We start from the raw sequence: 922,746 nt of genomic DNA on the forward strand, positions 1-922,746 counted from the left end.
ATAAAGAAATTACTTCTATAGTTGTGCCTGATTTACTTGCTATGATGAAAAGTGTTTTTTTTGGGTTTATTTTTTGTATAGTTTTGGTAAAAGTATGCGAAGAGGTATTATCTATAATGAAAAGTTTTTTTTCTTCTACTTGATCAAACAAAAGCTCCTTTAAAGCTTTAACCCCACAGCTTGATCCACCCATACCTACCAAAATAATGTTTTCTATATGAGCCTTAGTTGCGATAAATTCTTTGCTTTCTTTAATTAAATCAAAACTTGTATCAACTAAGTGATAATACCCTACATCACCACTTTCTAACTCATCATTCATTCTATTTGCATAAGCGGTAATTTTTTTAAAATCTTGGGTTTTAAAAAATAAAGTATTATTTAGCATTTTTACTTTTCTCATAAAAATAATTTGTCGCTTCAACAAAGCCTTCTACACTTCCACAATCAAATCTTTTTCCTTTAAATTTATAAGCTAAAACCATATTATTAGTTGCTTGTGAAAGTAATGCATCAGTGAGTTGAATTTCTCCATTTTTACCTGCTTTAGTATTTTCTAAAATACCAAAAATATCAGGCGTTAGAATGTATCTTCCTATGATAGCTAAATTACTTGGAGCATCTTTTGGATCAGGTTTTTCTATCATAGAATTCACCATGATTAAATCCTCTTCTACGGCATTTCCAGCTATAACCCCATAATTTGAAACTTGATTAGCTTCAACTTCCATCACAGCTATAACAGAGCAGCGGTATTTTTCATAAATTTTTACCATTTGAGCTAGGACATTTACTCCATCTTCATTTACACATAAATCATCGGCTAAAATTACCCCAAAAGCTTCATCTTGCACTAAAGGTTTTGCTCTTAAAACCGCATCTCCTAAGCCTCTCATTTCATTTTGTCTTGTAAAAGTAAAAGTACAACGATCTATAAGTGTTCTTATTTCACTTAAAAGATATTCTTTTTTAGTACCTGCGATTTGGTGTTCAAGTTCATAAGAAATATCAAAATAATCTTCCAAAGCTCTTTTTCCGCGTCCTGTAACAAAACCCATAGTTTCCATGCCAGCTTCTAAAGCCTCATCTACACCATAGTGAATTAAAGGTTTAGTTAGTATAGGTAGCATTTCTTTAGGTAGGGTTTTTGTAACAGGTAAAAATCTAGTACCATAACCTGCTGCAGGAAAAATACAAGTTTGAAGCATAGTTTATCCTTAAATTTCTATAAGTTGTATTGATTATAATTTCATTTAAATATTATAACTAATTTAAGGAAAAAATGAAAACCATTGACCAAGTTTATCAAGCAAAAATAGAAATCAAAAAATCAACTTTTTTGTCTTTTTTATGTCCTTTTGAGGATTTTCAAGAATTAATGCAAAAGCTAAGAAGTGAGCATTTAAAAGCTGTACATTTTGTATATGCTTATAGGTATTTAAATGAATTTGATCAAATTGTAGAAGATAAAAGTGATGATGGTGAGCCAAAAGGAACTTCTGCAATGCCTTGCTTAAATGTATTAAGGGGGGCTTTACTTGTTAATTGTGCAGTGATTGTGGTGCGTTATTTTGGAGGGATTAAACTTGGCACGGGTGGGCTTGTAAGAGCTTATAGTGAAGCAACAAATGAAGTTGTTTTAAATGCAACGCTTTTGGAGTTTGAAGCCAAAAATATTTTAAATTTAAACATTCCTTTTCATCTTTATGCAAGATTTGAGCATTTTTTAAATAAAAATAACATCTCTTATGAAAAAAAATTTCAAGAAAATGTTAAGTTGATTTTGAGTGTTAATGCAAAAGAAGAAGAGAAATTTAAAAAATTTGCAAAAGAGTTTGAATTTAGCGGACTTGTTTGGAAGTAAGCACTTGCTTACTTCATTTTTATAAAGAACTTAAAAGATCTTTTACCATATCTTTTTGTGGTTCTTGTTTTTCTTCTATATTAGCTTGCATAGGAGTTTCGTTTTGTCCTCTAAAACGATAATTATAAATATTTGACATATTTGAGCTAAAAATTCCTGTGCTAAATTGATCCTGACTCATAGCTTTTGAAAAAAGCTCATCAAGTTTTATGCTTTGCTCGTTTAAATTTTCGCTATTGTTTTGACTAAGTAAAGACATAAAGTCTTCATTAGCTCCTTGAGTACTTTTATAAGTACTACTTTGACCATATCCATACTCTTTAACCGATAAATTATCATGGTTAACTTGCATGTTTTCTCCTTTCAAAATATTACAAGGAAAAAACAAGCAAAAATCATTCCCTAATCACCATGAGTTGGGTGGTATTCAGCTTCTATTTCGTTGTTTTTGATAAACTCTTCTCTAGCTTTATTGCAACGCTCATCTCTTAATTTTCTATAAGCATTTCTACTTTCTAATTCTTGAGGCTTTAAAGGGCGATCTTCTAGAAATGAAATGTGAAAATAAGTATCATCTTCTTTGCTGAATTTTTCATAAAATTCCACATAGTCAAAATAATCTTTTTCACTTTGAAAATCAATACTTTCTTCTACATAAATAGTTGGACCAAAACCTCTGTGATTTTGAGTAAAATGTCCAAAACCAGCTGCGTATTTTATCTTAAACGAATTCATTCTAAACCTCCTAAAAATTCGTCATAACTTCCTTTGAAATCTGTTAATTTCCCATTTTCTAAAAACCATATACGATTGGCAAAAGCACTAATTAGCTCTCTATCGTGGCTTATGCATATCACACAACCTTTGAAATTATACAAAGCTTCACCTAATGCAATAATACTTTCAAGATCTAAATGATTATCTGGTTCATCTAAAAGCAAGAAATTTCCACGCTCTAACATTAACTTTGAAAGCATTAAGCGATGTTTTTCGCCTCCGCTTAAGCTAGAAGCCATTTTTTCTTGATCGCTTCCGCTAAAGAGCATTCTACCAAGACATTTGCGAATTTCATCTAAATCTTTGAATTTTTCACTCATTAGCCATTCATAAAGTTTCAAATCTTCATTAATTAAATTTGTCGTATCTTGTGAAAAATATCCCATTTCTATAGTAGCACCAAGATGAATGTGACCATTATCAGGTTCTAATTTTGATGCAATGATTTTGGCTAAAGTACTTTTCCCAACGCCATTTGCACCGATTAAGGCTATTTTATCACCTTTTTCTAATTTTAATTCTAAATTTTCAAATAAAGTTTTATCATAAGCCTTGCTAATACCTTTTAATTCTAAAACTTCATTTCCTATTTCTCTATTAGTTCTAAAAACTATACTAGGATCACGCCTGCTTGAAGTTTTAATCTCTTCAAGCTCAAGTTTTTCTAAAGCTTTAGCTCTACTTGTAGCTTGTTTAGCTTTTGAAGCATTAGCACTAAAACGGCGTATGAAATTTTCTAGTTCTTCTCTTTCTTTTAAGGTTTTATCGCGTTTGAGTTCAGCTTGTTTGGCAAGTAAGGTTGAAGCCATGTACCAATCATCATAGTTTCCAGCAAAATCGCGTATTTGTTTAAAATCCACATCTAAAATTCTTGTACAAACTTTATTTAAAAAATGTCTATCATGGCTAATTACTACTAAAGTTCCCTCATGTCTTAAAAGCTCATTTTCAAGCCAAGAAATAGCTTCTAAGTCAAGGTTGTTTGTAGGCTCATCTAAAAATAATACATCAGCACCTAAAAATAACACTTGAGCTAGTAAAACCTTAAATTTATCTGCACTTTGTAAAGTACTCATTAAAGCGTTAAAGTCTTTGATTTTCAAAGAGCTAAGAATTTTTTCACATCTAAGCTCGCAATCATAATTTGGATCTTCTTCTGCTGTTATGATTTCAAGCTCGCTTAATCTATCATTGATTTCATCGGTAAATTCTTCACTCATATAAAGTTTTTCTTTTTCTTTTAGTGCATCGTATAATCTTTTATTTGCACACATTACCGCATCTTTGATGGTGTAGTTTTCAAAAGCAAATTGATCTTGACCTAAAACAGCTATTTTTAAATTTGGATCTATGCAAATTTCTCCACTACTTGATTCTATTTCGCCTGAAAGAATTTTTAAAAAAGTTGATTTTCCTGCACCATTTGCACCTATAAGTCCATATCTTTCACCGCGATTTAATTTTAAATTTACATCTTCAAATAAAAGTTGGTTTGCAAAACGCATAGTGAGATTTTTAACTTCTACCATGAATATTCCTAAGTTTTTGCTTGAAATTGTATCAAATAATAGTATTATTTGAAATCTTTCATAGAAATTTCTTTTAAAAGTTTTTTATTGTCTTCAAGAAAATCATAAAATACATCTATTGCAAAACCTGTAATAACTGCAACATAAATTTCTGATTCTAGTTGTGTTATGCTATAAATTCCTTCTATTTTTACATATTCTAGCATATTAGCATCTATTGCTAGGGCTGAAAATAAAAAAGGTGAAGAAGCTTTAACACTACAAAATCTAATATTTGGAATATTACTGTCAATGATAAATTTAAAATTTTGAAAACCAAAGTCAAAATTTTTAATTTCATTAAAAGCTTCAATCTTATCTTTTTCAAAAATTGTAGCTGTTTCAAAATCATTTTGATTTAATTTTTCTTTTATAGCTATATTAAACATTTCATCATAGTGTGATATATAAAAATTCTTTAATTGCTGGTCTAAAAGAGTGATGATTTTTGGATCATCACATCTTGGTAAAGAATTTGCAAAAATAAAGGTGTGAAAAAGTAAAAATAAAAGAATTTTTTTCATAAAAAACCTTTAGATTATTTTTGAATCAATCTTCCATTTTTAAATTTTTGCTCATCTATTATAGCACCATTTCTATATGTTCTAAAAATACCATTTTTTAAATCATTTTTGTATTCTTCTTCTGAAATTAAGGCTCCATCTGGACTATACTCTTTAAAAATTCCATCTTTTTTACCGTCTTTGTTATAGTTTTGCTCTAAAATAATATTCCCATTAGAAGCATATGTTTTATAAGTACCGATGTATTTTCCATTTTTATAAGTTCCCTCAGCGTTTATTTTTCCATCATCATAATAATATTTAAAATGTCCATCATATTGATTATTTTTAGTTTGTGCTTCAAGTTGGAGTTGTCCATTTTCAAAATATTGTCTTACAAAACCTTCTTTTTTACCATCTTTGTATTCTTCTTCACTTTGTAATTGTCCATTACTAAAAAAAGTTCTTTTAATTCCATGAATTCTAGATTGAGAATTATAAGGAGTTTCTTCTTTAAGATTTCCATTTGTATATTGACTTTGGTTTACTTTAACCGTATCGCTTGGTTGTCCCGGAAATTTTTCTCCACCGCATGCTACAAATAAACTCGCTAACCCTGCTATAAAAGCAATTTTAATTTTTTTATTCATTTTTATCCTTTGATATTGTTTTTTCATTTTGTATAATTATTGTTTGCTGTGATTTGTTTATGAAAGACCATATTAAACAAACAATCCATACTATTAAAGTCCATCCTAGTAATAAATTTAAAGCAATAATTGCAAACCAATTGCTATGTTTTCTACAAAGTGCTATTACTGATGGAAGCATATATAATGTAAATATTATAATAGCTGTAGTATTGCCTATCTCTTCGGCACTCACATTCAATTCCTCCTTAATTTTTAACTTAGATTTTATTTTCAAAATTATAAAAAATAAATATAAAATAAATCTTAAAAAATATAATATTTATTTATTTTTTTAAAAAAAAGAATAAATATTATGCTGTTATCTTTTAAATAATTTTCAAGTATGCTCAAAAATATTAATTTTTGCAAAGAAGAATTTGAATATGACAAAACGAGATATAGCAGGCTTTTTAGGAGTTGATGTGCAAACTTTACGTAATTGGCAAAAAACACGTCCTAATCTTTATCGCGTTATTATGCAGGGTTTGGCTATTGAAGAAGCTGTAAAAGAGAGCAAAGAGCATTATGAAAAACTTTCATCTATTGCAAAGGATGCACAAAAATATGTAATGAAAAAATAATTCAAAATTGTTGTATAATTTTTAAAATTATTTTTAAGTTAAGGTTATTTGATTGAGTTTAGTTTTATTATCTTTTTTACCTTCTTTTAGTCTTGTTTTGGAGTTTTTAGCTTTATTTTTAGCTTATTTTTTTAAGCAAAATAAGATTTTTTTCTTACTTTTGTTGATTTTATGTGCTAGAGCTTTATCTTTAATAGCAAGTGAGTATCAAGCGCATTTGTTTATCTCGGTGTTTTTACCTTTTTCTTTTGTGCTTTTTGTGTTTTTACAAGATAGCAAGCTTGTTTTTGAAAGAACCAATCTCGTTAAATTTGTGTATTTAGTCTTTATGGGTTTTGTAGCATTAATACTTAGCACAAGTACTAATTTTAATGCAAGCATTACAAGTGAAATTTTTGGCCTTTCAACGCAATTTTTTAAGCCTATTAGTGAGTTAAGTTTTTTTGTGTTTTGGGTAGGATTTGTATTTTTATTATTTTCATATTTCAAAAATAATGATTTTCATTTTTTACTAGCTTATATAGGCTTGAGTGTGCAGTTTTTATTTTACAATAATGTTGATTTGGGTTATTACGAATTTGCTTCTTTAGTTTTAATAGGATTTTTAGTATATAAAGCTTATAAAATAGCCTTTTTTGATACTTTAACCAATTTGCCAAACTTAAAAGCCTTAAGAAGATATGCACAAGGTCTTGAAAATTTTCATTTGGTGTTAGTAGAAGTAAAAAATATCAATGAAATTGATCGTCAAAAAAGCTCAAAAATGGGCGAGTTTGTAATGCATGAATTTGCTAGGATTTTAAAAAAAGCCTTACATGCTAGGGTTTTTAAAGATGATAAGGATTATTTTATAGTTGTATTTGAAAATGAAAATATGGCCTTTGTGCAAAGTAAGCTTCAAATGCTTGAAAATTTTATGCAAAAATATAGTTTTGAATTTAAAGACCAAAATGCAAAATTAGAAATTAAACTTTGTTTATCAAGCAAAAATGAAAATATAGAAGAAAGTTTAAAACAAGCAAAATTAGAACTTAGAAGACAAAAGGATTAAAATGCTGGATTTGATTTTTAGAGAGTATGATATAAGAGGACTTTATCCAAGCGAGTTGAATGAAAAAAGTGTAAAAGCTATAGGTTATGCTTTGGGTTTAGAAATGAAATCAAGAGGTTGTAAGAAAGTAAGCGTAGGTTATGATGCAAGATATAGTGCAAATGAACTTTTCAACTATTTAATCAGCGGTTTAAATAAAGCTAATATGCAAGTTTTTAATATAGGTTTAGCACCAACTCCTACGGGATATTTTAGTTTGTTTTTTGATGATATTTTTGATGCAAACATCATGATAACAGGTTCGCATAATCCAAAAGAATATAATGGCTTTAAAATCACGATTAACAAAGAAAGTTTTTTTGGTGCTGATTTGAAAAAACTTTCTTTAAAAGTGCAAGAGTATTTAGAACTTGAAATCAATGATGATTTAAGATATGAAAATTATGATATCAAAAGCTTATATATAGATTTTTTAGTGAAGCATTTTTCACATCTTAAAGACTATAAAGAAAAAATCATTATTGATTGCGCAAATGGAGCTACTGGGGTGATTATAAAACCTTTAGTGGAAAAATTAAATCTTAATGCACAAATTTTATTTGAAAATCCTGATGGAAATTTTCCAAACCATGCGCCTGATCCAACAGAGCTTGAAAATTTACACGCATTGCAAGTTGCGTTAAAGGAAAATGAAAATGCAAAAATGGGCTTTGCTTTTGATGGAGATGGAGATCGTTTGGTGGTAGTAAGTAAAGATTATGTGTTTAAGGGTGATGAGCTTTGTTATTTATTTGCTAAAAATATAAAAAATCCTAGAGTTTTAGGTGAAGTAAAATGCTCTAAAAATCTTTTTGATGAGGTGGCAAAATTTGGTTTTATCATGATGGGTAAAACTGGACACTCTAACATTAAAAAAATGATGAAAGAGCAAAATATTGACATAGCAGCAGAGCTTAGTGGGCATATTTTCTTTAAAGATAGATATTTTGGCTATGATGATGGAGTTTATGCATTTTTAAGAACTTTAGAGCTTTTGGTAAATGGTTTTGATATAGAAAAATTAGTTAAAGAGTTGCCAAAACTTTATGCAAGTGAAGAGATTAAGCTTAAAGTTAGTGAAGAAAATAAATTTCAAATTATAGAAAAATTTAAAGAAAAAGTAAAAGCAAACGCTTTTGAAAATGTGCTTGATTGCAATGAAATCGATGGAGTTAGAATCACCTTTAAAGAGGGCTGGGCACTTTTGCGTGCTTCTAATACAAGCCCATATCTTATCATGCGTGCTGAAGCTACAAGTGCTGAATTTAAAGACTTTTTAGAAGCAAGAGTAAAAGAACTTTTTGAAGAAATCATAAAAGAGCTTGCATAAGCTCTTTTACATCAATATCTTTTGTGTATAAATATGCTCTTAAAAGTTTAGGAATTTTTGCTTTTCTATAAATTTCTTTAGATTCTTTTGGTATTTTTTCACAACTTACAAAAGGAAAAATCAAGACTTTTTCTTGTATATAAACAATGCCTATTTTATGTGAAATCACTCCATCGCCTTTTAATGTTTCTTGTCTTTGTTTAGCACTTAAAAGTACTCCAAGTTTTTTAAAACATTTTGCGATTAAGCTTTCGTCTTTGTGAGTAATGTAGATATTTTTAAATTCACAAATATTTTCTTCTTTTAAGTTTTTTTCTAAGTAAGCAAAGCTCTTTTTTACTCCATTTGGATAAAGCTTTAAAAACTCATTAGCAAAATTTTTTCGTATAAAATTTCTAAAATATTTTTCATTATCATTACTTTCATCATGAAAATAAGCGATATTATTTTCTTTTAAGTAGTTTGAAATTTCTTCTTTTGGAGTTTCAAGCAAGGGTCTTATGATAGTAAAATATTTTCTTTTTTCAATGTCTTTAAAACCAAGCAATTCTCTAAGTCCAGCACCTTTAGAAAATTGCATTAAAAACCACTCTAGTTTATCATTTAAATGATGAGCTAGTAAAAGATTATCATAAGAGTAATTTTTGCAAAGTTCTTCAAAAAATTCATAACGTAAAATTCTTGCGTGAGCTTCGAAATTTTTTGTTATTTTGGGTGCGGTTTTGATGTAAATTTTTTTGTGAAAACGCTTGGCTAATTCTTTAGCACTTTGCTCTTCTTTGTCGCTATTTTTGCGAGTTTTATAGTTTATAAAAGCAAGATCAAAATCTATATTTTTTTCTAAAAGTATGAAAAATAAAGCGCTAGAATCACTCCCATGAGAAAATGCTAAAAGATTTCTCCTTTGCTTTAAATGATTTAAATATTTGCTATCAATCATCAAGCTTTCTTAAAGCTTTTGCTATGAGTTTTTTATCTAAACTTTGTGTGATTTCACACTCATAAAGTTTACCCATTTCTAAATTGCCACAATCACATTCATTGATGAGAATTTCTCCATCAATATTTCTATCCCAACGCAAATCTTTTGCACCGATGAAAAATTCTCCTTCAGAGCTTTGGCCTTCGCAAAATGCTAAAGTCTTTTTGCCAACTTGCTGATTAAAGCTTTTTTCTATGCATTCATCGACGATTTTTTCTATGATTTTTAATCTTGCATTGATGATTTTACTAGGAATTTGTTCCATTTCAAAAGCCACAGTATCTTCTTCCTTAGAATAAGCAAAAATGCTAACTCTATCAAAACTAAATTCTTTTATAAAGGCACATAATTCTTCAAAGTCCTCATTACTCTCTCCAGGGTGTCCTACTATAAAACCTGTACGCAAAAATGAATTTGGAGCTTGTTTCATTAAATTTAAAAGCTCGATTAGTTTAGTTTTGTTAGCTCCACGTTTCATGATTTTAAGCATATTATCACTGATGTGCTGCAAAGGCATATCAAAATAATTTACAAAAATTTTTGACTGAATAATTTTTTCTATCACTTCTTTACTAATGCTTGTTGGATACAGATATAAAATTCTAGCAGCCTTTACACCTTGGATATTTTCTATAGCTTCAATAAGTTTTAAAAGCCCATCTTTTTGGCCTTGATCAAATAAATATGAACTTGTATCTTGAGCGATAAAAGAAAAGTCTTTATAACCTTTACTAACAAGTTCTTTTACTTCATTTATAATGCTTTCTAAGCTTCTTGATTTGAGCTTACCTTTAAAGCTTGGTATGGCACAAAATGAACATTTTTGATTACATCCTTCAGCTATTTTGATAAAAGCATGGTAGCTTGATCCTGTGATCACGCGATTGGTATTTTTATCTTGCAAGTAAGTAGAATTTGAGAAAAGATTGGTTTTTTTAAGTATCATTTCATCGATCTTTTCATAATCTCCCACACCGGTAAAAAGATCAACTTCAGGTAGTTCTTTCATTAATTCCTCGCGGTAACGTTGCATTAAACAACCTGTTACAACTAACAACGAATCTTTTTTTCTTTGCTCATGTAAATCTAAAATCGCATTTATGCTTTCTTTTTTGGCACTATCTATAAAGCCACAAGTATTTACAATCAAAACATCAGCTGTGCTTGGTTCATCACAAATTTCATAATCACTTAATCTTCCAAGCATTATTTCACTATCAACTAAATTTTTATTACAACCTAACGACATTAAAAAAAGTTTTGGCATATTTCTCACTTTTTAAATAATTTATTTTTTGCTAAAATTATAAGATTAAATTATATCAAAATTGGAAAGAAAATTTTTATGGATAATTACGAATACAGCGAACTTTTAAAAAAATTAAAAAACAAAGTTGGAAATATCGCTTCTATTATTAAACCCGAAGATATAAAAGCAAGATTAAAAGAAATAGAAAATTTAGAAAATTCTCCTTCTTTTTGGAGTGATGTAAAACAAGCTGGGATTATAGGTAAAGAAAAAACTAAAATTTCAAATTTACTTAAAAATTATGAAAATGCAAATAATGCATTAAATGATGCAAGCGAGCTTTTTGATCTTGCAAATAGTGAAAATGATTTAGATACCATAGAAGCTTTATTTGAAGATGCAAATAAGCTAGAAGATCTTATCGTAAATCTTGAAATTTCTATGCTTTTAAGTGGGGAAAATGATGGTAAAAATGCTATAGTTTCTATTCACCCAGGAGCGGGTGGAACAGAGAGTAATGACTGGGCTAGTATGCTTTATAGGATGTATTTGAGATTTTGTGAAAGAGAAGGTTTTAAAGTAGAAACACTTGACTTTCAAGAAGGTGAAGAAGCAGGGCTTAAAGATGTTAGTTTTTTAGTAAAAGGTGAAAATGCTTATGGGTATTTAAAGGCTGAAAATGGCATTCATCGTCTTGTAAGAACTTCTCCTTTTGATAGTGCAGGGCGTCGCCATACGAGTTTTTCTAGTGTGATGGTTTCACCTGAACTTGATGATGATATAGAAATAGAAATTGAAGAAAAAGATATAAGAATAGATTACTATAGAGCAAGTGGAGCAGGTGGACAGCATGTTAATAAAACCGAATCAGCAGTGCGTATAACTCATATGCCAAGTGGTATAGTAGTGCAGTGTCAAAATGATAGAAGCCAGCACAAAAACAAAGCAACAGCTTTTAAAATGCTAAAATCACGCCTTTATGAGCTTGAGCTTATGAAACAACAGGATGAAGCAAATTCAAGTGAAAAAAGTGAGATAGGTTGGGGGCATCAAATTCGATCTTATGTGCTTTTCCCTTATCAGCAAGTTAAAGATACACGCTCAAACGAAGCTTTTTCACAGGTTGATAATGTCTTAGATGGGGATATTAAAAAGATCATAGAAGGTGTTTTAATAGCACAAAAAGCACAAGATTAAAACTACAGAAAAAGGAAGTAAATGGAAAAAATTCTAGTTTGTGTGGATGTTTTGGAGCCTTGCAAGGATAGCTTGTATTATGGAGTGTATTTAGCTAAAAAACTAGATTTGCCTTTAATGTTTTTATACACTATAGAGCCAAATTTTACTAATGCAGAATTAGCTTGTAGTTTTGGTATAGGAGCTAGTGGGTGTGTGATTGAAGATTTGGTAGAAGAGCAAAGCCAAAAAAATGAAAATCTTTGTAAAAAAGGACAAAGAATTTTAGAAGAATTTTGTGCTTATGCAAAAGAGCAAGGTGTAAAAGAATGCTTTAGTGTCCAAAGAGATGGGGACTTAGAAGATGTTTTGAAAGAGTATGATAATCAAATAAGATTAGCAATAGCAGGTTTAAAAGGTGGGGGTAAGAAAAATAAAATAGGCATTCATACAGAAGAATTGGTAAGAGCTTTAAACGTGCCTATTTTGCTTGTAAATTCTGCATTTAAAGAGATTAAAAGTGTAATGATGGCTTATGATGGAAGTGATTTGGCTAAAAAGGCTATAGAACAAGCCATTAAAAAGCCTATTTTTAAAGAAGCTAAGCGTTATGTGGTAAATGTATCTAAAGATGAAAAAGCTTCTTATGAGTTATTAGCTCAAGTAAGTCAAATTTTTAAAGAAGTAAATTTAAATATACAAACTCAGCATTTAAATGGAGAGATTACTCAAGCTTTATTTGATTTTGGTGAACAAAATGATGTAGATTTATTGATTATGGGGGCTTATTCTCATCACTGGTTAAAAAGTATTTTATTTGGTAGTTTAACAAATGATATTTTAACCAAAGCTAAAAAACCTTTATTGTTAATTCGTTAATGTTGTATCATAAGCTTTTAAATCATTATATTAGCATTTATCATAAAAGCACCAAGCGATTTCTTTTTATTTGGACTTTACTTGCTATTACGCCTTTATTTTGTAGTTTTTTGTTTGATGAACTTGCTATTTATGCAACGGGTAAAATTACTTCTGGAATTTTATTTTTAATTTTAAATATTATTCCTATTATGGTAGCTGTAGCATTGATGATGTTTTTACTCATTAGTATTTGGGCTGTTTTTAGTAGCAAGATTAATATCAAGGAAAAATTTTTTATTATTTTGTATGCTTATGTCTTGATATGGTTTGCATATGGAAATTTGTATTATTTTTCTTGTGATGTAGATAATTATAATAGAATGTTAATTGCTACTCAAAAAAATGCAAATTTAGATATTGTAAATTTACAAGAAAAAGTCATAGAAGTTCAATTTCAAACACCTATAAGAGGAATTCATAATTTTTGGTCTTTAAACGATGAGTTAAAACCTCAAATTCAAAATAGAATTAAAGGTTTAATCGATTGTTATTATTTTAGTGGGGTTACAATGCTAACGATAGGTTTTGGTGATGTAACGCCAGTTAGTTCTTTACTAAGATTATTTAGCGTATTTCAAGGATTTTTAGGTCAAGTAATTGTTGTAATTGCTATGGGGCTTTGGATTAATCAGGCAGGTAAGCAAGAGTAGCTTACCTGTTAGTATTTCATACTATATTTGTTTTGAATTTCTTCATGTCCTAGCATTTTTTGTGTATTGCAGTTTTTATCAATATCTAATTTTTTTGTATCATGATGAAAATTAGTACAATTGTGCAGTAAGAATGCCATTGTTTTAGCATTGTGAACATCCCATCTTGATAAATCTTGGTCAAATTGTTTACAATTTTCAAACATATGTGCCATAGTAATAGTATTATGAACATCCCAATTTTCTACTTTATGGTTAAATTTAAGACAATTGCAAAACATATAATTTGTATCTTTGACACTTGACATATTCCAAGAAGATAAATCTTGATCAAATGCTTCACAATCAAAAAACATTCCTTCCATATTTTCAACATTTCTAACATTCCATTTAGAAATATCATTATTAAAATTTTTACAACAATAAAACATATAGGACATATCTTTAACATTTGATACATTCCATTGTTCTATACCAGAAAAATCAGCTCTAGTGGAATAATAAAATAAATAAGACATATCAGTAATTAAGCTTACATCTATTTCATTTAAAGCAATAAGCTCTTCTCTAACAAGAGCAACTAATTCACATTTTGTTTTAGGCGTAAACATGTTAGCTCCTTTATTTAATTTTTCGTTTTAATTATAATACTATTTAAATATAAAGTAGTAAAATATAAATAATAAATTAATAAAAAATACAAAATATTTATAATATGTTTCATAACGAAACATATTATAAATTTAATAGTAAAATTAAGCTAATTGATATAAAAATCAACCATATGAATAAGATCAATGCCATTAAAAATGGTTTAAACCCTGCATTTTTTAAAACATTTTTATGGATATTCACCCCCAAAGCTACCATAGCCATAGAAAGTAAAAGTGTATCTATAGTTTGTATACTCGGTTTTATATAGTTAAGTGCAAAATCGGTATTTAATATTTCAAGTGAGCTAATACCACAAGCAAATAAAAACCATAAGGCAAAATAAGGAATATTTGCTTTAATGGAGATTTTTTCATTATTTTTGCTTAGAAATTTCAATGAAAAAATACTTAAGAAAATTAAAAAAGGCACTAGCATTAAAACACGCATCATTTTTTCTATGACAGCACTATCTCCTGCTTGTATAGCTTCACCTGCTGCAACAGCATGTGCAACTTCATGCAAGCTTGCTCCCATGAAATACCCCATTTGCTTTAAACTAAAAAAATCAAACCAACCCAAATTCCAAGCCAAAGGATATAAAAACATCCCTAAAGTTCCAAAAACCACCACAGTACAAACTGCCACGCCAACTTTAGCAGAGCCACCTTTAACAATGCTCTCACTTGCCATCACAGCAGCTGCTCCACAAATACTTGAGCCACTACTTATAAGTATGCTTTCTTTAAGATCAAGTTTAAACAATTTTCCAAGTAAAAGTCCTATAAAAAAGGTAGAGAATACTACTAAAAATGCGAGTAAAATTCCATTTAAGCCAACTTTTTCTAAATCATTAAGGGTAATTCTAAAACCATAAAGTATAATTCCAAGTCTTAATATTTCTTTTGTCGCTATATTTAAAAGTCCTGATTTTTTGAGTAAATTTGCATTTTGATGTGCTAAATTTCCTATCAAAGCTCCTAAAGCTACAGCTATAATTAAGGCTGAAATTCCAAGATTTTTAAAAAAGCTAAGTTCAGAAATAGCAAAAGAACAAAAAGCAAGAGTAAAAAGCAATATAAATGCTTCTAATTTTCTGTTTTTATAAATATTTTTATGCATAATTTCCCTTTCTTGTTTTATTTTTTTTGTAATATTAATAGTTTTTTTGTGATAAGTAAAATTAATTTTATTTGATATAATGATTAAAAATATTTATCAAAAAGAGTATTTATGACTTTCAAACAAATAAAATATTTTCAAACTTTGTGTAGAAATTTAAATTTAAGAGCTTGTGCTAAAGAGTTAAATATAACTCAATCTGCCCTATCTTTGGCTATATTTGAGCTTGAAAAAAGTTTAAATACCAAATTATTCGACAGAAACGCTAAATTTTTAAGTTTAAATGAAAAAGGTAAGGTTTTTTTAAAGCAAATTGGTCCATTAGTTTTAGAATTTGAACGCATAGAAAAAATAATGCAAGATGATCAAAGCTATGAATTAAACATAAAAGTAAGTCAAAATGTAGGTACTTATTTATTGGTATCTTTTTTAGATCAAAAGGCAGAAAATATTAAGCTTAATTTATCTTTGGATAATACCAAAAATATCATTAAATCTGTTTTAGACAAAGAAATCGATATAGGTTTGATTGAAGGAGTTTGCAAAGACAAAGACTTAAAAAAGACTAAAATTTGTGATGATGAGCTTATTGTAGTGAGTAAAAACGATTTAAAAAGAGAATTTTTCATAGATGAATTAAAGAATTTTAAATGGTTAAGTCGTGAACAAGGATCAGGAGCAAAAGAAGTTTTTTTAAATGCTTTACCTAAGAATGTAAAGCTTAATTTGGTATATGAGTTAAATTCAACAGCCATGATAAAAGAATTAGTCAAAAATGGTAATTTTTTAGCAGTTTTGCCTAAATTTAGCGTCAAAGAAGAGCTTAGGAGTAAAAAATTATTCCAAGTGAGATTGAAAAATTTTAAAATTTCAAGAGAGCTTTGTTTGATTTATCATAAAAACAAGGAGCCAAGTAAAAAATTTAAAAATTTATGTGAATTCTTAAGTGTTTGTATTAAAAAGGACTTAAGTTAATTTATAAATACATTCTTTGAAAACATCACCTCTTTCTTCGTAGGATTTAAATTGATCCAAACTTGCACAAGCAGGGCTTAGCAAAGCTACTTCATCATTAGTTAGGTTTTGATTGATTTTTTCTACCGCTTTAGGTAAAAACTCACAATAATGTGCTTTTAAATTAGCATTTTTAGCATATTCAAGCATTTTATTAGTGCTTTTTCCTATGGCATAAAGTTCTATATTAAGCTCTTTCATAAAAGTAAATAAAGCACTTAAATCCACTCCCTTATCATCCCCACCTATGATAAGATGAATTTTTTTATCCTTATAGCGTTTAAGAGCAGCTAAACTAGCATCAAGATTAGTTGCTTTAGTATCATTTACCCAAAGTCTATTTTTATGATCAAATATTTCTTCAAGCTTGTTTTTTTCTATCTTAAACTCATTTAAAAGTTCATAAGAGCAACGATCTAGTATGATTTTTTCTATACTTAAAGCAATAAGTGCATCAAGTAAAAATGGGGTTTTAAAATGAATTTTTTCTAAATCAATTTGCATTTTTTTAGCTAAATCTTGCTCATCTTCATAGCTTACAACATAAGCATGAGTTGGATAAGCCTCATACTTTTTAGGTAAAATTACCACATCGTTTTCATTCATTCTTTCAAGCACGCTAAGCTTTGCTTGCTCATAATTTTCAAAACTTTTATGCCAAGAAAGATGATCAGGTGTGATAGGTAAAAGTGCATAAATTTCAGGTTTAGCTACTTTGGTGTAAAAAAGTGAAAAAGATGAGCTTTCTAAAATCCATAATTTAGCATTAGCGTCCATTTGTGCTAAAGGAGTTCCTATGTTTGCTCCCATTTGTGCGTTAATGTGTTTTAAAAGATGATGTGTCATTTGAGTGGTGGTGGTTTTGCCATTTGTTCCGCTTATCCAAACACTTTTTGGCATAGCATCATAAAAAAAATCGTATTCACTACTTAAATTTTTTGCTTGTTGCACAAGAAAATGATTATTCGGAAAACCAGGGCTTGGAATTTCTAAGTCACTTTTTAAAGGATCAAATTTACAAGGTGGTAAAAGTGTATTGCCAAATTCATCTTTACTTATACTTGTAAAATGATCATCATAAATATCGCAATTTCCAAAACGCTGCGCAAAAGCTTTGGTTGTTTTTCCGTATCCAAAAAGTGAAATTTTCATTATCTTAACTTTATACTAATTAATGCAATGATATTTGCAAGTAAGGCTATCATCCAAAAACGCACGATGATTTTATTTTCCACCCAGCCTATTTTTTCAAAATGATGATGAATAGGTGCCATTTTAAATACTCTTTTGTTAAAGATTTTAAAACTTCCTACTTGTAAAATCACTGAAATAGTTTCTAAAACAAATACAAAACCTATAAGCAAAAGTAAAATTTCATTTTTACTTACTATACCAAGATAGCCTAAAAATGCCCCTATGCTTAAACTCCCACTATCTCCCATAAATACTTGTGCGGGATAACAGTTATACCATAAAAATCCCATTAGTGCACCAACTAAAGCAGAGCTTAATACTACAAGTTCTCCTAGGCCTTGAATTTTAGGTAAAAATAAATAAGAACTATAAATAGCATTTCCGCTCAAATATAAAAAAGCACCAAGACTTAAAAGAGAAAATATAGAAGGCACAGTTGCAAGACCATCAAGTCCATCGGTTAAATTCACAGCGTTGGAACTTGAAATAATAACTAAAACCCATAAAAATAACATAAATATTCCACCATCAAAAACAGCATATTTATAAAAAGGCAAATAAAATTCAGTATTTATGTTAAAAAAATATAGCAATGTAATACATATAAAAGCAGCACTAAATTGTCCTAAAAGTTTCATTTTAGGACTAAGACCTGCATGATTGTCTTTTTTTAAAATTTTACCCAAATCATCAACTAAGCCTATGGTGCAAAATAACACTAAACATAGCAATCCAACTATAATAAAACTATTGTTTAAATCAGCACTTAAAACACTAGCTACAATAGTAGCAAAGATAAAAACAAGCCCGCCCATGGTAGGGGTGTGAGATTTGGCCTTGTGAGATTGTGGAGCATACTCATAAATAGGTTGGTTTGCTTTTTTGTTTTGAGCCCATTTGATAAATTTTGGCATTAAATATAAACTCAAAAACAAAGCGATAAAAAATGCAAAACCAGCACGCACGCTAATATAAGAAAAAAACATGTGATTTGTATATTCTGTAAGATAAAGCAAAATTTTAACCTTGTATTTGTTTTTTAAAAACATAATTTTAGTAAAATCATATAAATAAATTATAAAAAAAGAGTAAAAAATGAGTCAAAAATGTATTTTGGTAATCACAGATGGTATAGGTTATAATACAAATTCAAATTATAATGCTTTTTTTCATGCTAAAAAGCCAACTTATGACAAGCTTTTTAAAAATACTCCTAATGTTTTGATAAAAACAAGTGGCTTGGCAGTTGGCCTACCTGAAGGTCAAATGGGTAATAGCGAAGTAGGACATATGTGTATAGGTAGTGGACGCATAATTTATCAAAATTTAGTTAAGATAAATAAAGCCATAGAAAATGACACTTTAAAAGATAATAAGGCTTTAAAAGATTTATTACAAAAATGCAAAAGAGTGCATATTATAGGGCTTTATAGTGATGGCGGGGTGCATTCTATGCATACGCATTTTAATGCGCTTTTAAAAATTTGTAAGCAAGAAAATAAAGAAGTCTTTGCGCATGCAATTAGTGATGGTAGGGATTGTCCTCCAAATTCAGGTTTAGAATTTATAAAATTTTTACAAGAATTTTGCGAAAAAGAAGGGGTTGGTTTTGCTTCTTTATCGGGAAGATTTTATGCTATGGATAGAGATAAGCGTTATGACAGGGTTAAGTCTTATTATGATGCTTTATTTGCTAAGGCACCAAGGTGTGATGATTTTGTGCAATTTATACAAAAAAACTATGATGAAAATATTACAGATGAGTTTTTAACTCCAGTTATTAGTCAAAACTTTGATGGGATTAAGGCTGAAGATGGTGTGATTTTTATCAATTTTAGAAACGATAGAATGCGTCAATTAGTCGCTTCTTTAACCCAAGAAAGTTTTAATGAATTTCCAAAAGAAGTGCTTATAAAAAACGCCATTACTATGAGTTTGTATGATGAGAGTTTTAAACTGCCTGTGATGTTTGAAAAAGAAGAATTAAATAATACCTTAGCTTCTGTGATAGCTAATGCAAATTTAAGCCAACTTCACACAGCTGAAACAGAAAAATACGCTCATGTAACCTTTTTCTTTAATGGGGGGAAAGAAGAATTAGAGTGTAATGAAACAAGAGTTTTAATCCCAAGTCCTAAGGTAAAAACATACGATGAAAAGCCGCAAATGAGTGCTAAAGAAGTCGCAGATGAAGTGATTAAGGGTATAGAAAATGGTATGGATTTTATCGTAGTAAATTTTGCAAATGGTGATATGGTAGGACATACGGGTGATTTTGAAGCTGCAGTTAGTGCGGTTGAATGTGTGGATGAGTGCTTGGGTAGGGTTATTGCTAAAGCAAGAGAGCATGATTATGCTTTTATTATTACTTCAGATCATGGAAATTGTGAAGCAATGAGGGATGAAAATGAAAATATGCTCACTAATCACACAACCTTTGATGTTTTTGCTTTTGTAGAAGCTAAAGGAGTAGAAAAGCTTAAAGAAGGTATGGGACTTAGTAATATAGCACCGAGCGTGCTTAAAATTTTAAACTTACCTATTCCAAAAGAAATGGATGAGGCTTTATTTTAATTTAAAGGAGAACAATGAAATTTAGTGGAAAAAATGTTTTAATAACAGGTGCAAGTAAAGGTATAGGTGCAGCAATAGCTAAAGAATTAGCAAGTCATGGTTTAAAAGTTTGGATTAATTATAGAAGTAAACCTGAACTTGCTGATGCGTTAAAAGAAGAGATAGAAAAAAGTGGTGGCACTGCAGCTGTGATTAAATTTGATGCAAGCGTTGAAGAAGAATTTACAAGCGCTATTGCAACTATAGTAGAAAGTGATGGTGAACTTAGTTATTTGGTTAATAATGCAGGTATTACAAATGATAAATTAGCACTTAGAATGAGTATGGATGATTTTTCTTCAGTGATTAATGCTAATTTAAATTCAAGTTTCTTAGGTTGCAGGGAAGCGTTGAAAACAATGAGCAAAAAGCGTTTTGGTGCAGTTGTAAATATCGCTTCCATAGTTGGAGAAATGGGTAATGCAGGTCAAACTAATTATAGTGCTAGCAAAGGTGGTATGATAGCATTAACCAAATCTTTTGCTAAAGAAGGTGCAACAAGAAATATAAGATATAATTGTATTACTCCAGGTTTTATAAAAAGTGATATGACTGAAGTTTTAAGTGATGAAATTAAACAAAATTATATTAACAATATACCTTTAAAACGCTTTGCTGATGCAAGTGAGGTAGCTCAAGCTGTGGCGTTTTTATTAAGCGATCATTCTTCCTATATCACAGGAGAAATTTTAAAAGTTAATGGTGGGCTTTATATGTAAGCAAGGTTTAACCTTGCTTTGTTTCTATAGCCACTACTGCTATAGCAAAACCCCCATCATGCGCTATACTTACACTTACTGATTTAATTTTAAATTCTTGTATAACTTTTTGAGAAAAATTAATGTGTGGAGCATTTTTATCATCTTTAGAGATGATGATGTCAAAAAAAGAACATTCTTTAGAAATTCCAACTCCTAAAGCTTTAGAAGCAGCTTCTTTAATAGCCCAAAATCCTGCTAGGGTGTTGGTGTTTTTTATGTAGCTTTGCTCTTGCTTGGATAAAAATTTATCCAAGAAAAGTGCTTTGTGTCTTTTGTAAATTTTTTCTATGCGAGAGCATACGACTATGTCACAGCCTATCATTAAGATACTACAAAGTCAGTAAAATAAATATTTTTAATAAAACCATCGGTTAAAACCTCATTGATTTTACCGGTTAATTCATCTTTTAATCTTTCTTTGCCTTTTGTAGTGCTTACCTCTTCAAAGGTTTTTGAAGTTAAAGTCCTAATGATTATATCTCTAATAATAGCAACTTTTTTATCAAGCTCAGGGGTTAGAGTTTCAACATTTTGTTCAAGTTGTATAGTACATTTTACATATCTTGATCCACCATCACTTAATAAATTCAATGTAAAAGGTGCTAAAGGATACATAACGCCGATATTTGCATAATCACTTCCTCTAGCTGCTACTGCATTTGTTTTTTTAGGGGTTTGTGCAACTTGTGTATTTTCTTCAGTTTGTGGTGTTGGGTTTTCTTCTGAGTTTCCACTGAACATTAAATAGGCAATTGCTCCTACAATCACAAGTAAAAATACAAATAAAAATACAACGATAATAATTACTAAAGTATTGCCACCTTTTTTCTTTGATTCGGTCTGTTCATCCATCATATCTTCAGCCATATTTTTCCTTTTATAAAATTTTTTAAAGTATTATTGTATCAAAAATTATATTTTTTTAAAATTATGATTATTTAATCTTTTGTAAATGTCTATAAACACTAGGCTCAGAAATACTTAAAAGTTCAGCAACTTTAGGGATGACACCTTTTACATTAAATATACCTTTTTCATATAAACTAGCTATCATTTTTTGTTTTTCTTTTGGTTTTAGACTTTTATTTTTAAAATTTTCTATGCTCATACCTGAAATATCTTCAATAATTTCTTCCAAATTAAGTTTTATATATTCTTTACTTTCTTGTTCAGGATTTTCATAAGAATTATCATAAATATTTCCAAGATTTAAAATTTCATCAGAAATCTTTTTAAATGCCGAAGTATCATGATTGATGCAAAGTAAACCTTCAAGTTTTTCATCTTTTTTGATAAAAAAGGTAGAGCCTGACATTACTTGTAAGTTTTTAGTTGAAGTTTTATAATGTGTTATGTAATCACGCTCTAAATAGATTTTGTTTTGAATCATTTCTATGGCAAAACCAGTTAGAGGTGAATTTATAGTTCTTTTGCTAATATGATTATTAGCAATTTCTGCTATATTTGCTCCATCTTCACTGACATCATGTAAGACTATTTCATAATTTCTTCCTAAAGTATCTGCAAGAAATTTTACTAATTTAATATAATAAGTTCTTGTCTCCTTGTCCATAGGATATCCTTTTTATTGGTTTTGTAGTAAAAATATTCAAAATAAGAATGTTTATTCTTATTTTTTAACAATTTTAATACAAAACAAAAATAATTTTGCTTAAAAAAATATTATATTTAAAAAATAATAAAAATATAGTCATTTTTAAATAATGATAATTTTTATCGTTTAATTTTATTTTAACAATATATGGATATAATTTATCAAATAATAAAAATTATTATTTAAAAAAAGGAGATATAGTGAAAAAATTAACTAATGATTTTGGAAATATCGTAGCTGATAATCAAAATTCGCTAAGTATAGGTGCTAAAGGACCGCTTTTGATGCAAGATTATATTTTACTTGAAAAACTTGCTCATCAAAATAGAGAAAGAATTCCAGAAAGAGCAGTGCATGCAAAAGGAAGTGGCGCTTATGGAGAACTTAGGATAACCAAAGATATATCTAAGTATACCAAAGCAAAAGTTTTACAACTTGGAGAAAATACACCTTTATTTATAAGATTTTCAACTGTTGCAGGTGAAGCAGGTGCAGCTGATGCAGAAAGAGATGTTAGAGGTTTTGCAATTAAATTTTATACTAAAGAAGGAAATTGGGATTTAGTAGGTAATAATACTCCGACATTTTTTATAAGAGATGCATATAAATTTCCTGATTTTATCCATACTCAAAAAAGAGATCCAAGAAATCATTTAAGAAATAATAATGCTGCATGGGATTTTTGGACTTTATGCCCTGAAAGCCTACATCAAGTGACCATTTTAATGAGCGATAGAGGAATTCCTGCAAGTTATCGTCATATGCATGGCTTTGGAAGCCATACCTATAGTTTGATTAATGATAAAAATGAAAGATTTTGGGTAAAATTTCATTTTAAAACAAGACAAGGCATTAAAAATTTAACTAATGAAGAAGCAGCAAATTTAATAGCAAATGATAGAGAAAGTCATCAAAGAGATTTATATGAAGCTATTGAAAAAGGAGATTTTCCAAAATGGACTTTCCAAATTCAAGTTTTAAAAGAAGATGAAGTAGAAAAGCTAGGTTTTAATCCTTTTGATTTAACTAAAGTTTGGCCACATAGTATTGTACCTTTAATTGAAGTAGGTGAATTAGTGCTTAATAAAAATGTACAAAATTACTTTAATGAAGTGGAACAAGCTGCATTTAGCCCAAGCAATATTGTTCCTGGTATTGGTTTTAGTCCTGATAAAATGCTTCAAGCTAGAATTTTTTCTTATCCTGATGCACAAAGATATCGTATAGGAACAAATTATCATTTATTGCCAGTTAATCGTGCAAAAAGTGAAGTAAATACTTATAATGTAGCAGGAGCTATGAATTTTGATACCTATAAAAATGGTCCAGCTTATTATGAGCCAAATAGTTATGATGATAGTCCAAAAGAAGATAAAAGCTATCTTGAGCCTGACTTATCACTTGAAGGTAGTGTGCAAAGATATGCTCCACTTGATGATGATTTTTACACCCAACCAAGAGCTTTATTTAATATAATGAATCAAGATCAAAAAGAGCAGTTATTTAAAAATATCGCTGCTTCTATGAGTGGGGTTGATGAAAAAATTATTGCTAGAGCATTAAGTCATTTTGAAAAAATTTCAAGTGAATATGCAAATGGTATTAAAAAAGCTTTAAAAATGTAATTTTTACTTGCCACTTTTAAAAGTGGCAAACTAAAGATTATAAAGGAAAAATATGTTTAACAATGAAGAAGAAAAAAGAATTCAAGAGCTTTGCACTATGGCTTTTGACTTTGCAAGAAAAAATGATTTACAAAATTTGAAGATTATGATAGAAGCAGGTTTGAGTGTGAATTTAAAAAATCATAAAGGCGATAGTCTTTTAATGCTTGCAAGTTATCATAATGCTTATGAATGTGCTAAGTTTTTACTAGAAAATAATGCTAGGGTAGATGAGAAAAACGATAGAGGACAAACTCCATTAGCAGGGGTGTGTTTTAAAGGGTATTTACCTATGTGTAAGCTTTTAGTAGAATATGGAGCAAATATTGATGAAAATAATGGTCTTGGTATGACACCTTTTACTTTTGCACTAATGTTTGGACATAGAGATATAGTAGAGTTTTTAACAAAGCATTCTAAAAAAAGTTTTCTTAAAAAAATAGCTTTTGGTATATTAAAAATTTTTAAAAGAAATAAAAGTTAAACTCTTTGAAAAAATAAAAATTATAAAATTACCCTTTTATTTGTAAATAGAAGGATAAATATGTCACAAAAAGCAGAGAAATTATGGGGTGGACGTTTTGATTTACCTACAAATAAATTAGTTGAAGAATATACAGCATCATTGCCAGTTGAGCCAAGACTTGCTCCTTTTGATATACAAGGAAGTATAATTCATTGCACTATGCTTGCAAAACAAGGCATTATAAAAGAGGATGAGGCAAAAACTATCATCAAGGGTTTAGAACAAGTCAGAGAAGAAATTCAAAATGGAACTTTTGTTTTTGATATAGCTGATGAGGATATTCATATGGCTGTAGAAAAAAGAATGACACAAATTGTAGGCCCAGTAGGCGGAAAGCTTCACACCGCAAGAAGTAGAAATGACCAAACTACGCTTGATTCAAAAATGCATATGAGAGCAGTTATTAAAGAAATATTAACTCAAATTACTACTTTGCAAGAAGAAATTATCCATCAAGCTCAAAAAAATATTAAAGCTATTATGCCAGGTTATACACATTTACAAACTGGTCAACCCATACTTTTTTCTCATTGGATTATGGCGTATTTTTGGATGTTAAGCAGAGATTATTCTCGTTTTGAAGATTTATATAAAAGAATGAATGAGTGTCCTTTAGGAGCAGCTGCACTTGGTGGAACTACATTTAATATAGACAGACATTTTTGTGCCAAAGAACTAGGCTTTACTAAACCAACAGAAAATAGCATTGATAGTGTTAGTGATAGAGATCATATGGTTGAATTTACTTCCGTTGCTGCTATGTGCTTTATGCATCTTAGCCGTTTTTGTGAAGAGCTTATACTTTTTTCAAGTCAAGATTTTAAATTTATAGAATTAAGCGATGATTTTTGTACCGGCTCAAGCATAATGCCTCAAAAGAAAAATCCTGATGTAGCTGAAAAAATGCGTGGTAAGACAGGTAGAATGTATGGGAATGTTATGGCAATGCTAACTATTATGAAGGGTATTCCACTTGCTTATAATACTGATATGAGTGAAGATAAGGCTCAAGTTTATGATTCTATGGATACTTTAATGGCAAGTTTAAAAATCATAACTCCTATGATAGAAAAAATGCAAGTAAATGCTAATAATACAAGAGCAGCAGCTGCAAAAGGATTTTCAAATGCTACAGATATGGCTGATTATTTAGTGAGAAAAAATATACCATTTAGAGAAGCTCATAGTATAGTAGGTGCAGCTGTGAATTATTGTATTAAACATGGAAAAATGCTTGAAGAGCTTAGTATGGAAGAATTTCACCAATTTAATGAAAATATTCAAGAAGATATTTATGAAGCAATTGCTTTAAAAACTTGTGTAGATGCAAGACTTTCTTATGGTGGCACAGGAACTAAAGTAGTGTTAGAACAAATTAAACATGCAAAAGAGTTTTTGGACAAATATAAGGCACAAAATTAATGGATATTATTTTTATATTAGAACTTTTTATTATTTTTTCTATGATAGCCATTGGTGGTAGATATGGTGGTATAGGACTTGGTGTTGCGGGTGGGCTTGGTATGTGTATTTTAGTTTTAGTTTTTGGTATGCAGCCAGCTTCGCTTCCTGTGAGTGTTGTATTTATTATACTTGCTGTAATTACTTGCGTAAGTGTTTTGCAGAGCGCAGGCGGACTTGATTTACTAGTAAAAATAGCAGAAAAAATTTTAAAGAAAAAACCACAAGCTATTGTTTTTATGGGACCTTTGATTAGTTCCACTTTTACGATTTTTTGTGGTACTACTTATGTAGCTTTTTCTATTTATCCAGTGATTGCTGAAGTGGCCGCTCAAGCTAAAATTCGACCCGAAAGAGCACTTTCTGTTTCGGTGATTGCAGCAGGTATTGGTGTCATAGCTTCACCTATGAGTGCAGCCACTGCTGCTATGGTAGCTGTTTTAGCTTTTAGCGGTATAACAATAGTACAAATTCTAATGGTAAGTTTACCTGCTTTTTTTATAGGCGTATTTCTTGCATGTTTAAGCGTTTTTAAAAGAGGAAAAGAGCTTGAACAAGATGAGGAATTTCAAAGAAGAGTAAAAGCGGGGGAATATCATTTTTTAAGTGAAGACTTGCAAAACAAAGACAGTGAACATGATCCTATGGCAAAAAGATCTTTATATATTTTTGCTTTGGGGATTTTAACCATTATTTTCTTTGGAACTTTTACAAATTTATTACCTCATTATGAGCTTGCAAACGGTAAAATAGAAAGACTTTCTACTCCAAATTTAATCCAAATGATTATGCTTGCAACGGCTTGTCTAATTATGCTTTTTACCAAAATTCCTGCTAATAAGCTTGGTGAAGCTTCTGTATTTAGATCAGGGCTTATAGGAGTTGTAGGGGTTTTTGGTATAGCTTGGATGACAGGGACGTTTTTTGAAGCTTATAAACCTTTATTTAGTGATTCTTTATCGCATGTTGTAGAGGATTATCCGTATTTATTTGGGGTGGCTTTATTTGCCTTTTCTATGGTAATTTTTTCTCCTTCAGCAACAGTAGCTGCTTTAATGCCTTTGGGTGTGAGTTTGGGAATCCCTCCTCAAATTCTTATCGTGCTTTATCCTTGTGTGAGTGGAGATTTTATAGTGCCAGGAGCTAATCAAATAGCATGTGTGGCTTTTGATAGAACAGGAACAACAAAAATAGGTAAATTTGTGATCAATCACTCTTATTTAAGACCAGGTTTTGTTTTAATTATTAGTGCAACTATAACGGGTTATTTTATCTCTAAGCTTGTGTTTTAGCTTAGAGGTTGTTTTTGAGTTTTTGTAAATATCTATAAACACTAGGCTCTGATATATTGAGTGACTTAGCAACTATTGGTATACTTCCTTTTATATTAAAAATTCCTTTCGAGTGCAACTTTTTAATAATCTCATCTTTTTGTTCAGTGCTTAAGCTATATCCTGAGTTCAAATATTTTAAGTCTATATTTTCAGCTAGAATGTCTTCTATAGAATGACTAAGTGTTTCTATATTACTCATATTGTGTAATTTTACATTGTTTTGATTATGAACGTCTAATAAATCACTAAAATCATTAATTTTTTCAAGTTCTATGATTTTACTAATAGCATTTCTAAGCTCTGTGGTGTCGTGATTTATACATAAAATTCCTACAATTTTATTTTTATTTTTAATGAAAAAAGTTGATCCAGTAACAATCTTAGATTTTCCAACTTTTGCTTTATAGTCACATAAAAAATCTTTATTTAAATATTCTTTTTCTTGTACAAGCTCACTTGCAAAAGAGGTTAACGGAGAATTAATTGTTCTTCCGCTAATATGGTTGTTTGCGATCGCTGCTATATATGAACCTTCATCTGAAATCACATGAAAAACTATTTCGTATTGATCTCCAAGTACTTGCCCTAAAAACTGAGTAAGCTTGACAAATAATTCTTTTTGTTGCTCATCCATGATCTAGACCTTTTTTATTATTTTTGTTATTTTACAAAATATTTCATCAAAGTTGCTAATATTTATCATAATAAAAAAAATTATTATTATGATAAAAAAATATTGACAATTTATTATTATGATGATAATATTGTATTACTATTTTATTTAAACACAAGGAGCGTACATGGCAAATTATCCAAAGGCTATAGGACCATATTCAGCTTATAGAGAGGCAAATGGTTTGTTGTTTATTTCAGGACAACTTCCTATTAATCCAGAAAGTGGAAATATAGAAAGTGATGATGTAAAAGAACAAACAAGACAATCATTGCTAAATATTAAGGCTATATTAGAAGAAAATAATCTTTATTTTAATAATGTAGTTAAAACAACTTGTTTTTTAGCAAATATTGATGATTTTGTGGCATTTAATGAGGTTTATTCTGAATTTTTCGCAGCTCCATACCCTGCAAGAAGTGCTTTTGCGGTTAAAGATCTTCCTAAGGGTGCAAAAGTGGAGATAGAGGTTATTGCTCATAAAGGATAGAGCATGTTGGGTTTATTTTTTGCAGGATGTTCTGTAGTATTATTAGTTTTTATGCTTTATAAAAAAATCAACGCTCATATGGCGTTGCTTTTAAGTGGTTTATTCTTGTTATCTTTGGCAGGAATTTTTGGTCTTTCTCCTATCATTAGCGAAAAGCAATCTTTACATTTGGGAATTTTTGATATTTTCCAAGTTGTCAATACAAATATGTCTAGTACTTTAGCAGGACTTGGACTTACTTTAATGTGTATAGCAGGATTTTCTGCTTATATGGATCATGTTGGTGCAAGCTATGCTTTGTTTAAGGTTTTTGAAAAACCTTTAAAAGCGGTAAAGTCTCCGTATGTTTTACTGCTAGTTTCTTATTTTGTAGTTCAATTTTTGGTACTTTTTATTCCATCGCATGCAGGTTTAGCGCTTTTGCTTATGGTTACAATGTATCCTATTTTAGTGCGTTCAGGTGTTTCTAAGCTTTCAGCACTTTCAGTGATTGCTATATGTCAATATATTGATCATGGTCCAGGCAGTGGAAATGTTATTTTAGCTGCAAAAACAGCTGAGATTGATCCTGCGGTGTATTTTGTACATTATCAGCTTCCTACTACAGTACCTATTATCATAGCAGTAGGAGTTGCAATTTATTTTTGTGCTAGATATTTTGACAAAAAAGAAAATTTTGTATTTAATCGTGATGAGATAGAAAAAGAACTATCAGAAAATGATAGTAAAAAAGAAGAGATGAAAAAACCTCCTAAAATTTATGCAATATTACCTATTATACCTTTAGTGTTGATTTTAGGTTTTAGTAGTGTTTTAGATAGTATTATGGTTTTGATGGGACTTACTACTATGGAAGAGGTTAAAGCAGCTTCATCTACTGCTATTAAAATGAATGTTCCTGTTGCAATGATGATTTCTACTTTTATTGCAATTATTTTTGAGATTATCCGTTATAGAAGCTTAATCGATACTTTAAATTCTATTATGGTATTCTTCAAAGGTATGGGGCATTTGTTTGTGATAACAGTTTCTTTGATTGTTTGTGGTCAAGTTTTTGCAAACGGACTTTTATCAGTTGGTTTTGTGGACACTTTAATAGGTTTTGCAAAAGATGCAGGTTTTGGAGTACTTGCTATTATTATAGCAGTATCTATTTTGCTTGCTGTATGTGCATTTTTAATGGGTTCAGGAAATGCAGCGTTTTTCTCTTTTGCACCACTTATTCCAAATATAGCAAAATCTTTTGGAGTTGAAACCATAGCTATGATAGCACCTATTCAAATTATGACAGGTTTTGGTAGATGTGTTTCACCTATAGCCCCAGCTATTTTGGCAATTTCAGCTATGGCTAAAGTAAATCCATTACAAGTAGTAAAAAGAACAGCTATTCCTATGCTTGTTGCTGCTATTGTTAATGTGATAATGACTTATGTTTATTTATAAAAAGGAGTACAAAATGAACAACAAAACTAAATTAATCCATCTAGGAAGAGGTGATCAAAATGTTGAGGTAAGATCTGTTAATCCAACCTTAATGCGTGCATCAACCATACTTTTTAAAGATCATGCAACTTGGCAAAAATACCGTGAGTTAAGAAAAACTGATCGTGTTTTAAGTTATGGTGCTAGAGGAACAGCTACAAATTTTGAACTTGAAAAACTAATTTGCGAGCTTGAAGGTGGTCATAGAGCACAACTTTTCCCAACAGGACTTGCAGCTTTAGCTATGGTGCTTTTAAATTATGCTAGTAAAGATGCACATTTTTTAATCACTGATGCTATTTATGGTCCTGTTAGAACAATTTGCGATTTATTTTTAGCTAAAATGGGTGTAGAAATTGACTTTTTAAAAGCTGATGCATCTGATGTAGAAGAAAAAATTAAACCTAATACAAAATTAATTCTTTGCGAAAGTCCAGGTTCTATACTTTATGAAATCATAGATTTACCAAAACTTTGTGAAATTGCACATAAGCACAATATCCCAGTAGCAATTGATAATACTTATTCAAGTGGATATTTTTTAAATCCACTTGAGCTTGGAGTGGATATTTCAGTTATTGCTGCGACTAAATATTTAAGTGGTCATTCAGATGTAACTATGGGTATAGTAGTTATTAATGAAAAAGAATGGAAAAATTTTGACAAACTTCCTGAGGCTTTAGGATTTACTACAAGTCCAGATGATTGTTATTTGGTGCTTCGTGGTATGAGAACTTTGGATATAAGAATGAAAGCTCATGAAAAAAGTGCAGATGAAATAGTAGAGTTCTTACAAGGTAGAAAAGAAGTTAAAACTATTTTTTATCCGAAATTAAAAACTCACCCAAATCATGAAGTTTTTGTACGTGACCACAAGGGTGCTAATGGTATGGTAACTATTGAATTTGCAGATGGTGTTTCTAAAGAACAGGCTATTCAATTTGTGGATGATTTAAAATATTTTTCAATCGGCGCAAGTTGGGGTGGTTATGAGAGTTTAGCTACTGTTACTACTCCACCAAGAACAGCTACTGATTGGAGTGCTAGAGGTCCTTTTGTAAGATTTCATATAGGTCTTGAAGATAGTAAAGATTTAATTGAGGATTTAAAACAAGCATTTGAAAAAATAAATTTTAAAGGATAAAAAATGGGTGTGAGTGTATTTGATATGAGGTTGCTTCAAGATTCTTGGAGCACCCCTGCAATGAGAGCTATTTTTAGTGAAGAAAATAGAATTCAAAAATGGCTTGATGTAGAAGCTGCCCTAGCAAAAGCTCAAGCAAAGCTTGGCATTATCCCACAAGAAGCAGCTGATGAAATAGCTAAAAAAGCTCATTATAAATTTATGGATATGGATTTTATTTTTGCTGAGTTTAAAAAAACAAAACATCCTTTAGTTCCGACCGTGCGTGGTTTAGAAAAAGCTTGTGAAAATGGTTTAGGAGAGTATGTGCATTTTGGCGTAACTACTCAAGATATCATTGATACAGGTATAGTTTTACAATTTAAAGAAGCTATGGCTTTAATCAAACAAGATTTAAAAGATATAGCCAAAAATTTAGCAAAACTTGCAAAAGAACATAAAAATACTGCAATGATGGGAAGAACCTTAGCTTTACAAGCTTTACCTATAACTTTTGGACATAAAGTTGCGATTTGGCTTAGTGAGTTAAATCGCCATTATGAAAGAATTACTGAACTTGAAAAAAGACTATATGTAGGATTAATCGTGGGTGCAGTAGGAACTAAAGCTAGTTTAAGCGATAAGGCTAATGAAGTAGAAAAACTTACTTTAGAAAGCTTAGGTTTAGAAGTTCCTGATATCTCATGGCAACCAGCAAGAGATCGTTTTATAGAGCTTGGTTATGTTTTAGGTAATATCAATGCAACCTTTAACAAAATTGCACATCAGCTTTTAATCTTAGCTCATAATGAAATCGATGAAATTGCTGAACCTTTTGGAAAAGGTCAAGTAGGAAGCTCTACAATGCCACATAAAAGAAACCCAGCAGTAAGTGAAAATGCGGTAACGGTAAGCAATGCTCTAAGAGCAAATATTGCAATTTTAAGCGATATAGAAAGGCATGAGCATGAAAGAGATGGTCAAGTATGGAAAATGGAATGGAAGCTTTTACCAGAAGCTTTTTTAATGCTTTCAGTGGTATTAGCAAATATGAAATTTGTCTTTGATGATTTAGAGGTTAAAAAAGATAAAATGTTAAAAAATCTTAATACGCTTAATGGCTTTGTATTAGCAGAACGTGTGATGTTTGCCTTAAGTGATCATTATGGTAAGCAACACGCACATGAAATTGTATATGAAAATGCTATGAGAGGTATAGAAAACCATAAAACTTTCAAAGAAGTTTTACTTGAAGATGAACGTGTGAGTAAGGTTTTAAGTGAAAAAGATATTGATGTTTTGATGGATGCTACAACTTATGTAGGTTATGCACCAAAATTAGTAGATGAATTTTTGGAAAAAATTGTAAATTCTGAAATTTTAAAGTAGGAAAAAATGTATTTAAGTGAAAAACTAGCCGAATTTATCGTAAATTTAGATTATGAAGCTATTCCTAGTGAAGTAAAACAAAGAGCAAAAGAGCTTATGCTTGATGCATTAGGAACAGCTTTAGCTGCTAAAAATGAAGCTTGCGTTTTAAATGCAACTAAAGCTTTTGAAGTTTTAAGTGTAAATCCTAGTGAAAAAATTTGGAGTGAAGATAAAAAGCTTGATGTAATATATGCTGCGATGGTAAATGCTATTGCAGCACATGCCCTTGATTTTGATGATACACATACAGAAGCTATTTTGCACGCTAGTGCTATTTTAACTCCGCTTTGTTTAACTTATGGATTTAGCGTAAGTGAAGATGGAAAAAAAGTTTTGAAGGCTTTTATCGTTGGTTGGGAAATTGCTGCTAGAGTGGGTATAGCAAGCAAGGGAAGTTTCCATAAACGTGGGTTTCATACTACAGCTATAGCAGGAATTTTTGGTAGCGTGGCTGCAAGTTGTGTTTTGCTTGATTTAGATAAAGAGCAAATTATTAATGCTTTAGGTTTAGCAGGAAGTTTTGCAAGTGGTGTGAATGAGTTTTTATCTAATGGTTCTAATTCTAAAGTTTTACACATAGCTAATGCTTTGAAAAATGGAATTTTAGTAGCAAATTTCGCAAAAGCTAATATGAGTGGTCCTTTGAGTATATTTGAAGGAAGAGATAATATCTTTAGAACTTTTGGTTTAGAAGATGAATGTGATAAAAATGAACTATATAAAGGAGTAGGTGAAATTTGGCAAGTAATGCAAGTTTCATTAAAGCCTTATCCAAGTTGTCATTTTGCACATGGATTAATTGATTGTGCTATGAGTTTAAGAAGCGATGGTTTAAAAAACGAGGACATTAAAAGTATACATTGCTTTGTGGATGAGGTGCCAATTTCATTTATATGTGATCCAATTGAAGCAAAATATACACCACAAAGTGCTTATGCGGCAAAATTTTCTATGCCTTTTTTAATGGCTTTAGCATTTTTTGATGGTAAAATCACTTTAAAATCATATGAAGATTTAAATAGAGCCAATTTGATAGAATTTGCTAAAAAAATTAGCTATGAAAAGAAAAAATCTAGTGGTTTCCCTAAATACTTTCCAGGGCATTTAGAAGCTGTTTTAAATGACGGAAGAGTAATTAAAAAAGATGTACTGATTAATAAAGGAAATTTTGATAATCCTTTAAGTTTTGATGAATTAAAAGATAAATTTCTTTCTAATGCTAGCATAGCAGTTTCTTTAGAAAAGGCTCAAGATTTAGTTAAAAAGCTTCAAAATTTAGAAAATTTAAATCATTTTGATTTCTAGCAATCTCTTTTTTGAGATTGCTTATCATTTTAAGAAATAAATAATTTCATTTTTTATATAATATTACATCTTAGTTTTGTAAAGGAAAAACATGACCTTAGATGTTTTAAAAGATAACGAAGAAGCTATTATAGTAGGTTTTAATACAGATAAGCAACTTCAAGCAAGGCTTTTTAGTTTTGGTTTTGCTAAAAATAAAAAAGTAAAAAAAATTCGATCTTCCATGGCAAATTCCACTATTATGGTTGAACTTGATACAACTTGTGTGATTTTAAGATCAAGTGAAGCAAAAATAATACAAATTTCAAAAGAGTTTTAATGAAAGAAATCACTGTTGCTTTAGTAGGTCAACCAAATGTTGGTAAAAGTTTATTAATTAACGCACTTTGCAAAGCTAATATGAAAGTTGGAAATTTTAGTGGAGTTACTGTAGAAAGAGCCGAAGCTAGATTGATTTATAAAAATTATGAGTTTAAATTTATAGATTTGCCAGGAACTTATGCGTTAGATGGTTATAGCGAAGAAGAAAAAATTACAAAAGAATTTTTAAAAAATGGTAAATTTGATCTTGTGGTGAATGTTCTTGATTCTACAAATTTAGAACGTAATTTAATTTTGAGTGCATCTTTAATAGAAGCTAAAATTAAAATGGTTATGGCTTTAAATATGCAAGATGAGGCAAAAAGTGAAGGCTTTAACATAGATTTTAAAATTTTATCACAACTTTTAAATACACCTTGTCTTGGTGTATGTGCTAAAACCAAAGAAAACTTAAATACACTTTTAGATTTAATCATTTCAACACATCAGACTAAATTTGAGGCTAAAGAGCGAATTTATAGTGATATTATAGAAGAAGAGCTTACTAAAATAAGTGATTTTTTAAATCAAAATGAAATTACACACTTAAATTATTCTACTAAAGATTTAGCGCTTGCTTTACTTAAAAATGAAACTGATATGGTTATTTCAGAGTCTTTAAGAAAAATTCTAGATAATGCTTTGGAAAAAATTTATATGGCATATCATAGTAAAGATATAGAAAGTATTTTTAAAGAAGAGCTGATTGCTTTTGCAAATGGTATATGTGCTAAAGTTTTAAGTAAAGGTGTTAAATATAAAAATCATACCAAAGAAATAGATTCTATTTTAATTAATAAATTTTTAGGAATTCCTATATTTTTATTTTTTATGTGGGTTTTGTTTCAGCTAACCTTTACTTTGGGGCAAATCCCTATGGATTATATAGAAAATTTTTTTGCAACTTTAGGAGAAATGGTAAAGAATAACATAAACAATGAATTGTTTGCTTCAGCTTTAGCTGATGGTATTTTGGGCGGGGTTGGAGCGGTTGTAACCTTTTTGCCAAATATTGTAATTTTATTTTTTGGTATAGCTTTGCTTGAAACGACTGGATATATGGCTAGAGTTGCATTTTTACTAGATGGAATTTTATATAAATTTGGTTTACATGGTAAAAGTTTTATACCTTTAATTACAGGTTTTGGTTGCTCAGTACCTGCTTTTATGGCTACAAGAACTTTAAAAAATAAAAAAGATAGATTATTAACTCTTTTTATTATTAATTTTATGAGTTGTGGTGCAAGACTTCCTGTATATGTACTTTTTGTTGGAGTATTTTTTCCTGCTGAAGTTGCAGGAAATTATCTTTTTGGAATTTATATTTTAGGTGCATTGTTGGGTTTAATTGCAGCTAAAATTTTGAGAATGAGTGCCTTTAAAGGACAAAATGAACCTTTTGTAATGGAAATGCCAAAATATAGAATGCCAAATTGGAATTTAGTTTGGTTTATGGTATTTAATAAAGCAAAGATGTATCTTAAAAAGGCTGGAACTTTTATTTTGGTAGCTTCTTTGCTTATTTGGTTTGCAAGTAATTTTCCTATGCAAAAAAATAGTCAAGATATTTCAAATCAAGAAAATCAGATAGAATATAGCTATTTAGGGCAATTTGGTAAAGCTATAGAGCCTGTTTTTGCGCCACTTGGCTTTGATTGGAAACTTAGTGTTTCTTTGGTGAGTGGTTTAGCTGCTAAGGAGGTAATGATTTCTACTATGGGTGTACTTTATTCTTTAGGTGATGAGGTTGATGAGACAAGTTCAAATTTGCAAGAAGCTATAAAAGAAAATATTCCTTTTAGTACCGCAGTTGCTTTTATACTTTTTGTTATGATTTATAATCCTTGCTTTGCAGCAACTATAGTTTTTGCTAAAGAAGCAGGAAATAAAAAATATGCATGGTATCTTTTTATATTTACATCTTTATGTGCGTATTTAGTTGCTTTTATAGGTATTAATATAACCAAATTAATAGTTTAATCATTTCTATGATGATTAAACTTCCATTTTTTGCTCCAAAGAGTGTTGCCAAAAAGCTATTTCAAGTCTTATGGTGGTATAAAAAATTTCATTTAACTTTTTAAATTTCTCTTCACTAATACTATTTGTGTAAGAGTTAAAAAAGCTTTTAAATTCTTTGACTTCACCTTGAAATTCTTTACTTGCATAGGTTGAAATCCATTCTTTATAAGGGTGATTTTCCAAGCTTTGTTTATCAAGTCCTTTGTAAATTTCTTCACCTATACAAGCATAACCTATAGCACAAGCGCTCAAAGCACATAGCATGTCTAAATAATCTCCATTTTGCCCTACACTTAGTAGGTATCTTGTATAGGCAATATTAGTTAAACTTTCATCTTTATAGCCTAGTTTTTCCACATCAATACCTAGCTTTAAAATGCTTCTATGAAATTCTAATTCTCCTTCTAAGGTATAGTTTTGATTTTTAATGGCAAATTGAATTTCTTTAGCATTGTTTGCATTTAAAGCAAGCATGGCATAGCATTTTGCATAATTATTTAAAAAGATGTAATCTTGTTTTAGGTAAAACAAAAATACATCTTTTTTCAAAGTACCATTTTGAAGTTTTTTTACAAATTCATGATGGATGTATTGATCCCAAGTTTTTTTATTTTCTCTTACAAGTTTATCAAAAAGCATAAATTTCCTTTTTAGTAAAATAAGCTTTTATTTAAACACAGATAATTAAATTTTTTCGTAATAATCTTTAATTTTTAACTTTTTAAACAAGAAATTTAATTTTTTATTGTAAAATGTGGTTTAATTTTTTAAACTAGGAGACAAAAATGGCAATTTTTGATGATGTAAAAAAAGTAGTTGTTGAGCAACTTAGCGTAGATGAAGATGCGGTTAAAATGGAATCTAAAATTATTGAAGATTTGGGTGCTGATTCTTTAGATGTAGTTGAATTAGTTATGGCTTTAGAAGAAAAATTTGATGTAGAAATTCCAGACAGCGATGCTGAAAAATTAGTAAAAATTGAAGATGTTGTTAATTATATAGAAAATCTTCAAAAATAATTTTAATTTTTAAATTAAGGAGTGTGGTTTGAAACGCGTTGTAGTAACAGGTATAGGAATGATCAATGCCCTTGGTTTAGACAAAGATAGCTCATTTAAGGCTATTTGTGATGGTAAAAGTGGCGTTGATAAAATCACTCTTTTTGACACCACTGATTTTCCAGTGCAAATTGCTGCTGAAGTAAAAAATTTTGATCCTTTAAGTGTTTGTGATGCTAAAGAGGTTAAAAAGATAGATCGTTTTATACAACTTGGTATTAAAGCAGCAAGAGAGGCTATGGAGGATGCTAAATTTGATAAAACTTTAAATAAAGAAGAATTTGGTGTAGTTTCGGCAGCTGGTATAGGTGGTTTACCAAATATTGAGAAAAATTCTGTTACTTGTGCACAGCGTGGACCACGCAAAATCACTCCTTTTTTCATACCATCAGCTTTGGTTAATATGCTTGGCGGTATTATCTCAATCGAGCATGGTTTACAAGGACCAAATATCTCATGTGTAACTGCTTGTGCAGCAGGGACCCATGCTATAGGCGAAGCTTATAAAAGTATAGCTTTAGGCAATGCAGATAAAATGCTTGTAGTGGGAGCTGAAGCTGCAATTTGCGCTGTGGGTATAGGTGGCTTTGCTGCCATGAAAGCTCTTTCTACTAGAAATGATGATCCAACTAAAGCTTCAAGACCATTTGACAAAGAAAGAGATGGTTTTGTTATGGGTGAGGGTGCTGGTGCTTTGGTTTTTGAAGAATATGAAGCTGCTAAAAAGCGTGGAGCTAAAATTTATGCTGAATTGGTTGGTTTTGGTGAAAGTGCAGATGCACATCATATCACTTCACCAACCTTAGAAGGGCCATTACGTGCTATGAAAAAAGCTTTAAAAATGGCAGGAAATCTAAAAGTAGATTATATTAACGCACATGGAACTTCCACACCGGTAAATGATAAAAATGAAACAGCGGCTATTAAAGAGCTTTTTAAAGATCAAATTCCTTTAGTTAGTTCTACAAAAGGTCAAACGGGACATTGTTTAGGTGCTGCTGGTGCTATTGAAGCTGTTATATCTTTAATGGCTCTTGATCAAGGTGTATTACCACCAACTATTAATCAAATCGTAGCAGATGAAAATTGTGATCTTGACTATATACCAAATACTGCAAGAGAAAGCAAAGTTAATGTTGTAATGAGCAATTCTTTTGGATTTGGTGGAACAAATGGTTGTGTAATTTTTAAAAAAGTAGATTAATATGGCTTCTTATTTAGATTTTGAGAAAAATATTCAACAAATTGATGAGGATTTAGCAAATGCTAAAATTAAAGGCGATGATGAAGCAGTAAAAATTTTAGAGAAAAACCTTGAAAAAGAAACTCAAAAAGTATATAAAAATTTAAGTGATTATCAGCGTTTACAGCTTGCAAGACATCCTGATCGACCTTATGCACTTGATTACATTCAAGCTATACTAACCGATGCATATGAAATTCATGGTGATCGTACTTTTAGAGATGATCCTGCTATTGTATGTTACGCGGGTTATATAGGTGGAAAAAAAGTCATTGTTATAGGTGAGCAAAAAGGTAGAGGTACTAAAGATAAACTTCATAGAAATTTTGGTATGCCTCATCCTGAAGGTTACAGAAAAGCTTTAAGAGTAGCAAAAATGGCTGAAAAATTTGACATACCGATATTATTTTTGGTAGATACTCCAGGTGCTTACCCAGGAGTGGGTGCTGAAGAGCGTGGTCAAAGCGAAGCTATAGCTAGAAATTTATATGAGTTAAGTAGCTTAAAAACAATTACTATAGCAGTTGTTATAGGTGAAGGTGGAAGTGGTGGCGCTTTAGCCATAGGAGTAGCTGATAAACTTGCCATGATGAAAAATTCAGTTTTTTCTGTGATTTCACCTGAGGGTTGCGCTGCTATTTTATGGAATGATCCATCAAAATGTGAGGCTGCTACTAAAGCGATGAAGGTAACTGCAGATGATTTAAAAAATCAAGGCTTAATAGATGATGTTATTGAAGAGCCAATGAGTGGAGCACATAGAGATAAAGAAAATGCGATTAAAAATTTAAGTGATTATGTCTTAAAAGCTATAGAAGAATTAGAACAATACGATAAACGTGAATTAGCTGCACTAAGAATGCAAAAAATCTTTAAATTCGGGGCTTTTTCCGAATAATTTACATTTTTGTGTAAATTTCAATTTTTTTTAAAAAAACTATTGTATAATTACAACTTCAATTCAGTGGTTGGATAGCTCAGTCGGTAGAGCAGCAGACTGAAAATCTGCGTGTCGGCAGTTCGATTCTGCCTCTAACCACCATCTTTTTTATTATAAAAATCATCTAATTCTTTGAGTTCATTTTCTTTAAAACCAGCTTGAATTCTGGCTGTTTTATTATATACTTTTCCTAAAAGATTAAGTTCTCTATATTTAGTGCAAAGATCAAGGTAATTGTCATTTTCCTTTTTGGCATAATTCCACCAAAAATCTCCTTTATTTACATGTTTAATTTCATCATTTAATATAGTGGTAAAAATTTCATTAAATAAGCTTTTTATAGGATGATTGGTTGTGTTTAGTTTTTTCAAAACAAAAGGATTAGCATCAAGTCCTTTTGCCTCAAGTCCTCTATGTACTATACCCATTCTATGAGCAAGATTATCTTTAGTTAAAAATAAAGCTTTTTCAAGATTATCATGTGCATGAAAATCTCCATATTTAAAACCAAGTTCATTTAAAGTTTTTTCTAAAAGTAAAAAATGCTTTATTTCCTCATCAGCCACCTCAAGCCAATCTTGATAAAATTTCAATGGCAAGTTTTTAAATCTATAACTAGCATCTAAAGCCAAATTTATAGCACTATATTCTATATGAGCAACTGAATGTAAGATTTTAGCTAAAGATAAAATACTATTTGCTTCTTTGGGGCGTCTTATTTTCATAGGATGAAGAATTTTAACTTGTGAGTTTTCACAAATAATAGCTTCGTGAGAATGATCAAAATCATACAAATTAGATTTAAAATTTTCATAAAATTTATTAAATTGATTAATCTTTTCAAAAAGATCTTTATGGTATAAAATTTTTTCTAATTCTTCAAAGAAATTTCTTTTCATTTTTAAACCTTGTTAAATATTATATAAGATAAAAAAGTATAATATAAAAATTTTGAAAATTTGAAAAAGGTTTGTTAAAAGTATGTTTAATGTCATACATGCTCTTTTTTTTAGAGAGTTAAAGACAAGATTTGGTATTAATAAATATTTAGGTTATTTTTGGGTGATTGGAGAGCCTATGATAGTGGTTTTGGTAATTACTTCCATTGTGGCAGCTATTAGAGAATTTCATCATCAAATTATGCCCGAAGGTATTTCTATATTTTTATTTTTAGCAGTAGGAATTATACCTTTTTTTATGTTTAGAAGTATTATAACTCAACTTTTAAACGGCATAGGTGCAAATTTGGCTTTATATGCATATAAACCAGTAAGACCTATACATGTATTTGTTGCTAGAACTATGCTTGAATTTTGTATTTATTTTACTATTTTTATTTGCGTAATGTTTTTAGCGGGTTGGTTTTTGCATATGCAAGTTGTACCTATACATTTTCTAGAAGTGATGTTTTCGCTTTTTTTACTTGTGGTATTTGGTTTTGCTACGGGAATGTGTTTTGCTATAGCAGGACATTTTGCAGAACCTTTAAAAATGGCTTTAGGTTATTTAAATGCTATTTTATATTGGACTTCTTTGGTGGTGTTTCCTGTATGGATAGTTCCTAAGCCTATTTTGGATATTTTATATTACAATCCGATTTTGCATATTATGGAGCTTTTAAAATATAATTTTTTTCAAAATTATCCATTACTTGATGATTATAATTATTACTATCCTATTGCATGTTTGAGTGTGGTTTTGTTTTTGGGTTTGTTTTTTTATTATTTTACTAGAGAAAAGTTGATAGCGGTACGATGATAAAATTAATTAATTTAACTAAATCTTTTCCTTTGCGTAATGGTGGAAGGCATTATGTTTTTAAAAATTTAAGTTTTGAGTTTCCTGAAAATTGTAGTATTGGCTTGATGGGGTGCAATGGTGCAGGAAAATCTACTTTAATGAAACTTTTAAGTGGTTCATTGCTTCCTGATAGGGGTAAGATTATAACTAATAAAAAACTCTCTTGGCCTTTGGGTTTAGCAGGTGCGTTTCAACATAGACTTTCAGCAAGAGATAATGCACGTTTTGTAGCTAGGGTGTATGGTTATAAAGGAAAGGCTTTAGAGGAAAAGATTAAATTTGTTGAAAATTTTGCTGAACTTGGTAAATTTTTTGATGAACCTATGAATACTTACTCAGCAGGTATGAGTGCTAGAATATCTTTTGGTTTAAGTATGGCATTTGACTTTGATTATTATTTGATCGATGAAGCTGGAGCTGTAGGGGATCCTAAATTTAGAGAAAAAAGTTCTAAAATCTACAAAGAAAAACTAAGTAGGTCAAAAGTTATCATGGTTTCGCATAATGTAGCTGAAATTAAACAATGGTGTGATAAAATTATATTTATGCAAGATGGACAAGCTACTATATATGATGATGTAGATGAGGGTATAGCGGTGTATCAAGGAAAAATAAATGCAAAATGATTTATTAAAAAAACTTAAAAATTTAGAGATATTACATTCTTTTAAAATAGTATTAATTTTAATGGCATTTGTTGTGTTTTATTATGTTTTTATAGCAGCAAACCGCTATGTAAGCGAAAGCGTTTTAAGCGTGAAATCAACCACAGGAGATAGTGGTGCTATTACAGGTATTGCTGCATTTTTGACTAATAATTCTTTTTCAAGTGAGGATATAACTTTCTTAAAATCTTATATTCATTCTTTAGATATGTTAAGTATCTTAGAAGAAAAAATACAAATCCGTGAGTTATACCAAAAACAAAAACTTGATTTTTTTTATAGTATCTCTTCATCAGCTGACCAAGAGGATTTTTTAAAATATTATCAAAACCGTGTTAAGATCATTCAAGAAAACTCAGCTAATGGGCTTTTACGTGTAGAGGTAGAAGGTTTTGATCCGCAAAGTGCGCATTTGATAGCTTCAACTATAGTTAAAGAAAGTGAAAAATTTATCAATGAAATTTCACATAAAGCTGCAAGAGATCAAATGCAATTTGCCGAAGAAGAACTTTTGCAGTTTAAAAAAAGATATCAAAAAGCTAAAGATGAACTTTTAGCTTTTCAAAATAAATATGGAGTGTTTGATCCACTTAAACAAGCAGAAGGCGCTCTAAAGTTAATAGCTGAGCTTGAATCAAAAATAGCAGCCAAAGAAGCTGAGCTTTTGATGATGCAAAGTTATATAAATGATAATGCACCACAAATTGTCACTATAAAAAGTGAAATCACAGCCTTAAAAAAACAACTTCAAAAAGAAAAGTCTAAAGTTTCATCACCAAAGTCTTCTCAAAAACTTAATGATCTTGCGGCTAAATTTCAAGATCTAACCATTGAAGCGGGTTTTGCAGAAAGTGCTTATACAGCAGCTTTAAAAGCTTACGAAAGCGCAAGAATAGAAGCTTTAAGAAAAATAAAACAAGTAGTCATAGTTCAAAGTCCAAGCTTGCCACAAAGTGCTAAATACCCAGAGACTTTGTACAATATATTCACGGCTTTTATGATTTTGTCTTTGATTTATGGAATTGTTAAATTTATTAAAATGATTATAGAGGAGCATAGATACTAATGAAAAAGATATTTTTATTTTTACTTTTACCTTTGTTTTTATTTTCAGCGGTAGATGTTTCTCAAATTGCAAAAATTCAAAATCAACCATTAGCTCCATCTTTAGAGCCACAAATTATAAATTATGATAACAACCAAAGTGATTTTAATCAAACTCAAGCTCCGATAACTAAAGTTTTTGGTGCACATTTGTTTAATGGAAACTTTACTAAATTTACCCAACATGTTTACAATCCTGATTATAAATTAGCAGTGGGTGATAGGATTAATGTAAAAATTTGGGGTGCGGTAGAGTTTATACAAACTTTAACAGTAGATTCTCAAGGAAATATTTTTATACCAAAAGTAGGCGCGATTAATCTTTTGGGTGTGAAAAATAGTGCTTTGGTACAAGTTATTACAAAAGCTATTAATAAAATTTATAAAAGCAATGTCTATGTATATGCGGATATGGATATTTATCAAAATGTATCGGTATTTGTTACAGGAAATGTGAATCAACCAGGCCTTTATCAAGGACTAAGTTCAGATTCTATTATACAGTATTTAGATAAAGCAAGTGGAATTAATTTAGAATATGGTAGTTTTAGAGATATTCAAATTTTAAGAGATAATAAAGTTATTAAAAAAGTAGATTTATATGATTTTTTACTTAAAGGTCAGCTTGATCTTTTCCCTTTTAGAATGGGTGATGTGATTTTAGTAGGTAGTGTACAAAAGTATGTTTTTGTAGAAGGAGATGTGCAAAAGCCTTTTAGATTTGAGCTCAGTAATGATATTTTAAATTTAGAAGATATAGCAAGGGTTGCAGGAGCTAAACCTATAGTAACTAATGCTGTAGTTAAAAGCTATCGAGACGATCATAAGCTTCATGTGGACGCTTACAGTAAAAAGCAGTTTTTGGGAGTGAAATTATATAATGGTGATGAGATAGATTTTAGACCTGATTATACAGCACAAAATATTAGTATTAGTGTGGAAGGCGAGCATAGTGGTCTACATTCAATGGTGGTAAAAAAAGGCACAACTTTAGCCGAGCTTGCTAAAATGATTTCAGTAAATGAGCAATCTAATGTTGATGCTTTGCAGGTATTTAGAAAAAGTGTAGCGGCTACTCAAAAACAACTTATCGAAGCTCAGCTTAAAGAACTTGAAACACTAGCCCTAACAAGTTCTTCAGTAAATGCTGAGCAAGCTAGTATTAGGGCAACACAAGCGAAGACGATTTTGGAATTTATTGCACGTGCAAAACAAGCCCAACCAAAAGGGCAAATCGTTATAGATAATGTTAAAGCGTATAATTCTATAGTGCTAGAAGAAGGTGATGTGGTAAATGTACCTAGTAAAAATAATCTTGTTTTAGTTCAGGGTGAGGTTTCTATACCAGGTGCGTTTGTGTATATGGATAAAGAAAAATTAAGATATTATATTAATTTAGCAGGTGGTTTCAGTGATAGGGCTGATGTATCAAGAGTTCTAGTGATTAATGCCAATGGCAAAGCGACTAAATATAGTGGTAGAAGTTCAGCAGATATTAAAGCAGGAGATTCGATTTTGGTTTTACCAAAAGTAGATAGTCAAAATTTACAAATCTTTAGCATGTTAACGCAAATTTTATACCAAATAGCTATTGCAACTAATGTAGTGTTAAATATATAGGATTTTAATATGATTCGGATAGATGCGATTAAAATAGCCAAAGAAGTTTTTGAGATAGAATCAAAAACTATTTTGGATTTGTGTAATAGTCTTAATGAAAATTTTAGTAATGCGGTCGAGTTGATTTTATCCATTAAGGGTCGATGCGTGGTAAGTGGTATGGGTAAATCAGGTCACATAGGAGCTAAGATAGCTGCAACTCTAGCTAGTACAGGTACTCCGAGCTTTTTTATGCATCCAGGAGAGGCATTGCATGGGGATCTTGGCATGCTTACAAGTGAGGATGTGCTTTTAGCTATTTCAAATTCAGGGGAAACTGAAGAAGTTTTAAAGCTTATACCAGTTGTAAAAAAAAGAAAAATTCCTTTAATAGTTATAGCAGGAAATCAAAACTCTACTTTAGCAAAACAAGCCGATATTTTTATCAATATAGCAGTGAAAAAAGAAGCTTGTCCACTCCAACTTGCTCCAACTTCATCTACCACCGCTACATTAGCTACTGGTGATGCTATAGCAGTGGCTTTAATGAAGGCAAGGAAATTTAAACCTGATGATTTTGCATTATTTCATCCAGGAGGAAGTTTGGGTAAAAAGCTTTTAACTAGAGTAGGTGATTTGATGGTGTCAAGTAATTTACCTATAGTACATCCTGATAGTGAATTTAATGAATTGGTTGATGTGATGACTAGTGGCAAGTTAGGACTTTGTATAGTACTTGAAAACGAAAAACTAGTTGGGATCATCACAGATGGAGACTTAAGAAGGGCTTTAAGGGCAAACGATAAGCCAAGATTTGATTTTAAAGCTAAAGAAATCATGAGTGAAAACCCAAAAACCATAGAAGCAAGTGCCATGGCAAGTGAAGCAGAAGAGCTTATGCTAAAACACAAAATCAAAGAAATAGTTGTCACTCAAGATGAAAAAATAGTAGGTATTATACAACTTTATACGATAGGGAATGTCTAATGATTACAATTATTACATTTGGAACTTTTGATTTATTTCATTATGGTCATTTGAGAATTTTAGAAAGAGCTAGTGATTTAGGTGATAAACTTATAGTGGGTGTTTCTTCGGATATGCTGAATTTTGCAAAAAAGGGAAGAAGGCCTATCTGCAATGAACATGAGAGAATGAAGATTATTTCAGCTTTAAAATGTGTTAATGAGGTTTTTTTAGAAGAGTCTTTAGAGCTTAAAGAAGAATATATTAAAAAATATCGAGCAGATATTTTAGTCATGGGTGATGATTGGAAGGGAAAATTTGATTGTTTTAATAAAATTTGTGATATTGTGTATCTAGAAAGAACACCTAGTATTTCCACTACTGAAATTATAGAAATGATTAAGACATGACCTTTAAGAGTTGTTTGCAAAAAGCCTTAAGAGAGTCTAAAGGATTTTTTTTTACACAAAAAATTTTAGCACTTTGTGTGGTTTTGTTGATGCAAAAAAAAACAAATCACACAAGATTGTTAACTTTTTTTAAAATTTGTATTTTTATGCGACAAAAGATAACGTATTATTATCAAGCTGAATTTGATTTTTACCACCGTGAATATTCTAAAGCACTTGAATATATTGATTATTTTTTGAAATTTCATCCCAATCACATAGAAGCTAAATATCTTAAGGCTCAAATATTATTTTCACACGATAAAAAGCAAGAAGCTTGGGGTATTTTAATCGAGTGTTTAAATCAAACAAAAAGATTAAAAACTTGGTTGTTTTTAAGTAAGATGATTGAAAATCAAAACGATGCTAGTAAATTAGAGAATTTATATTTAAAACATAGTCAGAATTATTCTCAAAAAGAGCAAGTAGTGATAAATAAATATCTAATAACTGCTTTTAAAAAAATTCACGACTATATTCAAGCCAAAGAATATATAAAAAAAAATATACTACAATGTCCGCTAGAAGTCGTAAGTAAAAAAAGTAAAATGGTAAAACAGGATGCAATAAATGCTTTAAGAGATATAAAAATAATTTTTGATAATGCTAATATTGATTTCTTTCTAGTTAGTGGCACGTTTTTAGGATGTATTAGAGAAGGTGATTTTATAGGCCATGATTATGATATTGATATTGGAATTTGGAGTGAAGATTACAGTAACGAAATAAAAAATAAAATTTTAGAATATGGAGTTTTTATACAATATGATTTGAATTGGATTGGTGGTTTGAAGTTAAAACATGTTAATGGTATAAAAATAGATATATTTTTACATTTTCGGGAGTATGATAAAATATATCATCAAGGAGAAGTAGTAAAATGGTATAATACTACACTTCAGTTACAAAAATATAATTTTATCGGCGATGAATATTATGGATTTAAAGATTTTGACAAGTATTTAAGCGAGAATTATGGTGATTGGAAAGCAAAGAAAGCAGATTTTGATAATATTTTGGATACTCCAAATGCTGTTGTTATGAATAACAATGCCTTTATTGTTCATTTATATCAATTATTGATGAGTCAATATGTAAAAAATAATGAAAGTAAAATATTAGTCTATTTAGAGCAATTTGGAGAAAAAATATAAATAAGGATATGTTCCATGTTTTGGATTTATTATTTTTTTGGTATATGGTATTATCATAAAAAGAAAGATTATAAAAAAGCTCAAAGTTATTTTTTAAAAGCATTAGAAAGACAAGAGAATCATTCAAAATGTAATTTCAAGCTTGGTATGAGTTATTTTAAGTTGAAGCAATGGAAAGAAGCAAATGAGTTTATTTTTAAAGCTTTAGCTGTAAATCCATCTAAAAAATCATGGAAAATTCAATTAAGACAGACAGAAAATCATCTAAATGGTATGTTTTTTAGACCACAAAAATTGTGGTGGAAAGAAGTTGAGGATTTAAAAAAGCAAATCCAAAATAAAGAAAAAAATTTTTTTATATGTAGAGAACTTGCAATAGCTCTTGAGAATATGAAAAGATATTATGAAGCAGCAAATTATTACGAGCAAGTGATTAAACTTAATGATAAAAAAGATTCAGTGTTATATTATAAATTAGGTTATTGTTATGAAAACAAAGGGCATAGTAGTGAGTCAAATGTTGAGTTGGTACAAAAATACTATAATAATGCTATTAAATATGATGAAAAACTTGATGCGTTAAAATTTGGTATTGGAATTTTTCATGAGCAACACGGACTTTGGAAAGAGGCAAATAAAGCATATTTGGAGTATTATAAACAAATACAATCTTCAGAAAACGATGATTTGCTTTATAAAATAGCTTTTAGTTTTGAGAAGTTGTGTGATTGGGATTATGCTGAAGTTTATTACAAGAAAACATTGGATGTAAATTATCAAAGACCTTATACTCATTACAGATTGGCTCTTGTACTTGAAAGACAAAAAAAAATTGAAGAAGCGGTTAAATTTTACAAAGAAGCTCTTAGAAGAAGCAATACACATAAGTCTCATTGGTATTTTCATTTATGCAAGTGTTTAAATATTTTGAATAGATATGATGAATCAGCAAAATTTTTAAATGAATCTCAAATTATTCAAAATAAGCTATGTGGATTATCGGAAAATATTTTAAAAGATAAGAATTTAAGAAGAAGAGTGTTTTATACTGAATGCTATGAAAATTTGGAAATTATTGATAATGCAATTTTGTATGAAAGCTTCCATGGAAAATCAATGTCATGTAATCCTTATGCTATATTTTTATATCTTTTAGAGAAAGATGAATTTAAAGATTATACTCATGTATGGGTTGTAAATAATATTAATAATGTAAAATCAAAATTTAAAAAATTAAAAAACGTTATTATTGTTAAAAAAGATAGTGAATTGTATTTGAAATATATTACTAGTGTAAAATATTTGATTAACAATAGTACTTTCCCAGAATATTTTATCAGAAAAACAGATCAGATGTATTTAAATACTTGGCATGGTATCCCTTGGAAGGTATTAGGAAAGGATATTAAAGGCAGTTTTATGGAATATAAAAATGTCCAAAGAAATTTTTTACATGCTACTCATTTAATAGCTCCTAGCAAGTATACAATGGATATTATGATAAAACAACATGAAATTGAATTTCTTAACTCTTCTAAAAAGTATTTAAGTGGGTACCCAAGAGTTGATATTAGTTTAAATCAAACCAAAAGTGAAAAAGAAGAGTTAAAAAGTACTTTGGGAATTCCGTTGGAAAAAAAAGTTATTTTATATGCTCCTACTTTTAGAGGAAGTTTTTATGATTCAGAAGATGTACCAAATAAAAAAATAAATGAATTATATAATAAAATTAAAGATAATTTTGACGAATATTGTTTGATATACAGAGGACATTATAGCGTTAAGAATGAAAATATATTGCATAAAAATATCATCATCCCACCAGTGTATATTGACACCAACGAATTATTGGGAATTACTGATGTGTTAATCACTGATTACTCTTCTGTGATGTTTGATTTTATGAGTTTAAATCGCCCTATAATATTTTTTATATATGATTATGAAAACTATAAAAATAATAGAGGGCTGTATTTTGATATAAGTGAGATCTCTCAAGAATATTGTATAACTATTGATGATGTAATTAATTCCTTAAAAAATATAAATTATTCTAAAATTTCATGTTTTTATAACCAAATAAAAGATTATTATTTTATCAAGGAAAAAGGCCAAGCAACAAAAATGACAGCAGATTTCTTTTTTAAAGATATTATAAAAAATAACTTAAATATTGATTATACTAATACTAAAAAAAATCTTTTATTTTATCCTGGTGCATTAATGCCTAATGGTATTACAACTTCTTTTAAGAATTTTGTAAATACTTTTAATCAAAATGGGTATAATATTCATGTGTCTATTGATGCATCTTCTGTTGAGGGACATTTAGAGAGAATTGAATTTTTCAATGAGATCAAAAATAAATTTTTAACATTATCTTCTGTTGGAAATATGAATTATACCTTTGAAGAATATTTTATATATACTTACTTTTTAGAGCACAATAATTGGCAAAATCAATTAGCTAAAACATTTTTTGAGAAAATATTTAGAAGAGAATTTAGACGAATGTATGGTGATGCTAAGATAGATTCTTTGATTAATTTTGATGGATACACAAGATATTGGCATTTTTTATTTGCTATAAATAATATAAAACAAAAGATAGTTTTTTTGCACAATAATATGCAAGGAGAATTTGATAGAAAATATCCACAGCTTGAACAGAATTTTAGATGTTATGATTATTATGATAAAATTCTTTCCGTGTCAAAACAGACAAATGAAGAAAATAAAAAAAATCTAGCTAGTAAATATAATATTGATGAAACTAAATTTGATTTTTTGGAAAATACTATTAATTGTAGTGAGATAGTACAAAAATCAAATGAAAAGCTAGATAAAAAAATTGAGAATAAATATTTTAAAAAAGACTATAAAGTTTTTATAAACATAGCAAGATTATCTATAGAAAAAGATCATGCAAAACTTATAAGAGCTTTTAGTGTTATACATAAAGAAAATCCCAAAACAATATTGTTGATTTTAGGTGATGGAGTTTTAAAAAATGATCTAAATAATTTAATTTTTAAATTAAAACTTCAAAAATCTATTTTTTTACTTGGTAGAATCCCTAACCCTTTTCCATATTTAAAAAAATCAGATTGCTTTGTAATGAGTTCAAATCACGAGGGGCAGCCTATGACATTATTAGAGGCACTCGTTTTAAATAAGGCTATAGTTGCTACAGATATTCCAGGAAATATTAGTGTGTTGGATAATAGAGGTGGTTTGATTGTAAAAAATAGTGTAGAAGGTCTAATATATGGTATGAAAGAATTTATGGAAAATAAAATAAATATATGCGATTTTAATGCAAATAAATACAATGATTATATTATAAGAAAATTAGAAGCACTATTATCACAGTAAAAAAGGAATTAAAATGATATGGAAAAATGAAGATGTAGAGGATGTTGCAAAAAATAAATTTTCTATTCAGAGTTCCATAGGTAAATACTCTATACAAAATGCAAATATTAATTTGTTAAAAGAAGATTTTCCGGTGGGAGATCACGCTTTTCACACTGCAAAAGAAGATAATCCATGGTGTATTATTGATTTGGGACAAAATTATCCAATTGAACATATTAGAGTTTATAATATAAAAGATGAAAGATATAGAGAAAGAGCAAAGAGTTTATGCGTAGAAATTTCTCATAATGAAAGAGATTGGATAAGAGTTTCTTCAGAGTTATGTTATTGGGAAGATAATTACTTTGTTTTTAACGCTGTATTATCACAAGTGTATTCAGCTAGATATGTTAGATTATTTTTAAATGAGAGAAATTATTTTCATCTTTCTAAGGTGCAAGTGTTTACTAGAAAAATTCCAGGTTATATAATTTCTGCAAAACCAGATGGTTTTGGTGCTAGATTAGGTGCAATTATTTGTGGTTTGTATACAGCAAATAAGAGTAATATGAAATTTAAATTTACTTGGAATCCTAATCTAAATGATGAGTGCTTAGGGGTAAAAGAAAATGAAAGAAATGAGAGGTTAAACTATATTAGTATAACTATGGAATCAGCTGATAAAATTTTTTCTGATAACTTTATTAAAAAGTATTTGATCGAGTATAGCAAAATAGAGCCAAATTTTTATTCGGATATTCAAAAAAAAACATTTGGTAGATTAAGTGAATTTCCTATGAGAAGAAAATGGGGTTGGTACGTTAATCATGTTTTACCTTTCTTACCTGATAGAATTATAGACTGTGATAAAGAAGAATGTTTGCAAGAATTAAAAAAAATTTATGGCAATATTGAGTTCTCGCAAAATTTTCAAAATATAATTATAGATGTTGAAAATAAATTTAATAAATATAATAAAAATTTTATTGCTATTCATATTAGAGGTGGTGAAATTATACTAGGAAAACTTAAAGTTGCTCCAGAAATTTGGATGAATAATAGACATTTTCCATATGAAGTTGCTATTGATATTATTTTAAAAGAATTAAAAGAAGATAGTAATATAATTATTTTTGGTCAAGATCTTAATGCCAATGAAGAGTTAAAGAAATTTATAAATAAAAAAAGCAACAGAGAAATTTTAACCATAAATGACTTTATCAACCATGATTATAGTGATATTGAACAAGTTTTTTTTGAAATGAATTTTATGTCAAAGGCTTCAAAAATTTATTCTACAGGAAATTCTATTTTTCCACAATGTGCTGAAATGATTTCTGGTAAAAAAATGATAACTTCTTTTTATGATATTTATGATGATTATCAACTATACAGTGTTATAGAAAATAATAAAGATTGTTTAAAATTAAATAATTTACATAGAGCGTATTCATATTATAGATTATGTCATCTTTCAAAAAAATTAGCAATGCCTATAAATATTTCTTTGAAACATGCTGAAGATGCTTTAAAGGAAGATATGACAAATGGTGCTTATATGATTGCTATTGTAGATTTATTGTTTTTAGATAATAACCTAAAATTAGCCAATATTAGATTAGGTCAATACTTTAACAAAGGCTATATTGATAATTTTTTTGAGGCTTTAGTTGGTCCGCAGACCACTGCAGTTGATTGGAAAAGAGATTTTTACAAAAATATTTTACAGACATACTTATGTAATGCTAATCCAAAATATCCATATATTAGTTATGTTGCTGCAAGAATATGTGAATATGAAAATCGAAATAGCGAAGCATCGAAATATTATAAATATATAGGAGAAAATAGTATCAAAGAGGAGGGATTTTTAAGAATGATAAAAAAATATTTAGTATGGAAAATAAAATAAATATATGCGATTTTAATGCAAATAAATACAATGATTATATTATAAGAAAATTAGAAGCACTATTATCACAGTAAAAAAGGAATTAAAATGATATGGAAAAATGAAGATGTAGAGGATGTTGCAAAAAATAAATTTTCTATTCAGAGTTCCATAGGTAAATACTCTATACAAAATGCAAATATTAATTTGTTAAAAGAAGATTTTCCGGTGGGAGATCACGCTTTTCACACTGCAAAAGAAGATAATCCATGGTGTATTATTGATTTGGGACAAAATTATCCAATTGAACATATTAGAGTTTATAATATAAAAGATGAAAGATATAGAGAAAGAGCAAAGAGTTTATGCGTAGAAATTTCTCATAATGAAAGAGATTGGATAAGAGTTTCTTCAGAGTTATGTTATTGGGAAGATAATTACTTTGTTTTTAACGCTGTATTATCACAAGTGTATTCAGCTAGATATGTTAGATTATTTTTAAATGAGAGAAATTATTTTCATCTTTCTAAGGTGCAAGTGTTTACTAGAAAAATTCCAGGTTATATAATTTCTGCAAAACCAGATGGTTTTGGTATGAAGTTATATAGTATTTTAGCTGGAATGTTTTTAGCAAAGAAGACAGGATTGAAATTTTTATTTAGTTGGTATACCCCAGCAGATTTTGCCAATAAAACAGAAAAATGTTTAGGAATTAGTTTTGGGAGTGTTGATGAGGTATTTAGTTCAGAATTTATATCGCATTACTATATATCAAATTCTTTAGTTGAAAAAAATCATGGTTTTTTTATACATTCAAAAAAAAGAACTTTTGAAGAAATTTCCTATGGTCCTTATGAAAATAAATGGGGATGGTATGCTCCTGGAATAGAAGGAGGGTTATTGAATGAGTGGATTGAAAATATCAGTTTAAATGATTGTATTGTAGAGTTAAAAAAAAATTATGATAGTATTTTATTCAGTGAAAAATTTGAATATATCAGAAGGCAATCTACAAATGATGCACAGGAGTATGGAAAATTTGTTGCTTTGCATATTAGAGGAGCTGACATTGTTTATTCGGAACATTATAAAAGATTTGCTTTATATGGTTTTGTTGGTGATAAATTTTTCCCATATGAGATTGCCGTAGAGCTTGCTTTATATGAGATAAAAAAAGGTAATAAAATTATTGTTTTTGGTCAAGATATATCGATGAATACTAGTTTTGTACAGTATATTTCGAAAATTACTAACCAGAAAAATATTACAACTATTGATGATTTTTTGGAAAAATATAAGTTAAATGATTTTGAGAGATCATTTTACGAAATGAATTTTATGTCAAAGGCTCAGCTGATTTATACTCCAGGTATTTCGAAGCAAAAATCAGCTTTTTCCTACTGTTCTATGATTATTTCTGGTACAAATAATGCCATTTCATTTCATGATTTATATTCAAGAAAAGATCAGTTTAATATTATTCTAAGACGATCTCAAGAATTTGAAACAAATAATAAATATAAGTCTTTTTCTTATTTGAGATTATTTTTACTTTCAAGAGATTTAAAATACAAAGAAAAAGATAGCATTAAATATATACAAAAGGCTTATGAGTATGATCCCGAGAATGAATCATATGTGATTTTAATTGTAAAAATGCTTTTTTTGATGCAGCAATATGATAAAGCTGAAGAATATTTAAAAGAAACTATACTTAAAGACGAAGATAGATTTTTTAAAACATTGTTTATTCATTATTCTAGAGTATATAAGAACGAATTTCAGACTTATATTAAAAATGCAAATTTAAGATATCCTTATATTAGTTATATTGCGGCAAAAATATGTCAGCACGAAAATAAAAATTATGAAGCTTTTGAATATTGTAAATATTCGTTATCAATACCAAATGGTCTTAAAATGTTTGAAGTGCTAAAAATTGATATTAAAAAAAGTTAGCTATAATATTATTATAATTTTAAAATAATAATGTTTGAGGTAAGTAATGGCTATAGAATTTGATATACAAGAATCAAAAATTTTAAAAGGAGTATATATAATAACTCCTAATAAATTTAGAGATTTAAGAGGGGAGATATGGACAGCTTTTACAAGTGAGGCTATAGATAAGCTTTTGCTAGAAAATCTTCAATTTATGCATGATAAATTTATCCACTCTAAGCATAATGTCATAAGAGGTATACACGGAGACCATAAAACATATAAATTAGCAACTTGCGTTTATGGAGAAATACATCAAGTTGTGGTTGATTGCAGGAAAGACTCACCAACATATTTAAAACACGAAAAATTTATAATAAATCAAGACAATCAGCAAATTATTTTAGTTCCAGCGGGCTTTGGAAATGCACATTATGTAAGTAGTGAAAGTGCGGTGTATTATTACAAATGTGCATATAAAGGAGAATATGTTGATGCGAATGAACAATTCACCTATGCCTGGAACGATAAGAGAATAGGGATTGATTGGCCGACTAATTCGCCAATTCTTTCAGAAAGAGATATTTTAGCCACAAGTAAGGATGGTCTATGAAAAAAAATTCTAAAATTTATATAGTAGGGCACCGAGGATCTGCTGGAGGTGCCATAATGGAAAAATTGCAAAAACTAGGCTATAATAATTTAGTATATGCAACAAGAGAAGAGTTGAATTTACTTGATTTTAATGCTGTTAAAAAATTTTTTAATAACAAACAACCGGAATATGTTTTTTTTGCAGCAGCAAAAATGAGTGCTTTAGGTGTAAAGACTCCGGCTGATATTTTATACGAAAATTTGACAATTCAAAATAATATTTTTTATAATTCTTATCTTTCAAATGTAAAAAAATTAATTTTTTTTGGTAGTTCTTGGATGTATCCGCAACATGCAGATAATCCAATAAAAGAAGAAAGTTTACTCACTAGTGAATTAGAGTATAATGCAGAACCATACGCTTTAGCAAAAATTGCTGGAGTTAGAATGTGTGAATTTTTTAATTTACAATACAATACTAATTTTATTTCTGTTGCATTGACTAATTTATATGGAAAAACAGCTGATTATAATTTAAAAACAGCTAGGGTGTTACCAGCAATGCTTAGAAAATTTCATTTGGCAAAACTTCTCAATGGAAAGAGATATGATGAGATTTTATTAGATCTTAACTTGCAAAATAAAGATGATGCGATAAAACATCTTAATGCAAATGGAATTTACGAAGAACATATAGAACTTTGGGGGGCAGGTAAGACTAGGAGAGAATTTATACATTCAGATGATTTGGCAGATGTTTGTATATATATAATGAATAATATTGATTTTTCTGATTTATCTAAAAATAATACAAAAAACACACATATTAATGTGGGTACAGGTAGTGATTTATCTATTGCAGAATTGGCTCATTTGATAAAACAAATTACACAATACCAAGGTAAAATAAAATTTGATACAAGTAAGCCAGATAGCTCGATGAATAGATTACTTGATTGTTCTAAAATTCATTCTTTGGGTTGGAAACATAAAATAGAACTTGAAGAGGGAATAAAGATGATGTATGATCGGTATTTAAATGATCATGACAAGGATATGAAAAACTCACAGGGGGGGATATAGAAATATAATTTGCATTTATCCTTCTTATAATAATATTTATAAGGAGGTAGCATGACAAAAAATTCCAAAATTTATATAGCTGGACATAATGGTTTGACTGGTTCAGCTATTGTAAAAGAACTTAAATCCCAAGGTTATAATAATCTTATATTAAAATCTCATAAAGAATTAGATCTTATAAATCAACAAGACGTGCAATATTTTTTTGAAAAAGAAAAACCAGAATACGTCTTTTTGTGTGCTGCTAAGGTGGGAGGGATATTGGCTAATAATACTTATAGAGCTGATTTTATTTATCAAAATTTAATGATACAAAATAATGTTATACATGGTGCATATTTAAATGGTGTAAAAAAATTAATTTTCATTGCATCTACCGTGGTTTACCCTAAAAACGCTTCATTGCCTACTAAAGAATTGCAAATGCTAAATGGGGAATTGGAATTTACAAACATGCCGTATGCTGTAGCTAAAATAGCTGGTTTAATAATGTGCGAATCTTATAATTTACAATATAATACAAATTTTATAGGGGTAACTCCTATTAATTTATATGGAAATAATGATAAATTTGACTTAGAAAAATCTCATGTTTTACCTGCTTTGATTAGAAAATTCCATTTAGCTAAATTATTAAATGAAAAAAAATATGATCTTATTTTAAAAGATTTACATGTAGATGATATGAACGAAGCTAAGAGATATCTTAAAAAATTTGGCATCAATGAAAATGAAATTGAAATTTGGGGTAGTGGATTGCAAACTAGAGAATTTTTACATAGTAGTGATTTAGCTCAAGCTTGTGTTTTTATAATATAATAAAGAAATAAAAAATACTCACATTAATATAGGTGTAAATAAAAATATATCTATTAAAGATCTAGCTTATCTTATTAAAAAAATTATTGGTTTTAAAGGGCAACTTGTTTTTAATACAAATATGCCCGATGGATTTAAAGAAAAATTAACCGATTGTTCCAAAATTCATTCTTTGGGTTGGAAACATAAAATAGAACTTGAAGATGGAATAAAGATGATGTATGATTGGTATATAAAATAGCATAAATAAAAATTTTATTGTATAATACTTGTAAAAAAGGTTTTTTTATGAAGACAGCGTTAATTACAGGTTTTACAGGTCAAGTTGGCTCGCAAATGGCAGATTTTTTACTAAAAAATACAGATTATGATGTTATAGGTATGATGCGTTGGCAAGAACCTATGGATAACATTTATCATCTAAGCGATAGGATTAATAAAAAAGATAGAATTGGTATTTTTTATGCTGATCTAAATGATTACTCAAGTATCCAAAAACTTTTTGAGAGCAAAAGACCTGATGTGATATTTCATTTGGCGGCACAGTCTTACCCAAAAACTTCTTTTGATATACCTATAGAAACTTTGCAAACTAATATTATAGGTACGGCAAATATTTTAGAAAATATTAGATTATTAAAAGTTAAAGATGGTTATGATCCTGTGGTGCATGTGTGCTCCTCTAGTGAAGTTTATGGTAGGGCAAAAGTAGGTATTAAATTAAACGAAGATACAACTTTTCACGGTGCAAGTCCTTATAGTATAAGTAAAATTGGCACTGATTATTTAGGAAGGTTTTATGGCGAGGCTTATGGTATAAAAACTTATGTGACTAGAATGGGGACTCATAGTGGTCCAAGACGATCTGATGTATTTTTTGAAAGCACAGTTGCAAAGCAAATAGCTTTGATTGAAGCGGGTTATCAAGAACCTGTTATCAAAGTAGGAAACCTCTCAAGTGTAAGGACTTTTCAAGATTGTCGTGATGCTATAAGGGCTTATTATCTACTTTCGTTAGAAAGCGAAAAAGGAAAAATTCCTTGCGGTGAAGCTTTTAATATAGCAGGTGAAGAAGCTTTTAAACTCCCTGAGGTTATAGATATACTTTTAGGTTTTTCTATAAGAAAAGATATTAAAGTAGAACAAGATGAGCAAAGATTGCGTCCTATTGATGCAGATTATCAAATGTTTGATAATACAAAAATTAAAAGCTATATTAATTGGAAACCAGAAATTCCGGCTAGAAAAATGTTTGAGGATTTGCTAAATCATTGGAGAAAAGAAATTTCTATGGGTAGAATCCCACTTAATAGGTAGTAAGCCATGATAATTCGTTCTCAAACCCCACTGCGTTTAGGTTTAGCTGGTGGAGGCACTGATATTAATTTATATTGTGATCAATATACAGGTTATGTTTTAAATGTAACCATATCTTTATATGTGCATTGTACTTTGATAGAAAGAAATGATCAAAAAATCATCTTTGATTCATCAGATACTAATGTAAAAGTAGAGTATCAAAGTCAAGAATTTTTAGAAAATGATGGTAAATTAGATCTTTATAAAGCAATTTATAATCGTTTAATAAAAGATTATGTAAAAAAGCCTTTAAGTTTTTCTTTGCATACTTATTCTGATGTTCCTAGTGGAAGTGGTTTGGGTGGAAGTTCTACTTTAGTTGTAGGTATTATAAAAGCTTTTGTAGAATGGCTTAATTTACCACTTGGAGAATATGATATAGCAAAACTTGCCTATGAAATAGAGCGAGAAGATATGGCTATCGTAGGTGGAGCACAAGATCAATATGCTGCAACTTTTGGCGGGTTTAACTTTATGGAATTTTATGATCAAAAAAGAGTTATAGTTAATCCTTTGCGTATAAAAAATTGGATAGCAAGCGAGCTTGAAGCTAGAATTTTGCTTTATTTTACAAATATTACTAGAGATGCAAAAGACATAGAAGAGCATAAAAAAGGAAGATTGGGAGATGAAAATTCTCTTAATGCTATGCATGCTATAAAACAAGATGCATTGGATATGAAAGAAGCATTATTTAGAGCTGATTTTGAAAAAATAGCTCAAATTTTAGGTAAATCTTGGAAATCAAAAAAAATTATTTCTGATATAGTAAGCAATGATGAGCTTGAAAGAATTTATCACTTAGCTATGGAAAATGGCGCTTATAGTGGTAAGACAAGTGGAGCTGGTGCTGGAGGGTTTATGTTTTTTATAGTAGATCCCGTGAAAAAATATAAACTTAAGCAAATTTTAAACGAACAGCAAGGATATGTGCAAGAATTTTACTTCACTAAGGAAGGGGCAAAATCATGGAAAATTTAAATTTATATATAAAATCTCATTTTAGTGACTCAATTAATATTAAAGATAAAATATTAAATGATGATAATATGATTAATTTAATCAAAGAAGTGTCTTTAAGAGTAATCAATGCTTATAAAAATGGCAACAAAACTTTGTTGGCTGGTAATGGTGGAAGTGCAGCTGATGCACAACACATAGCAGGAGAATTTGTAAGTAGATTTTACTTTGATAGACCTGGTATTGCAAGTATTGCTTTAAGCACTGATACAAGTATTTTAACGGCTATTGGCAATGACTATGGTTATGAAAATTTATTTGCAAGACAAGTGCAAGCTCAAGGTAATAAAGGAGATGTATTTATAGGAATTTCTACAAGTGGAAATAGTAAAAATATCTTAAAAGCTTTAGAGGTTTGTAAGGAAAAAGGAATTTTAAGTATAGGTTTAACTGGAGCTAGTGGTGGGACTATGAGTGAGCTTTGTGATTATTGTATCAAAGTACCTTCATCTTGCACACCAAGAATTCAAGAAGCACATATTTTAATAGGTCATATAATCTGTGCTATAGTGGAAGAAGAACTTTTTGGCAAGGGGTTTGATTGCAAGCTATAGTTTTAGCTGGGGGTCTTGGTACAAGATTAAAAAGTGTGGTACAAGATCTTCCAAAACCTATGGCACCTATTAATGGGAAGCCATTTTTAGCTTTTGTTTTGGAGTATTTGAAAAAACAAGGTATTAGAGAAGTTGTTTTAAGTGTTTCGTATAAATACGAACTTATTCAAGAGTACTTTAAAGATAAATTTAAAGGTATAAAAATATGCTATAATATTGAAAAAGAACTTTTGGGTACAGGTGGAGCTATAAAAGATGCTTTGAAATTTATACAAAATCAAGCTTATGTTTTAAATGGTGATACTATATTCGATATTGATCTAAAAAAGCTTGCTTTAAATGATAGTAAAATTTGTATTGCACTAAAACAAATGCAAAATTTTGATAGATATGGCACTGTAAATATTGATAATCAAGGTTTTATAACATCTTTTGAAGAAAAGGTATTTAAAAAGCAAGGTTTAATTAATGGTGGTATATATTTGATAAAAAAAGATATTTTTGATGAATTTGACTTGGAGAAAAAATTTTCTTTTGAAGAATTTTTGCAAGAAAATCATAAGACACTAAAAATACAAACTCAAATTTTTGATGATTATTTTATTGATATCGGGATACCACAAGATTATTATTTATTTCAAAATTACATTGTTTTTTGATTGGATGGATTTTTTGAGAAATAAAAAATATAATATTGTATTAATAGGAGAAAGTCATTTCATTATGAAAAATGGCTTTCAAAGCGGATTGGAATCAGAAATTACCAATGTTTTTAATTTATCTTTAGGTGCCTCTCCTGCTATTCAAAGTCTCTATGAAATTATAAGAAATAGAAGTATTTTTATGGAGGCAGATTTAATTATTTTTGGTTCAAATACTGTTGATGTGATACAATATAATTCTCTTCAATTGCTGCCAATTAGTATTCAGGTAATTAATTGGGTTTATGAAGAATTGTTTTTTTTTAGAAAAAAAATTTTTGTTTTTATAGCTCCAAACTTCCAAAATTTAAATCAGGAATGTGTTAAACAAATAAATTACCACCATAGAAAATTATGTTTGTATTATGGTTATAATTTTATTGATATGCATGATTATTATATCGAAAATAAATTGCAAGCATTTCAAAAAATTAGAGATGGAGCTCATGATTTTAATTTTATTATGAGAGAGTTGGGAAAAAATATTATAAAAAATATAGATTTTTTTCATTTACCATTATCAAGTAGTATACATAATAGCAATCCTAATTTCCGTATTTTTACCTTCAATGATGAGATTAAAAATGAAATTAAAAAAAACTCATTGTATTGTGAGAAAATTTTTCCTTTAGAAAGTGTTTTCAAATTAGAAAAATACATACACTATACTCCAATTGGTATACATACTTGGAATTCTGAAAGAAACAATAATAGACAAATTAGTATTGTCAATGATGTTGACACGATTAAGGTATTTCCAAAGCATCCTTGGATGCAGTTTTTAGATTTTTATGATAGAAAATTTAAAATTACAAAAGATACAAAAATAGTTTTTACCCATAAAACGAATTTTATAGCTTTATTTCTAGCTGATTTAAATAATAAACCAAAAGTAGAAAAAATACCTGATATTTTTTTTGAAAATGAATTAAAAGAAAAATATAATTTTAATCATTTGATACCTCCAATAAAATGGTATAAAGAAATTATTGATGAATATTGCGGAATAGTGGATCCAAGAAAATTAGCTCCTTTGCAAAACCGAATCAATACATTATATTCTACAGTTTCTTTACTAGAACAAGATAATATTTTTTTAAAAAAAACTTTAAATTCTTTGTCTATAAAAAAACTAGAAATAAAAACAAACTCAGCTAAAACAAGAATTCAAAACCAACTCTCTTATAAACTAGGTCAAGCTATGATAGTAAATTCAAAATCTTTCTTAGGTTATATAAGAATGCCTTTTGTATTATCATATATATATGATAAACACAAACAAGAACAAAAAATCTATCAAGAAAAAATAAAAAAAGATCCTTCTTTAAAATTACCATCTTTAGAATCTTACCCTGATTACAAAGAAGCCTTAAAAGAAAAAGAATGTTTTACTTATAAACTAGGAAAAGCTCTTATACAAGCTAATAAAACTTGGTATGGGGGGGGGTATATAAAATTGCTATTTGAGATTAGGAAGTTGAAAAGAGTGATTGAGAGAAAATAAGAAAGCCAAGTAAGTATAGAAAATATAAAATTAAAAAAAATTATTTAGCAAAGCAAAAATTTCAAAGTAAAAACATTTTTTGATAGAGCTATAAAATGAGCTTTTTATATTTTAGAAAAGTATATTTTAATTCGAAAAATAAAAAATTATTTTACAAGTATTCTTAATACAGATAAATATTTTCTTGAAATTTCTTGTTTGTTTTTCTGCTTTTAAGTTATTATTTTGACATCTTGATTGTAAAATTGATTTTAATTTTATTGCTTCTAAAAAAGCATAGATTTAAAGCTCCTTTAATACTTAGTAGTATGCAATAGTTTTTAAATATACATTTTTTTAGCTTTTCTTTTTCTTATTAGTATTTTTAAAATACTAATAAGAAAACCTTTTGCACTATAAATTTGTTTTATAGGCATATCGGGTTAAAAACCATAAACATGGTTTAATGTGTTTTTAAATAAAGACAACAAATATCAAATTAAGATTTTGATCTTAACTTATTTAATCTTTTATTTTAAATTCATTTTAGTAAACCCTTATAGTTTTTTATGGTTTTTCATTACTATTTTTTACGTTATATATTTTGTGATTACTGAATATATTGTTTAAAACACTAAGTTTGATTGTGTCAATTATATAGTGTCCTTTATTTCCATTTTTTTCATCTTGAATGAGATTGGAATTTGTTTTTTGTTTGAAATTACAATACGAAGTAATTCCATAGGTAATACTACCACCTTTTAGTTGTTTAGTTAAATATTGCAGTGCAAGTTGTTCAGTCGGTGCAACATAAACACTAATTTGCATACCTATTTGGTTAAAATCATCTTTTTCTGTGTTTTTTACTTCCGAAATTTTTCTTATAATTACCCAATTATCTTCTATTTTGTTATTTTTTGCCATTTTTTTTCCTTTCTATTTAAAATATAAGCCAAATTTTTTCAGCCAAATCATCATTTATAGGTTTGTTATCTATAAGTAATTTTTGATTGCTTATAGTGATTTTGTGTGTGCTAAAATGTTTAAATAAACGCCTAAAAAAATTTGGTCTTTTGGTCAAATATCTATTTTGCTTTTCTTTGTATATATTAAAACTAAGTTCTATATCTAATGTATATTTCGGATAAAAAAACATTTTCAATGCTTGTTTTAACTTAATGTTGAAATATTGCTTTGCTAAAAAAGCTAACTTTTTATGGTTTCTTTTATAGAATTTTTGAAGTTCTTTTTCGCAAAACATTTTCTCATTTTGTAAAAGAAAAGCAAAATATTGCAAGGAGATAGATTTTTTCATTTGTTTTCCATCCATAAAGGCTTTGTTTTAAATCCTATATGATACACAATCCATTGCTGAACCACTTGATGCTCTCCAATGTTTAAAACATTAAAATTTTTTTCACAAGCTACAATACGTCCTTTTGGAAAATCATTTAAACATTTGTTGAGAAATTTTATATCTTGCTGTGCTTGTTCTTCTGTGTATATAGACTTTGTATCTTTTTGTCCCATAGTGATTCTTTTAATAAAACCTATTGAACTTAGATCTAAAATTTGAGCCATTACGCTACTCCTTAAATATTTAGTAAATGATTTTTATATACTACTAGTTGTCATTAGCAGTTTGTGTATTTTCTACTTGTTTAGCAACACCTCCTACTTTTGGTTGTATTGAATTTTGAATAATATCCAGTACTCTTGATAAACCTTCACTCATTCCGTCGTTTCTAGCGTTTAGTTCAACATGGTATTTTGCAGAGGTATCTGTCTTTCTAGTATTTTCTTTATGTGAGCTAATAGACCCTTTTACAGAAACCTTAGCTTTGAAACATCCAAATCCAAGCGATGCACTAGCATCCAAGGTTCCATTTTTGTCGCTTGATTCTTTTGATTCTTCTGTAGACTTAACTTCCATATCGAAGGTAATATCTAAAGTATCAATGGTTAAATTTGGAATTTTTACAATAGCAAGCAATGGAGCTTGAATGCTCATTTTTTGAGAACTTCCATCATCTTTTATTTGCTCATAAACAAAATCCGCTGTTCTAACTGTTTCTCCATCTTCTTTCATCCCTACTGTTTTGATAAAATTTGCTGTAGCATTTGCAAGTTGCAATTGTGCATCGCAAGCTGCCTGCAAAGGACCTCCGATTAAAGAAGCCATTGGTAATCCTGAAAATTGATTAGATATTTCTAGTGACATTTACTTTCCTTATTTTATAAATTTAGTGTTTTATTATTTTCATTATCTTGCTTTTCCTCCTTTTGTAAAATTAAATCTTCTTGATATCCTTGAGCATTATTAATAAGTTCATTTATCATTCTTGAAGTACCTTCTGGTAATTCATGCTTACTCATAGTTAGACAAATATGAGCAGATAGTCCTTTTTCTCTACCAAAAGCTGCCCCTATGACATCAATTTTTAAAGAAGGTAAATCTTTAAAATATTTCATTTCTTCGTTATTGCTTGTTTTGTTTTTAATTTTGTTTTCAAGTCCTATTAGACTTATGTCAAATTCTGCTTTAATACTTTCTATGTGTATAGGTGTTATGGGTAAAATATTAATATAGGGAACACTATAGTATTTTGTTTTAAAAAATTTTGAATTAGAATCAGGAATTCCTATTTTGAGTCTTTTTGGGAAAATTCCTGGTAATAATTCATTTGTAGTTTCTCCTTTTTTATTTTTTTTAAATTTTCTTTCGAAAAATGTAAAAAGGTGAGAAAGCTGAGATTCTTCTACATCGCTTTGTGCTTGTGCGACAGATTTTGCAATTGATATAATAATATCACTTAAAGATTTACTTGTATCGTTATTCATATTTTACCTCCTAATATTATTGAATAAAATCATACAATAATCACTAATTAGTGATTATTCAAATGTTTAAACATTTGAATAATCACTATGTTATTGTCAATACTTTTTCCATTTTTTATCTTAAATATATTTTTTTTAAATAAAAAATATAACAATTTAAGTAACTTTTAGAATTACTCATAAAAAGATTTAAAATTAATTTTGAGTTAAATTGCGGATAAAATAGTTTTTTAAATATTTAAATTTAAAAGATAGCTTTTGTTAATAAAATTATATAGTAGTTGGTAATTTTATTATGTTAAAATATACAAATGGATTTTTGTTGGAAAATAATATTAAGCATTAAAAATAAGAATATAAAAATTTTTAAAATAAAAGCTTTTAAATTATAATTTATTTTTTGATAATTAAAGAGATATTATGAAATTTTACACTACATCAAAAAAATTAAAAAAAAATATTGAGAATTTTTATAAAGTATTTCTATATAGGAGCTATAAAAATATAAATAAAGAAGATACTTTTGTAGGTTGGGGTAGAAAAAAGTCAGGTTTAGAAGCTATAAAACTAGCTAAAAAATATAGTGCAAAATTTTTGCTTTTAGAAGATGGCTTTTTGCGTTCTTTAAATCTAGGCATAGAAAATAGCCCAAGTTTTTCTATAATTAAAGATAATGTTGGTGTTTATTATGATGCAACTGCTCCATCTAAACTTGAAAATATTTTAAATACTCACGAATTTAGTTTTGAAGAGTTAGAACAAGCAAAAAAAGCTATAGAGCTTATAAAAAAGGAAAAGCTTAGTAAGTATAATAATAATCTCCATATACCAAAAGAGCTTTTTAGTACTAACGAAGAACGTGTCTTAATTATTACTCAAGTGGCAAATGATGCTTCGTTAAAATTTGGTTTAGCTGATAAATTTTCAACTCAAGAAATTATAAATGATGCTATCAAAGAAAATCCAAATGCTAAAATATACATTAAAATTCACCCTGATGTGCTAAGTAGTAAAAAACAAAGTGATTTTAATGCACAAGATTTGCCAAGTAGGTGTGTGATTTTAAAAGAAAATTACAATCCTATAGAACTGCTAAGTCATTTTAAAAAAGTTTATACCAAGACTTCCGGTATGGGTTTTGAAGCTTTGATGTTAGGACGAGAGTGTGTGTGTTATGGTGTACCATTTTATGCAGGTTGGGGTCTAACACTAGATAAACAAGCGTGTAAAAGAAGATGCAAAAAAAGAACTTTAGAAGAAGTTTTTTGTGCTGCTTATATTTTATATAGTGAGTATTTTAATCCTCGCTTAAATCAAAAAAGTGATATTTTTGATACTATTTATACTTTAACAAAGTATAAAAAGATAGAACAAGTTAATTCAGGTAGCTTGTATTTTTTAGGTTTTTCTAAATGGAAAAGAGAGTTTATAAAACCATTTTTTAAAGCCAAAAACAATAAAATCATTTTTTTAAACTCGCTTGATGAACTTTATAAAGTTAAGTTAAATTCTAAAGATAAAATTTTTATTTGGGGTAAAAAATACGACAAAGTTTTGCTAGCTAAAGATTTTAGTAATGAAATTTTCTTAGTAGAAGATGGCTTTTTACGCTCGGTATTTTTAGGTTCAGATCTTACACGCCCTTTTTCTTTGATAGTAGATAGTAAAGGTTTATATGTAGATCCAAACAATCCAAGTGATTTAGAAGATATTTTGCAAAATTATGAATTTGATGATAGTTTAAAACAAAGAGCTAAAAAGCTCATCGTTACCATCACGCAAAATAAATTTTCAAAATACAATGGTCTAAAACATAAAAATCTTGTTTTTAATACAAATAAAAAAATTATTCTCATTCCTGCTCAAGTAGAAGATGATGTATCTATGATCTTAGGTGGATCCGGTTTTGATACTTTAAAACTTTTACAAAGCGTAAGAGAGGCAAATGAAAATGCCTTTATAGTTTTTAAACCTCACCCTGATGTCTTAAGTGGTAACCGTAAGGGTTTAAAAGACAAAAGTATTATTTTAAAATATTGTGATGAAATTATTGAAAACATTAGCATAGATAGTGCTATAAATGCATGTGATGAAGTGCATACCATCACTTCTACTAGTGGTTTTGATGCGCTTTTGCGTAGTAAAAAAGTAGTAGTTTATGGTAAGCCTTTTTATGCAGGTTGGGGTCTAACTCATGATTTGCATGAAATTCCAAGGCGAACAAGAGTACTTAGTTTAGAAGAATTAGTTGCGGGTGTTTTGATTCTTTATCCAAGATATATTCATCCAAAAAGTAAAAATTTATGTGAAGTTGAGTTTGCATTGGATATAATGCTAAAAATGCAAAAAGATTATTTTTCTAAATTTTATTTGCGTTGGTTTATGGATATAAGAATTTATATATTAAGAAAAATAAGAAGATTAATAGAATTTATTTTAGATAGATGAATTTAAGTAAAAAATTAAAAAAATTTTCTGGTAAAAATGTTTTATTGCTCCAAGGACCCGTGGGAGGTTTTTTTTGTAAAATCGCTACGAAAATCCCAAAAGCAAAGGTTTATAAAGTAAATTTTAATGGCGGAGATTTTTTCTTTTATCCTTTTAAAAGCATTAATTATACTAAAAGTTTAGCTAAGCTTGAAAACTTTTATAAAAAGCTTTTTGAAGAAAAACAAATCCAAGTTATCTTGATGTATAATGACTGCAGAAAAGTACACGAAATAGCCATTAATGTAGCTAAGCAAATGGGTATTGAAGTATGGATTTTTGAAGAAGGATATATAAGACCAAATTTCATTACTTTTGAAAAAGATGGGGTTAATGCAAACTCGACTCTACCAAGAGAAAAAGAATTTTATCTGAGTCAGAAAAAATTTGATAAAGATTTTAAATTTAAAACCTTCTCAAGTACCTTTAGAAATATGGCTTTTGCCTCATTTTTGTATTGGCTTTTTGCTTTTTTATTTTCTTGGTATTTTAATAATTCTTTACACCACAGAAGTTTAAAATTATTTGACTTTTTACCTTGGTTTTGCTCGGTATATAGAAAAAACAAATACAAAGTTACAGAAAAAAGTTTAAATGAAAAAATTCTTTCTTTGAAACAAAAGTATTTTTTAGCTGTTTTGCAAGTACATAATGATACTCAGCTTTCTCATCATTATAAAAAAACTACGGAGAAATTTATAGAGGAGGTGATTATTTCTTTTGCCAATCACGCTAAGGCAAAGTCTTACTTGGTTTTTAAGCACCATCCTATGGATCGTGGTTATAAAGATTATACAAAGCTTATAGAAGATTTGAGTTTAAAATATAATGTTGAGGGTAGAATTTTATATGTACATGATTTGCATTTACCTACACTTTTAATCAATACAAGGGGTACTATAGTGATAAATAGCACAGTAGGACTTTCTGCTTTATATCATAATAGTCCTTTAAAAGTTATGGGAAAAGCGTTTTATGATATAGAAGGTTTAACTTATCAAAAAAGCTTGCATACTTTTTGGAAAGAATGCAGAGCATATAAACCTGATGTTGTTTTGCATGCTAAATTTAGAAACTATGTGATATATAAAACCCAAATCAATGGAAATTTTTTTTAAAATACTAGTTTAGACTAAAATTTCTTTTTATAATTTTTAGCAATCTTTCTAAGTTTAAATGGTAAACTTAAGTAGCCTATTTTAAAAGGGGTTCTTGAAGCTTGTAAAAGTGCATTGCCTAAAAGATAGGGTAAATGTGTTTTAGCTATTTGGGCATGTTTATAGTCTGCATAAGCTTTTAGCGGAGGTAGATTTTTTTGTTCTTTTTGATTTTTAAAATGCTCTTTTTTAACTTTTCTTAATTCAAAAGGTATTTTGAAGTAATCTAGATAACTTTTGCTATTTTTCATGATAGCTTCTCCGAGCTTATAACTTAACCTTTCTTTTATCCTTAAGCTAGCTCCATAAAGCTGGTTGTTTTGATGGATAAACATTTCATACTCATTTTTTAAATCCTTGTGATTTAAAAAACGTAAAAGATTATGATTTTGACTTTGTAAAAATGTTTGCGTATCAAGTTTAGTGAGTTCATAATATTCTAATGCTAGCTCTTTATAAAATACTATAGGTGGTATCAAAAGCTCATGAGTGTTTGTAAGATGAATTTTACATTCAAGTTTTTTATTGTTATCATTTTCTAAAAGTAAAATTCCTATTAAATCTACATAATCAAGTCTAGATGTTTTTTCATTTGTCATGCTTAAGCCAGAGCTATCTTCGCTTTGCTTGACAATTTGTGTATTAACATATAAAAAGGTTTGTTCGTCACAAATTGCCTTTTCATTTTGTATATCTTGAAAAGTATTGATAAGTCCAAAATTTTTTACCAGTTTAAAAGAAGAATTTTCAATACTTACGGATGACACGGTGTGAGTTGATAGATTAGTGTGATTCCAAGTATGTATACCTAAAATTTGATAGTTTTTTAGCTCTTTTGAAAAAATGATTTTTTCACTAGCTTTAATCCTTGTAACTTTTTCACAAAAAAATGAATTTTTGTGTTCTATTTTAGCTAAATTTGATGGTGCAAAGATATGATATTTTCTTTTTGAGCAAATGATATTTTCTTTGGATTTTTTAAAAACATGTAAATTTTTTATAATATTTTTACCAAGTTCTTGCATAGCAAGTGGCATAGGATGAAATTTATAGTTTTGGTCAAAATCATAAAGATTATTTTTTTGATAGTAAAAGTCTACATCAATTAGATTAAAACCATAATAAGTGCAATTTTTCCTATGAGCTTCGTTGATGGCTTTTGATTTATCATTGTAAGCTGGTATGGGGAGTATAAGTACTATGGTAGTTTTATGTGTTTTGTAAAGTTCTTCGTAAAAATAATCAATATTTCTAAGTATAATATTTAAACTCATAGGACTTAGATAATCATTGATATTTGATTCGCTGATGATATAATTACTCTTACTCACACTTTCTTTATGGCGTATTAACTCATAAAGATTTTGTAAAGAAGTACTAAGCCCTAAAGCATAATTGTGTAGTGTAATATTTTTATTTTCAAGACCTATTCTAAGACCATTTTTTACTACGCTATTGCTACCACCTAGTAAGATTATATCCATAAATTCTTTCTTGTTTTATAAATTTTTTATTTATTTTATAAAATATTTTTTAATGAATAATTTCAGAGGAAAAACACCTTATTTTGCCCTTAAATAAGCATTTGACAAAGATAACAACTTTAGCTATATTTTTAACTTCATTTTGAGTTTATTTGGGATTTTAAATGGATAAATTGTGTCAAAAAAGAGATGTTTTTTATATAGCTGGTTATGATCCTAGGGGTTATAGACATTATTATGCTATGTTTAAAAAAAATTTAGCTGAGCAAAATACACTTTTAAAATATGATTATACTTTATCAAAAGCTCAAGTTGATGTTTATCCTTTTTGGCAAATTCAAACCCCATATACAAGTACTACTTACACCTTTTTAAACTGGAATGATATAGTTAAAAAAAACTGGTCAGAGGATATAAAAGATGCTTTGAGTGATTGTTATAGTTTTTTTAGAATTTATACCATCACAGGACTTTTTTTGAAATTTGGTAAAGAATCTCCTCATCAACTAATCACAGGTTATTATCCGTTTTTTTATGTGCTTTTGAGTTTGATTTTTACTTTAGTTTGTGCTTTTGGAAGTTTATTTTGTCTGCAAAATTTTCATGTTATTTTGGGAATTTTAGCCTTTATTTTATCTTTAGTGTTTTTGCCAAAAATGCTTTATAAATTAGGTAAGAAATTGGCTGTTTTTTGGATAGCTAGAATTTGTTCTTTTTGTGCAAACTGGGAGAAAAATTCCCAAGGTGAGCTTGAATTAAGGATAGATGATTTTGCTAGGGTTATTTTTGAAAAACTAAAAGAAAATGCAAGTGATAAAAATTATGAGCTCATCTTAAGTGCACATAGCGTAGGAACAGTACTTTGTATAAATGTTTTAGCTAAAGTGCTTAGAAAATGTGAAAAAGAAAATATTTCTTTTGAAAATTTAAAGGTTTTAACTTTAGGTGAGTGTATACCTTTGGTAAGCTATCAAAAAAGATCTTTTGAGTTTAGGAAAGACTTAGAGTATTTAGGAAGTAAGAATTTAATATGGTATGATTTTACTTCTATTATTGATGGTGCATGTTTTGCACAAGTTGATTTTATACGTACAAGCGGAGTAAAAGCACAATTTAGCCCAAAGTACTTTTCGGCTAAATTTCATACCTTATATAAAAGTAAAGATTATAAAAAAATCAAAAAAGACAAATACAAAGCACATTTTTTATATTTATTTGCTACGCAAATTCAAGGGGTATATAATTTTTTTGAATTTATTGCAGGTAAAAACAAATTAGAAGAAAAAATCAGATAGGAGAAAATTATGGGTCAATGTCCTTTTCATCCAAAACCTTACAAAAACAAAGCTTCTACGCTGACCACTTTTTTATTAAAAAGAAGATCATGGCTTGATGGGCTTTATGAGCGAAGTTATAAAATGATGATGGGTAGAGTAAAAATGCCTGGGTTTGACCTTTATGTGGTTAATGATCCAAAAGAGGTAAGACGTATTATGGTAGATGAGGTTAGAGAATACCCAAAAAGCCAACTTTTACATGAGCTTTTGGAGCCACTTTTAGGTGTAAGTATTTTTACTACAAATGATAAAGTATGGGAAAAGCAAAGAGAACTTTTAAAACCTTCTTTTGAAATGACAAGAATTTCTAAAGTTTTTGATTTAATGAGTGAAGCTGCCTCTGATATGATGGGTAGATTTGCGAAGTATGAAAATAAAGCAGTTATAGAAGTAGATGAGGCTATGACTTTTGTAACTGCAGATGTGATTTTTAGAACTATCATGTCATCAAAACTTGATGAGCAAAAAGGCAAACTTGTTTTAGATGCTTTTGTAACAGTGCAAGAAGAAACTGTTAAAACAGCTATGCGAAGAATGTTCCGCTTTCCAACTTGGCTTTCAAATCTTTTAGGAGAGAAGAAAAGGCTTAAGGCAGGTGGAGTTATACGCAAGGTTTTATCAGATATTATAAAACCAAGATATGATAATGCCCTAAATGATCAAGGAAAATATGAGGATATTTTATCATCATTACTTATGGTGGTAGATGCAGATACTAATAAAAGATTTTCTTTCAATGAAATTTTAGATCAAGTTGCCATGCTTTTTTTAGCAGGCCATGAAACCACCGCAAGTTCACTAACTTGGACCCTATATATTTTAAGTATTTCACCAAATGAGCAACAAAAAGCTTATGAAGAAATTATACAAGTTGCAGGTAATGGAGAGTTTAAAATAGAACATATTAGAGCGATGAAATATGTTACTAATGTTTTCAAAGAAAGCTTAAGACTTTATCCGCCAGTTGGCTTTTTTGCCAGAGAGGCAAGAAATGAAAGCAAAATGAGAGATAAGCTTATTAAAAAAGGATCAGGGGTGGTTGTGGCTCCATGGCTTATTCATAGACATGATAATTTTTGGGAGAATCCACATGAGTTTGATCCAAGTCGTCATGAGGATAAAGGTAAGATTAAAAAAGATACCTATATGCCTTTTGGTATGGGAGAACGTATATGTATAGGACAGGGTTTTGCTATGCAAGAGGCTGTTTTGATTTTAGCAAATATTTTAAGGACTTATAAGTTAGAATTAGAGGAAAATTTTGTGCCTGATATTGTAGGAAGACTTACTATAAGATCGGCAAATGGTATGAATATAAGATTTATAAAAAGGCAAAAATGAAAGAAAAGTTAGCAGGAACCATACTGCTTTGTGCTATCGTTCCTTTAGCGGTAATTAGTTATCTTTTTATTGTTATAGTGGGTACTTTTGGTAATCCTGCTAGAGTAAGACAAGGTGTGAGAGCACTTGATCATTTTGTAAATGCTACTTTATTTAATGGTTATGCTTGGGAGTCTTTATCATCTCATGCATGGAGAGAACGTGATAAAAGATGGGCTAAAATAGTTATTAAAATTACAGATTTTTTTGACAAAAACCACTGCCAAAAGGCCAATAAAAGAGAACAAGAGATTGTAGATTTGGTTTTAAAGAAAAAGCTTACCGAACAAACTGTCGGTAAGCAATTTTAATTTTCCCCAAACAAGGCTTTAAGATTTTTAAGCGCTTCTTCTTGATTATTAGCTTTATTCTCATTATTTACTTCATTAAGCTCTATTTCATATCCAAGAAGCATACTGGCTAAGCGTATATTAATCCCACTTTTTCCTATAGCTTTACTTTTTTGCTCACTATTTAATGTTACAATAGCCTTTTTATTTTCAATATGAACTGAATTTATAATTGCTGGAGCTAAACTTCTAGTGATTAAAATTGCCATTTCGTTAGAATATTCAATACAATCAATATTTTCATTTTTTAATTCTTTGCTTACGGCATTAATTCTAACTCCTTTTACACCTACAGTTGCCCCTACTGCATCAACACTCGGGCCATTGGCTTGTAAAATGATTTTTGCTCTCTCGCCCGGAATTCTTGCACTTGCATAAATATTTATAAGACCATCTTTGATTTCAGGAACTTCAGCTTTTAATAAAGCTTCTAAAAATTTAGGACTAGTTCTACTAAGTTCCATTCTCATGCCTGATTTATCGATATATACATGTCTAATAACAGCTTTAATCACATCACCAACTTTAAATTTTTCACCTTTGATACGATTTTTTCTGGGTAAATATGCACGAAACTCATCAATTTCTACATAAGTATTTTCTTCACTATCTACTCTTACTACACTACCAAAAACCATGTGTCCTACCATTTTTTGGTATTTTTCATAGATTTTTTCTTCTAAGAGTTTTTGAATGTTATATTCTAATTCTTTATGTAAAATATTTACAGCAGTGCGACCTAAATTTTCTAAAGAACACTCATAAGTTAACTCATCACCAATTTCTACATCTTTAGCTTCAGCTCTTGCTTTACTTAAAGCGATAAAATATTCATTTTCATTTTCTAATTCTAATCTCTCATCATTATCAGCTACAACGATGATTTTTTGATAAAGTTGTAAATTTTTACTTGAATCAACAAAAAATTCATATTTATCTCCATAAATCTTTTTAGCGGTATTAATAAGTGCTTTTTTGACTCTTTCTCTTACATCTTCTATTTGTAAATTTTTTTCATTAGCAATTGATTCAATTATATCTGTGATTTTTTCCATAATAACAATACAACCTTAATTTTGGATTTTAAAAGTTTGAAGAGTAAAATTATATCTTTAATAAGTTTAATTAAAAGTAAAATTTGCTATAATTTCAGATTAAAAAAAACTTGAGGATGATGATATGGATTTAAAAATAGCAAGAACCTCTGTTGATGAAAAGCCAAAAAGTATAAGTTTAGAAAGTATTGAAAAGGCTGTGGACAAAGAAGGTCAGAAATTTTTCTATTTTGATAAAGATAACGCCCATAAGCAATTAATCGCTTTAGTAGAATATTTTGAAAAAAAAGGAAAATGTGTTTATCATAGAACAATCAAGTATGGTTTAGATGATACAGATTTTATGTATGAGGTACATATTCTTTGAGTAAAAAACTTTTTATACAAACCTTAGGTTGCGCTATGAATGTTAGAGATTCAGAGCACATGATAGCTGAACTTAAAGAAAAAGAAAATTATGAATTAACTCAAGATGCAAAAGAAGCAGATTTGATTTTAATCAATACTTGCTCAGTGCGCGAAAAACCTGTACATAAGCTTTTTTCGGAAGTTGGAAGCTTTGAAAAAATCAAAAAAAATGGGGCTAAAATAGGAGTTTGTGGTTGCACGGCTTCACATTTAGGAGACGAGATTTTTAAACGTGCTCCTAATGTGGATTTTGTTTTAGGTGCAAGAAATGTTTCTAAAATCACAAAGGCTGTAAATACGCCAAAATTTTTAGGTAATGATATAGATTTCGATGAGAGTAATTATGCTTTTGCAGATTTTAGAAATAGTCTTTATAAAACCTATATTAATATTTCTATAGGTTGTGATAAACATTGTACTTATTGCATAGTGCCTCACACAAGGGGAGATGAAATTTCCATACCCTTTGAGATTATTAAAAATGAAGCACTAAAAGCTGTTTCTAAAGGTGCTAAAGAGATTTTTTTATTAGGGCAAAATGTTAATAATTATGGTAAAAGATTTTCTAATGCACACGAAAGGATTAATTTTTCAGATCTTTTGGAAAAACTAAGTGAAATAGAAGGCTTAGAGCGTATTCGCTTTACAAGCCCACATCCATTGCATATGGATGATAGATTTTTAGAAGTTTTTTCTAAAAATCCTAAAGTATGCAAATCTATGCATATGCCTTTACAAAGTGGTTCAAGTGAAATTTTAAAAGCTATGAAGCGCGGTTATACTAAAGAGTGGTATTTAGATAGAGCATTAAAACTGCGTTCTATGTGTAAAGATGTGAGTATTTCTACTGATGTGATTGTAGCTTTTCCAGGTGAGAGTGATAAGGACTTTGAGGATACTATGGATGTGCTTGAAAAAGTACGTTTTGAGCAAATGTTTTCTTTTAAATATTCAAAAAGACCACTAACTAAAGCTGCAACTATGCCAAATCAAATTTCTGATGATATAGCTTCAAAACGTTTGAATATTTTGCAAGTTAAACATACAGAAATTTTAGATGAAATTGTTGCAAAACAAAAAGATAAAGAATTTGAAGTTTTATTTGAAGAATTAAGAAGTGAAGGTTTTGTAGCAGGTAGAAGTGATAATAACTTTTTGATTCAAGTTAAAGGTAGTGAAGAGTTATTAGGGAAAATGAAAAAAGTAAAAATCACCAATCCTAGGCGTATGGTGTTAAATGGCGAAATTCTTTAAGATTAATTTTTTGGCTTTTGGAATTTTTTTATTGCAATGGCTGATTTTTCTAACTTGCAGAAAAGTTTATTTGGGGCAAAAACTCCCAAAAAGATCATGTGTGATACTTTTTTGGCATGGGCGTCTTGCTCTAATGCCTTTTGCATACCACAAAATGGGTATTAAAGGAAAAAAAGCTTATGTAATGGTTTCGCATCATAAAGATGGAGAAATCATCGCTAGAAATATTGCTTTGTTTGGTTTAGATACTCTAAGAGGTAGTACAAGCAAAGGAGCTTTGGCTTTATTGAAACAATCTTTTAAAATTTTAGATCAAGGTGATGATGTGATTATCACACCAGATGGACCAAGAGGACCTTATCATAGCATTTCAGATGGTTCTGTGATGATAGCTTTGAAAAAAAATACCCCACTTTTTTTATTAAATTATGAAGCAAGCTCTTTTTGGGAATTTAAAAGTTGGGATAAAATGATCTTACCTAAACCATTTTCTAAGATTACTTATAGGCTTAGTGAAGAAATTAAAATACAAAATTTAAATTTAGAAGAAGCTAAAGTATTGATAAAAGAAAAATTTGATATGATAAGTCAAATAGACAAAGGATAAACATTATGTTATCTTTTTTTAGAAAGTATATTTTACAACTTTTAGTTTGTATTTGTTATGATGAAAAACAATACATTATAAGATGCCATACTTGGAAGAAATCTCAAGCTGTTGATACTTTTGAAAAGAGCTTTGAGGATAAAGAAAAAGCTATAGAATATGTGAAAAATTTAGCTAAAGATTTTCAAATTTATTATATATCTACTCTTTTTACCCCTATTGCTCAAGGTGTTATACCAAGCTCTAATTTTAAAGATCTTTCAAATTTTGGAGTAGATGTAAGTAGTGTTAAGTGCATTCCTTTTAATAACGGTTTGCTGTATGCTTCTAGCCATTCTTTAAATTTGTATGAGCAAGATTATGGAACTTTCGGTGGTCTAGATTTGCTCTATTCACCTTTTTCTTTACTTTATCATTGTATAACAAATAGAGGGTTTGAAGAGAAAGCTGGTCTTTATGTGTATAGATATCATGACTTTGTTGCAATGTTAATTTGTAAAAAAGAAACTATATTGTTTGGAAGTTATTTTAACATAGCTAGTCAAAATTACGATGAAGTTGATTTTTTTGATGACATTAAAGAAGAATTTGATTTAAATATTGATGATGAAAATCAAGAAGAAGAAAATGAGCAAAATTATGATCTAAAAAGCTTAGAGGAAATGAGTCAGGAACTTGATAAGCTTGAAGAGTTAGATGATGAAAAAGAAGAGCTTCCTGTGGAATCTTTAGAAAATTTTAGTTCAGATATGAAAATGATAGAATACATTATTTCAAGTGTAAAAGAATTTTACAATAATCCTTTATATGAGAATAGTTTTCTAGAGGAAATTATAATTTTTGACGAGGAAAGTTTTAGTGTGACTTCTTTAGATTATTTAGAGAATGAGCTTTTTATAAAACCAAAAGTAGAGCTTGTAGATACCCTAAATTTGATGAATGAACTTATGGTAAAGGATTTAAAACTATGAAATATAGTCTAATCAAGCCTAAGATAAAACCTGTTTTTAATCTTTTTACTAGAATTTGGATTTATTTTACTAGCATTAGTGTTATTTTGATTTTTGTAGTATTTGTTGTAATTGTTTTTAAAAATTATTATGCTTCTGTACAACTTGATAATAAAAAAGAAGAATTAGCTCAAATTATCGCACAAATTAACGCTAATAAACTTAAATACCAAGAATTGATAAGACAAAATAATAAAGCCGAATTAGTTTTGGGAAATTTAGAACAAGAACAAGAAAATGGTAAGAATAAAGTTTTATTAAAAAGTATTCAAAATCTTTTTACCTTAGTGCCTAAGAATATATCTTTAGATGAGGTTTTAATGGAAGATAGATCACTTATTTTAAGAGGTGTTACACCTACTAAAGAAATGTTTGCATTGTTATTGGAAGCTCCATTAAGAAGTATTTTTTCAAATTCTCAAACAAGTTACTATCAATTAGAAAATGGTTGGTATCGTTTTGTGAGTGTAAATATCACTATACCAGAGGGAATGTATGAGTAAAAACGACAAAAGCTTAGAAGAAGCTGATATATTAAAAATATTGATTTATTCTTTTTCTTTTGTGGCACTTTGTGCAATTTTGATCTTGTTTTTAATTATGCCCTTTTTAAAAGAGTATAAAATACAGTATTCAAGATTAGCCACACAACAAATTCAAAATACTAAGGCATTAAATGAATTGCAAACTTTGGAAAAAGTTATTGATGATTTTAAAAAAATTAATACACAAAAACTAGCCCAAATTAACGCGGAATTTTCACAAAAAGAATTATTAGAATTTATGAAAAATTATTTCGATGATATTAAAATCAATCTTACTCCTATTAAAAAAGAGCAAGAGTATTTAAAATATCAATTTGGAGTTAGTGTAAAGATGAAAAATCCTCAAGCTTTCTATTCTTTTTTAAATGATTTACAAAAATATAAAAATTTAATTGAAATTAGTACTCCTATTGAGTTTAAATCAGAAGAAAAACACATTAATCTTAAATTTAAGATCAAGGTGTTTTATGCACAAGCTATTCAAAAATAATTACTTCATTGTTTTGATATGGAGTGGTTTTTACTTCTTCATCATTTTGTTTTATATCTTGAACTTCTGAGTTTTCTCGTGTTTTTAGTTCTTCTTTGATTTCTTTTATGCTAGTTTTTAAACTAGATGCGATTTCTTTATAAAAAGCAACAAAAACTTTATCAATTTCTAAAGCACTTGCTGCAAGAGATTCATTAACTTGCGTTGGAACAGCACTATATACTTGTCTAAAACTTTCTATACTCGCTTGCCCCTTTATAGGATAATTTAGAGTAATAGGATCGTTTAATTTTGCTGAGCTTGTTGTACTTTGAAAAGTATCTTCTTGATGTAAATTATTCAAACGACTTTGAGCTTCTAAAATAATCATAAAAGAAGATTCTATACTATCGCCCCCAAGACTTGAATTTCTTGTAACTTTATCTTCGTATAAATTAGCGTTAATTACAATATTAAAAATATAATCAGGATTTTCATTGTCGATAATATATCCTTTGCTTTGAAGCAATGCTTTGCTATCTTCTAAAAGTTGTTTTTTGAGTAATTCTAAGCTTTTATTGATTCTTTGATTTAGAGTAGATTGCTCAAAATATGAACTATAAAAAGTACTTTTTATAATTTCTACATCATTGACTTTAACTTTAGGACTATTGGCATTTGTGTAATTGTGTTCTTCAAAAGTGCTTTTAAAATTTGGCATAGAAATATAATAAGTTTTTTGATTACCAGTGCAAGCACTTAAAAATAAAATTATACTGAAAAATAATAATATTTTTTTCATTTTGTCCCCTTATGTTTTTTATAATTATAACAATTTTTTGCTATATTATATGTTTTATAATAAAGGCTTTTTATGGATTTTTGGCAAAATATTTATGCAAATTTTGATGTGATAGCTTTTGATATTTTTGGTTTAAAAGTGCATTGGTATGGCATTATGTATGTATTAGCTTTACTTGTTGCTTTAATGGTTGCAAAATACTATGCTATTAAGGATAATATGGGAATTTCTAAAGCTATGCTTGATAGTTATTTTATATGGGTAGAAATTGGAGTAATTTTAGGAGCAAGAATAGGCTATATTTTAATTTATGATACACATACTTTATGGTATCTTATACATCCTTGGCAAATTTTTAATCCTTTTTATAATGGAGAATTTGTAGGAATTAGAGGTATGAGTTATCATGGAGCTGTTATAGGATTTTTGATTGCTACTTATGCTTTTTGTAAAAAAAATAGGCAAAATTTATGGAAATACCTTGATCTAGTAGCTATTAGTGTACCATGTGGTTATATTTTTGGTCGTATAGGAAATTTTTTAAATCAAGAATTATTTGGTAGAGTTACAGAAGTGTCTTGGGGTATTTATGTTGATGGAATATTGCGTCATCCTTCACAGCTTTATGAAGCGTTTTTAGAAGGCTTTGTTGTTTTTGTTATTTTGTTATTGATAAAAAAATTCAGAAGATATAATGGAGAATTGATTGCTTATTATACGATTTTATATGCCCTAGCACGCTTTGTGTGTGAATTTTTTAGAGAGCCTGATTTTGGTATAGGCTTTGTTGCTTTTGGTATGAGTATGGGTCAAATATTAAGTTTATTGATGTTTTTTTTAGGACTATTTTTATCTTTTTATTTAAGAAATATTAAAAAAAATTTATAAATTTTTATTTATTTTAAGAATAAAAGTTCTATAATTGCTCCGATATTAAAACTTATCAACTTTTAAAAGGAGTAAATATGAGCCAACTCATTGAAGGTTTTTTAGGCAAGAGTATTGATGGCAAAAAAAGTAAAATGCCAGCAAAACTTGACTATATTCAAAGTGCAACAGGCTTGATTTTAGGCTTGTTTATGTGGGCACATATGTTTTTCGTTTCTACCATTTTGGTTAGTGATGATTTTTTTGATTCAGTGGTTCACTTTTTAGAACTAAAATTTATCATTAATAGCCCTATGATGAGCTACATCACTTCTTTCTTAGCTGCCTGTGTTTTGGTTATTTTCTTTGTACATGCAGGTCTTGCAATGAGAAAATTTCCAATTAATTTTAGACAATATCAACTTTGTAGAACACACTTAAAATATATGAATCATGGTGATTCATCTTTATGGTGGGTTCAAGCTGCAACTGGTTTTGTAATGTTTTTCTTGGGTTCTGCACACTTAATTTTTGTTATTACTAATGCAGATAAAATTAGTGCTGATATGTCAGGTGATAGAGTAGTAAGTCATTTTATGTGGTTATTTTACATCGCCTTATTAATCTGTGTGGAGTTGCATGGAAGTATTGGTCTTTATAGATTATGTGTAAAATGGGGTTGGTTTGAAGGTGAAGATGCAAAAGAAAGTCGTAAAAAACTTAAAAAAGCAAAATGGTTTATTAGTATTTTCTTCTTAGTTTTAGGTGTATTAAGCTTAGCTGCATTTGCGAAAATAGGCTTTAATAATTACCAAAACAACTCTGTAGCACAAATAGTAAAAACTTATGATGGAGCTAAATATGAACATACAATATAGTGATGCTTTAGTTATCGGTGGTGGTCTTGCAGGTTTAAGAGCTGCTATTGAAGTTGCAAAAAGTGGTCAAAGTGTAACTTTATTAAGTATTTGTCCAGTTAAAAGATCTCACTCAGCTGCTGTACAAGGTGGTATGCAAGCTAGTTTAGGAAACAGTGTTAAAGGCGAGGGAGACAATGAAGATGTGCATTTTGCTGATACTGTAAAAGGATCAGATTGGGGTTGTGATCAAGAAGTTGCAAGAATGTTTGCACAAACTGCTCCAAAAGCTGTACGTGAACTTGCTGCTTGGGGTGTGCCTTGGACTAGGGTTACAAAAGGACCTAGAACTGTAGTTATCAATGCTCAAAAAACTACCATCGAAGAAAAAGAAGAAGCACATGGTTTAATTAATGCAAGAGACTTTGGTGGTACTAAAAAATGGAGAACATGTTACATCGCTGATGCAACAGGGCATTGTATGTTATATGGTGTTGCAAATGAAGCAATTAAACATCAAGTTAAAATCATCGACAGGATGGAAGCGGTAAGAATTATCCATGATGGTAAAAAATGTCTAGGGGCTATTGCTAGAGATTTAACTAATGGAGAATTAATTGCTTATGTTGCTAGAGGAACTATGATTGCAACAGGTGGTTATGGTAGAATTTATAAACAAACTACAAATGCTGTTATTTGTGAAGGTACAGGAGCTGCTATCGCACTTGAAACTGGACTTTGCAGACTTTCAAATATGGAAGCAGTACAATTTCACCCAACTCCAATTGTACCAAGTGGTATCTTACTAACTGAAGGTTGTAGGGGTGATGGTGGTATCTTAAGAGATGTTGATGGTTACCGCTTTATGCCTGATTATGAACCTGAGAAAAAAGAACTTGCAAGTAGAGACGTTGTAAGTCGTAGAATGATGGAGCATATTAGAAAAGGAAAAGGTGTAAAAAGCCCTTATGGAGATCACTTATGGCTTGATATTTCAATTCTTGGTCGTGCTCATGTTGAAAAAAATCTTCGTGATGTTCAAGATATCTGTAAAACATTTAATGGTATTGATCCTGCTGATGAGGGTCCAAAAGGTTGGGCACCAGTTTTACCTATGCAACATTATTCAATGGGTGGTATTAGAACTAAACCAACCGGTGAAAGTCAATGGTTAAATGGTCTTTTTGCATGCGGTGAAGCAGCTTGCTGGGATATGCATGGATTTAATCGTTTAGGTGGAAATTCATGTTCAGAAACTGTTGTTGCAGGTATGATTGTAGGGGATTATTTTGCACAATATTGTAAAGAAAATGGTAATGATATTGATACAAATATAGTTAAATCTTTCCTTTCTAAAGAGTATGATTATTTAAAATCTCTTGTAAGCAAAGAAGGAAAACATGATGTATTTGAAATCAAAAACAGAATGAAAGACATTATGTGGGAAAAAGTAGCTATTTTTAGAACAGGCCAAGGTCTTGAAGAGGCTGTTAAAGAATTAGAAGAGTTATATCAAAAATCACTTGATTTAAAAGTACACGATAAAGAATTAAAATGTGCGAATCCAGAACTTGAAGAAGCTTATAGGGTTCCAAGAATGCTAAAAATTGCTTTATGTGTTGCTTATGGAGCACTTTTAAGAACAGAAAGCCGTGGAGCTCATTATAGAGAAGATTATCCAAAAAGAGATGACTTAAACTGGATGAAAAGAACAAATACTTACTGGGTAGAAGGTGAAAGTATGCCTAGAGTTGAGTATGAAGATCTTGACATTATGAAAATGGAAATTCCACCTGCATTTAGAGGTTATGGTGCTAAAGGAAATATTATTGAAAACCCATTAAGCGAGAAACGCCAAGCTGAAGTTGATGCTATCCGTGAAAAAATGGAAGCAGAGGGCAAAGGAAGATATGAAATTCAACATGCTTTAATGCCTTATGAATTACAAGCTAAATTTAAAGCACCAAATCAAAGAATAGGAGTTGATTATGAGTAGAAAATTAACAATAAGAGCATTTAAATACAATCCATTAAGTAAAATTTCTAAGCCTCATTTTGTTACTTATGAGCTTGAAGAAACTCCATTTATGACCATTTTTGTGTGCTTAACTCAAATCAGAGAAAAAATGGATGCAGATTTGAGTTTTGACTTTGTATGTAGAGCAGGAATTTGTGGAAGTTGTGCTATGATGATCAATGGTAAACCAAAACTTGCTTGTAAAACATTGACAAAAGATTATCCAGATGGCGTTATAGAGCTTATGCCTTTACCAGCATTTAGACACATCAAAGATTTAAGTGTTAATACAGGTGAATGGTTTGATGGTATGTGTAAACGTGTTGAGAGTTGGGTACATAATGAAAAAGAAACAGACATTTCTAAACTTGAAGAGCGTATTGAGCCAGAAGTTGCTGATGAGACTTTCGAGCTTGATCGTTGTATAGAGTGTGGAATTTGTGTTGCTTCTTGTGCGACTAAGTTAATGAGACCTGACTTTATCGCAGCTACTGGACTTTTAAGAACAGCTAGATATTTACAAGATCCACATGATCATAGAACCATAGAAGATTTTTATGAATTAGTGGGTGATGATGATGGTGTGTTTGGATGTATGTCTTTACTTGCATGTGAAGATAATTGTCCAAAAGAACTACCTTTACAAAGCAAAATCGCTTATATGAGAAGACAGCTTGTCGCTCAAAGAAACAAATAATCCTAGCCCCCAAGAAAAGGGGGCTCTTAAAACCTTACTAAAACAAATTTGGCAAAATCATAATGTTTATCTTGACACAAATACACTTTTTGATGAAAGTTTAATTGATACTCAAAAAGCAGCAATTATTTTAAGTACTAATCTTGATAATTATGAAAGATTTGGTGCTTTAAATGAATTTAAAAGTTTAATGAAAAGTTTAAACTTACGCTTAGATCTTTATGGTATACAGTATGCACAGGTTTGTTTTATTAATGCTTTAAATTTGGGAATTTTAGATAAAAATGAGCTTTTAAAAGCCTTAGAAGAACTTCAAAAAATTACTAATAATTCTTTAATTTATACCTTTATATCTAGGCAAAAAGTTATTCAAAAAGATTACAAGCAAGAAGTTAAAAACTCACATCAAACACTAGATCTTATTAATCAAAACTTACAAGAGCTTTGTGAAGATGAAAAAGTTCAAAAACTCTTACAAGAAGCTTTGGTTAAATTTAGTAATATTGATTTTTCTATCGCAGTAACGGGTGTGGTAAATGCAGGTAAATCAAGTATGCTAAATGCACTTTTAAAAAAAGATTTTCTAGGTGTATCTAATGTACCTGAAACTGCAAATTTGAGTGTTTTAAAATATGGCAAAGAACAAAAAGCTAAGATATATTTTTGGAGTGAAGAAGAATGGCAAGATATTTTAAAAAGCTCTAAAGATAATCAAGACATGCAAGAGCTTATAAAACAACTTGAACAAAATTTTAATCTAAATGAGTATATTGAAAAAGAAAATAAAAATATAGAAATAAAAATTGAAGAATTAAAAAATTACACTAGTGCAAAAAATAAAATTTCAGCACTTATTAAAAAAATAGAGCTTTTTGCATCGCTTGATTTTTTAAAAGATAATGTTTGTATAGTTGATACTCCAGGACTTGATGATATGATCATCCAAAGAGAGCTTTTAACAAAAGCTTATATAAGCAAAGCTGACTTTTTAATCCACCTTATGAATGCTTCTCAAAGTCTTAGTCAAAAAGATTGTGATTTTATTATAGAATGTTTGCTAACTTCAAGAGTAAGTAAGCTTTTGATTGTACTTACTAAAGCTGATTTACTTAGTCAAAAAGACTTGCAAGAAGTGATTAGTTATACTAAAAATAAGCTCAAAGAAAATTTAGCACAAAAGCAGCTTAGCCAAGAATTATTAGATAATGTAGATTTTGTGTGTATTTCTTCAAAACTAGCTAATGATTTTTATCAAAAAAGAGGTGGAAATTTAGAACAAAGTAATATTTTAACACTAGAAGAACTTATAGCTAAAAGCTTATATGATAAAAACAAAATTGCTCTAAGTGCTTATAAAAAAGAATTATTATTACATTTAGAAAAAATAGAAGAAAAAATTAAATTTTCTAATAAAATGCTAAATTATGAAAGCTTTGAGCTTGATAAGCAAAATCAAACTATTATCAATGATTTTAAAACAAAAAAAGAAAAATTAACGCAAGTAAAAGCAGAGTTAAGTGCTATTTTTAACAAAAAAGATGAAAATACTCAAGAAATTCTAACGCTTTTGTATTTACTAGCTAAGAAATTAAAAGAAAAACTTATAGATGAGCTAAAATATAATCAAAATAATAAAATCAAAAATAACACTCAAAGATTAAATACTATCATCGATACGACTTTAAAAGATGGAATTTTTGATCTTTTAAGAGAGTTAAAACAGCAAAGTGAGTATAAGATCAATGAGCTTAAAACCACACTAAGCGTGAAATATGATTTTTTAAAAGCTATTTTAGAGCAAAATTGTGATGATTTTAAAAGTAAGGTTGAAGCAAAAATAGAAGGTATTTTCACTAATGATCTTTTTATGACACTAAAAGCAGAGCTTTTAAAAAATTTAGAGTCCACTCAAGATATTTATAAACTAGAAAGTTTTTTAGAAAATCAAATTTTAGAAAAATTACAAACATTTAATATAGAAAAAATTGCCCTAGATTTAAAAAATAATCAAGAATTTTTTGCTAATTTGGAGCTTAGTTTAAATTTATACGAAAAAGAGCAAGAAGATCAAATCAAAGACTTAAAAGACCTGATTTTACAAATAGAACAAAATGAACAAAATTCCAAAGAGCTCTTAGAAAAAAATAATATAAAATTACAAAGTTTAAAGACTATAAAAACGGAGCTTTTAAATGCAAAATGATTTGATTAATGATTTTTTAAAAGCTTATGAAAATGCTTATTGTAAAAGTTTTGATGATAGTTTTGAAGGAAAAATTCTAGCAATCAAAAATGCATTTTTAGAACCAAGTTTGCATTTAAATGATGTATTTTTAAAAGATCTTGAAATGATTATAGCCAGCTATAAAAGAGCCATTAATGTGGCTATTATAGGGCAATTTTCCAGTGGTAAATCCACGCTTTTAAATTTGATTTTACAAAAAGAATGCCTGCCAACAGGTGTGGTGCCAGTGACTTTTAAGCCTACTTTTTTACGCTATGCTAAGGAGTATTTTTTAAGAGTTGAATATGAAGATGGCAGTGATGAGATTGTTGATATAGATGAGCTTGTTAAATTTAGCGATCAAAGAAATGAGTTAAAAGAAACTAAAAGCTTACACCTTTTTGCACCTATTGAGCTTTTAAAAGATATCACGCTTATAGACACCCCGGGTCTAAACGCAAACACCACTGATACACTAACTACTTTTAAAGAGCTTTCTTTTATGCATAGTGCTATTTGGCTTAGTTTGATTGATAATGCAGGTAAAAAAAGCGAAGAAGATGCTATAAAAGCAAATACCAAGCTTTTAGAGCGTGGCGGTATTTGCGTGCTAAATCAAAAAGATAAGTTAAGTCAAGATGAGCTAGAAAATGTTTTAAATTATGCTCATTTAGTTTTTGATAAGTATTTTGAAAAAATCATCGCAATTTCATGTAAAGAAGCAAAATTTGATTTGCAAAAGTCAAATTTACCTTTACTTTATGAGTATTTAAAAGAGCTTGATTATGAGTGTATTAAAAAAGATTTTATTAAAGAAAAACTTAGTAATTTATGCGAGCTTTTGTCAAATCAATATGATTTGTTTCAAAATGCACTAGAGCAATTAGAGCTTAAATTTAATGCTATCTTACAAACCTTTGAAGCAAGCAAGCTAGAGCAGAAAATCAAAATTTTAAATCATAATTGTTTGGATAAATTAAAGCTTGTTGGAGAAAAAATTTCTCAAGAAATTTTAAAATTTATCAAAGAAAAAGATAGTAGCTATTATAAAGAAGCTAAGGGTTTATTTAAGAAAAATCTTTATGAAAAAGTCGCTTATAAAGCTCCGTATCTTTCAAGCGATGATGCATTTTTGGCTATGTTTTATAATTCTGAAGTAATGAATAAGGAATTTAAAAAATTAAAAAATGAAATCACTTTAGAATTTAGTCAAATCAAAGATGATTTTTCCTTATTTTTTACTATTTTAGAAGAGCAAATTTTGCTTTTTAAAGCTCAATTTTCAAATTTACAAAAAGAAAATGCCTTAGAAAGTGAAAAAGAATTTGCTAGTTTTAGAAGCTTTGCTAGTGCTAGCGAGGAGCTTTTTTTAAAAGATTTTAAGCAATTATTATTTAAAAGCCAACTTGAACTTGATTTATTTTTAGAAAAGCTTAATCTAAAAGCTTTAGCAAATTATGAAAGTGCTACTAAGCTTACTTTGGGATTTTTTAGTGCTAAAATGAATGCGAGTAAAGAATTTTACGAGCTTGATAGCACTGAGTTTAGCTTGTATCATCCAAAAGCAAGTGAAGTTCACCAAAGAGTATTAACCGAACTTAATGTATATGAATTTGAAGATTTGCTTTTAAATAAGCCTGTAGTTTTAAAAATTTATAAAAATTATATGCAAAGCTTTGTTGATTTTGCAGAAGCTAAAAGGCAGATTATTTTGAATTTAAAAAGTGAATTTGATGCTAAAAAATCAATGATTTCTAGCATCAAATCTCAAATTTCTAAGCTTTAAAAATTTTTTCTAAGTGCGTTTTGTAATTTGTGAAATATTCTTGCACTTGAGGATTTTTAATCACATCATTACAAATAAAAGTAGGTAGTGCTTTCATACCCAGAAATTGATTTGCCTTATGTAAATGTAAATATACTCCATCTACACCTACACCTTCAAAAAACTGCTCTTTATCAGTAAAAGCTTGTATTGGAGCATTCCAGGTAAGAGAAAGCATATATTTTTTATCTTGTAAAAGTCCACCGCTTCCATATTTTTTATTTACATCATTTCTACTTCTTCCATCACTTGTATAAAGTTTTCCATGACCTGCTGTGAAAACATCATCAATATATTTTTTCACTATCCAAGGCTCTCCCATCCACCAACCAGGCATTTGCCAAATCAAAACATCGGCATTTAGAATTTTTTCTACCTCATCTTCTATGATATAGCCTTGATCTATGTGTGTTTGTTGGGTTTGTAAGCCAAGTTCTTGTAAGGTTTTAAGTGCAACTTCATGCAAGCTTGTATTTAGTCTTCCTTTAGAGTGTCCAAAGTCTTTTGCACCATTTAATAACAATATTTTTTTCATACCCATCCTTTGTATTTTAGAAATTATAATTTTAACTATAATTTTATGTCAATACTGAGATTTATGTAAGATACTATATTATAGTAAAGTTTAAAAAGTAATTATGTTACTTTTTATAGTTTATTTTTTGAAAATCATACAAAAATTATATTATTTTTTTTATTTAAGATCAGATTAAAAAAGTAAGGAATAGAATGGATATAAGTTGATATTGTCAATAAAAAGGAGGAGAATATGCAAGATAATGTTATCGATCGTAGAAATTTTTTCAAATTAAGTCTTTTGAGTGGTGGTGTGGTCGCTGTTAGCACCATAAGTGGTGGAGCTATATTACATGCTACGGAATTAACTCATGTACATAAGAAAACACAAGAAAGTTCAAATAAAATAAGAGGAAAAATGTTTTTTCAAGTGCAGACTGATTTTGATAATCTAAGTGCAGCGTGTGAGAGAATTTATCCAAAAGATGAGCAAGGAGAGGGTGCTATAGGTTTAGGTGTGCCTTATTTTATTGATAATCAATTGGCTTCAGCTTATGGCTATAATGATAGAGAATACCTACAAGGACCATTCATAGAAGGAATTGCCGAGCAAGGTTATCAAACTCCAATGAGGCGTAATGAGATTTTTTTAGAGGGTGTTAAAGCTTTAGAAGCAATATCTCAAAAGCGTTACAAAAAAACTTTTTCATCTTTAAAAGGAGTTGAGCAAGATAAAATTTTGGTTGATTTGGAAAAAAACAAAATTGATTTCATAGGATTTAAATCTTCTGAATTTTTTACTTTTTTAAGGGATATGACAATAGCTGGAGTTTTGTCTGATCCAATTTATGGCGGCAATGATAATAAAAATGGATGGAGAATGATGCAATATCCTGGTGCTCAAATGAGTTATATTGACAAGATCACAAGTGATGAGTTTTTTGACATAGAGCCTATGAGCTTAGCTGATATGGAAGGATAGATTATGGCGGAAGTATTAAAAAAAGTAGATGTGGTAACAGTAGGGGCTGGTTGGACAGGTGGTATAGTTGCAGCAGAACTTACCAAGGCTGGCTTGAATGTACTGAGCTTAGAGCGTGGTATGATGCAAACTACGGAAAATTTTGCAATGATTCACGATGAGTGGAGATATGGTATTAACTATGGTTTAATGCAAGATTGCTCAAAAGATACAGTAACTTTTCGCCATAATGTTAATGGTTTAGCCTTACCATATAGAAAAATGGGATCTTTTTTACTTGGAAGTAATGTTGGCGGTGCAGGGGTTCATTGGAATGGTTGGACCTTTAGGTTTTTACCTTATGATTTTGAGATTAAAACAAAAAGTTTTGAAAGATATGGTAATAAATTAGGTAATGATTATACCTTACAAGATTGGGGTTTAACCTATAAAGACATGGAGTCTTATTATGACAAGTTTGAAAAAACCTGTGGAATTTGTGGAGAAGAAAACCCACTTGCTGAAAAAATGGGTTTGTTTAGATCAAGTCCTTATCCACAAGAACCTTTAGAAAATACTAAAATGCTTAAACGCTTCGAAAAAGCTGCAAAAGAAATGAAATTACATCCATTTAGATTACCTGCGGCTAATTCAAAAGGTGGTTATACTAATCCAGATGGTCAAGATCTAGCCCCATGTCAATATTGTGCTTATTGTGAGCGTTTTGGTTGTGAGTATGGTGCTAAGGCTAGTCCTATTAATACTGTCATACCTAAAGCCATGAGCACAGGAAAATATACTATAAGAACTCATAGTAATGTTATAGAAATATTAAAAAAAGATGGCAAAGCTACAGGAGTTAGGTTTGTAGATACTAGAACTATGAAAGAGTATATTCAGCCAGCAGATATTGTAGTGCTTACAAGTTATATGTTTAACAATGCTAAGCTTTTAATGGTAAGTGATATAGGTGAGCAATATGATCCAAATACAGGCAAAGGAACTTTAGGTAAAAACTATTGTTATCAAATCAATATGGGAACAACAGCGTTTTTTGATGAGCAATTTAATACATATATGGGTTCAGGTGCTTTGGGTACAACTTGTGATGATTATAATGGGGATAATTTTGACCACTCAAAAGAGAAGTTTTTGCATGGAGCTATGATTTATAGTGTGCAACTTGGAAATCGTCCTATTCAATCAGCTCCAGTGCCAAAAGGGACTCCAAATTGGGGAGCTAAATTTAAAAAAGCTTTAAATTATAATTTTACAAGAGCTATTACAGTAGGAGGACAAGGAGCATCTTTGCCACACAAAAGCAATTATTTGAGTTTAGATCCAACCTATAAAGATGCTTTTGGAATGCCACTAATAAGACTTACTTATAATTTTACAGAGCAAGATCGTGCTTTGCATAAATTTATAACAGATAAAACAGCTGAAGTAGCTAAAAAAATGCAAGGAGTGAGATCGATTAAAAAAGGAGCATACTTGAAAGATTATAGTGTAGTGCCTTATCAATCTACGCATAATACAGGCGGAACTACAATGGGTGCTGATCCTCAAACAAGTGTTGTTAATACTTACTTACAACATTGGGATATGGATAATCTTTTTGTTGTTGGTGCAGGAAATTTTCAGCACAATAGTGGATATAATCCTACTGATACAGTTGGAGCTTTGGCTTACCGTTGTGCAGAGGGTATTTTAAAATATCATAAAAATGATAGACAATTAGTATAGATATACTTGAAGCATTTTGCTTCAAGTATTATTTTTCGCTACTATCTTTTTCTTTTTTCTTTTTCCACAAATGAAGCGCAGCTCCACATGCACCACCAACAATAGCGGCAATGATAAGATTTGTGATAAAATCCATAATTTTCCTTTTTAAAAATTGTTTTTGTTTTGATAAAAAACGATTTTGGATTATAATATAAAAAGCATAATACTATATTAAAGGAAAGTATATGGAAGAAAAGTGTGATTTTACAGAATGCGGGTTTAATTATACATTATCTTTGATTTCGGGTAAGTATAAGATGAGTGTTTTGTATTGTTTATTTCGCTATGAAGTAGTAAGATATAATGAACTTAAAAGATATCTTGGCAATATTTCTTTTAAGACTTTAACGCACACTTTAAGAGAGCTTGAAAATGATGATTTAATCACACGTAAAGAATACCCACAAATCCCTCCAAAAGTAGAATACCGCCTTGCTAAAAAAGGTCAAAGTTTAATTCCTATTTTACAAGCAATGTGTGATTGGGGTGAGATAAATCAAAAGGAAGAAAAATGATAGAATTATTAGATGGTATAAATTTAGAAAAATACATGGGCACATGGTTAGAAATGGCTAGAAAACCTGCCTTTTTTCAAAAAACTTGCAAAAGCGCTAAGGCAGAATATGAGCTAGAGTATGAAGGCTCTACACCTATAATTAAAGTCAAAAATATATGCACTAAAGAAAATGGAGAAATCTCTCAAGCAAATGGCAAAGCAAGGGTAAAATCTCCAAGGACTTTGGCGGTTAAATTTAGTATTTTTATGAATGTTTTTAACAAACCAAATTATGAGATTGTTTACATTGATACAAATTATCAAGTTTCTATCGTAGGTAGTCCTGATAAAAAATATTTATGGATTTTATCAAGACAAATTTTAGCAAAAGAGCAAATAAACTCTTTGCTTGAAATAGCCAAGCAAAGAGGTTTTGATATAAGTGATGTGATTTTTGATGAGTATTAATCTTCTGTGCTCATATCGATTACATAGCGGAATTTGGCTTTTCCTGAAGTGAGATTTTCATAAGCTTTGTCAATCTCGCTTGGTTTGATGAGTTCAATTTCAGGATAAATTCCATGTTCTAAAGAAAAATCAAGCATTTCTTGAGTTTCTTTAATACCACCAATAAGCGAACCATATACTTTTTTACCTGCTTTAAATACAAAATGAATAATGTTAATGCTAGGACTTACTTCATGTGGAGGTAATCCTACTATAGCCATTTCACCACCAAATTTTAGTAAATCCATATAAGCTAGCGGATCATAAGGGGTTGGTATGGTGGAGATGATGAGGTCAAATCTTTCTTTTACTACACTTTTATCAGTACTAGTATAAAAATTACTTACACCCATAGCTAGAGCTTCTGCTTTTTTGTTTTCATTTCTTGCAAAAACACTTACTTTTGCACCCATTTTCACAGCATATTTTACTGCCATCATACCAAGCCCACCAAATCCTGCTATAGCTACGCTTGAGCCTTCTTTGATATTTGAAAATTTAAGCGGTGAATAGGTAGTAATGCCTGCACAAAGTAAAGGTGCTACTTTTTCAAGTGGAGCATTTTTTGGTACATTGATAGCAAATTTTTCACTTACTACGATGTTGTTTGAGTAGCCTCCATAGGTGTTTTCATTGTCATGAAATACATCTTTGCAGTTATAAGTAAATATGGTTTTGCCATTTTCGCAAAATTGTTCTTGAGATTTTTTGCATGCTTCACACTCTCCACATGAATTTACCATGCACCCAACTCCAGCTAAATCGCCTACTTTAAATTTACTCACATTTTCACCTACCGCGATAACTTCACCTGCTATCTCATGTCCGGGTACACAAGGATAGGTTGCTTCACCCCATTCGCTTCTTGCGGTGTGAATGTCACTATGGCAAATTCCTGCGTATTTGATAGCGATTAAGATATCATTTTTGCCTATTTTATGGCGTGTAAATTCAAAAGGTGTGAATTTAGAATCTTTGCTAAGCATAGCATAACCTTTGCTTTTAACACGACCATTTTCTAAAAAGATTTTTGAGTCCATTTTCTCTCCTTTGTGGTTTTTAAAATTATAAACTAATTAAGGTAAATTAAATTAGGGTTTTATGGATTTATCTATTTTGTTTCAATTTTTGCATATAAACTATAAATTTCTATTATATGTTAAGATCTTTATGTTAATTGGTAATTTTTTATACTTTATAACGTATTTTCGTACTTTATATATGTTTTTATCTACAAAAGGAAGTAAAAATTTACTTCCTAAAAGTTATTATACTGAGAAGAAAATTTAGCAAGTTTTGTATATAGAAAAGCTTAGAAAATTTTTTCTAAAATACTAAATTTATGTTAAAAATCATTTTAAGCTTGCTTTTTATTGAAAATCAGGTTGTTATTAATAAAAATTATAATTATTTTCCTACCCTTTCAGCTGCTTCACCCTTATAACGATCGCCTTTAATTTCTATCTTGTCTAGAATCATTTTTATAGTTTTTAACTCTTCTTTGTTAAAACTAATATTTAAAGCATTAGTATTTTCTTCTAATCTTTGTAAGTTAGTTGTACCAAAAATGGGTACAATGAAAGATTTTTGTGCTAAAACCCAAGCAAGTGCTATTTGTGCTAAAGTGGCATTTTTGGAATCTGCTAAATCTTTTAGTGTATTGAGTAAAATTAAATTTGTCTTTAAATTTTCACTCTCAAATCGTGGTACTTGAGATCTAAAGTCATCGTTTGCAAAAGTGGAATTTGCATCAAATTTTCCCGCTAAAAAGCCTTTTCCTAAAGGAGAAAATGGTACAAAGCCTATATTTAATTCTTCTAAAACACTTAAAAGTTCATTTTCTGGCTCTCTCCACCATAAAGAATACTCGCTTTGCACTGCACTTAGCGGGAAAATCGCATGAGCTTTTTTAATACTTTGAATACCTGCTTCACTCATGCCCCAAGCTTTGATTTTACCTTCTTTGTAAAGATCACTCATTAAATTTGCAACTTCTTCCACATTTATCTTTGTATCAACTCTGTGCTGATAGTAAAGATCAATACAATCAACATTAAGTCTTTTTAAACTTCCTTCAATGCTTTTTCTAATGATTTTTGGTGAACTGTCTAAGATTTGTTTGTTATTTTCTATGGTAATGCCAAATTTAGTCGCAATGATTACTTCATGTTTAAAAGATTTTAATGCTTTGCCAACTAATTCTTCATTGGTAAATGGTCCATAAACTTCAGCTGTATCAAAAAAATTTATCCCAATATCTTTTGCTTTATGGATAAGATTTATCATTTCTTTTTCGTCTTTAGCTTTACCATAGCCAAAACTCATACCCATACAACCAAGTCCTAGAGTGCTTACTTTTAAATTTCTTAGCTTTCTTTTTTGCATTGTTTTTCCTTTTTTTGAAATTGGTTAATAAATTATAAAAGCTAACACCTAGTGTAAGTCAAGACTAAAACTTTAAAAATTTGGAATTTTTTAAAGTTTTAGTCGTTTTTTACGTTTTTTATAATTTTTGCTTAGAGGATTTAGTTTATCTTCACCCTCTTTTGTCATTTTTTCATAATATTTCACTTTAAAATCAAGTTTTTTTAAAATAGCTTGAAACTTTTGGATATCTTTTAGTGTTTTTTCTTTTAAGCTTAAAATAATCTCTAGCCTCTCTTTAGCTGTGTTTTTTCCTTTAGCACAAAGGGCAATATAATCTTTTAAATCTTTAATGCTCATACCAATTTGTCTATAGCAATCTATCCAGAGTACCCATTGTAAGTCTTTTTCACTGAAATAACGTACCCCTTTTTCATCTTTTTCTATGTAAGGAAAAAGACCTTTATCCACCCAAAATCTAAGCGTTCTACTAGAAATACCTGTTTTTCTCTCTACTTCTATAATAGTGTAAGCCAAATTCACTCCTTTGTGATTTTTACATTGAAATCACCTTTTTGTGCTTTTAATATTTCTAAATCACCTTGTACTTTACCCAAAAACACCAAATCATCATTTGCCTTCTGTAATTCATAAAAAATACCAATATTTCCCCATGGTGCATAATAAAATAAATCCCCAACTTGTGGTTTATAGGTACTATTTCCTTTTGCGTTTAATGTTTGCGGTAAATGAGCAATTTTTTCTTTTTTTGCAAAATCACTAAATTTTAATTCCATAGGTAAGGTATTATAAAACTGCTTTGAAGTTTCATTCTCTTCTAAAATTATAAGCAACTCTTTATCGTCAAAAAGTAATTTTATCTGCATTTGTTCCCCTAGTAAAAAATTAAAACATATTAAACATGAAAACAATATTTTTATCATAATCAAGCCTTTAGAGTAAGGCTGTCAAGTACTACAATAGCGTTTAATGCCTTTGGATAGCCGATGTAAGGGATAAGCGCAGCTATGATATCTAGCAAATCTTCTCTACTTTGGCTCATATTAATATTCCCTTGCATATGAGCTTTTACTTGATTATCAGCTCCACCAAGTGAGATTAGATACACCAAGGTTAAAAGTTCTCTAGTTTTCAAATCAAGTCCATTTCTTGTGTAATAGTCTCCAAAGCAATTTGCACTTAAAAAATCATTTATAAAGCTTTTATCCTTAGGGGTAGATTCTATCATTTTAGTGATATTTACCTCGCCAAAAATCATATTTTGTATTTCTTTACCTTTTGTTTTACGATTAGATTTTGTAGTTGTACCTTGCGACTTTAAAGGCAGAGTAATATTTAACTCTTTAAATATATCATTACAAAGACTTAAAAAATCAAGTACCCTAGCAAAACCTATATAAGGTGTGGCTTGATAGATTATTTCTTTAATCTTAATAGGATCTACCTCATTTTTAATCGCCGCTTTGAGTAAAATTCCAAACTCTATTTTTCCACCCACTGCTAAAGTAGAAGCAAGTGTGATTAAAAAATATTTTTCTTTATCTAAATTTGCCTTTACAAAACTTTCGCCAAAAGTAAAATTAATGTGGTTGGTAAAATATTCTTTATCATTTTGTATAAGTGTCAAATTCTCTGTTTTTCCAAAAAATTTCTCAAAAATTTCTTTTGCTTTTTGTGTTAATTGCATGGTTTTTTCCTTAGTAGTTTTTAAAGTTTGCGAAAAAATCGTGTTAGATATTGTACTCAAAAATATAAAAGTTTTTATACTTAAATTTAAAAAGTTTCTACGTTTCATTTTTAAAATTTATCATATATTTGTAGAGATTTTATAAGCTTTACTCTTGCTTTCTTGCCTCTTTGAGTGCATTCTTATACTCTTCATCGCTAACTAATTCCAACCATTCTACATTTCTACCATCGATTTCACTTGTGAGTGCTATATGCACCCCTTTACTTGTATTCGTTGCTCCGTGGAAATGCTTTACTCCAATTGGACAGCTTATAACATCACCTTTTTTGGCTATTACAGCTTTTTGACCTGGTACTTTTGTAATAATTTCTCCTTCTGTTATAATTAAGGTTTGTCCTTTAGGGTGAGTGTGCCACGCACTTCTAGCATTTTTACTAAATTCTACTAAGCCACCACTAAAATCTCTCCATTCATTTGCCTTGAATATCATATGTATTTTAACATCACCACTAAAGATTTTAGAATCCCCTTTAAAGCTTCCATGCTTTCCGGCTTTTTCTATAATTTGCATGTTTTCTCCTTTATATACTTGATTGGCAAATGATAAAATGATACTTGTAAGTGTTAAAAATAGAATTTTTTGCATATCTTTCCTTAGTTTATAACTATAAATAAAATATAACAGAATTTAGTTAATTTAAAGCATCAAAACAATATCCACTAAATCATTTTCTTTTATATCATCATTTGCTATCATAAGAGCAGCTTTGTGGTTAAGGTTGTTGATGATGGCACTTGAGCCTTGTTTTTTGCCTTTTAAATTGGCATAAATTTTTCCATCTTTAAATTCTACATTGCAAGCCACAAATTCTAAATGTGAACTTTTTTTCTTATAGTCGGTACTTGCAAATGCTTTAAATACATAGTCCTTTTCTTGTAAAAACCAAGCATTTAAAAGCTCTCTTACATATAAGTTAAACATCACCATAGCCGAGTATGGAAAACCCGGTAGGGCAAAGATGAATTTATCTTCAAATTTGGCTATTTTGATGTGCTTGCCAGGCTTTACATCGACTTTGTCTAAGATGATTTCATGCTCTTTAACAGCTTGCTTTAAAAAGTCAAAATCCCCCATGGAAACTCCACCAGTGGTAACTAAAATATCACATGCATTAAGTGCTTGTTTTAAAACACTTGGTGTTTTTTGCATATCATCTTTTAAAAGTGGGAAAATTCTAGCTTCAGCGCCAAGTTTTTTCGCCATATTAGCTATGGCTATATGATTTGATGAGCGAATTTGTGCAGGGTGCTCTAAGCTTTCGCCCAAGTCTTTGATTTCACTTCCACTACTTAGCACACCTATGATAGGTTTAGCAAATACACTAATGTGAAAATATCCAAGCTCAGCTAAAAGTGCTATCTCACTATAGCCTAGTTTTGTACCTTTAGTGAGTAAAATTTCGCCCTCGGTGTAGCTCTCGCCCACCTTTCTTACAGCAAAGCCTTGTGAAACTTTTTCCTTTATATAAATTATGCCGTTTTTAACTTCAACTTTTTCAACAGGCACTAAGGTATCACAACCCTCACTCATCAAAGAGCCTGTAAAGGTTTTAACACATTCTTTATTTTGTATTTTAAAGCTTGGAAAAACTCCCGCAGGTACTTCGCCTATGATAGACAAAGCTTCATCTTGCTCACTAAATTTGATCGCATAACCATCCATAGAAGCAGTGGGAAATTGAGGGTTGTTAGTAGAAGCTTTGATGTCTGTGGCTAAAATTCTATCTAAGCACTGTGTTAAAGCGATGTTTTCTATTTTTTCATATGTTTGTATGTGTGAATGAAGTATGTCTAAACTTTGACTATAAGAAGTTAGCATTTTAGTCCTTAGTGCTTAAAATTCCTGCTCCTTGAAGTTTCAAAGAGCGTTCTTTGGCGTAAATTTTTTCGCCATTAATGATATCATATTTCCATATAGGCGCACTTGCTTTAAAATCTTCTACAAAATCATTAATTAGTTTTAATCCTAATTTTCTTTGCTTGCTTAAAACCCCAGCAAAATAAGAACTCTCATGCACCTTAACCTCACCGATAGAGTGAGCAAACATCAAGCTTGCATTTTCATTTGCGAGTTTTTGGCACCATTTTTCAAACCAAGTTTTTAATAAAGGCTCATATATATCAAAACTCAAAGCCTCAATCTCATCTTCAGCTCTAACTATACCGCAAAATGTGATCAAAGCTCCGTAGTTTTTATCTTTAGCATATTCATACCATCTAGCATAAATGCTAGGAATTTCTAAGGCTCCTTGATGTAATTCAAACATAACTCATCCTCCACAAACCGGTGGTAATAAGCATATTTTATCCCCATCTTTTAAGGTAGTTTCATCATCAAAAATCATTTCATCATTTAAAGCAACCGCACAAAGCTCAAGCCATTCTTTTAAGCTTTCATCTTGCCCTAAAATTACTTTTAATTCTTTAAGATTGCTTACGTTTAGTTCTAAGCTTTCTTTGTTAATTGGCCCTAGAAATTCAACTTTTACCATTTTTTTTTACCTTTATTCTTTTATTTCTAAAATTCCCATCATTCCAAGATCTTCATGCTCTAAAATATGGCAGTGAAACATTCTAATACCGGTAAATTTTTGACTCACTCTAAGTCTTAGTTCTTCACTAGGTCTTACATTAATCGTATCTTGCAATGCTCTGAATTTTGCTTTTGTTATTTTATCCTTAAATTTAGAAGAAATGAGTTCAAATTGTGTTCCATGTATATGGAAAGGATGATCCATATGTGATTTGTTTTTTACTACCCATTCTTCTACTTCATTTAATTTTGAGGTTAAATCCGTTCTATTCATATCAAATGTTTTACCATTGATTAAAAACATAGAAGCAAGGCTTTTTTTGATTTCTTCTTCACTTTTTTTACTTATACCATGCATTTGCATATGATCTTCGCTCATAATCACTTCTTTAAAGCTTGTAACTTCTTTTAAAGGTGAAAATTCGCGTAATTTTTCAGGTATGTTTTCTATAGTTTTTTCTATTTTAAGATCAGCTAGCATAAGAGTGTAAGGTTCTTCTTTAACAAGCATTTTATCGCGGTCATAATAAATGCTTTCAAGTTTAAAATTACCCTTACTTGCTTTGATTAACACTTCTACTCTTGAAGCAGGACTTAAAAATAACTCATCTAATTCAACACCTTTTTCTATAAGCCCTCCATCAGTTCCTACTAAAATAAATTTAGCACCTTTAATGCGTAAATTTAAATATCTTGCCGCACAAAGATTATAAATACGAATTCTTTGAGCTTCTCCAAGTGTTATTTTTGGTTTTAATTGTCCATTGATAAGAACTAAATTTCCTTCTCTACCATTTAGCCAATCAAATAAATTATTATCAGGAATTTGTGCATTTTCATCTAAACGCAAATCACTAATCACCCAATCTTGCTCTTTTAAATGCGACAATGCATCTTTTTTAGCTTTTACCACAAATACCCCTGCTAGGCCTTTATAAACTTGCTTTGCTGTGGTGTAGTGTGGGTGCGGATGATACCAGTAAGTTCCTGCTGAATTTTCTCCAAGTTTAAAGCGATAAATTCTTTCTCTACCAGGCATGATAGGATCATGTGGGTTGCCATCTTGTTCAGGTGGTATGTCAAGTCCATGCCAGTGGATAGTAGTTGGTTCTTTTAAACTATTTTTTACCAAAATTTCTACAGTATCACCTTCATAAACTTCTATTTTAGGTCCAGGTATAGAGCCATTGTAAGTAAAGCATTTTGTTTTTTTGCCTTTAACAAGTTCTATTTGACTTTCTTTGATTTCTATACTTGATCTGAAGAAATTTTTCTTTGTACTTGTATTTTTTAGAAGTTTTAATTTTGTTAATGTTTGTCCGCTAGGAAAGTTTTTTTCATCGAGTAGTTTAATGTTTGGATTTTCTAGTTTTATAAAAGAAGTATCGATTTCTTTTATATCTTTTTTTGCATGTTTTGAGTGCATATTGTGATGAGAATGATCTCCCATTGCATACACACTGCTAATGCTTGCTAAACCTAAAACATTAAATTTTAAAAATAACCTTCTGTCCATTAAATTTTTTTACTCCTAAATTAATTTTGATTTAGATTTTGATTATAACTATTATTTGATTAATGATTGTAAATTATAAAAACAAGATATAATTTTAATATGATTTGTTATACAAGCAGTTTAAATCAAAAAATTAAGGAAAAATAATGCTAATTAAAAATCATCTAGATAAAAATTTTCAAACTCCTGCTTATATTTTAGAAGAAGATAAACTAAGAAAAAATTGTGAGCTTTTGACTAAAGTAAGTGAGCAAAGTGGAGTAAAAGTTTTACTTGCCTTAAAAGGTTTTGCTTTTTCAGGTGCTATGGATATAGTGGGTGAGTATTTATCAGGTTGTACTTGTAGTGGGCTTTGGGAAGCTAAATTTGCAAAAGAATATATGGGTAAAGAAATTCATACTTTTTCACCCGCTTTTAAAGATGATGAAATAGATGAAATCATAGATCTTTCACATCATATAGTATTTAATTCTTTTAATCAATTTAAAAAATTTAAAGATAAAGCAAGTCACAAATCTCTTGGCCTGCGTTGTAATCCAGAGCTTTCAGTGGCTCCAAAAGAACTTTATAATCCTTGCGGTAGATTTTCAAGATTAGGAATTTGTGCGATTGATTTTGAAAATGAAGATTTAAGTGCTTTAAGCGGACTTCATTTTCATGCTTTATGTGAAGAAAGTGCGCATTCTTTAGAGCTTGTGTTAAATGCTTTTGAAACTAAATTTTCAAAATTTATTAAAAATATGAAATGGGTTAATTTTGGTGGGGGTCATCATATCACAAAAGAAGGTTATGACACGCAAAAACTAATTGATCTTTGTAAAAAATTTAGTGATAAATACGGAGTGCAAGTATATCTTGAGCCCGGTGAGGCTGTGGGTTGGCAGTGTGGGACTTTAGTCGCAAGTGTGATAGATATAATAGAAAATGAGAAAAAAATAGCTATTTTAGATACTTCAAGTGAAGCTCATATGCCAGATACTATCATCATGCCTTATACAAGTGAGGTTTTAAATGCTAGAATCTTATCAAGTCGTGATGGGGAAAAATATAGTGAGTTAAAAGAAGATGAATTTGCTTATTTACTTGGTGGTAATACTTGCTTAGCAGGGGATATCATGGGTGAGTATGCTTTTAATCAAGAGTTAAAAATAGGGCAAAAAATAGTATTTTTAGATCAAATTCATTATTCTATAGTTAAAAACACTACTTTTAATGGAGTAAGACTTCCAAATTTAATGTTCTTAGATAAGAATGAGAATTTATCTATGGTTAGAGAGTTTGGTTATGAAAATTATTCGAAAAGAAACTAAAAATTGAGTTTTTTTGTAGTTTTTTGCAAATTTATGTTTTTTAAATAAAACTTTTTTTAAAATAAAAATGGAAACTGAAAATTAACAAAACTACAACGCTAAGCTTTTTCTAGCGTGTAATGTTTAGGAGTAATTTATGCATAGAGTTATACTAGCTCTTTTAGCCTGTTTTAACTTTCTATTTGCTCAAGAAAATTTTGAAGTTAAAAATACTCAAATTTGGGATGTGCAAAGAGTGATGAATATAGAAAGTTATCAAAATTTTGGTGCTTTGTGGACTAAACTACAAGGTGAGTATATTGCAAGTGCTGTTTTAATTATACTTATAGTGGTGATTTCGGCTTTTGCTTTGCACTATATGGTTATAGGTCCAAAGAAATTTTCTCATGATGGTAAGAAAATTTATGCTTTTTCGGTATTTGAAAGATTGTTTCATTTTGTAGCAGCAATCTCTTGGATTATCCTTGTGCCAACTGGACTTATTATGATTTTTGGATCGTATTTTGGTGGTGGATTTTTTGTAAGAATGTGTAAAAACTTACATGGTATCGCTACTATTTTGTTTATCATTTCTATCATTCCTATGCTTTTGTGTTGGATTAAAAGAATGCTTCCTGCAAGTTATGATTTAAGATGGATGATGATAGTGGGTGGATATTTAAGTAAAGAGAAAAAACCTGTGCCTGCAGGTAAGTTTAATTTTGGTCAAAAATCTTGGTATTATATAGCTGTTTTTGGTGGCTTTTTGATGATAATTACTGGTGCGTTTATGTTTTTCCTTGACTTTAACTCCACTTCTTTGCAGTCTATTTTTGGAATTTCTCATATAGATATTTTAAGAGCTTCAGCTATCATCCATAATATTTTGGGTATTTTATGTGCGGTATTTTTTGCTATTCATATTTATATGGCTGTATTTGCTATTAAAGGAAGTATCCACTCTATGATTAGTGGTTATAAAGAAGAAGAGGAAGTTTATATTTTACATTCTTATTGGTATAAAGAATTAAGCGATAAAAAGCAAATCAATCCATCATTTACTTACGATTCTAAAACAAAATTTTAAAATCTCACTTGATTTTTTTAAATTTTCCTTGTTATAATCAAATAAAAATAACAAGGAAAATGAATGATACAAGATATTGATCTTTCGCGTAAATATTTTTATGAATTTTTTTCAAAAGCTTTTAATTTTATTGATGAAAATGAATTTAAAATTTGGCACGAGCAAGTTTTAGTTTTAGCTCAAAGCCCTTTAGATGATAGTTTAAGATCTGATTTTGAAAAACTTAGCTCATGTGATTTTGTAAGTTTTAAAGAAGAGCAAAATGCTGTATTTTTTGATTTTTCTTATGTGAATGTACCTATTAGCGCTTCTTTTTACGATGAGGGCAGAGATGATGGTAAAATGAAACTTCAAGCTTGCGAAATCATTAGAAAAACCAAATTTAGAAAAAAAGAAGATTGTAGACAAAGTGAAGATGAATTTGGCTTTTTATTTGCTTTTATAGCAAGTATTATTGAGCATGATTTAAAAGTTACACAGCAATTATTTCGTTTTGTGATAAATCCTGTAATAGATGAATTTATAGAAAAATTGCAAATTCATAAAAACTCAAATTTTTATATTTGCATTGCTAATATTATGAAAGTTTTTTTTACAAATGAAAGAGCTTATTTAGAAGTGCAAGCGCCTATAAAAAAAGAAGGTAAAAGTATAGCAGATGAGGCTTTACAAAGACTTCCTTATGAACCAAGACTTCCTACTAAATTTAGTAAAACAAATATAGAAGAACTTAGTAAATTATAAAAATTAATATGTATTTTGTTACCAAAATACATATTATCAAAATCATCTTTTTATGAAAATAGAAATTAAATAAAATCTTAAGTGAAAATATGCAAAATTTATTTCGTTAAGTGTGTAAATACTTTAACAATAAGGTATTTATAGTTATTCTTTACTTTTATTTCAAAGGAGAGAACATGGAGGCCAATCAAAGAAGGGATTTTTTAAAAAAATCTTTGAAAATTGGTGCTTTAGGGGTAGTAGCTGGAGCGAGTGTAAATGCTTTAGCTAAAGATGATTACCAAGAGCAAAATACTGTAGTTTTGGGAAAAAGTACTAAAAAAGAAGTACTTTATAAAAAGACTATGCATTGGGAAAAATACTACAAAATAGCTTATTAATTAAGAAAGGAAGAAGATGGCATTAGCAAGAAGAAATTTTCTTAAGCTTGCTGGTATTGCTAGTCTTGGAAGTGCGGCTTTTGGTAGTGAAAACAAAGCCATTAGAGTTGCAAGTGAGCAAGAAGTAGCAAATCCTTATCCAGATTCTAAGATTGTTAGAACAATCTGCAGTATCTGTAGTGCAGGCTGTGGAATTAAAGCAGAAGTGCAAGATGGAGTTTGGGTGCGTCAAGAAAACGCTATAGAACATCCTATTTCACAGGGATCACACTGCTGTAAAGGGATAGATCAAATCGATCTTACTAAATCAAAACAGCGTATTAAATATCCTATGAAAAAAGAAAACGGTAAATGGGTGCGTTTAACTTGGGAGCAAGCTATCAATGAAATTGGTGATAAAATGCTTGAAATCCGTAAAGAAAATGGACCTGATAGCGTTATGTTTTTAGGTTCGGCTAAATTTAATAACCAACAAGCTTATTATTTTAGAAAATTTGCAGCATTTTGGGGTACTAATAATATAGACCACGTTGCTAGAATTTGACACAGCGCAACAGTCGCCGGTGTGGCGAATACATGGGGTTATGGCGCTATGACAAATCATTTTGGTGATGTGACTAAACACTCAAAAATGATGATTATTTTTGGTGCAAATACTGCTGTGGCAAATCCTATTGGATTTAAACACTTATTACAAGCAAAAGATCGTAATAATGCTAAATTAGTAGTTGTAGATCCTGTATTTACAAAAACTGCAGTGCATGCTGATGAATATGTGAGAATTCGTCCAGGTACAGATATAGCTTTAGTTTATGGTATGCTTCATTTGATCTTCAAAAATGGTTGGGAAGATAAAGAATTAATCAAAACTAGAACTTATGGAGTTGAAGAAATAAAAGCAGAAGCTGCTAAATGGACTCCTGAAGTTGTAGAAGATGTAACAGGTGTTCCGGCTGCTCAACTTGAAAAAATCACAAGAATGTTAGCTACAATTAAACCTGCTACGCTATTTTGGGCTTTAGGTATTACTCAACACTCAGTAGGTAGCTCTAATACAAGAATTCTAGCTATCTTACAACTCGTTCTTGGTAATATAGGCAAACCAGGCGCAGGAACAAACATCATTAGAGGTCATGATAATGTTCAAGGTGCTACTGATATGGGTTGTTTGGCTGATACCTTACCAGCTTATTATGGACTTGATGATAATGCTTGGAACCATTTCTCCAATGTATGGAATGTCGAAAGAGAGTATTTAAATTCAAGATTTTATTCTAAAGAATGGATGCATGAAAAAGGCTTTTCACTAGCAAAATGGTGGCAAGGTGTTTTACATGAAGAAAAAACTTATTCAAACTCACCTATCCGCGTACTTTGGGTGCAAGGAACGGGTATTACTTCTATGGCACATACGGTAAAAATTCAAGAAGCACTTAAAAAGCTTGATATGATCGTAATTGCTGAACCTTTTGTAAATGAGGTAGCAGTTTTAGCAGATCGCCCAGATGGTATTTATATCATTCCTGCTTCAACTCAATTTGAAACAGAAGGCTATGTGACTGCAACTAACCGTGCTATGCAATGGCGTTCTCAAGTAGTAAAACCAATTTATGAAAGTAAAGAAGATCAAGAGATTATGTTTGCTTTTGCTAAAAAATTTGGTTTTTATAAAGAATATACTCGTGGCATGAAAATGGAATTAAAAGATCATAAACTTGTACAAACAAGAGATGATAGTGATGATAATTTCGTATGGCCTGATGATGCTACAAGAGAAATGAGTAATGGTCTTTTAAGTATAGGTTTAAGAGGTATTTCAGCTGAGCGTCTAAGAAAACACCAACAAAATTGGGAGCATTTTGATCCTGATACTCAAAGAGGTCTTGGTGGTGAAGTTAAAGGTGAATACTATGGCTTACCTTGGCCTTGTTGGGATAAACAACACCCAGGTACTTCTATCATGTGGAATACTGATATACCTTATGAAGAAGGTGGTATGGGCTTTAGAAATCGCTTTGGTTTAGAGCATGATGGACATTCTCAGTTAGCAGATGATAGTTTTACTCCAAAAGGATGTAAAGTTAAAGGCGGATACCCACAAATTACTAAAGAAAATATCGAAAAAGTGTTTAATATTAAACTAAGTGATAAAGAAAAAGAACTAATGGGTGCTAGCTGGAGCACAGATATTTCAGGTATTATCTTAGAAAAATGTAGGGAAAAAAGTGCTTGTTGTTTAGGTAATGCAAGAGCTAGAATGAAAGTTTGGGAATTTGCTGATCCTATTCCACTACATAGAGAGCCTATTCACTCGCCTCGTTGGGATTTGGTTAAAAAATATCCTACTTGGGGTGATCAAGAGAAAAACTTTAGGGTTGAGAGTAAATTTATTAGTGAGCAACAAAAAACAGATTGGAGCAAAGAGTTTCCAACTATTATTTCAAGTATGCGCTTAGTAAATTTAAGCGGTGCGGGTATGCTTGAAAGAACTAGTAAATATCTTGCAGCTATTACACCTGAGATGTTTGCTAATGTACACCCTGAACTTGCTTTAAAATATGGCATAAATGATGGTGATATGATGTGGATTCATTCACCACAAGGCACTAAGATTAAAGTAAAATGTGTGCATAATCATTCAGTTACACCAGATAGAATTTGCTTGCCTTATAACTTTGCAGGTATTATGCAAGGTGTGGATTTAAGTTATAATTATCCTGAAGGCACTAAACCTTATACTATAGGGGAAAGTTCTAACACGGTTACTAACTATGGTTTTGATATAAATACGCAAATTTCTGAGTTTAATGCAGGACTTTGCAGACTTGAAAAGGCTTAAGGGGTAAGTTATGGCTAGAATGAAATTTTATGTAGATAATAATCGCTGTATTTCTTGCTTTGCTTGTCAAGTAGCTTGTTCAAGTGCGCATGAAGTACCAGTGGGGATTAATAGAAGAAAAGTAATCACTCTAAATGAAGGTATAGAAGGCAAAGAGTTTTCAACAACTCTTGCTTGCCAACATTGTACAGATGCTCCATGTGAGCAAGTTTGTCCTGTAAAATGCTTTTATATTAGAGCTGATGGTATTGTTTTACATGATAAAAAAACTTGTATAGGTTGTGGATATTGTCTTTATGCTTGTCCTTTTGGTGCCCCACAATTTCCAAGAGATGGTGCTTTTGGCATTAAGGGTGAAATGGATAAATGTACTATGTGTGCAGGTGGTCCTGAGCCTACTAACTCTCATGAAGAAAGAGAGCTTTATGGACAAAATCGTATCGCAGAAGGTAAAGTGCCTATGTGTGCTGCGGTTTGTTCTACAAATGCACTTTTGGTTGGTGATGCAGCTGAAGTTAGTGCAATGTATAGGAAAAGAGTTTTGCTTAAGGGTCAAAATTTAGGACTTGATGCAAAATAATTCAAAGGGTGTTTACAAGCACCCTTTTTACTACTTATAATCCAAGGTTAATTCATGGAAGAGCTAATTTTACAAATTCAAAAAAATCTTGATGAAAATAATAAACTTACTTGTAAAAAAGCACTAGAACTTTTAAAACAATATTCTAAAGAAGATTTTCAAACTGCTATAAAAGAATTAGGTGTAAAAATTTCAGATTGTGAGCTAGGTCAATTTGGCAAGTTAAGCAAAAATATAGCAAAAAGTGAAATTTTAGAAAAATTAGAAACAAAATTAGATTCTAAGCGTCGTATATCATGTAAAGATGCTTTAGAATGTGCTAAAGACTTTAATATGGCTGATATTAGAGCCACACTTAAAACTTATAAAATTGATGTTAAACACTGTGAACTTGGTTGTTTTGAAGAAAAAAAAGGTAAAAAGTTTCATATAAAAAGTAAAATTTGGATAGAAAATTCTGATGGAGAATTACTTTTTGGTAAAGGTAAAACAGATATTTTAGAATTAGTAGGAGAATGTGGAAGTATTTCTCAAGTAGCTAAGCAATTAGGGATTAATTATAAAAAAGCATGGCTTTATATACAAGATTTAGAAAAAAACATGAAAGAAGAATTACTCATTGCTAAAAAAGGAAGAGGAAGTGAAGCTGGTAGTAAACTTACTCCAAGAGCATATGAGTTAATTCAAAATTTTAAAATTTTACAACAAGATGTAGAAGAATATACTAATAAACGCTTTAAAGAATTATTTTTTAAGAAAAATCAAGAAAAAGACAAAACTTAATTTGAATACAAGTTATAACAATATATCATTAAATAAAAAAGGCAAAAAATGAAAATTGATTGTAGAGACTTAGCTTGTCCGCGTCCTGTGATAGAAACAAAAAAAGCTTTAGAAGAGTTAAAAGAAAATGAAAATTTAGAGATTCTTTTAAATTCTCAAGCTTCTAAAGAAAATGTAATGAGATTTTTAAAATCTTTAAATTTGGAATTTAGTGTTAAAGATTTAGATGATGAAAGTATTATTAGCATCGTAAAAGATAGTAATATAGCTCAAACTCAAGAAAAAAATCTGCAAGAATATAATGTATTATTTCTAAAAAGTGATAAAGTAGGTGAAGGAGAGTTAGGTAAAAATTTAATGTTAGGTTTTTTAAAAACCCTAAAAGATTTACCTAATAAACCTGTAAAAATCCTTTGTGTCAATGATAGTGTTTTGATGAATGTTGATTGCTCTCATATGGCTTTTGAAGCTATGAAGGAGCTTGAAAATTTAGGAGTTGAAATTTACAGCTGTGGGGCATGTTTGGAGTTTTTTGGCAAAACTCAAGAGCTTAAAATAGGTAAAATAGGTAATGCCTATGAAATTTTAAATGAACTTTTTGGAAAGGCAAAGATTATTTCTTTATGATATATAAAGATCAAAAACTAACCCATTATGTAAAAGCTGCGGGTTGAGCTGCCAAATTAGACTCGGTGGGTCTTGACAAAATTCTTGGCATTTTAAAACCGCATAAAAACATTTTAAGTGGTGTTAATAATAACGAAGATGCAAGTGTTTATAAGCTAAATGAAGATTTAGCTTTAGTGCAAACTCTTGATTTTATTACACCTGTGGTTGATAGTGCATATCATTTTGGCACTATAGCTGCTGCAAATGCCTTAAGTGATGTATTTGCTATGGGTGCTGAGGTGATTAATGCTTTAAATATTGTAGGCTTTGATACTTGTCATTTTAACAATGAAATTTTACTTGAAGTGTTAGAGGGTGCTAGAGCTAAGGTTGAAGAAGCAGGAGCTGTGCTAGTAGGTGGGCATACTATAGAAAATGATGAATTTATTTTTGGACTTAGTGTAACAGGCGTAGTTCATCCTAAGAAATTTATAGCTAATAATAGTGCAAAAGATGGCGATGTGATTTTACTTACCAAGCCCATAGGCAGTGGTATTATCAGCACTGCTATAAAAGCTAGTTTGCTAGAAAAAGAAAAAATTTTAAAAGTAGTAGAGCAAATGAGTTTTTTAAATTTATATGCAAGTCGTATTTTGAGAGGATTTAAAAGTCTTAGTGCTTTAAGTGATGTAACAGGTTTTGGTCTTTTGGGACATTTAAAAGAAATGTTAAATAAAGAGATTATGATAGAAGTATATAAAAACGAAATTCCTTTAATAGATGATGTTTTATCTATGGCTAATATGGGAATTATTCCTGCAGGAGCTTATAAAAATAAAGATAGTTTAAAAACTTGGGTTGAAAATTTAAGCGAAAAAGATGCGGATATAGTTTTTTATGATCCTCAAACCTCAGGTGGACTTTTAGCTGCCTTGAATGAAAAAGAAGCAGATGAAGCCTTAAAAATTTTAAAAGAACATAACATAGAAGCAAAAATCATTGCTCAATGTGTAAAAAATACTCATAATTATTTATTATTACACTAATATTTTATTTACAATCAAAAATATATGTTTATATTTGTTACTTTTTGACATATAAAGGCAAATTATAATTAAATATATGTTGATTTTTGTTGCAATTTTTGTATCATAAATACATATTAACTATTAAAGTGGAGGAAAAAATGATACAAAAAGCTTTGCAATTAGCTGAAGAATTACAAAGAAAGATAGAAAGTAATATCTCTCAAAGCGAAAAAGAATTTCATGCCAAAATGCAAAAACTTTTAAACAATCCTAAAAATAAAGTGATGTTGATTGAGCTTTTAGACCGATCTTTTAGATGTAAAGATAAAGGTGCGAGTTTTGAACTTATAGAGCATACTTTAAACAAATATGGTATAGCAGACTTTTTTAGTGCTTTTGAAAAATTCTTGCTTTTTTCATTTTTAAATTTTGGAAAATTTGCACCAACTCTTAGTGTGCCATTTTTCATTAAGCATTTAAGAGAAGATACTAAAGCTATGGTTTTAGATGCAAATCCTAGTGTATTAGAGCCTCATATGCGTAAAAGAAAAGATGAGGATAAAATCACCTTAAATGTAAATTTAATTGGTGAAGAGGTCTTAGGTGAAGCTGAGAGTGCTTATAGGATGAAAAAATATGAAGAAGCGTTAAAAACTAGCTATATTACTTATATTTCTATTAAAATTACTACCATTTTTTCCCAAATCAATATTATTGATTTTGAATACTCTAAAGATGAAGTAGTAAAAAGATTAGATAAATTATATGCTCTTGCATTAGAGGAGGAAAAAAAGCAAGGTGTATCTAAATTTATCAATCTTGATATGGAAGAATTTAGAGATTTAGAATTAACTGTTGAGGCCTTTATGGAGAGTGTTGCAAAATACGATATTAAAGCAGGTATTGTTTTACAAGCTTATTTGCCTGATTCTTATGAGTATTTGAAAAAACTTTTTGCTTTTTCAAAGGAAAGAGTTTTAAAAGGTATGAAACCTATAAAAATTCGCTTTGTTAAAGGGGCGAATATGGAAAGTGAAGAAACTATAGCTTCACAAAGAGGTTGGGCACTACCTACTTTTTATAAAAAAATTGACACTGATAGTAACTATAAAAAAATGCTTGATTTTGTATTAGAAGGAGATAATCATAAGTATATTAATATAGGTATAGCAAGTCATAATTTATTTGAAATAGCTTATGCTTATACTAGAATTTCACAAGCAGGAGCTTTATCATCTTTTACTTTTGAAATGCTTGAAGGTATGAGTTTGCAATGCTCTTATGAACTTTCTAAAATGCATGATCTTATACTTTATGCACCAGTGTGTGATGAAGCACATTTTAATAATGCTATTGCATATTTAGTAAGAAGACTTGACGAAAATACTAGTGAAGATAATTTCATGAGATATTTTTTCAATCTTAAAATCAATGATAAAAATTGGCAAATGCAAAAAGAATTATTTGTAAAATCCTTAGAAGGTGTTGCTAGTTTGGATAATTCTACCCATAGAATTCAAGATAGAAATAATGAAGTAAAGACTATAAGTTCTTATGAGAGTAAAGAATTTAAAAACGAACCTGATACAGATTTTATCTTAAAAGCAAATAGAGAGTGGGCTAAGGGTATAAGAGCTAAGTATGAAAATTTAGAAAATTATGATGTGTATCCAGTTATAAAAGATGAAATTAAAAATGAAAATTTACAAGTAGTAGAAGTTAAAGATAAAATCAAAAATCGTACTATAGGTAAAGCATACTTGGCAGGTGAAACAGAGATTAAATATGCTTTAGATGTGGCTAAAAATTCAAATTTTAGCGAGTTAAGCCATGATGAAATTTATAAAATTTTAGCAAAAACTGCCCAACTTGTTAGAGAACGTAGAGGGGATTTAATAGGTATAGCAGCCTTAGAAGTAGGAAAAACTTTCTTGGAAATTGATCCTGAGGTTAGTGAGGCTATAGACTTTTTAGAATTTTACCCATATTCTTTAGAAAAATTAAAAGAGCAAAATCCAAATACAACTTTTAAAGCAAAGGGTATAGGTGTGGTAATTGCACCATGGAATTTCCCAGTAGGTATTTCAGTGGGAACCATAGCAGCACCTTTAGCTGCAGGTAATAAAGTGATATATAAACCTTCATCTTTATCGATGTTAACAGGTTATATGCTTTGTAAATGTTTTTGGGATGCAGGAATTCCAAAAGATGCTTTGATTTTCTTACCTGCTAAAGGTAGCGATATATCAAAATACTTGCTTGTTGATCAAAGTGTGAAATTTTCAGTATTAACTGGTGGAGAAGAAACTGCTTATGCAATGCTTAAAGCTAATCCAACCTTGCTTTTAAGTGCTGAGACAGGTGGTAAAAACGCAACTATTGTTTCTAAATTTGCTGATCGTGATAGTGCGATTAAAAATATCATTCATTCAGCATTTTCAAATTCGGGTCAAAAATGTTCAGCTACTTCTTTGCTTGTTTTAGAAGAAGAAGTTTATAATGATGAGGAATTTAAAAAGACTTTGGTAGATGCTGCAAATTCTATGGCTGTTGGAAATCCTTTTGTATTTAAAAATAAACTTGGTGCTTTAGCGGATAAACCAGATGTAAAATTACAAAAAGCTTTAGATGAGTTAGCTCCTTATGAAAGTTGGGCTTTAAAACCTAGATTTATAGATGACAACCCTTATCTTTTAACTCCAGGGATTAAATATGGCACTAAAAAGGGTGATTTTACACATATGAACGAACTTTTTGCACCAATTTTAACTGTAATGAAAGCAAAAGATTTAAAAGAAGCTATTGATATAGTAAATTCTACTGGCTATGGTTTGACAGCTGGATTTGAAAGCTTAGATGAGAGAGAATGGGAGTATTTTCACACTCACATAGAAGCAGGAAATATATACATTAATAAACCAACAACAGGTGCTATAGTTCTTAGACAACCTTTTGGTGGTATAAAAAAATCAGCAATTGGTTTTGGTAGAAAGGTAGGAATTTATAATTATATCACCCAATTTATGGATATAGAACAAAGTCAAGCTGATCAAAATGTTTTAGATAATGAAATGATTTCAAATTTAAATGCTTTGAGTCTTGATTTAAATGAAAAAGATAAAGCAGATTTTGAAGTTATTAAAGCTATGGCGAAAAGTTATGCTTATCATGCAAAGCATGAATTTGCGAGTGCGAAAGATTATGTTAATATTAGAGGTGAGGATAATCTTTTCTCTTATACAAAGGTAAAAAATATTGCTTATAGAGTACATAAAGATGATAGCTTAAAAGATATTTTAGGGGTTATTTTAGCAGCTAGTGTGCTAAATATTGATCTTATTTTGAGCTATGATGAGCATGAGAAAATGGATCTTGTGCAAAAGATTAATCAAAAAATTAGCTCAAAAACTTTATTTCTCAAAGAAAGTAAGGAAAATTTCATTAGCAAAATAGCTGATTATGAAAGAATTCGTTATTTTGCTCCATTAGATGTTAATGATGAAATTTTTATAAAAGCAGCAAGTTGTGCAAAAATCATTGCCAATGTTAAGCCTTTAATAAATGGTCGTTTTGAGCTGCTTTTATATCATAATGAAAAAGCTTTAAGTATATCTTTCCATCGTTATGGAAATTTAGGCATTCGTGCTTTAAAATGAAAAAAAGGAGAATAAATGGAGGTTGTACATATTAATACGCAAATTGCGATAATGTTTGTCGCATACTCAGCATTAATGCTTTTTATCGGATTTTATTTTTATAAACAAAATAAAAATTCAGAAGACTATTTTTTAGGTGGTCGTTCTATGGGGCCAGTAGTTTCTGCACTTAGTGCAGGAGCTTCTGATATGAGTGGTTGGCTTTTGATGGGTTTACCAGGAGCTTTATATGTAAGTGGTTTAGCTGAAAGTTATATTGCAATAGGACTTAGTATAGGAGCGTTTTTAAATTGGGCTTTTGTAGCAAAAAGACTTAGAATTTATACTAGTGTGATTGCAAATTCTATTACCATACCTGATTATTTTGAGACAAGGTTTGATGATGATAAGCATATATTAAGAGTGGTTTGTGCTATTGTTATTTTGATTTTTTTTACTTTTTATGTTTCTTCGGGGCTTGTAGGTGGAGCAAAGCTTTTTGAAGCAACTTTTGGAATTCAATATGATTATGCACTTACTACAGGAACTGTAATTATAGTTGCTTATACATTTTTGGGTGGATATAAGGCAGTTTGTTGGACAGATTTAATTCAAGGTCTTTTAATGATGGGTGCTTTGATTGTTGTTCCTATAGTGATGATTTATCATTTGGGTGGTTTTAGTGAGGCTATGAGTATAGTTAAAGAAATTAAACCAAACACTTTCTCTATGGGAGAAGGATTAAGCTTTTTAGGTATAGTTTCAGCGCTTTCATGGGGGCTTGGTTATTTTGGACAACCTCATATTTTAGTACGCTTTATGTCTATACGTTCTACTAAGGATATTCCTGTTGCTACTTTTGTAGGAATTTCTTGGATGGTTGTGTCTTTAATTGGTGCTTGTTTAATAGGTGTCTTAGGAATAGCTTATGTGAGTAAATTTGAGCTTAGTTTGCAAGATCCTGAAAAGATTTTTATCGTAATGTCGCAATTACTTTTTAATCCTTGGATAGCAGGAATTTTGCTTAGTGCTATTTTGGCAGCTATTATGAGTACAGCAAGTTCACAATTACTTGTTTCAAGCTCAACTATAGCAGAAGATTTTTATAAAAGAATTTTTAATAAAGAAGCATCTAATAAAATGGTAATGACCTTAGGTAGATTTGGTGTTTTGGCTGTTGCGGTAATAGCCTTTATCATTTCCACTGATAAAAACTCAAGCGTATTAAGTATAGTGGCTTATGCTTGGGCAGGATTTGGAGCAAGTTTTGGTTCTGTAATGCTCTTTTCATTATTTTGGTCAAGAATGACTAGATATGCAGCTATTGCAGGTATGATTACCGGTGCAGTTGTAGTTGTAGTATATAAAAACTTCTTGGCCGAGTGGTTTGATTTTCCTATTTATGAAATTATTCCAGGATTTTTAGCCGCTTCTATAGTTATAATTATAGTTAGCTGGATGACTAAAGTACGTCCAGGAACAAAAGCAGCTTATGAAACAATGTTAAAACACCTATAAAATCCCTAAATTTCCCTACTTTTTTGTAGGGATAATTGTGTATAATTTTTAAATTATATTTTTTTGGGTTTTTTTATGAATGATTTAATTACACAAAATGACAATACTACTATTGTTACAGAATACAAATTTACACCAAAAGAGCCAAAAGCTTATCAAAATGAAGAAGATTTAGAAAAATTTCTTATTAAAGAATTAGAGCTTCAAGGCTATGAAAAATTAGAGCTAAATAATATCTTAGAACTTGAAAATAATCTCAAATTACAACTTGAAAGATTAAATAATATCGTTTTCTCACAAGAAGAATGGCAAAAATTTTATAAAGAAAATATTGCAAATAAAAAACTAAATTTTGAAGACAAAACCAAGATGCTTCAAAATGATAGTTTTACTCTCACACTTGAAAAAGATGATGGAAGTAAGAAAAATATCATTCTTATAGATAGGATCAATCCTATTAATAATTATCTTCAAGTTGTGTCGCAATTAAAAAATGAAAGTGGTAAATTTAAAAATCGTTATGATGTTAGTATTTTGGTAAATGGTTTGCCTTTGGTACATATTGAGTTAAAAAGACGTGGTGTAAATTTAAAAGAAGCTTTTAATCAAATTAAGCGTTATCAAAAAGAAAGTTTTTTACAAGGAAATGCACTCTATGAATTTGTGCAAATTTTTATCATTTCAAATGGCACATTAACCAAATATTATAGCAATACAAATCAATATAAAACTAAAAAATCTTTAAATGATAACTATGCTTTTTGTATGAGTTTTTCAGATGCAAAAAATAACATCATTGAAGACTTAGAAGATTTTACAAAGACTTTTTTAGCTAAAAGAAATTTACTTAATATTCTTACAAAATATTGTGTTTTTAATGCTGATAATGAATTATTGATTATGCGTGCTTATCAAATCGCAGCAAGTGAGAGAATAATCAATAAAATTAAAATCGCTCATAAGTATAAATACTATGGAAATGTAGAGGCAGGAGGGTTTATTTGGCATAGTACAGGAAGCGGAAAAACTTTAACTTCGTTTAAAACAGCAATTTTAGCTACAAAACTTGACTTTATTAAAAAAGTACTTTTTATTGTGGATAGAAAAGATTTGGATTATCAAACCCAAAAAGAATACGATAAATTTGAAAAAGGTGCAGCAAATGCTACTAAAAACACCGATGAGTTAAAAAGAAGGATTGAAAGCACAAAAGAAGATGAGAAAATCATCATTACTACCATACAAAAACTTTCAAAATTTGTACAAAAATACGATAATTCTCGCATTTTTGATTCTGAAATTGTTTTTATCTTTGATGAATGTCATAGAAGTCAATTTGGAAAAATGCACGAACAAATCATTAAAAAATTTAAAAAATACTATATTTTTGGTTTTACAGGAACGCCTATTTTTGAAGAAAATGCGGGAAAAAATTATTTTGTAAATGATAATAAAAATTTAGAACTTAAAACTACTCAAAGCACTTTTGGCGATTGTTTGCATTCTTATACAATATTAAATGCGATAAAAGATAAAAATGTTTTACCTTTTAAAGTAAGTTATCATTCTACAATGAAACAAATTGAAAGTGATTTAGATAAGAAAATTTCCACTATCGATAGAGAATCAAGTCTTTTAAGTGATGAACGCATAGAAAAAATCACAAGTTATATTTTAGAAAATTTCAATCGCCACACCAAAAGACAAAGTGCTTATATGCTAAAAAATCAAAGAGTTCAAGGTTTTAATGCGATCTTTGCTACTGCTAGTGTAGATTTTGCTAAAAAATACTATGAAGAATTTAGTAAGCAGTTAAAGCAAAATAATAGTAATTTAAAAGTTGGTGTTATTTATTCTTATGAGCAAAATGAAGATTTAGATGAATTTATAAATGATACACAAAGCGCTAAAGAGTTTTTAAGCAAGGCGATAAAAGATTATAATAGTTATTTTAAAAGTGATTTTAGTTTAGAAAAATTTGATAATTATTACAAAGATGTATCACAAAAGCTTAAAGATAAAGAATTAGATTTACTAATCGTAGTAAATATGTTTTTAACAGGATTTGATTCTAAAACAATCAATACTCTTTATGTGGATAAAAATCTAAAATATCACGGACTTTTGCAAGCCTTTTCACGCACTAATAGAATTTTAAATGAGCAAAAAAATTGTGGTAATATTGTGTGTTTTAGAGATTTAGAAAATGCGACAAATAAAAGCTTACAGATGTTTGGCGATGAAAAAGCATCGAGTATTGTTTTGTTAGAAAATTTTGCTTTTTATTTTGAAAAGTATGTTGTGCTAATAGATGAGTTAAAACAAAAATTTGATCTTTTAAATTTCCCACTTTATAGTGAAAAAGAGCAAAAAGAATTTATTAAGATTTTTAATGAGATTTTAAAACTTGAGAATATTTTAAGTCTTTTTGATGAATTTAAAAATCCTTTAAATATAAGAGATAAACAAGATTATCAAAGTCATTATTTAGAGCTTTATGCTACACTTAAACAAAAAACAGAAAAAGAAAATATTAACGATGATTTGATTTTTGAAATTGAACTCATTAAGCAAAATGAAATTAATGTAGATTTTATACTATTTTTACTTGAAGAATATTATAAAACAAATCAAGACAAAATCAAAGAAAGTATTTTAAAAACTACTATTTCAAACCCAAGTTTAAGAGATAAAAAAGAGCTTATTGAAGAATTTTTAAATGAAATTGATAATAATAAAAACAGCGACTATAAAAGCCTTTTTGAAAATTTTATGCAAAGAAAAAAAGAGCAAGAATTAAACCAACTTATAAAAGAAGAAAATTTAAATGAAAAACTGACAAAAGAGTATTTAGATGATGCTTTTGAATTAAATTTTTTCCAAGATAAAGGCGAACGCATAGGTGGGCTTTTGCCTGCTATTAATCCTTTTGCGCCAAAAAGCGAAGGAAATGATGAAAAGCGAGAAAGTATCATTAACAAGCTTAAGGCATTTTTTGATAAATTTATGGTTTTTTTAAAGGTAGATGATGAATAAAATAGAAAAACTTTTAAAAGAACTTTGCCCTAATGGCGTAGAGTTTAAAAAGCTAGATGAGATCTTTGATATTAAAAATGGATATACTCCATCAAAAGCAAATAAAGATTTTTGGAATGACGGAACTATTCCTTGGTTTAGAATGGATGATATTCGTACTAATGGCAGAATTTTGAGTGATTCGTTGCAGCATATTACCAAACAGGCTTTAAAAGGTGGTAAAATTTTTCCTAAAAATTCTATTATTATCTCAACTACTGCAACCATTGGAGAACATGCTTTGGTAGTTGTTGATTCGATGGCAAATCAACAATTCACATATTTAAGTAAAAAGGCAAATTGCGATCTTTCTATTGATATGAAATTTATTTATTACTATTGTTTTATCTTGGGAGAATGGTGTAAGCAAAATACAAATATTTCTGGTTTTGCATCTGTAGATATGAAATCATTTAAAAAATTTCAAATTCCTATTCCGCCACTTGAAGTTCAAGAAGAAATTGTGAAAATTTTAGACACCTTTACTAAATTAGAAGCAGAGCTAGAAGCAGAGCTAGAAGCACGCCGTCGTCAGTATGAGTATTATCGTAATAAACTTTTATCTTTTGAGTATTTAGACAAAAATGGGGGGGGGTATGAGCTAAAAATGCTAGGTGAAGTGTGTGAGATTGCAAATGGCAGAGATTATAGACATTTGAATAACGGAAATATTCCAGTGTATGGCACAGGTGGTAAAATGCTTTGTGTGGATAATTTTTTATATGAAGGGGAAAGTGTTTGCATAGGCAGAAAGGGAACTATTGATAAACCTTTTTATCTTAATGAAAAATTTTGGGCTGTTGATACTTTATTTTTTACAAAAAATTTTAAAAACTACATAATTCCAAAATTTCTATTTTATATTTTTACTTATATTGATTGGAAACAGCACAATCAATCGTTAGATCGCCCTAGTTTAACAAAAGTAATACTTGAAAAAATCCAAATTCCTATCCCATCATTAAAAACACAAGAAAAAATAGTAAGTATTTTAGATAAATTCCACACACTCACCACAGATTTACAAAGTGGAATTCCTGCAGAGATAAAAGCAAGAAAAAAGCAGTATGAATACTATAGAAATAAATTATTAACTTTTTAAGGAAGCTATATGAAAAGCGTGATTGAAAGAGAAGAATTACACAAAACTATTTGGAAAATTGCAAATGAATTGCGTGGAAGTGTAGATGGTTGGGATTTTAAAAGTTATGTTTTGGGATTTTTGTTTTATTATTTTATCTGTGAAAATCTAAAGAGCTTTGTTTTGAAAGCTTATAAGCAAGATTATGAAAATTTAAGCGATGAAATGGCGGAAAATGGCAAAAAAGAGATTATTAATGCTAAAGGATTTTTTATAAAACCAAGTTATCTTTTTTCTAGTATTCTTAAAAATGTAAATTTGGAAAATCTAAATGAAAAACTTAGCGATATTTTTAAAGAGATTGAAAGTAGTGCCAATGGGAGTGAGAGTGAAAAAAGCTTCAAAGGACTTTTTGATGATTTAGATCTTTATTCTAATAAACTTGGGGCAAACAATCTAGAGCGTAATAAAAAGATTATAAAGATTATGGAGGCAATTTCTGAACTTAATTTGCATTATAATGAAAATGAGATTGATGCTTTTGGTGATGCTTATGAGTTTTTAATGACTATGTATGCAAGTAATGCAGGTAAAAGTGGAGGAGAATTTTTTACTCCACAAGAAGTAAGTAAACTTTTAGTAGAAATTACTTTACATAATAACAAAAAGCCAAATAAAGTTTATGATCCTGCATGTGGAAGTGGTTCGTTACTTTTGCAGTATAAAAAATCACTTAAAAGCGATCCAAAAAAGGGTTATTTTGGGCAAGAGATTAATATAACAACTTATAATCTTGCAAGAATGAATATGTTTTTGCACGATGTAAATTATACGCTTTTTGATATAGCACATGGCGATACTTTGATAAATCCTAACGAAGAACATAAAGACTTAGAGCCTTTTGATGCAATTGTTAGCAATCCACCTTATAGCACTAAATGGGAAGGTAAAAATAATGCACTTTTGATTAATGATGAAAGATTTAATAAAGCAGGGGTTTTAGCACCTACTTCTAAAGCAGATTTAGCTTTTGTGATGCATTCGCTTTCTTGGCTTAGCGAGAAAGGAAGTGCGGCGATTGTTTGTTTTCCGGGTGTAATGTATAGAGGTGGTGCAGAAAAAGAAATAAGAAAATATATGATAGAAGAAAATTTTGTAGATTGTGTGATTTCTTTAGCTCCAAATCTCTTTTTTGGGACAGGTATTGCAGTGTGTATTCTGGTGCTTAGAAAAAACAAAACTGATAAAAATGTGCATTTTATCAATGCAAACGAAGAATTTATCAAAGTAACTAATAAAAACATACTAAGTAAAGAAAATTTAGAAAATATTTTAAATCTTTATAAAGATAGGGTAGAAGTGCCATATCTTACTAAGTTAGTAAGTATAGAAGAAATAAAAAATAATGATTATAACTTAAGTGTGTCAAGTTATGTAGAAGCAAAAGATACGAGAGAAGCAATCGATATAAAAGCATTAAATTTAGAACTTGTTGAGATAGTAAAACGCCAAAGTATTTTAAGGGAACAAATTGATAATCTCGTTGTAGAACTTGAAGGTAATTGAAATTAATATGAGAATATTTGCTCAAATATTCTCTATTTTTTAAACTTAAAATTAAAACTTATCAAGATTTTTGAATTAAAAATCTAAGCGTTGGTCCATCTTGATTGATTTCTAGAACTTTAAAACCACGATTTTTAGCATCATGAGGTATAGAATTGATACTTTGTGGACAATCACATAAGATTTCTAAAATTTCACCCGATTTTAATTCTTTTAAAGCTTCAATAGTTGCTATAGCAGGGTATGGACAGGCTTCACCTTCTAAATTTAGACTATAAGTAATCTTCATTTTATATCCTTTTAAACTAGTTTTTTAAAAAAATATTTTTTGTAAATTAAAACAAAAATAAATAGCAAAACAAGGAGAGTTAAGTTTATATATAATCCACCTAAATTTCCAAAATAATTTAATAAGTTAATCTTTATACCATCTTTAAAAAAAGGAGGTAAAAAATCATAAGTTAAAGCTAAAATCATCGTTCCTATGATATTTGCAAATCCTACTATCATAAAATGTACTTGCCCTTCGCAAGCTCGATATGTCCAACCACACTCGCAACCGCCGGCAAATACTATACCAAAACCAAATAAGAATGCTCCTATAGCTACAGCAGGGCTTAATTCTATAAGTTTGCTAGTATGTCCTTGTAAAATGAAAGCAAAAGCAATGATTGAAGCTATCATCATAGCAAATAAAGTTGCTTTTATAGTGTTATCTCTACCAAATAAAAATAAATCTCTAAAACAAGAAGTAAAACAAATTTGACCACGAGCAATAATAAAGCCAAAAACAAATCCAAAAATAAGTGCCAATGCCAGAAGGCTTTGTTTGTTTTGTGTATCAATATTTCCATTTGTAAACCCAAGATAAAAAACCCAAGATAAAAAAAATATAAAAAATACCACACCTAGAAAAAAATGCCACCTTGCGCGTTTTTTATTGTGAATTAAAGGTTTATTTTCTTTATTTACACATTGAAGTTTTGCTTTTGGTTTAAAAAACGAAATATTGCAAATTTTTACGCCAAAATAAATTCCTAAAATCATGAAAAAAGTAAAAAACCAAGTGTGTAAAGAAAAATAAGGCAAGCCTGTGAAAAAATTTGCTAAATTGCATCCAAAAGCAAGTCTTGCACCATAACCTGAAAGAATTCCTCCTATTAAGGCTTGAAATATACGTATTTTACTTGCACTTAGACGAAATTTTACCTTATTTGCTAAAAGTGCAGCCACCAAACAACCTATAAACATACCTATAAGCATGATACCATCAGTTCTACTTAAAGGAGTGCCATCTAAATTTTGCTTTTGATAATAAGAATACGAGCTTAGATCTATACCAAAAATTTCTAAAAATTCGCCACCCCAACGTGTCATTTCACCAGTAACAGCCCAAACACCACCAAAAATTCCAAAATACACTGCACTTAAAATTCCAAGAGCAATGAAACTATGAGAATTGTCCCAAAAATTGATTAAATATTTTTGTTTGAAAGATTGCATATAAAATCCTATATTTGTTTTTGTCAAACCTTGACACTAGGAATAAATAAGTCCATTATATCTAAAAATTTTAAAAACTAATATTGATAAGGTATGCATTTAATTTTTGTTTTAATTAAAAAATGTTAAGGTATAATAATTCTTTTGGAAGGTTAGCTTATCTGGTGATGGCCACTGACTTCAAATCAGATGAAAGGGTAGTTGACTACTTTTTGGGGAGTTCGATTCTCTCACCTTCTCGCCAAATTTAAGTCAAAATGGAGTTATTATGAGTAAAGCAGATATTGTCGTTGGTATCCAATGGGGTGATGAAGGCAAGGGTAAGATAGTTGATAAACTATGTGAAAATTATGATTATGTTTGCAGGAGTGCGGGTGGACATAATGCGGGTCACACCATATGGGTTGATGGTATAAGGTATGCTTTACATTTAGTACCTTCAGGTGTTTTAAATAAGCAATGCATTAATGTTATAGGTAATGGTGTTGTAGTTAATCCTGATGTGTTAATTAGTGAAATGGCTCAATTTGAGAATTTAGAAGGAAGATTATTTATAAGTGATAGAGCACATTTAAATTTGAATTATCATGCTCTAATTGATCAAGCAAGAGAGAGACTTAAAGGCGATAAGGCTATAGGGACAACAGGTAGGGGTATAGGACCAAGTTATGAAGATAAAATAAGTCGTAACGGACACAGGGTAGGAGAACTTTTAGAGCCTGAAAAACTTTGTGAAAATTTAATGAAAGATTTCGAGCTTAAAAAAACTTATTTTGATGCTTTAGGTATTGTAATGCCTAGTTATGATGAAATTTTAAAAGATTTAAAACGCTTCAAGGAAGTATTGGCACCATATATCACAGATACTACGAGAATGCTATGGAAAGCTTTAGATGAGGATAAAAGAGTATTATTAGAAGGTGCACAAGGTTCTATGCTTGATATTGATCATGGAACCTATCCTTATGTTACTAGTTCAACAACTATTTCAGCTGGTGCTTTAAGTGGCTTAGGGTTAAATCCAAAAGAAATTGGAAAAGTTATAGGTATAGTAAAAGCTTACACAACAAGAGTAGGAAATGGAGCTTTTCCAAGTGAGGACTTAGGTGAAGATGGTGAAAAAATAGGGCTTATTGGAAAAGAAATTGGTGTGAGTACTGGTAGAAAAAGAAGATGTGGATGGTTTGATGCTGTAGCTGTAAAATACACTGCGAGATTAAATGGCTTAGATGCTTTATCATTAATGAAACTTGATGTTTTAGATGGTTTTGAGAGTGTTAAAATTTGTAAAGCTTATGAGTATAAAGGGCAAGAAATAGACTATGTGCCTTGTGATTTAGAAAATGTTAAGCCTATTTATGAAGTGATGGAGGGTTGGGATAAAGTTGCAGGAATTAGGGATTATGATTTATTGCCTGAAAATGCTAAAAAATACATTAAACGTTTAGAAGAATTAAGTGGGGTTAAAGTGGGTTATATCTCTACAAGCCCTGAAAGAGAAGATACTATCATTTTATGAAAAGCAAATATTCTTCTGTAATTAAGCTTAGAAAACAACAACTTGACAAAGCAGAAGCAAATTTAACTAGAACAAGACAAAAGCTTTTACAGTGTGAAGAAGAGCTTAAAGAAGCTTCTAAAACATGTGAAAGCTTAACTTTGGTTGATAAGGGTTCGATAGCTCTTTTACGTTCATCTTTAAAATTGCAAGAAATTGCAAGAGAAGGCAAGCAAAGAGTTAAACAAAAATTAGATTTAACAAAAAAAGAACTCGCACATCATCAGCATTTGTACAAAAAAGCACATTTAGAATTTGAAAAAATTAAAGTTTTAGAAAATGAAGAATTAAAAAAAATTCAAAAAGCTTTGCAAAAAGAAGAAGAAAAATTTATAGATGAACTTGCTATAACAAGACATTTTAACAAGGATAAATAGTGAAAAAAATAATATATTTATTAGCTTTTTTAAATTTTTTAAATGCACAACAAAATTGTGAGCAGTATTTTGAAGCAAGAAAAGAACAAATGCAAGAACAAATTAGAGAATACGATGAAGCTAGGCAAAGCTTAGAAGCTTATAGAGCTTCTTTTGAGGCTTTGCAAAAAGAAAAAATGCAAGCTTTAGAAAAAAAAGAGGCAGATATTAATGCGAGTTTAGAACAAATTAAAACTTTAAAAGAACAAAATGAACATATATTGGAAGCAACTAGAGAAAATCTACAAACAATTAATGATAAAACAATGGGGCGTATCACTGAAATTTATGCTAAAATGAAAGATGTAGCTGTTGCTGGTATATTAAGTGAGATGGAACCAGATGAAGCTTCAAAAATTTTACTTTCACTTGATCCTAGAAAAATTTCATCTATTATGGCCAAAATGGATCCTAAAAAAGCTTCGGATTTAACACTGCTTTTGAAAAATTTAGATCAAAATGCAAGTTCGCAGTAAGTTTTAAGCAGTTTTTACCTTTTTTTTAGTATTATTTCAATAAAAATAAAAAGGTGGATAAATGCGTATCAAACCAGCTCATATACCTTATATAGCAAATAAAATAATACTTGATTTAATGCATTCTTCTTTTGTAAAAATTAAAGATGATAGTCAAAAACTTTTAAAAATAGCAAAAGAAATTATAGAAATAGATGTTTTAAATGAGCGTAAACTTGATGAAAAAGCAAAAGAACTTTTAGAAAGTCAAGAAGATGAAATTGAGTTTATGCAAATAGATAGAAAAAATATGTTTTGGATGATCAAGAAAAAATTGGCTAGTGAGTTTAAATTTATGCTTGATAGTGAAGATAGATATAATAATCTTTCTCATAAAATTTTAGAAAATTTAGTAGAAGAGGACTTGATAAATTATAATGTATCAGAAAATCGAGTGAAAAATCTCATCTTTTCAAGTATTATATCTTATTTAAAAGAGTATGAAAATTTAGAAGATTTAGTTTATGAAAAAATTTCAAATTATAAAAGAAAACTTATTCCAGGTTCTGAAGAATATGAATTGATATTTGAGAAGCTTTATCAAGAAGAGCTTAGAAAAAAAGGACTTTTATGAAAGCGTATATTTATATAGAAAATGATATTTTTTTAAGTACAAAAGCTTTTGGAGAAGGTGGAACTTTTTTTGGAGAGCTTGTTTTTAATACTTCTTTGACGGGATATCAAGAAATCATATCAGATCCATCTTATGCAGGTCAATTTGTAATTTTTTCAATGCCAGAAATTGGTATAGTTGGTGTAAATGATGAAGATAATGAAAGTAAAGAAGTTTTTGCTAGTGGTATAATTATAAGAGAATTGAATGAAGATTATTCTAATTTTAGAGCTAATAATTCTTTAAGTACTTATCTGAAAAAGCATGGCAAAATAGGACTTTGTGAAATTGATACAAGGTTTTTGGTTAAAATGATTAGAGATTGTGGTAATTTAAGGGCTGTGATTTCTACAGAAATTAAAGATAAAGAAGAGCTTAAAAAAATGCTTCTTTCAAGTGCTAAAATTGATGAGGTGAATTATGTAGCACAAGTTAGCACAAAAAACTCTTATAAACATAGTAAAGGTGCTTGGGAACATAGTAAAAAAGCTTATGAAAATGTAAAGTCAATTGGTAAAAAAGTTGCTGTGATTGATTATGGTGTAAAAGAAAATATTTTAAATGAATTGGTAAGCGTGGGGCTTGAAGTAGAAGTTTTTCCTTACAACACCAAAGCAAAAGAATTGATTGATTTATACCAAAAAGGTAAAATTCATGGAGTATTTTTATCAAATGGTCCAGGTGAGCCAAAAATTTTAAAAGATGAAATAGTTGAGATTAAAAAATTAGCAGAAGCTAAAATTCCTATGCTTGGTATTTGCTTAGGACATCAACTTTTAAGCAATGCTTTTGGTTACGAAACTTATAAGATGAAATTTGGTCAACATGGAGCAAATCATCCTGTAATTAATCTTGCTAATAACACAGTGGAGATTACAGCACAAAATCACAACTATAATATTCCTGAAGAAATCGCAGAAGTTGCAATTATTACTCATAGAAATTTATTTGGCGATAATGTAGAAGGTGTAAGATATAAAAATTATCCTATTATTTCAGTGCAACATCATCCAGAAAGTTCCTCAGGACCCCATGAGAGTAAATATATTTTTAAAGAATTTTTAGAGCTTTTGTGAATTTAGATTTTATTGCTTTGGCGAGTATAGCTTTTCTTTCTAGTTTTGGACATTGTTATGGAATGTGTGGAGGTTTTGTTTTAGCTTATACTCAGCTTTCAAAGCAAATTAAACTCCCTTTTTTTCTTTTAGTTTTTTCTTATCATATTTCAAGAATTTTAGCTTATGTGTGTTTGGGTATATTTTTTGGTTTTTTTGGGAGCTTATTGTCTTTTACTGAATTTGCAAAAGGGATGATGTTTTTTATAATCGGAATTTTTATGATGACTTTGGCTTTTGCTTTGATATTTAAGGGAAAGCTTTTGGCTTTTTTTGAAGATTCTTTATTTTTTGATTGTATTATTAAAAAAAATATTTCTAAGTTAATTCAAAATAAGTCTTTAAAAAGCACTCTTTTTTTAGGGTTTTTAAATGGTTTTGTGCCTTGTGGATTAGTGTATTTTTATATAGCTTTTGGTATGAGTGTGCAAAATGTTTATTTATCAGCATTAATTATGCTTGTTTTTGGTCTTTCAACTTTACCAGCATTGGTATTTTTTGCTTTTTTTTCTAAAACATTAAATGAAAAATTCCAAAAAACAGCTAGTTTAATTTCTTATATTTTAATCTTTCTTTATGGGTTGTATTTTTCTTATACGGGTTTTATATTTACAAAGTAATTTATTAACAAATAATTAATAAATATGTTTTTTAAGCTAAAAAAGATATTAAATATCATATAATATAATGATTGCATAATTGCATAAAAAAACTTAAGGAGAGGAAATGCACCCAGGAAATGCATTAAACTATGACTATACGGTTGCTAAATACTTTATGTTTGCTACCTTATTGTTTGGTATTATTGGTATGGCTATTGGAACGCTTATTGCCTTTCAAATGGCTTATCCAGATTTAAACTATTTAGCTGGTGAATATGGTACTTTTTCAAGACTTAGACCATTGCACACTTCAGGTGTAATTTTTGGTTTTATGCTCTCAGGAATTTGGGCTACTTGGTATTATATTGGTCAGCGTGTATTAAAAGTTAGTATGGCAGAATCAAGCTTTTTAATGTTTGTAGGTAAATTGCATTTTTGGCTTTATATGATCACTATGATTATAGCTGTTATTACTTTATTTGCTGGTGTTAGCACTTCAAAAGAATATGCAGAGCTTGAATGGCCACTTGATATATTGGTAGTTTTAGTTTGGGTTTTATGGGGTGTAAGTATTTTTGGACTTATTGGAATTCGCCGTGAAAAAACTTTATATGTTTCACTTTGGTACTATATAGCTACTTTTTTAGGTATAGCAATGCTTTATTTGTTTAACAATATGGCTGTGCCTACATATTTTGTAAGTGGAATGGGTGATTGGTGGCATAGTGTTTCTATGTATGCAGGAACTAATGATGCGTTGGTACAATGGTGGTATGGACATAATGCAGTTGCATTTGTATTTACTGTTGGTATTATTGCACAAATTTATTATTTTCTACCAAAAGAAAGTGGCCAGCCAATTTTCTCTTATAAATTATCTTTATTTGCGTTTTGGGGATTAATGTTTGTTTATCTATGGGCAGGTGGACACCATTTGATTTATTCAACTGTGCCTGATTGGATGCAAACTATGGGTTCTGTTTTTTCAATTGTTCTTATTTTGCCTTCTTGGGGTTCAGCAATTAATATCTTACTTACCATGAAAGGTGAGTGGAGTCAATTAAGAGAAAGTCCATTAATTAAATTTATGATTTTAGCTTCAACTTTCTATATGTTTTCAACTTTAGAGGGTCCAATTCTTTCTATTAAATCAGTTAATGCATTAGCACACTTTACAGATTGGATTCCAGGTCACGTTCACGATGGTACTTTGGGTTGGGTTGGCTTTATGACTATGGCTGCACTTTATCACATGGTTCCTAGAATGTTCAAAAGAGAACTATATAGTAAATCATTAATGGAAGCTCAATTTTGGATTCAAACTACAGGTATAGTATTATATTTTAGCTCTATGTGGATAGCAGGTATAACTCAAGGTATGATGTGGAGAGCAACTGATGAGTACGGTAATTTACTTTATACTTTCATTGATACTGTTGAGGCCATTATTCCTTATTATTGGATTAGAGCTATAGGTGGCTTGTTATACTTAGTAGGATTTTTCATGTTTGTTTATAATATTTATAAATCAATTTCAGTGGGTAAAGTACTTGACAAAGAACCAAAAAGTGCTTCACCTATGGCAGCATAAGGAGGAAAAATATGTTTAGTTGGTTAGAAAAAAATCCATTCTTTTTTGCTGTAGCAGTATTTATTGTAATTGCGTATGCAGGTATCGTAGAGGTATTGCCTGATTTTGCTCAAAATGCAAGACCAATTGAAGGTAAAAAACCTTACACTGTTTTACAACTTGCAGGGCGTAATGCTTATATTAAAGAAAGTTGTAATGCATGTCATTCACAACTTATTCGTCCTTTTAAATCAGAAACAGATCGTTATGGTATGTACTCAGTTAGTGGTGAGTATGCTTATGATAGACCATTTTTATGGGGTTCAAAAAGAACAGGACCTGATTTATTACGTGTGGGAAATTTTAGAACTACTGATTGGCATGAAAATCACATGTGGGATCCAATATCTGTAGTACCTGGTTCTATTATGCCAGCTTATAAGCATATGTTTAGTAATAATGCAAATATAGAAACAGCTTACGCAGAAGCACTAACTGTAAAAAAAGTTTTCAATGTACCTTATGATACAGAAAATGGTACAAAACTTGGTACTTGGGAAGAAGCTCAAGCAGAAGTTAAAGCAGAAGCTCAAGCTATAGTAGATCAAATGAAAAATCAAGATGTTAAAGATGCGTTTGCTAGAGGCGAAATTAGAGAAATTGTAGCTTTAATAGCATATCTTAATAGCTTAAAATAGGAAAAACCCATGGATTTAGAACTAATAAGAGAGCTACAAGCTTATGGTTTTTTTGCTCTTGTAGTGTTTTTAGTGGTAGTTTTGTATTCTTATTGGTATCATTTATATAGATCTGAAAAAACAGGTAGAAGAAACTATGAAAAATACGCTGATTTAGCATTACATGATGATATCAGCGATCGTGTTTTAGAGCAAAATAAAAGGAGTGCTTAATGCAATGGTTGAACTTACAAGATAATGTTAATTTATTATCTTTTATTGGAGCAATTCTTATCATTTTAATTACACTTGTTGTGGTAGGAAAATTGTTTAAAAGTATGAAAGAAGAAAAAAGCCAAGGTGAGCTAAGTGAGCATAGTTGGGATGGTATAGGTGAGTTTAAAAATCCTATACCACTTGGTTGGGCTGTTGTATTTTTCTTAGCTATAATATGGTGTATATGGTATTTCCTTTGGGGGTATCCTTTAAATAGTTATTCTCAAATTGGTGAATACAATAAGGAAGTGCAAGCACATAATGAAAAATTCGCACAAAAATTTGCTAATTTAAGTGCACAAGATAAACAAGAAATGGGTAAAAATATTTTCTTAGTTCAATGTTCTTCTTGTCATGGAATTACTGGTGATGGTATCAATGGAAAGGCACAAAATCTTAATATTTGGGGCTCAGAAGAAGGACTTATAGAGGTAATTACTAAAGGTTCAAAAGGTATGAATTATCCTATGGGTGAAATGCTAAGTGCAGCAGATAATGGTATAGATGAAACTGATGTTCCAGCTATTGCAGCTTATGTTGCTTCTGAAATTTCAGCAATTAAAAAAACTGAAAATCCTCAACTTGTAGCAAAAGGAAAGGAGCTTTTTGTAACTTGTACAGTATGTCATGGTGAAGATGGAAAAGGAACTATTGATGGTCAATTAGTAGCTCCAGATTTAACAAAATATGGCACTGCTGAATTTGTGGTAGAAGTTTTAAATCGTGGTAAAGCAGGTAGTATAGGTGTAATGCCTCATTTTAATAATGGTTTATTAAACGAGCTTCAAAAAGAAGCAGTTGGCGAATATACAATTTCTCTTTCAAGGGGTGAATAATGGAAAATTCAAATAGATGTGTATTTTCACTTTCAGGTGTTAGTGGAATGTTAATAGCAACTGTTTTATTGTTATCAATTTTAGCTGGACTTACTGTTTGGGGTCTTAAGGCACAACAAGATGTTATGCAAAAACCTTATAAAATAGAAAATGCAGAGCAAATCAAAATGTTTGACTCTAAAAGAGAAGAGCATATCGTTATAAAGGAATGATTATGGTAAAAGTTCTTGAATACTTAATTATAGCTGGCTTAGTTGTGGCAGCAGGAATTACTGCTTGGTCGGTTTTAACTGTAAATCATCTTTTTATAGGATGAAAAATACATTAAAAGGCGGTTTTTTTTTAACCGCCATTTTTATTTGTTTTACTAATTTCTTGCATGCTGAAATATTATTAAATGATAACATTTTAAACACTGCAATAGAGCAAAATATCACTTCAAGTTCTAAACAAATTCGTGAATTAACTGGAGTAAATATAGCTTTAGCATTAAGCAATAAAAAAGACTTTGAAAGCTTAAAAAGCTATGAAGCTAATTTGAGCAAGCCATATATTTTACTTGTATTTTCTAAAGCTTCGCATAAGGTAGATATACTTGCAAGTGATGATGCTATGAAGTATTTTGATAAAGAAGGTGTCTTAAGTCCTTATCCTGAAAAAGGAACGATTTTACCTATACTTGCAAATCCTAAACAAAAAGACATTTATAACGCTGCTATTTTAAATGGTTATGCAGATATAGCCGATCAGGTAGCAAATCATTTTAATATAAAGCCTTTTTATGGAAATTCAAATCGTGATACTTTAAATATCATGAGAATTTTAATCTATGGCTTTTTATGTGTTGCAATTTTAATGTTGGTTCAAAGAAAAGTCAGAAGGAGAAAATAAAATGCAAAATCAAAAAACATTTTGGCCTTATGGTATTTTGATTTCTTTAGGACTTATCGTTGTAGCTTGTATTGTTACGATTTTTATCGCAAGCAAGGCTCCTGTATATGAAGATAATTTTTATTTTGATTCTTATCAAAATGTAGAATTAAATTACAATGAAATTCAAAATAGACAAAAGACCTTTGATGAAAATTTTAAACTAGATATCAAGGATAAAGAAAGTTTTGTACATAAGAAAAATCAAGTTTATTATATTAACGAAGGTCAAAATGAACTTAGGATTGCAATTGAAAATTTAAAAGATTACAACTTAAATAAACTTCAAATCCAAACTTTGCTTTCGCGTCCACATACAAACATAAGTGATGAGAATTTACAAGCAAGATTAGATGGAAGTGATTTGGTGTTTGATTTTAATATCAAAGAAAAAGGTGTTTGGCAGGTGCTTTTAAAAATCACTCAAGATGAAAATAGTGTAGGATTTTTTAAATTCTTTTTGCAAACTAGATAATGAAGCTTTTTGTATTTAGCTCACTAAGAGCTTTAAGGAAGTATTATGAGAAAAAATTACAGATTGATAGTTTAGTAGAACCGGCTATGAGTGTAGCCGAATTTATGCAAAAATTAGTTTTTTCTCCACATTTTCAAGCAACGCATTATGAATGTTTGCTTTTGATGAAAAAGGCTTGCGAACAAACTAAAAATTTAGAGCAAAGTTTAAAAATACCGAGTAATTTTTTTGCTTTCTTAAAAAACAATGCTTATTTATTTAGTTTCTTTAAAGAGCTTAGTTTAGAAAAAAAAGATATTAACTCGTTAAAATTTCATGATGCTTACACACAATACGATGAACACTTGCAAATTTTAGAAGAACTTTTTAAAAATTATCTTGCTTTATTAAAAGAACAAAATCTATACGATGATATTTCTTTGCCGCTAGATTATGAAATTAATAGTGATTTTTTGAAAAATTATGATGAGATTATTTTTGATTTTCAAGGTTTTTTAAATGCTTTTGAAGTGGAGCTTTTGTTAAAAGTTAAGGGAATACTTCCTCTTAAAATGCAGTTTAATTGTACTAAATTTAATAAAGATTTTTTAAACACTCTTAGCTTTTTACAAGGACTTTCTCTTAAGGAAAATCATACTTATTTGTTTGATTTAAATCAAAAAATAATTTTAAAAGAAGAGTGCTTTTTCAAAGAAAGCAAAATTAGCTATAAAAGTTTTCATCTAAGATCTTTACAAGCTGCTTTTGTTTTTGAAAAAATTAATTCTTTTTTAAAAGCCGGTATAAGTGCAAAAGATATTGTGGTAATTACTCCTGATGAGAATTTTGTAGATATTTTAAGACTTTATGATAAAAATAATGTTTTAAACTATGCAAGTGGAGAAAGTATCAAAAACACACTTTTTTATCATAGATTAAAGTCTTTGTATGAAAGTGCTAAAGATGATGAGTTTGAGTATGAAGAAAATGAAGAGTTTTATGAAAGGTGTAGTTTAAACAAACATTTGTGTAATTTACACTTTTTCCCTTCTAGTATTGATTTTGTAGAATTTAAAAAGTTTTTTGATGAAAATATTTCTTTTGAATTTTTTGAGAATTTTATTTTTAATTTACTAGAAGATAGCGATGAGGAATTAAAAAATTATATACATCAAGAGCTTATTTTTATCAAAGAGCTTGTAAAAACACACGAATTAAGCTTTGTGCAAATTTTAGAATTATTTTTTATGCAAATTGATGGTGTAAAATTAAGCAGTGTTGGTGGTGGTGAAGTTACTGTAATGGGACTTTTAGAAAGTAGGGGACTTAGATATGATGGGGTAATTATAGTTGATTTTAATGATGAATTTATCCCAAAAAGAGTTTCAAGCGAATTATTTTTAAACAATGAAATTCGCAAAAAAGCAGGACTTATCACTCATACTCAAAGAGAAAATTTACAAAGACATTATTATTGCACCTTAATAGCTAAGGCTAAATTAGTAGGAATTTCTTATGTGGAAAATGAAGAAAAAATCAAATCAAGATTTTTAAACGAACTTGAATTCCCACTTTATGAAGATAAGACTTATAGTAATAATGCTTATGTGAAATATTTCCAAACTTATCCATGCACTTTTAATCTTGAACCTATTGTAAGTATTAAAGCAAAACACGATTATTTTCAAAGCGATCTTTCTTTTTCAAGATTTCATCTTCTTGTGCATTATGGTTTGGATTATTATTATAAGTATGTTTTAAGATTAAAAGAGCCAAAGACTTTAGATGATACACTTAGAGCAAATGAGTTGGGGAGTTTTATCCATAAGGCTTTAGAGCTTTATTATACACAAAAATCTAAAAATCATTTTGATTATGAAATTTTTATGCAAGTGGTAAAAAGCATTAAGCAATACCGAGTTGATGCGCTAAATTTAGCTTTAATACAAACTATATTTAAAGAATTCCAAACACTTGAAAATGAGCATTTTAAGCAAGGTTATGTGGTAGAAAAATGCGAATTTAATCCACCAAGAAAAGAATTTATCACAGAAAATGGAGTGAAAATTCACGCCATAGGCTTTTTAGATAGAGTAGATAATAATGGCAATGAAAGATTGATTATAGATTATAAAAGTGGCAAGGCAGATGAAAAGTCTTATCAACTTGCTTTTTATAAGTTTTTATTAGAAAATCAAAATACCTTATTAAATACAAAAGCTTGTTTTTATGATCTAAAAAATATCAAAATCATACATGAAAATGCTAAAAGTAAGAGCGTACAAGAACTTAAAGATTTACTTAATGAGCTTGCTAAAGAACCTTTGGAAAAAGAATTTTTTAATCAAAAAAACGACAATACTTACAGCCCTTATACCATGCTTTATAAAAAGGAGTTTAAGCTTTGAGTTATCATTTTGAGCCTTTTTTAGCTTTAGAAGCTAGTGCAGGAAGTGGAAAAACTTTTGCATTAAGTGTGCGTTTTGTAGCTTTGGTTTTAATGGGAGCTAAGATTAATGAAATTTTAGCCCTTACTTTTACTAATAAAGCTACAAGCGAAATGAAAGAAAGAGTTTTTAAAACCTTTTTAGAATTTGATGTGCTTGAAAATGGAGAGAATAAAGCAGAGTGTAATGAGCTTATGAAAATGCTAGGTAAAAGCAAAGATGAGCTTATAGCTTTAAGAGAAAAATACAAAGATGAGTTTTTAAGATCTAAGTTCAATATCTACACTTTTGACAGCTTTTTTTCACAAATCATTCGTTCTTTTGCTTTAAATTTAGGTCTTATGAGTGATTTTGACATTATAGAAAGTCAAGATAGTTATAAAAATTTCATTTCTAAATTAGACGAAGAAGAATTAAGAGCTTTAGCTTATTACATTGTCCAAACAAAAAGTAAAAGTGATTTTTTGCAAAATCTTGAAAGTTTGTATGAAAGATCTTGTGAGATAAAATCTATACAAAATGCACATTTTCCAAATAAAACTTTTTTAGAAAAAAGCTTAAGTGAGTTTATAACTTATGCAAGAAATTTAAGCACAGATAAAAACTATCAAAAAAATTTCGAATTTGAAAACATAGAAGATTTTTTTACTAAACCTATCATCTGCGATTTAGATAAAAAATACTTTGAAAAAATCATTGATGGTGAATTTTTACAAAAAAGAGCAGAGTTTTTACAAAGTGTAAAAGAGTATTTTGCTCAAATGGAAAACTATCGTATTAGTATGCTTGCAAAGCTTTTGAAGCATTTTAAAGAAGCAAGAAATGAAAATAATACCAAGCAAAATGCATTGACTTTTTCAGATATAGCCTTAAAAACTTATGAGTTAATTAGTGATGAAACTAATAAAGATTTGATCTATTTTAGACTTGATGACTATATTTCGCATTTGTTGATTGATGAATTTCAAGATACTAATGTTTTGCAGTATCAAATTTTAAAACCTATCATTGCTGAGCTTGTATCAGGTGAGGGTGTGAAAAAAAACAGAAGCTTTTTTTATGTGGGCGATAAAAAGCAAAGCATATATGGTTTTAGAGGAGGTAAAAAAGAGCTTTTTGATAAGCTTTTAAAAGACTTTCCGCAAATTAAATTAGAGCATTTAGATACTAATTATCGCAGTAAAAAGATCATTGTTGATTATGTAAATGAAATCTTTAAAGATAAATTTTTTGATAGCTTTTTAAATCCTAGCTTTACTTTGCAAAAAAGCGTTAAAAATGGTGGATATGTGGAAGTTTTGCAAAATCATATCCTGCCAAAAAGTTCTTTATATGAAGCAAGTGGAAAAGAAGTTTTAAAGATCATTCAAAAGCTTTTAGAAAAAGGTATAAGGCTTAGTGAAATTTGCATTTTAGTGTGGATTAATAAAGACGCTATCTTAATGAAGGAATTTCTTGAAGAAAATGACATTAAAGCTTATACGCAAAGCAATGTAGCTTTGATAGATTGTATTAGCGTAAGAGTGCTTTTTGAGTATGCAAAGGCTTGTGTGCTTAAAGATGAGTTTAGTTTGTATTTTGCAAGTAGTATTTTAGAAAAAAAACTTGAATTTGTCACGCTTGATTTAAACCGAAGTGTAGGTGAAATTTTAAAATACTTAGTGCATGTTTTAAAACTTGATTTAAGCGATGTTAATCTCATTGCATATTTAGAGTACGCAAGTACTTTTGATAATTTCTTTGATTTTTTATTTGCTCCGTGTGAGTTAAAGTCTTTACAAGCTCAAGATGATGGAGTGAGTATTATGACTGTGCATAAGTCTAAGGGACTTGAATTTGAAAATTTAATCGTACTTGATAGGCTTAGCAGAAAAGCTCCGGATAATGATACTTTAATATTTGAGTATGATTTAGAGCAAGGTTGGGAAGTAAAATACCGACATAGTGCTAGAAAATATCTTGAAGATCAAAACTACAATGCATTTTTAGCTAAAAGAGAAAAACTTCAAGCGGAAGATGAGATAAATTGTCTATATGTAGCGCTTACTAGAGCTAAAAACTCTCTTTTTATCATAAAAAATGATGAGAGTTTTAAAACCTTTAAGAGTTATTTTCAAGACTATGAAGAAAAACAAATAGGCATTATAGAAGAACAGCTTGTCAAAACAAATGAGCCTTTAGAAAAATTAGAACAAATAGAAAGCTTTGAAGAATTTCAAAAGGTAAATTTACAAGAAGTTAAAATAAAAAGTCATCTTTCAAGCACGCAAATACATTTTGGATTGGCTTTGCATGAGTTTTTGCAATATTTTGACTTTAGCACTAAGGATAACTTTGAATTTTGTAAGCAAATGGTGTATAAAAAATATCGTTTTTACTTAGATGATGAAAGTTTTAATGAGCTTTTTAAAAGACTTACTATGCTTTTAAAAGATGAGAAATTCAATGCTCTTTTAGCAGGTAAAAAGTTACTAAAAGAGCAAATCATCACTTATAAAGGCGAACAAAAACAACTTGATATGCTTGCATTTGATGATAATGAAGCTATCATTATAGACTATAAAACAGGCTTAAATTTAAACGAGCATAAAAAGCAAGTTTTACTTTATAAAGAAGCCATAGAAAAAATCTTAGCTAAGATTTCTACTAAGGCTTTTTTGGTATATATTTTAAAAGATAAAGTGGATATGGTGGAGATTTAATAATATATTTCATCAAATATAGACTCTAATGCAAATTGCCTACTTTATCTATAAATCTACATTAAAAGTATTTTGCATTATAATTGCAATATTAAAGTATTTAAGAATAAGTTGCAAATAAAAAAGAATAAATTAACCTTTAAAAATTCTTAAATTAAGTATTAATTAAGATAAAATAATTATAATCATATTTTTAAAAAATTTTTGGCAAAGGTAAGATGATGACAAAGATAACAAAGCCAAACGAAGTAAAACGTGAATGGATCGTTTTAGACGCTGAAGGAAAGCGTTTCGGTCGTCTTTTAACAGAAGTAGCGACTATTTTAAGAGGTAAAAATAAACCTTGCTATACTCCAAATGTTGATTGTGGAGATTATGTAATTATTATCAATGCTTCTAAAGCAGTTTTCACAGGTGCAAATAAAGCAGAAGATAAATTATACCACAGACATTCAGGATATTTTGGAAGCGTAAAAAGTGAAAAATTTGGTGATTTATTAGAAAAAAATCCAGTTAAATTATATAAATTAGCAGTTCGTGGTATGCTACCTAAAACAAACTTAGGTAGAGCTATGCTTAAAAAATTAAAAATTTATGCAGGTAGCGAACACCCTCATACTGCTCAAATTGCTAATAAAGGAAAATAATCATGGCAACAACATACGCAACAGGTAAAAGAAAAACCGCTGTAGCTAAAGTTTGGGTAAAAGCTGGTAGTGGTAAAATCATCGTTAATGGTATGGATCTAAACACTTGGCTTGGTGGACATGAAGCTATAAAATTAAAAGTAGTTCAGCCTTTATTAGTAACTAAACAAGAAACTTCTATGGATATTAAAGCAACAACTTTAGGCGGTGGTTATAGTGCACAAGCTGAAGCTTTAAGACATGGTATTTCAAGAGCTTTGGCTGCTATGGATGCAGATTTTAGGGCATTATTAAAACCAAAAGGACTTCTTACTAGGGATAGTAGAACTGTTGAGCGTAAAAAATACGGTCGTAGAAAAGCAAGAAGAAGCCCACAATTCTCTAAACGTTAATCCATTTTGGATCCATTTTGGATCCATTTTCTCTCTCATTTTTTAAAATCACATTTTTTTATATATATTTTTATTTTGTTTAAAATTAAAGGATTTTTTGTTTAGAATAAACTTCTATAATTTTAAAGTCCGATCAGGGAAACCTCCTTTTTGTAGTAAATTTAAGCCTCTTTCCCAAAAGAGGCTTATTTTATTTTAATCTTCTTTTTATATAATATTCCAAATTTGTATTTATTCTCAAGGATGGTTTATGAAAAAAATTATAAGTTTGGTTAGTTTGGCTAGTATTTTATTTGCTTTTGATGCTAGTAAAATAGAAATCACTCCAACCTTTAGCTATACAACACCAGAAGGAAATTTAGATCTTAAAAATTACGGTGGAGTAGGTTTAAGATTTGGTTATCATTATGATGATTTATGGATAGATCAAACTGAACTTGGCTTAGAGTATTATGATAATGCAAAATATAATAATCCAAACAATAATGCACATACAGACACTAGTGTTTCAAGATTTTATGTAAATGCTATTAAAGGAATTGATTTAGCAAATCATGTATATTTATATGGCTTGTTAGGAACAGGTTATGAGTATTTAAGTCATGGAGCTTATGAAAATAAAAGTGGCATGTTTGCTCAATATGGTGCAGGTTTTAAATTTGCACTTGGCGAAGACTTAGCTTTAAGACTTGAAGCAAGAGATCAAATTAAATTCAATAACGGTGAGCATAATCTGATTTCTAGCGTTGGCTTGAGTTTTTATTTTGGTAATAAAGCTCTAAAAACTCCTCAAACAACAACTAGACAAATCGAAGAAAAACCACAAGTAAAACAAATTGATAAATCATGTCCGGAGCCAAGAAAAGGTGCTTTGCTTGATCATATAGGTTGCGAAAAAACAATTGCTCTTGAGGGGTATTTTGGTTTTGATCAAATCAGTATAAATCCTGAATTTGCACAAAAAATTCAAGAAGTAGGTAAGGTTTTAGAGGAAAATCCTCAATATTATACTATCTTAGAAGGTCACACAGATAGTACAGGCTCTAAAGCTTATAATCAAAAATTATCATTAGAACGTGCTAAGGCAGTTGCAAAAGAGCTTGAAAAAACAGGTGTTGTTAAGGAAAAAATCGTAACTAAAGGTTATGGTTTCGAAAAGCCAAAAGCAAGCAATGAAACCAAAGAAGGTCGTGCACAAAATAGACGCGTGGAAGCAAAATTTTTCATTAAAGAGTAAGCTTTGTTAAAAAAGACAATTTTATTTGACTTAGATGGCACTTTGATAGACTCTACAAGTGCCATTTTAGATGGATTTGATGCTGCTTTTAAAGCTTTTGGTGAGCCTTTAAGAGATCATGAAGCCATTAAAGCTTTAATAGGTTTTCCTTTAGATATAGCTTTTGAAAAACTTGGCGTGGCAAAAGAAAAAACAAGTGAGTATATTAATGCTTATAGAAGTGTATATCAAAAAATCTATATAGAGCAAACTTCTTTGCTTTCTTTGGCAAAAGAAAGTGTATATGAGGCTAGTTTGTTTGCTGATTTAGCTGTTGTAACAACTAAAAGTTCTAAATTTTCCAAACCTTTACTTGATCATTTAGGTATAGGAGAGTATTTTAAAGTTATCATAGGTAGAGATGATGTAACTTACCCAAAACCAAATGCTGAGCCTATTTTATTAGCTTTAGAAAAATTATCTAAAAGCAAAGAAAATGCATTTATGATAGGAGATACTCATTTAGATATCCAAGCAGCTTGTAATGCAGGTATTGCACCTATAGCAGTAAGTAGTGGTTATGAAAGTAAAGAAAATTTGACTAAATTTGAAATACCACTTTTTGAAAATACTTATGAAGCTGTAAAATATATAAAAAATATCCGATAATTTCACATTCAAACCCTATACATATAAATAATAAAAAATTTTTATCATTGTTTAAGACAATTAAAGATAAAGTAGCTATTGATTTTAAGTAATTATTTTAATTATAAGGATAATTAAATGAGTAAAATAATGAAAACAATGGATGGTAACGAAGCAGCAGCTTATGCTGCCTATGCATTTACAGAGGTTGCTGGAATTTATCCTATTACCCCAAGCTCTCCTATGGCTGATTATACTGATATATGGGCTTCTCAAGGTAAAAAAAATCTTTTTGGAGTACCGGTTAAAGTTGTGGAAATGCAAAGTGAAGCAGGAGCTGCTGGAACAGTCCATGGATCTTTGCAAGCAGGTGCTTTAACTACTACCTATACTGCTTCTCAAGGGCTTTTGTTAAAAATACCAAATATGTATAAAATTGCAGGTCAACTTTTACCTGGGGTAATTCATGTAGCAGCTAGAGCTTTAGCTTCTCAAGCACTTTCTATTTTTGGCGATCATCAAGATGTTTATGCAGCAAGACAAACAGGTTTTGCTATGCTTTGTTCACATTCTGTACAAGAAAGCATGGATTTAGCAGGTGTTGCACACTTAGCAGCTATCAAAGGTAGAGTACCTTTTATGCATTTCTTTGATGGTTTTAGAACTAGCCATGAAATTCAAAAAATTGAAGTAATGGATTATGCACATTTTGATCGTTTGCTTGATCGTGAAGCATTATTGGAATTTAGGAATTCCTGTCTAAATCCAGAAAATCCAAAAACAAGAGGTACAGCTCAAAATGATGATATATATTTTCAAACAAGAGAATTGGCAAATAAATACTATGAAGCTATTCCTGATATTGTTAATGAATATATGCAAGAAATTTCAAAAATTACAGGAAGAGAATATAAACCTTTTGTGTATTATGGAGATAAGAATGCAACACGCATTGTGGTTGCGATGGGTTCAGTAACCGAAGCTTTAAAAGAGGTTGTGGATTATCTAAATAGTAAAGGCGAAAAAGTAGGGGTTTTAAAAGTTCATTTATATAGACCATTTAGTTTAAAATATTTATTTAATGTAATGCCTCAAAGTGTTGAAAAAATAGCTGTTTTAGATAGGACTAAAGAACCAGGAAGTTTAGGTGAGCCACTTTATTTAGACTTAAAAAGTGCTTATTATGGAAAAGAAAAAGCACCTTTAATTGTTGGTGGTAGATATGGACTTTCTTCAAAAGATGTGGATCCTGCTCAGTTAATAGCAGTTTTTGAAAATCTAAATCAAGCAAATCCAAAAGATGGTTTTACCATAGGAATTAATGATGATGTTACCTTTACTTCATTGCCTGTGGGAGAAAAAATTTCTTTAGGTGATGAGAGTACTATAGAGTGTTTATTCTATGGACTTGGTGCTGATGGTACTGTAGGGGCGAATAAAAACTCTATTAAAATTATAGGGGATAAAACAGACTTTTATGCGCAAGCTTATTTTGCTTATGATTCTAAAAAATCAGGTGGTTATACAAGAAGTCATTTAAGATTTTCTAAAAAACCTATCACTTCAACTTATTTAGTTTCTACACCACATTTTGTAGCGTGTTCAGTGGCTGCGTATTTAGAAATTTATGATGTTTTAGCAGGTATTAGAAAAGGCGGAACTTTCCTTTTAAATAGTATTTGGAGTGCACAAGAAACTATTAAAAAAATTCCTAATGCAGTTAAGAGAGTTTTAGCGCAAAAAGAAATTAATTTTTATATCATTAATGCCACAAAACTTGCTAGAGAAATAGGACTAGGTAGTAGAACAAATACAATCATGCAATCAGCATTTTTCAAACTTGCTAATATCATTCCTTTCGAAGATGCACAAAAATACATGAAAGAATTAGCTTACAAATCATATAGTAAAAAAGGTGATGCTATAGTTGAGATGAATTATAAAGCTATTGATGTGGGTGCAGATGGGCTTGTAAAAGTTGATATTGATCCTTCTTGGGCAAATTTAGCTGATGAAGTAAAAGAAGAAACTATAGCTTATAAAGGTACTGAATTTGTGGAAAAAATTGCAAAACCTATGAATGCAGCTAAAGGCGATGATTTGCCAGTTTCAGCATTTTTGGGCTATGAAGATGGTAGTTTTGAGCATGGTACTACTGAATATGAAAAAAGAGGCGTCGGTGTTATGGTGCCAAGATGGATAGAAACTAATTGTATCCAATGTAATCAATGTGCTTCAGTATGTCCACATGCGGTTATTAGACCTTTTTTGATTGATGAAGAAGAATTAGATAAAGCTCCAGCTGGTGTGAAAGAACACAGCTTAAACGCAAAAGGGGTGAAAGATCAAAAATTAAACTTTAAAATTCAAGTTTCACCACTTGATTGTACAGGTTGTGAGCTTTGTGTGCATGAGTGTCCTACTAAAGAAAAATCTTTAGTAATGGTACCACTAGGTGAAGAGCTTGATCATGGTGAACAAGAAAATGCGGATTATTTATTCAAAAAAGTAAGCTACAAAGATAATATCTTAAATAGAGAAAATGCTAAGGGTATCCAATTTGCTCAGCCTTTATTTGAATTCCATGGAGCATGCCCAGGGTGCGGAGAAACTCCTTATATTACATTAATTACTAGATTATTCGGTGAAAGAATGATCATTGCTAATGCAACAGGTTGTAGTTCTATTTATGGTGGTTCAGCTCCTTCAACTCCATATAGAAAAAGCAATAAAAATGGTCATGGACCTGCTTGGGGTAATTCTTTATTTGAAGATAATGCCGAATTTGGTCTTGGTATGAAAATAGCAACTGAAACAACAAGACATAAAATAGAGCAAATTATGAATGAAAGTATGCAAGAAGTTCCTAATGCACTTTCAGCTTTATATAAAGAATGGATTGCAAATAAAGAAGATTCTAAAACTTCTTTAGAATTAAGAGATAAGTTAGTGCCATTGTTAGAAGAAAATAAACAAATTAAAGCTGTAAATGATATTTTAGAACTTAAAAGCTATTTGAGCAAAAAATCACATTGGATTTTTGGTGGTGATGGTTGGGCTTATGATATAGGTTATGGTGGGCTTGATCATGTTTTAGCAAGTGGTGAAAATGTAAATATTTTAGTTCTTGATACTGAAGTTTATTCAAATACTGGAGGTCAAAGTTCAAAATCTTCAAGAACAGGCTCAGTAGCTCAGTTTGCTGCAGCAGGTAAGCCAGTGCAGAAAAAAGATTTAGGCCAAATTGCTATGACTTATGGTTATATTTTTGTTGCTCAAGTAAATTCTAATGCAAACTATGCACAGCTATTAAAAGCGGTGATGGCAGCAGAAGCTTATGATGGGCCTTCTTTAATTATTGCTTATTCTCCTTGTATAGCTCATGGTATTAAAGGTGGACTTGGAAATTCAGGAAATCAAGCAGAACTTGCCACAAAATGCGGATATTGGCCAACTTATATTTATGATCCACGTTTAGAAGCTGAAGGTAAAAATCCTTTAACAATTTCCTCCAAAGAGCCTGACTGGGATTTATATGAAAGCTTTTTAATGAATGAGGTGCGTTATAGCTCACTTAAAAAATCAAATCCTGAACAAGCGAAAGAACTGTTTGAAAAAAACAAAGCAGAAGCGCAACGTCGCTATAGACAGCTTAAGCGTTTATCAAGTGCTGATTTTAGTAATGAAAATTAAAATTTGCTTCGACTTTTACTTGTAAGTTTATGGGTACTTAGTGTTTTTGGTGCTAAGTATCCATTTTTGAATCAAAGCTGTAATGATGATATTGATTTTGCTTTGATCCAGGATCCTTTTTTTCAAAAAACTACAAATATAAAATCTGATTTTTCTTTGCAAGCTATCATTTCTGATAAAGTTAAAATTAATGATAAATGGTATGCTTTAAATGATAATATTGAAGGTTTTAAAATTGTTGAGATTAAAAATTCTCAAGTTATATTGATAAAGGAAGAAAAAGTTATGGTTTTAAATTTGTATGAAAAAAATAATATTTTTATTCGTTAGTTTTTTAGCTTTTACAAATGTTTTTGCCTCGCAGTGCCATCAGCGCTTTTTTGATATAAGTGTAGAAAACAAAACTTCTTTGATTGAAATTTTAAATGAGCTTGGTAGAGAATGTGGTTTTAGTATAATTATAAAAGATGCTCTTGCTAGGGAAAAATTAAATCATACGCAAAATTATTTACATATAAGAAAAATGTCTTTAAGGGAAATTTTTAAACTTTTGTTAATGGAAAATAATCTTGCTTTTGAATATGATAAAAATATTTTAAAAATTTATGGAAGACAAGTTAAAACTTTTAAAATTCATTATATAAGCTCTATCAGGGAAGGACAAAGTATTACTAAAGCTTCGGTAGATTCAAGACCTAAACAAGGAGATTATGATAATACCAAAGAAGCAGATAATTTAGTTATTAGTACAGATAAATTTGACTTTTGGGAAAAAATTTCAGAAGAAATTCAAGCTTTACTTGATGAAAATACGACTAAACCTATTATCAATACCAATGCAGGAATTATTACTTTAAATGCTACTTTGTATGAGCTTACAAGAGTTGAAAAATATTTAAAAGATTTAAATAAAAGACTTAAAAAACAAGTTTTAATTGATGTAAGTATAGTTGCAGTGCATTTAAATAAAAGTCATTCAAGTGGGATTAATTGGCAAGAGCTTGCTTTGAAGCTTAATGGAGATGATAATGATTTTATAATCAATAAAGGCGGTGTTAGAAATATCAATCTGAAAGCTAATATTGAAACTAAGGCTATTTTAAATTTACTGCAAGAAAATGGCAAAACGACTGTACTTTCTAATCCAAAGCTAATGGCACTTAATAATCAACAAGCTATCATTTCTATAGGTGATACGATTAATTATCAAGTAAAAGAAAGCTCTAAAGGCACCGAAAATGGTACGACCATTAGTGAAACTTATAACAATTATTCTATTTTTGTAGGAATTTTGCTTAATATTTTACCAGAAATTTCAGATGATCATAAAATTATGCTTAGAATTAATCCGAGTTTGAGTGATTTTAAATATAGCGTTGATAATCATAGGCAAAATAAGCCAAGAAATATAGCACCTGATACCATACAAAAAAAGCTTTCTACTGTAGTTGAAGTTGATGATGGGCAGACTTTAATTTTAGGTGGATTGATTAGTAAAAATACGATTAGCAATCACAGCGAAGTAAGTGCTTTATCTAAAATACCACTTTTTGGTGCCTTGTTTCAAGGAAAGCAAAATTTAGAAGATATTAGTGAAATAGTTTTTATAATTAAACCAAGTTTAATAAGAGCTGATAAAAAAGTATTAAGTTTGAAAGAATTAGGTTTTAAACATGAAAATGATATGTTTTAATTTGCTAGTTTGTTTGTCTTTTTTAAATGCTATTGATATTCAAAACGATGGTTTTGAACAAAGTGTGTTTTATGAAAAATTTATTAATCAACCAAACTATGAAAATGCTTTAAATTTAGCCAAATATTTTTACCAAAATAAAGACTATCAAAAAGCAATTTTTTGGGCTGTTGAGGCAAATGAGTTTGAATTGTTGGAAAAAGAAGCATGGCTTATTTTTATCAATGCTAAGTTAAAACTTGGAAAACATGAAGAAGCTTCAAGGGCTAAAGAAGAATACGAAAAACTTTTAGGAATTTATTTTGAATGATATGAAAGAGATGAAAATTTTAGATGAGTTTTCTTTAAAAGAATTAGCTTCTCAGCATAAAATAGAAATTTTAGACTCCAATCAGACTCTTGATATAGAAAAATATCTCCATGTTTTACCTTTTTCTTTAGTGGATCAATATGATATTTTTTGCTTATATGAGGATGATGAAAATATCCATATAGCTTCTTCTGAATTTTTAAAAGAAGGTATTATAGAAAAAATACAAAATTTATATCGTTTAAAAACTGTCAAGATTTTTCTTTGTGATTTTATGCAATTTAAATTTTTATTAGAAAGAGTTAAATTTTTAATTAGATTTCAAGACTATCTTAATAGATTAGATCTTAGTTTAAAGAGCAATGAGAATAAAGATGAATTTTTATTAGAGCAATTTTTGAATTTAATTTTAACTTATGCTTGTTTTTTAAGAGCAAGTGATATACATTTGGAGCCTTTGGAGGATAAAGTTTTAATAAGATTTAGAATAGATGGAGATTTAAAATATATGCATAGTCTTGATATAAGTTCCTATCAAGCTTTATTAATGCATATAAAAATTATTACCCTACTCAATGTAGCCGAACAAAGACAAGCTCAAGATGGAAGTTTTTCTAAAATTATTTTAGAGCAAAAATATGATTTTAGAGTCTCCATTATACCTTTGTTATTTGGACAAAGCGTAGTGCTTAGGATTTTAAAGCAAGATGAGCATGTTTTAAAACTTGATAAGCTTTTTATCGCAGAAGAAAATCTTGCTCAATTAAAAACATATATGAATGCACCTTATGGTTTAATTTTATTTTGTGGACCAACAGGAAGTGGTAAAAGTACCTTTATGCATGCTATTTTAAACGAACTTGATCAAAATAAAAAAGTTATTACTTTAGAAGATCCTATAGAGTATAAGCTTAAGTATGCTCAGCAAATTCTTTTAAATCCTAAAGCTGATTTTAATTTTCATAAAGCATTAAGGGCAGTTTTAAGACAAGATCCTGATGTGATTATGGTAGGTGAGATTAGAGATGATGAGAGTTTGGATATAGTTTTAAAAGCCTCTTTGAGTGGACACTTGGTTTTAAGTACTTTACACACTAATAACACTATAGAAGCTATTTTTAGGATGAAACATATGGGTGCAAAAGAATATTTAATAGCCTATTCGCTTAATTTAATTATAGCACAACGCTTGGTAAGAAAGCTATGTGAATGCAAAGAGCCTAGTGAGGAAAAATTTCATTTTCAAGGTCAGGTTTTTGAAGGAAAATTTTATAAAGCAAAGGGATGTGTTAAATGCATGTATAGTGGATACAAGGGACGTTTAATGGTGGCTGAATTTTTATTTTTAGATCAAAATTTAAAAAGTATGATAGAAAATAATGCAAATTATGAAAATATTTTAACATATGCTTTAAAAAAAGGCTTTTTAACTTTAAGTATGGATGCTTTAGAAAAGGTAAAACTCGGTTTAATAAGTATAGATGAATTAAGAAAGGTTGGTTTTTGAAAAAATTTATAATTTTTTATATCTTAAATCAAGATCAAAAACAATGTATAGTTGAAGCTAGGAATTTGTATGAAGCTAGAAGTTTTGCGTTAAAATCATTTACTAATATTATTAGTATTGAAGAGTATTTTGAGCCAATAAGGCATAAAATTAAAGAAGAAGAACTTATTTTTATCCTTAAAGATTTAAGTATGATTTTAAAAGCAGGATTAAGTTTACAGGAGGCCATTTTAGAGTTTGCAAGATCAAGCCATGAAAAACAAAATATAAAAATTTTTAATACAATTTACAATAAACTTAACAATGGAAGTTCTTATAGTGAAGCTTTTAAAGATATTTTAAATTCTAGAGAATGTGCTATTTTAAAAATTTGTGATGGCAAAGAAGAGCTATATAGAGCTTTTGATATTATTATTAATCTAAAAGAAAAAAATCTTCATAGTATTAAACAATTTAAAAAAGCTATGGCTTATCCACTTTTTGTATTTACATGTATCATTTTGGCTTTTTTTGTATTAATGATTTTAGTTTTACCTGAATTTAAAACTTTATTTTTGCAACTCGAATTAGAATTACCAAAAATCACTCAAATTCTTTTTTCTATAGGAGATTTTTTTGGTCATTTTTATATGATTGTTCTATTAAGCATAGGATTTTTGTTAATACTTGTCTACTCTTTTAAGAGATCTTTGTTTTTTTATAAAGTTCTTTTTTACTCTCCTGTTTTTGGAAAAATAATATTTTATCAAGATAAATTTTGTTTTTTCTTGATTTTTTCGTATTTATTAAAAGCAGGAGTAGATATAAAAAGAGCTTTTGAATTAGCTTGCGAAGGTATAGAAAATCAATTTTTTAAAGATAAAATATATACTGTAAAAATTTCAATGGAGTCAGGTCTTAATCTAGCTCAAGCTTTTTTAAAAATAAGACTTTTTGAGCCTTTTGTAATAAGAATGTTAAATTTAGCTTTGAAAAGTTCTAAGTTAGATGAGTGTACTTACGAACTAGCTTTATTTTATGAGCATAAAAAAGAAAATTATACCCAAAAACTTTTTGCTATTCTAGAACCTTTAATGACAATTTTTATGGCAGGCTTGATTTTAATCTTAGCTTTGGGCGTATTTTTGCCTATGTGGCAAATTAGCCAAGGAATTTAAGTAAGATAGTCATAAGCAACCTTAGCTATAGTTAAAGCAACCATAGTCAAAAAGAGTTTTTTAATGAAGGTTCCTTGCGTTTTTAAAACTAGTTTTGAGCCTATAAAAGCTCCTAAAATTTGACCTATACCCATTAAAATACCAACTTTCCAAAGTACTTCATAAGAGTATAAAAATACTCCTAAAGCTACTATATTACTAGTAAAATTTAAAATTTTGGTATTAATACTAGCATTTTTCATGTTAAAACCAAGAAATATCACACAAGCAAAGATCCAAAATGATCCTGTACCAGGCCCTAAAAAACCATCATAAAAGCCAAGTAATAAACCAAAAATAATTTGAAAGCTTGTAGTGCTCATTTTAGCTTCACTATGCACATGTCCCAAGTTAGGTTTGAAAATAGTATATAGAAAGATTAAAACAAGACAAATTAATACAATGATTTTGACAGCGTTTTGATCTATAAGTAAAACCGAATAAGTTCCAATAGCTGCACCAATAGCGGTAAATAAAATTCCTAGTGCTATTTTTTCTATATGCATAGATTTCCTATAGGCTAAAACAGCAGTTAGTGAGCCAAATGTGCTTTGGAGTTTATTGGTAGCTAAAGCTAAATGAGGAGGAATTCCACAGGCAAATAAAGCGGGTATGGTGATAAGCCCACCACCACCCACAATCGCATCAACACAGCCTGCAAAAGCTGCAACAAAAAATAAAATCACATAATAAATTAATTCAAGCTCCATAAGCTTTCCTTGTTTTGTCCGATTCTATATAAAGCAAAATCATATTTTATAGGATCTTGTGGATCAAATTCTTTAAGACTTTGCGTAAGCTCTAAAACACTTTTAAAATCATAAATCTTACGCTTTAAAAGCTTAAGTTTTAATGAAACTTTGTGTGTATGAGTATCTAAAGGTATAAGTAAATCTTTTTTGTCGATATTTTTAAATATACCCAAATCAAGTTCATCTTTTCTTACCATCCACCTAAGATACATATTATATCTTTTTAGAGGACCTTTTGGAATTTTAAATTCTTTAGAAAAGAAAAACTCATAACCATAACTTTTATAAGGGTTTAGTTTATAGATTGTTTCTATAAAAGCTTTTATTGCTTGTGTGATATCTTGTTCTTTTTGATAAGCTTTAGTAAAAATATTTTCAATGCTATTTTCATTTTTTAAACGTTTTAGAGTAATAAAAATTTGAGTTATATCTTGGGAATTTTGGAAGCGGTATTTTATATTTTTACATTCTTTTTTAATACACTCATCGTTTTTTTCAAGTAAGGAAAAATCAAGTTTTTTTAAAAAATTTACGATATTTTTAGCATTCCCATAAGCAAATAAGGCACAAAGCAAAGCTATAGTTTCATCTTTATAAATACTTGCAATTTGCAAAGGATCAGGATGGGAAAAAAGCTCTTTTTGGGTATTTTTACTTAAAATAGCTTCATCTAAAAGAGCCTTAATTAGCATTATGATTTTAAACCAAGTAAAGTTTCTAGCATTTGATCAACAGTGGTTACGATTTTAGCCGCAGCACCATAACTTGCTTGATATTGTATGAGTGCTGCTAATTCTTCATTAGTGTTTACTCCACTTTTTGATTGATATTCTGCATAAGCTGTATTAAATACTGTCATGTTGGTTGCGTGTGCAAAACCATTACTTTCAGCATTTGAGGCGATTTGACCTGTAAATTTCCTATAATATCCATCTAAAGTCATAGTATCTACTGTACCATCTTTGTTGTAAAAATTTACTTTTTGAGTTTGAAGTTGTAGCATGGCATTAGCTACGTCGTTGTTTCCATCAACTCCATTTGAACTTGCTTTTAAACTATTTGGATCGTTTCTAATACTTGAATTTACATTGATATTGCTTGCATCTTGACCATTGAAAAACGAAGACACATTTAATGCACCTGGAAAATTTGTACCATTATCTTTAAAAGCTATTTTGTAACCCTTTTTTAGGCTATTAATTTGAAAATTTCCACTATCACTTTGTCCATCATAGTGATAAAAGGCTTGAAAATAATCATTCAAATCATTACCAGGTTTTCCATCTTTGTTATCATCAATATCTGCATTAATTTGCTTGATGACATCTTCTATAGTAGTATTAACATCTACCTTTATAGTTCTTGTGGCTACCGCATTACCTTCTTCATCATAAACTGTAATATCAAAACTTCCTGCTTGGATATTTTTATCATAACTCATTAAAGAAGTATCGGGTTTTAAGCCTTTTAAATCATCTGAATTTACTCTATCTGTAGCTGCTTGAGCATAAACATTGTTAGTTTGGGTGATAAGTGTTTTTGTAAAGGTATTTAGCATATCTTTGTATTCTTGTAGTATTCCATCGCTATAAGTATCATGATTGCCATCATAGTTTCTACCCCTAAGATCAAGTTGGGCTCCAAGCTGTCCGCCTGAAATTTTACTAGTTAAATCATAGCGATTTTCATCATTGACCTCATAATAAATTTGATAAAAACCATTAGGATTGTTATCATCTAGTTTTAAAGGGTGAAAACTAGAACCATTTACTATACTAAAACCTTGAATACTTAAGTCATAATATCTTCCAGAATCAGTCATAGTAGATTCTAAAGTGCTATCTTGTGTACTTTTACCTTTCCAAGCTACCGCATCTACTAATTTTGAAAGTCTAAGCTCAAGTTCATCTCTTTTATCTCTTAGCTGATTTGCATTATCAGTAGGTAAAACTTCTTCATTTTCAAGTTGTTTATTGATATTTGCAATTTCTTGACCAATATTATTAATCTCATCTACGGTTTGTCTAATTTGCTCATTGACAGTTTGTTGCATTTTATTAAGATCTTGTAGAGTTTTTTGTATATTTTGAGTTAGTGTATTTGCGCTTTCAACAAGATCTATTTTGCTTGCTCCATCGCTTGGATTAGATGCAAAGTTATTCCATGCATCATAGTAGTTTTTATAATCTTGCAAAATACCAGTTCCTTGCATATCAGGAAATCTTTGACTCGCTTCTTGTAAAATTTGCCCTAAATAATTTGTATAATTTTGTTGAGTAGTGGCATTTTTTAATTCATAGTAAGAATGCTCATCGTGTAATCTTTTGATAGTATCAATTTGCGTACCTGTTCCTAAATGCAAGCCTCCTCTATCAATAGACATTCCAGTTCCTTGCACCGCTCTTTGTCTAGTATAAAATACTGCATTTGCATTAGAGATATTATTACCTGTGGTGTTAATTTGAAGTTCGGCAGCTCTAATACCGCTAACTCCTGTATATAAACTATCAAAAATTCCCATGACTTAAACCTTTAAACATTGATTTTAAATAATGAATCTGGAATTGTTTTTTGATCTCCATAAGCATTATTTGTTCCATTTTGTTCAAACATTGTATTTAAAAGATTGTCGTAAAAATTTTTAATAATAAGAGCTAATTTGGCATATTCTTTATTTTTTTGATGTAGAGTATTTAATTTTTGCTTTAAAAGAGCAAGTTTTTCTTTGTCCTTATCATCTAAAAGCTCGTCTAAACCTTTATTGTTTCCTTGATTACTAAGTTCTACTAAAGCTTGATCAAGATTTTTTTTAGCAATTTGAAAATCACTTATGAGTTTTGTTTTTTCTTCAACACTTTTGCTTACATGTTTATGATTAGCAGCTTGGATTTGAGTTATATCTTCTAAAGTAAGATTGATGAGCTGTTCTAAAATAGAATTTGTTTCATCTAAATATTGTTTAACCATTTTTTTATCCTTTCTTAGGCTTTAACCCAAAAAAGGATAAAAATTATAATAAAGAATCTGCTATTGCTTTCGAAGTGGCTTGTAAATCTATTTTATACTCACCATTTTTTATTTGTGAAGCAATCAAAGATGCTTTACTTTCCTCTACTTTTTGAGTTTCTTTTGCCTTGTTGTTTTCTTTGTTTTCTGTTTTATTTAAATCACTAGTAGCAACTTGAGCTACATAACTTTGATGTATAGGATTTATCATTTTAAGCCTCCAGTTCTATTGAAAAACTCTAAGAACTATATCGACACTTAAAAAAATAACTTAACCCCTCTCTTTTAAATAATCAAATAATAATTTTGAAAAACCTAATCCTCCGCTTAATGCCTTACTCATGGTGTCATTATACATAGATGAATAAATTTCATCACTTGCATCTTTTCCAAATAAAGAATTTTCTTGTTTTAAAGAAATATCCAAAACACTTTTGATTAAAAAAGCTTCAAAGGCATCAGTTTGCTCTTTTAAAGCTTTGTCTTCATCATTTAATGCTTGTATATGAGTCAAATCATTTTTAAAAGCACTATCTGCATAGTTTTTAGCAGCCTTGTAGCTATTATTATGTTTGGTAATGTTTTCATAAAGCTCATTACTATAATTTTTACTTGCCAAATAATTATCCACTCTCATCATATTACCTCTAATTCAGCACTAATTGCACCAGCTCTTTTTAGATTTTGCATAATAGCTATAATATCATTTGGAGCTGCTCCAAGTTTATTTAGCATTCTAGCTATATTTGCTACTGTTGTTTTGCTGTTTGTAATTTTTAAAGTGTTAGACACAGGATCTAGAATACCACCATCTTTCATATCAATTTCATTTTGTCCTAAAGCCACGGTATTGTTTGGATCTATTTTTATGGTGATATCTTTATGGGTAATTAATATAGGTTCTACCTCTATATTTACTCCTGCAACTATAGTACCTGTTCTTTCATCAATAATTACTTTACTTTCTGGAGTATAAGCTATATCTTGCTCTAGTACTCTTGCCATAAATTCAACATGAGAAAATTCTTCCGGTTTTGTTAATTTTATAGTTCTAGAATCTAAAGCTTTTGCTATATCTGTATCAAAAATAGTATTTAAAACTCTTTCTATATTATTGGCTGTTTTAAAATCTGCTTCTTTTAGACTTAATATTAAATCTTCGCTTTGGCTAAAATTTTGAGGAATTTCTCTTTCAACTACTGCTCCATTGATAACATTTGCTGAGGTTGAGTGTGTTCCTGCAGCGCCTGGTCTTGGGCTAAGTCCGCCTATAGCCAAAGAACCTTGAGCTACTGCATAAATTTCACCATCAACTCCTTTTAAAGCTGTCATAAGCAAAGTTCCACCTTGTAAAGATTTAGCATCACCTAAAGAAGCCACGCTTACATCAAGTTTATCTCCGCTTCTTGCAAAAGCGGGAAGTTTTGCTGTTACCATTACTGCTGCCGTATTTTTTGATTTTATATCACCTGGGCTAATTTTTACATTCATACCTTGAAGCATATTTGAAATAGATTGTAGAGTAAATTCGCTACTTGTTCCATCTCCGCTTCCATTTAAACCAACAACCAAACCATATCCTATAAGTTGGTTATCTCTAACACCTACTACGTTGGTAAGTTCTTTGATGGTGGCTGCGAAAATACTTAGATTTAACGCTAAGCAAAATAATAATATTCTCATCGATTCTTCCTTTAATCCATGCTATTTCCATAAATTAAAGCAAAAAAAGTTCCAAGTTTATATAAAAGTGTAAAAACTTAGAGTGGTCGAGCCAAATTTTTTTTCTTTAATTTTTTTGTAACTTTGTATTTTAGCTGGAGTTTTAAAAGTACTGTGATGTTCTATGATAATGATTTTTACATTTGAATTTTGTATGTTTTCTACCAATTTTAAAGTTTTTTCATAAATATTAAAAAAACCTTCTCTAATATCAAATGGAGGATCAAGATATAAAATAATATCTTCTTTAGAATTTTGAATGATTTGAGGAGTTTTTATAAAAGTGTCATCGTTAAAACAAATGGTATTTTGATCAATACTAGAAGCATTTTTTAAAGCTATTTCATAAGCTTTTTTATCTTTTTCTATAGCATAGCTTTTTAAGCAACCATTACTTCTTGCTTCTAACGCCATCAAGGCACTTCCACCAAAAGCTTCTATAAAAACCTTATCTTGTAAAGAAAAACGTAAAACATTAAAAACGCATGATTTTACTATGCTTTTAGTGCTTCTTGTGGTGTCTAAGCTAGGAAGTAAAATTTTTTTACCTTTATAAACTCCGCTTTCTATTGTAGTATAAATTTTTTGACCCTGTTTTGTTGGTTTTATTTTCTTTACCTCTTTTTCTTTATGGTTTTTTAGAAATTCTTTAACACTTTGATATTCTTGTGTTTTATACATTATTATTTTCTTCTTTTATAAGGTTTTTTAACTCTGCTTTATAAAGATTAAATATTACATCAATTTTTTCATGACTTTCTTGGCGTAGTTGTTCTAAAATAGCTTCGCATTTTTGGTTCATGATCTTTTTCTCACGCATAGCAATTTTATAAGCAATATTTTGTAAACTTGCATTAAAATCACTTAAAGCACAAAGCAATTCCTCCATGCTAAAAGGAGGGGTTAAAAAATTTGATTTTTTATTGATAATAAATTGCGGTTTTTGCGTGTTAATTTTTTCATCGCAAACTAAAAAATCACAATCTTTTTTTAAAACCAAAAAGTCTTTTAAAGCAATCTCTAAAGTTTTTTCTAAAATTAAATCTTTGCATTCAAGAGCGATTTTCATTGATTAAACTCACTTTTAATTTATGTTTTTTTAAAGTGTATGGTACTATACCTAGTGCCAAATTTGCAAGTTCTGCAAAACTTAAAATATAAAAATCTTCAAAATTTCTATTTGAAATAGTTTGTAGTTCTTTAGAACATTTGTCAAACATATAAAAAGAATAAAAATTTTCAACTACCAAGAAATCACATCCACTATCATAAGCATCTAGTATGATAGCAGCTGCACTTTTATAGGCTAGTTCAGCGTTTAAATTTAAAAAATTATAACCACAACTTTTATATTTTCTTTCAAAATCTATTATATTTGCTTTTAATATTTTAGCAAGCTCTAAAGAACAGCTTGCATTGGAAAATCCTTGATAAACGCCTATATTAAATTGATCAAAAAAATATTGAATGTGTTGTTGTTTAAGATGGTCTAAAAAAACTTTTGGAGCATATTGGATATTTTCAACTTTACTCATAATTTCATAAGAGCTATATTCACATGCTGTGATATTATTTTCATTCATTATTCTTGAATATTCATTTAAGATTTCTTTTGGATCATAATCAATAATAAAATAATTTTTTCCTAAAGGCTTTTCACAAAGTATGCTTTCAATCCCGATTTTATCTAAAGCATTTTTGATAATATCAAAATAACAAAATAAATCATTATTGCTATTGGTATAAATTTTATACATTGTTTATTCCTTAAAAAATACTTCTTGCAAGGCCTGATTTTACAAGCATCATTTTTAATTCTTTAATGTAAGACTCATAATCAAGTTCATTAGATGAAATAAAATTTTTAAATTTAGTATGATAGTAAATTCCTTTTTCTTCATCAGCTACTAGTTTTAAAAATTGGGGGGTTTTTTCAGGATATTTAAGTAGCATTTTATAGGCAAATATAAAAAAACTATCTCCAAGATATTCAGGTAAAAATTCTCTAACTTCGCTTGTGTAATATAAAAAGTCATATTGTTTATAAAGTTCTATATCATGTATATCAATGAGTCCTTTAAAAAGCTCTAACTTCTCCAAAAAATCACTTTTGTCTATGATTAAATCTTTAGTTGCTCTTTTTGTATCAAGTGGCTCTATAGTAAGTTCTTTCCCAAATTTTGCAATGATGTTGTTTAAATCTCTTCTTTGTCTAAGAGCAACTTGATTAATTTTAACACAACTTTCTGGATTTTCTTCAAAATCAAAGTATATGTCATCTTTCTTTACTTGCGTTAAGATATCATAAATACTTTTAAAATTTTTACTATCATAAACATAAGGTTTATAGTAGGCTAAATAATCACTATTTTTATCAAAACGAAAGATTTTTAAAGTTATTTGCATAATCTAATCCTTGGTGTTATTTTTCATTATATACATTTTAAACTTATAAAAATTTGATTATTATATAAAATTAAAAGCTTTTTGTATAAAATACTCACATGGACAAAGAAAAATTTATTATCAATGCTTTTGCTAATTCTATCAATGGAGATGATGGAGCTATTGTTGATGGGTATTGTTATTCTAAAGATCTATTTTGCGAAGATGTACATTTTAAACGCTCTTGGATGAGTTTAGAACAAATTGGAGCAAAGGCTATGCTTATTAATATTTCTGATGCGATTGTTATGAACGCTACGCCAAAATACGCTCTTTTAGGACTTTCTTTACCAAAATGTTTAAATACAAAACAAGTCAGAGCTTTGCAAAAAGGCTTGCTAGATGGTGCAAGAGAATTTGGAGTGCAAATTATAGGTGGAGATACTATAGCGGATAATAAAATCAATATTAGTATAACTATTATTTCTAAAGTTAATAAAAAGGCTATTTTTAGAAAAGGTTTAAAAAAAGGAGATTTACTTGCTTTTAGTGGAAAATTAGGAGAGAGTTTAAAGGGTTTAAATATCTTGTTTCGTGGTGGAAAATTACATTCCAAGCATCGTTTTATAAAACCTAGTTTAAGACAAAAATTTTTTTATGATATAGCAAAAAAAGTTAGAGTGAGTATGGATATTTCAGATGGTTTAAATAAAGACTTATCAAGAATGCTGTTTCAAAACCAACTTAGTGTAAAATTTCTTAAAAAATTAGATAAATTTAGCTTAAATAGCGCAGAAGAATATGAAATTTTATTTGCTTTTGATAAGAAACATAAAGCATTTATACAAAATATAGCAAAAAAGCACAGAATTAAACTAAATATTTTTGCAAAAACAACAACAGGAAGGTATAAATTTTATGGAAGAGAACATCATTTTTAAACCCTTATACACTTTAAAGCATAGCCCAATAAATGTGTATTTTTCAAAAAATAGTAACGATTTTGTAGTGAGAGAAAAACCTTTATATGAATTTAGTGGCAAAGGTGAACATTTAATTTTACATATACAAAAAAAAGATCTTAGTACTAGCGAAGCTTTGAGAATTTTAAGTGAGCAAAGTGGTGTTAAAATGAAAGATTTTGGCTATAGTGGTTTAAAAGATAAACAAGGTCTAACTTTTCAATATATTTCTATGCCTAAAAAATTTGAAGAGAGTTTAAGAAATTTTAAACATGATAAGATGAAAATTTTAGGAAGTTTTTGTCATGATAATAAACTTAGAATAGGGCATTTAAAAGGAAATTCATTTTTTATAAGATTAAAAAAAGTTTCAAAAGTAGATGCTTTAAAAATAGAACAAGCTTTTAAAAATATCCAAGAACAAGGTTTTGCTAATTATTTTGGATACCAACGTTTTGGTAAATTTCAAGATAACTTTTCGCAAGGATTAGAAATTTTAAAAGGCAAAAAAATCAAAAATAAAAAAATGCAAGAATTTTTAATTTCTGCTTTTCAAAGTGAGCTTTTTAATAGATATTTGAGCAAAAGGGTGGAATTGTCACATTTTATTAATGATTTTAGTGAAAAAGAAATAAAGCAAATTTATGGTTTAGAAAAAGAAGAAATCAAAAGTTTAAAAAATCAAAAGCAGTTTTTTAAACTTTTAAAGGGTGAAGTTTTAGGACATTATCCTTTTGGTAAATGTTTTATATGTGAAGATTTATCAAGCGAAGTAGAAAGATTTAATCAAAAAGATATTAGTGCAATGGCTCTTTTAATAGGCTCTAAAGCTTATGAAGCAAACAAAGGTCTAGCTAAAAAATTAGAAGATGAGATTTTTTCTTTTGCATATGAGTTTAAAGATAAAATGCAAGGTTCAAGACGCTTTATGTGGTCTTATTTGCAAGATTGCAAAAGTCATTATGATGAAGAAAAAGCTCATTTTACTTTGGAATTTTTCTTGCAAAAAGGCTCGTATGCTACGGTAGTTTTAGAAGAAATTTTACATACAGATATCTTTGAGCAAACACATAATGTATAATTTATAAAATTGATATCGAGTATCAGTAAAAATTTATCTTTTATAAATTATAATAACAATTATCATTTTTATAAAAAGGAAAGCTCAATGTCAGTTTTGGTTATCGGTGCGGATGAAATTACTCCAATTAAGGCAGTTTTGACAAATTTAGGTGCAAAAAATATAGAGCATTGGGACGCTAGAAGTGAAAATAGGGTAAATAAAAAACCTATTCCTCAAAATACTGAATGTATAGTTATGCTTACTAGTTTTTTAAATCACAACACTATGAAAAAAATTAAAACAGAAGCAAAGAAACGTAACATCCCTTTAGTTTGTGCTAAACGCAGTGTGAGTTGTGTTTATTGTGAATATTGTAAGGTTTTTGGTCTTGATCAAACATATAAATGTACAAAAAAGGATTAATATGTTTGGTTTTAATAAAAAAGAAGATTTTGTACCTAAAATTTTTAAAAATTTAGAACAAAAAAACATTAATCACATTTTTTTAAATTTATACAATTGTTTAGTGGAAGATGAATTGAAAATACCCTATATCTATGCAAAACAAGCTAGTAATTTAAGAAATATTTTTGAGTTAAAAATTCAAAATATGAGCACAGAAAGATTTTTAAAATTTAGCAAAATAAAACAATTTTGTCCATATTCTCATAAAATTATCAAGGCATACAAAGAAGGAAAATTAAACAAAATGCAACTTGAAATCAAGACACCAAAATATGCTTTGGCTAAATTAATACAAAATACATTTTTATCTTCTAGCTTTACTTTGCCATTGCAAGTAGCTTTTGAGACTTTTGTGTATGATAAAATTTGTAAAAGCAATTCTAAAGCCAAAATAGATATTCAAAAAAATATCATTATCATAAATAAAAAAATGGCAGTTATGCCTTTATTTTACAAAGAAAATGAAAAAGACATAGAGCTAGCTTTACGCTTTATAAAAGAAAATACTTTTGAAAGATTTTATATTGTGTATCCAAGAAATGAAAATTTTACTCAACATAAAGAAATAAGATATTTTTTATATGAAAATAACAAAACTTTGCTAAAATTAGTTCCATATACTATTAATAATCAAATTTTAAGGAGATGTTAATGTCAATAGCAGTAATTTATGGTAGCTCTATGGGCAATACTGAAAGTGCAGCAAATATGATTGCTCAAAAATTAGGAATTTCAGATGTGCTAAATATCGCAGATATTGATGCAGAAAAAATCAACTCTTACGATAAATTAATTTGTGGTACTTCTACTTGGGGAAGTGGAGATTTTCAAGATGATTGGGATGGTTTTGATTTTTCTGCTTTAAATCTTAGTGGCAAAACTGTTGCTGTTTTTGGCATGGGAGATAGTGAAAGTTATTCAGATACTTATTGTAATGCCATGGGCAAACTTGCTCAAGGTTTAAAAGCAGCAGGTGCGAATTTGGTAGGTTCAGTTTCGACTGGTGGTTATACTTTTGAAGCAAGTGAGGCAGTTGAAGGTGATAAATTTGTAGGACTTGCGCTAGACAATGATAATTATGAAGACTTAACTGAAAGTAGAATTAACACTTGGCTAGAACAAATTAAACCTTCTTTTTCTTAATAATTATAGATGCCTTTTAGGCATCTATCTGTTTTTTAAAATTTTCTTTTTTTTGTTTCACTTAATATATTTTGTGCTAAAGAATCTACTTCATTAGCAATAGCGTTAGTTCGCATAGCTGTTTGAGAGTTTTGCTGCGTAAGTTTTTCTATAGTGGCAACTGATTCATTGATTTGACTAATATCACCTGCTTCTTCTTTGATAGAATCCCCCATATCGCTTATAGATTGAGCTAAGATATTAGTATTTGCTTCAATTTCACCTAAAGACTTTTGAGTTCTTTCTGCTAGATTTCTAACTTCATCAGCAACAACAGCAAAACCACGTCCATGTTCACCTGCACGTGCTGCTTCAATAGCAGCATTTAATGCAAGTAGATTTATTTGTTCGGCTATATCTGAAATTACTGTAGTTACGCTTTTGATATCATTACTTTGTTTTACTACATCTTGTGCTTTAATGGAGATTTCACTCATGGCCGAATTCATTTGTTCTAAGGCTCTTGCACTTTCTTGTAACGATGTGGTTTGATGAGTAGCATCATTTGTAAGTTCTTCCATACTTTGTTTAAGTGCTTCTGCCTTTTGATTGAGTAACTCACCTTGACTGAGTGATTGTAAGAGCATATTTTTAATTTCATCTCCAAGGGCGTTAATTGCTTTTTCAATATCACCTTTTGGATTATTGATTGAAACAGTAAAATCTAAATGTTTATAACTATCAAATACTGTTTGTATTTCATTTAGATTGCTACCTATTTTTCCTTGTAAAGTAATGAGCATTTTATTTAGAACATCTATAAGTTCTTGAATTTGAGGGTTATTGGCGTGTGAAGTAATGCGTAAATCAAGCTCCCCTGTTTCTATTTTTCTAGCAACATTTACAGATTCTTCAATAGCTTTTGTATCTTTACTCAGGGACTCTTTAATGATTTCGATATTTTCGTTAATTTCATCTGCCATTTTCCCAAATTCATCTTGAGTTTTAAGTTTAATAGGGTGAGAATGAGCATCTTTGTGGTTTAAATAGTTGAAAAAATTATGCAAACCTGATGAAATAATTGCAATAGGTTTGAGATTGTAAGAAATTATCATCCTAATAAAAATTAAAGTGATAAAAATAGCAATCAAAGAAATAATGATTTGCTCCATTAAGGTTTGTTTTGCTGTATTACTATAAAAATCATAATCAGCTATACTACAAATGGTGTATTTTGGATTAATACTTCCATTGCAAATTAATGCTTTAGTTCCTTCTTCTTTGGTTTGAACTTTAAAAATATCTTTAGAAAGATTTTTATTTACTCCTTCAGGTGTTTTAAAATAGCTTGAAATAATATCTTTACTAATGTCGGTTGATGTTAAAATTTTAGAAGAATCTGTGTGGAAAAGATAAGTTCCATCATGAGCTAAAACTGCTGCGTGTGAGTAAGAAGTTTTACCTATAGCTAGAACTTCTTCAGAGAATTTTTTCAAATCATAATCAGCAGCGACCACACCTATGACTTTTCCATTTTCTATAATAGGACTAGCATAAGAAATGGTGGGTTTTTTCATACTAGATGATATATAAGGTTCAGTAACAACTAATTCTTTTTTTTCTTTGGCTTCTTTATACCAACCCCTTGTCCTTGGATCATATCCACTTTCTGGGGTCTGATTGTTACCATTTGATCTAAACATAGCACCATCTTCAAAACCAACATAGGTTAGATCAAAACCTAAAGAATCTCCAATAGATTTTAACAAACTAGTATATTGTTCTGCGGATAATTTTTCTTTATTTTCTTTTATATATTTTGTTAAAGAATTAATGATATTACGCCTATCACTAGCATATAAATCAAATCTTTTGCTAACATCAAAAGCAACTTTTTGTTGAAATGAAACTAACAATGTATGACTATTGGATTTAGATTTAATATAATTAAAAACACCTAAAACGCATAGTAATACTACAACAAAAATACAAACTAGAAAGGCTATTTTATTGGAAAAATTACCTAGTAAGTATTTCTTCAGAGAAGAGAGCATATTTTCTCCTTAATAAAGTTAAATTTTGATTTTGTGTTTATAATAACTTATAAGATTTTATTAAAAAAATATTTAAAATATTATAAAAATATTTATATTAAATAAAAAAATATTATATTTTTGGTTAATTTTAAATAAAAAATTCTAATTTTTTAGAAAGCAAAATTTTATTGTCTGTATATTTTACCCATTGTATATTTAAAGCAAAAATACAAGCTTTTGCTAGTTTTGCATAAGGAAATTTTTCATAGTATATTTCTTCTTGTTCTTTGGTAGCTTTTTGAAAAAGAGCTTTGATTTGCACTCCTTTAATGAGATTAATAATGTCTGTATCTAATGCTATACTAACTGCAACTTTGGGAGATTTATAGGCAAGTTGAATATGCTTAGTGTGTTCTTCACTAGCAAAAATTAAAGCCAAATTCTCATCATCAAAAGCATAATAACAACTTGCACAATATGCTCCACCATCATTATCGAGTATGCTCAAACTAAGAAGTTTTTGTGAATGAATAAAATTTTTAATTCTTTTATCCATTGTTTTTAGTTTCTATGTTTAAAATTTTTTGATAACTTAAATGAGTTAAGAAAATCACATAAAATACTTGTAAGAATAAACCAAGTAAAGGAATGCATGATAAGATGAAAAAGAATAAAGTGGTAATTTTAAGATACAAAGGTGATGAATTTTTATAAAAATCATCAAAAGTATTTTTGTCTAAGACACTGCTTAATACGTCTAATAATAAAAGTTTATGAAATAAATAATAAAAAACTCCATAGTAAACTACAATGCTTACAAAAGGTATGATTAACAAAAATGTGGCTACTATAAACAATATACAAGAAATTAATATAGATTTAAATGTTTTAAGTAAAACTTCTAAAAATCCTACTCCTTTTTGTATAGAATAATTGTAGTATTTTTGGTTTATTTTTTTTACTATATAAGGGGTTAAAAAAGAAATTATCAGCATGGTAAAAAATACTGAAACAAATACCACTATGAAAAATCCACCTATGGCACTTAAAAATGCAAGTGAAAATTGTACTATGGAAAAACTAAAAAACCAAGCCATAAAAGAACCACTCACTACATCTTCAATATAAGAAAAGAATATATCATAACTATAATATACAAGTAGAGCAAAAAGAAATAAGCTAATCAAAAATGGTAAGAGAGAAAATTTTAAAAAAGGCTTACTAAAAAAATCTTGCAAGCTTAGATATAACACACTCATTTGATTTGATTGTAGGCTTCTTGAAGTTTTTTATAAATTTCTTTGTACTCTAGTGTTTCTTTTAAAATTTGATTTAAAATTTCATTATCTTCTATATTATTCCAAGTTTTTTGATAAGTACCCTCTTTGTAGCCATTTTCTTGTCTGAATTGATTTAAAATATTTTTACCAATATATGTTTTATAAAGCTCAAAGAAATTCAAACCGCATTTTCTAGCCAAGACAAAATACACACTTAAAAGCTCACCTAGATCATAATCAAATCCACTGCATTTATGGATAATAAGTTCAATATCGTTTAAAATTCCATAAATATCTGTTTCATTTGGATTAGAAGTTTCCTTGCAGAAATCATCAAAAAAAGTTACCGAAGAAACTTCTTCTGCGATAAAATTTTTATCCTCGATTTGTTTTTCTTTATACTCTTCCAAAATTAAACTCAAAATAAAATGCCATATATCTACTATTTCAATGCGAACATTATCCCAGTTTGCAGGGCTGTGTATGCTTTTCCAATGTTTCCAAGCAAAAGAATCAATAAGTTCAGCACACTCCATATAAATACATCTTCTAAAGCTTATTAATTTACCTTCTTTGGTATAACCATTTTCCCAACCTACACCATTAGTATCATCATTTAATTTTTGCTGGAGTTCTAGCATACTTTTTAGAATATCTTTTACTTCCATTTTATTTCCTTGTTTAAGCATAAAATCCAAATTCTTTATTATTTCTTTTTTTTTGATCTTGTTTATTGTATTGTTCCCAAATTTCTTCCAATAATTTAGCACTATCTTGAAAAATTTGCTTTTTAATATCTTCAAGATCTGTTTTTGCTATTTCTTTATTTAAACTTTTATCCATAGTGTTAAATAGTTCATGTAAAGTTGCTTTTTTATGCTCTTCGTCTTTTGGTTCAGGCAGGGCATTGCCAATTTTCATTGCAGTTGTGATAAGCTCTTTTGGTTTTAAAGTACCCACTCTTGAGTTTTTCATAAATTCATCAATTTGAGGTTGTATTTTAGCTACTGTCTCTTTTATCTCTTCAATTTCTTCTTGTGAAAGTTTGGTTCCAGTATATGAAAATGAAAAACCAAATTGATTTCTTAGGCTTAAAGAAGTAGAATTATCTTCCTTATTTAGTTTTGCTTCTTTTTTATCATACATGGAAAAAGAAAGATGATTTCCATTTTTTGTTTTAATATCCATAGAAAAATTTTGAGAATTATAACTAGAAATTTGCACAACATTCCTTTCAGGTTAAGTTAAAGATATATCGTCAAAATAACTAAATTTTAAACAAATTCACAAATTTATAGTTTTTGCGAATTTTCAACATTTTAGCATTAAGTCATTAAATGCTCTCTAAATCCCAAAACAATTTTAGTAATTTTTCATGGTTTGAGTGTATTAGAACTTGTTTTTTATTGTGTGTGTTCTTGCATGCTTTCAAAGCTTGTTTTAAGTGCTCTTTTAAAGAAAAGATTAAGCCAAAAGCAATAGCTTCTTTATCTAAACCACCTAAAATATAAATTAAAGGCATACGTAGTGATTTGGAAACATCAAGCTTTGCTTGTTCATTAATTGTGGTTTTAAAATCAAATTTGCTAGGATGTTTAAACTTATAAGTTAAAGCAAGATCTAAAAACTCATCTAAATGGTTTAATTTTTTTCCGCTAATAAATGGATAGATAAAATAAAATAAATCTAAGATATTATTGCTAATTTTGCTTTCATCATCATAATTTTCTTGTATAAAATCATAATATGTTTTAAATTGCTCTTGGTAATTTTGCACTAAAGTCATAGCCATTTTGGTTTTGGCAAAATTATTTAAGAAAACTTTAGGATTGACTTCAAAGCTAAAATCTAAAAAATTAGATTTTATTTCATTTTGATAAAAAATCCCGCTAATATCACTTTCTAAATCTAGTAAAATATTATCTGAATTAAGTTCGTTGATAGAGCTATTGTAAACGATTTTATCATCTAATATAATAGAAAAATCATTATAAGCAAATTCATTACTCATAGGTTTTTCATAAAAACCAAAATCATCCCAGAAATTCTCTTCACTACAAGCAATACAACCATGTCCTGCAGCTACTGGCCAAGAGGTTTTAGAATTAAATTTAACCTTAGGGCAATTATTATAAACATAAGGTCCTTTGCAACCCACTTTAAAAAGACAATAACCTTGTTTTATATTTTCATCATCAAAACTTTGTGCAAAATTACCTGCTTCAAATTTAGCTTTTCTTTCGCATAAATCATGTAAACATTTTCCATAAAAGGTTAAAGGTCTATTTTGTTCATCTAAAGCCATATCTTGTTCAAATAATACATAAAAACAAAGTGCTGCAATGATATTTACATCACTTGGAGGACAACCTGGTATATTGATTACTTTTTCTTCTAAAACTTTAGAAATTCCTATGCTTTTGGTGGGGTTTGGGTGTGCAGCTTGAATTCCTCCATAGCTTGAGCAAGTTCCCATAGCAAAGATTGTTTTGGCATTTTTGGCACATTTTTGTAAAATTTCATATCCATTTTCTCCGTGTGCTCCTATGGTTAGAAAAAATGGATCTATAGCACAAACTCCACCTTCAACAGCCAAAAGAAAGTCTTTTTTTTCCAAAACCTCTTCTAAATGTAATTCTGCTTGGTATCCACTAGCACTCATGAAGGTTTCATGGTATTCTAAAGAAATAAAATCAAAAATTAAATCCAAAAAGTCAGGTAATGAAGTTCTAAGCAAACTCTCACTGCATCCTGTGCATTCGCTTAAATGAAGCCATATAAGGCTAGGAGGGGTGTGGAGTTGAAAATATCTATGAGCTAAAGGGCTAAAATTATTAGGTAAGCCCAAAACTTTGATAATGGAATTTACTGCTTCTATAGAGATATTTTTTTCTTTTTTTTGTGAATTTTCTAATAAAGTAATTTTATGCTCTAGTATATTTTTTAGTTCTTCATTACTTAAAGGCATTTTTTATTCCTTAGCTATTTTTATCATATTTAAAAAATCATTCGCTTTTAGTGCTGCTGAACCTATTAACACTCCATCGCAATTTTTTAAGGCACAAATTTCTTTAATATTGCTTTGATTAACACTTCCACCATATAAAAGCTTAGACTTGGTAAATTCCCTTAAAAAATTAAGTATGGTGTTGATATCATCAAGATTAGCACTTACTCCTGTGCCTATAGAATAAATAGGCTCATAAGCTATGATAAGTTTTTTATAAGATAAGTCAATATTTTCAATTTGTTTTTTTAAAAAATCCAAGCTTTTGTTAGTATTTTTATTTTCTAAACTTTCGCCTATACAATAAATAATATTAAAATTAAGATTTTTTGCAAAATCAAATTTAGCTTTTAAAAAGCTTTCATCTTCATTTAAAGCTCTTCTTTCAGAATGACCGATTAAAACACTTTTTATATTAAACTCTTCTAAGTGAATTTTACCTATTTCTCCCGTATAAGCCCCATTTTCACAAGGATAGAAATTTTGAGCTCCTAGGTGGAAAGAAAAATTTTCTTTTAAAAAAGCTATACTAGGAGGGAAGATGAAAACTTCATCTTCATGATTAAGTTTTTGATTTAATTCTTGAGCATAAAGTTCAAAGCTTGATCTTGTGTGATTGCACTTTAAATTTGCTGCAAAAATCATTCATTATCCTTTATGGTTAAAGGTTTTACACCAGGAAGTTCTTTTCCTTCTATAAGCTCTAATGATGCTCCGCCACCGGTTGAAATAAAAGTCATCTCATCAGCATCACCTGCTCTTGCTACAACATCAGCAGTATCGCCACCACCTATCACTGTTGTTGCGTGAGATTCGCTAATATAATGACTCATTTTAATGCTACCTTTTGAGAATTTATCGATTTCAAAAACCCCCATAGGTCCATTCCACCAAATAGTTTGAGCATCAGAAAGTGCTTCTTTAAATAACCTTACACTAGCAGGACCTATATCAAGTCCCATCCAACCTGCAGGAATTTCTTGCACAGGGGTGTATTTCATCACTGCTTCTTGAGAGCAAGTTTGCGCTGCTGTAACATCCACAGGAAGATAAATTTTTACCCCTAGATTTTTACCTTTGAGTAAGATTTTATTTGCTTCTTCAATTAAATCCTCCTCCAAAAGAGAATTCCCTATATCATAACCTTGAGCTTTTAAGAAAGTAAATGCCATACCTCCACCTATGATTAATTTATCTACTTTTGGAAGCAAGTTAGTCAAAGCCTGTAATTTCCCACTTACTTTAGAACCACCTACTACCGCAACAAAAGGACGCGCAGGGTGCTTAATAAGATTGCTTGCAAATTCTATTTCTTTTTGGAGTAAAAAACCTGCGCCCTTGTTTGTATTATCAAAGTATTTAGTGATAGCTTCAACGCTAGCATGAGCTCTGTGACAAACTCCAAAAGCATCATTAATATAAACATCAGCCATAGAAGCAAGTTCTTTAGCTAAGTTTTCATCATTTTTAGTTTCACCTTTTTCAAAGCGTAAATTTTCTAAAAGTAAAATTTCACTTGACTTTAATTCACTAGCTTTTTTCTTTGCATCTTCACCTATAACATCTTTAGCCATGACGACTTCTTTGGTCATTAAACGTGCAAGTCTTTTTGCAACCGGTTCTAAAGAATATTTTGAAGCTATTTCTTTTGGACGCCCTAAATGTGAAGCCAAAATAACTGCACAACCATTATCTAAACAATATCTTATAGTAGGGATAGCCGAACGTATACGGCGATCATCGGTGATATTTAAAAACTCATCTTGAGGAACATTAAAATCACATCTAATAAATACTTTTTTCTTTGCAAGATCAATATCTTTAATTGATAAAATACTACTCATCTTAAGCCTTTGCTACGAATACTGCCATATCTACTAAACGAGAAGAATATCCCCATTCATTATCATACCAAGCAACCACTTTAACAAAATCATCACAAATTACTTGAGTTAAATCACTTGCTACAATTGCACCATAAGAGCAAGTTATAAAATCACTTGAAACTCTTTCTTCATCATCAACCAATAATATACCTTTTAAATTACTAGCAGCCGCTTTTCTAAAGGCTTCGTTGATTTCTTCTTTACTTACTTTTTTCTTTAAAGTTGCAGTTAAATCCACGGTTGATACATCAGCCACAGGCACACGCATACTTTGACCGTGTAGTTTTCCATCAAGCTCAGGCATAACAAGTTTCATAGCTTTTGCTGCACCAGTTGAAGTAGGGATGATGTTTTGAGCAGCAGCGCGTGATCTTCTTTTGTCTCTTGCTTTTGCATCAATAATACTTTGTCCATTTGTATATGCATGAATAGTAGTCATTAAACCTTTTTCTATGCCAAAATTATCTTGCAAAACTCTACAAATTGGACCTAAGCAGTTTGTAGTACAACTTGCATTTGAAATGATACTTTCACCTTTATATTCATGTGCATTTACTCCTAAAACATAAGTTGGAGTTTTATCTTTTGCAGGTGCACTCATAATAACTTTTTGCACTCCATGATCTAGAAATCCTTGGCATTTCTCCATAGTTAAGTGTGCACCAGTGCATTCTAAAACAATTTGTGCGCCATATTTTGCAAAGTCTAAATCTGCTACACTTCTACTTTTTAAAACTTTTATTTTTTTGTTATCAATTATTAAATCATCATTTTCATTTTCAACACTACCATCATATACTCCATGAACAGTGTCGTATTTAAAAAGATATTTTGTGAGTTCAATATCAGTGGTATCGTTAATTGCTACAAGTTCAATATCATCGCGTTTCATGATAATTCTTGCAACACATCTTCCAATGCGTCCAAAACCATTTATTGCAACTTTTACAGCCATTTTCATTTCCTTTTTATGATTAAGTAGGTAAAATTCTACTAAAAAAAGGTTAAATTTTAATGAAAATCGCACTTTTTGGTGGCAGTTTTGATCCACCTCATTTAGGGCATAATGCTATAGTCTTTAATGCGCTAGCAAATTTAGAGCTTGATAAACTCATTATTATGCCAACTTTTATTAGCCCTTTTAAGCAAGAATTTACTGCAAATGAGCAAAGACGCTTAAAATGGTGTGAGATGATTTGGGGAGGTTTAGAAAAAGTTGAAATTTGTGATTTTGAAATAAAAAAACAAAGACCTGTACCTAGTATAGAAAGTGTTGATTTTTTGTATAAACAATATGAAATTTCTAAATTTTATCTTATTTTGGGAGCTGATCATTTGCAAAGTCTTGAAAAATGGCATGAATTTGAAAGATTGCAAAATTTGGTAGAATTTGTTGTAGCTAAAAGAGATGATATTTTTATACCAAAACATTTTAAAACCTTAGATACTAAAGTAGATATTTCTTCTTCTTTTATAAGGCAAACATTGCAAACATCACAAGTTTGTGAGAAAATCAAAGAAGAAGTTAAGCTTTATTATTCTAAATTTAAAAATATTTAACAAAAGGAAAATAATGCAAGAAAGAATTAATAATATAGTGCAAATTTTAGATGATAAAAAAGCAGATTTAATAGAAACTTTTGACATGCAAGATAAAGATTATTTTGTTAAATTTGTGGTAATTGCTACTACTATGGGAGAAAGGCATGCGCTTTCTTTGATTGATGATTTAAAAACTAATCTTAAAAGCAAAGGCGAGAAGTTTTTGAATATAGAAAGTAGTGAAGAGTGGACTGTGCTTGATTTAGGAGACATTTTGATTCATCTAATGAGTGAAACTTATAGAGCAAAATATAATATAGAAGAATTTTTAAAAAGTTTAAACAAAGAAAATCAAAACTAGGAAAAAAGATTTGGATAATTTAATTACTGAGTTATCAGATTTAGCTAAAGAATATTTTGAAAATTCAGAATTTGAAAAATGCGATGAGATTTTAAGTGAGCTTATAGCTTTTTGCAAAGGTGAAATTACGCTTGCTCAAGATGGTAAAATGATTTTTATAGATGATGAGGATAAAGAGCGTTTGCTCTTAGAAGCTTATCATAATAGAGCATTTTGTAGATTTAATTGTTTGAAATTTCAAGAAGCGCTTGAAGATGCAACTATAGCTGTAGAGTTTGATTCTAGTAATGTATTTTTGTTTAATCTTTTGGGTTTGTGTAATTTTAAGTTAGATTTATTACAAGAAGCACTTTTAGCTTTTAATAAAACTATAGCACTAGATAATGCGTATTATTTAGCATATTTTAATAGAGCTAGAATTTATATACTTTTAGATGAACATGCAAAAGCTTTAAAAGATTTGCAAATTTGTATTGATTTAGCTCCAGAATATCATATTGCTTATTATACCAGAGCTATTGCCTTGCTTAGTGTTGATCCAAAACAAGCTTTGATTGATTTTAAAAAATCCCAAGATTTAGGCTTTGAATCCTCGCAGATTTTTTATTATCAAGGGGTAGCTTATGAGAATTTAGAAGATTATCAAAAAGCTATAGAATTTTTTACTAAGATGATTGAGCAAGATGAGAGTTTTGCTGATGCGTATTATAAAAGGGCTAATAATAAACGTAAAGTCGATGATTTAGAAGGAGCTTTGCAAGATTGCTTAAAATCTATTGAACTAGATAATGAAAATGCAATGGCATATTTGATTTTGGGACATATTTATAAAGACTTAGAAAAGATAGAATTATCAATAGATGCTTTTAAAAAATCAATCGAATTAGATGAAAATTTACAATATCCATGTTTTGCATTGGCTAGAGTTTTGTATGATTTAGAAGATTATGAGCAAGCTTTGAAGTATTACGATAAAACAATTGAGCTTTATGAAGAATATATCCAAGCTTATATTAATAGAGGTAATACTAAGATTAATCTAAAAATGATTGAAGATGCTATAGAAGATTTTGATTTAGCAGCTAAATATTATCAAGAAAGAGCAAAAAAGCATGATTTTACTCCATCAGAATTAGCAGAACTTGAACATGCAGTTCCTTATGGTTTTTATCATTTAGGTAATAGCTTATATGAGATAGACAAATATGATGAAGCTTTGATAAGTTATGAAAAAGCTTTGAAATATCAAAAAGAATATCCTGATGTGTTTTTTAATAGGGCTTATTTAAAATCTGATCTTGAAAAATATGAGGAGGCTTTAGAAGATAGCGAGCTAGCTGTTAAATATTATAAAAAACAAAATAATACTAAAGATTATGCTAATTCCCTTTCTCAAAGAGCTTGGATTAAAAGCAAGCTTGAAAGATTTCAAGAAGCTATAGATGAATATAATGAGCTTATAAAAACATATAAAGACTATATCGATTTAAAAGATGTATTATTTGAAAGAGCATATTGTGCAAAAGAGCTTGAGTCTTATGAAGAATTAATAGCTTATTGTAACGCAGCACATAAAGTGGATAAAAATAATTTTAAGCTTTATTTTTGGCGAGGAATTGCTAAATATAATTTAAGTTTAGAAGAAGAAGCTATAGAAGATTTAAATAAGGCTTTAAAAATTGATAAAAACCATAATGGTGCAAAGTATTATAAAGGACTTTGTTATGAAGATATTTATATGTTTGAAGAAGCTATAAAATGTTATGATAGTGTGATTTTAAGTAATGAAGAGGATGATGAATCGTATTTTCATAGAGCAAAATGTAAAAGAAATCTTGAAAGATACAACGAAGCTTTAAAAGATATCAATGAATGCTTAAAAATAATTGATGATATTGGTGAGTATTGGATAGAAAAAGCACAAATTTTAAGCTTTTTAGGAAAATATGATGAAAGTTTTGAAGCAGCAAAAAAAGCAAGTGAGCTTGAGCCAAAATCATATGAGTGTTACCATTTTATGGGTGCAGTTAAAGTGTATTCGCAAGATTTTAAAGAAGCTATAAAATATCTTAATATGGCTTTAAATTTAGATGAAAGTCAAAACTGGACACATTATTATAAAGCAGAGTGTTTAAGAAATTTAGGTGAATTTGATGATGCTATAAATTGTTATGAGGATTGTTTGAAAATTACTAGCGAAAATACTGATGCTCTTGTTGGGAAAATTCAATGTTTAGAACAATTGCAAGAATATGAAAAAGCATTAGAAACTACTAATGAACTTTTAAAATTAGATTCAGGACACGAAGAGGCATTAAAATATCAAAATATTTTAATGCAAAAAGTAAATGCAAAAACCAAAAAATGGTGGAAAATTTGGAATTAAATTAGAGATTGTCTATATATTCTTTAATCTCTTTTTTGATTTTATCTTTTTTATCTTTTAAAGCTTCTTTTTTGCTTTTATATTCTGCTTTACTCATATAATCTTTTTGTTTTTTTAATTCTTTTAATTCTTGTTCGATTTTTTCTACTTCTTGTTCTTTAAGTTTTTTAGCCTCTAATTTTTTATCATAAAAAAGAGGGTCTTTTGCACAATCTGCCTGAACTTCTTTTAAAGCTAGTTCTAAACTTAAGGCTTTTTCTTGATGATTGTAATTTTTAGCATAAGCTATTTCTTTTTGAATTTGCTCTATTTTAACCTCGCATTGTGTAGAAAATGCAAATGAACAAAGTGCAAGTAAAAACAACAACTGTTTCATAGTTTAAACCTTTCTTTTTTTGATATTTTAGTTTATTATATTAAATAATTTATTTGTTATTTTTAATAAAAATATGAGTTTTGAAAAAAGTTATTTGACCTTTTATATTGATATTAAATTCCAAAGGGATAAAAATCAAAGATGAGCCATTATTAAGTTTATAGTTTAATTGTGAATTTTTCTGATAATTTTTTAGGGTTTTATCAAAACTTTCAAGCTTTAAAAGTTCTTTTTCTTGAAGTAAAAAATATAAAGTATTATCATTAATTTTTATGGAATATTTAAAATCACTTGTATTGGCAATAAAATCAAATAATACTTCATCATAATTTTCTTTTAATTTGGTGTATTTTGGATGGAATTTTTTGGACATATTATGAAATTTTATTTTTTGTGGCTTTAAATGAGTTAGATTATAAGTTTTTAAAAAATCATCAAAACTATAGTTGTTATTGTAATTTTTATCAAGGTTATGTAGGGTATTTTTGATATTTTTGATTTGCTCATAGTATTGTTTGCTTTGAGTATAGTCAAGTTCTAAAGAATATATAAAGTTTTCTAATTTTTGTAGTTGGTATTTTTGCGAAGAAAAACTTATGTAATTTGCAAAAAATCCTAAAAATAGTGCCATAAACGCAAGTATATAAAAAGAAAATTTTAATGCTATTTTTTGTTTAAACACGCTTAGATAATTTGCGATTAAAAGCCATAAATTTAAAGTCAATACTGCTAAACGCTCAGGTGTAAAACCATATTGTAAAATTCTAATTGTAATAGCATAAAATACGAAAAGATTTAATGATAGCACTACAATAAAAAAGGCATAGAGCAGTGCTTTTTTGATTTTATAAAAAGATAAATTTATCCAAAGATTAATTAATAAAAAATTACCAAACCAAAGACATAAATGAACTATACTAAGATTTTTTAAAAGATTAAAAAACACTCCAAGACCATAAGCAAAAAGCATGATTATATATAAAATACTAAAAGTGTTTAGTATAAATATAAAAATTTTATTAAAATTATATGAAGTAAAATTACCAAGTAAAAATAAAGAAAAAATTCCAGCACTGAAAAGCCATAATGATAGAACATAAGAATCTAACATACTTGAAGAAATATCAAATAAAAAATCAAACGAACCATAAAATATAGCCAAAAATATACCAAAAATCAGCCAAAAGCTTATACTAAAAGAAAGGGCGGCTAAAAAATTATGAAAATAATTAAAATCATATAATTTTCTTGCACATAGTAAAGCTACAAGAGCTGTTGTTAAAGAAATATACAAGGTGCTGTTGGTAAGAAATATTAAATAATTTTCTTTATTGTCTTTAAAGATAAAATTTAAGAATATATAAAAAATTAGTCCAAAAAATCCAACCCATAAATTTTTCAGGCTTTTATAATTTTGAATTAAATTGCTTTTTGTGTTAGCAAATGTTTCGCAAAAAATTATAAATAAGGTTAAAAGTAAGAGAATGCTAGTTTGATATGAATCATAAAAAAATGCTATAAAAAGCCAAAAGCATAAGTAAAAAATTGCCCCAAGTGGATGATATAATAGAGCTAAATAGGTAGAATTAATAAATTTTTTAAACATGAGTATTTTTTATTTGCTCAAGTAAAATAGATATAAATCCTTTAAAATCAGGTAAATGTAAATTTTTGATCTCTCTTTGTTGTTTTCCCCACATACATTCTGGAAAAAACGCGTCTTCTTTAAATCTTGCCATAACATGAAAATGTACTCTTGGCACATAGTTTGCAAAGGAAGCTATGTTGATTTTTTCTGGCTTGTAATATTTTCTAAGACTTAATTCACAGGCTAAAACATACTGAAAAAGCATATTTTGTAAAAAAGCTGGACAATCGCTTAATTCTTTGTAGTTTTCTTTAGTAAAAATTTTTACCCAAGGAATTTGAGAATTTTCTTTTTCTATAAATAAAAAATCATTTTCATAAATCATATTAACTCTTAAAAAAGACTAGGATAATTTCCTAGTCTTTTGATTATTTTTTCGGTCCTATCATTTTTGTAGGATCTACAAATTTAGCAAAGTCTTCTTCACTTACTAAGCCAAGCTCCATAGCACTTTCTTTTAAAGAAATACCTTTTTTGTGAGCATTTTTTGCTACTTTAGCCGCATTCTCATAACCAATATGTGGATTTAATGCAGTTACTAACATTAAAGAATTATGCAAGTTGAAATCAATCTTTTCTTTATTTGGTTCTATACCTACAGCACAGTGGATATTAAATGAATGCATAGCATCAGCTAATAAATCAAGGCTTTGCAGGAAATTATAAATGATAACAGGTTTAAATACATTAAGTTCGAAATTTCCTTGACTTGCTGCAAAACCAATAGCCGCATCATTTCCCATAACTTGTACCGCAACCATGGTTAAAGCTTCACATTGAGTAGGGTTGACCTTGCCTGGCATAATAGAACTTCCAGGTTCATTTTCAGGTATATTTAACTCCCCAAGACCACATCTAGGACCGCTTGCTAGCCATCTAATATCATTTGCTATTTTCATTAAATTTGCAGCTAAGCCTTTCATAGCTCCATGAGTAAAATTAATCGCATCATGACTTGTTAATGCATGAAATTTATTTGGACTTGAAACAAATTTAGTACCTAAAAGTTTGCTTAATTCTTCACTCACTTTTTCACTAAGTTCTGGATGAGCGTTTAATCCTGTACCAACTGCGGTACCACCTATTGCAAGTTCTCTTAGTGTAGGTAAAGAAGCAATGATTTGTTCTTTTGAATGAAGCAACATAGAAAGATATCCACTAAATTCTTGAGCTAGTGTAAGCGGTGTTGCATCTTGAAGATGGGTTCTTCCTATTTTAATAATTCCATCAAATTCTTTTACTTTTTTTTCGAAAGTTGCAATAAGCTCATCTAAAGCAGGAATAAGTTTTTTTTCTACTTGCTCTACTGAAACTATACTCATGGCAGTTGGAAAAGTATCATTTGAACTTTGAGACATATTCACATGATCGTTTGGATGGACAAGTTTTTCTTTTCTAAAATCTCCACCCATAATTTCAGTAGCACGATTTGCTATAACTTCATTCATATTCATATTGCTTTGCGTGCCTGAACCTGTTTGCCATATTGCTAGTGGAAAGTTATCATCAAATTTTCCTGCTACAATTTCATCACAAGCTTGCACAATGGCATTTTTTTTAGCATCGTCTAGTTTTCCAAGTTTATTGTTTACTAAAGCCAAAGATTTTTTAAGATTTGCAAAAGCATAAATTAAAACTTTTGGCATTTTTTCACAACCAATTTTAAAATTTTCAAAACTTCTTTCAGTTTGCGCACCCCAATATTTATCATTAGGAACTTTAATCTCTCCCATAGTATCGTGTTCGATTCTATATTCCATGACTTTTCCTTGTAATAAAATAAGATATTGATATTTAAACCAAAAAAACCCTAAAGTTTGCTTATAATTTAAAAAATATTTATAAAATTTTTGAAGAAAAGTGTAGTTTTGAAAAACTACACAAGATATTATTCTACAGTAACACTTTTCGCTAGATTTCTTGGCATATCTACGTCATTGCCAAGTCTTATAGAAACTTCTAAAGCTAGAAGCTGTAAAATCACCATCATTTCAAAAAATTCACACATATAGTGTTCTTGTTTTGAAGTTTTTATAAAATCATCGCTTAAATCAAAATCAAGTGGAGAGATAGCAAGCAAGGTAGAATCTCTTGCAACAAGTTCTTCTACATTTGATTTTGTTTTTTCATAAAGGCAATTTTGAGGCATTAAAGCGACAGTAAAAAGTTCGCTATCTGCCAAAGCTATAGGTCCATGTTTCATTTCACCTGCTGGGTATCCTTCGGCATGTAAATATGAAATTTCTTTTAATTTTAAAGCCCCTTCTAAAGCTAGTGGATAAAACACATCTCTTCCTATAAAGAAAAAGCCATGACCGTGTAGATATCTTTTTGAAATTCTATGTACTTTTTCATGCAAGCTTTGCTCGACTTTAACTATACCTGGCAAGCTTCTTAGAGCCTTAATTTCTTTGCTCATATCTAAATTTGCTTTTTGTGCAAGATAAATTGCAAGCATCCATAAAGTCGCAACTTGAGTGGCAAAAGCTTTAGTTGATGCTACACCTTTTTCAATACCTGCCCTAGTAAGCAATGATATATCAGCTAAACGTACTATGTTAGAATTATCTACATTACATATTGCTAAAGTTTTAACACCTTGTGCTTTTGCTATTTTTAAAGCCTCTAATGTGTCAGCTGTTTCACCACTTTGAGAGATTACTACAAAAAGAGTGTTCTTGCTTACAATAGCTTCTCTATATCTAAATTCACTAGCTACTTCAACTTTAGTTTTAATTTTTGCAAGTCTTTCAAGTAAATAAGCTCCACTTAAAGCAGCATGATAGCTCGTACCACAAGCACAAAGTGTGATTTCATCTATATTTTTTAAAAGCGCTTCATCTATGTCTTCAAAAATGACTTGTTCACCTTGTAAGCGTCCCATTAGCACTTCACCTAAAACCCTGCTTTGTTCATAAATTTCTTTTTCCATAAAAAATCTATAACCATCTTTTTGGGCAAAACTTTTATCTTGACTTAGAGTTACAAAAGTAGGTTGAATGCATGCTTGATCATGGCAAATTTTACATTCGTTTAAATTAACATATCCATAATCTCCATCTTCAAGGTAAGCTACTTTATCCACTAAAGAAACTAATGGCGCTTCACTTGATGCAAAATAATATTCATTTTCATCGCCATTTTTTCCGATGATGAGTGGCACTGCATTTTTAGCAAAATAAATTGTATTCGGATCTTTTTTACTTACAAGCAAGATTGCAAAAGCACCTTTTAGTTCAGCTATAGTTTTTTTAAAAGCTTCAAATGGTTCTAAATTACTTGCATAGTATTCAAACAAATGTACAATAACTTCAGTGTCAGTTTGACTTAGAAAATTAATACCTTCTTGTGTGAGTTTTGTTTTTAATTCTTGGTAATTTTCTATGATTCCATTATGTATTACGCAAGAGTATTGTCCTAAATGTGGATGAGCGTTTATTTCAGTTGGTTTTCCATGAGTTGCCCAACGCGTGTGGCCTATAGCAAGCCCAAAGCCATCACTATTAAAATTAGCAGTTTTATTAGCTAAATTTTCTAATTTTCCAACCGCTTTAAAAAAGTCTAATTCCCCATCTTTCATTACTGCTATACCAGCACTATCATAACCTCTATACTCAAGCTCTTTTAAGCCTTCTAGTATGATTTTTTTCTTTTCTTTGGTTCCTATATATCCTACTATTCCACACATCTTCTACTCGCTTATTAGTGATTTAAGAATTTGATCTTTATGATCTTGCAAGCTTTCATTTTTATGCAAAATCAAAACATTTCGCGTTCTTTCTTTTATGGTTTGAATTTTTGCTGCACTTAAGATGATATCATATCTTACAAGCACATCCATCACATAAGCCATCAAACCTTTTTGATCTTTTGTGTTTAAGGTTATTTTGGCATAGCTTTTGGAGTAATTCATATCTAATTTTAATTCATCTTTTTTAATGTTTGGTTTTTTTGCCTTTTTTTGTACTTTTAAATGTAATTTAGAATTAAGTAAATTTTCTAAACTTTGTTTTTGATTATCGCTTACTATATCTGAATATTCAAATTTCAAATAAACTTTTTCATCAAATAATTCAAAGAAACTCATAAAGATTAAATTTAAAGAACTTAAAGTATTGAGTATATTTTCAAGATTGTTTTTTCTATTCATTATAAGCTCTAGGGTAAAATTATCTTGATTATCAAGCCAAAAAGTAAAATTTTCTTTTTGTGCAATTTGTGTTATTTTGATGATTTTTTCAAAACTATTTTTTATAAAAAAGAGATTGGATTTAATATGAGTGATATTATTTTGAGTTTGCTCATCAAGATCTAAAAAAGCCTTACTTCTTTTTAGGGTTTGTTCTTTTTTTACTCTTCTTTGACTCTCATCAATTAAATTCTCGTCCTCAAAGCCTTCTAACGCATTTTGAAACAATCTTTCTAAACTTTTATAATAAAAATGATTTTCTATACCCAAAGCTTTAGCATTGCAAAAAGATAAAAGATGTAAGGTTTTTAAGGTATTAATATCATTTAATTTGGAAATAAAATTTAAAACTATAGTGGAGTTATAAATATCTTCTTTTTCTATAATGTCTTTAAAAGCGTTAAAATTTTTATATAATCTTAAGCCAAAATCTAGAAGTTCATTATCAATTTGGAATTTTCCTACATAAGCTCTGTAAATATTTGCTAAAGAAATTTCATTTTCTTCATGAATAGCACTTAAAAGTATGGTGAGTTTTATTATTAAAAGTGTATTTTCATCAAAGTCATAATCTTTTTCTTCAAAGTATTTTAAGCAAAGTAATGCTCTATCTAATGCGCTATAAACACCTTCTTCTTCGAGTAAAAATTTACTTTGAGTAAGAGGTTTGCAAAAATCTTTTAAAATATTAGCATCAGCAAGAAGTTTTAAAAGAGCAAAAGAATGTCTTCTTTCTAAAATTTTCTTGAATAATTCTAAATTTTCATCTTTATTTTCTGCTCTTTTTAATGCAAAAATGAGTTTGATATCAAAATTATAATCTTTATCATCTAATTTTAAAAGTTGATTTAATATCAAGCTTAGGCTTTCACTTTTGCTAGAATAAGTAAAAAAGCTATCTTGTGTTTCATAAAGCTTACTATCTTTATAGTGTTTTTCTTGGATGCACCTTGCTAAAAATTGCGTATAAATTCCGCAAGTTTGCATGCATTGCATAGCTTTTTGAATAAGTATAGATTTAAGATCTAAATTTTTCTTTTCTTTTTTTTGCATCAAGTTAGCAAGTTCTTGTGAATTTTGTATTAAAAATAAATTGGTATTTTTGCCTTCTAAAAGATTCATTGCACATTTAAGTGAAAATAAAAAATCACTCGCAAGCTTAAATTCACTTAATTCTTTTTCATTGATAAAATTAAGCATATAATTTTTAGGAGAATCTTTAAATAATATACTTAAATTTTCTATATCAAGTTGCTCATCTAAGCCGCCAAAATTTTTATTAATATCAAATTCTTGCTTGATTAAAGGTTGATGATATGGGTTAAATTCTTGCAAGATTTTCAAAGCAAATTCTTCTTTTAACTCATCTTGAGCTTGAGAAATTTTTTCTTTGATTTGTTTGAATAAAATTTTAGAACCGCAAATATAACGATATTGTAAAATATTTTGTTTTAGCTCATTTTTGGCTATATTGTAAAGTCCATTTATTTCACAAATTTGATAATTGATATTTAAATTAATATCATTTAGTGAAGCAATAAATGCTTTCATTAAAGGCTTGATATTATAAGCTTTTATATCTTTATAAATGAGCAATAAATCAACATTTTCTTTTATACTTAAATTCATTTTAGCATATTGTTTAATAGCGATAATACAAAAAGGGAATTTATCATTATGTGGAAAATAATCATCAAAAAAATCATTTAAAACAAGCTCATAAACATCTTCTATAAAACGATCAATTTCTTTAGAGTGATAAAAACTAAACGAACCTTGTTTTAAAAAAAGTCTAGAACAATAAGCTTCGTAATCTTTTAAAGAATTTTTTAATTTTTGAATTTTTTGTATATCCATAACTTGATAATAATCCTTATTTAATTTTACTAGTATCATACCAAAAATACTTTGTATTAAATTTTAAGTAAGTTAAAATTATAATTGTAATTTAAATTTAAAAAATGGTAAGAATATGCAAACAATTATAGAAAAACTAGAAAATCAAGAAAGATTAAATGAAGAAGAAGCTAATAAGCTTTGGGATTTAGAGCTTTTTACTTTAGGTAAATATGCACAAAAAATTCGTACTAATTTACACGGTAAAAAGGTTTATTTTAATATCAATCGTCATATTAATCCTACAAATATATGCGCAGATACTTGTAAATTTTGTGCTTTTTCAGCACACAGGAAAAATCCCAATCCTTATACTATGTCCCACGAAGAGATAATGAAAATAGTCGATGAAACAGTTTTAAGAGATACCAAAGAAATTCATATCGTTTCAGCGCACAATAAAAACACTTCATGGCAGTGGTATTTGGAGATTTTTAAAATGATTAAAGAAAAATATCCATTTTTACATATTAAAGCCCTAACTGCTGCTGAGATTGATTTTTTAAGCAGGGCTTTTAATATGAGCTATGACGAAGTGATAGAAAAAATGCTTGAATATGGTGTTGATTCTATGCCAGGTGGTGGGGCTGAAATTTTTGATGAGGAAGTTAGAAAAAAAATTTGTCATGGTAAAGTAAGTAGTGAAAATTGGTTAAAAATTCATAAGCTTTGGCATGAAAAAGGTAGACAAAGTAACGCTACAATGCTTTTTGGGCATATAGAAAGCAGAGAAAATAGAATTAATCATATGATAAGATTGAGAAATCTTCAAGATCAAACCGGTGGGTTTAATGCTTTCATTCCTTTGGTTTGGCAACAAGATAATAGTTTTATTACAGGTAAAAAACCACTTGGTTCGGTAGAAATTTTAAAAACCTTGGCTATTGCAAGGATAGTGCTTGATAATATTAAAAATATCAAAGCTTATTGGGCAACCATGGGTATAAATTTAGCTATGGTAGCTCAAGATTTTGGTGCAAATGATTTAGATGGTACTATAGAAAAAGAAAGTATACAAAGTGCAGGTGGGGCAAAAAGTTCAAATGGCTTGAGTTTAAAAACTTTTGTAGAAATGATTCAAAGCTCAGGCTATATAGCGATAGAACGTGATAGTTTGTATAATGAATTAAAAACTTATTAAGGATAAAAATGGATTTTTTTAAACTTAAAGAACATAATACTGATGTAAAAACTGAAATTTATGCAGGTGTTGCTACTTTTTTAGCAATGATTTATATTATACCAGTTAATGCAAATATTATGAGCAATTCAGGTATGCCACTGGAAGCTTTAATTGTTGCAACAGCTTTGGTAACCATTATTGCCACTACTTTTAGTGCTTTTTTCTCTAATACTCCTGTGGCTATGAGTGTGGGTATGGGGCTAAATGCGTATTTTACCTTTAGTGTGTGTAATACCTATCAAATTCCTTGGCAAAGCGCTTTGGGAGCAGTATTCTTATCGGGTATTGTTTTTACTTTATTATCTTTTACTAATTTTAGAATTTGGGTTATCAAAAGCATACCAAATGATTTAAGAAAAGCTATATCTGCAGGTATTGGAACCTTTATAGCGTTTATGGGGTTTGTGCAAATGGGGATTATCACCAAAAGTGAGGCGACTTTGGTGGGTTTGGGTGATTTTTCAAGTACAAAGGTGCTTTTTGGCTTGTTTGGCTTGTTTTTAGTTTTTGTTTTTTGGGCTTGGAGAATTAAAGCAGCTTTTATTTTAGCTGTTTTTGTGAGTGCTTTGTGTGCTTGGATTTTTGGTGTTGATGGAGCTAGGTTTCCAGAGCAATTTTTATCTTTACCAGTTATCAGTGGAGAAAATGGTTTAAATGTCATATTTGGTAAGCTTGATATTAAAGGTGCATTAGAACTTAGTATGATTCCTATAGTACTTACTTTTTTTGTTACTCAGCTTTTTGATAGTGTAGGTACAATCACTGGAGTAGGATCAAGAGGAAAAATTTTTGATGATCCAAAGCAAGGTGAGAAAAAGTTAGGCAAAACTTTAGGTGCTGATGCTGCAAGTTCAGCTATGGGGGCTGTTATTGGAACTTCTACTGTAACTGCTTTTGTGGAAAGTTCAGCAGGAGTAGAAGCAGGGGGTAGAACAGGTCTTACAGCTTTGGTTACTGCTGTATGTTTTGTTTTTACCTTATTTTTACTGCCAGTATTTAAAGCCATACCTGCAAATTCTATTTATCCTATTTTGGTGCTTGTTGGAGTTTTAATGTTTATGGAAGTTGCAAATATTAATTTTAAAGATAAAGCTATAGCAGTGAGTGCATTTTTTATTATTATTATGATGCCACTAACTTATTCTATCACAACCGGATTTGCTTTTGGTTTTATTGCATATTTATTTATGCGTATTATGCAAAAAGAGTTTGATAAAATCAATCTTGGCATCATTGTTTTAAGTGCAATTTCATCGCTAGTATTTTTATTACAATTTTTATAGGAAGTGATTATGTATTATTATGCTTATGAAGAATTTCAAAAAGAAATCATCCCTTTTACGCGTAAAATCAAGGAGGAATTTAACCCTGATGTTTTACTTGCCATAGCAAGAGGTGGTATGACTTTAGGGCATTTTTTAGCAGAGGGTATGGGAAATCGAAATTTATTTTCTTTAAATTCTATTCATTATGAAGATACTCAAAAACTAGACACGATTAAAATTTTTAATATTCCAGATCTTAGTTTATATAAAAAAATTCTTTTGATAGATGATATTATAGATAGTGGCGAAACCATGATAGAAATAAAAAGAGTTTTAATGGAAAAATATCCTCATTTAGATCTTAAAGTAGCAAGCGTTTTTTATAAACCATCTGCTTTATTAATTCCTGAGTTTTATATAAAAGAAGCTAAAGAGTGGATTGACTTTTTTTGGAGTGTTAAAATTTAATTTAATATAAAAATGCTAGAATGAAATCGTATTTTTGTTAAAAGAAAGGATTTTAAATGAGTTTAACAAGAAGAAAATTTCTAAAAGGATTTGTTGCTACTTCAGCAATTGCTTCAGTTAATCCTTTAATAGCTGCAAGTGAAGGAACTAAATTTTATGATACTAAAAAAATTCCTCATGCAACCCACTTTGGAGCTATTTGGGCAGAAGTAAATTCAGAAGGTAAGCTTGTAAAAGTTATGCCGCAACAATCTGATAAACATCCTTCTATTATTACCGATGCTATTATCGATAGAACTTATTCAGATACTAGAGTAAAATATCCTTGTGTTAGAAAAAGTTTTCTAGAGGGTAAAAAAAGACCTAAGTTAAGAGGTAAAGAGCCTTTTGTAAGGGTAAGTTGGGAAAAAGCTTTAGAACTTGTATTACAGAAATTAAAGGAAACTCCTATTGAAAATTTATTTAATGCAAGTTATGGTGCTTGGGGACATGTAGGTTTATTGCATAATTGTAATTCTGTGGCTGGAAGATTTTTTAATACTGCCTTAGGTGGTCATATAGGTACTGATGGTGAATATAGCAATGGTGCTGCTGGCAAAGTAAATGCTAGCATTATGGGGGATTTGGAAGTTTATTCTTTGCAAACTTCACATGAAATTATTTTAGAAAATACTCAAGTTTATGTTTTATGGGGAGCTGATTTATATAAATGTAATCAAATTGATTTTAAAGTAGCAAACCGTGGTAATGATGAATACTATAAAAAATACAGCAAATCAAATATCAAATTTATTACCATAGATCCTCAATACACTCAAACAGCAGAGATTTTAAACGCACAATGGATTAAAATTCGTCCAAACACTGATGTAGCTTTAATGCTTGGTATGATGAATTATCTATATAAAAGTGGGAAGTATGATAAAAAATTTATTGAAAAATATACTGATGGTTTTGATAAATTTTTACCTTATTTGCTTGGAAAAACTGATGGTATTGATAAAACCCCAGCTTGGGCTGCAAATATCACAGGAGTTGAAGAAAAAGTTATTACAAGCTTAGCGGATACTTTTGTAAAAAATAGAACTTTCTTAGCAGGCAACTGGGCTATGCAAAGAGCACACCATGGTGAACAAGCTGATTGGACTTTGATGGTTTTAGCTTCTATGATAGGTCAAGTAGGTTTACCTGGTGGTGGTTTTGGTTTTTCAATGCATTATTCAGGTGGAGGACAAGCATTTTCAGGTGTAAGGTTACCAGTAGGTTTACCACAAGGTAAAAATAATCTTGATACGAACATTCCTGCAAGTAGAGTTTCAGAAGCTATTTTAAATCCAGGTAAAACAATTAAATTTAAAGGTAAGGAAATTACTTATCCAAAAATTAAACTCATGTATGTAGTGGGTGCTTCTATTTTAGGACACCATCCAAATACAAATGAACTTATCAAAGCTTTAAGAACGCTTGATACACTAATCGTACATGAGCCATGGTGGACTCCTATGGCAAAAATGGCAGATATTGTATTGCCTTCAACTACCACTTTAGAAAGAGATGATATTAGTTTTGGTGGCTCTTATTCTCAAGATTATGTTTATGCTATGAAAAAAGTAATTGAACCTTATTTTGAAAGTAGAAATGACTATGATATTTTTGAAGAATTAGCAAAAAGAATAGGTGAGAGAGAGCATAAAAAATTCACTGGTAATAAAACCAAACAACAATGGCTTGAAGGTTTTTATGGTAGAAGTGATTGTCCTTATTATATGGAATTTGCTGATTTTTGGAAACAAGGTTTTATCCACTTTGAGACTCCAAAAGAAGCTTATGGTTTCGTAAGACATTCTGAATTTAGAGCTGATCCTGTAGTAAATAAGCTTGCAACAGAAAGTGGAAAAATTCAAATTTACTCTCCAAAATTTGAAAAATACAATTTAGATGATTTTAAAGCACATCCAACTTGGTTTGAACCTGCAGAGTGGCTAGGTAATGAAAAATTAGTTAAAAAATATCCTTTCCATCTATTAAGTCCGCATCCAAGATATAGAGTGCATTCTCAACTTGATAATACTTGGGTAAGAGATTTATACAAAATTCAAGGTAGAGAGCCCGTGATGATTAATACAAATGATGCTAAAAAACTTGGTATTGCTCATGGAGAAGTTGTAGAAGTATATAATGATCGTGGTTCGCTTTTAGCGGGTGCTTTTGTAACAGACAATATCATGGAAGGAGTTATTAGTATTCAAGAAGGTGCTTGGTACGATCCAGAAGATATAAGTGATAATAAACCAAGATGTAACGCAGGTCATGTAAATGTTTTAACAAGTTCAAGACCAACTTCGACTATGGCTCAAGCAACAAGTGTAAACACTTGTCTTGTAGGTGTTAAAAAACTAAAAGAAGTTATAAAACCTTATAATTCAACTACACCACCAGAAATTATAGGAGCTTAATAATGAAGAAAATTATATTAGCATTAACTTTTTTGACTAATGTTTTGCTTGCCAAAGATATGTTTATTTTTAATGAAAAAGTAGATCTCTTAGATGTCACTGACAAAAAAGCAGTGGGAACAATTTATGAAGGCTCCAAAGTGGAGCTTATAAAAGAGGAAGGTGAATATTCTTTAGTTAAAGTTAAAGGTGAAGTAGTAGAATCAAATCCAAAAAGTCTTGCTTATACTAAAGATGGAATTTATCTTTTGCTTACTTTAAATACCAAAAATGCAAGTACTGAAATGGAGTTTTTAGTCAAAAGTAAAGATTTAACCGATCAAGAAATTCTTGCTTGGGATGAGATAGAATTAACCTATTATGATACTTGTACAAGTTGTCATGCGGCACATAAGCCAAAAGAACATTTGATGGAAGAATGGGATGCGTATTTATCTGCTATGCAAGGCTTTGCGAAAATTACTGATACAGAAAAAGATAGAATTTTAAGATTTTTACAATCTCATGCAAGCAATGGACCTGTAAAACTTGACTAAATAAAAATGAAAAGGTATTTATTAGCCGTTTTATTTTTTGATTTTTGTGCTTTATTGTACGGTATAAGCACTTTGTCTATAAGTTACAATGAAGCACAGATTTATTTTTATGATCATAGCTTAATAGCTATGATCGCTAGATTCGGTACCGCTCTTTTTGGTCAAAATGATTTTGGATTAAGACTTCCTTTTATTTTATTGCATTCTTTAAGTTGTATTTTATTGTATATTTTAGCTTTAAGATATACTAAAACTTCTTTTGATGCTTTTATTTCTGTTGTGCTTTTTATATTGCTTCCTGGTAGTGTAGCTAGTGCTTTACTTGTTAATGAATCTAGTGTAGTAATATTTTTTACGCTTTTAATTTTGGTATTGTTTGAATATAAGAAAATCTTTTTATTTTATATTTTATTAGTTTTAGTTATTTTTGTAGATGGAAATTTTGCAATTTTATATTTGTCTTTTTTCTTTTATGCTATTTATAAAAAGAATAAGTTACTTATCACGTGTTCTTTGATTTTATTTGCTATTGCAATGAGTGTTTATGGGTTTGATGCAAGTGGAAAACCTAAAGGGTATTTTTTAGATACTTTGGGTATTTTTGCAGCTTGTTTTTCACCTTTAATTTTTCTTTATTTTTTTTATGTTGTTTATAGAATTCTTTTACAAGATGATAAGCCACTTTTATGGTTTATTAGTGCAACTACATTTGTTTTTTGTTTAATTTTTTCTATAAGACAAAGACTTTTTCTAGAAGACTTTTTGCCTTTTTGTGTGGTTTGCACTCCCTTGCTAATTCGCTATTTAATGTCTTCTTATCGTTCAAGAATACCACAACTACGTTTAAAACATAAAATTTTTATAGAATGCTCTTTGGTATTTTTATTATTTTTTTATCTTGGTATTATTTTTAATCAAAGTTTTTATTATTTATTGAAAGATCCTAAAAAGCACTTTGCCTATGATTATCACATAGCTAAAGAATTAGCTCTGAATTTAAAACAACAAAATCTCACACATATTTTCATTCAAGATAAAGAACTAGCTTTAAGACTTGAATTTTATGGTATTTCTAAAGGCAAACTAGAGCTTCATTCTAGTAAAAAATCCAGTAAGATATATGTTAGCTTGGGTAAGCATAAAGTTTATTATTCTATAAAATGAAGCAAGCTTTTACTTTAATAGAACTAGTTTTTGTTTGTATTATATTATCTTTACTATTTTCTATGGGCTATGTTTATTATAAACCTGATTACTTGCGTTTGGGAGCTGAACAAGTTTTAAATGATATTAAATACACAAGACACTTGGCTTTAATGCAAAATGATTTTAGGGCAAAAGATTTTAACATTGCTAAACGAGAGTGGTTTAAGGCTAAATGGCAACTATATTTTATACGCTCTAAATCTGCTACCAATAATGAGCAAACTTATACTATTTTCTTGGATAAAAACGGTGATGGAAATGCAAATATAGGTAAAAATATGATTAATAAAGACAGAGAAATAGCCGTTGATCTTATCAACCCTGATATATTAATGAACTCAGGCCAAAGTGGAGTGATAAATCAAAATGATTTCAAAGCAAATTTAAAATATAATATAGAAAAAACCTATGGTATATCTAAGGTTTTATTTGAAGGCGTTTGCAAAGGAAGTACGCGTTTAGTTTTTGATGATTATGGTCGCTTATATACGCCTTTAAAAAATGCTACACGCATTTATGATAAACTTGCATCTTTTAACAATGATTGTATTATAAGATTATCTAATAACAAAGATCAACATATATGTATAGTTATAAATCCCATAAGTGGTTATGCTCATATTCCTAAATTTGATCAAAACAACAAGCAATCAATGATAATAAATAACAAAATCATAAACTGTGATAATATGTAATTTTAGTTTCCATACATTAACTATCAAAGAGCATAATTACATTTGTAAAAGCAAACATTCATAGATAACTCCTTAGTTTTTAAAGATCTAGTTTAAAACTAGATCTTTAAAGATATATCTACTTTCAATACACAATCTTTAATATATTTATATTGTTTTTGTTTACTTTAAGAATTCTTATATAAAACTATGCTATAATACAAGCCATAGTTTTAATTTTAATAAGGAGAATTCTCATGAAACTAGTTAAACTTAGTTTAGTAGCAGCATTGGCTGCAGGTGCTTTTTCAGCAGCTAATGCTGTTTCACTTGAAGAAGCTATAAAAGATGTTGATGTATCAGGAATGTTTAGATACAGATTTGAATCTGCTAGATTAGAACAAGGAAACACTGTTTCTAATGGTTATAATGGCGCTAAAGAAAACAGACATAGATTTAAATCACAAATCAATTTCAAAGCAGCTTTAGATGATAACTTTAAAGCTTTCGTTCAACTTCAATATGACAATACAGGTGAGTTAGGTTTTAATAGTCCAACTGCTAAAGCTGAAACAAACACAGCTCAAGGTTTTGATGTTGAACAAGTGTATTTAGAATACACTAATGAAGCTTATGCTACAAGTGTAATCTTTGGTAAAATGGAAGTTGGTTCTATTTGGACTGATGATGCTATCGGTACAGGAGCTAAAATCATCAATAACTCTATCGAAGGTTTAACTTTTGCTGGTTATTGGTTTGACAGCTTTAACGTTACAGACGATGGCGATTTCACTGCTTTAGGTATAGCTGATTCTTCACTATATGGTGCTGCTGTATTAGGTGATTTTGATCCATTTGCTTTCCAACTATGGGCTGCTTATTCAAACAACTGGGCATTTTTATATGCTGTAGATGCTAGCTATAAATTTAGCTTCAATGATGTAGCTAACTTCAAAATCCAAGGTCAATACTTAGGAAATAGCTTAGATAGTGACAAAGAAAAATTAGGTCTTGACAACGGTAATTTCTATGCTGCTCAATTACAAGGTCAAATTTCAGCATTTGATTTCAAAGCAGGTATTGTTGGTTATGGTGAAAAAGATAAAGCTACTATAGTTGTATTAGAAGATCTAGGTAAAATAATTAAAGCAGGTGAAAGAATTTATTATTCTCAAGGTAGTGATGTAAGAGGTGATACTGGTGAAAACTTCTTCTACTTTGCAGGCTTAGGTTATACTTTTGCTGAAACTGTAAGAGTAGGATTTGACTATGTAGGTGGTAAATCTGAACAAGTTGGTTATGATATAGATAAAAATGAATATATTGCAAGATTATCTTATAAATATAGTCCAAAACTTACATTTAGTGGCTTCTATTCTTACCTAACTGAAGATTTAAATCAACAAGGTGTTGATGATAAAGATAATCAACACATCAGACTTGAAGCTCTATACAAATTCTAATTATAAAAGCTAAGCCAAAAGGCTTAGCTTACTATATCCAAAACTATTTCTTCTTTTAATCCTTGAATTTTAATTTCTTTTATTTTTAGGTCATTAGGTAGATTTTCAAGCAAAGCTTCTTTATTATGTATATTTTTACTTGCTAACACTCTTAGTATTTTACCTCTGTATGCTTTTGCAAAATGACTTAAAGTTTTGGAATTTTTAAAAAAAGTGAGAGTTAAAAAAGGTTTTTTAATAGTATAAAATTTTTCATAAAATTTAGCTCTAAGATCAACTATTAAATCATTTTCTAAAAATTTATCAATTTCATCAGAAAAATTATCTTTATAAAATTTCTCTATATTAAAATCCTTTATTTTTTCACCTTGTTTTAATTTATAATAAGGTATTAAGTCTTTTGCTAAAATAGGTCCAAAAAGATTAGAAAATATCAAAACATTTTCATCTATATATTTTTTTGAATTTTTATCTAAATTATTATAATCTAAATATTCAAAGGCAACTCCGTTGTATCTTTGAATAGCTTTAGCTGTATCTTTTTTTAGTATATCTTGAGTGAAATCATATATTTCATTTTTGTCTTTTACGCCAAAAAAAACCGCAAGCTCATCTTCCTTGCACTGCTGTATAAAATTTTTATATTTATTAATTACTTCAAGTCTTTTATTGTATAGACCAATAAATGTAAAAGATTTGTTATTTATACAAGTATGTGTATCTGCTTTATTCTTACTTTCGCTAGGAGAAAATAGAATTTTCATGTACATCCTTTTTTTGATTTTTGATAATTATATAAAATTATATAAAATACTTGACATTATTTTAAAATTACATTATAATTCAACTTTATTTTTTGCTGGTTTAGCTCAGTTGGTAGAGCAGCTGCCTTGTAAGCAGCAGGTCGGGGGTTCAAGTCCCTTAACCAGCTCCATTGTTGATAGCAGTGTTTGACCAGAAATAAAAAGCATTTTTATTCATGGTGAGTTACTCAAGTGGCCAACGAGGGCAGACTGTAAATCTGCTGGCTTTCGCCTTCCGTGGTTCGAATCCACGACTCACCACCATTGCTTTGCGGGAGTAGCTCAGTTGGCTAGAGCATCAGCCTTCCAAGCTGAGGGTCGCGGGTTCGAGTCCCGTTTCCCGCTCCAACCTGATTTTGGTAGAGTGAAACTGGGAGCTGTTTTTAATTCAGAATTTCTAGCAGTTTCAAATTTCCAAAATTATATAATTTATGTTTTTAATTTTTCTGAGCGCTCGTATGGCTCAGAGGTAGAGCACTCCCTTGGTAAGGGAGAGGTCGCGGGTTCAAGTCCCGCTATGAGCTCCATTGATTTCAAAAGATTATAAAACATAAATTAGTATTTTGTTTGCAAATTTTATATGGAGGAAAAAGATGGCTAAAGAAAAATTTTCACGTAATAAGCCTCACGTAAATATTGGTACTATTGGTCACGTTGACCACGGTAAAACTACTTTGACAGCTGCTATTTCTGCTGTTCTTTCAAGAAGAGGTTTGGCTGAGCTTAAAGATTATGATAATATCGACAATGCTCCTGAAGAAAAAGAACGTGGTATTACTATTGCTACTTCTCACATCGAGTATGAAACTGAAAATCGTCACTATGCTCACGTAGACTGCCCAGGTCACGCTGACTATGTTAAAAATATGATTACTGGTGCTGCTCAAATGGATGGTGCTATTCTTGTTGTTTCTGCTGCAGATGGTCCGATGCCACAAACTAGAGAGCACATCTTACTTTCTCGTCAAGTAGGTGTACCATACATTGTTGTTTTTATGAATAAAGCTGATATGGTCGATGATGCTGAATTATTAGAATTAGTTGAAATGGAAATTAGAGAATTATTAAGTTCTTATGACTTCCCAGGAGATGATACTCCAATTATTTCAGGTTCTGCTTTACAAGCTCTTGAAGAAGCAAAAGCTGGACAAGATGGCGAATGGTCTAAAAAAATCTTGGATCTTATGGCTGCGGTTGATGAATATATTCCAACTCCAACTCGTGATACAGATAAAGATTTCTTAATGCCTATTGAAGACGTATTCTCAATTTCGGGTCGTGGTACAGTTGTTACTGGTAGAATTGAAAAAGGTGTTGTTAAAGTTGGTGACACCATTGAAATTGTTGGTATTAGAGAAACACAAAGCACTACAGTAACTGGTGTTGAAATGTTTAGAAAAGAAATGGATCAAGGTGAAGCAGGAGATAATGTTGGTGTTCTTCTACGTGGTACAAAGAAAGAAGATGTACTTCGTGGTATGGTTCTTGCTAAACCAAAATCAATTACTCCACATACTGACTTTGAAGCAGAGGTTTATATTTTAAATAAAGATGAAGGTGGTCGTCATACTCCATTCTTTAACAATTATAGACCACAGTTTTATGTAAGAACAACAGATGTTACTGGTTCTATTCAGCTTGCCGAAGGTGTAGAAATGGTTATGCCAGGTGAGAATGTTAGAATTACTGTAAGTCTTATTGCACCAGTTGCACTTGAAGAAGGTACTCGCTTTGCTATTCGTGAAGGTGGTCGTACTGTTGGTTCGGGTGTTGTGTCTAAAATTATTAAATAATCATAAGCGAGATTTTATCTCGCTTTTTAAGGAATAAAAATGAGAATTAAAGTTGGCTTAAAATGTGAAGAGTGCGGTGATATTAATTATAGTACTTTTAAAAATAGTAAAAATACAACTGAAAAATTAGAATTAAAAAAATATTGCCCAAGATTAAAAAAACATACAATTCATAAAGAAGTTAAATTAAAAAGTTAAGGCTTTTATATAAAAAGCCCTTAGGGCAATAGCTCCAACGGTAGAGCGCCGGATTCCAAATCCGATGGTTGGGGGTTCGAATCCCTCTTGCCCTGCCACAAAATAAGGTAAAATATGGAAAAACTAATAAGTTATTTTAAGTTATCAAAAGCTGAATTAGGAAAAGTGATTTGGCCTTTGAAGGAGCAAGTTAGAAATGCTTATATTACAGTTTTTGTAGTTGTTACTGTTGTTTCATTATTTTTGGCATTAGTTGACTTGATTATGTCATTTTCATTATCTAAGATTATAGGATAAAATGATGAATCATAAATGGTATGCAATTCAAACTTATGCAGGAAGTGAAATGGCTGTAAAAAGAGCCATAGAAAATTTAGTTAGAGATCATGGAATTCAAGAGCAGTTATTAGAAGTGATTGTTCCAACTGAAGATGTGATTGAATTTAAAAATGGTAAAGAAAAAATAAGCGAGAGAAGTTTATATTCGGGTTATGTATTTGCGAATATTGACTTATCAACAGAACTTTGGCATAAAATCCAGTCTTTGCCAAAAGTTGGTCGTTTTATAGGGGAAAGTAAAAAACCAACCCCATTAAGTGAAAAAGATATCAATCTTATTTTAGAAAAGGTGAAAAATAAAGCAGCACCTAAACCTAAAATTTCATTTGATAAAGAAGAAAGTGTAAGAATAACTGAAGGTCCTTTTGCAAACTTTGTTGGTATTGTAGAAGAATATGATATGGTTAGAGGAGTTTTAAAGCTAAATGTTTCAATATTTGGTAGATCAACTCCAGTAGAGATCTTATACTCTCAAGTTGAAAAAATAGTTTAATAATATAGCAAGTAAAGGAGAAAGGTTATGGCTAAAAAAGTCGTAGGGGAAATAAAATTGCAAATAGCTGCTACTAAGGCTAATCCATCACCTCCGGTTGGTCCTGCTTTGGGTCAACAAGGTGTTAATATTATGGAATTTTGTAAAGCATTTAATGAAAGAACGAAAGATATGGCTGGCTTTAATATCCCAGTTGTTATTACTGTTTATGCAGATAAAAGCTTTACATTTATCACAAAGCAACCACCAGCAACTGATTTAATTAAAAAAGCTGCAGGTATTTCTAAAGGTGCAGATAATCCTTTGAAAAACAAAGTAGGTAAATTAACTAAGGCACAAGTTTTAGAAATTGTTGACAAAAAAATAGCAGATATGAATACAAAAGATAGGGAGCAAGCTGCTAAGATTATTATGGGTTCTGCTCGTTCTATGGGTGTGGAAATCATAGATTAATGCTCTTTACCGCCAAGAGTTTAAAAAGGCGGTAGCACTTTACATAAAATGCGGAGAAAAATTAATGTCTAAAAATACTAAAAGATTTACAGAATTATTAAAAAAAATAGATTCAAATAAAAACTATTTAATGGATGAGGCAATAAGTACAGTTAAAACTCTTGCTTCTGCTAAATTTGATGAAACAGTTGAGATTGCTTTAAAGCTAAATGTTGATCCAAGACATGCAGATCAAATGGTAAGAGGTAGTGTGGTGTTACCTTGTGGTACAGGCAAAAAAGTTCGCGTTGCTGTTATTGCAAAAGATGCAAAAGCTGATGAAGCAAAAAATGCAGGTGCTGATATAGTTGGTAGCGATGATTTGGTAGAAGAAATTCAAAAAGGAAATATGGATTTTGATGTTTTGATTGCTACTCCAAATTTAATGGGTTTGGTCGGTAAAGTAGGTCGTATTTTGGGACCTAAAGGTTTAATGCCAAATCCTAAAACAGGTACTGTGACAATGGATGTTGCACAAGCTGTAAATAACGCTAAAAATGGTCAAGTTAACTTCCGTGTTGATAAACAAGGAAATATCCACGCAGGTTTAGGTAAAGTTAGTTTTACCCAAGAGCAATTAAAAGAAAATGTAATAGCTTTTGTAAAAGCTATTAACAAACATAAACCAGCCGCTGCAAAAGGAAGATATATTAAAAATGCTAGTCTTTCCTTGACTATGAGCCCTTCTCTTTCTCTTGATACTCAAGAATTGCTTGATACAAAATAAAATTAATGAGAGTTTTACTCTCATTAATAAAAATTAGATAAGATAATAATTTTTATTTTATCTAATTTTTATCTTAGATTGGAGATAGCCGAGGTCTTAAGACTTAATTAGATTTTCTACTCTGCTTGAAATCACCGGTCGGAAAGGAGTAAAGATGACTAAAAGCCAAAAAATTGAACTTGTTTCTAAACTTGAAGAAGGTTTTAAAGCTAGTGAAGCTGTTATAGTTTGTAATTATAAAGGTCTGAACACTAAAAAACTTGAAGAGTTAAGAAATAATGCAAGAGAAATGGATGTTAAAGTTCAAATTATAAAAAATACTTTAGCAAGTATTGCTCTTAAAAATGCCGGCAAAGATGGAATGGAACTTAAAGATACTAATATTTATCTTTGGGGTGAAGACCAATTAAATGTTTCAAAAGTTGCTGATAAATTTAGTGAAGCTAACCAAGCATTTGAGATCAAAACCGCATTTATCGAGGGCGAAGTTGCTTCAGTAGATAAAGTTAAAGCTTTAGCTAAAATGCCTTCTCGTAATGAATTACTTGCTATGCTTTTGCAGGTTTGGAATGCACCAATTACCAATTTTACAATTGGATTAAATGCATTAAAAGAAAAAAAAGAAGCTGAATAAAAATATATAAAAAGGATATAAAATGGCAATTACTAAAGAAGATGTATTAGAATTTATTTCTAACCTAAGTGTTCTTGAACTTTCAGAACTAGTAAAAGAGTTTGAAGAAAAATTTGGTGTTTCTGCTGCTCCAGTTATGGTTGCAGGTGCTGCAGTTGCAGGTGCTGCTGGCGGTGCTGCTGAAGAAAAAACTGAATTTGATATAGTATTACAAGATGGTGGTGATAAAAAAATCAATGTTATTAAAGTTGTTCGTGCTTTAACTGGTCTTGGATTAAAGGAAGCAAAAGATGCTGTTGAGCAAACCCCATCGGTTCTTAAAGAAGGTGTTAGTAAAGCTGAAGCTGAAGAAGCTAAAAAACAACTTGAGGAAGCTGGTGCTAAGGTTGAGCTTAAATAATTTTTTATTTTTAAAAGAAAGGATTTTATATCCTTTCTTGTTTTCCTTTAATAAATAAGGATTCTTTCTTTCAATACTTTTACCATGGGGTATAATAATATGTTAAATTCACAATCAGGAAATCGTTTAAGAATAGACTTCTCGAATGTTCCACAACAAATAGACATTCCAAATTTATTACAATTACAAAAAAAGAGTTTTGACTATTTTTTAAATTTAGATGCAAAAAATTCAGAAAGCGGAATTGAAAAAGTATTTAAATCTATTTTTCCAATCCATGATCCGCAAAATAGATTAAGTTTAGAATATGTAAGTAGTGAAGTAGGTAAGCCTAAATATACTATAAGAGAGTGTATGGAAAGAGGTTTAACTTATTCTGTAAATTTAAAAATGAAGATCCGTTTAACTTTACATGAAAAAGATGAAAAAACGGGTGAAAAAATCGGTATAAAAGATATTAAAGAACAAGAAATTTATATTAGAGAAATTCCTTTAATGACAGATAGAATTTCTTTTATAATCAATGGAGTAGAAAGAGTTGTAGTTAATCAACTTCATAGAAGTCCAGGTGTTATTTTTAAAGAAGAGGAAAGTTCTACTGTTGCAAATAAATTAGTATACACTGCTCAAATTATACCAGATCGCGGTTCTTGGCTTTATTTTGAATATGATGCTAAAGATGTGCTTTATGTACGTATTAATAAAAGAAGAAAAGTACCTATTACAATTTTATTTAGAGCACTTGGTTATAAAAAACAAGATATTATCAAACTATTTTACCCTATACAAACTATTCATGTTAAAAAAGATAAGTTTTTGACTGAATTTAATCCAAATGATTTTTTAGACAGAGTTGAGTATGACCTAAAAGATGAAAAAGGTAATGTTGTACATCAAGCTGGTAAAAGAATGACAAAGAAAAAAGCAGAGCAGCTTATAAAAGATGGTGTTAAATGGGTTGAATATCCAATTGAAATTTTAACAAATAGATATTTAGCCAATCCAATTATTAATAAAGAAACCGGTGAAATTTTATTTGATTCTTTAACGCTATTAGATGAAGGAAAATTAACCAAAATTAAAGAGGAGAAGCAATTTGATATTGCAAATGACTTAGCTAATGGAGTTGATGCTGCTATTATTAACTCGTTCATTCAAGATAATGAAACTTTAAAATTGTTAAAACAAACTGAAAATATTGATGATGAGAATGATTTGGCGGCTATTAGAATTTATAAGGTAATGAGACCAGGCGAGCCTGTGGTAAAGGATGCTGCAAAAGCTTTTGTAAATGATTTATTTTTTAATCCTGAAAGGTATGATTTAACTAAAGTTGGTCGTATGAAAATGAATCATAAATTGGGTTTGGATACACCTGAATATGTTACAGTTTTAACGAATGAGGATATAGTAAAAACTGCAAAATATCTTATAAAAGTAAAAAATGGCAGAGGTCACATTGATGACAGAGATCATTTGGGTAACCGTCGTATTAGATCAATTGGTGAGCTTTTAGCTAATGAGCTTCATGTTGGTCTTGCTAAAATGCAAAAATCAATTAGAGATAAATTTACAGCATTAAATACAGATATTGATAAAGTAATGCCATATGACTTGATTAATCCTAAAACAATCACGGTAACTATTATGGAGTTTTTTACTGGTGGACAATTGTCTCAATTTATGGATCAAACTAATCCATTAAGTGAAGTTACCCATAAACGTCGTTTATCTGCACTTGGTGAAGGTGGTTTGGTAAAAGAAAGAGCAGGTTTTGAAGTACGTGATGTTCACGCAACACATTATGGAAGAATTTGTCCTGTTGAGACTCCAGAAGGCCAGAATATTGGTTTGATTAATACACTTTCAACTTATGCAAAAGTAAATGATTTGGGTTTTGTTGAAGCACCTTATAAAAAAGTTGAGAATGGAAAAGTAAGCAATGAAATCATTTATTTAACTGCAACTCAAGAAGAAGGTTTGGTAATTGCAGCGGCTTCGACTAAAATTGATGAAAAAGGCAATATTGTTGAAGAGTTTGTAGAAGCACGACAAGATGGAGAAACTATCTTAGCAAGAAGAGAAGAAGTGCATTTAATAGATCTTTGTTCAGGTATGATAGTAGGGGTTGCAGCATCTTTAATTCCATTCTTAGAGCATGATGATGCAAATAGGGCCTTAATGGGATCAAACATGCAACGTCAAGCAGTACCTTTGTTAACCGCACAAGCTCCTATAGTGGGTACTGGTATGGAAAAAATCATTGCTCGCGATGCTTGGGAGGCTATTAAGGCTAAAAGATCAGGTATAGTAGAAAAAGTTGATAATAAAAATATTTTCATTTTAGGTGAAGATGAAAATGGACCATTTATTGATCATTATAAAATGGAAAAAAATCTAAGAACAAATCAAAATACAACTTTTATCCAACATCCGATTGTGAAAAAAGGTGAATTTGTTCAAGCAGGTCAAATCATTGCAGATGGTCCAAGTATGGATCAAGGTGAACTTGCTATTGGCAAAAATGCCTTAATTGCTTTTATGCCATGGCATGGATATAACTATGAAGATGCTATTGTAATTAGTGAGAAAATTTTACGTGAAGACACTTTCACTAGCGTTCATATATATGAAAAAGAAGTGGAGGCTAGAGAACTTAAAGATGGTGTAGAAGAAATTACAAAAGATATTCCAAATGTAAAGGAAGAAGATTTAGCACATCTTGATGAGAGTGGTATTGCTAAAATAGGAACTCATATTAAGCCTGGTATGATTTTGGTAGGTAAGGTTTCACCTAAGGGCGAAGTAAAACCTACACCTGAAGAAAGATTATTAAGAGCTATTTTTGGTGAAAAAGCAGGACATGTTGTAAATAAATCTTTATATGCAACCGCATCTTTAGAAGGTGTTGTTGTAGATGTGAAAATCTTTACTAAAAAAGGCTATGAAAAAGATGCTCGTGCTATAAAAGCTTATGATGATGAAAAATTAAATCTTGAAAAAGAACATCATGATAGACTTTTAATGATGGATAGAGAAGAAACATTAAGAGTGTATTCTTTGCTTTCTAAATCACCTTTAAATTCAGATGAAGAAATAAATGGTGTTAAATATAAAAAAGGCTCTAAAGTAGAAATAAGTGAACTAGAAAAAATCAATCGTTTTGCTTTAAATTCTTTAGTTAAAGCTTATTCTAAAGAGATACAAAAAGAATATGATGATTTAAAAAACCACTTCCAAAATGAGAAGAAAAAACTTAAAACAGAACATGATGAAAAATTAGAAATTTTAGAAAAAGATGATATTTTACCAAGTGGGGTGGTAAAACTTGTAAAAGTTTATATTGCAACTAAGAGAAAATTAAAAGTCGGAGACAAAATGGCAGGACGCCATGGAAATAAAGGTATTGTATCTAATATCGTTCCAGAAGTTGATATGCCATATTTACCTGATGGAAGACCTATTGATATAGCTTTAAATCCTCTAGGGGTTCCAAGCCGTATGAATATAGGACAGATTCTCGAAAGTCACCTAGGTATAGTTGGTATGAGACTAGGAGATCAAATTCAAGAAATTTTTGATAAAAAACAAAAAGACTTTGTAAAAGAATTACGTGAAAAAATTCTTGAAATCTGTAGTGTATCTAGACTTGAGTTAGAAAAGAAATTTGTACAAACTTTAAATGATGATCAACTTATTTCTTATGCTAGAGATTGGTCCAAGGGCGTTAAATTTGCAACTCCTGTGTTTGAGGGTGTAACTGTTGAAGAATTTGGTAAACTTTTTGAAATGGCTAAAATAGCTATGGATGGAAAAAGTGAACTTTACGATGGAAGAACTGGTGAAAAAATGGCAGAGCGTGTGCATGTTGGATGTATGTATATGCTTAAATTGCACCACTTAGTAGACGAAAAAGTTCACGCAAGAAGTACAGGACCTTATAGCCTAGTAACACAACAACCAGTCGGTGGTAAAGCATTATTTGGTGGGCAAAGATTTGGTGAGATGGAGGTTTGGGCTCTTGAAGCTTATGGAGCGGCTCATACTTTAAGAGAAATGCTAACTATAAAATCTGATGATGTTGAGGGTAGATTTAGTGCTTATAAAGCTTTAACAAAAGGTGAGAATGTTCCAGCAACAGGTATTCCAGAGACATTCTTTGTGCTTACAAACGAATTAAAATCTCTTGCTTTAGACGTTGAGATTTTTGATAAGGATGAGAATAATGAGTAAATTTAAACCTATCGAAATAAAAGAAGATGGTAGACCTAGAGACTTTGAAGCTTTTCAATTAAGACTTGCAAGTCCTGAAAAAATCAAATCATGGTCTTATGGGGAAGTAAAAAAACCAGAAACAATCAATTATAGAACTTTAAAGCCTGAAAGAGATGGGCTTTTTTGTGCTAAAATTTTCGGACCAGTAAGAGATTATGAATGTCTTTGTGGGAAGTATAAAAAAATGCGTTTCAAAGGCATTAAATGTGAAAAATGTGGCGTTGAAGTTACTAGTTCTAAAGTGCGTCGTTCAAGAATGGGTCATATTGAGCTAGTTACGCCGGTAGCTCATATTTGGTATGTGAATTCTTTGCCAAGCCGTATAGGTACTTTACTTGGCGTAAAAATGAAAGATTTGGAGCGTGTATTATATTATGAAGCATATATAGTAGAAAATCCAGGTGATGCATACTATGATAATGAAAATGCCAAAAAAGTTGAATTTTGTGATGTGTTAAATGAAGAGCAGTATTTAAATTTAATGCAGCGCTATGAAAGTAGTGGTTTTAAAGCTAGAATGGGTGGTGAAGTTGTTAGGGATTTGTTGGCAAATTTAGATCTTGTTGAGCTTTTAAATAAATTAAAAGAAGATATAGCAGCGACTAATTCTGAAGCAAAGAAAAAAACCATTATCAAACGCTTAAAAGTGGTGGAAAATTTCTTAAATAGCAATTTAAATAGTAATACTAATATTGACGAAGTAGTACCAAATCGCCCTGAGTGGATGATGATTACAAATCTGCCTGTATTACCACCTGATTTAAGACCTTTAGTGGCTTTAGATGGTGGAAAATTTGCAGTTTCTGATGTAAATGATTTGTATAGAAGGGTTATTAATAGAAATACACGTTTAAAAAGACTTATGGAACTTGATGCACCTGAAATTATTATTAGAAATGAAAAAAGAATGCTTCAAGAAGCTGTTGATGCTTTATTTGATAATGGTAGAAGAGCAAATGCAGTTAAAGGTGCAAATAAGCGTCCGTTGAAATCATTAAGTGAAATTATCAAAGGTAAACAAGGTCGTTTTAGACAAAATTTACTTGGTAAAAGGGTGGACTTTTCAGGCCGTAGTGTCATTGTTGTAGGCCCAAAACTTAGAATGGATCAATGTGGTTTACCTAAAAAAATGGCTTTAGAATTATTTAAACCACATTTGTTGGCTAAGCTTGAAGAAAAAGGTTATGCAACTACTGTAAAACAAGCTAAAAAAATGATAGAAAATAAAACTAATGAGGTTTGGGAGTGCTTAGAAGAGGTTGTTAAAGGTCATCCTGTAATGCTTAACCGTGCTCCAACCTTGCATAAACTTTCTATTCAAGCTTTCCATCCGGTGCTTGTAGAGGGTAAAGCAATTCAACTTCATCCATTAGTATGTGCAGCATTTAATGCTGACTTTGATGGGGACCAAATGGCTGTGCATGTGCCTTTATCGCAAGAAGCAATAGCTGAATGTAAAGTACTGATGCTTTCATCTATGAATATCTTGCTTCCAGCAAGTGGTCGTTCTGTGACTGTGCCTTCTCAAGATATGGTTTTAGGGATTTATTATTTATCTTTAGAAAAAGATGGTGCTAAAGGTGAGCATAAAATTTGTACAGGTATCGAAGAGGTTATGATTGCACTAGAAGCAAAATCTTTAGATATTCATGCAAGCATTAGAAGCGTAGTTGATGGTAGAAAAATCACTACAACTGCGGGTAGATTGATTATCAAGTCTATATTGCCTGATTTTGTTCCAGAAAATATGTGGAATAAAGTTATGAAGAAAAAAGATATTGCATCCTTGGTTGATTATGTTTATAAAGAGGGTGGACTTGAAGTAAGTGCTAGTTTTTTAGATAAATTAAAAGATCTTGGTTTTGAATATGCAACTAAAGCGGGTATTTCTATTTCTATTGCAGATATTATTGTGCCTAATCAAAAACAAAAAAGTATAGATGATGCTAAAAAACAAGTAAGAGAAATCCAAAATTCATATAATTTAGGTTTAATTACTTCAGGTGAAAGATATAATAAAATTATTGATATTTGGAAAAGCACTAATAATATCTTATCAAAAGACATGATGGAGTTGATTAAAAGGGATAAAGAAGGTTTTAACTCTATTTATATGATGGCAGATTCTGGTGCTAGGGGTTCAGCGGCTCAAATTTCACAGCTTGCAGCAATGAGAGGCCTTATGGCTAAACCTGATGGTTCAATTATTGAAACACCGATTATTTCAAACTTCCGTGAAGGACTTAATGTTCTTGAATATTTTATTTCAACCCACGGTGCTAGAAAGGGTCTTGCAGATACTGCACTAAAAACAGCAAATGCGGGTTATTTAACAAGAAAACTTATTGACGTAGCTCAAAATGTGAAAGTTACAATAGAAGATTGTGGTGCGCATGAGGGTGTTGAAATCAATGAAATTACTGCAGATGGTGTTGTAATTGAAACTTTAGAGGAAAGAATTTTAGGAAGAGTTCTAGCAGAAAATATTATTGATTCTATTACTAATGAGATTTTATTCTCAGAAGGAACTTTAATAGATGAGGAAAAAGCTAGAATTATTGTAGAAAGTGGTGTGAAGAGTGTAAGTATTAGAACTCCTATTACATGTAAAGCTAAAAAGGGTGTTTGTTCTAAATGCTATGGTATTAATCTAGGTGAAGGTAAATTAGTTAAACCAGGTGAAGCTGTGGGTATTATTTCTGCACAATCAATCGGTGAACCTGGAACACAGCTTACACTAAGAACTTTCCACAGTGGTGGTACTGCAAGTACAGATTTGCAAGATCGTCAAGTTGTAGCACATAAAGAAGGTTTTGTAAGATTTTACAATCTTAATACTTATGAAGATAGACAAGGTAAAACCATTGTAGCTAATCACCGCAATGCTGCCATTTTACTTGTTGAGCCAAAAATCAAAGCTCCATTTAAAGGGACTATTCATATTGAACATGCTTATGAAGATGTGGTGGTTAGTATTAAAGCAAAAAACAATGAAGCTAAATTCATACTAAGAAAATATGACTTAGCTAAAGCTAATGAGCTTGCAGGTGTAAGTGGTAATATTGAAGGTAAACTATATATTCCATATAGTGATGGAGATGAAGTAGCTGAAAATGAAAGTATTGTAGAAGTAATCAAGGAAGGTTGGAATATACCAAATCGTATTCCTTACGCAAGTGAATTGCTAGTAAAAGATGGAGATCCTATCACTCAAGATATTATAGCAGGTGCAAAAGGTACTTTGAAGTTTTATATACTTAAAGGCGATGGTTTAGATAGAATTAGAAATCTTAAAAAAGGTGATATAGTTAAAGAAAAAGGTGTTTTTGTTGTTATTGCAGATGAAAATGATAGAGAAGCAAAAAGACATTATATTCCAAGAGAATCTGTAATTGAATTTGATGATAGTTCTTTTGTAGATAATCCTAAAACTATCATTGCCAAATCAAGTAAAGAAGATAAAACTATCATTGCTGAATGGGATGCGTATAACAATACTGTAATTGCAGAAGTTGCAGGTACTATAAATTTTGAAGACATTGAATCAGGTTATAGTGCTGATGAGCAAATTGATGAAGCAACGGGTAAAAGATCGCTTGTTATTAATGAGTATCTACCAAGTGGTGTGCGTCCTGCATTGTTAATTATAGGTGAAAACGATAAAGTGGTACGCTACCAGCTTGAACCAAAAACTGTTATTTATGTAAATGATGGTGATAAAGTTAAGCAAGCAGATATCTTAGCTAAAACTCCAAAAGCAGCAGCTAAATCAAAAGATATTACCGGAGGTCTTCCAAGAGTATCTGAATTATTTGAAGCAAGAAAGCCAAAAAATACTGCTATTGTAGCAGAAATTGATGGTGTTGTAAGATTTGATAAACCTTTAAGATCAAAAGAAAGAATTATCATCCAAGCAGAAGATGGAAGTAGTGCAGAGTATTTAATAGATAAATCAAAACGTATTCAAGTAAGAGATGGTGAATTTATCCATGCAGGTGAAAAATTAACCGATGGAGTTATTTCAAGTCATGATGTGCTTAGAATTTTAGGTGAAAAAGCATTGCATTATTATCTTATCTCTGAAATTCAACAAGTTTATCGTGGTCAAGGTGTTGTGATTTCTGATAAGCATATTGAAATCATTGTATCGCAAATGCTAAGACAAGTAAAAATTGTTGATAGTGGTCATACAAACTTTATTGTAGGTGATTTGGTTTCAAGGAGAAAATTTAGAGAAGAAAATGAAAGAATTTTAAGATATGGTGGTGAGCCTGCTGTGGCTGAACCTGTATTACTTGGGGTTACAAGAGCTGCTATTGGAAGCGATAGTGTAATTTCAGCTGCTTCGTTCCAAGAAACAACAAAAGTTTTAACAGAAGCAAGTATCGCAGGCAAATTTGATTATCTTGAAGATCTAAAGGAAAATGTAATTTTAGGTCGTATGATTCCTGTTGGCACAGGTCTTTATGGAGATCAAAATTTAAAACTTAAACAACAAAATTAATTTTAATCCTAGCATTTTTGCTAGGATTTTTTCAAAGTATTTTATGCTTAAAATAATTGATTTAGAAAAATATAAAAGAAAGGACATTTTAAATTTTATACTTAAAATATTCCTTGCTCGTTTGAAATCACTGTTAAATTAGATATTAACTCTTTTTATCATTTTGTTAAAAAACAAAATTGTGAATTTTTTATCCTTGTTTTATCTACGCTACTAGTAAAAGTGTAAATGCTTTTGATAATTTTAAATTTAGTTTAGATCAAAACAAACGATTAGTATGTTATGATACTATCCATCCTTCTTACACTATTTTTCATAAGTACTCTAAAACTTTTTCTGTTCCTTGGACTTTCTATAAAAAAATTAAATAATTTTCTATTTTTATATGAAGAGGATAAACAATTAATAAAAAACAATAAAAGTGTGTTTTTAAAAAAATCTATAGATAATCTTTTTAATATTTCTGTTATTCTTTAGGATAGTTTTTGAGAATTTTTCTTTACACTTGCCAAAAAAGAGCAATATTTCTTTCTCATCACAACAAGTGGAAAGATTATAAATGAAAATAAATTTTTCATCTCTTTTTTGGTATCGATATTAATCATACCACTGATGTTGCTCATCGTATTCATTTGTTTTTAGAAAAACTCCAAGAAAAGCTTAATAGTTTATAATTTTATAAGTAAAATTTAGATATTATCCAAAGTTTATTATTTTTATTAATGAAAGGAATTACTGTGCCAACCATAAATCAATTGGTTAGAAAAGAGCGCAAAAAAGTTTTAGAAAAATCTAAATCACCAGCGCTTAAAAATTGCCCACAAAGAAGGGGAGTTTGTACTAGGGTTTATACAACAACTCCTAAAAAACCAAACTCAGCGTTAAGAAAAGTTGCCAAAGTAAGACTTACAAGTGGCTTTGAAGTTATTAGTTATATCGGTGGTGAAGGTCACAACCTACAAGAGCACAGCATTGTTTTAGTGCGTGGTGGTAGGGTAAAAGACTTACCAGGTGTTAAGTATCACATTGTTCGTGGTGCCTTAGATACTGCAGGTGTTGCAAAAAGAACCGTTTCTCGTTCTAAATATGGTGCAAAACGTCCTAAAGCAACAGCTAAGTAATAAAATTGCAGACAGATCCGTTAGATTTGATTTCGTTTGAGTAAAATTATAAATTTGAAGGAAAATTATGAGAAGAAGAAAAGCTCCGGTAAGAGAAGTCTTGCCAGATCCGATTTATGGAAATAAAGTAATTACAAAATTCATTAATTCTTTAATGTATGATGGTAAAAAAAGCACAGCTACTACTATTATGTATGGTGCTTTAGAAGCTATCGATAAAAAAGGTGGAGAGAAAAAAGGTATAGAAATTTTTAATGACGCTATTGAGAATATCAAGCCTTTATTAGAAGTTAAATCTCGTCGTGTTGGCGGCGCTACTTATCAAGTGCCAGTGGAAGTGCGCCCAGCTAGACAACAAGCTTTAGCTATAAGATGGATTATTTCTTTTGCTAGAAAAAGAAGTGAAAGAACTATGATTGAAAAATTAGCAGCTGAATTATTAGATGCAGCTAATAGTAAAGGTGCTTCATTCAAGAAGAAAGAAGATACTTATAAAATGGCAGAAGCTAATAAAGCATTTGCTCATTATCGCTGGTAAGAGGAGTAAAATATGTCAAGAAGTACTCCCTTAAAAAGAGTTAGAAATATAGGTATTGCAGCTCATATTGATGCAGGTAAAACGACTACTAGTGAGAGAATTCTTTTCTTTACAGGTATGAGTCATAAAATTGGTGAGGTGCATGATGGTGCAGCAACAATGGACTGGATGGAGCAAGAAAAAGAAAGAGGTATTACAATTACTTCTGCTGCTACAACTTGTTTTTGGAAAAATCATCAAATCAACCTTATAGACACTCCAGGCCACGTTGACTTTACAATTGAAGTTGAAAGATCAATGCGTGTTTTAGACGGTGCTGTTGCAGTATTTTGTTCAGTAGGTGGAGTTCAACCACAATCAGAAACTGTTTGGAGACAGGCGAATAAATACGGTGTTCCTAGAATTGTTTTTGTAAACAAAATGGACAGAATTGGTGCAAATTTCTTTAATGTAGAAGAACAAATTAAAAATCGTTTAAAAGGTAACCCAGTCCCACTTCAAATTCCAATTGGTGCCGAAGATAATTTCAAAGGTGTAATTGATCTTATCACTATGAAGGCTTTGGTATGGGAAGATGAAAATAAGCCAACTGATTATGTAGAAAAAGAAATTCCAGCTGAGCTTAAAGAAAAGGCTGAAGAATATCGTACAAAAATGATAGAAGCAGTTTCTGAAACAAGTGATGAGTTAATGGAAAAATACCTAGGTGGTGAAGAACTTACTCAAGAAGAAATCAAAGCAGGTATTAAAGCAGGATGTTTAAGTCTTTCTATGGTTCCTATGCTTTGCGGTACAGCTTTTAAAAACAAAGGTGTTCAACCATTGCTTGATGCTGTTGTTGCTTATTTACCAGCTCCTGATGAAGTTGCTAATATTAAGGGTGAATATGAAGATGGTACAGAAGTTTCTGTAAAATCAACTGACGATGGAGAATTTGCAGGTCTTGCATTTAAAATTATGACTGACCCTTTTGTTGGACAATTAACTTTCGTTCGTGTGTATAGAGGAAGTTTAGAAAGTGGCTCTTATGCATACAACTCAACAAAAGATAAAAAAGAAAGAATTGGTCGTCTTTTGAAAATGCATTCTAACAAAAGAGAAGAGATTAAAACTTTATATGCAGGAGAAATTGGAGCAGTTGTTGGTCTTAAGGATACATTAACTGGTGATACTTTAGCTAGTGAAAAAGATAAGGTTATTTTGGAGAGAATGGACTTTCCTGATCCTGTTATTTCTGTTGCAGTTGAACCTAAAACAAAGGCAGATCAAGAAAAAATGTCTATTGCTTTAAATAAATTAGCTCAAGAAGACCCAAGCTTTAGAGTTTCAACAGATGAAGAAAGCGGTCAAACCATCATCTCAGGTATGGGTGAACTTCACTTAGAAATTATCGTTGATAGAATGCTTCGTGAGTTTAAAGTTGAAGCTGAAGTAGGTCAACCTCAAGTTGCTTACCGTGAAACTATTAGAAAAACAGTTGAGCAAGAGTATAAATACGCCAAACAATCAGGTGGTCGTGGTCAGTATGGTCATGTATTCTTAAGACTTGAACCACTTGAGCCAGGTAGTGGATATGAATTTGTAAATGATATCAAAGGTGGGGTAATTCCAAAAGAGTATATTCCAGCAGTTGATAAAGGTGTTCAAGAAGCATTACAAAATGGTGTTTTAGCGGGATATCCTGTTGAAGATGTTAAAGTAATCGTTTATGATGGAAGTTACCACGAAGTGGATTCTTCTGAAATGGCATTTAAACTTGCGGCTTCTATGGGCTTTAAGGAGGGTGCTAGAAAAGCAGGTGCTGTAATCTTAGAACCTATGATGAAGGTTGAAGTTGAAACTCCAGAAGAATATATGGGTGATGTTATCGGTGATTTAAATAAACGTCGTGGTCAAGTAAATAGTATGGATGAGCGTGGTGGAAATAAAATTATTACAGCATTTTGTCCTTTGGCTGAGATGTTTGGATATTCAACTGATCTTAGAAGTCAAACTCAAGGTCGTGCCACTTATTCTATGGAATTTGATCATTATGATGAAGTTCCAAAAAATGTTTCTGAAGAAATTATCAAGAAAAGAAACGGATAATTTTGTCAAGATGAGCTATCACTCATCTTGATTTATAATTTCTTTAACACATTTTCTTATTCATTATAAGAATTTATTAATAATTAATTTAATAAATAATATCATTCTGTATTTAAAATTTTTATAATAGGATGGTAAATTATGAATTCAAGAAGAGATTTCCTAAAAAAACTTTTTTGTTAAGCTCTTTAACATATTGTGCACAGTTTGGTTTTGCTAGAACAGAAGACAAGAAAAGTGCAATTGTTTATTATAGTAGAACTTTAAATACACATATTTTGGCCAAATACTTACAAAGTATTACAAATTCAGATTTAATAAGTCTGCAAATTATAAATCCTTACCCTAATGATTTTGATGCAATGTCTAAAATTGCGAAAGAGGAAAGAGATAGAAATTTTAAACCTAAACTTGTGAGTATAGAGTTTAATCCTAATGATTATGATGTGATATTTTTAGGCACTCCTGTTTGGGCGGGTGGAATTTCTTCACCTATAAGAACTTTTTTGAGTATGTATGATTTTAATTCCAAGGTTATTGCTCCATTTTGTACTCAAGTAAAAGACAATATAGAAGGTTGTATTAAAGATATACAATTTTTAACACCTAATGCAAAAATTTTAAAAGGCATTGATATACAAGCAACTTTTGAAAAGGATGATAAATTTTTGAAAGATAAAAATAAAAATTATTTGGCTAACAATACAAATTATTTAACCTCTAAAGATAAGCAAGAAATAAATTTATGGCTTAATAAAATATAAAACAATCCTATTTAAAATAGGATTATTCTTGATTTTGTGAAATTTTTTTAACAACCTTAACACGTTCTATGCTATTACCATCCATCTTTTTAACTTCGTAGTAGCAAAATTCGTCTTCTATTCTATCTCCTACAACCGGTAAACGCCCTAAAAGATTGAAAACATACCCACCTATAGTGACTTGCTCTAGCTCTTCATTAAAGTGTATATCGAGCATTTCTTCTACTTCACTAATTTCATATCTTCCTTGAAATTCATAGATATTTTCTGCAAGCTTTTTAAAATGCGGACTAGAATCATCGTGTTCATCGTTAATATCACCAACGATTTCTTCCATAATATCTTCCATAGTTAAAAGACCAGCTGTACCACCATATTCGTCGACCACTAATGCAGTATGTACTTGCTCTTTATTCATCATAAAAAGTACTTTAGATATACTTATATTTTCTGGAACTAAGATCATTTTGATTAGAAAATCATCTAAATTTTTCTTATCTTTATTAAGTTCATTTTGCATAATATCTCTAATATGAACCATACCTAAAATAACATCTTTAGAACCATCTATATATGGAAAGCGTGTATGTTTATATTGGCAAACTATTTGCATATTTTCTTCATAGCTTTTTTGCTTATTAAGACAAATCATATCTTTTCTAGGTGTCATGATTTCTTTTGCAACTGTATCTGAAAAATCAACAGCATTACGTATGATTTCGGTTTCAAATTCATCCAATACTCCGCCTTTTTGACTTTCACTTGCAATGAATTTAATTTCTTCTTCAGAATGGCTTAGTTCATGTTCTTTTGCAGGTTTTATACCTATGGCTTTTAGAGAGATTGCTGCTAAAAAATCAAATGTTTTAATGAAGGGTAAAAAAAGCAACCAAAATAAATGCAACGGTCTTGCAACCCAAAGAACAGCTTTATCTGCAATAGCTATAGCAACACTTTTTGGAACTAATTCTCCTAATACAACATGTAATAAAGTGATAATAGCAAAGGCAATGACGAATGCTATGGTATGGATTAATGTTGGAGCTAGACCTAAATTTGCTAAAGGAACTTCAAGAATTTTAGCAATAGCAGGTTCTCCTATCCAACCAAGAGCAAGAGAACTTAATGTAATGCCAAGTTGACAAGCACTGAGATAAGTGTCAAGTTTAGAGGTAACTTCTAAAGCTTTTTTTGCATTGTGTTTTTTTTCTTTTACCATTTCTTCAAGTTTTGACCTACGTACTTTAACAATAGAAAATTCTGATAAAACAAAAAATCCATTTAAAACAACTAAAGCTAATGCGACAAGAATCATAAAAGTGGAATAGCCTACATCAATCGAGGCAACAGCGGGTAATGTTTGATTTAAGTCTAAAGATTGACTGGGGTCCAAAAAAACTCCTTTAATAAATTTTTTGAAAAATTATATCAAATCAAAACTATAAAATTAGCTTAAAATAAACGATATATTTTAAATTAATTTATGCTTTCTGTATTCAATATTTTTCTCAAATTCATCTAAACGTTTGTAAATGCTACGTAATTGTGTGATAGTTGTCCAATTAGTGATAAAAATGCTAAATGAAGATCTAACTTGATCAAAAGCATTACCAACTTGTATTATAATTCCAAGTTGTATAACCCCTAAAAACAAGCTTGGAGCCATAATTAAAAAAGGCACTATAACCATGATTTGCTCAAACAAATAAAGCCATATATTAAAATACCCATAGTGTAAAAATAATCTTTTATAATTAATTTTAAGTCCAGTAAATAAACTTAAAATATTTTCATCACTTGCGTAATTTTTTCTATCATCTTCAGCAAAAACAAGCTCTTTTCTAAAAGCAGCTTCGGCTTTTTGATTGTTATATTCAAGTCCAGGTAGTTTAATACCTACAAACCATGATATGACAAGACCTCCTAAAGAAACTAAAAACGCTATCCATACCAAAGAGCCATTAATATCTTTTAAGATAGGCAAGTTAACATGCGTGCTTAACATCCATAAAATTGGTACAAAAGCAATTAAAGTCATAATTGCCTTAACAAAAGCTAGTCCTAAACTTTCTATGATTTTTGAAAAATTATAAATATCTTCTTGAATTCTCTGTGAGCTACCTTCTATGTTATCATCTTTTTTTTGCCAAAATTTAATATAATCAAAAGTCATAGCCTCACGCCATTTAAAAGCATATATGCTTCCAAAATATTGCGTGATGGTAGCGATTAATACATAAGGTAGTGCTAAATATAAAAATTGCTTAATAAAATGGTAAAAATCATCTATGCTATGATTTTTCGCATCTTGTAAAACATCATAAAATTCTTTATACCACTCATTTATTGCAACATTAATAGAAGTTTGTGCTAATAAAGAAGCTAGCAAGAACAGTAAGCCTAAATAAGCCCATAACACCCACTTTCTTGAATAAAAAAATGACTTAAACATTTAAATTTCTTTTAACATTTTTTCATAGTGCTTTATTGTGTGTTTTTTTGCTTTAAATATTATACTAAAAATCACAATAAAACAACTCGCAATTAAAAACCCAGGAATGATCTCATAAATTGCTATAAAATTTGAACCAAAATGTTTATAAAATATAACAGTTAAAGCTCCACTAATCATTCCAGCTATTGCACCTTCTTTGCTCATGCTTTTATAAAATAAAGAAAATAAAATAACACTCCCAAAACTAGCTCCAAAACCAGCCCAAGCATAAGAAACTATGCTTAAAATTTGACTTTGAGTATCAAGTGAAAGTATAAAAGCTACACATGCTACGATTAAAACGCCTAAGCGTGATAGTAAAGTGATGTTTTTATCACTTGTTTTTCTTTTTAAAATTTGCGTATAAAAATCTTGTACCAAACTAGAAGCACATACTAGCAATTGAGAGCTTGCAGTACTCATAATAGCGGCTAAAATAGCACTAAGTAAAATTCCTGCTACCCAAGGATTAAAAAGTACTTGAGACATTACTATAAATATTCTTTCAGGATCATTTAAAGTAAGATTAAATTTAGCAATATAGGCAATACCTAAAAATCCTATCATAGCAGCACCAAATAAAGAAACCACCATCCAAGTTATACCTATGAAGGTTGCTGTGGGAATTTCTTTTATGTTTTTTATAGAAATAAAACGGATTAAAATATGAGGTTGACCAAAATATCCAAGCCCCCAAGCTAATGTAGATATTACAACTAGCCAACCACCGCCATCTAGACCAAATGCTTGAGGTTTTACATCATTTATTGTAGAAAAAGCCTCTCCAAAGCCACCAAGTTCGAAAATCATCACAAAAGGAATAATGATTAATGAACTCATCATTAAAAGTCCTTGTATCATATCAGTCCAACAAACAGCTTTGTACCCACCTAAAAAAGTATATAAAACAATAACCAAAAATCCAATACTTAAGGCAAAAACATAAGATAGATTAAATACGCTTTCAAAAAGCTTAGCACCACTTACCAATCCAGCACTAATATAAATAGTAAAAAATACCAAAATAACTACCGCACAAATGCTTCTTAAAATATGACTATCATCATGAAAGCGACTTTCAAAAAAATCAGATATTGTGATGCACTCTTTGGCTATCTGAGAAAAAATTTTTAATCTTTTAGCAACAAAAGTCCAATTTAAAAACATACCAAAGCTTAAACCTATGGCTATATAAATTTGTCCTAAACCAGCTGCATATAAAGCACCAGGAAAAGCCATTAAAAGCCAGCTACTCATATCAGAAGCACCTGCACTTAAGGCAGATATTACAGGACCCATGGAGGCATTGCCAACAAAATAATCTTTGCTATTTTGATTTTTTTTGTAAAAATAAAAACCTATAAAAAGCATTAAAAATGCATAGGTGATAAAAGTAATAACAATAGGATAAGAAAGTTCCACGCTTTGTAAATTCATAAGTATCCTTAAAAATTTAAAAAACTATCATTCTACTTGTTTTATTTTAAAAAAACATTATAAAAATTATTTTTTTGTTTTTATTTCAATGCTTTATAAAGTTTTTTTGTTACAATTTTCAAAAAAATAAGGATAATTAATGAAAAATCTTTTGATTATAGGTGCAGGTGGTGTAAGTCGCGTTGCAACTGTAAAATGTGCAATGAATAGTGATGTTTTTAGTAAAATAACTTTAGCAAGTAGAACTAAAAGTAAATGTGATGAAATAGCTACTTTTATTAAAGAGCGTTTGGGTGTTGAAATTCAAACTGAGCAAATAGATGCAGATGATACATCTGCTGTTGTAGAGCTTATTAAAAAGACAGAGGCTGAAATTTTACTAAATGTAGCTTTACCTTATCAAGATCTTACTTTAATGGATGCGTGTATTCAAACTAATATCCACTATGTAGATACTGCAAATTATGAGCATCCTGATTTAGCTAAATTTGAGTATAAAGAACAATGGGCAAGAAATGAACAATTTAAACAAGCAGGAATTTTAGGGCTTTTGGGAAGTGGTTTTGATCCAGGCGTGACAAATGTATTTTGTGCTTATGCACAGCAAAATTTATTTGATGAAATTCATTATATTGATATATTAGATTGTAATGCAGGTGATCATGGCTATGCTTTTGCAACTAATTTTAACCCTGAAATTAACTTAAGAGAAGTTTCTGCTAAAGGTCGTTATTGGGAAAACGGTAAATGGATAGAAACTGAACCTATGGAAATAAAAATGGAGTGGGATTATCCTGAAGTAGGGATAAAGGATAGTTATTTGCTTTATCATGAAGAGTTAGAAAGTTTAGTAAAAAATATCAAAGGCTTAAAAAGAATAAGATTTTTTATGACTTTTGGGCAAAGCTATTTAACCCATATGAAATGCCTTGAAAATGTCGGTATGTTAGGTATTAAACCCGTTATACATCAAGGCAAAGAAATAATACCAATAGAATTTTTAAAAACCTTACTTCCTGATCCTGCTAGTTTAGGTCCTCGCACTAAAGGCTATACTAACATAGGTTGTGTGATTCGTGGTATAAAAGATGGAAAAGATAGGCAAGTTTATATTTACAATGTTTGCAATCATGAAGAATGCTTTAAAGAAACTGGAGCACAAGCTGTGAGCTATACTACCGGAGTTCCTGCAATGATAGGAACAAAGCTAATCGCCAAAGGAATTTGGCAAGGAAAAGGTGTGTTTAATATGGAGGAATTTGATGCTAAACCTTTTATGGATGAGTTAAATACCCAAGGACTTCCTTGGAAAATTATAGAAATGGAGCCGAATTTAGGAATGTAATCTCAAGTCTTTTTTGACTTGAGAAAGTTTTAATAATGACGCAATTATTATTAAGTATAGATTGGACGCCTTTTTTAGTTTCCATAAAGCTTTCTATTATTACTTGTATAATTTTATTTTGTTTTTGCGTACCTCTTGCTTGGGTTTTTACTTTTAAACAATTTAGGGCAAAAAAAATTTTAGAAACTATAATAACATTACCTTTAGTTTTACCACCATCTGTTGTTGGTTTTTACTTGTTGATTTTATTTTCAAAATACTCTTTTTTTGGGAATTTTTTAGAAAAATACTTTAACATCACTTTAGCTTTTACCTTTGAAGGTTTGGTGATAGCAAGTTGTATTTATTCTTTACCTTTTATGTTTAATCCTTTATATAATGCAATGTCTATGATTTCTAAAAATATTATAGAAGCTAGTTTTTCTTTGGGAAAAAATTCTTTCACGACGCTTTTTAAAGTAATTTTGCCTAGTATTAAACCGGCTATACTCAGTGCTTTAGTGATAAGTTTTGCACATACTATGGGTGAGTTTGGTATAGTATTAATGATAGGTGGTTCTTTAAGTGGAGAAACAAAAGTAGCTAGTATTGCTATATATGAAAGTATGGAAAATTTAGATTTTACCACAGCTCATATTTATAGTCTTATACTTTTAATTTTTAGTTTTGTTGTTTTATTAAGTGTGAATTTATTAAAAAACAAATAGCAAAGACTTATTCTGTTGCGTAATAAAATATAGATAATTAAGAATATCAATCATTGAAACTAAATTATGTTAATAACTATAAGTGCCTATTTAAATTTTTTCTATTTCTTCTAAAATTTCGTTTTCAATGTTTAGTAAATCTTCATATGTTTTTTTATGATATTCTAAGAGACTATCATATTTAAAACCAAGCATTACTATATGGTATAAATTTGGTTTATATTTTCTCCAATTATACAAAGTGCTAACATCAATATCTAATTCATATACCATATCTCGCTTTGTTTTCTTCAAGCTTATATCCTTAATTACAAAAAATAAATTGTATAAAGTTTTTTCTTTATTAAAAACAATTGAAATATTAAATATATATTAAGTTATGTTGCGAAATGATTCAAAATCAAATTATGAAAATCAAAATAATAAATAAGGATTAAAATGGTTGGTTTAGATTTGTATTATTCAATAGAAAACAAACTTCCAAGAAAATATCATTGGTTTACAAATTGGTATATAAAATTTGAAAAACTAAACAATGTACAATTAAATGAAGTTGCGTTTAAATTATCAAATATAAAATTATAAATCCAACAAAGGTTTTTTGGATTTATAATTTTATATTTGGTACATTAGATATTGCTAGATTTGCTATAGGGCATTTTAAAATCGGTTTATTTAGACTCATATTTTACAATAATTGCTATCGTTTTTATTTTTCTTAAATATGAATCCTTATGATCCTTTAATAGGTTTTATTATATATATTCTTTTACTATGGAGGTCATGGACTGTGGATAGCTGATTTGTTTATGGTCGGAGTAAGTCTTAGAAATCAAAATCTAGAAAAAATTAATAATATTCTTGATGAAATTTTAGCAAAGGATAGTGTATGAATGCTGAAAACATAAAGCTTTATGGAAAGTGAAAAATATCCTTTTGAAATTATTTTTAAAAATGATTTATTTGAAGTAGCTGTTGGAAAAGTATCAACAAATAAAAATGAAATTTCAATAGGTATTAAAACATTAATCAAGAATTTTTCTTATAAGAAAAATTCTTGTTATTTTATTTTCCCATCTCATTTTGGAATTGAATTTTTAAAAATTTTTATTGGCGAAAGCAATAAATATAATTATAAAATTTTAAATACTATAGAACAAATAAGGAGTTTTAATGAAAATAATAAAAATATTAATTAGCATAATGTTTGTTTTTTTTCTTTAGTACTTGTTATGATACAACACCAAAATGTGATGATAAAGTAGCATTAAAACTTTTAGAAGAATTAACTAAGGAAGAATTTGAAAGTATCTATGTAGAAAGTTTAAATCTTACTAGAGTTGGAAATTTTGGTGTAAATACAAACGAATTAGCAAATAAATATAAAGAATATTTGAAAAATAGCAAAGTTGATTTTTTAAATTTCAGAACTCAAGAAGAAAATGTTAAATATAAATATAAACATTGCCAAGTAGACATTAGGGCAAATTTTCCAAATACACCTGATGAGATAAAAGCACCTTCTAATTTAGTAAAAAATTTATTAGGACGAGAACTAAAAGATAAATATAAAACTATTGTTAATGGAAACGGTATGGAAGAGTTAAGTTTATTTTATAGAGTGCAGTTTAGTGATGATAATAAACATGTTAATGCTGAATTGTTAGATTATTTTACATATATTTTAAGGATTGATAAGTTTTATTAATCCTTTTTAACACCTTAATTGTTGACTTTATATATTCTAAAACTTATAATGAATATATCTTATCTTAATTTACTCTTGTAAAAATTAAGCATATAAAATCAAAGGTTTGTCTAATATACTTAATAAAACTTTAAGCTTTTATTGCTATAATTTCATTTCCTTTTCAAATAAAAGGGAAATAAAAAGCTAAGATTTTTTGTCTTAATTTTTTAGTATTTGTTCTTTAAATTATTAATATTGTTAATCAAATCTTATAGTCAATCTTTGAAATCTAAATAAGTGATCGATTGAGCCAGAAAGATTTATTTTTAAATCTTAACAATCAACTTTTTCTTTGAAGAAAAAGATTAAACTTATCCAAATTATTTTTTATGGAGAGTTTGATCCTGGCTCAGAGTGAACGCTGGCGGCGTGCCTAATACATGCAAGTCGAACGATGAAGCAACTAGCTTGCTAGTTGTGGATTAGTGGCGCACGGGTGAGTAAGGTATAGTTAATCTGCCCTACACAAGAGGACAACAGTTGGAAACGACTGCTAATACTCTATACTCCTGCTTAACACAAGTTAAGTAGGGAAAGTTTTTCGGTGTAGGATGAGACTATATAGTATCAGCTAGTTGGTGAGGTAATGGCTCACCAAGGCTATGACGCTTAACTGGTCTGAGAGGATGATCAGTCACACTGGAACTGAGACACGGTCCAGACTCCTACGGGAGGCAGCAGTAGGGAATATTGCGCAATGGGGGAAACCCTGACGCAGCAACGCCGCGTGGAGGATGACACTTTTCGGAGCGTAAACTCCTTTTCTTAGGGAAGAATTCTGACGGTACCTAAGGAATAAGCACCGGCTAACTCCGTGCCAGCAGCCGCGGTAATACGGAGGGTGCAAGCGTTACTCGGAATCACTGGGCGTAAAGGGCGCGTAGGCGGATTATCAAGTCTCTTGTGAAATCCAACGGCTTAACCGTTGAACTGCTTGGGAAACTGGTAGTCTAGAGTGGGGGAGAGGCAGATGGAATTGGTGGTGTAGGGGTAAAATCCGTAGATATCACCAAGAATACCCATTGCGAAGGCGATCTGCTGGAACTTAACTGACGCTAAGGCGCGAAAGCGTGGGGAGCAAACAGGATTAGATACCCTGGTAGTCCACGCCCTAAACGATGTACACTAGTTGTTGGGGTGCTAGTCATCTCAGTAATGCAGCTAACGCATTAAGTGTACCGCCTGGGGAGTACGGTCGCAAGATTAAAACTCAAAGGAATAGACGGGGACCCGCACAAGCGGTGGAGCATGTGGTTTAATTCGAAGATACGCGAAGAACCTTACCTGGGCTTGATATCCTAAGAACCTTATAGAGATATGAGGGTGCTAGCTTGCTAGAACTTAGAGACAGGTGCTGCACGGCTGTCGTCAGCTCGTGTCGTGAGATGTTGGGTTAAGTCCCGCAACGAGCGCAACCCACGTATTTAGTTGCTAACGGTTCGGCCGAGCACTCTAAATAGACTGCCTTCGTAAGGAGGAGGAAGGTGTGGACGACGTCAAGTCATCATGGCCCTTATGCCCAGGGCGACACACGTGCTACAATGGCATATACAATGAGACGCAATACCGCGAGGTGGAGCAAATCTATAAAATATGTCCCAGTTCGGATTGTTCTCTGCAACTCGAGAGCATGAAGCCGGAATCGCTAGTAATCGTAGATCAGCCATGCTACGGTGAATACGTTCCCGGGTCTTGTACTCACCGCCCGTCACACCATGGGAGTTGATTTCACTCGAAGCCGGAATACTAAACTAGTTACCGTCCACAGTGGAATCAGCGACTGGGGTGAAGTCGTAACAAGGTAACCGTAGGAGAACCTGCGGTTGGATCACCTCCTTTCTAGAGTACAAACTGATAAGTCTCACAACTATCAGTTCATATATAGACTCAATCATCCTTGTTTAGATTTCAAAGATTGATGAAAAGCTAATTTTGGGGAATTAGCTCAGCTGGGAGAGCGCCTGCTTTGCACGCAGGAGGTCAGCGGTTCGATCCCGCTATTCTCCACCATTTATTAAGGGCCTATAGCTCAGCTGGTTAGAGTGCACCCCTGATAAGGGTGAGGTCACAAGTTCAAGTCTTGTTAGGCCCACCATAAAAAAGGTTTGTTTATCAATTCCAAATTAAAGTTTTAAAACTTAAAGTAAGTATATAAATAATAAAAATAATTAAAGTATTTTCTTTATTGATTTATTTTTAAATTATTTAAACTCTTTATATATACTTCCTTTAGGTTTTAAAGCCTAAGCTAAATAAATAATAGAATATATTTATATATTAGATTAGTTATTTAATGTTATTTGAATTATCATTGTTAAGAGTCACAAGCAAGTTTTAATAAAAACAATTTTACAGGACTTGTTAAAGGATAAAACCTAACTATCTTTTCTTTAGCTTTTAGTTAAAGACAAGTTTTAAACTCACAGCTTAGTTAGACTAATATTTTAGTTTTATTAAGTGTTTAAATGCTTTCCGTCTTAAGATAGTAAAGTCTTATCATAAAAACTTTAACAAGGAAGTGATGCGTTTTAGAATGAATTAAAAGGTAAGCTATTAAGAGCGAATGGTGGATGCCTTGGCTGGTAAAGGCGATGAAGGACGTACTAGACTGCGATAAGCTACGGGGAGCTGTCAAGAAGCTTTGATCCGTAGATTTCCGAATGGGGCAACCCAGTATATAGAAATATATACTACCATAATGGAGCGAACGTAGGGAATTGAAACATCTTAGTACCTACAGGAAAAGAAATCAATAGAGATTGCGTCAGTAGCGGCGAGCGAAAGCGCAAGAGGGCAAACCCAGTGCTTGCACTGGGGGTTGTAGGACTGCAATGTGCAATAGGTGAGGTTAGTAGAACACTCTGGAAAGTGTAGCCATAGAGGGTGATAGTCCCGTATACGAAAACCAAACCTTAGCTAGCAGTATCCTGAGTAGGGCGGGACACGAGGAATCCTGTCTGAAGCTGGGTCGACCACGATCCAACCCTAAATACTACTACCAGACCGATAGTGCACAAGTACCGTGAGGGAAAGGTGAAAAGAACTGAGGTGATCAGAGTGAAATAGAACCTGAAACCATTTGCTTACAATCATTCAGAGCACTATGTAGCAATACAGTGTGATGGACTGCCTTTTGCATAATGAGCCTGCGAGTTGTGGTGTCTGGCAAGGTTAAGCACACGCGAAGCCGTAGCGAAAGCGAGTCTGAATAGGGCGCTTAAGTCAGATGCTGCAGACCCGAAACGAAGTGATCTATCCATGAGCAAGTTGAAGCTAGTGTAAGAACTAGTGGAGGACTGAACCGATAGGCGTTGAAAAGCCCCCGGATGACTTGTGGATAGGGGTGAAAGGCCAATCAAACTTCGTGATAGCTGGTTCTCTCCGAAATATATTTAGGTATAGCGTTGTGTCGTAGTATAAGGGGGTAGAGCACTGAATGGGCTAGGGCATACACCAATGTACCAAACCCTATCAAACTCCGAATACCTTATATGTAATCACAGCAGTCAGGCGGCGAGTGATAAAATCCGTCGTCAAGAGGGAAACAACCCAGACTACCAGCTAAGGTCCCTAAATCTTACTTAAGTGGAAAACGATGTGAAGTTACTTAAACAACCAGGAGGTTGGCTTAGAAGCAGCCATCCTTTAAAGAAAGCGTAATAGCTCACTGGTCTAGTGATTTTGCGCGGAAAATATAACGGGGCTAAAGTAAGTACCGAAGCTGTAGACTTGATTTTATCAAGTGGTAGGAGAGCGTTCTATTTGCGTCGAAGGTATACCGGTAAGGAGTGCTGGAGCGAATAGAAGTGAGCATGCAGGCATGAGTAGCGATAATTAATGTGAGAATCATTAACGCCGTAAACCCAAGGTTTCCTACGCGATGCTCGTCATCGTAGGGTTAGTCGGGTCCTAAGTCGAGTCCGAAAGGGGTAGACGATGGCAAATTGGTTAATATTCCAATACCAACATTAGTGTGCGATGGAAGGACGCTTAGGGCTAAGCAAGCTAGCGGATGGAAGTGCTAGTCTAAGGTCGTAGGAGGTTATATAGGCAAATCCGTATAACAATACTCCGAGAACTGAAAGGCTCTTCAAAGTCTTCGGACAGCGAGGAGAATTGCTGATGCCGTCGAGCCAAGAAAAGTTTCTAAGTTTAGCTAATGTTGCCCGTACCGTAAACCGACACAGGTGGGTGGGATGAGTATTCTAAGGCGCGTGGAAGAACTCTCTTTAAGGAACTCTGCAAAATAGCACCGTATCTTCGGTATAAGGTGTGGTTCGCTTCGTATTAGGATTTACTCCGAAAGCGAAGAAACTTACAACAAAGAGTCCCTCCCGACTGTTTACCAAAAACACAGCACTCTGCTAACTCGTAAGAGGATGTATAGGGTGTGACGCCTGCCCGGTGCTCGAAGGTTAATTGATGGGGTTAGCATTAGCGAAGCTCTTGATCGAAGCCCGAGTAAACGGCGGCCGTAACTATAACGGTCCTAAGGTAGCGAAATTCCTTGTCGGTTAAATACCGACCTGCATGAATGGCGTAACGAGATGGGAGCTGTCTCAAAGAGGGATCCAGTGAAATTGTAGTGGAGGTGAAAATTCCTCCTACCCGCGGCAAGACGGAAAGACCCCGTGGACCTTTACTACAGCTTGACACTGCTATTTGGATAAGAATGTGCAGGATAGGTGGGAGGCTTTGAGTATATGACGCCAGTTGTATATGAGCCGTTGTTGAGATACCACTCTTTCTTATTTGGGTAGCTAACCAGCTTGAGTTATCCTCAAGTGGGACAATGTCTGGTGGGTAGTTTGACTGGGGCGGTCGCCTCCCAAATAATAACGGAGGCTTACAAAGGTTGGCTCAGAACGGTTGGAAATCGTTCGTAGAGTATAAAGGTATAAGCCAGCTTAACTGCAAGACATACAAGTCAAGCAGAGACGAAAGTCGGTCTTAGTGATCCGGTGGTTCTGTGTGGAAGGGCCATCGCTCAAAGGATAAAAGGTACCCCGGGGATAACAGGCTGATCTCCCCCAAGAGCTCACATCGACGGGGAGGTTTGGCACCTCGATGTCGGCTCATCGCATCCTGGGGCTGGAGCAGGTCCCAAGGGTATGGCTGTTCGCCATTTAAAGCGGTACGCGAGCTGGGTTCAGAACGTCGTGAGACAGTTCGGTCCCTATCTGCCGTGGGCGTAAGAAGATTGAAGAGATTTGACCCTAGTACGAGAGGACCGGGTTGAACAAACCACTGGTGTAGCTGTTGTTCTGCCAAGAGCATCGCAGCGTAGCTAAGTTTGGAACGGATAAACGCTGAAAGCATCTAAGCGTGAAGCCAACTCTAAGATGAATCTTCTCTAAGCTCTCTAGAAGACTACTAGTTTGATAGGCTGGGTGTGTAATGGATGAAAGTCCTTTAGCTGACCAGTACTAATAGAGCGTTTGGCTTATCTTATTTAAGCATCACTTCCTTGTTAAGGTTTTTACTTGAAGCTTTGGATGTGTAACAATAACCTAAGTTTGATAGAAACTTATAGGTAGAGTTTATATTAGAACTTGCTCTTAACATTGTTTTTTAAGTATTCTTAAATTTTATGTATTTTAAAAGAGTATTTAAATAACAATGTCCGTGATTATACAGATGTGGAGACGCCTTGCTCCATCCCGAACCAAGAAGCTAAGCACATCGTGGGTGATGATACTACGCCTTACTGGCAGGGGGAAAGTAGCTCATTGCGGACTTGTTAATTCTTATTATTCTTACTGCTTTTAATTATAATTCTTATATATTTTTATTTAAATTAATCTTTATTTTTATGTTTTTTAGTTTAATGTTTTATACTTTTTTGTTTTTAATTATCTTAGTTAATATTTTTTTAGTGATTTAGTTAGCTTTTTAAATTTATTCTTTAGTGGTTTTTAGTTTTTTAGATATTTTATTTCTTTAAGTTTTTATTTTATTATCTTGATTGGTATTTTTATCATTCTTTTTTAGTTGTGCTTTGTTTAATCTTTAATAATAACTAATTACTTAGTTTGTTTTTAGTTTTAGTTAAGCAATAGGTTTAATATGTATAATTTAGATAGTTTAGTTTTTCATTTATATTGGTTAGGTTGGTATAGTTATTGTTTTTAATTTTTGGTGATTATTTAAAGATTTTTTACTTTTAATGTTAGGTTTTTATAAAATTATAGATTAATTGAGATTGTATTATTTGTATTATAGTTAAGCAAAATTACTAGTGTTAGACTTTAAAATAAATATGCTCAGTAAAGATTAATGTGTAGTTGTTTTTTTGAGTTAATTTTTAAAAATTATTTAGAAGCAAGAATAAGATTTATATGATTAGAATTTATAATAGTGAAAAAGAATATATCGATTGTATATTTGGGTGTTTAAAAAAGTATACTATATGTTAAGAAAATAAAAAGAGAGATAAAATATAATACCAATATGGTATTAAATAAGTTAAGAGATTTTTTAAAAAATGATAATGTTTTTTTAAGTGGTGGTGCTGGAGTTGGTAAGTCGTTTTTAACCATAGAGCTTATAAGATCATATAGAATACAAGGAAAAATTGTCATAGCATTAGGTTCTACTGCTCTTAGTGCTTTTAATATAGGCGGGGTTACTCTACATAGCTTTTTTGCTTTTAAAAGATGTCAAAATTATGATGAGCTGTATTATGAGGATAGAAAGCAAAAAGATAAATTAGAAAAATTAAAACGAATTTTAAAACAATGTGATTTGTTGGTTATTGATGAAATTTCTATGGTAAGTACTTCTTTAATGGAGATGATTTATTATAGATTAACAAGAAGTGGTTTTAATGGTAAAATTTTATTAGTTGGGGATTTTTTTCAACTTCCCCCTGTGATCAATCACAAAGAAAATCAAATTCAAAATTCTTTGTTTCAAAATACTTTGTATGCTTTTTCTTCGCAAGCTTGGAGCGATTTAAAATTTATCAATTTAAAACTTAGCATTACCAAAAGAACTTTAGATAAACAATTTTATGAATATTTGTTTTATCCTCAATAAAGTGATTAAAGTACTATTAAATAACAAACAAGGACTAAATTATTTTTTATATCTCAAAAATGTTTTTGGTTTTATAAGATAGTTATGTTTTTATAAAAGTATTCTTAAGGCTTTGGAGGATAATTATGATGTAGGTAAATATTAAGTATTACTAAGAAACTTAAAAATTAAAATATACCAAAGCTAAGCAAAAAGAATTGATTTTATAAATAATTCAAGTAAAAAAGTAGAAATAAATTCAAAAATCAATAAGAAATTTGTTGATTTTTGGAAGATAAAATGACTATTTTTTTTATGTTAGCTTTATTTTCCATCAACATGCCAATAGGAGTTTTTCTAAATAAGTGTTTTTATCCCCTTTTAATGGCAATGTTTTTCCTTGTATTTTAATTTTTTCACTTTCTTTAGAACTTGCAAATAAAGCATTATGATTGTTAAGTCAGTAATTTTATAATCACAACTTCGTTCTAAATTATCAAAATTTAAAGCTTTAAACTCAAATTCTCCTAAAGCTAAAACCATTTAAACTCTTTTTTGGTTTTGCAAAGTTAAAATTATCTTAATCAGATAGAGTTGATGATCGCAATGTAGTAGTCGATAGGTGCTCATTAATATAGATGAGATCGGACCTGTATTGTAGGTGCAACTCCTACCACCTTATCTGATTTTAATTAACTCTTGTTGCTTTTTATTATCTTCTTTCACTTTCCCAAGCGTAATAATTGCATTGGTTTTTCCAAATTTCTTTATTTTTATGATTTTTTATATTTTTATTATATCAATAAAGTGGCGAAGAGTTAAAAATGAAAGCACCTAATGTTTGTGTTTTAAAAAAATGCTACCAATAAAAGTGATAAAGAAATGGATCAAACTATTTATATGATAGCCTAACGCTTACAAATAAACAAGAAAGCGACATAGAAGATTTAAATCTTAAATATTTTATGGCTTTGCAAAACGCTCTTAAAGATTTTTTGCAAGAAGCAGGAGTTATAGTTTAGAAGTTATAGCTCTTATAAGTCATAGTTTAAATTGGGGTTTAAATGAGGTATTAGATTTAGATTTGGAAGAATTTGAAAAAGCTTTAGAAATAGCAAAAGAGTTGTTAAAAACTAAAGCTTTTTAGAATTTAGAAGTTGTTTGTGGTTATTTTTGGCTCTAAAAAATTTTTTAAAAAGTTTAAAAATAAGTTTTGAAATAAAAAATAAAATTTCACAACTTATTATAAATAAAGCTTGAATAAGCTGTGATAAACCAAGAAAAAAACCAACAAGAAGAATAAACAAGGTCACAAAAAATGTTACAAAAATATTGGCAAAAAAAGAAATTTCATCACTATAGATAGTACAAAAAATGCCAATATAGCAAACAATTGCAAAGCCATATGAATAGAGATAATCTTTTTTTTGTTAAGGGCACTTTTTCATTCATGGTAAAGATTTTAAAATACAAACACTTAAAAAGGGTTGAACGTGGAAAATGCTGGAAGTATTGGAATCGGTGTTGTTTTAGGTTTAGTGACTAAAAATGCAAGTGCTGTTGGTAAAATAGTTAAAGATTTTAATAATTTAGAAAAAGTAGCAGCAAAAACCAAACTCGGCATTAGTGGCTTACAAAAACAACTAGATATCCTTAAATTAAATAGCAATCTAAGAGAAGAATTAAAAGCTCAAAGAAAAAGGGTTGCAAGATGAAATTTTTACCTTAGGAAATTTAATAAGCAGTGGGATTGTTGGTAAAAGCATAAAAGTTGGAATTGATTTTGATAGTGCAATGGTTGATTCTAGAAAGGTTGCGAATTTTGGTGAAGGTGATGATATAAATAATTTTTTTATTTATAATTTTTTATAATCAATTTTATATGCTCCAATAATTCTTCCTATAATTTTTAATTCTTTAGACTTTTTAATATCGATAATAGGATATTCTTTGTTATCACTAATTAAGCACAAAGGTCTTTTTTTTAATCTTTTAATTAAAATTTCTTTTTGATATTCAACAATATATATACCACCTTCTATGCTTGAATCATCTTTTTGAAATACAACCATTTCTCCTTCTTTTATTGTGGGTTCCATGCTGTTTCCTATCATAGTGATAATACCCATCTTTAAAAATTCTTGTAAATTAAACATGTTGTTTAATTCATTTTTATTAAAAGGTATGGTTTGTTTAATGATATTGTTGTCGTTAATAAAATCTGATGAAAGATAATAGTTTTTATAAAATGGAATCAATATTGTATCTTTATTGTTTATTTTCTCAGTTTGTTGTAAATTTTTATCAACTGAATTTATATAGTTATTTTGTTTATATTTTAGTTGATTAAACTTTAATATAGCATGTGATGATATCCTTTTTCGTTGCCTCCATCCTATTGCAGTAGATTTCTTAAGACCCAATTTCTCAGCCACCATTTCTAAACTAGTAACATTAAAATAAAGCTTCATTTCTTCTACTAATGTTTTAAAATTTTCCATTTACCGCTTTCTATATATAGTTATTTTATTTATAAATTATTGACATATAAATAAAATAACTATATAATGTATAAAAATTATTTCTAAATTGTATCTTAAAAAAATCAATTTGAAATAAAAATTACAAATTGAAAGGATAGGGGTTGTTAAAAAAATATTTTGAAGATAATAATATTAATCTTAAAAAGTTTGCTCAAAAATATGATTTGGACTACATGAGTCTTTTTCGAGTTGTTAATGGTTATTATTCTGAAAAATATACAGCCAAAGCAAATACCAAAGCTGTTTATCAAAAACTTTTAGAGCTCAATATTATTAATGAACTTCCTGATATTTTGAAATAAATAATGAGAATAAGTTAATTTTAAGTCAATTATATAATTGATTTACATTTAGCTTACTTTAAAAAGGAGGAGTTGATGAAAATTAGTGTTTTAGGTGTAGGCGGTACTATTTGTATGTTGAAAGATGAATCAGGAGGTGTTAGTCCTAAATTAAACGCAAAGGCATTGGTAGATAGTATTGGTTTAACAGAAAATATAAATATAGAAGCAAAAAGTATATTGGCAGTACCAAGTCCATCTTTAAAATTTGAAGATATTTTTGAAATCATAAAAGTAGCAAAGAATGAAATTAGAAATAATTCTAATGGTATAGTTATTACCCAGGGTACTGATACATTAGAAGAAAGCGCATTTTTATTAAGCTTATTGTGGGATGAAGAAGTACCTATGATTGTAACTGGGGCTATGAAAAATCCTAGTGAACTTGGGAGTGATGGGTCTAGTAATTTATATCAGTCAATTCTTGTTGCAAGCGATAAATCATCTCGAAAAAGAGGTGTTTTGGTTGTTTTTAATCACGTAATATATCAACCAAGATTTTTACATAAAAGCAATTCTTTTTCTCTTGATACTTTTGTGTCTATAAATGGTGGAAATATTGGATATATATATGAGAAACAAGTAAGATATATCAGTCCTATTTATAAAAATAAAATTTACAACATTCCAGATAAAATAGATAAAAAAGTTGCAATTATACCCGCTTGTTTATCTGGAGATGATTATTTTTTAGACAAATTACCTATTTTTGATGGTTTGATAATAAATGGATTTGGGGCAGGCCATGTTTCTTTTGATTTTATTGAAAAAATAAAGTCATTAAGCTTAAATATACCTTGTGTTGTTACATCTAGAACAGGGAGTGGACCAACTGCTTATAATACATATTCATATAAAGGTAGCGAAATAGACTTACAAAATAATGGTTTTATTATGGGAAATTTTTTTGATAGTTTAAAAGCTAGAATACTATTGACCGTATTACTATCAAATGGCTTTGGTAAAGATGATATTTTTAAAGAATTTAATTCTTATTATATGTATTTTTAAGCAAGGAAAAAAATATGAGCTATTTGGTTGTATCACAATTTTTTATGTGTTTTACGCTTTTTCTTATGGTAATTGGAAAAACTCCGTTGTATCTAACAGCAATTATTGGTACTACTATAAGTATTTTAATTGCTATGCTTGATTCAAATAATATTCTAATAAACACACTTTTGCTTTCAGGATTAAATCCTGTTATTTTAGATATGACAGGTATTTTGATGTTTATAGGGATAATGCAATCAAGCGGATTTATGGATGATATCATAAAAATTATTATAAAATTCGGTAGAAGAATTGGTGGCGGAGAGGGAATTGCTTCTGCTAGTGCGATATGTGCTGGTGTAATAGGAATGCTGACAGGATTTACTCAGCCATCTGTTACTGCGGTAATTACTGCTAAACCATCGATATTGTTGGGTATGAATCCAAATCATTCAGCGGCTATACATGGGCACGCTGGTCATCTTGGTAACTTTGGTGGATTTACTCATCCTACTCAAGTTGCAATTATTGGAACTACTAATATTGGTTTTGGGCTTATAAATATTTTTGCTATATTTATAGTTGTTTGTTTAATTTTATGTTCTGCTATAAGATCTAAAATATATAGAAAGAGACATTTTGTTGTGATTGATAAAGAAAAGATGGAACATATTATAAAAGAAATGGAAAATCAAAAAAGTCAATATAATTCCTATGTTATCTTTTTGCCTTTTATTGTTTTGTTTGGAGGGTTTATTTTTGGTTATCCTATTTTTTTATTAGGAGTATTTTCTAGCATCTTAACAATTGTACTTAGTGGGGTCAATATTTTTAATGCAGAAAAAAGTATGATAGATGGTGTTTGTAAAATAGCTATTCCTTTGGTCGCAACTATAACATTTTTATTTATGAGTGCTGTAATTAAAGAAATAGGACTAGCTAAAACTATTGCAAATATTTTTGAACCAATTTTAAATGTAGCTCCCGTTCAAGCAATGCTTATAGTTGCTGTTTTTGCTGGATTTATCACGCAAAGCTATGGAGCTAGTTCGGCTATTTTACTTCCATTTTTACAAGCTACTATGGAGGTTTGTACTTATAATTTTGCTTTAGCTTTTGTTGCGGCTGGTGGAGCTTCTATAGCACAATATTTTTTAACAGGTGGACCTATAGCTGCTTTATCAACAGTTATACCACTTGTTGAAGGATCAAATTTAAAAGATTCAAATAAGTTTCAAAGACCTTCGCAACTTTTTGCTTTATTTTTGATTTTTATCATTTCTTTTTTTATTAAGTTTTAGCATAAGCTATAAATCTATAAAATAATTAAATTTTATAGATTTATAGTAAAAAATATTGGAATATTTTTTGCTTGCTATAGTTTGTAAATTTATTTAGGAGCATAAAATGTTTCGTATTGAGGAAAATCGATTCTTTAATCACTCATATGATGTTTTTAGTTCAAAGCAAAAAAATGAGAAACAATCCGTGCAACCCCATCAAGAGCAAGCATTTTCACTTGAATTAAATTCAAATATCCAAGAAAAAAATAGCTTGTATGATAGACCTTTAAAGGAATTGTTTCAAGAAGCAAAAGAAGCTTCAGAGAATGCTTTGAAAGAATACAGAGAGGAAATGTATTATAATAAAGAGATTGGTAAATATGAGAAAAAATTTACAGAAAGTAATGAAAAGTACAAAGAAAAGATAAAAGAGAAAATAGAAGAACAGATTAAAGAAAATATACAAAATAGTTTGCAAGATAAAATTTCTCATATTAGTATTCAATTGAGTCCTAAACAGTTAATAGCACAAGCACAATTTGAAGAAAAGCAAAAAGCGACTCTTAAAACATCAGATGTTTTTATGTAATTATTTAAGATAAAGGAGAATTATGAAAAAAATTATTAGTGTTTTAGCATTATCAAGTATAGCTTTAATTGGTGGAGATAAATTATTAAATATTTACGAAAGTCCTACTTGCGGATGTTGTGATCTTTGGGCTGATTATATGAAAGATAAAGGTTATAAAGTGCAAATACACAAAAGCGAGGATTTTTTAAAAATAAAAGAAAAAATGAATATTCAACCTATGTATCAAAGTTGCCATACCGGTGTGATTGATGGTTATGCCATAGAAGGACATGTTCCTGAAGATGCAGTTGTTTGGCTTTTGGAAAATAAACCCGAAGATGTTATAGGTATTTCTGCTCCTGGTATGCCTCAGGGAAGTCCTGGAATGGAGCAGGGTTATGAAGAGGAGTATCCTGTAGTCTTAATGCTTAAGAATGGAGATTATAAAATTTATGGAATCTATAAAGGGCATAATTTAATCAAGACAAACTAAGCAGCTTTGCTTAGTTTAATCTATATACCAATGGTATTTTTATATGAAAAGTTTTTTCATACTGTGGAAAATTCTTAGATGCTATACGTATAGTTTTTAAGGCACTATCGTTTAGCAAGTTGTATTTTGATGGTTTTAATATTTTTAAGTTTAATAGATTTTTATCTTTAGTCCATGTGAATTCTACTAAAATTTCACCACTCATTCGCATTTTTTTAGCTTGTCTAGGATAGATTAAAGCTTCATCTATAGCTTGTTTGATTTCTTTTAAAAGTTCATTGTTGTTAGCTAAGGATATGCTTTCTTGAGAATTTACTAGGGTATTTTGCTCTTGATTTATGGCTGTTTGAAGCTTTGTTTCTTCTTTTAATTGATTTATTGTTTTGGTATTGCTTGAAATACTTGCTTTTTTAGGTTGAATAATAGTCTTCTCTTTTGCTTGTTCTGGTTTTTTTGCTTTTTCTTGTGTAGGTTGTTTATTTTTCACTTTAGGTGAATCTTGTAAAAATTGTTTTACAGCTATATTAAATTTTTCTTCTTTTGTAATGCTGTGTTGTATATATAAAAAATTCTTAGTATAAATAAAAACAAAAAATAAAGGTGAAAAAAGAAGTAAAGTGATAAAAAATGATTGATTTTTATGATTATTTATAAATGCCTTCATCTTTTTTGCTCTGTTAAAATTTGAAAATTTTCATGATTTTTATTTTTCAAAATATCAATAATTTTTACAAAACTTTCAAATTTTGCTTCTTTATCACTTTTTAATTCTACTAAGGTTTTAGAATCTATAGTGTCAAATTTTGCTTTTATTTCTTCTAAGGAAGTTGTTTTTCCTTCGATATAAAATTTATTTTCTTTATCGATTAAAATACTCACTTTGTCTTTATTTTCATTTATGGAATTTGAATTTTCACTTTGAGGTAGATTAATTTTAATTTCACCATGTGCAATAAAAGTTGATAAGCTTAGAACAATGGCTAGTAAAACTAGCATTATATCTATAAAAGGAATGATGTTTAAACCTTCATTTTTTGGTAATCTAATCATTTTTATCCTTAAAAATGCGATATGCATTGCTCAATGTCGATATTTTTCTAAGCAATCCATTATAAGCCATTAACGAAGGAATGGCAACTAAAATTCCCAAAGCAGTGGCTTTTAAAGCTAGTGATAAACCAATGACGATAGATTTTACATCAATGTTTCCACTTGCACCCATATCATAAAATGTAATCATAATTCCCACTACAGTTCCCAAAAGTCCTACATAAGGAGCATTGGTGTAAATGATATAAAGCATGGTGAGATTTTCGCTAATAGTATCATCAAATTTTTCTTGACATTGATAATCACTTAGCTTAATTTTTCTAAAAAATAAAATACGCTCTATAGTACACCATATGGCAATAAATGCCATTATCCCTAAAACAATAAATATAATTAAGTCAATATAAATTTTTAAAAATTCCATACAACCTCGCTTAAATATAATTTTTTGTGATTATATTACTAAAAATTAAACTTTTTATTAATAACAATTATCATAATTAATACAATAAATTTATTTTTTTAAATTAATAACATCTTAACTTTGAAAAAATAATTACAATATATTGATATTGGTTTTTTAATAAATTATAATAAATTAGGAATACTAAATAAGTTAGCCAATAAAATATATAACAAGTATAACTTTATAATATAAATACAAAAAAAGAAATTAACTTAATCATGAATTGACTATTGTTTATTATGATTTATTTTTATATTTAACAACTGAAATTTTGATAATGAAATTAAAAATATACATAAAAAATAAATATCAATAGAGATTTATTAATATGTCTTTTTAAGCTTCTATGGATGTATGTTGTGATATTGATAAATGTTATATTAATGGTGAATAAGAATCTTATAAAAGCAAAAGTGAAGATATTTAGATAAATACTTATAACCATATAGAAAAAAAGAATTTTATTTCAACCAATGGGATTTTTTAATTTTGTATTGTTGGGGAACCAAAGAGCTTGTTAAGAGCTTCTTTGGTTTCATCTTTAGGATCGTATTTTTTAGCATCTTTTTTAAAATTTTCAAAATGCTCATTTAAATTTTGAGTAGTTTTTACTTCCTGTTTTATAGGGTTTTTGAATATATCTTGTAGTTTTTGAGCATCTATAGTTTCTATTTTTTGAATTTTAATTTGTGTTTTTTCTCCAAAAAGTTCATGAAGTAATGTTTTGATTAATTTAAAACCGTTGTTTAAAACCACTCTATCATTATCTTTAGCGTGTGAGCTAATACTTAAAATATCATCTTCAAAAGAAATAAATTGAGTAGTTTTTTTAAAAACTTCAGCTAAATCATAATCTCTTTTATATATTGCTTTTAAGAGATTTTCATAAGGATTAAGCCTTTCTTCTTTAGGAGTTTGTTGAATGGAAAGAATTTCTTGTTGCTTTGGACTTGGTATATTATCTTGTTTTGGGCTTTTAATAGCCTCATCAATACTTTTTAGATAAGTTGCCTCTATAAGCATGAAAGCCATAACGCAAAGTACAAAGCTATCATCATCGCTAGAATTTAACATAGTCTTAGCGCGTGAAAGAATTCTAAAAAATCTTTCATAAATTAACATAGAAAAAAGATTGTTTTTTGCAAAAAATGCTTCTTTTAGAAAAAATATCATCTCATCAATAACATTGCCTGCCTCATAATCTTCAAATTCTTTTAAAAACTCAAGAACTTTATCTTTATCATTAGCTAAAATGGCTTGATAAAATTCTTCAATTTTAGCTGGATCTAAAAAGCCTAGCATAGTGGTGATTTTTTGTGTTTGTATATGATTTTGACAATACACTATGGCTTGATCTAGTAAAGTTAGAGTGTCTCTTAAAGAACCATTTCCACTTCTTGCAATGAGTTTTAAAGCTTCTTTTTCATAGTTGATATTTTCTTTTTCTAAAATCCACTCAAGATGATTTAAGATATCATGAGTAGAAATTTGCTTAAATCTAAAATGCTGCGTTCTTGAAAGAACCGTAGCAGGAAGTTTTAAAGGATCAGTTGTTGCTAGTATAAATTTTACATAGCTTGGTGGTTCTTCTAAAGTCTTAAGCAAGGCATTTGCAGCTTGTGGGGTAAGCATATGCACTTCATCAATGATAAAAATTTTAAATCTGGCTAAAGATGGAGCGTATTTGACTTGCTCGATAAGCTCTTGAATGTCCTCTAAGCTTCTATGGCTTGCAGCATCCATTTCTATAATGTCTATATTAGAGCCATTGAGTGAAGATAAACATTGAGAACATTCTCCACAAGGATTAGCATTGGGTCCTTTTTCACATACTAGAGCTCTTGAAAAAATTCTTGCGCTTGAGGTCTTCCCACTTCCGCGTAGCCCTGAGAATAAATAAGCATGTGCTAAACGATTGTTTTCAAGAGCATATTTTAAGCTTGTAGAAACAGTATTTTGTCCTACAAGTTCATTGAAATTTTTTGGTCTGTATTTAACAGCAAGAGCTTGAAGCATTGCTACTCATTCATGATAGATAATAACTCTTCATTGCTTTTGGTTTTTAGCATTTTAGAGTATAAGAATTTTAATGCCTCTATATCATCCATTTGTGAAATAGCTGATCTAATTGCCCAAATTTTTTGAAGTTTTTCAACACCTTGAAGCAATTCTTCTTTTCTAGTACCTGATTTTATGATATTAATTGCAGGATAAATTCTTCTATCTGAAATATTTCTATCAAGAACAATTTCACTATTTCCTGTTCCTTTAAATTCTTCAAAAATCACTTCATCCATTCTCGAGCCTGTTTCTATCAAAGCAGTTGCTATAATGGTTAATGAGCCACCATGCTCTATATTTCTAGCTGCACCAAAAAAGCGTTTTGGTTTATGCAAGGCATTTGCATCAACCCCACCACTTAAGACTTTACCACTGCTTGGTGTAGCAGTATTATAAGCTCTTGCTAATCTTGTAATAGAATCAAGCAATATAACCACATCCTTACCTGTTTCTACCATCCTTTTTGCTTTTTCTATAACAAGCTCAGCTACCCTAACATGATTGTAAGCAGGTAAGTCAAAGGTAGAACTAAAAACCTCACCTTTAACACATCTTTGCATATCTGTAACTTCTTCAGGGCGCTCATCTACTAAAAGCACAATCAAATGAGCCTCTGGGTGATTTTTAGCAATAGCAGTAGCTAATTCTTTCATTAGCTCAGTTTTACCAGTTCTTGGAGGTGCTACGATTAGGCTTCTTTGCCCTTTTCCTATAGGGGCAAATAAATCAAGCATTCTACCTGTTAGCTTTAAAGGATCATATTCTAATTTTATTTTTTCAGTTGGAAAAATTGGAGTAAGATTGTCAAATAAAGGTCTTTCTCTAGCTTCTTTTAATGGAAGGTAATTAATTGCTTCAATTTTTAATAAAGCATAGTATTTTTCTTGATCTTTTGGTTCTCTAACTTGGCCGGTAACTATATCTCCAACACGCAGAGCAAATTTGCGAATTTGTGAGTTTGATACATAAGCATCATTTACACTATCGCTTAAATTTGAATCCATTCCACGCAAAAAGCCATAACCTTCAGGTGAAATTTCTAAAATTCCTGTAAAGAGTATAAAGCCACCTTTTTTTGTTTGTGCTTTTAGAATTTCAAAAATAAGATCTTGCCTTCTAAATTCTCTTGGATTTTCTATTTCCGCTTCATTGGCGATTTTGACTAGGCTTTCTAGATCAAGCAACTTTAAATCTTCTATCTTATAACCTTCCACTGGAATGTGTGTTCTTTGGTGTTGTTTTTTTTCTTTTGTATTTTCCATATATCCTCTAAAATGTAGAAAATGTAGTATTTAATAATGAATAAGAGATTTTATTCAAAAAAATGCTTTTTTGTCAAATTTTTAAAATTATAATATAGCTTTGTAAATAATTTTTAAAATTGTAATTTTAAAAAAATGATAAAATATTGTAAAAAATTATAAAGAAAGTATAGGATGAAATGTAGGCATTGTCAATTAAGCTTTAAACAAGATCAAATGATAGAAAAAAATGGAAATTATTTTTGCTGTAAAGGCTGTGAGAGTGTTTATGAGATTTTACAAGAAAATAATTTAGAAGAATTTTATGAAAAACTCGGCAATCAAACTCTAACTCCTGCTATAATAGAGCATAATATTAAAGATTATGAAAAATACATACAAAAAACCAAAGAAGGCTTTGGTGAGATTTTTTTACTTATAGAAGAAATTCATTGTGCTGCTTGCGTTTGGCTTAATGAAAAAATTCTCGTTAAAAGTGAAGGCGTAATAGAAGTTGATATTAATTCTATTACTCATAAGGCTAGAATTGTTTTCGATGAAAAAAGCATAAATTTAGCAAAAATTATTCAAAGTATAGAGAGTATAGGCTATAAAGCTAGTGTGTATTTGCCTACAAAGAATGAACAAAGAGCAACTCAAACTAAAAGAGATTTTTATGCAAAATTAATAGTTGCTATAGCTTGTGTGATGAATATTATGTGGATATCTGTAGCTAAATATGCTGGATTTTTTAGTGGTATGGAAGCTGACACTAAGGATATTTTGCATTTTGCTGAATTTTTGCTTTGTACTCCTGTGCTTTTTTATACAGGTTCAATCTTTTATAAAAATGCCTATTATGCTTTGAAGTTTAAAAGTGTTAATATGGATACTTTGGTAATTAGCGGAGCAAGTTTAGCTTATATGTATTCAGTGTGGGCCATGTTTTCAAGAGCTTCACAGGTGTATTTTGACTCTGTGACAATGATTGTTTGTTTTGTTTTTGTAGGAAAGTACTTAGAGCTTTTAAGCAAGAAAAAAGCTCTTGATACACTTGATCATTTGCGATCATTTTTAAGTAATGAAGTAAGAGTATTAAAAAATGGTAAAATAGAAAATATCGATGTAGAAGATATTAACATAGGAGATATTATAGAGTTAAAAGAAGGTGATAGGGTATTAATAGATGGGGTGTGTATTAGCGGTAATATTAGCTTGGATATGTCTAGTTTAAGTGGAGAGAGCTTGCCGCTTGATGCACAAAAAGATGATATGATTTATTCTGCTTCTTTGGTTTTAAGTGGCAATGCTTTATATAAGGCAAATGTGCTTTATAAGGATTCTAAATTAGCTAGAATTATTAACTTACTTGAAAACTCAAGTGCTAAAAAAGCTAAGATAGAAAAAATGGTGCAACAAGTGAGTAGGTATTTTTCACCTATCATTCTAACTTGTGCTTTGCTTTGCTTTGCTTTTACTTTTTTTATTTTAAATTTAGGATTTGAAGAAGCCATGATACGTATGGTTTCTGTGTTAATCATAGCTTGTCCATGCGCTTTGGCTTTAGCTACTCCGGTGAGTTCTTTAGTAGCAATTAGTGCTGGTTTGAAAGAAAAAATTTTATTTAAAGAAGCTGGTGTTGTAGAGGATTTGAGTAAGTGTAATATTGCAGTATTTGATAAAACAGGGGTTTTGACAAAGGCTAGTTTAGAAGTTAAAAAAAGTTTTTTAGATAAAAAATTAGATAAAAATGAATTATTAAATTTCTTACATTTAACCAACCACCCAGTAGCAAAAAGCATTTTGATTTTTTTAGATGAAAAAATTAATAATAGAATAGAATTTGAAAAAGTTCAGAATTTTCAAGCAAGAGGTTACAAAGCCTTTTTTGGCAAGGATGAATTTTTGGGAGGAAATGAGAAATTTTTCAAAGAAAATCATATGCAAGTACAAGAATTTCAAACTACACATTTTATATTTGCTAAAAATAAAACCATATTGGCAGTTTTTGAATTAGAAGATAGTATAAGAGAAAGCTCTGAAGAGTTAATTAAATTTATGAAAGAATGTAAAATGCAAATTTATATGTTAAGTGGTGATAATTTACATGCTGTAAGCAAGGTGGCTGAAAAATTAAAAATAAACAATTTTAAAGCCTCATGTATGCCAGAAGATAAAATGCAAACAATAACTAATTTAAATCAAACAGGTAAGGTTTTAATGATAGGAGATGGAGTAAATGATGCTTTAGCACTTTCTTATGCAGGTGTTGGAGTTTCTTTAAAAGAAGGATCTGAGCTTGCTATGGAAAATAGTGATATTATATTGCTAAAAAATGACTTAAAAAGTTTACAAAAGGCCATACAAATAGCTAAAAAAACTTATCAAATTATTAAACAAAATTTAGCTTTTTCTTTATTTTACAATGCTTTGAGTATGCCTTTAGCTTTTTTTGGTTTGATTAACCCTTTAATTGCAGCTTTGTCAATGTCTTTTAGTAGTATAATAGTGATTTTAAATGCTTTAAGGATAAAAAAATGAATGGTGTCTTGATGATGATGATAGGTGTTTCTTTAATTGCATTGTTCTTAGCAATTAGTGCTTTACTTTGGGGGATCAAAAACAGACAATTTGATGATGATTATAAATTTACTACTTTAAATGATAGTGAAGATGCTTTAAATGATGCAATTATTTTGGAAAAAAGAAAAAAAGAAGCTTTGGAAAAGAACAAAAACAGCCATGAAGGCTGTTAAAATTATTTTTTTAAGCTTTCGATATATTCTTCAATTGCTTTAAAATCTTCTTCTGTTAAACCTTTAAGGTTGATTTTCATGATCGCACCTTGACCATATGCATTTCTTTTGCCTGCCGCATAATCTTTCATATATTGTAATCTTTCAGCTGCAGTTAAAGAATTTAAAGCAGGAACTTTATTAAGATAGACTTTATCTGCTTTAGTACCATGACATACTGCACATTTTTTATAAAGTGTAGCACCATCCGCAGCAAAAGCTGAAACGCCAAGACATGCTAAAGCTGATAAAATAATAAGCTTTTTCATTATATCACTCCTATATGAATTGAAAATAAAATGTTTTTAATTATAAGCTTTTTTTATTTAAAGTCGCTTAAAAAATATTTTTACTTGATAAATTATAAAATCTTAAAAAAAAAACATTATAATTTTTTACATGAAAACAAAGGCGTTATTTTTAGATAGAGATGGAGTTATCAATATAGATAAAAAATATGTTCATAAGATTGAAGATTTTGAATTTTGTGAAGGTATTTTTGAGCTTTGCGATTTTTTTCAAAAACAAAATTTTCTAATTTTTATAGCTACTAATCAATCTGGTATAGCAAGAGCTTATTATAGCGAAAAAGATTTTGAAATCTTAAGTTCATATATGCTAGATGAGTTTTTAAAAAAAGGCATTAAAATAGAAAAAATTTATTATTGTCCACATTTGGAAAATTGTGAATGTCGCAAGCCAAAACCTGGAATGTTTTTTAAGGCACAAAAGGAATTTAATATAGATTTTTCACTTTCTTTTTTTATAGGGGATAATTTAAGTGATATGCAAGCTGGAATTAATGCTGGTATAAAAAATCTATTTTTAATTAATGAAAACTATAAAGATGAGGAAAACTATAAAGTTTGTAAAAATTTAAAAGAACTTTTGCATTGTTTAAAGGATAAAAAATGAAAATTGTGATAACAGGAGGGGCAGGATTTATAGGTTCAGCTCTTGCTTTAGAGCTTCAAGATAAACACGAAATTTTAATTATAGATAAAATGTGTTCAAGTGCTACTTTTGAAAATGGAAATTTAGAAAGTTTTGGTCATTTTAAGAATATCTTAGATTTTGAGGGTGAGCTTTATGTGGGTGATATTAATGATGAAAAAACTTTAAATATTATAAAAGATTTTAAGCCTGATATAATCTTTCATAAAGCTGCAATTTCAGATACAACTGTTTATGATCAAAATAAAGTTTTAAGTACTAATTTAAATACTTTTAAAGATTTTATAAAAATTGCCCTAGATCTTAATGCTAAATTAATCTATGCAAGTTCGGCTTCGGTTTATGGAGATGCTCCTAGTCCACAAATTGTAAATTTTAGTGAAGCCCCTAAAAACCCTTATGCATTTTCAAAGCTAATGATGGATAAAATGGCAAAAAAATACTTTGATAAAATGCATATAGTCGGACTTAGATATTTTAATGTATATGGCAAAGGAGAATTTTTTAAAAATACTACAGCTTCTATGATCTTGCAGTTTGGACATCAAATTTTAGCAGGTAAAAATCCGCGCTTGTTTGAAGGAAGTGATCAAATTTATCGTGATTTTGTATATATAAAAGATGTTATAAGTGCAAATTTGCAAGCTTTAGAGGCAAAAAGTGGAATTTATAATGTAGCCACAGGCGAAGCAAGGAGTTTTCAAGATATAGTAGATATTTTGCAAAAAGAATTAAATACTAATTATCCATGTGAGTATATCCCTAATCCTTATAAAAATGCTTATCAATTTCATACTCAAGCAAAGTTGGATGAGAATTTTTCATATAAAGCTAAATTTAGTCTTGAAGAGGGTATAAAAGATTATATAAAAGAGATAAAAAGACTTTATGAAAAGGAAGTAAATGCTTGATTTTTTAAGCTCTAAAAAGCCTAAAATTTTAGTTGTCGGTGATTTTATGGTAGATCATTACATATGGTGTGATTGTACCAGAATTTCCCCAGAAGCTCCTGTAATGGTCATGAAATCGCAAAAAGAAGATAAGAGATTGGGTGGAGCTGGTAATGTATATGCAAATTTAAAAAGTCTTGGTGCTGAGGTTTTTGCTTTAGGACTTGTTGGTGATGATGAGAGTGGGAGATTTTTAAAAGAGAATTTAAATGCAAATTTATTAGTGGAAAAGGGTAGAAAAACTCCGCTTAAAAGTAGAGTTTTATCGCACTCACAGCAGGTTTTAAGACTTGATGATGAAAATGATTTTGATACAAAGTTAGAAGATGAAATTATCAAAGAATTTGAAAAAATAGCCAAAGATTATGATGCAATTGTTTTGAGTGATTATGCTAAAGGTATTTTAACTCCAAAAGTAACAAGGGCTTTAATAGCTTATGCGAATACTTTAAACTTACCTATTTTAATCGATCCTAAGGGAAATGATTTTAGCAAGTATCAAAACGCAACCTTGCTAACCCCAAATAAAAAAGAAGCCATTCAAGCTTTAGGCGTAGAAAAAATTGATAATTTAGAAAAAGCTTTAAAAAAATTAAAAGATGATTTGAATTTAGCTTATTCTATTATAACTTTATCTGAAGAAGGAATTGCACTTTTTGATAAAAAATTACACATTATTCCTGCAAAAGCTTTAGAGGTTTATGATGTAACAGGTGCTGGGGATAGTGTTATAGCTATGCTTGCTTATACTTTGGCTTTAAAAGTTGATATTGTTAAAGCATGTGAACTAGCAAATGATGCGGCAGCTGTTGTGGTTGCTAAAGTGGGAAGTGTGAGCGTAAGTTTAGAGGAAATAAAAAATCTAAAAAAAGCTTCTTTTGAAAATAAAATTAAAAATAAAGAAGAGCTTGTAAAGTTGATACAAAATCAAAAAGTAGTTTTTACAAATGGATGCTTTGATATTATGCATTATGGCCATATAAAATATCTTGAAAAAGCTAAAAAATTAGGAGATGTCTTGGTCATAGGTTTAAATTCAGATAAAAGTGTAAAAAGGCTAAAAGGAAACTCAAGACCTATAAATTTAGAATTTCAGCGTGCATGTATGCTTGCAAGTATGTATTTTGTAGATTATGTGGTGATTTTTGATGAGGATACTCCCTATGAATTAATAGAGTTTTTAAAACCTGATGTTTTGGTTAAAGGAGCTGATTATAAAGGTAAAGAAGTAGTGGGTTCAAATTTAGTAAAAAAAATAGAATTGATTGACTTTGAAGATGGATTTAGCACTACTAATATAATTAATAGGATTGTAAATGATAAACAAGATTGAAAAAGAATTTATTGAACACCAGAAAACTTTAGAACAAAGTTTAAATTTAAAAGAGCAAATTATTATAGTTGCTCAAGAGTTAAAGACATGTTTGAAAAATGGTGGGAAAATTTTAATTTGTGGAAATGGAGGTAGTGCTGCAGATAGTCAGCATTTTGCAGCTGAACTTAGTGGAAGATATAAAAAAGAAAGAAAAGCTTTGGCTGCTATTGCTTTGAGTACTGATACTTCGGCTTTAAGTGCTATAGGAAATGATTATGGTTTTGAATTTGTTTTTTCAAGACAGGTTGAAGCTCTAGCTAGTTGCAATGATGTTTTGATTGGTATTTCTACTAGCGGGAAAAGTTTGAATGTGATTAAGGCTTTTGAAAAAGCTAAAGAAATTGGTACTAAGTGTATAGGTTTTAGTGGAAAAGGTGGTGGATTAATGAATGTATTATGTGATCAAAATATAGTAATACCAAGTGATGATACTGCAAGAATTCAAGAAATGCATATTTTAATCATACATTGTTTATGTGATTTAATAGAAGAAGAATATTAAGTTTGGGTTATTTTCCCAAACTTAAATAATACTCAATTTGATCTTTTTGTAAAATTCTAATTAGATTAGTACTCCCTGCAACACCTACTGGAAAACCTGCAGTGAGTGTGTAAACTCCATCTTTTTTTATAAGACCTTTTTCAACTCCAAGTTTTATAGAGTTGCTTAGAAGTTTTGTTAAGTTTTCATGTTTTTCTATTAATATAGCAGGTTGTACCCCCCAAACTATGCTTAAAAAATTTAAAGTTTTTTTAGAATGAGTAATAGCTATAATGTCCATTTTAGCACGATATCTTGCAGTCTTAACCGCAGAAGCACCGCTACTTGTGATAGTAAAAATTGCATTTGCATTTAAATTTGTAGCTAGTTGAGTGCTTGATTTGGCAATAATGTCAGTTTCGTTAAAACATTTAAAATTTTCAAATTTTTCATAAGGGTAGTTTTTTTCTGTTTCTATAATAGTTTGGGTCATGATATCTACTGCATTTGCTGGATCAATTCCTACCGCACTTTCTTCGCTAAGCATAACCGCATCGGTACCATCAAGAACTGCATTGGCAACATCTGAAATTTCAGCTCTTGTTGCAGTTTTGGATTTGGCAAGTGAAAAAAGCATTTGAGTGGCAGTGATAACCGGTTTATTGGCTTCGTTAGCTTTTTTAATAATGAGTTTTTGTATGTTTGGTACTCTATAATAAGGAACTTCGATACCTAAATCTCCTCTTGCCACCATTATACCATCACTGCAATTTATAATTTCATCGATATTTTCTACAGCATCAAATTTTTCTATTTTAGCAAAAATAGCAATTTTAGCATTATTCTCATCAAGAATTTTTTTAACTTCATTAATGTCGTGTGCATTTTGTACAAAAGATATAGCTAAAAAATCAACATCATTTTTTATGCCCCAAGCTAAGTCGTTTTTGTCTTTTTGAGTGATAATATCAATATTAATCTTTGTGTTTGGAAAATTAATACCTTTATTTGAACTAAGTAGTCCATTATTTTCTACTTGAGTTTGAATAAAGTCTTTTTCAATTTGTACAACTTTTGTTTTAATAGAACCATCGCAAAGATAGATATATTCTCCAACCTTTAACATAGAAAGAATTTCAGGATGATTGATGCAAACTTTATAATGCTCATTAGAAAGTTTTTTTCCATCAAATGTATCTTTATAAAAGTCTAATCTATCACCATTTTTTAGCTCAAAAGCTTCTGGAATTTTTAAAGTTCTGATTTTTGGTCCGCTAATATCTTGTAAAATTCCAATTCTTGCATTGAGTTCAGCTGATACTTTTCTAATGGTAGCTAGATTTTGGCTGTGATACTCATGGCTTCCGTGCGAAAAATTTAAGCGAAAAACATTTACCCCATTAATAATCATTTGTCTTATTATGGCTTCATTTTCACTTGCTGGTCCAATTGTTGCTACTATTTTTGTTTTTTTTAACATTTTTATCCTTTTTATAGTAATTCGCTAGTAAATAAATCCTCGTTAAAATTTGCACTTAAATATTGGCAGATAAGTTTTGCATCTCTATAACCATTACCAAGACAGCTTGTAGCACCTGGACTTGGTGTCATGTTAAAAATAATACCTGGAATCTCAGTGATACTAGCTTCTCCAAGCATTAATTCTCCAGCTTTCTTATCGAGTATTTGGGGACGTAGTCCACCAAAATTTTTAGCATAATAAATATTATCTGTCTTTAAACTAGGAATTATTTTTTTTGCATCTTTTACAAAAAATCTTTTATTGATATAAGGAATTTCAAATAAATAATTGTAAAGAATGTAATTTCTAATGGTAGAGTCTTTAAAAAGATTGAAGCAAATTTTAACTACATTCATATCAAGATTAAGTGTTTTGAAAAATTCAGGTACAGATTTAAAACCATGGTATCTTTCTAACATAGGAATAACTAAAGCAGTAGGACCAAAACGCGTATTCATGTTGGCTAGTAAATCAGGATCTCCATGTAATGCAGCAAAAGGAAGTTTTGGATTTTGTACCATATAAACTTTACCATTTAAAATTTTTCTTTTTGCCATATAATAGCTTCCTGCAACAGGAAAACAAGATTTATCTAAACCTATACCCATTTTATGTGCTAAAAACAACGAGTGTGCACCTGCATTTACAATGATAGACTTGGCACTATATTCTTTAAAATCTCTTGTTTTGATATAAAAAGTATCATCTTTTTTTTCTATAAAAACAACTTCTTGATTGTAGGCTACATAAGTGTTTTTGCCTTGTTTGCAAGCTTGTTCTATGAGGTTTTGACTCATTAATCCAAAATCTACTGTAGTGTAAATTTTATCTGCCTCTACACCCATAGCTACTACATTGTCAGTTCTATCGTTAATACCATCTTCACCTAAGACAACATTGGGTTCTATTTGCTTTATTTCATTTTTTGTGTAAAATTTAATATAAGGATATAATTCTTTAAATTCTTCATACCTATTCTTCATGTATTCGCATTCTTTTTCACCGACAGCAAGTGCAAGCTTTTGATGTGAATACATGAATCTATTTTGTCCACCTTGTAAAAGCCCATATTTTACAATCATATCTGCTGTTTTTTTAACTTTTTTTGCTTTTTCTAGAGTGTAGTTTGTTTCTATATCACCACAGTGGATAGTTTGCGAGTTACTTGTGCTATGACTATTTAAAGTTGCAGCGCTACTATATTTTTCTAGTAGAGCAATATTTTGAATATTAGTGTATCTAGCTAGTTCATAAAATACTGCAGCACCAGAAATCCCACCGCCAATTACTACAGTATCAAAATGTTTTTGATTCATTATTGTTTATTCCTTTTGTATGTTTGGTTTTATTAATGATATCAAAATATAGTTATTTTGAATTTAAATAAAGCTTATAATTTAGCAGAGTAAGAGTGTAGAGATAAGCTAGAGTATAAAATTTTCACAAACAGCTTTTTTCATACCTCTAAAAATCAAAAATTTATCATAGATTGCATAATCAAAAAAATTTGCGAGAAATTGTCCATCTCCACCTGTAAAATATAATTTTTTATCATACGCACTATCTTTTATAAGTAAATATATACTTTTAAATACTCCATAACTCAAGGCATCAATAGTTCTTTGAGGAAATGCATCAAAATTAATTTGAGTATTTAATTCATATTTTAAACGCGAAGAGATACTAGTAAAAGATTTTTTATAACTTTCAATACCAGGTAGAATAAACCCTCCAAGATGAATAGAATTTGAAATAATATCTACCGTTATTGCAGAGCCTGCATCAACTACAACTCCATCTTCTATAGTATAACAAGCCGCTATTCTATCAACGCCTAAGTTGCTATAAATGGTATCAAAATTAAAATATGGAGCAAGATTAATAAATAAAGGATTTTGCTTTAGTCTTTGTTCTAAATTTGGATTAACATTAATATAAAATGTTTTTTGCGTTGGTTCATAATGTAAAAACTGCTCAATGCTCATAGAGTGAAATTTTTGCTCATTTAAAAAACTTGCAGTTGTATTGCCAATATCACATAAAAGCATAACTTTGAATTCCTTTAGCAGTTAGGTATTCTTTTGCTTTTGAGCAAATCGAAGCTTGATGAAATATAAAATAAATTTTGAAATTCAAGTTTAAAACTTGTCTTATATTTTGAAAAATACTTTCAAACTCTAGACTTTCTTTTGTAAGAATTTTACTTTTTGTAAAAGAAAATAAAATTAAGCAATATTGTTTGTTTATATTTTCTCCATAAATGCAAATTAATTTTTTCTTTTTGCTAAAAATACGAGCTTCTAAAGATTTTGTATTTTTTAAAATAATTCCATGTTTAATAAGAATATTACTAAGCTTTTGATTCATTTTAGTTTAATTGTAAAAATTTATTTTGGTAGAAAAATTTACCATTAGTCATAAAACTTTTTTTATCAACAGCTTCACTTAGTTTGTAGACTGCAAAATCTTTTAAATTTGTATTTAGCTTAATTAAATAACCTGTTTTTTCAAAAATATATAAAGAATTGTTATATAAGGTGCTTTTAGAAAATAAGGCAAATTGAAATTTTATTTCATCAATTTTTCTAAGATTATAGTCATTTTTAATAACCCTTCCATCTTTTGTTAGTATAAAAATTTCCTTGTCATTAACATTTATTTCTTTAATGTTTTCGTTTAGATATAAAGTTCTATTTGGAGTAACAACAATGATTTTTTGTGCTGTAGCAGCTACCATAGTATCATTTTTTACATGAAGATAAATAATATTGTTAAAAAATTCTTCACTACTTACTAAAATTTCTCTACTAACCTTCAATGTGTTTTTGTTAAGTATTGCTAGTTTTCCATTAAGCATAGGGTATATAATAATAGTGTTTAAAAAATAAGGATTTGCATAGCGACTATCTTGAGCATAAGCTGCACCAAGATTTTGTAGCATTCTTATGCCAAGATTTTTATTAGCATATACTAAAGTGTTGCTAGCTAAAACTAAAGCCATATCATCACCATCTATGCTTGCACTTACTACACTTTCATTGAATTTATGAGAAAATAACTCTTCACCATGTAGATTTAAAACCTTAAAATTTCCATTATCATCAGCTATGGCAATTTCTTCTTGTTGAGTATTTAAAATATGATAGTTTGTATCTAATTTAAAATTGATAATATTTCCCATGTTATCTATGAAAGTATTATTATTTAATTGCGCTATGTTGTTATTAAAATTAACGATTTTTCCATTAATACTTTTAGAATTGTAAGAAAGTTGCTCTATTTGAGTTGGTTGGTAATATTCCCTTTTTGTGCCACAAGCACTAAAAAATATTAAGGTGATAATAAATAAATAAAAATACTTCATTTTATTCCTTGATAATGTTTTAAGCTTGTAATAATTTGCCATAGAGGCGAATTTATAGGTATTTTATTAAATTCAATATCTGCATTTTTAAAATCATTTTGTTTTAAAAAGTCAAAACCTACTAATAAGGTGTTATAATCTTTTAAAAAATCTGATTTTTGGTTGTTTTGAGCTAGCACTATTTGTTTTAATAATGGGTCAATTTCAAGATTTAAAGTTTGATTAAGTTCTTGGTTTTTTTGACTCATAATAAAAATAGTATATAAATTTGCATTTTTTTGTTTTAATTCTTCGAGTAATTTTTGATCTGAAGGATTTTTCAATAGGTTATTAAAAATTATATTGCTTTTTTGAATATCACTTTCTTGTTTTAAATTATAAAAATAACTACCGCCAAAATAAATAATGAAAAGCACAATAAGCGTAATGAAATAGTATTTATATTTTTTAATAAAACGTTCAGATTTGATAAAATTTTCCATCATTTGTTCTTGAGAATTCAGTTCCTCTTTTACCGCTTTTAAGTTTTCTTTTAAAGCCATACTTCCCCTTTATTTTGTAGAATAAGTATTATTTTTTAATTTTAAAGTCTATAATTGTAACATATAAAAATGAAAAAATAAATGATTTTATGATATAATTTTCAATTTTAAAAAAAGAGCTTTCTTGGATAAAAAATTAAAGTTAGGGTATAAATAATGCAAATTGATGATAAATTATTAACTAAGCTAGAAAAGCTAAGTGCATTGAAAATAGCGGATGAGAAAAGGCAAGAATTAGAAGAACAGTTAAGTCAAATTGTTGATTTTGTCGAGAAACTTGATGGATTAAAACTTGATAATATAGAAGCTATGACAAGTACTACAAGTGGTGGAACACCATTTAGGTTGGATGAAAGTGTAAAATCTGTAGTATTTGATATGATTAGCAAACATGCTCCAAATTCTCAAGATGGTTTTTTTATTGTTCCTAAGATAATTGAATAATTTTTTGGAGTTTAGTATAAATGGAAAATTTTTCATGGTTTGATGTTTTTGTTTTGGGTTTAACTGTAATTTTGGGTCTGAAAGGCTTAGTAAGCGGTTTATTTAAAGAAATTTTTGGTTTACTAGGTATAGTTGGCGGGGTTTTGCTTGCTTCAAGATATGCTAAAGAGGTTGCAGAAATTATCAATAATAATTTTTATGCAATTCAAAATGAAAGTCTTGCAGTTTTTGCAGGTTTTTTAGTTTTGTTGATCATTATATGGGTAGCTTGTATGGTCTTAGGGAATATATTATCAAAAATGTTTAGCATGAGTGGTCTTGGTTTTATAGATCGTATAGGTGGATTTTTATTTGGTAGTGCTAAAATATTTTTAATTTTTGCTATTTTAGTAGCTTGTATTAATAATATTGAATTTTTAAATTCGAGTTTAGAAAAATATACAAAAAATAGTCAAACGTTGGATTTGCTCAGAAAAACGGGCAAATATATAATGAATACCGATTTTACTCAAAATGGTTTAGAAAAAATAGAAGAACGAATTAAAGATTCTAATATAAGTCTAAATTCGGAGGTAGATAATGCAAATTGAAAATATAGAATATGATGTTTTACTCGAGCGTTTTAAAAAAACACTTAAAGATAATGGTTTAAAATACACCAAACAAAGAGAAGTGCTTTTGAAAACTTTGTATAATAGTGATATGCATTATACTCCAGAAAGTTTATATGTGGAAATTAAGCAAAAAAACCCTGAGTTAAATGTTGGTATTGCGACAGTTTACAGAACTTTAAATTTGCTAGAAGAATCAGGTATGGCTACTTCCATATCTTTTGGAGCTTCGGGAAAAAAATTTGAACTTGCAAATAAGCCTCATCATGATCATTTAATTTGCAAAAGTTGCGGGGAAATTGTTGAATTTGAAAATTCTATCATTGAACAACAACAAATGTTAATAGCAAAAGAATATAATTTTAAATTAACAGGACATTTAATGCAGCTTTATGGTTTGTGTCCTCAGTGTAGTAAAAAATAAAGGTATGTTTAATGTTTGATAATATTTTAGAGCAGCAAAAAATTCAAAAAGCACAAGAATTAAAAGAATTAGGAATTAACCCATACCCGCATTTTTTAAAAAAAGAAATGAGTATAAGTGGATATAAAAATAAATTTGCCTATATTAAAGATATGGAAAATCAGCGTGATGAAAACGTACATGGAGTGTTAGCAGGAAGATTAAAACTCCTTAGAATAGCTGGAAAATCAGTATTTGCCAATATAGAAGATGAGCAAGATAATTTACAAATTTATTTTAATCAAAATATTTTGGGAGAGGAATATTTTGTTATTTTAAAGAAATATCTTGAAGTAGGGGATATTGTTTTAGTTAAAGGTTTTCCATTTATGACTAAAACAGGAGAATTTAGCCTCCATGTAGAACAAATTCAAATAGCCACAAAAGCTATAGTGCCTTTACCGGAAAAATATCACGGGTTAACTGATATTGAGCAAAGATATAGAAAAAGATATCTTGATATGATTATGAATAGTGAAGTAAGAAAAGACTTTATTTTACGTTCTAAAATTGTTTCTTACATTAGATCTTTTTTTGATAATAAAGGGTTTTTGGAGGTTGAAACTCCCATGATGCATCCTATTGCAGGAGGAGCAAATGCAAAGCCTTTTGTGACTTACCATAATGCTTTGGGTGTAGAGAAGTTTTTAAGAATTGCTCCAGAGTTATATCTAAAGCGTTTAATTGTAGGTGGTTTTGAAGCAGTCTATGAGATTAATAGATGTTTTAGAAATGAAGGAATGGATTTAACGCATAATCCTGAATTTACTACAATTGAATTTTATTGGGCTTATCATAATTACCATGATCTCATGGATTTAACAGAAGAACTTTTTGCTATGCTTTTGGATAAGTTAAATTTAGATAAAAAACTTGAATTTGATGAAAAAATAATTGATTTTTCTAAGCCATTTGAAAGAATTACTTATAAAGATGCATTAAAAAAATATGGTGGTTTGGGCGATGAGCTTATTAATAACAAAGAGTTGATTTTAGCAAAGCTAAAAAAAGATGGTTTTGAAGCCAATGAAAAATTAGAATTAGGTCATTTGCAAGCTGAGCTTTTCGATAATTATGTTGAAGATAAATTGATTAATCCTACTTTTGTGATAGATTTTCCTATTTCTATAAGCCCTTTATCTAGAAGAAGTGATAAAGATAAAGATATTGCTGAGAGATTTGAACTGTTTATTGCAGGTAGAGAAATTGCAAATGGATTTAATGAGCTAAATGATCCACTTGACCAATATGAGAGATTTTTAAAACAAATTGAAGCCAAAAATGCAGGTGATGAAGAAGCATGTGAGATGGATGAGGATTTTGTTAATGCATTAGGTTATGCTATGGCACCAACTGCAGGTCAAGGTATAGGAATAGATAGACTAGTTATGCTTTTAATTAATAAAAAGTCAATTCGCGATGTAGTACTTTTCCCAGCTATGAGACCGCTTAAAAACGAGATAAAAGGAGAGTAAATGTTGGAAAATTTTGATAAAGAAATTTTTGATTTAACCCAAAAAGAGTTAGCAAGACAATGTGATGGTCTTGAAATGATAGCAAGTGAAAATTTTACCATACCAGAAGTTATGGAAGTAATGGGAAGTATTTTAACAAACAAATATGCAGAAGGTTATCCTGGTAAAAGATATTATGGTGGATGTGAATTTGTAGATGAAATTGAAACAATTGCCATAGAAAGATGTAAAAAACTTTTTAATTGTAATTTTGCTAATGTGCAACCTAATTCAGGTTCGCAAGCAAACCAGGGTGTGTATATGGCATTGCTAAACCCTAGTGATAAAATTTTAGGTATGGATTTAAGCCATGGAGGACACTTAACTCATGGTTCTAAAGTGAGTTCTTCTGGCAAGGTCTATGAAAGCTTTTTTTATGGAGTTGAGCTTGATGGAAGAATTAATTATGATAAAGTTAGAAAGATAGCAAAAGAAGTTAAGCCAAAACTTATTGTTTGTGGTGCTAGTGCTTATCCTAGGGTGATTGATTTTGCTAAATTTAGAGAAATAGCAGATGAGGTTGGTGCGTACTTATTTGCTGATATTGCACATATTGCAGGTTTGGTTGTAGCAGGCGAACATCCTAGTCCTTTTCCTTACGCACATGTTGTAAGTTCAACTACACATAAAACCTTAAGAGGTCCAAGAGGTGGGATTATCATGTGTAATGATGAAGAAATTGCGAAAAAGATAAATTCTGCAATTTTTCCAGGTATTCAAGGTGGTCCATTAATGCACGTGATTGCTGCCAAGGCTGTTGGATTCAAATATAATTTAAGTGATGAGTGGAAAATTTATGCTAAGCAAATCATTAAAAATACAGCAACACTAGCTCAAGTTTTAATAGATAGAAAATATGACTTAGTAAGCGGTGGTACTGATAACCACTTAATTTTATTGAGTTTTTTAAATAAAGAATTTAGCGGTAAAGATGCAGATTTAGCATTAGAAAGAGCTGGAATTACAGCAAATAAAAATACTGTGCCAGGAGAAACTAGAAGTCCTTTTGTAACAAGTGGTTTAAGACTTGGAACAGCAGCTTTAACTGCAAGGGGATTTAAAGAAGAGCAAATAGCTATTGTTGCAAACTACATAGCTGATATTTTAGATGACATACAAAATACTAAACTACAAGAAGAAATTAAGGTTAAACTAAAGGATTTAGCAAGTAATTTTATTATTTATGAAAGGGCTTTATTTTGATTACAACAATGGATTTAGCTTTAATTAAAATGGTTACAAGCCATTATTATATTAAGCGTGATACTATCGTTAATAAGTACGAATACAAGGGAAGAATTTTCTTTGATAAATTTGAAAAAGTCAATGCGCCATTAACTGCTAGTGTTATACAAGAACACATGGAAAAAAAGATAATTGTAGCACATTCTTTGATTAATAGTTTTGATAAGGTTGAAAATATAGTATTTGATTATAATGGTTTTAATGCAGAGCGTTTTTGGCATAGAGCGCAGCTTGTTTTAAGAGAGGAAGGATTTATTAACTTTACTGCTTACAAGACAAGAACTAATAATCATTTACATCTATATATCCATAAAGGTCACACAACTTTTAATGAAGCTTGTTCTTTGGGTTCAAAACTATCCCTGCTTTTTTCCCAAAAAATGCCTGTAGAGTGGAAAGTTTTTCCTAGTATGGATATACCTAGAGAATTTAATATTTTAACTTTACCTTATGAAGTTTACCAAAAAGAGCGCGGAGCTTCTTGGTCTAAACATATGTAATTTTTGAAAGGATGAAAAATGGAAGAAAATAATAAAAATGAATTTGATGACATTATTTTACAAAAGAGTAATAAAAGTGAAAAACTTAAAAAAATTTTACTTAGATCGATTATTTTAATCATTGTGTTTTTGGTGGTAATGATAGTAATGAAACTAATTAACGATCCAGGTGAAGAAAAAACATTACAAACACCATCGGAACCACAAGAGCAAGTTTCTTATGAAAACAACTTCAATTCTTTGCCTATTACAGATAGCACTAAAGAAGAAGATGAATTTGAAGCTTTGGCTAGAAAATTAAAAGAAGAAAGTTCATTAATTGATACAAATACTACTATAGAAGAAAAACAAGAAATCTCAAGTAATAGTGTATTAGATCAAATTACAACAATAGAACCAAAGGAAGAGATTGCTAAAATAGAAGAAAAACAAAATGAAGTTAAACCTATTGAAAAGCCTGTAGAAAAACCAGTTCAAAAGCCATCTGAAAAACCAAAGGAGATGGTTGAAAAACCAAAAATTTCGGAGCAAAGCAACACAAATGAATTGTTTGAAAGTATAAGAACTCCAAGTGTACAAACACAACTTCCAATAGGTGCTTATATTCAAGTTTTTTCTTTGAATAGTTTAGATCCAAAATCCAAAGAATTGAGTATACTTAAAGAAAATGGATATGATTATAAAATTTATAAAACAACCGTTAATGGTAAAGAACTTACAAAAGTTTTAGTTGGACCTTATAAGGAAAGTGAATTAAAAGCTGAATTAGAAAAAGTACGCTCTAAAGTTGCAAAGGGTGCTTTTACTTTTAGAGTAAAATGAAAATTTTTGCAGTTATAGGCGATCCTATTATGCATTCTAAATCTCCAAGAATGCATAATAATGCCTTGCAAGTTCTTAAAAAAGATGCAGTGTATACAAGATATCACCTAAAAGATAAAACAAGATTAAGAGAAATTATTCGCAAAATTGATGGTGCTAATATTACCATACCTTTTAAAGAAGAAGCTTGTGATATTGCAGATTTTAAAGATGAAAGTGTTACACATATAGGTTCTGCTAATACTTTACTAAATATAAATAGTAAAATTTATGCTTATAATACAGACTATTTAGGATTTTTGAAGGCAATCGAAAATTTTTATCCTATTGAAAATGCTTTAGTTTTGGGTGCTGGAGGTACAGCTAAAGCTTTAGCGTACGCTCTAAAAACAAAAAATATTAAGGTTACGATAGCAAATCGCTCTAGTTTTAGATTTGAAAATTTAACTAACTATTCATGTTTTTTATATGAGCAACTTGATTTGAATGAAAAATTTGATTTGATTGTTAATACAACTAGTGCCGGTTTATATGATGAAAAATTACCTTGTGAAGAAAATATTTTAAAAAATATTTTTCAGAAAGCAAAATTTGCCTTTGATGTTATTTATGGCAAGAATACATCTTTTTTAAAATTAGCAAGAAAAAATAATTTAGAGGTGAAAGATGGTGTGCAAATGCTTTTATGGCAAGGGGTTTTTGCTTTTGAAATTTTTCTAGAGTGTCAAAAACCAAAGGAAATTTTTAAAGCCATGGAAATGGCTTTAAAACTCCCTTAATGGCTAAACCAAGATTTGATTTTATCAAATAAGCTTTCTTGCTCTATAAAAGCTTCTTCGTCTACTAAACCGAAGCTTTTTTCAAGTTGCAATAATAGACTTTTTTGTTCTTCGGTGAGAGTTTTTGGGAATTTTATTTCAATTTGTACAATATGCGAACCTAGTTTTCCATTATGAATATTTTTTACGCCTTCGTTGGCGAGTTCAAATTTTTGTTTGTCTTTTGCACCTATTGGAAGTTTAAGATCAGCTTCTCCTCTTATAGTAGAAATTTTAATAGTTTTTCCAAGAGCAGCTTGAGTAAAAAATACAGGTACTATAGTATAAATATCATCATCATGTCTAATGAATTTATCGTCATCTTCTACAATGATTTTTATATATAAATCACCTCTTTGAGAAGAATTTGGAAGCTCATTGGCTTTATTTTGCACTCTAAGATTCATACCACTATCTATACCTTCTGGTATATCAAGCTCTATATAATCTTCAACTTCTTCATAGCCATTTCCATGGCATATTTTACACTTATCTTTTATGATTTGACCACTACCTTTGCAATGATCACAAGTTTGAACAAAAGTCATAAAGCCTTGTCTAACACCAACTTGTCCTTTTCCATTACAATGAGAACAAGTATCTAGTTTTCCGTTTTCTGAGCCACTTCCTTTGCAAGATTTGCAAAAGGTCTTATAAGTGAAATCAACTTTTTTCTTACAACCAAATACAGCTTCTTTGAAGCTAATTTTTGTTGCTATTTTTAAATCATGAGAATATTTACTTTCTTTTTCTTTTTTACGCGTTGAACCTCCAAATCCAAACCCATCGCCAAAAAAACTCGAAAATATATCTCCTAAATCAACATCTCCAAATCCATTAAATCCACCTGCATGTCCTTTTAATCCTTCTTTTCCATATCTATCGTATATATTTCTTTTTTCATCATTGCTAAGTACTTCATAAGCTTCATTTACAAGTTTAAATTTTTCTTCAGCTTCTTTATCTCCTTGATTTCTATCAGGATGATATTTTAACGCCATCTTTCTATAGGCTTTTTTTATGGTTTCTTTATCTGATGTTTGAGAAATTTCTAGTATTTCATAATAATTTAACTCCACTTTTTTCCTCTCTTGAAAAATTAATATTGTAATTTTAGCAAAAAAATAAATAAATAGTTAAATTATGTGTTATAATGTTAAGTTCGTAGCATATTTTACTAAAGGGGTAGAGATGATTAATGTTTTAATGATTGAAGATGATCCAGATTTTGCGGAATTTTTAGCAGAATATTTAGCCCAATTTAATATAAAAGTTACTAATTATGAAGATCCATATCTAGGGATGAGTGCCGGTATAAAAAATTATGATTGTTTAATCCTTGATTTAACTTTACCTGGACTTGATGGTCTTGAAGTTTGTCGTGAGATAAGGGAAAAATATAGCATTCCTATTATTATTTCATCAGCTAGAAGTGATTTAAGTGATAAAATTGTAGGACTTCAAATAGGTGCAGATGATTATTTACCAAAACCATATGATCCAAAAGAGATGCATGCAAGAATTATGAGTTTAATTCGTCGTTCAAAACGTGTAAATGAAACTCCTGAAAAAATAATTAACTCAGCATTTAAAATTGATGAAAAAAGACATGAAATTAGCTATAATGAAGAAGTTTTGATTTTAACTCCTGCTGAATATGAGATTTTAAGTTACATGATAAGACAGCATGGTTTTTCAGTTAGTAGAGAACAACTCGTATATCATTGTAAAAGTTTAAAAGACAAGGATTCTAAAAGTTTAGATGTAATTATTGGTAGACTTAGAACTAAAATAGGCGATAGTTCAAAGGCGCCAAAACATATTTTTTCAGTTAGGGGAATAGGATATAAGTTAATAGGATGAAAGTAACTATCAATCTTAAGATCACAGTCCTTTTTGCAGCAGCTTTTTTATTTGTCTGTGCTTTGTTTGTGCTTTTGGGTAAGGTTCAGATTGATTCTTATTTAGCTAATGAGCAAAGCAGACAAAAAGAAATTGTAGAAAAAATAATATATAATTTAGAGAGAAAAGAAGATTTTTCAATACATGATTATCTTCTTTCTAAATCTTTCAAATTGGTTGAAAATGAACGTAATATAAAGCATATTGTTGCAAAAGGTGAAAAAGTACTTAGGGTTGATTCCTTATATGGGAGTTTTTCTTCTATTATCTACCATAATCAAATTTTTTTCTATGTAGAACAAGTTAATACAAAATATCTTTACGAATTAAATGCATCTGCACGTCTTGAATATTTATTTTTACTAAGTTTCTTTTTTAGTTTAGTTTTAATTATATTTTTATATTTTTCGGTTTTAAGATCTTTAATGCCCTTGAAAATTTTAAAAAAGAAAATTAAAAATATTAGTGTAGGCAAAATAGAACCATTATCTGAATATTCTCAGATTAATGATGAAATTTCAGAAATTTCTTTTGAGTTTGATCATGCTATTAACAAAATACAAGAATTAGTAAAATCAAGACAGTTTTTTTTAAGGATGATTATGCATGAACTTAAAACACCTATTGGTAAAGGTAGGATAGTTTGCGAAATGCTAGATAATCAAAAACAAAAAGATCGTTTGGTGGCAATTTTTGAAAGACTTGAATTGTTAATTGATGAGTTTGGAAAAATTGAAAAAGTTTTGTCGAGAAATTGTCAGCTTAATTTGCAAACTTATCATTTAAGTTTGATTTTAGAACAAGCTGAAGACTATTTAATGAGGGATGATTTTTATCAAAAAGTGAAGATTTTTTATAAAGAAGATGCCATGATAGTTGCTGATTTAGAACTTTTTTCTTTGATGCTTAAGAATTTAATCGATAATGCTATTAAATACTCTATTGATAAGGCTTGTGAGATTATATGTTCTGGAGATTATATAATTGTTAGAAACAAAGGAATTCAGCTTAAAAAAACTTTTGATTATTATTTAAAACCTTTTGTTAGGGAGCATAATACACAAGTTGAAGGAATGGGGTTAGGACTTTATATTATTAATAATATTTGTAATCTTCATGGTTATAACTTAACTTATAGTTATGAAGATGGTTATCATACTTTTAAAATTGTTTTTTCAAGGTTAAAATAACTTGAAAGACTTAGAGAAATTTAATGAATTGGTATCTACTTTTTCAGCTTTACCCACTATTGGTAAAAAATCTGCCTTAAGACTTGCTTATCATATAAGCATAAAGGATCCCTTGCTCGGTTCAAAACTTGCTTATCATATTGAAGAATCAATTAGGATGATAAAAAGATGTAAGCAGTGTGGATCTTTGAGTGAAAATGAATTATGTGAAGTATGTTCTAATGCGGAAAGAAATCATAATATTATTTGTATAGTGCAAGATTCTAAAGATGTTTTAGTTTTGGAGAATAGTGGAAGTTATGATGGGCTTTATTTTGTACTTGATGATACTAGTGAGGAAAATATTGTAAAATTAAGAGATATGATTGAACATAACAATACTACAGAAATATTTTTTGCTTTCACACAAGGCCTAAATTCTGATGCCATTGTTTTTTTTGTAGAAGAAAAATTAAAAGATTTAAATTTGAGTTTTTCACAAATAGCTCAAGGTATCCCAAGTGGTGTCAGTTTAGAGAATGTAGATTTTATTTCTTTACACAAAGCCATAAATCATAGGACTAAGCTTGATTAATATATTTTCTTAGTAGTGAAAGCCATTCATTTTTGTTGATATCGTTTAAAATCATATTAGCAAAATCGCAATTTTTAACTTTATCTTGAGAAAAAAGTAAAATAATACTTTGTAAATTTTTTATTTTATATTCATGTAGTATTTGGCTAATATATAATAGATCAAATTTTATAACTTCATAATCAACTAAAATCAGTTTAAAATTTAATTTTAAAGCTTTTTTAAAATCACTTAAGTTATCTACAGCTTGATTATTTGGGCAAAATTGATTGGTTATGTTTAAAATAAGATCATTTTCAAAACAAGAGGATTTAAAAATTAAAACATTATAAGAAAATCTTTTTTTGTAGGTTTCTTGTGCAAAGTTGTTGTCTAGAAAATTGACAATATCTTCAATACAGATCTCAGTAAAAGTAAAGTTTAAAACATCTTTAACTTCTTCTTTTGAAATAATAAAAGTAAAATCTTTTTTTTCTTTTTGATAATCATTAAGAATCTCACTACTAATACCCATATTAAATAAAATACATTGTAAGAGAAAATTTTCAATGGTATTGTTATTTATAATACCTACATGTATATTTTTGAAATAATTATTTGTGAGAATTTTATTATAATGGTATTTTTTTAAAACTGGTTTTAGTGAAGAAAAATTATCTACTTGTAAATAATTTAAACCTTGGAGAAGATATTGAAAGCTTTTTTGTACGAGTTGATTTTGTATTTTTTGATCTTGCATTTGCTTGCTAGTTAAATCAAGTGATAGTTTTAAATTTTCTTTTAATTCTTCTAAAGAGTTTGATTGTGGTAAAGAAAAATACTTTTCAATCTCCTGAGTTAAATTTTTATTTTTTTTGATTTTTTGATTTTTTATGATTATATAAATACAAGCAATGATAAAAATCAAAATACTTACAAAAGTATAAATGAAGAATAATTTTTGTTCAATGGAATACAAAAAATAATAATTTAAAAAACATAGGATTAAGGTCAAAAAACTAATAAATAGTATCATAGATTATCCTTAATTAATTTGGCTATTTTTGTATTAGAAAGTGATTTTAGTTCATCAAAACTTGCCTTATTAATCTTATCGAAGCTACCATAATAATCTAAAAATTTTTTAATATATCCTTGAGAAATTCCAAGTTGTATTAGTTTAGAGCTTTGTAAGTTTTGTTTTCTTTTTGTTTTTTGATGAAAACTAATTGCGAAGCGATGAGCCTCATCACGCAATTTTTGTAAAAATTGTAGCTTTTTATCATCAGCGGAAAGCTGAATTTTACCTTCTTGAGTATATATTTTATCTTTTGTATTCCCTTTGGCTCTGTGAGCTTTTGCATCTATTTTTTCTTTAGAAATTGCTAAAATATCTACATTTGCTCCTGAGCTTTTGATAATATCACTTGCTAACTTCAATAAAGCATTTCCACCATCAATTAACCACAAATCAGGAGGAGGGTTTTTGGCAAAAGACAAAGCCCTTTTGCTAAGCGTTTGAAGCATTTGATCGTAATCATTTTTATAAGATAAATGATAGTGTCTATAGGAACTTTTATCAAATTTTCCATCTTTATAACTTACCAAAGCACCCACATTTGCCTCACCTTGCATATGAGAATTATCAAAAATTTCTATGTGGTTGGGATGGTTTTGTAGCTTGAAAAAATCTTTTAATTCTTTTAAGAATAAATAATCTTCACTTTTTACATGTTTTTGTATGTTTATTTTTGCATTTTCTAGAGCAAGTTCACATAAAGCTTTTTTTTCTCCAAGTTTTGGAGATTTAAGATGGAATTTTTTTGAAAATCTCTCGCTAAGTAAATCTTGCAAAAGTTTCATATCTTCAAAATCATCATGTACATAGATGTGGGTTGAATTTACTGGGGTATCTTGGATGTAATTTTCTAATATATATTGTTTATATATTGCATTTAAATCAAAATCATTTTGATCATTTAGTGCTAGTATTTTATAGTTTGAACTAATTATTTTGCCATTTTTGATAACAAAGCGCACCATAGAGAGTATATTTGCTTCATGGTGTATAGAAAAAACATCAAAATCTTCTAATTTTGCAAGATCTATTTGTATTTTTATGCTTACATCCTCTATTGTTTTGATTTGATCTCTTATGAGAGCTGCTTCTTCATAGTTTTCGTTTTTTGCATGCTCAAACATTTTGTTTTCTAATTTTTTAGTCAAAGATAAGGGGTTTAAAAGAGCTTGTGTAGCTTTTTGGATAATTTTTTCATACTCTTGTTTGGAAATTTTTTGCTCACACGGTCCTTTACAACGCTTGATTTGATAAAAAAGACAAAGCTCTTTGCAAGATTTTTTTTGTCTTAACTCAAAAGATAAATATAGGGCATTTAAAAGCTCTTTTGCACCTTTAAAAAAAGGTCCAAAATATTTTATTTTATTTTTTTTAATGATTTTTCTTGTAATTTCAAATCTTGGAAAATCATCATTTAAATCTATATAAATATAAGGATAGGTCTTATCATCTCTTAGTAATATATTATATTTTGGGTGTAATTGTTTTATGAATGAATTTTCTAAGATTAAAGCATCAGCTTCGCTTTTTGTGGTAATAAATTCTAAATGATATGTTTGGTTAATCATTTTTTGAATTCTTAAACTATTGTTAGGATTAGGGCTAAGCTTTGGAGTAAAATTAAAATAACTTCTAACACGATTTTTTAAATTTTTAGCTTTACCTACATATAAAAGTTTACCTTGAACATCAAAATACTGATACACACCTGGTAAGTTAGGCAAAGTTTTAAGTTCATTTTCAAGCATGTTTTATAAGCTTTCGTAATTCTTCAAATTTATTATACAAAATAGGGTTTTTAAAGTGATTCTTAAAATCTCCATTAGAAAGTTCTAGATAATTTTTTTTATGTACGGTAAAGATGCTATTTTTCATTATAAAGTTTTTATCACTGAGTATTTTTATATTTTCTACTTTTGCAAAATTACTCATTGGGTTAGCTAAAGTATAGTTTTTTATGAGACTTTTAATCATTTTTTTGGTATTATCGTGATTAAGTTCCATATATGCAATATGATGCTTAACTAAAATGATTAAGGTGTTATTTTTAATAAAGAGTTTGGTGATCATTTGTTGATGATTGTGGTTAAATAGTTTTAAAAACTCTTTATAATGAAAAAATATTTTTAAAGGTTTGTAATGTTTAAAATCAGCAAGTTCGTTGATGATATAATAACTCGTTTTAATTTTCATTTAATTATTCTAACATTTTTTTTATTAATATTTCTAAACGCATGTGGTTATAAAGGTACTCCTTTTTATGAAATAAAAGATAATAATGGTAGTGTAAAAGAAATTAAAAAATTCCAATCTTTGGAGAGCGAAATATGAGTAGAGTGCTTTTTTTACTTTGTTTTGGTGCCGGTTTTTTATTCGCTAATCAAACTCATGAGTTAAATTTAGCTTTTAGTACTTTAGGTATAAGTGTTTTAATAATTTTTATATTAGGTTATTATTTTATAGCAGCAGAGGAAAAATATCATATAAACAAAACAAAACCCGCTTTATTCATAGGGACCTTTTCTTTTATTGTCATTGGTATATATATGGTAATGAATGATTTGGATACTCAAATACTCGAAGAAAGTGTTAATCATCTTATTTTAGAAATTGCACAAATTGTCTTTTTTTTAATAGCTGCTATGACCTTTATAGAAGCTTTAATAGAAAGATCAGTTTTTGAAACTTTAAAATATAAACTTGTGAGTAAAGGTTATACTTATAGAAAATTATTTTGGCTAACAGGAATTTTAGCCTTTTTTATTTCTCCAATTGCGGACAACCTTACAACAGCTTTGATTTTATCTACTGTGCTTTTAACTATAGATAAGCATAATAAAGAATTTTTAATTCCTGGTGCTATAAATATTGTCGTTGCAGCTAATGCGGGTGGAGCTTGGTCTCCTTTTGGTGATATCACTACTTTGATGGTTTGGACTGCAAAAAAAGCAACTTTTTTTGAATTTTTTGCTCTTTTTCCTGCTTCTTTTATCGGTTGGTTGCTTACTGCTTATTTGTTGTCGCGTTATGTACCTAATATTCAGCCAAATTTTCATGAAGATAACTTAGAAAAGATTGAGATTAAACCAGGTGGTAAAGTATTTATTGTATTAGGTTTTTTGACTATTGCTCTAGCGGTGTTTATACATAGTATTTGTGATTTACCTGCAATGTGGGGTATGATTTTTGGTCTCTCTTTGCTTAGTTTATATATATATATATTTAACAGAAAACAAGGAAAAAAAGACTTGAATATTTTTCATTATATGACGCGTATAGAGATGGATACTTTATTATTTTTCTTTGGTATTTTATCTGCTGTAGGTGCTCTGCATTTTATTGGTTGGCTTGCTTATGCATCTAATCTTTATACAAAATTTGGAGCTACTAGTATTAATATAGGTGTAGGATTTTTATCTGCTATTGTTGATAATGTTCCAGTTATGAGTGCGGTATTAAAAGCAAATCCAAGTATGGATGATACCCAATGGCTTTTGGTAACTCTTACAGCTGGAATTGGAGGCTCTTTGATTAGTTTTGGTTCAGCTGCTGGAGTAGGGGTGATGGGAAAAATGAAGGGAATTTATACTTTCAATGCTCATTTAAAATACGCATGGACAGTTTTAGTTGGTTATATAATATCTATTATAGTTTGGTATGTACAATTTCAATTGTTAAATTTATAAAGGAGTTAGATGAAAAAAGCAGATATTTTAGTTTTGGATTTTGGTTCACAATATACACAACTTATTGCTAGAAGATTAAGAGAGCAAGGTGTGTATGCAGAAATTCTACCTTTTAATGTAAGCTTAGATGAGGTTAAATCTAAAGAACCTAAGGGTATAATTTTAAGCGGTGGACCAGCTAGTGTATATGCAAATGATGCTTATTTTTGCGATAAAGGTATTTTTGGTTTAAATATACCTGTTTTAGGAATATGCTATGGTATGCAACTTATGGCACATCATTTTGGTGCAAGTGTTGCTCCAGCGGGTCATAAAGAATATGGTAAAGCAACAATAGATATTCAAAATGATAGCGACTTGTTCAAAAATTTGCCTAAGAAGCAAACAGTATGGATGAGCCATTCTGATAAAGTGGAGAATTTACCGCAAGGTTTTGAAGTTTTGGCAACTAGTGAAAATAGTCCTTTTTGTGTATTTGGAGATGAAAAGCGTAAATTCTTTGCCTTGCAATTTCACCCTGAAGTACAACATAGCGAATTTGGAAAAAGTATTTTGAAGAATTTCGCCAAATATGCATGCAATTGTGATAGTGTGTGGAACATGGGTTCTTTTGCAAAAACTCAAGCACAAAAAATCAAAGAAGAAGTTGGTGGTGATAAGGTCTTGTGTGCTGTTAGTGGCGGGGTTGATAGCAGTGTAGTGGCTGCATTATTAGCGAGTGCAATAAAAGATCAGGTAGTAGTAGTTTTTGTAGATAATGGTCTTTTAAGAAGTGGCGAAAAAGAACAAGTTGAGTATATGTTTAGACATACCTTGGGTATTGATTTGATTAGTATTGATGCTAGAGATATTTTTTTGAGTCGTCTAGCAGGTGTTAAAGATCCTGAGCAAAAGCGAAAAATTATAGGAAATACCTTTATAGAAGTTTTTGAAGAGGAAGCTAAAAAGCATAAGGATGTAAAATATCTAGCACAAGGAACTTTATATACTGATATTATTGAAAGCTCAGTTGTAGGAGCTAGTAAAACTATAAAATCTCATCATAATGTAGGTGGTTTGCCTGAAAAGATGAATTTAAAACTTATTGAACCTTTAAAAGAAATTTTTAAAGATGAGGTAAGAGCTTTAGGGATAGAGCTTGGCTTAAATAAAGATGTGGTTTATCGCCATCCTTTTCCAGGACCAGGACTTGCTATACGTATTATGGGTGAAGTAAATGAACCTAGTTTAGATCTTTTGAGGAAAGCAGATGTAATTTTAATTGAAGAGTTAAAAAGTAGCGGTTGGTATGATAAGACATGGCAGGCTTTTTGTGTGCTTTTAAACGTGCAAAGCGTTGGTGTAATGGGAGATAATAGAACCTATGACAATGCAGTTTGTGTACGTGTAGTCAATGCAAGTGATGGTATGACAGCCACTTTTTCTCATTTACCTTATGAGTTGTTAGAAAATATTTCACGCCGTATTATTAATGAGGTTGAAGGTATTAACCGTGTGGTATATGATATTTCTAGCAAGCCACCAGCAACTATTGAATGGGAGTGATTATTTAGTGCAAAAATAAACAAAAGCAGGGGGAAGATTTTGCCAAACGATAGGTGAAATTTCTACCTTGCTAAAAGTGGCAAAAAGTTTTTTCTTAAAAGATTTTCCTTTTGATGTGGGAAGTATATATGCAAATGTTGCAAAACAACCATTTTTTTCTAAGGCGTCATAAATAGACTTTAATAACAAATCTTGCTCTTTAGAATTTAATAAAGCCCAAGGAATTCCTGAGATAATTAAATCTACACTATTAATTGCTCTTTTTTCTAGCATATTAGGTAAAAATTCTGCCGAATTAACTTCTATGTCTATATTTTTTATATTTTGTTTTAACTTTTTTGCCATGTGTGGGTTGATTTCAACTGCAAAAAAGCTTGCATTATGGTTTTTTTGTTTAAGGATATATTTTGTAAAACTTCCAGTGCCAGGACCTATTTCGATGATGTTTTTTGCATGTTGAACATGAGATGTTATAAGTTTACTTAATTTTTTTGAGCTTGAGCAAAATGCTCCTGTTTGTTTTGGGTTTTTAAAATATTGATATAAAAACATAAAAAATACCTAAAGATGTTTATTTTGAGAAATTCTAAAATATTATTGTAAATTTATGAAAACAAAGTTAAAATAAGTAATTAATTTTTCTTTAAATCAAGGATTTGGATATGCATGGAAAAATAATGGTTTATGTGGATGCTACTGGAAGAGGAACAGTAATCAATCTTGCAAAAACTTTTTTCGAATTTAATAAGCATGCTTGGCATGATAAAAGAAGTATGCCAACAGTTGGTATGTTTGTTGAATTTAGATCTGATGGTAAGCATATTACAGATTTACGCCCTTCAAAATTTCAAGAATTTGGAGAAAATGATTTTATCAAGGAAAGAGACTTTTGGAAAACAGATAGTGATGATGAGTTAGAAGATCTAAGGTTAACAAGACGTGATGCTTATGTTCAAGAGCTTTATAGGGAAACTGACTATGATAGTCTTGATAAAATTGCACTAAATTTAACTATTCCACAAGCCATTCAAAGATATTTTTATAATGAAACTTTATCAATTAACGCAGTAAAAGATATTAATATAGATGAAGTACCTTATACTATAGATTTTTTTGCTATGAAGCGTTTTTTATATAAGGCTTTAGATACTTTATTGTTTTCGGATAATACTATTAATCAAGCTGATTTTTCTGCAATGAAAAATATTATAGTACATCTTGAAATGGCTTATAAAGATATGAAAGATAAGCAAAAACATATTAATATGGAGCGTTTGTACGATGAGGTGTTTTTATCCCATCAGTGTCACTATCAAGCACTTGTAGCTTCTATTGATAATAGAAAAAACAGAAAACTAGCACTTGATCGACAAATGAGTACTTTAATAACAGATATTAAATCAAAACAGGCGAGATTAGAAACTGAAAGTGGTAAAAAACGCCAAGAAATTGAAGAGTTAATACAAAACAAAAAACAAAAATTAATAGAAATAAAAAATGAAGTAGATTATTTTACTAAAAGTGTTGAAAGATTAGAAGCTATGAAAAAATTATTTTATGAAAAAAATCTTTCTATTTTTAATAATAGTTTTAATATGGCTAGGGAAAAGCTTTTTGAAAAAATTAAGCAAGGTTTAAATATTTGTGCAACAAAACTAGATATAGAAATTTGGAAAAAATCTTTAAAATCAACAAGTATAAAAAATTCGTATTTTAAAACAGCAAGTGAAATTTCTTTTTGTACTCTTTCTTTTGCTGAACTTTATTTAAATAGATTAAATAAACATGCATTAAACCCAAACGATCAACTATTATTTTCTTATGTGAAGAAAGTTCGAAAAGAATGTGAAAAAAATTTTTTGGTAGTTACTTCTAATCCTGATTTGTATGTTAGTATGAAAATTCAAATTTTTGCAATGAATCCTTATTATGTAGTTAAACATGCACCTAAAAAGGTAAATTATCAAGGTTTGATGAAAAACACTGAGTTTGATATAGTTTATGTAGATGAAAAAACTATATGGGCACCTGTTGCTGATGTTATTTTGGAAGGAAAATATTTTTTGAAAAAAGATTCTAAAACTAAATTTAAAATTTTATAAAAATCCTTTTAAACCCTATTTTTAAGTTTTCTTGGTTATAATTATACTGCCTAAATGGTTCGATATGGTATTAAAGAGGATCCAACACATTAATTATAGCTGTGATGTGTGATTTACCGTGTTCTGTGACTTCGCTTGAGCTTTGAAGAAAGCGAGAAGCTGCAGCCTTTAAAAATCACCTAATGGCATACTTTGACTTTTTAGGGTCAGACACTTATACTCCGGCCATTTGGGTTTTTGCAACACTTTTAAGGAAAATAATGAAAATTTTAATATTAGGAAGCGGTGCAAGAGAGTATTCTATCGCTTTGGCTCTTCAAAAAACAAATAATAATTTAGAATTTTATTTTGCCCCAGGAAATGGTGCAACTGCTAGAATGGGAACAAATCTTAATATGAAAGATCCTAAAGTTATTGTAGCTTATGCAAAGGCATCTGAGATTGATCTTTGTATAGTTGGAAGTGAAAATTTTTTAGCAGAGGGCATAGTAGATCTTTTTAAAGAAAATAATATTGCTATTTTTGGTCCTACTAAAGCTGCTGCTATGCTCGAAGCTTCGAAATCTTATATGAAGAGTTTTTTAAAGAAATATAAAATTAGAACAGCTAAATTTTTAAATACAACAGATTATGAAAAAGCCAAGAAATTTATTACATCCTTAACACCTCCTATTGTTGTAAAAGCAGATGGTTTATGTGCTGGTAAAGGGGTGATTATTGCGCAAAGCTATGAAGAAGCTCTAGAGGCTACTAAAAATATGCTTAGCGGTGAAAGTTTTGGCGAAGCTGGAAAAATTGTTGTTATTGAAGAATATCTTGATGGTTTTGAATTAAGTGTGTTTGCAGTTTGTGATGGAAATGATTTTATATTATTACCTGCTGCACAAGATCACAAAAGATTGTTAGATAACGATAAAGGTCCGAATACTGGTGGTATGGGAGCCTATGCTCCAAGTACTTTAGCAAGTAAGAATTTGCTAGAACAAGTTAAAAAAGATATTGTAGCACCAACTCTTAAAGGTATGAAAGAAGAGGGAGCTGAATTTGTTGGTGTATTGTTTATAGGTTTAATGGTTGTAAATAACAAGCCTTATGTTTTAGAATACAATGTGCGTTTTGGCGATCCTGAATGTGAGGTATTAATGCCTTTAATAGAAAATCCTTTGGATTTATTTTTAGCATGTGTAAATAAAAATCTTGCAGATACTCATATAAAAATTAAAAAAGAATTTGCTGTGGGTGTGGTATGTGCAAGTAAAAACTATCCTTATAAAGACTCACCAAAAGCTTTAATTGATATAGATAATATTCCGCAAAATTCTCATATTTCTTATGCTGGTGTAAGTTTGGAAGATGATAAGTTATATGCTAGTGGTGGTCGCGTATTGGTTTGTGTGGGAACCGGTAAAAGCATTGAGGAAGCCCAAAAAAACGCTTATTTGCTTTGTGAAAATGTCCATTTTAAAGGAAAACAATACAGAAAAGATATTGCCTTTCAGGTCCTTAAATGAACACCAATCAAGAATTATTTGATAAACTAGAAAAAGAAGAGTTAAAAATAGCAAGTTTTAAAAAAAGATTTTTAGCTTATATTGTTGATAGTTTTGTAATTTTGGCTATTGTAAGTGTTATTTTATTTGATAAAATTAATTCCATGCAAACTTATGATGAAATTCATAATATTTTAATGCGTTTTGCTGGTGGAATTTTGATTTTGCAGTTTGTATACCATAGTTTGTTTACTTATTTATATGGTGCAACTTTGGGAAAAATGCTTTTGAAGATTATGGTGATTGATCAAGAATTATTAGATAAGCCAAATTTAATCCAAAGCGTTTTAAGAGCAAGTGTAAGGCAAGTTAGTGATATGCTGTATGGTTTAGGATTTGCTTGGGCATTGAGTAATATTGTTTTGAAAACTTGGCATGATTATGTAGCTAAAACAGTGGTGATAGACCTTGCGTAAATTATTATTTTCTTTAACTTGTGTAGGAAGCTTATATGCTTCTAAGGTGGATATTTATGCTTTAGATGTTGTAAAAAAAAATGATATTATAGAAGCCAAAAACAATGTAGTTGTAGTGTCTGATTTATATTTGATTACTGCCAATGAAGCTAAATTTGATGAATCAACAAAAGACTTAGAGCTCTTTGGGGATGTCAATATTTTAAGAGGTCAAAAAGAAAGAACTAATTCTACCTATACTAAAATTAATCTTAAAGATAATACTACTGCTTTTAAAAATTTATTTTTCTCAAATAATGATTTAGAAGTTTGGTTGCAATGCCATCAAGCTAATTTTGATGATAAATTTGTTGTAACGGAAAAATCTGTTGTATCTAGTTGTAATGTGGAAAATCCTGATTGGGAAATTCGCTTTGATGAGGGTAAGTTAAACAAAGAAAATAATTTTTTGCATCTTTATAATGCAAGATTATATGTAAAAAACACTCCTGTGATGTATTTGCCTTATTTTGGCTTTAGTGTAGATACTAAAAGAAAAAGTGGTTTATTAATCCCCCAAGTAGTTTTTAAACAAAGCGAGGGTTTATATTATAATCAACCAATTTATTATGTTATTGGCGATAATGCAGATATACAATTTGAGCCTCAAATTAGAACTAAAAGAGGTTATGGGTTATATTCAACTTTAAGGTTTATTGACAGTCCTTATTCTCAAGGGGAGATTAGCGGTGGTATCTTTGGAGAAAAATCAAGCTATAAAAGAGAGGAAAATTTAAAAAATAAAGAACATTATGGTTTGGAAGTTAAATATTCAAGTGAAGCTTTGTTTAAAAGTCTTTTAAACGAAGAATTTCAAGAGGGTTTGTGGATTGATGCTACTTATTTGAATGATGTAGATTATATAAATTTAAGTTCTAATGCTAAAACGGAAGCTTCTTTAGTTACTTCAAAAATAAATTATTTTTTATCAGATGATGATAATTACTATGGAGCTTATGCAAAATATTATATCGACACTTCCAAAATTAGTAATAAAGATACTCTACAAGAATACCCATCCTTTCAATATCATAGATATTTAAATGGTTTTTTTGATAATTATATACAATATAGTCTAGATACTTCTTTTCATAGATATTATAGACATACAGGTATTTATGCTAAAACCTTAGACTTTGATTTGCCTTTGATTTATCACACGAGTTTTTTGGATGATTTTTTAAATTTTACTTTTACAGAGAGAATATATGCAAATTTTGTAGATTATTCAAACACAGATTCTAAAAACCACGAGCATTTGTTTCAAAATTCTCATACTTTTTCTTTGTATACAGATCTTTCAAAGCCATATGAAAATTTTTATCATACTCTATATTTAGGAGCTAATTATTTTATACCCGGGGCTAAGTCGGGTGAGATTACTGAGGATTTTATAGAATTAAAAGATGATCCTGAGCAGTTTAATTTTTCAATGTATCAGTATTTTTATAATACTTTAGGCAAAAAAAAGTTATACCATAGCTTAAAAACTAAATATTTTACTAAGCAAGAAAAATTTGGTGGTTTTGACAATGTTATAGAATATTTTTATAATGACTATATAAGTTTAAGAAATGAAGCAGAGTATTCAGGTGTAGATGAGCGGTTTGATAAAGTGTTTAGTGAAGCCTTGTTTGATTATGGTGAATGGAAAGTTAGCTTAAATCATGCTTATAGAATTTATGAAAATGAGAAATATAATTTTTTAGGAACTAAAGCTCAGTATAATATAAATACTAATTATCAAATATTTGGTGGCTTATGGTTTGACTTAAATAAAAATCCAGAAAAATGGGAGATAGGATATACTTACCAAAGAAAATGTTGGAATTATTCTTTGATGTATCGCAAAGATATTTCACCTAAACTTACTAGTGGTGGTATTAGCGCAAAAGATCAAAGTGGAGTATATTTTATGTTTAATTTTTATCCTTTGGGTGGAGTTTCTTATGATTTTTCTTTAGAAGAAAATGAAAGGTCCATATGATGCTTTTTGAAGATGAAAAAGATGCTCTTGGAAGATTGTATGATATATTGCCATTGAATAAATTAAAAGATTATATTATTATTACACCTTCTTTAAAGTCTATAGTTTTTGTTGATGCGCTAGCACAAAAATTAGAAATTCCGTATGATTTTTTATTTACAGAACAAATTAAAGCTCCTAATAATGATGAGTGTCAAATAGCTATGATTAGTGAGACAAAAGAACTCGTTTATAATGAAGCTTTGGTTAAAGCTTTTGATATAAGTTTAGATTATATTTATGGTGAAGCAAATAGAACCTATGAAGAAAAAATTTTAAAAAATGTATATCGTTATAGAAAGGGAAATCTTTTAAAAGGATTAAAAGGAAAAAATATTTTAATGTTGCACGAGGGTTGTGAAAGTGGGATCACTGCTTCTTCGTGTATTAAAAGCCTATTAAAAGAAGAAGTAAATAGTATTATCTATGCTACTGCTTTAATACCAAGTGATGTGTATGATTATATTAGTATTTTTGTGGATGAGGTTTATTGTGTGCAAAAGATTGATCATTTTATAGACATTGAATTTTATTTTAAAAATAAAACTACTTTGCAAGCTCATGAAATTTTAGATGTTTTGGAAGAAAGTAAATATTATCTTCCTTTAAAAAAATAAATTTATATCTAAGCAATAAGTTGCTTAGATATAAATTTATAGTAGACAAAATAAAAACAGGCTTTTTAAGTTTTAATTTTAAAATTTAAAAAGCTTATTTGGTTTTGTCTATGATAAAAAATAAAGGAAAAATCATGCGACATGAAGTAAATATTAACAATCATCTTGAAATATTTGATACCGATAAAGTAGCAAAGCAAGCAGCAGGTGCGGTTTTAATGCAAGAAAAAAATGCTATAGTTTTAGCAACTGTGGCTAGAGAAGAAAAAATAGTAGAGGAAGATTTTTTACCTCTTACAGTACAATATATAGAAAAAGCTTATGCAGCAGGTAAGATTCCAGGTGGTTATGTAAAAAGAGAAACTAAACCAGGAGATAATGAAACACTAAGTGCAAGAATCATAGATAGAAGTTTAAGACCTCTTTTTCCAAAAGGTTATGCTTATCCCACTCAAATTGTAGTTATGGTGCTTTCTGCTGACCCTGAAGTAGATTTACAAGTAATGAGCCTAAATGCTGCAAGTATTGCACTGTATTTAAGTGATATTCCTATTAAGGCGCCAGTTTGTGGTGTAAGGGTTGGTCGTATAAACAATGAATTTATTTTAAATCCAAGCAATAGTGAATTAAAAAATAGTACTTTAGATCTTTATGTAGCTGGTGTTAAAGATGAGCTTTTAATGATAGAAATGAGGGCTTTGGCAAATAAGCAAAACAATCAACACTATATGAACGAACTTAGCGAAGATGATACTTTAAAAGCTTTAGATTTTGCAAGCAATGCAATCTTGCGTGGTTCTAATGAGTATGAAAAAGTATTTGCTGCTTATAGAAAAAATTCCAAACTTGATTTCAAGGTAGAATTAGATCATACTCAAATTATTGATTATATTAAAAATACTTATATGGCAAAACTTAAAATCGCTATCAATCAAATGGCAAAAAGCGAAAGGGCGAGTGAAATTTTACAAATAGCAAAAGAGATTGAAAGTGAAACCGTAACTGTTGAAAATGAATGGAAATTTGAAGATATTGAAAAAGCTTTATTGGTATGCAAACGAGAACTTATCAGAAGTCAAATTATTAATGAAAATAAAAGAGCAGATGGTAGAGGCTTAAAAGATGTTAGAAGGATAGATATAGAAACAAATATCTTGCCAAGTGCTCATGGATCTTGTCTTTTCACTAGAGGTCAAACTCAAGCTTTGGTTGTTGCAACTTTAGGTAGTGATAGCGACGCACAGATGTCAGATTTTTTAACAGAAAAAAATCCAATTTGTGAAAAATTTATGGTTAATTATAACTTTCCGGGTTTTTCTGTAGGAGAGGCTAGTCCTATAAAAGCTCCAGGTAGAAGAGAACTTGGTCATGGAAATTTAGCAAAAAGAGCTTTATATCCTAGTATAGATGTAGATCATGCTCATACCATTCGCTTAGTTTCTGAAATTTTAGAAAGTAATGGATCTAGCTCTATGGCTACTGTTTGCGGTGGCTCTTTAGCTTTAAGGGCTGCAGGGGTAAAAAGTGAAAAGCTTGTTGCAGGTGTAGCAATGGGACTTGTTTTTGAAGATGAAAAATATGCCATCTTAACTGATATCATGGGGCTTGAGGATCATGATGGAGATATGGATTTTAAAGTTGCTGGAAGTTATGATGGAATTACTGCTTTGCAAATGGATATAAAATTAGGTGGTATAGAACAACAGGTTTTAAAAGAAGCTTTATATCAAGCAAAGGAAGCTAGGGAACATATTTTAAAGTTAATGGAAGAAGCTAATCAAAATATTGTTGTAAACGAAGCTATTTTGCCAAAGATTGAAATTTTTAATGTAGATCCAAATAAAATTCCTGATATCATTGGACAAGGTGGCAAAACTATAAAAGAAATTATAGAGAAATTTGAAGTAAATATTGATTTAGATAGAGAAAAAGGTGAGGTTAAAATAGCAGGGCTTAATCAAGAATTAATCTGTCAAAGTAAAGAATATATACTAAATCTGCTTCACTCAAAAATTTCTAGTAAAAAACGTGATAAGAAAGAAATGCCTAAATTTAATGTTGGAGAAGAATTTATAGGTAGGGTTCAAAAAGTTGTTGAATTTGGTGTTTTTGTGGAGCTTAAGGATGGAGTAGATGGTCTTTTGCATAATTCTAAAATCAAAGAAAAATTAGAAGTAGGTAGTGAGATTAAAGTTAAAGTCGCTGAAATAAAAAATGGAAAAGTAGCTTTAGATTTATTTTGAAATTAGGCATAACAAAAATGCCTAATTTTTAATTTTTAATCTTGACAAAAAAACATTCTTTTGGCATAATTTCATTTTTTGATTGTCTCGTTAGCTCAGCCGGTAGAGCATCTCCCTTTTAAGGAGGGGGCCGTTGGTTCGAATCCAACACGGGACACCACTAAAACTTTTTTGGTCGCTTAGCTCAGTTGGTAGAGCGCCACCCTTACAAGGTGGATGTCATAAGTTCGAGTCTTATAGCGACCACCATTCTTTTTAATGTGCGGCGGTAGTTCAGCTGGTTAGAATATCGGCCTGTCACGCCGGAGGTCGCGGGTTCGAGCCCCGTCCGCCGCGCCATTGTCTCGTTAGCTCAGCCGGTAGAGCATCTCCCTTTTAAGGAGGGGGCCGTTGGTTCGAATCCAACACGGGACACCACTAAAACTTTTTTGGTCGCTTAGCTCAGTTGGTAGAGCGCCACCCTTACAAGGTGGATGTCATAAGTTCGAGTCTTATAGCGACCACCATTCTTTTTAATGTGCGGCGGTAGTTCAGCTGGTTAGAATATCGGCCTGTCACGCCGGAGGTCGCGGGTTCGAGCCCCGTCCGCCGCGCCATTGTCTCGTTAGCTCAGCCGGTAGAGCATCTCCCTTTTAAGGAGGGGGCCGTTGGTTCGAATCCAACACGGGACACCACTAATTGACCCTTTCGTCTAGTGGCTCAGGACGTCACTCTCTCTGTGTGATAACAGAGGTTCAAATCCTCTAGGGGTCGCCATAGATTATTACCTTCGCAATCCTTATTAGTTTATTAAGTGTTATCTTTGTATTTTTTCAAACCCCCACCTTTCATAAATTCCTATTTCACCATATCCCCCCCCATATTTCTCATTATAAAACTATTTTACTCTTATTTATATTTCAGTTTAAATTTATGATTTTGTATTTATAATTTCTAACTTATTAATGAAATATCAGCTAGTTTTTTTATAAATTTACAGCTGTTAGTTAATTAAAGATATTAATATTAATCTTTGAAAGGATATTTTATGTCTAAAGTCACATTGCACCCTATGGGGGGGGGGATACGATAATTTTCGTTTTAACTTACACTCTTTAAGTTTAAATCTTTTTAAATCTTATAAACATTCTAAACTTTTAAAACTTTCTTTACTAACTATTTTATCACTAAGTTCTTTAAATGCAGCCACACAAGCTACTTATGATAATACTTTAAAAGCTTATGTTATTAAAAAACATGGTTTTAATGATGAAAGTGTATATGATAATACTAATGATACTTATAAGTTTTTAAATGGTAAAAACTTCTATGGTCAATTAGCTACTAATAAAAATCTTTCTAATATCACTTTAATCTATGATAATCCCAAATCAAAACATATGAACTTTAGTGATATGAGATTAAAACAAGAAATACTTACTCCAAATATAAAAGAAGATATCTTTGTAGTAAATGGCTTTCATGGAGCATATTCTGCTAATAATAGCATTAATCAAATAAGCTATATACCTTTTTTAGTTTCAGCTTATACCTTTAATGCTAAAGCTAATAATAATACCCTAACATTAAAAGCAGGAGAATTATCTTCTATATATTATTTAAAACCTACTAATAAAGAAGTAATGAATCCTAAAGCTACAGGTTTAGATAATAAATATAATTTTTTAATTACCCCAGCTATAGCAAGAAAGGGTGAAGCTAGTAATAATACTTTAAATTATTTAAAAGATGCTTATGTGAATATGGGTGTTGAAAACACTTATACCTTAGTTTTAAATGGTGCTCCTTATGTAGTAGGTGCTTTTGGAGTGGATGCTAATACTAATAATAATAGTGTTATATTAAACAAAGGAGTAAAGATAGACTTTCATACTACTCCTTATAGACAAGGTGCTTTAGGAGAGAGTATTTTTGATGAGAGAATGACTCATATTTTAGGTGCTATGAGCTACAATGCTAATGCTAATAAAAACAAACTCATTATAGATGGAGCTTCTTTAGTAGTTCATGGACCAAGTGGAGCTTATTCAACATCAGCTGCTACACATTTAGGTGGAGCCTTTGTTGATGTAAATAATAATCAAAACTACCAAGTTAGTGAAAACACCACCTTAATCAATGATTTAAAACTAGATTTAAGAGTAGATACTAAAAATACCCCATTAGCTTATAATGCTGTATTAAATGGAGAAATCTATGGAGGTAAGATCACTCAAGGTAATGCTCATAAAAATACTATAGAAGTTAAAGACTTACAAACCTTACTTGCTCTAAATACTAATATAGAAGTAAAAGCACTCTTAGACTTTTATGCAGGATTTGCAAGTAATGGCTATGCTAATGATAATAAGATTAATATAAATCTTAAAAAACCTTTTGAGATTAATGCTAATTTTACTGGAGAGAATGAATTTAATCTTTATGGAGCTTATGCTAGTAAGGGTGCTAGTAGAAATAGTGTGAATATAAAAGGGGATTTAACCCAAGAAAGTGTAGTAGAAAACTATCAAGATAAAATTTCAATCACAGCAGCTAAGGTATTAAGTGGAAAAGCAGATAATAATAAAATTAATCTAAGCTCATCTAATGTATCTATACCTTTATATATTTATGGAGTTAGTAAAACTACTTTAGATAATAAAGACTATTATGCACAAACAGCAAGTGATAATATTATTAATTTAAAAGAAGTAAAATCAGCTAGAAACCTAACCACTATTATAGAAGCAAATAATTTAGAAAAAAATACCATTAATTATGATTTAGTTCAATCTTTATCTAATGCTTCTAATATAGATAAGGGTTCTAAAATCATTTTAAGAGCTAATGAAAACGCTTTAGATAATACTTTAAACATTAAAGATTATTCAAGTGCTGCTTATGATAATGTATATGTTATTAGTGCTAAAGAAGAAAGTGCTAATAATAATATTAGCTTTACAAATTTAGCACTAGGTACAGCTTCTGATAAAAGAGAAGGTAGGGTATTAATTAGTGCAGGTATAGCTAAAAATACTCATGATAATTATATCCATATAGCTAATTTAAATATAGATGAGTATAAAAACAATGAAGCTATTATTATAAGTGCTTCTGGTGTATATAGTGAAAATGATAAAAGCTATAATAATACTTTATATTTAAGTGGTAATACTAATATATTTAATAATACTAAAATAGATATATTAGCAGGTAGCTTTTTACAAACCCAAACTGATAATGGTTTTACTCCAAAAGCCATAAAGCATAAAAACAATACTAATAATCATCTTTATTTAAATACTAATATCAGTGCAAAGCTAGTAAATAACTTTGATCATTATAGCTTTATCTTAAAAGATGATACAAAGAATTATTTAAGTGCTAATGAAGCTATTAATTTAAGTGAAAAAACTTCTATTAATGTTTATACCAACAATAATATAAAAAATAAAAGCTTTATTCTAATGCAAAGTGAAAAAGGCTTTATAAATGAGGATAATAAACAACTAGATCAAAAAGATTTACAAAGCTTATTAGACATTATCACTAAAAACAATCAAAGCTTACATAAAAACATTAAAGCAAAGGTTCAAAAGGCTAAATACACTCTAAGTGCAAGTAAAGATGCAAAAAGCATAGTAGTGAATTTAAATTAAAAACAAAAATAAAAACAATAAGGATATATCATGAAAGCACATCATAAACTCTCAAATCATATCATACTCTCAGGTATAACAGTATCAATGCTTTTTTCTCCACTAATGGCTTTACCTAGTGGAGGTAAATTTACTCATGGGACTAGTGGAACTATATCTGGTCCATACTTTGATAAAAATACTGGTAAAAACACTATTGATATCACAGGTAAAACACCAAATAAAAATAGCCATGTTATCCAATGGGGTGGTGGTTTTAGTATAAATAAGGGTGAAAGTGTAAATTTTAAAGGTCAAGGACAAAACTACCTAAACATTGCTCATGGAACAAGTAAATCTACCATAGAAGGTGTATTAAATGCAGGTGGTAATAATGTCTTTTTAATTAATCCTAATGGGGTTATTATAGAAAAAAGTGGATCTATCATCAATGCTAATCGCTTTGTGGCTTCTACTTCATCTATGAGTGATAATGATATGAAAGCATTTGCTAATTTAAAAAGCTTTGATGACGGTTTAAGCTTTTCCCCTATATTTAAACCAAAACCAAATGGTGGTAATGTAGTTAATATGGGTAATATCAATGCTAAAAACATTACTTTACAAGGTAATAAAGTAATGTTAAGTGCTGATACTAGTTATGATAATAAAAACAATAAGATAAAATTTAATCAAATTACAGCAGATGATATAACTTTAAAAGGTAATGAAGTTTATGTAGATATTTCTACTATAAATTCTAAAAACCTAACTACTGATGCAAAAAATAAAGGAATTGCTTATTTAAGTGCTACAGGATATTACTATAATCCTACAAAAAAATATAATGATATTGTATTTACTACTAAAGGTATAATGGATAAAACATATAATCAATACATTAGCATAGGTTCTGATGTAGACTGGTGGCACTTTGCTAAAGGGTGGAATGAAATAAAAGATTTTAGAGATAATGTAGTAGGAAATACTTTTAAACTTACTAATGATATAGACTTTAAAGCAAGTAGTGGCAAAAACTATGCTAATTATTGTATAGACGGACTTGGTTGTACTAATATGATAGTGGGGTATGGGGGAAAGATTAATGAAGATGGAGAAATAATTTATAATAATGCTTTCACTGCAGACTTTGACGGGCAAGGATATACGCTTAAAAATATATTTATAGACACAACTAAAATCCCAAATAGTCAAAACAGCGGAGTGGGAATTTTTGGAGCAACTAATGGAGCAAATTTTAAAAATATCAATATTGATTATATGGGTGGTGGGATAAAGGCAGCAAATCTTAATGTAGGTGGATTTGCTGGGTATTTTGATGGCTTTGCTGAAAATATCAGTTTGAAAAATATTGGTAGTATTAAAAATACATACGATTCTGAAAAAATTGTTAGAAATTCTTATATTAGTTTTCAAGGAGTAGGTGGATTTGCTGGAAGTGCTAATGGTCTTTTTAGAAATATTACCTTAGAAAATATAAAAAATTTTGATGTAAATTATATTTCAACTCCATTTGCCTCTGATGACTGGTCTTATCATCATTATGGTGTTGGTGGGTTTGCTGGAGCAAGTTTTGGTATGTTTGACAATATATCCTTAAAAAATATGGGAAATTTTAAAATTGATTTTGAAAAAAAAAGAATCCAAAATAAATATGCAGTAGGTGGTTTTGCTGGCTTTATTGCAAATGGATCTTATGATCATATAAAACTAGAAGGAATTTCTAATATAGAAAGCGACACTAAAGTATATAACAACTATTTTCCCTCCTCTTTTTTAGGCTTAGGCGGTTTTGCTGGGAATATTCAAAATGGGAATTTTGAAAATATAGTTTTAAATAATGTGAAAAAAATACATTTAAACACTAATCAATCTAATGGTTATTATGAAACAAATTTAGGTGGTTTTGCTGGGGAGATTGATAATGGTGTGTTTAATAAAATATCATTATACGATATAGGAGATATTAAAGTTGATATTGATGATGTTAAATACCATTCAAATTATAATTTAGGTGGTTTTGCTGGAAAGATAACTACAGGAAATTTTAACAATATATCTTTAAATAAAATCAAAGATATTGCAGTTTATATAGACTCTGAAGATGCGTCCAATGGTAGTGATTATGAATATAATTTAGGTGGTTTTGCTGGAAAGATAGGGGGTGAAACTTTAGGTATATTAGGAGTTCCTACTTTTAATAATATTTCTTTAAATGAAGTAGAAAATATCACTACAAATAGTATTAAAAAAGATACTAATCAAACATACGGTAAAGGTATTTATACAAATCTTGGTGGTTTTGCTGGAAAAATTCAAACTGGAAAGTTTGAAAATATAGTTTTAAAGGATGTAAAAAATATCAAAGCGGATATAGCTTCAAGAAATGGAGGAGTTATTAATATAGGTGGTTTCGTTGGAGAATTAGCGATTGCACAAAAAGGTACTTCATTTAAAAATATATTTTTAGATAATATTAAAAATATTCATGTAGAAATCGGCGATCCAGTGTTTAATAGAGGAGGAATTATTAATATGGGCGGTTTTGCCGGAATAATTGGTAGTGAATATGCATACCATGATGTTGATTTTGAAAATATAGTTTTGCAAGGTATTTCTAGTCTAAAAAACATAATTAATACAGGATGTCAAGAAGAATGGTGTGCAAGTCCGAGTGTAACTACGGGAGGGTTTATCGGAAAATTTGGTGCTTGGGGAACGGGAACTTTCAAAAATATTTATATGTTTTTTGATCCAGAATTTGATCTTATAGTAGAGAATAAACCAGGAGATGCTGATGTAAAATTAGGCAAATTTTATGGAGAAGAAGGCACTTATTCCTCCTTCTCTAATATCCATATATACCATCATAAAGATACACTAAAAAATGCCAATAATGATAGCAGTGATTATGGTGATGATAAAATCAAAATACACTCTTATAATGATTCTACTCAAGAAAGTTTTTATCAACAATTTAAAAACCAAGAAGAAGCTTTGATGAGACCTATAGTTGTTTTACCAGATGAGTTTTATCCTTATAATCCTTCTAAACCATCTGAAGATATAAATATCCCCAACATAGAAACCATCAAAAACGAACAAGCAACCCTAGATAAAGAAGATATCTTAGATGATAGTACTTTAAATACTATCTTAAATGATTTAAAAGATAAATTCTATGTAGTAGATATAAATACCCTAAATGAGTTATTAGTAGCTTATAGCAAGATTGATAAAAACAATCCTACATCTAAAGCAGAATTTTTAGCTGATTATCTTTTAAGTAAAGATAAATATCCAGAGGATGAAAGACTTGATATAGCTCATTCTATGATTCAAAGCTTAGACTTTTTGTTAGCTTATGCTAATAATAATACAGGTAATTCTAAACTAACAGAAGAGGCAAAAGATTTATATCTAGCTAATCAAAATACATCTAAAAATAAATATAATGAAGTTGATAGCAAAAACAAAGCATTGATGAATTTTGTAAAAAATGATTTATATGAAAAAACCAAAGATTCAAAAGATCTTTTAAACGAATTACTAGCTAAACAACAACAACTCAAACAAGTTATAAAAGCTTATAATGCTTATGTAGATTTAATCAATAAAGGTTTGGCAAGTAAAAATGATCAAGAATTTAAAACCTTAGAAAATAAATTAAATTCTTTAATGAGTGAAAGTCAAATTCTAGCTAATAGTATTTCTAATAATCAAATGCTATTAGAAAAATGGCAAGGAAAAACAAATACTGATTCTAATGGTCATTTTACTATCAAAGGTGCCTTTGCTAATGCTATATTAAATACAAATCCTGACTTAAAAGAAATAACTGGAGATGGTGGAAGTATAGATGATCCAAACAGACCAGAACTTCCCGCAACAGATCTAACCTTCGAACAAACTGCTTCACTTAATCTAATAGGTAATAATAGCTTAGAAGAAGAGGAAGAACAAGAAGAAATAGAAGAAGCTTCTATGAATCAAAAAGGTAAAACCTGCATAGTAAGTGATAATTATAAAACTATGAATCCTTGTGTGGTTGGAGGATTATAAACACTTTGCTAGGATATAACTATCCTAGCAATAATAATGAGTATGAATAAATACTTGCATTAAACAATATTGTGATTAATCTATACAAATATAAAAGCCAAATTAAGAAAAAAATAAATAAAAATAAAAAATTAAGGAAAAACCATTATGAAAAAACTCTTATTTACTACTATAGCAATTAGTTCTTTAGTCTATGCTAATAATAATGAAGGTTCTATTATCATAGCTAAAAATGATATAGAAAAGGTTATAGAATTATCCCCTGATAAAAACCTCCCTCAAAACAAAGCCATAAAAGAAAATCTAAAAACCAAAGATGATTATGAAAAAGCCCAAGAAGCTAAAAAGGTTTTAGAAGAAAAAAAAGAACAATTAAAAGAAAAACTAAGACAAGAAGAGGAAGCTAGTAATAATCAAACTAATTTAACTAATACTAGTTCTACTAATGATAATACTAATAAAAAAACTAATAACACTATTAACTCAAATAAAGAAGTTAATACTAGTGCAAAAGATAATACCGACAACACAACCGATAAAGAAAACAATACTAATATAAATACTACTACTAATGAAAAAACTAACAATACTAGTAAAGAAAATAATACCAACACAGCTAATAATACAACTAACACTAACTCAAACAATCAAACCACTAATACAAGCAATATAAATAATTCTACTAACTCCACTACAAAGCCTATGATTAAATATCACTTTGTTCTTACTAATAAAAACACTAGCTTTAAAAAGCTAGGTATTAAAGAAGAAGATTTACAAAGCTTAGTGAGTGAGTTTAATGCTAAAAGATTTAGCTTGCAAGATTTACAAGATATATCTAATATCATTGCTTATTATTTTCAAGTTAATGGCTATCCTGCAGCAACAGCTTATATTCCTCAACAAGAATTTGATGGAAAAAATATTCAAATTAATATTTCTTTAGGAGTATTAGGCAAATATATAATAAAAAATAAAACTACTATAAAAGATCACTTCATAGAAAGTAAGCTTAATGAAAAAATCAAAGGTAAAATCATCTCTACTAAATTAATAGAAGATAGTGTGTATAAAGTCAATGAAATGTATGGACTAAATACCCTAGCAGGTTTACAAGCAGGAGAGAATGTAGGAGAAACTGATATACTTATAGAAGTAGAACCTGATACTAAGGCTAATGTATTATTATATAGTGATAATTATGGTATTAAGAGTGCAGGAGAATATAGAGCTGGTATTAGTATGGGATTTAATTCTATATTAAATATGGGAGATTATTATAATTTTTACTTACAATCAAGTGATGAAAAACAAATCAACTATGGAGCTAGTTATACTTTCTTTTTAGGAAATTTAAAAATTACTCCAAGTATTTCTCAAGGATCTTATTCTTTAGGTGGAGATTATAAAGAAGTTGGCTTTAGTGGTACTTCTAGAAATTTTGGTATAGACTTTTCTTATCCTGTATGGATAAATACAAATTCATCTTTATACTTTACTTCTAGTATTTATCATAAGATATTAAAAGATGAACCTTTTTCAAATATATTTGATGATTATAGTATAGATAAACATTCTAATGTAGGTAGTATGGGTTTAGAAGGTTTATTTAGAGGCTTTGAAAATAATACCCTAAGTTATAGTGCTAAGATAAGTATAGGTAAAGTTAATGATGATGGCACTACTATATTTGGAGATACATCTAAAAGTGATGGTAATGGCTTTGGTTGGTTTAGAAAACTCAATGCTAGTTTGAATAATTATTATAGTATTAATGAATACATTACTCATACTTTAAATATAAACTATCAAAAGGTATTAGGGAATTTTGAACTAGATTCTTCTGAAAGTTCATCTTTAGGTGGAGCTTATGGAGTAAGAGCTTATGATAATGGAGAAGGTGATGGAGATAATACCATAGTAGCTAACTTTGGTATAAGAATAAATATACCAAATACGAATTTTTATTTTACACCTTTTTATGATATAGGTTATGCTTGGTATGAAAAAGACTCAGGAAGTAGATTAGCAGATGAGCATTTTTTAGATGCAGTGGGTTTACAAATACTTTATAATAAGAATAATGCATATTATATAAAACTTGATGCAGCAAGAGCATTACATCAGTATAAATACGATGATGATCATAGAATGAAATTATATTTAAGTGGTGGGGTGTATTTTTAACCCCTTGTTTTAATTACCACTTAGAAAGTACACTTTGGTGGATAAGGATTTAAACACCAAAGAAAATTTCAGGTTTTAATTTAAGCATTAAACAATATGCAGCTAAGCATGTTTGTTCTCTTGTATAGTTTCTTGCTCCTTGTATATGAATACATTCTTGCAAAAAGGTTCCATCTTTATACATAGCTCCTATGTAGATGGTACCTGCTTTGGTGTTTTTATCATCTGCCTCTCCAGCTACCCCACTAAGTGCTAAAGCAAAATCACAATTTGTGGTTTTAAAAGTTCCTTTTAGCATAAAGTAAATACAGCGATCAGAGTATTCTCCAACACTTTCTAAGGTGTCGTTGCTTTTTCAAAATATAATAAAACAAATAATTTTGCTTTATTGTGTCTTTTTATCTCTTTTTTATTTTTATTTACTCATAATCAACATTATTATATATTTTATTTCTACCTTTTAGCATATATTCACTGCATATTAATCCACTATTTTGTTGCTCTTCTTATTTAAGTCTTATTTTTTATCAAAAACTTAATCTATTTACACTTATGTAAATCTATTCAATCTTAGCTTACCCCCCCCCGCTTTTTTAAATCATTTTTATAATATTAAGATTAAATATGCTATTTATATTAATTACAATTATTTCTTTTCATACTTAATAAAACTTTAAGCTTTTATTGCTATAATTTCATTTCCTTTTCAAATAAAAGGGAAATAAAAAGCTAAGATTTTTTGTCTTAATTTTTTAGTATTTGTTCTTTAAATTATTAATATTGTTAATCAAATCTTATAGTCAATCTTTGAAATCTAAATAAGTGATCGATTGAGCCAGAAAGATTTATTTTTAAATCTTAACAATCAACTTTTTCTTTGAAGAAAAAGATTAAACTTATCCAAATTATTTTTTATGGAGAGTTTGATCCTGGCTCAGAGTGAACGCTGGCGGCGTGCCTAATACATGCAAGTCGAACGATGAAGCAACTAGCTTGCTAGTTGTGGATTAGTGGCGCACGGGTGAGTAAGGTATAGTTAATCTGCCCTACACAAGAGGACAACAGTTGGAAACGACTGCTAATACTCTATACTCCTGCTTAACACAAGTTAAGTAGGGAAAGTTTTTCGGTGTAGGATGAGACTATATAGTATCAGCTAGTTGGTGAGGTAATGGCTCACCAAGGCTATGACGCTTAACTGGTCTGAGAGGATGATCAGTCACACTGGAACTGAGACACGGTCCAGACTCCTACGGGAGGCAGCAGTAGGGAATATTGCGCAATGGGGGAAACCCTGACGCAGCAACGCCGCGTGGAGGATGACACTTTTCGGAGCGTAAACTCCTTTTCTTAGGGAAGAATTCTGACGGTACCTAAGGAATAAGCACCGGCTAACTCCGTGCCAGCAGCCGCGGTAATACGGAGGGTGCAAGCGTTACTCGGAATCACTGGGCGTAAAGGGCGCGTAGGCGGATTATCAAGTCTCTTGTGAAATCCAACGGCTTAACCGTTGAACTGCTTGGGAAACTGGTAGTCTAGAGTGGGGGAGAGGCAGATGGAATTGGTGGTGTAGGGGTAAAATCCGTAGATATCACCAAGAATACCCATTGCGAAGGCGATCTGCTGGAACTTAACTGACGCTAAGGCGCGAAAGCGTGGGGAGCAAACAGGATTAGATACCCTGGTAGTCCACGCCCTAAACGATGTACACTAGTTGTTGGGGTGCTAGTCATCTCAGTAATGCAGCTAACGCATTAAGTGTACCGCCTGGGGAGTACGGTCGCAAGATTAAAACTCAAAGGAATAGACGGGGACCCGCACAAGCGGTGGAGCATGTGGTTTAATTCGAAGATACGCGAAGAACCTTACCTGGGCTTGATATCCTAAGAACCTTATAGAGATATGAGGGTGCTAGCTTGCTAGAACTTAGAGACAGGTGCTGCACGGCTGTCGTCAGCTCGTGTCGTGAGATGTTGGGTTAAGTCCCGCAACGAGCGCAACCCACGTATTTAGTTGCTAACGGTTCGGCCGAGCACTCTAAATAGACTGCCTTCGTAAGGAGGAGGAAGGTGTGGACGACGTCAAGTCATCATGGCCCTTATGCCCAGGGCGACACACGTGCTACAATGGCATATACAATGAGACGCAATACCGCGAGGTGGAGCAAATCTATAAAATATGTCCCAGTTCGGATTGTTCTCTGCAACTCGAGAGCATGAAGCCGGAATCGCTAGTAATCGTAGATCAGCCATGCTACGGTGAATACGTTCCCGGGTCTTGTACTCACCGCCCGTCACACCATGGGAGTTGATTTCACTCGAAGCCGGAATACTAAACTAGTTACCGTCCACAGTGGAATCAGCGACTGGGGTGAAGTCGTAACAAGGTAACCGTAGGAGAACCTGCGGTTGGATCACCTCCTTTCTAGAGTACAAACTGATAAGTCTCACAACTATCAGTTCATATATAGACTCAATCATCCTTGTTTAGATTTCAAAGATTGATGAAAAGCTAATTTTGGGGAATTAGCTCAGCTGGGAGAGCGCCTGCTTTGCACGCAGGAGGTCAGCGGTTCGATCCCGCTATTCTCCACCATTTATTAAGGGCCTATAGCTCAGCTGGTTAGAGTGCACCCCTGATAAGGGTGAGGTCACAAGTTCAAGTCTTGTTAGGCCCACCATAAAAAAGGTTTGTTTATCAATTCCAAATTAAAGTTTTAAAACTTAAAGTAAGTATATAAATAATAAAAATAATTAAAGTATTTTCTTTATTGATTTATTTTTAAATTATTTAAACTCTTTATATATACTTCCTTTAGGTTTTAAAGCCTAAGCTAAATAAATAATAGAATATATTTATATATTAGATTAGTTATTTAATGTTATTTGAATTATCATTGTTAAGAGTCACAAGCAAGTTTTAATAAAAACAATTTTACAGGACTTGTTAAAGGATAAAACCTAACTATCTTTTCTTTAGCTTTTAGTTAAAGACAAGTTTTAAACTCACAGCTTAGTTAGACTAATATTTTAGTTTTATTAAGTGTTTAAATGCTTTCCGTCTTAAGATAGTAAAGTCTTATCATAAAAACTTTAACAAGGAAGTGATGCGTTTTAGAATGAATTAAAAGGTAAGCTATTAAGAGCGAATGGTGGATGCCTTGGCTGGTAAAGGCGATGAAGGACGTACTAGACTGCGATAAGCTACGGGGAGCTGTCAAGAAGCTTTGATCCGTAGATTTCCGAATGGGGCAACCCAGTATATAGAAATATATACTACCATAATGGAGCGAACGTAGGGAATTGAAACATCTTAGTACCTACAGGAAAAGAAATCAATAGAGATTGCGTCAGTAGCGGCGAGCGAAAGCGCAAGAGGGCAAACCCAGTGCTTGCACTGGGGGTTGTAGGACTGCAATGTGCAATAGGTGAGGTTAGTAGAACACTCTGGAAAGTGTAGCCATAGAGGGTGATAGTCCCGTATACGAAAACCAAACCTTAGCTAGCAGTATCCTGAGTAGGGCGGGACACGAGGAATCCTGTCTGAAGCTGGGTCGACCACGATCCAACCCTAAATACTACTACCAGACCGATAGTGCACAAGTACCGTGAGGGAAAGGTGAAAAGAACTGAGGTGATCAGAGTGAAATAGAACCTGAAACCATTTGCTTACAATCATTCAGAGCACTATGTAGCAATACAGTGTGATGGACTGCCTTTTGCATAATGAGCCTGCGAGTTGTGGTGTCTGGCAAGGTTAAGCACACGCGAAGCCGTAGCGAAAGCGAGTCTGAATAGGGCGCTTAAGTCAGATGCTGCAGACCCGAAACGAAGTGATCTATCCATGAGCAAGTTGAAGCTAGTGTAAGAACTAGTGGAGGACTGAACCGATAGGCGTTGAAAAGCCCCCGGATGACTTGTGGATAGGGGTGAAAGGCCAATCAAACTTCGTGATAGCTGGTTCTCTCCGAAATATATTTAGGTATAGCGTTGTGTCGTAGTATAAGGGGGTAGAGCACTGAATGGGCTAGGGCATACACCAATGTACCAAACCCTATCAAACTCCGAATACCTTATATGTAATCACAGCAGTCAGGCGGCGAGTGATAAAATCCGTCGTCAAGAGGGAAACAACCCAGACTACCAGCTAAGGTCCCTAAATCTTACTTAAGTGGAAAACGATGTGAAGTTACTTAAACAACCAGGAGGTTGGCTTAGAAGCAGCCATCCTTTAAAGAAAGCGTAATAGCTCACTGGTCTAGTGATTTTGCGCGGAAAATATAACGGGGCTAAAGTAAGTACCGAAGCTGTAGACTTGATTTTATCAAGTGGTAGGAGAGCGTTCTATTTGCGTCGAAGGTATACCGGTAAGGAGTGCTGGAGCGAATAGAAGTGAGCATGCAGGCATGAGTAGCGATAATTAATGTGAGAATCATTAACGCCGTAAACCCAAGGTTTCCTACGCGATGCTCGTCATCGTAGGGTTAGTCGGGTCCTAAGTCGAGTCCGAAAGGGGTAGACGATGGCAAATTGGTTAATATTCCAATACCAACATTAGTGTGCGATGGAAGGACGCTTAGGGCTAAGCAAGCTAGCGGATGGAAGTGCTAGTCTAAGGTCGTAGGAGGTTATATAGGCAAATCCGTATAACAATACTCCGAGAACTGAAAGGCTCTTCAAAGTCTTCGGACAGCGAGGAGAATTGCTGATGCCGTCGAGCCAAGAAAAGTTTCTAAGTTTAGCTAATGTTGCCCGTACCGTAAACCGACACAGGTGGGTGGGATGAGTATTCTAAGGCGCGTGGAAGAACTCTCTTTAAGGAACTCTGCAAAATAGCACCGTATCTTCGGTATAAGGTGTGGTTCGCTTCGTATTAGGATTTACTCCGAAAGCGAAGAAACTTACAACAAAGAGTCCCTCCCGACTGTTTACCAAAAACACAGCACTCTGCTAACTCGTAAGAGGATGTATAGGGTGTGACGCCTGCCCGGTGCTCGAAGGTTAATTGATGGGGTTAGCATTAGCGAAGCTCTTGATCGAAGCCCGAGTAAACGGCGGCCGTAACTATAACGGTCCTAAGGTAGCGAAATTCCTTGTCGGTTAAATACCGACCTGCATGAATGGCGTAACGAGATGGGAGCTGTCTCAAAGAGGGATCCAGTGAAATTGTAGTGGAGGTGAAAATTCCTCCTACCCGCGGCAAGACGGAAAGACCCCGTGGACCTTTACTACAGCTTGACACTGCTATTTGGATAAGAATGTGCAGGATAGGTGGGAGGCTTTGAGTATATGACGCCAGTTGTATATGAGCCGTTGTTGAGATACCACTCTTTCTTATTTGGGTAGCTAACCAGCTTGAGTTATCCTCAAGTGGGACAATGTCTGGTGGGTAGTTTGACTGGGGCGGTCGCCTCCCAAATAATAACGGAGGCTTACAAAGGTTGGCTCAGAACGGTTGGAAATCGTTCGTAGAGTATAAAGGTATAAGCCAGCTTAACTGCAAGACATACAAGTCAAGCAGAGACGAAAGTCGGTCTTAGTGATCCGGTGGTTCTGTGTGGAAGGGCCATCGCTCAAAGGATAAAAGGTACCCCGGGGATAACAGGCTGATCTCCCCCAAGAGCTCACATCGACGGGGAGGTTTGGCACCTCGATGTCGGCTCATCGCATCCTGGGGCTGGAGCAGGTCCCAAGGGTATGGCTGTTCGCCATTTAAAGCGGTACGCGAGCTGGGTTCAGAACGTCGTGAGACAGTTCGGTCCCTATCTGCCGTGGGCGTAAGAAGATTGAAGAGATTTGACCCTAGTACGAGAGGACCGGGTTGAACAAACCACTGGTGTAGCTGTTGTTCTGCCAAGAGCATCGCAGCGTAGCTAAGTTTGGAACGGATAAACGCTGAAAGCATCTAAGCGTGAAGCCAACTCTAAGATGAATCTTCTCTAAGCTCTCTAGAAGACTACTAGTTTGATAGGCTGGGTGTGTAATGGATGAAAGTCCTTTAGCTGACCAGTACTAATAGAGCGTTTGGCTTATCTTATTTAAGCATCACTTCCTTGTTAAGGTTTTTACTTGAAGCTTTGGATGTGTAACAATAACCTAAGTTTGATAGAAACTTATAGGTAGAGTTTATATTAGAACTTGCTCTTAACATTGTTTTTTAAGTATTCTTAAATTTTATGTATTTTAAAAGAGTATTTAAATAACAATGTCCGTGATTATACAGATGTGGAGACGCCTTGCTCCATCCCGAACCAAGAAGCTAAGCACATCGTGGGTGATGATACTACGCCTTACTGGCAGGGGGAAAGTAGCTCATTGCGGACTTGTTAATTCTTATTATTCTTACTGCTTTTAATTATAATTCTTATATATTTTTATTTAAATTAATCTTTATTTTTATGTTTTTTAGTTTAATGTTTTATACTTTTTTGTTTTTAATTATCTTAGTTAATATTTTTTTAGTGATTTAGTTAGCTTTTTAAATTTATTCTTTAGTGGTTTTTAGTTTTTTAGATATTTTATTTCTTTAAGTTTTTATTTTATTATCTTGATTGGTATTTTTATCATTCTTTTTTAGTTGTGCTTTGTTTAATCTTTAATAATAACTAATTACTTAGTTTGTTTTTAGTTTTAGTTAAGCAATAGGTTTAATATGTATAATTTAGATAGTTTAGTTTTTCATTTATATTGGTTAGGTTGGTATAGTTATTGTTTTTAATTTTTGGTGATTATTTAAAGATTTTTTACTTTTAATGTTAGGTTTTTATAAAATTATAGATTAATTGAGATTGTATTATTTGTATTATAGTTAAGCAAAATTACTAGTGTTAGACTTTAAAATAAATATGCTCAGTAAAGATTAATGTGTAGTTGTTTTTTTGAGTTAATTTTTAAAAATTATTTAGAAGCAAGAATAAGATTTATATGATTAGAATTTATAATAGTGAAAAAGAATATATCGATTGTATATTTGGGTGTTTAAAAAAGTATACTATATGTTAAGAAAATAAAAAGAGAGATAAAATATAATACCAATATGGTATTAAATAAGTTAAGAGATTTTTTAAAAAATGATAATGTTTTTTTAAGTGGTGGTGCTGGAGTTGGTAAGTCGTTTTTAACCATAGAGCTTATAAGATCATATAGAATACAAGGAAAAATTGTCATAGCATTAGGTTCTACTGCTCTTAGTGCTTTTAATATAGGCGGGGTTACTCTACATAGCTTTTTTGCTTTTAAAAGATGTCAAAATTATGATGAGCTGTATTATGAGGATAGAAAGCAAAAAGATAAATTAGAAAAATTAAAACGAATTTTAAAACAATGTGATTTGTTGGTTATTGATGAAATTTCTATGGTAAGTACTTCTTTAATGGAGATGATTTATTATAGATTAACAAGAAGTGGTTTTAATGGTAAAATTTTATTAGTTGGGGATTTTTTTCAACTTCCCCCTGTGATCAATCACAAAGAAAATCAAATTCAAAATTCTTTGTTTCAAAATACTTTGTATGCTTTTTCTTCGCAAGCTTGGAGCGATTTAAAATTTATCAATTTAAAACTTAGCATTACCAAAAGAACTTTAGATAAACAATTTTATGAATATTTGTTTTATCTAAGAATGGGTGAGGTGAATCAAGAAATATTGCAATTTTTTAAAAAAATGCTGATTAGTTCAAAAGATTTACTTGGATACATGGATGAATACACTTTATTATGTGCTACAAATAAAAAAACCAATTATATTAATGCTGAAAAACTAAATCTTTTACAAGGCGAGGAAAGGATATTTAAAGCAAAAACAGAAAAGTTAGACCATGTTTTAGATGATAAGATTTATAAGCAGTGGGTTAATGGATTAAATTCTATGGATGAATTGAAATTAAAAATAGGTGCTAAGATTATTTTTTGCGTTAATAATAAAGAGGAAAATTATTATAATGGAGAACAAGGAGTAATTTTAAATTTTGTAAAAGATAATGAGTGTGAATATATTTTAATAGAAAAAAATAATGGTGAAAAATTGCAATTAAAAGTATATGAATACACTCTAGAAGAATATGAATTAGATAAAAATGAAAAATTAGAAGTTAAGGTAAAAGCTAAATTTATCCAATTTCCTATAAAATTAGCCTATGCTATAACAATCCATAAATCTCAAGGCATGAGCATAGATAAGTTGATATGCGATATTGGTGGGATTTTTGAAAAAGGACAATTATATGTATGTTTATCTAGAGCTATTAATCCAAATAATTTAAAAATCGTATATAATTATAAAATACCTTTTGAAGATTATTTTTTGAGAATTTTAAAAGCTGATAAAGAAGTAAAAAAATTTTATTTACAAGAAAAATTTATAAATTTAGAAGAGAATAAAGGATAATTATGAGATGGATTATAATTTTGTTTTTTACTTTTTATAATGTTTATGCTAATTCTTTGAGTATAGAAGATTTTAGAACAGATTTATATTCAAAAGCTGGAAATAATACTTTAAAAAAGATTGAAATGACTTTGGAATTTGAGGGTGAAAATTTAGAAGAAAATAAGATTATAGATGCTTTGAATACTATTATATCTAGTTATTTTTATGAAGATTTATTTACAGAAGTAGGTAAAAACAACTTCAAGGAAACTTTGTTAAAATTCAGCAATAAAAAATATAAAACCCAAATAAAAAACATTTATATTTTAAGAATTAATTCGGTGGTTAAATTTGATCTAGAAGAACTTAAGCGCTTTGTTAAAGATTTGGAAAAAAAAGATAAAGATATAAAAGAAACTACCAAACAAGAAGAAAATCAAAATATTCTTAAAGCTATTAAAACTTCAGATCAAAATAATACCCAATCAAAAGATATGAATGTTACCCAAACAAACGATATTAAAGATAGTAATATAAGTTTTAATCAAGACGTTAATACAAGTAAAGAAGCTATGGATATAATCTTAAAAACTATGGAAAATACACAAATACAGATGTTAACACCAAGTAAAGAACAAGATTTATTTAAAGAGATACCATTTTGATTATTGTATTATATCAAAATAGCTTGGGATTTTTGGTATAAAAATATTTTCATTAATATTTTCATTAAATTTTTGATTATAAAAATAAATACTGACTAAATTTCCTAACTCATCTTTATAAGAAATACTATCAAGATTATTATTTTTTAGTTTAATAGTATATGTGATATTTTCATATTTTGCTTCATAGTTATCATGAGATGTTTCTTTTGCTTTTTTAAAAATTTCTCGAAGATTTGGCAAATTTTGTAGTTGTGTATAGATAACTTGTTCTAATTCAGGTTCTATGATAACTACTTCTTGATTGTTAATATAAATTTGTTTAGTATTTGGTTTAGTGTAATTCCAAAAAGCTTTATTTTGTGTAATGATAAAATTTCCTTTATAATCTAGAGAGGAATTGTTGCTTTGCACTTTTTGTTCAAAATCGCTACTAAAATTTTTAAAATTTATATCAAATGCAAAACTACTGTAAGCAAGTATCATTAAAAACATAAAATATCTCATATTTTTCCTTTAATTTTTTATTAATTATATAAAATTTGTACAAATAAAACTTTTTATATAGTTCTAATTAAAATCAAGATATAATCTAGCATATATTTTTGTAATTAAAGGTAAAAAAATGTTTTCTAGTGTATTTAAAGCAATATTTGGCACAAAAAATGACCGTGAAGTGAAGAAATATTTAAAAAGAGTTGCACAAATTAATGCTTTAGAATCAAAATACCAAAATCTTAGTGATGATGAGTTAAAACAAATATTTATAGATTTTAAAATACAAATTCAAAATAATGAAAAAACTTTAGATCAAATACTAAATGATATATTTGCAATAGTTAGAGAAGTAGGAAAAAGAACGCTTAATATGCGTCATTTTGATGTACAATTAATCGGTGGTATGGTTTTACATGAGGGTAAAATAGCTGAGATGAAAACAGGAGAAGGTAAAACTTTAGTAGCAACATTGCCTGTTGTGTTAAATGCTATGAGTGGCAAGGGCGTACATGTAGTTACCGTAAATGATTATTTAGCCAAAAGGGATGCAGAGCAAATGAGTGCTATTTATAATTTTTTAGGTTTTAGTGTGGGTGTGATACTTTCAGAGCAAAATAGTGATGAGGCACACAAAAAAGCTTATGAATGTGATATAACTTATGGAACAAATAATGAATTTGGCTTTGATTATTTACGTGATAATATGAAATTTTCAAAACTTGAAAAAGTGCAAAGAGAGCATAATTTTGTTATTGTTGATGAAGTAGATAGTATTTTAATAGATGAGGCAAGAACTCCACTTATTATTAGTGGACCTACAAATAGAACTTTAGATGGTTATATTAAAGCAAATGAAGTAGCAAAACAAATGCAAAAAGGTGAAGCGGTGCTTCCACCTCAAACTCCAAGTGGTGATTTTGTTGTTGATGAGAAAAATAGGACTATTATGATTACAGAGGCTGGAATTTCGAAAGCTGAAAAATTATTTGGTGTAGAGAATTTATATAGTTTAGATAATGCAATATTGGCTCATCAGCTTGATCAAGCTTTAAAAGCACATAATTTATTTGAAAAAGATGTGCATTATGTATTAAGAGATAAAGAAGTTGTGATTGTTGATGAATTCACAGGAAGGTTAAGTGAAGGAAGACGTTTTAGTGATGGTTTACACCAAGCACTAGAAGCAAAAGAAGGTGTGAAAATTCAAGAAGAAAGTCAAACTTTAGCAGATATTACTTTTCAAAATTATTTCAGAATGTATAAAAAATTAGCAGGTATGACAGGTACTGCACAAACTGAAGCGACAGAATTTTCTCAAATTTACAATTTAGATGTAGTTTCTATACCTACAAATATACCAATTGCGAGATTAGATAAAGATGATTTAATTTATAAAACTCAAGAGGAAAAATTTAAAGCAGTGATTGAGGAGATAAAAAAAGCTAATGCGAAAGGTCAACCGGTTTTAGTAGGAACTGCAAGTATTGAAAGAAGTGAAGTGTTTCATAATATGCTTGTAAAAGAACGTATTCCTCATCATGTGCTTAATGCTAAAAATCATGAACAAGAAGCTTTGATTATCCAAGATGCAGGTAAAAAAGGTGCAGTAACTATAGCCACTAATATGGCAGGTCGTGGAGTTGATATAAAAATAGATGATGAGATAAGGGCTTTAGGTGGGCTTTATATCATAGGAACTGAACGTCATGAGAGTAGAAGGATAGATAATCAACTTCGTGGTCGTGCAGGACGTCAAGGTGATCCTGGTGTAAGTAGATTTTATCTAAGTTTAGAGGATAATCTTTTGAGAATTTTTGGTGGCGATCGTATTAAAAATATTATGGAAAGATTAGGAATAGAAGAAGGTGAGCATATAGAAAGTCGTATTGTCACAAGAGCTGTTGAAAACGCACAAAAAAAAGTCGAAAGTTTACATTTTGAAAGTAGAAAACATTTGCTTGAATATGATGATGTGGCAAATGAACAAAGAAAAACTATTTACAATTATAGAAATGAATTGTTAGATGAAGAATTTGACTTGCAAGATAAAATTCTAAAAAATATTGCTGAGTATAGCAATCACTTAGTAAGCCAAATTTATCTAAATGCTGAACTTGAAGATAATGTAAAGCATTTTGACAGCCTAAAACAAAAAGTAAATTATGAATGCAATCTTGAACTCAATGAAGCTGATTTTAAAGATTTAGGTGTAGTTGAAGTAGAAAATAAATTAAGTGAAATTTTAGAGCAAACTTACAAAGATAAAATGAGCATTATTGAAGATAAGGAAGCTAGAAGAATTGAAAGAATTTTATATCTTCAAATTTTAGATAATTTATGGAGAGAGCATTTATATCAAATGGATATTCTAAAAACTGGTATAGGCCTAAGAAGTTATAATCAAAAAGATCCTTTAGTAGAATACAAAAAAGAAAGCTATAATCTTTTTATGGATCTTGTTGAACGCGTAAAATTTGATAGTTTGAAATTGCTGTTTAATGTGGTTTTTACTCAAAAAGAAGCTCAAAATTTTGAAGAAAAAAGTCATGAACAAAATGAGCAGTTTTTAGCTAACACCACAGAAAGTGGAGTTGATGAAAATGGTAAAGCTCAAATTACTAAAGTACCTAGAAATTCACCTTGTCCTTGTGGTAGTGGTAAAAAATATAAAGAATGTCATGGTAAAAGTGGTCCAAAAAAAGGTATTCTAGCTTAAGGTTTAAAATGAATTTAGTTATAGTTGAAGATGATATAAATATGAGAAAATCACTTGAAATTGCTTTGAGTGAGTATGAAGAATTTACTATAAAATCTTATAAATCAGCAACCGAAGCTTTAAAAAAGTTAAACGATGATATTGATTTGATTATCACGGATATTAATATGCCGGGTATGGATGGTATTGAATTTGTGCAAGCTTGTGAAAACAAATATGACTTTATTATTATCACAGGTAATGCAACACTAAATCGTGCTATAGAAGCAGTTAGACTTGGTGTGAAAGATTTTTTAGTAAAACCATTTGATATTAATACTTTAGTAACTGCAATAAAACGTGCTAAAGTGATTCAAGAAAAAACTTCTAAAAAAATAAGTAAAAAAATTGTTAAAAAAGAAGAAAATCAAGATTTTTATGGTACTTCTAAAGCCTTGGAAAATTGTTTAAATTTAGCCATAAAAACAGCTAAAACAGATGCTAGTGTAGTTCTTTTTGGAGAAAGTGGAGTAGGCAAAGAGGTTTTTGCAAATTTTGTACATAAAAATTCAAAAAGATCCCAAAAACCTTTTGTGGCTATTAATATGGCAGCAATTCCATCAAATTTGATAGAAAGTGAGCTTTTTGGTTTTGAAAAAGGTGCCTTTACTGATGCCAATACTACCAAAATAGGACTTTTTGAGCTTGCCAATGAAGGAACTTTATTTTTAGATGAAATAGGTGAAATGCCTTATGAAATTCAAGCAAAATTACTAAGAGCTTTACAAGAAAAAGAAATTACAAGATTAGGAAGTACTAAAAGTATAAAGATTGATGTGAGGATTATTAGTGCAACTAATGCTAATATAGAAAAAAAGATAGCAAATAGTGAATTTAGACAAGATTTATATTATAGACTTAATACTATCCCTATTAATATACCGCCATTAAGAGAACGTCAAGAAGAAATTTTGCAAATTGCACAAAAGGTATTACTTGATACATGTAAAGAATATGATTTTAATGAAAAAACTTTAAGTCAAGAAGCACAAGATGCTCTATTGGCTTATGATTTTCCTGGAAATATTAGAGAATTGATTTCTATTATACAAAGAGCTTGTATTTTAAGCGAAAATGATAAGATTAGTGTTCAAGATTTATTTTTAGAAAGTAGAAAAAGTAATAAAGATATTAAAAATCTTGAAAAAGAATTGATTTTAGAAGCTTTAAAAAATTCACAAGATATTACAGAGGCAGCTAGGCTTATAGGTATGAGTGAGAAAAATTTTAGTGAAAAAATGAAAAAATATAATATTACTTAAAAAAGGATGGAAGATGAAAAAAATAGCTATTGTAGGTGCAACAGGAGCTGTTGGAGAAGAACTTTTAAATGTCTTAGATGAGCTTGATTTTCCAGTTGAAAGTATTTTACCATTAGCAAGTGCAAAAAGCGTTGGTAGTGAAGTAGAATTTAGAGGTAAGGTCTATAAGGTTAAAGAACTAACTCCAACTGTTTTTAAAGAAAATCCTGTGGATATTGCATTTTTTAGTGCAGGTGGGAATATAAGCGCTGAGTATGCAAAGTATGCAGTAGAATGTGGTGCTGTAGTAATTGATAATACTAGTCATTTTAGAATGAATGAAAATATTCCTTTAGTGGTTCCTGAATGTAATAGTGAAGATATTAAAGACTGGGAAAAAACAGGAATTATTGCTAATCCAAATTGTTCTACTATACAAATGGTTCATGTTTTAAAACCACTTGATGATGTTTTTAATTTAAAAAGAGTAGATGTTAGCACTTATCAAGCAGCAAGTGGTGCGGGTAAAGAAGGTATGGAGGAGTTGGTTCAGGGTATGCAAAGTTTTTTTGCATTTAAACTAGACGAATTTGAAGCAAAAACTTTTCCTTATACCTTGGCTTTAAATTTGATTCCTCAAATTGATGTTTTTAGTGAAAACGGTTACACTAAAGAAGAATTGAAGATGGTAAATGAGACACAAAAAATATTACATAAAAAGCTTGAAATTTCAGCAACTTGCGTAAGAGTTCCTGTACTCAGAAGCCATAGTGAGGCTATTACTATGCATTTTGAAAAAGATGTCGATGTGGCTAAGGTTAGAGAGATACTTTCTAAGGCACCAAGCGTTGTTGTGATTGATGATATAGAAAATAAAAAATACCCAATGCCACTTTTTACAAGCGATACTAATGAAACTTATGTGGGAAGAATAAGACGCGATATTAATCATAAAAATATTTTACATTTGTGGTGTGTGGCTGATCAAATTCGTGTAGGAGCTGCTACGAATGCAGTTCGTATTGCACAAAAATGGTTAGAATTGGTTTAAAAAGGAGAGAAATGTTAGAAAGATTTTTTGAAAATTTACTAGTTAAGAGTCGTTTGGTCACTATTTTGCCTGTGATTTTTGGTTTAATAGGAGCTTTTGTTTTATTTTTTATTGCAAGTTATGATGTGATTAAGGTTTTAAAATATGTATTTGAGTATTTTATGTTGCCTAATTCTACAATAGATTTGCATGAAGATATTGTTGGTTTGATTATAGGTGCTGTAGATTTATACTTGATGGCTTTGGTTTTATTTATATTTTCTTTTGGAATTTATGAGCTTTTTATTAGTGAGATAGAAGAATTTAAGCAAACTAAACAATCAAAAGTTTTAGAGGTACATAGTTTAGATCAATTAAAAGATAAGCTTGCAAAAGTAATCATCATGGTTTTGGTGGTAAATTTCTTTCAAAGAATTTTGCAAATGCAACTTAGCACGGTTCTAGATATGACTTATCTTGCAGGTTCTATTTTGGCTCTTTGTATAGGGCTTTATTTCTTACACAAAAGTGATCATTAATAAGGAATAAAAATGATTTTTGTTGATGCATGTTTTAAAAAACCAACTACATATACTCCAGTTTGGATGATGCGCCAAGCCGGTAGATACTTACCTGAGTATATGGAAGTTAGAACAAGTGCTGGAGATTTTTTATCACTTTGTAAGGATTACAAGAAGGCGAGTGAAGTCACTTTGCAACCTGTGGATATTTTGGGTGTTGATGCGGCTATTATCTTTTCAGATATTTTAGTTGTACCCTTAGAAATGGGTATGGATTTAAAATTTGAAAAAGGTGAAGGACCGGTGTTTTCAAATCCTATTAAAATAAAAGAAGATTTAGAAAAATTAGATGTTGAAAAAAGTGTTAAAAATCTTTCTTATGTGTATGATGCATTAGCACTTACTAGAGAAAAACTTGCACACGATAAAGCTTTGATTGGCTTTTGTGGAAGTCCTTGGACTATTGCTACTTATATGATAGAGGGTGGTGGTAGTAAAAATTATGCAAAATGTAAAAAATTAGCTTATCAAAATCCTGAATTTCTACATCAAATTTTATCTAAACTAACTTTGGCTTTAAAGTATTATATTCAAGAGCAAATTAAGGCGGGTGCTAATGCTATACAGATATTTGATAGTTGGGCGAGTGCTTTAGAAAAAGAGATGTTTTTCGAATTTTCTTTTAATTATATGCTTGAAATTGCTAATTTTGTAAAAGAAAAATATCCACATATTCCTATAATTTTATTTCCTAAAGGCATAAGTGGTTTCTTGGATAGCATTAATGGAAATTTTGATGTTTTTGGTGTAGATTGGAGTACTCCTTTAGAGTTAGCTAAAGAAAAATTGGGTGCTAGGTATGCTTTACAGGGTAATATGGAGCCTTGTAGGTTATATGATAAAAAAGCTATTGAGCAAGGCGTAGACAAAATCTTAAACATCATGCAAAATAGTGCACATATTTTTAATTTGGGTCATGGAATTTTACCTGATATTCCTGTTGAAAATGCTAAATATTTTATTAAACTAGTTCAAGAGAAATCGCAAAAGTGAGTAAAATTACCTTTGGACCTATAAGCTCAAGAAGATTTGGACTTTCCTTGGGGATTGACTTAAGTCCAAATCAAAAACAATGCAATTTTGACTGTGTGTATTGTGAATTACAAGCTGCAAAACCTATACAAAAATTTTTAACTTATCCTAATATTAAAGATATTATCAATGAAGTGCAAATTGCATTAAAAAATGATGTGCAATTTGATTTTTTAACACTAACAGCAAACGGGGAACCTAGTTTATATCCTTATTTGAAAGAATTGGTTTATGAGTTAAATAAAATAAAGCAAGAAAAAAAACTTTTGATTTTAAGCAATGGTAGTGGAGTGTTAAATTCAAATACTTTTAGTGCTTTAATGGACGTTGATGTTGTTAAATTCAGCCTTGATAGTGCTATAGAAAAAACATTTTATAGGATTGACAGAGCTTTAAAGTATATTAAGCTTGAAGAAATGATTACCAAAATGATAGCTTTTAAAAAAAAGTTTTTAGGTGAATTAATTATGGAAGTTTTAATTGTAGAAGGTTTGAATGATAATAAAGAAGAAATGCTTGCTTTAAATGAAGTTTTTGATAAAATAAAACCATTGAGAGTAGATTTTAGTACCATAGATAGACCTCCAGCTTATCCTGTAAAAGGTATATCTTTGAAAAAATTGGAAGAATTAAGTATGCATATTACTAGTGTACCTATTGTACTTGCTAAACATTGCTATAAAGGTGAAAAAATTGATTTTACTATCGAAGAACTTTTAAAAATGTTGCAACTTAGAGCGCAAAGCGAATTTGATGTTGAGAATAAATTTAGTCAATATAGCAAAGATATATTGGAAAAATTAATTAAAGAACAAAAAGTTATTGTAAAGAATTTAGCTGGAGTGAAATTTTACAAAAAATTATAATTTTTTGTAAAAAACTATTGACAAAAGTATTTTTTTTATATATAATACCATTTCTTATTTATAATTTTCCGGATTAGCTCAGCGGTAGAGTAGTCGGCTGTTAACCGATTGGTCGTAGGTTCGAATCCTACATCCGGAGCCACTCTTTTAGGTTAATATTTCCGTTTTTAATGACAATCAAAAATATATTATATTTTTAAAATTTTTTATTAGTATTTTCTTCAAAATAAGAAAATACTAATTTTTAATATCAAAAGTAAAAAATTTGCTCTCAAAATTATTGCCTACTTTCTCATATTGAAAAAACGCAGGCTCTAAGTTTTGAACTTCATGATATAAAAGCCCTAGTGCAAGTCGTGCTTCTAATGTTTCTTCATTTTCCAATCTTGCGAGCTCTAATAAAGCTATGGCTGAATTTGGATTGTTTGAGCCTATTGCAGCAACTGCTGCTAAAAATAAAGTTTGAGCATCTTTGATCTTATAATCATCAATCAAGATATTATAAAGAGTATAAGCTTCTTGATACTCTTTTGCAAAAATATCCACATAAGCAAGAGCAAAGATTAAACCAATAGAATTTTTGCTACTAGTAGCTAGTCTTTTTTTGATATCATTTCTAACATGATTTAGTAAACCTGTAATTTGCATAAGTGTTACATAGCTATCTTTTACTATGCCAGCTCCACCAAATAAAGAATCATAATCAAGTTTGGTGGTTAAGAAATACATTTGTGCTTGTTTAGCATATTCTTTAATATCTAGATTCATGTTTTTAGAATTAAAATATAAGATATTGCTAATAATATCTTCGTTTAGTAGATCTTTTAATTCTATAATTTTTTGATTTCTTAACATATCAAGGTTATTACCATTAGCAGCTATGATAGTAAACATCAACTCTAAAGGCGTATCTACATTTGAAAGATTATCTAAATAAGGAATTATAGCAGCAAAATCGCTTTTAACTAAGTATAATAGATATTTATATATATTGTGGTTTTGATCGATAGTATTATCTGCTTGCAAATTTTCTAAAAACTCATTAGCAAGTTTAGTGTAGTCTTTTTTTGCTAAATCCATGCAATATATAGCAAAAATTCCTGCAATGTAATTTTTTGGATTTAAATGATAAGCGGTTGAAAAGTATTTATAAGCATTGTTATAATCTTGTAATTGTGCATAAGTAAGAGCAAGATTGTAGTGAATTACATCATGTGCATGATAAATTTCGCTTAAATTTTTTAATTCTTGATTAGCTTCTCTTAAATGATAGTTAAAAGCCAAATTAATGGCATGAGATAACTCTACATTAACACCCGATAAAGCCTTGCTTTTAACGAGTAGTTCGTTTTCATATTCATAGCCTTGTAGAAAATTTCCTAAGTCAGCTTTTGTGATGAGTTCCATACTTTGTTTAATATCAAATACACGATAAGGGGCAAAATAAAATAACAAATCATAAATTTGCTGTTTTCCTGTAATTAGTCTTTTAGCAAAATTTTGCTGAGCTATGTCTATATTTGAAAAATTTCTTTTTAATCTTGTTTTTATATTGTAATATTTTGATCCTATATCTTTGTCTTTTACATATAAAACTTTTAGAATTTGAGCGCCATTGGCAAATTGTCCAGTTTTTAGTTCTACCAAAGCTAAAGCAATTTTACTTCTCATTTCTTGACTTTCTATCTTCGAAGCTTTTTCAAGATATTCTTTGGCTTTTTGATAGTTTCCTGATTTTGCGTATAGTAAACCCAAAGGTAAACTAGCTTCATAATTTTCTTGTTTTTGTAAAAAATCAATAGCATTTTTTTCAGAATTTAATAATGCATAGATTTTTGCTCCAAGATAATAAGAATCATCTTGATAACTATTAATATCACTTGAGCGCATAAACATCTGTAAAGCTTCAGGATAAAACCCTTGATAATAGTTAATTAAGCCTAAATAGTAATTATATAAAGAAGATTTTGAATCTTGTGGTAAATATACTTTTGCTAAATCAAGATAGTAATTAAATTTTTCTCTATCTCCAAGGTTAAAATAACATACACCTATATTAATAGCTGCGGCTACTTTATGTTCTCCTAATTCTAAAGATTGTTTGAAATTCTCAATAGCACTAGTATAATCTTTTTGTTTCATTTGAGCCACACCAAGATTGTAGCTAGATAAAGATTGATTAAAAATATTAATATTATTATAAAGCTCTAAAGCACTTTCTATATCACCTTTTTCGTATAATAAATTTGCTTTTTGTACCACAAGATCTAGTGCTGATTGTTTTACTTTAGTGACACTCATACTAGCATTATCTTCAAATGTTTGATTGTTTGAGATACTTTTTTCCTCTTTTTTAAAAACAATAAGTAAAATCAGAACAATAAGTAAAATTAAAGCAAGACCTCCAAGTGCAGAAACTAAAATAATAAATTTTTTATCAAAAAACTTTTTATTCTCTTCAGGTTGTGTTGTTTGTGGTTCTTCTTCTACTCTTTGAAAAGTGCTTTCTTCCTCTTCTAATTCAGGTGGTATTGTACCAGGAGGGATGGTTTGTTCTTCCACTCCTGGATTTTCATCTATTTGCGAAAAAGGTGCTTCTTGATTATCTTGTTCTTTAAGTGTTATTTCTTCGGCCATGTTTTCTCTTAAAAGTATTTTCTTAGCACGTCAGGAATTCTTATATTTCCATCTTTTTCTTGATAATTTTCCATAATAGCAACCAATGTTCTACCAACAGCCAGTGAAGAGCCATTAAGCGTATGCACTAGCTCATTTTTGCCTTTATCGTTTTTAAAGCGAATTTTTGCACGTCTTGCTTGAAAATCTTTACAGTTAGAGACAGAGCTAATTTCGCGGTATTTATTTTGTGATGGAAGCCAAACTTCTAAATCTATTGTTTTAGCAGCGGAAAAACCTAAATCTCCAGTACAAAGCATCAAATGCCTATGGGCTAATCCCAAAGAGCTTAGTAAATCACTAGCACAAGTTAGCATTTCTTCGAACATCAACTCACTTTGATCGGGCTTACATATACTAACAAGTTCTACCTTTTCAAACTGGTGTTGTCTTATAATGCCTCTAGTATCTCTACCTGCACTTCCTGCTTCTTGTCTAAAACAAGCACTATAGCAAGTCATTTTTAAAGGTAGTTCTTCTTGGGTTAAAATTTCATTGGAATAAAGATTGGTTACAGGAATTTCAGAAGTAGAAATGAGATATAAATCATCATTTTCTACTTTATACATATCATCTTTAAATTTTGGAAGTTGTCCTGTGCCATACATAGTTGCACTATTGACTAAAAATGGCACATTAACTAGCTCAAAACCTCTACTTCTATTAAAATCTATCATATAATTTACTAAAGCTCTACTTAGTAAAGCTCCTTCATTTTTGAGTACGCAAAAACGACTTTGCGAAATTTTAACTCCTCTAGCAAAATCAAGCCAATTTAGTTTTTCCCCTAAATCATGATGTTCTTTAATTTCAAAATCAAAACTAGGAGGAGTTAGAACTTTTTTTAATTCTATATTTTCATTTTCATCTTCTCCAAAAGGTACACAATCATCAGGGATATTTGGTATCGCTAAGGCAATTTGCTCTAGTTTTTCTTCTAATTCATTAACAATTTTTGATTGAGTATTGATTTTTTCTTTATTTTGGCTTAGTTGTACTTTTAAGCTTTCTTTATCTTGTGCTGTTGCAAGCTCTTTGCTAAATTTGTTTTGAAAGGCTTGAAATTCTTCTAAAAGTACTTTTTCTTTTTTTAAATTTACAAATAAGTCACTCAGTTCTTTAAGTAAATTTTCATCTACTTTTTTAGCTTTTAATTTTTGTGTAATTTCATCAAAATTATTTTGCAAAAGTTTTAAATCTAACATTTTAACTCCTTTTATAGTCCTATTTTAGCATAAATTTTTCCCATTGTTTCTTGGGCTTGTTTTTTTGCTTTACTTGCTCCAAATTCTAAAATTTCTTCAATTTTAGAAGGATTAGCTAGTAATTTTTCATATTCTTCCTTAGCCGAGACAAAATACTCGCTTATAATTTCATTTAAATACATTTTAAAATGTCCATAGCCTTCGCCACCTTTTTCATAGCGACTTTTTAAAGCCTCTTGTTCTGTATTATCTAGAAACAATTTTGCGATTTTAAATACATTACAATTTTGCCAATCTTTTGGATCTTCTAAGGCTGTGCTATCTGTAACAATGGAAGAAATTTGTTTTTTAATGGCTTTTGGTGTATTGAAAATATCAATTGTGTTTTGGTAAGACTTACTCATTTTGGCTCCATCGGTACCAGGTACTACTGCAACTTCATCATTAACCTTAGCTTGAGGTAGGGTAAAAATTTCACCCCATTCATTATTTACTTTTAAAGCTATATCTCTTGCTATTTCAACGTGTTGGATTTGATCTTTACCTACAGGAACTATTTGAGCGTTAAAAAGTAAAATATCTGCAGCCATTAAAACAGGGTAAGAAAAAAGTCCATGGTTGGCATTTAAACCTTTGGCAATTTTATCTTTATAACTATGTGCTCTTTCTAAAAGCCCCATTGGGGTAAATTGAGAAAGAATCCAATAAAGCTCCATCACTTCTTTTACATCACTTTGCAACCAAAATACGCTTTTTTGTGGATCAATTCCTAGGCTTAAAAAAGCTGCTGCGGCTTTGAGTGAATTTTGTCTGAGTTTTTCTCCATCAAAACTTGAAGTCATAGCATGATAATTTGCTATAAACATATACATTTGATTTTCTTCTTGCATATTTAGCATTTGTTTTATGGATCCAAAGTAATTTCCTATATGCAAATCTCCACTCGGCTGTAGTCCTGTAATAACTCTCATTTTACCTCTTTTTTAATTTCTTTGATAATTTTTATAATGCTTTTATTTTCGATATTTATGATAACATTTGCTTTTTTTTCATATTTTTTTACTCTTTGATCAAATAGTATTTTAGCATTATTTATATTTGCTAGTAATGGTCTATTAGATAACTCTTCTTCGTTTAGTCTTTGTAAAAGATAATCAAAGCCTGCTTTTAAATAAACAATAATACCAATATTTTTTAATTTTTTTTGTTCTATAAAACCACCACCGCTTGCAATGGAGCAATTTTGCAAACAATGTAAAAATAAAGCTATTTTTTGCTCTTCTTTACGGAATTTTTTTTCTCCATATGTTTTAAAAATTTCATTAATTTCAAGATTATATTTTGTTTTGATTAAACTGTCTGTATCTAAAAAGATTTTATCATATTTTTTAGCATAAGCTCTTGCTATGGTTGTCTTACCACAACCCATAAAGCCTACAAAAAGGAGATTATCCTTCTTGCTCATCTTTACTACCTTTTTTTCTTGAAGCTAAAATCAAAGGCACACCTTCAAAGTTAAATTGTTTTCTAATTTGGTTTTGCAAATAGCGCTTATAGCTAAAATGCAGAGCTTTTGGTCTATTCATGATTAGAGCTATTTTTGGAGGTGCTAGGTCATATTGAACTGCATAATAAATTTTTACTAATTTCCCATAATCATGTGGTAGAGGATGTGCTCTTGTAGCTTCTTCTACTAAAGTATTTAATTTTGCTGTTGGAATTTTTTGCGTGAAATTTGCAAAAACTTCTAAAATTTTATCCAAAAGTACATGTACTCTTTTTCCACTTAAGGCTGATACGCTTATAATAGGTGCATAAGCTAGGAATTTAAAACGATCTAATCTTAGCTCTTTTAAAGTTTTATCAAAATCAAGCTCGCTTTTATCCCATTTATTTAAAACGATAATTACACCTAAACAATGTTTGGCAGCAAGTCCTGCAATACGTTCATCTAGCTCATTAAAACCTTCAGCTGCATCTAAAACCAAAAGTGCAATTTGAGCGTTGGCTAGAATATATTCGGTTCTATTTAGCGCATAGCGCTCTAAACCCTGTATTTTACCGCGTTTTCTAATTCCTGCAGTATCTACAAATTCTATGATTTTATCTTTATGCATAATGCTTTCATTAACAGGATCAATCGTCGTGCCCGCTATATTGCTTACTACACTACGCTCTTCTTTAACTAAAGCATTTAAAAGGCTTGATTTTCCGACATTTACTCTACCTATGATTCCAACTTTAATATGGTTTTCATTGACGGTTTTGAGCTTAAAATCTCCACTATTTTCATCAAAATTTTCCAAATAGCTTTCAAAATCTTCTTCTTCATCTGCATCTAAAAAATTTTCATTTAAAAACTTACCAGCCCACATACAAAGCTCATCAATACCTATATTGTGTGTAACAGAAATGTTAAAAATTTCTTTTACTCCAAAATTCGAAAATTCCCAAGATCTTTCTTCATCTTTTTTATTATCTATTTTGTTAATTACTAAAGCAATAGGCTTATTGAGTTTTTTCATTTCATAAAAAAATGCTTTATCTTCATCATCAGGTAAAAATTTTCCATCTACCATATAGAAAATAATATCACTACTTTTAGCGGTCTTGAGTGAATTTGCTTTGACATTTTTGAAAAGCTCATTGCTCTCATCGAGTCCGCCACTATCTATTAGTAAAGCCTTTTTACCATCAATTTGAACTTCAGTTTTATTAGTATCTCTTGTGGTTCCACTTATATCACTAGTTATAGCAATGCGTTTTTTTGCGAGCCTGTTAAAAAGACTTGATTTGCCAACATTGGGTTTACCTATCAAAATAATACTTTGCATCTATACTCATTTTTTTAAATTTTTATTTGTGATTATATAAGAATTGCCTTAAAATTAAGCAAAAAAGACTAAAATAACAATAATTTTTATATGGAAATTGTATGTTAAGAATAGTCAAGAAAAATTTAGGTATATATTTTATGATTATTGCTTCAATAGAATTTGCATTAGTTGGTGCATGTGCAAAAATTCTAAGTGAAGAAATTTCATCTATTGAGATCATGTTTTTTAGAAACATTATAGGTACTGCTTTTATGCTTTATGCGCTCTCAAAATTAAATTTTCATAAAAGTGGTGGACATTTGGGTCTACTTATTTTTAGGGGTGTTATAGGAACTATTGCTCTATATCTTTTCTTTTACAATGTTTCTAATATTTCTTTGGGGGGTGCTTTTGCTTTTCAAAAAACAGCACCTATTTTTATAGCTTTAATTGCTTTTTTGTTTTTTAAAGAAAGTTTAGGTTTGAAAGCTTGTTTTGGGATTTTAATTGCTTTTATAGGGGTATTGTTGATATGTCAACCTTTTGCAGATAGTACTACACATTCAGGCTTTGATTTAAAAAATAGTATTTTAGGAATTTTAAGTGGTTTTTGTGCGGCTTTAGCTTTAACAAGTGTAAGAGAGCTTAGAAAGTCATATCCTGCACCTTTTATAGCTTTATCTTTTGTGTTAATTGGTTCTCTTATGCCTTTAATATCTATGATAATAGGTTCTTTTTATGAAATACAAGAGCTTGATTTTTTAATTGCTCCTTTTGTCATGCCTAGTTTTAAAGCTTGGATTTTTATTGTCTTGATGGGAATTTTTGGTGCAATGTATCAAATTCATGTTACCAAAGCTTATGGGGTAGCAAAAAAAGCAGGAGTTGTTGCAGGGGTTAGTTATATAGATGTTGTTTTTACTCTATTTTTAGGGATATTATTGGGAGATGAATTTCCTAGTTTTATGGTTTTTGTAGGAATTTTTAGTATTATCTTAGGGGGAATTATTTTAGTTAGTAAGCAAACAAAAGGAAATAAAAATGGAAAATAAGACAGATTTGATTTATGGTTTAGAAGACAAGCCACCTTTTACTAAAGCATTTTTTGCTGCTTTGGTGCATTTGATGGCTATGTTTGTAGCTGTGATTACACCTGCTTTATTAATTTGTAAAGGTCTTGGTGTGGATGATAGTAATACAGCTAGAATTATATGTATGTCTTTGTTTGCTTCAGGCGTTGCCTCGCTTTTGCAGATTAAAACTTGGGGGCCTATAGGGAGTGGTCTTTTATCTATTCAAGGAACTAGCTTTAATTTTGTTACACCTATTATACTAGGTGGACTTGTTTTAAAAAATAATGGTTTATCTCAAGAAGCAATGCTTGGAGCTATTTTTGGCACATTAATGCTTTGTTCTACCACTGAAATGGTTATTTCTCAAATTTTACCTTTTATTAGAAGAGTAATTTCGCCTTTGGTTTCAGGTATAGTGGTGATGATTATAGGTCTTAGTTTGATTAATGTTGGTCTTGTAAGTGCTGGTGGTGGTTTTAGTGCTAAAGCAAGTGGTGAGTTTGGTTCTTTGCAAAATTTATTATTAGCCGGAGTTGTGATTTTAAGCATTATTATTCTAAATCGTTTTAACAATGCTTACATAAGAATTTCTTCTTTGTTTATAGCTATGATTATAGGACTTTTAGTAGCTATGACTTTTGAAAATTTTAGCTTTAATCTTAATGAAAAACTACCTTTAGTATTTTTACCTGATCCTTTGCATTATGGTTTGAGTATTGATTATAATTTAATTTTACCTTTGATTTTAGTTTTTATGGTAACTTCTTTAGAAACTATCGGCGATATTAGTGCTACTAGCGAAGTTTCAAATCAACCTGTTAAAGGTGAGCTTTATGCAAAAAGATTAAAAGGTGGAGTTTTGGCTAACGGTTTTAATTCTTTTGTTTCAGCTTTTTTTAATACTTTTCCAAATTCATGTTTTGGGCAAAATAATGGTGTTATAGCTCTAACAGGTGTTGCAAGTCGCTATGTGGGATTTATTGTGGCCTTTATGTTGATGATTTTAGGTTTATTTCCTATCGTGGCAGATGTTACTTTGCAAATTCCAGAGCCTATTTTAGGAGGAGCAACTTTAGTAATGTTTGGTACTATAGCAGCTACTGGAGTTAGGATTATCTCTAAAGAAAATCTAAATCGTCGCTCTATTATCATTATAGCTATGAGTTTGGGTATAGGACTTGGAGTTTCTAATAATCCTGATATTTTAGAATTTATGCCAATGTGGTTTAAGACTCTGTTTTCTTCAGGGATTGCAGCAGGCGGGATTACAGCTATTATTTTAAATTTTATTTTCCCTCTTGAAGAAAATAAAAAAAATAAAGTAAAATAACAAAAAATAAGGAAATTGTGATGAAAAAGATGATATTAATTGCAGGTCCTTGTGTGATAGAAAATGAAGAACTTGTTTTTAAGATTGCACAAGAGCTTGAGTGTTTTTTAAAAGATGATAGGATTGATTTTTATTTTAAATCAAGTTTTGATAAGGCAAACAGAACTAGCATTAGTAGCTTTAGAGGGCCAGGTCTTGAAAAAGGTTTGGAAATTTTGCAAAAAGTTAAAGATAAATTTGGCATGCAAATTCTTACTGATATCCATGAGAGTTCTCAAGCAAGTATTGCAGCTGAAGTTGTGGATGTTTTGCAAATTCCAGCATTTTTATGCAGACAAACTGATCTTTTAGTGGCTGCTGCTAAAACAAAAGCTAAGGTTAATGTAAAAAAAGGTCAGTTTTTAAATCCTGACGATATTAAATATAGTATAGCTAAAATTTTACAAACTAGAGGTATTGGTAAAGAAGGCTATGAAATAGCAAAAGAAAATGGAGTTTTTGTAGCTGAGAGAGGTTCTAGTTTTGGATATGGAAATTTGGTTGTAGATATGAGAAGCTTAGTTATCATGAGAAAATATGCTCCGGTTATTTTTGATGCTACTCATAGTGTGCAAATGCCAGGTGCAAACGGTGGAAGCAGTGGAGGCAAAAGTGAGTTTGTAGAACCTTTAGCAAGAGCTGCAGCTAGTGTAGGTGTAGATGGATTTTTCTTTGAAACACATATTGATCCTTGCAATGCTTTATGTGATGGGCCAAATATGCTTGATCTTTCAAGACTTAAAAACTGCGTAAATACGCTTTTAAAAATTCAAGAAGTTATTTAAAAAGGAAAATTATGAATATAATAGAAGGAAATTTAAGTTTAAAAGGTAATGAGAAAATCGCAATTATTAATGCAAGATTTAATCACATCATTACAGATCGTTTGGTAGAAGGTGCTAAAGATGCTTTTTTAAGACATGGTGGTAAGGAAGAGAACTTAAGCCTTATTTTGGTGCCAGGTGCTTTTGAAATTCCTTTTGCACTAAAGCAAGCTATAGAGAGTAAAAAATTTGATGGTATTTGTTGTGTTGGAGCAGTAGTTCGTGGCAGTACTCCGCATTTTGACTATGTAGCAGCTGAAACAACTAAAGGTATTGCAAGTGTAGGACTTAGTGCAAATATACCGGTAAGTTTTGGAGTTTTAACAACTGATACTTTAGAGCAAGCTATAGAAAGAGCAGGTAGTAAAGCGGGTAATAAAGGTTTTGAAGCCATGCTTACTGTAGTTGAAATGCTTAATTTAATTCAAAAAATTAAGGCTTAAAATGGCCACTAGACACCAAGTAAGACAAAGTATAGTTTCTTTGCTTTATGCAGCGCAGCTAAATCAAGAAAACAAAGATTTTATAAATGAATTTTTAGATGAGAAAAAAATTCGTAATGATCAAAGAAAATTTACATTAGATTTATACAATGGTATTAATGAACAGCTTTTTTTTATTGATGAAAAAATCAATGAGTGTTTAAAAGAGCATAAATTAGATGGAGTTGCTAGTATAGAAAAAGCTATTTTGCGTTTGGGTGCTTATGAAATTTTATTTACTCAAACCCAAAAAGCAATTATTATTAATGAAGCTATAGAGCTTGCAAAAGAAATGGCAGGAGATAATGCTCCTAAGTTTATCAATGGGGTGTTAGATAAAATCAACAAGGAAAAGCAATGAAGCTTTGTGTAGCTTTTGATGTGGCAAGTTATGATGAATGTATTGACTTAGCTAAAAAATTAAAAGGTTTAGATCTTTGGATTAAAATAGGGCTTAGATCGTATTTAAGAGATGGAGTAAAACTCTTAGAAGCAATCAAAAAAATAGATGATTTTAAAATATTTTTAGATTTAAAACTTTATGATATACCAAATACTATGGCAGATGCATGTGAAGAACTTGCTAAGCTTGATGTGGATATGTTTAATATCCATGCAAGTGCTGGAAAAAATGCTATGTGTATGATTATGGATCGCTTGAATGCTTTGAATAAAAGACCTTTGGTGCTTGCTGTATCAGCTTTAACTAGTTTTGATGAACAAGAATTTTTTAGTATATATAAGCAAGATATTAGGCAAGCTGTTAAGGAATTTTCTAAAATTAGTTATGAAAGTGGCCTTGATGGTATGGTTTGCTCGGTATATGAAAGTTTATTAATCAAAGAAAATACTAGTTCAAATTTTATTACGCTAACCCCAGGTATTCGTCCTTTTAAAGAAAATTCAGATGACCAAAAAAGAGTAGCTGATATCCAATGTGCTAAGGATAATTTTTCAGATTTTATTGTAGTAGGAAGACCTATTTATAAAGCGAAAGAACCTAGAAAGATTTGTGAGAATATATTAGAGTGTTTAAAATAAGCCTAAAGGCTTATTTTAAATATACTTTCATTTTTTTATTTTCCAAAATAATACTATCATCATCGCTAGTAATTTTAAACTCTCCGTTGAAATTTCTTAAGAAGTTATCTTCAAAATTCATAGATTCTTGTTCGCAAAGCATTTTTGTTGAAGCAAGATTATCTTCTATTTTGATATTGCTTCCTAGATCTTTGTAGCTTCCAAAAAATCTATTGCATCCTGCAATACCAAATAGCCTTTTATCTTTATTATCAAAGCTAATGCTTGCTTTAGAATTTTTAGGAAGTTCATAGTTTTTTCCATTTGCTTCATAAGAATTTATGGTAAATTCTTTATTTTGTAAATCATCTATACTTAAATTAGCTATGGAGCACCCACCAAAAATAGCTAAGCTTGCTATGCTCAATGTAGTTATTTTTTTCATTTTTTCTCCTTTAATTTATACATGAAAATGTTTTAATTCATCTTCTAAATTTTGACAAACTATATTTAACTCATGTGCAACATCAAGTAAAATTTTAGAAATTTCTTCGTTTTTGTCACTTAATTTGACTGTCTCTTGCATTTTGTCAAGTAAAGATTGTAAAGTTTTTTGAGTGCTTGAAATTTTTTGCATACAAGCATTCGCTAGATCTCTTGCATTTTCGTTACAAACTTTTACTTCATTAGTTCCTTCTACAAGATCTTTTGCATCTTGATTTAAAGAATTAATTTCTTTAGCATTATGTTTTAATTCTTTAGAAACCTCATTAATACTATCTACTAATTGTTTAGTTACTATGGCAATATTTTTTAAAAATTCTTCAGAATTTTGAGCAAGATTTCTTACATCTTCAGCAATAACTGAAAAACCACGACCAAATTCTCCAGCACGTGCTGCTTCAATACCTGCATTTAAAGATAAAAGGTTGGTTTTGTCAGCAATTTCCCCCATCATATCAGAAGCTTTTTTAATTTCCTCTGCTTGTTTTTCCATGACTTCTACTTTTTGAGATAATACATCTTCATTTTCGGCCACAACTTTTACTTTATCTACAACTTGATTTAGCGAATCAAGCATAGTATTTAAAACTTCAAAAGACTTTGTATTTGCTTTATTTGCATTGCTAGAAAGTTCAGCAAGATCTTGTAATTCTGTGTGAATTTGTTCACTTAAATGATAAGACTCATCGGTTTTAGTATGTCCTTCTTTTGTTCTATTGGCTAAATCGAGTGCATTGGTATTTAAAAGTTTAGATTGTTTGTCTACCATTTGAGAATTTTCATTGGTAGAAATTACTGTATTTTGAATTTTTTCGATAAATTGATTAATGTAAGTACAAGCTTTGCCTATCTCGTCAGTACTTTTTATGTTGATTCTTGCGCGCAAGTCTCCATCGCCACTAGCTAATTCTTTAGCATGTTTTAAAAGATCTAAGACAGGATTTCCTACAACTATTTTCAAAATATAAAGTACAGCAAAAACAGTAAAAAGTAAAGCAATGCTAAAAATTACAATATAGGTTTTAGCTGAACTTGCTAAATCATCATCAACATGTTTTAAATCATTATACATATCCATAACACCCAAAACATCGCCTTCTTTAGCATTTGCATGGCATGCAAGACAACCTTCATTGGCAATTAATGGGCGTATAAGTCTTAGATAATGCCCTTGTTCATTATTGATTTCAACAGCTTTGATTTCTGGTTTATTGAATTGTTCGTTAATGATACTTTCGTTGCTTTTTGCGTATTTTTGCATTTCAAATAATTCTATTGTACTTTTAGAAGGATAAATTTTAATATCTTTTATACCTTCTATTTCACCTGCTTCTTTTATAGCTTGTTCTATAATCGTAGGATCACCTAAATTCATTGCCATTCTTAATGTTTGGAAAACAGAAGTGCTTAAGGTATCTAAATTTGCACGACTGATTCTATCGGTCGTTTGCTGAGAGTCTTTTTGTAAAATAATTTGCATAACAATAAAACTAATTAGCAATGTAGAAATCATTGCTAAAGATATCTTTGCACCTATGCTTTTAAACATTTAAGCTCCTTATGTTAATGTAAAAAGTGTCTTACGCCACTAAAATATAATGCAATGCCATATTCATTAGCAGCTTGAACGATATCTTCATCTCTTATGCTTCCACCTGGTTCGATAATAGCTTTTACTCCTATTTTACTAGCCTCATCTATACTATCTCTAAATGGAAAGAAAGCCTCGCTTGCTAAAACACAACCATTTAAATCAAGTCCCATCTCCTTAGCTTTATTAATAGCTGCTTTGGCTGCATCAATACGACTTGTCATACCCATGCCAATAGCTACCATAGCTCCATTTTTTACATAAACTACATTGTTTGATTTGGTAAATGCAGCAATTTTCATAGCTATTTCAAGATCTTTTAATTCTTGCTCACTAGCCTTTCTTTCGCTTTTTAAAACCGCATTTTTTAGCTCATCATCTTTAACTTCGTCACTATCTTGATATACAAAACCACCATCAATATGTTTAAAATCATATTTATCATAAGCTCTAGTTAAAAATGGTGCTTTTTGTGTAAAGATTTTGATGCGCTTTTTATCTTTAAAGACTTCTAAAGCATCATCATTTACATTTGCTGCAATGATTACTTCTATATAAATTTCATTTATTTTTTGCGCTAATTCTTTATCTAAGGTTCCATTGATAGCTACAACCCCACCATAAGCACTTAAGGTATCACATTTAAGTGCATGGATGTAACTTTGGAGTAAATTTTCTTTTATAGCAAAACCGCAAGCATTTGCATGTTTTACAATTGCCACTGCAGGAGCTTTATCAAAAGCACTTGCTAAATTTAAAGCCGCGTTAATATCGGTTAAGTTGTTAAAACTTGCTTCGCCTTTTAAGGTTGTAAAATTGTGTGTGAAAAACTCATCAAATTCATATAATGCGCCTTTTTGATGAGGGTTTTCTCCATATCTTGTATCAAATACTTTTTGACCTACGATGAATTTGCTTGTGCCAAAACCACCATTAAAACGCTCATTCATGTAATTTGCTATATAAGCATCATAATTTGCTGTATGCTCATAAGCTTTAATCATCAAAGCTCTTCTAAAATCAAGATCTAAGGTATTATCTTTTAAGGCTTGTATGATTTTATCATAGTCTAAAATATCACAAACTACAATGACATTTTTAAAGTTCTTTGCACCACTACGTATCATAGCAGGACCACCGATATCGATGTTTTCTACAATTTCATCAAAATCTTGAGTTAAAATTGTAGTTTTTTTGAAAGGATATAAATTCACACAAAGTAAGTCTATGCTTTCTATATTATGTTCTTTAGCTTGCTTTTGGTGGCTTTCATCTTCTCTTTTGTATAAAATTCCACCATGAATTTTTGGATGCAAGGTTTTTACACGTCCTTCAAACATTTCAGGACTTTGAGTAAATTCACTAACTTCTTGTACTTGTAAATTATTTTCTTTTAAAAGCTTGTAAGTGCCTCCGGTAGATAAAAGTTCAAAACCTAATTTTGCAAGCTCGTTAGCAAATTCTATCACCCCTTCTTTATCGCTTACACTAATTAGTGCTTTCATTGATTTTTCCTTTCTATGTGTTGTTTTAAAAATTCATAAGATTCATTAACTTCTTGAAATTTTTTTACACCTTCTTTTATTTTTATCTCATCACTGTTGTTTGCATTTAAAATATCAGGATGATATTTTTTAGCAAGTTCTCTATAGCGTTTTTTAAGCTCTTGTAAGTTTACATTTTCACTTACACCTAAAATCTCGCATGCTTTTTGCAAATTCATACCTACTTTTTGAGTTTGCATAGAATTTAGAAATTTTTCAAGTATGTTTACATCAAGATTAAAGGCTTTGACAATGGTTTTTAATACATCTTTTTTAATGTTGCTAAGTTCGCCATCAATCAAAGCCATCGCAACTAAAACATTTAATATGTTAACTCTTTCTTGTTGCGGTAAAGGTACTTCTTTGATAAATTCTTTAGCCACTTCGTAGGTGTCGCTTATAGTGTTTTTATGTTCATTAAAGCATTGTTTTAAAAATTTTCTTTCTGTTGAATCTTTGGCATTATAATCAAGAATTTGTGAAATCATATTAGCTTCGTTTTCGCTAACTCTACCATCACTTTTTGCTATTTTTGCTAAAAGTGCTATAACATAATAATTTAGTCTTCTCTTGAAACCATCAATCCTTTCTTCATGATAGCCTTGCTTAAAGCCTTGAGAAAAACTTTTAGCTCCCTTTTTAAAAGAGTCTAAGAGATTATCTTTACCCCATGTTTTATAATACCAATAAAATGCCAAAATTGCCAATACAAGTAAAACAAAAAGCATTTTTATCCTAAATATTCATTAAATTTATCAAAATAAATTGTTTGTAGTTTTGCTAAAGATATCTTAATATCATCTAAAATGAAATCTTTTTCATTTAAATTTCCAATTTTTGTAAAATTAATTCCCATTTCATTTACAAATTTAATAAATTTTTCTTCATTTTTAACACCAAGTATAACTCTTGTTGGACTTTCTTCAAAAATAAAACTTTTGTCTTCAAAATTAGTTTTTACTTCAATACCCAAATTTGCTTTTGCACTCATTTTTGCTAAAGTTATTGCGAGTCCACCTATACCTATGCTATTAGCACAATCAAGCAAATTCATTTCATTTGCTTTTAGCAAGAAATCCCATAGTTTTAATTCTGCTTTAAAATCTATATCTTCAAGTTCTCCTGCTACTTTTTGATCTAGTACTTTAGCAATTAAAGATCCACCAAAATTACCTTTGCTGTCCCCGAGTAAATAAATAGCTCTAGTATCTTTGCTAAAATATGATTTTAAAATATTTTCTGCTTTCTCATTTACCCCAACACAAGCTATGGTTGGGCTTGGAAAAATACTTACTCCATCGGTTTCATTATATAAAGAAACATTGCCACTTACTACAGGAGTATTGAGTTCTTTACAAGCTAGTTTAATACCTTCACAACCTTGTGCAAATTGCCACATTACTTCAGAGTTTTGTGGGTTACCATAGTTTAAACAATCACTAATTGCTAAAGGTCTAGCTCCTGAGCATGCTATTTTTCTACCTGCGCTTGCAACAGCTGCTGCAGCACCTATTTTCGGATTGACATAGTTTAATCTTGAGTTGCATTCAATTGCCATAGAAAGCAAGCAACCATTTTCTTTGATTCTAATGCTATTTGCTCCTAAAGCTCCATCGCTTTTTAAAGTGTTAGTTTGTACACTTGAATCAAATTGCTCATAAATATAAGCTTTATTGCTAACATTTTCATTTGCAAGGAGTTTTTCAAATGCTTCTTGAGTGGGAATGTTAAGTTTAAATTGATAGTTTTTTATTTCATCTAAGTATTTTGGCTTAGCTATAGGTCTATCAAGCATAGGTGCTTTTTCACTTAGTGGTTCAATAGGGATTAAACCAACTAATTCACCATGCCAAAATAGCTCCATTTTACCAGTATCGGTAACTTCACCTATAATAGCTGCATCAAGCCCCCATTTATTAAAAATCTCAATAACTTTTTCTTCATAGCCTTTTTTAGCACAAATTAGCATTCTTTCTTGAGATTCACTTAGCATTAACTCATAAGGAGTCATACCTTCTTCTCTCATAGGAGTTTTATCAAGGTAAAGTTTCATCCCGCTGCCACTGCGTCCTGCCATTTCAAAGGAGCTTGAAGTAAGTCCTGCTGCACCCATGTCTTGAATACCTACTATATAATCAGTCTTAAAAAGTTCTAAACAAGCCTCCATTAATAATTTTTCAGCAAATGGATCGCCAATTTGTACAGTTGGTCTTAAGCTTTTGCTAGATTCATTAAAACTATCACTTGCCATTACAGCCCCGCCAAGTCCATCACGACCTGTTTTTGAACCTACATAAATTACAGGATTTCCTATACCTTCGGCTTTTGCATAAAAAATATCTTCGATTTTACAAGTTCCAAGTGCAAAAGCATTAACCAAGATATTTCCATTAAAACATTCATCAAAAGCACATTCTCCACCTATAGTGGGTACACCCATACAGTTACCATAGTGTGAAATTCCATTTACAACACCTTTGACTAAATATTTTTGATGTTTACCTATTTTTTTATCATGGATATTACCAAATTTTAAAGAATTCATACCCGCAACAACTCTAGCGCCCATAGTAAAAACATCGCGTAAAATTCCACCTACACCAGTAGCTGCTCCTGCAAAAGGCTCTATAAAACTTGGGTGGTTGTGACTTTCTACTTTGAATACTGCAGCCATTCCTTTGCCTATATCAATTACACCAGCATTTTCACCAGGACCTTGGATAACCCAAGGGGCTTTAGTTGGAAAGCCATTAAGATATTTCCTACTTGATTTGTACGAACAATGCTCGCTCCACATAGCAGAAATCACTCCAAGCTCTAGTAAATTAGGCTCTCTGCCTAGTATATTTAAAATTTCTTGATATTCTTCATCGCTAATTTTGTGCTGTTTTACAATTTCTTTATCCATTTTTTCTCCTTTTTACTTACCTAAACAAAAATTACTAAACATTGCATCTAAAATTTCATCTCTTTCAAAATCTTTTGTAAATTGGGCTATTTCTCCTATGGCTAAATTTAACTCAAAAGCAAAAAGCTCTAAAGAACTTTCCTGTAGTAAATCTTTTGCACGCAAAATTGCCTCACTAGCATTTTTACAAGCATTAAGTATTAAAGTATTACTAATTAACATTCCATCACTATCGAGAGTGTTAAGATATTCATTTAGACTTTCTTTAATAGCATGGGTATTTTTTTGAGCACAAATACGTATGCAAGAAGTGCTAATTTCGTGTTTAAAATTGCTAGTTAAATCACTCTTGTTTAAAACATAAATAATTTTTTTATCACAATCTTTTAAAGCTTGTAAAATATACTCATCTTCTTCTTCAAATTCCTTAGAACTATCAAATACTGCTATGATAATATCTGCCTCTTCAATGCTTTTGTAGCTTAGATTAACTCCTATTTTTTCTATCTCATCATCTGCATTTCTTATACCTGCTGTGTCGATAATTTTGATTAAATGTGAGCCTATTTTTAAACTTTCTTCAATACGATCTCTTGTGGTTCCTGCGATATTGGATACAATGGCTCTATTAAAAGATAAAAGTGAATTTAATAATGAACTTTTTCCTACATTTGGCTTGCCGATAATAGCAACTTTAAAACCTTCTATAAGTCCTTTTTTACTTAAAGAAATATCTACTATATCATGTAAAAGTTTTGAATTTTTTTCGCACATGGCAATGATTTTATCAAGTAAATCTTGTGGTAAATCATCATCTGCATAATCGATACTAGTTTCTACAAAAGCAAGAGTTTGAACAAGATCTATCCGAATAGTATTTAAAAATTTACTCAAATCGCCTTTAATGTTTTTAGCAATAATATTTGCTGCACTTGTTGATTTTGACATGATGGCATCTTGTATGCTTAAGGCTTTTAAAAGATCCATTTTGCCATTTAAACAAGCTCTTTTGCTAAATTCCCCAGGACTAGCAAGGCGTGCTCCTGCTAAAATAAGCTCATCGAGTAAAATTTCACTCAAAGAAAAACCACCATGAAGTTGAAATTCTACTATATCTTCTCCTGTAAAAGAAAAAGGTGCTTTAAAATAAATCACTAAAGCTTCATCTAAAAAGTCATTGTTGTTTTTATAAAGTTTACATAAATGCGCATAGCGAGGTGTTAGTTCTTTTTTGTGAGAAATTTTTAATGCAAGTTCTAAAGCCTTTTCTCCGCTTACTCTAATGATACTTATAGAGCCCACTCCGTGGGCTGTGGCAATAGCGGCTATAGTATCATTCATTCATTTTTCTTCAAAAAATCATTTACAACGATATATCTTTGATCGTCATTTTGTTTGATAGCTACATATTTATCAGGAAAGCGTTCTCTTAGTTTTTCTAAAGCAAGTTTTAACCAAATTCCATCTAGTGGTTTTGTTTGAACTCTTCCGGTATTTTCTACTTTTTCTATAAGAATTTTTAAATAATTTTCTATAGCTTGAGTTTGATTTTCTAAAAATTGTGCTATTTCTAGTCTTGGTTGAATTTTATATTTGGCACTAAGCCAATTGTAAAGCAAGTATGAAAAAGCTTTATATCTATGAGCTTCTTTTCCTATAAGTAAAGCTGCATCTTCTCCATCAAGTTTAATTAATATACAATTTTCATCCCAAATACTAACTTGTATAACTTTGATATCAAAATCAAAAGTTGCTAATAAATTCTCTAAAGAAATTTTTATCTCGTCTATATACAAAGCAATGTTTTTTTCTTCAGAGAATTCTTTATGGAAAGAATCAAAAATTGCATCATTTTTTACTTTATAATGTTCTTTGGGCTGAGTAACTTCTTCAGATAATTTTTGAGCTCCATCTTTGTATTCTTTTTTTGATTCATTCTTTTCAAAGTTTTTTTGTGCGTGTTTGCTAAATTTCTCATTTTGAAATTTTTTAGTTTTTTCATGATGAGGTTTTTGGTTTTTCTTATGTCCTTTGATGGAAATAATAGCATTTTTTTTAAACAAACCAAAAAATCCCGCTTTTGCATGTTGAATAACTTCATATTCTAGATCAATCACAGAGCACTCAAGTTGCTTTGAAGCTTCTATGAGTGCAGTTTGTAAGTCTTTAGCTTCTATGTTCATGTTTAGCTATTTCCTCTTTTTTGTGGTTTTTAAAAAGTTTATTAACAATCACTTGTTGAATAAGTGAACATATATTATTTACGCACCAATATAAAGTTAAACCTGCTGGGAAAGTTAAGAAGAAAAAAGTGAAAATCAAAGGTAAGAATTTCATAATCTTTTCTTGCATAGGATCTTGTATAGTCATCGGTGTGATAAGTTGTTGAATAAACATGGTTAGACCCATAAATATAGGTAAAATAAACCATGGATCCATTACTGATAAGTCTGTAATCCAAAAAGCCCAAGGTGCAGCTTTAAGCTCTATGGCATTAAGTAAAACTCTATAAATTGCAAAGAAAATAGGAATTTGTATGAGTATAGGTAAGCATCCACTCATCGGATTTGCACCATGCTTTTTATAAAGTTCCATCATATGCAAATTCATTTTCTGTGGATCACCCTTATATCGATCTCTGATTTCTTTCATTTTAGGTGCTAAATCTTTGAGTTTATTCATAGAAATCATTGATTTATAAGTAAGTGGGAAAAGAATAATACGCACGATTAGAGTCATCACTACAATAGCCCAGCCCCAATTGCCCATATAACCATGTAAGAAATTTAAAAATTCAAACATAGGCTTAGCTATAAAAGTAAACCAACCATACTCTACAACATCATCTAAATTCGCATGAATACTTCTTAAAATTTCATGCTCTTTTGAACCTACATAACCACTTGCTTTAAAGGTATTTATTGCACTTGCAAAAACGATGGAATTTTCATGATTATCCTTGGTAACTACAGCATTTAAAGGTTTCTCAAAATTATAAAAGAAAGCACTATAATAGCGATCCGAAGCAGCCATAAGGGTTACATTAGAAAAACTTTCATCATTTTCTACATCACCATCTTCTAGCATTGTGATTTTGTCATCTTTATCTAAGATTAAAACCCCATGTACTGTATAGCTATCAACTGCTATATTTGGACGATAACCTGGGGTAATAAAATAAGCCGCATCTTTGCTTAGATTAATTTCTAAATCATAGTTTCCATATTTATGAAAGGTAATTTTTTTAGTCACAACTAAATCTTTTAAATTTTGAGTAAGGATTAGGGTTGTGTTTTCATCACCTACATTGATGGTTTTTTGGCTAGTTGTATATACTGTATTGAATGCTTCTTGATTGATCTTTGCATCACTAAATCTTACTTCTAATGGTAAAGGTGATAAAGAAGTATCTACTAAATTGATACTTTTTCCATTTTCATCTTTATATTTTTCATCACTTAAGTAAAATTTAGCTATTCTACCTAAAGAGTCAATATGTGCTTCAAAATGTTCGCTTTTAACGATTGCTATTTCTTCTTTTTGGTTAATGCTAAGTTCTGTTTTTGGAGCTTGGGTATTTGTAGTGCTTCGTGGAGCTGAATTATTTTGTTCTATTTGGGTGTTATTTTGCTCAGCTTGTGGAGTTTTTGGGATAAAAAAATAATCATAAACTACAAAAAATAAAAATGATAATACAACAGCAATTAATATGCGTTTTTGTTGAGATAAATTTTCTGACACGGATTGTCCTTTGGAAATATAATCTTAATTAAAAAAAATTGATTATCACTGCAAGGGATGTAAAGATAGTTGAGTTGTTTTAAAGCGTTAAAACTAGGTTTAAAACATATACCTGAGTTTAGATTATTCTTGCGTATTTTAGGATAATCAATACCACCTCTGAAAAACGGATTGCATTTTAAAATTCTTAAAAAAACTGCACCAAATGCTTTAAAAATATTATTTTTTTTAAATTGCCATAAGGCGTATTCAGAACAACTTGGGTAATACCTACAGCATTGTGGTTTAAAAGGACTGATAAAGAGTTGATAAAATCTGATAAGTTTTAGACAAGCTATTTTATACATCCTATTTTTTTCAAACCCCATTTCAAGTTTTTTTCTAATTTTAAAAAAGGAATTTCGGTAATACTTGTTTTAGCTACAAGTATATATTTTCCGTTTTCAACTTGATTTTTAACCTGAAAAAAAGCTGATCTTAAGAGCCTTTTGGCTCTATTTCTCACGACAGCTTTTCCAACTTTTTTACTAGCAACAACAGCGAATTTTTTTTCATCACTTAAAACGTAAAAGATGATCATACCTTCGCAATGCCATTTTTTACCTTCTTTGTAAATTGTTGCAAACTCTCCTAAGTCATTAATACTTAGAAAATCTTTTATACCGCTAATCTTTTTCTACCTTTAGCACGTCTAGCATTGATCACCTTGCGACCATTTTTACTTTTCATACGCACGCGAAAACCATGAGTTCTTTTTTTAGGAGTTTTATGTGGTTGGTATGTTCTTTTCATAATTTTTTCCTTAACTTAAAATAAAAAACAAAATAATAAACAAGTATTCTATCAAAATCTTACTTAAATCTGCTTTTAATTAAGAGTTATTTTAAAACTTTTTGCTAAATTTTTGATTTTATTTCTATAAATAAGGAAGAATAATGACTTTTGAGATTTGCAAGAGTAAAAAAGAAGATTTGGAAAAAATTTTAGAATTACTTAAAGAACTTGCTATTCATGAAAATATGCTTGATGATGTTAAATGTACCACCAAAGAGCTTGAAGAATCGTTTTTTAAACATGAGTATGCTAAAGCTTTGAGTTTAAAAGTTAATGGTGAGATTGTAGGCTATGCAATGTATTATTTTACTTTTTCATCTTTTTGGGGATTGGGTGGTTTATATTTAGAGGATATTTACATACAACCACAATATAGAAAAAAAGGTTATGCTAAAGCTGTTTTTAAATACTTAGCACAAATTTGCAAAGAAAAAAATCTTAAGAGATTAGAGTGGGTATGTTTAAATGACAATGATTTGGGTATTGAATTTTATACTAAATTAAATGCAAGACATATGAATGAATGGAGAACTTATCGTTTAGAGGGTGAAAATTTAGAAGCATTGATGTAATGAATAAGCGCAGTTTGTATTATCTAAAAGCTTTTGGTTTTGAATATTTTAACGATCAAAGACAAATTAAACATTGTAATCTAAGCTTTAAAGAGTTAAATGAAAGAATAAGAGCTTGTAATCTTTGCTATTTTTCTAAATTAAGAAAACATAGTTTAATGGAAAAAGAAGCTAAAAACGCTAAAATTTTAATTTATCAAGCTTTTATTGACAAAGAAGAAAATGAAAGTGGAGAGTTTTTTGCTTCTAAAAACAAACAAGAGTTTTTAAGATTGTGCAAAGAGCTTTTAAATTTAAAAGAAGATGAAATATATTTTTCTTATATGTTTAAATGTTTTAGTAATTTCAAAGTAGATGATCAAGCGTTAAAGTTGTGCTTACCATATTTTTACAACGAGCTAGAATTTGTAAAAGCAAAGATTATTTTATGTCTTGGTCAAGAAGCTTTTGTAAGTTTGGGTTTTGAAAATTTTCAAAAGTATAAAGGACAATATATGCGTTATAATAATGCACTGCTTTTACCAAGCTATGATTTAGAATTTTTGAATAAAAATCCTAGTTTTTATGTTGATTTCATAGAGGATATTAAAAAAATAAAAGGTTATTTATGAAAAAAAAATTGATATATATAATGATGAGTTTTGTTTTAGCTTTAAGTGTCTTTGCCAAAGAGCAAAAGCCATCACCTATAGAACCTAGTGAGTCTTTTTATCCTAATTTAGAATTTCAAAATTGTGACAATGATTGTTTATTTACTTTACTAGAAACAGGACTTTATTTCAATTTTTTATCAAGATTTAATAATGATAATACAAATGAATTTTTGGTTAATATCTACACTAAACTTTTAAATTCCATTATAGACTTTGAAAAAAGAATTCAAAAAAATGCTAGTATAAAACTAGCTATCATTATACCTGAGCAAACTATTAAAAGTTATTCTAATACTATTATCAATTCAAGTATAGCATATCTTTTAAGGCAAAGGGCACAGATAAAAGTAAAAGTATTTTTAATAGGTACTGAAGAAGAGAATAAAATAGCCAAAGCTCTTAAGCAAGTGCAAAATGAGAAATTTAACTATATAATCGCAGGTTTTACAGAAAAAGGTGTGAAAAATTTATTAAAAGAAGATCTTGATTCCAATATAAAAGTTTTCATACCAACTGCACACAAAAGATATTTTGATACGCAAAATGAAAATGTATATTTTGGGAGTATAGATTATCAAAAACAAATCCAAAAACTTTTAGAGTATTCAAATGGTAAAAATATTATTTTTTCAGATGGCTCGGTTTTGACAAATCGTTTAGATGAGAATGTTTTAAATATGGGTAATGGCAATGAGAAAATTTATACTATTAACAGCTCTAAATTTGATTTTAGAAGTATTTTAAATCAAAATAGAAGTTTTCAAGATTCTAGTATTATCTTAAATACTTCTTTGATTAAAACAGCACTTGTAAGTTCACAAATAAGGACTTATGACATAGAGCCTTATGTATTGCTATCAACTCAGATAAATTATAATCCTATTTTACTAAGTTTAACACAGATCAATGATAGAAGAAAACTTTTACTAGCAAATTCTATTTCCAATGAAGATCAAACTTTAAGTTACCTTAATGAGCTTTTTTCACAAAATATCAACTATAATTGGATAGCATATGCAACTAGCGTAGGACTTGATTATTTTTATACGCAATATTTAGATGAAGACTCTCAAAGAATTTTTGATGAGGACTTAAATAATAATCAATTTGATTATAAAGTTAAGATTATTCGTTCGCAAGGTTTGGGTTTTGTTCCTTTGCAAGATCAGTGAAAATCTTAACTATAGCCTCATCTATAGGAGCTACTTTTTCATTTTTTAAAAAAGCTAGGGTAAATTCAGCTTCAAAAAGCTTAGTCTTTTCTTTATAAATTTCTTGTTTGATGTACACTGAAGCTTTTTTAAGTTTTATGATAAATGTTTTTATTTCAATGAGATCACCGAGTTTGGCTGGTTTTAAAAAATTACAATTTGCTTTTGTGAGTAAAAAATGTCCAGTGTTTTTATCAAAGATTGTTGCTTGTTTTTGAAAAAATATTTCACTTCTTGCTCTTTCACAAAATTTTAAATAATTACTATGATATACAACTCCACCTGCATCAGTATCTTCATAATATATACGTATTTTCACAAAGCCCCTCTCTCTTTTTTTATTATTTTTTGAGTAATAAGTATTTGTTTGTTTTCATAAAATTAACTAAAAAACTTTTATATAAAATCATATAGTAAATTTGTCATTAGTTTAAATTATTTATAGATTTTAATTGTTAAAAACCAAAAACAATACTATCTAGAGTATATATTTATAAATATCTAATAAACTCAAAAATTTTTTCAAGTATATATTGATTTTATATCTTATGTTAAAATTATATTTTAAATTATATCAAAAAAGGAAAATCATGCAAATAACACAAAAATTTTTTAAAATTATAGCTATTATAGCTTTTGTTTTTGGAGTAAGTGCAAATGCACTTAGTGAAGGTAGGGAATATATTGTTTTAAAAACGCCTATCCCAAATGCACAAAACTCTTTAATTAAAATTTTTTCTTATCGTTGTGGATATTGTTATAATCATCACCAATTTAATACTTTAGCTAAAGTAAAAGAAGCTCTTCCGAATTTAAGATATGATATTTTTTCAGTTAGTTCAATGCTTGAGTATGGTAGTGCACTAAATGAAATGTTTGCTTTAGCTTCTTTTAAAGAAAAAGCTTTGGGTATGGATGCTGGTAGCAATGATAGCTTGACTCATAAATTAGCAGATGTGTATTTTGTGAGCCATTTTGAAAAAAGAATAAATTTAAGCGATCTTGATTTATTTTATAAAATAGGTTTAAATGCTATTGGCGCTACCAAAGAAGAGTTGCAAAAATTTTTACAAACTAAAGAAGCCAAAGAGCTTTTGGCAGCCTATGATATAGCTAATGAAATTTCTAGAAATTATGGTACGCCAGCTTTTGTAGTAAATGGTAAGTATCAAATTAATCCTGAGTATATTACCTCTTTAGAAGAACTTATTTTGATTGTAAAAGAACTTTCTAATAAATAGTTTTTTAAAGCCTTAAAAAGGATTAATAGTGAAAACAAGTAAAATAGTAAAAGTGTTTTTAATAGCAAGTACTATGTTAATAATACCAAACTCTATTTTGGCTATTGGTGGAGCAAGTGGTGCTAGAGTTGATTATCAAGTGCAAGGAAAAATTGGCGCTATAAAATTAAATCCTTATGGTCTATCTCCACTTAGTGCTGTAATTATGAATGGTGGATATGAATTAAGCGATATAAAAGTGAGTATAGTGCCAAAGCCAAATGGTCAGGTAATATCATATAAAGTTAGTGATAAAAAAGCTAAAACATATGGTGGAATCCCTATTTTTGGACTTTATCCTTCGTATTTAAATACTATAAAAATAAGCTATACTAAAAAGTCTTTTGGTAAAAGCGAAAGAGTTGTTGATGAGGTTTATAAGGTCACTACGGGTGGTGTCAATATAGAAGCTAGTGGCAATCTTATGCAAAGAGGAATTCCATTTGAGAATGTTGAAGTTATAAAACTTGATAAAGAATTTAAAGATAGATTGTATTTAGTTAATAATACTTCTGGAAAATATAATGGTAAAAGTTCACAAGCTATTTGGAATAATCCAGTTGGTGGGGCTTTAGAATGGGATGAGAGTTCTAATGTTTTTATTATAGATACTAAAGGTCAAATTCGCTGGTATTTAGATAACAATAAATTAATGGATTGGAATAATATTTACAATCGTGGTATTATGATGGGATTTAGGCAAAATGTAGATGGAGCTTTGAGTTTTGGTTTTGGACAACGATATGTGAAATATGATTTAATGGGTAGAGAAATTTTTAATCGCCTTTTACCTTCTTCTTATATAGATTTTTCACATTCTATGGATAACATGCCAAATGGAAATTATCTTTTAAGAGTAGCTTCGGCTAATATAAAGCGTCCTGATGGTAAAAATGTACGTTCTGTAAGAGATGTTATTATAGAAGTAGATAAAAACGGTGATATTGTAGATGAGTGGAAACTCTTTGAGATTTTAGACCCATATAGGGCTAATGTGATTAAGGTTTTAGATCAAGGTGCGGTTTGTCTTAATATAGATGCAACAAAAGTAGGTAAGACTTTAAGCGATGAAGAATTGGCTAAGATGGATACAAGCGATGCTTTTGGCGATATTGCGGGTACTGGAATAGGGCGTAACTGGGCTCATGTAAATAGTGTTGATTATGATCTAAGTGATGATAGTATTATCATTTCAAGTCGTCATCAAAGTGCTATTATAAAAATAGGGCGTGATAAAAAAGTAAAATGGATATTAGGTGCACATAAAGGTTGGAGTGAAAAATATAAAAAAGCACTTTTGCAACCTATTGATAGCAATGGTCAAAAAATCTTTTGCGATGATGAATATAGCAAATGTCCTGGTTATAAAAATAAAGAAAACGGATTTGATTTTACTTGGACGCAACATACTGCTTTTAGGATAGATGAAAAATCTAACAAAAGATATGTTTATATTACAGCTTTTGACAATGGTGATGCAAGAGCTTTAACACAACCTCCTTTTTCCACTATGAAATATTCAAGAGCGGTTATTTATAAAATAGATCAAAAAAATAAAACTGTTGAACAAATTTGGGAGTATGGAAAACAAAGAGGCAATGAATGGTTTTCTCCTGTTACTTCTTTGGCTGAGTATCATAAAGATAAAAACTCTATAGTTGTGTATAGTGCTACAGCTGGAATGACTTTTGATTTAAATAAAGGTGTTGCTTTAGGTGAGCCTAGACCTGAAATAGATGAATTTAAATGGGGAGCTAGTGAACCTTCGGTAAAGATTCGTTTTTATGGTTCTGGAATAGGTTATCAAGCTATGCCTATTGATTTGGAAAAAGTTTTTAATTAAAAAGGGCTTAAAAAAAGCTCTTTTTTTAATTTAAAACTTATAGTTTTGTATTATTCTAAATTTAAAAGTAAAATATGAAAAATATGTAGTTGTTCTAAAATAACTTTAGTTAAATTTTTTAAATAGAAAATATTTATTTTATTCAAAAAATATTTTTATATAAGTAGAGATGTTGCGAAAAATTTATATCTAAAGTAATTGCATGAAAAAGATTATATGTTTTATAATACTATCTTTTTATTGATTAAGTTGTAAAAAACTTTGGCTAAAAATTTTTGTAATTTTTATATTTTGTAATTTTTTCTTTTAGTAAGTTTTTTAAACTAATTTAATATTGCTATTGTTTTTTATTAATAGAGAATTAATATATTAATTATTATTTGAGAAGTTACAATTAAAGAGCTTAATGCTCTTTAATTGTAGATTATAAATATCCTGCACTTAAAGCTAGAAAATACCCTGCTATACAAGATACGATAACACCAATTAAACCTGGTAAAATAAAGCTATGATTTATAACAAATTTACCTATTTTTGTTGTTCCTGATCTGTCAAATTGTATAGTTGCAAGATCGCTTGGATAAGTTGGTAAGATATAGTATCCATAGCAAGCTGCTGCAAAGGCTATGATAATACCTGGCTCAACACCAATTCCTAGTGCAAGTGGTACAAATGCAGCAATTGCTGCTGCTTGAGAATTAACAAATTTAGAGATGAGTAAAAGCATAACAGCGTAAGTCCAAGGATATTCAACAACTATATTCCCTAAAGACTCTTTCATCATAGGAGTATGTACTGCAAACATAGTATCTGCCATCCAAGAAATTCCAAAAACTGCTACTAAAGCTATCATACCTGATTTAAAAATTTCATTTTTTGCAATTTTACTTGCATCAAGTTTAGTAAAGATGATTAATGCTGCACCCGCTAAGAGCATAAACATTTGAATTGTTGCAACCATATTCATAGGTTTGGTAACACCTTTTGAGGTAAATTGTGGTCTAAGCTCTGGGAACGCACCTAAAAGCGCAACAATAGCAATAGCACCTAAGAAAATCCACATAGCTACCCATTGAATAGTTGGGAGTTTTTGGCCAAGGAGTGTTTTGCTATCTCCATAGATATATTCTCTTTGTTCTGGGTCTTTGATTCTTGCTTGAAAATCTTCATCTTTGTCAAGATCTTTTCCTCTAAACCAAGAAAAAATTCCTATAGCTAAAACACCTATTAAAGTAGAAGGTATAGTAATAGCAAGTAAATCTACATAACCATCAAACCCAGCTAAAGGATTTTTGTTTATTTCAGGATTTAAAAGTAAAGCTGTTAAGCTCACCACAGCAACAGAAACAGGACTTGCTATAATGCCGAGTTGAGATGATATGCTAGAAGCTGCCATCGGTCTTTCTGGGCGGATACCATTTTTAATAGCAATATCATAAATAATAGGCATCATGGTATAAACAACATGTCCAGTCCCACAAAGTATAGTCAAAAAGCAAGTTACGAAAGGAGCTAAAATGGTTAAGAATTTAGGATTTTTTCTTAAAACTCTTTCTGCAACTTGTAGCATAACATCTAAACCACCGCTAGCTTGTAAGGTTGCACTTGCTACAACAACAGCTAAAATAGTAAGCATTACATCAATTGAAGGTTTTCCAGGTGCTACAGCAAAACCAAAACTTAAAACCAATAAACCTATACCGCCTAATAAACCTAAAGCGATACCTCCTTTTTTTGCCCCATAAAAAAGACAAATGAGAACTACGGCTAGTTGGATACTAAATTGAGTGCCTTCACTAAGGCTAGTTAGCATTTCCATACTCTCTCCTTGTTTAAAAATATGCGAGAGTATAATGCAAGTTTTATTAATAGTAAATAAAATTTTTAATATTTTAAATAAATATTTACCAATATTTCGAATTTATTTATCAAAATATTGGATTTTTATAAAAATTATTGATGATTTTTTAAGATATCAAAAAGAATTTTACTAATTTTTTCAATAGAATTTATTTCACATTTCTCATCTGTTGAATGTGGGCTATAGATATTTGGACCTATAGAACAGCATTCTAAAGGTTGTTTTTCACTTATAATACCACATTCTAAACCAGCGTGTATGGTATAAAGTTTAGCTTTTGGATTTTCTTTTTTTAAATAACTTAGAATTTCTTCTCCAAAACTAGTATCTTTATTGTTCCATGGTGGATAAAAATTTGCACTTGAAACTTCACAATTTTGTATTTTAAAGTAAGTTAAAGTTTCAAATTCAATATTTTTAAGCTCTTGTAAATCATTAGATCTTGCAAAAAGTTCAAAATGAAATTTACCTTCTTTTTCATAAGCTAATGAAAGATTGATACTTGTTTGGACTAAACTTAGATGATGATTGAAAGTTCTAACACCTTGTGCAAAAGCATTGATAAGGTTTAAAATAATTTGAGAGTTTTTGTAGTATTTTCTTTTGATTTTACCTAGATACTTTACTTTGAAATGATTGTTTTCTTTTGGGGAATTTTTAAAAAATGCTATGATTTTAGCATGTTTTGGTATAGAGTTAATTCTCTCACCCGCATTAAACTCACAAAGCTCACCTTGATTTTGAGTGATGAAACAACTTGCTTCTTTAATAGATGATTTGATGTTTTTAATAATATCGATTCCTGAATGTCCGCCTTTAAAATTAATTGCTTCTAACTCATAGCACTCTTCTTCTTTTTCATCTATTTCTAAATTTAAACTAGCAAAAATATCTACTCCACCAGCACAACCTATAATAACCTCATTATCACTTTCATGATCTAAATTTAAAAGCTTGTTTGAAATTAAAGTATGAGTAAGATTATTTGCTCCGCAAAGTCCAACTTCTTCATCGTTAGTAAAAAGACATTCGATATTTTCAAAGTCTTTTAAAGCTTGCATCATTAAGGATATACCTATGCCATTATCTGCACCTAAACTCGAATTTTTGGCCTTTAAATATCCATTTTCTTCATATACTTGTATATTTGGAGCTTCTCCCATGCAAACCATATCATAATGACTTTGTAGGCAAATTTTTGGCTTACCTTTATATGCATGAATGTTGCCTGCTTTATCTACACTTACTTGACAATTTTGATCTTTAGCAAAATTAACAAGAAAATTTCTTAATTCTTCAGTATGAAAACTACAATGAGGTATTTGAGTAATTTGTTTAAAATTTTGTATAATTTCTCGCATAAATTCTCCTTTTTATTGTAATTATGGCATATTTTTATATAGATGAGGTTTAAATGAAAATTTCTAAAAAACAAATCATTTTTTTTATAACTTTATTAAAAGATCCAAAGAAAATTTTAATTATGTTTTTTTTAATTGTTTTTGCTTATATCTTAAACTATGATGGTGGATCTTATATTAATGCTAAAGTGAGCCGTGTGATAGATGGTGATACTATTGAAGCTAAATTTGAAAATGAAAAACTTAAAATTAGGCTTTTTGGTATAGATGCACCTGAGAGTGATCAGGCTTATGGGAAGATGGCTAAACAATTTTTAAATGCTATAGTATTAAATAAAGAGGTGGTTTTGAGTGTAAAAGATGAGGATAAATATGGTAGAATTTTAGCTATTGTATATTTAAATGATAAAGATATCAATCAAATTATGGTTAAAAACGGCTTTGCCTGGGCTTATGAGCATTATAGTGATTTGTATATAAATGAACAAAATTATGCCAAAGAAAATAAAAAAGGTTTATGGGAGGATGAAAATCCTATAGAGCCTTATAAATGGCGTAAGCAAATAAGATTAAAATAGGATAAAAGATGTTGAAAAAAGTATTTTTTCTTGGATTTTTGATGTTATTTTTTAGTGGTTGTTTTGTAAATGAAAGGGGAATTTCAAATCGTTTTTATGATGATTGCAAAGAGTATTACGATGCAAGCGGGGGTTATCACAAGGAATGTCCTAAAAATTGGGTGGATTTACCTTTAACCCCCGATTCCTTTTAATACTGCATTAAGCTCTTCTTGTGTAGTCTCTTGCTTAGGTGGTTCTTGCTGGTTTTGGTTGTTGCTTGTAGTGTTTTGACTTTGTTTGAGCTTAAATATATGATCTTCTGTTGTCACAACCTGAAAAGATGCATCAAAAATTTTAATCTCATTGACAAAACCTGAAACTTTCACCTCTCTTTTTCTTGAATCATCACTAAAAAGAGCATTTGCCTCAAGATTTAAAATATCTCCAACTTTTAAAGGAGCGTAAAAAAAACTTCTTGAGCCTATTAAGACACTAAATTCTTTATTGATTGCAGCTTGAGCTATATAATTAGCCGCGTTAAATACAAAGCCACTGTGTACTAATCCTAATTCATCTACTGCCATATCATGAGTTGTGATTAAAATGCCTTTAGCAAAATTTTTTTCTATATGAGAAATACTTCCCGCTAAAGTGTTGTTTATCCCAGGACAAGTGATCAGTTCTGATTTGATACGATTTAATTCTTCAGGATCTATTAATTCTTCTATGCTAACAGCACTTGCTGCTCTTGCCATTTTTATACCTTTAATTTAACATAAACTCTTTTTGGTGCTTCATAGCCTTCGCAAGTTAAATTTGAGTCATTTTTGTCTAAAAATTGATCTAAGGAATAAGAATCAATCCATTGTGTTTTTCTTTGTTCTTCATGATCGGTTTGTTTAGTCATTATAACTTCAAATTCACTAAATCCAGCTCTATAACACCAATTTCTTAAACCTAATATCGACGGAATGAAAAAAATATTTGGTATTTTTGAGTAAGTTTTTTGAGGAATGAGCGCAATTTCTCTTTCATCTTCTATATACATAGTATCTAAAAAGACTATGCCATCTTTATTTAAAGATTGTTTGAGTTGTTTTAGCATGGCTATGGGATCACTACGATGATAAATCACTCCAAGACAAAAAATCACATCAAATTTTATACTATAATTTGGAACATCAGCTACCCCTAAAAGTTCATATTGTATTTGAGTTTTAGCAATAGAATTTAAAAATAAAAATTGCAAATAGTACTTAATAGAAGGATCAAAACCTATGAGTTTTAAAGGGTTAAATTCAAGCATTTTAAACATGTAATAACCATTATTACAACCAATATCTGCAACTATTTTATTTTCAATACAAGGAAGATGTTTTTTCAAAATATTAAATTTAATAAAACTTTGCCATTCTGTATCTATAAACAAATCATTAATTTTAAAAGGTCCTTTGCGCCAAGGTTTTAATTCTAAGGCAATATCTTTAATTTCATTATCTAGTTTTTTATCACAAAAGATGTCAAAACTTTCATTTATGAGATAATTTGAATTTTGAATTTTGACACTAAGTTTTTGAATTTTTTCATACAAATGGTGTTTTAAAACTTGCTTGAATAAAGCATTATCCTGCATATTTTTCCTTAAAAACTCCCTTGTTTTGGGAGTTTTTGTTTATTGAAGTAAGCTTGCTAGTTTGGTTTGTAGCATTACATTTGAATGGGCGTTTGCAAATAAAAATGCATTTTCTTTTAGATAATTTGCGTTAAAATCATTGATATTTTGCACTAAATCATTATTTTGCAATTTACTTTCAGCTTCTTTGGTGTTAATGCTAGTTTGCAAAGATGAGTTGATATTAGAATGAATAGCATTAATCCCAGCACCAATATCTGCACGTAAAGAGCTTACTTGATCTTGAAAATCACGAATTCCATCTTGGTTTTCAAGACTTAAATTTGTTGTGCTTGGTTGATTTAAATTAATACTTTCAACTCCAGCTCCAACAACAAAATCCATGCTTTGAAAGACGTTTTTTCCGTTAAAGGTAGCATTTGAAAATGCATCATTGATTGAACTTATAAGCTTGTTTGCTTCAGTATTTAGCATACTTTTTTGCCTATCATTTAACGCAGCACTATTTGAGCGCACGGAAAGCTCATTGAGTCTATCTGTGGTAGCTGAGATATTGCTTAATGTAGAATCAGCAATTTGTAAAACACCTATGGAATCATAGGCATTTAAAATACCTTGATCTATGGTGCCATATTGATTTCTTAGAGAATCAGCAATGGCTAAATTTGCTCCATCAGTCCCATCTATGGCACGTATCGCGGCTATATTTTCTAAAGCTTTTTCTTGGCTTTTTTGAGCTTGGTTTAAGTAATGATTTTGTTGAGTTGTTCCTATATCGCCTATTTTCATCTTTGACTCCTTTTAAAGACTTATTTTATTATATCACTTTTTTGTTTTAAAATTTAAAAAAAATAAAATAACTTGTGATAACATGATAATTTTCATCACAACTTCACTTGCACCATGAATTTTTATAAATTCTTGAGTCTTAGTTGCTTCTTCTCCTAAACTTTGTGCTTCTAAAACATAAGCAGTGAAGTAAAATACAAAAAGCAAACTTAGTACCAAAATGATTAAAGAGAGCATAAATTTTGAAAAATTTATTTTAAAAGTTAAATTTTTATCCTTAAATGAGAAAATTTCCATAAGAATAGACAAAGCACTCACACCTAGTAAAACATAGCCAAATTGCACAAAAATGTGTGTCATTAAAAGCCCACTTTGAAAATGAGTTAAAACTCCTTCGCCTATGAATTTAGCAGGATAAAATATAGTTGGAGCTAAAAAAACACCTATGCTAATTTCAATCCCAATTAAACTTGCTAGTAAAAATAAATATATTGATTTCATATTTTCTCCTAATAAAAAGATAATTATAGTCTAATTTTTTAAATTCCACGCAACAAAGGCTCTATCAAATCCATTATAATCTTGATAAAAAGTGGCCTTAAAACCATTTTCTTTTAAGATTTTATTTAAAATTGCCTTTTGATCATAACCAAACTCGCATGCTAAGACTTTTGTGTTATGATTTTTAGCAAAAAGAATAATTTCATGTAAAATTTCCCAGCCTGTGTCTCCGCCAAATAAAGCATTATGCGGTTCATTTTGTACCCATTTATCCAATGGGTAATCGTTTTTAATATATGGGGGATTAGAAAAAATAAAATCGAAATTTCCTTGTATGTTTTTAAAATCACAAAGTTGAAAATCGATTAGATTTGAAACATTGTGAAAATTTGCATTTTTCTCGGCAAGTTCTAGTGCTTTTAGATTAATATCACAAGCTTTTATAAAAATTTGTCTTAACTTTGCTAGGCAAATGCTTAAAATTCCACTTCCAAAACCTATTTCAAGTATATTTTTAAAAGAATGATGATCTAAAATTTCTAAGCATTTTTCAAGTAATAATTCACTATCAAAGCGTGGTATCAAAACTCCTTTTTCTACGAAAAAATCTAAACCATAAAATTGTGTTTTTTTAAACAAATACTCAAAAGGCTCGCCGTTTAAAAATCTATCTACATATTCTAAAAAAACTTTTTCATCAATTTGAAATTCAGGATTTAAAAAAATCCAAGCTTTATCTTTTTGCAAAAGCTCACAAAGAATAAAAAGTATATATTCTTTATGAGTATGATCTTTTGCATAAGCTTGTTTTAAAGCTTTGTTGATTGAAATCATTGTAAAGCTTTGATTCTATCATAAATGCAAGGATGACTTAGATGAAAGAAAGTATAAATTTTACTTGTTTTAACAAAAGCTTTATTTTCTTTTGCTAAAGCTATGAGAGCATTTTTCATATCTTCTTTAGAGCTTAGTTTTGCTCCATGTAAGTCAGCATTAAATTCATTTTTTTGGCTCATTTTGTTAAGTAGTGGGGAGATAATAAAAGTAAAAATATTTCCAAAAATCAATAAAAGTGCAAAAACTCCAGCATTTACGCCATATAAATGACTTTCAATATAAAAAAAGCTTGGTAAATGAGCAAAGATAAAAAACAAAGCAAAAAGCATCAAAGCACTAACAAACAGCATTTTTAGTAAATCCTTATGCACAAAATGTCCTAGCTCATGACCCAAAACAGCGATGAGTTCTTTTTCTTTTAAAGCATTTAAAAGTGTGTCAAAAAGCACTACTCTTTTGCTTTTAAATAAACCACCAAAATAAGCATTTAATCTTTTATCTCTTTTACTTGCATCAATGACATAAACACCATTTGCACTAAAACCACATTTTTGCATTAAATTTGTGATTTTTTCAAGCAGATTTTCATCTTCAAGTTTTTTCATTTTATTAAACATTGGTGCAATGAGAGTAGGGTAGATGAGATTTATAATGAGCATGATTATAAAGCTTAAAGCAAAAGCTACGATCCACCAGTATGTGCTAAAAAACTCAAAGCAAAATACTAAAGCATAAATGATTAAAAAGCCAAAAATAAGCATTAGAGCTAAAGATTTAATACTATCTTTAACAAAAAGTGCTAAAGTCATATTAGAAAAGCCGTGTTTTTTGTCTTTTATAAAGCTTTCGTAATAACTAAGTGGTAAATTTAAAATACTAATTATCAACAAAAAAATAAGTAAAAATAAAGTATTTTCTAAAGTCGAATTTTCTTTTATGAAAACTTCTTTTAAGTATAAAAAACCAAAGCTAATCCAAGAAATGTTAATCATTAGGTTATAAAGATTAGAAAAGATTTTATATTTTTCATTTTCTATGGCAATGTCTGCAGCATTTTTATAATCATGCTCATCTAAAATAATTGCTTGTTTTTCTTTTTCTTTTTTTAAAAAAGAAATTTGTGTATAAGATATGAAGATCAAAAAGGTTGTATAAATACATAAAATAGTTATCAAAGTCATTGTTTTTCCATGTAATTTTTTTGAAAGTATGCAATAAGAAAGTAAATAAGCATAGGTAAAAATTTACCTATGCTATATAAGAAGAATTCTTTTTTATTAATTAGAATGAGTATTTAACACCAATATTACCAGTTATATAAGTTTCATCAGTGTTGTCATCTTTGTTACCTAGGATTTGTTTAGCACCTACACTTAGATCAATAGAGAATCTATCTGTAACACTAATGTTACTTCCGATAAGAATTTTACCAAAAGTTTTGTCTTTTTCAGCGCCAGCTACATTGTAACTAAAATCACTTCCTGTAAAACGAGCTTTAAAGTTATCTCCACTCATAGCAAAGAATTGTTCAATTTTTGGAGTAACATAGAAATAGCTACCACCATTAAAGAATTTTCTAAATTCTGCTCCAAGTTCTGCACTTGCTGCAAAGCTATCCATTGAATAAACTTTTTGAGCCCAAAGACCATTTTCTGTATAGTCAGGAGTGTGGCTATAGTAAAGATTTAATCCAATTAATGGTTTGATTGAGAAGTTGTCGCTAAAATCAAACACATAGCCATAACTACCACTTGCACCTAAATAAGTTTGTGTGAAATCAGATTTATTGCTAGTGCCATTTAAAAATCTTTCTTGATCTGCAAAGCTAAATTGTGCATATGTCTTAATATCAAATTCATGTTGGCCGTTTGTTATTCTTGAATACGCACCAAATTGCAAATTGTCTGCATCTTGACTGATAGAATTGTAGTTTAATTTAGAGTCAGCATAAGTTAAATATGCTCCAAATAATACTGAATCACTAAATTGTCTATCTATACCTAGTGTAATACCATATACAGAATCACTCTCGCTACCTATCATATTTGCTCCACCAAATGCATTAGACCAAACGCTGTTTTCACCTTGATTTCTATCTTGCATCATTCTAGTTGAAATAGCCATTTCATTAGCTAAGTTGATAACTTGGATAGCGCCTTGACGGTTAGAATTGTTAGCACTTTCTCTAGCTGAATTTACTACATTTTTGGCTTGTTGTGTATTACCTATCATAGCATCAGTTAGAGCGCTACCCGCTGCTTGTTGTCTGTTCGATGTTAAGATTGAACCTAATACAGCATCGATTTGACTGTTAAATACAGGTGATTTATCATTTACATCAATTGCATTCATTTTGCCTGTTAAATCTCTAATTATTTGTTGGTAGTCTGCTTTAGTGAAATCTTGTTTTGCGTCTGTTTTTGGTTGGATACCAGGTGCTTCGCTCATCAATCTTGTATATTCATCAATCATAGATTGTAAGGCTAATTTTTGAGCTTCTTTTAAAGATTTAGCAAGACCATTTGTTTTAATGTTGTTATTCCAAGCTTTTGTATCAACATTAGCACTGATATATAGAGAATTTCCTACTACTTTTATTTCATGATTTACATCTTTTATATTTACCTTTATTGAGTCAAAACTTTCGTTATATTTTTTAGCTTCTTCTGCACTTAGTCCAAGAGCGTCCGCTGTTGATATAATTGTATAAACACCTGCTGTATTTGAAGTTGTAAGATTTTTATTAAAACCACCATCAGCACTTAGTAAAAAGATACCGTTTTCACTTACTGGAGCATTGGTAGCGCTAAATGTTGAGTTTGTTATATTTGCTTTTCCAGTTATATGAAAACTGTGATTACCATAGAAATCAAGATTTGCATTTGTTGCAGAAAAATTACCTTTTACGAGTAAAGAACCATTTGCACTTTGGCTTCCTAAGGTACCATTGCTAATAAAAAGATCAGCGCCGTTGCGTAGTGCTAGATCTCCCTCTATAACCCCAGTATTACCTACATTTAAAGAAGTTTCTTGACCTAAAGTATTATTTGTACCATCAAAAATTATTTCTTTTGCTTTTATGTTAAAAGAGTAAAATTTATCTTTTTCTCCATCAAAATAATGACCAATTTCTGCATCTTGACCATTAGCACCAACATTAAATGTACTTTTAGCTGCATCTATATTTAAGTGATTAATAAATTTGTTTGTTTTGCCATCAAAGCTAGATCCAATGACAGAAGAGATATTGTAGATAGAACCTGTATCTTTATCTACTATGAAAGAATAATTTCCGTTTTTGTTTTCATCTTTTAGGTTAGAATCTGTAAACGATATCCCCCCCCCTATAACAGCATGGGCTGAACTAGCTACCATGGTAGCAACGCAAGTTGATAGAAAAATTTTTCTTGAATTTCTCATTTCCTAACTCCTTTACAAAATATTTAAAATTGAATTACGATTTTACCATTAAGATGATTTAAAAGTCAATAAAAATTAGCAAAAAATTCAAAAAAAAAAAAAAACGATTTTTTAATCTGAAAAAATAGCTGTTTAAAGCCTATAAAGTAATATTATATAGGTATTTTTAAATATTAAATATATTTTTGTTTTTAGTTGGAAAATTATTACATAAAAACCATAATTAATAAATTTTTATTAAGTTAAAATTAACTAATATCTTAAATATTTTTCTATTCTTCGATTTTTTCAAGAGTATTAAAATATTTCTCTTCTAAAATAGTCAATAAATCTTGTTTTTCTTTTAATTCTTCATAAAGCTTGTTAATTCCAAATTTTTGATAAAGCTCAGGATCTGATAAAGAAATTTTTAAATTTTTTATCTCTTCTTCTAGCTTGTGAATTTTATCAGGATAGGAAGTTAAAATTTCATTTTCTTTATAGCTTAGTTTCTTAGTCGATTTTTCTTTTGTTTTTACGCTTGTTGTGGTATTTATTTCTAAGCTTTTAGAAAATTCTTCAAAGTCCTTATATTCTTTTTCATTTTCTAAATACTCACTATAAGAAAGAACTTCTATATTAATATTTGCATTATCTTCAAAAGCATAAAGTTTAGTTGCTATTTTATCAACAAAATATCTATCATGTGATACAAGCAAAATCGCACCTTCAAAAGAAAGTAAATATTCTTCTAAGATATTAATTGTAGCTATGTCTAAATCATTTGTTGGTTCATCTAAGATTAACACATCATATTCTTTAGTAAAAAGCAAGGCTAGAGCAACTCTGTTTTTTTCACCCCCACTTAAAACACTCACACTTTGCTCTAAAAATTCTTTCGGAAATAAAAACTGTTTTAAATACCCATAAACATGCATATTTTTACCACGTACTTGAATATGATCACCACCATTTGGACAAAAAATTTCTAAAAGTTTTTTATCAGTATTGAGTAAGCTCCTGCTTTGATCAAAATAGCCTATTTTAACTTCGCCTCTTTTAATCTCCCCGCTATCAAGCGGAATTTGATCAAGTAAAATCTTTAAAAAAGTAGATTTCCCACAGCCATTTTTACCTACTATGGCTATGCGTTCACCTTGTAAAATTCGTACATTAAAGTCTTTAAAAAGTATCTTGTCTGCTATGGATTTTGAGATATTTTTAAGTTCAAAAAGCATTTTTTTGCGGTTTTGACTTTGAGTTTGATTGAAATTTTTGCTTGCTCTTTTGATTTCAAGTTGTAAGCGTTTGATAGCTCCTGGGTTTTTCTTAGCTTCTTCGCGCATTTTAAAAATGCGTTCTTTGCGTCCTTCGTTGCGTTTAAGTCTAGCTTTAACTCCTCTTCTTAGCCATTCTTCCTCGCTTTTTAGTTGCTTAAGTAAGGTTTCATGGCTTTTAGCTAAGGAAGCTAAAATAGCTGCTTTTTTTTCTAGATATTGTGTATATCCGCCCTCAAAAATGCTTAATTTTCCTGCTTCTATTTCTATGCATTTTTGTGCTATTGCATCGATAAAATACCTATCATGAGAGATGAAAATAACGCACATTTTAGTAGCTTTTAATCTTTCTTCTAAAAAGCTACTCATATATACATCCAAATGGTTGGTTGGCTCATCAAGCAATAATATATCAGGATTTTTAAGCAAAAGCGTGCAAAGTCCTACGCGTCTTATCTCGCCACCACTTAAAGAGCAAAGTGTTCTGTCTTTGTATTCTAGTAGTTTAAATTCTTCTAGTATTCTTTGTATTTTCTGGTCTAAATTCCACGCGTCTTTTGAATCTATAAATAAACTTAATTCATCTACTTTTTTTAAATATTCTTTGTTTTCTGGATCAAGAGCTAGTTTTTCATTGTAGTTTTCAAATTCTTTTAAGGCTTGATAAATTTCTTCAAGTTCTTTTTTTATGGCTTCGTTTACGCTTAAAGTGCTTTCAAAGCTTACTTGTTGGCTTAGCATACCTATACTAGTATTGTTTTGTCTAATGACTCTACCACTATCTAGTTTTAAAGTTCCCATAAGAGCTTTTAAAAAGCTTGATTTTCCTTCACCATTTTTACCTATAATGGCGATTTTTTCTCCTAAATTTGCACTAAAATTTGCATTTTCTAAAACTATTTTTGTATTAAATTTTTTGTTTGCATCAATTAAATCTATTAAAGCCAAATTTCTTTCCCAAAATGTTTTTTTGCGATTTTACTTTAAAAAGTATTAATTTTGCTTAAATAAAATTACACTATGAGAGTGTTTGTTTTTTTTACTTTACTAGTTTTATTTTTTGCTTTGGCAAATTGGTATATTTATAAAAGATTTCTAAGTAGAATTGTTTTTTTAAAACCTTATAAGAAGTTTGTATTAGTTTTTATTTTAATGGTTTTTGTATGCGAGTTGATTTTTTTTATAAATATGCGTGGAGATTTTTTACATGAAAAGCTTTATTATATTTTAGCTATTTTTCCTACTATTACCTGCTTTTTTTTGCTTTTTGGATTAGTGTTTGAAATTGGTTCTTGGGTTTTTTTTAATGAAAATAGAAAAGAACAAATTTTTAGTACTCAAAGAAGAAAATTTTTAAAATTAATTTTTGATTCTTGGCTTATTGTACTTAGTGTTAGTATGGTGTTTAAGGGTTTTGTAAATGCTATTAGTACGCCTAGGGTTAATGAAGTAGATATTAAAATCAAAAATTTAAAAGAAGATTTAAACATAGCCTTGCTTTCTGATATACATTTGGGTAAAAATCTAGGAGAAGATTTTTTAAAAACCTTAATTGATGAGGTGAATGCTTTAAATGTTGATATGGTTATTATAGCTGGAGATTTAATCGATGCAGATATTGCTAGTATGTCTTATATTAATTTATTAGAGAATTTTAAATCAAAATACGGCACTTATTATGTTTATGGAAATCATGAGTATTATAATGATATAAATACGATAGGTAAAAAGCTAAAAACGCTTAAAAATTTTAAAGTTTTAGAAGATGAAAGTGTGGATTTTGGAGATTTTACTTTAAGTGGGACTTTAGATTTAAGTGCAAAGCGTTTGGGTTTTAAAGAAAGTAGTATAGAAAAAATCAAAGCTCAAATCAACCAAAAAAAGGTCAATATTTTAATCACACATCAGCCAAAGTATGTAAAAACTTATGATGTAAGTGGGTTTGATTTGATTTTATCAGGACATACTCATGCAGGGCAAATTTTCCCTTTTTCTTTGTTGGTATATTTAGAGCAAGGTTTTGTGTATGGACTTTATAAATTAAACAAAGAAAGTTTACTTTATGTAAGTAGCGGAGCTGGGTTTTGGGGGCCTGCTGTGAGATTTTTAGCTCCTAGTGAGATAGCTTTGATTAGATTAAAAGGAGAATAAATGGGGTTTAGTAATAGTGCTTCAAAAATGTTTGGAATTATAGCAAAGTATAAATTTCCAAAAATCATACAAAAAAATATCAATAAAGCCTATGTTAATGCTTTTAATATCAATATGAGTGAATTTAAGCCTTTAGAAGAGTATGAGAGCTTAAATGCTTTATTTACAAGAAGTTTATTAAATGAGCGAGAATTAGAAGATGGATTTACAAGCCCAAGTGATGGTAAAATTTTAGAACTTGGAAGTAGTTTTCAAAATGACTTAAAAGAAAATTTAGCTTTTAGTATTAAAGGTTCAAGTTATAGTATAGAAGAGCTTTTAAAAAATTCAGCTAGCAAAGAAGAATTAGAAAATGGTATAGATTATGCAAACATTTATTTATCTCCAAAAGATTATCATCATTATCATGCACCTTGTAATATGCAAATTTTAAGCGCTACTTATATGAGTGGGGCTTTATTTAGTGTGAGTGAGGCAAAACTTGCAAAGATTATAAATCTTTATACTAAAAATGAAAGAGTAGTCTTAAAGTGCTTAGTAGATGGAAAATTTATACTTTGGATGGTATTTGTGGGTGCGCTAAATGTAGGCAAAATGCATTTTGTATTTGATACTAGCATACAAACTAATGCTGCAAATTTTGATTTTACTCATACTTATGAAGATCTTTTTGTAAAAAAAGGTCAAAGGCTTGGAAATTTTGAATTAGGTTCAACTATAGTTTTAATCACTCAAAAAGGATTTTTAAAATTTATTAAAAATGCTTATGAAAAAGTTGAATTTTCTAAGAAGATTGCGGACTTTGCTTAGCTTCATCCTCATTGGCAACTTTATATAAAAAGGCAAAAATTTCAGCTACCGCTTTATACATATTAGGTGGGATTTCATCGCCTAGATCAAGTTTGCTAAGCACTTCTACTAAGTCTTTATCTTCTTTTATGGGTATACCGTTCTCTTTAGCTAAAGAGATGATTTTAGTAGCGTTTTCACCTTTAGCATTAGCTAGGATTTTTGGTGCATTTTGATCTTCTTTGTTATAGCCTAGTGCAACGGCTTTTTTTGTTTTTTTAGCCATTTTTAAGCCCTTGTATCAAAACCCATGTTAAAGTCATTGTATTCTTCTTGATTTTGAAATTTACTTTTAACTATATCGCTAATGAAAAAATTAGAGCTCAAAAGTCCTACTTTTACCAAAGCCTTTTTTAGCTCATGCACTCTTTCGTAGAGTTTTTTTCTAAAATTAGCATTTTCTATCATCATATTTATATCGATGTATTTATCATTACTTAACGATAAAAATACATTGATTTTTCCTAGTTTTTCAAATTCAAGATTAATTTGTGCGTAAAATTTATCTTTCTTGCCACGTTTAAAAACTACATTGGATTTTTCCAAATCATCCCAAAAAAATGGTAGAAAAGTATGAATGCTATTATTAGCTAAAGATAAAAGTTGATTAAATTCAAGTTGAGCTATGAGACGATTTGTTTGATTTAATATGCTTTCATTGTCTAAATTTTTAGCTAGATTAGAAACTTGCAAAAGAGTTGATTTGATATCTTTTTGTAATTCTGAAGAGATTTCTGTGGTATCTTTTGGGGTAATTTTTCCAAGATCTTTTATAGAAAGCTCTAGTTTTTTTTCTATGTTTTTTACATCATCTAAAGAATTTTTTGCTTCATAGTTTTTAGGATCTAAAGCTTTTAAAACTTCATTGAGCTTTCTTCCTATTAGACCTAATTCTTTGTTAAGGTTATTTAAAATTTCTTCTTGTAAATTTTGGCTAAAGTTAAGATTTTTACTTACATTTTGTTTAAAAATATCTTCTAGTAAAATTTTGCCTGAAGTGCTTTTAAAAATATCTTCTAGTTTAGCGTTGTTTGTTTGTAAATTTTGGTTTTTATTTATCTCTTCAGTATTTTTTTGCGGTGCTTTTGATTCTTCTTTAGGATTTTCTTTGATATCTTTGTTTTGTGGTATTTTTTCTTCTTTTGCATTTTGAATTTCTTTATCTTTTGATAAATTTTCTTTAATTTCTTTGCTTTGAGGCAAATTTTCTTGCTTGTATTGAATTTCTTTTTCTTCTTTGGTGTTTTTTTGTGGTATTTTTGGATCTTTTGATTCTTCTTTAGGATTTTCTTTGATATCTTTGTTTTGGATTGTTTTATCTGAAAATTCCTGCTTTATTTCATTTTTGTTTTCAGGGGTTTTTATATCTTTTAAAAGTATTATAAGATTTTTTATATTTTGACTAAGCTCTTTAAGTGTATGTGTGTTTTGAATTTTTATATTTTCAGGTTTAGCTAGTTCTTTGTTGATGAGAGTTAAATTTTTGTTAAGGTTTTTGATGAAATTATTGGCAATATTTTGTAATTTTTCTTGACTAATGGAGCTTGGATTTTTATTGATATAGTTTTTGAAATTTTCAATTTTGTCAAATAATTTAAAAAGTGTTTTATAGTTTGTATTTTCTAAAGAAGCTTTATTGTTTTTTTTGTGGTTTTGTAAAACATAAATAAGTTCTTTTAAAGTATTTGTAGTATCAAGGTTTTTAAGATCTAAATTACTTATATCGCGTTTTAAATTTTCACTAGTAGCACCTTTTATAGTATTTAAAAGGTTAAAAAAGCTTTGTGGTAAATTTTGCTCTTTTAAAGAATAATTGAGTTTTGCTTCTAAAAATACACCTGAATTTTTTACTAAAGATGAAAGGTTTTTATTGTTAATGTCTTTGGCAGGTTTAACTAGATCTTCTAAATTTTTAAGCAGTTTTTCAAATTCAGGATTTTTAGAAAGCTCTGTTTGAAGTTTTTTAATTTCATTGGCAAAATTGGGTGCAAAATTTAAATCTTTGTGATTTTTTAATACTGCTAAATCAGGGTCTTTGTTGATTTTGATTTGATCTAGGAGTTTGTTTAATAATTCTTGTAGTTTTTGGTCGATTTTGCTAACATAGTCTTTGGGTAGTTTAACTTCAGGATTATTTTTAGAAAATAAAGGATTTTTTAAAGCTTCATTCAGTGAATTTTTTTTATCTGATTTTTCACTTTTGTTTTCTTTATTTGTTTCGTTTTTTGCAAATTGATTTTGGTTGTTAGAAATATTAGTTATCATCTAGCATTACCATATTACCTGGTTTTCTTTTGAATTTGGTTAGATTTTTAAATTTTGGTTTATCTATAGCAAAAAGGATTAGAATGGTTAATAAAACGATGTAAAAATACATAAATCCATTGCCTTCAAAATAATACATCAAAATTCCAAGTATAGCAGGTGCAAATAAAGCACCAAAAGAATAGGTAAAAAGAACAGCTCTACCAAGCTCAACTCTTTTGCTAGAATCATCAAGCATATCATTTGCTCTAGCTAGAGAAAGAGCATACAAACAACACATTCCCATACCTAGTAAAAAGCCAAAAAAGTATTTTAAATAAATATTATAGCTTAGCAATAAAATACAAAGCATAGCACTTAAGGCTGTAAAAGCACATAAAATAATAGCAAATTTGCGACTGATTTTATCAGAAAGAGTTCCGATAAAAAGTTGAGATATAAATCCTCCCAACATGGTACAAAAAATAAAAAACGAAGCTTCTTTTGCACCAAATCCTTGTATAATTATAAACAAAGAAGCCATAGAAAAAAAGCCATTTAAAAGCATGCCTGCTATAAAACTCGTAACTAAAGCTAAAGGCACTATATCAAAAACTTTAGGAATGGAAATTTTGGTTTTTTGTGGTAAAACTGGTTCTTTAATACGGATTAAAAATAAAGGAATAGAAGCAAACATAATAAAACTAGCGCTTAAAATAAACACTGTGTTGCTTGGGAAATCAAATGACATAAGTAAAATTCCAAAGCCTGATGATGAATAAAATACTACTTCATAAAAGGCTATTACTCTTGAGCGAATGGCATTTTTGGCTTTTTCGTTTAGCCATGATTCTATAACCATTAAAAGTGCATAATAACAAAAACCTAGTAAAAATCTCAAGATCATCCAAAAATAAAGATTAAAATTTATACTATGAAGCATAGTAGCAATACCAAAAATAATAGCAAAAATTCCAAAAGATCTTATATGTCCTACCTTAGAGACTATTCTATGGGCACTAATAGTGCTTACCATGGCTCCAAGAAAATAACAACTTCCTATTACTCCTATGTAGAAATTACTAACATCATTGTGTTTTAAAATAATAGCTATAGAATTCACCGTTAAAGCACTTCCTATAAAAACAAAAATCATACCAAAAAACAATGCAGTTAGTGATCTAATCGTTCTTTTTGAGCTTAACATTTTCTTATTAAAAAATTATATATTAATACCGCTATGGGTGTGACAAACATTGCACAAAACAAGGCAAAAATACTCATTATACCTTGAAACTCTAAAAATAAAAAACCTGCTACTAAAAACACATAAGCAAAAATTTTAAATAAAGAAAAAAATACCAATGCATTTTTAAAAATACTTTTAATTTTTGGTTTAAAATCGTCATTTATATAAATAAATTTTATAATTTTTGGCAAAGAATATTGTTTTTTGGCAAAAATCTGCAAAGGTCTTTGTGTAAAATCATAGTTTTTAGTTGCTTTAAAAATAAAATTTTTATAATTTATAAAAGAAATTAAAATGATTAAATTTTGAGCCAAAAAGCCAAATTCAAAACTTATAAAGTTTTTTAAATTTAACCCTTTATAGAAAAAAACTCCTGCTAGGAAAAACAAATTTAATCCTAGTAAGAGTTTTAATAAAATTTTAGGCTTTAGGATCATTTTTTAAATCTTTATAGCGATTTTCTTCTTTAAATTCTTCATAGCTTTTTACTTGAGCTTTGTAAGCTTTATAGACATTTAAAATCGCTGCAGCCACTCCTATGAATACTCCTATCCAAAAAAGCCAAGCTATGCCAGTTAAATTTTTTAAAAAATAGCCTATACCAACTCCAATTAAAACAGCTATAACCATAGATATACCAAGGCTTAATCCATCTGCAGCCTCTATACCCTTGCGGATAATTTTTTGTCTTTTATTCATAGGGCTTTGAAACTTTCTTGTGCTGCTTGTATGGTTTTATCAATGATTTTTTTATCCATACATTCACATATAAAACCTGTTTCAAATTGAGATGGTGCTAGATACACACCTTTACTTAGCATTTGTGCATGAAATTTGGCAAATAATTTAGTATCTGATTTTAGAGCATCTTGATAATTATTAACAGGGTTTTCGCAAAAGAAAAATCCAAACATAGAGCCAATACAATTAACTTGCAAAGGGATGTTACAATCATTTGCAGCTTCTTTAAAACCTTGAGTAAGTCTTTTGCCTAGTTTTTCTAATTTTTCATACAAGCCTTCATAATTTTTTGCTTTTTTTAAGCTCGCATAGCCTGCAGCCATGGCAAGAGGGTTGCCGCTTAGTGTTCCTGCTTGATATACTCCACCCAAAGGACTTAATAAATCCATAATTTCAGCTTTTGCTGCAAAAGCTGCCGCAGGTATGCCTCCGCCTATAACTTTACCAAAGGTTACTATATCAGCTTTTATATTATTGATTCCAAAAGAACCTAAATATGAAGCTCTAAAGCCGCTCATAACTTCATCAAAAATCAAAAGAATTTGATGTTCATCACATAATCTTCTTAGTTCTTGTAAAAATTCTATTTTAGCAGGTACTAAGCCCATATTTCCAGCAATTGGCTCTATGATAATACAAGCTATATTATCATTATTTGTAACTAAATTTTTTACACTGTCAATATCATTATAAATAGCCACTAAAGTATTTTTGGCTACATCTGTTAAAACCCCTAAAGAACTTGGGGTGTTAAAAGTAGCTGCACCACTTCCTGCACTGACCAACAAAGAATCAGAATGTCCATGATAACATCCTTCAAATTTAATGATTTTGTCTTTTTTACTAAACCCTCTTGCAAGGCGAATAGCACTCATAGTAGCTTCAGTGCCACTACTTACAAAACGTATTTTGTCTAAATGAGGCCAATCTTTTAGGATAAATTTAGCTAACTTAGTTTCAGCTAGGGTTGGTGCGCCAAAACTTGAACCATGCTCTAAAGCTTTCTTGCAAGCTTTTTCAATATCCTCATCACAATGTCCAAAAAGTAAAGGTCCCCAGCTTTGCACATAGTCTATATAAGTATTTTCTTCTATATCGCTAATATAAGCACCTTTCCCCTGTTTGATAAACAATGGATTGCTACCTACACTTGCAAAAGCACGCACAGGAGAATCTACTCCGCCTGCTATGTATCCACAAGCTTCTTCAAAGGCTTTTTTGTTGTTTTTCATTTTTTACTCCTTTTGCTATTAGTAATATAATCGTAAAGTGATTTCATCTCATCTTCTGTTAATGAGTAAGTTGGCATAATGCTTTTTGCCTCTTGGGGTTGGCTTAAAATTTCTCTAAAACGTGTATAGGAGGTGTTTTTAATACTTGGTACAATAAAAGGAAATTTTTCTCCATTTTTAGTATAGTATCCAAGTGTTTGTTGACTTCCATCGCCATGGCATTTAGCACAACTTATACCTCTTGGATTTTTGTAAAGGGATTCTTGGTATTCTTTAGGTGAGATAAAATCTTCAGCCCAAATACCATAAACTATAAAAAATAAAAATAAAATAATTTTCATCTACTGCCTTTAACAAAAAAAGAAGTTTTATTATGATACAATTTTTTAAGTTAAAGAAAGCTATAAATTTTTAAGGAAAGAAATGATACTTTTAGATGGTAAAAAGTTAAGTGATGAGATTAAAAATAATCTAAAACAAGAAGTATTAGAACTTAAAATCAAAAGTATAGAGCCTTGCTTGGCTGTGATTTTGGTTGGCGAAGATCCTGCTAGCACTACTTATGTGAGCTCTAAAGCAAAGGCTTGTGAGCAGTGTGGAATTAAGTCTTTAGTTTATAAACTTGATGTAAACACAACTCAAAATGAGCTTTTGGCTTTGATTAATACTTTAAATCATGATGATAGTGTAGATGGAATTTTAGTTCAGCTTCCATTGCCAATACATATCAATAAAGATATAATCTTAGAAAACATTAATTTTAATAAAGATGTAGATGGTTTCCATCCATTCAATGTTGGGAATTTGAATCTTAATTTAAAAGGTGGCTTTTTACCATGTACGCCTTTAGGGGTTATGAAAATTTTAGAGCATTATAATATAAAATTACAAGGTGCTGATGTAGTTGTAATAGGAGCTTCTAATATAGTAGGCCGTCCTATGGCCACGCTTTTACTAAATGCTAATGCTAGTGTAAGTGTTTGTCATATTTATACAAAAGATTTAAAAGCTTATACAAAAAATGCTGATATTATCATCGTAGCAGCAGGTTGTCCAAATCTTTTAAAAGAAGATATGGTTAAAGAAGGTGCGATAGTAGTTGATGTAGGGATTAATAGAGTTGATGGAAAAATAGTAGGTGATGTTGATTTTGAAAATGTTAGTAAAAAAGCTAGCTATATTACTCCGGTACCAGGTGGAGTAGGGCCTATGACTATAGCAATGCTTTTGGAAAATACTATCAAATCAGCTAAAAATAGGATTAAAAAATGAATTTTTTGAAAAAAATTTATAAATTCACGCAATCTTGGACAGGAACTTTAATAGTTGTTTTGTTGATTATATTTTTCTTTATACAAGCTTTTACTATACCAAGTGGTTCTATGAAAAATACTTTACTAGTAGGCGATTTTCTATTTGTAAAAAAATTTTCTTATGGTGTTCCAACACCACACATTCCTTGGGTTGAAATTCCTGTTTTACCTGATTTTAATAAAAATGGACATTTAATTAGTGGAGAAGGTCCAAAAAGAGGAGATATTGTAGTATTTAGATATCCACATGAACCAAAAATTCATTATGTAAAAAGATGTGTGGCTAAAGGTGGTGATGAAATAGTTTTTGCAAATAAAACTTTATATGTGCGTATGATTGAGGGCGATGAATATATGAAAGATTACTACCCTAATAAAACAAAAATTATAGGCGGAAGACTTTTTGTAAAAGAGCCTTTTATTGAAAAAGGAATACATTATGATTCTAGAGTGGATATAGAAAGTGTGTTTTTCCGCTATTTAAATTTGGGTCAATTTGCTATGAAACCTGCTTCTTTTGATGAATTGGGTGCTAATAATATTTATGGTTTTAATGCTTATTATTATAAAGTACCTGAAAATGAGTATTTTATGATGGGTGATAATCGTGATCATTCTAGTGATAGTAGATTTTGGGGAAGTGTGGATTATAAATATATAGTTGGACAGCCATGGTTTATTTATTTTTCATGGGATGAAAACAAAAAAGTCAGATGGGAAAGAGTAGGGCGTTTGGTTGAAACTATAGAAAAAGATGAGCGTTTTATTCATCATAATGAAAGCGATATAGAAGCTTTAGAATAATTACTCAAAGAAACAATATAAAATATTTTATGTGTAGAAAATGTATACTTTCTACACAAATTCATAAAAATATATATTCTTATTTTTATTCGTAGATTTTTTTAAGCTCCAAGTTGTAACAATTAATGTAAATAAAAACCAAAGTAAAATAAAGGATAAAAAATGCTAAGTCAAAGATCTCAAAATTTAGGAGAATCCTTAACTTTAGTAATGACTGATATAGCCAAAACTTTAAAAGCAAATGGTGAGAAAGTCATTGGTTTTTCAGCAGGTGAGCCTGATTTTGATACTCCAAAGGTGATTAAAGAAGCTGCGATTAGTGCTATTGAAAAAGGTTGTGGGGCTTATACTCCAGTTGTGGGTATAAAAGAAGTTATAGAGGCTATACAATATAAATTCGAAAAAGACAATAATCTTAATTATAAAACAAATGAGATTATTACCAATGTAGGTGCCAAACACTCTTTGTTTTTGGCGATTGAATGTTTGATTGAAGAAGATGATGAGGTTATTATACCAAGTCCATATTGGGTAAGCTATCCCGAAATGGTAAAATTTGCAGGTGGAACTCCAGTTTTTATAGAGGGTGAAGCAAAAAATGGTTTTAAAATAACTCCTGAGCAATTAAAGCAAGCTATCACTCCAAAAACAAAGGTTTTGATGTTTAATTCCCCATCAAATCCTACGGGTGCTATATATTCTAAAGAAGAAATTACTGCTTTAGCTAAGGTTTTAGAGGGAACTAAAATTGTAGTTTTAAGTGATGAAATTTATGAAAAATTAGTATACGATGGTGAATTTTGTGCTTTTGCACAAGTTAGTGAAGATGCTTTAAATAGAACTGTAAGTATTAATGGTCTTAGTAAATGTGGTGCTATGCCAGGATGGCGTTTTGGTTATATGGCAAGTAAAATGAGTGAGTTTAACAATGCTGTTAAAAAATTACAAGGCCAAAGCACTTCTAATATATGCTCTATCATTCAACATGCTGCCCTACCAGCTTTACTTGGAAAAGCAGATGGTGATATTGAAATGATGAGACAAGCGTTTTTAAAACGTAGAGATATAGCGTGTGAGATTTTATCTAAAAGTGAGAAATTAAAATTAGAGCAAATTCCTCAAGGAGCTTTTTATTTATTTATCTCTTGTAAAGAAATTGATAATGATTCTATGAGATTTTGCAAAAGATTATTAGAAGAGCAAAAAGTAGCTTTAGTACCGGGCATAGGTTTTGGCATGGAAGGGTATTTTAGACTTTCTTATGCAACTAATGAAAAAGACATCACTGAAGGTTGTGAAAAAATTGTTGAATTTGTAAAAAACTACTGATTTTTTAAGCCTGTTAAAACAGGCTTTCTTTCAAAAAAACTTATAAGCAAGTCTTTGGTATGATTATGCAAAAAATATAGGAAAATCAATGGAATTTGAAGTTCAATATAAAAGTGCAAATGCTAGAGCTTGTCGTATAAAAACTACACATAGTGAAATTTTAACTCCCATTTTTATGCCAGTTGGAACTTTGGCTGTGATTAAAAGCTTAGATGCTATTGATATGAGTGAGATTTTAAATGCAAAAATTATTTTAGCAAATACTTATCATTTGTATTTAAGACCAGGATCTAAGGTGATTAAACAAATGGGTGGCTTGCATGGTTTTAGTAAATTTAATGGGTCTTTTTTAACAGATAGTGGAGGCTTTCAAGCTTTTTCTTTAAGTAAAAATTCAAAACCTGATGAAAAAGGAATTCAATTTAAAAGTCATATTGATGGAAGTTTGCATTATTTTACTCCACAAAGTGTTTTAGATGCACAATATGATTTTAACTCAGATATTATGATGATTTTAGATGATTTAGTAGCCTTACCTGCAAGTAAAGAAAGGATAGAACTTTCTTTAAAACGCACTATAAAATGGGCAAAAGAAGCTATTGATTATCATAAATTAAAGCAAAGTCAAGGTGTGGGAATAGGGCAAAATATCTTTGGCATTATCCAAGGTGGTACTGATTTTGAAGCCAGAAAAATTTGTTCTCAAGCACTTTGTGAGATGGATTTTGATGGTCTTGCTATAGGTGGTTTGAGTGTAGGAGAGGAAAATGAGGTTATGTATGATACGGTTGAAGCTATGATGCCTTATGTAGATAACAATCGTCCTAGATATTTAATGGGAGTTGGCACACCTGAAGATTTAGTAGAAAATGTGGCAAGAGGTGTGGATATGTTTGATTGTGTGATGCCAACAAGAAACGCAAGAAATGGAACTTTGTTTACTAGTTTTGGTAAATTTAATATTAAAAAAGCAGAATTTATCACTGATCATGCCCCTATAGATAATAAATGTTCTTGTTATACATGTAAAAACTTTTCAAGAGCTTATTTGAATCATTTATTTAAAGCTAAAGAATTAACCTTTTTTAGACTTGCAAGTATTCATAATTTGCATTACTATCTAAATTTGGTAAAGCAAATGCGTGAAGCTATTATCAAAGATGAATTTGAAAATTTTAGAAAAGAATTTTATAGGCAACGAATATGCTAAATGATACTTTAAAGCAAATTATAAATAATATTAACATATCAAATGCTTATTATGAATTTGATGAATTTGACATTTTTATGTTGGATGTTGCCAAAAAGTCTAGAAATATTTTTGTCTTTAAAGATAGTCAAATTTTTGAATACAAAGATGAAAAATTAATTTTATTTTCTAATGCAGAATTTATAGCTATATTAAAAGAGATTTTGCAAAATGAAAAAGAAAAAAATAACACTATTAATCTTTCTATAGAAAAAAGAGAAGAGCTAATTTTAGAGCATAAAAAAGTAAAAAATTTCTTAACTAAGTATTTCGTATTAAAAGTTAAGCTTGGTAAAAGTTCTAAAATTGTTTCTTCTGTACTTGAGGCTTGTAGAATTTGTCATAGCAGGCAACATTTTATAAAGAAAAATTTAAAAACAGTTATTCTAAATTTAGCAATTTTAGAAAGAAATATTAAAGATAATATCGTAAGACTAGAAGGAATATATACTTATATTAATACTGCAAGAAGTGAGAAAATTAATAAAAATATTTATTTTTTAAGTATTATTTCTGCTATTTTTTTGCCTTTGAATTTAATTGTTGGTTTTTTTGGAATGAATACTAAAAATTTATTTTTATCTGAGAATGAATATGGAACTTATTATATTTTGACTACAATTTTAGTTATATTTTTTATTTTATTTTTATGGTATCAATTTAAAGATAAAAAAGAACTAGATTTAGATGAATTTTCTGCAAAAAAGAAATGAAGTAGTGGTACGCCCAAGAGGATTCGAACCTCTGACCTTTTGAACCGCAATCAAATGCTCTATCCAGCTGAGCTATGGGCGCACAAATAGAAGGGTAATTTTATCAAAAAAACCTTAAAATTAGCAAAAATAAATAATTTTATAGAATTTTTATATTTTTATGCTAATCTTCTTTTATATATTTTAGCTTAAGGCAAAGTGATGATACATAAGATTTTAATAGCCAATAGAGGTGAGATTGCAGTAAGGGTGATTCGTGCTTGTAGAGACTTACATATAAAAAGCGTTGCTGTTTATACTGAGCCTGATTATGAGTGTTTGCATGTGAAAGTTGCTGATGAAGCTTATAGGATAGGAACTGATGCTATAAGAGGATATTTAGATAGTAAAAGAATAGTTGAAATCGCTAAAGCTTGTGGAGCTGATGCTATACATCCTGGATATGGTTTTCTAAGTGAAAATTATGAATTTGCAAAAGAATGTGAAGAAGCAGGGATTATCTTCATAGGACCAAAATCAGATGTTATCCGTAAAATGGGTAATAAAAATATAGCAAGATATTTAATGAAAAAAAATGGAATTCCTGTAGTTCCTGGAACTGAAAAATTAAATCATTGTACTTTGGAAGAAATTAAACTTCAAGCTTTAAAAATAGGTTATCCTGTAATTTTAAAAGCTAGCGGTGGAGGTGGCGGTAGAGGTATACGCGTTGTGCATAAAGAAGAGGATTTAGAAAAATCTTTTGAAGCTTGTAAAAGAGAAGCACTTAGTTTTTTTAAAAATGATGAAGTTTTTATGGAAAAATATGTTATCAACCCAAGACATATTGAGTTTCAAATTTTAGCAGATAATTATGGTAATATTATTCATCTTTGCGAAAGAGATTGTTCAATCCAAAGAAGGCATCAAAAAATCATTGAAATAGCACCTTGTCCAAGTATTTCAGAAAAATTAAGAAAAACCATAGGTGTTACTGCGGTAGCTGCTGCAAAGGCTGTGGGCTATACTAATGTTGGGACTGTCGAGTTTTTACTTGATGATTATAATAGATTTTATTTCATGGAGATGAATACAAGAATTCAAGTAGAACATCCAATTACTGAAGAAATCACAGGAATTGATCTTATCACAAGGCAAATTCGTATAGCAAATGGAGAAATTTTAGATCTTGAGCAAAGCGATATTAAGCCAAGAGGTTTTGCTATAGAAGCAAGGATTACAGCTGAAAATGTGTGGAAAAATTTCATTCCAAGCCCAGGTAAAATTACTGAGTATTTCCCAGCTTTAGGGCCATCTGTAAGAGTAGATAGTCATTTATATAAAGACTATACGGTGCCACCTTATTATGATTCTTTGCTTGCAAAACTAATCGTTAAAGGCTCAAGCTATGATAGTGCAGTTAATAGACTTGAGAGAGCTTTAAAAGAATTTGTGATCGATGATATTAGAACAACTGTGCCATTTTTGATTGCAATTACTAAAATAAGAGAATTTAGAAGAGGATATTTTGATACGTCTTTCATAGAAACACACATGGAAGAGCTTTTGGAAAAAACAGAAGATAGACACCAAGAAAACAAAGAAGAAGTAATTGTTGCTATAGCTGCGGCCTTGCAAAAGATAAAAGAAAGTAGGCAATCATGAGTTTTTTAGATGAATTAAAAGATATAAAAAAAACACTTCAAAAAGAACAAGGTCAAACAAAAAAAGAAAAAGCTAAAGCGAGTAAAAGTGGAGTCAGTATGAAAAATGCTGACTTGGATACTATGCAAAAAGATTTGGTTAAACAAAATGTAGAAAAAAAACAAGAGCAAGAATTTGAAGATATGTTTTTAAAAGAAGAACGTTTGGCTAATGAATTTATGGAATTTGTAAAAAATAGTGATATTAAAAAAATCTAATGAATAATATTATCGGTTTTTGTACTTTAGAAGAAGAGTGTCCTTATCTTGAAAATAGATATTGTAGAAATGAGTATAATTATATATCTTTTATCAATAAAGCACAAAATCAAGAGTTAGTTTCAAGAGGTTGGCGTCGCTTTGGTTCGTATTTTTCAAGACCAATATGTAGTGATTGTAATGAGTGTCAAAATTTGCGTATTTTGGTAGAAAATTTTCATTTTAGTAAAAGTTATCGTAGGGTTTTAAAAAAAAATATCGCAACTAAAATAATTTTACAAAAACCTTCTTTAAGTGATGAGCATTTATTGCTTTATGAAAAATATCACTATTATCAAAAAGGTAAAAAAAATTGGAAAATTTATGATTTAAATTTTAGAAAATACTATAATCTTTATGTGGATAATGCAGGTACTTTTGGATATGAGCTTGATTTTTATATAGATAATAAACTAGTTTGCGTTGATTTGATTGATATTTTAGAAGATGGAATTTCTAGTATATACTGTTTTTACGATCCTGATTTTTCACATCTAAGTCTTGGTAAATATTCACTTTTAACTGAAATTAAACTTGCACAACTAAAAAAATTAAAATATATTTATTTGGGATATTTTGTAAAAGGGTGTCAATCTTTATCGTATAAAGCCGATTATAGTCCAAATGAAATTTTAAAACACACTAGTGCTTTAAATGAGCAAGCATTTTTGTGGAGTTAATTTTTTAGAGAGGATTTTATGCAAGTAGTACAAACTTTAGAATCTGTTAGTGTTAATACTGATGATTTTTTAATGTTTAAATATTTTCAAGATCTTATCCGTAAAAATTTTTCCAAAGTTATAGGAAATAAAAATAAAACCTTATCTTTTTTTGTGGAGAACGAAATTCCTCAAAGAAGATATTTTTTAAAACTTGTTAATCATAAATACAAAAAAAACACAGGTAATCAAATTGATAATCTTGCTTTTGCACATTATAAAACTTTTAAATTGAATCTTGCTCAAGCAAACACCTTAAAACCTGTTGTTTTTGCTAAAATAGGTTTTGCTCAAAAAAATATTTTAATTACTTTAAGTTCTAATGAAAAATTATTTGCTGTGTATTTAGAGCAGTATTTTAAAGATCACAAAAGTACATATGATGAAAAAAATTATATTTTTTCTGTTGAGTATAAAGATGATAATACTCTAAATCTTTTAGAGATTTTGGCTAGCGTAAATGAGCATTTGAAATATTGTGTGGATTTTACAATTAATGAAACTCAGCTTTTGGAATTTAGAAACAAAATGAAAAACAAGGCTAATACTAGTTGGAAATTTAATGCCTTGGCCAAATTATTTGAGAATTATTTTCAAACTCTAGGATGTAATTCTAGTGATGATTTTGATACTATAAGACAAAATTATCTTAATTTGGTTAAAATTTATCATCCTGATCGCCATCAAGGTAAAAGCAAGATTGAGCAAGCTTATTGTCGCGAAGAGTTTGAAAAAATTCAACTTGCCTATGAGAGTTTAAAGTCTTTATACAAAAATAATACTTAATATTAAAATAACATCATTTTAAGTTGCAATTTATTAAAATTAGCTTTTATAAAATTCTAGGGAATAATATTGATTGCTGATAGAAAGTTGTTTTTTTTAAGTTGTATTTTGATTACCATAGGAATACTCTTTTCATATTCTTTAAGTGCTTTTACTGTGCTCTATTTGGAGTATAATGAATTTCACTTTTTCATTAGGCAACTTTTTTTTGGACTTAGTGGTATAGCTATTATTTATTTTGTATCAAGGTTAAATCCTGATAGTAAAATGGCACACTATTTAATGATAAGTGTTTTACTTGTTTCTTTTTTATTTATCCTTATTTTACCTTTTTTACCTACTTTTTTAGCTACAGCAGCAGGTGGTGCTAAAAGATGGATCAGGCTTGGTCCTTTATCTATTTCTCCTGTTGAATTTTTTAAAATAGGTTTGATTTATTTTCTTGCTTGGTCTTATACAAGAAGAATTGATGATAGTAAAAAAGCAATCAAACATGAAATTTTAATTTTAATTCCTTATTTTATTTTAGCTGCTTTTGTTATTGGTTATATTTATATGACACAAAATGACTTAGGGCAAAGTGTAATCTCTTTTTTCTTGGTTTTTGCATTAGCTTTTTTTGCTGGGGCTAGTAAAAGACTTTTTGCTTTTGGAGTGGTTATCGTAGGTATGATTGGTGTTTTGGTGATTTTAAGCAATCAAAGAAGAATTCAACGTATTTCTGCTTGGTGGGGAAATATTCAAGATGCTTTTTTACCTTTTTTTCCTGATTGGTTGGCAAACACTTTAAGAGTTAGTCATAATTCAGAACCTTATCAAATTTCGCACAGCTTAAATGCTATAGCTCATGGTGGAATTTTTGGAGAGGGTTTGGGGCTTGGAACTTTTAAATTAGGATTTTTAAGTGAAGTGCATACTGACTTTGTTTTATCAGGAATAACCGAAGAAGTGGGTTTATTGGGATTGAGTGTTATATGTTTTATTTATTTAATGGTAATACTTAGAATTTTTAGAATCGCAGGACGTTGTGAAAATAAAGTACATTTTTTATTTTGTTCAGGTGTTGCTTTGCTTTTACTATTTTCATTTTTTATGAATGCTTTCGGGATTATTTCTTTAACGCCATTAAAAGGTGTTGCTGTACCACTTTTAAGTTATGGTGGTAGTTCTATGTGGTCAATTTGCTTTGGAATAGGTTATGTTTTAATGATTAGTAAAAAGGTAAAAATATAAAAATAGCTTTTTAAATTGTAATATTATATGTAAATTATTAGTTCTATTAATTTAATATAAAATTCGACAATAATTTTATTATACTTTTTTATATTCGAAAATATAGTATATTGTTCTACCATAGATATTATGAATATTTTATAAAATTTTTATAAATAAAATTATATTATATATGATATTTATTGCTAAAATCGATAAACAGGGAATGTAAAATGAGACATTTTTTAACATTAATGGATTTTACTAAAGATGATATTTTGACTATTATTGATCATGCTATTAAACTTAAGGCAAATCCGAAAAAACTATTGCATGATAAAACTTTAGCAATGATTTTCGAAAAAAATTCTACACGTACTAGAATGGCTTTTGAACTTGCAATTACAGAGCTTGGTGGAAAAGCTATATTTTTAAATAGCAACGATTTGCAACTTGGTAGAGGTGAGCCTATTAAAGATACAGCTAGGGTTATTGGCTCTATGGTTGATTTTGTAATGATGAGAGTAAAAAACCATGATAGTTTAATAGAATTTGCAAAATATTCTAAAGCACCTGTTATTAATGGTTTGAGTGAGCTTTATCATCCAACACAGATTTTAGGAGATTTGTTAACCATTAAAGAATGGGGTAAAGAAAAAGATAATAATGTAAAAATCGCTTTTGTAGGAGATAGTAATAATGTATGTAATTCTTGGTTAATAGCTTCTGCAATTTTAGGCTATGAAATTAGCATAGCCATACCAGAAAATTATAATATCAATACTCAAGTTTGGGATTTTGCTACAAAAAAATCAGAAATTTCAGGAGCGAAAATTTCTTTATTTCACAACAAATTTGATGCTTTAAAAAATAAAGATGTGGTTATAACTGATACCTGGATCTCTATGGGAGAAGAGAAGGAAAAAGAAAATAAAATAAAAGATTTTGCTGGTTTTATTATTGATGATGATGCAATGAAACTAGCAAATAGCAACGCTATTTTACTTCATTGTTTGCCTGCATATAGAGATTTTGAAGTTAGTGAAGCGGTCTTTGAAAAACACTCAAAAATAATTTTTGAAGAAGCTGTAAATCGTCTTTATGTGGTCAAAGCTTTACTTTGTTTTTTAAATAAGAATTTATAAAATAAATACTAGTTAAATTTGCTAGTTGTTATTATCTTTTGATATTGAATAAACTTGATGACTGAGAAGTAGCTCTGAGTAGTTTATATTTGATAATGTAATTTTATTCTATTTGTTTTCTAGCTAGTATGATAAAAAATTCACTTAATATCTTAGCAAAGATGGTAAAAATATTAAAACACAGATTATAATAAAGCCTTTACAAATAAATTTTTTTTGATATAATTTCAAGCAAATTTACTAAATCAAGGAGTATCAATGAAAAAATATAGGCGTTTAAACACATTGTAACTTTTTATTTAATTTAATCTTTAGGAGATAGTAATGAAAAAAAAATTATATGTTGTTTTAGCGTTATTTAGTTTATTAATTTTAGGTGCTTGTTCGAAACAAGCTAGTAGTCAAAATGAAGTTTTAAAAGTTGGAATAGAAGCAAGCTATCCTCCGTATGAATTTATGCAGGATGGAAAACTTAGTGGATTTGATGTAGATGTCATTGAAGAGCTTTCAAAAAGAGCCAATTTTAAAATAGAGTTTGTTAATATGAGTTATGATGCACTCATTCCAGCTTTGATGGGTAAAAAAATCGATCTTATTATATCTTCTATGGGAATTACTTCTCAAAGAGCGCAAAATGTGGATTTCAGTATTTCTTATTTTAAAGATAAAAATGTATATTTAAAGCATAAAGATAGTGGTTTTTTACAAAAAGATGATTTAAAATCAAAAAACATTTGTGTGTTACTGGGTTCTATTCAAGAAAACGCAGCAAAACAGATTTTAAATGCAAAAGTAGTAGCTAATGAGAGTATGTTAAATTGCTTTTTGAGTTTAGATGCTAAAAAAACTGATGCTGTAGTAACTGATAAAGCTAGTGCAATGAATTTTTTGAAACAATATCCCAATATAAATGCTTTTTATGAAGAAGATGATGGAAGTGAAGGTTTTGGTATAGCGTTTAGAAAAAATGAATTTAAAGATTTAATCTCTAAGGTTAATCAACATTTAGAAGAAATGAAAAAAGATGGTACTTTGGAAAAATTTTTAATTAAATATGACTTAAAGGATTAAAATGAAAAAAATATTATATATTGCTTTAGCATTATTTGGCTTATTAGCTTTAGGTGCTTGTTCAAGTGATAAAAATCAAGCTAGTGCTTCTTCTAGCGAAAAAGTTTACAAAGTGGGTATAGCTGCAAATTATCCTCCTTTTGATTTTGTTAAGGATGCAAAAATCACTGGTTTTGATGTGGATTTATTGGAAGAAATAGCCAAAAAAGAAAATTTGAAACTTGAATGGGTAAATATGAGTTTTGATGGTTTAATTCCTGCTTTAAAAGCTGGAAAAATTGATATGATAGCTTCTGCTATGAGTTCAACTCCTCAAAGATTAACAAGTATGGATTTTAGTAATACTTATTTTAATACTAAAAATTTATATTTGAAATTAAAAACAAATTCTGATATTAGTGATAAGAAAAGTTTAGAAGGCAAAAAAATTGGTGTTCAGCTTGGAACTATTCAAGAAAGTGCCGCTAAAGCTATTCCAAATGTTCAAGTAGTAGCTAGCGAGGAAATGTTAGCAGCGATTTTAGCTTTAAAGGCTGGTAAAGTAGATGCAGTTTTGACAGACAAGGATATTGGTAAAGGTTATTTAAAAACCAATGAAGAATTAGAAGCATTTTTAGAAGAAAATGATGGAAGTTCAGGATTTTGTATAGCTTTTGATAAAGGAAAACAAACTGAACTTGTTCAAAAAATTAATACAGGTTTGGAAAAAGTTAAAGCTGATGGTATCTATCAAAAAATTGTAGAAAAATATGATTTACAATAATTAACTTAAAGCCTTGATGCTTTCTTTCAAGGCTTTAAAAAAATACTCTATATCCTTTTTTGTATGTGTATAATGAAATCCTACCCTTAACCAACCTGGTTTAAATTTTAATTCTTGATTGTCTTTTAGATTAAGTAAATCATGCCCATAAGGTCCAGCACAAGCACAACCTGCTCTTGTTTCTATTTTGTAAGTTTTACTTAGTTTATAAGCTAGATCAAAAGGGGAAATTCCTTCTATGTTAAAAGCAAATATAGGTAATCTATTAGTGATATTTTTTGCATATAAGATCATTTTTGGAAAATTTACGCATTGTGCGAAAAAATATTCACAGAGTTCTTTTTCTCTTTTTTCTATAGTTTTTAAGCCTATTTCGTCGCGCACCTTAAAAGCCAAACTTGCTCTAATGAGTTGAATGATACCAGGTGTGCCACCTTCTTCTAAATTCTCAATTTTGCATAAGTATTGTTGAGAGGTTCTTGAAACATAACCTACAGTTCCACCTGCTGCAAAACTAGGAGTGCTTCCACATAGATTTTTTTTAATAACAAGCAAACCGCAAGACCCTACTCCCCCAAGTAATTTGTGAGAGCTAATAAATACTGCATCATAAAATTTAGGATCTAAATTTGCATAAGGAGCTAAAGTAGAAATATCAAAAGCTACTATACCGTTATATTGTTTTATTAAGGTGTAGATTTTTTTATAATCACTTAAAATTCCGGTGACATTAGAGGCAGCATTAAAACTTGCTATAATTTCTCTGTTTTTTGATTTTTTTAATAATTTTTCCAAAAAAACATAATCTAATTCACCATTTTTATCCAAAGGTATGCGTATGCATTCACACAAAGCTTCTCTATATGAAAGCTCATTAGAATGATGCTCATAAGGTCCTACGATAACTAAGGGTAGAGATTTTTTTTGAGTATTCTTAAAATATCTTTGTTTAATAAGCGGTGGTATATATAAACCTAGAAGTTCTTGAAATTTTTTAATAGCTGCCGAAGATCCACTCCCGCAAGCTATAAGTGCAAAACTATCATCTAGTTCAAGATATTTTTTTAAATTTGTTCTTGCATTTTCGTAGTGTTGTTGCGTGATAAAAGAATTTAAGGAGCTATCTGAATGTGTATTTGCATAAGTAGTAAGAATTTTTTTAATTTCCTTTTCTATACTTTTTAGAGCTAACGCACTAGCTGTAAAGTCAAAATAGTATATTCCTTTTTTTAAAATAATATCTTGTTTTAATGTTTCAATATTCAAAAAAATCCCCTAAAAATTTGTTAAAATTATAACATACAAAAGATTTAAAATAAGGATATAGTTATAAAATTTAGTGATTTTTCAAAACGCTGTGGAGTTTTGGAGCTTGAAAGTATTTTTGATTTTTATAGTGTTTTTGATGAATTTGAATTTGATGTGAAATTAAATTTGTATGATAATATATTAAATGTTTTTATTTTTAAAGCTTTTGATATTTTAACATGTTTAAATTTAGATGATAATACTCTAAAGGCCTTATGTGTTTTAAGTAAAAATGATAGAAAAAGATATTCTATTAATAAATCTATTCCACATTTTCAGGCTTTAGGGCTTATTAATAAGCTTTTAGAAAGAAATATTTTGATTTTAGAAAAAAGTCAAGAAAAACCTATCATAAAAAGTAAAAGACAAAAAGTCAAAAAAGAATTACGATCTTATAGTATTCAAGATAAGGTGGTTTTTAAAAATCAAGGATTGAGATTTTTCTTTTATTTTATATACCCTAAACTTAATTTAATTATAGCAAAAAAGTATGATGAGCTGCTGTGGTTTATTAGGGAAAATTTGGAAAATTATCAAAGTTTTACTTTTGAACTTTTGTGTAAAGAATTTTTAGCAAGAAAACTCAAAGTAGAGCAGGTTTTTAGCTTTTGGAATTATTATTGTGAGATAGATTTGTACTACTATAAAAATGGCTTTTGCGTTTTGGGTGAAGTTAAATTTAAAGAAAGGAAAATTTGCAAAAATGTTTTAAATATTTTAAAAAATAAAGCTAAGCAGTTGCAAATGCAACCTAATTTATATGTGCTTTTTTCAAAGAGAGGTTTTAGCAAGGAACTTGTTTTAAGTAAGGAGCATAATTTGCTTTTGTATACTTTAGATGATTTTGAATTTTTGATCAAGGATTGAATGTGGATGAGAATATTTTAAAAAGTTTAGATTCTAGTGAAAAAGAAAACTTGCAGCAAGGACTAAAAGCATTAATAGAACAAACCTATGTTATAGAGAATGAATACAAGCAACTTAACGAAAATTATACAGCTTTAAGACAAATGGTAAGCGAGATTATAGAAGTTTTACCAATGGCTTTGTGGATTTTAGATGCAAATAAAAATATTATTTTGCAAAATAACTTAGCTACACAAAAACCAAAACTTTTAGAAAATATTGATCTTAATAAGACTCATTATGAGCTAGAATTTGATCACAAATTTTATTTAATCAAAATCACATCTCATACTGATAAACTTATAGTTAATGCAACAGATATTAGCGATGAAAAACGAAATGAAAGGTTAGCTAGCATGGGAACGGTTGCTGCGCATTTAGCACATGAGATAAGAAATCCTATAGGTTCTATTTCTTTGTTAAGTTCAACTTTATTTGAGAGAAGTGAGTTGAAAAATAAACATATAGTTTTAGAAATTCAAAAAGCTATTTCAAGAGTTGAACGTATTGTAAATTCTACTTTACTTTTTACAAAAGGTGTGCATGTTAATTTAAGTGAATTTAATTTGCAAGAATTGCAAGATGAATGCGAACAAGCCATCGGGACTTATAATTATCTAGCCAATATTGATTTTGCATTTGAGTTTTTGAATCTAAAAATAAATGCGGATAAATCTTTACTTGCTTTAGTTTTGCAAAATTTACTTTATAATGCAATAGATGCTATTGAAGAAAGTGATAATGATGATGGTTGTATAAAGATTAAGTGCGAACAACAACAAGATAAAATTTTTATTAAAGTTTATGATAACGGAGTAGGTATTAAAGATAAAAAAATGGTTTTTGAGGCTTTTAAAACAACTAAATTAAAAGGAAATGGTTTAGGACTTTCTTTATCAAAACAGATTATTGACGCACATAATGGAGCTTTAGGTTTTGATGAAAATCCAAAATGTTTTTTTATAGAGTTAAAAATTTAAGCTCTATAAAATAAATTTTTTCTTAAAATAACGAAAATACTTGTCCTCATAGCTCAGCTGGATAGAGCGCAGAATTCCTAATTCTGAGGTCGCAAGTTCAAACCTTGCTGGGGACACCATTATTATTTAAATACATTTCTTACATTTCTTTAAACATCTATTTTTAGGTATTTGTAGTATTTTATTTATTTCTTTTATTTCATTTATTTGATATAATTTCAATACCCATTTTATACCCAGCGTTATTTTTTATAGGTATTGGGTATATTTTTGGTATTTTTTGGGTATAAAGGGCGAAAAATGGCACTCTCTCAAAGTGATATAGAAGCATTAGAAATAAAGGAAAAACAATACTTAGTTCCGCTCGGTGAGCCAAAAGAGCTTTATTTAAAAATTCATCCTACAGGTAGAAAAGTTTTTCAACTTAGAGAACAAAAATTAAAAAAATATATAACCATAGGAGAGTTTAGAAAAGGATTGTTAAGTCTTGCAGAAGCTAGAAAGGAAGCGATTAAGATTTTACAACAATTAAGAAGCGGGGATTTTATCGATAATAAGAATAAAAAATTTACATTAAATATGGCAAATGATCACTATATGGAAACTATAGGAAAAAAACTTTCATATTTTACTATAAAAAAGGAACAGGGGACTTTTGTAAAATACATACAGCCTATGCTAGGAGAAAAGCCTATTAATTTGCTAGAAAAGAAAGACTTTCTTCCTATTTATGATCATATGAATTCAAAAAATATTTATTCAACTTTAAATAAAAGTATTGCTTTTATTTGCAGGATTTTAGAACTCGCAAGACAAAGAGGAGAATTAAAAACTAATATTATTGTAGATTTAAAAGATTTACAAAAGTACTATAGATTAATCAATGATGATTGCAATGCGAAGCATTTTAAAGCTTTGGTAGAAGAAAAAGAAGTTAAGTTTATGCTTGAATGTATGAAAGAGTATAGGCAAAGAGCTAGGGTTAATGTGAATATTATAAATGCAATTTATTTTACGCTTTTGACAGCACAAAGAAGTAAAAATATACGATTTGCTAAATGGAGTGAGATAGATTTTGATAATAATCTTTGGGTTATACAAGCTGAAGATATGAAGGTAAAAAGCAATGGTGAAAATATTATCCCATTGAATGAATATGCATTAAAAATATTACAAATGCAAAAGATGTTTAATATAAACAAAGAATATGTGTTTTTTAATTTTGATAAATGCATTAGCGATAACTTTGCAAGCAAGTTTTTCAAAATGTATGATTTGAAACATACAATACATGGATTTAGAAGTACTTTTAGGAGTATATGTACAGAAAAAAGCAACGAGCTTATAAAACTTGGCATAGGCAAAGATATCGCTGAGATGATATTGCACCATGTAAATGGAAGTGAAGTTGAAAGAGCTTATAATAGAAGTAAGGCCATTGATTTAAGGAAACAGCTTATGAGTTGGTATGGCGAATACTTAAATTCCTTGTGTCCATTTGATTTTAAATGATAACTTTTTTAGATTTAAACCAATGATCTAGTTCTGTTTTTTTATACCTGATTGTTTTAACATCAATCTTGTAGTGTGGCATGCCATTGCTTCTTGCTCTAAATTGTTGTAAAGGGTTTAATCCATACATTTGCTCTACTTGCTTTGGTGTTAAAAATTCTATATTTGACATGGGGTTTCCTTTAAATATTGTATTTTATATTGATGATTTTAAACAAAATGTCTTTGTATGCACTCCATACTTGCGTATAATCTTCACGACCATCGTTTAACTCTTCATTTTTTACATTTTTCCACCATGATATGCTTTCTTGTTTGCAACCTATGGCTATATCTTGAGAATTAAAGGATATGGAAAATTTTTCTACTTGTAATGAGCATATGTTTTCCATATCTCCTATGGTATTTGAAATTAAAGTATTTTTAAAAAATGGATTTGTAATTCTTGTTTTTAAGAAATTGTTTTCTCTTAAATCAGCCCCGCTAAAATCACAATCTATAAATCTAGCAGAATTTGAAAAAATGTTTTCTAATGAGCAATTTTTAAAATTAGTTTCATTTGCAATTACATCTTGCATATAAGCGTTTTTTAAAACAGCATTTGTAAAAACAGCATTTGATATAATGCTTGATTGAAAATTGCAATATTGTAAAATGGCATTAGTGAAATCAGCCTCGATTAGATCTAAACTATTAAAATCTACGCCTGTTAAATTTTGCTCTTTAAAATTAGCATTTTTTAAAGATATTTTTTGCTTTCTACAAAAATCAAGTAATTCGCTTAAACTAATTTCAGTTTTTTCTATAATAATATTTCCATTTTTGTCATAAATTGTAGCCATTTTATTTCCTTTAGAATTGTTTTTTAAAGAATGGGTGTTTTGAATAAAATTTTTCTATATCATCGTAGTTTTTATAGTAGTATAATTTGTTTTCTAGCCTTTTTAAGATAGCTTCAAAAACTTCATTTTTTCCTATTTTTTCTGCAAATAGACTAAACTCCCACTCTTTCATACAAAGAATGTTATAATCACGAGCAAGTATTTTCCTAAGCTCTAAAAGTTCTTTTTCACTAAGTTTTCTTTTAAAGCTTAACTCGTTTTTATGTTCTAAATCATACTTTAAAGCTTTAATCTCATTTTCATATTTTAGCTTTTGCTGTTTAAGTTGAGATTTATAACCTAAGCTCTGTCTAAAAGCTAGTTTTTGCATTTGTTCAGCTTCTAGGTTTTTAAGTTTTTCTTTCATTTGATAAAAAGCAAAAACTAAAACTTTTTTAGCATTTCTAACACTTTCGCTATTTTTCATATAAGTTAAAAGTAGAGTTGCTTGTTGTTCGTTTAGATAGTAAATTTTTTTATTTGTTTTTGCCGTTTTTTGAAATGAAAAGTCTAATTTTCCAAAACATTCTAAATCTTGCTTATAAGTTCTTATAAGTCTTTGTATTGAACTTGTATCTACCTTAGATATTGTAGAAATTTTATTTTGGTCTGTAACTAAATCGGTATTTAAAATATAAACTAAATCATTCATGATATAATCCTTTTTCAATACTTTATTATTGAAATTATATTATATTAAAAATGATATATCAATATTATTTAATTATTTTTTTATTATAAAAATAATGAAGTCGTATTGATATTAAATTAACGCTCGGATTTTAAATCCGTTCGTTTTTAATATCATCAATAAAAAGATACATTATGTATTGATTTAAAGACACTCCTGCTTTTTCTGCTTTTTTTTCTAATTTGTCTTTTAATTCATTTGGAATTTTAATCTGTAGATTATAGCTTCCCTTACTTTCTTTCTCTTCTGCCATTTTCTTTTTATCCTTTTCTATATCTTTTTTTGTTGCATTTGGATTTGTAATCATAATATCATAATGATCTTCTTCAGCCTCTTTCAAAAGCCACTCATAAGCTGTATTTTTATTCATATCTAAATTATTTTTTTCACAATACTTGTAAAATCTTTTGTAATATTTTTCTTTATTTGGATTTAAAAATTTTGTTGGATATTCATCCATAAATTTTTTACTTATTTCAATAAAATCTTTTTCATCCATTAATTTTCCTTTGTATCTTTTGGTATAATGCTATGTAATGCTGTAATACGATAAAGCTTAACTAAACCATCTATTTTATGCACTGATAAATCTACTAAGTAGTAATTATCGAATGGATTTTTATTGATAAGCTCTTTTGCTTCTTTATCTACTATTTCCGTGCTTATTGCTTTATTTGGAACAATATCATCACATATAGCCTTATCTTTTACTATGCGTTCGCTATCTTTAACTTCTTTCATTCTTATTAAAACATTTTGGAAGTGTTTTTGTTCTTTATCTTCATAGTTTTTAATTTGTTTTGCTGTGGCTATACCTTGTTTGTAAGCGTCTTTATTTTCCTGATTAACAACAACACAATCTTTATAATCATTATAAGTAATACTAAGATTTAAATCTTTTTGCTCTGCTAAGGCTAAAATGCTTTCTAAGTTGTCAAGATTACTCTTAGTTAATGTTTTATCTTCTTTAATCTCTTCTATGCTTTTTTTACCTATATTTTTAATATTGTTAAAAAATTCAAAATAAGCATTTATATTTGGTAGTAATTCTCCAAACATAAGAGCACCACATACAACAAGATTAAAAACATCACTTCCTTTTTCTACTGATTTTAAAGTTGTTTTAATACCGCTAGTTCCTTGAGTTATATAGATATACTCATCTATAGAATTATTTAGTGCTAATAATGCGTTAGATAAAGTTTTAATATCTATTGGATTATCTTTTTGTATAGTAAATCTTATATTTACATTTTCAATTGTATCTCCCATAATGTCCCCTTTTTTACAATTCCTTAATCACCTGCTGAAGTTTCATCTTTAAATATTTCTTTTCTATATTTTTCTAAGTTTTCCATTGGTTTCCTTTTTTTATCTTTGATAATTTTATCAAAAAGTATTTTATAAACAACTTCTTAGTTTGTAGATTTGAATGTTTTAATATGTTTTAAAAACCTTCTCATCCTTTCAACAATTCTTTTGCTCTTATCAAGAATTTTTTCAAATCAGCTAAATTGTCTCTTAACTCATCTTCGTCGCACTCTTCCATATAATCAATCAACTCTAAGCATTCTTTGTTAATTAAAGCCAAAGCTCTTGCGTGTTCTATGGCTGTGTTAATTTTTTCTTTTAACATTTTTATTTGCTTTAAAATGGAAGCTCACCATCATCTTCTAAAGTGGCATCTAAAGTATGAATTTGTTGAGGTTTTTGATTAAAATTTTGTGCATATGGGTCAAATGAAATGCTTTGAACTTGAAACTCATTTTGCTCTTGTGGTAATTTTTTGTGTCTGGCTTTAAAGTTTTTATATACAACTGGCTCTTTTTGGTTTTTAAATTCATCAAGACTTTGTAGTTTTGAGTTAAAAATTCTACTAAGTACTATTTTATTTTCAACTTGATTGTTTTTATTTAAAAACTCTTCTGTGTCAAAACCCAAAAGCAAAGTTTTATTTGTTAGCTCATCAAGACTTGTAGCTTCTGTTTCTTTTCCGTAGATATTTGCTTTTGTTTTTTTGCTAAGATCAAGTTCTTCTATACCTAAAAATAGCATTATTGCGTTAAGTTGTCTAAAGCCTAAGTAGCTTTCCTTTTCGCCTTTTGAAGTTGTGTATGTAAAATCTCCATTCTTTGCAATAAATAAATTAAAATCAGCTAATTTATTGTGTTTTTGGCATACAAATTCACATTTTACAAAAGTATTTGTATGGCCTGTGTTGCCGATAGTATCATATAAGAATATTTTTCTAAAATAGCCACTATATAAACCACCTTCGTTTAAATATTCAAGTAGTGGCTGATAATTTGCCACTTCATAATTTGCTTTAAATGTTGGTATCATTTTTTAGTCCTTGTTTAAGTTCGAATATTTTATTTTTATCATCTAACAATTCTTTTATTTTCTCTCTTGTAAAGATATTGTTGTTTTTGATAAATGCATTTTGTTCTTCTTTATTTAAGCCCATATCCTCTAAGGTTTTTCTTAGTTCAAGCCCAAGTTTTTTTAGCTCATTTGCTTCATCTTTTATTAGTGTTGCTTTAGTATTGTTATAGTCTTTGATAGTATCTAATTCACTCTCATCTAACATTCCAAGACCGCAAATACTTAAAGTAACGCGCCTTTTAGCTTTAGTTATGGCTTTCATTAAAGCATTTGCTAGGTTATCTCCGCCCAAATTTTTAATATTTAAAGCTCCGCTGTCGCAATCTGTTCTACCATCTGGAGTGCTAGCATAAACCGTAACCATATAAATATCTCCAATTTGATTAGCTTCTGTTTTAGTGATAGATACTTTATGGATTTGTCTTAACTGATCTGTTGCCGTTTTTGTTGCATAAAGGGTTAATTTACCACCTAACATAATGTATTCAAAAGGCTTAGTTAACATATTGATGCCTAAACTATCGCAAATACTTTTTACATAAGAAGTTCTTTCTTCATCGCTTAACTTTGATAAGTCTCCTTTAACGAGTGCTAGTTCATATGGATTAAAGTTAAAATTATTTTCTATGTTTTTTTCAGTTAGTGCTAATTGGCTCATTTTATGCTCCTTTTTTGATTTTTAAACACATTGAAGTGCTTTGTTTTACATACTCTTTTGGGATTTCTAATTTAGTAAAATCTAAAAAGCCTTTATAATCAATTGTTGTTCTATTTTGCGGATAAACACTAATATCCAAGCATTTAACTTTCTCACCATTTGCTAGCTCTATAAATTCTTTTTTAAGAGCTTCTAGTTTTTCTTTTATAGGTTTCATTGTGCTTTCAAGTCTAATTATTTCTAAGGCCAATTCTTTTGCATGAGTATCATCAAGTTCTTTGTAGTCGCTTTTTTGATTAACGAGATAATCTTTTATAAACTCATCTATTTTTCTAAGCATAAAATCTTGATATTCCTTATCGCTTTTAACCACACAATAAGTCAAATCATCATTCTCATTTAAGACTGCAAAAACACATTTTTCAAAACCACCTACAAAAAGTTGAAATTGGACTTGAGCGTAGTATTTTGGGCTAGGTTTTTTAAATTTTAACACTTGCTCGTATTCTTCGTTGTTGCTTGAGTATTTAAACTCGTATATTGTTTTTTTATCATCTATACCATCTAAAGAAGCCATAAAAAGCTCATTTTCTAAGCTTTGAATAACAATAGGAGTTATATCTTTTCCTATTATAAATTCCATTTTTGCTCTGATTAATTCCTCATACTCTCTACCTTTTTGCATGGCTTTATTGGTATATGGTTCAAAAAGTCCTTGTATAAGTTCTTTTGCCTTTTCTTTGCTTAAAAAAGCACCTTTTTCACCAATGCAAGAGGCGACTATACTAGCTGTGATTTTTCCTTTTCTAAACTCAAGCCATTCTTTAGAGCCTTGTTTTAATTCTATGATTTTATATTTCATTTGTTTTCTCCTTTAGTGTTTTTATTTTTTTAATTGCTAATTCTTCAGCGTTATCCATAGCTATAAGCCCTAACTCATCAAGTATTTTTATTTTAAAAGAGTGAAGTTTTCTAAGCTCTTTTTCTTTTTCTTCTAAAGCTAATAAGCTTTGATTTATTGCTTTGTTTTTAAGCCTGATATGATGCTGGGCTTTGAAAAGCTTTATTTTTAAATCATCATCTTTTTTGAAAAATAACAACATCAAAGTTCCTTTGTTAATAAGCTTAATAGTTTAATGTTTTCAACTTCTATAGCCATTCTTAAGTTATTTTCACTTTTAAATAAGTCTTTAGCTTCTTTTAGTTTTTCTTCTAATAAAACTATTTTCTTTTTATATTCGCTGACTTCATTTGCATAATCATCAAAACGAACGTATGCCTTTTTGTTTATTACTTCTGCTCTCATTGATATTCCTTTCAAAATCTTTATACTCAAATGAGCGCAAAGCAAAAAGGAAAAAATATGTCTTATTGTTTATAATTAAGGAGTAATCGCAATGAAAAAAACTTAATGAATGTGATGTAAAATCAAAACAAAAATCTTTGCGCTCATTTGAGTATAAAAAGGGGTTTAAGAAAGCCGAAAGCCACGCTCTCTTTCGGTTATTGTGTTATAATTGTATTAAGCTTAGACTAAGCGTGGATATATATAATATGCTCTAAGGATTTTAGATGAGATAATTAACGAGCTTAATTATCTCTTTTATTAATTCTAAAATAAGAATTATAAAATCAATTATCTTGCTCACCAATAACCCCCTTTCTAAAAAACCGAAAGAGTAGCCATACTTAATACAATTGTTATTATACAAAAATTTTTCTTAAACCCTTAGTTTTCTGTCATTTTTAAAGTGCAAGAAAACATAAAATAGCACTATAAACATTTATATTAAGCCAAGTTTTTGGATAACTTGCTAACCCTTCTGCTATAAGAACTATCAACAAGGTAGTAAAGCTTAATTTCCAAGCAGTCAAAAGCTTAATCAAGTCTTTTTAGTAAAAGACTTTGTTAAACTTTAATAGTATTTAAAGTTTTTTGCGTTTCCTTTACTTTGGATATTAAATCCCAAATCTTAAAGTTAATATCTTCTTCTTTGTAAGTTCCTAAAGAAGTTGAAAACTCCCAATCTTCCATTTTGCACTCAAGATCTGTTATAAAATCTTCTATCAAATCTTTAAGATAAAAAAGATTTTTACCACTCATACTCTCATCATGCATAAGCTCTTTAGCTAGAGTATCAGCTTCTCTTTCTCTTTTTTCTAAATCAAGGTAGCAACTATCTAACATTTTAAATCCTTATATTTGTTATAATCCATTTCACTCTAGAAAGGCGAATTATGGAAGAATTACAAAGCTTAAAAGCTCAACTAAACAAACTTATTTTAAGAATTGATGAATTAGAAAGCAAAGTCACAATTCTTGAAAAAAGACTAAACGATAAAGACTTAGAAGAACTCACTGACACTCCTAATCTTTTAGAGAAATAACAAACCCTTTGTTCTCTAACGCTTCTTTGGTGATTAAGTTCTTAACTGAATGCTCTAAAAGAGTAGCCAAAAACTCTTCCAAAGAAGCGTAATGTTTTGAATAATTTCTTTCAAAAGCTACCTCTAGCATTTTTTCTAAATCTTCTCTTAGATCTAATCTAATCACTAACATTTTAAATCCTTTTTTTTGTTTCTTAGGTTTCATTTGTTTCGATGAAGAAAGAATATAATAAATATACTTAAAATTAAATTAAAAAGAATATATACTTTATACTTTTTAAAAATATGTTTATGATATAATTTTATGTATAAAATAGAGGCAAAATAAAGGGTTGTTGTTGAAAAAATTACTGATTTTATTTGTATGTATATATGCTTTTGGGTTTGATGTATGTGAGCAAAGAGAAAATGAAGCACTTGCGTATATAGAAAAACACGCCGTTGGTTATAAAAACAAAAATTTTAATCTTTCAGAAGAAAAACTATACAAAAAATCTTTTAGTGATTGCTATGATAAAAAGAATAAAGAAGCTTGTTTATATATTTATAATAATTTTGCTATAGATGGAAATTTTAAAGTTGAGAGTAATATATTTAATTTTATTGAAATAATGACTTTTGTTGGTTTAATTCTTAATGCGGATAAAGATAAAAAGTATAAAGAAATTAATCGCTTGATAGCTTTAGATAGTCGAAATAAAACATCAGAATTGATAGATTTTGTTTTGAGTGAAACTAGTGATGCAAAAGCTATAAAGACACTAAAGCTACTAAAAGAGATGAATGATTTTATCATTTATCAGGGTTATGCGTGTCCTTTGTATTATAATGATAAATTACAATCTGATATAATAGATATGCCTTGTGCTTGCAAAAGAAATACTGCACTTTTATTTAAACCAGATACTATGAGACAAGTTTTTTTAAATTTTAAACTTTTATGTGATAAATATAAAGATAGTGTAAGCTGTGGAGCTGTTGGTGAGCTTTATGAAAATGGAAAAGGTGTAAGGATAGATTTTAAACAAGCAAAAAAATATCATGGCTTAGCTTGTGATGGCGGTTATCAACTTGGTTGTGATGGATATAAAAGGTTGATGGGGTATTGAGGATAATTTGGTATCCATTTTTTTATTTGCTAATTGTTTTAGTATTTGGATTATATTTAAGCGTTATAATTTTACTTGAAGTTAGTGGGGGTAGTTCAAAATTACTCTTTTTTAATTTTTTTTCATATTTTTGTTTTATAGTAGATGCTTTTGGATTTCCAGTATGTACTATGGCTATATATCGTTTTTCAAAATCTTCATTAAGTAATTCATATATAGCTAGTATTTGCTCATAAGCTGTTTTTAAATCTCCACCTTTTAATTCTGTGTATATAATTATATCTTTTAAATCAGTTGTAGCAACAAGATAATCACATCTTGATTGTTTATTTTCTAATTTATTAATATCTTTTGTATCAATTAAAATTTTATAAAAATCTCTTCCATTGCATTCAAGTATTAATTTTACACTATCTTCACATACTAATGTGTTATTATAGCACTCGTCTTTATTTATAAACTTTTCTTCTAATATATTTTTTTTCATTTATCCAACTCTGCTATTTTATAATAATCATCCATTATTTTATCTGACACAGTGTCTATATATTCAGCATCAATTAGATTTGTTTCTTTGTCCATAATTGATTCAACTTTTCCATCTTCTATTTTATAGACTGCTAAGTCTTTATAATCTATAATATTTTTTTTATCAATTATTTTATAAATATCATCTTTTTTATTATTTTGCAGTTTTTGCTCAACCATTGAAGCATATAAAATATTATTTAATGATGTTAATATATATGGGCTATGAGTTGAAAACATAATATTCGGTTTATTTTTTGCATTCCTAAGGCTTGTGAGATAATAAGCCATATTCATTTGATTAATTGGAAATAAATTTGATTCCGGTTCTTCTATAAAAATTTCTAAAGTCGGTTTGTTTTTTTGAGAAAAAAGAAATTGAAGAAAATTAATTTGTTTTAATATTTCTTCTTCAATGCTCCGGTATTGTTCTTGTATTTTATTTTTATTTGTAATAAATTTATTTAATATGTTTTCAAGAATAATTTTTTTTACACTTTTTTGTTCGATATTATATTCATGGGCAAAATAATTACATATTATTTCCAATATGCTAGCGCTCTTCTCCCCAGAACTTGATTGCTCAAATGGTATTTTAATGTCATTATATTTTAAATAATACTTATTAAAATCTGCTTCTGTTTCAGAAATAAATGTTATATTTTTCATAGTATTTAGTTTGAAGTTCTTTAGCTCGTTGATACTTTCAATAAAATTTGCTATCATATCATCTGTATGATACGATAATTTGATTTTTCTTTGCTCCGGAAGCGTAAACAATTCTGGTAAAAAATTTCTAGTATCATTTATAAATACTATTTTTCCAATTGGATTTTTGTTTTTTATTAGATGTATAATTATTTCTTTATTTTTTATTTCTATTACTGGAGTTTTATCATCTATAAATGCAATTTCAGTTCTTTTGTCTATGTAAGTATCTAGCATGGATTCTTTTAGATATTCATTAAATTTTTCTTGACTTATAGAGTTAAGTAATTTTGGCTCATAAAATGATTTCATCCATTCATGTTTATATAGCCATTTTAGCATACTAATGGTTCTTAGAATTACACTTTTTCCACTACCGCTTTTTCCTATAAATACTACAAATGGTTTTAAGATCATCTCTGCTTCTTGTATGGGTCCTAAATTTTTAATTATTATTTTTTGCATTAAGTATTACCTTATTAAAATATTTACAATTATATCTTATTAAAAATAAAGAAAGGTATTTTTAAAATAAAATTTTACCACAATCAACCTTATAATTTTTTATATTCTCATTTTCCACTTCATAATTTGGAACTTTATAGCATTCTTTAAAATTATTACCTTTTATAATCTTGATATAAGAGTTTGGAATAGCAATTTGATTTTTTATTCTTTGAGGGTTGCTATCATAATTAACCAAATTTAAAACTTCAATTTCTCCAAGCTTTAAAGCTATTTGCCTTTCTCTTTTTTCAATCTTATTCTATACTTTTTGATTAATTTGTGGATTTTGCGGAGTAATATTACTCATTAAGAATGTACTTCTTTGAGCTTGAGTAGTTTTTCTCATAGAGGCATTAGAAAGGGTATGTCCTCTATCATAACCACTATTTTTATAATCACTCCAAGTGGTACGATATTTTTTAGGTATATTTGTATCATCTTCAAAGCGCGGGCGTTTTTTGATTTGTTCGCCTTTTAGATTATCTGCTTCTAATTTATAAGCTACTGCTTTAGTGCCTTTGTAGTTATAATCATAGCAATTAATATAATAAAATTTATCTAGAACCTGAGAGCAGTTTTGTTTAGTAAAATACTTTGCAAAATCTTCACTCAGTTCATATTGTGTGTAATCAGCTAAGGCTAGAGTTGCTAGCAGTGGTAAGATTATAAGTTTTTTCATGGAGTTTAATTAAAAAAAATTAATAATTTTTTTACATACTTTTTTGTATTCTTGAAAAATATTCTTTTTAGGTTTATTGTTTTCAGAAAACTTCTCCATTGTTCTATCAACTCCTATAGTTTTATATTCTAAATCTCTTATTTTAATAATATCATTTTTTATTTTTTCAATAGTATCATTTTGTTCTTTAGTAACATCTTGGCTTACTATTATAAAAAAATCCTTAATTATTACTTTATATAAATCCAAAGTACCGCGTCGTAGATGATTTTCTGCTCTTTTAATGTTATTTTCTGATGCTCCTGTTGATATAAAAACACAACATAAATGAGACATCGTGTTATGAAATTCATTTAACACCTGCAATGGAAAATACGTAATATCTCTTTCTTCATAAACTATTGTTTTAACATCTAATGCAAAAAAATTATAATATTGCAATCTATCTTTTAGTAATTTTTTTGCTATATTCTCTCTATTTTTTTTACCTATTTTTTTTCTAAATTTATTAAACATCCCTAGAGCTTCTAAAAAAAAATCAGAATATAAATTTAAATTATTTTTAATACATATTGTTTTTGTATCAAAATTAATTTCTCTAGGCGACATATTGCGCTCTAAAAACATTTCTGACATTTTATCTTTTATTTTATTAACAGTTTCCTCTTTATTTTCAATTAACGCCTTATAGTACAACATGAAAGCTAGTATAAGCTGATCATCTCTGCCATATAGTAAAGATTTTTTGTCTAATTCTAAAAACTGATAGTATAAGATATAATATTCTGATTTTAAGATAACTTTAGATTCCAATTTTTATTCCACATTTTCTTAAAAATTCATTTTTCTCTTTTTGGGTAAAACTTCTTTGTTTTTGTTTAACTTCCGAACCATGAACTACTCTTCCTTTTGAATGAGTATTTATTTTTTGAAAACTTAATTGCCCTTTAAAAAATTTCTCTTCTAATTCATCGAAAAATTCATTTGTTTCTGCATCAAATTTAATTCCATCAGGAATTATAGCTACACCTTTTGCTTTCATTGCTTCTTCTCTTTCTACACTTCTTAATATCTTTAAAAAATTTTGGAATTATAACAAATTAATAGTTAAAAATTATTTAAACCTTCCTTCATCTTACAAACTCTATAAAATTTTTAAAGGTTTCAACTGTCATTTTTGATACAACCACCCCTATGATTTCACACTGTGCAAAATCGCTAATTTTAACTTCTTTGTAGTCTTTGTTTTCAGATACTAAATAAATAAAATCGCAAAAAGCTTCTTTTTTAATTTTTTTACAATATAGATCTTCGCCTTGTCTAAAAATAACTATATCAGCACTCGATATAGTGCCAAGAGTATTTTTGCTTCTATCAATAACAACAAAATCTCCATGTGTTAAAAGTGGCTCCATGCTATCGCCATTTATTTTTATAATATCGTAGCTTTTTTTTATAGGAATGTCTAAAATCTCTTTTAGAAAACTTCCATCAACACAAATACTAGTATAATTTATATCTTGTGCTAAAACTCCATATCCAGCTGAAGCAGAAACATCAGGATAGTATTTAAATTCGATTTGATTGTAGTTTTTAAATATATCTTGCGTGATAATTTCATCAAATGGTATGTTAAGTTCATCACAGATCACTTTAATTACTCCCATAGGTGGCTCTGTTCTACCATTTTTCACAAACCACTTTTTTATTCCAGGCTCTGTATATTCTATGCCGTGTTTATATAAAATTTCTATTAAGTTTTGATATGTTATTTTTTTTTCTCTATTTCTTAAATAAAATTGAAATTTATCTTTATTAAACAAATAATCTATAGTTTTATCTTTTCTTGCCAAACTATCTCCTTTTTTTTGGTATAAAAATTATACACTTTTATCTATGCAATTATCGTTCCTTATATCTATTCTTTTTAATTTTCATATAAGAATATTTATTCTATACTTTAACTATGAAAAAAATTGATTTTATGAAATTTACTAATTTAATGAAACAACATTATTCATTGGTAAGTATTAAAAAAATTAGAACTAATAAAACACGCCCTTCTTTTAAAAAACAAATAGAGTTTAAAAGGTTATATGGAATTCCGCATGAGTTTTGGGTAGATGTGCGTTCTAATCTTACAAATATACCAAAAAGAGGAAGAAAACCAAAAAAGGAGTGTGAGTGAAAGAGCAAAACAAAAGAATTGAAGATATTTCTATGGATTTAAAAGAAATACTTTTAATCATGAGAAAGCATAACTTAGGTGACCAAGCTAAGATTTTAAAAATGTTGAATGCTTTTTATGAAAATAGCATTGAAGTTAAACCGATTGTGGTTGCTGGTGGCATTTAATTATCACATTTTATGGTTTCAAAAATGGTGTTGTATATGTTTGATAATTCTTTTGCCAAATCTTGTGGTTGTTTATTGGTACACCCATCATCTTGTGTAACATCAAGAGGGAGATACTCTAATAGTTTTTTAGTTAATTCTAAAACAATCTCATTTTTTGTCATGATTAGATCCTTTATAAAGTATTTCTTAGCTTGGCAAAAGAATTTTAACAAAATTAAGGATGTTTTATGAGTGTGATTAACTACTTGCTTTCGGGTCTTAGTATAGGATTTTTAATCGGAGTTTTTATTTATTCTTTGTCTCATTTTTTACATCAAAAGTTCGGAGGTAAAGGCAAGTGACTTTTGTTTTAGTACAAATGCCATCTTTTCTTAAAAAATCGCATTTTGGAGCTTGTTCTATTCCATCTTTATATACCAAAGTGATGGGTATTTTAACTCTTAAAATAGCGTTGCATGTGCTTTGGAATGTGGTTATTTGCGTTTTGTTTTGCGCTTTTGTAAAAAAACGCCCAAGTAAAAAACCTATGATAAGTCCATATATAAAAATGGCTTGTTTTTCACCTAGTATCTGCGCTAAAGAGTTAAGTAGATCCATTTTAGGCCTTTTTGCGTTTGATTTTATCATATTAAAAATGAGAAATAAATTAAGGAAAAATGATGAGTATACCGCATTTTAAAGCTAGTTTAGAGGTGGCTTTAGGAGCTAAAAAGCCACTTAGAGCTAGAAGAGGTTTTACAAAAGTAGCTAATACGATTTTTTATGGTGGCTTAAGTATGGATGCTTTGGCACTTTATTTACAGCTTAAGAGAATGAGTGAAAAAACTTTAGTAAGTGAAATTTACTTAAGAGAACTTATTTTAATCAAAAAAGATACAAGAATAAGCTTGCAAAGATTAAGACTTGCTAAAGATGAATTAATCAATTTTAATCTACTTCAAATTAAAAAAACAAATTATCATAGATTTAATTATGAGTGGATTTTAAAAGATGAAAACAATGAAATAATTAAGCATTTTAACAAAACTGAATATAAGCTTAAAAGTGCTGATAAAAAACCAAGCAAAATATTTAAAAATAATACTTCTTCCGTAGTCGGAAATTTGAATACGGAAAAAGAAAAAAATGAAAATTCCCTATATATAGAAACACGCACGCACGCGTATAAAGAAAATAATATAAATATAAATAATAATAAATTTATAAATTTAGAAAATTTAGAAAATAAAGAGAATACAAATAAAAATAATAACGCTACGCGAACTTTTTTTGTTGTTGATTTTGGAGCTTTAAAAACACAGGAGTTTGGTATGGGTAAATTTAAAAAACCTAGTGTAGATGATTTAATGGAGCAGATTAATACCTTTAATCAAAAACACGGAACTTATTTTGATGAGAGTTTGGCTGAAGATTTTATAGAGTATTGGGATGTTAGACAGTGGAAGAGAGGCGACAAAAAAATGGCTTCTGTTGCTGGTAGCTTGCATACTTGGCTTAAATATGCAAAGGAAAATGCATTAAGAAAAAATGCTTTTAAAGTTAGAAAAAAAGAGGCTGAAGCTTGTGTGGTGAGTTCTTTGATGGATTATTATAGATTTGAAGATAATCAAGAACAAAAATATATTGATGTAGTAAGTATTAGTTGAGGATAAAATGAAAGAAAAAGTTAAAATTTTAATGAATTTGTTAGAGCTTAATGAAGCTCAAGCGGTGGATATAGTGGGCAGATATTTAAAAGACGTCAAAGATATACATGTTTTTTTAGATTATTATTTTGAGACATGTATGAGTGAAAAAATCATCGGTTCTACTTATGAAAAACTTAGAATTGTTTGCAAGATAGCGCAACTTGAGTTTAAAGAGCGATTTGAAAATAAAGAAAGTTTTTTAAAATGGCTTTTTAGAAATTACAAGTCAAGAGCTTTTTTTAGATTATATAAAAATGATTTTACATATGAATATTTTGCTTATGATAGTTTTAAAAATGTAGTAAAACTTGAAAATAGTTCAAGTGATTGTTTGATATGTGTAAATGGCTTTAAAGAATTAACGTATCATGATGGGTCTTTGGTAGAAGATGGATATTTTAAAGAGGCACTTATAGACTTCATGTTTAAAAATCAGCATAGAGTTGGTAAAGATTTGAATTTTAGCATTCAAAAGATAGAATTAAAAACAGAACTTTGTCATCAAAAAACAAAAGAAGAAGAAAATGCATTGCACTTGCAAAATTTGGAAAAGTTTTCTCAAAAACTAAAAGAAAAAACCAACGCTAATTTTAATTATTTAAGTAAAAACAAAGAAAAGGTAATACGATGAGCTATTCTTTAAAATTAGAGCTTAAAAATAACCCTGTGCCTTATAAAAGAACAACTCAAAGAGCCAAATATACAAGCAAAGATTATAAAAAATATCAAGATTTCAAAGATTTGCTAAGGGTTGAGTTTTTAAAACAAAACAAGTTAGCTTATTTTAAGGCCTTTGATATCAAAAAGACATATGAGATTAATCTAAAAATAGGCTTTAAAAATAAACGCCATGGCGATGGGGATAATATATTAAAAGGTGTGCTAGATGCGTTGTTTGTTGATGATAAAAATGTATTAAGAGCTAATTATGAAATTGTTAGTTTTAAAAAAGCTTTTTTAGAAATTAATATTAAAGAATATGATTTTTTAGAAAGGACTGCTTCATGAGCAATAAAGTATTAACAAAAGATGAGTTAGAGCAAAAAGTTGATGAGTTTTTTGCTACAAATACACCACTTGCCCAAACAAAAGAAAAAACTATTTATGCTCCAAAGACAATAGAAAGTCTAGCTGTATTTTTAGGAGTTACGACAAAAACTCTTAGCATTTGGGAGAAAGATGCAGAATTTGGAGAAATTATTCAAATGGCTAAACAAAGATGTGCTAGCTCTATAATAGATCATTCTTTGATAGGCACTTACACTCCTAGCATAAGCATGTTTTTGCTTAAAAACAATCATGGTTATGTAGATAAACAAGAAGTGGTTAGTGATAGTGTTCAAAAAATAGAAATCATAAGAAGTGAAATTAAATGCAATTAAAACTTGATTTTTCTTACACTCTGGCACAACTTAAAGTTTTTGATGATAAAAATCCACGCTTCATAACTGTAGCAAAAGGGAGAAGATTGGGTTTTACAAGAGGAAGTGCAAAATATGTAATAGAAAATCTTTTAATGGGGTTAAATGTTCTTTGGGTTGACACGGTTCAAAGCAACTTACAAAATTATTTCGAGCTTTACTTTATGCCTGAGCTAAAAAAACTCCCAAAAGAATTTTATTCTTGGAGCGTTCAAGATAAAAAACTCATTTTAAATAATGCTGTGCTTCATATGAGAAGTGCTGAAAGACCTGAAAATATAGAAGGTTTTGGCTATGATTTGGTAATTTTAAACGAAGCAGGAATTATCTTAAAAGGCTCTAAAGGGGAGTATCTTTGGTACAACGCCATACGCCCTATGTTGCTTGATAATCCTAAATCAAGAGCGATTATAGGTGGAGTTCCTAAAGGAAAAAATCTTTTTTATGAGCTTTGTAAAAAAGAATTAAGTGATGAAAATTGGAAACATTTTCAGTTCTCAAGTTACGATAATCCTTTTTTGAGTAAAGAGCAAATCAAAGAGCTAATCGAAGAAGTAGGTGGAGAAGATAGTGAAGTAGTTAAACAAGAAATTTATGGAGACTTTATAGACAACTCTAGTGCAGAGCTTTTTGCTTTAAGTGATATTGAAAAAAGTATGAGTGCTATTAGTTTTGATATGCAAAAAATGCAAGGAGACAATATATGGGGACTTGATGTAGCAAGATATGGAGATGATAAGAGTGTTTTGGTCAAAAGAAAAGGTTTTGTTGTAGATGAAATTAAAAAATATAGTGGGCTTAGCATTAGTGCTTTAGCAAATGTTGTTTTAGCAGAATTTAATAAAGACAAGGAAAAGCCACGAGGTATTTTTATAGACACTTGTGGGCTTGGAGTTGGTGTATATGATATATTAAGCGATTATGGCTTGCCTGTATTTGAGGCAAATTCTGCAAATTCTGCAACTAGCAATGAATACTTAAACAAAAGAGCACAAATGTATTTTACTTTGGCTAAAAACATAAAACATATGCAAATTATTAAAGATGATGAGCTAAAAAAAGATTTACGCATGATTGAATATGAGTATTCTGATAAGGGGCTTTTAAAGATAAAGGCAAAAGAACAGATAAAAAAAGATTACGGAAAAAGCCCTGATACTAGTGATGCTTTAGCTTTAACTTTCTTTGAAAAATTGCACCCAAAAAACAATACTAGTGAAGATTGGAGTTATGATGGCTGGTGAGTTTTTAATGGTATATGAGAATATAGATCCGCTTAAAATTAAAGAGTTAGCTAAGAAAGAAGATGATGTTATAAAAATAATTTTGGCTAAGTGGATATTAGATCTTTTTGGGGGTTTTAGAAATATTTCTAAAAAGCAATACAAGAGAGAAATGGTGAAAATTTTAAAAGAAAAAGGTGTGAGTGATGATGATATTGCTAAGCTAACAAAGCTTAGTAAAGTTACCATATGGAGAATTAATAATGAAAAATAAAGAAGAAAAAATTACATATTTAGTAAAACTTATAAGTGAAAGTAAAAATGCTTATGAAAAATACAAGCCTTATTTTTCTGCCTTGCAAGATGCATATTTATTAAAAAATGAAAAAAAAGAAATTTATGAAAAAAGAAACAAATCTTGCATCTTTATACCAAAGATTAATGCAAAAATTAAATATTTAATAACTGCTTTAAATGATGTGTATTTTAACAGTGAGAGAATGGCAGATATTGAAAGTTATATTAATTCAGATGAGCAAATTATAGCTATGTGGCAAAGAGCTTTAGATTTTTATACAGGAGAAATTAATTTGTTTAAGCTCTTTCAGCCTTTATTTTTAGATGTTTTAACAACAGGAACATCAATAGCAAAAGTAACTTGGCACAAGGGTATGCCTCGTATTGAAAGAGTTGGTATAGATGAGGTTTATTTTGATCCAAATGCTTTAAATAATGATGATATTAGTTTTATCGTAAATGAGATTTATCTTTCACATGCACAAATTAAGCAAAGGCAAAAATTAGGATTTTATCAAAAGACAAATATAGATGTGCATTTTGACAAAAATGAAGAGTTTAAAAAGGTTAAGTTATATGATATTTATGTGAAAAAAGATGATGATAAATGGGTTGTTTCAACACTTTTAGAAGAGGAATTGCTACGCGATGATGTGGTTTTAGAAGATGGACAGCCTTTTGTTTGGGGGTCAATGCTTCCACAATTAAAAACAATAGACAATGAAGAATATGTGTGTGCTTATGGCGAACCTGTTATGTCAAGTGCATTGTCTTTGCAAAAGGAAATAAATATCACAAGAAATCTTTTAATAGATGCAATGAGAAGTGCATTAAACCCAAAAATAATACTTCAAAAATCTGCCGGAGTTTCAAGAGAAGACTTAGAGACTGTTGGCAAGCCAATATATCTTACAGAGCCTTCAAGTGTTGGTTTTTTGCCAACACCGAATATAAGTAGCTCGGGGGTTAATTTAGAACTCTTAGAGAGTGAAATCACAGAGGTTACTGGTGTTAGCCCACAAAATAACGGCGCGCAAACTGCACAAAATGAAACTGCTACTGAAATTAGCATAAAAGCACAAGAAGGTGGTCGAAGAAGTGCTGATTATATTAGATCATATAATGAGACTTTTGTAGAGCCTTTGTTTGATAGATTTGCAAAACTAGTATTTAAGTATGGAAATGATGAATTTTTTAATAACTTTACAAGAGAAGATATACCTAGTTTTAGGTTTAACATACAAACAGGTACTGGAGCTATGAATAAAGAAGTTAGAAGAGCAGGACTTCAAGCAAGTATGCAAGTATTTTCACAACTTTATCAAATGTATATGAGTATAGGTGATATGCAAAGTGCATATGGAATTGTTAAAGCTAATGAAGAGTTAGTTAAAGAACTTTTACCTATTTTGGGGATAAAAAATGTCAATTCTTTATTTGCTTTCAACAAGGGTATGCAATGAAGATTTTATTAGATTTAAATTTTGATATACAACAAACAAAAGGAGGTAAGAGGCTAGTTGATTTTATAGATAAAAAATACCAAGAATGTTTTGCAATGGCAAAAAACCAACAACAAACGCCAGAGTATAGGTTAAAAGCTTTAGAGCAAATGGCTTTTTTAGACACGATAATAAATTTACTAAAGGAAGAAGATGATGAATGAACAAATGAATGAAAATGATGCTTTAAATGAGCTTTTAAACTCACTTAATGACAATGAAGAAACCACTCAAAGTAAAGAGGAAAAACAAGAAGTAGAGCAAGTAGAACAAGATGAACAAAATAATCAAGATTTATCTAAACTTTTAAAAGAGCAAGCAAATGAAATTAAAACCTTAAAAGAAAGCTTAGCACTACTTAATAATAAAAATAAGCCAAGTAAAGAAGAAGAAGAAAGGAAAGAGTATTTAAAGCAATTAGGGCTTGATGGAATTGATGAAAGGCTTAAAAAACTAGATGAATTAGAAGCAAAAGCTAAGCAAAAAGATGAGGAAGAAAGCTTGCGTGCTAAATACATGGAGGTTGAAAGAACAATTAGAAAAGAGTATCCAAATGTTGACTTAAAAACTATGGGAGAATTAGCAAACAAACTTGGTGGATTAGCAAGTGGAGATTTGCAAAGCTGGAGAACACTTTTGGCTATGGTTTATAAAAAAGATATTGGTAAAAAGGCAGATGAGAGCTTACCTAGATCAAATTACGCAGGTGGCGAGAGTGATTTTAACTCAAAAATAAAAAAAGGTGATGATATTTCTAATATTGATTTAGGAAAAGAATTATTATCTTTAGCTTAAAGAGGGGCATTTAATGAATAAGGTTGATAGTTTTTCATTTACTGATTTTCTAAGTAAAGGTTTTGATAATTTTAGTAAATGGGGGAATAAAGAAATAGCAAAAAATGGAGCAAGAACTAATTTTGATAGGCTTATAGACCTTGGTGGGCTTGCCGGAGGACTTTGGGGTGGATATGAAGAGCAGAAAATGGCAAAAAAGAATTTTGAGCTTCAAAAAGATGCTTACAATTTTAACAAATACTTAGCACAAGAGGAGCTTAGAAGAAGACAAAATAGAGAAAATAACTTAAAAGAAGTTTGGGCTAGTTAAAGTTTATGGATTTAAGGGGTTACCTTAAATCCTTTATTTTAGATATTAAATAAAGGTAGAAAAATGGCATATTATAACCCACAGCAAGTAGTATTTAATCCAAGTCTTGGTGTAATCCAAAATGCAGGAAAAGTAGGTGGAGTTTTATACGATAGTATGAAACAATACAAAGAAGAAGAAAACAAAAGAAGACTTTTAGCACAGCAAGATGAAGAATTAAAAGCTCGACAAGAACAAAATGAGATTAATAATGCTTTTTTAAATAATAATTTATTGCAAAAGGAAAGAGCTTTTGAGTATGCTATGGAGCAAGATAGAATAAAGAATAGTTTAGCTTTGCAAGATTTGCTTTTTAAAAAAGAAAAAATAGACTTAGAACAAGCAAAAGAACAAAAACAAAACCAACTTTTAGCAAAACAAGCAATGTTTAATTTACCAAGCTATACAAAGTCAAATCCTGAGATGAAAGCAATAGAAGAAAGGTTTAATACTATAAAAAAAGGTGGTGGTGATTCTTATTATGATGGACAGGGTCTTTTGGGCGGAACTTGGCAAAATATAAAAGAACTTTTTGGTGCAAATAATATAAATAACGAGCAAGATAATTTATTTAAATTTATGAGTGATAGTATTTATAATGAAAAAGTTAGAAGAGATACAACCTATAATAGAACAAGGCATGATGAAATTTATAAAGAGCCTTCAGCTTGGAAACCACAAACTATAAATGCTAAAGAATTTGAAAGAATAACAAGAGATTATATAGCTGTTAATGAGGCTAAGATTAATGCTTACTATGATGAGCAAATGGCAAAGATTTCTAATTTAAAAAATCCTTACATTAACTATCTTTATGAAGAGCAAAGACAAAAAGATTTAAAAGATTTTAAAGAGGGTTTAGCAAAAAAACTTAGTGATTATTATATTAAAAATGAAACCACAAATAATCCCGGAAAAATAGTAGATATATCACAAGAACATAGCAATCAACCTATAATCACTCCATTAGTTGATGGAGCTTATTTAGTAGAAAAAGATGGAAAATTTTACGAAGCAAGCTATGCTGAATTAAAACAAATGGGAGTTTTTGAATGAGAGAGATAACACAAGAGCGAGCACAAGAATTAAAAAATCAATATGCAATAAATGCTTTAGCTGATTTAGAAGATAATAAAAAAGTAATGAATTATCTAAATAGACTAAAAGAAGAAAGCACTGATGATATAGAACGAATGGAGATTGATAACCATAAGGAAGAAGTTTATAAAAACACACCTTTTTTTATGGAAAATATCTACAAATATGGAAGTAAAAACATAAAATCAAACATTATGCAAACACTATCAGACACTAGTGGCTCTTTGGGAAATTATAATTTTGCTAAATCTTTACTTGGTGATGAGCAAGCACAAAGAGCAAGAGCTAAAGCTCAAGAAGAAGTATTAAAATCAATGAACCAAGAGCTAAAGAAAATGGGTGTGGGTTTTATAGGTAAAGATGAATATAATAGAAGATATTTTGTATCAAATACTGGAGAAACTAGGGAGCTTGATGATAATGTGTTTATGGACCTTTGGCGTGGAGTTAAAACTAATGCTTTTGAAGTAGGTGGTGCTCTTGCTGGTGGTTTAGTTGGTAGTAAATTTAAGCCTATTTTAAAAGCTTTTCCTGGTGCTAAAAAGTATGCCGATGAGATTGTAGGTGGAACTATTGGAGCTATGATAGGAAGTGATATAGACTATACTAAAAATGCTGCTTTATTTAACAAAGAGCCAAGTTTTAATGATAGATTGGCAAATAGTGCAACTGCAGGACTTTTAAATGTTGGTGGAGATTTGGCTGTTTTAGGTGGTGCTAAGGCTTTAAGTGGTGTTAAAAACTCATTTTTAGGAGTTAAAGATGGTATAAAAACAGGGTCAGCTGTTGGCAAAGATATGATAGATGGGATAGCCCTTAAGGGAAATAATCTAAAAGAAAACATAGGGGATAGGTTTAGAAAAATAAGCCCTAATATTATAAATGATTTAGCTTCACAAGGCAGTGAAACTTCAAAAGCTTACGCAAAAGAACTAATAGAAAGTGGAAATGGAAACTATGATGATATACTACAAAAATCAAGAACTATACCTTTAGAAGTTAATCAAGGCAATGCGTTTGCAGATTTTGCAGCCAAAAAAGCTCAAAGTATGGCCAATATGTCAAAAAATAATCTTGTAAAAAATATTTCTCAAAAGAGTGCAGATATTTTAACCGCAATAAGCAAAAATATAGGCTCAAAAGAAACAGCACTTAGCCACCAAGAACTTTTAAATATGTCTTTTATGGATAATGATTTAGCTAATGTATTAGCCCAAACTATAAAGGACAAACCGGAACTTGCAAATAAACTTTTAAATGCCTTATCATCTAGCGACAAGGCTCTTTTAGATGAGCTAGGCATAAGTGATGATATTGGTGCAAAAATTTTATACGATTTAAAAGAGAGTAGAGCTAAAAGAGCTTATGATGAATTTGGTGCAGGCTTAGATAAGCTTGAAAAATTAAACCCAAATGGAGTAGAAATTGATAAACAAATATTTAGAGAATTAGCTGATAATGCAGGGGTTTATAGTGAGGCAACTCCGACTATTGTTAGAAGTTTTTTAAAAAGATTAGATAGTGGAGAACTAGATGGAAAAAGTGTTAAGCAAATTTATGATGAAGTTAGTGCTATTAGTGACAAACTAAAAGGCGAGCAATCTTATAATTATAAAGAATTTTTAAATAGTGTTAAAAACGAGCTTTTAAACTCCTTAGTTGAAAACTCAAGCAATCCTAAACTTGCAAAAGAAATTTTAGAAAAAACAAGATCTGACTATGCTAAATTCAAAAAATATTATGATAGTGAAGTTGGTAAAAAGCTAGATGGTAGCGAAGAGGATATAAGTAAAAAATTAAACAAACTCATCAACAATACAAATGATAATAAAAATTATGAAGCTATAACTAAAGGCTTAAATCCGCAAGAAATAGCGGTAATTGATGAAGAATTTATAAAAAGAAACATTGCAAAATACACAAAAGAGTTTGATGGTAAAAAAGTTTTAGATTATGAAAGCTTTTTAGAAAGTACTAAGCATTTTAATCCAAAGAGTGAAACTGGGAAAATCAAAATGGAAACCTTAAAAGCTATGGGGCGACTTAGAAAAAATATGAAACCAATATACCAGTCTTTAGCTACAACAAAAATGGAAAAACAAGGCAAAAGCATAGCTACAACTATAGATGGCAGGGCTATGATGATGTTTATTAATCAATTTAGTGATTATATAGCTTTTTATTTTGGGGGAATATTTGGGCTTGGAAAACAAGCAGGAATGAGAATACAATATCGCCGTATGGTAAATAACATTAATAACTTTCAAGATTTTAAAACACAAACAAAAGAGTTTATCAATAGCATAAAGGATAAGTATATTAAGGAGCAGGCTCAAAAGTTAGATGCCGAATTTAAAGCTAAAGTTAAAGATTTAATCAAAGGCGATAACTTTTATATGGACAAGCCTGATCCTAAAAGTGCAAAAAGTGATTTAAATGTATCTCTTAATTTAAATGATGATGTAATAAAAAAATTAAATATAAATGTTAATGAATTAAAAGCAAATTTACACACTCTAAGAAAAAAACACCCTGAAATGTTTAAAACAAAAGGAAAAGTAGCAAGGGTTATAAAAGAGATTATAGATAATCCAAATAGATATTATAAAAATGATAGGTTAGATATATCACTCATAGCAAAAGACTTACAAGATGGAAAAATAGGTAAAATGGGTATAGTTAATCAAGGCGAAAATGTGGGTAGCGTAGCTCACCTAAATGTTTCTAGTGATAAAAACAAGGAAATAAGAAGGCTTGAAAATAGAAATAAAAAGAACTTAGGGGTGGGGTCGACTACTCCCACACTTCGCTCAACTGATAAACAGGGCGAAACGTCGAATGGTGCAAATGCACTTTCCCTAAGTAGTCTTAATTCTACCCAAGATAAGCCTAAAGAAAACTTAATTAACGGAAATGGTTTTTATATGGACAAGCCTGATCCTAAGGATAGTTCTTTAAAATTTATAGGCAAAAATGGTAAAGAATATATTATAGATAAAAATGCCAGAAGCGAATGGATGAAAACTTTTAATCTTAAAAGTATTGATGATGATTATATCCCTAATATGCCAAAAGAAGTAAAAATGGCTTTAAAAGATAGAGAAATAAAGCTTACTAAGGGGAGTTTATTAAAACTAGTTGAAAGAGATAGAATTAAATATATACCACATATAAAAGATACTTTAGAAAATCCACAAGTAGTCTTAAGAGATAAGGATGATTTTGTATTTATTAAAAACATAGATAACCAAACTTATTTTACAAGCATAGGTAAAGATTATGAAACGCATTTAACTATAATTAGCAATTCGCCTAAAAAGCAAAATAATATAAGAAATAAAATGAAAAATGCTAAAGTAGTGTATTATAATAATGCGAGAGCCTTACCGACATCTAGGGCATCTTCAGAGACAAAACAAGTGTCGTTCTCTAATGGAAATTCTACCCAAGATAAACCTAAAGAAAACTTAATTGAGAAATTAAAGGAGGATAGGAAAAACAAGAAAAGCGTTAAAGAAAAACTTGATGAAAAAATCAAAAATCAAAAAGAGAGCGATGAGGATAAATGGAAAAGATTTGATGATTTTTTAAAAGAGAATAAAGACTATAATCTTGATGTTATGGGTAATTTAGATGTTGTCACTAGAGAATTTATACTCAATGCTAAAAAAAAGACACATAAGGGTAAAAAAGCTGATATACCTGATCTAATGCGTTCTAAAATAGAAAATGAATTAAACATCAAACCTTTAAAAGAATTTGGAAAAAATTACGCAGAGTATTACCATGATGGAAAGGGTGCTTTGCAAAAATTACTCATTGAAAAACAAGGACAAGTAGCAGGTGCTTTTCATAGAAAAGACTTAGGGGATATTGACTTGGTCTGGGGAGAAGTAACAGATGAGATAAAACATAAAGGCTATGGTTTAGCTCATATTATCGATAAACACCCTGATCTAGATTTAAAGCTAATATCTGAAATTATTAAAAATGGCAAATTGATAAAAGATAATAAGGGTAGAATTAGAATACAATTTGATAATAAAGTTGTCGGTATAAAAGATAATTGGAAGGGAGATAAAACAAATGCATGGATAGTTACAAGCTATGAATTACAATAAGAGAAGTGAAAAGTTTATATACATCTTTCACAATTACAAAGGGCGAGATTCTGCCCTTAAACTCTTAATTAAAATTCTAACAAACAAAGCTAAAAACAAAATTAATTGTTTTGGAAAAATTATATCATAGGCTTAAGTAGTGAATATAAAGGAAATAAAAGAACTTTTATAATTACGGCTTTTGAAAGATATAAAGGATAAAAACAACACTTCCACCGATTGTTTTTTTGCGGTTAGCTCGGACAATTTGCTAACCAACCTTTAATTAATTATATCATAAATCCATATAATTTTATTAATATTATCGCCCCTAGCTCAGCCGATACGCACTGAAGCTAGGCTTAATACTGACACTTTAAGCGTGAGTAGTGCCAATGGCGATTATTAATTATATCATAAATCTATATAATATTTTTTAAAATTAAAAGATGTTGGAATTGTTGCTTCATTTACAATAGAAAATCACTAAGACAGCATACACTAGTGATTTTACAAAAGGGATGATTGTCTCCCTTTTAACTATTTAATTAATTATAGTATAAATCCATACAATATCCCCGCATTAAGCGGGGTAACTCTCTAACTAAAGATAAAGAGCCAAATCTCCTTTATAAAGAGAAGTCTAAAACCTAACTACATAATAAGTTTCACAATTCTTTTTACTTGTTTTAATTATATCACAATTATAATAAAAAGTATATTATATATGAAATATAATAAATATATGAAATAAAATGTAATTTTACATAAAACAACAAAAATATTATTTTTAATTATTTATGTTCAATATTTATCTTATAAAAGGTTTTATAGATTTTGAAATTTTATTTAAAGTGATTTAAATGTATCTCTTAATTTAAATGATGATGTAATAAAAAAATTAAATATAAATGTTAATGAATTAAAAGCAAATTTGCACACTCTAAGAAAAAAACACCCTGAAATGTTTAAAACAAAAGGAAAAGTAGCAAGGGTTATAAAAGAGATTATAGATAATCCAAATAGATATTATAAAAATGATAGGTTAGATATATCACTCATAGCAAAAGACTTACAAGATGGAAAAATAGGTAAAATGGGTATAGTTAATCAAGGTGAAAATATGGGTAAAGTTGGTCATCTTATCGTATCAAGTAATAAAAAAAAGGAAATTAATAAACTAAGTGATAAAAACAAAAAGAACTTAGGGGTGGGGTCGCCTACTCCCACACTCCACTCAACTGATAAACAGGGTGGACAGACGGCTGGTGCGAATGCACATTCCCTAAGTAGTCTTAATTCTACCCAAGATAAGCCTAAAGAAAACTTAATTGAGAAATTAAAGGAGGATAGGAAAAACAATAAAAGCGTTAAAGAAAAACTTGATGAAAAAATCAAAAATCAAAAAGGGCAATTAAATACATTTTTTAAAAATGAATATGAAGGAGAAAAGTTTGAAGAAGATGTTTTAGAAGATGATTTTTTCAACAAGCAATTAAAAAATATTTTTAGTTCTGATAAAGAAGAGCAAAGAAGAAATCTTATTATTAGTAAAAAAATGATGATAAACCGCTATAAAAGATTAGCAAAGGCTTCTCTTGAAGAAATGGAAGAATATAAAGGCACAGAAAAAGAAAAAACTAACTTTAAGCATTTAAAAAAAGAACAAAAGGTTATAGAAGAATACAGAGAAGAAATAGAACAAATAGCTAACATCAAGCCTTTAAAAGAATTTGGAAAAAATTACGCAGAGTATTACCATGATGGAAAGGGTGCTTTGCAAAAATTACTCATTGAAAAACAAGGACAAGTAGCAGGTGCTTTTCATAGAAAAGACTTAGGGGATATTGACTTGGTCTGGGGAGAAGTAACAGATGAGATAAAACATAAAGGCTATGGTTTAGCTCATATTATCGATAAACACCCTGATTTTTATGTAAAAATGATTGATGAGATTGTTGAGAAAGGGGAAGTAAAGAAAAGCCATAATGGATTTAATATTATATATAAAGACTATAGATTGGGGCTAAATGAAGGTTGGAACGAAAAAGGTCAAAAGATAGGTAATAACAAATGGGTTGTTACTGCTTTTGAAAAGATTTAAGAGAAAAAGCAAGAAGGTAGCAACTCTCTTGCTTTTATAAAGGGCGAGATTCTGCCCTTAAACTCTTAATTAAAATTCTAACAAACAAAGCTAAAAACAAAATTAATTATTTTGGAAGTAAAAATAAAAATCAAGTTGCATTACTATCTCAAATAAGGTCTTTTGATACAAAAAGAATAGTAAGTCACTATAATGGTAAAATCAAAAAAGAAGATTTAGAAAAGATAAAAGAAAAAATAACTAAAAATATAATATCCCCGCATTAAGCGGGGTAACTCTCTAACTAAAGATAAAGAGCCAAATCTCCTTTATAAAGAGAAGTCTAAAACCTAACTACATAATAAGTTTCACAATTCTTTTTACTTGTGTCAATTATATCACAATTATAATAAAAAGTATATTATATATGAAAACAACAAAAATGTGTAATAAAATGTAATTTTGCATAAAACAACAAAAATATGAATTTAATTATTTATGTTTAATATTTATCTTATAAAAGGTTTTATAGATTTTGAAATTTTATTTAAAGTGATTTAAATGTATCTCTTAATTTAAATGATGATGTAAGAAAAAAATTAAATATAAATGTTAATGAATTAAAAGCAAATTTGCACACTCTAAGAAAAAAACACCCTGAAATGTTTAAAAATGAAGCAGATGTATTTAGGGTGATTAAAGAGATAAAGGACAATCCTACGCATTTTTTTAAAAACTATGATGATGAAGTGGCATTAATAGCTAAACCTTTAAAAGATAATAAGGTTGGTAATATAGCCATAAAAAAAGATAGTGGCAAAATTATACACATTAATAAAACAAAAGATAAAGATTTGGAGAGATTAAATCGTAGAAATAAAGAAATGCTGACAGGTACGCCAACTCCTGCAACCACTAAAGGCAGTACTACCAATGTGGAAGGCGGTTTATTACAGCATTCTTTCAAACATTCTACCCAAGATAAACCTAAAGAAAACTTAATTAACGGAAATGGTTTTTATATGGACAAGCCTGATCCTAAATATGCTAAAAGTGATTTAAATATAAAAATGAGTGTCTCTCCAAATGTTAGAAATTTAGCAAAGCTTACGAATGATGAGATTGTAGCTGACTTAGAATATTTAGCTAGCAAACATAAAGAGATGTTTAAAAAGCCTAGCGATGTATTTAAACTTATAAAAGAAATTAAAGAAAATCCTACATTTTTTTATAAAAACAATAGAATGGATATAGCTTTAATAGCAAAAAGATTAAATGATAATAAACTAGGAAAGCTTGGTATAAACAAAGATACTGGAGAAGTTAGACATGTGACAAAAGTTAAAGAAAAAGATTTAACAAGACTTGAAAAAGTTAGTAAGAAAAATACTAAGGAAAATGTTGGCATTATCCAAACTTTCATCCAACCAGGTAGCAAAAATGATAATACATTGAATGGGCTACCAAATATTTTTAATTCTACCCAAGATAAGCCTAAAGAAAACTTAATTGAGAAATTAAAGGAGGATAGGAAAAACAATAAAAGCGTTAAAGAAAAACTTGATGAAAAAATCAAAAATCAAAAAGGGCAATTAAATACATTTTTTAAAAATGAATATGAAGGAGAAAAGTTTGAAGAAGATGTTTTAGAAGATGATTTTTTCAACAAGCAATTAAAAAATATTTTTAGTTCTGATAAAGAAGAGCAAAGAAGAAATCTTATTATTAGTAAAAAAATGATGATAAACCGCTATAAAAGATTAGCAAAGGCTTCTCTTGAAGAAATGGAAGAATATAAAGGCACAGAAAAAGAAAAAACTAACTTTAAGCATTTAAAAAAAGAACAAAAGGTTATAGAAGAATACAGAGAAGAAATAGAACAAATAGCTAACATCAAGCCTTTAAAAGAATTTGGAAAAAATTACGCAGAGTATTACCATGATGGAAAGGGTGCTTTGCAAAAATTACTCATTGAAAAACAAGGACAAGTAGCAGGTGCTTTTCATAGAAAAGACTTAGGGGATATTGACTTGGTCTGGGGAGATGGTAACTTTGGATTAAGTCATATTATTAACAAAAGAAGCAAACAATGGAATAGTGAAAAAGCTATTAAATTTATTTCACATCTTGATGAAAATATTAAAAACGGAAAGCTTGTAGAAGTTGAAAAAGGTAGAATAGCGATAAAAACTCAATTAACTACAATAATATTGGATAAGAAAGGAAATAATAAATTTGTAATAACTGCTTTTAGAGATAGAAATAATAAAGACTTATAAAGTTTAGCTGGGATAAGTCTTAAGTTGATTTAGTCTAAGGCTTTTATGAGAAAAGACAATGAAATTACGCTAGTTAATTCCTTTTCTTTTTTTCAACCCAGCTTTAGATAAAGAACAAGTATATCAATTGTTCTTTTTACTAAGGGGATTAATCCCCCCTTAAACTCTTAATTAAAATTCTAACAAACAAAGCTAAAAACAAAATTAAGTTAGCTTTGATTTGTCTTGTTTTTTAAATGTAAATTAATTTTTAGGTTTGCTTTTTATAGAGTCAAATACTTTAGGCAAAAGTGTCAACACTCCGAGTATAAAAGAAAAATAAGCACCATCATTATGTCCATTAAGTATAAGATACAATCCAACACTTATACTAGCAATAGTTATAAGCAGAAAAGATACCATTCCAAAGCCATTCCAAAGATGATAAGATTTTATATCTTCTCTTCTAATCTCTAAGTTTTTATTTTCTAAATCTAATATTTTATTGTCGTTATCTTTTTTATATTCTAAAGATTTTTCTAGCATTGTCATAGTTCTATCTGCTAAATCTGAAGGAAGTTTTGCTATAGCATTGAGCTCATTTTACATAAGAAAATTAAACTGAGTATTGAAAGTTTGAGGTGGAATTTCTTTATTTTGATTTTCTTGTTTAATGGTATTAGGTGTTTTTTGTTTTTGCGATTTTTTCAATTTGTTTCTCTCTAAATTCAATATTTTCTTTATATAACTTTGCTTGTTTTTCTCTTATAATAGCATTTAAATCCCATAGATTAAAGCATTCATTTTTTATAGGTTTGCCTATAAAACCATCTACAAAAGCTTGTGTTTTTGTCATTTTGTCATTCCTTTTTCACACACTTATTATATAATATCACAAAATAATTAATATTTTATTGTGTTTAAGAATAAAGCAAAAAACATTCCTATTTATATTCTATACCTACTTTATAAAAGGTTTTATAGATTTTGAAATTTCATCTAAAACTTTTGCTTTTTCATAATTAATAAGCCAACTATCAACCCATTTAGGTGTTTCGCCTTTTGTATTCCAATTAACAACACCATTATAAACAGCTCCGACCATATTTGCAAATTCTTTTTTTGTAAGGTTTAATTCATTTAATTTTTTTTCAAATGTTTCTATATCCATTTAATATCCTTGTTGGTTTTAGTTATTATAGCAAAAAATACATAAAAATTTAACTTTTAATAAAAAATAATTATAAAAAAATGTATTTTATGCTTGACATATATTATAAAAAAGTGTATAATCACTGCATAAAAGTTATAAAATAATTAACTTTTATAAATCAAAACAAAAAAGGGAAAAAATGGAAAAATTAGCTGTAATTAATGGCGTAGGTGTAGAGTTGGAGGTAGCCAACGACCAAGTAACGACTACCTCTTTAGACATCGCGGCAGTTTTTAATAAACGCCACGATAATATTATAGCAAAAATTGAAACTTTCCCAAAGGATAGTTTCACTGACCTTAATTTTAAGGCGAGTAAATATACTGATAGCACGGGTAGAGTTTTACCTTGTTATAAAATCACTCGAGATGGCTTTTCTTTACTTGTTATGGGGTTTACAGGAGAGAAAGCTTATAAATGGAAGTTAGCTTTTATTAATGCTTTCAATGAAATGGAGAAAAGATTGAAAAATATAAAAGCTGAACAAATGCAAAAACTAGCTTTTAGACAAAGCTTAGGTTATAAATCTCAACTAGCACAGCAAAAGCTAAAGTATGAAAATGAGATTAAAGCTTTAAAGTATGATTTAGAACATAAAAACGAGCTAAGCTTTAAAAGAAGACTTAGCAATGAGGAATTATTAGAGCTTAGGAAATTTCTAGCAAAAGATTATGAAATAGTTTGTTTTAAAAAATGGGAGTATATGTTGTTTGCTGAAAGCATTTCAAGAAAAAACTATAAACTAGACAAAGCAAATGGTTTTTGTGTTTATAAAAGTATAGAAGAAAAGTTTAATTCTAGGCTTGATTATTATAAACATTATGATGAATATGAAGAAAAGTGGGGTAACTTATTAAGAAGGTAAAATATTTTTTAATTTATTTCAAAATATACTAGTTTTGAAATAGCCATTTTTGTCAAAATCTCCAAAAAATATCAAAGGAGATTTTAAAATGGCTTTGTCATCTATGGACTTTACCCCACCAGCAACACAAAATGTTAAATTAAAACCTAGCGTATATGAAAAGATTATACAAATAGGTGCAAGCGAGACACCACTTTTAAACAAAATAGGCACATCAAGTGTTACAAGCCCACTGTTGCATTCTTGGCTTACAGATACATTAGCAGACCCAAAGAAGAATGCTAATTTGGAATTAAGTAAATTTAATGGCGAAACAAAAAACACAACTCAAAAAACATCTAATGCAACACAAATTTTTATTACAGAAGTTTCAGTTACCACGGCTTTAATGAAAGCTAAACAATATGGTGGCAATGAGATGGAATATCAAGTTGGTAAAAAGACAAAAGAGCATAAAAGAGATATAGAATTTGCTTTATTTGGCTTAGGTCGTGATAGTGATGTTAAGGTGTCAGTATTTAAAGAGCATGTTCAAGCACAAAATGGCGTAAGTGGAGAAATGGCAGGATTGTTTCACTACATAGCAAAAGGACAAACAAGCTTTAGTGGTGGAAAAAGAGGCAATGTATTAGCATTTGATGAAGCAAAAGATTGGAGTGGAACTCCTAGTTTGCTTACTGAAGATAAATTAAGTCAAATTTTACAAAGCATTTGGGATAGTGGTGCTACACCTAAAGATGTATTTTTAGGAGCTAGTTTAAAACCGGCTATTAATAAACTCGCTACTAGGATTTTTGGAAATGAGAAAAATCTAGTTGGAAATGTTATGAGCCTTGAGACAGATTTTGGAACTATTAATTTTCACTTACATAGACTATTAAGCCCTAAATATGGATTAGGCGATGTTTTAATAGCAGGTGATTTTGAGTTTATGAAACACGGGCTTTACATTCCTACTTTTATTGAAGATGTACCTACTGATGCAACAGCAAAAGCAAAAAGATTTTACACTCAAAGCACATTAGAAGTAAGAAATGCTGATGCATTTGCTATAGGTGTTGGGCTTAGTAGTGTCGAAGGTGGAGTTTTAAAGCTTAAAAAATGAAAAGTGTATTAGTTAGGGATATTATCTTAAAGAAAATGTCCAAAGAAAGAACTAGTGTTGATGATAAATTTATAAAAGCCTATATTATGGAGGCATATTATTATATTTGTGGTAAATGTGAGCCTAGTGTACTCACTAAAACCACAAGAGAAGATGATCAAGTGCTCTTAAGAAACACTAGAAACAATGCATTTTTGATAGTCCCTGATGAGCCAAATTTTGAAGATGAACAAGAACATTTAATGATAGATGAAAGCCTTTGCTACGCTGTTATTAATTATGTTTGTTTTTTGATGAGCAAAGGCGAAAATGTGATGTATTTAAAGCTTTGCAATGAAATTATCAATGATTATATTAGTAACGATGGAAAGGAGCTTGAAAATGCATACTTGTGATACATATAAAAAATTTATCAGAGCAAAGAGTTATGATGATTATGAAAAAAGTATTACAAACTTAGATTTTATAGCTTATTTGGATACTAAAAAATGGCTTGAAGCAATGGATGATTTGTTGTTATTTTGCCAAAGAAGAATAAAAGATAGCGATTTTTATACAGGGGAGTAAAATGGTAAGTTTGGCTGAATTGAAAACAGGTAAAGAAAAGCTAGAATTAATTAATCAAATTTTATTAAGAATTGATACTATAGCTAAAGCTTTAGACAATACAAGAGTTGATGAAATTGTCGGTTTAAAAGAGAGCGTAAATTCTTTACATGAACAAACACTAGAACTAAAACAAGAAGTTTTAACAATGTATACTAGTTTTAGCGAAAATAAAAAAGATTTTGATACTAAATTTTCTAGTGTTAATGAAAAATTTAGCATTATGCAAGAGCGTTTTAGTTTTATAGAGCAAGCTTATAATGATTTTTCAAGTTCTAAAGAAGAACTTGAGCTTATAAAAGGCTTTATAGAAGAAAATAAACCTGTATTTGAAAGCTTAAAAGATGATTTATCTAAATATGAAAGTATGAAGATAGATCTAGAAGCCATTATCACAGAAGCTACAAATAATACAAAATTATCAAAAGAATATTTTGAATTAAGCTCAAAAATAAAAGATGATATTTTAAGAGAATTAGAACATTGCAAAGATTTGGTGCAAGAGTTAAACTATAGTGCTGATGAGCTTAGGGGACTAAAGCCAGAGCTTTTGCAGATAAAAAAAGAAGTAAACGAGCTTTCATCAACTGCTAGTAAAGTAGTTTTAGATGCAAGCGAAATTATAAAAAATAAAATAAATACTATCTTTTTTGAAAATCAAAGATTAAATCAAGAAATGATAGATAGTGTCAAAAAATTGGAGGAAATAAAATATGATGTTGGCATAAAGTATAAAGAAATAATACAAGCTTATAATCTTTTACTAGAAACCAAAGAGAGTTTAGAAGAGTTAAAAGAAGTTATTGCTTTATACAAAGAATTTGAAAACGACATTAAATCATATTCAGAGCTTATAAAAAATTTCAAAGAACAAATTGCGAATTTAGAAAGTGATTTAGAAAATAAAGCACAAGGTTTACACGAAGCTTTAGAAGCAAAAGGTGAACAAGTAATCTCATCCATAGAAACAGCAAAAAATGAAGCTATTGTTAAATTTGATGAGCTTGTTGCAAAATGTGAAGGATATAAAATACATTTTGAGCAAAGTTATGATAGGTTCAATCAAAGAGCTTTAATGGCTAATGAAGATTTAGGAAGGCTAGCCGAAGTTGCTAAAAAAGAGCTAGGCAATGATAAGTTAATCTATGAGACAGAATTAAAAGCTTTGCGTGATGAAATATTACAAGAAATGAATGAAGTTAGTGATAAGGTAATAAATGATAGCACAGGAGTTATTGCCTCAATTGATGAAAAAGCTAATGAACTTAAAGATTTTATAGATATTTCAAGAGTAAATATAGATAATTTGATAAATGCATTCAATGCTAATTATAATCAAAAAATACAAGATTTACATCTTTAAACACAAACGCCTTAAGGAGTATAGAAGAAGCTAAAACTAGCTCTTTGTCTGATATCAATACTAGCAAAGATGAAAGTTTATCTTCTATAGAAACAAGCAAAGATAGCGCCTTAAGGAGTATAGAAGAAGCTAAAACACAAGGGATAGCTTCAATAGATGAAAAAATAACGCAAATAGATTTTAATGGGATAAAAGAAAGAGTTGAAAAAAACGAAAGTGATATTGCTGGTATTAATGAAAAACTAGAAAAAGCCGTAACAACAGATAAGGATAATTCATTTAGTGGAAATAATTCTTTTGAAAAACCTATAAGTATTCCAGAAGCTACCAAAGAAAACGAAGGAATTAATCTAGGTCAAGCTGATGGTAGATATGCTAAGCTTTTAACAGAAAAATTAGAATGGACTGTAGGTAGTGGTGGTAATTATTCTAAACTAAGTGAAGCTTTAATTGAAGCAAGTAAATACAATCCATTAAACTATAGGATTGCCATGACATTAAAAAGAGGATATAAGTTAAGCGAGGCTTTAACCGTATACAACTTATATAATGTCACTATAACTGCAGAAGATACCGAAGTATTAGTAGATGATAGTAATTTGGTTGATGAAAACTATATATTTACCTTAATCGATTCTCATGTTATTATAGATTTTTCTTCTAAATATTCAGGTTCTAAAAAGATTAATTTTTTAACTCCTATTAATTCTTATATATTTATTTCTCAGAATAAAGGAGTATCAGGATTTTATAGAGCTATAACTTCAGGAGCAGGTAGCTATGTAACTGCAGTAAAAACTTATGTAGAAAACTGTGGTTATTGGGGATATTATGCAAATAAAGGTAGTTTGAATATTAATGGTTCTACTTTAAAAAATATAAATAAAACTTGTCAATTTATTCTTTATGGTGGTTATGGAGCAACTATAGAAGCTAATGGATTGACATTTGAAAATATTAGTGCTGAAAATACTTGCCAATGCACAGGAGCAAAGATATTGTTAGGTAGACCTGTATTTAAAAATATATCTAATGTATCTACTATGTTTAAATGCTTAGGTAGTGGTGAGATTTATTATGAAGGATTAGAAAGAGTAGCTGGTATAACTAACTTAGCAAATATTCCGCTAAATACTTTAACACCTGATGGTATTTTTAATAGAAAAGAATAAGGAGTAAAAATGTTTGTATATAAAAATAATGGTAGTTCTTTAGGAGAAAATCTAAACTTAAACATAATAAACGATGCTACATCTAGTAATAGAATAATAGCACTAATTAATAGAAACTTACAGATAGCAGAAGATAGTTATGTAGACGACATCACACCTGAAGAAATACAAGCAGGAACACAAGCAGTAAAAGATTATTGCTTTGCAAATAAAAATGAGAATTTATATTTTGAGTACCTACTAGCAATTTCACAAGAAGATGAAAAACTAAATGTTTTAAAAGAAAAGAAAAAACATGAAATTCAAACTAAAAGAGATGAGGCTTTAGAAAGCGGACTTATTTATAATGAGCATACTTTCCAAACAAGAGAAAAAGACAAGCTTAATATCAATGGAGCTGTAACTAATTTAATGCTTGATATGCAAAGTGGAACTAACTCAATTTCTGAAATCATTTGGATTGATATCAATGATGAAAAAGTAACTTTTGCACCACAAGATTTTTTAAAATTTGCTTCAAGCGTAGCTTATCATACCCAAGAAATTACTTTTAAAGCAAATATTTTAAAAGAAAGAATAGAACAAGCTAAATCTGAGCAAGATTTAGAAGCTATTGTTTGGGAGGAATGATGAATTACACTCAACAAGGAATTGAATTAGCTCAGCTTAGCACTCCTGCTTTACTAGGTGTTATTGTTATAGTTTTGGCTTATATAGTAATAAATTTATATAAAAAAATAAACCATGAAAATCAAGAAAAAGTAAAAGAGCTAATTTTGTTATCAAAAGAAACAAATAAATTAATTAGCGAACAAATCAACACCTCAAAAGCTTCAAGTGAGATTTTAGTGAAATTTATAGAAAGTCATTGTCAAAAAACACATGAAAAATTGTTGGAAATTGAAGATGATATTAAGGATATTAATACAAAGCTAAGCCATATCTCACATATTAGAAATAACGAATTATCTAAGATTTATAAAGGGAATAATAATGCATAGAGTTGTAGTTAAGCCTTTTGGTAAAGATAGATTTGAAGTTGTAAAAGAATTTGAAGTTAGTTTGTGTGGTTTAAATTTTATCGTGCCAAAAGGCTTTATTAGTGATGGTGCTTCAGTGCCACGTATTTTTTGGAGTATTTATCCTCCATATAAAAGTGAGTATTTTAGTGCTAGCATCGCGCATGATTATTTATGCCAAAAAGCATATTCAAAAGATGATTATAAGCTAGCAGATAAAGTTTTAAAAGAAGCTATGAGTGAGCTTGGTTGTTCTAAAGTAAAGACTTTTATTTTTTATCATGCGTGTAATACATTCCATGTGGTTAAATGTTTTTTGAAAGGATTAAAATGAAATTAAAATTAACTAGAAAGTATTTAAGAAATACTTGTGTCATAGGAGAGTTTAAAGTCTTAGATGAAAAAGAAAATATTCTTTTTAAGTGTTTTTCTTTGGAAGAAGATAAAGAAGGGATTGAAATAGAAAAAGACTTAAGAGTTCCTGCGGGAGTTTATAATCTAAAAAGACATACGCTATCTAGTTTTAATGATAAAGGTAAAAGGGTATTAGCAGGAGTTAAGGTTTTAAACGATGATGATAGCGTTGTAAATATCTACAACGATGATGTACCTTTTGATAGACACATTTTAATACATTGGGGAAATACAGACAAAGATACAAAAGGCTGTATTTTACTAGGTTTAACTAAGAGTGATGAAAGTATAGCTCAAAGCAGACAAGCTTGTAAAAAATTATATGATTTGCTATATCAGCAAGATTTATCAAATATAAAATTAGAAATCACAAACGAATTTTAGAAAGGAGTAAGCTTAGAGTAGGTTACCACATAATCCCCTTAAAAAAGGGGACAAGGTTAATAAGCCTTGACTATAATCATACTTAGTAGTATAATTATAAAGATTATGTGGATTATATAGCTCAAATTTAATCACCTACTTTCTAGGGTTAGATTAAGCCATAGGGGGTCAGACCTACGGCTAACCCTTGAAAGTATTATACAAAAACCTACTTTAAACTACAAATAATATGTCATTTTTATTTAAAAACACAAAGCTTTATATTGCTTTAGCATTAATGCTTATGCTTAATGTGTTTTTATATCTTAAGCTAGATAGCACAAATGCAAAATTAGAAAAAAGTCAAAGTGATTTAAATTTAGCTTTGGGTGTAAATAATGAACTCACAAGGATTACTCAGGAGCTTAAAATAAGACACGAGCAAGAGCTAAAAGCGCTCTTTCATGTAAATACTCAAAAAAATCAAATCAAAACAAGGGTTGATGATGTTAAAAACTATATATCCAAAAGCAATGAAACTAACACTACTAAGCTTTTTAATGCTATGCTTGATAGGCTGTGGGAGCAAAACACAAGTATTAACCAAAATACAAATTCAAAAAGTGCAAATACCAAATGAGCTTTTAGAATTTGATAGAGCAAGCAAACCTATAGTGCAAGATGAAAAAGATATATTAAAAGCTTATAGTGAGCTTTTTTATCACTATAAGCAATGTGAGATCAATATAGATAAAATTAAGGAGTTGAATGATGAATTATGAGCAAAGATTAAATCAATTTAAAAAAATATATCCCGAAATTTTAGAGTTAAGCTTGGCGGAAAAATCCCCATTTGGAGAATTAAAAAAGATATTAGATGATAGCATAAAAAATGATGTTATTAAAAACGAAGAGCAGTTTAAAACTTTAGCGAATGCGCTATCTTTAGTAGGACAAAGTATAGTAGCACAAAGTCAAACGACAGCATTGGGTATGATTTTGCAAGGTGATGAAAACGAACTTAATAGCGAGAAAATAAAACTTATACAAGCACAAATAGAAACTGAAAAGAAAAAACCCGCACTCATAGATAGACAACGAGAACAAATAGATGATATGTTAAGAATAGAAGCGGCAAAAGTTGCACAAGGATATAGTTTTGGGCTAAGCGCAGGTGGGCTTGAAATACCAAAAGAGTTGGAATCTTGGGTAAAAGAAAAAATTGAAAATATAGATAAATGATTGATAAAAAATATAGAACTCCAAAATATTTTTTAAGAGCTAAATATCCACAGAATGCAAATGACATAGGATATGTAGAATGCTATCAAGCTTGGTTTTTATACGGAACTACCTTTGTACATAAATATGTAGAGCTTTTGCATAAACAATTAATAAGAAAAGGTAGGGCTGTAAAAACAAGAATTTATCATCCACTTTTTCTAAATTCCTATGGGATTGATTTTTATGATATTAAAAGTCCTTCTAGAGCTCCATATAATTACCATAATAGTGGGGATTTGGGGTTAAATCAGTTTTTTGTAGGTCAAAACCCTTATGAGTGGTATAGAGGAGACCCTGGAGATAAAAGTGGAATATATCATGATACTTGTCAAATTATAAGGAAAAGACAAAATTTAAGCTTGTTTAGTTTTGATTTTCATGGAAAAAATGTTGTTACAAACCCTAGCTATCTTTTAAAATACAAAGAAGAGTTAAAGAATTTTTATTATCTACATGATCTTACTTTTGAAAAAATACATGGCTTTTATGGTGCTATAGTCCCTGGATATGGTAAGCCAAAATATATTTTTGTAAAATCTAATATAGTTAATAATGAGCTTGTAAAACCTAATTTTATTTTACCGGATAAAGACAAATTTAAGCCAAGTTTAGTAGAGAGTGAAGATGGTAGATATTACAATTTAAGACCATATTATGATGAGTTCTTGAGATTAAATAAAAATGTATTTATTGTACCTGAAAAAATATCTAATATTGATTTTTTAAGTGCATTTAATAATAACATTAATGTTTCTAAACTCGGCGATATATTTCACCCTCTAGCTTTTCTTTCTAATTTAAATAATATAGCCTATCAAGAGCCTGTTGTTTTGAGAAGTCAGAATAATCTTTTTAACAAAAACATCTCATTAATGCCTTGTTATAACAATGAAAGCAATATGCCCTATGGAAGAAAAGATAGATGGTTTATTTTATGGGATAGTATGTATGATCTTTATGTGAAAGAAGATAAGGAATGGTGGGAGTTTATAATAGCTCCTGTTGTTTCTGCTGTGATTGTTTTTATTAGTTTTTATACAGGTGGAGTTATAGGTGGGGCTTTAGGCGGTATGATAGGCGGAGCTTCGGCCACAATTATAACAAATATAACAATCGCACTTAGTACGCTTGGAGGTGTTATAGACGCGTTAAGTTTTTTAGGCATAGTAGATAATGGAAGTTCTTTAGCTAAAATAAATAAAGTTTTAAAATTGGTTTTAGCTGTTGCGGGATTGGTAAGTGCTGGATATAAAATAGGAGTTGATATTAATACAGCAATATCTAATCAAACCCCTATAGTTGATGTTTTAATTAATAAAGATACTACATCTTTAGATATTATAGGTTATATTAGTGATATATTTTTAAGCTCTAATTTAAAAGAAGCTAGTTTGCCTTTAGATGAAAATAGTGATATTGATGAGCATGTTTTTTTTGGAGAGGCTTCAAAGGAAGATATTAAAATGGTAACTAAAAATCTACTAAATGAAAACTGGTATAGTTTTGACACCTTAGATATTTTAAATGAAAAAGATGTTGAGATATAATTTAGATAATTAAGTTTTGTCTAATATATTTTAAAGTATCTTTTTGGAAAATAAAAAAATATATGTTCTTAGCAAATTATACCCATTTTATACCTATTTGTGAATTTTTTGGTATAAAATATCTATAAATAAGCTATTTTATAGCATAGTTCAAACCTTGCTGGGGACACCATTTTAAGGAAAAAGATGTTTCATATAGTCTTAGTTGAGCCTCGTATACCGCAAAATACAGGAAGTATAGGTAGAATGTGTTTTAATGTAGGGTTTACTTTGCATATTATCAATCCACTTTTTAGCGTTGATGAAAAAGCAGTTAAAAGAGCAGGGCTTGATTATTGGAAAAAATTAAATCCTTTACTATGGAATAATTTAGAAGATTTTTTAAAAGAATATGAGAAATTTCAAGATAGATTTTTCTTTGCAACAACTAAGACTACTCAGGCTTATTTTGATATAAACTACCAAAAAGGCGATTTTTTGTTTTTTGGAAGTGAGAGTTTTGGCTTACCTATGGATTTAATGCAAAAAAAATGGGAAAATACCATTACTATACCGATGAAAGATTGTGGAAGAAGTTTGAATTTAGCCACAAGTGTGGGCATAGTGAGTTATGAAGCTTTGAGACAAAATTTTGCCTCTTTTGAAAAATATTAATGGTTTAAAACTTGATTCAAAAATTCTTTCAATCTTTCATTTGTTGGATTTTCAAAGGCTATTTTAGGACTTTCATCTACTGCTATAACGCCTTTATCCATAAAGAAAATTCGATTAGCTACATTTCTTGCAAATCCCATTTCATGTGTAACTACAAGCATGGTTAAACCTTCTTTGGCTACTTCTTTCATGATGTTTAAAACTTCACCTATCATTTCAGGGTCTAATGCTGAAGTTGGCTCATCAAATAAAATTACATCAGGATTCATCATTAATGATCTTGCTATAGCAATACGTTGTTTTTGTCCACCTGAAAGTTTGTGAGGGAAATAATTTTCTTTATCACTTAGACCAACTTTTTTGAGTAATTCTCGTGCTTTTTTTACTGCCTCATCTTTACTCATGATTTTAGTTTGCACCGGCGCTAGACATAAATTTTCTAAAACATTTTTATTATTAAAAAGATTAAAATGTTGAAATACCATGCTGACTTTTTGACGAATTTTATTTATATCTGTTTTTTTATCAAGTATATTAATACCATTGATATAAATATTACCACTATCAGGTGTTTCAAGTTTATTTAAACATCGTAAAAAAGTACTTTTTCCACCTCCACTAGGTCCTATAATAGCAACAATATCACCTTTGTGTATTTCAGTGCTAATATCTTTTAAAACTTCTAATTCCCCATATTTTTTAATCAAATTTTCTATTTTAATCATGTTTGTTTAATCTCGTTTCTATAAATCTTGCAATTAATGTTAGAATTTTAACACTTACATAATATACAAGTCCTGTAAAAATAATAGGCTTAGGATTATAATAAATTGCTTGCAAACTTTTACTTTGCATGGTAATATCCATAACGCTAATATAACCTACTATTGAAGTTTCTTTAAACAAAGAAATAAATTCATTCATCAAGGAAGGTAAAATATTTTTGATTGCTTGTGGAAAAATGATTAATCTCATAGAAGCAGAGTAGTTAAGTCCCATCGCTCTTGCTGCTTCCATTTGTCCTTTATCAACACTCTGAATTCCACTTCTTACAATTTCAGCTACATAAGCAGAGCTATTAAGCCCAAGTGCAATGATAGCTACATAGAAATTATCACTCCAAGTAGCAAAAATTACTACTGAAAAAATCAAAAGTTGTAAAAGTAGTGGGGTTCCACGTATAATATCTATATATTCATCAATGATGAAATTTAGACTTTGGATTTCTAAAAATCTTAAAAAAGCTATGAAAAAGCCAAGTGCTATTCCTATTAAAATTCCCCCCACTGTCAAACCAAGTGTTGTGAAATAACTATGAATATAAGCTTTTGCTTCTATAGTATAAGCGTATTCACCTGTGGCTAAACCATTTTGATCTTTAACTTGTAGAATTTCAATGGGAAATGAAAAATAAGCCCAAAAAACAATAATGGCAAAAAATACAAAAAGTTTTATCGTGTTTTGTTTCAACTTACACACCTTGTAAAATTTTAAAAATATAAGTGTATAAAAATTAAGTTTTTTTTTTACTTAAAGGTATTTTGTGTGATTTAATTACTAGTATTTTGAGTTAATTTTTCACATAGCTTTAAAAAATAAAATAAATTTAACCTAAAATTATATTTTTTTATGACAAATTCATTTTTTTATGATAAATTTATGTTTGAAAATTATAAAAAAAGGAGATAAGTATGGATTTAATATCCCAATTTGTTGCCTTTGTGAATAATCAGTATTATTCTATTTTGGTAATTTTACTTATTATTACGGGGTTTTATTATAGTTATTTGACGGGTTTTGTGCAATTTCGAATGCTTCCTTATGTGTTTGATATCTTAACAGAAAAGCAAGAAAAGCATGAAAAACACCATATTACTCCTTTTCAAGCTTTAATGATTTCAACAGCATCAAGAGTTGGTATAGGAAATATCGCAGGTATTGCAGTAGCAGTTGTTTTGGGTGGTCCTGGTGCTTTATTTTGGATGTGGGCTATGGCATTTTTTGGTGGTGCCTCAGCTTTTGCAGAAAGCACTTTAGCACAAGTTTATAAAAGTCGTGATGGAAAAAGTTTTAAAGGTGGTCCTGCTTATTATATTAGCAAAGCTTTAAATTTAAAATGGCTTGGAGCTATTTTTGCAGTGATTTTAATCATCACCTATGCTTATGGGTTCAATGGTCTTCAAAGTCAAACGATGACTTCAGCATTTGAGTTTTACTATAAGGGTATGGTTGATGCTAGCGAAGTAAGTTTTGCACAAAGTTGGTGGCCTATCGTAATAGGAGCTATTTTAGCCATTTTTGCAGCTTATATGTTTTTTGGTGATCATACTAAAATAGGTAAAGTAAGCTCAGTTATCGTTCCTATTATGGCGATGATTTATGTGGGTTTGTCTATTATAGCGATGTTTATGAATTTTGATAAAATTCCTGAAGTATTTTCTATGATTTTTAAAAGTGCTTTTGACTTTGAAGCTATTTTTGGCGGATTTGCGGGTTCTGCTTTGGTTATAGGTATAAAAAGAGGATTGTTTTCAAACGAGGCAGGTATGGGTTCAGCTCCAAATGCAGCAGCTTCAGCTCTAACAACTCATCCTGCAAAACAAGGAGTTATTCAAGCATTTTCTGTATTAATTGATGTGATTATTTGTACAAGTTCAGGATTTTTAGTATTATTTTCACTTGCCTATGCAAACAACATTGGAGTAGATGGTAAGCCTATTTTAACAGCTCTGCCTTTAGTGCAAGAATCTATGAAAGAATACTATGGAAATTTAGGAGTACATTTTACTACTGTTAGTATAGTTTTATTTGCTATTACTTCTTTAATTGGAAATTATTACTATGCTCAAGCAAATATTAAATATCTTACTCAAAATCCTATTATTATCAATATATTCAAAGCAAGTGCTGTGCTTATGATTTTTATCGGTGCAAATATGGATTTAAAATTTGCATGGGATTTAGCTGATACTACTATGGCATTTATGGCTACAATTAATATCGTTTCTATTTTATTACTTGGTAGTATAGTTAAAAAGGTATTAAAAGATTTTAGTGAGCAAAAAAGACAAGGTAGAGATCCTGTATTTAGTGCTTCAAAACTTGGTATTAAAAACGCAGAGTGTTGGGATTGATGTTAGATTATATTATTATTGCTTTGTTTATAGCTTTTATGATTTTTCTTGTATTTGGTTTTAACCGCCAAATGCAAGAAAAAGCCAAGCAAAGAGAAGAAAAACTAAAAACAAAGAAAGATTTTAAAAAAAATAGGTAAAATACACTAAAAATTTTTTAAAAAGAGTGTAAAATGAAATTATTAATAGAAATAGGCACAGAGGAACTTCCTGCTATTCCTTTATTACAAGAACTTCCAAATATTAGTAAAAAATGGGAAAAGATTTTACAAGAGTATCATTTAGAATCTGAATTTAAATTTTTCTATACTCCTAGAAGATTAGTTTTTATTCATGAAAATTTTAAAGAAAAACAAGATGATTCTTTTGTGGAATTTATAGGTGCTCCTAAGGCAATAGCCTATAAAGATGGAAAACTTACCCAAGCAGGACTTAGCTTTTTAAAAAAAAGTGGCTTAAACGAAGAAGAACTTGAATTTAAGGAAATTAAAGGCAAAGAGGTATTGTATTGTCAAAAACAAGTACAAGGCTTGCAAAGTAAAGCGGTTTTAGCACAAATGATTGAAGCTTTCTTAAAAAGTTTGAGTTTTGGTAAAACTATGAGATGGGGTGATGGTAGCTTTGAATTTATCAGAGCTATCCGCTCGCTTTGTTGTGTTTTAAATGATGAATTGATTGAGTTTGAGAGCTATGGTGTTAAAAGTGCAAAGAGTACTTTTGTGCATAGAAGTGTTAGTTATGATTTAATATCTTTTACAAACATTGATGAGTATTTTAAAACTTTAGAGCAAAATTATATTATTTTAGATCAAGAACAAAGAAAAAAACTTATCATTGAGCAGTTAAAAACACTTGAAAAAGAAAATGATATTACTATTGCAGAAGATGATGAGCTTTTAGCTGAAGTTGTGGCTATCACAGAATATCCAAAAGCATTATTAGGGCATTTTGAGAAAGAATATTTAGAAATTCCAAGCGAAGTGATAATCACTTCTATGAGAGAAAATCAACGCTATTTTGCTGTATTTAAAAACAATACTTTGAGCAATCATTTTATTGTAGTTTCTAATGCAGTTTGCGAGGATTATTCTAAAATCATCAATGGGAATGAAAGAGTCTTAAGAGCAAGATTAAGTGATGCAATGTTTTTTTGGAAGAATGACTTAGTACAGGGTTTAAATAATGACAAAATAAGCCAAATGATCTATCTTGAAGGGCTTGGAACCTTAAAAGATAAAATCATTAGAGAACAAAAAATTGCTACTAAGCTTTGTGAAGTTTTTGCTAATACTCAAAAAGATGAAATTTTAAAAACCATAGAATACTCAAAAGCCGATCTAAGTACTCAAATGGTGTATGAATTTACTGACCTTCAAGGCATTATGGGATCTTATTATGCTAAGGCTATGGGTATGAGCGATGAGATTGCTTTGGCAATTAAAGAACAATACCTTCCAAATGGTGATAATTCAGCTATGCCAAGTAATGAATTTAGCTCCATTGTGGCTTTAGCTTGTAAACTTGATACACTTATGGGACTTTTTTCAATGGGGAAAATTCCAAGTGGTACAAAAGATCCTTATGCTTTAAGAAGAGCAGCAAATGGTGTTTTAAAAATTATTCTAGTTTTAAATAAAAATTTTGATCTTAAGGCATTTTTAGAAGCAATATCTAGCGAATATAAAAGCTTTGATTTGAAAATTTTATTAGACTTTATCTTAGAGCGTTTATATACTCTTTATGAGGTTAATGCTTCTTTTGTTAAAGCTGTACTTAGTTCTAGAACTTATGATGTTATTTATATTGATTCTTGTATTAAAGCTTTAATTCAAAGTGCAAATAAGGCAGATTTTAGTCAAAATTTTGCTACTTTTAAGCGTCTGGCGAATATTGCAGTATTAAGTGAGGATCAAGTTAATGAAAATTTATTTAGTGCCCAAGAAGAAAGAGATTTGTATCAAGCTTTTATACAGTGTAAAACAAAAGAAAACAATACTCAAGAGCTTTTAGAAAGCCTTTTTGCACTAAAACCACAAATTGATGCTTTTTTCGATAAAGTGATGATTAATGATAAAAATGAGAATATTAAAAATAATCGTCAAGCTTTGGTATGTGCAATTTATCGTGAGTTTTTAAAAATAGCTGATATTAAAGAGCTTAGCATATGAGAAAAATTCTTTTTTTTCTATGTTTTTTGGTTTTTGTTTTAGAAGCTAGAGAGATTGAACTTGTAAAAGGGCAAGCGGTTTTTTTAGAATTTGATAAGGATAATTTTTTACAAATTAGCTCAAATTCTAAGAAACTTCCTTATTTTGAGTATAAAAATAAAGTTATTGTTAGTATAGCTATGCCTTATAAAAATCCTAAAGATAGAAAAATAATAGCAGAATTTAAAGATAATTCTAAAGAAGAAATTAACATAAAATTTAGCGAAGGTAATTACAAAAAAGAATTTTTAAAAGTTAGTGCTTCTAAGGTCAATCCACCTAAAGAAACGCTTGAACGTATTAGCAAAGAATATCAAGAAGCTATTAAAGTTTATAATGCTTATACTAATACAGCTTTATTTGAAGGCAGTTTTGTATACCCTTTAAAAAGCAAGATTACTAGTGCTTTTGGAAAAGCAAGACTGTTTAATGATACTCTTAAAAGCTATCATAGTGGAACTGATTTTAGAGCAGCTGTCGGAACAAAAATTTATGCTAGCAATGATGGTATTGTAAGGATTGCTTCAAATCGTTACTATGCAGGAAATTCTGTAGTGATTGATCATGGGTATGGGATTTATTCTCAGTATTATCATCTATCAAAACTTAATGTAAAAGCAGGACAAAATATAAAAAAAGGCGAGCTTGTAGGTTTAAGTGGAGCTAGCGGTAGGGTTACTGGACCGCATTTGCATTTTGGAATTTTAGTCAATGGTGTGCAAGTTGATCCGCTTGATTTTATAGCTAAATTTAATGCTTTATAATGATAGCTTTTAGTGAGTTTTTTCAAAATTGGATTGATAAATATTACTCTCAAGCTGTGAGTGTTGGCAAAAATGGAGATTTTTATACCGCAGCTAGTGTGGGAAATCTTTTTGGAGTACTCTTAGCTAATCATTTTTTAAAACTTATAGATGAGAAAAAGTTAACTTTGCCGGTTGAAGTTGTAGAAATAGGGGCGAATGAAGGGTATTTAATGCTTGATTTCATACAAGCTTTATACACGCTTAGAGCAGATGTTTTAGAACAAATTGAGTGTTTTATTATAGAACCACATGAAAAATTAAAAAATATCCAAAAGAAACTTTTTGATGAGTATGATTTAGATGTGAAAATTTATAATTCTTTAAAAGAATATCGTTTTAAAAATGCTTTTTTTTATGCTAATGAGTTATTTGATTGTTTTGCATGCGAGCTTATAAAAGATAAAACAATGGCGTATATTGATAATGATTTAAATATCGTTTTTAAACCTATGAATGAAAATCTTTTGAAAGAATGTGAAAAACATGCTATCACTAATAGTGAGCTTTGCATTGCTTATAAACCTTTTTTATCCAAACTAAAACAAGCTTGTGAAAAACTAACTTTTGCATGTTTTGATTATGCAAAAAAAGAAGAAAAAATTAGCATTAGAATGTATAAAAACCATCAGGTATATAATCTTTTTGAAGAAAATTTAAAAGATTTTTTTACTAAAAGCGATATTACATATAATGTAAATTTTAATCATTTTATACAAGTTTTAAAAGAAGAGGGTTTTGAGGTGTTAGAATATAAAAGCCAAAATCAAGCTCTGATTGATTTTGGTTTAGAAGAAATTATCGAGCAAGCCAAAAATACTAACCCTCAAATTTATAAAAACTTTATCAACCAAAGTAAAAATTTGATGTTTAACTTTGGTGATAAGTTTAAGTTTTTAGAATTTAAGCTTTAAAATCACTGCTTGTAATATCAAGCCCAAAGCCTTTTAAGCCTATAAATTCTTTATCAGTATTTTGACTTAGAAGTTTGATTTTTGAAATTTTTAAATACCTTAGAATTTGTGCTCCTATGCCGTAATTTTTAAATTGTGTGTTTTCTTGTTTTTCATTTTTCATGAAAACGATTACACCCCCTTTTTGACTTAAAAATTCAATCTGTTTTAATAATTCATTGAATTTATTAGAAGTTAGAAGTTCAAAGTCGCTTCCGCTAAGATAAAATTTAACATTCTCACATTCTTTCAAAGAGCCAAAACTAAAGACTATATGTTCATTTTCGTTATGATCTTTAAAAGTCATTTTTTTAGCTTTAAAACCTGCCAAAACACTCTCTTCTTCTTTAGTTAAAGAAATCAAACTTTCATTTTTTAAACGATACTCGATTAAATCTGAAATAGTAATCATATTAATATCATGTTTTTTGCAAAATTCAAGCAAATCACTTCTCCTAGCCATATCTCCATTATCTTTAACAATTTCACATATTACACATGCTTCTTTTAATCCTGCTAAACGGCATAAATCTACCGTTCCTTCAGTGTGACCTGTTCTTTCTAAAACCCCGCCTTTTTTTGCTATTAAAGGATTAATATGACCAGGGCGCACAAAATCACTTATCTTTGCGTTATCATCAGCAAAAATTTGAATCGTCATATTTCTTTCATAAGCACTTACCCCTGTTGTCGCATTTTTTGCATCAACAGTGATAGTAAAAGCTGTTTCGTGATTTGATGTGTTTTTAGATACCATTAAAGGTAATTCAAATTTTTTAGCTAAAGCTTCACTTAATGCTACGCATACCACGCCTCTTGCGTGAGTAATAGTAAAATTTACTTTTTCTTGTGAGCTAAATTGTGCAGGGAAAATCAAATCTCCTTCGTTTTCTCTATCTTCTGCATCTACCATTACCAACATCTTGCCATCTTGAAGATCTTTTATAGCTTGTTCTACACCAATATACCCCATGATTATTTTCCTTTTTTTGTTTTTTTAAGAATTATATAGTATTTTTCTTGACATTATGTTAAAAATAATATATAATGCCACTTTCAATTTTAAATTGTCTTCTTTATTGGGGTATCGCCAAGCGGTAAGGCAACAGGTTTTGGTCCTGTCATTCAGGGGTTCGAATCCCTTTACCCCATCCAATTCATATGATGCCGCGAAGTAGAGCAGTGGTTAGCTCGTCGGGCTCATAACCCGAAGGTCGGGAGTTCAAATCTCCCCTTCGCAACCAGTTTATTTTATAATATTTTAAAATGTTCGAAATTTCATTTCATAGAATATAAAGCTTATAAGTTTTGTTTGCGTAGTTTTTGCTAAGCTTTTGTAATTTTATTGTTTTTTCCGCTTAGAATATATTTTTATAAACATTGTAAAAATATTTCATATGAAAATGCTTATAGCTTTTTAAATAATTTTGATTCTTTAAGCAAGGTAGGGCTAATTAATATATTATAAAGTTTAACTTTATATAACCTTTCAGCTTTAATATAAAAATATACAATCAAAAAATGAATATGGTTTAAAGGGTTATGGTAAAAATGGTATCTTTTTGTCCAATATGACCATAAGGTTAAGGATAATGGTGGATTTAGCAGGACTCGAACCTGCGACCAACCGGTTATGAGCCGGTTGCTCTAACCAACTGAGCTATAAATCCGCCAGAAGTTAAAATAAAAATATTATTATATCTTTATTTCCTTAATTTAAATTTAGAATTTTATTTTTACTGCTTTTTCTATTGCTAAATATCTAAAAGTTATTAAATTTTGTAAAATTCCAAAGAAGATCATAAAAGTAGCAAAAGAACTTCCTCCATGACTAAAAAATGGCATAGGTATACCAACAACAGGAGCAAAGCCTATAGTCATTGAAATATTTACTGCTACATATATAAAAATAAATAAAGCAATGCAGTTTGTTACTACCCTTGTAAAATAATCATCTTTGAGTTTATAATTTAAACTCAATAAGTGAAAAATGAGTAAGGTATAAAGTAGTATAATTATAACCGCACCAATAAAACCAAATCTTTCAGACAAATATGCAAAGATAAAATCACTCGTAGAAATAGGCAAAAATTTAAAATGTGTTTGTGTGGCTTCATCTGCTTTTTTTCCACTCAAACCACCGCTTCCTATAGCAATGATAGATTGTTTTACATGGTAGCTTGGCTCTTCAGCTAAGAAATCATGAATTCTTTGCTTTTGATAAGGCTTTAAAAAATCACTATAAATAATAGGCGAAGCTATAGCTATGGCTAGAAAAATACCAAGCCAAATTTTATAATTTACCCCTATGATAAAAAGTGTTCCAAAGCCTACTATTAAAAGCACTAAAGCAGTTCCTAGATCAGGTTCTCCTGCTATGAGTAAAAATGGAAGCAAGATATAAAAACTAAGTTTTAAAAATTGCTTCAAACCATAGCCATTAGGTGATGGAGGATTTTGATAAATCAAATAAGCCAACATTAAAATGAAAGAGGGTTTAAAAATTTCAGAAGGTTGTATAGTAAAATGTGTAAAAGGTATTTCAAGCCATCTTCTAGCACCAAGTTTTTCAACGCCAAAAATATCCACACTTAAAAGCAAAGCTATATTGATCCAATATAGTACTGGTATAAGCCACATTAATCTTCTTAAAGGTAAAAAGAAAAAAAAAGTAAATCCAACAAATCCAACCAAAGTGTAAATAAACTGCTTTTCAGCTAAGCGTGTATTTGCTTCATAAATTAAAAGAAAAGATATAGCTATGATAGGTAACACTAGAAGAGGTTGAACAAAATCAAAATGTGTTAAAATTCTTCTATCAAGTTTTATCAAAGCTATCCTTTTTTTACAAAATATTGTGTAATTATATGCTAAAATTGCAAATTTTATCACAAGGAAATATAATATGCTGAAAATTTCATCACTTTGTGAAGAAAGAATGGATATTTTTTTATCAGATATACTTAAACAAAGTCGTTCGCAAGTTGCTAAACTAATCAAAGAAAATTGCATATATATTAATGAAAAAGTAGAAAATAAAAGTTCTAAAAAAATAAAACAAAAAGATGAAATAAGTATTTTTTTACCTCAAATAAAAGAAGCCAAAGAAAACTACATACCTGAGTTTGATATAGAAATTTTATATGAAGATGATGATGTTTTAGTCTTAAACAAAGCTCCTAATGTTGTTGTGCATGGTGCAAGTAGTGTTAAAGAAGCGACTTTGGTAGATTGGCTTTTGCATAAGGGCTATGCTTTATCAAATTTAAACGGAGAACATAGAGCAGGGCTTGTGCATAGACTTGATAAAGGCACAAGTGGAGCTATTATTATAGCTAAAAACAATCAAGCTCATCAATTTTTAGCAAATCAGCTTTTGGATAAAAGTATGGGAAGATTTTATCTTGCTTTGAGTGAATTGCCTTTGAAAAATGATAAAATGAGCAATGAAAAGGCTATTATGCGTTGTCCTAGTAATAGGCTTAAAAAAATTACTACAAACACCAAAAATCCTTTAGCAAAACCTGCAAAAACAGATTTTATAAATTTATTAAGCACTAAAAACTGCTCTTTAATAGCTGCTAAATTATATACAGGTAGAACACATCAAATCAGGGTGCATTTAGCAGATTTTAATCGTTATATTTTAGGAGATGAATTATACGGATATAAAGGAAAAATAAAGTATAATAGAGTAATGCTTCATGCGTATTTGATTTATTTTATTCATCCTAGGACTAAAGAATTAATGTTTATAAAAGCTCCTATGTTTGATGATTTTTATCAAATTTTAAAAGAAAATTTTACACAAGGAGAGATAGATGAAAAAACTTCACTGGATTATCTTAAGTTCTGCTTTGGCTTTTAGTGCTTGTAGTACAACTATGAGTTCACCACAAATTGCTCAAGTAAATGATACTTTACCAAAAATTTCAAGTATTAAAAGTATAAGTGATATTACAAGTATAGCTTTTGAATGGGAGCCTTTGTATGATCAAAATATAGCAGGTTATTATATTTATAGGGCAAATGCAGTAGGTGCACCTATGGAGCTTATAGCAAAAATCAAAAATAAATTTCAAACACACTATACTGATACGAATTTAGAGCCAAATACAAGATATTATTATTCTATGAAAACCTTTAACGAGCTTGGGCAAGTTTCTCAAGATGGTGTGAGTATAGAAGCTTTTACAAATAGAGTGATCGATCCAGTGCCTTTTGTGCAAGCTATTGTGGGATTGCCAAATCGTGTAAAAATAGTTTGGAGACCACATCCTGATGTAAGAGTAAATTCTTATATTATCGAGCGTGCAAATATGAAAGATATGAAATTTAAAGAACTAGCTAGGGTTAAAAATCGCTTAAGTGCTGAATATATAGATGATTCACTAAAACCTGACGAAAGTTTTCAATATAGAATTATAGCTTTAACTTATGATGGTATTAAAAGTACCCCAAGTAAAATAGTAGAATCAACCACCAAAGCCCTTCCTCCTATAGTAAGCAATTTGCAAGCAAGTAAAGACGCACCAAGAAAAATTATTTTAACTTGGGATAAAATTGATTATGCAGATTTTGCTTATTATAAAATTTATTCTAGCTCAACTACCTTTTTACCTTTTAGTGTGGTAGCTAAAACTTCTGAAAATACTTATGAAGATGTGGTTAAAGGTATAGCTGAAAAAAGATATTATAAAGTTAGCATGGTGGATAAAGATGGTTTAGAAAGTCCTATAGCAAATGAACCTGTGGAGGGTATTACCCTAGGGGCACCATTAGCACCAAGTATTGTTTTATGTGCTGTTGAAGATGATGGCATTAGAGTTGAATGGGTTGATAATGATGATAGAGCCAAAGAATATATAGTTAAAAGAAGTGGTGGTGGAAGCAATGCTGTGTTTAAAGAGATTAAATCTAAACAATTAAAAGATATTACCGCTGTTCCTGGAAAAGTATATAGTTATGAAGTTATAGCTATTGATGCTAATGGTATAGAATCAAAAGCTTCTGATAAATTCACAGCGGTGAAATAATGCCAAATTTTAAGTGTAAAATCTTAAAAGAAATTCAACTTCCTTTAAAAAAAGATGGGGTTGAATTTTTATGGCTTGCTAAAGGTGAAAATGTTGATTTGCTTTTTACGCGTATAAAGCAAGAAAACTTTTTTTTGCAAATAAAAAAAGATGTAAAAAAACAAGAATGGCTTATAAAGGGTGAAAAGCATACTAAGCCTTCGCAAATAGGGTATTTGCAAAAAGCCTTACTTGTGTTTAAAGAAAATTTCACTCAAGATGTAGTTTGTGAAGCTGTGGCGTTAAAACATACAAGGTTAATCCAAAAAACACCTTTAATTGCTAATGATTTAAAAGAGTTGTTGGAGCAAATAAAAAGCAAAAAGCAAATTTATATCGAAATAGGCTTTGGAAGTGGTAGGCATTTGCTTTATCAAGCAAGATTAAATCCTGATGTTTTGATTATAGGTATAGAAATTTACACCCCTGCATTAGAGCAAGTAGCTAAACTTGCCTTAAGTGAAAACTTAAATAATGTTTTATTAATAGAAACTGATGCAAGGTTATTGCTAAGTGTGCTTGAATCTAATTTGGTTGAAAAAATTTTTCTACATTTTCCTGTTCCTTGGGATAAAAAACCTCACCGCAGAGTAGTAGGATTAAATTTTGCAAATGAATGTGCTAGAGTTTTGAAAGAAAAAGGACAATTTGAACTTAGAACAGATAGTTTTTTGTATTTTGATTTTACCTTAGAAACTTTTTTAACTTTTTCACATTTAAAAGCTTTAATCAAAAAAAATGAAAATTTAGAAATTTCAAGCAAATATGAAGATCGCTGGAAAAGGCAAAATAAAGATATATATGATTTAATCATCAGTGGTTTTAGTAAGAGTGAAAGTTTAAGTAAGGATCAAAAATTTGCTATTGAAGATTTAAGATTAAGCACAGAAGAATTAGCTTATATAAAAAAGAATTTTAAAAATGAAGTTTTCAAAGGTGAGGATTTTTTCTTACATTTTGAAAAAATGTATATTAAAGATGAAGAGCTTGTTATTAAAATAGCTTTTGGTGCTTTTTATAAACCTGAACATGTTTATATAAGATTAAGCATGCAAAAGACAGAATTTATCTTTGAACAACCTTTTAAAACTAAAGAAAATTTAAAAGCTATAGGAAAATTAAGAGAAATATTGTATTCTTATATTAAACAATAAATGGTTAAATATTTATATAATAAAATAATGAGGAAAAAGCAGTGATGATAGAGGCTAAAAAGCTTTGTCTAGGTTATGATGAGCTTGTTATAGAAAATGCTAATTTTTCACTAAAAGATAATGATTTTGTTTTTATTACAGGAAAAAGTGGTAGTGGAAAGTCGACTTTGTTGAAATCTTTCTATGGAGACTTAGAGCCAATTAGTGGAAATTTGAGAGTTTGTAATAATGATTTAGTAAATATTTCTAATGTTGATCTTTTACAACTTAGGCAAAAAATAGGCATTATTTTTCAAGATTATCGACTAGTTCAAGAATTTAGTGTAGAAAAAAATGTAATGTTGCCTTTAATGATTAAAGGTTATAGCAAGAATGTATGTAAGGAACAGGCTACAAAGCTTTTAAAACATGTAAATTTAACTTTTAAAGCTGATAAAAAACCAGCTCAACTTTCAGGTGGAGAACAACAGCGCGTAGCTATGGCAAGAGCTTTGGCACATAATCCAAAACTGCTCTTATGTGATGAACCAACGGGTAATTTAGATGAGTATTCTTCGGATATCATATGGACTTTATTAAAATCAGCTAGAGAAATACTTGGAACTTGCGTGGTAGTTGTAACACATAGAATTCCTACCAATTTAAGACTTGATTATCGTCGTTTCAATATAGAAAATGGGAGAATGAATGAAATCGCTTAAAAACCATCTTTCTTTGATATTTGCTTTAATGGTAATGATGTTTGCATTTGAATTTTTAATCATTACAAATAAAACCATAGAACACTATGAAAAACTTTTGAATAAAGATTATAATATTATTTTGGTAGGAAAAACCCATTTAGATAAAAAAAGTATAGAAGATCAAGTGAGTTATTTTCAATCTTTAGAAATTTTAAATCCAAATGAAATGATAGATAGACTTAAAAATGATATATCAGCCAAAAATATAGAAGTCTTAAAAGCCACATTGCCAAAATTTTATACTTTAAAACTAAATAAACTTTTATCAGAAGATGAGCTAAGCACTTTAAAAGACAAGCTTTTAACAAATCCTAATATTACTAAAGTGGAAACTTTTGCTAAAACGCATACAAAAATTTATAAACTTTTGGTCTTAGTGAAATTTTTATTATGGTTTTTCCTATTTATTATAATATTGCTTAGTTTTGTGTTGTTACTTAAACAAATGAAAATTTGGCTTTTTGAGCATACTCAACGAGTGGAAATTATGTGCTTGCTTGGAGCACCATTTTGGTTTAGATCGTTTATGCTTTACAAGATTGTTTTTGTTGATTGTTTTATAGCGTTTTTATTGCTTGTATTATTTTTCACTCAAGGTTATGATCTAGAAGCTATTAAGTTGGCTTTACAAAGTGTAGATATTAGCCTACCTAAAATAAGTATATTTACGCATTTATTCTTGATTTTTTTAGCAATGCTTTGTGTTTGTTTTGCTTGTGTTAATTTTGTAATGTTTAAGGTTAGAAAATGAAAAAATGCTTTTGGCTTTTTTTATTTTCTTTTTCTATTTTGTTTTCAAATGAAATTACGCAAAAACAAAAAGATATTAAAGAAAACGAACGCATTGTAAAGCAATTGTCTAAAAAATTAGAGGATTTGGCAAGTGAAATTTTAGATAATGAAAAAAATCTAAAAAAAATCGCTTCAGAAATTAACACTTTAACCTCAAAAACTTCTAAGCTTGAAAGTTCGGTGAAAACTCAAATAAAAGCATTAGAGCAACTTAATTTGCAAAATAAAGACCTTTTGCAAAATAAAAATAAAATCGAAGGAAAAATAATTGATTTAATCGCTAAAGACTTTGCTTATGATTTAGCTATTCCTAAAAATTATATAGAAAGTGAAGATAGTATTATAGCTTTAGAATTAGTTGGAGTATTGGATAAAATTTTTAAAGAAGAATTTTATCAAATTTCAAAAGACTATGAAGATGTGAGCAAGAAAATAGAAGAAAAACAAAACCAAATCACTACAATTAATTCTAACTTAAAATCTTATAAAGATCAAATTGATGAACTTAAAAGTCTTAGAAAAAAACAAGAGCAAGAAATAACTAAACAAAAAACTGATAAAGAAATTTACACTAGAAAACTCTCTAGTTTACAGGCTCAGCAACAAGAGTTGAGAAAAACATTGAATAAATTAAAAATTATTAAAGAAAAAGAAGAAGAGAAATTAGCACAAAAAAAAGAAGATAAAAGAACAAACTCAAATGTAAAACAAGTAGGTTCAAGTTATCAAACAAGCAGTGTTAAGCGTTATAGTGGGCCTAAGACAATAGCTCCTTTAGAATCTTACACAGTAAAGCAAAAATTTGGAAACTATATTGATCCTATTTATAATATTAAAATTTATAATGAAAATGTAGTTTTAAAAAGTGATAGCACTAATGCTGCAGTAAGGAATGTGCTAGATGGTAAGGTGGTTTTTGCAAAAGCAACCCCAACTTTAAAGCAAGTTGTGATTGTCGAAAATAAAGATGGTATACATACTATTTATGCACATTTAGATAAAATTGCACCAGGGGTTAAAGTAGGTAGAAATATAAAAAAAGGTTATATTATAGGTAGAGTTGAGAGTGATTTAACTTTTGAAGTAACCCAAAAGAATTTTCATATCAATCCCTTGGAGATGATAAAATAAATTAGTTTTTTTTAATACGAATTTTGATATAGTTTCAAATCAAAGGAGAAAATTAATGAGCAATAAAAGAAAGAGAGTATTGGTTAAATTTTCTGGGGAAGCTTTGGCTGGAGAAAATGGATTTGGCATAGAAAATTCTATTTTAAAATATATAGCTTCTGAAATAAAAAGCTTGGTTAATGAAAATGTTGAAGTAGGTATTGTTATAGGTGGTGGAAATATCATTAGAGGGGTATCTGCTGCAAGAGATGGACTTATAAAAAGAACAAGTGGTGATCATATGGGTATGCTTGCTACTGTGATTAATTCTATAGCTATGCAAGAAGCATTGGAAAGTGCTGGACTTGATGTAAGAGTTCAAAGTGCTATTCAAATGGAAGCATTTTGTGAGACTTATATTATGAGAAGAGCACATAGACATTTAGAGAAAGGACGCATAGTTATTTTTGCTTGTGGTACAGGCAATCCTTATTTTACTACAGATACTGCTGCAACCTTAAGAGCTATAGAAATTCAAGCTGATATGATTATTAAAGCGACTAAAGTAGATGGAATTTATAATAAGGATCCTAAAAAATTTGATGATGCTATTATGCTTAATGAGTTAAGTTATGAGAGAGCTTTGCATGATAATATAAAAGTTATGGATGATACAGCAATAGCACTAGCTAAGGATAATGCTTTGCCTATTGTGGTGTGTAATATGTTTAAAGAGGGAAATTTATTAAAAATTATTCAAGGCGATATGAGTTTATGCTCTATTGTTAAAAACTAAAATTAAGGATGAAAATGAGAGTAGAACAAATAACTGCAAAAGCATTAAAAAAGCTAAAAGATGATAGGTATAAACTAGCACTTGTGGTAGCTAAAAGAGCTGAGGAATTAGCAAATGGTGCAGATCCTTTGGTGAATTTAGACAAAAATAAATATAAATATACTGATATTGCTTTATATGAAATAGCAGAAGATAAAATCGTTTTAGAGGGATTTATTGAAGCTAGTAAATGATGAGTTGTTATTAGATAAGCTTGTTGATGATGTAAAAAATTGCAAGGATTTACAAAGAGCAAAAGAAATTCTTTTTATGGTTTTTCCGCAATCTACTGTTTTAGAAAAAGCAGTGGAATTTTGTATTCAAAAACATAAAGGACAATTTAGAAAAAGCGGAGAACCATACGCTGTTCATCCTATATTGGTAGCTTCTTTTGTAGCTTTTTTAAGTCCTGTACAATCTATGATTATAGCTGCATTATTGCATGATGTATTAGAAGATACAGATTGTAGCGAAGAAGAATTAAATGTCAATTTTGGTGAGGAAGTAACAAAATTAGTTCAAGGTTTAACGAAAATAGTTAGTATTAGAGAAGATCATCTTACACGTTCTAATTCTAATGAAAAACTTGCAAAATCTGCTTTGACTTTTAGAAATATGCTTCTAGCTGGTGTTGAAGATGTAAGTGTGCTTGTGATAAAACTTTGTGATAGATTGCACAATATGCTTACTTTAAATTTTCTAAGAGAAGATAAACAAAAAAGAATTAGCGAAGAAACCTTAGTAGTGTATGCACCTATAGCACATAGACTTGGTATTTCAAGTATAAAAAATCTACTTGAAGATTTAAGTTTTAAATTTTTACTACCTGATGAATACACACAAATTGATAATTACATTAATGCAAAAGATCAACAAATTCAGCTTGGTTTTAATGAATTTATTTCTAAAATAGAAATGCTGTTTTTGGAAAATGGCTTTAGACAAGGTAGTTTTGTTATACATAAAAGAATCAAACATAATTATTCTATTTACTTAAAAATGCAAAGAAAAGGTGTTGGACTTGATGAGGTTTTAGATCTTTTAGGTGTAAGAATTTTAGTTGAAAAAGTTTATGATTGCTATTTGGCTTTAGGGATTTTACATACACATTTTAATCCTTTAATTTCAAGATTTAAAGACTATATAGCTTTACCAAAGCAAAATGGTTACCAAACTTTACATACAACATTATTTGATGCTAAAAATATTATAGAAGCACAAATTCGTACCTTTGATATGCATAAAACTGCTGAATTTGGTGTAGCGGCACATTGGAAATACAAAGAAGGGAATATAACGACACCAAATTTAGATTGGCTTGCTGATATTTCTATGCATGGCAAAGAAGAAGGAAATAACGTACAAGATTGTGATGCTATTGAGCTTTATGAATACGCAAAAGATAGTTTATATATTGAAGATATAGCAGTGTATTCTCCAAAAGGGGAAATTTTCACCTTACCGCGTGGAGCTACTGCTTTAGATTTTGCTTATGAAGTGCATACTAAAGTAGGACTTCATGCAAAAACAGCTTTTGTAAATCGCGTGAGAGTACCACTTTTAACTGTGCTTAAAAATGGCGATATAGTTAGTATTGAAACTTCTGAAGAAGAGTTTTTTAGATGTTCTTGGATAGATAGTGTTAAAACTGGTAAAGCTAGAGCTAGTATAAGAGATTTTTGTAAGCAAAAAAAGAAAGAATTAAATAATAAAATTGCTATAAATCTTTTATCTACTGTGTTTAATAAGGACTCTAAGCTTATAGAAGAATGGCTTGAAAAAGAAAAATTTACCAAAAAACTTAGACAAATTGCTATAGATTTTAACTATTTCAAAGAAGTTGTTATTTGTCTTAGAAAATATGTGGGGCAAAATCAAGCGTCTAGATTTGAACAAAATGAGCAAAAATTTGAAAGTATAGTGATTGGATCAAATTATAAAATCACTACGATAAATTTTGACTATTGTTGTAGACCTAAAAGAGGAGATGAGATCATTGCTTTTAGGCATTCAACTAGTGCTACCATACACCATAAGCTTTGTGAACAGGCAATGAAAATGATAGAAAATAACAAAGAAATGATTTTTGTTTCTTGGAGTGATAGTTCGATAAAAAGTTACAAAATTATTGTTTCTATAGAAAATAAAAAAGGTTCTTTAGCAGATTTTCTAACTACTTTAGCTAAAATGCAGATTAATGTTTTAAGTATTAATTCAGCTGATTCAGAACCTGTGGTAGCAAATTATTTTGAAGTGCAAGTTGAATTGCCTAACAACGTTGATGTTGAAAATGTAAAAGACAGACTAAAAGCTAGATATAAAATTTTAGATTTTACATCATTAAATGATGCATATAATAATCACTAAAGAAGGTTTTATAATGAATATTGATGAAATTATTAAAGAAATTAAAAGAGGAATTGCAGAAATTATTGATGAGGAAAGATTAGTTTCTTTGGTAAAAAACTACTATGAAAAAGGTGAAAATTTTTTTGTAAAAGCTGGGTTTGATCCTACAGCCGCTGATTTACATTTAGGACATACTGTGGTTTTAAGCAAGATGGCCTTGCTTCAAAAACATGGAGCTATAGTGCAGTTTTTAATAGGAGATTTTACTGCTCAAATAGGCGATCCTACAGGTAAAAGTGTTACAAGAAAAAAACTTGACAAGGAAGAAGTGCTTAAAAATGCTAAAACTTATGAAGAACAAGTTTTTAAAATTTTAGATCCAAGTAAAACTCAAATTCATTTTAATTCTAAATGGCTAAATGAGCTAGGCGCTAGTGGTATAGTAGAGCTTACTTCAACTTTTAGTGTTGCTAGAATGCTTGAAAGAGATGATTTTACCAAACGCTTTAAAGAGCAAAGTCCTATATCAATATGTGAATTTTTGTATCCACTTTTGCAAGGTTATGATAGTGTTGCATTAAAAAGTGATATAGAAATGGGTGGAACTGATCAAAAATTTAATCTTTTAATGGGACGACAACTTCAAAGGATATACAATTGCCAAAAAGAACAAGTGGTTATGATGATGCCATTGCTTGAGGGTCTTGATGGTGTAAATAAAATGAGTAAAAGCTTGGGAAATTATATTGGTGTAACAGAAGATGCCAAAGATATGTATGCCAAGGTTTTAAGTATAAGTGATGAATTAATGTTTAGATATTATGAGCTTTTAAGCGAGAAAAGTTCAAGTGAAATTTTGCAAATGAAAGATGATATTAAAAATGGTTCATTACATCCTAAAAAAGCTAAGGAAAATTTAGCTTTAGAAATTACTACGCGTTTTCATTCAAATGAATGTGCGTTAAAAGCTAAAGAGGAGTTTGACAAAGTTCATAGTGCAAAAGAACTTCCTAGTGATATGCCAAGTTTCACTTTAGAAGGTAGTATTTGGCTTGCGAAAGCTATAGTAGAGTGTAAAATGGAAATTTCTACTTCAGCCGCTAGAAGATTGATTAATTCAAATGCAGTGAGTATTAATGGGAAAAAAGTTCAAGATGAACAATTCCAACTAGAAAATGGTGAATATATTTTACAAGTTGGAAAAAGAAAATTTGCAAAATTAAAGGTAATATAATGAGTTTTAAAGCTTTAAAAATCGGAAAGCACGAGATAAAATATCCTATTTTTCAAGGTGGTATGGGACTTGGTATAAGTTGGGACAAGCTTGCTTCTGCGGTTTCTTTAAATGGTGGTTTAGGGATTATTTCTTCAGTAGGAACTGGATATTATGAAAATAGAACGCATATAGATAAAGAGTTCAATGCAAAACCTTATGGTAGTGATAATTTTTATTCAAAAGCAGGCTTAAAGGCTTTGATAGATAATGCTAGAAAGGTTTGCAAAGATGCACCTTTAGGTTGTAATATTTTATATGCAAGTAATAATTATTCGCAAATTGCACGTAATGCTTGTGAGGTTGGTTTTAATGTGATAGTTTCAGGAGCAGGACTTCCTACAAATTTACCTGAATTCACACAAGATTATCCTGATGTTGCTTTGGTGCCTATTGTATCATCTGCTAAAGCTTTAAAAATTATTTGTAAAAGATGGCAAAGTAGATATAATCGCTTACCTGATGCGGTTATAGTTGAAGGACCAAAAAGTGGAGGACATCAAGGTTTTACTTATGAGCAGTGTTTAATGGATGAATATCAATTAGAAAATGTGGTGCCACAGGTTGCGCAAGAAATTAAAAACTGGGGTGATATACCATTAATTGCTGCAGGCGGAATTTGGGATAAGCAAGATATAGAAAAAATGATGTCTTTGGGGGCAAGTGGCGTTCAAATGGGAACTCGTTTCATAGGAACTTTTGAATGCGATGCGAGTGATGATTTCAAACAAGTATTGCTAGATTGTAAAAAAGAAGATATTGAGCTTTTAAAATCTCCAGTTGGCTATCCTGCAAGAGGGGTAAGAACTAATCTTTTAAATTTAGTTGATAAAAGAATGGGGCCAAAAATTTCTTGTGTGAGCAATTGCGTTGCACCATGTGGTAGAGGTAAGGAAGCTACTAAAGTAGGTTATTGTATAGCAGATAGATTATATGATGCATGGAGTGGTAAAAAAGAAACAGGCTTATTTTTTACAGGTGCTAATGGATATAGACTAGATAAGCTTATCAGCGTAGAAGAGCTAATGAAAAAATTAGTTAATGGTGAAGATGCTTAGAATATTTTTTGTTTTTTTATTATCTTGTCTTAGTATTTTTGCTAATATGGAAGTTAAGAAATTTGATCAAATTTTTTTAACTTCTAATCCAGAAGAAAAACTACAATTACATCAGCAATTAAAATCTTTGTATATACAAAGTGTTATTAATGATAATAATGAAGAAAAAAATGAGATTTTAAAAAGATTAATTATAAGTTCAAATTCTTTAGGTTTTGATGATAAAGCTTATGTGCAAGAGCTTAAAGAAAGTGGAGTAAGTGAAGAAGAAATTTCGCGTTTAAAAAATGCCTTAAATGTTATACAAGATCAAAAAATCAAAAAAGAATCAGTAAAAAAAGAAGTTAATACTGCTATGTCTGATAAAAAAGAAGATAAAAAAGAAGATAAAAAAGAAGATAAAAAAGAAGATAAAAAAGAAGATAAAAAAGAAGATAAAAAAGAAGATAAAAAAGCTCCGGTGCAAAAAGAGCTTTTTGTGCTTGATGTTAAAAAATTAGATAATGGTATTTTACTTGACTTGAGTGAAAAAATCAGCCAAAAAGATATTAAAAATTTTACTCTCAAGGGTGATAATAATTTTCGTTATGTTGCAGATTTTGATGGAGTTTTAAAAGGACCTAAGAGAAATTTTGAATTTAAAGATTTTGATATTATCGTATCACAATTTAATCCTACAAGTATGCGTTTAGTTTTGAGTTCAAAAAAAGAGCTAAAAATAAAAATAGAGCTTAAAAATCAAAGTCTTTTTATGGGGCTTGAAAAAGTAGAAAAAAAAGAAGAGCCTAAATCTATAATTAAAAAGCAAAATGAGGCTAAAAAAACAACAACTAAAAAGGAAGTTATAAAAAATGAACCATTGTATATTTTAAAATCAAGTAAAGCTAAAAATGGTATTAATTTAAAATTAAATAATGATATTGATTTTGAAGATATTAAAATTAATTCTTTTAAAGATGGTAAAATATATCGTTCTATTGTAAGTTTTGAAGCTATTTTAGAAGGTGATAGAAAAAAAATCGATATTAATAAAAATCAATCTATTACAGTAGTACAGTTTAACAAAACAACAGTAAGGGTTGTTTTAAATTCCACTAGTGATTTTAAAACTAATCTTGATTTAGATGATGAGGAATTATTTATAGGTTTTGAAAAAAAGATCAAAAAAACACCGACAAAAACTGCCTCAAAAACAACAAAAACTGCTATTAAAAAATCAGGGAAAATCATAGTGATTGACCCAGGTCATGGAGGAAAAGATCCAGGTACTTTGGGTGATAAAGGTGTTAGAGAAAAAGATGTAGTTTTAAGTGTGGCTTTAAAACTTGGCAATGAGCTTAAAAAACGCGGGTATAGAATTTATTATACTAGAAGTACGGATAAATTTATAAATTTAAGAGATAGAACTTCTATGGCCAATGAAAAAATGGCAGATTTGTTTATTTCTATCCATGCAAATGCAGCTCCAAATAAACAAAGAGCTAAGACTCTTGAAGGTATTGAAACTTTCTTTTTGTCACCTGCAAGAAGTGAAAGAAGTAAAAAGGCTGCTGAGTTAGAGAATCAATCAGATTTTGAAGAGATGAATTATTTTTCTAAACAAACCTTTTTAAATTTTTTAAATCGTGAAAAAATAGTCGCTTCAAATAAACTTGCCATTGATGTACAAAAAAAGATTTTAAGTAATGTAAGAAAAAAATATAAAGTTGTTGATGGTGGGGTTAGAGAAGCTCCTTTTTGGGTTTTAGTGGGTGCACAAATGCCTGCTATATTGATCGAGACAGGTTATATCAGTCATCCTAGCGAAAGAAATAGACTAGTAAATAAAAATTTTCAAGAATTATTAGCTATTGGTATTGCTAATGGCATAGAGAGTTATTTTTACAAAAACCAATGAAAAAAGCAAATATCATCATCAAAGACAATGCACCTTTCTCTTTAGATTTTGATGATTATTATTTTAACTCTAGTGATGGTTTAAGCGAAAGTGAATTTATTTATACTAATGCTTTTGAGTTTCAAGCAAAACAAACTATTGCAGAGCTTGGTTTTGGTATAGGTTTAAATTTTTTCCTTACTCTAAAGCGTTTTATAAAAGAAAAAAAAGAAAACCAAAGACTTTTTTATCTTAGTTTTGAAAATTTTTATATAGAAAAAGATAAATTAAGAGAAATTTATAAAAATCTTGGTTTTTATGAGGAATTTAAAGAACTTCTGGAGCAGTTTTTAAAATTTTATCCCCCATGTAAAGATGGAGTTTATAGGTTTTATTTTCAAGATTGTTTTTTGGACTTGGTGTTTGGTGATGCTAATGAAAAATTGCAAAAATTAGATTTTAAAGCTGATGTTTGGTATTTAGATGGTTTTGCCCCTGCTAAAAATCAAGAGATGTTTGATGAAGATATTATAAATAAAGTTGCTAAAAACTCAAAAATAAATACCAAAGTCTTAACCTTTTCTTCTGCAAGTGTTTTAAAAAAAGCTTTAATAAATAATAATTTTCAAGTGCAAAAAGTAAAAGGTTTTAGAAAAAGAGAAATGATACAAGCTATTTTTAATGGCTTAGAGTCTGAAGACAAATTTGCCTATTTTAATACTCCATATTTAAAAAAAGATATCCAAAAAATAGCCATTATTGGAGCAGGTATAGCTGGAGCTAGTTTAGCTTATGAATTTTCATTAAGAAATGTTCAAGTGGATATTTTTGAGAAAGAAAATTCACTAGGTAAGGGTGCTTCTGGAAATATCAATGGAATTTTAAGTTCTTTGATTTTAAAACCTGATGTTTTATTGGGGGAATTTTCACAATATGCTTTTTTAGAAGCGAGTAGGTTTTATAGGCAAATTTTAAACTTAGATCCACAAGGCGTTTATGAATTTTCTCATAATGAGCTTATGCAAGAGCGTTTTAATAGTCAAAAAGATAATATTTTGTTTAAAATTACCAATAATCAAGCTTTTTTAAAAGATGGAATGTGCATAAAGCCTCAAAAAGTAGTTAAGACACTTTTGGAAAAAAGTAAAGCAAGTGTATTTTTTGAGTATGAATTTATAGATTATTCTTATGAAAATGAAAAGTTTTCTTTGCGATTTAACAATAAAAAGACTTTAAAAGATTATGATGTATTAATTTATGCTCAAGGTGCTGATGTTAAGAACTTTTTAGATTATAAATATATGAAATTAAGTAGTGTTAGAGGTCAATGTACCCATTTAAAACCATTTTTAAAAAATACTCATGCCTTATCATCAAAAGGTTATGTTTGTCCTATCAACGAGGAATTAAATTTGCAACTTATTGGTGCAAGTTACGATAGATTAAATTATACCAACATACTTTTAGAAAAAGATGATTTTCAAAATATTGAAAATATAAGAGAATTTTTAGAAAATGAAAAATTAGAGATTGTGGGTGGTAAAGTAGGATTTAGATCATATTCTAGCGATAGATTTGCTATAGTTGGTCAAGCATATGATGAAAATTTTTATTTACAAAATTATAAAGCACTTTTATGGCATAAAAATAAAGCTCAAGTAACTCCAAATGAATTTATTCCCTTATATTTTAGTATTGCTCATGGCTCTAGAGCTTTTGCTAGTGCTATTATATCTTCTAGAATTATTACTTCTTTGGTTTTTAATGAACCAAGAATAGAAAAAGAGTTTTTATATGCTTTGCATCCTGCAAGATTTTTAATCCGTCAGCTAAAAAAAGGAAAAAATTAGAATTTCATTTTCACTTCATTTTATTTATGTATTTTTACGTATTGCAAACAAGGAGAGTATATGCGAAAAATTCAACCTACATTAAATGAGAAATTTTTTAATGATGGGTAAATTATTGTCTCAAAAACCGACAAAACCGGAAGAATAGTTTATTGTAATAGAAATTTTATGATTTTATCAGGATATAAAGAATCAGAGCTTTTGGGTAAACCCCATAATATAATTCGTCATCCTGATATGCCTAAAGTTGTTTTTGAAATTCTTTGGGAAAGTATTAAAAATAAAAAAGAGGTTATTGCTTATGTAAAAAATTTATCTAAAGATGGCTCATTTTATTGGGTATTAGCTTTTGTAACTCCTTCTTTTGATTCTAATGGAGAGGTTATGGGGTATCATTCGATGCGCTTAAATCCTAAAAAGGAAGCTATTGAAAAAATAGAAAAAATATACAAAGAGCTTTTATTAGAAGAGCAAAAAGGCGGACAAAAAGCATCAAGAAAATTACTAAATAATATTTTAAATTCAAAAGGAATGAGCTATGAAGAATTGGTTTTATCGATATAATGTCAACCAAATTGTAAATTACTTTGCTTTGTTTTTATTTTGTTTAATGGCTTTTTTAGAAGTAATTGAAGGAAAAGTTTTTGGTTTTGTTTTTTGTGTTTTAGGAACTTTAATTGTGCTATTTAGTATTGCCAGTGCTTATTATAGAAATAAAGAAGTATTGAGAGCAGCTTCGGTTTTAAATGAGCTTGCAAAAGGAAATTTAGAAGCTAGGGTAACTCATATACCTGTTCCAAAATCTGGAGTAGGTAAGTTGGGCTGGGTTGTTAATGACTTAGCAGATCAGATTGAAGCTTTTAATAGAGAAATTCTTAACGCAATTTTAGCAGTCAAAGAGCAAAGATCTTATAGAAAAGCAAGACTTGAGGGTTTGGTGGGTGCTTTTGAATATAATGCCAAGGTTATTAATGAGGCAACCTTAGAAATTGAAAAAACTCAAAATTTATCTACAAGAAGTATTATTGTAGAAAATGTATCTAAGAGCATGTCAGATTCTTTGCAAAAAGAATTAGCATTGATTAATACAAAGCTTAATGATACTGCAGATATCATGCATGATGTATATGATCAGGCAAATGACATTTCTATTCATTCTTCAAAAAGTGCTAAAAACGCACAGGTAATCTCAGATGATTTGGCAAATTTAGGTGAAAATATAGGGCAAATTCATACTTTAATAGATACTTTTTCTCAGCAAATTAATAGTGTATCTTCTTTTATAGGTATTATTGAAGATATTACAGAGCAAACAAATCTTTTGGCATTAAATGCTGCGATTGAAGCAGCTCGTGCAGGTGAACATGGTAGAGGTTTTGCTGTGGTTGCTGATGAGGTTAGAGCTTTGGCTGAAAAAACTCAAGTTGCGGCTAAAGAAATTTCTGTGATGATTAAAACATTAATAGAACAAATGGGCAATATTAAAGATATTACAAACGAAGCTTATGGAGTTGCTAAAAATTCTAATTCAAGTTTAGAAGAGTTTCAAAAAGTTTTCACAGGTGTTGATGAAAAGGCTAAAATTTTATTAGATGAAATTTCTAAAACTAGTGCAGATACTAATAAAATTTTACTTTATTTAGAGTGTTGTTTAAAAACATACTTAGCTTGTTCTTGTGTGATTAATTCTAAAATAGAACACGTAGAAGATAATAATTTAGCTAAATTTGATACCCAAAATAATATTTTTGTTTTAAATCAAGATTTAAATTCTTATATTGAAAAATTGTTTAGTTGTATAAAAAATAATCAATTAATACAAGAAGAAAAAAATATTTATGTTTGGATTAAGCAAATTCAAGATATAAATGAAAGGATGATAAGCGAAATAGAATGCAAAAAGCACATATAAATGAGAGGTTGAGTGAAAAAATACATTTTTTTAAGTTGTATATGTATAAGTGTATTTGCTTTAAGTTTAGAAGAAAGTTTAAGCGAAGGTGAAGCAAATGCTACTAAAAAACAAAAGACAAATATGGTTTCTAAACAAGTATTTTTTCAAAAACCACAAGAATACCAAAATCAAAATATAGATTTTGGATCCTTTGCTAGCAAGTCTTTGGGTCAAGTTTTGAATTTAAGTTCTAAGGATAAAACGGAAGCTAATTTAGACTATAACGCTTTAAATGTAAATATAAAAAATATCAATTCGATATTAGATTATAATAATGCTGCTTTACTCTTGGAAAAACAAGCAAGAATAGGTCAAGTAGATCAGGCTTATTCTTTGGGACTTATCAATCGTTATACATTTAATGAGTTTAATTTCGGATTTAATTACTTTAATGATCAGTATAAAGAAGCTTATACCAAGAATAGTTTTGGAGCTGAGTTGCAATTTAGTCATTATTTTAAAGCATATGTTAATCATTATAAGATTAAAGAAAATAATAGCGATAATAGTACAGAGCTTGGTGTTGTATTTGATTTACCTTATTTAAATGTTTTAAATATTAATTCTAATATAAAGGAACTACAAAATCAGTATAATATCACTTATTCTCCAATTTCTATTTTGGATTTATCACTTAATTATCAAGATGAAAAAACTGGTATTAAAGATCAAACGGCAATGTGGATAAGATTTAGATTAAACTATGAACAAAGCTTAGGTAGGCAATTTTATAATAGTTTTTATCATAAAAACAATATAAGTGATTTTAATCGTTATGATTTCGCAACAAGAACTTATTAATTAGCTATAAAACGGGTAATATCATTATAAGTTACAAATACCATTAAACTTAAAAGTAAAGCCATGCCAAAATAGCTAAGGTATTCAAAGCATACTTTTGGAACTTCTTTTTTAAAAATTAGCTCATAAAGATTAAATAATATATGTCCTCCATCAAGTGCTGGGATAGGAAGTAGATTTAGTACTCCAAGATTGATAGAAATTAAAGCTGTGATTAAAAATAAAACTACGATGCTAGTATTTGCTGCTTTGGAGGTTATATCTACCATGGTAATAATTCCACCCATATTTTTAGCATCTAATTCCCCGCTTATAATTTTAGCAAGTCCTTTAAAAATAAGCAAAGAAGCTTCTATGCTTTCTTCATAGGCATATTTTAAACTACTAATTCCTGGATGATAAATTGTCACAAACTCACCCTTAGGTGCTATACCAATTAAAGGTTTTTGTACTTTTTGGTAAAACTCATTATAACCTTGATCAATTTGCGGAGTTAAAGTAATATCAATGAGTTTATTTTCACGTTCTATACTAAGTAAAGTTGGTTTTATATGAACGAGTTTGCCAATTTCTTCAAAGCTTTGAATTGTAATCCCATCTATGGCTAGTATTTTATCCCCAATTTGTAAATTTGCTTTTTGGGCGGCTGAATTTGGTGCTATATTTCCAATAACAGGTGCAAGTTTTTGTATGCCTAAAAAGCCTATAGCTATATAAAGTAAAAATGCTAGAAAAAAATTAAAAAATGGACCCGCGAAAAGTATGTAAATTCTAGCTAAAGGAGTTAAACTATTATAACTATTTGGCTCATAATTTTTTTCGCTAGGATTTAAATCATCTTGTCCTTTAAGTTTAACATAACCACCAAAAGGTAAAGCAGATAAGCGATATTCTGTGTTTTTATAAGTTTTTTTAAAAATAGCTTTTCCAAATCCTATGCTAAAAATTTCCACATCAACTCTCATGTGTTTTGCAGCTAAAAAATGACCTAGTTCGTGAAAAAAAATCAAAAAAGATATTACTAAAAGTGTTATTAAAAAGCTAAAAGAATAAAATTTAAACCCTATAGCTAAAATGATAAATAAAAATAAATATGATTTCAAGTTATACCTTTTTTAAATGTTTTATATAAGCTAATATATATTCAAAAGCCGAATAAAGTGTAAGTACTAAAGCAACAAACAACAATGTATTGGCAAAAGGCCATTGCATAATCAAAAATATAATGGCTATCATTTGAAAAGTTGTTTTTATTTTGCCTGCAAAGGAAGCACTTACATCAAATTTTTCACTTACCATAACCACTCTAAAACCAGTTATAAAAAATTCTCTTACTAAGATAATATAAATCATCCATGGGTCAGCTCTTTGAGTGAGTAATAATCCTAAAAAAGCAGCTAAAACAAGCATTTTATCTGCTAAAGGATCTATAATAGCCCCAAGTTTTGTAGTTTGATTCCAAGTTCTTGCAATATAACCATCAAAAAAATCAGTCAAAGCAGCTATACCAAAAACAACACAAGCAAAATAATTTACCCAACTAGGATGGATATTTTCAAAATCATTAATGAGTAAAAAAAATAAAAGTGGAGCTAATAATATCCTTATAAATGCTAAGATATTAGGTAAATTCATTGCTTATTGATCCTTGTGCTATAAAAAATACCCCTAAAATAGGTAATGAATCATTTAAAAGTTGTACCACCATCTACGATTAAAGTGTGTCCTGTGATCCAATTTGCTTTATCAGAGCATAAAAATAAACAAGCTCCAGCTAAATCTTGAGGTTCTCCAATACGATTTAGCGGGCTAAGGTTAATAGTTGCATTTTTAACTTCTTCGTAATTTGTAAATGCTTTAAGTGCATCAGTGTCAATTGGTCCACCGCTTACTATATTTACGCGGATGTTTTTAGAACCAAGTTCGGTTGCAGCATATCTTGCCATAGCTTCCACTGCTGCTTTTGCTGTACCGTGTCCTGCATAGTTTTCAATATGTACTAAATTTCCTGTTGAAGAAATAGATAATATACTACCTCCACCGACTTTTTCCATTCTTTTTGCCGCTTCTTGAGCTCCAACAACAAAAGCATTAACTGTTGCTGTAAAAATATTGTTAATACCTTTTGGCTTTAATTTCATAAATTTAGTGTATCCACCTACAACAGCACGACCTGAGATAATGGCATTAGAGATGAAAAAATCTATTCTATCAAAATCTTGATCGATTTTCTCAAACAATTCTTTATATGTTTCTGGTTCAAGTATATTAAACTCATAAGCTTTTGCTTTGATTTTATAATTTGATTCTAAATCTTTTACGATTTCTTGAGCTAAATCTGCATTAGAATTATAAGTAAAAGCTATATTAGCTCCTGCTTTTGCAAACTCATATACAATAGCTTTACCAATCCCTCTTGTTCCACCACTAATTACTAAAGTTTTGTTTTGAAAAAAAGTATCCATTAAAATCCTTTTATATTATAGTTTTTCATAATTGCTTCTATTTTTGCTAAATTACAATCACTAGGTTTACAAAGTGGCAAACGATACTCCAAGGTAGGAGTTAAACCTGCTATATACATCGCCGCTTTAATAGGTATAGGATTGCTTTCGCAAAATAAAATTTTATTGATATTATATAACTCATCATTGATTTTTTTAGCTTCAATATATTTTTCTTCTAAAGCTAAATGAGTTAATTTTGAAATCATATCAGGAAGTAAATTTGAAGTAACTGAAATCACACCTTTGCCACCATTTGAAAGTATAGGATAATTAATTGCATCTTCTCCACTTAAAAGTATCATTCTAGGCTCATGTGCTAATAAATCTACGCATTTATCAATGCTTCCGCTAGCTTCTTTTACTCCATAAATATTTTCACAATCTCTAAATAATCTTATAATAGTTTCTGTTTGAAGCTCGCATCCTGTTCTTCCTGGTACATTATATAAAAGCACAGGTATATCAATACTTTTTGCTATTTCTTTATAGTGAAGATATAAACCTTCTTGTGTGGGTTTGTTATAATACGGAGTAACGCTTAAAATTCCATCAGCTCCATGTTCTTGTGCAAATTTAGCCAAACTTACAGCCTCATGTGTAGCATTACTTCCTGCTCCTGCTAAAACCTTACAAGAACTTCCTTTGCACGCATCTAAAGCTATTTCTATACAAATTCTATGTTCTTCATGAGTTAAAGTTGCACTTTCTCCAGTTGTTCCAACAGGCACTACCACATCAATTCCATTTGCAATTTGTCTTTTAATGAGTTTATGATAAGTTTGCTCATCTAATTTTCCATTTTTAAATGGAGTTATTAAAGCTGTCATTGCTCCTATGATGATTTTATTGTCCATTTTCACCCCTTTTTTAAGATTATTGTAGTGGATTTGTTTTCATTAAAGTATTTTTTAGCACAATGAATTAAATCATCTTTACTTAGATTTTCTATATTTTTTTCATAATCAAGCAAAGGTTTTAAATCTCCTTTTGCAAGATAAGAACCATAAATATTTGCAACGCTACTTGCATTGCTTAGCGAAAAAATAAAATCACTTTTTACGGTATTTTTGATTTTTTCCATGATAGCATCATCAAATTTTGCATTTTTTATATCTTCAAGAATTTTCAAAAGTTCTTTCTCGACATCTTCTGCTTTTATGCCTTCATTGCAAACACAAATAAATATAAATAAATTCTCATCTATATTTTCACTTGCATAAGCATAAAATTCATTGATTAATTCTAATTTATCAATTAAAATTTCACTTATTAAAGAACTTTTTCCATTTCCTAAAAGCTCACTTAATGCACAAAGCTTTGGCATATCTTTGTGGTTAAATGTAGGAATTTTATACGCAAGTGCTAGCAATTGCACATCGCTTTCCTTGTGTAAGATCACACGTTTAGCACCATCTTGCTCAGGTTCTTTTTCATGAACTATGGGAATTTCTTTGGTATTTTTTATATCTTGAAAATGCTTTTTAGCTAAAGCAAAAACTTCATCTTCGTTAATATCGCCACTCACAAGTAAAATAGCATTTTTTGGTTGGTAAAAAGTTTGATGAAAATCTTGTATATCCTCTATTTTCCAATTTTGTATATCTTTAAAAAAGCCTATTGGTGTCCAATGATATGGATGGTGTAAAAAGGCATGATTGTATAATCTAAAATACAAATATCCCAAAGGATTATTATCAGTTCTCCAACGTCTTTCTTCTAAAACTACATTTCTTTCAGGTTGAAATTCATCATCTTTTAAATTTAAATTACGCATTAATTCTGCAAAAAGCCATAAAGATTTATCTAAATTTTCACTAGAGCATTTTATAAAATAATGTGTATAATCAAAGCCTGTACTTGCATTATCCACTCCACCAAAACCTTTGACTATCTCATCAAATTCACCTGCTTTTAAGTTTTTTGTACTTTTAAAATTTAAATGTTCAAGCATGTGAGCTATGCCACTTTTTCCCATTTTTTCATTTCTTGAGCCAACTTTATAAAAAATATCTACGCTTATAACTCCACTTTTTTTATTAACAGGTAGAGTATAAACTTCAAGTTTATTTTCAAGGGTGATTTTTTTATAATTAATCATTTAAAATTAACTCCTATAGCTTGACTAATGTGATCAAAACCATCTTGTTTTAAAAGTTCGATTAAGCCTTGATTGATATTTTTAACAATACTTGGTCCTTTAAAAATCATAGCTGTATAAATTTGAACCAAACTTGCTCCATTTTTAATACGTTCATAAGCAAGTTCAGCATTGTCTATGCCCCCGCTTGCTATTAAAATAGTATCTTTATAAATTTCTTTGGCTACTTCTTTAAAAAATGTCGCACTTTTTTGAGTGATTAATTTACCACTAATTCCACCAAAGGTTCTTGTGTTATCAATCAAAGAATAATCTATACTAGTATTTGCCATGATGATACCATCAGCTTTTGCACTAATAGCACTTTTGCAAAGCGAAATTGCACTATCTATACTCATATCCGGAGCGATTTTTAATATTACAGGTTTATTTGTAATTTCTTTTGCTTGGTTAAATAAGGTGCTTACAAATTCTTCGCTTTGTAAATCTCTTAAATTTTTGGTATTTGGAGAAGAGATGTTAATTACAAATAAATCACATAGGTCTTTAAACTCTTTTAATAAAATAACATAATCATTTATAGCTTCATCGTTTGAGGTGGTTTTGTTTTTGCCTATATTTGCTACCAAAGGTATACTAAAAGGATAGACTTTTTTAACTTCTTTTGCAACAGCGTCTTTACCTTTATTGTTAAACCCCATGGCATTTTGAATGCTTTCTTGTTCAACAAGCCTAAAAAGCCTAGGTTTTTCATTGCCACTTTGTGGTTTTGGGGTAAAAGTCCCATATTCTAAAAAGCCAAAACCTAAAGCACTTAGCGGTCTTATCATAGTTGCATTTTTATCAAAGCCACCTGCTAAGCCCACAGGATTATAAAAATTTAAATTAAAAATTTCTTGGTTTAAAATTTCATCATTTATTATACAATCTTTTGCGAAAAAACTAAGTCCTCCAGGAAATATACAATCTAGCGTTCGCATACTAAATTCAACCAAAGAATGAGCGTTTTCTGGATCTAATTTGTATATTAAAGGTTTTAAGCTTTCATAAGTCATATTTTTCCTTTTTTGCAAAATAGTATATTGTACTAAAAAAATGATAATTTTTAGTTTTCATTTTCTTTGACTTTATCAGTTTTTTGTGCTTTTTGTTTTAATTTTTGATAAATTTCACAATGTTTCATTAAATAAGTATCATTTCCTATGGAAACTATTTTTCCTTTATCAAGTACTGCTATTTTATCAGCATTTTCTATAGTACTAAGTCTATGAGCAATGATAAGTATCAAGCGATCTTTTTTTAAGCTTTCTATGGTTTTGACTATAGCTTTTTCACTTTCATTATCAAGTGCTGAAGTTGCTTCATCAAAAATTAAAATTTGAGGATTTTTATATAAAGCTCTTGCTATAGCAATACGTTGTTTTTGTCCACCTGAGAGATTTTTTCCATGTTCTTTTAACTCAGTATGTATACCGCCAAGTTCTTGAACAAAATCATAAGCATTAGCTTGTTTTAAAACCTCTATTACGCGTGTTTCATTATATTCTTTAGCATAAGCAATGTTTTGAGCTATGGTATCATTAAATATATAAATATTTTGAGTTACTAAAGAGATATTTTCCCTTAAACTAACAATATCAAAAGAATTAATATCTTTTTGATTGATCAAAATTTCACCACTATCTTTTTCAAAAAAATACATCAAAAGGTTGATGATAGAAGATTTTCCTCCACCACTTGAGCCAACTAAGGCTAGAATTTCTCCTTTATTAAAAGAAAAATTTACATTTTTTAATACCATTTTATCTTTTTGATAGCTTAAAGAAACATTTTTAAAATGAATATTTTGGATATTTTCTGTAAGTTTTTCATCACCACCTTTAATTTGTGGTTCTAAATCAGTTAGATAAAAAGTTCTCTCGCTAGCTGCTACTGCATTTTGTAATCTTGTATAAAGCGAAGAAAGTCTCTTGATAGGAGTATAAGCCATAAATAAAGCCGTGGTAAAGCTAAAAAAGGAACCTATACTTAAGCTTCCATCGATTACTTCTTTACCACCCACTATAATCACCACAGCAAAGCCAATTGAACCCATAGATTCCATTAAAGGACTACTTAAAGCTTCTATTCTAATACCTTTTAAAGAAAGTTTGCAAACCTCGCTATTTGTTTGGCTGAATTTTTGCATTTCATTTTTGCTTGCATTAGAAGCTTTAATAAGTTCTATATTAGAAAAAATTTCACTTAATCTTGAGGTAAGATCAGAGTTTTTTTCTTGGGTGTTGCGTCCTATTTTTTTGATTTTCTTAGCAAAAATAGCAAGAGGGTAAATTGCTAAAGGCAAAATTACCAAAGCAAAAAAAGCAAGTTTTGGACTTTGATAAATCACCACACTTAAAAGTCCAATTGCGGTTAAACTTTCCCTCAAAATTTCAGGTATTATAGTAGAAACTATATTTTGTAAAGCTCCAATATCAGAAGTGCACCGGCTGATTAATTCTCCACTTCTGTATTTATGAAAAAAGCTCATATCTAAGCGTAAAAGATTACCAAGAACTAATTCTCTTAATCTTCTTAAAATATCTGTTCCAACATAAGATATATAATAAACTTGCATATAAGCACCAAGATTTTTTAAAGCATAAATTAAAACAACAAGCAAGGGCATATAATAAAGTAAATCAACATTTTTTTCTATAAAAATTTTATTTAAAATAGGCTCTATGATGTATGCACTGGCAGCTGTGCCACCACTAGTTAAAAGCATACCAATAATAGCTAAAACAAAATAAAACCAATAATCTTTATAATAAGGTTTAAAGCGAATAAAAACCTCTTTAAGCTTCATTTCTTTGTAATTTTTATCCATTTTTCTCCCATACTACACCATTTGGTGTATCCATTAAAAGAATATTCTCTTTAGCTAAATCATCACGAATTTGATCTGCTAAGGCATAATTTTTCTCTTGTTTTGCCTTGTTGCGTAGAGCGATTTTTTCTTCTATTTCTTGACATTTTTCATTGCTAATGCCAAATTGAAAATATTTTATAGTATCTATAAAACCTATGCCAAAGATAAAAGCAAGTTCTTTTAATGTTTTTTCTAATTGTATTTTATAAGCTTTATCTTTTGGATTTTTATCTAAGCAAATATTACTTTCATTGATAAACTCATCAAGTAAAGCTAAAGCTTTAGAGGCATTTAAATCATCATTTAAAACTTCTAAAATATTTTTAGCAATTTCGCTTTCTATGATGGTTTTTTCATCTATAAAAGCGTTTAAATTTAAGCGTTTTTTTAAGCGGTAAAATTTATCAAACCTTTTTTTGGCAACTTGTAAGTCTTCTAAAGCATAATTAAAATGTGCTCTATAATGCACGCTTAAAAGATAAAATCTCAAAACCTCTCCACTAAAAAGTTTTAAAGAGTCTTTTAGAAAAAAGCTATTTCCTAAACTCTTGCTCATTTTTTCACCATTAATTTGCACAAAGCCATTATGTAGCCAAAAATTGGCCAATTCATGATTGTTTTTACAACGACACTGACAAGCTTCATTTTCATGATGAGGAAAAAGTAAATCTATACCTCCTGCATGAATATCAAGTTTGTCTTTAAAAATACTCTCTATCATCACAACGCATTCTGTGTGCCAACCTGGCCTTCCTTTGCCAAAATTTGCAGGATAAAATTTTTCATCAAATTTCCACAAGACAAAATCACTATCATTTTTTTTAGCTACACTTTCTTCTAAGCGTGATTGATTATTTTCCAAATTTCTTTTAGAAATATAAAAGTATTTATCATCTTTGCTAGTATCAAAATAAATTCCATCTTCAAGTTTATAAGCTAGGTTTAATTCTAAAAGTTTTTCTATATAAGCAATCATTTGCTCAATATAAGCTGTAGCTTTTGGTTTAAAATCAGGTTCTAAGATATTAAGTGCTTGCATATCCTCTTCATATCTTTCAATATAAAAATTTGTAATTTCTTCTAAACTTTTACCGCTCTCTTGCATTTTTTTTAAGATTTTATCATCAATATCAGTGTAATTTCTAGCAAAAATTACTTCATAATCGTTTGCTAGCAAAACTCTTCTTAAAAAATCAAAACACACGCTACTTCTTGCATGTCCTAAATGCGCATCATCATACACGGTAGGTCCACATAGATAAATATTTGCTTTTTTTGCCTCATGCGGGATAAATTCGCACTTTTTCTTTAAAACGCTATCAAAAAAAACCATTAAAACAAACCTTTAAAAAATGATAAATTTCAATTAAAAATTGTATTAAAATATCTTTAATTTCAAATAAGCCTAAAGCAAATAAACTTAAAAATACTATACTAATAAGCCAGAATTTAACTCTAAAAATGCCCCAAAGATTTTTAAAGCCAAATTCTTTAATATTAGCATACAATAAATAAAAAGCACTAATAGATGAAGCAAGTGCAATACCTAAGCTTTTATAAGCTTCTTCCTTGATAAGTAAAATAATCACTATACTAAAAAATGCTGATATAAAAAGTGTTTTAAAGGCGATTATAGCGGCTATTTTTTGTTTAAATTTAGCATAAAGCCATAAAGAAAAAAGCTTTTGTAAGCCAAAGGGTAAAAGTCCTAAAAGATAAGCTTGTAATAAAAATGCAGTGATTTTTGTATCTTCTTGATTAAAATTTCCTCTTTGAAATAAAAACTCCACAATTTCTTTAGCTAAGATAATCCCCACTATACTAGCTAAAATTAAAAGCATGCTTAAATATTCAAAAGCCTTTTGCATAAAAGCTAAAGCTTTTTGTTCTTCATTTGCTTTTAAATGTCTTAGTATTTTTGGAAAGCTTACTTGACTTAGAGCGATTGCAAAAAGAGCTAAAGGAAGCTGAAAAACTCTGTTAGAATAATACAAATACGAAATACTTCCAGCCATTAAAAAGCTAGCTATAGTAGTATCTAATAAAGAACTAATTTGATTTGCCGAAGAACCTAAAAGTCCATGAGTAAAAGTAGAGTGAAATTTATCTAAACTAGTCTTTGTTTTTTTAAGTTTTATGCTTAAATACATACTTTTTAAAATTCTAGTGTTTTTTAAAGCAAAAATATGCCATATAAGTTGAGCTAGACCACTTAAAACAGTCGCATATGAAAAATAATACAAAGCTTCTAAAGGTTTATCTTGAGTGACAAAAAATCCAGCAATCACAACAAAAAGATTGAAAAACGAAGCAGAAAAAGAAGTGATGAAAAAATTTTGTTTATAATTTAACAAAGAGCCTAAAAAAGTTACCAAAAAGATAAAAAATAAATACCAAAAATTAATAGAAACTAAAGGCGCAGCTAAAATAATCGTTTCTTTACTAAAACCAAAAGCAAAAATTTTTGTAAAAAATTCAGCAAAAAAACTTACTAAAACACAGGTTAAAAAAACAATAATGCTAAATTGCAATAAGACATTTAAGCAAAAAGCACCTTTTTTACTTGCTTTTAAAAAACTTGGTAAAAAAGCTTGTCCAAAAGCCCCTTCTGCGAAAATTCTTCTAAAAAAGGCAGGCATTTTTAATGCTACAAAGAAAATATCGCTATAAATTCCAGCCCCTAAATACAAAGCTAAAATAATATCTCTTAAAACTCCCATAATTCTAGAAAATAAGATTCCTAAGGCATTGATGATAAAATTTTTTAAAACAATATTTTTTCTCATTAATTTTCATTCTTTAAACATTAGTTTGAGTATATTAAAATTTTTTAATAGTAATAATTTTAACTAAATTTTGATTTTATTTTTGCTAAAATCAAAATTTTATATACAACAAGGAAGCTTAAGTTATGGAAGAAAAGAAAATTTTATATACTAAAGACCCTTATAAAGAGCTTTTGATATTTGCTTCTGAGAATAAATGTGAAGTTGAAGAGCTTGATTTTAGACTATTAAGTTTTAACACTTCTTACACTTACGATAATCAAGAATGGATAAAAGTTAATGAAAAGGAATTAAAAATTTTCGAAGAAGATGAAAAATTTTTAATTCACGATTTAAATATAAAACAAGAATATAAAATAGAAATTTATTTTAAAAAATTTACACATTCATCAGTTTTTGAGATTAATTTACATACTAATGAATTTTGTACTTTATTAAAAGCTAGTGTTAGACCTAGCGAAGCTATTGTTTTTCATGACAAACTAGCCCTAGAACTTTTGGAAGCTATTTATAAGGCAATGATAAAAGAAAACTATTTGCTTGGTTTTAGAATTTTTGATTTTAAAAAACAAATTATTGAATTTAATACTAAGGTTAAAGAAAAGCAAAAATTTGACTTTGAGGCTGAATTTGAAGTATGTAAAGGAGTTAATCCTCAAGAGCCTACCGATGAGGAAGTTAAATATCATTATTTGGAGAATTTAAAAAAACATAATGATGTAATGAATAGAAACTATGTAGCACCTATAGGAAAAGATGAGATAGCTATTGAGAGGATTAAACCAAAAGAGGGTAGTGATGGCAAGGATTTAAGATTTAAAATTTTAAAAGCCCTTCCACCAAAAACCAACAAAGAAAAAGTTATCTGCTCGGATAATTTTGAAGTTAAAGAAGATGATGAGAGTATAAAATATATTGCAAAAAAAGATGGTTTTATCATACAAAAAAAATCTATTTATGAGATAGAAAATTATTTGGAATTTAACAAGGTTGATTTTAAAAGTACAGGTTCTATTTGGGCAGGTTTTGATAAAAAAGTTATCATTGTGATTAAAAATACAAATACATTAGAAGATGCTATAGGTCCTAGGATTACTGTAGAGGCTCAAGAACTAGAAGTTGTGGGCAATATGGCTCAAGATTCTGTTTTAAGAGGTAAGAAGGTGGTTCTTAAAGGTAGTATGCATCATAAAAGTACTATTATAGGACAAAAGGTTGAAGTTAATATCTTAAGAGGGTATTGTGAAGCTGAGGAAATCTTTGCTGAGACTTTAGAAAATGGTTCTATTAAGGCTAAAAAAGTAAATATTAAAAAGGCCGTGGGTGGAGAGATTATTGCAGATGAAATTTATATACAAGAACTTGGTGGAAATTGTCTTTGTAATGCTAAGAGCCTTATACGTATTGAAAAGATTCAAGGTAGTGGAAATAAACTTATAATTCAAGATCTTAAAGCTTTTGATAAGGAAAAAAGTGGGGAAGAAATACTTGTACATATTGATGAATTAAAAAAAGAGCAGGAAAATTTAGCTAAAGAAATTGAAGATACTAAACATACTATTCACGTGAGTAAAGATTCTGTGCGAATTTTACAGCAAAAAGTAAAAGAACTCATGAATGCAAAAAGAGCTATACCTCAAGCTTATAAAATTACTATCAAAGATTTTAATCAAAAAATTGAAAATTTAAATATTTTAGCTAATAAAATAGAAACTTTGAAAGAGGAAGAAAAGATAAATATAGAAAAACTTAAAAAAATTCAAGATGAACTTTTAAAATCTAAAATTATTAATAAAAGTGGAAAATGGAATGATTTAAATGAAATTAAATTTATTTTATTAAGTCCTAGAAAAGAGTTGAGTTATCATCCACATAATGAAGAGAAAATTCAGTGTTTTGAACTTGAAAGAATTGATACTGAAGATGGATCGAATATTTATGAAATTCGCTCTATAAGCAATTATAAGGAAGAAACTAAATGATAGTGGCAATTGAAGGTATAGTGAGTAAAAAAGAACCTACTTTTGTTGTTTTAAAAACTTCAAGCGGTATAAGTTATGGTATTTTTGTATCACTTTTTTGTTCAAGTAATTTTGAAAAAGGTCAAAAGGTTGAGTTTTTAATCACACAAATTATTAAAGAAGATTCACATAAGTTATATGGATTTTTAGATATTAATGAGCAAAGGATGTTTGAATTGTTGATTAAAATTAGTGGTATAGGAGCGACTACCGCTATGACACTTTGTTCAAGTTTGGATACAAATACTTTTTATATGGCTTTGCAAAATAGCGATGAGAGTGTGTTTAAAAAGGTTCCTGGTATCGGTCCAAAGAGTGCTAAAAGAATTATAGCTGAATTAAGTGATGCAAAAATCAATATAGAAAATTCTAATCAAGATCAAGCACAAGCTTTAGCAGCCTTGCTTTCACTTGGTTTTAAACAAGATAATATTTTAAAGGTTTTAAAAACTTGTGAGAGTAAAAATACTAGCGATATTATTAAAGAAGCTTTAAAAAAATTGGCTTAATAAAAGGAAGAATATAATGATATATGGTGTAATTTTTGGTGCAAATTCTTATGAACATGAAATTAGTATTGTGAGTGCTGTGGTGTTAAAAAAAGTACTTAAGACACAAAAAAAATTCATTTTTTGTGATAAAAATAAGGAATTTTTTCTTATAGATGAAGAAAAAATGAATGCAAAAACTTTTAGTAGTGGTGATTATAAAAAAGAAAAGGCCTTAGCGTTAAAGCGGGGTGGTTTTTTTATAAAAACTATGTTAGGTGAGAAAAAACTTGACATTGATATAGCGATAAATATCGTGCATGGAAAAGATGGTGAAGATGGTAAAATAGCTGCTTTGCTTGATTTTTATGGCGTAAAATACATAGGTCCACGCATAGAAGCTAGTGTTTTATCTTTTAATAAGGTTTTAACTAAACTTTATGCGGAAAGTGTAGGAGTGAAAACACTTGATTATAAGGTTTTAAATTTACATAAAGAGCAAAATATTTCTTTAGACTTTCCTTGTATCTTAAAACCTGCAAGATTAGGTAGCAGTATAGGTATAAGTATAGTTAAAGACGAAAGTGAACTTAAATACGCTAAAGATGTTGCTTTTGAATTTGATGAGGATGTCGTGGTTGAAAAATTTGTAAGTAATATTAAAGAGTATAACTTAGCTGGTTGTATGATAGGTGAAAAAATGGAATTTTCCATTATTGAAGAGCCTAAAAAAAATGAAATTTTAGATTTTGAACAAAAATATTTAGGTTTTTCAGAAAGCTCTAAAGTAAGTGAAGCAAATATTAGTGAAGAATTAAAACAAAAACTAAGAGATAGTTTTACTAAAATTTATAATCATTTGTTTAAAGGAGCTTTGATCCGCTGTGATTTTTTTGTGATAGATGATGAGGTTTATTTAAATGAGATTAATCCAAATCCAGGATCACTAGCAAATTATTTATTTGAAGATTTTACCAACACAGTTGATAATTTAGCAAAAAATATAGAATTAGAAAAGCAAATTAAGATTGATTATACTTTTATTCATAGTATTAATGGACAAAAAGGTAAGCTATAATCATGGCCACCTTTAGCAAAGATGAAATTTATACTGCTACTGAAGTAGTAAGAAATTTCAGTACTATGCTTGAAAAAGCCAAAAAAAATGAAAATGGTAGAGTAGTAATTGTAAAAAATAATAAATTTGAAGCCGTGCTTTTAAGTTTTGAAGAATATGAGCGTTTAAGTGAAGCTGTAGTACTTTTGGAAAAGATTTATAAGGATAAAAAAGGTTAGAAATGGCAAAAACTAGAGTATATTCTAATGGATACTTTTATAATTTAAGTTATGAAATCATCAATCCAAAATGCGAAAAAACAATTCTTGTTTTACATGGTTGGGGTGCTAATAAAGAGCTTATGAAACAAGCTTTTGAAAAGCCTTTGAATGATTTTAAACAAATTTATTTAGATTTACCTGGTTTTGGAAATTCAAGTATAGATGCACCTATGGATTCTTATATTTATGCAAAGGTTGTGGAAGACTTTTTAATAACAATAGAGCAAAAAGCAGATTATTTAATGGGACATTCTTTTGGTGGAAAAGTTGCGACTATTATGTGTCAAAATACTAGTTTTCAGGGTTTGATTTTACTTTCTAGCGCGGGTGTAGTTTTGCCAAAAAGCTTTAAGGTGAGATCTAAAATAATCTTGTTTAAAATTTTAAAAAATCTTCCTTATGGAGATTTTTGGAGAAAATTTTTTATTAGCAAAGACGCTCAAGGTATGAGCGAAGTGATGTATGAAACCTTTAAAAAGGTTGTCAATGAAAATTTAGAAAATGAATTTCAAAAACTTAAAAATCCTATTTTAATTTTTTGGGGCAATGAAGATAAGGCTACACCTTTAAAAAGCGGAGCAATCATTCACTCTTTAGCACAAAAAGGGAAATTTTTTGCACTAGATGGGGATCACTTTTTCTTCTTAAAGCATGCTGGTTTTATAAGTGAAAAAATACACGAGGAATTTTTTAAAAATGATTAGTATAATAGCTTTTTTAAGTTTAAATTTTTTACTCGGATTTTATCTGATTTTAGCTTTGCAGTGGTATTCTTACAAATTTTCACGCATAGTTTTACATTTTGCTAAACCCTTGTGGCATTTGTATTTTTTAATAATTCCTTATTTTGCTTTTGTATTTTCTTTGTATAGTGGAAATTTTTATTTATATTTTATAATTTTTGTTTTATCTTTGTTATATGGTGGGTATTTATATAAAAATTTAGATAAAAAGTTAGTTTTTACTGCTAGAATTAAGCGTTATTTTTTATTTTTGTTGCTTTTTAGCTTGATATTTATACCATCTTTTTGGATAGGTTTAGAAGCTTTAGTGGCTACATTTTTATTAAGTTTTTTTGTAGAAAAAATAAACCAAAATCATTTTATCAAAAAAGCAAGAAAAAAGATTTATGATAATCAAAATTTAAAAATTATTCTAATTACTGCAAGTTTTGGAAAAACAAGTATTAAAAATTTTTTATATGAACTTTTGAAAGATGAGTTTAAGTGCTATAAAACTCCAAGGAGTGTTAATACTTTTATGGGTATAGTTAAAGATATCAATGAAAATTTAGAAAATAGTACTGAAATTTATATCGTAGAAGCTGGTGCAAGAGAGCAAAATGATATTTTAGAAATTACAGAGTTTTTAAATCCTCAAATTTGTATAGTAGGTGAAATTGGTTTGGCACATTTAGAGTATTTTAAAACTCAAGACAATATCCGCAAGACTAAGTTGCAAGCTTTAAAATCCAAGCGTTTGGAAAAATACTTTTTACACTCAAGTACCTTATATGAAAATGAATTTTATGATGATTGTTTAGGTGATGTTAGAGCAAGTTTGGAAGGATTGGATTTTAAAATAAGATTAGATGGAAATTTTTATGATTTTCATGCGAATTTATTGGGTGCTTTTAATGCTTATAATATTAGTGTGTGTATTCTACTTGCTCATTATTTAGGAATTAAAATAGAAAATATTACAAAAAGTATATCGAATTTAAAAGCAGTAGAACATCGCTTGCAAGTGATTTCTAAAGAACCTAAATTTATCATAGATGATGGCTTTAATGGAAATTTTAAAGGTATGAGTCAAAGCTATGAGCTTTGTAAAAGCTATCAAGGAAGAAAAGTTTTGGTAACTCCTGGTATAGTTGAAGTTAATGAAGAAGAAAATATAAAATTATGCAAGATAATCAATGAATGTTTTGATTTTGTAATTATTACTTCAGAGGTTAATAGTGTGATTTTGCAAAAATATATTACATTGGATTTTTATGTATTAAAAGAAAAATCCCAACTTGTGCAAGCTTTGTCAAAATTAACCCAAAATGGAGATTTGATTTTATTTTCTAATGATGCACCAAGTTTTATATAAAACCATTTAGCTTAAAAAGGCCAAATGGTTTCCATAAATTTTGTTCCCCAAGGCTTGCGTGTAGATTTATCTATATCACCTTCTGTTTTATAAAGAATTTTCGCATCAGCTATGTATTTACTATCTATCATATTATCTTGAGAAATATCATAAGGTCTTATAACCCCGCTTAATTGAATGATTTGCTTTTCTCCGTTGATTAAAAGCTCACGACTTCCTTCTATAAAATAATTTCCATTGGATAAAACTTTAATCACTCTAGCAGAAATGGTGGTCTGGAAATTTTCACTTCTAGTTTGGCTTCCTGTACCTTGATATTCTGAAGTACTTGCTGTGGTATAACCTATATTTGTATAATCATTAACAAAATCTCTAACTTTGCTAAGTCCAGCACCAGTAGTTATTTGTCCTCCACCTAAATTAACATTATTGTTTTTACTTGTAGCTTTGGAACCTTGTGAATTTTGTGTAGCATTTTCTCTAATAACTACAGTAACTAAATCATTTACATTCATTGCTTTCTTATCAGAAAATAAAGGATTATCTCCTTTGCCAAATAAAGATCCAGGATTGCTTTGGGTGTTATGATTTTGTTTTGGAGCTAATTCTTCTACATAAGTAGGTGGTTTCATATTAATATGCGGATCAACTGTGGCACTACAACCAAACATTACAAAAGGTAACAAGTAAAAATTAACATTTTTAAATTTCATAGCTTTATAACCTTATATTATTGTGATGAATTTTAAAATTATTATATTACAAAAAAACAATTATTTTGTTAAAAAAAGAGGAAAAAATGAAATCTATGTTTTTATTAAATTGTGTTGATGAGAAATTTTTAACACAAACTTTAGGGAGAATTCAAGGTAAAATAGCTTTTTATTTTCCTATTTTTTGTGAAAAAAATAAAGAAAAAATTGCCTTAATATGCTCAAAAACTAATTTCAAGCTAGATTTTTTTAGTAGTTTTGAAAAAAATGATTATCAAACCAAATTTACTCAAAATCCAAATAATTTTTTAAAAAAAATAATTCAAGATTATGAAAAAATAAAAAAAGAAAATGATTTTGTTATAGTGGTTGGGTTAGATGATTTTGGTTTAATGGGGGATTTGAATTTAAATATAGCTTTAGCTAAAGAGCTAAATGCTCCATTATACGCAAAAAGTCAAGATGAAAATCATATTATGTTAAATTTTTTACTAGGTCAAAAGCTTAGTGAGTTTGTTTTATTAAAAGAAAATGAAGATTTTACTCAAGATTTATTGCAAGAATATACTTATAAAACTCAAGCAAGATTTGCTTATGAGCTTTTTGAAAAAGCAAAAGCTGACAAAAAAATAGTAGTTTTACCTGAAAGTTTTGATGAAAGAGTGTTAAAAGCAAGTGAGTTTTTAATGCAAAATGAGATTGTTGATTTGATTTTACTAGGCGATAGCAATGAAATTTGTGCTAAAGCTAATAGTTTAAATATTAATATTGATGGTGTACGTATTATAAATCCTAAAAATTCTCAATATAATGAAGAATTTGAAGAGCTTTTATATGAAGCTAGGAAAAGTAAAGGTATGGATAAAGAAGAAGCTAAAAGGTTAGTGCAAGATAAAACGTATTTTGCAACTTTACTTGTACATACTCAAAAGGCTCATGCTATGGTAAGTGGTGCAAGTACAACTACTGCCGAAACTATTCGTCCTGCCTTGCAAATTATCAAAACAAAACCTGATGTGAGTTTGGTTTCTGGTATGTTTTTTATGTCTTTAGAGGATAAGGTTTTAGTTTTTGCTGATTGTGCTGTTATGCCAAATCCAACCCCTGAGCAACTTGCTGAGATTGCTTATGTGAGTGCAAATAGTGCTAAAGCTTTTGGACTTGATCCTAAAGTAGCTTTGCTTTCATATTCTAGTGGAGATAGTGGGAGCGGAGCTAGTGTAGATGCGATTAAAGAAGCTACTAAAATAGCTAAGGAAAAATATCCTCAACTTGAGTTGGAAGGCCCTATACAATTTGATGCTGCTTATGATATGTTAACAGCAAAAAGCAAAATGCCAAATTCTAAAGTAGCAGGAAGAGCAAATGTATATGTGTTTCCTGATTTAAATGCGGCAAATATTTGTTATAAAGCAGTGCAAAGAACAGCAAATTCTTTAGCCATTGGTCCAATTTTGCAAGGTCTTAAAAAGCCAATTAATGATTTAAGTAGAGGTTGTTTGGTAGAAGATATTGTTAATACTGTGATTTTAAGTGCTATTCAAGCACAAGAATAAGGAGAAAAATGAAAATTTTAGTTTTAAATTCAGGTTCATCTTCGATTAAATTTAAGCTTTTTGAAAAAGATGAAGCTCTAGCATCTGGTTTAGTAGAAAAAATAGGCGAGCAAAGCTCTAAAATAGAATTAAAAGATCTAAAAAGTGGCCAAAAATACCAAAAAGAATTAGCGATTAAAGATCATGAGCAAGGTATTGAATTGGTAAATGAATTGTTTGCTCAAAGTGGAATTTTACATGATTTAAATGAGCTTGATGGATGTGGACATAGGATAGTTCATGGAGGTCCAAATTTAACTAAACATTGTTTGGTAGATGATGAAATTTTAAAAGAAATTGATAGAGTTGCTCATATAGCACCTTTACATAATCCTGCACATTTAATAGGTATTAAAACTATGATAAAAGCTGCTCCAAAAGTTCCTAATGTGACAGTTTTTGACACAGCTTTTCATCAAAGTATGCCTGATTATGCTTATATGTATGCTTTGCCTTATGAGTTTTATGAAAAACATCAAGTTAGAAAATATGGTTTTCATGGTACTTCACATTCTTATGTAAGTAAACAAGCTGCACATATACTTGGTAAAGATATTAATGAATTTAATGCAATTAGTGCTCATCTTGGAAATGGTGCAAGTGTTTGTGCTGTAGAAAATGGAAAATGCGTAGATACCTCTATGGGTTTCACTCCACTAGAAGGTTTGGTTATGGGGACTAGATGTGGAGATATTGATCCTGCTGTGTTACCATTTTTAGCAAAAGAATTAAATTTAAATCCGTCTGATTTAGATACTATAATGAATAAAAAAAGTGGTGTTTATGGAATTTGTGGGTTTAATGACTTTAGAGATATTGAAGCACAAATTGAACAAAATAATGAAAAAGCAAGACTTGCTCTTGATATGTTTTGCTATCGTTTGAGTAAATATATCGGTTCTTATTTTGCTATTTTACCTAGGGTTGATGCATTGATTTTTACAGCTGGTATTGGGGAAAATGATAATATTGTTAGAGCAAAAGTATGTCAAAGATTAGCACATTTAGGATTTGATATAGATTTAGATAAAAATGCACAACTTAGAAATGGTGAGATTAGTCAAAAAGACTCTAAGATTAAAATTTTAATTGTTCCAACAGAAGAAGAATTAGAAATAGCTAAAATTACCACAGAACTTATTGTAAATAAATAAGCCTTGAGTTTTAAACTCAAGGCTTATTTTTAAAATGCAGGAACTACTGCACCTTGATATTTTTCATTGATAAAATCTTTTACTTTTTGACTCTGTAAAGCCTTTACTAAAGCTTTGATTTTAGGATTATCTTTATTATCTTGAGTGGTTACTAGGATATTTGCATAAGGACTTTCTTTGCTTTCTATTAAAATAGAATCTTTTACAGGATTTAAATTTGCCGATAAGGCATAGTTTGAATTAATCACTGCAAAATCAACATCATCTAAAGCTCTTGGAAGCTGTGCTGCTTTTAACTCTTTAAATTTAATATTTTTGGGATTATCTTTAATATCAAGCGGAGTTTTTAATGCGGTATTTTCAAAACTAACTAGCTTAGTACTAGCGATAATATCCAAAGCTCTACTTTCATTAGTTGGATCATTAGGTACAGCTATGGTAGCATTTTGTGGAAGATCTTGGATGTTTTTATATTTTTTAGAATAAACCGCCATTGGTTCAATATGAACTTTTGCAACACTAATTAATTTTGTGCCTTTATTAGCATTAAATTCATCTAAATAAGGTTGATGTTGGAAAAAATTTGCATCAAGCTCTTTACTGTCTGTACTAAGATTTGGTAAAACATAGTCATTAAATTCTTTAATTTCTAGTATGTAGCCTTCTTTTTTTAATAAATCTTTAGTTTGTTCTAAAATTTCAGCATGAGGAACAGGTGTTGCACCTACAGTGATAACTTCATTAGCAAATAAACTTGCACCTAAAATTGTGCTTGCAGCGAGCAATTTTAACAATTTCATTTAAACTCCTTTTTTATAGTTTTAAAATGCTTGATTATATTGTAAAAATATTAATAAGATAGGAAAAGTTTTATTTTTGTTTGTTTTTGTATTCTTTAGCAAAAAGTTTGAGTTCTTTTATAAAATCTACATAACCACCTTTGTGCCAATTTTTTTGAGCCTTAATGAGAGCTTGTCCGATTTTATAAGAATAAGTATTTTGATTTTTAATACCCTCGCTTTTATAATCATCATAGCTTGATAAAGGTGGAAGCTTAAGATAGGTTTTATTTTTATATCTTTTTGGTATTGTTTGGCAAGTTTATTATGTCTATAATAAATTTTTAATAAAGTGAAAGGTAATAAAGGAATTTTTTTCTTATTTTTAGCGCATTCTATGAAAGCGTAACCTAGTTTATATGATAAATGATATCTTATTCTTGCTTTTGCTTGAGTATTGATAGCTTTTATTCCATCTAAATATCTACTTCCTCCAAGTTGCAACCATTTTTCGTAGTATTCTTGCCATTTAGGCCATGTTTGATTGCATAAAGCATTATTCCAAAAACGATTATTACTACCTTCTGCATGTGTTATAGAGGCTTTTTGTGATAAATTGGTTCTATAATCAATATTTCCATTGTAAGTATCTTTTAAATCTTTTATTTTAAATTTATGTTCTAGTACTAGTAGTGTAAACAATCCTTGATCGTTTAAATTTTGAATATTCTCATTTAAATGCTTATAGATAAATTGATAGCATTTTAAAGGATTTGGAATAAGATCGGTAAAGACTAAAATCCCGGTTAAATACGTACGATTTTGATGGTGCTCTTTTTTTACAGGTAAGCTTTCAAGAAGTAAAGTTTTACCTAATCTTGCACCAAAGTGATATTTTCTAGCTCTTAATTTGCTAAGTTCATCTATACTTTTTAAAAGTAAAACATCAAAATCAAGATAAATAATACTTTCACATTCATCTAAAAACTTAAAAGCTTCAAATCTTGCAAAAGCCATATGCGTCCATCTTTTTAAGAAAAATAAATTATTTATATCGTTTTGGTTTTTACTAAGAGTAGCTAAAAAATCTTCTTGGGTAAATGGAATAAATTTAATTGTTTTATTTTTAACGATTTTTTTCATGATATTTTGATCATTTAAGCTAAAACCATCATGTAAAATATAAAATACATCTACCTCCTTACTCATAACATCCATAATATTAATGAGTAAGGTTCCTATGGTAAAGCTTGAATTTTTAGTTGCTGCTAGTAAAATACCGAGTTTATGCTTCATTATTTATCTTTTGGTGATTTTGTAAAGTATATTTCCTATAAATTGTATAATTTGCACTAAAATAATTAAAATCACAACAGTTTGAATCATAATATCAGTTCTAAAACGCTCATAGCCATAGCGAATAGCCACATCGCCCAAACCACCACCGCCAACAGTTCCTGCCATAGCAGAAAATCCAATAACAATGATTAAAATTAAAGTAATACCATTAATAATACTTGGTAGAGCCTCACTAAACATAACTTTAAAGATGATTTGTGTTTTGCTAGCTCCGTAAGATCTTGCTGCTTCTATAACACCAGGATCAATTTCTTTAAAAGCACTTTCAATCATTTTTGCTAGATAAGGTGCAATTCCTATGGTAAGTGGTACTATGGTAGCAGTTGTACCTATGCTAATGCCAATGAGATATTTTGTAAAAGGACTTAAAACTACAATGAGTACTAAAAACGGAAAAGATCTTAAGATATTGATAATAAAATCAAGTACACTATAAATGCTTTTATTTTCACACAAGCCACCTTTATCAGTAACAGTAAGTACAATCGCAGGGATAAGTGCGATTAAAAAGGCTAAAAAAGTGGCTGTAAAACTCATATAAAGAGTTTCTAATAATGCCGGATAAAGTATATTTTCAAAATTTCTTAAAATTGCTTCTAAATTCATTACACAAGCTCCCAAATAACGCCATTTTCTTGTAAATAATTTAAAACTTTTTCTTGATCTTTAGCTTCTATATTGATTACCAAATTTCCTAAAGCATTGTTGTTTAGTTTTTCTATCTTACCCCAAACTATATTAAAATCAATATTTAAACTTCTAGCCATATGAGTGATAATGCTTTGATTTGCTTTTTCTTTGCAAAAATATAAGCGCACATTGACTCCATTTTGTGGTAAAAAATCACTTTCTCCTAGGAATTCACGCATTTTTTCACTTGGCTTTAAGAATAAATCCTCGATTTTCCCTTGACCTATGATTTGTCCATGTTCTAATAATACAGCCTTTTGAGCTATTTGTTTTACTGCTTCCATTTCATGGGTTACTAATACAACGCTGATGTTAAACTCTTGATTGATTTTGGCAATAAGTTCTAAAATATTATTTGTTGTATTTGGATCAAGTGCAGAGGTAGCTTCATCGCTTAGTAAAATTTTAGGATTTAAAGCAAGGGCTCTAGCTATAGCCACTCTTTGTTTTTGCCCACCACTTAGTTCATTTGGATAAGCCTTGCTTTTGGCTAAAAGTCCTACAAGATCTAAAAGCTCATTAACTCTTTTTTGAATTGTGCTTTTGTCAAAATTATGAATTTCTAAAGGCATAGCTACATTTTCAAATACATTTTTTCTACTCATAAGTGCAAAATGTTGAAAAATCATTCCTATATCTTTTCTAAATATTCTTAACTCTTTTTCTTTTAAGGTAGCTATTTCTTTACCAAAAACTTGCACGCTACCGCTTTGATAATTTTCCAAACCATTAATACATCTTAGCAAAGTTGATTTTCCTGCCCCACTATGTCCAACAAGGGCATAAATTTCTCCTTCTTTAACTTCCAAAGAAACATCATTTATAACTAATTCTTTGCCATAATATTTTTTAAGATTTTGTATTTTTATCACTTATTAGCCTTCTAAATTAGAAATTTCATCATTAATTTTTTCAAGTTGAACTTTAATGCTTTCAAGTTGAGTTTTATTTTGCTCAACGACCGCAGCAGGTGCATTAGAGATAAATTTTTCATTTTTCATCATAGCATCTAGTTTGTTAAATTCTTTTTCAAGCTTTATTTTTTGACTATTAAGTCTATTTAAAACACCGCTTAAATCAAGATCTTGAGTTGGTATAAATACTTCTAAATTCTCGCTTACATCTCTAATGGATTTTTCTAAATTTGTGTTGGTAAATTCGATATTTTCGCATTTTGCAAGTGTTGAGATAAAATTAGTGTAATTTTTTAACTCAGCTATTAAACTCTCATCATTTAATTTTATACAAGCTTTTTGAATTTTTGCATTTGCAAGCTCTACTAGGGTTTTTGCACGACGTAAACTCACTATACTTTCTATAATGATATTAAATAATTTTTCGATTTTTTCATTTCTAGAATTAAATTTAGGATATTTTGAAATCATTATAGATTCATGAGTTTGGATAGAAGTTTTACTTAACTCATGGTATAAATACTCACTAATAAATGGCATAAAAGGATTTAAAAGTTTTAATGCTTCTTTAAAAATGCTTCCGAGTTCTTTTATGCTTGATTTTTCAGCCTTGCTAAGCTCGATCCCCCAGTCACAAAATTCATCCCAAAAAAATCTATACAAAGTGTTTGCCGCATCATTAAAGCGGTAATTGTCTAAATTTTCTCTTGTTTCTTTTACGCATACTTCAAAACGAGATAGTATGTATTTTGCTAGGTTAGTTTGAATTTTACTTTTATCTAAATCTTCAAATTTTTCTTCATTTAAAAGTAAAAATTTGCTTGCATTGTAAAGTTTGTTGGTAAAATTTCTAACTTGTATGAGTTTGTCATTACTTAATTTTATATCTCTACCTTGGATAGCTAAAAGAGCAAGAGTAAAACGCAAGATATCAGCGCTATATTCATCCACACTTTGCACAGGATCAATGACATTACCTAAAGACTTGCTCATTTTTCTACCTTGCTCATCTTTAACTAAAGCATGTAAATATATATCTTTAAAAGGAAGCTCACTTAAGGCATTAGTGCTTTGAAACATCATTCTAGCGACCCAGAAAAATAAAATATCAAAGCCGGTGATTAATAAAGAATTTGGATAAAAATCTTTTAAATCATCTTCATGCCAAAGTGTGTTTTTGCCCCAGTCTTTATTACCCCAACCTAAAGTACTCATAGCCCAAAGACCAGAAGAAAACCAAGTATCTAAAACATCAGGGTCTTGTTTGAAATTAGTGCTTTGGCATTTTGGGCATTGATTTGGAGTTTCTTCGCTTGCCCATTCATGGGAGCATTCACAGTAATACACAGGAATTTGATGACCCCACCAAAGTTGTCTTGAAATACACCAATCTTTTAAATCACTCATCCAAGCATTAAAACTATTAATCCAATGTGCAGGGTAGAATTTGCTTCCACCAAGATTAACTTTTTCTATACTTTCTTTTGCGATTTCATTTTTTACAAACCATTGTTTAGAAATATATGGCTCAACCACATTTTTACAACGATAGCAATATCCTACTTGATTCGCATAATCTTCTATTTTTTCAACAAAACCTTTTTCTTGCAATTCTTTTATAATAATATCTCTTGCTTCTAATCTTTCTAAGTCTTTAAAATGCAAACAATGTTCATTTAAAATACCTTTTTCATCAAAGATAGTAATAAATTCAAGTTTATGTCTTAAGCCTACTTCATAGTCATTGTGATCATGTGCAGGAGTTACTTTTACAAAACCTGTACCAAATTCCATATCAACATGTTCATCTGCAATAATAGGAATTTTTCTATCCATTAAAGGTAAAATTACATTTTTGCCTATTAAGTGTTTAAATCTTTTATCGTTTGGATTGACCATCACAGCGCTATCGCCAAAGTAAGTTTCTGGTCTTGTAGTGGCTACTACAACGTATTCTTGAGAATTTTCTAAGAAATATTTTAAATAATATAATTTTCCTTTATTTTCTTTGTGTTCTACTTCTATATCGCTTAATGCTCCATCATGGGTACACCAATTTACCATGTAATCTCCACGCACGATAAGCTTTTTATCATAAAGATCTACAAAGGCTTTTTTTACTGCATTTACTAGGCCCTCATCCATGGTAAAACGCAAACGACTCCAAGCTGGAGTGATGCCTAAAATTCTCATTTGTTTTACTATAGTACCACCGCTTTGTTCTTTCCATTCCCAAACTTTTTTTATAAATTCTTCTCTACCAAGTTCTTCTTTTTTAACACCTTGAGCCAAAAGTTGTTTTTCTACAACATTTTGTGTTGCGATACCTGCATGATCAAGCCCTGGTTGATAAAGGGTTTTATAGCCATCCATTCTTTTATAACGTGTTGTGATATCTTGCAAAGTACAAGTTAGAGCATGACCTATATGTAAAACACCTGTTACATTAGGTGGTGGCATCATGATACAAAAATTTTTATCTTTTTCTTGAATTTTTTCATTGCCATTAATTTCAAAATATCCACGTTCTTCACAAATTTTATAATATTCTTTTTCTAATGATTTATCATACATAATTGCTACCTTGAGAATGAAAATAAATTGTTATGTTAACTTAAAATTGTTAAAGAAGTTTTGAATTTTAGAAATTAGTTATAAAAAACTAATTTCTACTTTACGATTATTTTGTCTTTGAGAATCAGATTTATCTTTAATAGGATAAGTATCTTTTCCTAAAGATTCTATCTCTATAACTTCAGTAAAGCTAAAAAAATGTTTAGCTACATTCATTGCTCTGTTTAATCCTATCATGTAGTTTGCAAAAGTACTGCCTCTATCATCTGCATAACCTTGAATTTTGATTCTTTTGATTATATCTTCTCTTGCTAAATTTTGATTGATTTTTTCAAGTAAATTTTCATTGCTGTATTCGCTATATCCATTTCTTTCAAATAAAAATTTTAAATCAGAAATTTTAACATCTACATAATTGTATTTTTTCTTATTTTTAGCAAAAACAATATCTTTATTATATATACTTAATTTCATATTGTCATTTGAAAGCATATCGATAAAAATCGTTAAATTATAATCTTGAGAATTAGCTTTAACAGGATTAATCATTTCTTTTAGCATATCAACTCTATAATCACTTAAGCTTTTTCCATCTAATACATAAACTTTAACAAAATCATCACTTAATTTTGGCTCATATTTACTAGTTTTACCTTTTGTGATGTATTCTTGCATGGTATTTTTATATTTTGTTGTTTTTTCTTTTTTTACGTTTGTTTGTTTGTTATTTTCAACTGGAACTTTTTTTTCTTCTTGGGCCACTTTAGGTGTGATAGTTTCATTTTTAGAAACTTCAGCTATGTTTGTTTGGGTTGTTGGTGTAATTTCTTGTGCGTTTGTGCTTAGATTTTCATCTGTGATAGAATTGTTTTGCACTTGCACCTCTTCTTTTAAAGGCTCTTGGTCTATTTGTTGTGATTGATAAGTATTATCACTTATATTATTTTTTTCTTGGTTATACTGAGTACTTGATGGAGCGTAGTTTTGATAAGAATTATTTTTTTTATAATCATAAACATAAGTATTTGAATCATCATCAAAATACCATATATAAAAACCAATACTAGCACCTATTAACACCACGAAAGCTATACTAAAAGCAATAATACTTTTCATTTTTTTCCTTTATAAAGTCCTTAAAAGGACTTTGATTATTTATAATTTTTAATAGAATTTTCTAAAATTTCACTTGCTTTTTCAATGCCTGCAAATTCTTTTACTTTTACCCATTTGTTTGGTTCAAGTATTTTGTATGTTTCAAAGAAGTTTTTGATTTTATCTAAACTTGCTTTTGGCAAATCATCTAAAGTCTTAATATTATCATATTTTGGATCGATTTTGCTTGTTGGAACAGCTAGTAGTTTTTCATCCATACCGCTTTCATCTTCCATTAACAATACTCCTATTAAACGACAAGGAATCACAGCTCCTGCTTGAATAGGATATTCGTTTAATACTAAAACATCAATAGGATCGCCATCATCTGCAAGAGTATTTGGTATAAAACCATAATTTGCCGGATAAAACATAGCCGAATACATTACACGATCGACAACTACAGCTCCGCTTTCTTTATCAAGTTCGTATTTTATGTTTGAACCATAAGGAATTTCAATAACTGCATTAAGTTTATTTGGTATTTCCCCAACTTTGATTTTGCTAATATCCATTTTTTATCCTTTATTTTAATAAATCATTGATTAAATTTTTCATATCAGCTACAATAGCTTCAATACTTCTTTCACCATTGATTACATGGTGGATATTTTCTTTGGTATAAAAATTTGTTATTTCTTCCAAAGGTTCTAAATAAACTTTCATTCTATTATTAAAAACTTCTTCGTTATCGTCAGCACCTCTAGCACGTCCTAAAACTCTCTCTCTAGCAACATCTTCGCTAACTTTAACTTCTATAACACCTTTTAAATTTACTTCACTTTGATTTTTTAATACTTTATCAAACTCAAGCATTTGTTCAACACTTCTTGGATAACCATCTATTAATATAGTATTAGTTGGTGCATTTTTTAAAGCAGCGATGATGGTATTAACTACTACTTCCAAAGGAACTAAATTACCTTTGGAAATAAAACTATCAATTGTTTTTCCAAGCTCACTACCACTAGCAACCTCTGCTCTTAATAGATCACCTGTAGAGTAGTGAGTAATGTTTGCATCATCTGTAGCTATAATACTTGCATCGGTTGTTTTGCCGCTACCTGGTGCACCTATGATTAAAAATAATTGTTTCATTTAGTATTCTCCCTTAATCTTATACCTAATTCTCTCATTTGTTCATTGCTTACTTCACTTGGAGCTTGAGTCATAAGACATTGTGCTCTTTGGGTTTTAGGAAATGCTATAACTTCTCTAATGCTTGATGATTTTGTTAAAAGCATGATAAGTCTATCAAGACCTATTGCTATACCACCATGCGGTGGTGCTCCAAAACTCAATGCATCTAGTAAGAAGCCAAATTTTTTTCTTTGTTCTTCTTCATTAATATTTAAAAGTTTAAATACTTTTTGTTGGATAGGGCTTTTATGAATTCTTATACTACCACCACCTAATTCTACGCCATTTAACACCACATCATGGGCAATAGAATTAATCTCTTCTAAATCTTGCTCATCAATATTTTTTGGCATAGTAAATGGGTGATGCATTGCAGAATAACTTCCATCATCGTTTTGTTCAAACATAGGGAAATCAATAACCCATAAAAATTCTAATTTATTTTCGTCAATAATTCCCATTTCATCAGCAAGGAATAATCTAAATCTACCCATATAATCAAGTACGGTTTTCTTAGCTCCAGCTCCAAAAAATACTACATCTCCTACTTCTAATTCACATCTTTGAATCAAAACGCTCAAGTCTTCCTCGTTAAAGAATTTGCAAAGTGGACCCTTAGGACCATCTTCTTTCATTTGTATAAATGCAAGTCCTGCTGCTCCAAATTTACGCACAAATTCTTCAAATCTTTGCATTTGACGTTTTGAAAAAATCGTATCGCCTTTTGGAACTCTTAAAGCTTTAATGCGATTTTTCTTCGTATCTTTTGCAATATTTGCAAAAATTTCATTATTTGATTTTGCAAAAATATCAATCACATCAATAAATTTCATATCAAATCTTAAATCAGGTTTGTCAGAGCCATAATTTTCCATAGCTTCTTTATAGCTCATTTGTTTAAAAGGTATACTAATTTCTTTTCCGCAAGCTTTGAAAATATCTTTGAGTAAATTTTCTGCCATAGCTATGATATCTTTTTGTTCACAAAAGCTCATTTCTATATCTATTTGAGTAAATTCAGGTTGACGATCTGCTCTCAAATCCTCGTCTCTAAAACATTTTGCAATTTGAAAGTATCTATCAAATCCTGAACACATTAAAAGTTGTTTGAATAGCTGAGGGCTTTGAGGTAAGGCATAAAATTCACCTTGATGTACGCGTGATGGCACTAAATAATCCCTTGCGCCTTCTGGAGTAGCTTTAGTTAAAATAGGGGTTTCAACTTCTAAAAATCCCATTTTCGCTAAAGAATTTCTTGTTGCTATACAAGCGGTTGATCTTAATGCAAAATTATCATAAAGTTTTTTGCTTCTTAGATCTAAAAATCTATATTTTAATCTTAATTCTTCATTAACACTTTCATCACCTATAGCAAAAGGTACTACAGCACTTTCATTTTCAATAGTAAGTTTATTTATAACAACTTCTATTTCTCCTGTTTTTAGCTTTGGATTTATAAGTCCTTCGCCACGTGGACGAATTTTTCCTTGTGCTATTAAAACATATTCGTTTCTTACAGATGAAGCTATATTATGTGCTTCTTGATTATCTGTGGGATCACATACTAATTGTATAAGTCCGCTACGATCTCTAAGATCAATAAAAATCACGCCTCCATGATCGCGGTAAGAATTTACCCAACCACATAATGTTACTTCCTCGCCAACATTTTGTATGTTAAGCTCTGTATTATAATGAGTTCTCAAAATTTTTCCTTAGCTTAATTTTGTTTAATTTTGTTATTATAGTATTTTATTCTTTTGCTTAGCTAAGTTTTGTTATAATTTTTTTATGAAAAAATATATAAATACAGAAAAAATTCAAAAAATAGGTTTATTTTGTAGGTTAAATACAAATTTAAACAAGCAAATTGCTTTTTTAAAAATATTTTTTTTGCAAAGAAATATAGAACTAGTATTATTGGAGGAAAAAAAAATCAATCTTAAAGATTTGCAAAAATTAGATTTTTTGATTTCTCTCGGTGGTGATGGTACGCTTTTGTCTTTATGTAGGCAAGCTTATCAAGCAAAAAAGCCTATTTTGGGGATAAATGCAGGAAATTTAGGTTTTTTAACAGCTTTTTCTTTTAATGAAGTAGAAGATTTTTTTAAAGATTTTTTTGAAAGTAATTTCAAAATAGAAAAAGCAAAAATGCTTCAAATAACGCTTTGTAAAAAAAATAAAATTATTAAAAAATTTGCTTTTAATGATGCGGTTTTTTCTCGTGATAATGCATTAATGGCAAATGTGGAAGTTTTTTTTGAAAACAAACTCTTTAATGCATACTATGGAGATGGTTTGATTATTGCTAGTTCAAGTGGATCTACTGCTTATAATATTAGTGCTGGAGGACCTATAGTGCATCCTTGGAATGAAATTTTTGTTTTAACTCCAGTTTGCTCTCACTCTTTAACCCAAAGACCTATAGTTTTACCTTATGGCTTTGAACTTGAGTTAAAAGTTGAACATTGTTTGTTGTATTTAGATGGGCAAGAGGTGATTAACCCTAAAGAATATGATAAAATTCTTATAGGGCTTAGTAGGAAAGAAGTTAGTTTTATACATAAAAAAGATAGAGATTATTTTCAAGTTTTAAAAGAAAAGTTAAATTGGGGCAAGTGATGATAGAGAGTATTTTAATAAAAGAAAATTTGGGCTTTAAACAGGCAAAATTAGATTTAGAAGTTGGACTTACTGTTTTTACTGGGTTAAGTGGTGCTGGAAAATCAGTGCTTTTTAAAGCTATTTTAGCAGCTTTTGCTTTAAGTGAAAGTGAAGCTAAAATGGTGGAAATTTTATTAAACGATGAGCTTAAATTAGATGAATTTGGCATTGAAAATGAAGAATTAAATGTATTTAAACTTTTAAAAGATAAAAGCTCGCGTTATTTTGTTAATAATCAGCTTATTTCAAAAAAGAATTTAGCCTTACTTTCTAAGAAATTTGTAAAATATCTTTCAGCTAAAGAAAATAATGAATTTTCAAATGAAAGGTTTTTAAATTTGCTTGATTTTATGCAATCAAAAGAAGATAAGAAATTTCAAGAGTTTTTTAATGAATATAAAAATATTTACAAAGAGTATATAGAAGATAAAACTAAATTAGAAAAAATTCACGAAGAAGAGAAGAAAGTTGAAGAATTAAAAGAATTCACTAGTTTCGAAATACAAAAAATTCAAAGTATCAATCCAAAAGTAGGTGAATTTGAAGAATTGATGAATTTAAAGAAAAGACTTTCCAAAAAAGATAAAATTGATGCAGCTTGGGAGAGAGCGAGCAAAATTTTTGAATTAGAATCAGCAGTAGTCGAAGCTTTGCAAATTAGTGATGTTGATAGCTCGTTTTTTTCAGAATGTTTAAATGAGTTAAGAGTAGTGTGGGAAAATCAAAGTTTTGATGATTTTGATTTTGATATAGAAGAAGTACTTGATAGAATAGAAAAACTTTCTTTTTTGATTTCAAAATATGGAAGTATAGAAGAAGCTTTAGAGGCTTTGGAAAAGAAAAAAACAGAATTAGCTCATTATGAAAATTTAAGTTTTGAAAAAAGAGAATTAGAAAAAAAAGTACAAAATACTCAAAATATTTTAGAAGAAAAATGCAAAATACTTACCTCAATGCGTAGAAAAAATTTAAAAGAATTAGAAAAATTACTTAATTTTTATCTTGAGAAACTTTATATGAAAAATGTAAAATTAGAACTTAAAGAATGTGCTTTGAATATTTTAGGTAAAGATGAGATAAGTTTGAATATTAACGAAGCTAGTTTAAAAAATTTAAGTTCAGGTGAAATAAATCGCTTAAGACTTTCTTTTATTGCAACTGAATGTAATGTAACTAACAAAGCCAATGGTATAATATTTTTAGATGAAATTGACGCAAATTTAAGTGGCAAGGAAGCAATGAGTATAGCTGAAGTTTTAAAAGAACTTGCTAAGTTTTATCAAATTTTTGCAATTTCGCATCTACCACAGCTTTCATCAAAAGCAAGTAATCATTTTCTAGTAGAAAAAATAGGAAATGAAAGTAGTGTGAGAAAAATAGAAAAAGAAGAAAGAGTAAGAGAGCTTGCTAGAATGGTAAGTGGGGAAAATATCACCCAAGAAGCTTTAGAATTTACTAGAACTTTACTTTAAGAATAAAAAGTAAATTTTCTATATGGTATAATAATAATTTTAAATCATACAAGAGAGTTGGCTATGGAAGAAAAAATTTTAATTATTGATGATAATAAAATGCTTACGAAGCTTTTAGCAAAAAAAGTAGAAAACACTTTGGGTTTAAAAGTAGATGTTGCTTTTGATATGAATAGTGCCAAAGAATTAGTAAAAAATGATTATTTTATGGCTTTTGTAGATCTTTGTTTGCCAGATGCCCCTAATGGAGAAGTGGTAGATGTAATTTTAGAAAAAAATATCCCTGCTATAGTTCTTACAGGAAGTAGTGATGGGCAAACACGTAAAAAATTTATGGAAAAAGATATTATAGGTTACATTCAAAAAGATAGTGAAGGCTGTATTGATGAAATGTTAAGTTCTATTAGAATGCTTCAAAAAAATAATAAAACTAAGATAATTTTAGCAATTGCTAATGTGACCTTGCGTGCTGAAATGAAAAAAAATCTTAACAATCAACTTTTCAATGTCTTAGCAGCAGCACATGGAGAAGAAGCATTAAATTATTTAAGTGATAATCCTGATACAAAATTAGTAATTTGTGATGCAACTATGCCAGTAATTAATGGAGAAGATTTACTTGTAGAAATTCGTTCAAAATATTCTAAAATAGAACTTGGTGTAATTATGGTTGGGGATAAAGATGATGCATTAGAAGCAAGAGCTTTTAGAAAAGGTGTAAATGATTATGTTATTAGACCTTTTCAAAAAGAATCATTAAACTGTAGAGTGAATAATTGTTTAGATTATATGCAAAAATGTGTTTTACTTGATGAGTATAGTTTGGGTAAAGATTTGCTAACAGGACTTGATGATTATGCTAATTTCGAAAAAAGATTTTTAGATTATCTAGAAGATATGCAAGAAAATGAAGAGATGGCTTTAGCATTAATTGATATAGATAATCTTGCAACGATAAATTATGAATTAAGCTATGATTGCGGTGATGGCGTGATTAAACATACAGCTAAAAAAATCAAAGATCAAATTCGTGGTATGGATTTGGCAACTAAAATTGAAGATGGTAAATTTTATGTGGTTTTAAAAAATACAGGACATAAAGAAGCGCTAAAAGCTTTTTCGAATATAAGGGTAAATATTGCCAAAGAAAGTGTTTTGATAGCTTTAGATGAAGTTGATTATAGTATTTCTATAGGAGTAGCTTTCGGAGCTAAAGCAAGTCAAATGCAAGATTTGCTTAATAGTGCTCAAAAAGCACTAGATTTAGCTAAAGCTAATGGTAAAAATAGGATAGAGGTATGTTTCTAGATTGTGATTTTGCTGAAAAAATCATAGATACGCATTGCCATTTAGATAGTCAAGCTTATTTTGGATATTTAGATGAAATGCTAATACATGCTTTTGCAAATGGAGTTGATAAAATCATTATACCAGGTGCGGATATAAATGATTTACCAAGAGCAAGAGAAATTGCACATAATTACGAAAATGTGTATTTTTCTTGCGGAGTACATCCTTATGATATAGATGATTTTGATTTAGATATTTTGAAAGAATTTATAAATGATAAAAAATGCGTTGCAGTGGGTGAATGTGGACTTGATTATTATCGTTTAAAAGCAGGTGAAGACGAAAAAATAAAAGCAAAACAAAAAGATGTTTTTATAGCTCAAATTCAGCTAGCTATTGAATACAAAAAGCCTTTAATTGTGCATGTACGTGAAGCTAATGAGGATAGTTTTAATATTCTAAAAACATATGCAAAAGATTTGCAAGGTGGTGTTTTACATTGTTTTAATGCTAGTGAACTTTTGCTTCAGCTAGCAAATGATAATTTTTATTTTGGTATAGGAGGAGTTTTAACCTTTAAAAATGCTAAAAAGTTAGTAGAAATATTACCTAAAATTCCAAAAGAAAAACTTGTTTTAGAAACTGATGGACCTTATTTAACTCCAGAACCACATCGTGGTAAGGTAAATGATCCTATTTTGACCCATTTCATAGCACAAAAAATAGCTGAACTTTTAAATTTATCCAAAAATGAAGTGATAAAATTTACTAATTTTAACGCTAATCGTTTGTTTTTCCAAGGTTTATAATGAAAAAAAGCTTTTTATTTTTTATCTTAGTATTATTATATTTAAATGCTAAGGCCTTGCAATTTACCCCAGAACATTACACACAACAAGCACAAATTTTAAGAAATTTAGATATAGAAGCAAGTTATCTTAGCGATATGATTTTTTTAGAATTTAAAGAATCTTCTATGGATATGCATTCTAAAACTTTAGTTGATACCATGAGGGAATTTTATAAAATCACTCCAATTATTCGTAAAATTTTAGAAAAAGAAAATATTCCTCAGGAATTTTTGTATTTAGCTATTGTAGAATCTGGTTTAAAAATTCATAGTATTTCTAGAACTAAGGCAGTTGGTGTTTGGCAGTTTATGAAGCCAACAGCACAAACTTTAGGTTTAAGAATAGATCCTTATGTGGATGAGAGAAAAGATCTAGTTAAATCAACTTATGCTGCTATTGCTTATTTAAAGCAATTAAAAGAGCAATTTGGAAAATGGTATTTGGCTATTTTAGCTTATAATTGCGGTGATGGTAAATTGCGTCAAGCTATAAAAAAAGCAAAAAGCGATGATTTAAGAGTTTTACTTGATCCTGATAAAAAGTATCTACCATTAGAAACTAGAGTTTTTATTAGAAAAATTCTTACCATGGCATTTTTAGCAAATAATAATGATTTTTTAATTTCGCAAGATAGTGCTTTACTTAATTATGCTCTATCAAGTGAGGTTAAAAAAATTTCTGTTCCACCAAGCGTTTCTTTAAGAGAGCTTGCTAAGGTAGCTAAAATGTCCTATAATGAATTTAAACGTTATAATCCACATTTTAATTATGATTTTACTCCACCTGATAAAAAAGATTATTATATGTATATTCCTTTAAGTAAAAGTGTAGCAGTAGAAAATGCATTGCAAAATGTGAAATTAGCTAAAGTTGATACAACCATTCCGCATACAAAAATTTATATAGTAAAAGAGGGTGATAGTCTTTATACTATTGCAAAAAAGCATAAAATTAGTGTTGAAAGTATCAAAGAATATAATAAAATCAAAGGAAATCTGATTAATATTAATCAAAAACTTGTGTTAAAAATTAAGGAGAATAATAATGAAAAAATCAAGACTACTCAAAAATTATCAAAAAACTCTCATACAAAAGTCGTTAGTCGTTAGTTGTGTAGGGGTTTTATTTAGTGCTTGTAGCATGGTGCCTATTAGTACGCCTACTGTGTATTATCCAGAAAGAGATTTTAAAAGTATAAAACATAATAATACAAGTTTAAAAGGCACTATGAAGCCTTATACTATCAATGGTAAAACTTATTATCCAACTGTAGTAGAAGTAGGTGAAACTGCTGATGGTATAGCTAGTTGGTATGGACCAGGTTTTCATGGTAAAAAAACCTCTAATGGTGAAACTTATGATCAAAATAGCTATACCGCGGCTCATAAAACATTACCTATGAATACTATAGTAAAAGTAACTAACTTAAAAAATCATCGCCAAACTACAGTTAGGATTAATGACAGAGGACCTTTTGTAGCAGGTAGGATTATAGATTTATCCAATATGGCTGCAAGAGACATTGATATGATACAAGCAGGTACAGCTCCTGTAAGACTTGAAGTAATTGGCTTTGGAACAAGTGCTAATTCAGGTTCAGTGCATACTAATTCTAATTTGGGTAGTAGTGGAGAGATTGCTGATAGTGGACATATTTTTCAAGGTGGATCTTTTATGGTGCAAATTGGTGCATTTAGAAATAAAAGTGGTGCAGAGCTAATAGCAAGTAGATATAAAAATTATAATTCTTACACTTCAACAATACAAACAAGTGCTAAAGATGGCTTGCACAGGGTGTTTTTAAAAGGTTTTAGAAGCGAGCAAGAAGCAAGAGATTTTGTTGACAGCGGCTCTTTCCCAGGTGCGTTTATAGTAAGAGAGTAAACCATGATAGAACTTATTTTTTTAGATGTAGATGGTTGTTTAACAGATGGTAAAATCATCTACACGCAAAATTATGGCGAGATTAAAGAATTTAATGTAAAAGATGGTGCGGCGATTGAAGCTTGGCAAAAACTTGGTAAAAAAGTTGCTATCATTACAGGTAGAACTAGTGAGTGTGTGTATTTTAGGGCTAGAGATTTAAAAATTGATTTAGTATATCAAGGTATTAGTGATAAATTAGCTTGTGCTAAAGAAATTATAGAAAAATTAAATTTAGATTTTTCTCAATGTGCTGCTATTGGGGATTATTATAATGATATGAGCTTACTTGAAGCAGTTGGTTATAGTTTTAAACCAAAAGATGCACATAAGGCTTTAAAAACTGATAAAGTTTTAAACAGAAAAGGTGGTAGTGGAGCAGTGAGTGAAATGATAGAAATTTTAATTGAATATAATAATATGCAAGCTCAATGGGATAAACTTTGGCGATAAAAATTTTTGCTATATTAATGAGTTTATTTGCTTTTGTAATGGTGATTTTAAGCACTCAAGATCCTTATTTATTTGCCATAAAACCTCAAAAAGTAGATATAGCTAATATGCAAGCTTTTGATGTATTTGATTATGAATTAAATGCTAGTGTGGTAAAAGCTACATATCAAGCAAGTCGTTGGGTAAAGTATCAGGATAAAGATATTTTTGATGATTTTAAAGTGCAGGCACTTGATTATAATTTAAGTTCAAAATTATTGATAAGAAATGATGAAAAATCTATTTTAGAAGGCAATGTAAGCTATTTTGATCAAAATAAAACTTCTATTTTTACGCAAAAAGCAACTTATGATATGAAAAACAAAATTTTATTTTCCAATGATAATTTTAAAGCTCATATAGGTTTAAATGAGGTTTTTGGGGATAATTTTTTATATGATGTTAATCAAAAAGAGTTAAAAATTCAAGGAATAAAAGCATGGTTTTTAGAGCAATAATTTTTTTATGTTTATTAAATTTATTTGCATTTAGTGCACAAAAAATAGAAGTTTATGCTAAAGATTTTTATTTAGATGAGAAAAATGAAACAAGTGTATTAACTGGTGATGTGGAAGTAAAAAAAGGTAAGGATATTTTAAATTCACAAAAATTAGTTATTTATATGAAAAACAAACAGCCTATTAAATATATAGCTACTAAAGATGCTAAATTTAAAATTATGATGAAAGATAAAATTTATCATGGAAGCGGTGATGAATTTGTTTATAATGTAGTTAAAGATACATATGAGATTAATGGTAATGCAAAAATCACAGAAGTGCAAACAAAAAAAGAACTTATAGGAGATAAAATCATTGTCGATAGAAAAAATATGACTTATAGGGTGGTTAGTAAAGATAAAAAACCTGTGAAATTTGTATTTGAAGTAAAAGAATGATAGTAAATGCTAAATTTTTAATTTCTGCTTCTAAAATAGAGGAAGCACCACAACCTATATATACTGAAATTGCTTTTTTAGGGCGTTCTAATGTAGGAAAAAGCTCTTTAATTAATACACTTTGTAAAAATAAAAATTTAGCGAAAAGTTCTTCAACCCCAGGTAAAACTCAACTCATTAATTTTTTTGAAGTAGATTGCAAAAAAGATGAGGATAAATTTAAATTAATATTTATTGATTTGCCTGGTTTTGGTTATGCTAAAGTAAGTAAAAAAACAAAGGCTATTTGGAATAAAAATCTAGATGAGTTTTTAAAAGAGCGTAGTTCTATTAAACTTTTTATTCATTTGGTAGATTCAAGACATGAAAATTTGGATATTGATGAAAATTTGGATTTGTATTTAGATTCTTTTATTAGGGCTGATCAGAAAAAAATAACAGTTTTTACAAAAGCAGATAAGCTCAATCAAAGTCAAAAAGCAAAAATTTTTAATGCAAACAAAAATGCCATCATGGTTTCAAATTTGAAAAAAAGTGGTATTGATATATTGGAACAAAAAATTATTCTAGAGAGCTTAGGTTTTAATGAGGAGTAGAAATTTAGTAAAAAATAGATTTGATTTTTCTTATCTATTTTTCTATTTATCTTTGATTTTTTATCAAGTACTAAGCTCTGTGTATTATTGGTTACCTCCCTTATTTGGGGTATTGTTTTGTTATATGATAGTACTTTTAAAAGAAAAAGAAAGAACTCTAAATAAACTTGATTTTAGGTGGTATTTTTCTTTATTTTATCTTTTATTAATTGATATTATTCACGGATTTTATCTTTTTAGTTCATGGATAGCATTTTTCATTTTCTATCATTTTTTTGTCGATTGGTTTAAGGGTAAGTTAAAATTAGGACATTATTTGTTGGTTATATTTACATTTTGTGCTTATATTTTTATTTATCTTTTTGATGTATTTTTAGCATATTTAGATAATAATGAAATTTTAAAATTTGGTATTGAATATTTATGGTTTTTTATTGTTGAAGCTTTGATTTCTTTTGTTATTTTTAAAGGAAAAATCTAATATGCGTATGCGTTTAGTAATGGGTTTTATAGCTTGTTTTTTTATACTTTTGCTAGCTAGAGTATATTATATAAGTGTAAAATCTAATGTTTATTATGAAGAAATAGCTAAACAAAATGCTATTAAAACGCAGTTTTTAGCACCTGTAAGAGGACAAATTTTAGATATAAAAGGCAGGCCTTTAGCGGTAAATAAATTAGGTTTTTCAATTTCTATAAAACCATATTTATATATAAAAAAGAAAAACAGAGCCCTTTTAGAACAAGAATTACAGGCTATAGTAGGAGCTTTTCCTGATTTAAATGCCACCAAACTCAAAAAAGCTTATATAAAGGCAGATTCTTATTATAATCAAGATTATATTGAAGTAGTGTCATTTATAGAATATGATTCAATGATTAAACATTTTACAAAGCTTAATTTGCGTGAAAATATGCAAGTAAAATCCACTACTCAAAGATTTTATCCATACGATGCTTTAGCTAGTCATGTTATAGGTTATGTTGGGAAAGCAAATTTAAATGATATGAATGAGAATGAAATTGCAAGATTAACTAGTTATGTGGGACGTAGCGGAATAGAGCGTTCTTATAATGAAATTTTACAAGGTCAAAAAGGTGAAAAGGTTAGTAAAGTAAATGCATTAAATAAAGAAATAGAAGAGCTTTCTTATAAAAAACCCATCTCGAGTAATATCACATTAAGTATTGATCTTGATTTACAAGAATATTTAGCTAATATTTTTGAAAATTTAGCAGGTGCAGCAATAGTAATGGATATAAAAAGTGGAGCTATTTTGGCAGCAGGTAGTTTTCCTGAGTATAATTTAAATCCTTTTGTTACCGGTATTAGCCAAGAAGAGTGGGATAAGCTTTCTAATGATTTAAATCATCCTTTTACTAATAAACTTATAAACGGACTATATCCCCCAGGTTCAGTTGTAAAAATGGGTACAGCTTTAGCATTTTTAGATAGTGGTAGGGTAGGTGAAAATCACAAGTATTTGTGTGATTCTAATTTTGAGCTTGGTGGTAGAAAATTTAGATGTTGGAAAGCCATAGGTCATGGCTATATGGCTATGAATGATGCTATTAGAGAAAGTTGTGATGTGTATTTTTATAAAGGTGCTTTAGAGGTTGGCATTGATACTATTAGTTCTGTTTTTGAAAGGATAGGTTTTGGAGCAAAAACAGGAGTAGATTTACCTAATGAATTTATAGGAACAGTGCCTAGTAGGATTTGGAAAAAAGAAAAATATAATCAACCTTGGTATCAAGGGGAAACTTTAAATACTAGTATAGGTCAAGGAGATTTTCTCGCTACACCTATGCAAGTGGCTAAATTTACAGCTATGATTGCCACAGCTAAAAATATCACACCGCATTTTTTACATAGTATTGATGATAATGCCACTAAGATAAATTTTGACAATAATGAAAATGTTTTTACTACATTTGAGTTATCAAAACTCCCACTTTTAAGACGTGCAATGTATGAAGTGGCAAATGTTGATGGGGGAACTACGGCAAGATTTTTACGAAATTCACCTATAACCATAGCAGCCAAAACAGGAACGGCACAAGTGGTTGGAATTTCTCAAAGTGAAAAAAAGCGTATTAAAGAAGAGGATTTGGAGTATTTTTTAAGATCTCATGCTTGGATTACTTCTTATGCACCTTATGAAAAACCACAATATGTAGTAGTAGTTTTAATCGAACATGGAAAAAGTGGTAGTAGTACAGGAGGGCCTATACTTGCTAAAATTTATCAAAAACTTATAGATTTGGGTTATATTGATAAAAAATATATCAAGAAAAAGACTAAATAATTAGCATTCCATCGCCATATGAGTAAAAACGATAGTTATTTTCTATAGCTTTATGATAAAGCTCTAAGGTTTTTTCTCTACCCATAAATGCTGCTACAAGCATAATTAAAGTCGATTTTGGTAAGTGAAAATTAGTAAGCAAATAATCAAGTCTTTGCGGTGTATTTTGTGGGTGCAAAAACAAATCACAAAAACCTTCTTTTGTTTTTTTTCTATGATAGTATTCTATACAACGAGTAACAGTAGTGCCAACACCTAGTATTTTCTTAGAAGAATTAATCAAAGCACAAACTTCATCATCAATATGAAAAAATTCTGAATGCATTTTATGCTCACGTATATCTTCACATTCTACACCTTTAAAAGTTCCTGCACCAACATGCAGTGTAATGGTGTGGATATTGTGATTTATTTTAAGCCCATCAATCATCGCTTCATCAAAGTGCAAGCTGGCAGTGGGTGCTGCAACTGCACCTTGATTTTTAGCAAAAATACTTTGATAATTAATGTTATCTTGTGCTTCATCTGATCTTTTAATATATGGCGGTAAAGGCACATGACCTATTTTTTCTAAAATTTCAAAAACTTCATGATGATTAAGTTTTTTATCACCATTAAAAAATTCCACTTCTCTTGTACCATCATCGTGTAATTTTTTAATTTTAACTTTTAAAGAATTTTCAAAATATAAAATTTGTCCTTCTTTAACCTTACCACGAATTTGAACTAAAAAATCATTGTTTTTTAAAGGGTGATTAATAAAAAGTTCTATTTTACTACCACTTTCTTTGGTTCCATAAATTCTTGCTTTAATGACTTTGGTATCATTAAAGATGATTTCACAAGGTGGTAAAATTTTAGCTAAGTCCTTAAAATGTAAATGTGAAATTTGATCTTTACACCTTTCGTAAACTAAAAGCTTAGCATTTTCTTTAGGTAAGATGGGAAAATTTGCTACAAGCTCGCTTGGTAAGTCATAGTCATAACTAGAAAGCAAAAGATCTTTATTAATCATTTTCATCGTCTTCTTTTTGACTAGGATTGACTTTTTTTGCTATATAAATAGAAATTCCATAAAGTCCACACAAAGGTACAGCCATTAAAAATTGTGATATAACATCAGGTGGTGTCATCATAGCCGAGAAAACAAAAATCACTAAAACAGAAACCCTAAAATGTTTTTTCAAAAAAGTATCATCAATAAGTCCAAGTTTAGCAAAGAAAAAGGTTATTACAGGCATTTCAAAAGCCAAACCAAAAGCAATTACTAATTTAGTAAAAAAGCCTACATATAAACCTATACTAATTAAAGGCTTAAAATCTTGGGTTTGCACCCCAAAATCAATCAAAAATTTAAAAGCCAAAGGTATAACTATATAATAACAAAACAAAGCACCAAGTGCAAACATAATACTAGCAAAGCTTACAAAAGGTACTACTAGTCTTTTTTCGTTATCATAAAGTCCAGGTGCTACAAATTTCCAAAACTGCCAAAAAATAACCGGTAAAGAAATCAAAAAAGCTGTAAAAAATGAAACCTTCATCGCAGTAAATAAAGGCTCTTGTAGCTCAACGAAGGTCATTTGTCTTGAAATTTCAGGTAAGGCTGCTTCAACAGGTGCTTTTAGTATGTCTATAATATAGTTATTAAAACTAAAACATATAAAAAACATCACAACAACACAAGCAACACTTATAAATAATCTTTTTCTAAGTTCTACTAAATGTGGTTTTAATTCTTCAAACATTCTTAGTTTTCCATTTTCTGAGTATTTTTTTCATCTTTTTGAATTTTTTCTTCAAGATTAGAAAGTTCTTGTATATCTTTTTCTAAATCATTAATTTCATTTTTTAATTCTTTGGTATTATTTAAAATATCTTCTTTGAGTTGATCAAATTCTTCAAAACTTAGTTTTTTTCTGATATTTTCATTAGTTTGTGAAAATTCATCTTTGTATTTTTGTGCTTCATCTTTTAATTCTGCTATTTTTAGTTCTTTATTAATACTTGCTTTTGCTTCATCGATATTGCTTTTAATGGCTTTTAAAATTTTTGCAATTTCAACTATGGTTGAAGGTAATTTTTCAGGCCCAAGCACTAAAATAGCTACAACTAAAATAACTAAAATTTCACCAAAACTCATTATTTTGTCTTCTTTCGCTTGAATGTATGGTTTACATTTTACATAAAAATACTTAAAAATTCTATATACTTTTATTATATAAATACATAAAGATATATTGATATATTTATATATTTTTGATATACTATGTAAAATTAAAAAAAGGAGAGTATAAAATATGGAAAAGTTACTTTTTATTTTAAAAGATTTTCTTGTTTTATTTGCTGAGATTTCTATCTTATTTGTTTTAGTTAGTGTGGCAGTTGCCTATCTTAATGAGCGCTATGCTAAATTTTTTAATGAACATCTAAAGAAAGATTCTTTTGTGACATATATAAAAGCTGTAATTTTAGGTTGTTTAACTCCGTTTTGTTCATGTTCAAGTATACCACTTTTAAATGCTTTCTTAAAAGCTAAGGTTCCACTTGGAGTGTGTATAGCTTATTTAATCACCTCACCCTTAATTAATCCTATTATAGTGGTGATGTTTGTGGTAAGTTTTGGTTTAAAAATCTCTTTATTTTATGTAGGATTTTTATTTTGTGTGATTTTATTACTTTCTTTTTGTGTTTCTAAAATAAACACTCAAATATTTTTTAACGAAGATTTTTTAAAAAATGATTTAGAGCAGAAATCAAGCTGCTGTTCTAATGATAATTCTTCTAAAAAAACATGCGAAAAATCTAAATCCATGTTTGAAACTAATCTTAGAAAAAATAAGATAAAAGAATTGTTTTGGCAAAGCTTTAAAGAATATAAAAAAATATTACCTTATATTATTATAGGTATGGGTATAGGAGCATTGATCCAGGGTTTTTTCCCAGAGGATTTTTTCCAAAATTACATGAAAGATTATGGTGTTTTAGGTGTATTTATAGCAGCTTTTATAGGAGTTTTACTTTATATGAACTGCACAGCTATGATTCCTGTGGCATTAGCTTTAACTACCAGTGGAATTCCACTTGGTATAATGATGAGTTTTTTAATAGCAGGTGCAGGATGTTCTTTACCTGAACTTATTTTACTTAAAAGAATTTTTAAAGTAAGTTTTTTGGTTTTATTTGCTAGTATGATTGTTTTTATAGCAATTAGTTTTGGACTTTTAATGTTTTTTATATAAGGAATTGATTATGGATGATTTTTTAAAGACAACAGGTGCGATTAATGATGAAAGTAGGATTTTAATTCTAGCTTTTTTACAAAAACATGGAAAACTTTGCGTATGTGATTTGCAAAGTTCTTTAAATATGAGTCAATCGAGGATTTCAAGGCATTTAAAAATTTTAAAAGAAGCTAATTTTTTGGAAGTAGACAGACAAGGAGTTTGGGTGTATTATGGTATAAAAGAAGATTTAAGTATTTTTTGCAAAGATATGTTAAAAAATATCAATAATCTTTCTTTAAACCTTCCTGAGCTTAAAAGATTTTCTTGTGATTGCCCTAAGGAATAAAATGAAAATAGCTTTTATTTGCATTCATAATAGTTGCAGATCTCAAATAGCTGAAGCTTTGTGTAAAAAAATGTGCAAAGAGATTGGTTTGAATTTAGATGTTTATTCGGCAGGAAGTGATCTTTCTAAAGAAGTTAATTATAAAGCTATAAGGGTTTTAAAAGAAAAATATACACTTGATATAAGTTCTTATAAGGTAAAGGGTTTTGATAGCTTACCTAAGGATTTAGATATTGTTGTAGGAATGGGTTGTGGGGTAGTTTGTCCAAGTGTTAGCGCAAGATACCATTTTGACTTTGGTTTAGAAGATCCTAGTGGTTTTGAAGATAAGGATTTTATTAAAGTAGTGGAAAGCTTGGAATTAAAACTTAAAGAGCTTTTAGAAAAAATCACACAAGGAGAGCTTTAAATGCTTGGTTTTATAGATAGATTTTTAACCCTATGGATTTTTATAGCCATGGCTTTTGGATTATTTTTAGGATTTATCTTTCCTAATATTACAAATTTTTGGGAGAGTTTTAATTATAATAAAAATAATGTTTTACTTATGGTATGTTTGGTTTTAATGATGTATCCACCTTTGGCTAAGGTTGAGTATAAAAAGATATTTAAAATTTTTCATTCTTTTAAAGCTTTAATACTTTCTTTATTTTTAAACTGGATTTTTGGTCCTATTTTTGATGTTTATATTAGCTTGGGTGTTTTTAAAAAATGATCTTGATTATATGCAAGGCATTATCATCATAGGTTTAGCTCGTTGTGTAGCTATGGTGGTAGTTTGGAGTGATTTAGCTAAGGCTGATAAAGAGTACACTGCTGCTTTGGTAGGTATTAACACCATTTTTCAAATTTTGTGTTTTGCTTTTTATGTGTATTTGTTTTTAGAGTTTTTTCCTTCTCTTTTGGGCTTGAGTTTTCAAAATAACCTAGAAATAAGAATGGATGAAATTTTGAAAAATGTGGCAATTTATCTTGGTTTACCTTTTTTACTAGGGATCTTAAGTAGGGTAGTTTTTATTGGTTTAAAAGGTAAAGAATGGTTTGAGCAAAAATTCTTACCCAAAATTAATCCTATTACGCTTGTCACTTTGCTTTTTACTATCATTATTATGTGTTCTTATCGATCAAATGATATTTTTAGTTTACCTTTGGATGTATTTAAAATTTGCATTCCTTTGTTTTTATATTTTGTGATAATGTTTTATAGTTCTTGGTTTATAGGTAAAAAACTAGGTTTAAACTATGAAAAAAACACAGCTATTAGTTTTAGTGCTAGTGGTAATAATTTTGAACTTGCTATAGCTATATCTATTGCATCTTTTGGTATAAGTTCATTACAATCTTTTGCTGCTATTATAGGTCCATTGATTGAGGTGCCTGTTTTGATTTTACTTGTTAAATGGGCTTTGAAGTTTAAATATTAATAATACCACTAAAAATTAGTGGTGTTGTTTTTATGAGAGAATTTATGGGGATGTTTACCCTTAATATGAATAATTTTACTATCTTGTATATCATAAGCTTGCCCAAATCCTTTCACAAAGCGTCCATTGTGGAAGTCAAGTTTAATTAAATGAAAATCAAGCATTGTTCTGATCATCTTTACTGCTTTATCATCTTTTACTTGTTTTTCAAATTCGTCATATTTTTTATCAAAATCATTGTCTCTTTCGAGTATGGTTGCACTTGCTTTATAGCGCAATCTTTTTCTTAATGTTACCGAGCTTGCTTTGCATTCATCTTCTAAAAACATCACTTCAATATTTTTTGGATTTGCTTTGATATTGTTAAAATGCTCGCTGATTTGACTAATGTAAATATAATTTTCAGATTGAAATCTAAAAAATGGAGCATAAGAGCAAGTAGTCTCTCCATTTTCTGTTAGTGTTGCTAAAATGATGGAGTTATATTGTGCAATAAAATCATCAATTTCTTGACGTATGTTTTCTAAATCATCACTTTTTACGCCTAAGCAAAGCTCGATAATCATATCTTTAATAGTATTTTCATTTGCCTTTGTTGGAAAATTAACACGCAATGTTTGATCATCATTGTATATAATGTCTAATCCTTCAAAATCAACACTTTGAAGTGTAGTATTTTTGATTGTTTTGGAATTAGAAAATTTTTTACATAAATCTATAAGATTAGATTGATGATGTGAATTCATGTGTTCTATAATAGTGTTAAAATTCATTATATTACCTCTTTTTGGTTTAATATTAAATACTATATCTTAAAATTGATGATACTTTTATATTTTATGAAAAAATATTTTCATTATTAAAAAAATCTAAGTGCTAATGTACAAAGCCAGTTCATCGCTCAAAAGATAGTTTGAATTATAAAAAAATCCATCTTTATAAATTAATTTCTCTTTTTTGCTAAGAAAAATTGCCTTTTCTTTTTCTAAAGGTTCTAATCTTGCTTCATCTATCCCTATAAGACTTCTAAGTCCTAGAAAAATATGCTCTAAACGCAAATCTTCTGAATTTAAATTTTCTACTTCTCTAAAAGTAGGATTTGCTATATAATCTTTTAAACTTTTTTTTGTATAAAATCTTTGGTTTTTTAAAAATCCTACAGCACTTAAACCACATCCTATATAGTTTTTTCCTTGCCAGTATGCAAGATTGTGTTTACAAATTTGTCCAAAATTGCTAATTTCATATTGTTTATACCCAAGATTTTCAATTGCTTTAATAAAGTATTTTGCAAGGCGTGGAGCGTTTTTTTTATAATGAAAATTTTTAGCAAATTTTGTTTTTTCTTCTATGGTTAAATTATAAGCACTTACATGGTTAATATCAAGCAAGGCAAGTTTGGAAATTTCATAATCAAGCATTTTAACATCGTCAAGTTTTGTATCATAGATTAAATCTAGGTTGATATTATCAAATCCCGCCTTTTTTGCATTTTCTATACTAGTAAAAATACTTTTTTGATTATGTATACGCCCAAGAAATTGTAATTTTTTTTCATGAAAACTTTGCGCCCCAAAAGAAATACGATTAAAACCTAAATTTTTTATTTCTTTAAGCCATGTAAAATTGCTTGAGTTGGGGTTGGCTTCTATACTTAGTTCGCTATCTTTTTGTAAATAGCTTTGCAAAAAGATAAATATTTTTTCATAAAAACTAGCTTTCATTAAACTAGGAGTTCCTCCACCTATGAAAATAGTTTTTATGGAATTTTTATCAAGATTAAAAAAATCTAGTTGGTATTTTATATCTTGCATTAATGCATTCAAATAATCTTTTTCGAAATCTTTTTTTTTGAGTGATGTAAAAGAACAATAAAAACATTTACTCTCGCAAAATGGTATGTGTATATATAAATGCATAAAACTTCTTTAAAATGTGATTATAAATTCGTATTTTTTTGTTAGAATTATATTATTTAAAAGTCAAGGATAAGAAAATCATGGAAAACGAAAAAAAATATAGGCCAAATGTAGCTGCTATAGTATTGTCATCAGCTTATCCTTTTGAATGTAAAATTTTACTTGCTAAACGTAATGATATGGAAGATATATGGCAATTTCCTCAAGGTGGTATAGATGAGGGAGAAGATATCAAAAGTGCATTGTTTAGAGAATTAAAAGAAGAAATAGGTACAGATGAGATTGAAATTTTAGCCGAACATCCTGAGTGGATTAGTTATGATTTTCCAGCTAAGGTTGCACAAAAAATGTACCCTTATGATGGTCAAAATCAAAAATATTTTTTAGTAAGATTAAAAAACAAAGCTATCATTAACTTAAATACTAAAAATCCTGAATTTAATGCATATAAATTTGCTTCTTTGGAAGATGTTTATGATATGATTAACCATTTTAAAAAACCTATATATATTAAGGTTTTAAAATATTTTAAAGAAAGGGGGTATATTTAATGCTGATCGTACAAAAATATGGGGGAACAAGTGTAGGAACGCTTGAGCGTATTGATGAAGTTGCTAAAAGAGTAGCAAAAAGTAAAAAAACTTGCGATAAGTTAGTTGTTGTAGTTTCTGCAATGAGTGGAGTAACTAATGAACTTATCGATTTTGCACACCATTTTAGTAAAAATCCTTCAGGTCGTGAGATGGATATGCTTTTAAGTAGTGGTGAGCGTGTTACATCATCTTTGCTTGCTATTGCATTAAATGAAATGGGTTTAAAAGCTACTGCATTTTCTGGACGTAATGCAGGGATTATCACAGATGATGTTTATACCAAAGCAAGAATAGAACACATTGATACTACAAATATTAACAAAGCCTTAGATGAGGGGTATATTGTAGTGGTTGCTGGTTTTCAAGGTATTGATAAAATGGGTAATGTTACTACTTTGGGTCGTGGTGGAAGTGACTTAAGTGCAGTAGCACTAGCGGGAGCTTTAAATGCTGATTTATGTGAGATTTATACTGATGTAGACGGGGTATATACTACTGATCCTAGAATTGAGCCAAAGGCTAAAAAGTTAGATAAAATTTCTTATGAAGAGATGCTAGAGCTTGCAAGTTTAGGGGCTAAGGTTTTGCAAAATCGCTCCGTAGAGCTTGCTAAAAAATTAAATGTAAAATTAGTTACTAGAAGTAGCTTTAATGAAAATGAAGGTACGATTATTACTAAGGAGGAAAATATGGAACAAGCTTTGGTTAGTGGTATAGCACTAGATAAAAACCAAGCAAGGGTTACTTTAAGAAATATTGATGATAAACCAGGTATTGCTGCTGAAATTTTTGGGACTTTAGCAAACGAAAATATTAACGTGGATATGATTATCCAAAACGTAGGAGTAGATGGAGCTACAAATTTAGGTTTTACTGTGCCTGAAAATGAACTTGATTTAGCAACTAATGCTATGAAAAAAGTTTTAGGTGCTAATGCAAATATAGAAACAGATAGTGCTGTAGTAAAAGTTTCGGTTGTGGGTGTGGGTATGAAGTCTCATTCTGGAGTTGCTTCAGCAGCTTTTAAAGCATTAGCAAACGAAAACATCAACATACAAATGATTTCTACAAGCGAAATAAAAATTTCGGTTATCGTGCATGAAAAATATGGTGAATTAGCTGTAAGAGTATTGCACGAAGTTTATAAGCTAGATGTGTAGATGAGTAATAGTTTTTTAAAATTTACTCTAGAACAAATCCGAGAAAATGGCACTTACACAAGTTGGTTAGAAGAAAGGCGTCTTGAGTGGTCGCCTTTGATTGCTTCAAAGCTCTCTTTACTTTTGCAAGGTTATACTTTTATCATAATTACTGATGAGCAAAGAGTTTGGTTTGAAGAGTATTTTTTAAGCCAAATCAATGCTAGTAGTTCAAGACCTTTGGTACCTTTTGTATCTTTGAAAGGAATTTATAATAAAGCTTGTAATACGCAAGAAGATATAGATTTGCTTAATGATCTTTTAAGCATATCTTTTCCTAATGGTTATGCTTTTTTTTATATAGGAACTAATACAGGTTTTAAATTTAAAATTGCTAATTCTAAAGAAGAAAGTATGCTTTGGCTTTTTGATGAGCAGTTACAAAATAGCTTTTATCTTTCTTCGTGCGATAAAGAATTAGATTATAAACTTATTTCTTTATATAAAGTATTTGAGCAAAGCTTAGAAGCTGTGCTTTTTTCTAAGGTTGAAATTTGAATCTAAGAAACAAAATTATCATCCATAATGACTTTGAGCTTATGCAAGAAAAGCTCATAGAAGAATATGGACAAAAAAATCTTAAATTTTTCATACCTAAAAATCCTGACTTGGAATTAAGACTAAATGACTTAACTTATGATAAAAATGCTCAAGCAACCGCAAGAGCTATAATGAAAGAAAGCTATATGGCTGAAGCACAAGCTAAAATCATTGCTATATTAGCTAAGTCTTTTCGTGAAGAGGCACAAAATTTCTTACTAAAACTTTTTGAAGAGCCACCAAAAAATGTATATTTTATCATCGTAGCTCCTTCAAAAAATGTTTTTTTACCCACTATACTTTCAAGATTTATTATAGAAAAACATAAAATTCAAAAAGAGAAAATGTCTTTAAATTTAGATCTTAAAAAAATAGATCTAGCTCAAATTTTATTATTATTAAAACAATATGAAAATATAGACAAACATGAGTGTTTGGAGTTAATTAGTGCTTTGGGCTATGAGTGTTTTAAACAAGATATAAAATTAAATGATGAAGAGATTGAATTTTTTTATAAAGCTTATGAACTAGCCAAATTAAATGCAAAACCAACTATTTTACTAAGCACAATAGCTTTAATTTTATATGAGAGAAAAAATGAAAATCATTAAAATCAATCCTAATACAGACTTTGATCAAATTTCTAAATACATAAAGCCTCATAAAGCAGGCGAGAAAATCATGAGTGAAAAAACTCAAATTCATTTTTTTCTTATCAAAGAACTAAGAGCACCTGCTGCAAATATACTCAAGCAAGATGCACTAAGAGTTGGAGCTGAACTTGTAACCCATAAAGAAGTTATACTGGGTAAAGATCAAACTAATGCCTTGCTTATGGTAACACAAGATCAAGCTAAAAAGCTTATAGAAAAAGAAAAATTGCAAGATTTTAAGCTTAAAAATCTAGCATTATTTTTAAAGTCTAATTTCACTAAACCAAAATACGTAAAAATTATGGGTGTGATTAACATCAATGAAGATAGTTTTAATGCTCAAAGCAGGGCAAGAGAAAACGAAGTTTTAGAAAAAATCGAACTCATGATTTCTCAAGGGGCTGATTATATAGATATAGGTGCAGTTTCTTCAAGACCTGGTAGTGTGTATTGTGGGAAAGAAGAAGAATTTAAACGCTTAAAGAATACTCTAGATTTAATCTATAAAGAAAAGCTTTATGAAAAGTGTATTTTTAGTTTAGATAGTTTTGATGAGTATTGTTTAGAATATGCTTTAAATAAAGGTTTTAAGCTTATTAATGATATTACCGGCTTAAAAAATGAAAATTTAGCCAAATTAGCTTTAAAATACAAAGCTACTTACACACTCATGCATATACAAAACACCCCACAAAATATGCAGGATAACCCTCATTATGAAGATGTATTAGCCCAACTTGATAGTTTTTTTGTACAAAAATTAGAAAGACTAAGTGAGCTTGGTTTAGAAGATGTGGTTTTAGATGTTGGTATTGGCTTTGGTAAAAGTCCTTGGCACAATATGATGTTAATCAAACATTTAGAGCATTTTTTACGCTTTGAAAAGGAACTTTTAATCGGAGCTAGTAGGAAAAGTGTTATAAATGCCTATTTTAATTCATGTGTTGAACAAAGACTAGCTGGTACACTTTATTTGCATTTAGAGGCTTTTAAAAATGGAGCAAGTATTATAAGGGTGCATGATGTGTATGAGCATAAGCAAATGTTTGAACTTGCAAAAGCTATGGATGAACTTTCTTTGGAGCAATGATGAATTATCAAGAGTATTTAGAAAAGGTAAAATTAGCAAAAGAATGGATGAGAGCTTACTATGAAGATGATGAACCTTTAGCAAGTGATGAGGAGTATGATAAACTTATAAGAGAGTTAAAAGCATTTGAAACACTTCATCAAGAAAAGATTTCTAAAGATTCTCCCACGCAAAATATAGCTCCTACTATACAAAGTGAGTTTCATAAAATCTCACACAGCGTTAAAATGTGGTCCATGGAAGACGTTTTTGATGAAGTAGAACTTAGAGCATGGGCAAAAAGAGCAAAATGTGAGTTTGATTTTTTTATAGAGCCTAAATTTGATGGAGCAAGTTTAAATCTTACTTATGAAAATGGTATTTTAGTTAGCGGTGCTACAAGAGGTGATGGAGAAGTAGGCGAGGATATCACTTTAAATGTGAAAGAAATATCAAACATACCTCAAAAAATTCCTTATAAAGACAAGATAGAAATTCGCGGTGAAGTAGTGATTTTAAAAGAAGACTTTGAAAAAATTAATGAAAAAAGAGCTAAAGAGGGTTTAAGTTTGTTTGCAAATCCACGCAACGCAGCAAGTGGTTCGTTAAGACAGCTTGATACAAGCATTACTAAAGAAAGAAATTTAAAATTTTATCCTTGGGGAGTAGGGGAGAATTCTTTAGAATTTAGCAAGCATTCTGAGGTAATGGAATTTGTAAGAAGTCTTGGTTTTTTAAAAGATGACTTTGTTTTTTGTGTGAAAAATTTAGATGAGGTTTTAGAAAAATATCACGAACTTTTAGAAAAAAGGGATCAAAAGCCCATGATGATGGATGGTATGGTTGTAAGGATAGATGACTTAGCTCATTGTAAACTTTTGGGTTATACAGTGAAATTTCCAAAATTTATGAGTGCATTTAAATTTCCTGCTTTGGAAAAAACTACAACCTTGCTTGGAGTCAATTTGCAAGTTGGAAGAAGCGGAGTGATTACCCCTGTGGCGGTTTTAGAACCTGTAAATTTAGATGGGGTTGTAGTAAAGTCTGCAACCTTACATAATTTTGATGAGATAGCTAGACTTGGAGTGATGATAGGTGATAGTGTAAGTGTGATAAGAAGTGGTGATGTTATACCTAAAATCACCAAAGTCTTTACTCAAAGGCGTGATGGTTTAGAAAGTAAAATTACCAAGCCAACCCTTTGTCCTGAATGCTCTAGTGAGCTTTTAGATGAGGGTGCTTTTTTAAAATGCCAAAATTTAGATTGCAAAGCAAGACTTGTAAATTCTATCATACATTTTGTATCTAAAAAGTGTTTAAATATAGATGGTCTTGGGGAAAACATCGTCGAGCTTTTATTTAAAGAAGGAAAAATTACTAACATAGAAAGCATATTTTTCCTAACATATAGCGATTTTGAAGGCTTGGAAGGCTTTAAAGAGAAAAAAATCAACAATCTTTTAAGTGCTATTGAAAATGCAAAAAAATGTCCTTTATCAAGGTTTATCACTGCTTTGGGTGTAGAGCATATCGGTGAAGTAGCAGCTAAAAAGTTAGCTCAATCTTTTGGCTTTGAATGGTTTATGCAAAGCTATGAATCTTACGCAAATTTAGAAGGTTTTGGCGAGCAAATGGCTAAAAGTTTAGAGGAATTTACCCATGTTAATGCAAATCGCATTAAACATTTTTATGAAATTTTGCATTTGGAAGATGAGAAAAAAGAGCTTATTGCAAATGAAAATATTTCCAATAAAACCTTTGTTATCACAGGCACTTTAAGCAAATCACGTGATCATTTTAAAGAGTTAATCGAAAGCTTTGGTGCAAAAGTAAGCTCAAGTGTGTCTAAAAAAACTGACTTTGTATTATATGGAAGTGAAGCGGGTTCAAAGCTTGAAAAGGCTCAAAGCTTAGGGGTTAAATGCATTAATGAGACTGAATTTAATGACCTCTTAGGCGGTGATGATGAGGTTTGATGTCTTTGTGAGTGCAAAGTTAAACATTTCTCGCAATAAAGCTTGTGAGCTTATAGAAAACAAGCAAATTTTACTCAATGGCGAGTTTAAAAAAACTTCTTTTAAAATCACTTGTCAAAATCCTTTAGAAGATGAGAGCTTAAAACTCACACTTTTAGAAGAGCTTTTTGTAAGTAGGGCTGCTTTTAAACTCAAACATTTTTTACAAGAGTATACATTTACTATCAAAGATAAAATTTGCTTGGATATAGGCTCATCTACTGGAGGTTTTGTGCAAATTTTACATCAAAATAATGCTAAACATATTACAGCTTTAGATGTAGGTTCTAATCAACTTCATGAAAGCTTAAGAAATTTAGAAAATATCCAAATTTGTGAAAACACTGACTTACGCGAGTTTAAAAGTGAAATTTTATACGATGTTATCACTTGTGATGTGAGTTTTATATCTTTAATGCATTTAATTTTTCATATAGATAAACTTGCTAAAGATCTCATCATCTTGCTTTTTAAACCTCAATTTGAAGTAGGTAAAAATACTAAACGCGATAAAAATGGAGTGGTAAAAGATACAAAAGCTATTGAAAATGCTAAAGAAAGCTTTGAAAAAGCTTGTGCAAAGCTTGGCTGGATCTTACAAGTAAGTCAAGAGTCGCGTTTAAAAGGAAAAGAGGGTAATGTTGAGTTTTTCTACGCCTATAGAAAAAACTAAAATCACAAATTTAGCTATAGGGCGTTTTGATGGTATGCATTTAGGGCATTTTGAACTTTTTAAGCACTTAGATGGAAATGGAGCTTTGTTTGTCATCACTAAAGAAGAAAAAGAAGTTTTAACACCTAAAGATTTTAGAGCAAATGTGGTCAATTTTCCTTTAATCTTCTGCGATTTTGAAAAAATCAAAGACTACAAAGGTGAGGATTTTTTAAAATTTTTAAAGCAAGAAATTCCCAAACTAGAAAAGATCATCGTAGGTTATGATTTTAAATTTGGTAAAGAAAGAAAATGTAGCGCCAAAGACATACAAAGTCTTTGTGATATAAATACCATCATCGTAGATGAGTTTAAAATTCAAAACAAAAGTGTCCATACAAGTATGATTAAAACCTTGCTTAAAGAAGCTAAAGTTCAAGAAGCTAAAAACTTTCTAGGTAGGTTTTATAATATACAAGCAAATATCATCAAAGGACAAGGCATAGGCGCTAAAGAACTTTTTGCAACTTTAAATTTATATACAAAAGACTTCTTTTTGCCCAAAGATGGTGTATATGCGACTTTGATAAAGATTGAAAATAAAAGCTATCAAAGTGTAAGTTTTATAGGTATAAGATCTACTGACAAAAATTTTGCTTTAGAAACGCATATTTTAGATGAAAAATTTACAAACACAAATGCAAAATCAGTGGAGTTAAGTTTTATTGACTATATAAGAACTAATAAAAAATTTAACGACTTAGCTTTATTGAAAGCACAAATTAACAAAGATATTAGCAAAGCAAAAGAAATTTTAGGAAAATTAAATGAAAGATGAAATTTTTAAAAAACCTTTAGAAAAACAATTTGAATTTGATAAAAGCGTTGCAAGCGTTTTTGATGATATGGTTTCAAGATCTGTGCCATTTTATACACAGAATTTAAAACTCATAGTTGAACTCATCGATCATTTTGCAGTGCACAATGCAAAAATTTGTGACCTTGGTTGTTCTACAGCTAGTTTATTGCTTGCGCTTTATGAAAAAAGAAAAGATTTTCTTTTAAGTGGGGTTGATGAAGCAAATGCTATGTTAGAGATCGCTAAAAGTAAATGTCAAGCTTTTGGAGCTAGGGTAGAATTTTTTCAAAAAAATTTAGATGATTTTGATTTTTTTAAAAATGATATTTTCATAGCTACTTATACTTTGCAGTTTATCCGCCCACCTAAAAGACAAGAGTTAGTTGATAAAATCTACCAAAACTTAAATGAAAATGGTATGTTTATACTTAGTGAAAAAATTCTTTATGAAGATGTAAAAATAGCTAAAAAAATGATACAAATTTATGAGCATTATAAACTAGAGCAAGGTTATAGTAAGCTAGAAATTTCAAGTAAAAGAGAAGCTTTAGAAAATGTACTTATACCTTATACTCAAAATGAAAACATAGCTATGCTTAAAAAAGCAGGATTTTCTAAAGTAGAAAGTATTTTTAAATGGGTAAATTTTGAAACTTTTATAGCTTTTAAATAAAAATATAAACTATTTTTAAATATATTTATTATATATTCACGAGTTTGCAATTTTTAATTATATTATTAATTAAAGAGAGTTTTAATATCTTATTTATGGGATAACTTGGTATGATATTTGCTAAGAAATATCATAAATATCAGCTAAATATAAGGAAAAACAATGTTTAATCATATAGTTTATACTGGGGGGGGGGGATTGAAAAAACCCAAACCAAACTTACCTCTTTAAATTCATCTATTTCAAATGGCTATATTAATAGCAATAATCTTTCTTTTACTAAAAAGACTTTTCTTTCTTTAGCAACTATATCTTTTTTAGCTACATGTTCTAATGCTAGTATGGTTACTATAAGTGATAAAGTATCTGAAGGTTCTATACAAATTACTAAAACAAACAAACCAATATTAACAAAACAAGTAAAAAATTCAAGAAGTATAACAGGGGGTGGTTGTAGTGGAACCACTTGTAACATAGATAGTGAAACTACTAATTCAGTAACTATAAATGGCAGTGATGGCGGAACTTTATCTATAGGTAGCAGTGGTAGTATAAATACCACTAATAATGGTGTAAATATCAACAATGCTACCAATGTAAATATTAATAACCAAGGAACTATCGATGCTGCAAATGGTGTTCATGGTATTAAAATAGATGGAAGCTCTGTGGTAGAAAACATTACTAACTCAGGTAGTATAGCAGGCAAATGGAATGGTATATCAGTAGAAGATGGCACGGTTAAAAACATTATTAATACAGGTAGTATTAATGGGGCTAGTATCAATGGTAATGGTGGTATAGTTGTTAATAATAGCACTATAGAGAATTTAAATAATAGTGGATTTATTAATAAAGTGCAAATAAGTAACAAAGGAACCATAAGTGCTATTTATAATCAAGGAAGTATAAATAATATTACTGTAAATGATACTTTAGATAATCTTATCAATCAAGAAAATATAGGCTCTATAACAATTCAAAATTCTAATTCAAAGATAAATGTTATCGCAAATACAGGAAGCATTGGTAGTATCTTTGCTAATAATAATGGGACAATTAATACATTGGTTAATGAAAAAACCATATTAAATTCTAATGGTAATGGAATACAAATAGATGCTAATGGTAAAGTAAATACTATAATAAATTCAGGTTTAATACAAGGTAATATAAATGGTATAAGATCAGGAGGAAATGGAGCTAATATATCTACCATCATTAATAGTGGAACTATTAAAGGTAATACATATGGTATTACAGCTGATTGGGGTGGAAAGATAGAAAAAATTGTTAATACTGGTTTGATTTCTGGAGGACTTGAATCTAGAACAGGAGCGATACAAATAGGCTATAGCGGTAGCTCTGTTAAAACTATTGATAATAAAGGGACTATGATAGGAAGATTAGGGTTGGTTTATGGCTCTCTAGATGTATTTAGTAATGAAGGATTGTTGCAAAATAAAATAAATGCTATTCACATTGAAAGTAGCACTATAAAAAATATAAACAATCAAGGAAATATTGTAAGTGATGAACAAAATGGTATGATTCTTATATATAACTCTACTGTAAATACTATAGTTAATCAGGGTAATATTATAGGTAATAATGGTATAACTTATGAAGGTGATAATGCTACTATTAATACTATAATTAATCAAGGTAATATCATAGGTCGAAGTAATACAGGTATATCATTAAACAATAATATGAAAATCACTGATTATATAAAACTAGAAAATTCCAATGCCCTAATAGCAGGAGTAAATGCAGGCATACATAACAAAGGAACCATAGGTTCAAACAATACTAATAATGGTATAAATAAAGGCAATGTTATTGATTTACAAAATGGTGCAGTTATAGCTAGTGTAACAAAAAAAGATAATTCTTTTAGTCATAATGAAAATGGCACAGCTATACTTAATGAGGGAGTAATACAAGGTAATATATCTTTAGATAAATCTTTCATCTATGGAAGTATTTATAATAAAAACTCTATTACAGGTGGTATTAATCTAAATAATAAATCTTATATTAGTTCTATAAATAATGAAAAAACTATAGCTAATGCCATTAGTTTAAATAATCAATCCCAAATAGGAACTATAACCAATACAGGAACTACAAGTGCTATTAACCTAGATAAATCTATCATAGGAACCATCATCAATGGAGAAAAAGATAATACCACTAAAGGAACTATAACTAATGGTATTAGCTTAAACAGTGAAAGTAAAATAGATATCATTGAAAATCATTCTACTTTAAATGTAAATTTAAATAATAAAAGCATGATAAATCAAGTAATAAATCACAATGATACTACTATAGACTTAAAAAATAATTCTTATGTAAATGTTTTAAGAAACAAAAAAGGTAGTATAACAATAACAAAAGATAATACAAGTTATATAGGCGGAATTGAAAATAGTGGAACTATTGAAAATAAATTTGATAATGAAGATACTATGCAAGCTATTATCAATGAGGGTGTATTTGAAAAAGGTATAAACAATAGTGGTATTATCGAAAGTGGTATAGTCAATACTGGAACTATTAAAGAAAATATAAACAATAGTGGTAGCATACAAGCTATTGAAAATACTGGAGTATTAGAAGGAAATATCATCAATGGCTCTTCTTTGACTAAGGATAAAAATAGCTTTATTTCGCAAATCATCAATAAAGCTGATATGAAAACTATTGAAAATAAATCACAAAGCGTTATTGGTATTATTATGAATACAGGTAATATAGAAAAAATCGATAATACAGGTAGTATTAATCTTAATAATGATGGTTTTATTAACTCAATAGAAAATAAAATCAATGCTAATATAACACATATAAAAAATGAAAAGACTATAGAAAATATAACAAATAAAGGCACTATAGATTTATTAGAAAATGATAATGATGCTAAAATCAGTAGTATTGATAATCAAGGCAATATAAATATCAACAACTATGGAAATATTGACAATGGTATTACTAATAGCGGTACTTTAACCTTAACTAATGGCTATATTCATGGAACGATAAATAAATCTTCTTGGCATGGTGGTTTTATAGGTAAAAATAACAATGGCTACCATATAGAAAACAATAATAATGGTAAAGTTAGTATAGATGGTTGGTATTTTGATGAGTTAGAATATACTCAAAGTAATGAGCAAAGATTGGAAAATTCTATTATAATAGGTGGAAATAATATTGGTGGTATTGGTGCAGATAAAATTTATGTAAATACATCTAATTTAATACTAGATCAACACTATGATTCTAATACTTTCTTTGTTGATAAAGAAGGTAATGCTATAGGCAATGAAACCAACAATAATAATGGAATTGATGCAAGCAATATCCATAGTCTATCAGGTATTTATAAGTTTATTAATGCGCCTTCAGAAAAAGGCAAATACACAGTCAAGGTAAATAATGATGAATTAAGCGGTAAAACCCTAGCTAAGTCTATGATATATTCATCTAGATTGAGAAATATAAATATCTCTAATATATTAAGAGAGATAAATGGAAAGAATTTCCAAACAGAATTTTCTCAAGTATTAGATATGGAATTATCCAAAAAAGGAGAAGCTTATGGAAATGATGCTGATTTATTAGCTGAATTAGAAGATATATTTATACCAAATAAAAATCCACAAGCAACTCATCATTCTTTTTTACTTCCTTATTATAATTATTCTTCTATTAAGATAGGAAAGAGTATAGGTCAGCTTAGTTCTCATACTACAGGTTTAATGGGTGGATCTTTTAAAGAATTACCAAATGATTATGGCTCTATAGGTTTTTATGTAGGCTATGAAGATGCTTCCAAAGAGCAAGCTATCCAAGGACTTAAATTTGATGATAAGACTTATTATGGTGGTCTGACTTATTATGGAATAATAGTAAGAAGTGGTATAGATCAATACTATATTAGTGCTAGTACAAGATTTGATTACACTAAAACAGACATAGAAAAAGCTTATAAGAATATATCCCACACCGTAGATAGTGAGGCTAAAGTATATGGCTATGGAGCTGAAGTAAGATTAGGTGCAAATTATTATAACACTTTAGATATAGCTAGAATATCTCCTGAGATTGGTTTAAGCTATTATGGTATGAGTAATAAAAACTTTTCTTTAATACATCTTGGTGGAACAAATGAACATTACTTATCAGAACAATTTAACTTCTTTGATGCTGTAACTGCTTTAAAAATATACAAACCTTTAAGTGATAAACTAAGAACAAATATCACTATAGGTAGTGTAGTTAATCTATATAACGATGCTAAAGGAACTCTAAAATTAGATAAAAATATATTAGAATCTGATATAGACACTTCTAAGTATTATGGATTTGGACAGCTTGGTCTTTCTTATGCCATAGCAGATAATGCTGATTTGTCATTAAACTATGCAGGAGTATTTACATTTGACAATACTACTTCTCATACAATGTTTTTAAAACTAGGTGTATGGTGGTGATAAATATATAGATAAACATTAATTATTACACTAACTAGCAAAGCTTAGTTAGTGTAATAAAAAAATAAATACAAAAATAAGTAATAACTAGTAACAAACAATAAAACATAAAAAATAATTAATATATGGGAGAATAAAGCAAAACAATGAATTTTTTATAAAATCAATAATAGTGGTATTTGTAATATTAGTATTATTAATTTTATATATAAATACTAATTAATAGTATTTGTAAAATTAATTATTCTCTATAAAGGGACTAAATGAAAAAATAATTAAAATAAAACAAATAAAAGGATAGAAGATAATTAAAATAATCTAATAAAGCAAATGTAATATATAAAAGATATTTACTTATAAAGTAATAATGCAATATAAAAATATTTACTTGCCTAGAGTTTGCTTAAAACAAAAATTTTAATTAATAAAAAATGACTATAGATTTTAAATTAAAAGACAAATATAAAACTCCTTATTAAGCAAACTCGTTAATTAAGTTAAAGCAAACTCTAGGGAGGTGAAATTGAGAAATGGGGGAAATATGCTAGATAAAATAATGTATTATTATCATAATAATGATTATGTTAAATGTTTAGAATATAGTAAGATTTATTTGAATGAAGATCCTAAAAATGCCTTAGAATATGCCATGATGTCTTCTTTTAAAATGAATGATTATCATAGTGCTTTACTTTATGCAAAGCAAATTTTCGATTTATATCCTACAAGTTTTTATGGTTTGATGTTAGCTAAGAATCTTTTACTAAATGCAAAAACTGATGAAAGTATATCTTTACTTGAAGATCTTTTAAAAAGAAATGATTTTTTACAAGATGAACTCAGTTTAGAGCTTGCTTATGCTTATAAAATTATAGGGAGATTGGATGAATCAGAGAGTTTGTGTAAAATTGCTTTGTCAAAAGACCCTTATAATTTAGATTTATGGAAAGATTATATTGAAGTTTATTTTAAAACAGATTTTGCAAAAGCATTGCAAGCTCATGATGAACTTTGTATTTTTGCTCAAACAATGATAGAACAGCTTCAAAATCGAAAGTTAGTAGAAAAAAACATAATCACAAATAATTTACAAGATAGATTACAAGAAAAAACACGAGAAAATTTGACTATAGTTAAAGTATATGAGTATTTAAACACAAAGATTTTACCTCAAAAGGCGTATTTATTATTTAAACTTTTAAGATTGGAAGAATCTTTGAAATTATATGAAAGTTTATGTGAATATAACCAAAATAATGCACAATTTTGGCAAAATTATGCAAAAACATTAGAGCTTAGTTTGAATTATCAAGGAGCGTATGATGCATACCAAAAAGCTTTAAGTTTGCATCTTCATGCAACTTATCAATTTGATCTGGCATATTTGTTAATGCGTATGGGGGATGATAAAAATTTTGAAGAAGGTAAGAGAGTATATGAAAGTAGACTTTTTTATGCACATAATGAAACTTTTTCTCCATATCATTACAATAAAACTATACAGGCATTCAATAAAGAAGGTATAGCAGCTTTTAAAGATAAAAAAATTCTAGTTTTTTGTGAGCAAGGTTTTGGTGATACTATAATGTATGCTAGATGTTTAGAAAAACTTTGCCAAATAGCTTCTAAAGTTTTATTTGCTCCGCAAAGTGCTATGTGTGTAATGTTTAAAAATCAACTTAAAATCATAAACACACAAAGTGAAAAATTTAAGAATTTAAAAATATTAAAAGATTTTCCTAGTGATTTTGATTATGCTATGCCAATTTGTTCCATACCTTTGTTTTGCGATATTAAATTAAATGAAATTTCTATTTTGCAAACCCCTATTAATATTTTAGATAGACCAAAAAACAAAAAGAAAAAAATAGGAATTTTTTGGTTTACACCTAATGCGGTAAATTCAGATTTGCTACGAAATATTGACTTTGTATTTTTATTTGATATTTTAAGTAAATTAAATTGTGAAATTGTATCTTTTCAAGTAGATGGTATAGAAGGAATTATTTTACCTAAAGAAGTAGAAAATAGGGGAATAAAACTAAAAAATTGGAACGATACTTTAGAGAATTTAAAAGATATAGATTGTATGATAAGTATTGATAGTGCAATAGCACATTTAACTTTAGCTTTAGATATACCAACAATAGTTCTTTTAGCTCCTAGATTTGATTGGCGATGGGGTAAATTTGAAGATCCTAAAAGTTATTTTTGGCCAAAGGCAAATCTAATAGCTTTTGCAAATGAAGAAGATACTAGGAAAAAAATACAAGAATTGCTAAAAAACCAATTCAATGTTTGATTATTTCAAACATTGAATCTAAAATGCATCACATCGCCATCTTGTACGATATAATCTTTCCCTTCAAGGCGTAATTTTCCAGCTTCTTTGGCTCCATTTTCACCTTTGCATGCAATATAATCTTCATAAGAAATAACCTCAGCTTTAATAAAACCTTTTTCGAAGTCATTGTGAATCACACTTGCTGCTTTTGGTGCTTTCCAACCCCTTTGTATAGTCCATGATCTTACTTCTATTTGACCTGCTGTAAAATAACTTATTAAATTAAGCTTTGAAAAAGCTGTACGTATTACTACTTCAAGTCCGCTTTTTTCTATACCTAAAGATTTTAAAAATTCGTAATTTTCTTCATCACTTAAGGCTATCATTTCCTCTTCTATTTTAGAACAAAGTTTGATTACCTCATGACCTGATTTTGCTGCAAATTCTTTAAGATCTTTTACAAACTCATTGTCTTCTAAAAGTGAGTTTTCATCTACGTTTGCTCCATAAATTACTTCTTTAGCAGAAAGCAGTCTTAATTCTTTTATAAGAGCTTGATAAACTTCGTTTTTATTTGGAAAAGAGCTTGCACTATTGTTTTGATTTAAATGCTCTAAAAGCTCATTAGCTAAAGCCAAACTTTCTTTTGCACCTTTTTCATTAGCTTTTACACCTTTGGTGAGTTTTTCTATTTTTTTACTAAGTTGCTCTATGTCTGCTAATATAAGTTCTGTTTCTATGATCTGTACATCACGCACAGGATTAACACTACCTGCAACATGAGTGATATTTTCATCATCAAAGCAACGTACAATATGTAAAATCATTTCTGTTTCGCGTATATTAGATAAAAATTTATTACCCAAACCCTCGCCTTTGCTAGCTCCAGCCACCAATCCTGCTATATCAACAAATTCTATATTTGAGCGTATGATTTTTTGGGGATTAACAATCTTTGCTAGTTCCTTTAAGCGATAATCAGGTACGGGTACTACAGCTTTATTGGGTTCTATGGTGCAAAATGGATAATTTGCACTTTCGGCATTTTGTGCTCTTGTTAGTGCATTAAAAGTTGTAGATTTTCCGACATTTGGAAGTCCTACTATACCAACTGATAAACTCATTTTTTATTCCTTGAAAGATAAAGTAAATATGAAAGGCACATTCTAACACCAGCTCCGGTTGCACCAAAGCTATGATAACCCCAAGCTTTTTCTAAGTAAGCTGGTCCTGCGATGTCTAAATGCAACCATTTGTCTTTGTATTCTTCTCTAATGAAAGAATTTAAAAATAATCCTGCAGTAATAGCTCCACCATAGCGACTTGAAGAGGTATTGCTAACATCTGCTATATTTGATTTTATAAGCTCTTTTAAATGTGGGTTAAAATGTAAAATAGTAGTTAAATCTCCACTTTTTTTACTTATTTTATAAAATTCATCTTGCAAATCTTCGTTGTTTCCCATGATAGCACTTGTGTATTCTCCAAGTCCTACTACACAAGCTCCAGTTAAAGTTGCTAAATCAATTAGTAAATCAGGTTTTAGATCCTGGGCTAGTGAAAGGCAATCTGCTAAAACTAATCTTCCTTCAGCATCTGTATTTCTTACTTCTATGCTAACGCCTTCTCTTGAAATAAGCACATCATCAGGCTTATAAGCATTTCCACCTATCATATTTTCTGTAGCACCGATGATAGAGTGTACTTCTATATCGAGATTTAGCTCGCTTGCACCTTTAACAATAGCCATTGCAGCTGCACCACCACTTTTATCTGATTTCATTGTTAGCATATAATCAGCCGGTTTTAAACTAAGTCCACCGCTATCATAAGTTAAGCCTTTACCGACAAAAATCACTTTTATTTTTGCATTTTGTGGTTTATAAGAAAGGTGAATAAGTTTTGGAGGGTGTATTGAAGCACGATTTACCGCCAAGAATGCTTGCATTTTTTCTTTTTCCAAAAAATCTTTTTCATAAATTTGGCATGAAATTTTAGGATTATTTTTGCTTAAATTTATAGCATCTTCAGCCATTTTAGTTGGAGTATAAACTTGAGGAATTTCATTTACTATATTTTTAGCAAAATCACAAGCATTAGAAAAAATTTTTCCATAATTAATTCCTACATATGCTTCTTCAAGATTATAAGTTTTATTGTTAATTTCCTCCTGTGATATATAAATATTTTCTAATCTACTTGAAGTTTTTTCTTTTTTATATTTATCAAATTCATAAGCACCAAAAATAAACCCTTGAATCAAAGCATTAAAACTATTTACTACGCATTTTCCTATGACACTTTTTGTTTTAATACTTTGAATTTCAAGTTTTTTTAAAGCTTTATAAGCACTTGCAAAAGCAAACCTTATATCTTCATATTCTAAACTTTTAAGTTCACTATAAAGGATTTTATTCTGCATATCTATGCAAACTCCTTCACCTTTATAGTTTGAAAGCTTGAAAAGTTCTTGACTTTGAGTATATTTTTCTAATTTTTTATCTTGTATTAAAATGATCTCAAAATCAGCATTTATAGAATTAATTTTTTTTTCTTTAAAATTAAAAATCATTTATGAGTCCTTTTTCTAAGTATAGATTTTTCCATTTGTTTCATACCTAAAAATAAAGCAAGTAAAAAACAAGCTATAATAGGTACCGCAAAATACCAGTGATCTCCAGCCCATTCAACAGCTAGCCAAATTTCTTTCCCAAAAAACCAAGCAAGTAGTATAGTGATAGCAGCCCAAGCCCAAGCGCTAATAAGATTAATAAAAGCAAATTTTTTAGCACTATAACGCGTTAAACCTATACTCATAGGTATAATGGTTCTAAAACCATACATATATCTTTGTATGAAAATAATAGGCCAACCAAAGCGTTGTAAAAGTAAATGAGCTATAGCAAATTTACGCCTTTGGGTGCGAAGTTTTTTCTGAATGTATTTTTTATTATATCTTCCAATGTAAAAATATATCTGATCGCCTACAAAACCACCCAAACCTGCTACGAAAATAATTAAACCTAAATTTACATGACCTTCATGTGCAAAAATACCTGCTAAAATAAGTGCAAGTTCTCCTTCAAGTATGCACCATAAAAACACAATAATATAAGCCCAATTTTTATAATCATATAAAAGTTGTTTTAAAAATTCTTCCATTTTATACCTTTAAAATACTATAAACAGAAGTTAATTGAGCCAATTCTTTAGCTCCATCAAGATCTTTTAATTCTATTAAAAAACAAGCTTCAATACATTTTGCATTTAATTTTTCTATTAATTTAACAGCAGCAAGTGCAGTTCCACCTGTTGCGATGAGATCATCTATAAGTAAAACATTTGCTTTTTGGTTGTTAAAAGCATCAGTATGAATTTCTATAGTATCGCTACCATATTCTAGACTATAAGATTCTTGTAAGCATTTTGAAGGTAATTTGCCGGGTTTTCTAATAGGCACAAAAGGTAGTTTTAATCTAGCACTTAGTGCAGCACCAAAAATAAAACCTCTACTTTCTATACCAACAATATAATCAAGTTTTGTGTTTTGGTATTTTTCAACTAAATGATCCATTAAAAAAGTAAATGCTTCTTTATTGTTTAATAAAGTTGTGATATCTCTAAAAATAATACCTTCTTTTGGAAAATCTTTTATAGCTCTAATGCTATCTAATAAATATTTTTCATCTTGTTCTTTCATCATAATAATGCCTCGATTTTTGCTTCTAATTCTTTAATTCTTTGTCTTAATTTTTCGTTTTCAATACGATATTGTGAATTTCTAGTTCTAAGAGAAGTTAAGTCTGCTTTGCTTTTGTTTAACTCTTCGGTTAAAATATCTATATTTCCCAAACTTCTTTGAAGTTGCACTTGTAGTTTTCTAATGACAATTTCAGTGTCATCAAGATTATTTTTTATAAATTCTTTTGCTATCTTTTCTTTGTGAAGTAAAGTTTTATAATAAAGTAACATAATAGTCATATAAATACTAACGCAAATTAATACAGTTAATACAAGCCAACTTAAAATCATAATTTTGCCTCTATTTTGCTAATTCTCACACAATGTCTTCCACCACTAAAAGAAGTATTGATGAAATTTGAGATAATTTCAAAAGCCATATCCGCGCCAGTTAGTCTAGCTCCTAAAGCTAAAACATTTGCATCGTTGTGCTCTCTTGAAAGTTTAGCACTTAATGGTTCATTACATAAAGCACAGCGTATATTTTTATGGCGATTTGCTGCTATACTCATTCCAATCCCAGACCCACAAACTAAAATTCCAAAACTATTTTCATTGATTTTAGAGCTTAGCAAATGTGCATAATCAGGATAATCACAACGTTCGTTACAAAAAGGTCCAAGATCTTCTAAAATAATGTTTTTTTTATGTAGAAAATCGACAATTTCTTGCTTTAGAGTAAATCCTGCATGATCACTTGCAATATAAATTTTTTCTCTTAACATAAATTCACTTTTATTTTTTTATTTTTTAAAAGTATTTATTTTATCATATTTAGTTAAAATTATTCTTTCTTATTATATAATGTTTTAAATATTTATTTTGATATAATAAAACTATTGTTTTTAGGGTTAAAGATGAAACTTATACTTATTGGTTCTTCAACAGGTGGTCCAAGCCAATTAAAATTTTTACTTAATGATGTGGAATTACAAGATTGTGCAGTAGTTATAGCCCAGCATATGAATCCAGCTTTTATCCCTTCTTTTGTAAATCAATTTAACAAAGAAGCTCTAAGTGAAGTCATTATACCAAATGATAAAGAAATTTTAAAAAATAAAATTTATATTTGTCAAAGAAATATGATTTTTGGAAATGGGAATACTTTGGTTTTAAATGCTACAGAGCAAATTAGTAGTTTTAATCCAGGTATTGATGTTTTATTTTATTCTGCGGTAAATCTTTGCAAATATAATAAAATTTTAGCTTTGGTTATGACTGGGATGGGAGATGATGGTGCTAAATCTTTATTTGAGCTTTATAAGGCTGGGGTAAGGTGTTTGTGTGAAAATGAAGCTGATTCTATAGTTTATGGTATGCCTAAAAAAGCGAGAGAAACAAACCCAAATTTAAAGCCGATGAGTTTGATTGAGCTTAAAAAAGAGATAGATAATTTTATAAAGTCATAGGGATAGAAAATGATAAAAATTACAGAAAATGAAATGTTTGATTTTGTGAAAATAGTAGAACAAATAAGTGGAAATAACCTTAATACAAAAAAAGATATTTTGCTTATAAAGCTTCCTAAATTTTTACAAGAATTAGGTTTAAATAGCCTTAGTGAATTAAATGAAAAGGTGCAATTTCAAAAAAATTTAAAACAAGAAACAATGGACTTTATCACTGTTTGTGAAACTTATTTTTTTAGAGAATTAGAACAATTAAAAGATGTAATTTTTTATATAAAATCTCTTGATCGTCCTGTAAATGTTTTATGTGCGCCTTGCTCAAGTGGTGAGGAAGTGTATTCTTTGGCTATTTTGGCAAGTGAAAATTTTGTTAAAGGTATGAATATTATAGGTATAGATATTAATAAAAAAATGATAGATAAATGTAATGAAATGATTTATTCAGAGCGTTCAGTAGCTAGACTAAATACTATGCAAAAAACGCGTTATTTTGATATAAAAGATAAAATGTATCATCTAAAAAAAGAAACTTTAGCTTGCAGATGTCGTTTTGAACTTTGCAATGTTTTTGATGATTCTTTATTTAAACTTGGAAAATTTGATGTGATTTTTTCACGAAATATGATGATATATTTTGATCAAGATTTCAAAATAAGGCTTATGGAGCGTTTTTATAAGATCTTAAATAAAGAAGGAAGAATTTATCCTGGAAAATCAGATCTTGTTCCAGAAACTGCTTATTTTGATAAAAACTTTTCAGCGGGTGGAGTTTATTATTCTAAGGTGGATTAGTTATATTTTTTATTAAACCACCACCAATAAAATGCTGCAAATATAAAACATATTCCCAAACCAAAAGTAAAATGACTTAGTTTTATCTCATAAAATTCGAACAAATATCCCGTTGAAAAAGCAATAATCGCACTAAAAGTTAAATACACCATATCATTATAGGCTATTACTCTACCATAGTATCTTTTATTACAATCATTTTGCAAGAGTGTATAAGTATAGCTCCATAAAGATGAAGTGCAAAAACCTGCCATCACTAAGCCTATAAAGGCAAGATAAAAGTTAAATTGTAAACAAGCCCAAAACATTATACCTACACCTTGTGCTAAGTATAAATATACTAGGGTATTTTTATTGATATAAGGGCTAAGCACATAAGGACCTATAAGTAAAGATATGGCTCTTATGGCATTTGAAAGTCCTATGGCTAAAGGTATAGAAATAATTTTTGCGTATTCGTATTCGGCTAAAAGAGTGATGAGTACATCATATGCAGTTATACCTACAACCCCATGAAGTAAAATCAAATGAATGATTTTTTTATTGCTAAATACATAAGCTAAACCTTCTTTTATCAATATAAAAGGATTATTTTGTGTGGTGTTTTTCTCATCAGGTAAGATTAGAGTTTTAAGTATAAGCATAGCACAAAATAACATTAAAGTATCAGCTATAAAAGCTGGTTTTACTCCAAAAATGTCTATAAAAAGTCCTGCTGCACCCATACCTAAAGCATATGATACAGCCCATATAATACTATGAAGTTCATTACCTAGTTTTAGTTCTTGTGGAGTTAAAATTTTAGGTAAAACTGACATTTCTGTTTGAAAATACATACTTGCAACTGCCATACGTACAAAGGTTAAAAAATATAAAAACCAAAGCATAGCTAAAGAATTTACAAAAATTAGCATAAAAATGGAAATCATCTCGATACTAATCATTGTAAGTAATAAATTTTTGGGTTTAAATCTATCTACTATAATTCCATTTATAGGTGCAAGTATGATAGAAGGTAAGAAAACAAAAATAGCTGAAAATCCTATGATATTTGCAGGCGCTTGAAGTTCTTTGGTTAGAAGTGTAAAGACACCTACTTGGGAAAACCATGCACCAAAATAACTTATAAATTGCACTGTTGCTAAAAGGCGAAATGTTTTATTGTTTTTAAGTAAAGACCTATAAGTCATGAATATCCTATGAATTATGAAATTTAAAGGGTTTGATTATATCGTTTTTAAGATTATTTTACATTTAAATGCTATAATAATCCTTTTTATAAAAAGGTTTAATGATGAGTAGATTAGGTAAAAAAGAAGCGTTGTATTTGCTTCAAAATGCACCTTTGTATGAGTTAGGTGCAATGGCTTATGAGAAGAAATTGCAACTACATCCTGATAAAATAACTACTTTTGTAGTAGATAGAAATATAAATTATACAAATATTTGTTGCATTGATTGTGATTTTTGTGCTTTTTGTAGAAAAGAAAAAGATGAAGATTCATATATTTTAAAATACGAAGAAATAGGGCAAAAAATAGAAGAACTACAAGCCATAGGCGGAACACAAATTTTATTTCAAGGTGGGGTGCACCCAAAACTTAAAATAGAATGGTATGAAGACTTACTTTCTTATATAAAAACTAATTATCCTACTATTACCGTGCATGGTTTTTCAGCAGTTGAGATAGCTTATATTGCAAGAGTTTCTAAAATTTCTATTGAAGAGGTCTTAAAAAGATTACAAGCAAAAGGACTCTTTTCTATACCTGGAGCTGGCGCTGAAGTATTAAGTGATAGGGTAAGAGATATCATTGCACCACATAAATGTGACACAGCTACCTGGCTTAGAGTGCATGAGAGTGCACATAATATAGATATGAAAAGTACTGCTACTATGATGTTTGGTACGGTTGAAACTGATGAAGAAATCATTGAACATTTTGATTATTTAAGAAATTTACAAGATAAAACAGGTGGTTTTAGAGCTTTTATTTTATGGTCATTTCAAAGTGAAAACACTCCTTTGATTCAAAAACATCCTGAAATTATTAAGCAAAGTTCCAATAGGTATTTAAGATTGTTAGCTTTAGCAAGACTTTATTTGGATAATTTTAAAAATTTGCAAAGTTCATGGGTAACACAAGGCTCTTTAATAGGTCAGCTTGCCTTAAAGTTTGGTGCAAATGATCTAGGTTCAACTATGATGGAAGAAAATGTCGTAGCTGCAGCTGGTGCAAAATATAGAATGAATCAAGAACAAATGATAGAGCTTATAAAAGATATAGGGGAATTACCTGCTAAACGCGATACTGCTTATAATATCTTAGAAAGGTTTTAATGCTAAATTTAAACTTCAATGATGCTAAAATAAACATAATATATGAGTATGAAAATGAGCTTCCTGTAATATTTTTCAAACTTATTTTTAAAAATAGTGGGAAAATAGCAGAAAAGCACAATAGAGGTTGTGCAAGTATGCTTGCTAGACTTTTAAATGAAGGAAGCAATGATGAGTTTTTTAAAAGCTTAGAATACCGTGCTATAGAGCTTTATAGTAAGGCTAGTTTTGAGCATTTTCAAATTAATATCAAATGCTTAAAAGAGCATTTTGAGTTTGCTTTAGAAAAACTGCAAGAACTACTTTTAAATGTGCGTTTTGATGAAAAAATCTTACAAAGATTAAAAACTTTAGCCTTGGGTGAATTGGTGAGTTTAAATACTGATTATGATTATCAAGCAAAAAGACTTTTAAATAAAAATGTTTTTAAAGATGAAATTTTTACTAGTGGTCTTGATGGAACTAAGGAAAGTATAGAAAAAATTAGTTTAAAAGAATTACAAAATTTTATGAGTGAAAATTTAGTACTTGATAATGTTTTATTCGTTTTTGGTGGAGATATTAAAGAAGATGAAGTAAAAGCTAAAGCGGAAAAAATTTGTCAGATTTTAAAAAGAAATATTCCAAATCAAAATAAAAATTATAAACTCATTGATGAGAGTATGGAAATAAGTGAGCAAAAAAGCACAGAGCAAGCTTATATATACTTTTGTTCTCCATTTAATATGCAAATTAATGATGAGAAAATGTATTTAGCTAAACTCGCTTTATTTATCTTAGGTCAAGGTGGTTTTGGTTCGCGTTTGATGGAGGAAGTGCGTGTGAAAAGAGGTTTGGCGTATTCTGCTTATGCTATGCTTGATATAAATTTAAATTATAGTAGAGTTTTTGGGTATTTGCAAACTAAAAATGAAAGTTCTAATGAGGCTAAAACTTTAGTTAAAGAAGTTTTTGAAAATTTTGTTCAAAATGGAGTAAATGAAAAAGAATTTCAACTAGCTAAGCAATTTCTAGTAGGCTCTATGCCTTTAAGATATGAAAGCTTAGCTAAAAGATTAGATATAATGCTAAATGAATATTTACATGGTTTAAAACTTGGAAATTTAAAAGAAGAAATGCAAAAGATCAAAAACACTACCTTAGATGAACTAAATGACTTTATCAAAACACATAGTGAAATTACAAAAGTGAGTTTTGCAAGTATAGAAAATGAAAGTTGAAGAAAAGGATTTAAAACTACTTCATGCTTTAGGGGTTAAAAATTGTATCGATTTGGCTTTGATTTTGCCTAAAAAATTTGATGATTTTAGAATTTCAAAGTTTCCAAAAGATACATTTTGTACCCAAAATGTAAAAATTATTAGCACGCAAAATCACTACTCTCAGCTTTTTATGCTTTGTGAATGTTTAGAATGGGGCATAAAAGCAAATATAGTGATTTTTCATCCTAATAAATGGCATTTTAAAATTTTTAAACATAATGCTTTGGTTTGCATCTATGCAAAGATGAATTTTTTTAATGGAATTTGGCAGTTTATAAACCCAAAAATAGTAAAAAATATAGGTCAAATAGTCCCTAAGTATCAAATTAGCTCCATTAAAGATGAAAGTATAAAAAAACTTATATCAAAATATGTCAATGAAGCTAACTTAAAAGCATTAAATTTAGAACAAAAATACATTAACTTACTTTTAAATTTACATAATTATGATGATCTAGCTCTTTATGAAAATTTTAACGCTATAGTTAAAGATTTAAAATATATAGAAATTTTTAATCATCTAAGGCGTTTAAAGGGTAAAAAAATATCACAAAATGCTTATGAAATAAAACTTTTTGATATAAACTCTTGGCTTAAAGGTTTAGAATTTAGCCCTACAAATGATCAGCTTTTAGCGATAGAAGATATTAAAAAAGACTTACAAAGTAAAGTCGCTAAAAGACGCGTGGTAATGGGTGATGTGGGTTGTGGTAAGACTTTGGTTATACTTGCTGCAAGTTTGCTTGTGTATCCTAAAAAGGCTATTTTAATGGCACCAACTAGTATTTTAGCTGAACAAATTTATCATGAAGCAAAAAGACTTTTACCTGATTTTGTTAATGTTTTGCTTTTAAAAGGCGGTAAAAAAGATAAAGATTTAGCAAAATTAAAAGAGCAAGCTCATTTTATCATAGGTACACACGCGCTCATTCATCAAGAAGAATTTGAAGCAGTTTTGGTTATGATAGATGAGCAACACCGCTTTGGTTCTAATCAAAGACAAAAAATAAGCGAGCTTAGTAGAAAATCACAATTTTCCCCGCATATCGTGCAGTTTTCTGCCACACCTATACCAAGAACGCTTTCTATGATTCAAAGTGAGCTTGTAAACTTTAGTTTTATCAAACAAATGCCTTTTAAAAAAGACATTAAGACTTTTTGCATACAAGATAAAGATTTTAAATATTTGCTTAAAAAAATCGATGATGAACTAGCTAAAAATCATCAAGTAATCATCATTTATCCTTTGGTAAATGAAAGTGAAAATATAGATTATTTATCATTAGAACAAGCACAAGGGTATTGGATAAGCAAATACAAAAATGTTTATGTTACTCATGGAAAAGATAAAAATAAAGATCAAATTTTACAAGAATTTAGAGAAAAAGGCACGATTTTACTTTCTACAACGGTGGTTGAAGTGGGAATTTCTTTGCCAAAACTGAGTGTGATTGTGGTTGTTGGGGCTGAAAGACTTGGACTTGCTACCTTACATCAGCTTAGAGGTAGGGTAGGTAGAATAGGGCTTGAAAGCTTTTGTTATTTATATACTAAGCAAAAAGAAATTCCAACTCGTTTGCTTGAATTTGCTAAAACTTTAGATGGGTTTAAAATAGCCGAGCTTGATTTAAAAAACAGGCTAAGTGGGGATTTGTTAGATGGTAGGGTTCAACATGGTAATCATTTTAAATTTTTTGATTTTGCAGATGATGAAAAACTAGTTATAAAAGCAAAAGAAAGTATTCAAAATATGGAAAAAGAAAATGGATAAACATTTTGAAATTTTAATCTCAAAGGGTGAAAAAAAGCGTTTTAATAAAGGAAATATCTTATTTTTTCAAGGTGAAAAAGCATGTAAAATTTATATTTTATTAAGTGGAAAGGTGCGTATATATAAGGTCAATGCTAAAGGTTTTGAATTAACATTACACACTTTAGTTCCAGTAAATTTTATAGCCGAGATGCCTGTTTTTGAAGGTATTAATTATCCAGCTAATGCTATTTGTGAGCAAGATTGTGAAATTTGTGTTTTTGATTTTAATGAATTTAAAAAATTATGCTTAGAAAATGGAGAATTTAGCTTTTTACTTTTAACTTCTTTGATAGGAAAAATTAGAATTTTGGAAAATTTTATTAGACAAAAGTCTTTAGATTTGAAATCAAGATTGATTAGTTTTTTGTTAGAAAATGAAGAAAAATTACATAATCTAAAGCAAAAAGAAATAGCGGTAATTTTAAATTTACCACCAGAATCTTTATCACGTTTTTTAAAAGAATTAAAACAAAATGGGCTTATTTGCACAAATAAGGGTAAAATAGTAATTTTAAATAAAGAAAAAATACAAAATTTAATTAAGTCTTTTTAAGTCTTATTTGTTACAATGTTGTATTTAAACAATGGGAGGTTTTATGGATTTTGATTTTTTAATCAAGTTTAGCCCTATGTTTATACAAGCTTCTTGGCTTACTTTGAAACTTGCTATTTATGGAGTATTTTTTTCATTTTTAGTAGGTTTATTGTGCATAGGAGTGAGCTATTTTAAATTTTCTTTTTTAAATACAATTTGTAAAATTTATATAGAATTTTCAAGAAACACACCTTTGTTAATTCAACTTTTCTTTTTATACTATGCTTTGCCTGAGTTTGGAATTCATCTTAGTTCTTTTACTTGTGCTGTGATAGGACTTAGCTTTTTAGGTGGTTCTTATATGGCTGAGAGTTTAAGAGCGGGTATGGAAGCTGTTAAAAAACAACAATACGAATCAGGACTTTCTTTGGGTTTAAGCAAGTGGCAAAATTTTCGCTATGTTATTATGCCCCAAGCTTTAGGCATAGCTATGCCAAGTATTAGTGCAAATATCATTTTTCTACTTAAAGAAACTTCAGTGGTAAGTATCATTGCTTTAGCAGATTTAGTATATGTAGCTAAAGATCTTATAGGGCTTTATTATAAAAGTAATGAAGCTTTATTTGCTTTAGTACTTTGTTATTTGATTTTGATTTTACCTTTATCATTAGTGTTAAACCGTATAGAAAAAAGGTTAAACTATGTTTGAAATTTTAAATCAAGATACCTTTTTTAGACTAGCGCAAGGTTTAAAGGTTACTTTAGAGCTTTCATTTATCAGTGTTTTGATTTCATTGGTTGGGGGAGTTTTTTTTGGAATTTTAATGCATTCTAAAAACAAATTCCTTTATGCTTTTTGTCGTTTTATGCTTGAATTTGTACGTATTATGCCTTTGATTGTTTGGCTTTTTGTAGTACATTTTGGTTTGGCTAAATGGTTTGGGTGGCATTTGAGTGCTTTGGGTTCAAGTGTCATTGTTTTTAGTATTTGGGGTGTGTTTGAGATGATGGATTTAGTAAGATCTTCTTTAGCAAGCATACCAAAGCACCAGTATGAATCAGGACTTTCATTGGGATTTAATAAATTTGAAGTTTATCTTTTTATCATCATACCTTTATCTTTAAGAAGATTATTACCTATGAGTATTAATCTTTTTACAAGAATTATCAAAAGCACTTCAGTGATTTATCTAATAGGTGGTATAGAGCTTATTAAGGTAGGACAACAAGTAATTGAGTTAAATTTATTTCAAAATTCCTATACAGCTTTTGTGATTTATGGTTTGATTTTATTGATTTATTTTGTACTTTGTTATCCTTTATCGGTTTATTCAAAGTTTTTAGAGAAAAAATGGAGTTAATATGAGCATTTTAAAAATACAAAATTTACAAAAATATTATGATAAACATCATGTTTTGAAAGATATTAACTTAGAAGTAAATCAAAAAGAAGTAGTGGTTATACTAGGTCCAAGTGGTTGTGGTAAATCTACGCTTTTAAGATGTATTAATGGTTTAGAAGAAATGGCAGATGGAGTTATTTTTGTTGATGATGAAAAAATTGATAAAAACTATAAAAAATGGACGCAAATTCGTCAGAAAATAGGTATGGTTTTTCAATCTTACGAGCTTTTTGATCATTTAAATGTTGAACAAAACATACTTTTAGGCCCTTTAAAAGTGCAAAAAAGAAAAAAAGAAGAAGTTTTAAAAGAAGCAAAATACTGGCTTGAAAGAGTAGGACTTTTGCATAAATTAAAAGCTTACCCTAAGGAGTTAAGTGGTGGACAAAAGCAACGTATAGCGATAGTTAGAAGTCTTTGTATGAATCCTGAAATTATGCTTTTTGATGAAGTTACAGCAGCGCTTGATCCTGAAATTGTGCGTGAAGTTTTAGATGTGATTTTAAACTTAGCAAAAGATGGTATGACTATGCTTATAGTTACGCATGAAATGGGTTTTGCAAAAGCTGTTGCTGATAAAATAGTTTTTATGGATGATGGAAAAATAGTAGAAATTTCAACTCCTGATGAGTTCTTTGAAAATCCAAAGACAGATCGTGCGAAAAAATTTCTCAATTTATTTGATTTTCATCGTTAAATTTACTTTTTGAAATATTTGTTTAAAAAAATAATATAATGTTTAAAAATCAAAATTAAATCCACAAAGGACAAGGATATGAAAAAAATTTTTCTTTTATCGTTTTTGATGGCACTCCTTTTTAGTGCATGCTCAAATTCAAATTCTAATGAAAATTCTATAGAAAAAATCAAACAGCAAGGTGTAATTCGCATAGGTGTTTTTGGTGATAAACCTCCATTTGGTTACCTAGATGCACAAGGGAAAAATCAAGGCTATGATGTGTATTTTGCTAAACGCATAGCAAAAGAGCTTTTAAATGATGAATCTAAAGTACAATTTGTTTTAGTTGAGGCAGCTAACAGAGTAGAATTTCTAGAGTCAAATAAGGTTGATTTGATCTTAGCAAATTTTACGAAAACTCCAGAAAGAGAAGCTGTTGTAGATTTTGCTCTACCTTATATGAAAGTTGCTCTTGGTGTGATAGCTCCAAAAAATTCGGATATCAAAACCATAGATGATTTGAAAAATAAAACTTTAATCCTTAACAAAGGTACAACAGCAGATGCTTTTTTTACAAAAAATATGCCAGAAATTAAAACGATTAAATTTGATCAAAATACAGAAACATTCGCAGCTTTAATCGGAAAAAGAGGCGATGCATTAAGCCATGATAATGCATTGCTTTTTGCTTGGACTAAAGAAAATCCGAATTTCGAAGTGGTGATTAAAGAACTTGGTAATCATGATGTTATAGCCCCAGCTGTAAAAAAAGGTGATCAAGCAATGCTAAATTTTATTAATGATTTAATTTTAAAACTAGAAAATGAGCAGTTTTTCCATAAAGCATATGATGAAACTTTAAAACCATTTTTTAGTAATGATATAAAAGCTGATGATGTAGTAATTGAAGGTGGCAAAATTTAATAATGCAAAAAGCTTTTAAAAATACCATCTATGCTTCTTTGGGTGGTATTTTAGAATTTTATGATTTTGTTTTATTTATCTTTTTTGCAAATGTTTTTGCAAAAATCTTCTTTCCTCAAAATGATGATTTTTGGTCTTTGATTTATGCTTATGTAGCTTTTGGGGCAGGGTATTTAGCTAGACCTTTTGGAGCTATAGTATTTGCTCATTTTGCAGATATCAAGGGTAGAAAAAATGTTTTTTATATAAGTATGCTTTTAATGGTAGTGCCTAGTTTTGTTTTGGCTTTTTTACCAACTTATGAGAGTATAGGCTTAATGGCTACTATTATACTTTTTGCAATAAGAATTTCTCAAGGTCTTGCCATAGGTGCAGAAGTAAGTAGTGCTTGGATTTTTGTGAGTGAGTTTGTGAGTAAAAAAAGACTTGGTTTGGCACTAGGTTTTATTTCAGCAACTTTGACTTTAGGTTTATTGCTTGGAAATTTAGCTACTTTGGCTGTGTATGAGTATTTTAGTAAAGAAGAAGTAGAAAAATTCGCTTGGAGAATTCCTTTTTTTATAGGAGGTTTTTTTGGGATTTTGGCTTTATTCTTAAGAACGAAACTTAATGAAACTCCAGCTTTTAAAAACATAAAAAGCAAAGAAAAAATTTTGAATTTTCCACTTTTACAAGCTTTAAAAACACATAAAAAAAGTATGTTAATATGTGCTTTGCTTACTATAGTTTTAACAAGTGGTGTTGCGACTTTAATGATTTTACCGCAGTATTTTGAAGGTTTACTAGGAGTAAACAAAACTACAGCTTTGTTATACCAAAACCTAGCTATAATCATGATTATTTTGGGTAGTTTATTGCAAGGTTATTTAGCTGATATACTAGGTCATTTTAAAATTTGTGCGTTTTTTACATTGTTATTTGGAATTTTTGGAATATCGTTTAGTTTTTATAATGAGTGGTTTTTAATGTTTTATTTGTTAGCTTGTTTTTCTCAAGGTATTATTGCTTTTGCACCTATTTTTATGACTCAAATTTTTAAAACAGAACTACGATCAAGTGGATTGTCTTTTGCTTATAATATTTCTTATGCGATTTTAGGTTTTATAACCCCTTTTATTGTTAATTTTATGTATGAGAAATATTTTTATATTTACATTGCTTTTACATTTATTGCTAGTTTATTAAGTGTGTTTTTAGTAAAAAGATCTTTTAAAAATTTATAATATTATTTTTATTCAAACCCCCACCTTTCATAAATCCCTATTTCACCATATCCCCCTCCCATATTTCTCATTATAAAACTATTTTACTCTTATTTATATTTCAGTTTAAATTTATGATTTTGTATTTATAATTTCTAACTTATTAATGAAATATCAGCTAGTTTTTTTATAAATTTACAGCTGTTAGTTAATTAAAGATATTAATATTAATCTTTGAAAGGATATTTTAGTCTAAAGTCACATTGCACCCTATGGGGGGGGGGGAACGATAATTTTCGTTTTAACTTACACTCTTTAAGTTTAAATCTTTTTAAATCTTATAAACATTCTAAACTTTTAAAACTTTCTTTACTAACTATTTTATCACTAAGTTCTTTAAATGCAGCCACACAAGCTACTTATGATAATACTTTAAAAGCTTATGTTATTAAAAAACATGGTTTTAATGATGAAAGTGTATATGATAATACTAATGATACTTATAAGTTTTTAAATGGTAAAAACTTCTATGGTCAATTAGCTACTAATAAAAATCTTTCTAATATCACTTTAATCTATGATAATCCCAAATCAAAACATATGAACTTTAGTGATATGAGATTAAAACAAGAAATACTTACTCCAAATATAAAAGAAGATATCTTTGTAGTAAATGGCTTTCATGGAGCATATTCTGCTAATAATAGCATTAATCAAATAAGCTATATACCTTTTTTAGTTTCAGCTTATACCTTTAATGCTAAAGCTAATAATAATACCCTAACATTAAAAGCAGGAGAATTATCTTCTATATATTATTTAAAACCTACTAATAAAGAAGTAATGAATCCTAAAGCTACAGGTTTAGATAATAAATATAATTTTTTAATTACCCCAGCTATAGCAAGAAAGGGTGAAGCTAGTAATAATACTTTAAATTATTTAAAAGATGCTTATGTGAATATGGGTGTTGAAAACACTTATACCTTAGTTTTAAATGGTGCTCCTTATGTAGTAGGTGCTTTTGGAGTGGATGCTAATACTAATAATAATAGTGTTATATTAAACAAAGGAGTAAAGATAGACTTTCATACTACTCCTTATAGACAAGGTGCTTTAGGAGAGAGTATTTTTGATGAGAGAATGACTCATATTTTAGGTGCTATGAGCTACAATGCTAATGCTAATAAAAACAAACTCATTATAGATGGAGCTTCTTTAGTAGTTCATGGACCAAGTGGAGCTTATTCAACATCAGCTGCTACACATTTAGGTGGAGCCTTTGTTGATGTAAATAATAATCAAAACTACCAAGTTAGTGAAAACACCACCTTAATCAATGATTTAAAACTAGATTTAAGAGTAGATACTAAAAATACCCCATTAGCTTATAATGCTGTATTAAATGGAGAAATCTATGGAGGTAAGATCACTCAAGGTAATGCTCATAAAAATACTATAGAAGTTAAAGACTTACAAACCTTACTTGCTCTAAATACTAATATAGAAGTAAAAGCACTCTTAGACTTTTATGCAGGATTTGCAAGTAATGGCTATGCTAATGATAATAAGATTAATATAAATCTTAAAAAACCTTTTGAGATTAATGCTAATTTTACTGGAGAGAATGAATTTAATCTTTATGGAGCTTATGCTAGTAAGGGTGCTAGTAGAAATAGTGTGAATATAAAAGGGGATTTAACCCAAGAAAGTGTAGTAGAAAACTATCAAGATAAAATTTCAATCACAGCAGCTAAGGTATTAAGTGGAAAAGCAGATAATAATAAAATTAATCTAAGCTCATCTAATGTATCTATACCTTTATATATTTATGGAGTTAGTAAAACTACTTTAGATAATAAAGACTATTATGCACAAACAGCAAGTGATAATATTATTAATTTAAAAGAAGTAAAATCAGCTAGAAACCTAACCACTATTATAGAAGCAAATAATTTAGAAAAAAATACCATTAATTATGATTTAGTTCAATCTTTATCTAATGCTTCTAATATAGATAAGGGTTCTAAAATCATTTTAAGAGCTAATGAAAACGCTTTAGATAATACTTTAAACATTAAAGATTATTCAAGTGCTGCTTATGATAATGTATATGTTATTAGTGCTAAAGAAGAAAGTGCTAATAATAATATTAGCTTTACAAATTTAGCACTAGGTACAGCTTCTGATAAAAGAGAAGGTAGGGTATTAATTAGTGCAGGTATAGCTAAAAATACTCATGATAATTATATCCATATAGCTAATTTAAATATAGATGAGTATAAAAACAATGAAGCTATTATTATAAGTGCTTCTGGTGTATATAGTGAAAATGATAAAAGCTATAATAATACTTTATATTTAAGTGGTAATACTAATATATTTAATAATACTAAAATAGATATATTAGCAGGTAGCTTTTTACAAACCCAAACTGATAATGGTTTTACTCCAAAAGCCATAAAGCATAAAAACAATACTAATAATCATCTTTATTTAAATACTAATATCAGTGCAAAGCTAGTAAATAACTTTGATCATTATAGCTTTATCTTAAAAGATGATACAAAGAATTATTTAAGTGCTAATGAAGCTATTAATTTAAGTGAAAAAACTTCTATTAATGTTTATACCAACAATAATATAAAAAATAAAAGCTTTATTCTAATGCAAAGTGAAAAAGGCTTTATAAATGAGGATAATAAACAACTAGATCAAAAAGATTTACAAAGCTTATTAGACATTATCACTAAAAACAATCAAAGCTTACATAAAAACATTAAAGCAAAGGTTCAAAAGGCTAAATACACTCTAAGTGCAAGTAAAGATGCAAAAAGCATAGTAGTGAATTTAAATTAAAAACAAAAATAAAAACAATAAGGATATATCATGAAAGCACATCATAAACTCTCAAATCATATCATACTCTCAGGTATAACAGTATCAATGCTTTTTTCTCCACTAATGGCTTTACCTAGTGGAGGTAAATTTACTCATGGGACTAGTGGAACTATATCTGGTCCATACTTTGATAAAAATACTGGTAAAAACACTATTGATATCACAGGTAAAACACCAAATAAAAATAGCCATGTTATCCAATGGGGTGGTGGTTTTAGTATAAATAAGGGTGAAAGTGTAAATTTTAAAGGTCAAGGACAAAACTACCTAAACATTGCTCATGGAACAAGTAAATCTACTATAGATGGCTTATTAAATGCAAGTGGTAATAATGTCTTTTTAATCAACCCTAATGGAGTAATCATTACTAAAAATGGAATTATCAATGCTAATCGCTTTGTGGCTTCTACTTCGTCTTTAGAAGCAACACATTTCGAGAAATTTAAAGAGCAAGGTGCTTCTTTTTCTCCTGTATTTAAACCATCTAAGGGTGGTAATGTAGTGAATATGGGTAATATTAATGCTAATAATGTATTACTTATAGGGAATAAGGTAGATATACAAGGTGGTAGTACCAATGGTATGCATAATGCAAATACTAGTGGTGATGCTTTAAAAAGACCAAGTGGTAATACGGCTAATAAGGTTCATTTGGTAGGAAATGAAGTTTACATACTAGCAGATGGTATTAATTCAGATTCTATTATAGCTAGTGCTTATAGTAAAGGTGCCTTACAGCAATCTACTACATCTTATTATAATTATGGTAATAGTCTAGGTAAACTTAACTTTATTACTCAAGAATATGACAATATAGATAAAGCAAATTTAGGCGATAAAAAATTAGTAACTAAAGATAAATTTGAAAAACATGCAACTATAGCTTCTGATATAGATTGGTGGCATTTTGCTAAGGGATGGAATGAAAATAAAAATGAAATGAGAGATTTTTTTGATACCTATAAATTAACTAATGATGTTGATTTTGGTGGAAATCAAGGAAAAAACTATGCAAACTATTGTATAGATGGATTAGGGTGTACCAATATGATAGTAGGCTACAATGATGCTTTTACAAAAACTTTTGATGGACAAAGGTATACACTTAAGAATATCAATATAGATACAACAAACTTAGATAATAAGCCAAAGTATGTAGGTATATTTGGTAAAGTTGAAGGGGTTGCTTTTAAAAATATTAATGTTGATTATATGGATGGTGGGATTTTGGTAAAAAATAGTGATTATGTAGGCGGTTTTGTTGGTTTTGTAAATAATGGCAATTTTGAAAATATTTTTTTAAAAAATATAAAAAATATTAACAATAATGGTAACTACGCTCATTCTTTTAATGCAACAGGAGGGTTTGCTGGAGCAATAGATAATGGAATATTTTCGAATATTTCTTTAAACAATATTCGAAATATCAATAGCAATCATAGTGTTGATAATGGTAATATTGATAATTCAACAGGAGGGTTTGCTGGAGTTATAACGGGGAAAGGAAGTTATTCAAATATCTCTTTAAATAACATAGGAAATATTAGTGGTATTACTAAAAGCACTTATAAATATGCAGTTTCTGGTAGTCAAGTGGGTGGTTTTGTAGGAGAAGCAGAGGTGCTAGAAGAACAATTTTTATATTCAAATATCTCTTTAAATAATATAGGAAATATTAGTGGTAGTAGTTATAGTCGTGAAAGTTATACATCTATAGGTGGTTTTGTTGGTCAAACCTCTAGTATAATGGAGGTTATTTATTCAAATATTTCCTTAGATGGTATAAAAAATATTATTGGCAATAGTAATATCTATGATAGTGGTTATGGTTTTAATCATACAGGTGGTTTTATCGGATTTTTTAGCGGATATTATATTTTTTCAAATATCTCTTTAAATAATATAGGAAATATTAGTGGTAGTGGTAGTAATAGTTATAATCGTGAAAGTTATTCAGATGTAGGTGGTTTTGCTGGGTATATTAGTAAAGGTCAATCGCATTTTAAGAATGTCTATGTCAATATAAAATTTAATAATGGTAATGATAATTATGGAAAATTCTTTGGAGGTGCTAATAGGTTTAGTGATGTTGAATATACTTTTAACAACATCCACATCTACCACCATGAAAACGATTTAACCAACGCAACTGCCGATCAAGCTTACTGGAATGATTTTAATAAAAATGGTTATGTTTCAGATAAAATAAACATTCACACCTATAATGATAATACTCAAGAAAGTGTTTATAAAGACTTTTTATCTAAGGCAAATACTATAGAAAAACCTAATATAACACCACCATCTAATCCAACAGATCCTACTAATCCAAGTAATCCTGATGTTGTTTTAGGTAGTGATGATGTAATTAGCAAAGAAGATTTAAACCAATGGCTTGATGAAATATTTGCAGGAAATTACTGGGTAGATATAAAAGATCTTGATAAAATTCATGGCCTAAATGAAAGTATCATTCAAAGTATATCTTTCTTAGAAGCTTTATATGGTCAAGAAGGTATGAAAGATATATTGGAAAAATTCCATAATGATTATAAAACAGCTTATTCTAAGTATGAGGAATTTAAAAACAATAAAGCAGAACTTTTAGCTTTTATCAATGAAAAGTTAAAACCTTTAGTAGAACACTCTAATAATTCTCTAAAACAACTACTAACCAAACAAAAAGAACTTGATAGTGTTGTTAAAGCTTATAATGCTTATGTAGAATTAATCAATAAAGGTTTAGCAAGTAAAAATGATCAAGAATTTAAAACCTTAGAAAATAAATTAAATTCTTTAATGAGTGAAAGTCAAATTCTAGCTAATAGTATTTCTAATAATCAAATGCTATTAGAAAAATGGCAAGGAAAAACAAATACTGATTCTAATGGTCATTTTACTATCAAAGGTGCCTTTGCTAATGCTATATTAAATACAAATCCTGACTTAAAAGAAATAACTGGAGATGGTGGAAGTATAGATGATCCAAACAGACCAGAACTTCCCGCAACAGATCTAACCTTCGAACAAACTGCTTCACTTAATCTAATAGGTAATAATAGCTTAGAAGAAGAGGAAGAACAAGAAGAAATAGAAGAAGCTTCTATGAATCAAAAAGGTAAAACCTGCATAGTAAGTGATAATTATAAAACTATGAATCCTTGTGTGGTTGGAGGATTATAAACACTTTGCTAGGATATAACTATCCTAGCAATAATAATGAGTATGAATAAATACTTGCATTAAACAATATTGTGATTAATCTATACAAATATAAAAGCCAAATTAAGAAAAAAATAAATAAAAATAAAAAATTAAGGAAAAACCATTATGAAAAAACTCTTATTTACTACTATAGCAATTAGTTCTTTAGTCTATGCTAATAATAATGAAGGTTCTATTATCATAGCTAAAAATGATATAGAAAAGGTTATAGAATTATCCCCTGATAAAAACCTCCCTCAAAACAAAGCCATAAAAGAAAATCTAAAAACCAAAGATGATTATGAAAAAGCCCAAGAAGCTAAAAAGGTTTTAGAAGAAAAAAAAGAACAATTAAAAGAAAAACTAAGACAAGAAGAGGAAGCTAGTAATAATCAAACTAATTTAACTAATACTAGTTCTACTAATGATAATACTAATAAAAAAACTAATAACACTATTAACTCAAATAAAGAAGTTAATACTAGTGCAAAAGATAATACCGACAACACAACCGATAAAGAAAACAATACTAATATAAATACTACTACTAATGAAAAAACTAACAATACTAGTAAAGAAAATAATACCAACACAGCTAATAATACAACTAACACTAACTCAAACAATCAAACCACTAATACAAGCAATATAAATAATTCTACTAACTCCACTACAAAGCCTATGATTAAATATCACTTTGTTCTTACTAATAAAAACACTAGCTTTAAAAAGCTAGGTATTAAAGAAGAAGATTTACAAAGCTTAGTGAGTGAGTTTAATGCTAAAAGATTTAGCTTGCAAGATTTACAAGATATATCTAATATCATTGCTTATTATTTTCAAGTTAATGGCTATCCTGCAGCAACAGCTTATATTCCTCAACAAGAATTTGATGGAAAAAATATTCAAATTAATATTTCTTTAGGAGTATTAGGCAAATATATAATAAAAAATAAAACTACTATAAAAGATCACTTCATAGAAAGTAAGCTTAATGAAAAAATCAAAGGTAAAATCATCTCTACTAAATTAATAGAAGATAGTGTGTATAAAGTCAATGAAATGTATGGACTAAATACCCTAGCAGGTTTACAAGCAGGAGAGAATGTAGGAGAAACTGATATACTTATAGAAGTAGAACCTGATACTAAGGCTAATGTATTATTATATAGTGATAATTATGGTATTAAGAGTGCAGGAGAATATAGAGCTGGTATTAGTATGGGATTTAATTCTATATTAAATATGGGAGATTATTATAATTTTTACTTACAATCAAGTGATGAAAAACAAATCAACTATGGAGCTAGTTATACTTTCTTTTTAGGAAATTTAAAAATTACTCCAAGTATTTCTCAAGGATCTTATTCTTTAGGTGGAGATTATAAAGAAGTTGGCTTTAGTGGTACTTCTAGAAATTTTGGTATAGACTTTTCTTATCCTGTATGGATAAATACAAATTCATCTTTATACTTTACTTCTAGTATTTATCATAAGATATTAAAAGATGAACCTTTTTCAAATATATTTGATGATTATAGTATAGATAAACATTCTAATGTAGGTAGTATGGGTTTAGAAGGTTTATTTAGAGGCTTTGAAAATAATACCCTAAGTTATAGTGCTAAGATAAGTATAGGTAAAGTTAATGATGATGGCACTACTATATTTGGAGATACATCTAAAAGTGATGGTAATGGCTTTGGTTGGTTTAGAAAACTCAATGCTAGTTTGAATAATTATTATAGTATTAATGAATACATTACTCATACTTTAAATATAAACTATCAAAAGGTATTAGGGAATTTTGAACTAGATTCTTCTGAAAGTTCATCTTTAGGTGGAGCTTATGGAGTAAGAGCTTATGATAATGGAGAAGGTGATGGAGATAATACCATAGTAGCTAACTTTGGTATAAGAATAAATATACCAAATACGAATTTTTATTTTACACCTTTTTATGATATAGGTTATGCTTGGTATGAAAAAGACTCAGGAAGTAGATTAGCAGATGAGCATTTTTTAGATGCAGTGGGTTTACAAATACTTTATAATAAGAATAATGCATATTATATAAAACTTGATGCAGCAAGAGCATTACATCAGTATAAATACGATGATGATCATAGAATGAAATTATATTTAAGTGGTGGGGTGTATTTTTGAAATTTAAAACTTTAAAATATAAACTATAACTTTGCTATAATTATATTTTGTATTTTAGAGGTATAAATGAATAAAATTTTATTATTAGCTGATGGAGTTTATGCGAAAGATTTTTTAAAGAAAATTCATAACAATAAAACCTTCAAAGAATCTTTGAGTGTTGTTTATTATAATGATGAGAGCGTGGATTTAAGCTTAGCAAATGAACAAATCTCTTTTTATAAGTTTGATCCTACGAGTTTAGTTAAGTTAGAAAATTTGCTAAAGGAAAATTTCCATCAAGCTATTATTTATATGCAAGAAGAAAATGATATGTTAGCTTGCTATAAAAACTTAAGAAAATTACACCCAAGATTAAATATAGTTATTATGGATTTGTGGAATACGCAAATTGATGATAATTTTTGCGAAGTAATTAATATTTATGATACTTTAAACACAAGATTAGCAGGATGTTTGGATAATATGCCATCAACTGCTCAATTTATAGGGCTTGGGCAAGGTGAGATAATGGAGGTTAGAATTCCTGCAGGGTCAAGCTTTGCTTATAGACATATAAGCTCTATTAGCCAAAAACGCTTCAAAATTGTAATGGTTTATAGGAATAATGAATTTATTCTAGCAAGACCTGGGCTTATTTTAATGCCAAATGATAGTATTTTAATCGTAGGTGATCCTAAGGTTTTGCAAAGTGTTTTTACAAACATCAAAACAAGTCTTGGCCGTTTTCCATCACCTTTTGGAGATAACATACTTTGTATTATAGATATGAAGAAAATGAGTGAGTTTGCTATAGAAAAACTCATTTTTGCAAGTTTACTTTTACATATAAGAATCAATAGTAAAAAGCTTTATTTTAAAGTGATTAATCCCACCTTAACTCCTATGTATTACAAACTTAAAGCTTTGTATAAAAATAGTACTGAAGTAATATTTGACTATAAAAGTACTAATATAAGAAACATTAAGTCTTTCGTGGAAAATACCAGCATAGGTTTAATGGTGGTAGAAGATTATCTTTTTGAAAAAGAAAAAAATTTTCTTTTTACTTTAAAAATACCGGTATTAAAAGCTGGTAAAGGAGATTTTGCTGATTTAAAATCTTCAGTGGTTTTAAGTTCAAATTTTGAAGATGTAGAGGGTATTGCTTCTATTATGCTTGATCTTAATAAACAAATTCAACTAAGTCTTGCTTTGTATTACTATGCTTTAAAATTAAACAAGGCAGAAATTTTTGAATATCATCAATACTTTGAAAGTCTTTCAAAACTTCATGATGAAAAGTTACTCTTAATAGAAGAAAAAGAACATAATCCTATCAATAAATTTTCTTATAAGCAAAATATATTGCATTTTGTACCATTTAATGAGAAAATTCTAGGAAATAATTTCAATAAAATTTTAAAAACAGACTTAAATACGATATATTATAAGATGAATAAAAATTATCAGTTATTTATACCATCATTGTGAGAAAGTAATGAAAGTTAAGGTAAGTTTAGATAAAAATACAAGCTATAATGTTTATATAAATGAGTTAGAAAAGTTAAATTTTAATACCAAAGTGGTTATTTTAACCAATGAATTAGTTGCAAAATTACATTTAGATGTGCTTTTAAGAAAAATTCATGCCAAAGAGCTTTTTGTTGTAAAAATTAAAGATGGCGAAGAGTATAAAAATTTACAAACTATAGAATATATCTTAAATCAAATGTGTAGCTATAAACTTGATAGAAAAAGTTTGCTTATAAGCTTTGGTGGCGGTGTGATCTCTGATATGGGTGGTTTTGTAGCAAGTATATATCAAAGAGGGATAGAATTTATTAATATCCCTACGACTTTATTAGCTTGTGTAGATGCAAGTGTAGGTGGTAAAACCGGAGTAAATAATAAATTTGGGAAAAACTTAATAGGTACTTTTTATCAGCCAAAAGCAGTGTATTGTCAAAGTGAGTTTTTAAAAACACTAGCTTCAAGAGAGTTGGCTGCTGGTATGGCTGAATTTATCAAAATGGCTGTAGTTTTTGATGTAAAAATTTTGTCTTTTTTGGAAAATTTAGATGAGGATAAATTCTTAAATGCGAATTTAGATGATGCTACTTTGGCTCAAATCATTCAAAAAAGTATAGAGCTTAAAGCTAATATTGTATCGCAAGATGAAAAAGAAAATGGTTTGAGAATGCTTTTAAATTATGGTCACACTTTTGCTCATGTTATAGAAAATCAAACAGGATATAAAAAATACTTACATGGTGAGGCTGTGGCTATAGGTATGAATATGGCAAATACTTTAGCGCTAAATTTTGGTTTATTAAGTGAGCAAGAATGTAAAAGAGTGCAAAATTTACTTATAAAATTTAAACTACCTATATCTTATAAAATTCCAAATATTGAAGAATTTTATAATGCATTTTTTTTAGATAAAAAAACACATTATCAAAAAATAAATTTCATTTTAGCTTGCGGTTTAGGAAAAGCTTGTATAAAAAATGATATTTCCAAAGAAAATATTATGCAAGCTTTAAAGGTTTTTGTATGAAAAAAATATTTTTAATTTTATTTTTGTTTTTTTCTATATTATTAGCACAGGAAAATATACAACATTTAGATCAAAAATTAGATGAATTGCATAATAGTTTATCTTATAATACTTGGGTGGTTAAATATAATAATTTTAATATTTATAAAAAAACTCAAGATGAAATCTTATCTTTGGAGAAAGAAAGTTTAAAAGCTAATGAGCGTAATAAAAATATCATAGAGAGACAAATTTTAATTTTAAAAGAAAGATTAGGGCTTTTAAGTGAGTATAAAAGCACTAATTTTACTAAAATGGTTTTAGCTCCTGAAGAAGTAGAAAAAATGGAAAAAATTACCAATCCATTGGCTATTGTTTCTGCTTATTCACATATAAAAAAAATAAGACGTGATAAAGAAGAATATATAAATCTTCTAAATAGCTTTAAACAAACACTACAAGAACTTGAAAAAGAAAATATTTTAATTGCAGAAATCGCTAAACTAGATCCAACAAAAGAGCATAATGAACATTTGAAAAATTCCAATCAAATGGTTAAAGATTTTACACAAACTTTACGTTTTGGAGAAATTTCATATTCTGTATATGAGAAAAAAATTCAAGAAGAGATAGACAGAACTACCGCTTCGATAAAAATTCAAGGTGTAAGAGCTTTTAATATAGTTTTGGCTATTATTATTGTGATAGCTATGGCATTTTTGCTCAAATTTATAGCAAGAAAATATATAGGTGATAATGATCGTTTTTATACAGCAAATAAAATTATCAATTTTATCAATATTAATGTAATTGTTTTGATCTTGCTTTTTGGATATATAGAAAATATTAGTTATTTGGTTACTGTGCTTGGTTTTGCTTCTGCTGGTTTGGCTATTGCTATGAAAGATATGTTTATGTCTATGCTTGGTTGGTGTGTGATAGTTTTTGGTGGAAGTTTTAGAGTGGGTGATAGAGTGAAAGTTTTTCAAAATAACACACATTATATAGGTGATATTATTGATATTTCATTTTTAAGAATAACATTATATGAAGATATTTCATTATTAACCTATACTGATAATCGTAGAGCAGGTAGAATAATCTTTATACCAAATAATTTCATTTTTACTAATCTTATATCAAATTATACTCATCATGGTATGAAAACTATTTGGGATGGGCTTGATATCACTTTAACATTTGATTCTAATCATCAAAAAGCTTTAGAGATTGTAGAGGAGATAGTTGTAAAGGCTTCTAAAGGTTACACAAAAATTGCAAAAGAATCTATGAATAAATTAAGAAATGAATATAGCATTAGAAATCCTAAGGTTGAACCGAGACTTTTTACATTTTTAGAAGGTTATGGTATAAGAATTTCTGTTTGGTATATGACAAATTCTTATGCAGCTTTGGTTTTAAGAAGTAATATAAGTAAAGAAATTATTAACGAATTTAATAAATATGATGATATAAAAATAGCTTATCCATCGCAAAATCTATACATGGCAAAGCATAAATTTATAGAAGATAAGGAAGATATTTGAAAAAAAAAGTATATTTTAAAACTTTTGGTTGTAGAACAAATATTTATGATACACAGCTATTAAAAACATATATTAAAGATCATGAAATTGTCCAAAACGAACAAGAAGCTGATGTAATAGTAGTTAATTCTTGTACGGTAACAAATGGTGCTGATAGTGGGCTTAGGACTTATATTAATAGTGCAAGAAAAAATGGAACTAAAATTATACTTACAGGATGTGGGGCTGTGAGTAAGGGAAAAGATTTTTTTGATAAAAAGGAAATTTTTGGAGTTTTAGGGGCATCTAATAAAGATAAAATCAACGAACTCATTTCACAAGATAAGACATTTTATGAAATAGGTAATTTAAATTTTATTGATACAAAAATCGTGAGTAATTATGAAAATCACACTAAAGCTTTTGTAAAAATTCAAGAAGGATGTGATTTTGCTTGTAGTTATTGTATAATTCCAAGTGTTAGAGGTAAATCAAGAAGCGTACCAAGTAAAGAGATAATAAAGCAAGTCAAACTTTTAGCTCAAAATGGCTATAGTGAGATAGTTTTAACGGGTACGAATATAGGAAGTTATGGTTTAAAAGATAAGACTACACTTGGAAAATTATTACAAGAAATAGGCAAGGTTAATGGTATAAAAAGAGTAAGACTTGGAAGTTTAGAGCCTGCACAAATTGATGTAAGTTTTAAAGAAATTTTAGGTGAACCTTGGCTTGAAAAACATTTGCATATTGCATTGCAACACACTCATGAAAAAATGTTACGTATAATGCGTAGAAGATCACATACACAAAATGATTTAGCTTTGTTTAATGAGTTAAGTCAAAAAGGCTTTGCATTAGGAACTGATTTTATCGTAGCGCACCCTGGAGAAAGTGAATTAATATGGCAAGAAGCTTTGGATAATTTCAAGCATTTTAAACTCACACATATTCACGCTTTCATTTTTTCACCACGCGATGGAACACATTCTGCTTCTATGAGTGAGCGTATTAATGGTGAAATAGCTAAGGAAAGATTAAATATTTTAAAAGATATTGTTGTGCAGAATAATTATGAGTTTAGAAAAAAACAAAAATGTATTTTAGAAATTTTGGTTGAAAGTAAAAAAGATGGTTTTTATGAAGGTTATGATCAGTTTTTTAATAAAATCAAAATTACAAGCAAAGAAGATATTACTAAACAATGGATAAATGTTAAAAAGTATGAATGTAAAGAAGATTGCAACTATACAAGGTTAGAGTATGAAAAATAAAAAGATTATTTTAGCTTCATTTTTACTTCTTTGTGTTTTTGTAGTAGTTGCGTTTATAAAAAATCAACCTGATTATATTAGCAAAGCAGCTTACGAAGAGCTTTTAGAACAAAATTTAATCCAAAAAGCTATAGTAGAGAATAACGAAATATTGCTAAAAAGTAAAGATGGAAATTTTTTAATTGCCAAAGATGTAGTAGACTTAAATGCTTTATGGCAAAAAGTTCCTTTAGAATATGCTAAAGATTATAATTTAAGCGAATTTTTTTTAATATTCATTTTACTTGCTTTTCTTATAAGCTTTTTGCTTTTTCTTAATAAAAAAAATAAAGATAGGCAAAATTTGCTCTCTTTAGAAAAAAATATCCTAGAAAAAAATGAACAAAATAACACCATACAAGATGTTGTTAGTAATATTAAATTTAAAGATATAGCAGGAGTTGATGAGGCCAAGGTGGAGCTTTTGGAAATTGTTGATTTTTTAAAAAATCCTCAAAAATATAAAGATTTTGGTGTAAAAATGCCAAAAGGAGTTTTGTTAGTAGGCCCTCCCGGAGTAGGGAAAACTTTAATAGCAAAAGCAGTAGCAGGTGAGGCTGGGGTACCATTTTTTTATCAAAGTGGGGCTAGTTTTGTGGAAATTTATGTAGGTATGGGCGCAAAAAGGGTTAGAGAGCTTTTTTTAAAAGCTAAATCAAAAGCTCCAAGTATCATTTTTATAGATGAAATAGATGCAGTTGGTAAAAGTAGGGGAGATTTTTCTAACGTAGAAAGAGATAATACCCTAAATCAACTTTTAACTCAAATGGATGGATTTGAAGATAATAGTGGAGTTGTAGTAATGGCTGCTACAAATAAAATCGATCTTATGGATAATGCACTATTAAGATCAGGTCGCTTTGATAGGAGAATTTTTATATCATTACCTGATTTTAAAGATAGAATGTATATTTTGCAAAATTATATGAAAGAGAAAAAATTTAATGTAAATTTAGAGAAAATTGCAAAATCTAGCGTGGGTTTTAGCGGAGCAGCCTTGGAAACTTTAGTCAATGAAGCAGCGATTAATGCCATAAGAAGAAAATCAGATTTAATAGAAGAAAATGATTTTTTTGCAGTACTTAATAAAGTTTTGATAGGTAAAAAAAAGATTTTTTCGCTTAGTGATAAAGAAAGAAAAATTCAAGCCACATATCAAGCAGCTAAAGCCTTGTGTGCCTTTTATTTTGATGTTAAATTTGAAAAAATCACTCTAATAGAAGATAGATTTAAAGAGTATGAAAACACTATTAAGTCAAAATCAGAATTATTAAACAAAATAAAGGTGTTTTTATCAGGTTCTGTGGCTATGGAGCTTATTTTTAATGAAAGTTATACTAATGCACAAAGCGATCTTTTGAAGGTTAAAGAACTACTCACTTTTATGGAAACTTTTGCTATGGCAAATGAGGGTTTATTGCAAGAGCAAAGGCGAGAAGTAAAAGAATTTTTAGAATTAATGAAAGAGAAAGTGGTAAGATTAGCTAACATCCTTTTAGAAAATGAGAAAATAGAAATGCAAGATGTAGAAAAAATCATAATGGAGTAAAAATGATAAAAATAGGAATTTTAGTACTTTCAGATAGAGCAAGCAGTGGAGTTTATGAAGATAAATCTGGTGTTGAGATAGAAAAAATTTTAGATTCTTATATAAAAAATGAAAAAAGTTTTTATTATGAATTGATTCCTGATGAGTATGATTTAATTATAGAAAAATTATCTTACTTAGTAGATGAAGTAAAATGTGATTTGATTTTTACAACAGGAGGTACAGGACCTGCTTTACGCGATGTAACACCAGAGGCAACGCAAGCAGTATGCGATAAAATGCTTCCAGGTTTTGGGGAGTTAATGCGTGCTAAAAGTTTAGAATATGTACCAACAGCCATACTCTCAAGACAAAGTGCAGGCATAAAAGGAAAATCACTAATTATCAATTTACCGGGTAATCCAAAAGCTATAAGAGAGTGCATTGAGCCTATATTTCCTGCTATTCCTTATTGTATAGATTTAATAGGTGGGGCTTATATTGAAAACAATGAAGAGGTAATTTCTGTATTTAGACCAAAGAAAAAGTAAGTCTAATTAGACTTACTTTGTGGTTTTATAGCCTTGTGATAAAAGTGCATTCATACCACCTTTTAAATTAGTAACTTCTATACCATTTTGATCTAGCAAAGTAGAAGCTTTGGTGCTTCTTGAGCCACTTCTGCAAACTATAGCAAGAGGTTTTTTACTTGAAATTTTTTTAACTTCTTCGACGAAATTTTCATTCAAGCTACCATCTTCATTATAAAAGCTAATTTTTATAGCATTTTTTATTGTGCCAGTTTGGGCCCATTCACTAGGTTTTCTAACATCTATTATTTGGTAATTTTCTAAAATATCAGCATTGATATCAACATTTATCACTTCTGATAAAGCAAAGTTAGCACAAAGTGCTAAAGATAAAAATAATTTTTTCATAATTAGTTCTCCTTTTTTATAGTTTCATAACCTTGTGATAAAAGTGCTACCATGCCACCATCTAAATTAGTACATTCTATACCTAGTGCATCTTCCACCATCATAGCAGTATGTTTACTTCTTGAGCCTGTAGCACATACAAAAGCTATATTTTTATTTTGATAATCTACTTTTTCTTTAAACTCTTGAATAAAGTTTTCATTCATAAAGCCATTATCATCACAAAGTGCAATGAGTAAAGCTTCTTTTATAACCCCGTTTCTCCATTCGCTCGGGGTTCTTACATCTATAATGCAAAACTCGTGTAAAATATCTTTAGAAATAGCTATATTTTTCATTTTTCTAAAGCCTTGGAGACGATTTTACTTAAAGCGCTGTTAAACTCGTTAGGATTATCTATGCCCATTCCTTCGCTGAGTTTAGCCATATTTAAAAGAATATGTGCCATTTCATTAGCTAAAGTATCATTTTCTTTTAAGGCTTTTAAAATTTCATGATTAGGATTGATTTCAAGTATAGGTTTAACTTGTTGTTCTTGACCCATTTGTTTAAGAATTTGTTGCATAGCAAAATCAGGTTTGTTTTGATCATAAACAATACAACTTGGACTATTTGAAAGTCTTTGGCTAAGTTTTACCTCTTCAACTTCGTCTTTTAAAACTTCTTTTATTTTGATGAGTAAGCTTGCAAATTCAGCCTTTTGTTCTTCACTGGTTTCTTCGCTAGTTAGATGATTAATAGCACTAAATTTTAAGCCTTCAAATTCATTCATCATAGGCATAACTATGGTATCAATTTCCTCATCAAGCAATAAAATATTGATATTTTTTTGTTTATAACTTTCAAGAAGTGGAGAATTTCTTAAAAGTTTTTCATTTTTTCCACTAATATAAAAAATTTCATTTTGCCCTTCAGCTAGGTTTTGTTTGTATTCTTCAAGGTCGATTAATTCTTCTTTATTTGAGTTTTTAAAATATAAAAGCTTAGCAATAGTATCTTTGTTTTCACCAAAACCATACAAGCCTTCTTTTAAAACTTTCCCAAAATTTTCATGGAATTTAAGATAATTTTCTTTATCTTTTTCTTTGAATTTTTTAAGCTCAGCTAGGATTTTTTTAACACTTGCTTCTTGAACGCTTTTTAAAATTTTATTTTCTTGTAAAATTTCACGACTTACATTAAGTGGTAAATCTTCTACATCGATAATACCGCGCACAAATCTTAAATAAGTTGGTAATAATTCTTTATCGTCATCACTAATAAATACACGTTTTACATAAAGTTTCAAACCACTTTTATAATCTACTCTATATAGGTCAAATGGAGCTTGTGCAGGTATAAAAAATAAAGAATTATACTCTATAGAACCTTCAGCTTTTGTATGGATATAAAGCATAGGTTTATTTGAATCATGGAAATTTTGCTCATAAAATCTCTCATAATCTTGTTCTTTTAAACTTGCTTTATTTTGTCTCCACAAGGCACTTGCTGTATTAATTTGAGTATTTTTTAATTCTTTTTTAGGCTCTTTCTCACCTTCTTCTAATGGTAAATATTCTTCTTTTTCCATGAAAATAGGAAATTGTATGTGATTTGAGTATTTTTCTACTATACTTTCAATACGGTATGAATTTAAAAACTCTTCATCTTTTAAATGTAAAGTTATACAAGTGCCTTGCTCATCTTTGTTTGCATTTTCTATCTCATAACCACTTGCATCAGAAGTCCAAAGATACGCTTTATCATCTAAGGCCTTTTTACTTAAAACTTCTATTTTAGAAGCCACCATAAAAGCAGAGTAAAAGCCTACGCCAAATTGTCCTATAAGTTGAGAATCTTTTTTAGCATCTCCGCTTAAGTTTTCTAAAAAGCTTTTTGTGCCACTTTTGGCAATAGTTCCAAGATGATTGATTAAATCTTCTTTATTCATACCTATACCATTATCACTTATGGTCAAGGTTTTTGTTTCTTGGTTGAAATTGATTTGAATTTTTGGCTCAAATTTTAAATTTTTATAAGCATCATCACTTACGCTTAAATAGCTAAGTTTATCAAGAGCATCACTTGCATTAGAAATAAGCTCTCTTAAAAAAATTTCTTTGTTTGAATACAACGAATGAATCATAAGTTGTAAAAGTTGATTAACTTCAGTTTGAAATTGCATTTATATCTCCTTTATTTAAAAATTAAAAAACCAATCCATACTGCCAAAAGACAAAGGATAACATTCAAAATAATATTTAGAAAAAAGTGAAAATAATTACCACTTTGTAAAAATAGCAAATTTTCATAAGAAAAAGTTGAAAATGTTGTAAAAGCACCTAAAAAACCCGTGCTAATTAAACTTTTGGTTAAAATATGCACACCTTTGGAATTTGCGTAAGAGAAAAATAAACCCATTAAAAATGAGCCTATGATATTAACAAGTAAAGTACCATAGGGAAAATCATGCGGAATGATTTTATTGAAAAAACCACTTGTAAGCATTCTAGTTACTGCCCCTAAAAAACCTCCAAAACCTACAGCTAAAATCATGCTAATCAAGCTTGAGACCTTTCACTATCTAAGATTGCTTGCATTTTTTCTCTAGTTTGTTCAAGCCAATCATCTTTACTTGTATCAACAAGATCAAGAAACACCACTTTTAAAACACCACTATTTGCACTAAAGTTTTGTGTATCTAAAATTTTAGCTGAATCAACAATTACCACAGGTTGAACTTTTAAATTAAGTTTTTCACTTAAAATTTTAGCTCCGACTTTAAATTTTAAAAGTTTCTGAGTTTTAGATCTTGTACCTTCTGGAAAAATAGCCAATATTCTATCTTCTTTTAATCTTTCTTTAGCTTCTTTTAAAAGCTTTACTAAGCCTTTTGGACTTCTATCTATACATATAATTTTAGGTTTTTTAATCAAAGTTTTAAAAATAGGGAGTTCGCCTAATTCTTTTTTGGCTATCCAAGATATATTCTTTGGACATAAATCTTCTAAAACAACTATATCTAACAAGCTTTGATGATTGATTAAGAGCAAATTTGTTTGAGGGTGTATAGAACCTTGAGTTTGAATTTTATAATTTATTACATATTTTTGTAGCTTAGACCATGCTTTTCTGATTTTCCAAATTTTTTCTTGTGATTTTAATATTAAAAAAGCAATACATAAAAATATAATAGATAAAATAAATTCTATCCAAAACACCAAAGCTTTAAATTTTTGATAAATCTTCACCTTTTACCCAGCCTATTTTTCCATTATTAAATAAAATTTTTCTATATTCATCTCTTGAATCTAGCACTTCTACTTCTTGTTTGTATTTTCCAGAATAAAAATGAGTTGAGTTTAAAGTCGGTAAAATTTGCACCTTACTTTCAGCCTTTAACACTGCTTTGTATATACTATTTTGTGCTAAAAAGCTTGCTATTAGAGCTAAAATTGCTAAACCTAAGGCTACATAGCTTTTTTTAAATATAAACAACAAGGCAAAAATACCACATAAACTCCACAAAAATACTTGTTTATAAAAGTTAAAATCATTAGTTTTTGGATTTAAATCACTTTGTGTGCTTATACTATCTTCTTTAAGTTCTATTTTTAAAGAAAAGTTTTTTAACTCCTTAGAATTAGAGTTAAAATAAGAAAAATCAAAGTGTGTTTTACTTTTATCTAATATAGCATAATAAAATCCACTTTGTTTTTCAAAATCACCTTTAATAGCTTCTACACCTTGTTTTTGAATGTCTTTTATATTAAAACTTGCTAAGTTTGTATTTTCGCCTACAAGCTCTATAAATAAAATCATGTTATCATTATCAAAACGACTTGCTTTAATTTGTTTGACTTCTAAATTACTAGCGACTATGTGTGAATATTTATTAGATGGGGCATCGATTTTTTTAAGTTTGATTGGTTTTATGATTAGTGATGAACTTTGAAAAATACGATCATTTCTGCTTAGTGATACGATGATTTTATCTAAATTAGCATTTAAGCTTTTAGCTTCAAACCATAATTTTGTATGATACGAATTTGCTTTTTGTTCCCAAATAGGATTAGGATTAATCCAAAGCATATCATCATTTTTTTCAAAACTCACATTTAAATCAAAACTCACATTGGTTGTAGTGATAACTTCAAGATCTATAGTAAAAGCTTCATCTATATAAATCTCATCTGTGTATTCTTTTGTATTTAGTACCAAAGAACCTTGAGGAATAAAATTTTCATCATTGATTTTGCTTTCATAATTACCCTCATCACTTGGAGCAATGGTTTGATAAATTTGTTTTGCTTGATCATCTAATAAATTATAATTTTTTTCTAAAGTATTATAATCTTCAAAAACACTATTTTCTTGAGCATATAAGCTAAAAGTTAGTAAAAAAATACAAAAAACTTTGAAAGTTTTTAACAATTTAAAAATCCTTCAAACATTTTGAGTCCTATTTTTGAGCCAAGTATATTATCACACATTCTTTCAGGATGTGGCATAAGTCCAAAAATCTTTTTATTTTCATCACAAATTCCGGCTATGTCATTTAAAGAGCCATTTGGATTGTCGATATATCTTAATAAGATCATATCTTTATCTTCTAACATTTTAATACCATCTTCACTATTAAAATAATTTCCTTCTCCATGAGCAATAGGTAGTTCTATAACATCATTTTTTTGGAAATTTTTTAAAAAAACATTATTATTTGAAACTACTTTTAATGGCTGCATTTTGGAAATAAAACTTAAGCTATTATTGTGCTTCATAGCTCCTTTTAAAAGTCCAAGTTCTAATAAAATCTGAAAACCATTACATATACCCAGAACATATCCGCCTTTTTGCACATGTTCCTTGAGTGTTTTCATAGCAGGAGCAAGTTTTGCAATAGCTGCACATCTTAAATAATCTCCATAGGAAAACCCTCCTGGCAGAACAATTAAATCTGCATTAAAATCTTGTCTTTCATGCCAAATAATTTCAGCTTTTACGCCTAATTTTTCAAATGCATAAGCTGTGTCAAATTCACAATTAGTTCCAGGAAAACGAATAATAGCTACCTTCATAATATTATCTCATAATCTTCTATAACAATATTTGCAAGCAATTCTTTGCACATTAAATCAACTTGTTTTAAAGCCTCTTCTTTGTCTTTGCAAGCTATATCAAAACTAATTTGCTTTGAGGTTTTAACATTTGCTATGTTGTTAAAATCTAAAGAATGCAAAGCCTTTTCTATGGCTTTGCCCTGAGGATCTAAAACCCCATTTTTTAGTGTGATATTTACAGTTACTTTCATTATTTTTCCTAGCTTAAAATTCTTTTTAAAACTTCTTCATAGGCCATTTTTACATTACCTAGATCTTGTCTAAAACGATCTTTATCTAATTTTTCATTGGTTTTGCTATCCCAAAATCTACAACTATCAGGACTAATTTCATCAGCTAAGATCATGTTTCCTTCACTATCAATGCCAAATTCCAATTTAAAATCGATCAATCTTAAGCCTTTGGATTCAAAAAATTTAACTAAGATAGAATTAATATGTCTTGCAGTGTTTTTGATTAATTCTAAATCTTTTTCACTTTTTACTAGATTTAAAATCAAACAATGCTCATCATTAATAATAGGATCGCCCAATTCATCGTTTTTATAGCAAAACTCGACTATTGCAAAAGGTAAAATTGTGCCTTCTTTGATGCCTAATCTTTTTGTTAAAGAACCAGTAGCTACATTTCTAGTAATAACTTCAATAGGAATGATATTACACTTTTTAACAATCTGCTCTTTATCGTTAATAGTTTCTACTAAATGAGTTTTAATACCTTCTTTTTCTAAAAGATGAAAAATTTCAGTACTAATTTTACAATTTAGTGCACCTTTTCCTGCTTCATTACCTTTTTTTTCTGCATTAAAAGCAGTTAGATCATCTTTAAATTCTGTGATGAGTAAATTCTCATCATCAGTTTTAAACATTTTTTTGCCTTTTCCTTCGTATAAAAGATCTAATTTTGTTGCCATTTTACTCTCCTTTTGTAATGTTTAAAATTTTGATTGCATCTATCGCAGTTTTTAGCTGTATATCATTATCAATTTGTTCTTTAGTAATAATATTTTTATCTTCTTTATTATCTTTTTTATTTTCTTGATGTCCTATTTTATCTAGTTCAGCTTGTAAGTGTTTTTTTAAATCGCTTTCTTTGATTTCAAAACCATGATTTTCTTCTTTACTTACTTTTCCTGGGAATACTTCTATATCAGGACTAACACCAACAGCTTGTATGGTTCTACCACTTGGTAAATAATATTTTGCTATAGTAAGTCTTAAGCCTTCTTTGCCTTTTTCATCCATAGGTAGTATAAGTTGTACACTGCCCTTTCCAAAGGTTTTTTCTCCTATGATAATAGCACGTTTGAAATCTTGTAAAGCTCCACTTACAATCTCACTTGCACTAGCACTACCACCATTTACAAGTACTACTAAAGGTGCATTAGTAATTTTTTTGCTAGGATTTGCTTTAAATTCCACATTTTCACTTTCTATTTTTCCTTTTTGCGAAACGATTACGCCTTTATCTACAAAAAGATTTACTAATCCAACAGCTTGATTTAAAATACCACCAGGATTAGTTCTAAGGTCTAGTATAATTCCTTTTACATTAGAATGTTTTTTAATTGCTTTGCTAGCCTCATCTACAACATTTTTATCAAAATTTGTTACTCTTAAATAAAGTAAATTTTCATTTTCGATTAATTTTGTATAAACACTATCTACTTTTATAATATCTCTTTTTAAATTTACATCAAATGGCTTAGTATTACCTTTTCTATAAATAGTTAAAGTGACTTTTGTCTTTGGTTCTCCACGCATTTTAGAAACAGCTTCATTTAAAGTCATACCTAAGGTTGATTCATTATTAATTCTTAAAATAATATCATCAGTTTTAATACCTGCTTTATCTGCTGGACTTCCTTCTATTGGAGCTACTACACTAATTGCTCCATCTTTTTGCGTAATAGTAAAGCCAAGTCCACCAAATTCTCCATTAGTTTGTTCTTTAAGTTCTTTATAACCCTTCTCATCTAAAAAAGAAGAATGAGCATCTAAATTTGTTAGTAAACCTGCTATGGACTTATCAACTAAATCTGTATAATTAACATCATCAACATAGTATTGTTCTATGATAGACATGGTTCTTGTGAGTTTAGATAGAGCTTCTATTTTTTTTTCTGCTTCACTAGGGGCTGGATTTTTAGCTTGTAAATTAGTAAAAATAAAAGAAGCAGTTACTAAGCTACAAATGCTAGCTGCGATAATAAGATTTCTTTTTGTCTTCAAAGGAAAAACTCCAAAATAAATATGAATTCATAAAATAATTATCTAATTTTAGTTATTTTTGCTTAAAAAATCGTAAATAAAGTAAATATTTTATGGTATTAGTGTGTATATATAAGAAAATATTTATAAATATAACTAAATAAACTTGACAATAATAGACTAAAGTTATATAATATTATCAATATAAAATAAAAAGGAGATAAAAATGGCAAATATTCAAGATTTTTTAACAGATTCTATGCTTGTGAATATAGAAAGTGCAATTTCTTTAGCTATTCATTCTAAGAATAATGAAATAAAGCCTCTGCATTTATTATGGGCTTTAAGTGTTGATAGTTCAAGTTTGCTAAATCAAGTTTTTAATAAATTAAATGTTTCTAAAGAGGCATTTGAGCTAGAAGTTAAAAGTAAAATTTCATCTTTTCCTACTAGCTCAAATGTAAATAAAGACAATATCAAATTTTCAAATGAATTTATAAATTCTTTAGAAAAGGCAAGAGGTTTAGCTTTAGAAAATAAGGATAATTATTTAGCTGTAGATGTGTGGCTTATTTCAGAAAGTGCTAATGATCCCATAAAAGGTATTTTATCTAAATTTGTAGACTTAAACGAGTTTAAAAAAGAATTAGAATTCATTAGAGCTGGAGCTAAAATTGAAACCAAAACAAGCGATGAAACGCTTGATTCTTTGTCTAAATTTGGTATTGATTTGACTATGAAAGCTAAAAACAATGAACTTGATCCTGTCATAGGCAGGGAAGAAGAAATTCAAAGATTAATGCAAATTTTAATCAGAAAAACTAAAAATAATCCTATTTTATTAGGCGAGCCAGGGGTAGGAAAAACTGCTGTAGTAGAAGCCTTAGCACAAAGGATAGTAAAAAAAGATGTTCCCACTTCTTTACAAAATAAAAAAGTTATAGCTTTAGATATGAGTGCTTTAATAGCTGGAGCTAAATATAGAGGTGAATTTGAAGATAGATTGAAAGCTGTTGTTAATGAAGTAATAAAACATAAAAATATAATTTTATTTATCGATGAAATTCATACTATAGTAGGAGCAGGTGCAAACGAAGGAAGTATGGATGCGGCAAATATCTTAAAACCTGCTTTAGCTAGGGGTGAGCTTCATACAATAGGTGCTACAACTTTAAAAGAATATAGAAAATACTTTGAAAAAGATGCAGCTTTACAAAGAAGATTTCAACCTGTAAATGTAGCTGAACCTAGTGTAAATGAAGCTTTAGCAATGCTTAGAGGTATAAAAGAAAAATTAGAAATTCATCATAATGTAACTATTAACGATAGTGCATTGGTGGCAGCTGCAAAGCTATCTAAGCGTTATATAGCTAATAGATTTTTACCTGATAAAGCAATTGATTTAATTGATGAGGCTGCAGCAGAATTAAAAATGCAAATAGAAAGTGAGCCAAATTCTTTAAGAAAGGTTAGAAAACAAATTGAAAGCTTAGAAGTAGAAAATGAAGCTTTAAAAATGGAAGAAAATGAAACTAATGAAAAAAGATTAGAAGAGATTAAAAAAGAATTAGCAAATTTAAAAGAAGAGCAAATCAAACTTAATGCTAAATTTGAAAATGAAAAAGCAGTATTTAATGGCATAAGTGCAAAGAAAAAAGAAATCGATACTTTAAAAAATGAAGCCATTTTGGCTAAAAATAAAGGAGATTTTCAAAAAGCTGCTGAAATAGAATATGGTAAAATTTTAGAGTGTGAAAAAGAAGTTTCAAATTTAGAAGAAAAATGGAAACAAATGACACTAGAAGGAGTTTTGCTTAAAAACCAAGTAGATGAGGATTTGGTGGCTGGAATTTTAAGTAAATGGACGGGAATTAGTGTGCAAAAAATGCTCACTTCTGAAAAACAAAAATATTTACACATTCAAGAGCATTTACAAGAAAGTGTTATAGGACAAGATGAGGCTTTGAGTGCTTTAGCTAAAGCTATTAAGCGTAATAAAGCAGGGCTTAATCAAGCAGGTAAGCCTATAGGAAGCTTTTTGTTTTTAGGGCCAACTGGAGTAGGTAAAACAGAAAGTGCTAAAGCTTTGGCTAAATTTTTATTTGATGATGAAAAAGCTATGGTGCGTTTTGATATGAGCGAATTTATGGAAAAACACAGCGTGTCAAGGCTTTTAGGAGCACCTCCAGGATATATAGGACATGAAGAGGGTGGAGAGTTAACTGAAGCTGTTAGAAGAAAGCCTTATAGTGTGATTTTGTTTGATGAAGTAGAAAAAGCACATAAAGATGTATTTAATATACTTTTGGGAATTTTAGATGATGGTAGAGCTACAGATAGTAAAGGTGTAACGGTTGATTTTACTAACACTATTATTATTTTAACTTCTAACATTGGTGCAAACTTTATTATGGAATTAAGTGGTGAAGAAAGAGAAAAAGCTATTAAAGAAGCTCTTAGAAGCTTTTTTAAACCTGAATTTTTGAATCGTTTAGATGATATCATAACTTTTAATCCTTTAGGGGAGAGTGAAGCTGAAAAAATAGTTAAATTGCTTTTTAACACTTTGCAAAAAAGCCTTGAAAATAGAGGTATTAAAGCTATGTTAAGTGATAGTGCCGCTGGTTTAATTGCAAAAGTTGGTTTTGATGTAGATTTTGGTGCAAGACCATTAAAAAGGGCCTTGTATGACATGGTAGAAGATAAATTAAGCGATATGATATTATCAGATGAATTAAATGAAAATGATGAGATTGTTATAGATTCTAAAAATGATGAAATTGTCATTATTAAACAATAAGCAAGTTTTAATACTTGCTTATTTTAGAGTAAAATTCTCTTATTAACATTAAATTGTAAATACTTCGTATATTTGTTTAAAAATTTATTGTTTTTTATCTATTCTTAACAATAAATGTTTTAAAATCTTTAATGATATTTCTATATTTAAGGAACAACAAATGAGTGATTTAGATATTTTTAATCGCCGTTTAGACGCATTAGAAAAACTTCCTCTTTTGAAAAACGAGATTTCTATTTCTAAAGCCTTAGAGCAATCAGGTTTTTCAAGAAGAGATTTTATGAAATGGGCTAGTGCAATGACTGCATTTTTAGCATTGCCTGCTAGCTTTACTCCAGTAGTTGCAAGAGCTGCTGAATTGAGTGATAGGCTTCCGGTGATTTGGCTTCATATGGCTGAATGTACAGGATGTTCTGAGAGTTTATTAAGAACCGATGCTCCTACTATTGATAGTTTGATTTTTGATCATATTTCTTTGGAGTATCACGAAACTATAATGAATGCTGCGGGTTGGCAAGCTGAGCATAATCTTGAAGCTGCTATGGAAAAATACAAAGGTAGATATATTTTAATGGTAGAAGGTGGTATACCAACAGGTAATACAGAACACTTTTTAACCATAGGACCACATGGAAAAACAGGTAAGCAAATAGCACAGCAAGCTTGTGATAATGCTTTGGCTATTTTTGCTATAGGAACCTGTTCAGCTTTTGGTGGTATACAAGCTGCAAGACCTAATCCAAGTAATTCAGTAGGTTTAAGTAAAGTTACTAATAAAACAGTTATTAATGTACCAGGTTGTCCTCCGAGTGAAAAAAATATTATAGGTAATGTGATTCACTATATACTTTATCAAACACTACCAGCACTTGATGCTTATAATAGACCAAAATGGGCTTATGCGTTAAGAATTCATGATCTTTGCGAAAGAAGAGGACGTTTTGATGCAGGTGAGTTTGTACAACAATTTGGTGATGAGGGAGCAAAAAAAGGATATTGTCTTTATAAGGTAGGTTGTAAAGGACCTTATACTTTCAATAACTGCTCAAAAGAAAGATTTAATCAACATACTTCATGGCCAGTACAAGCTGGACATGGTTGTATAGGTTGTTCTGAGCCTGATTTTTGGGATACTATGGGACCTTTTGAAGAAGTTATGGCAGGGAGATTGTTTGATACGGTTTATGGTTTAGGTGCAGATAACATTTCGGATAAAATTGGTATAGGTGTGCTTTGTGTAACAGGTGTTGCTGTTGCTGCGCATGCTGTGATTGCTTCATTAGAAAAGAATAAGGATTAAGAATGTCAAAAAGAATTATTATAGATCCACTTACTAGAATAGAAGGGCACTTAAGAGTTGAAGTGGTGGTTGATGAAAATAATATAATCAAAGAAGCATATTCAGGATCAACTCTATGGAGAGGTTTAGAAACAATAGTTAAAGGACGTGATCCAAGGGATGCTGGTTTTTTAACTCAAAGAATCTGTGGTGTTTGTACTTTTTCACATTATAGAGCAGGAATTATTGCAGTAGAAAATGCCTTAGGTATTACTCCACCATTAAATGCGGTTTTAACTAGAACTTTAATGAATGCAGCTTTATATATGCATGATCATCCTGTGCATTTTTATCAACTTCATGGGCTTGATTTTGTTGATGTTGTAAGTGCTTTAAGTGCTGATGTTAAAAAAGCAAGTGATGAGGCATTTAAATATACTGATATACCATATGCAACAGGTGCTGATAAGCTTTTAGAAGTACAACAAAGACTTAAAACTTTTGTTGATAAAGGAAATCTTGGGCCATTTGCTAATGCATATTATGGACATGCAACTTATCGTTTCACTCCTGAGCAAAATCTAATCGCACTTTCGCATTATTTAGAGTGCTTAAGAATTCAAAGAACAATAGCTCAAGCTATGGCTATTTTTGGTGCGAAAAATCCTCACCCTCAAAGCTTAACTGTTGGTGGTGTAACTTGTGTTATGGATCTTTTAGACCCTTCAAGAATGGCTGAATATATGACTAAATTCCAAGAAGTAGCTGATTTTATTAATCGTGCTTATTATCCTGATTTAATCATGGCTGCAAAAGCTTATTCTAAAGAAGCGAGTGTTTTAAATGATGTAGGTGTAAATAATTTCTACACTGAAAGAGAGTTTCAAGTTTCAAGTGATGAGTGGTTGTTTGAAAGTGGTATCATTAGAAATGGTGATTTAAGTAAAGTTGAAGAAGTAGATGAAGCTAAAATCACTGAAGAAGCCACAAGGGCTTGGTATGCAGATAATGAAGCATTACATCCTTATGATGGCAAAACTAATCCAAACTATACAGGTTTAATTGATGGTGAAAGTATTGATGATAAAGGCAATATGGTTCATAGCAAAGTATTTGATACTAAAGGTAAATATAGTTGGATTAAAGCTCCAAGATACGAAAACCTACCAATGCAAGTTGGACCACTAGCAAATATCTTAGTTAATTATGCTAAGGGTAATAAAATCGTAGTAGAAGCGGTTGACTCATTCTTAAAAGCTACAAATTTACCAGTTAAAGCACTTATGAGTACTTTAGGAAGAACAGGTGCTAGAGCCATAGAAGCAAAAATTATTGCTGATCATGGATTAAAAGCTTTTAATTCTTTAGTTGAAAATTTAAAAACAGATGAAAGTACTTGTGCTACTTATGTGATTGATAAAAATAAAGAGTATAAAGGTAGATTTATAGGAAGTGCACCTCGTGGAGCATTAAGTCATTGGTGTAGAATTAAAAATGGTGTAATTGAAAATTGGCAAGCAGTAGTACCTTCTACTTGGAATGCAAGTCCAAAAGATGCAAATGGAGTAGGTGGTAGCTATGAGCAATGTCTTATCGGTATGAAACTAGCTGATGTTAAACAACCTTTAGAAGTAATAAGAGCGATTCATTCTTATGATCCTTGTATAGCTTGTGCTGTGCATGTAATGGATACTAAGGGTAATAATCTTAGCGAGTATAAAGTTAATGTAAATTTATAAGGAAAGGACTTTAGTATGGACTCTAAACATTCCTTAAAATCAAACAGAAAGGCTGAATACGAATTTAGTATTGGCCTTCGTTTTACACATTGGTTAAGAGCAGTTGCAATTGTGATTTTAGTAGGGACTGGGTATTACATATCTTATGTATTTCAAGCTCCTTCTATTTCATCGGAGCCAACTTTATTTATGCAGGCAAAATACCGCATGGTGCACCAAATCTTTGGTTTTATCATGATAGCTTGTGTGCTTTTTAAAACATATTTGTTCTTTTTTGATCCAAAAAGTGCTAATGAAAGAAGAAGCGTAAAAGATATTTTTAATGTAAAGTTATGGATAGAACAAATCAAATTTTACATTTTTTTAGGAAAACATCCTCATTTACAAGGTGTGTATAATCCTTTACAATTTGCAACTTACTTTTTCTTTTATCTTGTTATGTTTGGGCTTATCTTAACAGGTTTGATTCTTTATATGCATGTATATCATGAGGGTTTAGGTGGATTTTTATATAATATCTTAAGACCTATTGAAGTAATGCTAGGCGGATTGGCCGATGTTAGAACCTATCATAGAATTTTAATGTGGATTGTATTGATTTTTGTTCCAGTGCATATTTATATGGCTGTGTTTAACTCTGTTAAAGGTAAAGATGGTGCTTTAGATGCTATCTTTAGTGGCTATAAATTTGTAAGAGAAAATCATTGAAACTTTTAATCTTAGGTATTGGTAATATTATGTTTGCAGATGAGGGCTTAGGCGTTCATCTTTGCAAACTTTTAGAAAAAAATTATAAGTTTTATCATGAAAAAGACTCAGTGAATTTTGTAGATGGTGGAACTCTAGCTTTGCAACTTAGCTATATTATAGCTGAATATGATGAAATGGTTGTGATTGATTGTATAGCAGCAGATGACGGGCGAGTTGGAGATATATTTTTCTTTCCCTATGATGCAATGCCAAAAAAAGTTAATTGGAGTGGTAGTGCACATGAAGTTGAAATGCTTCAAACTTTACAATATATGGAGCTTATGGGAGATTTACCTAAAACTCAAATTTTAGCTTGTGTGCCAAAACGCATAGAACCATTGAGTTTTGAACTTTCAAAAGAAGTCTTGAATGCTTTGGAAAAAATGGAGAAAATTTTACTTGATTTTTTAGAGAAAAAAGGCTTTACTTATGAGAGAGTTGCTAATTATAATATACAAGAGCTTGCTCTAAATTCTTATAAAAGCTAAGCAAAAAGCTTAGCTTAATTTTTAATCATCAAATTTCTGTCCTAAAAAATTTCCATTTATATCAGTGTAAATTTCCATCATATTGTTAAGTTTAAATTTATAACCTTGGATTTCTTTTTCTACTTTAATTATACTTGCATTCGGGTGCATTTTTTTAATTGTTGCTAAAACATTTGGACTTAAAAAAGAAGTATCAATTGGTCTGTATTTTGCATCAATTTCTTTCCAATCTCCATTGATAAAAAACTCAAGTTCAGTTCCATTGTCTAAATAAACATCAAAACTATCAATATCTTGTTTAACTAAAGCAATGTTTGAACCTGTAAAGTGTTTTTGTATAAAATTTTTAGAATTTACTGGTAAAGCATTTACACCTACAACCATATCTTTTGCAAAAATACAACTTGCTACTGCCAATGCCATTAAAGCTATTTTTAATTTCATTTTTTATCCTTTGTGTTAAATTGTTTGTGAAATCATATTAGTATTAAGTGAATTTTGTGTGAACTTTATTTTTTTAAAAAAAAGCAAGTATTTAATTGTATAATGATAAAAAAGTTTTAAAGGATAAAAAAATGTATAGGTTTGCACCATCGCCTACTGGAGATATGCATATTGGAAATTTAAGAGCTGCTTTGTTTAATTATATCAAAGCAAAACAAGAAAATACAGATTTTATTTTGCGTATTGAAGATACAGATAATGCTAGGAATATAGCTGGAAAAGAAGAGGAAATAAAAACTATTTTAAAAGAATTTGGTATAACTTGGCAACATTATTATGTGCAAAGTGAGAATTTAAAATTTCATCGCCAAATGGCTTTAAAGCTAGTAGGTGAAAAAAAAGCTTTTGCTTGTTTTTGTACCGAGGATGAATTAGCTCTTAAAAAAGAACTAGCTAAGTCTAAAAATCAAGCCTATAGATATGATGGAACCTGTGAAAAACTCACAGATATTGATGTGCTAAATTGTGAAAAACCTTTCGTGATACGCCTTAAAAAACCTCATTCACAAATGAAATTCATTGATTATATTAAAGGAGAGATTAGCTTTAATCCTGAAGATATTGATAGTTTTGTGATTATGAGAGCTGATAAGACTCCAACTTATAATTTTGCTTGTGCAGTTGATGATATGTTAGAAGGTGTTACTTGCATTATAAGGGGTGAAGATCATGTTTCTAATACTCCCAAACAAGAGCATATTAGAACAAGTTTGGGTTATGATAAAAGTATGACTTATGCTCATTTGCCTATTATTTTAAATGAAGATGGTGTTAAAATGAGTAAAAGAGAGGCTCATTCTAGTGTTAAGTGGATGTTAGATAATGGCTATTTAGCAAGTGCTATAGCAAATTATTTAATACTTTTGGGCAATAAAACTCCAAAAGAAATTTTTACTTTAGAAGAAGCTATAGAATGGTTTGATTTGAAAAAAGTTTCAAAATCTCCTGCAAGATTTGACACTAAGCGTTTAATGCAAATTAATCGTGAGCATATTAAAATGCTTGATAACGATAAGTTAAATACTTTATTAAATTTAGATAAAGATGTAGCTGAACTTGCAAAATTTTATACCCAAGAAGCTAGCACATTAAATGAGATAAGAGAAAAAATACAAGCAATTTTTGCGGTTAAAAATTATAATGAATTTGACAATGAATGCAAATTGATTAAAGAAGTTTTAAAAGATTTAGATTTACCTCAAGAATACGATGAGTTTAAAAAGATTTTAATGGAAAAAACAAATTTAAAAGGTAAAAATTTCTTTATGCCTTTGCGCTTGGTGTTAACAGGGGTTACTCATGGACCTGAAATGAGTGAAATTTATACTTTAATCAAGTCTTTTATTAAAGAAATTATAAAGGAGTAAAATGGGAGTTGGAACAAGTTTGATTGTATCTTTGGTGCAAATTTTTTCTTTGGTTATTGAAATTTATGTTTGGATTATAATTATTGCTGCTTTGATTTCTTGGGTAAGACCTGATCCTTATAATCCTATAGTGCAAATTTTATACCGCTTAACTAATCCTGCTTATGCTTTTGTAAGAAGGTTTATTCCTACTACTATAGGGAGTATTGATTTAGCACCTTTGATTATTATTTTAGGGTTGAAATTTATTCAAATATTTTTGTCAAATTTAATTTTAGGAAGTTTATAAGTGTTGAAAAAAAGTATAGTATTGCTTTTAACTGGAGTGGTTTTTGCAAATAGTGCGATGTATTCTTATAAAGAATTAGAACAAAAACCAAATTCTCTGGCTAAGGATTATTATTTATATCGTTTGTTAGAAAAAAATGAATTTAAAAAAGAAGAAGTTGAAGGTTTAAAAGAACATATTTATCGTTATGCGGGACGTATTAAAAATGTTATTGAAGCGATCATTCCACCTTTGGGGTATAATAAAGAATATGAAGCTTGTTATAAATTTAACACACAAAATATCTTAGATGCTAATATAACTTGTCAGCTTATAAGATTAAACAGCTTAGCTTTTATACAAGATCTTAATACTTCAACGCGTAATGAGATGAAAAAAATTATCCCACAGGATAATCCAAATTTGATAAAACTTTTAGAAGCTTTTAATGCTAAAGATCCTTTAAGTTATGCAATTTTAAATTATGATAGTTTTAATTTTTATAAAATTTATGGCTTTTTAAAAGACAAAAAGGATTTTTTCTTGGAAAAAGATTTTGTAGATGGGTTAGCTAAAGAAGTAGAATTTACAAATTTTGTAAAAGAAATCATCATTAAGAAAAAAAGTCCATTAATAAGAAAATCTTTAGTTAATGTAGATGCAAATTTAACTTTTCAAGATAATGCTTTTTATTTGGGTGTAAATGCTATTTTAGAAAATGATGATAAAAAAGCATTAGAATTTTTCCAAGTAGCAAAAGATACTTTTAAAAGCAAGCCTTTGGTAGATAATGCAAATTTTTGGATATATTTAATAACGCAAGATAAAAAAATCCTTGATGAGCTTGCTCAGAGTAAGTCTCTAAATATTTATAGTCTTTATGCAAGAGAATTAAAAGGTTTACCTTTGCCTAAAATAGAAAATTTAAAACCAAAAAAGCAAAAAAATGATTTTGATATGAAAGATCCTTTTGCGTGGCAAAAACTTGCAAAAGAAATTGCAAAAAGCACTCCTAGTGAGCTAGAAAAACTTGCAAAAGATTTTTATACTAAAGAAAACATAGCCATCTATGCTTATATGAAAGAAAGAGCTGATGGTTTTAAAAAGCACTATTTCATTATGCCTTATTTTGAATATTTAAAAGATTATTCTACGCAAAGAAAAGCTATGATCTTAGCTTTAGCTAGACAAGAAAGTCGTTTTATACCAACAGCTATTTCAACCTCTTATGCTTTAGGTATTATGCAATTTATTCCATTTTTAGCTAATCACATAGGTAATAATGAACTACAAATTCCAAATTTTGATCAGGATATGCTTTTTGATCCAAAAATAGCTTATACTTTTGCAAATCATCACTTAGATTATTTAGAATCTAAACTTAATTCTCCAGTTTTTGTAGCATATGCTTACAATGGTGGTATAGGATTTACCACTAGAATGCTTAAAAGAGAAGATATGTTTAGAACGGGAAAATACGAACCATTTTTATCTATGGAGCTAGTTCCTTATGCAGAAAGTAGGGTGTATGCTAAAAAAGTTTTAGCTAATTATATTGTGTATTTGCATCTTCTGAACGATAATACACCGATTTCGAAATTTTTTGAAACTTTAACTCAAAACACTGATTTTCAAAACACAAATCAAGTCGCAAAATAGGTTTTTGCACTAATTCATCAAGAGTGATTTTATAATAACTTGCATAATCACTTTTGATGATATATTTAAATAACTCATCGGTTTGATTTAATGCCGTTAGAGTAGTTTTTTCTCCGTCTATGAGTATTGAAATTTGGTCTTGTTTGATATTGATATTTGGCAAAAAGCTAAGTATAAAAATTTCTTTTTGGCTTTTTTTATCTAATACTGGATTTAGATAGCTCAAAAGAGCTACCACTCTGTTATCTTTGTAATTAAAATTGATTTTTTGTGCATACATAAGAGTTTGGCTTTTTAAATTGATTTCACTTTGTTTTTGAGATTTATTAGAACACGCAGTAAAAATAAGTGTTAAAAAAACAATTATATAAAGTTTTTTCATATTTTATTCCTAATTTTTTCGTAATTATAAGCTTTTAACTTTTAAAAAGATATAATTTTGTTTATTTTTTGATTTAAGGAAATTATGAAAAGATTAGCAATGGCTTTTAGCGGACCTTCTAATTCAGGTAAAACTACTTTAATTACTCAAGTAGCAAAGTATTTTATGAAGCAAAATTATAAAGTATGTATTATAAAACATGATCCAAAAGATAAAGCAAGCTTTGATATAGCAAAAAAAGATAGTTTTAAATTTTTTCAAAGTGGGGCTGATGTAATGGTTTTAAGTCCTACAAGGACAACTTTATTTACACATTCTCCAAGCACTTTAGATGAAGCCATTTTTAAACTAGGGGAATTTGATTTTTTATTTATAGAGGGCTTAAAAACCTTAGATATGCCAAGGATTAGCGTTTTTTGTAAGGAAATAGATGAGAGTTATTTTGCTTATTCTAAGGCTATTGCAAGTTATGAAAAAATTAAAAATGAAAATTTAACTTGGTTTTGTTTAGATGATTTAGAAAGTATTTGTGATTTTATATTAAAAAATTCAAAAAAAGTATAGGGGTAAAATATGCAAGAATTAATTAACGATATACAAAAAGCAGTGATTGAAATTTCAAAAGAACTTAGATATTTAAAAGATTTTGATTATACTACTTCTCAAAACGCAACCGGAGATAATCAATTAAAACTTGATGTAAAAAGTGATGAGATCATTACTAGAATTTTAAAACAAAGCAAAGGTGTAAAAAGCTTGATTAGTGAAGAAAAGCAAGAACAATTATTAATCAATGAAAATGAAAAATATGTTGTTGCTTATGATCCATTAGATGGTTCTTCTTTGGTGGATGTTAATTTTGCTATAGGTTCTATTTTTGCTATTTATGAGCAAAAGGCTAGTGCAAAAAATTTAAAAGCAGCAGTTTATGCTATTTATGGTGTTCGTTTAGAGCTTATAGTATGTATAGACACTCCTAAGCTTTTTAGGTTAAATGAAAATGATGAATTTGCTTTTGTTAAGGATTTAAAATTAAACGAAAAAGGCAAATTAAATGCAAGTGGAGGTACGCAAAAAAATTGGTCAAATATCCATAGAGCTTTTATCAAAGCTTTATTTGATGAAGGATATCGCTTGAGGTATTCTGGTGCTATGGTGAGTGATTTGCACCAAATTTTACTCAAAGGCGGTGGGTTGTTTTCATACCCTGCAACCACTGATGCGCCAAATGGAAAATTAAGAGCTTATTTTGAGGTGTTTCCTTTTGCTTTTATTTTTGAAAAAGCAGGAGGGCTTTCTACTAATGGAAAAAATAATTCTTTACTTGATTTAGAATTTGAAAAAATTCATGCAAGCACACCATGTTTTTTGGGTTCCAAATATGAGATTGAAAAACTAAAACAAGCTTATAAAGGACTTTAATGTCTGAAGTTAAAGATGAATTTGAACTGGCTTTAGAAGTTAAAAAAAATGAACTTCAAGCTTGCCAAAACAAAAAAAACTTAAAATCTTGTTTACCTTGCTCTATGATTTTTGAGTGCACTTTGAGAAAAGAGTATATAGAAGCAGTTTATAAGAGTATGTCTAAAGGTAAAGAAGGTGGATTTGATTTTTAATTAAAGGTTGAAAGATGCGTTATATTACTACTCCGATATATTATGTAAATGATGTGGCACATATTGGTCATGCTTATACAACTATCATAGCAGATACCATAGCTAGATTTTATCGCTTGCAAGGAAAAAAAACATTTTTTTTAACAGGCACAGATGAACATGGTCAAAAAATAGAGCAAGCTGCTAGTGCTAGAAATTTTACCCCTAAAGAATATGCAGATGAAATTAGTTCTAAATTTAAAAAACTTTGGGATGAATTTGAAATTTCTTATGATTATTTTATTAGAACTACAGATGAAAATCACAAATTAAGTGTGCAAAAAGCATTTAAAAAAATGTTTGATAAGGGTGATATTTATAAAGGAACTTATGAAGGCTTTTATTGTGTTTCTTGTGAGAGTTATTTTACTCAAACTCAGCTTGTAAATGAGTGTAATTGTCCAGATTGTGGTAAAAAAACACAGCTTTTAAAAGAAGAAAGTTATTTTTTTAAACTTTCTAAATATCAAGATCAAATTCTTAAATGGTATAAAGAAAAAGAGCCGATTTTACCTAAAAATAAAGCTAATGAGTTAATTCACTTTGTAGAAGGTGGTTTAAAAGATCTTTCTATTACAAGAACAAGTTTTGAATGGGGTATAAAGCTTCCAAAAGAACTAAATGATGAAAAACATGTGGTGTATGTTTGGCTTGATGCTTTGATGAATTATGTTAGTGCTTTAGGCTATGGACTTGATGATAAAAATATGGATCTTTGGCCTGCTCATATTCATTTTGTAGGTAAAGATATCTTGCGTTTTCATGCAGTGTATTGGCCTGCGTTTTTGATGAGTTTAGAGCTCCCTTTGCCTAAATTTGTAGCAGCGCATGGTTGGTGGACTAAAGATGGTGAAAAAATGAGCAAATCTAAAGGCAATGTAGTAGCACCTAAAGAAGTAGCAGATACTTTTGGTTTAGAAGCTTTTAGATATTTTTTACTCAGAGAAGTTCCTTTTGGTAATGATGGGGATTTTTCACAAAAAGCATTAATCACTAGGATTAATGCAGAATTAAGCAATGAGCTTGGAAATTTATTAAATAGAATTATCGGTATGAGTGCTAAGTATTCTCAAAATATCATTGAATGTAAAGATGTGAATTTGTATTTTAATCAAGAATTAAATGAATGTAAAGAGTATTTGGATAACGCAATTAATGCTTTAGAAAACATCCAACCAAATCGTTATTTAGAAGAGCTTTTCAAGGCTTTATCTTTAGCAAATTTAAGTATTAGCAAATATGAGCCTTGGAATTTAATTAAAAATGATCAAATGCAAAAAGCTAATGCCTTAGTGGCTTTGTGTGCTAATATTTTAACAAAAGTTACTATTTTACTTTCAGTTGCTATGCCAAAAACAGCTTTAAAAATTGCCAAAGCTTTAAATTTTGAAATTTCAAATGAAAATTACCAAAAATTAATTTTAAATAATCAATTGTGCGATTTAAAATCAAGTGCATGTGAAGCTTTATTTCCAAAAGTTGAATTAACCCAAGAAAGCAAAAAAGAAGAAAAAGTAGAAGAAAAGACAAGTCTACCTCAAATTAAAATCGATGATTTTAAAAAAATCGAAATTAAAGTAGCATTAGTAAAAGATTGTCAAAATATAGAAGGAAGTGAAAAGCTTTTAAAATTTCAACTTGAACTAGAAAATGGCGAGCTAAGACAAGTGCTTTCAGGTATTGCTAAATTTTACAAAGCTAGCGAATTAATTGGCAAGCAAGTTTGTGTGATTACAAATCTAAAAAAAGCTAAAATTTTTGGCCATGAAAGTCAAGGTATGATTTTAAGTGCTGAAAAAGATGGAAAATTGGTTTTGATTAGCCCACAAAGCTTTATCGAAAATGGAGCTTTAATAGGCTAAATGAATATTTCTAATTTTATTGAGCTTATTAATGCTCAAGTTTTAAATTATGGAGCAACTTCTAGTGTTTATGATTTTGGTATTGATTTAAATAAAATCAAACAAGCTAGTGTTTTTTTTGCCAAAAATCAAGAGCAAGCTAACTATGCAGTGAAACTTGGTGTTTATGTTATAGTAAGCGAGGAAAAATTAAAACTTGAAGATAAGGAAGTGTTTTATCTTCAAGTTGATAACCTCGAGGAAGCTATTTTTAGGCTTTTTAGATTTTTTTGTGAAGAAAAATCTTATGAGTTTTTATATTGTAATAACATAGAGTTAAAATTTGCAAAGGCTTTTAATTTTAAAATTTTAAATTCTAATATTTTGTTAGATTTTGATCTTTTAAAAAATTCCAAAGAAAAGACTTTCTTTTGTTCTAGTGATGAGAATTTTATTTTAAAGTTGAAATCAAATTTTCACACCTTAAAGTCATGTGAATATGAAATTTTAGGTTATAAATCTTTATTTCAAACGAGCGTACTTTGTAAAAATTTATATTTTAAAGAATTAAAATTTGCATTCTTTTATGTTGATATTTTCACTAGTTTTATTGATTTTATCGAAGAACAAAAATTACCTTTTAGTTTTAACGATAAAAAATTAGAGCTTTTTAAAGCTTATTTTTTAAATTCTAAAAATGAAATTTGTGTTTTTGGTGGGAGTTCTAGGGTGATTTTACTTGTAGAAAATGAAGAAGATTTTGACTTTATAGTACAAAAACTTCAAAATACTAAAGACTTTAAGATTGCATTAAGAAATTCTTTGTTTTGCGATTTTTCTTACTCACATTTAAAAGAATTAAAAAAATTTACTGATTTCAAATATTGCCTTATTAAAGAAAATCAAGAAGATTTTGTAAGTTATTTTTTTCCTAAAAAAATCGAAAATAGTTTATTTGATTAAAAATATCCAAAAATAATTTTTATTAATAATAAAAAGCTATATTTATACCTTCAATTTTTATTTAAAGGGTATATATGAAAAAAATTTTATTTTTAAGTTTATTTACAGCAGTAGCATTAAATGCTGAAATTTTAGTTTATGGTCCAGGTGGTCCTGCTCCTGTTTTAAAAGAACTTGCAAAACAATTTGAAGAAAAACATGGAGAAAAAGTTATTGTTAATGCAGGACCAACACCTAAATGGATTAAACAGGCAAAAATAGATGCTGATATTATTTATTCAGGTAATACTTCTATGATGGATGGGTTTATCAAAGCTATGCCAAAACATATTAAAATTGATGATGTTCAAGTTTTAAATGCTAGAGGTTCTGGTGTGATAGTTAGAGCTAATAATCCTAAAAAGATTAAAAAATTTGAAGATCTTTTAAAAGATGGTGTTAATGTTATGGTCGTTGATGGAGCAGGGCAGGTTGGTTTATATGAAGATATGGCCTTAAAAACAGGAAAAGTTGAAAATCTAGAAAAATTAAGAAAAAATATCAAAGTGTATGCAAAAAATTCAAAAGCAGCGGTTGATGAATGGAAGAATAATACAAATATTGATGCTTTAATTATTTGGACGCACTGGATCAAAGCAGTTGGCGAGAAAGAAAATAAATTTATCAAAGCAGATAAGAGCTCAATTATTTATAGAGCAGCTGAAATAGTACCAACTCAAAAAGGAATAAAAAATCCAAAAGTAGCTGAATTTATTAAATTTATACAAAGCAAAGAAGTACAAAAAGTTTGGGAAAAAGAAGGTTGGCTAGCTAAGTAAAACAAAAAAGCATTTTATTTTTATAAAATGCTTTTTTTATAAATATTATTTTTCATTAATTTCTGCTTCTATATTGATTTGTACTTCATTGCTAAGTGTTAGACTAGAAGTATCGGGAGCAAATTTAAAATCACTTCTTTTGATTTGACCTTGTAAAGTAAATCCTGCCTTTTCTTTACCGCTATCTGTTTTGATAACTCCGCCAATTTCGGTATCTAAAACAATATCTTTGCTTACACCAGCAATATTTAATGAACCATACATTTTACCTTTTTCATTAGAAATTTTTTCATATTTACTCATGGTAAAAGTAATGTTTGGATAAGTTTTTGCTTTGAAAAAATCATCTTGTTGCAAGTGTGCATCTCTAGCTTTATTTTCAGTATTTATAGAGGCAATTTTTATATTTGCTTGAAGCTTGTTAAATTCAAATTTAGTACTATCAAAATCAATTACTGCATCATAGTCTTTAAAATTTCCATTTACATTGCTAATTTGTAAATGCTTAATTTTAAAACCAACATTTGTGTGAGCTTTGTCTAAGCTAAATTCTTTACTTAAAGCATTGCATGCTAAAATAGAAGTAACTAACAAAGAGCCAAGTAATATTTTTTTCATGTTTTTTCTCCTTTAATATTTAAAGATTATACTATATAAACAAATAAAAAATATTAATGAATATATTTTTTAGATATATTCTATAAAATCATTAATATTAGCTTCTTTAAAACCTTTAAGTCTTAATAAACAGCTATCGCATTTACCACAAGCCTTATCCTCTCTTTCATAACAAGACCAAGTGTGTTCTAAAGCTACTTTTTCTTTTAAAGATAGATTAACTATTTGTCCTTTACTTAGATGAATTAATGGGGTTTTAATTTTTACATTGTAAGTTTTTGTAGTACCTTCGTTAATAAATTCACTTGCTTTTTGTATAAATTTTTCACTACAATCAGGATAGCCACTGCTATCTTCTTGTACTACTCCTATAAAAATACTTTCACATTTTTCTTTTTCAGCTATAGCTCCTGCAATAGAGAGAAAAATACCATTTCTGAAAGGAACATAGGTGTTTGGTATTTCTTTTTCGTGGAGTTTTTCCTTTGGAATTTCTAAATTTAAATCTGTTAAAGAGTTGCCACCAATATTAGCTATAAAAGAAACATCTAAAATATATTTTGTTTTTATGCTGAGTTTTTCACAAATTTTATTAAAACATTCTCTTTCTTTAAGCATAGTACGTTGATTGTAATCAAAATGCAAAGCAATGATTTCATATCCTTCTTTTTTAGCCAAATATGCACATAAAGTACTATCCATACCACCGCTTATAATACAAAGAGCTTTTTTCATATTTTTCCTTAATTTTGATATAATTTGAAATTATAAAATCAAAAGGATAATAATGATTTTTTGTGAAGAAGAAATGGAAATTTCTTTTCTTGAAAAAATTGCTAAAAAGATGAGTGATAAAAATATAGAACTTGTTTTAGTGGATGAAAAAACTATGCATGAGATCAATTTTAATCAAAGAGGGATTGATAAAACTACTGATGTTTTATCTTTTCCTTTGGTTCAAAATTGTGAAAATTTGCTTGGTAGTATTGTGATTAATTTAGATGAAGTAAGTAAAAAAGCTATAGAGTATAAACATAGCAATGAAGAGGAAATATCATTGCTTTTTATACACGCTATGCTTCATTTACAAGGTTATGATCATGAGATAGACCAAGGACAAATGAGACAAAAAGAACAAGAATGGATTGAGTATTTTAAACTACCAAAAAGTTTAATTGTAAGAGTACAAGGAGAATAAATGTTTAAAAGAATTGCTTTTAGCTTAAGTTTGTGTATAAGTTTATATGCTTATAGTGAAAATACATTTACATTAAATGTTTTAACTGGAAAAGAATTTGATATTTATTTATATAGCTCAACAAAGAGTAATACTAGTTACGGGTTTGTCCAAACAAAACAAAAACAATACAGCTTTTGGGGTAGTGCTAAGAATAATGAGTATTATATAGATATAGTAGATTTTGGAACTTGTGTTTTAAGAGATACTCATAAAAAAAATTTCGAAGCCTTGTGTAAAATAGATGGTATAAAAAAAGAATTTAATTTTTTAGTGAATAAATCAAATGCAACTATTTATCAGTTGTCGCTAAAGAAGCAAAAGCAACTAGAAAACAAAAAGAGTATTGAATTTGATTTTAGTGAAGATATATTAAAACTATCAAGTCAAAATAAAAATTTAGAAAAAATAATTGACGATTTTAATGAAAATTTAGATAAAGATTCTTTAAAACAAAAAATAGAAAAAAACTTTGATAAATGGAATAAAGAAGATATCTCCAATAATGAATTTTTTTCTCAAGCTTATGTGTTTTATCAAGATGAGTATATTATTTCTTTAGGAAAAAATATTTATGAGTATAAAGGTGGTGCTCATGGTATGACTAACTTTTTGAGAAAAACTTATAGTATTGATGATATGAAACTTCTTAGGTTAAAAAATGAGTTAAAATTAGAAAATGAGGATTTTCAAAATATGATCAAACAAAAAATTTTAAGCTTATATAATGAAAATGAGTTGTTTGATATTAAAGAATTTAAAATAAGTGAAATTTTTGAAGTAAGAAAAAACGGTTTAAGTTTGATATGGGAGCCTTATGATATAGCTCCTTATTCTACTGGAGTAATTGAAATTTTTATAAGTTTTGATGAGTTAAAACCTTTTTGGAAAAATAATTCAAAATTAGCTTATTTGAGTAAAGTCAAATAAGTCTAATCATCAAATTTTTGCCTTAAAATAATTCCGTTATTATCAATATAAAGTTTCATTTGATTGTTGAGTTTGATTTTATAATAAGAAATTTTTCTTTCTATTTCTATGATTGCTGTATTAGGATAGGTATTTTTAATGGTATTTTGTATTGCTAGTGGTAAAATAGCATAATTTAGTGATCTAAAATTTTCAGCCTCTTTAAATTCCCCATTAAGTGAAAACTCAATTTCACTTCCATCACTTAAATAAATTTCATAAGAGTAGCCATCTTGCTCCACCAAGCCTATTTCTGCATTAAAATAGTTTTTGATAAATTGTTTGATATTTGCTGGTAAAGAATCAGGAGCTATAACTATGCCAGCATTAAGAGTGTTTAGAGTGATTAAAAAAGCTAAAGTTAGTTTTTTCATTTTTAACCTTATTTTGTTTTTTGACGATATTGTATCTTATTAGTGTGAATTTTGTGTGTAAGCTAGAATTTAAATAGCTTTTTGTTATAATTATTAAAAATGCAAAGTAGGGCAATGATAGCTTCTTTTTTAATCGCTTTAAATATTGTTATATTTGTTTTTGTGAATTATCTTTATTTTGGTTCTTCAAATTTAGATGTTATTTTAGGTTTAAATTTATTTCTCTTTCAAGGGTTTTATTGGCAAATTTTAAGCTCAATGTTTATGCATGGAAATTGGGCACATTTGATTTTAAATATGATAGTACTTTTTCAATTTGGCTCTATGCTTGAAAAATATTTAAAAAGTTTTAAATTTGCATTGCTTTATTTAATTGGCGGAATTCTTTGTTCTTTACTTAGTGCTTTTTATGTGTATTTAAGTTTTGATGGTAGTTTTGTAAATGTAGTGGGTGCAAGTGGTGCTATATGTGTTTTAATGGGATATTATGCATATTTAGATAAAACCGCCACCAAAGGGCTTATCGTAGCTATATTGTTAATGAGTTTTGTGCCTATTTTTATGGGTGTAAATGTAGCTTGGTATGCACATATTTTTGGCTTTTTATGTGGATATGTTTTAGGTAAATTTAAGGTTATAAGATGAAATATATCTATTTTATCCGTCATGCTAAGGCTCAAAAAGAAAATTACGATCAAGACTTACAACGAGAGCTTAGTTCTAGTGGAAAAGATGATCTAAAAACTATGATTTATAGGATTAAAGATTTAGATTTTACAGCTCAAAGTATTATTTCAAGTCCTGCTAGGCGTTGTATAAAAACAGCACAAAAACTCTGCAAAAGTTTTTCTTTAAAAGAAAAAGATATTAAGATAGAAAAAAGCTTTTATGATGGTAATTTAAAGGAAGTGTTAAATTTTATAAAAGAATTAAAAGAGAGTAGGGTAGTGTTAATTATGCATAATCCTTTATTGCAAGAACTTTGTGAATATTTAACTCATATAGATTTAGAAAGCTTTCCAACTTCTGCTATTTTATGTATGCAATTTGATATAAAAGAATTTAAAGATATAAAAGAACACAGCGGGGAAGTTGTGTTTTTTGATTATCCTAAAAGTCAAGAAAATAGCTAATCTACATTTTTAACTTCAATTTTATTTAAGTAAAAATATAAACTAAAATTTAGTTGAAATAAAAAATATACATCTTTGGTCTTTCATAGCTACATAAAATAACTTATAATATTTTTCAAAAAATTATACTTATTTTTTTATGGATAAGTTATTTTAATTCAAAAGTTAAAATGTTATAAAATACTATATTATAATGATTTTAAAAGATATTTTACTTATGAAAGTACAGATAAATATAAAAGTTTGAAAATTATAGTTTTCAATACAAAATATATATAATTTCAAGATTTTACTATTTATCATATAATTATACATATATATTAAGTTTATATTAAAATATTTTTATAGACTAAAAAGGTTAAAATTATAAATGAAAGAAAATTAACATAAAAGTTTAGATTATAAAGAGTTTTTAGGTTTATTTGGATTTTTGGATTAATCTTGAAAGTTGTCTTGCTAAAAGTTTAGCACTATTTTCATCTTTGCTAAGTTTTTTCATATTTTCTCTAAATTCATAAAGTCTTTTTTCTTGTGAAAAGTCATTATTTAAAGTATTATTTTGTTTTGAGGTATTGCTTTGATTTACTTGCTTTTGTATAGTTTTTTTCTTGAAAAACATATTATCACCTTATTTTGTTTTTATAATTATAGCTTGATATTTTTTAAGTAAGATTTTTTTATAATTTTTATATTAAATTTAAAAGGAAAAAAGTTTGAAAACTATAGGTTTAATAGGTGGAATGAGTTATGAAAGCACGCTTAGTTATTATGAAATAATCAATAAATTAACCAATGAAAAATTAGGAAAATTACACAGTGCTAAGATAGTTTTAACTAGCGTTGATTTTGAAGAGATAGAAGAGTGTCAACGCAAAAATAATTGGCAAAAAGCGAGTGAAATTTTAACTCAACATGCCCTACTTTTGCAAAAAAGCGGAGTTGATTTTATATTAATTTGTACCAATACTATGCATAAATGCTATGAAAGCGTACAAAAAAATATTCAAATTCCTATTTTGCACATAGCCAAGGCTATGCTTTTAGAGCTTCAAGAACAAAGCATTGATAAAGTATTGTTGCTAGGGACAAAATATACTATGTTAGAAGATTTTTATAAGCAACTTTTAACGACTTCAAATATTGAAGTTTTTATCCCTAGAAATGATGATATTTTAAAGCTTAATGATATTATTTTTAATGAGCTTTGTAAAGGTATTATAAAAGAAGAATCAAAAAGATATTTAAATGGTTTAATTACTCAATTTCCACAAGCTCAAGGGGTGATTTTGGGCTGTACTGAACTTGGTTTGATTATAAATGAGAGCTCTAAAAAGCTATTTGATAGTGCTTATATTCATGCGAAAATGGCTACTTTAAAAGCTTTGGAGAATGTGTGATGAAATATCCGCTAGATTGTGAAGAAAATTTTGAAAAATCATTTTTATTTTGGCTTTGTAGATATGTGAAATTTAAGCTTAATTCTTTATCAAATAAAGAATTAAAAGATCCACGGGCTTTAGCTATGGTAAATTTAGCCTTAAGCAAAGGTGTTAAAAATATACAAGAGCTTGATGCTTATGTAAAAAAAGCTAGAAATGCAGGGCTTGGTGGTGTAAATACGTATTTTAATCCTTTGAAAAAACTTTATGAGTATTTGTTGTTTTATAAACTTTATTCATTAAAGCAAATCGATGAAGAGCTTTTGGTAGAAATTTTAGCAAGCATTAGTGCTTCTTTATCTGATGCGAGTAAGAAAAATTACCGCATAGCCACAATTAATTTTTTTGCATTTTTAGATAAGCAAAATGAGGAAGATCAAAAGGCACATATTTTTGATATTAATCTTAAAAACTGGGCAGGTATAAGTGGTTCTAAGGGAGTTAAGCTACCTGAGTATATGAGTGAAGATGAAGTGAGTAAATTTTTAGATGCTATTGATAGTACAGACTTTAAAAGCAACACTATACGCAATCGCTTAATTATTAAAATCATCATTTTTACAGGAATTCGAGTTAGTGAAGCTATTAATATAAAATTAAAAGATATTAGCGAAGAAAATGATCTTTATATTATACGCATTAGAGCTAAAGGCAATAAATACCGCGTTGTAATGATTAAAAAAGAGCTTATAGAACATCTTTTAAAAGATGTAAAAGTAAATTATCTTTCTTGCGATGGACTTTTATTTGTTAATCGCAACGGCAAAGCCCTAACCCAAGCTTATATTTCTCGTATAGTAGAGCAAATTTTATTTAAAGCTGGGATCCGTAAGCAAAAAAATGGAGCTCATATGTTAAGACATACTTTTGCTACCCTACTTTATAAAAAGCAAAAAGATTTAGTCTTGGTTCAAGAAGCATTAGGACATGCAAGTTTAAATACTTCAAGAATTTATACTCATTTTGATAATGAAAAGCTAAAATTAGCTGCAGAAGTAGCCAAAAAACTTCATGATAGAACTTAATTTTTTATAAAAAAATCCGATATATCCTTAAAGAAAGGATATATCATGCAAATAAATGACTATGCTAGTAAAATCAATCCTTATGTTTTAAATATTCAAAAAGAAGAAAAAGAAAGTAAAGAGAGTAAGAATTTTATAGAATTTAAACTCACTCAAGGTGTAAAAGAGCTTGAAAAAAGCGTTAAAGAAAGTCAAAATGGAGAAAAATCAGAAGATGAGTTAAGTAAACTTTATAAAGAACTTTCTAAAATACAAGCTAAAATAGTAGAATTAAATGCTAAATTACAATCAAGCCAAGATCCTCAAAAAGCTCAAATGATTAATTCTCAAATTCAAAGTTTAAATTCACAGATGCAAAGTATTTACGCAAGGATAACTCAAATGTTATCTCAAGCAATGCAAGCCGTTAAATAAGTTTTTGTATCTATAATTTAAGGGGTATTTTTTACTTTTTATTGTATTATCAAAGTTTAAAAATTAAGGAGTTTAAATGAATTGTAGGTTGCTATCTTCATTGATTTTGGCTAATGTGTTATACGCAAATACTGGATGGCAAAATAATGGAGATACTTTAAGTTATTGCAGTGGACAAATAAATTGTACTGTTTTTGAAAATGTAAATAATGATAGTTTAATTTTTAATAATGGGGGGGGGGAAAATGGCTCTTTAGTAATACAATCAGACGATAATTCTGTTGTTAATATTTCCTCTAACTCTACTTTTATAAAAAATCAAGGTACTATAGATAAAATAAGCATAAATTCAGATTTTAATAATAATACTAAAGGGCATTATTATTTTATTAATAACGATAAAACAATTAATTCTATTATCGTCAAAAAAGATATAGTTTTCACAACTAGTCAAGGTATTATCCATAATCAAGGGTATATAGAAACTATAACAAATAATGGAACGATTAATAGCATTGGTGATTATATATTGTTTAATAATATTGGTAATGTAAAACATATTATCAATAATGGAACTATAAATACTAATTCAAATTTATATGTTGGTGGTTTGCAAGGTGCTAAGCTGAGTGAATTTAAAAATAGTGGAATTATAAAATATTACGGTACAAGTGGAAATCTTAGATCTTTAATCACAATGTTAGAAGGTGAATTAGATATATTTCATAATACAAAAACAGGGATTATTAAATCAAATCAAACAATTTTGGAAAACTGGGGTAAAGTTAAAATTGACACTTTTAATAATGAAGGCTTAATTGAAGTAGATTCAACTAAAGAAGATAATGATTATGCTATTGAATTTTCTCATTTAGAAGATAAGGATTATAATGAATATGGTATAAATAATTTCCACAATAGTGGTAAAATCATAGTAAAAAATAGCACAAAAGGTGGTGCTATTTATATTTCTAGAGTTAAAACATTTGCTAACACTGGCATTATATCTTCAGATAATGCTAGTGCAGTGATTTTAGGTACAGTAGATACTATCACTAACACAGGCACTATATCAGGTAAAATTGGTATAGGTTTATTTAGCGGTGATATACCTATTGATACTGCTTTTTCTAATACTGGTTCAATCAAATTTAAAGGAAAAAGTGGAGCTCATATTAATTTAGATAAAGATTATAATAATAAATTAAATATCGCAGATTATAATCTTTTTATAGCTCAAGATGCTAATGCTTTCTCATCTAATGATTTTGGTATAAAAGATAAAGATTTTGATAATTTTGATAGTTTAAGTAAACAATCCCACATCATAATTTCTTATGATAATGCACACAACAATGGCATAGATTCTTTAAAAAACATAAACTTTAAAAAAGGTAGTATAAGACTTAATGTAGATGATATGATAGGAAAAGGTTTTAAATTAAATACTTACTATAGTACTAATGATCTAATCTTAGTTAATGATGGTAGTGGTACTTTAACTTCAGCAGGAGATAAAGTAAATAATGGATATGGTTTAGGAAGCGTAGATTATCTAGCGTCTATGAGTAATAATATCTACGAAATAGCTTATAAAAACTCAAGTTCTAAGCAAGATTATAATGATACTTTTTCTATCAATGTTCAAAAACAAAATTCTAAATCTTATGTTGCCAATCAAGCTTCTAATGTGAGTAATATAAGAAGAATACATTTTATTAATGATGTTATTTCTGATGAGATAACTAAAATGAAAGAAGATAATTATTTTTACGCTAAGGCTTATTTTGTAAATGATAATTATGATTTAGCTCATAATAATGGTAAATTAGACGGCAATGGATATGGAGTTTTATTTGGTTTTAGTAAAAACTTATATGATGATTCTATCATAGGTGCTTATGTGGGTTTAGAAACTCAAGATTTAGATAATAATTTTAATCGTTTAAGCATAAAAGATCAAGTCTCGTTTGTTGGATTAAACTATTATAAAAAGATAAAAAAATTTAATAAGAGTGATTTATATATAAAAACCCAAGCTAGATCTTCTTATGTAGATTCTAAAATAGATAGAATTTTAGAATCTAAAGAAGAGGATAAATATGGAAGTTTTTCTTTAGGTGTTTCTGCGGGTTTAGGGTATGATTATTATTTTAATGATAATTTCACCATACAAGCTAGAACAAACATAGACTATGATAGACTTGAACATGGTGGTTTTACTTTAGGCAATGAAAACTATCATTTAAGTCATATTGATTTATACGCTCTTAGTCAAGAATTAAAGGGTATTTATATGATTAATGATAAATTTTATACTAATGCTTCTTTAGGAGCTAAAGTAAATATAAAAGATTATTACTATGCTGATTTTGAAATAAATGGAACTAATTATAAAGATAAATACTATCTTGATAGAATGTATTATTTTGCACAATTAGAATTTTCTTATATTATTACTCCAAAATCTAATATATCTTTATCTTATAATGGTTTATATTCAGATAGATTAACTTCTCATAGTGGTGTTTTAAGTTATAGATATTTATGGTAGTTTTAGCACAGAATTCTCTCACAACCCTCTAATCATAAAAAAATGATTAGGGTCGGTTTTTGTAATACATTATTTTTTAGCATTTAAAAAAACACTAAGAATAATTAGACTAAAAGCAAAAAGATCTATTGCACTATAAATAGTATCTAAAAATAAAAAACTCATAAAAGCAGCAGCCACAGGTTCTATGCAAGCTATCATACTAGCCTTAAAAGCTCCTATTAATTCAACTCCTTTTAAATATAAGCAAAAAGCTCCTATTGTACCTATAAATATAATCCCACTCATAGCCAAAAAGGAGTTTAAAGAAAAATCATGTTTTGGGATATTTCCTTGTAGTAATGTAAAAAGCAAAAAAGAAGCGAATAGACTAGCTAATCCCATGATTAAAAACAAGCCATATTTTGATATGATAACCCTAGCACTTAAAGAATAAAATGCTACCCCAATAGCTCCAAAAAATGCCCAAATAACACCTCTTATATCAAGTTTTAATGTTGTAATATCTCCATTTGTTATGAGTAAAAACAAAGCAAAGAGTATCAAAAACAAAGCAATCAATTCTATCTTTTTAGGAAAAATCTTATTTTTAAAACACATAAAAAGCATTATAATTAGCGGTGCGTTGTATTGTATCATCGTAGCAGTTCCTGCGTCGGTATAGTAAATAGCCTTAAAATAACCATATTGTGTTATTAATAAACCAAAAATAGAAAAAATTAAAAGAGAGCTGATTTCTTGTTTTTGTTTTAGTAATTTTAATTTGAAATTTTTTGCACCTAAAATTATTAAAATAATGCCTGTAAAAAACAAGCGATAAAAGCTTACATACTCAGCAGAGTAGTGATTTTTAAATAAATATTCAGCCAAAACTCCACTAATGGCCCAAAATATCCCACCAAGTATAACCAAAAAAACTCCCAAAAATATCCTTTAATCATATAATATTTAATTTTTATAATGTTTGTAGTAAAATAATATTATATCATTAATGTATGTATTTTAAGGGAAAATAATGACTTATTTAGAGATTGATGGTGTTGAAAAATTAAACGGAGAAGTGATAATAAGCGGTGCTAAAAATGCTGCACTTCCTTTGATAGCTTCAAGTATTTTAGCTAAAAATGAAGTACAAATTTCAAATTTACCAAATGTTGCAGATATTTGCACCCTACTTTCTTTGCTTGAAAATTTAGGAGCAGATTATACTTTTAAAGATAATTTTGCAAAGATAAATACTAATAACCTAAGCAAAACTATAGCAAAATATGACATAGTGCGTAAAATGCGTGCTTCCATACTTACTTTAGGGCCTTTGTTAACTAGGTTTGGAAATTGTGAAGTTTCTTTGCCTGGAGGATGTGCTATAGGGCAACGTCCTATTGATTTACACCTTTTGGCTTTGGAAAAAATGGGAGCTAATATTGAAATTAAACAAGGTTATGTGGTAGCTAGTGGAAAGCTTAAAGGTGTTGATGTGATGTTTGATAAAATTACCGTTACAGGTAGTGAAAATATCATCATGGCAGCGGCTCTAGCTCATGGTAAAACTAGACTTTTAAATGTTGCCAAAGAACCTGAAGTGGTTCAACTTTGCGAGGTTTTAGCTAGGGCTGGACTTGATATACAAGGCATAGGATCTTCTGAGCTTGAAATTTATGGTACAGATGGAGAGCTTTTAGAATTTAAACCTTTTGAAATTATACCTGATCGCATAGAAGCAGGAACTTACTTGTGTGCAGGAGCTATTACTAACTCAAAAATCACTCTAAAAAAAGTTAATGCAAGCCATCTTAGTGCGGTTTTAGCAAAACTAGAGCAAATGGGTTTTAGTTTTGATATTAATAAAGATAGTATTAGTATTAATCCTGCTAAAGAAATTAAACCAGTTGAAATTTTAACTAGTGAATACCCAGGTTTTCCAACGGATATGCAAGCACAATTTATGGCTTTAGCTTTAAAAGCAAATGGTACAAGTATCATTGATGAAAGATTATTTGAAAATCGCTTTATGCATGTAAGTGAGCTTTTAAGAATGGGAGCTGATATAAGATTAAATGGGCATATTGCTACTATAAATGGCACTAAAGAGCTTTTAGGGGCTGATGTTATGGCTACTGACTTGCGTGCATCTTCTGCTTTGATTTTAGCGGCTTTAGCGGCTAAGGGTACAAGTAAAATTCATAGAATTTATCATCTTGATAGAGGTTATGAAAATTTAGAAGAAAAATTTAAAAAGCTAGGTGCAAGTATTAGAAGGCTTGAAGAATGAGAGATATTTTTGCAACTTTAGAGTTTTTAAAAGAACAAATCAAAGCAAAAAATGAATTTCAAAAAGTAAATTTAACGCAAGCTTTGGGGTGTATTTTATATGAAGATGTTTTTGTGAAAAAAAATCTACCTGCTTTTGATAATTCTGCCCTAGATGGCTATGTGTTAAATTATGCACATAAGAATGAGTTGCTAGAAATAAAAGGAAGTATTTTAGCAGGTGATAAAAATGATTATATTTTAGCTGGAAACGAATGTTATAAGATTATGACAGGAGCTAAAATTCCTCAAAATGCAAATACTATTTTAATGTTTGAAGAAGCTTTACTTGAAGATGAAAAACTCAATGCTAAAAATGCTAAAAAAAACAATGCCATCCGTTTTAAAGGCGAGGAAGCAAAGCTTGGGGAGCTTTTGTTTAAAAAGGGGCAAAAAATCACTTCAAGTATGATAGCTATGCTTGCTGCTCAAGGGATTTATGAGTTAAATGTCGTTAAAAAAATGCATGTTGGAATTTTTTCAAGCGGAGATGAGCTTGTAGAGCCTTGGGAAAATGCTGATGAATATAGCATATATAATGCAAATGCATTTGGAATTTATGCTATTTTGAAAGATTATGCTGATGTTGAGTATTTAGGGCTTATAAAAGATGATTTAAGTGCATATAAAAAGCTTTTAGAAAACAAACAATTTGATATGCTTATAAGTAGTGGTGGAGCTAGCGTGGGAGAAGCTGATTTTATCAAACAAGCTTTGATTGAATGTGATTTTAGCCCTATTTTTGAAAAAGTCAATGCTAAACTTTGTAAGCATGTAAAACTTTTTAGCAAAAACGATATGCTTTTTCTAGCTCTACCAGGAAATCCTTTAGCTTCTTTGGTTTCAACACACATTTTTGCAACAAACATACTAAATTTACTTTATGGTAGAAGTCTTTTAGAATTTGATAAAGCAAGATTAACTAAAGACTTAAATTTCAAAGGTCAAAGAAATGATTTTGCTTTTGGAAAATTAGTTGATGGGTGTTTTGAACCAAGTGAAGTTAAATTTGGTTCGGGTATGCTAAAGCCTTTATGTGAAAACACGCATATTTTAATTACTCAAATTGATGATATAAGACTAGCAAAAGATCAAGAAGTGAAAGTTTTAAAAATTTAAAAGGGTATATATTACCCTGCTCTACTTTAAAGTGATTAACTTCTTGCTTTATCTAAAGTTTTAAAAAGATTATTTAAGATGTTTTCTTCATTTTTTTGGTATTTGCTTTGGCGTAATTTATCCCAAGCATATACACTATAATCTTTAGAAATTGAACCTATACTTAAATCTGTATTGCTAAAAGCATTGTTGATATCTTTTTTATACTCTTTTTCTTCTTTGTCTTTAAGTGCATTAAGTGTAGCTTGAAATTCATCTGAAGATGTGTTTTTTTCTTTGATTTTTGTCATATTGTTTAGAGCTAGCGGACTATTTTTGTCATTTACTTGCATGAGAACTCCTTTGAAATTTAATGAACACAAGCAAAAAACATTCCTTAATTTTAAAAACTTGACAATAAAATAAAGTTTTGATAAAATCACACTCTACTTTAAAAATGCGGGAATAGCTCAGGGGTAGAGCACAACCTTGCCAAGGTTGGGGTCGCGAGTTCGAATCTCGTTTCCCGCTCCACTTTTTACACCCTAGTTTGATTTAAAATATTATTTAATTTATCCATTACAGAATTTATATAAGAATTTATACTTTCATTGCTAGGAGAGTAGCCACTAGCTTTAGTTTGATTAAATTGATTATCAAACCAAGCTCCACCATAACCTATGCTTGAATTTTGCCAAGCAATATTATTTTCTTTGGCATAAATTTTAGAATCAAGCCAACCATCTTGAGCATATGCTTTTAAAATTTGTGCAAAATCGACTTTACCTGTCATAATATCATTTAAAGAGGCTAAAGAACCATCAAAACTTTCTTTTGCCATAGCTTCAATATGTGCTTTAGCTAATGGGTTTAATGTTGTATTACCACCTTCTAAAACCTCTCCACCACTAGATTTTAAAAAACTCATAAATAAAGCTTCTTTAGTATAGCTCCCATCTTCATTTTTTGGATAAACAGACATATCAGGATTAAAAGTATCTTTTGCTATATCGCTATCTAAATTTTGAGTTTCCATACTTTCAGGTGAAAAATCTAATTTTTTCAATCCTGTATTGATAGAATTTTGCATTCCTATGTTATCTATAGCATTGTATTGCTCTTGTGCATCATAAAAATTTGTTATAGTTTGACTATCTAAATTTTGAAACATAAACTTAAAATCTGTATTATAAACGCTATAACCTTTTGGTAAAGAATTTAAATCTTCTATGCTAAAACTAGTCTTATTAGAATTTTCAAAACTATGATTTATGATTTGATCAAATTTAGAATAATATTGTCTTATAGTATCAGCCATATCTATATTTGTATAGTAATTTGAAATGCCTAAATAGTTTGCAGTGTTTTCTTTAAAACTTGTATTAAATCTATATAACTCATCTAAAGTAGATTTATGTATCTTAAAATCTTCAGGTAATCCTGCAGCTTTATTAAAATCACTTCCCATATATCCTTTAGCATCTACACTATAACCATAAGCCATAGAAGCAATTAGCTTGTCTATATTTTAAAGCATAAATAGAATTTTAAAATCGCTTGATATATGATAATTATGAGAATCGCTTTTAATGCTATTTTGATTTAATGTTGCTTCATTGAGTGCTAATGTTTGAGTATTATTACTTTGAGTTTCAATTAATTTACTAGCATTTTGTTTAACAAAAGTATTTGCAAAATTTGTTTTTGAACTTGTTTTATTTTCTTTATTTGCTTTTGTTTGTGAAATGATAGAACCATAAGAGAAATTATCATTTATGCTAAATATACTCATTATGCAATTCCTTAGATTTAGATTTTGCCCTCAATCTTCAATCTTGCATTTTTACAAGCAAATTTTATTCCCTAGATTTTAAAATTTTTTCAAGTAAATACTTGAAAAAATTTTAAAATGAGTATTTATAACTTAACCAAAAACTCCTACCTTCTGTATAGTCTTGATAGCGATTAGCATAACCTGTTGGTAGGTCATTTGTTGTTCTTCCTGTTACACCTGGATCAAAAAAGTCAGTGTCTAAAAGATTTTGAATACTAAAGCTAATACTTTGTTGCTTATCAATTTTATATGTTGTTCCTAAATCTACTATGTAAAAATCTTTATATTTATCCCAAGGCATTGCAGAAACTTTACCTCCTTTGGACTTTGCTATAGTATCAAGTCTTGCACGAGCTTTTATGTAAGAATTAAATTTACCCTGCTCATAATTTAAACGAATCATAGCAATATGACGAGGTAAATTTTCTATTTTATCTCCCCCAAGAACATTTTTCTTTCCATCTTTATAGCGATTATCCATAAAAGTATAACTAGAGTTTAAACTAAAACCATTGTAAGAATCTGTATTAAAAGCTATCTCTAAACCTTTTGTTTGTGTTTTTCCAAGATTGATTATTTTTGAGCAAGTTATCCCATTGTCACAATCAATCCCATTTTGTATGCCTGAAAGTTCTTCTGAGCTTATTTGATTAGTAAAATTGGTTACAAATGCTGTAATGGAAGAATTTGCAAAATCAAATACTCTAAAATTAATACCTAATTCATAATTGGTGCTTTCTTCTGGTTTTAAATCTGGATTACCAAAAGATGCGTCTGAAGAATCATAATTGTAATATCCATTGGTAAGTTGTTTAGCTGCTGGAGTTTTATATCCCATTGCTATTCCACTTTTTAGTGCTATCTTGTCGTTGATATGATAGATTAAGTACAATCTTGGAGTTAATTTAGAGTTGAATAAATCGCTATAAATATAGCGCAATCCTGTTGTAAATATTAAATCATCTGTGATGAAATATTCTCCCTCTCCGTATAAAGCTAAAGTAGTTTGATCTAAATTTTTACCTTTTATTTGACTACCTGCACTAGAACTATCATTTTTTAACATTTCATAATCTATTCTAGTGCCAATACTTGTAACTAAATTACCATAATTTTTTAAATCCCATGGTAAAATAACTTTACTCTCTCCTACCCATATTTGACTATGCAAGTCCGGATCTTTTGTGCTACCATATTGTAAATAAGTATTAGTTGTTCCAAAATCATAACTCCCATCATGATTTAAGATAATATTATCTTTGAATAATTGTCTTTCGCTTTTTACTGCTTTACTACTTGTAGAATTAACAGATATTTCATTAATATAGCGTTCTATATCAAAATAAATATTATTATAATCATCAATAGTATAATTTAATCTACCACCAAAACCTAGGCTTGTGAAATACCCTGGACTATGTGAAGCTATTTGATAATTACTTGGTTTTTGATTTCCAGTATTATCATATACTGGAGTTGGCCATTTTAAATCACTTTCTTGTTTATCATAATATTTAAATCTAGCTGAAAAAGATAATTTGTCTTTTATAATAGGAGAGGCTATGTAAGCATTAAATCCTCCAGCGTTTCCATATTTTTTGGAATGTTGTTGTAATAAAGTATTAAATTCTATACTTGCTTCAGCCTTATCAGGATTTTTCTTAGTGATGATATTTATTACGCCACCTACTGCATCACTACCATATAAAGTTGATGCTGGACCTCTTATTACTTCTATTCTTTCTATCATTGAAGATGGAGGGAGGTATCCTGACTCACTTCCACTAAAACCATTTTCATAAAAACCATTAGCAACGCTTTGTCTTTTTCCATCTATTAAGACAAGAGTATATGCACTGCTAAATCCTCTGATACTAAAGTCATATGTTCCTGTTTTGTTCATAGTAATATCAACACCTGGAATATCTGCTATGGCTTCACCTATGTCTTTGATGGGTTGTGTTTGTAATTTTTCTTTTGTAATTACAGAAATAGAAGCTGGTGCATCGACTAAATCTTGTTCATAACCGCTTGCAGATATAACCGATTCATCAAGCAATACTTGCTCTGATGCTACCAAAGAACTTTGTGAAAATAATGCACATAGCATATATAATCTAATATTTTTAAATGTCATTTTTTATCCTTATTTATATCTTTAATTATTTCTTCTAACATAATTTTTATAGATATTAATCCACCGCCTGAGAGGTACCAATATTCAGGATTTATATAAAATATATGATTGTTTTTATATGCATTTGTTTTTTTGACTATAGGATTTTCAATGGTTTTTCTAGCATTTCCCTCACCACCTACTATTGCATCTCTATCTACGACAAAAATATAATCTGGATTAATTTTAAGAATATATTCAGATGATATGTTTTTTCCGTGAGTACTAACAGATATATTTTCATCTGCTACCTTAACATCTAATACATCGTGTATAATTCCAAAGCGAGATTTTGATCCAAATGCTGACATTTTATTAGCATTAGTAAGTATAATCAAACCTTTTTTAGTTGGATTAATTTGTGATTTAAAATGATTAATATCTTGCGATAAAACATTAAATTTTTCTTTTACCAGTTCTTTTTTATCAAATATGTCTCCTAAAATATTTAAATTATTCTCAAAAGAGTTTAAATAATCCTTTGTATCTACTGGTAAATAAAGAGTGGGAGCTATTTCTTCGAAACTTTTAAAATTTTTGGCTTGTCTTCCCGAAACAATGATAAGATCAGGTTTTAATTTATATATAGTCTCAAAATTTGGCTCTTGAACACCACCAACATTTTCAACATTTTTAAAACTATCTAAATATTTGGGTAAATTTTTTAATGGCACACCTATGACTTTGTCACTTAAATTTAATTCTTTTAAAGAATCTAAAATACCATAGTCAAACACAATAACTCTATTGGGATTTTTTATCACCTTAGTGTTGCCTAGCTCGTGTTTTATTTCTAATAATGTCACATTGGAGTCTTCTATATATTCTTGTTTAGAACAACCAAACATTAAAAACATAGCTAATATGCAAAAAATAGTTTTTTTCATTTTTATCCTTTTATTTGAATTTTATAAAATACGATTAATCTAATTAAATAGCTAGCCCTTTTTTGACTAGATATTATTCTCCAAAATACATACAAATTTTTTTATTATTTATAGAATGTATAGGAATATCCATATTGAAAATATTTTTTAAGACTTGCGTATTGATAATTTCATCAACATTACCATTTTTAATCACTTCTCCATTTTTCATAGCAATAATATAATCTGAATAAATAGAAGCAAAATTAATATCATGTAAAACAACTATTATGCCTTTGTTATACTCTTTTGCTAAATTTTTAATAATTTTCATAATTGAAACCGAATGCTTCATATCAAGATTATTTAATGGTTCGTCTAAAAATATATATTCTGTATCTTGTGCAATAATCATTGCGATAAAAGCCCTTTGTTTTTGTCCTCCGCTTAAAGTATCTAAAAATCTGTCTTTAATATCTTGTAAATTCATATATTCTATAGCTTCGTTGATTTTTTCTTTGTCTTTGATATTTAACTTTCCTTGAGAATAAGGAAATCTGCCAAAGGATACTAATTCCTCTACTGTTAGTTTGATATTTAAATTATTTTGTTGCTTTAATATAGAAAGTATTTGAGCTAAGTTATTTTCTTTATAAGAATGAATATTTTTTCCTTTGACAATAACCTCTCCGCTATCTGCTTTCATTAATCTACTTGCTAAAGCTAATATAGTACTTTTTCCAGCCCCATTGGAACCTATTATAGAGGTTAATTTTCCTTTTTCGAAACTAACGTTAATATTTTTTATAATAGTCTTGTTATTATATTTTTTTTCAATATTTTTTAGTTCTATCATATTCTATGTCCTTTTAGTATCAAATATATAAAATAAATTCCACCTAGAAAATTTATAACCACACTAATGGTTGTATTAAAATGAAATATTTTAGAGGTAATAAAAACTCCACTTATCAAGACAAAAACGCTAATAAGTATTGTAAGAGGGATTAAAATTGCGTGTTTGTATGTTTTAGCTATTTCATAAGTGATATTTACAACTAAAAGACCTAAAAAAGTAATAGGACCAACCAAAGCTGTGCTAATAGATATTAAAATAGCTACAAAAATAAGATTTTTTTTAACAAAATAATCATAGGAAATTCCCAAATTGATAGCATTATCTCTCCCTAGTGATAAGACATCTAAATATTTAAAATCTTTTAATAGTAAAAATAAGATAAAACACAACATTGCACAAGATAATAAAATAAGCTCAACTTGAATATTATTAAAACTAGCAAACATACGACCTTGTACTACCATAAACTCATTTGGATCAATCAAAACTTCAAAAAATAAAGATAAAGAAGAAAATAAAGTTCCAAAAATAAGTCCTAATAGCAATATAAAATAAATATTTGCGTTGCTTTTAAATAAAATTTTATAAAATATTAATGTAAAAATTATCATACAAGAAAGACTGATGAAAAAATTAATTTCTTGATTAATAACGCTAATATTACCAGAACTTAGAAAGAATACTAATAAAGTTTGTATTAATATATACAAAGAGTCTAATCCTATAATACTAGGAGTTAAAATTTTATTATTTGTAATTGTTTGAAAAATAATTGTTGAAACTGAAATGCAAATTGATACTAATATGATAGAAAATAACTCTAAAACCCTTTTTTTAAAAATATACATAGAAAAATCAAAATCAATCATTATGTATGCAAGAGATAAAATACATACCATGAAAATCAATAAATAAAATATTTTACGCATTTGTTTTCTTTCTTAGTAAAATCCAAACAAATAAAACACCTCCAATAATACCAACAGTTAAATTTATAGGGATTTCAAATGGATGGATAATAGTTCTTGATAAAATATCACATACCAGTAAAAACGCAGCCCCAAGTATTGCAGTATAAAAAAGGACGGCTTTTAAATTATCACCTTTATATATTGAAACTATATTTGGTATAACAAGACCTAAAAAAGGTATCACTCCTATTGTTAAAACTACAATAGAAACTACAATAGAAACTATGATTAACCCTATATATAAAATAGTATTATATGAAACACCTAAATTTAAAGAAACATCCTTACCCATACCAACAATAGTGATTTTATTAGCAAAAAAATAAGCAATGATAAAAATAGGAATACTTATAAATAATATTTCATAATTTCCTATCATAATAGATGAAAAATTACCTTGCAACCAGCCTTGAATATTTTGTATCATATTGTTTTCATAAGCAAAAAAAGTTGTAATAGAGTTAATGACACCCCCAAACATTAACCCAACTAAAGGAACAAAAACAATTTCTTTTAGCTTTATTTTTTGAAGTATTTGGATAAAAATAACACTACCAATAAGAGTAAAAATAAAAGCTATAAAAATTTGATAAATAAAATTAAATCCACTAAAAAACAACATACAAATTAAAATTCCAAATTTAGCACAATCCATTGTTCCAGCAGTTGTAGGAGATACAAATTTATTTTGAGTAAGTTGCTGCATAATCAAACCACATATACTCAAACTCATACCTGTAATGATAATAGAAATTAATCTTGGCAGTCTAACAATTGTCAAAATTTCCATTTCTTCTTGAGTTAGAGACATGATATTAAACATAGAAATGTCTTTAACACCTATAAAAAGACTAACTAAAGAAAGAAATATTAGCATAGGTATTAAAAGATTAAGTCTAAAAAAATATTTAATCATAATGTAAAACCAAATAATATTAATTATCAAAATTGAAATACTATTAAAAATATTCTTAATTTTATATAAATTATGATATTTAAAATCAAAATTATTAATATGTTTTTGGTGGAGATGTTTTATTATAAATAATTTCAAAAAATATTTTCTGTATGTTTTTGTATAATTCTTATTTTATTTTCACTATATTATAATAAAGCTAATTTTAAAATAGAGGTTTGAGTTGTTTTTTATAAAAATTATTTTAGTTTTACTTTTAAATTCTTTTATGTTTGCTTCAAATTTTGATGAAGTAAAACTAGCTTTGATTAGAGAATTTAAGACAAATTATCCGCAGTTAGAAATTATTTCTTTAGATCTTAACACTCAATCAAGTCTACCAGTAGATTTTAATCAATATATTTTTTTAAAATTAGGTAATCATAACTTTGACAAAGCTGATGGTTTTATCAAAGCTGAATTTAAAACTCCAGAACAACATAAAAAAAATATATTTTTTAAATATTTTTTAAAAGCAAAATTAGAAGTTTTACAAAGCACACGTCCTATTTCGCGTAATGAAAATTTAAGTCCTGCTAGTTTTAAAATTTTAAAAATTCCATTTGATAAAGCTCCACAAGGTGTGTTAAAAAAAGATGAAATTGTAAATTTAGTTGCAAAAAGTAATATTAGAGAAAATATGATTTTAAAATATAATATGTTTAAAACAAAAACTCTTATACAAAGAAATGATTCTGTTTATGGGGTTATTAAAGATGGTGATTTGAGTATGATTATAGAATTAAAAGCCTTGCAAAGTGGAAATTTAAATCAAAGAATTAGACTTAAAAATAAAGATGGAAAAGTTGTGCATGGAAAAGTTATTAGTAAAAATTACGTGGAGCTTAAATGAGAAAAATTTTAGTAGGAATTAGTGGAGCTAGTTCTTGTGAATTGGGTTTTATGTTGTTGGAAAATTTAAAAGAAAAAGCAGATATTTTTGCTATTGTAACTAAAAATGCTAGAATTAGCTTTACAAAAGAAAATTCACTTTTAGAAAATATAGATTTTATGGGTTTTATAAAAGAAAAATTTGATCTTTGTCATGTAAAATTTTTAGATAATGAAGATATTAGTCAAAATGTAGCAAGTGGTTCTTTTGGTATAGAAACAACTTTTATCACACCTTGTTCTATTAATACTTTAGCTAAAATTTCTTGTGGAATTAGTGATAATTTACTTACAAGAGCTGCAGGAGTGGCTTTGAAAGAGCGTAAAAAGCTTATACTTGGAGTAAGAGAAATGCCCTACTCTACTTTAAATTTAGAGCAAATGACTAAACTTTCTAGTTATGGTGTTATCATTGCTCCTCCTGTAATGGCAAGTTATGCTAAGGTTGATAATTTAAAAAAATTATATGAATTTATCATAGGAAAATGGCTTGATCTAGCAAATATTGAGCATAATTTATACCAAAGATGGCAAAATGGCTAGTTGTATATACCCAGGGACATTTGATCCTATCACTAATGGGCATTTAGATGTGATTATTAGAGCAAGTAAGATGTTTGAAGAAGTGGTGGTTGCCATAGCTAAGAGTGAGAACAAAAAGCCTATGTTTAACTTAGAACATAGAGAAAAAATGGTAAAAATTGCTACAAAAGACTTAAAAAATGTTAAAATTGTGACTTTTGATAACTTACTAGTAGATCTTGCTAAAAATTTGCAAATAAATATCATTATAAGAGGTTTAAGAGCAGTAAGTGATTTTGAGTATGAATTGCAACTTGGTTATGCAAACCATATGCTTTGGGAGGATTTTGAAACCATATATCTTATGCCAAATTTAAAAAATTCTTTTATTTCAAGTTCTATAGTAAGATCTATTTGTGTATATAATGGCGATGTGGGTAAACTTGTGCCAAAAGAAATCATACCTTTGTTAAAGGAGAGAAATTGTATATAGCTTTTGAAGGAGTTGATTGTGTGGGTAAAAGCACGCAAATAGAACTTTTAAAAAAACATTTTTCTGATGCATTTTTTACTAAAGAACCAGGTGGAAGTGAGCTTGGGGCACATTTGAGAAAAATTTTACTAGAAAGCAAAATACAATTTTCCAAAAAAGCTGAGCTTTTGCTTTTTTTAGCAGATAGAGCAAATTTGATCGATATGTATTTAACGCAAAATAAAAACAAACTTATCATTTCAGATCGTAGTTTTATCTCTAACATGGCTTATGCAAGATGTGATTTTGATCAAAATATTTTATTTGAGTTAAATTCTTTTGCTACAGGTGGGATTTTTCCACAAAAGGTTGTATTTTTATATGGCTCTAAAGAGCTTATTGCACAAAGACTTTCTAAAAAAGATCTAGATAGTATTGAAAAAAGAGGAATTGAGTATTTTTTAAATATACAAAATGCTTTAGAAGAAACTTTAGAGTTTTTAAAGACTAAAATAGATATAAAAATTTTAAAATTAGATGCATCTTTGAGTATTGAAAATTTACATGAAAAGATTAAGGGATTTATAGATGATTAATGCTTTAAAAGGAATGAAAGATTTACAAGATGATCAAGCTGCTCTTTATGAAAAAGTGGTAAAAACTTGTGAAGAAGTAGCTAAAAACTATGGGTTTACCTTCATTAATTGTCCACATTTAGAACTTACTAAGCTTTTTAAAAGAAGCGTTGGAGAAAGTTCTGATATAGTTGGCAAAGAAATGTATGAATTTGTTGATAAAGCAGGTAATGATGTGTGTTTAAGGCCTGAAGGAACAGCTGGAGTAGTAAGATCATATATAGAAGCTAAAATGGACAAGATTCAAAGTGTTAAAAGATGGTTTTATCATGGTTCTATGTTTCGCTATGAAAGACCGCAAAAAGGAAGACTACGCGAATTTCATCAATTTGGGGTAGAAAGCTTTGGTATAGCAAGTGTGTATGAGGATGCGAGCATTATTTTAATGCTAAATGAAATTTTTAGACGCTTAGAAATTCATACAAGCTTGAAAATTAATTCTTTAGGTTGTAAAGAATGTATGAGGAAATATAAAGAAAAACTTATAGCTTTTTTAAATTCCAAAGAAGGTTTTTGTGAGGATTGTTTAAGAAGAAAAGATTTAAACCCTATTAGAGTGCTTGATTGCAAAAATGACCATTGTCAAAGTTTAATTGAAAACGTGCCAAAACTAAGTGAAAATTTATGCGAGTATTGCAAGAAAGATTATGAAAAATTACAAAAGCTTTTAAAAGAAAATGATATTGAGTTTGAATGTGATGAGAAATTAGTGCGAGGGCTTGATTATTATTCCAAAAGTGCATTTGAGTTTGTTAGTGATGAAATCGGTGCAAAAGCTGCTGTAGCAGGTGGTGGAAGGTATGATAGATTGATTGAATATTTAGATGGTAAAAGTGGTTATGGCGTAGGTTTTGCTATGGGTATAGAAAGAATTATGGCTATTTTAGAGCAAAAACAAAGCATAAAATCAAGAGAAGGAATTTATCTTTGTGCCATGGATGAAGCTTTTGTGGATACTATTTTTAAACTAGCAAATACTTTAAGAAAAAATCACAAAGTATATTTAAGCTATGAAGCAAAAAAACTTGCAAAGCATTTAAACCAAGCAGATAATGCCAATGCTAAAATCTTTTTATGTATAGGCGAAGATGAAATGCAAAAAGAAGAAGTTTTTTATAAAAATTTAGAAAGTAAAGAAAATAAAAATATAAAATTAGCAAATTTGGAGTATGAGTTATGATTGATTATGGTATTAATATTTGGGGTGCTAATAATTTTATCATTGAAAATGGCAAGGTGTGTTTAAATCATGGTAAAAAACCTGCTATTATAGATATAGTAAATACTTTGCGTGATGATGGTTATAAGGGACCATTATTGCTTCGCTTTCCCTATTTAATCCATAAACAAATTGAACAAATTTATGATAAATTTGCCAAAGCAAAAAAAGAATTTAACTACAAAGGTTCTTTTAATGCTGTTTATCCTTTGAAAGTAAATCAATATCCTGGTTTTGTAAAAAATTTGGTTAATCTAGGTAAAGAATATAACTATGGTTTAGAGGCAGGAAGTAAGGCTGAGCTTTTGCTAGCTATGGCTTATAATAATGAAAGTGCCCCTATAACAGTTAATGGCTTTAAAGATAAAGAATTAATAAATATGGGTTTTATAGCGTGTGAAATGGGTCACAATATCACTTTGACAATGGAAGGGCTTAATGAGCTTGAAGCAATGATAGAAATTGCTAAAAATCGTTTTAAGCCAAAACCAAACATAGGTTTAAGAGTGCGTTTGCATTCAGCTGGAGTTGGGATTTGGGCAAAAAGTGGTGGTATAAATTCAAAATTTGGTTTAACTTCTACTGAGCTTATTGAAGCGGTTAATCTTTTAAAAGCTAATAAACTTTTAGATCAATTTACTATGATACATTTTCACTTAGGCTCACAAATTACCGAAATTCACCCTTTAAAAAAAGCTTTAAATGAAGCAGGTAATATCTACACTGAGCTTAGAAAAATGGGCGCAAAGAATTTAAAAGCTATTAATCTTGGTGGAGGTTTGGCAGTAGAATACTCTCAGTTTAAAAATGAAACAAGTAGAAATTATACTTTAAGTGAATATGCAAATGATGTAGTGTTTATTTTAAAAAGTATTGCAGAGCAAAAAAAAGATCTAGAGCCAGATATTTTTATAGAAAGCGGGCGTTTTGTAGCAGCTAACCATGCTGTTTTAGTAGCACCTGTTCTAGAGCTTTTTTCGCAAGAATACACAGAAAGCAAACTTTTATTAAAAGATAAAAATCCAAAACTCATAGATGAGTTATATGATTTATATAAAAATATTAAAGCTTCCAATGCACTTGAATATTTACATGATAGTATTGATCATATGGAGAGTATTTTAACCTTATTTGATTTGGGTTATGTGGATTTACAAGATCGTTCTAATAGTGAAATTTTAGTGCATTTAATTATGAGAAAAGCTATTTCTTTAGTGGGTAATCAAGCTGATTTATCAAGCTTGCAAAATGAAGTACAAGAAAAATACTTGGTAAATTTTTCAATGTTTCAGTCTTTACCTGATTTTTGGGGCTTGGAGCAAAATTTTCCTATTATGCCTCTTGATAGGCTTAATAAAAAGCCTACAAGAAGTGCAAGTATATGGGATATAACTTGCGATAGTGATGGAGAAATTTCATATTCTAAAGACAATCCTTTGTTTTTACATGATATTGATGTAGAAGCTGAAGATTATTTTCTAGGATTTTTTCTAGTAGGAGCTTATCAAGAAGTGCTTGGTATGAAACATAATCTTTTTACACATCCAACAGAAGCTTGTATAAGTATCAATGAAAAGGGTTTTGAAGTAGAAAGTATATTAGAAGCTCAGTCTATTTTAGATACTTTAGAAGATCTTGATTATGATGTTCATGCAATTATGGATAATATTAATGAAAAAATTTATGCTTCGAAACTTGTAAATGAAAATCAAAAAAAACATATTTTAGGTGAAATTTATTTGTTTTTAAATGATAATGGATATTTAAAAAGTATAGGTTCTAAATGAGTATTTTTAAACTAATCAAAGAAGATTTTTCTATGCCAAAACAAAAAGATCCTGCATATAGATCTTGTCTAGAATTAGTTTTTAATTATCCTGGTGTTTGGGCTGTGGTAAATTATCGTTTTGCACATTTTTTTTACCAAAAAGGTTTTAAAAAAATTTCAAGAATTATTAGCGGAATTTCACAATTTTTTACCGGAGTAGATTTACACCCTGGAGCGCATTTGGGTAGAAGGATATTTATAGATCATGCAATCGGAGTTGTGATTGGTGAGACTTCTGTTATAGGTGATGATGTTTTGATTTATCAAGGTGTTACTTTAGGTGGAACGAGTTTGGATAAAAATACCAAAAGACACCCTACCATAGAAGATGGTGTGATAATAGGCTCTGGCGCTAAAATTTTAGGTAATATCACCATAGGAAAAAATGCCAAAATAGGTTCAAATGCTGTAGTTTTAAAAGATGTTGGGCCAAATTTAACAGCTATTGGTATACCTGCTTATATTAAAGAATATGGCAGAATTGATTATGAAGAAAAAATAGCTAAACTAGAAACGAGACTTGCTATTTTAGAAGAAAAACTAAATAAAGAGGATAAATGATAGCAATTACAGGTGGAGGTACAGGAGGGCATTTAGCTATAGCTAGATGTTTATTACAAAGTGCAAAAAAGCAAGGCTTGGAGTGTATTTATATAGGAAGTGAAAATGGTCAAGATAGGCTTTGGTTTGAAAACGAAGATGGTTTTTATAAAAAATACTTTCTAAGTTCTCAAGGTGTTGTTAATAAAAAAGGCTTAGCTAAATTTCAGTCACTTTTTCACATTTTAAAACTTGCAAAAAAAACAAAACAAATTTTAAAAGAGCATAAAATTAAAGCAGTTTTTAGCGTAGGAGGATATAGTAGTGCTCCAGGTTCTTTTGGTGCTTTGATGACAAATATCCCACTTTTAATTCATGAACAAAATTCTAAAATAGGGAGTTTAAATTCACTTTTAAAGCCTTTTTCTAAAGCTTTTTTTACTGCTTTTGATGATCAAATTAATAAAACAAATACTTTCTTTTGTCCTTACCCTATTAGTGAAATTTTTTCTCAAAAAGCAAGAGTTAGAAAAGAATTAAAAAGTATTATTTTTCTAGGTGGTTCACAAGGAGCTAAATTTATCAACGATCTTGCCTTAGAAAATGCTTTGTATTTTAAAGAAAAAGACATAAATATCATTCATCAATGTGGTAAGAATGATTATAAAAGATGTAAAAAAGCTTATGAGGATTTAAATATCGATGTAGAGCTTTTTGATTTTGATAAAAACATTATAGATAAAATTTCTAAGGCAGATTTAGCTATATCAAGATCAGGTGCAAGTAGTCTTTTTGAACTTAGTGCAAATTTTCTTCCTTGTATTTTCGTTCCCTATCCATATGCAGCTAAAAATCATCAGTATTTTAATGCTTTATATTTAAAAGAGCGTAATTTATGTGAGATTTTAAATCAAGAAGAAAAACATAAATTTTTAAACTTAGTAGAAAATTTCTCACTAGAAGCAAAATCTTTGGCCTTGCAAGAGTTAAAAAGTGAAAATGGTGCAGACTTTATGATAGAAAAAGCAAAACAAATGGGGTTTATTTAAATAAAATACTCCCCAAACGTACCATATTTGAGCCACATTTTATAGCTAGTTCAAAGTCTCCACTCATACCCATAGAGCAAATTTTTGCCCCGTGTTTTTGTAAATTTTCATAGATTTTAAAAGTTTGCTCAAAACTTTCTTGAATTTTTTCCTCATCCATAGAGCCTATACACATAATGCCTACTAGATTTAAATTTTTGCACTCTTCTTGTATTTGTAAATACTCTTCTATGGCCTTATTTTGCTCTATCCCACTTTTAGAACTTTCATTAGCAGTGTTAATTTCTAATAAAGTATCTAGCTTGTATTCAAGCCTTTTATCTACTGCTTTGGCTATTTTTAAGCCATTGCAAGATTGCCAAAGTATAGGGTTTTGTTTGATTAAGAGATTAATTTTATTGCTTTGAAGATTACCTATAAAATGCCATTTAATTTCTTGTATATCTTGAAGCTTTTCTTTTTTTAAAGCTAATGCTTGAACTTGATTTTCTCCAAACTCTACAACACCTTGTCTAAAAAGCTCTCGAATTTGTTTATCTTGGACATATTTACTAGCCGCTACTAAGCGTACATTTTGCTTTATGGTTTTTTCAAAAATACTTTCTAAATTCATCTTTTCCTACATCAATTCATATAATTTTTTACGCTCACTTGAGCTTCCTATGCCAAGTTGCATACGGTATTTAGTGATAGTTCTACGCCCTAGTTGTATACTTGGGAATTCTTTTTGGGTTAGCTCAAGAATTTTTAAATCACTTAAAGGCTTTTTAGGGTTTTCTTTTTTGATTAAATTACCAAGAAAATCTTTAATGGTTGCATTAGAGGTTTCTCCATTATCAACAGCAGTAGTAAAGAAAGATTTTAAAGGTATTAAACCTCTATCACAGCTTAAGTATTTATTTGCAATTGCTCTTGAAATAGTAGATGCATTTCTTTCAAGATCTTGCGCTAAGTCTTTAAGTTGCATAGGTTTAATATCTCCACCCATAAAAAAATCATATTGATACTCTATAATCATTAATCCTAGCTTATAAAGAGTGGCTTTACGCATAGCTAGAGCATCGATTAAATTTTTGGCATCTTTTAAATAAGAGCTTAAAAACTCATGATCTAAACCATCTGCTTCAAAAGCAATTTCTGGGTAATAATCATCATTAATTTTGATTTTAATTTCCCCATTTTCTTGATAAATAAAAATATCTGGGATAATTTCCATACTCTCTTCAAAATACTCTAAAAAAGGTGGAATAGAAATTTTTTTAATTATTGCTATAGCTTTTTTATATAAAGGATCTTTAATAAAATCTTTTGCATTTTCTAAATTTAAAATAAGCATTTTACAAAATTCATAAAGCTCATCATCTAAGTCAAAATGCTCTAATGCAAAAATAAAAGCTTCTTGATTGTCTTTTGCTCCCACTCCAATAGGGTCAAGATATTTAAACCTTTGTCTGATTTTTTCTACTTCCAAAGGATCAAAATCACCTAAAATTTCCTCATCATATTCAAAATAACCCTCATGATTTAGACATTCTATGATTTTTTCAGCAATAGTTTGGGATTTTTTAGTAGGAAAAAATGGTGGTATGATTTGTTCACTTAAAAGTTCGTATACATTTTTAACTTCTAAGCTTTTTGCGTCAATCATCTGTGTAGTGGTATTTTTGCTAAAATATTCTTGATAATATTTATTTTGATTGTTTGTAATACTTGAGTTTTCTTTGATCTCTATAAAAGGATTTTCTTTGGCAAATTCATCTAAATTTTCTTTTAAATCTTCAATATTAGCTTGCAATATAGGAAGCCAAGATCTTAAGGTTTGTGATAGTTTTGCTTTTTGCGTTATAGAGGTTTTTTGTTTAAGCATTATTCAAGTCTAAACTCACTTCCAAGATAATATTTTTTAACATCTTCATTATGTGCTATTTCACTAGCATCGCCACTAGCTAGCAATCTTCCGCTTCTGATTACATATGCCCTATCGCAAATTGCTAAAGTTTCTCTTACATTATGATCGGTGATTAAAACACCTATATTCATAGCTTTTAAATCATTAATTAAGCTTTGAATTTCACTTACCGCTATAGGATCAACCCCAGCAAATGGCTCATCAAGGAGTAGAAATTTAGGATCACACATAAGCGATCTTGCGATTTCACAACGCCTTCTTTCGCCTCCGCTTAAGCTCATGCCTTTTCTATGTCTAATAGGTTCTATACTAAGTAATTCTAGCATTTGCTCTATTTTTTGTTCTAATAGATTTTTATCCTTGTATATTACCTGAGCAGCCAAAAGCAAATTTTCTTCTACGCTTAAGTCTTTAAACACACTACTTTCTTGAGGTAAATATCCAATGCCAAGTTTTGCTCTTTTATTAAGTGGTTCTTTTGTAATATCTTGCGAATCTAAAAACACTTGTCCATTTGTTGGTAAAATGAGCCCACATATCATATAAAAACTTGTAGTTTTTCCTGCTCCATTGGGTCCTAAAAGTCCTACAACTTCGCCACTTTGTACTTCTAGTGAAACATCATGAATGATTTTTGTTTTTTTAATGATTTTTTCTAAATTTCTAGCTTCTAGCTTACTCATGTATTATATACTTTCTTTTGTTTTTATAAGGAATAATTTGTAAAATTATATTAAAAATTTGATATTTATCTAAGTATTTTTTTAATTTTTCATCACCCCACTCTACCAAATGTAAACCATCTTCAAAAAAATTTTCAATTAAGCCGTTTTTTAAAAGCCCATCAAAACCTTCTTGATAAATATCATAATGGTATATTTTGCTTTGATGAAAATTGTATTCTTGCATGATAGAAAATGTAGGAGAATTGAGCGTTTTTTCTACTCCAAGAAATTTAGCATAATTTTGTACTAAAGTGGTTTTACCACTTGCTAAATCTCCTTGAAATAAAATAACTCCATTTTTAGGTAAAATTTCGCAAAGTTTGTAAAGCTCATTTTTATCTAAAATTAATTCTTTCATTGGATTTTTACCACATATTTTTCCTGCATAGCTTTTGGAATGCTTTTAGTTGTTGGTATATCTAAGACTTTGTAAGTATTGGTGTATTCTATAAATTTAATACTTATTTCATCCCCGATTTTCACTTCTTTACTAGCTTTTACTACCTGATTGTTTATACTTACCACTCCACTTTTACACATATCTTCTGAAATTGCACGACGTTTGGTAATATTAACTACATTTAAAAATTTATCTATTCTCATAAAAATATTTTATCAAAAAATACAAGAAATTGTTATAAAATGTTTAAATATTTTACATTATATTAAGCTAAATTCGTTAAATTTTACAATCATTTTTTACAAAAAGGAAAAACAATGAAAAAAGATATCAAAAAAGTGGTTTTGGCATATTCTGGTGGACTTGATACAAGTATAATTTTAAAATGGTTGCAAGATGAATATAAATGCGAAGTAATAACATTCACAGCAGATATCGGTCAAGGTGAAGAGCTTGAACCTGCTAGAAGAAAAGCACTTTCTTTGGGCGTAAAAGAAGAAAATGTTTTTATTCAAGATTTAAAAGATGAATTTGTAAAAAATTATGTATTTCCTATGTTTAGAGCAAATGCTATTTATGAAGGAGAATATTTACTGGGTACAAGCATAGCAAGACCTTTAATAGCAAAAACTTTAGTAGAAATTGCAAATAAAACAAGTGCAGATGCCATCAGCCATGGAGCAACTGGTAAGGGAAATGATCAAGTGCGTTTTGAACTAGGTGCACTAGCTTTAAATCCGAATTTAGCTATTATTGCACCATGGAGAGAGTGGGATTTAAATAGTCGTGAGAAACTTTTAGCTTATGCACAAAAACATGGCATTGATATAGCTAAAAAGCCAGGTAAATCACCTTATTCTATGGATGCAAATTTATTGCATATTTCTTATGAAGGTTTAGTACTTGAAGATCCTGCGGCTAAACCCGAAGCAGATATGTGGCGTTGGGTGAAAGATCCAAAAGAAGCTCCAAATGAAAGTGAAATTATAGAGCTTGAGTTTAGTAAAGGCGATTTGTGTGCTATAAATGGAGAAAAAATGTCTCCTGCGCAACTTCTAGCTAAACTTAACGATCTTGGTGTAAAACATGGTATAGGTCGTCTTGATATAGTGGAAAATCGCTATGTGGGTATGAAAAGTAGAGGTTGTTATGAAACTCCAGGAGGAACCATACTTTTAAAAGCACACCGTGCTATAGAGAGTATTACACTAGATAGAGAAGCAGCACATTTAAAAGATGAAATAATGCCAAAATATGCAAGTTTGATTTACAATGGCTACTGGTTTTCACCAGAAAGATTAATGCTTCAAGCTTTGATAGATGAGTCGCAAAAATATGTAAATGGCAAAGTTAAGCTTGAATTATATAAAGGCAATGTAATGGTGATAGGTAGAGAAAGTGCAAACGATAGTTTATTTAGTGAGGCTTATTGTACTTTTGAGGAAGATTCTGTGTATGATCAAAAAGATGCAGCAGGTTTTATAAGATTAAACGCTTTAAGATTTATCATCGCAGGTAAAAATGGAAGAAAATTTTAAAAAAGGAATACAATGAAAGTATTATTAGTAAAAGATGTAAAAAGCTTAGGAAAAGTAGGAGAAGTAAAAGAAGTTAAAGATGGATATGGACAAAATTTTTTAATTGCTAAAGGTTTTGCCAAAGCTGCTACACATGAAGTTTTAAAACAATATGAAGCAGAACAAAAGAAAAAGGCTGAAAATTTAAGATTTGAGCTTGCAAATTTGGAAAAATTAAAAGAGGAATTATCTAAAATTACTATTTGTATAGCTAAGTCTGTGGGCGCTAATGGGAGCTTGTTTGGTGGGGTTACTAAAGATGAAATCGCACATGCACTAAAAAATCAAAAAGGTATAGAGCTTGATAAAAAAAGTTTAGAATGTGATACTATAAAAGAACTTGGCGTGCATGAAATTTCAGCAAAATTAGGTCATGCAATCCATGCTGTATTTAAGCTAGAAGTTAAAGGAGAATAATGTTTCACGCAACTACAATTTTAGCTTATAAGGGTAAAAATAAGTCTGTAATTGGTGGAGATGGGCAAGTAAGTTTTGGAAATACTGTACTTAAAAATAATGCGGTTAAAATTAGAAAATTAAGCAATGGGAAAGTATTAGCAGGTTTTGCGGGAAGCACTGCTGATGCTTTCAATCTTTTTGATATGTTTGAAAAATTACTTTCTAGCTCTAAGGGTGATTTATTAAAAGCTGCAATAGATTTTTCAAAAGAATGGCGCAAGGATAAATACTTAAGAAAACTTGAAGCGATGATGCTTGTACTTGATAGAGATCATATATTTTTACTTTCAGGAACTGGAGATGTGGTTGAACCTGAAGATGGTGCTATAGCAGCTATTGGTAGCGGAGGTAACTATGCACTTTCTGCTGCAAGAGCTTTAGCTAAACACTCAAGTTTAGATGAAGAAGAATTAGTTAAAGAAAGCTTGCAAATAGCTGGTGAAATTTGCATTTATACTAATACAAATATTAAAACTTATGTAATTGAGGATGATAAATGAATTTAACTCCAAAAGAGATTGTAAAATTTTTAGATGATTATGTAATTGGACAAAAAAACGCCAAAAAAATCATAGCAATTGCTTTAAGAAATCGTTATAGAAGAATGCAGCTTAGCCCTGAACTTCAAGATGATATCATGCCAAAAAATATTTTAATGATAGGATCAACTGGGGTTGGTAAAACAGAGATTGCAAGACGCCTTGCTAAGATGATGGGACTTCCTTTTGTAAAAGTTGAAGCAAGTAAATATACTGAAGTTGGTTTTGTTGGGCGTGATGTAGAAAGCATGGTTAGAGATTTAGCTAATGCTGCTTTAAATTTAGTAAAAAATGAAGAAAAAGAAAAAAACAAAGAAAAGATTAATGAATTTATAGAAAATAAGATTTTGGAAAAACTTTTACCGCCTTTACCAAAGGGTGTTAGTGAAGAAAAACAAGAAGAGTATCAAAATTCTTTAGAAAAAATGCGCGTGAAATTAAAAGCTGGTGATTTAGATGATAGCACAATAGAAGTTGAAATTTCACAAAGTGTATTTGATACTAATCCAAATTTACCACCTGAAATGGGTGCTATGCAAGATATAGTAAAAGTTATTGGTGTGGGTAATAAAAAAGTTAAAAAAGAAATGAAGGTAAAAGATGCAAGAATAGCTCTAGCTCAAGAAGCAAGTGAGAAAATTCTTGATATGGAAAGTATTAAAGGCGAGGCTTTAAGAAGAGCTGAAAATGAAGGAATTATTTTTATCGATGAGATAGATAAAGTAGCAGTTTCAAGCTCAAATTCAAACCGCCAAGATCCAAGCAAAGAAGGGGTGCAAAGAGATTTGCTTCCTATAGTTGAAGGTAGCACTATACAAACTAAATTTGGTCCTTTAAAAACTGATCATATTTTATTTATTGCAGCAGGTGCTTTTCATCTAAGCAAACCAAGTGATTTAATCCCTGAACTTCAAGGGCGTTTTCCTTTAAGAGTTGAGCTTGATTCATTAGATGAGGATGCTTTATATGCTATTTTAACAAGACCTAAAAATTCATTGCTAACACAATACATTGAGCTTTTAAAAACTGAAAATGTAGAGCTTGTTTTTGAAGATGAGGCTATTAGAGAAATAGCAAAAATAGCAAGCAAGGCTAATGAAGAAATGCAAGATATTGGCGCAAGACGCTTGCATACAGTAGTGGAAAAACTTTTAGAAGATATTAGTTTTGAAGCAGATGAATACGCAGGTAAAGTATATAAAGTAGATGATTTTAAAGTGCAAGTTAAACTTGGAGATATCATAGAAAATAAAGATTTAGCTAGGTATATCTTGTGAAAAGTGGCTTTATAAGCATAGTGGGTAGAACTAATGCGGGAAAAAGTTCTATCCTAAATTCTTTATTAGAAGAAAAAGTGGCTATGGTTTCTCATAAGCAAAATGCCACAAGAAGAAAGATCAATGCGATTATAATGCATGAAAATCATCAGCTTATTTTTATAGATACACCAGGTTTGCATGCAAGCTCTAAGGCTATGAATCAGCTTATGATTGATTTAGCGATTAAAAGCATTGCTGATTGTGATGTGATTTTATTTGTAGCTAGTATTTATGATGATATTAAAGATTATGAAAATTTTTTAAGTTTAAATCCTAAAGTACCGCATATTGTGTTGATTAATAAGGTTGATTTAGTAAAAAAAGAAGTTTTGCTTAAAAAATTAAGTGAGTATTCTCAGTTTAGCTCACATTTTAGTGCTATTATCCCCTATTCTGCAAAGCAAAAATTTTATAAAAAAATTCTTTTAGATGAGATGATTAAGTATTTGCCTGAGCACCCGTATTATTTTGATCCTGAGTTTATTACTACAACAAATGAAAAGGACATTTATAGAGATTTTATCTTAGAAGCTATATATGAAAATTTAAGTGATGAAATTCCTTATAGCACTGAAGTAAAAATAGAAAAAATTAAAGAACTAGAGCAAATTTATTATATCAATGCTACTATCATTACAGATAGTAATTCTCACAAAGGAATGATACTAGGTAAAGATGCTACTACAATTAAGCGTATAGGTAAAGAAGCTAGAGTGAAAATAGAAAAATTGGCACAAAAAAAGGTAATGCTAAAATTATTCGTTCAACTTGAGAAAAATTGGCACAAAAACGAGCAAAACCTTAAGAAAATCCTTTATGATGAGTAAGAAAACAATTCTAAAAGATTTTATTGCTTATGAAAAGCTTTTATATATTAATTTTGCAAATCCTATTAGTGAAGATGAAATTTTAAAAAAGAGCTTTGAAGAGCTTGGTCTTAAAGATGATTTTTCTTATAAGCTAAAATATTTTCAAGATAAATCTTTTACTCAAGTATTTTTGTGCAAGTATGAAGATATTCTAGATATTGATTATATAATCCCAGAACCCCTACTTTTTGAAGTATATTTTAAAAATAATACAAATGGTGAAAATCTTGCATTATTATTTAAGAAAAAATACATAGTTTTAGTGGAGTATTTGGGGTGTGATTTTCAAAATTGTAAAGTTATACCATTAAATGTTTATGATAAAATATATGAAGAAAAATTAAAAAATACCTATAAGCACATTATAAGCATAGATGATACTCAAAATCTTAGCAGTTTTGATAAATTTAATAGTAATATTTTTTATCAAAAATTGTTAAAAAAATGCGATCAAGTCAAGATTAATTTTACCAACAAAGAAAAAATAAATCATTTGAAATCTTTTAGTTTTAAGATTTTATTGGCTTTTATTTGTGGAGTTTTACTAGCTTTAGCTTATCCCTTGTATTTATATACACAAAAATCATTTTATGAAAATGAGAAAACAAAATATGAAAATTTAATAAAAAAGCAAGATGATATTTTAGAGCAAGTAAAAATAAATCAAAAGCAAAATCAAGAGTTTAAAAAACTACAAGAAGAAAATGAGTTAAAGGTTGATTTATTGCAAAAATTTTATGCAAATACACTTTGTTATAAAGATTTTTATGATTTTTTAAAAGTTTTAAATTCTCATCAAGCTTATATAGAGGCTTTGCATGTTAAAAATAATGATTTTATTATAGAGCTTAAAAATGACTATGAATTTTATGAAGATTTTAAAAAACATCATTTTGTATTAAAAAATAAAGAAGTTAATAATGGAAAAATCACTCTTTTTTTTGAAAAATCTTTATAAAAATTTAGAAAATATCTTTGCTAAGTTATCTGATCGTGAATTTGCACTAGCTTTGATAGTTGCTTTTGTCTTTGGTTTTTTCATGGTTTATATGGGTGTTTTTGACTATTTTGAAAAACAAATGAAGTTATCAAAAGATGAACTATATAATTTACAAACAAAATACGAGCAAAAACAAGAAATGATTTCTGATTTAAAAGAAGATGAAAATATATCTTATAATGATCGCTCATTTTTAAGTATAAATAAAGACTATCAAAGTATTTTAAAGGATATAGAAAAGAATCTTAATGGGGTGCAATCTTTGCAAATTCAAAGCTATAAAAATCAAGATCGATATTTTACTTATTATGAATTAAGATTAAGTTTTATCAGTGATTTTTATTTTTTAATGCAGTTTTTACAAAAATTAGACCCTTATATAAAAGTTAAAAATTTAGAACTCGTAAAATACAAAAACGAACTAAAAATTACATTAAATCTTATTTTTACTCTAGTATAAAAATGATTTTTTTGATAAAATTTATTTGTAAACATGGTAAGCGGTCGCTTCTTTTGAAGAGGAAAGTCCGAGCTGCAATAAGACAAAGATTCCATCTAACGGATGGCTAGGGTAACCTAAGGGAAAGTGCAACAGAAAGAAAACTACCATATAGTATATGGAAAAGGTGAAACGGTAGGGTAAGAGCCTACCAGTGGTTTTGGTAACAAAACTAGCTATGTAAACCCAATCTGCAGTAAGAAGGGATGGTTTTGGTTCTTATAATATAACCCTTCGCTTGAACTTGTTTGCAAAAACAAGTCTAGATAAATGATCGCTCTTGACAGAACTCGGCTTATCGCCATGTTTTATTTTATATAAGCAGAAGCTTTTTGAAGCTTTTGCAAATTCATTGCAACTTCATCTTGCTTTTTTTTCATAAAAGCTATTGCTTCATTAGTAAGAGCTAAAGCTTCATTTGGACATTCTTTAAACTCAGGTTTTTCTATGAGTTTAACTATTTTCTCTATATCTTCAGTATAAACAGCTATTTTAAACTCATCTATCCATTTCTTTTTATTCATTTTTGATGTACTTCTCTCCAAGCTTCTAATAAACCTTTAACTACATTTATTACTTCATCAACTCTGGCTTCATTGTTTTCAATATTTGCCAAAGAAAGAAGTTGCAATTCTCTAGTGTATAAACCACTTAAATAATGAGCCACATCTCCGCCTTTTTCATAATCAAGGCAGTTGATAAGCTCAATAAAAATAGCACTAGCTCTTTTTACATAGTACACTCTTTCTTCTATATTTTCATTTTGTATGGCTATTTTTATCCTACTAGCAAAGCGTAGAATTCCTCCATATAGCATTTCTATAAGTTTTTCTTGAGATTCTACACCGGCTTGACTTTGCGAATATGCATTATAAACTGCACTATTTACCATTTATGATTTCCTTTCATTTGTTTAAGAGTTTTGATTATTTGCTGCATTAATCATATTTGCAATTACACTTGCTTGATTGTTTAATTTAGAAATAATACTATCATACGCTGCCCATGTTGACCACATTGTGTCATATTTTGTATCAATAGAATTTTTAGTATTTTCTATAGTCTCATTTAGATTTTTTGATTCTTTACTTAAAGAAGATTTATAGCCACCAAAAGATCCTTCAGAACTCATCATTTCTCTCATGGTATTTTTTAATACACCAAAAGTTCCTGTTTCTTCTTTCCAATTTGAATACATTGTTTTAGGGCTTAAACCAAATTGTTTTAAAAAATCTTCTTTACCTTGAATTTCTAAATCACTTCCCGATGTTCCCTTGATTTTAAATTGAATTTTTTGATCAGAACTTCCCTGATTAATGATCTCAAAGCTAGCTTCTAAACCCTCTATTCCAAAACTATTGATGTGATCTATAAGATTTTGAGCCATTTCCTCATCAGTATCTCCTGTTAATATAAAAGGATCTCCGTTTTTAGTTTTGGTTAAATCTATAGTTTCATCATTATATATAATTTTAAATTCAGAATCAGTAAAATCAATTCCATCTGGATTATCTTTTGCAAAACCTCCAACTTTTTCTCCACTTAAATTAATATCTTCAAAACCATTACTTCCTACAAAAAACCTTTCAGCCATTTCTGGGTCTTCACTAAATTTAGTATTAAATTTAGAAGAATCAAAAGTCATAGTTCCATTAGATATGGTTAAACCATAATCAGCTAAAGATAAACTAACTTTAGAAGATATTTTAGTTCCTTCTGAAGTATCACTATCGCCAACTGTGATAGTTCCATCTACAGTGATAGTTTTTAGTAATATATTGTTAATTTCTGATTTTATATTATAAATTGAACTTACACCTACAAAATTTCCTTTCGTTCCCGCATCAGGGTCGTATTTTGTAGCAGCGGTAATGTTTAGCATTAGGTCATTATAGGCAGTTGCTAAATTTTGTAAAGATTCTGAAATAGCAGCAGTATCTTGAGTAATATTAAAGCTAATTTCACCTTTTTGTTTTAATTCTAAAGTAGTATCAGGAGCTATATCTGTAATAGTATTTGTTGGTCTAGTCATTTTAACACCATCAACGCTAAAAATAGCATCCATACCTTTTTGTATATGGTTTTCATTACCTGCTTTTACGTTATAACCTTGTGGAGTACTAGTATCTAAAGTGATTCCAAATTTACTACTTAATAAATTTGTAGCCTTTTCATCTCTAGTGTAATTTGTTTGATCGATGTTACCATCTTCATCTACTGCATAACCACCATCAAAAATACCAAGTTCAGCACCATTAGTCGTTTTAAATGTTGCTGCACCATCTTTTAATTCAAGATTAACTTTACCATTAGTTTTTTTGCTAATTTGCTCGGCTAAACTTTCATAGGTAGTATTTTCATCAATATCTATGGTGTATTTATCATAATTATCACCATTTTTAACCACAAAAGTTAAAGAAGTTTTTTCTCCAGTGTTGAGAAGTTTATCAGAGGTTTGACCACTTATATTCCCACTAATTTGTGTTTTATCTAAATTTCCTTGTTCTCTAAAACCAAACAAACCACCAGCACTAATGCTATTTTTATCAAGTTCCCAACCTAAACCTTTTAAAAGATCTTCATTACCTGAAAAAGAAATATTATTTTGAGTTCCTGTATCTTTGCTTTGTACAACTAGCCGATATGGATTTTCTCTATCTCCAGTATTGACTATTTTAGCTTCTACCTTACCTCCTGTTGCAGAATTTATTTTTTCAGCAAGTTGAGCTACAGTTGTGCTTTGATCTATATCAATTTTATATTCTTTTCCATTTTGAGTTATAGTAAAAGAAGTGCTTCCTCCTTGCAATCCTAAACTTTGCATAACAGAAGAAGTTTTATCTTTAAAACCGTTACTTTGATAAACATCTTTTTGAGCAAGTTGATCAACAATAACTTTCATATTAGTTAAAGAAGATAAAGATCCTACGGTTAAACTAGCAGCAGCACTATCACCGCTTACACTAGGAGAAACTTTTTTTTGATTAAATTGCGTTGCATCACCAAGACTGTTTACAGCAGTTTGAAAAGCAAGAAGTTTGGCTTCAAGTTCTGCTAAGTCTTTTTGTCTTAAACCATTGGTCTCAAGTTGCGAATTATAAAATTTCAAATTCGCATTCATTTCTGCCTCTTTAAGCTTATTTAGCGTATCACTTGTTAAAACACCCGAACCTATCCCTAAGCTTCCTAAACTACCTACTGCCATGATTAACTCTCCTTATCAAAAATAGTACCTATAACACCTTTAAAATGCTCTATTAATTTCATAACTTCTTCACTAGGAATTTTACGTATAAGTTTACCTGTATCTTTTTCTGTCACATTTACATACATTTCGTTTAATTTTTCATTAAATGCAAAACGAACATTTGTTCCTAGCATTTCCATTTGATTGTTTAATTTTTCAGTTGCATTTTTTAATTTCTCATTTAAATTTTCATCTTGATTATTTAAATCAACCTGTTGCTTATTTTCAAGAGATGTCTTCTCAGTATTATTTTTTATACTGTTAAAATGAGCTAAACTGCCATTATCTCTTTGAATATTGTTTATGTCCATTTTAAACTCCTTTTTAAAAGACTTTAAAATACTTTATCGACATAATTTTAAAAAACTTAATGTTTAGATTAAAAATCTATATTTTTGTAAGCAAAAAGTGTTCTCAAAAAGTTTGAAATTAAAAAATTTCAAACTTTTTGAATAACTTTTCATCATTTTGAAGTAATTTTCGCTCAATAAGTCTACTTACAACTTCTTTAGAGCAATTTGTCATTAAAGGCCATTCTTTGTGATAATCTTCTAATGGTCCTTTACTTGTCGCGTCTATACAAACACAATTTTTTTCAATAAAAATATCTCTCTTTGCATCGATATTATTTACAACACGCCAAATTAACATATAAGAGTTTTCTAAAATAGCATCTGTATCTAAAAAAACTAAAATTCTAAAATATTTTTTATAAATTTGTAATTTTTCAAAAATTTGGAAAATTTTTTCTTTTTTATCAATTAAAACTACACAAATTGGTGCAAAAGTTTGAGTGTAAAATTGTTTTAAATTTAAAATACTTTGATCTTTTTCTTTAAAAAGTGAAAGTAAAGCTTCATCATTTAGAATTTCAAGTTCGATTTTTTTCTCATCACCACACGCATCAAGCCCTGCTTTACCACCATAACAATAAGTACTTGAAGCATGATCAAGTTGATCACAAATTCCTTCACTAATAAGTAGTTTTTCTTCATCAAAACGATTAAGTATATAAGGTATAAGTTTATCATAATCTTGCAAGCAAGGTGCTTTCTCATCGACAAAAATAGCATGCTTAACAAAACTCATTTGCCCTACTCCCCAAAAAGTATGCATCACTTGTTTTGCATGGGCTGGGTATTTTGCTTCTATTTTGGCTAAAATTAAATTGTGAAAAACCCCATTTTCTGGCATATTATAATCTATCAAATCAGGAGCATTAGTTTGAAGTAAAGGCAAAAAAACCCTTTCTGTACCAAGTCCCATGTATTTATCTTCTAAAGGCGGTTTTCCTACAACTGTGGCTTGATAAATTGCATTTTTTTTAGCAAATATTTTTTCTACTTTTAAAACAGGACAAGGTTCAACAGGGGTATAAAAACCCGTATGATCTCCAAAAGGACCTTCAGGTGCAAACACATTTGGATCTACAAAACCTTCAATTACAAAATCACTATCATAAGGCACATAAAGATGATTACTTTTACATTTTGCTAAAATAGCAGGTTTTTTTTTGATAAAACCATATAGCAAAAGCTCAAATATACCTTTTGGTAAAGGTGCTTGTCCACACCAAATATATAAAGGATCTCCCCCTATAGCTATACTTACTGGCATTTTTTGATTTGTTTTTTTATACTCATGAAAAAAATGACTCGCATCCTTGTGAATTTGCCAATGCATAAGCAAGGTTTTTTCATCAACTACTTGCAGACGATACATTCCAAGATTGTTTTGTTTCCCATCTAAACTTTGGGTGTAAACTTGCCCCATAGTAATAAAAGGCGCAGCGTCTTTTTCCCAAGTTTTTAAAATAGGCATATCATATAAGGAATTTAAGTTTTTATAAGTAAATTCTCCATCTTTTTTTATGCGTTTTGGTGGGATATTTTTTAAATCAAGTAAAGTTTTAAAAAAATTTAACTTTGCTCCAAAACTTTGTGGTATATGCATTTTAAGCAAAGAAGCAATTTCTTTGGCTACTTCTTCATAATCTCTTCCAAATGCTAAATTTAAAGCTTTTTCGTTGCAAAAAGTATTTAAAAGTACAGGATAATCATATTTCTTACCATTTTTAACTGCATTGGTAAAAAGTAAGGCTTTAGAGTCTTCTTTTTTAACTTCTATATAAGCTAAATGTGCCATTTCAAGATCAACATCAACGGGCTCATGAATGGTTTTTAATAAATTATTTTTTTCTAAAAGTTCTACGAATTTTTGCATTTATATCATACTCTCTGCTTCTTTTAAAATTTCTTTTGCACCTTTTGCTATCATTTCTTTAGCTAAAAGCTCACCCGCACTAGCATAATCTTGCTTATCAATCATTCTTTTTTCTTTTAAAATTTTACTTGCATCAGGTAAGCCTACTATGGCGCGAATTTCTATTTTTTCATCAATGATTTTTGCGTTAATACCTATAGGCACTTGACAACCGCCTTCTAAGGTTTTTATAAAATCTCTTTCTATATGAGTTTCTATAAAAGCATTTTCATCATTTATACATTTAAGATATTTTAAAATTTGCTTATCATCAATGCTTTCTATGCCTAAAGCTCCTTGAGAAGCTGCAGGTATCATCTCATCAAGCTCAAAAGCCTTAATATATTTTATTTCTTTATCTAAACCTAAACGTTTAATACCAGCTAATGCTAAAATAATGGCATCAAATTCTTTAGCTTTAAGTTTTTCTAGACGTGAGTTGATATTACCCCTTAGAGAAATGATATTTAAATCAGGTCTTAGCATTAAAAGTTGCATTCTTCTTCTAAGGCTTGTAGTGCCTACTTTTGCACCCTTTGGGAGTTCGTTTAAACATTCATAATACTCGCTTAAAAAAGCATCATTTACCACCTCTCTTTTTGAAATAGCAGCTAAAACTAAACCTTCAGGAAAAAAACTAGGTACATCTTTTAAACTATGTACAGCTAAATGCGAATCACCTCTTAGCATACTTTCTTCAAGTTCTTTTGTAAAAAGTCCTTTTCCACCTATTTTAGCCAAAGGCGAATCAAGCAAAACGTCACCTTTGGTTTTAAAACCTTCTAAAGAAATTTCTAATTCAGAATATGTTTGTGATAGTTTTTCTTTTATGTATTCACTTTGCCATAATGCAAGTTGACTTTTTCTTGTTGCGATGATTAATTGCATTTTTTATGCTCCTGTACGATTTCTACATCTATGATTTCTTCTTCATTATTTGTTTGATGATGATTTTTGCTTTTTTGGTTTGTAAAAAGTTTTAACACCATCATAAAAAATAAAAGCAAAATTCCCAAAAATGTACTCAAAATTCCTGGTATTAAAAGCAAAATTCCTACTATAGTTAGAGAAAATAATTTAATCATACTAAATAAATTAGTATTTGTATTATTTTGCATAGTGATAAGATTTGTCCAAGTTTTTGCTAAAAATATTGCCCCTAAAAACATACTAACAAAAACTATCATAAAAAAATTTAAAAAACCAAAAAAAGTTATAAATAAAATACTGACAATTAATTCTAAGATTAAAAAGGCACTTATATTTGTTCTTGCTATCATAAAATTTTCTCTAAGTATGAAATAACCTCTTGGGTTTTTAAAATTTGTTTTTCTAAAGTATTTCTATGGATAACTTCCACTTCATCTTTTTCTAAACCCTTACCAATAACTAAAGCATAAGGAAAACCCATTAATTCAAAGTCATTAATCTTTACACCAAAACGCTCATTTCTATCATCAAATAAGATTTCTTTATCTTTAAAATGAGTATAAATTTGCTCGGCAAACTCCATTGCTTTTGTATCTTTTATATTAGAAACGATAATATCTAAAATAAAAGGAGCTAGAGTTTTATTCCAAATGCAACCTTTTTCATCATGACTTGCTTCTATGGCAACAGCTACTAAACGACTTACTCCCATACCATAACAACCCATAGTGAAAAATTGAGCTTTACCATTTTCATCTAAATAGCTTGCATTCATTGCTTTTGAGTATTTATTTCCAAGTTTAAAAATATGCCCTACTTCAATACCTTTGCTTTGTTTAAGCTTGTGTTGGCATTTTGGACAAAGATCATGTTCTTTTACTACTGCAAGATCTTTAAAACGTTCTTTGTTTAAATTTACTACATTGATGCCAATTAAATGATAATCTTTTTTGTTTGCCCCAATAATCATATTTGTTTCATTTTCAAGTTCATGATCGATATAAAAATCAACTCCATTTAATCCTACAAAACCAATAAATCCTGGAACCAAACCTGCATTTTCTAATTCTTTTTCATTTACATCAGCTAACTCTAGTGCTTTTGCTGCATTTAAAGCTTTTATTTCTTGTAACTCATCATCACCACGTACGAAAAACACTACGATTTTTTCTTCGCTTTCATAAATAGCTTTTTTAGCAACAGCTTTGATAGTATAGTAAGGATTGATTTTGAAAAAATCAGCCAATTCTTCTATAGTTTTTATATTTGGAGTGTGAAATTGTGTAGCAAAATCAGCTTCTGGTCTTTCATCTTTGCAAGTTTTTTTAGTTCTTTTCGCTGCTTCAATATTTGCAGCATAATCACAATGTTCGCATAACAATATATCATCTTCGCCATTTTTAGCCAAAACCATAAATTCTTTCGAACCACTTCCACCAATAGCTCCACTATCAGCTTCAACAGCCCTAAATTCAAGTCCTAATCTTGTAAGAATCTTGCTATAAGTTTCATGCATAAGGTTAAATTCTCTATCTAAATCAGCTTCATTACTATGAAAACTATAGCCATCTTTCATTAAAAATTCTCTACATCTTAAAAGTCCAAATCTAGGTCTAGCCTCATCTCTAAATTTAAGTCCTATTTGATATAAATGCAAAGGAAGTTGTTTATAAGAATTTATTTTATTTCTCACTAAAGCTACCATAGCTTCTTCATGAGTTGGCCCTAAAACAAAATCATTTTCTTTTCTATCTTTAAAGCGTAAAAGCTCTTTACCAAAAACATTAAATCTCCCACTTTCTTTCCAAAGTTCAGCTGGAGTATTAAAACTTAGATTTACTTCTAAAGCGCCTGTTTTATCCATTTCTTCTTTGATGATATTTTTAATCTTATCTAAAACCCTTTTTCCTAAGGGTAAAAAATTATATAAACCACTTCCGATTTGTTCTACAAAGGCACCCTTAACTAAAAATACATGACTTGGTAAAGTGGCATCTTTTGGATTTTCTTTTGTACTTATGGCATAAAATTTACTAAATTTCATGGTTATTCTCCAAATTAAATTCGCATTTATAAAGGTTTAAACCTTCCATATTTTCATTTTTTAAATCAAAAACATAACGCATAGCATTTACTACTGAATCATTTTGCATAGTTCCACTTAGTTTTTTTAAATTTACACTTGGATGGTGTAAAAATGCATTCATTACTTGTCTTATAAGTTTTTTTGCTTCTTCATGATTTGAATGTTTTAGATAACCCTTATTGATAGCTTTTTGTAATTGCACTTTAGCAATTTCATCAGCTTGCAAACGCAGTTGTTTCACTAAAGGCAAGGTTGCTAATTTACTTAAGTGTTGAAAAAATTCATTTGTCATTGTACCTACTATAGAATAGGCAATTTGTGCTTGATGCTCTCTTAATGTTAGATTTTTTCTTACAACTTCTTCTAAATCATCTACAGCATAGACTATATTTTTCTCATTTGCTTTTACATCGATATCTCTAGGTACTGCTATATCAAAAAAATATCTTTTATAGTCTTTTTCTCCTAATAAATCATTAGTTATAATAGCATGAGGAGCATTGGTAGCGCTAAAAAATATCTCATATTGATTTAATGCTTCTTTTAAATTTGCAATACTTTCACAATTTACATTTTCACCTAAACTTTTACAAAGTTTTTGAGCATTTTGAATATCTCTATTTAAAATCAATACTCTAGCTTTTGCATTTAATAAGTGCTTACAGGCTAACTCACTCATTTCCCCTGCACCCACTACAACTATGGTTTTATTTTCTAAATCAACAAGTTCTTTAGCTTTTGCTACTGCCACCGAGGCAACTGAGATAGGATTTTTTGAAATTTCAGTTTGGTTTCTAACATTAGCTGCACATTTAAAAGCATAATGCACTGCTCTAGTTAAATGTACACCACACCTTTGCTCTTGTAAGGCAAATTTATAAGCATCTTTTAATTGTCCAGCAATTTGTGTTTCACCAATAACCAAACTATCAAGTGAACTTGCTACAGAAAACAGATGGTGGATTGCTCCGCTATTTTCATAAAAATCTGCCTTAGTACTCAAATTTTCTTTATCAACCCCACAAAGTAAACTAAGTGTTTTTAAAATATGTTCATTGATACTTTCAATCTCTCCAACAAAAAGAAAAATTTCAACCCTATTACAAGTGCTAAGTATTAAACTTTCTAAAATTTTATTATTAGTATGAATTAATTTTAATAGTTCTCTTTTTTTATCTTCATTAGAAAAGGAAAGTTTTTCCCTAGTGGCTATATCTGTATTTTTATGCGTAAAACTGATGCAATAATAATGCATTAAAATTCCCTTTCTATCATATTTTTAATAATGTCTTCTAAATCTTTTATATTGTATTTTTCTATAACTTTTAAGGCATTATTTGCATAAGTATTTAATTCTTGACTAACTTGATTAAAAATTTCGTATTCTTGCATTTTGTTTTTAATCCATGTGATTTTTTCTAAGCATAAATCTTTTTTATAATAAGATTTAAGTATTTTTTGATCTTGAGGATTTAATTTTTCATATAAATATATATAAGCAAGGGTGGTTTTACCTTCTTTGAAATCATTCATAGTAGGTTTTCCTAAGATTTGTTCATCACCTTTTATATCTAAAATATCATCTACAATTTGAAAAGCCAAACCTAAATTTTTACCATAATTTGCAAAATCATCTTCATTTAAACCAGCAAGTATTGCACCACATCTTGCACTAGCTTCAATCAAAACAGCTGTTTTGTTATATATCATTTGTAAATAAGCATTTTTATCAGTATTAAAAGTTTCGCTTAAATTTACATCCATTAATTCACCAACAGAAAGCATCACAACAGCATTTGATATAATTTTTGCTAATTTTAGATCTATCAAAGAAAGCTCATAAAAGGCTTTTGAGTATAAAATATCTCCGAGCATGATGGCATTTTTTGCTCCAAATTGTGCATTGATAGACTTTATACCTCTTCTTAATTTAGCTTCATCAATAACATCATCATGTAACAAGCTTGCAGTATGAATTAACTCTATAATAGCACAGATTTTGCAACTAATATCATTTTCACCAGCTATTTTTAAAAGTAGTTTTGAGCGTAGTTTTTTGCCACCTTGAAGTTTTGAACTCATTGTTATAATAGGTTCATAGTTTAATTCAGATAAAAATTCATGCATATATTGATCGATCTTTTGCACTATGTTTTCCTTGATCTTCTTGTAATTGTATTTTATTAAATTTTACTTTAGTTTTGGTTAAGAGTAGCTTTTCTAGGGTCTAAAAATTCTACTTCTAATCTTTTATCCCTATCTTCTATATAGATAGTAAAAATAGCCTCATTTTTTTTAAAATCACTAAATTCAAGTATTAATCTTGCTCTATCTATATGAGGGTTTTTATAATCAGGTACTAAAGTTTGATCCACCCAGTTTAAATTCCTTCTTAAAGACATGACAAATTGTCTAGGATATCTTTTATACCTTGAATGAACAATTATATTGGTTTGATCAAATAAAGTCCATGAAAAATCAAAATAATAAATCTCATCAGGATAGTCAATTTCTTTTATTTTTACACTTGCTTTTTCATCTTTACTTAAGGTGAATTTATAAGTATAATCAAAAAATACTTCAGCTTTTGAAAAACAAAATGTCAAAAATAAAAATAAAATAAAACGCAAAATCAACCTTCATGTCCTAAAATTTCAGCACTTAAGCCTATATAAAAATCATTTTTTCTCTCATCTATTAAGAGTGAATTTTCCATTTGAAATTGTGTTACATCAGTTTCATTTAAATTATTTTTTTCTAAAAGCTCTATCATAGCAATATGATCAGCTAATAATTTTTCCATTACGTTTTCTAAAGCACCTAAATTTGCATATTTTATTGTTTCGATAAATTTTTCCTTAGGACTTTTTGCAAACATCTCATCAAAAATATCCATTTTTAACCTTTTATATAAGTTTGAATTTTTTCTATTAAAGTAGTTTTATTGTTAGCTTCATCTAAATCTTTAATTTCTTTATGCCAAGAAATATGTATATAATCCATCTTGGCATTTTTAGCACAAAGTCTGTCTTTTAGGCTATCACCTATAAAAATACTCTTTTCATATTTTGCTTCATCTGCAATTAATCTTAGCATCATAGGATCAGGTTTAGCTTCTATACCATAACTAACACCTAAGATTTTATCAAAATAAGAAAGAATATTGTGTTTTTTTAAAATAGGTACTAAGCTTTCTTGTGGTGCGTTAGTAGCAACAGCTAAATAACAATCATTTTTCTTACAAAATTCCAAAACCTCAAGCACGCCATCAAAAAGTACTACGCTTTGATCATAATGCTTAATAAAATACTTCTCATATCCTTCTTTAAAGCTAGTGTGTGAGTAAGTATCAACTCCATAAAAAATCTTAGCATAGTTTTGTCCAGGAGTGTTGATAGTATCTAAAATAAACTCTCTTTTTAAAGGCTCTAAATTTAAATCTGCTCTTATTTCATTTACTGCACATACTATAGCATTAGCACTATCTATAAGTGTACCATCCATATCAAAAATTACATTTATCAATATTCATCCTTAAATTTAATTTTATATTTGTCTTTTTTATAGCTTTGATTATTTTTTAACTTATATAAAGCATTTGCTTTTGAAGATAATTCTTTTTGATTTAAATTTTCATCTAAGCAATCATTTACAAAAACCTCCAAAGCCTTAGTATAAGTAGAATCCAAAAAAACTGCTTGAACTTTTTCAAATATCTTAGCATTTTTTTGCATTCTTTCTCTAAAAAGAGTTAAATCAAAATCTTCTCTTTTCAAGGCACTTACAGCAGAGTTGGTAAATTTTTCTAAAGCTCTTACGTATTTAACCCTTAAAGATTTTTCATCATTTTTCATTCTGCTGCACTTGTATTGATTCTACATTGTAATGCTTCTTGTACCAAATTTCTAGCTATCGAAGCTTCAGCATCTACAATGTGTAAATGTTTATCAGTATGCGGGAAAATAATCTTAGCACCTGTACCACTTGTTTTTAAAACCGTTTGTATGGGTTTATTAAAACTAGAAAGTACTTGATAAAGCATATCAAGTTTAGCCTCGTTACTTATAGTTATAATAGCGACTGAGCATTCTTCTATGTTGGCTATTTTTAAAGTTTCAACTTGTGCAACATTTGCAAAAAAAACATTTTCATTTCTACTACGACCAAGTTCAACTAAATTTAAATCACTTTCTAAAACCAAATAAGGAATACCTGTTTTTTTGATTTTTTGCACCACTTCCTGACCTAATCTTGCATAACCAAAAATGATAAAATGATCTTTCATTTTTTGATCACAAAGATAAAATTTAGCCATATCATTTTGTTCACCTTCTGCTGCATTGGCTATTTTTCTAAGATTATTTAAAATAAAAGGCGTTGCAACCATAGTGATAATAGAAACTATAATAAAAATTTGTGCTGTTTTTTCATCTAGTAGCGAATTAACTTGCATTAGAGAAAACACCGCTAGTGCAAATTCCCCAATCTGTGAAATACTTAATGCAGTTTTCAAAGCCACTCTTTTTCTTGTATAAAGAATTAAAAGACCATAAATTACTATAAATTTTATCAATAAAACTAGACCAACAAAAACAAATATCAAAAACCAATTTTCAAAAACTATATGAAAATCAATTTGCAAACCAACACTTATAAAGAAAAAACCTAAAAGCAAGTCTCTAAAAGGAACCAAATCAGCTTCTATTTTATGTTTATATTTAGTTTCTGCTATTAAAGCTCCAGCTATAAAAGCTCCAAGCGAGTATGAAAAACCAAAAGAGTGTGCTAAAAAACTTGCACCAATAACAGTAAAAAGTATAGTAGCTATGAAAATTTCATTCGCGTTGGTTTTAATAATAAATTTTAAAACATAAGTAAAAAGATATTTACCTATAAAATAAAGTAAAACAAGTAAAATTACAGCACTAACTAAAGTTGTAAATAAAAGTTTTGAAACATCAGCATTTTGAGAGCTAAATATATCAATCATTAGTAGCAGTGGTATCACAGCAATATCTTGAAAAAGTAAAATTCCCAAAGCTTTTCTGCCATATTCTTCATTAATATCGCCACTATCATTGAGTATTTTTAAAACTATGGCCGTAGAAGATAAAGCTAGAGCAAAACCAGCTATCATTGCTATATGGCTTACTACGCCTAAAATATAAGTAACAAGTAAAGTACAAACCAAACCACAAGTTAGCATTTGTAAACTTCCGTTTAAAAACACTTCTTTTTTCATTGCTAAAAGATGTTTAAATGAAAATTCAAGTCCTATGGTAAACATTAAAAAAACTATACCAAACTCAGCCACATGGATAATAATTTCATTAGTACCAAAGCCGTAAAATTCACGTACAAACAAACCTGTAGCTATATAGCCTATAATGGTTGGAATACCAAATTTTTTTAAAATTACATTTAAAATTACAGCAAAAGCTACTGCAACTAAAAAGACATTCAAAAACTCTTCCACTAATTAGCCTTTTTGTACTTGTTTTACTATTTTATTTTTTCTAAAAAAATTAAATCAAAATTGCTTCTATGTTTGACTACCGCTCTTGATTTTGAAGGATTATCTCTTCTATCAAGTTCTAATCTTAATTCTTCTATGGTGTTTTCAAACTCATCGATTTTTGTTTTAAGTTTTAAAATCACATCAACGCCTGCTAAATTAACTCCAAGATCTCTTGTTAAGCGTAAAATCATTTTGATTCTATCTATATCTTTTTGAGAATAAAGCCTCATTTTACCATCAGTTCTGCTTGGCTCAACCAAACCTTCTTTTTCATATTGTCTTAGAGTTTGTGGGTGTATACTTAAAACTTTTGCAACAACACTTATAAGATATACTGGTTCATCATAACTATGTTCCATTGCTCACTCCTTTCAAGGTAATTTTTCTTTTAAAATTTTCACAAATTCAGGATCAAGGCTATTAAGATCTGGTATTTTTACATTTAAAATCAAATACATATCCCCATACAAATCGGTTTTTCTATTTTGCACACCATAGCCTTTAAGTCTAATTTTTTGATTATTTTTAGAATTTGGTGGTATAGTGATTTTAACTTCTTTTCTTGGGGTATGCACACTAATCTTATCCCCAAAAAGTGCTGTTTTTAAGCTAATTTCAATCTTTTTATATAAATCATCATCTTCTCTTTCATACTCATCGCTTTTTTCAAATTCAACTTTTAAAATCAAATCTCCTTTTTGCCCTTGAAAACTTTTTCCTTTACCTCTTATACGCAGTTTTTCTCCATCTTTTATACCATGAGGAATTTTGATTTTAACTTGCTCGTTGTTTATATTTACAACATGCTCACCACCTAAAATTCCTTTTTCAAAAGGAATTTTAATATTAGCTTGTAAGTCTAAATCCTCTTCAAAACCTCCAAATCCGCCAAAACCACCTCTAAAATTGTTGCTAGAGCTAAAGCCTCTGCTAAAACCACCAAAGCCTCCACCAAAAATATTATTTAAAATATCATTAATATCAGCTCCACCTGCACTTCTTGAAAAATCATGGAAGCTTTGTCCACCAAACATAGAATCTCCATATCTATCATATTGAGCTCTTTTTTTCTCATCACTTAAAATCTCATAAGCAGCATTGATTTCTTTAAATTTTTCTTCAGCACCACTTTCTTTGTTGATATCTGGATGGTATTGTCTTGCTAATTTTCTATAAGCTTTTTTTATTTCATCTGCACTAGCATTTTGTGAAACGCCTAGTGTTTCGTATAAACTATTACTCATTGATTATTCCTTATTTTTTATAAGATTATATCAAAAACTTTAGTCTTAGTCAATCAACTTTTATAAGTTTTAAAACTAAAGGTTTTATTTACAATTGCGTAAAAATAAAATTTTATACTTGTGTAAATTGATTTTACAAAGGATAAAACATGAAAAAAACTATGGTTCTTTCTTTGGCTTTAGCAACTAGTCTTTTTAGTACTAATATTGATTTTAAACAAGCAAATGACAATATACAAAGATCTTTACCAACAAATAATCCAAACACTATACTTTCTTATCATGATTCTATACAAAAAGTTAAAAATTCAGTTGTAAATATCTCAACCTCCAAAACCGTACAAAGCAATTCATTTGGTATAGATGATTTTTTCAATGATCCTTATTTCAAGCAGTTTTTTGGTTTTGATTTCCCACAAACTCCAAAAAACAAAAAGAATAAAAAAGAAGTGGTAAGTTCGCTTGGGTCTGGTGTAATTATTTCAAGTGATGGTTATATTATAACAAATAATCACGTTATAGAAGGTGCTGAAAAAATCACTGTAAATTTACCTGATTCAAGTACCGAGTATAAGGCAAAATTAATTGGGGCTGATCCTAAAACAGATCTAGCAGTGATAAAAATAGAAGCAAAAAACCTACCTGCCATAACTTTTGCTGATTCTGATAAATTACTAGAAGGTGATGTTGTGTTTGCTCTAGGTAATCCTTTTGGAGTAGGAAGTAGTGTAACTAGTGGAATTATTTCAGCTTTAAATAAAAACAATATAGGTTTAAATCAGTATGAAAATTTCATTCAAACCGATGCTTCTATTAATCCTGGAAATTCAGGTGGAGCTTTAGTAGATAGCAGAGGAGCTTTAGTTGGAATAAATTCAGCCATACTTTCAAGAAGCGGGGGTAATAATGGCATTGGTTTTGCGATCCCTTCTAATATGGCAAAATCTATTGCACAAAAACTTATCGAGTATGGAAAAATAGAAAGAGGATATTTAGGCGTAGTTATAGGAGCTTTAACTCAAGATATCAAAAAAGCTTATACTAATCAAGAAGGAGCTTTAATCACAGAAGTGCAAAAAGATTCAGCAGCTTATAATGCAGGATTAAAAAGAGGTGATTTAATTATAAAAGTAGATAAAACCACAATTAAAAGTCCTATGGATTTAAAAAATTATATAGGAAGTATTGATCCAAAACAAGCTATAGAAGTAACTTATGAAAGAGATAATAAAATCAAAACAGCTAAATTTATGCTAAAAACAGATGAAAAATCGCTACAATATGAAAAAGGTTATATTGATGGTTTAAAATTAGTAGAGCTTGATTCCAAAAATAAACAACAATACCGCATACCTGAAAATATTAGTGGTATTTTAATCACTGAAGTTACTCCAAAATCAAAAGCAGAAAAAATAGGCTTTGAGCAAGGTGATATTATCATAGGTATTGATCAATATGAAGTTTCAAATTTTAAAGAATTGTCTAAAGCTTTAGAATTAAATAAGGGCAAAGAATATGTTAAAATTTGGATCAATAGAGGCGGTATGGTTAGAGCTTTACTTTTTTAAGAAAGGAAAATAATGACAAATATTTTAATGATAGAAGATGATTTAGAATTAGCAGAGATTATAGCTGAATATTTAGAGCAATTTGATATGAAAGTAGATATTGCTCATGAGCCTTACATAGGTCTTTCAAGACTTGCTTTAAATCCTTATGATTTAATCATTTTAGATTTAAGCCTACCTGGTCTTGATGGACTCGAAGTTTGTGAAGAAATTCGCAAAAAATACGATACACCTATCATTATTTCAAGTGCAAGACATGATATTAGCGATAAAGTTGCAGCTCTTGATTTAGGTGCTGATGATTATTTACCAAAACCATATAATCCTCAAGAACTCCAAGCAAGAATTAAGAGTCATTTAAGAAGAATTTCAAATACTAAAACCAATCAAATGCAAATCGAAAAAGATTTAGTTTGCGACAAAACAAAGCATATCATTACAATGAAAGGTCAAGAGATAAATTTAACAAATGCTGAATTTGATATTTTAGAGCATTTAATTAAAAAAGAAGGTGGAGTTGTCAGTCGCGAAGAGCTCGTATATAATTGTAATTCTATTAGTGAAGATTCTAGCAATAAAAGTATTGATGTAATTATTAGTAGGATTAGACAAAAAATCGGAGATGATCCTAAAACTCCAAAATATATCCATTCTATTAGAGGCATAGGATATAAATTAACCCAATGAATAAATCATCGATTTTTTATACTATAACCTTTGTTTTTTTACTTGCTAGTGTTAGTGTGATTTTGGCGTTTTTATGGCTTATAAAATATGATCAACAAAATTACACTAACGAGCTTAATACAAAATATTCTTTTATAGCTAATGCAAGATTGTTGTATTTTAATCATGTAATTAGTGAAAAAGAATTTTATGAGCAAACCAAAAATTACAAAATGATAGAATTAATCAATCCTTCTTCTATAAGAAAAATTATCTATAAAGCTGAGACTATAGCACGTGCACAAACTAGTACAGGAGTGGTTGAAATCATTACTTTAGAAGATAATGTATATTTAAAAATCATCTTTGATGGTAAGCTTTATTTGTATAAAGACTTAGAATATCAAGGTTATCGTTATTTTGTGATTAAGCTTATTGCTAGCATGGTGGTGATGGTTTTATTAATTTTGTATATTTTTATCATTAGAAAATTAAAACCATTAAGAGCCTTAAAAAGACAAATTGATAAATTTGGTGAAAACAAACTCAATGAAATTCAAAATGTCAGCAAGGGAAATGATGAAATTTCTCAAGTAGCAACAGCCTTTTATGAATCTATTTTAAGAATTCAAAAGCTAAACACTTCGAGACAATTTTTTTTAAGAAATATTATGCATGAGTTAAAAACTCCTATTACTAAAGGTTTGATTACTTTAGAAATGCTTGAAGATAGCAAATATAAAGAAAGATTAGTGGGTGCTTTTAATCGTTTGGAAATTTTAATCAACGAATTTGCAGCTATTGAGCAAATTACTTCAGGTGCAGGTTTGATTAATTTAAAAAAATACAATATTTTAGATCTTTTAGATGAAGCAAAAGATATAGCTATGAGTGATGATGAAAAAATAAAAATTAGTATAAAAGAAAGCTTTAGCGTAAATGTTGATTTTAAACTATTTACAACTGCAATGAAAAATATGATAGATAATGCCACAAAGTATTCTGATGAAAATTGCGTCGTTATAGAAATTACCAAAGATTATCTTTGCTTCAAAAACAAAGGAAAGGCTTTAGATAAAGACTTAAAATATTATACTCAAGCCTTTACACAAGGAAAGAAAAACAAAGATAGTTTTGGACTTGGACTTTACATAGTAAAAACTATATTAGATTCTCATAAACTTACGCTTTATTATGAATACAAAGACAATACCAACCATTTTTATTTTAACAATATGCAAAATATAATATCAAATTAGGATTTTTATGCCCTTATCGCGTTTAAATGAAGAACAATACAAAGCTGCTAGTGCTCCTTTTGGACATAATTTAATCATAGCAAGTGCAGGTACAGGTAAAACTTCAACCATAGTTGCAAGAATAGCTTTTTTACTTCAAAATGGTATAAAGCCTGAAAAAATTATGCTTTTAACCTTTACTAACAAAGCTAGTAAAGAAATGATAGAAAGACTTGGTAGGTATTTTGATAAAAGTATTACTTCAAAAATTACAGCAGGAACTTTTCACAGCACCGCTTACACTCTACTTAAAGAGTTAAATCATGATATTATTTTAAAACCAGCAAGTGAACTTAAAATTCTTTTACGCTCTATTTTTGAAAAACGCACTTTTCATCATTTAAGTGATACTAAACCTTATATGCCAAGCTACTTGTATGATGTGTATTCTTTATTTCAAAATACTAATACAAATTTAGATGAATTTTATAGTTGGTTTTGCCAAAATTATGATGAACAAGCTATCTATGCTGAAATTTATGAAGATATTTTAAAAGAATACGAAGAGGAAAAATCACGATTTAATTATGTTGATTTTAATGATTTGCTTATAAAATTAAAACAGGTTTTAGCTTCACATCATTTTGAATTTGATGAAATTTTAGTCGATGAGTATCAAGATACCAATACCTTGCAAGGTTCGCTTATTGATGCTTTTAAAAGTAAAAGTCTATTTTGTGTAGGAGATTATGATCAAAGTATTTATGCTTTTAATGGAGCTGATATTTCTATCATAGGAAGTTTTAAGGATAGATTTGTCGATGCAAATATTTTCACTTTAAATAAAAATTATCGTTCAAGTAAAAACATACTTGCACTAGCTAATAAAGTGATCTTAAACAATGAAAGATTATACCCTAAAGAATTAATTGTAACTAGAGAAGGAAATTTCAAAGCACCGAGCTTGCTAACTTTTAATGAATTATTTGATCAATACTCCACCATAGCAAAAATTATTTTACAAAGCGGGGTTAATCTTGATGAAATTGCAGTCATTTTTAGAAACAACTCAAGTGCTGATGGAGTGGAAGTAGCCTTAAGAGAACTTGGTATAGCAAGCAAAAGAAAAGGCGGGGGAAGCTTTTTTGAAAGTTTAGAGGTAAAAAACTTTTGTTCTATGCTCGCAATTGTGCTTAATCCAAAAGACATCATGGCTTTTATACACTTACTTGAATACACTAAAGGAGTTGGCGGGGTTTTAGCAAAAGATATTTTTGATGCTTTATTAAAACTGGGACATTCTAGTTTGATTAAAGGCTTTTTAGATCCTGATGTTAGTGTAAGTTTAAAAAAATACAAAAAACAAAGCTATCAACTAGGACTTTTTGATGATATTGAAGAACTAGCTTCTCCATCAAGGTTTAACCTAGAAAGTGAATTTAACACCCACCCTATTCTAAGCTTACCTAAAATCAATGAGCTTTGTGCGAAAAATCTTGAAAAAATTTATCTTTTTATAAAAAAGGCAAGTGAATGTAAAATTTCAACTCAACTTGTGAATTTGATTTTAGAAAATGATTATTTCAAAGAAATTTGTGATATTTTAGCAACCAAAAGAGCAACCAACAAAAATTCTAATGTAGATTTAAACAAAAAAAGTGAAATTTTAGAAAAAATTAATGCAAAAATGTTTGTATTAAAAGAACTTGCAAAAAATTATAGTGATAATTACAAATACTATAATTTCCTTACTCTTGGTGCTAGTGAAATGAGTAGTGGTAATGGGGTTAATCTTTTAAGCATACATGCAAGTAAAGGGCTTGAATTTGAACTTGTATTTGTAATTGATCTTGCACAAGGAAGGTTTCCAAATCAAAAGCTCATGAGTATGGGTGGAAGTTTGGAAGAAGAAAGAAGACTTTTTTATGTAGCAGTAACTAGAGCTAAAGATACTTTGTACTTAAGTTATGCAAAATATGATAAGATTAAAAAAAGCACTTATCAACCTTCATGTTTTCTAATCGAAGCAGGTATGTGTAAAGAAGGAGAAAAATAAGACTTTATTAATCTTTTTATATTATGATTAATAAAAACCATTAAAAGGAGAAAAAATGAATAGTGTATTATTCAAAGGAAATAAAGTAAATTTAAAAGGAAATAATATCCAAGTTGGTGATATGGCTCCAAATATCACTTTAAAAGCTAAAGATCTTTCGGGTATTGAAATTGCTCCAAAAGGAAAAACACAAGTTATCATTAGCGTACCAAGTCTTGATACTCCAGTATGTGCAACCGAAGCTAGAGAGTTTAACAAAAGAGCGGCGGCAAGTGGTGTTGAAGTAATTGTTGTAAGCATGGATTTACCTTTTGCTATGGGTCGTTTTTGCTCAACTGAAGGCATAGATAATTTAAGCGTTGCTAGTGATTTTGTATCTAAAGAATTTGGTGAAAAATATGGTGTTTTAATGGCAGATGGGCCACTTGAGGGAATTTTAGCTAGGGCTGTTTTTGTAGTTAAAGATGGTGTTGTAGTTTATAAGGAATTAGTAGATGAGATCACCGAACTTCCAAATATGCAAGCTTTAGAAAATTTCTTTAGTCAAAGTTGTGGATGTGGTGGTTGTGGTTGCCACTAAAATTTAAAAGCCTTTTATAGGCTTTTAAAACTTAAAAACATGGAAAACTTTCTTTCTCGTTTTGAAATAGAAAAACAAGATCTCAAACTTATACAAGAGCACTTACAAATAATAAACATTGAAAAAGACTTTAAGGTTAATGATAAATGTTTAGGATTTATAAAAATTTTAAAAGGTGAGCTTAGAGCTTTTATTCTAACTCCAAATGCAAAAGAAATAACACTTTTTCACCTTAAAGAAAATGATGAATGCGTTATTTGCTCTGAGTGTAATATGGGTGGTATATCTTATGATGTTTTTATACAAAGTACCCAAAATACAAGTATAGCCATCATCCCCTCATCAATTTTTCAAATTTTAAAAGATAAATACCCAAAAATTAATAATTATGTTTTAAGTTTAATCACCAAGCGTTTTAATACCTTAATCAAAGTTTTAGAACAAGCTTTATTTATACCTTTATCTTCTAGAATTTGTGATTTTTTGAAAGAAAATGCTAGCAACAATACTTTAAAAATTACCCATGAAGCTTTAGCCAATCACTTAGGAAGCGCCAGAGAAGCCGTTTCAAGAATTTTAAAAGAATTAGAAAAAGAAGGTAAAATCAAACTTGAAAGATCTAAAATAATACTAATTTCTTTGTAACTTTATCACAGAAATACTTTTAAAATTTATTTATAATATCAACAAAAAGGAGAAATTATGAGTAAATTAGAAAGAGTGCTAAGAATAGCTTTAGCTATAGTGGCATTTTCTTTAGGAGTTTATTTTTCAACTTGGTGGGGATTATTGGGTTTAATTCCTTTATTAACAGGTATTTTAGCTGTTTGTCCTATAAGAGTACTTAGTGGAAAACAAGCTTGTCCACTTGGGGTTTGCCCTATTTCTAAAAAGAAAAATTAGGAATGATTTACTAGTTTTTCTAGCTTTGGCGCGATAATAAATCTACAATAAGCTTGGCTGGGATTATTTTTAAAATATTTTTGATGATAATCCTCAGCTTTATAAAATTTTTCTAATTTTAAAACTTGCGTAACTATAGCTTTAGTGTAATATTTTTGTGCTTTTTGTAAAAAATCACTAATGATTTTTAACTCCTCATTAGTTTGATAAAAAATAACTGATCTATATTGCATCCCCTTATCAGCACCTTGTTTATCTAGGCTTGTTGGATCATGCATTTTGAGAAAAATTTCTAAGATTTTTTCTAATGAAATTTGTTTTTCATCATAAATTATCTTAGCTACTTCTATATTTCCATCGCCATTTATCACGCTTTCATAACTTGGATTTGGCTTACCACCGCTATAACCTACTTCTGTATAAACTACGCCTTTAATTTCATCAAACACAGCTTGAGTACACCAAAAACAACCCGCACCTAAAATGATTTCTTTATTTGTCATTGTTTTCTAAATCCTCGTTTTCTTTTAAAACAAGTTGCATTAAATAAAGCTCTTCTCCATCTATGATTTTTAAATCTTTATCTTCGCATTTTGGACACCAAAAAACATTATTTTCAAGTACTCCGCTAAAATGGCATTTTTGACATTCTACCACTACCTCTTGAATATGCATAATAAATTTAGCATTCTTACATAAGGGACTATTTTCTTTAAAAGTTTCAAAACTTCTTTGTAAAAGCGGAGGTTCAACCCCGCTTAAACGCCCTATTTTAACATGCACTTCTTCAACAACTTTTCCTTGAGCGTATTCTTCGCAAAGCTCTAGCAAAGATTCTGTAATACTTAACTCGTGCATTAGCAAATTCTTGGTAAAAGTTCGCCTTTTGGGGCTTCTAAAATACGTTTTGCTCCATAAGCATTTTCTAAAACCACTCTTGCTTTTTTATTAGCTGTGATTTCACCTATAATGGCTGCATTAGCATTAAATTGTTTTAAAATTTCTAATGCTTTTTGCTCATCTTTTTTATCTACACATAAAATGAAAGTTCCTTCATTTGCAAGTTCATAAGGCTCATATCCAAAAAGCTCACAAACCCCTAAAACTTCATCACAAACTGGGATTTTTTCTTCATATATTAAAAGCTCTAAATTACTTAATTTAGCCCATTCATTTAAAACCGCACTAAGCCCACCACGCGTAGCATCACGCATTGCTTTTATAGAAATATCTGCGTTTAAAAGTGCTAAAACTTCATCTTTTAAGCTTTTACAATCACTTTTTATATTTGCCTCTAAATTATTTCTTTCAACCAAAACCGCACAACCATGAGCTCCAATATCTCTTGAAACTAATATACTACAACCACTTTTTATATTTTTAGTGTTGATTTTTTGTATGCTTTTTCCTATGCATGAAGTATTAATATATATCTCATCACCTTTATTTTTAGGAACAACTTTAGTATCCCCACAAACTAGCTTTACTCCTGCTTTATTGCATTCTTCTTTTATGGATTTTAGTATGATTTTTAACTTTTCTATTTCAAAACCTTCTTCTAAAATCAAAGCTAGTGATAAATATAGTGGTTTTGCCCCCACCATTAATACATCATTCACACTTCCACAAACTGCTAATTTTCCTATATTTACATCCTTTAAAAAGATGGGGTTTAACACAAAAGAATCTGTACTAAAAGCCAAATCATCTAAAATAGCAGCATCATTTGCCTCTTTTAAAACATTATTTTCAAAAATAGAAAAAATTTCATTTATTAAAGCATTCATTTCTTCGCCACCGCCACCATGGGCTAAAGTAATTTGCTTCATTTTTTATGCCTTATCTTGATAGTATTTATAATAAGCTGCACAAGCTCCTTCACTAGAAACCATACAGCTACCTATAGGATTTTTTGGAGTGCAAGCTTTTGCAAATACCTTGCAATCATAAGGCTTAGCCAAACCTCTTAAAATTTGACCACAAATACAAGCCTTGCTTTCATCTTTACTTTGCACCTTGCAATCAAATACCTTACTAGCATCTAAGTGTGTAAATTCATCTTTTAAACAAAGTCCACCATTTGCAATCACTCCAAGTCCTCTAAATTCAAAATCACAAGGTTTAAAGTATTTTTCTACTAAAGCTTTAGCTTTTAAATTTCCTTCTTTGCTAACTACTCTATGGTATTCATTATAAACTTCAAAGGTATTTGCATTTATTTGCTCTATTATGTTTAACACACTAAGCATTATATCAACCGGTTCAAAACCACTTACTGCTATAGGAGTTTTGTATTTTTTAGCGATAGGCTCATAAATACTTGATCCTGTGATAACACTTACATGAGAAGGTCCTAAAAATGCATCGATTCTTACATTTTTATCTTGCATGATAGCTTCTACTGCAGGTGGAACTAACACATGATTGATATGAAAAAATAAATTTTTTAAATTTAAAGCTATGCTTTTTTCTATAATCACCCCACTCATAGGTGTAGTTGTCTCAAAACCTATAGCAAAAAAGATTATATTTTTTTCAGGGTTTTTTAAAGCTATGTCTATCACATCTAAAGGAGTATAAAGTGCTCTAACATCAGCTCCTTTAGCCCTAAGATCAATCAAACTTTCATAACTTCCTGGGACTTTAAGCATATCGCCTAATACACAAAAAATAGTATTTGGCATACTTGCAAGTTTTAAAGCTATATCGATACGTTCTCTTGGCATAACACATACAGGACAACCTGGACCATGTATAAAATTAATCTCTTTTGGCAATAAATCAGGCAAACCAAATTTCATAATGCTATGCGTGTGCCCACCGCAAATTTCCATGATATTAATAGGCTTAGTAATTTTAGAAGCAATAAGTTCTTTTAGGATTAAAATTCTTTCTTTATCTCTAAAATCATTAATTAAATCCATTTTTTAGCCCCATATCGCCTTCATTTTCATCAATTTGCCCATTTTGCATTTTCTCTGCTATATCGGTATAAATTTTCAAACTCTCTTGTGCAGCTTGAGTGTCGATTTTTTCCATAGCAAAACCCACATGTATAAGCACATAATCGCCTACTTTTAAAGGTTCGCTTATCAAGTCTAAACTCACTCTTCTTTTAACCCCTAAAGTTTCTACTATAGCTGAATTTAGCTCATCAATTTCTAAAATTTTAGAAGGTATAGAAAGACACATTAATTAAGCTCCTTTTTCATTTTTAGATAATTTATCCAAAGATCAAACCCTGTTTTTGTCTTACTATCTAAAATCATGATATCTATTTTAGGATTTAATCTTTTAGCTGCCATAGAAGCTGCTTTAAAATCAAAGTCAAAATGCTGAGCTAAATCAGCTTTAGTAATGACTAGCAAATCAGCCTTTCTAAACATCACTGGGTATTTTTCTACTTTATCACTGCCTTCTGTTACTGAAAGTAAAACTACATTTAAATGCTCACCCAAATCATAACTTGCAGGGCATACTAAATTTCCCACATTTTCAACAAAAACTATATCAAGCTCGCTAAGTTTAAAATGATGCAAAGCTTCATGCACCATAAAAGCATCTAAATGGCAAGTTTGCCCTGTGGTGATTTGATGAGCTAAGCCTCCTGCTTTGATAATGCGATTTGCGTCATTATTAGTTTCTAAATCTCCCTCAACCACAGCTATTTTTAAATCATCTTTTAAAGTTTTTATAGTTTCTTCTAAAAGTGTTGTTTTACCACTTCCTGGAGAACTCATTAGATTAATACAAAGAGTATTATACTCATTAAAATGTTCTCTATTATGAGCTGCTTGATGATCGTTTTTTGATAAAATTTTACTAATAACATTAATAGTTTTTTCATCTTTTAAGGCTGGATTTTCATGATGGTGATCATGATGATGTTCATGTCCGTTGATAGAACAACCGCAATCTTTACACATAATCTTTCCTTTATATTTTTATTTTATTGTATATAAAAAAGCATTAAAAAAATATGAGTTTTATTAAGTTTTTAAAGATAAATAATGTACAAGTTGCCCAAGAGCGATAGAACTATCATTACAAGGATATTGTAAAGAAGTTTTATAAGAAAATTTTCTTCGATCTAAGATTTCAAGTAAGGTTTTATTTTGAAATACTCCACCACACAAAAGTACTTCTTCTGTGAAATTTTTTGAATATTCTATAATTAAATTTGCAATGGCATTAAGTAAGCCTGTACTAATTTTAACTTTATCTTTATCTTTTAAAGCTTGCAAAAAGGCATTTTTAAAGCAAATTTCTTTTTCTTTAATATCAAATTTATAACTATAATCAAGATTTTTATTATAATATTTTTCCATTAAAAGTCCAATTTGTGCTTCATAATCAAGCTTTTGTATATCAAAAGCAATAGTGCCAAAAGCATCGATGATCCTACCAAGAGAACTAGTATGTAAAGAGCTTTGTGAGTAAATTTTTTTAAGATTGTTTAATTTTACTTGAGAAAATTTATTTAAAAACTCGCTAGCTTCACTTTCTAAATTAAAATCAAAAATCAAAGCTAAGGCTAAATTTGCAATATTTTCAATATCTGCATTAATCAGTTTGAAATTTTTAAAATGATTTAATCTATCATAATTTTTTAAATTTGCTCTAAAAATTTCTCCACCCCAAATTTTTCCATCATCTCCATAGCCTGTACCATCAAAAACAAAGGCTAAGACATCATTTTTGTAAATTTTATATTCAAACAAACAAGCACACAAATGCGCATAATGATGTTGCACTCGAAAATTTTTATAATCTTTAAATTCTTTTACATAATTAAATTGCGGATGTTTGTCACTTAAAATTTGATCAAAATTTACTTTATAAGAGTTTTTAAAGAAAGTTAAAATTTTAAAAAATCTATCTTGTATATCTAAACTTTTCATATCGCCTATATAAGGAGAAATAAAAATTTGATTTTTAAAAAAACATGCAAATTCATTTTTTAATTCACTTCCTAGAGCGAGAATATTTTCTTTTGTATTAAAAATATCTGCTGTGTTAATATAAAGTGGGTTAAGACCTCTTGAGGTTCTTAAAAACATTACTTTCTCGTTAATAACTTGAGCAATACTATCATCACTTGAATTGTGTATTGCTCTATCATAATCAAGATAAAAATCAAACACATTGCTAAGTTGTTCTAAAAGTTTTGTTTCCTCATAAATAATGCTTTGTGAGCTTAAATTAGCGCTTGTTGCAATAATTGGTTTTTTAAAATATTCAAAAAGCATTAAATGCGTCCCCATATAAGCTAACATTATGCCTATTTTATTAGTATCTGGTGCTAAACTTTTATGGATATTTTTGCTATTTAAAATAACTATGGGTTTTAAATTTGAAGTTAAAAGTTTTGTCTCAGCTTCATTGATAAAAGCTAATTCTTGAGCCATTTTAAGGTCTTTTACCATAATAGCAAAAGGCTTTTTAGGGCGATTTTTGCGTTTTCTAAGTTCTTTTATAGCATTTTCATTTGTGCTATCACAAATTAAATGAAACCCACCCATACCTTTAAAAGCTATGATTTTACCTTCTTCTAAAAGCTTTGCAAGCAAGATAAAAGCTTTTTCATCTTTAGCTAAAATATTTTGATTTTTATCTTTTAAAAAGATAGTAATTTTACATTTTGGGCATGAGAGTGGTTGAGCATGAAAGCGACGATTAACTGGATCTTCATACTCGCTTTGACAAAAAGAACACATTTTAAACTCATCCATAGTTGTATTAGCTCTATCATATGGAAGTTTTTTTATAATGGAAAATCTTGGCCCACAATTAGTACAAGTGATAAAAGGATATCTAAAACGAGGATTTTTTTCATCGTAAAATTCATTATAACAATCCTCACAAAGAGCAAAATCACTCAAGATAGGACTAAATTTTTCACTATCTTGTGAAGTACTTATATTAAATTCATTATAAGTTTTTTGAAGTTTTTTACAAGAAAAGCTAAAATCATCTATCCTAGCTAAAGGCGGTAAATTAGCAAGAAGTTTTTCTTTGAAAGAATTTAATTTTTTATCATCACACTCAAGTATTATAACAACACCTAAGCCATCATTATAAACTTCACCTTTTAAATTAAGCTCTTTAGCTATATTAAAAACAAAAGGACGAAAACCAACGCCTTGTACTAATCCTTTAATGTGAATTTCATATCCAAAGCGGGACATCACTTAACTTAAAAAATGGTATATGTTTAAATACATTTTTACTAAGGCTTTTATGCTCAAACAAGCTTCCGCTAAGTACAGCACAATCAACTTGATCTTTAGCTTTTAAATCATCAAATAAATCCCTTAGAAAATACACTAAGCTTTCAACTACACCCAAAGCTATGATTTGATTTTCTACTCCAGCAAGTTTAAAGCTCATCACGCTTCTTAAAGTTTTAGTATAATCAAATTCTTTTTGTTCATTAAGCTTAAAATCTATCCTAACACCTTTTGCCATTTTACTCTCATCTGCTAAAGCCAAAAGTGCTAATGCAGCCTTTTGTACATCTTCATCAAGTTCTAAAATCATTCCTGCCATACCAAAAAGATTAAAAAAATTATTATTTATATTAAGATCTTTTTGCACTAAAACAAATTCTTTTTCATAATTAGCTAATAGTCTTTTAGCCACATCATCTTGGCCTATAGCTTCATAAAACTCATCAAAACTTTTTGGCAAGTAAAGTTTTAAAAGATTTAGTTCTTTGTCAAGTAAGATAACATCATCATATTTTTTACTAAGTTCTAAAAGTAAAGGCTTTTTGTCCTTAAAATCAGACAATATACAAGAAATTCTTGCAAAATTCTTATCTTCTTTTTGAAAAATCAAATTTTTAAACTCAGGTAAGATATAATCATAACCCCTACAAACTATTAGCTCATTTTCTATTAAAGCCACTTCAAAATCATCTTCAAAATGCTCTATCTTTTTAAAATTTAAAAACTTAATTCCTTCTTTTTCAAGCTCGAAACACAAGGCAAATAAAAAAAGATTATCATAAATTTTAATTTTAAAATATTCTTGACTTGGTTGATGATTTTGTCTAAAAATAGCATTAAATTTAAGTTTCATTAGAGGTTTTTCAACCCCTGCTAAGATTTTAAATTGCTCGTTATTGCATGAAAAAAATGCATTGATATGTTTTGGATCACTTGGCATTAAAAAATCGTCTAATTTTTCGTTAAAAATTTCAAAAGCATATATTCCTTTTGTATTTTTAAAATGTATTTTTTCTTTATTTTTTAATTTTTCTAAGGTTTTTTTTAAATTATCGCAGAAATTTTCTTTAGTGATTTTTATAAATTCATCTTTTATTTTAAACTCTTCTTCTACAAAAACACCCCATTCATTTTCTAAAAGCTCGCCATTAGTATAAGCATTTGCATTAAGTCTTGTTAAAAAGCTTCTTTTGGTAAAGTTTTTTTCTTTTTTTATAGGTGTAAAATCTTCTTCTATAACTTTTAAGTCAAATTTATTTAAAAAAACACTATGGCTGATATTTTCTAAATTAGCACAAAATGCTTGAATTTCATCTTTTTCACCTTTAACCTTAATAATGATTTTTTCATCTTTTTGCTCATAATCATATATATAATCTTTAGCATAATAACTCAACAAATACTCAAAAATATCATTTTTAGATTTATAATCAAAAGTAATTTCTAAAAGCAAGTTTAAAACCTTAAAATTAAATTTCAAAAGTATAAATATAGCAATTTTAATTCTAAGGAAAGCTTAAAAAAGCTATCTAAAATCTAGATAGCTTTGTATTTTAGTAGTTAAATTCAGAACCAATGGCGATTTTTTGAATTTCTTTTTTGTTTTCAAGTTTTAAAAGTGGAGCATTTTTATCTACACCCAAAACTTTTGCTTTTTTACCATCAATCAACAATGCAACACCCTCAGGTAAAGCATAAACAATTGTTGTAGGATTTACAATCAAAAACTCTTCTAATCTTTCTTCACGACTTTCACCATTATGTCCTACTGGTTTACCTGAGATAAAATGTGGGTTAATTTGATGAGGGAAGATATTAAAAGTATTGAATGATTTTGGTTCAACTATAGGCATATCATTAGTTGTTTTCATAGTTGCACCCGCTACATTTGAACCTGCTGACCAGCCAACATAAGGTATACCTTCGCTTACTCTTTTTGCGATGAGTTCTACTAGATTATTATTATAAAGCTGATTAACTAATTCAAAAGTATTTCCACCACCTACAAAAATCGCATCAGCACTTTTAACAATATCAACAGCATTGCCTCTATGCACGCTAACTATTTGAAGTCCTAAGCTTTCTAAGGCTTTAGCAACTTGTGCTTCGTATTGCTCGTAAGTTTTTCTCACACCCGCATAAGGTATAAAAGCTACTTTTTTACCTTTTAAATTATTTTTTTCAACAAATTCTTTAAGCCAAGGTAAAGCATGGTTTAAATAACCTGTGTCTTTATAACCTGAACTTGAAAGCAACAAAGCTTTTTGCTTATCTTTTGGGAAATTAACCGCATCGTTTGACTTAGCATTTAAAGCAACCCCACTAAAAAGCATAGCAGCTAAACCAAGAGCACCTACTTTTAACAAACTTCTTCTTTTCATTGTTTTTCCTTTAAAAGATATTTAAAAACTATTAATTTTAATAAATATTTTTTTAAATAAAAATAAATTTTTGTTAAAAAATAAGACTTTTTAGAAAAACTTCTCTTTCTTTATAATCAGGCATTAATTTGTATAAAAAATCATAAAATTCTTTTTGATGATGTGGATAAATAAGATGTGTAAGTTCATGCAAAATCACATATTCTATAGCTTTTATAGGTTTTTGTATGAGTTTTAAATTTAAGTTTATATATGCTTTTTGATGGTTACAAGAACCCCATCTTGAGATCATTTCTTTAATGCAAATTCTTTGCACCTTTTTTTCAAAAGCAAATTGCCATTTTTTTATAAAAAATTCAAAAATAACTCTAGCACTACGCCTTAAAAAAATATCCAAAGTTTTTTGATTTTTTGCAAAAATTTTATCTTTTTTTATAATAATTTTTTGGTAATTTTCATCTAACACTAAATTGTATTTTTTTCCCAAAAAATACAATTCATCTTTAGCTAAAACTACTCTTTTTAAAATAAGTTCTTTTTCTTTGGCTCTTATCCAATTTTCATTTTTTTCTAAAAATCTTAAAACATCTCTTTGTTCATAGTAAAGTGGTATGCTAAGCTTGAAATTTAAATCTCTATCTATCCTAAGTCTTAGATATTTGAGTTTTTTCTTTTCAAAGGCAAAACGAAATTCTTTAAATTCTAAAATTCCTTTTATACTAGTGCTTTGCCTTGCCATTTTTTACTTTTCCATCTATATGAATTTACAATACCACGTAAAAACTCATCCGCGCAAAAACCTATCCAAACTCCTAAAATTCCAAGCCCAACATAAAAACAAAGCACATAACCAACCGGTAAAGAAACCCCAAGCATAAACACCACTCCACTTAAAAACGGAAATCTCGCATCGCCACTTGCTCTTAGTGAATTCACCATGACTATATTAAAAGTTCTTGAAATTTCTAAAAAAATAGAAAGAGTAAAAAGTGGTATCATAAGTTCTTTTAAACTTTCTTCAAGTTTTACTACACCCATAGTAAAATCTTGCAAAACATAATTAAGTAAAGCTACAAAAGCACTTGCTACCACGCTAAAATACAAAGCTATCCAAGTATGTTTATAAGCTACATTTAAGTATTTTGCGCCGACTAATTTACCTATGATAATCTCATTTGCCACACTTATAGCTTGCCCTACTAACATAATAAGTAAAGAAATTTGAAAATAAATCGTTTGAACACTTAAGTTTTCTTTACCTAAACTTGCTACAAAAGCAAAAGCTATGGTGTATTGTATAAACCATATTAAATTTTCACCAGCAGCAAACCCACCGATATTTAAAATCTTTTTAAGTACAGCTTTTTCAAGGCTTACCATCTCTTTAATTTTAAGATAAATTTTAAGTTTAAAACTAAGTATTGCCACTAGCATACCAAAAGCTACTAAACGTCCTAATATATTGCTAAGCCCTACTCCAAAAAGCTCTAATTTGGTAAAATGTAACACATAAAAATTTCCTATAAATATCACAACATTCATCAATAAGGTTGTAAACATAACCCAATAAGCCATATTATACACCCTAATAATAGCGGCCAAAACTATACCCATAGCATCAAAAAACAAACAAATTCCAAGCATATGCAAGTAAATTTCACTGTCTTTTAAAAGTTCATTTGGAATTTGTAAAAGGTAAAGCAAAAACTCTCCATGCCATAAAATCAAACTTCCGCACACAAGTCCGATTAAGCCATTTAAAAATAAACTTTGATGGATTACTTTTCTAGCTAAAGTATAATTTTTAGCTCCTAAAGCTTGAGCAATCACCACACTACAACCCACACTTAAAAAACTAAAAATAATGATAAATAAATCTGCTACTTGATTACCTGCACCCATAGCCCCAACTAAAAAGTTAGAATACTGCGAAACCATAACGGTGTTGATAATCAATGAAAAATATCTTAAAAACATTTCAAGTAATATAGGCATACTAAGATGCTTGAGTGAAAGTTGTTTGCTGGCCATAAATACTCTTTTTGATAATAATTTTTGAAAATAAAAGTAATTTTACTTAAAAATTGCTTTTTTAAAGATAAATGATGTCAATTTGACTTTACCACACTTAAAACAATTTGATTGTTTTGTTCTATAAAAGTATATATTAAATCATCACATTTATATGAGATTTCTTTTTTACAAGTTTTATCCTTTAAAGGTTCTTGTAGAATTTGCGGTAAGTGTTTTTTGACTAAAGTTTTTATTGACATTCCTAATCCGTGATTTAAATTTTTAATTAATCTACCATCTATTTGTTTTTCACAATTAATTTCATATAAGCAAGCATTAAATCCTAATTGATTTAAAAACCCATATAACTCTTTCTTATCTTTAAATGGAGCTATAGTATCATATATACTATGATAACTAATATAAGGAATTTTTTTATAACTTGATTGAAGTTTTAAATGATCATAATTTAAAATGTCTCTAATACTTTTTCTTGCATTAGAAAAATAACAAGGAGAGTATTGATTAGATGTCCAAAAACTTTTAGTAAACAAAAACAAATCAATATTTTCAGAATAATTTATATAAAATTCGTAGTTCTTAGTATAATCAATTTCTTTAGAAAAACCTAAATACGCAAGAGGTGTTAGAGCGTAAGAAGAATTATCTATTACACCGTCTATAATCCAAGGACTTATTTTAGCACATAAATTTGCTAAATATCCTCCATGAGAGCTACCGACTAAAATTACTGGTATACCCCCCCCCCACTCATATTTTTTTGTACATGTAATATAGCATTAGATATATCTATTGCCTGCATGATGCCAAAATTTTGATACTCGTTTTTAGTTGGTTTTAAAGTAGCACTAAGTTGAATTTTGCTTTGATTGTGAATTTTATTTGTTGATTTTAGCTTGATCATCTGTTGGTCTATATATTTTAAATCATCATAAAAAAAATCTTTCCAATTTATACCAAAAGCTTTGCACGAATGCTCTAGTATAAATTCATCTATATTATCAAATACTATTTTTGCACCATTATTTAATCTTGAACCAATACAATGATACTCAACACTAAGTACAAGTACATCAAAATTACTACAAATGGTTTCAGCTAAATATCTTCTATAATCACTATTTGCATCATCACCAAATCCAGAGATAATACAAATAATAGCTTTCATTTGCCTACTATCATCATAAGTAATTCTGTATTCTAATTTACTTTCTCTTTTTATATTTAATTCTACATCATCACAAGAGTCTATAAAATAAGTTTCATTTTTAAGCATATTAAGCCTTTTAGAAATTTTAATTATTATATCATCAAAATTTCTAAATAAATAAAAATCACCCAAAAACTCCATTTAAATAAGCCTTAGTTTTTTCTTCTTTTGGATTTTCAAAAAATTCCTTACTTTCACCAAATTCCACAAGCTCCCCTAAGTGAAAAAACGCAGTATAATCAGCCACGCGTTTTCCTTGTTGCATGTTATGCGTTACCATAATCATGGAAAGATTATGACTTAATTCTTTAATAAGCTCTTCTATAACGCTTGAAGATATAGGATCAAGTGCAGAAGTTGGTTCATCTAAAAGTAATAATTTTGGCTTTATAGCCAAAGCTCTTGCTATACAAAGGCGTTGTTGCTGACCACCTGAAAGTGCTAGAGCATTTTGCTTTAGCTTATCCTTTACTTCCTCAAAAAGACCCACTTTTTTAAGACAATCTTCCACCAAAGCATCTTCTTCATCTTTGTTTTTGATCATCCCATGGAGTTTTGGAGCATAAGAAATATTATCATAAATGCTTTTTACAAAAACATTAGGTTGTTGAAATACCATTCCAACTTTTTTTCTAAGCACGACTAAATCTTGATTTTTAACATCTTTTCCATCAATCTCAACAAGACCATCGATTTTTGCTATTTTGTCATTCATCCTATTAAAACAACGCAAAAATGTGGATTTTCCACAGCCTGAAGCACCTATTAAAGCTGTAATTTTATTTTTTTGAATTTCCATATTAATATCAAATAAAGCTTGTTTTTTATCATAAAATAAATTTAAATTTGTTGTTTTTGCTATCATTTTAATTTTCCTTGAAAGTATCTTCTTAAAAGTATTGCTGCTAAATTTAAAATTACCAAAAGAGATAAAAGCACTATAATCCCCGCTGCTGTTCTTTCTAAAAATGCGCGTTCTGGCATAGCCGACCATGAAAAAATTTGAGCAGGTAAAACACTTGTTGGCGCAAAAATTGAGTTTGCTACATCAGGTATAAAAGCTATCATTCCTATAATCATCAAAGGTGCAGTTTCGCCAATAGCCCCTGCTAAAGTTAAAATAGAACCTGTTAAAATCATAGGCATTGCCAAAGGTAACATAATACCTTTTATCATTTGAATTTTAGTCATGCCTAAAGCATATGCGGCATTTTTCATATTAATATCCACGCTTTTTAAAGCTGCCTTAGTTGAAACAATAATAATAGGTAAACTCATAATAGCTAAAGTTAATCCCCCAACTAAAGCACTCGAACGCGGCATGCCAAAAATATTAATAAATACTCCAAGACCTAAAAGTCCAAATAAAATACTAGGAATACTAGCTAAATTATTTATACATACTTCTATAAAATGCGTAAATACATTTTGCGGAGCAAATTCTTCTAAATAAATAGCCGCTCCAACTCCTATTGGGATACTTACAACCATACATATTAACATTACAAGCAAAGTCCCAACCACAGAAGCAAAGATTCCTGAATTTTCAGGTGATTTAGAATCTCCATTAAGGAAAAAATTTGTATTAAAGCTTAGTTTAATTTCTTGCTTTTGAACTAATTCATCAACTAATTTTTTTTGTTCATCACTTAGCTTATTGTAGTTTTTTTTCATGTATTGATCAACTTCAGAATTTGCTAAAAGCCAAGATTTTTCTTTGATTTGACCTGTTCTTATTTTCCTTTGTTCAGCACGCGATAAAAGCTCATAAGAAGGGTTGTTTCTATCAGCTTGAGCATAAATGTAAGTCTGTTTAAAAGCCCCTATTCCAAGATACCCTACACTTAATAAAAAAATACAGAGAAAAATAAGATTTATATAAAGCCCCATTTTGCAAAATCTTTTGAAATTTTTTGAAGCTTTTTTTCTTTGTTTGAAAAGTTTTTTCATAAATTTTTCCTTTTATGGAAGCGATTTATCAAATAAACGCTAAATATATTAATGATTAATGTAATAATAAAAAGTACAAGTCCTAAAGAAAATGCACTTAAAGCCAAAGAACTATCAAAAGCTTGATCACCGCTTAATGCTTCTACTATTTTTACAGTAACTGTTGTCATATCTTCTAAAAAATTCATTGTTAAATTTGGACGCAGTGAAGCAGCCATAACAACAATCATCGTTTCACCCAAAGCCCTTGAAAGCCCCAAAAGACAAGCTGCAACTATACCTGGCATTGCTTCTGGTAAAATTACTGCAAAAACAACTTCTTTTTTAGTCATGCCTAAAGCATAAGCTCCATTTATCCTTTTTAAACTTACCGTTTCAATACAATCTTGCGAAAGCGAAGCTACTATAGGAACTATCATAATACCCATGATAAAACCTGCACCTAAAGCGCTTTGAAAACTCGCTTTGATACCAAAAAGAGAAAAAAACCACACTATAAAAGGAGCTACAACTATAGCTGCAAAAAATCCAAAAACAACCGTAGGAATTCCTGCTATGATTTCCAAAATAGGTTTTAAATAGTTTTTAGATTTTTTACCTGCAAATACTCCAAGATAAATAGCGCACATTACACCCAAAGGCAAGGCTGTTAGCATTGCTATTAAGGAAATATAAAAAGTTCCCCAAAATAAGCTCAAAGCACCAAAAACTCCGTGCTTACTACTTCCATCAGCACCTACAAACGCAACATCTGCTGCCCACTGACTTGAAAATAAAAAAGTAAATACGCTTTCTTTTTGAAAAAATTTTAATGCCTCTATTAAAATCGTTAGCATAATAGCAAAGCTTACTACTACGCTAACAAAAGCACAAAGAAAAAGCGTTAATTTTATTATTTTTTCTTTTATCAATTTTTTATCCTAAATCAAAAAACTTTTCCTGTTTTAACAAGCTCATCAGTTAATAAACCTTTTTCTTCTATATGTTTTTGAGTTTGCTTTAAAGTTTTTTCATCTAAAGGAACTAATCCTATTTTTTCTAATTCCGCTCCACTTTTAGCTAAATCATCACTCATGTAAATTTTTGCAAATTCAAATACTTCTGGATTTTTCTTAGCATTCATATATATAAATAAAGAACGAGCTAGTTTATATTTTCCTTCGGAAATATTTTTTTCATTAGCTTTTACACCATCAATATAAGCAGCATTAATCTTATCATTATTGCTAGATAAAAATCCATATCCAAAAAGTCCAAAAGCTTCTTTATCAACAGAAAGTTTTGAAATAATTAAATTATCATTTTCTCCACTTGGTATAAAAGCCCCATCTTGACGTATAGTTTTATATGTACCTTTGTATTCTGGAATTTTTTTAGAAATATCTATCATTACAAGTTCTTCTATGCTATCTCTTGTACCTGAACTTGATGGGGGACCATAAATTGTGATTTTTCTATTTGGTAGATTTTTATTGATTTGTTGCCAATTTGTATAAGGATTTGGAATTAATTTTCCATCTTGCGGAATTTCTTTAGCTAAAGCCAAAAATAACTCATGCAAGTTTATGTTTAATGGAGCATTGATTTTATTTTGTGCTAAAACTATACCATCATAACCTATCATAATCCCGACTATATCACTCACGCCCGATTTTTTACAAGTTTCAAATTCACTTGGCTTGATTGCTCTTGAGGCGTTAGAAATGTCAGTAATTCCCTCACAAAACACTTTAAAACCACCACCTGTGCCAAGACTTTCAACTATAGGTGTTTTTGTATTTTTTATAACAGCATATTCTTCAGCGACAAAAGAAGTAAAAGGATACACAGTAGATGAACCTGCTATTTTTAATTCTGCTGCGTTTAAGCTAACAAAGCAAGCTATACTTAAAGCTAAAAGTTTTTTCATTTTATCTCCTTATTTAAAAAGTAATGAAAATTTAAAAAAACTTGGAAACATTTTGGATACATGTATTTTTTGATATAATTTTTATATGCTAAATGTTATTTTGATAGAAGATGATAAAGACTTAAACGAATTAATCACACTAAGACTTAGTCAAGAAAATATAAAAATTTATAGTTATTTTGATTTTTTTGACTTAGAAACTTTTTTAGATACAAACGAAATAGACTTAATCATCATGGATAGAAATTTACCAAGTGGCGATAGTGTAGAGATGATAAAACAATTAAGAAAAAAAGGTTATATAGAACCTGTGATTTTTCTTAGTGCAAAGACTTTACAAAAAGATATTTTAGAAGGTTTTAAACAAGGTTGTGATGATTATATATGCAAACCTTTTGATTTTAATGAGCTTTTATTTAGAATCAAAGCCGTAACAAAAAGAAATAAAATACCAAAAGAACAAATTTCTTATCAAGATTTTACTTTATATATAGAAGAAAGAAAATTAACCTATCAAACAAATGCATTTGAAAATTTATCAACTTTAGATTTGGAATTACTCAAGTGTTTTTTTAATCACAAAAACCAACTTCTAAGTCGTCAATTTCTAAGTGAGCAAGTATGGAAAAATGATACAACAAGCGATAAGACAATCAATACAGCTATTTTGAGATTAAAACAAAAAATTCCACAAATTAAGGAAAATATCATTTCAGTACGCTCGGTGGGTTATAAATTGTGCTAAAAATAAAAACATTTTTCCTTTTTATGCTTGGGTTTTTTTGTATTGCTTTTTTTATATTGTTTTATTTTTTTAATGAAAGCTATATCAACACTGCTGTAAAAAACACTTATGAGCAAAAACTAAAAACACTCAATGATGTTTTACAATTTCAGTTATTAGATGTATTAAATTCAAACAATATCAATCAATTTGCCTTAGATACTAGAGCAGATTTTATCATCAAACAAGATAATGAATTTTTTTCATCATTAAAAGATTATTCTTATTTTTTAAATCATTTCGAGTCTAATTTCACCCATGATTTTTACAAACAAAAAGAAATTTATTTTAAAGCTTATACTTATAAAAACTATCAATATATCATTATTGTTTATCCCAAAATACACTCTTTGGTACAAAATTTTTGGATTAAAAATATTATTATATTTTCTTTCTTTTTACTTGCATTGATTTTATTTTATTTTATTGTATTGTATTTTCTTAAAATTTATTTTCAAGAATTACTATTGTTTGTTAAAAATATCAAATCAAATACTAATTTTATTTTAAAATATAATTTCGTTTATGAATTAAAAAATTTAAATTTACGCTTATTGAAAATTAAAAAATTACTCATCAAACAAGAATTAAAAAACAAAAAACAAGCCAAAAAAATTCAAACCAAAAACACCCAACTTAGTAATATAATCAGTGCCATATCACATGAGCTTAAAAACCCTATAAGCGTTATAGATTTGAGCTTGCAATCTTTAAAAAAAATTAACGATGAAAATATGAAATTATTTTTACTTGAAAAAATTCACAAACAAAGCGTAAAAATCAACCAACTAACACACAAATTAAATTTTGTTTTTAACCTTAATTTTGATTCTTTAAATTTAGAAAAATTTGATCTATATGCTCTAAGTGAAAATTTATTAGAAAGCTTTAAAGAAGATAGATTAAAAATTCAAGGCCAAACAAGCTTTATTAAAGCAGATAAATTTCTTATAGAGCAAGTTATCATTAATCTAATAGATAATGCTTTAAAATACAGCAAAAAAGAGGTATTAGTCATTGTAAAAAATCAAAATTTTACCATTATAGATCAAGGTATAGGTATAGAAGAAAAACACCTTAAATTTATAACAAAAAAATTCTATAAAGCAAGCTCAACGCAAAATAACTCTTTTGGACTAGGATTATTTTTAGTTAAAAAAATACTCACTTTACACAAAAGTTCTTTAAAAATTCAATCTAATCCACAAAAAGGTAGTGTTTTTTCTTTTAGTATTAATTTATAATTTTTTATCAATATACTTATTAATGTGTTTTTAATATAGTTATAATTAATATAATAAAAATAAATTAAAAGGAGAAAAAATGCTTTCAAAAGAAGTAGTAGCTTTATTAAACGAGCAAATCAATAAAGAAATGTATGCGGCAAATTTGTATTTAAGTATGAGTTCTTGGTGCTATGAGCATAGTTTTGATGGTGCTGGGGCGTTTTTGTTTGAGCATGCAAGAGAAGAAAGTGATCATGCAAGAAAACTCATCACTTATTTAAATGAAACTGATTCTAAAGTAGAATTAAAAGAAGTTAAAAAACCTGATAGTGATTTTAAATCATTGCTTGATGTATTTGAAAAAACTTTCGAGCATGAGCAAAGTATCACTGCTTCTATTAATAATCTTGTAGATTTTATGCTTTCAAGTAAAGATTATTCAACTTTTAATTTCTTGCAATGGTACGTAAGCGAACAACACGAAGAAGAAGCGCTTTTTAGAGGTATAGTAGATAAAATCAAACTCATAAGCGATAATGGCAATGGCTTATACATGGTAGATCAATACATCAAAAGCTTAATCAATAAATAATTTTTCAGCTTCCATAAATTTGGAAGCTAAATATCTTTTAATTTAAAAGAATTCTTGCAAAATAAAAGTAAATTTGCTAAAATACTTTTTATTTAAAAGGATTTTTATGCAAATGAACGAAATTACTGATAAACTAAAATTTATACTCCAAAAAGAAGGCATAAAAAATGCCAAAGATTCTGATGTGGCTAAGATGTTAAATATCAATCCTGATACCTTTTATAGTATGAAATTTAGAAATTCCATACCTTATAAACAAATACTTCATTTTTTAAATGAAAGAAATATTAATATCAATGCATTTTTTTATGAAGATTCTCTTGAGAGCAATACTCCAGCACTTGATCTAAACTATAATGTCTTAAAATATTATGATGTTAACGCTTCTATGGGAGGTGGAGCTTTAAATGATAATGTGAGTTTTTCAGAAGTGATTATTGATGAAAAACTAAATAACTTTTTTGGTTCAAAAGATTGCGATATTATCCCTTGTATAGGCGATAGTATGGAGCCTGAAATCAAAGATGATTCTTTATGCTTAGTAGATAAAAGTAAAACTTTTAAAGAAGGTGGAGTCTTTGCAGTAAATACTAGAGATGGTTTATTTATCAAGCAAATTTTTAAAAGTAATAAAGGAGGAGTTTATTTACATTCATTTAATCTTAGTTATGCTGATGTACATTACCAAAATGGAGATTTTTTAATCATTGGCAAAGTAGTAGGAACCATAAGTAGAATTTAATAATTATTTCATTTTTTTAGCTAATTAAGAAAAATTATTAATATTATTAACTAATTATTAATAATATAAGCTTTTTTTTATAAAAAAAAGTTCATAATTATACTTTAAAAGTTAATAGATAGAAAATAAGAGTGTTTTTATCTGTTAATATTTCACATGAAAGGGAAGTTATGAAACACAAATTAGCTAAAATTGCTACATATGCGTGTTTGGCTTTAGGGGTTGGTTTAGCTACTCAATCATTTGCATCTTCAGAGCCTAGAACTCTTGATGGTTATGTTAGTCAAGAAGATGCTTTTTTTGATTATCTTTACAAAAATCATCCTATTTTCAAATATGAAAAAGAAGGACGCTTGGTTGGTAAATTTACCCATAGTGATAGAATGGAAAACTGGGTTGAAAATCAAAACGGACCTAAGTTTGCCAAAGAGCACGGTTTAAAGCAAGCTTCTATTACTTACCGCTTGCCTTATGAATCTTTTTTGGACTTTCCAAATAAATTTGTAGGTCCAAAAAAATGTGGCGAATGTCATCCTGCTCAATATGCTTCTTGGGAGCGTTCTCGCCATGCAAAAACCGTACGTTTTCCACATGAAATGGAAGAAGTTGGAGGATCTGATGGCTTAAAAAAACCTATGTATAATTCTCAAGCTACCATTTTGCCTGATGGAATTTATCCAAATGATGTTTATGCTCTCATTGGAACACCAAGAACAAAATATGGTTTTATAGACAAATGGCTTGTGCGTGGAACTTATCATGTAGAAGATGGAAATTTAAGTGATTTAACTGGTAAATTAACAGCTGGTGGCAATCAGTTTTCAAGACTTTGGAGTGAGTTTTTAACTCCTGAAATGGCGCAAAAAATAGCTGCTTTTGCTCCAGGATTTCCAACAAAAATGGAAGATTTTGGTGGAAATGGCTCACAAGTTTGGGGGACAAACTCTTATGCTGCTACATACAAAGAAAAAGCTGTATTTCAACCTGCAACTGCATACTGTGAAACTTGCCATACTTTCAAATTTGACTTTAAAAGTAAAGATGAATTTTATAAAGCTTTAGGCAATCCTCAAGAGCTTCAAAAACATACCATCTCAAAAGGTATTACTTGTGAAGAATGTCACGGAGCAGGAGCTCACCTTTATGGTGCAAGAGGTGCTGGTATGCCATCAAATTGTGAAAGATGTCATCAAAGATTTTCTTATAATGAAACTGATGCAAAAATCAATCCTAGAAAACCTTTCAATGCGTATTTTAAATCAAGCTGTCCAGCATGTGGAACCGAAGGAGCTCAAATGTATTCTTCAGCACACTATGATAAAGGTATGAGATGTAATACTTGTCATGATCCACACGAAGTTACTTTTAATGATTGGAAAAGTGGATATACAAAAACCAAACTTAAAAAAACTTGTAAAGATTGCCACGAAACACAAGCAAGTTTCTTTAAAAAAGGTGGAATTCATGCAAAAGATAGCTGTACAGCTTGCCATATGCCAAATATGATGAGTTGTGAAAATTTTGGTGCTGTTCAAAATCCAGATAAAGGTGGTTTTGATAATGTTAGAGCTTCTCACATTTGGAATATTAAAGTAGACAAAACTGCCAAAACTCTTAATCCGCCAGAAGGTAAAGAAAGATCACCTAAAGTTGGTGGATGGACTATTGCTAGAGATGATGAGGGTAAATTCTTCCTTGACTTAATGTGGAGTTGTGGTAGAACAAGTTTTAGTGATATCAACTTAATGGGACCAGGAGCTAGTGGATGCCATAGTGCAGTTCAATCAACATTACCTGAAAAACTACATTTTACAAATCAAGAAATGATTTATGATAAAGTAATGGAGTGGCAAAATCCTGTTAAAGAAGGTTATGAAAAAATTAGAAAAGGTATCGCAGATATTGATAAAACATTTGCTGAAAAAACAAAACTTTCAGTAGAGCAAAAATCAAGAGTTTTAAACCTTACTAATCAAGCTCAAGCTATAGCAGATAGATTAGCAAAAGATGGATCTTGGGGTGTTCATGGACCTGCTTATTCTAAAAAAATCATAGAAGAAGCTTTAATTTATATCCAAGAAGCACAAAACATCCTAGGTAAATAAAAATAGGAAGAATTTTTATTCTTCCTTGTAAATAAGGAGTTGGTCTTGAAAAATTTAATCACTAGACTTTTTATTGTTCTTTTTACTCTTTTTACACCATCAGGATTTTTATTTGCTGAAGCTAATGGAGAAATTGGGTCAATAGAAGGTGTTAAAACAATTAGTTTAGCTCAAGCTCAAGATATGCTTGATCAAAACAATACTTATTTTTTTGATGTAAATTCAGAGCAAGATAGACAAGCTAATGGATATATACCTAATTCTATATCAACTTATGTAGAAAATTGGGAAAGTTTGCTACCTAATGACAAAAATGCAAATTTAGTGTTTTATGGCTTAAATCGTTTTAGATTTGAAGCTTCACAAGCAGCAGCAGTAGCCATAGAGCTTGGTTATAAAAATTCAGTTGTTATGCTTGATGGTATAGAATCATGGGCAACATCTGGGAGAAAAGTGGAAAAAATAGACACTGTAAAATGGGAAAAAGCTAAAGATGTAATAGAATTTAAAGATACTATCCATTCAAGATTTAAATTTAGCGATACTCCATCTTGCCGTGATTGTCATGCTCAAAAAGGTAAAGGTATTAGAGCAAATATTGCTGCTAGTAAAAATTTAATCAATCAAAAATGTGCCACATGTCATGAAAAAGCAAGCAGTGCTTTAGCAAAAAGTGCACATGGAGTTGAAAATTTCTTACCTGCTCAAAATGGAGAAAAGAAAAAAGAAAAACCATCTTGTGCAACTTGTCACTCAGTGCATGTAACACCAAAACATTCAGGAATTTTTTCTCAAAAACAACTAGTAGATCAAAAATGTGCACAATGTCATAAACAAAAAACTCAAACTTTCCATATGACTTTTCATGGTAAAGGCATAGTTTTAAGTACCCCAGGTGAAACTCCAAGCGTTGCTACATGTTCTGATTGTCATGGCAAACATAATATTTTAAAATCTAGCGAAAGAAATTCAACGCTTTCACCAATCAATCGCGTTGAAACCTGCAAATCATGCCACCCAAATTCTAATGAAAATTTTGCAAATTGGATGGCACATGCTGATCATAGTGATGGAGAAAATTATCCAGGATTACACGGAGCTTATATCTTTATGACAGCTTTGGTGATTTCTGTATTTGTATTTTTTGGAGCTCATACCATACTTTGGTGCTTGCGCTTAATAGCTATGCGTATAAAATATCCTAAAGAATGGAAAGAAGCAAGAAAAGCAGCACATGAAGATAAAATCAAAGTAAGAAGATTTAGTACTTTCCATAGAATTCAACACTTCTTTATGGCGACTAGTTTCTTAGGACTTGCATTTTCAGGATTACCACAAAAATTCTATGATGCACCTTGGGCTAAACCTATGGTTGATTTAATGGGTGGTGATATTATTAATGCAGCTACTATTCACCATATATCTGCTATTGTAATGTTTGCAGTATTTTTCTCACATATTGGTGAAATTATCATTGTAAATTGGAAACGTCGTGATGTAGCAAGAGATCCTATTACTGGAAAATTAAGTTTCGTAAAAGTATTGAAAGCTACTTTTGGTCCTGATTCTTTAATGCCTAATTTGCAAGATCTTAAGGATATGAAAGATCATTTTAAATGGTTCTTTGGTTTTGGTCCAAGACCTCAATTTGATCGTTGGACTTATTGGGAAAAATTTGATTATTTGGCAGTATTTTGGGGTATGTTTATTATTGGTATTTCAGGGCTTATTTTATGGTTCCCTGCTTTCTTTGGTAAATTTTTACCAGGTGAAGCAATCAACCTAGCAACTCTACTTCACTCTGATGAAGCTTTACTTGCAACAGGGTTTATTTTTGCTATTCACTTCTTTAATACTCATTTTAGAGCAGATCGCTTCCCTATGGATATGGTGATTTTCTCAGGAAGTATTAGTGAAGAAGAAATCAAACAAGAAAGAAGTGTATGGTATAAACGCTTAAAAGAAAGTGGAAAATTAAGCACCTTATATGAAAATAAAAGTGATTTCAAAACATACCAATGGTTGGCAAAACTTGCAGGATTTGCAATGTTAATCACTGGTTTGGTGTTTTTATTTTTAATGCTTTATACTTTCTTTAACACTATCTTATAACCTTATTCGCTATAATAGCGAATAAGGACTTTTTTCTCCTGAATATTTTTAAGGATTTTATAATGTTTAAAACAATACTCTTGCTTAGCATTTTAAGTATTTTTTTCATAGCTTGTTCTAATGAAGAAAAAATTGATTCTAATTTAATCTCAAATGGCACTCAATATACAAAAGAAAATTCACAAAAGGCAAATGATTTAGATAAAAAATCTTATGAAGAAATAGCTCATTTATTTAAAGATAATACAAATATAAAAAGCAATAATAAAAATATTTTAATTATCTTTAGTGCAAACCACTGCTTATATTGTGATAAACTAAAAGAAGAAATCAAAAACGATAAAAAACTACAAGAACTTATAAAAGATGAATATAGTTCTTATTATATTAATATAAGTTATAAAAAAAATCATACATTCTATAAAAATCATAAAAGTGATTTAAGCACCAATGAACTCTCAAATATTTATAATATAGTTGCCACACCTACTATAATAATACTTAATAAAAAAAGTCAAACATTATTTAACTATCCTGGATTTATTAGTGCTAAAAGACTTAGTGCTACAATGGAGTTTTTAAATCAAAAAGAAAATCAAGATTTAGATGAGCAGGCAATAGGACAAAAACTTATCCATTATTATAAAGAAAATAATATTTAGTAAAAAAGGATGTTAATGCGTTATTTTTTTTCTCTTGCAATGAGTTTTTTACTAATGAGTGTATATGTTATAGCTTGTGCTGTAGCAACTTTCATAGAAAATGATTTTGGTATTAGTGCTGCTAAAGCTTTGATTTATAACAATGCATGGTTTGATATGCTACATTTATTATTAGGTTTAAATTTGATCGGAGTAATATTATATAATAAACTTCTTCAAAAGAAGAAATATTCAATTTTGCTTTTACATTTATCATTTATAGTAATTTTAATAGGTGCTGGACTTACTAGATATTTTGGCTTAGAAGGCGGTATGTATATTAGAGAAGGAGGAATTTCTAATACCATAGTCACTAGGGAAGAATTTATAAAAATAATAGATTTTGATACAAATTCAAGTTTAGAATTTCCTATTAGTTTCACACCACTTACTCAAAAACATTTTGAAAAAACCATTGATTTAAGCGACCAAAAACTAACTATAAGCTCTACTAGCTATACCCCACAAAAAGACTCTATTACTCCTGCTAGCTTAGAATTAAACATCCATTATAAAAATATAAGTAAACATATAGTTTTAAATCCAAACTTTACTGGCAAAGAAATAATGCAATTTAATATGCAAGGTAAAAATTTTGGTGTCAACTGGGGACCAAGAGAAATCAAACTTCCTTTTGCATTACTTTTAGAAGATTTTATACTAGAACGCTATTTAGGTTCCATGAGTCCATCTTCTTATACTTCAAAAATCAAAATCATAGATGAGCAAAATAACATTAATCTATCTTATGATATTTTTATGAATAATGTTCTTGATTATGGTGGATATAGATTCTTTCAAAGTTCTTATGATCAAGATGAACAAGGTACTATACTTTCGGTAAATAAAGATCCTGGAAAAATTCCTACTTATATAGGTTATACTTTATTAATTTTAGGATTTTTATGGGTTTTATTTGATAAAAATTCAAGATTTCATCGTTTAAGTGTTTATTTAAAAAAAGGTCAAAGTTTTGTATTATTTATTTTACTTTTTATAAGTTTCCAAACTCCACTTTTTGCACAAGAAAATAAAAATGAAATTTTAAATTTAGTGACTAGTTTACAAAAAAACTCTTATGAGCATTCTTTAAATTTTGCAAAATTACTCATACAAGATCATAACGGCAGAATCAAACCTTTAGATACTTTAGCAATGGAATTTATTTATAAAATTACCCAAAAAGACAAATTTTTAAATCTTCATTATAATCAAATTTTTCTAGCAATGATGATTTACCCTAAAGAATTTAGAAAAATCAAAATGATAGCTACAAAAACAAGTAAGCTAAGAGAATTAATAGGCACAGATATAAATGAAAAATACATAGCGTTTGATGATGTATTTGATAATGGAGTGTATAAACTTAGTAATTATGTTGAAGAAGCTAATAGAAAAAAACCTTCACTAAGAAATAATTTTGACAAAGATTTACTAGCCTTAGATGAAAAGATAAATCATGCTTATTATATTTATAGTGGTCAAGCTTTAACTATCTTTCCTGATATTAATGAACAAAGTTTAAGATGGTATTCACCAGTGCAAATTTTACCTTTCGCAAAAGAAGATGTCGAGCGTTTGCAAATGCTTTTAGTAAGTTATTTTTTACAAGTTCGTAATGGTATTGAAAACAATCAATGGCAAGATGCAAATGAAATTTTACAATCTTTAAAAGATTTTCAATATCACTATGGAAGTAAAGTTTTACCACAAAAAGAAAGATTAGATCTTGAAATTTTACTTAATCATTATAATATCTTTGACAATCTAACTTTTGTTTACATTAGCTTTGCGATGGTTTTTTTCTTCTTAAGTTTTTATACTATATTGAAAAATATCTCTTTATCAACTTTTGTATATAGATTTTTTTATATCATTTTGAGTACATGCGTCTTTATACATGCGCTAGCTTTAATCATTCGTTGGTATGTAGGCGAACATGCTCCTTGGAGTAATGCTTATGAAAGTATGATTTATATAGCTTTTGCTTGTGCAATAAGTGCTGTGATATTCTTTAGAAAATCTCTTTTGGCTTTATGTGGTGCGAGTTTTTTAGCAGGAATCGCACTTTTTGTAGCTCATCTTGGTTTTATGGATCCTCAAATTGGAAATTTAGTACCTGTTTTAAAATCTTATTGGCTTAATATTCACGTGTCTATTATAACAGCAAGCTATGGATTTTTAGCACTTTGTTTTATTATTGGGGTTTTAAACTTAATTCTTTTTACATTAAGAGGCAAAAATAAAAACATAGACTTAAACATCATTAAACTACATTGTGTTAATGAAATGTCTATGATAATAGGACTTGCTATGCTTACAATAGGAAATTTTTTAGGTGGAGTTTGGGCTAATGAAAGCTGGGGAAGGTATTGGGGTTGGGATCCAAAAGAAACTTGGGCTTTGATTTCTATTGTAGTTTATACTATGGTATTGCATTTAAGATTTATTTTTAAAACTTATTTTATTTTTGTTTTTGCAAGTGCTAGTGTTTTAGCTTTTTATAGCATATTAATGACTTATTTTGGAGTGAATTTTTATCTTTCTGGGCTTCATTCTTATGCAAATGGAGATGCCTTTCCTATACCAACTTTTGTGTATGTTTTGATTGTGCTTAATTTTGTTTTAATTATTAGCGCAGGAAGAAAACGAGATTTAAATATGCCTAGTTTTTAAACTAGGCTTTGCTTTTTTCTATTTCTTGAAGTGCTAGGATAAGATCTTTTAAATTTTCATAGGGAATATGAACTTTCCAATCTATTCCATTTTCTTTTTTTAAAGCTACTCCTATACTTAAGACATCATTACTTCCTGTACCATAAGGATTAGAAAGATTACAAACGCTTATTTCTCCACTTTTGCTACCATGTAACTCTATGGTTTTAAATATCTTTTTACTCATGTTTATCCCTAAAAGTTGTAATGATTTTTGCTTGAAATTTTAACCAATCTTTTTGAAGCATAATAGGAAAACCACCATATACTCTAGCACCTTCTAGACTTTTAGTAACCCCACCTCTTGCAGCTATAGTAGCAAAATCTCCTATTTCTAAATGTCCACTTGTAGCACTTTGTCCACCCATAGTGACATTTTTACCTAAAATACTTGAACCTGAAATACCACTTTGAGCTACTATAAGACAATTCTCCCCTACTTCACAATTATGTCCTACTTGAACAAGATTATCAATTTTAGTACCTTGTTTAATGATAGTACTTTCAAAAACTGCCCTATCGATAGTCGTACAAGCTCCAACTTCTACAAAATCTTCCAGAATAACATTACCATTATGATAAATTTTATAATGCTCACCATTTTTTGTATGTGCATAACCAAAACCATCGCTACCTATAACACAATTTGCCAATAAATGACATTTTTTACCTATTTTAGTATCATTATAAATTACAACATTTGGATGGACGATGGTATATTCTCCTATACTTACATTATCACCTATATAAGCTCCAGCCATTATCACCACATGATCAGCTATTTGGACATTTTCACCTATGTAAACATTTGGCATAATCTTAGCGCTCTTGGCAATATTAGATTGTTTCTTCTCATTAGAAATTAAAGGTTTAGCAAAAAGCTTACTTAAAAGCGCAAAAGATAAATGTGGATTATCAACAACTAGTTTAATACAATCTTTTGAAACTAAATTTTCAAATTCTTTTGAGATTAATATAGCTCCAGCTCCACTGCTTGCTATTTTTTTAGAGTTTTTTTCACCATCGCAATAACTAAGTTCAGTAAAACTTGCGTTATTTAATGAATTTAAAGCTGTAATTTCTATATCATCTCCGCTGTATTCTACACCTAAAAATTTAGCAATTTCACTAATTTTCATTTTACCTCCATTAAAATAGAACCACTTCTAACCACACTAATAGGATTATATTTTTTCATAGTTTTTAAAAAATTATCAATATTTTTTGCATCATCACTTGCTATTACTATAATAAACTCACCATCACTATAAGTTATACTACCATTGTAAGCTTTTAATATAGCATCTAAACCTGCAAAATTTTCACTTAAAGCAATCTTTACTAGAGCTGTTTCTTTTTCTATGAAATCACTTGAGTCAATCACCTTATAGGTAGGTATAAGTTTGTGAAGTTGTTTTATGATTTGCTCAAAAACTTTTTCATCGCCCAAAGTTACGATATTTATTCTAGAAAATTCTTTATCATCAAGCGGGGCAACAGTAAGAGATTCTATATTATAACCCCGACCTGAAAAAAGTCCAACAACGCGTGATAATACCCCATGCTCATTCAACACAATGACAGAAATCACTCTTCTTTTCATTTTTTATCCTTGTTTTTGTAGCTAGGTAAAATCATATTGTAAATTGCTCCACCTGCAGGAACCATAGGAAGTACATCTTCATAGCGATCTATAGCAACATTTAAAACGCAAGTTTTTTTAGACTCCAAAGCTGCTTTAAAAGCTTTTTGAAACTCTTCTTTATTAAAGACATTATAACCTTTACAATGAAAACCTTTAGCAATAGTGATAAAATCAGGTTGATTTGTTAAATCTGTATTAGAAAATCTTTCTTTATAAAACATACTTTGCCATTGTCTAACCATGCCTAAAAAAGAATTATTTAAAATAATATTAATCACTTTTATATCATAAGCACTTGCAGTCATTAGCTCTTGTATATTCATTAAAAAAGAACCATCGCCTACAAAATTTACCACTACTTCTTCACCCACAGCCAATTTAGCTCCAAGTGCAGCTGGCAAAGAATAACCCATAGTTCCTTGCCCACCACTTGTTGCAAGCTGTCTTGCATAATTAAAAGGATAAAATTGTGCTACCCACATTTGATGTTGCCCCACATCAGTAATAATTCTTGCATCAGGGGCTAATCTAGCACATTCTTCTATAACCCATTGAGGTTTTAAAACTTCATCACTATCTTCATAAATTAAAGGATATAATTGCTGATATCTTTGCAAAGTTTTAAACCATTCTTGATATTTGGTATTATCAAAGTCTTCTTTTTTTAACTCTTCTAAAATGTCCAAAATAACATTTTTAATATCCCCAACTATAGGAAAGTGTGCTTCAATGATTTTAGAAATAGAGCTTGGATCTATATCAATATGAACGATTTTTGCACCCTTAGCAAACTCACTTGTTTTGCCAGTAATCCTATCATCAAACCTAGCACCCACAGCAATAAGTAAGTCACATTCACTCAAGGCAATATTTGCACAATAACTCCCATGCATACCTGCCATTTTTAAATTAAACTTATCATCATTTCTTAAAGTCCCTAGTGCCATTAAGGTTTCTACTGCAGGAATTTGACAAAAATGAATCAACTCTCTTAGCTCCTTGCTAGCATTAGAAGATATACAACCTCCACCTAAGTAAAATAAAGGTTTTTGAGCATTTTTAATTAAACTTACTAGTTTTTTAATTTGTTTGATATTACCTTTATAGGTTGGCTTATAAGTTTTCATAGAAATTTCTTTAGGATAATGCCATACTCCTATAGCTGCAGTGACATCTTTTGGTATATCAATATGCACTGGTCCCTTTCTACCTGTTGTAGCAATATAAAAGGCTTCTTTTAAAATTTTAGGTAATTCTTCGATATTTTTTACTAAATAATTATGCTTCACACAAGGTCTTGAGATACCTATAGCATCGATTTCTTGAAATGCATCTGTTCCTATTAAAGAATTTGCAACTTGAGCTGAAATTAAAACTAAAGGTATAGAATCACTATAAGCAGTAGCTAAACCTGTAACTGCGTTAGTAAAGCCTGGTCCACTTGTAACCACTGCCACTCCAACCTCACCACTCATTCTAGCATATGCATCAGCACTATGCAAGGCTGCTTGCTCATGTCTAACCAAGATGTGTTTAAAATGAGTTTGTTTATAAATTTCATCATAAATATTTAAAGCTGCACCACCAGGATAACCAAAAACTACTTTAACATTTTCCTTTTTTAATGCTTCACAAATCATTTGCGAGCCATTTAGCTCTTTCATTATTTTACCTTTTTGCTTAAAATAGAAAATATTATAACGATAATTTAATAAATATTATTTTATAAGGAAAAGTTTCTTGAAAAATCAAGAAACTATTTATACTTTTTAGCGTATTCTATGCCTAAATCAAAGGCTTTAGCATTTGCCTCTTTAGTTTTTGTAGGTACCATATCAAGCATAGTCTGTTTTAACGCATCAATATCAATACATTTACTCATATAAGCAGCTATAGCTAGAGCAACAACTGATTGAGTAGCTACATTTCCCACTTCTTCTTTAGCTATGGTAATAATAGGAATTTCAAAAATTTTCCATCTAGCATAATCTTCTTTACTTGGATGAACTAAATTTGGCTCTATAACTATAATGCCACCACTAATAACACCATCTTTGAAACTTTGATAACCTTTATCTGCAGTTGAAAGCATAAAACTAACTTCACCTTCTACTGCATAAGGAAAAAAGATTTCATTTTCATCAATGATGATATCAACCTTAGTTGGTCCGCCTCTAACTTGAGAAGTATAAGTAGATGCTTTAAAAGCATTGCGTCCTTCTTTAATGGCAGCTTTGGCTAAAATTTCACCAGCAGTGATAACACCTTGACCACCTTCGCCGCAAAATCTTAATTGATATTTCATTTTAACACTCCCAAATCTACCATTCTTTTTTCTTTTAAAGCTCTTCTAACTTCTTCATAAGCCTCACAATATTCCGCCTTACTTTCATCTTGATATAAAATTCCTGTAGGGAATTTATCTACTCTTTGTTCATAGTCTAATTGCTCAAATTTAGATTTTTCAACACAGCGATTTTTAATCCAATCAAGCATGCTTACAGCTTCACCCATTTTATTTTTTCTACCTAGGTTGATATGGCAGTTTGAAAACACATCTACAAAACTATATCCTTTATGAGATAAAGCTTTAAAGATAATATTTTCGAGTTTATTTGCTTCTATAACATTTGTTCTTGCCACAAAAGAAGCTCCAGCAGCCTTAGTAAGCTCACAAGCATCAAAATTTGGATCTATATTACCTGCTTGAGCTGTTACAGTGTAAAAACCCTGAGGAGTAGTTGGTGAAGTTTGTGAGTTTGTAAGCCCGTAAATAAAATTATTGATTAAAATATGAGTTAAATCTATATTTCTTCTACATCCATGAATGGTATGATTTCCACCAATTGCTAAAGTATCACCATCCCCGCTTACCACTATAACATGTTTTTTTGGATTTGCAAGTTTTATTCCAGTTGCATAAGCAATAGCTCTACCATGAGTAGTATGAACTGTATTGCAATTTACATAAGAACTCATCCTACCACTACAACCTATACCAGAAACTAAACAAACATCATCCATACTCCAACCAAGTTTTTGAATAGCTCTAATAATAGCTTTTAAAACAACACCGTCTCCACAACCCCAACACCATTGTGTTGGAAGCTTATCTACTCTTAAATATTCATCATAATTAAAAGCCATTTTATATATTCTCCTTTACTTTAGCAATAATTTCACTTGGAGTTATAGGGCGACCATTTGCACGATGTAAACTTATAAAATCATCTCTTTTGCTAACTCTTTGAATTTCTTCTAAATATTGCCCCATATTAAGCTCACTTATCATAACTTTTTCAAATTTAGATACCACTTGAGCTATTTTTTTCTCAGCAACCGGATAAAGCGTGATAGGTCTAAAAAGCCCTACTTTTAATCCCTCTTCTCTAAGTCTTAAAATAGCTTCTTTAGCTGCCCTTGCAACACTACCATAAGAGATAATCAAAAACTGCGCATCATCAAGCATAAATTCTTCATAAGTGCAAATTTCATCAGTGTTATTTTTGATCTTACCAAACAATCTTTTGATATTTTTATCTACTATCGCTCCATCTTCTGTTGGAAAACCGATATCTCCATGATGAAGCCCTGTGATATGATAACGATAGCCTTCAAAGAAAGGATTTAGTGTAGCAGCTTCATTTTCGCCTGCTGCATATGGTTTATAGTCTTTTTTATCGCCACTAAATTTTTTACGGTTGATGATTTTTAGTTCTTCTAAATCAGGCAATTTCGCCTTACCATTCATATGTCCTATAGTTTCATCCAAAAGTAAAAATACTGGAGTCATATATTTTTCAGCTAAATTAAAAGCTCTAATGGTTTCAGTGTAAGCTTCCTCTAATGAAGCAGGAGCTAAAGCTATACTTGCATAATCTCCATGTGTTGGAGCTTTTGCTTGAAATAAGTCTCCCTGTGCAACCCTTGTTGGAAGACCTGTTGATGGTCCACCCCTCATAACGTTTACAATCACAAGTGGAATTTCAGCTATAAAACCTAAACCAATTTGCTCAGCTTTTAAAGAAATTCCAGGTCCACTACTTGCTGTCATGGATTTTACTCCACTCATGGAAGCACCAAAAGCTACACTAATACCTGAAATTTCATCTTCCATTTGTATAAAAGTACCATCATTTTTTGGCAACATATGGCTTAATTCATGTGCAATTTCAGAACTTGGGGTAATTGGGTAGCCACCAAAAAATTTACAGCCACAATCAATCGCAGCTTTAGCTACTAAAACATTACCTGTTGATATCACTTCTCTCATTATTTTTCCTATGCGTTTAATTTTCTATATTTGTTTTCTTTTACAGCTAAAGCTCTTTTTTTAGCTTCAGGGGTAAGTTTTGCAAATTTAAATTCATCTCTTTTAGCAACAAAAATTGCAAAATCAGGACAATGACTTTCACACTCGCTACAACCTATACAAGCATCAGGATGAACAACTTCTATCATTTGTCCTAACACTGCACTTATTTCATCTCTCATTGCTAAAACTCCAGCAGGACAATAACTAACACAAATATTACAAGCTTTACATCTTGCTTCATCAACCCAAACTGGTGTATTTTCTGGAGCAATCATTAATATTCCTTTCTAAATTTTATTATTTTTAATGATTTTTTATCAAAAAAATTATTTTTAAAACAAACTTTTTATTATAGCGAATTTATAGTATGAGTAAATATTATTTAAAATATAAAATAATACAAAGAAGTATTTATAACGCAAAGTAACATTAGGAGTAAAAACTCCTAAAAAAAATTAATTATAACTATACTGAGCAAGAGACTTTTCTAAAGCAATTTTTTCTTGATTGTCTAATTTTAACTCTAAAGTTTCAAGCACCCCATCAAGGCTAATCCTAGCCATAACTCCAAAAGCTTTTTCTTTTACACCATGCTCTCCATTTAAAATAACGCACATTGGTAAAAATTCTCCACTTTTTAAAGCTTCTATCATTCTCACACAAGCACTAGCAGGGGCCAAATAAGCTGAAGTTTTTAAATATTTTATAATTTTAGCACCACCAGTTTTAACTTCTTGCTCAATTTGAATAATAGCTTGCTCATTTAACATTTCATTTAAATTCTTATTTTTAACCTTACTTTGAGATTTAACCAAAATCATACTGTCATTATGAAATCCTATAAGCTTGGTATCTATACAAGAAGTTTTTAAATTTAATCTTTTGCTAACTTCATATTTAAATCTAGCATTATCTAAAACACCGGCCATAGCAATGATTTTTTTTGAGGAAAAAAGCTTATTTTCATAAAGAGTATTAAGTAAAAAATCTACAGGATTGCTCACTATAATAAATAAAGGATCATTGTTAAATTTTTTAATATTTTTAGCACACTCAAGCATAATTTTAGAATTAATAGCAAAAAGTTCATCCCTACTTTGACCTTCTTTTCTTGCCACTCCAGCGCTAAAAACAACCACTTGAGAATTTTTTGAACACTCATAATCATCTGTGCAGGTTATTTTAATATCAAAATTAAAAGCAGCTATACTTTGACTTAACTCCAACTCTCTAGCAAAAAGCAAATCCTTGTTAATATCAATCAAAACAATCTCATCTACTAATTCTCTTAAAATCAAAGCATAAGCAATACTTACGCCAACATTTCCTGCTCCTATGATAGTAATTTTCATTGTATCTCCTTTTTATATTTATTTAACTAAATTAGCTGGTAATTCAAAAATATTTTTTATCAAATGATAAGGAAGTTGCAAACTTTGTGCAATAAGTTGAGTTTTAAATTCGGGACTTTCCACTGTTCCACCTAATTTTATTTGTGTGCTAATTTGCCTATCTTTACCTAAAATAATTTGATTAATAATTGGGACTTTAGAAATAACTGAGCTAGCTGATTTTAGTGTTCTAAGCTCCAATAAACCATCAACTTGATTATTTCGCAAGTTAATTTTAACTTGACCTAATACATCTGCACTATCACCATTAAAATTAAGTGCATCTATTTCAAAAAGATCTTTTTTACGATTAAAACTTATACCAGCATTTTCTACACTAAAACCTTTTTCATTAAAAGTCGGAGCTTTAAATAAAAGCAAACTAGGCACAGTATCAATAAAACTTAAAAGTTGTTGATGAAATTTTAAATCTTTTAAATAAGTATCTTTAAATAAAAACCTCCCTTTAAAAAAATCAGAGCTATTGCCATCTATATAAAGATTAAATTCGCCTTTTTCAAAAATATTTTGTTGCATAAAAGTATTTAAAAAATCATCATCCATTTTCAAAGCTCTAATTTTCATTTGATTTTCTTTAAGTAAAAAATCAAATTGAGATTCACTCCTATTAGCCCAAGCTTTTACATAATCTTTTTTTATTTTGGCATTAAATTGATCAAAATCTAAAGTTTTATTAAAATCCTTTAAAATCAAATCTAAATTTTTACCACTAATATTATAAGTTGAATTCTCAAGATCATCTAAAGTATTTTCTGTATCTTTTTGAGAAATTAATAAATTAAGATTATTTAAAGTAATATTAACATCATCATTATCTTTTTGTGCAAAAATATTACCGCTTGCACTAGTTAAATTAAAATCATTCCCTTTTATTTTTATACTAAAATTATCGTATTCATAAGGATTGTTATTTTTATAAAGTAAAAATGATTCAAAAGTAGTATTATTTATATCTACATTAAAGTCTTTATAATTTAAAGTATTTAAAAATAACTCTCCATCATAAACTTTATTTTTTTGCATTAATTTAGAGTAAGTCTTGTATTTTATAAGCTTCTCAACATAAATAGACATACCTTGATCAAAATTTAAAGTTGTAGTTAGCTCTTTATTGCATAAACTGATATTTTTATCAAAATCAAGACTTAGATCAAGAAATTTATTTTCTATTTTTAAACTATCTTGTGGTAATTCTAATTTTGCTATAAAAGTCTTAAAATCACCTTTTTTTTGTTTTAAATTAACACTTGCATTGAAATCACCATTAATTAAGCTACTTTTTACACTTGCGTTTTGTATATCCAATTTATCTTTTTTTAAATTAATATTTGCTTGAATAATCTTAAAATCACTTATATTAATATTTGAATTAACAATATTAAAACTACCTCCATAAGAAACTTTTTCAGGATACTCAAAAGGAATTTTTAATACTAAATCAGTCTTTGTAACACCATTATTTTGCAAAAATGGCAATTTAATATCGTATAAAAGTAAGATTTTATTAACCCTATAATCAGCTCTAGCATTATCGCTTTTAATACGTATATAAATTCCTGCTTTTTCATTTAGCATATTATCTATATAAATTTGACTTTGAGTTAAATCATAGTTATTAAAACGCAATTCATCATAAATAAAATCAAGTCTTTGCTTAGCAAATTCAAGTCTTACAAAAGGGCTTACGATAGGATCTATTCCTTTGTCTAAAACCACCTTTAGATTATTTACATAACCTTTTGCATTAATATCGTTTAAATAATATCTACGTTTTCCAAAATCTGCAAAACCAGTTAATTTTTCTATAAAATAAAAATCAGCTTTTACTTTGCCACCTACCCAAAGAGCAAGATTAGAAGGTAATTGTATTCCATTTTCTACTAAAATATTGAAAATTTGTGAAATATCATTAGAACTAATATTTTCTAATTCATAAGCAATCTCTTCTCTTTTAAGCGAAAATCTAACATCGCTTTTTAAAAAATCACTATCAATTTTACCTTTAAAAGTATAAAATTTCGTATTGGGATTAATAAGTAATGAACCTATAATATTAAGATTATAATCTTTTAAAAGAAAATTATCAATATTAGCTTGTATATTTTTATCACTAATTTTTAAATTTACCTTAACCAAAAGATTTTTACTATTAACGAAAAATAGATTATTTTTATAAACTAACTCCACAGGATAATTATTAACAAAAATTTCATCTATATTAATTTCTTGAAAAAACCAATAAACATATTTTACATTTTTAATAAGCTGTGTAGCTTTACTTGCACTAGTTTCTCCTTGGGTATTTTGACTTTGGGAATTTACTATAACTTTTTTTGCATTTAAAATCAGTTTTTTATCTAATTTAATATATAATTTCTCCAAATTAATAGAAGAAAATTCTAGTTTTTCTATGTAAATTCCATTTTTGAGGTAAATAAATAAAACAATGAAAAGTATCATAGGTAATGTTAAAAATTTAAGAATTTTTTTAATATGTTGTGATTTAGTTTTAATTTTTTTCTTATCCATTTTTTACTATCTACTTTTACCTATAAAAACAAACTCTGTAGTTTTTATACCACAAGGTTCTGTAGGTAAGATTATAACGCAATTAGATAAAAATAACTATAAAATGAGTGGTATTGATAAATATACTTTATATTTTTTAGGTCATCCACAATCTGGTTGGATAAATATAGGCACAAAAGAGCTAAATAGAGCTGAATTTTTACATAAACTTACCGTTGCTAAAGCAGCACTTGAAACCATTACTTTAATTCCTGGAGAAACGACTGAAATTTTCTTTGAAGAATTAGCACCGAAATTAAATTTAAACGCTAAAAGATTAATGCAAGAATTTTACAAACAAAGTCCTTTTAAAGAAGGTATGCTTTTTCCTGAAACTTATAAAATTCCAAAAGGTATTACAGAAGAGCTTTTAGTAAAATATCTTTTGGCTTATTCTACAAATGAATTTAAAAAGCTTTCCTATAAAATTTTTAGAGAATATAATGAAAAAAAATGGCATGAATATATCATTATAGCTTCCATTGTACAAAAAGAAGCAGCTAATAATGAAGAAATGCCTATAGTCTCATCTGTGATTAGAAATCGTTTGAGAAAGGGTATGAAGCTTCAAATGGATGGAACATTAAATTACGGAAAATACTCTCATGAAAAAATTACCCCACAAAGAATAAGATCAGATAGTAGTTCTTATAATACTTATAAATTCAATGGCATACCAAAGGAAGCTGTGTGCAATGTTTCTTTTGAAGCTATTAAGGCAGCTATTTTTCCTGCTAAAACAGAATATTTATACTTTGTAAGAGATAAAAAAACTAATAAGCATATTTTTACCTCTACTTTAAAAGATCATAATAAAGCAATAAGAAATTAATTATAAAATTTCTCTTTGCCCTTTTGCATCAGGTTCACTTAAAACACCTGTTTGTGAAAGTTGCTCTATAATATTTGCTGCACGATTGTAGCCTATTTTCAAGCGTCTTTGCAAATAGGAAATACTGGTTTTTCTATCTTCTAAAATCACAGCCTTTGCTTCTTCATAAAGTTCATCTAAATCCCCATCATCAAATTCACTTCTTTTGTAAGCTCCATCTTGACTATCATCTTTTAAAAAGCTCTCATCGTATTCTACTACTTGTTGAGCTTTTAAAAACTCTACTATATTTTCAATTTCATTTTCACTCGCAAAAGGCGCATGTAAGCGCACTAAACCACTCATACCAGGAGGAGTAAATAAACAATCTCCACGTCCTAATAAACTCTCAGCACCCATAGAGTCTAAAATAACCTTAGAATCTATCTTTTGCCCTACTTTATAAGAAATTCTACTTGGTAGATTTGCTTTTACAACCCCAGTAACAACATCTACCGAAGGGCGTTGTGTAGCTACAATTAAGTGAATTCCACTTGCCCTTGCCATTTGCGCTAAACGACCTATATAAAACTCCACATCCTTACCTGCTGTCATCATTAAATCAGCTAACTCATCAATAATTACTACAATAAATGGCAAGATTTCCCCGCCTTGCTCTTTGATTTTTTCATTGTAATTTTCTATATTTTTAGTTTTTGCTTCAGCCATCAAACGATATCTGTGCTCCATTTCAGCTACCATGTTTGATAAAGCATTTACTGCCTTTTTAGGATCGGTAATTACCGGTGTAAGTAAATGTGGTATATCATTATAAATACTAAACTCAAGCATTTTAGGATCTATCATCATAAGCCTTAAAGTTTTTGGTGAATTTCTATAAAGTAAAGATAAAAGCATGGAATTAATCCCCACACTTTTACCACTTCCTGTGGTTCCTGCTATTAAAAGATGAGGCAGTTTTTTAAGATCTGTGATGAAAGGATCTCCTACTATATCCTTGCCTAAAGCTATAGTTAAAGGCGAACTAGAGTTTTTAAACACCTCACTTTCTAAAATTTCTCTTAAATAAATTGTATCGATTTTTTCATTTGGCACTTCAATACCCACCACATCTTTACCTGGGATTGGAGCTTGAATTCTTATAGTTTGAGCTTTTAAAGCCATTGCTAAGTCATCTTGCAAAGATAAAATTTTACTCACTTTAACATCTGCTGCTGGGCGAAATTCAAAAGTAGTTACGACAGGTCCTGTGTAAGTTCTAACTACATCTCCACCTATTTTAAAACGTCTTAATTTTTCAAGTAAATCATAAATTTTTCTATCAATCTCTTCTTCATTAATCTCACTTTTACCCTCCTTTGGCATGGTTAAAAAATCCAAAGGTGGCAAAGAAAAATCTTTTGGCTTTTCAAATTTTCCAAAGTCAAGATCTTTTAATAAAGCTTTATTTTCACTAACTTCATTAGCAATAAAGTGATGCATTTTATTTTCTGCCACTTCTATCGTAGGCTCTTGAGTAATTTCAAATGAAATTTTTTCTTCTTTGACTTCATTTTGCACTTCTTCTACTACAAAAGGACTTTCATGATTTTTTTTGCTTCTTAGATCTTCTATGCTAACAGGTTTGGTAAAATCATCCTCGCTAAAATCTAGTTCTTTGACTTCATTTTGTGGGATAAAATCTTCATCCTTAAAGTCTTTTACCCCTAAAAAACTTGTTTTATTTTGGATTTTTTTAAATTCAGCTTCTTTTTGTGCTTCTATAGCATTTAATTCTTCAATTTTTTTAAAATCTTCATTAAGTTCTTCTAAAATTTTTTCTTTTTGTAAAGCCTTATACTCTTCTAACAATTTAGCTTTTTGTAGCATTTGCTCACGCTCTTTTAGTTCTTTAGCAAATAAAGAATTTTCTTCTATTATTTCCTCTTTATTTTCATTTAAATCTATATTGCGTCTTTTATAACTTGGCTCATCTAAATTTTTACTTTTTAAGGTTTGAGTATAAATATCTTCACTTTTATTTTTATATTTTGATAAATACTCTTCAGGGGTCATTTCATCTTCCTTTATATTTATTTTACTAGCTTTTTGAGCAAAATTTACAATAGGCTCAGAAAGTTCATGAATATAGCTTGTACTTAGCTTTTTATCTTCTTCGCTAATTATTACTTCTTCTAATTCTTGATTTTTTAAATCTTCAAGATTAAATTTTTTACTTTCCTGAATTTCTTGTTTTGATAATTCTTCTTCCCTAAGAAACTCTTCTTTTTTTTCTTTGATTAAAAGTTCTTGCTTGAGTTTTTCCTGCTCTTCTTTGGTTTCATTTTCATATTTATCACCACCAAAAAATCCAAAAATTTTATTTTTAATCAAAGTTTCAAGTTTTAAATAAAAATCAAAATCAAGCTCTATTTTAAATATCTCTTTTATAACCTGTGGAAAAGAAATACTAAAAGCAAAAACTAGGAGTAAAACTACTAAAATCAAACTTCCTATTTTTCCAAAAAGACCATCTAAAATCACAAACATAGCAGAAGCTATATAACCTTTATCTTGCAAAAACGCCGAAGCAAAAACAAGTGAAGCAAAAATACAAGTAAAAATAGCCACACTAAATCTACGCTCTATAAGTTCAAAATTATAATTATTTTTATACAAAAGATAATTAAACCAAAAAAAGACTAAAGGATAAATTTTAGTCAATGAGCCAAATAAAAAATAACTAAGTTTTGCTAAAGAATACCCTATAATACTTACCAAAGTTTGATCAGGTATCAAAGCACTTAAACAAAAATAAAAAATTAAAACATTTAAAACGACAAAAATAGCTTCTTTTTTTATAATATATCCTTTATAAAGAAAAAAGCTATTATATCAAAAAATCATAAGTAGTTTAATAAACTAATTTGAGAAATTTTAGAAGTAGCTGAAAGCATAGCTTGATAAGAAATCATAGTTTGCATAAACTGCATATAAGTTTGACCATAATCAGCATCAGTTACACCATTTTTTATAGAGGCTACATTAATATTTAAAAAAGTCATTCTTTTATTAGTTTCCTCTATGTTGTTAGTATAAGAGCCTATAGTTGTTTGCATTTTTCTAACATGATCTTGTAAATGATCAATTCTTTCTAGAGCACCTTGCAAACCTGTATTTCTAGGATCACTTCCTTCTGAATCTGCTCTCATATTGCCATTTAAAACTGCATCTATCATTTCATCTAAATCTTTGATTAAGTCAATATTTGGATCATCGATAGTTAAAGAATTATTTGCGCTAAATACAAAACCTGAACCATTACTCACCTCTCCTGCCGGTGGAAAACCGCTGTTTGAGTTTGAATCCTTTAAAGTAAGCCCAATATTTGTATTTGTTGAAAATTTATCAGTAATACTTATGCGACCCTTATAATCCATACCAACTTCAACAAAATCTTTAGAATCGCTTATATTTTGTTGAATAGTTTGAAAATCTCCATTATTAATCGTGCCATTTGGATTTGGAGTAATTGTTGCAGTTGGCACCTTATCGCTTGCAAACATACCTATAATATCATTTAACTGACCATAAGTAATATCCTCAGGTCTTGTTTGCATACCCACTGAGGTGCCGGTTGCTTCATTATACTGAGAGTGAGTAATAGGAAAACTTATAGTTTGAGCTGGATTATTTGGATCAGGATAGCTTACTGTTGAATTTTCTAAATCAATAGTTACATTATATTTTTGTCCGCTTTTGGAGGTAATTTCCATTTGAAGTTGTTGACCTCTCATATCTCCATTAGCATTAGCTAAAACTTCACTTAATTTTGTACTTTCTGTGGCATATTCACTAGTGCCTTTAATCACTTGAGAAACATTACCAAAAACAGTATTGCCATCTTTTTCAAAAGGCACATCAAAATCAGCCCCATTAGTTTTATTGCCATTGATATTACTTTTTATAAAATCTGTTTTATGTATATCTACGGTAAATTGCTCACCATTTACCTCAATAGTAACTGGACTTCTAGTGTTGTTTAAATTTCCACCATGTGCTGCTTGCATGATACGATTAGTCACTTCATCCATAGTGATACCTTCTGCAGCAGCAGCTTCACTTAAAGCTTTAATTTGTTCTGCATCTTGGAGTTGTGGTGTCATAGCAACTGCATGAAAATCTAAAGAACTATTACCTTCTTTTAAATTCTTAATTTCTATTTGACCACTATCATTCATGGTAACTTCAACAACTTTATTTGCATCTGTATTACCATATAATTTACCTATGTTTTCTAAAACATCTCCTATCTTATCTTCAGGTCCCACATTGATAGTAGCTTTAAAACTTGTTCCATCAGGTCTAACACCTTGGATATACATAGATGAACTTGGAAAAGGTAGTTTGCTATCTGCATAGTCAAAATCTTTATCAGGATCCAAAGGACCATTTTGAACATAATTTTGACCTATAAGATAAGAAAATTTAGACTCTTCATCTAAATATTTTTTCTGCTCAGGATTAGAATTAACATCGTATCTTCCATCTATCATAGATACATTTGTTGAAATTATTTTACTAATATTAGAATCTGGCTTAAAAAATAAATCCCAGCCAGGTATATTATAAGGAATTTGAGTTCCAGCACCACTTACTACAAAAATATTATCTTTATTACCAGTATAATTTCCATATTTATCAAAAGGTTTTGTGGCTGTATTAGATCCTGCAAATAAATATTGTCCATTAATGCTAGTATTTGCAATATTTACAATAGAATCTTTTATAAGTTTAAGTTCTTTTGCAATAGCTTCTCTTGAAGTTTGAGAATTCCCATCACTAGATGCTTTCACTAAAAGTGTTTTAAATTTCTCTAAAAGTTCTGTGATATTTTTTAAAGCTGTATCAGTATTCTTTGCCATTTCTTGTGCTGCCTGAGTACCTTGAATAATTTGGCCTATATTTGCCATTTCATATTCTAATCTTGATCCATTGATATAAATATTAGCATTTTCCCATGAATACTGAATAAGCTGACCAGTTTGCAACTGCAAGTTATATTTATTCAACAAAGATTGACCATCCGTGTAATTTTGTATAGAGGTAAAGTAGTTATACTGATTGCTGATTCTCATTGTTTTGCTCCGCAAATTAATTTTTTAAATATTAACAAGCAAAAAAAGTTCCAATTTTTAAAGATAATTTAATTTTTTACATAAATATTTTTATATTGTTTTAATTTTTTTTTAGTATAATCTCAAATCTTAAATAGAATCAAAAAATCTTTAAAAGGCCCGAGTGGTGAAACTGGTAGACGCGCCAGACTCAAAATCTGGTAAGGGCAACCTTGTGTCGGTTCGAGTCCGACCTCGGGCACCATTTGTTTTTTACTCCCAAGTGTTTTTTTGGCAAATTATATTCAAAATATTAAAAAAGAGTTTTTATTTTGATTAACAAATCACACCTGCTAAATCTACCATTTACTTACTTCAACCTCACATTCATAATCATATTAGATAAAAAGATACTATCTTTATCAAAGCTTTTTAAGTTATATTCTAGTTTTAAGTATCTTTTTTGTATATCTTGCATTAAAGTTGAAAGATTGTATAAACTTAAACTTTCTAATATATTTATAAGTTCTATCTTGCTTAAAGTATTAAAATCATTTAATAGTCTAAGATAATTACTTACAATAGAATAAGTATTAATACTATTAAATAAAATTTTATTTTTTATATCTTCTTTAATAAAAAATTGATTATTTTTTATATAAAAATAATCTTTAAGATGATGATTACTTAATATTTGATTATAAAAATTTAAAAGACTTTCTTTGCTGTTTAAGTCTATAAAATTTAAAAATATATTTTCTTTTAATAATACTTCTTGTAATTGTTTTAAGTTTTTAAAAGCATGATTTATACTAGAAGTATTTTTTAAAGCATAAATGATATTATCATCTTTAGAAATTTTTCTATTTATATTATATTGCAATAAAGGATTTTTATAAAGTGTATCACTATTGATTAAGATATTGATATGAAAAGATTCTTTTATATCAATATGTTTTTTAATATGTGAAAATTCTAAAATATTTAAAAAAGCATTAGGTATGTAAAATTGATCTAAACTAAGTTGTAAAAAATGATTCATATTATACATAGAAAAAATATCACTATCTTTAATCAAATCATCTTTATTTAGATTAAATAACATAACCCCACCAAAACCCAATAAGCTTAAATTTTTTAAATTCTCTAAAGCTTTTCTTTTTTCTAAATCAATTTGAAGTGTTTTTTGCATTGTTTTTCCTTTCTTTAATTAACCTATACATAAACCATTTTTCATAATGATAGTAGTGGCTAATGAAATTCATTATTTTTACTCTTTTATATTATGTTCTTTAGCATAAGCTAGTATTTTAGCTCGAAGTTCCTCTGGAAAATTATATCTATATATGGCAGGAATTCTTGGATCAAGGAGTTTATCAAGCTTATGTCTTTTATAATACCATTCTAAGTTTTCAGGGGTAAAATAATAAGGTGCATTAGGATAGCCTTGAGGTGGAGTTAGGGCTGCGAGTTTGGCATGTAGTATTAAAGTATCATTAAAAAGTTGTGCTCTTTCTTCGCTCCAATCATTAGGTGTATCGGTTCCATAACCATTTACCATACCATTATAATATCCTCCCCTATAACGATCAAATTCTCTTCTGCTTTCATAAGTAGAATCTACATCCCTTGGATCTTTTATCTTACCCTCAACTATATCACTTCTTAAGGCTCTATACATACTTCCAAATTCATCGCGAGCAATTCTATACCTGTTATAATCAATTACCCAATCTACTCCCATAATCTCATCTATAAAAGGAAGCATACCAAATTCATCAGGTTTTAAAGTCTTAGCTAAGGTTTTAATCTCTTGTTCTCTTAAAGGATTTTTATGCACTCCCACTAAACCACTTCCTACAGCAATATCTGCATAACCATAAATAGCACCTAATAAATTAGGTTTATCTAATATACTACTTCCCCCACTTAATTGTATATAAAGTATAGTAGCTTGGATAAATCTTGCATTAAAACCATTTTGAAACATATCATTAGCTAGGTATTTATAATCACCTAATATTCCTGCTGCCATACCCCATTCATTATGAAATAAACTTGATCTTAGATTATGTTTATTATCATCTACTATTCTATATAATTTTTCATATTTAGGATCTACATTTCCTTTTTCATCTACAGCCCCTATAGCTTCATAAGGTATATCTATAACAACACTTCTTATACCACTTCTTATAACTAAATATTTATATCTTTCTTTTTTAGTTTTTAAAGATTTATAATAAGCTTTTTCTGCTTTAGTCCAAGGAGCTATAGCTCCTTTTATAGGATCTTTTAAATAAATACTTTGCCAATCTTTAAACTCAAGCAAAGTAGAACTTTGTCCTGTATAAAGATTAGGATCTAAATATCTGGGTTGATAGTCTTTGTAGGGAGAGTTTTGTTTGATATTGTGTGCTTCAAACAAAGCTTTAGAATATTCTTGGGTGTATTTGCCTACCTTAGCTCCCCCATCACTTAATAAAATTTTATTCGTTTTTTTTTCTACATCTAATATAATACCATTAGGCGTATAAATTTCATAAGTTTCACTCATTTTTATCCTTTCATCCTATATACAAACCATCTTCCATGATTATAGTAGTGGCTAATCTGCCTATAAACTTATTAGAATAATCTTGTATTTTACTAATATCATCGTTTTCTTCATCATCATTTTCATTTTTTATTTCATCTTTTACCTTTTCATCCCCTATCCCCTTATACATCACTTCTAAATTATGTTGTCCTATAGCTTCTAAATTTTCCATCAATCTTCTTGCTTTTTGCCTATCTTCTATGAACTTACCCTTTTCATCTTGAGTAGTATTATAAATACCATTTGCATATTCATATAAAATTTGTATAGCATCATTATAAGCTAAGATAGGGTGTTGTTTTATCACTGGGTGTTGTGTTTTATACTCTTCTTTTCTTTGAAAATGCTCTAGCTTATATATATTACAATTTCTAAGTTCTATATTGTTTTCTTCAAAAAATTCCATATCGTTTAAGATGTATTTACCCTCATTGATTTTATCTTCCTTAGAAGCACTTCTTTTCTCATCTAAAATAATATAAGATAAAAGTCTTTTTAAGGCAAATTCCCTAGCTTTGCTTGAAGTCGTAGCACAAGCAATACTAGGATAATAATTAAGCCCACCTGTGCATAATAAAGAACCAAAAATAAACTCAGATAAATCAAAACTCATAAATCTAGAATTTATCAATAAAGGATAGGTTAAGTATTCTTCTTTTTTTACAGCTAAAGGAAAATCATAATTGTAAGTAAATTTTTCATACATTAGTTTTTCATATAAAATTTTTAACCTTTCATAATTTGTAGGCAAAAGTGTATCGATAAAAGATCCTGCTAAATTTTTTAACACATCTACACTTAAATTTTTACTTACTTTAATAGAAAAATCAATAGCTAATTGTTTTTTTACTTTTGATATCAAATGAATTTGCTTAGCTTTATCTAATCTTGAAAAACTCTTTGACTTTTTCAACTCACTTGCATATTCTAATTGATTAAAATAATAATAATTTGTTCCTATTTGATATAAAAAAAGCTTATTGAGTGGCTTTTTACTTTTTGGATTAATTTTTATAAAATGCCCTTTAGGATTAAGTGCATAAAATATCCCTAGTTCTTTAAAAAAATGTGCTTTAAAACTAGAAAATAATTTATTGCCATAATGCTTTTTATCAAAGCTTGAATTTATAAAAAATAAAATCATTTTTTTAAAAAAATCAGGCTGGCTCATAAAAAATTCTGCAAAAGGAAAAAGTTGCTTAATGATATTAAAAAAAGTGATATCTATGGATAATTTTGCAAGTTCATTATCAAGCATAATTTCTTGAATACTTTTATCTAAATCTTTTTTCAAAAGAAGAGTTTTGTCTGTTTGTGTATTTTCTTTAAATTCAATTTCCTCATCAAAGCTTTCGTTTAAGATTTTTAAAAAATTCACATAAGTTTGATCATCTTCTTCAAAATCATTTTCAAACATAGCTTTAGCTAATTCATCTAAATAGATAACTTCATCTTCTTTTTTGTTTTTATTTAATTCTTTGGATAAAAAGATGTAAATTTTTTTATCATTATCATAAAAATAAATATCATCAGGGATAAATGAAATATACTCATTAAAATAATTTGGTATTTTAATCTTTTGATAATTAAGTGAAATTTCTTTATCACCATAATCTGGATTTGGAATTACAATATTTTTAACACCAAGAGAATATTCTTGTGTAGAAGCTAAGTCTTTTTGTAAAACATACAAAGTTAAAGTCAATAAAACAACCGTTAAAGGTGAGTATTTCTTAAAATCTACATTTTCATATGTTTTGGATATTGATGGCTCTAACTCAAGAAAAAATTGCATTTGATCATAATAAGAATTGATATTATCTAAATAATTATTAAAAAGCCCGATATATTCTTTTACTTTTACTTTTTCTTTTTCGCTAATTTCTTCCAGTTCTTTGGGTAATTTAAAAAAGCCATCAATATAAGCAAAATCTTGTTCAACTGATTGTTTTACACTCTCTAATAAATCAAGTCCTATCCAAGAAAGTGTTTGATTATAAAAATTAAAATACCTTTTATATTTTTGATAAATCTGTCCATCAAGTTTCACAAAAGGACAAAGCTGCAATACAAAATCATCTTCCTTTTTAACATCTCTTTCTATAAAATAAGAACCATAATCTCTTTTACTAGGAAATTGTTCTTTTAACCCAAGTTTTTCATTTTTTGTAAGAGCTTTAGGACGATTTTTTATTATTGCTCCTAATTTTTTTTGATACAAATCTTCACAAAGTGCTGCATTGTTAAGCTGTGGTGGATTGGTAATAAACAAATAATTTTTACCCATTTTTGTTGTATTGATTTGATCAGTATTTTTTTTATCTAGTATCATTTCTACTAGTATGGAAGAATTTAAATCAGGATATTCTGCATAAAAGAAATGATTAAGTTCAGAGATATTTGAATTGATTGCTTTTTTTAATGTTGTATCAAAATTTTTTAAACTAGAATTAATCAAAAGCGTATTATCTAACTTTTCATTTTCAATTTTTGGATTATTTTCTAAAAAATGATCAAAAATACCTTGAAATTCTTCATCTAAAATAACTTTATAAAAACTATTTTTATAAAGACTAATAGAAGGTGCATTAGAATAAGATGAAAAATCTAATAATACTTTATCATCTATAATCAATACATCAGATAAAATTTCTTCATTGCACAAAGCGATAATAGGATAAAGCTTACTAGTAATAAGCTCTAAAAGTGGATAAGCAAAATCATAATAATATTTTTGTTCCTTATACTCTTGATACTCAGCAGAAGAATTATAAACTTCAAATAATGTATTTACAACAAAAACATAAGGATTTTTTTTGACTAAAGAGATAGGTTTTTTAAGATTAGTTACAGAATCTAATATATTGATAAAAAATTTTGCTATAGCTCTAATAATTTGCTTATATTCATCATCATTAGATTGAGTGATATTTTTTAAAAATGTATTAAAAAGTGTATCTAGGGTAAGTTGTATCTTTGGTTTAATCTCTTGCTCAAAATAATCAGATTCTTTGATATTTTTTAATAATGTATTTAATTCTTTTTGAACTCCTTTTAAAAAATTTTCAATATTTTCTTCATTGCTCTCATCAATAATTTTATTGAGCGTTTTATTTTTGTTTTGATTGATTGCATTATTTAAAAAATTTAAATTATTAAAGATAATTTTTTTAATACTAGATAAATTTTTATCAGAGCTAAATTTTTGTTCTTTTGTGATTTCATCTTTATTAGCTTGATTTAAATGTATGATTTTAAAAGTTTTTTTCTTGTTAATTTTAAATTTATATTCAATAGTATGTAGTGTCTTATACAAAGAATTCTTAGCTTCTTTATATCCATCAAAATCACCACATATAAAAATAATTTTATTAGCATTTTCGGTAAGATTTTTTAACTCAATTTCCAAATTATGATTTGATGTAATTAAAGTGAAATCTTTTATTTTCATATTTTAATCCCATTCACTACTACAAATTTACAAACATAAAGCTCTTGTTTTCTATCTTCATCTTCTAAGATCTCATCTAGTCCATTTGCGATTTGAAATTTTAAATTTTGCATTTTAGCAGGAGCTAAAAAACTAAAATGATATTCGTTTAATTCTTTATTATTTTCTAGGGAATTTTTGATGATTTTATCATACTCATGTAGCTGTGTAAAATACCCTGCTCCTAAATCTTTATATTCAAATTCTTTATAAGCACTTTTATAAACTTTAGCAATATTTTTTGGGATAATAAAATAAAGTTTGATTAAATTAGTATCAAAACTAAAATTTAATTCTTTAAATTCATAATCTTTACTAAAGTCTTGTTTGAATTGATTAAGAATATTAACATCCTCTATATCTTTTAAATCTTTTTGATCTATATTTAATTCACTTAAAGCTTTATTTTGTTCTTTTTTTTCATTATTGATCAAAAGATTATAGATAGGTAGGTTATCTTTTTGAAATCTATCACTTTTATAATGTAGTCTTATTATGGGCTCTTTTAGCTTTGTTTGACTTTTGTTTTGTTTGGCTAAACCATCCTTAGGATTAAAACTATGATCAAATTTAAACTTAGTAGGTACAAAGCTTACTTTTAAAGGAAAGCCTTTATCACTAATACAAGCTGAGATGAGTTCTTGTAAGATTACATATTCATTATTAACTTTCTTTTGAGATAAAGAGCCTTTAACATCTACTACCTTGGTGCAAGGATAGCTTACTTTTCCTATAGTATTAGGACAGCCACTTATGCTAGAATTAAGTAAATCACTTTCTAGCATAATAGGCACACCACTATCTTTAAAAGTTTTTCCTTTGTTTGATTGAAGTATGACTTTACCTCCATGGATACATTCTAGGTTTTGATTTTCTAAAAGGGCATGAAGTTTAGCTATAGCTTGTTTTTTATTTATTTGTATGGTTTTTTGTTCTTTTAGGGTATTTGAAATCAAATCTTTATACTCTAAGCTTTGCTTGCTTAAACATTCTAATTTGATATTTAAAGAATTTTCTATAATAGAATAATTAAGCAAGCAAAGTTCATCATTTTTATAAAAGATGCTAAGTTTTCCTTTGCCACTATCTTCATCTTTAGGAGAAAAATAATAACTAGGTGTATCTTGTTTTATGGCATTATCTTGATCTAATTCTCCAAAGTAAAAAGGATTGTTAGGAAGTTCACTTGAGCCTGTAAGGAGGGTAGAGTTTAAAAAGATATAAGCTTGGTAGTTTTGAAGTTCTTCAACTGCAACACCTACTTTAGTAGCTACTCTTTTATAAATCTCATCACAATCAATCAAATCCCTACAATTAGCAAAAATAAAAACTTCTTCTTTTGGTAAATTAACAAATATAGTCGAACTTGAAGAATTAAATTTTACTTTTGTTTTAATGGGTTGGTTTTTATTAAGATAATAGCTTGTGCAATTATTTTCATAAATCAAATTAATCATTTGCTTTTTTCTAGCTTGAAAAAAATCCAAATCATTTTCCAAGCTAAGACATTTAAAGCACTCAGAGTTATAATTTAAGATTTTCCCTATATTATCTTCTGTAAGTATTTTTTGATTATTTTTATCTTTAACAATAAAAGGCAACCACTTATAAACTGCTTCAGCATGATCTAAATCTTGCTTGAAGTCCTTATTAGATAATTTTTCTAATATAGGTTTATCTAGTATTTTTATATAAAATTGCATAGCTTCCAAAACCAAAAAAGAATCAGGAATAACAAATTTATTTACATTTTTATATTCACCTACATAAAACAACTCTTGTATATCTTTATAAATAAGATTAAATTCTTTTTTGTTATATACGCTATTTTTACACAAGTTATCAAAAATTTTATCCAATACTACGCTAATATAATTTTGATTTTCATCTTGGATATTTATTTGATCTTCTGATAAAAGCTTATTTTTCTCACTTAAGTCGATTAAATTTTGTGCATAAGAATTTAGATAATCCATAGCACAAGCAATATCCTTTTTAAATTCTTTGATATTTTCATTATTTTTTATCAAATGCTCATAAAAATAACTCGCCCAAACTATATTATACATAAAATGGCTAGTTAGCAAATAATTTTTTTCAAGCTCTCCTATATGAATTAAATGCAACTTGTCTGTATTTTTATAATCAAACTTATCTTTAATATCTAAGCCATATTTATAACCCAAATCAGCTATCACAGATCTTGATGACTCTAGAGCTTGTCTATATTCTCGTGAAAAATCTTCTTTATTAGGGATAGGTTTAGCTATAGTTTCTATGTGATGTATTTCTATACTTGTTTTGCCTTTACTTGCTTGTTTTATGTTTAAAGCACATTCATCAAGTCTTTTTTGATCTATTTGTCCTTGTGAATTTTTACATTCTTCGATCAAACCATCTGTTCCATTTTCCACATTTAAAACTTTAGAGCAATTATCTAAAGTTTTTCTAGTCATACCAAAACCAAAAAGTTTTTTAATACCTTTAATGAGTAATTTAAAAACAACTCTAATAACTCTAATAAAAATATTTACAAGACTTATTACAACACCTTCTATACCAGCTCCATTATAAGTATAAAGTTTTTGAATATATTTTTTTTGCCCAAAGATACAAAAACATTGAGCCAAATGTCCTCCTAAAGAATGCCCCACAATATCTATTTTAAAATCATCACTCCCATGCTTTTCTCTAACGATTTTTAAAACTTCATCACTATAATTCATCAAAGACACCACTTGCGGAATTCCAAGCCTCAAAGCAATAAAACCATCTGTAAAAAATGCATCTTTTAATAGCTGTGTTCCACCTGTTTCAGTACCACGAAAAGCCAAGATATAAGTATTATCATTTTTACTTGTATCTTTAAAAACAGTATGAGAATAACCACTGATGTTAGTATTTTTTACATGTTCTATAACTTCATAACGAGATACAAAGTTTTTAGTGCGTGGGCTAAGATGATGTCTTAAATTTCTAGGATTTTCATTGTGTTTAGCAAAATTTAAAGCCAGTAGGTTTTTTTGATCTTTTGCTTCTTTGTCTTCTTTGTTTCTATAAATAAAGCTTTGCGCTTTATTTCCAATAACTTGATCCTCATCTAAAGCTTCATTGTCTTTTCTAGGTTTTTTAAAGACAAGATCAGCAGAAAATCTAGCTTCTATAATAGTAGCATAAGCTGTAGGATCTCCTATTTTCTTATTACCTCTAGACAGCTTTGTTTCATTCTCTTTGCTTATCTCATACCCTAACTTTATCCCATCTGCATAAAGCCACAAAGGAGGAGTAAAAGCACTATCAAAAAAACCTTTTTCATCATTCTCATCGATTAAATCAAGCATAGCATAACTAGCATCTGCTATATCAGCATAGTCTTTGATTTGAGAGATAAGTTCTTTAGGGTTCATCAGTAACTTTGTCCTGTATATTTTTCATCACTTTTTATAAATTTACCATTAGTAAAATAATGAAAAGATCCTCCTCCTGCACTTTTACGACTAATGCTAGAAAAGCTAAATCCTCTTCCTTCATCTCCAAATAATCCATAGCTTTTTACTTTATAATCTATCATAGTAGCAAAAACAATAGGATATTTTTTACCCTCACACACATAATAAGTTGTCATACCTAAATAAGGTCTTAATTTTTTATAGTTTTCTTCACCCATATATGCTTTAAATTGATCTTCATAGTATGCAAATTCGGGTTTATCATCGAAGTTAAAATCATAGTCAGGATCATCTACATCATAATTATAATCGTTACGATAATATTTACAACCATTAGAAAGGACTTGAGGGAATTTTTTCTTCAAATAAGAAAAATTCACAAAATTAGTTTCATTTCCTACTTTGATTTCACTCCCTAAATACTTGCTACGAAATTCTTCTCTTTTTTTCTCTAATTCCAATATCTCTTCTCTTATTTTTTTATCAAAGATATAAATTCCACCATAATTACTTGCAAGAGCTTCTAATTCACTTGCTTTATTTTCTTTAAAAGCACATGCACTTAAAGATACTAAAGAAAATAAGCTTAGAATTATCATTGTGATTTTCATTTGATACTCCTTTTTAAAGTATATTATTTCAAATACCTTGGTATAAATAAAATTTAGTTTTTATATTTAACATACCACCAAAACCTTTTTCATCATTCTCATCGATTAAATCAAGCATAGCATAACTAGCATCTTATATTAGCATAGTCTTTGATTTGAGAGATAAGTTCTTTAGGGTTCATCAGTAACTTTGTCCTGTATATTTTTCATCACTTTTTATAAATTTATTATTAGTAAAATAATGAAAAGATCCTCCTCCTGCACTTTTACGACTAATGCTAGAAAAGCTAAATCCTCTTCCTTCATCTCCAAATAATCCATAACTTTTTACTTTATAATCTATCATGGTGTAAAAAGTAATAGGATATCTCTTACCTTTGCATACATAATAACTACTCATAATCAAATAAGGTCTTAATTTTTTATAGTTTTCTTCACCCATATATGCTTTAAATTGATCTTCATAGTATGCAAATTCGGGTTTATCATCGAAATTAAAATTAGATTCGCCTATTTTATAGCTATTGATATAATCATCACGATAATATTTACAACCATTAGAAAGGACTTGAGGGAATTTTTTTTCTACATCATACTTTTTAATATTAGCTCTTAACTCTTCATCAGAAGCAGATATATTATTAATCCATTGATTATATTCTTTTATCTTTCTTTCATTTTCCAATATCTCTTCTCTTATTTTTTTATCAAAGATATAAATTCCACCATAATTACTTGCAAGAGTTTCTAATTCACTTGCTTTATTTTCTTTAAAAGCACATGCACTTAAAGATACTAAAGAAAATAAGCTTAGAATTATCATTGTGATTTTCATTTGATACTCCTTTTTAAATTTAATTTTGGAAAATTATCTTACTTTACTTTAAAAAAATTATTTTTCTTTGTATTTATTTAAAGACAGTAAAGTCAAATTTTCAAATATATTTTGATCATTTTTGATGATATTTTGCAAGGCATTTTGCAAATAAGTCATAAAAATATCTTCTTCCATCTCTTTAAATACAGGTGAATACAATTCTTTAGTAATTAATTTTAACACAACAAGATTAATTAGTTTTGTATCTTTAATAAGCGGAATTTTTGAAATAACCGTTTGAAAATCATCTATATTTAATTTTTGAAAATTATCATTTAGTATTGTTTTTTTACGATTTTGTGATAATTCATTTTGCAATTTATCTAAAATTTTTCCTATATTTTCATAAGTAAAATCTAAATTAACAGAAGAATTAGATTCTATAATAACTTCAGAATTTTTAATATTATTATCCTCTATAAAACTATAATCTATTTTTGTTTCAATAAGTTCTTTAATGTTTTCTTTTGCCTTAAAATCTAAACCATCTATTTTTCCTCTAGGTTTTAGCTCTATTTCATCCATCTGTGTGTGTTTTTCTATTTCTTTTATTTCTTTTGCTTGCTTTAAAGTTTCTTGTTTAATCTCTTTTGAATCAACAAAACGCAACTCAATAAGACCTAACTTTAAAACATCGCCTTTGCTGATAATAATTTCATAACCATCTTCCAATCTAGAAAAAGAATTATTATAAAAAATATCACTGCCTTCTATAGGCGTCATAGTAAAAAAACCTTCTTCAAAAGTGATCTTCATATGTTTTTCTTTAACAGAATTATTTTTATCTTGTATCCAAAATAAACATTCTGGACTCGATCCAACAAGTCCACCAGTTTCATCAAATACACAAGCTACTGTTTTCGTAATATTTTCGTCAATATTTTCAATTATTAATCCTATGGTTTCTTTATCTATCATTTTGAGCCTTTGTTATATTTTCTACTATTTTAAAATCACTTAATATCATAATTATATTATTAATATCTGAGTTGTTATTATTAAGTTTGAAATCAAAATACATTTTTTTATTGTCATTAAATAAAACACTGTAAGATGAATTTGAATTTTTACTTTCCTGTAATAATTTATACCAAGCCCATTCTCCTTTATATGATTTTGTGTAATTTATATTAGCATCTAAATAAGAATATGCAGTGAAATCAAAACTAGTTCCATTGTTAAATTCATCAGTTATAACATCTAATTTTGTATGCAATGTATGATCATATATAATAGAAGTATCATTATATTGAACTTTTACAAAAGAAAAATCGGCACTTAAGTCAAGACTTTGTAAAGTAAAGCGCACTCTCATTACATCATTTGCATTTAGCATTAACTCTGATAAATTACCAGCCTTAGTAATAAAATCCAAAAATTCTTTGGAAAAAGTTAATCTTGAGCTAAATTTAGAATTAATAGAGTAAACATTTTTTCTTTTAATTAGAACATTTGTTAAATATTTTTCATAAAACTTATTTAAAATTCCATTTTTACCAAAGAAATTTTTAAAAGAATCTATACTTAAATCTTGTGAACTTAATAAATTAAAAGGATAAAAAGGAGCTATATCATTAACAAATGGTGTATAAACTTCATTTAACCAAACAGTATTAAACAAAGAAACTCCATGGTTTTCTATAATACTCCAAGCATACAAAGAAAGAGTTGCATAGTATTTTTCCAATTCACTTGGTAAATTTTTAATATTTTGTTCAAGAGAACTAAATGGGTCGCTAGAATCTTTACTATCGCTTAAAGCGTATTTTATTTTTTCCTCAATAGTTTGCGAGTTATTTGTTGTAAAGTCAGTTATTTTTTTATGAATATTAGACAAATCTGTATTTATTAATTCCATGGTTTTTTGATGACTTCCAACATCTAAACCTACAGCAGTAGCACCCGTATTTAAAATAGAATTTTGTTCTATAATTTTATGATAAGCATCAAACGAACTGGTAATCCCCATAAAACTTGTCTTTATTTCAGCAGCATTAACACCGAGATTATATGCTTGAGTTAGCAAAGTAGCATCGTTAAGATTGGTATTTACACTAACAATTTTTATAAAATTCATTAAAGGATTTTCTTTTTTAGATAGTATATTAAGTTCATTTAGCATAGAACTTTTGGAAATAAACTTTTTTGGTGCAAGTGAATTTAAAATTTCTTGCCATTTATTTTGATATTGCGTTAAATAAATTTTAATAATTCCCATTGCCATATTGCTTCTATTTTCAGAATTTGACAAATCATTTAAAATCCACGAATCAATCTCAATGGCTTTATCTATTTTTACATTTAACGTTTGCAAAAAGTCAGCCATACCTTTTTTTGTGTAAATTTCTTCAATACTATCAATTTTAATAGACTCTGAGAAAACATTGTTAGCAGCAAATCCTAATTCATTTTTAAAATTATATACTTTATTGTTTTTATCTAGAATGATAAAGTTAAGTAAAGTATATATTCTTTGAATTTTTGCTACATTATATAGTTTTTCAATAGATAATTTAACCGAAATGTCATCTTGCTGAGAAGTGCTTAAGTCAATCTTTTGAAGTTCATCGATACCAGATAGAAAATTTTCTTTAGAAATTTTATATTTTTCTAAAAAATTCCAATTTTCATTAATCCATATTTTTAATAAATCTTTATCAAGATATTTTTGCTCAAACAATGATTTATATACATATAAAGTTTTAATTAAGTTATCATAATTATCATCAGTTTGTAATATTATTTCCATTTCTTTTAACAGGGTATTTTTCAACACATCTTCACTAATTTTATAATATAAATTTTGTGCTTTTTTAAAGCCTTTATATGTTATGTTTAAGCTAAAATATTCAAACAAACTTGCCTTTTCGATTAATTGCGGATATACACTTAGTATATTTCTTAAATCAACTAATAATTTTGCTTTTTCTTCTATACTCATCATGGGGTAATCTTGCATATTTTTCAACAAAAATGAAAGATCTGTATAAACACTTTGAGATATTTTTTTTTCTTGCTCACTTTTAAGAATAAAATAAGATGAAATAAAATAAGTCATACAACTCAAAAATATAGTTAGACCCACAAGCGATATCTTTTTGTAAAAACTTTTAATTCTACTTAGCGATGAATCTTTAAAGACAATATCTTCAAGCAAAGACTGAACAAAATAACTTTGCTTACTAAAAGACTGTTTTACTTGAGCTAATGGTTTTTTTATATTATACTTTTCACAAATTGTATCAAGCATAAAATTTCTTGGCACATTTTCTTGATAAGCACTTACATAATATACCCCTCTTAAAACTGAACTATTTTTTAAAATATTTTCATTTTGGAGTTGCACGATAAAGTCTTTGCTCAATACAAATAAATTATCCAACTGCTTTAAAAATAAATAAATTTTATTTTTTTCCTCTATAGTGTATATAGAAGAATTTTTATCAACAAAACGTAAAAACAAAGATTTGCTTATCTCTTCAAAAGACTTTTGAATATCTTCTTCTTTAAAATGTTCTGCAAAACTTACACCAAAAGCTTTTTTTTGAATTTTTTCATTGAAAATATCAAAAAATTCTCTCATACCTTCTATTAAATCTAATTTTGAAAAAACAACATAAATAGGTAATTGTACACCTAAAATTTTTTCACACTCATGCACCCTTTTTGTTAAATAACGAATTAAATTATTAGAATATTCTTTTGTGTTTTCTAAAAACAATCGAGTATCAATTATTAAAATAATGCCATTTAATTTACTATGAAAATAATTCTTATTTAAAAATTTTAAAAAATTTTGCCAAATACTCTTTTTAATTAAAAAGTCTCTATTTTTCTCTATATCATCTTCGGGCAACTCATCGCTACTATTAGGATGAAAAAAATCTTCTTGAGAAAAATAATTTCCCTCAGTATCAAGCAAAGCGCCTTTCTTGGAAACATATAAGCTAAAATTATTGGTAGACTTATGCATCTTTTTATATGATTCTAAACTATCACTTAAAGGATATTCTATATCAGAATAATTTATAAAAGTACTTTTACCAGCACCTTCATTTCCTACAATAACAACAAGAGGCAAATTTTTAGTGTTGATATCTTTTTTCCATGTTTGTTTGGCATCTTTTAATGCGATAAAGAAATTTCTTTTTGCTTTGTATAAAAATTCATTAGATTCTTTTTTAATTTCTTTAAGTCTTATTCTTTTGTCATCCTTAAAAGATTTTATAAAATTACTTAAAGGCTTTAAAAGGAAAAACAAAAAAATACAACACCAAAATATAAAAATTATCCCAAATCTTAAATAAGAATTACTAAAAACATAAATTTCATTAAACGCAAATAAAGAACCATAAGCCCAAAAAAATAAACTTAAGACAACTAAAATAATAAGTATTAATGTGATTACGAAAATCCTAGATTTTAAAATTTGCATTATTTTTTGAAACATAATTTTTCCTAATATAAATTCAAATAATTTTTATTTCTATTTATTAATTTTATATTATTTTTACTTATTTTGTATTAAAATATTAAAAGCTTTTAATATAAATATAAATATAAAGTTAAAATTATAATCATAAGGAAAAACATGGCACAACCAGCATATATCAAAATCGAAGGTTCAACACAAGGACTTATTTCAAGTGGTGCTTCTACAGAAGCAAGTATAGGAAATCGCTATCAAGCAGGACACGAAGATGAGATTATGGCTCAAGAAATTTCTCATATTGTAACAGTTCCAGTTGATCAACAAAGTGGACAACCATCAGGACAAAGAGTTCATAAGCCTTTTACTTTCACTTGCTCTCTAAATAAAGCAGTTCCTCTACTTTACAATGCACTTACAAAAGGTGAAAGACTTCCGAGTGTTGAAGTTCATTGGTTTAGAACATCAACAAGTGGTGGACAAGAACATTTTTTTACAACTAAATTAGAAGATGCTATCATTACAGATATTACCTTAGTAATGCCAAATGCTCAAGAAGCAAACAATCATGACAAAACAGAGCTTTTTAAGGTATCTTTAAATTACAGAAAAGTTATTTGGGAGCATACAGCGGCTGGAACAAGCGGAAGTGATGATTGGAGAGAAGCAAATTCGTAACACAATAAGCTCATTGCTAAACAATGAGCTTTATATGCTATTTAATATCCTTATCACTTTCATTAAAAATAATCCCAATAAATCCCAATACCAACAAAGGTTTTTTTAATGAATGCAAATAACTCTTATCTTAATTTAAAAATTAACAAACTTGATTTTAAAATCACAAAAGCCATTATAAAAGAAAGCTTGGATCAGATCTTCTTATGTGAATGTGAAGGTTTTTATGAAAATATCAATAATGATATTTTTAGTGATGACAATATTGAATTTAATCCTAATATGCTTATTGATAAAGAAGCTTCACTTATAATTAAAAATCCTTATGAAAACAAAAAGATAGACTTTTCAACTAATATTGATATGATTTATCAGGGAATAATATCTTATGTTGACTATTTAGGTGTTAATCAAGGTAGTGCTAGCAATATTGTAAAAGAAAATTTTAAACAATTAAACCATAAACATTTTTTTAAGTTTAACTTGCATTCTCCTTTAATAAGACTTGATTTTAATAAAGCAAATCGTATTTATACTCATACAAACATAATAGAAGTAATTAAACAAACCTTAGCCTATTACAACACCAAGCTAAATAAAAACATTGATTTTTCTAATATTCATCATATATATGAAACTAAAGAATTGATTTCTCAATACAATGAAAGTGATTTAGAATTTATCACAAGATTAGCACACAATCATGGCATTTATTTTTATGAAGATAAAGATAATATTTATTTTTATGATTTTTATACTCATAAAGGCAAAATAAAAGATATAGTTTTTAATCCTAATATCAACAACCATCTTAATGAAACTTGTATTTACGCACTAAATAAAGAAAAACAAATACAAACTAATGCTTTTACTCATTCTAGTAATAATTCCAAACAACCTTTAAGTTTATATTCCTTAAGCACTAAAGCACAAAATGCCAATGTACATTATAATGAGCATTCTTATGAAAGTGAGTATTCCTTTACACAAAATATTAATTTAAAACAATCCCCTACCCTAAAAGAAAAAAGAAACACTATGCTTAATAATATACTAAAAGCAAAAAGCAATATTTATCATCTTAGTTTAAATGAAAGTATTAAAATTAATATTCAAGAAGAAACCACCAAAGAATATACCATTATAGCAAAAGAACAAATTTTAATTGATGATGCTATTTTAGCTAATACTATCAACACCAATGATAATTTAAATATTAAAGACTTAAATCTAAGCAAATCTTATACAAATAATTTAACCCTTACCCCATCTTTTTTAACCTTTACACCTAGTTTTAAATCCAAACCAAAACCTCCGATTAACACTATGGGTATAGTTATAGGAGAAGATTCTAATATAGAAAATCAAAGAAATACCATATACACAGATGAATATGGAAGAGTAAAAGTAAGGATTAATCTTTATGCTAATCAAGAAGAATTAGATAATAAAACAAACATGTATCACCATAGTCCATTCTTAAGAGTAGCTAGTAATGTAGCAAGCAATCATTCAGGTTTTTATCATACACCTAGAATTGGAGATGAAGTTATTATTTCATTTTTAGATGATGATATAGATAAACCTTTTATTAGTGGGAGTTTGTATAATGGGGTGAATAATCCTCTTGTCACATTACCATATCATGATCACAAAACCTCCATTAGCTCTAAAACTATAGGAGTATATGAACAAGGATATAACGAGCTAACTTTATCGAATGTAAAAAATAAAGAACAAATCTATTTAAAAGCAGAAAGAGATTATGATGAATTAATCCAACATAACTTTACTCAAAAAATTTTAAATGACAAAGACTCTATAGTAGATGGAATTTATAATGAAAGAATTAAAAAAGTTCACACGCAAACCATAGATTTAGCCAAAAATGTCAATGTTGGTGCTGAATATCTAATCAATGTAGGCCTGTCCAAAGATACCATAGTTGGCTTATCAAATACTTTAAATATAGGAGTAGATAACAAGCTAAGAGTGGCTAAAAATTCAAGTGAATATATAGGAGAAAATAAAGATACCGAAATAGGTGCAAATAAAAACACCATTATACATAAAGATGAAATTAGAAATGTTAAAGGAAATAAAAAAGAAATTATAGAAGGTTATTACAATATAAACACAAGTAATAAAATGCAAGTTTTGAGCGAAAAGGAGATGGATTATAAAAGCAAAGATAACATCCTTTTTACAAGCAACGAATCTATAGGATTTGAAAGTGATAAAAACACAAGCATGGTAGCTGATAATATCACCACTTATGCAAAAACAACCCACTACCTAAAAGCTGATAACGAAGCAACCATACAAGTAGGAGAAACATTTATCAATGCCAAACCCGACTGTGTCATCATTAAAGCAGGTGGAGTAGAAGTAGTGATAGATTCCAAGGGTCTTGTTGTTAAAGGCGGAGAAATTAAAGCAGAGTAATAAATGTAGTACTATAATAAACAATACTAACTTTAAAGGTAAAAAAATTGCTTAAAATATCAAAAAGAATTTCTATTATAGTTTTTATTGTATTAGTTTTTATCATAATTGCTAGCAATGCTTATAACTTTATCCAAGAAGCTTTACAATTTAAAGAAGCTAATGAAAATAAAGCAAGAGAAAATCTTAGTGCTTTAATCAAATGGAGTGAAAACGAAGGTAAGGAAGAATTAGAATATGCTAAGAATTTAAGCAAAGAAAACTATAATCAAGAAAAAGTTACACAAATGATTATTAAAAATCTTAAGATGATACAAGCTAGTATTGAAGATATAAGAATTTTAACTATTTATTCATTCCTAGATGAAGATGAGGAACTTTCAAGAAAAGCTAGTCGAATTGTTTTAAATTTAAATAACGATATTATATCCTATCTTTTATACAATGAAAGAAATATCACAAATCATAAAACTTATTTTTTATTTGATAAGGAAAGATTTAAAGTTTTTGAAGATTTTTTATTTTTTCTAAATACTCGTTTAGAAGAGGATTTTTTGCAAAATAAAATCAAAAGTCATGATTTTTCACATATTGTTTATTATACATCTTCTTTAATTGGAAACAACTGGGGATTTTCCCATATTTATATTGGAGATCTTTCTAAAAAATTCACATGTAAATTTGATAATTCTAAAACTGCAATAATTTTAAATACAATGAGAAAACTAAATAAAATTACAGATAATGTTACAAGAAGAATTCGTAAAGATTTTTTTTTAGATAATCAAGCTAAAGAAAAGCTAAAAGAAAATATTAATAAAATTTTAGAAAACTTCAACAAGAAGACATTGACAAATCTCAACACTCTACAATCCAAACTAAAAGAATGTACAAATGAATGAGATAGAACTTAACACTCAAAATAAAACCTTAAACGAAACAAAAAAAGAATTGCAAATTCTTTTAAAAGATGCAGGTGTGGATGAAATAGGAGAAAAACTACTTAAAGAAATAGAAGATGCAAATAAAACGGAAAATTTTATGCATCAAAATGAAATTCAAGACAAGAAAGAAACAATCGGCTATTTAAACAACATGTTAGATACAGCAAAACAATTTAAAAAAAAACCTCGAACCCTACCTACTCCCTTTTAAAATCATCATAAAAAGAGCAGATAATACTCTTAGTGGAATTGATGCTTTAATAGAATATCAAAAAACAAAAGATGGTTTAAAGGTTTCTGTAAAAATTGGTTCTGAAATTATTGCTTCACAACTTTTTAAAATAGGAATACCGATAATAAGCACAGCAGCCATTACAACTTATAGTGCGATAGCAATTACAAGCAGCACTTTATTAGGTGTTTTAGCGGCCATTGGTATTGTTAGCACTAGTATGATAATTCTTTGGTGGATTAATTCTAAAATAGAAGATTGGTTAAAAGGTAGTGGTATTTCTTTTATTGATTTTATAAGAGAATATGAAACTCATTTAAGTTCTGAAGAAAAATATTATCATAACTTAGCACATTGCCATCAAACACAAACTAAAAATATGCAAAGAATTCAATTATATTATAATAGCAAAATTTCAAAAGATTTAAAAAATTATTACTATCCTTTTTATGATGTTAAAAAAACGCCATCTTTACTCAATGAAAAAAGTTTACTCAAAACCATATCAAAAGATTATAAAGCATTAAAACTAAAAGATACAATAGATAACATCCACATTAACTCAGAATTTTATCTATTAAAAGCTTTATATTTTTGTGAAAGTTTTACAAGTTTTAATCAAAACAATCAAGCCTTATTTAACGAAGAAAAATTTCCTTATCATTCCAGCTTTTATACTATATTCTTATTGCACAAAGATAAAATCACAAATACTTACTTAAATGCAAGAAAAGAACTTTATAAAAGCGTTATAGAATTTAATTATTCTCAAAATAAAACCTTACTTGAGAATTTAGAGAAAAACGACACCAAAGAAGATTCTAAGCTATTACGCTTTTATAATCTTTCTTTTAGCCACTTCATCTTAGAAAACAAAGATAAAAATAAAAAGCTTATATTTTTTGACAATGCTTCATCTATGTCAAATCTTTTGCATCTTTATGAGAACAATTGTGATATATTTGTTAAAGATGAGTCATTAATCGATATAGCTTTATTAAAACAAAACTATAATCTAGATTTTAATAAACTAAAAACAAGAGTATTTTTTTATGAAAAACTTCTTTTAGGCGCAAAAGAAGATGAAGTTTTTTCTTTTAATGATGAAAAAATAAATTATTATCTTAAATATGATGAGAATAACTTATATGCTTTCAAAGATTTAAACATTACTTATGATTATTATCATTGTAAGATTAAAAACTATGTTTTAGCTAAAAATAGTTTAAATATAAAATTAGAACCTAAAAAGATAAGCAAGAACTATGCTTATGATGATTTAAACCATCAAGATCTAAATTTAACCCACAATAACACTAGCATTATAAACAACACTGCTACTTCAAATTACATCAGCCTTATCATACAAGATGAACATGGCAAGGCTATTGATAATGCTAGCATTAGTATAAAAGGGTATGATCATGAAAAACTAATCAAGCAAAGCGTATTAAAATTAAAAACTAATAAAGAAGGTAAGATAAGATTTGATAGAGAAAAAGACTTTAGTAATTGTCATAGTTTTAAAGTTAGATTAGAAGATAATGAAGCTTATTTAGCCAAACCCTTACAAGATAGCAAAAGAATATTTAATAATTATATCAATCATAAAATAGGACTTATACTTAGGTTTAAAAATAAAGATTATTTTAAATATGATGGTTTTTATTTATATCATTTTAAAGGAAAAGATTTAATAGCTTCTTATATGGCAAGAAGTGGAGTAGCTAAAGCTGATAATTTAAAACCATCAAATAAACAAATTGCTTTTAGTTTTTATCAAGATATAAAAGATAAAACTACCAAGAAAAAAGCATATTTTTATTATGATGATGAAAGTATTAAAGATAAATTTGCAAGCTTACCTGAAGGAAAGTATTATTTTAAAATCAATGAGATTAATTACAACAAACAACCTGATTTTTTAAAAACTTATCCTTTTAGCATAGGTAAGACTTGGGGAAAGTATTGTGTTAGATTATACACAGATAAAGAATGCTCTAAAAGTTTTAAAGAAATAGAAATTTCAAACCCAAACAATGAAAAAGAAAAAAACAAGAACAAGCAAAGCTTGAGTAAGGGGGATTTGTACAACAATGCTATAATAAACAATACTAACCTTAAAGGTAAAAAAATTGCTTAAAATATTAAAAAACTTTCATTGTAATTTTTACAAAAAATATATAAAAAACTATTTTTAGAATATCAAGGAATATAAATGAAAAAACCTTTTTATAAACTTAAAAGATTTTATATACCTTGTATTATATTAATCATAATACTTGCCGTGCTTGCAAAATTACTTTATTCTCCTTTATATACGATTTATTGGGGAATATATCATCATCCTAAGGCTCAATTAAATTTTAAAAATTTTGAAAAAATGACTTTAAATCCAAGTCCTAAAGATATGATTAAAATTGTAGATGATTATCAGCCTAAACTAGAAGACTTTAAAGATTTAAATACAAAAATGCAAAAGGCTATTTTTGATTTTAAGGTGGCTAAATTCTTTAGATTTGAGGATAGGTATTGCCAAAATTTTATTCAAAGCAACATTGATATTTTTATCTTTCTACATGGTAGAGAGCAAACCTATTTTAATTATCTTAATTTCATAAGCAATTTAAACTCAAATGAAAAACAAAAATACCTAAACTTAAGAGCCTCTACTAAAGATTTAGAAAAACAAATTTTTGAAGAAAAACTTAAATTTATAAAGCACTATGAAGAATTTTATGATTATTTAGATAGCATAGGCTATTTGAATAAGGGTTCTTGGTATAAAGCTATGGCTCTTTACTCAAAAGTATCAATTCAAGGAATGTTTTTACTTTACAACACCCAATTATGTTCTTTTAAAGACAAATTGACAATATTCAAACAAGTGAAAGAAAGTTATAATATACTTAAAAAATTAGATACACTAGAATTTTCTAATGAAGAAATAAATAAAAAGTGGAAAAGTAATCATAAAGCAATAATAATCTTTATAGGTAATTATTTAAACAAAATCCAAAAGGCCTTAGATGAATGCAAATGAAAATAATACTAGTGTTCATAATGAAAATAATACTACTATTAACATTAAAGAAAGTATAAAAGAAGCCTTAAGAGAAGGACAAGAAATTGTAGAGAATAGTAGAGATGCAACCGGAGAAATAAGCAATACCTCTCATTTTTTAGGCAATATATTCAACCTTTCCCCCAACTCTCCCACTAAAGAAACCCTACAACCTTATATTCAAAAAGTTCAAGTTATTACAGAGAAAGTGGATAGCAAACTAAAAATTACTGAATATACCTTAGAGTATATTAACAATGGCGATATAACTAAAGTTTTAGTAAAATTAGGAGAAGAAGTTATACAAGATTTTGTTTTAAAAAAAGGCTTAGATATTTCTAAAGAAATAGCACTTATCTTGTCTAGAGGAAAAATTATTTTTGGTATAATTATTTTTGCTGGAGGAAGTGTTATATCTTACTATTTTTCTGAAAACATTAAGGAATTAGCAAAAAAACTGCTAATAAATACTCAAGATTTGCTTAATAAAATCGCAGATAAAATTAAACCTCCTGTTGTATGCCCTAGTAATTCTATAACACTTAATGGTCAATGCATTGATCATCCAAATGATTTTTTTCAAAAACTAATCAATCCTTTCTCCCTCTTCACTCCACACCCCTACCCTAGCTATTCAAAACAATACAAACTTGCCCTAGCAAAGAAAAAAGAACTTATAACTAAAACAAGTATAGCTTCTACAACTTACAATTTTATAGATGAAGAATATTTAAAAAACATACAAGATTTAAAAGAACAAGAAAAAATCATTGAACAAGAAGAACAAAAATATCATTTTGATTTAAAACTTTATAAAGAAGATAATAGAATAAAAAATGAAATTTTTAATTCTTTATTTAAATCTTTAAATGAAAAGCTAAGCTTTCAATTAAAACAAGAAAGAAATACTTTTTTAAATTCCAATCAAAGCTTAAGTATTATTGCTAATAAACAATACCTACTAAAGACTTTAAATTTGCAAGATATCAACAACATCAACATCGATTCAAAACCCTATTTATTAAAAGCTTTATATTTTTGTGAAGATTATGTTTTATATGATAAAGATAAGCAAGCTTTATTTGATGAAAACACAATAAAAGAATTAGAATTTAACTCTAGCTTTTATACTATCTTTATCTCTCATAAAAACAAACTAAATGATACTTACTTAAATGCAAGAAAAGAACTTTATAAAAGTATTGATGAATTTAAAAGACTTGGTTTTAAAGATTTAGAACATGCTTATCAAACTTATATGAGCTCTTTTATTGTCAATGAAGAATTAAATAACAAAGATAAAACAATCAATAAAAATGAAAATAAAGAAATAAATAAAAACTTAAATCAAAAAAGTAATATAAAAGAAAGTATAAATTTCAAAGAACTTTCTTTAAATTTAAAACAAGAAAACAATACAAAAGAAAGTATAGATACTATAATAAAAAACACAAATTTTAACAATGAAACTTCTTTAAAAACAAAACAAAGCAATACCATTATAGATGATATAAAAGAAGATTTTAATCTTATATCTAATAATGCTATAATAAATAATACTAACTTTAAAGGTAAAAAAATTGCTTAAAATATCAAAAAGAATTTCTATTATAGTTTTTATTGTATTAGTTTTTATCATAATTGCTAGCAATGCTTATAACTTTATCCAAGAAGCTTTACAATTTAAAGAAGCTAATGAAAATAAAGCAAGAGAAAATCTTAGTGCTTTAATCAAATGGAGTGAAAACGAAGGTAAGGAAGAATTAGAATATGCTAAGAATTTAAGCAAAGAAAACTATAATCAAGAAAAAGTTACACAAATGATTATTAAAAATCTTAAGATGATACAAGCTAGTATTGAAGATGTAAGAATTTTAACCTCTTACTATCCTACAGAAGAAGATATTGAGCTTATAAGACAAGCTGGACATGTTACAACAAATTCAAATACTGATATTATACTTTACCTTTTATATAATGAAAGAAATATCACAAATCATAAAACTTATTTTTTATTTGACAAGGAAAGATTTAAAGTTTTTGAAGATTTTTTATTTTTTCTAAATACTCGTTTAGAAGAGGATTTTTTACAAAAAGATATTCATAAGTTTGATAGCTTTGATGTAGTTAGAATCGGAACGTATATTAGCGACCTAATTGGTTATAATAGTGGATTTACTGATATGTATTTGAGTGAATTTTTACAAGATTATATTTGTGATTTAAATACCCCTAAAACTATGACAATTTTAAATGGTATGAGCAAAATTGATTTTACTTCTAATAGAATTTTATTATTTTTTAATAAAGAATTAGAAAAATATGCTTATACTGATGATAATAATTTAATAAAAAACCTTCAAAAATTGATCTATATTTTTAAAAAATTCAAACTTAACCAAAAACAAACTAATAAACTTAAATCCATACAAACCAAACTAAAAGAATGCACAAATGAATGAGATAGAACTTAACACTCAAAATAAAACCTTAAACGAAACAGAAAAAGACACAAAAACTATTTTTAAAATATCAAGGAATATAAATGAAAAAACCTTTTTATAAACTTAAAAGATTTTATATACCTTGTGGTTTACTTATAGCTTTTGTTATCTTTATAAGCTTAGCTTATCGCCCTTTAGAGCTTATCTTTTGGGATAAGTATTATTATGAAAAAGAAAATCAAATTAGAAAAGAGATATCTAAATTATTCTGGAGCAACGAAGAAGAATTCAAAAAAGTTTTTGTAGAACAAAACTTAAATCAAGAATTAAAACTTAATCAAAAAGAACTATTAAATTATATGCATAATTTTAAAAAAGATTTTAAATTTATGCAAATTTTAGGTTTAGACAATGCTTATTTGGTAGCTCTTAAAAATAAGGATGTATTATTTACTTTACAAATGCAAAATAATCTTAATTATTTTTATTTTATTTCCAATAACACTGATTTAAAAGAAATTAATAATTATTTAAATGTTGTGGATGAGTTTCTTGTCTTTATGAGTGAAATTGAAAAATTACCATCTAAGTATAATCCAGGTAAAATAATGTTTGAGTTTACTTTTGTAAATTACAACACTTTGTTTTTTGGTTTTACTTTAGATATAAATCTTATGTGTTCTATACCTCAAAAAGAACAGTTATTAGAAAATATGATTAATTCTTATAAAAAAATGAATTTATTGTATGATATAAATTTAAAAACCGAATATCAAGAATTATACGAAACAATATATGGCGCTAAAAAACCTAATCGTCTAATAAATTTTGCTAAAGGAAGATTAAATGCATGCGGAAGATAATTTAAATTTTAAAGATAATTTTTAAATTATATAGGAAAAATAAATGTCTATTTATAAAGAATGTGAAGTTTGTAAAACAAAAATCAATAAATTACAAAATATTTGGAATATATTCTCAGGCAAATTAGAAATAAAATGCAAAAATTGCAAAAGTAAATATGGAGTTTCTAATAAAATTATAGATTGGGTGTATAGTATTTTTTGTGAAAACTTATTACTCTTTCCACCAATTGTATTTTTAAATTTCATATATTTAGGTAGATATTTTTCAAAATATGGATTATTTGAAATGATATGTTATTTATCAATAATCATTCTTTTTAGTAGAAAACTAATAAATATTGTTTTACTTCTTCTTTGTAAATTAAAAAGGCTAGAAAATGAGAGATAAAGGATTAATGGAACATCTTAAGGATATTAAAGATGGTATTGTAGATTGTTATATAGGACTTTATGATTTTGGAGATTTTTTAGCTAGAATTTCAGGTTTTAGAGATTGGCAAGAAAAAAGTGTTATTTTAGATGATTTTCATAAAAGGCAGACACTAGAAGAATTAGACTTTTTAAAAGATATTGTTAAAAATGAAACTTCTAGAAATGTTATACTAGAATATTTAATAAAAGATATCAATGAAAGACCTTTGTATTATTTAGCACCATCAGGAATTTTAACAACAATTAAAAAAATAACCAAAACAAAAAAACTATTCATAATAAACATAACTTCTTTAGGAGGAAAAGCAACATCCACCGCCCACTCTCTCTACCCCTACTACAAAAACATACAAAATTCCTTTGCTCCTTTATGTTCTATAGATAATAAAAATAGTAATTTGTTAAAAGAATTTAATTTTGATAGTTTTTCTTGTAATTTTTACAATAATAATATTTTCAATCAAAGTCTTAAATATTTAGATAATATACAAGATGAAAAAGAATATATCAATGAGTATAAAATATTTTTAGAAAATCTTAATCACTTTAATCAAGAATATAATAATTATAAACTTATGTCTATACAAGTAATCAATAATTTAAAAATAGCCTATATACAAAAACTATCTTTGCAAGATATCAACAACATCAACATCGATTCAAAACCCTATTTATTAAAAGCTTTATATTTTTGTGAAGATTATGTTTTATATGATAAAGATAAGCAAGCTTTATTTGATGAAAACACAATAAAAGAATTAGAATTTAACTCTAGCTTTTATACTATCTTTATCTCTCATAAAAACAAACTAAATGATACTTACTTAAATGCAAGAAAAGAACTTTATAAAAGTATTGATGAATTTAAAAGACTTGGTTTTAAAGATTTAGAACATGCTTATCAAACTTATATGAGCTCTTTTATTGTCAATGAAGAATTAAATAACAAAGATAAAACAATCAATAAAAATGAAAATAAAGAAATAAATAAAAACTTAAATCAAAAAAGTAATATAAAAGAAAGTATAAATTTCAAAGAACTTTCTTTAAATTTAAAACAAGAAAACAATACAAAAGAAAGTATAGATACTATAATAAAAAACACAAATTTTAACAATGAAACTTCTTTAAAAACAAAACAAAGCAATACCATTATAGATGATATAAAAGAAGATTTTAAGATTGTATCTAATCACCTTAAAAACCTAAGCCACTTCATCTTAGAAAACAAAGATAAAAATAAAAAGCTTATATTTTTTGACAATGCTTCATCTATGTCAAATCTTTTGCATCTTTATGAGAACAATTGTGATATATTTGTTAAAGATGAGTCATTAATCGATATAGCTTTATTAAAACAAAACTATAATCTAGATTTTAATAAACTAAAAACAAGAGTATTTTTTTATGAAAAACTTCTTTTAGGCGCAAAAGAAGATGAAGTTTTTTCTTTTAATGATGAAAAAATAAATTATTATCTTAAATATGATGAGAATAACTTATATGCTTTCAAAGATTTAAACATTACTTATGATTATTATCATTGTAAGATTAAAAACTATGTTTTAGCTAAAAATAGTTTAAATATAAAATTAGAACCTAAAAAGATAAGCAAGAACTATGCTTATGATGATTTAAACCATCAAGATCTAAATTTAACCCACAATAACACTAGCATTATAAACAACACTGCTACTTCAAATTACATCAGCCTTATCATACAAGATGAACATGGCAAGGCTATTGATAATGCTAGCATTAGTATAAAAGGGTATGATCATGAAAAACTAATCAAGCAAAGCGTATTAAAATTAAAAACTAATAAAGAAGGTAAGATAAGATTTGATAGAGAAAAAGACTTTAGTAATTGTCATAGTTTTAAAGTTAGATTAGAAGATAATGAAGCTTATTTAGCCAAACCCTTACAAGATAGCAAAAGAATATTTAATAATTATATCAATCATAAAATAGGACTTATACTTAGGTTTAAAAATAAAGATTATTTTAAATATGATGGTTTTTATTTATATCATTTTAAAGGAAAAGATTTAATAGCTTCTTATATGGCAAGAAGTGGAGTAGCTAAAGCTGATAATTTAAAACCATCAAATAAACAAATTGCTTTTAGTTTTTATCAAGATATAAAAGATAAAACTACCAAGAAAAAAGCATATTTTTATTATGATGATGAAAGTATTAAAGATAAATTTGCAAGCTTACCTGAAGGAAAGTATTATTTTAAAATCAATGAGATTAATTACAACAAACAACCTGATTTTTTAAAAACTTATCCTTTTAGCATAGGTAAGACTTGGGGAAAGTATTGTGTTAGATTATACACAGATAAAGAATGCTCTAAAAGTTTTAAAGAAATAGAAATTTCAAACCCAAACAATGAAAAAGAAAAAAACAAGAACAAGCAAAGCTTGAGTAAGGGGGATTTGTATCTTTATAACATTAATGAAAAAGGGGAATTTGGCAGCAATGGCAGTATAGGAATAGTTAATGGAGTATTATTTGAAGATTTATTAAAACACTTAAACCACATCATAGATGAAAAAGAATTACTTTGTGAATTAGAAGTTAAATACCCCCAAAAACTAAATAATAAAATTATATTTGCAAGTGATAATATAGATTTAAATACCTCATTTGCACCAGGGACATACATAAGCTTACAACTAGAAAAAGAAAGTGATGAAAAGCTAAAATGGGCTTTTGTAGAATGTGAAAGTAAGGAAAAGTTAGACTTGCTATTACATGATTGCAATAACTATATTAATGAGAAAAATCTTAAAGTATTGTTTGAAAATGATGATTTAATTTATAATGAAAGCTATGAGGATAATGTTTTATCTTTTTGCTTACCTATAAGTAGAAGCAATGAGCCTAAAGAAGATATACAAGATTATAAATACTATATAGTTGTATTTGCCTATAATAATGAAAAAATTATACCTAATTTAGAAGATTATTACATCATCATAGATATGAGCTTTAGAGTAGGAGTTGGATATGATGATAGTGTAAGAGAAGGGGTGTTGGGAAGCAAAATACCAAATGATATTAAATATTTAAAACAATGGCTCAATTTAAATTTAATAGCAAATTTTAATGATGCTTATAATTTTTTATTATCTATAATTTTACACATAGACCAATTTTCAATTGAAAAATTAAAAACCTACCCTCAACTTGCTGGAAAAATCGCTTATATTTATTATAGGTTTGATTTAGCAAAAATATATTTTAAAGTCAAATCAATGAAGAATGTACAAATAAAATATGAGAATTATTTTCAAGATATAATTTACTATGAAAATACAATAAAAAAAACAATACAAAAACACAAATATAATTCTAATGAAAATTATCCTATTGTGTATTGGGAAAAATTAGTTGAAGAAATTTGTAATCAATTTAAACTAAATATAAAAACAAAATTTATCCCTTCAAATGATAGCAACTTATTTGGTTTTTATAATCAAGATGAAGCTGTTATTAAAATTAATATAAATAATATAGAAAATACAGAAAAAATATTAAAAACTATTATACACGAAATACGACACGCATACATACACCAAAAAAAACCAAACAATGATGCCTTGCAATACTATATTTATTATAGCGATCAATATATTTATTTTAATAAAGCAGATCAAAAATTTGGATACAAAACAATACCAGATGTTTATTTTTTTCAACCAAGCGAAGCTGAGGCTAGAACAATAGAAGAAAGTATCATCAAGGAGCTAAAATGAGATATAAAAAACCTAACACAAAAAAACACGAACATTTTTTACAAACTAGAAAAGAACCAAATGCACTTTATTTGGGTGTAAACACTAATATAAAATGCTTTAATAATATATGTCCTAGTGAAAAACATTATTGGTATTTTTTTAATCATATTGATTTAGAAAATAAAATTAATATTACCTATAATCCCAAATTTGGCGTTTATTTAGGTAAAATTACATTTGATAAAAAAGGTAATAAACTCATACCAGAATATATATCTACAAGTATTGAAAATTTAGAAGAAGAAGTTAAAAAAATTAAAAATCCTTTATGGATAGCTGAAAAAAATGATGATTATGTTAAACCCGAGCCATTTTTTTTTGAAGATAATATTTTTGGCAAAAAAGTAAAAATAACTAGAGATAATTACCGCCTAACAAACCCAAACAATCTAGAATACCAATGCAAAATAGAAAAAAATACAATCATATTAAATCAAGAACAAATCATATCTTATGTAAAAGAAATTCATAGTAAAAATGTAAAAATAATTCAAGAATATATAGAACAAATTTACAAAGATAATGGAATCAAACCTTATGCATTTGATGATGAATTTTATGAAGAATTAGGTGATTTGGGAATAATCACTCAAAGACAAGTAGAAGGCTTTAAAAGTGATCGCTTAATTAAGAAAAATTCATTATTGCTTACTATGTTAGATTATTTAGCTAGACAAGATAGAAAAAGTAAAGATTATTTAATTACTTTTGATGATGAATATTTTTATGATTATTTTGTTTTTAGTTTAGGTGGGTTTATGTTAAAACTTTCTCAAGGTATGCTTCAAAATGAAATAAATTCTCTTTTTAATCCTGCAGTTTATATAGATGATACAAAAGTAAATTATAAAGATTTAAGTGAGAATTTAAATAAGCATTATGAAAAAGAATTACTTAATATGGGATTTGAAAAAAAAGGTAGTTACTTTGTGGATTATTTTGATTATAGTTTTAATTACAAGGGGTTTTTTGAGATTAACCTAGATGATTATTTTCCAAATAATTTACATTCAAAAACTATGGTTAAACTAAAATATAACAATGAAATAAATTTTGGAATCAAATATAAATATAATTTTGTTGAAACACCCAATATTCTATACACTAAGAAAAACAATCAAATGGAGGAATTTTACATCCCCTCTACTCTAGGTAAATACTATTTTCAGATAAGTAGATACCATAATGAAGTTTTTTTTGAACTTTTAAAACCATACTATCCTGATATAAAAAATCTTCCTAAAGGATGGTGTAAGGAAATGATTGAAAAATCAAATAATTTATAATTTTTCCATATTTTCAATCAAACTGCTAATATTAGAATCGATTTTAATATTATGAGTTTGCAAATCAAAAATTGCAAAAATGAAAAAACCAAGAATACAACCAATAGGAATAACAGCAAGTACAAATTTCATAAATCTGCGTTGAAAATACTGCCAAAATTTTTCCCTATTAGCTCCATTATAAGCCTTATCAAAAGCTGTCTCATCTGTTAAATTTATAAGAGGAGTTAAAGCCGATGCTATATTGTTACAAAGATAAATAATTTTTTCCTCAACATCTTTTTCATGAGAATATTTTCCTCTATATCCTAAAATCAAGCAAACATATATGAATTCCAAAAAATCCTTGTTTTTGGATGGATTAGACAACCAAGAAAGCGCTATATCGTAAAAATTATCACCACCTAGAGTCTCATCAAATAACCTCACGGTTAAAGTATGATTTGCCCAAGAGCTATTAATAAATAAATCATTTTTCATTAGACTTTCATCTATAAATACACATAAACAATATCTTAATTTTATAATATCTTTCTCATCATACTCTTTAAAAGTACTTAATCTTGAACTCCAAACCAAAATTTCATTTACAAGCTTTTCTTTTAAATTCTCTATATAAGCAGCATCCAAAGAATGAACCTTAGATAATCTATAAACAAGTAAAAGAATTTCCAAGCAATTATCAACAACTTTATTGATTTCTAAACCTTTTAAATCACTTTCTAAAAGCAAAGATCCTTCTTTAAAATGTGATTCTTTTTGCATATTACTCCTTAAAATACAGCCCACATTTTTATATCAGGGTTTTTTATATTTGTTGTTAGATATAAACTTATAACATTTTCGCCCTTAAAGTATTTAAACAGCTCATCTTTTTTGTCTAACTTGTAATAAATATAACCATTTAAATAAGGTATGGAAGATGGAATATTTGAAATTTGCTCTATGTTTATCCCTCGTAATTGTGTTGTTACTATACTTTTTATCCTACTTTGAGTATGAATTTTACTTTGAGTTTTAAAATTATATAATAAATACTCATGATTAACATCAGCACTAATAGCTAAAAATAATTCACCCTCTTCAATAACCGTAGGATTGTCAAATAACAAATCATAAAATCCATTGTTATTATCAATTACTTGAGCCATAGTATATTTTGGAGAAGTTATTTTTGCAAATAAAACTCTCAGTTGATTAGTAAGTGGTAAAAAAGTGTTAGTCAAGTCATCATGATTATATACTATAAAATCAGAAAAGGAGCTTTCAGTACCAAAAGCACTAAGATCTCCTTGAAAATCAACTAATTTTTCATATAAATTTTCAGGATGTATTTTATCTTTATTGATTATATATGAAAAAATAAAATACCATTTTTTTAAAAGATTAAGCGATAAATATGTACTAAAATCCAAGGTGTTTTTAGTTTGATCTATACCCTTAAATACTTCAGTGAGTATTTCTTTATGCTGTTTAATTGAATGCAAAATTTCTTCTAAAAATGATTTAATATACGAAGATTTATTTAAATCTAAACAAGTGGGTATAAAACTTTCATCTAACTCTATTTTTTTATTTAAATCAATATTTTTGATTTTTGCTATAGGAATTTCAAGTTCATCTGGAGTTTTGCTACCTAAAAAGCCCAATTTCAATCTCAAACTAGCTAAAGTAATGCTTATTTTTTCTTGAGAGAAAGTAATATTATCATTCTCATATTCATCTTCTAAATCAGTATGTTTAAAAACATCATTAGTATTATCATCATATATTCTTGAAGCTACAACACTTCTTAAACTAATGTATTTTGAATTAGGTATATTATTGTATAAAGATATATCTGCTATAGAGGATAAACCCATAGGAATTTTAATAACAATAATAGAATTTACCAAAGAATCATAATTAACTTCCAAAGGCTCTGGAAGCTCATCTTGTTCTGGCGCATTAAAAATGCTACCATCTTTAGCAATTCCAGAAATTCTTTTAAGTGCTATTTTTCCTTGCATTAACATTTCATTGGAAAATTCTAAATCAATTATTCCATATAAATTATTGAAAGTTGAAATTGTTTTAAGATTAATATTTCTTTCAAAATATCGTTCTTGTTGCTCAAAATGAATTTTATCAATATTTAGCCCATTAAACCAAGCTACTTTTAGCTTATCTGCCATTATATTTTCCTTAGATTAAATATGTCTAACACCATCTTTTGTTATTTCAAATTTTAATGTTTTTTTAGTTCCAAAACCATTAGCATCATCTGTTTTTGCCCAAATTTTTGTTACCTTTTTAGTATTATTTGCAAATAAAACCAAAATACCAATATACGGCACTTCTTCATCTATAACTTTAAAAGCAATAATATTATCTTTAGGGGCAATTTGTAGTCTAATCGAGTCGATTTTATCTCTACCGAGTAGAGCATCCTCTCTATTAATCAGCTCTAAATCACTAGCCTTTATAAATTTATTTACATCTTTTAGTTGATACACAATAACAGTCAAAGGAACATCATCATTTCTACTATTTAAATTAGAATTTTTTATATTATCAATCTTTACACTTACAACACTAGAGCAAGAACTTAAAAACAACCCCATGAGCAACATAACAAAAATTTTTCTCATTCCCATCCTTAAAAAAATACTTAAATAAATAACACTATAATTTTATTTTTTATTATAATTAAAAAAACTTTCAATAGTGCTTAGGAGATAAAAAATGATTTTCTGTGATCATTATGAAGAAAATTTAGAAAACTTAGAGATATTTCATTTACTTGAAGAAGAGATGACAAAATACAAAACATTAAATCATGAAAAAATACAATGGGATAAGGTATATGAACACTCATTAGATATTTTACAAAACAACTCGATGGATATGAAAATTTTCGCTTACTTTTCTTTATCATGTTTAGCATTAAATAACGAAGAGTGTTTTAAAATATTTTTAGAAATAATAATTTTTACAGAAAAATTATTTCGAGAAAAACCTGAAAATATAAGTAAAACATCTTCTATACTATTAAATCAAAAAAAGAAATACAAACAAATTGTTGAAAATTTTATTAATGAATTTAATAAAAATTCACCAAAATGCTCACAAGTCACAGCTAAAAGTTTAAATGAGTATTTTGAAAAATTACGCGAAATTTTAAATTGTAATTTTGCAAAATTAAACATTAAAGAAGAAATAACTCAAACTAAACAATCACCTCTTAAATCTCCAGTGACACAAGTAAATATCGATATAAAAAACACAAAATTATCTAATCTTAGCGATAGAGAATACAGAACATTATTAAATAATCTAGCAATAGAATTACTAGAAAATAACATTGAAAATACTAATGCTTATTCATTGTTTGCAGAAGCAGCTTGGGGAAGATTAAAAACCCTTCCACCGCATTCAGATTTTGTCACTAAAGTAAGATATCCTGATAGAAATTTAATAAAATTACTATTAGATAAAAATACGAATGAGTTAGATCAAATAAAATGTTTTATCAATAACCTTTCACTTAACCCTTTCTGGATAGAAGGATTTAAACTATTTTGTGATTTTTTACATCATCATCAAAAAGAACACTCCTTGAAAATTTTAAATTTACTAACTTGTAATTTTATTCTCAAATTCAAAGATATTACCAAGTTAAGATTTGACAACGGCGAATTAATGTGTAAAGAAGATACATTTAATTATTTTGTAAAACAAAATCAAGAAACTAATAAAAAAACACACACCACATCCGATAAAAATAAAAAAGTAGAGCAATTACTCATTGAAATAAACAATGAAAATTATAATAATTCTTTATTTTGTAATATAAATTCTTTAATAGCCATGGCACAAGTTTTTGAAACAAACAATATGAAAAATAATGCAAAAATTATATACTTACAACTAGTTGAACTTATGGAAAAAACCTTATTAAAGGATTACTTAAGTGATGAGTATAATTATGCAAAAAACAAAACTAATAAAAAAATATAAACTTAGTTATTCTTTATTTAGTTTTATGTATAATTTAAAAAATAAATTTTAATTCAAAAAATAAGGAAGTAAAATGTCTGATGGATCAAGTGCACCAAAAGAACGCATAAATATAACCTACAAGGCAAAAACAAACGGGCAAAACGCAGAGATAGAATTACCTTTAAAACTTATGATAATGGCTAATTTAACAGGTAAAAATGAACAAAATTTAGAAGATAGAGAAATTGTGTCTATCAACAAAATAAATTTTAATCAAGTTATGCAAAAACTAGACATTAAAACCCAATTTAATGTTAAAAATACTTTGGGTGGAGGCGCTGAAGAATTAGATATCAACCTAAAAATATCTAGTATGAAAGATTTTTCGCCTGATAATATAGTGCAACAAGTGCCAGAGTTAAATAAACTAATGCGCCTTAGAGAAGCATTAATGGCTCTAAAAGGACCCATGGGTAATATTCCAAATTTTAGAAAAGCTGTTTTAGATGCTCTAAAAAATGAAAAAACCAAAGAGCAGTTGCTTTTAGAAATCAAAAAAGAAAATAACGAAGAATAAAGGAAACATAATATGTCAAAAGATAAAGTAATTGATACTCCAATTATTGAAAGTATTATGGAAAAAAGCAAATATGCTAGAAATGATGAAAGCTATAGTATAGCAAAAAGAGGAGTAGCCGAATTTATTTCCGCAATAGTTGAAAGCGATAACATAGAAGATAAAATCAACAAATTTGCACTTGATGAAATGATTGCCCATATCGATGATTTATTATCAAAACAAATGGATGAGATTTTACATAATGAAGAATTTCAAAAATTAGAATCGACTTGGAGAGGACTTTTCTTCTTAGTAGAAAGAACTGATTTTAATGAAAATATTAAAATTAATCTTTTTGATATTACAAAAGAAGAAGTTTTAGAAGATTTCGAAAATAATCCAGACATCACCCAAAGTGTTGTTTATAAAAATATTTATTCTTCAGAATATGGACAATTTGGTGGAGAACCAGTTGGTGCTATAATTGGTGATTACCAACTAAGCACTGCAAGTCCAGATATGACTTTTTTAAATAAAATGTCAAGCATAGCAGCAATGAGTCATTCTCCATTTTTAACTTCTTTAGGACCTAAATTTTTTGGTTTAGAAAATTATTCAGAATTAGCTAATATTCAGGATTTACAAAGTCTTCTCGAAGGTCCACAATACACAAGATGGAGAACTTTTAGAGAAAATGAAGATTCTAAATACACAGGATTAATGGTTACGAGGTTTTTGACAAGATCGCCTTATGATAGTGAAGAAAATCCCATCAAAAGCTTTAATTACAAAGAAAATGTTCACGCATCTCATAATCATCTATTATGGGGAAATTCAGCATATGCTTTCGCAACAAGATTAACAGAAAGTTTTGCTAAATACAGGTGGTGCGGTAGTATCATAGGACCAAAAAGCGGTGGAAGCGTAAAAGATCTTCCTACTTATTTTTATGAAAATTTTGGAAACTTAAAAGCTAAAATTCCTACTGAAGTTTTGATTACAGATAGAAGAGAATATGAACTTGCAGAAAATGGGTTTATAACTTTAACTCTAAGAAGAGACACCAATAATGCAGCATTTTTTTCAGCAAATTCTGCTTTAAAACCTAAAATATTTCCAAACACACCAGAAGGAAAAGAGGCTGAAACAAATTACCGCTTAGGTACTCAATTGCCTTATGTATTTTTAATTTCAAGATTAGCACATTATCTAAAAGTACTACAAAGAGAAGAAATTGGAAGCTGGAAGGAAAGAAGTGATATTGAAAATGGTTTAAACGAATGGGTTAGACAATATATTTCAGATCAAGAAAATCCACCAGCAGAGGTTAGAAGTAGAAGACCTTTTAGAGGGGCTCAAGTAAAAGTGGATAATATACCAGGGGAGCCTGGATGGTATAAGATTGGGTTGAGTGTTCGTCCTCACTTTAAATATATGGGTGGAAATTTTGAACTATCTTTAGTAGGTAAATTGGATAAAGAATAATAAATGTCTTTGTTGGATAAAATTATTCATTCATTAGATGAGCAATATAAAAATATCCCTTTTTATCAAAATGAATTTCAAGAAATAAAAAATAATATACAAGTTTTGCTTAATGCAAAACTTGATGACTGCTTAAGTGTTGAAGATTTTGGATTATCTAGTATGGAAAATCTAAATTTAAGCTCGACAGAACTTTGCTTGAACATGGCAAAAGAAATTCATAAACTCATAAGTAAATACGAAAAAAGAATTATAATTAATTCTATCACATATAATGATTCTTTAAAACCTTGGCAACTTTCATTTTTACTAAAATGTGTTTTTTGTAATGATAATTTTAAAGAATTTGCAATTGAAATTATATTTAAAAATAATCGATATTGCGAGGTTATCTAAAATGACACAAGATGATATACATTATTATCAAAAGGAGATTGCTTATCTTAATCATGCTCGGAAAATTTTTATAGATAAATTTCCCAAGTTAACCCCTTTTTTATCTTACGATAGTAAAGATCCAGATATAGAAAGAATTATTGAAAATTTAGCAATATTAACCTCTAAAATTCATCAAGAATTAGATCAAAATATACCCTATATTGCAGAATCTCTAATTAATATTCTTTCTCCAAATTACACCAACATTCTACCTTCTATGTGTATGCAAGAATTCAAATTTAGCGAAAACAGCAAACTCAACAGATTAATTATTCCTAAAAATAGTACAGTTAAATCTGTATCTATAGAAAAATGTGAATGTGAATTTAAAACAGTATATGATGTATATCTATATCCATTAAATATAGAGAATGTTTTTTTAGGAAGTGAAAGACAATATCATACATTAGATATACAACTTAGAGTTAGTAGAGAAGATTTAAACATAGAACATCTAGGTTTAGATAGACTAAGTATATACTTAGGGGATGATGTTTACACATCATCTACATTACTTTTTTATATGCATCAATATTTAGAAGAAATAAAAGTCATATCTCATGACACAAAAGAAGAATTTAAAATAAATACCCATAATATTAAAACTATGGGTTTAAAGCCAAACGAAAGTTGCCTATTTTATAATGACTTAGGATTTGAATCTTTTTCCTTGCTAAGAGAATACTTTTTTTTGCCTGAAAAATTTAATTTTATCTCAATACAAGGCTTGGATGTTTTACATGAGTGTAAAGGTAAGTTAATTAGCATTTTTTTTAAATTTAATAAAACACTTCCTAAAAATTGTATTATAAAAAATGAATTATTCTCATTATCGACAACACCAATCATTAATATTTTCGAAAAAACAGCAGAACCTATCATCAATAATCACTCGAAAAATGGATATAGAATTTTTATCGATAGAACAAATTTAAATGCATATGATATAGTTCAAATAAAACAAGTCAAAGCACATAATAGCGACAGCGGGAGTAGAATTTTAAAAAATTATAAAAATTTTGAACGTTTTGAATTTATGCAAAATAAAATACAAGATTTTTACTACATTACAAATAAATCAAATTCCAAGCAAGATAACTTCAAAGAAATATCGTTTTTTTCCTCAAACAATACAAATGAAACAATCACAATAGATGTATTATGCTGTAATAAAAATTTACCGACCCGTTTAAAAATAGGCGATATCAATCTTATACCTTTTTATAAAGATGCTATTACGAAAAACATTACCATTCCAACGCCGATTAAGCAAGTTAAAACCAATGGTGATCTTTTATGGAAATTAGTTTCTATTTTGTCATTTAGTTATCAAACTCTTTTAACAAAAACATCCTTTTTTCAAGTTTTAGAAAGCTATAGCTTTCCTGATGATAAAACTTCTGAAGTAGTATGTCAATTACTTACCTCTTCAATAATTGACATACGGTCAAAACCAAGCTACTTAATTGATGAGCATATTACAAAAAAAGGCACTATGAGTATTATAAGTATAGATGATTCTAAATTTTATTCTTTGGGTGAAGTTTATAAGTTAGGATTAATAATTTCAGAATTTTTATCATCCTTTGTGAGTATTAATTCATTTTGTGAATTAAAAATTAAATGCATAAACTCAAAAGTGACTATACACTATCCTTTTAAAAAAGGAATTAAACCTATATTATGAACAATGCAAACTCTTATACCTTTTATAAACTTCTTAAAAAATTATTAAAAGATCATCCCAAAGAAGATATTTTTCTAAGGGTAAATAATGCCCTAATGCATCCTAACAAAGAAATCGAATATGTAAAATTCAATAAAAATATTAGTGATTTTCCCATTGAAATTATGATTAATTTTATGGGTCTACAAGGTAATACATCACAACTCCCTTCTTATATACTAGACAAGCTCTCTAGGAATGAGGATGGCGGGGATGGATGGAGTTTATTTTTTGATTTCTTCAATCACTATCTTCTTTGGATTTTTTTTGAAATTACCACTCTTAACAATTATCCAAAAAGTTTTGATATTAACTTCAACGATAGAATTTCTAAAATACTATTTTCTATGTTAGGTATCAATGACACAAAAATTGCAAAGAGATATCTGCCTTTTGCACCGTTATTACTAAGTTTAAGAAGACCTAAAAGTTATATTGAAAGAATTTTACAAATCACTTTTAATTTACAAAATCAATTAAATATTATAGAAAATATACCCCATCAAATTTACATAAGACACATGCAATTAAATAAATTAGGAAGTAAAAATCATATTTTAGGAAAAAATCTAATCTTAGGAAAAAAATTTCTATCTTACCAAAATAAAATAGCTATTTATATAAAAGATATACACTATGATGAAGCTTTAAAATACTTTCCAAACGCAGAAAAATACAAAGAGCTTAAAGAAAGTATATTATTTCTAACTAACAATGAATTTTGTGTTGATTTATATCTTAAAATTATTTTTAATAAAAGAATGCTGTTTAAGCTAGGAGATTACTCTCACTCCAAATTAGGATGGGGTAAAATTTTAGGAAAAAAAATAAAAAATTACGAAATAATACATATTAAACTTCATGAATAATTTTTATATTTATCAAAATATATCATTTATTCATCTATATTAAAATCAAATATATAAAATCTGAATTTTTATTATTTAAACTATTGATATTATTAAATTTTAATAATACCCAATATTATGAAAATAACCATAAATTAACAACAAGCTTATATTAATCCAAAACTCTACTTCAACCTCACATTCATAATCATATTAGATAAAAAGATACTATCTTTATCAAAGCTTTTTAAGTTATATTCTAGTTTTAAGTATCTTTTTTGTATATCTTGCATTAAAGTTGAAAGATTGTATAAACTTAAACTTTCTAATATATTTATAAGTTCTATCTTGCTTAAAGTATTAAAATCATTTAATAGTCTAAGATAATTACTTACAATAGAATAAGTATTAATACTATTAAATAAAATTTTATTTTTTATATCTTCTTTAATAAAAAATTGATTATTTTTTATATAAAAATAATCTTTAAGATGATGATTACTTAATATTTGATTATAAAAATTTAAAAGACTTTCTTTGCTGTTTAAGTCTATAAAATTTAAAAATATATTTTCTTTTAATAATACTTCTTGTAATTGTTTTAAGTTTTTAAAAGCATGATTTATACTAGAAGTATTTTTTAAAGCATAAATGATATTATCATCTTTAGAAATTTTTCTATTTATATTATATTGCAATAAAGGATTTTTATAAAGTGTATCACTATTGATTAAGATATTGATATGAAAAGATTCTTTACTTTTATTAGTTAATTGAAGCAAAGATATAACATCTTTTATAACTTGTAAAATATCATTTGCTACTTCACCATAGCCCCAAGTAAAGATAATATGATTATCATCTATATTTGTAGCACCAAATAATAAAGAAGGTGCAAAAATTAAAGCACTAAGGAATAAAATGCAAAATATTTTCATCAATTGTATTAAAGAAGTTAAAGAGTTTGTTTGGTATAATTGTATTAAGGGTGCAACGCCAAAGGGGCGCAACCCTTTAGCGTTAATTTACCGCCCAGAAGGGAGGTGAGCATAATGCTAACAAAAATTATCCTTATAATTATACTCTTAACACTTTGCTATGTCAAGGCTTATTGAGTATCCCCTGCTTTTGCAGGGTTTAGGATAATCCCTTTGGCTTTTACCAAACAAACTTTTAACTAAACTCTATCTCCTTTCTATAATTTTATTTTCTTTTTAATTAGTAGGCTTTCTTGTTAAATTCTCAAGATTGCTTTCAATCTTTTCTTGTATTTTTATAGAATCAGCTTGTATTTTATCTACATCAATACTTCCAACAATATCAGCAATAAATTCACTTAAATCTATTTCACTAAAATCTAACTTTTGAAATTCTTCTGGAGTAAATCCTCTACAATCAGGACTTTTTGGAGAACCCCAACCTCTTCCAATTTGTGGGCGTCCTTGCTCATTAAATATTCTTGCTAATTTTGAATTAAAACAACAATGTGTTTTTTTATGCTGAATGCAAGCTATGAATTTAATTTTTTTAGAGCAATATTCACCAACTTCTACACATCTATTTTGCTTATTGAGTTTTGCTATCTTTTTTTCATCTTCTTTACAAGGTACAAGCCCTATAAATACTTTATCTTTATCACAGCAACCACCCCCAGTTAAGCCAAAAAATTTGTCTTTAGAGCGACATCTATTATCTTTTTTATTAAAATAAAAATTTGTCCTCTATAAGAACCATCATCTTCCCAACCATTATTATTTTCATCATTAATACCAACTTGAGCATCTTCATCTTCGATATGGCTAGTGCTTTTTTAAAACACAACTATTACATTTAAAATAGTTATTGTTTTAAACATACAATATCTTTACTAACTTCTAAAACTATCTAAAGCATAGCATTTATATTTTATTTTACAGTATAAACAGGACATAAAATAAAATATTTAATATAGCATAATGTAGAATTATAGATATTAGAAAAATTTAAATGGTAATGATTTTAAAAAATGTTTATAGCTTTGAAAAAATAGCTAAAATTATACTAGGGGTTAAATCTTTAAAATAAGATTTAATCTACTTTAGCAATTCATATAATAGCAAATATTCTATTTTTGAAATTGTTTCTTGAATATATTTAAACACTTGCTCTTCATTAGTCAGGCAGTATTTTCTTTGTTAGAATTTAAATCCACAATATTCTTTCCTTGAAATTCACACTCTAAAAATTTTAATATATCACCTATTTAGCAAAACAATATCACTTTTTTACACATTTTTTACAATAAAATACAAAGTATGTGCAAAAGTATGTGCAAATGAAAAAATATTTCATTAAAGTATGGATATTTAGGAGTTTGGTTGGTAAATTACATGGCGACCTCGGGCACCATTTTTCTTAGATTTAGACTATACTAACCAAAATATAATCCATTTATAAAACTTAAAAACTATAAAATACAAAAAATTAAATTTACATATCAAATTTAACAAGAAGTGTTATAATATTTTTTATTATCATTTCTTTTTTTAAATCAAATACACACAAATAACAAAAATTATATAAAGTTTTATATTGAATTATACATTGACAAAAAAAGATAAAATATTTTATTATGAATTAAATTTAAAGAATCAAAACTTATTTAACACTTTTTTAAAAATAATGAAAAATAGTATTTTTAAAATAGAAAAAATTCAAGAAAATAATTTCACCGTAAGCGGAGATAAATTTACTTGTATTTATGAAAATAGTAAAAATATCATAATGACAGAATCTATCTTTGAAATAATTGCAAATTTATCTTAGATGATTTTTTAATCTTTACCAACAAACTAAAGCAGATAATAAAACAATAAATGAAACTAAATAAAACTACACACCTAAGACGCAAGATCTTATAGATCGATTTAGTTATTTTAATATATCTCAAACTTTAGATGTACAATCTTTAAAAATCAATACACAAGATATGTTTGAATTTGCACAACAAATAAATGCTATGAGAAATTATTATGAAGATAAATTTGAACAAAGTGACAAAATGGATTCAGAGCAAAAAGCTGTAAAAAAATTATCAAGAAAAAATTATACAAAAAGCCTTAAGAGATGTCTTAGATATCACTCAAGAAGAATTTGAAAAAATCTCTTTAAATAATACAAAAAAAGCACAAGATTATATCGATGATACCTTGGAGATTGAACTTTTAAAATATGCTGATATGTTTATCAATCATAAATTAGATGGTGATATTTACACATGTATAATTAAACCTTTACTTGAAGAAGAAACAAAAAATCAAATAAGTTTTATACAATCTAAATCTTTTAATAACATCAATTCTAAAGAATATTTTTTCAATTTAATAAAAGCTAGTGCGAAAGTGACATTCAAGCAAGCTCAAAAAAGTATAACAATGCAAAATTTATTATTCTTTGCAAGCACAGCTTTGTGAAATTTATAACCAAAATAATCAAAATTATAAACTAGAGAGCGAAGAAATATTTAAATTTATAGAATCTTTACCTAACTATATAATTTTTAATAAAACAAATATGGCTCTACAAGCAATCCAAACAACATAATGAAAAGAACATATTAGCCAACTTGATGATATTGAATGTTTATGATGAGTGGTAAAAAGAAGAATGTATGGAACTTTTTGTGTTAGATTGCACATATAAATCTCCAAAACTTTTAGCTTATAAAAGAATTGGTGTAAATTTAAGCGATGAGGAGATAAAAAAGAAAGAAAAAGAACTCATAGTAACAAAAAATTTAATTTTAATGCTATAAAAGCTTACAAAATTAAAAAGAGAAATGATTTTTTTAAACAGATCTTAAAAGAAGAATTAGCTCCACCACAAGAACACTAATATACTATAAATTTAAATTCTATTGAAGAAAAATACATAAAAGAAATTTTAAATTTAGATGAAAAAATAAATATTACAAATTTTCATATAAATATTATCAATTCTTCATTTAACAAAATTATCCAAAAACTTTGTGGTGATTTTTTAGCATTAGATGATGTTTTAGAACAAAGCAAAATACACGACTTAATTCACAATGATTTTATTGAAATTTTAATGCAAAAAAATGTTAGCAAAAAAACTTTGAAAAAATAAATATTTGTGTTTTTGAACATATTTTTAACACTAAAGAGTACGATTTTTATTGTAATTTAGAAGATGAGAAAAAACAAAATTTTGCCTTAAAAATATATTAAAATCTTTTCAAGACTTTACTAAAATGTGATGTGAGTATCATTAAAAAACACTTAGAAAAACTACAAACTCTAAAAGAATTTTATATCTTAATACAAAAATTAAATCTTGAAAATTCTAATCAAAATTTAAATTATTATGAAAATCAAACATACCACACAAAAGACTATATAAAAATTCAATTAAAAAATTTAAATAAAATCACAAATTTGCAAGAATTTTTATACAAAAATACAAATCTTCTTATGAAAAAGAAGAATTTTTGCAAAATTATGATTTTAAAGATTGGCAGTATACCGATGGTGAAAATTTTGTATATGATAGACAATGCATTAATGAAAATTCCATAAGTTTTTTAAAAGCAAATAAAAAATTTCAAGAACCAAAAATACGCTTACTATGTTTTACACAATTTAGATCAAACAATAACATAGAAAGCCAAGCAGAAAAATATTTGATTATTTAATGTTAGGAGAATCTCTTTTTGGTTTAGATAATGTATTAAATTTATTAAATATCATTAAACACAAAGAATATTGTGATGCCTTAAAAACCAAGAGATAACTCATGGATTAATTTACAGACGAATGATAGACATAAAAGAGTTGGCAAATTATCTAAAAACAGAAGAAATTAAAATATTATATTTATGCAAAATAACGATGAGTACTTTAACTCCTTAAGCAAAGCTTTGAAAATATCAAATTTAAAAGTAAATTTTGATTTTAAATTAAATTTAGATAATAATTTACAAATTTTTATACTAGAAAACAAAGAGAATAAAAATTTAAAATCAGCTATTATGTTTGGAGATAGCATAGAGAAAGAATATATTTTAGATTTTATAGAAAAAGAGCAGTTTAACTAAAACTCTCTTCGTTTATTTTTTGATTTAAAAAAGATCATTATGGCCTATATAGATAATAGAAGCGAGGAAGAGGATTTTAACATTAATGAAAATATAGAATTTAAATCCAATTTTGATGAAAAATTCTTTGACTATGTTTAGTTTTGTAAAAAAATCTTACAATAATCTTTTCATATGCAAAAAAAATAATATAAAGTATATTATTTTTTTGCATAGATATGTATCAATCAAATTTAGAAAAGAATTTTACTTGCATGAGTTCTTTTATAAATAAATGCTTTCCACTAAGTGTAAAGGAAATTAAGCAAATTTCCTTTTGAAAGATAGATATAAATTTTTACTAAACGTATAAAATTTTATATTTCATCTTGTTTAAAATCTCAACCTTTACATTTTTGAGCTATCACATCCATAGCTTCTTGTGAGAGAACAAAATTTGTGTGATAAAGCAAGCAACTACCCATATCAAGTACTTTTAACACAAGTTTTTTGTTGTTGGTATCTTTTGGATTATGCCTTGTATTAGCTAAATCATAAATTTCATACACCATATCTTTGCTAAGTTTGTTAATGTCAAGTTCTATGATATTTTCTTCAAATTTCATAGGTTCTTGTGTAAATTCTTCTTTGTTCTCCTTTTTTGCAAAACTTTTTCTTTTACTAAAAGATTTTAACTCATTTTCTTTTGCTTCTTCTAGAGTATAAATTTCATTTAAACTAAAGCTTAAGTCATTATCATTATTTTTATATCTTAGCAAAAAAGCAAAGGCCTCATCCTTACTTTCCTTAAAAAGCGCTTCAACTTTTTCTACTTGGGCTTCAAAAACTATCATATCAAAAGAAGAATAAAAGTCTAAAATCACAGCTTTAGCATATCTTTTACCGCTTTTACTCATCATCGATTTAAAATCTTCAATCTTTCCTACAACTAAAAGCTCACCTTCGCCTTTAAGTGTTTCAAAATCCATACTTTTAAAATACTCTATGCCTTCTATTTGACTTGCGAATTTATCTAAAGGATGTCCTGATACATAAATTCCTAAAATTTCTTTTTCATAGCCTAGTTTTTCCATTATTTCAAATTCAATTTTACTATCATGAAGCCCTACTTTAATATCTGCAGCTATTTCTTCTTCTCCAAAAAGCGAAGTAGTAGAGTTTCTTTTAACCTCAGCGATTTTTCTACTTGTTTCTGAAATAAGCTCAAGATTATCTACTAAACATTTTCTAGTATAACCAAACTCATCAAAAGCACCTGATTTAGCTAAATTTTCTATGGTTTTTTTATTAATCTTAGTAGGATCAATAGAGCTTATAAAATCATCAAAATCACTAAAACCTTCTTCTTTGCGAATAGCCATGATATTTTCTATCGCAGGAATTCCCACGCTTTTAATCGCTCCAAGCCCATAAATAATAGCTTCAGAACCATCTTCAAGCTTAGTTGCACTAAATTCTCTTTGAGCTTTGTTAATGCTTGGTGGTAAAAGCTTGATATTCATTCTTTTCATTTCTTCTATGTATTTTGCGACCTTATCTACATTGCTCTCTTCACTTGTTAAAAGCGCGGCCATAAACTCACTTGGATAGTAAGTCTTTAAATACGCTGTTTGAAAGGTTATAAGTGCATAGGCAGCTGAGTGAGATTTATTAAAACCATATTCAGCAAATTTCAAAATAAGCTCAAACAAATCATCAGCCTTTTTCTCATCATAGCCTTGTTTTTTAGCACCTTCTAAATACTCTGCCTTAAGATTGTCCAAAATTTCTCTTTTTTTCTTACCCATGGCACGGCGTACATTATCAGCACCACCTAAAGAAAAACCACCGATTTTTTGTACTATTTGCATAACCTGCTCTTGATAAACTATAACCCCATAAGTGTTTTCAAGTATAGGTTTTAAGTCTTCAAACGCATAAGTAGCAGCCTTTCTACCATGTTTGATATCGATAAAATCATCCACCATCCCACTATCAAGTGGTCCTGGTCTATATAAAGCTAAAACTGCTATCAAGTCTTCAAACCTCTCAGGCTTTAACCTAGCATTCAAACTCTGCATACCACCTGATTCTATTTGGAAAATGCCCAAGGTATTACCACTTTGTATGGTTTTATAAACCTTAGGATCATTCATATTGACTTTTTCCCAAACCACGTCTTTACCATAACGCTTTTTAACCAATTTAATTGCATTATTAATAACAGTTAAAGTTTTAAGACCTAAAAAATCAAATTTAATTAAATCCACATCTTCAAGATATTCTTTAGAATACTGCGTTACTAAATGACGTTCATCGTTTTTACTTTGTCTAAAAAGCGGTGCTTTATTCCACAATGCTTCATTAGATATCACCACTCCAGCTGCGTGCATACCAGCATTTCTATTTAATCCTTCTAACGCCTTAGCAAAATCCCAAACTTGATGTCCTTTTGGATGAGAATTTACAAATTCAGCGATTTTTGGCTCTTGCTCATAAGCTTTTTCTAGTGTTATTTTTAGCTCTTCGGGAACTAATTTTGCCAAAGCATCCGCATCAGGTATACTCATATCACAAACCCTAGCCACATCACGAATCACTCCTTTTGCCAAAAGCTTACCAAAGGTAATGACTTGTGCAACCTTTTCGGCTCCGTATTTATCGATCACATAATCAATCACTTCCCCTCTTCTATCTTGACAAAAATCCACATCAATATCGGGCATTGATACACGCTCAGGATTTAAAAATCTCTCAAAAAGAAGATTATAAGGTATAGGATCTAAATCTGTAATTTTCAAACAATACGAAACCAAACTCCCCGCAGCACTCCCACGCCCTGGTCCAACTGGTATATCTTTTTCCTTAGCTGCGGCGATAAAATCATGAACGATAAGCATATAACCTGAAAATTTCATATTTTTAATAATACTAATTTCTAAATCAAGCCTATCTTTATACTCTTGATGCTTACTCTCATCGATAAATTGAAGTCTTTCTTCTAAGCCCTTTTTGCAAAGATATTCAAAGACTATATCATCATTATCAAAGCTAAATTCTTGATCTTCTTGACTTAAACTTAAGCCATATTTTTTCGCATATTCACGGGTAAATTTAAAATTTGGTGGAGTAGGATCGCCTAGTTTTAATTCTAGATTGCATTTATTAGCTATTTCTTGAGTATTTTCAATAGCTTCTGGAATATCTGCAAAAAGCTCACTCATTTGTTCTGGCGTTTTTACATAAAATTCATGCACTTCATGTCTTAAACGCCCCGGATCATCAAGCTTAACCCCCATAGCTATACACATAAACACTTCATGCGCGGCTGCTCTTTCTTTAAAAGTATAGTGCGTATCATTGGTTGCGATGATTTTTATATCAAGCTCTTTAGCAAGTTTAATGATAGAATCATCGATAAATTTTTGATCATCAATACCATGACGCATGATCTCAAGGTAAAAATCATCTCCAAAAACCTTTTTATACCAAAGTGCAGCTTCTTTTGCACCTTCATAGCCTTTTGCGCCAAATTTTAAATTTCTTTCATTTTTGGTATTTAAATGCCAATTAACTTCACCTTGTAAACAAGCTGATGAACAAATCAAGCCTTCGCTATGAGCCTCTAAAAGCTTTTTATTAATCCTTGGGTAATAATACAAACCATGTATATAGCTTTGCGAGCTTAAATACATCAAATTTTTATAGCCAATTTCATTTTTAGCAAATAAGCAAATATGAAAACGCTGTCTTGAACTTTTATCACTTAAATCATCGTGATTATGTAAATATGCTTCAAGTCCTATGATAGGTTTAATCCCTTCAGATCTCATCGTTTTATAAAAATCAATAGCTCCAAACATATTCCCATGATCAGTCATAGCAACACTAGTTGCACCTTGAGCTTTTAGCGTTTTAGCAAGCTCTTTGAGTTTATTTGCTCCATCAAGTAAAGAATATTCTGTATGTAAATGTAAATGTGTAAATTGGCTCATATTTTCCCTTGTATTTTTTTATTATTATAAAAAAAAACCTTAAATTTAAAACTTACAAGTATAAAAAATGTATAATAGCTTACTTTCAAAAAAGGAGTAAAAAATGGAAGTAAAAATTTATTATTGTAATCTTTGAAATTACAAACCACAAGCTGCAAGGGTTGCAGAAGAAATACAAAATGAATTCAAAGATGCGCAAATTTCTACCATAGAAAAAGGTGGTGGTCATTTTATAGTAGAAGTAGATGGTAAAATCATTTACTCTAAAAAAGACTTATTTAATTGTGAAATAGATAGATTTCCTCATGAGGGTGAAATCACCAAGCTTATGAAGCAAATGTAAGCTAAACCCTCATTAGCGAGGGTTTATTTTGTCAAAGGAACAAGCATACCTTCATAAAGTTTTTGATAAATTTCTTCTGAGCATAAATGCTTAGCAAGCTCCAAACCAAACAAAATAGCTGTAGCAGGTCCAGCTGCTGTGATGACATTTTCATTTACCACAACTGCTTTATTTACTCTTGTGCCTTCAATACCTACTTCACAGCCAGGATAACAAGAAAACTCTCCATTGATCACCCCTGCTTTTGCCAACACTATAGGCGAAGCACAAATAGCAGCTACGATTTTTTTCTTAGCATGTAAATCTTGTATGATTTTTATGATAGTTGGATTATTTTTTAGATTCATCATACCTTCAAATCCACCTGCCAAAGCAATTGCGTCTAAATTTTCTCGATCAACACTAGCTAAACTCATATCAGCCCTTATGCAAATTCCATTAGCTCCTTGTACTAAAAGCTCATCATCTAATGAAACTATAGTCACTTCTAATTTCCCGCCAATTATAACCGCTCTTTTTAAAACATCAGCTATACCTATAAATTCAGCCTCTTCAAAACCCTTTGCCAAAGGCACTAAAACTTTTTTCATTTTTCCTCCTTTTAATCAATAAATCTTTTATTTAACTCATGAAAATACTCTATGCGTCTATCACGTAAAAACGGCCACCATCTACGCACATTTTCACATCTTTGCATATTTATTTCAATGATTTTACAAAGCTCTTGTTTATCATCAGCCCTAAAAAGCTCTTCACCTTGTGGACCAAAGACAAAAGAATTCCCCCAAAATCTTATGCCATCTTCCACACCGCTTTCATCTTTTTCAAAACCCACTCTATTAATAGCTACTACAGGTAAGCCATTAGCTATAGCATGACCTCTTTGCACACCTATCCAAGCTTCAAGTTGTCTTTGTTTTTCTTCTTTTTCATCCTTATCAAACCAACCTATAGCAGTAGGATAAATCAAAATTTGAGCCCCTTTTAAAGCCATTAACCTAGCAGCTTCAGGATACCATTGATCCCAACATATTAAAACTCCAAGCTTTCCAATACTTGTTTGTATAGGTTCAAAACCCAAATCACCTGGAGTAAAATAAAATTTTTCATAAAAACAAGGATCATCAGGTATATGCATTTTGCGGTATTTACCTGCTATGGAGCCATCTTTTTCAAATACCACACTAGTATTATGATAAAGCCCTGCACTTCTTTTTTCAAATAAAGAAGTTACCAAAACAACTTTATTTTCCCTAGATACATTAGACCAAAATTTAACATCTTCTTCATAGTCATTAGCTAAATCAAAAAAGTTTGTATTTTCACTTTGGCAAAAATACTGCGTTTGATGAAGTTCCTGCAAGCATACAAGCTCAGCCTTTTCTTTTGCTGCTTGTTTGATAAGTTCGCATGTTTTTTCTATAGTTTTTTCTTTATTTTGTTTAAATTCTTGCTGTATGAGTGCTAATTTCATTTTTACTCCTTTCTTCCTCTGAATCATCATAAGGATCTAAGTGTATATGGATATTCCAAAAATCATCTTTAAAATGCTCCCTTATACTATCTTCAATCTCATCACCGATTTTATGAGCTTTTAAAAGTGATATTGTAGGTTCAAAAACTAAATGCACACTAACATAAAGTATATCAGGGCTTTTTCTAGTTTTTAAATGATGAAAGCTTTTGACTTCTTTATTTGCACTTATAATTTGCTTAATCATTTCAACCTGTTCTTTATCAATAGCTACATCTAATAAAATTTTAGAACTTTCTTTAATGATTTTAAAAGCAGAAAAAATCGTATATAAACTTATAGCTATACCAAATAAACCATCAATAAAATGATAATTTGTAAAAGCAATAATCACAAGTGCTAAAAGTGTTAGAGCATTAGTTAAAAAGTCTATTTTATAGTGCAAGCTATCAGCTTTTATAATCAAGCTTTTTGTTTTTTTAGCAACATAGTTTAAAAAAACCACCAAACACAAAGTCACAGCCATAGCAAAAGCCATGACAAAAATTCCAAGATCAAGTTTTTCTACGCTTTCTTGATTGTGAATTTTCAAAACACTCTCATAGAAAATATAAACCCCAATCCCACTAATAATAAGACCTTCAAAAAGCCCCATTAATGCTTCAATTTTACTAAGGCCAAAATTATATTCTTTACTAGAGCCTTGAGAGCTTTTTTTCAAAGCTAGAAAATTTAAACCCGAAATCACACAATCAAGCAAAGAATCAATCGCACTAGAAAGTACCGCAACAGAACCTGAAGCTAAACCTACTATAAATTTAACAATAGCTAAAAAAATAGCACATACACTTGCGATGATGGTTGCACTTTTTTGCAAATTCATCTTTGACCTTCATAGCGGTTTTGACAAGAACAATGCAAAGAACCATTTTGTCTTAAAAACACTCTTGCATCAACCCCTACTACTTTTCTATCTTTGCATGTTTTTTGTAAATTTTCTAATACCAAAGCATCGTTTTCATCATTATAAGTTGGCACTATCAAGCCACCATTAACAAAAACAAAATTTGCATAAGTAGCACCAAGTCTTTTACCTTCAAAATATAAAGGCTTAGGTAAAGGAAGTTCTAATAAATCAAATCCTGTTTTTTTAAGCTCCTCTTCCATAGCTTTTAAGGGTTTATAATGCTCATCGTTTTCATCTTTACATATACAATAAGCAATGGTTTTTTCATTGATAAATCTTGCTAGAGTATCTATGTGATGATCAGTATCATCGCCTTTTATATAACCATGATTTAACCATATAATTTGTTTTAAGCCAAAAATTTCTTTTAACTTGGCTTCAATTTGCTCTTTATTTAAATGTGAATTTCTATTTTCATTTAACAAACAAGCACTCGTTGTAAGCATTACTCCTTGCCCATTAAAATCAATACTCCCACCTTCTAAGATAAGATCAATTTTTTCTAATTTTCCAGATAATTTTTGCGCAAAAAGCTTTGAATTTACCGCATTATCTAAAGTGCTTTGAAATTTATCTCCCCAAGCATTAAAAATAAAATCAAGCCCTATAATTTTTTCATCTTCACGCACATCAATTGCACCAAAATCTCTAATCCAAGTATCATTAGTATCACATTTAAAAAAATCAACGTTTTTTATATGTTTAAACCTTTGAAAGTCTTTTTCACTTGGTGCTATAAGTAAAACTTTTTGAAAATTTGCCACAGCTTTAACAAATTCTTCATAGCTTTGCAAAATCTCTTCTAAATAAGGCTTCCAATCGCTATTTATATGAGGCAAGGAAAGTAAAAGTAGCTCTTGTTCTTGCCATTCTGCTATGCTTTTTCTCATTTTGATACCCTTTTTGATAATTAAAAAAGTATTTTAACATTTTTAATGATAGTTTTTTACTCTTTTTTTAAAACCCAAGCAAAATACCATATCGCAAAAGATAAAAGCAAAATCATAAAAAGCTTTTTATCATACACCCCAAAACCTATATAAAGCACAGAATACATAAAACCAAAACTTCCCGCATAAATACAAATTCTACTCATTAAACCATTTTCCACCGCTCTAAAACATGGGCATTTGTGAAAAAATTTCTTTTTTGCTTCTTTGGGTTTAAAAAAACTCAAAACCGCACTTAAAATCAGCAAAAAACTTAAAAAATATAAAACCTTATCCATTAGTGAAAATACCTTAACCAAGCAGGAATTGCTTTTTGTTCTTCTTTTAGAGTGCTTTCTTCCCCATGCCCTGGAAAAAGTTTAAAATCTTTTTCATAAGCTAAAACTTTCAATAAACTCTCTTTCATCTTAGTTGCATCTGAATAAGGAAAGTCCCATCTACCAATACTACGGTAAAATAAAAAATCCCCACTAAAAAGCACATCTTCACCCACAAGTTCTATCATACAACACCCTGGAGTATGCCCTGGGAAATGATGAAATTTAAACTTAAACTCATCTACACTAAATTCATTTTCATTTTCTATTAACACATCAGCATTTGAATGCTCAAAACCATAATTAAAAGGATCTTTTAACATAAAAGCATCATCTTTATGGATAAAAAGTGGAATTTCATAAGCCTTTTTAACTTTAGCATTATCATAAACATGATCATAATGACCATGAGTATTTAAAATAGCCAAAGGTTTACTTGCGTTTTCTTTGATAAATTTATAAGCATTTTCACCTGGATCGATGATGATTTGCTTGTTTTTATGATCTATGATATAACAATTTGTCTCATACATTCCACATGGTTGTTTTAAAATACGCATATAAACTTCCTTTTAACTAAATCAAATATAATTTTAAAAAATTAATATTTAAAGATTTTTTATGAATTATACAAAATTACAAGAATTATTGATCAATTTTATAAAAGAACAAGCAGGATATAAAAATCTCATCTTAGGCTTAAGTGGTGGGATAGATTCAGCTTTAGTAGCTCATCTTTGCAAAAAAGCAGTGGGCGAAAAACTTTTTGTGCTTTTAATGCCTACAAAACATTCTAAAAAAGAAAATTTAGATGATGCATTAATGCTTTGTGAGTATTTGCAAATTCACCATAAGATCATTTATATTGATGAAGTACTTTGTGCTTATGAAAAAATTTGTCAAGACTTAAACCCTTTACGTTTTGGAAATTTAGCTGCAAGAGTGCGTATGAGTTTACTTTATGATTATTCAGCCTTGCATAATGCTTTGGTAGTAGGCACTTCTAATAAAAGTGAACTTATGCTTGGTTATGGGACTATTTATGGAGATTTAGCTTGTGCTTTTAATCCTTTAGCTACACTTTATAAAAGTGAAGTTTTTGAATTTGCTAAATTTATAGGCGTGCATGAAAATTTCATCAAAAAAGCTCCTAGTGCTGATCTTTGGCCAAATCAAAGCGATGAAAAAGATCTTGGCTATAAATATGAAGTTTTAGATGAAGTTTTAAAAGCTTTAGAAAATAATCAAAGCTTGGAAAAATTTGATGAGAATTTAAAAAATTTAGTCTTAGAGCGTGTGCAAAATAATGCCTTTAAAAGAAAACTTCCAACAACATTAAAGAATACATATGACTTGGCTTGATCGCTATTTTTTTAAACCTAATTTTTTGCAAAAAACTCTAGCCTTTTTGCTTTTGCCTTTTAGCTTTTTATATATGATTATAGCTATTTTAAATACTAAATTTAAAAAAGAACTTGATTTTAATTTACCCATTATAAGCATAGGTAATCTAACACTAGGAGGCAATGGAAAAACTCCTATTTGCAAAGCCATAGCAGCTGAGTTTGAAAATTGTTTTATCATCTTAAGAGGCTATAAAAGACAAAGTAAAGGTTTAATCGTCGTTAAAAATAAAAATGAAATTTTATGTAGTATTAAAGAAAGTGGCGATGAAGCTATGGAATATGCACTTACAAAGCATATTAGCGGAGTTATAGTTAGTGAAGACAGAGTTAAAGGAATACACAAAGCTATCGAACTTGGAGCAAAAATCATACTTTTAGATGATGCTTTTTCTAAATTTCATATTAAAAAACTTAATATTTTATTGCAAAGTAAAGATGAGCCATTTTTTGATTTTACCCTACCTAGCGGGGCTTATCGTTTGCCAAAATCTTTTGCTAAAAAAGCTGATTTTATAGCTAAAGAAAATGAAGACTTTGTGCGTTATTCTCATGTAAAAGAAAATCAAAAAGCGGTTTTAATAAGCTCTATTGCAAAGCCTTTTAGATTATATGAGCATTTTATCAAAGCTAGGGCTTGTTATTTTTTTGCCGATCATTATACTTTTCAAAAAGAAGAATTAGAAAAACTTTTAAAAAAACACAACTGCGATACCTTAATGCTAACCTTTAAAGACTATGTAAAAGTAAAAGACTTTGGTTTTAAAACCGAGCTTATTCATCTTGATATTATTTTAAAAGATAACTTTAAGCAAGTTTTGCAAAATTATATTGATAAATTTAACAAAAAGGAAGAAAATGTTGCTACACTCAACCCAAGATAAAAACCATCAAGTAAGCTTTTCAAAGGCCTTGCTTAGCCCTAGTGCACCTAATAATGCTTTATACGCTCCACTTAATCTACCAAAGCTTGACAATGAAGCTTTAAAAAATTTAAACTACAAAGAATTAGCTTTGAAAATCATCGCGGCTTTTGATTTTGATTTAGAGCTTGAAGTTTTTGAAAATGCTTTGAAAACTTATGAGAATTTTGATGATAAAACCTGCCCTATTTGTTTAAGAAAAATTAATGATAAGCTTTATATTAATGAATTATTCCATGGGCCAACAAGAGCTTTTAAAGACATGGCCTTACAGCCTTTTGGCGTACTTTTGGAATACTTAAAAAAAGATGATGATTTTTTAATCATGTGTGCTACAAGTGGTGATACAGGACCTGCTACACTAAAAAGCTTTGAAAATAAAAAAGGTATAAAGGTAGTTTGCATTTACCCAAATGAAGGTACAAGTAAAACTCAAGCTTTGCAAATGACACACTCAAATGCAAGTAATTTAAAATCAATAGCCATTGAAGGTAATTTTGATGATGCACAAAATGCTCTAAAAACACTTTTAAATGATGAGGATTTTAAAAATACTTTAAAAGAAGAAAAGCTAAGTCTAAGTGCTGCAAATTCAGTCAATTTTGGAAGAATACTTTTTCAAATCATCTATCATTATTATGCTAGTTTGAAAATTGACAAAACAATAGACATCATCGTTCCAAGTGGAAATTTTGGTGATGCTTTAGGAGCTTATTATGCTAAAAAAATGGGAGCAAATATAGGTAAAATTAAAATTGCTTCCAATTCAAACAATATCTTAAGTGAGTTTTTTAATACAGGCAAATATGATTTAAGAAATAAAAGCTTGCAAAAAACTATTTCTCCTGCTATGGATATACTCATATCATCAAATATAGAAAGATTGCTTTTTGATAAATTTAAATATGAACGTACCAAAGAACTAATGCAAACTTTAACAAATGAGAAATATTATGAGCTTAGCCAAAAAGAACTAGAGCTTTTACAAGAAGACTTTGAAGCTGATTTTTGCAATGATGATTTATGTATGCAATATATCAAACAATACAGCCACTTAGGACTTTTAGATCCTCACACTTGTACTTGCTTTAAAATGCTTGATCCTAACACCACTACACTCATCACTTCCACAGCACAATGGAGTAAATTTACACCAAGTATGTATCAAGCAATTTATGATAAAGAATGTCAAGATGAACAAGCTTGCATGCAAAAACTTGCAAAAGAATTTAACCAAGAAATTCATCCAAATATTGCAAACTTATTTACAAGTACGCAAAAGCAAAATCAAGTTTGCAAGCTTGAAAATCTAAAACAAACTATTATAGAATGGATAAAACAATGATAATCATACCAGCAAGATTAAAATCAAGTCGTTTTGAAAATAAAATTTTATGCGAAATTCATAATTTACCAATGTTTATTTATACAGCTAAAAAAATGCAAGAAGTTGATGAAGTGTGTGTGGCGCTTGATGATGAAGAGGTTTTAAAAATAGCACAAAAACACAATATAAAAGCAGTTTTAACAAGTAAAAATCATGAAAGTGGCACTGATAGGATCAACGAGGCTTGTCAAATTTTAAACCTAAATGAAAATGAACTTATCATTAATGTTCAAGCTGATGAGCCTTTTATAGAAACACAAAATATCAAAAAATTTAAAGAATTTAGCCAAAAATCTTTTGAAGATGAGCTTTGTTTTATGAGTAGTTGTTATAAAGAAGTAGATGCAAAAGCTTGCGATGATCCAAATTTGGTTAAAGTAGTTACTGATAGTAATGATTATGCTTTATATTTTTCAAGATCTAAAATTCCTTATGAAAGAGCAAATTATAAACAAAATTTCAAAGCTCACCTTGGAATTTATGCATATAGAGTTAAAAATTTACAAGAATTTTGTACTTTGAAAAACTCAGCCCTTGAAGAATGCGAAAAACTAGAGCAATTAAGAGCCTTAGAAAATGGCAAAAAAATCAAAATGCTAAAAATACAAAGTCAAAGCATAGGTATAGATACAAAAGAAGATTACAAAAGGGCTTTAGCTAAATTTGGATCATTTTAAAATTTACCAAGCAAACATTAATGATTTAGAAGATGTATTAATATTAGCAAGTTTATTATTTAATAAACCCATTGTAAAATTAAAGCATGAATTTGAAAATATATTAAAAGATCAAAAATATGCTGTATTTTTACTTAAAATACAACAATTGTGCATAGGTTTAGCTTATGTTAGTATAAGATATGATTATGTAGAAGGTAGCTCTAATACTCCCGTAGGATATTTAGAAGGAATTTACATTAGAGAAAATTTTAGAAAAAAATATTATGCAAAAAAATTACTGACATATTGCGAACAATGGATTTTAAACCAAAAAATTAGTGAATTTGCTAGTGATTGCGAATTACAAAATGTTGATAGTTTTAATTTTCATATTCAATGTGGCTTCAAAGAAGCTAATAAAATTATTTGTTTTATAAAAAAACTAAATTAAGGAAAAAACATGAAAAAAATTATTTTACTGTTTGCGTTGTTTTTTACACTCAATGCAAAAGAATTAATCGTGGGTATGGAGTTGGCTTATCCTCCTTTTGAAATGAGTGATACTAAAGGTAATCCAAGTGGCATTAGCGTAGAGTTTTTACAAGCCTTTGCTGAAGAAAAAAACTATGATTTAAAAATTCAAAACATAGCTTGGGATGGGCTTATACCTGCTTTAAAAACTCAAAAAATAGATCTAATTATGTCTTCTATGAGTATAAGTGAGCAAAGAAAAAAAGTAATAGATTTCACTATACCTTATGCTAAGGCAAATTTAGCAATATTAAGTGCTAAAAAATCAAATATTAATTCCATAGAAGATTTAAACCAAAAAGGAAAAATCCTTGCTTTAAAAAGAGGGTCAAGTGCACATTTGTATGCTCAAAAAAACCTTAAAAATGCAAAAATCTTAGTATTTGATAAAGAAAACGCAGCTATTTTGGAAGTCATTCAAGCTAAAGCTGATGCTTTTATTTATGATCAGATGAGTATTTATAAGGCATGGAAAAAACATCCTGAACAAACCAAAGCTATTTTCACTCCTTTTGAAAAAACTCCTGAACAATGGGCTATAGCTTTAAATAAAAACAATACCAAACTAAAAGAAGAGCTCAATGAATTTATTTTAAAATCTAAAGAAAATGGCTTTTTTGACAAACTAAGTCAAAAATATCTAAAAGATATAAAAGAAGTTTTTAAAGAACAAAACCTTGAGTTTTTCTTTTAAGAAAAACTCTTTTCAAGCTTTCTTGAAAACATGGAAATGGGTAAAGTTAAAACTAAATAACAAAGTGCTAAAGGAATGTAAATTTCTAAAGTAGAAAAGGTAAAAGCATTGATTTCTTGAGCATTTTGAGTTAGCTCTGAAATGGCTATCACACTCAAGAGCGAGCTATCTTTGATTAAATTACTAAATTGCCCACTTAAAGGTGCTAAGATATTTTTTAAAGCTTGGGGAAAAATTACACTTTTATAAATTTCAAATTCACTCAAGCCCAAAGCCTTAGCACTTTCATATTGTATTTTATTTACACTTAAAATTCCTGCTCTAAATATCTCACAAATATAAGCACTAGCAAATAAAGCTAAAATCAAAACTCCACAAACATAACGATTATCAAGTCCTAAATTATCAGCAAAAATATAATAAATCAATAAAATTTGTACAAGTAAAGGTGTTCCTCTAATAAGCTCTATAAAAATCCTTGCAAACATGTTAAAAAGCACAATTTTACAAAGACTCATATAGCATAAAATCAACGCAAAAATTACACCCACAACCAAAGATAAAATACTAATAAGGAAAGTTACAAAAAAACCTTGCACCATTTTATCTTTATATTCAAAAATAGCTCTAAAATCAAAATTATAGCTAGCACTTAAAAAAGATAAATAAAAAAATAAAAATAATAAAAATGCCAATAAAAATGCATTGATTATAAATATCTTTAGACTGATTTTTTTACGCTCGTTGAATTTACAATGCATTATAAAAAGATGGTTCAATTTTATCCTTTATTGTTTATCAAATTTTTTAAGTTTTTCATCATTTAAACTAAGCTCCATTTTACGAATTTCTTCCTCGCCACTACGTACTAAATTTTTGTCATATTTAAAGTATTTGTTTTTAATTTTATTTGGATATTTCAAAATATTTAATAAATATTTAAATAAATTTATTCTTGCCTTCTTCTTATTATCTGAATTGATGATCACCCAAGGACATTTTGGGGTATTTGATGCCAAAAGCATAGAATATTTTGCTAGAGTATATTTATCCCATAATTCTTGTGATTTCTCATCAACAGGAGAAAGTTTATATTGCTTAAGAGGATCTTTTCTTCTTTGCTCAAAACGCCTTTTTTGTTCCTGTTTAGAGACAGAAAAATAAAACTTGAAAAATAAAATCCCACTATCAAGTAACATTTCTTCAAAAGAAGCTACTTCGCGTAGGAATTTTTTGTGCTCATTTGGAGTACAAAACCCCATAACAGGTTCAACTCCTGCTCTATTATACCAAGATCTATCAAAAATTACTATTTCACCAGCAGCGGGCAAATGTGTCACGTAACGCTGAAAGTACCACTGAGTTTTTTCTACATCGCTTGGTTTTTCAAGTGCTACCACGCGACAACCTCTAGGATTTAAATGTTCAATTAATCTTTTAATAGCACCACCTTTTCCTGCAGCATCACGTCCTTCGATTAAAATTAAAACTTTTAAACCTTTATCTTTAACATAGTTTTGAAATTTTAAAAGTTCAATTTGTAATCTTTTAAGCTCGCTTTCATACTCAAGAGTTGATTTTTTTATCTTGATGAGAGTAAATTTTTTATCCATCGTAAACCTCTTAATTTAGGATAATTATTAACTTAAATTTACCACAAATAAGTAAAATATCATATTATTTATTTTATTTTTGAGGAAAAAATGCGTTTTTTAATAGTATTTTTATTTTTTTTTAATTTCATTTTTGCCAATAATGGAGTTTTATCACTCAACGAAGCCTTCAAGCTTAATTCTTATAGTAATAACCAAGGAATTTTTTTAAAAATTAATCTTGCAGATAGAATTTATCTTTATAAAGATCAAATCAAAGTGGAATTAGACTCAAACGATATCACTTCTTTATTAAATTTTCCACCAACTCAAACTAGAGAAGATAAAGAGGTAATTTTTAGCCAACTTGAACTTTTTATACCTCAATTATTATTAAATGATTTTGTTAAAAACAACAAAGCAAAACTTTCCTTAACTTATCAAGGTTGCTCAGAAGAAGGTTTATGTTATCGCCCTGTATATGTAAACTATAAGCTAAATAAACAGAATGGAATTTATACTATAAACTCAACTAAAGATCAGTTTAAAAATCAAAATGAAGATGAGCAAATTGCTAATGATTTAAGCACGCAAAATATATTCATCACTCTTTTAACTTTTTTTGGCTATGGATTGTTGCTAGCACTTACTCCTTGTATTTTACCGATGATTCCTATTCTTTCTTCATTAATTGCTATGAAGCTTAAAGATAAACCATCTAAAAAACATAGCTTTTATTTATCTTTTATCTATGTCTTTTTTATGTCTTTAGCTTATGCTATAGCAGGAGCTTTGGTAGGACTTGCAGGAGCTAACGTGCAGGGTTTATTACAACAGCCTTGGATTATCATTACTTTTGCTAGTATTTTTATACTACTCTCGCTTTCTATGTTTGGACTTTATGAATTACAACTTCCACTTAAATTTCAAAATTTTATTAATAAAAAAATAGAAGGTAAAAACGGTGTTTTTGGCGTAGCCATCATGGGATTTTTATCAGCTCTTATTGTAGGACCTTGCGTGGCTGCACCTTTAGCAGGAGCCTTGCTTTACATTACAAACAGCGGAGATGTCTTTTTAGGAGGACTTTCATTATTTGCAATGAGTTTTGGTATGGGCGTGCCTTTACTTTTAATAGGACTTGGAGGAAGCTTTTTAAAAAGTGGAGCTTGGATGCTTAAAGTAAAAATTTTCTTTGGTTTTATCATGCTCATCATGGCAGTTTGGATGCTAGAAAGAATACTTAGTGCAAATATCGTTTTAATACTTTATGGTGTTATAGGGGTATTTTTTGCTAGTTTTATGGGTTTATTTGATGAAGCAAAAACTAATTTTGATAAATTTAAAAAAGCAAGTATGATTTTAGTTTTAGCTTATAGTTTAAGTCTAATTTTAGGTGGCTCAATGGGTTCAAAAAGCTTGCTAAAACCTCTTGAGTTTAATCTTGCTATAAAAGAAAATGGTCCTAGTTTAAATTTTAAAACAATTAAAAATTTAAAAGAACTTGAACAAGAATTACAAAATTCAACCAAACCCATCATGCTTGAATTTACAGCCACTTGGTGTGAGAACTGTAAACTTTTAGAAGAATATACTTTTAAAGACATTAAGGTAAAAAATTTACTTGCTAACTACACCCTTTTAAAAGCAGATATAACACACAATACCCAAGAAGATTTAGCCCTTATGAAAGAATTTGGAGTTTTTGGACCTCCTGTAATAATATTTTTTGATAAAAGTGAAGAAAAAGGACGTATTATAGGCTATGTAGATGCAAATGATTTTTTAAATAAAGTTCCCCGATGAGTTCCATTAAATCTTTACAAATTGGCAAAATCAAAAATTACAACACATTTCATTCAGCTTTTATTAAAGATATCTATTTAAATTCTTTACAAATCTATGTAGATCGTATTCTTGATAACGAAATAGCTGATAAAATTCATCATGGAAATTTGGAAAAAGTTGTTTTTGCAAATAGTGTTCAAAATTATACTTTATGGAATAATTATTTAAACAAATACTTAAATTTTGGAGAAATGGGAGAAAATTTAAGTATTGAAGGTTTAGATGAAAATAAAGTTTGCTGTGGAGATATACATGAAATCGGTACTTGTATTTTACAAGTAAGTCAACCACGCAAACCTTGTTTCAAGATTTCTAGCATACATAAGTACTCAAATTTTACTCAAGAAATTTTTAAAAGTGGAAAAACAGGCTGGTACTATAGAGTTTTAAAAGAAGGAATAATAAATAAAAATGAGAAAATCAAAATTTTACAAAAAGATAAAACCGACTTAAGTATTATGGAATTAAATCAATTATTTTTCAATCCTTTTGAAAATTTAAACTCTTTAGAAAAATTAGAAAAAATTTCCACCCTAGCAAAAGGATGGAAAGAAAGTATTTATGCTAGATTAAATCATACTTATGATAATTCTTACATGTTTATTTAAAAAAACCTTTAATTCCTATAAGCTGATATTGCCATAGCTTTTCTATAAAAATTTTGAGTTTAATTGCTAAAAATCCACTTATAGGTTTATGTAAAACCGTGCCAACTGCATAATCATTTCCAATAGAGCAAACTGTATTTCCACTAATAAAAGAAAATTCTTGTTTGAATTCATTTTCATCAACCATAGCCATTAAAGCTTTTGCCACATAAGCTCCTTCTCTTAACGCAAGTTGAGCAGTTGGAGGATAAGGGGTGTTGGTTTTAGGATTTTTAAACAAACTATTATCACCTATAAAAAAATATTTTGATGCGTTTTCTGCATTTAAAGGATGCATAAAAGCATCAACTTCTATACGTGATCTTACGCTAGGAAAATCTGTACTATTTTCTATAACACCACTACCTCTAACTCCTGCAGTCCAAATGATGGTATTAGCTTTAATAAATTCTCCTCCATCAAGTCTTATGCCATTTTTTTCACATTCTATAATTTTAGATTTTTCATATACTTTTACACCAAGTGCTTCCAATCTTTGCTTTGCCTTTAAAGCTAAGTTTTTATCAAACATTGGTAAAATTTGATCCATAGCTTCAATAATAGAAAGTTCTAATTTTTCATAAGCAATTTGCTCTTTTTGACAAAAGATTTTAAGCTCTTTAGCCAAAGAAGCTATAAATTCAACCCCACTTAAACCTCCACCGCAAACTATGATTTTTAAATCATCTTCATTATGAGTTATTTTATAATTATTTATCTTTTCATATATGATTTCATTAACTTTTAAAGCATTTTCATAATTATCTATACTCAAAGCATATTCTTGCATACCCTTAATACCAAAAGTTTCTTTAGTAAAACCAAGTCCACATACTAAAATATCAAAACCAAATTCATTATTTTTAGTAAATACTTTATCTTTAGAAATTTTTAAAACTTCATCTTGAATGAAATTAACTTTTGAGTTTAATAAAGGCAAAAGATTATATTTTGAACTATCAATATCTTCATTAGAAGCCACTTTGTGTAATAAAATAGTATGATAATGATAAGAATTATTATTAATTAAACTAACTTGTGTTTTATCAAAAAACTCATCAGGTAAAGCTTTTATGGCCGATAAAGTAGCATAACCGGCTCCTAAAAATAAAATTTTCTTCTTTTGCATGGATTTTCCTTTAATTTGATAAAAAAATAAATAAAAATTTGGCATAATGGTATTATTTTTTATCTTAAAATATTTTTTATTTAATTTTAACAAGGAAAAAGTATGCAAAGACAAACTTGGAGCAATACGCTAACTTATATCCTTACAGTAGCAGGAGCGACTATTGGTTTTGGAGCCACTTGGCGTTTTCCATATCTAGTAGGTGAAAATGGGGGTGGTGCTTATGTTTTAGCCTTTTGTATAGCAATGATTTTCATAGGAATTCCTGTGATTTTAGTTGAAAATGTCATAGGAAGACGTAGAATGTTAAATTCAGTCGATGCCTTTGGTGGAAAAACAAGCGATGGGATCAAGATATCTAATTCTTGGCAAGGTGTTGGCTATATGGGGCTTTTGGGTAGTTTTGGGATTATGGCTTATTATATGGTAATAGGTGGATGGGTTTTAGCTTATATTTTTAAAATTATTATAGGAGATTTTAATATTTCAAGTCCTATTAATGCTCAATATACAAGTGATTTTTATAACTCAACCATAGAAAACAATCCTTTATTAATAGGAATTTTTACTACTATATTCGTAATAATTAATTGGATCATCTTAAAAAAAGGTGTAATTGATGGCATAGAAAAGTCAGTAAAATATCTTATGCCATTTTTGTTTATCTGTCTTTTGATAGTCGTTGCACGTAACTTAACACTTGAAGGAGCAAGTGAAGGTGTAAAATTTTATCTTACCCCTGATCTTTCTAAAATAACTCCTAAGTTATTTATAGATGTTTTAGGTCAAGTATTTTTTGCTCTATCTTTAGGTTTTGGTGTAATGATAACCCTATCATCTCATCTTAAAAAAAATGAGAATTTAATTAAAACTTCTGTTTATACTGGAATTTTAAATACCCTTATAGCAGTACTTGCTGGTTTTATGATTTTTCCAGCTTTATTTAGCGCAGGTTTAACTCCCGATAGTGGACCATCTTTGGTCTTTAAAACTTTACCTGTTGCTTTTTCGCATATACCTTTTGGAAGCGTAATTTGTGTATTTTTCTTTTTGCTTTTAATCATTGCCGCACTTACCACAAGCTTACCAATTTATCAAGTGATCATTAGCGTTTTAGAGGAAAAATTTAAACTAGCTAAAAACACCGCTATTAATCTAACACTTGGAAGTATTTTTCTACTAGGAAATTTACCTTGTATACTCACTTATGGTCCTTTAAAAGATATTACTATCATCAAAGGGAAAAATATTTTTGATAGTTTTGATTTTATTAGTGGAAATATATTCTTTGTTTTAACTGCATTTTTTTGTTGTATCTATGTAGGTTGGATACTAAAGAAAGACTCTATCTATGAACTTTCTAATCAAAATGCCTTAAAAGGAAGTATTTTTAAACTATGGTATTATTATGTTAAATTCATCATACCTTTGATTATTTTAGTGATTTTTTATTTTGGTATTTTTTAATTTATACTCATAACGCTTTAGCATGCTTATATTTCCCTCAAGACCTCCTTGATGGATATATAAGATTTTTCCATCAATCCGTTCTTTATGAGCCAGTAGTGTTTTAAAACCTACCATATCATAAAGCAAATCAAACTCCACTCCACATTCTTTTTTTAAATCTTGATAAAACTCATAAAATTCCAAATAGGGTTTAGCAAAATGATATTTTTTAGGCGGATTTAATATGGTTAAATTGCTAAAATCGTAACTTGGATCTAAAGTTAATATCTGCTCCTTTAAATACTCATTATCTCCCACACAAGCACAAGTAAAAACTTTAAATTTACTATGTTTGGCTAAAAAAGTAGCAGAAGTTCCTGTACCTGAAGGCAAAAAAATGCTTACATTTTCACTTAACTGCTCACTAAGCTCTAAGGCTAGTTGTTTATATCCAAATTCAGCCTCTTTTATAGCTACACCCTCTTCAATGAAAATATCATCATCTTTTTTTAAATCCAAAGCTTGCAACCTTCTTGTAAGATAACTTACATTTTCTACCAACTCAACATTATGTTTTAATGCAAATTCTAAATTTCCATGGGGATTTTCTTTTAAAAAAGAACTCATTTTTTCACAAACAAAGACAAGTGAAAAATCATTCTTATAACAAAACTTAGCCAAAGCAACCAAAGCATTACTTTGAGAAGATCCAAATGAGATAAATCTTTGTCCTTTTTTAAATAAATGTTTATTTTTTTCAAATAAGGCTAGTTTTCTAGCCTTATTTCCATTGATATAACCAAGTAAATCATCTCTTTTTAATAAAAATTCAAAATCTTTATATTTTAAAGTATCGATTCTACTTACTATCAAGGTATTTTTCAACCTTTTCCAAAGCATTGTTTGTATTAATATTAAACTTAATCTCTATTCTGCGACTTGCTTCTTTATCTTCTTTACCATCTTTCATAATTACATCAGAATACGATCTACCACTTGCCATTAGAAGCTTTTGCAACCTTGGATCTTTGTAAAATGAGTGTATAAAACTCATCACAGCATAAGCTCTTTTTTGCGATAAATCAAGATTATATATATAAGATCCAGAACTATCTGTGTGTCCTTCTATCACTATATTTTCTATACTATTTAGAATATTTTCATCTTTTAAAATACTATCAAAATATTGTGTTAATATAGCTTTTAAGTTTTCTTTTGCTTGAGCTTTTAAGGTAAAAGAATTTGTATCAAAAAGCACTTCAGAGGGTAAAACTATAGCACCTGAATTAGAATCTAGAGTAATGTTAGTATCAAATTTTGCTTGAAGATTTTTGATAGTATTTTCCTTGATTAAACCTAGTTCTTTGATTTTAAATTTTACATCATCAAAATTACGCTCTAACTCTTTAATCTCTTCATCTTTTTTGTTTAATCTTTCAAGTAAAGCAAAAATTTGTTGATCTTTTTCATCTAAACTTAAATTCAAATCTTGATTAAGCTTAGTAATATTAGCCTCTAAAGCTTGCTTTTGCTTGCTAATATCATCAAGTGTATTTGAAGTATTGTTTAGTTTTTGACTAAGATTTTTTAAAATATCTTCTTTTTGACTTAATTCTTCTTTGTTCTCTCTTAAACGTTCTTCTTGTTTTTGTAAATTTTCTTTTATAATTTGCAAATCACTTTGAGTTAAAACATACTTAACGACTATAGCTCCAATAAGCAAAATAAATACAAAAAGTAAACCTGCCATCAAGTCAGCATAGGCAATCCAAAAATTATTCTCTTCGTTATTGGAATTATTTTTTATCATCTATTGTTTCATCTTCTTTTTGATTTTCAAGCTTTGCTATCACTTGCGTAGTTTGTGCATCTAGTTCTTTGCTTTCTTCTTTAAATTCTTGCATTAGTGAAATTTTTTCATCAATATTTTTTTCATCTTCATATGCTTCTTTGAAAGTATGCATACCCTCTATAATACTTGCTCTAAAACCCTCAAAAAGTTTAGTTTGATTATCAAGCATAAGATTTTGATATTTTTCTATATTATTAGAAAAATTATTTACCTTTTCATCTAAAGCACTCACACTTTTATCTAAATGCATAATTTTATCTGAACTAACATCTAAAAGTCTATTGTATTGTTCTGAAATTCTTAAAGTTAAATCTTTTATGTTTGAATTTAACATATTTACTGCATTTGCAATTTCACTATAAGTTTTAACAATATCTTTTTGTTCTCTTTGAGTTTTAGATAAATCACTCATTGTTTGCTTAACATGTTCACTACTAAGCCTAACAGCTTTTTCTTCAGCATTAACAAGCTCTTGAAAAACTTTGAATTTTCTATCTATTGTATTATCTAGTTCTTTAAAAAATTCCTCATTGCTAACATGCTCAAAAATAGTTCCTATTTTTTCAAAATGCTGCAAACTTTCTTGAAGATATTTTCTATCTATTTCTTCTTTTGACCAAAAAAAATCGCTTGTTGCGTTTTTTTGACGATTTAAGAGTTTTTGAAATTTACTACTACCATATTTTTCAAAAAATATCCACCAAAGTGCTAGAAAAATTCCATAAATTGATACATAAAAAGCCGTTCCAACTCCATTTAACAAAACTGAAATTTCTTGTTCTAAACCTGCTGTATCGCTTGAATTAAAATTTGGCATAGACATGGCTATACTTATAAAGGTTCCTAAAATACCAAGCATAGGAAAAATAGCTGCTCCTACTGAAGCAAAGTTTTCATTTCTTAAATCTTTCATATAAGCATAAGCAAAATCATCAAAACTAGCATTTGATTTTGTTTCTTTACCTATAACTAAAAAATGTTTCATAATATAGCGTTTTAATATAAGCTTAAACTCATCTTTTTGTTGTTCAAAAATACTTGAAGCATAATCAGCGCTATGTCTTGCAAAAATCAATGCAATCAAAAAAATAATCCCTATCATTACAACACTATGTAATTCTACTTTAAAATCAATCTTTCCAAAGTATCCCAAAAGTACTAAAATGTATAATATAGTTGGAATAAAAACAATTTTTAAGTAAGCAATAATTCCTGTACTACCCTTTCCTTCTGGCAATACAAGATCAGAAAATTCATCAGCTGTTTTAACTTCCATTTCATAAACCTTTGTTAATTTTACTCTAAAAATTTAAAATCTTCACAGGAAAATCAACTAAGAGTTATAAAACTCTTAGTTTCTATCAATACAATTTAAATCACTAAAAGCACATTCTAAACGTTTGATCATACTTTCCTCACCCGCTCTAAGCCATACTCTTGGATCATAGTATTTTTTATTTGGCTTATCATCACCTTCTGGGTTACCTATTTGACCTTGTAAATAAGCTTTATTTTTAAATTCATATTCTCTGACACCATCCCAAAAAGCCCACTGAGTATCCGTATCAATGTTCATTTTAATCACGCCATAGCTAAGCGCAGCTTTAATATCTTCTATATCGCTACCACTACCACCATGGAAAACAAAATTAATCGGTTTTTCTTCTTGGAGATTGAATTTTTCTTTTACATAATTTTGAGAGTTTTTAAGAATTTCTGGTCTTAAAACTACATTACCTGGTTTATATACCCCATGTACATTCCCAAAACTAGCTGCAATTGAAAATCTATTACTGATTTTGGAAAGTCTCTCGTAAGCTAAAGCTACATCCTCGGGTTGAGTATATAATTTTGCATTATCAATATTAGTATTATCTACTCCATCTTCTTCACCACCTGTACATCCCAACTCAAGCTCTAAAGAAATTCCAAGCTCAGACATTTGTTTTAAATAATTTTCACAAGTACTCAAATTACTCTCTAAGTCCTCTTCGCTTAAATCAATCATATGAGAGCTAAACAAAGGTTTACCTGTTTCTTTTTTAAACTCAATATTTGCTTCAATTAAAGCATCAATCCAAGGAAGTAATTTTCTAGCAGCATGGTCGGTATGCAAAATCACTGGAATTCCATAAGCTTTTGCCATTAAATGCACATGTCTTGCACCGCTTATTGCGCCAAGTACATCAGCTTTTGGACAAGATTTTCCAGCAACAAATTTAGCCCCACCATTTGAAAACTGAATAATAACAGGTGAATTAACTTTTTTAGCACTTTCTAAAACCGCATTAATAGAATTTGTCCCTACGACATTCACCGCAGGGATAGCAAAACCTTCTTTTTTTGCATAATCATATACGATATTTAGATCATCACCACTTAAAACACCTGGCTTGACAAGATCTAATACACCCATTATTTATATTCCACTTTTGCTTTTTTGCGAAGATCTTCAGCTTTTTTAGTCATAAGTTCTTTAAATTCTTCCATCTTGATAGTTCCTTCAATACCAGCTTTTACTTCATTATAACTCATAGTACTTTTTGCTCTTGCATCTTCTTTTAAGATAATATGGTATCCAAAATCACTTTTAACTGGAGTTTTAGAAATAGTGCCTTTTTTCATGGAAAAAGCTGCATCTGCAAATGGTTTTACCATAGTTGATTCAGCAAACCAACCAAGATCACCACCTTGAGCCGATGAGCCTTTATCTATTGATTTTTCTTTTGCAAGCTGAGCAAATTTGTCTGTTAAAGCTTTTCCGCTTAGCTTGTTAAGCTGAGCTATGATATCTTTAGCTTCTTTTTCATCAGTTACTAAGATATGTCTAGCTTTTACTTGAGCTGGTTTGGTAAATTTATCTTTATTTGATTCATAATATTTTTTAGCTTTAGAATCATTATTTTTAATTGAATCAAAAATTTTCTTTTGGTAGATATTTACCATTATAGCTTCTTTGGCACGTTCTAATTCTTCTTTATATAAAGGATCGCTTTCAATTTTTTGAGCCTTAGCATCCTTTAATACAAGTTGTTGAATGATATATTGATCAATAATTGCTTTTTTTTGTTCAGCTGGTAAATCAGTGATTTTAGCACCTCTTAACATAGGAGCAAAAAATTCATTTACTTCTGTATCGCTAATATTGTTTCCATCAAGAGTTGCAACCACTGCAGCATTTAAACTCAAACCTGTTAATAAAGCCGCAGCAACTAAAGAAATTTTTTTCATTGTTTTTTCCTTTGAAATAGTTTTGTTAATTTTATTATATCTAAACTTTATTTAAAGCCGATTAACATACAATAAGTTTTATGAAAAGAAATTTAGAAATCAAAGAATTATTTTTACAACATTTTGGACAGGCAAAGACAGAATTAGTTTTTAATAATGCCTACGAACTTATAGTTTGTGTTATGCTCTCAGCTCAATGTACCGACAAAAGAGTTAATCTCATCACACCGGATTTATTTAAAACCTACCCTAGTGTACAAGATTTGGCCAAGGCAAATTTATCATCTTTAAAACTTTTAATTAACTCTTGTTCATTTTATAACAATAAAGCACAAAATTTGATCAAAATGGCTAAGGCAGTATGCGAACAATTTAACGGTGAAATTCCTATGAATGAACAAGATTTAAAAAGTTTAGCAGGAGTGGGACAAAAAACCGCACATGTTGTTATGATTGAATGGTGCGGAGCTAATTGTATGGCTGTAGATACACATGTATTTAGAGTTTCACACAGACTTAATCTTAGTAAGGCTAGAACTCCTGAAGAGACAGAAAAAGATTTAACTAAAATTTTTAAAGACAATCTAAACTATCTTCATCAAGCCATGGTACTTTTTGGACGCTATACTTGCAAGGCTAAAAATCCTTTATGCAAAGAGTGCTTTTTAAATCATTTATGCAAAAGTAAAGATAAGAAAAATTAATCTAGCAACAAAATGCTAGATTAAACATTTTTAATGAAAAAATGGCAAGTACAAAAAAGCATTGATCACTAAAGCATTTACTATATCTATAAAAAATGCACCTACCAAAGGAACAATAATAAATGCCATATGACTCATACCATAATGATTAGTAACAGTTTGCATATTTACCATAGCTGTTGGAGTAGCACCTAAACCAAAACCACAATGTCCTGCCGCTAAAACTGCTGCATCATAATCTTTCCCGCACACTCTAAAAGTAACAAATATAGCATAAGCAGCCATCATAGCAACTTGTACTACTAAAATTACTAGCATTGGTAAAGCAAGGGTAACTAGATCCCAAAGATTAATAGTCATTAACGCTAAAGCCAAGAATAAAGATAAGCTTACATTACCTAAAACTGATACTTCTCTATCAAACACATGGTGAATTTTTGTAGCTGATAAAACATTTCTTAAAACAACACCCACAAAAAGACAATACACAAAAGTTGGTAAAGTAAAACCTGTATTTGTTTTAATATAAGTAGATAAAGCACTACCTATTAATAAACACAAAGCAATCAATGCTAAAGACTCTATAAAAGAAGAAGGGGTGATCAATCTTTCTTTTTCTGGAGATTGGAAATTTAAAATTGCATCTTTATCATCATTTTGTTTTGGAACCACTAATTTATGCTTATTAACCAAATATCTTGCAACAGGACCACCTATGATACCACCTGAAATAAGTCCAAAAGTCGCACAAGCAATCGCAACGGTAGTTGCACTAGAATACAAATAAGGCTCTTTAATAAATTCAGCCGCCCAAGCTGCACCTGTACCATGACCACCACTCATTGTAACAGAACCTGCTATAAGTCCCATTAGTGGATTTTGCCCCATAGCGCTTGCAACACCTATGCCAACAATATTTTGAGCAAAAAGCAAACCTACAACTACAACTAAAAAAATTGCTAATTTCTTACCACCTTTTTTAAGCGAAGCAAAATCAGCCAATAAACCAATACTTGAAAAAAATGCAAGCATTAAAGGATCTTTCATAGATTCATCAAATTTAATGTCCAATGAAAAAGAACTATGTAAGATTAAAAGAATAATTGCAGCAATACCACCACCAACAACAGGTTCAGGAATATTATAATCTCGAAGGAATTTCACCCTTTTAATAACAAAAACACCTAGAAGCAATACTGCAACCATAGCAACTAAGGTTGCATAAAAATCAAATTTCATATTTCTCCTTTTTGTTTGATTTATCCATTAATTTTATTCTAAATGGCTTTAAAACAATACAAATAATCACATTCTTTATTTAAAACATTACAAAATGAAACATTTTTAAGTTTTTTACTCTGAAATTAACACTATATTATGATATAAATTAATGTTTTTTAATAAAGATAGTTTTGCTCTACTAAGTTCTTGAAACGAGCTAATAAGCAAAGCGTCTGCATCAAGATAATCTTTTAATTCATTACGACCTAATTCATATTTTTCAAAATATAATTGTGTAATTTTTGCTTGATTAATATTAATATCTTTTACCAAATTTAACAAATCACTATAATATCTATCATTTTCATAACAAAGCTTAAATTCATTGATAGCTCTTTGTAGCACATCTTTATATTCATATAAGCGCACTTGATATGCTAATTCAGAAATTTTCACATTTTGTTTTACTCTATAAAAATCTAAAAATGGCAAATCAATAGCAACATTTCCACCTAAGATTAAAAATTTAAAACTCTCATCTATATTCTTATTGCTTCCATCTAAATTTCCTAATATTTTTATACTAGGTAAAATATTTTTTTGCACACTTGTATAATCTTTATAAGAAGCCATAAGTTGATTTAATTTTGCCTGAACTTGTGGCCTATAAGCAAGTATTTTTAAAGCTACATCAAAATTAATTTTTTGCAAAGAAAAATCTTCAAGAGTATAATTTAGCATTTTATTAATCAAAAAATCATCTTCTTTACCTAATAAATCTTTTAAATTTTTAAAAGTCAAATCTTTATTTTGTAAATTTGTAATGATATTTTGCTTAGTATTTAATAAGGATTTTTTGATATTTAAAAGATCAATATACTCAACCTTGCCATAATCAAATTTAGTAGCATAAATTTCTAGCATTTGCTCAAGATTTCTCAAATGATCATTTAGCAAACGATCAACATCATTAAAATAAATAAATTCAAAGATACTATTAATCGCTAAATTAATCGTATCAAGTTCTAATGAACGCAACTCATATTCACTTGCTTTTGCTAAAAACTCAGAACTTGCAACTTGATCTGAAATTTTACCATATATATCAAGTTCATAATTTAACATGATACCGTTGGAAAAATTATGTGACTCTAAACCATTGTTTAAATTTTTTCTTATATTTGCACCTAAATTTCCACTCAAAGTAGGATAAAGATCTAATTTTAAAAGTTTATACTTTGCTAAAGTACTCAAAAAATTAACCCTTGCTACATTTAAATCCTTGTTGTTATCAACAATTGCTTTTAAAACATTATTTAAATCTTGATTATTATACTTTTCCCACCAAGCCTTACTTGCATTAAATTCTTCAAAATATTCTTTTTTTATATATTCTTGAGATACTTGCTCTAATTTTACACCCATGCAAGCATTTAAAAAAAAGGCTACAAAACATAGTAAAAATATTCTCATTTTATTCCTTTGACAAAGCACTAATAGGATTTAAATTCGCAGCATTTTTAGCTGGAAAAAATCCAAAAATAACACCAATTAAAACAGAACTTAAAAGTCCTAAAAATACTGAATTTAATGAAAGAATCATAGTAAAGCCAATATTTAACGAATTAAACACTTCAATAATCACAAAAGAAAGCATTACTCCAAAAATAGCACCCAAGGAGCAAATCAACACAGCTTCAATTAAAAATTGCATTAAAATATCTTCTTTTCTAGCTCCAATAGCCATTCTTACACCAATTTCTCTTGTACGCTCACTCACCGAAACTAACATAATATTCATTACACCAATACCACCTACTATCAAAGACACCACTGCAATAGAAGAAATTAACAAGGTTAAAGTGGCAGTATTTTCCTCTATAGCATTTTTAATCGCATCTGAATTAATAGTGAAAAAATCTTTTTTACCGCGTTTAATTTCTAAAATTTTTACCATTGCTTCTTCAGCTAAAGCTGGATTTACCTCATCTTTTACTTTAGTTACTATAGCTCTTATTTGTTTATCACCTGTGATTTTATTCATTAAAGTTGTATAAGGAGTGTAAATTTTAATGGTATTTTCATCTGGCTTAAAGCCTTTATTATCCCTTTCTTTCTTTAAAACCCCAACTATAGTTAAAGGTTGTTTATCAAAGATGATACTTTTTCCCAAAACATTTTTAGCACCATCATTGTCAAATAAAAATCTCAGAGCATTTTCATCAACTATACAAATATTAGAATTATCTTTGATATCTTCATTGTTAATAAATCTACCATCTACCATCACAAAACCTCTAAGTCTTAAATGATTTGGTCCTACTCCATGAATTCTAGCTTGTAAAGAATTATTCTTATAAGTTACAACCCCTACTTTACCCACATCTGCTTCAACAGCTTCTAAATAAGGCAAAGAATTTAAAGTTTTTAAATCACTTAAGTTAAGCCTTGTTCTACCTGATCTGATGTCTCCTAAGCCACGCCCTGAAACAACCTCTATAGTATTAGTTCCTATGGAACTAATAGAAGCAAGTATGTTTTGCTGAGCTCCAAGACCCAAAGCAACCACGCAAACAACTGAGGCTATACCTATTATAATACCAAGCATAGTAAGCAAAGAGCGAAGCTTATGTGCTATGATGGCAGCTATAGACATTTTTAAACTTTCAAAAAGCTGATTTTTAAGTAAATTAAAACTTTTTTTCTCTTTTGGCATTAATTTAGCTGTAAAATATTCTGCTTTTTTTGCACCATTATCACTAATAATCTTACCATCTTTGATTTCTATAACCCTTTTTGCTCTAGCTGCAATTTCTCTATCATGAGTTACTAAAACTACAGTATGTCCTTGCTCGTTTAATTTATTTAAAATTTCTAAAACTATTTTACCGCTTTTAGAATCAAGTGCGCCTGTTGGCTCATCTGCTAAAATAAGTTCCCCGCCATTCATTAAAGCTCTTGCTATGGAAACTCTTTGCTGTTGCCCACCACTTAATTCATTTGGTCTAGAAAATTCTTTATGATCAAGTTCTAAAAAAGAAAGTAATTCTTTAGCTCTTTGCAAGCGTTCTTGTTTATTTTTACCCGCATAAACAGCTGGTAAAGCTACATTATCTTTAGCACTTAAAAGACTAAGTAAGTTATATCTTTGAAAAATAAAGCCAATTTTTTCGCGTCTAATCCTTGCTTTTTCATCTTTGCTTAAACTAGTAACTTCAAATTGATCTAAAAAATATTTCCCACTACTTGGCTCATCAAGTGTGCCTATAATATTTAAAAGAGAAGTTTTTCCACTACCTGATTGTCCAATGATTGCTACAAATTCTCCTTTTTGAATGCAAAGATTAATATTTTCTAAAATAACTGTATTGTTAATCTTTTTTTGTACATTTTCTAAGTATATCATTTTTTATTTTTACCTATGATGATCAAATCACCTTCATTTATTCCATCTAAAATTTGAGTATTTAAACTGTCTTTAATACCTAATTTTACAGGTGTTTTTATACTTATATTATTTGCTTTTAAGATTTCTACATAATAACCATTTGAATCACTCTTTATTGCTAAAGTTGGTATAATTAAAGTATCATTTTCTGTTTTAATGGCGATTTCATTTTCTGTGCTCATACCTATGCGTAAAAAATTATTATCATTTTTCACAAAAACTCTAGCATAATAATACACAGCACTAGAACTTGTGTTAGAATTTGAATTTAAATTAGTATTGCTTGTCGCATCTGTTATGGTAGTATTTGCCGGATCAATACTTGAGATAATAGCTTCATATTTTTTATCTGGTTCATTCAAAATACTAAATTTAACTTTTTTTCCTATACTAATTTTATTTATATCAGCTTCAGCTATTTGCATGCGAATTTCCATTTCACTTAAATCAGCCAAACGCACTATACTTGGTGTGTTTTGATTTGCATTTACAGTTTGACCTTCTTCAACAGCTACGTTGATAATTTCGCCTTTACTAGGTGCAGTTATCGTAGTATAAGCTAAATCTTTTTGAGCATTTTTTAAAGAAATTTCAAGTTGAGTTGTTTGAGCTTTTAAATCAGCTACATTAGCTTTTAAGGCATAAAAAGTATTTTTTAAATTTTCAAGATTTTCTAAAGAAGTGGCTTTTTTTTCATAAAGCTTTTGTTCTCTTTGATATTGTTTGGTAGCTATATCAAGGGCTATTTTTTTACTTTCTAAATTTGCTTTTGCACTTTCAAGCTGAGCTTTTGTAATATCTAAATCATTTTGCTGTTTATCTTTGTCAATTTGTGCTATTAAATCGCCCTCATTAACATGATCGCCCAATTTCACATAAAGCTTAGTAATTTGTCCACTAACTTGTGCACCAACATCTACTTGAGTTTTTGCATAAACTTCACCAATTGCTTCTATACTTTGAGTAATATCTTGTTTTTTAACTTCATAAGTTAGGTAATTATATTCTTCTTTTTTTGCAAAAAAGAAAAAATACACCCCACCAATGAGTATAATCAAAAATACACTTAAATAAATTATTTTTTTCATTTTTTACCTTTTTAAAATTAATATTAAAACATTTTTGTGAAGCAAAAATAAAATTATATCAACAAAATATAATTTTAACATTTTTCAAAGCATTTAAAATATAATATAAAACAAAAAAAGGAATACCAATGAAAAACTATTTAAAATTAATGCAAAATCGCTCTTCAATACGATCATACACCAAAGAAAAAATTTCTAGAGAAAATTTAGAATACATTTTGGAATGTGCTAGATTATCACCTAGTTCTTTAGGGCTTGAACCATGGAAATTTTTAGTCTTTCAAAAAGATAAAAACAAACAAGAAATTGCCAAAATAGCTAATAATCAAAGCCATGTAGCAAATTGTGCTGCTATTATAGTTGTGATTTCAAGGGCTGATTTTAAAGATTATTTTGAAGAAAAACTAAAAAAACGTGGTTTAAATCAAGAAGATTTAAACAAACGCTTGCAAACTTATAAACCATTTTTAGAAGCAATGGATTTAGAACAAAGTTTTATTTATGCAAAAGAACAAAGCTATATAGCTATAACAAATATTGTTAACGCTGCTTATAGTTTAAATTTAGGCTCATGTATCATCGGTGGATTTAATAAAGAAAAAATCAATCAATATTTAAATTTAGACACTACCAAACAAAGAGTATCTATGCTTATTACTCTAGGACATATCCAAGAAAATATTAGCGTAGAAAAAGCTCGTTTTGCATTTGATGAAGTGGTAGAATTTAAAGATTAATCAAATATCAAAACTCCATTTAAATTTTATATAATAAAATAATATTTTAAAATAAAATGGAGTTTTTAATGCAAGAAAAATTTTTAAAGATTTTTGGCGTATTGCCATTTTTAACAGTAGCTTTTATTAATGCTTTTGTAGATTTAGGACACAAAATCATTATACAAAACACTATCTATAAATTTTACGAAGATAGCACTCAGCTTTTTCTAACTGCTATTGTCAATGCTTTAATGCTTTTACCTTTTATCCTTATGCTTTCGCCTTCTGGATTTTTAGCAGATAAATTTCCTAAAAATAAAATCATGAAAATATCCGCATTATTTTCAGTCATATTAACCTGTATTATTTGTTTGTGTTATTATCTTGGGGCATTTTGGCTTGCCTTTATAATGACTTTTATCATGGGAGTGCAATCTGCCTTATATTCTCCTGCAAAATATGGCTTTATAAAAGAATTAGTAGGAAAAGAACTTTTGGCTATGGGAAATGGAGCTGTAAATGCTGTAAGTATTGTGGCTATTTTAGCCGGTATGGCGGTATTTTCCCTAAGTTTTGAAATACTTTTTGAGCCGAATTTTAATACTCCTTCAGATATTTTAACACAAATTGCACCTTTGGGTTTTGTACTAATAGCTTTTGCTTTATTAGAACTTTTTTTAGCCTATAAACTTCCTAGTTTAAAAGAAGAAAATAAAAACTTAAGTTTTGATAAAAAACAATATTTTCAAGGAAAGCTTTTAGTGTCTAATTTAAAAACAATATTTTCTCATAAAATCATTTGGCTTTGTATTGTAGGAATTTCGTTTTTTTGGGCTATATCACAGCTTTATTTAGTGAGTTTTCCTATATATGCAAAAAATGATCTTTTTATAGAAAATACTTTTTATGTGCAATGCTCTTTAGCTTTTTCTGGTATAGGGGTGATTATAGGATCACTTATTAGCGGTAAGTTTTCTAAAAATTACATCGAATTAGGCCTTATACCGCTAGGTGCTTTAGGGGTTTTTCTAATGAGTATTTTAATACCATTTTTAGAAACTTTACTAAGCTATAGTGTGGTGTTTTTTATTTTTGGTTTAAGTGGAGCATTTTTTATCATACCTTTAAACTCTCTCATACAATTTCACTCTAGAGAAAACGAATTGGGAAAAGTTTTAGCAGGAAATAATTTTGTACAAAATATTTTTATGTTAGGGTTTTTAGCACTAGCTACTTTTAGTGCTTATTTAGAAATACAAGTAATAAATTTATTTTATTTTATTATAGCAGTAGCATTTTTTGGAAGTATCTATGTGCTAAGTAAATTACCTTTTTCTTTAGTACGTTTGTTAATGAGTATGGCATTTTTTCAACGTTATCGTTTATTGGTAGAAGGTTTTGAGAATATTCCTGAAAAAGGTGGAGCATTATTGCTTGGTAATCATATATCTTTTATAGACTGGGCTATAGTGCAAATGGCTATACCAAGAAAAATCTATTTTGTTATGGAAAAAAGCATTTATTCTAAGTGGTATATTAAAATTTTTCTTGATAAATTTGGAGTTATTCCTGTTTCAAGCACTTCTAGTAAATCAAGCTTAGAGCTTATTGCTATGCATATTAAAAATGGAAATTTAGTTTGTCTTTTTCCAGAAGGTGTGCTTTCACGCCATGGTCAACTAAATGAATTTAAAGGTGGTTTTGAGTTAGTTTGCTCAAAATTAGAAGAACAAGATGGAGTGATTTTGCCTTTTTATATTAGAGGACTTTGGGGAAGCACTTTTTCAAGAAGTGATGAAGAATTTTCAGCAAGAAATCGTAAAATAAGTAAAAGAAAAATCGCCATTGCTTTTGGAAAAAGTTTACCAATACACTCTAAAAAAGAAGTAGTTAAAGCAAAGGTTTTTGAACTTTCTTTTATTGCTTGGAAATCTCAATGTGAAAGTATGCATACCATAGCTAGAGCTTGGATAGATAGTGCTAAAAGAAATTTAAGTCAAATTGCTATTGTTGATCCTTTAATAGGTGGTATTACTTATAGAAAAATGCTTGCTTTAAGCTTGATTTTTAGTTCTTTTATAAAAAACAGATCACATGAACTAAACATACAACCTATTCAGGGAAGCTATACTCCAAAAGAAGAATGTATAGGAATTTTACTCCCTGCTTCTATGGCTAGCTCCCTTTGCAATCTAGCTGTATTACTTGCAAATAAAATCGTGGTAAATTTAAATTTCACAGCAGGTGTAAAAGCGATTAATCAAGCTATTCAAAGCTCTCAAATTCAACAAATTTATACTTCTAGAAAATTTATGGAAAAACTAGAGAATAAAGGTATAAAATTAGAATTTGAAGAACATGTTAGAATCATCTTTATGGAAGATGTTATCGCAAGCTTTAAAAGACAAAAACTCAAAATCTTTTCTATACTTGCTTTAGTAAGCATCTTACCTACTTGTTTAATAAAGGCATTATTTGCACCTAATAAGCAAAACCTTGCCATAGCTGCTATATTATTTAGTAGCGGTAGTGAGGGAGCACCTAAGGGGGTAATGCTAAACAATCGCAATATCTTAAGCAATATAGCTCAAATTTCAGATGTATTATGTGCAAAAAATGAAGATGTTGTTTTATCTTCTTTACCACCTTTTCATGCTTTTGGATTAACTGTAACTACTTTTATGCCTTTACTAGAAGGAATTAAAAGCATAACACATGCTGATCCAACAGATGCACTAGGTGTAGCAAAAGCTATAGTAAAAAATAATGTTAGCATTATGTGTGCTACTTCAACTTTTTTAGGTATTTATGCAAGAAATAAAAAACTTGATGCAATTATGTTTGAAAGCTTAAGGATTATCGTCTCAGGTGCTGAAAAACTCAAAAGTGAAGTAAGAAGTGCTTTTGAGATGAAATTTAAAAAACCTATCTTTGAAGGCTATGGGGCTACTGAAACCACTCCGGTTGCAAGTGTAAATTTACCAAATAAATTTGATTCTGATTATTGGATTTTACACCGTGCAAATAAAGAAGGCAGTGTAGGCATGCCTTTGCCAGGAAGTGCTATACGCATAGTAGATCCATCTACTTATGAAAGTTTAAATCACGGAGAAGATGGATTAATACTCATTGGTGGTCATCAGGTTATGGTGGGTTATTTAAACAATAAAGAAAAAACCGATGAAGTTATCAAAGAAATCGATGGCATACGCTGGTACAATACCGGCGATAAAGGTCATGTAGATGAGGATGGCTTTTTATATATAGTAGATCGTTATTCTCGTTTTGCAAAAATTGGTGGCGAGATGATATCTTTAGGAGCTTTAGAAGAAGAAATTGCTAAATTTATCAATACAGATGTAGTAAAATTTTGTGCAGTAGCACTAGATGATGATAAAAAAGGTGAAATGGTGTGCTTGTTAATAGAATGTCAAGATCAAGACTTTGAAGGAATTTGTGAGGCAATTAAAAACTCTACTATGCCTGCTATTTTCAAACCAAGTAAATATTTTAAAGTAGAACAAATTCCACTTTTAGGTTCTGGTAAAGTGGATTTAAAAGGTGCTAAAGATTTAGCTAAAATCTTACAAACTCATTAAAATAAGCCTTTGGCTTATTTTAATTCTAAGTTAATCTTAACAAATGTTCTCTTTCATACTTTTTTCTAATTTTGCACATTTTTCATCATAAAATCTATAATCTCATCTCAATTTTCTTCATTATAAGAATTAATTCTTTTTCACAAGCTCTTTTTTCTTCTAATCTTTGCTATCTATATAAAGTTTAACTCTGACTCGATCTTTATTAACAATGAGAACATACCAACAAAACCTTACTCCATTTTCTACTTTAATCCATTTTGCTAGTTATTCTTACACTTCTTTTCTAAAAATTTATTGCTACTAAAATAATATATTGTTATTAACCTTTTATATTTAATATTAGTTTTCTTTGTCAATACCAAAAATCTGTATAATTTTTTTCTGTAATTTTCACTTACTAAATACTATTAGTAAATTTTTGATATCACTCTTACTAAAAGCAGAACAATAAAAAACCTACCTAAATGTTTGTCAAGTCATATCTCTTTTCCGCTATCATCTCGTTTATTCTCTAATGATTACAAAATCACTTTCTTTATCTAAAGCTAATAGATCTAATCTTTCATTTATACATTAAAATCTTAAAATTCTTTCTGTAAATTTTAAATCTTTAAAACTTTCTTCTGGCAATTTTGTAATGGAATTTTCTAGTTTATTTATCTTATAATGAATTAGGTTTTTTTAAAATTCTTAATGGATTTTATTAAAATATTTTGTTGTTTTTAGATTTTATTATCATTTTTTTGATACATTTACACATTAAAATACTAAAAAAGGGAAATAATGAAAATTTTTGATATGGTAGTTATTGGTGCTGGTCCTGCAGGTATTGCAGCAGGGGTAGAAGCTAAAATAAAAAATAAAGAAGTTATTGTTTTAGAAAAAGCTGATGCGATTTGTCAAACCTTAGTAAAATTTTATAAAGAAGGTAAAAGAGTAGATAAAGCTTACAAAGGTTGTGATAGCACAAATCATGGACATATAAATTTTGAAGATGGAACAAGAGAAAGTACGATAGAAACTTTCCAAAATGCCATTAAAGAGCATAATCTTGAAATAAAGCTTTCTAGTGAAGTTGAAAGTGTTAAAAAAGATGGAGAAAATTTCATCGTTAGCACTGCAAATGAAAATTATATTTGCAAAAATGCAGTTATTGCCATAGGTAGAATGGGTAAACCAAATAAACCAAGCTATACTTTACCTATAACTCTAACAAAAATCATTAATTTTAATGCAAATTCAGCAAGCCAAGGTGAAAAAATCTTAGTTGTAGGTGGTGGAAATTCAGCAGCAGAATACGCTATAGATTTAGCTAAAAATAATGATGTTACACTTTGTTATAGAAGAGAAACTTTCTCAAGATTAAACGATATTAATCTTGAAGATATTCAAAAAGCTTTTGAACAAGGTAGCATAAAAGCAAAACTTGGCATAGATATAACTAGCATTGAAGACGAAAATGGTAAAGCTAAAGTAAATTTCACTAATAATACAAACGAAATTTATGATCGCATTATTTATGCTATTGGTGGTTCTACCCCACTTGATTTCTTACAAAAATGCTCTATAGAAGTTGATGAAAAAGGCGTGCCAAGCTTTGATGAGAATAAAGAAAGTAATGTGAAAGGATTATTTGTAGCAGGCGATATAGCGAGTAAAAACGGAGCTTCTATTGTAGTGGGCTTAAATGATTCGTTTAAAATCTGCGATCATCTTTATAAATGCTAAAACTCTTTCAACACCCAAAAGGCTATCGCTATAACAACGATAGTCTTTTGCTTTTTGACTTTGTATCTAAATATAATTTAAAAGGAAACATCCTTGATATAGGATGTGGTTGCGGAATTTTAGGACTTTTAGTAAAGCAAAAATTTCCAAATTCAAAAGTTTTTCTACTAGATATTCAAGAGCAAAATATCAAACTAAGTTATAAAAATGCCAAAGAAAATGAACTTGAAATTCAAGGTATTTGTGAAGATTTTTTAAACTATAAAAGCACTATAAAATTTGATTTTTTAATCTCTAACCCTCCATTTTATAAAAAAAATACACAAAAAAGCCAAGATTTGCATTTATGTATATCAAGATATCAAGAATTTATGCCACTTGATAAAATGTTTGCTAAAATAAATACTTTAATCAAGCCAAATGGTAGTTTTTTTATGTGTTATGAGGCAAGTTTTTTAGATGAAATTTGTGCTTATTTAAAACAATTTAAACTAAAACTAGTTTCACTTCAATGCATTCATACCAATACACAAACTAACGCAAGACTTGTTTTAATGCATATTAAAAAAAATAGCAAAAGTCCTTGTGCGATAATACCTACGCTTTTTATGTATGAAAATGATGTTTTAAATCCAAAAATTAGTGAAATTTATAAAACTACAGGAACCATAAGTTATGATATGTGAAAAAGATTTTGATTATTCTTTTGATGAAAATGCTTGTGAAAAATGTGGCGGTAAATGTTGCACTGGAGAAAGTGGATATATCTATGCTAGCAAAGAAGAATTAGAAGCTATTGCTACTTTTTTAAATTTAAGTTTTGAAACTTTTAAAGAGCAATATCTCATCAAAGTTGGATTTAAATATAGTTTTAAAGAAGCAAAGTATGAAAATGGCTATCGTTGTATTTTTTTTGATACAATGTATAAAAAATGTTTAATTTACAAACACAGACCAAAACAATGTAGGACTTTTCCGTTTTGGGAGTATTTTAAAACACACAAAGAGGAGTTAAAAAAAGAATGTATAGGAGTTTGCTTTCACTAATTATAGTTTTTATTCTAACAAGTCTAGCTTTAGCTAAAAATGAAGATAAAATCTTACAAGCGCTTATTTATGAAGAACATGGACAATTTCAAAAAGCATGTGATATTTATACAAATTTATTTCATGAAAACAATGAAAGTATTTATTTACAAAAGGCTTTACTTTTAGCTTTAAGTGCTAATTTAAAACAAAAAGATGAACTTTTAAAAGCTTCCAAAGACTTTTTGGAACACACAGCCATTGCAAGATTAAATGCTTTATATTTTTTCGAAATAGGAGATTATAAACAAGCTGAAGCTATACTTTATAAACTTATCAAAGAAGAACAAGACTATAGAAATTATGAAATACTAGGTGATATTTTTGCTAAAAAAGCTTTATATACCAAAGCTTTAGAGCAATACAATCTTGCTTACAAACTCTTTGAACATGAAAATTTACTACTTAAAATAGTTGAAATTAATATCAAAAATAAAAATATCAATCAAGCCAAAAATGCCTTAGAAGAATTTGTAAAAAACTCACATTGCACTCTTAAAACATGCACTCTACTTTTAAAAATTTATCAAGAGCAAAAAGATTACAAAGCGAGTATTCAAACCCTTAAAAAATTATACAAACTCAACAATGATATTAAATACATATATGCCATAATAGAATTACTAGTACAAGAAAAAAATTATACTCAGGCTCTAAATTTAACCCAAAAATATAACATAGATCCTGATACCAAAATTTTCTTATACACACAAACAAAAGACTATAAAAAGGCTTATGAAATAGCTTTAAAACATTATGAACTTAGCAAAGATAAAAAATATCTTTCTATGGCAGGTGTTTTAGAATTTGAAATTCATATGGATCCTAAAAGTAAAAAAGTCACGGACCCAAAAATTCTAGCCTCTATCATGAAAAAATTTGAACAAAGCGTAGATGTGCGCAGTGATGCTTTATATCAAAACTACTATGGCTATGCTTTAATTGAATATGATATTGATATAGCCAAAGGTATAGAGCTAGTAGGCTGGGCGCTTGAACAAGAACCACAAAATCTTTACTATCTAGACTCTTTAGCCTGGGGATATTACAAGCTTAAAGACTGTAAAAAAGCTTATGAAATTTTTCAAAAAACACTGCATGATAAAGAATTTTCAAGCTCAGATGAAAGCAAAGAGCATTTAAAGGCCATCGAAAAATGTTTAAAACAATAGATTTAAAAAATCATTTTTCAAAAACACAAAAAATTCTAGAATCTAAAAAAGAAATTTTTCCTTATGATATGCTAGGCAGGAGTCTAGCTTCTAATGCTTTTTATCCTAAAGATATTTATACACTTTTACTTGAAGGAAAACTTTCACATTTTTTATATTCTAAAGATTTAAATTTTAATCATGAAAATTTCGATGCCATCATCTTACCAACAAGCCCTTTGCTTAATCAAGACATACAAAATTTAAGTCTTTTTAGACGCTATCATGAAAAACCTATTGTGCAATTTGATTTTATTTTTGATGAATATCAAATTTTAGAAAGCTTAGTATATGGGGCTGATGCGTTTATTATATTTCCTAAAATGCTAAAAACCATGCAACTAAAAAAACTCTATAATTTTGCAATACATCTTGATTTAGAGGCCATTTTTTATCTTGAAAGCAAAAGCGATCTTAATAATGCTATTTTAGCTGGAGCTAGAATTTTTTTACTAGAAGATGAAAAATTATTGCCTTTAATACCAAAAAATAAAGCTCTTATAAGTAAAAACATCAAAAATCTACATGCTTATGTAAAGGAGAGTTGATGGAGTATTTATACGCACCTTGGAGAGATGTTTATTTTAACAATAAAGATAAAAATTTTTGCCCTTTTTGTCATTGTAAGCATGAGCTTAATGAAGATGAAAAACTTGGGGTGATTTTTAGAACTAAAGAATGTTTTGGCATTATGAATAAATACCCTTATAGTCCAGGTCATTTTATGATTATTCCTTATGAGCATTTAGAAAATATAGAAGATTTAAGTGATAAAACATGGTTAGAAATTAGCCATTTTGTACGAATTGGAGTAAAAATTTTAAAAGAAAATTTTCATGCTAGTGGTGTTAATATAGGTATGAATTTAGGTAGTGCAGCAGGAGCTGGCATAGCGCCACATTGTCATTATCATTTAATTCCAAGATGGCAAGGAGATACAAATTTTATCACCACCATAGGGCAAACTAGGGTTTGTGGGAGTGATTTAGAAAAAGTTTATACCACTTTATGTAAAGCTTTTAAAGATTATGTATAAAGAAATCGATTTTGAAAATTTTTTAAAATTTAAATTTGATCTTTTAATTGACGCAAGAAGTCCCAAAGAATACAACTATGCCCATATAAAATCTGCACAAAACTACTATGCATTAAATGATAGCGAATTTGAAGAAATAGGCACGCTTTATAAGAAAAACAAAGGACTAGCTAAAGCAAAGGGTGCAAGTTATATTTGCAAAAATATGAGTGAACATATTAACATGCTTTATCAAAATTATAAAATAGGCTCTTTGGTAGGAATTTATTGTGCAAGGGGTGGCAAAAGATCAAAAGCTATTGCTTTAATTTTAGCTGAGCTTGGCTATAGGGTTGTAAGATTAAAAGGTGGGTATAAGGCTTATAGGAGCTATGTGAGTGAGTTTTTTCAAAAAGAACTAAATATTGAGTTTTTATGTCTTTGTGGTAATACAGCAAGTGGCAAAACTGATTTAATCCAAACTCTAGACAATACTTTAAATTTAGAAAAACTAGCCAACCATCAAGGATCAAGCTTTGGTAAAATTTATGGAGAACAACCAAGCCAAAAAGCCTTTGAAGATGAGCTATTTTATTTTTTAAAAGATTATACTCATAAAATTTGTTTTATAGAAGCTGAAAGCAGACAAATTGGAAATTTAACCATTCCTTTAAACTTATATAATAGTATGCAAAAAGCTAAGAAAATTTGGTGTGAGTGCGATATGAATTTACGCATTCAAAGAGTATTAAAAAACTATACTCCAATGGATAAAAAAGTATTTTATCAATGTGTTGAAAAAATCTCACCTTATATTAGCAAAGATTTTAAGCTAAAACTTTGCCAAAACTATGAAGAAAACAATTTGGAGCTTTGTGTAAAAATGCTCTTTGAATATTATGATAAAGTATATAAAAAACCTACGAAAATTGATTATTTTATCAATAGTTCTAATTTAGATGAAGCTAAAAAATATCTTATGAGTTTAAACTCATAAGATTGTATTTACAAAGATAATAAAAATAACACTTGAAAGAATTCCCGCAACAGGTAAAGTAATCACCCAAGCTAGACCAATAGGCTTCATCATAGCCCATTTAGCATCTTTATTAAACACCCCTATACCTAAAATTGCACCGATTAAAATATGAGTTGAGCTTACTGGGATTCCAAGCTGAGTGGCTAAAAGTATAACAATACTTGCACCAAGTTCAGCACTAAAACCTGTTGTTGGCTTAATTTCAGCTAGTTTTGAACCCACAGTTTGAATAACTTCTTTACCTAAAAACCAAAGCCCAATAACTAAAGCTATGCCAAACATAAGCATCACAGCAAAAGGCACTGGAGAGCTGGGGTTAATGGTATTATTTTTAAGCACATCTAAAATTGCAGCAAATGGCCCAAGGGCATTAGCTATATCATTAGCTCCATGTGAAAAAGCAAAACTTGAAGCAGTAAAAATTTGAAACCATGAAAAAATCTTTTCTATAGTTTTATTAACCTGAGTTTTTTTCATCAATCTCACAACCGCCAAAGTAACAATATAAGCAAAAATAGAAATAATCGAAACTATCCATAAATTTTGCATTATATCTAGAGTTGAAACCTTATTTAAGCCTTTAAATAAAAACATAGAAGCAATCGTCAATGCTCCTATACCAGCTATCAAAGGAACATGAAATTTCATTTTTGAAAAAACATCTATATTTTTTTCTTTTTCTTTTAATTCTTTAATTTTAAGTTTATATTCACTTCTTTTTTCATCATCATCTAAAACAATAGCACTAAGCTCTTTAATTTGCTCTTCTTGACTTTTATTTTTTAAATTTGCAAAATATTCTTCTTTAAAAGCCTTTTTTTCTTTTTTGATTTCTTTTACCACAAGAGTTATTTCTTCTGATGGCTTTAAAATTTTCTTATAAATATAAGCATAAATTAAATACGCTACAAGCCCACCAAGCAAAGGTGAAACAACCCAACTCATAGCTATTTTATAAATACCATTCCAATTTACCATAGAAAGTGCTTGATCTTGATCAAAAAATACAAACCCCATAGCAATACTTGAACCTACAATACCCCCTATGATACTATGAGTAGTAGAAACTGGAAGTCCTTTTTTTGTTGCTACAAAAAGCCAAATTCCTGAACTTAGTAAAGCCGAAAGCATTACACATACAAACACCATAGGATTAACTCCATCAGGCAAAACTACTATACCACTTCTTATGGTGTTTGTTACTTCTCCACCTGCAAACACAGCACCGCTTAGTTCAAATACTGCCGCTATAATCAAGGCTTGCTTTATAGTAACCGTTTTGGCACCCACACTAGTGCCAAATGAATTTGCAACATCATTGCCACCAACATTAAAGGCCATAAAAATACCAAATACACTAGCAAGGATAAACAATATCATGGAATTATTAGGAATATAATTATACCCCCAAACAAAAAAACATAAAACACTCACAATAAAAATAAAAAATGCAATAGCATTATCTTTACTCAAGCATTCTCCTTAAAAATTTATTTTAATGAATTAATTTTAGTAACTTTTACTTAGTTTTTTCTTTGATTTTTAAAAATTGTAAAGCAGATTTCACCGCCTGAATATAACTTTGCAAATTAATTTTTTCATTCTTATAAGCCCTATCATAAGCTGTCCCATGATCAACGCTAGTGCGAATTATGGGTAAATTTAAACTCACATTAATGCTTTTGTCAAAATACAAAGCTTTCAAAGGTGCTAAAGCTAAATCATGATACATACTGACTAAGTACTTGCATTTACTTAGTGCAAAAGGAGTAAAAGCACTATCAGCAACCAAAGGCTCACTTAAAAAAATATTTTCCTTGCGAGAAAGTTCTTTTTCTTTTTGACTCAAAAAGTCTTCATTTTCTAAATTTTGCAAATTTAATACACAATCTTTTAAAAATACATTTGCCATTCTTATAGCTTTTTTTATTTCTTTCTCTTCTTCTCCACCTATTACACCATTATCACTTGCATGAGGATTAAAACTTAAAACTCCAATTTTTTCAAATAAAGTGCATTGATAAAAATTAATCAAAAATTTAGCTAATTTTAAAGCCTTAATTTGCTTATAAACCTCTCGTAAAGCTATATGCTCAGTATATAAAGCCACAAAAAGCTCATCACACCCTAGCATCATAATAGCGTCTTGTTTAAAAAAATCTCTTAATGCTTCTGTGTGACCTTTATAATTTACTCCTGCCATTTGCCAAGTTTTTTTATTAATCGGTAAAGTTACTAAAGCATCTAAAAATAAATTCGAACAATAACTAGCCCCTTCAAAACTTAAAAAAGAATAAGTCCCGCTTTTGGCATCTAAATTTGCAGGATTTAACTCAAAATCAAAATCAATAATTTTAGTAGCTTGATATGAAAAATCATAAATTAAAAAATTTTCTTTTTTCTCTTTAAAGGTAAATTGTGGCTTTGAGGCATAAGAAATTTCAACCAAATTGATTTTAGATTTAGGGGTTATTTTTAAAAGATTATTCGCTTTTTGAAACAATTCATAATGTACAAAATAATAAGGCTCGCAAATTTTTACTAGCTCATCATGACAAGCTAATAAAATTTGCATACCTATGCCATTTAAATCCCCTACGCTAATAGCAATTTTTTTCATCTTTTAATCAAAGCTTTCATTTGCAATATGGCTTTTTCTAAACCTACAAAAACCGATCTTGCTACTATACTTTGACCTATATTTAACTCTTCTATTTCTAAAATATCCACAATATTTTTTACATTTTTATAATTAAGCCCATGTCCAGCAGCTACTTTCAGATTTAAACTCTTAGCCAAACTTGCACTTTGTTTTAATCTTTGGAGTTCATTTTCTAAAAGCTTTTTGAGTTCATTTTTACTTAAAATTAGCTCAGGCAATGCATAAGAAGTTTGATTGATATTAGTATACAAAGCATTATAGATATTAGCATACAAACCTGTGTGAAGCTCTATAAAATCAGCATTCAAAGAAGATGATTTTTTAATATCTTCTAAATTTGGATCAATAAATAAAGAAACTTCAATTTGCTCTTGTTTTAAAGCATTAATAGCTTTTTGTAATTTTTCATTATGAAGATTTAAACCACCTTCAGTTGTAAGCTCTTGTCTTTTTTCAGGTACTAAAGTAACGCGTGAAGGCTTATATTTTAAAGCATATTCTATCATATCCACAGAACATTCAAGATTAACCACGCATTTGCAATATTTTAAGATATTTTCCAAATCAAACTCATTAGTATGGCGACGATCTTCTCTTACATGAATAGTAATTTGATCAGCTAAATTTGCACTCAAAATAGCAGCTTCAAGTAAATCAGGATCATTTACTTTTCTAGCTTCTCTTAAAACTGCTATATGATCGATATTAACCCCTAAAAGCATAAGTTTTCCTTATAAGTTTTTTGCTATTATACTTTAAATTTTTTAAGGAGAGCTAGTGCTAGGTATTGATATGGGTTCAAATACATTAAGAGCTGTTTTAATGGATGAGAAATTTAATAAACTAAAAAGTGAAGAATTTATCATAGCAGCAGCTAAAAATATGCAAAATGATACCATTAGCAATGAAGCCATAGAAAGGATTTTTAACGCTTTAAAAATCTTAAAAGAAAAAAACTATGACTTAAGTCAAGCTAAAGCAGTCGCCACAGCTGCTTTTAGAAAAGCAAAAAATACTGAATTTATTTTTGAAAAAATTCAAAAAGAATTTAAACTCAATGTAAAATTAATCGATGCAAAAACAGAAGCAAAGTTAAGCATTTTAGGTATGCAAGAGCGTCTTAAAATGCTTAAGCTTTTTAGAAAAGATTTAAGTTATTGTGATTTAGGTGGTGCTTCTTGTGAAATTTCAAATCATAACTTTAGTAAAAGTTATGATTTTGGAATTATTAGTTTTTATGAAAGAATGAATTTTAAAGCCATAAAACCAAGTGTTTATATAAATTTTTTTAAAAAATATCCCCAAAATCTCACTCGCATTAAAGATGAAAAATTAAAAATTCATCTAAGCCCCTACCCTGCACATTTAAAACAACTCGCCTTAAAAGCTTTTAATCTTAGTAAAGATATAAAATTAAAAGGAAATTTTTTCATATTAAATTCAGGAGTACCTACCACACTTTGTGCTTATAAACAAAACATAAAATACAAAGATTATCTAGAAGAAAGTGTAAATGGTAAAATACTCAAACGCAAAGATTTTTTTGATTTTGCATTAAAAATTTGGAATTTAGAACAAGAAAAAGCTAAAATTTATCTTGGAGAAAATAGAAAAAAATACCTCATAGCAGGCTCAATGATACTTTTTGCTTTATTTAATAAGCAAAAACTCATTGTAATTGATGATGGCGTTAGGGAAGGTGTGTGTATAGCACATTTTAAAAATATCAAATTTTAAAGGAGAAAAAATGAGTTTAAAAGATCAAATTTTAGAAGACATCAAAGAGGCTATGCGTAATAAAGATGATTTTAAAAGAAACACTTTGAGAACACTAAATGCTAGCTTTAAACAAATAGAAGTTGATGAGAGAATTACGCTTAATGATGAAAGAATATATAAAATCATTGCAAGCGAGATTAAAAAAAGAAACGAAGCAGCACTTGCTTTTAGCAAAGGCTCTAGAGAAGATTTAGCACAAAAAGAACTCCAAGAAGTAGCTATTTTAAGTACTTATCTACCAAAACAACTTAGCGACGAGGAATTAGAAAGTGAGTTAAAAAAACTCATAGAAAAATTACAAATTAGCTCTTTAAAAGAACAAGGTATTTTGATGAAAGAAGCTAAAGCGATTTTTGGCGTGAGTGTTGATGGTAAAAGATTAAATGAAATGGTAAGAAAGCTTTTAGCATGAAAAAAATTCTAACACTTTGTGCTTTAGCTTTAAGTTCTTTTGCCTATACTCAATATGAACTACACCCTAGCTTTAAAGAGTATTTTAAAGATTGCTCTTTATTGATGGATAAATATTATTATATTAATTGTTATGATTATAATTATAAAGGAACTAAGGCTATTGCTTATAAATTAGAAGCTAAAATTTTAAACCAAGGACACATTAAAAAACGCCCAAAATTTTCAGAAGATACTAACATACCTAAAAAGTATAGAACTTATTGGGAAGATTATCTAAGAAGTGGCTATACAAGAGGACATGTCGTGCCAAATCAATCCATGAATGCAACCACACAAGCCCAACTTAGCACTTTTTTAATGAGCAATATCACTCCGCAAAAAAAAGATATCAATGCTGAAATTTGGAATGAAATCGAGCAAAGAGAAAGATATTTAGCAAAGAAAAATAAAGAACTAGAAGTCTTAAATTTAGTGCTTTATGATGATAAACCAAAACGCATTAAAAACAACATTGCTATACCTAATTTTTATGTAAAAATACTCAAAACTAAAAATTTTAGCGAATGTTATAAAGTGCCAAATAATGATAATTTTGCAAGATTTGATAGAAATTATTTCAAAGAAGATTGTAGAAAATATATCAAATACTAGCACTACCCACTTAAGCACTTCTTTATAAATATAATATTAACATACATAAATTTTTATTAAAGGATTTATTATGTCAATATTTACTCCACGGGGGGGGGGAATCGAATAATTTTGATTTAACTCCTTCTTATAAAAAACTTTCAAAACAAATTCTTCTTTCAAATATAGTTGCATATTTGCTCTTTTCATCTTCTTTTGCTTTACCTAGTGGAGGTAAATTTACTCATGAGACTAGTGGAACTATATCTAAACCAAACAATAATACTTTAAATATTAGTGGCAATAAACAAAACTCTATCATACAATGGGGTGGTGGTTTTAGTATAGGTAAGGGCGAAAGTGTAAACTTTGGAAATAGTAATTTCAAAGGACAACAAAACTACCTAAACATTGCTCATGGAACAAGTAAATCTACTATAGATGGTATATTAAACGCAAGTGGTAATAATGTCTTTTTAATCAACCCTAATGGAGTAATCATTACTAAAAATGGAACTATCAATGCTAATCGCTTTGTGGCTTCTACTTCATCTATGAGTGATAATGATATGAAAGCATTTGCTGATTTAAAAAGCTTTGATGATGGTTTAAGCTTTTCTCCTGTATTTAAACCATCTAAGGGTGGTAATGTAGTGAATATGGGTGGTGAAATTAATGCTGCTAGTGTTGTTTTACAAGGTAATATAGTAGTGTCTAATGCATATGCTGACTATGATAAAAATTTAGGAGAACACTCAAAACAAATTTCAGCTAATGAAATAACCTTACAAGGCAATGAAGTTTATGTTGATGTAAGTTCTATTAATGGTAATAAACTTGGCAAATTAAATATCAAGGGAAGCAATGGTAATAATTTTAAAGGTTCTATGTATTTAAATGCTAGTGGGTATTATTATAATCCTAATTCTTTTAAAGTGTTTGATAAATATACAAATACAAATAGCAACTTTAACGTATATAAATATGTAGGTATAGGCTCTGATGTAGATTGGTGGCACTTTGCTAAAGGGTGGAATGAGAGAACATGGGATTTTATGCTTAATGCTAGTGAGTATAGATTAACTAATGATATAGATTTTAAAGGTAATCAAGGTAAAGGAGTAGAAGGTAAGGACTGGCAAAACTATGCTAATTATTGTATAGATGGGCTTGGTTGTACTAATATGATACCTAGTATAAGTGGTGTTATTTTTGAAGATTTTGATGGTCAAGGGTATACACTTAGCAATATTAATATGGAAATTTTTTTAGACGAAAATTATAGAAATATTGGTGTATTCGGAGGTTTTGAAGCTAGTAGTACTATAAAAAATATTAATGTTGATTATGAAGGTGGTGGGATTAAAATATATTTTAATGCTGAAGATGTGGGTATGATTAATATTGGTGGATTAGCAGGAATGATTGCAAATGCTAAAATATTACATTAAGTAATATAGAAACAATACAAATATATAATATAATGGAAGGTTCATATAGTCCAAATATAATCGTAGGTGGATTTGGTGGGTTTTTAGGAGGTAATAAAATTGAAAATATTGCCTTAAATAATATTAATATAAATATATCAGAGCAAAAAAATAATGGTTATATTGCTGGATTTATAGGACTTATAGAAACTGATAATTTGTCTGCTTCGAATATAATTTTAAATAATGTAAGTAGTATTAACGGTCATGAATTTATAGGTTCTTTTTATGCTACGGATTCAAAATTAGAAAATATTTATCTATACTTTAAACCAGGTGCTTATGATGGTAGTTTGGATTTGGATATACCAACAACTATTCTTTCCAACATCCACATCTACCACCACAAAAACGATTTAACCAATGCAACTGCTGATCAATCTTTTTGGGGTAATACTAATGATAAAATAAACATTCACACCTACATAGATGAAACTCAAGGTTATACAAACTTTGAACAAGGTGTTTTACAAGCCTTAGCTAGTGAAGGATTGCATAAAGATAAAAACGGAAATTTAATCTTTACAACAGACTTTGAAATAGAAAAACCAACTCAATCTCTACCTAATATAACTCATCCTGACATTATGGAGTCTCAAAAACCTTTAATCCCCAACATAGAAACTATCAAAAACGAACAAGCCACTTTGGATAAAGATGATATTATAAGCAAAGAAGATTTAGAAAACCAAATCATAGCTGATTTAAAAGATAAATTCTATGTAGTAGATATAAATACCCTAAATGAGTTATTAGTAGCTTATAGCAAGATTGATAAAAACAATCCTACATCTAAAGCAGAATTTTTAGCTGATTATCTTTTAAGTAAAGATAAATATCCAGAGGATGAAAGACTTGATATAGCTCATTCTATGATTCAAAGCTTAGACTTTTTATTAGCTTATCAAAAGAATGGTCTAAAAGAAGCTAGTAATGATAAATTTGCAAACAAAGAAGCTATAAACATTAAAGATAAAGTCATAGCTGACGTTTCTGAAGTTTATACTCAAGCTAATGCTAATAAAGACAAAGTAAATAACTTTATCCAAATTACTTTAAAAGACAAGGTAAATTCAATCAACAAAGCTAATGAGAATTTCAATAAGCAAGATTATTATAATCAACTTAATGAATTAGCCTTAGCTTATAATAAATATGTAGAATTAATCAATAAAGGTTTAGCAAATAAAAACGATCAAGCTTTTAAAGATATTAGCAATGAATTATTTGCTTTAATAGCTCAAGCACAAGGTGAAACTAAAACTATAGAAGAATTAATTAAAGGCTTTAATAATCTACAAGCACAAGCAAAGGATAAATCTAACGGACATTTTATTGTTGAAGGAGAATTATCAGCTATTAAAATACCTTATCCTATTTTAGCTTCTATTAAAGATAATAACAATGGTAGTGGTGAAATAGATATACCAGATAAACCTATTGATCCAGTTGAGCCACCAATAGATAATAAACCAGATTTTTCTTTAAGCTTTGAACAAAGTTCTACTTTTAACTCTATAGGTAATGAAGCCATAGATGATGAGGAAGAACAAGAAGAAATAGAAGAAGCTTCTATGAATCAAAAAGGTAAAACCTGCATAGTAAGTGATAATTATAAAACTATGAATCCTTGTGTGGTTGAAAGTTTTTAAGTGCACTAGAATGTGCACTTAAATTTTACTCAACTTCAGCATCAATTACATCATCATCTTTTTTCTTTTGAGTGTTTGGTTCTTCTTTTTTATACATATTTTCTGCTAATTTATGGGAAACTTCGCTTAAAGCTTTCATTTTGCTTTCAATTTCTTCTTTAGAAGCATTAGTATTTTTCAATGTCTCTTTTAGTTCATCTAAAGCTTTTTGGATATTTGCTTTATCCTCATCGCTTACCTTATCCCCAAGCTCACTTAAAGATTTTTCTACTTGATGTACTAAGCTATCAGCAGCGTTTCTAGCTTCTACTGCTTCTTTGCGTTTTCTATCTTCTTCTTTATGAAGTTCTGCATCTTTTACCATATTGTTGATTTCTTCTTCACTTAAACCACTTGAACCTGTGATTTTAATCTCTTGAGCTTTACCTGTAGCTTTATCTTTTGCACTAACTGTTAAAATACCATTTGCGTCTATATCAAAAGTTACTTCAATTTGTGGCATACCACGAGGTGCCGGTGGAATTCCTTCAAGATTAAAATTTCCTAAAGATTTATTATCACGGCTAAATTCTCTCTCGCCTTGTAAAACATTAATAGTAACTGCACTTTGATTATCCTCAGCTGTTGAGAAAACTTGTTCTTTTTTAGTTGGTATAGTTGTGCCTTTTTCGATGATTTTAGTCATAACCCCACCTAAGGTTTCAATACCCAAAGAAAGTGGAGTTACATCAAGCAACAATACATCTTTTACATCACCTTTAATAACCGCACCTTGAATTGCTGCACCAATTGCAACAACTTCATCTGGATTTACTGATTTATTTAATTCTTTTCCAAAAGCTTTTTTAACTTCCTCTTGAACTAAAGGAACACGAGTAGAACCACCTACCATAACAATTTCTTTTACTTCGCTTTTGTCAAGTCCTGCATCTTTTACAACTTCATTAATCTTACTAATAGTTTCAGCAACCAAACCATCAATCATACTTTCAAATTTAGCTCTTGTTAGAGTTTTGGTTAAGTGTTTTGGACCACTTGCATCAGCTGTAATAAATGGTAAATTGATATTAGTTTCATTCGCTGAGCTTAATTCCTTTTTAGCATTTTCAGCTGCTTCTTTTAATCTCTGTAAAGCCATTACATCATTTTTAAGATCAATACCTGTTTCATCTTTAAACTCATTAGCCAAAAAGTCGATTAATTTATTATCAAAATCATCTCCACCTAAGAATGCATTACCACCTGTTGCTAAAACTTCTACTACATTATCACCTGTTTCAAGCACGGTAACATCAAATGTGCCACCGCCTAAATCATAAACTACGATTTTTTCACTTTCTTTTTTATCAAGTCCATAAGCCAAAGCTGCTGCTGTTGGCTCGTTGATAATTCTTAATACATTAAGCCCTGCAATTTGTCCTGCTTCTTTTGTAGCTTTTCTTTGAGCATCATTAAAATACGCAGGAACAGTAATAACCGCATCTTCTACTTTTTCACCCAAGAAAGCTTCCGCATCTTCTTTTAATTTCATTAAAACTTTTGCTGAAATTTCTTGTGGAGTGTAAATTTTACCTGCTATTTCAATCGCACAAGCACCATTTCTTTCTGTGATATGATAAGGCAAGCGATTTTTAGCTTCTTTTGCCGCTTCTTCATTAATCATTAAACCCATAATTCTTTTTATAGAATAAATAGTTTTTTCAGGATTAGTCACAGCCTGACGCTTAGCACTATCTCCAACTAAAACCTCACCCTTATCTGTAAAAGCAACTACTGAAGGAGTAGTGTTTTTACCTTCTTTATTTGGGATAACTTTACTCTCACCTCTTTCATATACACTTACACAAGAGTTTGTTGTACCTAAATCTATACCTATAACTTTTGCCATTTTTTATCCTTTTTATTAAATTTTTATTTTGCAACACTAACTTTTGCTGATCTAATTACCCTATCATTCATCATATAACCCTTTTGTAAAAGTTGAACAATATGACCGCTTTCATGATTAGCACTTTCAACATGAAACATTGCTTCATGTAAATTTGGATCAAACTCACCATTTGCTTCTATTACTTTAACCATATGTTTTTCAAGTTTTTTCAAAAGCAAGTCTAAAGTGTTTTGAACCCCCTCTTTTATTTTTAAACTTAATTCATCATTAGCTTCTACATTAATAGCCGCTTCTAATGCATCAACTACATCAAGCAAATCTTTAGCAAAACTTTCATTTGCATAAATGGTTGCTGAAATTTTTTCTTTTTCCATTCTTTTTTTGATATTTTCAAATTCAGCATTTGCTCTTAAATAAGTATCTTTTAACTCATTATAATCTGCTTGAAGTTTTTCTAATTCATTGTTTTGATTATCTGAATTATCTACTGCCTCTTCTAACATTTCTTCATTTTGCTTTTCTTCGCTCACGCAGCCTCCTTTATAATATTTAACATTGTTTTAAAATCAGAATACACACTTCCAGCAAATATCGCATTAGATTCTTTACCCAAAAATGTACTCTTAAGCTTTAACCCCATAAAACCCTCTTCAAATAAAGGTTGAAATTGTAATTTATCATTAAAATAAAATCCAATTTGAGGAGATAAAAGCTTAGCAAATTCATCGTTTTGATAAATTTGATAAGCCTTACTCTCATTATATCTATAATAAATCATAGCTTGTTTTAACATAGCTATTTTTCCTAACAATTCTTTAAACTCAACTCTAAAAGCTAAGTTTTCAATACTCTTTAAATCAAGCCCTATCAGCCTTTGCAAGAAAATCAAACTATCTTGATTAAATTTCAATACAATTTCATTTTGCACAAAATCAAGCACAATAAACTTATCATTTACTATATCAACACCTTGCAAAACAAGCTCGTCGCCACCATAAATCAAAGTATAAATTTCAAATTTATCTAACAAAAACTCTAGCAAAGCAAGATCGTTAATCACGATTTCATTCTCATAAAGCTGCTCATACCAATAAGCTTTCATAGCAGAAAAAGTTGGTATGCGACCACTGCTAATATGAAGTTGTGTTAAAACACCTTCATCGCTTAGTTTTTTAAAATAAACTCTTATAGTAGAAGCTGGTATACTAACTTTGTGATTTAATTCATTAGAACCTACTGGATTATTACCCTCTAAGTAAGTTTCAATAATGGTTTTTAAAATTAAATCTTTCTTGCTATAAGACTTCACTACAAAACCTTGATTTTTTATTTTTAGCACTTAATGTTTTTAAGTGACAAGATAATTATACAACTTTAGTATAATAATGTCAAGCTATTTTTAAATAAAAATATTTAATATTATTTAGTCTATATAACTAAACTTTATTTAGTCATTAATATACAATATATAAAAACTTATTTTTCAGCTTTTTTAAAAGAAAAGATAATATAATTTCGCTTGGCAATATTTTCTAAAAGGTTTAAAATAATGAAAAATCTTACTTTGAGAGAAAAACAAGATCTTGAAGCTTATGTATTTTCTAATATAGAAAGAAAAAAAATGGTTTTAAGTAGAATTTTAAAGTTATATTATTTAAAGTTTTTTAGACTAGTTTTTTAATTTGTATTTTCTCATACTCTCTTTTGTAAAAGACAAGTCTTTAAAATCAGGAGATGAAATTAATTCCATACAAGTTTTATCCAAATTCTCCATTCCGCTTACTTGCATACTAGCTTGCAAATTTTCGTCTAAATATAAATCAAAAACCACACAAGCTTTATCATTAATCTTATAAAGAATTTTTCCACCAGTTTTTTCATTTAATTCATGTACTTGTAATTTATTGTTTTTACTCATTTTTTTAATATCGTCAGCAAAAGTTTGATGTAAAGTATAATAAATCATAAAATCACGCATAATATTTTTAATATCAGAAATTTCTTTTCTAAGTTTTGATAAATCTTTAGTATATAAACTTATAAATTGTGTATTTAAATACTCATTTAAGCTTTTTTCATTTAAATTTTCACACAATGGATAAATTTTAACAACATAAGCTTTGTCATTGGCAAGCACTATATCTACACAAGCTTGTTTATTTTTTTTATACTCCAAAATTAAAGCTTGATTTGTATTTAAATTAAGAGTATTTTGTTTATTGTAAGCAAAATCACTCAGTTCTTCATAAATATTAGCATAAGAAAAAATACTCATAAAAAACAATAATAAAATTTTCATTCAAATAAATCTTTATGATGATTTTTTAAATACTCTACCACTTCTAAGATCTCATCGACTCCTTCTTTTTGGGTATTTTGACAAACCTCATCAATACAGTCAATATAGACTCCAATTGCTTTTTCTAATTTTGCTCTTTTTACCCCAGCAAATAAAAGCATTGCTTCTAATACTATGCTTAACTCATATTGTAAATTTTCTATTTCTTCTTTAAAATCATGATTTGTTTTCATTGTTTTCCTTTAATTCTTTACTTTTAATTAAATCTATAAATTGTGCCTTTATAAAATCATAATTAGAGCTATCTTTGTATGCGACAAACAATCCTCCACTAGCATTTTTATGCCCTCCCCCATTGACTAAATTTTTAGCCATTAAACTTACATCTATTTTGTTATTTGCTCTAAAACTTAAGGTTTTTCTTGAGCTAAGATCAACAAAAAAATCAAAGTCAGGATTTTGCATTAAAAAATCATTTCCAATTACGGAAGTATTGCCTATATTTGAAGTTAATAAACCTTTACTTCCTTTATAAAACACGCTAAATTTTTCTTTATTTATACTTAATCTTTCTACTACAAATTTGGAAATTAAATTGCTTAATGTATCATCATTTTCTTTTTTAAAAAAAGATTTTTTTAAACTATGCAAATCATTATCCAAACTGATATGGGCATTCTTTTGATGGATATATTTTCTACAAACATCAAAAAGATGAAAAAGATATTTTATGTTTTCTTGTGCAAACATTACTCTGTTGATTTCTTTTGCACCTGAAACCATACCAAGTAAAACTTTTCCAAGCTCAAAATTTTTATCTTCACTAAGCCAAATATCTACTGCGTTCACTACATCTACAAATTCTGATAAAGATTTATTTTCACCATAACATCTGCTAAAAAAATCATAAACAATCTTAGTAGCACATCTTTTATCATCTAAAAAATACCAAGGATATTTTTGCATACATTCTAAACCACTTTGATGGTGGTCTAAAAGTAAAAGCTTTATTTTTTTACCTTCTATAGCTTTTTGAAAATCTTCACATTGACTTAATGTTAAATTTAAATCTGTAATCAAAATCACGAATTCTTCATTGGGATTTTCTTTTAAATTCTCTTCTATGTTTTTAAAAATTACATTAAAGTTTTCATTAATCTCTTTACCATAATTAGAATTGTAAAAATAACAATTTTTAAAATAAAAATCTAGCACATACTGACACGCATAGCCATCTAAATCTGTATGTGAAAGATGATAAATTTTCATATTTTTCCTTTATAAATTATCAACTCTTATAATACCTTCGGTTTCAAATTTAGTATTTTCTGCGATTTCAGCAAAACTTAAAACCGTGATATTGATACCAAAATTTGAGCAAATATCAGCAATAAATTTTCTAAGTTGTGGTTCAACACAAAGCAAGAAAGGTTTGATTCTTGTGTTTGCCACGCTTGCAAGCTCAGCTTTTAATGCCTCTACTAAAGCTCCAGTTTGAGCTACATTAATCATTAAATGATAAGTTCCATCTTTAAATTGCACATGTTCCATTAATTTTGCAGCAGCAGCAGCATCAAAAATATAAAAGCTAATTTGGCCTTTTTCGTCAACATATAAATTTGTAATTGCTCTTGCCAAAGAAGCTCTTACATGTTCTATAATCATATCCAAACTTTTACTTACTTCAGCTATATCACTAATTGACTCTAAAATAGTAAGCATATCTTTGATAGGAATGTGCTCTTTAAGTAAGGCTTTTAAGACTTTTTGAATTAAACCTATACTAGCAACTCTTAAACAATCATCCACCACAATAGGATAATCATTTTTAATTTTATCTAATAAATTTTGCACTTCTTGTTTGGTTAAAAGCTCTGATGCATTAGCTTTAATAAGCTCACTCATATGAGTTGAAATCACACTTGCTGGATCTATCACAATATAACCATTCAATGTTGCTTCATCTTTTAAAGATGACTCTATCCATAATGCATCTGAATTAAATGCAGGCTCCTTAGTAGCTATACCCTCAATAGGTTCAGTGATAAAACCACTATCCATAGCCAAATACTTATCAGGATAAATTTCAGCACTAGCTATCCCCACGCCTTTAAGTTTAAAAGTATATTCATTTGGCTTTAATTGTAAATTATCTCTAATTCTAATTTTTGGCATTAAAAAACCTAAGCTTTGAGCTATATTGCGTCTTGTGGATCTAATACGCTCTGTCAATTCACTTTCAGCTAATTTAATAAGACCATAACCCAACTCTAGTTCTAGAATTTCTAATTTTAAAATATCTGTAATTTTATTTTCTTCTTCTTTTAAAATTTCTTCTTCACTACGTTTTTGAGGTTTAGTTTGCTCTTGCTCATCAGTCTCTTGAGATTTTTTAGTTGAAATTGTATTAATTTGAATTTTACCTTCTTGCACTTGTTTTATCATATAACCAAGCCCCAAAAACACTAAAGCCATAAAACCTAAAGAAAAGTGAGGTAAACCTGGTACTAAAGCAAAAATAAACAATATAAATCCCACAATAAGTAAGGTTTTGTATTCTCCTAAAAGTTGATTAATAGAACCTTCAGCAAAATTATCCTCATCTTTACTAGCACGCGTAATAATAATAGCAGTAGCAGTAGAGGTTATAAGACCAGGAATTTGAGAAACAAGTCCATCACCTATAGTTAATATAGTATAAGTTGAAGCACATTCACCAAGTTCCATATCATGCTGAAAATAACCTATCATAAATCCACCGATTAAATTTACAATAGTGATAATAATCCCAGCAACAGCATCTCCTTTTATAAATTTAGAAGAACCGTCCATTGCTCCATAAAAGTTTGCCTCAGCAATGATTTCTTGACGTCTTGCACGTGCAGTTTTTTCATCAATTAACCCCGCATTCAAATCTGCATCAATTGCCATTTGCTTACCTGGCATTGCATCAAGAGTAAATCTTGCTTGAACTTCAGAAACTCTAGTACTACCTTTAGTTACAACCATAAAGTTAATTAAAACTAAGATGCAAAATATAACCATACCTATAACATAATTTCCACTAACAACAAATTCACCAAAACTTGCTATTATATCACTCACTGCAGCAGGACCTTGGTGCCCTTCACTTAAAATCATACGCGTGGTGGCTATATTAAGTGAAAGCCTAAAAAGTGTGATAATTAAAATTAAAGTTGGAAAAGTTGTTAAGTCTGTAGGTTTTGGTATATACAAAGAAATTAAAATAATTAAAACCGAAATTGCAATACTTAAAGCAAGAAAAAAATCTAAAACTATACTTGGTAAAGGTACTATAATAATAGCTAAAATCGCAATAATTACAGCTACTATAGTTAGACTTTTTGCCTTTACAATAGGAGCAATAAGCGGAGCAACCCAAGGCAAAACTAAGCTAAAAATATTTCTTTTAGCCATTATTTTGAATAATATCCTCTAAAGTAATAGAAACTAAAAAATCATCGATTTTACTTTGAAGTTTCACTAAAACAGGCATAATTTTGCAGTTATCTTCTTTTTGAGAAGGGCAAATTCCATTACTACACTCAAATACATTAATAGATTTTTTCTCCACACTATTAATAATTTCTTTCAAAGTATATTCATTTGGCTTTTTTACAAGCATAAATCCACCCTTAGCACCTTTATAAGATTTTAAAAGTGCATCTTTAGCGAGTGCTTGTAAAATTTTTGCTAAAAAACTTTTCGGTATATCTAAAATGCTAGACATGGTATCTACATCTTGTGGTTCTTGAGATTTTGCTATATGAATTAAAGACAATAAAGCGTACTCGCTAGCTTTGGTAAATAACACTTTGTTCCTTTCAAGTTATATATAATATATTAGTTTGATTATTAATAAAAATTTTTATTATATCAAAAATAAGTATTGATAAATATTAAATTTCATATTTTTTAAATTTCAGCATTTTTTTTGGTTTTTTAGTTATAATTGTGTTTTTTAAATTTTAAATATACCGCTCAGGAGGTCTATTATGGCTTTAGATTCGGCTAAAAAAGCAGAAATAGTTGCAAAATTTGCTAGAAAAGAAGGGGATACAGGTTCTCCAGAAGTTCAAATTGCACTTTTAAGTGCAAGAATTTCAGAATTAACAGAACACTTAAAAATCTATAAAAAAGATTTTTCTTCTCGCTTAGGTCTTTTAAAGCTTGTTGGTCAAAGAAAAAGACTTTTATCTTATCTAAAAAGAAAAGACTACCAAGCCTATACTAAATTAATTAGTGAATTGAATTTAAGAGATAAATAAGCCTCGTGCTTATTTATCCACTCTACTTCTTATTTTTTTATTATTTTTTACAATTTAAGTTTTTAAATTTTCTTCATTTATTCACAAGAGTTTCACAATGTGATTTTTGGCTTACAAGTACCTAAAAATAGCACTTTAAGTTTTATAAATAAAAATATTTTTCACATTTAAATTTATTGATTTTTAATGTTTTTTCACTTTTGCTATAAAAAACCCATCTGCATAATCATCTGGCAAAACTCTTTTGGCAAATGATAAATCAAATTCATCACTTTTTGCCTTAATAAATTCAACATTAGCTAAATCAAAATCAAGCAATTCTAAGTTAAAATTCTCATTTCTCAATGCATTTTCTAAAATCGCTTCGTTTTCTTCTCTTAAAAATGTACAAGTACTATATACTAATTCTCCACCATGTTTTAAGGCTAGCAATGCTGAGTGTAAAAGTTTTTTTTGTAAATTTGCAATTTGCTTAATTTCTTTTGTGTTTTTTTGTATTTCAAAACCCATTTTTGCAAAAGTTGAACAAGGTGCATCAAGTAAAATTTTATCAAATTTTAAAGGACATGCTTTGCCTATAGTACGTGCATCTTTCAAGAAACATTTTGCAATTTTAACTTGATAATTTTCCATAGTTTTTTTTAAAGTAAAAAAGCGTGTTTTGGATAATTCGCAACTTGCCAAATAACCTTCATTTTGCATAAAATTAGCTAAGTTTAAGCTTTTTCCGCCAGGAGCTGCACACATATCTAACACATTCTCATTAGCTTTAACATCCAAGGTTTTAGCACACAAATACGAAGAATAATTTTGTATATAAAACCTGCCTTCACTAAAAGCTTTCATTGAACTTAGTTTGCTTTTGAAAATACTAGATATCTTATAACAATACTTATCGATTTTTTCGAATTTTATATTTTCACCATTTAGAATTTCTTCTAACTCCTTATTATCAATAAGCAAAGAATTTCTAAAAACATTGACATATTTTTCTTGATTAAAACTTTGAAGGATTTGTTCTTTTTGTTCTTTTGTATAAATTTCATCTAAAACTATATTTAAATCAAGCAAGGCCATAAAAATCCTTTAAAAATAAATACGCCGCTAAAGAATCAAGTTTACCATCTTTTTTCTTTAAATTTATCACACCAAGTTCTTGAGCATTTTTAGAACTAAAGCTCTCATCAACAAAAAATACTTCTTTGTCAAAATCAAGTAAAGATATGAAATGTTCTACCCTTTTTCGCATTTCATCTTCACTAGATCCACCTAAAGGAATTCCTACTACTAAAGTATTTATGTCATACTCTTTGATGTATTTTTTCACCTCATTTGCTGCTTGATTACGATTTTTTCTAATAATAGCTTCAAGTGGCATAGCTATGCTTTTATTAATACACAAAGCAACACCTATACGCTTTAAACCTATATCTAATGCTAAAGTTTTCATACGCAAACTCTTATTTTCACTCCAGATATTTCCACCAAACCCTCAAGCTCATACTCATAAACTCTATCACCAAATTTTTTTAAAACTTTTTCTAAATCATCTTCATGTTTTAAAAAACTTAATAAATCATCTTTACTTTGTTCTTGATGAAGCTCTCCAAACATTTTTACAAATTCTTCAAAATCATGAATTAAATTTGCTTTTTTCGTAGCTAGAAGTAAGTTTGTTCCCTCACTTTCATTTTTCCTATGAGGCAATACATATATAGGTTTATTCATACTTAAAGCAAGTCTCGCACTTTGCATAGAACCACTTTTTAAATCAGCCTGGGCTATTACAACAACCTCACTTAAAGCAATAATAAGTCTATTTCTTAATAAAAAATCATAGGGCTTTGCCTTGTAATTTCCTTCATTTTCACTTAAAGCCAAAGCATTTTCATAAATATTTAAAATTTCATTTGTGTTTGCTTTTGGATAAATCTCATCAAGCCCATTAGCAAATATAGCTATGGTTTGAGGATAAGCTATTTTAGCTACTTGAATATCCACTCCTAAAGCCCCGCCACTTACTACACAGACCTTAGCTTTTTTTAACAAAGCTACCAATTCAACAAGACAATTTTTAGTATAAATACTCATTTTTCTAGAACCTATAATAGCTACTTTTCTGGTATTTAAAAGCTCTAGATTGCCCTTGTAATAAATTTTAGAAGGAGGATTTAAAATATCCTTAAAATCCTTAATATTCTCAATAAATTTCATTTAAATACACAAGTTCAACTGAATTTAATAAATCCACACTTTGTACCAAGGCTTTAAAAGTCTTTTCTCTTGGATGACCAATAGCTATAGCAAAACCTTTCTTTTTTGCCTCATCTATTGCTTGCTTGAGTTGGTTTTTGATATATACTATATCATCTTCATTATCTAAAAAAACATCTCTAGCTATATAAGGTTGCTTAAAATGACTTGTTAAATTTTTAGCCTTAGAATTTCCTATGGTTCTTGAATCCACAAAAATAAAATCATTTTGCTTAAAAGCATTAAATAATTTCTCCATAGCTTGCTTATTTGCAGTAAATAAACTTCCAGTATGATTGTTAATAAATTTTACTTTTGGAAATTGCTCTTTTACAAAAGCTACACGTTTGTTTATTTTTTGCACATCATCACTAGGATGTAAAGTATTTAATTCAGCTTTATCGTATTTTATGGCTGCTAACGGCAAATGCACCATAAAAAAGTCAAAATCCTTTGCAAACTCAGCCGTATAAGGATGGTGTTTATCAGGAGGAAAAAAAGATGGAATTAATTTTAAATTTGTCTTTTTAAGCATATCTACATGAGTGTGACTTGCCATATCATCTATAATAATCGCTAGACGAGGTTTAGTATTTTTTTGTACTAAGGTTTGAGTTTTATTATTGTCTTTGTTTGATATATTTTGCTCTTCGTTTTTTAATTCGTTTTTTAATTCTTTGCTTGCATTTTGTTCAACAATTTCTAAAAATGAAGTTTGATTATCTTCTTTGGTTTGATTTAACTCTGTATTTACAGGATTTAAGTTTAAAATTTCACTAATATTTTTATCCAAAAATTCTAATTTCTCATTTTCTAAAGTTAAATTTATATCATTAAGACTAAAATTATTTTCTTGTTCCACTGCAGGTAATGATTTTTTTTTGTTTATTGTTTGATTATATTCAAAAGTTTTATTTTCCTCTTTTTTTAAAAACAAAGCTCCAAATGCAAAAAGAAAAATTCCAAATACAACCAAGCAAAGTGCCAAAAGCACTTTGTATTTTTTATTTATAGTTTTCAAATTAGTTTTTGTCTTTATCAACTAATTTTTTAGCACTAATCCAAGGCATCATGGCACGAAGCTCACATCCTGTTTTTTCTATCAAAGAATCATTCATTAATTTACGCTCTGCGTGCATTCTTGCAAAATTTGCTCTTCTTTCTAATATAAAATCTTTAGCAAAACTTCCATTTTGTATGTCTTTTAAAACACCTTTCATTGCTTCTTTAGTTTCTTTAGTAATGATTTTAGGTCCTGTGATATAATCTCCATATTCAGCAGTATTAGAAACAGAATATCTCATATCAGCAATACCACCTTGATAAATCAAATCTACAATCAACTTCATCTCATGCAAACACTCAAAATATGCCATTTCTGGCTCATACCCTGCTTCAACTAAGGTTTCAAAACCAGCTTGAATTAAAGCACTAAGCCCCCCACAAAGTACTGCTTGCTCGCCAAATAAATCTGTTTCTGTTTCAGCCTTAAAAGTCGTTTCTATAATGCCTGTTCTACCACCGCCTATAGCACTAGCATAACTTAAAGCCAAAGCTTTAGCATTTTTACTTTCATCTTGATGGATAGCAATCAAACAAGGAGTACCCCCACCTATACTAAATTCATTTCTTACAGTATGTCCTGGAGCTTTAGGGGCTATCATGATCACATCTATACCTGCTGGAACAACGATTTGTCCGTAGTGGATATTAAAACCATGTGCAAATGCCAAAGTTTTACCTGCTTTTAGTTCAGGTTTAATTTCTTCATTAAAAATTTCACTTTGAATTTCATCAGGAGCTAAAATCATAATCAAATCCGCTTCTTTAGTAGCTTCTTTTACGCTTTTTACTATAAAATTGGCTTTTTGAGCTTTTGCCCAACTTTGCCCACCCTCTTTTAAACCTATAATCACCTCCACACCGCTATCTCTTAAATTCATAGCATGAGCATGACCTTGAGAGCCAAAACCTATAATAGCTACTTTTTTTGATTTTATTAAATTTATATCACAATCTTTATCATAATAAATTGACACAGCCATTATGTACTCCTAAAAATTAAAATTAAAGTAAAGATTATAACTAAAAAATATAAATTTAATCCTTTTATGATAAAATTTAAGTTTTGAAAAAATACTATAAAGAGTTTTATGAAAGAATTATTTAATCAACTAAGCTATGGTCTAAATGCTAGTGAAATTACCAATAAAAATAAGCAACTCATCAGAGAGTTATTAACCTGTGATATTATTAAATTTTATAAAAATAAATACTACTTAAAAAATGGTTTTACTTTTGGCAAGATTGACATTTCAGCTAATGGAACAGGATTTTTAGAAAGTTTTGATGATGCTTTTAAGCGTGATTTGCTCATAGAAAATAAAAATTTAAAAGGAGCAAACTATGCTGATATAGTTGTAGCAAAACTACTCCCTATTAAAAAAAAGCGTCCGAGTGCTAAAGTTGCTTTAATACTTAAACGTGCTCATAAAACTTCTTTAGTTATGACTAAAAAATACGGCGAAGCAATCCTTGGGATAAATATTCAAACAGGACTCACTTGTGCTTTAAAAGCCTCTCAAAAATCCTTAAAAGTTTTACCATTAGGAACTATTTTAAAAATAGAAAATCATGATAACAACATTACCGAAGTGATAGGACATATTGATGATGATTTTGTAGATGAAAAAATTTCTTTAGCACTTTTTAATAAAAATGCAATTTTTGATAATCTATGTGAAAATGAAGCAAGAGCTTATGGAAATGAAGTTGATGCAAGCATGTATCCTTCAAGAAAAGATCTTAGAAATTTAAATTTTTGCACCATTGATCCAATTGATGCAAAAGACTTTGATGATGCGATTTATTATGATAAAAATGAACATGCTATTTATATAGCTATAGCTGATGTGAGTGCTTATGTGCATGCTTATAGTGCTATTGATAAAGAAGCAAGATCAAGGGGTTTTTCGATTTATTTTCCTCATATTGCTATACCTATGCTACCAAGATCTTTGAGTGAAAATATTTGTTCACTAAAACCTAACGAAGATAGATTAGCATTTTGTTTTAAAATAAGTTTAGATCAAAACAACGAAGTGATTAAAGAAGAGCTTTTTGAGGCTATTATTAACTCAAAACGCCGTTTTAATTACGATGAAGTTGATGAGTATTTACAAACACACGAAGATTTAGGTGTAATTAATTGGCTTTATGAAGTTTTTAAAATCACTCAAAATTTACGTAAAAAACGTCTGAAAAACGCATGTGAATTTAAAACTCAAGAACTTAGAATGACTTTAGATAAAAATAATAAACTCATAAAAACACGTCTCGAAAATGACACTGCTTCGCATAATTTAATTGAAGATTGTATGCTTTTAGCTAATAAAGCCGCAGCAAAACTCATTAATATAGGAGTTTTTAGAAATCACTTAAGTCCTGATTATAAAAAAATAGATCAATTGCTAGCTGATCTTTCAACACTTAGTATAGATATTAATCCTAAAAACAATATCATAGAACTATTCAAAGATATTCAAATCTTAGCAAATGAGCTAAATATAAGAGAAGAAGTTGATAAACTCATCATCAAAGCGCAAAAAAAGGCAGAATATTCTAGTGAAAATGCAGGACATTTTGGTTTAGGTTTTGATAAATATACCCATTTTACAAGCCCTATTAGAAGATATTCTGATCTTATTTTACATAGACTTTTAAAAGCTAAAATCAACAATGATGAAAAAATGTTTAATTATTTGCTTTTAAATATACAAAACACTTGTGAGGAATTAAGCTTATTAGAAAGAGAAGCAGATAAAGTTGCATGGCATTTTATGGATAGAAAATTTGCAAGATGGGCGAAAGAAAATGTAGGAAAAAGATTTAAAGCTTTGGTAATTGAAAATCAAAGCTCATTACAAGTAAAATTAAATGATGAAATTAAAGGAGCTTTGATTACCATCATAGGCTCAAACGCGAATTTATTAGAAAATGTAGAAGTAGAAATTACCGAAGTAGATATTGTTGGTGCTAAAATTTTTGGTAAAATCACTAAGCATTTTAGTTTAGAAAGAAATCAAAATGTATAAAAATCAACTCCAAAGCTTGCTTAATAGTAATAATTTTCCTAATTTTTTCTTGCTTTATGGGGTAGATAATTTTCAAATAGAACTTTATGCTAAATTTATTAAAAACAAGTACTCTTTTGATGAAAGTTTAAGATTTTATTTTGAAGAGTATGATTTTAAGCAAGCCTATGATTATTTATCTAGTGCTTCATTATTTAGCGAAAGAAAGCTGCTAGAAATAAAAACACAAAAGAAAATTCTAGGCAAGGAACTCAAACAACTTATCCAACTTTGCCAAAATTCGCAGGATAATTATTTTATACTTGAAATTTATGATGAAAACTCCAAACAAAGCGAGGCTGAAAAAATTTTTGATAATAATTTTTGTAGATTCTACAAAGTAAATTCTGCCAAAGAGGGTATAGAGCTATTAGCCTTAAAAGCCAAAGAATTAAATATCAACATTACCCAAAATGCTCTTTATGCTCTTTTTTATAATTTTAATGAAAATTTATATTTAGCAGCTAATGAATTAAACAAATTTAGTGGTTTAAATATTGATGAAAAAATTATTCAAGAACATTGCTATAGTTTAAGCACTATTAGTTTTGAAAGCTTTTTTGATAAACTTATGCAAAAAAAAGATCTAAGAAATGAGCTTGAAAATATTTTAGAAAATTATAACGAAATAGCATTAATTAATGCTTTGTATGCAAATTTTTTTAGACTTTTTAAAGTTGCATTGCATGTTAAAATTTATGGAAATTTAGATTTAAAAGAAATTTTAGGCTATACTCCGCCTATTTCCATAGCACAAAATCTTCAAAAACAAGCCCTTGTAGTCAAAATATCACAATATAAAAATATCTTTTTAACACTTTGTAATTGTGAATATGAATTAAAAAAGAACTCTAAAATAGAAAAAAAAGAAATTTTAATTGCTACGCTTTTACAACTTAGCTCTATATTAAAAAGTTAAATTAAGAAAACTTATGATAAAATTAAATTTGCATTTTATTATGCAAAATCCTTGCCTAAAATTTTAGGCTTTATATCCACAAGGAGAAATTAAATGAGACATTATGAAGTTTTATTCATATTAAAACCAACACTTACAGAAGAAGAAGTAAGTGCTAAGTTGGAATTCGTAAAAGAAGTCCTTACAAAGAATGGCGCAGAAATTGAAAGTGTAGTTCCAATGGGAACAAGAAAACTTGCGTATAAAATTAAAAAATACGAAAGAGGAACTTATTTTGTGATTTATTTCAAAGCTCCTACAAATTTAATTGCAGAGCTTGAAAGGGTATTAAGAATCACTGAAGAAGTAATTAGATTTTTAATCGTAAAATATGAAAACAAAAAAGAAATCGTGGCTTGGGAAAAACTAAGTAAAGGTATCAAACAAAATAAAAAAGAAATCAAAGCTAGCGAAAGCACAGAAGGCTAATAATGTTTAATAAGGTCGTTTTAGTAGGTAATCTTACAAGGGATATAGAGATGCGCTATGCTCCATCAGGCAGTGCAATAGGTTCTTCTGCTATAGCTGTTACAAGAAGATTTAGCACAAATACAGGAGAAAAAAGAGAAGAAACCTGCTTTATCGACATTAGTTTTTTTGGCAGAACAGCAGAGATTGCTAACCAATACCTTAATAAAGGTAGTAAAGTTTTAATTGAAGGTCGTTTAAGATTTGAGCAATGGAGTGATCAAAATGGACAAAACAGATCAAAACATAGCATTCAGGTTGAAAATTTAGAAATGCTAGGTTCAGCTATACAAAATAACCAACAAAGCAACTTTGATAATCAAAATTATAGCTATAATCAAAATTTTAACCAACAGCAAAGTTTTGATCCTTATGCTCAAGTACAAACTAAAGCAAATCCATCTAATACTTATCAAAATCCTCAAAAAGAACCCCCTATGAAGGAAATTGACATTGATAAATATGATGATGACACAGAATTACCATTTTAAAGGAAAAAATCATGGCAGAAAAAAGAAAATACTCACGCAAATATTGCAAATACACCGAAGCTAAAGTTGATTTTATTGACTATAAAGATACAGCATTATTAAAACATGCTTTATCAGAAAGATTTAAAATTATGCCACGCCGTTTAACAGGCACTAGCAAAAAACATCAAGAGATGGTTGAAGTTGCTATTAAACGTGCAAGACATGTAGCACTTATTCCTTATATCGTAGATAGAAAAGAAGTTGTTACTAATCCTTTCGAAGGACTATAATTAAATCAATCCCAAGCTTTTTGGCTTGGGAAAATAAAAGGTTGTTTTATGTTTTCAGATATAGAATCTGAAATTTATGTTATTTTACTTGCATCTGTTGCTATTATAGCAGTTTTAAATCCATTTGGAAACCTTCCTCAATTTCTCGCAATGACCGAAGGCTTAGATGCTGATACAAGAAAAAAACTTTTTAGAAATATCATTTATACCGCATTTTGTATTGTTTTAGTTTTTTTACTTTCAGGACCATTTATCATGAAATATTTATTTAAAATAGATATTAATGATTTAAGAGTTGCAGGTGGTTTGATTTTAATCATTATGAGTACAAAAAACCTACTTTTTACCCCATCAAGCAGTCAATTTCAACATTATCAAGGACTAGATCATAAAGAATTATTGAAAAAAAGTATAGTACCTATGGCATTTCCTATGCTAGTAGGACCTGGAACGCTTTCTACTATAGTGGTTATTTCAGAAGATCAAAATTTAGCTATAGCTATAGCTTCTGTATTGCTTACTTTTGCTTTTATTTTTGCTTTATTTCACTTTTCAGCCACTATTGAGAAAGTTATAGGAAAACTTGTGCTCTATGTTTTTTCACGTATTGCTTTAGTTTTCATTATGGCCATGGGGGTAAAAATGATAGCTATTGGAATTCAAACCTATATTCAATCTACTTTAGGATAAATAAAAAAACTCTTTTGTAGGAATACTTCTTCATTTACTGCTTTGTCACTATTCAGTAACACACTAATATTTACCGCTACAATACTTTTTACATTAGCATAATTTGCTACTAATTTATAATTTTTACATTCACCCAAAGGATAAGCATAATCTATTCGTATTTTTATACTATTATATTCAAAATTATATTCATTTAAACATTCTTTATCTTCTAAAAAAGCTTGATATAAAAAATATTTAGAAAGCTCTTTGGTATCATGAAGTAAAATTTTTCCTTGGGTATAAAGAGCTAAATCTTTTATAATTCTTGGAGAATATGAAGCAATTTTCACTATAAATATCAATACAAAAGAAATAAATAAAATAAAAAATATTGTATAAATCATAGCAAAAGATTTTTTCATAAAAACATCCACTTAGATAAACATTCGTTTTGATTTTTATCACATATTGAAACTTTTAGTGCCTTATCATCTTGCTTGAAAATAAGCTTTGACATATTTTGAGCTAATAAAAAAGATCGTTTATTATGATTTAAACCATCTATTTGTATATAAATATTTTCATTTTCTAAATACACCTTAACATAAGCATATAAAACAGTATAAAATCCACTAAATTTCTCATCAAAAAAATGAATTTTCTCTCTATCACTAATTAGCACTTTGTGAACTTTTGATTTTTTTATATCATAAATATACATATAATCACTAGTATATATTTTTAATTTTTTTTCGCTGTGCATATCTTTGTAATTACTAAAAATTCCCTTAGAAATTCCATTTTCTATGAAATGTAAATTACTTTTAGGACTAAAAAAACTTTCATTATTATCTAGAATAACACCACTAAAGTTAAATTCCTTTAACGAAAAATCATAAAAAATATCATCATTTGCACTCATATAACACTCAAAAGAGTTACTTGTCAATGTCACATTTAAACAAGAATGATAAATTTTTTCCATACTAAGTAAAGTTTGATTTAGATTAAAAAACACTTCATTAGATTTTTTAATTTTAAAACTGTGATTATAAAGATATATTACAGGATTACTCAAAATAACAACTAAAACACCTAAAACAATAAAGCTCAACACAAGCTCCAATAAACTAAAAGCTTTTTTCATCTATAAAAGCCTTTTTATAAGATAAGTCCTTTATTTTTAATGATTTAAATTTAAATTCATCGCTAGTATATTCCAAAAAATCATAACCATTTATATTTATTTCTTTTGCTCTATATAAAGGATTTTCTTTGAACAATTCTTTTTCTTCATTAAAAAGAATTTGATTAAAATGAATAACATTGAAAGACTTATTTGCAAATATAAGATAATAAAAACCAAAAACAAAAGATAAGATTACAATACAAAAAGCAAGCTCTAGGAGACTAAAAGCTTGCTTCATTTATTTAAACTTGCATTAAAAGCTTCAAAAAAAGTACCACGTAAAGCTCGTTTTTCCAAAGCTTCGATCCCTTTTATAGTTACTCCCGCTGGAGAACAAATTTTTTCTTTTATAATAGCTGGGTGTGTATGGTTAAACAAAGCACTAAAACTTTCAAAACTTGCACGAGTAAGCTCATAACTAAGCTCATTTTTCAAACCATTTTTTACACCTGCATTAGCTAGACTTTCTGCTACTAAAGCTAAAAATGCGGGGGCACAACCACTTAATACCATAGCCACGTCAAATTCTTTTTCATTTTGCAAACTTATGGCTTTTCCAAAAGTATTCAGCAAAGATAAAACTTCATCTTTAAATAAATCATTTTCCATTAAATACGCAGTTGTTGAAGCCTTAAATTCAGCTGCTGTATTTGGCATAATTTTTATATGATTTTGTGCATTAATACAATGAAGTTGCTCAAAAGTGGTATTTGCTAAAACTGAAATAAGCCATCTTGCCTTGCCTTTTAATTTGCTAGCCACTTCATTTAAAGCATAAGGTTTAAATGCTAAAATAACATTTTTGTCTTCTATATCAAATTCTTCATAAGACAAAATTTCTAGATTTAAGCTACTAGCTTTTTTTAAATCCCTAGCAACAATAACTACTTTATAATTATCTTTTAAACCTTTAGCTATAGCACTAGCCATAGCACCATTTCCTAAAATATAAATTTCAGACATTATTTTGTTTGCTTAATGAAAGCTGAAATCTTCTCAGACTGAAAATAATTAGGATATTTGCTTGTATCTAAAATAACTTGCACTAAAGAATTGTTATCATAATTCATCACAACAGGTGCTAAAAAATTTACCGTAGATTCTTCTAATGGTTCATTAATAGCTACAATAACAAATACACCAAAATTAGTTTGTTCATTTAATGCTAATAATTCTTGATAATAATCAGGCACTTCAAAATCATAATCAGGACGAATCATATAAGGATCAATCAGCACAAAAGAAAAATCTTTACCGTCAAGACTTTTAAGTCTATAAAAAACTTCATCTATTTTATAAAAGTTCATATTTTTGGTATCTTCAAACCCCAAAATAGGACATTTAACTTCTAAGTTCATTTTGCCTCCTAAAATCTATTGACTAAGAAATTACAACTCATTAAGCAATTTTAGTTCCAACTTTAAAAACACTAATTAATATTTTTTGATTATAATTTTAGTTTTAAAAATTAACATTTTCATAAACATAAAAACATTATAATTACAGATTATTAAATTTATAAGGTAACACCATGAAAAAACTTTTTATTTTTTCACTTATTATTGCAGGTTTATTTTTAGGAGCTTGTAGCTCAAAAAAAGCTGAAGATTTATACAATCTAAGCTCTATGGAGTGGTATCAACAGATTATAAAAGATTTACAAGAAAAAAATCTCGAAGCAGCTGATAAACACTATACTTCAATGGCAGCTGAACATATAGCAGATCCTTTATTAGAGCAAACTTTACTTATATTAGCACAAGCTCACATTAGTGAAGAAGAGTATGAAATGGCAAATTTTTATTTAGATGAGTATTTAAATAAATTTGGCGATTCAAAAAATGTAGCTTATATACGATATTTAAAAATTAAAGCTAAATTTGATTCTTTTGCTGTACCAAATCGTAACCAAACTTTAATGCTTAAAACCATAGAAGAAATCAAAGAATATAATCAAAATTATCCCAATGTACAATACAACGATTTAATCGATACTATGCTTACTAAATTTAATCTTGCTGTATTTTATCTTGATACAAGTATAGCTAAACTATATGAGAAAAAAAATAGAGAGCAAAGCTATGAAATTTATAAGCAAAAAATAGAAAATTCCGATTTTAATAAAATTGATATGATTAAACCAGAACTTCCATGGTATAGAAAAATATTTGAAGAAGGTATAATGTAATGAAATTAGAAAATACTCAAAACTATCCGACAAAACTTCCTATTCTTGTAGAAGATGAACTTTTTTTATACCCTTTTATGATAACACCTATTTTTTTAAACGATATTCAAAATATCAAAGCCTTAGATACTGCTTTGCAAAATGAAAGTATGATTTTTGTAGCACCATCAAAAATAGAGGGCGGGCGTGGTTTTGATGATATATATGATTGCGGGGTAATAGGGACTATAATGAGAAAGGTTCCACTACCTGATGGCCGTATTAAAATTTTATTTCAAGGCTATGCTAAAGCTAAGATTGTTGAGAAAATCTCAGACGATCCTTTATTTGCCTTAGTTGATTTAATCCATCAAGAACCAATTTGCAATACAAAAAAAGAAGCTATCATTGAGGTGGTAAGAGAAAAAGCTAAAGCTTTATCTACCGTAAGTCACTATTTTCCACCAGATCTTTTAAGGACTATAGAAGAAGATGTTGAACCTAGTAGAATTTGTGATTTAATACTTAATTCTATTAAAATCAAAAAACAACAAGCTTATGAATTTTTTATAGAAACAAATTTAGAAACAAAACTTTTGAATTTAATTGATTATTTAGCCAAAGAAATCGAAGCAAACAAAATTCAAAAAGAAATAAAAAACAAAGTTCATTCTAAAATTGATAAAGTCAATAAGGAATATTTTTTAAAAGAGCAACTCAAACAAATCCAAAGAGAACTTGGAAGCGATATACAAAAAGAAAGCGAAGTAGAAGAATACAATAAAAAATTAGAAAAGAAAAAAGCTTTTATGTATGAAGAAGCATATAAAGAAATCAAAAAACAAATTCAAAAATACGAAAGAATTCACCAAGATAATTCAGAAGCTTCTATGGTGCAAACCTACATAGAAACAGTTTTGGATATACCTTTTGAACACTCTTCAAAGAAAAAACTTAATCTAAAAGATGTATCTTCGCAACTTAATAGCGATCATTATGCCTTAGAAAAACCAAAAGAGCGTATTGAAGAATACTTTGCAGTTAAAGAGCTTCTAGAAAAACGTAAAATTAAAGACAGAGATGGTGCTAAAGTTATTTTATGTTTGGTTGGCCCTCCAGGTGTTGGTAAAACTTCCTTAGCAAATTCAGTTGCAAAAGCATTAAAAAGAGAATTAGTTCGCATAGCTTTGGGTGGCTTAGAAGATGTAAATGAATTAAGAGGACACAGAAGAACTTATATAGGAGCAATGCCAGGACGCATTATACAAGGACTCATAGAAGCAAAACAAAGTAATCCTGTAATTGTGCTTGATGAGATTGACAAATTAAGTCGTAATCATAGAGGAGACCCGAGTGCAGTTTTACTTGAAATTTTAGATCCTGAACAAAATACAAAATTTAGAGACTATTATTTAAATTTTAATATTGACTTGAGTAAAATTATATTCATAGCTACCGCAAATGATGCAAGTTTAATCCCTGCAGCTTTAAAAGATAGAATGGAATTTATAGAACTTAGTTCTTACACTCCTCAAGAAAAATTTCAAATAGCAAAAAATTATCTCATACCAGATGAAATCAAAAAACATGGTTTAAAAAAAGAAGAAATTAATTTCAATGATGAAGCCATTGAATTAATGGTCAACGAATACACAAGAGAATCTGGTGTAAGAAATTTAAGAAGAAAAATTGCTGAAGTTTGTAGAAAATGTGTCAAAAAACTTCTTTTGAATGAAAATACAAAAAACATCAAGATTAATGCTAAAAATTTAAAAGACTTTTTAAGTAAAAAAGTTTTTGAAATTGAAAAGCACGAAAAAGAAAACAAAATCGGTCAAGTAAATGGCTTAGCATGGACTGCAGTGGGTGGAGATGTATTAAAAATAGAAGCTATCAAAATCAAAGGCAAGGGTGAGTTAGCTCTTACAGGAAGCTTAGGTGATGTGATGAAAGAATCAGCAAAAATTGCCCAAAGTCTTGTTAAAAATTTAATTGATGAAGGGCAAATTAAAACACCAAAGAATCTTTTTTACAAAGAAGATGAAAGCATCTATAATCAATACAATCTTCACATCCATGTACCAGATGGAGCCACACCTAAAGATGGACCAAGTGCTGGTATCACTATAACAACAGCTATTGCTTCTATTTTTAGTGATAAAAAAGTAAGATCAGATGTTGCAATGACTGGAGAAATTGATTTAATGGGTAATGTTTTACCAATAGGCGGATTAAAAGAAAAACTAATCGCTGCATATAAAGCCGATATTAAAATAGCTATAATTCCGCATAAAAATTATGATAGAGATTTAAAAGATATTCCTGAAGAAGTAGTGAAAAATATGAAAATTATTGGAGTGAAAACCCTACAAGAAGTATTAAAAATATCCCTTATTTAGAACTAGAAGCTTTTTAAGCTTCTAGTTTAATTTATCCATAATAACTTTACTTTCTTTTTCCAAATCACGTATATCGTTTATAATCAAATCATAGTCTTCTTTTGTTATATTTTCTTTTCTAGCTATTTCTATAGCCTTATTTGCAGTATTTTGTATTTTTTCGCTCTTAGAATCCATTTCATTTTGAGAAATTAAAGGACAGAAAATACTTTTAGCATCTTCATCTTTACATAAAGTGGAAATTGGGTCTAAATCTTGCAGTTTATCCTGAGAACCATTTAATGTCAAATAAACATCAGATTTGTATAATATATGATCAATCTTCATAGCAGATAATGTTAAGTCAGAAGCAAAATTGACAAATTCTTTACCTAAATGAGTACTTTTGTCTTCCAACTCTCCAAATGCTTTGCTAAAATCCATAATCTTACCATCTGAAGAATTTGCTATACCATAGACTTTTTCACTATTTTCTTGTATAGAACTAATTTCCTGATTCATCACTTGAATTGCCAGAGTAATCTCTCCTGTTGCTTTTTGAGTTTTTTCAGCAAGCTGACGCACCTCATCAGCAACAACCGCGAAACCTCTTCCATGTTCACCTGCACGAGCTGCTTCTATAGCTGCATTTAAAGCAAGTAGATTGGTTTGATCAGCTATATCTCTAATTACCTCTACAATAGCATTAATACTTTGAGCATTAGAAGCAAATGTATCTACTGCATTTTTACTTTCATCAGCTACTTGCATCATAGTTGAAATAGATTCTTGTAATTCGTTTATTTCTCTTCCATTTTTTTGTGCTGTATCTGAAATAACCTTAATATCACCAAAAACTTCTCTCATTAATTTAATAATTTTATTCAAAGAAGAAGATAAATCGTTTAAATTTTTATTTTGACTATTTAAGCTCAAATCCATTAATTCTCTAGATAAAGCATTTTTAAAGACAGATTTTCCTGTTTTTTCTATATCATCAAGAGCTTTATTTATAAAATTAATATTATGAACAAAAATTCCTTTTAAACCTTCAGGAATAGCTCTTCTAAAGTACTCTCCTTTTTGTGAACAAGCAATTGAGGTGTTAATTTCCCTTAAATAAGCTTCCAAACCATCTATGGTGTTGTTAAGATTATCTGCAATTTCTTTTAATTTTTTATTCCTACATTTAATATAGATAATCCTTGAATCAAAATTACCATTTTTTAGTTCTCTACTAAGATTTAAAATCTTATCACTAAATTCTTCTTCTTTTTTGAAAATAAAAAGAGCATACATAAACAAAAAAAATAAAACCAAAAACAAGCCCAAAGAAACAAACTCTGCAAAAAATAAAGACCATCCACACGCTAATATACTTAAAGCAATACCAGTAAATAAAATACTTTTCATAAAAAATCCTTTCTCTATTTTTGAATTTTCATCATTAATTCATTATAAGTCATTCCATAAGATTTTACTATTTTATCTAATTCCTCGATTCCTGATTTAACACCTTCATCTTTTTCCTTTCTCAAAAGAATTTTATAAATTTCCTCTATTGTCTTAATAGCTTCTGGTTTTGGCTTTCTTCTTACCGAATAATAATCTAAAATATTCCCATTTGTATCACAGGAAGCTGTAACATTTGCAAAAACCCAATAATAATCATTATACTTAGTTTTATTTTTAACAAAAGCAAACACTTCTTTCTTTAACTGAATATTGTCCCATAAATATTTAAAAACAGTTCTAGGCATATCAGGATGACGCATAATACTATGCGGTTTATACAAAATCTCATCAATTTTATAATCAGAATATGTCAAAAAATCCTCATTGGCATAGATGATTTCACCTTTTAAATTTGTCTTTGATGTTATCAAAACATCTGAAGTTAAAATTTTTTCCAAAGACATAATATAACCCCTTAATTTGAAAAATTAAAAAAGAGTTATTTTATCTTATTTAATAACAATATTTTATAAATAAAATTTACAAAATTCATTTTTGAAGCTCTAAAATCAACTGATTATAACTCATACCATAAGAATTAACTATTTTAATAAGTTCTTCTACTCCGGCTTTTATTCCACCTTTTTGCTCAGCTTCTATAAGAATTTTATAAACTTGTTCCATAATAGGTATAGCTTCTCTTTTAGGTTTTCTTCTTACTGAATAATAATTTATAATATTACCCTGCTCATCAAATGAAGCTGTGACATTAGTAAAAACCCAATAATAATCGTTTTGTTTAGTTTTATTTTTTACAAAAGCAAAAATTTCTTTTCCTTCTTGTATATAATCCCATAAACACTTAAAAACCGTTCTAGGCATATCAGGGTGACGGACTATATTGTGAGGTTTGTATAAAATTTCCTCCATCTTATAGCCTGCGTATTTTAAAAAATCAGCATTGGCATAAATGATATCACCTTTTAAATCTGTTTTAGAAGTTATCAAAGTATCTGACTCTAAAATCTTTTCTTTTAACATATTTTCCCTTGGCTTATAATTTATTTATAAAATATTATATTTTATTTTTTATAAAATTTCATTAAAATTAAAACCCTTATCAAAAAGAATTTTTCTTACAAGCTCTTGATGTTCTTTCCCCTTAGTCTCCAAAGTAATAGAAATCATAGCATCACCATATTCAAGTTTAGTAGAAAATCTATCATAATCAATCTTAACTATATTAGCCTGTGCTTCTTTTATAGCATCACTTAGAGCACTTAACGCCCCTGGTTTATCAATTAAGGTAACATTAATAAGCATCTTTCTAAAAGCTTTAAACAAACCTTTTTCTATGATGATATTTAACATTTGCACATCAATATTTCCACCACTTAAAACTGCACCAACTTTTTTATGGTTTTTTAAATCTAATTTTTTATGTAAAAGTGCTGCAACTACAGATGCTCCAGCACCTTCAACTGTCAACTTATGTTTTTCAAGTAAATACAAAACTGCATTAGCTATTTCTTCATCATCTACCTGGATAAATTCATCAACACATTCAAGAATAATATCGAAATTAATTTTATTTACATCTCGAACTGCAATACCATCTGCTATAGTCCTAACAGACTTAGAATTTATAATTTTTTTATTTTTAAAACTTTCATACATTGCAGGAGCTCCTTTTGCACTTACTCCTACTATTTTTATATTAGGATTAATTTGTTTTGCAGCACTAGCAATACCACTAATCAACCCACCACCACCAACTGGGGCTAAAATCATATCTAAATCACTTACCTCATCAAGCATTTCAAGCATTAATGTGCCCTGCCCTGCCATAATACTTTCATTTTCAAAAGGATGAATGAAATTTAAATGGTGTTCTTTAGCATAATTTAATGCATAAGCATAAGCTTCATCAAAATTATCTCCTTTTAAAATCACTTTTGCACCTAAATTTCTAGTTGCACTTACTTTTAACAAAGGCGTAGCTTCAGGCATAACAATCACAGCTTCTATGCCAAATTTTTTAGCACTGATAGCCACTCCTTGTGCGTGATTTCCTGCACTTGCTGCTATTACCCCAGCTTGTTTTTGTTCTTTAGTTAAATTAGCTATTGTATTATAAGCTCCTCTGATTTTATAAGCACCTGTTTTTTGCAAATTTTCACACTTTAAAAAGACATCTGTTTCTAAAAACTCACTCAAAAAAGAAGAATGCACGAAAGGGGTTTTTAGCACAAAATCTGCTATTTTTTGTTTTGCTTGATAAATTTTATTTAATTCAACCATGATTATCCTTTTTGTAATTCTATTTTTATACAACAATCTTGAACACAATTTATACCATATTTTTGACATTTTTGCATTATTTCATTATTAACAACACCAAGTTGCATCCAAAAATTTTTAATATTTTTAGTTAAAAGATCTTCAAAAATTTCATTTGCAAAACTTGCTTTTCTAAACATCACAACCGTATCAATTTCATCAGGAATTTCTTTTAAATTTCTATAAACCTTTTCATTTAAAATAAAATCCTCTTTAGGATAAATAGGATAAATCTTATAGCCTAAATCTTGTAAATACTTACTTACTAAATGTGAAGGTTTTTCTTGGTTAGGACTAAGTCCTATAATGGCAATATTTTTCATAGAATTTAGTATTTTATGAGTATCCAACGCTTTTCCTTTTTAAAAATATTGTATCTAAAATCAAATTAATAAGTATTTTTTTTGATAATCAATATATAATACAAAACCAAAGCTATCCCGACCAAAATCGCACAAAAAACATAAACATTTGCAAAACCTATACTTGGCTCTATAATACCAAGCAAATAAGGACTCACCCCTATACCAAAATCTAAGGCTATAAAAAACGTAGAATTAGCCAAACCCATTTTTTCTTTAGGAGCAAGTTTTATAGCTAAAGCTTGAGCACTTGAAGTAGCATTAGCATAACCTAGCGCACAAAAAACTCCAGCTAAAATAATCATATAAAAGTTTAAAGCAAAGGCAAGTAAAAGCAAACACGCTATAAAACATAAAAAGGAAAAAATCATCACAATATTAGCACCATATTTATCAAATACTTTACCAGCAAGCGGTCTAAAAACTATAGAAAAACCAGCGTACACTACAAAAAACATAGAACCAGCAAAAGCTAAATTTAAACTTTGGGTATAAGCACTCATATAAGCTATAATGGCACCAAAAGGGCATGCGAGTAAAAAGGTTATTAAGGCCAAATTTAAAACTGATTTTTCAAAATAATTATAAATGCTAAATTTTCTTTTTATATGATGATGTTTTTTAAATCTTCTTACTTTTAAAAAAATAGATAAAACCAAAGCAAAAACAATACTCAAACAAGCTATTAAAAAACTAAGCCAAAATTGATTGATAGAGTCAAGTTTTATGGCCAAAAAAGGGCCTAAAGCTGAAGTCAAAACAACGCTTGTAGCATAATACCCTATACCAACTCCTCTTTTATTACTAGGTATTATCCTAGCAATAGCTGCTCCACATGCACAAGAACAAATTCCATAACAAACTCCAGCTAAAAAACGAATCAAAATTAAAAAATAAACATTATAAAATTTCAAATACATCAAATTAATAAAAAAATAAAACAAAAGTGAAAACACAATCACTTTTTTTATATTAACATCATCAATAATAGAACCAAAATAAAGCCTAGAAAGCAAAGCCCCTATAACAAAAGCTCCCATGATAAGACCTGCAGTGCTAGTTTGAAGATTTAAAACATCTAAAGCATAATCTGTACTAGAAATAGTACTCATATAAAAAACAAAACAAATAACAAAATTTATCCCAAAAATACAGAAAAAATTAATATTGAACAAATTATATTTTTTACTAAGACCCATAAAAAACCTTTCTAAATTTTTTTATTAATATAATCAAGTAATTTTAAAAGCTTTTCTTGGTCTTGTGAATTTAATATACCTAAAATTTCCTTTTCATATTGTCTTATACAAAAGTTTGCATCAAAATAAACTTCTTTGCCTTTAGCACTTAAAGTGATGATTTTTTCTCTTTTATCATTTGCCTTTAAAAACTCTATATATCCGAGTTTTCCTAATTTAGAAACAACTCTAGAAAGTATAGCCTTATCCATCTGGTAAAACTCACATATTGGAGCCAAAGTGCTATTTTGATGATGATTTAAATATACAAAAACTCTCCAATCACTTGACTTTAACCCAAAAGGTTCTAAAATTTCATTGATTTTATAGAGTATTTTCCTATTTGTATAGGTAATTTTTTGAAAAAAAATAAAAAATCCTTTATAAAAATTAATTGACTAAATCAACTTTTTTATAATAACAAAGCTTGCATAAATTCAAACTTACACTAAGCTTTTTTTCTTAAATATACTCCGCATTCAAGGTGAGGTGTATTGACAAATTGATCAAAAAAGGCAAATCTTGAGATTTTATGACTTTGACATAAAATCTCAAGATTTTCTTTTAAGCTAATAGGATTGCAAGAAATATAAATGATATTCTCATAATGTTTTATAAACTCGACTACGCTTAAATCAAGTCCTGATCTTGGAGGATCAACCAAAACGTGAGACATTTTAAAACTATCTAAATCTACCCCTTTTAAACGATTAAATTCTCTTTCTTTTTTTAAAGCTTGACTTAATTCTTCGCTAGAAAGTCTTGTAAAAGTTATATTTTCAATAGAATTTAAAACACAATTTTCTAGAGCAAATTCAATATTTTTTTTGGAAATTTCAGTCGCTAAAACTTTACCAAAATATCTTGCTAACGCTATAGTAAAATTTCCATAACCACAATAAAGCTCTAATAAATCTTGTCTAAAATCATTCTCTATACAAGATAAAACCCATTCAATCATCTTTTCATTAATAAAGGTATTAGGTTGGATAAAACAATCATTATTAAACTCATATAAAAATTCTTTAGTGTTAATATTCAAAATCTGTCTTAAGATTTCTCCATTAAATACAAGTTTCTTACCTCTACTTCTTGCTATGAGTTTAAGATTTAATCTTGTTGCCAATTCTTGTAAATCTTGCGCGATTAGCTCTATATTTTTATGATAAAGCAAAGTTATACTTAAATCTAATTTTGTAGCTAAAAACTCCACCCCAAAAAGCTTATGTTTTAAATTTTCATTTAAATTACACAATAAAATAGACATATATTTTTGAATTTTTTCATCTGCTATACTAAATTTCTCAATAGGAATTTTTTTCTTATTTTCAAACATTGCATAAAAAATTTCCCCATTTTCATGATGATATATAGAAAATTCTGCTCTAGTTCTATAAGCTTTTAAAGGTGATTTAAAACACTGAATTTCTCCATCATATAAAGAAGAAAACAATGCTTTATTTAAAGCAATTTTTTCTTCAAAATGCATTTATACATCTACCTTTTTACCAACTACAAAAAGTAAAGCTATCATAGCTAAGATACCAAAAACAAGTCCAAGCCATACATTAAGTCCTAATGCTACCGGTAAATAACCACAAAGTATACTAATAGCACAAACACTCAAAGCATAAGGCATTTGAGTGCTAACATGAGCTAAGAGATCACATTTACTCCCCATAGATGAAAGTATAGTTGTATCAGAAATTGGCGAGCAATGATCTCCAAAAATAGCTCCTGTCAAAACCCCTGAAATATTAATAATCATATATTGGTGCAATTCTACTCCGCTTAATTCATTATGAACCCCAACAGCCATAGCCAAAGGAATAGCTAAAGGCATTAAAATACCCATAGTCCCATAACTAGTTCCCGTTGAAAAAGAAATAATAGAAGCAAAAATAAAAATTGCAGTAGGAAGCAAGTAAATAGGTGTTTTATCCGAAAATAAATCAATTAAATATTTAGAAGTTCCTAGATCTTTAATCACAGAAGCTAATGACCATGCACAAAGTAAAATAATCACTGTCATAATCATAGTTCTCCAACCGTGAGTCCAAATTGCAATTGCTTCTTTTAAAGTAAATATTTTTCTATACATTCCTAAAATAATAGCTACTATGGTAGCTAAAAGTGCTGCTTGAAACAATACTACCGAAGCATCAGCTGCTCCAAAAGTTTCTCTAAAAGCAAATAAACTAAGTGGTGCTACATCAATTTGTGCTTTAATACTTGCATCATCTAAAGCATTATAACCACTAAAATAAAAACCTATGAATGAAAAAACGATCAAAACACCTAAAGGTATGATTGCATTAGAAGCTTGTAGTTTTATATGCTCTTTTGGTTCTAAAACCTTATCTTCTATATTGTCAATTTGCTCATGTCCATGAGAAAACTTACCTGCTCTAGCTCTAAGTTCAGCTTTTAACATAGGTCCAAATTCTCTACCTGTATAAATAGTCAAAATAACAAAAATCAACATAAAAAGATTATAAAATCTATAAGGTAGGGTTTGTACAAAAATTTCAAAAGCATTAACCTCTTCTTTTGCTATGCCAAGATGAGCAAAAGTTGCATTATCGATTAGATCATATCCACTACGAATCAACGAAATTTCAAGTCCTATCCAAGTAGAAATAATAGCAAGACCAGTAATTGGTGCTGCGGTTGCATCCATAATAAAAGCAAGTTTTTCCCGACTCACTCTAAATTTATCAGTAACTGGACGCATGATAGGACCTACGATTAATGAGTTGGCATAATCATCAAAGAAAATAAAAATCCCCATACACCAAGTAGCAAATTGCGAACTTTTTGCTTGCTTGGCCTTAGTAGAAAGCCAAACAGCTACAGCTTTTGTTCCCCCTGTTTTGGTAATGAGTGCCACAACTCCGCCTATAGTTAAAACTTGTAATAAAATACCTGCATTTCCTGGACTTGCCATAGCATTTACTACTTTAGAAATAAATCCAGTAAAAGAAACTATAATCGCATGATAAATGCTATTTTCAATAAGTCCTAACATAAAAGTACCGCTTAATGCACCAATAAACAAAGAAAGTACTACATCTTTAGTAATAAAAGCTAAAATAATAGCTATTACAGGTGGTAAAAGCGTCCAAATTCCAAAAAGCTCTGCATTTACTTGTGCATCAGCAAATAACAATAAAGGAGTTAATAGTAAATAAAAAATTTTCATATCTTTCCTTGAGTTTTTTTATATTTTTTCACTAAAAGTTCCTGCCCAAGTTTGAGTCACAGGCATAAGTTCTATTTCGTTGATATTAATATGTTCAGGTAAGCTAATAATAAAAGTAATGATCTTTGCTATATCTTCAGCCTTAATGTATTTAGTATTCTCATAAACTTCATCAGCTTTTTTTACATCACCCTTAAATCTAACCTCGCTAAATTCAGTTTTGCAAAGTCCTGGTGCGATATTGGTTACTTTTATATTACTTCCACGCAAATCCGTTCTTAAAGCTTTAGAAAATTGTGCCACAAAAGCTTTAGTTCCACAATATACATTTCCACCATAATAAGGTACATTAGCTGCAATAGAACCAAGATTAATCACATGAGCATTCTTTGTTTTTCTAAGCAAAGGTAAAGTAGCTCTTGCTATATACAAAAAGCCTTTGATATTAGTATCTACCATTGCTTCTATATCTTCAATATTTAAAGAATCAAATTCGTCTAAACCCAAAGCAAGACCAGCATTATTAATAAGCAAAGAGATGTTTTTAAACTCTTGAGGTAAATTTTTAATTGCTGTAAAAACCGCTTGCTTGTCTCTAACATCAAGTGCTATAGGATAAATTTTATTTCCATAAAGCTCTTGTAGTTTTTCTAATCTTTCTTTGCGTCTTGCTATGGCTATAACTTTATAATCAAGCTCTATTAAAGCTTTTAAACTCTCTAATCCAAAACCCGAGCTTACCCCTGTTATTAGTGCAGTTTTCACGGTTACTCCTCTTCATATAGCATTAAATTTTCACTCTCTTTTAAACCAAGCTTTTTTAAAAATTCAACATTTTGCTTTTTCTTGGCAATGATAGCAAAATCAAGTGCATTAAAACCTAAGTCATCTATTTCTTTGTAATTTGCTTTATAATCTATAAGCAATTTAAGCATTTTTACATCTGCATAATTTGCTCCATGCATAAAAATATTTTTAGAAGTGTGCTCAAGTGCACATAATGTAATAAAATATGGAGCATTACTTCCCACACTAGCAATAGAAAGTTTTTCATTATCATTAATATATTTTTGATTTACATTAGCACCATTTTCAAGTAAAAGTTTTGCAACCTCATAATTGTTATATTCCACTGCGTAAAATAAAGGTGTTTTTCCAAAAGAATTTCTATAATCAACAACAGCTTCATTTTCAAGTAAAACCTTAACATTCTCTATACTATCTAACGCAAAAAATAAAGCAGATTCATAACCTTCATTTATTTTTGCGCCCAATTTTATAAATTCACTTACAATTTCACTTTCTCTATTATTTAATAAAGCAGATTTAAAACCATTATTTAATTCTAAATTACTAATTTTTTTACCATAAATATATTCTTTGATTTGTTCTAATGAATTATTTTTATTTGCTACAAATTTTTCAAAATCTGAAATATCTTTAAAAATTTTAGTCTCACCAACCGCCCAATTTAAAAATTCATTTAAAGCATTACTAGCAAAATAAATTGCACTTGCTTTATCTAAATTAAACTCATTTTGAAAATACTTAGTTAAAGGATTAATTGCATTATTGTACTCTTTCCAAAATTCTTTAAAAAGTTTAAAATTCCCTATGCTCTGATAAGCCCAAAATCTAAAATAAGCTTTTAATTTTACAAATTTTTCTTCAAGCACCATAGAATCTTGCAGGGTTTTTTGATAGGTCCTTGGATCAAGCGCGATTTCTAATAATTTAAAATCAAATTGTCTTAAATCGCTAAAATATTCTCCACCCATACAAGCACTATTACTTCCTCTAATTTCATTAGCAAGTTCATATAGTCTTTTAGTAATTTGGTTATTTTTTAAAGAAAAAGCACAATTTAGATCCACTTGTGTAAAATCTTGTGTATTTTTTGGCTCAAATTCTTTAAAAAAATCTGTTTTGTTTTCCTTAACATACTCACAACTATAATCTAAAGCTAGAATATTTAAACTCAAAATTAAACTAAGTAATAAAATTCTCAAGTATTTTCCTTGAATATAAATTAAATTACTATTTTAACTAAATTTTTGCTTTAATAACAATTAATTAATTTAAAATTCATACAATGCTTCCTTTTAAATCAAGGAAAAATATGTATCAAAGTTTCTATAAAGCTAATTTTGCTTATATTCTTTTACAAAGCAATGAAAATAAACTCGTTAATGTTGATTTTACTACATTAAAACCTGATTTTACAAAACAAAAACATCCTATCTTAGAGCAAGCTTTGGAAGAATTAGATCTTTACTTTAGTCAAAAACTTTTTACTTTCAGTACTCCTTTATCTATCCACGGAAGTGAATTTGAGCAAAAAGTATATAAAGCTTTAACTAAAATTCCTTATGGACAAACTAAAACATATCAAGAAATTGCTATTTTTATTAATCATCCAAAAGCTTTTAGGGCAGTGGGAAATGCAAATTCTAAAAATAAACTTGCAATTTTTATACCTTGTCACAGAGTAGTAGCCAAAAATCACTTGGGTGGCTATAATGGTGGATTAGATATAAAAATAAAATTATTGCAACTTGAAGGTAGCTTAAATGATTAATCTATTATTAGTAAGCTTCATTTGGGCTTTTTCCTTTCCATTAATCGGACATTTTATTACTTTAGAAATGGATAGTTTTTTTGCTGCTTTTGCAAAAGTTTTTTTATCTTTATTGGTGTTTTTACCTTTTTTAAATTTTAAATTAAATTTACTTTTAAAATTAAAACTCATAGGTATTGGGGCTTTGCAACTTGGAATGATGAATTTATTTTATTATCATTCCTTTTTGTATTTAAGTGTGAGCGAGGTGGCTCTTTTTACCATTTTTACCCCTTTTTATGTTGTGTTGTTTTATGGATTTTTTTCAAAAAATCTTAGATACTTGTATTTTATTAGTGTTTTGATATGCATCTTTGGTGCTTTTGTAGTTAAATTCGACAACATCAATTCTAATTTTTTATATGGATTTTTACTCATACAAGGAGCTAATATAGTATTTGGCGCTGGACAAAGTTTTTATAAAATTTTATTAGAAAACAATACAAATTTAAGTCAAAAAGAAGCTTTTGTTTATTTTTATCTAGGTGCTATTTGTATAACCTTACCTGCTTTTTTATTTTTCGGAGACTATAGTAATTTACCATCAAATTTAAGCTCTTGGATAGCCTTAATTTATCTTGGTATTGTTGCCTCAGGGCTTGGATATTTTTTATGGAATAAAGGCTCCACTGAGGTAGATAGCGGAGTTTTAGCTCTAATGAATAATGCTATTATACCTTTAAGCATCTTTATCAATATGAGTATTTTTGGAGTAGATGTAGAGATACTACCTTTTTGCATAGGATCTTTAATCATTCTTTTTTCATTTTTTATACATAAAAAAATCATGCATTATTATAATAAGAAATCTTACTCAAATACAAACCACTAGCTGGAGCTAAAAATCTACAATGAGCCTTTTTAGCATTAATTTGCTCCAAAAGCTCATTTTGGCTCATTTTTCCCTCTAATACTTTTAAAATACTTGCCATCATCATTCTAATTTGTGATCTTAAAAAACCATTAGCTTCAAAATAAAAAATAGTGTAGTTTTTATAAGTATAAACTCTAGTTTTATACATCATTCTTATGCTTGTTTTATTATCTGAACCTTCTTTTTGAAAAAGTTTAAAATCATGCTCTCCTTCAAATAAATGTATTATTTCTTTAGCTAATTTAATATTAATCTCTGGGTAAAAATGCACATAAGAGGCTAAAAAAGGATTATATTTTTCATGACTTATAATATAACGATATGCTCTTTTTTGTACATCAAAACGTACTTGAAAATTTTCTTGAACTTTTTGAATACGCTTAATATGAATAAATGGATGTGCAAAATGATTAATTTTATTTTTCAAATACACAAAATCTTTAAAATACTCACCCGTTTTTATACAAGCAACTGCATTAAATGCATGCACGCCTTTATCAGTCCTTGAAGCAAATAAAGGCTTATCATAAATACCCAAATGCGATAAAGCTTGTGCTAAAGTATCTTGCACGCTAAGTTTATGCGGTTGTGTAGCTGAACCCTGAAATTTAGACCCATCATAAGAAAAAGTTAATTTTAAAAACATCTAATATTTATTTGTAATTTTAATCTTAAAATAAACGCTTGAAACAAGAAAAAATATTGAAAATATCAATGCAACAGCTACAAATGGCGGATTATAAAAGCTTATCAAAAGACCAAAATAAGCAAAAATAACTATAAAAATTCCAAAATACGCAAAACCTTTTTCATAACGATATGTTACTATGCCAAAAGATAATGCAAATAATACACTTGCCAAAGGAAATAAAGCAATCAATACATAAATAACAAATTCTTTCGCTTTTTCTTTATTGCTTGTTACATCAGACCAATAATCATAAAAACTTTTAGTATTTAATTCTCTAGAAGAAAGCTTGCTTTTAATTAATAGTTTTTTAAAACTAGCAATATGCCAATCCTCATTTTTAATCTCATAAGTTTTTCCCTCATCTAACTTAAAGGTGATTACTCCCTCATTTGTATCCAACTTTCCCTCTTTAGCTAAAATCACTCGTTCTTTATCTTGTGGATTTTTCTTTGGATAATACATTATAATATTTTTATAAGTTTCATCGGAATTTTTAGCATCTATAAAAACTAGCCAATCTCCGTATCGTTGTCCAAATTCCCCTGTTTTTATACTTACTTTAGCACTAATTTTTTTATAATCAACAAAATTATCAAAAAGCTCAAAAGAAATAGGAATGAAAACCAAAACCACCACAAGCATAAAAGCACTAACTAAAGTAGCAATTTTTATAAAAAAACCTGCTAACATTTTTGGTGCTAAACCCAAAGCAAACAAAACCGTACTTTCATTTTCTCTTGATAATCTATAAAAAGATAAAGTCAAAGCAATAAAAAATGATATAGGCAAAGTAAATGCCAATGTTTTTGGTAAAAGATATATATATAATTTTAAAAGCTCAAAAAAAGATATTTCTATATAAGATGTAATTTTTGCAAGTTGGATAAAAAATACAATAGAAACAATAATAAATAAAGTAAAAAATAAAGACAACATCGTGCTTAAAAACTGATTAAGCAGATATTTATAAACTAGTTTCATACTATACTTTCTATACTTAAATTTATCAAAATTCCACAAAATAAAAAAGGAATCATAGGCATTTGATAATCTTTCTTAGCTATTTTTATAAACATTAAAAGACTTAAAAAACATGCTATAAATAGAATTAAAAAGCCTTTTTCATAGCCAAAAATTCCAAAAATTAAAGCTATTATTATAACATCACCTTCCCCTAAACTTTCTAAAATTTCATCTCTTTTTTTAAAATTTTTTATAAAATTAATTGCACTTTTTAGCAAAAAAATCATTCCAGCCCCAAAACACACTCTAAATAAAAAACTATCTTGAAAATTCTCTAAATTAAAACCATTTTGCAAAAAATCAAAACAAAAAGCTAAAACAAACAAAATCCAAAGCCAAAGATCACTCACTGCTTTTAGATAATAATCCATCCAAGAAAGTGCTAAAAATATAGCCAACATACAAGCAAAAATTAAAATTTGAAAAATATCTTCAATTAGATAAAATGCAAACACAAATAAACATGCACAAATAAGCTCATTAAAAGGATAAATTAAAGAAATTTTTTCCTTACAAAAAGCACATTTTCCTTTTAAAAATACAAAAGAAAACAAAGGGAAGAGATGATAAAAATTTAAAGTTTTATGACACTTAGGACATTTTGATCTTGGACTTATAATACTTTCCTTACAAATAGTTCTTAAAATTAAAACATTAACAAAAGAACCCACGCAAAGCCCTAGTAGTAAAAAGAAAAATATCATTTACCAAAAGTTCTTTTGCGTTTTTTAAATTCAGTAATTATATTTGCGATTTCTTTTTTAGTAAGTGCAGGAAATAAGGTTTGACTAAAATAAATTTCTGCATAACTAGACTGCCATAATAAAAAATTTGAAATACGCTTTGCACTTCCTACTCTTAAAAATAAATCTACATCTTCGCTTAAATCAAGATTTGCTTGTATATTTGCTTCATTAATTTCAAGGTTTTTTTCAACAACCTTTTTAACCGCTCTAACTATTTCATCCTTACCGCCATAAGAAATAGCCAAATTTACACATAATTTTGTATGATTTTTAGTTTGTTCTTGAAAATTTTGTATTTTTTTCAAAGTTAATTCATCTAAAAGACTTAAATTTCCTATAGCTTTAAAACGAACTTCATTAGCAATAAATTTAGGTAAAGACTCATCAAGATATTTGTTTAGCAATTTAAAAAGAAATTCTACTTCTTCTTTTGGCCTTTGCCAATTTTCTGTACTAAATGCATAAAGAGTTAGGTTTTGAATTTTTTCATCTATACAAACTTCTATGATTTTTTCAACTACTTTAGCACCTTGACTATAACCAATTTTTTCTAAAAGTCCATTTTTCCTAGCCCATCTTCTATTGCCATCCATTACCACTGCAAGGTGTTTTAGCTCGTTCATTTTAGCCCTTTATATCCATCAATCTTTTAAAAACAAACATAGGATTAAGTGATTTAACCACTTCAAATTTAAAATACTCATTTAAAAATTGTGCTACTTTAACAAAAGGTGTTTGTATACGAGTTATTTTACCATTATCAATGATAATTTTTAAGGCACCAAAAATTTCAAAATACAAATACACCTCTAAAATATCACCATTTTTTCTAGCTTCAAACAAAGCCCTATTTCCATCATAAACAAAAGGTATATGATAAATTCCTTCAAAAAATGCAAAAAACATTTCCTTATAAATTTCAAACTCATATGCGCTTTTACTTTCCATAAGTTTTTGGGTAATGAATTTTTTATACCAAGCTTTTTCATCGCCTTCTTGCAAAAGTTTTTCTATAAGCCCCACTCCTTCTTCAAAAAGTCTAATTTTAGGCTTTTTCAAAAGATTTTTAAAAGAAATCACACCTTTATCTTCATAAACTTCAGCTAAATACTCCTCTCCCACTTCAAGTTCTATCATGCTTTTAGTTTCAAGTTTTTTAGTGTTTAAAAGTAATACATAGCGATTATATGCGCGTTTTTCTAGAATTTGCATTCTTACAGGTAAGGTTGAATTGATGATATTCACCAAAGTTTCCTTAATTCTTGTGCTAAAATAAAACCAAGTTTTTCTTTACTTTGTTTAGAACTTTGAGAAATACTATCTTTAGTTATAAAACAAATGCTATTTTCATCACTTCCAAAGTTCATTTGCTCATTTAAGACATTTAAACACACCATATCTAAATTTTTATCAGCTAAAGATTTTTTAGCATTTTCTAAAGCATTTTGCTCATCAAATTCCATTTTAAAGCCTATTTTTTTACCTTTAAAATCTAAATTTTTTAAGATGTCTTCATTCAGCTTTAATTTTAAATCAAGTCCGTTTAAATGCTCATTTTTCTTAATCTTACCCTTGTAAGCCTCAAGAGTAAAATCACTCACAGCAGCAGCCATAATTAAAGCGTCAAATTCTTTGTAGTTTTGCAATTTTTCTTTTAATTCTAAAGAAGATTCAAATTTTTCTAATTTATAAGGTGCTTTAAACTCCACTGAGCTAACTAATACTACTTTAGCACCTAAAAAATACAAGGCATCAGCAATTGCCTTTGCCATTTTTCCACTTGAAAAATTACTAATACATCTTACATCATCAATTTTTTCTTTAGTTCCACCACCGCTTACAATAAAACTTTTATCTTTAAAAAAATCTTCTTGCATTAAGCTTCTTTTTAAAGCATTTATAATGCTATCAAGCTCAGCCAAAGCTCCTAAGCCCTCGTCTTTACAAGCTAGAGTTTTAACTATAGGATCAATGATAATATAGCCTTGCTCTTTTAAATTTTTTAAAGATTTTTGAGTACTAAAGTGTAAATACATGTTTGTATTTGCAGCAGGTGCAATTAAAAATGGTTTATTTTTATCTACTGCTATTAAAGTTTGAATAAATAAATTATCCGCTATACCATAGTTTAGTTTATTAATAGAATTTATACTAGCAGGTGCAAAAAGCACACAATCACAAGTCTTACTAAAAGCTATATGATTATTAGTATTTTGCCAACTTTCGTTATCTTCACATAAAATTTCATCCGCTAAAGCTTCAAAGCTAAGCTTAGTGCCAAATTTTAAAGCTCCTTGACTTAGCAAAACTTTAACCCTAAAACCTTCTTTTTTTAATAAAGAAATAAGCTCATAAGCTTTATAAAAAGCTATGCTTCCACTTACTGCTAGTAAGATAGTTTTCATTTTTTGCCTAATTTTTTATAATAGTAATTTTCTACAATCTGAGCATTAGCTCTACTAATATACATAGAACCTTTTTCTACATTTTTATGCACTGTGCTTCCTGCTGCGATGATTACCTCATCTTTTATCTCAACCGGAGCAATAAATTGCGTATCTGAACCCACAAAAACATTTTTACCTATTTTAGTTTTATGTTTTTTTACCCCATCATAATTACAAGTGATAGTGCCACAACCTATATTAGTTCCCTCATCTATTTCACAATCTCCTAAATAACTCAAATGCCCTGCTTTAACTCCATTTAATAAAGCATTTTTACATTCTACAAAATTTCCTATATGCGTATTTTTAAGCTGACATTTTGGACGCAAATGCGCTAAAGGCCCTACATCGCTATTTTCTACTATACTATCTTCAATCACACTTGAACTTTTAATGATAGAATTAATGATTTTTGATTTTCCTTCTATACGCACATTTTCATATACTTCACACTCGCCTACAAACTCAACCTCATCTGAAATAAAAGTCGTCGCAGGCATGTGAAAAATCACCCCTTGCTTCATCCATTCTTTTTTAATCGCTTCTTGCATAAGATCTTGAGCCAAGCAAAGCTCTACTTTATCATTTACTCCCATAAAATCTTGCTCATTTACAAACACTGCATCGATTTCATAACCCTTTTCTTTTGCTAAATAAACCGCATCGGTTAAATAATACTCTTTAGCTTTATTATCATTTTTTATCAAAGGCAATACTTCTTTTAAAATTTGTGCTTTTATAGCATAAACACCACTATTGCAAATATTTATAGCAAGTTCTTCTTTATTTGCATCTTTTGTTTCTACTATTTTTTGAATTTTATTTTCTTTTAAAACTATTCTTCCATAGCTTTTTGGATCTTTTGCTTCAAAAACCGCCACATTAAAATCACTCTCATTTAAAGCTATTTTTTCTAAATCATCTGCTTTAACTAAAGGCATATCGCCACATAAAATCAAAACTTTTTCATGCTTACTCTCATAACCCCTTAAAGCTCCTGCAGTGCCTGGAAAATTTTGCAAGTCTTGTTCTAAAAAACGTGTGTTTGGAAAATGCTCTAAAACAACTTGTTCAACCTTTTCTTTTTGATGAGAAAGCACCACACATATATCATCACTAATTTTATATGCTTGTTTTAAAATATGTAAAATCATTGCTTTTGAGCAAATTTTTTGAAGTACTTTTGGATTTTGTGATTTCATACGCGTACCAAGTCCAGCAGCTAAAATAAGCACAGAAATTTTCATGAAACACCTTTATAAAAAATTATTGCTTATTTTAACAAGCTAAAGTAAAAATTCTTACCAATCATTGTTTATTTTTTACAGATTTTCATTTACTTTAAACTTAAATTTATGGGGGGGGGTATAATGCTTTTTTAATTTAAAATTAAAGGAGCAATCAAATGAAACTTTCTTATCATACAAGTAAAGTTTTAATGGGAGTTAGCATTAGTGCTTTATTAAGCAGTGCTGCCTTAGCACAAGAGATAAAGCTTGGAAATTTTACTGATTTTTTCAACTATAAAGATGGAATTTGGAGTTTAGATTCTAAAGAAAATATAGAATTAAAAATGGATCCTTCAGATATTCAATCTTATCATAAAGGAGAAAATCACGATAAACCTATAAAAGAATTTAATATCAAAACAAGTGGTACTTTAACTATTGGAGATGGAGATAATTGGATAGATGTAGGCAGCACTTCAACTAATGAAGCAAAATATGATTTATATAGTGTTAATTTAGAAGCAAAAGAAATCATTCTAAATAAAGATAAAACTTCTTTAGAAGCATATAAAGCTTTTAATATAAAAGGAAATCTTACACTTAATGGTAGCTCACCTATAACAAATGATAATATACATGATGAAGAACTTGATAGACCTGGTTTGTTTGTATGGAATGGATATGGCGAAAGAGATGGCTATATGAATATACAAGGAAATCTAAATGTCAATAATTCTTTTATTGGTATATATGATGCAAATAAAAAAGGTGGTTTAATCTCTGTAGATGGAGATGTAAATATAAAAGATTCAGCTATAGGTATAAGTACAAATAGTGTTTCAAATTTAGGTATAAATAACTATGTAGCTATAAAAACAACAGGCAATTTTAACCAAGATATAGATAAAAACATAGTAACAGCACTATATACTAAAGATATAACAAGCATGCTTGAAACAAGCAATTTACTACCAAAAAATGTATTTTTTGAAGATACTGATTTGGCTCAATTTACAGATTATAAGCTTAGTGTTTCTAATGATGGCAAAAGTCTTTTAATTAACGGCGGTGCTAATGAAAATGTAAGAGATTTATCAAAAATATTAAAATCTGAAATTGACATTAGAAACGAAGCTTTAGATACTTTTGAAGGTATAAAAAATGATATAGAATATAACAAAGATTCCTACCAAAAACCAGGATATATTGGCGATGATGCTATGCTTGAAGCCATAGCGCAAGCAGAAAAAGAACTGCAAGAACAAATTAAAAAATTAGAACAACAAATCAAAGACATAGAAGCTAATGGCGGAAAACCTGATGGTAGTGATTTAGTTGAAAACATGAAAGATATTAGCTTAGAAAATAAAAATTTAGCTGTAAATATGCTAAATGGTATTTTAGATTCTAAACTTAGCAATGATGCTGTTGCAGCACTCACTCTAGATACCACAGGAAAAAATCTAAACACACTTACTACAAATACAAAAGCAAGTGCAAAAGCTATAGTAAATAATGCTCAAAATTCTTCTGTTAATTCATCTATAGGCGTAGCAAATGACCTAGCAATTGGAACAAGGGTAGCAAAACTTTCAAATCCTTATCAAGATAAAGCTTTAGTGGAAAAATTTGCCACAACCCATATAGCAGCACTAGCAAGTGATGTTTATAATTATTATGGAAATTCTTCGTTTAACAATAGCTTTTGGGGTAATGTTTTTGGTGGTGCAAATATCATAGATGGAGATAGTGGTGCTTTATATGGATTTACACTAGGTGCTGATAGAAAAATCAATGATAATGCTTTACTTGGTTTTTACTTTACTTATGCTGATTCAACTATCAAAGATGGTGTTATGGAGCAAAAATCAGATAACTATCAATTTGGTATTTATTCTTTGATTAATCCAAATGATCAATGGGAAATCAACCTAAGAGCTTATGGACAAATTTCTCCAACAGACCAAAGCGTAGCAATGCTAAGTGATTCTAGTAATGCTGATTTTGATAGCAAATTCTTTGGCTTAAGCGCCAATGCTGGTAGAATTTTTAATCCAAATTCATCATCATTATTTATCAAACCTTTTGCTGGTATAAATTACTACTACGCACACACTCCAAGCTACAAAGAAAGTGGTATGTTTGCAAAAGAAGTTCAAAGCATGACAAATAATTCTATCTCTTTAGAATTAGGTACTGAATTTAGAAAATATATGAGTGAAGAATCATATTTATTTATCACTCCAAAAATAGAACAATATGTAATGAATAATGGAGATGATTTTGTAGCTGGATTTGTTGGCTCAAGTTCAAATTTCATCATCAAAGGAAATGATAAGAAAAAAACTTATGGACAAATCATTGTAGGTGGTAATGTAGATATTAATGAACAATTTAGCTTAAATGCAGGTATTGGAGCTAAACAAATACTAGCTGGTAAAACAGATGGTAAAAATGAAACTTATGTAAGTGGTCAAGTAGGTTTTAAATATAAATTCTAAAATTTTCGAGAAACTCCTTAGATGCTAGAGTAAAAACTCTAGCATTTTAAAAATGAAATATTAATTCGATCATATAAATTGTATTTTTAAGAGTAAAATTGCTAAAATATTGCTTCTAATTTTAACTAAGGAAAAATTTTGAGAGTTTTGTTAGTTTTATTTTTATTAAGTTTAACTCTTTTTGGTGCTGAAGCAACCATACCAACTGTGAATTTAAGCCTTAGTGCCCCAAATAGTCCTCAACAACTTGTAACAACCTTAAATATAGTTATAGTTTTAACTATACTAGCTCTTGCTCCAACTATTATTTTTGTAATGACTTCATTTTTAAGACTTATAGTGGTTTTTTCTTTTCTAAGAACCGCTCTTGGCACTCAAACTATGCCACCAAATACTATATTAATAACTTTAGCTTTAATTTTAACTTTTTTCATTATGGAACCTGTTGCTACAAAATCATATAACGAAGGCATAAAACCCTATATCGCTGAGCAAATAGGCTATGAAGAAGCTTTTGCCAAAGGTGTTAAACCTTTTAAAGATTTTATGCTTAAAAACACTAGAGAAAAAGACTTAGCACTATTTTATAGAATTAGAAATTTAGAAAATCCTAAAACTATAGATGATGTACCTTTAACGGTTTTAGTGCCTGCTTTTATGATAAGTGAGCTTAAAACTGCTTTTGAAATAGGCTTTTTACTCTTTTTACCATTTTTAGTTATTGATATGGTGGTAAGCTCTGTATTAATGTCTATGGGTATGATGATGCTACCGCCTGTTATGATTTCCATGCCTTTTAAACTGCTTATTTTTGTGCTAGTAGATGGATGGAATTTACTCATACAAAATTTAGTCAAAAGTTTTTTAACTTAATATTTTAGAGTAAGATATGTATGTTTTCTCCTCTTTATTTAGTATATTTTGCTTACTTTTTGGTGGATATTTTGCCAAAAAAATCAAAATTTTAAAACAAAAACAAGCACGCGCTTTTTTAGATTTTGCTATTATTTTTGCTTTACCTTGTTTGATTTTTGAAAGAACTTATCATCTAAATTTTGATTTTTCTCTAATTGTTATCATTTTAATTGGTCTATTTTCGGCTCTTTTTTCGGCTTTATTTTGTACATTTTTAGGTTTCTTTTTTAAATTTAGTAAAAGCACTCTTGTGAGTATTTTTTTACTTTCTAGTTTTGGAAATACTTTATTTGTAGGCATACCTATCATTAGTGGAATTTATAAAGAAGCTTATTTTTTAGGAGAAATTATCCTTTATGATGCTCTTGCAACCTCACTTCCTGTGGCTTTGCTTGCCCCCTTTGTTATTTCTTTAGCTAGCGAACAAAAGGTAAGTTTTTTACAAAATCTAAAAAAAGTCTTTACTTTTCCACCTTTTGTCGCTTTGATTTTAGGAATTTGCTTTAAGCTAATCACACTTCCTGAATTTATCTTTGAACCTTTAAGATTGCTTGGATCTAGTGCTACACCTATAGCTTTATTTGCTATAGGATTAAACTTAGGTTTTAGCTCTATTACAACTTCTTATAAAGCTACTTCAATAGTCATTTTTGGTAAAATGATACTTACCCCTTTGATATTTTTAGCACTTTTAAAACTTTTAAATTTTGATTTAAATCCTAGCTCTATCATCGCCTTGCTTGAATCAGCTATGCCAACCATGACTATGATGGCAGCTATGATTATGAAAGCTAAGCTTGATACAAATTTAGCTGTGAGTTCAGTAGCTTTTGGTATAGTATTTGCCTTTATTTCTTTGCCTATTTGGGTGTATTTTTTAACCTAAGAAGGATGCAAATGCCACCTGCTATCTTTGGAAAATATCTTTATGATGATCTTGCCTTCACTCTTAAAGCCCACACTCAAAATGAAAGCAAGAAAGCTTTTAAAATCATAGAAAAATATAAAAATGATTATTATTTCTTAGGTTATATTCAATATGAATTTTATAAATACTTAGAAGATAAAAACTATAAAAGCAAAGAGCCTTTTCTATATTTTTTTGCTTTTAAAACAAGGAAAATGTTTATAAATGAAGAAAAAAATCTAGATTTTTACCCTAGCTTTTTATCAAAGTTAAATCAAGAAAAATATTTTGAAAATTTTAATAAAGTCAAGCAAGCTATCGCTAAAGGACAAAGCTATCAAGTCAATCTTACTCAAGAATTACACTTACAATCAAATCTTAGTTTATATGAGAGTTTTTTAAGCCTTTACCCTAAACAAAACACCCCTTATAAAGCTTATATAAAAAACGAATTCTTAGAATTAGCTTCTTTTTCACCTGAGCTTTTTTTTAAAATCAAAAATAAAAAAATCATCACAAAACCCATGAAAGGCACAATCAAACGCTCAAACAACCCAAAAGAAGATGAAAAATTAAAAAACTTTTTAAAGCAAGATGAAAAAACTATTAGTGAAAATGTGATGATAGTTGATTTACTGCGTAATGATATTTCAAAACTTATCAAAAAACATTCATTAAAATGTGAACTTTTTGAGGTTAAAACCTACCCTACTTTACACCAACTCATTTCAAAAATAAGTGGTAAATTAAAACAAAAAAATGATTATTTTAAAATTTTCAAAGCTCTTTTTCCATGTGGATCTATCACAGGTGCACCTAAAATAGAAACCATCAAACTTATACAAAATTTAGAGCAAAGAGATCGTGGAATTTATTGCGGGGCTATAGGTTTAATCCATAAAAACAAAGCAAAATTTAGTGTAGCCATACGCACTTTAGAGAAAAAAAATAATGATAGTTTTTTAAGATATGGCGTGGGAAGTGGGCTTGTGTGGGACTCGCAAAAGCAAGATGAATTTAAAGAATTAAAGCTAAAAAGCAAAATTTTAGAACCTAACTTTTATTTGTTTGAAACAATGTATTATAAAAATAATTCTATTTTATTTTTTAAAGAACATTTAGTAAGAATTTTAAACTCGGCTAAATTTTTTGGTTTTGAAACTCAAAGATTAATACATGATTTTAAAAATATACTAAATAGTAAAGATAAAAAAATCCATTTTAAGTCTTTACAAAATTTCAATGATTTTGCTTTCAATCATCAGCATTTTTTTATAAAAAGTAATTTTACTCAAAAAGGTCAAAAAGCTATTAAATTACAACTTTTTAAAAATGGTCTTTATGAATTTAATTTTAGCAATATACAAGAAAATTCAAGTAAAAAACTACTCATAAGTAAAGATGTCTTAAAAGTAAATCTTTTAACACATCATAAAACTTCCCTGCGTAGCTTATATGAAGCAAATTCTCATCTATGGAAAGAAAATATTTGTTATGATATAGTTTTTTTTAACGAACAAGGCTTACTTTGTGAGGGTTCAAGAACCAACATTATCATAAATTTAAACAGCGAATATTTTACTCCTTATGCTAAAAACTGCCTAAATGGTATTTATAGACAAGCACTCTTAAAATACAAACTCATCAAAGAAAAAGATATCACTAAAGATGAGCTTTTAAATGCTAAAGAAATTTATGCTATTAATTCTTTAAGAGGCTTAAAAAGGGTGTTTTTATGAGAGTTTTAATTATAGATAATTATGATTCTTTTACCTACACCATAGCCTTTTATTTAAAAGAGTTAAACATTTCTTATAAAATCATCAAAAACGATAAATTTAAAAACCCCAAAAAGCTTAAAAAGTATGATTTTACTCATCTTTTAATCTCTCCTGGTCCAAATTCTCCAAAAGAATCAAAGCTAAGTTTAAAAGCTATAAAATACTTCAAAAAGAGCAAAAAAATTCTTGGAATTTGTTTGGGTCATCAATGTATAGCTTATGCATTTGGTGGTAAAATTTCTAAACTTCCAAATCCAACTCATGGTAAGGTAAAAACTATAAATTTTAAACCAAACTCACTTTTTAAAAATCTTGAACAAAATTTTAAAATTTGTTTATATCACTCTCTTTATGTCAGTCATATAGGTAAAAAATGTGAAATTTTAGCCCAAAGTGAAGATAATATCATCATGGTTTTAAAACATAGAAAATACGACATTTATGGAGTCCAGTTTCACCCCGAAGCTATACTTAGTCAAAATGGTAAAAATCTACTTAAAAATTTTCTAACTTTATAATTACTTTAAGTTATATTTTTTATAATAAATCAAAAAGTTTAAAAATGAAAATTTTATGTTTACTTTTCTTGCCTTTATTTTTACTAGCTAACAACCTAAAAGACTTTATAGATTTAAGTTTAAATAATGAAAGTTACCTACAAAAACAGCTTCAATTTTCTAAAAGCATCTTAGAACAAGAAAGCATTCAAAATGCTTATTTGCCAAGTTTGCATTTAGGAGTTTCTTATCTTGGCTCAAACAAAGATCGCTTCATCATAGAACCTCAAGAAAGTCTAATGAGTACACTTTCGCTTAAATTTTTACTTTTTGATGGAGGTAATAGAGAAGCAAAAATCGCCAGTATGCAAAGTTTAAAACAGCTTGCTCATCTTGAAAAAGAAAATATGGCAAATTACATGGCACTTAGCGCTAGTGTTTTGTATTTTAATTACCTTAGTTTAGAAAGTATTGTAAAGAGCTACAAACAAAAAGAAATCACTCTACAAAATCAACTCAAACGTTTAGAAAATTTTTATCAAGCTGGACTTGCTAGTCAAAGCGAACTTGAAAGCATAAGAGCAAAATATGAGTTAAGTTCTTATGAATTAGCTCAAAATGAATTAAAATTATATGAATTAAAAAATGAAATTTACAACCTTAGTAAAACACATTTTACACCTTCTTTTCAAAATGTCTTACAAGAACCAAGTGAAGAAAAAAACAAAAGCTATGAAATAGCCCTTATGCAAGAAAAATTAAATTTAGAAAATTTAAAAATAGACTCTGCTAAAGCTGAGTTGTTTCCAAAAATATTTTTACAAAATAGTTTTAGCTTTTATGATATGAATTATAATCCTAAATTACCTTATGAATTAAAAACAACAAGTGAAGATTTTTTAAAAGAACATGGACAAAGTAATCGTTTTTTTATAACTTTTGAGTGGAAAATTTTTGATTTTGGTGCTAACCAAAAAGCCTTAGAAGCTCAAAAATACACAAGTAAAATCACCCAGCTAGAGCTTGAAAAAACCAAAAGAAAAGTAGATATAGAACTAGATAATCTTTTACAAGAAATTGAAATTTCTAAAGTTAAAATAAAAGCATTAAACGCAAGTTTTAATGCAGCTAATCTAGCATTTAAAGCCATAGAAAAAAAATACATTGCAGGGCTATGTTCATATGTAGAATATCTAAATGCATTAGAATTAAAATACAAAAGCCAAAGTCAGCTTGAATTAGCTAAAAATGAATATGAAATCACGAAAGCAAGATATTATTTTACAGCTGGGATTGATATCAAAACAAAGGTTTTAGAATGAAATTTGTATTTTTATTTTTATTTTCTTTACTTACTTTAAAAGCTGAAGAAATTTATGCTAGTTTTGATGTACTCGCACAAAATCAATCAAAATTATCCCTGCAAAACGTTGGTATAGTCAAGGCAATCTATGCTAATGTTAATGATAAAGTAAAAAAAGACCAAATTTTACTTAAGCTTGAAGATTCTAGTGAACAAATAGCTTTAAAATTAGCACAAAATGAATACAAACTTGCCACTCTTGCACTAGAGCATGCTAAAAGTTCTTTGGAAAAATTTAAAAAAGTTCAAGAAGTAATAGATAAACAAAGTTATGAAAATATTTTATTTGAATTTCAAAAAGCACAAACTTTGCAACAAAAGGCTTTTTTAAACATACAACACTATAAAGACTTGATAGATAAAAAAACCCTAAAAGCGCCTTATGATGGGATTGTTTCTAAAAAATACATCGACATAGGAGATGGAGCTAAAGGAATTTCTCATGTTTTGTTTGAATTTTTTTCTTATCCAAAAGTAAAATTACTTATAAGTTTTGATGAAAAATTCAAAGATAAAGTAAAAATCGATGATATTTTTATTTATAAAATAGATTCAAACGAAAAAGAATATCAAGGTAAAATCACACTTATTTATCCAAGCATAGATATAAAAACACGAAAAGTTTATGCAGAAGTTGAAGCTTTAAGCTTTACTCCAGGTTCTTTTGGAGAAGGAAAAATCATCACCAAGGATTAATCTTGTATCGTTTTGCTATCAACAATCCCATTGCTATTTTGATGTTTTTTATCGCTTTAGTAATTTTTGGTGCTTTTTCTATTTTTAGCATGCCTATTAATCTTTATCCAAAAGTAGATATTCCTTTGATTAAAATCACTACTACTACTAATGGAGATTTAAAATTCATAGAATCAAAAATAACCAAAGAAATAGAAAATGCAATTTCAGATGTACAAGGGATAAAAAATATCAATTCTACAAGTTATAATAATTTCTCTATTTCAGTTATCGAATTTGAATTAGGTAAAAATTTAGAAGTAGCTGCAAATGACATTAGAGATAAACTTAACACCATTACTCTTCCAGCAAAACCAACATTAGAAAAAATATCCCCTGATGCAGGTTCTGTTGTATCGTTGTTTTTAAGTTCTAATGATAATTTAAAACTTATGCGCAAAATAGATAATGATATAAAACCTTTTTTACAAAGAATTTCTGGTGTTGGAACAATCAATGACATAGCCTTTTTAAAACCACAAGTTCAAATCAAACTCTTACCTAATGCCTTACAAAAATACCATATCAATGCACTTGATGTTGCCAAAATCATTCAAAGTCATAATTTTAAACAATACTTAGGTGAGTTTGAAAATTCAAAAGATAATTTTACTATTAAAGGATACTTTGAAGCACAAAATTTAGAAGAGCTAAAAAATATACGTATTTTTAGTGGAATATTTTTAAAAGATATAGCAAATATAAGCTATGGTTTAGAAGATCAAAAGCAGTTTGCAATGCTTAATGAAAAAAATGGAGTATTACTTGAGCTTAATAAAATTTCTGGTTATAACTCTTTAAAAGTTATAGAAAATATCAAAAATTCTTTAAAAACTCTACAAACAATAGCAGGTAATGATATAGAAATTAAAATAGTTTATGATAAAAGTCAAAATATCTTAAAACACATAAACCAAGTCATTTTTGATATGATTTTTGGTGTAGTTTTAACACTTTTAATAGTATATGTATTTTTAAGAAATATTAGTGCAACTATTTTAGCTTTTATCGTTTTACCAACTTCGATTATTTCTAGTTTTTTTCTTATTAATCTTTTGGGTTATGATATCAACCGCTTAACTATCATAGCTCTTACTTTAAGTATAGGAATTTTTATTGATGATGCTATTGTTATAATTGAAAGTATAGCTAAAAAAGCAAAAAGTCTCCCTCCATTGCAAGCTTCATTTGAAGGAATTAAAGAAATTGGTTTTAGTGTTTTAAGTATTAGTGCTGTTTTATTGTGCGTGTTTATACCTATTGCTTATATGAATTCAATTCCTGGTTTATTTTTTAATGTTTTAGCTACAAGTGTTGCTTCTGGTGTGATTATAAGCTATCTTGTAAGTGTATTTTTAATACCTACTTTAAGTGCTAGATTTTTAAACACTAACGAAAGCACATTTTATAAAAAAAGCGAGTTCTTGTTTAAAAAACTTGACCTTTTTTATGAAAATTTACTTTATAAAGTTTTAGCTAATAAGATTAAATTTATCCTATCAACGCTTGTTATAATTATTTTGTGTTTTTCTTTAGCTCCTAAAATAGGATTAGATTTTCTACCTATAGAAGAAGATAGCGAAATACAAGTTTTATTAGAAAGCAAAAACGACTTATCTTTAGAAGCTATGAAGGCAAAAAGTTTAAAAGTATATGAAAATATAAAACAAGATCCAAATGTTGCCTATGCATATTTACTCATAGGATATAGTGATGCAAAGGAAATTAAAAAAGCAAAGATTTATGTAAAATTAAAACCTTTAAATGAAAGAAAATTCAGACAACCTAAACTTATAAGTCTTTTTCAAGAAAAATTAAACTCATATAAAGATTTAAAAATAAAAGTTTTAGAACTCCCTAAAATAGAAGGAGCAGGCATTGAAGATCCGGTTCAAATTCAAATTTTAGGAGATGATTTAAAACTGATAAAAGAAGCTATTGATAGAATGAAAGAAGTGTTTTTAAAACATGAAGGCTTTGTTGCTATAGATGATAATGAAGGAGATTTAAAAGAAGAAATAGCCATCACTATCAATAAAGAAAAAGCAGCAAAACTTGGTATCAATCCTCAAGAACTTGCCTATGTTTTGGCTTATTCTTTTGGAAATTTAAGCGTTGGAAATATGGACTATAAAAATTTCAAAGATGAAATTATCCTTAGTTTTGATGAAACTTTTAAGAAAAATCCAACAAGTCTTGAGCTAATCGAACTTAAAAATCAATACAATGAAAATATAAAGCTTTCTAGCATTGCAAATTTTTCATACAAAAAAGATCTATCACTAATCAATAGACACAATAAAACCACAAGCATAAAACTAACTTCAAGTATAGAAAACATTTCTTTAGGTGATGTAAGAAATATTTTTGAATCCAATTTAGCTTATATTTTAGGAAATAGCAATCTATCTTTTGCTTATTCTGGATTTTTAGACTTTTTAGATGATACCATTAGCGGGTTTTTATTTTCTATATCTTTAGGAATGATTTTAATTTATCTAATTCTTGCTTCTTTATACTCAAGCTTAATACTTCCTTTAATCATCATGATAAGTATGCCTTTAGCTTTTGGTGGAGCATGTTTTGGAATTTTTATCACAGGAAATCATTTTTCTTTATTTGTACTTGTGGCTATTATTTTACTTTTTGGTATGGTAGGTAAAAATGCTATATTATTAGTAGATGTAGCTAATAAAAAATGCAATGAGGGTATGGAAGTAGAAAAAGCACTAATTTATGCAGGAAAAAGTCGTTTAAGAGCCATTTTAATGACTACTTTTGCAATGATTTTTTCTATGCTTCCACTAGCACTTTCAAAGGGTTCTGGCTTTGAAGGAAATTCTCCTATGGCCATTGCTATTATATTTGGTCTTATTAGCTCTACCTTACTTACGCTTTTAGTAGTACCTGCTTTATTTAAATTTGCTTATAATTTAGATACAAAAATAAAAAAAATCTACCAAAGACAAAAAATTTAAATATTTTTTTAGTTTTCATTTACTTTAAACTTAAATTTATGGGGGGGGGTATAATGCTTTTTTTTAATTTAAAATTAAAGGAGCAATCAAATGAAACTTTCTTATCATACAAGTAAAGTTTTAATGGGAGTTAGCATTAGTGCTTTATTAAGCAGTGCTGCCTTAGCACAAGAGATAACTATCTACGATAGTAATATGGATCAGTATTTTGAAACTAGCGATGGTAGAAATTTCAACCTAAAAAAAGATCATACAAATAGTGATTTAACTCTAAATCTTTACCACACAGACCTAGCTAATGCTATAGCTAAAGATGAATATAAAGACCTCTCAAGAGTAAATATTAACTTAGGCTCTAACAATCTTACTTTTAAAAATACTTCTGAAGGTGCTAATTATGTAACAAACTATACCATTAATGCTAAAAAAACAGAAGCTACAGATGTGATATTTCAAAGCTTAGATGGAAAGTCTATAGTTAATGGAGACTTTAGCATAAAAGGTTCATCTAATCCTGTAGAGGGTGTTTTAGATGATGTAAAATCTTCAGCTATTTTAATCGCTGATGGACATGGACTTCAAGGTTCTCTTGAAGTAAATGGAAATTTTACAGCAGATCAATCTACTCTATTTACCATAGGTGGCAATAAAAGTCAAAACCACATACAAGTAAATGGTAAAGCAAATATCACAAATTCAAACTTTTCCATAGGAACAACAAGTTTTGGTGATTTAGCTTTAAATAATTATGTTTTCATGAGTGCAAGCGAAGGATTTAATGAAGATATAACAAGTTCAAACAAAGCTAGTGCAAATATGAGTAAAAATTTTGAAAGTATTGTTGGCATGAGTAGCAAAGACTTAGGACTTAGTTATGAAGTTGTAAGAGCTATGGATGTAAAAGATTTTGTTGATTATGAACTTTCTACAAAAGATAATAAACTTTTAATTAGCGGTGGTGCAAATGAAAATGTAAATAACAACAAGATGGTTTTAGAAAGTGATAAAAAATATCTAGAATTAATTAAAATTGATTTAGAAGATGCCAAAGATGATGAAGGTGCTAATAAAGAAAAAATAGATGAAGCCATTGCAAAAATTGATGAACAAGTAAAACAAATTCAAGATATGATTGACAGTGCTGGAAGTGGAGAAATTTCTAACGACGATTATATTAAAAATGATTCTAGTGTTTCAGTTTCTAATAAAGATTTTGTTTCTAAAATTTTAGATGGACTTGCACTCGGTAAAGATTTTAATGCAATAGGTAGTATCAAATTTGACAAAGTTGGAGAACAAGTAGCAAATGATATAAAAGATTCAGCTAAATCTATCTCAAATATAAATCAAGCTTCATCAGGTATAAACTCGACCATCAATGTTTCTAATGATATATCTATAGGTTCTCGTGTAGCTATGCTAAATAATCCTTATGGAAATTATGCCATGAAGTTATCTCAAATAAGATTTGCTGCAAATGATTATAGAGGAAATTATGTAGATAATTATAAAAACAGCATTTGGGGTAATATAATAGGTGGTGCAAATATCATAGATGGAGATAGCGGTGCTTTATATGGAGCTACTATAGGTATGGATAGAAAAGTCAATGATGATGTTATTATTGGAGCTTATTTTACTTATGCAAATGCTGAAATAAAAGATAATCTTTTGACACAAAAATCAGATAACTTCCAATTTGGTGCTTATTCTAATATCTATATAAGTCCAAAAGTTGAAGTTAATGTTAAAGCTTATGCTCAAATTTCTCCTACAGATCAAGATATTATAAATAGAGGATTTAACACAACAAATAGTGCTGATTTTAATAGAAAATTCTTTGGTTTAAGTGCTAATATGGGATATGTTTTTGATTTTAGTGATAACACTTTATTTATCAAACCTTTTGCAGGGGCAAACTACTACTACGCACACACTCCAAATTATAGTGAAAGCGGAGTTGCTGGAAAGGATGTTAATAGCGCTAGCAACAATTCTATCTCTTTAGAATTAGGTACTGAATTTAGAAAATATATGAGTGAAGAATCATATTTATTTATCACTCCAAAAATAGAACAATATGTAATGAACAATGGAGATGATTTTGTAGCAAGTTTAAATGGAGTAGCACTACCTAGTGTAAAAAGTAATGATAAGAAAAAAACTTATGGACAAATCATTGTAGGTGGTAATGTAGATATTAATGAACAATTTAGCTTAAATGCAGGTATTGGAGCTAAACAAATACTAGCTGGTAAAACAGATGGTAAAAATGAAACTTATGTAAGTGGTCAAGTAGGTTTTAAATATAAATTCTAAAAATTTCGAGAAACTCCTTAGATGCTAGAGTAAAAACTCTAGCATTTTAAAAATCCTCATATTCCTTAGCTATAAAAATTTCATCATCTTTTACGATTAATGGGCGTTTTATAAGTGTTGGACTTTGCAAAATTATCGCTTTAATCTCATCCTGACTTAGACTTTGGAGTTTTTCTTTACTTAATCCTATTTTTCTAGCACTCATACCTGCTGTATTTACAAGTTCTAAAATACTTCTTTTGCTAAGCCAAAAATTTAAAGTTATTTCATCTAATTTTTTAATATCAAAAAATTCAAATTTAATCTGCTTAGAGTTTAAATAATCCATGGCCTTTTTAACACTATTGCAGTTTTTTATACCATAAAATTTTAACATTTCCTTGCCTTTTTCACTAAATCTGCTATCAAAAACGCTAATTCTAAAGCTTGATCAGCATTTAATCTTGGATCGCATTGTGTTTCATAGCGTTTAGAAAGTTCTTCCTGAGTGATATTTAAAGAGCCCCCTACACATTCAGTTACATTTTGTCCAGTCATTTCTAAATGTACTCCACCTGGATAGACTTTTTCACTCATTGCTATTTCAAAAAATGTACGAACTTCTTGCATAATCTTATCAAATTCTCTTGTTTTAAAATTTCCCGATTTAACTGTATTTGCATGCATAGGATCTATGCTATAAAGTATATTAAAACCTTCTTGTTTTAATTCTTTAAATAATTTTGGTAAAAAATTTGCTATCTTATCACATCCCATACGAATGATAAAATTTAGTCTTCCTGCTTCATTGTTTGGATTTAAAATATTTACTAACTTTTTTATTTCATCTAAATCATAATTAGCACTAAGTTTAACACCGAGTGGATTTTTCACTCCACTTAAAAAATGCACATGTGCTTCATCGGCATTTCTAGTACGCTCACCTATCCAAAGCATATGTGCTGAACAATCATAAATTTCACCACTTAAACTATCTACTCTTGTTAATGCTTCTTCATATGGCAAAAGCAAAGCCTCATGAGAAGTATAAAAGGCCGTTTGAGAAAGATTTGGTGTATCTGTGATACCACAAGCTTGCATAAAAGCCAAAGCTTGAGTAATTTTTTCGCTAAGCTCATCATATTTTTTACCAAGTTCTGCCTTTTTTAAAAATCCTAAATTCCACTTATGCACCACTCTTAAATCTGCCAAACCACCTCTAGAAAAAGCTCTTAATAAATTCAAAGTTGTAGCACTTTGATAATATGCTTCTAGCATTCTTTTGGGATCTGCTATTCTTGATTTTTCATTAAATTCAAAACCATTGATAATATCCCCACGATAACTTGGAAGCTTTACACCATCTACTTCTTCAAAGTCACTACTTCTTGGTTTTGCAAATTGCCCTGCAACACGACCCACCTTAACAATAGGACAAGATCCTGCAAAAGTTAACACTATAGCCATTTGAAGCATAACTTTAAACATATCTCTTATATTATCAGCACCAAAATTTATAAAACTCTCCGCACAATCCCCTCCTTGAAGCAAAAATGCCTGTGAATTTGTAACTTTAGCAAGAGATTTTTTTAATTTGTCTACTTCACCTGCAAAAACTAGTGGTGGTAATTTTTCTAGCCTCTTAATAACTTCTTGTAATTCATTTTCATCAAGATACTGTGGTTGTTGTTGAATTTTATAATTTCTCCAAGATTTTTTTGTCCATTTCATAGTTTAACTTCCTAATTTAGATAAGCTAAAATTATACAAAATAAGGCTTAAACTAAGATTTTAAAATATTTTCAATACGTCCAAAATTATCTTGTTTGTATAATGTTAAACGGATTATAGAATCTTCTAAAGCTAAAAGATTATGAATTTCATTAGCCTTTAAGCTAATACTATCTAAAGTTTTAAGTAAAATCTGTTGGTTTGAAACCCCAAAATCAACAGAGCCTTTCAATATTTGTATAGTAATATCAAAAGGTGCTTTATGATCTTTCATAAAGCTATCCTTTGACATAGTTATGCAGATTTCTTTAGCATAAGTATTTTCTATTTTTTTAGATATATTTATACCTTTTTGTATTTCTTGCTCCCAAGAAATTACTTCATACATTTGAGTTCTAAATTTCACTTTTATTTTTTAAGTTCTTTAATACGAGCAGCCTTACCTCTTCTATCTCTTAAATAGAATAATCTAGCACGGCGTACGCGTCCTTTTCTTAACACTGTAATACTTTCTAAACTTTCACTATAAATAGGGAAAATTCTCTCAACGCCTACATTATTAGCACCGATTTTACGTACGATGAAAGTTTCATCTACACCATTTCCTCTACGTGCTATACAAATACCTTCAAAATTTTGAATTCTTGTTTTATCGCCTTCTTTGATGCGAATAGCAAGTCTTAAAGTATCTCCAGCACGAAATTCTGGAACATTTTTACCTTCAATTTGTTTTTGCTCAAATTGCTCAATGTATTTATTTTTCATAATGATATTCCTTAAAATTTGCGTTCATGCTTTTGATACAAATCAGGACGAAAATATTTCGTTTTGCAAGACGCCAAAGTAGTTTTTAAAGCTGTTATTTTAGCGTGATTTCCCTTTAAAAACTCTGAAGGTACATAAAATTTTTTATTTTCCTTTTCAAAAATAAAAGGTTTGGAAAATGATGGAGCTTCCAATAAATCGTTTTCAAAACTTTCCTCATTCAAGCTTTCGCTATTACCAAGTACACCTTTGATATTGCGACTTATAGCATCACTCATTACTAAAGACGCCAACTCTCCGCCTGTAAGTATAAAATCACCTATAGAAAAAATTTCATTAGCAAATTCTTCCACAATACGTTCATCTAAGCCTTCATATCTACTACTTACAAAACAGATGTGATCTTTTTCGCATAATCTTTTAGCATCAACTTGTTTAAAAGTCTTAGCACAAGGCAAAAGAAAAATAAAATGTACATTTGCATCTTGATTTTTTATATGTGTTAAACAATCATACAAAGGCTGAGTTTGCAACAAAAGTCCTGCACCTCCACCTATTTTATAATCATCTACCTTTAAATGCCTGTTAGTAGTGAAATTTCTAGGATTAACAAAAGCAAATTCTAAAATACCTTTTGCTTTCGCTTTTGCTAAAATCGAAAATTGAAAATAAGGCTCAATAAGCTCCGGGAATAAACTTACAAAAGTATACTTCATGAATTTTCTAAAATATCTAAAGCAGATTGTGTGAATATCTTTTTATTTTCTATATCAATTTTTTGAATATATTTATCAACATAAGGGATATAAAAGTTTTTAGTCTTTGTCTGCAGTTTTTCATCACATTTTACACAAAATAAAAACCCTGCTCCATTTTCTAAAATGTCTTCAACTACACCTAATTTTTGCTCATTCTCAATAACATTGCATCCAATTATGTCAAAATAAAAATACTCATCTTTTTTTAGCTTACAAGTTTCTTTTGTAGCTTCAATAGTTTGAAAAAGAATAATATTAGTTAATGTTTTAGCAATCTCAACACTTTCAAAGTCTTCAAATAAAACCAAAGACCTAGTTTTATCAAAAGCTTTTATGGTGTAAATTTTTTGATTAATATCAAAAAATTTAGCACCTATTTTAAACTGCTCATAAAAATCACTAAGATTATGTAATTTTACATAACCTTTTAAACCAACACTTTTCCCAAGTTTGGCAACTTGGACTAAATCATTCTTCAATGGCTTTTACCGTTATACGATATGAAGTTGCATCTTTAACTTTATAAGCCATAATGACTGTTTTTATCGCGTTAATTAATTTTCCATTTTTTCCGATCAACTTACCAGTATCAGATGGATCGACATAAATGATAATTTCAGCAAAATTGTTTTCTAAATTTTGTCTTTGTATATCAACTTTTTCAGGAAAATCAACAATTAATTTTGCATATTCTCTTAAAAAATTCTCAACCATTTTTATTTGCTTGTAATAGCTGCTACTCTATCGCTTAATTTAGCACCTACGCTTTTCCAATAAGCTAAACGCTCAGCATCAAATTTTACCACTTCAGGCTCAACCATAGGATTGTAATATCCAATGCTTTCTATCCAGCTACCATCACGTCTTTTTCTGCTATCAGTTACAACTATACGATAAAATGGTCTTTTTTTACGTCCCATTTTTGTAAGTCTGATTACTGTCATTTTAATACTCCTAAAAAAATTAAAATTTTGTTATAGATATTTTAACTCATATATCCATAAAAAAGTTTTAATCATTGCGGTCTTTTAGCTTGCTGCAACATATTCATAAAATTTTCCATTCCTTTTTTGTTTGAAAATTTCTTTGCCAGCTTAGCTGCATTACTAAATTGTTTTAAAAAGCGATTTACTTCCATTTGAGACAAACCAGCACCCTCTGCAATACGACGCTTTCTTGCATTATTTAGCAAATCAGGATTTTCTCTTTCTTTTGGTGTCATTGATGAAATCATTGCCTTGATATGAATAATTTCTTTAGAATTATCCAAGTCAATATCTTTAATATTTGCTGCCATAGATGATAAGCCAGGTATCATACCAATGATTGATTTCATGCTACCAAGTTTTTTAACGCTTTCCATTTGATTTAAAAAATCATTAAAATTAAATTCGCCTTTTTTAATTTTCTTATTAAGTTTTTTTGCTTCTTTTTCATCAATAATCGCTGCAGTTTTTTCAGCCAAAGTCGCTAAATCACCCTCACCCATGATACGATTAACAATTCTATCAGGGATAAACACTTCTAAATCAGCTACTTTCTCACCAACACCAATAAATCTTAAAGGCACACCAATTTGTTTAGCTATGCCTAGCGCAACACCGCCTTTAGTATCTGCATCAAATTTACTTAAAATAACCCCAGTAATTTCTAAAGCTTCATTAAAGCTACTTGCTGTTTTAACACCATCTTGACCACTCATAGCATCAGCTACATAAAATACTTCATCAGGATTTAAAATAGCTTTTACTTCTTTAAGCTCATTCATCAAAGCTACATCAATCGCTAAACGACCGGCAGTATCTACAAGCAAAACATCATACATGGAATTTTTTGCTTTTTCTAAAGCTTGTTTAGCTACATTTAAAGGATTGCTTTCATTTTCTATGAAAAACAAATCAAGCTCATTAGCTTGGGTAAGTTGTCTTAGTTGTTCTACCGCAGCTAATCTTTGCAAGTCACATGCAGCAATTAGTACTTTTTTATTTCTTAGCTTTAAGTAATTGGCAATTTTTACCGTAGTAGTAGTTTTACCACCACCTTGCAAACCACACATCAAAACAACCGTAGGTGGTTTACTAGCAAATACAAAACCTTGATTTTTACCTTTAACACTAAGAATTTCTTCTAAATTTTTCTTAATTGAGTCTAAAAATTGTTTTTGGCCTATGCCATTAGTTTTTACATCATTTTCTACTAAAATAAGTAACTCTTTAGTAACTTTATGATGCACATCTGCTTTTAAAAGGGCTTTTTTTAAAGTGTCAAGAGCATTTTTTAAAGCTTTTTCATCATCAACAAAACGAAGTTTATTAACTGCGGATTTAAATGACTCACTAACTATCTCAAACACTTTATTTTCCCTTTTATTAAAATTTTAAAAAGCTAAATTATAAACCCTTTTAGCTTTAAACGCCTTTAAAAATTTAAATTTTTTATTTCAAAACCATAAGCATTGAAGCTCTCATCAAGCAAGGCTTTAAATTGATAATCAAAAATATGCGTTTCATAAGAATGCAAATACATCCTAGAAGAGCTAATTTTTGCATATTTTTCATCACCTATAATACCATGTTTTATATGATTTAAATGCACTCTGATTTGATGCGTTCTACCTGTTTTAATGACCGCTTTTATTAAGGTTTTTTTAGCATTTACCATTAAAGGTACAATTTGAGTATGAGCTTCTAAACCAAATTTATCGATTTTACTAAAGGCTCCAGATTTATTTTTTATAGTAGTTATTTTTTCACAAATTTCAAGTTCTTCAGCAATCACTCCATCAACAATAGCTAAATAACTTTTATAAACATTTTGCTTTTTATATTCTTGAATACATTTTAATCTAAATTCCTCATCTTTGCTTAAAAGCAAAACCCCACTTGTTTCTTTATCAAGTCTGTTAATAAGTTTTGCACCAAAAACATTCTCTAAGTTTTCGCTAATTTCTCCATAAGGCTTATTTAAAGCTATGATTTTATCATCTTCAAAAAGCATTTTTGCTTTTTTTATTTTTTGCACAACAAATCTTGTTTTAGAACTCATCAAAGCTCTAGCTATAACAACCTTTTTGCCCATAGCAAAAACACAGCCTTTGTCAATCAAATCTTTTGCTGCGTTATTAGAAATTTTTTCTTGCATTGCAAGCAATTTATAAGCTTTTTCTTGCATCTAAACCTTCTTTTATACTTAATATAACTTCACTTAAATCACTTTGTTCTTTAATCTGTGCTTGTGATATTTTTTGCTTTAAAAAATTATTTATATCTTTTACATTCTCACAAATATACAAACCATCAACTTCTTGATATAAACTTTCTTGATTAAAATAATATTTCCCTGAAATAATAATATTATTCCATCTAGCTGCTTCTATAGGATTATGTCCACCTATATTGTTTATAAAAGAGCCACACAAAAAAACCACATCACTAATCTTATAAAAATTTTCCAACTCCCCCAAAGTATCTAATAATAAACATTTGGTCTTGAAAAAATTTGCAAAATTATCTTCACTTAAAGTAAAATCTGAAAATTTTTGCATATTATAGTAGTTTTTTTGACAAAAATCTTTTAAAATCCCCTCAACCTCACCAAAACGCTCTGGATGTCTTGGAGCAATAATCAATTTATCATTTTCTTCTAGTTTAATTTCATTAAGCAATAATTGTTCTTCATTTTCATGAGTACTAGCAAATATAATAATCCTACCTTTAGGTTTTGAATAATTTTTTACCTGCTCTTGTCTTATATTTGCTTTAATATTTTTATATGCAATAACATTTCTAGCACCTAAACTTTCTAATCTCTGCTTATCTTTTTGACTTTGTGCAAATACAACATCTATGTATTTAAAAACTAAACGATAAAAAAAACTAAAACGCTCGTAATTTTTTAAAGATCTATCACTAATTCTAGCATTTAATAAAACTACTTTTGCATTATAAAATTTAGCCATAAACACAAGCATAAGCCAAAGTTCTGCTTCAAAAATAACCAAAACTTTACAAGGTCTCATCCAAAAAGGCACAAAAATTTCAAATGGAAAAAAATTCACTTTTTTGGAATATCTCAAAGCTTCACCAAAGCCAGTTTGAGTTATGGTTGAAATTTTACAATCTGGAAAAAGTTTTATCAAAGAAGCAATACTTTTAATTTCACCAAAAGAACAAGCATGAAAATATATATCACCTTGTTTTTGCTTTAAATTTTTATAAAGAAAAAATCTTGATTTTAAAGATTTTTTATATTTTTCCTTACAAAAGCTTAAAACCAACAAAAAAGGCGCTGTGATTATATATATCATCACAGCAAAAATATAATAAAAAAAAATCAATTTTGATTTTCTTCTCTTTCTTTATATAAAATTCTTCCACAATGTGGACAAGTTATGATTTCATCGCCTTTTAAAACCGCTAAATAAGTTTTATCATAAATTCTCATAAAACAGCCATAACAAGCATGTTTTTTAACAGGAACCACAGCACTATTTCCCGCCCATTTTCTAATTTTTTCATAAAAAGTTAAAACTTTTTGATTTGTTTCACTCATTAGCTTTACTTTTTTATCATAAATTTGCAATCTATCTTTTTCAATATCCACCAATACAGCTTTGGTTTGTGCGTCAATTTGATCCACTTCATTTTCAAGTTCAGTTCTTTTAGCTTGCAATTCTTGTATAAATTTTTCTTTATTTTCTAAAATTTTATCTAATCTTTCTATTTCTTCATTTGCTGCATCAAGTTGTTCTTTAGCTATGTCCTCTTCAATTTTTAAAGCATTTGCTTCTTTTTCAGTTTTTACTGCAGCACTTTTTTTAGCTATTTCTTTGATTTTCACACCAAATTCTGCAATATGGTTACTGTTTTGAATTTTTTGATTTTCTATATCTTTGATATCTTTCTCAAAGCCTGCAATTTCCTCTTCAGTTTTATCAAGCAAATTACGCTTTTCTTTTAAATCTTTTGTAGCATCTTCTACTTTATTTGTGAAACCATCAAGTTCTTTATCAATTTGTGATAAAGTTATAAGTTGTTCTAGGTATTTATTCATTGAAATTTTCCTTAAAAATATTGAAATGGATTTTTTGAAACTGATATTATAACTTCTAAATGAAATTTTTGCAAATCTTTTGCTAAAATTTCACTAAAACAAGATTCGCTTTCATAGTGTCCCATATCAATCAAACTAAGTTTGTTGTGATAGCCTTCCAAGGCTTGATGATATTTAAAATCTCCACTTAAAAAACAATCTGCTTTAACACTAGAGATCAAATCTCCTCCGCTACCTGTACAAATTGCTAAAGTTTTTATCTTTTCCTGATGAGCATTAACAACCCTAATATAATCAAGTTTTAGGCATTTTTTAACATGATTGACTAATATATCTAATTGAAAATCCACATCACAATAAATTAAAAACTCATTTTGCTCTTTAATTTTAAAACCCAAAATTTCACTAGTAAAATAAGCATTTAAATGGCTTAAGTCAAAATTTGTATGCATAGCAATTAAAGCTATATTTTTTTGTATCATTTTAGTAAGAAGGTTTTGTGGATAAAATACACCACTTAATTTTTTTAAACCTTTAAAAATCAAAGGATGATGAACTATAAATAGCGAATTTTCACTTGCATTTTCGATTAAATGCATATCTACATCAAGAGCAAGATAAATTTTATTCACTTCTTGATCAAAAGATCCAAGCAATAAGCCACTATTATCCCATGAACTTTGCGTGCTAAATGGACTAATAGTATCTAAATAATCATAAATTTCTTTAATTATCATCTAAACTTTCTTTATAAACCAAGGCGCAGTTTTTAGATAATTCTCTAATTTTAAGCATAAAATCTTGTCTTTGGGTTACCGAAATAGCTCCTCTTGCATCAAGTAAGTTAAAAGTATGTGCTGCTAACATACAATAATCATAAGCAGGCAAAGCAAGTTTTGCTTCTAGGGCATTTTTACATTCATTGTAAGCATTTTCAAATTGTATATTTAAAGTTTTCACATCACTTACTTCAAAATTATATTTACTAAACTCAAACTCACCTTGTTTGTGAACATCTTTATAGGTAATTTTTTTACCATTAAATTCATTCCAAACAATATCATATACATTATCTACATCTTGCAAATACATTGCAAGTCTTTCTAAGCCATAGGTGATTTCAGCACTCACTAAATCTACGCTTATACCACCAACTTGCTGAAAGTAGGTAAATTGTGTTACCTCCATACCATCAAGCCAAACTTCCCAACCCAAACCCCAAGCACCTAAACTTGGGCTTTCCCAATTATCTTCAACAAAACGAATATCATGCGATTTTAAATCAAACCCTAAATTTTCTAAACTTTTTAAATATAATTCTTGGATATTATCAGGACTTGGTTTGATTAAAACTTGAAATTGATAATAAGCTCCCAATCTATTAGGGTTTTCGCCATATCTTCCGTCGGTTGGTCTTCTACTTGGTGCTACATAAGCGGTTGCCCATGGCTTTTTACCTAAACTTCTTAAAAAGGTTGCTGGATGAAAAGTCCCTGCACCTGCTGGAAAATCATAAGGTTGCATAATAGCGCAACCTTGTTTTTGCCAAAACTCTTGTAAATTTAATATCATTTGAGAAAAGGTCATTTTTCTTCCTTTATTTCTTCTGGCTTTTCAGGTGAATTTGCATACAATTCTACTGTTTTATTCCACATCATTTTATATTTTCTTTTTAGAAATTCTACTTCATTACGAGCATATTTAAGCTGTTCATTAAGATTTTCTATTGTCTTTCTATCCTCATCATAAAGTTCCTGCATAGAATAAAGAGCATCTTTTAAAAATTTATTTTCACCCTTTAAAGCCTCTAAAGTTTCATCCTTAGCATCAAGCACTTTTTCATGTAAATTTAAAATAGTTCCTATTGTTTTTTCTACAAAACTCTCTCCTGCTAATGTCATAGAATTTACCATAGCAGGTTGTTTTGAACTCATAGGCACTACGCTAAAAGTACCTTGATTAGCCTCTATATAAATTTTATTCTCTTCTTCTTTGAAATTTAAAGCGCCATTTGCCATCATTCCTTTTACAACATCTTCAGATAAATGTACTAATTGACAAAATTCTTTTAATTCCAAGTAAGTTTGCATATATGCTCCTTAAAGAAAAACTTCTATCATACTAGAATCTTGAATAAGTTTTTCTTGTTGTTTTTTTCTATCTTCTAGTAATTTTTGCGTTAAAACTTCATCTTCTATAGCCAAAATTTGTACAGCTAAATAAGCCGCATTAATAGCCCCTGCTTTACCTATAGCTACTGTTGCTACAGGAATTCCACTTGGCATTTGAACAGTAGAAAACAAAGAGTCCATACTAGCTAAATTACTCCCTGGCATAGGTATACCTAAAACAGGTTTAGTAGTATGTGCAGCAACAACTCCTGCTAGATGTGCTGCCATACCAGCTGCTGCTATAAACACTTTAGCGCCTTTATCTTCGGCATTTTTAATATATTCTTGAGTTCTTTGAGGACTTCTATGTGCCGAAGTAATTAATACTTCATATTTAACATCAAATTTTTCAAAAATCTTTAAAGCTTCTTTTACTACATCATAATCACTCTTACTTCCCATCAACACAGAAACAAATTTCATTCAACACTCCTTCTTAAAAAACTAAATTCTGGAAGTTTAAATGGCAAAGTAATTTCATTTTCATTACCACTGTGTATTTCACTAAATTCTTTATTATTTTTAGCTAATAATTGTTTAAATACCATAAATTTCTTACCATCGTTTTCATAAATCAAACCTAGTTTATTTTCCCCTAATTCTATATCAGTATCCATTGGAGCCAAAATTTCATATTCTTTATTTAATTCTATTTTACCTTTACATTTAAAATACTCACCATCTTCACTCATTGCATGCACTTGATGAGTTCCTTCTTCTATGCTTGTCTTATGATTAATAGAATCTGTTTTTTCATAAGCTCTTGAAACTAAATATCCATCTGTAAAACCTCTGTGTTTTAAAGTGTAAATTTCTTTTTCATATTTAGCCGCATCAAAAGTATTTTGCAACACATCTTCCACTGCCATTTTATAAGTTCTTGCAGTCAAAGCTACATAGTACTCACTTTTTGTTCTTCCTTCTATTTTGAAAGCATGTATACAATTTTCTTGCATAATTTTTTGAATATATGAACTTAAATTTAAATCTTTAGAATTAAACACATGTGTGCCATTTTCATCTTCTTCTAATCTAAAAAGCGTATTTGTTTCTGGATTTTTTGCATAAAGCTCATAATTAAATCTACAATCATTCGCACATGATCCACGATTACTCATGCGTCCACTTTGCACTGAAGAAATTAAGCATCTACCAGAATATGCAAAACACATAGAACCATGTACAAAACTTTCAAGTTCTATATCACAATTATTTTTTAAATCTTTTGCATCTTTTAAACCAAGCTCTCTTGCTACAACAACACGTTTTGCACCCATATCTTTATAAACTTGCGCATCTAAATAATTTAAAATATTAGCCTGAGTAGATACATGAAGATTAATTTCAGGTGCAAGTTCTCTAACTAAGCGCATAGCACCCACAGAAGCTACTATAAAAGCATCAGGTTTCATTTCTTTTAATTTTAAAATATGTCTTTTTAAACCTTCAATTTGTGAACTAAAATGAAAACCATTGATAGTTACATAAATTTTTTTTTCTCTTGCATGAGTATAGTCAATAGCTTCTTTAAAAGTTTCATAATTAAAATCTCTAGCAGTTCTTGCTCTTAGTGAAAAATTACTCACTCCTGCATAAATAGCATCAGCTCCATATGCTAATGCTATTTTTAATTTTACAAAATTACCCGCAGGAGCTACTATTTCAGGAATAATCATTTTTTTCCTAAACTAGCAATTAAAGCCTCGATATCATCATTACTTACAACATCAGTAGTAGAATCTCCTTGAATATGAACAGCCGATCCAACACGCTTTTCATCATCAATTTTACCTTCAAATAAACTACTCATATATCTACTTAAAGCTCTCATAACATTAATAACACGCTCAATTTTTTGACGATGAATATCTTGATATTGCATAGCATCCATTGCCATCATAACCTCATCTTGTCCTGTTTGCAAACAACCTGTAATTTCATCTATGATATTTTTAGCATTATTATTTGTTTCAATAGCTTCTTTAAAACTTACCACATTAGGAAATCTTGTATTCAGTTTTTCAAAAATTTCTATATTTTTATTTAAAGCATCACTAATTACACAAAGCTCATTTTCCGAATTTGCAAAAAAATCATTAATAGCTTCTAACTTTTCCATCATTTCGGTAGCTTTAATTTCACTATCTCTTGTAACATCATCAAGTTGGTGTACAACTTTATGCTCTTTACTAGGTGGTGGTGGTGGCCAAGCCATATCTGCTCTTGCTTTATAATCACCGTTAATCATATCATTTACGATTTGCTGATTTTTTTCCTCGTCTTCATAATCTGTTTCAGATTTCATTTCTGTATTTTCCTCTACAGAATCAAGATCTAGGTCTTCAGTGCTATTCATTAAAGCATCTAATTCTTCTTGAGTCATTGTCACACCTTTTTTAAAAATAAAAACTAATTCTAAATTATATTATAAAAAAATATAAACCAATATTAATTTTATAAATTAATTCTTTAAAATAATACACGAAATAACTTTTTTACATTTGATAATAAAAAAAATATTAATTTAAACTTAATTTAAAAAAAATATACTACAATCTTAAAAAAATAAATCAAACCTATTAAAAGGAGAAGAAATGGGTAAATTTGTAAATAATATTGATGAGTTTTTCAGCTATTGCCAAGAGCATGAAGTGATATTTGTTGATTTTAGATTTACTGATATGATAGGCACTTGGCATCATATTACTTACAATATAAAAGCAATTGATGATAAAACATTTGAAAATGGAATTCCTTTTGATGCAAGCTCTTTACACGGTTGGCAACCTATAGAAAAATCAGATATGATTTTAAAACCTGATGTTGAAAGTGCATTTTTAGATCCTTTTACAGCTGATCCCACTATTATAGTAATTTGCGATGTATACGATATTTACAAAGAGCAAATGTACGAAAAATGTCCAAGAAGTATTGCAAAAAAAGCTATGCAATACTTAGGTACAAGCAATATCGCTGACACAGCTTATTTTGGACCTGAAAATGAGTTTTTTATTTTTGATAATGTAAAAATAGTTGATTCTTCTCATTGTGCAAAGTATGAAGTTGATACCGAAGAAGGTGAATGGAATGATAATAAAGATTTTGCAGATAGCTATAATAGCGGACATCGTCCAAGAAATAAAGGTGGATATTTTCCGGTAAGCCCTATTGATTCTAGTGTGGACATTAGAGCTGAAATGGTGCAAGTCCTAGAAAGAGTTGGTTTAAAAACTTTTGTGCATCATCATGAAGTAGCACAAGGTCAAGCTGAAATTGGTGTAGAATTTGGAAATTTAGTGGAAGCTGCTGATAATGTGCAAATTTATAAATATGTAGTAAAAATGGTAGCACACTTAAATGGAAAAACAGCAACCTTTATGCCAAAACCACTCTATGGAGACAATGGAAGCGGTATGCATGTACATATGAGTCTTTGGAAAGATGGGGTTAATTTATTTTATAATAAAGAAGGCTATGGAAAGCTAAGTGAATGTGCGATTAATTATATCGGTGGAATTTTGGCTAATGCAAGAAGCGTTGCAGCATTTACTAATCCTAGTTCAAATTCTTATAAAAGAATAGTTCCAGGGTTTGAAGCTCCTTGTATATTAACTTATTCTTGTCAAAATCGTTCTGCAAGTTGTCGCGTACCTTATGGTATTAATGAAAAAAGTGCAAGAGTTGAAATAAGATTCCCTGATAGCACTTCTAATCCATATTTAGCTTTTGCAAGCTTGCTAATGGCAGGACTTGATGGTATAAAAAACAAAACCATACCAGTTGGCCCTATGGATGAAAATTTATTTGCTTTGACTTTAGATGAGATTAGAGAAAAAGGCATAGAACAATTGCCTCATACTTTAAGGGGATCCTTAGAAGCACTTATTAGAAAAAATGCTTTTTTAAAGCCTGTTATGAGTGATGTGTTTATTGATGATTATCAACATATGAAATTTGAAACTCAAGTATGGCCTGTAGAAGCTAGACCAACTGCATATGAGTTTAAAACTTGTTATTCTTGCTAATTTTTGATGCCACAAAGGCATCAAAAATTAAAATACTATTGTTTTGTTTTTATGTATAAAAATTCTATCATCAAACACTAAATCCAAAGCTTTAGAAAAAACATTTTTTTCAACATTACGTCCAGCTTGTTGCATAGCTTGCCAAGAATACTCATGAGTAACTGGTATAACATCTTGAGTAATAATTGGTCCCTCATCTAAATTATTATTTACAAAATGTGCTGTTGCACCTATAATCTTAACCCCTCTTTCATAAGCTTGCTTATAAGGATTAGCTCCTATAAATGCAGGTAAAAAAGAATGGTGAATATTAATAATCTTTCCTTCAAAATGCTCCACAAAAGATGGAGATAATATTCTCATATATTTTGCTAAAACAATATAATCAAACTCATATTGTTTTAAGCACTCTAGTAGTTTTTCTTCATGCTCTTGTCTACTTAAATCTTGTGCTAAGATAGTATGAAAAGGTATATTAAATTTATCTACCAAAGGTTTTAATACATCATAATTTGCAATTACTGCTTTAATGTTAGCTTTGAATTCTCCACTAAATTGACGGATAAGCAACTCACCTAAACAATGAGTTTCTTTAGTAGCTAAAACAATAATATCTTTTTTTCTCTTTAGTGTAATTTCAATTAGAGCATTATCAGGAAGCATGGCTTCAAGTGTCCCTTTAAAAGCTTTTATATCAAGCTCGCCTTCCAAATGTGCTCTAAAGAAAAAACGATTTTCTCCAACAAATTCATCATTTTTTATAATGTTGATTCTGTATTTAAAAATAACATCTGAAATTCTATAAATTAATCCTTTCTCGTCGCTACATGAAATTTTTAAAATATATTCATTCATTTTTGCTCCTTTATATAGTTTTTTAATTCTTGTAATTTTCTTTTTTCAAGTTCAATTCCAAGCTCTTTTCCACTAAACCCTTCTTTAAATAATTCTTTTGCGCTAATTTTACTTTCAAAAGCATAATTATATAAATTTAGTTTTTTAGCTTGCATAATACGTTCATCACTCCAAAGCCCAAGCCATTTGCAAAGTGGCATTTTTAAAGCAATTTTAGCTAAATCAAAATCATCGATTTTACCTAAAATAAATTCTTGTTCACATTTTTTTAATAGTTCTTTTTTTAATTTTGTTTTTTTAAAAAAATCCTCTTTATTTATATGAAAAAAATTCAAATACAAATACAAAAACAAAGCCTCATCGCAAATTATTTTTTGACTTTGTTCTAAAAGTCTTTCAAATTCTTTATTACAGCTTTGATGAAAAAATATTTTTTCTTCTAAATTTAAAATTTTAAAATACTCATATGCCTTATCAAGTTTTGAGGTTTTAAAAATCTTATAAAGTTCATTATTAATACGTTCTTTAGATAAATCACTTATATCCATAGTTTGCATTAATTTTAAACTTTCTTTTGCAATCATTAAGTCAAATCTACACGCAAAAGAAATTCCACGAAGTACCCTTAAACTATCTTCAACAAAACTTTTATCATCAATGTGTCTTATAATCTTTGCTTGTAAATCTTGCAAACCATTAAAAAAATCTAAAAATTTAAAATCAAAAATATTTACCATCAATGCATTAATAGTAAAATCTCTTCTTTTAGCTCCTTCTTGCTCATTATTACAAACTTTAACTTCAAAACCCCTATGTCCTATAGAAATTTTGTTTTCATATCGTGCTAGAGCTAAATCAAATTTTTTGTATTTATATACATAAAAACTTTTTCCTACTCCATTTGCTCCAAGTTTTTGCATAAGTTCATCAAAAAGTCTAGGGTTAATGTCATAAATTTCTATATCATAATCATCACTAGATAAATCTAAAAAAGAATTTCTTACACAACCACCAACTAAATAAGCCCTTTGTGTATAAGGCTTAAGTATATTCTTGATACTTAAAAAATCATAATCATTTTTTAAGTCTATCTTCAATCTTTGCAAGCAAAAACTCTAAAAAAGTAATAGTCATATCTAATCTTTTTTCTGTATGTTCATCTTTAGTATTTTTCAGACCTTCAAATAAAACCAAAATACGCTCTCTAAGATTTTTTAAGAAAAATTCTTCGTTATTAACAATACTTTCTTCTTTTTCTTCTAAAGCTTCAACTTTAATAGCGACATTTTGTTTATCATTTTTAACTTTTACTTCTAAATCATCTAATTCTTGGATTAATTCTTGCGCAACCTTACTGATTTCTTCTTTAATTTTTTTATCTTGAGTGTTTTTTTCTTGAGTAATCTCCTCTACCATAGGAGCAAATTCATCATTTTTATTTTTTTTATTGTCTAATTCTGAATTAACTTCACTAATAGCCATCTTTGCCAAATCTTCTATATTCATAGCTTTATCAACCACCTTTTAAATTCATTAATTTCTTCTTCACTTTTCATATTAACAAAAAAATCAAGCATATCATAATTTAAATCTTCATGATTAGAACGTAAACCACTCAAGCGCCTTATAGCATCAATAGCGTTTTTGTTTTGTGGATCTTGTTTTAATATATTTTTATAAATTTCCAAAGCTTCATCTTTTAAGCCTTGTGCTTCATAAATAGAAGCCTCTGTTACTGTATATCGCATTTTCAACTCACAAAAATTAAAATATTAAAATTCTAACAAAAAAGACTTTAATTTATTTTAATTTTTACTTAATCACAGGAGCTTTATAAGCTAAAAATACAAAAATATTAAGTATTATAGCTACTATAATAAGCATGATAAAACCTGAAGTAAAACTTCTAAAATTATCATGAAGCATACCTACAATCCAAGGTGCTTGAGCTGCTATTAAATATCCTATACCTTGCGACATAGCAGAAAGTTTTGCTGCTATAAGAGAATTTGAACTTTTTATAGCAATAAATAATAAAGATATGGTAAAAACCCCACTAGAAGCAAAGCCCAAAAAAATAGCTGTTAAAAACAACACTAATTTTACATCACAAAGAAATACCAAAATAAAACTTAAGACATATAAAAAACCCAACAGCACGATAACAAAACTCTTAGCGTGTGTTCTAAGTTTTCCTAAAGCAATAGGTAGTAAAAATGCTACAGGCATACCTATAACTTGAGATAATAATAAAATATTAGAACCAAAGTCAATCCCAAAACCTTTTTCGCTTATCATCACACTAAGCCAAGCAAAAAGACTATAAGATAAAAAACTTTGTAATCCCATTACAATGGTAACTTTCCAAGCTGTTAAATTTAAAAAAAGATTTATTCTATTGATATTTTTCTTTTTAGGGCGTAACAATCTTTTATTTTTCAAATGCGGAAAATAAAAAACTAAAGCAGTCAAAGCTAAAATCACCCAAAAAAACATAGCTTGAGGTACTTCAAAAATTTTAAGTAAAGGAAGTGACAAAGCCACGCCAGCAATAGAAGATAAACCTATGACCGATCCATATAAGCCCATTATTTTATAAGTATTTTTAGCAAATTTTTCTTTTACAAATGAAGGCAATAAAACATTAGCTATTGCAATACCTGCTCCAATTAAAAAAACACCAGAAAATAAACCTATATTTCCTCCATAACTTCTAATAAATTCTCCAAAAACAATTAAAATTAAAGCAAAAAACAAAGCTTTGATTTGTGAAAAATACGCTACAAAAAAAGATATAAGCCCAAAGGCTATTAAAGGTAAAGTTGTTAACATACCCGCTAAGGCTGAATTTATTTTATAATATTCTTGGATATATTCTATCATAGGACCTATGGAAGTTATAGGTGCTCTTAAATTTAAAGCAAGGGCAATTACGACTAAAATATTAATCCAAAAGAATTTTTTGTATGAAATTTGTATATGCATAATTATTTTTGATTTAAAATGCTTTCAAGGTATTTTTGTTTGTCTTGATTGGTGTTTTTTTGCTCTATTTGTTTTTGATTTTTAATTGTTTCGTTTTCTTTAGAAAAATAAAAATAATCAATAATAAAAATAGAAGATATAACTACAATCAAAGGAATTAGAAAAACCATTTTAATACTTTTTAAAAATACTACCATAGTATTCTAAATTGTCTTTTTTTAAATTCTCATCAAAAACTTTTGCTTCAAAGTTTGCTTTTAGTATTTTTTCTCTTTCTTCATCTAAATCCTGATAAGAAAAAACCATATTAATACTCACTACCCCATCAAGTTGTTCTAATTGTTTATATGCTTTTAACTCATCATCTAAATTTTCACTTTCTATTACTACTATAATTTTTTCATCCTGAGCTAATTCCACACTACAACAAGGTGTTTGTTGAATTTGCTTTTTAAGTTTTTCTAATTTTTCTTCTTTAGTTAAAATCAACACACTAGAAAGATTCATCTATACTCCAAAATATAATTTTGTTTTCATAACCTGCACTAATAAACTCATGCTCGTTTAAAAATATAAGATATTCTAGCAAAAAATCTTTATTTTGGAATTTTTTTATTGTTTTTAAGCTTTTAGTATCTATAAGTTCTATGATATTTTTTTCATTATCTCCAAAAACTGCTATTGAGCCATCTTTATTTAAAGCACAAGTATAAATCAAAAAATCTCTTTCTATATTTTTTTCTTGGTCATTTTGCACTATACCTAATTTTCTATCAGTGCTACAGCTTGCAATAATTGTGTTTTTAAAATCAAGTTGATAAATATTATCCTTATGAATACTCTTATAACTTTTTATTTTTTGCCATCTTTTCACATCAAAAAGTATTATTTCGCCACTTTCAAAACCTGCCACTAATTGAGTTTTTGTTTCATTTAAAACCACATCACTTAAGCTTGAACTAGAAAAAGTAAAATTTTTTACAACACTTTTTGTTTTTAGATCAAAAAGCTCTATATTAGAACCTAGCAAGGCTAATAAAATAGTATTATCATCTAAAAACAAAGCTTTTTTCACTCCATCATTAGTTAAATCATAGCTTAAAAGTTGTTTATTTTTGTAAACATGTAATTTTTTGCTTCCAAAATCACCTTCACTTAAAATCAAAATAGCCCCATTTAAGTAATCAATACTATAAATTCTAGGGCTAAGATTTTCTTCATAAAAATTTTTAATCTTATCTAGCTGAGTGATTTTTTGCATTTTTTTATCTTTAATGAAATATTGATTTATTTCTCCATTATCAAGCCCTATAAACAAACTATCATCAACAAGTTTTAAAGCATTTAAATTTGAATCAAGTTTAAGCTCATAGCTAAATACGTATACACTCACCAGTAAGATTAAAAATATTTTTTTCATAATTTTATTTTACACCCTCATTTAAAACATCTAAAAGATTAGATTTTTTCTTTGATTCCTCGCTTTTAAATTTAGCTTCAAAGCTATTTCCTACTAAAGGTTTTGCATCACTTTGTGGCACATGACATTGTGTGCAATTAAATCTAGCATCACTTACCATATCTTTAGTTGATTTATTTTTTCTCAAATCAAAATAATGGCTACTTGGAAGTGATGTTGCAGCTAAATCTTTTGCCACTGCTTTATCATGACAACTTAAACAAATATTATTATCTTTAGTAATTGGAAGCATATCCTCTAAAGTATGCGAAATCAACGGTGGAGCATTTTCAAAGGATCTCTCAATTAAAACAGATTCACCAGCTAAAGCTTGAGAATATTTTGCATCCAATAACTCTACATTTTCACTTTCTAAGCTTGTTTTTCTTAAACCTATATCTTTTGAATCAACACTTTTAACAGCAAGCCCACAAGCACTTATTAAAACAGCTGCTGCTAAGGATAAAAAGATTTTATTTTTCATTTTCTCTCCTTAAATTTATTATACTAAAACCTAAAGCATCATCACCGCAAACATCAATACATTTTCCACATCTTATACACTCACCTGATTTTACATCTTGATTTTCTTTACCTATCATCCAAAGTACTTGCTTTTCAGGACACACTCCAAGGCATTTATAACACTTAGTGCATTTTTGTAAGTTATATCTTACTTTTAGTAATGAAAAATGCGAACTTAAGGCCCAAAAAGCCCCTAAAGGACAAAAATGCGAACAAGTAAATCTTGGACTAAAAAATGTATCTATACAAAAAATAATCAAAGCTACAAAAAGCCAAGAAATACCACCAAAAATAACCCCCCTTTGGATTATTCCTATGTAAGAAAATTCCTCAAAAACAGGAAAGGAAAAAAGAAAAGAAAAAACTAAAACAAAAGCTAGAATATAATAACGCAAATTTTTATTTACATTAAAAACTCTTGCTTGATTAAAGCCTAATTTATTTCTAACAAAATAAGCAAAATCGGTAATGATATTTACAGGACAAACCCAAGCACAAAACGCTCTTCCAGTAAAAATAGCATAAAATAAAAATACTATCAAAGCACCACTTAAAGCCACTAAATCTACTTGCAAACTTGCTAAAACAAGTTGAATAAATGCAAAAGGATCGCTTAGCGGTACAGAAGAAAATAAAACCGAAGAGCTTAAATTTCCTTTTAATATAAAATTAAATACACCAAAAGAAAAAAAAGTTAAAATAGACAATTGCACTATTCTTCTTAAAATAAGATATTTCATAGCAATTCTCCATCATTAAGATAATCTTTAGCCTTGTTTTTATTGAAATTTTTATCTGTGTTTACATCTTGCAAACGTTTTTCATCTTTTTCATCCCAACCTTTGATGTAATTATCCCCAACTTTTCCTAAAACAAATTCTCTAGGCAACACTCTAATAGCAGCTTTTTGTGTTATGCAGGCTTTTTCACAAATCCCACACCCTACACATACTTCATGATCTACCACAGGCAGTAAGAATGCATGCTTTGCTGTTCTTTCATTGCGTTTTGTTTCAAGCTTTAATGCCTTATCTATTAAAGGACAAGCTCTATAACAAGCATCGCATTGAATTCCCCAATAGGCAACACAACTTGCACTATCAATTATAGCTATACCCATTTTTGTTTTATAAATTCCATCTTTTTGCCCTAGATATTTATGATCTAGTGCATTTGTAGGACAATCTCTTATACAAGGTATATCCTCGCATAATCTACAAGGATTTTCTCTTGCTATAAAAAAAGGTGTGCCATTTTTAGCACTATTTTCTAAATTTGCTAATTTTAAAACATCATAAGGACAAGCTTTTACACAAAGTCCACATCGTATGCATTTTGATAAAAATTCTTTTTCATCATCTACTCCAGGAGGTCTTAAAAAATACTCCTGATTTGAGCTAAATGCTAAGCTTGCTAAAAATGCACTTCCGCTTCCTATACATAAAAGCTTAAAAGCAAAGGCTAAAAATTCTCTTCTATTTTTCATTTTTATGCTTTAGTAATTTTTACGGCACATTTTTTGAAATCTGTTTGATTAGACAATGGACAAGTTGCATCTAGTGTAACTTTATTAATATATACGTTCTCATCAAACCAAGGCACATATACAAGACCTTTAGAAGGTTTGTTTCTACCACGAAAATCTACTCTAGCTTTTACTTTACCACGGCGTGACTCTACCCATACAATATCGCCTTGATTGATTTTCATAGCTTTAGCATCATCTTCATTCATATAACAAAGTGCTTCAGGCACTGCACGGAAAAGCTCAGGAACCCTCATAGTCATAGTTCCACTATGCCAATGCTCTAAAACCCTACCAGTACATAACCAGAATGGATATTCTTTGCTTGGTCTTTCAGGTGCTTTCATAAATGGTCTAAAGAAAATTTTCACTTTGTTTTTCAAGCTATATTTTTCTTTAGTTTGTGGAGCAAGTAAATCACCTTTTGGCAATTCTTTTGCAAAATCTCCATAAAATGCAAAGTCTGAATTTGGAGCAGCTTTTTTAGCATAATAATCAAACTTAGTATTAAATCTCCATTGAGTTTCTTTACCATTTACCACAGGCCATCTTAAACCTCTTACTTTATGATAAGTATCAAAATCAGCCAAATCATGCCCATGACCTAAGCCAAATTTACGGTATTCTTCCCATAGGTACTTTTGTACAAAAAATCCATATCCATTAAATTCTTTACCATCGCTACCTATAACATTTCTCTCATCGCCAAATACTTCAGAATTATCAAATCCTTTTGCAATATTATCTTTAGCTTTGAAAGATTTTGCTTCTTTATTAGCAAATAATACATCATACAAAGTATCATCTTCGTTATAACCCATAGCTTTAGCTTCTTCTAAAACACTTGGCAAAGTAAGTTTATCATTTACCTTAGTTTCACCCCAAACTTCTTTTAATTTAAAACGTTTTGCAAACTCCATGATTTGCCAAGTATCACTCATAGCCTCACCTACAGGTAAAACTTGTTGCTTCCAGTGTTGAGTTCTCCTTTCAGCGTTACCATAAGCACCCCATTTTTCATAAATCATAGCACTTGGTAAAATTAAATCTGCCACCTTAGCACTAATTCCTGGATAACAATCACTCACAACGATAAAATTATCCATTTCTCTAGCTGCTGCTATCCAGTGATTTGCATTAGCTGTATTTTGCCAAGGATTATTTACTTGCACCCAAGCAAATTTGATATTTCCATCTTCTAAATCTCTCATGATTTTTAAGTATGGAGCACCTGGTTTTGGATTAATCGTTTTTGTAGGAACTTTCCAAATTTTTTCACTAATCTCTCTGTGTTTAGGATTTGCAACTACCATATCAGCAGGTAAACGATGTGAGAAAGTCCCTACTTCTCTTGCGGTTCCACAAGCACTTGGTTGCCCTGTCAATGAAAATGCACCATTACCTGGTTTAGCTTGTTTACCAAGTAAAAAATGCACCATATAAGCTTGCTCATTTACCCAAGTACCTCTTGTGTGCTGATTAAAGCCCATAGTCCAAAAACTTACAACTTTTCTATTTTTTTCTATATAAAGATTGGCTAATTCTTGAAGTTTTTTCTTAAATTCTTCTACACTCTCATCTTTATTACCCTTAGCAACTTTAGCAACATAATCAAGCGTATAAGGCTCTAAAGCTTTTTTGAATTCTTCAAAAGAAATTTCCCAATGTGCATCAGGAGTATTTTGGTGTTTCATTTCAAATTTATCGCCTGCTTTTACACCCAAATAAGCCAAAGATACTGCTTCTTCTTCATCTACAATAATAGCATTTTGTTTTGCTACAGTATCTTTTTCACTTGCTTTAAATTTAGGATGGTTTGGATTATTTCTCATTCCATAACCAATATCAGCATAACCTGTTGTAAAAATACAATGTTTTTCAATAAATTCTTTATCCATAGCTTCAGGATGATTATAAACAATCTCTCTAGCGATATAATTCCAAATAGCTAAATCAGTATTTGGCTTGAAAATGATTTCAGTATCTGCTATATGAGAAGTTCTATTAGAAAAAGTAGATAAATTTACGATTTTAACTTTATCTAAATTACTTAATTTTCTATCACTTACCCTTGACCATAAAATCGGATGCATTTCTGCCATATTTGCACCCCAAGTAATAATAGTATCAGTAAGCTCTATATCATCATAACAACCAGAAGGCTCATCAACCCCAAAAGTTTGCATAAAACCAACAACAGCACTAGCCATACAATGACGTGCATTTGGGTCTATATTATTTGATCTAAAACCAGCTTTTACTAATTTTGCAGCAGCATATCCTTCTTGTATAGTATATTGACCACTTGCAAAAATTCCAATTCCCTCAGCACCTTTTTCTTTATAGGCTTTTTTGAATTGTTTTTCCATTTCATCAAAAGCTCTTTGCCAAGAAACTTGTTGGAATTTTCCTTTTTTATCAAACTCACCTTTTGCATTTACACGAAGTAAAGGTGTTACTAAGCGATCTTCTCCATACATAATTTTTGCATTAAAATAACCTTTAATACAATTTAACCCACGATTTACTGGAGCTGCTGGGTCTCCTTTTACAGCAACAATTTTACCATCTAAACTTGCAACTAAAATTCCACAGCCTGTACCACAAAATCTACAAACAGCTTTATCCCAACGCCATTTATTCTCAGTATTTGCAAGCACACTACTTGGAACACTAAGACCTGCAACACCACAAGCACTAGCAATAGCGGTATTTTTAATGAAGTCCCTTCTGTTCATTATATCCCTCGTTATTGTTTATTTATGTATATAAAGAATACATGAATATAATATTACTATGATTAGTTTAAATTTACATTATAATAAAGAATATTTTATAAGTATTTATAAATAGGATTTTTTTAGTATTTTTTTAATATTTTTTGCATATTATAAAACGCTAGTTAATTCTAGCGTTTTAATTGATTTACTATACCAAGCATATCATCACTTGTAGTGATTGCCTTTGAGCCTGCCTCATAAGCTCTTTGCCCTGTGATAAGATCTGTCATTTCTTCTACAAGCTGAACATTACTAAGCTCTACAAAGCCATGTTTGATAACAGAAAATCCATTCTCTCCTGCTATACCTGCAATAGGCGCTCCACTTGCATCAGTTTCTACTAAAAGATTATCTCCCAAAGCATGCAAGCCCGCGGGATTAATAAAATTTACAAGCTCAATTTGACCTATTTGAGTTTCAGCTGTATTTCCTGGCTGCATTACTGAAACCGTTCCATCACTTGCCACATTAATAGCTGTAGCATCTTCAGGTATAGTCATTTCTGGTAAAAGTCTATAGCCATCCGAATTTACAATATTTCCTTCAGCATCTTTGGTAAATTGACCATTTCTAGTATAAGCTATAGTTCCATCAGGCATTTGAATTTGGAAAAATCCATTATTACCTGCAATTGCCATATCAAGGCCTGAAGTTGAAGTTTGCTTTAAACTACCTTCGCTAAAAATTTTACTCACAGCTGTTACTCTTGAACCAAGACCTACTTCTATACCACTTGGGTGTTTTGTGGTACTTGAGGTTGAAGTACCTGCATATTTCATCGTCTGATACATCAAATCTGCAAATTCTGCACGTGATTTTTTATAACCTACTGTATTAACATTTGAAATATTATTTGATGTTACATCAATTTGTGTTTGTTGTGATACCATCCCTGATGCTGCTGTGTACAATGATCTTAACATTTTATCTATCCTTAGTTTTATTTAGTACTTGCTAATTTGTTAATAGCTTCTTGATTTAAATCATCCATATGAGATGTCATAACCTTTTGATACATCTCAACCATTCTATTTGCTTCAATTAGTCCTACCATTTCAGTAACTGGATTAACATTTGATCCTTGAGTAAAACCTTGCTTTATGGCATTTGAATTTGGTAAATCCCTAATTTTATTTAAATTATCAATTTTATACACATTATCGCCATCTTTTTGTAAATCTCTTAAATCATCAACTTGTGCTACAAACAATCTTGCTATATCTTGATTAGATGCACTTATTATTCCATTTTTATCTACATTAATAAAAGAAGTAGAATCTCCTATACGTATACCATCATTTTCAGGATTGTTAAAATAATCACTGCTTAAAACTCTATATCCTTGGCGATTTACCAAATAACCTTCATCATCAAGTTGAAAATTTCCATCTTGACTTAATCTTACTTCACCATTGTTAGTTTTAATCAAATAAAAAGTATCTTCACGAGTAAGAGCTAAATCTAAAGGATTGTGCGTCATCTTCATAGAACCTACGCTAAAATTTGTATAGACGTGATTAACTTGTGGAACTCTATCTATAGTTGTATTTACAAATCTTGCAGCATCTCTTGTGTGATTTTGTATAGGTAACTCATCTTGAGTTTCTTTAAAAATCCTTTTAAAATCTGCAATAACAACATTATCTCTTTTGTAGCCACTTGTATTTACATTTGCCAAGTTGTTAGTTACAACATCTAAACGATTAAACTGCGTAACCATAGCACCAGTAGCTTGATAATACCCATTTTGCATTGTTTTTCCTAACTAAAATCTTAATTTTTACCAAATGTAAAGCAAAAGTTGTTCCAAAATGTTTTTATTTGTTTTTAATTAATTTTTAGGCATAATATTTAGTTTTATACTCATTATTTAGATACAAGGAGTACTCTATGGCTAATGAAACTAATGTTTTAGAAGAACTTTTCAAAGAAAATTCAAAAGATTATATCACATATGAAAAACTTGTCAAGTATTTTGCAAAACTTCCAAATGCAACAAGCGCAAAAAAAGTCCGTGATTTAATGGATAAATACAAAGTGGAATTAATTTCTTCAGCAGAAATAGCTAAAAAAAGAAATTTAGAAGAAGCAAAAAAGCTACAAGAAGAAAAACAAAAATTACAAGATACAAGCTTAGAAAATGAATTTGATTTAGCCAATGAAAACGATTTATTAGAATGGAGTAGATCAGACTCTCCTGTGAGAATGTATTTAAGAGAAATGGGGCAAATAGCACTTTTAAATAAAGATGAAGAAGTTGAAATTTCTAAAAAAATAGAACTAGGTGAAGACATCATTATCGATGCGTTTTGTTCAGTACCTTATTTAATTGATTTTATTTTAGATTACAAAGAGCCCTTAATCAATAGAGAAAGAAGAGTTAAAGAACTTTTCAAAAGCTTTGAAGATGATGATAAAAATGATGATGATAAAAATGATGATGAAATAGATCCTGAAGAAGAGAATGAAGAAAATGAAAATTCTAATGATAAAAAACCAAAAAAAGCAAATAAAAAAGAAGATGAAAGAACTTTAAAAGTTATAGAAAGCTTTAAAGCATTAGAAAAAGCAAAAAAAGAATGGCTAAAAACCATATCTACCATTAATGCAGAAAAAAACGATGATGAATTATTAGATAAGCTAGTTATTGCTTTTAAGAAAAATATATTAAAAGAAAAACTAATGGATCTAGGTCCAACTTCAAAACTTATTTCTGAAATTGTAAAGTCAATGGAAACGGCATTAAAAAGTGATGAGGAATTTGACAAAGAATTAAAACGCTTAGAATACCGCTTACCTATGTTTTCAGAAGAATTAAAACAAAGACACCAAGATATCTTAAAAGATATTACTAAACTTAGCAAAGAAGAGATTGCCGAACGTGCACTAGAAACTACAATGGTTAGTACTTATATGGAAATTAAAAAACTCATTCAAACCAAAGAAGCTAGTCAAAATTCTTTTGACCTAGAAAAAGATCAACTAAAAGAAATTCTAGAACAAATCAAACGCGGTAAAAAAATATCTGATGAGGCCAAAACTAGAATGGCAAAATCTAATTTGCGTTTAGTTGTGAGCATTGCTAAAAGATATACCAATCGTGGATTACCATTTTTAGATCTTATCCAAGAAGGTAACATAGGCTTGATGAAAGCAGTAGATAAATTTGAATATAAACGTGGTTATAAATTTTCAACTTATGCAACTTGGTGGATTAGACAAGCTATTTCAAGAGCTATTGCTGATCAAGCAAGAACAATAAGAATTCCTATTCATATGATAGAAACCATCAATCAAATTAACAAAATTATTCGCGAGTATTTACAAAAAGAAGGTAAAGAACCTGATGTAAGTATTATTGCAAAAGAAGTAGGACTCAGCATAGATAAAGTCAAACAAGTAATTAAAATCACCAAAGAGCCAATTTCTCTAGAAGCACCTATTAGTAATGAAGATGATGGTAAATTTGGAGACTTTGTGGAGGATAGAACTTCAATTTCACCTATGGATCATATTTTAAAAGATGATTTAAAAGAACAAATTGATGAAGTATTAGATCAACTTAATGATAGAGAAAAAGCGGTTATTAGAATGCGTTTTGGTCTAATGGAAGATGAAAGTGATAGAACTTTAGAAGAAATTGGTAAAGAATTAAATGTTACCAGAGAAAGAGTAAGACAAATAGAAAGCTCGGCTATAAAAAAACTCAAACATCCAAAAGTTGGTAGAAAACTTAAAAACTACATAGAGGGTTGGAAATAATCCTTGCTAAAAAAGCAAGGATTAGCTATCTCTAAAAAGCTTCGTTGCTAAGTGTGCTGCTCTACTATGATCGGTATCTTTTTTCAAGGTATTAAAAATTCTACTAATATATTCTTCTAGTGTTTGTTGCGAATTGTTATTTTTTTCACTCTCACCTGTAATGACCTTACGGTATCTTCCTTCGCTGTCTAATTCATAAGCTAGATCATTATCACTTAATTGCAATTTTAAAATTTGAGCTAGTTTTGCACGAGAATACTCATCAAAAACAGGAGTCATCAATTCTAGTCTTCTTTCTAAATTTCTTGGCATCCAATCAGCACTTGAGATAAAATAATTTGGCTCAGTGTGTTTAAAATATAAAATTCTAGCATGCTCTAAATATTTCCCTACTATACTCCTAACTTTTATATTTTCACTATACCCTTTTACTCCAGGTCTTAAACAGCAAATTCCACGCACAATAAGATCTATTTTAACACCTTTATTTGAAGCCTCGTATAAAGCCTTAATCACATCACCATCTACCAAAGCGTTCATTTTAGCTATAATTACCCCATCTTTTCCATGACTTGCTTCAGTAGTTATCATATCTAAAATTCTTTCTTTGATTTGCTTTGGACTCATTGACAAAGTCTTTAAACGACGGCTTTTGCTATATCCAGAAAGTATATGAAAAAAGGTTGTGGTATCTTGAGAATATTCTTCTTTAGAAGTAAAATAGCTCACATCAGTATAAATTTTAGCCGAACTTGCATTATAATTACCCGTACTTAAGTGGTTATAAATTTTTAATTTTTCCCCTTCTTTTCTAATCACTTGAGCCACTTTTGCATGTACTTTAAAACCAGTAATTCCATATATCACATGAGCCCCTGCATTTTCTAGTGATTTTGCCCAGTGTAAGTTATTTTCCTCGTCAAAACGCGCTTTTAACTCTACCATTACAGTTACTTGCTTGCCATCACTTGCTGCATCAATTAAAGCTTGGACTATGTTTGAATTTTTTTCCACCCTATAAAGAGTCATTCTTATAGAAACAACCTTGGGATCTTTACTTGCTTCTTTGATAAATTGATACACAGGCTCAAAACTTTCATAAGGCTGTATTGCTAATATATCTTGTTTATCTATTGCACTAAAAATAGACACATTATCTCCAAAAGGCGGTAAAATCTTTGGTGTATATACAGGGTTTAATAAATGTGTAAATTCTTTATTAGAAATGATTTGCCATAATGATGGTAAATTTAAAAGTATGCTATATTCATAAATGTCTTTATGAAAAATATTCATATGAGAGCTTAAAAATTCAATCAACTGCTCATCTGCACCTTTTTCTATTTGCAAGCGTATAAAAGCACCTTTTCTGCGAAGCTTTAAACCCTGCTCTAAAATCAACATAAAATCATCAGCTTCTTCTTCTTCTATCTCCATATCTGCATTTCTAGTTACCCTAAAGGCAGCAGATGATAAAAGCTTATAGCCAGGAAAAATATGTTCTGTATGATGGCGCACTATACTTTCTATAGGCACATAAATATTAGAACTCACTTGATAAAATCTTGGTAAAACCCTAGGTATGCGTATCATACCAAATTTTAAAAGTTCAGGATGCATAGGGTCGCAAAGTTTTACCGCTAAAGAAAATGAAAGGTTATTTAAATGCGGAAAAGGATGAGTTGCATCAACTGCAATAGGTACTATAACAGGAAAAATATTAGAAAAAAAATGTTCATTACATTGTTGTTTTAAATCCTCATCAAGTTCTTCATAAGAGCGAATAAATAAATTTTCTTTTTCTAAATCTTGAGTTATCTTGGTAAAATATTGTTCTACTACATATTTTTCTTCATGCAAATAATTTCTAATAGCCTTAAGTTGTGCAAGTGGTGTCATTTCATCATTACTTGCTGTGCTTATTCCTGCTACAAAAAGCTGTTTTAATCCAGCTACTCTTATCATATAAAACTCATCTAAATTAGTACAATATATAGCAATAAATTTAAGTTTTTCAAGCAAAGGAAGATCTTTAGAACATTGATCCAAAACACGAGAATTAAATGCAAGCCAAGAAAGTTCTCTGTTAATATACATCGATGGTTGAATTTGCATAATACACCTACCTTATTTTCTAGTATTTAATATTTTAGTATTTCTTTTATTAAAATTTATTTTATTTTTATAATAGTAAATAAAATTATATAAAAAAATAATACATTTTTTATCTTATTAAAAAAATAATAAATGATTAATAAATTTATATTTACTTTTTAAGCTTTATAGTATAATATAATTATGTGTAAGTTCTTGTAACTTAAACTTCATTCAAAGGAGAGACTTTGAAAAAAGCAAACTCAAAACTTTTTGCTGTTTTCCTCTTCTTGCTTGTAATTTTAGCGGGAGTTGGAATGTATACTTTCCACAATGCTAAAGGCACTTCTTATTTTAGTGATGCTAGTGAAAGCTGTAATAATTGTCACATTATGAACGAGGTTTATAATGACTATTTAAAAGCTTCACACTCCAAAGAAGTTGATGGTAAGCCACGAGCAACTTGTAATGATTGCCATTTACCACATAGCTTTTTTGAAAAATGGATCGCTAAAGCTCAAAGTGGCTTGGGACATGCTTATGCATTTACTTTCAAACTTGATTCTTTACCTACACACTTAAGCGCAAATGCAAAAAGTAAAGAAATAGTCCAAAATAACTGTATAGAATGTCACAAAGAAATTGCGAGTAACACTATCAACCCTACCCTAGATCCACATAAAGATAATGCTTTAAGTTGTGTATCTTGTCATCAAGGTGTTGGTCATAAGAGAGGATTTTAAATGAAAGGAGTATTTAATGAATAACAAAGGCATTTTGTATAGTGCTATTAGTGCTACTATAGTAGCTATTGCAGGCGTATTGTGGTTAAATCAAGATATCACAGCCAAAACAAATGATTCAGTAGGCGGGATCATCTCTCAAGAAATTGTAAAACTTGGCGATGAAAATCCTACTTTTGATTATTGGGGAAAGAATTTTCCTGATTATTTAGATATGCATACAACAGTGGAAAAACAAACACCTAGTACAACAAAATTTGGTGGAAATTTAGCTTATTCAAAACTAATTCGTTACCCACAATTAACTGTTCTTTGGGCAGGCTATCCATTTAGCATTGATGCAAATGAAGAAAGAGGACACTTTTGGGTTCAAGTAGACCAAATGGATACAGCTAGAAACAATAAAGATTTCTTAAATGCACACGGTTTTGCAGGGTTTGGTGGTCAACCAACAGCTTGTATGAACTGCCATAGCGGTTGGACTCCTTGGCTTTTAAATAATACAGCAAAAGGTGATTGGGTAGCGTTTAACTCTGCAAAATATTGGACTATGATTAAAACAGTTCCTGCGGTAAATGGAGCTAAAGAAAATTCACCTGAACACAATGGGCCTCATGGTGGAAAAAGAATGGGTGTAACATGTGCAGATTGTCACAACCCTACAGATATGAGTTTAAGACTTACAAGACCAGCTTTAATCAAAGCATTGATTTCAAGAGGCTACGAAGCAGATGAAAAACAAGGCATTAAAGCTTCAAGAAGTGAAATGAGAACTTTAGTTTGTTCTCAATGTCATGTTGAATACTACTTCAAACCAACAGGTACTAAAGTAAAGACTATCGGCGAAAGCATAGCTAATGATAGTTCTAAAAAATGGTGGAATGGTACTCAAAAAACTTATGATGAGTTTGATTCTTGGAGAGATGGAAACAAACCGATTGAAATTGAAGTTGATGGCATAGAACTAGCTTTCCCATGGAGTGAGTGGAAAAAAGGTGAATCATTTAGAATAGAAATGTTTGATGATTATTATGAAAAAAATAGAGAAAATTTCCCAAGTGATTGGGTTCATAAAATCACCAAAGCACCTATGTTAAAAATTCAACACCCAGAAAGCGAACTTTATAGCGGTGGGGTACATGCTGCAAATGGTGTAAGTTGTGCAGATTGTCATATGCCTTATATTAGAAAAGGTGCAAAAAAAGTTACCAACCACAACATCACCTCACCTTTGGTTGATATCAACTCAGCTTGCAAAACTTGCCATACTCAAAGCGAAGGTTATTTAGCTAAACAAGTAAAAGATATTCAAAATTCAGTAGCTCATGATCTAAGAACAGCTGAATATTCTTTAGTAAGCTTAATTAAAGATGTAGAAACCATTCGTGCAGAGCTTGGAAAAATGCCTAAATTCCAAACTAATGGTAAAGCAGATGATGCTAAAATTTCAGCTGAATTAAAAGAAGTATTAGAATTACATAGAAAATCTCAAGTAAGAGCAGACTTTGTAGGCGCAGAAAATTCAACAGGCTTCCACAATCCTAGAGAAGCTTCAAGAATGCTTTTACAATCAGTTGATATGTCAAGACAAGGACAAACTAAATTAGTAGAAATTGCAGCGAAAAATGGTATTAAGGATTTCAAAACTTCAAATTTAGGTTTTGAAGATATTCAAAAATTAAATCCAGGTGAAATTCACTATAAAGTAGATTTAAATGGCAATAAAGCAGGTGATCGCTACTATAAACACCAAGAAGTAAATGGTAATCCACCAGCAAAACTTCTTGATGATGATAAAAATCTAAAACCTTATAATTATAAAGTGATAGATTAATCAAAATAAACCCTCATAATCGAGGGTTTATTCTTTTATCAAATTTACATTCTCACCTTTTAAAATTTTATTCATAGTATACATTTTTCTACACTTATCTTTTTCTCCATTAATTACTAGTCTAAAATTTCCGATCAATCTCGCCTAGCTTCACTCGTTTTATCATCTATTTTTCTTTACTTTTGGTAATTTTGCAATATTTCTTGTATGAACTGCTCAATCACTATACCATCTCTTATATCTTTCATCAGTTTACATAATCATTAGTGTATCCATGTTATCCAACTAAAACTCCTAAAACATAAAAAAGAGACCATTATCCTATTATCATTTGTATATCTTTTAGCTTATACTCTTGTTAGCAATAAAAGCTTCATAAGTTATTAATTTACACTCCAACACTTACACCATACTTTTAATATGAGATGATATACTGCATATAAAAATCTTTGTCTTAATATCTTTTAAATATTTTTCCTAAACTTCACTACATCACAATAAGACATCCAACTCTATTATAGTTTTTTTAAAGTAGTGATCAAGATATCTCCAAAACAGCTAATTTTTACCTTTTTTATTTTTTCACTATAACTTATATAGTCATTGAAAAACACATAAATTCAAATTTGCTTTTGTTTTTAACCCATAGCCAATATCATTTATTTAGATCTCTAATGTTATCTAGTTCTATGGTCTAAATTCTTACACACTCTCGACCTACCATACTTCCCTTTATTATTTATTTTCAGATTGTATAATATTATATTAATTTATATTTTATTTAAATTTCAAGGATATATGTGGAAAAAGTATTACATCACGAGCCTATTAAAAAACACTCTTTTCATCAACATCATCATGATACTAGAAGAATAGATAAGAAAATTTTAATTATAAGTTTTAGTTTAACATTTTTTATGATGATAATACAATTTATATATGCTATTTTGATAAATTCTCTAGCTTTATTAAGTGACACTTTACATATGTTTTCTGACTCTTTTGCTTTAATACTTAGCTATCTTGCTATTTTAGCTACTCAAAAATTTAAAAATGAACAAAAAACATTTGGGTATTTTCGTTTAGAAATTTTAGTCAGTTTTATAAATTCTATAACAATTATAATTTCCGCTATTTACATAAGCTATCAAGCAATTTATAAATTTTTTAATCCAGCCTATATAGATGCAAAAATTTTGTTTTTTATAGCATGTATTGGATTTTTTGTAAATTTAGTGAGTGCATTTTTGATGTTTAAAAAGGGTGATTTGGAAAATATAAATATAAAATCTGCTTTTTTGCATATAATAAGCGATTTGTTTGGATCTTTAGCTATTATTATAGGATCTATTGTTATTTATTATACAAATTTTTATTATATAGATACTATTTTGGGTCTTTTGATAGCTTTATTATTACTTAGATTTGCTATTAAACTAGCAAAAGAAAGTATAAATATATTACTAGAAAGTTCTCCAGTTGACATAAATGATGTAAAAGAAAAATTAAAAGAATTTGAAGAGATAAAAGATATAGAAGATTTACACATAATAGAAATAACAAATAAAATGTATATAGCTATTATACATATAAAAATAAAACAAGCAAATATGGGAAATTTTAAAAAATTATCTAATAAAATTTCAAATTTTATGTTGGAAAAATACAATATAGGACATTGCACTATTGAACCAAATTTTTAAATATATTGTTTTTTGAAAAAACCAACAAATCTTCTGTTGTTTTTATATGGTATGGTAGTTTACCAATACAATACTTTAAAATTTCACTTGCAGCCAAAGCATCACTTAAGGCTCTATGGTGCTTACTTTCAATACACAAAAACTCTTTTAAAGCATCAAGACCATATTTAGGGCTTTCAATGCATTTTTTAGCTAGATCAATAGTGCATAATCTTCTATTTAAAAGTACTCCAAAATCATTTTCATACATAGCTTTAGATATAAAATGATAATCAAAACGTACATTGTGTGCCACAAAAATACTATCTTTTAAAAACAACTTAAAATCATTTAGCACGGTTTTTAAAGGGGGAGCATTTTCTACCATATCTAAGCTAATCCCTGTTAATTCTGTAATATTTTCAGGTATACTTTCTACTTTTATAAAACTTTCAAACCTATCAATTTCTTTATAATTTTGAATTTTTACCGCACCTATTTCTAAAATTTGACCACTTTTTACCCCACCGGTACTTTCAATATCTACAACACAAAAAATCTCATCTTTTATTTTTGTATTCTTACTTTTTAAACACAAGCAATTTTGTGCATTAAGCTCTACCCCAAGTCCCAAAAGCTCAAAAATATACAAATCAAAATCATAATGATTTAATTCTTCTATTTTTGCAAGCTCTCTTAAAACCCAAGGAAAAGGTTTATTTTCTTTGCTTAACTTGATGATCAAATCATCGATTTGTTGTTGACTCAAAATTCAAGCTTTAAAGAATTAATTGCTGTTTTTTTATCTTGTGATGAAAAAATATAGCTACCTGCGACTAAGATATCAACCCCTGCTTCATCTAAATCAGGTGCATTTAAGCCATTTACTCCACCATCTACTTCTATAAAAACTTTAAGATTTTTTCTATCTATCATTTCTCTTAATTGGCGGATTTTACCATACACTAACGGCAAAAAACTCTGTCCGCCAAAACCAGGATTAACACTCATTAAAAGTACCATATCTACAAATTCTAAAATATGTTCTATACTTGAAACTGGCGTATGTGGATTTAATACAATAGCAGGATGAATACCATTTTTTCTTATATATTCACACACTCTAATCGGATGATTTTCAGCTTCCACATGAAAACTAATAAATTTTGGTTTTATTGGGATAAATAAATCTATAAAACTACTAACATTATGTACCATCAAATGTATATCTAAAGGCACAGAAGTGATTTTTGAAATATTTTCAACCACACAAGGCCCAAAAGTAAGATTTGGAACAAAATGTCCATCCATCACATCAATATGTAATAAATCAGCCCCTGCTTGGGATACTTCTTTGATCTCATTTTCTAAATTTAAAAAATTTGCAGATAATAAACTTGGTGCTACATACATTAACATATCTCCAGTAAAATAAAAAAATAATTCTATCATACTTATTATCAAATTTTCTTTACATGTTTTTTTGTAATATTTGATTTTTTTAAGCTTGTTTTAGATACAATGCTAAAAATTATTTTTATTTCATAAAGGAAAATTTATGTCAAGAATTTGCCAAATTACAGGAAAAGGACCTATGGTAGGTAATAATGTTAGCCACGCTAACAATAAAACAAAAAGACGCTTTTTGCCAAATTTAAGAACAGTTCGTATTACTTTAGAAGATGGAACTACTAGAAAAGTTAGAGTTGCTGCTTCAACTTTAAGAACACTTAAAAAGCAAAGTAGCAAATAATCCTTAATGTAGACGAGGAATTACTATGTCTTTTTTGAAAAAGCTACAAAAATTCCTCAATTGGTCTCCCTCTCCAAAACCTTCAATTAATCTTAACGATGAGCTTTACGAGCAACTTAAATTTTTAAGAATTCCTCTTATTGCTGTTGTAATGATGACACTAATTGGAGCTTTTGGTTATATGCTTACAAGTAATTATAACCTTAATGATGCTATTTATCAAGCCGGTATGACTTTTACTACTTTGGGTTATACTGAAGTTAATCCCATACCAACAGCAGGTAGAATTTTTACTGTTATATATGTATTATTAACTTTTACAATTTTTACTTTTTGCATGGGTTTAGTAATAGAAATAGTTAAAAAAGGTGTTTTATCTAAAATCATCAAGGAAAGAAGAATGCTTCATAAAGTTGCAAGATTAAAAAATCATTTTGTAATATGCTATCATAATGATTTTACCATAGAACTAGCACAGCAATTTAGAGAAAACCATATTCCTTTTGTTGTAGTTGATGAAATTGAAAATTTTAGCGAAATAGCTGAAAAATATAATTATCCTTACTATATAGAAAGTGCACCTCATACTAATACAGCATTTTTAAAAACCAATCTTTCTAGCGCAAAAGGTGTGATAACTCTCAGTGACAACATAGCAGATAATATAGCCATCATTGCTTCAGTAAGACTATTTGAAAAGGAACTACAGAGGATTAATCCTTATTTTATATTAGCTAGTTCAAGCAATGAAGATGAAACAGAAAAACTCAAAAAACTTGGAGCAAATTCCATAGTTTCTGCTACAAAATTAGTCGCACAAAGACTTAGCGCAATGTCAGCAAGACCGGATATGGAAAATTTATTAGAAAACTATCTTTATAAAAAAAATAGCCCTATTGATTTAGAAGAAATAAAAATACCTGATGAATCGTGGGTGAGATTTAAAAGATTGAAAGAAATTCATTTAAGAGATATGGCAAATGTAAGTATTGTTGGTATCATAGAAAATAAAAAATTTACCCCTATGCCAAGAGGTGATACCCTAATAAGCACTGGTGCAAAATTACTACTCGTAGGTACAGCTGATAGTATAAAAATAGCTAAAAAAATTATCAAAAATAAACAAAAACCTGATGAGTTAAAATATATTTAACATAATTTAAAGTATAATTTAACTAAGGATATTTTAAATTAAGGAGATACAAATGTTACATGAATTTAGGGACTTAATTACCGAATTAAAAGGCAAAGACATGCATTTTGACAAGCTGTTTGAAGAGCATAATGAACTAGATCATAAAATTAAAGATGCAGAAGAAGGTAGAATTCACCTAGATAGCTTAGAAATAGCAAATTTAAAAAAAGAAAAATTAAGATTAAAAGATGAATTAAACACCTACTTAACAAATTACAAAAAATAATACCCCCCCCCCGAAAGGAAATTTTTATCATGTTTAAAAGTAAAAAAGTTTCATTAGAATTAGAGGAAATGAAAAGCAAAATAGAAGCTTTAGAAGAAGAAAATAAAAAACTTCTTTTAGAAAAACAAGAACTAATTGAAAAATACAATAAAGAAATTCAAAATGACTGCGGAAAATCAGAATTAGAAACTCATCTTTTAGAAATGCTTTTGTCTGGCGTTTTAAAAGGAATTGCTAATGTGCAAAATGATATGCAAGAAAATGTTAACAAAGCTGAGATGATTTCTCAATATTCTGATTCTTCTTTAGATGACATGCAAGAATTAAATTCCATTACACATTCTATCATATCATCGCTTCAAAGTATTATTGAATCAGCTAATCGATCAAGAGATACAGCAGGAAATCTACATCGTAGCGTAGATGAGATTACAAATGTTATAAACTTAATTAAAGATGTGTCCGATCAAACAAATCTTTTGGCATTAAATGCTGCGATTGAAGCTGCACGTGCAGGAGAACATGGACGAGGTTTTGCTGTTGTTGCAGATGAAGTTAGAAAACTTGCTGAAAAAACCCAAAAAGCAACATCAGAGGTCGAATTAAACATCAATTTATTAAAACAAAATGCAGATGAGATGTATGGCCAAAGTGAACAAGTGGAGAAAGTATCACTTGAGTCAAACGAACACATTGTTCAATTTTCAAGTAAATTCACACAGCTTATTTCTAATGCTAATTCAACTAGCTCTCATGCAAAAAGCATAACTTCTGAAATTTTTATTTCTCTTGCAAAACTAGATCACATAGCCTTTAAATTAAATGGTTACAATGAAATCATTCATGCATCCGGTAAAACATTATCCGATCATTTAAGTTGTAGGCTTGCAAAATGGATAGCAGGTATAGGCAAAGAAAGATTTTCTAGTGGAAGAGCTTTTGGAAAACTCAATTTACCACACCAAAAAGTTCATGAAAATATCAATCAAGCAATTGCACTAGCTAGCGAAGAAGATACAGGTAATAAATTAGTGCAAAATCAAATTCTTGATAAATGCTCAAATGCCGAAAAAGCCTCAGAAGATTTATTTGAAATCTTTAAAGAAATGCTTAACGAAAAAGATCCGAACATCGAACACAAAGAAGAAAAATGAAAAAAACAAAAAAAGGTAAGATCAATTCTTACCTTTAAACCACAAATATACATACTCAAGTAAAGGAGTTTTTATAAGGTTTTGTTTCGAAAATTGTTCGAAATCTTTTCTTTTTATCCATACTGCTTGAATATCTTCCCCTTCAATTCCACCACCATGGCCAATTTTATCATCTTCACCAATTTCAGCATAGAATAAAAACTGCCTGCTAACACCAGAACCAAAACCTGTATAAAATTCTCCTATTTTCTCTATAATTTTGGGTGCATAGCCTAATTCTTCTATACATTCTTCTTTAGCTATTTCTTCTAAACTTAAATTTTTATCAACAAGCCCAGAACAAAGCTCTATGCTATATCCTATCTCATCTAAATGTAAATTATTGCGTTTTTGATAATCCCACAAAGGGATTCTAAATTGTTTCACAAAAACAAAAGAATCTTTTTGAGTGTGATATAAAAAAATTGAAACACTATCCATTGCTTCTATAAAGTCCCAAGTGTATTTTTTATTATCTTTACCTATATAGGTATATCTTTTTGGTTTAATATATTTTGAGTTGGAAAATTGTTCTTCTTGTAAATTTTTCATATAGATTCCTTATTATTTTCTACATCTATTATAACAAAAAATACAAGTAAGGAATAAAAAATATAAAAAGAAGAGTTGCTCTTGAAAAAGCAACTCTGAGGGAAGTTTAAAAATTTAAAGATGGTATTACATCATACCTCCCATACCTCCCATACCTCCCATACCACTCATATCAGGCATAGCAGGTTTATCTTCTTTAATTTCGCTAATTGTAGCTTCAGTTGTTAAAAGCATACTAGCTACTGAAACTGCATTAAGTAAAGCCACTCTTTCCACTTTAACAGGATCGATAATACCACTTTCAAGCATATTTACATACTCACCTTTTGCAGCATCAAAGCCTATGTTTTCTTCTTTGCTATTTTCCACTGTATTTACAACTACACCAGCATCAAATCCAGCATTTTCAGCAATTTGTCTTAAAGGTGCTCTTAGCGCTCTTTCTACAATAGCTGCACCAATAGCCTCATCACCTTCTAAATTCAAGCTAATTTTTGATTTTGCTTTGATTAATGCAGCACCACCACCTATTACTATACCTTCTTCAACAGCAGCTTTTGTAGCACTTAATGCATCATCAACCCTATCTTTTTTCTCTTTCATTTCAGTTTCAGTAGCAGCACCAACTTTAATTACCGCTACCCCGCCACTTAATTTAGCTAGTCTTTCTTGTAATTTTTCTCTATCATAATCTGAACTTGTTTCAGCAATTTGTGCTTTGATTTGATTAATTCTTGCATCAATATTTGCTTTTTCACCTGCACCATTTACAATAGTTGTATTATCTTTATCAATAATCACGCTTGAAGCTTGACCCAAATCTTGGATACTAGCGCTTTCTAAAGTTCTTCCAAGTTCTTCAGAAATCACTTCGCCACCTGTTAAAATAGCAATATCTTCGAGCATAGCTTTTCTTCTATCACCAAAGCCAGGAGCTTTAACTGCTGAAATATTTAAAACACCTCTTAATTTATTTACAACTAAAGTCGCCAAGGCTTCACCTTCAATGTCTTCAGCTATAATTAAAAGTGGTTTTCCTGTTTTTTGAATTTGTTCCAATATTGGCAATAAATCTTTTAAATTAGCAATTTTTTTATCAAACAATAAAATAAATGGATTTTGTAATTCAGCAGTCATTTTTTCAGTATTTGTAATGAAATATGGGCTTAAATAACCTCTATCAAATTGCATACCTTCAACTACATTTAATTCATCATTAATTGATTTTGCTTCTTCAACAGTGATAACACCATCTTTTCCAACTTTTTCCATAGCATCAGCTATTAAATTTCCGATTTTTTCATCTGAATTTGCAGAAATTGTTGCAACTTGAGCAATTTCTTTTTTATCTTTAACCTCACGAGAAAGTTTTTTAAGTTCAGCTATTATAGCTTCACAAGCTTTATCCATACCTCTTTTAACTTCGATAGGATTAGCTCCAGCTGTGATATTTCTTAAGCCTTCTTTAAAAATAGCATGTGCTAAAACGGTTGCTGTTGTTGTTCCATCACCAGCTTGATCAGCTGTTTTACTAGCTACTTCTCTAACCAAAGAAGCTCCCATATTTTCTAAAGAATCTTTTAACTCTACTTCCTTAGCAACACTTACACCATCTTTAGTAATAGCTGGAGCACCAAAACTTTTTTGAATTAATACATTGCGACCGCGTGGACCCATAGTTACTTTTACTGCATCATTAAGCTTTTTAACGCCCTCATAGAGTTTATTTCTTGCTTCATCTGAAAAAAATATTTCTTTTGCCATTTTTTATCCTTTTTTATTTAATAATCCCTAAAACATCTTCAATATTAAGAACCAAATACTCTTCGTTATCAAGTTTTATTTCAGTTCCGCCATATTTTGCAAACAACACTTTATCATTTACTTTAACATCTTCTACTTCTTTACTTACTGCAACAACTTCACCATTTAATGGTTTTTCTTTAGCATTATCTGGTATAATAATCCCAGAAGCAGTAGTTTTCATTTCTTCTAAGCGTTTTACTAAAATGCGCTTTCCTAGAGGTTGAAAATTCATCGTTTTATCCTTTCTAAAATATGTCATTTTTAGCACTCTTTATTTTTGAGTGATAGAATTATACATAAAAGAAAGTTAATTGTCAATAAATTAAGTAAAATGTATCATATAAGTTTAGTTCAATATACTAAACTTATATGATACATTATTATAAAGGTTATTCATGAAAAAATTTCTCTATATTCTCTCAGGTGTAATATGCGTAGCATTATTAGCTATATATACATTATTATTTACAAGTGTAGGTAATAATTTTTTAAAACCAAAAATTGAAACAATTGTTGCACAAAAAAGCGGTATGAATATTAAATTTGAAAATTTTAAAATCAGTTTTTCGCAACTTGATATTAAAGCAAATATCGATAATAAATTTTTTGCTAATATAGATGGTAGTATATCTCCATTAAAATTAGGATTTGATTTAAACTATCTTTTAGGACTAAAACAAAATTACATTCATGATCTTGGTTTAAAAAGCAATAAAGACTTTACATTTAAAGGTAATGTTGTAGGTAAAAGTAGTGATTTTTCAGTAAAAGGCAATGGATTTTTATTTGATTCCAATCTTAGTTTAGATGCAAAAATCGTTAACTTTTCTCCTATAAATCTTAAATTTGTAGGCAAAGACATAGATTTAGCTCAAATTTTAGATTTTGCTAATCTTCCAAAATATGCTCAAGGAAAAATTAGCATTATAAGCGATATACAAGCAAAAGACTTAAAACCAAACGGCAATGCTTTGATTGATTTTTACACAAGCTCTATCAATAACACGCTAATTGAAAAAGATTTTAATATAAGCTTGCCAAAACAAAACTATATAAAAGGCGAAATAAGGTCTTTAATCCAAAATGATAAAATTGTTTCAAAAAGTGAAATTTTAAGTAATTTCTTTAAAATCTATACTCAAAAAAGTATTTATGATATATCAAAGAGAAGTTTAACTAGTGATTTTGATATAAAAATAGATGATTTTAATCAATTTTCAACTCTAGCTAAAATGAAACTTCAAGGTAAAAGTCAAATTCAAGGAAATTTGACTTTTGCAAATAATCAACTGCAAAAGTTAGATGCTAATTTACTTGGATTTGGTGGAAATTTGAAAGCCACTTTAGAAAATAATAATCTTAATATCAATACAACCAATATAGAAGTAGCAGAACTTTTAAAAACCATCTCTATGCCTACTTTTATTAATTCTAAATTAGTTTTAGATTTAAAAGCACAAGGACTTGATTTTAAAAATTTCAATCTAAATACTAGGTTAAATAATGCAAGTATAAATGTTATAGAATTTAAAAAACTAAGCAATCTTGACTTTCCAAAAACAACTTTTACCCTGCAAGCTAAAGCAAATGCAAAAAATTCTTTGATTGACTATGAAGCCTTGCTTGATTCAAATATAGCAAAAATATCCCAACTAAAAGGCTCATATAATCTTACAAATCAAGACTTAAAAACACAAATTAGTGCTTTTGTAGATAATCTTAATAAGTTAAAACCTTTAACCAAGCAAGATCTTAATGGACCTTTAAATTTAGATGCTAAAGTTGATCTTAAGGCAAATCAAATTCAAAACCTTGATGCAAATATAAAAATTATGCAAGGACTTATCAATGCAAAATCTAATGGAAAAAGCTTACAAGCAAGGATTGATAATATCAAGTTAGAACAGCTTTTTCCTCTAATAGGACAAAAAATTTTAGCATTTGGTGATATAAACGCCAATATTGACTTAAAATCTCTTGATTTTAATAATATTAATGGTGATTTTAAAGCAATTATTAATTCTTCTTTTAATGAAGTAGAATTATCTAAACTTTTAGAAAAAAAATTTCCAAAAAACACTTCAGCTAAAATCAATCTTGATGGAAAAATCTCTAAATCAATCATTGATTTTAACGCCCAAGCCCTAAGTTCATTTGCAAATATTAATTCTTTAAAAGGAAAATTTGATCTTAATAAAATGGCTCTAGTAAGTACTTACAACATCTCTTTACAAGATTTTTCTAAATTTGGATTTTTGGTTGATAGAAATTTAAAGGGTAAAGCTGATTTTGAAGGAAAATTTGATTTTAAAAACACTTTAATAGATGCAAGTATTAATAGTAAAAATATATTCAATGGCTCATTAGATGCCACTTTAAAAAATAATATTTTTAACGCCAAAATGCAAAATACAGATCTTTCAAATCTTGCTCAAAGCTTAGATTTACCTGATTATTATCAAGCAAAATCAAATTTAAACATTGATTATAATCTTTTAAAAGAAAATGGCGTAGTGCTAATAAATTTAGCCGATGGGCAACTTAAAAAAAATCTCATTACAAGTGCTTTAATGCTACTTTTACAAAAAGATATCACTCAAGATGTATATCGTAACGGTGAAGCCAAAATAAATATCAATAAAAACCTTATAGATTTAAATTTAAACTTAATAGCTGATAGAAGTAAAATAAATATTAATCAAGGTAAAATTGATACAAAAAGCACCAAACTAAATATCCCTTTTAATATTATCATTGATAGGGCAAATTTTAAAGGAATAATAAAAGGAACAACTGAAAATCCTAAAGTAAGTCTTGATACAAAAAGTGTTGTAAATTCTATTGTAAATACAATCGGTGGAAATACTAGTGATGCGACTAAAAATACAGGTAAAAAAGTAGATCAAGCAATAGATAAAATTTTTAACAAACTTTTTTAATATATCTAGCCTTTAAAAAAGGCTAGATATATTTAAAACAAGCCAAATTTACCATCTTTTTTCTTAAACAACACTCTCATTTTTGCATCAATATCATTAAAAACTAAAAATACATCCTTGCTTGCTTTTAGTTTTTCCAATGCTTCTTCGATTTCTAAAGGCTTATATAACTCAAGCTCCATAGGAATTATTTCATCCTCTTCAACTACACTTGGCAATACCAAATTTTCTTTTATCTCATCTTGATGTTTATGAGTGATATTTTTATCATGTAATCTTCTTAAAACTTTAGAAATTCTATCAATAGCCAAATCTATTGCAGCATACAAGTCTTTATCTTTTTGCTTTACAACTACTGTATTAATACCAGCTAAATTAATGCTAAATTCAGCCCAAAATCCTTTTTTTCCATGTCTTTCATCAGCACTTATCACACAACGTGCAGAAATCACATCTAAACCATATTTACCTAATGCTTCAAAGCTTTTTTCTACATATTCTTTTATAGATTCAGTTAGCTCAAATTGCTTCCCAACTATACTTGTATTCATTACTTCTCCTTTTTATGAAGTTAAATACATTATAGCACTTTAATTATAAAATTTTAGTTTTTAAATAAAAAATAAATTTAAAATTTCAAAGGCTCTAAGATGGCAACACCTTCTGCAGAAAGTTTTTTACCTTGAAAGTGTATTTTACAAAAAGAAACAATTAAAGCATGAAAAATTTGATAAAGTTCATATAATCTACATTCTTTTTTTAGCAAAATACTTAGTTTTTGTTGGTTTTTGGCTATATCTTTTTTAAAAAAATCTGCCAACTCATCATAACTTTGACACTCGCAGCCTAAATAATTAGCTATTTTTGCACTATAAGCATCAACCACTAAAACTTCTTTTTTGCATATATAATTTAAAATTCCATCTACGCTTTCTTGTCCAAAACCCTTAATATTCAAAAGCCACTCTCTATCTACCTCATCCTTAAAAAATTCAAAAGAATTAAAATCTTGGAAATATTTTTGAGTGAAATTTTTGATATATTTTGCCTTGGTATTGTAAAATCCACTTGGTTTTATTAAAAGTACCAAATCTTGAGTATTTAAATTTGACAAATCCTCTATCTTGGTAATATTTGCTTGTTTTAAATTTGCCAAAGCTTTTAATACGTTTTTCCAGTTTGTATTTTGAGTTAAAACTACAGAAATTAAAATTTCAAACTCACTTAGATTATTACCTTCTAGCCAGTCAAAATCTTTATATTCAATATTTGCATAAATCAAAGCTTTAAAAATTTCATACCCACTCATGTTTTTTCACTTTTTCTTAAATGCATTAAAACAGCTTCAATCACATCATCATCATCTTTACTCTTTGCCTTGATGACTTCTTTATTCTCATCATCTTTTACAAAGCAAATATTTTGTTCATAATTACTCACTAGTTTATAATGCTTACTAGCTAAAATTTTTATAATAATTAAGTCTAAAAATTGCTTAGTAAAAATATCAGGCTTACCGAAACGATCATTCATTTCACTTTCTATCTCATACACTTCATTAACACTCATACACTTACTAAGTCTTCTATAAAGCTCTAATCGCAAGCGATCTTCACTAATATACTCACTATTTAAAAAGGCATTGATACTAAGTTTTAGATCTATTTTTTTCTCTTTAATTTCTTCTTTTTTGCTTAGCTTATTAATCTCATCTTCTAACATTTTAAGATACAGACTATAACCAATTTGCTCTATATGCCCGCTTTGATCTACGCCTAATAAATTTCCGCCACCACGAATTTCTAAGTCATGATAAGCAAGTACACTTCCTGAGCCTAAATAAGAATTACTCTCTAAACTCGTAAGTCTTTTTAAAGAATCTTTAGTAATTTTTTCTCTATCTTCAATCAAAAAATAACAATATCCTTGCTTAGCACTACGCCCTACTCTTCCCCTAAGTTGATGCAAATCAGCCATACCAAAGCGGTCTGAATTTTCTACTATAATAGTATTTGCATTTGCCAAATCAATACCACTTTCAACTATAGAGGTACAAAGTAATAAATCATATTCTTTGTTTTCAAATTTAATCATTTCCTCTTCAGTGGTTTTTGCATCAATTTTTGAATGCAAGATTAAAATTTTTAAATTTGGAAATAAATCCAAAAGATATTTTCTACACCCTTCAATACTTGCTATGTGATTGTGAATATAAAAAATCTGCCCTGCTCTTCTTAATTCTCTTGAAATAGCTTCTTTAATCAAGGCATCATTACTTTCTCTAACAAAGGTACGCACATCCAAACGATCCTCAGGTGGAGTTTGCAAAACACTATATGATTTTAAAGAACTAAGAGCTTGATTTAAACTTCTTGGTATAGGTGTAGCTGACATAGAAAGAATATGTGAGTTTTTGCTTAATTCTTTGAGTTTTTCTTTTTGTTTTACACCAAATTTATGCTCCTCATCTATCACAACCAAACCTAAATTTTCACATTTAACTCCTAAAAGAGAATGCGTTCCAACCACCACACAAGGTTTATTTTCTTTTAAAAACGCTAAAACTTGTTTTTTTTCTTTGGCACTAGTAAAACGATCTAATTTAAAAACCTCTATATCAAAAGAATCAAACCTTCGTTTTAAGGTCTTAAAATGCTGTGCCGAAAGTAAAGTAGTTGGTACAAAAAACAAGGCTGTATAGCCACTTTTTACACAAGTAAATATAGCATTCATAGCAACTTCTGTTTTACCAAAACCTACATCACCACTTAAAAGTCTATCCATTACCTGCATACTTTTTAAATCTTGAGTAATTTCTTGGCAAACTTGACTTTGATCTTTAGTGTAAAAAAATCCTGCCTTATTGATAAATTCATCTTGTAATTCTTGGGAAATTTTTAATTCTTTTGCTTTTATCAAAGCCCTAGTAGCTGCTAAAGAAACTATACTCGAAGCAATGGCAAATAATTTTTCTTTTAATCTTTCCTTGATTTTTAGAAAACTTCCTTTTCCAAGCTTATCAAGCAAAGGTATGCCGCCACTTGCACCGATATACTTATCAATCATATACAAATTTTCAACAGGCAATAAAAGTTTATCGTTATTTAAATACCCAAGAGCAACAAATTCTTTTTTTGCTCCTGCAATTATAATAATCTCAAGGCCTAAAAATTTAGCTATACCATAATCTTCGTGTACAACAAAATCCCCCACTCTAAGCTCATCTATTACCAAACTTGCTTTTCTAACTCTTTTATTTTTTTCTTTTTTATTTAAAGAGATAACAAGCTCATCTTGAGCAATTAGGTTGATTCTTTCTTGAGATATTTTTAATTTGATATTTGGAAAATCTTCCAAATTTAAGGCTTTAAACAAAGCTTCATTTTTAGCTAAAATAGTAATTTTCTTATCTTTATGAAAAGTAAAAAAATCATAATTATAAGAACTTATTAGATCTTTATAAAAACTTGGTTCAGGTAAGATATTTTGATTGATTTTACTAATATCTTCTTCAAAATCATTAACATCAAAATTTTTTATACTTACAAAATTCAAATTTAAATAATCGTAAAAATCATCAACACACCAAAAACCTAAAGAATTAACATCATTAATAATGCTTTGACTTTGAAAATTTTGAATTTTTTCTTGTAAATTTTCATATTGTTCTTGATTAAAAGCGCTCAAAAATGGACAAATCTCAATTTTTGAAAGTTCATTGGGGATTGATTTTTGTGTATGAATATCAAAATATCTTATACTTTCTATCTCATCCGAAAAAAGTAAAACCCTAAAGGGTTGTTCTTCATTGATCGCAAAAATATCTATAATATCCCCACGTATTGAAATCTCACCCTTATCTTGAACTATATCTACAAATTCATACCCGCTATGTAAAATTTCTTCTTTAAATTTCTCTAAAGCAAGAAGTGAATTTCTTTTAAGAATAATGTTTTTAAGATGTTGTTTACCTGGTAATTTTCGCAAGATTGTTTTGATAGGAGAGATTAAAATTTTTTTTCCATCTTCCTTATGATAAGCATTTAACACTTTACAAATTTCAAAAAGCTCTTTGGAAAAAGAACGTAAATCACTACCAAATTCTGCTCTAAAATCAGGTAAAACAAAGGCTTTAAAATTTAAAAATAAGCAAACCTGAGCTAATTCGTCTGCTTCTTTATCATTCTCACAAACCACCAACTCAGTTTTGTTGTTTAATAAATATTCATATAACTTAGCTTGCATTTTCTGAATTTTCTACGCTAACATCAATAGCCGCAAGCTCTTCATCTTTTTCAATTATTTTACTACTTCCATTAAATTTCCCACCATTTTCAATGCTTAATTGTTTAACTATGATATTACCATTAAGCACGCCACCAGACAAAATTTCCAAAGAATCAACCTGCATTTCTCCTTCAAAAATCCCATTAATCACTATTTTACTTGCTTTAACTTGTCCTTTTAGAACACCACTTTTGCCTATAACTATCACATTAGAAGAATTAATCACTCCTGTGATCTCGCCATCTAAATGAAGCATTGAATCAAAATAAAATTTTCCTTCTATTTTTGCTCCATTTGAAATGACTGTAGTTTCGGATATTGTAGCAATAGAGCCTTTATTAAAGATTGCCATGGAACTCTCCTTTCTTTTTCAAAAATTTGTTCATAGTTTTTTCGGTTTAAATCTATAAAAATCTTAGGTTCTAAAAGTTTATTAATAAATCTAACCTCATAATGCAAGTGTGGACCTGTAGATAATCCTGTATTTCCTGTATATCCTAGCAAATCCCCTTTTTTAACAAACTGACCTGCCTTAACAACATCTTTGCGCATCATATGTGCATATACTGTTTTAAAACCAAAATTATGGATTAAAATCACTGAGTATCCATAACCATTATTGCTATATGCGGCATACTCAACCACTCCATTTGCTGGTGCATAAATTGGGGTATTTAAAGCTGCCCTTAAGTCAATACCTGGGTGAAATTCTTTTTTATTTAATATAGGATGATGACGCCATCCAAAATTACCTGTAATTCCATTATCTTCTATCACATGGCCATTTGGAATTTGTGTTAAAAACAAATAAGCTTGATCGTTAGTAAGCTTAACTTTTTCTAATCTTTCTGGTATATCTAAGCTCTCATCTTGCTTTAAACCTAAATTTTCTTCAATATCTGCAAGTTGAGTTTGAAGTTCATCATACAAGGCTGTTTTTTCTTCTAAACTTTTTTGCATACTTTCATTTTGAGAAAATAATTTAGTATTTTTTGAAGATAGTGCTTCTTGTTCTTTTAAAAGCTCTGAGCGTTTGTCTGCTAAATAATTAATATATAAAGCACCTAAAACTATAACAACAAAAACAAAAGAAGTGAAATAAATAATTACCTTCTTTATAATTTGACTTAATAAAAAATGCCTAGAACCATTTACATCTGTTATAGTTAGCGTAAATTTATCTTTCATTATAGCCTCTTAAAAAATTTTCTACCAATACAAAAGAACCAAAAATCAAATACAACTCATCTTTTTTTATTTGATTAAATTTTTGATAAGCAATATTTAACTTTTCTAAATTTTCAAGCAAAACTAAACCTGCCAAAGGCCTATCTTCGCTTTTGTATTCATAAATTTCAACTATTTTTATTATAGGCTTTAAAGCCTTTAAAATTTTATAAGAATCTTTATCTAAAAAGCAATTATAAACCAAATGAACTTTTTTTTCCTTGAAAATCTCAACTAAAGCTAAAGCTGCCATTTCATTATGACCTACATCAACAAAAATATTTTGACTTATTTGTTCACATCTTCCTTTTAAATCAAGTTTTGGCAAATTACCAATACTTCGAATTAATTCTTTTTCATTTTTAATACAAATTTTAGAAAAAGCTTCTAAAGCTAAGAAAAGATTATCTTTTAAAAAAGCTGCTAAATTATATTTTTGAATATATTCTTGCACATAAGGATAAATGGCTTTGTTTTCATCTAGCATACTAATATTTAAACTAGTTTGTTTTAAATTAGCTATTTTTTGAGCCAACTCAAGCACTTTTACTTCTTGTTTATGGCTAATTAAAGCTTTGGCACTCATAGCTTTTAATTTTGTTCTTGCTATTTCTTCTAAATTTTTACCCAATAAGTCTTGATGATCAAAACCTATTTTAGTAAAAACACTAAAATCTATTTCAAAAACACTTGTAGCATCATATTCTCCACCCACTCCAGCCTCTAAAATCACATAATCACAATCTTTAAAAACAAAAAAAGCTAAAAAAGTAGCATACTCAAAATAGCTAAGTTTTTTTATATCTTCTAAAAAAACACTTTCTAGATCTTCATACGCTTTTTCTAAAAGCTCATCACTTGCAATTTTACCATTTAGCCAAAATCTTTCATTAAATTCAAAAATATGAGGACTAGTATAATGACCCACTTTGTAACCTTGCCCTAAAAGCAAAATTGCTAAAAACCTACCCGTACTTCCCTTACCATTAGTACCAATAATTTGAATGTTTTTAGTTTTTGGAATAAATTTTTTATATTTTTCATACATACTAAACATAAAAAATCTACTAATTTTTTGCACATACATAGTTTTTTGTGAGAGTATTTGCTGAAATTTCATAATCAAGCTTTATGAATCAATTCTTTCAAAACATCACCATCAGGGAATTCTTTTTTTTCTATACAAGAAGATGATAAAACAAGCTTAACAACTTCTTCTTTATAGATAAATTTATAATCATCAATAAGCTTCAAAGCTTTTTCTGTAAAAATTTGAGCATTTTCTAAATTTTTACCTGGAAATATAATTAAATAAGAACTTTCATCTAAAATCCAAATTTCAGCTAAGTTCTTACATAAGTCTTTAAGGATTTTTTTGAATTTTCCACTAATAGTCTTAAAGCTATCAATACCATAAGCGTTAATGACATATTCTATATTGTTGATCTTAAAAAAAGATAAAGCATAATTAACTGCGTAAAGCTTATAATTTTCATCAAGCTTTTTAAGTTCTTGGGCAAGATTCCACTGCTCTCTTTGCTCATCATCGCTAGTAGCTTGAATTTGAGTTTTAATTTGAGCTATTTGCTCATTTACATATAAAAGTTTATCTTTTAAAGTATCAAAATTAATTTGCACATTACCATTTTCATCTTTAGTTAAAGTATTGATAAATTTTACATCTTCTTGACTATTATCATAAAGCTTTGACACCATTTCATTTAAACTTTCTAGGTGTTGGTTAAAAAAAGAAAGGTTTTTTTGTATATAATATTTATCCATCGCTTCTTTTTTTTGTAGTACTAAACAATATTCATGTGCAAACTCTTTTCTAGCAATTAACTTAGGATTATCTTTTAAATTTTGCTTAAATTGCTCCACTTCTTTACTCTCACCAAATAAAGGTTCTAAAGAAGCTAGCAAAAGTTCAGCTTGTTTTTCATAAGAACGTTCTTTTAGCATAGTAATGAGTTTTTCTACTAAAGTGTGAAAATCAAAGAATGTACGAATATTAAATTCTTCTAACTTTTTTAAAAACTCTTGATCTTCATAAGATTTTTCAAGTTCTCTCCATTTAGCTCTTAAAAGATATATAGTTTCTAAATCCATAGCTTGAGATAATCGATGTTGGGTAATTTGTGCAAGATCTTTGATTTTTTTATCTTTACTAATACTAAGTTGCTGAATGATTAAATCAAGCAAAGCATAAACATCTTCATATTTTCTACCTACTTGTCTATTAAGCCTAGATACCAAAAACATTAAAAATTCATCAATAGTTCGAATGCTTTTTCTTTTTAATTCTTGCTTATAAGTATCATCTAAAAGATTAGTATATTTTTCAATTCTAGCTTTATTAAAACTCATCACTCCTGCTTTTTTAGCACATTCTTCAAATACCTCGCTATAATTTTCAGGAGTTGGGTATAATTTACGTTCTTTTAATTTTATCAATGTTTCTTTTGCAATCTCATTGATATGACTTGCCATTTTATTTATAACCTCTAATAGCTACAATGGAAACAAACTCATCAAAAGCTTCACTTGATGCATTTTTAATTGCTTCAAATCTAGCCTGATCACTAATAATAGAATTTGGATTAATATCAAAATTATAACTTCCTTTAGTATTTACAATTTCTTCCTTGCCATTTTTATAACGTAATATAAATTCCAAATAAAGTTCTGCTTTATAATTAATCACATAGCCATTTTTATCATATACCATAGGATGAAATTCCAATCTTTTCATCGTAACAATAATAGAACTATCTGCATTATACTCATCTGTGATTTTTCTACCAAGCTTATTAAGCATAGTTTCTCTTAGAATATCTGTAATGTAAACACTATTTTCAGGATCTTGCTTGCTAATATTAATTTTTAAAAATACATTATCACCCAAAACTCTACTTGCCATTTGAGATGATGGGATATATCCACAAGCTACTATAAAAAAAGCAAAAAATAATACTAGATATTTACTCATTTGATCACCAAATTCACTAGTTTTTTATCAATATAAATTTCTTTTACTATATTTTTTCCTTCTAGCCATTTTGCGACACTTTCTTTGGCTAGAGTTAAAATTTCATCCTTATTAGCCTCTGAAGTTATCTCAATCTGTGATCTTTTTTTACCATTAACACTAATGGCTATATTAAAACTATCTTGTATAAAAACCTCCTCTTTTATTTTTAACATTTTGAAATTTTCACAATTAAACAAATACTCACTAAGCTCAAAACAAACATGAGGAATGATTGGTTCTAAAATATTTAAAATAATATAAAAAGCCTCTTTTGAAACATCTTTGTGGCTTATAACATTTAAGGCATTTAAAGCTTCCATACAAGTAGCTATCAAAGTATTAAAAGCAAAACTTTCTTCATAAACTTCAAAAGATTTTTTCAAAGCTTCATATACTTTTAATCTAGCATATTTTTCTTCTTTATTTAAACTTTGGTGGTTAATCTCTCTTAACTCTCCGCTTTCTAAACTCATAGCTTTTTCATAAAGTCTATTAATAAATTTAAAAGCACCTTCTAATGCACTATCATTCCATTCAAGTTCTTTAGCAGGTGGTGCTGCAAATAATATAAACAATCTTGCACTATCTGCTCCATATTTTTCTATAATATAATCAGGATCGACCACATTACCCTTAGATTTACTCATCTTAGCCCCATCTTTTGTTACCATTCCTTGAGTTAAAAGTCTATTAAAAGGCTCATCATTTTTTAAATAACCTAAATCTCTAAGTGCTTTTTGAAAAAATCTAGCATAAAGCAAATGCAAGATTGCATGTTCAATCCCTCCAATATATTCATCAACATTCATCCAATAATTTACACTTTGTTCATCCACCGCTTTTTCTTGCCAAGTTTTATCATCACTTGCAAAACGTGCAAAATACCAAGAACTTTCAAAAAAAGTATCTAAAGTATCGCTTTCTTTTTGTGCTCTTTTACCGCATTTTGGACAAATACATTCTTTCCAAGCCTTATGTTTATCAAGTGGATTTCCCTCCCCATTTATCACCACATCTTCAGGCAAGGTAATAGGTAAATTTTCTATTTTTTGAGGAACTATACCACAAGAATCACACCTAACCATTGGTATAGGAGCACCCCAATATCTTTGTCTAGAAACACCCCAATCACGAATTTTAAAATTTGTGACTTTTTTACCAAAGCCCAAAGATTCGAATTTTAAACTAATTTTTTCTCTAGCTTCATTGCATTCTAATTGATCAAATTCACCACTATTGATCAAAACACCTTCTTTTAAGGTATAACATTGTGCATCATTTTTATCTTTATAAATTACTTTTTTTATAGCTAAATTATAAGTTTTTGCGAACTCATAATCTCTTTCATCGTGAGCAGGTACACTCATAACAGCACCGCTACCATAATCACTTAAAACAAAATTAGCTACCCATAAAGGTATTTTTTCTTTACTTAATGGATGAATCACATAAAGATTTAAAAAATATCCTTCTTTTGGCGCAGCTTGTCTTTGGCGTGGTGTTTGATTTTGTACATTTTGAATTTTTACTATAATATCTTGATCTAGTAATTTTTTGTCAATTAATTCATTTACTATCTCATGATCAGGTGCTAAAGCGATGTAAGATACTCCATAAATAGTCTCAGCTCTTGTGGTAAAAACATTGATTTTTTTTGCACTGATTTTATCATTTTCTTCTATATCAAAATCAAAACTAAGCCCTACACTTTTACCTATCCAATTTTCTTGCATAGTTAAAACTTGACTCGGCCATTTTCCTTCTAATTTTTTAAGATCTTGTAATAATTCATCTGCATAAGCGGTGATTTTTACATAATATCCTGGCATTTTTTTTCTAATGACTTCATGTCCACAACGCCAACATTTACCATCCTCAACTTGCTCATTTGCTAAAACTGTTTTATCATTTTCACACCAATTTACTTCAGCTTCTTTAGTATAAATTAAACCTTTTTCATACATCTTGATGAAAAATTCTTGTTCAAATTTAGTATATAAAGGATCAGAAGTAGCAAGCATTCTTTTTTTAGAAAAAGAAAAGCCTAAAGATACAAGCTCGTTTTGCATATAATCAATATTTTCATAAGTCCATTTTTTAGGATGAATACCATGTTTAATCGCAGCATTTTCAGCAGGCATACCAAAACTATCAAAACCTATAGGATGTAAGACATTAAAACCTTTTTTTCTGTAATATCTAGCCATAGCATCACCGATACTATAGTTTCTCACATGCCCCATATGAATTCTACCACTTGGATATGGAAACATAGATAAAATATATTTTTTTGGCAAAGAAAAATCATCTTTTGGTTCAAAATATCCTTTTTCTTGCCAAATTTTTTGCCATTTTTTTTCTATTTTACCCGCTTCATATGCCATTTTAACTCCTAATTTTCTTCTTGATTTTTTACTGAATCTACTATAACTAAAATCATTGAAAAGATATTAGCTATCAAAGCACCAATTGCTAAAGTATAAACCATAATATTAGCTTCTGGATTAATTTGTATTAAAGCAAAAGCTGGAATTAAATGCAAATCAGCTACCAAAGAACTTGCAAATAACTCAGCTGCCAAGAAATTTCTAACTCCAATCTTCAATAAAGTAGAAATCAAATTCACACAAGCTGCAATAAACAAAGCAACTTCATTTTGATCATATAAAAATCCTGCGGTTGTAGTCAAGCTCATTAGAGCAAAAAAGATATAAATAACCTTACCCCAATTCATTTTTATACCGTTCCTTTTTCATACATCGATCTTAGTTTTTCTTTTTCTTGTTTTTTCTTCACTTTTTCTAATTCTTTTTGGCGATATTGTATAACACTAAAATTAAACCACAAAAGTGCCGGACTTGCTACAAATATAGAACTTGCAGTACCTGCTACAATACCTACTATCATAGTTAATGCAAAACCTTCTATCATAGATCCACCGAAGAAATAAAGCACTACAACGGTAATCAAAGTTAAACCTGTTGTTAAAGTAGTTCTTGATAAGGTTGCTGAAACCGATTCGTTAATAATTAGATCAAGTTTTGAATTTTTACTTGTTTTAACGCCTTCTCTAATTCTATCAAAAATAATAATTGTATCATTTAAAGAATATCCAAGCACAGTTAAAACAGCCGCTAAAATATCTAAATTTACATCTATTTCAAATAACGCAATAGCACCCAAAGTAATGACTATATCATGAATTTCACATACAATAGAAGCCATAGCAAAGCGCCATTCAAATCTCACTGCTAAATAAATCAAAATGGCAATTAAAGAAATTCCTACCGCCATAAGACCTTTATTGCGTAGCTCATCTCCTACTTTTGGACCTACCACATCCACACGACGCACTTCAAATTTACCTGTATCCTTTAATAGATTTGCAATACTTATTCCAATATCACTTCCTAAGCTATCATTACTTCCTGAAAAACGAATAATCACTTCATTTGCACTACCAAACTCAGTTACACTAGCACCTTTTAAATTTTCGTTGACAGCTAAAGCTTTACGAATTTCAGCTAAAGGTGCTTTTTGTTCGTATTGAAGTTGCACTAAGGTTCCACCAGTAAAATCAATACCAAAATTTAAACCCTTAGTAAAAAGGATAAAAATAGAACCAAAAAATAAAATAAAAGACAAAGAGATGGCTGCAAATCTCATTCTCATAAAATCATAAACATGCTTTTGACTAAAAAATTGCATCAAGGTCTCCTATATCCAAACCATAATCTTGTGTTATTGCTTTTTTCCATACGATTCATAAACATTTCAAACATACCATGAGTTCCAACAATAGAAGTAATCATTGAAACCAAAATTCCAATACTTAAAGTTACTGCAAAACCTTTTACCGCACCCGTTCCATAAGCATAAAGTACCACTGAAGTAATAAGTGAAGTAATATTAGAATCTAAAATTGCGCTCATTGCGTGCTTATAACCATTTTCAACACTTTGCCTTATACTAGCACCCTCTCGCAATAACTCTCTAATTCTTTCATTAATAATAACATTAGAATCCACTGCCATACCCACAGTAAGTACAAGCCCTGCCATACCAGGTAAGGTTAAGGTTGCTCCAAACATAGCCATTACAGCAATAATCACTAAAATGTTAGCCACCAAAGCAATATTAGCAAAAATTCCCGCTACACCATAATACATTACCATAAAAGCAATAACTAATATAGAAGCACCTGCTAGGGCTATCATACTCATTTGAATACTATCAGCACCCAAAGACGGTCCAACACTCCTTTTTTCAAGCATTTTAACTGGTGCTAAAAGTGCTCCGCTTCTTAAGGCAATAGCCACATCATGAGCTTCTTCGACAGTAAAACTACCACTAATTTGACCACTACCCCCGCCTATTCTTTCATTAATTCTTGGAGCTGAATATACTTTATTATCTAAAACTATGGCTAGGCGTTTTCCTACATTATTTCCTGTGTAATCTCCAAATTTTTTCGCACCTTCTGAATTTAAGGTAAAATTAATCACAGGAAGATTATTGCTTTGTGCAAAGCCTACTTTTGCATCTGTTAGCATAGAACCATCAAGAATAGGTATAGATTTTACTAGATATTTGATTTGAGAATTTTTTGCATCTTCAAAAATCAAATCCCCGTATTCAGCAGCTTGAGCTGGAGTAAGGTTATTTACTTGATCCATCCTAACATCATCCACTTCCATTAATTGCAAATGCGCAGCTTTTGCGATAAGTTCTCTAGCTCTAGCCTCATCTGTAGCAGTTTTAATACCTGGAAGTTCGACTAAAATTTTATCCTCGCCCGATCTTGCTACATTTGGCTCTGCAAGGCCAAATTGATCAAGTCTATTTCTAATAGTTTCTACAGCTTGCAAAATAGCTTGCTCATGAGTTAGTTTGATTTCCTCTTGGGTTAAAGAAAGCGTGTAGTGTAAATTTTCATGTACAATAGCCAAGCCTTTAATGTCTTTTAACAATAAATCAACCTTAGCTACATCATTCTCATCTAATAAACTAAATTCAATACTAGTATCATTTACTTTGATTTTATCAACAATAATATCTTCTTTATTAATAGAATAGCTAAGAGAAGAGGCTATGGATTTAACCTTTGACTTAACGGCCTCTTCTACTTCTATACCCAATAACATATACAAACCACCTTGCAAATCAAGACCCAAGTTAATCTTAGCACCACTTTGAGTTTGCATAATAGAAGGCATAGAAAAAACAAGTCCTATAAGAAAAACTACAAAGAAAATAATACTTCTATAAGTAATTTTTCCACTACGCATCAATTTTCTTTGCTATAAAATCTCTAGAAATTTTTACAACTACATTTTCATCATTAAGCTTAACTTTGATAAAATCCTCTTCTGGTTTTACCACCTCGCAAATTATCCCACCATTTGTGATGATTTTATCTCCTTTTTCTAAAGATAAAACCATTAATTTATGGTCTTTTGCTTGTTTTTGCTGTGGTCTAATAACCAAAAAATAAAAAATTGCAAAAAGCACAATGAGAGGCAACAATGAAGTCCAAATATTTCCGTTTTCTGCCATTTCTTCCCCTTTTTTTAAAATTCATAAATTCTAATTCTACCACTTTTAAAATAATAAAAGCCTTTTTTTCTGCACTTTTATTGTCAAATTTTATTTATTTTTCTTTTTTTGAAAATTTATTTTTTGAATTTATCTCTCCATTCTTAAGTATATATGGTTTGGTTTTATTGCTAAGAAATAAAACCAAAATAGGATATTTTTATACCGGTTTTTTTGTAGGTATTGTATGGTTTTGGTGGATAAGTTTGTCTTCGATTTATTTTGATTTAGCTTACCTAGTTCCTTTAGAAGTTATCTTAATCGGTATAATTTATGGAATTTTATTCTTAATATGTTTTTTTTTAAAATATGACTTTTTAAGACTTTGTGGAATTTTTTTACTTAGCTTTATTCACCCTTTTGGCTTTGATTGGTTAAACTGGGGCGTTTTAAGTGTATATGGAATCTTTGATGCGAGTTATCAAGGTATTATAGTTATGTTTTTGATTGCCTATTTTTATTATGAAAAATATATTTCAAGATATTATAAAATAGCAATCATTTTAATCCTTATTCTAATCGGAGCTCAATATAATCAAAAACAATCACAAACACTAAATTTAGACTACAAATTAATCCAAACTAATATCTCTCAAGATCAAAAATTCATACAAGAAAATTTGCAAACTCATTCTAAAGATATATTTTATCAAATCAATCAGGCTATCAAAGAAGGCAAAGAAGTGATTGTTTTTCCCGAAACTGCTTTTGCTTTTGCTTTAAATAAAGCACCAAGTTATCTACAGGCTTTAAAAGATTTATCAAAACAAATCATCATCATCACAGGCGCTATAAGTACCACACCTAATCATCTATACAATAGTACTTATATATTTGACAATGGTAACATACAAGTTTTTAACAAACATTATCTTGTACCTTTTGGAGAAGAAATTCCTATATTCAAAAACTTTTTTAAAAAATACCTTTTAAATATTGATGAATTTTCAAAAGGAAAAGAGTTAAATCAATACACTTTAAATAATCAGCTCATTACCAATGCTATCTGCTTTGAAGCTACTAAAGAAAAACTTTACAAACACTCAAAAATCATCATAGCTATTTCAAATAATGCTTGGTTTAATTTTTCAAGTGAATACAAATTACAAAATTTTCTAATGCGTTTTTATGCAAACAACTACAATGTAAGTATATATCATACAGTCAATGGAAAAGAAAATGCAGTAATTAAGCCAAAAGAAATATTGATTTTAAAGATAAAAGAAAAACTTTTAAAGCAAAATGAAGCTTAAAAGCTTCATTTTATAATGCTTTAAATTCATCAACTGCATCTAGTTTTTCCCAAGGATAATCAGCCTGACCCACTTGACCACGAGCAGCCACATCAGCATACATAAAGGTATCTTTGCTTGGTTTATCAAGATTAAATTTATTTTTAATCCAATTTGGAGTTAATGGGAAAGTTTTCATCACAAAATCACTTAAAATATCATCATTTAATCTTATGTTTGTTCCCATGCAATCTACACTTACAGAAGTTGGTTTAGCAACACCTATAGCGTAAGAAAGTTGCACTATACATTTTTTAGCAAGACCTGCAGCTACGATATTTTTAGCAAGCCATCTTGCTGCATAAAGCCCACTTCTATCAACCTTAGTATAATCTTTAGAAGATTGTGCTCCACCACCTATAGGAGCATAGCCACCAAAGCTATCTACAATAAGCTTTCTTCCTGTTAAACCACTATCGTGTAATGAGCTGTGATTTACATATTTTCCAGTTGGATTGATTAAAATTCTTGTTTTTTCTGGACAAAAAAGCTCTTTTGGTAAATTTGAATCTAAAATCAATTCCATCACTAAAGCTCTTAAATCCTCTATCTTCATACTTTCAACGCAAGGAGCTGAAACTACAATAGTGTGGATATTTTGCGGTTTGCAATTTTCAAAATTTTCTTTATTTACATAATCAATTGTAACTTGAGTTTTAATATCTACTCCAAGTTTGTCAGGATTCTTTTTTGCAAACTCATACACCTTATCACAAAGCATTCTAGCATAAGAAATAGCCGCTGGCATATATTCTTTTGCCTCATTGCTTGCAAAACCAAACATTATACCTTGATCTCCTGCTCCTATTTCCCCATCTTCTTGATCAACGCCTTGGTTAATATCAGGACTTTGCTCATTTAAAAACACCATTACATCTAAATCATCAGGATGTAAACATTGTTTTTTACTAAAATGTGGATGACCATCATAACCAATATCTGCCAAAGCTTTTTTTACAATATTTTCATAATCTTGTTTTTCTAGTTTATATTTTGATTTAATCTCCCCACCAATTACTACTTTATTTCCTGCTACAAAAACCTCACTAGCAACTCTTGAATCTTTATCATGAGTTAAAAAAGCATCAACTATAGAATCAGCTATAATATCAGCACATTTATCAGGATGTCCTGCACTAACAACTTCAGAGGTAAACAAATACATAATCTATATATTCCTTGCTGTATAATTTTTACAATATCTTATCACATACTAGCTTAAAAATCAAAAAGCTTATTTAAGCTTTACTTTGTTAGAATAAATTAAAAATTTGTCACCATAAAAAGGTAAGAAATGGGTTTATTTTCTTGTGCAATTAAACGTTATAAAAATGGAAATCTTATTTTACAAATTTGTATAGGTATTATTTTAGGAATTTTAGTAGGTGTATTTTCTAAGGATTTAGCTATTTTTGCGAATATTTTTGGTGCTTTATTCACAGGTGCTTTAAAAGCTATAGCACCAATTTTAGTTTTTATTTTAATCTTAACAACCATTTGTACAAAAGAATTTAATCATGGAAGTGAGAAAATAAAACACATCATTTTCTTATATATATTTGGAACTTTTTTAGCTTCTTTAAGTGCAGTTAGCATAAGTTTTGTCTTTCCTGTAGAATTAGTATTAACCGATGTTGAAAAAGCTTCCACCACAAGCCCTGCGCATATAGGCGAAGTATTTAAAACCTTACTTTTTCAAATAGTAGATAATCCTATTCATGCTTTATCTTCAGGAAATTATTTAAGCATACTAGCTTGGGCCATAGGTGGTGGCTTTGCTCTAAGACATTGTTCAAATGATGCAAAGCAACTTTTTACCGATATCAACGAAGGTGTGTTAAAAATTGTTAAATTTATAGTTAAGCTTGCTCCTTTTGGAATTTTTGGACTTGTAGCAAATTCGGTTGCTCAAACAGGAGCAGCAGGGCTTTTAAGTTATATTAAATTATTAATAATTTTAGTTTTAACTATGTTTTTTGTGGCCTTTGTGATTAATGCTTTAATTGTTTTTGCTTATACAAAGAAAAATCCTTATCCTTTAATTTTTATTTGTTTAAAACATAGTGCTGTTTTTGCATTTTTTACAAGAAGTTCTGCGGCAAATATTCCTGTAAATATGGCTCTTTGTTCCAAATTAAATATCAACAATAATCTATATAGCATTTCTATCCCATTAGGAGCTACGATTAATATGGCAGGAGCAGCTGTAACCATAGCTATACTAAGCCTTGCAGCAGCTCACACAGTAGGCATTGAAATAAATTTTTTGCAAGCTATGCTTTTAAGTGTTTTAGCTGCATTTGCAGCTTGTGGGGCTAGTGGGGTTGCTGGAGGCTCGCTTTTACTTATACCACTTGCTTGTTCTTTGTTTAATATTGATTATGATATAGCTATGCAAGTAGTTGCGGTTGGTTTTATCATAGGAGTTATTCAAGATAGTGTTGAAACTGCATTAAATAGTTCAACTGATGTTTTATTTAGCGCTATTTGTTCAGATAATGAGCTTAATTTAAAAATTTAAGGAGGACTTATGAGGCATTTAATTACTACAAAAGATTTTAGCAATGATGAAATCTTAGCTTTATTTAAAGAAGCAAAAGAATTTTTAGATGAAAAACCACGCACATTTTTAGAAGGAAAAAGTGTTACAACGATTTTCTTTGAAAATTCAACACGCACTCAATCAAGCTTTGAAACAGCCACAAGAAGACTTGGTGCTAAAGTTTTAAAATTAGATGTTTCAAGAAGTAGCTCAAGTAAAGGCGAAACGCTTTTTGATACAGCAGCAAATTTAGATGCAATGGCTCCAAGTGCTATAGTAGTTAGACATAAAAATTCAGGCGTACCTTACACTTTAGCAAATTACACTCATTGTCCTATAGTTAATGGAGGTGATGGCAAACACGCTCATCCTACACAAGCTCTACTCGATCTTTTTACTATAATGGAACATTTTGATTACAATGTTAAAGGAAAAAAAATTGCCATTACAGGAGATATTAAAAACTCACGCGTTGCTGCCTCAAATTTAGAATTATTACCTCGTTTTGGTATAGATATCACCCTAGTAGCTCCACCTCATTTTATGCCAAATTATCCTATCAAAAAAACAAATAAATTAAAAGAAATTATTGATGATGTGGATATTATCATGAGTCTCAGAACACAAACCGAAAGACACAATATACCAACCTATGCATCACTTAAAGACTACGCAAATGATTTTTGCATTAGCAAAGATTTAATTAAAGATAAAAACCTCATCATCTTACATCCTGGTCCTGTGCATAGAAATATCGATATTAGCGATGAAATAATGGCTGATAAAAGATGTAAAGTTTTAACTCAAGTTAAAAATGGTGTTGCCATCAGAATGGCTGTATTAAAAAAACTCATTTTAGAAAGTTAAAATCATGCAAAATTGGAACTTAAGTACGCTATTTAAAGATGAGCAAGAATTAAATCTTTTTTTACAAAAAACCCAAAAAGAAGCTTGTGAATTTAAAAAACAATATGAAAATAATCTTCATAGTTTAAGCAATGAGCAATTTTTGCAAGCTTTAAAAAAATATGAAGAATTAATCTTAAAACTTTCTCACATACTAACTTATGTGTATTTAAATTTTGCCCAAGATACCACCAAAGGTGCCTTTTATGCAAAATATGAAAATTTAAGTAAAAAAATAGAGGAAAACCTTTTATTTTTTGAGCTTGAATTTTGTGAACTTAAAGAAGAAAAAAGTAAACCCTTTATCACATTTTGCAAAGATTATGAGTTTTATTTAAATAATCTTATTAAATACAAAAAACACAATCTTTCTAAAAAAGAAGAAAGAATTATCTTGACTCTATCAAGCACAGGCTCAAATGCATTTGCAAGATTATTTGATGAAACCTTTAGTGCTTTAAAATTTAATTTTGAAGGACAAAAACTAAGTGAGGAGGAAATTCTAAGCAAGCTTTATGATAAAGATAGAAGCATTAGAAAAAAAGCTTCAAAATGTTTTAGTAAAACCTTAAAAAAACAAAACAAACTTTTAGTATATATTTTCAATATGATTAAAAGTGAACTTGCTAGCATTTGCAAATTAAGATCTTATGAAAGTCCTGAAACCCCAAGGCACATAAGAAATCAAATTTCTAAAAAAAGCGTTGATACACTTATTAATGCTAGCGAAAATAGTTTTAATATTGTTTCTAAATTTTATAATGCAAAGAAAAAAATTCTAGGCTATAAAAAGTTAAAAGATTACGATCGTTATGCACCTATTGGAAAAGAAATGCAAATTGATTTTAATCAAGGAAAGGATATAGTTTTAAAAGCCTTTGAAAAATTTTCTAAAGATTTTTATATGATAGCAAAAGAAGCTTTTGAAAATAATTGGATTGATGTTTATCCTAAAGAATTTAAGCAAAGCGGTGCTTTTTCTCACTCAAGTACACCACTAAGCCATCCTTTTATACTTTTAAACTATACCAACCAAAGACGTGATCTTTTTACTCTAGCTCATGAGTTAGGCCACACTATACATCAAAAACTTTCTTACAAAGTAAGTTTTTTAAATCAAGATACACCTCTAACTACAGCAGAAACTGCTTCAGTGTTTGCAGAAATGTTGATTTTTGATTATATTAAAGAAAATTTAGACAAAGAAGAGCTTTTGTCCTTATATGCAGCAAAAATCGAAGATATTTTTGCAACCCTTTACAGACAAATTAATTTTACTACTTTTGAGCGTAGATTTCATGCCAAAAAAGAAGAATTGAGTACTCAAGAGTTAAATGAAATTTGGCTTGAAGAATCAAGAAAAATGTTTCAAGATAGCGTAGTTTTAACTAAAAACTACGCTCTTTGGTATTCTTATATTCCACATTTTATACACTCTCCATTTTACTGCTATGCTTATGCCTATGCACAACTTTTAGTTTTAGCACTTTATGGTCTATATAAAAGTGGCAAATGCTCTAATTTTACTTCAATTTATATTGAGTTTTTAAGTAGCGGTGGAAGCAAAAGTCCAAAAGAACTTGTAGCTATGTTTGGCTTTGATATAGAAAGTGATGAGTTTTGGAATATAGGCTTGGAGCAAGTTAGAATACTAGTAGATGAATTTTTAAGGCTAAGCAATGATTGATAAAATTTTAAATAATAAAAATTTTATAACTTTAATGCAAAAAAGTATTTATGAATGTTTGCAAATTTTAGTCCAAGAAGATATTGAGTTTAATATCATTGTAAACACTAAATTTGCTACACTTGAACCTCCTTTACCGCCAGAATTAGATGTAGTAAGTAAAAACCCTTATTGTATTTTTGCTCTTGGTGGTTATACTTTTAAATCCATAGTTTTAACAAGCGAGCACATAGAATTTCATGCAGGCTTTGGACCTGATGATTTTGCAACTTTTGTAAAAGTAGATTTAGGAGCAATTACCCAAATTCAAGTTGAAGATAATATCATTTTTGTCAATTTTTCAAACTATTTCAAAAAGCAAAATGATCAAAAATTAAAAGAAAAATCTATGAATGCTTTTTTAAATAATCCTAATAATAAAGATTTATTTAAAAAATGAGTTTTTTTGAAGGTTTAAATGATAGCCAAAAAGAAGCTATTATGCATATTGATGGGGCTATACTTATACTAGCAGGTGCGGGCAGTGGAAAGACTAAAACCATTACCACTAGACTTGCTTATTTGATCGATCATGTAGGTATTCCTGCGCAAAATACCCTCACACTAACCTTTACAAATAAAGCTGCCAATGTAATGAAAACAAGAGCCTTAGCGCTTTTACAAGATCAAAATTTACACAATCCCCTTTTATGCACTTTTCATAAATTTGGCTTGTTGTTTTTAAGACTTTATAGTGAAAGAATTAATAGAGCAAATAATTTTGTCATTATCGATACAGATGATAAAAAGAAAATATTAAAAGATTTAGCTAGCGAAAATTTACAAAGCTCTTTAGCAAGCATAAGTGCTTATATTTCAAATTTTAAAAATCAAAGCAAAAGTGCCCAAGAAATATGCAAAGAATTAGAATTTTTAAAAGATGAAAAAAATAAAAATTATGAAGAAATCATTCATTTATATGAACAATATGAGCATTTTTTAATTCAAAACAATTTCATGGATTTTGATGATTTGTTAATGCTAACTAATAAAATTTTAGAAAATGAGGATTTTGCAAAAGAACAAAGTCAAAAATATGCTTATATAACAGTAGATGAGTATCAAGATACCAATGCTTTACAATATCAAATTCTAAAAAAACTTTGCACATCTCATGAAAATATTTGCGTAGTAGGTGATGATGATCAAAGTATTTATGGTTGGCGTGGGGCTAAAATAGAAAATATCTTAAATTTCAAAGAACAATTTAATAATGTAAAATTAGTCAAATTAGAGCAAAACTACCGCTCAACTAGTGCTATTTTACAAGCTGCGAATGAGCTTATAGAGCATAATAGAAAAAGATTAGGAAAAATTTTAATTTGCACCAAGGACAAGGGTGAAGAAATTACGATTTTACAAAATGATGATGAAAAAATTGAAAGTTTTAAGGTTGCAAGAGAAGTTTCAAAACTTTTAAATTCAGGAATTAATCCTAGTGAAATAGCCATACTTTATAGAGTAAATGCCCTATCTCGTGCGCTTGAAGAAGCTTTTAGCAAGGAAAAAATTCCTTTTAAACTACTAAGTGGAATTCGTTTTTATGAAAGAGCTGAAATTAAAGATATTATTTCTTATTTAAGATTACTTTCAAATTTAAACGATGATTATTCTTTTAAACGCATTATCAACCGCCCTAAAAGAAATTTTGGTAATGCAAGTCTAGAAAAGCTAGAAAATTATGCTAAAGAAAATCATTTATCTTTATTTGAAAGTCTCTGTGCTTTGCAAGGAAGTGGGTTTTTTAGCAAAAAAACAGACAAAGAATTAGAAAAATTCATACTAAGCATATACAAAATCAAAGAAAAAGATGATTTACTTGCAATGATTTTAGCCTTAGAAGAAGAATTTAAAATCAAAGAATTTTACAAAGATAACCCAGAAGGCGAAGATAAACTTTTAAATATAGATGAGCTTTATGCTAACTTAAAAGATAAAATTACTCATGGAAATTATAACGGTTTAGATGATATTTTAAATGAAATTTCTTTACTTAATGAGCAAGATGGGCTTGATAAAGAAAGTATTTGTATTATGAGTATTCATGCAAGTAAAGGACTTGAGTTTGATTATGTTTTTATCATAGGATTAGAAGAAGGATTTTTCCCACTCACTAGCGAATCAAGCAATATAGAAGAAGAAAGAAGACTTGCTTATGTAGCAATTACTAGAGCCAAGAAAAAACTTTATTTAAGTTATGCTAATTCTAGATTTTATAAAGGAAGTCGCACAAGACTAGAAAAAAGTAGATTTTTTGGCGAGAGTAATGTAATTAAAAAAGAATTAACACTAGATCATCAAAAAAATTGCTATAAAAAAGGTGATTTAATCAAACATAAAATTTTTGGTATAGGTAGAGTCACTGGGGTAAGTAAAATAGGTGCTGAAGAAAAACTCACGATTAATTTTGGAGGCATAGAAAGAATGATAATGTCAAGTTTTGTGGAAAAAGTGATATGAATAAACTTTTTGTAGCCTACAAACCAAGTGGTATGAGTTCTAATGCTTTTTTAAGCAAACTCAAGAAAAAATATAAAAACAAAAAAGCAGGTTTTTCGGGAACACTTGATCCTTTTGCAAAAGGTGTTTTACTTATAGCCTTTGATCAATATACAAAATTATTTCGTTTTTTTGATAAAAATCCAAAGGTTTACAAAGCAACACTTTGGCTAGGCGTGTATTCACTAAGCCTTGATAATCAAAACATTAAAGAAATTAATCCTATAGATGTTTTTGATGAGCAAATTTTAGAACAAATCAAAAATGAACTTTTGGGTAAAATTACCTATACTCCACCTGCATATTGTGCAAAAAAAATAGATGGAGTACGTTCTTATGAACTTGCAAAAAGAGGTTTTGAAGTCAATTTAAAACCTTGTATTATGGAAATTTTTTATACTAAAATTTTACATTATAATCATCCTTTTTTAACCATAGAAATAGCAGTTAGTGAAGGTTCTTACATACGCTCTTATTGTGAATTATTTGCTAGAAAACTTGGTATTAAAGCTACATTAAGTTCGCTTGAGCGTTTAAGTGAAGGAAATTTTTTTTATGAGAATGAAAAAAAGTTAAATCCTTTAGCTTATTTAAATCTTAGAAAAAATACGATAAAATATCCACAAAAATTACACAATGGACAAAAAATATTTTTGGACGATTTGGAAATTCAAGAAGAAGGTAGCTATATTTTAGAAGAAAAAGATTTTTTTTCTATCATTTCTATCCAAGATAATCAAGTACAATATTATTTAAACAAGGTATTAAAATGTTAATTTTATCAAGAAAAGAAAATGAAAGCATAAAAATCGGAGATGATATAGAAATTAAAGTAGTTCAAACGGGTAAAGGTTATGCTAAGATAGGCATTGAAGCTCCAAAATCTTTAATGATACTACGCAAAGAACTTATCGAGCAAGTAAAAAGTGAAAATTTACATGCAATTAGCGATGAAACGATAAAACTTGATGATCTAAGTAAAAAGCTTAAAAAATGAAAGCTTACGCAAAAGCTAATATTTTTTTAAAAATCATAGGGATCGACTCAAGATCTTATCATTTATTACAATCACGCTTTGTTTTATTAAAAGATTTCTTTGATGAATTAAACTTTAGCAATGAAAAAACCAAAGATGGATTTGAAATCATTGGAAATTTTACCCAAGATACCATCATACACAAAACCTATAAAGAATTAGAAAATTTAGGTTTTTCAAACGAATTAGATGAATTTTTTAAAAATAAAAGTCTTAGACTTATTAAAAACATTCCCATAGGTGGAGGTCTTGGCGGGAGTAGCACAGATGCAGTTACATTTTTACTTATGGTTAACGAAGCTTTAAATTTAAAATTAAAGCAAAAACAACTTGAACAAATTTGTCAAAAACTTGGCTCTGATTTAATCTTTTTTCTAAGCGGATATAATAGCGCAAATGTCAGTGGGTGTGGAGAGATTGTAGAATATTTTGAAGATGATTTTTATCAACTTGACTTCACTTTTCCAAATACTGAATGCTCAAGCACAAAAGTATACAAAGCATTCGATGAAAGCTCATATGATTTAAAAGCAAATTTAAATTTATCCAAAACACTTAAAACACTCAAAACAAGCGAAATTTTAGAGTATAAAAATACTGATTTAAATGACTTATTTGCTCCTTGTGTAAAAATTTATCCTAAAATGCAAAGATTTCTTGATGAAGCTTATTTTTTAAGTGGAAGTGGAAGTGGAGTTTTTAAGGCTAAATAATGAAAAAAACTATAGTAAAAAACAAAAAAGCTTTTTTTGATTATGAAATTTTAGAAAAATTTGAAACAGGCATCGTTTTAAAGGGTTCTGAAGTAGTAGCACTAAGAGCTAGTAGAGCAAATTTAAAAGATTCTTTTGTGCGTATTATCAAAGGTGAAATTTTCTTGCTTAATGCTCATATTTCTCATCTTAGCACCACACATTCTTTTTATAAACATAATGAAAAAGGCGCAAGAAAACTTTTAATGCATAAAAAGCAGATTGATAAACTTTTTGGTAAAATTAGTACTCAAGGTTTTACTATAGTACCTTTGGAGCTTTATTTTAATGAAAAAAATAAGGCAAAAGCCTTAATAGCTCTTGCTAAAGGAAAAAATCTACACGATAAAAGAGAAAGCTTAAAGAAAAAACAAGCAGATCTTGAGGCAAGAGCTGCTATAAAAAATCATTATTAAAAAAAGGATTTTAATGAAAAAAATTGTTTATTTATTTTTAACTTTTACTTTTGCATTCTTAATAAATGCTTGTTCAAGCGAAGAAAAAATCGAAAATGATTTTGCTTTTGCTGAATATAAAATAGGAGATGAAATTCTTTTAAGAAGTGTCAATGGTGGTGAAAAAACTCTCGTAAGAACACAAAATGGTTTTGTAGTAAAAGGCGAAGAAGATAAAATTTTAATGTTTGATTTTTTTGGAACTTTTTGTACGCCTTGTCAAGAAGAAGCCACTCATTTAACAAGTTTGTGGCAAAAAAATGCTGATAGTTTTATCATCATAGGATTAAGTCATTTTGAAAATGTTAGTGATCAAGCAGTAAAAGATTTTGCTATTAAATATGGGGCATATTATTTCTTAAGCAATTCTAAAGAAAATGATAGAATTGTGGCACAGGCTCTAAAAGATATTAACTATCAAAATATGGAACAACTTCCTTTCAAAGTAGTTTTAAAAAATGGAATTTATCAAGACCTAACAGACTTTTGGAATAAAGACTCAAAAAGTTTTGTGAAATATTATCTCGGGAAAGTTTCTACTCAAACTATGCAAGAAGATATAACTAGGATACTAAATGGGTCTAAAAAGTGAAATTTTAGAACAGCAAAAACTAGCAGAACCTAAAATGTTTAAGGTTTTGCTTTTAAATGATGATGTCACAACGATGGATTTTGTAATTGAAATCCTAATGAGTATATTTCATCATGATTTTGAAAAAGCTAGTGCAATTATGCTTGAAATACATCATCAAGGAAGTGGGGTTTGCGGTATATACACAGAAGAGATTGCACTTAGCAAAAAACAACAAGTTGACACGGTAGCAAAAAACAATGATTTTCCACTCCAAACAAGGATAGAAGAACAATGAAATATAAAGAATTAATTGATTCATTTATACCTAATGCAAGACATTTAAGCTTTATCAATCACCATGAATTTATTACTTGTGAGCATTTGCTTTTTGCTTTGGTTAAACTTAGCAATGACTTTAAAAACTTGCTTGAAGAAAGTGGTGATGGTGATTTGCAAGGCTTTGAGAATGAGTTAAAAAATTACTTAGCTAAAAATAATGAAATTTTAAAAAAAGAAATAGAACCTGTTTTTTCTGTAATCTTAGAAAATATACTACATAAATTAAATGCAAAAAATCAAACAAGTGTGATTGATTTTATCATTGCACTTTGTAAAGAAGAAAAAGCTTATTCTTATAATATTTTAAAAAAACACTTAATAGAAGAAGAAAAATTAAAAGAACTATTACAAAATACTGAATTTGAAAATTTAAAAACCCATACTATAGAACTGGTTGAACTTGCAAAAAAAGGAAAAATAGATCCTGTTATAGGCAGAAAATTTGAGCTAGAAAGAATGATGCAAATTCTAAGTCGTCGTAAGAAAAATAATCCTATTTTAGTCGGCGAACCAGGTGTTGGTAAAAGTGCTGTCATAGATGGACTAGCACTAGCTATAGCAGAAGAAAAAGTACCAAAACACCTAAAAAATTCAAAAATCTATAGCCTCGATATGGCAAGCTTACTCTCAGGAACAAAATACAGAGGCGACTTTGAAAAAAGATTAAAAGATATTATTAAAGAATTAGAAAATATTCCTGATGCTATTTTATTTATAGATGAAATTCACACTATAGTAGGAACCGGTGCGAGTAATGAAAGCCATGCAGATATGTCAAATTTATTAAAACCCGCACTAAGCAATGGTAATATAAAATGCATAGGAGCAACTACTTTTATAGAATACAAAAACACTTTTGATAAAAATAAAGCTCTAAGTAGAAGATTTGCAAAAATTGACATAGATGAGCCAAGCGAAGAAGAATGTTTTTTAATCTTACAAGGCTTAAAAAGTAAATACGAAAATTTTCATAAAATCAAGCTAAATGATGAAATTTTACAAACAAGTATAAAATTAGCAAAACAATTTTTACATGATAAATTTTTACCAGATAGTGCAATTGATTTAATCGATGAACTTGGTGCAAGTTTTGCTTTAGAAGATAAAAAAAGTAAAAAAGTAATAAAAATAAAAGATTTAGAAAATACTTTAGCAAGAATGACTCATTCTCATAAAATTTATGAAAGCGATCAAGGTAAAATCTTAAAAAATTTAGAGCAAAGTCTAAAGCAAAATATCTTTGGACAAGATGAAGCCATTAAAGCTTTATGCTCTATTTTAAAACAAAGTTATGCAGGATTAAAAGGTAAAAACACACCAAAAGGTGTGTTTTTATTTACCGGTTCAAGTGGGGTTGGTAAAACTGAGCTTGCCAAAAATTTAGCACAAATCTTAAACCTTAATCTTGAAAGATTTGATATGAGTGAATATTCACAAAAGCATGATGTAAGTAAACTTATAGGAACTTCAGCAGGTTATGTTGGCTATGAAGATGGTGGTTTACTTAGCAATAGCATTAGAAAAAATCCTTTTAGCGTGGTTTTATTTGATGAGATAGAAAAAGCCCATCCTGATTTAACTAATACTTTTTTGCAAATTTTTGATAACGCAAGTTTAACAGACAATAGTGGCTTAAAAGCTGATTTTAAAAACACTATTATCATTATGACTTCAAATTTAGGTCTAAAAGAAAGCAATGAATTAGGTTTTTTGAGCAGCGATAAAGAGAAAAGCAATAAAGCTATAAAAGATTTCTTTGCACCCGAATTTATCAACCGTATAGATAAAATCATTCATTTTAATGACTTAAATCAAGAAATTTTAGAACAGATCGTTCAAAAAGAACTAGATTTAATTGCAACTAATTTAAACAACATCACCATAGAAGCTGATAAAAAAGTAAAAGAATTTCTTGCTAAAAAAACCAATAATAAAGAATTTGGAGTAAGGCTATTAAAACGCATTATTGCCGAAGAGCTAGGTGAGAAATTAAGCAATGAAATTTTATTTGGAAAATTAAAAAATGGTGGTAAATTAAAACTCAAACTTTCCAAAAATGAAAAAATCGAATTTGTATTCTAAACTTTTAAAAAGTCCTGATGATATACCTGTTTTTATTAGTGAAAAATTAGAAGTAGATTTTATACCTCATGCTTATAAACTAGGGCTTTTTCCATGGACTAGCAATCCTGTTACTTGGTGGTGTCCTTCTCCTAGAATGGTGCTTTTACCTGATGATGTTCGCATACAAAAAAGCATAAAAAAAGCTTTAAAAACTTATGAAATAAGACTTGATTTCAATTTTAATTTACTCATAAAACACTGTGCATTAAGAAAAAAAACCTGGATAAGTCAAGAATTTATACAAGTTTACACAAAGCTTTTTGAGCAAAATTTGACTCATAGTGTTGAAGTTTATGAAAATGATACTTTAATCGGTGGTTTATATGGACTTATAATAGGCAAAATGTTTTTTGGAGAAAGCATGATAAGCCTTAAAAAAGATGCTTCAAAAGTAGCCCTAATAAAGCTTTGTGAGCTTTTAAAACCTTATGATTTTTTAATAGATTGTCAAGTACCCAATGAACATTTAAAATTTATGGGTGCAAAAGAAATGATAAAAAAAGACTTTTTAAAATTATTAGAAGAAAAGATTTCGCTTGAAAGTGGCTTTGAAAATTTTAAAAATTTACTATAAAAAGATATACTTGTAAATATATAAAATTGCATAATATTTTGGAATGATTTTTGCTTTTAGTCTATAAAAGCTTTATTTTAAAGGATAAATTATGATAAGCCCTTTTAAGTCAAAAGAACTTATTGTTGATGCTTTAGCAGGAAGGAATCTAAGAAGTCAAATGATTAATTCTAACCTTGCAAATGTTGATACTCCCTTTTATAAAGCAAGAGATATAGAGTTTGAAACCGCTTTAGTTAATAAAGCAAACGAAATTTTCAAAAAGAAAGATACTAAAGAGCTTGAAATGGCAAGTACAAATGCAAATCATCAAAAACCTTGGAAATTTCCAGATCCTAATAAATCAACCATTTATCTAAGAGATGGACATTTAGCAAGAAATGATGCAAATACAGTAGATCTTGATGTGGAAACTACTGAAATGAGTAAAAATACTATGATGATCACTGCTTTAGACGGTGTTTTAAGAAGACAAAGTAATATTTTTTCAACCATCATAGATACAAGCTCTAAATTAGGCTAGGAGAAAAATAATGGCTTATTTAAGTGATTTTGATATTAGCGGATACGGACTTAGCGCTCAACGCTTCAGGATGAATGTGATTAGCTCAAATATAGCTAATGCAAATACTACTAGAACAGCAGAGGGTGGTCCATATAGAAGAAGGGAAGTGATTTTTAAAGCAACTGATTTTAATGAATTGCTAAATAAACAAATTGCTAAAGATAATAATTTTTTAGAATATGAAAATCCTTTAAATGATCCAGCTTCTCAAAAAGATGCAAAACCTGCTATAATGAGCGTAGTGGTTGATAAAGTTGTAAGAGATGATAAAGATTTTCGTATGAAATTTGATCCATCTCATCCAGATGCAAATGAACAAGGTTATGTTGCTTTTCCAAATATAAACCCAGTAATTGAAATGGCCGATTTAATAGAAGCAACAAGAGCCTATCAGGCAAATGTAAGTGCTTTTACAAGTACTAAAACTATAGCACAAAGTGCGATAGATTTATTAAGAGGTTAATAAATGAACACTATTAATAGTATAAATCAATTTAACAATGTTAACAATAAAAATAACAATAGCAACAATGCGAGTATAGGTGATGAGTTTTCAAGCTTATTGAAAAATTCCATCAATGACCTTAATAAAACCCAAGAAACTGCTGAAGCTGCTATGGTAGATATTGCTACAGGTGAAGTAAAAGACTTACATCAAGCAGCAATTGCAATTAGCAAAGCTGAGTCGAGTATGAAATTTATGCTTGAAGTTAGAAATAAGGCTATAAACGCATATAAAGAAATTTCAAGAACTCAAATTTAATATATGCTTTCAAACACCATTAAAAATAGAGTTTCAAAAGTAGCTTTTGCTTTTTGTATGGCTCTGTTTTTCATGGTCTTGTTTTTACTTTCTACTTTCTTTCTGACCTCAAAACGCCATATACCAAACACTCAAAAAGAACAATACTTTTCTGCTCTTAGAGGTAACATTATAACAAGTGATAATTTCACTGTAACTTCAAGCAGACAAATTTATAGAGCTGAAATTGATCTAAGAAGTTTAAATCCTGATAAAAAAGATTTATTTTTAACTCTTTTTCAAATTTATAGTGGTGCAAGCGATGAGCAAATGCAAGATATAAAAAAAAGAATGCTTGCAAAGAAAAAAAGAAGCTATAATTTTATCTTACTCCAAGATATTAATTCAAAAGATGCAAGTTATTTAAAAGAGTTAGCTAAAAAACTTTATACTCAAGGATTTTTTAAGTCTTTTACAAATAGTAATGGTAGAGTAGAAACAAGAGGACTTGATATTATAGAACATAAAGAAGATCGCGTATATATGCCAAAAGACTCGCTTACTCCAATTATAGGCTATACAAGAACTTATATGGATGAGCAGAGTGGAATTTTCAAGAACATAGGCATAAAAGGTTTAGAAAAATATTACAATGATTGTTTAAATCCTTTACAAAACGCTAAAATTCAAGGTTTAAAAGATATAGGTGGTAACATTATCTTAAATTTACACTCTTATGAACAACGTAAAATAGATGGTTGCGATCTATATTTAAATATTTCCCTAAAACTTCAAAAGGGGTTGGAAAAGGCGATTGACAAAAGGAATGAAGATCTAAAAGCTAACGAAATTATTGTTGCTATCATGGAAAGTAAAAGTGGGAAAATTTTAGCACTTGCTAGTTCAAGAAGATATGATCCACAAAATCGCGGAAAAGATCTTTCTGTACTTAATGCAAGTGCTATAGAATATGGTTATGAAGCAGGGTCTGTTATAAAACCTTTTATATTTACCACTGCTTTGATGCTCGATAAAATCAAAGTCAATGAAGTTATTGATACTCAAGGTGGACAATATAAACTTGGTCGTTTTACCATACGCGATGATCATAAAAAAAACAAGATGAGTATGGAAGAAGTTATCACCTATTCTTCAAATGTTGGTATGATAAAAATTGCTCAAAGACTAAGCAATCTTGAAATCATTTCAGGACTTAGAATTTTTCGTTTCGGGGAAAAAAGCGGTATTGATCTTCCTTATGAACAAAAAGGAGAAATACCAAACCCTAAAAGATTAAGAGAGATAGAAAAATCTGTTTTAAGCTATGGTTATGGTTTGAAAACAACTTTCATGCAACTTTTGGCTGCTTACAATGTATTTAACAATGATGGAATTTATATCACTCCACAAATTGCAAATAAAATTTATCAAGATGGACGTTTAATAAAACTTGATGATGAAGTTAAAAAAGAAAAAATTCTTTCAAGCAAAGCAGCAAAAGAAATGCAACAAATTTTAATCAATGTTATAGAAAAAGGTACTGGTAAAAAAGCACAAACTCAAGGTATTGTCATAGGTGGTAAAACAGGTACAGCTAGAATTGCCGAAAGAAAAGGTTATACTTCAAATCGCTATAACGCTTCATTTTTTGGTTTTGCAAATGATGAACAAAATAACTACACAATAGGAGTTTTAGTAAGAAATCCTACCAAAGCTTATAGTTATTATGCTGCACAAAGTGCCTTGCCTATGTTTAAAGACACAGTAAATCTCATGATAAAAGAAAGTTATTTAAAACCAGAAATAACAACAGGAACTAACTAATGGAAATTAACCATTATGGTGATCTTTGTAGTCAAATGTATAATATTTACACAATAAAGCACCTCAAGATGAATTAGATTTTTATTTATCATATGCCAAAAAAGAATATAAAATTTTGGAACCTTTGTGTGGTAATGGAAGATTTATGATCCCTTTTTTAGACCATGGTTTTGATGTTACAGGTATAGATTCTTCCAAACAAATATTAAAAAATCTAAAACAAAAATATCCATTTGCAAAAACAATCTGCACTAATCTTTTAAATTACAACTTTAAAGAAAAATATGATTATATATTTATTCCATCGGGTTCAATTTCTTTATTTACTAATATTGTTGAGTGTAAAACCATTTTAAAAAATATAAAAAATGCATTAAAAAAAGATGGAATATTTGTATTTGCAGTAGATAGTTTAAACACAAAAAGCAACGATAATGATAATTATAAAAAACAGCTTCAGTCACAACCCATAATAGCTTTAATCTCTTATTAAAAAACAAAAGTTATTTTGATAAAAAACACAAACTCAATTTTATCCTAGTATATACGAGCTCTATAATGGAGATAAATTAATAAAAAGAGAACATATGGACTTTCAAATACACTTATACAAGCAAGGAGAAATGGAGAATTATTTAAAAGAAGTTGGTTTTACAAAAATAAATTCTTATTTTTCTTTTTCAAAAATTCTTACAAGCAATAAACAGTCTAATTTCTATTTATATGAGTGCAGTTGTTAAGTATTAAAATTATTTAAAACAAACTCTATAAATTCATCACTATCATTAGGACAAGCAATAAGTTCATAATCACTTTTTGCTAAGTGTCTATATTCTACTCCAAGCTCAAAAATCGTTTCAGAGCAATCTATACAAAAAGATATAGGATAAATCAAAGCTTTTTGATCTAAATTTTTTAAAATATCACTTGTGTTTGGTTCAAGCCATTTTACTGGACCTAGTTTTGATTGATATGACAAAATAATTTGATCAAATTCATTTTTAAGTTTTTCTTTTAAGATACTCACATGTTCTTGTATATGTTTTTCATACAAATCACCTTTTTTAATCACTGAAAGTGGTAAAGAATGTGCAGAAAAAATCAAAGTTTTATAATCATGTTTTTTCTTTTTTTCTAAAATATGCTTTATAATCATTTCGTTATAAAACTCATTTTTATAAAAAACATCAATGATTTTTACATTAGCTTGATTTTGAGATTTTTTAAGCTCACTTTGTGCTACTTCTAAAGAACTAGTCACGGTTGTTTTAGAATGATGAGGATATAAAGGGAATAAAATAATCTCATCATCTTTTTTAAAATCATATTTTGAAAAAACTTCATTTGCAAAAGGTGGTACATATAAGCTAACAAAATCAAATTTATATTCCCTAGTTTTAAAATTTAATTTGTCACACAAACTTTGTGTGATGTCAGTAAGCGGGGATTTTCCACCCATTTTTTCATAATTTTGCATCATAGCTTTTAGTCTTGATTTTCTTATCATAAAAGCTGCAAATTTTCTTAAAAAAACATTTTTTATCCCTAAAATATAAGGATCGTTAAACATATTTTTTAAAAAAACTTCACACTCATCAAGTTTATTAACCCCACCCATATTTAAAAAAAAGACATATTTCACTCAATACCTTCTAAAATTTCTTGCACCCTTAAAGCATCTTCAATACTAGCTAAATTTTCACAAACACCATTTTGCAAAAACTCGAAAAAGGCTTCATGTTCAGCATACAAAGGAGAATTATCATATAAATTTGGAACTTTTTGCATATTGATAAAAAGTTCAAAATTTTTAAGATCAAGCCCATAAGTATGTTTTTTACCTAAAAGAACAATCTTTCTTATAATGCATTGTCCATTCCAACTATCATGGATATTCGCTAAAATATTTTCTAGCTTTAAACCTATCATCACCTCATCTTCAAATTTATTATGATGAAAGCTTTTATAAACATTTGCTTTTAAAATTTGCTCTTGACTTAAAAATCTTACTAAGTCAATATCATGCACACTAAGATCACTTAAAACACCTACATCGTTTATTCTTTGTGGATAGGGAGAAATTCTTTGTATATTAATACTTATAATTTTATCTTCTAAAAGCTTTTCTTTTAAAGTCAAAATAGTAGGATTAAATCTCTCACAAAAGCCCACCACTACCCTAACTTTATTTTCCCTAGCTTTTTGTTTTAAAATTAAAATTTCATCAACATTTAATGCCAAAGGTTTTTCTATCAAAACATTTTTTATTGTAGAAAAAACTTTTAAAGCTATGTCTAAATGCGTATGAGTAGGTGTGGCGATGATAACACCATCAAGATTTTGCGCTAAAAAATCATCAAAATTTTTATGCAAAAAGTGTTTAAAATCATCTTTACAAAAAGGATCATAAAGATGAATTTCTTTTACTTTTGCATTACGCTCAAGTTCTCTTAAATGGTTTTTACCCATTTTACCAAGACCTATAAGCCCTATTTTCATTTAAAAGCCTCAATCACTCTAGCTTGATGCTCTTCTTTTAAAAATGCACTCATAGGTAAGGATAAAATTTCATCACTTAAAAGCTCTGTATTTGGCAAATCGCCTTTTTTATAAGCAAGATAATTAAAAGCTTCTTGCAAATGAAGCCCTAAAGGGTAATGCACCGCAGTAGGTATACCTTGCTCTTGTAATTTTTGCATGAAATTTTCTCTATGTTTTACACGCACACTATATTGAGCCCAAGCACTCACAAAATCACCTTTTCTTGGTGGTAAAATACAATTTTTTAAATTTTCATCATAAACTTTTGCTATTGCTTCTCTTTTTTTAATCTCTTCATCTAAGTATTTTAATTTCACATTTAAAATTGCTGCTTGGATAGCATCAAGCCTTCCATTAATTCCGATGTATTTATGCTTATATCTTTGTACTTGCCCATGATTTAAATAAATTTTTATTTTTTGTGCTAATTCATCATCTTGAGTAAAAATCGCCCCACCATCTCCATAAGCACCTAAAGGCTTAGACGGAAAAAAGCTTGTACAAGATACATCAGCTATAGCACATGATTTTAAACCTTTTTGACTAGCCCCAAAACTTTGTGCACCATCTTCTATCAAGGCAATGTTTTGACTTTTACAAAGTTCTTTTAGAGTAAATATATCAGGCATAAGCCCAAAAATACTCACAGCAATTACCGCTTTAGTTTTAGGTGTGATAGCACTTTGAACTTTTTCTAAACTAAGATTGTAATCTTTAAAATCAATATCTACAAACACAGGCTTAGCACCAACTAGAGCAACCATTTCAGCTGTAGCTATAAAAGTAAAACTTGGCACTATCACCTCATCATCTTTACCCACGCCCAAAGCCATTAAGGCTAAAAATAATGCACTTGTGCCACTTGAACAGCCTATTGCGTGTTTAGTGCCCACATATTTAGCTAGATTAGTTTCAAATTCTTCTAATTTTACACCACCTATAAAAGAAGTGCTTTGTAAAACACCACTAATAGCCTCATCAATTTCATTTTTATAAGCATTGTATTGAGCATTTAAGTCTATAAAAGGAATTTTCATTGTATTGCCTTAGTAAATTTAAAATCATGATTATAAGATAGTTTTACTTAATTTAAAGTATTTTTGGTATTATTTTAAGCAAAAAACTAGCTAGGAAAATCTATGGATATAAGAAAAGAGTATTTAGAATTTTTTAAATCAAAAGGACACGAAATCACCCCTTCAAGTCCTTTAGTACCTGATGATGCAACCTTACTTTTTACTAATGCAGGTATGGTGCCTTTTAAAAGTATATTTACAGGAGAAGTACCACGCCCTAAACCTCCTCGCAAGACAAGTTGTCAAACTTGTATAAGAGCTGGTGGGAAACATAATGACTTAGATAATGTAGGCTATACAGCACGCCATCATACCTTTTTTGAAATGCTTGGGAATTTTAGTTTTGGAGATTATTTTAAAGAACAAGCTATTGCTTATGCTTGGGAATTTGTAACTGAAGTTTTAAAATTACCTAAAGAAAGATTATATGTAACTGTCCATGAAAGCGATGATGAGGCATACGAACTTTGGCAAAAACATATAGCAAAAGAAAGAATTTATAAATTTGGTGATAAAGATAATTTTTGGCAAATGGGCGATACTGGACCATGTGGACCTTGTAGTGAAATTTTTTACGATCAGGGTGCTGAGCATTTTAATTCTAGCGAAGACTATATGGGTGGCGATGGAGATAGATTCTTAGAAATTTGGAACCTAGTTTTCATGCAGTATGAAAGAAGTGCTGATGGAACGCTTACTCCACTGCCAAAACCAAGCATTGATACAGGTATGGGACTTGAAAGAGTTAGCGCTATAAAAGAAGGGAAATTTAGTAATTTTGATAGTTCTTTGTTTATGCCAATTATTGAAAAAATAGCAAAACTTTGCGGTAAAACTTATACTTATGAAAGCGGAGCTAGTTATAGAGTAATAGCTGATCACATTAGATCAAGTGTATTTTTACTTGCTCAAGGAGTTGGCTTTGACAAAGAAGGCAGAGGTTATGTTTTAAGAAGAATTATGCGTCGTGCCTTAAGACATGGATATTTACTAGGTCTTAAAAGAGCTTTTATGTATGAGCTTGTAGATGTAGTTTGCGAGTTAATGGGTGGACACTATACTTACTTAAATGAAAAAAAAGAATTTATCAAAGAACAAATCAAACTTGAAGAAGAAAGATTTTTAAGCACCATTGAAAATGGTATAGAAATTTTTAACGAAGAACTTAAAAAAACTAAAGATATATTCAGTGGTGAAGTTGCTTTTAAACTTTACGATACTTATGGTTTTCCGCTTGATTTAACTCAGGATATGTTAAGAGAAAAAAATCTTAGTGTAGATGAGACTAAATTTAACAAGCTTATGCAAGAACAAAAAGATAGAGCTAAAGCTTCTTGGAAAGGAAGTGGGGATAAAGCAATTAGCGGAGATTTTAAAATTTTACTAGAAAAATTTGGCAAAAATACTTTTAGTGGCTATGAAAATTATGAAGAAAAAACTAAAATTATAGCTATTTTAGATGAAAATTTTAAAATCTTAACTGAAGCTAAAGTAGGAAAATTAGTGTGGTTAATGCTTGAAAAAACTCCATTTTACGCAACAAGCGGAGGCCAAAGTGCTGATATAGGCTATATCAATGAAAACGAAGTTTTGGATACACAAAAATTCTTTGATATTAATCTTAGTCAAGTGAAACTAAAACAAGATCTTAAGACAAATGATGAAGTGTTAGCTTGCATAGATACTAAAAAAAGAGAGCAAATCGCAAGACATCATAGTGCAACACATTTATTGCACCACGCTTTGAGAGAAATTCTTGGTTCACACATTAGTCAAGCAGGCTCTTTAGTAGAGCATAATAAACTAAGATTTGACTTTACTCACCCAAAAGCTCTAAGTAAAGAAGAATTAAATCAAATAGAAGTATTGGTTAATGCCTACATCATACAAGCAAATGAAGCTAAAATTGAAATTTTAGATTTAGATGAAGCTAAAAAAAGTGGTGCCATAGCTTTATTTAGTGAAAAATACCAAGATAAAGTAAGAGTTTTAACCCTAGGAGCTAGTAAAGAACTTTGCGGCGGTACTCACGTAAAAAATAGCTCTGAAATAGGAAGTTTTTATATCATCAAAGAAAGCGGGGTTAGTGCTGGAGTTAGAAGGATAGAAGCAGTTGTGAGCAAAGCTGCACTTGATTATGTTAGTGAAAATTTAAAAGAACTTAACCAAACTAAAGAAGAATTAAAAACTCATGATATTTTAAACTATGTAGCAAGATTAAAAAATGAAATAGCTAGTTTAAAAAATGAATTAAAAAATTCAAACAAAGTAGAGTTAAACTCTAAAGAATTAAGTGGTATTCAATATTGTGTGCAAAAAATAGGTAGTGGTGATATAAAAACTATGATAGATGAGTTTAAAAACAAATTTAGCAAGGCTGTGATTTTACTTTTACAAGAAAAAGAAGGTAAAATCATCATCGCAGCAGGTGTAAAAGAAGCTTCGCTAAAAGCTGGTGTTTTAGTAAAAGAAATCGCACAAATGCTTGGTGGAAATGGTGGTGGAAGAGATGATTTTGCAACAGCTGGTGGTAAAGATACAGACAAAATAGAACAAGCACTTAATCATGCTAAAAAAATCATAGAAGAAAGTCTTGCTTAATGCTTTATTTAGCTTCAAGTTCACCTTCGCGCGTTGCTCTACTAAAAGAAGCAAATATTGCTTTTGATCAAATTATCATAGATTATGATGAGAATTTAGTAAAAAAAGATAATCCAAACTCTTATGTGCAAAAAATTGTTTTAGAAAAAGAAAGACAGTTTTTTGCAAAATATCCTGATTTAAAAAATGTTTTATTTGCTGATAGTATAGTTTGTACTCAAAATATCATTCTTACTAAAGCCAAAAGTGATAACGAAGCTTTTAATATGCTTAATTTGCAAAGCGGTAAAAGTATTAGTGTTTTAAGTGCAATGATTTTAGTTTTAGAAAATAAAAAGATTTTTAATCTTAGCAAATGCAATTTGATTCTAGATAAATTTGATTTAAAAGACATGCAAGAATACATTGACTCAAAACTTTACCAAGGTAAAGCCGGAGCTGTGATGTGCGAGGGATTTCATAAAAAATACATTAAAAAAATTATAGGTCATCAAAGTACGGCATTAGGTCTTAACATAGAACTTTTGAAAGCATTTTTATGATAAAAATTTTAAAAACATTTCTTTCATTTTGTATAGTATGCATGGTTGGAATTTTTATATTTATTGCATATTTATTTTCTGATTCTGATTTAAATCAATACACCTTTAAAGATTACAAACCACCTCTTACAACACAAATTTTTGATAAAAATGGAAAATTAGTTGCAAATATTTTCGAGCAACACCGCTTTTATGCTCCTTATGAAGAACTCCCACCAAGACTTATAGAAGCTTTAATAGCTATAGAAGATACTAGTTTTTTTGAACATGGTGGGGTTAATATAGATGCGATTTTTAGAGCAGCTATTAAAATCATAAGAAGTGGTGGAAAAACTATGGAAGGAGCTTCCACCCTTACACAACAATTTATAAAAAACACAGAATTAACCCCAGAGCGTACTTTAAGCAGAAAGCTAAAAGAAGCTTTGCTTGCTTATAAGATAGAAAGCACTTTAACTAAGGAACAAATTTTAGAAAGATATTTAAATTTCATCTTCTTTGGACATGGATATTATGGAGTAAAAACTGCTGCACTTGGATATTTTAGAAAAAATTTAGACGAACTTAGCTTAAAAGAAATTGCTATTTTAGTAGGTATGCCAAAGGCTCCAAGTACTTATGATCCCACCAGACACTTAGATCTTTCTTTAGCTAGAGCAAATAGCGTAGTGCAAAGAATGTATAATCTTGGTTGGATTTCTAAAGAAGAGTATGAAAGTGCTTTAAAAGAAATACCAAAGGTATATGATGACACTTTAACACAAAATGCAGCTCCTTATGTTACCCAAGAAGTTTTAAAACAACTAAGTGGAATTAAAGACTTAAAAAGCGGTGGTTATAAAATAGAACTTGCTATCGATCTTGATGTTCAAAACATTGCAAGAGAAGCTTTAAAATTTGGTTATGATGAGATAGTAAAAAGAGATAAAGATGCAAATTTAAGCACATTAAATGGAGCTATGGTGGTAGCAAATCATCAAAATGGGGATATTTTAGCTTTAGTGGGTGGGATAAATTATGCAAAAAGTAATTTTAATCGCGCCACCCAAAGCTTAAGACAACCTGGAAGTTCTTTTAAGCCTTTTTTATACCAAATTGCCATTGATATGGGCTATTCTCCTATGAGTAAGGTTGCTGATATTTCAAGAATCTTTGAAAGCACCAAAAAAGACGAAAAAGACTGGAAACCTAAAAATTTTGGTGGAAAATTTCTAGGACTTATAAGTTTAAAAGAAGCACTAACTGGATCAAGAAACCTAGCTACTATAAATTTAGCTCTTGCTTTAGGACTTGATGTAATCCATGATAAGCTTAGCTTTATGGGTTTTGAAAATATACCAATAGATTTATCTATAGTTTTAGGTAGCTTTGGGATTTCTATTTATGATTATGCTAAACTTTATACAATATTTGGAAATTATGGTGTGCAAAAAGATTTAATACTCATTAAAAGAGTAATCGATAAAAATGACAAAATAGTGGTAGAATTTAACTCTGGAGAAAGAAAAATCAGCGAGCCTGAACAAGCCTTTTTAGTTAATGATATGATGCAAAATGTTGTTAAAAAAGGAACTGGGCGCAATGCTAGAGTGGAAGGGATTGAAATAGCTGGAAAAACTGGCACTTCAAATAAAAGCATTGATGCATGGTTTTGCGGATTAACTCCTGAGATAGAAGCTATCATTTGGTATGGTAATGATGATAATAAACCTATGAAACAAGTAGAAGGTGGCGCAAGAACTGCTGCTCCGGTTTTTAAAGAATTTTTAACAAAATACTTAGAACTTTATCCTGATAGTGCTAGAAAATTTACCATTCCAAAAGGAGTTTATCAAGGAATTTATGAAAAACAAAGAGAGTATTACACCAATACCTCTCCATTTCCAAAAAACAACCCTGCTCTATCTGAAAATAATGAGGTAATTTTTTAAAAATATTTTTTATAAAATAATAAAAATTATCCTTTTATTTTCCTTTATATGTTTTAATATCATAAAACATATAAAGGATTTTTATGAATATCACAAACGAACAATTATATAATAAAAGACGCTATTTTTTAAAACTAGGTGCTGGAGCTTTGGTTAGTTCAGCCTTAGTCCAATCTGAATTAATGGCATTAAATTTCTTTCCTGATCCTAACAATGAAAAATTAAAACTTAGCGATGAAAAAATTGCGACTAATTATGTTAATTTTTATGAATTTTCTACTGACAAAAAAAGAGCTGTTGAGCTTGCAAAAAATTTCAATACAAAGGATTGGAAAATAGAAGTTAGTGGAGAAGTTGAAGAGCCTTTAACTTTAACTATGCAAGATTTATTAACCTTTCCTTTAGAAGAGAGAATTTATAGATTTCGTTGTGTTGAAACTTGGTCTATGGTAGTACCTTGGGTTGGTTTTGAATTGCGTGCTTTAATAGAAAAATGTAAAGTAAAAAGTGAGGCTAAATTTATAAAATTTACCACTCTTTTTGATAAAAATCAATTTGCCGATCAAGCTTCATTTTTCCCAACTCTTGATTATCCTTATGTAGAGGGTTTAAGATTAGATGAAGCTATGCATCCGCTAACACTTATGGCTGTAGGTATGTATAAAAAGCCTTTATTAGGACAAAATGGAGCGCCGATTCGCCTTGTAGTTCCATGGAAATATGGTTTTAAAAGTATCAAATCTATTGTAAAAATAGAATTTACTAAAGAACAACCTAAAACCACATGGGAGCTAGCAAACCCTAGAGAATATGGTTTTTATGCTAATGTTAATCCAAATGTTTCTCATCCAAGATGGTCTCAAGCAAATGAGCGTCCTTTGGGAGATTTTTTCACTAAGCCTACGCAAATGTTTAATGGTTATGAAAAAGAAGTAGCGCATTTGTATAAAGATATGGACTTAAAGGTTAATTTTTAATGAGCAAAAAAGTTTATAATATCGGTGGATTTTTAGCTTTTGCTTTAAGTATTATTTTTAGTATTTATCAAATCATGCAAGAATTTGATATTGTAAAATCTGTGTATTTTTATAGTGGTATATTTGGCTTAATCTTTTTTGGATTAAGCCTATTTTTTTCACTTTTAAAGTATAAATACACAAAAGATTACCCTAAAATTTTAGGTTTTTATGCATTTTTTTGGACCTTGATTCACTTTTTTAATTACTTTGCTTTTAGTAAAAATTTAGATTTAATACTTTTTTTCAAAGATACTTTTAATAAAAATTTAGACTTTAGTGGTTTTATAAGCTTTTTTATACTCGCACTAATGTTTATAAGTTCTTTTAAACTTTTTAAAAAATTAAGCAAAATAAGAAAACTAGGTTACTTTTGCTTTTTAATAGCATCTTGGCATTATTTTTTATCTGCAAAAATACCACAAATTTCACATTTTTTAGTCCTAAGTATAGCATTAGTTTTTATACTTTTTAAAGTATGGAAAAATTATAAAAAGAGAAAAAAAGTAACTTTTTCATAAAAAAACCACATTCAAAAAATATTTTAAGAATAAAAATATAAACATATCCTTAAAATAAGATTTAATATATCTTATTTTAAGGACAATCATGCAAAGAAGAGACTTTTTAAATGGAATGGCTTTAACTATACTTGCAGGAATGACTCCTTTGCAGGTATTATACGGTAAAGAAGCCAAAATCGAAGATTTTACCAAAGAATACTACCCGCCAAAGTGGCTTGGATTAAGGGGTAGTAATAATGCAAGTTATGAATTTGCACATATGTTAAGAGATGGTGAAAAATTTAATTTTAGTGTTATTAAACCTAAACAAGAATACGACTTAGTTGTTGTTGGAGCAGGTATTAGTGGTTTAGCCGCAGCTTGCTTTTATCAAAACAAATTTGGAAAAGATAAAAAAATTCTTATTCTTGATAATCACGATGACTTTGGTGGACACGCTAGAAGAAATGAAATAGAATTAGAAGATGGCACTATTTTAAGTTATGGCGGTAGTGAAACTTTCCAATCGCCAAAGGCATTATATTCTAAAGAAGTGGTAGGTTTACTATCGTCTTTAGGTGTAGATATTGATGAGCTTGCTAAACGTTTTGATGTAAATTTTTATCCTGATTTAAAACTTAGCAGAGGTGTGTATTTTTCTAAAGCTGAATTTGGAGTAGACAAAGTTGTAAATGGTAATCCTAGAAAAGTAATTTGTGATGATATTCCTGAAGAAAAAAACAATGGAAGAAGCATTGAAGCCTTTATAGGTGATTTTCCACTTAATGATAAAGATAAAAAAGATCTTATTGCTTTATTTAAAAGCGAAAAAGACTATTTAAAAGGTATGAATAAAAAACAAAGAGATGAGTATGTAGCAAAAACAAGCTATAAAAAATTCTTAGAAGAAAAAGTTAAACTTTCACCGCAAGCTGTAAAATTCTTTGAAGGTATGACAGATGACTTTTTAGCTTTAGGAATTGATGCTGTTTCTTGTGAAGATGCTAGAGTTTCTTTCCTGCCTGGTTTTAATAAACTTGGACTTGATCCAATCGAAGGAGAAGCATTAGCTGAAATGGAAGAACCATATATCTACCACTGTGCTGATGGTAATGCTACTGTTGCTAGATTAATGGTTAGAAGATTGATTCCTGATGTGTCAAAAAAAGGTAAGAATATGGATGAGATTACTCTGGCTCATTTTGATTATTCTAAGCTTGATCTTGCTAAAAACAAAGTACGTTTAAGATTAAATAGTACTGTTATAAATGTAGAAAATACAAAAGATGGGGCTTTAGTAACTTACGTTAATAAAGGTAAAAATTATAGAGTAAAAGCTAAAAAAGTTGTAATGGCAAATTATAATAGCATGATTCCATATATAGTACCAAGCATGCCACAAGATCAAAAAGATGCATTAAGTAAAAACGTAAAAACCTCTCTTTTGCACACTAAAGTTATCATAAGTAACTGGGAACCATTTATAAAACTTGGGGTTCATGAAATTTATTCGCCAAAAATGCCTTATGCTAGAACTAAACTTGATTATCCTGTGGATATGGGAGGATATCATCACCCAAGAGATCCTAAAAAGCCTATTTGTGTTCACATGGTTTGTTCCCCTTTAGCTTTTGCAAATATCCAAGGGATTGATCTTGATGGAATGGATGCAAGAGATAGAGCTAGAGTGGGTAGAAATTTATTATTTACCATGAGTTTTGAAGAGCATGAGAAAATTATTCGCGATCAACTCCAAGGTATGCTAGGTTCAGCTGGATTTAATCATGAAAAAGATATTGAGGCTATAGTTGTAAATCGTTGGGGACATTGCTATTCATATACAGAAAATAGTCTTTTTGATGATAGTGAAGAGGTACAAAAGACTATAGAACTTGCAAGAAAACCTTTTGGCAACATCGTTATAGCAAATTCAGATTCTGACTGGTCAGCTTATATGCATTCAGCAATCGATCAAGCATATCGCGCTGTTAATGAATTATAAAATCAAACTCCTAAAAGGAGTTTGATAAATCAATCATCGTTTTTAATACTAATATAAATTAAAGCTAAAAGCATATAAATTACTAATCTAGTAGCATCAGGCAAACCATTCCATGTTTTACTCATCCACATACCAAACCACTCTACAACTACCACTTGAAAACCAAAAAACCAAAGCAAACAACAACAAGTTAAAGCAATAATTTCAAATTTTTTAGCTTTATGAAAAATTTTTACATCTGAATTTCTTGCAATAAACATATCTAAAGCACCTTTAAAGCAGTGAGTATAATAAAAGTTTCAAAGTAAATATAATATAAGCAATATGATAAACAGTAAAATTTGTAATAGCCATATAAATAATAGCATTACCTAAATAATCAGGTTTGGTATCCATACCCATAGCAATACTTTACAAACTGAAAACTTGAACTATAATCAGTTATATTACCAAAAACAACAATAGCCACTAAAGAGGCAAGTATAAGCAAGATAATCATTTTAGAATATCTTACTATATTCGTCATAGAAAAATCACAATTGCAATATCATCGTGATACTCCTTTTGTTAAAATTATATTAATATAATAATAAAACTAAAATATCTAACGCAATCTTAAAGAATTCAATACAACTGTTACCGAGCTAAAACACATTGCTAAAGCTGCCAAATGTGGACTAAGACTTATAAATGGCACAAAACCTGCTGCAATAGGAATACATAAAGCATTATAAATAAAAGCCCAAAAAAGATTAAGCTTGATAATGTTTTTAGTTCTTTGAGAAAGCTTAAAACAATAAGCTATTAAAGATAAATCATCTTTTATTAAAATCAAATCCCCACTTTTTTTAGCAAGTTCACTTGCTTTGGAAAAACTTATACTTACATTAGCTAAATTTAAAGCAGGTGCGTCATTAATACCATCTCCTATAAAAAGAACTTTTTCTTTTTTCGTTTTTTCTTTTATAAATTCAAGCTTTTGTTCAGGTTTTAAGTCAGAATAATACTCATCGATATCTAATTCATTTGCCGTCTTAGCAACACTTTTTTCATTATCTCCACTTAAAATAACACTCTTTATACCTTTTTGTTTTAAATTTGCTATCAAGTCTTTAGCTTCGTTTTTAAGTTTATTTTGTAAACAAACTCCACCAAGACAAATTTTATTTTTCACAAAATACAAACATATAGGCGCTTGATCTTCAAATTCTTGTAAAAATTGTTTGTTTTTTTGTATATCAACGCCATTTTCAAGCATTAATTTTTCATTACCTATTAAATACTCATCATCATTTTCTTGATAAAACAAACCACTGCCTACCAAAATGTCCAATTTTCCTTGTAAATTTAATTTTACATTCAGTTCTTTAGCAAAAGCCTTTGCAATAGGATGGGAGCTTAAATTTTCAATTTCTGTGAGTTTTTGAAAATCTTCTTGAGTAAGATTATGCTTATAAATACTTAAATCATCTTGACTTAAAGTACCTGTCTTATCAAAAACAGCAAGTTTTATACTAGATAAACTCTCTAATACCACTGGATTTTTCACTAAGATAAAATTTTTTGCACCATTTGCTAAAGCACTCACTATAGCTATAGGAGTTGCTAAGCCCAAAGCACAAGGACAAGAAATTAAAAGCGTAGCACAAGCATGTAAAAATGCTGTGTTAATTCCTTCTTTGAAATACCAAAAAATAAATACAAAAAGTGATAAGACAATAATGCAAGCTACAAAATATGCTGAAATTTTATTAGCTAAATTTGCTAAAGGTGTTTTTACATTGCCTGCTTTAAAAACAAGATCTTTAATTTGCTCCAATGAACTTTCAATCGCCTTTTTACTAGCTTTAATCTTTAAATTTCCATTGATCAACACACTTCCTGCTAAAATTTCATCACCTTGTTTTTTCAAAAGTGGTAAAAACTCTCCTGTTAAAAAACTCACATCAATCTCAGCTTCACCTGCTATAACCACCCCATCAGCAACAACACTTTCACCCTCTTTTACCAAAATCACATCATCTTTTTTCACAAAAACACTAGGTATGACTTTTATACTTCCATCTTCTAAAATTATATTAGCATTTTTAATATCTATATTTTTTAATTTGTTTTGATACTCTAAAGATTTAAATTTGGCCTTTTCTTCTAGATATTTACCTAATAAAACAAAGCTTACAATCATCGCTCCGCCACTAAAATACAAATAACCATCTTTACTAAATACCTCAAAATATACAAGAAAAGAATATATAAAAGAAGTAAAAGCACCTAAGGATATCAAGGTATTCATATCTAAATTTTTATACCTTAATCCTTTAAGAGCATGGATAAAAAAACCTTTTCCACAATAAAAAATCGCTATCATAGATAAAAACATTTGAATCAAAGCAGAAGTATTTCCTTGAACAAACATTTCAAAATACATTACAATAAAGCTTAAGATTATACTTATAATAAGCTTTATTTTCATATTTTTAAGCTCTTGGAGTTTAAACTCGTATAAATTTTGCTCTTCTTGTAATATTTCAAAACCCAAAGTTTCGATTTTTTCTTTAATTTTTGCTTCCAATGATAAATCTTTAAGCAAAAATACTCCGCTAGAATTGACATAAGAAACACTTACATCTTCTACTCCATCAATTTTTGCACAAACTTTTTCTATAGCATTAGAGCAATTAACACAAGTCATATTGCCTATTTTTAATTTTAACTCATGCTTCATCTATTTCAAAACCTAAATCTTGCAATTGCTTTATAAATTCTTCAATTTGCTCTGCATTCAGATCAATCTCTATGCTTTTATTTTCAACATCTATTTGTATAGTGCCAAATTTATCTTCTAATGAAGCTTTGATTAAATTTACACAACTTTGACAATTGATATTTTTAGTTTTAATTAACATATTTTCTCCATATTTTAAGAATTCAATAAAATAACAGCAATAATTACTACAACAACACCAATTAAACCAATTTTATTTAATTTTTCTTTATATAAAATCCATCCACCTAAACAAGTTCCAAGAATACCAATAGCACCCCATGTAGAATACGCAATACTTAAAGGAATATACTTCAAACTAAACGATAATAAAAAGAATGCTAATATAGCACACACAATAGCACTAATACCCCAAATTTTAAACTTAAATCCTTCTGATTTTTTTAATAACAAATTAGCTATAATATCTAAAATAGCAGATATAATAATAATTAATAAGTAAAATTTCATTTCTCTTTTACCTCACCCAAGTTAATCATTATTATCCCGATTATAGACAGAAGAATTCCTAAAATTTGATAATTTGTTAAACTCTCATTAAAAAGTAAAAATGATACCAAAAGTATCAACACCATCCCCAAAAGTTCCCAAACAGCATAAGCTATACCTACTTGAATTTTTCTTACAGCCAATCCCATAAGAAAATATGAAAAAGCAATAAATAAAGACATAAACACATAACCGAAAATTTTATTTTCCATTTTTAAGAAGCTTGTTCCAATTACCTCAAAAACAATTGCCCCTATTAAAAAAAACCATGCAGTTAAAACCTCTTTTTTTAATTTCATAATAGTTTTCCTTGTTTATTTAATTAAAATTTTGTCGTGAGATATTTCAAATATATTTGTTTTAATATTAAATATATTAACATAATGTTATTTAAAATCAAATTTAGACTTCTTAGTCTATACTTTTAAATTTAAAACAATACAAGAAAGAGAGAATTTATGGGAAGAGCGTTTGAATATCGCAGAGCCTCTAAAGAAGCAAGATGGGATAAAATGAGCAAACTTTTTCCAAAACTTGCAAAGGCTATACAAGTAGCAGCAAAAGAAGGCGGAATTGATCCTGATATGAACCCGAAGCTTCGTAGTGCCATAGCTACTGCAAAAGCTAATAATATGCCAAAAGACAATATCGATGCAGCTATTAAAAGAGCAAGTGGAAAAGATAGTGCTGATATTAAAAATATCCACTATGAAGGAAAAGCAGCACATGGAGCTTTAGTTATTGTTGAATGCATGAGTGATAATCCTACACGTACAGTAGCAAATGTAAAAGCTATTTTTAGCAAAAATGGTGGAGAAATTTTACAAAATGGCTCTTTAACTTTTATGTTTTCACATAAGGCAGTTTTTCATCTTGAAAAATACGACGGAGATTTAGAAGAACTAGAACTAGAACTCATTGATGCTGGACTTGAAGAACTTGAACAAAATGACGAAGAATTACTAGTTATAGGCAATTATACCGCTTTTGGTGAGCTTAGCAATGCTATAGAAAAAAAAGGTTTAGTGCTTAAAAAAGCAGGACTTGAGTACCTTGCAAATAATCCTGTAAGTTTTAGCGAAGAACAACTTCTTGATATTGAAAAATTGCTTGATAAATTAGAAGATGATGATGATGTACAAGCAGTTTACACCAACATAGAATAGGAGCAATTATGCTTAAAAAAATCGATATAAAAGATGCTAAAAAATATAATTTTGCCATTATTAGCACCGAAAAAGGTGATATGAAGTTAGAATTATTTCCCAATGAAACACCACAAACTGTGTGCAATTTTGCAAATTTAGCCAACGATGGTTTTTATGATGAACTTATTTTTCATCGTGTAATTCCAAATTTTGTGATACAAGGTGGTTGTCCTTATGGTATAGGTTCAGGTGGACCTGGCTATGAGATAGAATGTGAATGCGATGGACAAAAACACAAACACTTAAGAGGCAGTTTATCTATGGCTCATGCTGGTAGAGATACAGGCGGATCGCAATTTTTCATTTGCCATAGTCCACAACCTCATTTAGATGGAGTGCATACTATTTTTGGACAAATTAATCCTGAAGATAAAGAAAGTTTAGAGGTGTTGGATAGTATTAGAGCAGGAGATAAAATCAAAACTATCCAAATTTTAGAAAAACTTTAATTTTACATCTCCTTAAAATTGTGCTATGATTTTTTAAGGAGATTAATTATGCATTTTATTTTTATTTGTATTCATCTTGTCTGTGCTATATTTTTTATAGCTTATGTATTTTTTGATGTGTGTGTTTATCATTTTGCTTATAAACACGAAAGCAAAGAAGATTGCGATAAAATTAAAAAAGCCTATACTAAATCAAGTATTATTATTTTTGCTAGTATTTTTATCTTGCTTTTCTTTAGCGGAATTTATCTTTTGAGTTTTTATGAAATTAACTCTTTTTGGGATTTTTTTGCAAGTAATTTTGGAATATTTTTATTCATTAAGCTTTCATTACTAGTAACAATGCTGGTTTTAACTTCCTATTCTTTATTTTTTATAAAAGTTTTAAAAAGAAAAGATCCTTTAAAATCTCATTTGATTGCATTAATTTTATGCATTTTAATAGTCATTTGTGCAAAAGCTATGCTGTATTTTTAAAACATTAAAACTAAATTTATATTATTAGTTTAAAAAATAAAGGTTACTTATATGCTTGCTGATATTATTGACTTTTTACTTACTCTTGCTAAAGATTGGGGTTATTGGGGGATTATTTTTCTTATGTTTATTGAAAGTTCCTTTTTTCCTTTTCCTAGTGAAGTGGTAATGATACCTGCTGGATATTTGGCTCATCAAAATGAGCTTAACTTTTGGTTGTGTTTACTTTGTGGGACTTTCGGAGCTCTTTTGGGGGCTTTGCTTAATTATTATTTGTGTTATTTTTTAGGACGTAATGTTGTTTTAAAAATATGCAAATACTTTGGAGTTAATGAAATAAAATTTACTCAATTTGAAGCGTTTTTTAACAAACATGGAGAAATCTCTACTTTTAGCGGAAGATTAATCCCTGGTTTACGTCAATACATTTCCCTACCTGCTGGACTTGCGAGAATGAATCTAAAAAAATTTATATTTTATACTAGCTTAGGAGCTGGTATTTGGTGTTTGATTTTACTTATACTGGGCTATGTTTTAGGAAAAAATGAAGATTTAATTAAAGAATATCTACATTTAATTGTTATTGCTTGTATTATTTTTACTGGGGTGATTTTAGCTATTTATATCTATATACAAAAAAGGAAAAGACATGCTTCAAACTAAATTTTTCCAAATTCCATCTTTTGATGATATAGAACTTAACATCCAAAGACAATCTTTATTAAATTTTAGAATCGATTATGATGATGAAAAAGAGGTTAAAGCTATAGTTTTTCTTTTACCCGGCTTAGGTAGCGATATCAACGATACATATCAAAACAAACTTATTTATAGAGTTTTAGAAAACCACGATGTAATTTGTGTAAGTGTAAATTATTTTTGCGTACATTGTAGGCCACAAAATGGTGCTAAATTAATATTAGATGAATTTGATAAAAACATCATCGCTACTATTTGCAATACTTGTCAAATAGATATTAATAATAAATATTTCAATAGTCATAAAGATGTTTTAAAATTCTTAGATGCGGAAATTACAGAATTAAAATCAAAAAATAAACTCCCAAAAGATAAACTCATAGATGTATCCTTAACCTGCGAACCACCAAATGAAGAATATCAAAATTTTGGTATTATGCAAGCGCTAGATTGCTTACAAGTTTTATCTTATATTAAAACAAATCATAATCTTTTTACTTCTAAAAATACAGGGGGGGGGGATCTTACTCAACTTCCTACCATTCTCGTTGGAAGCTCACATGGTGGATATGTATCACATCTAATGGCAAAATTAATGCCGTGGGAAATTGATGGGGTTATAGACAACTCATCTTATGCTAAAGCCTTCTTACCCCTAATTGGTTTTACAAAGGAAATAAATTTTATAAAATACTCTGAAGCTTTTGATATAAATTCAAGATTTGCAAATTTAAAACTTAACTTTTTCACTAAAACACATTTTACAAGCAATCCTAGTTCTCCACGATACTTTTCAAAAGCACACTATAGAATTCGTAATATTTTAGATGAAGAACACTTGCAAATTCAAGCACAATACCCAAGACCTATATACAGATCTTATCATAGTGTATATGATACAAGAATAGCTCCGCCAGAAGATAAAATTCAACTTTATGAATTACTAAAAAAACTTGGTTTTGATGCCCATTTAACAATAATTAAAAACAAAGATCAAATTGATGGAAAATTTATTAAAAATTTAGAGCATGGTATGGGTATGTCTTTAAAAACTTTAATCAATAAAGAACTACCTACAATGTTAGAAAAAATTTCTAAACAGAAGAAAAAAACAAATGTTAAAAAAATCACTTATCCAAGTGAAAATTTAATCTATACTTTTCAAAAAAGTGAGTACGACTTTCCACAATTTTTTCTAAAATCTTTTTAATTTTATAAGATTTTATATTTTAATTTTGATAAAATCCTATAAAAATTATTTTAAAGAATATTTATGGAAAAACCATCAATTCAAAATTTAACAAATTTTTTAATCGAATACATTAGTGTTTTTCTAAGTGCTGGAACTTACACAGCTAGAGTTGCAAAATGCGTTGGGAGAATAGCTAATGCATACGGTTATGAAATAAATATGAATTTTTTCTTTCATCATACTACGCTAAATATTTTTGATAAAGAAGATAGCTCTATACAAAGAACCTATATCATACCTAATAAGCACAATCATGTTAATTTCAAATTAATTTTAGAACTTAGTGCATTAAGTTGGCAAATTCACGATCATAAGTATAATTTAGAAGAAGCTAAACTTTCTCTTTTTAAACTTACACAAATTAAAAAGGCTCCTTTTTTGGCTAATTTATTTTTTGCTTCCGTGGCAAATTCAGCATTTTGTAAACTTTTTGGTGGAGATTTTTATGGATGCTTATTTGTGTTTTTAGCAACTTTAGTGGGTTTTAGCTTGAGAATTTTACTCACTAGAATAAAAATTGACTTAAGAATTCAATATATTCTTTGTTCATTTTTATCTTCTTTTATTGTATTTTTTGGAGTAGATTTAAAACTCATTCAAGAAGCAAATGTTGCCTTAGGTTCTAGTATATTATACTTAATACCTGGAGTTTATTTTATAAATTCCATTATTGATATTTTAAAAGATCATATACTCATGGGACTTAGTCGTATTATTAGTGTAGTAATATTAGTATGCTGTATTGCTATTGGAATTTACACCACTCTAAGTATCAACGATTTTGGGATTTTGAGATGATTGATTATTATTCTATACTTTGGGATATGTTTTTTGCGGCTCTAACAGGCTTTGGTTTTGCCTATGTGTGCAACCCACCTTTTAAAACTCTTATACTTTCAGCTATTTTAGCAGCTATAGCTCATAGTTTGCGCTTTACACTAATGGCTTATTTTGGTTTTCAAACCCTAGCTATTGCCACATTCATAGCTTCATTTAGTATTGGCTGTCTTGGCTTATTTTTAGCTAAAATTTTTAAAACACCTGCTGAAATTATCGCATTTCCTGCTCTTATTCCCATGATACCTGGAATTTATGCCTACAAATCCATATTATATTTAATCTCTTTTATACGTTCAGAGAATATTAGCGAAAAAACTAATTTTTTGATCTTATTTTTTGACCATTTCTTTACCACGCTTTCAGTAACACTAGCTTTAGCAGTAGGAGTAAGTGTAACCTTGCTTTTATTTTTTGAGCAAAGTTTTATGATGACAAGAAGTATTAAAAAGAATAAAAATCACGATTAAAAATTAATCGTGATTCATTTTATTTTTCGCTTCTATTCCCATAAGAGCAAAAGCCGTTTTAATACTTAAGGCACATACGGCAAAAAGTTTTAAAAGTTCATCTTCATTGCTTGAGCCAACAACTTTATTTTCATTGTAAAATTTATGAAATAATGAGGCCAAATTTTTCAAATAATCAGGAATTTTCTGTAAAGCCCTTGACTCAAACGCATCATTAAGCACTGCTTTTAAATTTAAACTTTCAAATAAAAGATTCATGCCATCTTCATTTAGATTTTCAAACTTAGCATACATAACATTATCTACACTCTTACCTGCTTTAGCGAATACTTGATGAATTCTTGCATGAGCATAGTTAATATAATATACAGGATTAGAACTATCTTCTTTTTTAAATTCATCCACATCAAATTCTAAATGCGTATCACATTTTTTACTAATAAAAATATATCTTAATACATCACTACCAAGCTCTTCTAAAACATCACCCATTAAGATAAAATTTCCTGCTCTTTTGCTCATCTTATAAGGTTCACCATTTTTTAAAAGTGAAACCATTTGTGCTAAAATAATTTCAAGATTTTGACTATCATGACCTAAAAATTCCATAGCAGCTTTCATTCTAGCTATATAGCCATGATGATCAGCTCCCCATATATTGATACACTTATCATAACCACGGCTCATTTTATCTTTATGATAAACTATATCAGCAGCTAAGTAAGTTCCTTTACCATCATCTTTAATGATCACACGATCTTTTTCATCTCCCTTAGCACTTGATGCAAGCCAAATTTTACCTTCTTGCTCGTAAATTCCACCATGCTCTTTTAAGGCTTTTAAAGTATTTTCTAATTCATTATAATAGTTTGTTTCACTCACATAAACATCAATAAATATCTTAGCATCAGCCAAATTCTGTTTGATGATTTTTAACATCTTATCCTTAGCCCAAATAGCCAATTGTGGGATATTTTTTTCTATAAAAAAATCTTTTTCAAATTCACCAAAGGCTTCTTTTGCTATATCTATAATATATTCCCCCTTGTAATATTCATCAGGGTATCTAACTTGCTCCTTTAAACAATGTTCTTTTACCGCAAGTAATATAGAAAGACCTAAAAGATAAATTTGATTACCTGCATCATTGACATAATATTCTGTATCAAATTTATATCCTAAGTGTCTAGCTACTCTAGCTAAAGTATCTCCAAAAATAGCACCTCTAGCATGTCCTATATGCAAAGGCCCAGTTGGATTTGCACTAACATATTCAAGTAAAAAACTCTGCTCTTTTTTGTTATCCTTTGCAAAATTTTCACTATTTTTTAAAGCTTTTGTTGCTAAAGAATTCAGAAAATTTCTTGAAAGTTTAAAATTTACATAACCATTTAAAGCTTCTACACTTTCAAAACATTCGCAATCTTTTAACTTAACAACAATATCGTTAGCGATTATCATGGGATTTTGCTTTAATTCTTTAGCCAATGAAAAAGCCAAAGGTGTAGCAAAATGTGCCAAATTTTTATTTTTAGGGTTTTCTAAGATAAAATCTTTTCCTAGTTTTTCTTTAATTTCTTTGTAAACTAAAGTTTTCAATGTTTTTTACCTTAAGCTTTTTTTACTTCTTCGTTATTTTCTTTTGCAAGAACATCTTTTTCATTGATTTTTTCGATTTTTTGTGCATCATCTTGAACAATTTTTTTATCATCTTCGGTATTCATTTCATCTTTAAAAGTTTTAATACCTTTTCCTAAACCTTTCGCAAGTTCTGGAATTTTTTTTGCACCAAAAAGTAACACTACAATAAGTAATATAATCAACCATTGAGTTCCGCTTGGCATATGCATTTTATTCTCCTTTATTCCATTGAATTTGAATTTGTTTTAAATCATGTTTTGTGCTTTTTAATTTCGAAGCCTCAAAAACTGCTTCTAATTGCCTATAGCTTTTTTCAAGATCATCATTTATGATTAAAAAATCATATCGATCTAAATAAGCCATTTCATCACTAGCATTTTCTAATCTTTTGCTAATATCTTCTATTTTATCAGTATTTCGCTTAAGTAATCTTTTTTCAAGTTCTTTTTTATCTTTAGTTGTAATAAATACAGAAGTAATGTAATCTGACATTTTTTCTTTAGCTATACAAAAACCTTGTACATCAATATCAAAAATAACACTTCTACCCTCTTGCAATGCTTTTTTTACAGGTATTAAAGAGGTACCATAATAATTTTTATGTACCAAAGCCCATTCTAAAAATTCACCCTTTTCTATACCTTGTTTAAATTCTTCTTCGCTGATAAAAAAATAATCTACTCCATTTTTTTCATTTTCTCTTGGAGCTCTTGTTGTACTTGAAATAGAAAAATAAATATTATCTTTTTCTTTAAAAAGCCTTTGGAGTAAAGTGCTTTTTCCTGCTCCACTTGGCCCTGAGATAATTAAAATTTGACCACTCAATGTTTATCCTCATCAAAGCTTATATTGATATTTATATTCATTTTCATACCTTTTAAGGCTGCTTTTAAAGTATCATCAGTAATGCTTGAAGTAATAGTTTGAGCTATACTTTTACTAAGCTCATTTACCACTTCATTTTCTTGTAAATTTTCTGTTTCTAATTGGGTATTGTTTGTCTCATTCTTTTCTTCTTTTTCTACAATAATTGGAACAAGCTCTTCGCCTAAAGCTAACATAATATCATTTTCATTTAAATTTGCAAATTCATCTTGCACATCATCTAAAATTTCGCCCATATTTTCCTCTATATTTTCCTCTATCAAAACACCACTTGATTGCACATTCTCGTTACTATCTGTTTTTTGGGTATTAAAATCTTGCATTAACTCTTCATCAAGACTACTAAATTCTTCATCCAACTCATCAATAGCTGCTAGTTCTTCTTTGATTTTATCTTGAGTGCTTAATTCCTCTTCTTCTAGTTGAAAATCATCCAAACTATCATCTTCTAAAACTTCTTCTACTAAAGGCTCATTTTCTTCTGTAACTAAGCTATCTTCTTTTTCCTTGCCAATAAATTGAGCATCTTCGGGCAAATCATCAAAATTCATCTCTTTTTCGCCTATTTCTTCAACCATAGGCAACTCATCAAAAGAATTAAATTCGGCGGGGTTTTCTTCTATATTTTCTTCTATATTTTCTTCTATATTTTCTTCTATATTTTCTTCTATATTTTCTTCTATATTTTCTTCTATATTTTCTTCTATATTTTCTTCTATATTTTCTTCTATATTTTCTTCTATATTTTCTTCTATATTTTCTTCTATATTTTCTTCTATATTTTCTTCTATATTTTCTTCTATATTTTCTTCTATATTTTCTTCTATATTTTCTTCTATATTTTCTTCTATATTTTCTTCTATATTTTCTTCTATATTTTCTTCTATATTTTCTTCTATATTTTCTTCTATATTTTCTTCTATATTTTCTTCTATATTTTCTTCTATATTTTCTTCACTCAAATCATCTGATAACATCAAGTCATCTTCTACTTTTTTCTCATCTACTAATTCACTTGCTATTTCTAGCGTATTATCGACTTTTAATTTATCATCTAAATTTTCTTCGAAAAACTCTTCTTGTAAACTTAAATCATCTTCACTCAAATTCTCTTCATGTTCAGATAAATCAATACCAGCTAAAAGCTCATTCCCATCTAAAGGTGTATCTTTATCAATTAACACATCATCATCAAAACTCAATTCATCTTCTTCTAAAGTGTTATTTTTATCTTCACTCAAAGTTTTTTCTCCGCCCAAAAGTTCTATAAAATCAGTAGGTAAAAATGGCTTATATAAACACTCTATACCTTCTTTTTGATCTTGATTTCTAGGTAGTAAATAAATCAATCTATTGCATTTGTCTTTTAAATCATCTAAATTAGCTTCAATATCATGATCTATTATAATGACATCATAAAATTCTCCAAGCTCTTCAACATTTGCAACTTCTTCAAAATCATGACCTAATTTTTGAACTCCTAAACTGATTAGTTTTGAAACAGCTGTATTAGAATTTATCAGCATAACCTTCATTTGTCATCTCCCAAAAATTAAAGAAATATCTTATTTTAAAACATTTTTAATTATTTATTGCTTATATATTAAAAAATAACAATTCCATATACTCAAAACTTTTCATTATTAAATTTTTAAAATACTGCATCATAATAAGTAAAATAGCAATAAGTACTGCAAAAGATAAAAATATCTTAATAGGATACCCCACCACTAAAAGATTAAACTGAGGCATAGTTTTCATTAGCATACCAAAAATCACATCTGATAGTAAAGATATAGCCAAAACCGGAAAAGCCATAGAAAAACCTAACACAAAAATATTTACCATGGCCTTATTTAAATAAAGCATTAAATTTTCATGTGGATAAAATCCACCTAAACTAATATATTCTAATGAGTTGGATACAAAAAGCAAAACTAGATGATGTCCATCAAATGTTAAAAATACAAGTAAAGCTAATAAATTTAAAACTTGTGAAATTACAGGGGTGTTTGTACCAGTCGTAGGATCCATGACACTAGCCATAGAAAACCCCATAGTAAAAGAAATCTGCTCACCTGCCATTTGCAAAATGGCAAAAATCATTTGCAAAACTAACCCTGCTATCATACCAAAAAGCACTTCACTTAAAAGATATAAAATAAAAAATGAATCAGGTGTATTGCCCTCAAGCTTTGCTAAAGGATATAAAAACATTGTTAAAAATAAAGCTAAGGTTGTTTTTACCACTAAAGGTATGCTATTGTGAGAAAAAAAAGGAAAAAATACAATCAAACCACTCATTCTAGCAAATAAAAGCATGAAGATAACTACATTTTCATCACCTAAATATTTAACAAATTCCATGATTATTTAAATAAAATACCTCATCGCATTTTTTGGCAAGTTCTTGATCATGTGTAACAAAAATCAAAGCTGCATTGTTTTCTTTAATATAATCAATCAAAATATCCATTACATTTAAAGCATTTTTAAAATCTAAATTTCCGGTAGCTTCATCAGCAAAAATAATCTTTGGCTTCTTGCTTAAAACCCTAGCGATACTTACTCTTTGTTGCTGTCCGCCACTTAGCTTTGTGATTTTTTGATTCATTAAATCTGCAATATCAAGTTTTTTTAATAATTCATAATTAATACTTTGCTCACTCAAAACACTAGCAAGCTCTATATTTTCAAAAGTCAAAAATCCTTTAAATAAATAATGCATTTGAAAAATAATTCCAAAATCTTTTCTACGAATTTCTAGTAAAGCATTATCATCTAAACTATATAAGTCTTGATTGTTATAAAAAACTTTTCCTGATTGAGGTTTTAACAAGGTAGATAAAATATGCAAAAGAGTGGATTTACCACATCCACTACTTCCACATATCGCAATACAATCTTTTGTATTTACAGTAAAATTTAAATTTTTAAAAAGCGAAATATCAAAACTATGGCTTAAATTTTCCGCTTTTAAAAGTTCCATTTTTAACCAATTTGTGCAGCAACTTCAGCAGCAAAATCTTCGGTTTTCTTTTCTAGACCTTCGCCTACTTCAAAACGAATAAATTCCACTATTTTGATAGTTCCACCTAGCTCTTTTTCTTTATCAGCAATTACTTGCTCGATAGTTTTTTTATCATCCATTACATAAAATTGACCCATTAAAGTAAGTCTACTATCAAGTTGAGAATTATCTGCGATAAAACTATTTAATTTACCTGGAATAATATTAGGCCAAATTTTTTCTGGTTTACCTTGTGCTTGAAGCTCAGCTTTAATAGCCTCTTCAGCTACTTGAATTACCTCTTGAGTTAATTGTTTTCTACTTGCATATTTTGGAATTTTATGCTCTGGTTTATTAGGATCTTTTAGTCTTCTTCTTTCTTCATTTTCCTTTTCTAATTCAGCAACCAAAGCTTTGTATTCATTTTCTACAAAATCCATATCAAGTTCTTCATAAGATAAATAACTTGGCTTCATTGCAGCAATATGCATACAAATATGCTTTAAAAAATCTCCACATTTATTAGCCGTAGCTTCGCTATCACAAGCTGCAGCAATAACTACTCCTACACGACCATTAGTATGAATATAACCATTTACTATACCATTAGTACCTGCTTTTAAAGTAGCAAATCTTCTTACAACTAGATTTTCACCAATAGTTGCAATTTGACTTTTTAAATACTCTTCAAATTTAACGCCATTGATCTCACTTGAATGTAATTCTTCAACGTTTTGTAGACTTTTAGCTTGAATATGTGCTGTTGTATCTTTTGTTAAAGCAATAAATTGTTCATTTTTAGCAACAAAATCTGTTTCTGAGTTAATTTCACTAACAGTTGCACATTTAAAATCATCACTTACTTTTACACTTACCAAACCTTCAGCAGCCAAACGATCAGCTTTTTTATCAGCTTTTCCAAGCCCTTTTTCTCTCAAAAGCTGTACTGCTTTTTCAAAATCACCATCTGTGTCTTTTAAAGCATTTTTGCAATCCATCATACCTGCGCCAGTACTTTCGCGCAGTTCTTTTACCATTTGTGCAGTGATTTCAGCCATTACTCTTTATCTCCTTCAAAATCTTCTTCACTCATAGCTTCTTCCAAAACTTCTTTTTTTTCTTCTTCAGAAACTGGTTGCTCTTCGCTAATCTCACCATCTTGCTCCCTTAAAGCTTTACCCTCATTGATTGCCTCAGCCATTTCTTGACAAAAAAGTTGGACTGAGCGAATCGCATCATCATTTCCTGGAATTGGAAAATCAACCAAATCAGGATCACAATTTGTATCTAATGGAGCAACCACAGGAATTTTTAATCTATTAGCTTCTTGTACTGCAATTTTTTCTTTAACAGTATCAATAACAAAAATCATATCAGGTTGAGTTTTCATATATCTAATACCGCCAAGATATGCTAGCAATTTTTCTTTTTTTCTAGTAAGCATTAATGCTTCTTTTTTAGTCAAAAGCTTGATACTGCCATCTTCTTCCATTTTTTCTATAACTTCTAATTTTCTAATAGATTGACGGATTGTTCCAAAGTTAGTCATCATACCACCAAGCCATCTGTGATTTACATAAGGCATACCACATTTTTCAGCATATTCTTTAATCGCTCCACCAGCTTGTTTTTTAGTACCAACAAATAAAATTGTTTTACCTTCTGCTGCAGCGTCGCGAACGATATTATATGTATATCTAAAATATCTAAGTGTTTTTTGTAAATCAATTACATAAATACCTTTTCTTTCTCCAAAAATAAATTTTTTCATTTTTGGATTCCATCTTCTTGTTTGGTGTCCAAAGTGTACACCACACTCTAATAAATCTCTCATGCTTACCATGAAATTCTCCTTGAAATAAAATAATTAGGTTTATTCCTCCGCATTCTTTAACTCATAAGCAACCTAATAAGGAAATTAATGCGTGCGAAATGAAGATATAGTGTATCAAATTTTATTTTATATTTAGCTTATTGTTGAAGAAAAAGAACGCCTTATGGCGTTCTTTGAGTAAATTAGTGTAGTTTAGACCAAACCGATCTTTTCCAACCTATGGCAAAAATACTTAAGATGGCAAAGAATATCATGATATAAATTCCTGTTTGTTCTCTTTCTTCTTTTTTGCTATCACCAACTTTTTCAAGATAACTAATAACTTGAGTTTGTGCTTTTTCATTTAGACCAACTCTTGGCATAGCTGTGCCATGAATTTTCTTTTGAGGCTCATTGATAAAAATTTCAAGATAACTTGCACCCTTAGAACGAATCATCATTGATAAATCTGGAGGGGTCATACCAAGATAATTTTTTAAATCACTCATGTTTGAACTTGAAACAAAACCATCATATTTTACATCATGGCATCTTCCACAAGCATTTTCAAATGTATGTTTACTTTTAGCAAAATCAAATTCTTTTGCAATTAAAGCTGTTTTTGCTTGTTCTGAAAGTTCTTGATTTTTAGCATATTTTTCATCCAAGTCTGCTTTTAATTTAGCTTCAAATTCTTTTTCATACTCATTAGCTGTGTTTTTAAAGAACGCAATTAAATCTGCCAAATCTTGATTATCTTGTGCTTCGTCACCACTTAAAGGATAAGCAGGCATCAAGAATGGATTTTCATCATTAAATTTATGTGAAATTTGCAAAGCTTTAACCGGATCAATAATTAATGCCGTTAAAAATTTCTCATCATAAATAGCACCTGCATCACTCAAATCAGGAGGCGTTACACCTAAAGAAGAATCTGTGATAGTAGCAGGGATTCCAGCAGCTTTTACACCATGGCATGCAATACAATTTCCTTCAAATAATTCTTTACCTTTTTGCACATTACCTTTACTAAAATCAATTTTTGCGATTTTTTCCCACAATTGTTTAGTAGCTTCTTCTTGACTTTTGGCGAGATCTAATGCTTTTTGAGCATTAGCTATAGCTTTTTCACTTCCTGAAATATTAGCATCCATCGCTGCTTTTTCTTTTAAAGCAACTTCACCTTTGGTAAATTCCGCATCAGCTTTTGCAAAGTCAAAATTAACCGGAGTTGAAGGAGGATTCATCACTGAATGTGCATAAGGCTCAACTCCCCAATAAACTAAACCTGTGAAAAAGACAACTACAAAAAATATTTTTAATTCTCTCATTATTAGCCCCTTTTTCTTTCCATGATAGTAATAATTGGTAATACTACTAACAATAATAGTAAAAATACCATAGAAGCATAAAATCCTATCCAAGCATTAATTCCTGTTGGAGGAAGCTTTCCATAAACTGTTAGTACAATTAAATCTATCAATAATATCCAAAACCATACAAAAAACATTGGTCTTTCGTGTGCTGGTTTTACAACATCACTTCTATCAAGCCAAGGCAACAAGAAGAATATAATTTGTGCTACACCAAATGCTGCAAGTCCTATATCAAAAGCTTTAATACTTCCAACATCAAAGAAAAATCCTCTCAATACTTCATAACTCCACAAGAAATACCATTCAGGATAAATATGAGGAGGAGTTTTTAAAGAATTTGCAGGGTCAAAGTTAATTGGATCCATTGCAAAGTTAAATTTAAAACATACCAAATAAAAGAAGAAAATCATAAATAAAGCAATATACATAAAGTCTTTTGCCAAAAATCCTGGCCAAAAAGGAATAACTTTAGAGCCTTTTGTATCACCTGCTAAATATTTTTCTGCTTCTAAATCAAAATCAATTTCTTCTGAAATTTCATTATTTACATGAGGAATTCTTAAAGAATAAAAGTGAAATGCAATAATTGCCAAAATTACAATAGGTAATAAACATACATGCAACATGAAAAATCTAGTTAAAGTTGGATCAGATACTGCAAAATCCCCCCTTATCCAAACAACCAATGCATCACCTATAAAAGGAATTCCACCAAAAAGCTGTGTAATAACTTGAGCAGCCCAAAAGCTCATCTGCCCCCAAGGTAGCATGTACCCACTAAATGCTTCTGCTGAAAATACCACAAATAAAAGCATACCGCTAATCCAAATCATCTCACGGCCTTTTTTATAAGAGCCATAATAAATTCCTGTTAGCATATGAATATATATAATCAAAAACACAACCGAAGCAGCCACACCATGCATATGACGCCAAAGCCAACCATACTCTACCTCTTGCATGATAGTTTTATTTACACTATCAAAAGCTAAAGCCACATCTGGCTTATAATACATTACTAAGAATAAACCTGAAATAAATAAAATAGCAAAAAGAGTAGTTAAAATAACACCCATTGCCCATAAAAAGTTAATTTGCTTTGGTATCCAATATTGAGCCATTAAGACATTAAAAAGCTTGTTTACAGCTAATCTTTGATCAAGCCAATCTATAATACCATTTGCTTTTTTTATCTGCGCCATATCAAGCCTCCGCGATCATTTTTTTGTATTCTGGACCTTCTTCACCTAATACTAATTTTGTCCCATCAATTCTAAAAGGAGGGATATCCAAAGGTCTTGGAGGAGGACCAAATACATTTTTACCACTAGTGTCAAATTCGCCACCATGACATGCACATTTAAATAATTTTTCACTTGGAGCATAAGCTGGAATACAGCCTAAATGTGTACAAAGACCGATAACTACAGTATAAGCAACATCACCTACAACAACATCTCTATTGCTATCTTTTGCCATATCTGCATCTTTTTTTAATATAAATATAGGCTTTTTACGCCATTCAATCGTTCTTAGCTCGCCTTCCTTCATACCAGAAAGATCTACAGTAGTAACACCTGCTGCTTTTACACTTGGGAGCGGATCCCATGTTTTTTTCATTGCAACTAATGAAAAAGCACCACCCACAGCAGCTACTGTTCCAAAGGCAAAGCCCATAAAGCTTCGTCTACTTTCAGATGTAGCCATTTTACTTCCTTTGTTTTGATTTGTATGTGAAACATAGCAGTTTATCTAAAAAAAAATAAATTTTTTCTTTTGCAAAAAAATTTTATTTAAGTTTTACTTTTAAAATAAATACATATTAATTTTTATTCCCAAAATTGCAAAAAACAATACAAAAATACTAAATATAAAAGCATATAAAAAATAATCTTTTAGTTTAATTTTGATATTATATTTTAACAATATTCCAAACCATAATAAAGTAGATAAAGATCCTATTGGTGTTAATTTAGAACCTATATTACAGCCTAAAATATGAATATAAATTAATTCTTTATAGTAAAAAAAATTATTAAAATAATCATTTAAAACCAAATTTCCAATCATAATAGTTGGTAAGTTATTAAAAATAGAAGAAAAAATAGCTGAAGTAAAACCTAAAACTAACAATCCTGCAAAATCATAATTACTCCAAAATTGCACCCACTGCAAAACAAATTCATTATCAATTTCTTTATAAACACCATATACAACAACATATAATCCGAAACTAAAAATCAAAATTCCCCAAGGTGCTTTTTTTAAAATTTTAATATCAATATTTTTCTTATAATTTAACATCATAAGAATAAAAGCAGCAGATAAAGTAAAAACACCCATAGGTATATTTACCTTATCTACAAACAAAAGTCCAATAGCAAATACAAATAAGTAAATTAAATTAAGAATAAAAATATTTTTAGAACAAGGGTTATCCGCAGTTAAAAAGTATGCATTTTTAGGTAAAATTCTTTTGGCTAAAACATTACATACCCAAGCAAATACAATAAAAACTAAAATACTAGGTATTAACATATTTTTTAAAAAAATAAAAAAATTTATATGAAAATATTCTGCTGTAATAATATTAGTTAGATTAGAAACAATCAAAGTATTAGACAAAAAATCACAACAAAAACCGATAAAAAGCAATAAGTATATGCATTTATACTTGTCATTTTTTTTATCAAATTTGAATTTAGATATAATAGCTACAACTATAGGAGTAACAACTAAAATAGCTCCATCATTACCTAAAAAACTTGTTACAATTGAAGTGAAAATTAATAAATAAAAAAGAAGTTTTTTTAAACTTATATTGTTTCTTTTTGTTTTTGAAAATTGTAAAATTTTTATAGATACAAAATCAAAAAATCCACTTCTCTCAAGCACTAAAGAAATTAAAATCAATCCTATAAGAGTTAAAGAGCTATCCCAAATTATATTAAAAACAAAAACCATATCTTGCATATTAACTTTATTCACTACAAGACAAATTACCGCACCCAAAATAGAATATACCCATATTGGCAAGGAAAAAGGACGCCAAAATAACAAAATTAGCGTCGATAAAAAGATCAAAAAAATCATTTTTTCATTTTGATATAAATATGCAAAATATCCAAAGCAGCAGGAGTGATACCACTAATTTGTGAAGCAGCAAAAATAGTTGGTGGATTAAATTTTTGCAGTTTTTCTACTACTTCATTACTCAAACCACTCACACTTTTAAAGTCAAAATTTTCAGGGATTTTTAACTCATTTAAATTTTTCATTTTTTCTATTTGTGCTTTTTGCATTGCTATATAATGATAATATTTTGCTTCATTTAAAATTTCATTTAAAGAATACTCATCCATATTTTTAAACATTTCATCTAAAGCTCTTAATTTTTCTATATTAAAACTCGCTCTTGCGACAATCTTTTGCAAACTTACCATAGAGGTGATTTTTTCCTCTTTAATGCTTTGCAAAAATTCATTGTTTTGATTGCTTGGTGTCCATGTGGTTTGAAGTAAAAACTCAAGTCCCTTATCGACATTTTGTTTTATATTGTCAATATACGTATAATCTTCTTGACTTAAAAGTTTAAAATTATATCCATATTCTCCAAGTCTTAAAATAGCATTTTCTTCTCTTAAAAGTAGCCTATATTCGGCTCTTGAAGTGAACATTCTATAAGGTTCTTTTGTGCCTTTCATCACCAAATCATCAATCAACACCCCTATATAAGCCTCATCACGCCTTAACACAAAAGGATCTTTTTCATCAATTGCTAAAACCGCATTCACCCCTGCCATAAAACCTTGCACAGCAGCTTCTTCATAGCCAGTAGTTCCATTAATTTGCCCAGCACAATATAAATTTTTTATTTTTTTAGTTTCTAAAGTATGTTTTAATTCCGTTGGATCAATATAATCATACTCTATAGCATAGCCAAAACGTGTGATTTTAGCATTTTTAAAACCTTTTATACTTCTTAACATTGCAATTTGTACTTCATAAGGAAGCGAAGTGGAAAAACCATTAATATAATATTCTGTCGCATCTTTAGTTTGTGGTTCTATAAATAAATGATGACTTTCTTTATCACCAAAACGATTAATTTTATCCTCTATAGAAGGACAATATCTTGGTCCTATACCTTCAATTTGCCCTGTAAAAAGCGGAGCGCGGTAAAAATTGCTTTTTATAATTTCATGTGTTTTTAAATTTGTTCTTGCTATATAACACGGAAGTTGATTAGGCTTGAAATTTTTTGTTTTAAAACTAAAAGCTTTAGGGTTTTCATCTCCAGGTTGAATTTCTAAAACACTAAAATCAATACTTTTAGCATCCACTCTTGGGCAAGTTCCTGTTTTTAATCTTCCTACTTTTAAACCACTTTGCTTTAAATACTCACCTAAAATCACAGACGCAAGCTCGCCTACCCTACCTGCTTGAAGCTTAGTTTCGCCTACATGGATAAGCCCATTTAAAAAAGTTCCTGTTGTAAGTATGATTTTTTTAGCAAAATATGTATTTTCTAAATTAGTTTTAACCCCTTTAAGTTCATCATTTTCAATAATCAAAGACAAAACTTGTTCTTGAGAAATTTCTAAATTTTCAAGTTTTAAAAGCATATTTCTAGCACAAACTCTATAAGCATCCATATCAATTTGTGCCCTACTTCCACGCACTGCAACACCTTTGCTTTCATTTAAAATTCTAAATTGAATTCCAGCCTCATCGGTAATTTGTCCCATAAGTCCACCCATAGCATCAAGCTCTTTTACCAAATGTCCTTTTGCTAAGCCACCTATGGCAGGATTACAACTTGCAGCACCAATTTGTTCGATTAAAGTTGTTAAAAGTAAAGTTTTTTTGCCCATTCTAGCAGCAGCAGCACTTGCTTCAACCCCAGCATGTCCGCCACCTATTACGATTATATCATACATATTTTGACCTCATTTTTATAAAAAGGCAAAAATTATATAATATTTTTTAAAATAAAATACTAAAAATGCTTTTTGAAATTTAAAAGTTTTAGATAAAATCTCATAAAAATTAAAGGTATTAAATGTTTAATGGATTAATCCGCGAATTAGCCTTTGTTAAATCATATCAAAATAACACTTTAAGATTAAAAGCAAGTTACAAACCAAAACTAGGTGATAGCATAGCAGTCAACGGTGTATGCTTAAGCGTAACAAAACTTTTTGATGATGGTTTTAATCTTGAACTTTCTTATGAAACAAGAACTCATATAGCTATTGAAAATTTAAAAGATTATGTACATATTGAACCTGCACTAGCTTATGGTGATAGAATAGATGGGCATTTAATGCAAGGACATATTGATGGCATAGGTGAAATTATTAATATTTCTAAAAAAGAAAACGGGGTTGATTTTTATATTAAATGTCCTGATGATATACAAATTTACATGGCAAATAAAGCAAGCGTAGCCATAGATGGAGTAAGCTTAACTATCAATGAAGTTTTAAAAGATGGTATTCGCTTAACTATCATTCCTATAACCTTTAATGAAACTTTGTTTAAAAACTATACCATAGGAAGACGCGTTAATATAGAAAGCGATCTTTTAGCAAGATATATACACAGACAATTAAATTATAAAAAAGAAATTTCATGGCAACAAATAGACAAGATTACATCACTTTATTAGAAAATGATTTTGCAAAAGCTTTTGTTGCTTTTGATCAAGATTATAATATTTTTAGAGCAAAGATTTGTAATAACATTTTTCCTTGGGAAAATTCGATAAAAAAGTGTGTATTCTTAAATCAAATTCATTCTAATATCATCACTCATTATAATAAAGATTTTCATTTTAATGCTGATGGAATAATGAGCAACGAAAAAAATGTAGCTTTATGTATTTTAAGTGCTGACTGTTTGCCTTTGCTTTTATATGATGATAAAAATAAAGCCGTAGCAGCTTTGCATTCAGGTAGAAAAGGTTGTTTTGAAAATATCTTAAAAGAAGCTGTTTTAAAAATGCAAGAAAGTTTTAACACTCAAACAAAGAATTTAAAACTCATCATTTCAGCAGGAATTTGTGCTAAAAATTATGAAATTAATGGCGAAATTTTAAACTATAGCAAAGAAAATTTTGTGCCTTTTTTACATGAAAATAAGCTTGATTTAAAAGCATTAATTAAATTTCAAGCAAAAGAATTAGGAATTAAAGATATTTTTGATATCAATCTTTGTACTTTTGATGATGAGAGATTTTTTTCTTACAGAAAAAATCAAACTCCAAAGCGCATTGTTAGCGTAATTTATTTAAAGGATTAAAATGTATGAAGTAAAAAATTTACTTGCTTTGAAAATTTTACAAAAAGCTAGAGAATTTGGCGATAATGACTTAAGCAATGAGCTTTTAATCACTCAAATGCTAAATCATACCCCACAAACTCTAAATCAAAGCGATACTAAAAATTTAAATGAATTTATCACAACGCTTATAAATGCCAAAGAAAGAGCTAAAATGAGTAATAAATAATTTTAATTTTTCCAACTTAAAATAAATTTTGTTCCTTTATTTAACTCACTTTCTACTTTTATATCAATATTATGATCTTTGCAAATTTTATCGACCAAAGAAAGCCCTATACCAAAACCACCTTGATTTTCATTAAATCTTGAATATCGCTCAAAAATATTAACTAAATTTTCTTTTGCGATACCACAACCGCTATCTTCTATTATAAGTCTTTGCTCCAAAAGCATTATTTTAATATGACCATTTTTTACATTATATTTTATAGCATTATTAACAAGATTATCAAACATTTTAAAAAATTGCTCTTTATTGGCATAAATTTTTCCTTCATTTTCCAAAGATAGCTCTAAATTAATATTTTTTTGTTCTAAAAATATCTTAAAATATTCCATTCTCTCTCTAATCAAATCTTTTAAAAACATCCAATCTTTTTTAGCTTCATAAGCTTGAGAAAAATTTAAAAAAGTTAAATCTGAATACAAATGACTCAAAGTCAAAGCGGCTATTTTTACACGCTTTAAAGCCTTGATTTCTTCAAAATTATTTTTTCTTTCCAAACTCTCTACACTCATTAATATCGCACTAATTGGCGTATTGATTTCATGAGTAGTGTCTTTTATGAAATTATTTAAAAATCTTATTCTCATTTCTAAAGGCTTTAGTGCAAATTTAAGGATCAAATACCCCATTACACTTACAAAAATCAAAGAAAAAACCATAGCTAAAGCCACTTTGAACCTTATAAATCCGAGTTCTTTGGAAATATCATTACCTTGTATCAAAACTCTCAAACGATTTACATCACCTAAAATTTCTAAAGCACTTTGATTTTGAGTATTTACAAGCAATAAATTATTCAAATTTACATCAGCTATATAAATCAAAGTATTATTATTATAGATATTTGCATTGTTTAGTTTAAAAAAAGTTGTTTGAGCGGGCAAGTCAAGATTAGAAAAATATACTTTAGACCTATCAAATATTGCAAATTTTATATTAGAAATTTGAGCGATTTTTTTAGCACCTTTTTCTATAGGCTCAAAACGCAATTTTTCCATTTGTAAAATCACAAAACGATGCTCTTGTCTTAGTTTTATGCTATATTCACTCACTAGCTCCTCTATTAGCTTAGCATACCATATACCAAAAAGTACTACAAGAATACTTCCTATACTTATCAAATACAAAGAAAGAATTTGCCATGCAACACGCTTGGCCTCATGCATAACAATACCCTCTACCCCTTTGATTAATAATACTGTCTTTCCCCAAAATCTTTCGCAAATTTTTCACATAAGCTCTTAAACTAAGCTCACTTGGCTCTTGATCGTACTCCCAAATTTCTTCAAAAATATAAGCAACATCTACAAATTTACCTTTATTTTTCAAAAGCAAAGATAAAAGCTTCAATTCTTTTAAGGGTAAAACCAAAGGTTTATCATCTTGATATAAAGTTTGTGAAACAAAAGCAAATTTAAAACCATTTCCTAAATCTTCATAGTCTTCATTTTTATGCGCAAAAGAACGTTTTAAAATAGCATTAATTCTTATTTTTAATTCCTCCAACTCAAAAGGCTTTTTAATGTAATCATCACAACCACTTTCAAAACCTTTTTGCAAATCTATAGTTGTGTTTAATGAAGTCATAAAGATAGCCGGTGTATATTTACCTGCCTCTCTTAAATTTTTAAGCACACTAAAACCATTACCTTGCGGAACCTTTACATCTAAAATCCACAAATCAAAATTTTTTTCATAAGCTTTATCTTGTGCATCTTGAGCATTATCCACTAAAGTAACTACAAAGCCTTCTTCTTCTAAAAATTCACTAACAATTTCCCCTAAATTAATATCATCTTCTAATAAAAGAATTTGTGTAGCCATTTTTAATCCTTCATTTTACTTTAAAAAAACATTATATTTTTTTTATGTAAATTAAGTGTGAATTTAGCAGAGTTAAAGCCAAATATTTATAAAATATTAACCATTTTATAATTTGCAATGCTAGGATTTATCATGTTACCTCAATGGGATCAAAAATACAGCATCAATAATGCAAAAATTGATGCCCAACACCAAAAACTTTTTGAACTTGCTGCTAAAGTTGAGGAAATTTCTGATAGACCAATCTATCAAATAGAACTTAAAAAACTCATAGCTGAATTTTTTAACTATATTAAAATTCACTTCCAAGATGAAGAAAAATATATGTCTGAAATCAACTATCCTTATTTAAGTCAGCATAAACTTATGCATAAGCAAATCACTAGTTCAATGATAAAACTCATACAAAGCATAAAAAGTACAAACGATCTAAAAGAAAAGCTATATATAGTAGTTAATTCATGGCTTATAGAACACATTATCCAACACGATATGATGATAGAGCATTGGAGACAAAGTACACAAGTAAAGAATGCCCCAGAAAGTTTCGAAGAAGAAAGACCAAAACCAAAGAAATTCTTATACCAATGTCAGTGTGAAGGAAAAACTCATAAGGTTCCTTACGATATTCACTTAAAAATACAATATTCTAAAGTACAATTTAAATGCAAAGAATGCTCTGCCAATTTAATTTTATGTAAAGAAAAAACAGAAAATTAATAAAAATTAACCAAATTT

General features: G+C 28.9%; 890 protein-coding genes, 27 tRNA genes, 6 rRNA genes, 1 other RNA gene and 16 pseudogenes (1 of these 940 running past the window's edge). 529 read left to right on the top strand and 411 right to left on the bottom strand.

Annotated elements, in window-relative coordinates:
• Together CORN_RS01270 and galU are read right to left on the bottom strand one after the other, a co-directional pair.
• Nucleotides 1-388, bottom strand: partial view of a glucose-6-phosphate isomerase gene (locus CORN_RS01270; protein WP_066007533.1) — the 5' end (the start) only. It extends 836 nt beyond the left edge of the window; only the first 388 of its 1,224 coding nucleotides appear in the window; the start codon lies at nt 386-388; its stop codon lies off the left edge, out of view.
• The gene (gene galU / locus CORN_RS01275; RefSeq protein ID WP_066007364.1) at nt 378-1,208 is read right to left on the bottom strand and encodes a UTP--glucose-1-phosphate uridylyltransferase GalU; all 831 of its coding nucleotides are present in this window, start codon (nt 1,206-1,208) and stop codon (nt 378-380) included. The genes CORN_RS01270 and galU overlap by 11 nt, the downstream gene beginning before the upstream one ends.
• A 74-nt stretch (nt 1,209-1,282) precedes the next feature.
• Here galU and CORN_RS01280 point away from each other — a divergent pair, with 74 nt between their 5' ends.
• On the top strand, nt 1,283-1,864 hold the full coding sequence (locus CORN_RS01280; RefSeq protein ID WP_066007363.1) for an IMPACT family protein: 582 nt from the start codon (nt 1,283-1,285) through the stop codon (nt 1,862-1,864).
• Between the two features lie 19 nt (nt 1,865-1,883).
• On the opposite strand, the gene CORN_RS01285 is transcribed toward CORN_RS01280, so the two are convergent.
• The 6 genes from CORN_RS01285 to CORN_RS01310 are packed head-to-tail and all read right to left on the bottom strand — an operon-like array spanning nt 1,884 to nt 5,597.
• On the bottom strand, nt 1,884-2,216 hold the full coding sequence (locus CORN_RS01285; RefSeq protein ID WP_066007360.1) for a hypothetical protein: 333 nt from the start codon (nt 2,214-2,216) through the stop codon (nt 1,884-1,886).
• A 50-nt stretch (nt 2,217-2,266) separates the two neighbouring features.
• Nucleotides 2,267-2,599, bottom strand: a complete 333-nt coding sequence (locus CORN_RS01290) for a hypothetical protein (RefSeq protein ID WP_066007359.1) — start codon at nt 2,597-2,599, stop codon at nt 2,267-2,269.
• Nucleotides 2,596-4,170: an ABC-F family ATP-binding cassette domain-containing protein gene (locus tag CORN_RS01295; protein WP_066007358.1), complete on the bottom strand. Its 1,575-nt coding sequence runs from the start codon at nt 4,168-4,170 to the stop codon at nt 2,596-2,598. The genes CORN_RS01290 and CORN_RS01295 overlap by 4 nt, the downstream gene beginning before the upstream one ends.
• Nucleotides 4,171-4,214: 44 nt before the next feature.
• A complete protein-coding gene (locus CORN_RS01300; protein ID WP_066007355.1) occupies nt 4,215-4,733 on the bottom strand; it encodes a hypothetical protein in 519 nt (172 codons plus the stop codon).
• A gap of 14 nt (nt 4,734-4,747) precedes the next feature.
• Complete coding sequence (locus CORN_RS01305; protein ID WP_066007353.1) at nt 4,748-5,362, bottom strand: toxin-antitoxin system YwqK family antitoxin; 615 nt, start codon at nt 5,360-5,362, stop codon at nt 4,748-4,750.
• Entirely contained in the window at nt 5,355-5,597 is a 243-nt protein-coding gene (locus CORN_RS01310; RefSeq protein ID WP_245162280.1) for a superinfection immunity protein, read from the bottom strand. The genes CORN_RS01305 and CORN_RS01310 overlap by 8 nt, the downstream gene beginning before the upstream one ends.
• A gap of 190 nt (nt 5,598-5,787) precedes the next feature.
• On the opposite strand from CORN_RS01310, the gene CORN_RS01315 reads away from it, so the two are divergent.
• The 3 genes from CORN_RS01315 to CORN_RS01325 are packed head-to-tail and all read left to right on the top strand — an operon-like array spanning nt 5,788 to nt 8,405.
• Nucleotides 5,788-5,985, top strand: coding sequence for a hypothetical protein (locus tag CORN_RS01315; RefSeq protein WP_039627892.1), 198 nt, complete (start codon nt 5,788-5,790; stop codon nt 5,983-5,985).
• 52 nt (nt 5,986-6,037) lie between these two features.
• Nucleotides 6,038-7,036: a diguanylate cyclase domain-containing protein gene (locus CORN_RS01320; protein ID WP_066007351.1), complete on the top strand. Its 999-nt coding sequence runs from the start codon at nt 6,038-6,040 to the stop codon at nt 7,034-7,036.
• Nucleotide 7,037: 1 nt separating this feature from the next.
• Nucleotides 7,038-8,405: a phosphomannomutase/phosphoglucomutase gene (locus tag CORN_RS01325; RefSeq protein ID WP_066007349.1), complete on the top strand. Its 1,368-nt coding sequence runs from the start codon at nt 7,038-7,040 to the stop codon at nt 8,403-8,405.
• On the opposite strand, the gene tilS is transcribed toward CORN_RS01325, so the two are convergent.
• Both tilS and rimO read right to left on the bottom strand, forming a co-directional pair.
• Nucleotides 8,386-9,348: a tRNA lysidine(34) synthetase TilS gene (gene tilS / locus CORN_RS01330; RefSeq protein WP_167348856.1), complete on the bottom strand. Its 963-nt coding sequence runs from the start codon at nt 9,346-9,348 to the stop codon at nt 8,386-8,388. The two genes, CORN_RS01325 and tilS, sit on opposite strands and share 20 nt — an antisense overlap.
• Nucleotides 9,338-10,654, bottom strand: a complete 1,317-nt coding sequence (gene rimO, locus CORN_RS01335) for a 30S ribosomal protein S12 methylthiotransferase RimO (protein ID WP_066007347.1) — start codon at nt 10,652-10,654, stop codon at nt 9,338-9,340. The genes tilS and rimO overlap by 11 nt, the downstream gene beginning before the upstream one ends.
• 78 nt (nt 10,655-10,732) lie before the next feature.
• Between rimO and prfB the strand changes: the two genes are divergently transcribed.
• The 3 genes from prfB (at nt 10,733) to CORN_RS01350 (ending at nt 13,383) form a co-directional block, all read left to right on the top strand.
• On the top strand, nt 10,733-11,833 hold the full coding sequence (gene prfB / locus CORN_RS01340; protein ID WP_066007345.1) for a peptide chain release factor 2: 1,101 nt from the start codon (nt 10,733-10,735) through the stop codon (nt 11,831-11,833).
• 21 nt (nt 11,834-11,854) lie between these two features.
• A complete protein-coding gene (locus CORN_RS01345; protein WP_066007343.1) occupies nt 11,855-12,691 on the top strand; it encodes a universal stress protein in 837 nt (278 codons plus the stop codon).
• A gap of 110 nt (nt 12,692-12,801) precedes the next feature.
• On the top strand, nt 12,802-13,383 hold the full coding sequence (locus CORN_RS01350; RefSeq protein ID WP_209435471.1) for a potassium channel family protein: 582 nt from the start codon (nt 12,802-12,804) through the stop codon (nt 13,381-13,383).
• A gap of 8 nt (nt 13,384-13,391) precedes the next feature.
• On the opposite strand, the gene CORN_RS01355 is transcribed toward CORN_RS01350, so the two are convergent.
• Nucleotides 13,392-13,994 (bottom strand): BspA family leucine-rich repeat surface protein, encoded by a 603-nt coding sequence (locus CORN_RS01355; protein WP_066007339.1) that lies wholly within the window; start codon nt 13,992-13,994, stop codon nt 13,392-13,394.
• Between the two features lie 124 nt (nt 13,995-14,118).
• Nucleotides 14,119-15,156 (bottom strand): YeiH family protein, encoded by a 1,038-nt coding sequence (locus CORN_RS01360; protein WP_066007337.1) that lies wholly within the window; start codon nt 15,154-15,156, stop codon nt 14,119-14,121.
• 111 nt (nt 15,157-15,267) lie between these two features.
• Between CORN_RS01360 and CORN_RS01365 the strand changes: the two genes are divergently transcribed.
• Nucleotides 15,268-16,131, top strand: coding sequence for a LysR family transcriptional regulator (locus CORN_RS01365; protein WP_066007335.1), 864 nt, complete (start codon nt 15,268-15,270; stop codon nt 16,129-16,131).
• Here CORN_RS01365 and murD read toward each other — a convergent pair.
• Together murD and mraY are read right to left on the bottom strand one after the other, a co-directional pair.
• On the bottom strand, nt 16,123-17,322 hold the full coding sequence (gene murD, locus CORN_RS01370; protein WP_066007333.1) for a UDP-N-acetylmuramoyl-L-alanine--D-glutamate ligase: 1,200 nt from the start codon (nt 17,320-17,322) through the stop codon (nt 16,123-16,125). The two genes, CORN_RS01365 and murD, sit on opposite strands and share 9 nt — an antisense overlap.
• Complete coding sequence (mraY, locus tag CORN_RS01375; RefSeq protein ID WP_066007331.1) at nt 17,322-18,380, bottom strand: phospho-N-acetylmuramoyl-pentapeptide-transferase; 1,059 nt, start codon at nt 18,378-18,380, stop codon at nt 17,322-17,324. Before mraY ends, murD begins: the two co-directional genes overlap by 1 nt.
• 79 nt (nt 18,381-18,459) lie before the next feature.
• On the opposite strand from mraY, the gene gpmI reads away from it, so the two are divergent.
• Both gpmI and fabG read left to right on the top strand, forming a co-directional pair.
• The gene (gpmI, locus tag CORN_RS01380; RefSeq protein WP_066007329.1) at nt 18,460-19,938 is read left to right on the top strand and encodes a 2,3-bisphosphoglycerate-independent phosphoglycerate mutase; all 1,479 of its coding nucleotides are present in this window, start codon (nt 18,460-18,462) and stop codon (nt 19,936-19,938) included.
• 14 nt (nt 19,939-19,952) lie between these two features.
• Nucleotides 19,953-20,696 carry a 3-oxoacyl-ACP reductase FabG gene (fabG, locus tag CORN_RS01385; RefSeq protein WP_066007325.1) on the top strand — a complete coding sequence of 248 codons (744 nt, stop codon included), beginning with the start codon at nt 19,953-19,955 and terminating at the stop codon, nt 20,694-20,696.
• 7 nt (nt 20,697-20,703) lie between these two features.
• Here fabG and acpS read toward each other — a convergent pair whose 3' ends face one another.
• The 3 genes from acpS to CORN_RS01400 form a co-directional block, all read right to left on the bottom strand.
• Entirely contained in the window at nt 20,704-21,060 is a 357-nt protein-coding gene (gene acpS / locus CORN_RS01390; RefSeq protein WP_066007323.1) for a holo-ACP synthase, read from the bottom strand.
• Nucleotides 21,060-21,605 (bottom strand): flagellar basal body-associated protein FliL, encoded by a 546-nt coding sequence (gene fliL, locus CORN_RS01395; protein WP_066007321.1) that lies wholly within the window; start codon nt 21,603-21,605, stop codon nt 21,060-21,062. Before fliL ends, acpS begins: the two co-directional genes overlap by 1 nt.
• A gap of 67 nt (nt 21,606-21,672) precedes the next feature.
• Entirely contained in the window at nt 21,673-22,311 is a 639-nt protein-coding gene (locus CORN_RS01400) for a helix-turn-helix transcriptional regulator (protein WP_066007318.1), read from the bottom strand.
• Nucleotides 22,312-22,553: 242 nt separating this feature from the next.
• Between CORN_RS01400 and CORN_RS01405 the strand changes: the two genes are divergently transcribed.
• The 4 genes from CORN_RS01405 to CORN_RS01420 are packed head-to-tail and all read left to right on the top strand — an operon-like array spanning nt 22,554 to nt 27,296.
• Nucleotides 22,554-23,978: a catalase gene (locus CORN_RS01405; protein WP_066007317.1), complete on the top strand. Its 1,425-nt coding sequence runs from the start codon at nt 22,554-22,556 to the stop codon at nt 23,976-23,978.
• Nucleotides 23,979-24,030: 52 nt separating this feature from the next.
• A complete protein-coding gene (locus CORN_RS01410; protein ID WP_066007315.1) occupies nt 24,031-24,501 on the top strand; it encodes an ankyrin repeat domain-containing protein in 471 nt (156 codons plus the stop codon).
• A gap of 60 nt (nt 24,502-24,561) precedes the next feature.
• On the top strand, nt 24,562-25,965 hold the full coding sequence (gene argH, locus CORN_RS01415) for an argininosuccinate lyase (RefSeq protein ID WP_066007313.1): 1,404 nt from the start codon (nt 24,562-24,564) through the stop codon (nt 25,963-25,965).
• Complete coding sequence (locus CORN_RS01420) at nt 25,965-27,296, top strand: anaerobic C4-dicarboxylate transporter family protein (RefSeq protein ID WP_066007311.1); 1,332 nt, start codon at nt 25,965-25,967, stop codon at nt 27,294-27,296. Before argH ends, CORN_RS01420 begins: the two co-directional genes overlap by 1 nt.
• Nucleotide 27,297: 1 nt before the next feature.
• On the opposite strand, the gene CORN_RS01425 is transcribed toward CORN_RS01420, so the two are convergent.
• Nucleotides 27,298-27,972 (bottom strand): helix-turn-helix transcriptional regulator, encoded by a 675-nt coding sequence (locus CORN_RS01425; protein ID WP_066007309.1) that lies wholly within the window; start codon nt 27,970-27,972, stop codon nt 27,298-27,300.
• 166 nt (nt 27,973-28,138) lie between these two features.
• On the opposite strand from CORN_RS01425, the gene CORN_RS01430 reads away from it, so the two are divergent.
• From CORN_RS01430 to feoB, 7 genes are all read left to right on the top strand, one after another.
• A complete protein-coding gene (locus tag CORN_RS01430) occupies nt 28,139-28,501 on the top strand; it encodes a Rid family detoxifying hydrolase (RefSeq protein WP_066007307.1) in 363 nt (120 codons plus the stop codon).
• 3 nt (nt 28,502-28,504) lie between these two features.
• Nucleotides 28,505-29,944, top strand: coding sequence for a C4-dicarboxylate transporter DcuC (gene dcuC, locus CORN_RS01435; protein ID WP_066007305.1), 1,440 nt, complete (start codon nt 28,505-28,507; stop codon nt 29,942-29,944).
• A 13-nt stretch (nt 29,945-29,957) separates the two neighbouring features.
• On the top strand, nt 29,958-31,127 hold the full coding sequence (locus CORN_RS01440) for a trans-sulfuration enzyme family protein (RefSeq protein WP_066007303.1): 1,170 nt from the start codon (nt 29,958-29,960) through the stop codon (nt 31,125-31,127).
• A gap of 3 nt (nt 31,128-31,130) precedes the next feature.
• Nucleotides 31,131-32,495 (top strand): adenylosuccinate lyase, encoded by a 1,365-nt coding sequence (gene purB / locus CORN_RS01445; RefSeq protein WP_066007301.1) that lies wholly within the window; start codon nt 31,131-31,133, stop codon nt 32,493-32,495.
• Nucleotides 32,496-32,501: 6 nt separating this feature from the next.
• Nucleotides 32,502-33,842, top strand: a complete 1,341-nt coding sequence (locus tag CORN_RS01450) for an MmgE/PrpD family protein (RefSeq protein WP_066007300.1) — start codon at nt 32,502-32,504, stop codon at nt 33,840-33,842.
• Between the two features lie 91 nt (nt 33,843-33,933).
• Nucleotides 33,934-34,161: a FeoA family protein gene (locus CORN_RS01455; protein ID WP_066007299.1), complete on the top strand. Its 228-nt coding sequence runs from the start codon at nt 33,934-33,936 to the stop codon at nt 34,159-34,161.
• Nucleotides 34,161-36,182 (top strand): ferrous iron transport protein B, encoded by a 2,022-nt coding sequence (feoB, locus tag CORN_RS01460; RefSeq protein ID WP_066007297.1) that lies wholly within the window; start codon nt 34,161-34,163, stop codon nt 36,180-36,182. The genes CORN_RS01455 and feoB overlap by 1 nt, the downstream gene beginning before the upstream one ends.
• A gap of 15 nt (nt 36,183-36,197) precedes the next feature.
• Here feoB and tenA read toward each other — a convergent pair whose 3' ends face one another.
• On the bottom strand, nt 36,198-36,863 hold the full coding sequence (gene tenA, locus CORN_RS01465; protein ID WP_066007296.1) for a thiaminase II: 666 nt from the start codon (nt 36,861-36,863) through the stop codon (nt 36,198-36,200).
• A gap of 146 nt (nt 36,864-37,009) precedes the next feature.
• Here tenA and acpP point away from each other — a divergent pair, with 146 nt between their 5' ends.
• The 4 genes from acpP to CORN_RS01485 all read left to right on the top strand — a co-directional run bounded on the left by acpP (nt 37,010) and on the right by CORN_RS01485 (nt 39,567).
• Nucleotides 37,010-37,243 carry an acyl carrier protein gene (gene acpP / locus CORN_RS01470; RefSeq protein WP_039617517.1) on the top strand — a complete coding sequence of 78 codons (234 nt, stop codon included), beginning with the start codon at nt 37,010-37,012 and terminating at the stop codon, nt 37,241-37,243.
• A gap of 28 nt (nt 37,244-37,271) precedes the next feature.
• Nucleotides 37,272-38,486 (top strand): beta-ketoacyl-ACP synthase II, encoded by a 1,215-nt coding sequence (locus CORN_RS01475; protein ID WP_066007295.1) that lies wholly within the window; start codon nt 37,272-37,274, stop codon nt 38,484-38,486.
• Nucleotide 38,487: 1 nt separating this feature from the next.
• On the top strand, nt 38,488-39,423 hold the full coding sequence (locus CORN_RS01480) for an acetyl-CoA carboxylase carboxyltransferase subunit alpha (RefSeq protein WP_066007294.1): 936 nt from the start codon (nt 38,488-38,490) through the stop codon (nt 39,421-39,423).
• Between the two features lie 68 nt (nt 39,424-39,491).
• Nucleotides 39,492-39,567, top strand: a tRNA-Phe gene (locus tag CORN_RS01485).
• Here CORN_RS01485 and CORN_RS01490 read toward each other — a convergent pair.
• Nucleotides 39,558-40,364 carry a ferritin-like domain-containing protein gene (locus CORN_RS01490; protein ID WP_066007293.1) on the bottom strand — a complete coding sequence of 269 codons (807 nt, stop codon included), beginning with the start codon at nt 40,362-40,364 and terminating at the stop codon, nt 39,558-39,560. The two genes, CORN_RS01485 and CORN_RS01490, sit on opposite strands and share 10 nt — an antisense overlap.
• Nucleotides 40,365-40,446: 82 nt before the next feature.
• Between CORN_RS01490 and kpsM the strand changes: the two genes are divergently transcribed.
• The 18 genes and pseudogenes from kpsM to CORN_RS08430 all read left to right on the top strand — a co-directional run bounded on the left by kpsM (nt 40,447) and on the right by CORN_RS08430 (nt 62,025).
• A complete protein-coding gene (gene kpsM, locus CORN_RS01495) occupies nt 40,447-41,223 on the top strand; it encodes a capsule polysaccharide transporter KpsM (protein WP_066007291.1) in 777 nt (258 codons plus the stop codon).
• Nucleotides 41,220-41,891, top strand: a complete 672-nt coding sequence (locus CORN_RS01500; protein WP_066007289.1) for an ABC transporter ATP-binding protein — start codon at nt 41,220-41,222, stop codon at nt 41,889-41,891. Before kpsM ends, CORN_RS01500 begins: the two co-directional genes overlap by 4 nt.
• Nucleotides 41,881-42,996 carry a KpsE/RkpR family capsule polysaccharide export protein gene (locus CORN_RS01505; RefSeq protein ID WP_066007287.1) on the top strand — a complete coding sequence of 372 codons (1,116 nt, stop codon included), beginning with the start codon at nt 41,881-41,883 and terminating at the stop codon, nt 42,994-42,996. The genes CORN_RS01500 and CORN_RS01505 overlap by 11 nt, the downstream gene beginning before the upstream one ends.
• Nucleotides 42,996-44,654 carry a polysaccharide biosynthesis/export family protein gene (locus CORN_RS01510; protein WP_066007285.1) on the top strand — a complete coding sequence of 553 codons (1,659 nt, stop codon included), beginning with the start codon at nt 42,996-42,998 and terminating at the stop codon, nt 44,652-44,654. The genes CORN_RS01505 and CORN_RS01510 overlap by 1 nt, the downstream gene beginning before the upstream one ends.
• A gap of 9 nt (nt 44,655-44,663) precedes the next feature.
• Nucleotides 44,664-45,620, top strand: a complete 957-nt coding sequence (locus CORN_RS01515) for a KpsF/GutQ family sugar-phosphate isomerase (RefSeq protein ID WP_425337383.1) — start codon at nt 44,664-44,666, stop codon at nt 45,618-45,620.
• Entirely contained in the window at nt 45,620-46,009 is a 390-nt protein-coding gene (locus tag CORN_RS01520; protein WP_066007280.1) for an FAD synthase family protein, read from the top strand. The genes CORN_RS01515 and CORN_RS01520 overlap by 1 nt, the downstream gene beginning before the upstream one ends.
• A gap of 14 nt (nt 46,010-46,023) precedes the next feature.
• Complete coding sequence (locus CORN_RS01525) at nt 46,024-47,202, top strand: tetratricopeptide repeat protein (protein ID WP_172663967.1); 1,179 nt, start codon at nt 46,024-46,026, stop codon at nt 47,200-47,202.
• Nucleotides 47,203-47,217: 15 nt separating this feature from the next.
• On the top strand, nt 47,218-50,577 hold the full coding sequence (locus CORN_RS01530; RefSeq protein ID WP_066007276.1) for a CDP-glycerol glycerophosphotransferase family protein: 3,360 nt from the start codon (nt 47,218-47,220) through the stop codon (nt 50,575-50,577).
• Nucleotides 50,578-50,590: 13 nt separating this feature from the next.
• Nucleotides 50,591-52,471: a discoidin domain-containing protein gene (locus CORN_RS01535; protein ID WP_066007274.1), complete on the top strand. Its 1,881-nt coding sequence runs from the start codon at nt 50,591-50,593 to the stop codon at nt 52,469-52,471.
• Between the two features lie 87 nt (nt 52,472-52,558).
• Nucleotides 52,559-54,409: a discoidin domain-containing protein gene (locus tag CORN_RS01540; protein WP_066007271.1), complete on the top strand. Its 1,851-nt coding sequence runs from the start codon at nt 52,559-52,561 to the stop codon at nt 54,407-54,409.
• A 46-nt stretch (nt 54,410-54,455) separates the two neighbouring features.
• A complete protein-coding gene (locus CORN_RS01545) occupies nt 54,456-55,004 on the top strand; it encodes a dTDP-4-dehydrorhamnose 3,5-epimerase family protein (RefSeq protein ID WP_066007269.1) in 549 nt (182 codons plus the stop codon).
• Nucleotides 55,001-56,068 carry an NAD-dependent epimerase/dehydratase family protein gene (locus CORN_RS01550; protein ID WP_066007267.1) on the top strand — a complete coding sequence of 356 codons (1,068 nt, stop codon included), beginning with the start codon at nt 55,001-55,003 and terminating at the stop codon, nt 56,066-56,068. Before CORN_RS01545 ends, CORN_RS01550 begins: the two co-directional genes overlap by 4 nt.
• Before the next feature lie 51 nt (nt 56,069-56,119).
• A pseudogene (locus CORN_RS01555) lies at nt 56,120-57,128 on the top strand (GDP-L-fucose synthase family protein).
• A 47-nt stretch (nt 57,129-57,175) separates the two neighbouring features.
• Nucleotides 57,176-58,204: a GDP-mannose 4,6-dehydratase gene (locus CORN_RS01560; protein WP_066007265.1), complete on the top strand. Its 1,029-nt coding sequence runs from the start codon at nt 57,176-57,178 to the stop codon at nt 58,202-58,204.
• A 6-nt stretch (nt 58,205-58,210) separates the two neighbouring features.
• Nucleotides 58,211-59,227 (top strand): D-glycero-D-manno-heptose 7-phosphate kinase, encoded by a 1,017-nt coding sequence (gene hddA, locus CORN_RS01565; RefSeq protein ID WP_066007263.1) that lies wholly within the window; start codon nt 58,211-58,213, stop codon nt 59,225-59,227.
• A complete protein-coding gene (gmhA2, locus tag CORN_RS01570) occupies nt 59,215-59,820 on the top strand; it encodes a D-sedoheptulose 7-phosphate isomerase (protein WP_066007262.1) in 606 nt (201 codons plus the stop codon). Before hddA ends, gmhA2 begins: the two co-directional genes overlap by 13 nt.
• Nucleotides 59,808-60,479, top strand: a complete 672-nt coding sequence (gene hddC, locus CORN_RS01575) for a D-glycero-D-manno-heptose 1-phosphate guanosyltransferase (RefSeq protein ID WP_066007260.1) — start codon at nt 59,808-59,810, stop codon at nt 60,477-60,479. Before gmhA2 ends, hddC begins: the two co-directional genes overlap by 13 nt.
• Nucleotides 60,480-60,543: 64 nt before the next feature.
• Nucleotides 60,544-62,025: a hypothetical protein gene (locus tag CORN_RS08430; RefSeq protein ID WP_245162278.1), complete on the top strand. Its 1,482-nt coding sequence runs from the start codon at nt 60,544-60,546 to the stop codon at nt 62,023-62,025.
• Between the two features lie 546 nt (nt 62,026-62,571).
• On the opposite strand, the gene CORN_RS01590 is transcribed toward CORN_RS08430, so the two are convergent.
• Genes CORN_RS01590 through CORN_RS01610 form a run of 5 tightly spaced genes read right to left on the bottom strand, consistent with a single transcriptional unit; the run spans nt 62,572 to nt 64,845 of the window.
• Nucleotides 62,572-62,928 (bottom strand): hypothetical protein, encoded by a 357-nt coding sequence (locus tag CORN_RS01590; RefSeq protein ID WP_066007258.1) that lies wholly within the window; start codon nt 62,926-62,928, stop codon nt 62,572-62,574.
• Between the two features lie 16 nt (nt 62,929-62,944).
• The gene (locus CORN_RS01595; protein ID WP_066007256.1) at nt 62,945-63,319 is read right to left on the bottom strand and encodes a hypothetical protein; all 375 of its coding nucleotides are present in this window, start codon (nt 63,317-63,319) and stop codon (nt 62,945-62,947) included.
• Nucleotides 63,316-63,585, bottom strand: a complete 270-nt coding sequence (locus tag CORN_RS01600; RefSeq protein ID WP_066007254.1) for a hypothetical protein — start codon at nt 63,583-63,585, stop codon at nt 63,316-63,318. Before CORN_RS01600 ends, CORN_RS01595 begins: the two co-directional genes overlap by 4 nt.
• Before the next feature lie 43 nt (nt 63,586-63,628).
• Nucleotides 63,629-64,186, bottom strand: coding sequence for a DUF2589 domain-containing protein (locus CORN_RS01605; RefSeq protein WP_245162277.1), 558 nt, complete (start codon nt 64,184-64,186; stop codon nt 63,629-63,631).
• Between the two features lie 53 nt (nt 64,187-64,239).
• On the bottom strand, nt 64,240-64,845 hold the full coding sequence (locus tag CORN_RS01610) for a DUF2589 domain-containing protein (RefSeq protein WP_066007245.1): 606 nt from the start codon (nt 64,843-64,845) through the stop codon (nt 64,240-64,242).
• Nucleotides 64,846-65,265: 420 nt separating this feature from the next.
• On the opposite strand from CORN_RS01610, the gene CORN_RS01615 reads away from it, so the two are divergent.
• Nucleotides 65,266-67,293, top strand: a complete 2,028-nt coding sequence (locus CORN_RS01615; RefSeq protein WP_066007243.1) for a capsular polysaccharide biosynthesis protein — start codon at nt 65,266-65,268, stop codon at nt 67,291-67,293.
• Nucleotides 67,290-68,450 (top strand): capsule polysaccharide modification protein KpsS, encoded by a 1,161-nt coding sequence (kpsS, locus tag CORN_RS01620; protein WP_066007241.1) that lies wholly within the window; start codon nt 67,290-67,292, stop codon nt 68,448-68,450. Before CORN_RS01615 ends, kpsS begins: the two co-directional genes overlap by 4 nt.
• A gap of 14 nt (nt 68,451-68,464) precedes the next feature.
• Here the strand turns inward: kpsS and CORN_RS08390 are convergent, their stop codons facing one another.
• A complete protein-coding gene (locus tag CORN_RS08390) occupies nt 68,465-69,973 on the bottom strand; it encodes an SGNH/GDSL hydrolase family protein (RefSeq protein WP_066007239.1) in 1,509 nt (502 codons plus the stop codon).
• 164 nt (nt 69,974-70,137) lie between these two features.
• Between CORN_RS08390 and CORN_RS01630 the strand changes: the two genes are divergently transcribed.
• Genes CORN_RS01630 through CORN_RS01640 form a run of 3 tightly spaced genes read left to right on the top strand, consistent with a single transcriptional unit; the run spans nt 70,138 to nt 73,001 of the window.
• Nucleotides 70,138-71,268, top strand: coding sequence for a DUF829 domain-containing protein (locus tag CORN_RS01630; protein ID WP_066007237.1), 1,131 nt, complete (start codon nt 70,138-70,140; stop codon nt 71,266-71,268).
• A 9-nt stretch (nt 71,269-71,277) separates the two neighbouring features.
• Nucleotides 71,278-72,651: a cytochrome P450 gene (locus CORN_RS01635; protein ID WP_066007235.1), complete on the top strand. Its 1,374-nt coding sequence runs from the start codon at nt 71,278-71,280 to the stop codon at nt 72,649-72,651.
• A complete protein-coding gene (locus CORN_RS01640; protein ID WP_066007229.1) occupies nt 72,648-73,001 on the top strand; it encodes a M14 family metallopeptidase in 354 nt (117 codons plus the stop codon). Before CORN_RS01635 ends, CORN_RS01640 begins: the two co-directional genes overlap by 4 nt.
• Here CORN_RS01640 and nusA read toward each other — a convergent pair.
• Nucleotides 72,998-74,095: a transcription termination factor NusA gene (nusA, locus tag CORN_RS01645; RefSeq protein ID WP_066007227.1), complete on the bottom strand. Its 1,098-nt coding sequence runs from the start codon at nt 74,093-74,095 to the stop codon at nt 72,998-73,000. The genes CORN_RS01640 and nusA overlap by 4 nt on opposite strands.
• 124 nt (nt 74,096-74,219) lie before the next feature.
• Here nusA and CORN_RS01650 point away from each other — a divergent pair, with 124 nt between their 5' ends.
• Genes CORN_RS01650 through CORN_RS01675 form a run of 6 tightly spaced genes read left to right on the top strand, consistent with a single transcriptional unit; the run spans nt 74,220 to nt 78,409 of the window.
• Nucleotides 74,220-74,462 carry an HP0268 family nuclease gene (locus CORN_RS01650; protein ID WP_066007225.1) on the top strand — a complete coding sequence of 81 codons (243 nt, stop codon included), beginning with the start codon at nt 74,220-74,222 and terminating at the stop codon, nt 74,460-74,462.
• Nucleotides 74,459-75,757, top strand: a complete 1,299-nt coding sequence (miaB, locus tag CORN_RS01655; protein ID WP_094750282.1) for a tRNA (N6-isopentenyl adenosine(37)-C2)-methylthiotransferase MiaB — start codon at nt 74,459-74,461, stop codon at nt 75,755-75,757. The genes CORN_RS01650 and miaB overlap by 4 nt, the downstream gene beginning before the upstream one ends.
• On the top strand, nt 75,741-76,364 hold the full coding sequence (locus CORN_RS01660) for a lysophospholipid acyltransferase family protein (RefSeq protein WP_066007223.1): 624 nt from the start codon (nt 75,741-75,743) through the stop codon (nt 76,362-76,364). The genes miaB and CORN_RS01660 overlap by 17 nt, the downstream gene beginning before the upstream one ends.
• A gap of 5 nt (nt 76,365-76,369) precedes the next feature.
• Complete coding sequence (locus CORN_RS01665) at nt 76,370-77,335, top strand: hypothetical protein (RefSeq protein ID WP_066007221.1); 966 nt, start codon at nt 76,370-76,372, stop codon at nt 77,333-77,335.
• Nucleotides 77,332-77,877: a hypothetical protein gene (locus CORN_RS01670; RefSeq protein ID WP_066007219.1), complete on the top strand. Its 546-nt coding sequence runs from the start codon at nt 77,332-77,334 to the stop codon at nt 77,875-77,877. The genes CORN_RS01665 and CORN_RS01670 overlap by 4 nt, the downstream gene beginning before the upstream one ends.
• A complete protein-coding gene (locus CORN_RS01675; protein WP_066007217.1) occupies nt 77,870-78,409 on the top strand; it encodes a hypothetical protein in 540 nt (179 codons plus the stop codon). Before CORN_RS01670 ends, CORN_RS01675 begins: the two co-directional genes overlap by 8 nt.
• On the opposite strand, the gene CORN_RS01680 is transcribed toward CORN_RS01675, so the two are convergent.
• Nucleotides 78,396-79,190 carry a membrane lipoprotein lipid attachment site-containing protein gene (locus tag CORN_RS01680; RefSeq protein ID WP_066007215.1) on the bottom strand — a complete coding sequence of 265 codons (795 nt, stop codon included), beginning with the start codon at nt 79,188-79,190 and terminating at the stop codon, nt 78,396-78,398. The genes CORN_RS01675 and CORN_RS01680 overlap by 14 nt on opposite strands.
• Before the next feature lie 72 nt (nt 79,191-79,262).
• On the opposite strand from CORN_RS01680, the gene lgt reads away from it, so the two are divergent.
• The 6 genes from lgt to CORN_RS01710 all read left to right on the top strand — a co-directional run bounded on the left by lgt (nt 79,263) and on the right by CORN_RS01710 (nt 87,638).
• Nucleotides 79,263-80,078 (top strand): prolipoprotein diacylglyceryl transferase, encoded by an 816-nt coding sequence (gene lgt / locus CORN_RS01685; protein WP_066007213.1) that lies wholly within the window; start codon nt 79,263-79,265, stop codon nt 80,076-80,078.
• A gap of 77 nt (nt 80,079-80,155) precedes the next feature.
• The gene (locus CORN_RS01690) at nt 80,156-80,935 is read left to right on the top strand and encodes a fumarate reductase cytochrome b subunit (RefSeq protein ID WP_066007211.1); all 780 of its coding nucleotides are present in this window, start codon (nt 80,156-80,158) and stop codon (nt 80,933-80,935) included.
• Nucleotides 80,919-82,910, top strand: a complete 1,992-nt coding sequence (locus CORN_RS01695; RefSeq protein ID WP_066007209.1) for a fumarate reductase flavoprotein subunit — start codon at nt 80,919-80,921, stop codon at nt 82,908-82,910. Before CORN_RS01690 ends, CORN_RS01695 begins: the two co-directional genes overlap by 17 nt.
• Nucleotides 82,903-83,628, top strand: coding sequence for a fumarate reductase iron-sulfur subunit (locus tag CORN_RS01700; RefSeq protein WP_012661078.1), 726 nt, complete (start codon nt 82,903-82,905; stop codon nt 83,626-83,628). Before CORN_RS01695 ends, CORN_RS01700 begins: the two co-directional genes overlap by 8 nt.
• Nucleotides 83,606-85,831: a dynamin family protein gene (locus tag CORN_RS01705; RefSeq protein WP_066007207.1), complete on the top strand. Its 2,226-nt coding sequence runs from the start codon at nt 83,606-83,608 to the stop codon at nt 85,829-85,831. Before CORN_RS01700 ends, CORN_RS01705 begins: the two co-directional genes overlap by 23 nt.
• Nucleotides 85,821-87,638 (top strand): dynamin family protein, encoded by a 1,818-nt coding sequence (locus CORN_RS01710; protein WP_066007201.1) that lies wholly within the window; start codon nt 85,821-85,823, stop codon nt 87,636-87,638. The genes CORN_RS01705 and CORN_RS01710 overlap by 11 nt, the downstream gene beginning before the upstream one ends.
• Here CORN_RS01710 and CORN_RS01715 read toward each other — a convergent pair.
• Nucleotides 87,628-88,212, bottom strand: coding sequence for an NAD(P)H-dependent oxidoreductase (locus CORN_RS01715; RefSeq protein ID WP_066007199.1), 585 nt, complete (start codon nt 88,210-88,212; stop codon nt 87,628-87,630). The genes CORN_RS01710 and CORN_RS01715 overlap by 11 nt on opposite strands.
• A 234-nt stretch (nt 88,213-88,446) precedes the next feature.
• Here CORN_RS01715 and CORN_RS01720 point away from each other — a divergent pair, with 234 nt between their 5' ends.
• From CORN_RS01720 to CORN_RS01735, 4 genes are all read left to right on the top strand, one after another.
• A complete protein-coding gene (locus tag CORN_RS01720) occupies nt 88,447-89,175 on the top strand; it encodes a gluconate 2-dehydrogenase subunit 3 family protein (protein WP_066007193.1) in 729 nt (242 codons plus the stop codon).
• A gap of 3 nt (nt 89,176-89,178) precedes the next feature.
• The gene (locus CORN_RS01725) at nt 89,179-90,900 is read left to right on the top strand and encodes a GMC family oxidoreductase (RefSeq protein WP_066007191.1); all 1,722 of its coding nucleotides are present in this window, start codon (nt 89,179-89,181) and stop codon (nt 90,898-90,900) included.
• Between the two features lie 227 nt (nt 90,901-91,127).
• Entirely contained in the window at nt 91,128-91,457 is a 330-nt protein-coding gene (rrpA, locus tag CORN_RS01730) for a MarR family transcription factor RrpA (RefSeq protein ID WP_066007189.1), read from the top strand.
• Nucleotides 91,454-91,906 carry a lipocalin family protein gene (locus tag CORN_RS01735; protein ID WP_066007185.1) on the top strand — a complete coding sequence of 151 codons (453 nt, stop codon included), beginning with the start codon at nt 91,454-91,456 and terminating at the stop codon, nt 91,904-91,906. The genes rrpA and CORN_RS01735 overlap by 4 nt, the downstream gene beginning before the upstream one ends.
• On the opposite strand, the gene CORN_RS01740 is transcribed toward CORN_RS01735, so the two are convergent.
• The 10 genes from CORN_RS01740 to CORN_RS01785 form a co-directional block, all read right to left on the bottom strand.
• Complete coding sequence (locus CORN_RS01740) at nt 91,903-92,985, bottom strand: NAD(P)-dependent alcohol dehydrogenase (protein WP_066007183.1); 1,083 nt, start codon at nt 92,983-92,985, stop codon at nt 91,903-91,905. The genes CORN_RS01735 and CORN_RS01740 overlap by 4 nt on opposite strands.
• Before the next feature lie 367 nt (nt 92,986-93,352).
• On the bottom strand, nt 93,353-94,330 hold the full coding sequence (locus CORN_RS01745) for an aldo/keto reductase (RefSeq protein ID WP_066007181.1): 978 nt from the start codon (nt 94,328-94,330) through the stop codon (nt 93,353-93,355).
• Nucleotides 94,331-94,420: 90 nt separating this feature from the next.
• A complete protein-coding gene (locus CORN_RS01750; protein WP_066007179.1) occupies nt 94,421-94,846 on the bottom strand; it encodes a MerR family transcriptional regulator in 426 nt (141 codons plus the stop codon).
• Between the two features lie 2 nt (nt 94,847-94,848).
• Nucleotides 94,849-95,196, bottom strand: a complete 348-nt coding sequence (locus tag CORN_RS01755) for a cyclophilin-like fold protein (protein ID WP_245162275.1) — start codon at nt 95,194-95,196, stop codon at nt 94,849-94,851.
• 59 nt (nt 95,197-95,255) lie between these two features.
• Nucleotides 95,256-96,017 (bottom strand): carboxymuconolactone decarboxylase family protein, encoded by a 762-nt coding sequence (locus tag CORN_RS01760; protein WP_066007175.1) that lies wholly within the window; start codon nt 96,015-96,017, stop codon nt 95,256-95,258.
• 148 nt (nt 96,018-96,165) lie between these two features.
• Complete coding sequence (locus tag CORN_RS01765) at nt 96,166-96,591, bottom strand: cupin domain-containing protein (protein WP_066007525.1); 426 nt, start codon at nt 96,589-96,591, stop codon at nt 96,166-96,168.
• Between the two features lie 126 nt (nt 96,592-96,717).
• Nucleotides 96,718-97,899, bottom strand: a complete 1,182-nt coding sequence (locus CORN_RS01770) for a molybdopterin molybdotransferase MoeA (RefSeq protein ID WP_066007173.1) — start codon at nt 97,897-97,899, stop codon at nt 96,718-96,720.
• Between the two features lies 1 nt (nt 97,900).
• Nucleotides 97,901-98,347, bottom strand: a complete 447-nt coding sequence (locus tag CORN_RS01775; protein ID WP_066007171.1) for a molybdopterin synthase catalytic subunit — start codon at nt 98,345-98,347, stop codon at nt 97,901-97,903.
• Nucleotides 98,348-98,350: 3 nt separating this feature from the next.
• Entirely contained in the window at nt 98,351-98,572 is a 222-nt protein-coding gene (locus tag CORN_RS01780; protein WP_066007169.1) for a MoaD/ThiS family protein, read from the bottom strand.
• A 12-nt stretch (nt 98,573-98,584) separates the two neighbouring features.
• Nucleotides 98,585-100,129, bottom strand: a complete 1,545-nt coding sequence (locus CORN_RS01785; RefSeq protein WP_066007167.1) for a multicopper oxidase family protein — start codon at nt 100,127-100,129, stop codon at nt 98,585-98,587.
• A 146-nt stretch (nt 100,130-100,275) separates the two neighbouring features.
• On the opposite strand from CORN_RS01785, the gene nspC reads away from it, so the two are divergent.
• The 14 genes from nspC to CORN_RS01860 all read left to right on the top strand — a co-directional run bounded on the left by nspC (nt 100,276) and on the right by CORN_RS01860 (nt 120,343).
• On the top strand, nt 100,276-101,439 hold the full coding sequence (gene nspC / locus CORN_RS01790) for a carboxynorspermidine decarboxylase (protein WP_066007165.1): 1,164 nt from the start codon (nt 100,276-100,278) through the stop codon (nt 101,437-101,439).
• Between the two features lie 136 nt (nt 101,440-101,575).
• Nucleotides 101,576-102,505: a formate dehydrogenase subunit gamma gene (locus CORN_RS01795; RefSeq protein WP_039627999.1), complete on the top strand. Its 930-nt coding sequence runs from the start codon at nt 101,576-101,578 to the stop codon at nt 102,503-102,505.
• A 63-nt stretch (nt 102,506-102,568) separates the two neighbouring features.
• Nucleotides 102,569-103,249 carry a molecular chaperone TorD family protein gene (locus tag CORN_RS01800; protein WP_094750281.1) on the top strand — a complete coding sequence of 227 codons (681 nt, stop codon included), beginning with the start codon at nt 102,569-102,571 and terminating at the stop codon, nt 103,247-103,249.
• 176 nt (nt 103,250-103,425) lie between these two features.
• Nucleotides 103,426-103,629, top strand: a complete 204-nt coding sequence (locus tag CORN_RS01805) for a twin-arginine translocation signal domain-containing protein (protein ID WP_012661099.1) — start codon at nt 103,426-103,428, stop codon at nt 103,627-103,629.
• A gap of 16 nt (nt 103,630-103,645) precedes the next feature.
• On the top strand, nt 103,646-106,468 hold the full coding sequence (locus tag CORN_RS01815) for a formate dehydrogenase subunit alpha (protein ID WP_094750280.1): 2,823 nt from the start codon (nt 103,646-103,648) through the stop codon (nt 106,466-106,468).
• Nucleotides 106,469-106,478: 10 nt separating this feature from the next.
• The gene (gene fdh3B / locus CORN_RS01820; RefSeq protein WP_039662920.1) at nt 106,479-107,048 is read left to right on the top strand and encodes a formate dehydrogenase FDH3 subunit beta; all 570 of its coding nucleotides are present in this window, start codon (nt 106,479-106,481) and stop codon (nt 107,046-107,048) included.
• A gap of 54 nt (nt 107,049-107,102) precedes the next feature.
• Nucleotides 107,103-107,831: a winged helix-turn-helix domain-containing protein gene (locus tag CORN_RS01825; protein WP_066007159.1), complete on the top strand. Its 729-nt coding sequence runs from the start codon at nt 107,103-107,105 to the stop codon at nt 107,829-107,831.
• A 48-nt stretch (nt 107,832-107,879) separates the two neighbouring features.
• Nucleotides 107,880-108,458 carry a sulfurtransferase-like selenium metabolism protein YedF gene (gene yedF, locus CORN_RS01830; protein ID WP_066007157.1) on the top strand — a complete coding sequence of 193 codons (579 nt, stop codon included), beginning with the start codon at nt 107,880-107,882 and terminating at the stop codon, nt 108,456-108,458.
• The gene (selD, locus tag CORN_RS01835; RefSeq protein ID WP_094750279.1) at nt 108,455-109,486 is read left to right on the top strand and encodes a selenide, water dikinase SelD; all 1,032 of its coding nucleotides are present in this window, start codon (nt 108,455-108,457) and stop codon (nt 109,484-109,486) included. The genes yedF (CORN_RS01830) and selD overlap by 4 nt, the downstream gene beginning before the upstream one ends.
• A gap of 140 nt (nt 109,487-109,626) precedes the next feature.
• Nucleotides 109,627-113,124 carry a proline dehydrogenase family protein gene (locus tag CORN_RS01840; RefSeq protein WP_066007153.1) on the top strand — a complete coding sequence of 1,166 codons (3,498 nt, stop codon included), beginning with the start codon at nt 109,627-109,629 and terminating at the stop codon, nt 113,122-113,124.
• A 15-nt stretch (nt 113,125-113,139) separates the two neighbouring features.
• Nucleotides 113,140-114,621 carry a sodium/proline symporter PutP gene (gene putP, locus CORN_RS01845; RefSeq protein ID WP_066007149.1) on the top strand — a complete coding sequence of 494 codons (1,482 nt, stop codon included), beginning with the start codon at nt 113,140-113,142 and terminating at the stop codon, nt 114,619-114,621.
• Nucleotides 114,622-114,696: 75 nt separating this feature from the next.
• On the top strand, nt 114,697-117,657 hold the full coding sequence (locus CORN_RS01850) for a type I restriction endonuclease subunit R (RefSeq protein WP_066007147.1): 2,961 nt from the start codon (nt 114,697-114,699) through the stop codon (nt 117,655-117,657).
• The gene (locus CORN_RS01855) at nt 117,650-118,798 is read left to right on the top strand and encodes a restriction endonuclease subunit S (RefSeq protein ID WP_066007145.1); all 1,149 of its coding nucleotides are present in this window, start codon (nt 117,650-117,652) and stop codon (nt 118,796-118,798) included. Before CORN_RS01850 ends, CORN_RS01855 begins: the two co-directional genes overlap by 8 nt.
• 9 nt (nt 118,799-118,807) lie before the next feature.
• On the top strand, nt 118,808-120,343 hold the full coding sequence (locus CORN_RS01860; RefSeq protein ID WP_066007143.1) for a type I restriction-modification system subunit M: 1,536 nt from the start codon (nt 118,808-118,810) through the stop codon (nt 120,341-120,343).
• Between the two features lie 61 nt (nt 120,344-120,404).
• Here the strand turns inward: CORN_RS01860 and yedF (CORN_RS01865) are convergent, their stop codons facing one another.
• Both yedF (CORN_RS01865) and yedE read right to left on the bottom strand, forming a co-directional pair.
• On the bottom strand, nt 120,405-120,632 hold the full coding sequence (gene yedF, locus CORN_RS01865) for a sulfurtransferase-like selenium metabolism protein YedF (RefSeq protein ID WP_066007141.1): 228 nt from the start codon (nt 120,630-120,632) through the stop codon (nt 120,405-120,407).
• 11 nt (nt 120,633-120,643) lie between these two features.
• Complete coding sequence (yedE, locus tag CORN_RS01870; RefSeq protein WP_066007139.1) at nt 120,644-121,846, bottom strand: selenium metabolism membrane protein YedE/FdhT; 1,203 nt, start codon at nt 121,844-121,846, stop codon at nt 120,644-120,646.
• Nucleotides 121,847-121,992: 146 nt separating this feature from the next.
• On the opposite strand from yedE, the gene CORN_RS01875 reads away from it, so the two are divergent.
• The 27 genes from CORN_RS01875 to CORN_RS02005 all read left to right on the top strand — a co-directional run bounded on the left by CORN_RS01875 (nt 121,993) and on the right by CORN_RS02005 (nt 147,820).
• Nucleotides 121,993-122,090: transfer RNA gene (locus CORN_RS01875), tRNA-Sec, on the top strand.
• 24 nt (nt 122,091-122,114) lie between these two features.
• Nucleotides 122,115-123,365, top strand: coding sequence for an adenylosuccinate synthase (locus CORN_RS01880; protein WP_066007137.1), 1,251 nt, complete (start codon nt 122,115-122,117; stop codon nt 123,363-123,365).
• Nucleotides 123,362-123,781, top strand: a complete 420-nt coding sequence (locus tag CORN_RS01885; RefSeq protein WP_066007135.1) for a flagellar FliJ family protein — start codon at nt 123,362-123,364, stop codon at nt 123,779-123,781. The genes CORN_RS01880 and CORN_RS01885 overlap by 4 nt, the downstream gene beginning before the upstream one ends.
• On the top strand, nt 123,778-124,296 hold the full coding sequence (locus CORN_RS01890; protein ID WP_066007134.1) for a MotE family protein: 519 nt from the start codon (nt 123,778-123,780) through the stop codon (nt 124,294-124,296). Before CORN_RS01885 ends, CORN_RS01890 begins: the two co-directional genes overlap by 4 nt.
• A 61-nt stretch (nt 124,297-124,357) precedes the next feature.
• Entirely contained in the window at nt 124,358-124,909 is a 552-nt protein-coding gene (locus tag CORN_RS01895; protein ID WP_066007133.1) for a DUF507 family protein, read from the top strand.
• On the top strand, nt 124,906-126,024 hold the full coding sequence (gene carA / locus CORN_RS01900; RefSeq protein WP_066007132.1) for a glutamine-hydrolyzing carbamoyl-phosphate synthase small subunit: 1,119 nt from the start codon (nt 124,906-124,908) through the stop codon (nt 126,022-126,024). The genes CORN_RS01895 and carA overlap by 4 nt, the downstream gene beginning before the upstream one ends.
• Nucleotides 126,021-126,683 carry a sulfite exporter TauE/SafE family protein gene (locus CORN_RS01905; protein ID WP_066007131.1) on the top strand — a complete coding sequence of 221 codons (663 nt, stop codon included), beginning with the start codon at nt 126,021-126,023 and terminating at the stop codon, nt 126,681-126,683. Before carA ends, CORN_RS01905 begins: the two co-directional genes overlap by 4 nt.
• A gap of 106 nt (nt 126,684-126,789) precedes the next feature.
• On the top strand, nt 126,790-128,256 hold the full coding sequence (ccoN, locus tag CORN_RS01910; protein WP_066007126.1) for a cytochrome-c oxidase, cbb3-type subunit I: 1,467 nt from the start codon (nt 126,790-126,792) through the stop codon (nt 128,254-128,256).
• An 11-nt stretch (nt 128,257-128,267) separates the two neighbouring features.
• Nucleotides 128,268-128,933 carry a cytochrome-c oxidase, cbb3-type subunit II gene (ccoO, locus tag CORN_RS01915; RefSeq protein WP_066007124.1) on the top strand — a complete coding sequence of 222 codons (666 nt, stop codon included), beginning with the start codon at nt 128,268-128,270 and terminating at the stop codon, nt 128,931-128,933.
• Between the two features lie 9 nt (nt 128,934-128,942).
• A complete protein-coding gene (locus tag CORN_RS01920) occupies nt 128,943-129,146 on the top strand; it encodes a cytochrome c oxidase, cbb3-type, CcoQ subunit (RefSeq protein WP_066007122.1) in 204 nt (67 codons plus the stop codon).
• A complete protein-coding gene (gene ccoP, locus CORN_RS01925) occupies nt 129,146-130,024 on the top strand; it encodes a cytochrome-c oxidase, cbb3-type subunit III (protein ID WP_066007120.1) in 879 nt (292 codons plus the stop codon). The genes CORN_RS01920 and ccoP overlap by 1 nt, the downstream gene beginning before the upstream one ends.
• On the top strand, nt 130,024-130,236 hold the full coding sequence (locus CORN_RS01930) for a DUF4006 family protein (protein WP_066007118.1): 213 nt from the start codon (nt 130,024-130,026) through the stop codon (nt 130,234-130,236). Before ccoP ends, CORN_RS01930 begins: the two co-directional genes overlap by 1 nt.
• A gap of 2 nt (nt 130,237-130,238) precedes the next feature.
• Nucleotides 130,239-130,340, top strand: coding sequence for a hypothetical protein (locus tag CORN_RS01935; protein ID WP_094750277.1), 102 nt, complete (start codon nt 130,239-130,241; stop codon nt 130,338-130,340).
• 59 nt (nt 130,341-130,399) lie between these two features.
• Entirely contained in the window at nt 130,400-130,915 is a 516-nt protein-coding gene (locus tag CORN_RS01940) for a hypothetical protein (RefSeq protein ID WP_246260879.1), read from the top strand.
• A gap of 1 nt (nt 130,916) precedes the next feature.
• Complete coding sequence (locus tag CORN_RS01945; protein WP_066007114.1) at nt 130,917-131,429, top strand: FixH family protein; 513 nt, start codon at nt 130,917-130,919, stop codon at nt 131,427-131,429.
• Nucleotides 131,429-133,816 carry a PD-(D/E)XK nuclease family protein gene (locus CORN_RS01950; RefSeq protein WP_066007112.1) on the top strand — a complete coding sequence of 796 codons (2,388 nt, stop codon included), beginning with the start codon at nt 131,429-131,431 and terminating at the stop codon, nt 133,814-133,816. Before CORN_RS01945 ends, CORN_RS01950 begins: the two co-directional genes overlap by 1 nt.
• Nucleotides 133,813-136,557 carry a RecB-like helicase gene (locus CORN_RS01955; RefSeq protein ID WP_066007110.1) on the top strand — a complete coding sequence of 915 codons (2,745 nt, stop codon included), beginning with the start codon at nt 133,813-133,815 and terminating at the stop codon, nt 136,555-136,557. Before CORN_RS01950 ends, CORN_RS01955 begins: the two co-directional genes overlap by 4 nt.
• Before the next feature lie 221 nt (nt 136,558-136,778).
• Nucleotides 136,779-137,204 carry a 50S ribosomal protein L13 gene (gene rplM, locus CORN_RS01960; protein WP_039617653.1) on the top strand — a complete coding sequence of 142 codons (426 nt, stop codon included), beginning with the start codon at nt 136,779-136,781 and terminating at the stop codon, nt 137,202-137,204.
• Between the two features lie 2 nt (nt 137,205-137,206).
• On the top strand, nt 137,207-137,596 hold the full coding sequence (gene rpsI, locus CORN_RS01965) for a 30S ribosomal protein S9 (RefSeq protein ID WP_039617655.1): 390 nt from the start codon (nt 137,207-137,209) through the stop codon (nt 137,594-137,596).
• A gap of 250 nt (nt 137,597-137,846) precedes the next feature.
• On the top strand, nt 137,847-138,833 hold the full coding sequence (locus tag CORN_RS01970; protein ID WP_066007108.1) for an OmpA family protein: 987 nt from the start codon (nt 137,847-137,849) through the stop codon (nt 138,831-138,833).
• Between the two features lie 3 nt (nt 138,834-138,836).
• Nucleotides 138,837-139,481, top strand: coding sequence for an HAD family hydrolase (locus CORN_RS01975; protein ID WP_066007106.1), 645 nt, complete (start codon nt 138,837-138,839; stop codon nt 139,479-139,481).
• 117 nt (nt 139,482-139,598) lie between these two features.
• Nucleotides 139,599-143,153 carry a pyruvate:ferredoxin (flavodoxin) oxidoreductase gene (nifJ, locus tag CORN_RS01980; protein WP_066007104.1) on the top strand — a complete coding sequence of 1,185 codons (3,555 nt, stop codon included), beginning with the start codon at nt 139,599-139,601 and terminating at the stop codon, nt 143,151-143,153.
• Between the two features lie 3 nt (nt 143,154-143,156).
• Entirely contained in the window at nt 143,157-143,483 is a 327-nt protein-coding gene (locus CORN_RS01985) for a hypothetical protein (protein WP_066007099.1), read from the top strand.
• Nucleotides 143,455-144,846 (top strand): pilus (MSHA type) biogenesis protein MshL, encoded by a 1,392-nt coding sequence (gene mshL, locus CORN_RS01990; protein WP_066007097.1) that lies wholly within the window; start codon nt 143,455-143,457, stop codon nt 144,844-144,846. Before CORN_RS01985 ends, mshL begins: the two co-directional genes overlap by 29 nt.
• Nucleotides 144,827-145,156 (top strand): CDC27 family protein, encoded by a 330-nt coding sequence (locus CORN_RS01995; protein ID WP_066007095.1) that lies wholly within the window; start codon nt 144,827-144,829, stop codon nt 145,154-145,156. Before mshL ends, CORN_RS01995 begins: the two co-directional genes overlap by 20 nt.
• A 1-nt stretch (nt 145,157) precedes the next feature.
• Nucleotides 145,158-146,663 carry a GspE/PulE family protein gene (locus tag CORN_RS02000; protein ID WP_245162279.1) on the top strand — a complete coding sequence of 502 codons (1,506 nt, stop codon included), beginning with the start codon at nt 145,158-145,160 and terminating at the stop codon, nt 146,661-146,663.
• Nucleotides 146,660-147,820 carry a type II secretion system F family protein gene (locus CORN_RS02005; RefSeq protein WP_066007091.1) on the top strand — a complete coding sequence of 387 codons (1,161 nt, stop codon included), beginning with the start codon at nt 146,660-146,662 and terminating at the stop codon, nt 147,818-147,820. Before CORN_RS02000 ends, CORN_RS02005 begins: the two co-directional genes overlap by 4 nt.
• On the opposite strand, the gene CORN_RS02010 is transcribed toward CORN_RS02005, so the two are convergent.
• Genes CORN_RS02010 through CORN_RS02060 form a run of 11 tightly spaced genes read right to left on the bottom strand, consistent with a single transcriptional unit; the run spans nt 147,817 to nt 155,745 of the window.
• Nucleotides 147,817-148,569, bottom strand: a complete 753-nt coding sequence (locus CORN_RS02010; protein WP_066007089.1) for a TSUP family transporter — start codon at nt 148,567-148,569, stop codon at nt 147,817-147,819. The two genes, CORN_RS02005 and CORN_RS02010, sit on opposite strands and share 4 nt — an antisense overlap.
• Nucleotides 148,554-149,303, bottom strand: coding sequence for a TIGR02757 family protein (locus CORN_RS02015; protein WP_066007088.1), 750 nt, complete (start codon nt 149,301-149,303; stop codon nt 148,554-148,556). The genes CORN_RS02010 and CORN_RS02015 overlap by 16 nt, the downstream gene beginning before the upstream one ends.
• The gene (gene flgK, locus CORN_RS02020; protein ID WP_066007087.1) at nt 149,303-151,132 is read right to left on the bottom strand and encodes a flagellar hook-associated protein FlgK; all 1,830 of its coding nucleotides are present in this window, start codon (nt 151,130-151,132) and stop codon (nt 149,303-149,305) included. Before flgK ends, CORN_RS02015 begins: the two co-directional genes overlap by 1 nt.
• A gap of 11 nt (nt 151,133-151,143) precedes the next feature.
• The gene (gene flgN / locus CORN_RS02025) at nt 151,144-151,578 is read right to left on the bottom strand and encodes a flagellar export chaperone FlgN (protein ID WP_066007086.1); all 435 of its coding nucleotides are present in this window, start codon (nt 151,576-151,578) and stop codon (nt 151,144-151,146) included.
• A gap of 43 nt (nt 151,579-151,621) precedes the next feature.
• Nucleotides 151,622-151,828, bottom strand: coding sequence for a flagellar biosynthesis anti-sigma factor FlgM (locus CORN_RS02030; protein ID WP_066007085.1), 207 nt, complete (start codon nt 151,826-151,828; stop codon nt 151,622-151,624).
• Between the two features lie 60 nt (nt 151,829-151,888).
• On the bottom strand, nt 151,889-152,254 hold the full coding sequence (locus tag CORN_RS02035; protein WP_066007083.1) for a rod-binding protein: 366 nt from the start codon (nt 152,252-152,254) through the stop codon (nt 151,889-151,891).
• Nucleotides 152,254-153,300, bottom strand: coding sequence for a flagellar basal body P-ring protein FlgI (locus tag CORN_RS02040; RefSeq protein WP_066007082.1), 1,047 nt, complete (start codon nt 153,298-153,300; stop codon nt 152,254-152,256). Before CORN_RS02040 ends, CORN_RS02035 begins: the two co-directional genes overlap by 1 nt.
• Before the next feature lie 57 nt (nt 153,301-153,357).
• Nucleotides 153,358-154,020: an RsmD family RNA methyltransferase gene (locus CORN_RS02045; protein WP_066007080.1), complete on the bottom strand. Its 663-nt coding sequence runs from the start codon at nt 154,018-154,020 to the stop codon at nt 153,358-153,360.
• Nucleotides 154,013-154,408, bottom strand: coding sequence for an ornithine carbamoyltransferase (locus tag CORN_RS02050; RefSeq protein ID WP_066007078.1), 396 nt, complete (start codon nt 154,406-154,408; stop codon nt 154,013-154,015). The genes CORN_RS02045 and CORN_RS02050 overlap by 8 nt, the downstream gene beginning before the upstream one ends.
• Complete coding sequence (locus tag CORN_RS02055) at nt 154,392-155,096, bottom strand: HdrB C-terminal domain-containing protein (RefSeq protein WP_066007076.1); 705 nt, start codon at nt 155,094-155,096, stop codon at nt 154,392-154,394. Before CORN_RS02055 ends, CORN_RS02050 begins: the two co-directional genes overlap by 17 nt.
• Nucleotides 155,097-155,106: 10 nt before the next feature.
• Nucleotides 155,107-155,745, bottom strand: coding sequence for a DUF5644 domain-containing protein (locus tag CORN_RS02060; RefSeq protein WP_066007074.1), 639 nt, complete (start codon nt 155,743-155,745; stop codon nt 155,107-155,109).
• Nucleotides 155,746-155,843: 98 nt separating this feature from the next.
• On the opposite strand from CORN_RS02060, the gene CORN_RS02065 reads away from it, so the two are divergent.
• The 5 genes from CORN_RS02065 to fldA all read left to right on the top strand — a co-directional run bounded on the left by CORN_RS02065 (nt 155,844) and on the right by fldA (nt 159,357).
• A complete protein-coding gene (locus tag CORN_RS02065; RefSeq protein ID WP_066007072.1) occupies nt 155,844-156,665 on the top strand; it encodes a thiamine-phosphate kinase in 822 nt (273 codons plus the stop codon).
• Nucleotides 156,634-157,767 (top strand): tRNA pseudouridine(13) synthase TruD, encoded by a 1,134-nt coding sequence (truD, locus tag CORN_RS02070; RefSeq protein ID WP_094750286.1) that lies wholly within the window; start codon nt 156,634-156,636, stop codon nt 157,765-157,767. The genes CORN_RS02065 and truD overlap by 32 nt, the downstream gene beginning before the upstream one ends.
• An 87-nt stretch (nt 157,768-157,854) precedes the next feature.
• The gene (locus CORN_RS02075) at nt 157,855-158,172 is read left to right on the top strand and encodes a DUF2325 domain-containing protein (protein ID WP_066007070.1); all 318 of its coding nucleotides are present in this window, start codon (nt 157,855-157,857) and stop codon (nt 158,170-158,172) included.
• Nucleotide 158,173: 1 nt separating this feature from the next.
• On the top strand, nt 158,174-158,866 hold the full coding sequence (locus tag CORN_RS02080) for a hypothetical protein (RefSeq protein WP_066007066.1): 693 nt from the start codon (nt 158,174-158,176) through the stop codon (nt 158,864-158,866).
• Nucleotides 158,866-159,357, top strand: coding sequence for a flavodoxin FldA (fldA, locus tag CORN_RS02085; protein ID WP_066007060.1), 492 nt, complete (start codon nt 158,866-158,868; stop codon nt 159,355-159,357). The genes CORN_RS02080 and fldA overlap by 1 nt, the downstream gene beginning before the upstream one ends.
• A 35-nt stretch (nt 159,358-159,392) precedes the next feature.
• On the opposite strand, the gene CORN_RS08605 is transcribed toward fldA, so the two are convergent.
• The 10 genes and pseudogenes from CORN_RS08605 to gap form a co-directional block, all read right to left on the bottom strand.
• Nucleotides 159,393-160,508 carry a methyl-accepting chemotaxis protein gene (locus tag CORN_RS08605; protein ID WP_425484003.1) on the bottom strand — a complete coding sequence of 372 codons (1,116 nt, stop codon included), beginning with the start codon at nt 160,506-160,508 and terminating at the stop codon, nt 159,393-159,395.
• 225 nt (nt 160,509-160,733) lie between these two features.
• Nucleotides 160,734-161,390, bottom strand: a pseudogene (locus tag CORN_RS08610) (cache domain-containing protein); the annotation flags it as partial.
• Nucleotides 161,391-161,520: 130 nt separating this feature from the next.
• Nucleotides 161,521-161,928 carry a pyridoxamine 5'-phosphate oxidase family protein gene (locus tag CORN_RS02095; RefSeq protein WP_066007056.1) on the bottom strand — a complete coding sequence of 136 codons (408 nt, stop codon included), beginning with the start codon at nt 161,926-161,928 and terminating at the stop codon, nt 161,521-161,523.
• Nucleotides 161,921-162,631, bottom strand: coding sequence for an EI24 domain-containing protein (locus tag CORN_RS02100; protein WP_066007051.1), 711 nt, complete (start codon nt 162,629-162,631; stop codon nt 161,921-161,923). Before CORN_RS02100 ends, CORN_RS02095 begins: the two co-directional genes overlap by 8 nt.
• The gene (gene dut / locus CORN_RS02105) at nt 162,628-163,320 is read right to left on the bottom strand and encodes a dUTPase (RefSeq protein ID WP_066007050.1); all 693 of its coding nucleotides are present in this window, start codon (nt 163,318-163,320) and stop codon (nt 162,628-162,630) included. The genes CORN_RS02100 and dut overlap by 4 nt, the downstream gene beginning before the upstream one ends.
• A gap of 13 nt (nt 163,321-163,333) precedes the next feature.
• Nucleotides 163,334-163,876 carry a hypothetical protein gene (locus tag CORN_RS02110; RefSeq protein WP_066007048.1) on the bottom strand — a complete coding sequence of 181 codons (543 nt, stop codon included), beginning with the start codon at nt 163,874-163,876 and terminating at the stop codon, nt 163,334-163,336.
• A 109-nt stretch (nt 163,877-163,985) separates the two neighbouring features.
• Nucleotides 163,986-165,620, bottom strand: coding sequence for a hydrogenase small subunit (locus CORN_RS02115; RefSeq protein WP_066007046.1), 1,635 nt, complete (start codon nt 165,618-165,620; stop codon nt 163,986-163,988).
• Between the two features lie 3 nt (nt 165,621-165,623).
• Complete coding sequence (locus tag CORN_RS02120; RefSeq protein ID WP_066007041.1) at nt 165,624-166,304, bottom strand: triose-phosphate isomerase; 681 nt, start codon at nt 166,302-166,304, stop codon at nt 165,624-165,626.
• Nucleotides 166,301-167,503, bottom strand: a complete 1,203-nt coding sequence (locus CORN_RS02125) for a phosphoglycerate kinase (RefSeq protein ID WP_066007040.1) — start codon at nt 167,501-167,503, stop codon at nt 166,301-166,303. The genes CORN_RS02120 and CORN_RS02125 overlap by 4 nt, the downstream gene beginning before the upstream one ends.
• Before the next feature lies 1 nt (nt 167,504).
• Nucleotides 167,505-168,500: a type I glyceraldehyde-3-phosphate dehydrogenase gene (gap, locus tag CORN_RS02130; protein WP_066007039.1), complete on the bottom strand. Its 996-nt coding sequence runs from the start codon at nt 168,498-168,500 to the stop codon at nt 167,505-167,507.
• 59 nt (nt 168,501-168,559) lie between these two features.
• On the opposite strand from gap, the gene nadD reads away from it, so the two are divergent.
• Genes nadD through CORN_RS02145 form a run of 3 tightly spaced genes read left to right on the top strand, consistent with a single transcriptional unit; the run spans nt 168,560 to nt 171,834 of the window.
• A complete protein-coding gene (gene nadD, locus CORN_RS02135) occupies nt 168,560-169,105 on the top strand; it encodes a nicotinate (nicotinamide) nucleotide adenylyltransferase (RefSeq protein WP_066007037.1) in 546 nt (181 codons plus the stop codon).
• Between the two features lie 13 nt (nt 169,106-169,118).
• Nucleotides 169,119-169,448 carry a ribosome silencing factor gene (rsfS, locus tag CORN_RS02140; RefSeq protein ID WP_066007036.1) on the top strand — a complete coding sequence of 110 codons (330 nt, stop codon included), beginning with the start codon at nt 169,119-169,121 and terminating at the stop codon, nt 169,446-169,448.
• Between the two features lie 10 nt (nt 169,449-169,458).
• A complete protein-coding gene (locus tag CORN_RS02145) occupies nt 169,459-171,834 on the top strand; it encodes a tetratricopeptide repeat protein (protein ID WP_066007034.1) in 2,376 nt (791 codons plus the stop codon).
• 1 nt (nt 171,835) lies between these two features.
• Here the strand turns inward: CORN_RS02145 and CORN_RS02150 are convergent, their stop codons facing one another.
• The 6 genes from CORN_RS02150 to CORN_RS02175 form a co-directional block, all read right to left on the bottom strand.
• Nucleotides 171,836-172,210, bottom strand: a complete 375-nt coding sequence (locus CORN_RS02150) for a DUF1090 family protein (protein WP_066007032.1) — start codon at nt 172,208-172,210, stop codon at nt 171,836-171,838.
• Nucleotides 172,211-172,259: 49 nt separating this feature from the next.
• Nucleotides 172,260-173,372: a DUF4153 domain-containing protein gene (locus CORN_RS02155; RefSeq protein ID WP_172663968.1), complete on the bottom strand. Its 1,113-nt coding sequence runs from the start codon at nt 173,370-173,372 to the stop codon at nt 172,260-172,262.
• Nucleotides 173,373-173,808: 436 nt separating this feature from the next.
• Complete coding sequence (locus CORN_RS02160; RefSeq protein WP_066007028.1) at nt 173,809-174,183, bottom strand: HIT domain-containing protein; 375 nt, start codon at nt 174,181-174,183, stop codon at nt 173,809-173,811.
• A gap of 43 nt (nt 174,184-174,226) precedes the next feature.
• On the bottom strand, nt 174,227-175,618 hold the full coding sequence (gene fumC, locus CORN_RS02165; protein ID WP_066007026.1) for a class II fumarate hydratase: 1,392 nt from the start codon (nt 175,616-175,618) through the stop codon (nt 174,227-174,229).
• A gap of 128 nt (nt 175,619-175,746) precedes the next feature.
• Nucleotides 175,747-177,546 (bottom strand): glutamine--fructose-6-phosphate transaminase (isomerizing), encoded by a 1,800-nt coding sequence (gene glmS / locus CORN_RS02170; RefSeq protein WP_066007024.1) that lies wholly within the window; start codon nt 177,544-177,546, stop codon nt 175,747-175,749.
• Between the two features lie 3 nt (nt 177,547-177,549).
• On the bottom strand, nt 177,550-179,904 hold the full coding sequence (locus CORN_RS02175; RefSeq protein ID WP_066007022.1) for a hypothetical protein: 2,355 nt from the start codon (nt 179,902-179,904) through the stop codon (nt 177,550-177,552).
• A 115-nt stretch (nt 179,905-180,019) separates the two neighbouring features.
• On the opposite strand from CORN_RS02175, the gene mqnE reads away from it, so the two are divergent.
• The 8 genes from mqnE (at nt 180,020) to CORN_RS02215 (ending at nt 189,194) form a co-directional block, all read left to right on the top strand.
• Nucleotides 180,020-181,084, top strand: coding sequence for an aminofutalosine synthase MqnE (gene mqnE, locus CORN_RS02180; protein ID WP_066007016.1), 1,065 nt, complete (start codon nt 180,020-180,022; stop codon nt 181,082-181,084).
• A gap of 8 nt (nt 181,085-181,092) precedes the next feature.
• Nucleotides 181,093-182,409: an NCS2 family permease gene (locus tag CORN_RS02185; protein ID WP_066007014.1), complete on the top strand. Its 1,317-nt coding sequence runs from the start codon at nt 181,093-181,095 to the stop codon at nt 182,407-182,409.
• 9 nt (nt 182,410-182,418) lie between these two features.
• Entirely contained in the window at nt 182,419-182,859 is a 441-nt protein-coding gene (locus tag CORN_RS02190; RefSeq protein WP_066007012.1) for a phosphoribosyltransferase, read from the top strand.
• 56 nt (nt 182,860-182,915) lie between these two features.
• Nucleotides 182,916-185,315, top strand: coding sequence for a molybdopterin-dependent oxidoreductase (locus tag CORN_RS02195; RefSeq protein WP_066007010.1), 2,400 nt, complete (start codon nt 182,916-182,918; stop codon nt 185,313-185,315).
• 2 nt (nt 185,316-185,317) lie between these two features.
• Nucleotides 185,318-185,851 (top strand): hypothetical protein, encoded by a 534-nt coding sequence (locus CORN_RS02200; RefSeq protein WP_066007009.1) that lies wholly within the window; start codon nt 185,318-185,320, stop codon nt 185,849-185,851.
• A 6-nt stretch (nt 185,852-185,857) separates the two neighbouring features.
• A complete protein-coding gene (locus CORN_RS02205) occupies nt 185,858-187,015 on the top strand; it encodes an ArnT family glycosyltransferase (RefSeq protein WP_066007007.1) in 1,158 nt (385 codons plus the stop codon).
• Nucleotides 187,012-187,752 (top strand): pilus assembly FimT family protein, encoded by a 741-nt coding sequence (locus tag CORN_RS02210; protein ID WP_066007003.1) that lies wholly within the window; start codon nt 187,012-187,014, stop codon nt 187,750-187,752. Before CORN_RS02205 ends, CORN_RS02210 begins: the two co-directional genes overlap by 4 nt.
• A 236-nt stretch (nt 187,753-187,988) precedes the next feature.
• Nucleotides 187,989-189,194: a major outer membrane protein gene (locus tag CORN_RS02215; RefSeq protein WP_172663969.1), complete on the top strand. Its 1,206-nt coding sequence runs from the start codon at nt 187,989-187,991 to the stop codon at nt 189,192-189,194.
• A 23-nt stretch (nt 189,195-189,217) separates the two neighbouring features.
• On the opposite strand, the gene CORN_RS02220 is transcribed toward CORN_RS02215, so the two are convergent.
• Nucleotides 189,218-189,958 (bottom strand): YaaA family protein, encoded by a 741-nt coding sequence (locus tag CORN_RS02220; RefSeq protein WP_172663970.1) that lies wholly within the window; start codon nt 189,956-189,958, stop codon nt 189,218-189,220.
• 94 nt (nt 189,959-190,052) lie between these two features.
• Between CORN_RS02220 and CORN_RS02225 the strand changes: the two genes are divergently transcribed.
• From CORN_RS02225 to CORN_RS02320, 20 genes are all read left to right on the top strand, one after another.
• A tRNA-Thr gene (locus CORN_RS02225) sits at nt 190,053-190,128 on the top strand.
• 47 nt (nt 190,129-190,175) lie between these two features.
• Nucleotides 190,176-190,261: transfer RNA gene (locus CORN_RS02230), tRNA-Tyr, on the top strand.
• Nucleotides 190,262-190,268: 7 nt separating this feature from the next.
• Nucleotides 190,269-190,345, top strand: a tRNA-Gly gene (locus CORN_RS02235).
• A gap of 104 nt (nt 190,346-190,449) precedes the next feature.
• Nucleotides 190,450-190,524, top strand: a tRNA-Thr gene (locus CORN_RS02240).
• 66 nt (nt 190,525-190,590) lie between these two features.
• Nucleotides 190,591-191,790 carry an elongation factor Tu gene (gene tuf, locus CORN_RS02245; RefSeq protein ID WP_043019496.1) on the top strand — a complete coding sequence of 400 codons (1,200 nt, stop codon included), beginning with the start codon at nt 190,591-190,593 and terminating at the stop codon, nt 191,788-191,790.
• 39 nt (nt 191,791-191,829) lie between these two features.
• Nucleotides 191,830-191,988 (top strand): 50S ribosomal protein L33, encoded by a 159-nt coding sequence (rpmG, locus tag CORN_RS02250; RefSeq protein WP_012661178.1) that lies wholly within the window; start codon nt 191,830-191,832, stop codon nt 191,986-191,988.
• Nucleotides 191,989-192,010: 22 nt separating this feature from the next.
• A tRNA-Trp gene (locus CORN_RS02255) sits at nt 192,011-192,086 on the top strand.
• A gap of 16 nt (nt 192,087-192,102) precedes the next feature.
• A complete protein-coding gene (gene secE, locus CORN_RS02260) occupies nt 192,103-192,285 on the top strand; it encodes a preprotein translocase subunit SecE (RefSeq protein WP_066006839.1) in 183 nt (60 codons plus the stop codon).
• A gap of 1 nt (nt 192,286) precedes the next feature.
• Nucleotides 192,287-192,820, top strand: a complete 534-nt coding sequence (nusG, locus tag CORN_RS02265) for a transcription termination/antitermination protein NusG (RefSeq protein WP_087684660.1) — start codon at nt 192,287-192,289, stop codon at nt 192,818-192,820.
• Nucleotides 192,821-192,847: 27 nt separating this feature from the next.
• On the top strand, nt 192,848-193,273 hold the full coding sequence (gene rplK / locus CORN_RS02270; RefSeq protein WP_066006840.1) for a 50S ribosomal protein L11: 426 nt from the start codon (nt 192,848-192,850) through the stop codon (nt 193,271-193,273).
• A gap of 64 nt (nt 193,274-193,337) precedes the next feature.
• Complete coding sequence (gene rplA, locus CORN_RS02275; RefSeq protein WP_066006848.1) at nt 193,338-194,039, top strand: 50S ribosomal protein L1; 702 nt, start codon at nt 193,338-193,340, stop codon at nt 194,037-194,039.
• A 154-nt stretch (nt 194,040-194,193) separates the two neighbouring features.
• The gene (rplJ, locus tag CORN_RS02280; RefSeq protein ID WP_066006849.1) at nt 194,194-194,673 is read left to right on the top strand and encodes a 50S ribosomal protein L10; all 480 of its coding nucleotides are present in this window, start codon (nt 194,194-194,196) and stop codon (nt 194,671-194,673) included.
• 22 nt (nt 194,674-194,695) lie between these two features.
• Nucleotides 194,696-195,073 carry a 50S ribosomal protein L7/L12 gene (gene rplL, locus CORN_RS02285; RefSeq protein ID WP_012661184.1) on the top strand — a complete coding sequence of 126 codons (378 nt, stop codon included), beginning with the start codon at nt 194,696-194,698 and terminating at the stop codon, nt 195,071-195,073.
• Nucleotides 195,074-195,172: 99 nt separating this feature from the next.
• Nucleotides 195,173-199,306 (top strand): DNA-directed RNA polymerase subunit beta, encoded by a 4,134-nt coding sequence (gene rpoB, locus CORN_RS02290; RefSeq protein WP_066006873.1) that lies wholly within the window; start codon nt 195,173-195,175, stop codon nt 199,304-199,306.
• Entirely contained in the window at nt 199,299-203,852 is a 4,554-nt protein-coding gene (rpoC, locus tag CORN_RS02295; protein WP_066006850.1) for a DNA-directed RNA polymerase subunit beta', read from the top strand. The genes rpoB and rpoC overlap by 8 nt, the downstream gene beginning before the upstream one ends.
• A gap of 185 nt (nt 203,853-204,037) precedes the next feature.
• Complete coding sequence (locus CORN_RS08615; RefSeq protein WP_094750271.1) at nt 204,038-204,223, top strand: CatA-like O-acetyltransferase; 186 nt, start codon at nt 204,038-204,040, stop codon at nt 204,221-204,223.
• A 366-nt stretch (nt 204,224-204,589) separates the two neighbouring features.
• The gene (gene rpsL, locus CORN_RS02305) at nt 204,590-204,973 is read left to right on the top strand and encodes a 30S ribosomal protein S12 (protein ID WP_066006853.1); all 384 of its coding nucleotides are present in this window, start codon (nt 204,590-204,592) and stop codon (nt 204,971-204,973) included.
• 67 nt (nt 204,974-205,040) lie between these two features.
• The gene (rpsG, locus tag CORN_RS02310; protein ID WP_012661188.1) at nt 205,041-205,511 is read left to right on the top strand and encodes a 30S ribosomal protein S7; all 471 of its coding nucleotides are present in this window, start codon (nt 205,041-205,043) and stop codon (nt 205,509-205,511) included.
• Between the two features lie 12 nt (nt 205,512-205,523).
• Nucleotides 205,524-207,599, top strand: a complete 2,076-nt coding sequence (gene fusA, locus CORN_RS02315) for an elongation factor G (protein WP_066006856.1) — start codon at nt 205,524-205,526, stop codon at nt 207,597-207,599.
• Between the two features lie 176 nt (nt 207,600-207,775).
• Entirely contained in the window at nt 207,776-208,363 is a 588-nt protein-coding gene (locus CORN_RS02320; protein WP_066006858.1) for a flavodoxin, read from the top strand.
• A 22-nt stretch (nt 208,364-208,385) separates the two neighbouring features.
• Here the strand turns inward: CORN_RS02320 and CORN_RS02325 are convergent, their stop codons facing one another.
• The 3 genes from CORN_RS02325 to putP (CORN_RS02335) all read right to left on the bottom strand — a co-directional run bounded on the left by CORN_RS02325 (nt 208,386) and on the right by putP (CORN_RS02335) (nt 212,294).
• A complete protein-coding gene (locus CORN_RS02325) occupies nt 208,386-209,756 on the bottom strand; it encodes a hemolysin family protein (RefSeq protein ID WP_066006860.1) in 1,371 nt (456 codons plus the stop codon).
• A 78-nt stretch (nt 209,757-209,834) separates the two neighbouring features.
• Nucleotides 209,835-210,815, bottom strand: coding sequence for a putative transporter (locus CORN_RS02330; protein WP_066006865.1), 981 nt, complete (start codon nt 210,813-210,815; stop codon nt 209,835-209,837).
• Nucleotides 210,816-212,294 (bottom strand): sodium/proline symporter PutP, encoded by a 1,479-nt coding sequence (gene putP / locus CORN_RS02335; protein ID WP_066006867.1) that lies wholly within the window; start codon nt 212,292-212,294, stop codon nt 210,816-210,818.
• A gap of 139 nt (nt 212,295-212,433) precedes the next feature.
• Here putP (CORN_RS02335) and CORN_RS02340 point away from each other — a divergent pair, with 139 nt between their 5' ends.
• Nucleotides 212,434-213,639: a saccharopine dehydrogenase family protein gene (locus tag CORN_RS02340; protein WP_066006869.1), complete on the top strand. Its 1,206-nt coding sequence runs from the start codon at nt 212,434-212,436 to the stop codon at nt 213,637-213,639.
• Between the two features lie 35 nt (nt 213,640-213,674).
• Nucleotides 213,675-214,346, top strand: coding sequence for a molybdate ABC transporter permease subunit (modB, locus tag CORN_RS02345; protein WP_066006870.1), 672 nt, complete (start codon nt 213,675-213,677; stop codon nt 214,344-214,346).
• 90 nt (nt 214,347-214,436) lie between these two features.
• On the opposite strand, the gene CORN_RS02350 is transcribed toward modB, so the two are convergent.
• Complete coding sequence (locus CORN_RS02350; protein WP_066006874.1) at nt 214,437-214,619, bottom strand: transcriptional regulator; 183 nt, start codon at nt 214,617-214,619, stop codon at nt 214,437-214,439.
• Nucleotides 214,620-214,784: 165 nt separating this feature from the next.
• On the opposite strand from CORN_RS02350, the gene CORN_RS02355 reads away from it, so the two are divergent.
• The 9 genes and pseudogenes from CORN_RS02355 to CORN_RS02395 form a co-directional block, all read left to right on the top strand.
• Nucleotides 214,785-214,931: a hypothetical protein gene (locus CORN_RS02355; protein ID WP_158005122.1), complete on the top strand. Its 147-nt coding sequence runs from the start codon at nt 214,785-214,787 to the stop codon at nt 214,929-214,931.
• A 329-nt stretch (nt 214,932-215,260) separates the two neighbouring features.
• Nucleotides 215,261-215,545 carry a hypothetical protein gene (locus CORN_RS02360; protein ID WP_066006871.1) on the top strand — a complete coding sequence of 95 codons (285 nt, stop codon included), beginning with the start codon at nt 215,261-215,263 and terminating at the stop codon, nt 215,543-215,545.
• An 8-nt stretch (nt 215,546-215,553) separates the two neighbouring features.
• Nucleotides 215,554-216,054, top strand: coding sequence for a hypothetical protein (locus tag CORN_RS02365; RefSeq protein ID WP_066006872.1), 501 nt, complete (start codon nt 215,554-215,556; stop codon nt 216,052-216,054).
• Nucleotides 216,055-216,422: 368 nt separating this feature from the next.
• Nucleotides 216,423-217,935: ribosomal RNA gene (locus CORN_RS02370) — 16S ribosomal RNA — on the top strand.
• A gap of 95 nt (nt 217,936-218,030) precedes the next feature.
• Nucleotides 218,031-218,106: transfer RNA gene (locus tag CORN_RS02375), tRNA-Ala, on the top strand.
• Nucleotides 218,107-218,114: 8 nt separating this feature from the next.
• Nucleotides 218,115-218,191, top strand: a tRNA-Ile gene (locus CORN_RS02380).
• Nucleotides 218,192-218,639: 448 nt separating this feature from the next.
• Nucleotides 218,640-221,547: ribosomal RNA gene (locus CORN_RS02385) — 23S ribosomal RNA — on the top strand.
• A 170-nt stretch (nt 221,548-221,717) separates the two neighbouring features.
• Nucleotides 221,718-221,834, top strand: a 5S ribosomal RNA gene (gene rrf / locus CORN_RS02390).
• Together the 16S, 23S and 5S rRNA genes with 2 tRNA genes alongside form the textbook arrangement of a ribosomal RNA operon.
• Before the next feature lie 712 nt (nt 221,835-222,546).
• Nucleotides 222,547-223,110, top strand: a pseudogene (locus CORN_RS02395) (AAA family ATPase); the annotation flags it as partial.
• A gap of 352 nt (nt 223,111-223,462) precedes the next feature.
• Here CORN_RS02395 and CORN_RS02400 read toward each other — a convergent pair.
• A pseudogene (locus CORN_RS02400) lies at nt 223,463-223,656 on the bottom strand (phage tail protein); the annotation flags it as partial.
• A 281-nt stretch (nt 223,657-223,937) separates the two neighbouring features.
• Here CORN_RS02400 and CORN_RS08435 point away from each other — a divergent pair.
• Both CORN_RS08435 and CORN_RS08585 read left to right on the top strand, forming a co-directional pair.
• A pseudogene (locus CORN_RS08435) lies at nt 223,938-224,135 on the top strand (phage tail assembly protein).
• A gap of 471 nt (nt 224,136-224,606) precedes the next feature.
• Nucleotides 224,607-224,955: pseudogene (locus tag CORN_RS08585) on the top strand (phage tail tape measure protein); the annotation flags it as partial.
• Between the two features lie 14 nt (nt 224,956-224,969).
• Here CORN_RS08585 and CORN_RS02410 read toward each other — a convergent pair.
• The gene (locus CORN_RS02410) at nt 224,970-225,614 is read right to left on the bottom strand and encodes a S24 family peptidase (protein ID WP_066006760.1); all 645 of its coding nucleotides are present in this window, start codon (nt 225,612-225,614) and stop codon (nt 224,970-224,972) included.
• A gap of 143 nt (nt 225,615-225,757) precedes the next feature.
• On the opposite strand from CORN_RS02410, the gene CORN_RS02415 reads away from it, so the two are divergent.
• The 5 genes from CORN_RS02415 to CORN_RS02435 all read left to right on the top strand — a co-directional run bounded on the left by CORN_RS02415 (nt 225,758) and on the right by CORN_RS02435 (nt 229,337).
• Nucleotides 225,758-225,958, top strand: a complete 201-nt coding sequence (locus CORN_RS02415) for a hypothetical protein (protein WP_066006758.1) — start codon at nt 225,758-225,760, stop codon at nt 225,956-225,958.
• A gap of 75 nt (nt 225,959-226,033) precedes the next feature.
• Nucleotides 226,034-227,008, top strand: a complete 975-nt coding sequence (locus CORN_RS02420) for an asparaginase (RefSeq protein WP_066006755.1) — start codon at nt 226,034-226,036, stop codon at nt 227,006-227,008.
• Nucleotides 227,009-227,022: 14 nt separating this feature from the next.
• Complete coding sequence (locus CORN_RS02425) at nt 227,023-228,291, top strand: citrate transporter (RefSeq protein ID WP_066006753.1); 1,269 nt, start codon at nt 227,023-227,025, stop codon at nt 228,289-228,291.
• Between the two features lie 106 nt (nt 228,292-228,397).
• Entirely contained in the window at nt 228,398-228,862 is a 465-nt protein-coding gene (locus tag CORN_RS02430) for a hypothetical protein (protein ID WP_066006751.1), read from the top strand.
• A 22-nt stretch (nt 228,863-228,884) separates the two neighbouring features.
• On the top strand, nt 228,885-229,337 hold the full coding sequence (locus CORN_RS02435) for a DUF411 domain-containing protein (protein ID WP_066006750.1): 453 nt from the start codon (nt 228,885-228,887) through the stop codon (nt 229,335-229,337).
• Nucleotides 229,338-229,347: 10 nt separating this feature from the next.
• Here the strand turns inward: CORN_RS02435 and CORN_RS02440 are convergent, their stop codons facing one another.
• The 5 genes from CORN_RS02440 to rho all read right to left on the bottom strand — a co-directional run bounded on the left by CORN_RS02440 (nt 229,348) and on the right by rho (nt 234,176).
• Complete coding sequence (locus CORN_RS02440) at nt 229,348-230,001, bottom strand: energy transducer TonB family protein (protein ID WP_066006749.1); 654 nt, start codon at nt 229,999-230,001, stop codon at nt 229,348-229,350.
• Entirely contained in the window at nt 229,998-230,387 is a 390-nt protein-coding gene (exbD, locus tag CORN_RS02445) for a TonB system transport protein ExbD (protein ID WP_066006748.1), read from the bottom strand. The genes CORN_RS02440 and exbD overlap by 4 nt, the downstream gene beginning before the upstream one ends.
• Nucleotides 230,380-230,811, bottom strand: a complete 432-nt coding sequence (gene exbB, locus CORN_RS02450; protein ID WP_066006746.1) for a TonB-system energizer ExbB — start codon at nt 230,809-230,811, stop codon at nt 230,380-230,382. The genes exbD and exbB overlap by 8 nt, the downstream gene beginning before the upstream one ends.
• Nucleotides 230,812-231,336: 525 nt before the next feature.
• Nucleotides 231,337-232,869 (bottom strand): DNA polymerase III subunit gamma/tau, encoded by a 1,533-nt coding sequence (locus CORN_RS02455; RefSeq protein ID WP_066006744.1) that lies wholly within the window; start codon nt 232,867-232,869, stop codon nt 231,337-231,339.
• Between the two features lie 2 nt (nt 232,870-232,871).
• Nucleotides 232,872-234,176: a transcription termination factor Rho gene (gene rho / locus CORN_RS02460; protein WP_066006742.1), complete on the bottom strand. Its 1,305-nt coding sequence runs from the start codon at nt 234,174-234,176 to the stop codon at nt 232,872-232,874.
• A gap of 174 nt (nt 234,177-234,350) precedes the next feature.
• On the opposite strand from rho, the gene CORN_RS02465 reads away from it, so the two are divergent.
• On the top strand, nt 234,351-236,696 hold the full coding sequence (locus CORN_RS02465; protein WP_066006740.1) for a heavy metal translocating P-type ATPase: 2,346 nt from the start codon (nt 234,351-234,353) through the stop codon (nt 236,694-236,696).
• Entirely contained in the window at nt 236,693-236,911 is a 219-nt protein-coding gene (ccoS, locus tag CORN_RS02470) for a cbb3-type cytochrome oxidase assembly protein CcoS (protein WP_066006738.1), read from the top strand. The genes CORN_RS02465 and ccoS overlap by 4 nt, the downstream gene beginning before the upstream one ends.
• A gap of 2 nt (nt 236,912-236,913) precedes the next feature.
• On the opposite strand, the gene CORN_RS02475 is transcribed toward ccoS, so the two are convergent.
• A complete protein-coding gene (locus CORN_RS02475; RefSeq protein WP_066006736.1) occupies nt 236,914-237,219 on the bottom strand; it encodes a c-type cytochrome in 306 nt (101 codons plus the stop codon).
• Between the two features lie 130 nt (nt 237,220-237,349).
• Here CORN_RS02475 and CORN_RS02480 point away from each other — a divergent pair, with 130 nt between their 5' ends.
• Genes CORN_RS02480 through gmhA form a run of 4 tightly spaced genes read left to right on the top strand, consistent with a single transcriptional unit; the run spans nt 237,350 to nt 240,731 of the window.
• A complete protein-coding gene (locus CORN_RS02480) occupies nt 237,350-237,865 on the top strand; it encodes a D-glycero-alpha-D-manno-heptose-1,7-bisphosphate 7-phosphatase (protein ID WP_066006734.1) in 516 nt (171 codons plus the stop codon).
• Complete coding sequence (gene rfaD / locus CORN_RS02485) at nt 237,862-238,815, top strand: ADP-glyceromanno-heptose 6-epimerase (protein WP_066006732.1); 954 nt, start codon at nt 237,862-237,864, stop codon at nt 238,813-238,815. Before CORN_RS02480 ends, rfaD begins: the two co-directional genes overlap by 4 nt.
• The gene (rfaE1, locus tag CORN_RS02490) at nt 238,808-240,187 is read left to right on the top strand and encodes a D-glycero-beta-D-manno-heptose-7-phosphate kinase (RefSeq protein ID WP_066006730.1); all 1,380 of its coding nucleotides are present in this window, start codon (nt 238,808-238,810) and stop codon (nt 240,185-240,187) included. Before rfaD ends, rfaE1 begins: the two co-directional genes overlap by 8 nt.
• Complete coding sequence (gene gmhA / locus CORN_RS02495; protein ID WP_066006728.1) at nt 240,171-240,731, top strand: D-sedoheptulose 7-phosphate isomerase; 561 nt, start codon at nt 240,171-240,173, stop codon at nt 240,729-240,731. The genes rfaE1 and gmhA overlap by 17 nt, the downstream gene beginning before the upstream one ends.
• A gap of 7 nt (nt 240,732-240,738) precedes the next feature.
• Here gmhA and pyk read toward each other — a convergent pair whose 3' ends face one another.
• The 6 genes from pyk to CORN_RS02525 all read right to left on the bottom strand — a co-directional run bounded on the left by pyk (nt 240,739) and on the right by CORN_RS02525 (nt 246,138).
• Nucleotides 240,739-242,190 carry a pyruvate kinase gene (gene pyk / locus CORN_RS02500; protein WP_066006726.1) on the bottom strand — a complete coding sequence of 484 codons (1,452 nt, stop codon included), beginning with the start codon at nt 242,188-242,190 and terminating at the stop codon, nt 240,739-240,741.
• Nucleotides 242,191-242,201: 11 nt separating this feature from the next.
• Nucleotides 242,202-243,548 (bottom strand): FAD-dependent oxidoreductase, encoded by a 1,347-nt coding sequence (locus CORN_RS02505; protein WP_066006724.1) that lies wholly within the window; start codon nt 243,546-243,548, stop codon nt 242,202-242,204.
• Between the two features lie 108 nt (nt 243,549-243,656).
• Nucleotides 243,657-244,280: a type III pantothenate kinase gene (locus tag CORN_RS02510; RefSeq protein WP_066006723.1), complete on the bottom strand. Its 624-nt coding sequence runs from the start codon at nt 244,278-244,280 to the stop codon at nt 243,657-243,659.
• Nucleotides 244,267-244,599 carry a hypothetical protein gene (locus tag CORN_RS02515; RefSeq protein ID WP_066006721.1) on the bottom strand — a complete coding sequence of 111 codons (333 nt, stop codon included), beginning with the start codon at nt 244,597-244,599 and terminating at the stop codon, nt 244,267-244,269. The genes CORN_RS02510 and CORN_RS02515 overlap by 14 nt, the downstream gene beginning before the upstream one ends.
• 1 nt (nt 244,600) lies before the next feature.
• Nucleotides 244,601-245,596, bottom strand: coding sequence for a hypothetical protein (locus CORN_RS02520; RefSeq protein WP_066006719.1), 996 nt, complete (start codon nt 245,594-245,596; stop codon nt 244,601-244,603).
• On the bottom strand, nt 245,593-246,138 hold the full coding sequence (locus tag CORN_RS02525) for a hypothetical protein (RefSeq protein WP_066006714.1): 546 nt from the start codon (nt 246,136-246,138) through the stop codon (nt 245,593-245,595). The genes CORN_RS02520 and CORN_RS02525 overlap by 4 nt, the downstream gene beginning before the upstream one ends.
• 156 nt (nt 246,139-246,294) lie before the next feature.
• On the opposite strand from CORN_RS02525, the gene gatC reads away from it, so the two are divergent.
• Genes gatC through CORN_RS02565 form a run of 8 tightly spaced genes read left to right on the top strand, consistent with a single transcriptional unit; the run spans nt 246,295 to nt 252,516 of the window.
• Nucleotides 246,295-246,582, top strand: a complete 288-nt coding sequence (gene gatC / locus CORN_RS02530; RefSeq protein ID WP_066006712.1) for an Asp-tRNA(Asn)/Glu-tRNA(Gln) amidotransferase subunit GatC — start codon at nt 246,295-246,297, stop codon at nt 246,580-246,582.
• Nucleotides 246,583-246,602: 20 nt separating this feature from the next.
• Entirely contained in the window at nt 246,603-247,172 is a 570-nt protein-coding gene (locus CORN_RS02535; RefSeq protein WP_066006710.1) for a CvpA family protein, read from the top strand.
• Nucleotides 247,162-247,617: a Fur family transcriptional regulator gene (locus CORN_RS02540; RefSeq protein WP_043019516.1), complete on the top strand. Its 456-nt coding sequence runs from the start codon at nt 247,162-247,164 to the stop codon at nt 247,615-247,617. Before CORN_RS02535 ends, CORN_RS02540 begins: the two co-directional genes overlap by 11 nt.
• 11 nt (nt 247,618-247,628) lie before the next feature.
• Nucleotides 247,629-249,131 (top strand): lysine--tRNA ligase, encoded by a 1,503-nt coding sequence (gene lysS, locus CORN_RS02545; RefSeq protein WP_066006708.1) that lies wholly within the window; start codon nt 247,629-247,631, stop codon nt 249,129-249,131.
• Nucleotides 249,132-250,373, top strand: coding sequence for a serine hydroxymethyltransferase (locus CORN_RS02550; RefSeq protein ID WP_066006706.1), 1,242 nt, complete (start codon nt 249,132-249,134; stop codon nt 250,371-250,373).
• A complete protein-coding gene (locus CORN_RS02555; protein ID WP_066006704.1) occupies nt 250,370-250,915 on the top strand; it encodes a DUF1882 domain-containing protein in 546 nt (181 codons plus the stop codon). Before CORN_RS02550 ends, CORN_RS02555 begins: the two co-directional genes overlap by 4 nt.
• 18 nt (nt 250,916-250,933) lie before the next feature.
• Nucleotides 250,934-251,737 (top strand): SPOR domain-containing protein, encoded by an 804-nt coding sequence (locus CORN_RS02560; RefSeq protein ID WP_066006702.1) that lies wholly within the window; start codon nt 250,934-250,936, stop codon nt 251,735-251,737.
• A complete protein-coding gene (locus tag CORN_RS02565; RefSeq protein ID WP_066006700.1) occupies nt 251,734-252,516 on the top strand; it encodes a shikimate dehydrogenase in 783 nt (260 codons plus the stop codon). Before CORN_RS02560 ends, CORN_RS02565 begins: the two co-directional genes overlap by 4 nt.
• Here CORN_RS02565 and dnaJ read toward each other — a convergent pair.
• Nucleotides 252,513-253,634, bottom strand: coding sequence for a molecular chaperone DnaJ (dnaJ, locus tag CORN_RS02570; protein WP_066006698.1), 1,122 nt, complete (start codon nt 253,632-253,634; stop codon nt 252,513-252,515). The genes CORN_RS02565 and dnaJ overlap by 4 nt on opposite strands.
• Nucleotides 253,635-253,746: 112 nt before the next feature.
• On the opposite strand from dnaJ, the gene CORN_RS02575 reads away from it, so the two are divergent.
• The 3 genes from CORN_RS02575 to recR are packed head-to-tail and all read left to right on the top strand — an operon-like array spanning nt 253,747 to nt 256,221.
• The gene (locus tag CORN_RS02575) at nt 253,747-254,418 is read left to right on the top strand and encodes a response regulator transcription factor (RefSeq protein ID WP_066006696.1); all 672 of its coding nucleotides are present in this window, start codon (nt 253,747-253,749) and stop codon (nt 254,416-254,418) included.
• On the top strand, nt 254,415-255,647 hold the full coding sequence (locus CORN_RS02580) for an ArsS family sensor histidine kinase (protein ID WP_066006695.1): 1,233 nt from the start codon (nt 254,415-254,417) through the stop codon (nt 255,645-255,647). The genes CORN_RS02575 and CORN_RS02580 overlap by 4 nt, the downstream gene beginning before the upstream one ends.
• A gap of 1 nt (nt 255,648) precedes the next feature.
• Nucleotides 255,649-256,221 (top strand): recombination mediator RecR, encoded by a 573-nt coding sequence (gene recR / locus CORN_RS02585; RefSeq protein ID WP_066006693.1) that lies wholly within the window; start codon nt 255,649-255,651, stop codon nt 256,219-256,221.
• Here the strand turns inward: recR and CORN_RS02590 are convergent.
• Genes CORN_RS02590 through CORN_RS02600 form a run of 3 tightly spaced genes read right to left on the bottom strand, consistent with a single transcriptional unit; the run spans nt 256,208 to nt 259,471 of the window.
• A complete protein-coding gene (locus CORN_RS02590) occupies nt 256,208-257,236 on the bottom strand; it encodes a hypothetical protein (RefSeq protein WP_066006688.1) in 1,029 nt (342 codons plus the stop codon). The genes recR and CORN_RS02590 overlap by 14 nt on opposite strands.
• Nucleotides 257,233-259,026, bottom strand: a complete 1,794-nt coding sequence (uvrC, locus tag CORN_RS02595) for an excinuclease ABC subunit UvrC (RefSeq protein ID WP_066006687.1) — start codon at nt 259,024-259,026, stop codon at nt 257,233-257,235. The genes CORN_RS02590 and uvrC overlap by 4 nt, the downstream gene beginning before the upstream one ends.
• A complete protein-coding gene (locus CORN_RS02600; RefSeq protein ID WP_066006685.1) occupies nt 259,019-259,471 on the bottom strand; it encodes a hypothetical protein in 453 nt (150 codons plus the stop codon). The genes uvrC and CORN_RS02600 overlap by 8 nt, the downstream gene beginning before the upstream one ends.
• 134 nt (nt 259,472-259,605) lie before the next feature.
• On the opposite strand from CORN_RS02600, the gene nhaD reads away from it, so the two are divergent.
• Both nhaD and guaA read left to right on the top strand, forming a co-directional pair.
• Complete coding sequence (gene nhaD, locus CORN_RS02605; protein ID WP_094750265.1) at nt 259,606-260,964, top strand: sodium:proton antiporter NhaD; 1,359 nt, start codon at nt 259,606-259,608, stop codon at nt 260,962-260,964.
• Between the two features lie 9 nt (nt 260,965-260,973).
• Nucleotides 260,974-262,509 (top strand): glutamine-hydrolyzing GMP synthase, encoded by a 1,536-nt coding sequence (gene guaA / locus CORN_RS02610; protein WP_066006681.1) that lies wholly within the window; start codon nt 260,974-260,976, stop codon nt 262,507-262,509.
• On the opposite strand, the gene CORN_RS02615 is transcribed toward guaA, so the two are convergent.
• The gene (locus CORN_RS02615) at nt 262,510-263,061 is read right to left on the bottom strand and encodes a class I SAM-dependent methyltransferase (protein ID WP_066006680.1); all 552 of its coding nucleotides are present in this window, start codon (nt 263,059-263,061) and stop codon (nt 262,510-262,512) included.
• 110 nt (nt 263,062-263,171) lie between these two features.
• Between CORN_RS02615 and CORN_RS02620 the strand changes: the two genes are divergently transcribed.
• The 17 genes from CORN_RS02620 to CORN_RS02705 all read left to right on the top strand — a co-directional run bounded on the left by CORN_RS02620 (nt 263,172) and on the right by CORN_RS02705 (nt 281,389).
• Nucleotides 263,172-264,611, top strand: coding sequence for a hypothetical protein (locus tag CORN_RS02620; RefSeq protein WP_066006679.1), 1,440 nt, complete (start codon nt 263,172-263,174; stop codon nt 264,609-264,611).
• Nucleotides 264,612-264,871: 260 nt separating this feature from the next.
• The gene (gene purD, locus CORN_RS02625) at nt 264,872-266,122 is read left to right on the top strand and encodes a phosphoribosylamine--glycine ligase (RefSeq protein WP_066006677.1); all 1,251 of its coding nucleotides are present in this window, start codon (nt 264,872-264,874) and stop codon (nt 266,120-266,122) included.
• The gene (locus CORN_RS02630) at nt 266,119-266,577 is read left to right on the top strand and encodes an RDD family protein (RefSeq protein WP_066006675.1); all 459 of its coding nucleotides are present in this window, start codon (nt 266,119-266,121) and stop codon (nt 266,575-266,577) included. Before purD ends, CORN_RS02630 begins: the two co-directional genes overlap by 4 nt.
• Complete coding sequence (locus CORN_RS02635) at nt 266,570-268,603, top strand: LPS-assembly protein LptD (protein WP_066006673.1); 2,034 nt, start codon at nt 266,570-266,572, stop codon at nt 268,601-268,603. Before CORN_RS02630 ends, CORN_RS02635 begins: the two co-directional genes overlap by 8 nt.
• Complete coding sequence (locus tag CORN_RS02640) at nt 268,603-269,259, top strand: phosphoribosyltransferase family protein (protein WP_066006764.1); 657 nt, start codon at nt 268,603-268,605, stop codon at nt 269,257-269,259. The genes CORN_RS02635 and CORN_RS02640 overlap by 1 nt, the downstream gene beginning before the upstream one ends.
• Before the next feature lie 134 nt (nt 269,260-269,393).
• Nucleotides 269,394-271,502, top strand: a complete 2,109-nt coding sequence (locus CORN_RS02645) for a polyribonucleotide nucleotidyltransferase (RefSeq protein WP_066006671.1) — start codon at nt 269,394-269,396, stop codon at nt 271,500-271,502.
• A gap of 84 nt (nt 271,503-271,586) precedes the next feature.
• Nucleotides 271,587-271,662, top strand: a tRNA-Lys gene (locus CORN_RS02650).
• A 13-nt stretch (nt 271,663-271,675) separates the two neighbouring features.
• Nucleotides 271,676-271,751 (top strand) — tRNA-Val (locus CORN_RS02655).
• Between the two features lie 13 nt (nt 271,752-271,764).
• Nucleotides 271,765-271,841 (top strand) — tRNA-Asp (locus CORN_RS02660).
• Nucleotides 271,842-271,843: 2 nt separating this feature from the next.
• Nucleotides 271,844-271,919, top strand: a tRNA-Lys gene (locus tag CORN_RS02665).
• A 13-nt stretch (nt 271,920-271,932) separates the two neighbouring features.
• A tRNA-Val gene (locus tag CORN_RS02670) sits at nt 271,933-272,008 on the top strand.
• A gap of 13 nt (nt 272,009-272,021) precedes the next feature.
• Nucleotides 272,022-272,098, top strand: a tRNA-Asp gene (locus CORN_RS02675).
• A 2-nt stretch (nt 272,099-272,100) separates the two neighbouring features.
• Nucleotides 272,101-272,176: transfer RNA gene (locus CORN_RS02680), tRNA-Lys, on the top strand.
• A 6-nt stretch (nt 272,177-272,182) separates the two neighbouring features.
• Nucleotides 272,183-272,258 (top strand) — tRNA-Glu (locus CORN_RS02685).
• Nucleotides 272,259-272,881: 623 nt separating this feature from the next.
• The gene (locus CORN_RS02690) at nt 272,882-275,140 is read left to right on the top strand and encodes a hypothetical protein (RefSeq protein ID WP_094750289.1); all 2,259 of its coding nucleotides are present in this window, start codon (nt 272,882-272,884) and stop codon (nt 275,138-275,140) included.
• A 30-nt stretch (nt 275,141-275,170) separates the two neighbouring features.
• Nucleotides 275,171-279,202 (top strand): filamentous hemagglutinin N-terminal domain-containing protein, encoded by a 4,032-nt coding sequence (locus tag CORN_RS02695; RefSeq protein WP_172663971.1) that lies wholly within the window; start codon nt 275,171-275,173, stop codon nt 279,200-279,202.
• Nucleotides 279,203-279,349: 147 nt separating this feature from the next.
• Nucleotides 279,350-281,389: a ShlB/FhaC/HecB family hemolysin secretion/activation protein gene (locus CORN_RS02705; RefSeq protein ID WP_246260877.1), complete on the top strand. Its 2,040-nt coding sequence runs from the start codon at nt 279,350-279,352 to the stop codon at nt 281,387-281,389.
• A gap of 49 nt (nt 281,390-281,438) precedes the next feature.
• Here the strand turns inward: CORN_RS02705 and CORN_RS02710 are convergent.
• Nucleotides 281,439-281,741: pseudogene (locus CORN_RS02710) on the bottom strand (CinA family protein); the annotation flags it as partial.
• 559 nt (nt 281,742-282,300) lie between these two features.
• On the opposite strand from CORN_RS02710, the gene CORN_RS02715 reads away from it, so the two are divergent.
• The 7 genes from CORN_RS02715 to CORN_RS02745 all read left to right on the top strand — a co-directional run bounded on the left by CORN_RS02715 (nt 282,301) and on the right by CORN_RS02745 (nt 290,421).
• Nucleotides 282,301-283,813: ribosomal RNA gene (locus CORN_RS02715) — 16S ribosomal RNA — on the top strand.
• Nucleotides 283,814-283,908: 95 nt separating this feature from the next.
• Nucleotides 283,909-283,984 (top strand) — tRNA-Ala (locus CORN_RS02720).
• 8 nt (nt 283,985-283,992) lie between these two features.
• A tRNA-Ile gene (locus tag CORN_RS02725) sits at nt 283,993-284,069 on the top strand.
• A gap of 448 nt (nt 284,070-284,517) precedes the next feature.
• Nucleotides 284,518-287,425 (top strand): 23S ribosomal RNA (locus tag CORN_RS02730).
• A gap of 170 nt (nt 287,426-287,595) precedes the next feature.
• A 5S ribosomal RNA gene (gene rrf, locus CORN_RS02735) occupies nt 287,596-287,712 on the top strand.
• 712 nt (nt 287,713-288,424) lie between these two features.
• Nucleotides 288,425-289,774: an ATP-dependent DNA helicase gene (locus CORN_RS02740; protein WP_066008637.1), complete on the top strand. Its 1,350-nt coding sequence runs from the start codon at nt 288,425-288,427 to the stop codon at nt 289,772-289,774.
• Nucleotides 289,775-289,776: 2 nt separating this feature from the next.
• The gene (locus CORN_RS02745) at nt 289,777-290,421 is read left to right on the top strand and encodes a flagellar basal body-associated FliL family protein (protein ID WP_066008636.1); all 645 of its coding nucleotides are present in this window, start codon (nt 289,777-289,779) and stop codon (nt 290,419-290,421) included.
• Here the strand turns inward: CORN_RS02745 and lolA are convergent, their stop codons facing one another.
• Entirely contained in the window at nt 290,422-290,928 is a 507-nt protein-coding gene (gene lolA, locus CORN_RS02750; RefSeq protein WP_066008635.1) for a LolA-like outer membrane lipoprotein chaperone, read from the bottom strand.
• A gap of 118 nt (nt 290,929-291,046) precedes the next feature.
• Between lolA and secA the strand changes: the two genes are divergently transcribed.
• From secA to CORN_RS02785, 7 genes are all read left to right on the top strand, one after another.
• Entirely contained in the window at nt 291,047-293,635 is a 2,589-nt protein-coding gene (secA, locus tag CORN_RS02755) for a preprotein translocase subunit SecA (RefSeq protein WP_066008634.1), read from the top strand.
• Nucleotides 293,636-293,643: 8 nt separating this feature from the next.
• A complete protein-coding gene (locus CORN_RS02760) occupies nt 293,644-294,936 on the top strand; it encodes a sigma-54-dependent transcriptional regulator (RefSeq protein ID WP_066008633.1) in 1,293 nt (430 codons plus the stop codon).
• A gap of 13 nt (nt 294,937-294,949) precedes the next feature.
• Nucleotides 294,950-295,966, top strand: coding sequence for an aspartate-semialdehyde dehydrogenase (locus tag CORN_RS02765; protein ID WP_066008632.1), 1,017 nt, complete (start codon nt 294,950-294,952; stop codon nt 295,964-295,966).
• A gap of 11 nt (nt 295,967-295,977) precedes the next feature.
• On the top strand, nt 295,978-296,484 hold the full coding sequence (locus tag CORN_RS02770) for a YqhA family protein (protein WP_066008631.1): 507 nt from the start codon (nt 295,978-295,980) through the stop codon (nt 296,482-296,484).
• 12 nt (nt 296,485-296,496) lie between these two features.
• Nucleotides 296,497-297,519: a uroporphyrinogen decarboxylase gene (gene hemE / locus CORN_RS02775; protein WP_066008630.1), complete on the top strand. Its 1,023-nt coding sequence runs from the start codon at nt 296,497-296,499 to the stop codon at nt 297,517-297,519.
• Nucleotides 297,516-298,424 (top strand): radical SAM protein, encoded by a 909-nt coding sequence (locus tag CORN_RS02780; RefSeq protein WP_094750333.1) that lies wholly within the window; start codon nt 297,516-297,518, stop codon nt 298,422-298,424. The genes hemE and CORN_RS02780 overlap by 4 nt, the downstream gene beginning before the upstream one ends.
• Before the next feature lie 67 nt (nt 298,425-298,491).
• Nucleotides 298,492-298,566 (top strand) — tRNA-Asn (locus CORN_RS02785).
• 95 nt (nt 298,567-298,661) lie between these two features.
• Here the strand turns inward: CORN_RS02785 and CORN_RS02790 are convergent.
• The 5 genes from CORN_RS02790 to der are packed head-to-tail and all read right to left on the bottom strand — an operon-like array spanning nt 298,662 to nt 305,139.
• Nucleotides 298,662-301,061 carry a tetratricopeptide repeat protein gene (locus tag CORN_RS02790; protein ID WP_066008629.1) on the bottom strand — a complete coding sequence of 800 codons (2,400 nt, stop codon included), beginning with the start codon at nt 301,059-301,061 and terminating at the stop codon, nt 298,662-298,664.
• A gap of 8 nt (nt 301,062-301,069) precedes the next feature.
• A complete protein-coding gene (gene serS, locus CORN_RS02795; protein WP_066008628.1) occupies nt 301,070-302,305 on the bottom strand; it encodes a serine--tRNA ligase in 1,236 nt (411 codons plus the stop codon).
• 11 nt (nt 302,306-302,316) lie between these two features.
• Nucleotides 302,317-303,276 carry a tryptophan--tRNA ligase gene (gene trpS / locus CORN_RS02800; protein ID WP_066008627.1) on the bottom strand — a complete coding sequence of 320 codons (960 nt, stop codon included), beginning with the start codon at nt 303,274-303,276 and terminating at the stop codon, nt 302,317-302,319.
• On the bottom strand, nt 303,273-303,770 hold the full coding sequence (locus CORN_RS02805; RefSeq protein ID WP_066008626.1) for a shikimate kinase: 498 nt from the start codon (nt 303,768-303,770) through the stop codon (nt 303,273-303,275). The genes trpS and CORN_RS02805 overlap by 4 nt, the downstream gene beginning before the upstream one ends.
• The gene (der, locus tag CORN_RS02810) at nt 303,754-305,139 is read right to left on the bottom strand and encodes a ribosome biogenesis GTPase Der (protein ID WP_066008625.1); all 1,386 of its coding nucleotides are present in this window, start codon (nt 305,137-305,139) and stop codon (nt 303,754-303,756) included. Before der ends, CORN_RS02805 begins: the two co-directional genes overlap by 17 nt.
• Nucleotides 305,140-305,240: 101 nt before the next feature.
• Between der and CORN_RS02815 the strand changes: the two genes are divergently transcribed.
• Genes CORN_RS02815 through pyrF form a run of 6 tightly spaced genes read left to right on the top strand, consistent with a single transcriptional unit; the run spans nt 305,241 to nt 309,910 of the window.
• The gene (locus CORN_RS02815) at nt 305,241-306,173 is read left to right on the top strand and encodes a DMT family transporter (protein WP_066008624.1); all 933 of its coding nucleotides are present in this window, start codon (nt 305,241-305,243) and stop codon (nt 306,171-306,173) included.
• The gene (locus CORN_RS02820; RefSeq protein WP_066008623.1) at nt 306,163-307,524 is read left to right on the top strand and encodes a uracil-xanthine permease family protein; all 1,362 of its coding nucleotides are present in this window, start codon (nt 306,163-306,165) and stop codon (nt 307,522-307,524) included. Before CORN_RS02815 ends, CORN_RS02820 begins: the two co-directional genes overlap by 11 nt.
• 20 nt (nt 307,525-307,544) lie before the next feature.
• Nucleotides 307,545-308,348, top strand: coding sequence for a 3-deoxy-8-phosphooctulonate synthase (kdsA, locus tag CORN_RS02825; protein WP_066008622.1), 804 nt, complete (start codon nt 307,545-307,547; stop codon nt 308,346-308,348).
• A gap of 11 nt (nt 308,349-308,359) precedes the next feature.
• Nucleotides 308,360-308,830: a 6,7-dimethyl-8-ribityllumazine synthase gene (gene ribH / locus CORN_RS02830; RefSeq protein ID WP_066008621.1), complete on the top strand. Its 471-nt coding sequence runs from the start codon at nt 308,360-308,362 to the stop codon at nt 308,828-308,830.
• 1 nt (nt 308,831) lies between these two features.
• Entirely contained in the window at nt 308,832-309,230 is a 399-nt protein-coding gene (gene nusB / locus CORN_RS02835; protein WP_066008620.1) for a transcription antitermination factor NusB, read from the top strand.
• Nucleotides 309,227-309,910: an orotidine-5'-phosphate decarboxylase gene (gene pyrF, locus CORN_RS02840; protein ID WP_066008619.1), complete on the top strand. Its 684-nt coding sequence runs from the start codon at nt 309,227-309,229 to the stop codon at nt 309,908-309,910. The genes nusB and pyrF overlap by 4 nt, the downstream gene beginning before the upstream one ends.
• Before the next feature lie 10 nt (nt 309,911-309,920).
• On the opposite strand, the gene CORN_RS02845 is transcribed toward pyrF, so the two are convergent.
• Genes CORN_RS02845 through rpmH form a run of 11 tightly spaced genes read right to left on the bottom strand, consistent with a single transcriptional unit; the run spans nt 309,921 to nt 320,969 of the window.
• Nucleotides 309,921-310,334: an META domain-containing protein gene (locus tag CORN_RS02845; RefSeq protein ID WP_066008618.1), complete on the bottom strand. Its 414-nt coding sequence runs from the start codon at nt 310,332-310,334 to the stop codon at nt 309,921-309,923.
• Between the two features lie 15 nt (nt 310,335-310,349).
• Nucleotides 310,350-311,942: a methyl-accepting chemotaxis protein gene (locus tag CORN_RS02850; protein WP_066008617.1), complete on the bottom strand. Its 1,593-nt coding sequence runs from the start codon at nt 311,940-311,942 to the stop codon at nt 310,350-310,352.
• Between the two features lie 14 nt (nt 311,943-311,956).
• On the bottom strand, nt 311,957-313,489 hold the full coding sequence (gene purH / locus CORN_RS02855) for a bifunctional phosphoribosylaminoimidazolecarboxamide formyltransferase/IMP cyclohydrolase (protein WP_066008616.1): 1,533 nt from the start codon (nt 313,487-313,489) through the stop codon (nt 311,957-311,959).
• Complete coding sequence (locus CORN_RS02860; RefSeq protein ID WP_066008615.1) at nt 313,486-314,256, bottom strand: tellurite resistance TerB family protein; 771 nt, start codon at nt 314,254-314,256, stop codon at nt 313,486-313,488. Before CORN_RS02860 ends, purH begins: the two co-directional genes overlap by 4 nt.
• A gap of 2 nt (nt 314,257-314,258) precedes the next feature.
• On the bottom strand, nt 314,259-316,436 hold the full coding sequence (purL, locus tag CORN_RS02865; RefSeq protein ID WP_066008614.1) for a phosphoribosylformylglycinamidine synthase subunit PurL: 2,178 nt from the start codon (nt 316,434-316,436) through the stop codon (nt 314,259-314,261).
• A gap of 12 nt (nt 316,437-316,448) precedes the next feature.
• Entirely contained in the window at nt 316,449-317,777 is a 1,329-nt protein-coding gene (gene mnmE / locus CORN_RS02870; protein ID WP_066008613.1) for a tRNA uridine-5-carboxymethylaminomethyl(34) synthesis GTPase MnmE, read from the bottom strand.
• A complete protein-coding gene (locus CORN_RS02875; protein ID WP_066008612.1) occupies nt 317,774-318,619 on the bottom strand; it encodes a Jag N-terminal domain-containing protein in 846 nt (281 codons plus the stop codon). Before CORN_RS02875 ends, mnmE begins: the two co-directional genes overlap by 4 nt.
• Nucleotides 318,603-320,177 carry a membrane protein insertase YidC gene (yidC, locus tag CORN_RS02880; protein WP_066008611.1) on the bottom strand — a complete coding sequence of 525 codons (1,575 nt, stop codon included), beginning with the start codon at nt 320,175-320,177 and terminating at the stop codon, nt 318,603-318,605. The genes CORN_RS02875 and yidC overlap by 17 nt, the downstream gene beginning before the upstream one ends.
• Entirely contained in the window at nt 320,141-320,524 is a 384-nt protein-coding gene (gene yidD / locus CORN_RS02885) for a membrane protein insertion efficiency factor YidD (RefSeq protein WP_066008610.1), read from the bottom strand. Before yidD ends, yidC begins: the two co-directional genes overlap by 37 nt.
• Entirely contained in the window at nt 320,512-320,838 is a 327-nt protein-coding gene (gene rnpA, locus CORN_RS02890) for a ribonuclease P protein component (protein WP_066008609.1), read from the bottom strand. The genes yidD and rnpA overlap by 13 nt, the downstream gene beginning before the upstream one ends.
• On the bottom strand, nt 320,835-320,969 hold the full coding sequence (gene rpmH, locus CORN_RS02895; protein WP_012661270.1) for a 50S ribosomal protein L34: 135 nt from the start codon (nt 320,967-320,969) through the stop codon (nt 320,835-320,837). Before rpmH ends, rnpA begins: the two co-directional genes overlap by 4 nt.
• Nucleotides 320,970-321,109: 140 nt before the next feature.
• Between rpmH and CORN_RS02900 the strand changes: the two genes are divergently transcribed.
• The 3 genes from CORN_RS02900 to CORN_RS02910 are packed head-to-tail and all read left to right on the top strand — an operon-like array spanning nt 321,110 to nt 323,408.
• Nucleotides 321,110-321,583 (top strand): GNAT family N-acetyltransferase, encoded by a 474-nt coding sequence (locus CORN_RS02900; RefSeq protein WP_245162305.1) that lies wholly within the window; start codon nt 321,110-321,112, stop codon nt 321,581-321,583.
• Nucleotides 321,583-322,194, top strand: a complete 612-nt coding sequence (locus tag CORN_RS02905; RefSeq protein ID WP_066008607.1) for a uracil-DNA glycosylase family protein — start codon at nt 321,583-321,585, stop codon at nt 322,192-322,194. Before CORN_RS02900 ends, CORN_RS02905 begins: the two co-directional genes overlap by 1 nt.
• Nucleotides 322,191-323,408 carry a hypothetical protein gene (locus CORN_RS02910; RefSeq protein WP_066008606.1) on the top strand — a complete coding sequence of 406 codons (1,218 nt, stop codon included), beginning with the start codon at nt 322,191-322,193 and terminating at the stop codon, nt 323,406-323,408. The genes CORN_RS02905 and CORN_RS02910 overlap by 4 nt, the downstream gene beginning before the upstream one ends.
• Here CORN_RS02910 and CORN_RS02915 read toward each other — a convergent pair.
• A complete protein-coding gene (locus CORN_RS02915; RefSeq protein ID WP_066008605.1) occupies nt 323,362-323,766 on the bottom strand; it encodes a YbgC/FadM family acyl-CoA thioesterase in 405 nt (134 codons plus the stop codon). The two genes, CORN_RS02910 and CORN_RS02915, sit on opposite strands and share 47 nt — an antisense overlap.
• A 271-nt stretch (nt 323,767-324,037) precedes the next feature.
• Here CORN_RS02915 and CORN_RS02920 point away from each other — a divergent pair, with 271 nt between their 5' ends.
• On the top strand, nt 324,038-324,688 hold the full coding sequence (locus CORN_RS02920; RefSeq protein WP_066008604.1) for a thiol:disulfide interchange protein DsbA/DsbL: 651 nt from the start codon (nt 324,038-324,040) through the stop codon (nt 324,686-324,688).
• Nucleotides 324,689-324,761: 73 nt separating this feature from the next.
• Entirely contained in the window at nt 324,762-326,570 is a 1,809-nt protein-coding gene (locus tag CORN_RS02925; RefSeq protein ID WP_094750334.1) for an aryl-sulfate sulfotransferase, read from the top strand.
• Nucleotides 326,571-326,994: 424 nt separating this feature from the next.
• On the opposite strand, the gene CORN_RS02930 is transcribed toward CORN_RS02925, so the two are convergent.
• Both CORN_RS02930 and CORN_RS02935 read right to left on the bottom strand, forming a co-directional pair.
• Nucleotides 326,995-328,389 carry an anaerobic C4-dicarboxylate transporter gene (locus CORN_RS02930; protein WP_039625660.1) on the bottom strand — a complete coding sequence of 465 codons (1,395 nt, stop codon included), beginning with the start codon at nt 328,387-328,389 and terminating at the stop codon, nt 326,995-326,997.
• A gap of 134 nt (nt 328,390-328,523) precedes the next feature.
• Nucleotides 328,524-329,792: a M20/M25/M40 family metallo-hydrolase gene (locus tag CORN_RS02935; RefSeq protein ID WP_066008602.1), complete on the bottom strand. Its 1,269-nt coding sequence runs from the start codon at nt 329,790-329,792 to the stop codon at nt 328,524-328,526.
• Between the two features lie 53 nt (nt 329,793-329,845).
• On the opposite strand from CORN_RS02935, the gene CORN_RS02940 reads away from it, so the two are divergent.
• On the top strand, nt 329,846-330,370 hold the full coding sequence (locus tag CORN_RS02940) for a thermonuclease family protein (RefSeq protein WP_066008601.1): 525 nt from the start codon (nt 329,846-329,848) through the stop codon (nt 330,368-330,370).
• A gap of 41 nt (nt 330,371-330,411) precedes the next feature.
• Nucleotides 330,412-330,564, top strand: coding sequence for a hypothetical protein (locus CORN_RS02945; RefSeq protein ID WP_425337393.1), 153 nt, complete (start codon nt 330,412-330,414; stop codon nt 330,562-330,564).
• On the opposite strand, the gene CORN_RS02950 is transcribed toward CORN_RS02945, so the two are convergent.
• The 8 genes from CORN_RS02950 to abc-f form a co-directional block, all read right to left on the bottom strand.
• A complete protein-coding gene (locus CORN_RS02950) occupies nt 330,544-331,107 on the bottom strand; it encodes a hypothetical protein (RefSeq protein WP_066008600.1) in 564 nt (187 codons plus the stop codon). The two genes, CORN_RS02945 and CORN_RS02950, sit on opposite strands and share 21 nt — an antisense overlap.
• Before the next feature lie 2 nt (nt 331,108-331,109).
• Nucleotides 331,110-331,985: a tRNA 5-methoxyuridine(34)/uridine 5-oxyacetic acid(34) synthase CmoB gene (cmoB, locus tag CORN_RS02955; RefSeq protein WP_066008599.1), complete on the bottom strand. Its 876-nt coding sequence runs from the start codon at nt 331,983-331,985 to the stop codon at nt 331,110-331,112.
• A gap of 39 nt (nt 331,986-332,024) precedes the next feature.
• Entirely contained in the window at nt 332,025-332,774 is a 750-nt protein-coding gene (locus tag CORN_RS02960; RefSeq protein ID WP_066008598.1) for a flagellin, read from the bottom strand.
• Between the two features lie 33 nt (nt 332,775-332,807).
• On the bottom strand, nt 332,808-333,275 hold the full coding sequence (locus tag CORN_RS02965; RefSeq protein ID WP_066008597.1) for a DUF4149 domain-containing protein: 468 nt from the start codon (nt 333,273-333,275) through the stop codon (nt 332,808-332,810).
• Between the two features lie 30 nt (nt 333,276-333,305).
• On the bottom strand, nt 333,306-334,106 hold the full coding sequence (locus tag CORN_RS02970) for a HemK/PrmC family methyltransferase (protein ID WP_066008640.1): 801 nt from the start codon (nt 334,104-334,106) through the stop codon (nt 333,306-333,308).
• Entirely contained in the window at nt 334,106-335,293 is a 1,188-nt protein-coding gene (locus tag CORN_RS02975; protein ID WP_066008596.1) for a M48 family metallopeptidase, read from the bottom strand. The genes CORN_RS02970 and CORN_RS02975 overlap by 1 nt, the downstream gene beginning before the upstream one ends.
• A gap of 100 nt (nt 335,294-335,393) precedes the next feature.
• Nucleotides 335,394-337,532 (bottom strand): autotransporter family protein, encoded by a 2,139-nt coding sequence (locus CORN_RS02980; RefSeq protein ID WP_172663972.1) that lies wholly within the window; start codon nt 337,530-337,532, stop codon nt 335,394-335,396.
• Between the two features lie 272 nt (nt 337,533-337,804).
• Nucleotides 337,805-339,736, bottom strand: coding sequence for a ribosomal protection-like ABC-F family protein (gene abc-f / locus CORN_RS02985; protein ID WP_066008594.1), 1,932 nt, complete (start codon nt 339,734-339,736; stop codon nt 337,805-337,807).
• A 72-nt stretch (nt 339,737-339,808) separates the two neighbouring features.
• On the opposite strand from abc-f, the gene CORN_RS02990 reads away from it, so the two are divergent.
• The gene (locus tag CORN_RS02990) at nt 339,809-340,939 is read left to right on the top strand and encodes a metallophosphoesterase (RefSeq protein WP_066008593.1); all 1,131 of its coding nucleotides are present in this window, start codon (nt 339,809-339,811) and stop codon (nt 340,937-340,939) included.
• Nucleotides 340,940-341,749, top strand: a complete 810-nt coding sequence (locus CORN_RS02995) for a phosphatidylserine decarboxylase (protein WP_066008592.1) — start codon at nt 340,940-340,942, stop codon at nt 341,747-341,749.
• Here CORN_RS02995 and CORN_RS03000 read toward each other — a convergent pair.
• Genes CORN_RS03000 through CORN_RS03030 form a run of 7 tightly spaced genes read right to left on the bottom strand, consistent with a single transcriptional unit; the run spans nt 341,724 to nt 347,595 of the window.
• The gene (locus CORN_RS03000) at nt 341,724-342,014 is read right to left on the bottom strand and encodes a FlhB-like flagellar biosynthesis protein (protein ID WP_066008591.1); all 291 of its coding nucleotides are present in this window, start codon (nt 342,012-342,014) and stop codon (nt 341,724-341,726) included. The two genes, CORN_RS02995 and CORN_RS03000, sit on opposite strands and share 26 nt — an antisense overlap.
• A gap of 2 nt (nt 342,015-342,016) precedes the next feature.
• Nucleotides 342,017-344,053, bottom strand: a complete 2,037-nt coding sequence (locus CORN_RS03005) for a flagellar hook-length control protein FliK (protein WP_066008590.1) — start codon at nt 344,051-344,053, stop codon at nt 342,017-342,019.
• Complete coding sequence (locus CORN_RS03010) at nt 344,043-345,239, bottom strand: MFS transporter (RefSeq protein ID WP_066008589.1); 1,197 nt, start codon at nt 345,237-345,239, stop codon at nt 344,043-344,045. Before CORN_RS03010 ends, CORN_RS03005 begins: the two co-directional genes overlap by 11 nt.
• Complete coding sequence (locus CORN_RS03015; protein ID WP_066008588.1) at nt 345,233-345,718, bottom strand: hypothetical protein; 486 nt, start codon at nt 345,716-345,718, stop codon at nt 345,233-345,235. Before CORN_RS03015 ends, CORN_RS03010 begins: the two co-directional genes overlap by 7 nt.
• On the bottom strand, nt 345,702-345,980 hold the full coding sequence (locus tag CORN_RS03020; RefSeq protein WP_066008587.1) for an AtpZ/AtpI family protein: 279 nt from the start codon (nt 345,978-345,980) through the stop codon (nt 345,702-345,704). The genes CORN_RS03015 and CORN_RS03020 overlap by 17 nt, the downstream gene beginning before the upstream one ends.
• A complete protein-coding gene (hemL, locus tag CORN_RS03025) occupies nt 345,977-347,254 on the bottom strand; it encodes a glutamate-1-semialdehyde 2,1-aminomutase (RefSeq protein ID WP_066008586.1) in 1,278 nt (425 codons plus the stop codon). The genes CORN_RS03020 and hemL overlap by 4 nt, the downstream gene beginning before the upstream one ends.
• A complete protein-coding gene (locus CORN_RS03030; RefSeq protein WP_066008585.1) occupies nt 347,251-347,595 on the bottom strand; it encodes a hypothetical protein in 345 nt (114 codons plus the stop codon). The genes hemL and CORN_RS03030 overlap by 4 nt, the downstream gene beginning before the upstream one ends.
• Before the next feature lie 82 nt (nt 347,596-347,677).
• Here CORN_RS03030 and folD point away from each other — a divergent pair, with 82 nt between their 5' ends.
• From folD to CORN_RS03055, 5 genes are all read left to right on the top strand, one after another.
• Nucleotides 347,678-348,526 carry a bifunctional methylenetetrahydrofolate dehydrogenase/methenyltetrahydrofolate cyclohydrolase FolD gene (gene folD, locus CORN_RS03035; RefSeq protein ID WP_066008584.1) on the top strand — a complete coding sequence of 283 codons (849 nt, stop codon included), beginning with the start codon at nt 347,678-347,680 and terminating at the stop codon, nt 348,524-348,526.
• Nucleotides 348,523-349,371: a signal peptidase I gene (gene lepB / locus CORN_RS03040; protein ID WP_066008583.1), complete on the top strand. Its 849-nt coding sequence runs from the start codon at nt 348,523-348,525 to the stop codon at nt 349,369-349,371. Before folD ends, lepB begins: the two co-directional genes overlap by 4 nt.
• A gap of 162 nt (nt 349,372-349,533) precedes the next feature.
• Nucleotides 349,534-350,700, top strand: coding sequence for a pyridoxal phosphate-dependent aminotransferase (locus CORN_RS03045; RefSeq protein ID WP_066008582.1), 1,167 nt, complete (start codon nt 349,534-349,536; stop codon nt 350,698-350,700).
• 88 nt (nt 350,701-350,788) lie between these two features.
• Nucleotides 350,789-351,910 (top strand): tRNA guanosine(34) transglycosylase Tgt, encoded by a 1,122-nt coding sequence (gene tgt, locus CORN_RS03050; RefSeq protein ID WP_066008581.1) that lies wholly within the window; start codon nt 350,789-350,791, stop codon nt 351,908-351,910.
• Nucleotides 351,904-352,662 carry a CorA family divalent cation transporter gene (locus CORN_RS03055; protein ID WP_066008580.1) on the top strand — a complete coding sequence of 253 codons (759 nt, stop codon included), beginning with the start codon at nt 351,904-351,906 and terminating at the stop codon, nt 352,660-352,662. The genes tgt and CORN_RS03055 overlap by 7 nt, the downstream gene beginning before the upstream one ends.
• A 5-nt stretch (nt 352,663-352,667) precedes the next feature.
• Here the strand turns inward: CORN_RS03055 and CORN_RS03060 are convergent.
• A tRNA-Arg gene (locus CORN_RS03060) sits at nt 352,668-352,744 on the bottom strand.
• A 119-nt stretch (nt 352,745-352,863) separates the two neighbouring features.
• On the opposite strand from CORN_RS03060, the gene CORN_RS03065 reads away from it, so the two are divergent.
• From CORN_RS03065 to CORN_RS03100, 8 genes are all read left to right on the top strand, one after another.
• Nucleotides 352,864-354,306, top strand: a complete 1,443-nt coding sequence (locus CORN_RS03065) for an acetyl-CoA carboxylase subunit A (RefSeq protein WP_066008579.1) — start codon at nt 352,864-352,866, stop codon at nt 354,304-354,306.
• On the top strand, nt 354,303-354,563 hold the full coding sequence (locus tag CORN_RS03070; protein WP_066008578.1) for a hypothetical protein: 261 nt from the start codon (nt 354,303-354,305) through the stop codon (nt 354,561-354,563). The genes CORN_RS03065 and CORN_RS03070 overlap by 4 nt, the downstream gene beginning before the upstream one ends.
• On the top strand, nt 354,563-355,282 hold the full coding sequence (locus CORN_RS03075; protein ID WP_066008577.1) for an arginyltransferase: 720 nt from the start codon (nt 354,563-354,565) through the stop codon (nt 355,280-355,282). Before CORN_RS03070 ends, CORN_RS03075 begins: the two co-directional genes overlap by 1 nt.
• A gap of 18 nt (nt 355,283-355,300) precedes the next feature.
• On the top strand, nt 355,301-356,107 hold the full coding sequence (locus CORN_RS03080) for an adenylosuccinate lyase (RefSeq protein ID WP_066008576.1): 807 nt from the start codon (nt 355,301-355,303) through the stop codon (nt 356,105-356,107).
• 69 nt (nt 356,108-356,176) lie between these two features.
• Complete coding sequence (gene ftsW, locus CORN_RS03085; RefSeq protein ID WP_066008575.1) at nt 356,177-357,340, top strand: putative lipid II flippase FtsW; 1,164 nt, start codon at nt 356,177-356,179, stop codon at nt 357,338-357,340.
• Nucleotides 357,341-357,552: 212 nt separating this feature from the next.
• Nucleotides 357,553-358,464 (top strand): ornithine carbamoyltransferase, encoded by a 912-nt coding sequence (gene argF, locus CORN_RS03090; protein WP_066008574.1) that lies wholly within the window; start codon nt 357,553-357,555, stop codon nt 358,462-358,464.
• A gap of 324 nt (nt 358,465-358,788) precedes the next feature.
• Entirely contained in the window at nt 358,789-359,535 is a 747-nt protein-coding gene (locus tag CORN_RS03095) for a transporter substrate-binding domain-containing protein (protein ID WP_066008573.1), read from the top strand.
• Nucleotide 359,536: 1 nt separating this feature from the next.
• A complete protein-coding gene (locus tag CORN_RS03100) occupies nt 359,537-360,298 on the top strand; it encodes a basic amino acid ABC transporter substrate-binding protein (RefSeq protein ID WP_066008572.1) in 762 nt (253 codons plus the stop codon).
• Here CORN_RS03100 and CORN_RS03105 read toward each other — a convergent pair whose 3' ends face one another.
• Entirely contained in the window at nt 360,299-361,564 is a 1,266-nt protein-coding gene (locus CORN_RS03105) for an aminotransferase class V-fold PLP-dependent enzyme (protein WP_066008571.1), read from the bottom strand.
• 99 nt (nt 361,565-361,663) lie between these two features.
• Between CORN_RS03105 and CORN_RS03110 the strand changes: the two genes are divergently transcribed.
• The 4 genes from CORN_RS03110 to CORN_RS03125 all read left to right on the top strand — a co-directional run bounded on the left by CORN_RS03110 (nt 361,664) and on the right by CORN_RS03125 (nt 365,004).
• Nucleotides 361,664-362,473 carry a DUF234 domain-containing protein gene (locus tag CORN_RS03110; protein WP_066008570.1) on the top strand — a complete coding sequence of 270 codons (810 nt, stop codon included), beginning with the start codon at nt 361,664-361,666 and terminating at the stop codon, nt 362,471-362,473.
• A gap of 2 nt (nt 362,474-362,475) precedes the next feature.
• The gene (locus CORN_RS03115) at nt 362,476-363,492 is read left to right on the top strand and encodes a fla regulon two-component system sensor histidine kinase FlgS (RefSeq protein ID WP_066008569.1); all 1,017 of its coding nucleotides are present in this window, start codon (nt 362,476-362,478) and stop codon (nt 363,490-363,492) included.
• A gap of 42 nt (nt 363,493-363,534) precedes the next feature.
• A tRNA-Arg gene (locus CORN_RS03120) sits at nt 363,535-363,611 on the top strand.
• Nucleotides 363,612-363,792: 181 nt separating this feature from the next.
• A complete protein-coding gene (locus CORN_RS03125) occupies nt 363,793-365,004 on the top strand; it encodes a tyrosine-type recombinase/integrase (protein WP_066008568.1) in 1,212 nt (403 codons plus the stop codon).
• On the opposite strand, the gene CORN_RS03130 is transcribed toward CORN_RS03125, so the two are convergent.
• From CORN_RS03130 to CORN_RS03185, 12 genes are all read right to left on the bottom strand, one after another.
• Nucleotides 364,997-365,176, bottom strand: coding sequence for a MerR family transcriptional regulator (locus CORN_RS03130; RefSeq protein ID WP_039625719.1), 180 nt, complete (start codon nt 365,174-365,176; stop codon nt 364,997-364,999). The two genes, CORN_RS03125 and CORN_RS03130, sit on opposite strands and share 8 nt — an antisense overlap.
• Before the next feature lie 10 nt (nt 365,177-365,186).
• Nucleotides 365,187-365,846, bottom strand: coding sequence for a pentapeptide repeat-containing protein (locus CORN_RS03135; protein WP_066008567.1), 660 nt, complete (start codon nt 365,844-365,846; stop codon nt 365,187-365,189).
• A 10-nt stretch (nt 365,847-365,856) separates the two neighbouring features.
• Entirely contained in the window at nt 365,857-366,537 is a 681-nt protein-coding gene (locus tag CORN_RS03140; RefSeq protein ID WP_066008566.1) for a Rha family transcriptional regulator, read from the bottom strand.
• A 130-nt stretch (nt 366,538-366,667) separates the two neighbouring features.
• A complete protein-coding gene (locus tag CORN_RS08450; protein WP_066008565.1) occupies nt 366,668-367,075 on the bottom strand; it encodes a toxin-antitoxin system HicB family antitoxin in 408 nt (135 codons plus the stop codon).
• Entirely contained in the window at nt 367,075-367,848 is a 774-nt protein-coding gene (locus CORN_RS03150) for a hypothetical protein (RefSeq protein WP_066008564.1), read from the bottom strand. Before CORN_RS03150 ends, CORN_RS08450 begins: the two co-directional genes overlap by 1 nt.
• A gap of 187 nt (nt 367,849-368,035) precedes the next feature.
• Entirely contained in the window at nt 368,036-368,212 is a 177-nt protein-coding gene (locus CORN_RS03155) for a hypothetical protein (RefSeq protein WP_158005133.1), read from the bottom strand.
• Nucleotides 368,213-368,223: 11 nt separating this feature from the next.
• Nucleotides 368,224-368,919 (bottom strand): hypothetical protein, encoded by a 696-nt coding sequence (locus CORN_RS03160; protein ID WP_066008563.1) that lies wholly within the window; start codon nt 368,917-368,919, stop codon nt 368,224-368,226.
• Complete coding sequence (locus tag CORN_RS03165; protein WP_066008562.1) at nt 368,903-369,619, bottom strand: hypothetical protein; 717 nt, start codon at nt 369,617-369,619, stop codon at nt 368,903-368,905. The genes CORN_RS03160 and CORN_RS03165 overlap by 17 nt, the downstream gene beginning before the upstream one ends.
• Nucleotide 369,620: 1 nt before the next feature.
• A complete protein-coding gene (locus tag CORN_RS03170) occupies nt 369,621-370,481 on the bottom strand; it encodes a lambda-exonuclease family protein (RefSeq protein ID WP_066008561.1) in 861 nt (286 codons plus the stop codon).
• Nucleotides 370,471-370,722 carry a hypothetical protein gene (locus tag CORN_RS03175; RefSeq protein WP_047208136.1) on the bottom strand — a complete coding sequence of 84 codons (252 nt, stop codon included), beginning with the start codon at nt 370,720-370,722 and terminating at the stop codon, nt 370,471-370,473. The genes CORN_RS03170 and CORN_RS03175 overlap by 11 nt, the downstream gene beginning before the upstream one ends.
• The gene (locus tag CORN_RS03180) at nt 370,722-370,925 is read right to left on the bottom strand and encodes a hypothetical protein (protein ID WP_039625728.1); all 204 of its coding nucleotides are present in this window, start codon (nt 370,923-370,925) and stop codon (nt 370,722-370,724) included. Before CORN_RS03180 ends, CORN_RS03175 begins: the two co-directional genes overlap by 1 nt.
• Before the next feature lie 603 nt (nt 370,926-371,528).
• Nucleotides 371,529-371,807: a hypothetical protein gene (locus CORN_RS03185; protein WP_066008560.1), complete on the bottom strand. Its 279-nt coding sequence runs from the start codon at nt 371,805-371,807 to the stop codon at nt 371,529-371,531.
• A 50-nt stretch (nt 371,808-371,857) separates the two neighbouring features.
• Between CORN_RS03185 and CORN_RS03190 the strand changes: the two genes are divergently transcribed.
• Nucleotides 371,858-372,007, top strand: coding sequence for a hypothetical protein (locus CORN_RS03190; protein WP_167348867.1), 150 nt, complete (start codon nt 371,858-371,860; stop codon nt 372,005-372,007).
• On the opposite strand, the gene CORN_RS03195 is transcribed toward CORN_RS03190, so the two are convergent.
• Entirely contained in the window at nt 371,988-372,179 is a 192-nt protein-coding gene (locus CORN_RS03195) for a hypothetical protein (RefSeq protein WP_066008559.1), read from the bottom strand. The genes CORN_RS03190 and CORN_RS03195 overlap by 20 nt on opposite strands.
• A gap of 166 nt (nt 372,180-372,345) precedes the next feature.
• Here CORN_RS03195 and CORN_RS03200 point away from each other — a divergent pair, with 166 nt between their 5' ends.
• Nucleotides 372,346-373,116 carry an SEL1-like repeat protein gene (locus CORN_RS03200; RefSeq protein ID WP_066008558.1) on the top strand — a complete coding sequence of 257 codons (771 nt, stop codon included), beginning with the start codon at nt 372,346-372,348 and terminating at the stop codon, nt 373,114-373,116.
• Between the two features lie 22 nt (nt 373,117-373,138).
• Here the strand turns inward: CORN_RS03200 and CORN_RS03205 are convergent, their stop codons facing one another.
• The 6 genes and pseudogenes from CORN_RS03205 to CORN_RS03230 all read right to left on the bottom strand — a co-directional run bounded on the left by CORN_RS03205 (nt 373,139) and on the right by CORN_RS03230 (nt 377,391).
• Nucleotides 373,139-373,603, bottom strand: coding sequence for a hypothetical protein (locus CORN_RS03205; protein WP_066008557.1), 465 nt, complete (start codon nt 373,601-373,603; stop codon nt 373,139-373,141).
• The gene (locus CORN_RS03210) at nt 373,600-374,817 is read right to left on the bottom strand and encodes an AAA family ATPase (protein ID WP_066008556.1); all 1,218 of its coding nucleotides are present in this window, start codon (nt 374,815-374,817) and stop codon (nt 373,600-373,602) included. The genes CORN_RS03205 and CORN_RS03210 overlap by 4 nt, the downstream gene beginning before the upstream one ends.
• Nucleotides 374,818-374,878: 61 nt before the next feature.
• A pseudogene (locus CORN_RS03215) lies at nt 374,879-375,538 on the bottom strand (DNA/RNA non-specific endonuclease).
• A 9-nt stretch (nt 375,539-375,547) separates the two neighbouring features.
• On the bottom strand, nt 375,548-376,351 hold the full coding sequence (locus tag CORN_RS03220) for a hypothetical protein (RefSeq protein WP_066008555.1): 804 nt from the start codon (nt 376,349-376,351) through the stop codon (nt 375,548-375,550).
• On the bottom strand, nt 376,341-376,580 hold the full coding sequence (locus CORN_RS03225; RefSeq protein WP_044780045.1) for a hypothetical protein: 240 nt from the start codon (nt 376,578-376,580) through the stop codon (nt 376,341-376,343). Before CORN_RS03225 ends, CORN_RS03220 begins: the two co-directional genes overlap by 11 nt.
• An 88-nt stretch (nt 376,581-376,668) precedes the next feature.
• Complete coding sequence (locus CORN_RS03230) at nt 376,669-377,391, bottom strand: S24 family peptidase (RefSeq protein ID WP_094750328.1); 723 nt, start codon at nt 377,389-377,391, stop codon at nt 376,669-376,671.
• Nucleotides 377,392-377,504: 113 nt separating this feature from the next.
• On the opposite strand from CORN_RS03230, the gene CORN_RS03235 reads away from it, so the two are divergent.
• Entirely contained in the window at nt 377,505-377,726 is a 222-nt protein-coding gene (locus CORN_RS03235) for a hypothetical protein (RefSeq protein WP_039625743.1), read from the top strand.
• Nucleotides 377,723-377,893, top strand: a complete 171-nt coding sequence (locus tag CORN_RS03240) for a hypothetical protein (RefSeq protein ID WP_158005132.1) — start codon at nt 377,723-377,725, stop codon at nt 377,891-377,893. The genes CORN_RS03235 and CORN_RS03240 overlap by 4 nt, the downstream gene beginning before the upstream one ends.
• On the opposite strand, the gene CORN_RS03245 is transcribed toward CORN_RS03240, so the two are convergent.
• Both CORN_RS03245 and CORN_RS03250 read right to left on the bottom strand, forming a co-directional pair.
• On the bottom strand, nt 377,890-378,057 hold the full coding sequence (locus CORN_RS03245) for a hypothetical protein (RefSeq protein ID WP_158005131.1): 168 nt from the start codon (nt 378,055-378,057) through the stop codon (nt 377,890-377,892). The two genes, CORN_RS03240 and CORN_RS03245, sit on opposite strands and share 4 nt — an antisense overlap.
• Before the next feature lie 124 nt (nt 378,058-378,181).
• The gene (locus CORN_RS03250; protein WP_245162304.1) at nt 378,182-378,523 is read right to left on the bottom strand and encodes a hypothetical protein; all 342 of its coding nucleotides are present in this window, start codon (nt 378,521-378,523) and stop codon (nt 378,182-378,184) included.
• A gap of 32 nt (nt 378,524-378,555) precedes the next feature.
• Here CORN_RS03250 and CORN_RS03255 point away from each other — a divergent pair, with 32 nt between their 5' ends.
• The 16 genes and pseudogenes from CORN_RS03255 to CORN_RS08465 all read left to right on the top strand — a co-directional run bounded on the left by CORN_RS03255 (nt 378,556) and on the right by CORN_RS08465 (nt 394,731).
• Nucleotides 378,556-379,542, top strand: a complete 987-nt coding sequence (locus CORN_RS03255) for a hypothetical protein (RefSeq protein WP_066008553.1) — start codon at nt 378,556-378,558, stop codon at nt 379,540-379,542.
• Nucleotides 379,543-379,549: 7 nt separating this feature from the next.
• Nucleotides 379,550-380,215 carry a hypothetical protein gene (locus CORN_RS03260; RefSeq protein WP_066008552.1) on the top strand — a complete coding sequence of 222 codons (666 nt, stop codon included), beginning with the start codon at nt 379,550-379,552 and terminating at the stop codon, nt 380,213-380,215.
• Entirely contained in the window at nt 380,212-380,592 is a 381-nt protein-coding gene (locus CORN_RS03265) for a RusA family crossover junction endodeoxyribonuclease (RefSeq protein WP_066008551.1), read from the top strand. The genes CORN_RS03260 and CORN_RS03265 overlap by 4 nt, the downstream gene beginning before the upstream one ends.
• Complete coding sequence (locus CORN_RS03270) at nt 380,589-380,966, top strand: terminase small subunit (RefSeq protein ID WP_066008550.1); 378 nt, start codon at nt 380,589-380,591, stop codon at nt 380,964-380,966. The genes CORN_RS03265 and CORN_RS03270 overlap by 4 nt, the downstream gene beginning before the upstream one ends.
• Complete coding sequence (locus CORN_RS03275; protein ID WP_066008549.1) at nt 380,957-382,249, top strand: terminase large subunit domain-containing protein; 1,293 nt, start codon at nt 380,957-380,959, stop codon at nt 382,247-382,249. Before CORN_RS03270 ends, CORN_RS03275 begins: the two co-directional genes overlap by 10 nt.
• The gene (locus CORN_RS03280; protein ID WP_039625751.1) at nt 382,239-382,502 is read left to right on the top strand and encodes a hypothetical protein; all 264 of its coding nucleotides are present in this window, start codon (nt 382,239-382,241) and stop codon (nt 382,500-382,502) included. Before CORN_RS03275 ends, CORN_RS03280 begins: the two co-directional genes overlap by 11 nt.
• Nucleotides 382,492-383,988, top strand: a complete 1,497-nt coding sequence (locus tag CORN_RS03285) for a portal protein (protein ID WP_066008548.1) — start codon at nt 382,492-382,494, stop codon at nt 383,986-383,988. The genes CORN_RS03280 and CORN_RS03285 overlap by 11 nt, the downstream gene beginning before the upstream one ends.
• Nucleotides 383,985-384,191 carry a hypothetical protein gene (locus CORN_RS03290; protein ID WP_066008547.1) on the top strand — a complete coding sequence of 69 codons (207 nt, stop codon included), beginning with the start codon at nt 383,985-383,987 and terminating at the stop codon, nt 384,189-384,191. Before CORN_RS03285 ends, CORN_RS03290 begins: the two co-directional genes overlap by 4 nt.
• Nucleotides 384,181-384,822, top strand: a complete 642-nt coding sequence (locus CORN_RS03295) for a hypothetical protein (protein WP_094750327.1) — start codon at nt 384,181-384,183, stop codon at nt 384,820-384,822. Before CORN_RS03290 ends, CORN_RS03295 begins: the two co-directional genes overlap by 11 nt.
• Before the next feature lie 13 nt (nt 384,823-384,835).
• Nucleotides 384,836-385,132, top strand: a complete 297-nt coding sequence (locus CORN_RS03300; protein ID WP_066008546.1) for a hypothetical protein — start codon at nt 384,836-384,838, stop codon at nt 385,130-385,132.
• A 63-nt stretch (nt 385,133-385,195) separates the two neighbouring features.
• Nucleotides 385,196-386,227 (top strand): hypothetical protein, encoded by a 1,032-nt coding sequence (locus CORN_RS03305; RefSeq protein ID WP_066008545.1) that lies wholly within the window; start codon nt 385,196-385,198, stop codon nt 386,225-386,227.
• A complete protein-coding gene (locus CORN_RS03310; protein ID WP_172663973.1) occupies nt 386,224-390,390 on the top strand; it encodes a putative barnase/colicin E5 family endoribonuclease in 4,167 nt (1,388 codons plus the stop codon). Before CORN_RS03305 ends, CORN_RS03310 begins: the two co-directional genes overlap by 4 nt.
• 943 nt (nt 390,391-391,333) lie before the next feature.
• Complete coding sequence (locus CORN_RS03315) at nt 391,334-392,473, top strand: putative barnase/colicin E5 family endoribonuclease (protein ID WP_172663974.1); 1,140 nt, start codon at nt 391,334-391,336, stop codon at nt 392,471-392,473.
• Between the two features lie 101 nt (nt 392,474-392,574).
• Nucleotides 392,575-392,739, top strand: a complete 165-nt coding sequence (locus CORN_RS08455; protein WP_280642208.1) for a type II toxin-antitoxin system PemK/MazF family toxin — start codon at nt 392,575-392,577, stop codon at nt 392,737-392,739.
• Nucleotides 392,740-393,441: 702 nt separating this feature from the next.
• Nucleotides 393,442-394,038, top strand: a pseudogene (locus CORN_RS08460) (hypothetical protein); the annotation flags it as partial.
• A gap of 198 nt (nt 394,039-394,236) precedes the next feature.
• Complete coding sequence (locus tag CORN_RS08465; RefSeq protein WP_246260880.1) at nt 394,237-394,731, top strand: putative barnase/colicin E5 family endoribonuclease; 495 nt, start codon at nt 394,237-394,239, stop codon at nt 394,729-394,731.
• Nucleotides 394,732-394,974: 243 nt separating this feature from the next.
• Here CORN_RS08465 and CORN_RS03330 read toward each other — a convergent pair whose 3' ends face one another.
• The 3 genes from CORN_RS03330 to CORN_RS03340 form a co-directional block, all read right to left on the bottom strand.
• Nucleotides 394,975-395,256 (bottom strand): hypothetical protein, encoded by a 282-nt coding sequence (locus CORN_RS03330; protein ID WP_167348865.1) that lies wholly within the window; start codon nt 395,254-395,256, stop codon nt 394,975-394,977.
• A 133-nt stretch (nt 395,257-395,389) separates the two neighbouring features.
• On the bottom strand, nt 395,390-395,566 hold the full coding sequence (locus CORN_RS03335; RefSeq protein ID WP_167348864.1) for a hypothetical protein: 177 nt from the start codon (nt 395,564-395,566) through the stop codon (nt 395,390-395,392).
• A 105-nt stretch (nt 395,567-395,671) separates the two neighbouring features.
• Entirely contained in the window at nt 395,672-395,881 is a 210-nt protein-coding gene (locus tag CORN_RS03340) for a hypothetical protein (RefSeq protein WP_066008437.1), read from the bottom strand.
• 181 nt (nt 395,882-396,062) lie between these two features.
• On the opposite strand from CORN_RS03340, the gene CORN_RS03345 reads away from it, so the two are divergent.
• From CORN_RS03345 to CORN_RS03415, 15 genes are all read left to right on the top strand, one after another.
• Complete coding sequence (locus tag CORN_RS03345; RefSeq protein WP_066008436.1) at nt 396,063-396,788, top strand: Rha family transcriptional regulator; 726 nt, start codon at nt 396,063-396,065, stop codon at nt 396,786-396,788.
• A gap of 88 nt (nt 396,789-396,876) precedes the next feature.
• Nucleotides 396,877-397,893: an SU10 major capsid protein gene (locus CORN_RS03350; protein ID WP_066008435.1), complete on the top strand. Its 1,017-nt coding sequence runs from the start codon at nt 396,877-396,879 to the stop codon at nt 397,891-397,893.
• Nucleotides 397,890-398,288, top strand: a complete 399-nt coding sequence (locus CORN_RS03355) for a hypothetical protein (protein ID WP_066008434.1) — start codon at nt 397,890-397,892, stop codon at nt 398,286-398,288. Before CORN_RS03350 ends, CORN_RS03355 begins: the two co-directional genes overlap by 4 nt.
• Complete coding sequence (locus tag CORN_RS03360; protein WP_087685567.1) at nt 398,275-398,460, top strand: hypothetical protein; 186 nt, start codon at nt 398,275-398,277, stop codon at nt 398,458-398,460. The genes CORN_RS03355 and CORN_RS03360 overlap by 14 nt, the downstream gene beginning before the upstream one ends.
• Nucleotide 398,461: 1 nt before the next feature.
• Nucleotides 398,462-399,862: a coiled-coil domain-containing protein gene (locus CORN_RS03365; RefSeq protein WP_066008433.1), complete on the top strand. Its 1,401-nt coding sequence runs from the start codon at nt 398,462-398,464 to the stop codon at nt 399,860-399,862.
• 44 nt (nt 399,863-399,906) lie between these two features.
• Entirely contained in the window at nt 399,907-401,034 is a 1,128-nt protein-coding gene (locus CORN_RS03370; protein ID WP_066008432.1) for a hypothetical protein, read from the top strand.
• Between the two features lie 9 nt (nt 401,035-401,043).
• Nucleotides 401,044-401,664, top strand: coding sequence for a DUF4376 domain-containing protein (locus CORN_RS03375; RefSeq protein WP_066008431.1), 621 nt, complete (start codon nt 401,044-401,046; stop codon nt 401,662-401,664).
• A complete protein-coding gene (locus tag CORN_RS03380; RefSeq protein ID WP_245162298.1) occupies nt 401,664-402,035 on the top strand; it encodes a hypothetical protein in 372 nt (123 codons plus the stop codon). The genes CORN_RS03375 and CORN_RS03380 overlap by 1 nt, the downstream gene beginning before the upstream one ends.
• Nucleotides 402,028-402,387, top strand: coding sequence for a DUF1353 domain-containing protein (locus CORN_RS03385; protein WP_066008429.1), 360 nt, complete (start codon nt 402,028-402,030; stop codon nt 402,385-402,387). Before CORN_RS03380 ends, CORN_RS03385 begins: the two co-directional genes overlap by 8 nt.
• Nucleotides 402,384-402,851, top strand: coding sequence for a DUF5675 family protein (locus CORN_RS03390; RefSeq protein ID WP_066008428.1), 468 nt, complete (start codon nt 402,384-402,386; stop codon nt 402,849-402,851). Before CORN_RS03385 ends, CORN_RS03390 begins: the two co-directional genes overlap by 4 nt.
• Nucleotides 402,852-403,080: 229 nt before the next feature.
• Nucleotides 403,081-403,470, top strand: coding sequence for a hypothetical protein (locus CORN_RS03395; protein WP_066008427.1), 390 nt, complete (start codon nt 403,081-403,083; stop codon nt 403,468-403,470).
• Complete coding sequence (locus CORN_RS03400) at nt 403,454-403,612, top strand: hypothetical protein (RefSeq protein ID WP_245162297.1); 159 nt, start codon at nt 403,454-403,456, stop codon at nt 403,610-403,612. The genes CORN_RS03395 and CORN_RS03400 overlap by 17 nt, the downstream gene beginning before the upstream one ends.
• Nucleotides 403,599-404,072 carry a hypothetical protein gene (locus CORN_RS03405; protein ID WP_039625790.1) on the top strand — a complete coding sequence of 158 codons (474 nt, stop codon included), beginning with the start codon at nt 403,599-403,601 and terminating at the stop codon, nt 404,070-404,072. Before CORN_RS03400 ends, CORN_RS03405 begins: the two co-directional genes overlap by 14 nt.
• Nucleotides 404,069-405,661, top strand: a complete 1,593-nt coding sequence (locus tag CORN_RS03410; RefSeq protein WP_066008426.1) for a hypothetical protein — start codon at nt 404,069-404,071, stop codon at nt 405,659-405,661. Before CORN_RS03405 ends, CORN_RS03410 begins: the two co-directional genes overlap by 4 nt.
• A 186-nt stretch (nt 405,662-405,847) precedes the next feature.
• Complete coding sequence (locus CORN_RS03415) at nt 405,848-406,315, top strand: tRNA (cytidine(34)-2'-O)-methyltransferase (protein WP_066008425.1); 468 nt, start codon at nt 405,848-405,850, stop codon at nt 406,313-406,315.
• On the opposite strand, the gene CORN_RS03420 is transcribed toward CORN_RS03415, so the two are convergent.
• Together CORN_RS03420 and CORN_RS03425 are read right to left on the bottom strand one after the other, a co-directional pair.
• On the bottom strand, nt 406,312-407,040 hold the full coding sequence (locus CORN_RS03420) for an amino acid ABC transporter ATP-binding protein (RefSeq protein ID WP_066008424.1): 729 nt from the start codon (nt 407,038-407,040) through the stop codon (nt 406,312-406,314). The two genes, CORN_RS03415 and CORN_RS03420, sit on opposite strands and share 4 nt — an antisense overlap.
• Nucleotides 407,033-407,785, bottom strand: a complete 753-nt coding sequence (locus tag CORN_RS03425) for an amino acid ABC transporter permease (RefSeq protein ID WP_066008423.1) — start codon at nt 407,783-407,785, stop codon at nt 407,033-407,035. The genes CORN_RS03420 and CORN_RS03425 overlap by 8 nt, the downstream gene beginning before the upstream one ends.
• A 221-nt stretch (nt 407,786-408,006) precedes the next feature.
• Here CORN_RS03425 and CORN_RS03430 point away from each other — a divergent pair, with 221 nt between their 5' ends.
• Genes CORN_RS03430 through CORN_RS03450 form a run of 5 tightly spaced genes read left to right on the top strand, consistent with a single transcriptional unit; the run spans nt 408,007 to nt 413,373 of the window.
• On the top strand, nt 408,007-409,449 hold the full coding sequence (locus CORN_RS03430) for an alanine/glycine:cation symporter family protein (RefSeq protein ID WP_066008422.1): 1,443 nt from the start codon (nt 408,007-408,009) through the stop codon (nt 409,447-409,449).
• The gene (locus tag CORN_RS03435) at nt 409,449-409,589 is read left to right on the top strand and encodes a hypothetical protein (protein ID WP_094750322.1); all 141 of its coding nucleotides are present in this window, start codon (nt 409,449-409,451) and stop codon (nt 409,587-409,589) included. The genes CORN_RS03430 and CORN_RS03435 overlap by 1 nt, the downstream gene beginning before the upstream one ends.
• Nucleotides 409,590-409,622: 33 nt before the next feature.
• Nucleotides 409,623-411,617, top strand: coding sequence for a glycine--tRNA ligase subunit beta (glyS, locus tag CORN_RS03440; protein ID WP_066008421.1), 1,995 nt, complete (start codon nt 409,623-409,625; stop codon nt 411,615-411,617).
• The gene (pgp3, locus tag CORN_RS03445) at nt 411,614-412,420 is read left to right on the top strand and encodes a peptidoglycan metallopeptidase Pgp3 (RefSeq protein ID WP_066008420.1); all 807 of its coding nucleotides are present in this window, start codon (nt 411,614-411,616) and stop codon (nt 412,418-412,420) included. The genes glyS and pgp3 overlap by 4 nt, the downstream gene beginning before the upstream one ends.
• 2 nt (nt 412,421-412,422) lie before the next feature.
• The gene (locus CORN_RS03450) at nt 412,423-413,373 is read left to right on the top strand and encodes an SAM-dependent methyltransferase (RefSeq protein WP_066008444.1); all 951 of its coding nucleotides are present in this window, start codon (nt 412,423-412,425) and stop codon (nt 413,371-413,373) included.
• Here the strand turns inward: CORN_RS03450 and CORN_RS03455 are convergent.
• On the bottom strand, nt 413,363-414,385 hold the full coding sequence (locus CORN_RS03455; RefSeq protein ID WP_066008419.1) for a bifunctional 3,4-dihydroxy-2-butanone 4-phosphate synthase/GTP cyclohydrolase II: 1,023 nt from the start codon (nt 414,383-414,385) through the stop codon (nt 413,363-413,365). The two genes, CORN_RS03450 and CORN_RS03455, sit on opposite strands and share 11 nt — an antisense overlap.
• 107 nt (nt 414,386-414,492) lie before the next feature.
• Between CORN_RS03455 and CORN_RS03460 the strand changes: the two genes are divergently transcribed.
• Nucleotides 414,493-414,567, top strand: a tRNA-Gln gene (locus tag CORN_RS03460).
• A gap of 13 nt (nt 414,568-414,580) precedes the next feature.
• A tRNA-Met gene (locus CORN_RS03465) sits at nt 414,581-414,656 on the top strand.
• 349 nt (nt 414,657-415,005) lie between these two features.
• On the opposite strand, the gene CORN_RS03470 is transcribed toward CORN_RS03465, so the two are convergent.
• Both CORN_RS03470 and CORN_RS03475 read right to left on the bottom strand, forming a co-directional pair.
• Nucleotides 415,006-415,082: transfer RNA gene (locus tag CORN_RS03470), tRNA-Ile, on the bottom strand.
• A gap of 52 nt (nt 415,083-415,134) precedes the next feature.
• The gene (locus tag CORN_RS03475) at nt 415,135-416,244 is read right to left on the bottom strand and encodes an FtsW/RodA/SpoVE family cell cycle protein (RefSeq protein WP_066008418.1); all 1,110 of its coding nucleotides are present in this window, start codon (nt 416,242-416,244) and stop codon (nt 415,135-415,137) included.
• Nucleotides 416,245-416,317: 73 nt separating this feature from the next.
• Here CORN_RS03475 and CORN_RS03480 point away from each other — a divergent pair, with 73 nt between their 5' ends.
• The 16 genes from CORN_RS03480 to CORN_RS03555 all read left to right on the top strand — a co-directional run bounded on the left by CORN_RS03480 (nt 416,318) and on the right by CORN_RS03555 (nt 434,282).
• The gene (locus CORN_RS03480; RefSeq protein WP_066008417.1) at nt 416,318-417,280 is read left to right on the top strand and encodes an RluA family pseudouridine synthase; all 963 of its coding nucleotides are present in this window, start codon (nt 416,318-416,320) and stop codon (nt 417,278-417,280) included.
• The gene (locus CORN_RS03485) at nt 417,234-418,448 is read left to right on the top strand and encodes a fibronectin type III domain-containing protein (RefSeq protein WP_066008416.1); all 1,215 of its coding nucleotides are present in this window, start codon (nt 417,234-417,236) and stop codon (nt 418,446-418,448) included. The genes CORN_RS03480 and CORN_RS03485 overlap by 47 nt, the downstream gene beginning before the upstream one ends.
• A complete protein-coding gene (gene trmB, locus CORN_RS03490; protein WP_066008415.1) occupies nt 418,448-419,641 on the top strand; it encodes a tRNA (guanosine(46)-N7)-methyltransferase TrmB in 1,194 nt (397 codons plus the stop codon). The genes CORN_RS03485 and trmB overlap by 1 nt, the downstream gene beginning before the upstream one ends.
• A gap of 44 nt (nt 419,642-419,685) precedes the next feature.
• Nucleotides 419,686-420,342: a cell division ATP-binding protein FtsE gene (locus tag CORN_RS03495; protein ID WP_066008443.1), complete on the top strand. Its 657-nt coding sequence runs from the start codon at nt 419,686-419,688 to the stop codon at nt 420,340-420,342.
• Complete coding sequence (locus tag CORN_RS03500; protein ID WP_066008414.1) at nt 420,329-421,135, top strand: ABC transporter permease; 807 nt, start codon at nt 420,329-420,331, stop codon at nt 421,133-421,135. Before CORN_RS03495 ends, CORN_RS03500 begins: the two co-directional genes overlap by 14 nt.
• On the top strand, nt 421,132-422,307 hold the full coding sequence (locus CORN_RS03505; protein ID WP_066008413.1) for a murein hydrolase activator EnvC family protein: 1,176 nt from the start codon (nt 421,132-421,134) through the stop codon (nt 422,305-422,307). The genes CORN_RS03500 and CORN_RS03505 overlap by 4 nt, the downstream gene beginning before the upstream one ends.
• Before the next feature lie 55 nt (nt 422,308-422,362).
• Nucleotides 422,363-423,082 carry a UMP kinase gene (pyrH, locus tag CORN_RS03510; protein ID WP_066008412.1) on the top strand — a complete coding sequence of 240 codons (720 nt, stop codon included), beginning with the start codon at nt 422,363-422,365 and terminating at the stop codon, nt 423,080-423,082.
• Nucleotides 423,083-423,096: 14 nt separating this feature from the next.
• Entirely contained in the window at nt 423,097-423,315 is a 219-nt protein-coding gene (locus CORN_RS03515; protein ID WP_066008411.1) for a DNA-directed RNA polymerase subunit omega, read from the top strand.
• Nucleotides 423,299-425,488, top strand: a complete 2,190-nt coding sequence (locus CORN_RS03520) for a RelA/SpoT family protein (RefSeq protein WP_066008410.1) — start codon at nt 423,299-423,301, stop codon at nt 425,486-425,488. Before CORN_RS03515 ends, CORN_RS03520 begins: the two co-directional genes overlap by 17 nt.
• Nucleotides 425,489-425,501: 13 nt before the next feature.
• Nucleotides 425,502-426,704, top strand: coding sequence for a tyrosine--tRNA ligase (gene tyrS, locus CORN_RS03525; protein WP_066008409.1), 1,203 nt, complete (start codon nt 425,502-425,504; stop codon nt 426,702-426,704).
• Entirely contained in the window at nt 426,704-427,801 is a 1,098-nt protein-coding gene (locus CORN_RS03530) for a nitronate monooxygenase (RefSeq protein ID WP_066008408.1), read from the top strand. The genes tyrS and CORN_RS03530 overlap by 1 nt, the downstream gene beginning before the upstream one ends.
• On the top strand, nt 427,785-429,698 hold the full coding sequence (locus CORN_RS03535; protein WP_172663976.1) for an N-acetylmuramoyl-L-alanine amidase: 1,914 nt from the start codon (nt 427,785-427,787) through the stop codon (nt 429,696-429,698). The genes CORN_RS03530 and CORN_RS03535 overlap by 17 nt, the downstream gene beginning before the upstream one ends.
• Nucleotides 429,695-431,527: a bifunctional tRNA (5-methylaminomethyl-2-thiouridine)(34)-methyltransferase MnmC2/FAD-dependent 5-carboxymethylaminomethyl-2-thiouridine(34) oxidoreductase MnmC1 gene (gene mnmC / locus CORN_RS03540; protein ID WP_066008406.1), complete on the top strand. Its 1,833-nt coding sequence runs from the start codon at nt 429,695-429,697 to the stop codon at nt 431,525-431,527. Before CORN_RS03535 ends, mnmC begins: the two co-directional genes overlap by 4 nt.
• A gap of 111 nt (nt 431,528-431,638) precedes the next feature.
• Nucleotides 431,639-432,091, top strand: coding sequence for a PAS domain-containing protein (locus tag CORN_RS03545; protein WP_245162302.1), 453 nt, complete (start codon nt 431,639-431,641; stop codon nt 432,089-432,091).
• A 550-nt stretch (nt 432,092-432,641) separates the two neighbouring features.
• Nucleotides 432,642-433,439, top strand: a complete 798-nt coding sequence (locus CORN_RS08620; RefSeq protein WP_245162301.1) for a methyl-accepting chemotaxis protein — start codon at nt 432,642-432,644, stop codon at nt 433,437-433,439.
• 12 nt (nt 433,440-433,451) lie between these two features.
• Nucleotides 433,452-434,282: a hypothetical protein gene (locus CORN_RS03555; protein WP_066008404.1), complete on the top strand. Its 831-nt coding sequence runs from the start codon at nt 433,452-433,454 to the stop codon at nt 434,280-434,282.
• On the opposite strand, the gene rseP is transcribed toward CORN_RS03555, so the two are convergent.
• The 9 genes from rseP to murJ are packed head-to-tail and all read right to left on the bottom strand — an operon-like array spanning nt 434,279 to nt 444,584.
• Nucleotides 434,279-435,385 carry an RIP metalloprotease RseP gene (gene rseP / locus CORN_RS03560; protein WP_066008403.1) on the bottom strand — a complete coding sequence of 369 codons (1,107 nt, stop codon included), beginning with the start codon at nt 435,383-435,385 and terminating at the stop codon, nt 434,279-434,281. The two genes, CORN_RS03555 and rseP, sit on opposite strands and share 4 nt — an antisense overlap.
• A 1-nt stretch (nt 435,386) precedes the next feature.
• Nucleotides 435,387-435,917: a CDP-diacylglycerol--glycerol-3-phosphate 3-phosphatidyltransferase gene (gene pgsA / locus CORN_RS03565; protein WP_066008402.1), complete on the bottom strand. Its 531-nt coding sequence runs from the start codon at nt 435,915-435,917 to the stop codon at nt 435,387-435,389.
• Between the two features lie 50 nt (nt 435,918-435,967).
• On the bottom strand, nt 435,968-436,747 hold the full coding sequence (locus CORN_RS03570; RefSeq protein WP_066008401.1) for an enoyl-ACP reductase: 780 nt from the start codon (nt 436,745-436,747) through the stop codon (nt 435,968-435,970).
• Entirely contained in the window at nt 436,747-437,643 is an 897-nt protein-coding gene (gene dapA / locus CORN_RS03575) for a 4-hydroxy-tetrahydrodipicolinate synthase (protein ID WP_039618026.1), read from the bottom strand. The genes CORN_RS03570 and dapA overlap by 1 nt, the downstream gene beginning before the upstream one ends.
• Nucleotides 437,644-437,645: 2 nt before the next feature.
• Nucleotides 437,646-438,887, bottom strand: coding sequence for a M16 family metallopeptidase (locus CORN_RS03580; protein WP_066008400.1), 1,242 nt, complete (start codon nt 438,885-438,887; stop codon nt 437,646-437,648).
• Nucleotides 438,884-439,942 carry a quinone-dependent dihydroorotate dehydrogenase gene (locus tag CORN_RS03585; protein ID WP_066008399.1) on the bottom strand — a complete coding sequence of 353 codons (1,059 nt, stop codon included), beginning with the start codon at nt 439,940-439,942 and terminating at the stop codon, nt 438,884-438,886. Before CORN_RS03585 ends, CORN_RS03580 begins: the two co-directional genes overlap by 4 nt.
• Nucleotides 439,943-439,992: 50 nt before the next feature.
• A complete protein-coding gene (locus CORN_RS03590; protein WP_066008398.1) occupies nt 439,993-441,756 on the bottom strand; it encodes an ABC transporter ATP-binding protein in 1,764 nt (587 codons plus the stop codon).
• Nucleotides 441,749-443,131: a cysteine--tRNA ligase gene (gene cysS / locus CORN_RS03595; RefSeq protein WP_066008397.1), complete on the bottom strand. Its 1,383-nt coding sequence runs from the start codon at nt 443,129-443,131 to the stop codon at nt 441,749-441,751. Before cysS ends, CORN_RS03590 begins: the two co-directional genes overlap by 8 nt.
• Nucleotides 443,118-444,584, bottom strand: a complete 1,467-nt coding sequence (gene murJ / locus CORN_RS03600) for a murein biosynthesis integral membrane protein MurJ (RefSeq protein ID WP_066008396.1) — start codon at nt 444,582-444,584, stop codon at nt 443,118-443,120. The genes cysS and murJ overlap by 14 nt, the downstream gene beginning before the upstream one ends.
• 125 nt (nt 444,585-444,709) lie before the next feature.
• Between murJ and CORN_RS03605 the strand changes: the two genes are divergently transcribed.
• Genes CORN_RS03605 through CORN_RS03630 form a run of 6 tightly spaced genes read left to right on the top strand, consistent with a single transcriptional unit; the run spans nt 444,710 to nt 450,528 of the window.
• The gene (locus tag CORN_RS03605) at nt 444,710-446,566 is read left to right on the top strand and encodes a flagellar assembly protein A (RefSeq protein WP_066008395.1); all 1,857 of its coding nucleotides are present in this window, start codon (nt 444,710-444,712) and stop codon (nt 446,564-446,566) included.
• On the top strand, nt 446,563-447,114 hold the full coding sequence (gene ruvA / locus CORN_RS03610; protein ID WP_066008394.1) for a Holliday junction branch migration protein RuvA: 552 nt from the start codon (nt 446,563-446,565) through the stop codon (nt 447,112-447,114). The genes CORN_RS03605 and ruvA overlap by 4 nt, the downstream gene beginning before the upstream one ends.
• Before the next feature lie 16 nt (nt 447,115-447,130).
• Nucleotides 447,131-448,171 carry a D-alanine--D-alanine ligase gene (locus CORN_RS03615; protein WP_066008393.1) on the top strand — a complete coding sequence of 347 codons (1,041 nt, stop codon included), beginning with the start codon at nt 447,131-447,133 and terminating at the stop codon, nt 448,169-448,171.
• Nucleotides 448,172-448,173: 2 nt separating this feature from the next.
• Complete coding sequence (locus tag CORN_RS03620) at nt 448,174-448,389, top strand: type II toxin-antitoxin system Phd/YefM family antitoxin (RefSeq protein WP_066008392.1); 216 nt, start codon at nt 448,174-448,176, stop codon at nt 448,387-448,389.
• 2 nt (nt 448,390-448,391) lie between these two features.
• Nucleotides 448,392-449,135 (top strand): alpha/beta fold hydrolase, encoded by a 744-nt coding sequence (locus CORN_RS03625; protein WP_066008391.1) that lies wholly within the window; start codon nt 448,392-448,394, stop codon nt 449,133-449,135.
• The gene (locus tag CORN_RS03630; protein ID WP_066008390.1) at nt 449,128-450,528 is read left to right on the top strand and encodes a Mur ligase family protein; all 1,401 of its coding nucleotides are present in this window, start codon (nt 449,128-449,130) and stop codon (nt 450,526-450,528) included. Before CORN_RS03625 ends, CORN_RS03630 begins: the two co-directional genes overlap by 8 nt.
• Nucleotides 450,529-450,539: 11 nt before the next feature.
• Here the strand turns inward: CORN_RS03630 and flgH are convergent, their stop codons facing one another.
• On the bottom strand, nt 450,540-451,241 hold the full coding sequence (gene flgH, locus CORN_RS03635; RefSeq protein ID WP_066008389.1) for a flagellar basal body L-ring protein FlgH: 702 nt from the start codon (nt 451,239-451,241) through the stop codon (nt 450,540-450,542).
• An 86-nt stretch (nt 451,242-451,327) separates the two neighbouring features.
• On the opposite strand from flgH, the gene pta reads away from it, so the two are divergent.
• Both pta and CORN_RS03645 read left to right on the top strand, forming a co-directional pair.
• A complete protein-coding gene (gene pta / locus CORN_RS03640; RefSeq protein WP_094750319.1) occupies nt 451,328-452,797 on the top strand; it encodes a phosphate acetyltransferase in 1,470 nt (489 codons plus the stop codon).
• An 8-nt stretch (nt 452,798-452,805) separates the two neighbouring features.
• Nucleotides 452,806-453,990, top strand: a complete 1,185-nt coding sequence (locus CORN_RS03645; protein ID WP_066008388.1) for an acetate kinase — start codon at nt 452,806-452,808, stop codon at nt 453,988-453,990.
• Between the two features lie 29 nt (nt 453,991-454,019).
• Here CORN_RS03645 and CORN_RS03650 read toward each other — a convergent pair whose 3' ends face one another.
• From CORN_RS03650 to aspS, 9 genes and pseudogenes are all read right to left on the bottom strand, one after another.
• Nucleotides 454,020-454,790: a MetQ/NlpA family ABC transporter substrate-binding protein gene (locus CORN_RS03650; protein WP_066008387.1), complete on the bottom strand. Its 771-nt coding sequence runs from the start codon at nt 454,788-454,790 to the stop codon at nt 454,020-454,022.
• Nucleotides 454,791-454,916: 126 nt separating this feature from the next.
• Entirely contained in the window at nt 454,917-456,065 is a 1,149-nt protein-coding gene (locus CORN_RS08625; RefSeq protein WP_066008386.1) for a glycosyltransferase, read from the bottom strand.
• A 9-nt stretch (nt 456,066-456,074) separates the two neighbouring features.
• A pseudogene (locus tag CORN_RS08630) lies at nt 456,075-456,731 on the bottom strand (methionine ABC transporter permease); the annotation flags it as partial.
• A gap of 2 nt (nt 456,732-456,733) precedes the next feature.
• Nucleotides 456,734-457,690, bottom strand: coding sequence for a methionine ABC transporter ATP-binding protein (locus CORN_RS03665; protein WP_066008384.1), 957 nt, complete (start codon nt 457,688-457,690; stop codon nt 456,734-456,736).
• 3 nt (nt 457,691-457,693) lie between these two features.
• Complete coding sequence (locus CORN_RS03670; protein WP_066008383.1) at nt 457,694-460,306, bottom strand: valine--tRNA ligase; 2,613 nt, start codon at nt 460,304-460,306, stop codon at nt 457,694-457,696.
• A 78-nt stretch (nt 460,307-460,384) separates the two neighbouring features.
• Nucleotides 460,385-461,422 (bottom strand): OmpA family protein, encoded by a 1,038-nt coding sequence (locus CORN_RS03675; RefSeq protein ID WP_066008382.1) that lies wholly within the window; start codon nt 461,420-461,422, stop codon nt 460,385-460,387.
• 35 nt (nt 461,423-461,457) lie between these two features.
• Nucleotides 461,458-461,976 (bottom strand): inorganic diphosphatase, encoded by a 519-nt coding sequence (gene ppa / locus CORN_RS03680; RefSeq protein ID WP_066008381.1) that lies wholly within the window; start codon nt 461,974-461,976, stop codon nt 461,458-461,460.
• Nucleotides 461,977-461,986: 10 nt separating this feature from the next.
• Entirely contained in the window at nt 461,987-462,559 is a 573-nt protein-coding gene (locus CORN_RS03685) for an adenylate kinase (protein WP_066008380.1), read from the bottom strand.
• A complete protein-coding gene (aspS, locus tag CORN_RS03690; RefSeq protein WP_066008379.1) occupies nt 462,556-464,307 on the bottom strand; it encodes an aspartate--tRNA ligase in 1,752 nt (583 codons plus the stop codon). Before aspS ends, CORN_RS03685 begins: the two co-directional genes overlap by 4 nt.
• An 85-nt stretch (nt 464,308-464,392) precedes the next feature.
• On the opposite strand from aspS, the gene CORN_RS03695 reads away from it, so the two are divergent.
• The 12 genes from CORN_RS03695 (at nt 464,393) to mrdA (ending at nt 475,096) form a co-directional block, all read left to right on the top strand.
• Nucleotides 464,393-465,223 carry an NAD(+)/NADH kinase gene (locus CORN_RS03695; RefSeq protein ID WP_066008378.1) on the top strand — a complete coding sequence of 277 codons (831 nt, stop codon included), beginning with the start codon at nt 464,393-464,395 and terminating at the stop codon, nt 465,221-465,223.
• Nucleotides 465,223-466,737, top strand: coding sequence for an AAA family ATPase (locus CORN_RS03700; protein ID WP_066008377.1), 1,515 nt, complete (start codon nt 465,223-465,225; stop codon nt 466,735-466,737). Before CORN_RS03695 ends, CORN_RS03700 begins: the two co-directional genes overlap by 1 nt.
• Before the next feature lie 63 nt (nt 466,738-466,800).
• Nucleotides 466,801-468,045 (top strand): bile resistance response regulator CbrR, encoded by a 1,245-nt coding sequence (gene cbrR, locus CORN_RS03705; protein ID WP_066008376.1) that lies wholly within the window; start codon nt 466,801-466,803, stop codon nt 468,043-468,045.
• The gene (locus CORN_RS03710; protein ID WP_066008375.1) at nt 468,036-468,836 is read left to right on the top strand and encodes a TatD family hydrolase; all 801 of its coding nucleotides are present in this window, start codon (nt 468,036-468,038) and stop codon (nt 468,834-468,836) included. Before cbrR ends, CORN_RS03710 begins: the two co-directional genes overlap by 10 nt.
• Nucleotides 468,836-469,987, top strand: a complete 1,152-nt coding sequence (locus CORN_RS03715) for a lytic transglycosylase domain-containing protein (protein WP_066008374.1) — start codon at nt 468,836-468,838, stop codon at nt 469,985-469,987. Before CORN_RS03710 ends, CORN_RS03715 begins: the two co-directional genes overlap by 1 nt.
• Nucleotides 469,923-470,762, top strand: a complete 840-nt coding sequence (locus CORN_RS03720) for a septal ring lytic transglycosylase RlpA family protein (protein ID WP_066008373.1) — start codon at nt 469,923-469,925, stop codon at nt 470,760-470,762. The genes CORN_RS03715 and CORN_RS03720 overlap by 65 nt, the downstream gene beginning before the upstream one ends.
• 3 nt (nt 470,763-470,765) lie before the next feature.
• A complete protein-coding gene (locus tag CORN_RS03725; protein ID WP_066008372.1) occupies nt 470,766-471,254 on the top strand; it encodes an HAD hydrolase family protein in 489 nt (162 codons plus the stop codon).
• Nucleotides 471,245-471,751 (top strand): hypothetical protein, encoded by a 507-nt coding sequence (locus CORN_RS03730; protein ID WP_066008371.1) that lies wholly within the window; start codon nt 471,245-471,247, stop codon nt 471,749-471,751. The genes CORN_RS03725 and CORN_RS03730 overlap by 10 nt, the downstream gene beginning before the upstream one ends.
• Nucleotides 471,733-472,191, top strand: coding sequence for a lipopolysaccharide transport periplasmic protein LptA (gene lptA, locus CORN_RS03735; RefSeq protein WP_066008370.1), 459 nt, complete (start codon nt 471,733-471,735; stop codon nt 472,189-472,191). Before CORN_RS03730 ends, lptA begins: the two co-directional genes overlap by 19 nt.
• Nucleotides 472,188-472,787 (top strand): ribosome biogenesis GTP-binding protein YihA/YsxC, encoded by a 600-nt coding sequence (gene yihA, locus CORN_RS03740; RefSeq protein ID WP_066008369.1) that lies wholly within the window; start codon nt 472,188-472,190, stop codon nt 472,785-472,787. Before lptA ends, yihA begins: the two co-directional genes overlap by 4 nt.
• Before the next feature lie 124 nt (nt 472,788-472,911).
• A complete protein-coding gene (locus CORN_RS03745) occupies nt 472,912-473,268 on the top strand; it encodes a hypothetical protein (RefSeq protein WP_245162296.1) in 357 nt (118 codons plus the stop codon).
• Between the two features lies 1 nt (nt 473,269).
• Entirely contained in the window at nt 473,270-475,096 is a 1,827-nt protein-coding gene (mrdA, locus tag CORN_RS03750; protein WP_066008367.1) for a penicillin-binding protein 2, read from the top strand.
• Here the strand turns inward: mrdA and queA are convergent.
• From queA to tatB, 3 genes are read right to left on the bottom strand one after another with little or no spacing between them, the layout of a single operon-like run.
• Nucleotides 475,089-476,108 carry a tRNA preQ1(34) S-adenosylmethionine ribosyltransferase-isomerase QueA gene (gene queA, locus CORN_RS03755; protein WP_425337392.1) on the bottom strand — a complete coding sequence of 340 codons (1,020 nt, stop codon included), beginning with the start codon at nt 476,106-476,108 and terminating at the stop codon, nt 475,089-475,091. The two genes, mrdA and queA, sit on opposite strands and share 8 nt — an antisense overlap.
• Nucleotides 476,104-476,844 (bottom strand): twin-arginine translocase subunit TatC, encoded by a 741-nt coding sequence (tatC, locus tag CORN_RS03760; protein ID WP_066008366.1) that lies wholly within the window; start codon nt 476,842-476,844, stop codon nt 476,104-476,106. The genes queA and tatC overlap by 5 nt, the downstream gene beginning before the upstream one ends.
• 2 nt (nt 476,845-476,846) lie before the next feature.
• A complete protein-coding gene (gene tatB / locus CORN_RS03765) occupies nt 476,847-477,239 on the bottom strand; it encodes a Sec-independent protein translocase protein TatB (RefSeq protein WP_066008365.1) in 393 nt (130 codons plus the stop codon).
• 157 nt (nt 477,240-477,396) lie between these two features.
• Between tatB and CORN_RS03770 the strand changes: the two genes are divergently transcribed.
• The 5 genes from CORN_RS03770 to CORN_RS03785 are packed head-to-tail and all read left to right on the top strand — an operon-like array spanning nt 477,397 to nt 480,093.
• Nucleotides 477,397-478,338 (top strand): permease, encoded by a 942-nt coding sequence (locus tag CORN_RS03770; protein WP_066008364.1) that lies wholly within the window; start codon nt 477,397-477,399, stop codon nt 478,336-478,338.
• 10 nt (nt 478,339-478,348) lie between these two features.
• Complete coding sequence (locus CORN_RS03775; protein WP_066008363.1) at nt 478,349-478,669, top strand: ArsR/SmtB family transcription factor; 321 nt, start codon at nt 478,349-478,351, stop codon at nt 478,667-478,669.
• 1 nt (nt 478,670) lies between these two features.
• Nucleotides 478,671-479,078 (top strand): arsenate reductase/protein-tyrosine-phosphatase family protein, encoded by a 408-nt coding sequence (locus tag CORN_RS03780; RefSeq protein ID WP_066008362.1) that lies wholly within the window; start codon nt 478,671-478,673, stop codon nt 479,076-479,078.
• Nucleotides 479,079-479,384: an arsenic resistance protein gene (locus CORN_RS08635; protein WP_280642217.1), complete on the top strand. Its 306-nt coding sequence runs from the start codon at nt 479,079-479,081 to the stop codon at nt 479,382-479,384.
• Complete coding sequence (locus CORN_RS03785; protein ID WP_280642216.1) at nt 479,350-480,093, top strand: arsenic resistance protein; 744 nt, start codon at nt 479,350-479,352, stop codon at nt 480,091-480,093. The genes CORN_RS08635 and CORN_RS03785 overlap by 35 nt, the downstream gene beginning before the upstream one ends.
• A gap of 8 nt (nt 480,094-480,101) precedes the next feature.
• On the opposite strand, the gene CORN_RS03790 is transcribed toward CORN_RS03785, so the two are convergent.
• Together CORN_RS03790 and hemW are read right to left on the bottom strand one after the other, a co-directional pair.
• On the bottom strand, nt 480,102-480,866 hold the full coding sequence (locus CORN_RS03790; RefSeq protein ID WP_066008361.1) for a HugZ family heme oxygenase: 765 nt from the start codon (nt 480,864-480,866) through the stop codon (nt 480,102-480,104).
• Between the two features lie 96 nt (nt 480,867-480,962).
• Nucleotides 480,963-482,012, bottom strand: a complete 1,050-nt coding sequence (hemW, locus tag CORN_RS03795) for a radical SAM family heme chaperone HemW (RefSeq protein WP_066008360.1) — start codon at nt 482,010-482,012, stop codon at nt 480,963-480,965.
• Nucleotides 482,013-482,092: 80 nt separating this feature from the next.
• On the opposite strand from hemW, the gene CORN_RS03800 reads away from it, so the two are divergent.
• The 11 genes from CORN_RS03800 (at nt 482,093) to CORN_RS03850 (ending at nt 497,069) form a co-directional block, all read left to right on the top strand.
• Nucleotides 482,093-482,563 carry an RNA pyrophosphohydrolase gene (locus CORN_RS03800; RefSeq protein ID WP_066008359.1) on the top strand — a complete coding sequence of 157 codons (471 nt, stop codon included), beginning with the start codon at nt 482,093-482,095 and terminating at the stop codon, nt 482,561-482,563.
• Nucleotides 482,563-483,765: an aspartate kinase gene (locus CORN_RS03805; RefSeq protein ID WP_039618106.1), complete on the top strand. Its 1,203-nt coding sequence runs from the start codon at nt 482,563-482,565 to the stop codon at nt 483,763-483,765. The genes CORN_RS03800 and CORN_RS03805 overlap by 1 nt, the downstream gene beginning before the upstream one ends.
• Nucleotides 483,766-484,302: a HobA family DNA replication regulator gene (locus CORN_RS03810; RefSeq protein WP_066008358.1), complete on the top strand. Its 537-nt coding sequence runs from the start codon at nt 483,766-483,768 to the stop codon at nt 484,300-484,302.
• A 41-nt stretch (nt 484,303-484,343) separates the two neighbouring features.
• The gene (locus tag CORN_RS03815; protein ID WP_066008440.1) at nt 484,344-484,955 is read left to right on the top strand and encodes a DNA polymerase III subunit delta'; all 612 of its coding nucleotides are present in this window, start codon (nt 484,344-484,346) and stop codon (nt 484,953-484,955) included.
• Nucleotides 484,942-486,087 carry a dihydropteroate synthase gene (gene folP, locus CORN_RS03820; protein ID WP_066008357.1) on the top strand — a complete coding sequence of 382 codons (1,146 nt, stop codon included), beginning with the start codon at nt 484,942-484,944 and terminating at the stop codon, nt 486,085-486,087. The genes CORN_RS03815 and folP overlap by 14 nt, the downstream gene beginning before the upstream one ends.
• Nucleotides 486,087-488,042 (top strand): NAD-dependent DNA ligase LigA, encoded by a 1,956-nt coding sequence (ligA, locus tag CORN_RS03825; protein WP_066008356.1) that lies wholly within the window; start codon nt 486,087-486,089, stop codon nt 488,040-488,042. The genes folP and ligA overlap by 1 nt, the downstream gene beginning before the upstream one ends.
• Entirely contained in the window at nt 488,032-488,754 is a 723-nt protein-coding gene (gene tlyA, locus CORN_RS03830) for a 23S rRNA (cytidine-2'-O)-methyltransferase TlyA (RefSeq protein WP_066008355.1), read from the top strand. The genes ligA and tlyA overlap by 11 nt, the downstream gene beginning before the upstream one ends.
• The gene (locus CORN_RS03835) at nt 488,720-489,571 is read left to right on the top strand and encodes a bifunctional riboflavin kinase/FAD synthetase (RefSeq protein WP_066008354.1); all 852 of its coding nucleotides are present in this window, start codon (nt 488,720-488,722) and stop codon (nt 489,569-489,571) included. The genes tlyA and CORN_RS03835 overlap by 35 nt, the downstream gene beginning before the upstream one ends.
• Entirely contained in the window at nt 489,561-490,265 is a 705-nt protein-coding gene (cmoA, locus tag CORN_RS03840) for a carboxy-S-adenosyl-L-methionine synthase CmoA (RefSeq protein ID WP_066008353.1), read from the top strand. The genes CORN_RS03835 and cmoA overlap by 11 nt, the downstream gene beginning before the upstream one ends.
• A gap of 341 nt (nt 490,266-490,606) precedes the next feature.
• Nucleotides 490,607-494,767, top strand: a complete 4,161-nt coding sequence (locus CORN_RS03845; RefSeq protein WP_066008352.1) for an autotransporter outer membrane beta-barrel domain-containing protein — start codon at nt 490,607-490,609, stop codon at nt 494,765-494,767.
• Between the two features lie 541 nt (nt 494,768-495,308).
• A complete protein-coding gene (locus CORN_RS03850) occupies nt 495,309-497,069 on the top strand; it encodes a tetratricopeptide repeat protein (protein WP_066008439.1) in 1,761 nt (586 codons plus the stop codon).
• A 5-nt stretch (nt 497,070-497,074) separates the two neighbouring features.
• Here CORN_RS03850 and ychF read toward each other — a convergent pair whose 3' ends face one another.
• The 6 genes from ychF to rpiB are packed head-to-tail and all read right to left on the bottom strand — an operon-like array spanning nt 497,075 to nt 501,517.
• Entirely contained in the window at nt 497,075-498,175 is a 1,101-nt protein-coding gene (gene ychF, locus CORN_RS03855) for a redox-regulated ATPase YchF (RefSeq protein WP_066008351.1), read from the bottom strand.
• Nucleotides 498,172-499,623 carry a leucyl aminopeptidase gene (locus tag CORN_RS03860; RefSeq protein ID WP_066008350.1) on the bottom strand — a complete coding sequence of 484 codons (1,452 nt, stop codon included), beginning with the start codon at nt 499,621-499,623 and terminating at the stop codon, nt 498,172-498,174. Before CORN_RS03860 ends, ychF begins: the two co-directional genes overlap by 4 nt.
• Nucleotides 499,620-500,213: a DedA family protein gene (locus CORN_RS03865; RefSeq protein WP_066008349.1), complete on the bottom strand. Its 594-nt coding sequence runs from the start codon at nt 500,211-500,213 to the stop codon at nt 499,620-499,622. The genes CORN_RS03860 and CORN_RS03865 overlap by 4 nt, the downstream gene beginning before the upstream one ends.
• Before the next feature lies 1 nt (nt 500,214).
• Complete coding sequence (gene apt / locus CORN_RS03870; RefSeq protein WP_066008438.1) at nt 500,215-500,751, bottom strand: adenine phosphoribosyltransferase; 537 nt, start codon at nt 500,749-500,751, stop codon at nt 500,215-500,217.
• Complete coding sequence (locus tag CORN_RS03875; protein ID WP_039668315.1) at nt 500,751-501,083, bottom strand: hypothetical protein; 333 nt, start codon at nt 501,081-501,083, stop codon at nt 500,751-500,753. The genes apt and CORN_RS03875 overlap by 1 nt, the downstream gene beginning before the upstream one ends.
• On the bottom strand, nt 501,080-501,517 hold the full coding sequence (gene rpiB / locus CORN_RS03880; RefSeq protein WP_066008348.1) for a ribose 5-phosphate isomerase B: 438 nt from the start codon (nt 501,515-501,517) through the stop codon (nt 501,080-501,082). The genes CORN_RS03875 and rpiB overlap by 4 nt, the downstream gene beginning before the upstream one ends.
• Before the next feature lie 132 nt (nt 501,518-501,649).
• On the opposite strand from rpiB, the gene CORN_RS03885 reads away from it, so the two are divergent.
• Nucleotides 501,650-502,201, top strand: a complete 552-nt coding sequence (locus tag CORN_RS03885) for a CheB methylesterase domain-containing protein (RefSeq protein WP_066008347.1) — start codon at nt 501,650-501,652, stop codon at nt 502,199-502,201.
• A gap of 9 nt (nt 502,202-502,210) precedes the next feature.
• The gene (locus tag CORN_RS03890) at nt 502,211-502,993 is read left to right on the top strand and encodes a CheR family methyltransferase (RefSeq protein ID WP_066008346.1); all 783 of its coding nucleotides are present in this window, start codon (nt 502,211-502,213) and stop codon (nt 502,991-502,993) included.
• Here CORN_RS03890 and CORN_RS03895 read toward each other — a convergent pair.
• Nucleotides 502,990-504,183, bottom strand: coding sequence for an MFS transporter (locus CORN_RS03895; protein WP_066008345.1), 1,194 nt, complete (start codon nt 504,181-504,183; stop codon nt 502,990-502,992). The genes CORN_RS03890 and CORN_RS03895 overlap by 4 nt on opposite strands.
• 104 nt (nt 504,184-504,287) lie before the next feature.
• On the opposite strand from CORN_RS03895, the gene CORN_RS03900 reads away from it, so the two are divergent.
• The 18 genes from CORN_RS03900 (at nt 504,288) to mog (ending at nt 528,859) form a co-directional block, all read left to right on the top strand.
• The gene (locus CORN_RS03900; RefSeq protein ID WP_066008344.1) at nt 504,288-505,334 is read left to right on the top strand and encodes a dehypoxanthine futalosine cyclase; all 1,047 of its coding nucleotides are present in this window, start codon (nt 504,288-504,290) and stop codon (nt 505,332-505,334) included.
• Complete coding sequence (locus CORN_RS03905; RefSeq protein ID WP_066008343.1) at nt 505,334-506,554, top strand: M16 family metallopeptidase; 1,221 nt, start codon at nt 505,334-505,336, stop codon at nt 506,552-506,554. Before CORN_RS03900 ends, CORN_RS03905 begins: the two co-directional genes overlap by 1 nt.
• Nucleotides 506,544-508,367, top strand: coding sequence for an ATP-dependent DNA helicase RecG (gene recG / locus CORN_RS03910; RefSeq protein ID WP_066008342.1), 1,824 nt, complete (start codon nt 506,544-506,546; stop codon nt 508,365-508,367). Before CORN_RS03905 ends, recG begins: the two co-directional genes overlap by 11 nt.
• Nucleotides 508,360-508,962: a Crp/Fnr family transcriptional regulator gene (locus CORN_RS03915; RefSeq protein ID WP_066008341.1), complete on the top strand. Its 603-nt coding sequence runs from the start codon at nt 508,360-508,362 to the stop codon at nt 508,960-508,962. The genes recG and CORN_RS03915 overlap by 8 nt, the downstream gene beginning before the upstream one ends.
• Nucleotides 508,963-509,005: 43 nt before the next feature.
• Nucleotides 509,006-509,653 (top strand): amino acid ABC transporter permease, encoded by a 648-nt coding sequence (locus tag CORN_RS03920; RefSeq protein WP_066008340.1) that lies wholly within the window; start codon nt 509,006-509,008, stop codon nt 509,651-509,653.
• Nucleotides 509,646-510,305, top strand: coding sequence for an amino acid ABC transporter permease (locus tag CORN_RS03925; protein ID WP_066008339.1), 660 nt, complete (start codon nt 509,646-509,648; stop codon nt 510,303-510,305). Before CORN_RS03920 ends, CORN_RS03925 begins: the two co-directional genes overlap by 8 nt.
• A 1-nt stretch (nt 510,306) precedes the next feature.
• A complete protein-coding gene (locus tag CORN_RS03930) occupies nt 510,307-511,044 on the top strand; it encodes an amino acid ABC transporter ATP-binding protein (RefSeq protein ID WP_066008338.1) in 738 nt (245 codons plus the stop codon).
• A gap of 108 nt (nt 511,045-511,152) precedes the next feature.
• Entirely contained in the window at nt 511,153-511,950 is a 798-nt protein-coding gene (locus tag CORN_RS03935) for a cysteine ABC transporter substrate-binding protein (RefSeq protein WP_425337391.1), read from the top strand.
• Nucleotides 511,951-511,952: 2 nt separating this feature from the next.
• Complete coding sequence (locus CORN_RS03940) at nt 511,953-513,173, top strand: MFS transporter (protein WP_066008336.1); 1,221 nt, start codon at nt 511,953-511,955, stop codon at nt 513,171-513,173.
• Between the two features lie 213 nt (nt 513,174-513,386).
• Complete coding sequence (locus tag CORN_RS03945; RefSeq protein ID WP_172663977.1) at nt 513,387-516,011, top strand: hypothetical protein; 2,625 nt, start codon at nt 513,387-513,389, stop codon at nt 516,009-516,011.
• A gap of 30 nt (nt 516,012-516,041) precedes the next feature.
• Entirely contained in the window at nt 516,042-519,236 is a 3,195-nt protein-coding gene (locus CORN_RS03950; RefSeq protein WP_172663978.1) for a two-partner secretion domain-containing protein, read from the top strand.
• Between the two features lie 147 nt (nt 519,237-519,383).
• Entirely contained in the window at nt 519,384-521,423 is a 2,040-nt protein-coding gene (locus CORN_RS03960) for a ShlB/FhaC/HecB family hemolysin secretion/activation protein (protein WP_246260877.1), read from the top strand.
• Nucleotides 521,424-521,489: 66 nt separating this feature from the next.
• Nucleotides 521,490-522,896, top strand: a complete 1,407-nt coding sequence (locus CORN_RS03965; protein WP_066007870.1) for a COG3400 family protein — start codon at nt 521,490-521,492, stop codon at nt 522,894-522,896.
• 7 nt (nt 522,897-522,903) lie between these two features.
• The gene (gene aroB, locus CORN_RS03970) at nt 522,904-523,962 is read left to right on the top strand and encodes a 3-dehydroquinate synthase (protein ID WP_066007871.1); all 1,059 of its coding nucleotides are present in this window, start codon (nt 522,904-522,906) and stop codon (nt 523,960-523,962) included.
• Complete coding sequence (locus tag CORN_RS03975; RefSeq protein WP_066007872.1) at nt 523,959-525,488, top strand: mechanosensitive ion channel domain-containing protein; 1,530 nt, start codon at nt 523,959-523,961, stop codon at nt 525,486-525,488. The genes aroB and CORN_RS03975 overlap by 4 nt, the downstream gene beginning before the upstream one ends.
• Nucleotides 525,485-526,741: a tRNA (N(6)-L-threonylcarbamoyladenosine(37)-C(2))-methylthiotransferase MtaB gene (mtaB, locus tag CORN_RS03980; RefSeq protein ID WP_066007874.1), complete on the top strand. Its 1,257-nt coding sequence runs from the start codon at nt 525,485-525,487 to the stop codon at nt 526,739-526,741. The genes CORN_RS03975 and mtaB overlap by 4 nt, the downstream gene beginning before the upstream one ends.
• Nucleotides 526,731-528,329: an AAA family ATPase gene (locus CORN_RS03985; RefSeq protein ID WP_066007876.1), complete on the top strand. Its 1,599-nt coding sequence runs from the start codon at nt 526,731-526,733 to the stop codon at nt 528,327-528,329. Before mtaB ends, CORN_RS03985 begins: the two co-directional genes overlap by 11 nt.
• A gap of 2 nt (nt 528,330-528,331) precedes the next feature.
• The gene (gene mog / locus CORN_RS03990; RefSeq protein WP_066007878.1) at nt 528,332-528,859 is read left to right on the top strand and encodes a molybdopterin adenylyltransferase; all 528 of its coding nucleotides are present in this window, start codon (nt 528,332-528,334) and stop codon (nt 528,857-528,859) included.
• A 12-nt stretch (nt 528,860-528,871) separates the two neighbouring features.
• Here mog and CORN_RS03995 read toward each other — a convergent pair whose 3' ends face one another.
• The 10 genes from CORN_RS03995 to CORN_RS04040 are packed head-to-tail and all read right to left on the bottom strand — an operon-like array spanning nt 528,872 to nt 536,576.
• The gene (locus CORN_RS03995) at nt 528,872-529,246 is read right to left on the bottom strand and encodes a rhodanese-like domain-containing protein (RefSeq protein WP_066007880.1); all 375 of its coding nucleotides are present in this window, start codon (nt 529,244-529,246) and stop codon (nt 528,872-528,874) included.
• A 2-nt stretch (nt 529,247-529,248) separates the two neighbouring features.
• Nucleotides 529,249-529,584, bottom strand: coding sequence for a rhodanese-like domain-containing protein (locus CORN_RS04000; RefSeq protein WP_066007882.1), 336 nt, complete (start codon nt 529,582-529,584; stop codon nt 529,249-529,251).
• Nucleotides 529,581-531,410, bottom strand: a complete 1,830-nt coding sequence (gene htpG / locus CORN_RS04005) for a molecular chaperone HtpG (RefSeq protein ID WP_066007884.1) — start codon at nt 531,408-531,410, stop codon at nt 529,581-529,583. The genes CORN_RS04000 and htpG overlap by 4 nt, the downstream gene beginning before the upstream one ends.
• Nucleotides 531,411-531,421: 11 nt before the next feature.
• Nucleotides 531,422-531,790: a fluoride efflux transporter CrcB gene (gene crcB, locus CORN_RS04010; protein WP_066007886.1), complete on the bottom strand. Its 369-nt coding sequence runs from the start codon at nt 531,788-531,790 to the stop codon at nt 531,422-531,424.
• A complete protein-coding gene (locus tag CORN_RS04015; RefSeq protein ID WP_066007887.1) occupies nt 531,787-532,476 on the bottom strand; it encodes a lysophospholipid acyltransferase family protein in 690 nt (229 codons plus the stop codon). The genes crcB and CORN_RS04015 overlap by 4 nt, the downstream gene beginning before the upstream one ends.
• The gene (locus tag CORN_RS04020; RefSeq protein ID WP_094750300.1) at nt 532,454-533,659 is read right to left on the bottom strand and encodes an SH3 domain-containing protein; all 1,206 of its coding nucleotides are present in this window, start codon (nt 533,657-533,659) and stop codon (nt 532,454-532,456) included. The genes CORN_RS04015 and CORN_RS04020 overlap by 23 nt, the downstream gene beginning before the upstream one ends.
• A complete protein-coding gene (gene purQ / locus CORN_RS04025) occupies nt 533,653-534,303 on the bottom strand; it encodes a phosphoribosylformylglycinamidine synthase subunit PurQ (protein WP_066007888.1) in 651 nt (216 codons plus the stop codon). Before purQ ends, CORN_RS04020 begins: the two co-directional genes overlap by 7 nt.
• A complete protein-coding gene (gene purS / locus CORN_RS04030) occupies nt 534,300-534,536 on the bottom strand; it encodes a phosphoribosylformylglycinamidine synthase subunit PurS (protein WP_066007889.1) in 237 nt (78 codons plus the stop codon). The genes purQ and purS overlap by 4 nt, the downstream gene beginning before the upstream one ends.
• A gap of 8 nt (nt 534,537-534,544) precedes the next feature.
• Nucleotides 534,545-535,258 (bottom strand): phosphoribosylaminoimidazolesuccinocarboxamide synthase, encoded by a 714-nt coding sequence (gene purC, locus CORN_RS04035; protein WP_066007890.1) that lies wholly within the window; start codon nt 535,256-535,258, stop codon nt 534,545-534,547.
• Nucleotide 535,259: 1 nt separating this feature from the next.
• Nucleotides 535,260-536,576 (bottom strand): S41 family peptidase, encoded by a 1,317-nt coding sequence (locus CORN_RS04040; RefSeq protein ID WP_066007891.1) that lies wholly within the window; start codon nt 536,574-536,576, stop codon nt 535,260-535,262.
• Nucleotides 536,577-536,781: 205 nt separating this feature from the next.
• Between CORN_RS04040 and CORN_RS04045 the strand changes: the two genes are divergently transcribed.
• The 5 genes from CORN_RS04045 to CORN_RS04065 all read left to right on the top strand — a co-directional run bounded on the left by CORN_RS04045 (nt 536,782) and on the right by CORN_RS04065 (nt 543,611).
• Complete coding sequence (locus CORN_RS04045; protein WP_066007893.1) at nt 536,782-539,355, top strand: ATP-dependent Clp protease ATP-binding subunit; 2,574 nt, start codon at nt 536,782-536,784, stop codon at nt 539,353-539,355.
• Between the two features lie 160 nt (nt 539,356-539,515).
• The gene (locus tag CORN_RS04050; protein WP_066007895.1) at nt 539,516-540,655 is read left to right on the top strand and encodes a hydrogenase small subunit; all 1,140 of its coding nucleotides are present in this window, start codon (nt 539,516-539,518) and stop codon (nt 540,653-540,655) included.
• Nucleotides 540,656-540,657: 2 nt separating this feature from the next.
• Complete coding sequence (locus tag CORN_RS04055) at nt 540,658-542,373, top strand: nickel-dependent hydrogenase large subunit (protein WP_066007897.1); 1,716 nt, start codon at nt 540,658-540,660, stop codon at nt 542,371-542,373.
• 15 nt (nt 542,374-542,388) lie between these two features.
• Nucleotides 542,389-543,081 carry a Ni/Fe-hydrogenase, b-type cytochrome subunit gene (gene cybH, locus CORN_RS04060; protein ID WP_066007899.1) on the top strand — a complete coding sequence of 231 codons (693 nt, stop codon included), beginning with the start codon at nt 542,389-542,391 and terminating at the stop codon, nt 543,079-543,081.
• Complete coding sequence (locus CORN_RS04065; RefSeq protein WP_066007901.1) at nt 543,078-543,611, top strand: HyaD/HybD family hydrogenase maturation endopeptidase; 534 nt, start codon at nt 543,078-543,080, stop codon at nt 543,609-543,611. Before cybH ends, CORN_RS04065 begins: the two co-directional genes overlap by 4 nt.
• Nucleotides 543,612-543,632: 21 nt before the next feature.
• On the opposite strand, the gene CORN_RS04070 is transcribed toward CORN_RS04065, so the two are convergent.
• Nucleotides 543,633-544,055 (bottom strand): PepSY-like domain-containing protein, encoded by a 423-nt coding sequence (locus CORN_RS04070; protein WP_066007903.1) that lies wholly within the window; start codon nt 544,053-544,055, stop codon nt 543,633-543,635.
• Nucleotides 544,056-544,186: 131 nt separating this feature from the next.
• On the opposite strand from CORN_RS04070, the gene gltX reads away from it, so the two are divergent.
• The 3 genes from gltX to CORN_RS04085 are packed head-to-tail and all read left to right on the top strand — an operon-like array spanning nt 544,187 to nt 547,409.
• Complete coding sequence (gltX, locus tag CORN_RS04075) at nt 544,187-545,482, top strand: glutamate--tRNA ligase (RefSeq protein ID WP_066007905.1); 1,296 nt, start codon at nt 544,187-544,189, stop codon at nt 545,480-545,482.
• A gap of 1 nt (nt 545,483) precedes the next feature.
• On the top strand, nt 545,484-545,771 hold the full coding sequence (locus tag CORN_RS04080) for a YggT family protein (RefSeq protein WP_012661430.1): 288 nt from the start codon (nt 545,484-545,486) through the stop codon (nt 545,769-545,771).
• The gene (locus CORN_RS04085; RefSeq protein ID WP_094750301.1) at nt 545,772-547,409 is read left to right on the top strand and encodes a lytic transglycosylase domain-containing protein; all 1,638 of its coding nucleotides are present in this window, start codon (nt 545,772-545,774) and stop codon (nt 547,407-547,409) included.
• Here CORN_RS04085 and CORN_RS04090 read toward each other — a convergent pair.
• Entirely contained in the window at nt 547,297-547,791 is a 495-nt protein-coding gene (locus CORN_RS04090) for a hypothetical protein (protein WP_141071497.1), read from the bottom strand. The genes CORN_RS04085 and CORN_RS04090 overlap by 113 nt on opposite strands.
• An 84-nt stretch (nt 547,792-547,875) precedes the next feature.
• Here CORN_RS04090 and mobB point away from each other — a divergent pair, with 84 nt between their 5' ends.
• From mobB to CORN_RS04120, 6 genes are all read left to right on the top strand, one after another.
• Entirely contained in the window at nt 547,876-548,355 is a 480-nt protein-coding gene (mobB, locus tag CORN_RS04095; protein WP_066007907.1) for a molybdopterin-guanine dinucleotide biosynthesis protein B, read from the top strand.
• A 9-nt stretch (nt 548,356-548,364) separates the two neighbouring features.
• Nucleotides 548,365-549,213: a class 1 fructose-bisphosphatase gene (locus CORN_RS04100; RefSeq protein ID WP_066007909.1), complete on the top strand. Its 849-nt coding sequence runs from the start codon at nt 548,365-548,367 to the stop codon at nt 549,211-549,213.
• Nucleotides 549,213-549,407, top strand: a complete 195-nt coding sequence (locus CORN_RS04105; RefSeq protein WP_066007911.1) for a hypothetical protein — start codon at nt 549,213-549,215, stop codon at nt 549,405-549,407. The genes CORN_RS04100 and CORN_RS04105 overlap by 1 nt, the downstream gene beginning before the upstream one ends.
• A gap of 14 nt (nt 549,408-549,421) precedes the next feature.
• On the top strand, nt 549,422-551,308 hold the full coding sequence (gene metG, locus CORN_RS04110) for a methionine--tRNA ligase (RefSeq protein WP_066007913.1): 1,887 nt from the start codon (nt 549,422-549,424) through the stop codon (nt 551,306-551,308).
• The gene (locus tag CORN_RS04115; protein WP_066007917.1) at nt 551,309-552,250 is read left to right on the top strand and encodes a hypothetical protein; all 942 of its coding nucleotides are present in this window, start codon (nt 551,309-551,311) and stop codon (nt 552,248-552,250) included. It abuts the gene before it with no gap.
• 74 nt (nt 552,251-552,324) lie between these two features.
• Nucleotides 552,325-553,068, top strand: coding sequence for a substrate-binding domain-containing protein (locus tag CORN_RS04120; RefSeq protein ID WP_066007921.1), 744 nt, complete (start codon nt 552,325-552,327; stop codon nt 553,066-553,068).
• A 45-nt stretch (nt 553,069-553,113) separates the two neighbouring features.
• Here CORN_RS04120 and CORN_RS04125 read toward each other — a convergent pair whose 3' ends face one another.
• A complete protein-coding gene (locus tag CORN_RS04125; RefSeq protein ID WP_066007922.1) occupies nt 553,114-553,686 on the bottom strand; it encodes a YceI family protein in 573 nt (190 codons plus the stop codon).
• 69 nt (nt 553,687-553,755) lie between these two features.
• Nucleotides 553,756-554,421 (bottom strand): 7-cyano-7-deazaguanine synthase QueC, encoded by a 666-nt coding sequence (gene queC / locus CORN_RS04130; protein ID WP_066007923.1) that lies wholly within the window; start codon nt 554,419-554,421, stop codon nt 553,756-553,758.
• A 52-nt stretch (nt 554,422-554,473) separates the two neighbouring features.
• Between queC and ybeY the strand changes: the two genes are divergently transcribed.
• Together ybeY and CORN_RS04140 are read left to right on the top strand one after the other, a co-directional pair.
• On the top strand, nt 554,474-554,884 hold the full coding sequence (ybeY, locus tag CORN_RS04135; protein ID WP_066007925.1) for an rRNA maturation RNase YbeY: 411 nt from the start codon (nt 554,474-554,476) through the stop codon (nt 554,882-554,884).
• The gene (locus CORN_RS04140) at nt 554,885-555,853 is read left to right on the top strand and encodes a DUF3298 and DUF4163 domain-containing protein (protein ID WP_066007927.1); all 969 of its coding nucleotides are present in this window, start codon (nt 554,885-554,887) and stop codon (nt 555,851-555,853) included.
• Between the two features lie 2 nt (nt 555,854-555,855).
• Here CORN_RS04140 and CORN_RS04145 read toward each other — a convergent pair whose 3' ends face one another.
• A complete protein-coding gene (locus CORN_RS04145; protein WP_066007929.1) occupies nt 555,856-556,266 on the bottom strand; it encodes a PepSY-like domain-containing protein in 411 nt (136 codons plus the stop codon).
• 114 nt (nt 556,267-556,380) lie between these two features.
• Between CORN_RS04145 and CORN_RS04150 the strand changes: the two genes are divergently transcribed.
• Nucleotides 556,381-556,911: a rhomboid family intramembrane serine protease gene (locus CORN_RS04150; RefSeq protein ID WP_066007931.1), complete on the top strand. Its 531-nt coding sequence runs from the start codon at nt 556,381-556,383 to the stop codon at nt 556,909-556,911.
• Entirely contained in the window at nt 556,908-557,399 is a 492-nt protein-coding gene (locus CORN_RS04155; protein WP_066007934.1) for a SixA phosphatase family protein, read from the top strand. The genes CORN_RS04150 and CORN_RS04155 overlap by 4 nt, the downstream gene beginning before the upstream one ends.
• A 418-nt stretch (nt 557,400-557,817) precedes the next feature.
• On the opposite strand, the gene CORN_RS04160 is transcribed toward CORN_RS04155, so the two are convergent.
• Nucleotides 557,818-558,018 (bottom strand): hypothetical protein, encoded by a 201-nt coding sequence (locus tag CORN_RS04160; RefSeq protein WP_066007936.1) that lies wholly within the window; start codon nt 558,016-558,018, stop codon nt 557,818-557,820.
• Nucleotides 558,019-558,112: 94 nt separating this feature from the next.
• On the opposite strand from CORN_RS04160, the gene CORN_RS04165 reads away from it, so the two are divergent.
• From CORN_RS04165 to CORN_RS04180, 4 genes are all read left to right on the top strand, one after another.
• On the top strand, nt 558,113-558,796 hold the full coding sequence (locus CORN_RS04165; protein WP_066007938.1) for an aspartate/glutamate racemase family protein: 684 nt from the start codon (nt 558,113-558,115) through the stop codon (nt 558,794-558,796).
• A complete protein-coding gene (locus CORN_RS04170) occupies nt 558,796-559,863 on the top strand; it encodes a tyrosine-type recombinase/integrase (RefSeq protein ID WP_066007945.1) in 1,068 nt (355 codons plus the stop codon). The genes CORN_RS04165 and CORN_RS04170 overlap by 1 nt, the downstream gene beginning before the upstream one ends.
• A gap of 45 nt (nt 559,864-559,908) precedes the next feature.
• Nucleotides 559,909-560,277 carry a hypothetical protein gene (locus CORN_RS04175; protein ID WP_066007947.1) on the top strand — a complete coding sequence of 123 codons (369 nt, stop codon included), beginning with the start codon at nt 559,909-559,911 and terminating at the stop codon, nt 560,275-560,277.
• 76 nt (nt 560,278-560,353) lie between these two features.
• The gene (locus tag CORN_RS04180) at nt 560,354-562,831 is read left to right on the top strand and encodes an autotransporter outer membrane beta-barrel domain-containing protein (RefSeq protein ID WP_172663979.1); all 2,478 of its coding nucleotides are present in this window, start codon (nt 560,354-560,356) and stop codon (nt 562,829-562,831) included.
• A gap of 69 nt (nt 562,832-562,900) precedes the next feature.
• Here the strand turns inward: CORN_RS04180 and CORN_RS04185 are convergent, their stop codons facing one another.
• Complete coding sequence (locus CORN_RS04185; RefSeq protein ID WP_066007951.1) at nt 562,901-563,755, bottom strand: DMT family transporter; 855 nt, start codon at nt 563,753-563,755, stop codon at nt 562,901-562,903.
• A gap of 91 nt (nt 563,756-563,846) precedes the next feature.
• Between CORN_RS04185 and murA the strand changes: the two genes are divergently transcribed.
• Together murA and CORN_RS04195 are read left to right on the top strand one after the other, a co-directional pair.
• Complete coding sequence (gene murA, locus CORN_RS04190; protein ID WP_066007952.1) at nt 563,847-565,103, top strand: UDP-N-acetylglucosamine 1-carboxyvinyltransferase; 1,257 nt, start codon at nt 563,847-563,849, stop codon at nt 565,101-565,103.
• Complete coding sequence (locus tag CORN_RS04195) at nt 565,100-566,260, top strand: molybdopterin molybdotransferase MoeA (protein ID WP_066007953.1); 1,161 nt, start codon at nt 565,100-565,102, stop codon at nt 566,258-566,260. The genes murA and CORN_RS04195 overlap by 4 nt, the downstream gene beginning before the upstream one ends.
• Before the next feature lie 35 nt (nt 566,261-566,295).
• Here the strand turns inward: CORN_RS04195 and CORN_RS04200 are convergent, their stop codons facing one another.
• Nucleotides 566,296-566,592: a hypothetical protein gene (locus CORN_RS04200; RefSeq protein ID WP_066007954.1), complete on the bottom strand. Its 297-nt coding sequence runs from the start codon at nt 566,590-566,592 to the stop codon at nt 566,296-566,298.
• A 106-nt stretch (nt 566,593-566,698) separates the two neighbouring features.
• Between CORN_RS04200 and CORN_RS04205 the strand changes: the two genes are divergently transcribed.
• Nucleotides 566,699-566,773, top strand: a tRNA-Gly gene (locus tag CORN_RS04205).
• Between the two features lie 4 nt (nt 566,774-566,777).
• Here CORN_RS04205 and CORN_RS04210 read toward each other — a convergent pair.
• The 6 genes and pseudogenes from CORN_RS04210 to CORN_RS04235 form a co-directional block, all read right to left on the bottom strand.
• Nucleotides 566,778-568,031, bottom strand: a pseudogene (locus CORN_RS04210) (Cj0814 family flagellar-dependent secreted protein).
• A 112-nt stretch (nt 568,032-568,143) separates the two neighbouring features.
• Nucleotides 568,144-570,183, bottom strand: coding sequence for a TonB-dependent receptor domain-containing protein (locus CORN_RS04215; RefSeq protein ID WP_425337389.1), 2,040 nt, complete (start codon nt 570,181-570,183; stop codon nt 568,144-568,146).
• Nucleotides 570,184-570,206: 23 nt separating this feature from the next.
• Nucleotides 570,207-571,136 (bottom strand): siderophore ABC transporter substrate-binding protein, encoded by a 930-nt coding sequence (locus tag CORN_RS04220; protein ID WP_066007960.1) that lies wholly within the window; start codon nt 571,134-571,136, stop codon nt 570,207-570,209.
• Between the two features lie 73 nt (nt 571,137-571,209).
• Nucleotides 571,210-571,971: an iron ABC transporter ATP-binding protein gene (locus CORN_RS04225; protein ID WP_066007962.1), complete on the bottom strand. Its 762-nt coding sequence runs from the start codon at nt 571,969-571,971 to the stop codon at nt 571,210-571,212.
• Nucleotides 571,968-572,903: an iron chelate uptake ABC transporter family permease subunit gene (locus tag CORN_RS04230; RefSeq protein ID WP_066007964.1), complete on the bottom strand. Its 936-nt coding sequence runs from the start codon at nt 572,901-572,903 to the stop codon at nt 571,968-571,970. The genes CORN_RS04225 and CORN_RS04230 overlap by 4 nt, the downstream gene beginning before the upstream one ends.
• Nucleotides 572,896-573,864, bottom strand: a complete 969-nt coding sequence (locus tag CORN_RS04235) for an ABC transporter permease (protein ID WP_280642211.1) — start codon at nt 573,862-573,864, stop codon at nt 572,896-572,898. The genes CORN_RS04230 and CORN_RS04235 overlap by 8 nt, the downstream gene beginning before the upstream one ends.
• A 220-nt stretch (nt 573,865-574,084) precedes the next feature.
• Here CORN_RS04235 and flgA point away from each other — a divergent pair, with 220 nt between their 5' ends.
• Genes flgA through CORN_RS04275 form a run of 8 tightly spaced genes read left to right on the top strand, consistent with a single transcriptional unit; the run spans nt 574,085 to nt 581,056 of the window.
• A complete protein-coding gene (gene flgA / locus CORN_RS04240; protein WP_094750302.1) occupies nt 574,085-574,753 on the top strand; it encodes a flagellar basal body P-ring formation chaperone FlgA in 669 nt (222 codons plus the stop codon).
• Nucleotides 574,750-575,334, top strand: a complete 585-nt coding sequence (locus CORN_RS04245; RefSeq protein ID WP_066007971.1) for a UbiX family flavin prenyltransferase — start codon at nt 574,750-574,752, stop codon at nt 575,332-575,334. Before flgA ends, CORN_RS04245 begins: the two co-directional genes overlap by 4 nt.
• Nucleotides 575,327-575,806, top strand: a complete 480-nt coding sequence (gene coaD / locus CORN_RS04250) for a pantetheine-phosphate adenylyltransferase (protein WP_066007978.1) — start codon at nt 575,327-575,329, stop codon at nt 575,804-575,806. Before CORN_RS04245 ends, coaD begins: the two co-directional genes overlap by 8 nt.
• Nucleotides 575,797-576,381 (top strand): dTMP kinase, encoded by a 585-nt coding sequence (gene tmk / locus CORN_RS04255; protein WP_066007980.1) that lies wholly within the window; start codon nt 575,797-575,799, stop codon nt 576,379-576,381. The genes coaD and tmk overlap by 10 nt, the downstream gene beginning before the upstream one ends.
• Nucleotides 576,374-577,600, top strand: a complete 1,227-nt coding sequence (gene hisS / locus CORN_RS04260; protein ID WP_066007982.1) for a histidine--tRNA ligase — start codon at nt 576,374-576,376, stop codon at nt 577,598-577,600. Before tmk ends, hisS begins: the two co-directional genes overlap by 8 nt.
• The gene (speA, locus tag CORN_RS04265; RefSeq protein ID WP_066007984.1) at nt 577,597-579,426 is read left to right on the top strand and encodes a biosynthetic arginine decarboxylase; all 1,830 of its coding nucleotides are present in this window, start codon (nt 577,597-577,599) and stop codon (nt 579,424-579,426) included. The genes hisS and speA overlap by 4 nt, the downstream gene beginning before the upstream one ends.
• The gene (gene cysE / locus CORN_RS04270) at nt 579,423-580,028 is read left to right on the top strand and encodes a serine O-acetyltransferase (RefSeq protein ID WP_066007986.1); all 606 of its coding nucleotides are present in this window, start codon (nt 579,423-579,425) and stop codon (nt 580,026-580,028) included. The genes speA and cysE overlap by 4 nt, the downstream gene beginning before the upstream one ends.
• Nucleotides 580,025-581,056 carry a UDP-N-acetylglucosamine--N-acetylmuramyl-(pentapeptide) pyrophosphoryl-undecaprenol N-acetylglucosamine transferase gene (locus CORN_RS04275; protein ID WP_066007990.1) on the top strand — a complete coding sequence of 344 codons (1,032 nt, stop codon included), beginning with the start codon at nt 580,025-580,027 and terminating at the stop codon, nt 581,054-581,056. Before cysE ends, CORN_RS04275 begins: the two co-directional genes overlap by 4 nt.
• On the opposite strand, the gene CORN_RS04280 is transcribed toward CORN_RS04275, so the two are convergent.
• Genes CORN_RS04280 through CORN_RS04300 form a run of 5 tightly spaced genes read right to left on the bottom strand, consistent with a single transcriptional unit; the run spans nt 581,049 to nt 584,293 of the window.
• Nucleotides 581,049-581,669: a YggS family pyridoxal phosphate-dependent enzyme gene (locus tag CORN_RS04280; RefSeq protein WP_066007991.1), complete on the bottom strand. Its 621-nt coding sequence runs from the start codon at nt 581,667-581,669 to the stop codon at nt 581,049-581,051. The two genes, CORN_RS04275 and CORN_RS04280, sit on opposite strands and share 8 nt — an antisense overlap.
• A gap of 6 nt (nt 581,670-581,675) precedes the next feature.
• Nucleotides 581,676-582,923 (bottom strand): RNA polymerase factor sigma-54, encoded by a 1,248-nt coding sequence (locus CORN_RS04285; RefSeq protein ID WP_066007992.1) that lies wholly within the window; start codon nt 582,921-582,923, stop codon nt 581,676-581,678.
• On the bottom strand, nt 582,923-583,648 hold the full coding sequence (gene lptB, locus CORN_RS04290) for an LPS export ABC transporter ATP-binding protein (RefSeq protein ID WP_066007993.1): 726 nt from the start codon (nt 583,646-583,648) through the stop codon (nt 582,923-582,925). The genes CORN_RS04285 and lptB overlap by 1 nt, the downstream gene beginning before the upstream one ends.
• Nucleotides 583,641-584,048: a tRNA (adenosine(37)-N6)-threonylcarbamoyltransferase complex ATPase subunit type 1 TsaE gene (tsaE, locus tag CORN_RS04295; RefSeq protein WP_066007994.1), complete on the bottom strand. Its 408-nt coding sequence runs from the start codon at nt 584,046-584,048 to the stop codon at nt 583,641-583,643. Before tsaE ends, lptB begins: the two co-directional genes overlap by 8 nt.
• Nucleotides 584,045-584,293, bottom strand: a complete 249-nt coding sequence (locus tag CORN_RS04300) for an RNA-binding S4 domain-containing protein (protein WP_066007995.1) — start codon at nt 584,291-584,293, stop codon at nt 584,045-584,047. The genes tsaE and CORN_RS04300 overlap by 4 nt, the downstream gene beginning before the upstream one ends.
• A gap of 114 nt (nt 584,294-584,407) precedes the next feature.
• On the opposite strand from CORN_RS04300, the gene CORN_RS04305 reads away from it, so the two are divergent.
• The 8 genes from CORN_RS04305 to rnpB all read left to right on the top strand — a co-directional run bounded on the left by CORN_RS04305 (nt 584,408) and on the right by rnpB (nt 590,666).
• The gene (locus CORN_RS04305) at nt 584,408-585,628 is read left to right on the top strand and encodes an argininosuccinate synthase (protein WP_066007997.1); all 1,221 of its coding nucleotides are present in this window, start codon (nt 584,408-584,410) and stop codon (nt 585,626-585,628) included.
• Nucleotides 585,629-585,640: 12 nt separating this feature from the next.
• A complete protein-coding gene (rplI, locus tag CORN_RS04310; RefSeq protein WP_066007999.1) occupies nt 585,641-586,084 on the top strand; it encodes a 50S ribosomal protein L9 in 444 nt (147 codons plus the stop codon).
• Nucleotides 586,084-586,626: an ATP-dependent protease subunit HslV gene (gene hslV, locus CORN_RS04315; protein WP_066008008.1), complete on the top strand. Its 543-nt coding sequence runs from the start codon at nt 586,084-586,086 to the stop codon at nt 586,624-586,626. The genes rplI and hslV overlap by 1 nt, the downstream gene beginning before the upstream one ends.
• Nucleotides 586,623-587,942: an ATP-dependent protease ATPase subunit HslU gene (hslU, locus tag CORN_RS04320; RefSeq protein ID WP_039641445.1), complete on the top strand. Its 1,320-nt coding sequence runs from the start codon at nt 586,623-586,625 to the stop codon at nt 587,940-587,942. Before hslV ends, hslU begins: the two co-directional genes overlap by 4 nt.
• Nucleotides 587,939-588,811, top strand: a complete 873-nt coding sequence (gene era / locus CORN_RS04325) for a GTPase Era (RefSeq protein ID WP_066008010.1) — start codon at nt 587,939-587,941, stop codon at nt 588,809-588,811. Before hslU ends, era begins: the two co-directional genes overlap by 4 nt.
• A complete protein-coding gene (locus CORN_RS04330) occupies nt 588,801-589,811 on the top strand; it encodes a hypothetical protein (RefSeq protein ID WP_066008011.1) in 1,011 nt (336 codons plus the stop codon). The genes era and CORN_RS04330 overlap by 11 nt, the downstream gene beginning before the upstream one ends.
• Nucleotides 589,774-590,313 carry a hypothetical protein gene (locus tag CORN_RS04335; RefSeq protein WP_066008012.1) on the top strand — a complete coding sequence of 180 codons (540 nt, stop codon included), beginning with the start codon at nt 589,774-589,776 and terminating at the stop codon, nt 590,311-590,313. The genes CORN_RS04330 and CORN_RS04335 overlap by 38 nt, the downstream gene beginning before the upstream one ends.
• A gap of 28 nt (nt 590,314-590,341) precedes the next feature.
• Nucleotides 590,342-590,666, top strand: an RNA gene (gene rnpB, locus CORN_RS04340) — RNase P RNA component class A.
• Here rnpB and CORN_RS04345 read toward each other — a convergent pair.
• The 17 genes from CORN_RS04345 to CORN_RS04425 form a co-directional block, all read right to left on the bottom strand.
• Nucleotides 590,661-590,876, bottom strand: a complete 216-nt coding sequence (locus tag CORN_RS04345; RefSeq protein WP_066008013.1) for a hypothetical protein — start codon at nt 590,874-590,876, stop codon at nt 590,661-590,663. The two genes, rnpB and CORN_RS04345, sit on opposite strands and share 6 nt — an antisense overlap.
• On the bottom strand, nt 590,873-591,244 hold the full coding sequence (fliS, locus tag CORN_RS04350) for a flagellar export chaperone FliS (protein WP_039626068.1): 372 nt from the start codon (nt 591,242-591,244) through the stop codon (nt 590,873-590,875). Before fliS ends, CORN_RS04345 begins: the two co-directional genes overlap by 4 nt.
• 21 nt (nt 591,245-591,265) lie before the next feature.
• Complete coding sequence (gene fliD / locus CORN_RS04355; RefSeq protein ID WP_066008015.1) at nt 591,266-593,557, bottom strand: flagellar filament capping protein FliD; 2,292 nt, start codon at nt 593,555-593,557, stop codon at nt 591,266-591,268.
• Between the two features lie 2 nt (nt 593,558-593,559).
• On the bottom strand, nt 593,560-593,910 hold the full coding sequence (locus CORN_RS04360; protein WP_066008017.1) for a flagellar protein FlaG: 351 nt from the start codon (nt 593,908-593,910) through the stop codon (nt 593,560-593,562).
• A gap of 118 nt (nt 593,911-594,028) precedes the next feature.
• The gene (locus CORN_RS04365) at nt 594,029-595,822 is read right to left on the bottom strand and encodes a menaquinone biosynthesis decarboxylase (protein ID WP_066008020.1); all 1,794 of its coding nucleotides are present in this window, start codon (nt 595,820-595,822) and stop codon (nt 594,029-594,031) included.
• Nucleotides 595,823-596,749 (bottom strand): hydroxymethylbilane synthase, encoded by a 927-nt coding sequence (hemC, locus tag CORN_RS04370; RefSeq protein WP_066008021.1) that lies wholly within the window; start codon nt 596,747-596,749, stop codon nt 595,823-595,825.
• The gene (locus CORN_RS04375; RefSeq protein WP_066008024.1) at nt 596,740-597,141 is read right to left on the bottom strand and encodes an FxsA family protein; all 402 of its coding nucleotides are present in this window, start codon (nt 597,139-597,141) and stop codon (nt 596,740-596,742) included. Before CORN_RS04375 ends, hemC begins: the two co-directional genes overlap by 10 nt.
• A complete protein-coding gene (locus CORN_RS04380; protein WP_066008027.1) occupies nt 597,138-598,835 on the bottom strand; it encodes a proline--tRNA ligase in 1,698 nt (565 codons plus the stop codon). Before CORN_RS04380 ends, CORN_RS04375 begins: the two co-directional genes overlap by 4 nt.
• Nucleotides 598,825-600,132, bottom strand: coding sequence for a glutamyl-tRNA reductase (hemA, locus tag CORN_RS04385; RefSeq protein WP_066008029.1), 1,308 nt, complete (start codon nt 600,130-600,132; stop codon nt 598,825-598,827). Before hemA ends, CORN_RS04380 begins: the two co-directional genes overlap by 11 nt.
• Nucleotides 600,132-601,025 (bottom strand): polyprenyl synthetase family protein, encoded by an 894-nt coding sequence (locus tag CORN_RS04390; protein WP_066008034.1) that lies wholly within the window; start codon nt 601,023-601,025, stop codon nt 600,132-600,134. The genes hemA and CORN_RS04390 overlap by 1 nt, the downstream gene beginning before the upstream one ends.
• Nucleotides 601,026-601,072: 47 nt before the next feature.
• The gene (locus CORN_RS04395; RefSeq protein WP_425337388.1) at nt 601,073-601,513 is read right to left on the bottom strand and encodes an exporting protein; all 441 of its coding nucleotides are present in this window, start codon (nt 601,511-601,513) and stop codon (nt 601,073-601,075) included.
• Entirely contained in the window at nt 601,510-601,773 is a 264-nt protein-coding gene (locus tag CORN_RS04400) for a DUF2018 family protein (RefSeq protein ID WP_066008038.1), read from the bottom strand. Before CORN_RS04400 ends, CORN_RS04395 begins: the two co-directional genes overlap by 4 nt.
• A 2-nt stretch (nt 601,774-601,775) precedes the next feature.
• Nucleotides 601,776-602,402, bottom strand: a complete 627-nt coding sequence (locus CORN_RS04405; protein ID WP_066008040.1) for an HAD family hydrolase — start codon at nt 602,400-602,402, stop codon at nt 601,776-601,778.
• Nucleotides 602,399-602,731, bottom strand: coding sequence for a hypothetical protein (locus tag CORN_RS04410; RefSeq protein WP_066008042.1), 333 nt, complete (start codon nt 602,729-602,731; stop codon nt 602,399-602,401). The genes CORN_RS04405 and CORN_RS04410 overlap by 4 nt, the downstream gene beginning before the upstream one ends.
• Nucleotides 602,728-604,353 (bottom strand): cation:proton antiporter domain-containing protein, encoded by a 1,626-nt coding sequence (locus CORN_RS04415; RefSeq protein ID WP_066008044.1) that lies wholly within the window; start codon nt 604,351-604,353, stop codon nt 602,728-602,730. The genes CORN_RS04410 and CORN_RS04415 overlap by 4 nt, the downstream gene beginning before the upstream one ends.
• 26 nt (nt 604,354-604,379) lie before the next feature.
• Nucleotides 604,380-604,754 carry a heat shock protein transcriptional repressor HspR gene (locus tag CORN_RS04420; RefSeq protein WP_039668403.1) on the bottom strand — a complete coding sequence of 125 codons (375 nt, stop codon included), beginning with the start codon at nt 604,752-604,754 and terminating at the stop codon, nt 604,380-604,382.
• A 12-nt stretch (nt 604,755-604,766) separates the two neighbouring features.
• The gene (locus CORN_RS04425) at nt 604,767-605,639 is read right to left on the bottom strand and encodes a DnaJ C-terminal domain-containing protein (protein ID WP_066008049.1); all 873 of its coding nucleotides are present in this window, start codon (nt 605,637-605,639) and stop codon (nt 604,767-604,769) included.
• Between the two features lie 149 nt (nt 605,640-605,788).
• On the opposite strand from CORN_RS04425, the gene CORN_RS04430 reads away from it, so the two are divergent.
• Genes CORN_RS04430 through CORN_RS04460 form a run of 7 tightly spaced genes read left to right on the top strand, consistent with a single transcriptional unit; the run spans nt 605,789 to nt 612,650 of the window.
• Nucleotides 605,789-607,207 (top strand): DegQ family serine endoprotease, encoded by a 1,419-nt coding sequence (locus CORN_RS04430; RefSeq protein WP_066008053.1) that lies wholly within the window; start codon nt 605,789-605,791, stop codon nt 607,205-607,207.
• Between the two features lie 12 nt (nt 607,208-607,219).
• The gene (locus CORN_RS04435) at nt 607,220-607,894 is read left to right on the top strand and encodes a response regulator transcription factor (protein ID WP_066008054.1); all 675 of its coding nucleotides are present in this window, start codon (nt 607,220-607,222) and stop codon (nt 607,892-607,894) included.
• Nucleotides 607,891-609,132, top strand: a complete 1,242-nt coding sequence (locus CORN_RS04440; RefSeq protein ID WP_066008055.1) for an ArsS family sensor histidine kinase — start codon at nt 607,891-607,893, stop codon at nt 609,130-609,132. Before CORN_RS04435 ends, CORN_RS04440 begins: the two co-directional genes overlap by 4 nt.
• A 7-nt stretch (nt 609,133-609,139) precedes the next feature.
• On the top strand, nt 609,140-611,167 hold the full coding sequence (locus tag CORN_RS04445) for an ATP-dependent helicase (protein WP_066008063.1): 2,028 nt from the start codon (nt 609,140-609,142) through the stop codon (nt 611,165-611,167).
• 55 nt (nt 611,168-611,222) lie between these two features.
• A complete protein-coding gene (gene tpx / locus CORN_RS04450) occupies nt 611,223-611,747 on the top strand; it encodes a thiol peroxidase (protein WP_039626099.1) in 525 nt (174 codons plus the stop codon).
• Nucleotides 611,748-611,786: 39 nt separating this feature from the next.
• Nucleotides 611,787-612,392 (top strand): Crp/Fnr family transcriptional regulator, encoded by a 606-nt coding sequence (locus CORN_RS04455; protein ID WP_066008064.1) that lies wholly within the window; start codon nt 611,787-611,789, stop codon nt 612,390-612,392.
• 57 nt (nt 612,393-612,449) lie between these two features.
• On the top strand, nt 612,450-612,650 hold the full coding sequence (locus CORN_RS04460) for a YgaP family membrane protein (RefSeq protein ID WP_066008065.1): 201 nt from the start codon (nt 612,450-612,452) through the stop codon (nt 612,648-612,650).
• Here the strand turns inward: CORN_RS04460 and msrA are convergent.
• The 16 genes and pseudogenes from msrA to CORN_RS04540 all read right to left on the bottom strand — a co-directional run bounded on the left by msrA (nt 612,647) and on the right by CORN_RS04540 (nt 628,364).
• Nucleotides 612,647-613,153: a peptide-methionine (S)-S-oxide reductase MsrA gene (msrA, locus tag CORN_RS04465; RefSeq protein WP_066008066.1), complete on the bottom strand. Its 507-nt coding sequence runs from the start codon at nt 613,151-613,153 to the stop codon at nt 612,647-612,649. The genes CORN_RS04460 and msrA overlap by 4 nt on opposite strands.
• Entirely contained in the window at nt 613,143-613,508 is a 366-nt protein-coding gene (locus CORN_RS04470; RefSeq protein ID WP_066008068.1) for a hydrogenase maturation nickel metallochaperone HypA/HybF, read from the bottom strand. Before CORN_RS04470 ends, msrA begins: the two co-directional genes overlap by 11 nt.
• Complete coding sequence (gene hypE, locus CORN_RS04475) at nt 613,508-614,479, bottom strand: hydrogenase expression/formation protein HypE (protein WP_066008069.1); 972 nt, start codon at nt 614,477-614,479, stop codon at nt 613,508-613,510. Before hypE ends, CORN_RS04470 begins: the two co-directional genes overlap by 1 nt.
• 3 nt (nt 614,480-614,482) lie before the next feature.
• Nucleotides 614,483-615,574 carry a hydrogenase formation protein HypD gene (hypD, locus tag CORN_RS04480; protein ID WP_066008071.1) on the bottom strand — a complete coding sequence of 364 codons (1,092 nt, stop codon included), beginning with the start codon at nt 615,572-615,574 and terminating at the stop codon, nt 614,483-614,485.
• On the bottom strand, nt 615,561-615,842 hold the full coding sequence (locus CORN_RS04485; RefSeq protein ID WP_039618343.1) for a HypC/HybG/HupF family hydrogenase formation chaperone: 282 nt from the start codon (nt 615,840-615,842) through the stop codon (nt 615,561-615,563). Before CORN_RS04485 ends, hypD begins: the two co-directional genes overlap by 14 nt.
• On the bottom strand, nt 615,842-616,576 hold the full coding sequence (gene hypB, locus CORN_RS04490; RefSeq protein WP_039628341.1) for a hydrogenase nickel incorporation protein HypB: 735 nt from the start codon (nt 616,574-616,576) through the stop codon (nt 615,842-615,844). The genes CORN_RS04485 and hypB overlap by 1 nt, the downstream gene beginning before the upstream one ends.
• A gap of 63 nt (nt 616,577-616,639) precedes the next feature.
• A complete protein-coding gene (gene hypF / locus CORN_RS04495) occupies nt 616,640-618,838 on the bottom strand; it encodes a carbamoyltransferase HypF (RefSeq protein WP_066008073.1) in 2,199 nt (732 codons plus the stop codon).
• A complete protein-coding gene (locus tag CORN_RS04500) occupies nt 618,819-620,333 on the bottom strand; it encodes a hypothetical protein (protein WP_066008076.1) in 1,515 nt (504 codons plus the stop codon). Before CORN_RS04500 ends, hypF begins: the two co-directional genes overlap by 20 nt.
• Before the next feature lie 100 nt (nt 620,334-620,433).
• Nucleotides 620,434-621,261, bottom strand: coding sequence for a dipeptidase PepE (pepE, locus tag CORN_RS04505; protein WP_066008078.1), 828 nt, complete (start codon nt 621,259-621,261; stop codon nt 620,434-620,436).
• A 73-nt stretch (nt 621,262-621,334) separates the two neighbouring features.
• Nucleotides 621,335-622,000: a M48 family metallopeptidase gene (locus CORN_RS04510; RefSeq protein ID WP_066008080.1), complete on the bottom strand. Its 666-nt coding sequence runs from the start codon at nt 621,998-622,000 to the stop codon at nt 621,335-621,337.
• A complete protein-coding gene (locus tag CORN_RS04515; RefSeq protein ID WP_039618352.1) occupies nt 621,976-623,292 on the bottom strand; it encodes an MATE family efflux transporter in 1,317 nt (438 codons plus the stop codon). The genes CORN_RS04510 and CORN_RS04515 overlap by 25 nt, the downstream gene beginning before the upstream one ends.
• A 77-nt stretch (nt 623,293-623,369) precedes the next feature.
• Nucleotides 623,370-624,646, bottom strand: a pseudogene (locus CORN_RS08640) (DUF2920 family protein).
• On the bottom strand, nt 624,630-625,370 hold the full coding sequence (pstB, locus tag CORN_RS04525) for a phosphate ABC transporter ATP-binding protein PstB (RefSeq protein WP_066008082.1): 741 nt from the start codon (nt 625,368-625,370) through the stop codon (nt 624,630-624,632). Before pstB ends, CORN_RS08640 begins: the two are co-directional and overlap by 17 nt.
• A complete protein-coding gene (gene pstA / locus CORN_RS04530) occupies nt 625,367-626,455 on the bottom strand; it encodes a phosphate ABC transporter permease PstA (protein ID WP_066008084.1) in 1,089 nt (362 codons plus the stop codon). Before pstA ends, pstB begins: the two co-directional genes overlap by 4 nt.
• A complete protein-coding gene (pstC, locus tag CORN_RS04535) occupies nt 626,452-627,366 on the bottom strand; it encodes a phosphate ABC transporter permease subunit PstC (RefSeq protein WP_066008087.1) in 915 nt (304 codons plus the stop codon). Before pstC ends, pstA begins: the two co-directional genes overlap by 4 nt.
• Nucleotides 627,367-627,380: 14 nt before the next feature.
• Complete coding sequence (locus tag CORN_RS04540; RefSeq protein WP_066008091.1) at nt 627,381-628,364, bottom strand: substrate-binding domain-containing protein; 984 nt, start codon at nt 628,362-628,364, stop codon at nt 627,381-627,383.
• A gap of 85 nt (nt 628,365-628,449) precedes the next feature.
• Here CORN_RS04540 and CORN_RS04545 point away from each other — a divergent pair, with 85 nt between their 5' ends.
• The 8 genes from CORN_RS04545 (at nt 628,450) to CORN_RS04580 (ending at nt 639,302) form a co-directional block, all read left to right on the top strand.
• Nucleotides 628,450-629,109, top strand: coding sequence for a response regulator transcription factor (locus CORN_RS04545; protein ID WP_066008092.1), 660 nt, complete (start codon nt 628,450-628,452; stop codon nt 629,107-629,109).
• A gap of 23 nt (nt 629,110-629,132) precedes the next feature.
• The gene (locus tag CORN_RS04550) at nt 629,133-630,392 is read left to right on the top strand and encodes a sensor histidine kinase (RefSeq protein ID WP_066008153.1); all 1,260 of its coding nucleotides are present in this window, start codon (nt 629,133-629,135) and stop codon (nt 630,390-630,392) included.
• Between the two features lie 79 nt (nt 630,393-630,471).
• Nucleotides 630,472-630,966 (top strand): non-heme ferritin, encoded by a 495-nt coding sequence (ftnA, locus tag CORN_RS04555; protein ID WP_012661514.1) that lies wholly within the window; start codon nt 630,472-630,474, stop codon nt 630,964-630,966.
• Between the two features lie 106 nt (nt 630,967-631,072).
• Nucleotides 631,073-631,708 (top strand): S24 family peptidase, encoded by a 636-nt coding sequence (locus CORN_RS04560; protein WP_066008094.1) that lies wholly within the window; start codon nt 631,073-631,075, stop codon nt 631,706-631,708.
• Nucleotides 631,709-631,878: 170 nt separating this feature from the next.
• Nucleotides 631,879-633,813 carry a cytochrome c family protein gene (locus tag CORN_RS04565; protein ID WP_245162288.1) on the top strand — a complete coding sequence of 645 codons (1,935 nt, stop codon included), beginning with the start codon at nt 631,879-631,881 and terminating at the stop codon, nt 633,811-633,813.
• A 45-nt stretch (nt 633,814-633,858) separates the two neighbouring features.
• Nucleotides 633,859-635,925, top strand: a complete 2,067-nt coding sequence (locus tag CORN_RS04570; RefSeq protein ID WP_066008096.1) for a rhodanese-like domain-containing protein — start codon at nt 633,859-633,861, stop codon at nt 635,923-635,925.
• Between the two features lie 62 nt (nt 635,926-635,987).
• Entirely contained in the window at nt 635,988-636,587 is a 600-nt protein-coding gene (locus CORN_RS04575) for a SoxW family protein (RefSeq protein ID WP_066008098.1), read from the top strand.
• Between the two features lie 9 nt (nt 636,588-636,596).
• Complete coding sequence (locus CORN_RS04580) at nt 636,597-639,302, top strand: cytochrome c biogenesis protein CcsA (RefSeq protein WP_066008100.1); 2,706 nt, start codon at nt 636,597-636,599, stop codon at nt 639,300-639,302.
• Nucleotide 639,303: 1 nt separating this feature from the next.
• On the opposite strand, the gene CORN_RS04585 is transcribed toward CORN_RS04580, so the two are convergent.
• From CORN_RS04585 to CORN_RS04630, 10 genes are all read right to left on the bottom strand, one after another.
• Nucleotides 639,304-639,528, bottom strand: coding sequence for a hypothetical protein (locus tag CORN_RS04585; protein ID WP_094750305.1), 225 nt, complete (start codon nt 639,526-639,528; stop codon nt 639,304-639,306).
• Nucleotides 639,521-640,480 carry a UDP-3-O-(3-hydroxymyristoyl)glucosamine N-acyltransferase gene (gene lpxD, locus CORN_RS04590; RefSeq protein WP_066008105.1) on the bottom strand — a complete coding sequence of 320 codons (960 nt, stop codon included), beginning with the start codon at nt 640,478-640,480 and terminating at the stop codon, nt 639,521-639,523. Before lpxD ends, CORN_RS04585 begins: the two co-directional genes overlap by 8 nt.
• On the bottom strand, nt 640,477-640,944 hold the full coding sequence (gene ilvN, locus CORN_RS04595) for an acetolactate synthase small subunit (protein ID WP_066008106.1): 468 nt from the start codon (nt 640,942-640,944) through the stop codon (nt 640,477-640,479). Before ilvN ends, lpxD begins: the two co-directional genes overlap by 4 nt.
• Nucleotides 640,941-642,650: an acetolactate synthase large subunit gene (locus CORN_RS04600; RefSeq protein WP_066008107.1), complete on the bottom strand. Its 1,710-nt coding sequence runs from the start codon at nt 642,648-642,650 to the stop codon at nt 640,941-640,943. Before CORN_RS04600 ends, ilvN begins: the two co-directional genes overlap by 4 nt.
• Nucleotides 642,651-642,742: 92 nt before the next feature.
• Nucleotides 642,743-643,291 (bottom strand): 2-oxoglutarate:acceptor oxidoreductase subunit OorC, encoded by a 549-nt coding sequence (locus CORN_RS04605; RefSeq protein ID WP_066008108.1) that lies wholly within the window; start codon nt 643,289-643,291, stop codon nt 642,743-642,745.
• Nucleotides 643,288-644,133 (bottom strand): 2-oxoglutarate ferredoxin oxidoreductase subunit beta, encoded by an 846-nt coding sequence (locus CORN_RS04610; protein WP_066008109.1) that lies wholly within the window; start codon nt 644,131-644,133, stop codon nt 643,288-643,290. The genes CORN_RS04605 and CORN_RS04610 overlap by 4 nt, the downstream gene beginning before the upstream one ends.
• 1 nt (nt 644,134) lies before the next feature.
• Nucleotides 644,135-645,259, bottom strand: a complete 1,125-nt coding sequence (locus CORN_RS04615; RefSeq protein ID WP_066008111.1) for a 2-oxoglutarate synthase subunit alpha — start codon at nt 645,257-645,259, stop codon at nt 644,135-644,137.
• 8 nt (nt 645,260-645,267) lie between these two features.
• Nucleotides 645,268-645,582 (bottom strand): 4Fe-4S binding protein, encoded by a 315-nt coding sequence (locus tag CORN_RS04620; RefSeq protein WP_066008115.1) that lies wholly within the window; start codon nt 645,580-645,582, stop codon nt 645,268-645,270.
• Nucleotides 645,583-645,756: 174 nt separating this feature from the next.
• The gene (locus tag CORN_RS04625) at nt 645,757-646,653 is read right to left on the bottom strand and encodes a malate dehydrogenase (protein WP_066008117.1); all 897 of its coding nucleotides are present in this window, start codon (nt 646,651-646,653) and stop codon (nt 645,757-645,759) included.
• Between the two features lie 18 nt (nt 646,654-646,671).
• The gene (locus tag CORN_RS04630; protein ID WP_094750306.1) at nt 646,672-649,173 is read right to left on the bottom strand and encodes a YhdP family protein; all 2,502 of its coding nucleotides are present in this window, start codon (nt 649,171-649,173) and stop codon (nt 646,672-646,674) included.
• On the opposite strand from CORN_RS04630, the gene mltG reads away from it, so the two are divergent.
• Nucleotides 649,160-650,113, top strand: coding sequence for an endolytic transglycosylase MltG (gene mltG / locus CORN_RS04635; protein WP_066008120.1), 954 nt, complete (start codon nt 649,160-649,162; stop codon nt 650,111-650,113). The two genes, CORN_RS04630 and mltG, sit on opposite strands and share 14 nt — an antisense overlap.
• On the opposite strand, the gene CORN_RS04640 is transcribed toward mltG, so the two are convergent.
• Together CORN_RS04640 and flgL are read right to left on the bottom strand one after the other, a co-directional pair.
• Nucleotides 650,114-652,891 (bottom strand): DNA translocase FtsK, encoded by a 2,778-nt coding sequence (locus tag CORN_RS04640; RefSeq protein WP_094750307.1) that lies wholly within the window; start codon nt 652,889-652,891, stop codon nt 650,114-650,116. It lies immediately after the preceding gene.
• Between the two features lie 104 nt (nt 652,892-652,995).
• Nucleotides 652,996-655,230: a flagellar hook-associated protein FlgL gene (flgL, locus tag CORN_RS04645; protein WP_066008121.1), complete on the bottom strand. Its 2,235-nt coding sequence runs from the start codon at nt 655,228-655,230 to the stop codon at nt 652,996-652,998.
• A 157-nt stretch (nt 655,231-655,387) separates the two neighbouring features.
• Between flgL and CORN_RS04650 the strand changes: the two genes are divergently transcribed.
• Nucleotides 655,388-655,474: transfer RNA gene (locus CORN_RS04650), tRNA-Leu, on the top strand.
• A gap of 105 nt (nt 655,475-655,579) precedes the next feature.
• Here the strand turns inward: CORN_RS04650 and CORN_RS04655 are convergent.
• From CORN_RS04655 to tssM, 8 genes are all read right to left on the bottom strand, one after another.
• Nucleotides 655,580-656,401, bottom strand: coding sequence for a hypothetical protein (locus tag CORN_RS04655; protein WP_172663980.1), 822 nt, complete (start codon nt 656,399-656,401; stop codon nt 655,580-655,582).
• A 78-nt stretch (nt 656,402-656,479) separates the two neighbouring features.
• Nucleotides 656,480-657,766: a hypothetical protein gene (locus CORN_RS04660; protein ID WP_066007575.1), complete on the bottom strand. Its 1,287-nt coding sequence runs from the start codon at nt 657,764-657,766 to the stop codon at nt 656,480-656,482.
• Nucleotides 657,767-657,776: 10 nt separating this feature from the next.
• Nucleotides 657,777-661,259: a hypothetical protein gene (locus tag CORN_RS04665; RefSeq protein ID WP_066007573.1), complete on the bottom strand. Its 3,483-nt coding sequence runs from the start codon at nt 661,257-661,259 to the stop codon at nt 657,777-657,779.
• Nucleotides 661,256-664,705 (bottom strand): alpha/beta hydrolase family protein, encoded by a 3,450-nt coding sequence (locus CORN_RS08485; protein ID WP_245162281.1) that lies wholly within the window; start codon nt 664,703-664,705, stop codon nt 661,256-661,258. The genes CORN_RS04665 and CORN_RS08485 overlap by 4 nt, the downstream gene beginning before the upstream one ends.
• Entirely contained in the window at nt 664,705-665,127 is a 423-nt protein-coding gene (locus tag CORN_RS08590; protein ID WP_167348859.1) for a tRNA 2-selenouridine synthase, read from the bottom strand. Before CORN_RS08590 ends, CORN_RS08485 begins: the two co-directional genes overlap by 1 nt.
• 412 nt (nt 665,128-665,539) lie before the next feature.
• A complete protein-coding gene (locus CORN_RS04685; protein WP_246260871.1) occupies nt 665,540-666,193 on the bottom strand; it encodes a hypothetical protein in 654 nt (217 codons plus the stop codon).
• A gap of 57 nt (nt 666,194-666,250) precedes the next feature.
• Nucleotides 666,251-667,153 (bottom strand): hypothetical protein, encoded by a 903-nt coding sequence (locus CORN_RS04690; RefSeq protein WP_066007561.1) that lies wholly within the window; start codon nt 667,151-667,153, stop codon nt 666,251-666,253.
• Entirely contained in the window at nt 667,143-670,685 is a 3,543-nt protein-coding gene (gene tssM, locus CORN_RS04695; protein WP_066007563.1) for a type VI secretion system membrane subunit TssM, read from the bottom strand. Before tssM ends, CORN_RS04690 begins: the two co-directional genes overlap by 11 nt.
• A gap of 141 nt (nt 670,686-670,826) precedes the next feature.
• Between tssM and CORN_RS04700 the strand changes: the two genes are divergently transcribed.
• From CORN_RS04700 to CORN_RS04755, 12 genes are all read left to right on the top strand, one after another.
• Complete coding sequence (locus CORN_RS04700; protein ID WP_039626225.1) at nt 670,827-671,342, top strand: Hcp family type VI secretion system effector; 516 nt, start codon at nt 670,827-670,829, stop codon at nt 671,340-671,342.
• A gap of 108 nt (nt 671,343-671,450) precedes the next feature.
• Nucleotides 671,451-673,787: a type VI secretion system Vgr family protein gene (locus tag CORN_RS04705; RefSeq protein ID WP_066007566.1), complete on the top strand. Its 2,337-nt coding sequence runs from the start codon at nt 671,451-671,453 to the stop codon at nt 673,785-673,787.
• Nucleotides 673,788-673,834: 47 nt separating this feature from the next.
• A complete protein-coding gene (locus tag CORN_RS04710; RefSeq protein ID WP_066007568.1) occupies nt 673,835-674,689 on the top strand; it encodes a hypothetical protein in 855 nt (284 codons plus the stop codon).
• Nucleotides 674,682-674,942: a hypothetical protein gene (locus CORN_RS04715; RefSeq protein ID WP_167348858.1), complete on the top strand. Its 261-nt coding sequence runs from the start codon at nt 674,682-674,684 to the stop codon at nt 674,940-674,942. Before CORN_RS04710 ends, CORN_RS04715 begins: the two co-directional genes overlap by 8 nt.
• Before the next feature lie 241 nt (nt 674,943-675,183).
• The gene (locus CORN_RS04720) at nt 675,184-677,106 is read left to right on the top strand and encodes a hypothetical protein (RefSeq protein WP_172663981.1); all 1,923 of its coding nucleotides are present in this window, start codon (nt 675,184-675,186) and stop codon (nt 677,104-677,106) included.
• Nucleotides 677,107-677,181: 75 nt separating this feature from the next.
• Nucleotides 677,182-678,006, top strand: a complete 825-nt coding sequence (locus CORN_RS04725; RefSeq protein ID WP_094750299.1) for a hypothetical protein — start codon at nt 677,182-677,184, stop codon at nt 678,004-678,006.
• Nucleotides 677,993-679,615, top strand: a complete 1,623-nt coding sequence (locus CORN_RS04730; protein ID WP_172663982.1) for a hypothetical protein — start codon at nt 677,993-677,995, stop codon at nt 679,613-679,615. Before CORN_RS04725 ends, CORN_RS04730 begins: the two co-directional genes overlap by 14 nt.
• Nucleotides 679,608-680,489: a hypothetical protein gene (locus CORN_RS04735; protein WP_066007586.1), complete on the top strand. Its 882-nt coding sequence runs from the start codon at nt 679,608-679,610 to the stop codon at nt 680,487-680,489. Before CORN_RS04730 ends, CORN_RS04735 begins: the two co-directional genes overlap by 8 nt.
• A gap of 83 nt (nt 680,490-680,572) precedes the next feature.
• Nucleotides 680,573-681,334 (top strand): hypothetical protein, encoded by a 762-nt coding sequence (locus CORN_RS04740; protein ID WP_066007587.1) that lies wholly within the window; start codon nt 680,573-680,575, stop codon nt 681,332-681,334.
• Between the two features lie 43 nt (nt 681,335-681,377).
• Nucleotides 681,378-681,725 (top strand): hypothetical protein, encoded by a 348-nt coding sequence (locus tag CORN_RS04745; RefSeq protein ID WP_039664018.1) that lies wholly within the window; start codon nt 681,378-681,380, stop codon nt 681,723-681,725.
• On the top strand, nt 681,715-685,533 hold the full coding sequence (locus CORN_RS08495; protein ID WP_246260872.1) for a hypothetical protein: 3,819 nt from the start codon (nt 681,715-681,717) through the stop codon (nt 685,531-685,533). Before CORN_RS04745 ends, CORN_RS08495 begins: the two co-directional genes overlap by 11 nt.
• A complete protein-coding gene (locus CORN_RS04755) occupies nt 685,530-686,861 on the top strand; it encodes a hypothetical protein (protein ID WP_066007549.1) in 1,332 nt (443 codons plus the stop codon). The genes CORN_RS08495 and CORN_RS04755 overlap by 4 nt, the downstream gene beginning before the upstream one ends.
• Here CORN_RS04755 and icmH read toward each other — a convergent pair.
• From icmH to tssJ, 3 genes are read right to left on the bottom strand one after another with little or no spacing between them, the layout of a single operon-like run.
• Nucleotides 686,856-687,626 (bottom strand): type IVB secretion system protein IcmH/DotU, encoded by a 771-nt coding sequence (icmH, locus tag CORN_RS04760; protein WP_066007551.1) that lies wholly within the window; start codon nt 687,624-687,626, stop codon nt 686,856-686,858. The two genes, CORN_RS04755 and icmH, sit on opposite strands and share 6 nt — an antisense overlap.
• Nucleotides 687,627-687,634: 8 nt before the next feature.
• Nucleotides 687,635-689,035: a type VI secretion system baseplate subunit TssK gene (tssK, locus tag CORN_RS04765; RefSeq protein ID WP_066007552.1), complete on the bottom strand. Its 1,401-nt coding sequence runs from the start codon at nt 689,033-689,035 to the stop codon at nt 687,635-687,637.
• A 15-nt stretch (nt 689,036-689,050) separates the two neighbouring features.
• The gene (gene tssJ / locus CORN_RS04770) at nt 689,051-689,491 is read right to left on the bottom strand and encodes a type VI secretion system lipoprotein TssJ (RefSeq protein WP_066007554.1); all 441 of its coding nucleotides are present in this window, start codon (nt 689,489-689,491) and stop codon (nt 689,051-689,053) included.
• Between the two features lie 94 nt (nt 689,492-689,585).
• Here tssJ and CORN_RS04775 point away from each other — a divergent pair, with 94 nt between their 5' ends.
• The 6 genes from CORN_RS04775 to CORN_RS04800 all read left to right on the top strand — a co-directional run bounded on the left by CORN_RS04775 (nt 689,586) and on the right by CORN_RS04800 (nt 695,919).
• Nucleotides 689,586-690,860: a TssA family type VI secretion system protein gene (locus tag CORN_RS04775; RefSeq protein ID WP_066007555.1), complete on the top strand. Its 1,275-nt coding sequence runs from the start codon at nt 689,586-689,588 to the stop codon at nt 690,858-690,860.
• Between the two features lie 73 nt (nt 690,861-690,933).
• The gene (tssB, locus tag CORN_RS04780; RefSeq protein ID WP_039626294.1) at nt 690,934-691,419 is read left to right on the top strand and encodes a type VI secretion system contractile sheath small subunit; all 486 of its coding nucleotides are present in this window, start codon (nt 690,934-690,936) and stop codon (nt 691,417-691,419) included.
• A 12-nt stretch (nt 691,420-691,431) separates the two neighbouring features.
• Nucleotides 691,432-692,886, top strand: coding sequence for a type VI secretion system contractile sheath large subunit (gene tssC, locus CORN_RS04785; RefSeq protein WP_039626296.1), 1,455 nt, complete (start codon nt 691,432-691,434; stop codon nt 692,884-692,886).
• A 3-nt stretch (nt 692,887-692,889) separates the two neighbouring features.
• Nucleotides 692,890-693,282, top strand: coding sequence for a GPW/gp25 family protein (locus tag CORN_RS04790; protein ID WP_066007556.1), 393 nt, complete (start codon nt 692,890-692,892; stop codon nt 693,280-693,282).
• Between the two features lies 1 nt (nt 693,283).
• Nucleotides 693,284-695,011, top strand: a complete 1,728-nt coding sequence (tssF, locus tag CORN_RS04795) for a type VI secretion system baseplate subunit TssF (RefSeq protein ID WP_066007557.1) — start codon at nt 693,284-693,286, stop codon at nt 695,009-695,011.
• Nucleotides 695,008-695,919 carry a type VI secretion system baseplate subunit TssG gene (locus CORN_RS04800; protein WP_066007559.1) on the top strand — a complete coding sequence of 304 codons (912 nt, stop codon included), beginning with the start codon at nt 695,008-695,010 and terminating at the stop codon, nt 695,917-695,919. Before tssF ends, CORN_RS04800 begins: the two co-directional genes overlap by 4 nt.
• A 164-nt stretch (nt 695,920-696,083) precedes the next feature.
• Here CORN_RS04800 and CORN_RS04805 read toward each other — a convergent pair whose 3' ends face one another.
• Together CORN_RS04805 and traN are read right to left on the bottom strand one after the other, a co-directional pair.
• Nucleotides 696,084-696,836, bottom strand: coding sequence for a hypothetical protein (locus tag CORN_RS04805; RefSeq protein WP_246260873.1), 753 nt, complete (start codon nt 696,834-696,836; stop codon nt 696,084-696,086).
• A 276-nt stretch (nt 696,837-697,112) separates the two neighbouring features.
• Nucleotides 697,113-697,544, bottom strand: a pseudogene (traN, locus tag CORN_RS04810) (conjugal transfer protein TraN); the annotation flags it as partial.
• A 925-nt stretch (nt 697,545-698,469) separates the two neighbouring features.
• Between traN and CORN_RS04815 the strand changes: the two are divergent.
• From CORN_RS04815 to CORN_RS04835, 5 genes are all read left to right on the top strand, one after another.
• Entirely contained in the window at nt 698,470-698,703 is a 234-nt protein-coding gene (locus CORN_RS04815; protein WP_066006551.1) for a hypothetical protein, read from the top strand.
• 383 nt (nt 698,704-699,086) lie between these two features.
• Nucleotides 699,087-699,350 carry a hypothetical protein gene (locus CORN_RS04820; protein ID WP_066006549.1) on the top strand — a complete coding sequence of 88 codons (264 nt, stop codon included), beginning with the start codon at nt 699,087-699,089 and terminating at the stop codon, nt 699,348-699,350.
• A gap of 197 nt (nt 699,351-699,547) precedes the next feature.
• The gene (locus CORN_RS04825) at nt 699,548-699,691 is read left to right on the top strand and encodes a hypothetical protein (protein ID WP_158005119.1); all 144 of its coding nucleotides are present in this window, start codon (nt 699,548-699,550) and stop codon (nt 699,689-699,691) included.
• A 696-nt stretch (nt 699,692-700,387) separates the two neighbouring features.
• Nucleotides 700,388-700,591 carry a hypothetical protein gene (locus tag CORN_RS04830; RefSeq protein ID WP_066006547.1) on the top strand — a complete coding sequence of 68 codons (204 nt, stop codon included), beginning with the start codon at nt 700,388-700,390 and terminating at the stop codon, nt 700,589-700,591.
• Between the two features lie 225 nt (nt 700,592-700,816).
• The gene (locus CORN_RS04835) at nt 700,817-700,993 is read left to right on the top strand and encodes a hypothetical protein (protein WP_158005118.1); all 177 of its coding nucleotides are present in this window, start codon (nt 700,817-700,819) and stop codon (nt 700,991-700,993) included.
• Nucleotides 700,994-701,373: 380 nt separating this feature from the next.
• On the opposite strand, the gene dnaE is transcribed toward CORN_RS04835, so the two are convergent.
• Nucleotides 701,374-704,967, bottom strand: coding sequence for a DNA polymerase III subunit alpha (dnaE, locus tag CORN_RS04840; protein WP_066006540.1), 3,594 nt, complete (start codon nt 704,965-704,967; stop codon nt 701,374-701,376).
• 103 nt (nt 704,968-705,070) lie between these two features.
• Here dnaE and CORN_RS08545 point away from each other — a divergent pair, with 103 nt between their 5' ends.
• On the top strand, nt 705,071-705,310 hold the full coding sequence (locus tag CORN_RS08545; protein ID WP_280642205.1) for a SelT/SelW/SelH family (seleno)protein: 240 nt from the start codon (nt 705,071-705,073) through the stop codon (nt 705,308-705,310).
• 23 nt (nt 705,311-705,333) lie between these two features.
• Here the strand turns inward: CORN_RS08545 and CORN_RS04850 are convergent, their stop codons facing one another.
• From CORN_RS04850 to CORN_RS04875, 6 genes are read right to left on the bottom strand one after another with little or no spacing between them, the layout of a single operon-like run.
• Nucleotides 705,334-705,900, bottom strand: coding sequence for a DJ-1 family glyoxalase III (locus CORN_RS04850; protein WP_066006538.1), 567 nt, complete (start codon nt 705,898-705,900; stop codon nt 705,334-705,336).
• 11 nt (nt 705,901-705,911) lie between these two features.
• Nucleotides 705,912-706,784: an N-carbamoylputrescine amidohydrolase gene (locus CORN_RS04855; RefSeq protein WP_066006537.1), complete on the bottom strand. Its 873-nt coding sequence runs from the start codon at nt 706,782-706,784 to the stop codon at nt 705,912-705,914.
• On the bottom strand, nt 706,753-707,667 hold the full coding sequence (locus tag CORN_RS04860; protein ID WP_066006536.1) for a cation diffusion facilitator family transporter: 915 nt from the start codon (nt 707,665-707,667) through the stop codon (nt 706,753-706,755). The genes CORN_RS04855 and CORN_RS04860 overlap by 32 nt, the downstream gene beginning before the upstream one ends.
• Complete coding sequence (locus tag CORN_RS04865) at nt 707,664-708,641, bottom strand: agmatine deiminase family protein (RefSeq protein WP_066006535.1); 978 nt, start codon at nt 708,639-708,641, stop codon at nt 707,664-707,666. Before CORN_RS04865 ends, CORN_RS04860 begins: the two co-directional genes overlap by 4 nt.
• Before the next feature lie 56 nt (nt 708,642-708,697).
• Nucleotides 708,698-708,979: a hypothetical protein gene (locus CORN_RS04870; protein WP_012661606.1), complete on the bottom strand. Its 282-nt coding sequence runs from the start codon at nt 708,977-708,979 to the stop codon at nt 708,698-708,700.
• Entirely contained in the window at nt 708,979-709,578 is a 600-nt protein-coding gene (locus CORN_RS04875; protein ID WP_066006530.1) for an MBL fold metallo-hydrolase, read from the bottom strand. The genes CORN_RS04870 and CORN_RS04875 overlap by 1 nt, the downstream gene beginning before the upstream one ends.
• 61 nt (nt 709,579-709,639) lie before the next feature.
• Between CORN_RS04875 and CORN_RS04880 the strand changes: the two genes are divergently transcribed.
• From CORN_RS04880 to CORN_RS04905, 6 genes are read left to right on the top strand one after another with little or no spacing between them, the layout of a single operon-like run.
• Complete coding sequence (locus CORN_RS04880) at nt 709,640-710,380, top strand: NAD+ synthase (RefSeq protein ID WP_066006528.1); 741 nt, start codon at nt 709,640-709,642, stop codon at nt 710,378-710,380.
• Entirely contained in the window at nt 710,367-711,305 is a 939-nt protein-coding gene (locus CORN_RS04885) for a tetraacyldisaccharide 4'-kinase (RefSeq protein ID WP_066006526.1), read from the top strand. The genes CORN_RS04880 and CORN_RS04885 overlap by 14 nt, the downstream gene beginning before the upstream one ends.
• The gene (gene thrC / locus CORN_RS04890) at nt 711,280-712,689 is read left to right on the top strand and encodes a threonine synthase (RefSeq protein WP_066006524.1); all 1,410 of its coding nucleotides are present in this window, start codon (nt 711,280-711,282) and stop codon (nt 712,687-712,689) included. The genes CORN_RS04885 and thrC overlap by 26 nt, the downstream gene beginning before the upstream one ends.
• Complete coding sequence (kdsB, locus tag CORN_RS04895) at nt 712,686-713,408, top strand: 3-deoxy-manno-octulosonate cytidylyltransferase (RefSeq protein WP_066006522.1); 723 nt, start codon at nt 712,686-712,688, stop codon at nt 713,406-713,408. The genes thrC and kdsB overlap by 4 nt, the downstream gene beginning before the upstream one ends.
• Nucleotides 713,395-713,841 (top strand): aminoglycoside 6'-N-acetyltransferase, encoded by a 447-nt coding sequence (aac(6'), locus tag CORN_RS04900; protein ID WP_094750257.1) that lies wholly within the window; start codon nt 713,395-713,397, stop codon nt 713,839-713,841. The genes kdsB and aac(6') overlap by 14 nt, the downstream gene beginning before the upstream one ends.
• A gap of 9 nt (nt 713,842-713,850) precedes the next feature.
• Entirely contained in the window at nt 713,851-714,615 is a 765-nt protein-coding gene (locus CORN_RS04905; protein ID WP_066006518.1) for a transporter substrate-binding domain-containing protein, read from the top strand.
• Here CORN_RS04905 and CORN_RS04910 read toward each other — a convergent pair.
• Complete coding sequence (locus CORN_RS04910; RefSeq protein ID WP_066006557.1) at nt 714,612-715,376, bottom strand: amino acid ABC transporter permease; 765 nt, start codon at nt 715,374-715,376, stop codon at nt 714,612-714,614. The genes CORN_RS04905 and CORN_RS04910 overlap by 4 nt on opposite strands.
• A gap of 27 nt (nt 715,377-715,403) precedes the next feature.
• Complete coding sequence (gene ppk2 / locus CORN_RS04915; RefSeq protein ID WP_066006517.1) at nt 715,404-716,228, bottom strand: polyphosphate kinase 2; 825 nt, start codon at nt 716,226-716,228, stop codon at nt 715,404-715,406.
• A 90-nt stretch (nt 716,229-716,318) separates the two neighbouring features.
• On the opposite strand from ppk2, the gene dsbD reads away from it, so the two are divergent.
• Nucleotides 716,319-718,013, top strand: coding sequence for a protein-disulfide reductase DsbD (gene dsbD / locus CORN_RS04920; protein ID WP_066006516.1), 1,695 nt, complete (start codon nt 716,319-716,321; stop codon nt 718,011-718,013).
• Nucleotides 718,010-718,663 carry an MOSC domain-containing protein gene (locus tag CORN_RS04925; protein WP_066006515.1) on the top strand — a complete coding sequence of 218 codons (654 nt, stop codon included), beginning with the start codon at nt 718,010-718,012 and terminating at the stop codon, nt 718,661-718,663. The genes dsbD and CORN_RS04925 overlap by 4 nt, the downstream gene beginning before the upstream one ends.
• On the opposite strand, the gene CORN_RS04930 is transcribed toward CORN_RS04925, so the two are convergent.
• On the bottom strand, nt 718,656-719,831 hold the full coding sequence (locus CORN_RS04930) for an NAD(P)/FAD-dependent oxidoreductase (protein ID WP_066006555.1): 1,176 nt from the start codon (nt 719,829-719,831) through the stop codon (nt 718,656-718,658). The two genes, CORN_RS04925 and CORN_RS04930, sit on opposite strands and share 8 nt — an antisense overlap.
• A gap of 102 nt (nt 719,832-719,933) precedes the next feature.
• Here CORN_RS04930 and CORN_RS04935 point away from each other — a divergent pair, with 102 nt between their 5' ends.
• Nucleotides 719,934-721,298: a sodium-dependent transporter gene (locus tag CORN_RS04935; RefSeq protein WP_066006514.1), complete on the top strand. Its 1,365-nt coding sequence runs from the start codon at nt 719,934-719,936 to the stop codon at nt 721,296-721,298.
• On the opposite strand, the gene CORN_RS04940 is transcribed toward CORN_RS04935, so the two are convergent.
• The 5 genes from CORN_RS04940 to CORN_RS04960 form a co-directional block, all read right to left on the bottom strand.
• On the bottom strand, nt 721,269-722,153 hold the full coding sequence (locus CORN_RS04940; RefSeq protein ID WP_094750258.1) for a 1-aminocyclopropane-1-carboxylate deaminase: 885 nt from the start codon (nt 722,151-722,153) through the stop codon (nt 721,269-721,271). The genes CORN_RS04935 and CORN_RS04940 overlap by 30 nt on opposite strands.
• Complete coding sequence (locus CORN_RS04945; RefSeq protein WP_066006510.1) at nt 722,140-723,090, bottom strand: OmpA family protein; 951 nt, start codon at nt 723,088-723,090, stop codon at nt 722,140-722,142. Before CORN_RS04945 ends, CORN_RS04940 begins: the two co-directional genes overlap by 14 nt.
• Nucleotides 723,077-724,408: a MotA/TolQ/ExbB proton channel family protein gene (locus CORN_RS04950; RefSeq protein ID WP_066006508.1), complete on the bottom strand. Its 1,332-nt coding sequence runs from the start codon at nt 724,406-724,408 to the stop codon at nt 723,077-723,079. Before CORN_RS04950 ends, CORN_RS04945 begins: the two co-directional genes overlap by 14 nt.
• A 75-nt stretch (nt 724,409-724,483) precedes the next feature.
• Nucleotides 724,484-725,548 (bottom strand): class II fructose-bisphosphate aldolase, encoded by a 1,065-nt coding sequence (gene fbaA / locus CORN_RS04955; protein WP_066006506.1) that lies wholly within the window; start codon nt 725,546-725,548, stop codon nt 724,484-724,486.
• The gene (locus tag CORN_RS04960; RefSeq protein ID WP_066006504.1) at nt 725,548-726,363 is read right to left on the bottom strand and encodes a peptidylprolyl isomerase; all 816 of its coding nucleotides are present in this window, start codon (nt 726,361-726,363) and stop codon (nt 725,548-725,550) included. Before CORN_RS04960 ends, fbaA begins: the two co-directional genes overlap by 1 nt.
• A gap of 80 nt (nt 726,364-726,443) precedes the next feature.
• Between CORN_RS04960 and nth the strand changes: the two genes are divergently transcribed.
• Entirely contained in the window at nt 726,444-727,067 is a 624-nt protein-coding gene (gene nth / locus CORN_RS04965; protein WP_066006502.1) for an endonuclease III, read from the top strand.
• A 30-nt stretch (nt 727,068-727,097) separates the two neighbouring features.
• On the opposite strand, the gene gltS is transcribed toward nth, so the two are convergent.
• The 4 genes from gltS to CORN_RS04985 form a co-directional block, all read right to left on the bottom strand.
• Nucleotides 727,098-728,306: a sodium/glutamate symporter gene (gene gltS, locus CORN_RS04970; protein WP_066006500.1), complete on the bottom strand. Its 1,209-nt coding sequence runs from the start codon at nt 728,304-728,306 to the stop codon at nt 727,098-727,100.
• A gap of 114 nt (nt 728,307-728,420) precedes the next feature.
• The gene (locus tag CORN_RS04975) at nt 728,421-729,761 is read right to left on the bottom strand and encodes a TolC family protein (RefSeq protein WP_066006499.1); all 1,341 of its coding nucleotides are present in this window, start codon (nt 729,759-729,761) and stop codon (nt 728,421-728,423) included.
• Nucleotide 729,762: 1 nt separating this feature from the next.
• Nucleotides 729,763-731,694, bottom strand: coding sequence for an ABC transporter permease (locus CORN_RS04980; protein WP_066006498.1), 1,932 nt, complete (start codon nt 731,692-731,694; stop codon nt 729,763-729,765).
• Nucleotides 731,691-732,824, bottom strand: coding sequence for an efflux RND transporter periplasmic adaptor subunit (locus tag CORN_RS04985; protein WP_066006497.1), 1,134 nt, complete (start codon nt 732,822-732,824; stop codon nt 731,691-731,693). Before CORN_RS04985 ends, CORN_RS04980 begins: the two co-directional genes overlap by 4 nt.
• Nucleotides 732,825-732,952: 128 nt before the next feature.
• Here CORN_RS04985 and CORN_RS04990 point away from each other — a divergent pair, with 128 nt between their 5' ends.
• From CORN_RS04990 to mnmH, 9 genes are all read left to right on the top strand, one after another.
• Nucleotides 732,953-733,561 carry a nitroreductase family protein gene (locus CORN_RS04990; RefSeq protein WP_066006496.1) on the top strand — a complete coding sequence of 203 codons (609 nt, stop codon included), beginning with the start codon at nt 732,953-732,955 and terminating at the stop codon, nt 733,559-733,561.
• Nucleotides 733,562-733,629: 68 nt separating this feature from the next.
• The gene (locus tag CORN_RS04995; protein ID WP_066006492.1) at nt 733,630-737,142 is read left to right on the top strand and encodes an acyl-[ACP]--phospholipid O-acyltransferase; all 3,513 of its coding nucleotides are present in this window, start codon (nt 733,630-733,632) and stop codon (nt 737,140-737,142) included.
• A 786-nt stretch (nt 737,143-737,928) separates the two neighbouring features.
• Nucleotides 737,929-738,873 carry an NAD(P)-binding domain-containing protein gene (locus CORN_RS05000; protein ID WP_066006490.1) on the top strand — a complete coding sequence of 315 codons (945 nt, stop codon included), beginning with the start codon at nt 737,929-737,931 and terminating at the stop codon, nt 738,871-738,873.
• Entirely contained in the window at nt 738,867-739,559 is a 693-nt protein-coding gene (locus tag CORN_RS05005) for a tRNA1(Val) (adenine(37)-N6)-methyltransferase (protein ID WP_066006488.1), read from the top strand. The genes CORN_RS05000 and CORN_RS05005 overlap by 7 nt, the downstream gene beginning before the upstream one ends.
• A complete protein-coding gene (locus tag CORN_RS05010) occupies nt 739,549-739,920 on the top strand; it encodes a YkgJ family cysteine cluster protein (protein WP_066006486.1) in 372 nt (123 codons plus the stop codon). The genes CORN_RS05005 and CORN_RS05010 overlap by 11 nt, the downstream gene beginning before the upstream one ends.
• On the top strand, nt 739,896-741,131 hold the full coding sequence (locus tag CORN_RS05015; RefSeq protein WP_066006481.1) for a tetratricopeptide repeat protein: 1,236 nt from the start codon (nt 739,896-739,898) through the stop codon (nt 741,129-741,131). The genes CORN_RS05010 and CORN_RS05015 overlap by 25 nt, the downstream gene beginning before the upstream one ends.
• Complete coding sequence (locus CORN_RS05020; RefSeq protein ID WP_066006479.1) at nt 741,116-741,718, top strand: beta/alpha barrel domain-containing protein; 603 nt, start codon at nt 741,116-741,118, stop codon at nt 741,716-741,718. Before CORN_RS05015 ends, CORN_RS05020 begins: the two co-directional genes overlap by 16 nt.
• On the top strand, nt 741,718-742,206 hold the full coding sequence (locus CORN_RS05025; protein ID WP_066006478.1) for an HIT family protein: 489 nt from the start codon (nt 741,718-741,720) through the stop codon (nt 742,204-742,206). Before CORN_RS05020 ends, CORN_RS05025 begins: the two co-directional genes overlap by 1 nt.
• The gene (mnmH, locus tag CORN_RS05030) at nt 742,199-743,182 is read left to right on the top strand and encodes a tRNA 2-selenouridine(34) synthase MnmH (RefSeq protein WP_066006477.1); all 984 of its coding nucleotides are present in this window, start codon (nt 742,199-742,201) and stop codon (nt 743,180-743,182) included. The genes CORN_RS05025 and mnmH overlap by 8 nt, the downstream gene beginning before the upstream one ends.
• Here the strand turns inward: mnmH and CORN_RS05035 are convergent.
• Genes CORN_RS05035 through CORN_RS05045 form a run of 3 tightly spaced genes read right to left on the bottom strand, consistent with a single transcriptional unit; the run spans nt 743,177 to nt 746,608 of the window.
• A complete protein-coding gene (locus tag CORN_RS05035; protein ID WP_066006475.1) occupies nt 743,177-744,697 on the bottom strand; it encodes an inorganic phosphate transporter in 1,521 nt (506 codons plus the stop codon). The two genes, mnmH and CORN_RS05035, sit on opposite strands and share 6 nt — an antisense overlap.
• Nucleotides 744,698-744,743: 46 nt before the next feature.
• On the bottom strand, nt 744,744-745,844 hold the full coding sequence (gene pdxA / locus CORN_RS05040) for a 4-hydroxythreonine-4-phosphate dehydrogenase (protein WP_066006474.1): 1,101 nt from the start codon (nt 745,842-745,844) through the stop codon (nt 744,744-744,746).
• The gene (locus CORN_RS05045) at nt 745,841-746,608 is read right to left on the bottom strand and encodes a pyridoxine 5'-phosphate synthase (RefSeq protein WP_066006473.1); all 768 of its coding nucleotides are present in this window, start codon (nt 746,606-746,608) and stop codon (nt 745,841-745,843) included. Before CORN_RS05045 ends, pdxA begins: the two co-directional genes overlap by 4 nt.
• A gap of 55 nt (nt 746,609-746,663) precedes the next feature.
• Between CORN_RS05045 and CORN_RS05050 the strand changes: the two genes are divergently transcribed.
• The 5 genes from CORN_RS05050 (at nt 746,664) to CORN_RS05070 (ending at nt 751,851) form a co-directional block, all read left to right on the top strand.
• Nucleotides 746,664-747,623: a Ppx/GppA phosphatase family protein gene (locus CORN_RS05050; protein WP_066006471.1), complete on the top strand. Its 960-nt coding sequence runs from the start codon at nt 746,664-746,666 to the stop codon at nt 747,621-747,623.
• Nucleotides 747,624-747,633: 10 nt separating this feature from the next.
• A complete protein-coding gene (locus CORN_RS05055) occupies nt 747,634-748,077 on the top strand; it encodes a GatB/YqeY domain-containing protein (RefSeq protein ID WP_066006468.1) in 444 nt (147 codons plus the stop codon).
• Nucleotides 748,074-748,730 carry a DNA/RNA non-specific endonuclease gene (locus tag CORN_RS05060; protein ID WP_066006467.1) on the top strand — a complete coding sequence of 219 codons (657 nt, stop codon included), beginning with the start codon at nt 748,074-748,076 and terminating at the stop codon, nt 748,728-748,730. The genes CORN_RS05055 and CORN_RS05060 overlap by 4 nt, the downstream gene beginning before the upstream one ends.
• A gap of 176 nt (nt 748,731-748,906) precedes the next feature.
• Complete coding sequence (locus CORN_RS05065) at nt 748,907-750,160, top strand: two-partner secretion domain-containing protein (RefSeq protein WP_066006466.1); 1,254 nt, start codon at nt 748,907-748,909, stop codon at nt 750,158-750,160.
• Nucleotides 750,161-750,192: 32 nt separating this feature from the next.
• Nucleotides 750,193-751,851, top strand: a complete 1,659-nt coding sequence (locus tag CORN_RS05070; RefSeq protein ID WP_172663983.1) for a hypothetical protein — start codon at nt 750,193-750,195, stop codon at nt 751,849-751,851.
• Nucleotides 751,852-751,876: 25 nt separating this feature from the next.
• Here CORN_RS05070 and dnaK read toward each other — a convergent pair whose 3' ends face one another.
• Genes dnaK through CORN_RS05085 form a run of 3 tightly spaced genes read right to left on the bottom strand, consistent with a single transcriptional unit; the run spans nt 751,877 to nt 755,051 of the window.
• Entirely contained in the window at nt 751,877-753,739 is a 1,863-nt protein-coding gene (gene dnaK, locus CORN_RS05075; RefSeq protein ID WP_066008730.1) for a molecular chaperone DnaK, read from the bottom strand.
• A gap of 23 nt (nt 753,740-753,762) precedes the next feature.
• Nucleotides 753,763-754,272, bottom strand: coding sequence for a nucleotide exchange factor GrpE (gene grpE / locus CORN_RS05080; protein ID WP_094750340.1), 510 nt, complete (start codon nt 754,270-754,272; stop codon nt 753,763-753,765).
• Complete coding sequence (locus tag CORN_RS05085) at nt 754,269-755,051, bottom strand: HrcA family transcriptional regulator (RefSeq protein ID WP_066008729.1); 783 nt, start codon at nt 755,049-755,051, stop codon at nt 754,269-754,271. Before CORN_RS05085 ends, grpE begins: the two co-directional genes overlap by 4 nt.
• A 240-nt stretch (nt 755,052-755,291) precedes the next feature.
• Between CORN_RS05085 and CORN_RS08550 the strand changes: the two genes are divergently transcribed.
• Entirely contained in the window at nt 755,292-755,423 is a 132-nt protein-coding gene (locus tag CORN_RS08550; protein ID WP_280642221.1) for a hypothetical protein, read from the top strand.
• On the opposite strand, the gene CORN_RS05090 is transcribed toward CORN_RS08550, so the two are convergent.
• The 5 genes from CORN_RS05090 to CORN_RS05110 are packed head-to-tail and all read right to left on the bottom strand — an operon-like array spanning nt 755,412 to nt 759,876.
• A complete protein-coding gene (locus CORN_RS05090) occupies nt 755,412-756,041 on the bottom strand; it encodes a hypothetical protein (RefSeq protein WP_094750339.1) in 630 nt (209 codons plus the stop codon). The genes CORN_RS08550 and CORN_RS05090 overlap by 12 nt on opposite strands.
• Complete coding sequence (locus tag CORN_RS05095; RefSeq protein WP_066008728.1) at nt 756,038-756,274, bottom strand: hypothetical protein; 237 nt, start codon at nt 756,272-756,274, stop codon at nt 756,038-756,040. Before CORN_RS05095 ends, CORN_RS05090 begins: the two co-directional genes overlap by 4 nt.
• On the bottom strand, nt 756,258-757,310 hold the full coding sequence (locus CORN_RS05100; RefSeq protein WP_066008727.1) for a DHH family phosphoesterase: 1,053 nt from the start codon (nt 757,308-757,310) through the stop codon (nt 756,258-756,260). The genes CORN_RS05095 and CORN_RS05100 overlap by 17 nt, the downstream gene beginning before the upstream one ends.
• Nucleotides 757,311-757,319: 9 nt before the next feature.
• Nucleotides 757,320-759,479, bottom strand: coding sequence for a flagellar biosynthesis protein FlhA (gene flhA, locus CORN_RS05105; RefSeq protein WP_066008726.1), 2,160 nt, complete (start codon nt 759,477-759,479; stop codon nt 757,320-757,322).
• Nucleotides 759,472-759,876, bottom strand: coding sequence for an Rrf2 family transcriptional regulator (locus CORN_RS05110; protein ID WP_066008725.1), 405 nt, complete (start codon nt 759,874-759,876; stop codon nt 759,472-759,474). The genes flhA and CORN_RS05110 overlap by 8 nt, the downstream gene beginning before the upstream one ends.
• 181 nt (nt 759,877-760,057) lie before the next feature.
• On the opposite strand from CORN_RS05110, the gene rpsO reads away from it, so the two are divergent.
• Nucleotides 760,058-760,330: a 30S ribosomal protein S15 gene (gene rpsO, locus CORN_RS05115; RefSeq protein ID WP_066008724.1), complete on the top strand. Its 273-nt coding sequence runs from the start codon at nt 760,058-760,060 to the stop codon at nt 760,328-760,330.
• 183 nt (nt 760,331-760,513) lie between these two features.
• On the opposite strand, the gene CORN_RS05120 is transcribed toward rpsO, so the two are convergent.
• The 5 genes from CORN_RS05120 to ilvC are packed head-to-tail and all read right to left on the bottom strand — an operon-like array spanning nt 760,514 to nt 764,628.
• Nucleotides 760,514-761,407, bottom strand: coding sequence for an RsmB/NOP family class I SAM-dependent RNA methyltransferase (locus CORN_RS05120; RefSeq protein WP_066008723.1), 894 nt, complete (start codon nt 761,405-761,407; stop codon nt 760,514-760,516).
• Complete coding sequence (gene ruvX / locus CORN_RS05125; RefSeq protein ID WP_066008722.1) at nt 761,394-761,780, bottom strand: Holliday junction resolvase RuvX; 387 nt, start codon at nt 761,778-761,780, stop codon at nt 761,394-761,396. The genes CORN_RS05120 and ruvX overlap by 14 nt, the downstream gene beginning before the upstream one ends.
• Nucleotides 761,777-762,544 (bottom strand): DNA-processing protein DprA, encoded by a 768-nt coding sequence (locus CORN_RS05130; RefSeq protein ID WP_066008721.1) that lies wholly within the window; start codon nt 762,542-762,544, stop codon nt 761,777-761,779. The genes ruvX and CORN_RS05130 overlap by 4 nt, the downstream gene beginning before the upstream one ends.
• Nucleotides 762,531-763,604 carry a divergent polysaccharide deacetylase family protein gene (locus tag CORN_RS05135; protein WP_245162307.1) on the bottom strand — a complete coding sequence of 358 codons (1,074 nt, stop codon included), beginning with the start codon at nt 763,602-763,604 and terminating at the stop codon, nt 762,531-762,533. Before CORN_RS05135 ends, CORN_RS05130 begins: the two co-directional genes overlap by 14 nt.
• Nucleotide 763,605: 1 nt before the next feature.
• Nucleotides 763,606-764,628, bottom strand: a complete 1,023-nt coding sequence (gene ilvC / locus CORN_RS05140; protein WP_066008720.1) for a ketol-acid reductoisomerase — start codon at nt 764,626-764,628, stop codon at nt 763,606-763,608.
• Between the two features lie 108 nt (nt 764,629-764,736).
• Here ilvC and CORN_RS05145 point away from each other — a divergent pair, with 108 nt between their 5' ends.
• The 6 genes from CORN_RS05145 to CORN_RS05170 all read left to right on the top strand — a co-directional run bounded on the left by CORN_RS05145 (nt 764,737) and on the right by CORN_RS05170 (nt 769,595).
• Nucleotides 764,737-766,677 carry an RNB domain-containing ribonuclease gene (locus tag CORN_RS05145; protein WP_066008719.1) on the top strand — a complete coding sequence of 647 codons (1,941 nt, stop codon included), beginning with the start codon at nt 764,737-764,739 and terminating at the stop codon, nt 766,675-766,677.
• Complete coding sequence (gene holA / locus CORN_RS05150; RefSeq protein WP_066008718.1) at nt 766,670-767,635, top strand: DNA polymerase III subunit delta; 966 nt, start codon at nt 766,670-766,672, stop codon at nt 767,633-767,635. The genes CORN_RS05145 and holA overlap by 8 nt, the downstream gene beginning before the upstream one ends.
• A 93-nt stretch (nt 767,636-767,728) precedes the next feature.
• The gene (gene rpsF / locus CORN_RS05155) at nt 767,729-768,103 is read left to right on the top strand and encodes a 30S ribosomal protein S6 (RefSeq protein ID WP_066008717.1); all 375 of its coding nucleotides are present in this window, start codon (nt 767,729-767,731) and stop codon (nt 768,101-768,103) included.
• Nucleotides 768,104-768,105: 2 nt separating this feature from the next.
• Nucleotides 768,106-768,633: a single-stranded DNA-binding protein gene (locus CORN_RS05160; protein WP_066008716.1), complete on the top strand. Its 528-nt coding sequence runs from the start codon at nt 768,106-768,108 to the stop codon at nt 768,631-768,633.
• An 11-nt stretch (nt 768,634-768,644) separates the two neighbouring features.
• Nucleotides 768,645-768,905, top strand: coding sequence for a 30S ribosomal protein S18 (gene rpsR, locus CORN_RS05165; protein ID WP_039618521.1), 261 nt, complete (start codon nt 768,645-768,647; stop codon nt 768,903-768,905).
• Nucleotides 768,906-768,953: 48 nt separating this feature from the next.
• Complete coding sequence (locus tag CORN_RS05170; RefSeq protein ID WP_066008715.1) at nt 768,954-769,595, top strand: MarC family protein; 642 nt, start codon at nt 768,954-768,956, stop codon at nt 769,593-769,595.
• On the opposite strand, the gene CORN_RS05175 is transcribed toward CORN_RS05170, so the two are convergent.
• From CORN_RS05175 to fliW, 5 genes are read right to left on the bottom strand one after another with little or no spacing between them, the layout of a single operon-like run.
• Nucleotides 769,577-769,999: a hypothetical protein gene (locus CORN_RS05175; protein WP_066008714.1), complete on the bottom strand. Its 423-nt coding sequence runs from the start codon at nt 769,997-769,999 to the stop codon at nt 769,577-769,579. The two genes, CORN_RS05170 and CORN_RS05175, sit on opposite strands and share 19 nt — an antisense overlap.
• A complete protein-coding gene (locus CORN_RS05180) occupies nt 769,996-770,724 on the bottom strand; it encodes a hypothetical protein (RefSeq protein WP_066008713.1) in 729 nt (242 codons plus the stop codon). Before CORN_RS05180 ends, CORN_RS05175 begins: the two co-directional genes overlap by 4 nt.
• Nucleotides 770,708-771,004 carry a hypothetical protein gene (locus CORN_RS05185; RefSeq protein WP_066008712.1) on the bottom strand — a complete coding sequence of 99 codons (297 nt, stop codon included), beginning with the start codon at nt 771,002-771,004 and terminating at the stop codon, nt 770,708-770,710. The genes CORN_RS05180 and CORN_RS05185 overlap by 17 nt, the downstream gene beginning before the upstream one ends.
• Nucleotides 771,001-771,729 (bottom strand): pyrroline-5-carboxylate reductase, encoded by a 729-nt coding sequence (locus CORN_RS05190; protein ID WP_066008711.1) that lies wholly within the window; start codon nt 771,727-771,729, stop codon nt 771,001-771,003. The genes CORN_RS05185 and CORN_RS05190 overlap by 4 nt, the downstream gene beginning before the upstream one ends.
• The gene (gene fliW, locus CORN_RS05195; protein WP_066008710.1) at nt 771,729-772,124 is read right to left on the bottom strand and encodes a flagellar assembly protein FliW; all 396 of its coding nucleotides are present in this window, start codon (nt 772,122-772,124) and stop codon (nt 771,729-771,731) included. The genes CORN_RS05190 and fliW overlap by 1 nt, the downstream gene beginning before the upstream one ends.
• A 173-nt stretch (nt 772,125-772,297) precedes the next feature.
• Here fliW and CORN_RS05200 point away from each other — a divergent pair, with 173 nt between their 5' ends.
• Both CORN_RS05200 and lon read left to right on the top strand, forming a co-directional pair.
• Nucleotides 772,298-772,954 (top strand): outer membrane protein assembly factor BamD, encoded by a 657-nt coding sequence (locus tag CORN_RS05200; protein ID WP_066008709.1) that lies wholly within the window; start codon nt 772,298-772,300, stop codon nt 772,952-772,954.
• Nucleotides 772,954-775,332, top strand: coding sequence for an endopeptidase La (gene lon, locus CORN_RS05205; protein WP_066008708.1), 2,379 nt, complete (start codon nt 772,954-772,956; stop codon nt 775,330-775,332). The genes CORN_RS05200 and lon overlap by 1 nt, the downstream gene beginning before the upstream one ends.
• 21 nt (nt 775,333-775,353) lie before the next feature.
• Here lon and CORN_RS08555 read toward each other — a convergent pair whose 3' ends face one another.
• From CORN_RS08555 to CORN_RS05260, 11 genes are all read right to left on the bottom strand, one after another.
• Nucleotides 775,354-776,724, bottom strand: a complete 1,371-nt coding sequence (locus CORN_RS08555; protein WP_066008707.1) for a methyl-accepting chemotaxis protein — start codon at nt 776,722-776,724, stop codon at nt 775,354-775,356.
• Nucleotides 776,725-776,738: 14 nt separating this feature from the next.
• Nucleotides 776,739-777,230 (bottom strand): PAS domain-containing protein, encoded by a 492-nt coding sequence (locus CORN_RS05215; RefSeq protein ID WP_066008706.1) that lies wholly within the window; start codon nt 777,228-777,230, stop codon nt 776,739-776,741.
• 85 nt (nt 777,231-777,315) lie between these two features.
• On the bottom strand, nt 777,316-777,807 hold the full coding sequence (gene cetC / locus CORN_RS05220; protein ID WP_066008705.1) for an energy taxis response protein CetC: 492 nt from the start codon (nt 777,805-777,807) through the stop codon (nt 777,316-777,318).
• Between the two features lie 48 nt (nt 777,808-777,855).
• Nucleotides 777,856-779,067, bottom strand: a complete 1,212-nt coding sequence (ilvA, locus tag CORN_RS05225) for a threonine ammonia-lyase (RefSeq protein ID WP_066008704.1) — start codon at nt 779,065-779,067, stop codon at nt 777,856-777,858.
• 2 nt (nt 779,068-779,069) lie between these two features.
• Nucleotides 779,070-779,429, bottom strand: coding sequence for a CoA-binding protein (locus CORN_RS05230; RefSeq protein WP_066008733.1), 360 nt, complete (start codon nt 779,427-779,429; stop codon nt 779,070-779,072).
• A gap of 65 nt (nt 779,430-779,494) precedes the next feature.
• A complete protein-coding gene (locus tag CORN_RS05235) occupies nt 779,495-780,667 on the bottom strand; it encodes an MFS transporter (protein ID WP_066008703.1) in 1,173 nt (390 codons plus the stop codon).
• 11 nt (nt 780,668-780,678) lie between these two features.
• Nucleotides 780,679-781,101 carry a MarR family winged helix-turn-helix transcriptional regulator gene (locus tag CORN_RS05240; protein ID WP_343034279.1) on the bottom strand — a complete coding sequence of 141 codons (423 nt, stop codon included), beginning with the start codon at nt 781,099-781,101 and terminating at the stop codon, nt 780,679-780,681.
• Between the two features lie 53 nt (nt 781,102-781,154).
• Nucleotides 781,155-782,195, bottom strand: coding sequence for a tRNA (uridine(54)-C5)-methyltransferase TrmA (gene trmA / locus CORN_RS05245; RefSeq protein WP_066008701.1), 1,041 nt, complete (start codon nt 782,193-782,195; stop codon nt 781,155-781,157).
• A complete protein-coding gene (locus tag CORN_RS05250; RefSeq protein WP_066008700.1) occupies nt 782,196-783,908 on the bottom strand; it encodes a Na+/H+ antiporter NhaC family protein in 1,713 nt (570 codons plus the stop codon).
• A gap of 18 nt (nt 783,909-783,926) precedes the next feature.
• Nucleotides 783,927-784,673, bottom strand: a complete 747-nt coding sequence (locus CORN_RS05255; protein ID WP_066008699.1) for an SDR family NAD(P)-dependent oxidoreductase — start codon at nt 784,671-784,673, stop codon at nt 783,927-783,929.
• Between the two features lie 2 nt (nt 784,674-784,675).
• Nucleotides 784,676-785,917, bottom strand: coding sequence for an ankyrin repeat domain-containing protein (locus CORN_RS05260; protein WP_066008698.1), 1,242 nt, complete (start codon nt 785,915-785,917; stop codon nt 784,676-784,678).
• Nucleotides 785,918-786,027: 110 nt separating this feature from the next.
• Here CORN_RS05260 and CORN_RS05265 point away from each other — a divergent pair, with 110 nt between their 5' ends.
• Nucleotides 786,028-786,486, top strand: coding sequence for a methylated-DNA--[protein]-cysteine S-methyltransferase (locus tag CORN_RS05265; RefSeq protein WP_066008697.1), 459 nt, complete (start codon nt 786,028-786,030; stop codon nt 786,484-786,486).
• Nucleotides 786,479-787,357 (top strand): EamA family transporter, encoded by an 879-nt coding sequence (locus CORN_RS05270; RefSeq protein WP_066008696.1) that lies wholly within the window; start codon nt 786,479-786,481, stop codon nt 787,355-787,357. Before CORN_RS05265 ends, CORN_RS05270 begins: the two co-directional genes overlap by 8 nt.
• Here the strand turns inward: CORN_RS05270 and truA are convergent.
• From truA to glmU, 7 genes are read right to left on the bottom strand one after another with little or no spacing between them, the layout of a single operon-like run.
• Entirely contained in the window at nt 787,311-788,045 is a 735-nt protein-coding gene (truA, locus tag CORN_RS05275) for a tRNA pseudouridine(38-40) synthase TruA (RefSeq protein WP_066008695.1), read from the bottom strand. The genes CORN_RS05270 and truA overlap by 47 nt on opposite strands.
• Nucleotides 788,046-789,071, bottom strand: coding sequence for an LptF/LptG family permease (locus CORN_RS05280; protein WP_066008694.1), 1,026 nt, complete (start codon nt 789,069-789,071; stop codon nt 788,046-788,048).
• Nucleotides 789,068-789,817, bottom strand: a complete 750-nt coding sequence (locus tag CORN_RS05285) for a prepilin peptidase (protein WP_066008693.1) — start codon at nt 789,815-789,817, stop codon at nt 789,068-789,070. Before CORN_RS05285 ends, CORN_RS05280 begins: the two co-directional genes overlap by 4 nt.
• Nucleotides 789,814-790,482 carry a polyprenyl diphosphate synthase gene (uppS, locus tag CORN_RS05290; protein WP_066008692.1) on the bottom strand — a complete coding sequence of 223 codons (669 nt, stop codon included), beginning with the start codon at nt 790,480-790,482 and terminating at the stop codon, nt 789,814-789,816. Before uppS ends, CORN_RS05285 begins: the two co-directional genes overlap by 4 nt.
• 1 nt (nt 790,483) lies before the next feature.
• Nucleotides 790,484-791,104 (bottom strand): hypothetical protein, encoded by a 621-nt coding sequence (locus CORN_RS05295; RefSeq protein WP_066008691.1) that lies wholly within the window; start codon nt 791,102-791,104, stop codon nt 790,484-790,486.
• Entirely contained in the window at nt 791,101-792,264 is a 1,164-nt protein-coding gene (gene coaBC / locus CORN_RS05300; protein WP_066008690.1) for a bifunctional phosphopantothenoylcysteine decarboxylase/phosphopantothenate--cysteine ligase CoaBC, read from the bottom strand. The genes CORN_RS05295 and coaBC overlap by 4 nt, the downstream gene beginning before the upstream one ends.
• On the bottom strand, nt 792,261-793,553 hold the full coding sequence (glmU, locus tag CORN_RS05305; RefSeq protein WP_066008689.1) for a bifunctional UDP-N-acetylglucosamine diphosphorylase/glucosamine-1-phosphate N-acetyltransferase GlmU: 1,293 nt from the start codon (nt 793,551-793,553) through the stop codon (nt 792,261-792,263). Before glmU ends, coaBC begins: the two co-directional genes overlap by 4 nt.
• Before the next feature lie 158 nt (nt 793,554-793,711).
• Between glmU and CORN_RS05310 the strand changes: the two genes are divergently transcribed.
• The 9 genes from CORN_RS05310 (at nt 793,712) to CORN_RS05350 (ending at nt 807,531) form a co-directional block, all read left to right on the top strand.
• A complete protein-coding gene (locus tag CORN_RS05310; protein WP_066008688.1) occupies nt 793,712-796,036 on the top strand; it encodes an autotransporter outer membrane beta-barrel domain-containing protein in 2,325 nt (774 codons plus the stop codon).
• Between the two features lie 138 nt (nt 796,037-796,174).
• Complete coding sequence (gene fliP / locus CORN_RS05315; RefSeq protein ID WP_039626461.1) at nt 796,175-796,909, top strand: flagellar type III secretion system pore protein FliP; 735 nt, start codon at nt 796,175-796,177, stop codon at nt 796,907-796,909.
• A gap of 16 nt (nt 796,910-796,925) precedes the next feature.
• Nucleotides 796,926-797,837 carry an AEC family transporter gene (locus tag CORN_RS05320; protein WP_066008687.1) on the top strand — a complete coding sequence of 304 codons (912 nt, stop codon included), beginning with the start codon at nt 796,926-796,928 and terminating at the stop codon, nt 797,835-797,837.
• A gap of 11 nt (nt 797,838-797,848) precedes the next feature.
• Complete coding sequence (locus CORN_RS05325; RefSeq protein ID WP_094750337.1) at nt 797,849-799,597, top strand: chorismate-binding protein; 1,749 nt, start codon at nt 797,849-797,851, stop codon at nt 799,595-799,597.
• Nucleotides 799,594-800,157 (top strand): anthranilate synthase component II, encoded by a 564-nt coding sequence (locus CORN_RS05330; protein ID WP_066008685.1) that lies wholly within the window; start codon nt 799,594-799,596, stop codon nt 800,155-800,157. The genes CORN_RS05325 and CORN_RS05330 overlap by 4 nt, the downstream gene beginning before the upstream one ends.
• A gap of 44 nt (nt 800,158-800,201) precedes the next feature.
• The gene (locus CORN_RS05335; protein ID WP_066008684.1) at nt 800,202-801,458 is read left to right on the top strand and encodes a TolC family protein; all 1,257 of its coding nucleotides are present in this window, start codon (nt 800,202-800,204) and stop codon (nt 801,456-801,458) included.
• On the top strand, nt 801,455-802,195 hold the full coding sequence (locus CORN_RS05340) for an efflux RND transporter periplasmic adaptor subunit (protein WP_066008683.1): 741 nt from the start codon (nt 801,455-801,457) through the stop codon (nt 802,193-802,195). Before CORN_RS05335 ends, CORN_RS05340 begins: the two co-directional genes overlap by 4 nt.
• Nucleotides 802,196-802,197: 2 nt before the next feature.
• The gene (locus CORN_RS05345; protein WP_066008682.1) at nt 802,198-805,212 is read left to right on the top strand and encodes an efflux RND transporter permease subunit; all 3,015 of its coding nucleotides are present in this window, start codon (nt 802,198-802,200) and stop codon (nt 805,210-805,212) included.
• A gap of 90 nt (nt 805,213-805,302) precedes the next feature.
• Nucleotides 805,303-807,531: an autotransporter outer membrane beta-barrel domain-containing protein gene (locus CORN_RS05350; RefSeq protein WP_172663984.1), complete on the top strand. Its 2,229-nt coding sequence runs from the start codon at nt 805,303-805,305 to the stop codon at nt 807,529-807,531.
• A gap of 46 nt (nt 807,532-807,577) precedes the next feature.
• On the opposite strand, the gene CORN_RS05355 is transcribed toward CORN_RS05350, so the two are convergent.
• From CORN_RS05355 to CORN_RS05440, 18 genes are all read right to left on the bottom strand, one after another.
• The gene (locus CORN_RS05355) at nt 807,578-807,907 is read right to left on the bottom strand and encodes an ArsC/Spx/MgsR family protein (RefSeq protein WP_066008680.1); all 330 of its coding nucleotides are present in this window, start codon (nt 807,905-807,907) and stop codon (nt 807,578-807,580) included.
• On the bottom strand, nt 807,901-809,241 hold the full coding sequence (locus CORN_RS05360; protein WP_066008679.1) for a class II 3-deoxy-7-phosphoheptulonate synthase: 1,341 nt from the start codon (nt 809,239-809,241) through the stop codon (nt 807,901-807,903). The genes CORN_RS05355 and CORN_RS05360 overlap by 7 nt, the downstream gene beginning before the upstream one ends.
• A 52-nt stretch (nt 809,242-809,293) precedes the next feature.
• Complete coding sequence (locus CORN_RS05365) at nt 809,294-809,647, bottom strand: cupin domain-containing protein (RefSeq protein WP_094750336.1); 354 nt, start codon at nt 809,645-809,647, stop codon at nt 809,294-809,296.
• A 2-nt stretch (nt 809,648-809,649) separates the two neighbouring features.
• Nucleotides 809,650-810,006, bottom strand: coding sequence for a 50S ribosomal protein L19 (gene rplS / locus CORN_RS05370; protein WP_066008678.1), 357 nt, complete (start codon nt 810,004-810,006; stop codon nt 809,650-809,652).
• Nucleotides 810,007-810,017: 11 nt separating this feature from the next.
• The gene (gene trmD / locus CORN_RS05375) at nt 810,018-810,722 is read right to left on the bottom strand and encodes a tRNA (guanosine(37)-N1)-methyltransferase TrmD (RefSeq protein WP_066008677.1); all 705 of its coding nucleotides are present in this window, start codon (nt 810,720-810,722) and stop codon (nt 810,018-810,020) included.
• The gene (rimM, locus tag CORN_RS05380; protein WP_066008676.1) at nt 810,719-811,243 is read right to left on the bottom strand and encodes a ribosome maturation factor RimM; all 525 of its coding nucleotides are present in this window, start codon (nt 811,241-811,243) and stop codon (nt 810,719-810,721) included. The genes trmD and rimM overlap by 4 nt, the downstream gene beginning before the upstream one ends.
• On the bottom strand, nt 811,233-811,478 hold the full coding sequence (locus CORN_RS05385) for a KH domain-containing protein (protein WP_012661701.1): 246 nt from the start codon (nt 811,476-811,478) through the stop codon (nt 811,233-811,235). The genes rimM and CORN_RS05385 overlap by 11 nt, the downstream gene beginning before the upstream one ends.
• 2 nt (nt 811,479-811,480) lie before the next feature.
• Entirely contained in the window at nt 811,481-811,708 is a 228-nt protein-coding gene (gene rpsP / locus CORN_RS05390; RefSeq protein WP_012661702.1) for a 30S ribosomal protein S16, read from the bottom strand.
• Nucleotides 811,709-811,779: 71 nt separating this feature from the next.
• Nucleotides 811,780-813,117, bottom strand: a complete 1,338-nt coding sequence (gene ffh, locus CORN_RS05395) for a signal recognition particle protein (RefSeq protein ID WP_066008675.1) — start codon at nt 813,115-813,117, stop codon at nt 811,780-811,782.
• A 65-nt stretch (nt 813,118-813,182) separates the two neighbouring features.
• Nucleotides 813,183-813,935: a pseudouridine synthase family protein gene (locus CORN_RS05400; RefSeq protein ID WP_066008674.1), complete on the bottom strand. Its 753-nt coding sequence runs from the start codon at nt 813,933-813,935 to the stop codon at nt 813,183-813,185.
• Nucleotides 813,916-815,100: a lipid IV(A) 3-deoxy-D-manno-octulosonic acid transferase gene (gene waaA, locus CORN_RS05405; protein ID WP_066008673.1), complete on the bottom strand. Its 1,185-nt coding sequence runs from the start codon at nt 815,098-815,100 to the stop codon at nt 813,916-813,918. Before waaA ends, CORN_RS05400 begins: the two co-directional genes overlap by 20 nt.
• Nucleotides 815,097-815,816: a zinc ribbon domain-containing protein gene (locus tag CORN_RS05410; RefSeq protein ID WP_066008672.1), complete on the bottom strand. Its 720-nt coding sequence runs from the start codon at nt 815,814-815,816 to the stop codon at nt 815,097-815,099. The genes waaA and CORN_RS05410 overlap by 4 nt, the downstream gene beginning before the upstream one ends.
• An 11-nt stretch (nt 815,817-815,827) precedes the next feature.
• On the bottom strand, nt 815,828-816,553 hold the full coding sequence (locus tag CORN_RS05415; protein WP_066008671.1) for a Nif3-like dinuclear metal center hexameric protein: 726 nt from the start codon (nt 816,551-816,553) through the stop codon (nt 815,828-815,830).
• Nucleotides 816,543-817,403, bottom strand: a complete 861-nt coding sequence (gene glyQ / locus CORN_RS05420) for a glycine--tRNA ligase subunit alpha (RefSeq protein WP_066008670.1) — start codon at nt 817,401-817,403, stop codon at nt 816,543-816,545. The genes CORN_RS05415 and glyQ overlap by 11 nt, the downstream gene beginning before the upstream one ends.
• Nucleotides 817,400-817,906, bottom strand: a complete 507-nt coding sequence (locus tag CORN_RS05425; protein WP_066008669.1) for a DUF3972 domain-containing protein — start codon at nt 817,904-817,906, stop codon at nt 817,400-817,402. Before CORN_RS05425 ends, glyQ begins: the two co-directional genes overlap by 4 nt.
• A gap of 9 nt (nt 817,907-817,915) precedes the next feature.
• On the bottom strand, nt 817,916-818,410 hold the full coding sequence (purE, locus tag CORN_RS05430) for a 5-(carboxyamino)imidazole ribonucleotide mutase (protein ID WP_066008668.1): 495 nt from the start codon (nt 818,408-818,410) through the stop codon (nt 817,916-817,918).
• Nucleotides 818,407-819,663, bottom strand: coding sequence for a peptidase U32 family protein (locus tag CORN_RS05435; RefSeq protein WP_066008667.1), 1,257 nt, complete (start codon nt 819,661-819,663; stop codon nt 818,407-818,409). The genes purE and CORN_RS05435 overlap by 4 nt, the downstream gene beginning before the upstream one ends.
• Complete coding sequence (locus CORN_RS05440; protein ID WP_066008666.1) at nt 819,660-820,370, bottom strand: chemotaxis protein; 711 nt, start codon at nt 820,368-820,370, stop codon at nt 819,660-819,662. Before CORN_RS05440 ends, CORN_RS05435 begins: the two co-directional genes overlap by 4 nt.
• Nucleotides 820,371-820,581: 211 nt before the next feature.
• On the opposite strand from CORN_RS05440, the gene glnA reads away from it, so the two are divergent.
• The gene (glnA, locus tag CORN_RS05445) at nt 820,582-822,012 is read left to right on the top strand and encodes a type I glutamate--ammonia ligase (RefSeq protein ID WP_066008665.1); all 1,431 of its coding nucleotides are present in this window, start codon (nt 820,582-820,584) and stop codon (nt 822,010-822,012) included.
• A gap of 27 nt (nt 822,013-822,039) precedes the next feature.
• Here the strand turns inward: glnA and purU are convergent, their stop codons facing one another.
• The 14 genes from purU to CORN_RS05515 all read right to left on the bottom strand — a co-directional run bounded on the left by purU (nt 822,040) and on the right by CORN_RS05515 (nt 833,894).
• Nucleotides 822,040-822,867, bottom strand: coding sequence for a formyltetrahydrofolate deformylase (purU, locus tag CORN_RS05450; RefSeq protein WP_066008664.1), 828 nt, complete (start codon nt 822,865-822,867; stop codon nt 822,040-822,042).
• Nucleotides 822,864-823,973 carry a tRNA nucleotidyltransferase/poly(A) polymerase family protein gene (locus tag CORN_RS05455; RefSeq protein ID WP_066008663.1) on the bottom strand — a complete coding sequence of 370 codons (1,110 nt, stop codon included), beginning with the start codon at nt 823,971-823,973 and terminating at the stop codon, nt 822,864-822,866. Before CORN_RS05455 ends, purU begins: the two co-directional genes overlap by 4 nt.
• A complete protein-coding gene (gene ciaD, locus CORN_RS05460) occupies nt 823,942-824,373 on the bottom strand; it encodes an effector protein CiaD (protein ID WP_066008662.1) in 432 nt (143 codons plus the stop codon). The genes CORN_RS05455 and ciaD overlap by 32 nt, the downstream gene beginning before the upstream one ends.
• The gene (locus tag CORN_RS05465) at nt 824,370-824,615 is read right to left on the bottom strand and encodes a hypothetical protein (protein ID WP_039619653.1); all 246 of its coding nucleotides are present in this window, start codon (nt 824,613-824,615) and stop codon (nt 824,370-824,372) included. The genes ciaD and CORN_RS05465 overlap by 4 nt, the downstream gene beginning before the upstream one ends.
• A gap of 64 nt (nt 824,616-824,679) precedes the next feature.
• Nucleotides 824,680-825,852, bottom strand: a complete 1,173-nt coding sequence (locus tag CORN_RS05470) for an MFS transporter (RefSeq protein ID WP_066008661.1) — start codon at nt 825,850-825,852, stop codon at nt 824,680-824,682.
• A gap of 2 nt (nt 825,853-825,854) precedes the next feature.
• Nucleotides 825,855-826,022: a hypothetical protein gene (locus tag CORN_RS05475; protein ID WP_167348868.1), complete on the bottom strand. Its 168-nt coding sequence runs from the start codon at nt 826,020-826,022 to the stop codon at nt 825,855-825,857.
• Between the two features lies 1 nt (nt 826,023).
• Nucleotides 826,024-826,359, bottom strand: a complete 336-nt coding sequence (locus CORN_RS05480; RefSeq protein ID WP_066008659.1) for a chaperone NapD — start codon at nt 826,357-826,359, stop codon at nt 826,024-826,026.
• Nucleotides 826,346-827,272: a WD40 repeat domain-containing protein gene (locus CORN_RS05485; RefSeq protein WP_066008658.1), complete on the bottom strand. Its 927-nt coding sequence runs from the start codon at nt 827,270-827,272 to the stop codon at nt 826,346-826,348. The genes CORN_RS05480 and CORN_RS05485 overlap by 14 nt, the downstream gene beginning before the upstream one ends.
• 4 nt (nt 827,273-827,276) lie before the next feature.
• Nucleotides 827,277-827,795, bottom strand: a complete 519-nt coding sequence (locus CORN_RS05490; protein WP_066008657.1) for a nitrate reductase cytochrome c-type subunit — start codon at nt 827,793-827,795, stop codon at nt 827,277-827,279.
• Nucleotides 827,785-828,576: a quinol dehydrogenase ferredoxin subunit NapH gene (napH, locus tag CORN_RS05495; RefSeq protein ID WP_066008656.1), complete on the bottom strand. Its 792-nt coding sequence runs from the start codon at nt 828,574-828,576 to the stop codon at nt 827,785-827,787. Before napH ends, CORN_RS05490 begins: the two co-directional genes overlap by 11 nt.
• Nucleotides 828,573-829,322: a ferredoxin-type protein NapG gene (napG, locus tag CORN_RS05500; RefSeq protein ID WP_066008655.1), complete on the bottom strand. Its 750-nt coding sequence runs from the start codon at nt 829,320-829,322 to the stop codon at nt 828,573-828,575. The genes napH and napG overlap by 4 nt, the downstream gene beginning before the upstream one ends.
• 2 nt (nt 829,323-829,324) lie before the next feature.
• The gene (napA, locus tag CORN_RS05505; RefSeq protein ID WP_066008654.1) at nt 829,325-832,099 is read right to left on the bottom strand and encodes a periplasmic nitrate reductase subunit alpha; all 2,775 of its coding nucleotides are present in this window, start codon (nt 832,097-832,099) and stop codon (nt 829,325-829,327) included.
• Nucleotides 832,100-832,269: 170 nt separating this feature from the next.
• Nucleotides 832,270-833,064 carry a flagellar basal-body rod protein FlgG gene (gene flgG / locus CORN_RS05510; RefSeq protein WP_039626513.1) on the bottom strand — a complete coding sequence of 265 codons (795 nt, stop codon included), beginning with the start codon at nt 833,062-833,064 and terminating at the stop codon, nt 832,270-832,272.
• Nucleotides 833,065-833,081: 17 nt separating this feature from the next.
• Nucleotides 833,082-833,894, bottom strand: a complete 813-nt coding sequence (locus tag CORN_RS05515) for a flagellar hook-basal body protein (protein ID WP_066008653.1) — start codon at nt 833,892-833,894, stop codon at nt 833,082-833,084.
• Nucleotides 833,895-834,031: 137 nt separating this feature from the next.
• On the opposite strand from CORN_RS05515, the gene rpoD reads away from it, so the two are divergent.
• On the top strand, nt 834,032-835,903 hold the full coding sequence (rpoD, locus tag CORN_RS05520; RefSeq protein ID WP_066008652.1) for an RNA polymerase sigma factor RpoD: 1,872 nt from the start codon (nt 834,032-834,034) through the stop codon (nt 835,901-835,903).
• A 21-nt stretch (nt 835,904-835,924) separates the two neighbouring features.
• Here rpoD and CORN_RS05525 read toward each other — a convergent pair whose 3' ends face one another.
• Nucleotides 835,925-838,018 carry an RNA degradosome polyphosphate kinase gene (locus tag CORN_RS05525; protein ID WP_066008651.1) on the bottom strand — a complete coding sequence of 698 codons (2,094 nt, stop codon included), beginning with the start codon at nt 838,016-838,018 and terminating at the stop codon, nt 835,925-835,927.
• Nucleotides 838,019-838,245: 227 nt separating this feature from the next.
• Here CORN_RS05525 and nrfH point away from each other — a divergent pair, with 227 nt between their 5' ends.
• The 3 genes from nrfH (at nt 838,246) to CORN_RS05540 (ending at nt 842,277) form a co-directional block, all read left to right on the top strand.
• The gene (nrfH, locus tag CORN_RS05530) at nt 838,246-838,740 is read left to right on the top strand and encodes a cytochrome c nitrite reductase small subunit (RefSeq protein WP_039618639.1); all 495 of its coding nucleotides are present in this window, start codon (nt 838,246-838,248) and stop codon (nt 838,738-838,740) included.
• A gap of 16 nt (nt 838,741-838,756) precedes the next feature.
• Nucleotides 838,757-840,574, top strand: a complete 1,818-nt coding sequence (locus CORN_RS05535) for an ammonia-forming cytochrome c nitrite reductase subunit c552 (protein WP_066008650.1) — start codon at nt 838,757-838,759, stop codon at nt 840,572-840,574.
• Between the two features lie 800 nt (nt 840,575-841,374).
• Complete coding sequence (locus CORN_RS05540) at nt 841,375-842,277, top strand: cation diffusion facilitator family transporter (protein ID WP_066008649.1); 903 nt, start codon at nt 841,375-841,377, stop codon at nt 842,275-842,277.
• Here the strand turns inward: CORN_RS05540 and CORN_RS05545 are convergent.
• Together CORN_RS05545 and rpe are read right to left on the bottom strand one after the other, a co-directional pair.
• Complete coding sequence (locus CORN_RS05545) at nt 842,258-843,025, bottom strand: 3'-5' exonuclease (RefSeq protein ID WP_066008648.1); 768 nt, start codon at nt 843,023-843,025, stop codon at nt 842,258-842,260. The genes CORN_RS05540 and CORN_RS05545 overlap by 20 nt on opposite strands.
• A complete protein-coding gene (gene rpe / locus CORN_RS05550; RefSeq protein WP_066008731.1) occupies nt 843,022-843,669 on the bottom strand; it encodes a ribulose-phosphate 3-epimerase in 648 nt (215 codons plus the stop codon). Before rpe ends, CORN_RS05545 begins: the two co-directional genes overlap by 4 nt.
• Before the next feature lie 145 nt (nt 843,670-843,814).
• Between rpe and rpmB the strand changes: the two genes are divergently transcribed.
• From rpmB to CORN_RS08650, 5 genes and pseudogenes are all read left to right on the top strand, one after another.
• Nucleotides 843,815-844,009 (top strand): 50S ribosomal protein L28, encoded by a 195-nt coding sequence (gene rpmB, locus CORN_RS05555; RefSeq protein WP_012661734.1) that lies wholly within the window; start codon nt 843,815-843,817, stop codon nt 844,007-844,009.
• Between the two features lie 25 nt (nt 844,010-844,034).
• Complete coding sequence (locus CORN_RS05560) at nt 844,035-845,162, top strand: potassium channel family protein (protein WP_066008647.1); 1,128 nt, start codon at nt 844,035-844,037, stop codon at nt 845,160-845,162.
• Between the two features lie 52 nt (nt 845,163-845,214).
• Nucleotides 845,215-845,430 (top strand): HP1242/YdcH family protein, encoded by a 216-nt coding sequence (locus CORN_RS05565; RefSeq protein WP_066008646.1) that lies wholly within the window; start codon nt 845,215-845,217, stop codon nt 845,428-845,430.
• Nucleotides 845,431-845,852: 422 nt separating this feature from the next.
• A pseudogene (locus CORN_RS08645) lies at nt 845,853-846,134 on the top strand (methyl-accepting chemotaxis protein); the annotation flags it as partial.
• Nucleotides 846,135-846,236: 102 nt separating this feature from the next.
• Nucleotides 846,237-846,584: a CZB domain-containing protein gene (locus tag CORN_RS08650; RefSeq protein WP_425483999.1), complete on the top strand. Its 348-nt coding sequence runs from the start codon at nt 846,237-846,239 to the stop codon at nt 846,582-846,584.
• Between the two features lie 21 nt (nt 846,585-846,605).
• On the opposite strand, the gene CORN_RS05575 is transcribed toward CORN_RS08650, so the two are convergent.
• The 3 genes from CORN_RS05575 to groES all read right to left on the bottom strand — a co-directional run bounded on the left by CORN_RS05575 (nt 846,606) and on the right by groES (nt 849,213).
• The gene (locus CORN_RS05575; protein WP_167348869.1) at nt 846,606-847,181 is read right to left on the bottom strand and encodes an NUDIX hydrolase; all 576 of its coding nucleotides are present in this window, start codon (nt 847,179-847,181) and stop codon (nt 846,606-846,608) included.
• A 120-nt stretch (nt 847,182-847,301) separates the two neighbouring features.
• On the bottom strand, nt 847,302-848,939 hold the full coding sequence (groL, locus tag CORN_RS05580) for a chaperonin GroEL (protein WP_172663985.1): 1,638 nt from the start codon (nt 848,937-848,939) through the stop codon (nt 847,302-847,304).
• A gap of 13 nt (nt 848,940-848,952) precedes the next feature.
• A complete protein-coding gene (gene groES, locus CORN_RS05585; RefSeq protein ID WP_066008808.1) occupies nt 848,953-849,213 on the bottom strand; it encodes a co-chaperone GroES in 261 nt (86 codons plus the stop codon).
• Nucleotides 849,214-849,376: 163 nt separating this feature from the next.
• Here groES and CORN_RS05590 point away from each other — a divergent pair, with 163 nt between their 5' ends.
• Nucleotides 849,377-851,920, top strand: a complete 2,544-nt coding sequence (locus CORN_RS05590) for an AsmA family protein (RefSeq protein ID WP_066008807.1) — start codon at nt 849,377-849,379, stop codon at nt 851,918-851,920.
• A 32-nt stretch (nt 851,921-851,952) separates the two neighbouring features.
• Here CORN_RS05590 and hpf read toward each other — a convergent pair whose 3' ends face one another.
• The 13 genes from hpf to yajC form a co-directional block, all read right to left on the bottom strand.
• The gene (hpf, locus tag CORN_RS05595) at nt 851,953-852,471 is read right to left on the bottom strand and encodes a ribosome hibernation-promoting factor, HPF/YfiA family (RefSeq protein WP_066008806.1); all 519 of its coding nucleotides are present in this window, start codon (nt 852,469-852,471) and stop codon (nt 851,953-851,955) included.
• A 77-nt stretch (nt 852,472-852,548) separates the two neighbouring features.
• On the bottom strand, nt 852,549-853,229 hold the full coding sequence (locus tag CORN_RS05600; protein ID WP_066008805.1) for an endonuclease III domain-containing protein: 681 nt from the start codon (nt 853,227-853,229) through the stop codon (nt 852,549-852,551).
• A complete protein-coding gene (mfd, locus tag CORN_RS05605; RefSeq protein WP_066008804.1) occupies nt 853,226-856,165 on the bottom strand; it encodes a transcription-repair coupling factor in 2,940 nt (979 codons plus the stop codon). Before mfd ends, CORN_RS05600 begins: the two co-directional genes overlap by 4 nt.
• On the bottom strand, nt 856,155-856,559 hold the full coding sequence (locus CORN_RS05610; RefSeq protein ID WP_066008803.1) for a bactofilin family protein: 405 nt from the start codon (nt 856,557-856,559) through the stop codon (nt 856,155-856,157). Before CORN_RS05610 ends, mfd begins: the two co-directional genes overlap by 11 nt.
• On the bottom strand, nt 856,487-857,398 hold the full coding sequence (locus tag CORN_RS05615) for a M23 family metallopeptidase (RefSeq protein WP_245162312.1): 912 nt from the start codon (nt 857,396-857,398) through the stop codon (nt 856,487-856,489). Before CORN_RS05615 ends, CORN_RS05610 begins: the two co-directional genes overlap by 73 nt.
• Nucleotides 857,385-858,554, bottom strand: coding sequence for a Mur ligase family protein (locus CORN_RS05620; RefSeq protein ID WP_066008801.1), 1,170 nt, complete (start codon nt 858,552-858,554; stop codon nt 857,385-857,387). Before CORN_RS05620 ends, CORN_RS05615 begins: the two co-directional genes overlap by 14 nt.
• 2 nt (nt 858,555-858,556) lie before the next feature.
• A complete protein-coding gene (locus CORN_RS05625) occupies nt 858,557-859,924 on the bottom strand; it encodes a hypothetical protein (RefSeq protein WP_066008800.1) in 1,368 nt (455 codons plus the stop codon).
• A 1-nt stretch (nt 859,925) separates the two neighbouring features.
• Entirely contained in the window at nt 859,926-860,423 is a 498-nt protein-coding gene (gene lptE / locus CORN_RS05630) for an LPS assembly lipoprotein LptE (protein ID WP_066008799.1), read from the bottom strand.
• Nucleotides 860,420-862,849, bottom strand: a complete 2,430-nt coding sequence (gene leuS / locus CORN_RS05635) for a leucine--tRNA ligase (RefSeq protein ID WP_066008798.1) — start codon at nt 862,847-862,849, stop codon at nt 860,420-860,422. The genes lptE and leuS overlap by 4 nt, the downstream gene beginning before the upstream one ends.
• A gap of 8 nt (nt 862,850-862,857) precedes the next feature.
• Nucleotides 862,858-863,199, bottom strand: a complete 342-nt coding sequence (locus CORN_RS05640; protein ID WP_066008797.1) for a DUF6394 family protein — start codon at nt 863,197-863,199, stop codon at nt 862,858-862,860.
• Between the two features lie 2 nt (nt 863,200-863,201).
• Nucleotides 863,202-864,173 (bottom strand): protein translocase subunit SecF, encoded by a 972-nt coding sequence (gene secF, locus CORN_RS05645; protein WP_066008796.1) that lies wholly within the window; start codon nt 864,171-864,173, stop codon nt 863,202-863,204.
• The gene (gene secD, locus CORN_RS05650; protein WP_066008795.1) at nt 864,173-865,753 is read right to left on the bottom strand and encodes a protein translocase subunit SecD; all 1,581 of its coding nucleotides are present in this window, start codon (nt 865,751-865,753) and stop codon (nt 864,173-864,175) included. Before secD ends, secF begins: the two co-directional genes overlap by 1 nt.
• Nucleotides 865,746-866,021, bottom strand: a complete 276-nt coding sequence (gene yajC, locus CORN_RS05655; RefSeq protein WP_012661754.1) for a preprotein translocase subunit YajC — start codon at nt 866,019-866,021, stop codon at nt 865,746-865,748. The genes secD and yajC overlap by 8 nt, the downstream gene beginning before the upstream one ends.
• Between yajC and CORN_RS05660 the strand changes: the two genes are divergently transcribed.
• Nucleotides 865,991-867,313 carry an apolipoprotein N-acyltransferase gene (locus tag CORN_RS05660; RefSeq protein WP_066008794.1) on the top strand — a complete coding sequence of 441 codons (1,323 nt, stop codon included), beginning with the start codon at nt 865,991-865,993 and terminating at the stop codon, nt 867,311-867,313. The genes yajC and CORN_RS05660 overlap by 31 nt on opposite strands.
• A 10-nt stretch (nt 867,314-867,323) precedes the next feature.
• Here the strand turns inward: CORN_RS05660 and metK are convergent, their stop codons facing one another.
• Nucleotides 867,324-868,517, bottom strand: a complete 1,194-nt coding sequence (gene metK / locus CORN_RS05665; protein ID WP_066008793.1) for a methionine adenosyltransferase — start codon at nt 868,515-868,517, stop codon at nt 867,324-867,326.
• Nucleotides 868,518-868,646: 129 nt separating this feature from the next.
• Here metK and sstT point away from each other — a divergent pair, with 129 nt between their 5' ends.
• From sstT to CORN_RS08400, 18 genes and pseudogenes are all read left to right on the top strand, one after another.
• A complete protein-coding gene (sstT, locus tag CORN_RS05670) occupies nt 868,647-869,873 on the top strand; it encodes a serine/threonine transporter SstT (RefSeq protein ID WP_066008792.1) in 1,227 nt (408 codons plus the stop codon).
• Nucleotides 869,874-869,882: 9 nt separating this feature from the next.
• Entirely contained in the window at nt 869,883-870,761 is an 879-nt protein-coding gene (locus CORN_RS05675; protein ID WP_066008791.1) for an aspartate carbamoyltransferase catalytic subunit, read from the top strand.
• A 4-nt stretch (nt 870,762-870,765) separates the two neighbouring features.
• Entirely contained in the window at nt 870,766-872,487 is a 1,722-nt protein-coding gene (locus CORN_RS05680) for a M3 family oligoendopeptidase (RefSeq protein ID WP_066008790.1), read from the top strand.
• Nucleotides 872,480-872,926: a hypothetical protein gene (locus CORN_RS05685; RefSeq protein WP_066008789.1), complete on the top strand. Its 447-nt coding sequence runs from the start codon at nt 872,480-872,482 to the stop codon at nt 872,924-872,926. The genes CORN_RS05680 and CORN_RS05685 overlap by 8 nt, the downstream gene beginning before the upstream one ends.
• Nucleotides 872,923-874,986: an ATP-dependent helicase gene (locus CORN_RS05690; RefSeq protein WP_066008788.1), complete on the top strand. Its 2,064-nt coding sequence runs from the start codon at nt 872,923-872,925 to the stop codon at nt 874,984-874,986. The genes CORN_RS05685 and CORN_RS05690 overlap by 4 nt, the downstream gene beginning before the upstream one ends.
• A complete protein-coding gene (locus CORN_RS05695; RefSeq protein ID WP_066008787.1) occupies nt 874,983-875,801 on the top strand; it encodes a pseudouridine synthase family protein in 819 nt (272 codons plus the stop codon). Before CORN_RS05690 ends, CORN_RS05695 begins: the two co-directional genes overlap by 4 nt.
• Entirely contained in the window at nt 875,795-876,022 is a 228-nt protein-coding gene (csrA, locus tag CORN_RS05700) for a carbon storage regulator CsrA (protein ID WP_012661763.1), read from the top strand. The genes CORN_RS05695 and csrA overlap by 7 nt, the downstream gene beginning before the upstream one ends.
• Complete coding sequence (locus tag CORN_RS05705) at nt 876,019-876,774, top strand: 4-(cytidine 5'-diphospho)-2-C-methyl-D-erythritol kinase (RefSeq protein WP_066008786.1); 756 nt, start codon at nt 876,019-876,021, stop codon at nt 876,772-876,774. The genes csrA and CORN_RS05705 overlap by 4 nt, the downstream gene beginning before the upstream one ends.
• The gene (smpB, locus tag CORN_RS05710; protein WP_066008785.1) at nt 876,774-877,229 is read left to right on the top strand and encodes an SsrA-binding protein SmpB; all 456 of its coding nucleotides are present in this window, start codon (nt 876,774-876,776) and stop codon (nt 877,227-877,229) included. Before CORN_RS05705 ends, smpB begins: the two co-directional genes overlap by 1 nt.
• 13 nt (nt 877,230-877,242) lie before the next feature.
• Nucleotides 877,243-877,860, top strand: coding sequence for a thioredoxin domain-containing protein (locus CORN_RS05715; RefSeq protein ID WP_066008784.1), 618 nt, complete (start codon nt 877,243-877,245; stop codon nt 877,858-877,860).
• Entirely contained in the window at nt 877,844-878,137 is a 294-nt protein-coding gene (locus tag CORN_RS05720; protein ID WP_066008783.1) for an ATP-dependent Clp protease adaptor ClpS, read from the top strand. The genes CORN_RS05715 and CORN_RS05720 overlap by 17 nt, the downstream gene beginning before the upstream one ends.
• Nucleotides 878,134-880,263 carry an AAA family ATPase gene (locus CORN_RS05725; RefSeq protein WP_066008782.1) on the top strand — a complete coding sequence of 710 codons (2,130 nt, stop codon included), beginning with the start codon at nt 878,134-878,136 and terminating at the stop codon, nt 880,261-880,263. Before CORN_RS05720 ends, CORN_RS05725 begins: the two co-directional genes overlap by 4 nt.
• Nucleotides 880,238-880,879 carry a leucyl/phenylalanyl-tRNA--protein transferase gene (gene aat / locus CORN_RS05730; protein WP_066008781.1) on the top strand — a complete coding sequence of 214 codons (642 nt, stop codon included), beginning with the start codon at nt 880,238-880,240 and terminating at the stop codon, nt 880,877-880,879. The genes CORN_RS05725 and aat overlap by 26 nt, the downstream gene beginning before the upstream one ends.
• 91 nt (nt 880,880-880,970) lie before the next feature.
• A complete protein-coding gene (flgB, locus tag CORN_RS05735; RefSeq protein WP_066008780.1) occupies nt 880,971-881,402 on the top strand; it encodes a flagellar basal body rod protein FlgB in 432 nt (143 codons plus the stop codon).
• A gap of 10 nt (nt 881,403-881,412) precedes the next feature.
• The gene (gene flgC, locus CORN_RS05740) at nt 881,413-881,907 is read left to right on the top strand and encodes a flagellar basal body rod protein FlgC (protein ID WP_039618718.1); all 495 of its coding nucleotides are present in this window, start codon (nt 881,413-881,415) and stop codon (nt 881,905-881,907) included.
• Nucleotides 881,908-881,910: 3 nt separating this feature from the next.
• Nucleotides 881,911-882,207 carry a flagellar hook-basal body complex protein FliE gene (fliE, locus tag CORN_RS05745; RefSeq protein ID WP_066008779.1) on the top strand — a complete coding sequence of 99 codons (297 nt, stop codon included), beginning with the start codon at nt 881,911-881,913 and terminating at the stop codon, nt 882,205-882,207.
• A 3-nt stretch (nt 882,208-882,210) separates the two neighbouring features.
• Entirely contained in the window at nt 882,211-884,010 is a 1,800-nt protein-coding gene (locus CORN_RS05750; protein ID WP_066008778.1) for a peptidoglycan D,D-transpeptidase FtsI family protein, read from the top strand.
• Nucleotides 884,011-884,077: 67 nt separating this feature from the next.
• Nucleotides 884,078-884,503: pseudogene (locus CORN_RS08400) on the top strand (class I SAM-dependent methyltransferase); the annotation flags it as partial.
• Nucleotides 884,504-884,746: 243 nt separating this feature from the next.
• Here the strand turns inward: CORN_RS08400 and hemH are convergent.
• From hemH to CORN_RS05770, 3 genes are read right to left on the bottom strand one after another with little or no spacing between them, the layout of a single operon-like run.
• Nucleotides 884,747-885,652, bottom strand: a complete 906-nt coding sequence (hemH, locus tag CORN_RS05760; RefSeq protein ID WP_066008777.1) for a ferrochelatase — start codon at nt 885,650-885,652, stop codon at nt 884,747-884,749.
• Complete coding sequence (locus CORN_RS05765; RefSeq protein WP_066008776.1) at nt 885,649-886,509, bottom strand: Gfo/Idh/MocA family protein; 861 nt, start codon at nt 886,507-886,509, stop codon at nt 885,649-885,651. Before CORN_RS05765 ends, hemH begins: the two co-directional genes overlap by 4 nt.
• The gene (locus CORN_RS05770) at nt 886,506-887,582 is read right to left on the bottom strand and encodes a DegT/DnrJ/EryC1/StrS family aminotransferase (RefSeq protein WP_245162311.1); all 1,077 of its coding nucleotides are present in this window, start codon (nt 887,580-887,582) and stop codon (nt 886,506-886,508) included. Before CORN_RS05770 ends, CORN_RS05765 begins: the two co-directional genes overlap by 4 nt.
• 108 nt (nt 887,583-887,690) lie before the next feature.
• Between CORN_RS05770 and alaS the strand changes: the two genes are divergently transcribed.
• From alaS to CORN_RS05800, 6 genes are all read left to right on the top strand, one after another.
• The gene (gene alaS / locus CORN_RS05775) at nt 887,691-890,228 is read left to right on the top strand and encodes an alanine--tRNA ligase (RefSeq protein WP_066008774.1); all 2,538 of its coding nucleotides are present in this window, start codon (nt 887,691-887,693) and stop codon (nt 890,226-890,228) included.
• Nucleotides 890,228-890,770: a septum formation inhibitor Maf gene (gene maf / locus CORN_RS05780; protein WP_066008773.1), complete on the top strand. Its 543-nt coding sequence runs from the start codon at nt 890,228-890,230 to the stop codon at nt 890,768-890,770. Before alaS ends, maf begins: the two co-directional genes overlap by 1 nt.
• Complete coding sequence (locus CORN_RS05785) at nt 890,770-892,701, top strand: transglycosylase domain-containing protein (protein ID WP_066008810.1); 1,932 nt, start codon at nt 890,770-890,772, stop codon at nt 892,699-892,701. The genes maf and CORN_RS05785 overlap by 1 nt, the downstream gene beginning before the upstream one ends.
• An 83-nt stretch (nt 892,702-892,784) precedes the next feature.
• On the top strand, nt 892,785-893,678 hold the full coding sequence (gene msrP, locus CORN_RS05790) for a protein-methionine-sulfoxide reductase catalytic subunit MsrP (protein ID WP_066008772.1): 894 nt from the start codon (nt 892,785-892,787) through the stop codon (nt 893,676-893,678).
• Nucleotides 893,678-894,238, top strand: coding sequence for a cytochrome b family protein (locus CORN_RS05795; protein ID WP_066008771.1), 561 nt, complete (start codon nt 893,678-893,680; stop codon nt 894,236-894,238). Before msrP ends, CORN_RS05795 begins: the two co-directional genes overlap by 1 nt.
• Before the next feature lie 88 nt (nt 894,239-894,326).
• Nucleotides 894,327-896,222: a flavin monoamine oxidase family protein gene (locus CORN_RS05800; RefSeq protein ID WP_066008770.1), complete on the top strand. Its 1,896-nt coding sequence runs from the start codon at nt 894,327-894,329 to the stop codon at nt 896,220-896,222.
• A gap of 29 nt (nt 896,223-896,251) precedes the next feature.
• Here the strand turns inward: CORN_RS05800 and CORN_RS08560 are convergent.
• The 6 genes and pseudogenes from CORN_RS08560 to CORN_RS05830 form a co-directional block, all read right to left on the bottom strand.
• Nucleotides 896,252-896,491, bottom strand: a pseudogene (locus CORN_RS08560) (DUF2165 family protein); the annotation flags it as partial.
• A 110-nt stretch (nt 896,492-896,601) separates the two neighbouring features.
• The gene (locus CORN_RS08655) at nt 896,602-896,748 is read right to left on the bottom strand and encodes a DUF2165 family protein (protein WP_167348870.1); all 147 of its coding nucleotides are present in this window, start codon (nt 896,746-896,748) and stop codon (nt 896,602-896,604) included.
• 78 nt (nt 896,749-896,826) lie between these two features.
• Nucleotides 896,827-898,947, bottom strand: a complete 2,121-nt coding sequence (locus CORN_RS05815) for a heavy metal translocating P-type ATPase (protein ID WP_066008768.1) — start codon at nt 898,945-898,947, stop codon at nt 896,827-896,829.
• Complete coding sequence (locus tag CORN_RS05820; protein ID WP_066008767.1) at nt 898,937-899,128, bottom strand: heavy-metal-associated domain-containing protein; 192 nt, start codon at nt 899,126-899,128, stop codon at nt 898,937-898,939. The genes CORN_RS05815 and CORN_RS05820 overlap by 11 nt, the downstream gene beginning before the upstream one ends.
• A gap of 14 nt (nt 899,129-899,142) precedes the next feature.
• On the bottom strand, nt 899,143-899,457 hold the full coding sequence (locus CORN_RS05825; protein ID WP_066008766.1) for a DMT family transporter: 315 nt from the start codon (nt 899,455-899,457) through the stop codon (nt 899,143-899,145).
• Complete coding sequence (locus CORN_RS05830) at nt 899,454-899,795, bottom strand: DMT family transporter (RefSeq protein ID WP_066008765.1); 342 nt, start codon at nt 899,793-899,795, stop codon at nt 899,454-899,456. The genes CORN_RS05825 and CORN_RS05830 overlap by 4 nt, the downstream gene beginning before the upstream one ends.
• Before the next feature lie 159 nt (nt 899,796-899,954).
• On the opposite strand from CORN_RS05830, the gene CORN_RS05835 reads away from it, so the two are divergent.
• From CORN_RS05835 to CORN_RS05865, 7 genes are all read left to right on the top strand, one after another.
• Complete coding sequence (locus CORN_RS05835; RefSeq protein ID WP_066008764.1) at nt 899,955-900,662, top strand: YebC/PmpR family DNA-binding transcriptional regulator; 708 nt, start codon at nt 899,955-899,957, stop codon at nt 900,660-900,662.
• Between the two features lie 8 nt (nt 900,663-900,670).
• Nucleotides 900,671-901,153 carry a peptidylprolyl isomerase gene (locus CORN_RS05840; protein ID WP_066008763.1) on the top strand — a complete coding sequence of 161 codons (483 nt, stop codon included), beginning with the start codon at nt 900,671-900,673 and terminating at the stop codon, nt 901,151-901,153.
• 48 nt (nt 901,154-901,201) lie between these two features.
• Nucleotides 901,202-901,630, top strand: coding sequence for a hypothetical protein (locus CORN_RS05845; protein WP_066008762.1), 429 nt, complete (start codon nt 901,202-901,204; stop codon nt 901,628-901,630).
• 51 nt (nt 901,631-901,681) lie between these two features.
• Nucleotides 901,682-902,293 carry a DedA family protein gene (locus CORN_RS05850; RefSeq protein ID WP_066008761.1) on the top strand — a complete coding sequence of 204 codons (612 nt, stop codon included), beginning with the start codon at nt 901,682-901,684 and terminating at the stop codon, nt 902,291-902,293.
• Nucleotides 902,280-903,539, top strand: a complete 1,260-nt coding sequence (locus CORN_RS05855) for a DUF2920 family protein (RefSeq protein ID WP_066008760.1) — start codon at nt 902,280-902,282, stop codon at nt 903,537-903,539. Before CORN_RS05850 ends, CORN_RS05855 begins: the two co-directional genes overlap by 14 nt.
• Nucleotides 903,540-903,602: 63 nt before the next feature.
• Nucleotides 903,603-904,379, top strand: a complete 777-nt coding sequence (locus CORN_RS05860) for a threonine/serine exporter family protein (protein WP_066008759.1) — start codon at nt 903,603-903,605, stop codon at nt 904,377-904,379.
• Nucleotides 904,376-904,888, top strand: a complete 513-nt coding sequence (locus CORN_RS05865; RefSeq protein WP_066008758.1) for a threonine/serine exporter family protein — start codon at nt 904,376-904,378, stop codon at nt 904,886-904,888. The genes CORN_RS05860 and CORN_RS05865 overlap by 4 nt, the downstream gene beginning before the upstream one ends.
• 3 nt (nt 904,889-904,891) lie before the next feature.
• Here CORN_RS05865 and argS read toward each other — a convergent pair whose 3' ends face one another.
• From argS to mnmG, 13 genes are all read right to left on the bottom strand, one after another.
• Entirely contained in the window at nt 904,892-906,487 is a 1,596-nt protein-coding gene (argS, locus tag CORN_RS05870) for an arginine--tRNA ligase (RefSeq protein WP_066008757.1), read from the bottom strand.
• Between the two features lie 11 nt (nt 906,488-906,498).
• The gene (locus CORN_RS05875) at nt 906,499-906,738 is read right to left on the bottom strand and encodes a twin-arginine translocase TatA/TatE family subunit (RefSeq protein ID WP_066008756.1); all 240 of its coding nucleotides are present in this window, start codon (nt 906,736-906,738) and stop codon (nt 906,499-906,501) included.
• 1 nt (nt 906,739) lies between these two features.
• On the bottom strand, nt 906,740-907,354 hold the full coding sequence (gene gmk, locus CORN_RS05880) for a guanylate kinase (protein ID WP_066008755.1): 615 nt from the start codon (nt 907,352-907,354) through the stop codon (nt 906,740-906,742).
• Nucleotides 907,351-908,949 carry a hypothetical protein gene (locus CORN_RS05885; protein ID WP_172663986.1) on the bottom strand — a complete coding sequence of 533 codons (1,599 nt, stop codon included), beginning with the start codon at nt 908,947-908,949 and terminating at the stop codon, nt 907,351-907,353. Before CORN_RS05885 ends, gmk begins: the two co-directional genes overlap by 4 nt.
• A gap of 61 nt (nt 908,950-909,010) precedes the next feature.
• Complete coding sequence (fliR, locus tag CORN_RS05890) at nt 909,011-909,781, bottom strand: flagellar biosynthetic protein FliR (protein WP_066008753.1); 771 nt, start codon at nt 909,779-909,781, stop codon at nt 909,011-909,013.
• Nucleotides 909,768-910,403: an ABC transporter ATP-binding protein gene (locus CORN_RS05895; protein WP_066008752.1), complete on the bottom strand. Its 636-nt coding sequence runs from the start codon at nt 910,401-910,403 to the stop codon at nt 909,768-909,770. The genes fliR and CORN_RS05895 overlap by 14 nt, the downstream gene beginning before the upstream one ends.
• A 2-nt stretch (nt 910,404-910,405) precedes the next feature.
• Nucleotides 910,406-911,482, bottom strand: a complete 1,077-nt coding sequence (tsf, locus tag CORN_RS05900; RefSeq protein WP_066008751.1) for a translation elongation factor Ts — start codon at nt 911,480-911,482, stop codon at nt 910,406-910,408.
• Entirely contained in the window at nt 911,482-912,267 is a 786-nt protein-coding gene (gene rpsB / locus CORN_RS05905; protein ID WP_066008750.1) for a 30S ribosomal protein S2, read from the bottom strand. The genes tsf and rpsB overlap by 1 nt, the downstream gene beginning before the upstream one ends.
• Before the next feature lie 173 nt (nt 912,268-912,440).
• Nucleotides 912,441-913,568 carry a c-type cytochrome gene (locus tag CORN_RS05910; RefSeq protein WP_066008749.1) on the bottom strand — a complete coding sequence of 376 codons (1,128 nt, stop codon included), beginning with the start codon at nt 913,566-913,568 and terminating at the stop codon, nt 912,441-912,443.
• A gap of 2 nt (nt 913,569-913,570) precedes the next feature.
• Nucleotides 913,571-914,815 (bottom strand): cytochrome b, encoded by a 1,245-nt coding sequence (locus CORN_RS05915; RefSeq protein ID WP_066008748.1) that lies wholly within the window; start codon nt 914,813-914,815, stop codon nt 913,571-913,573.
• A 1-nt stretch (nt 914,816) separates the two neighbouring features.
• A complete protein-coding gene (locus CORN_RS05920; protein WP_066008747.1) occupies nt 914,817-915,320 on the bottom strand; it encodes a ubiquinol-cytochrome c reductase iron-sulfur subunit in 504 nt (167 codons plus the stop codon).
• 99 nt (nt 915,321-915,419) lie between these two features.
• Nucleotides 915,420-916,706 (bottom strand): ArsB/NhaD family transporter, encoded by a 1,287-nt coding sequence (locus CORN_RS05925; RefSeq protein ID WP_066008746.1) that lies wholly within the window; start codon nt 916,704-916,706, stop codon nt 915,420-915,422.
• Nucleotides 916,703-918,553: a tRNA uridine-5-carboxymethylaminomethyl(34) synthesis enzyme MnmG gene (gene mnmG / locus CORN_RS05930; RefSeq protein WP_066008745.1), complete on the bottom strand. Its 1,851-nt coding sequence runs from the start codon at nt 918,551-918,553 to the stop codon at nt 916,703-916,705. The genes CORN_RS05925 and mnmG overlap by 4 nt, the downstream gene beginning before the upstream one ends.
• Nucleotides 918,554-918,675: 122 nt before the next feature.
• On the opposite strand from mnmG, the gene ribE reads away from it, so the two are divergent.
• Genes ribE through CORN_RS05945 form a run of 3 tightly spaced genes read left to right on the top strand, consistent with a single transcriptional unit; the run spans nt 918,676 to nt 920,124 of the window.
• On the top strand, nt 918,676-919,284 hold the full coding sequence (gene ribE, locus CORN_RS05935; protein ID WP_066008744.1) for a riboflavin synthase: 609 nt from the start codon (nt 918,676-918,678) through the stop codon (nt 919,282-919,284).
• Nucleotides 919,248-919,916, top strand: a complete 669-nt coding sequence (gene pgeF / locus CORN_RS05940; protein ID WP_066008743.1) for a peptidoglycan editing factor PgeF — start codon at nt 919,248-919,250, stop codon at nt 919,914-919,916. Before ribE ends, pgeF begins: the two co-directional genes overlap by 37 nt.
• Before the next feature lies 1 nt (nt 919,917).
• The gene (locus CORN_RS05945; protein WP_066008742.1) at nt 919,918-920,124 is read left to right on the top strand and encodes a hypothetical protein; all 207 of its coding nucleotides are present in this window, start codon (nt 919,918-919,920) and stop codon (nt 920,122-920,124) included.
• Nucleotides 920,125-920,126: 2 nt separating this feature from the next.
• On the opposite strand, the gene CORN_RS05950 is transcribed toward CORN_RS05945, so the two are convergent.
• Together CORN_RS05950 and dccR are read right to left on the bottom strand one after the other, a co-directional pair.
• Entirely contained in the window at nt 920,127-921,350 is a 1,224-nt protein-coding gene (locus CORN_RS05950; protein ID WP_066008741.1) for a sensor histidine kinase, read from the bottom strand.
• The gene (dccR, locus tag CORN_RS05955) at nt 921,343-922,008 is read right to left on the bottom strand and encodes a two-component system response regulator DccR (RefSeq protein ID WP_066008740.1); all 666 of its coding nucleotides are present in this window, start codon (nt 922,006-922,008) and stop codon (nt 921,343-921,345) included. Before dccR ends, CORN_RS05950 begins: the two co-directional genes overlap by 8 nt.
• A gap of 132 nt (nt 922,009-922,140) precedes the next feature.
• Between dccR and CORN_RS05960 the strand changes: the two genes are divergently transcribed.
• Nucleotides 922,141-922,728: a bacteriohemerythrin gene (locus CORN_RS05960; protein ID WP_066008739.1), complete on the top strand. Its 588-nt coding sequence runs from the start codon at nt 922,141-922,143 to the stop codon at nt 922,726-922,728.
• Nucleotides 922,729-922,746: the final 18 nt, after the last annotated feature.

It is taken from the genome of Campylobacter ornithocola, assembly GCF_013201605.1.
In the GTDB taxonomy this organism is placed as follows: Bacteria; Campylobacterota; Campylobacteria; order Campylobacterales; family Campylobacteraceae; genus Campylobacter_D; species Campylobacter_D ornithocola.

Coding starts and splice junctions, on each gene's coding strand:
- galU (WP_066007364.1), bottom strand. CDS start 1,208: ATGCTTCAAACTTGTATTTTTCCTGCAGCAGGTTATGGTACTAGATTT.
- CORN_RS01280 (WP_066007363.1), top strand. CDS start 1,283: ATGAAAACCATTGACCAAGTTTATCAAGCAAAAATAGAAATCAAAAAA.
- CORN_RS01285 (WP_066007360.1), bottom strand. CDS start 2,216: ATGCAAGTTAACCATGATAATTTATCGGTTAAAGAGTATGGATATGGT.
- CORN_RS01290 (WP_066007359.1), bottom strand. CDS start 2,599: ATGAATTCGTTTAAGATAAAATACGCAGCTGGTTTTGGACATTTTACT.
- CORN_RS01295 (WP_066007358.1), bottom strand. CDS start 4,170: ATGGTAGAAGTTAAAAATCTCACTATGCGTTTTGCAAACCAACTTTTA.
- CORN_RS01300 (WP_066007355.1), bottom strand. CDS start 4,733: ATGAAAAAAATTCTTTTATTTTTACTTTTTCACACCTTTATTTTTGCA.
- CORN_RS01305 (WP_066007353.1), bottom strand. CDS start 5,362: ATGAATAAAAAAATTAAAATTGCTTTTATAGCAGGGTTAGCGAGTTTA.
- CORN_RS01315 (WP_039627892.1), top strand. CDS start 5,788: ATGACAAAACGAGATATAGCAGGCTTTTTAGGAGTTGATGTGCAAACT.
- CORN_RS01325 (WP_066007349.1), top strand. CDS start 7,038: ATGCTGGATTTGATTTTTAGAGAGTATGATATAAGAGGACTTTATCCA.
- rimO (WP_066007347.1), bottom strand. CDS start 10,654: ATGCCAAAACTTTTTTTAATGTCGTTAGGTTGTAATAAAAATTTAGTT.
- prfB (WP_066007345.1), top strand. CDS start 10,733: ATGGATAATTACGAATACAGCGAACTTTTAAAAAAATTAAAAAACAAA.
- CORN_RS01345 (WP_066007343.1), top strand. CDS start 11,855: ATGGAAAAAATTCTAGTTTGTGTGGATGTTTTGGAGCCTTGCAAGGAT.
- CORN_RS01355 (WP_066007339.1), bottom strand. CDS start 13,994: ATGTTTACGCCTAAAACAAAATGTGAATTAGTTGCTCTTGTTAGAGAA.
- CORN_RS01360 (WP_066007337.1), bottom strand. CDS start 15,156: ATGCATAAAAATATTTATAAAAACAGAAAATTAGAAGCATTTATATTG.
- CORN_RS01365 (WP_066007335.1), top strand. CDS start 15,268: ATGACTTTCAAACAAATAAAATATTTTCAAACTTTGTGTAGAAATTTA.
- murD (WP_066007333.1), bottom strand. CDS start 17,322: ATGAAAATTTCACTTTTTGGATACGGAAAAACAACCAAAGCTTTTGCG.
- gpmI (WP_066007329.1), top strand. CDS start 18,460: ATGAGTCAAAAATGTATTTTGGTAATCACAGATGGTATAGGTTATAAT.
- fabG (WP_066007325.1), top strand. CDS start 19,953: ATGAAATTTAGTGGAAAAAATGTTTTAATAACAGGTGCAAGTAAAGGT.
- acpS (WP_066007323.1), bottom strand. CDS start 21,060: ATGATAGGCTGTGACATAGTCGTATGCTCTCGCATAGAAAAAATTTAC.
- fliL (WP_066007321.1), bottom strand. CDS start 21,605: ATGGCTGAAGATATGATGGATGAACAGACCGAATCAAAGAAAAAAGGT.
- CORN_RS01400 (WP_066007318.1), bottom strand. CDS start 22,311: ATGGACAAGGAGACAAGAACTTATTATATTAAATTAGTAAAATTTCTT.
- CORN_RS01410 (WP_066007315.1), top strand. CDS start 24,031: ATGTTTAACAATGAAGAAGAAAAAAGAATTCAAGAGCTTTGCACTATG.
- argH (WP_066007313.1), top strand. CDS start 24,562: ATGTCACAAAAAGCAGAGAAATTATGGGGTGGACGTTTTGATTTACCT.
- CORN_RS01420 (WP_066007311.1), top strand. CDS start 25,965: ATGGATATTATTTTTATATTAGAACTTTTTATTATTTTTTCTATGATA.
- CORN_RS01425 (WP_066007309.1), bottom strand. CDS start 27,972: ATGGATGAGCAACAAAAAGAATTATTTGTCAAGCTTACTCAGTTTTTA.
- CORN_RS01430 (WP_066007307.1), top strand. CDS start 28,139: ATGGCAAATTATCCAAAGGCTATAGGACCATATTCAGCTTATAGAGAG.
- dcuC (WP_066007305.1), top strand. CDS start 28,505: ATGTTGGGTTTATTTTTTGCAGGATGTTCTGTAGTATTATTAGTTTTT.
- CORN_RS01440 (WP_066007303.1), top strand. CDS start 29,958: ATGAACAACAAAACTAAATTAATCCATCTAGGAAGAGGTGATCAAAAT.
- purB (WP_066007301.1), top strand. CDS start 31,131: ATGGGTGTGAGTGTATTTGATATGAGGTTGCTTCAAGATTCTTGGAGC.
- CORN_RS01450 (WP_066007300.1), top strand. CDS start 32,502: ATGTATTTAAGTGAAAAACTAGCCGAATTTATCGTAAATTTAGATTAT.
- CORN_RS01455 (WP_066007299.1), top strand. CDS start 33,934: ATGACCTTAGATGTTTTAAAAGATAACGAAGAAGCTATTATAGTAGGT.
- feoB (WP_066007297.1), top strand. CDS start 34,161: ATGAAAGAAATCACTGTTGCTTTAGTAGGTCAACCAAATGTTGGTAAA.
- tenA (WP_066007296.1), bottom strand. CDS start 36,863: ATGCTTTTTGATAAACTTGTAAGAGAAAATAAAAAAACTTGGGATCAA.
- acpP (WP_039617517.1), top strand. CDS start 37,010: ATGGCAATTTTTGATGATGTAAAAAAAGTAGTTGTTGAGCAACTTAGC.
- CORN_RS01480 (WP_066007294.1), top strand. CDS start 38,488: ATGGCTTCTTATTTAGATTTTGAGAAAAATATTCAACAAATTGATGAG.
- CORN_RS01490 (WP_066007293.1), bottom strand. CDS start 40,364: ATGAAAAGAAATTTCTTTGAAGAATTAGAAAAAATTTTATACCATAAA.
- kpsM (WP_066007291.1), top strand. CDS start 40,447: ATGTTTAATGTCATACATGCTCTTTTTTTTAGAGAGTTAAAGACAAGA.
- CORN_RS01500 (WP_066007289.1), top strand. CDS start 41,220: ATGATAAAATTAATTAATTTAACTAAATCTTTTCCTTTGCGTAATGGT.
- CORN_RS01505 (WP_066007287.1), top strand. CDS start 41,881: ATGCAAAATGATTTATTAAAAAAACTTAAAAATTTAGAGATATTACAT.
- CORN_RS01510 (WP_066007285.1), top strand. CDS start 42,996: ATGAAAAAGATATTTTTATTTTTACTTTTACCTTTGTTTTTATTTTCA.
- CORN_RS01515 (WP_425337383.1), top strand. CDS start 44,664: ATGATTCGGATAGATGCGATTAAAATAGCCAAAGAAGTTTTTGAGATA.
- CORN_RS01520 (WP_066007280.1), top strand. CDS start 45,620: ATGATTACAATTATTACATTTGGAACTTTTGATTTATTTCATTATGGT.
- CORN_RS01530 (WP_066007276.1), top strand. CDS start 47,218: ATGTTTTGGATTTATTATTTTTTTGGTATATGGTATTATCATAAAAAG.
- CORN_RS01535 (WP_066007274.1), top strand. CDS start 50,591: ATGATATGGAAAAATGAAGATGTAGAGGATGTTGCAAAAAATAAATTT.
- CORN_RS01540 (WP_066007271.1), top strand. CDS start 52,559: ATGATATGGAAAAATGAAGATGTAGAGGATGTTGCAAAAAATAAATTT.
- CORN_RS01545 (WP_066007269.1), top strand. CDS start 54,456: ATGGCTATAGAATTTGATATACAAGAATCAAAAATTTTAAAAGGAGTA.
- CORN_RS01550 (WP_066007267.1), top strand. CDS start 55,001: ATGAAAAAAAATTCTAAAATTTATATAGTAGGGCACCGAGGATCTGCT.
- CORN_RS01560 (WP_066007265.1), top strand. CDS start 57,176: ATGAAGACAGCGTTAATTACAGGTTTTACAGGTCAAGTTGGCTCGCAA.
- hddA (WP_066007263.1), top strand. CDS start 58,211: ATGATAATTCGTTCTCAAACCCCACTGCGTTTAGGTTTAGCTGGTGGA.
- gmhA2 (WP_066007262.1), top strand. CDS start 59,215: ATGGAAAATTTAAATTTATATATAAAATCTCATTTTAGTGACTCAATT.
- CORN_RS08430 (WP_245162278.1), top strand. CDS start 60,544: ATGAAAAATGGCTTTCAAAGCGGATTGGAATCAGAAATTACCAATGTT.
- CORN_RS01590 (WP_066007258.1), bottom strand. CDS start 62,928: ATGGCAAAAAATAACAAAATAGAAGATAATTGGGTAATTATAAGAAAA.
- CORN_RS01595 (WP_066007256.1), bottom strand. CDS start 63,319: ATGAAAAAATCTATCTCCTTGCAATATTTTGCTTTTCTTTTACAAAAT.
- CORN_RS01600 (WP_066007254.1), bottom strand. CDS start 63,585: ATGGCTCAAATTTTAGATCTAAGTTCAATAGGTTTTATTAAAAGAATC.
- CORN_RS01605 (WP_245162277.1), bottom strand. CDS start 64,186: ATGGCTTCTTTAATCGGAGGTCCTTTGCAGGCAGCTTGCGATGCACAA.
- CORN_RS01610 (WP_066007245.1), bottom strand. CDS start 64,845: ATGAATAACGATACAAGTAAATCTTTAAGTGATATTATTATATCAATT.
- CORN_RS01615 (WP_066007243.1), top strand. CDS start 65,266: ATGAAATTTTACACTACATCAAAAAAATTAAAAAAAAATATTGAGAAT.
- kpsS (WP_066007241.1), top strand. CDS start 67,290: ATGAATTTAAGTAAAAAATTAAAAAAATTTTCTGGTAAAAATGTTTTA.
- CORN_RS08390 (WP_066007239.1), bottom strand. CDS start 69,973: ATGGATATAATCTTACTAGGTGGTAGCAATAGCGTAGTAAAAAATGGT.
- CORN_RS01630 (WP_066007237.1), top strand. CDS start 70,138: ATGGATAAATTGTGTCAAAAAAGAGATGTTTTTTATATAGCTGGTTAT.
- CORN_RS01635 (WP_066007235.1), top strand. CDS start 71,278: ATGGGTCAATGTCCTTTTCATCCAAAACCTTACAAAAACAAAGCTTCT.
- CORN_RS01640 (WP_066007229.1), top strand. CDS start 72,648: ATGAAAGAAAAGTTAGCAGGAACCATACTGCTTTGTGCTATCGTTCCT.
- nusA (WP_066007227.1), bottom strand. CDS start 74,095: ATGGAAAAAATCACAGATATAATTGAATCAATTGCTAATGAAAAAAAT.
- CORN_RS01650 (WP_066007225.1), top strand. CDS start 74,220: ATGGATTTAAAAATAGCAAGAACCTCTGTTGATGAAAAGCCAAAAAGT.
- CORN_RS01660 (WP_066007223.1), top strand. CDS start 75,741: ATGGCGAAATTCTTTAAGATTAATTTTTTGGCTTTTGGAATTTTTTTA.
- CORN_RS01665 (WP_066007221.1), top strand. CDS start 76,370: ATGTTATCTTTTTTTAGAAAGTATATTTTACAACTTTTAGTTTGTATT.
- CORN_RS01670 (WP_066007219.1), top strand. CDS start 77,332: ATGAAATATAGTCTAATCAAGCCTAAGATAAAACCTGTTTTTAATCTT.
- CORN_RS01675 (WP_066007217.1), top strand. CDS start 77,870: ATGAGTAAAAACGACAAAAGCTTAGAAGAAGCTGATATATTAAAAATA.
- CORN_RS01680 (WP_066007215.1), bottom strand. CDS start 79,190: ATGAAAAAAATATTATTATTTTTCAGTATAATTTTATTTTTAAGTGCT.
- lgt (WP_066007213.1), top strand. CDS start 79,263: ATGGATTTTTGGCAAAATATTTATGCAAATTTTGATGTGATAGCTTTT.
- CORN_RS01690 (WP_066007211.1), top strand. CDS start 80,156: ATGAGCCAACTCATTGAAGGTTTTTTAGGCAAGAGTATTGATGGCAAA.
- CORN_RS01695 (WP_066007209.1), top strand. CDS start 80,919: ATGAACATACAATATAGTGATGCTTTAGTTATCGGTGGTGGTCTTGCA.
- CORN_RS01700 (WP_012661078.1), top strand. CDS start 82,903: ATGAGTAGAAAATTAACAATAAGAGCATTTAAATACAATCCATTAAGT.
- CORN_RS01710 (WP_066007201.1), top strand. CDS start 85,821: ATGCAAAATGATTTGATTAATGATTTTTTAAAAGCTTATGAAAATGCT.
- CORN_RS01715 (WP_066007199.1), bottom strand. CDS start 88,212: ATGAAAAAAATATTGTTATTAAATGGTGCAAAAGACTTTGGACACTCT.
- CORN_RS01720 (WP_066007193.1), top strand. CDS start 88,447: ATGCAAGATAATGTTATCGATCGTAGAAATTTTTTCAAATTAAGTCTT.
- CORN_RS01725 (WP_066007191.1), top strand. CDS start 89,179: ATGGCGGAAGTATTAAAAAAAGTAGATGTGGTAACAGTAGGGGCTGGT.
- rrpA (WP_066007189.1), top strand. CDS start 91,128: ATGGAAGAAAAGTGTGATTTTACAGAATGCGGGTTTAATTATACATTA.
- CORN_RS01735 (WP_066007185.1), top strand. CDS start 91,454: ATGATAGAATTATTAGATGGTATAAATTTAGAAAAATACATGGGCACA.
- CORN_RS01740 (WP_066007183.1), bottom strand. CDS start 92,985: ATGGACTCAAAAATCTTTTTAGAAAATGGTCGTGTTAAAAGCAAAGGT.
- CORN_RS01745 (WP_066007181.1), bottom strand. CDS start 94,330: ATGCAAAAAAGAAAGCTAAGAAATTTAAAAGTAAGCACTCTAGGACTT.
- CORN_RS01755 (WP_245162275.1), bottom strand. CDS start 95,196: ATGCAGATAAAATTACTTTTTGACGATAAAGAGTTGCTTATAATTTTA.
- CORN_RS01760 (WP_066007175.1), bottom strand. CDS start 96,017: ATGCAATTAACACAAAAAGCAAAAGAAATTTTTGAGAAATTTTTTGGA.
- CORN_RS01765 (WP_066007525.1), bottom strand. CDS start 96,591: ATGCAAATTATAGAAAAAGCCGGAAAGCATGGAAGCTTTAAAGGGGAT.
- CORN_RS01770 (WP_066007173.1), bottom strand. CDS start 97,899: ATGCTAACTTCTTATAGTCAAAGTTTAGACATACTTCATTCACACATA.
- CORN_RS01775 (WP_066007171.1), bottom strand. CDS start 98,347: ATGTTTGAATTACATCAAGGAGCCTTAGAAATTCCTAGCATTTATGCT.
- CORN_RS01780 (WP_066007169.1), bottom strand. CDS start 98,572: ATGGTAAAAGTTGAATTTCTAGGGCCAATTAACAAAGAAAGCTTAGAA.
- CORN_RS01785 (WP_066007167.1), bottom strand. CDS start 100,129: ATGGACAGAAGGTTATTTTTAAAATTTAATGTTTTAGGTTTAGCAAGC.
- nspC (WP_066007165.1), top strand. CDS start 100,276: ATGCTAATTAAAAATCATCTAGATAAAAATTTTCAAACTCCTGCTTAT.
- CORN_RS01795 (WP_039627999.1), top strand. CDS start 101,576: ATGCATAGAGTTATACTAGCTCTTTTAGCCTGTTTTAACTTTCTATTT.
- CORN_RS01800 (WP_094750281.1), top strand. CDS start 102,569: ATGATACAAGATATTGATCTTTCGCGTAAATATTTTTATGAATTTTTT.
- CORN_RS01805 (WP_012661099.1), top strand. CDS start 103,426: ATGGAGGCCAATCAAAGAAGGGATTTTTTAAAAAAATCTTTGAAAATT.
- fdh3B (WP_039662920.1), top strand. CDS start 106,479: ATGGCTAGAATGAAATTTTATGTAGATAATAATCGCTGTATTTCTTGC.
- CORN_RS01825 (WP_066007159.1), top strand. CDS start 107,103: ATGGAAGAGCTAATTTTACAAATTCAAAAAAATCTTGATGAAAATAAT.
- yedF (WP_066007157.1), top strand. CDS start 107,880: ATGAAAATTGATTGTAGAGACTTAGCTTGTCCGCGTCCTGTGATAGAA.
- CORN_RS01840 (WP_066007153.1), top strand. CDS start 109,627: ATGATACAAAAAGCTTTGCAATTAGCTGAAGAATTACAAAGAAAGATA.
- putP (WP_066007149.1), top strand. CDS start 113,140: ATGGAGGTTGTACATATTAATACGCAAATTGCGATAATGTTTGTCGCA.
- CORN_RS01850 (WP_066007147.1), top strand. CDS start 114,697: ATGAATGATTTAATTACACAAAATGACAATACTACTATTGTTACAGAA.
- CORN_RS01855 (WP_066007145.1), top strand. CDS start 117,650: ATGAATAAAATAGAAAAACTTTTAAAAGAACTTTGCCCTAATGGCGTA.
- CORN_RS01860 (WP_066007143.1), top strand. CDS start 118,808: ATGAAAAGCGTGATTGAAAGAGAAGAATTACACAAAACTATTTGGAAA.
- yedF (WP_066007141.1), bottom strand. CDS start 120,632: ATGAAGATTACTTATAGTCTAAATTTAGAAGGTGAAGCCTGTCCATAC.
- yedE (WP_066007139.1), bottom strand. CDS start 121,846: ATGCAATCTTTCAAACAAAAATATTTAATCAATTTTTGGGACAATTCT.
- CORN_RS01880 (WP_066007137.1), top strand. CDS start 122,115: ATGAGTAAAGCAGATATTGTCGTTGGTATCCAATGGGGTGATGAAGGC.
- CORN_RS01885 (WP_066007135.1), top strand. CDS start 123,362: ATGAAAAGCAAATATTCTTCTGTAATTAAGCTTAGAAAACAACAACTT.
- CORN_RS01895 (WP_066007133.1), top strand. CDS start 124,358: ATGCGTATCAAACCAGCTCATATACCTTATATAGCAAATAAAATAATA.
- carA (WP_066007132.1), top strand. CDS start 124,906: ATGAAAGCGTATATTTATATAGAAAATGATATTTTTTTAAGTACAAAA.
- ccoN (WP_066007126.1), top strand. CDS start 126,790: ATGCACCCAGGAAATGCATTAAACTATGACTATACGGTTGCTAAATAC.
- ccoO (WP_066007124.1), top strand. CDS start 128,268: ATGTTTAGTTGGTTAGAAAAAAATCCATTCTTTTTTGCTGTAGCAGTA.
- CORN_RS01920 (WP_066007122.1), top strand. CDS start 128,943: ATGGATTTAGAACTAATAAGAGAGCTACAAGCTTATGGTTTTTTTGCT.
- ccoP (WP_066007120.1), top strand. CDS start 129,146: ATGCAATGGTTGAACTTACAAGATAATGTTAATTTATTATCTTTTATT.
- CORN_RS01930 (WP_066007118.1), top strand. CDS start 130,024: ATGGAAAATTCAAATAGATGTGTATTTTCACTTTCAGGTGTTAGTGGA.
- CORN_RS01935 (WP_094750277.1), top strand. CDS start 130,239: ATGGTAAAAGTTCTTGAATACTTAATTATAGCTGGCTTAGTTGTGGCA.
- CORN_RS01945 (WP_066007114.1), top strand. CDS start 130,917: ATGCAAAATCAAAAAACATTTTGGCCTTATGGTATTTTGATTTCTTTA.
- CORN_RS01950 (WP_066007112.1), top strand. CDS start 131,429: ATGAAGCTTTTTGTATTTAGCTCACTAAGAGCTTTAAGGAAGTATTAT.
- rplM (WP_039617653.1), top strand. CDS start 136,779: ATGACAAAGATAACAAAGCCAAACGAAGTAAAACGTGAATGGATCGTT.
- rpsI (WP_039617655.1), top strand. CDS start 137,207: ATGGCAACAACATACGCAACAGGTAAAAGAAAAACCGCTGTAGCTAAA.
- CORN_RS01970 (WP_066007108.1), top strand. CDS start 137,847: ATGAAAAAAATTATAAGTTTGGTTAGTTTGGCTAGTATTTTATTTGCT.
- nifJ (WP_066007104.1), top strand. CDS start 139,599: ATGAGTAAAATAATGAAAACAATGGATGGTAACGAAGCAGCAGCTTAT.
- mshL (WP_066007097.1), top strand. CDS start 143,455: ATGAAAAAAATAATATTTTTATTCGTTAGTTTTTTAGCTTTTACAAAT.
- CORN_RS01995 (WP_066007095.1), top strand. CDS start 144,827: ATGAAAATGATATGTTTTAATTTGCTAGTTTGTTTGTCTTTTTTAAAT.
- CORN_RS02000 (WP_245162279.1), top strand. CDS start 145,158: ATGAAAGAGATGAAAATTTTAGATGAGTTTTCTTTAAAAGAATTAGCT.
- CORN_RS02010 (WP_066007089.1), bottom strand. CDS start 148,569: ATGGAGCTTGAATTAATTTATTATGTGATTTTATTTTTTGTTGCAGCT.
- CORN_RS02015 (WP_066007088.1), bottom strand. CDS start 149,303: ATGCTAATTAAGGCTCTTTTAGATGAAGCTATTTTAAGTAAAAATACC.
- flgK (WP_066007087.1), bottom strand. CDS start 151,132: ATGGGAATTTTTGATAGTTTATATACAGGAGTTAGCGGTATTAGAGCT.
- flgN (WP_066007086.1), bottom strand. CDS start 151,578: ATGGTTAAACAATATTTAGATGAAACAAATTCTATTTTAGAACAGCTC.
- CORN_RS02030 (WP_066007085.1), bottom strand. CDS start 151,828: ATGATAAATCCTATACATCAAAGTTATGTAGCTCAAGTTGCTACTAGT.
- CORN_RS02035 (WP_066007083.1), bottom strand. CDS start 152,254: ATGAGAGTGGATAATTATTTGGCAAGTAAAAATTATAGTAATGAGCTT.
- CORN_RS02040 (WP_066007082.1), bottom strand. CDS start 153,300: ATGAGAATATTATTATTTTGCTTAGCGTTAAATCTAAGTATTTTCGCA.
- CORN_RS02045 (WP_066007080.1), bottom strand. CDS start 154,020: ATGTATAAAACACAAGAATATCAAAGTGTTAAAGAATTTCTAAAAAAC.
- CORN_RS02050 (WP_066007078.1), bottom strand. CDS start 154,408: ATGAAAATCGCTCTTGAATGCAAAGATTTAATTTTAGAAAAAACTTTA.
- CORN_RS02055 (WP_066007076.1), bottom strand. CDS start 155,096: ATGTATAAAATTTATACCAATAGCAATAATGATTTATTTTGTTATTTT.
- CORN_RS02060 (WP_066007074.1), bottom strand. CDS start 155,745: ATGCAAATAACTTTAAAAATCTTTCGTTTTGATAAAAATAGTGATTAT.
- CORN_RS02065 (WP_066007072.1), top strand. CDS start 155,844: ATGGACAAAGAAAAATTTATTATCAATGCTTTTGCTAATTCTATCAAT.
- CORN_RS02075 (WP_066007070.1), top strand. CDS start 157,855: ATGTCAGTTTTGGTTATCGGTGCGGATGAAATTACTCCAATTAAGGCA.
- CORN_RS02080 (WP_066007066.1), top strand. CDS start 158,174: ATGTTTGGTTTTAATAAAAAAGAAGATTTTGTACCTAAAATTTTTAAA.
- fldA (WP_066007060.1), top strand. CDS start 158,866: ATGTCAATAGCAGTAATTTATGGTAGCTCTATGGGCAATACTGAAAGT.
- CORN_RS08605 (WP_425484003.1), bottom strand. CDS start 160,508: ATGGAGCAAATCATTATTTCTTTGATTGCTATTTTTATCACTTTAATT.
- CORN_RS02095 (WP_066007056.1), bottom strand. CDS start 161,928: ATGGATAAAAGAATTAAAAATTTTATTCATTCACAAAAACTTCTTAGT.
- CORN_RS02100 (WP_066007051.1), bottom strand. CDS start 162,631: ATGAGTGTGTTATATCTAAGCTTGCAAGATTTTTTTAGTAAGCCTTTT.
- dut (WP_066007050.1), bottom strand. CDS start 163,320: ATGGAAGTAAAAGATATTCTAAAAAGTATGCTAGAACTCCAGCAAAAA.
- CORN_RS02115 (WP_066007046.1), bottom strand. CDS start 165,620: ATGCCTTTAAGTAATGAAGAACTAAAAAATATACTAGAGCATAAAATT.
- CORN_RS02120 (WP_066007041.1), bottom strand. CDS start 166,304: ATGATTTTTGCAGCAAATTTAAAGTGCAATCACACAAGATCAAGCTTT.
- CORN_RS02125 (WP_066007040.1), bottom strand. CDS start 167,503: ATGAGTAGTATTTTATCAATTAAAGATATTGATCTTGCAAAGAAAAAA.
- gap (WP_066007039.1), bottom strand. CDS start 168,500: ATGGCTGTAAAAGTTGCAATAAATGGTTTTGGACGCATTGGAAGATGT.
- nadD (WP_066007037.1), top strand. CDS start 168,560: ATGAAAATCGCACTTTTTGGTGGCAGTTTTGATCCACCTCATTTAGGG.
- rsfS (WP_066007036.1), top strand. CDS start 169,119: ATGCAAGAAAGAATTAATAATATAGTGCAAATTTTAGATGATAAAAAA.
- CORN_RS02150 (WP_066007032.1), bottom strand. CDS start 172,210: ATGAAACAGTTGTTGTTTTTACTTGCACTTTGTTCATTTGCATTTTCT.
- CORN_RS02160 (WP_066007028.1), bottom strand. CDS start 174,183: ATGATTTATGAAAATGATTTTTTATTTATAGAAAAAGAAAATTCTCAA.
- fumC (WP_066007026.1), bottom strand. CDS start 175,618: ATGGAATATAGAATCGAACACGATACTATGGGAGAGATTAAAGTTCCT.
- glmS (WP_066007024.1), bottom strand. CDS start 177,546: ATGTGTGGAATAGTAGGATATATAGGAACCAAAGAAAAGAAAAAAATC.
- CORN_RS02175 (WP_066007022.1), bottom strand. CDS start 179,904: ATGGATATACAAAAAATTCAAAAATTAAAAAATTCTTTAAAAGATTAC.
- mqnE (WP_066007016.1), top strand. CDS start 180,020: ATGCAAACAATTATAGAAAAACTAGAAAATCAAGAAAGATTAAATGAA.
- CORN_RS02185 (WP_066007014.1), top strand. CDS start 181,093: ATGGATTTTTTTAAACTTAAAGAACATAATACTGATGTAAAAACTGAA.
- CORN_RS02190 (WP_066007012.1), top strand. CDS start 182,419: ATGTATTATTATGCTTATGAAGAATTTCAAAAAGAAATCATCCCTTTT.
- CORN_RS02195 (WP_066007010.1), top strand. CDS start 182,916: ATGAGTTTAACAAGAAGAAAATTTCTAAAAGGATTTGTTGCTACTTCA.
- CORN_RS02200 (WP_066007009.1), top strand. CDS start 185,318: ATGAAGAAAATTATATTAGCATTAACTTTTTTGACTAATGTTTTGCTT.
- CORN_RS02205 (WP_066007007.1), top strand. CDS start 185,858: ATGAAAAGGTATTTATTAGCCGTTTTATTTTTTGATTTTTGTGCTTTA.
- CORN_RS02210 (WP_066007003.1), top strand. CDS start 187,012: ATGAAGCAAGCTTTTACTTTAATAGAACTAGTTTTTGTTTGTATTATA.
- CORN_RS02215 (WP_172663969.1), top strand. CDS start 187,989: ATGAAACTAGTTAAACTTAGTTTAGTAGCAGCATTGGCTGCAGGTGCT.
- CORN_RS02220 (WP_172663970.1), bottom strand. CDS start 189,958: ATGAAAATTCTATTTTCTCCTAGCGAAAGTAAGAATAAAGCAGATACA.
- tuf (WP_043019496.1), top strand. CDS start 190,591: ATGGCTAAAGAAAAATTTTCACGTAATAAGCCTCACGTAAATATTGGT.
- rpmG (WP_012661178.1), top strand. CDS start 191,830: ATGAGAATTAAAGTTGGCTTAAAATGTGAAGAGTGCGGTGATATTAAT.
- secE (WP_066006839.1), top strand. CDS start 192,103: ATGGAAAAACTAATAAGTTATTTTAAGTTATCAAAAGCTGAATTAGGA.
- nusG (WP_087684660.1), top strand. CDS start 192,287: ATGATGAATCATAAATGGTATGCAATTCAAACTTATGCAGGAAGTGAA.
- rplK (WP_066006840.1), top strand. CDS start 192,848: ATGGCTAAAAAAGTCGTAGGGGAAATAAAATTGCAAATAGCTGCTACT.
- rplA (WP_066006848.1), top strand. CDS start 193,338: ATGTCTAAAAATACTAAAAGATTTACAGAATTATTAAAAAAAATAGAT.
- rplJ (WP_066006849.1), top strand. CDS start 194,194: ATGACTAAAAGCCAAAAAATTGAACTTGTTTCTAAACTTGAAGAAGGT.
- rplL (WP_012661184.1), top strand. CDS start 194,696: ATGGCAATTACTAAAGAAGATGTATTAGAATTTATTTCTAACCTAAGT.
- rpoB (WP_066006873.1), top strand. CDS start 195,173: ATGTTAAATTCACAATCAGGAAATCGTTTAAGAATAGACTTCTCGAAT.
- rpoC (WP_066006850.1), top strand. CDS start 199,299: ATGAGTAAATTTAAACCTATCGAAATAAAAGAAGATGGTAGACCTAGA.
- rpsG (WP_012661188.1), top strand. CDS start 205,041: ATGAGAAGAAGAAAAGCTCCGGTAAGAGAAGTCTTGCCAGATCCGATT.
- fusA (WP_066006856.1), top strand. CDS start 205,524: ATGTCAAGAAGTACTCCCTTAAAAAGAGTTAGAAATATAGGTATTGCA.
- CORN_RS02330 (WP_066006865.1), bottom strand. CDS start 210,815: ATGTTTAAGTCATTTTTTTATTCAAGAAAGTGGGTGTTATGGGCTTAT.
- putP (WP_066006867.1), bottom strand. CDS start 212,294: ATGAATTTACAAAGCGTGGAACTTTCTTATCCTATTGTTATTACTTTT.
- CORN_RS02340 (WP_066006869.1), top strand. CDS start 212,434: ATGAAAAATCTTTTGATTATAGGTGCAGGTGGTGTAAGTCGCGTTGCA.
- modB (WP_066006870.1), top strand. CDS start 213,675: ATGACGCAATTATTATTAAGTATAGATTGGACGCCTTTTTTAGTTTCC.
- CORN_RS02350 (WP_066006874.1), bottom strand. CDS start 214,619: ATGGTATATGAATTAGATATTGATGTTAGCACTTTGTATAATTGGAGA.
- CORN_RS02355 (WP_158005122.1), top strand. CDS start 214,785: ATGGTTGGTTTAGATTTGTATTATTCAATAGAAAACAAACTTCCAAGA.
- CORN_RS02360 (WP_066006871.1), top strand. CDS start 215,261: ATGGAAAGTGAAAAATATCCTTTTGAAATTATTTTTAAAAATGATTTA.
- CORN_RS02410 (WP_066006760.1), bottom strand. CDS start 225,614: ATGGAAAATTTTAAAACATTAGTAGAAGAAATGAAGCTTTATTTTAAT.
- CORN_RS02420 (WP_066006755.1), top strand. CDS start 226,034: ATGAAAATTAGTGTTTTAGGTGTAGGCGGTACTATTTGTATGTTGAAA.
- CORN_RS02425 (WP_066006753.1), top strand. CDS start 227,023: ATGAGCTATTTGGTTGTATCACAATTTTTTATGTGTTTTACGCTTTTT.
- CORN_RS02430 (WP_066006751.1), top strand. CDS start 228,398: ATGTTTCGTATTGAGGAAAATCGATTCTTTAATCACTCATATGATGTT.
- CORN_RS02435 (WP_066006750.1), top strand. CDS start 228,885: ATGAAAAAAATTATTAGTGTTTTAGCATTATCAAGTATAGCTTTAATT.
- CORN_RS02440 (WP_066006749.1), bottom strand. CDS start 230,001: ATGAAGGCATTTATAAATAATCATAAAAATCAATCATTTTTTATCACT.
- exbD (WP_066006748.1), bottom strand. CDS start 230,387: ATGATTAGATTACCAAAAAATGAAGGTTTAAACATCATTCCTTTTATA.
- exbB (WP_066006746.1), bottom strand. CDS start 230,811: ATGGAATTTTTAAAAATTTATATTGACTTAATTATATTTATTGTTTTA.
- CORN_RS02455 (WP_066006744.1), bottom strand. CDS start 232,869: ATGCTTCAAGCTCTTGCTGTTAAATACAGACCAAAAAATTTCAATGAA.
- rho (WP_066006742.1), bottom strand. CDS start 234,176: ATGGAAAATACAAAAGAAAAAAAACAACACCAAAGAACACACATTCCA.
- CORN_RS02465 (WP_066006740.1), top strand. CDS start 234,351: ATGAAATGTAGGCATTGTCAATTAAGCTTTAAACAAGATCAAATGATA.
- ccoS (WP_066006738.1), top strand. CDS start 236,693: ATGAATGGTGTCTTGATGATGATGATAGGTGTTTCTTTAATTGCATTG.
- CORN_RS02475 (WP_066006736.1), bottom strand. CDS start 237,219: ATGAAAAAGCTTATTATTTTATCAGCTTTAGCATGTCTTGGCGTTTCA.
- CORN_RS02480 (WP_066006734.1), top strand. CDS start 237,350: ATGAAAACAAAGGCGTTATTTTTAGATAGAGATGGAGTTATCAATATA.
- rfaD (WP_066006732.1), top strand. CDS start 237,862: ATGAAAATTGTGATAACAGGAGGGGCAGGATTTATAGGTTCAGCTCTT.
- rfaE1 (WP_066006730.1), top strand. CDS start 238,808: ATGCTTGATTTTTTAAGCTCTAAAAAGCCTAAAATTTTAGTTGTCGGT.
- gmhA (WP_066006728.1), top strand. CDS start 240,171: ATGATAAACAAGATTGAAAAAGAATTTATTGAACACCAGAAAACTTTA.
- pyk (WP_066006726.1), bottom strand. CDS start 242,190: ATGTTAAAAAAAACAAAAATAGTAGCAACAATTGGACCAGCAAGTGAA.
- CORN_RS02505 (WP_066006724.1), bottom strand. CDS start 243,548: ATGAATCAAAAACATTTTGATACTGTAGTAATTGGCGGTGGGATTTCT.
- CORN_RS02510 (WP_066006723.1), bottom strand. CDS start 244,280: ATGCTTTTATGTGATATTGGCAATACAACTGCAAGTTTTTTAAATGAG.
- CORN_RS02515 (WP_066006721.1), bottom strand. CDS start 244,599: ATGAATCAAAAGCTTAGTAATATTCTTATTAAACATGGAATTATTTTA.
- CORN_RS02520 (WP_066006719.1), bottom strand. CDS start 245,596: ATGAAGTATTTTTATTTATTTATTATCACCTTAATATTTTTTAGTGCT.
- CORN_RS02525 (WP_066006714.1), bottom strand. CDS start 246,138: ATGGCTTTAAAAGAAAACTTAAAAGCGGTAAAAGAGGAACTGAATTCT.
- gatC (WP_066006712.1), top strand. CDS start 246,295: ATGCAAATTGATGATAAATTATTAACTAAGCTAGAAAAGCTAAGTGCA.
- CORN_RS02535 (WP_066006710.1), top strand. CDS start 246,603: ATGGAAAATTTTTCATGGTTTGATGTTTTTGTTTTGGGTTTAACTGTA.
- CORN_RS02540 (WP_043019516.1), top strand. CDS start 247,162: ATGCAAATTGAAAATATAGAATATGATGTTTTACTCGAGCGTTTTAAA.
- lysS (WP_066006708.1), top strand. CDS start 247,629: ATGTTTGATAATATTTTAGAGCAGCAAAAAATTCAAAAAGCACAAGAA.
- CORN_RS02550 (WP_066006706.1), top strand. CDS start 249,132: ATGTTGGAAAATTTTGATAAAGAAATTTTTGATTTAACCCAAAAAGAG.
- CORN_RS02560 (WP_066006702.1), top strand. CDS start 250,934: ATGGAAGAAAATAATAAAAATGAATTTGATGACATTATTTTACAAAAG.
- CORN_RS02565 (WP_066006700.1), top strand. CDS start 251,734: ATGAAAATTTTTGCAGTTATAGGCGATCCTATTATGCATTCTAAATCT.
- CORN_RS02575 (WP_066006696.1), top strand. CDS start 253,747: ATGATTAATGTTTTAATGATTGAAGATGATCCAGATTTTGCGGAATTT.
- CORN_RS02580 (WP_066006695.1), top strand. CDS start 254,415: ATGAAAGTAACTATCAATCTTAAGATCACAGTCCTTTTTGCAGCAGCT.
- CORN_RS02590 (WP_066006688.1), bottom strand. CDS start 257,236: ATGATACTATTTATTAGTTTTTTGACCTTAATCCTATGTTTTTTAAAT.
- uvrC (WP_066006687.1), bottom strand. CDS start 259,026: ATGCTTGAAAATGAACTTAAAACTTTGCCTAACTTACCAGGTGTGTAT.
- CORN_RS02600 (WP_066006685.1), bottom strand. CDS start 259,471: ATGAAAATTAAAACGAGTTATTATATCATCAACGAACTTGCTGATTTT.
- nhaD (WP_094750265.1), top strand. CDS start 259,606: ATGAGTAGAGTGCTTTTTTTACTTTGTTTTGGTGCCGGTTTTTTATTC.
- guaA (WP_066006681.1), top strand. CDS start 260,974: ATGAAAAAAGCAGATATTTTAGTTTTGGATTTTGGTTCACAATATACA.
- CORN_RS02615 (WP_066006680.1), bottom strand. CDS start 263,061: ATGTTTTTATATCAATATTTTAAAAACCCAAAACAAACAGGAGCATTT.
- CORN_RS02620 (WP_066006679.1), top strand. CDS start 263,172: ATGCATGGAAAAATAATGGTTTATGTGGATGCTACTGGAAGAGGAACA.
- purD (WP_066006677.1), top strand. CDS start 264,872: ATGAAAATTTTAATATTAGGAAGCGGTGCAAGAGAGTATTCTATCGCT.
- CORN_RS02630 (WP_066006675.1), top strand. CDS start 266,119: ATGAACACCAATCAAGAATTATTTGATAAACTAGAAAAAGAAGAGTTA.
- CORN_RS02640 (WP_066006764.1), top strand. CDS start 268,603: ATGCTTTTTGAAGATGAAAAAGATGCTCTTGGAAGATTGTATGATATA.
- CORN_RS02645 (WP_066006671.1), top strand. CDS start 269,394: ATGCGACATGAAGTAAATATTAACAATCATCTTGAAATATTTGATACC.
- CORN_RS02690 (WP_094750289.1), top strand. CDS start 272,882: ATGAACTTTAGTGATATGAGATTAAAACAAGAAATACTTACTCCAAAT.
- CORN_RS02695 (WP_172663971.1), top strand. CDS start 275,171: ATGAAAGCACATCATAAACTCTCAAATCATATCATACTCTCAGGTATA.
- CORN_RS02705 (WP_246260877.1), top strand. CDS start 279,350: ATGAAAAAACTCTTATTTACTACTATAGCAATTAGTTCTTTAGTCTAT.
- CORN_RS02740 (WP_066008637.1), top strand. CDS start 288,425: ATGGTATTAAATAAGTTAAGAGATTTTTTAAAAAATGATAATGTTTTT.
- CORN_RS02745 (WP_066008636.1), top strand. CDS start 289,777: ATGAGATGGATTATAATTTTGTTTTTTACTTTTTATAATGTTTATGCT.
- lolA (WP_066008635.1), bottom strand. CDS start 290,928: ATGAGATATTTTATGTTTTTAATGATACTTGCTTACAGTAGTTTTGCA.
- secA (WP_066008634.1), top strand. CDS start 291,047: ATGTTTTCTAGTGTATTTAAAGCAATATTTGGCACAAAAAATGACCGT.
- CORN_RS02760 (WP_066008633.1), top strand. CDS start 293,644: ATGAATTTAGTTATAGTTGAAGATGATATAAATATGAGAAAATCACTT.
- CORN_RS02765 (WP_066008632.1), top strand. CDS start 294,950: ATGAAAAAAATAGCTATTGTAGGTGCAACAGGAGCTGTTGGAGAAGAA.
- CORN_RS02770 (WP_066008631.1), top strand. CDS start 295,978: ATGTTAGAAAGATTTTTTGAAAATTTACTAGTTAAGAGTCGTTTGGTC.
- hemE (WP_066008630.1), top strand. CDS start 296,497: ATGATTTTTGTTGATGCATGTTTTAAAAAACCAACTACATATACTCCA.
- CORN_RS02790 (WP_066008629.1), bottom strand. CDS start 301,061: ATGGCCGAAGAAATAACACTTAAAGAACAAGATAATCAAGAAGCACCT.
- serS (WP_066008628.1), bottom strand. CDS start 302,305: ATGTTAGATTTAAAACTTTTGCAAAATAATTTTGATGAAATTACACAA.
- trpS (WP_066008627.1), bottom strand. CDS start 303,276: ATGAGAGTTATTACAGGACTACAGCCGAGTGGAGATTTGCATATAGGA.
- CORN_RS02805 (WP_066008626.1), bottom strand. CDS start 303,770: ATGAGCAAGAAGGATAATCTCCTTTTTGTAGGCTTTATGGGTTGTGGT.
- der (WP_066008625.1), bottom strand. CDS start 305,139: ATGCAAAGTATTATTTTGATAGGTAAACCCAATGTTGGCAAATCAAGT.
- CORN_RS02815 (WP_066008624.1), top strand. CDS start 305,241: ATGTTAAGAATAGTCAAGAAAAATTTAGGTATATATTTTATGATTATT.
- CORN_RS02820 (WP_066008623.1), top strand. CDS start 306,163: ATGGAAAATAAGACAGATTTGATTTATGGTTTAGAAGACAAGCCACCT.
- kdsA (WP_066008622.1), top strand. CDS start 307,545: ATGAAAAAGATGATATTAATTGCAGGTCCTTGTGTGATAGAAAATGAA.
- ribH (WP_066008621.1), top strand. CDS start 308,360: ATGAATATAATAGAAGGAAATTTAAGTTTAAAAGGTAATGAGAAAATC.
- nusB (WP_066008620.1), top strand. CDS start 308,832: ATGGCCACTAGACACCAAGTAAGACAAAGTATAGTTTCTTTGCTTTAT.
- pyrF (WP_066008619.1), top strand. CDS start 309,227: ATGAAGCTTTGTGTAGCTTTTGATGTGGCAAGTTATGATGAATGTATT.
- CORN_RS02845 (WP_066008618.1), bottom strand. CDS start 310,334: ATGAAAAAAATAACTACATTGAGCATAGCAAGCTTAGCTATTTTTGGT.
- CORN_RS02850 (WP_066008617.1), bottom strand. CDS start 311,942: ATGTTTAAAAGCATAGGTGCAAAGATATCTTTAGCAATGATTTCTACA.
- purH (WP_066008616.1), bottom strand. CDS start 313,489: ATGAAAGCACTAATTAGTGTAAGCGATAAAGAAGGGGTGATAGAATTT.
- CORN_RS02860 (WP_066008615.1), bottom strand. CDS start 314,256: ATGCTTTTTGTTTTACTTGTATTGGCAATTTTGGCATTTTATTGGTAT.
- purL (WP_066008614.1), bottom strand. CDS start 316,436: ATGGATAAAGAAATTGTAAAACAGCACAAAATTAGCGATGAAGAATAT.
- mnmE (WP_066008613.1), bottom strand. CDS start 317,777: ATGAATGATACTATAGCCGCTATTGCCACAGCCCACGGAGTGGGCTCT.
- CORN_RS02875 (WP_066008612.1), bottom strand. CDS start 318,619: ATGAACATAGAAGCTAAAGACTTACAAACTGCACTCATAGAAGCTTCA.
- yidD (WP_066008610.1), bottom strand. CDS start 320,524: ATGTATAAAATAGCTTGTCTAAAACTTATCAGATTTTATCAACTCTTT.
- rpmH (WP_012661270.1), bottom strand. CDS start 320,969: ATGAAAAGAACATACCAACCACATAAAACTCCTAAAAAAAGAACTCAT.
- CORN_RS02905 (WP_066008607.1), top strand. CDS start 321,583: ATGAATAAGCGCAGTTTGTATTATCTAAAAGCTTTTGGTTTTGAATAT.
- CORN_RS02910 (WP_066008606.1), top strand. CDS start 322,191: ATGAAAAAAAAATTGATATATATAATGATGAGTTTTGTTTTAGCTTTA.
- CORN_RS02920 (WP_066008604.1), top strand. CDS start 324,038: ATGCAAATAACACAAAAATTTTTTAAAATTATAGCTATTATAGCTTTT.
- CORN_RS02925 (WP_094750334.1), top strand. CDS start 324,762: ATGTTAATAATACCAAACTCTATTTTGGCTATTGGTGGAGCAAGTGGT.
- CORN_RS02930 (WP_039625660.1), bottom strand. CDS start 328,389: ATGGAAATGCTAACTAGCCTTAGTGAAGGCACTCAATTTAGTATCCAA.
- CORN_RS02935 (WP_066008602.1), bottom strand. CDS start 329,792: ATGCGAGAAATTATACAAAATTTTAAACAAATTACTCAAATACCTCAT.
- CORN_RS02940 (WP_066008601.1), top strand. CDS start 329,846: ATGAAAATTTCTAAAAAACAAATCATTTTTTTTATAACTTTATTAAAA.
- CORN_RS02945 (WP_425337393.1), top strand. CDS start 330,412: ATGTTATTTTTTAGTGGTTGTTTTGTAAATGAAAGGGGAATTTCAAAT.
- CORN_RS02950 (WP_066008600.1), bottom strand. CDS start 331,107: ATGGCAAGAGCAGCAAGTGCTGTTAGCATAGAAGAATTAATAGATCCT.
- cmoB (WP_066008599.1), bottom strand. CDS start 331,985: ATGCAGGATAATGCTTTATTCAAGCAAGTTTTAAAACACCATTTGTAT.
- CORN_RS02960 (WP_066008598.1), bottom strand. CDS start 332,774: ATGAAAATAGGCGATATAGGAACAACTCAACAAAATCATTACTTAAAC.
- CORN_RS02965 (WP_066008597.1), bottom strand. CDS start 333,275: ATGAAATCAATATATTTATTTTTACTAGCAAGTTTAATTGGGATTGAA.
- CORN_RS02975 (WP_066008596.1), bottom strand. CDS start 335,293: ATGACTTTGATAACTATTTTATGTATTTATACAACCTTTTTGATCTTC.
- CORN_RS02980 (WP_172663972.1), bottom strand. CDS start 337,532: ATGAGAAATTCAAGAAAAATTTTTCTATCAACTTGCGTTGCTACCATG.
- CORN_RS02990 (WP_066008593.1), top strand. CDS start 339,809: ATGAGAGTGTTTGTTTTTTTTACTTTACTAGTTTTATTTTTTGCTTTG.
- CORN_RS02995 (WP_066008592.1), top strand. CDS start 340,940: ATGGGGTTTAGTAATAGTGCTTCAAAAATGTTTGGAATTATAGCAAAG.
- CORN_RS03000 (WP_066008591.1), bottom strand. CDS start 342,014: ATGGCTAAAAAAACAAAAAAAGCCGTTGCACTAGGCTATAACAAAGAA.
- CORN_RS03005 (WP_066008590.1), bottom strand. CDS start 344,053: ATGATAACTAATATTTCTAACAACCAAAATCAATTTGCAAAAAACGAA.
- CORN_RS03010 (WP_066008589.1), bottom strand. CDS start 345,239: ATGTTAAGCTCAAAAAGAACGATTAGATCACTAACTGCATTGTTTTTT.
- CORN_RS03015 (WP_066008588.1), bottom strand. CDS start 345,718: ATGATCCTAAAGCCTAAAATTTTATTAAAACTCTTACTAGGATTAAAT.
- CORN_RS03020 (WP_066008587.1), bottom strand. CDS start 345,980: ATGAATAAAAGACAAAAAATTATCCGCAAGGGTATAGAGGCTGCAGAT.
- hemL (WP_066008586.1), bottom strand. CDS start 347,254: ATGAAAAACAACAAAAAAGCCTTTGAAGAAGCTTGTGGATACATAGCA.
- CORN_RS03030 (WP_066008585.1), bottom strand. CDS start 347,595: ATGAAAATTATTTTATTTTTATTTTTTATAGTTTATGGTATTTGGGCT.
- folD (WP_066008584.1), top strand. CDS start 347,678: ATGATACTTTTAGATGGTAAAAAGTTAAGTGATGAGATTAAAAATAAT.
- lepB (WP_066008583.1), top strand. CDS start 348,523: ATGAATTTTTTGAAAAAAATTTATAAATTCACGCAATCTTGGACAGGA.
- CORN_RS03045 (WP_066008582.1), top strand. CDS start 349,534: ATGCTAAGTCAAAGATCTCAAAATTTAGGAGAATCCTTAACTTTAGTA.
- tgt (WP_066008581.1), top strand. CDS start 350,789: ATGGAATTTGAAGTTCAATATAAAAGTGCAAATGCTAGAGCTTGTCGT.
- CORN_RS03055 (WP_066008580.1), top strand. CDS start 351,904: ATGCTAAATGATACTTTAAAGCAAATTATAAATAATATTAACATATCA.
- CORN_RS03065 (WP_066008579.1), top strand. CDS start 352,864: ATGATACATAAGATTTTAATAGCCAATAGAGGTGAGATTGCAGTAAGG.
- CORN_RS03070 (WP_066008578.1), top strand. CDS start 354,303: ATGAGTTTTTTAGATGAATTAAAAGATATAAAAAAAACACTTCAAAAA.
- CORN_RS03075 (WP_066008577.1), top strand. CDS start 354,563: ATGAATAATATTATCGGTTTTTGTACTTTAGAAGAAGAGTGTCCTTAT.
- CORN_RS03080 (WP_066008576.1), top strand. CDS start 355,301: ATGCAAGTAGTACAAACTTTAGAATCTGTTAGTGTTAATACTGATGAT.
- argF (WP_066008574.1), top strand. CDS start 357,553: ATGAGACATTTTTTAACATTAATGGATTTTACTAAAGATGATATTTTG.
- CORN_RS03095 (WP_066008573.1), top strand. CDS start 358,789: ATGAAAAAAAAATTATATGTTGTTTTAGCGTTATTTAGTTTATTAATT.
- CORN_RS03100 (WP_066008572.1), top strand. CDS start 359,537: ATGAAAAAAATATTATATATTGCTTTAGCATTATTTGGCTTATTAGCT.
- CORN_RS03125 (WP_066008568.1), top strand. CDS start 363,793: ATGGCACTCTCTCAAAGTGATATAGAAGCATTAGAAATAAAGGAAAAA.
- CORN_RS03130 (WP_039625719.1), bottom strand. CDS start 365,176: ATGTCAAATATAGAATTTTTAACACCAAAGCAAGTAGAGCAAATGTAT.
- CORN_RS03135 (WP_066008567.1), bottom strand. CDS start 365,846: ATGGCTACAATTTATGACAAAAATGGAAATATTATTATAGAAAAAACT.
- CORN_RS03140 (WP_066008566.1), bottom strand. CDS start 366,537: ATGAATGATTTAGTTTATATTTTAAATACCGATTTAGTTACAGACCAA.
- CORN_RS08450 (WP_066008565.1), bottom strand. CDS start 367,075: ATGGATGAAAAAGATTTTATTGAAATAAGTAAAAAATTTATGGATGAA.
- CORN_RS03150 (WP_066008564.1), bottom strand. CDS start 367,848: ATGGGAGATACAATTGAAAATGTAAATATAAGATTTACTATACAAAAA.
- CORN_RS03155 (WP_158005133.1), bottom strand. CDS start 368,212: ATGTTAAAAGAAAAAATTAACACAGCCATAGAACACGCAAGAGCTTTG.
- CORN_RS03160 (WP_066008563.1), bottom strand. CDS start 368,919: ATGATACCAACATTTAAAGCAAATTATGAAGTGGCAAATTATCAGCCA.
- CORN_RS03165 (WP_066008562.1), bottom strand. CDS start 369,619: ATGAGCCAATTAGCACTAACTGAAAAAAACATAGAAAATAATTTTAAC.
- CORN_RS03170 (WP_066008561.1), bottom strand. CDS start 370,481: ATGAAATATAAAATCATAGAATTAAAACAAGGCTCTAAAGAATGGCTT.
- CORN_RS03175 (WP_047208136.1), bottom strand. CDS start 370,722: ATGTTGTTATTTTTCAAAAAAGATGATGATTTAAAAATAAAGCTTTTC.
- CORN_RS03180 (WP_039625728.1), bottom strand. CDS start 370,925: ATGAGAGCAGAAGTAATAAACAAAAAGGCATACGTTCGTTTTGATGAT.
- CORN_RS03185 (WP_066008560.1), bottom strand. CDS start 371,807: ATGTTAGATAGTTGCTACCTTGATTTAGAAAAAAGAGAAAGAGAAGCT.
- CORN_RS03190 (WP_167348867.1), top strand. CDS start 371,858: ATGGAAGAATTACAAAGCTTAAAAGCTCAACTAAACAAACTTATTTTA.
- CORN_RS03195 (WP_066008559.1), bottom strand. CDS start 372,179: ATGTTAGTGATTAGATTAGATCTAAGAGAAGATTTAGAAAAAATGCTA.
- CORN_RS03205 (WP_066008557.1), bottom strand. CDS start 373,603: ATGAAAAAAAATATATTAGAAGAAAAGTTTATAAATAAAGACGAGTGC.
- CORN_RS03210 (WP_066008556.1), bottom strand. CDS start 374,817: ATGCAAAAAATAATAATTAAAAATTTAGGACCCATACAAGAAGCAGAG.
- CORN_RS03225 (WP_044780045.1), bottom strand. CDS start 376,580: ATGAAAGCAAAAGGTGTAGCTATAATTCCTGATGGAATTAAATTTGAT.
- CORN_RS03235 (WP_039625743.1), top strand. CDS start 377,505: ATGAAAAAAATTGATTTTATGAAATTTACTAATTTAATGAAACAACAT.
- CORN_RS03245 (WP_158005131.1), bottom strand. CDS start 378,057: ATGACAAAAAATGAGATTGTTTTAGAATTAACTAAAAAACTATTAGAG.
- CORN_RS03250 (WP_245162304.1), bottom strand. CDS start 378,523: ATGATAAAATCAAACGCAAAAAGGCCTAAAATGGATCTACTTAACTCT.
- CORN_RS03255 (WP_066008553.1), top strand. CDS start 378,556: ATGAGTATACCGCATTTTAAAGCTAGTTTAGAGGTGGCTTTAGGAGCT.
- CORN_RS03260 (WP_066008552.1), top strand. CDS start 379,550: ATGAAAGAAAAAGTTAAAATTTTAATGAATTTGTTAGAGCTTAATGAA.
- CORN_RS03265 (WP_066008551.1), top strand. CDS start 380,212: ATGAGCTATTCTTTAAAATTAGAGCTTAAAAATAACCCTGTGCCTTAT.
- CORN_RS03270 (WP_066008550.1), top strand. CDS start 380,589: ATGAGCAATAAAGTATTAACAAAAGATGAGTTAGAGCAAAAAGTTGAT.
- CORN_RS03275 (WP_066008549.1), top strand. CDS start 380,957: ATGCAATTAAAACTTGATTTTTCTTACACTCTGGCACAACTTAAAGTT.
- CORN_RS03280 (WP_039625751.1), top strand. CDS start 382,239: ATGGCTGGTGAGTTTTTAATGGTATATGAGAATATAGATCCGCTTAAA.
- CORN_RS03285 (WP_066008548.1), top strand. CDS start 382,492: ATGAAAAATAAAGAAGAAAAAATTACATATTTAGTAAAACTTATAAGT.
- CORN_RS03290 (WP_066008547.1), top strand. CDS start 383,985: ATGAAGATTTTATTAGATTTAAATTTTGATATACAACAAACAAAAGGA.
- CORN_RS03295 (WP_094750327.1), top strand. CDS start 384,181: ATGATGAATGAACAAATGAATGAAAATGATGCTTTAAATGAGCTTTTA.
- CORN_RS03300 (WP_066008546.1), top strand. CDS start 384,836: ATGAATAAGGTTGATAGTTTTTCATTTACTGATTTTCTAAGTAAAGGT.
- CORN_RS03305 (WP_066008545.1), top strand. CDS start 385,196: ATGGCATATTATAACCCACAGCAAGTAGTATTTAATCCAAGTCTTGGT.
- CORN_RS03310 (WP_172663973.1), top strand. CDS start 386,224: ATGAGAGAGATAACACAAGAGCGAGCACAAGAATTAAAAAATCAATAT.
- CORN_RS03315 (WP_172663974.1), top strand. CDS start 391,334: ATGTTTAAAACAAAAGGAAAAGTAGCAAGGGTTATAAAAGAGATTATA.
- CORN_RS08465 (WP_246260880.1), top strand. CDS start 394,237: ATGGAAGAATATAAAGGCACAGAAAAAGAAAAAACTAACTTTAAGCAT.
- CORN_RS03330 (WP_167348865.1), bottom strand. CDS start 395,256: ATGCTAGAAAAATCTTTAGAATATAAAAAAGATAACGACAATAAAATA.
- CORN_RS03335 (WP_167348864.1), bottom strand. CDS start 395,566: ATGACAAAAACACAAGCTTTTGTAGATGGTTTTATAGGCAAACCTATA.
- CORN_RS03340 (WP_066008437.1), bottom strand. CDS start 395,881: ATGGATATAGAAACATTTGAAAAAAAATTAAATGAATTAAACCTTACA.
- CORN_RS03345 (WP_066008436.1), top strand. CDS start 396,063: ATGGAAAAATTAGCTGTAATTAATGGCGTAGGTGTAGAGTTGGAGGTA.
- CORN_RS03350 (WP_066008435.1), top strand. CDS start 396,877: ATGGCTTTGTCATCTATGGACTTTACCCCACCAGCAACACAAAATGTT.
- CORN_RS03355 (WP_066008434.1), top strand. CDS start 397,890: ATGAAAAGTGTATTAGTTAGGGATATTATCTTAAAGAAAATGTCCAAA.
- CORN_RS03360 (WP_087685567.1), top strand. CDS start 398,275: ATGCATACTTGTGATACATATAAAAAATTTATCAGAGCAAAGAGTTAT.
- CORN_RS03365 (WP_066008433.1), top strand. CDS start 398,462: ATGGTAAGTTTGGCTGAATTGAAAACAGGTAAAGAAAAGCTAGAATTA.
- CORN_RS03375 (WP_066008431.1), top strand. CDS start 401,044: ATGTTTGTATATAAAAATAATGGTAGTTCTTTAGGAGAAAATCTAAAC.
- CORN_RS03380 (WP_245162298.1), top strand. CDS start 401,664: ATGAATTACACTCAACAAGGAATTGAATTAGCTCAGCTTAGCACTCCT.
- CORN_RS03385 (WP_066008429.1), top strand. CDS start 402,028: ATGCATAGAGTTGTAGTTAAGCCTTTTGGTAAAGATAGATTTGAAGTT.
- CORN_RS03390 (WP_066008428.1), top strand. CDS start 402,384: ATGAAATTAAAATTAACTAGAAAGTATTTAAGAAATACTTGTGTCATA.
- CORN_RS03395 (WP_066008427.1), top strand. CDS start 403,081: ATGTCATTTTTATTTAAAAACACAAAGCTTTATATTGCTTTAGCATTA.
- CORN_RS03405 (WP_039625790.1), top strand. CDS start 403,599: ATGATGAATTATGAGCAAAGATTAAATCAATTTAAAAAAATATATCCC.
- CORN_RS03410 (WP_066008426.1), top strand. CDS start 404,069: ATGATTGATAAAAAATATAGAACTCCAAAATATTTTTTAAGAGCTAAA.
- CORN_RS03415 (WP_066008425.1), top strand. CDS start 405,848: ATGTTTCATATAGTCTTAGTTGAGCCTCGTATACCGCAAAATACAGGA.
- CORN_RS03420 (WP_066008424.1), bottom strand. CDS start 407,040: ATGATTAAAATAGAAAATTTGATTAAAAAATATGGGGAATTAGAAGTT.
- CORN_RS03430 (WP_066008422.1), top strand. CDS start 408,007: ATGGATTTAATATCCCAATTTGTTGCCTTTGTGAATAATCAGTATTAT.
- CORN_RS03435 (WP_094750322.1), top strand. CDS start 409,449: ATGTTAGATTATATTATTATTGCTTTGTTTATAGCTTTTATGATTTTT.
- glyS (WP_066008421.1), top strand. CDS start 409,623: ATGAAATTATTAATAGAAATAGGCACAGAGGAACTTCCTGCTATTCCT.
- pgp3 (WP_066008420.1), top strand. CDS start 411,614: ATGAGAAAAATTCTTTTTTTTCTATGTTTTTTGGTTTTTGTTTTAGAA.
- CORN_RS03455 (WP_066008419.1), bottom strand. CDS start 414,385: ATGGGGTATATTGGTGTAGAACAAGCTATAAAAGATCTTCAAGATGGC.
- CORN_RS03480 (WP_066008417.1), top strand. CDS start 416,318: ATGCTGAAAATTTCATCACTTTGTGAAGAAAGAATGGATATTTTTTTA.
- CORN_RS03485 (WP_066008416.1), top strand. CDS start 417,234: ATGAAAAAACTTCACTGGATTATCTTAAGTTCTGCTTTGGCTTTTAGT.
- trmB (WP_066008415.1), top strand. CDS start 418,448: ATGCCAAATTTTAAGTGTAAAATCTTAAAAGAAATTCAACTTCCTTTA.
- CORN_RS03495 (WP_066008443.1), top strand. CDS start 419,686: ATGATAGAGGCTAAAAAGCTTTGTCTAGGTTATGATGAGCTTGTTATA.
- CORN_RS03500 (WP_066008414.1), top strand. CDS start 420,329: ATGAAATCGCTTAAAAACCATCTTTCTTTGATATTTGCTTTAATGGTA.
- CORN_RS03505 (WP_066008413.1), top strand. CDS start 421,132: ATGAAAAAATGCTTTTGGCTTTTTTTATTTTCTTTTTCTATTTTGTTT.
- pyrH (WP_066008412.1), top strand. CDS start 422,363: ATGAGCAATAAAAGAAAGAGAGTATTGGTTAAATTTTCTGGGGAAGCT.
- CORN_RS03515 (WP_066008411.1), top strand. CDS start 423,097: ATGAGAGTAGAACAAATAACTGCAAAAGCATTAAAAAAGCTAAAAGAT.
- tyrS (WP_066008409.1), top strand. CDS start 425,502: ATGAATATTGATGAAATTATTAAAGAAATTAAAAGAGGAATTGCAGAA.
- CORN_RS03530 (WP_066008408.1), top strand. CDS start 426,704: ATGAGTTTTAAAGCTTTAAAAATCGGAAAGCACGAGATAAAATATCCT.
- CORN_RS03535 (WP_172663976.1), top strand. CDS start 427,785: ATGGTGAAGATGCTTAGAATATTTTTTGTTTTTTTATTATCTTGTCTT.
- mnmC (WP_066008406.1), top strand. CDS start 429,695: ATGAAAAAAGCAAATATCATCATCAAAGACAATGCACCTTTCTCTTTA.
- CORN_RS08620 (WP_245162301.1), top strand. CDS start 432,642: ATGCATGATGTATATGATCAGGCAAATGACATTTCTATTCATTCTTCA.
- pgsA (WP_066008402.1), bottom strand. CDS start 435,917: ATGAATTTACCTAATATCTTAGCATTTATAAGGATATTATTAGCTCCA.
- CORN_RS03570 (WP_066008401.1), bottom strand. CDS start 436,747: ATGGATACTTTTTTTCAAAACAAAACTTTAGTAATTAGTGGTGGAACA.
- dapA (WP_039618026.1), bottom strand. CDS start 437,643: ATGGACAATAAAATCATCATAGGAGCAATGACAGCTTTAATAACTCCA.
- CORN_RS03580 (WP_066008400.1), bottom strand. CDS start 438,887: ATGATTAATTATAAAAAAATCACCCTTGAAAATAAACTTGAAGTTTAT.
- CORN_RS03585 (WP_066008399.1), bottom strand. CDS start 439,942: ATGACTTATGAAAGCTTAAAACCTTTAATATACAAATTAGATCCAGAA.
- CORN_RS03590 (WP_066008398.1), bottom strand. CDS start 441,756: ATGGATAAAAATTACAAAGAAATGAAGCTTAAAGAGGTTTTTATTCGC.
- cysS (WP_066008397.1), bottom strand. CDS start 443,131: ATGGTTTTTTTTGATAGCGTTTTAAAGAAAAAGTGCGAATTTATCCCG.
- murJ (WP_066008396.1), bottom strand. CDS start 444,584: ATGAGAAAAAATATTGTTTTAAAAAATTTTATCATCAATGCCTTAGGA.
- CORN_RS03605 (WP_066008395.1), top strand. CDS start 444,710: ATGGAAGAAAAGAAAATTTTATATACTAAAGACCCTTATAAAGAGCTT.
- ruvA (WP_066008394.1), top strand. CDS start 446,563: ATGATAGTGGCAATTGAAGGTATAGTGAGTAAAAAAGAACCTACTTTT.
- CORN_RS03615 (WP_066008393.1), top strand. CDS start 447,131: ATGATATATGGTGTAATTTTTGGTGCAAATTCTTATGAACATGAAATT.
- CORN_RS03620 (WP_066008392.1), top strand. CDS start 448,174: ATGGCCACCTTTAGCAAAGATGAAATTTATACTGCTACTGAAGTAGTA.
- CORN_RS03625 (WP_066008391.1), top strand. CDS start 448,392: ATGGCAAAAACTAGAGTATATTCTAATGGATACTTTTATAATTTAAGT.
- CORN_RS03630 (WP_066008390.1), top strand. CDS start 449,128: ATGATTAGTATAATAGCTTTTTTAAGTTTAAATTTTTTACTCGGATTT.
- flgH (WP_066008389.1), bottom strand. CDS start 451,241: ATGAAATTTAAAAATGTTAATTTTTACTTGTTACCTTTTGTAATGTTT.
- pta (WP_094750319.1), top strand. CDS start 451,328: ATGAAATCTATGTTTTTATTAAATTGTGTTGATGAGAAATTTTTAACA.
- CORN_RS03645 (WP_066008388.1), top strand. CDS start 452,806: ATGAAAATTTTAGTTTTAAATTCAGGTTCATCTTCGATTAAATTTAAG.
- CORN_RS03650 (WP_066008387.1), bottom strand. CDS start 454,790: ATGAAATTGTTAAAATTGCTCGCTGCAAGCACAATTTTAGGTGCAAGT.
- CORN_RS08625 (WP_066008386.1), bottom strand. CDS start 456,065: ATGAAGCATAAACTCGGTATTTTACTAGCAGCAACTAAAAATTCAAGC.
- CORN_RS03670 (WP_066008383.1), bottom strand. CDS start 460,306: ATGTATGATAAATCATTAGAAAAAGAATATTATAAAATTTGTGAAGAA.
- CORN_RS03675 (WP_066008382.1), bottom strand. CDS start 461,422: ATGAAAAGTATTATTGCTTTTAGTATAGCTTTCGTGGTGTTAATAGGT.
- ppa (WP_066008381.1), bottom strand. CDS start 461,976: ATGGATATTAGCAAAATCAAAGTTGGGGAAATACCAAATAAACTTAAT.
- CORN_RS03685 (WP_066008380.1), bottom strand. CDS start 462,559: ATGAAACAATTATTTTTAATCATAGGTGCACCAGGTAGCGGCAAAACA.
- CORN_RS03695 (WP_066008378.1), top strand. CDS start 464,393: ATGAAAAAATATATAAATACAGAAAAAATTCAAAAAATAGGTTTATTT.
- CORN_RS03700 (WP_066008377.1), top strand. CDS start 465,223: ATGATAGAGAGTATTTTAATAAAAGAAAATTTGGGCTTTAAACAGGCA.
- cbrR (WP_066008376.1), top strand. CDS start 466,801: ATGGAAGAAAAAATTTTAATTATTGATGATAATAAAATGCTTACGAAG.
- CORN_RS03710 (WP_066008375.1), top strand. CDS start 468,036: ATGTTTCTAGATTGTGATTTTGCTGAAAAAATCATAGATACGCATTGC.
- CORN_RS03715 (WP_066008374.1), top strand. CDS start 468,836: ATGAAAAAAAGCTTTTTATTTTTTATCTTAGTATTATTATATTTAAAT.
- CORN_RS03720 (WP_066008373.1), top strand. CDS start 469,923: ATGAAAAAATCAAGACTACTCAAAAATTATCAAAAAACTCTCATACAA.
- CORN_RS03725 (WP_066008372.1), top strand. CDS start 470,766: ATGATAGAACTTATTTTTTTAGATGTAGATGGTTGTTTAACAGATGGT.
- lptA (WP_066008370.1), top strand. CDS start 471,733: ATGGTTTTTAGAGCAATAATTTTTTTATGTTTATTAAATTTATTTGCA.
- yihA (WP_066008369.1), top strand. CDS start 472,188: ATGATAGTAAATGCTAAATTTTTAATTTCTGCTTCTAAAATAGAGGAA.
- CORN_RS03745 (WP_245162296.1), top strand. CDS start 472,912: ATGATAGTACTTTTAAAAGAAAAAGAAAGAACTCTAAATAAACTTGAT.
- mrdA (WP_066008367.1), top strand. CDS start 473,270: ATGCGTATGCGTTTAGTAATGGGTTTTATAGCTTGTTTTTTTATACTT.
- tatC (WP_066008366.1), bottom strand. CDS start 476,844: ATGTTTGAAGAATTAAAACCACATTTAGTAGAACTTAGAAAAAGATTA.
- tatB (WP_066008365.1), bottom strand. CDS start 477,239: ATGAGTTTTGGTGAAATTTTAGTTATTTTAGTTGTAGCTATTTTAGTG.
- CORN_RS03770 (WP_066008364.1), top strand. CDS start 477,397: ATGGAAAAGTTACTTTTTATTTTAAAAGATTTTCTTGTTTTATTTGCT.
- CORN_RS03775 (WP_066008363.1), top strand. CDS start 478,349: ATGGATGATTTTTTAAAGACAACAGGTGCGATTAATGATGAAAGTAGG.
- CORN_RS03780 (WP_066008362.1), top strand. CDS start 478,671: ATGAAAATAGCTTTTATTTGCATTCATAATAGTTGCAGATCTCAAATA.
- CORN_RS08635 (WP_280642217.1), top strand. CDS start 479,079: ATGCTTGGTTTTATAGATAGATTTTTAACCCTATGGATTTTTATAGCC.
- CORN_RS03785 (WP_280642216.1), top strand. CDS start 479,350: ATGTTTATATTAGCTTGGGTGTTTTTAAAAAATGATCTTGATTATATG.
- CORN_RS03790 (WP_066008361.1), bottom strand. CDS start 480,866: ATGAATTTTAACACTATTATAGAACACATGAATTCACATCATCAATCT.
- hemW (WP_066008360.1), bottom strand. CDS start 482,012: ATGCATTTATATATACACATACCATTTTGCGAGAGTAAATGTTTTTAT.
- CORN_RS03800 (WP_066008359.1), top strand. CDS start 482,093: ATGGAAAACGAAAAAAAATATAGGCCAAATGTAGCTGCTATAGTATTG.
- CORN_RS03805 (WP_039618106.1), top strand. CDS start 482,563: ATGCTGATCGTACAAAAATATGGGGGAACAAGTGTAGGAACGCTTGAG.
- CORN_RS03810 (WP_066008358.1), top strand. CDS start 483,766: ATGAGTAATAGTTTTTTAAAATTTACTCTAGAACAAATCCGAGAAAAT.
- CORN_RS03815 (WP_066008440.1), top strand. CDS start 484,344: ATGCAAGAAAAGCTCATAGAAGAATATGGACAAAAAAATCTTAAATTT.
- folP (WP_066008357.1), top strand. CDS start 484,942: ATGAAAATCATTAAAATCAATCCTAATACAGACTTTGATCAAATTTCT.
- ligA (WP_066008356.1), top strand. CDS start 486,087: ATGAATTATCAAGAGTATTTAGAAAAGGTAAAATTAGCAAAAGAATGG.
- tlyA (WP_066008355.1), top strand. CDS start 488,032: ATGAGGTTTGATGTCTTTGTGAGTGCAAAGTTAAACATTTCTCGCAAT.
- CORN_RS03835 (WP_066008354.1), top strand. CDS start 488,720: ATGTTGAGTTTTTCTACGCCTATAGAAAAAACTAAAATCACAAATTTA.
- cmoA (WP_066008353.1), top strand. CDS start 489,561: ATGAAAGATGAAATTTTTAAAAAACCTTTAGAAAAACAATTTGAATTT.
- CORN_RS03845 (WP_066008352.1), top strand. CDS start 490,607: ATGGTTACTATAAGTGATAAAGTATCTGAAGGTTCTATACAAATTACT.
- CORN_RS03850 (WP_066008439.1), top strand. CDS start 495,309: ATGCTAGATAAAATAATGTATTATTATCATAATAATGATTATGTTAAA.
- ychF (WP_066008351.1), bottom strand. CDS start 498,175: ATGAGTTTATCAGTTGGTATAGTAGGACTTCCAAATGTCGGAAAATCT.
- CORN_RS03860 (WP_066008350.1), bottom strand. CDS start 499,623: ATGATTTTTAATTTTAAAGAAAAAAAAATTAATTCTATAAATGCTGAT.
- CORN_RS03865 (WP_066008349.1), bottom strand. CDS start 500,213: ATGGAAGAATTTTTAAAACAACTTTTATATGATTATAAAAATTGGGCT.
- apt (WP_066008438.1), bottom strand. CDS start 500,751: ATGAAAGAACAAGATGAAAAATATTTATTAGATAGCATTAGAGCTATA.
- CORN_RS03875 (WP_039668315.1), bottom strand. CDS start 501,083: ATGATTTTAAGTTGGCTTGTATTAACTGTATTAATTTGCGTTAGTATT.
- rpiB (WP_066008348.1), bottom strand. CDS start 501,517: ATGTTAAGAGAAAAAATTTATATTGCAAGTGATCATGCAGGATTTACT.
- CORN_RS03885 (WP_066008347.1), top strand. CDS start 501,650: ATGAAACTTATACTTATTGGTTCTTCAACAGGTGGTCCAAGCCAATTA.
- CORN_RS03890 (WP_066008346.1), top strand. CDS start 502,211: ATGATAAAAATTACAGAAAATGAAATGTTTGATTTTGTGAAAATAGTA.
- CORN_RS03895 (WP_066008345.1), bottom strand. CDS start 504,183: ATGACTTATAGGTCTTTACTTAAAAACAATAAAACATTTCGCCTTTTA.
- CORN_RS03900 (WP_066008344.1), top strand. CDS start 504,288: ATGAGTAGATTAGGTAAAAAAGAAGCGTTGTATTTGCTTCAAAATGCA.
- CORN_RS03905 (WP_066008343.1), top strand. CDS start 505,334: ATGCTAAATTTAAACTTCAATGATGCTAAAATAAACATAATATATGAG.
- recG (WP_066008342.1), top strand. CDS start 506,544: ATGAAAGTTGAAGAAAAGGATTTAAAACTACTTCATGCTTTAGGGGTT.
- CORN_RS03915 (WP_066008341.1), top strand. CDS start 508,360: ATGGATAAACATTTTGAAATTTTAATCTCAAAGGGTGAAAAAAAGCGT.
- CORN_RS03920 (WP_066008340.1), top strand. CDS start 509,006: ATGGATTTTGATTTTTTAATCAAGTTTAGCCCTATGTTTATACAAGCT.
- CORN_RS03925 (WP_066008339.1), top strand. CDS start 509,646: ATGTTTGAAATTTTAAATCAAGATACCTTTTTTAGACTAGCGCAAGGT.
- CORN_RS03930 (WP_066008338.1), top strand. CDS start 510,307: ATGAGCATTTTAAAAATACAAAATTTACAAAAATATTATGATAAACAT.
- CORN_RS03935 (WP_425337391.1), top strand. CDS start 511,153: ATGGCACTCCTTTTTAGTGCATGCTCAAATTCAAATTCTAATGAAAAT.
- CORN_RS03940 (WP_066008336.1), top strand. CDS start 511,953: ATGCAAAAAGCTTTTAAAAATACCATCTATGCTTCTTTGGGTGGTATT.
- CORN_RS03950 (WP_172663978.1), top strand. CDS start 516,042: ATGAAAGCACATCATAAACTCTCAAATCATATCATACTCTCAGGTATA.
- CORN_RS03960 (WP_246260877.1), top strand. CDS start 519,384: ATGAAAAAACTCTTATTTACTACTATAGCAATTAGTTCTTTAGTCTAT.
- CORN_RS03965 (WP_066007870.1), top strand. CDS start 521,490: ATGAATAAAATTTTATTATTAGCTGATGGAGTTTATGCGAAAGATTTT.
- aroB (WP_066007871.1), top strand. CDS start 522,904: ATGAAAGTTAAGGTAAGTTTAGATAAAAATACAAGCTATAATGTTTAT.
- CORN_RS03975 (WP_066007872.1), top strand. CDS start 523,959: ATGAAAAAAATATTTTTAATTTTATTTTTGTTTTTTTCTATATTATTA.
- CORN_RS03985 (WP_066007876.1), top strand. CDS start 526,731: ATGAAAAATAAAAAGATTATTTTAGCTTCATTTTTACTTCTTTGTGTT.
- mog (WP_066007878.1), top strand. CDS start 528,332: ATGATAAAAATAGGAATTTTAGTACTTTCAGATAGAGCAAGCAGTGGA.
- CORN_RS03995 (WP_066007880.1), bottom strand. CDS start 529,246: ATGAAAAAATTATTTTTATCTTTAGCACTTTGTGCTAACTTTGCTTTA.
- CORN_RS04000 (WP_066007882.1), bottom strand. CDS start 529,584: ATGAAAAATATAGCTATTTCTAAAGATATTTTACACGAGTTTTGCATT.
- htpG (WP_066007884.1), bottom strand. CDS start 531,410: ATGCAATTTCAAACTGAAGTTAATCAACTTTTACAACTTATGATTCAT.
- purQ (WP_066007888.1), bottom strand. CDS start 534,303: ATGAAGGTAGCTATTATTCGTTTTCCTGGAACTAATTGTGAATTTGAC.
- purS (WP_066007889.1), bottom strand. CDS start 534,536: ATGAAAGTAACTGTAAATATCACACTAAAAAATGGGGTTTTAGATCCT.
- purC (WP_066007890.1), bottom strand. CDS start 535,258: ATGGCAACAAAATTAGATCTTTTATACGAAGGAAAAGGCAAAAAAATG.
- CORN_RS04045 (WP_066007893.1), top strand. CDS start 536,782: ATGGCAAATATTCAAGATTTTTTAACAGATTCTATGCTTGTGAATATA.
- CORN_RS04050 (WP_066007895.1), top strand. CDS start 539,516: ATGAGTGATTTAGATATTTTTAATCGCCGTTTAGACGCATTAGAAAAA.
- CORN_RS04055 (WP_066007897.1), top strand. CDS start 540,658: ATGTCAAAAAGAATTATTATAGATCCACTTACTAGAATAGAAGGGCAC.
- cybH (WP_066007899.1), top strand. CDS start 542,389: ATGGACTCTAAACATTCCTTAAAATCAAACAGAAAGGCTGAATACGAA.
- CORN_RS04070 (WP_066007903.1), bottom strand. CDS start 544,055: ATGAAATTAAAAATAGCTTTAATGGCATTGGCAGTAGCAAGTTGTATT.
- gltX (WP_066007905.1), top strand. CDS start 544,187: ATGTATAGGTTTGCACCATCGCCTACTGGAGATATGCATATTGGAAAT.
- CORN_RS04080 (WP_012661430.1), top strand. CDS start 545,484: ATGGGAGTTGGAACAAGTTTGATTGTATCTTTGGTGCAAATTTTTTCT.
- CORN_RS04090 (WP_141071497.1), bottom strand. CDS start 547,791: ATGAAAAAACTTTATATAATTGTTTTTTTAACACTTATTTTTACTGCG.
- mobB (WP_066007907.1), top strand. CDS start 547,876: ATGAAAAGATTAGCAATGGCTTTTAGCGGACCTTCTAATTCAGGTAAA.
- CORN_RS04100 (WP_066007909.1), top strand. CDS start 548,365: ATGCAAGAATTAATTAACGATATACAAAAAGCAGTGATTGAAATTTCA.
- CORN_RS04105 (WP_066007911.1), top strand. CDS start 549,213: ATGTCTGAAGTTAAAGATGAATTTGAACTGGCTTTAGAAGTTAAAAAA.
- metG (WP_066007913.1), top strand. CDS start 549,422: ATGCGTTATATTACTACTCCGATATATTATGTAAATGATGTGGCACAT.
- CORN_RS04115 (WP_066007917.1), top strand. CDS start 551,309: ATGAATATTTCTAATTTTATTGAGCTTATTAATGCTCAAGTTTTAAAT.
- CORN_RS04120 (WP_066007921.1), top strand. CDS start 552,325: ATGAAAAAAATTTTATTTTTAAGTTTATTTACAGCAGTAGCATTAAAT.
- CORN_RS04125 (WP_066007922.1), bottom strand. CDS start 553,686: ATGAAAAAAATATTACTTGGCTCTTTGTTAGTTACTTCTATTTTAGCA.
- queC (WP_066007923.1), bottom strand. CDS start 554,421: ATGAAAAAAGCTCTTTGTATTATAAGCGGTGGTATGGATAGTACTTTA.
- ybeY (WP_066007925.1), top strand. CDS start 554,474: ATGATTTTTTGTGAAGAAGAAATGGAAATTTCTTTTCTTGAAAAAATT.
- CORN_RS04140 (WP_066007927.1), top strand. CDS start 554,885: ATGTTTAAAAGAATTGCTTTTAGCTTAAGTTTGTGTATAAGTTTATAT.
- CORN_RS04145 (WP_066007929.1), bottom strand. CDS start 556,266: ATGAAAAAACTAACTTTAGCTTTTTTAATCACTCTAAACACTCTTAAT.
- CORN_RS04150 (WP_066007931.1), top strand. CDS start 556,381: ATGATAGCTTCTTTTTTAATCGCTTTAAATATTGTTATATTTGTTTTT.
- CORN_RS04155 (WP_066007934.1), top strand. CDS start 556,908: ATGAAATATATCTATTTTATCCGTCATGCTAAGGCTCAAAAAGAAAAT.
- CORN_RS04160 (WP_066007936.1), bottom strand. CDS start 558,018: ATGTTTTTCAAGAAAAAAACTATACAAAAGCAAGTAAATCAAAGCAAT.
- CORN_RS04170 (WP_066007945.1), top strand. CDS start 558,796: ATGAAATATCCGCTAGATTGTGAAGAAAATTTTGAAAAATCATTTTTA.
- CORN_RS04175 (WP_066007947.1), top strand. CDS start 559,909: ATGCAAATAAATGACTATGCTAGTAAAATCAATCCTTATGTTTTAAAT.
- CORN_RS04180 (WP_172663979.1), top strand. CDS start 560,354: ATGAATTGTAGGTTGCTATCTTCATTGATTTTGGCTAATGTGTTATAC.
- murA (WP_066007952.1), top strand. CDS start 563,847: ATGACTTATTTAGAGATTGATGGTGTTGAAAAATTAAACGGAGAAGTG.
- CORN_RS04195 (WP_066007953.1), top strand. CDS start 565,100: ATGAGAGATATTTTTGCAACTTTAGAGTTTTTAAAAGAACAAATCAAA.
- CORN_RS04200 (WP_066007954.1), bottom strand. CDS start 566,592: ATGCAAGTAAATGACAAAAATAGTCCGCTAGCTCTAAACAATATGACA.
- CORN_RS04215 (WP_425337389.1), bottom strand. CDS start 570,183: ATGCTATGTGCATTATTTTCACAAAGTTCTTTGGTAGCATCAGAGCAA.
- CORN_RS04220 (WP_066007960.1), bottom strand. CDS start 571,136: ATGAAAAAAACTATTTTTTGCATATTAGCTATGTTTTTAATGTTTGGT.
- CORN_RS04225 (WP_066007962.1), bottom strand. CDS start 571,971: ATGATAGAACTAAAAAATATTGAAAAAAAATATAATAACAAGACTATT.
- CORN_RS04230 (WP_066007964.1), bottom strand. CDS start 572,903: ATGCGTAAAATATTTTATTTATTGATTTTCATGGTATGTATTTTATCT.
- CORN_RS04245 (WP_066007971.1), top strand. CDS start 574,750: ATGAGAAAAATTTTAGTAGGAATTAGTGGAGCTAGTTCTTGTGAATTG.
- coaD (WP_066007978.1), top strand. CDS start 575,327: ATGGCTAGTTGTATATACCCAGGGACATTTGATCCTATCACTAATGGG.
- hisS (WP_066007982.1), top strand. CDS start 576,374: ATGATTAATGCTTTAAAAGGAATGAAAGATTTACAAGATGATCAAGCT.
- speA (WP_066007984.1), top strand. CDS start 577,597: ATGATTGATTATGGTATTAATATTTGGGGTGCTAATAATTTTATCATT.
- cysE (WP_066007986.1), top strand. CDS start 579,423: ATGAGTATTTTTAAACTAATCAAAGAAGATTTTTCTATGCCAAAACAA.
- CORN_RS04275 (WP_066007990.1), top strand. CDS start 580,025: ATGATAGCAATTACAGGTGGAGGTACAGGAGGGCATTTAGCTATAGCT.
- CORN_RS04280 (WP_066007991.1), bottom strand. CDS start 581,669: ATGAATTTAGAAAGTATTTTTGAAAAAACCATAAAGCAAAATGTACGC.
- CORN_RS04285 (WP_066007992.1), bottom strand. CDS start 582,923: ATGCTTAAACAAAAAACCTCTATAACGCAAAAAGCAAAACTATCACAA.
- lptB (WP_066007993.1), bottom strand. CDS start 583,648: ATGAGTAAGCTAGAAGCTAGAAATTTAGAAAAAATCATTAAAAAAACA.
- tsaE (WP_066007994.1), bottom strand. CDS start 584,048: ATGAAAGAATTAATTTTAGATAAAAATGAGCTTTACAAACTTTGCGAA.
- CORN_RS04300 (WP_066007995.1), bottom strand. CDS start 584,293: ATGAGAATAGATAAATTTTTAAATGTAGTTAATATTACCAAACGTCGT.
- CORN_RS04305 (WP_066007997.1), top strand. CDS start 584,408: ATGAAAAAAGATATCAAAAAAGTGGTTTTGGCATATTCTGGTGGACTT.
- rplI (WP_066007999.1), top strand. CDS start 585,641: ATGAAAGTATTATTAGTAAAAGATGTAAAAAGCTTAGGAAAAGTAGGA.
- hslV (WP_066008008.1), top strand. CDS start 586,084: ATGTTTCACGCAACTACAATTTTAGCTTATAAGGGTAAAAATAAGTCT.
- hslU (WP_039641445.1), top strand. CDS start 586,623: ATGAATTTAACTCCAAAAGAGATTGTAAAATTTTTAGATGATTATGTA.
- CORN_RS04330 (WP_066008011.1), top strand. CDS start 588,801: ATGATGAGTAAGAAAACAATTCTAAAAGATTTTATTGCTTATGAAAAG.
- CORN_RS04335 (WP_066008012.1), top strand. CDS start 589,774: ATGGAAAAATCACTCTTTTTTTTGAAAAATCTTTATAAAAATTTAGAA.
- CORN_RS04345 (WP_066008013.1), bottom strand. CDS start 590,876: ATGAATAAAAAGAAATGGATAGATGAGTTTAAAATAGCTGTTTATACT.
- fliS (WP_039626068.1), bottom strand. CDS start 591,244: ATGGTAAATAGTGCAGTTTATAATGCATATTCGCAAAGTCAAGCCGGT.
- fliD (WP_066008015.1), bottom strand. CDS start 593,557: ATGGCAGTAGGTAGTTTAGGAAGCTTAGGGATAGGTTCGGGTGTTTTA.
- CORN_RS04360 (WP_066008017.1), bottom strand. CDS start 593,910: ATGGACATAAACAATATTCAAAGAGATAATGGCAGTTTAGCTCATTTT.
- CORN_RS04365 (WP_066008020.1), bottom strand. CDS start 595,822: ATGCAAAAATTCGTAGAACTTTTAGAAAAAAATAATTTATTAAAAACC.
- hemC (WP_066008021.1), bottom strand. CDS start 596,749: ATGCAATTAATCATCGCAACAAGAAAAAGTCAACTTGCATTATGGCAA.
- CORN_RS04375 (WP_066008024.1), bottom strand. CDS start 597,141: ATGATAGCAAGAACAAATATAAGTGCCTTTTTAATCTTAGAATTAATT.
- CORN_RS04380 (WP_066008027.1), bottom strand. CDS start 598,835: ATGAAATTTAGTAAATTTTATGCCATAAGTACAAAAGAAAATCCAAAA.
- hemA (WP_066008029.1), bottom strand. CDS start 600,132: ATGCATTATTATTGCATCAGTTTTACGCATAAAAATACAGATATAGCC.
- CORN_RS04400 (WP_066008038.1), bottom strand. CDS start 601,773: ATGGATATTTTTGATGAGATGTTTGCAAAAAGTCCTAAGGAAAAATTT.
- CORN_RS04410 (WP_066008042.1), bottom strand. CDS start 602,731: ATGAAAAATGATGAAAAATCTTTAAGGGTTAAATACGTAAGAGCTTTA.
- CORN_RS04420 (WP_039668403.1), bottom strand. CDS start 604,754: ATGGAACATAGTTATGATGAACCAGTATATCTTATAAGTGTTGTTGCA.
- CORN_RS04425 (WP_066008049.1), bottom strand. CDS start 605,639: ATGAGTAATAGTTTATACGAAACACTAGGCGTTTCACAAAATGCTAGT.
- CORN_RS04430 (WP_066008053.1), top strand. CDS start 605,789: ATGAAAAAAACTATGGTTCTTTCTTTGGCTTTAGCAACTAGTCTTTTT.
- CORN_RS04435 (WP_066008054.1), top strand. CDS start 607,220: ATGACAAATATTTTAATGATAGAAGATGATTTAGAATTAGCAGAGATT.
- CORN_RS04440 (WP_066008055.1), top strand. CDS start 607,891: ATGAATAAATCATCGATTTTTTATACTATAACCTTTGTTTTTTTACTT.
- CORN_RS04445 (WP_066008063.1), top strand. CDS start 609,140: ATGCCCTTATCGCGTTTAAATGAAGAACAATACAAAGCTGCTAGTGCT.
- tpx (WP_039626099.1), top strand. CDS start 611,223: ATGAATAGTGTATTATTCAAAGGAAATAAAGTAAATTTAAAAGGAAAT.
- CORN_RS04455 (WP_066008064.1), top strand. CDS start 611,787: ATGGAAAACTTTCTTTCTCGTTTTGAAATAGAAAAACAAGATCTCAAA.
- CORN_RS04460 (WP_066008065.1), top strand. CDS start 612,450: ATGAGTAAATTAGAAAGAGTGCTAAGAATAGCTTTAGCTATAGTGGCA.
- msrA (WP_066008066.1), bottom strand. CDS start 613,153: ATGACAAATAAAGAAATCATTTTAGGTGCGGGTTGTTTTTGGTGTACT.
- CORN_RS04470 (WP_066008068.1), bottom strand. CDS start 613,508: ATGCACGAGTTAAGTATTACAGAATCTTTGCTAGAGCTTTGCGAAGAA.
- hypE (WP_066008069.1), bottom strand. CDS start 614,479: ATGAAGCAAATTACTTTAGCCCATGGTGGCGGTGGCGAAGAAATGAAT.
- hypD (WP_066008071.1), bottom strand. CDS start 615,574: ATGGATTTAATTAATGATTTTAGAGATAAAGAAAGAATTTTAATCCTA.
- CORN_RS04485 (WP_039618343.1), bottom strand. CDS start 615,842: ATGTGTCTTTCTATACCTTCTAAAATTTTAGAAATTGATGAGCTAAAT.
- hypB (WP_039628341.1), bottom strand. CDS start 616,576: ATGTGTAAAGATTGCGGTTGTTCTATCAACGGACATGAACATCATCAT.
- hypF (WP_066008073.1), bottom strand. CDS start 618,838: ATGTCCCGCTTTGGATATGAAATTCACATTAAAGGATTAGTACAAGGC.
- pepE (WP_066008078.1), bottom strand. CDS start 621,261: ATGAAAAGAAGAAGTTTGTTAAAAGTAGGTGCTCTTGGTTTAGCTGCT.
- CORN_RS04510 (WP_066008080.1), bottom strand. CDS start 622,000: ATGGCAAGGCAAAGCACTAGTATAAAAGGAATTTTAGAATTTAAAGAA.
- CORN_RS04515 (WP_039618352.1), bottom strand. CDS start 623,292: ATGGCCAGCAAACAACTTTCACTCAAGCATCTTAGTATGCCTATATTA.
- pstB (WP_066008082.1), bottom strand. CDS start 625,370: ATGATAGCAAAAACAACAAATTTAAATTTATTTTATGATAAAAAACAA.
- pstA (WP_066008084.1), bottom strand. CDS start 626,455: ATGAAAAAACTTTTCAAACAAAGAAAAAAAGCTTCAAAAAATTTCAAA.
- CORN_RS04540 (WP_066008091.1), bottom strand. CDS start 628,364: ATGAAAAAACTTTTAGCTTTAAGTATAGCTTGCTTTGTTAGCTTAAAC.
- CORN_RS04545 (WP_066008092.1), top strand. CDS start 628,450: ATGCTAAATGTTATTTTGATAGAAGATGATAAAGACTTAAACGAATTA.
- CORN_RS04550 (WP_066008153.1), top strand. CDS start 629,133: ATGCTTGGGTTTTTTTGTATTGCTTTTTTTATATTGTTTTATTTTTTT.
- ftnA (WP_012661514.1), top strand. CDS start 630,472: ATGCTTTCAAAAGAAGTAGTAGCTTTATTAAACGAGCAAATCAATAAA.
- CORN_RS04560 (WP_066008094.1), top strand. CDS start 631,073: ATGCAAATGAACGAAATTACTGATAAACTAAAATTTATACTCCAAAAA.
- CORN_RS04565 (WP_245162288.1), top strand. CDS start 631,879: ATGAAACACAAATTAGCTAAAATTGCTACATATGCGTGTTTGGCTTTA.
- CORN_RS04575 (WP_066008098.1), top strand. CDS start 635,988: ATGTTTAAAACAATACTCTTGCTTAGCATTTTAAGTATTTTTTTCATA.
- CORN_RS04580 (WP_066008100.1), top strand. CDS start 636,597: ATGTTAATGCGTTATTTTTTTTCTCTTGCAATGAGTTTTTTACTAATG.
- CORN_RS04585 (WP_094750305.1), bottom strand. CDS start 639,528: ATGAGTAAAAAGATATTTAAAACCATAGAGTTACATGGTAGCAAAAGT.
- lpxD (WP_066008105.1), bottom strand. CDS start 640,480: ATGAAAATTAGTGAAATTGCTAAATTTTTAGGTGTAGAATACAGCGGA.
- ilvN (WP_066008106.1), bottom strand. CDS start 640,944: ATGAAAAGAAGAGTGATTTCTGTCATTGTGTTGAATGAGCATGGGGTA.
- CORN_RS04600 (WP_066008107.1), bottom strand. CDS start 642,650: ATGAAAGAGCTAAATGGCTCGCAAATGATTTGTGAAGCATTAAAAAAG.
- CORN_RS04605 (WP_066008108.1), bottom strand. CDS start 643,291: ATGAAATATCAATTAAGATTTTGCGGCGAAGGTGGTCAAGGTGTTATC.
- CORN_RS04610 (WP_066008109.1), bottom strand. CDS start 644,133: ATGGCTTTTAATTATGATGAATATTTAAGAGTAGATAAGCTTCCAACA.
- CORN_RS04615 (WP_066008111.1), bottom strand. CDS start 645,259: ATGAGAGAAGTGATATCAACAGGTAATGTTTTAGTAGCTAAAGCTGCG.
- CORN_RS04625 (WP_066008117.1), bottom strand. CDS start 646,653: ATGAAAATTACTATCATAGGAGCAGGAAATGTTGGCGTAAGTATTGCT.
- mltG (WP_066008120.1), top strand. CDS start 649,160: ATGAAAAGTATCATAGGTAATGTTAAAAATTTAAGAATTTTTTTAATA.
- CORN_RS04630 (WP_094750306.1), bottom strand. CDS start 649,173: ATGATACTTTTCATTGTTTTATTTATTTACCTCAAAAATGGAATTTAC.
- flgL (WP_066008121.1), bottom strand. CDS start 655,230: ATGAGAATCAGCAATCAGTATAACTACTTTACCTCTATACAAAATTAC.
- CORN_RS04655 (WP_172663980.1), bottom strand. CDS start 656,401: ATGCAAAAAACACTTCAAATTGATTTAGAAAAAAGAAAAGCTTTAGAG.
- CORN_RS04660 (WP_066007575.1), bottom strand. CDS start 657,766: ATGAGTGAAACTTATGAAATTTATACGCCTAATGGTATTATATTAGAT.
- CORN_RS04665 (WP_066007573.1), bottom strand. CDS start 661,259: ATGAAAATAAAAGATTTCACTTTAATTACATCAAATCATAATTTGGAA.
- CORN_RS08485 (WP_245162281.1), bottom strand. CDS start 664,705: ATGAACCCTAAAGAACTTATCTCTCAAATCAAAGACTATGCTGATATA.
- CORN_RS04685 (WP_246260871.1), bottom strand. CDS start 666,193: ATGAAAATCACAATGATAATTCTAAGCTTATTTTCTTTAGTATCTTTA.
- CORN_RS04690 (WP_066007561.1), bottom strand. CDS start 667,153: ATGATAGATAAAGAAACCATAGGATTAATAATTGAAAATATTGACGAA.
- tssM (WP_066007563.1), bottom strand. CDS start 670,685: ATGTTTCAAAAAATAATGCAAATTTTAAAATCTAGGATTTTCGTAATC.
- CORN_RS04700 (WP_039626225.1), top strand. CDS start 670,827: ATGGCACAACCAGCATATATCAAAATCGAAGGTTCAACACAAGGACTT.
- CORN_RS04705 (WP_066007566.1), top strand. CDS start 671,451: ATGAATGCAAATAACTCTTATCTTAATTTAAAAATTAACAAACTTGAT.
- CORN_RS04715 (WP_167348858.1), top strand. CDS start 674,682: ATGAATGAGATAGAACTTAACACTCAAAATAAAACCTTAAACGAAACA.
- CORN_RS04720 (WP_172663981.1), top strand. CDS start 675,184: ATGATAATTCTTTGGTGGATTAATTCTAAAATAGAAGATTGGTTAAAA.
- CORN_RS04725 (WP_094750299.1), top strand. CDS start 677,182: ATGAAAAAACCTTTTTATAAACTTAAAAGATTTTATATACCTTGTATT.
- CORN_RS04730 (WP_172663982.1), top strand. CDS start 677,993: ATGAATGCAAATGAAAATAATACTAGTGTTCATAATGAAAATAATACT.
- CORN_RS04740 (WP_066007587.1), top strand. CDS start 680,573: ATGAAAAAACCTTTTTATAAACTTAAAAGATTTTATATACCTTGTGGT.
- CORN_RS04745 (WP_039664018.1), top strand. CDS start 681,378: ATGTCTATTTATAAAGAATGTGAAGTTTGTAAAACAAAAATCAATAAA.
- CORN_RS08495 (WP_246260872.1), top strand. CDS start 681,715: ATGAGAGATAAAGGATTAATGGAACATCTTAAGGATATTAAAGATGGT.
- CORN_RS04755 (WP_066007549.1), top strand. CDS start 685,530: ATGAGATATAAAAAACCTAACACAAAAAAACACGAACATTTTTTACAA.
- icmH (WP_066007551.1), bottom strand. CDS start 687,626: ATGCAAAAAGAATCACATTTTAAAGAAGGATCTTTGCTTTTAGAAAGT.
- tssK (WP_066007552.1), bottom strand. CDS start 689,035: ATGGCAGATAAGCTAAAAGTAGCTTGGTTTAATGGGCTAAATATTGAT.
- tssJ (WP_066007554.1), bottom strand. CDS start 689,491: ATGAGAAAAATTTTTGTTATGTTGCTCATGGGGTTGTTTTTAAGTTCT.
- CORN_RS04775 (WP_066007555.1), top strand. CDS start 689,586: ATGATTTTCTGTGATCATTATGAAGAAAATTTAGAAAACTTAGAGATA.
- tssB (WP_039626294.1), top strand. CDS start 690,934: ATGTCTGATGGATCAAGTGCACCAAAAGAACGCATAAATATAACCTAC.
- tssC (WP_039626296.1), top strand. CDS start 691,432: ATGTCAAAAGATAAAGTAATTGATACTCCAATTATTGAAAGTATTATG.
- CORN_RS04790 (WP_066007556.1), top strand. CDS start 692,890: ATGTCTTTGTTGGATAAAATTATTCATTCATTAGATGAGCAATATAAA.
- tssF (WP_066007557.1), top strand. CDS start 693,284: ATGACACAAGATGATATACATTATTATCAAAAGGAGATTGCTTATCTT.
- CORN_RS04800 (WP_066007559.1), top strand. CDS start 695,008: ATGAACAATGCAAACTCTTATACCTTTTATAAACTTCTTAAAAAATTA.
- CORN_RS04805 (WP_246260873.1), bottom strand. CDS start 696,836: ATGAAAATATTTTGCATTTTATTCCTTAGTGCTTTAATTTTTGCACCT.
- CORN_RS04825 (WP_158005119.1), top strand. CDS start 699,548: ATGGAACTTTTTGTGTTAGATTGCACATATAAATCTCCAAAACTTTTA.
- dnaE (WP_066006540.1), bottom strand. CDS start 704,967: ATGAGCCAATTTACACATTTACATTTACATACAGAATATTCTTTACTT.
- CORN_RS04850 (WP_066006538.1), bottom strand. CDS start 705,900: ATGAAAAAAGTTTTAGTGCCTTTGGCAAAGGGTTTTGAAGAGGCTGAA.
- CORN_RS04855 (WP_066006537.1), bottom strand. CDS start 706,784: ATGAAATTAGCACTCATACAGCAAGAATTTAAACAAAATAAAGAAAAA.
- CORN_RS04860 (WP_066006536.1), bottom strand. CDS start 707,667: ATGAATTTGCAAAAAAGTGCAACCATCATCGCAAGTGTATGTGCTATT.
- CORN_RS04865 (WP_066006535.1), bottom strand. CDS start 708,641: ATGAGAAAAAGCATAGCAGAATGGCAAGAACAAGAGCTACTTTTACTT.
- CORN_RS04870 (WP_012661606.1), bottom strand. CDS start 708,979: ATGGATAAGGTTTTATATTTTTTAAGTTTTTTGCTGATTTTAAGTGCG.
- CORN_RS04875 (WP_066006530.1), bottom strand. CDS start 709,578: ATGCGTATTTTAAAACAACCATGTGGAATGTATGAGACAAATTGTTAT.
- CORN_RS04880 (WP_066006528.1), top strand. CDS start 709,640: ATGAATTATACAAAATTACAAGAATTATTGATCAATTTTATAAAAGAA.
- CORN_RS04885 (WP_066006526.1), top strand. CDS start 710,367: ATGACTTGGCTTGATCGCTATTTTTTTAAACCTAATTTTTTGCAAAAA.
- thrC (WP_066006524.1), top strand. CDS start 711,280: ATGTTGCTACACTCAACCCAAGATAAAAACCATCAAGTAAGCTTTTCA.
- kdsB (WP_066006522.1), top strand. CDS start 712,686: ATGATAATCATACCAGCAAGATTAAAATCAAGTCGTTTTGAAAATAAA.
- CORN_RS04905 (WP_066006518.1), top strand. CDS start 713,851: ATGAAAAAAATTATTTTACTGTTTGCGTTGTTTTTTACACTCAATGCA.
- CORN_RS04910 (WP_066006557.1), bottom strand. CDS start 715,376: ATGCATTGTAAATTCAACGAGCGTAAAAAAATCAGTCTAAAGATATTT.
- ppk2 (WP_066006517.1), bottom strand. CDS start 716,228: ATGGATAAAAAATTTACTCTCATCAAGATAAAAAAATCAACTCTTGAG.
- dsbD (WP_066006516.1), top strand. CDS start 716,319: ATGCGTTTTTTAATAGTATTTTTATTTTTTTTTAATTTCATTTTTGCC.
- CORN_RS04925 (WP_066006515.1), top strand. CDS start 718,010: ATGAGTTCCATTAAATCTTTACAAATTGGCAAAATCAAAAATTACAAC.
- CORN_RS04930 (WP_066006555.1), bottom strand. CDS start 719,831: ATGCAAAAGAAGAAAATTTTATTTTTAGGAGCCGGTTATGCTACTTTA.
- CORN_RS04935 (WP_066006514.1), top strand. CDS start 719,934: ATGCAAAGACAAACTTGGAGCAATACGCTAACTTATATCCTTACAGTA.
- CORN_RS04945 (WP_066006510.1), bottom strand. CDS start 723,090: ATGATAAAAAATAATTCCAATAACGAAGAGAATAATTTTTGGATTGCC.
- CORN_RS04950 (WP_066006508.1), bottom strand. CDS start 724,408: ATGGAAGTTAAAACAGCTGATGAATTTTCTGATCTTGTATTGCCAGAA.
- fbaA (WP_066006506.1), bottom strand. CDS start 725,548: ATGGGTGTATTAGATCTTGTCAAGCCAGGTGTTTTAAGTGGTGATGAT.
- CORN_RS04960 (WP_066006504.1), bottom strand. CDS start 726,363: ATGAAAAAAATTTCTTTAGTTGCTGCGGCTTTATTAACAGGTTTGAGT.
- nth (WP_066006502.1), top strand. CDS start 726,444: ATGAAAAGAAATTTAGAAATCAAAGAATTATTTTTACAACATTTTGGA.
- gltS (WP_066006500.1), bottom strand. CDS start 728,306: ATGAAATTTGATTTTTATGCAACCTTAGTTGCTATGGTTGCAGTATTG.
- CORN_RS04975 (WP_066006499.1), bottom strand. CDS start 729,761: ATGAGAATATTTTTACTATGTTTTGTAGCCTTTTTTTTAAATGCTTGC.
- CORN_RS04980 (WP_066006498.1), bottom strand. CDS start 731,694: ATGATATACTTAGAAAATGTACAAAAAAAGATTAACAATACAGTTATT.
- CORN_RS04985 (WP_066006497.1), bottom strand. CDS start 732,824: ATGAAAAAAATAATTTATTTAAGTGTATTTTTGATTATACTCATTGGT.
- CORN_RS04990 (WP_066006496.1), top strand. CDS start 732,953: ATGAAAAACTATTTAAAATTAATGCAAAATCGCTCTTCAATACGATCA.
- CORN_RS04995 (WP_066006492.1), top strand. CDS start 733,630: ATGCAAGAAAAATTTTTAAAGATTTTTGGCGTATTGCCATTTTTAACA.
- CORN_RS05000 (WP_066006490.1), top strand. CDS start 737,929: ATGAAAATTTTTGATATGGTAGTTATTGGTGCTGGTCCTGCAGGTATT.
- CORN_RS05005 (WP_066006488.1), top strand. CDS start 738,867: ATGCTAAAACTCTTTCAACACCCAAAAGGCTATCGCTATAACAACGAT.
- CORN_RS05010 (WP_066006486.1), top strand. CDS start 739,549: ATGATATGTGAAAAAGATTTTGATTATTCTTTTGATGAAAATGCTTGT.
- CORN_RS05015 (WP_066006481.1), top strand. CDS start 739,896: ATGTATAGGAGTTTGCTTTCACTAATTATAGTTTTTATTCTAACAAGT.
- CORN_RS05020 (WP_066006479.1), top strand. CDS start 741,116: ATGTTTAAAACAATAGATTTAAAAAATCATTTTTCAAAAACACAAAAA.
- CORN_RS05025 (WP_066006478.1), top strand. CDS start 741,718: ATGGAGTATTTATACGCACCTTGGAGAGATGTTTATTTTAACAATAAA.
- mnmH (WP_066006477.1), top strand. CDS start 742,199: ATGTATAAAGAAATCGATTTTGAAAATTTTTTAAAATTTAAATTTGAT.
- pdxA (WP_066006474.1), bottom strand. CDS start 745,844: ATGAAAAAAATTGCTATTAGCGTAGGGGATTTAAATGGCATAGGTATG.
- CORN_RS05045 (WP_066006473.1), bottom strand. CDS start 746,608: ATGCTTTTAGGGGTTAATATCGATCATATAGCAGTTTTAAGAGAAGCT.
- CORN_RS05055 (WP_066006468.1), top strand. CDS start 747,634: ATGAGTTTAAAAGATCAAATTTTAGAAGACATCAAAGAGGCTATGCGT.
- CORN_RS05060 (WP_066006467.1), top strand. CDS start 748,074: ATGAAAAAAATTCTAACACTTTGTGCTTTAGCTTTAAGTTCTTTTGCC.
- CORN_RS05070 (WP_172663983.1), top strand. CDS start 750,193: ATGGAAGGTTCATATAGTCCAAATATAATCGTAGGTGGATTTGGTGGG.
- dnaK (WP_066008730.1), bottom strand. CDS start 753,739: ATGGCAAAAGTTATAGGTATAGATTTAGGTACAACAAACTCTTGTGTA.
- CORN_RS08550 (WP_280642221.1), top strand. CDS start 755,292: ATGAAAAATCTTACTTTGAGAGAAAAACAAGATCTTGAAGCTTATGTA.
- CORN_RS05090 (WP_094750339.1), bottom strand. CDS start 756,041: ATGAAAATTTTATTATTGTTTTTTATGAGTATTTTTTCTTATGCTAAT.
- CORN_RS05095 (WP_066008728.1), bottom strand. CDS start 756,274: ATGAAAACAAATCATGATTTTAAAGAAGAAATAGAAAATTTACAATAT.
- CORN_RS05100 (WP_066008727.1), bottom strand. CDS start 757,310: ATGAAAATTTATCATCTTTCACATACAGATTTAGATGGCTATGCGTGT.
- flhA (WP_066008726.1), bottom strand. CDS start 759,479: ATGGCTAAAAGAAATATTTTTAGCTTAGTTTTGCCTTGGGTTGCTCCG.
- rpsO (WP_066008724.1), top strand. CDS start 760,058: ATGGCTTTAGATTCGGCTAAAAAAGCAGAAATAGTTGCAAAATTTGCT.
- CORN_RS05120 (WP_066008723.1), bottom strand. CDS start 761,407: ATGGCCTTGCTTGATTTAAATATAGTTTTAGATGAAATTTATACAAAA.
- ruvX (WP_066008722.1), bottom strand. CDS start 761,780: ATGAAAACTTTAGCATTAGATATAGGTTTAAAGCGTATAGGTGTTGCT.
- CORN_RS05130 (WP_066008721.1), bottom strand. CDS start 762,544: ATGAAATTTATTGAGAATATTAAGGATTTTAAGGATATTTTAAATCCT.
- ilvC (WP_066008720.1), bottom strand. CDS start 764,628: ATGGCTGTGTCAATTTATTATGATAAAGATTGTGATATAAATTTAATA.
- CORN_RS05145 (WP_066008719.1), top strand. CDS start 764,737: ATGAAAGAATTATTTAATCAACTAAGCTATGGTCTAAATGCTAGTGAA.
- holA (WP_066008718.1), top strand. CDS start 766,670: ATGTATAAAAATCAACTCCAAAGCTTGCTTAATAGTAATAATTTTCCT.
- rpsF (WP_066008717.1), top strand. CDS start 767,729: ATGAGACATTATGAAGTTTTATTCATATTAAAACCAACACTTACAGAA.
- CORN_RS05160 (WP_066008716.1), top strand. CDS start 768,106: ATGTTTAATAAGGTCGTTTTAGTAGGTAATCTTACAAGGGATATAGAG.
- rpsR (WP_039618521.1), top strand. CDS start 768,645: ATGGCAGAAAAAAGAAAATACTCACGCAAATATTGCAAATACACCGAA.
- CORN_RS05170 (WP_066008715.1), top strand. CDS start 768,954: ATGTTTTCAGATATAGAATCTGAAATTTATGTTATTTTACTTGCATCT.
- CORN_RS05175 (WP_066008714.1), bottom strand. CDS start 769,999: ATGAAAAAATCTTTTGCTATGATTTATACAATATTTTTTATTTTATTT.
- CORN_RS05180 (WP_066008713.1), bottom strand. CDS start 770,724: ATGAAAAAAGCTTTTAGTTTATTGGAGCTTGTGTTGAGCTTTATTGTT.
- CORN_RS05185 (WP_066008712.1), bottom strand. CDS start 771,004: ATGAAGCAAGCTTTTAGTCTCCTAGAGCTTGCTTTTTGTATTGTAATC.
- CORN_RS05190 (WP_066008711.1), bottom strand. CDS start 771,729: ATGTCTGAAATTTATATTTTAGGAAATGGTGCTATGGCTAGTGCTATA.
- fliW (WP_066008710.1), bottom strand. CDS start 772,124: ATGAACTTAGAAGTTAAATGTCCTATTTTGGGGTTTGAAGATACCAAA.
- CORN_RS05200 (WP_066008709.1), top strand. CDS start 772,298: ATGAAAAAACTTTTTATTTTTTCACTTATTATTGCAGGTTTATTTTTA.
- lon (WP_066008708.1), top strand. CDS start 772,954: ATGAAATTAGAAAATACTCAAAACTATCCGACAAAACTTCCTATTCTT.
- CORN_RS08555 (WP_066008707.1), bottom strand. CDS start 776,724: ATGAAAAGTATTTTATTTACTGGTATTGCTTTAAGTATATTAGCGTGT.
- CORN_RS05215 (WP_066008706.1), bottom strand. CDS start 777,230: ATGTCTTTGGAAAAAATTTTAACTTCAGATGTTTTGATAACATCAAAG.
- cetC (WP_066008705.1), bottom strand. CDS start 777,807: ATGTTAAAAGAAAAGATTTTAGAGTCAGATACTTTGATAACTTCTAAA.
- ilvA (WP_066008704.1), bottom strand. CDS start 779,067: ATGGTTGAATTAAATAAAATTTATCAAGCAAAACAAAAAATAGCAGAT.
- CORN_RS05230 (WP_066008733.1), bottom strand. CDS start 779,429: ATGAAAAATATTGCCATTATAGGACTTAGTCCTAACCAAGAAAAACCT.
- CORN_RS05235 (WP_066008703.1), bottom strand. CDS start 780,667: ATGGGTCTTAGTAAAAAATATAATTTGTTCAATATTAATTTTTTCTGT.
- trmA (WP_066008701.1), bottom strand. CDS start 782,195: ATGCATTTTGAAGAAAAAATTGCTTTAAATAAAGCATTGTTTTCTTCT.
- CORN_RS05250 (WP_066008700.1), bottom strand. CDS start 783,908: ATGAAAATTTTTTATTTACTATTAACTCCTTTATTGTTATTTGCTGAT.
- CORN_RS05265 (WP_066008697.1), top strand. CDS start 786,028: ATGTATCAAAGTTTCTATAAAGCTAATTTTGCTTATATTCTTTTACAA.
- CORN_RS05270 (WP_066008696.1), top strand. CDS start 786,479: ATGATTAATCTATTATTAGTAAGCTTCATTTGGGCTTTTTCCTTTCCA.
- truA (WP_066008695.1), bottom strand. CDS start 788,045: ATGTTTTTAAAATTAACTTTTTCTTATGATGGGTCTAAATTTCAGGGT.
- CORN_RS05280 (WP_066008694.1), bottom strand. CDS start 789,071: ATGAAACTAGTTTATAAATATCTGCTTAATCAGTTTTTAAGCACGATG.
- CORN_RS05285 (WP_066008693.1), bottom strand. CDS start 789,817: ATGATATTTTTCTTTTTACTACTAGGGCTTTGCGTGGGTTCTTTTGTT.
- uppS (WP_066008692.1), bottom strand. CDS start 790,482: ATGAACGAGCTAAAACACCTTGCAGTGGTAATGGATGGCAATAGAAGA.
- coaBC (WP_066008690.1), bottom strand. CDS start 792,264: ATGAAAACTATCTTACTAGCAGTAAGTGGAAGCATAGCTTTTTATAAA.
- glmU (WP_066008689.1), bottom strand. CDS start 793,553: ATGAAAATTTCTGTGCTTATTTTAGCTGCTGGACTTGGTACGCGTATG.
- CORN_RS05310 (WP_066008688.1), top strand. CDS start 793,712: ATGAAACTTTCTTATCATACAAGTAAAGTTTTAATGGGAGTTAGCATT.
- CORN_RS05320 (WP_066008687.1), top strand. CDS start 796,926: ATGTATGTTTTCTCCTCTTTATTTAGTATATTTTGCTTACTTTTTGGT.
- CORN_RS05325 (WP_094750337.1), top strand. CDS start 797,849: ATGCCACCTGCTATCTTTGGAAAATATCTTTATGATGATCTTGCCTTC.
- CORN_RS05330 (WP_066008685.1), top strand. CDS start 799,594: ATGAGAGTTTTAATTATAGATAATTATGATTCTTTTACCTACACCATA.
- CORN_RS05335 (WP_066008684.1), top strand. CDS start 800,202: ATGAAAATTTTATGTTTACTTTTCTTGCCTTTATTTTTACTAGCTAAC.
- CORN_RS05340 (WP_066008683.1), top strand. CDS start 801,455: ATGAAATTTGTATTTTTATTTTTATTTTCTTTACTTACTTTAAAAGCT.
- CORN_RS05350 (WP_172663984.1), top strand. CDS start 805,303: ATGAAACTTTCTTATCATACAAGTAAAGTTTTAATGGGAGTTAGCATT.
- CORN_RS05355 (WP_066008680.1), bottom strand. CDS start 807,907: ATGTTAAAATTTTATGGTATAAAAAACTGCAATAGTGTTAAAAAGGCC.
- CORN_RS05360 (WP_066008679.1), bottom strand. CDS start 809,241: ATGAAATGGACAAAAAAATCTTGGAGAAATTATAAAATTCAACAACAA.
- rplS (WP_066008678.1), bottom strand. CDS start 810,006: ATGAAAAATAAATACATTGAGCAATTTGAGCAAAAACAAATTGAAGGT.
- trmD (WP_066008677.1), bottom strand. CDS start 810,722: ATGAAGTATACTTTTGTAAGTTTATTCCCGGAGCTTATTGAGCCTTAT.
- CORN_RS05385 (WP_012661701.1), bottom strand. CDS start 811,478: ATGGTTGAGAATTTTTTAAGAGAATATGCAAAATTAATTGTTGATTTT.
- rpsP (WP_012661702.1), bottom strand. CDS start 811,708: ATGACAGTAATCAGACTTACAAAAATGGGACGTAAAAAAAGACCATTT.
- CORN_RS05400 (WP_066008674.1), bottom strand. CDS start 813,935: ATGCAAGAAAAAGCTTATAAATTGCTTGCAATGCAAGAAAAAATTTCT.
- CORN_RS05410 (WP_066008672.1), bottom strand. CDS start 815,816: ATGAATAAATACCTAGAACAACTTATAACTTTATCACAAATTGATAAA.
- CORN_RS05415 (WP_066008671.1), bottom strand. CDS start 816,553: ATGATAATTAAAGAAATTTATGATTATTTAGATACTATTAGTCCATTT.
- glyQ (WP_066008670.1), bottom strand. CDS start 817,403: ATGACCTTTTCTCAAATGATATTAAATTTACAAGAGTTTTGGCAAAAA.
- CORN_RS05425 (WP_066008669.1), bottom strand. CDS start 817,906: ATGCAAACTTACTTGGAATTAAAAGAATTTTGTCAATTAGTACATTTA.
- purE (WP_066008668.1), bottom strand. CDS start 818,410: ATGAAATTTGTTTCTGTGTTGATGGGAAGTAAGAGTGATTATGATGTA.
- CORN_RS05435 (WP_066008667.1), bottom strand. CDS start 819,663: ATGATTATTCCTGAAATAGTAGCTCCTGCGGGTAATTTTGTAAAATTA.
- CORN_RS05440 (WP_066008666.1), bottom strand. CDS start 820,370: ATGACTCAAGAAGAATTAGATGCTTTAATGAATAGCACTGAAGACCTA.
- glnA (WP_066008665.1), top strand. CDS start 820,582: ATGGGTAAATTTGTAAATAATATTGATGAGTTTTTCAGCTATTGCCAA.
- purU (WP_066008664.1), bottom strand. CDS start 822,867: ATGAATGAATATATTTTAAAAATTTCATGTAGCGACGAGAAAGGATTA.
- ciaD (WP_066008662.1), bottom strand. CDS start 824,373: ATGAATATAGAAGATTTGGCAAAGATGGCTATTAGTGAAGTTAATTCA.
- CORN_RS05465 (WP_039619653.1), bottom strand. CDS start 824,615: ATGCGATATACAGTAACAGAGGCTTCTATTTATGAAGCACAAGGCTTA.
- CORN_RS05470 (WP_066008661.1), bottom strand. CDS start 825,852: ATGCATATACAAATTTCATACAAAAAATTCTTTTGGATTAATATTTTA.
- CORN_RS05475 (WP_167348868.1), bottom strand. CDS start 826,022: ATGGTTTTTCTAATTCCTTTGATTGTAGTTATATCTTCTATTTTTATT.
- CORN_RS05480 (WP_066008659.1), bottom strand. CDS start 826,359: ATGAATCTTTCTAGTGTGTTGATTTTAACTAAAGAAGAAAAATTAGAA.
- CORN_RS05485 (WP_066008658.1), bottom strand. CDS start 827,272: ATGAAAAAAATATTTTTAATCTTACTGGTGAGTGTATACGTATTTAGC.
- CORN_RS05490 (WP_066008657.1), bottom strand. CDS start 827,795: ATGAAAAATAAAATCTTTTTATCCTTAGCAGCAGCTGTTTTAATAAGT.
- napH (WP_066008656.1), bottom strand. CDS start 828,576: ATGAAATATCTTATTTTAAGAAGAATAGTGCAATTGTCTATTTTAACT.
- napG (WP_066008655.1), bottom strand. CDS start 829,322: ATGAAAAATAGAAGAGAATTTTTAGCCTTTGCTTTTAAGCTTTTATGT.
- napA (WP_066008654.1), bottom strand. CDS start 832,099: ATGAACAGAAGGGACTTCATTAAAAATACCGCTATTGCTAGTGCTTGT.
- flgG (WP_039626513.1), bottom strand. CDS start 833,064: ATGTTAAGATCATTGTACACAGCAGCATCAGGGATGGTATCACAACAA.
- CORN_RS05515 (WP_066008653.1), bottom strand. CDS start 833,894: ATGCAAAATGGGTATTATCAAGCTACTGGTGCTATGGTTACGCAGTTT.
- rpoD (WP_066008652.1), top strand. CDS start 834,032: ATGGCTAATGAAACTAATGTTTTAGAAGAACTTTTCAAAGAAAATTCA.
- CORN_RS05525 (WP_066008651.1), bottom strand. CDS start 838,018: ATGCAAATTCAACCATCGATGTATATTAACAGAGAACTTTCTTGGCTT.
- CORN_RS05535 (WP_066008650.1), top strand. CDS start 838,757: ATGAATAACAAAGGCATTTTGTATAGTGCTATTAGTGCTACTATAGTA.
- rpe (WP_066008731.1), bottom strand. CDS start 843,669: ATGTATGTAGCACCAAGTTTATTATCTGCAAATTTTTTAAATTTAGAA.
- rpmB (WP_012661734.1), top strand. CDS start 843,815: ATGTCAAGAATTTGCCAAATTACAGGAAAAGGACCTATGGTAGGTAAT.
- CORN_RS05560 (WP_066008647.1), top strand. CDS start 844,035: ATGTCTTTTTTGAAAAAGCTACAAAAATTCCTCAATTGGTCTCCCTCT.
- CORN_RS05565 (WP_066008646.1), top strand. CDS start 845,215: ATGTTACATGAATTTAGGGACTTAATTACCGAATTAAAAGGCAAAGAC.
- groL (WP_172663985.1), bottom strand. CDS start 848,939: ATGGCAAAAGAAATATTTTTTTCAGATGAAGCAAGAAATAAACTCTAT.
- groES (WP_066008808.1), bottom strand. CDS start 849,213: ATGAATTTTCAACCTCTAGGAAAGCGCATTTTAGTAAAACGCTTAGAA.
- CORN_RS05590 (WP_066008807.1), top strand. CDS start 849,377: ATGAAAAAATTTCTCTATATTCTCTCAGGTGTAATATGCGTAGCATTA.
- hpf (WP_066008806.1), bottom strand. CDS start 852,471: ATGAATACAAGTATAGTTGGGAAGCAATTTGAGCTAACTGAATCTATA.
- CORN_RS05600 (WP_066008805.1), bottom strand. CDS start 853,229: ATGAGTGGGTATGAAATTTTTAAAGCTTTGATTTATGCAAATATTGAA.
- mfd (WP_066008804.1), bottom strand. CDS start 856,165: ATGCAAGCTAAGTTATATGAATATTTATTAAACAACAAAACTGAGTTG.
- CORN_RS05610 (WP_066008803.1), bottom strand. CDS start 856,559: ATGGCAATCTTTAATAAAGGCTCTATTGCTACAATATCCGAAACTACA.
- CORN_RS05620 (WP_066008801.1), bottom strand. CDS start 858,554: ATGAAATTTCAGCAAATACTCTCACAAAAAACTATGTATGTGCAAAAA.
- CORN_RS05625 (WP_066008800.1), bottom strand. CDS start 859,924: ATGGCAAGTCATATCAATGAGATTGCAAAAGAAACATTGATAAAATTA.
- lptE (WP_066008799.1), bottom strand. CDS start 860,423: ATGAGTAAATATCTAGTATTATTTTTTGCTTTTTTTATAGTAGCTTGT.
- leuS (WP_066008798.1), bottom strand. CDS start 862,849: ATGGCATATGAAGCGGGTAAAATAGAAAAAAAATGGCAAAAAATTTGG.
- CORN_RS05640 (WP_066008797.1), bottom strand. CDS start 863,199: ATGAATTGGGGTAAGGTTATTTATATCTTTTTTGCTCTAATGAGCTTG.
- secF (WP_066008796.1), bottom strand. CDS start 864,173: ATGCAATTTTTTAGTCAAAAGCATGTTTATGATTTTATGAGAATGAGA.
- secD (WP_066008795.1), bottom strand. CDS start 865,753: ATGCGTAGTGGAAAAATTACTTATAGAAGTATTATTTTCTTTGTAGTT.
- CORN_RS05660 (WP_066008794.1), top strand. CDS start 865,991: ATGAAGTCCAAATATTTCCGTTTTCTGCCATTTCTTCCCCTTTTTTTA.
- yajC (WP_012661754.1), bottom strand. CDS start 866,021: ATGGCAGAAAACGGAAATATTTGGACTTCATTGTTGCCTCTCATTGTG.
- metK (WP_066008793.1), bottom strand. CDS start 868,517: ATGTATTTGTTTACCTCTGAAGTTGTTAGTGCAGGACATCCTGATAAA.
- sstT (WP_066008792.1), top strand. CDS start 868,647: ATGGGTTTATTTTCTTGTGCAATTAAACGTTATAAAAATGGAAATCTT.
- CORN_RS05675 (WP_066008791.1), top strand. CDS start 869,883: ATGAGGCATTTAATTACTACAAAAGATTTTAGCAATGATGAAATCTTA.
- CORN_RS05680 (WP_066008790.1), top strand. CDS start 870,766: ATGCAAAATTGGAACTTAAGTACGCTATTTAAAGATGAGCAAGAATTA.
- CORN_RS05685 (WP_066008789.1), top strand. CDS start 872,480: ATGATTGATAAAATTTTAAATAATAAAAATTTTATAACTTTAATGCAA.
- CORN_RS05690 (WP_066008788.1), top strand. CDS start 872,923: ATGAGTTTTTTTGAAGGTTTAAATGATAGCCAAAAAGAAGCTATTATG.
- CORN_RS05695 (WP_066008787.1), top strand. CDS start 874,983: ATGAATAAACTTTTTGTAGCCTACAAACCAAGTGGTATGAGTTCTAAT.
- csrA (WP_012661763.1), top strand. CDS start 875,795: ATGTTAATTTTATCAAGAAAAGAAAATGAAAGCATAAAAATCGGAGAT.
- CORN_RS05705 (WP_066008786.1), top strand. CDS start 876,019: ATGAAAGCTTACGCAAAAGCTAATATTTTTTTAAAAATCATAGGGATC.
- smpB (WP_066008785.1), top strand. CDS start 876,774: ATGAAAAAAACTATAGTAAAAAACAAAAAAGCTTTTTTTGATTATGAA.
- CORN_RS05715 (WP_066008784.1), top strand. CDS start 877,243: ATGAAAAAAATTGTTTATTTATTTTTAACTTTTACTTTTGCATTCTTA.
- CORN_RS05720 (WP_066008783.1), top strand. CDS start 877,844: ATGGGTCTAAAAAGTGAAATTTTAGAACAGCAAAAACTAGCAGAACCT.
- CORN_RS05725 (WP_066008782.1), top strand. CDS start 878,134: ATGAAATATAAAGAATTAATTGATTCATTTATACCTAATGCAAGACAT.
- aat (WP_066008781.1), top strand. CDS start 880,238: ATGAAAAAATCGAATTTGTATTCTAAACTTTTAAAAAGTCCTGATGAT.
- flgB (WP_066008780.1), top strand. CDS start 880,971: ATGATAAGCCCTTTTAAGTCAAAAGAACTTATTGTTGATGCTTTAGCA.
- flgC (WP_039618718.1), top strand. CDS start 881,413: ATGGCTTATTTAAGTGATTTTGATATTAGCGGATACGGACTTAGCGCT.
- fliE (WP_066008779.1), top strand. CDS start 881,911: ATGAACACTATTAATAGTATAAATCAATTTAACAATGTTAACAATAAA.
- CORN_RS05750 (WP_066008778.1), top strand. CDS start 882,211: ATGCTTTCAAACACCATTAAAAATAGAGTTTCAAAAGTAGCTTTTGCT.
- CORN_RS05765 (WP_066008776.1), bottom strand. CDS start 886,509: ATGAAAATAGGGCTTATAGGTCTTGGTAAAATGGGTAAAAACCATTTA.
- alaS (WP_066008774.1), top strand. CDS start 887,691: ATGGATATAAGAAAAGAGTATTTAGAATTTTTTAAATCAAAAGGACAC.
- maf (WP_066008773.1), top strand. CDS start 890,228: ATGCTTTATTTAGCTTCAAGTTCACCTTCGCGCGTTGCTCTACTAAAA.
- msrP (WP_066008772.1), top strand. CDS start 892,785: ATGAATATCACAAACGAACAATTATATAATAAAAGACGCTATTTTTTA.
- CORN_RS05795 (WP_066008771.1), top strand. CDS start 893,678: ATGAGCAAAAAAGTTTATAATATCGGTGGATTTTTAGCTTTTGCTTTA.
- CORN_RS05800 (WP_066008770.1), top strand. CDS start 894,327: ATGCAAAGAAGAGACTTTTTAAATGGAATGGCTTTAACTATACTTGCA.
- CORN_RS08655 (WP_167348870.1), bottom strand. CDS start 896,748: ATGACGAATATAGTAAGATATTCTAAAATGATTATCTTGCTTATACTT.
- CORN_RS05815 (WP_066008768.1), bottom strand. CDS start 898,947: ATGAAGCATGAGTTAAAATTAAAAATAGGCAATATGACTTGTGTTAAT.
- CORN_RS05820 (WP_066008767.1), bottom strand. CDS start 899,128: ATGTTAATTAAAACTAAAAATATCAATTGTCAAAGTTGTGTAAATTTA.
- CORN_RS05825 (WP_066008766.1), bottom strand. CDS start 899,457: ATGAAATTTTACTTATTAATTATTATTATATCTGCTATTTTAGATATT.
- CORN_RS05830 (WP_066008765.1), bottom strand. CDS start 899,795: ATGAAATTAAAAAAAGAGGTTTTAACTGCATGGTTTTTTTTAATAGGG.
- CORN_RS05835 (WP_066008764.1), top strand. CDS start 899,955: ATGGGAAGAGCGTTTGAATATCGCAGAGCCTCTAAAGAAGCAAGATGG.
- CORN_RS05840 (WP_066008763.1), top strand. CDS start 900,671: ATGCTTAAAAAAATCGATATAAAAGATGCTAAAAAATATAATTTTGCC.
- CORN_RS05845 (WP_066008762.1), top strand. CDS start 901,202: ATGCATTTTATTTTTATTTGTATTCATCTTGTCTGTGCTATATTTTTT.
- CORN_RS05850 (WP_066008761.1), top strand. CDS start 901,682: ATGCTTGCTGATATTATTGACTTTTTACTTACTCTTGCTAAAGATTGG.
- CORN_RS05855 (WP_066008760.1), top strand. CDS start 902,280: ATGCTTCAAACTAAATTTTTCCAAATTCCATCTTTTGATGATATAGAA.
- CORN_RS05860 (WP_066008759.1), top strand. CDS start 903,603: ATGGAAAAACCATCAATTCAAAATTTAACAAATTTTTTAATCGAATAC.
- CORN_RS05865 (WP_066008758.1), top strand. CDS start 904,376: ATGATTGATTATTATTCTATACTTTGGGATATGTTTTTTGCGGCTCTA.
- CORN_RS05875 (WP_066008756.1), bottom strand. CDS start 906,738: ATGCATATGCCAAGCGGAACTCAATGGTTGATTATATTACTTATTGTA.
- CORN_RS05885 (WP_172663986.1), bottom strand. CDS start 908,949: ATGAAGGTTATGCTGATAAATTCTAATACAGCTGTTTCAAAACTAATC.
- fliR (WP_066008753.1), bottom strand. CDS start 909,781: ATGGAATTTGTTAAATATTTAGGTGATGAAAATGTAGTTATCTTCATG.
- CORN_RS05895 (WP_066008752.1), bottom strand. CDS start 910,403: ATGGAACTTTTAAAAGCGGAAAATTTAAGCCATAGTTTTGATATTTCG.
- tsf (WP_066008751.1), bottom strand. CDS start 911,482: ATGGCTGAAATCACTGCACAAATGGTAAAAGAACTGCGCGAAAGTACT.
- rpsB (WP_066008750.1), bottom strand. CDS start 912,267: ATGGTAAGCATGAGAGATTTATTAGAGTGTGGTGTACACTTTGGACAC.
- CORN_RS05910 (WP_066008749.1), bottom strand. CDS start 913,568: ATGAGAGAATTAAAAATATTTTTTGTAGTTGTCTTTTTCACAGGTTTA.
- CORN_RS05915 (WP_066008748.1), bottom strand. CDS start 914,815: ATGGCGCAGATAAAAAAAGCAAATGGTATTATAGATTGGCTTGATCAA.
- CORN_RS05920 (WP_066008747.1), bottom strand. CDS start 915,320: ATGGCTACATCTGAAAGTAGACGAAGCTTTATGGGCTTTGCCTTTGGA.
- CORN_RS05925 (WP_066008746.1), bottom strand. CDS start 916,706: ATGATTTTTTTGATCTTTTTATCGACGCTAATTTTGTTATTTTGGCGT.
- mnmG (WP_066008745.1), bottom strand. CDS start 918,553: ATGTATGATATAATCGTAATAGGTGGCGGACATGCTGGGGTTGAAGCA.
- ribE (WP_066008744.1), top strand. CDS start 918,676: ATGTTTAATGGATTAATCCGCGAATTAGCCTTTGTTAAATCATATCAA.
- pgeF (WP_066008743.1), top strand. CDS start 919,248: ATGGCAACAAATAGACAAGATTACATCACTTTATTAGAAAATGATTTT.
- CORN_RS05945 (WP_066008742.1), top strand. CDS start 919,918: ATGTATGAAGTAAAAAATTTACTTGCTTTGAAAATTTTACAAAAAGCT.
- CORN_RS05950 (WP_066008741.1), bottom strand. CDS start 921,350: ATGCATGAGGCCAAGCGTGTTGCATGGCAAATTCTTTCTTTGTATTTG.
- dccR (WP_066008740.1), bottom strand. CDS start 922,008: ATGGCTACACAAATTCTTTTATTAGAAGATGATATTAATTTAGGGGAA.
- CORN_RS05960 (WP_066008739.1), top strand. CDS start 922,141: ATGTTACCTCAATGGGATCAAAAATACAGCATCAATAATGCAAAAATT.